We start from the raw sequence: 922,746 nt of genomic DNA, 5'->3' as shown, positions 1-922,746 counted from the left end.
CCGGATGATACGCCGTGACCTCACCCGGACCATCCGGGGAGACCGCGAACACACTCAGCGAGCGGTCGTCCCGGTGGCGCGGGAGTGTCAACTTCTCACCGGGCCGCAACCGAATACCCGACACATCAGATGCCTCCAGCGCTTCCTCATCTACATCGACGAACAAGTCTGTGCCGCCGGTGTTTTCGACCAGAATCCCGGTCGCCAACCAGTGCGCGGTCAGGATGTGCGTGGGTGTCGCTCTCACTTGTACTGTCTCGGCGATCATTTCGCGGCCTCCGGTGACCACGGGTAGGGCTCGCCCAGCTTCCAATCCGACCCGTACAGCCGCAACGCCTTGGAGAGAGTGTCGTTGGAGTAGTGCAGGTCGTGGCGGGCCAGCAGGTCACGGGCACGCGGACGACCACACCCCACCGGCACACCAACCGCGGACAACGCGGACAGGCATTCGACGATCCTGTCGTGGTCGGGTCGCCCATCAGCGTCCACCGCCGCAATCAAACCGTTCTGCAACATCAACCGAAGGTGCGCTTCGTTGGCCGGAAACCATCGCGGCAACGGTGTGCCGACCCCGCGAACTTCATGCAGCTTGCCGTTTTTGTCCGGCACCCTAAGCAACGAAGCCGCGGAAACAAACGAGTAAAGAGTCGCCATGCGTTAATCTCCAATCACCACGGCTGTTTCGGCGTCCATTCGCCGGTTCGCGGATCGACGAAGTAATGGTCACCCGGCGATGGCAAGTAGACGCCCTCGGAGCCCGGCGGCGGCCGCAAACCCGCACGGAAGCGTGGCCCGAGCTGCCACTGAAGCGCGTCGCGAACCTCAGCGTCAGTCCATTTCTCGGGCGGGCGGCCACGGGTGATCCTCACCGGCTGCGACAGCTCACCCACCGGCAAACCAGCAAGATCGCGCTTCACACCATCGACGGGGCCTTGACGCTCCGGCGGCGGTTGGAACCCGCGAGCGCTGGAAACGTACGTCGGCATCCTGGCCTCCCCTTCAAGTCGAGGCTGTCCGGGACGGGCCGGTCGCGGACAGCCAGCCTAAGCATAGCAACATCTGCGAACAGGCGTTTCCACAATCGCCGGCGTGGCGAAAACTGTCCGCAGCGGACAGCCCGGCTCAGCTCACCGGGTCAGACGGCCCACCCTCAACCGGCCGCACACTGGCCCGCCGCTGCCGCTCCAGACGCCTCCGGCGAACCTCGGCCAGCACCGAGGGAGCCGACGCGGCCGACCCGCCCTCGATCTGGCGCAACCGCTCCAAGACCTCCAGCAACGTCTTGACCAGTGCGGCAACAGCGCGCGCGTCCCGGGTTTGGGAGAGTTGCCAGCTGATCCTCCGGCGCAGCGCAATCAGCGCGGCTTTGTGATCACCTTTTTCCGTTGCCGAAAGAACCGAATAACGTTGCGGCACAACAGGTTTCGAACGTCGCGTAGCCAACTTCGCCCTCCAAAAATGTGGAATTAACGGGTCGGGGAGAGAAAACCGTGACCGGCGGTGGGTCGCGGGCACCCACCTCCCCTCGAATTTTTTTTGCGGGGTGGTCGAGTGTTGATATCGCGTCGCTTAGTGTGATCTCGAGATCGAGCTGCCGGTAGGCCTGCATCAGTTCGTAGGCCGGCGCGGCGGTGGCGGTGTCGGTGTCGGGTTCGCGTCGGCGGGTGCGGCGGCGGTGATGGTCGCTCATCGGCGGCGTTTCCTCGACGGGACGCGTGGGTAGGGGTTGACGGTGCCGGCGACGACGCCTACCGGCCGCTCACCGGCCGGCAAGGCGTCGAACCACGACCGGCAAGCTGCGAGGGCCGGGCAACTGCGGCAGGTGTGGATCGCGTACTCGACGGCCACGGGGTCGGTCTGGTCGAACAGTTCGTGCCGGCCGACGCAGCTAGCGCCCGGCAGGAGCGGGACGCCGCGCAGCGGCGCGAGCAGGTCATCGAGTCTCACGGCGCGAGTCCTCCCGTGGCGTCTTGCTGGCGCGCCGCCAGCTCTCGGCCTGGCGATGTTGGCGGATACGCCGGGCGCGCGGTTGGCGGCGGGGCGGGTCGAGCCGGGCGGTCGCCGGGGTGAGCCTCGGACGAGATCGTTGGGCGGTCATGAGTGACGTCCTCCTTCGATGAGTGACCGAGCGTCATTGAGCTGGCGTTGCAGCTCCGCGCTGCCGGTGCGCCCGTTGTCGGGGTGCAGAATTTTGGTCAATGCCCGGTGAACCGCGGGTGTGCGCTGCGGCCCCACGGCGCGAAATAGCCGTTCAGCCCACCCGTCGGTGTCGGTGGTTGATTCCGTGTAGCAGCCGGCGTTGACGTCGACGAGTTCGCAGCCGAGAGTGAGCAGGCTGGCGCGCAGGACGGCCCACCAATCGTGCTCAACCTTCCAGTACCGGGATTCGCGGTTCCATGCGCGGGCGTACCCCGGAACCACAGCCTTGATCGTCGCGACCACGGCCGGGTCGTACCGGAATCGAAGCCGGTAGCCGCCGGCTCGGTGTTCGTATAGGACGACGACCGCCACTTCTAGCTGGCCTTCCGGTCGCGGGAAGCTGCTTGGGCTGCCAGGGCGCAGCGGATGAGTTCGCCGACGGTTAGCGGCGCGGCCGGCTCGGTGTCGTAGTAGCTCTGCACCGCGTCGAGGATGTCGTCGCGGGTGAGCTGGTGGCGTTCGGCCTGCTCGGCCCAGGCCCTGACAAGCTCAGGCGTTGGGGCGGGGGCATGCTCGTCGAACACGCCAGCGAGTTCCAAGGCTTCACTGATCGCAGCGAGTGACCCCGAAAGTTTCCCAGATTTGTTACTACCACCGCTGGGTGTATCACTCTCACCCCTTTCATAGGGGTTGGGGATATGTAGTAACAAATCTGGGAAACTTTCGGGGTCGATGGCGGATGGGTCGATGCCAGCCTTGAGGCTGTAGAACCACCGACTACGGCCGTTCTCGCCGTACTCCATTTCGTCGCAGTCGAGAACGCCGAGCATGTGCAGCGCTTGAAGTTGCCGATCCACCGTGTTTCGGGGTTTGTCGATGCCTTTGCGGACCTCGCTTGTGGAGCTGTGCGGGTGTTTGGCGAGGTAGTCGATGATTGCCAAGCGCAGTGGCGGCATGCTGTCTCGCGCTACGCGGAGCGCCAGGCGCAGCGCGGCGGCGCGTGTCATGCCGATGGCGGCCCCCCCGCGAACAATCTGGGCGAGTTGCTTGGCGAACCGGGTCGGCATTTCGGGCGCGTGTGCGTCGATGACATCGCCGCGGTAGTCGTACTCCACGCCGGTGCGGGCGAGGGTCACGAGGTCGGCGGCGCGCACCAGGGCGTCGATTTCGCCGTCGGTGAGGGTTATCGGTTGTGGGTTCATGCCCGCGATGACACCGGCCACGGCGCCGGCAAGCTCGGCGCGCATCGTCTGCTCGTCGCCGGTGTTGCGGATCGCCCGCTGGCTGGCGTCGGGGCGTTTGGTGCCGGAGTCCAGTCGTACGAGGAGGAAGCGGTCACCCATCGTGGCGACGACCGTGTGCGCGGCGTCCCATGCCGTTGTCACCGCGCCTACGACGGCGATTCGGCCGCGCCATTCGATGCTGCGCCCGCCGTCGGTTCCGACCTCGCGGCTCCATCGCCCGTCGTAAACCTCACGCAGGGCGGCCAACACCCGGCCGCGAACGTTGCGGTCCATAGAGAGAATGGAGGTCACGTCTTTGATGACGAGCACCCCGCGGTCGCCGAGTTTGCGTAGCAGGCCGCCGGTGGCGTCGGCGGCGCGTTCCCGGTTGGGTGTCGCAGACAACAACGCGGCCTCGGATGATATGACGCTGGCGACGGTGGCGCCTACGCCGTCGAGGCTTTGCGCTGTCTCTGTTTTCGCGGCACCCGGGCCGGAGACGATTAGCAGCCAGATCGGGTCGCTGCCGTCGTTGAATCGTTCGACAGCCGCACATGCGAGGGCGGCGTCGATCGCGTCGGTGTCGTAGGTGTGGCCGAGCCACTTACGGAATGCGGCGTGCGCGTCGTTAAGCGAAATGGGCTGCACCGGCTGTTGTTTCGGTTGGCTCGATGGTTGGGACTCGGCGGCAGGCTTGGATGTGGTTGGGGGGGCGGTGGGTTTGACCAGCCGCCACAGGTCGTCAACGGTGTGACCGCCCATCAAGTAGTCATCGAGCCCGGTTTTCGTGTCGGTGTCGGGCGGCAGCCACAGGTACTCGGGGCGGGCGCCTTTGTAGCCGAGGTAGCCCGCGAGGCCGCGCATCGCGGACTGCACGCTGGGTTTACGCGCGACGTCGCCGTCGAAGGCGATGATGACCCGCCGGCCGTTGAGGGCGATGTCGCCCCAGTCCGGGAGCGCCATCTTGCCGCCGGCGGCGTTGGTGTGCAGCCAATTCCAGACCCCGGTCAGGGCGACGATGCATAGTCCGTGAATCGCGCCGCAATCAGCCTTCTTACAGCCTTCCGTGACCCACAGCGGCACGGATGGATCGGCGAGCTGCGGGCCGACACCCGGCGGCACATCAAGCCCATTGCGCTGCTGCCACGGGGTTTCGTATTTGATGGGTTTGCCGTCTCGTAGTCGCGGCTCGTCTGGACGGTATTGGTATCCCCAGGTCGATCCGTCGGCGCGCAGCAGCGGCACCAGCAGACCCGGGAGGCGCCGCCCGGGTCTGGCGATACGGATGTCGGCAAGCCGGCGTCGTCCTGTGCCGTCATCGGCGACGGTTTCGTACCCGCGTCCGGCGGCGAACTCAACGCTGATGCCAGAGGACGCGAGGGCTTGAACATGGTTGGGAGATAGCACCGAGGGCCACCTGTCGTTATGATCGGGATTGCGGTTTGAACATCAGCGGTTGATTGCCCCCAGGACGCACGACATCGCGTCCTGGGGGCAATCTCCGTTAGAAGCCGGGGTCGGCGGCGGCTTCGCCCAGCTCTGCCGCACCGATCGGTGCGGCGCTGCCGACGGCCGTGTACTCGACCCGGTAAACCTTGAAGGTGTTGCCGCCGGCGGACTCTCGGTCTTCGATGTAGGTGATGCGAATGTGGTCGCGGCCGAGGCCGTCGTCGATGTCAACGCGGCCCGCGCGGTGTGCGGCGCGGCCGAACTCGCGCCGCAGCGCGGCGCTGCGAAGGCTGACGTGCACATACTCGTCGCCGTCTTCTGTTGGTTCGCTCAGACGTAAAGTGGCGGTGGGGATTTCCTGGTTGCTGAAGCGGTCGGGCCGCATGTCGAAGGCGACTAGCGTGCCGTGGTAGGAGTCGCCGGGGGTGGGGAACCGCGCGAAGGGCGCGTCGGCGATGGGGTCGTACAGTTCGTCTAGCTTCATTTTTGTTTTCCTTTCGTGTTGCGCGCCAATGGGTTTCGCCGTGGCGCGGGCGGCGGGGCCTAACGGGTTTTCGCCTGGGTGGTTCACACTGCCACGACACGCTTGCGGTCTGAACGGTCAAATGTGTTTGCCGCCAAGTAGTCGCGTACATCGGACCAGCGGTAGCGGACGCGGCGGCCAACCTTTACGAAAGCGGGGCCTGTGCCCCGGTACCGCATTTGCGCCAGGCCGGCGGGGCTGGTTCCGAGCGCTTCGGCAACCTCGGCCGGGGTGGCGAGGTCAAGTTCGGCCATTTGAGCCTCCTTCATCTAGGATCACGCAGAACTGCGTAGCTTCAAGCAGCAAACCACAGCCTTGTAATTACTGTCAAGTCACGCGCTGATGCGTTATAGTGCGTAACATGACGGGCCGGGAATCACTTGCGGCCGTGGTCGGCCAGAATGCCGCACGGCTGCGCGTCGCGGCCGGGCTAACGCAAGAGCAATTTGCGGGCTACGCTCGCGCCGCCGGCTTGCGGTGGACCGCCTCGAAAGTGGCCGATTTTGAAAGAGGGAGGCGGGAACTGGCATTCGGCACGGTGCTGGCGGTCAGCCTGGCGCTGTCGAGGGCAGCAGCGGACGCTAAGCAACGCGGTATCGGCCCCGGCGGCTCAGTGACGCTGGCCGATCTGGTGGAGACCGACGCGACCGTCGTTTTGACTCCGGACGGGCCAGACCCGCTCGGGTCCGCGGTGGCCGGCGTGTGCCGCGGACAGCCGTGGCCGTCCGAACCTGCGGAGCTCTATGGTTTCCAGGCGCTCGAAATGCAACGGGTGCATCGGCGAGTCATCGAGGCAGCGCTGTCGAAAGCCTTGGTGGACGGGCTTATCGACCCAAACCTGACCGCCGCTGACCTTGAGCAGATGCGGCAGCGATCGGGCTTGGCCGAGGATCGCGTCGCGCAACGTCTCAAAGTTAGCCGCGATCGGCTAGCCGCCGTGTCGTTTCGGTTATGGCAGGGACGCACCTTCAGCGAAGAGCGTGACCGCCGAGCGGGCCCGCGTGCCAACGCGCAAAAGAAGGGCCGAATCGCTCGTGAGCTGCGCGCCGAACTCGAGAAAGCCCTTTCAGATGGCGACGATTAGCAGATACCAAACCACAAGCGGGGCAACGCTTTACCGGGTCCGCTACCGCACACCTGATCGCGGACAAACCGACAAGCGAGGATTCCGAACCAAGCGTGACGCCCAAGCGTTCGCAGAACAGATCGAAGTCGACAAGCGTCGCGGCATGTACGTTGCCCCGTCGGATGGTCGGGTCAAGTTCGGCGACCTGGCGCGCGGCTGGCTTGCGTCCAAGCACAACTTGAAGCGGTCGACTCGTGCCCGCTACGAAAGCACTCTGACGGTGGCGCTGGCGCGGTTTCATGACATAGCCATCGGCGATATCTCCCGTTCGATGGTTCGTGCCCTGGTGGCCGAATTGGTGAGCGGCGGCGCGGCGGCGTCGTCGGTGCATAAGGCGGTCGGGTTGCTGAGGCAGGTGCTCGCGACGGCCGTGGCCGACAACCTGATCGCCCTCAACCCGGCCGAGGGTGTCGAGCTGCCGACCATCCGCATGAGCGAGCAGCGTTTCCTGACCGTCGCCGAGCTGCACCGCCTGGCGCTCGCGGCCGGTGAACACAAGGCACTGATCTACGTGCTGGGCACCACCGGGCTGAGATTCGGTGAAGCGGCTGAGCTTCGATGGCGCGATGTGGACATCGCCGGGTTGCGGTTGCGGGTCACCCGGTCAGTGACATTCGTGCGCGGCCAGGCGGTCGTCGGCACACCGAAAAACGGTAAGGACCGCAGCGTCGCGCTGCCTGCCACCATCGCGGGGATGCTCACACCAGGCGACGACGACGATCTCGTTTTCCCCGACTCGGCCGGCGGCTGGATGCGGGCCAGCAATGTCCGCCGCCGCTGGTGGGCCAAAGCATTAGCCGATGCCGGGCTACCCGCTGACTTCAAGCTCCACGAACTGCGGCATACCGCGGCAAGCCTGGCTATCAAGTCGGGAGCGAACATCAAGGCGTTACAGAACATGCTGGGACACGCATCAGCCGGGCTGACGCTTGATCGCTACGGCCACCTTTACGACTCTGATGTGGACGCGGTAGGCCACGCAATCAACGCAGAGATATCTGTAACTTGTGGGCAAAATGTGGGCACGGCTGCGGCCACGGGCCGTCACTTGCACGCTGTCAGCACCGCTGAGCTGCAATAACACTGGTGGGCGCGGACGGGATCGAACCGCCGACCGCTGGTGTGTAAAACCAGTGCTCTACCACTGAGCTACGCGCCCCGCCCCGGGCACGCTACACGCCCGCGCCGCGGCCATTCAAAACGGCAGATATCCGTGGCGGTCAGGCCTTCAGCGCCGCCAGCGCCTCGGTCCACAACCGCTGATCGCGGGCCTCACCAGGCTGCTTCATCTCGGCGAACCGGATCACCCCCGAACGGTCGACCACGAAAGTGCCGCGGTTGGGGAATCCGGCGTCCTCGTTGAACACCCCGTAGGCCTGGCTGACCGCGCCATGCGGCCAGAAGTCGGAGAGCACCGGAAACAGGAAGCCGTTCTCGACCGCCCACACTTTGTGGGTCGGCGGCGGGCCCACCGAAATGGTCAACGTTGCACTGTCGTCGTTCTCGAACTCGGGCAGGTGATCGCGCAGCTGGTCCAGCTCGCCCTGGCATATCCCGGTGAACGCCAGCGGGAAGAACACCAGCAGCACGTTCTTGACGCCACGGTAGTCGCTGAGGCTCACCGGCTGCTGATTCTGGTCGCGCAGCGTGAAATCCGGCGCGGTGGCTCCGACCGGCAGCATCAGCGTCGCCCTGCCCGCGACTTCGGCTGCACCAGCCGGCTGGCGCTCCAGTCCCCCAAGTTGACCGACGAGGTCGGCATCAGGCCCGCCGTGGGCGCCGACTCGGCGATTTCGGCGGGTAGCACATGTCCGGGCCGGCCGGTCTTGGGGGTGAGCACCCAGATCACCCCGTCCTCGGCGAGCGATGCGATCGCATCCATCAGGGTGTCCACCAGATCGCCGTCGCCCTCACGCCACCACAACAGCACCACGTCGACGACCTCGTCGGTGTCTTCGTCGAGCAACTCGCTACCGCACGCGTCCTCTACGTCGGCGCGGATGTTGTCGTCGGTGTCCTCGTCCCACCCCCACTCCTGGACAACCTGCCCTCGCTGAATACCCAGTTTGCGGGCGTAGTTCGGGGCGTCATCCGCCGCGACCACCGTGGAACCTCCTTCAACTGCTCAGCGCGCCGTGCGATGCGCATATCGTCGCACAGCTGGGCGCTGCCCCACACCGGTGACTCAAAACGAAGCCAAACAGAGTTTCAACGCCTTGGTTTTGGTGTCGTTGAGTTGATCGACCCGGCGGTTGAACTCCCCGGTCGGGGCGTGGCTGGCGATGGCGTTGGCCACGCCGCGGGCCGCTTCGACGTAACCGTTGAGCCTCTCGCGCAGCTCCTGCGACAGCGCGGTGCTGACGCTGGCCGCCACCGTGTCGGCGGTGTTGTTGAGCGCATCGATGGCCGGGCCTTCGGTCGGGGCCGTGTCGCGGCCCTGATTGAACGCCCCGACAAACGCGTTCACCTTGTCGATGGCGTCCTTGCTGGTGGTGGCGAGCGATTCGCATGCGGCACGCACCGCCTTGGTGGTCAGCGATTGCTGCCGCTGCGACTCGCGGATGCGTGAGGTCGCCGACGACGCCGACACCGACGCCGACACCGAGGCCCGGTAGGCCGGGGCAATGGCCGTGTCGGCGGTCGGGGTGCCGTCGGTGATGCTGGTACACCCGACGATGCCCATCGCGACCGCGGCAAGGCTCCCCAGCGCCAGCGCGCCAAGGCGCGCTCGGCGCGCCACCCGCCCGCCCGTTGCCGGCCCGGTGGATTCGCGCGACGTGTGGGCATGCCTTCCGATCAGCACACTGCGTGACGTTACCGGTTCGCTGTTCGCGCTGATCTGGCCCGCTGGATTCCGGCCGTGCGTGCCGGGCCGACCCGGGTGCGGCACGATGGAGGATGACCACAGCATTCCCGCGGCGGAACCCGCGAGAAGCTGCCCGACCGCCAAACAAGGAGTAGCGCGTTGACGACCGAGTTTGTGCGCCACGATCTGGCCAAAAACTCAAGCGGCACAAGCGAACCCGACCGTGTTCGAGTGATCCGCGAAGGTGTGGCGTCCTATCTGCCCGACATCGACCCCGAAGAAACCTCGGAGTGGTTGGAGTCGTTCGACGAGCTGCTGGCCCGCTCCGGGCCGTCGCGCGCCCGCTACCTGCTGCTCCGGATGCTGGAACGCGCCGGCGAGCAGCGGGTGGCCATCCCGGCGTTGACATCGACCGATTACGTCAACACCATCCCGACCGAACTGGAACCGTGGTTCCCCGGCGACGAGGACGTGGAACGCCGCTACCGCGCCTGGATTCGGTGGAACGCGGCGATCATGGTGCACCGCGCCCAACGTCCGGGCATCTCGGTGGGGGGCCACATTTCGACGTACGCCTCCTCGGCGGCGCTCTACGAAGTCGGTTTCAACCACTTCTTCCGCGGCAAGTCCCACCCCGGCGGCGGCGACCAGGTCTTCATCCAGGGCCACGCCTCGCCCGGCATCTATGCGCGAGCCTTCCTGGAAGGCCGGCTCACCGCCGACCAGCTCGACGGGTTCCGCCAGGAACACAGCCATCCCGGCGGTGGTCTGCCGTCATACCCGCATCCGCGGTTGATGCCCGACTTTTGGGAATTCCCCACGGTGTCGATGGGGCTGGGCGCGATCAACGCCATCTTTCAGGCCCGGTTCAACCACTACCTGCATGACCGGGGCATCAAAGACACCTCCGATCAACACGTGTGGTGCTTTTTGGGCGACGGCGAGATGGACGAGCCCGAAAGCCGGGGCGCCGCGCACGTCGCTGCGCTGGAGGGACTGGACAACCTCACGTTCGTGATCAACTGCAACCTGCAGCGCCTCGACGGTCCGGTGCGCGGTAACGGCAAGATCATCCAGGAGCTGGAATCGTTTTTCCGGGGCGCTGGCTGGAACGTCATCAAGGTGATCTGGGGACGTGAATGGGACGCCTTGCTGCACGCCGACCGGGACGGCGCGTTGGTCAACCTGATGAACGTCACCCCCGACGGCGACTATCAGACGTACAAGGCCAACGACGGCGGCTACGTGCGCGAGCACTTCTTCGGTCGCGACCCGCGTACCAAGGAGTTGGTGAAAAACCTTTCGGATCAAGATATTTGGAATCTGAAGCGGGGTGGCCACGACTACCGCAAGGTCTACGCCGCCTACAAGGCGGCGGTGGAGCACAAAGGTCAGCCGACCGTGATCCTGGCCAAAACCATCAAAGGCTACGCGCTCGGTAAGCACTTCGAGGGCCGCAACGCCACGCACCAGATGAAGAAGCTGACACTGGAAGACCTTAAGGAATTCCGCGACACCCAGCGGATTCCGATCTCGGATGCGCAGCTGGAAGAGGACCCGTATCTGCCCCCGTATTATCACCCCGGCCCCGAGGCCCCGGAGATCCGCTACATGCTCGACCGGCGCAGGGCCCTCGGCGGCTTCCTGCCCGAACGGCGGACTAAGTCCAAAGCGTTGACGCTGCCTGGGCGCGACACCTACAAGTCGCTGAAGAAGGGATCGGGCAGCCAGCAGGTTGCCACCACCATGGCGACGGTGCGCACATTCCGAGAAGTGTTGCGAGACAAGGAAGTTGGTCCTCGGATTGTGCCGATTATTCCCGATGAGGCGCGCACGTTCGGTATGGACTCGTGGTTTCCGAACCTCAAGATCTACAACCGCCTTGGCCAGCTGTATACCTCGGTCGACGCCGATCTGATGTTGGCGTACAAGGAAAGCCAAGCGGGACAGATCCTCCACGAGGGCATCAACGAAGCCGGGGCCGTCGCCAGCTTCACCGCCGCGGGAACGTCGTATTCGACGCACAACGAGCCGATGATCCCGGTCTACATCTTCTATTCGATGTTCGGCTTCCAACGCACCGGCGACGGATTGTGGGCCGCGGGCGATCAGATGGCGCGCGGATTCCTGTTGGGCGCCACCGCCGGACGCACCACGCTCACCGGTGAAGGTCTGCAGCACGCCGACGGCCACTCGCTGTTGTTGGCCAGCACCAACCCGGCGGTCGTCTCCTACGATCCGGCGTTCGCCTACGAGATCGCCTACATCGTCGAAAGCGGGCTGGCCCGCATGTACGGCGAAAACCCGGAAAACGTGTTCTTCTACATCACGGTCTACAACGAGCCGTACGTGCAGCCGCCCGAGCCGGAGAACTTCGATCCGGAGGGCCTGCTGCGCGGTATCTACCGGTATCGGAAGGCCAGCGAGCAACGCACCAGCACCGCGCAGATTCTGGCCTCAGGGGTGGCCATGCCCTCTGCGCTCAAAGCGGCCGACATGCTGGCCGCCGAGTGGGACGTCGCCGCCGACGTGTGGTCGGTGACCAGTTGGAGCGAATTGAACCGCGAAGGAGTGGCCATCGAAACCGAGAAGCTGCGCCACCCGGAGCGTCCCGCGCGGGTGCCCTACGTGACCCAGGTGCTGTCCGACTCCAGCGGGCCGGTGATCGCCGTCTCAGATTGGATGCGGGCGGTTCCCGAACAGATTCGGCCCTGGGTGCCGCGCACGTACGTCACACTGGGCACCGACGGGTTCGGTTTTTCCGACACCCGGCCCGCCGCGCGGCGTTACTTCAACACCGACGCCGAATCACAGGTGGTCGCGGTGCTGGAGGCACTTGCCCGGGACGGTGAGATCGACCCGTCGGTGGCCGTCGCGGCAGCACGGCAACACCAGATCGCCGACGTCCAGGCCGCCGCCCCGCAGATGTCAGACCCCGGGCCAAACGCCTAGAACGTCGGCTCATCGCTCGAGTGTGACGGCATCGTCACGCTGGCCGATAAACGTGACGACAGCGTTACGCTGGCGCCGCCGTGACGGCGCGGGTGCCGCCCCGTTGGGAGAAACATCCACAAATGTGGCGTACGTTTTAGGGATGCCCGACAAACAGTTCGCCACCTTGCCGCGCTCGACGCTTGAGCTGCTCGACAGTGTGCCTGACTCGTTGTTGCGGCGACTGAAGCAATACTCCGGCCGGCTGGCCACCGAGGCGGTGTCGGCCATGCAGGAGCAGCTCCCGTTCTTCGCCGAGCTCGAAGCGTCGCAGCGGGCGAGCGTCGCGCTGGTGGTACAGACCGCGGTGGCCAATTTCGTCGAATGGATGCAAGACCCGCGCAGCAATGTCAGCTACACCGCGCAGGCTTTCGAATTGGTCCCCCAGGATCTGACCCGCCGGATCGCGTTACGCCACTCGGTCGACATGGTGCGGGTCACCATGGAGTTCTTCGAAGAGGTCGTGCCGATGCTGGCCCATTCCGAAGAGCAGCTGACCGCGCTCATGGTGGGCATCCTGAAGTACAGCCGTGACTTGGCGTTCACCGCCGCCACGGCCTACGCCGACGCGGCCGAAGCCCGGGGAAGCTGGGACAGCAGGATGGAAGCCAGCGTCGTGGACGCGGTGGTGCGCGGCGACACCGGGCCCGAGCTGCTGTCCCGGGCGGCCGCGCTGAACTGGGACACCACCGCCCCTGCGACGGTGGTGGTGGGCACCCCGGCACCCGGACCCGACGGCTCGAAGGACAGCCAGAAGGCCAGTCAGCAAGTCCGGGATGTGGCTGCCCGCCACGGCCGTGCCGCGCTCACCGACGTGCACGGCACCTGGCTGGTGGCGATCGTGTCCGGCCACTTGTCACCCACCGAGAAGTTTCTGGGCGCGCTGCTGGACGCGTTTTCTGACGGGCCGGTGGTGATCGGGCCGACGGCGCCCATGCTCACCGCGGCCTACCACAGCGCCAGCGAGGCGATCTCGGGGATGAACGCCGTGGCCGGATGGCGCGGGGCGCCGAGACCGGTGCTGGCTCGGGAGCTGCTGCCGGAACGGGCCCTGATGGGTGATGCGTCAGCGCTGGCGGCATTGCACACCGATGTGATGCGGCCGCTGGCCGAGGCCGGCCCGACGCTCACCGAGACGCTCGACGCCTACCTGGACTGCGGCGGAGCGATTGAAGCCTGCGCCCGAAAGTTGTTCGTTCATCCAAACACGGTCCGCTACCGACTCAAGCGCATCGCCGAATTCACCGGCCGCGATCCGACCGATCCGCGCGACGCCTACGTCCTTCGGGTGGCTTCCACGGTTGGGCACTTGGCCTATCAGATGCATCAGTCCAGCATCGGAAACCCGGCCGCGACCCCGCCGCGGGCGGTCGCGGCCACCTCGTCGGGTGATCGCCGTGGAGAGTGAGATATCGCAGCGCGGTATCAAACGAGTCGCATCCGAGGCTGTTTTGTGGAGACCGCACAAAAACCTAAGATAAGGTTCATACTCTGTTACACCCCGCAAAACCGTCTTCACAGTGTTCTCTTAGACACGTGCTTGCATTGCTTGCGCCCGGACAGGGCTCGCAGACACCGGGAATGCTGTCGCCGTGGCTGGAACTGCCGGGCGCCGCGGAGCAGATCGGGGCGTGGTCGGCGGCCAGCGGACTGGACCTCGCCCGGCTGGGCACCACCGCGTCGGCGGAGGAGATCACCGACACCGCGGTTACCCAACCTCTGGTCGTGGCGGCCACCTTGCTCGCCTACCAGGAGCTCGTCAAGCGTGGCGCATTCGCAGACGCCGAACTGATCGTTGCCGGCCATTCGGTCGGGGAGATCGCGGCGTACGCGATCGCCGGGGTTATCTCCGCCGACGACGCCGTTTCGCTGGCCGCCACCCGGGGCGCCGAGATGGCCAAAGCATGTGCGCTGGAGCCGACCGGAATGTCCGCGGTGCTCGGCGGCGACGAAGCCGCGGTGCTCGCCCAGCTCGAGCAGCTGGATCTGGTCCCGGCCAACCGCAACGGCGCGGGCCAGATCGTCGCGGCGGGCCGGCTGACCGCGCTGGACAAGCTCGCCGAGGATCCGCCGGCCAAGGCACGGGTGCGTCCGTTGGGTGTGGCCGGCGCGTTCCACACCGAGTTCATGGCGCCCGCCCTGGAGGGCTATGCCGCGGCCGCGGCCAGGGTCGCGATCTCCCAGCCCACCGTCACGCTGCTGTCGAACCGTGACGGGCAGCCGGTGTCCTCAGCTGAGTCGGCGATCGAGAAGCTGGTCGCCCAGCTGACCCGGCCGGTGCGCTGGGATTTGTGCACCGAGACCCTCCGTCAGCGCAATGTCACGGCGGTCGTAGAGTTTCCGCCCGCGGGCACTCTGGCCGGCATTGCCAAACGTGAACTTCGGGGAATTCCGACGTACGCCGTCAAATCCCCCGCAGACCTCGACGGGTTGACGCAGTTGTAAGACGTGCCAAGCGCTGCCGAAAGGCAGTTGCTGTACAACTCACCCGCACCACAACCGAATATCGTTGATTCGTTATGCATTTGAGGTACGCCACGCACCAATACCGTCATGTAACGAGCTCTTGCCGCAACAACCGTTAACCAGCAGTACCACGACACATACGAAGGGAAGCCACTGTGCCTGTCACTCAGGAAGAAATCATCGCCGGTCTCGCCGAGATCATCGAAGAGGTCACCGGTATCGAGCCCTCCGAGGTCACCCCGGAGAAGTCCTTCGTCGACGACCTGGACATCGACTCGCTGTCGATGGTCGAGATCGCCGTGCAGACCGAGGACAAGTACGGGGTGAAAATCCCCGACGAGGACCTCGCCGGGCTGCGCACCGTCGGCGACGTCGTCGAGTACATCCAGAAGCTCGAGGAAGAGAACCCCGAAGCGGCCGAGGCAATCCGCGCCAAGATCGAGGCAGAGAACCCGGAAAAGGTCCAGGCCGTGCGGGCCCGGATTGCGGAAGCGCAAGCGGACAAGTGACCAAGCCTTCCACTGCTAACGGCGGTTTCCCCAGCGTTGTGGTCACCGCCGTCACAGCGACGACGTCGATCGCGGCGGACATCGAAAGCACGTGGAAGGGTTTACTGGCCGGCGAAAGCGGCATCCACGTTCTTGAAGACGAGTTCGTCACGAAGTGGGATCTTCCGGTCAAGATCGGCGGCCACCTCAAGGATCCGATCGACGCCCACATGGGCCGGCTGGACTTGCGGCGCATGTCGTATGTCCAGCGGATGGCCAAGCTGCTGGCCGGTCAGCTTTGGGAGGCCGCCGGAACCCCGGAGGTCGATCCGGACCGCTTCTCGGTGGTCATCGGCACCGGCCTTGGCGGCGCCGAGCGAATCGTCGAGAGCTATGACCTGATGAACGAGGGCGGGCCCCGCAAGGTGTCTCCGCTGGCGGTTCAGATGATCATGCCTAACGGTTCCGCAGCGACTGTCGGCCTGCAGCTAGGGGCCCGCGCCGGGGTGATGGCCCCGGTGTCGGCATGCTCATCGGGTTCGGAAGCCATCGCCCACGCGTGGCGCCAGATCATCCTGGGCGACGCCGACATCGTGGTCTGCGGCGGCGTTGAAGGCGGCATCGAGGCGCTGCCCATCGCGGCGTTCTCCATGATGCGGGCCATGTCGACCCGCAACGACGACCCGGAAGGCGCATCCCGACCGTTCGACAAGGACCGCGACGGATTCGTCTTCGGCGAAGCCGGGGCGCTCATGGTCATCGAAACCGAAGAGCACGCCAAGGCCCGGGGCGCTAAGCCGTTGGCCCGCTTGATGGGTGCCGGTATCACCTCCGATGCCTTCCACATGGTCGCGCCGGCGCCCGACGGGGTGCGTGCGGGCAAGGCGATGGTGCGAGCCATGGAGCTGGCAGGCTTGTCGCCCAAGGACATTGACCACGTCAACGCCCACGCGACGGCAACCCCGATCGGCGACACCGCCGAAGCCAACGCCATCCGTGTCGCCCAATGCGACCACGCTGCGGTCTACGCGCCCAAGGGGGCACTTGGGCATTCCATCGGCGCGGTCGGCGCGCTGGAGTCGGTGCTCACGGTGCTCACCCTGCGAGACGGCGTGATACCGCCCACGCTGAACTACGAGACACCCGACCCCGAGATCGATCTCGACATCGTGGCGGGCGAACCCCGCTACGGCAACTACCAGTACGCGATCAACAATTCGTTCGGCTTCGGCGGGCACAACGTTGCGCTCGCCTTCGGGCGGTACTGAAAGACACGACGTCCGCGCACCGGCGCGGGCCGCCGACGACCCGAGGAGAAGCCGGACAGTAGGAAAGGAAGCTTCGCGACACCCATGACACAGCTGGTTACGGGCAAAGCGTTCCCCCATGTGGTGGTCACCGGCATTGCCATGACGACCGCGCTGGCGTCGGACGCCGAGACCACGTGGAAGTTGTTGCTAGACGGACAAAGCGGGATCCGTAAACTCGACGACCCGTTCGTCGAGGAGTTCGACCTCCCGGTCCGCATCGGAGGGCATCTCCTCGAGGAATTCGACACCCAGCTGACGCGGGTCGAGAACCGGCGGCTGTCATACCTGGGGAAGATGTCCACCGTGCTGGGCCGGCGGGTGTGGGACAACGCCGGCGCGCCCGAGGTCGACACCAACCGGTTGGCGGTGTCGATCGGCACCGGTATGGGCTCCACCGAGGAGTTGGTTTTCGGCTACGACGACATGCGGGTGCGGGGCCTAAAGGCGGTTTCCCCGCTGGCCGTGCAGATGTACATGCCCAACGCCGCCGCCGCGGCGGTGGGGCTGGACCGGCACGCCAAAGCCGGGGTGATGACGCCGGTGTCGGCGTGTTCGTCCGGGTCTGAGGCCATCGCGCGCGCCTGGCAGCAGATCGTGCTCGGGGAAGCCGACATCGCGATCTGCGGTGGCGTGGAGACCAAGATCGAAGCGGTGCCGATCGCCGGGTTCGCGCAGATGCGCATCGTGTTGTCGACGAACAACGACGACCCGGCCGGCGCCTGCCGCCCGTTCGACAAGGACCGTGACGGGTTCGTCTTCGGTGAGGCCGGGGCGCTCATGGTCATCGAAACCGAAGAGCACGCCAAGGCCCGGGGCGCCAACATCCTGGCCCGGTTGATGGGCGCGGCGGTTACCTCCGACGGCTACCACATCGTGGCGCCGGATCCCAACGGCGAGCGCGCCGGGCATGCGATGACCCGCGCGATCCAGCTCGCCGACCTCACTCCCGGCGACATCGACCACGTCAACGCCCACGCCACCGGGACCTCGGTCGGCGACGTGGCCGAGGGCAAAGCCATCAACAACGCGCTCGGCCCCCATGGCGGAAACGCCGCGGTCTACGCCCCCAAGTCGGCGCTGGGCCATTCGGTCGGCGCGGTCGGCGCGGTCGAGTCGATCCTGACCGTGCTCGCGTTGCGGGACCAGATCATCCCGCCCACACTGAACCTGGTCAATCTCGACCCGGAGATCGACCTGGACGTGGTGGCGGGCAAGCCGCGGCCGGGCAGCTACAACTACGCGATCAACAACTCGTTCGGATTCGGCGGGCACAACGTCGCAATCGCGTTTGGTCGCTACTGAGCCGAGCACCAATCGAGGAGGAGACCTGCGATGACGATCATGGCCCCCGACGCGGTTGGCGAATCACTTGATCCACGCGATCCGCTGCTGCGGCTGTCGACATTCTTCGACGACGACAGCGTGGAACTGCTGCACGAGCGGGACCGCTCGGGGGTGCTGGCCGCCGCGGGCACGGTCAACGGCGTACGCACCATCGCGTTCTGCACCGACGGAACCGTGATGGGCGGGGCCATGGGTGTCGAGGGCTGCGCGCACATCGTCGACGCCTACGACACCGCCATCGCCGAGCAGAGCCCGATCGTCGGCATCTGGCACTCCGGTGGGGCCCGGCTCGCCGAAGGTGTTCGCGCCCTGCATGCGGTCGGGTTGGTGTTCGAGGCGATGATCCGCGCGTCCGGCTACATCCCCCAGATCTCGGTGGTCGTCGGCTTCGCCGCCGGCGGCGCCGCGTACGGGCCGGCGCTGACCGACGTGATCGTCATGGCCCCCGAGAGCCGCATCTTCGTCACCGGGCCCGACGTGGTGCGCAGCGTCACCGGCGAGGACGTCGACATGGCGTCGCTCGGCGGGCCGGGCACCCACCACAAGAAGTCCGGGGTGTGTCACATCGTCGCTGACGACGAGCTCGACGCCTACGCACGCGGCCGGGGCCTGGTCGGATTGTTCTGCCAGCAAGGGCATTTCGACCGCAGCAAGGCCGAAGCCGGTGACATCGATCTGCATGCGCTGCTGCCCGAGTCCCCCAGACGCGCCTATGACGTGCATCCGATCGTGCATGGGCTGCTCGATGAGGGCACATTCGAGGAGTTCCAGGCTAAGTGGGCGCCGTCGATGGTGATCGGTCTCGGTCGGCTCTCCGGACGTACCGTGGGTGTGCTGGCCAACAATCCGCTGCGCCTAGGCGGCTGCCTGAACTCCGAAAGTGCCGAGAAGGCAGCGCGTTTCGTGCGGTTGTGCGATGCCTTCGGGATTCCGCTGATCTGTGTGGTCGACGTGCCGGGATATCTGCCCGGTGTCGGGGAAGAGTGGGGCGGCGTGGTGCGCCGCGGCGCCAAACTGTTGCACGCGTTCGGCGAGTGCACGGTCCCTCGGGTAACGCTGGTGACCCGAAAGATCTACGGCGGGGCTTACATTGCGATGAACTCCCGCTCGCTGGGCGCCACCAAGGTGTTCGCGTGGCCCGACGCCGAGGTCGCGGTGATGGGCGCCAAGGCAGCTGTCGGGATCTTGCACCGCAAGAAGCTGGCTGCCGCGCCGGAGCACGAACGCGAGGCCTTGCACGATCAGCTGGCGGCCGAGCACGAGCGCATCGCCGGCGGGGTCGACAGCGCCATCGATATCGGCGTGGTTGACGAAAAGATCGACCCCGCGCACACCCGCAGCAAGCTGACCGAGGCGCTGGCTGAAGCGCCGGCGCGCCGCGGCCGCCACAAGAACATCCCGCTGTAGGGATAGCGCGGACAGACGCAGAAGCCGCCAATTCTTTTGTGAATTGGCGGCTTTTGCGGCGGGGCAGTCGACTCGCTCACGGGATGCGACCGAGGATCTGGTACATCACCGTGCGAAGTTCGTTCGTGGGGTCGGTGGGGAGCCTCTCAGCCCGCCACCCGACGAAATCGTCCGGGCGCACCAACAACGCACCGTCGGGCGCAAGTCCCGTGACGGCTGCCCAGGTGCCGTCGACGTCGACTTCAGTTCCGATGCGCTGCACGCTTATTGGGACGCCTGTCGCTTCCGACGCCCGGTCTGCGGCGTCGGCCCATGGGGCACCGTCATTCCCGATGAACAGAGTGAACCCAGAAGCGAGCAGGTCCAGGGTGGAAACCTGCTGGCCATCGCGATACACCCAGGCATGCGGCACCCGGGTGCCGGGCTGCCCGCGAAGCTCGTCCACCACCAGCACGTCATCCGGGTTCGCCGGTGCCTTCTCGTCGAAAATCACTGCGGCTGAGCGGTATTGGTACCCGACGAGCAGCGCGAACATCGGCGCTTCCTCCTCCGGCGGCAACTGCGGCCTGTTGTCGTCCAACTTCAGGAACTCCAAAGCCGGTCCGGTCAGCGACTGGCGGGCCGAAAACCGCCCGACCGGGCGCCTTTCGGCGTCGTAGGTTGTCAACAACGCCGGCCCGGCGGTGCCGTTCAAGACGGCGGCGAGCTTCCACGCCAAGTTGTGTGCGCTCTGAATCGCCGCGTTGGCTCCCCCCGCCTTGAACGGCGGCATGGTGTGTGCAGCGTCGCCGACGAGAAAGACTCGCCCGCAGTGGAATTGGTTGGCCACCCGCTCGTAGGGCTGCCAGGCGGCGACGTCGACGATCTCTGTGTCGATCTGCTGGCCGATCGCCTTGGTCAGGATCTCGGCACAGCGCTGCGGAGTGAACTGCTCCGCCGTCTCGCCCTTGTCGGGAAAGTAGGTCGTCATGAACACGCCGAGATCGCCCTGGGCGACCACGAATATCCCCTCGACGTGAGGGTTTTGGACTTGCACGGCATCGCCGTCGCCGAGATGCGGGACAAACTGCCGCCACGGTGCCCGAAAGTAGATGAAGACGACGAAGATGGGCAGCGCCCCATACCCCGACGTTGCGACTCCCAGCGACTCGCGGACCGGGCTGTGCACACCGTCGGCCGCGACGAGATAGTCGGCGCGCACAGTCTGCGACTCGCCAGAGGCCACATCACGCAGGATCGCCGTGACGCCCGTGTCGTCTTGCTCGAACGACGACAATTCGGTGCGGTAGCGAACTTCGTTGCCATGCCGGCGACTGTCGGCCAGCAGAATCGGCTCAAGCCGGCTCTGCGGGCAGTACTGGGCGGGCGGCTCCGGGCTCAGGTGCGCAAGGCCGCCGAAGATAGCGTCCAGGTCCATAGCCTTGTGTTCCTCCGGGCTGTTCAGTGTCGGCTTGGCCACCATGTCCGAAACATGCTCGGCCACCGCGTGCACCTCGTCCCCGAGGCCCAGGCCGCGCAGGATCTCCAGGCTGCGGAAACTCAGGTTGCGGGCTTTCGGGTAGATGAAGATCTCACGCCGCTTTTCCACCAGCAGCGAGCGGACGCCGTGCTTGGCCAGCAGCGCCGACGTGGCCAGCCCGGCTGCGCCGGCGCCGACGATGAGTACAGGAACACGCGTGACAGTCGGCATCGCTCACCTCGCCTGGGCATAAAGTGACAGTTACTACCATATAGTAGCAACTGTTGTTTTTGTCCTGGCTAGCCCAACGACGCCACGAACTCCTTCGCCACGTCGACAACTCGCTCCCGGTCGGCCGGAACCAGGCCGATGCGAGTCCGGCGATCGACGATGTCGTCGACGGTCAGGGCACCTTCGTGCGTCACCGCGTATTCGAACTCCGCGCGGATCACGTCGATGCCGTCGGCTACCGGGCCGGTGGGACGCTCGCAGGTCGCGGCGGCGAGGACACTGGGCGCCTCTGCCCCGTAGCGCGCGACCAACGACGCCGGCAGCCCGGTAACCGGCCGGGCCGTCGATCCCGGGTTGGCCGGAGCACCGACCAGCGGCAGGTTGCGCGTGCGACACGCGCCGGCAACCAGACCGCGCAACCGGATCGCACGATCGAGGACGTCCTGCGCCATATACCGGTATTCGGTGAGCTTGCCGCCGATCACGCTGATGACACCGGAAGGCGACTCGACGACCGCGTGGTCGCGCGAGACATCGGCGGTGCGTCCCGCCCCGGTGTCGACCAGCGGCCGCAGGCCGGCATAGGAGCCGATGACGTCGGGGGGGCCCCAGCGCAGTGCTCAGGGCAGTGTTCACCGTGTCGAGCAGGAAGTTGATTTCGTCCGAAGCCGGTTGCGGCACATCGGGAATCGGGCCGGGCGCGTCTTCGTCGGTCAGGCCAAGGTAGACCCGGCCCAGCTGCTCGGGCATCGCGAACACGAAGCGGTTGAGTTCGCCGGGTATCGGAATGGTCAGTGCCGCAGTCGGATTGCCGAAGGCGGCGGAGTCGAAGACGAGATGGGTGCCGCGGCTGGGCCGCAACCGCAACGACGGGTCGATGTCGGCCGCCCACACCCCTGTCGCGTTGATGACGGCACGCGCGCAGACGTCGAAGGATCCGCTGGAGCGCTGGTCGGTCAACCTCACCGAGGTGCCGGTGGCCTGCGATGCGGCCACATAGGTGAGAATCCGGGCCCCGTACTGTGCCGCGGTCCGCGCGACCGCGGTGACCAGTCGGGCGTCGTCGACGAGTTGCCCGTCGTAGGCCAGCAGACCGCCGTCGAGCCCGTCGCGCCGCACGGTCGGCGCCAGGTCGACAACACGCTGGGCCGACATTCGGCGCGAGCGCGGCAACACGGATCCCGGCGTGCCCGCCAGCCTGCGCAACACGTCACCGGCCAGAAACCCGGTGCGCACCAGCGCCCGCTCGGCACGCCCCATCGTCGGCAGCAGCGGCACCAGCTGGGGCATCGCCCGAACCAGGTGGGGTGCGTTGCGCGTCATCAAGATTCCGCGTTCGATTGCGCTGCGGCGGGCGATACCGACATCGCCGCTCGCCAGGTAGCGCAGGCCACCGTGCACCAACTTGGAACTCCACCGACTGGTGCCGAACGCCAGATCATGCTTTTCTACCAGCGCCACCCGCAGCCCCCCGCGCCGCGGCGTCCAGGGCGATGCCGGCGCCGGTGATGCCGCCGCCGATGACGATGACGTCCACCGGCGCGCCATCGGCCAGCGCCTGCAGGTCGGCGGTGCGGCGGGTCGCATTGAGAGCGACGGGCATCAGGACAGGTATCCGTTCAGCGAGTAGGCCAGCTCGGCGCTGAGCGCGTCGGCGTTCAGGATCGGCCGGACGATCCGCGCGGACTGGATCGTGGACTGGGTGATCAGCAAGACCATCGCGGCGAGCCGACGAGGGTCACCGGAGCGCACGCTGCCATGGCGCTGCGCGGCGCGCAGTTCGTCGGCCAAGGCGTCGATGAGCAGCTGCTGGCTGGTGCCCAGCCGCTCGGTGATGTAGACCATCGCCAACTCCGAGCGCAGCACGGCCATGACGAGCTTGTCGCGCCGCAACCGTTCGGCAACTGCCACGATCCGCTCGACGAGTGCCTCACGACCGTGGCCGCGCGCCGGAACGTCGCGTGCCGCGGCGGTGATGTGGCGGGTCAACAGCGCGGCCAGGATGGACCGGGTGTCGGGCCAGCGACGGTAGACCGTCGGTCGGCTCACCCCGGCCCGGCGCGCGATTTCGGCCAGGGTCACCCGCTCCACCCCGAAATCGCGCACGCAGCTGGCCGCGGCCCGAAGGATCTTGTCCCCGGTTTCCGGGGCATTACTGATTGACGGCATATGTAATACTGTAACGCATGGCCGAGGAGCTCCTGCCGCCGATGAAATGGAACGCGTGGGGGGATCCGGCGGCAGCCAAACCGCTGTCGGAAAGTATCCGGTCACTGCTGAAACAGGCGCTGGGCGTGCAGGATTCGGATGCGGCCGAGCTCGACGCAGACCGGGTCCGGCTGTCTTCGAGCGCGCTGGGGCAGGCCGATTACGACGCGCTGGCGGCCATCGTCGGCCCGGATTTCTGCCGGGTCGGTGACCGGGACCGACTGCTCCACGCCGGCGGCAAGTCCACGCTGGATCTGCTGCGGCGCAAGGACGCCGGTGTGCAGGAGGCTCCCGACGCGGTGCTGCTGCCCGGCAAGGAGGACGACGTGGCGGCCATCCTGCGGTATTGCTCGCAGCGTGGCATCGCTGTCGTCCCGTTCGGCGGTGGCACCAGCGTGGTGGGCGGGCTCGACCCGATTCGCGGCCGGTTCGACGCCGTGGTGTCGCTGGATCTGCGCCGCTTCGACCGGTTGCACGCGCTCGACGAGGTATCCGGCGTGGCCGAGCTCGGTGCCGGCGTCACCGGCCCGCAGGCCGAAAGCCTGCTCGGCGAGCACGGCTTTTCGCTGGGGCATTTTCCGCAGAGCTTCGAGTTCGCCACCATCGGCGGCTTCGCGGCCACCCGCTCGTCGGGTCAGGATTCGGCGGGCTACGGGCGCTTCGACGACATGGTTCGCGGGCTGCGGGTCATCACTCCGGCGGGCGCGCTGGAGCTGGGCCGCGCCCCGGCGTCGGCGGCCGGACCGGACCTGCGAGAGTTGTTGATCGGCTCGGAAGGCGTGTTTGGTGTCATCACCCGGGTGCGGCTGCGCGTGCACCGGATACCTGAGGCCAGTATCTACGAGGCGTGGTCGTTTCCGGACTTCGCCACGGGAGCCGACGCCCTGCGCGCCGTCAGCCAAACCGGCACCGGACCGACCGTCATCCGGCTTTCCGACGAGGCCGAGACAGGGGTCAACCTCGCCACCACTGAGGCGATCGGCGAGCAGCAGATCACCGGGGGCTGCCTGGCGATCACGGTGTTCGTGGGCACCGCGGCCCACGCCGAGAGCAGGCACGCCGAGACGCGGGCGCTACTGCAAGCCCACGGCGGCACGTCGCTGGGCGAAGAGCCGGCGCGGGCCTGGCAGCGTGGCCGGTTCAGCGCACCCTACCTGCGCGATTCGCTGCTGGCCGCGGGCGCGTTGTGTGAGACCTTGGAGACCGCCACCGACTGGTCCAACATTGCCGCGCTGAAGGCCGCAGTCACCGATGCGCTGACTGTCGCGCTAGCCGAATCCGGCACACCGGCCCTGGTGTTATGCCACATTTCGCACGTGTATCCCACCGGCGCATCGCTGTATTTCACGGTCGTTGCCGGCCAGCGCGGCAACCCGATCGAGCAGTGGCGTGCCGCCAAGGCCGCCGCCTGCGACGCGATCATGGCCACCGGCGGCACCATCACCCACCACCACGCCGTCGGCGCCGATCACCGGCCGTGGCTGCGTGACGAGATCGGCGACTTGGGCGTGCAGATATTGCGTGCCGTCAAGTCCGCGCTCGATCCGGCCGGAATCCTTAACCCCGGCAAGCTGATTCCGTGACCGGGCCGTTGCGCCGCCGCGAGATCGGCCAGGTAACCATGCTGACCAATCCGGCGTCGGGGCACGGAAACGCGCCGCATGCCGCCCACCAAGCGAGTGCCCGCTTGCAAAAGCGCGGCGTCGACGTTGTCGAGATCATCGGAACCGACGCCACGCATGCACGACGCCTGCTCGATGCGGCCCTCGGCCGCGGCACCGACGCCGTAGTGGTCGCCGGCGGCGACGGGGTGATCGGCCTGGCACTACAGGCGTTGGCGGGCAACGACATTCCGCTGGGCATCGTGCCAGCCGGAACCGGCAACGACCACGCCCGCGAATACGGAATCCCCAAGGACCCGGCGAGTGCAGCGGACGTCGTCGCCGACGGCTGGACGGAAACCGTTGACCTGGGCCAGATCCGCGACCGCGCGGGCACCGCCACCTGGTTCGGCACGGTCGCGGCAGCGGGCTTCGATTCGCTGGTCACGGACCGGGCCAACCGAATGCGCTGGCCGCGCGGACGCATGCGCTACAACCTGGCAATGCTCGCCGAGCTGTCGCAGCTGCGGCTGCTGCCGTTTCGGCTGATGCTCGACGGCCAGCGCGAGATCGTCACCGACCTCACGCTGGCGGCGTTCGGCAATACCCGCAGCTACGGCGGCGGCATGCGCATCTGCCCGCACGCCGACCACGCCGACGGCCTGCTCGACATCACGATGGTGCACTCGGCGTCGCGAACCCGGCTGGTCCGGTTGTTTCCCACCGTGTTCAAAGGCACCCACGTCGAGTTGGACGAGGTGAGCACGGCGCGCGCCCGCTCCGTCGACGTGGAGTCGCCCGGCATCAACGCCTACGCCGACGGCGAATACATCTGCGCGCTGCCGGTGCAGATCTTCGCGGTGCCCGGCGCGCTGCAGGTGCTGCGGCCGGTTGGCGAGCAGACAAAAACCTAGCCCACTCCCCGGCTGAGCCAGGCCACTTCGCCGGCGTCGCCGCCGTCGCGGTACACCTCGAGGGCCTCATCCCACGCCGTGCCCAGCGCCGAATCTAGTTCGGCCGCAAGGGCGTCCGCGCCTGAGGCCATCATCGCGCGCAGCCGCATCTCACCGACCATGATGTCGCCGTTGGCACTCGTCGTCCCGCTCCACAGTCCCAGCTGCGGGGTGTGGCTGAATCGCTGACCGTCAACGCCGGGACTGGGATCCTCGGTGACCTCGAACCGCAACACCGACCACGAGCGCAGCGCGTTGGCCAACCGGGCCCCGGTGCCCACCGGGCCGACCCAGTTGGTCACCGCGCGCAGCTGTCCGGGCATGGCCGGCTGCGGGGTCCACTTCAGGTTGGCGGGGGCCCCCAGAGTTGACGACAACGCCCACTCGACATGTGGGCACACCGCCGCCGGCGAGGCGTGGATGTACACCACGCCGGTGGTCGCGTCGGCGAATTGGTTCGACGCACGCATCTGCTGCTCCTTCGGCTCCACGAGGGACGTCTTCCCCAACGACCTGGTGAACCCGATGAGCAGCCCGGAATAAAGTTGTGCTTTGCGTGTCTATTGTGCCTCGTGATACCCCTGTTGCGCTAGTGGGCGCGGTGTTCAGAAATCACCGCGTCGGATAGCGCCGGCCACACCGGCAGCGCCCAGTCGCCGAAATCGCGGTCGGTGAGAACGACAAGGGCCAGCTCAGCGTCGGGATCGGCCCAGATGAAGCTGCCGGACTGGCCGAAATGGCCGTAGGTCCGTTCCGAGTTCGAGGCACCGGTCCAGTGCGGCGACTTGGCGTCGCGGATCTCAAAACCCAGGCCCCAGTCGTTGGGCCGCTGCACGCCGTAGCCCGGCAGCACCCCGTCGAGGCCGGGGAACTGCACGCTGGTGGCCTCGGCGTGCATCTGCGCCGAGACGATCGCCGGGCGCAGCAGGTCGGCCGCGAACCCCGTCAGGTCGGCGACGGTCGAGGTGGCGCCGAATCCGGCGGCCCACGTGCCGCCGCCCAGCCGGCTGGCGGTCATCCGCAGCGGCTCGAACACCGCCTCGGTGAGGTACTGCCCGAATTCGATGCCCGATGCCTGCTCCACCGTTTCGGCGAGCACGGTGAAACCGTGATTGGAGTACACCCGACGGGTGCCAGGGCGGGCCAAGATGTGGTCGGAGTGCATCGCCAGCCCCGACGCGTGCGCCAACAGATGGCGCACCGTCGACCCGGGCGGGCCGGCGGGGGTGTCGAGCTCGACGACCCCTTCCTCGATGGCCACCTGCACGGCCCGGGCTACCAACGGCTTGGTCACCGACGCCAGCGCGAATTCCCGGTCGACGTCGCCGTGACTGGCCAACACTCCGGAGGGCCCGATGACCGCGGCGGCCGCGGCGGAGACCGGCCAGTCGTCTAGCGCGTCGAGTGCAGCCATCGCGGCAGAGCGTAACGCCCCGGCGTTAGGTTAGAGCCCATGAGTCAGACAGTGCGGGGCGTGGTTTCACGCAAAAAGGGCGATCCCGTCGAGTTGGTGGACGTTGTCATTCCCGACCCCGGCCGGGGTGAAGTGGTGGTCGACGTGATCGCCTGCGGGGTATGCCACACCGACTTGACCTACCGGGAAGGCGGCATCACCGACGACTACCCGTTTCTGCTCGGCCATGAAGCCGCCGGCACCGTCGAATCGACCGGGCCGGATGTGACCGCGGTGCAACCCGGCGACTTCGTGATCCTGAACTGGCGCGCGGTCTGCGGCCAATGCCGGGCGTGCAAACGCGGCAGGCCGCATTTGTGCTTCGACACCTTCAACGCCGAACAGAAGATGACGCTCACCGACGGCACCGCGTTGACACCGGCGCTGGGAATCGGGGCGTTCGCCGACAAAACCCTGGTGCACCAGGGGCAATGCACCAAGGTCGATCCCGCGGCCGACCCGGCGGTGGCCGGCCTGCTGGGCTGCGGGGTCATGGCCGGCCTCGGCGCGGCGATCAACACCGGCGGTGTCACCCGCGACGACAGCGTCGCGGTGATCGGCTGTGGCGGCGTGGGCGACGCCGCGATCGCGGGCGCAGCCCTGGTCGGGGCCAGGCGCATCATCGCCGTGGACACCGACAACACCAAGCTGGACTGGGCGCGCGGCTTCGGCGCCACCCACACCGTCAACGCGCGGGAGTCCGATGTCGTCAAGGCCATCCAGGATCTCACCGACGGGTTCGGCGCCAACGTGGTGATCGACGCAGTCGGCCGGCCGGAGACCTGGGAACAGGCCTTCTACGCCCGTGATCTCGCGGGAACCGTTGTGCTGGTTGGTGTTCCGACACCGCAGATGCGCATCGACATGCCGCTGCTGGACTTCTTCTCCCACGGCGGGGCACTGAAGTCGTCGTGGTACGGCGACTGTCTACCCGAACGCGACTTCCCCACCCTGATCGACCTGTATCTGCAGGGCCGGTTGCCGCTGGAGAAATTCGTCTCCGAGCGCATCGGTCTCGGCGACGTCGAGGAGGCGTTCCACAGGATGCATGCGGGCAAGGTATTGCGCTCGGTGGTGATGCTGTGACGCGCATCCAGCGGGTGGTGACCCACGGCACCTTCGAACTCGACGGCGGCAGTTGGGAAGTCGACAACAACATCTGGATCGTAGGCGACGACTCCGATGTGGTGGTCTTCGACGCCGCGCACGTTGCCGACCCGATCGTCCGGGCTGTCGGCGGCCGCAATGTGCTCGCGGTGGTGTGCACGCACGGTCACAACGACCATGTGACGGTGGCCCCGGAGCTGGGCAAGACGCTCGACGCCCCGGTGCTGCTGCATCCCGCTGACGACGTGTTGTGGCGGATGACTCACCCGGACAAGGACTTTCGTGCCGTGGCCGATGAAGAAACCCTCAGCGTCGCCGGGACGCAGCTGCGCGCGTTGCACACCCCGGGCCACTCGCCCGGATCGGTGTGCTGGTATGCCCCCGAGTTGGGTGCGGTGTTCAGCGGCGACACCCTGTTTCAGGGCGGACCCGGTGCGACAGGCCGCTCGTTCTCCGATTTTCCGACCATCCTGCAGTCGATTTCGAGCCGGCTCGGCACGCTGCCCGCCGACACGGTGGTCTACACCGGCCACGGCGACAGCACCACCGTCGGCGATGAGATCGTCCACTACGACGAATGGGTGGCGCGCGGCCACTAGTTCCCCGCGAGCGCACGCACAATTGCGGCGGCACCGGCACGCCCGTCCGCGGCAAGTCGGACGGTCACCGGCCGTCAAGGATCCGGCGTTTCTCGGCCTCGAACTCTGCTTCAGTTAATGCGCCTGAATCCCGCAGCGCCGCCAACGTTTTCAGCTGTTCGACGCGTACACCCTCCTCGCCGGGGGTATAGGCGGTGTCTGGCCCCGGTGGCTGGGTGGTCACCGGCTGTGGCCGGCGCCTAATCCGCGCCGACCACCACAGCGCGCAGATCAGGTTCAGCAGACCCAGCACGAACAACACCGCGAAGACCCACGCCAGGGAGTCATAGGAACTACGGTGCCCGAATGCCAGGCGCGGGCTGATGAACCCGCCGACCTGCCCGCTGGTTTTGATGGTGTAGGTACCATCCGCGGGAACGCGCACCAACCAGACCCGGCGGTGTGCGTCGTTGTTGACTGTCGTTGTGCTGCCGTAGCTTTCGGTCACCACCGGGTCGGGGGCCCCGGCCGGCGGGATGATGGTCATGCCCAGCCGCGGTACCGGCAGGCCGCTGCTGGCACTACCGATCACCTGGGTGTGGAAGCTGACGGTGACCTCACCGGCCGGCAGCTGCAGGCTGCCCGATCCCGGGACGGGCACCTCGCCGTACGCGTTGTACCTGTCCAGCACGAACACGTTGAGCAGCAGCATGGCGACGAATCCGACGGCACCCACCACCATCGCCACCACGGACATCACCACCGCGAGCCTCGTCGCGGCTTTGGCGCCGGTCACCGCCGCAGTCTGTCACACCGGGCCGCCGCCGCGCTGGCCGATGGGCACGCCAGAGCGTTACGGTGCAGGAACACCGGACATCAGGAGCGTGCCATGGCAACCAACCTCGAAGTCAGCGTGCCGGATCTGTCCGGAAAGCGCGCGGTCGTCACCGGGTCTAACAGCGGCCTCGGCTTGGGCCTGGCCCGCCGGCTGGCAGCAGCTGGCGCCGACGTCGTCATGGCGATCCGCAACCGCGCCAAGGGCGAGGCGGCGGTCGCCGAGATCCGCGCGACGGTCCCCGACGCCAAGCTAACCATCAAGAATCTCGACCTGTCGTCGCTGGCCAGCGTCGCGGCGCTGGGTGAGCAGCTCAACGCCGAGGGGCGCCCGATCGACATCTTGATCAACAACGCCGGTGTCATGACCCCACCGGAACGCGACGCCACCGCCGACGGGTTCGAGTTGCAGTTCGGCAGCAACCATCTCGGCCATTTCGCGCTCACCGGACATCTTTTGCCGGTACTGCGTGCCGCCGGCACCGCCCGGGTCGTCTCGTTGAGCAGCCTCGCGGCCCGCCGCGGCCGCATCCACTTCGACGACCTGCAGTTCGAGAAGTCCTATGCCCCGATGCAGGCCTATGGGCAGTCGAAGCTGGCGGTGCTGATGTTTGCCCGCGAACTGGACCGCCGCAGCCGCGAGGCGGGCTGGGGCATCATGTCCAACGCCGCGCACCCGGGCTTGACCAAAACCAACCTGCAGATCAGCGGGCCGTCACGTGGCCGGTCGAAACCGTCGCTGATGGAACGCTTGTACAAGCTGTCGTGGCAGCTGACCCCGTTTATTTGGCAAGAAGTCGACGAGGGGATCCTGCCCGTGCTCTACGCCGCCCTCGACCCGCAGGCTGAGGGCGGCGCATTCTACGGACCGCGCGGACCCTATGAAGCGTTCGGCGGTGGCGTGACGGCGGCCAAAGTGCCCGCGCAGGCCCGCAGCGACGCCGACGGCCGGCGGCTGTGGGAGATTTCGGAGCAGCTCACCGGCGTCAGCTATCCGATGCCGACCTGAGCACCGCGGCAACGGTACCGCGATCAACGAGTGGCCTGACGGCGACGGCAACCCGAAATCCGGCGATCCCGCCGTGCAGCGCGAGCCGCCGGACTAGCCGGGCGGCCCACCGGGGCCCGGCTGCGGCAACCGCGGAATGCCCGGGATTCTCGGGAACGGCGGACCGACCGGGGCCGGAGCCGACGTCGTCGTGGTCGTGGTGGTGACCGTGGAGGTCTGAGTCGTCGTGGTGGGCTCCGTGGTCGTCGACTGCGTGGACGGCGGCGTGGTCGTCGATTCCGTTGACGGCGCAGGCTGGCTTGTCGACGCTGTCTCGGTCACCGTCGTGGTCTGGGTACTCGGGCTTTCGGTCACGGGAGCGGAGGTCTCGCTTGGCGCGGGAGTCGTGCTCACGCTGGGCGGCGCCGGGGCGGGCGCGCCGCCACCGGCGGCATGTCGTAGCGCGATGACTATCACCGCTCCCAGCGCCAGTACCACCAGGACAACGCCGGTGATCAGCACGGCCTCGCGCCGATACCACGGAATCGCGGGCCGGGCGGCCTCACGCGGGCGTTGCTCGTGCTCGACTCCCGCCCGAGGGTGCTCGGATGCCGCACTGTCTTGCGGCGCCGGGTACTCGCCGGTGCGGATCGGCATGATCCCCGAGTCGTCGTCGGCCTCCGACCACGCCAGGGCCGGGGCGCCGCTCGACTCCGGGACGGCGTCGGAAAGCACAGTCGCACCTGCGAAGGGGTCCAACGCCGCGGCGGCGGTCGGGGCCAGTGTGGTTTGGCTGTCGTCGGCGGGGCCGCGTGCGGCCCGCAGTGCCGCACCGATCGCCGCCGTTAAATGCGGCCGCGGTGCGGCGACGACCGGGGCCCCCAGCTGTCCGGACAGCGTCGTAGTGACCGCCGGGATATTGGCACCACCGCCCACCAACGCGACCGCAGCAACATCTGTAGCACGAATTCCATTGCGCTGCAGAGTCTCTTGGACCACAGCCACGAAACCGTCCAGCGGCTGACGGATCAGCTCTTCGAGTTCGGACCGGGTCAGCCGAATGTCGCCGCGAAATCCCGGCAACTCCGCCGACAGCGTGCTCAGCGTGCTCGACGACAGCTGTTCCTTGGCGTTTCGGCATTGGGCCCGCAGCCGCGCCAGCGACCCGATCGCTGCGGTGCCACCGCTGTCGAACGAACCCGCGGCCGACAGGTCGGCGACGACGTGATTGAGCAGGGCCTGGTCGATCCGGTCGCCGGAGAAGTCGGTGTAGCGGACCGTCGCGGCGACGGGCTGATAACCGGCGGCGTCGGCCAGGGTGAGGCTGGTGCCGCTGCCCCCGAAGTCGCACACCGCGATGATCCCGCGGGATGGCAGGCCAGGGTTAGCCTGCAGCGCAACCAGAGCCGCCAGCGCGTCGGGGGCCAGCGCCACCGGCTGGGGGCCGCGCGACCACTCGGCGACCCGGCTCAGCGCGCCGCGCAGCGCCTCCACCGAGGGCGCCGGCCAGTGCCCCGGATAGCTGACGGCCACCGCCTCCGGCAGCGCGCGCCCGCCGGTCGCGCCGTAGGCAAGTGCGCGCAGCGCCTCGGCGACCAGCGTCTCGCCATGATGTGTCGTGCCGTCGGCAACCACGATCCCGACCGGGTCGCCCACCCGGTCGACGAAGTCGGTGATCACCAGGCCGGGTTCGGTGAGGTTCGGGTTCTCCACGGGCACACCGACTTCGGGTGGACGTCCCTGATACAGGGTCAGCACCGGCTTGCGGGTTATGGCCCGCTCGGCGGTCACCGCTGCCAGGTTGGTGGCACCGATCGACAGGCCTATCGCCGGGCGGTGTCCGTTTGCCATGTCGTCCTATCCAGTCGTGGCCAGCCTCGGGCACGCGGTGCGCGCCGGCCACCAATGTATCGGCAGGCCTCATCGCCGGCGCGCAGGCGCGGGTCAGCGGATGGCGCCGGCGCCGGCGATCAGCGGAAGGTCCAGCGCGGTGACCCACCCGGGCGGCAGGTCGTTGACGGCCGGGACCGCGTTGAGCGCCCGCATCCCGGTTGCCAGGCAGCCGGCGGTGGCGGCATCGCGTCCTGAGCCGTCGGTGAACCGGAACGCGGTTTCGGTGAAGATACTTGGCGTTCCATCGATTTCGACTTGGTAGACGTCGTCCCGGTTGCCCTTCGGCCAGTCGGGCGCAGCATCGTGGCCGATGCGGTTGACATGCTCAAGTTGGATGCGTGTCTTGCCTCGGTAGATGCCATTGATGGTGAACCGGATCGCGGCGACCTGTCCCGGCTGGATGACGCCCTTGGCCGTGGTGCGCTTCGTTGGCGTCACCCACTTGTCCCAGGTGGTGGTGATGTCGTCGAGCATGATGCCCGCGGCGTGGGCGATCATCGGGACGGTGGCGCCCCACGCGAAGATCAGCACGTCGCGGTTTTGCAGCACCGGCCGGAATTCGGGGTCGCGCCCGATGCCCATCTCGGTTTCGTAATCGCCGGTGTAGTTGGTGTAGTCCAGTAGCTCGGCCGCGCGAACCTTGCGTACTTCCGAGCACACCCCCATCAGCGTCATCGGCAACAGGTCGTTGGCGAAACCGGGATCGATACCGGTGGTGAAGCACGACGACTCCCCCAATTCGCATGCCTCGGTGATCGGCTGGATCCAGTTGGGCGGGTTCAACTGCATGGTGGGCCACACCCAGGGCGTCATCGCGGTCGAGCACACGTCGATGCCGGCCCGCAGGAACCGGGTTATCAGCGCGATGTTGTCGTCGGCGTGCGCCGCGGTCGGCCCGTAGTGCACCAACGCGTCGGGCTTGAGTGCGATCAGAGCGTCGACGTCATCGGTGGCGGTGATGCCGACGGGGTGAGGGAGCCCGCAGATGTCGCCGACGTCGCGGCCGACCTTGGCGGGGTTGCTGACGCCGACGCCGACGAGCTCGAACAGCGGGTGCTTGACGATTTCGGCGATCACCAGCTTGCCGACGAATCCGGTGCCCCATACCACGATGCGTTTGGACATCAGCCGCCTTTCGTTTCACCACCTCCGATCACCCTAAGTGGGCGGCCGCCGGCTGCATCGGGAGCATTGATCACGACGCGTTTCAGGCGATATACGGTTCGCTGACATTTCGGACTTGCCGCGGTCCGCCAAATGGGCCACGCCAACTTCCCTGCCGAAAACGCGCAGATACTCCGCTTCCCCGTGACACCATGTAGCACCACGATGACCAGTCACTCGTCACCCCAGCGGCCCCGCGGTCCGCGTCGTCGCACCCGGGCGTCTTGCCTGTTCGGGGCCGCCCTCTTCGCAGCCGTCGCCGTCGTCGGCGGTGCCACGGCCGGCAGTGCGGCAGCCAATCGGCCACTTGTTCCGCCGCCCGGTACCGAGACGATTCGCTACCAGGTCAACGGCAGCCCGGGCGCGGCCGAATACATCAGCTACGCGATTGACTACGGCCAACAGTACGAATCGACTGTGCCGTTGCCCTGGACCAAGCAGTTCACCGCACCGCCTGGCCGGGTCTATGTCCTGAGCGCACAAGGCAGTGGGACCGGTTCGATCAGCTGCACGATCGCGATCGACGGCAAAGTTGTAAGCCACGTGTCGTCGACCGCAACACCCGCAAGGGCTGCCTGTTCGCACTGATACGTCCGGACAGAGATTTCGCGACTTTGGGTCGGGTAAGCAACTGTGGCGAAGGTTGCCAACAGCCAGCCACCACCCGTCCGCCGGCCACAACGCGATGGTCGACGACGCGACCCGCCTGCTCAGCCCCAGCCACGCGGATGTGACAGCACCGACGACCGCGCCCGATGCGGTAGGCGGTATCTTCGGCTGTTCCTACGCAGGGCGCGCTGCTTCTCGCGCGTGGCCCGGACAGCGGTGACATCTGGATTGCCGACCGGTTTTGTGCATACTCTCAGCGAATGAGCGAGCGCGCTGACGCTGATTTCTATAAGCAGCTCGCGGCCTACCGCAAATGTGTCGACCGGATCAGGGACACCTGGCCGGGGTTCGCTGCTCGCCGGCGTGAACGGCTTCAGCAGGGCGGGTTTGGTGCGCCGGTTGAAAAAATCGCAGAGAACATTCTTGAGGACTTGTTCACCACCGTTTTGGATTGGTCACTTGCCGACGTCAATCTTCAAGTGGGGCGGGCAGATGTGGTGTTGTCCGGGCTGGGGATCAAACGTCTCGTCCTCGAGATAAAGCGGCCCGGCTCGTTGATCTGGCGAAGACCGGCGGTCGACTCCGCGTTGAGTCAGGCGCGCCGCTATGCCGCCAACCAACGGGTCGGAGCGGTCGCAGTCAGCGACGCCACAATGCTGTATGCGGCCGATGTCGTCGAAGGCGGACTGCGTGACCGTGTTCTTGTTGCGCTTGACACCGATCGCGCTCCCGAGGCGCTGTGGTGGATCTCGGTCCACGGCATTTACCGCCCATGCTCGTCCGCGGCGGCAGATTTTGAGGCGGTACCGTCTGATGCCACCACCGTGAGTGTCGTGGCCGACGGCGAGTTGCGCCATCCAAAGTACGCCCTGGGTATGCAGTGCTTCGCTTACGTAGGTGCCGCCGACAACACGCGCACCTGGAAGCTGCCCTACCGCTTAGCTGACGGCGCCCCCGACCCCAAGCGGCTGCCCAAGGCAATCCAGTGCATCTTGAGCAACTATCGTGGCGCCAGGGTTGACATTCCGCGGGCGGCTGTCGCCGAGGTGCTGGTGCGCCTGGGGATCGCCGCAGCTGAGCTGAGAAAGATGCCGTGTCAAAACGCGCCTACCGCTGACGCGTATACCAACGCACATCAGGCCCTGGAGCAGTTAAACCGGCTATCCGACGTCGGCTGCTGCGGCGGGCGAAACCAGTGATCAGCTCATCTTGATCGGCACGCCGTTTGGGTCTTCACGTCCGGCTGGCGTCGGCCTAGGCTCGCGACGAATAGCCCGCACGAGGGAGGAACCGCGCATGGGCATCGCGATGCGCGTCAACGGCACTGCGCCGCCCGAGGTGCCGCTGGCCGATATCGACCTGGGTTCGTGGGATTTCTGGGCTTGCGATGACGATTTCCGCGACGGGGCGTTTGCGACGCTGCGACGGGAGTCGCCGATCTCGTTTTGGGGCGAGCCTGCGCAACCGGGGTTCCCCGTCGGTGCCGGGCACTGGGCGCTGACCAAATACGACGACGTCTTCTACGCCAGCCGGCACCCGGAGATCTTCAGCTCTCATCCCAACATCACAATTGCCGACCAGCCGGTCGAGGTCGCCGAATACTTCGGTTCGATGATCGCGCTCGACGATCCGCGACACCAGCGGCTGCGTTCGATCGTGAGCCGCGCCTTCACCCCGAAAGTGGTGGCACGCACCGAGGCGTCGGTGCGGGACAGGGCGCAACGGCTGGTCGCGGAGATGATCGCCAGGCACCCGGACGGAAAGGGCGAGCTCGTCACCGAGCTTTCCGGTCCACTGCCGTTGCAGGTGATCTGCGACATGATGGGGATTCCCGAGGAAGACCACGAGCGAATCTTCCACTGGACCAATGTGATTCTCGGTTTCGGGGATCCTGACTTGGGCACCGATTTCGAGGAATTCACCAAGGTCTCGCTGGAGATCGGGGGCTATGCGACCGCGCTGGCCGAAGACCGCCGGGCTAATCCCCACGACGACCTGACAACTGCGCTGGTGCAGGCCGAAGTCGACGGCGATCGGTTGTCATCGGCTGAGATCGCCTCATTCTTCATCCTGCTGGTGGTGGCCGGTAACGAGACAACACGCAACGCCATCAGCCATGGGGTGCTGGCGCTCACCCACTACCCCGAACAGCGGGAAAAATGGTGGGCCGATTTCGACCGTTTGACCCGTTCAGCAGTCGAAGAGATCGTGCGGTGGGCTTCGCCGGTAGTCTACATGCGCCGCACCCTCACTCAGGACATCGAGCGCAGGGGTGTGCGGATGGCAGCCGGCGACAAGGTCACCATGTGGTACTGCTCGGCCAATCGCGACGAAGACAGGTTCGCCAACCCGTGGACGTTCGACGTGGCACGAAACCCGAACCCGCACGTCGGATTCGGCGGTGGAGGCGCCCATTTCTGCTTGGGCGCCAACCTGGCTCGCCGTGAGATCAGCGTCATATTCGACGAACTGCATCGCGAGATCCCTGACGTGGTTGCCGCGGGAGAGCCTGCCCGGCTGCTCTCGCCGTTCATCCACGGCGTCAAAACACTTCCCATCACGTGGACACCCCCCAGCGACGTACGCGCGCATTAGTGCCAGGTTGCGACTATCTTGTGTTCGCTTTGTCCTTCTCCGACAGAGACATTCGGCCCGCACCGGCTAGGCTGCGGAGGCGGGGGCCGGGTGCAATGCGTAGCCGTCTGCAACGGACGAACCGATGACGTTACGAACACCGCGAGGGCGAGGTTGGCAAATTCGGCGGAAGTAGCTGCGGCGGCGCATGTTTGCGCATTGGTTGCCGACACGATAGGTCAGGTGTGGCGAACGTGATCGCCGCGGTGCGCGTGGATATGTCAGCATTGGTAACGTGCACCTCCGCATCGTTGCTCGATTGCTTGCTGTTGCTGTGGCATCGACATGGGCACTACCGGATGCCTTGACGCCCATTGCATCCGCGCAGTCCTGTCCTGATGTCGAAGTGGTGTTCGCCCGCGGAACCGGCGAACCACCCGGGCTGGGACCGACCGGACAGGCATTCGTCGACGCGCTGCGTCCACGCCTGGGCGGTCGGTCGATGGATGTGTATCCGGTGGACTATCCGGCAAGCGAGCAGTGGGATACCGGCATCGACGGCATTAGAGACGCGGGAGCTCACGTCCAGTCCACAGCGACGAACTGCCCCAAGACCAAAATGGTGCTGGGCGGTTTTTCTCAGGGTGCGGCTGTGATGGGTTTCGTCACCTCGCCTGCGGTGCCCGATGGGGTCGATCCCGCGACAGTGCCTAAACCGCTGCAACCGGAGGTGGCCGACCACGTCGCCGCCGTCGTGCTGTTCGGGGCACCGAATGCCCGGGCCATGAACTTCCTCGGCGAGCCGACGGTCGTCATCGGACCCGCGTATCAGGCCAAGACCCTCAAGGTCTGCGCACCTGAGGACCCGGTTTGCTCGGACGGGTTGAATTTCGCCGCACACAACACATATGCCAACGACAATACGATGATCGACAAAGGAGCAGCCTTCGCCGCGAGCCGCCTCGGCCCGCCACCCGGCGCAACCCCGGCTTCGCCCCCACCACCTCCGCCGGCCCCGCCGGCCCCGCCCGAAGGAGAGTAGCCCCGGTCCCGGATCTCGCAGTAGCCACAGGCGGCTCCGCAATCCGGGTCGGCTGCCGCCACATCCAACGGTCGGCCCAGTCACGGCGCCCGCGCGTCGCTGAAGCACCCACCAGCAACATCGGTGCCCGACCGAACCGAGCCTCACCCGCCGTCATGGGGCGACGAAACGCCTGCGACGGTGAATGGGAACGCGTTAGGGTGCTGGCAAGTTGCTGACAGGTTGCTGTGGGAGGGCTCGTTGCAGGGAACTTCGTTCGGGAAGTACCGACTGATCGAGTTGCTCGGCCGCGGCGGCATGGGCGAGGTGTGGCGTGCCTACGACACCGTGATCGACCGGATCGTCGCGATTAAGATCCTGCCTCCCGAGATCTCGCAGGACGAAGTTTTCCAACAACGGTTCCGCCGCGAAGCTCACGCAGCCACCCGACTCAGCAGCCCGCACGTTATACCGATTCACACCCACGGTGAAATAAACGGGCACTTGTTCGTCGACATGCGGCTGATCGAGGGCCGCGACCTGCAAGCCATCCTGGAGGCCGGGTCACCGCTGGAACCAGCCAGGGCGGTGCATGTCATCGAGCAGGTAGCCAAGGCGCTGCATGCGGCGCACAAAGTGGGCTTAGTGCACCGTGATGTCAAGCCTTCTAACATTTTGGTCGACGAAGACGACTTCGCGTATTTGATCGACTTCGGAATCGCCCGTGCCACGGGCGAATTGGCGCTGACAACAGCGGGTGGTGTGATTGGCACCTTTCATTACATGGCCCCGGAGAGGTTCAGCACGGGCCAAGTCGACGCTCGATCGGATATCTATGCGTTGGCTTGCGTGCTGTATGAGTGCCTGACCGCGCAGCATCCGTTCCCCGGCGACAGCATGGAGCGACAGCTCACCGCGCACCTGATGAGCCCTCCGCCGCAGCCGTCGATGACCAACACTGCGGTGCCGGCGGGCTTGGACATGGTCATCGCCAAGGGCATGGCCAAAAATCCCGCCGAACGCTACGGGACCGCAGTGGATCTGGCGCGCGCGGCCCGCGACGCCCTGGCCGCGCCGGGTGGCCACCGGCAAGGGTCTGCTCGCGCCCAGCCGACAACCGTCCGCCAACCGCGGCCCAGAATGATCACCGTTCCGGGGCGAAAGCCCGCAGGTGGGCGGCTACCCGGAATAGCGCAGTCACCGTCGCAGCGGTGGTGGCGCCGGAAGGGCGTCGTCATCTCGGCCGCTGCCATGCTCGCTGTTGCGCTGACTGTCGGCCTTGTCGTCATGCGTCATCCACGCCAAGAATCCGCCCAATCCGACCAGACGACACTGCCTTTCACCGGCCTGAGCAATCCCGATGGTGTGACGGTGGATAACGGCGGCACGGTGTATGTGGCCGACACTTTGAACAATCGGATATTGTCACTGCCCGCGGGGTCAACCACACCCGCCGTACTGCCGTTTGACGGCCTGAAGAATCCGACCGGGGTGACCGCGGACAACAGCGGCACCGTGTATGTCACCGACTCCGGCCACAAGCGGGTGGTGGTGCTTCCGGCGGGCTCTGCGGCGCAAACCGAATTGCCGTTCAGCGATCTCGGCAACCCGACCGGTGTCACGGTGGACAGCAGCCGCACGGTCTACGTCACCGACACCACCAAGAACCGGGTGGTGGCCCTCCCGGCCGGGTCCAACAGGCAAAGCGAGCTGCCGTTCGCCGGCCTCAACAATCCGACCGGTGTGGTGGTCAATGGCAGCGGAACCGTCTACGTGGCCGATGGCGGCAACGATCGCGTCCTGGCATTGCCGCAGGGGTCTTCGGTGCAGTCCGTGCTGCCCTTCGACGGCCTCAGTGAACCGGGCGGTGTGACCGTCGACAGCCAGGGCGCCGTGTACGTCACCGACAGCGCCAACAATCGTGCGCTCAAACTCCCGGTCGGGTCGACCACGCAGGTCAAGTTGCCTTTCGTCGGACTGGACTATCCGTGGGGTTTGGCGGTCGACAACATGGGCACCGTCTACGTCGCCGGCCACAACAACAAGGTGCTGGCGCTGCGGCAAACGTCGCGCTAAGGACGCGGAGGCAGCACCGCCAGCCACGAATCCGAGAGCAGTTCGATCAGTTGGCCATCCGGGTCGCGGATCATCGCTGATTGCTCGGACACCGTCTCGCGTAGCACCGATCCCCCAAAGCCGTCGACCAACTGCAGTACGGCGCCCAGGTCGGACACCGATAGCGAGAGATGCGTCAGTCCGGCGTGGTCCATGCCACGCGGCGGTGCGGCGCGCACTTCGCGGTGGGAATAGTCGAGGAGTTCCAGCACAAATCCGTCGCGAATCAGATAGGTGGCGTGGAGCCCAAGCGGCTTGTCCAACTGCAGAAGCCGGTCGGTGCCGTCGTCGGGCGGTTCGGCTTCCCACCAGAACTGAAAGCCGAGCAGGTCTTCGTAGAAACGGCGCGACCGCCCGCGATCGGCGACACATAACCCGACATGATTGAAAACCGTTCGGTGACTAATCATTTCAGCCTTTCATACCGGGTGAGTGTTGACGATCCGCGGTCTTCGACCAGGACGGTGGCACGCTCCAGGCATCCACCGACGCCTTCCTCGGCGACCCAGGATTGCACGCAGAGGATCATGCCTTCCTCGAGTGTGGCCCTGCTGCCACGGCCCAGACCGATCAGCGGCGGCTCGGCGCCGAGTCCCAGCCCGTGGGCCAGCGGCAGCGGCGCCTCACGGTTGCCGGCGTCCTGCCACGCTCGATACAGATCCGCGCCGGTGTTGCCCGCACGGCACGCAGCCAGCAGTGCATCCATGCCGCGGGCGCATCGACTCGCCAGCTTTCCCGCGTCAGGCGGCACGGATTCGCCGACCGGCCGCGTGCGGGCCAAACCAGCCTCGTATCCCGCGTACAGCGCACCGGGTGCGAGCACCACCAATTCGCCCTGCCCGACCGGGCGATCGGATACCAGATGGCGATACCGCACCGGGCCGCGGGTGGGCGTGGCAAAACACACGCTTTCCGACGGTGGGTACGGCACTCCAAGGCGGGACACATGCTCGTAGTAGACGCCGAGTAGTTCACGCTCGGTGATGCCCGGCGCCAAGGCCTCGTCCAGGGCCGTCAGCGCTGCCTCCGCGATCGCCGACGCGACTTCCAGACAGGTGATCTCATCCGGCGTCTTGATTCGCCGGGCCGCCGCCATCACCGGCCCGGCGTCAACCAGTTCAGCGGTGGTGACCAGTTGCGAAAGCAGGCCGGCGATCGTCGGGGTCAGTCCGTCGGTGCCCACCCGCCGCGCCTGGCGCAGGCCGGGAATGGCGGCGAGCGCCTCCATCAGCTTAACCGGGTTCCAGCTCATGCCGTACAGTTGGTCGCGGCCGATCTCTGGCGGAACGCCCTCGTCCCACGTCGAAAGCACATGCACCCGCGCGGTTTCGGCGACCACAACGGCCAGCGGGGCGAATGGAAGGACTCCGAAGCGGCCCAGCGTTCGGGCTCCGGACACGTAGCGCACATTGCCGACGGCGCCCAGCATCAACGCATCGACGTGATGGGTTTCCATGCCGGCGAACACCTTTGCGCGTCGCTGTGCACGCAGCCGGGCAAAGTCGACCCGAGCATCGTCTTCCAAACCCATCGCGCCGATGAGCACGCCGCGGTCGCGGGGCACCGGGCTCATGCTTCAAGCCCATACGGATCGTAGGCTGAGCCACTCAGCTTCACCCAGCCGTTATCGGTCACGGCGACAATGTCTTCCGCGCGATATCCAGCTGCCCCCTCGTCCCAGATGACTGGCTCGAGCACCACCACCATTCCGGGTTGCATGATGAGCTGCCGATCGAATTGCTCGCCGAAATCAGTACCAATCAAGGGCATTTCGGCGCTTTCGGTACCGACGCCGTGAGCCAGATAGAAATGCTCGATCCACGGCCGGACGCCGTCATTGGCTTCGGTAGCAGCGTAGCATAGCTGCAGCGCCGAAACGCCGGGCTTGAGAATGCCCAGCACGGCATCGGCCACGATTCGCCAGCGACGAAACTGGTTGTGCTGGCGATTGTTTGGCTTTGCGCCGACGAGCCACGTCCGGCCGTAATCGGAGACGTAACCCTGCCAGGTGATTCCGGCGTCGACCCAGATGACGTCGCCGTCGCGCAAGAACCGGTCGGTGGTGACGGTCGGGTAGGCCAGATCGCCGTGCACGGTCCAGGGACCGCACTCGCGGGTCGGGGCCATCACCTGCCAGATCGGGTCGATCCCGCCGGCGGAAGCGCCAAGCTCGAAGGCCCGGCGCAGAAACGTTGCACTTAAATCGATCTGCCGCACGCCCGGACGCAGGGCTCGCAACGCATCGACCATGGCAAGCTCGTTGAGGTGCTGGGCGTAGCGGATGCAGGCCACCTCGTCCGGTGTCTTGATGACCTTGGCCGCGGCGATCACGTCGGCTGCGTCGACCCACTCGAAGCCCGGCACGCCCCGGCGCATCGCGTGGGTTTGATGGTCGATCCCGATCCGCGCACCGGACGCGAAATGCTCGCCGAGCGCCTCGGCCAGCTGGTCGACACCGTCGTCAAGATCCGGGAACAGCGGGCCGTGCAGGTGGTCGTCGGGCAGGTCGGCCGGTGCCCCGTCGTCGTAACAGGTGTACAGGTGCGGCGCCGCGTCACCGGCGACCGCCACTGCGACCGCGCGAAACAGTGCGGCACGGTCACCGTCGTGACCGGGCATCTCGGCGCCCGTGGCATAGGTGACCGCGCTGGACCCGAGCAGCACCAAGCCGTCGAGGTCGCGTGTCGTGAGCTCGTGCTGCAACCGCTGCCAGCGCTGCGCGCGCATGCGGGCAAGATCCGGCTGATCCGGAATCGCCTGGCCGCCGATCGTCGCTGCGGCCGGCCGATCGGTGCTGCCGTTCCCGGAGGCCACGCCTGCTCCCGTGTACGTCGAAACGCGTAAAATCGCAAAGATAGCGTAATAGACTTCAAAGCTTAGCCACGTCGCAACCCGCGGGGTGGCCTTTCACCAGTTTCCTTGCGCTGGAGGTCTTTCCGATGACCGCCCGTCCTGATATCAGTGCCGAGGTGGTCGTCGACTTCGATCATCACTCCGACGAGTTCAACCTCAACGAACGGCAGATCAACGCCGAGCTTCGGCGCCGCTGTCCGGTCGCCTGGAACGAGAACTACGGCGGATTCTGGTTCGTCACCAGCTACGATGCGGTCGCGCAGATCGCCCGGGACGGTGACACATTCGCCCACAAATACGAGCCGAACGCCGCCGACGGCATCGATTACCAGGGCGAGATGGGTGTGCCGCGTCCCGAGGGCCAGCCGGCGCTGGGCATCGGTGAGGTCGACGGCCCTTATCACCAGGCGTTGCGGCGCGCGCTCGCTCCGTTCTTTTCGCCCGGGGCGGTCGAGCGGATGCGGCCGTTCATGCAGCAGTCAGCACACTGGTTCCTCGACCAGCACGTCGGGGACGGGCAGATGGACTTGGTGCTCGACTACGCCAGCCCGGTGCCGGCCATCCTGACCATGAGGTTGATGGGCCTGCCCTACGACAACTGGCGGCGCTATGCCAACCTGTTTCACTCCGTCATGGCCGTGAGCCAGGACAGCGCCGAATACGCCGCCGCCGTCGCCGACGTCCCGGCAATGATGGACGGGCTGCTGAAGTTCGCGGCGGCCCGGCGAGCCGACCCGCGCGACGATCTGACCAGCTTTCTGGTTCGGTTCGAATTCGACGGCAAGCGCCTCGACGACGCCCAGGTGCTCGACATTCTCTGGAATCTCATCGGCGGCGGCGTCGACACCACGACGTCGCTGACCGCGCTGAGCCTGCTGCACCTGGGCACCCATCCCGCTTTGCGTCGACAACTCATCGAGCGCCCGGACCTCTACCGCACCGGAGTGGACGAGTTTTTGCGCTACTTTTCGGTGAATCAGCAACTGAGCCGGACGGTGACGCGCGATATCGTCCTTGGCGGACAACGGCTTCGGCGCAACGACCGCGTCATCATCAGCTGGCTGGCCGCTAACCACGACGAGCATGAATTCGAACGTCCCGACGAAGTTGTTCTGGACCGTTCGCCCAATCGCCATGTGGCCTTCGGGCTCGGGCCGCATCGCTGCATCGGATCGCATCTGGCGCGCGTGATGTTCGAGGTGATGCTCAGGGTGGTGCTCGACCGCATCCCGGACTATCGGGTCGACGCCGGCGGTGTCTATGAATATCTCGGCAACCCGAGCATGACCGGGCTGGGCAGGCTCCCGGTCACCTTCACTCCCGGATCGTCGCGGGCAACGCCGCGCCCGTGGTGATCGGCGCCGAGGGGCCGCCGCTGGTGCGCAGGCCGCGTACCGGATGATGTGCTGGTGTTCGGGCTTGTCGTCATCGTCGCGCTGGTTGCCACCGTCATCGTGGGGACGGTCCTGGGCAAGCGCTACCGGGTCGGCCCGCCGGTGCTGCTCATCCTGCTGGGCGCCCTGCTGGGGCTGATTCCGCGGTTCGGTCGGACACATCTCGACGGGGAGCTCGTGCTGCTGCTGTTTTTGCCCGCGATCCTGTACTGGGAGAGCATGAACACCAGCTTCCGCGAGATCCGCGCGAACATGCGGGTGATCGTGCTGATCAGCGTCGGCCTGGTGATTGCCACCGCGGTCGCGGTGTCGTGGACCGCGCGCGCGATGGGAATGGAGTCACATGCTGCGGCAGTGCTCGGCGCCGTGCTCTCGCCAACCGACGCTGCCGCCGTGGCGGGCCTGGCCAAACGGTTGCCGCGCCGGCCGCTGACGGTGCTGCGCGCCGAGAGCATCATCAACGACGGGACGGCGCTGGTGCTGTTTGCGGTGACCGTCGCCGTCGCGACCGGCAGCCCTGCGATCGGCCCGGCCGCCCTGGTCGGCCGTTTCGTCGGCTCGTATCTCGGCGGCATCGTCGCGGGGCTGGCGGTCGGCCTGGTGGTGACGCTGCTGCGCCACCGGCTTGACGCGCCGCTGGAGGAGGGCGCGCTGAGCATTTTTACGCCATTCGCGGCGTTTCTGCTCGCCCAGACGATCGGCTGCAGCGGTGTGGTTGCGGTGCTGGTGGCCGCCCTGGTGCTCAGTTACGTCGGGCCGCGGGTGATCAGGGCCCGCTCTCGGCTGCAGGCTTTCGCATTCTGGGACCTGTCGACTTTCCTGATCAACGGCTCGCTGTGGGTGTTCGTCGGTGTCCAGATCCCCGGTGCGGTGCGCGGCATCGCGGGCGCCGACGGCGGGCTCCGTCATGCTGCGTTGGTGGCACTGGCGGTGACCGGCGTCGTCGTCGTGACCCGGTTTGCGTGGATGGAAATCACCACGGTGGTGATTCGCGCGGTGGACCGGCGTGCGGTGCAGCGCGCTCGTCGCGTCGACTGGCGCCAGCGCACGGTGTCCAGCTGGGCGGGATTCCGCGGTGCGGTCTCGCTTGCCGCGGCGCTGGCCGTACCGCTGACCACCCGCAGCGGCGCACCGTTTGCCGACCGCAGCCTGATCATCTTCGTCGTGTCCGCCGTGATCTTGGTAACGGTGTTGGTGCAAGGCAGCACGCTGCCCCTCGTCGTGCGCTGGGCCCGGATGCCTGAGGACGTGGCGCATGCCGGCGAAATGCAGCTGGCCCGTAGCCGCAGCGCTGAGGCAGCCCTGGACGCGTTGCCCAGGGTGGCCGATGAAGTCGGCGTCAGCCCGCAGCTGCTGAGCCGGCTGGAGAAGGAATACGAAGAACACGCCGCACTCGCCACAGCCAATCCCGACGGTCCGGCCGGCAAATCCGCCGCCGAGCAGCACGATCTGGTTCGGCGGGTGCGCCTGGGTGTGCTCGAATACCAGCGCCGGGCCGTCACCGAGCTGCGTGACCAAAACCGCATCGACGATATCGTCCTGCGCGAACTGCAAGCGCAGATGGATCTCGAGGAGGTGGCACTTCTTGATGCTGCCGACTCCGAGTGATCGTCCGTAACAGATTGGTGCACAGTCTAATTCGTGTATATCGCCCGCCCGTTGCGGCGGATGGCTTAGGCGACGGCGATTTGCAAGGCCCGAACACCGATGCCGTCGTGCGAGTTCGGCTATAGTTGCCCGGCAATGAGGACTTCACAGGTGGCAATCGCAGGACTTACCACGGCGGCGGTGGTGGTGGGAGCATCGGTCGCGGGCTGCGGCAGCCATTCACGCTCCAAGCCGCCCACGTCGGGACCAGTCGCATCCAGCAGCGCCACCCGCCCCTCGACGACACAGCAGCCGGGCGACTACACCAGGCTTCTGATCCGCGCCGCAGATATCAACGCGCCGGTGACCTTCAAGGCCGGCCCACCAATCCAGAACCCCAACGGCAAACCCGGTGCGGCGACGACGTTCACCGACGACGACGGCAGCCACGTCATCCACGACACCATCGAGATCCTGCCCGACCCCGCCGCTGCGGCCGGGGCGCTCAACGCAACCAAGGCCACACCGCCGGGTCCCATTACCGGAACGCCGGTCAAAGCCACCGTGGGCACCGGCGGCGTCACGATCTCAGGGGACCTGCCGGATAAGTCCAAGGGAGTGACGGTGTTGCTGTTCACCGAGGGCAAGGCGTTCGTCACGCTCGAATTCGACGGTCCCACCGGCGTACCCGCTCCGCCGGAGTTCGTCTCCGATGTGGGGCAAAAACAGGACGCCGCCATCAAGAACGGGCTTCCCGCCTAGCCCGTCCACCGCGCGCCCGGCGCAGTGGATACTGGGGTCGATGCCTGAACGCAACGTGCTCGGCGGTCCGCTGCAACCCTGCGGCACCGATCCGCTCACCGGCTTCTACCGCGACGGCTGCTGCTCCACCGGGCCGGAAGACCTTGGCCTGCATACGATCTGCGCTGTGGTGACTGCTGAGTTCCTGCAACACCAGCGCTCGATCGGCAACGACCTGGTGACGCCGCGGCCCGAGTACAGGTTTCCGGGCCTCACACCCGGTGACCGCTGGTGCGTCACTGCCAGGAACTGGCTGCTGGCCTATCACGACGGCTGCGCCGCACCAGTGGTGCTGGCTTGCACCCACGAGCGCACCCTCGACGTGGTGCCCTTGGAGGCACTGCGTGAGCATGCCGTCGACGTGCCCGACGACCTGGGCGGACTGTAAGGCTGCCTAGCCCAAAAGCGCACTGCCGCAGTCAAACTCACAGGCCGAATGGGTCGTCGATCTCCGATCAGGCGGTGACGGCCGTTGGGTCGCGGTAATCGCCGGGTGTCGACCCGTTGTTTTCGGTTTGGAGTGCCGGGATCTGCGCACTAAATACGGGGTCAGACCCGGGCTGTTCTAGCCAAGTGGTGACGACCGCCTTCGACGCGAGCCGCGGTGGTTTTGGCGACCACTGAGGCTGTGCCGTGTAGCAGACGATGACGGCCCGTCCCGGTGTGGATCGGCAGCCGAGTTTTGTCAGACCCGGCTGTGATGATGACGGTATGTCGTCGACCGCAGCGCCTGCTGCCACCGGGTTGAGTCCTGCCGAGCGGGTCGAGGTGTTGTTTGAGGAGTTGGCGGTGTTGGCCGGTCAGCGCAACGCGATTGATGGGCGCATTGTGCAGATCGTCGCCGAGCTGGACCGCGACGAGTTGTGGGGTGGCACGGGTGCGCGTTCGGTGGCGGCGTTGGTGGCCTGGAAGCTGGGCGCCTCGTCGGCCACTGCCCACACCGTGACCACCATGGCGCGCCGGCTAGAAGAGTTTCCCCGCTGCGCGGCGGGCCTGGTCGCAGGCCAGCTGTCGCTGGATCAGCTTGGGGTGATCGCCGCGGGGGCTGCCGCGGGCTCCGATGAGCATTACGCGGCGCTGGCGGCGGTGGCCACGGTCAACCAGTTGCGCACCGCGGTGCGGCTCGAACCGCGCCCCGAACCTGAGCCGCAGCGGCTAGCGCCGCGTTCGATCACCAAGACCAGCGGCGAGCAGTCCACCTGCTGGCGGATCACCCTTCCCCACCACGAGGCGGCCACGTTCGATGCGGCCCTGGCGGCGCATCGTGATGCGCTGGTCGCCGAGTGGAAGCGCGACCACGACAATGGTGGGCGCGCCTTAGCGAATCGCCCGCCGGTGCCAAGCACGCTGGAGGCGTTTCTGCGGCTGGTCGAGACCGGATGGGACGCCGAGGCCACCCGCCGGCCCCACGGGCAGCACACCACGGTGGTGGTGCACCTCGACGTGGCCCAGCGCGCCGCGGCGCTGCATCTGGGTCCACTGCTATCTGAGGCCGACCGGAAATATTTGACCTGTGATGCCACCCGTGAAGTGTGGTTTCAACGCCATGGGCAGCCCATCGGCGCCGGGCGCGCCACCCGGGTAGTCGGCCGGCGGCTGCGTCGCGCCCTCGAGCACCGCCACCCAACGTGCGCGGTTCCCGGCTGCGGGGCCACCCGCGGGCTGCACGCCCACCACATCCGGCACTGGGAAGACGGCGGCGCCACCGAATTGGCCAACCTGGTGCTGGTCTGCCCGTACCACCATCGGCTACACCACCGCGGGGTGATCACCATCACCGGATCCGCCGACAATCTCATCGTCACCGACAGCACCGGCCGGCGGCTTCGCGCCGGATCGCTGGCCCGAACACCCAACCGTCCCCCGCCGGCCGCCCCACCCTGCCGAGGGCCCACCGGCGAACGCGCCAACTGGTGGTGGTACGAACCCTTCCAACCACAACCCCCACCCACAAACAACTAGGCCCCCACCCCAGCCGGTCACTTCGGTGACGCTGAAGCCACAGCAAATCGACGTCATAGTCAGGTTATCGACCCAGTTCACCGGGTCGTCTACCGGCAGCAAGGCGTCAGGTTTCGAGTTTCTTCGCGCAAGCCGCAAGGATCGCAAGGAAACTCGAGCGCAGCAGCGGGCGGGTGACCGCCTCCATGAACTTTCCCCCCGTGCGCAGCGGATGGGTGTAGTTGGTCAGCCAGTCGACGTGGGTGCCGGCCCCGGCCGGAGTGAAGGTCAGTGTGCCGCCTTCGTGATCGAACGGCGGGAACGAGCGGACGATGAGATAGGAGTAAGTGCGGGGCCTGTCGTAGGCCGTGATCTCTTCGCGGAACCAGTTGCCGACCCCGATCACTTCGCGCAGCGCCCCCACTGCTGGCCCCGACGCACCGTGCGCCCAGCTAGCCTTGAGGACCAACGGAGCGGCCGTAAGACTGGCCGGGTCCGCCAGCCAGTCGAACACCTTCTCGGGAGGTGCGGCAATTGTCCGCTCCACATGCAGCTCGACCATGAAATCTCCTAGGGCCGACCGGAATCCGAAAACGCCGGGCCGTTAGCTGGCGCGCCTCTCGCGACGACAAGCGGCATCGACGTCGAGGCATCGGTGCGCAGAATCGTATCCACGACCTCGACGAGGTCCTTGACCGGCATCAGCTTTCCGGGCATGCATCCGCGCGACAACCAAAGCGGGTAAGCCTGTTTGGCAAGCTCGGGGTCCCACCCGACGGTCATTCCCGTCGCCGCGTCGCCCTCGCCGCCCGCGCACTCACCGACGACCAGACAGGTAAAACCGATATCCGGGTGTTCGGCCCGCCAGGCCTCGACGAGCCTCTCCAAAGCCGCCTTGCTGACACCGTACGCGCCGAGGCCCGGCCACGGCGGGCCGAAAGTGCCTGCGTCAGAAGAGAGATACACCACCTTGCCCGTCGAGGCCGTCAGGTGCGGTACCGCAGCGGCCGTCGCCAGCGCAGCGCCGATGACGTTGGTATCGAAGACCCGCCGCCACGTTTTGGCGTCGGTATCGATCATGCGGACCAGCGGCCCGACGGCGGGTGCGTAAATGAGGTGGTCGATGCCGCCCAGCGCGTCGGCCGCAGCGCTGATGGCCGATCGACATGAGGACTCATCGGTGACATCGCACTCGACGGCGACGGCGCCGGACCCCGCCTCCTTCGCCGCGGCTTCGATGCGCTCTCGGCGCCGGGCAAGCAGCGCGACACGGGCGCCGCGCTGGGCGAGCCCGACACCGATGCAGCGCCCGAGCCCACTGGAGGCGCCGATCACCACGGTCCTTGACATTTTTGCCCTTCCTTGTAACGCGGTCACTGCAGCCCACAGCGTATCGGCCACCGGGTGGGCTCAGTACGGTGGATCGTATGAAGTATCTGGACGTCGACGGAATCGGGAAGGTCAGCCGCATCGGGCTGGGGACCTGGCAGTTCGGATCGTTCGAGTGGGGTTACGGTGACCGCTACGCCTCCGGCGCGGCTCGTGATATCGTTCGGCGCGCACTCGCCTTAGGGGTCACCCTGTTTGATACCGCCGAGATCTACGGGTTGGGTAAGAGCGAGCGGATTCTCGGCGAGGCACTCGGGGATCGGCGGGCCGAGGTCGTGGTGGCCAGCAAGATCATGCCGATCGTGCCTTTTCCCGCCGTGGTCAAGCAGCGCGAGCGCGCCAGCGCGCGACGGCTGCGGCTGGAGCGCATCCCGCTCTACCAGGTTCACCAGCCCAACCCGGTCTTCCCCGATTCGGTGATCATGCCGGGGATGCGCGACTTGCTCGACCGCGGCGCCATCGGCGCGGCCGGGGTTTCGAACTACTCGTTGTCGCGTTGGCAGAAGGCCGACGCCGCGCTGGGCCGCCCGGTGATCAGCAACCAGGTCCATTTCTCGCTCGCGCATCCCGCGCCGCTCGACGACCTGGTTCCGTTTGCGCAGCGCGAGAAGCGTCTCGTGATCGCATATAGCCCATTGGCGCAGGGACTATTGGGGGGCAAGTATGGCGTCGACAACCGGCCAGGTGGTGTGCGTGCGATCAATCCGCTCTTCGGCACCGAGAACTTGCGCCGGATCGAGCCACTGCTGCAGACGCTGCGCGAGGTCGCCAATGCGGTCGACGCCAAGCCGGCACAGGTGGCGCTGGCCTGGCTGATCAGCCTGCCCGGCGTTGTCGCGATCCCGGGAGCGTCCAGCGTCGAGCAGCTCGAGTTCAACGTCGCCGCCGCGGACATCGAGCTGAGCGCGGATTCGCGCGACGCGCTCACCGAAGCGGCTCGCGCGTTCCGTCCGGTGCCGACGAGGCGTTTTCTCACCGAGATGGTTCGGGACAGACTTGGTCGTCGCTGATCGGTAATCCCGCCGACGCCGGTGGGAAAGCAGTTTGAAAAACGAGGCGTTCAGTGAACCAGCGGAATGTGCCCGACTACCCGTTCGGTGGGCCTAACGAGCGCTCGCCCGTCTGGCAGCCTGACATCACAGCCGTCGACCCGGCCGCGCCCGCCTTTCACGCCGCGCCCGACCGGTTCACGGTGTGGCAGGTGGCACGCCATGCTCATCCTGTGGCGTGGACGCACTCGGCCACCAACGGCGAATTCTGGTCCGTCACGACCCACGGCTTCGCACGTGAAGTGCTGCCCGCCGGCAGCTGATCACCCACCAGCAGCATCACGTCATCGAACCGGCCCTGCCGATTCTCCCGTCCCAAAGCCACACATCAGACTCTCGTCGACCACCACGCGAAATCCGCTCAGGCACGCCGAAAGTCAGCGACTAAAACAGCACCGCCCTAGCACCGCACGTGCCGCGCCACGCGCCGGAACGACGCCGGTAAATCGCACCCTACTTAGCTGAGCTAACTGTCACACATAGGCCCTGACCACCGCTTTTACGGTGGGGCGGGCGGGGCTCGAACCCGCGACCAACGGATTATGAGTCCGCGGCTCTAACCAACTGAGCTACCGCCCCGTGCGGCACTCGCTTTGTGCTTGCCCGCTCCGGCATACCGCGGCGCTAACGCAGAGCCGTTGACATCACCGCTGTCGGGTAGCCGAGCGCATCGGCACGTGCTTGAGACTAGCGTCCACCAAGACGCGAGGATGCCGTGGCCGCCGACGAAAATCCTCGTTGTGGCCTGACTGCGCGCATAAGCTGGAACCGTCCGAGCTCGGGTCCGCCAAGGAGGATTGCGATGAGGTGGTTCGTCCGTCGCCTCGCCGCTGTTGTCGCGCTCATGTTGGCACCGACGGCCGCCGTGATGATCGCGACGCCCGGTGTCAGCTCGGCGCAATGCGACCGCAACTGGTCGCGAAATGTGTGGACCGGCGAGTGCAAACCGCCACCGCCGGTGCCCGCGTGGTACCAGGCCCCGCCCCCGTACGCGCCGCCGTTCGCGCCCCCGGATGTGCCGCCGCCCCTCCGCAGCCGCAGTGGGCACCTTCGGTCGGATGGGATCCCGGTCATCAGGCGTGGGGCATTTGGGAAGGGCCGGTCTGGATACCTCAGTAACGCTGCGGGAGGTCATTGCTCGCGCGAAATATCATGTCGCTCCGGGTAAGTGCGCACGCGCTGAATAACACCGATACGTCCCGGCAACCGCCCCGCGCGCGAGCAGCCGCGGCACCCTCACGGTCCTAGTCGTTCCTGCTCCGGGACATTCGTTGATACTGCCGCATACGCTCGAGCCAGCTCCTCGACGACCGCTTCGGTCAACGTGTGGGCGTGCTCATGTTTGTCCAGCAGAGCGATGATGGCTCCAAACAGGGCTTCGGCGGCCTCATGCTGCGCTTGCTTGGCTGACATGGTTTCGCGCGGTACCAGCCTTCCGTGAATTTCGAAGGGTTACAGCGTGCAACCCGCGGGCGGCACCAATCGTCGCACGGCGCGCACCACCGCGCACGGTGTCAGCTGAACACCGTCTGGCCAGTGGCGTCGATCTCATACCGCTCGGTGCCCTGCTCGACCCGTGGGGCATCGGCGCCCAGTGAGACGGCAATCTTGTTACTGGCATTTCGCATGACGTCGAAGGTCAACTCGACGGATTCGGCTTCGCCATAGTGGTTACGCACCCCGGCGGCGACGTCCGCGCTGATATCACCCGGCGACCAGATGAGCTCATCGGTATACCGCAGTGCCGCCTTCTGGCGATCGGTTAGTTGCCGAGAATTCTCGAAGTGTTCGATGTCGCCGTACAGCGATTCCGACCCGCCAGCATCCAGCGCCGACGTCTCGCGCAGCGATTTGCACAGCCTGCAGTTGTGCTGCGCCGCGCCACGCAGCCGAACCAACTCAGAGGTCAGCGGGTCGAGTGCACGCATCCGGGCCACCGCGGGCAAAAACCCGTTGAACAGCGCGTCGGATGGATCGGTGCGGTGATCCCACGGGACTGGGCCCAAAACCCATGCCAGATACTCATTCCCCACCCCGAGGGCCTCCAAACCCGCGCGCACCCGGGGTACGAAGTCGGCGATGTAGATGTGCACGACAGCGCCAAATGCCTTATCGCCCAGCGCAGAAAACAGTGCGGAACGCTGTTGGTCATCGATCCTCGACACGTCGACGCTGAATTGTTCGGCGAACGACGCGACAGTGTCGTCAATATCCTCCTCGATCACCGCGGCGTCGATGGGCAGCGGCGGCAACGACAATGCTGCCGCGCAGATTCGGCGGACTGATGCCCCGATAGGGCCACCAGCAAGCGCGACCATACGAGCCAACTCGCTGCGGACGTCCATCCCAGCATTATTGCGCCTGGCTCACCGACGACATGTGAAAGTCTGGTATCCGCAGCGACGGCATCGCTGCCCGGGTGGCCCAATCGCCCCATTCCCGCGGCAGAGTCACCTCGCTGACACCGGCCTGGGTGGCCCGGCGCAGCAAGTCGAGCGGGCTCTCGTTGAACCGAAAGTTGTTGACCGCGCCCGTCACTGCGCCGTCCTCGACCAGGTAGACGCCGTCGCGGGTCAACCCGGTCAACAGCAGTGTGGTCGGGTCAACCTCGCGGATGTACCACAGCGTCGTCAACAGCAACCCGCGCTCGGTGCTGGCGACCATTTCGTCCAGCGCGGCACTGCCGCCGGTCATCAGCAGGTTGTCGGCGGCCACCGCGACCGGGGCGCCGAACTCGGCGGCGACAGCCCGCGGGTAGGCCAGCGCGTTGATCACTCCGTCCCGGATCCAATCCACCCGCTCGATATCCATCCCGTTGTCGAACACCGACACGGTCTCGGACGACGCGCTCGTCGCGACGAACGGTGAACACGCCAGGCCGGGCGCCAGCGGATCGGAGTACAGCGTCAGCGGCAGATCGGTCAGTCGCTCCCCCACCCGGGTGCCGCCGCCGGGCGCCGAGAACGCGGTCCGGCCTTCCTGCGCCCCCCGGCCGCTCATCGTCCACGCCATGTAGATCATCATGTCGGCCACCGTGGACGGGGGCATGATCGTCTCGTAGCGACCGGCGGGCAGCTCGACGGTCCGCGCTGCCCAGCCCAGTCGGGTAGAGAGCTGCTCGAGCAGCAAATCCATTGGCACATTGGCGAAATCGGGTGTACCGACACCTGCCCACGCGCTGGCCGCGTCACGTTTGGCATTGATCTCCACCGAGCCGGTCGGCTGGGTGTAGCGCCGGCGCAGCCCGGCCGAGGATGCCAGCAGCGTCGTTTCGACCATGTGATGCGCGAACCCGTACAGCTGGTCGGCGCCCCGAAACCCCCGGCTCAACGAGTCCGCGATACCGGCGAACACCTCGGCTTCGGTGACCGGCACCGGAGAATCCCAATCGTCGGGCGCACCGCTACCGGGGAGCAGGGGTGCGGCATCGCGCGCTTTGGGTGCGGACCGAGCCGCCTCCACCGACGCCGCCACCAGCGCGGGAATCAGCGACGGGTCGACCTCCGTTGATCGTAGAGAGCCGACTTGCGCGCTATCGCCCTCGCGCAGAATGGAAATCACCGTCGTGCTGCGGCTGGTCGACACCCCGTTGGTGGTCATCGAGTTGTTCGCCCAACGCAGTGACGCCTCGGTGCGGTCGGTGACCAAGACGATGGTCTCGTCGGCGCGGGCGGCATCCAGCACCAGGTCGACAACCCGGGAGGCGGGGATCATCGGCCGGCCTCGGTGCGGGTGTTGAGCACGTTGACGCCGCGGAACAGCGCCGATGGGCAGCCGTGGCTGACCGGTGCCACCTGGCCGGGCTGCGCCTTGCCGCAGTTGAAGGCGCCACCTAATCGCCACGTCGACGGCCCGCCAACGGCTTCCATGGAGTTCCAGAAGTCGGTGGTGGTGGCCTGGTAGGCGACGTCACGCAGCTGGCCGTCGAGGCGGCCGCCGCGGATACGGAAGAACCGCTGACCGGTGAACTGGAAGTTGTAGCGCTGCATGTCAATTGACCATGATTTGTCGCCGACGATATAGATGCCGTCGTCGACCCGGCCGATTAGATCGTCGGTGCTGAGGTCCTCGGCACCCGGCTGCAGGGACACGTTGGCCATCCGCTGGATCGGAACATGATGCGGCGAGTCGGCATACGAACAGCCGTTGGACCGTGGCTGCCCGAGCCGCGGCGCGAACACCCGATCGAGCTGATAGCCGACAAAGATCCCGTCGCGCACCAGATCCCAGCTCTGTGCGGCCACGCCTTCGTCGTCGTAACCGACGCTGGCCAAACCAAACTCGACGGTACGGTCGGCAGTCACATTCATCACCGGCGAACCGTACCGCAGGCTGCCCAGCTTATCTGGGGTGGCGAACGACGTACCCGCGTACGCGGATTCGTAACCGATCGCGCGGTCGTATTCGGTGGCGTGCCCGATCGATTCGTGAATGGTCAGCCACAGGTTGGTCGGGTCGATCACCAAATCGGTCGGCCCCGGTGTCACGCTGGGCGCCTTGACCTTTTCGGCCAGCAGCGACGGTATCTGCGCGAGCTCGTCGCTCCAGTTCCACACCTCGTCGCCGGCCACCGCCTCCCAGCCGCGGGCCGTCGGCGGCGCCAGTGTGCGCATGGTGTCGAAGCCACCCGTTGCGGTGTCGACCGTCACCGCTTCCAAGACGGGCATTATCCGCACCCGCTGCTGGGTGATCGACGATCCGAAGGTGTCGGCGTAGAACGTGTGCTCCTTGACCGCGCTCAGGGCGGCCGACACATGGTCGATCCCGTCAGCGGCCAGCAGCCTGCCCGAGTAGTCCTCCAGCACGGCGATCTTGTCAGCCACGGGCACCGTGAACGGATCGATCTGATAGCTCGACACCCAGGTAGCATCGGCGTACACCGGCTCCGCCGCCAGCTCCACCCGCTCGGCGTTCAGCGCGGCCAGGGTGGCGGCGACCTGAGCGGCCCGCCGCGCGGTGTCGGCCGCGACATCCGGCGCCAGCTCCGCGTGCGAGGCGAAGCCCCAGGTGCCCTCGACGATAACCCGGACCGCCAAGCCGATCTCGCGGTTGACGACCGCGGTCTCCAGCTCCCCATCACGCAGCCGGATGAGCTCGGTCATGATGCGGTGTACCCGCAGGTCGGCATGGCTGGCGCCGGCGGCTGTGGCCGCCGACAGCGCAGCGTCGGCCAGCTCGTGGCGCGGCAGTTGCACAAATTCGGCATCGATTACAGGTGTCACGGCTCCACGGTAACGACCGGCTTTAATACCTTCATGACGAACGCACGGCGATCGACCGCGCTGGGCTACGCGCTGCTCGCCCCGAGTCTGTTCGCGGTGGTCGCGTTCCTGCTCCTGCCGATCATGGTCGTGGTCTGGCTTAGCCTGCACCGCTGGGATCTGCTGGGTCCGATCGAGTATGTCGGACTGGACAATTGGCGTTCAGTGCTGACCGATCGGGTATTCGGCAACTCGCTGCTGGTGACGCTGGCGTTCGTGGCGATCGTGGTGCCCACGCAGACCGTGCTCGGACTCCTGGCGGCCTGGATGCTCACCCGCGGATTGCCCGGCAGCGGAGTGTTTCGCACGGTCTACGTGCTGCCGTGGATTTGCGCCCCGCTCGCGATCGCAGTGTTGTGGCGATGGATCCTGGCACCCACCGACGGCGCCCTCAGCGCCCTGTTGGGACAGCGCATCGAGTGGCTCACCGATCCCGGATTGGCCCTGCCGGTGGTGTCGGCGGTGGTGGTGTGGACCAACGTCGGCTATGTCGCGTTGTTTTTTGTGGCGGGCATTCTGGCCATCCCCGCCGAGGTCTACGCCGCCGCAAGCACCGACGGTGCGACCGCATGGCGACGGTTCCGCCACATTACGTTGCCGATGCTGCGACCGACCATGTCCTTTGTGCTGATCACCGGGATCGTGAGTGCCGCGCAGGTTTTCGACACCGTATATGCCCTAACCCGTGGGGGCCCGCGAGGACACACCGATCTGGTAGCCATGCGCATCTACGCCGAGGCGTTTGGATCCGCGACGATAGGACGCGCCGCCGTCATGGCGGTGTTGTTGTTCGTCATCCTGGTTGGGGTAACGGTCGTCCAGCATCTCTATTTCAGGCGACGGATCAGCTATGACCTTGCTTAGAGCTGCTCTCCTATATGTTGCTATGACGCTCGGCGGGGTAATCACATTGGCGCCGTTCGCGCTTGGCTTGCTGACTTCGTTCACGTCCGCGCACCAGTTCGCGACCGGCGGGCCGCTGGCGTGGCCGCGACCCTTCACCCTGGCCAACTACGTCGACCTGGGTGGTGCCGGGTTCGGCCGCGCGTTAGCCGTCACCGCACTGATGACGACGCTCATCGTGCTTGGCCAATTGAGCTTTTCGGTGTTGGGCGCTTACGCGTTCGCGAAGCTGCGGTTTCCGGGCCGGGATGCGTTGTTCTGGGTCTATGTCGCGACCTTGATGGTGCCCACCACGGTGACGGTCGTTCCGCTCTATCTGATGCTGGCCCAGCTAGGGCTGCGAAACACGTTCTGGGCGTTGGTGTTGCCATTCGTATTCGGTTCACCATACGCGATTTTCTTGCTGCGGGAGCACTTTCGCACGATTCCTGACGATTTGGTCAACGCCGCCCGCCTCGACGGCGCCACCACCCTGGACGTGATCGTCCATGTGGTGTTGCCGGCCAGTCGGCCGGTGCTGGTGACCCTGGCACTGATAACCGTCGTATCGCAGTGGAATAACTTCATGTGGCCGTTGGTGATCACCAGTGGGCCGAAGTGGCGCGTGCTGACTGTGGCCACGGCCGCACTGCAGTCCCAGTACAACGCCCAGTGGACGTTGGTGATGGCCGCGACAACCGTCGCGATCGTGCCGCTGATCGTGCTATTTGTGGTGTTTCAGCGGCGCATTGCGCGGTCGATCGTCGTTACGGGGCTGAAGTGAGCTGGCGGCCAAGGTTTTCCACGTTGGTGACGACGGCAGTGGTGCTGGTGGCTGCGTCGCTCGCTGCGACAGCCGTGCTGCTGGATCGGTCGTTTGAACCTCGTGGCGGCAAAACGGTTGTGACGGTGCGGCTATGGGATGATCAGGTGGCAGAGGCGTACCGGCAGTCGTTTGCCGCGTTCACCCGCGCGAATCCCGATATCGAGGTGCGCGTCAATGTGGTGGCTTATTCGAGCTACTTCGAGACGCTGCGCACCGACGTGGCCGGCGGCAGTGCTGACGACATCTTCTGGCTGTCCAACGCCTATCTCGCCGGGTATGCCGATGCCGGACGCCTGATGAAGATCCAAGCGGTACCCGACTGGGAGCCCTCGGTGGTTGAACAGTTCACCCGAGGCGGCGTGCTGTGGGGGGTGCCCCAGCTGACCGACGCCGGCATCGCGGTGTACTACAACGCCGATCTGCTTGCCGCCGCCGGTATCGACCCCGCGACAGTGAACTCGCTGCGGTGGAGCCCTGACGGCGGCGACACCCTGCGCCCCGTGCTGGCTCAGCTCACCGTCGATGCCGACGGACGCACCTCGGCCACAGTGGGTTTCGACGCTCGACGGGTACGGCAGTGGGGATACAACGCGGCCAACGACCCGCAAGGCATCTACCTCAACTACATCGGATCGGCCGGCGGCGTGTTCCAGGACGGTGATCGCTTCGCGTTTGACAACCCCTCAGCGGTGACCGCGTTCGGCTACCTGGTCGAGCTGATCAACACCGACCACGTCGCCCCACCGGCCTCCGCCACCAACGACAACGGCGATTTCTCGCGCAACCAGTTCCTCGCCGGCAAGATGGCGCTGTTTCAGTCCGGGACCTACAATCTCGCTGCGGTGGCTGAGCATGCCCGCTTCCACTGGGGAGTCGCCATGCTGCCGGCCGGCCCCAAAGGACGGGTCAGTGTCACGAATGGTATTGCGGCGGCGGGCAATGCCGCGTCCAAACACCCCGCCGCCGTGCGTCAGGTGCTGGCCTGGATGGGCAGCAGGCAAGGCAACGCCTACCTGGGCCGGCGCGGCAGCGCGGTGCCCGCGGTGCGTTCGGCTCAGCGGGTGTACTTCGACTACTGGGCCAGCCGGGGCGTCGACGTCACACCGTTCTTCGCGGTGCTGAACGGCCCGCGTATTGCGGCACCCGGCGGGGCCGGGTTCCCGGCCGGCTATCAGGCTCTCAAACCTTACTTCGACGAAATGTTTTTGGGCCGAAGCGACGTCGCGGTGACCCTGCGCCAGGCGCAAGCCGCGGCCAACGCCGCGGCACGTCGCTAGCGCGGCTGTTAATCCACAGTTGGGAATTCATCCACAGCGCGGGCCTTGCGGATAGTTGGGTGTCGGTGCTCGCCGATACCATTCGAACATGTCTTCGATTGGGTTGGAAGCGATCGAGCAGCGTCTCGACGCGCTCCACGAAGCGGTGTCGGGGCTGGTCGGGCTGTCATTCGACGGGCTAACAACCCGCCAGCGCTTCCAGCTGTTGGATCGGTTGGAGCGAGAAACGCGGCGCCTGCCGGTGCCGCGTCATGAGTTGGTCAACGGGATCCGCCACGAAGCCATCCCGGCCGAGATCGGCGGCAAAGTCTCGCATGCGCTGGCTGATCGGCTCCGGATCAGTCGCGCCGAGGCGGCGCGGTGGATCCGGGAAGCCGAAGACCTCGGGCAGCGTCGCGCGCTGACCGGCCAGCCCTTGCAGCCGCGGCTGGCTGCCGTCGCCGCCGGGCAACGCGCCGGCACGATCGGCGCCGCCCACGTGGCGGTCATCCGCACGTTCCTGCACCACCTGCCATGCTGGGTCGACGAGCCAACGCGCGAGCAGGCCGAAGCGCATTTGGCGAAGCTCGCCGCCCAGTTTCGCCCGGAGCACGTGGCAAAGCTCGCCGACAAACTGGCCGATTGCCTCAATCCCGACGGCAACTTCAGCGACGAGGATCGCGCCCGACGCCGCGGGCTCACGCTGGGCAAGCAGGACGTCGACGGCATGTCACCGATCCGCGGCTGGGTGACCCCGGCCGTGCGGGCCAGCCTCGAGGCCGTTTTGGCCCGCTGGGCCGCGCCCGGCATGTGCAACCCGCATGGTGTCGGCGCGCCGGTGGTCGACGGCACCCCCTCGCAAGAAGCCATCGACTCCGACACCCGCTGCGCGGGTCAACGAAACCACGACGCGCTCGCTGCGGTGCTGCGCGCCATGCTCGCCTCCGGACAATTGGGCCACCACAACGGATTGCCGACCAGCATCATCGTGACCACCACTTGGCGGGAGCTACAGGCCGCATGCGGACGAGGCCTCACCGGCGGCGGTTCGTTGCTGCCGATGAGCGAGGTCATCCGGCTGGCGCAGCATGCTCACCACTACCTAGCCATCTTCGACAATGGCCGGGCATTGGCCCTGTATCACACCAAGCGGATTGCGTCGCCAGCTCAGCGAATAGTGCTGTACGCCAAGGACCGTGGGTGCACGGCGCCGGGCTGCGACGTGCCCGGCTACCTGACCGAGGTACACCATGTCACGCCCTGGGCGACGACCAAAACCACCCACATCGACGATTTGACCCTCGCCTGCGGACCCAACCACAAGCTCGTCACACCCGGTGGATGGCAAACCCGCAAACGCGCCTACGGGCGCACCGAATGGATTCCGCCGCCAGATCTGGACTACGGACAACCCCGCGTCAACATGTTCCACCATCCCGAGGAGTTGCTGTGCGACGACGACCCGTGACAGGCGTCGGATGCTGTCCGCAGCTAGGCGCCCAACAGCAGCTCGGCTGCCAACGCGGCACCGCACACCACCGCGGCGATCGACAGTGCGACCCAGTCAGTCCGCTTCGGCCGCGACGGAGCTGCCGAAATCTGGCCGGTGCCACCGCGTGCGGTGATCGCATCGCCCATCTCGTCGGCGCGTCGCAGCGTCACGGCGATCGCGGTGGAGGTCAGGTCGATCAGCTCCAGAGCTCGGCGCCTGCGCCGAGCTCTGCGGCTGCGCGGAATTCGCTTGGGGCACAGTCGCCGGGCAGCGTAGAGCACCCGGAATTCGTCGATCAGCATCGGGAAAGCGCGCAGCGCGAGCGCCAGTGCGACCGCCCACTCGTCGACCGGGATCCGCAGCAGTCGCAGCGGAGCGGCTAAAGTTGCTACGGCGGGGGCGATTTCAGCAACATTGGTAGTCCATGACACCATCGCTCCCAGCCCCAGCAATACCACCGACAGGGCGGTAATCCGCAAGAAATTCAGCAGCCCGCCCAGCCCGACCGAGACCGCTCCCAACTGGATCACTGGGCTCCCGCCCGCCAGCGCCGCGGTGATGCCGCCGAACGCGATCAGGATCCACAGCCACAGCGGCACCGAGGGCAGCACTCCGCGCGGAATGTGCGCAACCTTGGCAGCCACCAAGACCATCGCCGCCACCAAACCGATCGACACCCACCCCGGATAGAACGTCAGCAGCACCGAAATGCCGAACACCACAAGCAGTTTGGTGCCAGCCCACAGTTCGTGAACGGGTGAGCTACCGGGCACTGGGCGCAGCAGCACAACCGGCCGGGCGGGTCGGCGAGTAGGACGTCGGGCTGACGTGGCCGCTGTCATGACATGCCTCTGGCCGCGGCCGACACCGGTTCGAGCACACCGTCGCGCAAGTGCAAGGTGCGCGGGCACAACTGCTCGAGCCCGGTGAAGTCATGTGAGATGACCACCACCGTCAAATCCCGGTCGCGGCGCAAATCTTCCAGCAGCCGCAGCAGACCACGCTGGGTGGCGGCGTCCAGCCCGGCCAGCGGCTCGTCGAGGATCAAGGCCCGGGGCGAGCGCGCCAGCAGCCCGGCCAGCACCAGTCGCCGCATCTGGCCACCGCTGAGTTGGTCGATGCGCCGCTTTGCCAGCGAGGCATCCAATCCGACAGCGCCTAGTGCGGCGATTACGCGGTGGTGATCGTGCGGCGAAAACCCCGCTGCTGAAGCCACTTCCAGGTCGACGCGGCTGCGCATCAACTGCAGGCGGGCGGCCTGGAACGACAACGCCACCGTACCCACCTGCTCGTGGGTGGGACGCCCGTCGAGCAGACATGTGCCCATGGTCGGAATCGTCAGTCCGGCCATGATCCAGGCCAGCGTGGACTTACCCGAGCCGTTGCCGCCGTGGATCAGTACGCCGTCACCCTGGTGGACCACAAAACTGACGTCGCGCAACGCGGTCTTGGCCCACGGTGTGCCGCTGCTGTATTCGTGGCCGACGCCGCGCAATTCGAGTACCGGCTCCGCAAACTCGTCACCGACCGGGGCAGTTGGCGGCGGTGCTGCCGTGGTTTCGACCATGTCGGTGTTGTCCGGCGTATCGCTGAGGTTGATCACCCGGTCGGCCGACTCGGCTTCGTTGTTGTAGTGGGTGATGTGTACCAGCGCGGTGCGGTGGCGTTTGGTCAGCCCGGAAAGAATGCCGAGCAGGGCGTCGCGGCCCCGGTGGTCGACCATGCTGGTGACTTCGTCGGCGATAAGCAGCGCGGGTTCGCGTGCCAGCGCGGCCGCCAAGGCCAGCCGCTGCAACTCACCGCCGGACAAGCTTCCGGTATCACGCTCAGCCAATCCGTCGAGGCCGACCTCGCTCAGCAGCTGGCTCACGTCGGTGGTCGTGCCGGCCGGCAGCCCCCACACCACGTCGTCGGCGACACGGCTGCCAAGCACCTGACTTTCCGGGTGTTGCATGACCACAGCGGTGCCGCCGATCCGACCCAGTCCCACCGCGCCGGGTCGCTCCACCGTGCCCGAGGTGGGTTCGCGACCCGCCAGGATCAGCATCAGCGTGGTTTTTCCCGAGCCGTTGGCGCCGGTGACCGCGATGTGTTCGCCGGTCCCTACCTCCAAGCTCACCGGCGGCAATGCGTCGTGGTCGGTGCCCGGGTAGCGGAACCGGACGCGGTCCAGCCGCACCGGCACCGGCGCAATCGGACCACTGTCGGCCGAGGCGTCCAGCTTGTGCACATCGGGGATGCCCCGCATCCGGTCCAGCACCCGCGACAGCGCCCACCAACCGACCAGCGACACGATGACGACGGTCACGACGGCATTGCCGAGCACCAGCCACGGCCAGTGATGCAGCACGACGGCGAGAAACCGCCTCAGATGGTCGGCGGCCACCTCGAGACCCAGCCGCGCCAGCACCGACGCGATGCCGTCGATGTTTGCGGTGACCGTGTCGAAGAGCAGATGGCGCAGCCGAGCCAGCGCACCCAGAGCCACGATCATCGCGGCGCCGAACGCTGCCCCGGCGACAACAGAAGCGGCGATCACGGTCGGGGTGCCGCGGTGCCGGCGTTTGACGATGCCGGTCAGGCCGCCGACATAGGCGCTGTTGACGACCGTCATGAAGCCGCCCACACCGGCGATCAAGAAGGCGATCATGCCGGCGGCCACGGCCGCGGCGATCAGCACCCGCAGACGGTAGCGGTAGGCGAGCAGTCCCATGGGCACCGTGCCCAACAGCGCCAGCGCAGCCCCGAACGGCAGGACCACCGCGATAATCGCGGTCGCCGCACACAACGCCGCCATAACCGAGGCCTGCGACAATTCCGCGGCCCGCAGTGCGCGGGCCCGCGTTTGGGGCGCGCCACCCCGGATGGTCGACTCCATTGCACCGATTCTGCCAGTCAACGAGGGTGTCGCAGGTGCCCCGGCGTCCGCCCAGGGCTCAGCACCACGTTGTTCTACATAGCAAAGCTATGCAATCATGGGGTATGTCTTCATCTGGCACCACTAACGGTGCCGCGCTGGGCGATGACGCGAGCGTCGAAGCCCACTCCGGGCTGGGAGCGGAGCTTCTGGCCGTCGTCGCCCGGCTCAATCGGCTGGCCACCCAACGCATCCAGCTGCCCCTGCCGGTGGCGCAGGCCCGGCTGCTGGCGACCATCGAGGCCCACGGCGAAGCCCGCATCTGTGACCTGGCCGCCATGGACCACTGCTCACAGCCCACGATGACCACACAGGTGCGACGGTTGGAGGACGCCGGTCTGGTTACCCGCACGGTCGATCCACGAGACGCGCGGGCCGTGCGGATCCGCATTACTCCCGCGGGCGTGCGCGCTCTGGACCGTGTCCGCGCCGACCGCGCGTCTGCGATCGCACCGCAGCTGGCTCGTCTCGAGCCCGCGGAGCGGCGGGTATTGACCGAGGCTGTGGCGGTGTTGCGGCGGATCCTCGACGACGCCTCGCCACCTCCGCACACCGCCACCCGTTAGCGGCGGGCTCGCACCCGGCTGAGCGGCGCTGTTCGATAGATAATCGTGGCGGTGGGTAGACAACCATCGATCGGCCCCGACGGGTAATGAAAGGTGGCGGCCCATGCGGACCGAGGCGTTCGCTTCCCCGTTGACCGTTTGGGTTGGATCCACAAGTTACACGTTCCAGCCGGGCCGCGACATCACGGTCGGGCACGACAGCCGGTCCGATCTCCGCCTCGATGACGGCGGCGGCCGGTGGATCGCGCCGGTGCATCTCGTGCTGCGGTTCGCCGGCGACCACTGGGTGGCAATCGACCAGAGCCGAAACGGCATTTACCTCGCCGGCGTGCGGGTGCCGATGGTACGCATCCGCGACGGCCAGACCATCGCTGTCGGTGATCCGCAGTACGGGCCTCGGCTGCTGTTCCGCCTGGGTGCCTCGGCACACGCAGCCGGGCCGGCAAGGCCGGCACCCCCCGCGACGCACGGCCGGCCAGCTCCGCGCACACCGCCTCCACCGCAACCGCCCACCCAGACAAGCTGGCGTCCGCCGCCTGCGCCGTTCGGCCAAGCCGCCGCTGCGATGCGGCCGGGTCCGCCGCCACAACACCCGCCCCGCCGACCGCACGGCCAACCGCCGTCTCAGACGCCGACGCAGCCGGTCCGGTTGTCGCCACCCCAGGCAGAAGCACCGCCGCCCCACGGACCGCGTCCAGATACGACACCACCACGACCGCGGCCGCCCTCGGAGCTGCCCACCCGGCCCGTGCCGGCACCGGCCCCGCCCCAGTGGCCCTCGCCGCCGCCGACGCCCGAACACAACCTGCTGCCCGCCGCGGCGGTCCGACCCCATGAGCAGGTCCCCACCAGTCGGTTGCCGGCGGGCGACCAGGCGGCCGGCGACGCTCCGGTGTCCCGTCCGGCACCCGGCGCCCGGGAGCTTGTGGCCTACCATGTCGGGCTGGCCGGCGACGGGCATCCGCTACTCGACGACGTGTCATTCACGGCCACCGGCGGCACGCTGACCGCCGTTGTCGCGCCGACCAGCGCGGCTCCGTCCGCACTCGTCGGCATCGTCGCCGGAGCGGTAACACCCACCGTCGGCCAGGTCAGGTTGGACGGCCACGACGTGCACGCCGAGTACATGCGCCGGTACGTCGGGATCGTGCCGCAAGGCGATGTCCTCCATTGCCAGCTCACCGTCGAACAGGCCGTCGGCTATGCCGCCGAGCTGCGGCTGCCGCCCGGCACCCCCGCCGACGTGCGCAGACAGCTGGTGGAGCAGGTTCTGCGCGAACTCGGGCTGCTCCCGCAGCGCACGGCCCAGGTGGGCAGCCTCTCCGACGAGCAGCGCCGACGCGCAACGCTGGCAGTGGAATTGCTCACCCGGCCGCCACTGCTGGTTCTCGACGAACCGACCGCGGGACTCGACCCGGCCCAGGAACGTCAGACGATGACGCGGCTGCGGGAACTCGCCGACGCCGGCCAGATCGTGGTGCTGGCGACGACGTCGCCGCGTCATCTCGAGCTGTGCGACCAGGTGGTGCTGCTCACCTCGACCGGTACGACGGCCTTCGCCGGTCCGCCACACGAGATCGACGCGGCGATGGGCACCACCGACTGGTCGCAGATCCTGCGGCGGGTCAGCACCGATCCACACGGCGCCCACAACGCTTTTTTGCAGCGTCGACAGGGCGCTCCGGCGGCCCCGGCTGCGGCGCCGCCGCTGGGCCGTCCCGCCCGTTTAGGCCTGGTTCGTCAGATCGCTGTGGCCGCCCGTCGCCAGGCATGGCTTGTGTTCGGTGATCAGCGCTACGCCATCTTCCTGACCATCCTGCCGCTGTTCTTCGCGGCGCTGGCCCTGGTCACGCCGGGCACAACCGGGCTGGGCGCCGCCGATCCGTACGGCAACGGCCCGGACGAACCCGTCGAGCTTCTGACGGTGCTTACCCTGGCGGCCGTCTGCATCGGCACCGCGCTGACCATCCGCGACCTGATCAGCGAAAACAACATCTTCCGCCGGGAGCAATACCTGGGGTTGGCGACCTCGGCGTATCTGGGCGCCAAAATTCTGGTGTTCGGCCTGCTTGCGACGGTGCAAACCGCGTTCGTCATCACCGTCGTCGTGCTCGGCAAGGGCGCGCCCGCGCGCGGGGCCGATGTGCTGGGCAGCGGCACCGTCGAGGTGTACGTGACCGGTGCGGCCACGGCAATCGTCTCGGTGATCGTGGGCCTGGTGCTCTCGGCGCTGGCGCGGTACAAGCAATTGCTGTTGCCGATCGCCGTGCTGGTCGTGCTGCTCTCGCTGGTGTTCTCCGGCGGCTTGTTCCCGCTGGCCGCCAGGGATGGCTTCGAGCAGGTCTCGTGGCTGTTCCCGTCCCGGTGGGGGTTCGCTGCTCAGGCTTCCACCGTCGACCTGCACTCGATCGATCCGCTGGCCGAGCGCGACGCGCTTTGGGGCCACTCGGCGGGGCAGTGGCTGTTCGACATGGCGATGCTGCTCGTGTTCGCGGTGGTAGGCACGGGCTTGCTGTGGTGGTGGCTTCGGCCACCGAGCCGGCCGCGACAGGTCGAGGCCGCGGGTCGGTAACGACGCGCGGTTCGCCAAATATAGTGTGACCGGAGAATTCGGGCGGGGGATGGCATATGGGGGTGTTAGTGGAGCGCGACGCGCAAACGGCCAGCGACGATCGCGACGGCGAGCTAGCGGTGGATTCCCGGGTACGCGTATACCCGGGAACCGAACACGAGGATCGCGGGACCATCGTCGAAGATTTCGGCGAAGCGGCGGGACACGCCGTCGACATCGGCAGCCAGCACATCGCCGATCCGGCCAGGCGGTGGGCTGTGCTGCTCGACAGCGGCCAGCTGGTCTTCGTCGACAGTGACCAACTGGCCGCCGAATAGACTTGCCGCAAGGCTGCGTAGCCTGGGGTGCTCGCCAATTCCGTTGTTGGACAAGGCTAGCCGCACGGTGTCGACGTGTGCCGGATGGTGGGTTGGGCGATCTTCGCTGATCCAAGGCAAACGCAATTACGGCGGGGGCTGGCCGAGAAGACCATGCTCGGGCACTCGGCGGGTTACCGTCGGGTATGGCGTCGAACCCGATCACCACTGCTGACCATTTGCGCAACGCACTGGACGGGCGTTGGCGCGACGCAAAAAACCAGATGCGGGCCCGGCTCACCGACGAGATATTCCGGCCGCACTACACGCCCAACACCGTCATCGCGCGCACCAAGGTAGCCGAACAGATGAAGATCATGGCGGCTGCAGGGGCCGCCGAAAGCGCCTTCAGAAAAGAGCATGGCGGCACCGGGGATCTCGGGGCGGCGATCACGGCGATCGAGATGCTGGCGATGTCGGATTTGTCGCTGATGGTCAAAGCCGGGGTGCAGTGGGGTCTGTTCGGCGGGGCGGTGGAAAACCTGGGCACCGAACGCCACCACCAGGCGTATGTGAAAAAGATCATCGCTTTGGAGCTCCACGGTTGTTTCGCGATGACCGAGACCGGCCACGGCAGCGATGTGCAGTCGCTGGAGACCACGGCCACCTACGACGCCGCCACCGAAGAGTTCGTCCTCGACTCCCCCACCCCGACCGCGCGCAAGGACTACATCGGCGGGGCAGCCCAAACCGCTACCGTCGCAGCGGTATTCGCACAACTGATCACCCAACAAAACGGTGCTCCGGTCAACCACGGGGTGCACTGCTTCCTGGTTCCGATCCGAGATGCCGACGGCAACGACCTACCCGGTGTGACGACCTCGGACTGCGACTACAAGGGTGGCCTGCCCGGCGTGGACAACGGCCGCATCGTGTTCGACCACGTCCGCATCCCGCGGCAGAACCTGCTGAACCGCTACGGCGACGTCGCACCCGACGGGACCTACAGCTCGCCGATCGAAAACCCCAACCGCAGGTTTTTCACCATGCTCGACACGCTGGTCCGCGGCCGCATCACCGTCGGTGGCAGCGCGGCCGCCGCCGCTCGCGTAGCACTGGACATCGCCACCCGATATGCGTTGCAGCGCAAGCAGTTCAGCGCACCCGATGACGGCGAAGAGGTGCTGATCATGGACTACCTGGTGCATCAGCGGCGACTGCTGCCGCTGATCGCCAAATCGTATGCGCTGCAGTTTGCGCAGAATGAGCTGGTCGCCAAATGCCACGACATCCAGACGGCCGACGAACCCGACGCCGAGGAACAGCGCGAGCTGGCGTCACGTGCGGCCGGGCTGAAAGCCGCCAACACCTGGCACGCCACCCGGGCCATCCAGGAGGCCCGCGAAGCGTGCGGCGGTGCGGGCTACATGGCGGAGAACCGGCTGATCGCATTGCGTGGCGACACCGACGTGTTCACCACGTTCGAAGGCGACAACCACGTACTGACCCAGTTGGTGGCCAAGGAGCTGCTGACCGCCTATGCCGACGACATCCGCAGCATGAGTCCGGTCGAATGGGTACGCTTCGCCGCCAACACTGTCGGCACCCGGGTGCTGAAACGGACTGCGGCCGAGGCGATCATCCAAACCATCGTCGATGCCAGACAAGACAGCGAAGAAGAGGGCAGCCTGTTCAACCGCGGCACGCAGGTCAAAATGTTCGAAGACCGCGAGGAATATCTGCTGTCGTCGGTTGCGCGCCGGCTGCAGGCCAAGTCCGAGGAGATGTCGGCGTTCGACGCGTTCAACGCCGTGCAGGATCACGTGCTACACGCCGCCAGTGCGCACGTCGACCGGGTAGTGCTGGAAGCGTTCGTCGCCGGCATCGACTCATGCCGGGACGAGGAAGCCCGCCATGTGCTCGAGTTGGTGTGCGACTTGTATGCGCTGTCGGTGATCGAAGACGACAAGGCGTGGTATGTCGAGCACCGGTTTTTGTCCACCGACCGGGCCAAAGCCGTCACCCGCGGTATCAACGACCGGTGCCGGGCGCTGCGACCGTATGCCCAGACGCTGGTCGACGGCTTCGGGATTCCGGAGCCGCTGCGCTACGCCGAGATGCTGCACCCGGAAAACCTGTCACGCTAACCCGGCGAGCCGACACGCAGGGTCGGTCCCTTCTAGCTGAAACGGGGGTCTTCGGCTCTGCTCGCTCCGGTGAAGCTCCCCCGGAAGGACTCGAACCTTCAACCCTTCGGTTAACAGCCGAACGCTCTGCCAGTTGAGCTACAGGGGACTGCCCGATCCGCGCGGACCGGGGGATGACTCTAGCTTACTGAGCCGCCGGGGCCCAACCAGACGGATCGGGTCCGGGCCGATAGGGCAGGATGGAATCTGATCACACCGTCGTCGAAAGGACCGCTTTGATCCGGTATGCCGTTGTGCTGGGATTGGGCTACGTGCTGGGCGCAAAGGCCGGACGACGCCGCTACGAGCAGATCGTCGGCACGTATCGCGCCATCACCGGCAGCCCCGCGGTCAAGTCGATGATCGAAGCGGGACGGCGCAAGATCGCCAACCGGGTCTCCCCTGACGCGGGAATGGTCACGTTAACCGAGGTCGATGCCACCACCAGTGTCGTCGAGCCGCAGAAACGCAGTGGCGCGACCTAAGCGCTCAAGTGGTCGCCGCTGGCCTGCTCGAGCAGGCTGCGCCGGTAAGCCTCCATCGCCACCAGGTCGCCGAACAGCGCGTGGTAGTCATCCCCCTGCTCGACCGGCGACATGCGCTGCAGTTTCGACTTGACTTCGGCGATCTGCCGACCGATCCACACCTCCTGCAGGCGGGCCAGCACCCCGCCGATATAGCGCGGCAGCTTGTCGTCGTCGTCGACACGGATCGCCTCCACGCCCAATTCGCTGACCAGCCCGGCCACCACCGCCGATGCGGCATGCCGGCGCACCGCATCGATCCACTCGGCACCGGTGACCCCGCAGCCCGTGCCACCCGCGGCCTGGATGGCGGCGCGGACGGCCGCGTAGCCGGCGTGGGTGAAGCTCTCCACCGGCAGCGCGTCGAACACCGGCCCGGCCAGCGCCGGGTACTGCAGCGCCGACTTGAGCGCCTCACGCTGCGGCCACAACGTCGGGTCCCGCGGGTCGGGACGAAGGGCGGCCTGCTCGGCCGCGCCGGTTTCGGCCGGCGCCGAAGCCGGCCGGCGCCGTCGGCGTCGGTGCTTCGCCTCATCACGCACCCGGCCGACGACCTGGGCGACGTCGTCCCAACCGACCCAGCCGGCCAGCTGGCGGGCGTACTCGTCGCGCAGCGTGGGGTCCTTGATCTGGGCGACCATCGGCACACAGCGGCGCAACGCACCCACGCGGCCCTCGGCACTGTCCAGGTCGAATTCGGCCAGCGCTGAGCGAATCGCGAACTCGAACAACGGGGTTCGCCGCGCCACCAGATCCCTCAGCGCGCCGTCACCGTGCGCCAGCCGAAGGTCGCAGGGGTCCATGCCGTCGCCGGCCACCGCGATAAACGACTGGCCCGCCAGGTGCTGCTCACCCGCAAACGCCTTCAGCGCTGCCGCCCGGCCCGCCTCGTCGCCGTCGAACACATAGATCAGTTCGCCGCGAAAGAAGTTGTCGTCCATCATCAGTCGGCGCAGCATCGCCATGTGCTCGTCACCGAACGCGGTACCGCACGACGCGACCGCAGTGGTGACCCCGGCCAGATGCATCGCCATCACGTCGGTGTAGCCCTCGACCACGACAGCCTGATGGCACTTGGCGATATCGCGCTTGGCCAGATCAATGCCGAACAGCGCCGACGACTTCTTGTACAGCAGCGTCTCGGGGGTGTTGACGTACTTGGCTTCCATCGGGTCGTCGTCGAAGAGCCGCCGCGCCCCAAACCCGATCACCTCGCCGGCCGTACTGCGGATCGGCCACAGCAACCGCCGGTGAAAGCGGTCGATCGGGCCGCGACGCCCCTGCCGCGACAGGCCCGCGGCCTCCAGCTCCTTGAAGTCAAAGCCCTTGCGCAGCAAGTGCTTTGTCAGCGAGTCCCAACCCGAGGGCGCAAACCCGCACCCGAAGTGGCGGGCGGCGTCGGCGTCGAAATTCCGGTCGGCGAGGTACTGGCGGGCCGGGGCGGCCTCCTCGGACTCCAGGGCCTCGGCATAGAACGCCGAAGCCGCGGCGTTGGCAGCGACCAGCCGACTGCGGGTGCCGCGATCGCGCTGGACGCTGGTCGCCGCACCGGTGTAGGTGATCGTGTAGCCGATCCGGTCGGCCAGCAGTTCGACGGCCTCGACAAAGCTGACGTGCTCGATCTTCTGCACGAATGCATAGACGTCGCCGCCCTCCCCGCAGCCGAAGCAGTGGAAATGCCCGTGGTTGGGCCGCACATGAAACGACGGCGACTTCTCGTCGTGGAACGGGCACAGGCCCTTCATCGAGTCGGCGCCGGCCCGCCGCAGCTGGACGTAGTCGCCGACGACCTCGTCGATGCGGACGCGGTCGCGGATGGCGGCGATATCACGATCGGAGATACGGCCGGCCACCGGCTTAGTGTAGAGCGGCCACGCGACATGATCGCGGCCCCGCCGACTACGGTCGATCCATGACCAAGCCCACCACCATGTCCGCCACCCTGCTGTGCGTGCCCGTCGCTTTCCTGATTGCCTGCAGCCCCAACCAGCACCCCAGCAGTGAGCCGGGCACCACCCCGCCGGTGCACACCGGTTCGCCGGCGACTTCACCCACCAGCCCGGCACCTGGCGCCGAAACGCTTACCGCACAAGTGAACACGGCCGACGGTCGGCCCGTTGCCACCGCCAGCTTCCAGTTCGCCAACGGTTATGCCACCATCACCGTCAAGACGGTCGCGACGGGTGTGCTGACACCGGGCTTCCACATGATGCACATCCACTCGGTAGGCAAGTGCGAACCCAACTCCGTGGCTCCCAACGGCGGCCCGGCCGGCGATTTCTTCTCCGCGGGCGAGCACTATCAGGCGCCCGGCCACACCGGGGAACCGGCAAGCGGGGACCTGCCCGCACTGCAGGTTCGCAAGGACGGCGCGGCGCTGCTGGTCACCACCAGCGATGCGTTCACCGAGGCCGATTTGTTGGCGGGCAGCAAGACCGCGCTCGTGCTGCACGGCGCCCAGCACACCCCCGACGCCGAGAAACGGATGGCCTGCGGGGTGATCGGCACCGGATAACCGCCGGCCGGGCGGTGATGCCGCGGTGATGCCGGGGCTATGGGGCCTCGATGCGTTCCAATCGTCCCTCGGTGTAGGAAGCGATCTGGTCGACGATGACCCGCAGCCGGGCGCGGTCGTCGGCGGCGGTGTTGAACGCCGGGACAAAGATCGGGTCCAGGGTTCGCGGCGCGCCGGCCAGCAGCCATTGCGCCACCCGGTGGATGCGTTCGCGCTGCCGGGCCTGCATGTCCAGGTGCCGTGGATCGGACATGATGAACTGCAGCGCCAGCGTCTTCAGCACCGCCACTTCGGCACGAACCAGGTCGGGCACATGCAGGTCGGCCGCATACCGCGCCAGCGGCCCGGATCCGGCGGCCGCGCGGGTGGCGGTGATCGCCGCGGAGACGAACCGGCCCACCAGCTCGCTGGTCAGCCGCTTGAGCGCGACCGACGCCGCCAGTGTGGCGTCATACTTACCGACCGCAGCGACCACCGGCAGCCCGGACAGCCGCTGGGCGGCGGCCACCAAATCGTCGGCGCTTAGCCGCGGATACGCGGTCTCACCCAACTTGGCCAGCGCAGCGGCGGCGTCGTCGTCGGCGAGCACACGCAGGTCGATACGGCCGGAGATGACGCCGTCCTCGACGTCGTGTACCGAATACGCGACATCGTCGGCCCAGTCCATCACCTGCGCTTCCAGGCAGGCCCGCCCGGCCGGTGCGCCGTCACGCACCCAGGCCGCCGGGTCGCGGTCGGCGTCGTAAAAACCGAACTTGTCGCGGCTCTGGGTCTGCGTCCACGGATATTTGGTGACCGCATCCAACGCCGCCCGGGTCAGGTTCAGTCCGGCGCTACGGCCTTGGGAATCAAGGACTTTGGGTTCCAAGCTGGTGAGAATACGGAAGTTTTGCGCATTGCCCTCGAAGCCCCCACAATCGGCCGCGACCTCGTCGAGCGCCTGCTCGCCGTTGTGGCCGTACGGCGGATGGCCGATGTCGTGGGCCAACCCGGCCAGGTCGACGAGGTCGGCGTCGCATCCCAGTCCGATTGCCATGCCGCGGCCGATCTGCGCCACTTCCAGCGAGTGGGTCAGCCGGGTGCGCGGGGTGTCGCTTTCCCGCGGCCCGACGACCTGGGTCTTGTCGGCCAGCCGGCGCAGCGCGGCACTGTGCAATACCCGGGCCCGGTCGCGGGCGAAGTCGGTGCGGTGCTGGCCTTGGGTGCCCGGCAATCCCGCGGTCTTGGGGGCCTCGGCCACCCGCCGCTGGCGGTCGAAGTCGTCGTAGGGGTCCTGCGGATTCATCGAACGACAGTCTGCCAGGGCCGACCGCCGTCCCCCGGCTACATTGGCGAGCATGCGCATCGCTCGCCTGTTCGGCGTGATCGTGGCGACGCTGGCTGCCGCGCTGCTGCTTGCCCCGGCAGCGGCCGCGCAACCGCCATTCCGGTTGTCCGACTACGTCACCGACGACGCCGGCGCATTGACCGGCGCGGGCCGTGACGCCGTCGAGGCCGCGGTGAACAAGCTCTACACCGACCGGCACATCCGGCTGTGGGTGGTCTACGTCGACACCTTCTCCGGGCAGGCCGCGGTGAGCTGGGCGCAGAGCACCCGCAGCGCCAGCGACCTGGGCGACTACGACGCGTTGCTGGCAGTGGCCACCGCCGACCGCGCGTATGCCTTCCTCGTGCCGGCAACGGTGAAGAACCTGGACTCGCGTCGAATCGACGACCTGCGGCGCACCCGGATCGAACCCGCGCTGCATCGCGGCGACTGGAGCGGCGCCGCGGTGGCCGCGGCCACCGGACTCGATCGACCATCCGGTTCGTCGGCGTGGGCGCCGCTGCTGGTCGCGTTGGGCGTCATCGCGGTCGCGATGCTGGCGCTGGTGGTGGTGATGCGCTACCGCCGCCGGCGACGCCACGCCGCCGCGGTTGCCGCGGCGCGCCGTGCCGACCTTACCGATCCCGATGCGCTTGCCGCGCTGCCGCTGGACGTGCTCGACGACCTGTCGCGGTCGAAGGTGGTCGAGGTCGACAACGCGGTGCGCACCAGCGCCAACGAACTGGCCCTGGCCATCGACGAGTTCGGCCCCGAGCGCACCGAACCGTTCACCCGTGCGGTGAACAACGCCAACGCCGCACTGACCCAAGCGTTCAACGTCCGCCAGCAACTCGACGACGCGATACCCGAGACGCCCGCACAGCGCCGCGAGCTGCTGACCAAGGTGATCGTGTCGGCAGCGCGGGCCGACCGCGAATTGGAATCGCAGCGACAGGCGTTCGAGCAGTTGCGCGACTTGGTGATCAACGCCCCGGAGCGACTGGACGGGCTGACCCGGCAGGTCGTCGAGCTCACCGCCCGCATCGGCCCGGCAGAACAGCGGCTCGCCGAGTTGCATCGCGAATTCGACGCTGCCGCACTGACTTCGGTGTCAGGCAACGTCGACGCCGCCAAAAAACGGCTGGCCTTTGGCGAGCAGAACATCAGCCGGGCACGCGAGCTGGCGGCGCAGGCGGTCAGCGGACAGCAGAGCGCCTTGGTCGACGCGGTGCGCGCTGCGGAATCGGCTCTGGCCCAGGCTCGTTCGCTGCTCGACGCCATCGACAACGCGTCACACGATATCCGTCGCGCCGCCGAACGACTGCCATCCGTGATCGCCGACACTCAAACGGGGATCGCGCAGGCCGACGGCTATCTGCAAAAAGCCGACGGTGCGCACACCGCTGAGCTGGCGAGGATGCGTGACGCGGCGGTCGAGGCCGTCGACGCCGCACGCACCCGCGGCGCCACCGATCCCCTTGGCGCTTTCACCCGGTTGACCAAGGCCGATGCCGATTTGGATCGGCTGCTGGCCGTTGTCGCCGAGGAGCGGGCAAGCGCCGAGCGCCTCAACCGCGCCTTGGAGCAGGCGTTGTTCACCGCGCAGGCGCGGGTGCGCGCCGTCTCCGACTACATCGACACCCGCCGCGGGAGCATCGGCCCGCAAGCGCGCACCCGGCTTGCGGAGGCGAACCGGCAATTGCAGGCAGCACACGACAAGCGGAGCAGTGATGTCAACGGAGCGATCGGCCACGCCAACGCCGCCGCCGCGCTGGCGGACCAGGCCCTGTCGTTGGCCAACGCCGACGTCGAGTCCGCGCAGCAGGCCTTCGCCGGCCGCTACCGTGGCGGCGACTTGGGCGCGATGATGGGCGGGATCATCATCGGCGATCTGCTGGGCGGCGCGATGCGTGGCGGCTTCGACGGTTTCGGCGGCGGCTGGGACGGCTGGGATGGTGGCTGGAGCCCAACCTCGTTCGGCGGTGCGTCGGGGCCCTCCGACGACGGGTTCCTGGGCGGCGGCGGACGGTTCTGAGCTGCCGCGACCGCTAACAGGCCCGCAGCCGCGGCGCCAGGTAGTCGCCGACCGCGTCGATGGCGATCCGGTCCTGCGTCATGGTGTCGCGGTCTCGCACGGTGACCGCGTGGTCCTCGAGCGTCTCGAAGTCCACCGTCACGCAAAACGGTGTGCCGATCTCGTCTTGGCGCCGGTAGCGCCGTCCGATCGCGCCGGCGTCGTCGAATTCGATGTTCCAGTATTTGCGCAACTCCGCGGCCAGGTCGCGGGCCTTGGGGCTCAGGTCGGCGTGCCGTGACAGCGGTAAGACCGCGGCCTTGACGGGTGCCAAACGCGGATCGAGCCGCAGCACCGTGCGTCGGTCCATCCCGCCTTTGGCGTTGGGCGCCAGGTCTTCGCTGTAGGCGTCGATCAAAAACGCCATGAACGACCGGCTCAGACCACCTGCGGGTTCGATCACGTACGGGATGTAGCGGGTGTCGGTGACGTTGTCGTAGTACGACAGGTCGACACCGGAATGCTTTGAGTGCGTGGACAAGTCGAAGTCGGTGCGGTTTGCGATACCCTCGAGCTCCCCCCACGGATTGCCGGCGAAGCCGAACTTGTACTCGATGTCGATGGTGCGCGCCGAATAGTGCGAGAGCTTGTCTTTCGGGTGTTCCCACAACCGAAGGTTGTCCGGATTGATGCCGAGATCGATGTACCACTGTCGCCGGTTGTCGACCCAATAGTCGAACCATTCCGGCGCGGTAGACGGCTCGACGAAAAACTCCATCTCCATCTGTTCGAACTCGCGGGTGCGGAAGATGAAGTTGCCGGGCGTGATCTCGTTGCGAAAACTCTTACCGGTCTGGGCGATTCCGAACGGCGGCTTCTTGCGCGCGGTGGTGACCACGTTGGCGAAGTTGACGAAGATGCCCTGCGCGGTTTCCGGGCGCAGGTAGTGCAGCCCCTCTTCGCTCTCGATCGGGCCGAGATAGGTCTTGAGCATCATGTTGAACTCGCGCGGCTCGGTCCACCGGCCGGGCTCGCCGGTGTCGGGGTCGTGGATGTCGGCCAGGCCGTTGGGCGGCGGATGACCGTGCTTGGCCTCGTAGGCCTCGATGAGCTGGTCGGCGCGGTAGCGCTTGTGGGTGATCAGCGACTCCACCAGCGGGTCGTGGAACACGTCGACGTGGCCGGAGGCGACCCACACCTCGCGGGGCAGGATGATCGAGGAATCCAGGCCGACGACGTCGTCGCGGCTGGTGACCATCGAGCGCCACCACTGTCGCTTGATGTTCTCCTTGAGCTCCACGCCCAGGGGGCCGTAGTCCCACGCCGACTTGACCCCGCCGTAGATTTCGCCGCACGGATACACCAGACCGCGCCGTTTGGCGAGGTTGACCACGGTGTCGATGACGGACGCCACGGGCTGGTGTACTCCTGTCTCGGGTGGGGACGAACGCGGACGGTGGTGAGCCGCGAGCACCAGTCATCGTAGCGATCGCCGGCCGCGGGCTTTGACATGCATCAATATGCATGTGACAGTGGAAGCGAACCGACAACGGTTCCCAACAGCGCTGTACCGTTCGAAAGTGATATCCGATGTCGCGCTCGACGTCACCGGTCGCCGACGGCGCCGCCGTGCCGGCGCCCGCGCTGGTGGGTGAGCACGAGCGCGGGTTCTCGGCAGGTCCGGCCCCGCCGCCGCGGGAAATTCTCGAGGCCGCCGGCGAGCTGCTGCGCGCCCTGGCCGCACCCGTGCGCATCGCCATCGTGTTGCAGTTGCGCGAATCGCAGCGCTGCGTGCACGAACTGGTCGACGCGCTCGGCGTACCACAACCGCTGGTGAGCCAGCATCTGAAAATCCTCAAGGCGGCGGGCGTGGTCGCCGGTGAACGGTCGGGTCGCGAGGTCCTCTATCGGCTGGTCGACCATCACCTGGCGCACATCGTCATCGACGCGGTCGCGCACGCCGGTGAGGAACGGCGGTTATGAACCACGGTGTTCGCTCCACCCGGCAGCGGGCTGCGATCGCAACGTTGCTGGAAACCGTCGATGACTTCCGCTCGGCACAGGAACTGCACGACGAGTTACGCCGTCGCGGCGAAACCATCGGCCTGACCACCGTCTATCGCACGCTGCAGTCCATGGCGGCGGCGGGTTTGCTCGACACCCTGCGCAGCGACACCGGCGAATCGGTCTACCGCCGCTGCTCGACCGACCATCATCACCACCTGGTGTGCCGCAGCTGCGGCTCCACCGTCGAGGTCGGCGATCATGAAGTTGAGACGTGGGCTGCCGAAGTCGCCGCCGAACACGGGTTTTCCGATCCCAGCCACACCATCGAGATCTTCGGAACGTGCTCGCAGTGCGCGGGTTAACGGGTTAGCGCGCGCCGTATCTCAGCACCGGTATCGAGCACCATCAGGATCAGGGTGCGTAACGCGTCGTCGGTCAGCCCCGCACCGGGGAAGTTGTAGCGCAACATCACGTCGGCGGTCTTGCCGGAGTTACGTTTGGCGGTCGTGTCGCTGATTTTTTCCACCACGGCCAGCGAGCCCAGCTGGACGCCCTGCGCGTGCTCGGCCACCCGGTCGCGAATTTTTTTGTTCAACGGAAGATCCCACACCAAAACCTGAGTCAGCGAAACCAGGTCGAGATCCTCGACGATGCTCACCACCCGCAACGACGCGAACGTGCCGTCGTGGCGGATCGTCAGCGCGCCGTCGGGCTCCTCCTCGACGGGCAATACATCGCGAAGCACCGAAGCCAGCCGCTCCTGCAATGAGGGCATCAGGCGCTCCCGAATCGTCGATGGCGAGATGCGTATTCTTGGCAGGCCGCCCACAAGTCGCGGCGATCATAGTCCGGCCACAGCTTGTCGGAGAAGACGTATTCGGCGTAGGCCGCCTGCCACAGCATGAAATTGCTGGACCGCTGCTCCCCCGACGTTCGCAGCAACAAGTCGACATCGGGTATATCGGGCCGGTGCAGGTGGCGGGCAATCGTCGCCTCGGTGATCCGATCCGGATTCAGCTTGCCGGCAGCCGCCTCCCGAGCGATACCCCTTGCAGCTTCGGTGATTTCGGCGCGACCCCCGTAGTTCACGCAATAGTTAACGGTGATAACGTCGTTGTCGGCGGTCATCTGCTCGGCGATCTCGAGTTCTTTGATGACGCTGCGCCACAACCGCGGTCGCGACCCCACCCACCGTATCCGCACTCCCATCGTGTTCAAGCTTTCGCGGCGGCGCCGCACCACGTCGCGGTTGAAGCCCATCAGAAAACGGACCTCGTCGGCGGGCCGCTTCCAGTTCTCGGTCGAGAATGCGAAAAGACTTAGCCACTTGATGCCGAGTTCTATTGCACCGCACGCGATATCGATGACGACGGCCTCGCCCATCTTGTGCCCCTCCACACGCGGCAGTCCGCGCCGAGTGGCCCACCGGCCGTTGCCGTCCATCACGATCGCGACATGAGTCGGCAGCTGTGCCGCCGGAATCTGTGGCGGCACCGCCTTCGACGGGTGCTGCGGCGGCCGGCGCGGTCCGCCGTCTGGCGAGGGTGGCAGCTCCGGGAAGACCACCGGCCACGTCGACGTGTCCGGAAACGTCGGGTAGTCGGCCGGCGGTGGCGGTAGCTGCGGAAAGTTCGCGCGCTCAGCCGTCCGCGCTGAGCTGTTGCCCCGGTTCCTCGCCATGGGCCACATCCTGCCTGAGCAGCGCGATGCGACGATCGGTGACCGCACGGTCGACCCGGTCGATCCGCTCCACCAGCGGCAATGTGCGCAGTCGTCGTTCCAGGTGCCATTGCAAGTGGGCGGCCACCAGCCCGCTGACGTGGCTGCGGTGCGACTGCGGCGCAGCCAGCGCCGCCTCCCAGTCCCCGTCGCGCAACGCCGACATCAGTTCCAGCACCCCCAGCGGAGGAGTGGTGGAACCAGCCGGGCGGCAGGCGCTGCAGACACTGCCGCCGGCGCCGACGTGAAACGCCCGATGCGGACCGGGCGTGGCGCAGCGGGCACACTCTTCTAGCGCCGGCGCCCATCCGGCGATACCCATGGCACGCAACAGGTAGGCGTCCAGCACCAGTTCGCGGGGCCGCCGCCCGTCAGCCACCGCCCGCAGCGCCCCCACTGTGAGCCGGTGCAGCGCCGGGGCCGGGGCTCGCTCCTCACCGGCGAGGCGTTCGGCGGTCTCCAGCATCGCGCACGCACAGGTGTAGCGGCCGTAATCGCTGACGATGTCGGTGGCAAACGCGTCGATCGAGACCACCTGGGTGACGATGTCCAGGTTGCGGCCGGGGTACAGCTGCACGTCGATGTGCGAGAACGGCTCCAGGCGCGCGCCGAACTTGCTGCGGGTGCGGCGCACGCCCTTGGCCACCGCGCGCACCAGCCCGTGGTCGCGGGTGAGCAGGGTCACGATGCGGTCGGCTTCGCCGAGCTTGTGCTGGCGCAGCACCACCGCCCGGTCCCGGTAAAGCCGCATCACACCAGTTTGGCATCGCACCGAGACATCGCCGGGACATGGCCGCGACGGCACGCCGATACCCTGGTCAGCGATGACAGGCACTTCGGTTTTTCGCTTCCCTACCCTGACCGACCAGCTCTACCAGCTGGCCACCCACGAGGTGACGTCGGAAGAGCTGGTGCGTCGTTCGCTGCACGCCATCGACCTCAGCCAGCCCAGCTTGAACGCTTTTCGGGTGGTCCTCGCCGAGTCGGCGCTGGCCGAGGCCGCCGAGGCCGACCGGCGGCGCGCAGCCGGTGAGCAGGCGCCGCTGCTGGGCATCCCCGTCGCGGTGAAGGACGACGTCGATATCGCAGGAATACCAACCGCTTTCGGCACCTCCGGATACGTCCCGCCGGCACCCGCCGATTCCGAGGTGGTGCGCCGGCTCAAGGCGGCGGGCGCGGTCATCGTCGGTAAGACCAACACCTGCGAGCTCGGCCAATGGCCCTTCACCAGCGGACCCGCGTTCGGGCACACCCGCAACCCGTGGTCGCGCAAGCACACACCCGGCGGATCCTCTGGCGGCAGCGCGGCGGCGGTGGCCGCGGGCCTGGTCGCCGCGGCGATCGGCTCCGACGGCGCGGGCAGCATCCGCATCCCCGCGGCCTGGACGCACCTGGTGGGCATCAAGCCGCAACGCGGCCGGATCTCCACCTGGCCACTGCCTGAGGCGTTCAACGGGATCACGGTCAACGGTGTGCTGGCCCGCACCGTCGAGGACGCGGCGCTGGTGCTGGATGCGGTATCGGGCAACGTCGACGGCGACCTGCATAAACCGCCCCCGGTGACGGTGTCCGAATACGTCGGGACCGCGCCAGGTCCGCTGAAGATCGCCGTGTCAACCCTGTTCCCGTTCACGGGTTTTCGGGCCACACTGCATCCGGAGATCAGGGCCGCACTCGACTCGGTCGCCGAGCAGCTCAGGCTGCTCGGCCATACCGTGATGGCCGGTAACCCCGATTACGGCCTGCGGTTGTCCGTGAACTTCCTGTCACGGTCCACCGCCGGGCTGCTCGACTGGGCCGAGCGGCTCGGTGACGGCGTCGACTACGACCCTCGCACGCTGTCCAACATGCGGATGGGTCGGCTGCTGTCCGGGGCGGTGCTGCGCCGCGCGCGTGCCCACGAAGCCGCAGATCAGCGCCGAGTCGGCTCGATTTTCCGCATCGTCGACGTGGTGCTGGCCCCGACGACCGCCCAGCCACCGCCCCCGGTGCACGCCTTTGACAACCTGGGTGGCCTGGCCACCGACCGGGCCATGATCAAGGCATGCCCGGTGACGTGGCCGTGGAATCTGCTGGGCTGGCCGTCGATCAACGTCCCGGCCGGTTTCACCTCCGAGGGTCTGCCCATCGGTGTGCAGTTGATGGGACCGGCGAACAGCGAGCCGCTGCTGGTGTCGCTGGCCGCCGAGCTGGAGGCCGTCCTGGGCTGGGCCGCCAAACAGCCGGAGACGTGGTGGAACACCGGCACCGACACCCCGCCGGTCTCCAGCGGGCCCCCGATGCGCTGAGCGGCTCACGCGCCCGGACACAGCTTTTCGTGTGCAGTGCTGACCACCGCACGCACCCGCGCCGGGTCGGCGCCGGGAAACGACGCCAGGTGTCGCACGGCTCGCTCTTCGCCGCCGGTGCCGATGTCGGCGCAGGCCGCCTTGCCGAAGTTGATGAGCCGGCGGGTATTGACGGCCGTCAGGTCGAAGCCTTGACCGGCCAGCGTGTCCAAGTACTCGGCCTCCGGGTCGGCGTGTGCCGGGGCGGCGGCGATAACAGCCGTCGCAGCCAATGCGGCAAGTAGCGCGACCGTCTCGCGCATATTCGTTCAGGCTACGCTCAAAACCCAAGCCGACCAAGCTGTTTGGGGTCACGCTGCCAGTTCTTGGCGACCTTGACGCGCAGGTCGAGGTAGACCTTGGTGCCCAGTAGCTTCTCGATCTGGGTACGCGCCGCGGTGCCAACTTCGCGCAGCCGGCTACCGCCCTTGCCGATGACGATGCCCTTCTGGCTGTCGCGCTCGACATAGAGCACGGCGTGCACGTCGATCAGGTCGTCGCGGCCTTGCCGCGGGGCGACTTCGTCGATCACCACCGCCAGCGAATGCGGCAGCTCGTCGCCCAGACCCTCCAGGGCGGCCTCGCGGATGAGCTCGGCCATCAACACTTCTTCGGGTTCGTCGGTGAGCTCACCGTCTGGGTAGTACGCCGGTCCGGGCGGCAGGGCGGCGGCCAGCACATCGATCAGCACGTCGATCTGCTCACCACGGACCGCGGAGACGGGGACCACCTCGGTGCCAGACCCCACCAACTCGCCGACCGCGGCCAGCTGAGCGGCCAGCTGGTCCTTGGACACCTTGTCGATTTTGGTGACGACGGCCACGAGCGTGGTCGTGGGCGCGACCGAGCGGATCTGGTCGACGATCCACCTGTCCCCCGGGCCGATCGCCTCGTCGGCGGGGATGCACAGCCCGATGACGTCAACCTCCGCGTAGGTGGCGCGGACCAGGTCGTTGAGCCGCTTGCCCAACAGGGTGCGTGGCCGGTGCAGCCCCGGGGTATCGACCAGGACGATCTGGAAGTTCTCCCGGTGCACGATCCCGCGAATGGTGTGACGGGTGGTCTGCGGGCGGGTCGAGGTGATCGCGACCTTCGCGCCGACCAGCCTGTTCATCAGCGTCGACTTGCCGGTGTTCGGCCGGCCCACGAAACACACAAAGCCGGAACGGAATTCGGTCACGGTGTCGTCACACGACAGCCCCGTCGCGGTCGGTGACGATCACCGCAGCCGTTGGCGAGAGCTCGCGCACCGCGGCAATGCCGGCGTCGTCGGCGGAACCGCCCACCAGTACGGCGGCCTCGAGGCCGGTGGCACCGCTGGACACCGCCGCGGCCACCGCCGACTGCAACGCGGTCAGTTGCAGCGCCGACAATGCAACCGGCGCGCCGGCGTAGCTGCGGCCGTCGATATCACGCACCGCGGCGCCGCTGGCGGCTTCGGCCCGGGCCATCGCCGCCCGCGCCAGCACGACCAGCTTCGCGTCCTCGGCGTCGAGCTGTTCACCTATCACGATTGGCCTCCCCATCGTGGTGGCCGTCGGTGCCGGCCGGGACTCACGCGCGCCGCTTCTCCTCATCGCGTCGCTGTGTATAGTCGTCGGCGCGGCTCAGCAAGACAGTACCGATCCGCAACCGCCCGCGATGGTCAGGGCCGCCCTCGGCGTGCAGCCGCAACCCGTGCGACACCACCTCCGAGCCGGGCAGCGGAACCCGGCCCAGCTCCAGCGCAAGCAGGCCGCCGACCGTGTCGACGTCGAGATCCTCCTCGAACTCCACGCCGTAGAGCTCGCCGAGATCCTCGATCGGCAGTCGCGCCGATACTCGAAACCGATTGTCGCCCAGGTCCTCTACCGGTGCTGTCTCAGCCTCGTCGTACTCGTCGGCGATCTCGCCGACGATCTCCTCCAGCACGTCTTCGATCGTCACCAGTCCCGCGATCGCGCCGTACTCGTCGACCAGCAGCGCCATGTGGTTACGATCGCGCTGCATTTCCCGCAGCAGGGCATCCAGTGGCTTGGAATCCGGCACGAACACCGCCGGGCGCATCACCAGCGCGACAGGGGTGTCGCGGTCGCCGTTGGCCGAGTAATCGGTCTGTTTGACAAGGTCTTTCAGAAACACGACGCCGAGGATGTCGTCGACGTTCTCGCCGATCACCGGGATCCGCGAGTGCCCGCTGCGCACCGCCAGCGTTATCGCCTGGCGAACCGACTTGTCGCTTTCGATCCAGATCATCTCGGTGCGGGGCACCATCACTTCGCGGGCCGGCGTGTCGCTGAGTTCGAAGACGGACTGGATCATCCTGCGCTCGTCGGCGGCGACGACGCCACGCTGCTGCGCCAAGTCGACGACCTCACGCAACTCGATCTCAGAGGCGAACGGTCCGTTGCGGAACCCGCGGCCCGGAGTCAGCGCATTACCCAGGACCACCAGCAGCCGGCTGATCGGCATCAGCAGCCACGAAATCACTTGCAGCGGAAAGGCGGCGACCAGCGAGATCGAGTACGCGTGCTGACGACCCAGGGTGCGCGGACCGACCCCGATGACGATAAAGCTGGTTACCACCATGATCGCCGCGGCGGCAAACAGGCCCCAATCCAGGCTCAGATTGTGCCGGAGGAAGACGACCAGCAGCGCGGTCGCGGTGATCTCGCAGACGATGCGTAGCAGCACCACCAGATTGATGTAGCTGGGCCGATTGGCCATCACCTTGGCCAGCCGGACCGCGCCGGGCCGTTCGTCACGCACCAGTTCGTGAACCCGGGCCACCGACACGGTGCTGATCGCGGCGTCGGTGGCGGCGAACAACCCGCCCAGACCGACCAACACCATCGCGCCGAGCAGCGGAGCAAACCCGTTCACGGCTGGTCGAAATACCGCGACTTGTCCAACAGCCGGCGGTCCCGCTCGCTCTGCCGGTCCTGATGGTAGGCCGCGACCTGATCGGCGACCCATTCTTCGAGCAGCCGCTGCTGCAGGGTGAACATTTCTTTTTCCTCGTCCGGCTCGGCGTGATCGTAGCCCAGCAGGTGCAACACGCCGTGGATGGTCAGCAACGCCAGCTCGTGACCCAGCGAATGCCCGGCGGCTGCGGCCTGCTCGGCGGCAAACTCCGGGCACAGCACGATATCGCCCAGCATGCCCGGTCCCGGCTCCGGGGCGTCGGGGCGTCCACCGGGCTCGAGCTCGTCCATCGGGAAGCTCATCACATCGGTCGGACCGGGCAGGTCCATCCAGCGCATGTGCAGGTCGGCCATCGCCGAGGTGTCCAGCAGCACCATCGACAGCTCGGCCGCCGGGTTGACGTTCATCTTGTCGAGCACGAACCGGGCGACGCTGACCAGCTCGGCTTCCGAGACGTCGATGCCAGACTCGTTGGATACCTCGATGCTCATGGCTTCACCGCCTACCGGCGATGACGCACGCCCGACGCCCGCCGCGCGGCCCGGTTCATGGTCAGGCCAGGCTCCTCGTATTTCGCGTAGGCATCCACGATTTCGGAAACCAAGCGGTGCCGGACCACGTCCGCGCTGGTGAGCTCGGCGATGTGGATGTCGTCGATATCCTCGAGGATGTCGACCGCCGCCCGCAGTCCTGACTTTGCTCCGCCCGGCAGGTCGATCTGGGTAATATCGCCAGTAACAACGACTTTCGATCCAAACCCGAGGCGGGTGAGGAACATCTTCATTTGCTCTGCCGTGGTGTTCTGTGCCTCGTCGAGAATGATGAACGCATCATTGAGAGTCCGTCCCCGCATATATGCCAGCGGAGCGACCTCAATTACCCCGGCGCTCATCAGCTTCGGGATCAGCTCAGGTTCCATCATGTCGTGAAGCGCGTCGTATAGCGGCCGCAGGTAGGGGTCGATCTTTTCGCTCAGGGTGCCCGGCAGAAAGCCAAGGCGCTCACCGGCTTCCACGGCCGGCCGGGTCAGGATGATACGGGTGACCTGTTTGCTCTGCAGCGCGTTGACCGCCTTGGCCATCGCCAGATACGTCTTGCCGGTGCCGGCCGGTCCGATCCCGAACACGATGGTGTTGGCGTCGATCGCGTCGACATAGTGTTTCTGGTTGAGCGTCTTGGGCCGGATCGTCTTGCCCCGCCGCGACAAGATGTCGAGGGTGAGCACCTCGGCCGGCGACTCGTTGCCGGAGCCGACCAGCATCGCCACACTGTGGCGCACCGCGTCCGGGGTCAACGGCTGGCCGCTGGCCACAATCGTGACGAGTTCGGCGATCACCCGTTCGGCGAGCGCCACATCGGCGGGCTCGCCGGAGAGCGTGATGGCGTTGCCGCGCGCATGCAGATCGGCGGCCAGGGTGCCTTCGAGTGCGCGCAAATTCTCGTCTGCGGAACCCAGCAGGCCCACGACGAGGTCGGGCGGAACATCGATGCTGCTGCGAACCTGAGCGGTCGACTGGTCAGCAGCGTTGCTGTCGCGGGGCGTCAAGGGGGTTCAGTGCCTGCTTTCTGCGGGTTGTGCAGCCGGGTCGGTTTCTTAGTTTACCGCCGAGGCCCCGGGCTGGTCAGCACGCAGCAGCGTGTTCGCCGGCAGATCCTTGTCCAGCACCTCGCGGGCCTGCACCGCGCCGGTGGCCGGCACCGCCCGCTTTCCCGCCAGGCTTTGGGCTTCGCACGCCGGTCGCAGTCGCGCAGAAGGATTGCATGGTCACGCGGTTGCGAAGCCGGTTCAGTCCCAGCGCGGGGTCAGCACGCCCAGCGCACCGAGCGCGACCGCGGCCGCGCTCGACGTGCGCAGCACGGTCGGGCCCAGCCGCACCGCGACGGCGCCCGCGTCGGTCAGCGCGGCGATCTCGTCGGGAGCGATACCACCCTCCGGGCCGACCACAAGCATCAGTGAGTTCGCTTGCGCCAGAGCAAGATCCGCGAGCCGGTCGGTCGCCGCCTCGTGCAAGGCGAGCACCACCGCGCCTGAGGCGACCTGGTCGCAGATCCGCTGAGCCAGCTGCTCGGTGGACAGCGGGCCCTCGACGGGGGGAATGTGTGCCCGGCGGGATTGCCGGGCGGCCGAGCGCACCACCGCGCGCCACCGACGCAGGCCCTTGTCCGCCCGGGCGCCCTCCCAGCGGGCCACACACCGCGCCGCCTGCCAGGCCACGAACGCGTCGGCCCCGGCTTGGGTGGCCAAGTCGATCGCCAACTCGGAACGCTCGGACTTCGGCAGCGCCTGCACCACCGTCACCGGCGGCTGTCCGGGTGCGACGCTCCAGCGGCTCAGGACCCGGGCCCGCAGCCCCGCGCGGCTGGTCTCCTCCACCACGCAGTCGGCCAGGCTGCCCGCACCGTCGCCCAGTACCAGCCGTTCGCCGGGACGGATCCGCCGCACCGTGGCGGCATGAAAACCTTCGTCGCCGCACACCTCGGCCGGGGCGCCCGGGCCGGGCACCGCGTCGACGTAGAACAGGTCGCCGCCGGGCCGATCGAAGGTCAACGGCCAGTGAACGTTTCACGCAGTCGGCTGAACAGTCCGCTGCCGGTGCTGCCGTGAGCCGACCGCACCTCGGCAACGTCGTGGCCGCGGCGGCTCTTGAACTCCCGAAGCAGCTGCATCTCGCGGTTGTCCAGCCGCGTGGGCACCACCACCTCGACGTGCACGTGCAGATCGCCCCGCACCCCCGAACGCAGGTGCGGCATCCCGTGACCCGCCAGCTTGATCGTCGCACCCGGCTGCGTGCCCGCCGGAATCGTGACTTTGGTGGGGCCGTCGAGAATGTCGTCGATCGTGACCGTGGTGCCCATCGCCGCATCGACCATCGGGACCGAGACCGTGCAGTGCAGGTCGTCGCCATCGCGGACAAAGACGTCGTGCGGTTGTTCGTGCACCTCGACGTACAAGTCGCCGGCCGGCCCACCACCCGGTCCGACCTCGCCCTGCGCGGCCAGCCGCACCCGCATACCGTTGCCGACCCCGGCGGGTATCTTGACGCTGATTTCTCGGCGCGCCCGCACGCGGCCGTCGCCGCCGCACTGGTAGCACGGGTCCAGGATGACCTCACCCACACCGCGGCAAGTCGGACACGGCCGCGACGTCATCACCTGGCCGAGCAGCGAACGCTGGACGGTTTGGACTTCCCCCTGACCGCCGCAGGTGTCGCAGCGCACCGGGCCGGAGTTGCCGTTGGTGCCGCGGCCGTGGCAGCGGTCGCACAGCACTGCGGTGTCGACGGTGACCTGCTTGGTCACACCCGCCGCGCATTCCTCGAGGTCCAGGCGCATGCGCAGCAACGAGTCCGAGCCCGGCCGGACCCGTCCAGCCGGACCGCGGGACGTCGAACCCCCGCCGAAGCCGCTGCCGAAACCGCCACCGAAGAAGGCTTCGAACACGTCGCCGAGGCCACCGAAGCCGGGAAAGCCGTTGGCCGACATGCCGGCGCTTTCCATCGGGTCTCCGCCCATGTCGACGATGCGGCGTTTTTCCGGGTCGGACAGCACCTCGTAGGCAACGCTGATTTCCTTGAATCTCGCCTGGGCTTCCTCATCCGGATTGACGTCGGGGTGCAGCTCGCGCGCCAGCTTGCGATAGGCGCGTTTGATCTCCGCATCGCTCGCGTTTCTGCTCACACCGAGCAGACCGTAGTAATCGCGTGCCACGCCTAACCTTTCCCAAGCCGTTCTTGGGCCGCGTTACGCGGCTGTCCACAAATTCTGCAGCAGGTGCGCGATCATCGGGCACCCAGCACTTCGCCGATGTACATAGCAACTGCAGCAACGGTAGCGATAGTTCCCGGATAGTCCATTCGGGTCGGGCCGAGCACACCCATGCCCCCGTAGATCGTGTCATGGGTGCCATAGGCGGTCGACACCACCGACGTGGCGGCCATCTCCTCGGCCTCGGTCTCGTGACCGATGCGCACGGTCACCTTGCCGGCTTCCTGCTGGGCCGCGAGCAGCCGCAGCACCACGACCTGTTCCTCGAGGGCTTCCAGGATGGACCGCAAAGAACCGCCGAAGTCGGCGGTGTTGCGGGTCAGGTTGGCGGTGCCGCCCATCAGCAGCCGTTCCTCGTTGTGCTCCACCAGCGATTCCACCAACACGGTCGCGGCGCGGCCGACCGCGTCGCCCAGCCCGCCGGCGCCGTCGAGGTGTTCGGCCAATTCGGCGACCGCCGCCGAGGCCGCGGCCAGCTTCTTACCCTCCAACGCCTGGCCCAGCATGTCGCGCAGCTGCGACAGTTGGTGCTCGTCGATGACGTCGCCGAGTTCGACGATGCGCTGGTCGACTCGGCCGGTGTCGGTGATCACGACCATCAGCAGCCGCGCCGGTGTCAGTGCGATCACTTCCAGGTGCCGCACCGTCGACGTCGACAGCGTCGGGTACTGCACGATCGCGACCTGGCGGGTGAGCTGGGCGAGCAGCCGTACCGCGCGGCGCAGCACGTCATCGAGGTCGACGCCGGATTCCAGGAACTTCTGGATCGCCCGTCGCTCGGCCGCGGACAGCGGTTTGACGTCCTCGAGCCGGTCGACGAACTCGCGGTAGCCCTTTTCGGTCGGCACCCGGCCGGAGCTGGTGTGCGGCTGGGTGATGTAGCCCTCGGCCTCGAGCACGGCCATGTCGTTGCGGACGGTGGCGCTGGACACGCCAAGGTTATGCCGTTCCACCAGGGCCTTCGAGCCAATCGGCTCCTTGGTGGCGACGAAGTCGGCGACGATGGCGCGCAGCACCTCAAAGCGACGCTCCTCGGCACTTCCCATCGCAATCACCTTTCCCTGAACGGCTCCATTTTAGGGCCACGACCAGCGCATCACGGTGTTCGCCGTTTCGGCCCGCATTCTCGCCGCGCTAACCTTGTCAACCATGCTCACGTCGGGCCGGGACGTCGCAGCGAGATGATCTTCAAGGGTGTGCGGGACGGCAAGCCATACCCGGATCACGGCCTGTCCTACCGGGACTGGTCGCGGATACCGCCGCGGCAAATCCGGCTCGACGAATTGGTCACCACCACAACCGTGCTCGCGTTGGACCGGTTGTTGTCGGAGGACTCGACCTTCTACGGTGACCTTTTTCCGCACGCGGTGAAGTGGAAGGGCACCGTCTATCTCGAGGACGGCCTGCACCGGGCGGTGCGTGCGGCGCTGCGTAATCGCACCGTGCTGCATGCGCGCCTGCTGGATATGGACGTGCCGCCGAGCCGGCGGGCGTAACGCGGTCACAGTGTGGCGCCGCCGGGTGTCGGATAACTGAGACCACCTTCAGGAGGGATGCCATGCCGCGACTTGCCGGAGTTTCCGACCGTGACGCCGGGCCGGCCACGAAGATCGCGTGGTTCTTCACCAAGCGCCACCTGACCAGGCTGGCGGGCCGCCAAACCGAGACGATGCTCGAACCGCTGCGCATGTATGCCCACGTCCCGAAGCTGTTGAGCGCGTACGGCAAACTCGAGCAGGCGTCGGCCAAGCTCGATCTGCTCGACCGCCGGCACCGGGCACTGGCCGAGCTGAAGGCCGCGACCACGGTCCGTTGCGAGTACTGCATCGACCTCGGTTCGCAGATCGCGCGCCGGTGGGGGCTGAGCGACGAGGAACTGCTCGCGCTGCCGGCATACCGGACCGCGGCGTGTTTTTCTGCAACGGACCGGCTGGTGCTCGACTACGCCGCAGCGATGAGCCGGACACCGGTCGAGGTCAGCGACGAGCTTGTCGACGCGCTGCGCGCCGTGTTCGGTGCCGCCGCGCTTGTCGAACTGACCTACCTCATCGCCCTGGAGAACTTGCGGGCCCGGTTCAACCTGGCGCTCGGCATCGGTTCGTCGGGCTTCTCCGAGGGCATGGTCTGCGCGGTGCCGGACACCGACGGCCGGTGACCGCAGACGCGTCGCTGGCAACGCAATTCGAGGCGGCGCGCCCGCAATTGAGCGCGCTTGCCTACCGGATGCTGGGCTCGGTTCAGGACGCCGAGGACGCGGTGCAGGACGCCTGGCCTGACCCGTGACCCGGTGGGCATCGACGAGATCGCCAACCTCGACGCGTGGCTGACCACGGTCGTGGCCCGGATCTGCCTGAATACGCTGCGCGCTCGACGGGTCCGTCGCGCCGAGGAACTGGTCGCTCAGGTTCCCGACCCGATCGTGGACCGCACACCGCAGGCCACCCGCAAGCTCGCCAGCCGGGCACGGCGTCGCATCAACGATGCCGGCCCGATTCCCGACGCGGACCCGGCGGCTCAGCGTGAGGTGGCCGAGGCGTTCTTCGCGGCGGGGCGCGCCGGCGACTTCGACCGCCTGGTCGCGCTGCTAGATCCCGACGCGGTATTGCGCGGCGACTTCGGTCCTGGTGCGGTCCGCTCGGTGCGGGGCGCATTCGCGGTGGCCGGGCTGGCGCACAGTTACGCACAGCCCGAGCGCCTGGTGCGCCCTGCCACCGTCAACGGCGCCGCCGGCGCGGTGATCTGCGTGGCGGGATGGGCCACCGCGGTCATGGGTTTCGTCGTGCGCGACGGACGGATCACCGCGATCGACGTGCTCGCCGACCCGGCCCGCCTGGCCAGGCTCGACCTGAGCGCGGTGGCCGATTAGTCGACTCCGGCGGTGGCCGTCTGCAGCAGCGCCACTGCAGAGTCGTGCGAGATGACCCAGTTGCCACCCTGGTTGGCGAACGTGTAGTTCTGCGTCACCGGTACCGCCAGTTTTGGACCCGAGGTGGTCACGTCGGCCGTAACGTTCGGACCGGCCTGCTGGATATTCGCCACGCTGAAATTCTCCGGGAAATACCCGTGCCGGTAGGCCTCTCTTAGTTTGTGGTCGGCGTCATGGCCTTCGCTGGGGCTGATGCCGCCCTCGACGAGGTTGTTCTTGGCCCCGTACCCCACGCCCGGGTTGGTCACTTGGTTGCACAGATCGGCCAACTGCTCAGCGCTTGGCAGGCTCGGTGCCGGCGGCGGGTCCAGCGGCAATGGTGCGCTGACGACCACGGGCAGCGGCTGGGACCAGGCAGGATGCGCGATGCAGGTCAGACCCGCTGACGCGGCTGTGATCGCTGCGACGGTCGCCGCACCGGTGGCAAGGAATTTCACGGTCATGGATGTCCCTTCTCGTTGGTTGTCCACGTCGGTGCCATTGTGCCGGTCGGGTGCTCGGCGCTGGCTGATCCTATGCGGAGCGTGTCCCTGATGGGTGCGTTACCGCGCGGCGATCCGCGCTGCACACGTAACACAACGGCCCGCAAGGCGACACATGCACCAGCGTTAACAACGACACCAGCATTCCGGACATCGCGATCCCCGCACAGACGCGCCATAACCTGCTCAATAACCGCGCCCGGTGCCTCGGGCTGCCCGCATGAGACGAAGCTGCCGGTCGATGTTGTCCTCGTCATCGAATCGAGTGGTGCTCAGGGTTTCTGGTGGTGTCGGAAGTAGAGGCCGTGTGACGGCGGCTGGCCAGCATGGCGCCGAGCACGCGGTCGGACAGCAGACCCAGGCAGCTGAGGTTCGGGAAGCCGGGACCCTGGGTAAGACCAGCGAGGTTGGGCAGGAACAGCTTTGGCGTGACTGCCGCGACGGCGAGATCGTATCCGATCGCCTCCTGCAGGCTGTCGCCGGTCAGCGGTCCACCCAGCCCGAGCTCGAGCAGATCAAGAGCGTCCTGGCTGAACAGCGTCAAGAACCACAGCGGATCGGCGCCCGACCCGTCGATCACCAGATCGAACCCATGCACCGTTTCCAGGTTTTCGGTGCCCCGATCGGTGCTCAGGGTCAACCGTATCTGCCCTTCCCGGCCCACCGCGTGAGCCACCCGGCCACGCAGGTGTCTGATTCGGTCGTCAGCCAGCAGCAACTCCTGCACGCTCGCCGAGAACACGCCGCGGTCGGTGCGGGCCACCGCGTCGCGGCGCTCCTCCAGCGTCAACAGCCCCCAGTTGGTCGGGTCGGAAAACAGCGAGTTCTCGAAAAAGCCTTCGCCGCGGGTGAATAGCGTCACCTGCGGCGAGATCACGGTGATCGTCGAAACCCGGTGCCCGAAAAGCTCGTTGAGGATCGATGCTGCGGTCTCCCCGCCACCGATCACCGCCACCCGGTCGGCACAGATGCGGTCCGGTCCTGCGGCGCGGTGCCAGAACTGGGCGATCGAGAGCACTCGAGGATTGCCCGGCAACAATGACTTTTCGGCTTGGCCCGGGCCGGTGATCATCAATGCGTCTGCCCGCACGGTGGTTTCGTGCGTGTGCAGTGCCCAGCTGTCGCCGTCGACGGAGAGCCGTTCAACCTCGCCCTCCACCACCGTCATACCGACCTGCTGGGCCACCCAGCGCAAATACTGGGCCCACCGCCGGTGTGTGGGGGCGGGTCTGCCGCGGTCGATCCAGTCGGCGAACTGGCCGGTGCTGATCAGAAACGACTGCCAGCTGTAACGGGTCATCCGCTCGTCGAGTTCGGCGTTGCGGCGCGGCACCAGCGAGGATCGGTAGGGAAACCCGACGTCCTTCTCGGGGCTGGTGCCCAGCCGCTGCGCCCCGTCGGTCCACCCGCCACCGGCCCGCCAATTGGCGGCCACTTCGGTGCGTTCGACGGCGACCACATCCGGTGTGTCGACACCCATGTCGCGCAGCACGGACGCCTTGGCGGCAACCGCCACCGCCTTGGCGCCCGCTCCCAGCACCGCAAGTGTGGTCACCTTTGTCATGACGCCTCCCCGGTTCGGCTCACAGCGCACCCGCCAGCGTCGCCACCGCGTCGCACCACAACCGGGCCAACTGCGTGGCGTCGTCTTGGGTGCTCAGCTGCTCGCTCCACCGCCAGCTGGTCACCAGCTGGGGGCCCGCGGCGCTGGGATGCACCACCGGCACCACGTCGAAGGTGTAGCGCAGCGGCAGTTGCGGCTCGGGAGCCCGGGCCAGCCACGCGTGACGCGCGGGGTCGGTGACCAGGGTCCACGCGGCGGCGCCCGGCGGCTGGGGGCTGAGGTCGAGCCGGCCGACATAGTTGAGTTGCACTTGCGGGTGCGGCGCGGCCACCAGCTCCGGGTCGCGCCGCTGATAGCGCAGCAGTCCGTAGTCCAGGCCGTGGTTGGGCACCGCCGCGACCTGATCGGCCACCGCGCGCAGCAGATCACGGGCGCCGGCCGGGTCGCGACGTGCGGTGTCAATGTCGAGTGGTCGCCCGCGATGACGGACCCGGACCGGGAAAACAGTGGTAAACCAGCCGACGGTGTTCGACGTGTCCACCGCTGCATCAGGACCGGCGAGCTGATCCTCGCGCCCGTGGCCTTCCAGCGCCACCAGCACTCCGTTGCCCACCGGGTCGCCCCGACGGACTCGCCATGAGGTCAGCGTCATCGTCAGCGCGGCCAGCAGAAACTCCCGCACACCGATGCCCGCGCCGGCCGACGCAACCTTGGCCAGCATCAGCCGGGTGTCGGCGACCTCGCTGCGCGCCGTGGTCAGCCGCAGCGAGGCCCAGGTGTCGCGGCGCGGATCGGGCATCCGGGAACCCAGCGCCGGGTCGGGCCCGGTCAGCTGCGCCAGCCAGTAGTCGCGCTGCGCCGCGACTTCACGGCTGCGGCTGCGCTGCTCCAGCAGTCGCGAGAATTCTCGATAGGTAGTGTATTCGCCTGGTAGAGCTGGCTTTTCGCCGTCACACAGCTGCTCCCAACCTGCCGCCAGCCCAGCCATGAGCACAAACCACGACACGGCATCGGTGACCAGGTGGTGCATGACCAAAAGCAGACATCCGCCAGCCGGGTCGTCGCACCACAACGCCCGAACCATCACCCCGGCGAACGGATCGATGCGGTCGATCACCTTGTGTGCGTGCACGTTCAGGGTGTCAGCCACCGGTCCGGTAACCCGCGTGAGGATGTCGGCGGCCCGCACGACGCCGGGTGGTCGAGTGGTCAAACGATAGCCGTCGTGGCTGATGTCGAGCTGGGCGCGCAGCATGTCGTGACGGTCCAGCACCGCCTGAAGCAGTGATTCTAGTTGTGCCGCAGTGATATTCGGTGGCAACGAGATGAGCGGCGTCTGGACGAAGCGCCGGAAGTTGCCGAACTCGTACATCCATGACGCGATCGGCAGCGCGACAACCTCGCCGAACCGGTCCGGATCGTCGGCCGCCTCGGCGCGCGGCGCGGCTTGGCCCGCGTGCACCGCCGCGGCGAGCAGTTCGATCGTCGGGTTGGCCAACACCATCCGCGGCGTCACCCCAAGGTGACGGGTCTTGTTGGCCAGCGATATCGCCACGATGCTGTCCATGCCGAGCTCGAAGAGATCCTGCTGCGCACCGGGCGTGGCACCGTCGAACAGCTCGGCCAGCGCCGCTGCCAGCATCCGCTCGGTGTCGGTGGCCGGAGCGCGGCCCGCCCCAGCACCCGGATCGGGCGCGTCGCCCGCGGCGGCCAGTAACGCCGCGGTGTCGAGCTTGCCGTGCGCTGTCAACGGCATCGCGTCCACGACGGTGATCCGCGCCGGCACCATATAGACGGGCAACCGCTGCGCGACATCGGCCCGCACCGCGGCGGCATTCAAGGCGCCACTATCGCGCTCGGCCGTCACAAATCCGATCAGCCGGGTGCCGGTGGCGCCGCGCACCGGAATCACCGCGGCGCTGGCCACGCCCGGGCTTGCCGATAGCGCGGCCACCACTTCGGCGACTTCGATGCGATAGCCGCGAACCTTCACCTGGTCGTCGCCGCGGCCGAGGTAGGCCAATCGGCCCGACGCCAGCCGCCGCACCAGATCGCCGGTGCGATACATCCGCTCCCCGGCGCGGTAGGGGTCCGCGACGAACGCTGCCGCTGTCGCGGCCGGGCGCCCCAAATAGCCACGGGTGAGCTGGTTTCCGGCCAGATACAGCTCCCCCACGGCGCCGTCGGGAGCCGGCCGCAACGCCGAGTCGAGCACGTAGGCCCGCATGCCGCGAACCGCCGTCCCGATGTTGACCACCGGCGAATCGGCGACATCGGCCACCACCGATTCGACGGTGGTCTCGGTGGGGCCGTAGCAGTTGTGCACCGCGGTGTCGGGCAGTGCCCGCAGCCGCGCCCAGTCGTCGGCCGTGATCGCCTCCCCACCGAGCGCCAGCACGGTCAGCCGCGGCCGGCCGGGGCGTTCAGGCGCCTGCAGGTCGAGGAGTCCGGCCGCGGCCAGCTGGGAAAACATCGACGGTGAGGTGTCGATCATGTCGATGCGCCAGCGGTCGATCCCGTCGACGAGCCGGGCGGCGTCGCGCATATCTTCGGCTCCGAAAAGGTGCACGGCGTGGCCGTCGAGCAACCCGACCAGCGGCTGCCATGACGCGTCGAAGCTCAGCGACCAGGCGTGGGCGATGCGCAGCGGACGGCCCAAAGTCTCTGTGGCCGGGCGGTATACGCGTTCGCGGTGGTCGGCGAAATAGGACAGCAGGGCCCGATGGGTGCCGACGACGCCTTTGGGCTCACCGGTCGAACCGGAGGTGAAGATGACATAGGCGGCGTTGTCCGGGCGGGCACGCTCGGGCACCGCATCGCCACCTTGGCCGGCGATCTGGTGAGCCACTGCGGGATCGTCGAGGACCAGCAATTCGCCGGTGTCTGGGTACCCGCCGACGCTTGCTGCGCTGTGCGCGACGGTCACGGTGAGCCGCGGGGCCGATTGCCGCAAAATCGAGGCGATACGATGCCCGGGCAGCTCGAGATCCACCGGTACATACGCCGCGCCGGTCTGCAGCACCGCCAGGACCGCGATCACCGAGGCCGGTGAGCGCGGGAGCGCCAGTGCGACAAGGTCTTCCGGCGCGACGCCGCGGTCGGCCAGCACGCGTGCCAACCGGGTGGCGGCGTCGCGCAGCTCCGCATAGGTCAGCGCGCCGTCGGCGAAGGACAGCGCCACCGCATCGGGCGTGGCGTCGGCCTGGCGGCGGAAGGCCGCACCGACGGTTGCCGAATCGGTGCTGGGGATGACCGGCTCGGGCGCGGTCAGCCGGTGCCGTTCAGCGGGCAACAGCACGTCGAGATGATCCGCGGCGCGACCACCCGACTCCGGCAGCTGGCGCAGCACGCTGAGCATCCGTTCGCCGATATCGGCCACCGACATGTGCGGCAGCGCCTCCGGCACTGCCTCAAGCATCAGCATCAACCGGTCGTCGGGCGGGCAGCTGACGATGGTCAGCGGGTAGTGCGCCAGGCTTTCGGCGCCCACGGGCCGGAACCGGACACCGTCCTCGCTGACGACGGTCTCGGCGGTCGGCCCGATCGCGACGTTTTCGAACACCAGCAGGGTGTCGAACAGCGCTCCCCGGCCGGTAGCGCGCTGCAACTGCGACAGGCCGATGAAGCCGAGGTCGCGCATGGCGGCACTTCGCTGCTGCAGCACCCGGCACTGTTCGAGAACCGACTTGCCCGGTGCCAGTTCCACCACCACCGGCACGGTGTTGATGAAGAGCCCGACCATCGTTTCGACACCGGCCAGGTCTTGCGGACGGCCCGAGACGACGGTGCCGAACGCGACATCGCGCCGGTCGGTGAGCCGGCCCAACACCACCGCCCACGCGAACTGCAGCACGGTGTTCAGGGTCAGGCCGTGCTCACGGGCCCAGCCGGTCAATCGCGCCGTGGCCGCCCCATCCAGCGACAGCGCAGTGCGTTGCGGAACCACCGTGCCCAGCCGCGAATGGTGGGCCTCGGCCAGCATGGTCGGACTTCGCAGGGACGCGGCGTAGTCGATCCAGCGTTGGGTGGTCCCCGAAATATCTTGTTTTCCAAGCCATCCGATATAGTCGCGGTATGGTCGCGCACTAGGCAGTCCGCTGGTGTCGCCGCCGCGTTGGTAAACCGCGATCAGCTCGCGGAAAAACACCGACAACGACCAGGCATCCATCAGGATGTGATGCACGGTGAGGATCAACCGGAACCGCTGGCCGGCCTCCCCGGGCACGCGAAGCAACAAAAACCGCATTAGCGGGCCTTCGGCGAGGTCGAAGTTGGTCAGCCGCTCGTGTTCGGCGATACTGTCGAATTCGGTTGGCTCAGCGGCAAGTTCACGCCACGGCAGCGTCACCTCGACCGGGACGATCTGTACCGGGTGCGGCAGATCGCGATCCCAGAATGAGGCCCGCAGGTTCGGATGGCGCCCCAGCATCGCCTCGGCGCTGAGGCGCAGCCGCGCCACGTCGAGCGGGCCTTCGATGTCAGCGACGAACTGCATGGTGTAGAGGTCGACACCGTCGCCGGCGAGCTTGGCCAGTGAGTAAAAGCCTTGCTGCAGTGGGCTTAGCGCCAGAACATCCTCGATTTTGGCCGCGCCGGTGTGCGCGTGAATCGCCGTCACGATGTGCGCTCCCTGGCCCACGACGAGGTCGCCGCCGCGAGATCCTCGGCCGAGAGCCCGGAGGTGCTCATCGGTTCGAACCGGGTATCGCCGCTGCCCGCGTCTGGTTCCGCAGTGTCCAGGGTGTCTTTCTCCGTCTCTACGGCGGCGGCCAGCTGCTGCACCGTGGGGTTCTCGAATACCATCCGGGGGCTCACCGGCAATCCGGCAGCGCGGGCGCGCGCCGCGAGTTGCACCGACACGATGCTGTCGCCGCCCAGCGCGAAGAAGTCGTCGAAGCGCCCGACCTCCGAGACCGATAGCACCTCGGTGAACACCCGGGCGATCTCGGATTCGGTCCGGGTGCGCGGAGGTTCGCTTCGTCCCGTCGTGCTCACCATCGGCTTTGGCAGCCCCGGCCGGTTCAGTTTGCCCGATTCGGTCTTGGGCATCGCGTCGAGCACGGTGATCGACGACGGCACCATGTATCCGGGCAGCATCGAGACCACGTGCGCGCGCACCGCGGCGGCGAACGCCGATTTGTCAATTTCGTCGGCGGGTGGCCGACGCGGCACGACGTACCCGGCCAACGTCGTGTTGCCGTCCACCTCCCAGGTGCGCGCCGCCGCGGCGGCCACCCCGTCCGCCGCTTTGAGCGCCGCCTCGACCTCGCCGAGTTCGACCCGGAACCCGCGCACCTTCACCTGGTGGTCGGTGCGGCCCACGAATTCCAACCGGCCGTCGGGCGTCCAGCGGGCCCGGTCGCCGCTGCGGTAGAACCGTGCGCCCGGTTCAGTGGCGTACGGGTTGGCCACAAATCGAGATGCGGTCAGGCCCGGGCGCTTCCAGTAGCCGCGGACCAGCTGTCCGCCCGCGTAGTACAGCTCGCCGACCACGCCGACCGGCACCGGTTTGAGGCCCTCGTCGAGCACGTAGACCTGTGAATCCGGTAGCGGCCTGCCCAGAATCGGCACCGGCGGGGTCAGCGGCCCGCGGACCAGCGCGCCGGACGTCTCGGTGGCGCCGAAGTTGTTCAGCAGCTCTGGCCCGTCTGGCCCACCGCACTTGGCCAGCAGTCGCTGCTGCAACGACACCGTCATCGGCTCGCCGCCGCACACCAGCCGGGTTAGCGACCGCAGTGCGTCCGGCCAGTCGTCGACCAGCGTGGAAACCAGGCTGGGCACCGCGGTCACCTGTGCGATCGCGTGGTGCTGTATCAGAGCCGCAAGCGCTTCGGGATCACGGTGCTCGGCATCGTCGGCCAGGATCGTGGTGGCGCCCGCGGCCAGGCCGGCCAAAATTTCCATGCACCCTTCGAGGAACGTCATGGACGCCTGAGCCAACCGAATGTCGTTGCCTGGCACCGGGTACTTCCACAGCTGCCAGTTCAGTCGCGCCGTCATCGCCCGGTGGGTGCCCAGCACACCCTTGGGCTTGCCGGTGGATCCCGATGTGAACACCAAATACATCGGATCCTCGGGATCTGGCAGCGGCAGCGGGCGTGACCGGATGTCAGCGGCCATGACACGCTGGACTGCCTGGTCGTCGAGCGAAATCAGTTGCACTCCAGGCGTATCCGGCAAAGTGTCGAGAGTTTCAGCGGTAACAACCACAACCTGCGGATCGACGTCGTCGAGCATGAATTGCTTGCGGGCGCAGGGGTAAGCGGGATCGAGTGGGAAAAAGCCCGCGCCAGCCTTCATGATGCCCACCAGCGCGACGACCATGTCGATGCCCCGGCGCGTCGACAGGCCGACCAACGATCCGGGCCCCACGCCGTGATCGGCGAGCAGATGCGCGAAGTTGTCCGACCGGCGGTGCAGCTCCGGGAAATCGAGGTGCTCGTGGCCGCAGCGCACCGCGGTGCGCTCGACGCCGAATTCCCGGCTGGGCTCGAGCAGTTCGGGAATGGTCAGGGGCCGGTCGGCGGGCGGCTCGGCGCCGCGGCTCCATTCGACCAGGATGCGCCGCTGTTCTGCGGTGTCGATCAACTGGACATCGCGCAGCGTCGAATCCACGTCATCGGCAAATGCAATGAGCACTTGTGTCAGCCAACTGGCAAACCGCTCAATGGTGGCCCTGCGGTACAGCTCCGTTCGGTAGATAAGGTGGCCGGTGTAGCCGGTGCGCCCCGACACGTCGGCGAAGAAATTCACACTCAAATCGGCGTGAGCCATGTCGAAAGGCGGCTCCAGCGCGGTAAATACCGTCTTCCCACCGGCGCCGGAGTCGACTACGCGCCCAGCGGGAAGCGCGTCACGTACGTGAATAACAACCTGGAACAACGGGTTGCGAGACAGCGAGCGCACCGGGCTGACCGCGTCGACCACCCGGTCGAAGGGCAAGTCCTGGTGTGCATAGGCGGCCAGCGCAGTCTCGCGGGCCCGGCACAACACCTCGCGCAGCGTGGGGTTGCCCGCCAAGTCGTTGCGCAGGACCAAAATGTTGACGAAAAAGCCGATCAGCTGATCCAGGTCGGCTTCAATTCGCCCGGCAACCGGGGTGCCGAGTGGAATATCCACGCCGCCGCCTGCTTTGTGCAGCACCACCGCGACGGCCGATTGCAACAGCATGAACTCCGTGATTTCCAGTTCCCGGCTGAGCGTGGTGAGCTTGGCGCGCGTCGCCGAATCGATGGTGAATTCGACGGAGTCGCCGGCGTCGCCGGGCACCGGTGGGCGTGGTAAGTCCGGCCGCAGCCCGGTGTCCTCGGGCAGCCCGTCGAGTTGGCGTGTCCAGTAGTCGCGTTGGGCCTGCGCGATGCCGGCCCGCCCGCCGGCCGGCTCGGATAGCAGCACGCCTTGCCAAACCGCATAGTCGGCGTACTGCACGGGCAGCGGTGCCCACGACGGTGCCTGACCAGCGCAGCGGGCCCGGTAGGCGGTGAGCAGGTCGGCGAACAACACCCCGCCGGACCAGTGGTCGCTGGCGATGTGGTGTACCACCAGCGACACCACGTACGCGTCACCGGTGCGCAGTACCGCAGCGCGCATCGGCCAGTCCTGCTCCAGGTCGAAGCGGTGCTTGCGCTCGGCATCGAGCTGGGCCTGCAGCCACTGCTCGCCGTCGCCGGCCGCCTGGCGCACCGCAAACTCGCCGACCGGGTTGATCACTTGGTAAGGAACACCGTCGATCTCGGTGTAGGTGGTGCGCAGAATCTCGTGGCGAGCGACCACGTCGTTGACCGCTGCGACCAGTGAGTCGACATCGCAGGCACCCGTCAACCGGGCGACGAACGGAATGTTGTTGGCCGCGCTGGGCCCGTCGACGCGATAGGCGAACCAGCTACGCAGCTGAGAAGCCGACAGCGGCAGCGGTCCCTCGTGGGATGTCCGAATCAGCTTGGGCCGCTTGAGCATCACCGCCCCGGATGTCAGTTGGTCAATGCGTTCTGCCAGCCTGCCAACCGTCGCCAGCTCGAAGACATCCCGGATGCCCAGCTCCACATTGCATTCCGAGCGGATCGCGGCGACCAGTTTGGTGGCCACCAGCGAATGCCCGCCCAGGTCGAAGAACGAATCGCCGACGCCCACCCGATCGCAGCCGAGCAACCGGGAAAACATGGCCGCGACCCGAATTTGCGTCGGCGTGCTGGGCTCGCGGTAGTCGACTGAAGCCGCGATCCGCGGTTGCGGCAGCGAATCCCGATCGATCTTGCCGTGCGTCGTGATCGGGATTTCGTCAAGCACAACGTAGGCGGCCGGCGTCATGTAATCGGGCAGCGCGGCCGCCACCCGGGCGCGGATGCGCTCGACATCGACGGTGTCCGTGCCGGCGCCCTCGGCCGGGGTGAGGTAGCCGACCAGGCTCTTGCCCAGCTGCGGCAGATCCGCGGCGACGACCACGGCCTGCCCGACGCTGGGGTCGACCGAGATCGCTGCGGCCACCTCACCGAGCTCGATGCGAAAGCCGCGAATCTTGACCTGCTCATCGGCGCGACCGACGAACTCGATATCCCCGTCGGCGTTGCGCCGGGCCAAGTCCCCTGACCGATACAGCCGGCCGCCGGGATTGAACGGGTCGGCGACGAAACGTTCCGCGGTCAGCGTCGGCCGCCGATGGTAACCGTGCGCCACATGTGTTCCACCGATGTAGATTTCGCCGATCACCCCAACCGGCACCGGTTGCAGTGAATTGTCCAGCAGGTGCACCTGTGTGTTGATCTTGGGCCGGCCGATCGGCACAGTCCGGGTGCCTTGTGCGCCCTCCACCGGGTAGCTGGTCGCGTTGACGACGGTCTCGGTGGGCCCGTAGAAGTTGTACAGCGACGCATCGAAGGTGGCGTGGAATTTGTCGGCGATCTCGCCGGGCAGCGCTTCCCCGCCGATCGGCACCCGCCGCAGCGTGCGCCATTGGTTGACGCCGGGCAGTGACAGGAACAGGCCCAGCAGCGACGGTACGAAGTGCATCGAGGTGATGCCCTCGCGATGCAGCAGATCGGTCAGGTACCCGACGTCGCGCAGCCCGTCCGGGCGCGGGATGACCAGGCGTGCACCGCAAATCAAGGTGCCGAAGATTTCCCCGATGGACACGTCGAAGCTGGGCGAGGCGACTTGCAGCAGTCGGTCAGTCTCGTCAACCTGATATTCGTCGCCGAACCAGACGAAGTATTCGGCGATCGGCGCGTGCGGCACCGGTACGCCCTTGGGCAAGCCGGTCGACCCGGAGGTGTAGATCAAGTAGGCGGTGTTGTCGGGACGAAGCGGCCGGACCAAGTCGGTGGGATTTTCCGGCGAGTACCGCGACAGGCCCGGGACAGGTTCGCGCAGGACGAGTTTCGCATCGGCGTCGCCGAGGATGAACGACAGCCGGTCTTCGGGATAGGTGGGATCGACCGGCAGGTACACGGCTCCGGCTTTGAGGATCCCCAGCGCCGTGGTGACCAGGTCCAAAGACTTGTCCAGCAGCACCGCGACCCGATCCTCGGTGCCGATGCCCTGCTCGATCAGCCAGTGCGCCACCCGGTTCGCGTCCTCGTTGATTTCGCGGTAGCTGTACTGACGGCCCTCGCAGACCACGGCGACGGCATCCGGCGTCGCCACCGCGCGTTCGGTGACCAACGCCGGCAGGGTGGCCGGGGTGGTCCGGAAAGTTTCGCCGGTCGAGACGTTGCGCAGCCAGTCGGCGTCGACCTCGCCCAGCAGCTTGAGCCGCCACAGTGCGGTATCCGGATCGGCCAGCGCGCTGTCGAGCAGGACCGTGTAATGCTCGAGCAACTGGCCCGCCAACGCGGCGTCGAGCACCTCCACCAGATACTCGGCCTCGACCAGGGCGCCGTCGTCATCCAGTTCGATCATGAAATTCAGTGGCAGTTGGGTGAATTGGCCGCGCAATTCAGCCCGCGCGCATTTCACCCCGGGCGGGCAGAAGCCTTCGCCGTCGGCTTCCCGCATGCCGAAGCCCACCCGGGTCATCCGTTCGGCGCCGTGACGGCGATCGGGGTTGGATTCGCGCACCAGGAAGTCGAGGTTGATCCGCTGGTGAGCAAAGGCACCCAACGCGGTCTCGCGGGTCTGGCCCAACAGTTCGCGGAAGGTGTGCCGGGCCCGCGGCTGTGCCCGCAAAACCACCGTGTTCCCGAAATAGCCGATCGCCTCCTCGGTTCCCGGGCCGCGGTTGAGCACCGGAGCCGCGATCAAGAAGTCGGTCGCGTGCGTGTAGCGGTGCACCAGCGCGACGAACCCGGCGAGCAGCACCATGTACGGTGTCGCACCACACGCGCGGGCCAGCTCCATCACCTGCTCCACGGTCGCCGGGGACAACCGCGTCCGAACCAGCTGGGACCGCCAGCTGGTGGGGACCGCAGAACCGTTAGGACCTGGCAGTTCAAGCGGTTCAGGCAAATCCGAGAAAAGCGGACGCCAGTAAGCGAGGTCCTCGTCGAGGTTGCCGACGGTCTCACGCGGCACGGGCACGGTACCGGCCAGCGCTTCCGGGTTGGTGTAGGCGCGTGTCAAGTCGGCGAAGAACGGCGCCCACGATCCGTCGTCCCACGCAATATGATGCGCGGTCAGCAGCAGCATCAGCTCGTCCGACTCGAGGCGCACCACGGTGATCCGCAGCGGCGATTCCTCGGTCAAGTCGAAGGGGCGACGAAACTCGCGCTGCGCCAATACTTCCAGCCGTAGGCGCCGGGCCTGGTCGGCAAGCCCCGACAGGTCGTGCACCGCCCACGCGGGCCGTAGCTGCTCGTGGGTGATCGGGTACGGATCGCCGTCGTCGTCGGTGTGGTAGGTGGTACGCAGCAGCGGATGGCGCCTGGCCACGGCATCAGCCGCCTCATGCAGCCGCGCCACGTCCACAACGCCCGTGATGCGGTAGGACACGCAGACGTTGAGCAACGCGCCGGTGGGGTCGGCTGACTGCACGAACCACATCCGGCGCTGGCCGTCTGACATGGCAGGGCGTCCACCGTCGGCGATGGCGTCCGGTTCAGCCCGCAAACCTTGTTCGGCAAGCTTGCGGCGCAGCAACTCTAAACGCTGCTCCTCCAGCCGGCTATCGATGTCAGTCACGCGTCGTCTCAGCCCTTTCCGGTCTCCATCACTTCTGCTTGCCGCGTTGCCGCTGCCGGCTCATGGTTTGTCGCTGTCTGTAGAGCGTCGATCAACTCGCTGCCGGTGATGCCGCCGAGTAGCCTCGCCAGCGCGATCGAGCGGCCGGTGAGTCGGCGCAGCCGCGTGCGCAGGTCGAGCGCCAGCAGCGAGTCCACACCGAGGTCGACCAGCGCCGCGCCCAGGTCGACGGACGCGGGATCGCGCAGACTCAATGCGGCCGCCAGCTCGGTCCGCACCACTTCAGCAAGCGGTCGATCCGCCGTTTCAGCGCTGACGGCCATCGGCTGTGGTTCGCAGCTTGCCGAAGTGAACGGCATTGACATGCCTTGTGTTTCAAGGAAGATCCGCAATCGATCGAAGTCCGCAGCCAAGATGATCGGATCGTCACCGCGATGGCGAAGACTCGCGGTGATCGCTGCGTCGGGCTCCATCGCGACCAGACCCGACCGCTCGACACGGGCGATCTCGTCGGCGCCGGCGATGTCGGTGCCTTGCCACAGCCCCCACCGCATCGCGGTGCAATCCAGCCCGGCGGCCCGTAAGTGACCGGCGAGCACGTCGAGCATCCGGTTGCAGCCCGCATACGCGACATGCGAATAGCCACCCCAAACTCCGGATAGCGAGGAGCACAACAGGATCCGAGTATCCCGGCGCAGTGGCCATATCGTGACCAGTCGTGCCAGCCCGATGACTTTCGCGGCGAAAACCTGGTGCAGGTCTGCGCTCGTGATCTGATTGTGGGTGGCGAATCTGGCCGCCCCGGCAGCATGGATCAACAGTGACGCCCCGTCACCGGCGTATTCCGCGGCGACGGCGGACAGCGCGGTCGGGTTGGTGATATCGCACCTCGGGGCGTGAACTTCGACGGCGTGCCCGCTGGTCACATGGTCAAGCTCAGCGGGATCCATGCCGTTGCGGCTCAACAGGATCACCCTGCGCGCGCCGTGCGCCACGCAGTACCGCGCATACTGGCGACCGATGACGCCGCTGCCGCCGCTGATCACTACGTTGTCCAGCGCGGCCACGTCGAGGGGACGCTCCCAGCCGGGTCCGCGACACTCGCGCAGCACCCGCGCAAAACAGCGACGATTTCTGATGGCCACCTCGACGGCGTCGGAGAGCAACACGTCGACACACGCTCGCGCGGTGTCGGTATCGATGTCCGGTGACGGCAGGTCCAGATGGGCGAACCTGTGATCGGGAAATTCGAACCCAACGCTGCGATGCATCGCCGTCAATGCCGCCTGGGCGGGCAGGCCGACCGGATCGCCGGGTGTGACCTGCTCGCCACCGACGGTGATCAGCCAGACACTGCGGCACCGCGGCCCGACGGCGGTGCCATAGTCGGGCAGCACCACCTCGGGCCGCCCGGCGATCTCGGCTACGGCGGCTATCGCGTCCGTCCCGGTCAGCGCGGGGGCAATCACGACGGTGATCTCCGCCTCGTCGACGCCTGTCAATTCGCAATCAGGTCGCGCTGCAATAGATTCAGCGAGTCGGTCCGGCACCGGCGTGTCGGTGATCGCGGGTCCGACGATCGCGATGCGGTGCCGAGCACGGTTGCTTCGCTGCGGCATGGCCTGTGGCCGCCAGCATTCAACGGCCATGGTGAGCACCGAGCCCGCCACCGGCGGCAGCGGTTCAGGCTCGGCCCACAGATGGATCGCCTTCATCGGTGCGTTCGGGAAATTCGGCAACGGCCGGTGATCATCCGCGCCGGCCAACCCATTCCACCGATAGCCGCGCTCGGCCACGGCCAGCGCAGCGATGCTGGCGGCAAGCTGATCGGTGGTGGGCGCGTCGCGGCGCCCGCAGCCCACGATCAACGCTGACTCGTCGTCGGCCAAGTCGGTGAGCGAAGACAGCAGCGACGGGTGCGCCGACAGCTCGACGAACGCATTGACACCACGTTCGGTAGCCAGCCTCACTGCCTGATCGAATCGTACTGTGTTACAAAGATTTTGACACCAATAGTCATTGAAATCGTCGTCGGTACCGATCACCTTCCCGCACGCGGAGCTGACGAACTCCACGGGCGCATCAACAAACCGCGACGGTGGCAGCAGCTCGGAGAACTTAGCCCGCAACGGTTCCAGCGCGCTGGTGTGCCCGGGATAGTCGACGTCGATAACGCGGGCGAAGACGCCGCGCTGCTCAGCCAGGCCGACGAGGGCTACCACAGCGTCATGATCACCGGAGACCACCGACGACGCGGGTCCGTTGACCGCCGAAACTTCCAGCCAGCCCGCCGTTTCGCCGATCAGCCGAGCCGCCTCGTCGATCCCGACCCCAAGCGCCGCCATACCATAGCGGCCCGCCAACTGGTCCACGACCGCGGCGCGGGCGGCGACTATCGCAACCGCGTCCGCGAGACAGATGGCACCCGCCAGGTAGGCCGCGGCCACTTCACCCAAGCTGTGTCCGATGCAGACCGTGGGCAGAATCCCATAGCAGCGCCACACCTGGGCCAGGCTGACGCAGTGGGTGAACTGGGCGCCCTGGATGTGGACCTGCGACCGGTGCCGCTCCGTGCCGTCAACCAGGTAGGGCAGCGGCGAGGGGTGTCCGGCCGCGACGAAGGCCGCCGCACAGTTGTCGGCTTCGGCCCGGTAGTCCGGCAACCGTCGATAGGCGTCGGCGCCCATCGCCGGCCACTGGTTGCCCTGCCCGGGGCACACGAACGCGATTCGCGGGCGCACGGTCATCGACGATCTGACGACCAGCGGGTGCTGCTCGCCCCGGGCCAGCTTGCCCAGTGCTGCGGCCAACTCGGTGCGATCGGCCGCCCGCACCACCGCGCGGTGGCGGCGTACCCGCCGGATGCGCAGCACGGTGGCAGCCACCGCGGGCACGCTGGGTTCGAAACGGTGCAGGTAATCCAGGATCGCCGCCGCGTCCTGGCTGATCAGGTCCTCCTCGTGCGCGCTCAGCAGCACGGGTATGCGGCCATCGGGCAACGATCGAACTGCCATCACGCCACCGCCGGGACCGATACGATCACGTGCGCATTGGTGCCGCTGATGCCGAATGCCGACACCGCCCCGATTCGCTGCCCGTCCACGGCGGGCCACGGCGTCAGCGTCCGTGCCAAACGCAACCCTTGGCTGTCCCAATCGATTTCACGGCTGGGTTCGTCCACGTGCAGGGTGGGTGGTACGGCGCCGTGTTCGGCGGAAACTAACACCTTGGCCAGGCCCAGGCCTCCCGCCGCCGCTTGCGCGTGGCCCACGTTGGACTTCACCGATCCCAGCAGGGCGCCGTTCCCGGGCCCGGTGTCGCCATACGTCTGCGACAGCGACTGCAACTCGATGCGATCGCCGATCTGGGTCCCGGTGCCGTGTCCCTCCACCATCGCCACGTCGTCGGGGCGCAGCCCGGCCTGCGCGATCGCATGCCGGTACAGGCGGGTCTGCGCCGCACCGCTGGGGGCAGCCAGGCCGGTGCTGCGTCCGTCCTGGTTCACCGCACTGGCCCGGATTTCGCCAATAATCCGCCGGTCATCGCGCAACGCGGCCGATTTGCGTTGCAGCACAAACATTGCCGCACCTTCGCTCCACACCGTGCCGCTCGGATGGGCACTGTATGGCCGGCAGCGGCCGTCGTCGGACAAGGCATGCTGTTTGGAGAACTCCACGAAGTATCCGGGCGACCCCATTACACACACCCCGCCGGTCAACGCCATATCGCAGTCACCGGTGTGCAGCGACTGCACGGCGACGTGCAACGCGGCCAGCGCGGAGGAGCAGGAGCAGTCGATGGTCAACGCCGGACCGGCCAGCCCCAGCGTGTACGCGATCCGGCCGGAGACCACGCTCAACGCGGTACCGGTGATCAGATGGCCGCTGTGGCTGGAGAATTCGGCCATGTCCGGTCCGTAGCCAGTAGGCGACGCACCGACATAGCAGCCGACGTTGTGCCCTGCGAGGTCGTCGGGGTTGATACCGCTGTTCTCCAGCGCACGCCAGGCAACCCGCAGCGCGACGCGTTGCTGCGGGTCCATCGTGACCGCCTCGCGCGGCGAGATACCAAAGAACTCCGGATCGAAAGTAGCTGCCCCGGTGAGGAATCCGCCGGAGTCGTGGATTTTCTTGAAGCCGTCGCGACCTGACCCGGTGAGCAGGTCGCGGATCGGCCAGCCCCTGTCGGTGGGGAACGGGCCAAGTGCCTCGCGTTGCTGCGACAGCAGTGCCCAATAGGCTTCGGCGGTATCGATATCGCCGGGCGCTTCGAGCGCCATACCGATGATCACAACCGGATCGGTGTTGTTCAGCCGGGCAGCGGACTGCTGATCAGACATCGGTGATGACTCGATTAGCCAGGGCGTCGATGTGCTCGTTGACGTAGAAGTGTCCGCCGTCGAAGAACGACAACGTGAACTCGCCTTCGGTGTGGGTAGCCCATTCCCGAAGCGAGCGAATATCGACACGGTGGTCATGGCGGCCGGCGACGGCGTGGATGCCGGCGCGGATACGCACACCTGCCGGGCAGTGGTAGCGGTTGAGCACCGCGTAGTCACTGCGTGCCGCGGTGGTCACCAGCTCGGCGAACTCCTCGTCGGCGAGCAGCCGGGGGTCGGTTCCGCCCAGGTCGGTCAGATCGGCGAGCAGTTCCGGCCCGGTGGTCGGCAGCTCAGGCAGCCCGGCGACCGCCGATGGCACCGGACCGGACGATACCCATAGCTTTTGCACGCGGACGCCGCGCTGTTCGGCGACCCGAGCGAATTCGAAGGCCACCACCGCGCCCATGCTGTGGCCGAACAGGCGCAGCGGCGAAACCCGGTGCCACGGTGCGGCGTCGAACAGATCGCAGGCCAGCTCGTGCACCGACTCGGCGGGGGGGTCGTTGATGCGTTCGGCCCGCTGAGGGTATTGCACGACGAACGTGTCGCCGCCTTCCGCCAGCGCCGAGGCCAGCCGCCGGTAGCTCACCGCGGCCGCGCCGGCGTGCGGAAAAACCACGGTGGCACCGCGGCACTCCCGCCGGTCCCGGCCCGGGAAGTGCTTGATCCAGGCCGCGAACGCGTCCGGCACCCGTGAGACGTTATCGACGCTCATGGGCCATCCCGGGGTCGGCCGTGTGTGCCAGAACTTCCTGCGCGTCCATGCGGGCGACCTCAAGGTAGATTTCGGCAACGCTTTCCAGGCGCCCGCTATCCCGTTCCCGACGACTGAGCAGCCGAGCCAGGGCGGACGCGCTTCGGGCCGCGAACATGTCGGCGACCATCGCAGCGGGTGCGTCGAGCCAGGTCCGTATCCGGGCGATGGCCGCAGTGGCTGATACCGAATCGCCGCCGAGCGCGAAGAAGTCGTCGTCGACACCGACATGGTCCGCACCGAGCACCTCGCCGAGGATGCTCGCCAACGCCGCCTCCAGCGGTGTCGACGCCTCACGGCGGCCGGGCTCGACCGCGCCGGCCGCACTCGCGGCCAACCGGTCGGCCACAGCGCGGCGGTCGATCTTGCCGCCATCGGTGAATGGGATGCGTTCCACCAGCGACAGGTGACGCGGAACCATGTGCGCGGGAACGAAGTTGCGCATTACGTCGCATATGCCGCTCGCGGTCAGCCGCTCGTCGGCGACCTGGGCCATGGCCGCCAGCACGTCCTGCCCTCCCGTCGTCGGCACGGCGGCAGCGACGGCCGTCAACACGCCGGGGACGCGGCGCAACGCGGCTTCGACCTCGCCGAGTTCGACGCGGTAGCCGCTGACCTTGACCCGGTGATCGGCCCGGCCGACAAACTCCAGGGTCCCGTCCGGCCAATAGCGCGCCAGATCGCCGGTGCGATACCAGGTGCGGCCGCCGTGGGTGACGAAGCGCTCGGCGGTCAGCTCGGGCTGGCCCCGGTAACCTCTGGCGATCCCGCGGCCCGAGACCCACAGCTCGCCGGCCACCCAATCCGGGCAGTCGTGCCCCCAGGCGTCGACCACCCGGCAGGCGATGTTGGGAAACGGCGTGCCGTAGGGCACGGCAGTCCACTGCGGCGGCGGATCGGTCGTCTCGCAGATCGTGGCGTGCACAGCGGTTTCGGTGGCGCCCCCCAACCCGGCGAACCTCAGTCGCGGCGCTTCGGATTTCAGTCGACGGGCAAGTTCGGGTCGTACCCAATCACCACCGGTGGCCACCACCCGCAGCGAGGACAACCGGCCGCGACCGGTCTCCAGCAGCATCTCCAGCCACCCCGGCAAGAAATTCAGCACCGTCACCCGGTGGGCGTCGATGAGCCGCGCCCAACTGTCCGGATCGCGGCGCTGCGCCTCGTCGACCATCACGATCGTTGCGCCGGCGCGCAGCGTCGCGAAGATGTCGAGCACCGACATGTCGCATTCCAGCGCCGACAGCGCCAGGCAGCGGTCAGCAGGCCCCAGGTCGAAGTGGCTGCTCAAAAACTCCACGGTGTTCATCGCCGCGTCGTGGGTCATCTCGACGCCTTTGGGTTCGCCGGTGGAACCCGACGTGAACAGCACGTACGCCAGCTCGGTGGAAACTGTTGACATAGGCTGGGTTTCGGGTGAACCTCGGCGCATCGCCTCGCTGACCGTAATCGTGGCTCCCGGCCACCTCGCCGTGTCGTCGCCGCACACCAGCGCAGCGCTGACCGCGCCGGTGTCCAGAATCCGCGCCGCCCGGTCGGCGGGCTGGTCGGCGCCGATCGGGACGTAGGCCGCACCCGCGGCCAGGATGCCCAGCAGCGCGGGGATCTGCTCGGCACACTTGGGCCCGAGCACAGCGACCGTGTCGCCCGCCCGCACCCCGGCCTGGTGCAGCGCGTCCGCGACCGCCAGTGCCTGGCCGCGCAGCTGTCCGTAGGTGAGGGTGCCGGACCCGGCGCAGAGGGCCGGCGCGTCGGGCCGCGCCGCGGCGCGGCGGAAGAACCCGTCGTGCAGCGCCTCCCCGCTGGGGGCGGTGCTGCGGGCGTTGTGCGCTGCACGCACGCCACGCTGGGCCTCCGGTAACGGCGACGGCCCGGGCCCCTCCCACGCGTCGTCGCTGCCGGCCAACCGGATCAGCTCGTCGCGGTGATAGGCGAACATGGCATCGATGACGCCCGGCGCAAATGCCCCCTCGCGGACGTCCCAGTTCACCAGCACACCGCCGTTGAACTCGGTGACCTGTGCGTCGAGCAACACCTGTGGCCCCTGCGACAGGATCCATCCCGGGGTGCCGAAGGCTTCGGTGACCTCGGCGGCGAACAACTCGCCGAGCCCCAGCGCGCTGGTGAACACCACCGGCGCCAGAAACTGGGTGCCGCGATGCCGGCCAAGGTCACGCAGCACCGACAGCCCCGGATAGGCCGCATGCGCGGCCACGGTTTGCATGGCGTCTTGCACGGCGCGCGCCCGCTGTGCGGCGGTGGCGGTCTGGGCGAGATCGATGTCGAGCAGCAACGACGAGGTGAAGTCACCGACCACCCGATCTACGTCGGGATGCAGCGGCTCGCGGCCGAAGAGCGGGACGTTGAGCAAAAACCGCGGGCTGCCCGACCAGCGGGCCAGGGCGTTGGCGAACGACGCGGCCAACGCCATCGCCGGGGTGATGCCGCGGGCGCGGGCCGCGGCGAACAACGCCGCGCAGGTGGCCGGGTCCAGCCAGTGCCAGCGCCGGGCGCTTCGGGACAGGTCGGGCGCCCACGCCATCGGCAGCCTCGGGGGGTCGGGCAGGTCCGGGATCCGCTGGGCCCACCAGGTGCGGTCGGCGTCGCGGGCGGGTTGTGGGGCGGCCTCCTGGCGGGCGATGGCGTGGCGGTACTCGCGGTAGGTGTAGTGCAGGTCGGGCAGCCGCCGGCCGCGGTAGAGGGCCGCAAGGTCGGCCATCAGGGTGCGGTAGCTCATCGCATCGGCGGCCTGCATGTCGAGGTCGACGTGCAGCCGGGAGCGTTGGCCGGGCAGCAACGACAGGGTCAGCTCGAACACTTGGCCGTCGAGCTGCTGGTGCGACTTGGTCTGCCGGATCTCGGCGAGACGTTGCTCGACGACGTCGGGGTCACGTTCGGTGAAGTCGTGCACGACGACGCCGAGCTGCGCCGAGGGATCGATCCGCTGAGTGCCGTCGGGCAGGAACCGCACCCGCAGCATCGGGTGACGCCTTGTCAAAGCAGCGACAGCGGTGCGTAATCGTTCGGGATCGATAGGGCCGCAATCGAATTCGACGTACAGGTGAGCGGCAACCCCACCGAGTTGCTGGTTGTGCTGGCGGCCCACCCAGATCGCGTGCTGCATCGGTGCCAGCGGAAACACCTCGGATGCGTCCGGGTCCCGGCTTGCTGGCTCGTCGGCGGCCGGCGCACCGGCGTCCTGCAGCGCCGCGGACACCAGCTCCCACCACGCCTCGATGGTCGGTGTGGCGGCCAGCGCTGCGAAGTCGACGTCGACGCCGCGGCGGCGCCAGCGACCCGAGAGCGTCATCATCCGGATGGAGTCCAGGCCCTGCCCGATCAGGTTGCTGGCGGGATCGAGAACGTGGGGGCTGATGCCGAGCAGCTCCGCGACCTCCGCATGGAGAGCCTCGCGACTCGCAGCGGCACCCACCACGAACGCCTCCTTTGTGAACTAGCGCACACCGCCGGCACACCGGCCCTTGCCACGCCCTCCTATTAGTTAGCACAGGCTGCCCTAATTTGGATAGGGTCTCGCTCAGGTGCGGGCATCCCGCACGACCCCGACGCCGCGTCTGACGAGAGAGACTCACGCTGGTGGACCTGGAAGGTTTCGTGCCGTTCCCCGCTGACCGGGCCGAGCGATACCGGTCTGCCGGTTACTGGACCGGGCGGACTGTCGATTCGATCCTGACCGGTGCCGCGCGGCGGTGGCCCGATCGCCCGGCGGTGCTCGACGCCGACGGCGCCGGCCGGTGCCTGAGCTTCGCCGAGCTTGACGCCCGGGCCGATCATGCGGCCGCGGGGCTGCGAGCACTCGGCATTGCGGCCGGTGATCGGGTGCTGCTGCAGTTTCCCAACACCGCAGCGTTCGCGGTGGCGCTGTTCGGGCTGCTGCGGGCCGGCGCACTTCCGGTGCTGTGCCTGCCGGGGCACCGCGCCGCCGAAATAGGGCATTTCGCCGCGGTCAGCACGGCCCGGGCATTGCTTATCGCCGATGCCGCAAACGGATTCGACTACCGCTCGATGGCCGACACGGTTGTGCGCGATCATCCCACCCTGCGGCACGTCGTCGTCGACGGCGAACCCGGGCCCTTCGAGTCGTGGTCACGGGTGTGTAGCGCATCGGCGCCGGCGCCGCCGATGCCCGAAGTGGACACGGGGTCTCCGGCCTTGCTGCTGGTGTCCGGCGGCACAACCGGGCTGCCCAAACTCATTCCGCGCACCCACGACGACTACGTGTACAACGCCGCGGCCAGTGCCGCGGTCTGCCGGCTGACCGCCGACGACGTCTATCTGGTGGTGTTGCCGGCGGCGCACAACTTTGCGCTGGCCTGCCCCGGCTTGCTCGGGGCGATGACGGCCGGGGCCACCACGGTATTCACTACCGACCCCAGTCCCGAGTCGGCCTTCGCCGTTATCGCCCGCCACGGCGTCACTGTGACGGCCCTGGTGCCGGCCTTGGCCACGCTGTGGGCCCATGCGTGTGAATGGGAGCCGGTGACGCCGAAAACGCTGCGGCTCTTGCAAGTTGGCGGCGCCAGGCTGGACGCCGGGGAGGCCCGCCGGATCCGCGAGGCGTTGACACCGGGGCTGCAGCAGGTATACGGGATGGCCGAAGGGTTGCTGAGCTATACCCGCCTCGACGACCCGCCCGAAATCCTCGACCACACGCAAGGACGACCGCTGTGCGACGACGACGAGCTGCGCGTTGTCGACGGCGCCGGCCACCCGGTTGCACCCGGCGCCGAAGGCGAGTTGGTGGTGCGGGGACCCTACACGCTCAACGGCTACTTCCGCGCCGAGCATGACAATCAGCACTGCTTCGACGCCGACGGCTTCTACCGCACCGGGGATGTGGTCCGCCTCCTGCCCAACGGCTACCTGCAGGTGACCGGCCGCGTCAAAGACGTGATCCACCGTGGCGGAGAAACCATTGCCGCGCAGGAGGTAGAAGAGCATCTGCTCAGCCACCCGGCGATCGCCTCGGCTGCGGCGGCGCCAGTACCGGACCGCTATCTCGGTGAAAAGATCTGCGCTGCAGTCGTTTTCGTAGGACAGCCGGTGACGCTGGCGGAGCTGAACCGCTACCTCGACCAGCGTGGGGTGGCTGTGCACGCCCGCCCCGACATCTTGGTTCCGCTGGCGGCGCTGCCCACCACCGCGGTCGGCAAGATCGACAAGTCGGCGATCGCCCGGCTGGCCGCCGAGCGGCACCCGCTTTAGGGCCGTGTCGACGCGAAAAACTGCCATTGACTAATGTCACCATTTGCGGTTGACTCAGTCGCATGGGTGACGGAGTTCCCGCCCGGGGGTCGCTGCGGTCACGCAGTGCAGCCGCGCTCAGCGCGCTGACCTTGCGACAGATCAGCGCGCTGCTCCCGCCCGAACGAGCCTGGGGTCTGTGGATCTCGCGTCAGATCGTCGCGCGGATCATGGACGCCTTCGGGCCCTCCCTGGCGGGCACCCGTGTCGAATCGGTCGACTCGACGCTTGCCGACGGACGCCGGGTCGTCGGCGAATGGGTGCTGGGGCCGGGCGCGCAGCGGGCCGACGCGGCCGTCTACTTCCTGCACGGCAGTGGCTTTGCGATGTGCTCGCCGCGCACGCACCGACGGTTGACGTCGTGGCTGTCGAAACTGACCGGCTTGCCGGTGTTTTGTGTCGACTACCGGCTGGCCCCCCGGTATCGCTTTCCCACCGCCGCCGACGACGTGCGCGCCGGCTGGGACTGGCTGCTGACAGGGGCTGGCCTGGCGCCGGAAAGGCTTGTGGTCGTTGGTGATTCGGCGGGCGGGTATTTGGCGGTCGACCTGCTGTTGCAGCCCGACGTCACCGCGGCGCAACCGGCGGCGCTGGTGTTGTTCTCCCCGCTGGTCGACCTGACGTTTCGCCTCGCCGCCCGCTGCGAGCAGCGCCGCCGCGATCCGGCGATCCGCGTCTCCGATGCCGCCCGGCTGGTCGGACTGTACACTCGCGGAGTCGATCCCGCCCATCCGCGGCTCACGCTCGATGTCGTCGGCGGACCGGCGCTGCCCTCGACCCTGATCCAAGCGGGCGGGGCCGAGATTCTCGCCGAGGACGCGCGCCGCCTGGCCAGCGACATCCGTGCGGCCGGCGGAAGGTGCGAGCTGCAGGTCTGGCCCGACCAGGTGCACGTCTTCCAGGCGTTGCCGCGCGTCTCCCCGGAAGCCGCCAAGGCGATGGCCTATGCGGCACGGTTCATCACAAATGCATTGGGCGCCACCGAGCTACGCGCAGCCGGGAAGGCGGGCTAGGAGTGCTCGGGCTGTTCAACAAAAAGAAGACGAGCTACGGGGCGTCGGCAGTGGTGACCGGTGCCGGCAGCGGCATCGGCGCGGCATTCGCCGTCGAACTGGCGCGCCGCGGCGGTGCAGTGGTCTGCAGCGACATCGACGAAGCCGCGGCCGCCATGACCGTCGAAACCATCGCCGGCCAAGGCGGTAAAGCCGTCGCCGTCCGCTGCGACGTATCCAACGTCGACGACGTGCGGCAACTCGCCGACCAGTCCCGGTCCTGGTTCGCGGCTGCCCCCACACTGGTGGTCAACAATGCCGGTGTCGGGGCCGGCGGCACGCCCATCGGCGAAGCCCCCCTGGAGGATTGGCGCTGGACGCTGGGCGTCAACCTGTGGGGGCCCATTCACGGCTGCCACGTATTCACACCGATCCTGCGTGAGGCGGGGTCTTCCGCTCCCCCACGCGGCATCATCAACGTTGCCTCGGCGGCGGCTTTCGGCGCAGCACCCGGCATGGCCGCCTACAACGTCAGCAAGGCGGGTGTGCTGTCGCTGTCCGAAACCCTGGCCGCCGAATTGTCCGGCACCGGAATCACTGTCACGGTGTTGTGCCCGACATTCGTCAAGACCAACATCGTCGACTCCGGGCGCATCAGCCCCGAAAGCGCCGAGCTTGCGTCGAAATTGATGCGCTGGACCGGAATTTCGCCCGACCGGGTGGCACGGGCATGCCTGGATGCCAACGACCGCGGCGACCTGTACTGCATGCCGCAACTCGACGCAAAGATCGGCTGGAACATCAAACGTTTAGCGCCGACGGCCTATACCCGCACGATCGGCGTGGTATCTCGGGTTACCCCGCACTGGGATTAGGGAACAGGTTGAGGAGTCGCGCAGATGACGATCGACATGGACGCTATGCTCGCCAAGATCAAAGACCGGCAGTGGGCGCTCGCCGACATCGACTGGGACGCCCCGGGCGCCGAGACGATCGACGACGACTTCCGGCCGAGGCTGAAGGCTTTCATGGCCGACCTGTGCTGGATCGAGAACATCGGCGCGCGCGGGTTCGCGGCGTTGGCCAAAAAGGCGCCTACGCCGACCATCGCCGAGATCTACCGCTATTTCCACGCCGAGGAGCAACGCCACGCCAACGCCGAACTGGCACTGATGAAGCGCTGGGGAATGCTCGACGACGGCGAAATGCCGCAACCCAACGTCAACATCCGGCTGGCGATGCAATGGCTGGACACCTATGCCGACGGCATGTCGCTGTCGATCCTGGGTACTGTCATCCCGATGCTGGAGGTCGCCCTGGACGGGGCGCTGCTGAAATTCCTTCTCGACGAGGTCGACGACCCGGTGTGCCATCAGGTGTTCGAAAAAATCAACAACGACGAGTCCCGGCATCTTGCCGTCGATTTCGAAGTGCTCAACATGATCGGCCATGCCAAGGCTCGCAAACTGGCCATCGAGTTCGTCGGCAACGTCGCCTCACCCGGGTTGATTATCGGCGCACTGATGTATCTGCCGCTGCTCAACCGGGTACGCAATGAGCTCGCCGACATGGGGATGGAGCCGGAACGGCTCTACAACGCGGTCAAGCGGTTCAAGCAGCTCGGCGAGCGCGGCGAGTGCACCCGGCGAGTACCGACATACCAGGTGCTCAAGCGGCACGCCGCGATGGTGGTCAACCCGCGCCACCCATATCACCTGGTGGCCAATTCGATGGTGTGGCTATCCGAGTTCTATCCCAGACGGTTGCTCAAACCGGTGCCCAGCTGGTTCAACGAGCTCACCTACGAACCGGCAGCGTAAACTGATGGCGCGCAGTCATGTTCATCCGACATTGATCGTCGGGGCCGGCTTCACCGGCCTGGGCGCTGCGATCAAGCTGCTCCAAGCCGGTGTTGACGATGTAGCCATCCTGGAGCGCAGTGACCGGGTCGGTGGCACCTGGCGCGATACCACGTATCCGGGTGCCAGCTGCGACATCCCGTCGCTGCTGTATTCGTATTCGTTCGTGAGAAATCCCACCTGGTCGCGGACCTACTCCCCCGCCGACGAGATCTGCCGGCATATCGAGGACATGGCCACCCGGTTTGATGTGCGTCGCCATATCCGGTTCGGTCACAACGTCAACGGGCTGACATTCGACGAGACCACCGGTGTCTGGACCGCGACCACGAGCAACGGCAAGCGGTTTCGCGCGCGCACCGTCGTGCTGGCATCCGGTCCTTTGTCCGACGCCAGCTTCCCCGACATCCGCGGCATCAATTCCTACGCCGGCCGCAAGATTCACAGTGCACGCTGGGACCACGGCTATGACTTCACCGGCAAGCGAGTCGGCGTCATCGGCACCGGGGCCAGCGCCATCCAGATCATCCCGGAACTTGTCAAGCAGGCACAGTTCGTCAAGGTGTTCCAGCGCACCCCGGGCTGGGTGCTGCCCCGCCTGGACTTCCCCACACCACGACCGGTGCAAGAGCTCTTCGCAAAAGTTCCTGTGGCACAACAACTTGCTCGGCACGCGTTGTTCTGGGGCCACGAGGCCAGCGCCACCGCACTGGTGTGGAATACGCCGCTGACCTCGCTGGTGGCGCGGTTGGGCAAGGCGCATCTGCGGCTGACGGTCAAAGATCCGTGGCTGCGCCGGCAGCTGACACCCGACTTCGTTCCCGGCTGCAAACGCATGCTGGTATCCAGCGACTACTACCCTGCGCTGCAGCGCCCCAACTGCAAGCTCATCGACTGGCCAATCGCCACTTTGAGCCCTGCAGGCATCCGCACCAGCGACGGCATCGAACACCATTTGGACTGCATCGTTTTCGCCACCGGTTACGACGTGCACCTGACCGGACCCCCGTTTCCGGTTACTGGGCTCGGTGGTCGCTCGCTTAACGCCGAATGGGCCGACGGTGCGCAGGCCTACAAGAGCATCAACGTGCACGGGTATCCGAACCTGTTCATCATGACCGGACCCAATTCCGGGCCCGGGCACAACTCGCTGCTGGTCTACATCGAAGGCCAGCTCGACTACGCGGTGCGCGGCATTACCACGATCCTCGACCGAAATCTCCGCTACCTCGACGTGCGCGCCGACGTGCAGCGCCGGCACAACCAGCTCATCCAGAAGCGGCTGGCCAGGACGACGTGGATGTCGGGCTGCCGGAGCTGGTATCTGACCAAGGACGGGTTCAACGCCTCGATGTATCCGGGTTTTGCCACCCAGTATCTTCGGCAGATGCGCGATTTCCGGCTCGCCGACTACCACGCGGTTACACACCCCGCCGACGTCGGCATGAGCTCATCGGCCTGATTGACGATGGCCGCCGACCGACCGCCACGGGCAGAAACCGGCAGTATCGCCGGGGTGCTGACCAACCTGCGGCGCGCGCCCGGGCGGGTGCGGCGACAGTCGCGGGAGTTCATCGAATCCGCGGTGTCACAGCTCTTCGATGCCGCGGTGCGACATCCGCATGGTCTGCCCGTGTCCGGCGAATACCGCATCGACGATCTGGCCCGCCTGGCCGGCACCACCACACGCAATATCAGGGTGTATCGCGACCGTGGCCTGTTGCATCCACCGCTGCGGGTCGGTCGGATCGCGCTGTATAACGACACGCATCTGACCCGGCTGCGCTTGATCACCTCGATGCTCGACCGCGGATACACCATCGCACACGTGCGGGAGATGCTCAGCGCCTGGGAAAACGGCAAGAATCTCGGCGACGTTTTAGGCCTGGAGTCCGCGATCGTGGGCACCTGGGCCGCCGAGAAGCCCCAGACCGTGCCGCTCGCCGATGCTCGCCGACTGATCGGCGAACCGGGCGCGTTCGACCGACTGGTGAAGTTAGGCGTGATCCGCGTCGAGGGCTTGCAGGCCATCATCATCCGGCCCAAATTGATCGAGGCTTTCAACGAGATCCGCGGCTATGGCGTCACCATGGACAAGCTGATCGACCTGCATGAGCAGATCGTTCCGCTGACCGACCAGATCAGCGAGATGCTGGTGCGCGCCGGCGCCGAGCACGTCGCCAACCGCATCAAACCCGGCGAGCCACTGCCGCCCGACACCGAAATCGCCGAACTGATCACCATGCTGGTGCGGTTTCGCACCCAGGCCGTCGCCTCGGTCGCCGCCACCCTCGCGTCCTCGATCGAATCCACGATCGAGTCGTTGGTCAGCCGCATTCTCGCGGACTACCTGGCGAGTTCGCCTGAAGCCGAAGCGAACTAGCAACCCAAACCACCACGGCCGCCACACCCGCACGGCGCCCTCGCTGACCCCACGAACCACCGCCGTTTTGACCATGTGAGCGCCCGGTAACCGGACATTTTCGGCGCGTTCACATGGCCCGTCTCGTGAGGCGGCCAAGCTTGGTATGGCCGAATTATCGAGGCAGGGGACGAGTTTATGCTGCTGGAATTCTGGGAGAACTTCCGACACAACCTGTTCAAGCCGCTGTTGCTGTTCTTTTATCTCGGGTTCCTGATTCCGTTGCTGAAAGTGAAGTTCGAGTTCCCGTATGTGATCTATCAGGGCCTGACGATGTATCTGCTGCTGGCCATCGGCTGGCATGGCGGTGAACAACTCGCCACCATCAAGCCGTCGAGCATCGGCAGCGTCGTGGGATTCATGGTGGTCGGCTTCGCGCTGAACTTCGTGATCGGCATCCTCGCCTACCAGCTGTTGACCCGCATGACGTCGATGCGCCGGATTGACCGGGCGACGGTCGCCGGTTATTACGGATCGGATTCGGCCGGCACCTTCGCCACCTGCGTGGGCATCCTTGCGGCAGCGGGGATGGCTTACGACGGCTACATGCCCGTCATGCTGGCCGTGATGGAGATCCCTGGCTGCCTGGTTGCGCTGTATCTGGTGACACGGCTGCGCCACCGGGGCATGGATGCCGCCGGCAACATGCCCGACGAGCCTGGCTATCGGCGACCGGCGAAGCTCGGCCCGGGCGCGGCGACCAAGCCGGCCGACGGCCGCGACCTCATGACCCAGGACCAACCGGTCGAGCCGGCATTAGAAATCCGGTTGGAGAAACGCGAATCTGGCAAGGCGCGAACCGGTGCCACGTCACATGTTGCCGCGGCCACGCTGGTGCGCGAAGTCATACTCAACCCGGGGCTTTACCTGCTGTTCGGCGGCATCGCCATCGGCTTCATCGGCGGGCTGCAAGGACAAAAGGTGATCCACGACGACGACCCCGTCTTCGTAACGGCCTTCCAGGGCATCCTATGCTTGTTCCTGCTCGAGATGGGGATGACGGCATCTCGCCACTTACCCGACCTCAAAACCGCCGGCCGCGGCTACATCGTGTTCGGACTGTTGGCGCCCAACCTTTTCGCGACGCTGGGCATCGTGGTCGCGCACAGTTATGCACACCTCACCCACACGCATTTCGCGCCGGGAAGCTACATCCTCTTCGCGGTGCTGTGCGGGGCAGCATCGTATATCGCGGTGCCCGCGGTGCAGCGGCTCGCGATTCCGGAGGCAAGCCCCACGTTGCCGCTCGCAGCATCACTAGGCTTGACGTTCTCGTACAACGTCACCATAGGAATACCGGTCTATATCGAGATCGCGCGCGCCGTCACACAGCACTTCCCGATCCGCTGACGGCAGGTATCGCGAAACTAGCGGCGCGCGACCAAATACGGCGCCAGCGTGGTCAGCTTCTCGCAGGTCTCCTCGAATTCGCGGTCGGGATCCGACGCGCCGATGATGCCGGCCCCAGCGCGCAGCCAGGTATGACCGTCGTGCTCGAAGACCGCCCGCAGTGTCAGCGCGGCATCCAGTCCACCGTCAGCCGAAAACATGACCACTGCACCGGAATACAACCCGCGCGGGCTCTCGTCGAGACGCAAGATCGCGTCGACACCGGCGGCCTTGGGAATTCCGGACGCGGTGACGGCGGGAAACAACGCCTCCAGGGCATCCATCCGGTCTTTCGACGCGTGGAGGCGGGCACTGACGGTCGAGCCCAGGTGCTGCACGCTGCCGCGCTCGCGAACCGTCATGAAGTCGGTGACCGCCGCGCTGCCGGGCTCGGCGATCTCCGCGATCTCCCGCAGCGAGCCGCGCACCGAAATCGCATGCTCCACAATCTCTTTAGAATTCGACTCCAAGTCGTCGCGAGCTTTCCGGTCGTGCAGCTCCCCCCGGCCCAGCGCCCGCGTGCCCGCCAGCGGCTCAGTGATCACCACACCGTCGCGGCGCACGGAGGCAACCAGTTCCGGACTGTAGCCAAGGGCGCGAAAACCGCCCAGCCGCAACAAAAACGAACGTACCGGGGTGTTGTGTCTGCGGCCCAACCGATAGGTGGACGGAAAATCCAGCTCGAACGGTACGTCGACGCAACGCGACAAGATCACCTTGTGATACCGGCCGGAAACGATCTCGTCGATAGCCTGTGCGACCCGAGCGCGATAGCCCGCGGTGTCGACGGTCACCTCGACCGGTGAGGCGCTCGGCAGCCCCGGCACACCGTCGCTAAGCAACCGGTGTACGGCCTGCTGCTGGCGGTCTTCGGCGCCGTGTAAGTCGACCCCGTCGCTGGTGACCACGATTCGGGTCCGCGGCCAAAACACCCGCGCAAGCGGAGTATGCGGCGCCAACCGCTGCTGCAGTCCGAAACGATAGGCCCCGAATTCGAAAGCAATCCAGCCAAAGGCGTGGTCGGTTTCCAGCAGCAGCCGGTCGATCGCGTCGCCGAGCACCCGTCCCGGCGACCCGGACCACGGTTGGCGCCGGGTGACGCCGTCGCGGACGACGCGCAGCTCGTCGCTGTCGAGCTCGACCAGGGACAGCACGCCGCACGCCAGCACCCATTGCCCGTCGTGCTCGTAGAGCAGGTAGTCTTCGCCGTCGCATTCGGGCAGCGCCACCGCCAGCTGGGCTGCCAGGTCGGCCGGGTCAATGTCGGCGGGCAACCGGATCGACAGTGACGCGGCGGCTGCGGAGCTTGTCTCGACACCGACCTCGGTCACGGTTAGTAAATGTAGCCTAACCTATCAAGCAATGGGTGAGTCTCCCGTCCCCGCCGAGGGGACGGTCACCGTGGTGATCACCCGCCATCCGGCGTTTCCGAAACGTTTACGTGCCAGCCGCCTAAGAGCTGTGTTGGCGCACACGGCGCTCCGTAAGATCGCAACCCGGTTTGCGGATCCCACGAAGAGCACGACAGAAAGGGCAGCCAGCATGTTCATCATCCGGCTCCTCGACGGCGAAGAGATCCACGCAAACGAAGGCGACCAGCTCACGATCAACCAAGAGACCGGCGTGCTGACCGTGTCACGTGTCGACGGCTTCGATGAGGTCACCACCCACTACTCACCTTCGGTCTGGGCGTCGGTGACCCACCGCGTCAAGGGTGCCGTCGGCGTCAGGCCGGCGCTGGTGCCGGCATCGCGTTAGCGACTCGTTGAACCTGTGGGTTGTCTGCCAATGCCATGGCAGTGCTGCGCCCCGAGTCGCCAGTCGGCATCGACGCCGATATGTTTGAGCCGCGTCCGCAGCGCTGAATGAGGGAGACGCCGCATGCTCTTGGAGTTCTGGCACAACTTCACGCACAACCTGTTCAAACCGCTGCTGCTGTTCTTCTATCTCGGGTTCCTGATTCCGCTGCTGAAGGTCGAGTTCGAATTCCCCTACGTGATCTACCAGGGGCTGACGATGTACCTGCTGCTGGCGATCGGCTGGCATGGCGGCGAAGAGCTCGCCACCATCCACGCGTCAAGCATCGGCAACATCGTCGGCTTCATCGTCTTGGGCTTCGTCTTGAACTTCGTGATCGGGCTGCTGGCCTATCTGCTGCTGACCCGCATGACCAAAATGCGGCGGATCGACAAAGCCACGGTCGCCGGCTATTACGGATCGGACTCGGCGGGCACCTTCGCCACCTGCATCGGGGTGCTCGCGACCGTGGGGATGGCCTTCAACGGCTTTATGCCGGTCATGCTGGCCGTCATGGAGACACCCGGCTGTCTGGTGGCGCTCTTCCTCGCGGCGCGACTGCGGCACAAGGGGATGGACGCGGCGGGGAACATGCCGGGCGAACCCGGATATACGCCTGTGAGAGTCGGGCCGGGCGCGGCTACTCGGCCGGCTCCGGGGGCGCAGCTGGCGAGCGAACCGCAAGCCGGAATCGAGCAGGAACTCGCGCTGGAACTGCGCGAGCATCCCGACGCCGAGAACGACCGGCGCACTGGGACGGTCCAGCTGCTGCGAGAGGTCTTGCTCAACCCGGGCCTGTACCTGCTCTTCGGCGGGATCGCCATCGGGCTGATCAGCCGGTTGCAGGGCCCGAAGGTCGTGCACGACGACGACAGCGTCTTCGTGACCGCCTTTCAGGGCGTGCTCTGCCTGTTCCTGCTCGAGATGGGTATGACCGCCTCACGGCGCCTGAAGGACCTGAAGACCGCCGGCCCCGGCTTCATCGTGTTTGGTCTGCTGGCTCCGAACCTGTTTGCGACGCTGGGGATTATCACCGCCCACGCTTACGCGCATCTGACCCACTTCCACTTCAAGCCGGGCACCTACATCTTGTTCGCGGTGCTGTGTGGTGCCGCGTCCTACATCGCCGTGCCCGCGGTCCAGCGGCTCGCGATCCCTGAGGCCAGCCCGACCCTTCCGCTGGCCGCATCGTTGGGCTTGACGTTTTCCTACAACGTCACGATCGGAATCCCGCTCTACATCGAGATCGCCCGCGTCGTCACCCAACACTTTCCGGTGACCTAATCCCGCCACCCGCGCCCGTCGACCGGAATCGAGGGCTGAGCCAGCTGCCGTCGGCTACACCGCAGGGTTGTATACCCACACCGGTATCGGTTAGACTCGTATCGTATACCGGTGCGGGTATATGAGGTCCCCGACGGAGGGAAAACCATGTCCATCGCGATAAGCACCTCGACCACTGGCGTTGGCTTCGACAAGGTTGTCGCCAAGACGCGGGAAGTCTTGAAAGACAATGGCTTCGGCGTGCTAACCGAGATCGATGTGCAGGCGACCCTCAAGGAAAAGCTCGGCGAGTCGATGGAGCGCTACCTGATCCTGGGATCCTGTAATCCCCAGCTGGCCCACCGTGCGCTGAATGCGGACAAGCAGGTTGGGCTGCTGCTGCCCTGCAACGTCGTGGTCCGCGAGGACGCACAAAACCCGGCGACAGTGCACATCGAGGCGATGGACCCGCAGGTGATGGTGCAGGTGGTCGCCGAACCGGCGCTGACCCCGGTGGCCGAGCAGGCAACCCGATTGCTGCGCGAAGCGATCGACACCCTGGCCAAGGAATTGCGTTGAGCGCGATCGAACTCTACCTGGACCCGATATGCCCGTTTTCGTGGGTGACCTGGCGCTGGTTACAGCAGGCGGCCACCGCGACGGGCCGCACCTGCACACTGCGCCAGATGAGCCTGGCGATCCTCAACGAAGGAAAAGACGTCGACTCACATCAGCGGAACAAGTTGGCATGGTCACGTCGTCTGGGGCGAGTTTTCGCCGCCGTGACCGCCCGGGGTGGCCCCGAGGCCTTTGCGAACCTCTACGACGCTTTCGGCACTCTGATGTATGACGCGGCCAAGCCATCGGATGAAACCGTCCTCACCGAGGCGCTGGCCGCAACCAAGGTCGGCACGACTCTGGTTGACGCACTCGACAATCCGGCATGGGACGAGGATGTACGAATTACGCACCGCCGTAGTCAGGACGCGCTGGGAGGCAGTGCGGGAAGCCCGATCATCGTGGTCAACGGTCGGGGTTTCTTCGGACCGGTGCTGACCAGTGTTCCCGGTCGAGATGACGGTGTGACGTTGCTTGACGCCGTGCTGACCGCCGCGTCCACTCCGGGATTCGCCGTGCTGCAGCGCCCCTACCAGGGCCCGCCACGGGCTGCCGCATCCGAAAACCGCTGATGTGCTGCGGCGATCGCCGTCAACCGACGACCGTGGCGCTGGTGGCGTCCATCATCGTTGGAAGAAAGGACACCGACAATCATGGCGACCACTGATACCAAAGCAATGGAGTTGGTGCTCAAACGATTGCGCCGCGCCCAGGGCCAACTCGCCGGGGTCATTTCCATGATCGAATCCGGCCGCGACTGCAAGGATGTTGTCACGCAACTGGCTGCGGTCTCCCGCGCGCTGGACCGCGCCGGTTTCAAGATCGTCGCAACCGGCATGCGCCAGTGCATCACTGGGGCTACCGGCGAACTCGGCACCCCGTTAAGCGAAGACGAACTGGAGAAGCTGTTCCTGTCGCTGGCATGAACCAGCCGGGGATTGACGGCCAGAAAATTACACGGCCATGTCCTCTTTCAACAGCAGGGAACGCACCGTCCGGCGCGGGCCGTGGGGCCGAAGCATCATGCTGGCCGGGCGCCGTCGCACCCGAAGCGGCCACCAGAACCAGCGCCCGAGCAGCGCTGCAACAGACGGCGTCATCAGCGAACGGACAACCAGCGTGTCGAACAACAGGCCAAGGCCAATTGTGCTGCCCGCCTGGCCGATCGAACGCAGGTCGCTGGCGACCATGGACATCATCGTGAAGGCGAACACCAGACCTGCCGCGGTGACCACTTGGCCGGTTTCACCGACGGAGCGGATGATGCCGGTCTTTAGCCCAGCGCCTATTTCCTCCTGGAACCGCGAGACCAGCAGCAAGTTGTAGTCGGAGCCGACGGCGAGCAGGATGATCAAGCCGAACACCGGCGCGATCCAGTTCAGGTCCGATCCGATCAGGTGTTGCCAGACCAGCACCGAAAGCCCGAACGCGGCTCCCAGTGACAGCAGCACCGTGCCGACGATCACCGCCGAAGCAACCAGGGCGCGGGTGATGATCAGCATGACCACGAAAATCAGTGTCAGCGCGGCGATTCCCACGATCAGCAGGTCGTAGTGGGCGCCGGATTGGATATCGCGGTAGATGGCCGCTGTGCCGGTGAGGTAAAACTTGGCGTCGGTCAGCGCCGTTCCCTTCACCGCCTGATGCGCAGCAGCCAGCTCCGGCATCACCGCCGCAATGCCGGCCGGAGTTGCCGGGTCGGTGTCGTGGGTGATGATGAAGCGCGCAGCGTGGCCGTCCGGCGACAGGAAAAGTTTGAGACCGCGCTGAAAATCCGGGTTGTCAAATGCCTCCGGGGGCAAGTAGAAATAGTCGCCGCTTTTAGCGGCGTCGAACGCCTCACCCATCGCGCTTGCCGTGTCGGTCATGCGTGATATCTGGTTGACCAGACCCGCGAAACTACTGTGCATGGTCAGCAGGGTTTCGCGCATGACCTTCGAGACCGCGATGATCGGCGGAAACTGTTGCAGCATTTGGGGAACGACGGCATCGATGCCATCCACGTCGTTAAGCAGCGCGTCCATGTTCTCGCTGAACTTGTCGACATCGTCGAGCGCGTCGAAAACTGATCTGGTCGCCCAGCAGGCGGGGATGTTGAAGCAGTGGTTTTCCCAGTAGACGTAGCTGTGCAGCGGCCGGGCAAAATCATCGAAATCGGCCAGGCGATCCCTCATCTCGTCAACAGTGACCTTCAGTTGCTTCATGTCGCTGCTCATGTGATGAGTAGTGTCGGACATGCGGCGCATCAGACTGTACATGCGCTCCATCGCGGCGATCATGGCGCCGAGATCGCCACTCATTTTGAGCATGTCGTCCATCCGGTCCCGCATGAACTGGAGATTCTCTCGGACGGGAATCGACGAGGCACTGATTTGGAAGGGTATCGACGTGTGTTCGATGGGGCCGCCCAACGGCCGGGTGATGCTTTGCACCATCGCGACACCCGGTGCGCGAAAGACATCTTTGGCAATCCTGTCCAAGATGATCATGTCGGCGCTATCGCGCATATCATGATCGCTTTCGATCATGAGGATATCGGGATTCATGGTGGCAGCGCTGAAATGATGCTCGGCGGCCGCATATCCGACATTCGAGGGCAGGTTGCGGGGTATGTAGAAGCGGTCGTTGTAGCTGATTTTCATGCCTGGCATGATCAAAATACCGACAATCGTAATGACTAGCGACGCTGCGAACACGGCTCCCGGCCAGCGCACGGCGGCGGTGCCGACGCGGCGCCATCCCCGGGTTTTGGTCATCCGCTTGGGCTCCAGCAGACCGAATCTGCTGGCCAACACCACGACGGCCGGTGCGGCGGTCAACGCGCCCGCGATCACCACCAGCAGCCCGAGCGCCGAGGGAATCCCCAGCGCCTTGAAATACGACAACCGCGCCAAGTGCAGGCAGAAAGTAGCGCCGGCGATGGTCAGTCCTGAGCCGAGGATGACGTGATAGGTACCGCGAAACATCGTGTAGTAGGCGGTTTCCCGGTCTTCGCCGGCTTGGCGCGCCTCGTGGTAGCGGCCGATCAAAAAGATCGCGTAATCGGTTCCCGCCGCGATTGCCAGCGAAGAAAGCATCGCCACCACGAACGTCGAAAATCCCAGCAGGCCGTAATTGCCGAGTGTTGCGACAAGACCTCTGGCCGTGCCCATTTCGAAGCCCACCATGACAAGAACCAGCAGCACGGTGCTGACGGAACGGTAGGTGACCAGCAGCATGATCATGATGACCACGCCCGTTACACCCATCATTTTGAACATGCTTTTGTCCGCAGCCTCGTTCATGTCAGTGGTCAGTGGCGCCGGGCCGGTGACATACACCTTGAGCCCCTTGGGCGGCGTTGAGTGATCCACGATGTCGCGAACTGCTCGGACAGACGCATTTCCCAACGTGCTGCCCTGGTCGCCGGCCAGATTGAGCAACACATAAGCGGCCTTGCCGTCGCGGCTTTCGACACCGGCGGCAGTGAGCGGATCGCCCCAGACATCGTGGACGTGCTGAACGTGCTGAGCGTCAGCTTGCAGCTTTTTCACCAGGTCGTCGTAATACCGGTGCGCCGCACCGCCCAGTTTGGTGTAGCTGTCCAGCACCACCATCGCGATGCTGTCGGAGTTCGATTCATGAAATGTCGCGCCGATCCGCTTGGCAGCGATCATCGCTGGTGCGTCTTGTGGCGACATGGTGACCGCGTGGTGTCTGGCGACCGATTCGATCGGCGGCACAAGAACATTCAGTGCGAGGGTCAACAGCAGCCACGCCACCAGAATGGGCACAGCGAATCTGCGCACGAACCGCATGAATGCGGGGCCGGCATCGCTCTCGTGGTTCATGCGGCCTTCACCAGGCAGGACACCTGAGCGTGGTGGCCGGCCGAGGACTGGACGTCTTTGACTTCGCCGTCCACGGTGATGCGGCAGCCGATCGCATCGCTGTCGCCTTGAGCCACCACGTTGGCGATGACCGCAGGTGCTGTCGTGACAAGCGTGTAGGTCCAGGGCAGGCTGGTGAAGTTGGTCCGCTCGGGTCGGACATGGTCGTTCAGGTAGCTCACGTGTCCGGTTGTTGCATCAGGGCCGTACACCTCGTAGGTCACCCGTTTGCGATGCGCTGGTGCCAGCGGTTCGGCGCTTCGCCCGGTCGCTGAAAAGATCTGCTCGGAGCCGAAAATGCCCCGCAGTCGGATGACCGCGACACCGCCGAGAACTACGGCCACCACGACAATCAGAGGCACCCAGGCTCGGGTGAGAAATCTCAGCATGGCAAGTCTCCTCCGGTACGGCATGCGGGCGGTTGACACCCATTGGCCAAGCACCGATCCGCTCAAGGAGGTGGTGCCCAGCGGGTATGCTATCGCGCTTGGACATGATACCCTATAGGGTATGTCTGGGCACCATCACGAAGTCCTCTCCGACCTCAACCCGCAACATCGAGCGCTGCGGCAGATGATCCCGGAGGTTTATCGCGGGTTCGCCGAGCTGAGCAACGCCGCACTGGAATCGGGTGCGCTGGAGCGCAAAGTCAAAGAACTCATCGCGATGGCAATCGGGGTCGTGCACGGCTGCGACGGCTGCATCGCCTCGCACGCCCGCGGCGCCGCACGTGCCGGTGCCACCAAACAGGAGGCGGCCGAAGCTATCGGGGTCAGCATCCTGATGCACGGCGGCCCGGCCACCATCTACGGGGCGCGGGCTTATGCGGCTTTTTGTGAATTCTCCGACTCCGGCACAGGATAGGCATGACAGTGTCAGGACTTTCGCTCGGCCGGGGGCGCGGGTGGCCTCTCATCCGATGACCCGCGACGGTGCGCAGGCGACGGGGCGGCTCCCTGCCTGGCGATGCGTTCTTGCTGTCGTCGCCCACCCCGACGACGAGTCGTTCGGTTTGGGTGGCCTGCTTGCGGCTTTCGGCGAGCAGGGCGCGCGGCTGGCGGTGTTGTGCTTTACCCGCGGCGAGGCGTCCACCCTGCATGGCGTTTCCGGTGATCTCGCCGACATCCGGGCACGCGAAATCGCTGCTGCCGGCGAGGAGCTCGGGGTCGGCACAGTGGATTTACACAGCTACCCAGACGGATGCTTACCCGGGATGCCGGTTCAGGAATTGGCGACGCACGTCATCGTCCTGGCGCAGCGCCTCGACGCGCGGGGGCTGCTGGTGTTCGACCCGGCGGGCGTCACCGGGCATCCGGATCACCGCCAAGCCACGGCCGCGGCATGTATGGCCGCGGCAAAGCTGGGCCTACCCGTGCTGGGCTGGACACTGCCCGCGACCGTCGCGGAGACCCTCAACACCGAATACAACAGCTCGTTTATCGGACATCAACCCGGCGACATCGACATTGTCGTGCGGGTAAACCGGCAACGCCAACACCGAGCGGTGCTGCGTCATCGCAGCCAAGCCCTACCCACCAGCGTATTGTGGCGACGCCTTGACCTGTTGGGCCCCTATGAGCACACAAGATGGCTACGCCCATGAAAGGCCGGCTATCGGAAGGCCTGCTCAGACAAACTAGCCGCGCAACGGCCAGCGTCTTGAGTACCCGGACTGCGTTCAAGCCAACCCACTGTCGATGTGGGAGGTGCCATGACCGCTGAAGCACCGACTTTCACACCGCTGCAAGCTCGCCGTCCGTTTCCGGCCCGGCTGGGCCCGAAGGGGACGTTGCTGTATCGGTTGATCACGACGACCGACCACAAGTTGATCGGGTTGATGTATGTGGTGACCTGTTTCGTGCTGTTTTTCATCGGGGGTTTGTTGGCGTTGTTGATGCGCGCCGAGTTAGCCGCCCCCGGGCTGCAGTTTTTGTCCAACGAGCAGTACAACCAGCTGTTTACCATGCACGGCACGATCATGCTGCTGCTGTATGCCACCCCGATCGTGTTCGGTTTCGCCAATTTGGTGTTGCCACTGCAGATCGGCGCCCCAGATGTAGCGTTCCCCCGGCTGAATGCGTTGTCCTACTGGTTGTTTTTGTTTGGTGCGCTGATCACGATCGCCGGCTTCATCACCCCTGGCGGGGCGGCAGATTTCGGATGGACCGCCTACACACCGTTAAGCGATGCCGTGCACAGTCCCGGTGCTGGAGGGGATTTGTGGATCCTGGGGTTAATCGTGGCCGGTTTGGGCACCATCCTCGGCGCGGTCAACATGATCACCACCGTGGTGTGTTTGCGCGCACCCGGCATGACGATGTTTCGCATGCCGATCTTCACGTGGAACATCCTGGTCACCAGCATCCTGGTGTTGCTGGCCTTCCCGACTCTGACCGCCGCGTTGTTCGCGCTGGCCTACGATCGGCATCTGGGCGGCCACATCTATGACCCGGCCAACGGTGGAACCATCCTATGGCAGCACCTGTTCTGGTTTTTCGGTCACCCCGAGGTCTACATCGTGGCGCTGCCGTTTTTTGGCATCATCACCGAGATCTTGCCGGTTTTTTCCCGCAAGCCCGTCTTCGGCTACACCACACTGATCTACGCCACCCTCGGTATTGCAGGACTGTCGATGACGGTGTGGGCGCATCACATGTTTGCCACCGGTGCAGTGCTGCTGCCGTTTTTCTCGTTCACTTCGTATCTGATCGCGGTGCCCACCGGGATCAAGTTCTTCAACTGGGCCGGCACCATGTGGAAGGGGCAACTGACCTTTGAGACGCCGATGCTGTTCTCGATCGGTTTCCTGGTGACTTTTTTACTCGGCGGCCTCACCGGTGTGCTGCTGGCCAGCCCCCCGCTGGACTTCCACGTCACCGACACCTATTTCGTGGTCGCCCACTTTCACTACACGCTATTTGGCACCATCGTGTTCGCCACCTTCGCCGGCAGCTACTTTTGGTTTCCCAAGATGACTGGGCGGATGTTGGATGAGCGGCTCGGCAAACTGCATTTTTGGTTGACGCTGATCGGTTTTAACACCACGTTTTTGGTGCAGCACTGGCTCGGTGATAGGGGCATGCCCCGCCGGTATGCCGACTATCTGCCCACCGACGGGTTCACCACACTCAATGTCATTTCCACCATCGGGGCGTTGGTGCTGGGCGCCTCGATGCTTCCGTTCATCTGGAACGTGTTTCGCAGCTGGCGCTATGGCGAACCGGTCACCGTCGATGACCCATGGGGCTACGGCAACTCCCTGGAGTGGGCCACCACCTGCCCACCGCCCCGACACAATTTCTACGAGCTGCCTCGCATCCGATCCGAACGGCCCGCCTTCGAAATGCACTACCCTCACATGATTGAGCGTATGCGCGCCGAAGCCCACGTTCGCTAGTCGGTCAAGATTGCCGCAAGCCGTGACCGCCACGAGTTGGGCCATCGGCCACCGATGGTCGGCGGTTTGCCGACCATGGGTGGCAATCGGGGCGCCTCTCAGCGGGCGTTAGCAGCCGCGATCAAACTTTGCGGCTTTCAACTTTCGGATTTAGCGCACGCTCGGTCGCGGTCGGAATGGCGAGTCCCCGATACTGAGTCCACCCGGTTCTAGAGTCGGGTTTTGTTGTTCTGGATTCAGTTGATTTCGCAGGCCACAGGGGTGTGGGTGTGGCTGCATCGGGCAGCGTACTCGGCCGGGGTGAGGTAGCCCAGCGCGGAGTGACGATGCCGGTGATTATGTTCGTGCTTGAAGTCACCGATGACTACTCGGGCCTCCAGCAGGTTGGTCCAGTGGTTGCGGTTGAGGCACTCCTTCCTGAGCCTGCTGTTGAACGATTCGATGTAGGCGTTGTCCCACGGCGCTCCGGGTGGAATGTAGGACAATCCGACTGTGCCGTCACAAAACTGTTGCAACGCTTGCGAAATCATCTCCGGGCCGTTGTCCATGCGCAGCACCAGCGGCGGTCCACCGGCGGAGGCGAACACCCGCTCGAGTTCATCGACGAGACGCTCGCCGGTAATCGAGCGCTCCACGATGTTCAGCAGCGATTCGCGAGTGTGCTCGTCGACCATCGACGCGATCTTGACAGCCTTGCCGTCGATGGTGGAGTCGAACTGAAAATCGATCGCCCACACCACCTTGGGTGCGTCCGCGACGACCTGCGGCGCCGACGACACCCCGCGCGCTTACGCGGCGAATACGCCCGCCGCTGCAGTCCTTCCTCACGCCACAGCCGGTGGACCTTCTTTTGTTGACCTCACGGCCCTCATCGTGGCGCAACGCCGCCCAGGCGCGCCGAAACCCATGGCAGGGATGTTTGGTGGCATACGCGCGCAGCCAGACCCGCAGATCGGCATCCGGGTCGGCCGGGGTCGCCGCGACCGGAGTGCGCCGGTAGGTAGAACGAGCCAGCCCAACCGCCTTGCACGCCAACCGCTCCGACATGCTCAACACCTCTTTGAGCATGTCCACGGCGCGACGCTTGGCGGCCGGGCTCAGAATTTTCCCTTCGCAACCTCCCGCAACGCATCCTTCTCCAACTCCGCCTCGGCCAAAAGCCGCTTCAACCGCGCGTTCTGCTCCCGCAACTCCTTGAGCTGCCTGGCGGCATCGATATCCATCCCGCCATAGGTGCGGCGCCAGTTGTACAGCGTCGCCGCCGACACCTCCAGCTCGGCGGCGATCTCCTCACCGGTCTTGCCCGCCGCGGCCAGCTCGTCCGCGCGGCGCAGCTTGCGCACGATGTCCTCCGCGGAATGCCGCTTCCGACCACCCATGTGTTTCATCATCCCTTCCAGCCCCATCCACGGGGCCACAGGACTCTAAAACAAGGCGGACTCATTCACCGGGAACACCCCAGGAACACCGAGCCGATGTAGTAGCAGGCTACCTGGACACCAACCAATCATCGCATTGAACATTAGGTTCGCCCCCACAACCCCAGTGAGAATTCGCCACCGGGCCGAATGCTTACGCCCCAAAGCTAAACTCACGACAACCATAAGCCCCGCAAGGAGATTCACCACTCGCTCCAGCGGCCACCCGTGGGGATGCGGCATTCCCAGCGCTGCTCGCTCGGTGCAGGCCATTTCACGACACTCCCGCTGCCAGCGATGCGCGTACTTGATCCATGTCCAACGCGCGGACCTTCTCGATCAGCTGCTCAAGCATCGGCGAAGACAGTGCGCCAGGCTGCGCGTAGACCACGACACCGTCGCGCACTGCCATGAGTGTCGGGATGGACATGACCCGGTAAGCCTGCGCCAGTGCCGACTGCGCCTCGGTGTCCACCTTGGCGAAGGTGATGTCCGGGTGCCGCTCGGACGCTTGAGCAAACACCGGTGCGAACATTCGGCAGGGACCGCACCACCCCGCCCAAAAGTCGACAAGCACGATGCCGGGGCTGTTGACAACGTCGTCGAAATTACCGGCAGTCAGATCGATGGTTGCCACACTTTACCTCCTCGTCATACAGGAATACCTGTATGGGTATACAAGCGGCAGATTACCCGGAGAAATTCCCTGCCATCATACCCAGCTGGGTATGATGAACTGGGTTGGAGCCCGACTCCAGACAGAGGCCACCACCCGCTGCAGCAGGTGTTGACGCACTTTGGCTAGCCAGCCAGGGCTGGCAGGTGATCGGGGTGGGCCGTCTCGGCGGCGGGATTACAGCGCACAACTGAGTTCGCGCGTCGCGCACGGATCGTCGACCGGGTCACGTTCGAGCTCTCTGACGCGGTAAACAATCCACCCCCGCCGGACCGTTCGACGCGGTGGTCGTCGCCTACCTGCAGCGGGAGCCAGGCGCGTGCCGTGTCACGTTACGAAAGGCGGCTGCCGCCCCAGCCCCAGGCGGCATGCTGTTGGCGGTAGGTCACCACAGCACTAACCCCTCGCCGGGAACCGGAGGACCACCGAATCCCCGCGGTGTTGTTGTCGCCGAAAGATGTGGTTGCCGATCTGGCTGGTTGCGAGCGGCTCACCATGGGAAGGGCGGAGCGAGCACGACGACCGGTCGCTGGCGCCGAGCGTGACGCGATCGGCACTCTGGTGCGGCTGCGACGGCAGGACTAGCCCGGCACCATCTTGGTTTTAACCCAGCAAGGACCGGATCACCGCGTCGGCCAACAACCGCCCGCGGTCGGTAAGGACCAGCCGTTCGCGCTCGTTCGTTACTAGACCGTCTGTGATGGCGACCGCGGACCGCTCCCGTTCGTCGGGGCGCAGCAGCCTTAGCGGCAGACCTTGGCGCAGCCGGATTTTCAGCATCACGTCCTCGGTGTGCAAAGCAGCAGCGTCGAGTTGCTCGAAACCTGCTACCGGTAGCGCCCCGCCAGCTAACAACTGTGCATAGGTGTTGGGGTGCTTGACATTCCACCATCGGGTGGCACCGACATAGCTGTGCGCCCCCGGCCCGGCGCCCCACCATTGGCCACCATCCCAGTAGCCGAGGTTGTGCCGGCACTGCCCGCCGGGACGGCTCCAATTGGAGACCTCATACCAGTCGAAACCGGCTGCCTGCAGCAACCCGTCGACGATTTCGTAGCGACGGGCGATGACGTCATCGTCGGGCGCGGCCAGCTCGCCGCGGCGAACCCGCCGAGCCAATGCGGTGCCCTTTTCGACGACGAGTGCGTAGGCCGAGATGTGATCGACACCTGCCTCGACCGCCGCGTCCACCGACCGCCGCAGATCGTCGTCGGATTCCCCGGGAGTCCCGTAGATCAGGTCGAGGTTGACGTGTTCGAAGCCCGCGTCTAATGCCTCGCGGGCAGCGGCCACAGCCCGCCCGGGCGAGTGCACCCGGTCCAGCGTCGCCAACACCCGCGGCGACACCGACTGCATGCCCAGTGATATTCGGGTGTAGCCGGCTTTGCGCAGCGCGTCGAACAACTCCGGCGACGTGGATTCGGGGTTGGCCTCGGTGCTGACCTCGGCACCCGGAGCCAGCCCGAACTGTTGGCGCACCAGCTCAAGCACCGCGCACAGTCGCTCACTGCCTAACAGCGACGGTGTCCCACCCCCGACGAAGACGGTGTCCGCCACCGGAGCACCCAGTCGCGCGGCCGCCAACTGCAGCTCGCGGGCCAACACGCCCAGCCAGGCGTCCGGGTTCACCCCACCCAGCTCGGCGGGGGTATAGGTGTTGAAGTCGCAGTATCCGCAGCGAGTCAAGCAAAACGGTACGTGCACGTAGACCCCGAACGGCGCATCCGGGCGCAACCGCACCGCGGGCAATCCAACCGGTGCCGACTGCGTCATGGCATCGATCCTGCCAGGAGATTCGCGGGCTGCGTTTACGTGCCATTAAGGGACCGCGGGTAGTTTTACTCATCGTGAGCAAAAGTTCGACCTGGTCGCATGGGTCGCCGCCGGGTATGGCACAATGGCTGGGTGACCGTCGCCCATCGCAGCTTGTTTCGCATTCCGTTGGTGGTGCGTCGGCACGTCGATCTCAAGCGTGTCTGCAGCTGTCGCTGTCCGGCCTTGATGTCGTAGACCCGCCCGCCTGTACTTGCAGCTGGCCGCCGGATCTGCGCCGCCGGGACAGCCTCCGGTGATGTGCGCGGTCCATGCCGGCTCCTCCGCGAAGGAGAACCCGCGAATGACCACTTCCCGTCCCAGCCCCCCTCGTCCTAAGGGCCGTAGTGAAGGCCAGTGGGCGCTGGGCTATCACGAGCCGCTCAATGCCACCGAGCGGCTGAAGAAGGACGACGATCCGCTCAACGTGCGGGTCCGCATCGAAAACATCTACGCCCAGCGTGGATTCGACAGCATCGACAAGACCGAGTTGCGTGGCCGGTTCCGCTGGCTGGGCCTTTACACCCAGCGTGCCGAAGGCTACGACGGCACCTGGACCGGCGACGACAACGCCGATGTGCTGGAAGCCCGCTACTTCATGATGCGGGTGCGCACCGACGGCAAGGCACTCTCGGCCGCCGCCATCCGAACCCTTGGCCAGATCTCGACCGAGTTCGCCCGCGACACCGCCGACATCTCCGACCGAGAGAACCTGCAGTACCACTGGATCGAAATCGAGAACGTTCCCGAGATCTGGCGGCGACTGGCCGCGGTCGGCTTGCAGACCACCGAGGCCTGCGGCGACTGCCCGCGCGGCATGCTCGGTTCGCCGCTGGCCGGTGAATCGCTCGACGAGGTGCTCGATGCCACCCCCGCGCTCCAGGAGATCGTTCGCCGCTACATCGGCAACCCGGACTACGCCAACCTGCCCCGCAAGTACAAGACCGCGGTGTCGGGTCTGCAGGATGTCGCCCACGAGATCAACGACGTCTCTTTTATCGGGGTACGCCATCCCGAGCACGGGCCTGGCCTTGACTTGTGGGTGGGTGGCGGGCTGTCCACCAACCCAATGCTGGCCCAGCGGGTCGGTGTTTGGGTGCCGCTCGACGAGGTGCCCGACGTGTGGGAAGCCGTCACGGCGATCTTCCGCGACTACGGCTACCGGAGGCTGCGCTCCAAGGCCCGGCTGAAGTTTCTGATCAAGGACTGGGGCATACCGAAGTTCCGTGAAGTGCTGGAAACGGAGTACCTCCAACGTCCGCTCGTCGACGGCCCGGCGCCCGAACCGGTCACACACCCGATCGACCACGTGGGTGTGCAGCGGCTGAAAAACGGGCTCAATGCGGTCGGGGTCGCTCCGATCGCCGGGCGGGTCACCGGCACCAAACTGTCGGCGGTGGCCGACCTTATGGAGCGGGCCGGCTCGGATCGGGCCCGGTTCACCGCCTACCAGAAGCTGATCATCCTCGACGTGCCCGACGACAAGCTCGACGACCTCATCACCGTCCTGGACGCGCTGGGGCTGCCGGCACGGCCGTCGCACTGGCGCCGGAACCTGATGGCGTGCAGCGGGATCGAGTTCTGCAAGCTGTCGTTTGCCGAAACCCGAGGTCGTGCACAGCTTTTGGTGCCTGAACTGGAAAAGCGGCTCGAGGATATCAACGCCCAGCTCGACGTGCCGATCACGGTGAACATCAACGGCTGCCCGAATTCGTGCGCGCGCATCCAGGTCGCCGACATCGGGTTCAAGGGCCAGATGATCGACGACGGCCACGGCGGATCGGTCGAAGGATTTCAGGTGCATCTGGGCGGCAGCCTCGGTGCGGACAGCGGGTTCGGCCGAAAGCTTCGCCAGCACAAGGTGACTGCCGACGAGCTTGGCGACTACATCGATCGGGTGGTCCGCAATTTCATCAAGCACCGCAACGACGGTGAGCGGTTCGCCCACTGGGCTATGCGAGCCGACGAGGACGATCTGCGATGAGCGATCCGACGAAATGGACTGAGGCGCGGCTGCGTGAGCTGGCGGCGCGCGGCGCGGCCGAATTGGACGGCGCGAGCGCCACCGAGTTGCTGCAGTGGACCGACGAGACCTTCGGCGGCGTCAACGGTCCCCGAGGCTGGGCGACCTGTAACTACGTGGTCGCCTCCAACATGCAGGACGCCGTGCTGGTGGATCTGGCCGCCAAGGTCCGCCCGGGTGTGCCGGTGCTGTTCTTGGACACCGGCTACCACTTTGTGGAAACAATCGGCACCCGCGATGCGGTCGAGGCCGTTTACGACGTGCATGTGCTCAACATCACCCCCGAGCACACCGTGGCCGAGCAGGACAAGCTGCTGGGCAAAAACCTGTTCGCGCGCGACCCGAACGAGTGCTGCCGGCTGCGCAAGGTCGTCCCACTGTCCAAGGCGCTGCGCGGATACGCGGCATGGGTGACCGGCCTGCGTCGGGTGGAGGCGCCGACCCGGGCCAACGCCCCATTGATCAGCTTCGACGAGCAGTTCAAGCTGGTCAAGGTCAACCCGCTGGCGGCCTGGACCGACCAGGACGTGGCCGACTACATCGCGGAAAACGATGTCTTGGTCAATCCCCTTGTCTACGAAGGCTATCCGTCGATCGGCTGCGCTCCGTGCACCGCCAAGCCTGCCGACGGGGCCGACCCACGAAGCGGGCGCTGGCAGGGGACGGGCAAGGTCGAATGCGGGCTGCACGCATCGTGACCACACTCGTCTTGACTGCGCACGGCAGCGCGGACCCGCGCGCGGCCGCCAATGCGCGCGCACTCGCGCGGCTCATCGCTCGCATGCGGCCCGGACTGGACGTACGGGTGGCGTTCTGCGAGCTCAACACACCACGTCTGGTCGACGTGCTGACGCCGGGCGCGGTTGTCAGCCCGCTGTTATTGGCCGACGCCTACCACGCCCGCGTCGACATACCGCGGCAAATCGCCGGTTTCGCCGATGTGCGCCAGGCAGATGTACTCGGCGAAGACGGTCGCCTGCTGGCGGTGCTGCGCGAAAGACTCAGCGACATAGGGGTTTCCCCGCTGGATACGAAAATCGGTGTCCTGGTGGTGGCCATCGGCTCGTCGCACGGCGACGCAAATGTCCGCACCGCTTCGGTGGCGCCCAGGCTGGCAGCCGGCACCCGCTGGGCGGGTGCGGCGACGGCGTTCGCCACCAGGCCCCGGTCGCTGGCCGATGCCACCACTGAGTTGCGCCGGCGCGGCGCGCGCCGGCTGGTGATCGCGCCGTGGTTTTTGGCGCCGGGACGGTTAACCGACCGGGTGAGCGATTTCGCGCGTGCCGCCGGCATCTCGATGGCGGCTCCACTGGGCGCACACCGACTGGTGGCCGCGACGGTGCTGGACCGCTTCGACCGTGCGGTGTATGGCGGATGCATGGCGGCCTGAGGCCAAAAACCAAAAACGCGGCATGGCTATTCTGCTAGGCACTCTCTGCTTTGCTATCCATGTTTTTGACCGCAATCGGGTCGTTTGCGGTCGGTCCAATTTTCGCCGCGCCACCCGGTGAACCGAGTTCTGCGAAGAAGTCGGCGTTGATCTGGCGGTAGTGGCTCCACTGCTCGGGCAAGTCGTCTTCGTAATAGATGGATTCGACCGGGCACACCGGCTCGCAGGCCCCGCAATCGACACACTCGTCCGGGTGGATGTAGAGCATGCGAGCCCCCTCGTAGATGCAATCGACGGGGCATTCCTCGATGCACGCCTTGTCTTTAATGTCGACGCAGGATTCGGTGATGACGTACGCCACGAACGTGTCCTTCCATGTTGTTATCGATTTACTGAGGGCACCAGGTTTGCCGGGCACGGATAGGCGTGCCCGATACGCAGTAGTTCGTCGATGGTGGGCAGTTTGATGCGGGGCCGTCCGTGTGGTTGGCCCGCTGTGCGTTCATGTTCGTCGATGGCCTGCCAGTGGGTGGCGGTGACAAGTTTGGGTTGGCGCGAGGCCAGCCAATCGGCGATTTGATCGGCGTGGTCGGCAGCGAAAACGGCGAGCCCCGACGGCGCGGCATCGGCGAGGTCGGCGAGCAGTGTGTCGACGGTGTCTTGGGAGTCTTTCTTATTAGTGCCGATCACCCCGCTGGGGCCGCGCTTGATCCAGCCCACGACGTATTCGTTGCGGCTGCCGACCACCCGGCCGTTGGTGTTGGGGATCGTTGCGGTTTTCTCGTCGAACGGCAGCCCCGGGATTGGCACACCGCGATAGCCCACCGAGCGCACCACCAGCCGCACAGCCAACTTCTCGCGGGCGCCGGTGTCTTTGGCCACCACCCGGCCGCGCTCATCGCTGACTAGCTCGTTGCGGCCCAGGACAATCGATTCCACCCGCTCAGTCCCTGTGATCTCGATAGGAGAGGTGTAAAACCTGAACACGATTCGGCGATGCCCGGGACGCGGCGCGCGCCCCGCGTAGTCACGCAACACCTTGATGTTGTGTTTGGTGGTCTTGCCCACCGCGATCGCATCCTCGTCGTTGATGTCGGCCAGCTGCGCGGGATCGACTACCACATCGACTCCCTGCAACTCACCGAGCTCCCGTAACTCCAGCGTGGTAAACGCCGTCTGCAGCGGGCCGCGCCGACCAAGGATCACCACTTCCTGCACCCCGCACGCGCGCAGCGACGCCAACGCATGATCGGCGATATCAGTGCCTGCGAGCACATCGGGGTCGGTCACCAGGATCCGGGCCACATCCAGGGCGACGTTGCCATTGCCCACCACCACCGCCCGCCCAGCTGACAGATCCGGGGAGCAGTGCTGAAAGTGCGGATGCGCGTTATACCAGCCCACCAGATCCACCGCCGACATGCTGCCCGGCAGGTTCTCCCCAGGGATGTTCAACGCCCGGTCCGCCTGCGCGCCCACCGCATAGATCACCGCGTCGTAACGCTCGGCCAACTCGGCGGACCCGACGTGCTCACCGACCACCACATTGCCGAAAAACCGACACCGTGGGTCCTCGGCAATCTTCTCGAACTGCCCGCTGATCGACTTGATCTTCGGATGATCCGGCGCCACCCCCGAGCGCACCAGACCCCACGGCGTCGGCAACATCTCCAGCATGTCGACCACAACATCGACCCCATCGGAGCAGTCCGCGCTCTTCAGCAACGACGCCGCGGCGAAAAATCCCGAGGGTCCTGAACCCACGATCGCGATATGGTAAGGACGCATATTCACAGACTCCTGCCGCCGCGCAGATCGCGGCGATGATAGTCGCGCTGCCGAGCTGCCGGCGCCTCGCTGGTTTCACAGGTCACGCCTGTAATGGTTCACGTTTGAAGGTGCCGTCGGGTAGAGGGCTAAGTATTGTGGACTCACAAGCTATCCTTGTGGGCAGTTCTGCTGAGCGGCCCGTAACCCCGGGGGGACGATGCCCGATGAGCCAACGGGTACCAGGGCGAAATACACACCGTGAATCGATTTGATCGACCATGGTGCTCAGCCCCCGAATGCCCGAACTCGCGTCGTTCGAAATCTTTCTGGCAATCGCCAAGACGGGTAGCCTCGGTGGTGCCGCACGCGAATTCGGGCTGACCCAACAGGCAGTGTCAGCGCGCTTGGCGGCGATGGAGGCCCAGATCGGTGTGGCGTTGGCCGTCCGGACGACACGGGGCTCAGAACTCACCCCTGCCGGGGTTCTCGTCGCTGAGTGGGCCACCCGCTTGGTTGAAGTCGCCCATGAGGTCGACGCGGGTCTGGGGTCGTTGCGAGCGAAAAGCCGCCAGCGGATCAAGGTGGTGGCCAGCCAGACGATCGCCGAGCAGCTTATGCCCCATTGGCTGGTGTCGCTGCAGGCTGCCGCCAAGGAGCGGGGCAGCACCGCACCCGAGGTGATTCTGACCGCCACCAACAGTGACGGTGCCATCGCTTCGGTTCGCGACGGCACAGCCGACCTTGGATTTATCGAAAAGCCCACTCCGCCGCGTGGATTAGGCAACTGTGTCGTAGCACATGACGAACTGGTGGTCGTCGTCCCGGCGAACCACAAGTGGGCTCGGCAGTCACGAGCCGTGAGCGCCGCCGAAGTTGCGCAAACACCGCTCGTGACCCGCGAAGTTCACTCGGGCATACGCGATTCGCTGACGATGGCGCTGCGCCGGGTGCTCGGCGACCAAATGCAGCAAGCGCCCCCGGTAATCGAATTGTCGTCCGCGGCGGCCATGCGCGCAGCAGTGCTGGCCGGCGCGGGACCGGCGGTCATGAGCCGGCTAGCAGTGGCCGACGACCTGGCGGTTGGTCGGCTACGTGCCGTCACTGTCCCCGAGTTGAACCTGCGGCGTCAGCTTCGAGCCATCTGGGTTGGCGGGCGCACCCCGCCGGCCGGGGCAATACGAGAGTTGCTCAGTCACATCAGGACCCGCACACTGAAATCCCACAGGTAGGCGCGTCGACATTTGGCAAGCTCGTCGGCGGACTTCTTCGCGCCGCAAACTTCAGGCCGCGGCCGCCGGGCCGGCTAATGCCTCCTCGAAGCGATCCAGCACAGTCTCGGCCACCAGCCGGTGCGCGCCCAACGGTGCGGCCATCGCGACACCCTCGTGATGGGCGAAGGCCTGCACCCGGTCGGGTAGTCGTCCCGGACCCAAGAACCACGGAGCGACGACGAGCCGGCGGGCACCGCGGCTGCGCAAGCGATCGGCGGCCTGGGCCACCGACGGCTGCGGTCCGGTAACGAAAGCCGTTGCGGCACCTGCCCAGCGGGTTTCCGCCGCAAGTTTGGCCGCCACCGTCGCGGTACGCGCGTTCACTGCCCTGTCCGACGAACCGATCGCGACCACCAGCACACCCACTTCGCAGTCACGAGCACACACCCCCACCTCGGCGAGCCGCTCGCGCACCACCGACACCAGCCGGTCGTCCTCGCCGAGGACACCGGCCTGTCGCGCACCATGGGCACCGGCGCGCACGATCTGTTTCGGGATGTCGACGCGGGCATGGTAGGCACTGGCCAGCAGCAGCGGCGACACCACCGCCTTGCGGACATCCGGCAACCCGCCGAGCACATCGACCAGGTTGGGGGAATTCTGCTCCAGGAAGGCGATCCGCACGTCCAAGTCCGGCCGCAGAAGCGCGATTCGGCTGGCAACCGCGCGAACATTGGCGGCCGATCGCGGATCCTTGCTGCCATGGGCGGTTAGCACCAGGGCGGTCATTGGCCGCTCCTCCTCATCGCTTCGCTCTGCATCGTCGCCGGCGCGGTGCTCATGAGCAGTGCAGCCCGCATTCGATTTTCGACCGTCCCTGCCAACGCCCGCTGCGCGGATCAGCGCCCTCAGCCGGTTTGGCGGTACATGGAGCGCAGCCGATCGACGGATAGCCCTCATCGACGAGCGGATTGACCAGAACATCGTTTTCGGCGATGTAATCGGCCACGTCTTGATCAGTCCACGCGGCTAACGGGTTGACCTTCACCAGCCCGAACTGCTCGTCGAAGCTGATCAACGGGGCGTTGGCGCGAGTCGGCGCCTCGACCCGCCGCAGCCCAGTCACCCACGCCGAGTACCTGCTCAGTGTTTTAGCCAGCGGAACCACCTTGCGTAAGCGGCAGCACTCGTTGGGATCACGCGCAAACAGATCCTTGCCCAGCATTGCGTCCTGCTCGGCCACCGTGTGCTCAGGAGTGACATTGAGGACCCGCACGTCGTAGACGGCCTCGACCGCATCGCGGGTTCCGATCGTTTCCGCGAAGTGATAACCGGTATCGAGAAAGAGCACCGGCACACCCGGACGTACCTTTGACGCCAATGACACCAGCACCGCGTCTTGCATGTTGGAGGCCACCACGTAATCGCACGTCGCCCATCCGCGGGGCCCGTCGACACCGCCGAAATGCTTTTCAGTCCAACGCAACAGGTCGATCGCGCTGGCACCATCCATCTCCGCCGCGCCACGCGCAGCCAGCTCGCGTAGTTCCGTTTCGGTGTACTCGTTCGCCTGTCCGGTCATCGCAGTTCTGCTTCGTCGACTCGCATCGCCCACTGCGCGAAACGTTCACCCTCATTGCGCTGCTTGACGAAGTTACGCACCACCCGGTCGACGTAGTCGCCGAGCTCGTCGCTGGTGACCTTGTGCTGGCGCAGCTTTCGGCCGAATCCGCTGTCCAGCCCCAGGCGGCCACCCAGATGCACCTGGAATCCCTCAACGGACCCGCCATGGCCGTCGTCGACCATCTGGCCCTTGAAGCCGATGTCGGCCACCTGGATACGCGCACACGAGTTGGGACAGCCGTTGATATGGACCGTGATCGGCACATCGAGCTGGGCGTTGATGTCATCCAGCCGCTTCTCCAACTCGGGAACCAGCGTCTGGGCGCGCACCCGTGTTTCGGCGAACGACAACTTGCAGAACTCGATACCGGTGCAGGCCATCAGGTTCTGTCGCCACTGCGACGGGCGTGACGGTAACCCTAACGCGTCCAGGCCCGCCACCATCTCATCGACCAAGGCATCTGGCACGTCCAAGATGACCAGCTTCTGGTACGGGGTGAACCGCGCCCGGTCCGATCCGGCCCGCTCCATCAAGTCGGCTACCGCACACAGGATGGTTCCCGACACCCTCCCGGCGATGGGCGCCACGCCGATCGCGTTGAGACCGTTCTTCAATCGCTGCACACCGACATGGTCGATCGGGTGCTTGACCGGCTCGGGCGCCGGCCCGTCGATGAGCTTGCGGCCGAGGTATTCCTCTTCGAGAACCTGGCGGAACTTTTCTATACCCCAGTCTTTGATCAGGAACTTCAGCCGGGCCTTGGAGCGCAACCGCCGATAACCGTAGTCGCGGAATACCTTCGTCACCGCCTCCCACACGTCGGGCACCTCATCCAGCGGTACCCATGCCCCGACCCGTTGCGCGAGCATCGGATTGGTGGACAGGCCGCCGCCCACCCACAAATCCATCCCCGGTCCGTGCTCGGGATGGTTGACGCCGATGAAGGCGACGTCGTGGGTCTCGTGGGAGACGTCCTGCAGACCCGATATCGCGGTCTTGTACTTGCGCGGCAGGTTTGCGTATTCGGGATTGTCCATGAAGCGCCGCAGGATCTCGTCGATCGCCGGTGAGGGGTCGAGTACCTCGTCGGGCGAATCGCCGGCCAGCGGCGAACCGTGGATGCCACGAGGGCAGTCGCCGCAGGCCTCGGTTGTCCGCAAGCCAACAGCAGCCAGCCGCCGCCAAATCTCTGGCACGTCTTCGATTCGAATCCAATGAAATTGAACGTTTTCCCGATCACCGATATCGGCGGTGTCACGCGCAAATTCTTGGGAAACCTGACCCAGCGTTCGCATCGTCGCCGCCGACATCGCCTTGCCGTCGGAGCGCACCCGCATCATGAAGTACTTGGCTTCGATGACGTCGATGTTCTCGTCGCCGGTCCAGGTGCCGTCGTAGCCCTGCTCACGCTGCGTGTAAAGACCCATCCAGCGGAAGCGGCCACGCAGATCGGTCTTTTCGATGCTCTCAAAACCCTGCTTGGCGTAGATGTTCTCGATGCGGGCGCGCACATTGAGCGGGGCATCGTCATACTTGATCCGCTCGGTGTCGTTGAGCGGCTCACGCTCACCCAGCGCCCACTGGCCTTCGCTACGAATCTTAGCGGGGCGGGGTCTAGTCATGTGGACGTTCTCCTTAACACACTGGTTTGCCGGACTGTGACGGCCAGCTGCCGTGATTTCGCTGCGGCAGGACGACTCGACTGCATCCCGGCACGTCACGATGCTGCGGGTCGTCGAGTGCAACGTCGTCGCGTCGCTTCAGGTGGTTCGACGTGTCATGCTGCCCATGGTTCACCGCACGCGACGTGGTTAGTAGCGGTCATGGCGTTGTGAGGCCACAAACGTTGTTTGTGTGCGGGTTGCGCAGCGTCGTCGGCACGGTGTGGCGCAGTCGAGCTGCAGACTCCGCGATCCAACGCGGCGCGTGGCAGACGGCCACCACAGCTCACCGAAGCCCACCAACCGGCAGGGCATTGAGCGCTAGGCAATCGCTTTACGGTTCGGCCCATCGCGCTTAACCAAGTATTAATCTGATGTGTGTCGAAAATTTATGTTGTCCTTGTGCATCGTTCCAAACGTAGCCGCCTACCCTTCGTGGATCCGGCTGGGTTGCTGCGGTAGCGGACTGCATACGGGCGTGCCCCGAGCGTCACGCCGCCGTCGCACAGCTCGCGTCAGCCGGTCCGGAGTCTTCAACAGACAGTGGTGCGGAGGTGGGTTCATTGAGGATCACTAAGCTATGGCAACCGATCGGATTCACTGGTAATTTTCAGCTTTCACTGCGCCTCTTGATGTGTTCCCAGGATTAGCGTGATCGGCGGCCATTTTTCATCGAGGAGGTTGCATGGGCCGCGCGCATCGGATCGTCTACTGGAATCCCGAGGATGTAGTTGCCTGGGAGGCCGGCAACAAGAAGATCGCGCGACGCAACCTGCTGTGCATGATGGCGGCCGACCACGTCGCCTTCTCGATCTGGGTGCTCTGGTCAGTGATGGTGCTGTTCATGCCCGAATCGGTGTACGGTTTTTCGGCGGCCGACAAACTACTGCTGGGCGCCACCGCCACCCTGGTCGGTGCATGCCTGCGCATCCCCTACACGTTGGGCATCGCAACCTTCGGCGGCCGCAACTGGACCATATTTGCCGCGCTGGTGCTGCTGATCCCCACCGTCGGAACCATCTTCCTGCTGGCCCACCCGGGCCTGCCGTTGTGGACGTATATGGTGTGTGCGGCACTGACCGGGTGCGGCGGCGCAAACTACGCCGCGTCGCTGGCCAACATCAACGCCTTCTACCCGCAACGGCTCAAGGGCTCGGCACTGGGGCTGGGCGCCGGGATCGGGAATCTCGGCGTGGCGACCGTCCAAGTGGTGGGGCTGGTCGTGCTCGCGGTCGCCGGTAACCGCCAGCCGTACTGGGTGTGCGCGGTCTATCTGGTACTGCTGGCCGTCGTTGCGATCGCGGCGACGCTGTTCATGGACAACCTGGAGCACGGCATCGAGGTGGCTACCCTGCGGTCGGTCGTCTTTGAGCGCGATACCTGGATCCTCGCGCTGCTCTACGTCGGCACCTTCGGCACATTCATCGGGTTCTCGTTCGCGTTCGGTCAGGTGCTGCAGATCAACTTCATCGCCAGCGGGCAAAGCCTCACGCAGGCATCGCTGCACGCAGCCGAGTTCGCCTTCATCGGGCCGCTGCTGGGCTCCTTGTCCCGGATCTACGGCGGCCGGCTAGCCGACCGCTTCGGCGGCGGCCGGGTGACGCTGGCCGTCTTCGCCGGCATGGTCGCCGCAACCGGAGTGCTGGCCGGCATCAGCACTCATGACGACCACACCCCCGGCCTCACGACCAGCACCACCATGACGGGCTATATCGTCTGCCTTCTCCTCTTGTTCGTCTTGGCCGGCTTGGGTAAAGGTTCGGTGTTCAAATTGATCCCTGCTGTCATCGAAGTGCGCAGCCACACGCTGGAAGTCAGCGAAGCCGACCGCCGCCACTGGTCGCGCAACATGTCTGGCGCATTGATCGGGTTCGCCGCCGCAGCCGGCGCATTCGGCGGCGTCGGCGTCAATCTGGCGCTGCGCCAGTCCTACCAGAGCACCGGCACCGACACAACGGCGTTCTGGATCTTCTTTGGATCGTACATCGCGGCGGCGGCGGTCACGTGGTCAATGTACGTGCGCCGGCCCGTCGCCGATAGTAGATCGGTCGCATCGGCTGGACGGGCCGGGTCGGTATCGGCACTCGTCGGCACCGGATTTGTTGGATCGTCGGTACCAGGACGCGCCGAGTTCTGACAGGTCGTCGAGTTCCGCTGCGAATGTCGGTCTGCCGTGATAGGGGTTATGGAGCCGGACGCCTTTTGGCAGAATCTTCGGGGGACGGAACCGGCCATCGTAGCGAGAACTCGGGTTTCCTTATCTCCCAGCTGTCCGACCGGAAGCATCATGAGAACCCAGTTGCCAGCGGACAATTCGTCGCCTCGGCCATACAAGGCCCCTGCAGTTAGTAGCGCTTAGCCGTTTCTGCTCCCCAAAAATCGGGGTAATCCCTAGTGGGCGCATGCGCCCAACAGAACTATCAATCGAGTACGCGGTTCTGTACGTTTGCGCTGGCGTGTCGCAGACAAAACGGCACACTGGAAAGCATTTTTATGTCTCCACACCAGGGAAAGCTTCTGACGAGTGGCAATTCCCCTGTGCCTCTTAGCTCTTCGCTCTCAGGCACACAACGTTGCACCGGCTGATATGGGGGAAGGTTGTCAAGGACAGGGTGAAGCGGCGGCCGGGACCGTCGCCTTGGCCGCCGCTTCGATTGACCGGTGAGCGAACGGGGCGTGTCGCGCGTGTCTCATCGACGCGTGTCAAGTCTGATGTGCGCGGGTTGGTTACCGCAGGACGGGACTTTCGAGTCGGAGTCGGCTGCGCTTGTATTGGACTTGAGCGTGCAATCGGTTGCAGGACAACCGATATTTTTCAAAGCCGGGTCGCGGGTCACTCCAAAACGCTTGCCGATAGCTCTGTTGTGTTCAGCTGGTCCGAGGGTGGGTGTCAGTCCGGCAGGACTGCCAGTGACCAGCACCAGCCGGCGAATTCGCGGGCGATCGCGGTGTTGGCGATCGTGGAGCGTTTCTTACGGGCGTCGAAACCGGACCAGCGGTCGTGCAGGCGCCGGTTGGCGCGATGGCCGTGGTCTCGGGCTGGCCCAGGGGCGGTGTCCCAGCGGCGGCACAGCTCGCGGCTGGCACGATACGGTGTGTGGTGGTGCCAGGCGGCCTCGACCAGCAGCCGCCGGGTGTGTCCATTGCCGGTCTTGGTGATCGAACCCTGTGAGCGTCAGGCGGCCGAGGAGTGCTCGCTGGGCACCAGGCCGCGGTAGGCGCCGATGGAGCGGCCCGTGAACCGTGGCCAGTCGCCGATCTCGACGGCCAGCCCAAACGCGGTCAACGTGGCTACTCCGCGCAAACAGCGCAGCCGGGTGACGACCGGGGTGAACTCGCTGTCGGCGGCCATCTTCGTGATTGCCTCATCGAGGCAGTTGCGCCGGTCCAGGCACGCCGTCATCGCCTTCAAAGCGCTGTCGTAGGTCAGTTGCAGCGCTGGTCTGCCGACTGCTGGCCGCGCGGCCACAGCTCATGGCGGCCGGTCCATGCCGACCCGCCGGAATAGACGATCCCTTGGCGCGAAAGCAGTTTCGACAACCTGTGCCGGGCAGTCATCAGATCCCTGCGGCAATCATCGCGTGCTCGCACCAGATCGCGGGCCGCTTCCTGGGTCACCGTCGGAACCGTCACCTCCACGATCTGACCCGAGTGCAGCAACCGGGCAAGGTGGGCGGCATCGCGGGCGTCGGTCTCGACCCGGTCCCCGAAGGGACGCGCCAACTTCGACGGCGCGGCCACCAGTCTCACTGGGAGGGGCGTTCGTTGCCGGTGACCTGGTGGACCAGAGCTACCGGGAGGCCGTCAACGCCGCCGGCACCGACCGCGCTGCGGCCATCGACACCAAGCGCTGGATGGCAGGACACGCAGACCCAGCCAACAACGCCCACCGCCGACGACAACCACCAACATCGAGCTGATCGAAGTGCCGCGATAACCGAAAATGCCAGCACCGCAGAAGAAATCTCGGACACTTACTTTGCCGACGTCAACTCGTTCACGTCGACGCAGGTTTTGGCGGCTCCAACCTCGTCGGCAATCGGCGGAACCCGGGTGGCCGCCACGTAGACGGTGTCCCCCTCCTTCAGGCCGAGCGCTTCGGCGTCGCCGCGGGTGATCTGGGCGGTGAACGGGCTGCCGGTGGCCGCGTTGGTCAACTCGACACGCACCTCGAAGCCCAGCATCACCACCCGGTCGATGGTGGCTCGAATCACACCGGTCGCCTCCGCGGCGGCGTCGCCTGCGGCGATCTTCATATCCGGGCGGCGGCCGACCCGGATGTCGTGCGGACGCACCAGGGTGCCGTTCAACGAGGAGACTTTGCCCAGGAAGGACATCACGAACGCGTTCGCGGGACTGTCATAGACCTCGGTCGGCGACCCCACCTGCTCGATGCGACCCTTGTTGAGCACGGCGATGCGGTCAGCCACGTCAAGCGCCTCGGCCTGGTCGTGGGTCACCAGCACCGTGGTGACATGCACGTCGTCGTGCAGCCGGCGCAGCCAGGCGCGCAGGTCCTCGCGGACTTTGGCGTCGAGTGCACCGAACGGCTCGTCAAGCAGCAGCACTTGTGGGTCGACGGCCAGCGCGCGGGCCAGCGCCATGCGCTGACGTTGACCACCGGAAAGCTGGTTGGGGTAACGGTTTTGGAATCCGCTCAGCCCCACGATCTCGAGCAGGTTGTCCACCTTCTTGGTGATCTCGGCTTTAGGACGCCTGCGGATTTTCAGTCCGAATGCCACGTTGTCGCGCACTGTCAAATGCTTGAACGCCGCATAGTGCTGGAACACGAAGCCGATCCCGCGTCGCTGCGGCGGCACCCGGGTGACGTCGCGGCCGTTGATCGTGATGGTGCCGCGGTCGGGCTGGTCGAGACCGGCGATGGCCCGCAGCAGCGTCGACTTGCCTGAACCGCTCGGACCCAGCAGCGCGGTCAGGGAGCCGGCGGGCACGGTGAAGTCGACGTCGTCGAGCGCGACGAAATCGCCGTAGCGTTTGTAGGCGCCCGCCACGATGATCGCGTCAGTCATGGCACCTCCTTTCGTGCGCGGCGCGCATCGAGGACCACCTGCAGCACGAGAACCGCCACGGAGACCGTCATCAGCAGCACCGACAGCGCGTAGGCGCCGTATTCAGCACCTCGGTTATAGCGATCGGAGACCAACAGGGTCAGTGTCTGCGAGGTGCCTGGAAGGTTAGAGGACACCATCAGCACTGCGCCGTACTCGCCCAGTGTACGAGCGACGGTCAGCACGATGCCGTAGGTCAGTCCCCACCGGATTGATGGCAAAGTGATCCGCCAGAACGTCTGCCACCAGTTCGAACCCAGCGTCGCCGCCGCCTCCTCCTGGTCGGTGCCCAGCTCATGCAGCACCGGTTCGACTTCGCGGATCACGAACGGCAGGGTGACGAAGACGCTGGCCAACACGATGCCGGGCAGACCGAAGATGATCTTGAAGCCGAAATCTCGTTCGATGAAGCCCAGCGCGCCGGCCGAGCCCCACAGCACGATCAGCGCCACCCCCACGATCACCGGCGAGACCGCGAACGGCAGATCGATGATGGCCTGCAGCAGGCCCTTGCCGCGAAACTTGTTGCGCGCCAATACCAGCGCCGTGGGAATACCGAATATCACGTTCAGCGGCACCACGATCGCCACTACCAGCAACGACAGTTGCAGCGCCGATACCGCCGCCGGGGTGCTGACGTAGGCGAAGAACTGGCCCACCCCGGGCGCGAATGCCCGCCACAGGATCACCGCCACCGGGACGATGACCAGCACGAACACGTATCCGAGGGCACTCCAGCGGATGAGTTGGCGAATCCACGGCGAGGGCGTCATCCGGCCAGCTCCTCCCGTTTGGCGGCCCGAGCCCCCAGGGCGCGCAGGATGAACAGCACAACAAATGAGATCGCCAGCAGGACAATCGATATCGCGGCAGCACCGGTGCGGTCGTCGTTCTCGATCAGTGTCCTGATCCACTGCGAGGACACTTCGGTTTTGCCGGGCACCGCACCGCCGATAAGCACCACCGATCCGAATTCGCCGATAGCGCGCGAAAAGGCCAGCCCCGCACCGGATAACAATGCCGGAGTCAGCGACGGCAGCACCACACGAAAGAAGATCGCTGGGTTGTTCGCGCCCAGCGATGCAGCAGCCTCTTCGGTCTCGCGGTCGATCTCGAGCAACACTGGCTGCACGGCCCGCACCACGAACGGCAACGTCACGAACGCTAGCGCGACCCCAACACCCCACGCGGTGTGCTGAAGATGCAGACCCACTGGGCTGTGCGGGCCGTAGAGCGCCAGCATCACCAGGCTGGCCACGATGGTGGGCAGCGCGAACGGCAGGTCGATGACGGCATCGACAAGCCGCTTGCCCAGAAAGTCGTCGCGCACCAGAACCCACGCGACAAGCAGGCCAAACGGCAGGTTAAGCAGGGTGACACCGGCCGAAATCGTCAGCGTCACCCGAAACGACTCCAGCGCGGCATTGGAGCTGACCGCCAGCCAGAAGGCCCGCCAACCGCCGCCCACGGCCTGCCAGCCGATCGCGGCCAGCGGCAACAGCACGATGACCGAGAGCCATAGCACCGCCACGCCGACACGCAGCGACACGCTGGCTCGATGAAGATCGGGCCGGTTCGGCCCGCGATCCACGTGGCGGCCCAGTTCGGGCCGGATCGCCTCGGGGTCGGGCGTGATCGTGGTCGTCATCCGGTGGCCTTCATGTACATCTTGGTGATGCTGCCGGTGTTCTTGTCGAACAACTGCGGGTCGACCACGTCCCAGCCACCGAGGTCGGTGATAGTCCACAGTTTGACCGGTGCCGGGAACTGGTCTCGCACTTCGGCGGCTATCGCGGGATCGACCGGCCGGAAGCCGGCCTGCGCCCAAAGCTTTTGCGCCTGAGCGGTGTACTGGAAGTTTTTGAAGGCCGTCGCGGTATCCAAGTGGCTGCTGGTGGTCACCACCGCCAGCGGGTTTTCGATCTTGAACGTCTGCGGCGGGTTGATGTGCTCGATCGGCTTACCCTGACGCTCAGCGGCGATGGCCTCGTTTTCGTAGCTGATCAATACGTCACCGCTGCCCTGGATGAAGACGTCAGTGGCTTCACGGCCCGAGCCCGGCCGCAGCTTCACATGTTCACTGACCAACTTGTTGACAAAGTCAAGGCCCGCTTGGCTATTCCGGCCGCCACTGCTTTTGACGGCATACGGGGCGAGCAGGTTCCATTTGGCTGACCCCGAACTCAGTGGGCTCGGGGTGATGACTTCCACGCCGGGACCCAGCAGATCGTCCCAGTCCCTGATCTTTTTGGGATTGCCCGCGCGCACCACCAAGGTCACCACTGACCCGAACGGGATGCCCTTGGTGGCATCTTTGTCCCAGTCTTTGGAAACCTTGCCCGCCTTGACCAGTCGGGTGATATCGGGTTCGACCGAGAAGTTCACCAAATCCGCCGGCTTGCCGTCGACGACACCGCGTGACTGGTCCCCGGACGCCCCGTACGAGGTGATAACTTGCACGCCCTTGCCCTGTTCGGACGCATTGAACGCGGGAATTACCTTGCTCCACCCCGGTTCTGGTGCCGAGTAGGCGACCAGGGTGATGCTGGTATGCCCGTTCGCGGCCGTGCCCCCGACAACGTCACTGGCGCCGCCGTGGCACGCGGCAACAACGCTCGCCACGGCGGTGAATCCGACAACAAACCGCCGGCGTCGGGCGCATACGGCATTGCTGAACATTGGCGACCTTCCCATGCGGCTTTTGGATCAGAGTGCCCCACTGCGGAAAGGCCGCTCGGAGTCCGGAATCAGTAGCTAGCGATGTTCACGGGCTCGGCGCCGGACCGCGCGGGGTATGGACGTCAACGACAACAGTGGATATCGGCCACAGCGCAATTCCCCACAGCAATGAGCGCCAAGATGTAGCACGCTCGGTTGCCGGACGCTGTATGCATGGCGCGAAGCCTAACAGAAGCCACCCGCACATCGCTTGTTCACACGCGTGCTAGCGCGTCGCCAACCAGGTGACGATGACCAGCACCACCAACACGACCAGCACCAAGGTCACCTGCGAGCGCGGCATGCCGGTTTTGCCGATCATCGGGAATCCCGGTCATGACGGACCCAACGCATCAACCGGATGCCTCGACCCAAAATCCCATCCAGCACCACCGCGATGAGATAGGCCAGCGCCAGCACGACCGGCATCACCACAATGGTCTGCAGCACGAAGCCGAGCCCGGACAACCACAGCTCGACGCCGTCCCACCAACTCAGGAACCCGTCCACCGAGCTCACCCTATTCGCCGCGGCATCAACAACCAACGTAACCTCAGCGGATGCCTGCTATGCCCGAAGAAACCACCTGCGCGATCGTCGGCGGCGGTCCGGCCGGAGTGGTGCTCGGGCTGCTCTTGGCCCGCGCCGGCGTCGAGGTCACGTTGCTGGAGAAGCACGGTGACTTCCTGCGCGACTTCCGCGGTGACACCGTGCATCCGCCCACGCTGCGGCTGCTCGACGAGCTCGGGCTCTGGGAGCGCTTCGCGGCCTTGCCCTACAGCGAGGTCCGCAATGCGACGGTGGAATCACGCGGCCGCACGGTGACCTACGTCGACTTCGAACGCCTGCGCCAACCCCACCCGTTCATCGCCATGGTGCCGCAGTGGGACCTGCTGAACCTGCTCGCCGAAGCCGCGCAGAGCGAGCCGACTTTCACCTTGCGCATGCACACCGAGGCCACCGGATTGCTGTGGAAGGGCGACCGGGTCGAGGGCGTGCGTTACCAGGGGCCCGACGGAGCTGGCGAACTGCGCGCCGAGTTGACCGTGGGGTGCGACGGCCGATGGTCTGTTGTTCGCCGAGAGGCCGCGCTGCCGGGACGCGACTACCCGGTGCGCTTCGACGTGTGGTGGTTTCGGTTACCCCACGATCGGTCGGCGCAGTTTTCCCTGTTGCCCCGTATCGGCCATGGCAACGCGCTGCTGCTGATTCCCCGGCAGGGCTATTTTCAGATCGCTTACATCGGACCCAAGGGCACCGACGCCCAGTTGCGGGCGCGAGGCATCGAAGCGTTCCGCCGCGACATTGCCGAAATGCTGCCCGAAGCGGCCGGATCGGTGGAGGCGCTGACGTCCATGGACGATGTCAAGCACCTCGACGTGCGGGTCAACCGGCTGCGTCGGTGGCACACCGACGGGCTGCTGTGCATCGGCGATGCTGCGCACGCGATGTCGCCGGCGGGAGGTGTCGGCATCAACCTCGCGGTCCAGGACGCCGTGGCCGCAGCGACACTGCTGGCCGGCCCGCTGCGGCGGCACCGGGTGACAGCCCGCGATCTGGCCGCAGTCCGTCGCCGCCGCGCCCTGCCCACCACCGTCACGCAAACGATGCAACGGGTGGTCCACCGCCGGGTGGTCGACCCGATCCTTCGCGGTGCGGACCCAACCCAGTCGGCGGTGCTCGGCTGGGTCGACCGGCTGCCGTGGCTTGCGGCGCTGCCCGCCTTCCTCGTGGGCGTGGGAATCCGCCCTGAACATGCCCCGGATTTCGCCAAGCGCTGACACGCCCCGCGGCAAGTAGACGGGGACTGCGCGGCAGATGATGATATCGGCATGGTCCTGCACGCCGGCCCCGCCGACGAGGCCGCTGACGACACGGCCGTCGCGCCCCTCTCCGTCACGTCGCCGGTGCCGGTCACGGCGGGTGGGCCGCTGCGCAACCCGTTCCCGCCGATCGCCGACTACGCGTTTTTGTCCGACTGCGAAACCACGTGCCTGATCTCGCCGGCGGGGTCGGTGGAATGGTTGTGTGTGCCGCGGCCGGACTCGCCGAGCGTATTCGGCGCGATCCTGGACCGTAACGCCGGTCATTTCCGGCTCGGCCCCTACGGGATGTCGGTACCCTCGGCGCGCCGCTACCTGCCCGGCAGCCTGATCATGGAAACCACCTGGCAAACCCACACCGGCTGGCTGATCGTGCGCGACGCGCTGGTGATGGGCCCATGGCACGACATCGACCGGCGATCGCACACCCATCGCCGCACCCCGATGGACTGGGACGCCGAGCACATCCTGCTGCGCACCGTGCGCTGTGTGTCCGGCACCGTCGAGCTGATGATGAGCTGCGAGCCGGCGTTCGACTACCACCGCATCGGCGCAACGTGGGAATACTCGGCCGCCGCCTACGGCGAGGCCATCGCCCGCGCCAAACGGGATCCCGATGCTCATCCGACGCTGCGACTGACCACCAACCTGCGCATCGGGTTGGAGGGCCGCGAAGCGCGGGCACGCACCCGGCTCAAAGAAGGCGACGACGTGTTCGTCGCATTGAGCTGGTCCAACCACCCGGCGCCGCAGACATACGCCGACGCCGCCGACAAGATGTGGCAGACCACCGAATGCTGGCGGCAATGGATCAACATCGGCAACTTCCCCGACCATCCGTGGCGGGCGTATCTGCAGCGCAGCGCGCTGACGTTGAAAGGCTTGACGTACTCGCCCACCGGCGCGCTGCTGGCGGCCAGCACCACCTCGCTTCCGGAAACCCCGCAGGGCGAGCGCAACTGGGACTACCGCTACGCGTGGATCCGCGACTCGACGTTCGCGTTGTGGGGGCTCTACACCCTCGGCCTGGATCGTGAGGCCGACGATTTCTTCTCGTTCATCGCCGACGTCTCGGGCGCCAACAACGGGGAACGCCATCCGCTGCAGGTGATGTACGGGGTCGGCGGCGAACGCATCCTCGAGGAAGAAGAGCTACCGCATCTGTCCGGCTACGACCACGCCCGCCCGGTCCGGATCGGAAACGGTGCCTACAAGCAGAATCAACACGACATCTGGGGTGCGATCCTAGACTCGTTCTACCTGCACGCACGCTCGCGTGAGCAGGTCCCCGAGACGCTGTGGCCGGTGCTCAAAAAGCAGGTCGAAGAGGCGGCGGCGCACTGGCGCGAGCCCGACCGAGGCATCTGGGAGGTGCGCGGCGAACCCAGGCATTTCACCTCCTCGAAGGTGATGTGCTGGGTGGCGCTGGACCGCGGCGCCAAGCTGGCCGAGCGGCAGGGCGAGAAGGCGTATGCACAGAAGTGGCGGGTGATCGCCGAAGAGATCAAGGCCGACATTCTCCAGCACGGGGTCAATTCCGCGGGCGTGTTCACCCAGCACTACGACACCAACGCGCTGGATGCTTCGCTGCTCATGGTGGTGCTGACCCGGTTTTTGCCGCCGGATGACCCCCGGGTGCGCAACACGGTGCTGGCCATCGCCGACGAACTCACCGAAGAGGGCTTGGTGCTGCGCTACCGCATCGAGGAGACCGACGACGGGCTCGCCGGGCTTGAGGGCACCTTCACCATCTGCTCGTTCTGGCTGGTGTCAGCTCTGGTCGAGATCGGGGAAGTCAGCCGCGCCAAGCGTTTGTGCGAACGGCTGCTGTCGTTCGCCAGCCCGCTGTATCTCTACGCCGAGGAGCTCGAACCGCGCACCGGCCGTCATCTGGGCAACTTTCCGCAGGCGTTCACCCACCTGGCGTTGATCAATGCGGTGGTCCACGTGATCCGCGCGGAAGATGAAGCCGACGGCACCGGGGTTTTCCAGCCGGCCAACGCGCCCATGTAGCGCCCGAAGGCGTTAGCTCAGGTCGCTGATCTTGTCCATCATCAGCCGCGCAACGTCGATGGCCCGGCTTTCCGGATCGCCCGGCGTCGCACCCGAAGTCGAGCCGGCGCCGGCCGGAAACGGAACCTTGACCTCGACGAGGCAGTTCACCCGCACCCCGATGGCCCGTGCGATCGGGCTGGGCGAGGTTTGCAGGGTGGCCGCGAGCACCGAGTCGGCGACGCGCACGTCGGTGATCCGGTAGGTCTGGTCGCGGTAGGTCGCGGCTTTCCCGTCGCAGCGGTTCCACTGTCCGGCGAACGTCGCGAACAGTGCGTCGGCCTCGGCGGGCGTCGGCAACGCGACCACACCTTCGTCGACTGCGACCACGGGAGCCGGGGCGCTGCGGGCGTCCAGCCAGCTCTCCCAGGCCACGTCGCGGACGTCAGCGGATCGGTAACTGCTGGACTGCATTTCAGCCAGCACCCCCAGGCAATCGTTGGGATCCGGCACCAGGGTACGGAACAGCTTGGTCGCGCCCCCGTAGCGTGGCGGCTGCAGAGCCCTGACCGACTGGTCGAGCAGCTTTTCCAGCTCCGCGTTGCCCAGCAACGCCTGCTCGATCGTCACCCCGGTGACCGGGCGCGGTGCTATCCCGGCTACCGGTCGCGCCGCGCCGCTGACGACGCCGCTGCAGCCCGCGGTCAGCAGCGCAGCCAGCACACACCTCACGCTTGCCCGGATGCCCCCGACCTTTTTCATGCGCGTGATGCCCTCCAGCGTGCACAGCAGTTGGAGTCTTGTAACGGATTTCGTTCGGCCCGTCAAGTCGACGCGCGCTGTTCACAGGGGACGGCTACTTCTTGGTTTTGTCGCCGCCGACGTCGGTCGACAGTGCCGCCACAAACGCCTCCTGCGGCACGTCGACCCGTCCGATGGTCTTCATCCGCTTCTTGCCTTCCTTCTGCTTTTCCAGCAGTTTGCGTTTGCGGGTGATGTCACCGCCGTAGCATTTGGACAGCACGTCTTTGCGTATCGCCCGAATATTCTCTCGCGCAATGATTTTCGAGCCGATCGCCGCCTGCACCGGCACCTCGAACTGCTGACGGGGAATAAGTTCTTTGAGTTTGGCAGTCATTTTGTGGCCGTAGCCGGCAGCGGCGTCCTTGTGCACGATCGCGCTGAACGCGTCGACGGGCTCGCCCTGCAACAGGATGTCGACCTTGACCAGCTCGGCCTCCTGCTCGCCGGCCTCTTCGTAGTCCAGGCTGGCGTAGCCGCGGGTGCGTGATTTCAGCGCGTCGAAGAAGTCGAAGATGATCTCGCCCAGGGGCATTCGGTAGCGCAGTTCGACCCGTTGCGGCGACAGATAGTCCATGCCGCCCAGTTCTCCGCGGCGCGATTGGCACAGTTCCATGATCGTGCCGATGAATTCGCTGGGCGCGATGATGGTGATCTTCACCACGGGCTCGTAGACGGTGCGGATCTTGCCCGACGGCCAATCCGCCGGGTTGGTTACCTGGACTTCCGTCCCGTCGTCTTTCACGACCCGGTAGACGACGTTGGGTGAGGTGGAGATCAGGTCGAGGTCGAATTCGCGTTCCAGCCGCTCCCGGGTGATCTCCATATGCAGCAATCCCAAAAAGCCGCAGCGGAACCCGAAGCCCAGCGCCACCGAGGTCTCCGGTTCGTAGGTGAGCGCGGCGTCGTTGAGCTGCAGCCGGTCCAGCGCATCGCGCAATGCGGGATACTCCGAGCCGTCGACCGGATACAGGCCCGAGTACACCATCGGTTTGGGTTCGCGGTAGCCGGTCAGCGGTTCGGTGGCGCCGTGGCGCGCCGTGGTGACGGTGTCGCCGACCTTGGACTGGCGGACGTCCTTGACCCCGGTGATCAGATACCCCACTTCCCCGACGCCGAGTCCGGCGGTGGCCTTGGGTTCCGGGGAGACGATGCCCACCTCGAGCAGCTCGTGGGTGGCTCCGGTGGACATCATCGCGATCCGCTCGCGCGGGGTGATCCTGCCGTCGACCACCCGGACATAGGTGACCACGCCGCGGTAGGTGTCGTAGACCGAGTCGAAGATCATCGCCCGAGTCGGCGCGTCAGGGTTGCCGGTCGGTGGCGGCACCTGCTTGACCACCTCGTCGAGCAGCTGGGCCACCCCCTCCCCGGTCTTGCCGGAAACCCTGAGGACATCGTCCGGTTCGCAGCCGATGATGTGCGCGATTTCGGCGGCATAGCGGTCCGGGTCGGCGGCCGGCAGGTCGATCTTGTTGAGCACCGGGATGATCACCAGGTCGCGGTCCAGCGCCAGGTACAGGTTGGCCAGTGTCTGCGCCTCGATGCCCTGCGCCGCGTCGACCAGCAGCACCGCGCCCTCGCAGGCCGCCAGCGCCCGAGACACCTCGTAGGTGAAGTCGACGTGGCCGGGGGTGTCGATCAGATGCAAGACGTACTGGTTTCCGGCCTCGGGACCGCCGCTCACCCGCCAGGGCAGGCGCACGTTCTGCGCCTTGATGGTGATGCCGCGTTCGCGCTCGATGTCCATCCGGTCCAGGTACTGCGCACGCATGGAGCGTTCATCGACCACGCCGGTGAGCTGCAACATCCGGTCGGCCAGCGTGGATTTGCCGTGGTCGATGTGGGCGATGATGCAGAAATTCCGAATCTGCGCCGGCGCGGTGAAGGTCTGGTCGGCGAAACTGCTGATGGGAATCCTTACCTTTCTTGCAGGGTGGTCGTTGCCGTTGGCCGTAGGCTTCGAACTGCCCAGGGGCGTCGGGTATGGCTTTCATGGGTTTGCCGTCGGTGATGGCCGAAGGAGATTGGCCGCCCGGCGTCCCGCGACGACTCGACCGCTAATTGAGAGATGCGATTCGATCGCTGTGTAAGGACACGTCGGCGTGGTCGTCTGCTGGGTCGATTGTTACGGCGATTACGGAGGTGGTTGTGGGGCAGCAGTTGTGGGCTGGTGTCGACGCCGGTAAATCTGATCACTACTGTGTGGTCATCGACGCCGAAGGGCAGCGGCTGCTGGCGCAGCGGGTCGCTAACGACGAAACTGCGCTGCTGGAGTTGATCAGCACGGTCAGCACTGTGGTTGATGGCGCTGAGATCACCTGGGCGATCGATCTCAACGGTGGTGGCGCTGCGGTGTTGATTGCTCTGCTGGTCGGGGCCGGGCAGCGGCTGCTGTATATCCCCGGGCGCACCGTCTATCACGCCTCGGGCGGCTACCGCGGCGATGGCAAGACCGACGCCAAAGACGCCGCGATCATTGCCGATCAGGCCCGGATGCGCCGCGACCTGCAGCCGTTGCGACCCGGCGACGAGATCGCGGTGGAACTGCGCATCCTCACCAGCCGGCGCGCTGATTTGGTGGCCGATCGCACCCGGGCGATCAACCGGCTGCGGGCCCAGCTGCTGGAATACTTCCCCGCCCTGGAACGCGCCTTTGACTACAGCACCAGCAAGGCCGCGTTGATTTTGCTTACCGGCTATCAAACGCCTGACGGGCTGCGCCGCGCCGGTGCTGCTGAGCTGGCCGCCTGGTTGCGAAAACGTAAGGCCCGCAATGCCGATGCTGTCGCGTCCAAAGCCCTTGCGGCCGCTAACGCCCAGCACACCATCGTGCCCGGACAACACCTGGCTGCCACCGTGGTGGCTCGCCTGGCTAAGGAGGTGATGGCCCTCGACATCGAAATCGACGACACCGAGACGATGATCGAGGAGCGATTTCGCCGCCACCGCCACGCTGAAATCATCTTGAGCATGCCCGGCTTCGGTGTCGTGCTCGGCGCCGAGTTCCTCGCCGCCACCGGCGGCGACATATGCGGCTTCGACTCCGTCGACCGCCTCGCCGGCGTGTCCGGACTGGCCCCGGTACCCCGCGACTCCGGGCGCATCAGCGGCAACCTCAAACGCCCCCGCCGCTACCACCGCCGCCTGCTGCGCGCCTGCTACCTGTCCGCCCAAATCGCCATCCGCACCGACGCCGCCTCGCGCACCTACTACGACCGCAAAAGATCCGAAGGCAAAACCCACACCCAAGCCGTCCTCGCTTTGGCGCGCCGCCGCCTCAACGTGGTATGGGCCATGCTCCGCGACGGCACGGCATACCAGCCCGCACCTACCGCCGCGGCGGCTTGACAACTTCATTGAGAATCTCCTGGTGCGACGGGTGACGCGCGATGCGCGGGTACATCCAGCGTATCGAGGCAAGGTCACGACGACACAATCACGGCGGGGCGTCTTATCCTGCGAACATGGCGTCACAATGGCGGACGTTGCAGCGAATGGCGGAGAACCTGGTGTACGCGACCTCCACGGAGCTCCCGAAATTCATCCGCCAGCTGCAGAACTCGCCGGGAATCCAGCGGGGTATCAAGTTCGGCATTGACGTCATCAGCGGCAGTATCACCCAACCGCCCGCGGCCATCGCCCAAGGCCGGCCGGTGACCAGTCGCAGCGTGCCCACCGCACAGCGGGCCCGCAAGCTCGTCTACGCACCGGATTTGGACGGGCGTGCCGATCCCGGCGAAATCGTGTGGACCTGGGTGGTTTACGAGGACGACCCGACCCGAGGCAAGGACCGCCCGGTCCTGGTCGTCGGCCGAGACCGGCGAACCTTGCTCGGGTTGATGCTCTCCACCCGGGAAAGCCATGCCGCCGATCCCAACTGGGTCGGGATCGGCGCCGGCAGCTGGGACGAGACCGGCAGACCAAGCTGGGTTCGCCTGGACCGGGTGCTCGACGTGCCCGAGGCGAGCATCCGGCGCGAGGGCGCGATCTTGGACCGCGACGTCTTCGAGGTCGTGGCCGCGCGGCTACGCGCCGAATACTCGTGGAGCTGACCGGCCGGCCGCGTCCTCAGCCCTGGGTGATGTAGGACTGCAGCTGCGCGTGCTCGGCTTCCAGCTCGTCAATGCGGGTCTTGACGACGTCGCCGATGCTGACGATGCCGACCAGCTCCCCGTTTTCGACCACCGGCACGTGCCGCACCCGGTTCTCGGTCATCAGCGCGCTGATGGCATCGACCGTGTCGGACTTGGTGCAGGTGGCCACCACCGACGTCATGATCTTCGACACCGGGCAAGCCAGCACGCGAGAACCGTGCTTGTGCAGCTCGCGCACGACATCACGTTCGGACACGATTCCTTCCAAGCCATCTGGCCCGACTACCACCATGGCACCGATATTGTGCTCGGCTAATCCGGCGAGCAGCTCGGTGACCGTGGCATCGGGATTGATGGTCACGACCGCCGCGCCCTTGTTCCGCAACACGTCCCGAATCCGCATGGCGCCTCCCGCCGGTTATGAGGTGGTTCACACCAGGCTACGCGATCTTGCTCGGCGTGGAAGTCGCTACGCGGATGCGCCACAGCGGCGAAGCAGCGCGGTCGTCTGGCCTGCCCGCCGCCGTCCGATTCGCAGACGACCCGCCCGTCTGTTGAACGAGATGCCGTGCCGCGGCTACGCCAGCCTGGTGATCTCGACGATGACGTCGAGGTCGGTCGCACCTTCGCCGGAGTAGATGCCTTTCAGCGGCGACACGTCGGCGTAGTCGCGGCCCGCTCCCACGCTGATGTACTGCTCGTTGATCTCGGCGTTATTGGTCGGGTCATAGTCCCACCAGGCCCCGGTCCACACCTGAATCCACGCGTGACATTGCCCGTCCACCGTCTGCCCGACCACCGCTTTGCGGTCGGGATGCAGGTATCCGGACACGTATCGTGCTGGAATTCCCATGCTGCGCAACACGATCAGGGATAAGTGTGCGAAATCTTGGCATACTCCCCTACCCTCACGCAGCGCGTCTAGCCCCGAGAAGTGCACACCGGTGGTACCCGGTAGGTACTCCAGTTCGCTGCGTACCCATTGGGCGGCAGCGACGACGGCATCGGCCGGCTCATGGTATTTGGCGATCCGCCTGCCCACGGCGGCAACGCGTTTGCTCGCCGGGGCATAGCCGGTCGGGGCGAGCACCTCGTCGAACCGATCGATCACCGCTTCGGTTTGCAGCTGGGCCCACGTCGTCTTCTCGGCCGGCGGTTGGGGACGGTCCGTCTCCACAACCGAAGACGATGTCACTGTTAGTTCGCTGTGCGGGGCATGCAGATCGAACGCGGTCACCGCGGTGCCCCAGTAGTCGACATAGCGATACGACCGGGTAGCGGGCACCGTTTCGACGCGGTTGAGGATCACGTTCTGGCGGGTGTCCGACCGCGGCGTCAGCCGGGCCTCGTTATACGAGGCGGTAACCGGCGAGGGGTACGCATAGCCCGTGGTGTGCACCACCCGCATCCGCCACATCAGGCCTTCCCCCGCACGGCCGGCGGTGGGTGGCGCTGACCCACATCGGACCACGCCACCCACGGCGCGACATGGAAGTACTGCAGCGCCAACGCTTCTCCAACTTCGCGGCAGGTGTTCTGCAGGTCGGCCAGCCGGGCCTCCAGCGACTCAAATAGCACGCCCGGCTGCAGGAACTCGAGTTCACTGCGGGCCCGACCAAGCAGCCGCTGCGCTTCGGCGGTCGCACCGACCCGGCTTTGCGGATGACGGAGCAGCTCGTCGAGGTTGTGTTCGGCTACTTTCAGCGAAAAGAAGATCGACCGGGGAAAAAGCCGGTCCAACAGCATGAACTCGACCACCCGGTTGGCGTCCAATACCCCGCGGTAAGTGCGCAGATAGGTGTCGTGCGCGCCGGCTGAGCGCAACACCGTCACCCACGCCGGCGATGACGCGCTGTCCCCCACGCGTGAAAGCAACAGCCGAACCGTCATATCGACACGCTCGATTGCGCGGCCGAGCATCATGAAGCGGTAACCGTCGTCACGGGACAAGGTGGAGTCGGCCAGACCCGCGAACATCGCTGCACGACCTTCGACGAATGACAGAAAGTCGTGCGGTCCAAAACGTTTGGCTGCGCGTTCGCGTTCGGCAAGCGCATTGTAGGTGGTATTGAGGCATTCCCAGATCTCAGTGGAAGTCACTTCGCGTGCCGAGCGTGCGTTTTCTCGGGCGGCCGAGATCGCGTCGACGATGGAACAGCCTCCTTGGGTGTTGCGGCGAAACGCCACCAACTCGGTCAGCGACCAGACGTCCAACTCGGTCTCCGGCGGTTCGATGCCGAGCACGTGCAGCAATACCCGGGAAATGTGGTCGGGGTCGACGCTGGAGTCCTCGAGTAGTTGGTGCACGGTCACATCGAGAATGCGTGCGGTGTCGTCGGCGCGCTCGACGTAGCGGCCAATCCAGTACAGCGCCTCGGCGTTTCGTGCCAGCATCACTCCGCCCGCCTTTACTGTTGCTGCGACTGCTGATCCTGCGGCTGACGCGCCAGTAGCGGCTGCTGGCGCTGTGGCGAGGAGGTGCCGTCGACGGCCGTTTCGCCGTCGGGCACCCCAGCCGGCCCAGGCAGCGACCGCACGATCTCAGCCGCGCCGAGCTCGCGATGCGCCGGGGACGCACGCGGTGCCAGCACCCAGGTGTCCTTCGAACCGCCGCCCTGGCTGGAGTTGACCACCAGCGAGTCCTCCAGTAGCGCGACCCGGGTCAGTCCGCCCGGCAGCACCCATACCTCGTCGCCGTCGTTGACGGCGAAGGGCCGCAAATCGACATGGCGGGGGGCGAGCTTGTTGCCGACCCGCGTCGGCACCGTCGACAACTGCAACACCGGCTGCGCGATCCAGCCGCGCGGGTCGTCGCGAATCTTCTTGGCTGCCAACGAAAGTTCTTGCTCAGAGGCGTCCGGTCCGAAGACGATTCCGTATCCGCCGGACCCTTCGACCGGTTTGAGCACCAGTTCGTCAATGCGGTCCAGCACCTCCTCGCGTTCGTTGTCGAGCCAGCAGCGCAGTGTCTCCACATTGGCCAGCAACGGCTTCTCGCCGAGGTAGTACTCGATGATCGTGGGCACGTAGGTGTAGACGAGTTTGTCGTCGCCGACCCCGTTGCCGACGGCGCTGGAGATCACCACGTTGCCGGCGCGCGCGGCGTTGAGCAGGCCGGCCACCCCGAGCACCGAGTCCGGACGAAACTGCAGCGGGTCCAAGAACGCGTCGTCGATGCGCCGGTAGATGACGTCGACCTGGCGCTCGCCTTCGGTGGTGCGCATGTATACCTGGTTGTCGCGGCAGAACAGGTCGCGGCCTTCGACGAGTTCGACACCCATCTGCCGGGCCAGCAGCGAATGCTCGAAGTACGCTGCGTTGGCGACGCCCGGGGTGAGCACCACCACGGTCGGGTCGGCCTCGTTGGTGGCTGCGGAGTTGCGCAGCGCGCGCAGCAGGTGCGCGGCGTAGTCGTCGACTGCGCGTACCCGGTGGGTGGCGAACAGGTTTGGGAAGACCCGCGCCATCGTGCGCCGGTTCTCCATCACGTACGACACCCCCGACGGCGAGCGCAGGTTGTCTTCGAGGACTCGAAAGTTGCCGCGCTGGTCGCGAATCAAGTCGATGCCGGCGACGTGGATCCGAACGCCGTTGGGCGGCACGATGCCGGCGGCCTGACGGTGAAAGTGCTCGCAGGAGGTGACGAGTCGGCGCGGGAGGACGCCGTCACGCAAGATTTCTTGGTCGCCATAGATGTCGTCGAGATACATTTCCAGCGCTTTGACCCGCTGGGTGATGCCGCGTTCCAACCGCGTCCACTCGGCAGCCGAAATCACCCGCGGGATCAGGTCGAGCGGGAACGGCCGTTCCTTACCTGACAGCGAGAACGTGATGCCCTGATCAACAAATGCGCGGCCCAGCGCCTCGGCGCGCGCCTCGAGTTCTGATGCGTCGGACGGAGCGAGCTCGGCGTAGATCCCTTTATAGGGTCCGCGGACATTGCCTTGACCGTCGAACATCTCGTCGAAGGCGGTCGCATAGCTGGCCGGGTTGTTATAGCCGTCGAAAATACCCTGGTAGCGCTTCGACGGGCGCAACCGGCTGCGCGGATTCCGCCTGGTTTCGGCGGGCAGACTACGAACGCCCACCTATGACATGCTGCACCACCGGCGCCGTTTCCGCAGGCCAAGGCCCTCCGCTTTGAGAGAATGCGTAGCCGACTGGTACCCTGTCTCGTCGTTGCCCCCATGCTGGGCAAACCGTGACTCCCGCAAATCCGCTCGAGAACGACGAAGGAACTGGCGCGTGGCCAACATCAAGCAGCAGGCGAAGCGCAACCGCACCAACGAGCGCCGGCGGCTGCGTAACAAGTCGGTGAAGTCGTCGGTTCGCACAGCGATCCGCAAATTCCGTGAGGCCGTCGCGGCAGGTGAGAAAGAGAAGGCCGCCGAGCTGCTGGTCGCGACCAGCCGCAAACTGGACAAGGCGGCCACCAAGGGTGTGATCCACAAAAATCAGGCGGCAAACAAGAAGTCGGCGCTGGCGCGGGCTTACAACAAGCTCTGACCAGGCGACGGCCAGCAGACCCAAAGGCGCCCGTTTCGGCATGAAACGGGTGCCGTTACGTCTGCTCAGCGACCCTTGGCGACTAGCTCGGCGACCTTGCGCACCGCGGCCTCCAGCGCATAGTCCGGATCGGCGGCGGCCCCCTTGACATCGGCGTTGAGCGCGGCGACGAGCTTCATCGCGGCGGCCACGGTGTCGCGCGACCACCGCCGGGCCTGCCGCTGGGCCTTCTGCACCCGCCACGGCGGCATGCCCAGCTCCGCGGCCAGCCGGTACGGGTCACCGGACAGCGGCCCCACCCGGGCGATGGTGTGGACAGCTTCGGCCAGCGCGTCGGCGAGCACCACGTGCGGCTCGCCACGCATCATCGCCCACCGCAGCGCTTCGGCTGCTCCGGCGATGTCGCCGGCCACGGCTTTGTCGGCGATGTCGAAGCCCTTCACCTCGGCATTACCGCTGTGATAGCGCCGCACGGCGGCGGCATCGACGTGGCCGCCGGTATCGGCGACCAGCTGCGAACACGCGGACGCGAGCTCGCGGAGGTCCGAGCCGACCGCCTCGAGCAACGCGGTGACGGTGTCGTCGTCGACCCGGACGTCCAGCGAACGGAATTCGCCGCGAACGAAGTCGGCGCGTTCGCTGGATTTGGTGATCCTGGCGCATGGGTGGACCACCGCGCCGAGCTCGCGCAATTGGCTTGCCAGCGCCTTGGCGCGCCCACCACCGGAGTGCACCACCACCAGCACCGTGCCGGGCGGGATGTCGGCGGCGGTCGCGGCAATGACGTTGGCCGCGTCCTTGCCCGCGTCGCCCGCGGCTTCCAGCACCACCACCCGCTCGTCGACGAAAAGTGACGGGCTCAGCAGCTCGGCCAGTTCGTAGTTGTCGACATCGCCCGCGCGCACCCGATTCACCGGGACGTCGCCCGTACCGGCGCGCTCGCGCGCCGATCGCAGTATCGCCGCCACGGCGCGCTCGACCAGCAACTCTTCGTCTCCGAGCACCAGATGCAGGGGCCCAACCGCTGAGCTCACTTCACGATCGTGTCATGACCGACCGACGCCGACGGATCGGATATGAGCCCGGACAACGCCCACCCCATCAGACACACCACGGCGCTGCCGGCGACGACGCGAAACCACCGCCAACGCCACAGCGTAACGACCAGCACGGCGCAGGCCCCGACCACGATGACACCGGGCAGGCCCACCGGAACGGGCATGCTCGCACCCGGCACCATGGCCGCCCAGTGGGCGACGCTGAGCACCCACCACACCTCGGGACCGGTAAAACGGATCAGCAGTTGCGCCGCCGCCGGCCAGCACACGCCCACCGTGGCGGCGGCGGTCCCCAGCACGGTAATCGGCACGATAACCGGCGCGGCTGCGAGATTGGCTACCGCAGCCACTACGCTGACGCGTCCCGAAATCCCGGCTACCAAGGGAGCAGTGACCACCTGAGCGGCACACGCGACGCAAACGGCATCGGCGAGCGGTTTGGGACAGCCCCGTGACACCATGCGCCGTGACCAGACCGGCGCGATCACGACCAGCGCCGCCGTCGCCACCACCGACAAGGCAAAGCCCACGTCGACAGCCAGCTGGGGAGCAGCCACCATCAGCACCAGCACTGCGGCGCACAGGCTAGGGATCGCCTGGCGCCGCCGCGACGACAACATGCCCAGCAGCGCTATGGCGCCCATCACCGCCGCGCGCAACACGCTGGCCGTCGGCTGCACCACGATCACAAAAACCACCAGGGCGACCGCGGCGAGGCCCACCGCCGCGCGCGGCCCGATCAGCCGGGCCGAAAACAGCACCGCGCCACACACAATGGTGACGTTGGCCCCAGAGACCGCCGTCAGATGCGTCAGCCCCGCCGCGCGAAACTCCCGGCCGGTCAGCGCCGTCACCCCGGAGGTGTCGCCGAGCACCAGTGCGGGCAGCGTCGCGGCCTGCGCTGCCGGCAGTACTTCGCGGGCCGCCACAGCGAACCGGTCACGGACCATGTGTGCGGCCCGGTGCACCCATCCGGCGCGGCCCACCGCCGGCTTTCCGGTCGCGTTGAGCGCAGCGATCGTCAGATCACGACGGACCGGACGCCCAATCCGCGCAGTGAAACGCAACGGCTGGCCCGCCACCACTTCGCCGAAATCCGCCGCGGGCGCGAAAACCACGACGCGACCGGACATTTCGTCGGTACCGAGGCGGTGCAGCGTGGCGCGAAACAGCAGCCGGCCGCGACCAACCCCGATCGCGCTTTCGGTGGGTGTGACCGTCACCGCTACCGCATGCCCGAACGCCGCTGTGACCGGATGGTGATCGACGGCCTCGGTGCGCAGCGCGATCGCCAGCCCGAAGCCGGCACCCACCACAGCGGCGCCCAGCAGGCCAACGCTGACGGTGCGCGTGCACGCTGATCGCCGGCTGCGCCCGTGCCACCACAACGCACCCGACCAAGCGGCCAGCGCAAGGCAAACCAGCGCGGCGGCCCCGCCGACGGGCCACCGAATCCCAGCCGCGGTGACGATCCAGCTGCTCAGGGCGGCAGGGACCAGGCGCACATCCCACCGCGCCGATCCGGTATCGACACCAGCATGCTGCACTGGTCTCAGACGCGGACCAGGGCGCGCAGCTTGTCGAGTCGGGCGGGGCCGATGCCATCCACCTCGGCGAGCTGATCCACGCTGGTGAACTTGCCGTTGGCTTCCCGCCACGCCACGATCGCGGCCGCCGTCACCGGCCCGATTCCGGGCAGGGTGTCCAGCTGCTGCACCGTCGCCGTGTTGAGATTGATCACCTCGCCGGGCTTCGGCGAGGCTGGTCCCGAGGTCGTGCCCGGCGCGGTCGGCGTGCCAGGCGTTGCCGAAGTCACCGAGCTGCCCAGTGCGGAGGGCTGACCTTTGGCCGGCGCGATCCCGACGACTATCTGCTCGCCGTCGCCGAGTTGACGTGCCATGTTGAGGCCGATGGTGTCGGCACCCGCCATCACGCCGCCGGCGGCGTTGAGCGCGTCAGCGATGCGTGCGCCGGGCGCCAGGGTGACCAGCCCGGGTTTGTGCACCAGGCCGACGACGCTCACCACCACCGGTTGATCCGCTTTGGGTGACGGGCTGGCACCTGGGCCGCGGCTCGCCGATGAAACCATTTCAACGGGAGGCAATTTGGCCGACACGACGGGCGCCGGACGGTTACGCACCACGGTGAACACGGTGACCAGCACGGCGAGGCCGGCGATCACCGCCAGTGCGATCGCACCGGCACGACCGGGGTCGGCGCGGATTTTTGCCACCCAGCCAGCTGCGCCGTGGAGCGAGCTGTCCGGAAGCCAGCGCGGCAGCAACGAGTTCGGGTCAGCGTCGGCGTCGATGTTCTCGGCAATATCGGCGTCGGCGCCGGGCCGCGCACCGAGGCGTCGGTGTAGTCGCTCTGCGGGAAGTTCTGTTGCCACGGGCCCGAGCGTAGGCGCCGGGGCCGTCACACCCGCGGCGTCAGAACGCGGCTGACCACTGGTTGTGGATGCAACCGAGACTGTGCACAAGTTTGTGGTTGACGACCGTCGCCGCCTAACGTGCAGGGCAGAACCGCCGGTTCCGTTTACCGCTTGAAGGAGGCCGCGATGCAGCTGGCGCTCACCGACGCTGAAGCCGCGTTCCGTGACGAGCTTCGCGCTTTTTACACCAGCAAGGTCCCGGCCGAGATCCGCGAGCGGGTGCGAGCCGGCCTGCCGCCCAGCCGCGAAGACATCGTCACCAGCCACAAAATCCTCAACGACCACGGGCTTGCGGTGCCCAACTGGCCCATCGAGTGGGGCGGCAAGGACTGGACACCCACCCAGCATCAGATCTGGCTGGACGAGATGCAGCTGGCGGGCGTGCCCGAACCGCTGAACTTCAACACCAAGATGGTCGGTCCGGTGATCGCCGAATTCGGCTCGCAGCACATCAAAGAGCGATTTTTGCCGCCGACGGCCAGCCTGGACATCTGGTGGTGCCAGGGTTTCTCCGAACCGGAGGCCGGATCGGATCTGGCGTCGCTGCGCACCACCGCACAGCGCGACGGCGACAGTTACGTGGTCAACGGACAGAAGACGTGGACAACGCTTGGCCAGTATGCGGACTGGATCTTCTGTCTGGTGCGCACCGACCCGCAGGCAGCCAAGAAGCAGGCCGGGATTTCGTTTCTGCTGATCGACCTCGCCACTGCGGGTATCACGATGCGGCCGATCAAGTTGATCGACGGCAGCTACGAGGTCAACGAGGTGTTCTTCGAGGACGTGCGGGTGCCCGCCGATCAACTTGTCGGCGAGGAAAACCAGGGCTGGACCTACGCGAAGTTCCTGCTCGGCAACGAGCGGACCGGCATCGCCGGGGTCGGCCGCACCAAGGTACGGCTCGCGGAAGTCAAACGGCACGCCGCTGACACCGGAAGGCTCGACGACCTGTTGTTTGCGGCGCGCCTTGCCGAGGTCGAAAACGACTTGCTGGCATTGGAACTCACACAGATGCGGGTTACCGCCGACTCGGCGGGCGGCAAACCCAACCCGGCGTCATCGGTGCTCAAGCTGCGCGGCAGTCAACTGCAGCAGGCGGCCACCGAACTGCTCCTCGAGGTCGCCGGACCCGACGCGCTGCCGTCGCAAGCCGGAGACGACATCGCGTCGCCGGGATGGGCGCAACGCAGCGCGCCGCACTACCTCAATTACCGCAAGACGTCCATTTACGGGGGCAGTAGCGAGGTGCAGCGCACCATCATCGCATCAACGATTCTCGGATTGTGAACTAAGCCATGGATTTTCAGTTAAGCAACGAGCAGGCGCTGTTACGCGATACCATCCGAGATGTCCTGGCTCGCAGCTACGACCCGGAGAGCCGCCATAAGGTCATCGACACCGACCTCGGCTGGAGCCGCGAGGTGTGGAGCCAGCTCGCCGATACCGGGATCCTCGGCCTCGGATTCGACCCCGAGGAAGCGGGCCAGATTGAAGTCATGCTGGTGCTCATCGAGATGGGCCGGCGGCTAGCCCCCGAACCTGTCATCCACGCCGCGCTGGGCCCGGGTGCCATCATCGCCGAACTGGGTACCGCCGAGCAGAAGCGCTTGCTCGACGACGTCGCGGCAGGACAAAAGCTGTTGGCCTTCGCGCACCTCGAGCCTCGCGGCCATACAACGACGACGGCTGTGCGGCAAGGAGATTCGTGGGTGTTAAGCGGCCGCAAAAACCCTGTGCCGGCCGGTGACTGTGCCGATACCCTGGTGGTCAGCGCCACGCTGCCCGAGGGCGGCACCGGCCTGTTCCTAACAGACGCCGCCGCCACCACGCGACGCCGCTACCCGACGTTCGACGGCCAGCGCGGGGCACAGATCGACTTCGATCAGGTAGCTGCCCAGCCGCTCGGCGCCCCGGCCGATGCGTCACACGCCATCGCGAACGCCGCCATTCGTATCTCCTCAGCGCTGTGCGCCGAGGCCGTCGGCGCGATGGAGGAAGCACTTCGCCTGACCACCGAATACCTCAAGACGCGCAAGCAGTTCGGCGTCACGTTGAACAAGTTCCAGACCCTGACCCACCGCGCCGCCGACATGTACGTCGCGCTGGAGTTGGCCCGCAGCATGAATCTCTACGCCGCGATGTCGATCGCCGACGGGAAGCTCGACCCGCTGGTTGCGGCCCGGGCCGCGCTGCAGATCGGCCGCTCCGGCCGGCATATCGCGCAGGAGACGATTCAGTTGCATGGTGGAATCGGCATGACCGCGGAATACCCGGTCGGCCATTACGCCGCCCGGCTTACCGCGATCGAGCACACGCTGGGATCGCCGACCGACCAGCTGCACGTCCTGGTCGACCGCCTTGGTGACTACGACTTGGTCAAGCTTTGACCTCGCAGGGAATGAGTCGCATGACCGAATTCACCGATGAAGTCATCGAATTCCTGTCGGCGGGCACCCGGACCGGCATGCTGGGCTATCTCGCGGCGGACGACCGGCCGCTGGTTGCCCCGGTGTGGTTCATCGTCGACAACGGTGAGCTGGTGTTCAATAACGGGCGCAATACCGCGAAAGGCCGTGCGCTGGCGTGGGATTCGCGTGCAGTGATGTGCGTCGACGACTCGCATCCGCCGTATTCGTTTGTCCAGGTGCAAGGCGTCGCCAGCACCACCGAGGACGCTTCGGATCTGCTGGACGTCGCGACCGGGATCGGTGGGCGGTACACGGGATGGCACCGCGCCCGGGAATTCGGCCGGCGCAACGCCGCCCCCGGTGAATTGGTGGTGCGAGTGCGCCCGACCAAGGTGATCGCCGAGTTCAATATCACCGGGCCAACGCCGTAGAGCGCCTGCACCCCGAAGAACGCCTCCGTACCGTAGCGACTACGATACTTAGGCACGCGAAGGTTCTGTCGGCGTCGGATGGAATGCGACGACGGAGGCAAATGTTTCCGACAGCGTTTGGGTGGACCCCACGGAACTATCGGCCAAGCGTGCGCCCGGGGCGGGCAACGGTCCCGATCGGTTAGCGGAGGGCGGTGAGATGAGGGCTTCGGTTGCCAAAGCGCTGAAACGAGCCTGGATACCCCTGGTGTTGGTCGCGGTGCTCACGGTGTCGGGCTTCGGCGTGGCCCGACTGCACCGGATCTTCGGCTCGCAGGACCTCAACGCCAACGCCGGCGGCGGCATCGAGATCGTGCAGTTCAATCCCAAGGTCGTGACCTATGAGGTGTTCGGCCCCCCGGGGACCACCGCGAACATCAACTATTGGGACGCTGAAGCCAACACCCATCAGGTCAACGCGGTTCCGTTGCCCTGGTCGCACACGATCAGCACGACCCTGCCAGCCGTCAGCGCCAACATCATGGTGCAGGGTGACAGCGACCAGATCCGCTGCCGCGTCACCGTGGACGGTGTGGTGCGCGACGAGCAAACCGCCAACGGGGTCAACGCCCAGACCTTCTGCCTGGTGAAATCGGCATGACCCCGATGAGCAGCGAACGCACTCACCGGCCGTACCTGCCGCACGCAATCCGGCTGTTCGCGGTGCCGATCATCGCCGGGTGGGTCTTCATCACCGTCTTGGTGAACGTCATCGTGCCGCGGCTGGAAGTGGTCAGCGAAGAACACTCGGCACCGATGGCCCCGATGGACGCGCCGTCCATGCAGGCGATGATGCGGCTGGGTCACAACTTCAAAGAGTTCGACTCCAACAGCACGATCATGATGGTCGTCGAGGGCCAGCAGCCGCTCGGCGACGCCGCACACCGCTACTACGACGAGATCATCCGGCAACTGCGGCAGGACCCCAAGCATGTGCAGCACATCCAGGACTTCTGGAGCGATCGGTTAACCGCCGCAGGGGTCCAGAGCACTGATGCCAAAGGCGCCTACGTACAACTCAACCTCGCCGGCAACCAGGGCACCACCCTGGCGAACGAATCCGTCGAGGCGGTCCGCCACGTCGTGGAGCGGACGCCCGCGCCACCGGGAGTCAAGGCGTACGTCACCGGGCCTGCGGCGCTATCCGACGACATGCATGTCATCGGCAATGCGAGCCTCGCGAAGATCACGTTGTTCACGCTCGCGGCGATCGCGATCATGCTGTTTCTCGTCTACCGCTCGCTGGTCACCACGCTGGTCCAACTTTTCATGACCGGCATCGCGGTGGCGTCCTCGCGGGGAATCATCGCGGTTTTGGGCTATCACAACGTCTTCGGTCTCACCACGTTTGCCGCGAACATCCTCACCATGCTGGCCATCGCGGCCGGCACCGACTACGGGATCTTCCTGATCGGCCGCTACCAAGAGGCGCGTACGGCCGGTCAGGATCGGGTAGCGGCGTACTACACGACGTTTCGCAGCGTGGCCCCGGTGGTGTTGGGTTCGGGGCTGACCATCGCCGGAGCGACGTTTTGTCTCTACTTTGCCCGGTTGCCGTGGTTTCACACGATGGGTATTCCCGTCGCGATCGGCATGCTGGTGGTAGTTGCGGCCGGACTGACCCTGGGACCGGCGGTGCTCACCGTCGCCAGCCGCTTCGGTCTGTTGGAGGCCAGGCGGCCGGCCACCCACAGGCTATGGCGCCGGGTCGGCACCGCGGTCGTGCGCTGGCCGGCACCGATTCTTGCGGCCAGTGCCGTGGTCGTGCTGATCGGCATGATCGCGCTGCCGGGCTTCAAGCCCGGCTACAACGATCGCTACTACCTGCCAGAGCGCGCCCCGGTCAACATCGGGTATGCGGCGGCGGACCGGCACTTCTCCCAGGCCCGGATGAATCCGGACCTGTTGATGGTCGAGGCCGACCACGACATGCGCAATCCGGCTGACATGCTGGTGCTGGACCGGGTGGCTAAAAACGTCATCCGCGTCGTGGGTATCGCGATGATCCAGGACATTACTCGCCCGTTGGGAATCCCGATCCAGCACAGTTCGATCCCGTTTCAGAACAGCATACAAAGCCAGACGACCATGCAGAACATGGCGTTTTTGAAGGAACGTATGGCCGACATCCTCAGGATGGCAGATGAACTGGGCAAGACGATTGCCACACTGCAGCGAACGTATGACGTGCAGCAACAGCTTGTTGCCGCTACGCACCGCACAGATCTCGACACCCATGAGCTGACGAAGATCACCGACGAATTGCGGGACCACATCGCGGATTTCGACGATTTCTGGCGGCCGATACGCAGCTACTTCTATTGGGAAAAGCACTGCTTCGACATTCCGATTTGCTGGTCATTGCGGTCGTTGTTCGACTCGTTGGACGGTATCGATCAGCTTGATGAGCGATTTCACCAGCTCGCGAAGGACTTTGACTCCGTCGACGTACTCCAGCCGCAATTGGCCGCCCTGCTGCTGCCGCAGATCGAATCGCTGAAAACTACTCGGGCTTTAACTTTGACCTTGCATAGCACCTTCCAGGCGATGATCAACCAGATGGAGGCGATGAGCGACACCGCGATCGTCATGGGACAAAGCTTCGACAACTCCAAGAACGACGACTTCTTCTACCTTCCTCCGGAAGCCTTCGGTAACCCGGACTTCCAAACCGGCTTGCGAATGTTCTTGTCCCCGGATGGCAAGTCAGCACGATTTTTCGTCACCCATCAGGGCGATCCGGCTACGCCGGAAGGGATTTCACGTGTCGACATAGAGCGAACCGCGGCGCAGGAAGGGTTGAAGCAATCCTCGCTGTCGAATGCGAAAGTGTATCTGGGCGGCACCGCAGCCACCTACAAGGACATGCATGACGGCGAAAAATACGACTTGATGATCGCGGTGCTGTCCGCACTCACCCTGATCTTCATGATCATGCTGCTGTTGACCCGCAGCCTGGTTGCCGCGATGGTGATCGTCGGTACCGCGGCGAGCTCCATCGCTGCGGCGTTCGGGCTTTCTGTACTGGTGTGGCAAGATCTTTTCGGTCACCATATTCACTGGGTGGTGGCGGCGCTGTCGGTCATCATTTTGCTGGCGGTCGGATCCGACTACAACCTGCTGCTGGTCTCCCGGTTCAAGGAGGAGATCCATGCCGGATTGAAGACCGGGTATATCCGGGCGATGGCCGGCAGCGGCGGGGTGGTAACGGCCGCGGGTCTGGTGTTCGCCTTCACCATGGCCGCGATGCTCGGCAGCGACCTGCGGGTGCTCGGCCAGTTCGGTTCGACGGTCTGTATAGGTCTGCTGATGGACACGCTGGTGGTGCGCACGCTGTTCATGCCGTCAATCGCTACCCTGCTAGGGCGCTGGTTCTGGTGGCCGCAGGTGATCCACCCGCGCGGCGACAATGCGCGGCCACCGCGTGACCGAGTGAGTGAAGACACTGCACCGCTGGCCGTTTCGGCGCACCGGTAAACCGGGCTACGGTGAGACCTCGACACACACCGCGAGTGCTCCGGCGCCGACGTGCAACGCGAGCACCGGGCCCAGGTCCGTCACGATTGCGGGTCGGCACGCGGGCAGTCGTTCGGCCAGCGTGGCCGCCAACTGGACGGCTCCTTCCTCGTTGGCGACGTGATGCACCGCGACGGCTGCGGCGTTATCGCCGACGACCTCGCAGACCCGGTCGACCATTGCTGCCAGCGCCTTGCTGGCGGTGCGCACACGTTGCGCCAGTACGAGTTTGCCGTCGTCGATGCGCAGCAGCGGCTTGAGCGCCAGCGCGCTGCCCAGCCGCGCCGCAGCGCCTCCGATACGCCCGCTGCGCCGCAGATTGTCCAGTCGGTGCACCACGATGAATCCGTGATTGCGCCGCACCGCTGTTCGAGCCGCATTCGCGACGGTGTCCAGATCGGCGCCGTCAGCCGCCGCCCGTGCCGCGGCCAGCGCGACGAAACCAGTATTCATAGCCGTCGATTTGGAATCGATGACCCGTATCGAGGGGCCAAGCTCGGCTGCCGTTGTCTCGGCAGCACGCAAAGTGCCCGACAACGCGGCCGAAAGGTGAACGGCCACAACCCCCTCGCCGCCACTGTCCGCCAGTGCTCGCCGGTAGGCGTCGTACAGTTCAACCGGGGTCGCCGCCGCGGTCGTGGCCTCGCCACACTCGTAAATATTGTCTGGAATCGGATCGACACCGTCACGCAGATCGCGGCCACCGAGCAAGATATGCAGCGGGACTTGGCGGATACCCCACCGCTGGCGCATGTCGTCCGGCAACCGCGACGATGAGTCGGTGACCACCACCACAGACATGGGCTCAGCCGTGAGTTTTGTCGTCCACCACGCCGGCTTGATCGCGCGGCTCCTCCTCATCGCGCTGCGCGCGCTGCATCGTCACGACGCCGGCTTCGGCCAATGCCTTGAGCATTAGATCCGCCACCGCCTGGTGCGCCTCGAAGTTCCAGTGGATACCGTCAGGGTTGCCATGACCGCTCATGATGTGTTCGGCCACGGCAACTTTGAGGTCGGTCAATGGAATGCCATGCTGCTGAGCCCATTCGGCTATTGCCGCCGCGGTCGCATCGCGGCCCTGGTGGGCCTTGCCATATGTCTCGGCGATATGCACCGACGGTAGGGATGCCACGATCGGTATCCCGGGTCGGTTGAAATCGATTGCGCCACGCGTTTGTTCGAGGTATTCCACGGTGAGGCTTGGCGGCAGGGCGGGCCTGGCTACCGGTGAGAGGCGCCGCTGCAGCCAGCCGTAGCCGTCGCGCACCCAGCGCCGCAACCAGGGCGGCCGGACATAGCGGATGAGCTCGCGCAGCGCCGTCGGCAACACCGACGGCAGTGAATCCATCCCGCCGGTCGCGAATATCACCGCGCCGGCCCTGCGCAGCGCCGCCCACGCCCGGGGATCCTGGGTGGCGGCCCACCAGACGTCGCGACATGTCCACCCGATCCGCCCGATCAGCTCGACATCCCAACCCAATTGGGAAGCAACGATGTTGGGCCAGATGCGTGGATCGTCGGCGGGCAGGCCGCCGGTGGGCCCATAGTAGGCCAGGGAATCGGCGAAGACCAGCAATACGGGTCGCCGCTCAGAAGACATCGCCCGCTACCTGCGCCGAGGCGTTCCACACGTCCAGACGCCACGTGATGCCGTCCATGTCGGCATCGTCGGCGGAGTATCCACTCAGTTGCGTCCAGCTGGCATTGCCCATCCCACCGAGGGCGGGCCAGTTGGCCACCGGTAGCCGCAGCAGCGTCGCCGTCAACGCGGCGATGAGACCGCCGTGGGCGACCAGCACTACCGGCCGCTCGTCACGACCCCACTCCGCTTCGGCCGCCACAAGTTCGCCGATCAGCGGCAGGCTGCGGGCGGCCACGTCGACCCTGCTCTCCCCCCCGTGAGGGGCCCAGGACGCGTCCTCGCGCCACGCCAATCGTGCGCCCGGAGCGGCGCTGTCGACCTGCGCGTGCGTCATGCCTTGCCAGTCGCCGAGGTGGGTCTCCCGCAACCGGCTGTCGACCCGCAGCTGCAAGCCGGTGCGCTCCGCCAGCACCACGGCGGTGTCATAGGCCCGCCGCAAATCCGAGGATACGATCAGCAGCGGTTGGCGCTTGCCCAGCACCTCGGCCGCGGCGACGGCCTGGGCACGGCCAAGGTCACTTAGCTCGGTGTCGAGCTGGCCCTGCATCCGGGTGTCGAGGTTGAAGGCGGTTTGACCGTGTCGCAACATCACCAGCAGCCGCGTCCTCATGACGTACGTTCCAGATCGACGGCGACCTGCGGACAGTCACGCCACAGCCGGTCGAGGGCGTAGAAGTTGCGCTCGTCTCGATGCTGGATATGCACGACGATGTCAAGGTAATCCAGCAGCGTCCAGCGGCCTTCGCGGCCGCCTTCGCGGCGCGCCGGCTTATACCCCGCCCGGCGCATTTTCTCCTCGACCTCGTCGACGATGGCGTTGACCTGCCGCTCGTTGGACGCCGAGGCGATGACGAAGCAATCGGTGATCACCAGCTGCCCCGAGACGTCGATGATGACCACATCCTCGGCCAGCTTGGACGCGGCGGCGCTGGCGGCCACGGTGGCCATGTCGATGGCCTCCCGGCTGGCCGTCACGCCTGGTCCCCCGGCTTGCTGTACAGCCGTCGCTTGGACACGTATTGGACGACGCCGTCGGGCATCAGGTACCACAGCGGGCGGTGCTCCTCGGCACGGCGGCGGCAGTCCGTCGACGAGATCGCCAGCGCGGGCACCTCGACCAACGTCAGGGCGTCGTCGGGCAGGCCGTCGAGAACCTCCGCGAGGTGCTCGCGGCCCAGGTCGTAGCCCGGCCGGCTCACCCCGATGAACCGCGCCATCGCAAACAGGTCCGCCCAGTCCTGCCACGACAGAATCGATGTCAGTGCGTCGGCGCCGGTGATGAAGTACAGCTCGCAATCCGGGTTGATTGCATGCAGATCGCGCAGGGTGTCTTTGGTGTAGGTGGGGCCGCCGCGGTCGATGTCGACCCGGCTGACCGAAAAGCGGGGATTGGAGGCGGTGGCGATGACGGTCATCAGGTAACGGTCTTCGGCGGCGCTGACGTGCCGGTCTTTTTGCCAGGGCTGGCCGGTCGGCACGAAGACGACTTCGTCGAGCGCGAACAGGTCGGCTACTTCGCTGGCGGCGACCAGGTGGCCGTTGTGGATGGGGTCGAACGTCCCACCCATCACGCCGAGTCTGCGACGCCGCTTTTGCACGACTTGCCAGCTTACTGGAGCGGTGTCCCGATCCTGAGATGGTAACTTTTAGGCATGCGTGCAACCATTGACAAGGCAGGACGCTTGGTTATTCCAAAGCCGCTCCGCGACCATCTGGGCCTGAGGCCCGGTGAGGTGGAGGTGACCACTGATGGCGCGGCACTGCGCGTCGAGCCGATCGCCGGCGACTCGCTCGACGAGCGCGAGGGCCGTCTTGTCATACCCGCCGGCGGCGTAGACATCAACGACGACCTCGTCCGGGCCCTGCGCGATGCCGGCCAGCGGTAAAAAAGCGACGGTTCTCGTTGACACGAGCGTCGCGGTCGCACTGGTGGTCGCCGATCACGACCACCATGAAAATGCCTTCCACGCGCTACGTGACCGGCGCTGGGGACTCGCGGGCCACGCTGCGTTCGAGACGTTCTCCGTGCTGACCCGCCTACCGCCGCCGGCTCGCCGGACGCCGGCGACCGTGGCACAGTTGCTTGCCAAGTCGTTCCCCGAAACCAGATTTCTCGGCCCCCAGGCCGCGGCCTCGCTCTTGGCCGCACTCGGCACTGCAGGCATCGCGGGCGGGTCGGTCTACGACGCGCTCGTCGGCGCCGTCGCCCACGAGCACCGGCTCACGCTCGCGACCCGCGACCATCGTGCGCTCGAGGTCTACCGGGCGCTCGACGTGGACGCTGAGCTGATCACTTGAGAACCGTTTGGCGCCAAGACTAGACCGGCAACAGCTGATCGATCACCGCGGCCAGCTGCTTGGCCGACCGGCACTCGTACATGGTGATCACGTCCTGGTAGCGCGGCGCGGCCGAGTCCCCGCTGCCCCACAGGTGTCTGGGCTCGGGGTTGAGCCAGTGCGCGTGACGGCTGGCGGTCACCATGTGCGCCAACACGTCGATCGCCGGGTCACGGTAGTTGGTGCGGCCGTCGCCGAGCACCAGCAGCGAGCTGCGCGGGGAAAGCACATTGTGGAACTGCTCGGTGAACGAGACGAACGCGTTGCCGTAGTCGGAATGCCCGTCGCGGGTGTAGACACCGGCTTCGCGGGTGATGCGCTGGATCGCCACCGCCAGGTCGGCGTCGGGTCCGAAGAGGTGCGTCACCTCGTCGGTGGTGTCGATGAACGCAAATACCCGCACCCGCGAAAATTGTTGGCGCAGCGCATGAACCAGCAGCAGGGTGAAGTGGCTGAACCCGGCCACCGAGCCCGACACGTCGCAGAGCACCACCAGTTCGGGCCGGGCCGGGCGCGGCTTACGCAACACCACGTCGATGGGCACACCGCCGGTGGACATCGACTTGCGCAGGGTTTTGCGCAGGTCGATGGCCCCGGCGCGGGTGCGACGCCGGCGGGCGGCCAGCCGGGTGGCCAGGGTGCGCGCCAGTGGCGCCACCACCCGGCGCATCTGGCGCAGCTGGTCAGCTGAGGCGCGCAGGAACTCCACGTTCTCGGAAAGCTGTGGAATGCCGTACATTTGAACGTGGTCGCGGCCGAGCTGTTCGGCGGTGCGGCGCTTGGTCTCGGCGTCGACCATCCTGCGCAGCTGGGTGATCTTCTGCGCGGCAAGGGCTTTGGCGATCTGTTCCTGGGTAGGGGTGGGCTGGTCGCCGTAGGGTGCCAGCAGGCCGGCCAGCAGCCGGCCTTCGAGCTGGTCCAGCGCCATCGCTTTGAGCGCCTGATACGACGAGTACGACGGGCCGCGGCTGGAGCTGTATTTGCCATAGGCCTCCACGATCTGAGCGATCATCGCCACCAGCCGCTCGTCCATGTCGGCGAGATCGTGGTGGGCGGTCAGCAGATCGACCAGCATCTGCCGCATCGCTTCGACGTCGTCGGGCGCCAGCTGCACACCCGGGTCGTCGCCGGCCTCGTCGGTCACCACCGCTCGCGCACCCAACGCGGCCGGCCACCACAGGTCGAACATGGCGTCGTAGGTTTCGCGGTGATCCGGTCGGCGCAACACGGCGCAGGCGATGCCCTCGCGCAGCACCTCGCGGTCACCGAGCCCCAAAGTGGCCACCACCCGCCCGGCGTCCACCGTCTCCGACGGCCCGACCGAAATGCCCTGCGCGCGAAGCGCTTCCACAAAGCCAACCAGATGACCGGGAAGCCCATGCGGGGCCAACGGCTGACGGGGGCGGACGCGGCGAACGGCCATCAGTTCAGCCTGAGCTCTCCGGCCGCGCGCTGCTGGTCGGACTGGTGCTTGAGCACCACACCCAACGTGGCGGCCACAGTGGCGTCATCGATGGTGTCCAGGCCCAGCGCCAGCAGCGTGCGGCCCCAGTCGATGGTCTCGGCGATCGATGGCACCTTCTTCAGCTGCATGCCGCGCAGCACACCGATGATGCGCACCAGCTCGTCGGCCAGATGCACAGGCAGCTCCGGGACCCGGGACAACAGGATTCGCCGTTCCATCTCGGGGCTCGGAAAGTCGATGTGTAAGAACAGGCAACGCCGTTTGAGCGCCTCGGACAGCTCGCGGGTCGCGTTGGAGGTCAACACGACGAACGGCGCGCGGTCCGCGGTGATGGTGCCCAGCTCGGGAACGGTCACCGCGAAGTCGCTCAAAACCTCCAGCAGCAGGCCTTCCATCTCGATGTCGGCCTTGTCGGTCTCGTCGACCAACAGCACTGTGGGCTCGGTGCGCCGGATCGCGGTCAGCAGCGGGCGGGTCAGCAGGAACTCCTCGCTGAACACGTCGGCTTTGGTCGCCTCCCAGTCGCCGGAACCGGCTTGGATACGCAGAATCTGCTTGGCATGGTTCCACTCGTAGAGGGCGCGGGCCTCGTCGACGCCTTCGTAGCACTGCAGACGCACCAGCCCGGACCCAGTGGCTTGCGCGACGGCGCGGGCCAGCTCGGTCTTTCCGACCCCGGCGGGTCCTTCGACCAGCAACGGCTTACCGAGCCGGTCGGCGAGGAACACCGCGGTCGCGGTCGCGGTGTCGGGCAGGTAGCCGGTGTCGGCCAGCCGGCGCGCGACGTCGTCGATGTCGGCGAACAGCGGAATAGGACGTGCGGGAACGGTCACTGGCGCTTCTCCTAGGCGGGTCGGGTGTGACCGTCTCCCCAGACGATCCACTTGGTTGAGGTCAATTCGGGCAGCCCCATCGGGCCGCGAGCATGCAGCTTCTGGGTGGAGATGCCGATCTCGGCGCCGAACCCGAACTGCTCGCCGTCGGTGAACGCCGTCGACGCGTTGACCATCACTGCAGCCGAATCGACTCCTTCAGTAAACCGTTGTGCCGCAGCTAAATTCGTAGTCACGATGGCTTCGGTGTGTCCGGTGCCGTATTCGTTGATGTGGGCGATCGCAGCGTCGACACCGTCGACCACCGCCACCGCAATGTCCATCGACAAAAACTCCCGACGCAGGTCAGCCTCGTCCGGGTCGAGGTGCACGGTCACCCCGGCGTCCTGCAACGCGCCCACCAGCCGCGGCATCGCGCGATCGGCGATCGCCACGTCGACCAGCAACGTTTCGGCGGCGTTGCACACGCTGGGCCGGCGGGTCTTGGAGTTCAGCAACACCCGTTCGGCGACGTTGAGGTCGGCGGCTTCGTGCACATACACGTGGCAGTTGCCGACGCCGGTTTCGATGGTCGGCACTTGGGCGTCGCGCACCACCGCGTCGATGAGGCCCGCTCCCCCGCGCGGGATCACCACGTCGACCAGCCCGCGTGCCTGGATGAGGTGGGTGACGGTCGCGCGGTCCGAGCTGTCCAGCAACTGCACCGCGTCGATGGGCAGGTCTTCTTTGACCAGTGCGTCGCGCAGCACCTCCACCAACGCCGCGTTGGACCGGTCCGCCGAGGAGCTGCCGCGCAGCAGCGCCGCGTTGCCTGACTTCAGCGCCAGCCCGAACGCGTCGACGGTCACATTGGGACGGCCCTCGTAGACCATGCCGACCACGCCGAGCGGGACCCGCTGCTGGCGCAAGTGCAGCCCGTTGGGCAACGTGTAGCCGCGCAGCACTTCACCGACCGGATCGGGCAGACCGGCCACCTGACGCAGGCCGGCGGCGATCCCGTCAACGCGTTGCGGGTTGAGGGCCAGCCGGTCGAGCATCGCCGTCGGGGTGTTTGCGTCGCGGGCGGCATTGAGGTCTTCGGCGTTGGCGGCCAGGATCTTATCGACGTGGGCGATGATCGCGTCGGCGGCTGCGTGCAGCGCTTGGTTCTTCACCGCGGTGGGCAGCGAGGCCAGGGCGCGCGCGGCGACACGGGCCCGGCGCGCGGCGTCATGGACTTCTTGACGCAAGTCGTGGCGCGACGGAGCGTGCAGACTCATTACCCCAGCGTATCGGTCCGCCAATGGTGGGCGGCGACACCCCGAGCCGGGCGGGGCTCCAAATGGCGGGCGAGATTGCTTAAGCATCGCCGCGCGGGTGTCGGCAACGATGTTCGGCCAGGTCTTGGTCCTGCAGACGTCGACCCAGATCGCGATGCCGACCCGTGATCACAAACCCGAAAAATAGCCGTGTCAGCCGGCGGCGGTGCCCAGCGCATTGGCCGCGGCGACCACTGCGCGAGCCCGTGGCGCGGCCCGCGGCCGGCGCGATCTGGTGGCGGCGAATGCCCTCGACGTTCAGCGGAGCCGCCACTGCCGGCGGCGGTTCCTGGAAGGCGAAGCTCGGCCCTTCAGGGATGTATCCGGCGAACACGTCGCCTTCTGCGGGGCGACCGCTCAACGCCATGCGAGCATGCGACAAAGCCGCCGCGTTGATTGTGCTGGCCGAATTCAGCGGCCACATGTCGACATGGGCGGCCTACGATCCCGGGATGTTCGACCGCTCACGGCCTCCCAACCGCGATACTTGGCTTCGCCGCTCGTCGAGAATGCGGCCGAACTCCTGCAGGAGTAACGGCTTGTCCATCACCAGACGTTCGAGATGGACGCGATCGATCTCGAGCGCGGTCACCTCGTCCAAGGCGTAGGCATCGGAGAGGTTCGGCTGCCGCGTCAACGCTGTCAGGCCGACGAAGGAGCCCTCGTCCAAGGTCCCTACCTCGGTGGTGGACCCGTCTTGACCGGTCACGGACAGCCGAACACTGCCCTGCATCAAAAACGCCATACCGGCAGGCACTTCGCCAGCGCGCTGAACAATCTCGCCGGCACCGTAGCGGACCACTTTCGCGTAGGGAACCAGAGACTGTTCGTCGGTTGGGGTCAGGCGCAATGCCGGCGCCACCACCGTATGTAAGGCTTTCTCCACGCGTTCGGTCGTCGAGATGTTGTCATCGGCGCCGTCGAGGTGAAGCCCCTCCCGCCGCGACGCATACCAAATCCACCGCAAGAAGGTGGCTTGCACCGCACTGTCGTCGGCGGGAGAGTTCAGACCGATTGTGGTGCGATATTGGCAACAGCGCGCCGTGTTGTCGGAGGCGCTACCGATGGGCACCGATGTAACCGCGCTGCCCTCCCGCACCTGTGGAAGCGCACTGGCAACGCGGGACAGCATCGCGCACACCCGGTCCGGTGGGTCAGCGAGCGAAAACACCGTCGTCACAGCGAGTTTGTGGGCACCGGCCGGGCGGCTGAGGTTCGTGAACGACGTGGTGGCCAGCACCGAGTTCGGTGTGATCTGTAGCCCCTTGCCGGTTTCGATGTGGACAGCGCGCCAATTCGCTTCGACGATTCGTCCCCGTGCCGCGGGCGTGTCCAGCCAATCGCCGATCCGGAACGGCTGTTCGAGCAGCATGAAAAGACCTGACACGATCTGGCCGACTGAGTTCTGCAGCATCAGGCCGATGACCACCGACGTCACACCCAGCGCGGTGAACAAGCCTGCGATGCGGACGCCCCAGAAATAAGACAAGATGAGCGCCAGCCCCACCCCGATCAGCAGGAACCGGGCGACGTCGACGAATATGGCTGGTAACCGGTCGCGCCACGAACCTTGCGGCGCACTTTGAAACAGGGTGGCGTTGAGACCGGAGAGCACCAGCACCAGCACCACGAAACCGAATGCCGTTGCCAGGACGCGCACTGAAACGTCGCGGGCATCGACCTGGGTGGCTTTGACGAGCAGGAGCAATAGCGCGCCCAGTGGCACGACATAGGTGCGCAGCAAGTGGACCGGCTTGGCCAGATGACTTTTCTTGTGGGCCAGCGTCTGATGCCACTCGGTGAGAACGATGAGACAGACGGGCAATCCGATCGACACCGCGAGCGCCCAGTAAAACCACGGCGAGTCGAATACGTTCATTCCCGCTCCGACAACCGCCAGATGGGCTGCTCTGCTCCACCGACCGAGATAGTGCCGGCCGGCGTGAACTGCCGAATGTCGCGCATCACTTCGTATACCTGCGCCGTGACGTAGATTCCGGGTTGCGGTGATCCACTGTGCATCTGGTAAGCCAGGCTTACCGCGGCACCCCACATGTCGTAGACGACGCTGGATCTTCCTACCAGCCCGCTGACGACTCTTCCCGTCGTGATGCCGGCCCGAAGGCTCAGATCATAGCCGGTTTGGTTGCTGAACCGTTCGACGATGCGCCGCATTTCGACCGCGAAATCGACCGTCCGGTGCACATTGTCCAATCGAGGGGTGTTGACGCCGCAGCTGGCAAGGTACCCGTTGTGGAGTGTGCGAATTCGCTCGACGCCAAGGGATTCGGCTGCTGAGTCGAACTGTCGGAGCAGCGCGTCGACACCTCGCACCAACATATCGGACGGCACGTCGTTCGAAATCTCGTCGAATCCCACGATGTCGGCGAAGATCACACTGACGTCCTGGTGCTCTTCGGCGATGGTCTGCTCTCCGCCCCGGTATCGCTGCGCAACTTGCGCGGGCATCAAAGACAGCAACAGGCGGTCGTTTTCCTTTCGTTGCTCGTTGAGCAACTCCTCTTTGATCTGAAGATTCCGGCTCATCTCATTGAACGCCTTGGTCAGGTCCCCGATTTCGTCGCGCGAAGTCGCCGGGACGGTGACCTCATAGTCGCCGCCGCTGATCTTCCTGGTTCCCTCTTCCAGCCGCCGAATCGGGCGCACAAATAGCTGGGCAAGCAGCATCGCCGCCACGCAAATGACGAAAATGATTGCCGTAGTGGCTAATACAATGGTCTTGGTAAATGACGCAATCGGAACCAGGGCCTCGGAGTTGTCCCTGGTCGCAAGGATGGACCAATGCAGGTCTGAGTTCGGCACGCTCAAGGGGCCATAAGCCTCAAGTTCCCGGTTGCCCGTGTAGTCGGTATCGCCGATGACACCGTTTTGTCCGCGCTGTGCCGCGCGAAGACCGGCGGTGTCGACGGGCTGCACCAGCGTTGTGGTGCCCAACTGGACTGCCTTGTTCACGACGTCGCGCGGAGTGCCTGCTGCCACAGCCTCACGCTGGTATGCCTTGGGATCTTCGATGAAGAGCCGGGAATCAGATCGCATCAACATGTCCGGACCGGCCAGATACGTTTCGGTTGTCGCGCCCATCCCGGCCGCTAGCCAGTTCTTGTTCGCGGTCATGATGGCGTTGATCTTCGCAATCGGCAACGGTAAAGCCAGCACTCCTTCGACCTTGTCTTGGGTGCCGACCGGCGACACCAACCATGCAGTGGGTGAGTCCTGTTGCGCTTGATACGGCTCAAAGTCGGTGATCCAAACGAAGTCAATGTCATTGGCGCCCAGTGCTTTTTCGTACGCCACCCGTAGATTGGATTGGCGATATGGCCCAGTCAAGATGTTGGTCCCCAGATCGGCGTCTTTGTTCACGCAGTAGACAACGTTGCCGTTCGTATCCAGCAGCAGTCCGTCCGCGTAGTCGAATCGGGTGACGATTTCCCGGAAGAAACTGCTGAAGCGGGCGTTAGCGGCCGACCAGGCGCTGCCGTCGCCAGCGTCGTCAACCTTTCTCGATTCGGTGTTCGACCGAAATGGCGCGGTGTAGTGCGCCTGCAGATACTTCTGTGCGCTCGAATGTGGCAGCAGCAGGTTGATATCCAGATCGCTGCCGGTCACCCGGTCGGTCGGCTTGATGACTTCGTTGTTGTAGTAGTTCCTGAGCGCCTGCTCCTCGGCTGGAGAGATGGTCGCGTTGGCCAATTGGTCGAAGCCCGCTGTGAATGCCCGCACCGCATCGACCGTGGTCGGGTCGCGGCTGTAGACGATCAACGAATTCGCCAAGTCGGCAAACAAGGCCGCAACGGCCCGCGTCTGCGAGTCGCGCAGCTCCAGCAACCGCTGCGAGACCGCGTTGCGCAGGGCGCCGCGGCCCGATTCGAACCCGATCATGCCGATCACCGCCACCGACACGATGCTCGAAAGCAGCAGCATCACCATGACTTTGGACTGGATGCTCAGCAAGGAGAGCATCGGCGGCCGGATTCTCCGTTTCGGGGAGCGGACGGGTTGATCCTGCGACACCGGTTCTGTGGGCTGCTCTGAGGTCAATCGGCTTCCTTTCGCTGGCGCGCCCCACGAAGCGCCGATCACCCAGCAGACTAGCGTGAAGACACGGCGAAAATGGCGTTTGCCGAGGTTTGCCTTAGCTGTATCGGCCGCTGAGGCCACCCAACGCAGAGCGCCCGACCATCGCGGGGATAGCCATTAGGGGATCCGCAAGGCCAGCCGACTCGCTTACCGTTTGGGCCATGACGACACGGGTATGCGTGGTAGGCAGCGTCAATCTGGACACCGTGTTCGACGTCGACGCGTTACCGCGCCCGGGCGAAACCGTGTTGGCCGCGTCGATGCGATCCCAACCCGGTGGCAAGGGCGCCAACCAGGCGGTGGCCGCGGCGCGGGCCGGCGCCCGGGTGCAGTTCGTCGGCGCAGTAGGCACCGACCCGGTGGGTGAGCGGCTGCGCGAACACCTCGTCTCCAACGGCGTGGACATTACCGGGCTGATCGTGATCGCTGGACCAAGTGGTCACGCGGCGATTTTGGTCGATTCCGCGGGTGAGAACACGATCGTCGTTGCACCCGGCGCCAACGGCCGACTCACGCTGGACTCCTCTGACGCACGCGCTGTCGTCGCCGATTGCGATGTGTTGTTGCTGCAGTTGGAGATTCCGGTGACCGCGGCGGTCGCCGCGGCCAGGGTGGCCCGTTCGGCCGGCGCCGTCGTCATGCTCAACGCGTCACCGCCAGCCACGGACCTGGCCGAACTTGCCGGGCTGACCGACGTCGTCGTGGTCAACGAATCCGAGGCGGCGCAGTGGCATTGGCCGGTCCCGCATTTGGTGATCACCCGCGGAGCACGTGGGGCGTCTTATGTCAGCGGGCACACCAACCTGGCGGTGCCCGCACCGACGGTCGAACCGGTGGACACCGCCGGGGCCGGCGATGTATTCGCCGGGGTGCTGGCCGCAGGCTGGTCCGGTGACGTCGACCACGCCCTGCGTCGCGCCTGCGCGGCCGGCGCCTTGGCGACACTGGTTCCCGGGGCCGGTGACTGCGCACCGCTGAACGAGGCCATCGACGACGCCGTCGTCCCGGGCTGAGTTAACGTCTCCCCATGCCGACACCCGACGACAGCAGCCCACGCCCGCCCGAGGGCGACTGGTTAGGAACGAAGTACCTGCGATTTACCCGGGAAGGTCCGTTCGCGGTCGTGACGCTGGACCGCCCGCATGCGCGCAACGCCATGACAGCCGCGATGTACTTCGGCATCCGCTACGCCGTCACCCGGGTCAACTCCGACCCGGGTCTGGCAGGGCTGCTGATCACCGGAACCGGTGACGTGTTCGCCCCGGGCGGTGATCTCGGCGGCGGCGGTGACGACAACTGGATGCCGTTCGGGTCGGCGCTATCGATGGATGTGACGCGGTTCGACACATTGCGGAAGTCGGCCAAACCGGTGGTTTGTGCGGTCAACGGCCTGTGCCAGGGCGGCGGACTGCAGATCGCGATGTGCAGCGACGTCGCGGTGGTCAGCGACCGGGCAACGTTTCGTGTTCCCGAGTTGTACCGCGGCATCGCCGACACCTATTACAGCCAGATGCTGGCCCGCATCATCGGCCCGGTCCGCACCCGCGATCTGATGTTCACCGGCCGGACGCTGACGGCCGACGAGGCGGTCCAGTGGGGCATGGTGGCGCGGGTGGTGCCGCACGACCAGTTGATGGATGCCGCGCGCGAGGTGCTGGCCCAGTGTTGCCGGACAGCGCCCGGAGCTCGCCGCACCGTGAAGGCCAGCCTGGACAACTACCTGGGCCTCTACGACCGGATCGGGATGGAGGCCAGCATCGAAAGCGCCGAAGCCGTCGAAGGATTCCGGGCCTTCGCCGAACGGCGATCCCCGAACTGGGTGCACCCTGAGCTGCGGGTGGACGGTCGCTTGTAGTGCGCAGATCCGCGCGGCGGTGAAGCACCCCGCGCCGAGGCGCCGCCGGCGCGGTAACCCCGCACACGCCTACCCCGGCGCTGAGTCAGGTATCTCCCGCTCGATTTCGTCGAGCCAGGCCCGTGCCGACATGTCCGATGGCGCGCGCCAGTCGCCGCGCGGAGACAACGCTCCCCCATGAGACACCTTGGGCCCGTTCGGCAGGGCCGAACGCTTGAATTGGCTGAACGAGTAGAACCTCTCCACGAAAACCTTCAGCCAGTGCCGGATATCGTGCAGTGAGTACGACGGCCGCTTGTCTTCGGGAAAGCCGGGCGGCCACGTGCCGCGGTCGGGGTCGCTCCAGGCGTGGTAGGCCAGAAACGCGATCTTCGACGGGCGAAACCCGTAACGCAAGACATGGAACAGCGAAAAGTCTTGTAGCACATATGGGCCGACCTTTGCTTCGCTGCTTTGGATCTCCTCTTCCCCTCCGGGGGGCACCAGTTCAGGGGTTATCTCGGTGTCGAGGACGGACTGCAGTGTGGCACAGACCTCGTCGTCGAACTGGCCGGAGGAGATCACCCAGCGGATCAGGTGCTGGATCAGCGTTTTCGGTACGCCACCATTGATATTGTAGTGCGACATCTGGTCTCCGACACCGTATGTCGACCAGCCCAGCGCCAGCTCGGACAGATCACCGGTGCCGAGCACGATGCCGCCCCGCTGGTTGGCCAGCCGGAACAGGTAGTCGGTGCGCAAGCCGGCCTGGACATTTTCGAAGGTGACGTCGTAGACCTTCTCGCCGCGGGCAAACGGGTGATCGATGGTGGTGAGCATCAGTTGGGCGGTGTCGCGGATGTCGATTTCCTCAAAGGTCACTCCCAGCGCGTGTGCCAGCCTAATCGCGTTGCCCTTCGTGCGCTCCCCGGTGGCAAAGCCGGGCAGTGTGAACGCCAAAATGTCGCTCCGCGGCCGGTTTTCCCGGTCCATGGCGCGGGCCGCGACGATCAGTGCGTGGGTGGAGTCCAGCCCGCCGGAAATACCGATCACGATTTTCGGGTAGTTCAGCGCTCGCAGCCGCTGCTCGAGCCCGGCGACCTGAATGTTGTACGCCTCGTAGCAGTCCTGTTCCAACCGCGACGGATCGGCCGGCACGAACGGAAACCGCTCAACCTCGCGTCGCAGCCCGATATCGCCGGTCGGGGGGTCGAGCCGAAACTCGATGCGCCGGAACGACTCTGCCAGCACCCGGTGATGACGCCGGTTGTCGTCGAAGGTGCCCATCCGCAACCGCTGCGACCGCAGCAATTCGGTGTCGACGTCGGCGACTGAATGGCGTTCCCCTTTGGGAAAGCGTTCGGATTGGGCGAGCAGTACCCCGTTCTCCCAGATCATGGTCTGACCGTCCCAGGCCAGATCGGTGGTCGACTCACCTTCGCCCGCGGCAGCGTAGACGTAGGCGGCCAGACACCGCGCTGACGCTGAACGCGCCAGCAGGCAGCGGTCTTCGGCGCGCCCGATCGTGATGGGGCTGCCGGACAGGTTGGCCAGCACCGTCGCACCGGCCAGTGCCGCCTCCGCGCTCGGCGGAAGCGGCACGAACATGTCCTCGCAGATTTCGACGTGCAGGACGAAACCCGGCAGGTCCGCGGCGGCGAACAGCAGATCCGGGCCGAACGGCACCTGGGCGCCGCCGATACGGATCGTGCCGTGTTCGTCGTCTCCGGCCGCGAGTTGGCGCTGCTCGTAGAACTCCCGGTAGGTGGGCAAATACGACTTGGGCGCGACGCCGAGCACAACCCCGCGGTGAATGACGACCGCGGTGTTGTAGATGCGGTGCCGGTAGCGCAGTGGCGCGCCGACCACCAGCACCGGCAGCAGGTTGGCGGAGGCCGCGACGACGTCGAGCAAAGCGTCTTCGACGGCGTCGAGCAGAGTGTCCTGCAGCAGGATGTCCTCGATGGAGTAGCCGGACAGCGTCAACTCGGGAAACACCGCCAGCGCGACGGCGTCGTCGTGGCATTCGCGGGCCAACCGCAGCACCGACTCGGCGTTGCTCGCAGGGTCGCCGATCGTGGTCCGGTGCGTGCACGCGGCGACACGCACGAATCCGTGGCTGTAAGCGCAGTAGAAGTCCATCGCCAGTACATTCTCGCCTGGCCGCTGTCATTGCCCGGTGACCGGGTATGCACAGTCCATGAGTGATACCGCTGTGCTGGTTGTCGACATGCTGAATACCTATCGGCATCCCGACGCCGAACTACTGATTTCCAATGTCGCGCAGATCAGCGAGCCGCTGGCCGATGTGGTGCGCCGCGCGCGCACTCGCGACGACGTCGACCTGGTATACGTCAACGACAACTACGGCGATTTCACCGCCGAGTTCTCCGACATCGTCCGCTCGGCACTCGAGGGTGCCCGGCCAGATCTGGTGGAGCCGATCGTGCCGGCTGCGGGCAGCCTCAGCGTCACCAAAGTCCGCCACAGCGTGTTCTATTCCACGCCACTGGGATATCTGCTCGGGCGTCTTGGCACCAAACGGTTGATCCTCACCGGGCAAGTCACCGAGCAGTGCATCCTGTACAGCGCGCTTGACGCCTACGTGCGCCACTTTCCGGTCGTGGTGCCCACGGACGCCGTCGCCCACATCGACGCGGATCTGGGTGCGGCGGCGCTGACGATGATGGCACGCAACATGGACGCCGAGCTGACCCGGGCGGCGCACTGCCTGGATTGAGCCCGCGGTGTCTACTCTCGACCGCATGCGGATTCCCGACATTGCCGTGCCTGAGCTGGTCGCCCTGTTGGCCGGGCGTCGTGTGGTGGCGCTGACGGGCGCCGGAATCTCCACCGACTCCGGTATTCCGGACTATCGCGGACCAAATTCACCACCCAGCAGCCCGATGACGATCCGCCAGTTCACCTCCGATCCGGCATTCCGGCGGCGGTACTGGGCGCGCAACCACGTTGGCTGGCGGCACATGGACACCGCGGTGCCCAACGCGGGGCATCGGGCGTTGGCCCGCCTCGAGCGCTGCGGCGCAGTGAGCGGGATCATTACCCAGAACGTCGACCTGTTGCACACCAAGGCCGGCAGCCGCACGGTGGTCAATCTGCACGGCAGCTACGCGCGGGTGGTGTGTCTGAGCTGCGACTACCTGACCAGCCGTGCGGCCCTGGCCGACCAGCTGGAGGCGCTGAACCCGGGATTCATCGAGCGATCCGAAGCCGTGGGCGGGCTGGCTGTCGCTCCGGACGCCGATGCCGCCGTCAGCGACACCGCCGCGTTCCGCTACCCGGAGTGCCCGTCCTGCGCCGGCATGCTCAAACCCGACATTGTCTACTTCGGCGAAAATGTTCCCAAAAACCGTGTTGCCCAAGCATATTCGTTGATCGATAGCGCTGATGCGTTGCTGGTGGCGGGATCATCGCTGACGGTGTTCTCCGGCTACCGGTTTGTGCGCCACGCGGCCGCAGCCGGCATGCCGATCGCCATCGTCAACCGCGGCCGCACCCGCGGCGACGACCTGGCCGCGGTCAAGGTTGACGGCGGTTGCTCGGAGGTTTTGACCTTGCTGGCCGACGAACTCGGCCGTGCCCCGGTCCGGGCAGCCGGCTCGTGGTGATCGGGTATGGCCGAGCGCGTCAAGGCAGGCGGCGCCGCTACACGGCGACGAGATCATCGGCGTGCACGGCCGGCCGCCGCAGTTCCGTGGGCAGCTCCGATGTCGAGCGACCCATCATCGTGGCCAGTTCCGTCGCGTCGTAGGCGACCACGCCACGGGCCACCACCGCGGCGTCGGGACCACGCAGCTCAACGACGTCCCCCCCACAGAATCGGCCCGACAGCGCGGTGATGCCCGCAGGCAGCAGCGAGCGGCGCTGCCGCAGCACAGCGCGCACCGCGCCCTCGTCGAGGGTGAGCGAGCCGGCCGACTCCGCGGCGTAGCGCACCCAGAATCGGCGGGCCGACATTCGCTCGGGCCGGGCCACGAACACGGTGCCCACCGATGCGTCGGTCAGGGCGGCGGCTGCCTCGGTGGCGGCAGCCAGCAGTACCGGCACCCCGGCGTCGGCGGCCAGCAATGCCGAGGACAGCTTGGAGGCCATGCCGCCGGTGCCCAGGTGGCCGCCCCGGCCGGCGACCACACCGTCGAGATCGGACGGAGTAGACACCTCGGCGATAAAGCGTGCCTTGGGTGATTTGCGCGGGTCTCTGTCGTAGAGGCCGTCGATGTCGGACAGCAGCACCAGCGCGTCAGCGCCGACCAGATGCGCCACCAGCGCCGAAAGCCGATCGTTGTCGCCGAACCGGATCTCGTTGGTGGCCACGGTGTCGTTTTCGTTGACGATCGGCACCGCGTGCAAGGCTCGCAGCCGATCCAGGGTGCGTTGGGCGTTGGTGTGTGAGACGCGCATGGAAATGTCGTGTGCGGTCAGCAGCACCTGCGCGACGGTGCGGCCGTAGCGGGCGAACGCCGCACTCCACGAGTTCACCAACGCGACCTGCCCAACGCTTGCCGCGGCTTGCTTGGTTGCTAGATCTGCTGGCCGCCTTGACAATCCGAGCGGTTCGATGCCGGCAGCGATAGCCCCTGAGGATACAACGACGACGTCGGGCCCGCTTTCATCCGCGCCTCGATGGCATCGGCGAGCCCGGCCAACCTGCCGGCGTCGAACATGCCCGACGGTGTGGTCAGGGCGGTGGTGCCGACCTTGACGACGACGCGCCGCGCGGTGCGAATGGCTTTCGGTGCGGGCTGGTCATGGCTCCTCGCGGTGTTCGCGGCGCCGACGGCGGGCCTCCTTGCGTTCAGCGGCGCTGACCCGCTCGGTGGGTGCCACGCGCGCGTCGGTACCCCGCCCGGACATCGGCACGGGCACACCGGCGGGTGTTTGCGGCTCCCAGTCGAATGTCACGTCACCGATGGTGACCGCGCAGCCAGTTCAGCACCCATGCGCACCAGTTCCGCTTCGACACCCAGGCGCGCCAACCGGTCGCCGAGATAGCCCACCGCTTCGTCGTTGTCGAAATCGGTCTGTGCGATCCAGCGTTCGGGCCGGGCGCCGTGCACGACGAATCCCCCATGACCGTCCGGTTCCACTGTGAAGCCGCGGTCGTCAACCGGCACCGGGCGGATCACCGGCCGTCGCGGCGCCGGATCCGGATGCGCGGCATGATATCGCGAGACCAGGTCAGCAAGCGCAAATACTAACGGCTGCAAACCTTCTCGGGAAACGGTGGACACGGCGAACACCGGCCAGCCGCGCTTGGCGATGTCGTCGCGGACGAAGGCGGCCAACTCGCGCCCCTCTGGCACGTCAATCTTGTTGAGCACCACCGCCCGGGGCCGCTCGGCAAGGTCGGCCAGCGCAGCATCTCCGCGCAGCGTGGGGGTATACGCGGCCAGTTCGGTTTCCAGCGCGTCGATATCCGAAACCGGGTCGCGGCCGGGTTGCGCAGTCGCACAATCCACTACGTGGACCAGCACCGCGCACCGCTCGATATGGCGCAAAAAATCCAGGCCCAGGCCACGGCCCTGTGATGCACCCGGGATCAGGCCGGGCACATCGGCGACGGTAAAGGTGGTCTCCCCCGCCGACACCACGCCCAGATTGGGCACCAGCGTGGTGAACGGATAGTCGGCGATCTTCGGTTTAGCCGCCGAAATGGCCGATACCAGAGAGGATTTCCCCGCCGAAGGAAACCCGATCAAACCGACGTCGGCCACTGTCTTGAGCTCCAGGATGAGATCGCGGGCCTCGCCCTTCTCGCCCAGCAGCGCGAACCCCGGCGCCTTGCGGGCGCGCGACGCGAGCGCGGCGTTGCCCAGCCCGCCGCGACCGCCCGCCGCGGCGACGAATCGCGTGCCCGCACCCACCAGGTCGGCCAGCAGCCTGCCGCTTTCGTCGAAGACCACGGTGCCGTCGGGAACCTTGACCTCCAGGTCGGCGCCGGCGGCCCCGTCGCGGTTGGCGCCCATGCCCTGCTTGCCCGACGGCGCGACCAGATGCGGGCGGAAGTGGAAGTCCAGCAGGGTATGTACCTGCGGATCGACCACTAAGATCACGCTGCCGCCACGACCGCCGTTGCCGCCATCGGGCCCGCCGAGCGGCTTGAATTTCTCCCGGCGAACCGAGGCGCAGCCGTTACCGCCGGAACCCGCCCGCACGTGGATGACGACGCGGTCGACAAACCGAGGCATCGGGGATCACTCCTTCGAACGCAACGCCAGGGCCAAGCGGCCCGCCGCGTCACATTCGCGCGGCTCAGTCCGCCGTAGGGCCGGCGGGCACAACGCTGACGGTCTTGCGTCCCCGCTTGACGCCGAACTGCACCGCCCCGGCCGCCCTGGCGAACAGCGTGTCGTCGCCGCCGCGGCCGACGTTGATCCCGGGGTGGAATTTGGTGCCACGCTGGCGCACCAGGATTTCACCGGCCTTGACAACTTGCCCGCCGAACCGCTTGACACCTAGCCGCTGGGCAGCGGAATCACGGCCGTTGCGCGAGCTGGACGCACCCTTTTTGTGTGCCATGTCGGTCGCCTCCGCTACTTGATTCCGGTGACCCGCAGCACCGTCAGCGGCTGCCGGTGGCCCTGCCGCTTGTGGTAGCCGGTCTTGTTCTTGAACTTGTGGATACGGATCTTTGGGCCGCTTGGTGTGCTCGAGCACCTCGCCGGTTACCGCCATCTTGGCCAGCGCGGCGGCATCGGTGGTGACTTTCGCGCCGTCGACCACCAGCGCGACGGGCAGCGTGACCTTGGCGCCCGGCTCGAAGTCGAGTTTTTCAACCTTGAGCACGTCTCCCTCGGCGACCTTGTACTGCTTGCCACCGGTCTTGACGATTGCGTAGGTCGCCATCGTTGGTCTCTACCTTCTTCTTCGGGGCGCGCGTTACCAAGGGCTACGCGAAGCGGATCCAAGGAGCGCCAGGCAGGCCCTGGCGACAACCGCTCTAGTGTACGTGACCAGCGACTACAGGATCAAACTGCCCGGTTAGTCCCCGCGGATGGGTGGGCCGGCCGGCCGGGCCGCGGCGCGACGCCGGCGTGGGCCCGCAGACGTGGTCACGGTGATGGCCGGGCGGGGAACCACCGGCGCTGTGTGCCGCGGTCTTTGCGGCGTCACCAACCGAATCGTCAGCCTCGTCGAGGGCTTCCTCGGTGTCGTCGTCCTCGTCGGAGCCGTCCACAACATCGAGGTCGTCATCGAGGTCGAGGTCGTCGTCGTCGCCGAGATCTTCCTCTTCGTCAAGGTCGACCTCGTCGTCTTCCTCGGTGTCTTCGAAGTCCTCGTCGTCGGTGTCGAGCAGATCCTCCTCGGCAACCTCGCGCGCGACCTGCTCTTCGAGCCGCGCCGGCGATTGCGCTTCGCCGCCGCGGTCGACGCCGCCACGCACAAGCTGCTCGTCGCCTGACTCGCCGGGTTGGCCGTCCTGGCGGCCATTGGCAGCGGCCATCGCCTTGAACATCGGATGCTCACCGGGGGCGTGGTCAGGCAGCTTGGTGACCAGCGAGTCGTCGGCGCGACTCTTGCGGGGCCGCCTGCCGCGGCGGCCGCCCGCCTCGGACTTGCGCCCGCTGGCCTGGGTCGAGTCGACGGGGTCGGTGTGCAGCACGAGGCCGCGGCCGCCGCAGCTGGGGCATGGGGTCGAAAACGCCTCGATCAGACCGGTGCCCAGCCGCTTGCGGGTCAGCTGCACCAGGCCCAGCGAGGTCACTTCGGAGACCTGGTGGCGGGTGCGGTCACGGGCCAGCGCCTCGGTCAGCCGCCGCAACACCAGGTCGCGGTTGGACTCCAGCACCATGTCGATGAAGTCGATCACCACGATGCCGCCGATGTCGCGCAGCCTTAGCTGGCGCACGATCTCCTCGGCCGCCTCGAGGTTGTTCTTGGTGACGGTCTGCTCGAGGTTGCCGCCCGATCCGGTGAACTTGCCGGTGTTGACGTCGATGACCGTCATCGCCTCGGTCCGGTCAATCACCAGCGTGCCGCCTGACGGCAACCACACCTTGCGGTCCATCGCCTTGGCCAGCTGCTCGTCGATGCGGTGCACCGCGAAAACGTCCGGCCCGTCATTACCGGGGGGCTCGTACTTTGTCAGCTTCGGAAGTAGTTCGGGCGCAACCGAATTCACGTATTCAGTGATCGTGTTCCAGGCTTCGTCGCCGGAGACGATCAGTTCGGCAAAGTCCTCGTTGAACAAGTCGCGGATGACCTTGACCAGTACGTCAGGTTCTTCGTAGAGGGCCACTGCCGCGCCGGCGGCTTTTTCTTTGATCTCCGCGGCCTTCGCCTCGATCTGTGCCCACCGCTCCTGCAGCCGGTTGACGTCGGCGCGGATGTCCTCTTCTTTGACGCCCTCCGAGGCGGTGCGGATGATCACCCCCGCGTCGGGCGGCACGACCTGGCGCAGGATTTCCTTGAGCCGCTGACGCTCGGTGTCGGGCAACTTGCGGCTGATCCCGGTCGACGACGCGCCCGGCACATACACCAGGTAGCGGCCAGCCAACGACACCTGGGTGGTCAGCCGGGCGCCTTTGTGGCCCACCGGGTCCTTGCTGACCTGCACGACAACATAGTCGCCCGGTTTGAGGGCCTGCTCGATCTTCCGGTTGGCCCCGCCCAAACCGGCGGCCTCCCAGTTCACTTCACCGGCGTAGAGCACACCATTGCGGCCGCGGCCGATGTCAACGAACGCCGCCTCCATCGAGGGCAGCACATTCTGCACGATGCCCAGGTAGATGTTGCCGACCAGCGACGCCGAAGCCGCCGAGGTGACAAAGTGCTCGACAACGATACCGTCTTCGAGCACCGCGATCTGGGTGTAGCGGCTGCCCGGGTTCGGGGGCTCGGTGCGGATCTTGTCGCGCACCACCATGACCCGCTCGACCGCTTCGCGGCGGGCCAGGAACTCGGCTTCGCTCAACACCGGTGGGCGACGGCGGCCGGCATCGCGACCGTCACGGCGGCGCTGCCGCTTGGCCTCGAGCCGGGTCGAGCCGTCGATGCCCTGGATTTCGGTGGCCGCCGGATCGGCATCGTCGGTTTCGGCTTTGTCGAGTGTGGTGCGTGGCACGCGCTCGTGGACCACGGTGTTGGGTGGGTCGTCGGGTGCGGGGCCGTTATCGCCGTCGTCTCCCGAACCGGACCTGCGGCGGCGACGCCGGCGACGGCGTCGGGTGCCGATCTCCGGTGAGCCCGCGTCGTCGGTGTCGGTGTCGGCGTCCTCGGAGTCGGTTGCCTCGACTTCGGCCGCGTCATCCTCGCCGTCGGTTGGGCCGCGGCTGTCGGCTCCGCCCGGCTCGCCGCGCCCGCGGCCACGCCCGCCGGCCGCGGCGGCGCCGCCGGCCGGCGGGACGCTCGGCCTGTTCTTCGTCGAGCTCACCGTCGTCGAAGTCGTCGGAGTCGTCGGCGCTGTCGGAGAAGTCCGAGTCGGCCTCGATTGGTTGCGGCGCAACGAACAGTGGCATGTACGCCCGGCGTTCGACCGTGGTCTCGAGCATCAGCCGGGATTCAGGCTCGTCGACCTGTGCCGGCTCAGGTTGCTCGGGATCGCCCGGTGCGGAGGCCAGCAAATCGCGCACCCGGTCGGCATCGACTCGGTCCACCGTCGAATGCGCGCTGCGCACCCGCCCGTCCAGTTCGGTCAGCGCATCGAGGACACGCTTGCTGGTGGTTCCCAGCGCACGTGCCAGCGAGTGGACCCTTAGCCGGTCCGGCAGATCCTCGTGCTGTGTCGGATTTCCTGATAGGTCTGAAGGTTGTGCACCGTCTACCACGTAGTCTCCTCGAGCCCCCGGGCGCGTCATGACGACGCGGCCACGCGAGGGCTTCACTATGTGCCCGGGTAGCTTCTCCCGGGCTTGTAATCGTCTCGCGCCGAGCGGCTCGCGTGGAACCCACTCGGCGCCCGGCTGAATGATGGCTCGACAGTCGGCGCCGCACCGCCGCAGCGGCGGTGGTCGCGCTTGTCTAGGTCTTCATTCGGGCTTACGCCGATCTGGCGACGTTCACCCGACACCCAGTATCCCACACGACTGGCCCGGGACGGACCACTGTGCTCGCTAGCGGTGGTCGGGAAACCACAGTGCGATCTCCCGCCGGGCAGATTCCGCCGAATCCGAGCCGTGGACCAGGTTGAACTGCGTTTCCAGCGCGAAGTCTCCTCGGATCGTGCCCGGAGCCGCCTTCGCGACCGGGTCGGTGGCCCCGGCAATCTGCCGCAACGCCGGGATCGCCCGCGGACCCTCAACAATTGCTGCCACCACGGTGCCGGACGTGATGAAATCGAGCAACGGAGTGAAGAAGGCTTTGCCCTCGTGCTCGGCGTAGTGCTGGCGAGCCAGGTCCTGGCTGACCTTTCTGAGCTCAAGCGCGGCGAAGGTGAGGCCTTTGCGTTCGATGCGGCTGATGATCTCACCGATGAGCCCACGGGCGACGGCGTCCGGCTTGATCAAGAGCAGGGTGCGCCGCTCCTCCTCATCGCTTCGCTCTGCATCGTCGTCGGCGCGTGTCACGGCGCACAGCGTACCGTCGGCCGATCCGCCAGCTCAGTCCGGCGGCCGCTGCTGACCCGGCAACAGACCCCGCCGCTGCCGCCACCGCACCTCGGCGCGCAAATAGGCGATCAGCACCCACACCAAGGCGAACAGCACACCGACGAAACCCACGCCCGGATACAGCACAAATCCGGCAATCGGCACGGCTTGCGCGGCCAGATCGACCCATATCGCCCAGGAACGGCCCTGGAGCCCGGCCAGCAGGATCAAGGCTGCCGCCACCCCAAGCAAATACCCAAGCGAAGCCGCGGTCAGTCCCCCCGACCGCGGCGACCACCGGCAGCGCCAGCAACACCACCACGGCTTCCAAGATCAGCGTGCCGGCCATCACCCCGCGAAACGCCCTCCAGGGGTCGGCTGGCGATGGCGGCACCTCGCCACCGGGCCGCGAGGTCATTGCGGATCGCGACCAAACAAGGTGCGCGCGGCGCCGGCGGTGACTACCGAGCCGGTGATGACGATGCCGGTGCCGGACGCGTCCCCACCCGCGGCGTCGTCGACCATCGCCGTCGCGGTGTCGACGGCGTCTTGCAGCTTCTCAGCGGTGACGACCCGGTCCGGGCCGAACCGCTGCTCGGCCACCAAGGCCAGCGACTCGACGTCCAGAGCCCGCGGCGATCCGTTGTGGGTAATGACGACCCGGTCCAAGACGGGCTCCAAGGCGGCGAGGATGCCACCGACGTCCTTGTCGGCCAGCACACTGACCACACCGACGAGGAACCGGAAGTTGAACTCATCGGCCAGCGCCCTCGCAAGCGCGGCCGCCCCCGCCGGGTTATGCGCGGCGTCGATGAATACCGTCGGCGTGCTGCGCATGCGCTCCAGCCGGCCGGGGCTGGTCACGGCTGCGAAGCCGGCGCGAACCGCGTCGCCGTCGAGCTGGCGCTGCGGGCCCGCGCCGAAAAACGCCTCGACCGCCGCCAGCGCCACCGCCGCGTTGTGCGCCTGGTGTTCGCCGTGCAGCGGCAGATAGACATCGGAGTACACTCCGCCGAGGCCCTGCAGATCGAGCAGCTGGCCGCCGACAGCGACCCGGCGGTCGCGCACCGCGAACTCGGAGTCCTCGCGCGCCACCTGCGCGTCGGCCCGCGCGCATTGCGCCAGCAGCACATCCATAACCTCCGGCACCTGGCGGGCGATGACCGCGACAGTGTCCACGGGACCGTCGGCTTTACGGATAATCCCTGCTTTCTCCGCGGCGATGCCCGCGATGTCGTCGCCGAGGTAGTCGACATGGTCGATGCTGATCGGAGTGATGGCGGCTACCGGTGCGTTGATCACGTTGGTGGCGTCCCACCGACCGCCCAGACCGACTTCCACCACCGCGACATCGACTGGCGCATCGGCGAATGCGGCGAACGCCATCGCGGTGAGCACTTCGAACTTGCTCATCGCCGGACCGCCACCGGACTGCGACTGCTGGTCGATCATCTGCACATAAGGCTCGATATCGCGGTAGGTAGCGACATAGTCGGCGGGGCTGATCGGTTTGCCGTCGATTGCAATGCGCTCCACCACGGACTGAAGGTGCGGGCTGGTGGTGCGACCGGTGCGCCGGTGGAGCGCTCGCAGCAGTGCATCGACCATCCGCGCCACCGAGGTTTTGCCGTTGGTGCCAGCGATGTGGATCGACGGGTAGCCCCGTTGGGGTGAGCCAAGCAGATCCATCAGCGCACTGATGCGCGTCAGGCTCGGCTCGATGCGAGTTTCCGGCCAGCGCTGATCGAGCAGGTGCTCGACCTGCAACAGCGCCGCGATCTCGTCGGGTGCGGGACCCGGCGAGTGTCGCCCGAGAGGCTCGGCGGTCATTGCAGTCCGGACAGCCTAGCCGTAATCCGGTCGGCTTCGTCGCGGGCCAGTTGCTGGCGGGCCCGGATCTTTTCGACGACAGCGGGGGGTGCCTTGGCCAGGAAGTCCTGGTTGGTCAGTTTTGCGGTCGTCGACTCGAGTTCTTTGTGTGCTGCGGCCAAATCCTTTTCCAGGCGGCGGCGTTCGGCGGCGACGTCGATGACACCGGACGTGTCGAGTTCGACGACAACGGTGCCGCGGCTCAACCGCACCTCCAGCGACACCGACGCATTGAACCGGGGACTGGGCGCCGTCAACCACGCCAGCGACATCACCGCGGACACTTGACCGGCCAGATCGCCGTCGACACCTGACAGGCGGGCCGGTACCTTCTGCCGGTCCGCCAGTCCCTGATCGCTGCGGAACCGACGAACCTCGGTTACCAGCTTCTGCATATCGGCGATCCGTTGCGCGGCAACATGATCCAGCTTAATCCCAGACGACTTCGGCCAGTCGGCGATCACCAGCGATTCCTGACCGGTGAGGGTCTGCCACAACGCCTCGGTGATGAACGGGATCACCGGGTGCAACAGCCGCAGCAGCGTGTCGAGTACGGCGGCCAGCACGGCGGTGGTATGTGAAACGCCGTCGGCAAGTTGTGTCTTGGCAAGCTCGACGTACCAGTCGCAGAACTCGTCCCAGGTGAAGTGGTACAACGCCTCGCAGGCGCGGCTGAACTCGTAGCTGTCGAAGGCCGAATCCACTTCGGCGCGAACCTCTTCCAAACGCCCCAGAATCCAACGGTCGGCGTCTGTCATGTCGGCAACGTCGGGCAACGGAGCTAGCCGGGCGCCGTTGAGCAGAGCGAACCGGGTGGCGTTGAACAGCTTGGTGCCGAAGTTGCGCGATGCCCGCACGTGGTCCGTGCTGATGGTCAAGTCGCCCCCCGGGCTTGCGCCCCGGGCCAGCGCGAACCGCAATGCGTCGGCGCCGAATTGTTCCAGCCAGTCCAACGGATCGATGATGTTGCCTTTGGACTTGCTCATCTTGCGGCCGAACTCGTCGCGGATCAGCCCGTGCAAGAACACGTTGGTGAATGGCACCTGTGGTCCACGACGACCGCCGAGTGTGATGGCGTCGTCGTCACCGACGAAGGTGCCGAACATCATCATGCGGGCCACCCAGAAGAACAAGATGTCGTAGCCGGTGACCAAGACGCTTGTGGGGTAGAACTTTTCTAATTCGGGCGTGCGATCCGGCCAGCCCATCGTCGAGAACGGCCACAACGCCGACGAGAACCAGGTATCCAACACATCGGGGTCTTGTTCCCAGCCCTCGGGCGGAGTCTCGTCGGGACCCACGCACACCTTCTCCCCGTTGGGTCCATACCAGATCGGGATACGATGGCCCCACCAGAGCTGACGTGAAATGCACCAATCGTGCATGTCATCAACCCAGCCGAACCACCGAGGCTCCATGCTGGCAGGGTGAATCACGGTGTTCCCGTTGCGGACAGCGTCACCAGCAGCCTTAGCCAGCGATTCCACCCGCACCCACCACTGCAGCGAAAGCCGCGGCTCGATCGGCTCGCCGGTGCGCTCAGAATGCCCGACGCTGTGCAGGTATGGGCGTTTCTCTTCGACGATGCGCCCCTGTGCCGCGAGTGCCTCCCGCACTGCCACGCGGGCCTGGAATCGGTCCATGCCGTCGAATTGTGTTCCAGTACCGGAAATTCTGCCCTTGGTATCCATGATGGTGGGCATCGGCAATTGATGCCGCAGACCAATCTCGAAGTCGTTGGGGTCGTGCGCGGGCGTGACTTTGACAGCGCCGGTTCCGAATTCGGGGTCGACGTGCTCGTCGGCGACGACGACGAGCATCCGGTTGACGAAGGGGTGAGGCAGGCTGGTGCCAACCAGATGGTGATAGCGTTCGTCGTCGGGATGCACCGCAATCGCGGTGTCGCCCAGCATTGTCTCGACGCGAGTGGTGGCGACAACGATGTACGGCTCCGAGTCGTCAAGCGAGCCATATCGGAACGACACCAACTCGCCTTCGACGTCTTCGTAGGTGACCTCGAGGTCGGAAATGGCGGTCTCGAGCACCGGTGACCAGTTCACCAGCCGTTCGGCCTGGTAAATCAGGCCGGCGTCATAGAGCCGTTTGAAGATCGTGCGCACTGCCCGCGACAAGCCCTCGTCGAGGGTGAACCGGTCGCGGCTCCAGTCCACTCCGTCGCCCAGGCGGCGCATCTGGGCCCCGATCGCGCCGCCGGAGTCCCGCTTCCACTGCCACACCGTCTCAATGAACCGCTCGCGGCCCAGCTCTTGTTTGGTTTTGCCCTCCAACGCAAGCTGGTTTTCCACCACGCTCTGGGTGGCAATACCGGCGTGGTCCGTGCCCGGTAGCCACAGGACCTCGTAGCCCTGCATGCGCTTGCGCCGTGTCAGGGCATCCATCAAAGTGTGCTCGAGCGCGTGACCCATGTGCAGGCTGCCGGTCACGTTGGGCGGCGGCAGCACGATCGAATACCCCGGTTTGGGGCTGGCCGGGTCGGCGGTGAAATATCCCGCATCCACCCAGCCCTGGTAGATCGCGCGTTCGACCGCGCCCGGATCCCACGTTTTGGGCAAGGCTTTTGCCGCAGGGTTGACGGCGGGCTTCGGGTTGGGGGTCACCGCACAATTCTAGGAAGCTCGCCTACTCGATCGGCCAAGCAGCTCCGCTGTGGCGGCCCGATCTTGTCGATCCGAGCGGCCACATCGCCAAAACGTGCAGTGCTCAGGGGATCGTCAGCACCTGCCCGGGGTGAATCAGGTCAGGGTTCGAGATGCCGCTGGCGTCGGCGATGACCTGGTATTTGCTGCCGTCGCCGTAGAACCGTTCGGCGATCGCCCACAGCGTGTCGCCGGATTCGACGGTGTACGTCCGGGCGGCGGGTTCCGGCGCCGGCGCCGGCTCTGCCGGCGCTGCCTCAGGTTCGGGGGCGGGTTCTTCAACGGCGGGTGCCGCCGCAGCGGCAGGCTCTTCGGGGGCCGGTGGTGGCGGTGCATCGGTTTCCGTTTTAGTCGACCATGCTGCCCCGCCGTCGGCGTAGAGCACCAGGTTGCGGTCGTCCTGCAGGACGAGCCTGGGATTCTTCTTGCCCTTGGTGTTGGTGGCCCACACGGGTTTGTCCGCGGTGTAGAGCACGAAGTTGCCGTCCGGTTGTACCTCGGCGCGCACGACATCTTGGCCGTTGGTGCCGGTCGCCCAAATCGCCTTGCCGCGCACCGCCAGGACCAGGTTGCCGTCATCTTGCAGTGTCAAGGTGTAGGCCCCGTTGCTCGAGGTGAGCGACTCTCCTCTTACCAGTTTCTGGCCCGCAGTCAGCGTGTCTCCCATGTCACTCCCATCTCCTCAGCACCATAGGGCCAACTATCGACCCTGCGTGATGTTCAACGCACGGCCTGAGCTTACTGTCATCGGCCTTCGCCGGAGCCAGTTCAGCTCACTGCAATCAAAACGACGGGAAAATTACTGATTAAAACCGAATGCCGCTGCGGTGTTCACTATTTTTTGTTCTTGCCCCCCAAGAGTCCGCCCAAAATATCGCCCGCTTTGCTTCCCAACGCATTGCCCAAAATGCTGCCCAACGACTTGTTGCCGCCGCCGGATGCTCCTCCGAGGATGCTGCCGAGTACGTCGCCCAGTACGCCTTCAGGCGACTGCTGTCGCGCGGGCTCTGACCCCTTCTTGTCGCCTAGTTGCTTGCCGATGTAGGCCAGTACGATCGGCGCCAAGATCGGCAAAAGCTTTTGGAACAACTCATTATTGCCAGCGCCAGCACGTGAAAGTGCCGCGGCGACCTGACCGGTGTCGTTGCCGCCGAAGATCTTGGCGATCGCCTTCTGCCCGTCGGATTCGTCGACTTGGTCGACGCTGACACCCGTGTCCAGCAGCCCCCGAGCCGCATGCTGGCTGACGGCGGACTCAATCTCTGCGGCACGTTCGGGGTTTTGCGCGTTCTCGTGCAGTCCACCAACGAGCACCGGCACCAGTGTTTGGATGGCGCTCTTGACGTCCGCTTCGTCGGCGCCTAACTTGTTTGCGATTTCACGCGTGGGGATCGCAGCAAAGAGATCATCAAGGCCGGCCATCTTTATGTCACTTTCGTCGCTGTGGTGTTGTCGAAAACACTTACGACACTAGACCAAGCGAGCCCGACTGACAGCAGTTCAGAGGAGCACGGCGCAATTACAGCCGGCTGGTCTGCAGCGACACACCGGCGGCCGGGAAACGTGCTAGCAGCGCGTCGCCCATTGCAGCCGCCGGGGTGAGCACACCACGCAGGTCGGAGAGCTTGTCGCGGTCCAGGGCCAGTGCCAGGCCGCTCTCCCCCAGCAGCACGGAAGTCGCCTTGTAACCCGGATCGCCTTGTTGCGCGATCCTCGCCACATAACGGGCACCGGTGGTCGTGGCGGTGTAGGTCTCGGCCTGGTAATAGCCGCGCTCGCGGGCAGCTTCGCTGGGACCGGTGCCGGGCTTGGGCGCCAGCCGCTCCACCAGCCGACGCGGCAGCAGCCGGAAATAGCGGCTGCCCAACCCGAACATCACGTTGCCTGCTCCGGTGACGATGGCAGACGCCATCGGGGCAACCACCGAGGCTCCCAGGCTCATGTGCTCGCTGTAGCGGAACCGCCTGCCGTACGCCCAACCCAGTAATGCGTTGCTGCGCCGTACGATTCGGGTGTTGTATGGCGCCATCATGAATCCGGCCGTCCAAATCCCGGTGAGTTCCGGGGCGATGTCACGGCCGCGGCGCAACGGCATGTCCGGCTGCCGGCCCAGATCCGGTTCAGCAGCGCGGTCGCTGCTCAGTGTGTACGGGTCGCTGAGCAGACGCCGCGCGTCGGAGTCGGTGGATGCGGTGTGCAGCACTTCGACCATTGACGCGATGGTTCCGCCGGATAGTCCGCCGGAGAAGCGGCGCAACACAAAATTGGTGTCGGTAAGCTCACCGGCACCGTCTTGGCTGGCCAACCGGTAGAGTGCGTAGACACTCAAATCCGAAGGGATGGAATCGAATCCACATGCATGCACCATACGTGCACCGGTGTCGATGGCCTGCTTGTGGTAGGAATCGATGCTGTTACGCACAAATATGGCCTCCCCGGTGAGGTCGGCGTAATCGGTGCCCGCGGCGGCGCACGCGGCAACCAGTGGCAAGCCGTAACGCGTGTAGGGGCCGACGGTGGTGACGACCACCTGGGTGCGTTTCGCCATTGCGTCCAGCGTCGACGGCGAGGAGGCATCGGCTTGGACCAGTGGCCAGGACTGTGCGGATTCGCCGAGCGTTTCGCGCACCGCGCGCAAGCGGTCGATCGACCGACCCGCCAGGGCGATGCGAGCATCCGATCCTGCCCTGGCCAGGTATTCGGCGGTCAGCTTTCCAACAAAGCCGGTGGCGCCGTACACGACGAGGTCGAATTCGCGTTGTGCTCCGGTCACGGCGCTGACCCTACTCCGAGCAGTTCGGGCAATTCGGCGGTCTCCCCGAGCACGTGTTCGGCGAGGAACGCAATCACGACCTGGTACCAGATTTTGGTGTGCTGCGGCGCCAGCACCCAGTGGTGTTCGGACGGGAAGTACAAAAACCGGTGCGGACTGCTTCCGTCGGCGCCCGCGGATAAGCCTGATTCGGCCAACAGGTCATACCACAGTCGGAGGGCTTCGCCGATCGGAACGCGATAGTCCTTGTCGCCGTGGATGACCAGCATCGGGGTGGTGATCTGATCGACAAACCGGTGCGGGGAGTGGATCGCTGCCATCTCCGGCGTCATCTCGCGACGCCAGTAATAGGCGCGGTCGGTCGTCGGACCGAATTGGTCCAGGGCCCACAAGCTGGCATGTGTGACGATCGCGGCGAACCGATCGGTGTGACCGGCCACCCAGTTAGCCATGTATCCGCCGAATGATCCTCCCATTGCGGCGATTCGTGCGGCGTTGACGCGCGGGTGTGCGCAGGCAGCGTCGGTGGCAGCCATCAGGTCGTCGAATGGCGCCGCGCCCCATGCTCCCCAGCCACGCTGGATGAATCCCTGGCCGTAGCCGGTCGACAACGCGGGGTCGGGCAACAGCACCGCGTAGCCTTTGGCAGCCATCAACCAGGGGTTCCACCGCCACGACCAGCCATTCCAGCTGGCCACCGGACCACCGTGAATCCAGACCAGCAGCGGTGCCGGGCCGGGGTTTTCGGGGAGCACCAGCCACGAGCGCACCCTTGTTCGGTCCGGCGCGCTGGCTGTGATCTCTTCCAAAGTGCCTGGCAGCCTGGGTAATTCAATGCAAGGCAATACTGTGATGCTTCCGTCTGGGTCGATCCGAACCGGGTGTGGGGGCGACGTGATAGAGCTGCGCAGTGCGTACAGCACTCCGGCCGGGGCAGGTCTGACGTCGGTGTAGGCGAAGTCGTCGGTCGTGAGCTGGGTGACGGTCGATGTAGATACGTCGATCGTGAACACCGGCGCACGGCCGGCCTGATCGGCGGTGACGATCAACGAGGTGCCATCGCTCGACCACGCCACCGACGTCGGCCAGCGATCCCAGTCTGGCGCGACGACCGCCGGTTCCTCGCCAAACCGCAAGTAATGCAACGTCCTTCGAGGCGCGCAATCGGGGTTGGCGATTGTTTCCCGGGTGAACGCCACGGCCTGGCAGTCCGGGGAGATAGCCGGGCGCTCCAGATCCGCATCCGGGTCGTCTGCGATGACGGTGCGCCGTCCGGATTCGAAGTCGACCCGCAACAACACCGAGCGCTGCACCGGCCCGGGTCCGGCGACACGCCAAGTCGTCACCAGGAATTGGCCGTCTGGGCTGATGTCGAACCCAGCCTCGTGCAACGCTGCACCTGGCTGTGGGGTCAAATCACGCGGGCCGCTCGCATCGAACAAGTGGGGTTCGTCCGGCCCAAGGTCCTTGTCCCAGTAACGGACTGGATATTTCGTGTGCAGGATCGCGGTTACCCCGCTGTCTTGGCGTCGATCACGCAACCGCCGATCGTCCTCGACAGTTTGCGCCGCTGGCAGCAGCGGCGCGCCGACCACTGTTACTTCGACCGTGCGAGCGCTTTGCACCACCGACACACCGCCGGGCATGACCAGCACTTCGGCGGCCTCACCGCCGTTGGCCGGCAGCCGCCACAGCGACGCCGGCGGTTTCTCGTCGTCGGCCTTCTCGGGTCGGGCTCGCGACGAGACAAACAACAGATCGCCGTCGGCGGTGAACGCCGGCGACGACTCACCGTGGGCCGAGCGGGTCAACCTGCGCGCGGGTGCCCGCCCCGCCGGGTCGAGTTCCCAGATGGCGCTGACATATTCGCTGCGTTTGTCGTTGAGCTCAGCCACCGTTGTGACGGCCCGCGAGCCGTCGGCTGAGACCGCCAGGCCGGAGACCCGTGGCAGCGCCAGGTAGTCATCGAGGTTGTCAAATGCGGTTGCGGTCATGCGTCTTGCGTAGCACACGCGTTATTGGCTTCCCCACCTCGCGATAGGTTGAGGTCCATGGCGCAACGCATCGTGGTGGTGGGCGCGGGTATCGCGGGCCTGGCTAGCGCGGTGGCGTTGCAGCGGTGCGGTTATGAGGTCACGGTCATCGAGGAGCGCACCGGCACGTCGACGGGCGCCGGAATCAGCATCTGGCCCAACGCGTTGGCTGCGCTCGACTACATCGGTGCGGGCGACGCGGTCCGTGAAGCGGGCGGGCGGATCACCACGGGTGCGCTGCGCTGGAGAGACGGCTCATGGTTGCGCCGCCCGGCGCCCGAGCGGTTGGTCAAGGCGCTTGGTGGGCCGTTGGTGATGGTGAAACGGTCGGTGCTGCGCGACATCCTCACCGACGTGCTGGGGCCCGGCTCGGTGGAAATACGGGCTGCAGGCCGTCGGCATGGCCGACAGCGCCGACGGAGTGCGGATCGAATTGTCGGACGGCACGGTACGCACGGCGCGCGCGGTGGTCGGCGCCGACGGGACGCGGTCGATGGTGGCGCGCCACCTCAATGGCCCGCTGACCGACCGCTACGTCGGCTGCCGGGCGCGGCGTCGCGCGCTACGCGATGGACCCGGACTTGGCCGGGGAAACGCTCGGGCCAGGCGTCGAAACCGGCCACGTCCCGATGGGGCCGGATGGCACGTATTGGTTCGCGGCCGAGCGTGCGGCCGAGGGCCAGCACGCGCCGGACGGAGAGTTGGGTTACCTGCGGGAGAAGTTCGCCGACTGGCCTGAACCCCTTCCAACCGTGCTGGCGGCGACGGCAGAAAGCGTCGTGTTACGTAATGACCTCTACGACCGCGCCCCGCCCGGCGGTGGGCAGGCGGGCCCATCGTGCTGGTCGGCGACGCGGCCCACCCGATGCGCCCGCACCTCGGCCAGGGCGGCTGCCAGGCCCTCGAAGACGCCGCGATTCTGGCCGCTTTTGTGCAGCGGGCCCCCAACCTGCCCGACGCCTTCGCCCGGTTTGCCGCGTTCCGGCGCCCGCGGATCAAGCCGCTGGTGCGTGAGTCGGCGTTGATCGACAAGGTCATCAACCTGCGGCCGACCCTGCTGAATGTCGCGGCCATCCGAGCCACCGCGCTGATACCAGAGGCCGTGGTGACCCGGCATCTGGCCTCGGTGGCGGCGCGGTCGGCATTCGTCCTGCCGGACGGCGGCGGTCAACCGTGAAGATGAGCCCCGGACAAACGGCGGTGCCGGGCCCGAAGGCCCGGCACCGCGTCCAGTCGTCAGGTCAGCCGCGCCGGCCGCAGACCGGCCAGGCACCGATGCCCTGGGTGCGCAGGACGTTCTCGGCCACCCGGATCTGCTCCTCGCGGCTGGCGTTGGCCGGGGAGCCCGAGCCGCCGTTGGCCCGCCAGGTGCTCTGGGTGAACTGCAGGCCGCCGGCGAAACCGTTACCGGTGTTGATCGACCAGTTGCCACCGGACTCGCAAGCCGCGATCGCGTCCCAGTTGACGCTGTAGGCACGCTTGGGGGCGGGCGCCGGCGCCTCAGGAGCCGGCGCCGCGGGAGGCGTCGCGGCGGCCGCCTCGGCCTCCGGCGCGGCAGCGGGCTCCTCTGCAGCCGGGGCGGGCGCCTCAGGAGCAGGCTCAGCCGCCTCGGGCGCGGGCGCCCCCGCTGGCTCGGGAGCGGCGGCAGGCTCCTCCGGAGCGGCAGCGTCAGGATCGGTGCCAAGGGCCGCGTTCACGTCCCAGGCCTCGCCCTCCGCGTAGGCGCTGGCGACGAAGGGCGCAGTCGGCGACGCGACAAGCGCGCCTGCGATGCCGGCGATGACGAGCGTCTTGTGGACGGTCTTCAATATCGTTCCTTTCGCGGTGCGCGCGCCGAAGCAAGCCCACGGATGTGGGCCGGTGCCTGTTCAGGCGCCGTTGGTGCTTCGGGACGTGCCGTTTCGTTCCGGCACGACGGCGGGGGCGTAAACCTGCCCGACGGGTCTCTTTCCCGGCGGCTGGGAGGCGGCCGTGACCGTCCCCAGCCCCGCTCACACGCGGGTCCGTGGATTCGATTTTCGTTTGCCCATCTCGGGCCGAGAGGGACCGTACGAGACTGGATTGATTTCGTCATCTCGGGCTAAAGCCATATATCTGTTGAATAACGACTTGATCACGGCAACGTGAGCCGATGGTTCATGCAGGTTAATACGGCCTTTGACCAAGACGTCAGCGCTGTGGCATAACAAAGTTATAGTGATTCAAATCACGCAAATATTGTGAGCTGCGCCACGGGTTTTGATGAGATTTCGCGTGGGTAGAGACAGCAGATTCACCAAGCAGCAGAGGACCCATGGGTCGTGGATTTGCTGCTTCCTCGTTTGACGGCTAGTGTGCAAATTCTTTGAGGCGTTGCCCCGAACGCCCGGTGGATAAACCATATAAGTTGTGCGCCAAGCGATTTCAATTAACGTGCCCGAACTGGCCGAGGAACACTCCGGACGTCAGCTCGCCGGGATCTTCCTGTCAGGCGAAGGAAGACTGTTGCTAATCCTGGCTATCACCAACATATTTCGTTGCTCTACTGTGCGGTCCGGCAGCCAGGGGTGCATGTCTGGGCTCGGCTCCGACGTCAGCGTCATCGCACCGTGAATGAGCCGCCGTCAGCCCTCATGACAATTTGCCGGAAATGGTTTGCTTCAGCCATTTCTCGGCAATGCAGACCACGGGGATGGGCTCTTCCTCCCTATCGCTCACCATCACGAATTTGTCGTCGGCACAATGTAATCCGGGTTGGTTCCTTCGTTCGGACTCAGCCGTCGACTTTCTGAGCAAACTTCCGATCAGTGATACGTTTACCTAGAAAATGGACGATTATCAATGTCAAATAACTTCATTCCAATAATCGCACCAGATCAGCTATTAGGAGTGACGAATTGTTTGGTTTGCTAGAAAGGAATACTGCGCACGCGTCTAATTGCAGTCTGGTTCGGCTCGTCCGGCGCCAAAGACCGTCAGCGCGTGAGCTGCAGAAGGGTGTGCAGATCGTCGGCCGAATTGACGTTGGCCAGTGGACGCGAGTCTGATACCACGACCCGTTGGGCGTCGACGCTGTCGACCAGGACTCGCATCGCACGCTCGCCGGCGGCGACCAGCTCGTCGATTCGTTTGGCCAGGTCGGTCCGATAAATTGCGGCCAGGTAGTGGTCACGGCCGTCCCACGGCAAAACCACGTCCGCATCGACCTGGGCGGCCCGGTTGGCCAGCTCGTCAATCAACTCGACCGTCAGAAGCGGCATGTCGACCGCGCAGACGAAGGCCCGGGTAGTGCCCGCCTCCGCGGCGGCCCGCAGTCCACGGCCGGTCGCCAGCAGCGGTCCAAGTCCGCGCACCTCGTCGCGCACGACCTGAGCCTGCAGCGCGGGTAGCCGCTGACCAGGTGCGGCGACGACGAAAACCGGCTTGCACCGCTGGCCGACAATGCCGACGACATGCTCGACCATCGTGGTCGCACCGCGACGCTCGTTCGGTGACGCAGCTTCTCCGGCAACCGGCACGGGCACCGGCAAAGTGGCTTTGTCTCGGCCCATTCGGCGCGAGGCACCTCCAGCCAACACCACCCCCGCCAAGGCGATCGGCTGGGTCGAGGACTGCGGCACGTCAGGCGACGGTCCAGGTGTCACGTCCGCGCAGCAGCGATTGCAGCGCAGCGCGGTCACTTGGGGCCGACTTCTTCGCGGTGCTGACCTGGGTGCGGGCCGCGTCGTCGTAGGCCGGCCGAGTGATCTGGCGGAAGATCCCCATGACGGCGTGTTCGAGGTTCTGGTCGGACAGCCGCGAAAGGGCGAACGCATACCCGGGATCCTCGGCGTGCGCGTCGTGCACGACGATGCTCTCGGCGGAAACGTCGGCGGTCTTGGCTACGTCGAGTCCAAAATCGGAACGCACCACGCAGTATTCACCGTTGGCGCCGAATGTGATCGGCTCGCCGTGCCGGACATTGATCACCCGCTCTTCGGCGCCCTCCTTGCGCAGCGCGTCGAACGAGCCGTCGTTGAAGATCGGGCAGTCCTGCAGGATCTCGACCAGCGCGGCGCCGCGGTGCTGGGCGGCGGCGCGTAGCACTTCCGACAGACCGTTGCGGTCCGAATCCAGCGCGCGCGCAACGAAAGTCGCCTCGGCACCCAACGCCAGCGATACCGGGTTGAACGGCTGGTCCAGCGAGCCCATCGGGGTCGACTTGGTGACCTTGCCGACTTCGGATGTGGGCGAATACTGGCCTTTGGTCAGGCCGTAGATGCGGTTGTTGAACAGCAGGATCGTCAGATTGACGTTGCGGCGCAGCGCGTGGATCAGGTGATTGCCGCCGATCGAGAGCCCGTCGCCGTCACCAGTGACGACCCATACCGACAGATCGGGTCGGGCCAGCGCCAAACCGGTCGCGATGGCCGGCGCACGGCCGTGGATCGAATGCAGACCGTAGGTCTCCAGGTAGTAGGGGAATCGGCTGGAGCACCCGATGCCGCTGACAAAGACAATGTTCTCGCGGCGCAGCCCGAGTTCGGGCAAAAAGTTACGGATGGTGTTGAGGATGACGTAGTCGCCGCAGCCCGGACACCAGCGGACTTCCTGGTCACTGGTGAAGTCTTTGGCCTTCTGCGGCTGGTCGGTGGTGGGTACGCCGGAGTTCTTGGTCAACACCGGCGTCACCGGAAGATCCGCGCCCGTCAGCTCGCCAATCAGGTCAGTCATGCGTTAACTCCCTGCCCCAACCGTAGCCACCGCCAATCTGGCCACTGTGGTTTTGTCCTGCTCGATTTCGGCCAGAGTCCCGCCCAGCGCGGCGCGGATTACGCGCCCGATCTCGTCGGCCAAAAACGAGACGCCCTGAACCTTGGTCACGGACTGGATGTCGACCAGATACCTCGCACGCAGGAGCATCGCGAGCTGGCCGAGGTTCATCTCGGGGGCGACGACCTGCGGATAACGGCGCAAAACGTCACCGAGGTTGGCCGGGAATGGGTTGAGGTGACGCAGGTGGGCGTGGGCGACCTTGATGCCCTTGCGGCGCGCCCGTCGACACGCTTCGCCGATTGGGCCGTAGGTGCTTCCCCACCCGATCAGCAGCAGTTCTGCGTCACCGCTGGGGTCGTCGACCTGCAGGTCGGGCACCCGGATACCGGCGATCTTGGCCTGCCGCAACCGCACCATCAAGTCATGGTTGGCCGGCTCGTAGGAGATATCGCCGGAGCCGTTTGCGCACTCCAGCCCGCCGATGCGGTGTTCTAGTCCGGGAGTGCCCGGAATCGCGAACTGGCGGGCCAAGGTCTGCGGGTCGCGGGCATACGGCTGGAATGGTTCACCGGCCTTGGCATAGGTGTGTTCGATGGGTGCCAGCGTGCTGATGTCCGGGATGAGCCACGGTTCGGAGCCGTTGGCAATGGCACCGTCGGACAACAGGATCACCGGGGTGTGGTAGGACACTGCGATCCGCACCGCCTCTAGGGCGGTGTCAAAGCAGTCCGACGGCGACCGTGGTGCCAGCACTGCGACGGGGGATTCGCCGTTGCGCCCGTACATCGCCTGCAGCAGGTCGGCCTGCTCGGTCTTGGTCGGCATCCCGGTCGACGGGCCGGCGCGCTGCACGTCGATGACGAGCAGCGGCAGCTCGGTCATCACACCGAGGCCGATCGCTTCGGCTTTGAGCGAAAGACCCGGTCCCGACGTGCTGGTGACGCCCAGTGCGCCGCCGTAGGCCGCACCTAACGCGGCGCAGATTCCGGCGATCTCGTCCTCCGCCTGGAAGGTGATGACGTTGAAGTTCTTGTGCTTGGACAGCTCATGCAGGATGTCGGACGCCGGGGTGATCGGGTAGCTGCCGAGCACCACCGGGATGCCCGCCAGCTGACCGGCGGTGACGATGCCGTAGGCAAGCGCGGTGTTGCCCGAGATCTGCCGGTATTCCCCCGGCGGCAGCTTCGCCGGCGAGACGTCGTAGGTCGTGCCGAATGCCTCGGTGGTTTCGCCGTAGTTCCAGCCCGCCTTGAGCGCCAGCACGTTGGCTTCGGCGATGTCGGGCTTGCGGGCGAATTTCTCTCTGATGAATCGTTCGCTGGTCTCGATCGGCCGGCCGTACATCCACGACAGCAGGCCCAGCGCGAACATGTTTTTGGCGCGCTGGCCGTCCTTCTTCGACGCGCCGATCGCCTCGACGGCCCCTAGGGTAAGCGTGGTCATCGGGACGGCGTGCACGACGTAGTCGGACAGCTCGCCGTTGTCCAGTGGGTTGGTTTCGTAGCCCACCTTGGCCAAGTTGCGTTTGGTGAATTCGTCGGAGTTCGCGATCACCATTCCGCCGCGTGGGAGGTCGTCGATGTTGGCTTTCAGCGCTGCGGGGTTCATGGCCACCAGCACGTCGGGCCGGTCGCCGGCGGTCAGGATGTCATAGTCCGCGATTTGGATCTGGAAGGACGAGACACCGGGCAGTGTGCCGGCGGGCGCGCGGATCTCAGCTGGAAAGTTCGGTTGGGTGGCCAAGTCGTTGCCGAAAAGCGCCGCCTCGGAAGTGAATCGGTCCCCGGTGAGCTGCATCCCGTCACCGGAGTCCCCGGCGAAGCGGATGACGACTTTTTCCAGCTGCTGCCGCGTCGCCGTACCAGCGCTATGAGATTCTGAACCGGCTCCGTCGCCGTTCGGACCCACGTCCCCGCCTTCCGTTACTTCTCTGCGTACGGCCACCCTGCGTCACGGCTCCAGTATCTGCCGCCGCAGCGGACCCACCCACGTTTTATGTCACCGGCAGTACCGATTATGGCACTGCTCTTAAGCATTCGTTGACGCCGACGCGTGGGAACACGCCATCGGTATGCAATCAAACACCAAGGTCACGCCCGCGGATACCACGCCGGCAAGGCAAAACTGTGGCGTTCGTCACTTTTGCTGACACGCCAACTCTAAGAAGCGGGGACACCGCCGGGCAACCGCTCCGATTGCCCGGCCCGGCCGGCTCGCTAGGCGCTCTTGTCGCGGCGCTCGGTGCGCGACGGCTTACGCGGCACGATCGTCGGAAGCACGTTGTCTTGCACGGTCTCCTTGGTGACCACAACCTTGGCGACGTCGTCACGGCTGGGGATGTCGTACATCACGGGCAGCAGGACTTCCTCCATAATCGCGCGCAGACCGCGAGCGCCGGTGCCGCGGTGGATCGCCTGTTCGGCGATGGCCTCCAACGCATCCTGGGTGAACTCCAGTTCCACACCGTCCATCTCGAACAGCCGGGTGTACTGCTTGACGAGGGCGTTTTTGGGTTCGGAGAGGATCTTGACCAGCGAATCCATGTCGAGATTGGTCACCGAGGCGATCACCGGCAGTCGGCCGATGAATTCCGGGATCAGCCCGTACTTGATCAAATCCTCGGGCATGACCTCGGCGAAGTGGTCGGTGGTGTCGATCTCGGCTTTGGAGCGCACCTCGGCTCCGAAGCCCAGCCCGCGTTTTCCGACCCGGTCGGCGACGATCTTCTCCAACCCGGCGAAGGCGCCGGCCACGATGAACAGCACATTGGTGGTGTCGATCTGGATGAATTCCTGGTGCGGGTGCTTGCGGCCACCCTGCGGGGGCACCGAGGCCTGCGTGCCCTCGAGGATCTTCAGCAGTGCCTGCTGCACACCTTCCCCGGACACATCGCGGGTGATCGAAGGGTTTTCACTCTTGCGGGCGATCTTGTCGACCTCGTCGATGTAGATGATGCCGGTCTCGGCGCGTTTGACGTCGTAGTCGGCGGCTTGGATGAGTTTGAGCAGAATGTTTTCCACGTCCTCACCGACGTAACCGGCTTCGGTGAGCGCGGTGGCGTCAGCGATGGCGAACGGCACGTTGAGCATCTTGGCCAGGGTCTGGGCGAGATACGTCTTGCCGCAACCGGTGGGTCCCAACATCAAGATGTTGGACTTCGTCAATTCGACCGGCTCACCCGATCGCGAATCGCGCCCCTTCTCGCCGGCCTGGATGCGCTTGTAGTGGTTGTAGACCGCGACAGCCAGGGTCCGCTTGGCGTTGTCCTGGCCGATCACGTAACTCTCGAGAAATTCCCGGATCTCGGCGGGCTTGGGAAGTTCGTCGAGTTTGACGTCGTCGGCGTCGGCGAGTTCCTCTTCGATGATCTCGTTGCACAGGTCGATGCACTCATCGCAGATATAGACCCCGGGGCCCGCAATGAGCTTCTTGACTTGTTTTTGGCTCTTGCCGCAGAAGGAGCACTTCAGCAAGTCACCGCCGTCTCCGATGCGCGCCATGGTGCTGAGGGCCTACTTCCTTTTCGCCGTCCATCGCAGTGTGCCGCGTGTATCACGACGCTACCCGCTTGCGTGGGCCGGACGCGACCGATAGCGGCGAATAGCGTCGGTGGTATTCGTGCCTGTCTGCTGCGAACATAGCCCTTTGGCGGCCCAGTAGCAGCCCGGAACGCGCCGCCGTGTCCCTGGCGTGTCGCGGCTGTTACTCGACCGAGAGCCGGTGAGCTTGCCGATCCTACAGTTAAGCCCGTGGGATTCGCCGTGGCCGACGATACCGTCTTGATCGGTGATGGCGGGCTGGCCACCGAACTCGAGGAGCGCGGCCATGACCTATCGGACCCGTTGTGGTCGGCCAGGCTGCTGATCGACGCTCCCGAAGAAATCACGACGGTGCATGCCGCCTACTTTCGTGCCGGCGCCATGATCGCGACCACGGCGAGCTACCAGGCATCGTTCGACGGCTTCGCCGCCCGCGGCATCGGACGCGACGACGCGGTCCGGCTGCTGCGGCGCAGCGTCGAACTCGCAGCTACTGCGCGCGATCGCATGGGCGCCAACGGCCGCTGGGTCGCCGCCTCGGTCGGCCCGTATGGCGCCGCGCTCGCCGACGGGTCGGAGTACCGCGGACGCTACGGCCTTAGTGTCGCCGCGCTGGCGGCCTGGCACCGGCCTCGGCTGGAGGTGCTGGCTGAGGCCGGCGCGGACGTGCTCGCGTTGGAGACCGTGCCCGACGTCGACGAGGCCGAGGCGCTGGTGAACGTGGTGCGGCGGCTCGCAGTGCCCGCCTGGCTCAGCTACACCATCGAGGGAACCCGTACCAGGGCAGGGCAACCACTCGCCGAGGCGTTCGCGGTGGCCGCCGGGGTACCGGAGATCGTCGCGGTCGGCGTCAACTGCTGCGCGCCGGACGATGTGCTGCCCGCGGTCGCGGTGGCGCGGCAGACCGGCAAACCCGTGATTGTCTACCCCAACAGCGGAGAGCGCTGGGACAGCGCACGGCGAGCCTGGGTCGGCCAGTCGCGGTTCTCGGCTGAGCTGGCGCCGGAGTGGGTGTCGGCGGGAGCACGCATCGTCGGCGGCTGCTGCCGGGTGCGTCCGGCCGACATCGCTGCCGTGGCCCGAGCGGTCGCAAAAGCACCCTGAACGCCGCGTTGTTGGGGGCGTTTGCGTCTGGCCGCGCAGGGGCCAGGGACCCTAAGCCGTGGTGGCAGAAAGCTTCCGGTACTCCAGCACGGTGTCGATGATCCCGTAATCCTTGGCCTCTTCGGCGGTCAGGATCTTGTCGCGGTCGGTGTCTTTGCGGATCTGCGCGGCGTCTTTGCCGGTATGCCGGGCCAGGGTGGTTTCCATCAGCGTGCGCATCCGCTCGATCTCGGCGGCCTGGATTTCCAGGTCGGAAAACTGGCCTTGGATCACGCCCGACAGCGAAGGCTGGTGGATCAATACCCGCGCGTTGGGCAACGCCATTCGCTTGCCCGGTGTTCCCGCGGCCAGTAGCACCGCCGCGGCCGAGGCGGCCTGCCCCAGGCAGACAGTCTGGATGTCGGCGCGCACATACTGCATCGTGTCGTAGATCGCCATCAGCGACGTGAACCCGCCGCCGGGCGAATTGATGTACATGGTGATGTCGCGGTCAGGATCCAGCGACTCCAGCACCAACAGCTGCGCCATGATGTCGTTGGCCGACGCGTCGTCGACTTGGACGCCGAGGAAGATGATGCGCTCCTCGAACAGCTTGTTGTACGGATTGGATTCTTTGACGCCCCAACTCGAATGCTCAATGAAGGACGGCAGGATGTAGCGGGCCTGCGGCTGGATATCGGGATTCATGATGGTGCTCCGTTGACTGGGGCGTTGGTGATGATGTGGTCGACAAAGCCGTACTCCAAGGCTTCCTGCGCGGTGAACCAGCGGTCGCGGTCCGAGTCTGCCATGATTCGTTCAACGGGCTGGCCGGTGAACTCGGCGTTGAGCCGGAACATCTCTTTCTTGATCAACGCGAATTGCTCGGCCTGAATGGCGATGTCGGCGGCACTCCCGGTCACGCCGCCCATCGGCTGATGCATCAGAATCCGAGCATGCGGCAACGCGTAGCGCTTGCCCTTGGTGCCCGCGGCGAGCAGGAACTGACCCATCGAGGCGGCCAGGCCCATCGCGTAGGTCGCGATATCGCAGGGTGCCAGCACCATGGTGTCGTAGATCGCCATGCCGGCGCTGATCGACCCGCCCGGCGAGTTGATGTACAGCGAGATGTCTTTGGCGGGATCTTCCGCGGCCAGCAGCAGAATCTGCGCGCAGAGCCGGTTGGCGATGTCGTCGTTGACCTCGGAGCCCAGGAAAATGATGCGCTCGGCGAGCAAACGCTCGTAGACCGAGTCGGTGAGGTTGAGACCCTGCGTGTTCGTACGCATGCCTGTCACGACGGGATACCTGCTTTCTCGAGTTGCGTCTGCACCGACATTAACCAACCGGCGACGTCATGCACTCCCCGAAGTGCCCGCGTTCGCTCACAGCGTGGCGTCATGTCGCCACGTCGGTCACGCTGACCGGCCGGGACACCGTGCTAGGCCTCGCCGGCGGCCTCATCGGCCGCAGCGGTTTCAACCTCATCGACCCCCTCAGCCTCATCGGCCTCGTCAGCCCTGCGTTTACCGAACAACTCACCAGTGTCGATGACGTGTCCGTCCGTGTCTTTAACCGTTGCCGCCTGCACCACGGCGGCCACCGTCAACCCCGCCGCACGTCGGCAAACATGGCCGGCAACTGGTTGTTCTGCTGCAAAAACGACAGCAGCTGCGCAGGCTCGACACCGTATTGCCGGGACATCGACACCAGCCGTTCGGTGAGGTCGTCCTGACTGACCTGGATGCCCAGCTCATCGGCCAGGGCGTCCAGCACCAGCTGCGTCTTGACCGTCTTCTCGGCGGCGGCGCGGACATTTGCGTCGAACTGCTCGCGCGACGATCCCTGCTTGGCCAACGCCTCGGCGAATCTGGCTTCGTCGTGGTCGAGGCCGTGCAGTGCGTTGTGCATCGTTTCGTCGACGTGGGCCTGCACAATCGCCTCCGGCAGCGGGATGTCCACCTGCTCCAGCAGGCTATCCAGCGTGGCATTGCGGATCTTCTCGGCCTGCTGGATCTGCTTGGCCCGGCGGACTTGCTCGACCAGATTCGCGCGCAACTCGTCTATGGTGTCGAATTCGCTTGCCAGTTGCGCGAATTCGTCATCGAGTTCGGGCAGCTCGCGTTCCTTGACCGAGCCAACGGTGACAGTGACCTGAGCCTCCTGCCCCGCGTGCGGTCCATGTGCCAACGTGGTGGTGAACACCCCCGATTCGCCGGCCGACAAGCCGACGATCGCCTCGTCGAGGCCGTCGACCAGTTGACCGGAACCGACTTCATGCGTGAGGCCTTCGGTAGCCGCGTCCGCGACTTCCTCGCCGTCGATGCTGGCGGACAGGTCAATGGAAACGATGTCCCCCTCAGCCGCGGGCCGCTCGACCGGCCTCAGTGTGCCGAACCGAGTGCGCAACGACTGCAGCTCCTTCTCGACGTCCTCGTCGGTGACTTCGACCGGGTCCACGGTGACGGTCAGCGCACTGAGGTCGGGGAGCGTCATCGCAGGTCGCACGTCGACTTCGGCGGTGAAAACCAGGTCCTCGCCGTATTCTTTTTTGGTCACCTCGATCTCGGGCTGGCCCAGCGGACGCACATCCGCCTGCGTCACGGCCTGCCCGTAGCGGCTGGGCAGCGCGTCGTTGACCACCTGGTCGAGCATCACTTCGCGTCCGATGCGTGCTTCAAGCAGCTTGGCCGGTGCCTTACCTGGACGAAAACCGGGCAGCCGCACCTGTTTTGCCAGCTCCTTGTATGCCCGTTCGAAATCTGGTTCGAGTTCTGTGAAAGGCACCTCCACATTGATGCGAACCCGGGTGGGGCTCAACTGCTCGACGGTGCTTTTCACGGGTGTGCTCCTTGGTGTCGATTCATGGTTGACGCGAGCTGCGCTGGTCGGGGTGGCGGGATTTGAACCCACGGCCTTCCGCTCCCAAAGCGGATGCGCTACCAAGCTGCGCTACACCCCGCGCTGACCTCGCGATCCTACGGCCCGGGTCCACCGTCGCGGCAGTCGCCTCACACCGAAGTCACGGAACGGCCTCATTTGGATTTGATGTCTGCCCCGACGTACAGTCGCGCTCGAGAATTTTCTGCGGGCGTAGCTCAATGGTAGAGCCCTAGTCTTCCAAACTAGCGACGCGGGTTCGATTCCCGTCGCCCGCTCCGACCCGGGTCCGCGATAGCCGACGAAGCCAGGAGGACGTCGATCAAGCAGATGGGCGACGTCGACATTCAGGGAACATGCGCGCCGGCCTTCGAGCGGGTGCGGGATGCGTTCGAGCAGAATTTCGCGCTGCGCAACGAAGTCGGCGCCGCGGTCGCGGTCTGGGTGGACGGCGACCTGGTCGTCAACCTGTGGGGCGGTTCGGCGGACGCTGCCGGCACGCGGCCATGGCGCGAGAACACCCTGGCCACGGTGTTGTCCGGGACCAAGGGCCTGACGAGCACGTGTGTGCACCGGCTCGCCGAGCGCGGTGAGATCGACCTGCACGCGCCCGTCGCCCGCTATTGGCCGGAATTCGGCCGGGCAGGCAAGCAAGACATCACCGTGGCCATGGTGATGAACCACCGCTCCGGGGTGATCGGTCCGCGCAAGCCCGTGCCCTGGCAGCAGATGGCCGACTGGGACCTGGTGTGCGACCGGCTGGCCGCCGCCGAGCCGTGGTGGAAGCCCAATACCGCGCAGGGCTACCACATGTTCACCTTCGGCTTCATCCTCGGCGAGGTGTTTCGCCGGGTCACCGGCACCACCATCGGCCAGTACCTGCGCAGCGAGGTCGCCGAGCCGCTGGGTATCGACGTCCACATCGGCCTGCCCGCCGGCGAACATCACCGCTGCGCGGATTTGGTGGACAAGCCCCACATTCGGGAGATGTTGGCCTCGGCGCAGGCGCCTGCCTGTCCGGTCACGCTGGCCGAGCATCCCAAGGCGGGGCTGGCCGTCGGGATGGGGTTTGTGCCCGACGACGAGCTGGGCTCGAATGACCTGGCGCTGTGGCGAGAGCTGGAGTTTCCGGCCAACAATGCCCAGGTGTCGGCGCTGGGCATGGCGACGTTCTACAACGCGCTGGCCGAGGAAAAGCTGCTCACCCGCCGCCACATGGAACTGGTCCGGGTTTGTCAGGGGGGCTTTGAGACCGACCTGGTGCTAGGTCCCCGGGTCGCCGACCACGGCTGGGGCCTGGGTTACATGCTCAACCAGCGTCGTCTCAATGGGCCCAATCCGGGGATTTTCGGCCACGGCGGGTTGGGCGGGTCGTTCGCGTTCGTCGACCTTGAGCACCGGATCGGCTACGCGTATGTGATGAATCGCTACGACGCCACCAAGGCCAACGCAGACCCGCGCAGTGTGGCGTTAAGTGACGAGGTCTACGCGGCGCTGGGCGTCCGCAGAGACTGACGCGCAGCCGACGCCGCACGTAGCAACCGCACCTGCCAGGCTCGTCGGCAGGTGCGGTTTGGAGGCTACGGACGCTTTAGGTGTGTTCGGCCGCTGTCAGCCCTGGACTAGACTAGGCCCGGCCACCCCGGATCACCGCGGTGGCGGAGGCCCACCCGGACCCCGGGTCCGTGCGGCGGCGGTGGCGGTGGCGGCCCGCCCGGTCCCCATCCCGGCGGCGGTGGCGGCGGTGGCCCACCCCGCCCCCATCCCGGCGGGGGCGGCGGCCCACCAGGTCCACGCCAGTTGTCGTGGCAGTGGTCCCAGTCCCAGTTATCCCCCCAGCCAGGATCCCAAAACTCACCAGGGCACCATCGCGGGAAAGGGCCTGGCTGGGCCTGAGCGCTGGCTGCGGCACCCAACCCGGCCAAACCGAGACCAACGGCAAGTGCGGCTGTCGCTGTGGCAAATCGTGCGAATCTATTCACGGATACGGTTATACCCAAGGTATCTATGAATAAACTGTGTCTTTCTCGGCGTGCGGCCTATATCGATCGGCACCACTGCCCAGGAATCCCCTGAGCGGCAACGTCGTTGACCTCACTTCGCATCTCACCTGCCATTTTCACCGCTGACATACCCGACACCAGAAGATATTTCGACCTTCCATCTCAGCGGCGGTAATCGTCGCCGAACAGATCCGGCATGGCTCTCCGGCACGGCGATACACATAGGTGCGTGGGCGGTCAGGCAGGTATGGCGGCGCTCCGCAGTCGTGTTCTGGCCGTACCACAATGATTTTGCCGCGGCGTAGCCCAACCTTCATCAGCGTCACGAGGTCCCGCCAGGCTGCGTCGAATTCCGCGCCGGTGATCGCCCGACCGGGCCGATAGGGGTTGATGCCGTGGCGGAAAAGCAGTTCGTTGCGGTACACGTTGCCGACGCCGGCGATCACCGTTTGATCCATCAGCAAGACCCCGATTGGCCTGCGGGACTTGGCAATCCGCGTCCATGCCCAGGCCGGGTCGGCATCGCGGCGCAGCGGGTCGGGGCCAAGCCGCGACACCACGTCCGCCACTTGGGCCTCGTCGAGCAGTTCGCACACCGTCGGCCCACGCAAGTCGGTGCCGTATTCGGCACCGACCATCCGCATCCGCACCTGCCCCACCGGTGGCGGGATGGCGAGTCCGGGACGACGGGCCCACTCCGTGAAGTGACCGTACAAGCCGAGGTGGACATGCACCGTTGGACCGTCGACGTAGTGGTGGAAGAGGTGCTTGCCCCAAACGCTGGCGCGCCGCAGTACCAGCCCGTCGACAGCAGACGCCGATCGGGCGAACCTGCCCTGCGGGCTGGACACCGCCACCGGCGAGCCGGCGAAACGTCTTTGATGCAGCCGGGCCAGCCGGTGCAAGGTGTGCCCTTCGGGCATGGTCAGCCGGCCGTCGAGGGTTCCGCGCCGGGTACCGGCGGCGCCTCATGGGTGCGTTCGTATTCGTCGAGGATGTCGATACGACGTTGGTGGCGTTCGGCTTTCGACCACCGTGCGGTCAAGAACGCGTCGACGATCGCGAGCGCTTCGGACACCGTGTGCATTCGGCCGCCGATGCCGATGAGCTGGGCATTGTTGTGTTCGCGGGCCAGCGCCGCGGTTTCCACGTTCCACGCCAGTGCGCAGCGTGCGCCGGGCACCTTGTTGGCGGCGATCTGCTCGCCGTTGCCGGAACCACCCAGCACGATGCCCAGGCTGCCCGGGTCGGCCACGGTGCGGGTGGCGGCGGCGATGCAAAACGGCGGGTAGTCGTCGTCGGCTTGATAGCGGAACGCGCCGCAGTCGATCGGCTCGTGCCCGGATTTCTTCAGATGCTCGATGATGTGCTGCTTGAGGTCGTAGCCGGCGTGGTCGGAGCCCAGGTAGACGCGCATGCCCGCCATTGTGCCGGAAGCCTCGCCACACTCAGTCGAATTGCGGCGGCTCGGTGCGGGTCCGCTTGAGCTCCCAGAAGTGGGGGTATGACGCGAAAGTCACCGAGGCGTCCCACAGCTTGCCGGCCTCCTCGCCGCGCGGAATCTTCGAGAGCACCGGACCGAAGAACGCGACCCCGTTGACGTGGATGGTCGGGGTGCCGACGTCGTCCCCCACCGCGTCCATGCCCGCATGGTGGCTCTTGCGCAGCGCCTCGTCGTACGCGTCGGTGTTAGCGGCCTGCGCTAGCTCGGCGGGCAGACCCACGTCGGCCAGCGACTGCTTGATGACGTCGTCGAGATCCTTGTTGCCCTCGTTGTGGATGCGGGTGCCCATTGCGGTGTAGAGCGGTGCGAGCACTTCGGAGCCGTGAGCCTGTTCCGCGGCAATCGCCACCCGAACCGGGCCCCACGCCTTTTGCATTCCCTCTTTGTACTTCTCCGGCAGGTCGTCGCGGCCTTCGTTGAGGATCGCCAGGCTCATCACGTGGAAGTTTGCCGCGATGTCACGGACCTTCTCCACTTCGAGGATCCAGCGCGAGGTTATCCAGGCCCACGGGCACAGCGGGTCGAACCAGAAATCGGCGACTGACTTCTCGGACATGCAAGATCCTCTCATCGACGCTGTGGACAGCCGTCCAGCACAACCGTAGCCGCCGAAGAACTGTTCCCGGTGGCGAGAACTTGATTGCCCGGCTCCCCCATCGCGCTACCCGCTCTGCATCGTCGCCGGGCTAGTTTAGACCCGTGGCACTTCCCAATTTGACCCGTGACCAAGCCCTCGAACGCGCCGCCCTGATCACCGTCGACAGGTACCGCATCAGCCTCGACCTGACCGACGGCAACGGCAGGCCGGGCGAGCGCACCTTCCGGTCGACGACGACGGTGGAGTTCGAGGCACTGCCGGGTGCTGACACCTTCATCGACATCGCCGCAGACGCTGTTCATCGCGCCACCCTCAACGGCCGCGAGCTCGACGTGTCCGGCTACGACGAGTCGACTGGGATCGCGCTGACCGGGCTGGACCGGCACAACGTCGTCGTCGTCGACGCCGACTGCCGCTACTCCAACACCGGCGAGGGCCTGCACCGTTTCGTCGACCCTGTCGACGACGAGGTGTACCTGTACTCGCAGTTCGAAACCGCCGACGCCAAGCGCATGTTCGCCTGCTTTGACCAACCCGACATCAAGGCCGCCTTCGACGTGTCGGTGCGGGCACCCGACCACTGGCACGTCATCTCCAACGCGGCTCCTCTCAGCGTCGAGGACGGTGTCCGCACGTTTGCCACTACCCCGCGGATGAGCACTTACCTGGTTGCACTGATCGCCGGACCTTACACCCGGTGGACCGACACCTACATCGACGAGCATGGCGAGATCCCGCTGGGCATCTTCTGCCGGGCCACATTGGCCGAATACATGGATGCAGAGCGACTGTTCACCCAAACAAAGCAAGGATTCGCTTTCTACCACAAGCACTTTGGTGTGCCCTATGCATTCGGCAAGTACGATCAATTGTTCGTGCCCGAATTCAACGCCGGCGCAATGGAAAACGCGGGTGCGGTGACCTTTATCGAGGACTACGTCTTCCGCAGCAAGGTCACTCGCGCGTCCTACGAGCGTCGCGCCGAGACGGTGCTGCACGAAATGGCGCACATGTGGTTCGGTGATTTAGTCACCATGCGGTGGTGGGACGACCTGTGGCTCAACGAGTCGTTCGCCACCTTCGCCTCGGTGCTATGCCAGAGCGAGGCCACCGAGTTCACCGAAGCCTGGACCTCATTCGCCAACGCCGAGAAGTCGTGGGCCTACCGGCAGGATCAGCTGCCCTCGACGCATCCGGTGGCCGCCGACATCCCCGACCTGGCCGCGGTCGAGGTCAACTTCGACGGGATCACCTACGCCAAGGGCGCCAGCGTGCTCAAACAGCTGGTGGCCTACGTGGGACGCGATAACTTCATGGCCGGGCTGCGCGATTACTTCAAAACGCACGCCTTTGGCAATGCGACGTTCGACGATCTGCTGGCGGCGCTCGAAAAGGCATCTGGCCGCGACCTTTCCGACTGGGGCCGGCAGTGGCTGAAAACCACCGGGCTGAACACCCTGCGGGCCGACTTCGACGTCGACGCCGAAGGTCGGTTCACCCGGTTCGCGATTCAGCAGAGCGGCGCAGCGCCCGGTGCCGGTGAAACGCGCGTACATCGACTGGCGGTTGGGCTATACGACGACGACGGTACCGGCAAACTCGTGCGGGTACACCGCGAAGAATTCGACGTCACTGGTCCATCGACAGAAGTGCAAGCACTGCAAGGTGTTTCGCGTGGCCAGTTGGTGCTGGTCAACGACGACGATCTGACCTATTGCTCGCTGCGGCTTGACCAGCACTCGTTGCAGACCGCGCTGGAGCGCATCGCCGATATCGCCGAGCCGCTGCCCCGTACGCTGGTGTGGTCGGCGGCCTGGGAGATGACCCGCAACGCCGAATTCAAGGCCCGCGATTTCGTGGCGCTGGTCTCGGGCGGAGTCCAGGCCGAAACCGAGATCGGGGTGGCCCAACGGCTGTTGCAACAGGCGCAGACCGCACTGGGCTCCTACGCCGAGCCGGTTTGGGCTCGCGAGCACGGTTGGCCGGCGTTCGGGGACCGGCTGCTGGAGCTGGCCCGTACCGCCGAGCCCGGATCGGATCGCCAGCTGGCCTACGTCAACGCGCTGTGCGCTTCGGTGCTATCCGAGCGGCACACCCAGGTGTTGTCGCGGTTGCTGGACACCGATCCGGCCGAGCTGGGGCTGAGAGGTCTGGCGGTGGACACCGATCTGCGGTGGCGCATTGTGGCGGCGCTGGCCGCCGCGGGCGTCGTCGACGCCGACGGGCCGGAGACCCCGTTCATCGACGCCGAGGTGCAGCGCGACCCGACGGCGGCCGGGAAGCGCAACGGCGCCAAGGCTTCAGCGGCGCGGCCGCAACTGCGTGTCAAGGAAGACGCCTGGAACAAGGTGATCGAGGACGACACGCTGCCCAACGTTGTCGGACGGTCGATCATCGCCGGGATCACCGCGCCCGGTCAGGCCGAGCTGCTCAAGCCGTTCACCCCGCGCTACTTCGCGGCCATATCCGGGGTGTGGGCACGGCGGTCCAGTGAAGTCGCACAAACGGTGGTGATCGGTCTGTATCCGTCCTGGGACATCAGCGACGACGGGCTGGCCGCCGCCGATGACTTCCTGGCCGACCCCGACGTGCCTCCGCCGTTGCGCCGACTGGTGCTGGAGGGCCGCGCGGAGGTGGAGCGCGCGCTGAACGCCCGCCGACTCGACGGCTCGGGAACGGCCTGACCCACGAGCGGGGCCGCTTGCGGCCATGCGGTCAGCTAGATCGGCGAGATCCCCGCGCTGAGCACTCGGACCGCACTGACCAGCCCGTCGATCAGGTTGCCCTCTTTGAACGCCGACGCGGCGGCCGCCACGGCCGATGGCGCCGCCGATTCGGCACCGCGGCCGCGCACCTGGGCGCCGTAAACCACCTCGATCGCATGCTGGTCAGGCGAAACGGCTACCAGTACCGCGTTGTTGGGGGTCGGAACGTTCGCCAGGATCTCGCGGGCGCGCGCTGCGGTGTCGCTGCCCAGATCGCCGATGTAGACGGCCAGCCGCGCCTTGGCTGCCCGCGACCCGTAGGTCAGCGCGTCGTCAAGCGTGACAAGGTCTTTGATCGGAAACGGGTAGTGCACCGAGACATCGCCCGGCTCGGTGACGCCGGAAATTCTTCCGCTGGCGGTGATGACCCACCCGTTCGGCAGTTGGGCGGGTGCGATTGTCGCGACTTCACCACCGGCCACTGGCGCCACCCCCCACGCTGAACTCCGAGTTGCCGTGTCCGTGGCGGCCGCCGACGTCCTCGTCGGTGGCGGCCCACAGGATCGGGGGATGCGTCCACGGCTCCGACAACTTGTACGTCGCCGGATGCGGTCCCCGTCGTGACCAGATCAGCGCGGCCAGCACGGCCACCAGCAACAGGGGGATTCCCAGGAAGTAGAGGTGGATCTCCATCACGCTCACGACGCACACGGTATCCCATCGTGGGGTTGCCCGGCTCCGCCCCGACGCGTTGCCCCGCTGAGTCGACGACGGGCTAGGCCGCGCCCTCGCCGAGGTATCGCGCCCACGCGGGGTCGAGTTCTTTGACTGTCGACAGCAGTCGCCAGTGCTGTCCCTTCGGCGGGGTCGGCGCCAGGCGCAGCGTCCAGCCGAGCTCGTCGAGCAGCTTGTCGCCCTTGCGGTGGTTGCAGGTCGAGCAGCAGGCCACGCAGTTCTCCCAGGAGTGGTCGCCGCCGCGGCTGCGCGGCACCACGTGGTCGACGGTGTCGGCCTTGGACCCGCAGTAGGCGCAACAGAACCGGTCGCGGTGCATCAGCGCGGCCCTGGTCAGCGGGATGCGAGCCCGGTACGGCACCCGGACGTACGAGCGCAGCCGGATCACCGACGGCGCGACAATCGACCTGGTCGCGGAGTGGATGACCGGCCCGGCCGGGTCATCGTGCACGACGTCGGCTTTGCCGCAGATCAGCATGATGATCGCCCGGCGCAGCGGCAACGCCGTCAGCGGTTCGTAGGTCGAGTTCAGTAACAGCACACGACGGCGCGTCCAGAAAGAGGCGCCGTCGTGGGGACTGGGCGGACGGGCGTCGACGCTGCGCAGGCATGAGCCGGCCGCTGGCCCGGTTAGCCGTGCCGCGGCCGCAGAACTGCGGTGGCTGCGGCGTTTCGTGCGCTGCGCCATAGGTCCTCCGCCGAACAGTCCACCATGATTCGCCCCCGATCGCACGCCAATTCGGGCTGTGTGCCCTGGTCAAAAGGTGAACATCAGGTGCCCGCGGGTGATCCGGCGGACACGGGGTGCCGTCGTGCCGCAGGTGATGCCCCACAATGGAAGCGATGGAACCGGTGCAACAGTCCTTCTACGACGCCGTCGGCGGCGCGGAAACGTTCCACGCGATCGTGTCGCGGTTCTACCAGCTGGTCGCCGAGGACGAGATCCTGCGCCCGGTATATCCGGAAGAGGACCTTTCGGGTGCCGAGGAGCGATTGCGGATGTTCCTCGAGCAGTACTGGGGTGGCCCGCGAACGTACTCCGAACGGCGCGGCCATCCCCGGTTACGGATGCGCCATATGCCATTTCGGATCTCCCCGCTTGAGCGCGACGCCTGGCTGCGATGCATGCACACCGCCGTCGCCTCCATCGACGCGCAGACCCTGGACGACGAGCACCGCAAGGAATTGCTCGACTATCTGGAAATGGCGGCCCACTCCCTGGTCAACTCACCGTTCTGATGGGTCGCGGTGGTGGCCGCGCGTGGTGGTCGCATGCGGTGTTTTACCAGGTGTATCCGCGATCCTTCGCCGACAGCAACGGCGACGGCGTCGGCGACCTGGACGGAGTGGTGGCCCGCCTCGAGTATTTGACCCTGCTCGGCGTCGACGCCATCTGGCTCAACCCGGTCACCGTTTCACCCATGGCCGACCACGGCTATGACGTCGCCGATCCCCGTGATGTCGACCCGCTGTTCGGCGGCATGGCCGCGCTCGAGCGGCTGATCGCCGGCGCGCACCGGCACCAGATCAAGATCACCATGGACCTGGTGCCCAACCACACCAGTTCGCAGCACCCGTGGTTTCAGGCCGCGCTGGCGGCGAAGCCTGGCAGCGCCGCGCGGAATCGCTACATCTTCCGCGACGGCCGTGGACCCGGCGGATCGATGCCGCCGAACAACTGGGAGTCGGTTTTTGGTGGACCGGCCTGGACCCGGGTTACCGAGCGGGACGGCACCCCGGGCCAGTGGTACCTGCACCTGTTCGACGCCGCTCAGCCAGATCTCAATTGGGACAACCCTGAGGTTTTCGACGACCTGGAGAAGACGCTGCGTTTCTGGCTGGAACGCGGTGTGGACGGCTTTCGCATCGACGTCGCACACGGGATGGCCAAACCCCCCGGCCTGCCGGACATGAAGGCCAAAGGCAACCGGCTGCTGCGCCACCGGGACGACGACCCGCGGTTCAACCACGCCGGCGTGCATGCGATTCACCGCCACATCCGCCGGATCGTCGATGACTATCCCGGCGCGGTCACGATCGGCGAAATCTGGGTGGATGACAACGCCCGCTGGGCCGAATACCTGCGGCCCGACGAGCTACATCTTGGTTTCAACTTCCGGTTGGCCAAGGCTGAGTTCGATGCCCACGACATCCGCGACGCGGTCGACAACACGTTGGCCGCTGCGGCGATCGAAGACGCTCCCCCGACGTGGACGCTGGCCAACCACGACGTCGGACGGGAGGTCACCCGCTACGGCGGCGGGGCAGTCGGGCTGCAGCGGGCGCGAGCCATGGCGATGGTGATGCTCGCCTTGCCGGGCACCGCGTTCCTCTACAACGGCCAGGAGCTGGGCCTGTCCGACGTGGAGTTGCCCGACGAGGTGCTGCAGGACCCGACCTGGGAGCGCTCGGGGCATACCGAACGTGGCCGCGACGGCTGCCGGGTGCCGATACCGTGGAGCGGCGATGCCCCTCCGTTCGGGTTTTCCGCTTGCTCTGACACCTGGCTGCCGATGCCGCCTGAATGGGCGGCGGTAACCGTCGAAAAACAGCTTCGCGATCCCGCCTCGACGCTGTCGTTCTTCCGGCGCGCGGTTGAATTACGGCGCACGCGTGCTGAATTCGACGGTGACCGCATCGATTGGCTGCCCGCGCCGCGCGAGGCGCTGATTTTTCGGCGCGGTGGCGGCTTGATTTGTGCGCTGAACGCCGGCGATCGCTTGCTGACCCTGCCCGACGGCGAGCTGCTGCTTGCCAGTACGGACTTGGCCAACGGGAAACTGCCGCCGAACGCCGCAGCCTGGCTGGTGTAGTGCGCCGCGAGGCCGACCGATGCGATATCAAGTTCTTGAATCGGGCCGGCTTGGTCTCCCGCAGCACTCCCGGGGAGTCGAGGCGCTAGCGGGCCGAATGGCGGTGTTCCGATGCGACCCGATGCCGACCAACTACGCTCACGTTCGGCGCTGGGAGACACTGACGTCGTGACCGATCTTTCCGTTTTTGCCGAGCTGTTGTCGAGAGACCGCGGGTTGTGTGTCTTTGCCACCTTGCGCAATGACGCCAGTATTCAGGCGTCGGTGGTCAACGCCGGCGTCTTGCCCCACCCACTGACGAAGGCAGACGTCGTCGGGTTGGTGGCTATCGGTGGCTCACTGAAGCTGCGCAACTTGCGCACCGATTCTCGGGCGACGATCGTCGCCCGCGCCGGCTGGCAATGGGCTACCGTCGAGGGCCACGCCGAGATAATCGGTCCGGACGACCCACACGCCGATGTCGATGACGAAGCCCTGCGGATCTTGTTGCGCAACATCTTTCAAGCCGCGGGTGGCAGCCACGACGATTGGACCACCTACGACCGGGTGATGGCTGAGGAGCGGCGAGCCGCCGTACTGATCACCCCGAGCCGAATCTATACCAATCCGGACAACGGCTAGCCTTGTGTTCGGCCGCTCCTCAGGCATGCAACCACCTGATGTGGCGTGGTGGTCAACGGGTGAATTGACCGGCAAACGCGACGCTGTAGCCTTGACCCACAGTTCGGGAAAGGGTTGCGATGTATGTCAACACCGGATTGCTGCACTCGGGAGCCGACGATTCCCACCGGGCAGGCCGGCACGCGGACGACGGGGCCAATCACCTGGCCGGGACAACACCGGTGCGCGGGATGTTCGGCGACTTCGCCGCGGCATATGCGTTTTGTGTAGCGGTCACCGACGCGCACACCCATCACACGGCCAGACTGCGAGCCCACCAACAGACCCTGACCGACATCGGCGGAAAGGCCCGCGCAGTCGCAGCTGATTTCACCGAAATGGAGAAGAACAACGCCGCAACGCTGCGAGCGGTGCAATGCAGCTCCAAAATATAAGTCTCGGCAAGCTGATCACCGCGGCCGGGGGAGATCCTTGGGCGGTCAACAACAGCATCCAAAGCGGCCGTCCGGAGCAGATTGCAGATTTGGCGCAGGCTTTTCACAATGCGGGCCAGTGCACGACCGAGTCCAGGAATGCGTTCGCCGATGCGCGCAGCCGCTTTGAGGCGTCCTGGAACCGGGAAACCGGTGAGCATCCGATCAACGACTCCGCCGAATACAGCGGGTTACATCCTCGCTGGGTGTGCAGGCGGCCCAATTACCGAGGATCGGGGCGGATCTGGAGAATGTCGCCGCCACACTGGCTGAAACGCAGCGAACGTGCGGCGTGCTTATTGCGGGCCTGGAGCGTCAACTCGAAGATATCGACAGGCAACTCGGTGAGGCCTACGCACTCGAACGCAGCGGTCAGCTGTCTGCGCACGACCTACAGGTTCTCGATCGGCACATCTCGGATCTCGAACACCTAGCGATCGATGACACCAGGGACACCCTCATCCGAATACAGTCGATCCGCAATGGCTACTCGGACTACCTGCAGAGGTCGCAAACCAACCTGCGAACGGATGGGTACGACCCCGCTGGGATCCAAGCGCTCGACGCACCGGAATCCCCAGCGAAACCCGACGACCAGAACCCACCGCATGATGACCGCCGCGACATTCAAGATGCGCTGTCTAAGCCGCTGCCGGAGGACCCCAACCAACTTCACGACTTGTGGATGGAGCTCACTCCGGAGGAGCGGGATTGGCTTTATCGGCATGACCATTTGCTCGGAAACCATGACGGGCTGCCGGCTGTGGACCGCGACCGTTACAATCGGCTGACGCTGGGCGAGGAATTGGCGCAGGCCCAAGCCGCCGCCACGCAGGCCGAAGCGTTGAAAGCCCAGCATCCGGATTGGGCGCAGGGCAAAACATCCCCCCACCCAATGAGCCAGGTGCGATCTTCCAAGAGCGGCTCGATTATGAAGCGTGGCAACGCCGTTACGATGCGGACCGAACCGGCGCCAAGAACCTCGCCGACCTGCAGGCGGTTGATAAAGCTGTAAAAGACAACCCTGATCGCAAGCTGCTGGTGTTGGACACCCACACCGGGCTTCAAACACATGCCGCCATCGCCGTCGGTGACGACTGAGATTACAAGTGCGGCAACGAATATAATCCCGTCGATAACATGGGAAACACCCCACGAGGGCTCAACCGGAAATTGTGAGCACCCCTACGAGCAAACCGACGGAAAGAGGTACTTTTTGCCGGATCAAGTTGCCGTTCGCGTGCCGCTCTCCGAATCGGATTGGGCGAAGGTTCTTGAAGCCGCCAAAGAAGCCGCCGCCAAGATCGGCGCCACCAATGTTCAGGTGATGCAGGATCAACCCGGCAATCACGACGTGTGGTTCTCCGGTCCCACTGGAATCTTCATCAAAATTGGATACCGGGGTAATCTCGTCGTTTCCGGCTACACCGGCTGCCGCTTACCGCGCGCCAAAAAGTAGCAACGTGATCGTCTTGCGGCGCTTTGTATCCGTTCATCCTCCGTGTTCCAAACACTTGACGAGGCGGAATATGCGGTGTGACCACCAGCGCGCGCCCGCTGCTGCCAGTGCGCACGGACGTGGGCCTACCCGGGTCGCCCAAGCCTCGGTTGAGGTTGGGCATCTGTCGCCGAATGTGCTGCGAACGCGTTCAGCGCGGGCTTCAGGGCACGCCTATACACCCGTCGCATTGGGCAAAAACCCCGGGGTGCGGATCGCGCTGCCAGCGGCCGCGGCTGGGACGATCGCCACGTAGAAAACCGCCTCCCGAAACTCCCAGGGTGCGTGGCACCTGTGCGATCGCCTCGCTAAACGACTCGCGCTGACGGTCGTCTTGCAGGCAGCGCCAACGAATCTTGTGTCGGACCACCCCGAGCATTTTCGCCGTAACCGATGTCGCGCCGGCAGGTCCTCACCCGCTCTTGCACCCAGGGTGCAGAGCAGCCCACACGAGCACGCCTGCCGCTATTTCGTCGGCCGTGACCACGTGCACGTCACAACTGGCCGTTTAAAACCGAAGAACCACCAAACCTCACCGCAACACCAGCGCCGGGTCGCCGCGACGCCGATACACCGACCCGAATCGAGCGTCGATTCGTAGCCAGGACGGCAGAATACGCACTCGTACGATCTCGTCCGTGTCAACTGCATCCGGGGACTGCGGCAGGAAACCCATTGCAGTCAAAGTAAACACACAGCGCATCGGGATACCGACGCTGACGTCGGCCGAGCTGACTGCGACAACCTCCTGGTCAAGCAGCGAGACCGGCGGGCCGTGGGAGCTGCCGTGATCCTTGGCGAGGCGTGCGCCGCGCTGCGCCAAATCCAGCATCACCCGGGCCGGTACGTCATCAAGATGGGTGAAGCCCGACTCCGGCGGCAACGCCCCCCGCCATGCCGAGTCCATCGGAAAACCGGGATCGACATAGCCGGAGCTATCCATCGCAGCGAGGCCTCGCGCCAATTGGTCTGCGGCAGCGGACAAATCCTCGGGGCGCACGATGCCGGCTACTACCCGGCTGGCCAGAACATCGAAACCGGTTGCCACCCAAGCCGTCAACAAACCTCCCGGGCGAGCTCGAAGACGGATGACGGCAGCCTCGTCGAGGCGCAACGCGCGGTCGACGAAAGTGGCCAAATCTTTGCGGTGCGCCGGGTCGGTTAGCCAGAGTCCCCGCTCAGTTAGCGCAACCACCGTTGCAGGTACTCCCGTTGACGTGGCGAAAGACGCACCAGCCGTTGTTGATCAATATGAACCGCCGCCAGCTGCGTCTCGGCGATCACAGCAGGTTTCGACTCAGGCGCTGCGTTGACCGAGCGTACCTCGTAGCCGAGCGTGAAGTCGACCGCGCGTAGCCGCTTCACCCATATGGTCACCTGCAGCGGCGAATCGACCAACCGCAACTGACCTTTGTAGCTAACCCGCACATCGGCGATCAGCAGACCGACTGTGGTGATATTGGCGCCGAAAGGCTCTCGCAAAAACGGGACACGCGCCTCCTCAAGGATCGTCACCATGGTCGCGTGGTTGATGTGTTGATACATGTCGATGTCCGACCAACGCACTGGGACGGCCGCGACGAATCCGGTGCTCACCCAGACGATCCTCGTCCACTGGTACGCGTCATGCGGCGGATCTGCCGCGCAGCCACCGATAGTGCGGCCAAATCCTTTGCTCCGCTCTCATAAATCTCGGTCAGTGTCCGGCGGGCGCGCTCCACCCTGGAGGCGCTGGTGTGTTCCCATTCGGCAATCTTCTCTTCGCCGCTCTCGTCGGGCTCGCCCACTTCGAGCACATCGAAGCACAACGCGCGCAGCGAAGCATAAATGTCGTCCCGAATCGCTAAGCGCGCCAGGGATTGCCAGCGATCATCCCGTGGAAGCGCCGACACCGCGGTCAGCAGACCGTCGGTTCCGAGACGGTCCATCAGCGCGAAATAGGTGTCGGCGACCTCGGCGGGATCGCGGTCCACGATGTCGGCGATGTCGATGATGTCGAGCAGGCTGTAGCGATACAGCCCGGTTGCGACCATGTACGCCAACTCCTCGGGTGCGCCCTGTGACGCGAACTCTGCGGCTTCCTTTTCCACGATCGCCTTGTCGTCGCCACGCAACCACTCCGACATCCGCGGTGTCAGCTCTTGCACCTTCTTCCCGAATCGGTTGATCTCAGCGCCGACGGCCAGCGGTTGCGGACGGTAGTTGAGCAACCAGCGTCCGGCGCGGTCGATCAAGCGCCGGGTGTCCAGCGTCATCCGGTCCGAGGTGGCAACCGGCACGTCTGCGGCGCGGATCTGCCGCCACAGCTTCTCTATCCCGAAGATGGCATCGGTGGCCACGTACGTGCGTACCGCATCGACCGGCTTCACCCCGACGTCTTCGGTGATCCGGTAGGCGTAGGTGATACCGGCCGCCTCGACCAGTTCGTTGACCAGCATCGTGGTTACGATTTCACGGCGTAACTGATGCGAGCGGATCTCAGAGCCAAAACGGTCGCGCAGCACGGAGGGGAAGTACTGCGGCAACCGGGCAGCGAACACCTCTTGGTCGGGCAGATCGCTGGCCAGCACCTCGTCTTTGAGCGCCAGCTTGACGTGTGCCATCAAGGTCGCAAGCTCGGGTGAGGTGAGGCCGATGCCGGTCTCGGCGCGCCGGCGAATCTCCTTTTCCGATGGCAGCGCCTCGAGTTCGCGGCTTAGACCACGTTCGGCGACAAGCTGTTTGATCTGGCGCGCGTGCACATTGAGCAGGCTGGCAGCGTTGGCCCGGCTGGTGCCCATCAGGTCGTTTTGGTCGGCGTTGTCGGTGAGCACCAACTCGGCTACTTCGTCGGTCATCGACTCAAGCAGGCGGCTGCGCTCTTCGGGCTTGACCTTGCCCGCGGTGATCAGCGAGTCGACCAGGATCTTGATGTTGACCTCGTGGTCCGAGCAGTCCACGCCGGCCGAATTGTCCAGCGCGTCGGTGTTGATCCGTCCGCCGCACAGGTCGAACTCGACGCGGCCCCGCGCGGTGACACCGAGATTGCCTCCTTCTGCAATGACCTTGGCCCGTACCTGGTTTGCGTTGACCCGCACCGCGTCGTTGGCACGATCGCCGACGTCGACGTCATTTTCTGTTTCCGCCTTGATATAGGTGCCGATACCGCCGTTGAACAACAGATCGACCGGCGCCCGCAGAATCGCGCGGATTAGATTCGGCGGCGTCATCTCGCTGACGTCGTCGTCGATGCCCAGCGCGGTGCGCAGCTGGTCGCTGATCGGGATGGCTTTCTGTTCGCGGCTGTACACCCCGCCGCCAGTGCTGATCCGCGACCTGTCATAGTCGTCCCAGCTGGAACGCGGCAGCTCGAACAGCCGCCGCCGTTCCTCCCAGGAACTGGCGGCGTCGGGATCCGGGTCGACAAAGATGTGTCGGTGATCGAAGGCAGCCACCAGCCGAATGTGCTTGGACAGCAACATGCCATTGCCGAACACATCACCACTCATGTCGCCGATGCCGACGACGGTGAAGTCCTGGCTTTGGGTGTCGACACCCAACTCCCGGAAATGTCGTTTCACCGATTCCCAAGTGCCCCGGGCGGTGATGCCCATCGCCTTGTGGTCGTAGCCGACCGAACCGCCGGAGGCGAACGCGTCGCCAAGCCAGAACCCGTAGGATCTGGCGACGTCGTTGGCGATATCGGAGAAGGTGGCGGTACCCTTGTCGGCCGCCACCACCAGGTAGGCGTCGTCGCCGTCGCGTCGCACCACCCCTGGCGGGGGGCTGACCTTGCCGCTGGTGTGGTCGACGTTGTCGGTGACATCGAGCAACCCGGAGATGAACAGCTTGTAGCACGCAATGCCTTCGTTGCGGATGGCGTCGCGGTCGGCAGCGGCATCGCCGGTGCTCAGCGGGGGTTGCTTGACGACGAAGCCGCCCTTGGCGCCGACGGGCACGATGACGGCGTTCTTGACTGCTTGTGCCTTGACCAGACCGAGGATTTCGGTGCGGAAGTCTTCGCGGCGATCCGACCAGCGCAGTCCACCGCGCGCCACATGGCCGAATCTCAGATGCACGCCTTCGAGGCGGGGGGAATAGACGAAGATTTCAAACTTCGGCCGCGGCTCCGGCAGCTCACCGATCAACTGGGCGTCCAGTTTCAGCACCAGCACATCCTGGCTGCGGGCTGAACCGACGCGCTTCACAAAGTAATTGGTGCGCAGCGTCGCTTGGATCAGCGACGCGAATGCTCGCAACACACGATCGGTGTCCAGGCTCACCAGCGCGTCGATATCAGCGGTCACCGCGGCGGCGGCTGCTTGCGCGTCGCGGGTTTTCCGCGAGCCGGACGGGTCGGGGTCGAACAGCGCTTCGAACAGCGCGACCAACGCACCTGCGGTGTGCGGGTTTTCGTTGAGCACGGATTCGATATGCGATTGGCTATAGGGAAATCCCGCTTGCCGCAGGTATTTGGCGTAGCTGCGCAGTACCGTGACTTGTTGCCAGGTCAGCCCCGCACGCAGCACCAGCTCGTTGAACCGGTCAATCTCGACACGGCCCTGCCAGATCGCGGCGACCGCATCAGAGAACCGCTGCGCAGTAGCCTCTCGCTCGGGGCCCGGCGGCGCCAGCGGTACGGTCGGTTGCGGAGTGATCTTGAACTGGTAGATCCACACCGCTAGTCCGTCGGGCCGGGTGACGGTGAACGGCCGCTCCTCGAGCACCACCACGCCCATGGATTGCAGCATTGGAAGCAGCTGACTCAACGATGCCGTACGGCCACCCAGATACCATGTCAGCCGCGCAGTGTCGTCATAGTCGTGTTCTGACAACACCAGTTTGACCGAATCGTCGGTCAGCTCGTCGATGACGGTGATGTCGTTGATGGCGTCGTTCGGGGTGACGGCCTGCTTGTAGGACTCGGGGAACGCCGCCGCATAGTGCTCGGCTTGAAGCTGCCCGATGGCGCCGGTCGCGGCTGCACCGATCAGCCGGTCGGACCAGGTGCGGGCGGCCTCGGTCAGCAGCGCTTGGACGCGGACCCGTTTGGACTCCGACGTGTCGACCGAATGCCCGTCCTCTGTCAGCCAGACCATGAAATGCAGTAGTGCCCAAGGTGATTCGGTGACACGCGCAGTGAATTCGAGGCTGGCCCCACCGAATTCACGCACCAAAATTTCCTCGATCTGCAAGCGCACCGCCGTGGTGTAGCGATCACGAGGCAGATAAACCAGGCAAGACACGAAACGCCCGAGCGGGTCGGCACGCAGAAACAGCAGCGCCTGCCGCTGTGATCCAAGGTCCACCACGGCTTTGGCGATCGACAGCAGTTGCTCAGCGCTCAGCGCGAAAAGCTCCGAACGCGGGATGGTCTGGATGACGTCGAGCAGCAGCTGCCCCGGATGGCTCGGGTCGCGGTCGGCCAGTGCGAGCGCGTCACGGACCCTGCTCGAGATCATGGGGATACCCAGCACGTCGGCGTTCATCGCGGCGACGGTGAAAAGCCCAACGAAGCGGTGCTCGAAGACGCTGCCTTCGGCGTTTTCACGGACCGCGACGACATACGGATAAGCGCCGAAACGAAGGTAGCTCGCGGCGGTGGTCTGCGCCCAGCCCAGCAGTTTGGTGTCGTCCGTCAGCCGGGGGCGCGACCCTTTGCGCCGGCGCAGCACACCCAGGCTGCTGGTCGACTCGTCGCCGTAGACCCGCCCGTCATGCACGGGGCAACGCTGGTAGCCGAGCAGCATGAAATTTCCGTCGGTCAGCCACCGCAACAGCGCCGCCACATCCTGTCTGTCTGGTCCCTCGTAGTGTCCGTTGCGGTTGGTGTCGACGTCGTCGGCCAGTTCGTTAAGCGTGGCGATCATCGCTGCGGCGTCCGTGGCGACTTGCCGGACATCGGCGAGGACACCGGGGAGCAGACGTTCGGCTTCGGCGAGAGCGTTTCGGTCGACCGACGGGGACAGCTGGACGTGAATCCAGGTCTCTTCGACGCTTTCGGTGGCACCGGTTGGCGGCTCGACGCTCAGCAGGTCTCCGCTCAAGCTGCGACGCACCTCGAATACCGGGTTCATGATCGCCAGGTAAGCCACGCCGAGCCGATGTAATAGCACCGTGACGGAATCCATCAGCATGGTTCCGTGGTCGGTCACCACTTGCAGCGCCGGACCGAACCCGGCCGGGTCGTCTGCGCCGTACACCGCGACCCGGCTTTCGCCCGCGGGGCGGTGCCGCCCAAGCCGGTAGTGCGCGCTCAGCAGGCCGGCTGTGACGGCCTCCACGGGCTGCTCAGCGGCACCGAGTCCGGCTGACGACGGCGTGCCGGCGTCGGGGGGTTTGTCGCTGTGCGGGCCGCGGTAGCTGTCAGCGTAGGCCTTCCTGATCCAGTCCGGGATGTCCTCGTCGCGGGTGAACTTGGTCCAGTCGACGCCGCCGTGGAGGCTGGTAGCCGGTGGATCGATCCTCATGCCGACTGCTCCTGCCTCAGCACCCATGCCAGCGCTGATGCAGCCGACATTAGTCGCGGGTCAGCCGCCGGTGGGTCACTCGGTGCGGTCGGGCGGCCTCGATGCCGAGCCGTTCGATTTTGTTCTCCTCGTAGGCGCCGAAGTTGCCCTCGAACCAGAACCACTTCGCCTCGTTGTCGGCGTCGCCTTCCCAGGCCAGGATGTGCGTGCAGGTGCGGTCGAGGAACCAGCGATCGTGGGAAATGACGACGGCGCAGCCGGGAAAGTTCACCAGGGCGTTTTCCAGCGAGCCGAGGGTCTCGACGTCGAGGTCGTTGGTCGGCTCATCGAGCAGGATCAAGTTGCCACCCTGCTTGAGCGTGAGCGCCAGATTCAGCCTGTTGCGTTCGCCACCGGAGAGCACACCGGCCGGCTTCTGTTGGTCAGGCCCTTTGAACCCGAACGCCGAGACGTAGGCGCGCGACGGCATGACGTTGTGACCGACTTCGAGGTGGTCAAGCCCGTCGGAGACGACCTCCCAGACCGTCTTGTTGGGATCAATGCCCGCCCGGTCCTGGTCGACATAGCTGATTTTGACGCTCTCGCCGACCTTGACCGTGCCGCTGTCGGGTTGCTCGAGCCCCACGATTGTCTTGAACAGCGTGGTTTTACCGACACCGTTCGGGCCGATGACGCCAACGATGCCGTTGCGGGGCAGGCTGAAGGACAGATCCTTGATCAGGGTGCGTCCCTGGTAGCCCTTGTCGAGGTGGTCCACCTCCACGACCAGCGTGCCCAACCGGGGTCCGGCCGGGATCTGGATCTCTTCGAAGTCGAGCTTGCGGGTCTTTTCCGCCTCGGCGGCCATCTCCTCGTAGCGCTGCAAGCGCGCCTTGCTCTTGGCCTGTCGGGCCTTGGCCCCGGACCGGACCCAGGCCAACTCTTCTTGCAGCCGTTTTTGCAGCTTGGCGTCCTTGCGGCCCTGGACCGCGAGCCGCTCGGCCTTTTTCTCCAGATAGGTGGAGTAGTTCCCCTCATAGGGGTAGGCGCGGCCGCGATCGAGCTCCAGGATCCATTCGGCGACGTTGTCGAGGAAGTAGCGGTCATGGGTAACGGCCAAGATTGCACCGTGGTAGGCGGCCAAGTGCTGTTCGAGCCACTGCACGCTTTCGGCGTCGAGATGGTTGGTCGGCTCGTCAAGCAGCAGCAAGTCCGGTTTGCTCAGCAGCAGCTTGCACAACGCCACCCGGCGGCGCTCGCCGCCGGATAGGTGGGTGACCGGTTCGTCAGGCGGCGGGCAGCGCAGCGCGTCCATCGCCTGCTCGAGCTGCGAGTCGATGTCCCAGGCGTCAGCGTGATCGAGCTCCTCTTGCAGCCTGCCCATCTCTTCCATCAGCTCGTCGGAGTAGTCGCTGGCCATCAGCTCGGCGACCTCGTTGAAGCGGTCGAGTTTGGCCTTCAGGTCACCCAAGCCTTCCTCGACGTTGCCGCGGACGGTCTTCTCCTCGTTCAGCGGCGGCTCCTGCTCCAAGATGCCCACTGTGGCACCCGTGGCCAGGAAGGCGTCACCGTTATTCGGCTTGTCCAGGCCGGCCATGATCCGCAAGACGCTCGACTTGCCCGCGCCATTCGGTCCGACGACGCCGATCTTGGCTCCCGGCAGAAAGTTCAGCGTGACGTCGTCCAGGATGACTTTGTCGCCGTGCGCCTTGCGGACCTTCCTCATCGTGTAGATGAATTCAGCCATGCAGCAGTGTTGCCTCTCTGGTCTTGGGAAGGTTGCCCGCAGCCCATCGTAGGCAACGGCCGGCACCACTCGGTTGTCACGTGGTGACCCGCTGCGACCGGGCGCGCCGGTGCGATCGCTAAGCCGTCATTGGCAGCCCCGCCGCGTCGTCGCCGTGGTCCGCCTGATCCGGGTCGACGGCTTCGACGTCGGCTCGCGGTGTTGGGTCCGTGTCGGCGGCAACCGTCTTCTCCACCCGCGCGATGCAACGGGAAAGGTCGGGGCCGACAGCGGTGGCGCGCATCTCCACCGCCGAGCGCCGATTGCCGTCGCGGTCCTCGTACTCGCTGGTGTAGACGTGCCCCACCACGATCACCGCCGAGCCCTTGCGCAATGATGCGCCCACGCCGGAGACCAGCTTGCCCCAGCAGTTGACGGTGACGAATAGCGAGTTGCCGGCCTCCCATGTGCCGTCGGCGCCGCGGCGGCGCGAGTTGCTCGCCACCCGAAATTTCATTACCTCGTGGTTGCCCACCTCCCGACGTATCGGGTCGTTAACGATGTTTCCGACCACGGTCAGCGGCGTTTCAAACATTGCACTCATTCCTTTCCCGGTTTCGGCGGCGCCGTCGGTGGCGATCCAGCCGGTGGCGCTCTCATTGAGCCCGCAACACCCGACAATCCGGTCGATGCCGGCCACCGAGTGGGCCGCGGTTGTGGAACAAGCGGCGACTGGGGATAACCGGTCCCGTTAACCCGCCGGCAGAGCAGTCGATTCTCAGCTGGGTCGCCGGATGTCGGCACGCCGCGGCAGCCGTCTGAAACCACGCGGTTGGCGCCTTGCTGGGGGCGCGCCGTTGACCACGGCTTAAGGTCGCGTGGCGTCGCGGCGGGCCAGCTCCGCCAGCATCGCGTTATAGGCGGCCAGCTCAGCGTCGTCGTCGCGTTCGGCCGCCCGGTCCAGCCGCTGGGCCGTCCGCTGATCGCTGCGCGTCCACTGGACCAGCAACGCGATCATCACTATCACCAGCGGTATTTCCCCTGCCCCCCAGGCGATCGCCCCGCCCAGTCGCTGATCGCCGAGCAGATCGGCATGCCAGCCCAAATGCAGTGAGCGATAGAACGTTTCACCAAGGACGTTCCGCGTGCTCATCAGCACCACGCCGAAGAATGCGTGCAGCGGTAACGATGCGAACATCACCGCAACTTTGGCCAGCGCCGGGATCGGCCGCGGCGTCGGGTCAACGCCGATCACCACCCAGTAGAACAGGTAGCCGCTGAGCAGAAAATGTGCGTTCATTGCAAGGTGGCCGAAATGGCTGCCGGCCGCGGCGTCGAATATGCCGCCGAAGTACAGGCCGTAAAAACCCGACACGAACACCACCGCCGCCACCACGGGGTTGGTCACTAACCGGGCCGGCCGGCTGTGCAGCGCAGCCAGCAGCCACTCGCGCGGACCCGGCGGCTCGTCGTGACCGGCAGGGGGCAGCGCCCGCAGTGCGAGGGTGACCGGGGCGCCCAGGACCAGCAGGATCGGCGCCAGCATGGACAACAGCATGTGGGCGGCCATATGCATGCTGAACATGACCGGCATGTAGCGGCCGACCCCCGACGAGGTGGCGAACAGCATTACCCCGCAACCCAGCAGCCAGGCCGAAGTCCGCCCGCGCGGCCAGTGGTCGCCGCGGCGACGCAACCGCAGCATCGCGGCCACGTACACCGCGGCCAGCACCAGCGCCGACGTCCCGAAGATCAGGTCGAAGCGCCAGTCGAACAGCACCCGCACCACGGTCGGTGGCCCGGCGAAGTCGTAGCCGATCTTCACGTCGGGGATCGACGGATTGACGATCGGCGGTGGTGGTGGCGGGGTGCGGCCCAGCCCGACGGCGACGCCGAATGTCACGCCGAACACCGCGGCCTCGAACAGTGCCAATCGGATTAATGCGCGCCGCGAACCCGGATCTGCCTGCAGCGCAGCGACTCCGTGCGTCGCTGCCGCCAGCCGGCCACACCGAGCACGCACAGCGCGACGATCTTGGCGATCACCAACCGGCCGTAGGCGGTGCCCAGCACATCGGACGGTAAGACCCGCACCAGGGAGTTGACCACGCCGCTGAGCGCCATCGCGGCGAAACACCACAACGCGACGGCGGAGAACCGCCGCCCGGCCACATCGGTGTGCTCGCCCCCGCGGATGGCGTGCACCAGCAACGCCAGCAGGCCACCGGCCCACAGAGCGCCCGCGACAAGATGAATGAGCAGACTGTTGGTGGCCAGGTCATGCGAACCGCCCGCTGATGAGTGGCCGGTCAGTCCGAGCGGAATCAGCGTCACCAGTGAACCGACCAGCAGCAGCGGCGTCCACGACCAGCGCAGCACCGCCAGACTCGCCACCATCACCGCCGCCGCCAGCAAAGCGGTCCACCGCCACGCGGACGCGGTATTGACCAGACTCGCCAACGACCACAGCCTCGCGGGGTTGAGGTGTGCCGCGACCGGTTGACCTGAGACATCGGAAATTGTCAGTGGCACCAGCAACGCCGCACACACCGCCCATACCGCCGACCCGACCGTGCCGAGGCGAAGCGCACGGTATCCGGGCGCATCGAGCACACCGTTGGGTTGCGGAGGCACGAAGAATGCCGCGAACATAAACGCCCCGACCGCCAGCGCCGCCGCGACCTCACCGATGGCGCGCACCACCGGCAACCCCAGCGTGGTCGATGGACCCGGGTCGGGTAACCCGGTCGCGGTCAACGCATCCGCGAGCGACAACGCCGAGATTCCGGCGGCGGTGCCGCCGGCCAGCGCCGCGACCCCGACCAGCAGCGGCCACGGCATTGTGCGCCGCCGGCTCGTGGCCGGCACATCGGTCATGGGTATAGCCTATGGCGCTGGCGAAATGCCTGTTAGCGAGCTTGGCTGCCGGCTTGCCGCGCCTGACGGGCCTCGATTTCGCGAGCGACGAACCGGTGGCGGGCGATCTGCTCGACATGGTTGAAGTCACGCAGGATATCGCGGAGTTCTTGCCGGAACGCATTGCGGCGTGCGGCCAAGTCCGGACCGGGCTCGATCAGGTGCTGGTCGGCGGCGACTTGGCGCGCGGTGGCAAACAACAGCGTGGACACCGGCTCGCTGCTGCGGACTCGTCCCTGGGCCACGTATTGGCGCCCCACGCCAAGAGCCAACTGCGTCAACTCCTTGGCGCCGATATCCGCTGGGGCATCACGCAATACATCGGCGACAATTTCGTACGCCTCGAAGAAGACTCGCAGCATCGCATCAGATATCAGCGGTCGTTTGGCATACAAAATCGAGTCGATCTCGTCGCCGCCCGCCGCGAGGTGGGCCTCCCAATCCTGGTGCCACGCCATCTCTTCGGCAATGTTGTCCCGAAATGTGGCTGAATCGGCGAAGTAGAAGTCGAACTTCAGCAGATCGCGCAACCGCATCGCTTGCGACCAGAACGCCGCTACCCTAATGGGAACCGATCAGCGCGCCGTTGACTAGGTAATGGCCTGGATCGGGGAGGCTGGTCACCGAGCCGCCGGTAGGTGAGCACTGGCTCACCCGGGAGTGTGTTCGTCGATTCCTAGCGATAGATCGTGCCCCTGCCGGTTGGTGAGGGTCGCCTGTAGCGCTGATGGGGTGTCGTGCCGTTCGAGCACTGAATCCATTAGGTCGCCGCCGGGTGTCCCTTGGGCTCAATGGGAAACAGCAAGACTTCGGACAAAGGAGGCGATTTCACTGATCTTCATTGGAGACGACTGGGCCGAAGACCACCACGACATTTACCTGATGAACACCGACGGCGCTCGGCTGGCCTCGCGGCGACTGCCCGAAGGACTCGCCGGTATCCGCGGGTTCCACGAGCTGGTGGCCACCCACGCTGAAGAACCCGGCCACGTCGTGGTCGGCATCGAAACCGACCGCGGCTTATGGGTCGAGGCGCTGACCGCGGCCGGCTACCAGGTGTATGCGGTCAACCCGCTCGCAGTGGCCCGCTACCGCGACCGCCACCACGTCTCCGGGGCGAAATCTGATGCCGGCGACGCCAAGCTACTGGCCGATCTGGTGCGCACCGATCGGCACAATCACCGCATGGTCGCGGGTGACACCCCCATTGCCGAAGCGGTCAAGGTATTGGCACGCGGACACCAAAACCTGATCTGGGCCCGTATTCGACAGACCAACGCGCTGCGCAGCGCTTTGCGTGAGTATTACCCGGCGGCACTGGAGGCATTCGACGACCTGTCAGACCGTGATGCCCTTGCCATTTTGGGCCGCGCTCCAACTCCCGCTGAAGCCGCACATCTGAGCCTGTCAAAAATCCGTTCGGCCCTCAAAGCCGCTGGGCGCCAACGTAACCTCGACACCCGCGCCCAACAGATCGCAGCCCTGCTGCGCACCGAACAGCTCACCGCCCCCGCCGCGGTCACCGCAGCCTTCGGAGCGACCACCCGCGCCGCGGTGGGCATCATCGTCGAACTCAACTGCCAGATCGCCGAGCTCGAAACCGAACTGGCCGCACATTTTGAGAAACACCCGGACGCCGACATCTACCTCTCCCTGCCAGGACTCGGTGTTGTGCTCGGCGCCCGGGTGCTCGGTGAGTTCGGGGATGACCCGAACCGCTACACCGACGCCAAGTCTCGCAAGAACTACGCCGGAACGTCACCCTTGACCGTAGCCTCAGGCAAGAAACGCGCCGTGCTGGCCCGCCACGTTCGCAACCGCCGCCTGTATGACGCGATCGACCAATGGGCGTTCTGCGCCCTATCAACCAGCCCCGGCGCACGCTCCTACTACGACCATCGCCGCGCCGCAGGAGACCTGCACCACCAAGCACTACGCGCCCTGGGCAACCGCCTCGTCGGCATCCTCCACGGCTGCCTACGACACCGCACCATCTACAACGAACACAAGGCCTGGGCACACCGCCAAACCACCCACGACACCCAAGCCGCTTGACAACTTACGACCCTGGGATGTCTATCGCTGTCGGCATGCCGGGCGTGGGCCAGCGCGAGTTCGACGATCGAGGTTTCCAGGAATGCGTGAATCACCGAGTTGCGGTAGAACGCCGCCGCGTGCTCGTGCTCGGGTGCGATGCGCCACACGGGTTCCCGTCCCCCGTCCACGCGGGTGACCGGGTGCCCGTTGGACAGCGCATCCACTGCCGCTCGCACACCTTCCGGGGTCCGCAGCCGCAACGAGCTGGTCGACAGCGGCGTGTGTTTGCGTTCCAGGTAGTCCAGGGATTCTTGCAGGGTGCGATGCAGCTGGCCGAGCGTCAACGCCACCCCGTGGGTGGCAAGCAGCAGCGCAGACACCAGCCCAGTCGCGTTCACCGGCGTCGCCTGCAGAATGCGCCACGCTACTTCGAACGACATCTTTTGCAGCGCAAGTCGTTTGGCAGCTTGATCCTGCGCTATCGGTCCGTTCGGCGGCCCGAGGTACGCGCGCATCGAAACCGCCTCCGGGAACCGGACGTAGATCTTGCCGTAGTTGCGCTCACCCTGGGCCTTGATGTAGTTGTACAGCCAACCCATTCCCTCCGGCCGTTTCTCCGCGCCGCGCGCGTAGGCGGCGTACTCGGCGATCTCATGCAGCTGGTCGAAGCTGATCGAGATCGGCTGCAGCAATATGTCTTCGCTGCGCCCTTCCAGATAGGCGTCGGCCACATAGCTCATCAGGCCCATTTTGGGCGGCAACATCTTGCCGGTTCGCGACCTGGTGCCCTCGATAGACCAGCTCAAGTTGAACCGTTTTTCGACGAGGTAGCCCACGTATTCCTTGAGTACGTACTTGTACAGCCTGTCGTCGCCGATGTTGCGTCGGATGAAGATGACGCCGGAACGGCGCAGCAGCGGGCCCATCAAGCCGAACGCCATGTTGATCCCGCCGAACACATGAGCCCTGGGCAACCCGTTTTCCTGCGGCGCCACCGTCAGCACCGCGCTGTCCAGGTTCGACCGGTGCGACCACAGCAGCACAGCGGGATGCGTCTGAAGTGCTGCGCGCATCGCCGCGACCTGATACTGGTCGTAGTCGATTTGTGGGTCGAACCCGCGAATCAGCAGCCTGCTCAGTCCGACGGCGACATCGACCGACACCCGGCTCCACCCGGTGGCCATCTCGTCGAGAATCTTGCCGGCCTCCTCCACTGTGGCGCCGGGAATCTTCTCCAGTCCTGCCCGAAAACGGGCCGATGCCAACATTTCTGGTTTCACCAGCCGCGGCGACTTGTACTCCGGGCCGAGCAACCGGTAGGCGACGCGTTCCATCGCCAGGATGGCGCGGCGGGTGACGAAATGGGCGAAGTCGCGCGGATTGTCACCGACGGTGGTGTCGCGCCATTGTTGGCGTAGTTCTGACACCTTGGCCGATTCGCCGGCCACTACTCGCGCCCGCCGGGGTCGCTGCGCAGGATACGCCGTTGCTGGCGTTCACTGGGATGGTACGGATCCCAACCGGGAATAAGCCCAGCCGCCCTACTCAGCGGCCCGCCCTCGGCCCGCGGTAGCCAGAACACCCGCACCGGCACGATCGACCGGTCCTCATCGACCTCGAGCTGCTCGACGAGCTGGGCCAGGGCGCCCGGCGGCGCATTGCGGGGCGGCAGGCGCAGCACGTCGATCTTGGTCTCGGGATGACGCTGGCGCTGACGGTCCAGCCAGTCGTTGAGCAGCTCGGCCTCGACCGATGAAGATACCGACGCCAATACCAACGTGTCGTCGGTCGTACTGAATGTGCCTGTGTCGGCAGCCGATGTCGTCACGGTCGTCCTTTCGGCCGAGCTGTCCGCGCGCGCGTCTCCGCATGATCCGGCTTGGCCGCGTGCTTCTTCGATGGTCTCGATTGTGCGGCTTTCTTGGCCGTCTTGGCGGCAGCTTTGCCCGCCTTGGTTTTGGCCGGTGCCGACTTTTTGCTATGGGTGTAGAGGGGTATCTCGGGTAGCTCGTCGACTGGCCAGCTGGCCAGCGTGTCCAGATACAGTTGGCGCACTTCGGCGATGCGCTCCGGCAGCGTGTCGAGCGTCCAGTGATCGACCGGAATCGGTGGAAACACTGCGACATCGACCGTGCCCGGGTTCATCGTGATGGAGTCGCGGGCGGCGATGATCTCCGCGTTGCGGATCACGATCGGCACGATCGGGATACCTGCTGCCATCGCGATGCGAAACGGCCCTTTCTTGAATGGCCCGACCTCGGTGGTGTCGACCCGGGTGCCCTCGGGGGCGATGACGATCGAGAGCCCGTTTCTCGCCCGTTCTTCGACCTGGTGCAACGTCTCCACGGCGGCGGTTGGGTCGTCGCGGTCGATGAAGACTGCGTCGAGCAATTTACCCAAGGTGCCGATGATCGGATCGCTTTCCAGTTCTTTCTTGCCTACCGCGGTCCAATTGTCACGCACCAGGGCGGCGACGATGACGGGGTCAATTTGGTTGCGGTGGTTGAAGATGAACACCGCCGGACGCTGTGCGGTCAGATTCTCGGCGCCGATAACGTTGAGATGCACACCGTTAGCCGCCAGCAGCAGTTGCGAGTAGGTGGAGGTGAAGAAATTCACGCCGCGGCGCCGGTTGCGCGTCAGCAGGCCCAGGCCCAACGCGACCGAAGCGACCGGAACCATCGAACCGACACCGATCAGCGTCCGCAGCTGTCCGACGAGACCTCCGCTGCCGCGGCTGGTGAACCGTAAGATCGGCCAGCCGCGGCGCCGCGCCACCGCGGCCATCTTGCCTTCGGGATTGGTCGGCCGGGGATTGCCCACCAGGTACATCAACGCGACGTCTTCGTCTCCGTCGGCATAGAAGTAACTTCGGCTCAAGTCGATGTTGTGCTCGGCGGCGAACTTCTGGACCGCCGCAGCCTTGCCCGGACCCCACAGGATCGGCCTGACGACATGCCCGGTGAGGATGCCGTTCTCATCGACCTCAAACTTGTTGGTGAGGGTGTTGGGGATTCCCAGGAATCGGGCCACCGGGTCGACCTGGATGGTCAGCGCGGAGGAACTGAGCACCACCGTGTGACCGCGCGCCATATGCGCGCGCACCAGCTCCCGCATTTCCGGGTAAATCCGGGACTCGATCTTTTGGGCGAATAACCGTTCGCCGATCTCCTCCATGTCGCTGAGTGGGCGCCCGCGAAGCACCCAAGCTGCCTTGGTGATGAGCTCTTCGAACTCGATGCGGCCGAGCCGATGGTTGAGCCCGGCCTGAATCATCGTGATCAGCTCCCCCACGCCCATCTCGCGGTGCCGGAACTGCTCCTGGGTGAGGATGACACCCGTGAAGCCCGCGACCAAGGTTCCGTCCAGGTCGAAGAACGCGCCGATGTCGGGACCCGGTGGGCTGGCAAGGATTTCGGCGACCGAACCGGGTAGCCGCAGGTCACGAGGCGACTTGTCGTCGTCAGCAGTCATGAGTCTGACACCGATCGAGATGGCGCGTCAGCGGGCCGGACGGAAAACGACGCAGGCACCGCGTGCGGTATCGGTTCGCCGCCCAGCGCCAGGATTTCATCGAAACCGTCCAGCAGGCACCGCGCGAACAACGCCTCATGCCTGACTGCGGCCCTGTCGTAGCGTACCGTAATCGTGCAGACTCCCGCGCGGGAAACCAACACCACCATCATCGCAACACCTGGCAGTGGGCCAATTCCGTACTGCCGCAGTATTTTTGCGCCAGCGATGTAGGTATCTCCTTGGTAAACAGGCACATTGCTGGCTTGCACGTCGGAGCCGATTACTGCCCCGGTAATCGTCTCCAGCAGTTGTGCCGGCAAGATGCTGAGCACGGGCGCAATGGAGCCGATAATGTCCATCGCCGGCTCCTCTCGGCGCTGCGTTATCTGCGCTCGAATCTTGCGCATGCGCTGCACCGGGTCGGCGGTACCGATTGGCGCGGCCAGGTTGACACCGGTGAATCGGTTGCCACCCGCGGGATCGGCCTCGGCGCGTAGGTTCACCGGCACCGCCATCGGCAGCGTGGCGATCGGGACGCCGAGTGCCTGGTGATAGCGCCCCAACGCTCCGCACAGGCCGGCGAGGTAGGCGTCGTTGATTGATCCGCCACCGGCCTTTGCCGCCCTGTGCAAGTCGGAAAGCTTGATGTCGAGGGCTTCCGTGCGGATGGCCAGGCTGCGCCGCCGCAACAATGGCGACGGCTCAGCGGCCCGGCTCATCACCCGCATACCCGAGCGCGCGTACTGTAGTGCGCCGGCGATCGCCGACGGCGGGTTAAGAACCGCTCGGCCGAGCACCGAGACCGCTCCCGACAGCGCGCCGCGAACCCCGCCGAAAATGGTGCCGGGCAGGTGGTTGAGGCCTTCCCGCATCAAGTCGTTGGCCGACAGATCCTGGGGAATCGGTTGCGGCGGTGGTGGCTCCGCAGGTGGGTCGCGCTCGGCGTCGTAAATCCGCGCGAACATCTCCACGCCTCCCACGCCGTCGGTGACCGCGTGGCTGAAGTGCAAAAGCATGGCGGCGCGGCCCTCGGCGAGCCCCTCGACAAGTGTTGCCGACCACAGTGGCCGCGCGATGTCCAGCGGCGACTGCAGAATTATCTCGGCCAGGTCAAACACTTGCCGCAATGTGCCGGGTTCGGGGATGCGCATCCGTCGCACATGGAAGTCCAAGTTGAAGTCGGGATCGACCACCCAGCGCGGCGCCGCGGTCGGTAGCGTGGGCACTACCACCTTCTGGCGCAGCCGCAGGACCCGGCGGGAGGCGTTTTCGAAACGTGCCCGGAACCGCTCCCAGTCCGGCGTGGCGTCGAGGATTTCGACAGCCATGATTCCGGACCGAGTCCGCGGGTTGGCTTCCCCGGTGCAGCAGATAGTCGACCGCTCCCAGCTCGGCCGGCAGTTCGGCCGAGTCGACGGAATCAGTCACCGTTGCCACCTCCGACGCGACCGCGCTGGCATCGCCACTCAAGCCTCCCGTGATACGCGACCTGTGCCAAGACAACGCTAGTCCGGTTGACGCGGTGGTGGCAGCTGATTGTGCGGATCCGCGCCGAGGAGCTCGTCGGCCAGTGGACAAGTCACGAAATGGCCTGCTAGACCAATAAATTGGACAGCTCGGTGTGCGATTCAGCTGGCCGGAGTTGCACGGTCAATCGAAGAAGCCACCTCCGAGTGAACGTGTCGGCAGTAGATCACGCCAAGAAAATCCGCGACTGCATCTGCAGCCAGGCGCGAGCGCACGGTGGCGACGGTGTCAAAAGCGTGGTGGGCGTTGACGAGCTCGGCATAGCACACCGTCGATGCGCGCGCTTCACGAAGAGTTGCGCAAAAGGCCCGGGCCTGTGTTCGTGGAATCAACGAATCGTTCTCGCCGTGCAGCACGAAAAACGGTGGAGCTGCGCTGTGAGCGTGCGAGATTGGCGACGCCGACGCGAATAATTCCGGGTCGTCGGCGTATCGGGTCTGCATCACGAAATGCTCGAGGAACGGCAGCATCAGTTCATGCATGTGCTCGGCTTTCGTGAAGTCGTAGACGCCGTAATACGGCACCGCGGCCTGCAGGGTCGTGTCGGCGTGTTCAAACCCGGGCTGAAATCGCGGATCGTTTGCGGTGAGCGCGGCCAACGCGGCCAGGTGGGCACCTGCAGAACCACCGGTGATCGCGATGAAACCCGGGTCTCCGCCGTAGTCGGCGATGTTGTCTCGCACCCACGCGATCGCCCTCTTCACATCGACGATATGTGCCGGCCACGCGCTGCAGGGGCTCTTACGGTAGTCGATGGACACACAGATCCAGCCGAGCTCGACCATGCGGCCCATCAGCGGGTACGCCTGCCCGCGTTTGCCGTTGATGGTCCACCCGCCACCGGGCACCTGCACCAGTACCGGGCGACGGTGTCCGTCTACCAGATCGGGATGGCGCCAGATGTCCAGCAGGTTGTCGCGACCATTCGGGCCATAGGCGATGTCCGACGTCTGCGCCGCATAGCGCCGACGATGCCCGACCGAATGCCACAGCCCATCGCGGCGCACAGCCCCGCGCTGATCGCCGACCGGATGGCATACCCGATCGCGGTACCGAGGTCCGAATGACTCCTCAAGTGCGGCAGTCAGGATCTGATCGGCCCGTTGGGCCGCCCACGCCGCGGCCACCCGCCCGACCGGCAGGGGCGTTATCCGGGACAACGCATGCCCGGTCAGCACCTGCGGGGAAAACTCCGCCGAAAGCCAGCCAGCAAACCAGCTAAGAGCAAAGGGCGACCCCCGCAGCAGCAGGGCACCAGTGCGGTAGGTACCGACCGCGTCTGCCGCCAGGTGCCGGCCCTGCTGCAATATCCGGGCGCCCGCCCGCGAGCACCGCGTGGTCACCTCCATAGCCATGCTCATCCAACGCCACTCCTTGACGCCGGGCGCATGCACCGCCGCCGGACCTGGCATGCGGCCAGCGGTAGCGTACATGTGCCGTGCGTCACACACTAGTGAATGGTTCTTGTGTCTCATGGCATTCGGCTCGGCGTTGCGCCGCTGACCCGGGCGCGTGCCCGCCGTTCGATAGACTGACCTGCGCATTGCCTCCGTAGCTCAGTTGGATAGAGCAAGGGCCTTCTAATCCCTAGGTCGCAGGTTCGATTCCTGCCGGGGGCACTATCTGACCAGCGCAGATAGACCGTCGCGCAAGATTCGTGCAACTAGGCTTCTTCGGTGTGGCTCACAAACAGATGGGAGCCACATGTCCATTGGGTCCTACCGCCAGTTGTGCCGGGCCGGTGACGGGTTGGAGGCGGTGGTGTCTATGTTCGATTGCCCGCCGGGTTGTGAGATGCCCGCCGCCGGTGAGGGTCGGCGATGCCGCCGGCCGGCCGGCTGGCGGGTGAACCTGCACGGCTGCGAGGCGGTGCTGATGTGCGGGCAGCACAAGGCCGCGTGGCTGCGGCAGACTCGGGCGCAGTTTTACACGGGCCCGGCGCGCTGCGCGCATTGCGGGTGCGTGTTCGACGACCTGGCCACCGCAGTACGGTTGGTGCGGCTATGAGCGCGGCCCGACACCGCCACCGGCATTTGGCGTTGGTGGTGCCCGCCGCCGGTTCCGGCGATGACGATGGCGAGCTGAGCGCATTGGAGCGCTGGGAGCTGTACATGCGCGGCGCGGGCCGCTCCAACCGCACGATCAACGAAACCCTGGGTGTGTTGCGCCGGTTGGAGAAATTCGCCGGGGTGGGCGTGGAGTCGGTGCGGCCCCTTGACATCGCCCGGTTCCTTGGCCGGCCCAATTTGAAGCCCAACAGCCGCGCCGCCTACTACGGCTACATTCACAGCTTCTACCGCTGGTTGGGGCAAAACGGCGGCACGAATGCCGCAGCGCAGCTACCACGCCCGAAGGCCTCCAAAGGCGTACCCCGGCCGATCACCGATGAGCAGTTGCAAAACCTGCTCGCGGTGCGCATGCATCACCGCACCCGTGTGATGATCCTGTTGGCGGCGTTCGCGGGCTTGCGGGTGCATGAAATCGCCAAAATACGCGGCGAGGACGTTGACCCCCAGGCGCGCACCCTGCGGGTGACCGGCAAGGGCAACGTGACCGCGATACTGCCGCTGCATCCGCTGCTGGTTGAGGCCGCCGAGACGATGCCCCGGCGCGGTTGGTGGTTTCCGGGCAACGCGCGCCGGCGCGGGCAGCCGATCCGGCCACGCGGCGTCGCCGACATCATCGGGCAGGCAATGGATCGCGCCGGCATTCCAGGCGGCACCGCACATAGGCTGCGTCACTGGTACGGAACCAAGCTGGTCAGCGACGGCACCGATCTGCGCACCGCGCAAACCCTGCTGCGGCACGCCAATTTGAACACCACCGCCATTTACACTCAGGTGTCGGATGCTCGGCGCACGGAAGCGATCAACCGGCTGGCCGCGGGCGGTGCGCGCGCCCAACACGACGATGGAGCCGCCGATGGGCCGCGATGACTACCGGCAGGCGACGCCCGCCGAGCTGGCCGAGGAACGCCGCCGCGCCGAGGAAGCCCGCGCCGGCGCGGCCAGCGGGATCACCGAAGCCGCCAAGTGCCTCGACGAGTGCCGCCATCTGCTGCGCGACGCTTTGACCCGCGCCCGCTGGGCCGAGGAACACCTATCCGGTGCCCGCGCGACGCGCGCGTTCGAGCTGGCCGGGAAAATCGCCGACACGATCACCTACGCCGACCGGCTACGGTTCGTCGTCGAAGGCGACCTTCGCGCTGAAGGTGACCTGCGCGCCGAACAAGCAGGTACGCGATGAGGGCAACCGTCACCCGTAAAGACCTGATCCGCTACGTGCTGGTCACACTGCCGTGGGACGGCCGCGACACGTGGAATGTCGGCCGCATCATCGACGACCTGCTGGCCGAATACCCCGGCCTGCTCGGCGAGCACGACCTGTCCGGCTACCCCGGCCCGGACCGGGTGATCCAGTACCTCGACGACCACATCGACCACGACACTTACCGGCGCATCGTGGAGCGGTGGGACTCAGCACCATGACGGGAATCCTCGGTCATCTTTTCGCCGTGCTGCTGCTCGTCGGAATCATCGCGCACTTCATCTGGTGGATCATCGGCCTGGCGGCCATCGTGCTGATGGCCTGGACGCTCAAACGGGCCTACCGCGACATGTGCGCCGCGCGCGATGCGCGGCGCCGGCAGCTCGCCGAGCTGGCCGCTCGCGCCGACCGCCAGCACGCCTGGGTGATGGCCGGAGACGACCGAGGGATCTACGGCGACTACCCGCCGGCATGCCTGAACCGGGAACCGACCACTTGGCGATATGTGGTCCCGTAACGACGGCCAGGTCGCGGCAGACTCGGCGCGCCGCTGGCGTGCTGCACACTAGTGGCGATGGTGGAGTTCTTCGCTTGCGCCCGCTGCGCCGCCTCGGCGGATCCGGTCAGTGACGGCAACTCGACTATCGCCATCGTGCGTCACCGACCCGGCTGCTCGGTGCTGGCCGGGGTGATACGCCGGCGCTGGCCGCTACGGCGGGACACCAGCCTGCCCGACACGCCAGCCCTACAGCCCTTCGCTGCGCGCGCCGACTGGAGCCGCTGGCAGAAAGTCGTCAGCGCCGCGCGCGACCGCGCGGCGCGCGCGCCGTTCGCGCAAGTCGGCCGGCCACCCACCAAGACTGCCTACCCGGCCACCGACGACGGCCGGGTAGCTCACGCGCGGTCATGATGACCGCACATGCCAGTGCCGGCGCGCCGAGGGTCACCAGAGAAGGGCTGTAATCCTGACTCCCTGTTGCGATTCGCTGGGTGTCGATCCGGACAGTCAGGCCAAGAAGCTTCGCAGCAGGTCATGGGCAACCACGGTCTTAAGCACCGTGGTTGCTGGCGACGGCCGGTCCCGTGAAATGCTGATGATTGATCGGCGCACGCTCACAATGTGGCTCGCCACGCTGGACGAGCGGCGTGTCGCGGAGGCCGCACGCGCGCGGTAATATCACTGGACCTGGGTGCGCGTTGTTTCGGTTTCTCCCGGCTGCCCAGATGTGGCCGATCGGCCACATCTGGGGATTCCGGGTCGGTGGGTGGCGACTCCAAGGCGATAGCCGCACTTTCCCCGCCGTCAAATGACCGCCAGGATGTGGCCGATCGGCCACATCCTGACTGAGCTTGTTTTCCGTGTTGCGCAAGGCTGCGCGACGACGTTGCTCCTCCGCTGCCGCTCGCGCTTTTTTGCGGCGGCCTTCCTCCTCGAGCAGTGGCAGCGCCTCGCACGCGATAGCCGCCCGCTGCACCGCCGTCAAATGACCGCCCAGATGTGGCAGATCTGCCACATCTACCGTTACCGTTTCGTTATTTACGCGGCGCTGCTCAGCTTCCCAGCGGTGCCGTTCGGCGACTGCTCGCGCTTTTTTGCGGCCGCGCTGATCTGCTCGGCTTCGCGACCGGCAACTACAACGGCCAACGTTGTGGTTGGTGCCAGCAACCACGGTCTTAAGCACCGTGGTTGCTGGCGACGGCCGCGACCGGCTGTCCGGCGATGGCGTCCTGGTCGGTCGGTTCAAGATCAGGTTCCAGATTGGTACACCTACCAGCAAACGTCTCGACCACTGTCGATTCAAGGCTTGTGCAGGTCACCCAAGTTGTCGATGCCAGCAACCTGGGACAACGCAAACTTGCGTACGCTCAGCTTCCCGCAGCGAGCTATCGGTCGGCGGTAGTGGCCGAATCGACCGCGACTATTCGACCAGCCGGTCATGCTCGTCCAGGACGAACGCGCCGCCGTGATGCTGGCCGCCCAACGCGAACTCGCGGTGAGGCAGGCCGGCGCGCATCAGCGCGGCCAGCAGTTGCGCCGAGGAAACCACGACCGGACGGCCGGCTTTCAGGTCGAGTTCGAAGTCGCAGGCCCGGCCGGGGATACGCCAGCGCTGCCACGAAGGTTCATGCCCCGCGATCAGCAGCTCGCGTAGGCCGGATGTGCTGCCGATTCGCCTCATGCGCCCGCGCCGCGCCAGCGCGTGTGAGCCGCGCGACGCGCCTGAGTGCTGCTGGTGCTGATCACGCGGATGTTGGCGTTCGACGATTCATCTGGCTCGATTCGCAGCCGGGCGAGTGATCGGTCCGCCGCCTGTCGCAACTGGCGCAGCTCGGAGATGAGCGGGTTGATGACCTCCTGGCCCTGTGACCCGCGCACCATCTTCGGTGCGCCGACCAGCTCGGCCTCAAGGGTTGCGGCCTGATCGACCAGCTTGGCCGCCGTCTCCAGCCAGTACCGCTCGACCGCGGTCAGAACCAGGCCCTCGGCGGTGGCTTCGGCAACGACTTCGCGCCACAGTTTGCGGCCCGCGGCAGCTAACCCGCGCGGTGGTCTTGGTGCCTGCATGCTCATCGTCCTCCCTGGTCAGGGTCTATGAGCCGGGGAACCCGGCGCTGCCGCGACAAGCTGGCAAAAACGGCGTTTCGCCGGGCCGCACGCACAAGCTGAGCTGCTAAGGCGCTTCGGTCTGTGCGGCGCGGCCGGGGGGTTACCCCCTGGGTGGGTGCGCCGAGCGGTCCGGACCCGACTGCCAGACCGCTCGGCGCGTGCCGCGCCCAGCAACTCGGGAAGCGCGGCGGCTCCGCTCCGGTCATGTCGTGGTGACGGCGACTGGCGTCGAGGGGCCGATCAGAAGTGTCAGGCCGGCGACCGTCACGACGCTGCCTTGGTTGCCGCCGTCGGCGGTTGCGGCGCGCATCGCGTCGAGGACTGTTGTTGCCTCGGCGGCCGTGAGTGTGATCGGTGCCTGGTTGCCGTAGCTGAGTGTCGGCATGCGGTTCCCTTCGTGCTCAGTTGCCTTGTGCCACAAGCTGATCGAGCTTGGCCTGCTCGGCGTTGAGTTCGGCTCGGCGCAAGCCTGCGACTGCGACGGCCTGCTCGTCGATGGCCGGGGTGCCTGCCTGCTCGGCCAACTCGCGGATGCTTGCCGGAGTGTCGGTCGCGGCCGGCTCGCCGTTCGCCGCTTGCTCGCGGGCCGTCGCGGCTGCCTCGTCGATCACTCGGGTTGCCTGGGCCTGTAGCTCGGCCAAATGCCGGTCGTGGGCGGCCTGTGCGCGTCCGGCGATCACGCCGTCGAGCCATGCGGTGAATGTCAGTCCGGCGTAGAGTCGCTGCACGCGCGGCGGCCGGGTGCGCGGCGCGCCGTTGTGCCGGTCCGGCAGCGGGTCGATGCCGTCGAGCCGGCCTGCGTGGGCGGCGGCGGCAGCGGCTTGGGCGTCACGGCGCTGTAGTTCGTCGAACGCGGCGACCGCTTCGGCCAGGTCGAGCCGGTCGGCGGCGGCCAGCTCATCGAGCTTCGCCATCGCCGCGTCGCGGCGCTCGCGGTAGCCGTCGAGCTGGGTGCCGTAAAAGCCCCGGTAGTAACGCAATTCGGTGGCGTCGCGCGCGGTCTGCTCGGCTTCGGCTATCGCCGCCGCGTGTTCGCGCAGCCTGGCGGCTTCGGCTTCGGCCTTTGCCAGTTGTGCCGCAATGTCTTGTGTCGAGGACGATTTCGTCACCTGGACCTCCCCTGGGCTAGCGGGCCGTCGGCGTCGCGTGGCAGGCTGCGAAGCTGCGCCGCTTTGGCCGTCAAGGATTCCGTGATGCGGCGGTGACGGGCCGTGACATCGCCGGCGAAGTCGCCGGGCGGGCGGACCCGCGCCGCAAGCGCAGCGAAGTCGACGCTGGAAAGACCCGCCAGGTATTCCTCCAGCGCCGCTCGCCACAGCTCGGACTCGGTTTCGGTGCTGCTCAACGCCGTTGCCTTTCTTCTGCGTATTCACCGACCACATCCGCCGAGAACAGCCAGCGGCCGCCGACGAGCTGGCCGTCGAGGTCGGCGGCCAGACGCCGCACATGCCGAGCGGACACACCGAGCGCTTGCGCGGCCTGTGTGGCTGTCAGCCATTGCTGCTGCAATTCTTGCTCGGCGCAACCGGATTCATGTCCCGAAGTGGACGCGGCTGCGGCGCGAACGGCGCGGTCAAGACGGTCGAAGTGCCCGCGCAACCAGCTCGGGATCGGCTGGCCAGATAAACGGCGGCGACGGACTACCTCGGCCACGCAGAAATACGCGGCGCGCAGGTCGGTCTCGTCGAGTGTCATTGCGCCCGCCGAGGTTTCCCGAGACCGCCCGCTGCGGCTTGCCGCCACGCGGCGGCTTGGCGCTGCCGGGTGATACGCCGAGCACGCGGTTGCCGGCGCGGCGGGTCGAGCCGAGCGGTCGCCGGGACGATGCGCGGGCGGGGAGGCTGGCCGGTCATGGCGTGCCCCGGTGCCATTCGCAGGCGTCGCCCGGCCGCGTGACCCGCATCCGGCACACGGTGCCGGACCGCGTGCGTCGCCCGCAGCGGTACCCGCGGCGCCGGTCGAGTGCCGCGATACGCTGCGCGTACTCGAACGGCAGCGGGCCGAGCTGTTCGTGGGCCACGTCGTCGCCGTAACCGCAGCAGCGGTTGTCACCGCCCAGCTCGTCGCGATCCACCAGCCACAGAACTGTGTCGCCGTCCGGTTTGACGCACGTGGCAAGCCAGTAGCCGGGCAAGCCCACGTCGCATAAACACGTCGAGCGCTCGTGGTCGATCAACGCGCCCATCAGCGCGCCTCCCGCTCGGCTGCGGCGGCCTTGCGTTCGCACCAGTAGCAGAGCCCGGTCTCAGGGTTGATGGGCGCGGGCCGCCCGCACGGGCAGAGGCGGCGTGCCGGCTTCCCGGCGTGGCCGTCTGGTTCGGCGGCGCTAGGCGTTGGCACCGTAGTCATCTCCTCTCGGTCGGCTGTCTGGTGGGTTCCGTTAAGACGCTCGGTAGTTTGCTGGACCCGCTCGGTGTCGTCGGTGGTGCGGTCGGTGGCATCACCCGCCCGAGTGGTGTCCGGCTCGGGCGGCTGGGTGTCATCCGAGCGCTCGTCACCAACTTTTCCGTTTGTATGCGTGACATCCGTGACAAGCGTGACATTTTCGGAAAACAGCTGCTCAGATGGTGTTTTCGATGTCACGCTTGTGTCACGGATGTCACGCTCATCCGTGCCGATGTCACGCTTGTCACGGATCGGATTTCTATCCGTGACGCGCTGACCTGCAATGTCACGCTTGTCACGGATGTCACGCTTGATAGCGTCGGGCAGCCAGCGTGACCACGCCTGCCCAAGCCCTGTTTGACCCTCGACCCGGTACCCTTTGGCGCGCGCATCGCCAATACGCACGGTCTCAGAGACGACGCCATAGCGTTTCAATTCCTTTGCTAGCCGGCGCTCGTTGAGCGGTTTACCGAACAGGTCGGACCATTCGGACTCGGCGTCGGATGTCAACGCGGTGAGGATGTCGGCAGTGAACATGCGCTCCCGGTTGCCGAACACGTCCTGGATGTCGCGGAGCAGCCGCGCACCAAGCGACAGTCGATCCTCGGGATTGGACTCGAAGTAAGAGCAGGCGGCGCGCGCACGCTCCGGCCAGTCGGCTCCGGCCACGTCGGCGACCGATAACAATGGCTCCCAAACCTCGGCACGCCGGTCGCGCACGCCAGGCGGCATGCCGGGCCGGGCCTGCGCCAGCGCGTCGAGTGCGGTCTCGACCCATGCTGCAATGCCCGCACGCAGCGGCCGCGCTTCGATTTCGACGTCCCTTTCACGCCAGTCGCTGAGGCGTTCGTCAGGTAACCGGCGGCGCATGTGCATGACGATTGCGCGGCTGGTGACCGTGCGGGGAATCTTGCCCTCCAAGCCGGCCAGCGCCGCTGGCGCAAACACGCGAAAATCACGCACGTCCATGTTTTTGGCGTCCCCGACGCAGCGGTCAACGACGGCACCACGTCGATAGCCGTTGTCGTAGATCGCTCGCAAGTCTTCGGCCTGCGTGCTCGCTCCCCGGCCAAATATCGCGTCGGCTTCGTCTTGCAAAACGGTCGGAGGATGGTCACCGGCAGCGTCGATGCGCCGATACAAAGCTGCTGGAGATGTCGAGACGATCAGCCGTGGCGCGTAGCACAGTTTTTCGAGCACTTCCAGTACCCGAGTTTTGCCACTACCCCATTCCGGGGACTCAAGCACAAGCCGCGGTGTCGTATAGAACGCTTCGATGGCCCACGTGTGCACTGCCCACAAACTAAGCGCGACAAGATGATGTTCGCTTGGGAGCGCCAGGAATCGAGCGGCGAACGATTCGATGTCGTCAAGCAGCTCCGCGCCGCTCTCCGGCTCGCCTTCGCCGTACCAGTCGTGCAGTTCGTCGGAGCGGTCCACGTCGCCGCGTGGCGCGTGCTTGCCGCTTGCGATGATTTGCCGTCCGCGTTCGACCAGCTCAGGGTCTAAGTGTGCGCTCATCAGGAAGCCTTTCGTGGGATTCGTGTACCGGTCGCCTCGGCGGCGCGGCGCTGGGTGATCTCGGCGGCGACGTGTCGCCAATCCGCTGCCGCTGAAACAGCTTTCGATGCTTCGGCCAGCTCGGCTTGCAGCGCGTCGATTCGCAAACACCAGTGGACGCCGGCTTCAGCGACGGCCAGCAGCTTGGCCGGGTCATCATCGGCCAGCGTGAGCCAGGCTGATGTGCCGGCCAGCGGGACCGGACCGCAATTCGCCTGGGCAACAAGGGACTCGACGTATTCGTAAACCGACCACCAACTCACCTGCCGGGAGTCAAAGCGTGTCGCGGTCATCGGCCGTCACCTGCCCTTGCACGGCAGACCGGGCCGCGATGTGCCGCGACACTGGCTGGATCGACCAGCCAGCGCCGACAGTCCAAACACTGAACGGCCAGCCGGAAGCCGAACCGGCGCGCGGCGGCCAGTAGCCGCTGCTCAGCGCGTTCGTCGGCGGCCGGCGCAGCATAGCCGTCCTGGCGGCGGCGTATACTGGTCACCGTTGTTGTGTGACCATGGAGGCCGGGCCTTGCCCGGCCTTCGCGGTTCATTGGGCGGCTCCGACCGGCTCGCGGCCGACGAAGGCGTCGAGGTCGGCGGCGTGGATCTTCAACAGCTTTGGACCGACACGATGGGCCTGGATGTGGCCGGCGGCGATCCAGCGCCGAAGAGTGCGAGGATGAACGCCGCAGTAGGCAGCGGCCTCTGGAATGCCGAGTAGACGCGGCGGCGACTGTCGTTTGTTGGGCATGGTTTGCCGTCCCTCCTCAGGGATCGGCTCGCCGCCCAATCAAAAAATCGCGAGCGTTCCGGGGCAGGCCCGATGACGTTGAATGCCAGCCTAACCGACAGGCCAACCTACTGTGACAATCTGTGGTCCTCGTCGGCGTGTCGCGGCGCGACGACGAGTCGCCGCTGCCGGCGTCGCCGCGCCGCGCGGATCACGGCCGCCGCGGCGATCACATGTTTGCCGCAGCGGCAGGCCAGCTCGATACCGTCCTGCCGTCCGCTAGCTAACGGAAGAACATGGGTGTAGTCGTCACGAATACTTTTGCCTTGCAACCCAATTGGCCGTATCGTTCCCGGCTCGACATTGGGAGTTTTCAGGCCGCGATAGACGGCCAACAGCGGAACGGGGCCGGTCGGCGCGCGGAACACCTCGGCCGCCAGGTCATTGCAGCGCGCGCAGTAGATTTCGAGGGCGCGCCACTTTCGCCGCGACGTCGGCTCTTTTCCGAGAAGGCGCAGGAACCGGACAAGCTCGCCCTGGAACGTCATCGCGGCTTGCCCGCAGCTAAAGCCGATAGTCTCTCGGCGATTTCGGCGTCGCGACCCTCGGCGACATGCTGATATCGCAGCGCCATCGCTGGGGTTGTGTGACCGAGGCGGTGCATGAGTTCGACTGTGGTGGCGCCACTTTGGGCGGCCAAAACAGCGCCGACGTGACGCAGGTCGTGCACGCGCAACCGGGGTTTGCCGATCCCGGCGCGGGCCTTCTCCCAATGGACCCGGTACTTGTCCGACCGCAGATGCCCACCATCGTCATCCGCGAACACGAGCGCATCGGGTTGCGCGCCAACATGTTTGCGTAGATGCGCCTTCAGGACCGGCCGGATGTGCGGCGGCACCACCACATCTCGTACCCCGGCGCGGGTCTTGGGCTCCCCAACATAGAAGCTGCCGCTGCGGTAGGTGACGGCGCGCCGAATGCGCAGCACCGAGCAATCCTCGGCGATGTCGTGCCGGCGTAGCTCGGAGGTCTCGCCCCACCTAAGACCGCACCACGCGGCCAACAACACCGACGCGCGAAGTGGTGCAGGCATTTTCGCCGCGAGCTTGTCCAACTCGGCGGGTGTGAGGATGTCGATGTCGCGGCGGCGTTTGGTTTGCATCGCGGCGCGGATACGGCAGGGGTTGGCGTCGAGCACTTCGTCCTGGACGGCGGTGACGCAGATGGCGTGCAGCAGCGCGTAGCAGTGCGCGTTGCGGGTCGAATGCTCGGTGCCGAGTCCGGCGTGCCAGGCCCGCACCGTCGCCGGGGTCAGCGCGGCCAGCTTGGCGTCGCCCAGCTCGGGCAGGATCAACCGATCAAGCATGCTCTCGTAGAGCTGGCGGGTGCGCGGGCGCAGGTTGCGCTGCTCGATCCACCGCTGGGCGTAGGCGCGCAGGGTGATGCCATCGGAGCGCTCCACCGATCCCCAGGTGCCCAGGTCGATCTTGCGGCGCTCGGCGGCCAGCCAGCCTTCGGCGTCGGTCCTCGAGCCGAACGTTCGAGATGCCTTGTGCACGCGACCGTCCGGGCCGGTGTAGGCGGCCTGCCAGCGGCCACTCGGCAGCCGGCGCAGCCGGCCGAACCCGCGGCGTGTTCTGCGCTGCTTGGCCACGGGCTCCCGATCCTCTCCGTGCAACATACGAGACAACAAGAATGTACCAACGTGTCCGGCAGTGTCCTATACTGTCAACCGGTGAAAGTGCTGTCTACGCAGCTAGCAGCACAGAAACCGCTGGTAGAGAAACTGGCCGCACCGACACGCCGAACAGGTTCGATTCCTGCCGGGGGCACCAGTGGGGCTGGTGAGGATTTTGTGGCGAAGTGCCGGCACTTACGGTGTGGTCGTCGGCGGTCAATCGCCACCGATTACCCTGACCTAGCCGCAGCGATGGTCGGGTCTAGTGGGCTTACCACTTCGACGCCGACACCACGAGCAAACACCTATTTCGCGGAGGAGCCAGATGGCCCGGTCGGATCTCGTTCTCTACAGGGTCGACAACCACGTTGCGCTCATCACCATCAACGACCCCGACCGGCGCAACGCCGTCAGCGATGCGATGTCGGCCCAGCTGCGTGCCGCGGTGCAGCGCGCCGAGGCTGACCAACAAGTGCACGCCGTCGTGGTGACCGGCGCCGGCAAAGCCTTCTGCGCGGGCGCCGACCTGGGTGCCTTGGGCGAGGCCGCCGAATCGGCGCTGCTGCGGCTCTATGACGGCTTCATGGCGGTCGGCAACTGCACGCTACCCACCATCGCCGCGGTCAACGGTGTGGCAGTCGGGGCGGGCCTGAACCTGGCGATGGCCGCCGACGTACGGATCGCCGGGCCCACCGCGGTGTTTGACGCGCGCTTTCAGAAGCTGGGACTCCATCCCGGCGGCGGCGCCACGTGGATGCTGCACCGGGCCGTCGGCCCGCAGGTCGCCCGCGCCGCCCTGCTATTCGGGATGTCGTTCGACGCCCACGCCGCGGTGGCGCACGGGCTGGCCCTTAGCGTCGCCGACGATCCGGTCGCGGCCGCCCTGGAATTGGCGGCGGGACCAGCAGCAGCACCACGCGAGATTGTGCTCGCCACCAAGGCCACCATGCGGGCCACCGCCAGCCCGGGGTCGATCGACACCGAGCAGCATGAGCTGGCCAAACGCGCCGAGCTGGGGCCGCAGGCTGCCTCGATCATGTCGCCGGAGTTCGCATTCCGGTTGGCGGCGGCGCGGCGGAAATAGCACTCGCAAACAGTCGATCTCGGTCGTATTGCCTTAGCCGCCGAGGCATTTTCGGACGTTGTCTCGGACTCGGTATGCGAGTTAGGTGTGGTCGCTACAGGTCGGCCAGCGCCGTTTCCGGCGACTCGATGAGTCGGCGGAGCTCACCTAGGAATCCCGCCACCGCCGCGCCGTCGGCGACGCGGTGGTCGAATGCACACGTCAATGTCATCTGCGGGCGCACGACGACGGCGTCGTCGACGGCCATGGGCCGGGGCCGCAGCGAACCCATGCCCAAGATCGCGGCCTCGGGATAATTGATCACCGGCACACCGTCGTCGAGGCCGAGGGCACCGAAGTTGGAGACGGTGAATGTCGAGCCCTGCAGCTCTGCGGGTTTGAGCGTGCCCGCGCGGGCCCGCTCGGTGAGGCTGGCCACGCATTCGGCAAGCTCACGGGTGGTCTTGTGCTGCGTGTCGGTGACCACCGGCACCAGCAGGCCGCGGGGGGCAGCGACCGCGAACCCTAGGTGTATGGCGTGATGGGTACGCACTTGCGGTCCGTCGGGCCCGTCCACCCAGGTGGAGTTGAGGATCTTGTGGTGGGTCAGCGCGATCACCACGAACCTCAAAGTGAGCACGAACGGTGTTAGCTGAAGCCGATCGCACAGCCGCTGCAGATTCGTACAGTCGACCTGCACGCTGGCATGCGCATCTGGAATTTCCTTGCGCGAGAAAGTCATTCGCCGCGCCATCTCCGCGTGCACGCCGCGTACCGGCATTACGTCGTAGGACACACCTGTACGGTCAGCACCGACGCCGGCGGCAGCCAGCACGGCCTCGCGGGTAATGATGCCGTCCGGCCCGGGCGGCACGTCATTCAGGTCGACGAGCAGTTCGGCGGCCAGTTTCCGCACCGCCGGTTTGGCTTTCGGACGTCCCGCGGTCGCTGTCCGCCGACTGGTGTCGAGGGTGTCATCGGCCCCGTATCCCACCAGTACCGGCCTGCGCGTGGATGATTCACCGTTCGACGGGGTTTCCGCCGCGTCAGACGCCATCTCGATGCGCACCAGCAGCGAGCCGACCGGAAGGACTTCACCTTCTGTGCCGTGAATTTCGACGATCCGGCCCGCGTACGGGCTTGGTATTTCGACTTCGGCCTTGGCCGTCTCCACCGTGCACAGCGGTTGGTTCAATTCGACGTCGTCGCCGACGGCCACGTTCCACGACGACAGCGTCACTTCCTCCAGCCCCTCACCGAGGTCGGGTACGACGAATGCCTTGACGGTCACGGCAACTCCAGGGCGCGTTGGACACAATCCAGCAATCGGTCCGGGCCCGGCAGCCACAACCTTTCCAACCGTGCCGGGGGATACGGAGTGTCGAATCCGCAGGCGCGCAACACCGGCGCCTCGAGCTCGTAGAACATCTCCTCTTGGATGCGAGCGGCCAGCCCGGCGCCGTAGCCGAGGCTGCGCGGACCTTCGTGTAGCACCACACACCGTCCGGTGCGGCGGATTGACGCGGCGACGGTGTCGAAGTCCAAGGGCACCAATGATCGCAGATCGACGATCTCCAAGCTCCAACCATGTTGCCGCTCAGCGGTTTCCGCAGCAGACAAGGCCGTGGCGACCAGTCCGCCATACGTCAGCACTGTGACATCGGCGCCGACCCGGCGCACGGCTGCCTGGCCTATCGGAGGCTCGGGTTGGCTGGTGTCGACCACACCGCGACCCCAGTAGCGCCGCTTCGGCTCTAAGAACATCACCGGGTCGCGGCAGGAAATGGCATGGCGCAACAGCCAGTAGGCATCCGCGGGTGTGGACGGCACCACCACCTTCAGCCCGGGGGTGTGCGCCCAATAGGACTCGGTGGACTCCGAATGGTGTTCGGCCGCACCGATTCCGCCGAACGACGGTATCCGCACGGTGACCGGCATGTCCACTTCGCCGCGGGTGCGGGTGTGATACTTCGCCAGATGGCTGACCACCTGATCGAACGCCGGGTAGGTGAACCCGTCGAACTGGATCTCCGGCACCGGCACGAAGCCGCGCAGCGCCAATCCCACGGAGATCCCGATCAGAGCCGACTCCGCCAAGGGCGTGTCGAAGCACCGGTCCGCGCCGAAGGTCTCTGCGAGTCCCTCGGTCACCCGGAAGACCCCGCCCTGAGCGGCGACGTCTAATCCGTAGACCAGGACCCGTTCGTCGGCGGCCATCGCGTCATGCAGCGCCCGGTTGAGCGCTTGCACCATGGTCAGCGGTTGCGCGGCGACCGGCAACGTTGCGGTGAGCCGTTCGGAGATCTGGGTCATCAGCCCTCCTTGGCCAGTTCCGCCCGCAGCTGTCGGCGTTGGGCTTCCAGCGCGGGTGTGATCTCGGCATACACCGTGGTGAACACCTCGTCGACGTCGAGGTCGGACGCCGAGAAGACGGCGTCGCGCAGTTCGGAACGCAGCCGCGCGCAGCGGGCCGACACCCGCTCGTCGAGGCGCTCAGACCACAGGCCCTGGCCTTGTAGATAGGCCCGGTAGCGCGGAATGGGATCCAATGCCAGCCAGTGCTCCAGCTCCTCCTGGCTGCGGTAGCGGGTCGGGTCGTCGGAGGTGCTGTGCGGCCCGAGCCGATAGGTAATCGCCTCGATCAGCGTCGGCCCCCCCGCCGGCTCTGGCCCGGGCGGCGGCCTCGGCCATCACCGCGTAGCACGCCAACACGTCGTTGCCGTCCACGCGGATTCCGGGCATCCCGTATCCGATCGCCTTGTGGGCGATGGACGGTGCCGCGGTCTGCCTACGCAGCGGCACCGAGATCGCCCACTGGTTGTTCTGCACGTAGAACACACAGGGCGCGGTGAAAACCGCGGCGAAGTTGAGAGCCTCGTGCACGTCGCCCTCGCTAGTGGCACCGTCACCACAGAACGCCACGGTCACCGAGTCCTCGCCGAGGCGCTGGGCGGCCATGGCCGCACCGACGGCGTGCAGCGTCTGGGTACCGACCGGGACCGACATCGGGGCGCAGCACTTGCTGGTGAACTCCAACCCGCCGTGCCAGGTTCCGCGCCAGGCCGCCGCCACGTGCCAGGGTGGAATACCGCGGACTAAAAAAGGCGCCCAATTCGCGGTATTGCGGAAACAGCCAGTCGGTTTTGCGCAGACAGGCCACCGCGCCGACCTGCGCCGCCTCCTGGCCGCGGCACGGTGTGAACAGCGCCAATTCACCTTGGCGCTGCAGGTTGACGAACTCGGTGTCCAGGTCACGGGTGACCACCATCATCTCGTAGAGCCAGCACAGTGTCTCGCTCGGCAGGTGACGGCTGTAGCGGTCGTCTGCGGTGGGTGTGCCGTCCGGATCAACGAGCTGCACCGGCTCGAGGTCGACAGTCATCGGCCTGTGAGAAAGCTCGGCCATACCGCCTCCAACCACGCCTGCGCGGGTGTGCGGCCGGTCAGAGCAAACGTGCTACGAACCGGTGTCAGCCGCCAGCTGCACGATGCGCTCGGCTCGCCGCAACACTGGCGCATCTACCATTATGCCTTCGAATGCGAAGACGCCGCGTTCATCGACGGCCGCGGCCAGCACGTGTCGCGCCCACTGAACCTGCTCGGCCGAGGGAGCATAGCCGGCTCGGATGACGGGCAGTTGGCTGGGATGGATGGCGACCTTGGCGTCGAAGCCGACGGCGACGGCGTCGTCGACCTCGGCTCGGAGCCCGTCGAGGTTCTTGATGTCCAGGTAAACCGCGTCGAGTGCGAGGCGGCCGTACGCCTTGGCCGCCAGCAAGGACTGGGAACGAACGTGGCGGGCCACTTCGCGATAGGTCCCATCCGGATAGCGATTGGTGGTGCCGCCGAGCACGGCGAACAGGTCCTCCGCGCCCCACATGACGGCGACGGCGTTGTCGGCGCGGACACTCTCGGTGACGTTAAGCGCCCCCAGCGGCGACTCGACCAACACCACGACCTCTAGTGGGGCCAGCGCGGTGACATGGTGGGCTTCTTCGCATTTGGGCAGCATCACAGTGTCGTAGCGCGTGCGCGTCAGGGCCTCGAGGTCGCGAGCTTGGTCGTCGGTGCCGAATGGGTTGACGCGTACCACGGTGCGGGCGGGATCGAGCTGAACGTCGACAAGCGCACCCCGAGCGTCTTCTCGATGGCCTGACGCTACTCCGTCTTCAAGGTCGAGGATGACGACATCGGCTGCTGCAGCGGCTTTTTCGAAGCGTTCGGGCCGATCAGCCGGACAGAACAGCCACGCCGGACCGGGGTTGTGCAAAACCATCAGTCTGCAGGCCTCATGCGTACCAGGGTTTGGCGCGTCGCGGTAGCCACGACGTCGCCGTGTTGGTTGCGTCCGGTGTGCGCGAAGGTCACGATACCCTCCCCAGGGCGGCTCTTGGATTCGCGTTTCTCGGTGACCACAGTCTCGGCGTAGAGCGTGTCGCCGTGAAACAACGGCTTGGGAAACGTGATTTCGGAAAACCCGAGGTTGGCCACAATCGTGCCCTGGGTCAGCTGTGCCACCGACAGGCCGACAAGTGTCGACAGCGTGAACATCGAGTTGACCAGCCGCTGGTGAAAAGGCGGCAGCGCGTCGGCAAACGCCGCATCGAGATGCAGCGCTTGGGTATTCATCGTCAGCGTCGTGAACAGCACATTGTCGGCCTCGGTGATCGTCCGGCCTGGACGGTGCAGATAGCGCACGCCGAGTTCGAACTCCTCGAACCACAGCCCGCGCTGAACAACAGCGCGCTCTTGGCTGCTCACCGTCTGATCGTTCGTCTCGTTCCCGTCATGCACTGCGTTCGTCCCGCTCACTCGACTTCACAGCCCCACCTCCCGCGCGATCAGCATCAACTGCACTTCGCTGGTGCCCTCGCCAATCTCCAGAATCTTGCTGTCCCGGTAATGGCGGGCCACCGGAAACTCGTTGACAAACCCGTAGCCGCCATGGATTTGCGTGGCGTCGCGGGCATTGTCCATTGCCGCCTCGCTGGCCACCAGCTTGGCGATCGCCGCCTGCTTCTTGAACGGCTTGCCGGCCAGCATCAGCGCGGCGGCGTCATAGTAGGCGGTGCGGGCGGTGTGGGCACGGGCCTCCATCCGCGCGATGGTGAACTCGATGTGCTGGTGCCGTGCGATGGGTCGGCCGAACGCTTCCCGTTGCCGCGCATACTTGACGCTTTCGTCCACGCAGCCCTGCGCGGCGCCGGTGGACAGTGCGGCGATCGCGATCCGGCCTTCGTCGAGGATCCGCAGGAAGTTGGCGTACCCGCGGCCGCGTTCGCCGAGCAGGTTCCGCTCCGGCACCCGGACATCGGTGAAGGTCAGCGGGTGGGTGTCCGAGGCCCGCCAGCCGACTTTGTCGTAGGCCGGTTCGACGGTGAGCCCGGGCGTGGGCACCGGCACGAGGATCGACGAGATCTCCTTTTTGCCGTCCAGCTCACCGGTAACGGCGGTGATCGTCACGAGTTTGGTGATGTCGGTGCCGGAGTTGGTGATGAACTGCTTGGACCCGTTGATGACCCAGTGCCCGTCGTCCAGACGGGCGGTGGTTCTGGTCGCGCCCGCGTCGCTGCCGCCGCCCGGTTCGGTCAGCCCGAACGCGCCCAGGGCACGACCACTGGTCAACTGCGGCAACCATTCCCGCTTCTGCGCCTCCGTGCCAAACCGGTAGACCGGCATCGCGCCCAGGGACACACCGGCTTCCAGCGTGATGGCCACGCTTTGGTCTACTTTGCCCAATTCCTCCAGCGCCAAGCACAGGGCGAAGTAGTCCCCGCCCATTCCGCCCCACTCCTCCGGGAACGGCAGGCCGAAGAGACCCATCTCGGCCATCCCGGCAACCACCTCGTAGGGAAAGGAATGCTCGGCGTCGTGACGGGCGGCGACCGGTGCAACTACGCTGTGCGCGAAGTCGCGCACGGTCTTAACCAGCTGCTGATATTCGTCGGGCAGCGTCTCGGTTGCGATGAAGTGTGTCATCGGTGCCACTCCCGCTCATCGCTTCGCTCTGCATCTTCGCCAGTACGCATCAAGTGGCCCTTAGCCTTTCGTGTTCGCGGTGATTCGGGCCAACGGTTGGCCCACCTTGACCTGATCGCCGACGCCAACAAGCAGCTGGACCACGCCGTCGACGGAGGCTGCCAGTGTGTGCTCCATTTTCATCGCCTCGACCGTGACGACCACGGTGCCCGCCGATACCTCCGCTCCGTCGTCGACCCCCACCGCGACGACGGTTCCGGGCATGGGGCTGGTCAACTCGGCGTCACCGCTGTGACCGTCGTCTGGACGCACCGCCGCCTCCCGCACCTCCTCGAACAGCACGGTTGTGCCGTTGCCGTGCAACCAGATCCGGTGATCCGCGGCGGCGACGATGTATTCGGTGCGCATGCCGTCCAGCGTCACAGCCAGTCGCCGGCCGTCCAGATGTGCCTGCAACGAGCGGGATTCCCCGTTCTCGACACGAGCCGCGGCGGCCGCCGGCGTTCCGGTGAGATGCACATGGTCGGTGCGGTCGCCGCCGCGCAGCCTCACACTGATCGGCGCGGGCGCCCCGATACGCCATCCAGACGGCACGTCCCACAGATCCCCGTCGGGCTTCTGCCACAACCGCAGCCACCGGTAGGTCGCCGCGGCGATGAACTGCTCGTCGGACGTCGGCGCGGTGGCGAAATCACCGACCCGACGATCCAGCAGCCCGGTGTCGAGGCGACCGGCGGCCACGTCGGCATCGGCCAGCAGGAACCGCGCGAATTCGACGTTGGTGACCACGCCGAGCACCGCGGTGTCCGCCAATGCCCGGTCCAGCGTCCGCAGTGCACCGGGCCGGTCAGCGGCGTGGGCGATGATTTTGGCCAGCATCGGATCGTACTCGCTGCCCACGGTCACGCCCGCCGAAAGCCCCGAATCCACCCGTATTCCGGGGCCTTCCGGCTCGACGAGCGCCAGCACGTCGCCGCCGGTGGGCAAGAACCCGTTCGCCGGGTCCTCGGCGTAGACCCGTGCTTCGATCGCGTGGCCGTGCAACGCGATGTCGGACTGGGTTGCGGTCAGCTTCTCCCCTGCGGCGATCCGGATCTGCCACTCCACCAGATCCCACCCCGTCACCATCTCGGTGACCGGGTGCTCGACCTGCAGGCGGGTGTTCATCTCCATGAAGAAGAACTCCTCCGGTCGGTCGGCGGAGACGATGAACTCCACCGTGCCGGCGCCGGTGTAGTCAACGCTGCGCGCGGTGTCGCAGCCGGCGGCGCCGATCCGTGCCCGGGTCGCGGCGTCCAGCAGCGGTGACGGCGCCTCCTCAATGACTTTCTGGTGTCGCCGCTGCAGGCTGCACTCGCGTTCGCCGAGGTGGATCACGTTGCCGTAGCTGTCGGCCAATACCTGGACCTCAATGTGCCTGGGGCGCAGCACGAACCGTTCCAAGAACAGGGTGTCGTCGCCGAACGCGGCGGCCGATTCCCGCCGGGCACCGGCCAGCGCCGCGGGCAAGTCGGCGGCCCGCTCGACCAGGCGCATGCCCTTGCCGCCGCCGCCCGCTGACGGCTTGACCAACACCGGGTAGCCGATCTGGTCGGCGGCGGCGATGAGTTCGGCATCGGTGAGCCCCGGCCGCGCTATGCCGGGAACCACCGGTACACCGAACGCCGACACCGTGGACTTGGCGGCGATCTTGTCGCCCATGGTCTGCAGCGCGGCGACCGGCGGCCCGATGAACGTCACACCAGCAGCTCCCAGCGCCGTGGCGAAACCGGCGTTCTCGGAAAGAAATCCGTATCCGGGATGGACGGCCTGAGCTTCGGTGCGGATCGCCGCATCCACGACAGCTGTGATGTTGAGGTAGCTGTCCCGGGCTGGCGCGGGGCCGATCCGCACCGCGACGTCGGCCTCGGCGACGTGACGCGCGTCGGCGTCCGCGTCACTGTAGACGGCCACCGATCGGATCCCCATCGCCTTGAGTGTGCGGATCACCCGAACCGCGATCTCACCGCGGTTGGCGACCAGAACCGTATCGAATACCATGAGGCTCACATCCGGAATACGCCGTAGGAGACCGGTTCGACAGGAGCGTTCGCGGCAACCGAAAGCGCAAGACCGACAATGGTTCTGGTGTCGGCTGGGTCGATGACCCCGTCGTCCCAGAGCCGTGCAGTCGAATAATACGGATTGCCTTGATGTTCGTACTGCGCGCGGATGGGCGCCTTGAACTCCTCTTGCTCCTGCTCCGACCAAGGGGTGCCCGCGGCCTCCAGGGCCTCGGCCCGGACGGTGGCCAGCACTGACGCCGCTTGCTCACCGCCCATGACCGAAATCCGCGCGTTGGGCCACATCCATAGGAACCGCGGGGAATACGCGCGCCCGCACATCGAGTAGTTGCCCGCCCCGTAGGAGCCGCCGATCACCACGGTGAGCTTGGGCACCCGCGCGCAGGCCACGGCAGTCACCATCTTGGCGCCGTGCTTGGCGATGCCACCGGCCTCGTAGTCACGGCCCACCATAAAGCCGGAGATGTTCTGCAAAAACAGTAGCGGCACCATACGCTTGTCGCACAGCTCGATGAAATGCGCTCCTTTCAAAGCGGATTCGGAAAACAGTACACCGTTGTTCGCGACGATTCCCACTGGGTGACCGTGAATGCGGGCAAATCCGGTGACCAGCGTGCTGCCGTAGTCGGCCTTGAATTCGCCGAATTCGCCGCCGTCGACCAGGCGGGTGACGACCTCGTGCACATCGTAGGGTATTCGCGGGTCGACCGGGACGACGTCGTAGAGCTCGGTTTGGTCGGCGATGGGGTCCACCGTCGGTGACACATCCCAAGGCCGCGATTCGCGCGGGCCGAGAGCGGAGACGATGCGCCGCACAATGCGCAGGGCGTCGCGGTCGTCGTGCGCGAGATGATCGGTGACGCCGGAGATTTTGGAATGCAAGTCCCCGCCGCCGAGCTCCTCGGCGCTGACGACCTCGCCGGTGGCGGCCTTTACCAGCGGCGGTCCGCCCAGAAAGATGGTGCCCTGGTTGCGGACGATCACTGCCTCGTCGCTCATCGCCGGCACGTAGGCCCCGCCAGCGGTGCATGACCCCAGCACGGCCGCGATCTGCGGGATGCCTTCGGCGCTGAGCGTGGCCTGGTTGTAGAAGATCCGGCCGAAGTGGTCGCGGTCGGGAAACACCTCGTCTTGGCGCGGCAGAAACGCGCCGCCAGAGTCGACGAGATAGATGCAGGGCAGCCGGTTCTGTCCGGCGATCTCCTGGGCCCGCAGGTGCTTTTTGACGGTGATCGGGTAATAGGTGCCGCCCTTGACGGTGGCGTCGTTGGCCACGATCATGCATTCGCGGCCCGACACCCGGCCGATGCCGGTGATGATGCCCGCGCCGGGGCATTCGTCGTCGTACATCCCGTCGGCGGCCAGCGGTGCCACTTCCAGAAATGGGCTTCCGGGGTCGAGCAGGCCGTCGACACGGTCGCGCGGCAGCAGTTTCCCGCGGGCCACATGACGCTCGCGGGCGCGCTGCGGGCCTCCCAGCGCCGCCGCGGCCAGCTTCTCGCGGAGCTGCGCCACCAGAGCGCGGTGCGCCTCGCGGTTCGCCGTTGGTGGAGTCATCTGCTGCCAATTCGAGTTAATGACGACTAACTCGTGCTATGTTAGTGACGATTAACCGAAGTGTCCAGGCTCGACGGAGGCCGTCATGGCGACATCGGCCCCGGCCGGCGACGACGAGGCCCCGAATCGTCGCAGTCAGCTGAAGTCTGATCGGCGGTCACAGCTGTTGGCGGCCGCCGAGCGGCTGTTCGCTGAACGCGGCTTCCTGGCGGTGCGACTCGAGGATATCGGCGCCGCCGCGGGCGTCAGCGGGCCAGCCATTTACCGCCACTTCCCCAACAAGGAGTCGCTGCTGGTCGAGCTGCTGGTCGGAATCAGCACCCGGCTGCTCGACGGTGCCCGCGAGGTGACCTCGCGGCACCCCGATCCGGCTGAAGCGCTGGATGGCCTCATCGAGTTTCATCTCGACTTTGCCTTAGGCGAGCCGGATCTCATTCGCATCCAGGACCGCGATCTGGCGCATCTGCCTGCGCCGGCCGAGCGCCAGGTCCGCCGGGAGCAGCGGCAATATGTGGAAGTCTGGGTGGGCGTGCTGCGTCAGCTCAACCCCGGGCTGGCTGAGGCCGATGCGCGATTGATGGCCCATGCGGTATTCGGCCTGCTGAACTCCACGCCGCACAGCCTCAAGCCGCTCAACAATTTGCACACCAAGTCGGCGCGGGTGGCGCGGGCGCGCGCTGTCATGCGTGCGATGACGCTCGCCGCGCTCTCCACCGGCAACCCGTAGCACCGGGCGGCCCCTACCACCGTGCACGGCACGTCGGCCCGATCTTGGGTCCTGCAGGTACCCTGCAACCCATGAGGTGGGCATGACCGATCCACGTCGACCCAGGTGGTTTCCCAATCACGCTCGGCGCGAGACCGAGCCAACCCATCGGTTGGGTCACCGTTATCCGCCACCAACCAGCCCGGCTCGTGCCAACCAGCCGCCGTACCAGCCCGGGTACGGGCCGACCCGTGGCCCGAACGTGACCGAGTCCAACCCGACGGAGCGTTTGCCCCAGTACTGGCAGCAGGGCCAGCCGCCGAATGCCGGGCAGCCATCTTCCGGAGGGGCACCGCCCGAGCGGCCCAAGTCGCCGCGCTGGCTATGGATCGTCGCCGGCGCGGCCGTGCTGCTGGTCGTCGCCCTCGGCATCGCTTTGGTGATCGCCAACGGCACAGCGAAGAAACAAACCGCGGTCGCCCCTCTGCCCGCAATGCCCGGGTCGAGCGCACGAGCGTCGTCGACCACGTCGGCACCGCCGAACACCACGTCGGCTACGGACACGCCCACCGAAACCACCAGCGCCGCCGGGGCAGAGACCGTGGTCTACAGCGTGACCGGGGAGGGCCGCGCGATCAGCATCACCTACGTCGACGACGGCGGCGTCAGGCAGACCGAGTTCAATGTGGTGCTGCCATGGAGCAAGCAAGTCAGCCTGTCGTCTGCCCAGAACACGGCCAGCGTCACGATCGTCAATATCGGCCATGACGTCACCTGCACGGTCACGGTGGGCGGAAACCAGGTTCGTCAACGCACCGGGGTCGGTTTGACGACCTGCAACGCGGCCGACTGAAGTCGCGGGCCTTAGATCGTGCTGCGCCGTGGGGCGCGCACCACCAGCATCGCCAGCATCCCGGTGGCCAGCACTACGCACAATCCGGCCATGCCGGCACGCACAGCGTGGAACGCGTCGACAAAGAGCGAAAACAGCCAGGGCGCCAGGAACGACACCGCCCGACCAGTCATGGTGTACAGACCGAACGCCACTCCCTCCTTGCCGTCCCGCGACATTCTCAGTAGCAGGGTGCGGGCCGAGGACTGTGCGGGACCGATGAACGCGCACAGCGACAACCCGCACACCCAGAACGCCAGCGCCCCCGACAGGGTCATCAGTGTGAGCCCCATCGTGACAATCGCGAACAGCGAGCCCACAATGACCAGCTTGGAACCGAGCCGGTCATCGACCAGCCCACCCAGCACCGCCCCACAGGCCGCGACCACGCTGGCGGCCACCCCGAATACCAGCACATTGGCCTGCGACACGCCGTAGACGTTGACTCCGAGCACAGCGCCGAACGTGAACACACCCGCCAACCCATCCCGGAATACCGCGCTGGCCAACAGGAAGTAGACCAGGTTGCGGTCACGGCGCCATTCCACGGTGATGTCAGACCACAGCTTGCGGTAACCGCTTAACAACCCGCCCGCGGGATGCGATTCCGGCACCGGCGAAGGCAGCCGGGGTGCGCCGAGCAGCAGTGGCATCGCGAACAGCAACAACCAGCCCGCGGTGAGCAGCATCGCAGCTCGTACGTTCCAGCCGTCGTGGCTGGGCAGGTGCAGCAAGCCGCGCCGGTTGCCGGATCCGGAAATAAACCCCAGGTAGACAATGAGTAGCAGCGCCACGCTGCCGACATAGCCTGCGGCCCAGCCGAATCCGGAAATCCGGCCCGAGGTCCGCGTGGTCGACAGTTGGCGAAGCATCGCGTTGTACGGCACGCTGGCAAGGTCTCCGCATGCTGCGGTTGCGGCGAGAAGCACCAGCCCGGGCCACAGGTAGCCGGGCTGGTCACGGATCAGGCTCATCGCCGCCGTCAATGTCACCGCCGAGCCGGTGAGCATGCTCAGTGCCAGACGACGCCGACGCGGCGCTTCCACCCATACGCCGACGACCGGCGCCAGCAGCGCGATCGTGAAACCGGCCACGGTCAGGGCGCGGCCCAGCCAGCTGGCCGGGGGCGTGCCACCGGGCAGTCCTTCACCGACACTGCCGGTGAGGTAGACGGAGAACACGAATGTCACCACGATCGCGCTGAGACCGGTGGCGCCGCAGTCCCACAGCGCCCAGGCCAACACCCCCGATCGCGCGGCTGCGCGCGACCCTGGCGCCGGGCTGCTCATGCCCGGCACTCTAACCTCGCGCTCGCGATCGACTCCGGCGTGTTGTCTACGCTTGCCGCATGCCTATACCCGCTCCCAGCCATGACGCCCGCGCCGTTGTCACCGGAGCTTCGCAAAACATCGGCAAAGCGCTGGCCACCGAGCTGGCCGCACGAGGCCACAGCCTGGTCGTCACCGCGCGACGCGAAGACGTGCTGACCGAACTGGCCACGCACCTAGGCGACAAATATGGAGTCGTCATCGAGGTGCGCCCCGCTGATCTGGCCGATCCGGCGGAGCGGACGAAACTATGCGAGGAATTGGCGACCCGAAACGTGTCGATTCTGTGCGCCAATGCGGGCACTGCGACCTTCGGCCCGGTGTCGGGACTGGATCCGGCAGGCGAAAAAGCCCAGGTCCAGCTCAACGCCGTCGCCGTACACGACCTGGTGCTGGCGGTGCTGCCCGGCATGGTGGAGCGTCGCGCTGGCGCCATCCTGATTTCTGGTTCGGCGGCGGGCAATTCGCCGATCCCGTACAACGCCACCTACGCCGCGACCAAGGCTTTTGTCAACACCTTCAGCGAGTCGTTGCGCGGGGAACTGCGCGGCACCGGTGTGCACGTCACCCTGCTGGCGCCAGGCCCGGTGCGCAGTGAGCTACCAGATCCGGCTGAGGCGTCGCTGGTCGACAAACTGGTACCGGACTTCCTATGGATCTCGACCGAGCACACCGCTCGCGTTTCGCTGGATGCCTTGGCGCGCAACAAGATGCGCGTCGTTCCAGGGCTGACGTCCAAAGCCATGTCAGTGGCGAGCCAGTACGCACCGCGCGCCCTCGTCGCCCCGATCGTGGGCAGTTTCTACAAGCGGCTCGGCGGGTAGGCGTTACCGGCGACGCTGGCGGGTGCCCATCATGCCGCGGGTGATTTCGCGGCCGAACGCGGTGCCGGCCGAGCGTGCGAAGCTTTTTGCGGCCGGGCTTGCGAAGAGACCCTTGAACCACCGCCAGACCCGCTTCCACCAGCCGGCCCGCTTCGGCTCGGGTCCGGGCGCCGGCGCGCCCTTGCCCTCGCCAGGCGCTGGTGTCGAATCCGCTTGCGCCTGCTGGGCTTTGGCGGTGAGCACCTCGTAGGCCGATTCACGGGTCGATCGTCTCGCCGTATGCGGCTTGCAGCGGGCTGGCCTTGGCCGCCTCCTTGATCGCGTCGACGCCGATCGCGGCCATCAACGAGCGCGGCACCCGCATCCGGGTCCATGCCACCGGCGTCGGTGCACCCTTTTCTGAAAGCACGGTGACAATCGCCTCACCGATACCCAGCGAGGTCAGTGCCGACTCCAGGTCGTAGACCTCGGTTTTCGGGTAGGTGCGAACGGTCTTGGCCAGGGCTTTTTGGTCGTCAGGGGTGAATGCGCGCAGTGCGTGCTGGATGCGCGCACCCAGTTGGGAGAGCACGTGCGTTAGGAACGTCTGTCGGCAGTTGGGTGCAGAAGAACACGCCGACGCCCCTCGAGCGAATCAGCTTGACGGTTTGCTCGACCTGCTCCAGGAACGCCTTGGACGCGTCGCTAAACAGCAGATGCGCCTCGTCGAAAAAGACGGATCTAGCAGACCAACCTCCACCACCCGCCATGTTCAGCAAAGGTACCGTTTCTGAGGTGCAACTTGGTAGCCTCATTAACGCCCCGAGCAGGCGACTTACGTTCCGTGAGTTGCTTCGAGAGATTCGGAGGGAGCTAGGACATGGCCATGAAAGACAAACCAGCCGAATACAAAGGCAACAGCCGCTGATCGGAAAAGGGATGTCCAGCCAGCAATCCCGAAGGTCTTCGTACCGCGTTCTGAAGGCGTGGACGACGACATCCGGGACTTTACAAGCCCAAGTGATACACCGCAATCCACAAGGGTGCGTGCTCTCGCCACGGCAGAGTTGACCACCCGGCCGTAAAGGCGCGTCTGTAGCCGTGGCGGGCTTTGCGAAACACGGGAGGCCGCGTGGGTTTCTATATTCGCAAGTATGTGAAAGTTGGCCCATTCCGTTTGAATCTCAGCAAATCGGGTCTCGGTGTCAGTGTTGGCGTGCCAGGCTTCCGCATCGGATCGGGGCCGCGTGGCAACTACGTCCACATAGGTCGATACGGTCTTTACTATCGGACTGCCTACTATGGGAAACCCTTGTTGGGAGGCACTTCGGCGCAGCGAGCAGTCCTGCACCCCTCACAGCCCCACCCGGCAGACTTTCCCGCCTACAACCCGAGTGACGTTGTCATGCATGACGTGACGGGCGCTACGGCGGTGTCACTGGTTCCAACCGTTGGTGATGACTTGGTCAAACAACTCAACGCCGCGGCGACGATGACGAGATGGGGCTGGCTGGTCACCGTCGCTAGTTCCGTCCTCGGACTTATGGCGCTGTTGTTCAGCTGGATCATCAGCTTGGTCATCTGGGTAGTCGCACTTCCGCTGTGCTGGTGGCTGTTCTTACGCGACCAGACGCGGAGTACGGTAGTCGCCTTTTACGACGTCAACGATGCGCCAGCAGCATGGTTCGATTCGCTGGTACAGAGTTGGGGTTGGCTGATGGAAGCGCAGAAGCTTTGGCGCGTGGTCGAAACAGGCCATATCGAGACAATGAGCCAGTGGAAGCGCAATGCTGGCGCTGACCACCTTGCAACCCTCGTGCAAGCCATGGCCACTACCGCGAGCCCTCCCCACCTGTCGACCAATATCGCGGTCCCATCCATAGCGGCTGGCAATTCGAGCCTTCATTTCCTACCCGACCGGGTACTGGTACGGGAAGGGAAGCGGTACAGCGACGTTGCCTACCGCCACTTACAGGTTCGGCACTGGCAAACGAGGTTCATCGAATCCGGTTTGCTGCCGACCGACGCCCAGCAGGTGGATCAGACATGGCTGCACCCCAACGTGCGTGGGGGCCCCGATCGTCGTTTCACCAACAACCGTCTGATGCCCGTTATGCAGTATGGGCGACTAGAGTTGAGCAGTCCCGAGGGACTTTGTTGGCAATTGCAGATTTCGAGAGCTGCAGCCGCTTCGGCTATCGCATCCGTCTTGTCGTCAGCTCCCGGCCTGTCAGCAGCGCCGGGCGGTAACCAACCACTTGGTAGCCCGGGGCCTTGAGTAGATGCGAGACGAAATGTACTGATTTCCAACAAGATGCGCGTCGTGCCGGGGTTGACGTCGAAGGCCATGTCGGTGGCCAGCTAGTACGCGCCACGCGCCATCGTGGCACCGATCGTGGGGAGCTTCTACAAGAGGCTGGGCGGATAAACGCGTTATCGCCTCCGCATGCCGCGGATGAATTCGCGCCCGAGCGCGGTCGCAAGCGCGCGTAAGAAAGTCTGAAAACCGCGGCTATTGACGAACCGCTTAAACCAGCCCGGCCGCTTCGGCGCGGGTTTTTTCGACGCCTTCGACGGCTGGTCAGGCGGGGCGGCTTGGGCTGTTTTGGCCCTCAGCATCTCGTAGGCCGCTTGCCGGGTCACGGTCTGACCGTATGTGGCGTGCAGCGGGCTGGTCTTGGCCGCCGCGGCGATCGCGTCATCGCCAATGGCGGCCATCAGCGAGCGTGGGGAGCGCAGCCTGGTCCACGCGACCGGGGTCGGGGCACCCCGCTCGGACAGCACGGTGACGATGGCTTCGCCGATGCCCAGCGATGTCAGCGCCGAAGCCAACTCGTAGACACCGGTTTTCGGGTAGGTGCGGACGGTTTTGGTCAACGCCTTCTGGTCGTCGGGAGTGAACGCCCGCAGGGCGTGCTGGATGCGCGCCCCCAGCTGCGACAGCACCTCGTTGGGTACGTCGGTAGGCAACTGGGTGCAGAAAAACACGCCAACACCCCGGGAGCGGATCAGCTTGACGGTTTGCTCGACCTGCTCCAGGAACGCCTTGGACGCGTCGCTAAACAGCAGATGCGCCTCGTCGAAAAAGAAGACCAGCTTGGGTTTGTCCACGTCGCCGACCTCAGGCAAAAACCTGAAAAGTGCGGCCAGCAGCCACATCAGGAAGGTCGAGAACAGCATCGGGCGAGTTGCCTGGTCGCCCAGTTCGAGGAGCGAGATGACGCCGCGGCCCTGGCTATCCACGCGCAACAGGTCCTCCGGCTTGAGTTCGGGCTCGCCGAAAAAGGTGTCGGCGCCCTCGGCTTCCAGGTTGACCAGGGCCCGCAGGATGACGCCGGCTGTAGCCGGGGAAACTCCCCCCAGCGCCTGCAATTCGGGCTTGCCCGCCTCGCTGGTGAGGTAGCTGATCACGGCACGAAGATCCTTCAGGCCCAGCAGCGGCAGCTTCTGCTGTTCGGCCCAGTGAAAGATCAGCCCGAGCGTCGATTCCTGAGTTGCGTTGAGCCCCAATACTTTTGACAGCAGGATGGGCCCGAAGCTGGAGATGGTCGCGCGCACCGGCACGCCGATGCCGGTGGTGCCCAGCGACAAAAACTCCACCGGGAATGAGGTTGGCGCCCAATCGTCACCGGTGTCCTTGGCGCGGGCGGCGATCTTGTCGTTGGGCTCTCCGGGCCGGGCCAGGCCGGACAGGTCGCCCTTGACGTCAGCCATCAACACGGGAACACCGGCCGCGGACAGTTGTTCGGCGATCAGCTGCAGCGTCTTGGTCTTGCCGGTGCCGGTGGCACCGGCCACCAGCCCATGCCGGTTGACGGTGGCCAGCGGGATGCGAACCGGTGCGGCCGGCTCGGCGGTACCGTCGACGACGACCGTGCCCAGCTCCAGGGCCTGGCCGTCGACGCCGTAGCCGGCCGCGATCTGCCGCGCGGAGGTTGCCGCCGATCCAGCGTCTGGTTTCGACTCGGAGCTCATGGTGCCGCGTCCTTTCGCCAAGTTTGCGGGCAGACCCTGACACTACTTGGCGGGCGCCCGTCCCGGCAGCTGCGAAGGCTAACGTTTGCCTACTGTGAACGCTGTGCATGACGAACTGGTGTGGATCGACTGCGAGATGACCGGGCTGAACCTGCGCTCAGACCGGTTGATCGAGATCGCGGCCCTGGTCACCGATGGTGAGCTGAACATCCTTGGCGATGGGGTCGACGTGGTGATCCACGTCGAGGACGCCGCGCTGGCGTCGATGATCGACGTCGTCGCCGACATGCACACCCGCTCGGGCCTGATCGACGAGGTGAAGTCCTCCACCGTCGACCTGGCCACGGCCGAGACGATGGTGCTCGCTTATATCCGCGAGCACGTCAAGCAACCCAAGACCGCCCCGCTGGCCGGCAATTCGATCGCCACCGACCGCGCCTTCATCGCCCGCGATATGCCCGCACTGGACTCGTTTCTGCACTACCGGATGATCGACGTGAGCACGATCAAGGAACTCTGCCGGCGCTGGTATCCGCGTATCTACTACGGGCAGCCGACGAAGGGACTCGCGCATCGGGCGCTCGCCGACATCCACGAGTCCATCCGCGAACTGAAGTTCTACCGGCGCACCGCGTTCGTGCCACCGCCGGGGCCGTCTACCAGCGACATCGCCGCCGTGGCCGCCGAGCTGGGGGCGGTGACGGACGCACCCGAGGAAACCGATTCGGCCACCGGGCGCCCGAGCGGTTAATATCGACGTCGCCGCTGTCGGCTCACCGGGGCCGCTCAGCGGCGATGGTGAGTGTAGTTCAGTTGGTAGAGCACCAGGTTGTGATCCTGGCTGTCGCGGGTTCGAGTCCCGTCACTCACCCCGAACGTGAGCCTGGTCACGCCTTCGCGTTGCCCGCGTGCCACTGCTCCCACGGGATGTTCCAGTCACCGAGCCCTTCCGTGCCCGACAGGGTCGGCCCGACGGTGTTGATGACCTGGACGACGTCGCCGCGCTTGGTGTGCTCGTAGAACCAGATCGCATTGCTAGGGCTGACGTTGATGCAGCCGTGGCTGGTGTTGGTATGGCCCTGCGCGCCCACCGACCACGGTGCGGAGTGCACGAAGACCCCGCTGTAGGAAATCTGGGTCGCCCAGTCGACTTCAGTGCGATACCCGTCGGGTGAATTGACGGGCACCCCATAAGTCGACGAGTCCATGATGATGTGCTTGAACCGCTCTCCGACGAGGTAGGTGCCGTTGGCGGTTGGGGTCTTGTCCTTGCCCATCGAGATCGGCATGGTTTTGACGACCTCGCCGTTGATGCGCACGGTCAGTGTCTTGGTGGCATCGTCAGCGACGGCGATGACCTCGTCACCAATGGTGAAGTGGGTGCGCAGGTTGTCTTCGCCGAACACGCCGTCGCCCAGATCGACGCCGTAGGTGTTGACCGCCACATCGACGGCCGTGCCAGGCTTCCAGAATTCCTTTGGCCGCCAACGTACTTCGCGATTGTTCAGCCAGTAGAACGCGCCCTCGACGGGCGGATTAGCGATGATTTTGATGGCTTTTTCCGCCGCAGCGCGGTTGGTGATGTCCTCGTCGAACCGGATCGCCACCGGTTGGCCGACACCCACCACTTCCCCGTCCAACGGCACGACGTAGGGCATCGTGAGGTTCTCGGGCGACTGGGTCTCGAAGGTCATCTGGCGGGTAGCGACGCCGCCCAGCCCCCGGGCCTTCGCGGTAAGGGTGTAGCTGCGGTTGTAGCCCAGCGGCTCGGTTGTCGACCAGCGCACCCCGTCCGGGCTGAGTCGACCGCTGACCGCCTTGCCGTTCTCGTTGACCAAGGTGACCTGGGCCAGCACCCCGCCCTCGGCACTCACCGTCACCGGCGCGTCCACGCCGACGCCGACCGCGCCGTCAGTGACCGAGGCAGTCAGTTTCGGGACCAGCAAATCGCTGAACGGGGTGCCTTTGTCAAAGATGACCTTCGCCGGTGCGCTGCCGCTGTTGCTGCCGCAGCCCCCAAGGCCCATCACGACAGCCGGGATCAGCAGCGCGACCAGCCACGATCGGCGTAAACGCGCAGCAGTCACAGAGCGACCTGCCACTGCCGTTCTCCCCCATCTGACCCGATGGAAATCTGTAAACTAGGCAGTAGTTTACGGGCACGCGACCGCCGTCGCTGTGACGCGCATGACGATAGGCCCGAGATTCGCACGGCGGCCAAGTGCCTGTTATTGTCGCGTTCCTGGGACAATCCAAGCGCCGTTAGCTCAGTTGGTAGAGCAGCTGACTCTTAATCAGCGGGTCGGGAGTTCGAGACTCTCACGGCGCACCAACCGCACCCCTCTGACCGATGCGCTGCGTATGCATCAGGCTCGGTCAGCGGTTCCTGATCCGGCGCACCACCAACACCACGGTGAGCGCCCCGATGCCGGCCAGGGATACCGTCACCACCGGCTTCTTGACGAAGCTGATCACTTGAGCCTTGACATCCTCGGCAAGTCGACGCGGATTGGCCCGGGCCGCGAGGGAGTCGACGGTCGAGGCCAGCTGTTCGCGGGCCTGGTCGATTTCCTGCTTGATGGTGTCGGGATCCCGGTCCGCCACTGTCCCCTCCATGTCTGTCCCGGCCGCATCCGGGCCACGATTGGTGAAGTTGCCGTCTTGCCGCACTACCCTAGAGCAGCCGGTGCCCAGCCCGGCGCTTCGGTGACCTAGAAGGGGAGTTCGTTGACCGATCCTGTGCGCCTGCAACCAGGCGACAAAGCGCCCGTCTTCAGCCTGCCCGACGCCGACGGCAAGACCGTCAAACTGGCCGACTACCGGGGCCGTCGTGTCGTCGTGTACTTCTACCCGGCGGCATCGACACCCGGCTGCACCAAAGAGGCCTGCGACTTCCGCGACAATCTGCACGACCTCAACGGGGCCGGTCTCGACGTCGTGGGCATCAGCCCCGACCCACCGGCCAAGCTGGCCAAGTTCCGCGACGCCGAAGGGCTGACGTTCCCGCTGCTGTCGGACCCGGAACGCAAAGTGCTAAGCGCGTGGGGCGCGTACGGGCCAAAGCAGATGTACGGCAAGACGGTTCAAGGTGTTATCCGCTCAACGTTCGTTGTCGACGAGAAAGGCAAAATCGCGCTCGCGCAATACAATGTCAAGGCCACCGGCCATGTCGCCAAACTGCGCCGAGACCTCGGGCTTTAGCCGAGGTTGGCCAACAGCAGCGCCTCGGTGGCCGCGGCTTTTTCCAGCACGCCCAGGTGCAGGCTCTCGTTGACACTATGCGCCTGGGTGTCCGGATCTTCGACGCCGGAGACCAGGATCGTCGCCTGCGGGAACGCGGCGGCGAACTCGGCGATGAACGGAATCGAGCCGCCCATCCCCATCTCGACCGGTTCGACGCCCCAGGCTTGCCGAAACGCCGATCGCGCGGCGTCGTAGACCGGGCCGCAAGCATCGATCGTGTAGGGCTGCCCGATGTCGCCCGGGGTCACTGTCACGTGCGCGCCCCACGGCGCATGCTGCTCGAGATGGGCGCGCAACAGGTCCAGGTGCGCCGCGGCGTCACCGCCGGGAGCTACCCGCATGCTGATCTTGGCACGCGCCCGGGGGATCAACGTATTCGACGACGCCGCAATCGATGTGGTATCGATGCCAATCACGGTGATCGCCGGCTTGGCCCAGAGCCGCTGCGCCACCGATCCTGTGCCGATCTCCGTCACCCCGTCCAGCAGGCCGGCCTCCGCCCTGACCCGCTCGGGTGGGTAATCAACTGGGGCAGCAGTACTTTCGTGTAGGCCGGCGATCGCCACGTTGCCGTCGTCGTCGTGCAAGCTGGCCAGCAAACGCACCAGGGCGCTCAGCGCATCGGGAACCACCCCGCCCCAAAGGCCGGAGTGCAGTCCGTGGTCGAGGGTGGCGACCTCGACCACGCAGTCGGCCAGCCCGCGCAGCGACACCGTCAGCGCCGGAACGTCGCTACTCCAGTTGTCCGAGTCGGCGATGAGGATTACCTCGGCTGCCAGCGCGTCACGGTGGGCGGCAAGTAAACGCCCCAGCGACGGAGACCCGGACTCCTCCTCGCCTTCGACGAACACCGTCACACCCACCGGGGGTCGGCTGTCGTGTGCCCGGAACGCAGCCAGATGTGTTGCGATACCTGCTTTGTCGTCGGCGCTGCCGCGCCCGTAGAGGCGGCCTTCGCGTTCGATCGGCTCGAACGGTGGTGAGGCCCACTGCGTGTGATCCCCCTCAGGCTGCACGTCGTGATGGGCATACAGCAGCACCGTCGGCGCGCCGGCGGGTGCGGGATACCGCGCGATGACCGCCGGCGCACCATCGGCGCTGACGACCTGCACATCAGGAAAACCCGCCTGCGACAAGAGGTTTGCGACCGCTTGCGCACTGCGGTGCACTTCGGGCCGCCGGGCCGGATCGGCCCACACCGATTGGATGCGGATCAGGTTTTCCAGATCGCGCCGCACGGACGGCAGCACGTCGCGGACACGCTCGACGAGATCGCTCATGGCTTTGAGGCTAGTCGCGGCACACCCTCTCGCGAGCGGGCACAAACTGCCAGCGGCCCCCGGTGTGTGGCGGGCAGACCCCGCTCAGGGGGTCTCGAGGATGGCCACCGCTGCAGCGGTATCGCCTTCGTGGGTCAACGACACGTGGATCGTCACATCGGCCAGATGCTTCGCGATCGCGCCGCTCAACCGCACTCGCGGCCGGCCCCACATGTCAGTGACCACCTCAATATCGCGATGGATGCCCTCCGGCAGCACCGGCCGCTGGGCGAACCGCGACCCCGACCACGCCTTGATCACCGCCTCCTTGGCGGCCCACCGCGCCGCAAGGTGGCGGGCCGCTGACGAGCTCTTGTCCGAGGCGTCGCGGCGCTCACCGGGTGTGAACGTCTCGGAAAACACCGTTCCGGGACGGTCGACCTGCTCGGCGAAATCAGGGATGGAGACCAGATCGATTCCCACACCGACGATGCCCACGGCTGGCCACGCTAACCGATGACGCGGTTCACGGGAGGTAGACGTCGCCGTCGCCAAGCCGCGCGCCCGCATTCAGCAGCATCGCCGCCTCCTGCGGCTTCTCCGGTGCCCGGTGGTCGAAGCGCCGGTCGGCGGGCCGTTCGTACATCGGCGGACCGCCGGCGATCGCCGAGGCCAGCCGACGCTGACCGGCCAGCAGGCGGGCATCGGCGCGCCGCTGGTAGTCCGCGCGCTGCTCGGGGCTGAGCGCGGCCAGGAACGCTTGCGGGTGCACCAGCGCAATCAACCCGGACACGTGGCCAAACCCCAGGCTGGTGATCAGTCCGGCTTTCAGCGGGAATTTCCCGCCGAGGCGCAGCGTGTCACGCACCCACACGAAGTGCGCGGAGGAGGCCAGCTCGTCGTCGACACAGTCCAGGCTGCGATTGGGCGGGATGACGCCGTCGCGCAGTATCTGGCACATCCCCATCATCTGGAATACCGCGGCGCCGCCCTTGGCATGCCCGGTCAAGCTCTTCTGCGACACGATGAACAGCGGGGCGCCCGGCGAACGACCGAGCGAATCAGCAAGCCGCTCATGCAATTCCGTTTCGTTCGGGTCGTTGGCCAGCGTCGAGGTGTCATGCTTGGAGATCACCGCGATGTCGTCGGCGCCGACACCGAGCTCGGCCAGCGAGCGCGCCAGCGGCGACTGTTTGCCGCCCCGGCCCGCACCCAGCGCGCCGAGCCCCGGGGCCGGGATCGAGGTGTGTACACCATCGCCGAACGACTGCGCGTAGGCCACCACCGCCAGCACCGGCAGGCCCATCTTCAATGCAAGATCCCCGCGCGCGAGCAGGACGGTGCCGCCGCCCTGCGCCTCGACGAAGCCCAGCCGGCGCCGGTCGTTGGGGCGGGAGAACTTCGAGTCGCTGATGCCTTTAGCCCGCATCATCTCGGTGTCGGCGGTCGCCGCCATGTCACCGAACCCGATGATGCCCTCTAAGGTCAGGTCGTCCAGCCCGCCGGCCACCACCAGCTCGGCCTTGCCCAGCCGGATTTTGTCGACACCCTCCTCGACCGACACCGCGGCCGTCGCGCACGCGCCGACCGGGTGGATCATCGCACCGTAACTGCCGATGTAGGACTGAACCACGTGCGCGGCAATGATATTCGGCAGGACTTCCTGGAAGATGTCGTTGGGTTTGTTCCGGCCGAGCAGATTGCCGTGATACATGGTCTGCATCGACGTGCCGCCGCCCATGCCGGTGCCCTGGGTGTTCGCCACCAAGGTTGGATGCACGTAGCGCATCACTTCTGCGGGCGTAAACCCGGCGGTCAGGAATGCGTCGACGGTCGCGACGATATTCCACACCGCCAGCCGGTCGATCGAGCTCGCCAGGTCCGGCGGAATCCCCCACACCGTCGGGTCGAACCCGGTGGGGATCTGGCCGCCCACGGTGCGCGACAGCTTGTTCTTGCGCGGGACCCGGATTTCGGTGCCGGCCTTGCGGGTGACCTGCCAGTCGGTGGAATCGGGGACCGGCCGGATCAGCGTGTGCTCCGGGTCGAACTGCACGAACGCCCGCGCCTCGGCTTCGCTGGACACCACGAACGTGAAGTCCTTGTCCAAGAACACGCTGACCAAAAGCGGCGAGGCGTGATCGGGGTCGATCGAGCCGTCGTCGACCCACTCGCGGATCCCGATCCGTTCCACCACGGCGTCGTGGTAGCGCTCGACGAGCTCGGATTCGTCGATGAGCTCACCGGATTCGGTGTCGTACCAGCCTGGTTGGGGGTCGTCGTGCCAGCGGATCAGTCCGGTCGTCCAGGCCAGCTCGAGCACGCCGGCAGCCGACAGTTCGTTGTCGACCTCCATCTCGAAGCGGGTGCGCGACGACCCGTAAGGGCCGAGTTCGGCACCACCGACGATGACCACCAGATCGGCCGGGTCGACGTCGAGGTCGTCCCAATCCGGCGGCGGCGCCGGGGTGTACCCGCGCGGCGGGCCGGGTAGCGCGGCGATGGTGCCCGCCGGCTTCTCGTCGACAGCCGCTTGAGTCGTGGCCTGTTCGCGCGCCTTTGCGGCCAGCTCCGCCATGTCCAACTCGATATCACCGAGCCCGCCGGTCAGGTCGACCTTGAGCGGCGCGCGAGCGGCGGCGGCCTTGGACTCAACGTCGCACAGGTTCAGCAACATGTCGGCCATTTGATCGGTGGAATAGGTTGTCACACCGGCTTTTTCGACAGCGTCAACGATGGCGTCGTTGTGGCCCATCAGCCCGGTGCCCCGCGTCCAGCCGATCAGCGCGTGCGCCAGGCTGACCCGCTGCGCCCACGAAGATTCGGCGTGCCAGCGCGCCACCACCGCGTCGAGCGCGGACTTGGCTTCGCCGTAGGCGCCGTCGCCGCCGAACCTGCCACGGTTGGGCGAGCCAGGCAGCACGACGTGCAGGCGCGACGCGATGTCGCGTTCCGCGCCGATCTTCGACAGCCCGCCGATGAGCCGTTGAACGGCCCACAGCAGTACTTTCATCTCCATTTCTGCGCGTGAGCCAGCTTCGGACAGGTCACCGGCGACGCGGGGCGCCGCGAACGGGAACAGCAGCGTTGGGGTCTGCGCATCCTTGATATGAATCGACTGCGGCCCAAGGCTTTCGGACTGCTCGCTGCCAATCCATTCGATTAGGGCGTCGATGTCGGCATACGACGCCATGTTGGCCGGCACCACCCACAGTGCGGCGCCGTAGCGGGCGTGGTCGCGATACAGCGAGCGGTAGAAACCCAGCCGCTCGTCGTCGAGCCTGGAGGTAGTCGCAATGACGGTGGCACCGCCGTCGAGCAGCCGCGCCACCACCGAGGCGGCGATCGAGCCCTTCGATGCGCCGGTCACCACCGCGACTTCGTCGCTGTAGCGACCCTTGTCGGGGTTTTCCGCGCCGGCGGCGATGCGGGCATACAGCGACGCGTGGATGGTGCGTCCGGCGGCCAGCGCCTTGCCCTGCCACCAGGTGGCCTGGGTGGCGACAACGTGGCCGGTGCCCTCGAACCGTTCGGAAAGCCGCGCCCAGTCGGCCTCGATCTCGTCGTCGTCGGCCAGCCACAGCTTCACCAGATCCTCACGTGCACTGGCCCAGCGGTCGTCGAAGACGACGGCCTTCCTGGCGTCGAACACCGGGGCCACCAGCCGCGGCCAGTCGGCGCCGAGCTCGGCGGTGACCAAGTCGATCAGTTCGGCGTCGGTTGCCGTGGGGGCCACCGTGACCGGGTCGTCCAGCCCCAGCTGGTTGAGCACCAGACGCGCCGCCGACGCCAGCACGCCGTCGCGTCCGGTGATCTGCTCGGTGAATTCGCTCAGCGCGGCCGCATCGACGGTCGCCCCGGCGCCACCGGACGACGGCAACGTCACCGTGATACCGCGGCGCGCGGCCACCGATGTCACCGCAGCGTCGATGACCTTGTCGACCGCTGCCGCGTCGGCGAGTGCGCCCTCGTGCAGGTGCCCGAGCGCGCCACCGCGCACGCTGGTGCCCTCCCGGGTACCCAACGCGACTTCGACGGTGACGTGCTTGGCCCAGCCATCGCCGAGTTCCCAGGTCTTCTTGACCCGCTCGGCGATGGCGGCGGGCCGTTTACCGGATGGCCCGAGAACCGTCCGCAGGTGGTCGTTGATCGCGTCGGAAAGCACGGGACCGAATGGCTTATACGTGCGAGCGAGTTTGGTGACCTGCGACCGCAGTCCGGCCAGGTCCGCTTCGGCAGCGCCGTCGATGGCGCCAAGGTTGAGCTCTTGGCCCAGGTCGACCAGCAGCTGATTGCGCCGGGAGGACGCGCCGTCGGTGATCGACTCGATGGAGTCGAGTTCCTCGATTTGGTCGATGCGCATCTTGGCCGACAGCGCGATCAGCGCCAGCGTGGCGTCGGCGGCGTCGAACGGAATGTCGTCGGGGCGTGGAGTACCTGACGGAGCTCCGGCCGTAGCCGGAGCGACGGCAGGGACGACATCGGACTCGGGCCCCGGCTCCGATGAGGCCGGAACGGCCGTGCCGGAATCCTGCTCAGCCGCCTCCTCGGGCTCGGGATCGGTGTCGGTGGCGAACAGCACCGCGGCGTCCCGCTCGGCGTTGAGCACTTCAACTGTGCTGTGGGCATATTCGGGCAGCTTGAGAGTGTTGGCGGCGAGCCCGGCCACGGTCGGCGAGGACTTCACCCCGATCTCGACGAACCGCTCCACACCCAGACCGCCGGCCGCTTCCTCGGTGAACAGCAGATCCTGGGTCTCAATCCAGCGTACCGGGCTGGCGAACTGCCAGGCCAGCAACTCGATGAACACGGTGCGCGCCATTTCCCGCGGCCGCTCCCGCAGCCAGGTGTCGTAGTCGGCCAGAATCGGGTCCAGCGGCTCGGCCGGCACCAGGTCGCGGATCTCCTGGATGAAGTCGCGGTCCAGCGAAAACGGCCGCGGCACCAGGTTGGGGATATAGCGCCCGATGATCAGGTCGGGATCCTTGTCGCGCGGCATGACCCGGTCCAGCGAGCGGCGGAATTCCGCCACACCGACGCGCAGCACCCGCGAATGGAACGGCACGTCGATGCCGGGCACTAAGATGAAAGACCGCTTGCCGCCGGTGATTTCGCGGCGCCGCTCCACCTCGGCTTCCAAAGCCTCCAGGCCCCGGACCGTTCCGGCGATCGCGTACTGCGAGCCGCGCAGGTTGTAGTTGACGATCTCCAGGAATTCGCCTGTGCGCTCGGCGATCCCGGCGACAAATGCCGGGACGTCGGCGTCATCGAGGTCGATCTGCGACGGCCGGATCGCGGCCAGCCGGTAGTTGGAGCGGCCCAACTCGTCGCGCGGCACGATGTCGTGCATCTTCGAGCCGCGGTGAAACACCATCTCCAGCAATGCTTCCAGCTCGTAAATGCCGGTCACGCAGGCCAGCGCGGTGTACTCGCCGACGGAGTGCCCGCAGGCGATCGCGCCCTCGACGAACGCGCCGGCTTCTCGCATCTCGGCGACCTGAGCCGCCGCCACGGTGGCCATCGCCACCTGGGTGAACTGGGTCAAATACAGCACACCGTCGGGGTGGTGGTAGTGCACACCGGAGGCGATGATGCTGGTCGGGTTGTCGCGCACCACATGCAGGACTGAGAAGCCCAGGGTTTCGCGGGTGAACTTGTCCGCGTCGTCCCACACCTTGCGGGCCGCCTTGGACCGGGCCCGCACCTCCATGCCCATGCCCTTGTGCTGGATACCCTGACCGGGAAACGCGTAGACGGTCTTCGGAGCGGCCAGCCGGGCGGTCGCCGACATCACCAGATCCGGGCCGATCCGGGCGGCGACCTCTAAAACCTCTGCGCCCTGGTCGATTCCGACCCGGTCAACGCGGACATCGATTTCATCGCCCGGCCGCACCATGCCGAGGAAACGCGTTGTCCAGCCGACCAGGCGGGCCGGTGGTCGGGCCTGGCCGTCGGTGGCGGTCACGACGTGTTGTGCGGCGGCCGACAGCCACATGCCGTGCACGATCGGGGATTCCAGCCCCGCGAGCAGCGCGGCCGCCCGGTCCGTGTGAATCGGGTTGTGATCACCGGAGACAGCCGCGAACGGCCGCATGTCGACCGGTGCGGTGATGGTGACGTCACGGCGACGGCGCCGCGGGGTCTCGGTGGCGTTGTCGGAGATTGCGCCACCGGCTCGCAGCGGGTCGGCCAGTTCCGCTCCGCCGGTGCGGCCGCGGATCGCGAACCGTTCTTCGAGCTTGGCCACCGCGGTGCCGCCATGGGCGATGGTCACCGACACCGGAACAACCCGGCCGACCTCGGTGTCGACGGCCGCAGAAGCCGTTGCGGTGACAATGAATTCGGCCCGATCGGTCGGCAGCCGGTCGAGCAGATGCGCTGCGTGGTCCAGGTGCACCAGGCTCAGCAGGCCCTCGAGCACCGGGGCACCGGTGTCGGTGACCGCCGAGCCGACGGCCGCGAACACCGCGGGCCAGCAAAGGCCGACGAGCGCGTCGGGCACGGTGGAAAGCCCGGGTGCCAACGGCTCACCGAAAGTGGCGGTGACCCCGGTATGGTCGGCGACCCGCTCCGGGTCCCAGGTCACCGCGACGGTGGCGGTGCCCTCATGTACCGGCGGCAGTTCTTCGGGGCCGTCCGCGCCGGCGGCGATGGCCAGCACCCGACGCATGGCGGCAGTGGCGTCGTCGACTGACACGACCGGCATGCCACCATCAACGGTGTTGGGCGGCAACGTGAATCGGATGTCGATCCAGGTGCCCGAGATCGGCACGCTCAAGACGACGTGCTCGCCATCAACCGCAAGCCTCGCCCCGGTGGACGAGTGTGTCGCACGCAGCTTTTCGGCCCCGTCGTGAATCTGCCAATCGGCGGGATGGGCGATGCGATGCACCGGGTTGGTCATGGTGCGACCAGCCCACAACACGTCGGGGGCATCGAGAACGACGGCCAGCGGACCGGTGATGTCGGTGCGGCCGACGCGCCGCGCGGTAACCGGCTTCGGTTCAACGCCGCTCGCCAGCACTTCGTCGATCGCCGCCTGCTCGAAACGGTCGAGCAGCTCGCCGACGGGTTCGTCCATCCGGGTGATGCCGGCGACCGATGTCGGGCCAGGAATGATGCAAACCTGGTCGGCGTCGTAACGCGCGTCATGGGCCTGCCACAGCGAATCGCTGCGCCACCAGCGGCGCACGTCCTTGTCGATGACCGGCACAAAGTTAACCGGTTTGCCCAGCGTCTTGCACAGTGTGACGAAGAACGACACGTCCGCCGGATGCAATTGCACGCTCTCGGCGTCGGGATAGCGCTGCAGCAGAGTCGCGATCGCCTCGTCGGGCCGCTCCAGCAATTGCTTGTCGGAGAACAGGGTCTCGATCGGGCCATGGTCTTGCGGGTGCAGACGCGCCTCGGCCCGCTGCAGCATCTGCTCGAAGCGGTCACGCCAGGTGTCGGCCAGCCACGGGCTGCCCGGCGACGCGGTGTCGGCGGTCGAGTTGCCGTCACCGATGGTCAGCTCGACGTAGCGCCGCAACCACTGCGCGTAGGTCATCTCGCCCACGTCGCCGAAGTACGGCTTGGCGGTGCCGGCCATCGCGGCGATGATCTCGTCGCGGCGCTTGGCGACCGCCTCGGCGTCACCGGCGACCTCGTCGAGCAGCCGACCGCAGCGCGAGGCGGCATTGTCGATCTCGTGAATGTCGGCACCGAGCTGGCTGCGGCTAGAAGCCATGCCGCCCTGGGCTTTTCCGGCGCTGATCCACTGGTCGGTGCCCTGGGTTTCGACCAGCATCCGCTTGACCGACGGCGAGGTGGTGGACTCCTTGGTGGCCATCGCTGCCGTGCCGACCAGGATGCCGTCGATCGGCATCAGCGGGAAGCCGTAGGGCTCGGCCCAACGGCCGGACAGATACTCGGCCGCCCGCTCCGGCGTGCCGATGCCGCCGCCGACGCAGACCGTGATGTTGGGCCGCGACCGCAGCTCGGAGTAGGTGGCCAACAGCAGGTCGTCGAGGTCTTCCCAGGAGTGATGGCCCCCGGCACGGCCACCTTCAATGTGCATGATGACGGGCGTCGTCGGCACCTCGGTGGCGATGCGGATCACCGCGCGGATCTGCTCGACCGTGCCCGGTTTGAACACCACGTGGCTGATGCCGATGCCGCCCAGTTCGTCGATGAGCTCGACAGCTTCCTCCAGTTCCGGGATACCGGCGCTGACAACCACGCCGTCGATCGGCGCGCCGGACTGGCGGGCCTTCTGCACCAACCGTTTTCCGCCGACCTGCAGCTTCCACAGGTAGGGGTCGAGGAACAGCGCGTTGAACTCGAAGGTGCGCCCGGGTTCGAGGAGTCCCCTCATCTCCTCGATGCGGTTCTGGAAAATCTCCTCGGTGACCTGCCCGCCGCCGGCCAGCTCGGCCCAGTGCCCCGCGTTGGCGGCTGCGGCAACGATTTTGGCGTCGACGGTGGTCGGTGTCATGCCGGCCAGCAAGATCGGCGATCGGCCGGTCAACCGGGTGAACTTGGTCGACAGTTTGATCCGCCCGTCCGGCAGGCGCACCACCGAGGGCGCGTAGCTGGACCACGGCCGCGCCACCTCGGGAACGGCGCCGACGGTGAACAGGTTGCGCTGACCGCCGCGGGTGGCCGCGGGCACGATGCCGACACCCAGGCCGCGAATCACCGGCGCGGTCAGCCGGGTCAGGATGTCGCCCGGACCCAGGTCAAGAATCCAGCGCGCCCCGGCCTCGTGGACGCTCACGACTTCGTCCACCCAGTCGACCTGGCGCACCAAGATGGCTTCGGTCATGTCGCGGGCCAATTCGACGTCGATGCCGATTTTCTCGGCCCAGCCGCCGACGATGTCGATCCCGTCAGCCAGTCGCGGGCTGTGGAAACCGACCTCCACCTGCACCGGTTCAAAGACGGGAGCGAAGATGTCGCCGCCACGAACCTTGTTCTTGCGGTCGGCCTCTTCCTTTTCGGAAATCTGCTTGCAGTAGAGCTCGAAACGCGACAGCTGTTCGGGAGTTCCGGTGATCACCACCGAACGCCGACCATTGCGGATGGACAGCACTGGCGGCAGCACCGTCCGCACATCTTGGGCGAATGCTTCGAGCAGGGCATAGATGCGCTCGGGGTCGGCGTTGGTCACCGACACCATCGGCGGGCGGTCACCCAGGATCGAGATGCCGCGCCGACGCGCTACAAGCGTGCCGGCCGCACCGATCAGCTGCGCCAAGGCCAGCAGCTCAATGTCGCGTTCGCCGGCTGTCTTCACCGACTCGACGGCCAGCACGCCCTGTGAATGCCCGATGATGGCGACCGGCGGCGTCGCAGCGAAATCCATGCCCTGGCGCGCCAGGGCACGCACGGCGGCGATCTGGGTCAGCAGCACACCGGGCACCGACACGGCCGCCGACGTCAACTGCTTGGCCGAGGGAACCGGGTCTTCGGCCGCAAGTGCCCGCACCCACTGCAGCGGCTCGAAACCGATCGGACGCACCACCACGAGCTCTTGGGCGACGGGCTCGAGCAGCAGGTCCACCTCGGCCACCAGGGTCGCCAATTCGGATTCGATCCCGGCGGAGGACACCAGCTCTTCTAGCGTCTCCAACCAGGCGCTGCCCTGCCCCCCGAACGCGACCGCATACGGCTCTCCCGCGGAGAGGCGATCAACCAGAGCGTGGGCGCCGCGGACGACCTCCGAAATGTTGCCGTCATGGTCGGCGGACACCCTGTCGTGCTCGTAGATCGTCACCTTGTACCTGTCTCCCTGTGGCGTCCCGTGTGTATCGCGTCTCCGGCGTAGTCCCGCGCTGCCCGGCCAGCGTGTCGTCATTCCCCGTCGAACCCGGCCGAATCCCAGCCGGCCGATGCGTCATCGGCGGACCGCTCGTCGGCATCGAGGGCCGCAACGACTCCATCGGTTGCAATAAGAGTGTCATAAGGGGCTGTGCCGATTTTGTGTGCTGAGCGGTTACTGGTGAGTTCTACGCATGGGTAACGGTGTTGTGGGTAACACCATGCATATCGGGCGTCGAGGACTGGCGAGACAAACGTCCTGGATGCAGGTGGTTACGGTCGAGTAGCCACAACGGCGCAGATCAAGGCAGTATTGTTACGTAATCGTTATGTTAAAAATTTCGGCCGTGCTGCGGGTGACGGATCGGATCTGCGAGCGCGGCCGCCGGGCGCCGCCAAAAATCGCGCCTGCCGACATCGCGTCAGAAGTTTGCTGGGACCCTACTCGTGAGTCAGATGTGGGTGCCCGGTTCCGTGGCCAGGGTGTCGCCCCACCCTAGTCCCACTGGCCGAACTGCGGCTTAAGAATGTGGTTGATGTCGACGCCCACACCGCCGACGGTGCGCTTGTCGATCTCGACCTGGTGTAGATGGGCCGCGGGGTGGGTGAACCCTTTGGGGGAGCCCCAGTTGTGCTGCCAAAAATAGGAGCCCAAGCCATCCTGCAGCGCCCAGTCGATCGTCTTGGAGTTGGCGTAGACGCCGACCCGCTGATGGCCCAGCACTGACTCCCAGCCTCGCAGATAGGGCGCTACCTGCTGTTTGTACTGCTGATACGAGGGATCGTCATCGATCGAGGCATAAATCGGTGCTCCGACGGGGCCACCGGCGGCTTGGTGCAGCTGCCAGCCACGCTTGGCGTGCAGAACGCCGGCGTTCTGCCCACCCAGCCAGTCAGCGGTCTCTTGCTTGCCGTATTGGTAACAGGAAACGATCTTGAGCCCGTTGCGGTACAGGTCGCGAGCCTCGTCGAGCTGGATGGGCTTGCCGAGCATCCACGCTCCGCCGGGCCTGCGATCGGACACATACCGAATCGAGCCCACCGCGCCAGCGGCCTTGATCTCGCTGGCCGGGATAACTCCGGCCGCATAGTCCAGCAAGATTCCCAGCGGGCTGGCCATAGCCGGAGCCGAGCTCACCGCCGCGCCCAGGCCCAGCAGAGCGGGCGTCGCTGCGGCGAGTTTGAGCACGTCACGCCGGGAGATCGACACGTGTCACAGAGTACGACAAACGTATCAACTGTCACATTAACGCCACTGGCCTCAAATCAATCAATTATGTCGGCAGCGCGCCGTCGCGCCGGGCTGCGGTGAGCGGAAGCGGGGCCGGTTTTTCGCGTGCACCGGCACTTTGACCTCACACGCCGCTCGCTACGATCCTCCCCATGCCGCTGGCCCATGGTGCGACAGCTGCCGGGTTCAAAATTGTTCGGCTGCTGGGCAGCGGGCCGGCCAGCGAGGTATATCTGGCGGAACATCCGAGGTTGCCGCGCCGTCACGCGCTGCGGATCCTTTCGGAGGAGGTCTCGGCCGACCCCGAGTATCGCGCGCGGTTCATCCGGGAGTCCGACCTGGCGGCGGCGCTGTGGCACCCGCACATCGTCGGACTGCACGACCGTGGTGAGTGCAACGAACGGCTATGGCTTTCAGTCGACTACATCGACGGCACCACTGCGGCTCAGCTGGTCAGCGAGAGCTATCCGAAGGGCATGCCGCCCCACCTGGTGGTCGAGATTGTCACCGGGATCGCTCATGCCCTCGACTACGCGCACGACCACGGGCTGCTGCACCGGCGTGTGAAGCCGGGCAATATCCTCATCACCCGGCCCTGTGCCGACGAACGACGAATCGTGCTGGCCGATTTGGGTATTGCCCAGATCGACGATATCAACGGTCTGACAGCGACGAACTTGACCGTCGGCAGCGTAAGTTATGGCGCGCCGGAGCAGCTGATGGACAGCTCAGTCGACGGCCGGACCGACCAGTATGCCCTGGCGTGTACCGCTTTTCATCTCCTGACGGGCTCGCCGCCGTTCGCTCACGGCAATCCCGCGGTGGTGATTAGCAAGCATCTCAACGAATCACCGCCGCTGCCAGGTGATGTGCGGCCAGAGCTGGCGCCGTTCGACCAGCCCATTTCGCGTGCCCTTGCCAAGGCTCCCGATGAGCGGTTCCCACGATGCCGAGACTTCGCCGACGCGCTTAGGGCCGGCCAGTGCGAACCATCTGTGCTCGCCACCGCACCCGGACCGCCTGCCACCGGCGCACCCGCCGATCCTGAAACTGACGCCGCTGCCACCCACCCACCAGGTGTGGCTGAGCGATCAGACACTCAGGGCGCGGCGGTCGCACCATCCGTGCCGGCTCCGGCGGATCTTGCGGACAACCATGGTCCCGCCCCGAGCGAGCCGATGCCCAACGCGGAAATCGGTGATGCCGTGACGTCCCCGGAACCCGCGATATCCGGTGCGATGACCGATGACAGACCAGTGGCGTCCAGGGGGCGTCTGATGCCCCGAGCCGTGCCAGTCGTCCTCGCCGTCGGGGTCGTGCTGATCGGCTTCGTCGTCGTCATGGCGCTGCACTCACGCTCTGGGTTCCACCGCGCGCCAACCGATGTCGAGACACCACCCGCAGCGACCAGCGCCCCGCCCGCAGCCCCGATGCCGGTGACCGTCACCTCGGTGTCCAGCGCCCCCGCTCCCCTGCCCGCGATCACCCCGCCGCCGACAATCGGCACGCCTGCGCCGACGACCACCACTCCGTCGCAGGTAGCGACCGTGAGAACACCGTCCGTGACAACGAGACCGCCGACGACCATGCCGTCATCGCCGACGGCCCCTGTGGCCGGCATCGACAGCCGCCCAGCCGTCGGCATGCCCTGCAGTCCCCAGCAGACGGGCGCGACGACCATTTCGAATTCGGGCGCACCCGTCAGTTGTGTGGGAACCCCTGGAGGATTCGCCTGGGAGCCCGCTGGCGGGTGACCGGCGCCACCTCGGACACTGCGTCATCGCGGTTGGCGCGAACGCTGTGCGGCGACTGGCAAAGCCAATGGGTGGCAGAGACGATCAGCGGCGTCGCTGATTTGCAGAACATGGCCCCGGCGGCCTTCCCCGGGAGCCGGCCTTAAAAACGAAAGATCAGCACATCAGCGTCAGGGCTCGGCGGGCGGCAACACGATGACACTGACGGTCTCCAGCCCGCGGCGCGCAGTCTCCCGTGCCATCTCGTCGATGAAATGGGCTGCCGCAGGGGTGATCGACGCGGCCCAGGTGCGGAAACCCTGGACGATGACGGGGTCACGCTCGAGCAACGGTTGGACGCCGCGCAGCACGGTGACCACGTCGTCGGGCAGCGGGTCGGCCAGTTGCTGCTCGATCCAGGCCTGGGCGAGCTGGGTTGCGGCGGCGTCCTTTTCGCCGAGCGCGACGACGTCTCGAGCGAGTTGGCGCAGCCGGGTGAACAACACGTCACGCCCCGGTGTCTCAGCGAGCTCCTCCAGCAGCGTGCTGGCCGCCGGCGGCAACGGCATCTGCCCGAACAGCGCGGGAACCGGCAGCTGCCACTCATTGAAGAGATCGGCGTACATCGCGGCGGTTGCCGGAGACAACGGAGCGCTCAACCGCCCGATGACGCCAATGCTGTGCCGATGCGAGGTTGCGAGCCGCCGCAGGATGCATTCGTTCACGTCGGCGTCGGCAATATCGGTAGCAGCGTCGATGGCAGCGATCAACTGCTCCAACCGGTCACGCTGGGCCACCAGCGATGCACGGTGCTCGGCAAGGATATCGACCAGAGCGGTCTGGTGAGCCAATCGCTGGATGTCCTTGATGCTCACACCCAGGCTGCGCAGCAGATCGACGCGCAACAGGTCAAGCACCTGCTCGACGTCGAAGACCCGGTAGCCGTTGGACAGGTGATCGGCCCGCAGCAGCCCGATTTTCTGGTAATGGCGGATGCGGCCCGGCGCAATCCCGGTCAGGGCCGTGACGTCGCCGATCAGCAACTGCTCAGCCACAGCTTGACCCTACAACCGTGCCAAGGTCTGTACTGGGGGCATGGACCGCGATCAGCTTATCGACTTGACGCGCCGCGCGTTAAAGCTCGCGCGCGACAAGACGACCGACCTGGCGCCCGCCGAGCATACCGTCGACGCGCGCGACTACACCTCGGTCGAGCGGCACGAACGCGACAGGGCAATGCTGATGACCAGCCCCCAGCTGGTCGGCTACGTCTCGGAGCTGCCTGAGCCGGGCAGCTACTGCACGAAGACCGTGATGGGAAGGTCGATCCTGCTGACCAGGACGTCGGGTGGAACGGTCAAGGCGTTCAACAACGTCTGTCTGCACCGCCAGGCGCAGGTGGTAAGTGGATGCGGCACCGCGAAACGGTTCAGTTGCCCATACCACGCGTGGACATACGACAACACCGGACGTCTGGTCGGCGTTCCCGGTCGTGAAGGCTTCCCAGGGGTCGCCGTAAAGTCAGACGGCCTGACCGAGCTGCCGGCCGCCGAGTTCGCCGGGTTCCTCTGGATCGCATTGGATCCCGGCGCGACGCTGGATGTCGCCGGGCACCTGGGGTCGTTGGCGGAGGAGCTCGAGTCGTGGGGTATCGGACGGTGGTCCCCGCTGGGTGAGAAGGTGCTGGACTCCCCCATCAACTGGAAACTGGCGGTCGATACCTTTTCGGAGAATTATCATTTCGCCACGGTGCACCGAGAGACGTTCGCCAAAATCGCCAGGAGCAACTGCACGGTCTTCGACGAATTCGGCGCTCATCACCGGCTGATCTTCCCGCTCAATTCCATCCTGGAATTGGAGAACATTCCCGAATCTCAGTGGGACCCGTTCCACAACATGGTGGTCATCTACGCCCTGTTCCCGAACATCGTGCTGTCGGTGACAATCGCCAACGGCGAGCTGTTCCGGATCTATCCGGGCGACAGGCCGGGCAGATCCGTTACGGTGCATCAGAACTCGACACCGTTGGATTTGTCCGACGAATCGGTGGCCACCGGCGCCCGAGCCGTCTTCGACTATGCCCACGCCACGGTGCGCGACGAGGACTACCGGCTGGCCGCGAAGCTGCAAGCCAACCTGGAGTCAGGCGCCCACGACCGTTTGTTGTTCGGCCGCAACGAGCCGGGGCTGCAGCACCGCCACCGCAGCTGGGACCACGCCCTGGCCGGTTAGTCCGGCTGGCCGTGCGCCCACACGTCGTTGAGCTCCCACTCGCGGTACAGCGCCAACGAGCGTTCGTAGAACCCGAAGCCGCTCACGGCTTCTCCGCGCAGAGTTCCTTGATAGTGATAGGGACCCTCCATGTATTCGATCGGCAGCGCATGTGCCGGGGCGGCCACCAATGGCTCGCCGGTGAGATCCAATTGCAGTGCAGCGCAGCTAAGCCGGTGGCGATCGGGCATGTAGCGGACCGCCGACAGCGGCGGGATCAGCGGGCGAACCGAATCCGGCCATCGCACATAGGTGTCGACGGTAACCTCAACGTCCTCGAAGCAGTCCGGGGGCGAGTCTGGATAGCTGACCGTGACACCGGAGAACGGTTGCAGTGCATTGTTGTTCGTACGGTCGAACTGCCGCCAGATGCTCAGATCGATACCGTTGTCCAGGTTGATGGTGCGCCATTCGTGTGACCGCGCCCGCGGGTCTCCCCCGGTGCCGCCGCCACCGGCGTATTTGGGAAACCACTGCCGATCCACATGCCCGGCGTCGCCGCTGACTTGCTCGTGCAGCTCGCCCCAACGCAATGTCCCCGTCATCGCCATCCTGGCTTGGAAATAGGAATAGGTGTCGGGCTGCCCGAAGCAGGCGATCTTGCCGTGGTATTGCGATGCACCGACGGGCACCGGGCCACGTGTCGGTGTCACGTCGAGCTCGAGCTGCATCGGCTGACTCGCTTGGTCGATGCCAACCAGGTTCACCCGGTAGGTGTAGGGCAGCAGCTGACCGTCGCTGCCGCGGCAGGTCGTCCACACCGCTGTCCCGATCCCACAATCGTAGCTGAGGTCGAGATGCCCTGTGGCCGCGGCCAGCTTGGGCGGACCTGGCCGCTTAAGGTTGGCCGGTGGCATATCGTAGTCGGTATATGTGCCGTATACCCCTGTGTCGCAATCAAATAGCGCCATCGTGTAGAAATCGGCGACCACGGACCCACCTGGGCGATTCTTGTTGAAGATGGTCAAGAACGCGAAAGGCCGACCGGATGTGCCGGTAAGCTCCCCGGCAATGAACCAGGTATCCGACTCCTGATCCGGGTGTTGGCCTTCAGCCGCCGGGAACCGCAGCATGTCGTCGTCGGGCACCAGCTGAAAGGGATAGCGGCACCACTCGGTGTCCACCTGTAGTCGGTCGCTCACATCGGCCTCGCTTTTTTACTATATTAGCATCATTAGCCGAATCCTTACTCGAGGTGGTGCCGATGACCGATCCCGGCCACCGGTGGTATGACGAACTGTTCATCGCAGGACGCTGGCGAAAACCCGCCACAGGCCGTCGACTCACGGTGGTCTCGCCGCATTCCGAACAGCCGGTCGGCGAGTGCCCGGAAGCCGGCCCCGAGGACGTCGATGCTGCGGTTACCGCCGCGCGACGGGCCTTTGACGACGGGCCGTGGCCCCGGCTAACGCCGCAGGAACGTATGGAAAAGGTCGAGAAACTGGCCGCAATCTACGCCGGCCACATTGACGAGATGGCCGACCTGATCACCGCGGAAATGGGGTCACCGCGCAGTTTCTCCCGCATGGGCCAGGCGGCCGGTGCGGCCCACATGATGCAGCTGGCCCTGGCCACCGGCCGGGAGTTCTCATGGGAGGAGCGGCGGCAGGGCGTGCTCGGTGAGGTACACCTGCGCAAGGCGCCGGTCGGCGTGGTGGGTGCGATCGTGCCGTGGAATGTGCCCCAGTTCCTCATCATGCCGAAACTGATCCCGGCGCTGATCGCCGGCTGCACCGTGGTCGTCAAACCGGCACCCGAAACACCCTTGGACGCATTGTGGTTGGCCGAAATGCTGGAAAAGGTCGACCTACCGGAGGGTGTGGTGTCGATCCTGCCGGGGGGCCGCGACGTCGGGGAGTGCCTGGTGGGCCATCCCGGCGTGGACAAGATCGCCTTCACCGGGTCCAGCGCCACCGGGCGCCGTATCGCCGCAATCTGCGGCGAGAAGCTCAAGCGGGTAAGCCTGGAGCTGGGCGGCAAGTCGGCGGCGATCATTCTCGACGACGCCGACATCGACACGACGGTCACCGGGTTAAAGACGGCCAGCCTGATGAACAACGGGCAGGCGTGTGTGGCCCAGACGCGCATCCTGGTCAGCGAGCGCCGTCACGACGAGGTCGTCGACGCGCTCGCCGACATGATGGCGGGCTTGCGTGTCGGCGATCCTGCCGACGAGGCAACCGACGTCGGACCCTTGGTCGCTCAACGCCAACAACGTCGGGTGCAGGACTATATCCGCCGCGGGGTGGCCGAAGGCGCCCGCATGGTGCTCGGCGGCGGCGATCCGCCGATTGACCGCGGCTGGTATGTACGCCCGACCCTGTTCACCGATGCCAGCAACGACATGCGCATCGCGCGCGAAGAGATCTTCGGCCCGGTCTTGACCGTGCTCACCTATAAGGACGAGCAGGACGCTGTCCGCATCGCCAACGACAGCGACTATGGGCTGGCCGGGTCGGTGTGGACCGCCGACGTCGCGCATGGCCTCGAGATCGCGGCCGGCGTGCGCACCGGTACATACGGCATCAACATGTACATGCTCGACATCGGGATCCCGTTCGGCGGTTTCAAGCAGTCCGGGATCGGCCGCGAGTTCGGCCCGGAGGGGCTGAGCGAATACGTCGAGCTGCAGGCGGTGGTCAGCAACGGCGCGCTGCCGCCGCTGCCTGGTTGATGGAGTGCATTCGAGTCACCGCAACTCTCGGCGCGGCCATTGCACCGCGTGGGCTGCGCACCGAATTGAAAGTGGCCACTTGCGTGATTAGCCTGACCACAACCTCACGCAGGGAGCCGGGATGTTTTGCTCCACATCAGACGACCACACTTGCGACCGGCAGAGTGTCACGGCGCGGCCGCACGCGGCATCAACCGCCGGCTCCCCAAGCTCAACGTGACGCCGCCCTAGCGCATGTCAGTCTGGTCAAAGCTTCCGTCAACGGCGTTTCCCGCTCCGAATTCGGACTTGTCCAAAGCGCGCGTATTGAGCAGGTCCTAACCGTCGTCCAGACAGTATCGATACCGCCGGTGTGGCAAACTGCCAGCAACGCGCGCTGGCTAATGGGAGCGTTGACGGCGAGAAGACACGGACGGCGATCACCCGCTACAACAATGCGATACAGACGCAGAAGGGACTCACGATCGACGGCACCAATCCCGATGGCACCAAGAACCCTGTGTTCTTGCAAACGTATGACCCCGAGGCGTTCGAAGGACGTGGCCGAGAGGCCATCGCCATCGGCAACCCCGATAAAGCCGACAACACAACGGTGCTGGTTCCGGGAACCGGCAGCAGCGTCCGCGATGGCTATTTAAGCCATACGGACGGCCGGAACCTCTACAACGAGGCACGCCACGCTGACCCCAGCAGGACAGATTCGGTCCTGGTCTGGATGGGATATCACGCTCCGGACAGCCTGACCGATCTCCAGGTGGGACAAACCTCCTTGGCGCGAGCGGGAGGTAGCCTGCTGGCCACTGACGTCAATGCTTTAGCGGTAACCCACCAGGGCACCTCACACGTGACCGTGATCGGCCATTCCTACGGCTCGACGACGGTGGCTGACGCTGCGGCCAGCTCGGGAATGCGTGCCAATGACGTGGTGCTCGTCGGCCCCCCGGAACTGACTTAGCCCACAGCGCCAACGACTTTCACCTGCCGCAAGGCGGCCATGTGTATGTGGGCGCGGCGTCGTCTGATCCGGTCACCCATCTCGGCGGCGTCCAGGAACATGTGCCGGGGACCGGGGTCACGATCGGGCTCGGTAACGACCCTTCCGTGGAAGGTTACGGCTCGACCCGGTTTAAGGCCGAAGTCCCGGGCGCGACGTGGCCGTGGAAGGACCACAGCTCATACTTCACCCCTGGAAGCGAGTCGTTATTCAGCATGGGGGACATCATGTCCGGTCACGGTGACGCGCTTGAGCACGACCATATGACTGCACCGCACCGCGGCGCGTACTGGCTTCCCGATGACATCGACCCGGAAACTATTCGACCAGGAACAGGCGGTCACGCTCATTGACCAAATTCGTCGAGGCTTTGAAACGGATCGGCACGGCTAGCTGGCGTTCGGCTATCGTCTGTGCCGCCGCGACGGTACTGGCCGTTGCGCTTCCTGCAGCATGGTGAGGAATTTCAGTGCGGGAGTGGCTCATCCGATGACTCCAGAAGAATCGCGAGCGCAGGTCGTGAACGCGGCCCGCGACATCGTCAGGATTCTTGGCCTCAAGGGCGTCTCAGCGCACTTCAGCCGTGAATCCTGCAATGACCAGGCCGTGGCGCCTTTCCGGGGAGTAGTCGGTATAGCCTACGACCACGCCCCGACGCTCGAGGAGTCGCGGGCCGAGATCCAGCGGATGCTGGCAGTGCTTAAACAACAGGGCTGGACCGATCCGGGCGACTTCCACACGCATGCCCCCGCCGTCAGCAAGCAGGGCGTCACCGCGGTGTTTGATGCATACTCGCCGGTCCAGAACTTCGGTGGGTCGGTAACCATCTACGGCGAGTGCCGCGACATGACGACAAAAGAAAACACCGTACCCGAGCCAATACCCGCTGATCAGCTAAAATGATGGTTCCAAAGTTGTTTTCGGGTCGAAATCAACCCTGAATTACCAAGAGCCGCTATGGTTCGGATGCTTGAGCGCGGTCAACGATTTCGCGTTGTAAGCCGTAGCCACCCCTTCCTCGTGGTGTGGGATGCCTGGGTGGATGTGGTACTGCGATCGCCGCTTCGTCGCTAGTGGGGCCCAAAGCAACGTTTCTCACGGCGATGAGCGCGAGCGTCCTGACGACCGACCACCTGGAAACCCAGTTCAGTCCCATATCAGCGACAGTCGTGTGGGGATGAGGGCCTTCCGCTCGACGTCGCGTTGGCCGCTCGTCACCCGCGCGGCGCCGTGGCGACCTGGAAGCGTTGCTAGGCCGAAGTTGCGGCAAGTGAGGTAGACGGAATCTACGGCTGAGCTCAGATTCTGTCGGTTTGCGGATTGATAATGTAGCCAGTGAATATCGTGTGTCGATTCACAATATGCTTGAGTTGATCTATTACCATTGAGTGGTGGCGAAGCCAGCGCGGATGCACGTAGCCCGAACACCGAGCAAGTATGTGGACAAGGCGGGCAACGTTCGCCGCTATGAGTCGGTCCTGGTGCGCCGCACCTATCGAGACGGCAAGAAAGTCCGCCACGAGACGCTGGCGAACCTGTCCAAGCTGCCCGCCGACGTGATCGCCGCGGTTGAGGGCACGCTCAAGGGCCAGGTGCTGGTGCCGGCCGGGTCTGAGTTCACGATCACCCGGTCACTGCCGCATGGGGATGTGGCGGCGGTAGCTGCGATGGCCCGCCAGTTGGGGTTTCCGGCGTTGTTGGGGCCGGCGTGCCGGTCGAGGGATCTGGTGTTCGCGCTGATCATCTCCCGGGTGATCCAACCGGCCTCCAAGCTGTCCACGCTGGCCTCGTGGGCCGATTCCACCGTGGGGGTCGATCTGGATGTGGCCACCGCATCCACCGACGAGATCTACGCTGCGATGGACTGGCTGGCCGACCGGCAAGACACGATCGAAAAGAAGCTGGCTGCCAAACACTTAGGGCCACAGGCTAATCCCTCGCGGATGGCGTTGTTTGATCTGACCAGTGCCTGGATGACCGGACGGTGTTGCGAGCTGGCCTCGCGCGGGTATTCGAGGGACGGTAAAAAAGGGCTACCGCAAATCGAATACGGCATCCTCACCGATCCAGCCGGCCGCCCGGTGGCGGTGCGGGTGTTTGCCGGTAACACCGCCGACCCGGTCGCCTTCACCGACATCGTCGAGGTGGTGCGCACCCAATTCGGGCTTGATCGGTTGGTGCTGGTCGGTGATCGCGGCATGATCACCTCCGCGCGTATCGACGCAATCCGTGAACTCAATGACAACCCAGACACCGCAACTGGTTTCGGATGGCTCACCGCGCTGCGCGCCCCCCAGATCGCCGTGCTGGCCGCCGATGACGGGCCGCTGCAGATGAGCTTGTTCGATACCCAGGACCTCGCCGAAATCACCCACCCCGACTATCCCGGCGAACGGCTCATCGCCTGCCGCAACCCCGCCCTGGCCGCCCAACGCGCCCGCAAACGCGCCGCCCTGCTGGCCGCCACCGAGATCGACCTGGGCGCCATCGCCGAACGGGTGGCTGCCGGCCGGCTGACCGGAGCCGGCCGCATCGGGGAAGCCGTCGGCAAAATCATCGATAAATACAAGATGGGCAAGCACTTTGAGCGCACCATCACCGACACCAGCCTCACCTACCACCGCAACCAGGCCGGCATCGACACCGAAACCGCCCTCGATGGCATCTACGTGCTACGCACCAGCGTGCCCGCCACCGACCTCAACGCCCCAGGCGTGGTCGTCGGCTACAAGAACTTGGCCCACGTCGAACGCGACTTCCGCAGCATCAAAACCGACGACCTCGACCTACGACCCATCCGCCACCGGCTCACCGAACGGGTCAAAGCCCACGTGTTGATCTGCATGCTGGCCTGCTATGTGACCTGGCACCTGCGCCAGGCCTGGGCGCCGCTGACCTTCACCGACGAACACCCACCCCTACGCGCCAACCCCGTCGCACCGGCCCAACGCTCCCAAGCTGCCCAAACCAAAGCCGCCACCCGCCACGCCCCCGACGGCACCGCGCTGCGCAGCTTCCGCGGCCTGCTCACCCACCTGGCGACCCTGACCCGCAACGACATTCGCTACCACGGCACCAACACCACCGTGCCCACCCTGGCCGAATCCACCCCCGAACAGCGCCGCGCCTTCGAACTCATCAAGACCCCCATCCCCTCCAAGTGGCGTAGCCAGAACAACCGACCCGACAAATCAACAAAACACCAGCTCAATCAGTAAATCCGACCGACAAACCGCCGCAACTTCGGGCTAGGTGAAGTCACCGTCACCGCCAGCTGCACCCCGATACACCAAATCCCAGACGAAGACGAACCGGTGCCAACCTAGCCGAGACCGTGGCGCGCCCCCGAAATCGACGAGTTTGGTTGGGAACTTGGTCAGGCCACCCACTGGCGCGACGGGCTGCCCCGAATCGCGCACACGCTGACTAAAGCCGCCTTCCGCCACACCGGGGGCTCGACTCCGAAATCGACGTGCTGAGCCAGGAGCTCAGCAAAACCGCCGACCGTGTCCTAAAGAGCTACGAGGAGGAAGTCGAACTCCACGAAGTTGGCAATTGGCAGCTGCTGGCCGCCATCAACGCCCTGGTTCTCGGCGACAAAACCGCCGCCAATTACCATTGGCGTGGTTTTTAGCGTCTAATACCACGATGGCGACAGGTATCCCGCGATGATCGCCGCGGCCGACAACAACTTTGTCCTGGCCTTTCGTTGAGCGCCCACACCCCCCGGCAGGAACCGAGCACAACGCCACGGAACATGCCGATGCCGCCTCACTGCGCAGCGGGTAGCTCCAGGGTGAGCTCGACCGGGCAGCACAGCTCGCCGCGCTGGTTGGTCAGGTCAATCCGCAGGTCGACGAGATAGCGGGGCGGGTCGACGGACGTGTCGCACCGCTTGGCGACCGTGCGTCCGCGCGCCACCAGGGTGTCGCCGGCGTAAATGGAGCCGGCCAGCGTCATCTTGCGTCGCACCACCCGGCAATGCGGTCCGGCCCAGTCAGTCGCGACACGGTCGGCGAAGCCGGCCAGATGCATGGTGTTGACGAAGATAGTTGGGTGACCTTGACTTTGAGCATAACCGGGGTCGAAGTGGCCGGGAAAGTAGTCCCACGTCGCTCCCGCGTTCATCACCACCCGTTGGTAGTCGATGTCGTCGACCAGTTGCGGCAGATCAACAGGAACGCTGAGCTTTTGCCAGTCCACCGTCATGCGGCCCCTTTACCTGATTGCTTCAGGAGTGAAGCGGAACAAGGTGTTTCGGTTGGTTGCCACTACGGCGCCGTCCTGGCGGCTATATGTCTCGAGCGTCTCGACGAAGTGGCCGACGCCCAGGCGAGTCCGCTTTTCCGGTGACACCGACACCACCTCTTCGACGACGGTGAGCCGGTCCCCTTCAACGATCGGCAACGGGAACTCGGCCTCGTTCGCGGCGTTGACAAATGTCGTGCCGGGCAACGGCACCCGCAGGGCGATCGACACCCGCCGCGGTTCACCGGTCGGCAGCCACGGTGGTGGTATCAGCCACCCCATCAGCAGGGCGGGTGGTGCCAGTAGACCTCCCCAGGTCTTCGCGGCGAATTCGGCGTCCCAGTATGACGGATTGCCGTCGCGAATCAACGCAGCGAACATCTGGATGCGCGCGGCGCTAACCACCGTGCCCGCGGTTCGCGGCTCGGTGGCCTCTCCGACCATCCGCAGCGCATCCTGGTAGCTGCCAAAGGCCAGTTTGTTGCGGACATCCATCACATCATGAGCGGATGCCGACTGGGCGATGAATCCCAATGCAGCTCGCGGGATTTGAAATACCAGCCACCGCGCTCATAGATCAGCTGGTCTCGATAAACTCCGGTGGCCCTCAGCGTGGTGACGCCGACCCTGTCGATGCTGAAAAGCATGGCTACGCAATGCTGGGTCGCGTTGATACCGTCGACGCTGATCTCGTGGTCGACGGTGACCAGTCGCTGTTTACCGTCGCCGTCGAACGCGGCGCGCAGATCGGTGAATACTTCACCGTCACGGGTAAAGGTGGCACCGGAATGGCGAAACGTCGCAATCCACCGGTCGCGGTCGCCCTCGGAGTAAAACCGGTTGTGCCTGGCAGTGAGATCCAGGATCGCCGCACGCCCCGTCGCGGCGTTGAGCAGGTATTCCTGCTGATACGTCATGGTCATAATGGCTCTCTTTAATCTCAGGTCAACGACTGACGATGTACCCGTGGCTTTCCCGGTCCCATGCCCGCGGACCGACACCTCGGGCGCGAAGAATATCCTTGCGCACCCGGCCGATGACGGTTTTTGGCAGATCGTTCACGATCTCGACATATCGCGGTACACAGAAGTACGGCATCCGGTCAGCGCAGAAGTCGAGCAGCTCGGCGCAGTCCAGCGTGGCCTCGGGACGCACCGTGACAAACAGCAGGATGTCGTCCTCGCCCAATTCACTTGGCACACCGACTATTGCCGCCTCGACCACAGCCGGGTGGCGCATGACGATGCTCTCCACTTCGACCGAGGAGATATTCTCGCCCCGCCTGCGCAGCGAATCTTTGATCCGGTCAAGATAAGTCAGATTGCCTTCGCCGTCGAGCATTCCAAGGTCCCCGGTTCGGAACCACCGCGGGTGCCGCTCGATTCGCAGGCCTGATTCGTCTGTGTCGGGCACGACGTAGCCTTCACTCATCACATGCGGGTACTTGGCACGGCAAGCGATTTCGCCCGCCTTTCCCGGCGGCAGCGGGTTCCCGTCGGCGTCGATGATGCGGACGTCGAAACTCGGGCTGGGCCGACCCGACGTTCCGGGAACGCCTTCCTCAGCGATGCCTTTGACGGTGATCGGGAAGGCCTCCGTCAGGCCATACATAGTGACGATTCGGCACTGGAAACGCTTCTCGATGTCGCGGTAGATTCCGGCATCGATGGGCGCGGCCGAGATGAAGCGCAGCGGCAACCTGGCATCGCGGGGATCGACAGGCTGGTTCCACAGCATCGAGACCATTGCGCCAGCACCCACGAATCCCGCTGCGCCGCAAGCGCGTATCTCATCGCAAACCTCGCCGGGATGAAACGCGCCCGCCAGCACCGTCGTCCCGCCGACCAGCATGGGCGCTAGCACCGTTGGTGCCGCGGTGATATGAAAGAGAGGCATCGCGGTCCAGAGCACCTCGCCAGGAGCAAACTCCCACGCGGCGGCCGCGTTGGCGGCCACGGTGAACAGGTAATGCCAGGTGGTGGCGACCGCTTTCGACGGCCCTGTCGTGCCCGATGTGAAAAACAGCGATCCCACATCCCCGATATCTACCGGAGTGTCGGGGACCGGACGAGCGGCTGCCCGGGTCAGCTGGTGATCAAGCGAATCCCCTTTCTCCACGACGTGGCGCAACGTATCCAGCTGGGCGGCCACGTCGTCAATGCGTGGCCGATGCCCGGGATCGGTGATGATCACCTTCGCCTGCGACAGCCGCAGCGCATGCAGCAAGAAGTCACCCTTGCTCGCGGCGTTCACGGCAGCAGTCACCGCGCCGATCCGCGCGGCACCCAACCAAAAGTAGACCCATTCCGGGCAGGTCGCGCAATACAACGCCACACCATCGCCGCGGCTGACACCCAGGTCGCTCAAAACACTCGCTGCCGCGCAAGACCGCTGTCGCATCTGCTCGAAAGTCACCGGCGTACCGGCGATGGACATCATCACCCGGTCCGGATACTGCCGGGCGCGGCGATCAAGTACCGCCGCAACACTGAAGCGGTCTACCCCGAAATCAGCCGGACCGACACCGCGCATCAGGCTTGCGCGCCCGCCGGGTCCGGCTGGCCGTCGGGCGTGTATCCAAAATCGTTGGGCGACGGCTGTTCGCCTGGGTAGAAGCGGTGTGCCCAGCGGCGAAGGGCCGCGTAATCGCGGGCTTCCTCGGGAGCCAGGTTCGGTTTCTCCAGGTACTTCATGTTTTCCCAGGTGAAGAAGTCCTGTTTGACCACCTCTTGTTGCAGCGCCAAGAATCGCGCGGCGCGCCCGGTGGGCACGTCACCGGTGTCACCCGGTTCCCGAACAGACGCCTGGGTGTAGAAGTAGTCGGTGTAGTCCTCGTCGACCGGTGTCTGCCCGGTGACCTGGATGGTGGCCACCAGCTCGCTGGGGAACCGGACAATGCCCAGCCCAAGTGAGTAGTTGTCGTAGATGATCTTGGCGTCCACCGGCCCGTTCGGGGTCAACCAGGTGCGCTCGCGGCCGCCACCGAAGTTCGCGTTGACCGTGGCGTGCAGGTGATAACCGGAAACCTCGAACGACGCGGTGGTGGCAGGGTTGGCGGCCTTGTGTACGTACTGGACGTGGTAGGGATCGGCGGCGTTTTCGATGATCATCTGCGCATGCACCTTGACCCGGTTGAGCATCCGGCTGTGCGGATGTAACGGGTAGTACTCGCCGGTCTCCAGTTCGGGCAGCACCGGCGGCTGCCAATAAGGCGGCCGACCGTGGCGCTCGTGCCACACCAGGATGAAGCCGTACCACTCGGTGCTCGGATAGGTGCGGATCCGGACGTTCTGCTTGCAACCGATTTTGCTGTATGGGATGAGCGCGTTGGTGCCATCGCCGCGCCAGTGCCAGCCGTGCCAGGGGCAGACAATATTTTCGCCGTCGACCGTGCCGCCGACGCCCAAGTTGGCACCAAGGTGCTGACAGTAGGCGTCCAGCACGTGCAGCCGGCCGCTTTCGGTGCGGAACAGCACCAGTTCCTCACCGAAGTAATGCACCCGCTTGACGTCACCGGCACCCAGATCTGAGGCGAAGCCCACGATGAACCATCCGGTCGGAAACCGGTACTTCGACAGTGCGATGCCACTTGGCCCGAACTCTCGGTCGGACGGATCGATGCTCGGATCTGAAACCGTCTTCGTCACTATCTCTCCGTTTCCCCGCGGCCCAGCGGCGGGCGTGCATCTCGTTGATCCACAGCGGACTTACGCTTATTTTTACTATTTTAGGAATTCAACGTCAAGTCACCGGCAGCCACCCCCGCCGGCATAGCGGTTCGGTGCCGGGCACCGGATCAGACAAAGTCCGACCCGCCGTCGACATTCACCGTCGCACCCGTGACGTACCCATTGCGCCGTGAGGCCAGATAGGCGGTGAGGGACGCGACTTCCTCGGGCAGACCGGCACGGCCGAGATCGCACGGCTGATGGAAATTGCTGTCGATCCATCTCATCACGTCGTAGGGATTTTCAGCGTCGAGTCCGTCGGCGGCGAGGACATCTTTGAGGACCTCGGTGAAGCTTGCCGTGACGATGGTTCCCGGGCATACGCAGTTCACCAGGATGCCGTCTTTGGCCAGGCTTTTCGACAAGTTCTTGGTGACGCTGGCAAGAGCCGCTTTCGAGGCGGTGTAGGCGACGATGCGCGGATTCTGCCGTTGGATCGAGTGCGCCGAGAAGGTCACGATCCGACCCCATTCGGCGGCTCGCAGCAGCGGCAGGGCGGCCCGAATCGACCGCACCCCTGACATCGTGCCGAGGGTGAAGGCCGCATCCCAATCCGAGTCGGTCATCTCCTCGAAATAACCGTCCCCCGGACCGATCGTGTGGACCAAGCTGTTGAGTTCGCCCCAGCGCTCTGCGACCACCGCAAACCCGGCGGCGATGGACTTGGCATCGGACATATCCACGCTGATACCCAGCGCGTCGGGCGCCCCTGCCGCCTTCAAGGATTCCACCGCGGCATCCAGTGCAGGTTGGTTCCTGGCCATCACGGCGACGCAGGCACCCTCCGCGGCAAGGGTCTCGGCCACTGCCAGACCCATCCCCTTGCTCCCGCCTGTGACAACGGCTTTCGAGCCGGCAAACCCCAAATCCATCGTTGCTCCTCTAGCTGACGAAGTGGCCGTATCAGCGGTGTCTAATGACCGCCGCGATCATGTGCTCGGGGGCGCCAAGCCCACCCAGGCAGAAACTCAGCACCGCATCCCGGGCCTTGGCCCGATCGCAGTTTCCGGAAGCCCACTGCTGCTCGACACACGCCCAGACCGCTCCGTGCAACAACTCGGCGTCGGTTGGTGGATCGATCTTCGCGAAGATTCCTTGTCTCTTGCCGAGTTCCAGCTGCTGCAGCAGCGGGCTGAGCAGCTCGCGGTATGCCGGGCCCACCACCTCGGGTGCCGCAAACATCTGGGACTGGGCCTCCAGCGACAGGTTCCGTAGATCAGAGCGGACAGACGCGTCGAAGGCAAGGTCGAGCCGCCCGTCGATCCACGCCGCGACCGCTTCGACTGGATTCGACGCACGGGCCAGTTTCCGGCGCAATCGCCGTACCTCGACCCGTGCCATCTCCAGGAAAACCGCTTGAACCAGTTGGTCTTTCGAGTCAAAGTGTCGATAGAAGGCGCGGGTGCCCAATTTTGCGCGGTTTAGCACATCGGCCACCGTCAACGCGCCGACCCCCTGCTCCCGGACGATACTGGACGCCGCGGACACCAAAACGGCACGCGTCACCGGATCGGGCTGATGCTTGGCCCGTCTGCGTCGTGTCACCCCCGGTCTGGTCGCAGAGGGAGGACGTTTCGCGTCAGCCCGTGGCATCGTAGCTGGCGAGATAGTCGCTGAACTGCTCCCGGACACTGTCTGGCGTCAGCCCATAGTCGGATAGCGAATATTCGTGCGCTCCGCGCGACCCCGGCTGATGACCACTTGCCCAGTGCTGAACCGAGCGGCGTGTCTCTTCGGTGAAGGTCAGGCCAAGCCGCTCATAACTTTTCCTGAGGGTGCTGACCGGATCGACCTGCAGCTCGGCGAAAGAAACATCGGCGAACCGTTCGTCACCGAAGCGTTTGCGAAACTCCATCGCCCGTCGGACGCCTTCGGCCCAGCATCGGAGTTGCTCGTCACCGAGTTCCACCGGGTCGTCGCGGTCGCTACTCCAACTGCGGACATACCGAATAAGGCTGCACACCGATCCCATCACTTTCGCCGGATCGCGGTGACTCCACATAAATTTGGCGTCCGGATAGGCCTTGACGAGTGCGTCGAGCGAAAACATGTGCACCGGCGTCTTGAGGTGCCACAAGTTGGGTGGACAATGCCATTGCAAGAGTTTGAGCACTCGTCGGTGATAGCTGTACGTCTCACTCATGTCGCAGTCCATGACCCATTCCAGATAGCCGGGGACTCGCACGACACCGGCGAAATGCACTGTCCGAAAGCTCATTCCCATAAGGTCCTGACATTCGGTCGCCGCGGTTGCCTCCGAGTTGTACATCGTCTTCATGAGTGGGAACATCTCGTGCAACATGTCCAGGCCGGCCTGGGCCTGTGTAATGCGGGGGTCGTCGTGTTGGGTGGCCGCTTCGGGCGGGGGCGTGGGAGCTTGTGACTCCCACATCCGTAGGGACCGAAACTGGGGATCGGCCCCCACCAGCTGGCTCAGCGCGGTCGTTCCGGTGCGTGGCAGCCCGATGATGAAGACCGGTCCCTCGATCACCGCCTCGTCGATCTCGGGGTGCTGCTTATAGGTTTCTTCGACCTTCAATCGTTGGATTAGCGCATTGCTGATGGTCGCGTGCTGGATGACCTTCCCCGTCTCGTTGAGGTCAGCCTCGGTGTTGAGCGCCTCCACGATGCGTTCCAAGCCTTCACGGTAGTAATGCGAGCCGAAGTCATCGAGACCGGTGGCCGCGTGTGCGCCGTCTTCGAGTTCGTCAGCCCGGAACATCACCGCGCGAACCTTTGATGTACCGCTCGGCGCCGGGCGGCGACGATTGCGGTGCGCTCATCAGGCGTGACTGTCTTGGTATCGGCGGGCAGCGCCGCGGCAATTTCGTCGAACTTCACCACGCGTGTGATCGGCGTTGGCGCCGTATCCGTGCGCACGCAGCGCAAAATCATCGCCCCGTTGCTGTATCCGGCTGTGTCGAGCCAATTCGCGACACCGGGATCGCGTGCGCACACGACCACACGAACGAGCCCGTCGGAATCGACCGCGACTTGATGACCATTAAGGCTCGATTGGTGGCGACCGTAATGGATTGTCTCCCACCAGGGGTTGCCCAGCGAATAGCTCCAGTAGACACCATTGGGCGGCTTAATCTCCAGAATCAACGCCTCGTCCGGCCCGAGTTCCCAACGACCGATAACCGGCCGGTTTTCTGCCGCCGCGCCCACGGCAGAAAGATCCCCCGGCTCGAGAAAACCGTTGGCAGGTGGTGCACTTCCCCAGTCGTGAAAGAATCTGAGGTTCGTGTACACGAATTCGCCGAGCGCTCTCACTTGCCGCGAGACAAGCCCATCCGCATCGCTTGGCCGGCTTTTGCGCTCGGCGCGGCGGCCGATCCGTTCGATCCGTAACGACGAGGGCACCTCACTGTTCCAGTCATAAAAGAAATGGCGAACAACCACCGTTGGATAGTCGCCGTCGATCCGCAGCCAGTTTCCTTCGCGCTCGTCCGCGGAGATGATGACCTCGAAATTGCCGGCTTGGTCCATCTCGAGCTCGTCGACGACGGCATTCGCGGTGGCCTGGATCCCGTTCATCGTCTGCAGTCCGACATAGCGGGCCGTGCCGCGGTTACCGAACAGTCGATAGCTCTCGCCACCCCACAACGTGGCGCGGGTGTAAATCGCATCCGGACAGTCCATGCCCCAGGTCAGTACGTCGTCGGTGGGCGCCCGCGACACTGCCAGAATCGGGTCAGGGTCGAACCGCAGAACCTCGTCGATGCCAATCGCGGCCAGCACCAGCAGGTGCCGGAACCCAGACGCCAGATCCAGCCGATTACGAGCGAACGGGCTGCCGGTAACCAGGTGCGCTGCCGCCCCCAATTGACTGAGCAGCACCGTCCAATCCTTCGCCATGTCGACGCCCTCGGGCGAAGTGCGACCCGCTCGTGCGGCCTCGACGATCGAAAAAGGCAACCATGCAGCGGGATTCGCTGGCTGATCGTTCATCTACTCAGCTCGCTCGTCGGCATCTCGTCCCAGTTCTTGAAAACTGCATTTTCGGATAAGGCTCCGGTGACTATTACATTGTGTGAGAAATCTGTCAAGCCTCGCCCCCGGCGCCTGCGGGTTGAAACGTTCACGGGTGTCCCACCCGGATCTATCATGCTTAAATAGCAAAGATAGCGGCTTTGACGCGTGGGGCCTGGATGGTCGCTACGCACGAACCGAAGGCGGGCGCATGACGACTGCGGCAGTGGACCTTTCCGATTTCTCTCTGTGGCGCAATGGTTTTCCGGACGAACTGTTTGCGCAACTGCGACGCACCAGACCACTGTTCCGGCACGACCACACCCCCGGGGTCGCAAAGACCGGCGTGCAGCGCGATTTCTGGATAACCACCAAGCACCGGCACGCAGTTCGCCTGCACCGCGACGCCGACTCGTTCACCGCGGTCGACGGTCCCCTGATCCAGCCCATCGACACGGTTTTGTCCTACCCGACGATTATCGACATGGATCCGCCGGAGCTGAACAGGCGCCGCAAACTGATCTCGAGCGCGTTTACCCCGCGCGCGATCGCCAAGCTGGAAGACGGTATCCGGGCACGGGCCGCCCGAATGATCGACCGGCTGATCAGCCAGGGCGGCGGAGACTGGATCGGCGATGTGGCCGACCAGCTGCCCATGAGCGTCATCGGCGACATCATCGGGATGCCGGAGGAAGACCGGCCGCGAATCTTTAGCGTCTTCGACCGGATCCTGACCGCGCGCTCGCCGCATGCGCGTCTAAGCCACCAGGAGGAAGCCGAGCTCTACGCCACCATCTTCGGCTACGCGTTGGAGCTCACCGCCCAGAAGCGACGTGAGCCCGCCGACGACATCTGGAGCACGCTGGCCACCGCTGAAATCACAGGCGACGACGGTGAGCGGTTCAGGCTGCCGGCCAACGAGCTGGAGATTTTCTTCTTCGTCCTGGCCTTCGCCGGCAGCGATACCACCAAAAATGCGCTCGCAACCGGCCTGCAGGCGTTCGTCACGAATCCCGAGCAAATCGAGCGTTACCGCGACGAGGAGACGCTGCGTCCCACGGCGGTTGAAGAAGTGCTGCGCTGGGCGACTCCGGTGGCCTACTGGACCCGCACCGCCAAGGTCGACGTCGAAATGGACGGTCAGCACATCCCCAAGGGCGACCGGGTGGTGTCGATGCTGCGCTCGGCCAATCGCGACGAAGAGGTCTTCGACGAGCCGTTCACCTTCGACATCGGGCGCCACCCCAACCCGCACGTCGCGTTCGGCGGTGGCGGACCGCACCACTGTCTGGGCGCCATGCTGGCGCGCGCGGAGCTGCGCGCCGTATTCGACGAGCTGCTGCTGCGCTGCGACAACATCACTGTCGGGCCGCCGAAGGTGGCGCACCCGAACCTGGTCACCAATATGCAGATCTACGACGAGATGTCGATCTCGCTGACCGCGCGCTAGGTCTCACTCGACGATCCGTAACGCCGCCTTCGGGCATTGGTCGACGGCTGCGCGGACGTCAATCTCACGGTCTTGCGGCACCGGACCGTCGGCGATCCGCACCACGTCAGAGTCGCCCAATTCGAAGATGTCTGGGGCCAGTGATTCACAGAATCCGTTGGCCTCACACAACATTTCGTCCACAACCACCCGCATCGAAACCTCCTTGTCTCAAGCGCCCTTGGGTCGGGTCCCGATCACCCCACTTGCCGTCAGCCGCTCCAGGTCGGCTTCGGTCAGCTCACACAGATCGCGCAGCACTTCTCTATTGTGCTCGCCGAGCGTGGGCGGCGTGCGCCGTAACCATCGAGACTGGCCGGCAAGCCTCGCGAAGGGCGGACACGGGTACCACCCGCTACCGGTGCGTGGGTGCTCGAGTAATTCGAAGAATCCGCGCTCGTGCAGTTGCGGGTTTTCCGTCACCAGCGACGGCGACACTACCGGTGCGGCGGGAATGCCGGCCGCAGCCAGGCGCTCCACCGCGGACGCCAGCTGCTGGTCGGCAAACCAGACCTCCAGTCGGCTATCGATGTCGTCGGCGCACTTCCGGCGCCCGGCCACCGTGGCCAGCGCCGGGTCGTCGCACCACGACGGCCGGCCCATCAGCTCGACCAGCGCGTGCCATTGCTCGTCGGTGGCCACCGTCACCGCAATCCACGCGTCGTCGCCGACGCACCGGTAGAGGTTTTGCACCGCCCAGCCGTGACCGCGGTTGCCTTCTCTGCTCAAGGTCACGCCGAAGACTTCCGCTTCGATCGGCTGAATAGCGGTGACATTCAACACCGCTTCGATCATCGGCAATTCGACGAGCTGGCCGGCTCCTGTTCGGTTCGCGAAATTCACAGCGGCCAGCAAGGCGAACGCTGCGTGCACTCCGGCCAGCGGATCGCAGGCCCCCCGCGGCGCAACCGGTGGACCATCCGGCAAGCCGGTCACCCAGGCCAGGCCAGCGATTTGCTCCATGGTGGGGGCAAAGCCGACACGGTCACGCCAGGGGCCCTCCAGACCGAACGCGGGCATCCGGACGACCACCAGCTTGGGATTGACCGCCAACAGGACATCTGAGGTCAACCCGAAGTTGTCCATCACGCGCGGCGAGAAGTTCTCGATCACGGCGTCCGCGCCGGTAACCAACCGGGTGAACAACTGCCGGCCGTCGTCGGATCCCAAGTCCAGTGTCACGGAGCGCTTGTTGGTGTTCATGGCGTGGAAGACCCAGCCGTATTCCCACCAGTCGTCGACGTCGGTGCGCATTCCCCCCGAATAGCGGATGCCGTCGGGACGCTGGATCGACTCCACCTTGACCACGTCCGCACCGAACGCGCCGAGCAGATGTGTCGCGGCCGGCCCCGCCCAAAACGCGGTGAGATCGACAATGCGCAGGCCGTCCAGCGGCAGCCGGTGATCCGATGGGTTACCTACAAATTTCCTTGGTTGCCAAGGCGGCTCGTTGTTGGCTTCCCCGAGGATGGGTGCCGGACGCAGCGGGGCGGGCCGACATCTTGACATCAACCACGGCGGTCGCGGCTGGTGGAACCCGGCGGGGTTGCGCACAAAGACGCCGCGTTCGCGCATGTAGGCCATGTCGCGGATCGTCGAGCCGTTGCCCAGTGGCGCGATCGGCAGCCGGAACAATTGCCCGAGTTCGACGATCTCTTCGACGGTGCGTTCGGCCAGCCAGGGGCCGATGAGCTCATGGATGAGGTCGCGGTATTCCCAGCGGCCGATCTGAAAACGCAGCTGCGGGATCTCGGTCAATTGCGGGCAGTCGACCATCGCAGCGAAGTCGAGCCACTGTTGCCCGGTAACCATGGTGATCCCGACGTAGCCGTCCTTGGCCGGCTCGATGGAGGGCACTTCGATGGTGCGGGTGACCGGCGGCACCTGCAGCAGCTGCGAGTGCAGCCATTCGCTGCTTTGCATCAGCGTGACGGCTTCGAGCATGGACAGGTCCAGGTGCTCACCGGCGCCGCCACGCTCGGCGCGGCGGCGAACCGCCAACGCGCCGAATGCGGCGAACGCGCCACCCATGTATTCGCCTAACTCTCCGCCGATCGCGATGGGTGGTCCGGCAGGGTCGCCGCGGAAACCGGTCGAGCCTGCCCAGGCCTGCAGCGTGAACTCGCTTGCCGCGCGCTCGGCATATGGACCGGCCCAGCCGAAGTCGGAAATCGTGACGACGACAGCGTGCGGCGAGTCCGCCAGCAATCGCTGCGGATCGATGCCCAGATCCGCTGCTTGCGACCGGGTTGCAGTGAGCACCACGACGTCGGCTCCGGCGAGCTCGGCGCGGTATCGCTCGGAATCCGGCGAGATCGTCAGACTGTGCTTGCCGGCGTTGAGGTAGCTGAACAGGGGGGCGTCGGTTGTGTTCGGCAACGGCGAGCGGCTGGCGGTGCGAAGACGCAGCGGATCACCTTGTGGCGGTTCGATTTTCCGCACTTCCGCGCCGGCATCGACCAGAAGTTTCCCGCAGTAGCTACCGGCGATCCGGTCGCTGATCTCGAGCACACGCAAGCCGTCAAGCGGTGTCGGTCGGCCGTCCAGCCCCTCGTTCACTGACATCCATCCGATAGTTTCTGCGTGATATTGACAACTTTGCCAGCTTAGGCCCGCGTCGGCGCAGGTCGGCGCGCGCGCCTGCCCCGGCTATTATGCGATCACTGTTAAGATACGCATTTATACGCGGTCGGTGCAGATCGCGCCCGCCTTTTTCGGTGTAATCGCTGCGAGGATCGGATGACGACGCTGGGAGTCGGCCCGGAGGCGCGCCGTCGGCTGTCTGCGCCACGGATCGCTGAGATCGTCGCAGATGAGTTGCGCCGCCAGATTATCGACGGCGAACTGGCCGACGGTGATCTGTTGCCACGACAAGAAGTACTTGTCGAGCAGTTCAACGTCAGCCTGGTCTCTCTTCGGGAAGCGTTGCGGATTTTAGAGACCGAGGGGCTGGTGTCGGTTCGGCGTGGCAACCGGGGGGGCGCCGTCGTGCACGCCCCGGCGAAGACCAGCGCCGCCTACATGCTCGGGCTGCTGCTGCAAAGCGAGTACGTCGGGGTCGCCGATCTGGGCGCCGCATTGCGGGAGCTGGAACCGGCTTGTGCGGCGCTGGCCGCTCAGCGACCTGACCGGGCCGACACGTTGGTGCGCGAGCTCAAAAACATCAACGAGTCGATGGCCGCGCATCTTGACGACGGCCGCCAATTCACCGAAATCGGCCGCCAATTCCACGATGCCTTGGTCCGTGGGTGCGGAAACAAGACCATCATCGCGGTGGTCGGCACCCTGGAGACGCTGTGGACCAGCCATGAGCAGCAGTGGGCCGACGAGAGCGCGGCCCGCGGTACCTACCCGTCGCTGGCCAATCGCCGCGCGGTGCTCAACACGCACATCAAACTGACCGAGATGATCGAGGCCGGTGACGTCGACCGGGCGCGGCGCATTGCGGCCCGCCACCTCGCCGACACCCAAACTCATGTGTTGGCAGGTCGGCCCGATCAGCGAATCTACGCGCTGTCGCCGCAGGCCCTGTCGCGGCCGCGGGATGCCCGCCGTCTGTAGCGGGAAAACTCGCGATTCGGCGCGACGAGGCAACCCGTGAGAACTGCATTGGTCACCGGTGGCAGCGGTGGAATCGGCAAGGCATGCGCACGAAAGCTGTGCGAGCTCGGCTACGATGTGGTGCTCTCCGCACGCCGTGAAGATCCGTTGCGGGCCGCGGCCGAGGAGATCGGCGCCCGCTATATCGTGGCCGACGCCTCCGACCCAATCGGATTCGCCGGCGCGATAGATGCATTGGACACCATCGACCTCGTCGTGCATGCGGCGGGTGTGCTGGGCGGAACCTATGCGCGCAAGCAGACATTCGAGCAGTGGCGGGCGATCATGTCGGCCAACCTCGATTCCTGCTTCGTGGTGACCTCGGCGGTCCTGCCCCGAATGCGGGCGGGCTCACGGCTGGTGTTCATTTCCTCCTCGGCCGCACACGAGCCGATGATGGCCCGCACCGCCTACTCGGCGTCGAAGGCAGGGATGAACGCGTTCGCCCGAGCGCTGGCGCTCGAGGTCGACCGTGACGGGATCGCGGTCCACATTGTGACGCCGGGGCCAGTGGATACCGAGATGCTGCAAGACGTTCCGTTCGAGATGCATGCGATCCAGGCGTCCGACGTCGCCGACGCCGTCGCCTGGCTGGACACCGTCGACCCCTCGGTGGACCTGCCCGAGATCCGGCTGCAGGCCGTCCGGCGCGGTCCCTTCGCCCGGCCACCGATCGTGCCGCCCGAGGCGCGCCGGCGGCGTCTGGCGCAGCAGGAATAAGACTATCCCAGTGCCACGCGAAGCTCCTTAGCTATGACCCGGATCATGTGCTGCACACCAATCTCATTGCGGCCGATGACCATATGGTCATGCGGGCCGCGTCGCACGCCATGTCCGCATTTGGGAAGCATCGCGAAGTCTTCGTCGCGTACAGCCACGTGGCTGCTCAGCGGTTGTCGCGGGTATACGTCCCATCCAACTGTGTCGTACGGTGCAGCGGGTCGGTGAGCCGGCGGGCAGGATGTCGATGATCTCCACGCCGACGGGGCTATTGGCGAGAATGAGGTTGGGGTAGACCCAGTAAATTACGCCCATCTGGTCTTTGGGGTCCCAGGAGCCGGATGGGTCAGTCTGCAATTGTGTGATCCATTTGAACGGTGTTCTTCGGATCCCGGTGAGTAGTGCAACGGAACCATCAGGACGGTGTCGGCCATGTCCGTGGTCTTGTTGAGGACCAAGCAAAGCGCGCGCTAAGTCAGTCTCCTATCAAGACCGGTGCGTGTGACCGTCGGCGATTCGACGGCCATGCATTTCCCTTCGATTCGGTATTGACGTCGTCCGAGCGGTGATCATACGATATGACATAATATGTATGATCGTATGAAAGCTGCCCGCTTAGGTCAACGAGCCGTCATCCTCGGAGGCAGCGTCGCGGGGTTGTGCGCGGCTGCGGCCGTGTCACCGCATTTCAGCCAGGTAGTGATTCTCGAACGCGACGAGCTGCCCGACGTCGCTGACCACCGTCGCGGTGTACCGCAAAGTAGACACCCGCACTTCCTGTTGAACGCAGGCCGTACGGCACTTGAGCATCTCTACCCCGGCATCGAAGCAGAACTGATCGCTGGCGGCGCGCTCGAGCTCAACCCAGGCAGGGACGCCGCGTATTGCGAATCCCGTGGGTGGGCGCCACGGAAAGCCGGCGCGATGACGATGATCTACTGCTCGCGCATCTTGTTGGAGCGCACGCTGCGCGACCGTGCCTGCGCACTGGCGAATGTGGCCATTCGCGAACGCACGACTGTGCACGGTTTAGCGTTTGACGGTCAACACGTGACCGGGGTCCGGTATTCGCCAGCGGACACCACCGGCGGCGAAGAGACAGATACCTACGATCTCGTCGTCGACGCCTTGGGCCGCGGCTCGAAGGTCGCCTACTGGCTCACGACGGCCGGGTTTCCCGCCGTGCAGACCTTGACGCTGGACGCCAAAGTGACCTACTCGTCGCGGTGGTACCGTCGGCCACCGCCGTCTGCCGACGATTGGTGGTGGCAATTGGTGGTACTTCCGGCGGCTACCCGCGGTGCAAAGCCGGTCGAACACGATTATCTGTCCACGATCTTCCCGATCGAAAACGAACGCTGGATCGCGTTCATGGGATCATGGGGCCACGAAATGCCCAGCAGCAACGATGATTTCGAAGAGTGCGCCCAGCGGATACGAACCCCGGCCTTCAGCGCAGCACTCAAACGCGCAGAGCCGATCTCGGATGTGCATGTTACCCGCGCCACCGCTAACAAGTGGCGACGCTATGACCGCCTGGCCCAGCCACCGCTTGGAATTATCTCTGTCGGCGACTCGATATGCGCCTACAACCCGCTATACGGCCAAGGGATGAGCGCCGCGGCTGTCACAGCCGTGATCCTGGCCGAAACACTCGACACAACTACGTGTTTGGACGCTGACTTTTACCGGCGCTTCCTGCTGCGCCAGAGCCACTACCTTCAAATCCCCTGGGATACGGCGATCACCCGTGATCAGGGCTACAAGCACGCGGTGGGCACGGAGGTACTCCAGTCCGCTGTACGCAGGCGGCTGATGAACCGTCTCGCCTGGCCGATGTTCAACTTGCTCTCGGCGGCTTCGCGAGAAGATCCCGTCATTGAAGACCACTTCAGCCGCGTCTTCAACATCGAGCAGTCATTGCGCGACATGATCACCAACCCTGTCGTGCTGAGCCGACTCGCCCGCTACCAGCTCAAGGTGTTTCTCGGTCGCACGCGGCTGCCCAGATACTTCGATGCTCTCGGCGATCCCCCTTCGACCGACTACAGCACGCCATAAAGAGAGGCTCGATCATGTCACCCATCGTTCTACACAATCCGCTCGAGATCTCTTGGTACAAGAACCTTCTCGACTTGACGTTCCTGCTCTGCCTGGGGTTGGCCATCGGCTACAGCGCACGGCAGTACCGCAGGGGACGGGTGGTCTACGCAGTGCTGTTGGTTACCGCGTTTTTCTACGGGATGCTGCTGGAGCTTTCCGGCATGGTGCTGCATCACAGCTATACCCAAGGCACCTTCGCGGTGATGCTCAACTTCCGGATGGTCCCCGGCTTACAGGACGCGACGTTAATGCCCGGGTACGTGCCGATCTTTTATCCGGTGTTCCTCTTTCTCGGTTACAAGCTTGTCGAATCACTTGACATACCTTCACTTTGGCAGCGAGCACTCACCGGCGGATTGGTCATGGCCTGCGTGGACGCCCCGTACATCATTCAAGGTGGTCTGCCCCAGATTGGGTGGTGGACCTGGCACCAATGGAAGATGTACCAGCTATGGCTGGGCTGGCCGCTCGCCGATCTTTGGTGGCAGATGACCTGGGATGCTCTGTTTTTCTATGTGCTGTGGCGCGCTGTACCCCATCTCGACGCGCGCCGATCCAACACGGTGACCCTGCTCGGGTTCCCCCTCGCGGCGGCAGTCGGAATCAACCTGGTCGCGCCGCTGCTGCATATCCCACTCATATTGGTTACCTACCTCGGCACTCCGCAGTGGCCGCTCGTCGTCGCGCTGGTACTGGGTTATGTGATCGTCGCCGTCCGGGCCATGCGGTTGTCGCCCGCGGACTTCGTCGAACCGGTCACGGTCATCGTGGCAGGTATTTACGTGCTGAGCATGGCGGTGATGGTGATCGGAAACGCCCTCTACGAGAAAGGGCTTACCGAGTACATCGCGGTGCAAAGCGCTGCCCTGGTCATCTTGTGCGGCTTCGTCGCGTACCCGGCGCTGCGTGGCCGCTCACGGCGGGTCCCAGCCACTGACGCAGAAAGTCACACAAGTCGCTCCGATCGCGCGGCGGATCCGATGGATACTCGATAAACGACACTAACATCCGCAACATCAACTCGGCCAGGCCCTCCAAGTCCCGGTCATCGAATCCAAGCGCAGCCCAATCAACCGAAAAGCGCTGCAGTACGGCTTTTCCAAAAGATATCGCCGTCGGCGATGTCGCGCGGCGAGTGAAAACATCCGACTGCCCCGTCTGCAGCAACAGCCCGATGTAGCGTTCACTCGGCAGTGCCTCCAGCGTGAAAACCATCCCCTCCGCCAGAGCTTCGCCCGGATCGGAGATGCCCTCAACATGCTTTGCCAGCCGATCGAGGAACTGTGCAGCACCCGCTTCGCCGACGGCACTCAGCAGCTCGGCGATTCCCGGGAAATACCGGTACACGGTTTGACGTGTCACACCGAGTTCCGAAGCAACGTCAGACAGCGTCGTTTTGGTCGCGCCATAACTGTCGACGCACCGCGCAGCCGCTGCAACAATTCTTGAACGCGCCTCGTCCTCATCACGCGGCAACCGACCTTGCCATCCTCGCGTGCGCACCCGACCATCCTGACATGATCGCCGTTGCCGATGTTGGCCGTGGTGGGCAATCCCACGGCTGTTGAGCGGCGGCGTCGCCGACCGGCGGTCGCCTTTACGGTCTGAGGACGGCAAGCGAGACAAGCTTTCGCTCCTCTGAGCTCAAGCCGTCGCATCGACGCAGACGGTGACGCTTATCTGTCAGCGCAGCTCTTGGATGCGAACCGTGCGCTGTCGGCGGGATCCCGCATCGCACCGTCACGAACCCGGTACGGCCGCTCGGTTGGCTCCCGGACGATCTCCGCTCACCGGTCTTGCAAGGCCAGCCATGAAGCCGCGCGAAGGTGCCGTCGAGGTCATTGGTGGCCGCCACGATCATGCCGTGGGTGCCCTTGACGATCATCTCGGCGATGACCGGGCGCTCCTCGTCGGTAAGCCCCGACTGGCGGCGGATACAGGACGATCGATGTGTCAGGCTGATGGGCGGCCCGAGGGTAATCCTGCCCATTTTGCAGCAGTATGCCATCACACAGATTGACGCCCGCATCGCTAGTTTACTATTTTTATGATGTTAGGGGTCTTATGGATGTTGGGTTGAATTCCGAGCAACTCGCGCTGCGCGACAGCGTGCGCGATATTCTGCGCACCGAATGCCCGCCCGACGTCGCCCGCCAAGCTTTGACCGATCCGGAGCGCTGGCGCACCCTGTGGAAAACCGTCGTCGACCTGGGCTGGACCGAGCTTGCAACGCCCGGCGGAGATTTCGGCATGGTCGAGCGCACTGTGGTGCTGGAGGAATGTGGTGCCGCGATTGCACCCGTTCCGCTGCTGAGCAGCGTCGGTCTCGCGGCCGGAGTCTTGCGGGCATGCGGTCCGGCAGGGCACGGAGCGTTGGGCGAAATCGCCGACGGCGTCGTGGCCGCGCTCGCTGTCCACCCGCCGGGACAGCGGCTGCCCGGCGTGCCGATGACCCTGCAGGATGGGCGGCTGCGCGGGCGGGCCGTCGCGGTGGCTGACCTTGCGCGCGCCGAGCTGATGGTCACTTTGGCCACTGCCGACGACGGCGTGGTGGCTGCCGTCACACGCGTCGGCGACGGCATCAGCATTCAGCCGGCCGACTGCACCGATCCCGCCCAGCCGCTGGCCGACGTCGAGGTCGACACTGCGCCGCTGAGCACCGCGCGGGTAGACGTTGAATCGGCTTTGGCGCCAGCGCTTCTCGCAGCAGCCGCTGACCTCGTTGGCGTGGCCAACGCCGCGCTGGCGCGCTCGGTCGAGCATGCGAAGTCTCGCCAGCAGTTCGGCAAGCCGATCGGCGCCTTTCAGGGGGTCAAGCACTCATTGGCCGACAACTACGTCAGCGTGGAGCGTGCCCGCAGCCTGACCTATGCGGCGGCCGCTCGCCTCGATGATCCGGCCACCACCGCAGAAGCCGGCTGGACTGCCGCCGCGCTGGCCAAGGCCGCCGCAGGGGATGCGGCACTGAGCTGTGCACGCACCGCGGTTCAGGTGCACGGCGCGATCGCACAAACCTGGGAGCACGACATCCACCTCTACCTGCGGCACGCATGGCAACGCGCGGCTGCGCTGGGCGATAGTCGGGCGCTTTACCACGCCGTCGGCCGCCGCTTCGCCAGGGGCACAACGTGACAACGACTGCGACACCGGAAGTAGTCAGCGACTTCGCCGCCTGGCTGACCGAGTTCTTGCCGGACGACTACCGGCAGCGGTATCGGGACTACCGTTGGGACCTCACGCTGCGGCGCGACTACCAGCGTGCCGCCTTCGAAGCGGGATGGCTGCAGCCGACGTGGCCGCGCGAGCACGGCGGACGGTCACTGGGTTTGCGGGAGGCGATGGAGATCCGGATCGAGGCGGCGCTGCGCTCGGCGCCCAAGCTGCCTAACATCGCTGGGCCCAACGTCGTTGCTCCGGCGATTCGGCAGTTCGGCACCCCGGAGCAGGTCGACCGGCTGCTGGTACCGCTACTCCGCGGCGACGAGTGGTGGGCGCTGGGCATGTCCGAGCCGGAGGCCGGATCGGACTTCGCCGGCTTGCGCACCCGCGCACAGCGAGACGGTGACGTGTTCCGGGTCAACGGCCGCAAGATCTGGACGACGCAAGCACACCTCTCACGGTGGTGCGCGCTGTATGTCCGCACCGATCCGGGCGCACCTAAACACCACGGTATTTCCTGCCTGATCCTCGACCTGCAGTCGCCCGGGGTGACTGTCAAACCCATTCGGATGGCATCGATCTCCGATGAGACGTTCTGCGAGATGTTTCTCGACGACGTCGAGGTGCCGGTGACCAACCTGCTGGGGCCGCTGCACGGCGGCTGGCAAGTCGCATTGTCGTCGCTGCACCACGAACGCCAGATGATCTGGATCATGAACTGGGTGGAAATCCAGCGCGGCCTCGACTCGATCCGGGGCACCGAAAGCGAGGACATCTTCGCCGACCTGGGCTCGCTGCTTGCCGACGCCGAAGCGCTGCGGGCCACCGGATACCGGGCGCTAAACGACGAACTTGCTGGTCGGCCCAGCCCCGAAGCAGACATCCTTAAGCTAATGGGATCTGTTACACTGCAACGTGTTTGGGAACTTAGCGCGACTGCGGCCGGCCCGCACTCCAACTGCGACCCAGACCTGCTGTTCGAACGTCAGGACGCGCTGGCGGCGACCATCTACGGCGGTACGTCGGAGATCCAGCGCAACATCATCGGCGAGCGGCTACTCGGACTGCCGAAGGGATGACGAAAATGGACTACGACCTCGGCCCCGACGCTGGCGAACTGCGGAAGCGGTTGCGGCAGCTGATCGCTGGCCATATCCCCGAGGGCTTCCTGGGCGCCTGCACCGATGACCCGCAAGATCTTGCCACCACCGAGTCCTTCTGCAAACTCCTGGCTTCCGAAGGCCTGCTCGCACTGGCCTGGCCGAAAGAGCACGGCGGCGGAGGGGGCTCGATCTGGCAGCAGACGGTGTTGCGGGAAGAGATGTGGGCCCACCATGAACCGCGTGGTGCACAGTACATGGGGATCAACTGGGTCGGCCCCGCGGTGATGCGCTATGGCACGACTGAACAAAAGGCGCAACACCTGTCGGCGATTGCATCCGGCGAAGTGATCTGGTGCCAAGGATTTTCCGAACCGGAAGCAGGAACCGATCTGGCATCGCTGCGTACCCGCGCGGTTCCCGACGGCGACGGGTGGCGTATCACCGGCCAGAAGGTGTGGACATCGTATGCGCAGATGGCCTCATGGTGTGTGCTGGCCGCGTGTACCGACCCGGATGCACCGAAAGCACGGCGGCTAACGCTGTTTCTCATTCCGATGGACCGCCCGGGGATCACGGTGCGACCGATCCGGTCGATGCTTGGCCCGCATCACCTCAACGAGATGTTCCTCGATAGTGTGCAGGCGTTTCCCGGCGATGTCCTCGGCGAGGTCGGCGACGGCTGGCGGGTAATGCGCGAAGCGCTGGCATTCGAGCGCGTCGGCATCGCCCGCTACGCGCGGTGTGAGTCGCTGCTGGAGCGGATGCATACCGAGCTCGGCGATGACTGGGAGCGGCTACCGGAATCGATTCGTAGCCGCTGGGTCCGGGCGCTGGTCGATTTGCGGGTTGCCCGGCTGCTGGCCTACCGGGCGGTGTCGCTGCAAGATGACCCATCGGCTGGAGCGGCGGCCAGCGCGGCTCGTATCGCGGCCACCACCTGCGATCAACAGGTTGGCGAGCTGCTGTTTGACGTCTTGGGTCCGGTTGCGCTGGACAGCGGCTACTCAGCGCCTTTGCATGGCGCGGTCGAAGACCATTGGCGCTACGCGCAGGCAGCGACCGTGGCATCGGGAACCATCGAGGTGCAGAAAATGCTCGTGGCACGCGACGTCTTGGGAGAACATCGGTGAATACTGCTCTGCCAGAAGATATTTCCGAGTTCGCCACTGTCGCCGCCAAGCGCTTCGCGCGACTGGGCGGGCCGCAGGCCGCGCTGCGGGCAGAGACCGACGACGCAGTCCGCGACGAGGCGGGCCGTGCGCTGCTCGACCTCGGCGCGTACGACCTCGATGTGCGCTCCTCGGCAGATGAGCTGCTCGCCGCCGCGGTGTTGTGCCAGGCTGCCGGTGCCACCGTGTTGCCTTATCCACTTGTCGAGGAGTTGCTTTCGATCGATGGTGCCCGGCTGGCGCTGGTGAATCCCAGAGGGCCACGCATCGACCACGGAGACCTGCCGGGTGAGTGGGTTGCCGTCGACCTGGACGCCAACCGGTATCACCCTCGGCTGTCGTCACGTGCCAACGCCAAGCTGGGGCCATTTCTTGTGCCGGCCACCCTGAGTGCGCTGGAGGGAACGGTGCCGCCCGCTGACGTCGCACTGCACCTGCTCCTGGGGTCGTGGCGGATTCTCGGTGCGGTGCAGCGGGCACTGCAGATCGTCACCGACCACGTCAACACCCGCATACAGTTCGGCAAACCACTGGCGGACTTTCAGGCCGTCCGGTTCGCCGTCGCGGATGCGGCCGTGGCGGTACGTGGGCTTGAGGAACTCGCCAAGTACACCGTCTGGAGATCGGAATCAGCGCGGCCGCAGGCTTTTTCGGCTGATGCGCTGGTTCTTCGCCTCAAGGCCGTCGACACCGCACGCCATGTGCTGCGCACGTCGCATCAGTTGCTCGGCGCGCTGGGTTTCTGCGACGAATCCGACGTCAGCGTCATCGACCGTCACACCCAACCGCTGATCCGACTGCCGGTCAGCGCCGAGGAACTCGCTTTGCGCCTGATCCCCGGCGTGCGCGACGGGCGGCTAGAAACGCTGTTCAACCAACCGGTGGCCGCGCCGTGAGCGTCGGACCCATCGCCGCCGGGGTCGCCCCCGGTCAGGAGCATGACGGGATCCCGTTCGGGACCCGGCTGCGGCAACTTGCGGAGCAGTCCGGCGACGAGCGGGCTGTGGTCACCGTGGCGCCCGACGGGCGCACACACGCCATGACCTTTGGTGAACTGGACGCTCGCGCCAATCAATGGGCCCGAGCCCTGGCCGCAGCTGGTGCGGAGATGGGTTCGCTTGTGGCGCTGGCGATCCCGAATTCAGAGGAATTGGTCTTGGCTGCGCTGGGGTGTTGGAAGATCGGGGCCGTCCCCGTTCCGATGCGCTGGGATCTGCCCGACTGGGAACGTTCGCGAGTGCTCAAGGTGATCGACCCCGTCGTCCTTGTCGACGAACAGCACAGGTCGGCGCTGACGCTTCGCGCGGCAGGAGAGTCCGACCACCCGCTACCAGATGTGGTCTCCCCCATGGTCAATGGGATATGCAGCAGCGGTTCGACCGGCCTGCCGAAGGTGATCCTCAACCTGGCGCGGGCACTGTGGACGCCCGAGCACAGCGTCCCGTTTATGGCGCACTGGATGCCGGTGCCTCAGCCGCAGACGATCCTGGTGCCCGGGCCGATGTATCACACCAACGGCTTCGCCCCGCTCAATAACCTGCTGGGCGGTGACCGCCTGGTGATACTGGAAAAGTTCGACGCCGCAATAGTTGTCGACTCGATCGAACGATACCGGATCACCAACTTCACCGCCACGCCGACGATGCTGGCACGCATCGCCGCACTACCCGATATCCGCCGACGCGATTTCTCCAGCGTCGCATGGATTCTGCAGGGCGCCGCCGTGATGCCACCCGCGCTGCTGCACACCTGGTTCGAACTACTCAGCCCCGAGCAGATCTTGATGGCCTACGGGATGACGGAGAATCTCGGGCTCACCGCGTTGCGCGGCGACGAGTGGCTGGCGCATCGTGGCAGCGTGGGACGCGGATTCCGGGGCACCGAGATCCGGATCCTCGATGAGCAAGGCAACGAGCTGGGCCCCGGAGAGCAAGGCGAGGTCTACCTGCGCGCTCCGATGAGCGCGGGATACCGCTATCTGGGCGGAGCACCGCCCCTGCCGTCAACCCCGGACGGATTTCGTTCTGCCGGGGATATCGGCCACCTGGACACGGACGGTTACCTCTACATCGCCGACCGTCGCGTTGACATGATCATCACCGGCGGCGCGAACGTCTTCCCGGCAGAGGTGGAGTGCGCCCTTGCCGAGCACCCCGACATTGACGACGTCGTGGTCATCGGACTCTCCGACCCGCAATGGGGACGCCGAGTCCACGCCGTGGTACAGCTAGCCGACTCGTCTGCGCTGACCGAGCAGCAGGTGATCGACTACGCCAAGAGCCGACTCGCCGCCTATAAGGTGCCCAAGACGGTCGAGTTTGTCGATCAGATCCCCCGCACTGCCGCGACAAAGGTCAACCGATCCGCGATGGTCCAATCCAGGGGCGGATGACCACCGCGTCCTTCGCTCCGACATCGGTCGCACACGCATGGCGGCCAACGCGGTAACCTCATTCTCAAAGCAGCCGTCAGACGCGGACACCAATGAGGAGATTCTCAATGAAGTTGTCAAGCCGCCGCGGCGGTAGGTGCGGGCTGGTATGCCGTGCCGTCGCGGAGCATGGCCCATACCACGTTGAGGCGGCGGCGCGCCAAAGCGAGGACGGCTTGGGTGTGGGTTTTGCCTTCGGATCTTTTGCGGTCGTAGTAGGTGCGCGAGGCGGCGTCGGTGCGGATGGCGATTTGGGCGGACAGGTAGCAGGCGCGCAGCAGGCGGCGGTGGTAGCGGCGGGGGCGTTTGAGGTTGCCGCTGATGCGCCCGGAGTCGCGGGGTACCGGGGCCAGTCCGGACACGCCGGCGAGGCGGTCGACGGAGTCGAAGCCGCATATGTCGCCGCCGGTGGCGGCGAGGAACTCGGCGCCGAGCACGACACCGAAGCCGGGCATGCTCAAGATGATTTCAGCGTGGCGGTGGCGGCGAAATCGCTCCTCGATCATCGTCTCGGTGTCGTCGATTTCGATGTCGAGGGCCATCACCTCCTTAGCCAGGCGAGCCACCACGGTGGCAGCCAGGTGTTGTCCGGGCACGATGGTGTGCTGGGCGTTAGCGGCCGCAAGGGCTTTGGACGCGACAGCATCGGCATTGCGGGCCTTACGTTTTCGCAACCAGGCGGCCAGCTCAGCAGCACCGGCGCGGCGCAGCCCGTCAGGCGTTTGATAGCCGGTAAGCAAAATCAACGCGGCCTTGCTGGTGCTGTAGTCAAAGGCGCGTTCCAGGGCGGGGAAGTATTCCAGCAGCTGGGCCCGCAGCCGGTTGATCGCCCGGGTGCGATCGGCCACCAAATCAGCGCGCCGGCTGGTGAGGATGCGCAGTTCCACCGCGATCTCGTCGCCGGGTCGCAACGGCTGCAGGTCGCGGCGCATCCGGGCCTGATCGGCAATGATCGCGGCGTCTTTGGCGTCGGTCTTGCCATCGCCGCGGTAGCCGCCCGAGGCGTGATAGACGGTGCGCCCGGGGATATACAGCAGCCGCTGCCCGGCCCCGACCAGCAGAGCAATCAACACCGCAGCGCCACCACCGTTGAGATCGATCGCCCAGGTGATCTCAGCGCCATCAACCACAGTGCTGACCGTGCTGATCAACTCCAGCAGCGCAGTTTCGTCGTTAGCGACCCGCTGCGCCAGCAGCCGCTGCCCTTCGGCGTCGATGACCACACAGTAGTGATCAGATTTACCGGCGTCGACACCAGCCCACAACTGCTGCCCCACAACCACCTCCGTAATCGCCGTAACAATCGACCCAGCAGACGACCACGCCGACGTGTCCTTACACAGCGATCGAATCGCATCTCTCAATTAGCGGTCGAGTCGTCGCGGGACGCCGGGCGGCCAATCTCCTTCGGCCATCACCGACGGCAAACCCATGAAAGCCATACCCGACGCCCCTGGGCAGTTCGAAGCCTACGGCCAACGGCAACGACCACCCTGCAAGAAAGGTAAGGACACACCCATGGCCGCCCCGGACGAAGCCGACACAACCCGCGGAGAACGCTTCATCAAGACTGCGGTCACGATCCTGGGGGAAACCGGGCGCACCGACTTCACCGTGCAAGAGGTCGTCGCGCGCGCCAAGACGTCGCTGCGTGCCTTCTACCAGCACTTCAGCAGCAAGGACGACCTATTGCTGGCGCTATTCGATGCAACCATGGCCCAGTCGGCGCGGGCCTGGCGCACCGAAACCACCGGGATGGAGGCCAGCGCCGCGCTCAAGCTGGTGATCGACCGCATCAGCGCACAACCGGAATCGAGCACCCAGGACAGTCTCAACCGGGCCTTGACCCTCTACAACCAGCAGCTGGCCGAGACCCGGCCCCGCGACTACGCCCGCGTGCTTTCTCCGCTATACCAACTCATCCGCGACATCGTTGACCGCGGCATCACCGAAGGGGCATTTCGCCCCGGCCTGGACATTGGAGCCGCGTCGGCCATCGTCATGCAGACTTTGCTCGGCGCGCTTCGGCTGCATTGGCTGGGCGCCGAATTGAACGGAACCCCGATCGACGCCGGCCAACTCTACGACTTTTGCATGCGCGCCTTGGGTGCCGGCCACGGTGACACCGCGTCGCCGTCGCTGTCGGAGCTGTTCGCTCAGATCGGCATCCGCGACTCCGCCCACCACGACGACGCCATGGAGATACCGGTCGGTCCACACGTGGTCAACACCTCGGGCGCGCTGCAGGGCGGTCTGATCGCCACGTTGGCCGACGTGGCCGCGGGACAGCTCGGGCTTCGGCATTTGCCGCCGGGAAGCCGCTTCACCACTGCCGACCTTTTCGTTCGCTACCTGCGGCCGGTCCGGGAGGGCTTTGCTCGAGCGGTCCCGCGGATCCTGCGGGCCGGTCGGCGGTCCCTCGTCGCGCAGGTCGACATCTTCCGCAGCGTCGACGACGAGCTCGCCGCGACCGCCACCGTCAATTTCGCCGTGATGGAACGCGATAACGGTGAGTCCCGCTGAAAATTCGGGGTCCTATTACGTCTTGCCAGCCTAGGTGGTAACGTCATTACCAGACCTGCATCATGACCAATCAGGACCACTGCAAGGAGGTCGCCATGCCGTCCCGCGAGCTGCCGTTTCCGGTGTTTGACGCCGACAACCACATGTACGAATCGCAGGAAGCGTTGACCAAGTTCCTGCCGGACAACCGCAAGCATGTGATCGACTACGTGCAGGTGCGCGGTCGCACCAAGATCGTGGTGCGCGGCCACATCAGCGAATACATCCCCAACCCCACCTTCGAGGTGGTGGCCCGCCCGGGAGCGCAGGAAGAGTACTTCCGCCACGGCAGCAAGGGCAAGAGCTACCGCGAGATCATGGGCGAGCCGATGAAGGCGATCCCCGCCTTCCGCGAACCGGGGCCACGGCTGGAGGTGATGGACGAGCTCGGCGTCGACTATGCGCTGATGTTCCCCACACTGGCCAGCCTGGTCGAAGAGCGGATGAAGGATGACCCGGAGCTGACCCACGACGTCATCCACGCCCTCAATCAGTGGATGTACGAAACCTGGTCGTTCAACTACAAGGAGCGCATCTTCGCCACCCCGGTGATCACGTTGCCGATCGTCGACCGTGCTCTCGAAGAACTCGAATGGTGCCTGGAGCGCGGTGCGCGCACCGTGCTGGTCCGCCCGGCGCCGGTGCCCGGCTACCGCGGCAGCCGCTCGTTCGGTTTCGAGGAGTTTGACCCGTTCTGGCAAGCCTGCATCAAAGCCGGTATTCCGGTGTCGATGCACGCATCCGACAGCGGCTACGCCGAATTCCTCAACGTCTGGGAGCCCGGCGACGAGTTCCTGCCGTTCAAGCCCACTGCGTTCCGCAGCCTCGCGATGGGCCATCGGCCGATCGAGGACGCGATGGGTGCATTGATCTGCCACGGCGCGCTGTCACGCAACCCGGAGCTGCGGATCCTTTCGATCGAAAACGGCGCGGAGTGGGTGCCCCATTTGTTCAAGGGCCTCAAGGGTGTCTACAAGAAGATGCCGAATGCGTTTGCCGAAGACCCGATCGAGACGTTCAAGCGCTGCATCTACATCAGCCCGTTCTGGGAGGACAACTTCGTCGACATCGTCAAAATGGTGGGGTCTGACCGGGTCGTGTTCGGCTCGGACTGGCCGCACCCCGAGGGATTGGCGGACCCGCTGACCTTCGTCGACGAGCTCTCCGGCCTGGATCAGGAAGACGTCGAAAAGATCATGGGCGGCAACCTGATGAAGTTGATGAAGGTTTCGCAGCCAGCGAAACAGGTCAGCGCGTAATCATCCGACCGCGAGCAGACGTGGAGTCGCACGTTTTGTGCCAAAACAGTGCGACTCCACGTCTGCTCACCAAATGGGCACCGACATGGAGCAGCGCACCCTCAACGCGATCATCTATCAACGGGATCCACCGATTGCCCGGATCATCCTCAACCGCGTCGACAAGGCCAACACCAAGGACTCAACCCTGGTGCGCGAAGTTGACGATTGTCTGCACCAGGCAGACCGCGACGGAGAAATCAAAGTCGTGATCCTCAAGGCCAATGGCGAGGGCTTCTGCGGTGGACATGTGGCACGGTGGGGTCCCGACGAGAACCCCTACCCGGAGTTCGGCAACACCTTCGAGGAACTGTACAAGGGCACCGCTGATCTGTTTTTGTGGCCGACGCTGTACCTGTGGGAATTTCCCAAACCCACGATCTCGCAGATCCACGGTTACTGCATGGGCGGTGGCATTTATCTGGGCCTGTTGACCGATTTCTGCGTGGCATCCGAGGACGCCTACTTCCAGATGCCGCTTGCCCAAAGCCTCGGCGAGCCAGGCGGGCACACCATGATCGAGCCGTGGCTGATGATGAACTGGCACCGGGTCATGGACTGGCTTTTGTTGGCGCCCACGCTGTCTGCTCGGGAAGCGTTCGAATGGGGCTTGCTTAACAAGGTAGTGCCACGAGACGACCTCGAGAACACGGTCGAGGACATGGCCCGCCGGATCGCCCAAATTCCGTTGACGACCTTGATGGCCGTCAAGAACAGCGTAAAGCGGGCCTGGGAATTGATGGGCATGCGTGTGCACCTCCAGGTCAGCCACATATTGACGAACATGGTCGGCGCGGCATCGGACGTTCAGGCCCGGCGAGCCGAGCTGTTGCGATCAGGCCTGAAGCCCAGGGATTTCGTCGGCCGCGACGACTACGGCGCCGCGCCAACGTGACGCTGCCGTCACATTCGGGCCCGAGCGTGACGATGCCGTCACGTTCGATGAGGGGCTGGTCCAGTCAGCGGCTCATCTCACCGGCCACCCGGCGCCCCGCGGCGTGGCGGGCCGCCACGTAGCCGAACACCATCGAATTGGCGATGCTGGCACCGGCACCCGGATAGGTTCGGCCCATCACCGTCGCCGTGGTATTACCGGTCGCGTACAGACCGGCGATCACCCGGTCCTGCTCGTCGAGAACCTGCGCGTGCTCGTTGGTGACCACACCCCCGCAGGTGCCGACGTCGGCCGGATAGACCTTTACCGCGTAGTACGGCGCTCGGTCCAGCGGGCCGATCGAGGCGTTCGGGCGATACCCGGGATCGCCCAGGCAGTCGTTGTACGCCGACTGGCCTCGGCCGAAGTCGGGATCAAGTCCTTTGGCCGCGAACCGGTTGAAACGCTCGATGGTGTGCGCCAATCCATCTGCGGGTACTTCCATTTGGCGGGCCAGGTCGTCGATGGTGTCGCCGCGTTGGACGGCGCCGCGTTCGATCAGTTCGGCGGGAAGCCGGCGCTTCAGCGGGTTGGCGCCCGCCACATACCGCCGCACGTAACCATGGTCGAAAACCATCCAGCACGGCACCGCCTTGTTGGCGTACATCGCCTTGCCCACCTCGACATAAGAGTTCGACTCGTTACAGAACCGTCGGCCTGTCGAGTCGACGAAGATGGCGCCAGGACGCTGCCGCCCCACGCCCAACGACCCGGCCACCGCGCCACCGTCGACAATGAAAACCGAAGGCAGCCACCACGCCTCGTCCAACAGATCGGTCCTTGCGCCAAGACGCATCGCGGCCTGCAGCACCTCGCCGGTATCGCCAGCGTTGGCGATCGACCATTTCCCGTCGTTGGGCTGGTCACCGCTGTAGCGGCGGCGCATGTCGGCGTTGTGGCTAAACCCGCCGGCAGCCAACAGGACTCCCTTTCGCGCTGCGATGTTCAGCGCGGAGCCGTCGCGCATGACACGCGCGCCAACGACACGACCGCCCTCGACAATCAGGTCTTCCATCGCCGCGTTGGTCCACACTGGAGGCTCGCCGTCGCTCAGGTCGATTAGGACCTTGAGCATCTGTGCAATCAGCGATGCACCGTTGGTCAGGATGTCGCGGCGGCGGATGCGCGCCGCAACCGTGCGTAAGAACACCCGCAACGCGACGGCAAACGCTCCGGGCGCACGATTGAAATATTGGACAGAGCGAAGTTCATTGGTCTTCACCACAAACCCGTAGTTGCGGGCCAGCGGCGGCTGCACCTTGTCGCTCCATTCACCCAGCCGGGCGGCGTTGAACGGGATTCCCTCAACCGCGCGGCCGGCCTCGTTGCCACCTTTGTGGTTTGGGTAGTAGTCACTCCAGCCCGCACACCGTTCGAGTCGAATACCCTTGCGCAGCAGAAAGTTCATCATCTCGTAGCCAGCGGTCAAAAACATCTCGCGTCGCGCTGGCGAGGACGCCACGCCGATTTCGCCGACCACGTCGGCGAGGTACGCAAGCCCGTCCTCGTGCGAGTCTGCGATGCCCCCGGCCCGCATCAGCGGGTTGTTCGGCAGCCAGACGATACCGCCGGAGAGCCCCGTCGAACCACCCACAAGAGCCTGCTTTTCCACAACTAACGGCTGCAGCCCCGAGTCGAGCGCCGCCAGAGCCGCGACCATGCCTCCTCCCCCACTTCCGGCGATGAGCAGGTCGACAGACCGATCCCAGCGGATTGTCATCGCAGTGCCAAGTCCGCGATCGGCACGTCGATCGTGGTGTTGGTCTTCTGGATCGCCGGCACCAGGATGTCGTATGAGAGGCCGGCCAGGAAACCGTCGATGACGCGTTCGAAGTTTGAGATCAGCCCTTCGATTTGGTTGGACAGCCGCATGTATTCGAACCCGCGCGAATGCAGTCCTTTCTGCTGGCGTGGCAGATTGGAGAAGTCCTGCGCGGGAATCGGGGGCCAGCGCGGGTCGTCGGGTGCCATCGGTTGCGGTGGGGTCGGCCTGCCAGTCACTCGGTCCGGCGGGATTCGCGTAAGCGACCAGACCTCGAACAGCGTCTGCTCAGGCCCGAGTGGACGGATCCGGTATGACGAGGCGCTGCTGTAGGTGGGCAGCAGGAAGTAGTGCGGAAAGCAAAACCCGATCGCGTCGGTGATGCCGCGGCGATCGAGTTCGTTGAGATCGGGCATCTCGCAGCCCCGAGCCCGATGCCAAGCGACAACCGCATCGTTGAGCGTGCTGCGCCAGGTAGCCATCGCCGCGCTCGGGTCGGCCGGCAGTTCGATGTTTTGCAGGCCCTCGGCGATACGGATGTCGTTTTCGTGGGTCATGCCGCCCATGCCCTCACCGAGAGCGCGCATGAAGTACAGGCTTTTCTTGATCAGGTCCTGTCCTGACGACGAGCCGTTGCTCGAGGTGGGCAACAGCTGGGGATGGGTCTGCGGGACGTGGTAGCCCTCCATGAACGCCGCGGTCGCCACCTTCCAGTTCACCGGCAGCAAACACGACTGCCACCATTCGGTGCGCAGTGACTCCACCTTCCAGGCATCGTAGACGGACGCGAACGGTTCCAGGCAGTCACGCAACGGGGGGGCGGCGTCGTCCAGGTTGATCCACGCACATCCGCCCCACAGCTCGCAGCGCACGGGGACCAGGTTCAGATCCTCGGGGCGCAGGTTGTGCTCGGCGAAAACCTCCGAGCGCGGCACAAACGTGTTAGCTCCATTGAGCCCCCAACACCAGCCGTGGAATGGACAGACGAAACTGCGGCGAGATCCGTTGCCCTCCACAATCTTTACCCCGCGGTGACGACATGCGTTGTGGTAAGCGCGCACCGTTTGGCCATCGAGGCGCACGACGATGATCGACTCGTCGAGGATCTCGTACTCGATGAAGTCACCGGGTTTAGGGATTTCCTCAAGCCGGCAAGCCATTTGCCACACGCGAGGCCACAACAGTTCGGTTTCCAGCGCGTAGAACGCGGGGTCGTAATATCGCTGCTTGGGGATTCGGTCTGGAGTCTGCACCGCCCACGGAACCGGCAGCGGCGTCCAGTCATTATGTGTCACCATGGCTATCCCTCATTCATCTCAGACGATCCGCGAAGTCCTTCCCTGCCAGTAGCGGTCGCGGATGCGCCTCTTGTAAAGCTTGCCGTTGGGGTCGCGGGGCAATTGTGGGTCGAATTCGACCGTGCGCGGGCACTTGTAAGCAGCGAGGTGGTCTCGGCAGTATGCGATGAGCTCGGCTTCAAGGCCAGGCCCGGCTACGACGCCGTCGGCCGCTTGCACGACAGCCTTGACCTCTTCCCCGTATTCGTCGTTGGGGACGCCGAATACCGCCGCATCGATGACTTTGGGATGCATCACCAAGAGGTTCTCTGCCTCTTGTGGGTAGATGTTCACCCCACCCGAGACGATCATGAAGGTCGAGCGATCGGTGAGATACAGGTAGCCGTCCTCATCGACGTAGCCCATGTCGCCCAATGTGCGCCAACCGTGTTCGTTGCGGATCGACGCTGTCTTGGCCGGGTCTTTAAAGTACTCGAATGCGGGCCCGCCTTCGAAGTAGATCTCACCCGTCTCACCGGCGGGAAGCTCGCGCCCGTCCTCGCCGACAATATGCACCGGGGAAAGCGGCTTGCCGACCGACCCGGGGTGGGCCAGCCACTCCTCGGGCCCGATCGTGCTCCCTGCGAAACCCTCTGTACCGCCGTAATATTCGTAAATGATAGGGCCGAACCATTTCATCATCGCCTGCTTCACCTCGACTGGGCATGGAGCGGCGGCATGCAAGACGCACTGGAGGCTGGAAACGTCGTATCGTCTGCGTACCGGCTCGGGCAGCTTGAGCATCCGGACGAACATTGTCGGCACGAACTGCGCATGCGTGACCCGGTGACTCTCGATGAGCCGAAGCACATTCTCGGCGTCGAACTTCTCGATGATCACCGACGCCGCGCCGACGCGGTTGACCGCCATGGTGTAGTTCACCCCGGCGGCGTGATATAGCGGCGCGGGCGACAGATACACGCTGGAAGCGTCCATGCCGTAGCGGTGACGCAGCGCCAACTCCATGACTGCCTGGGCCCATGAGCCACGCTGCGTGGGCAGCGTGCGGCGTACCGCCTTGGGCCGCCCGGTGGTGCCTGAGGAGTACAGCATCTCGCTGCCGTCTGACAGCGGCGGCGCATCGCCGGCGGCCAGCAGGGCGTCCTCATAGCAACGCCAGCCTGTCAGCCGGTCACCGACGCTGACCACCACGTCCAATCGCGGACAGGTGTGGAGGATTCGCGTCCCAAGCTGGGCAAACGACGAGTCGACGAATATCGCGCGTGCCTCACAGTCGGAGACAATGTAGGCCACTTCGTCAAACGTGAGGTGTGTGTTGATCGGGGTGTAGTAGAGACCGGAGAGTTGACACCCCCACGTGATCTCGAGGAACTCGGGGCGGTTGCGAAGCACGAGCGCGACGCTGTCGCCTCGGCGCAGCCCCGCCTCGTGCAACACCGCGGCGACGCGCTGGCTACGGGTGTACAGCTTGCCGTACGACATCCGGGTGTCGTCCGCGACGATCAGCGCCGTGGACTGCGGCGCGCGGCTGGCGTGGTCGGCAATGTTCACCGAACACCCTTAGGGTTGTGTGGATTCGGCTGCCTCAGAAGCCGCCGCTTGGCGGCGGGCCATTTCCGCGGGTTTGATCTTGCCCTTGAGCACCTGCTGAACCAGCGCCTGCACGTCGGCGCTCAGTGACGCCAGCGCAACCAGGTCGTTGGAGCTCTGCCAATGCACCCGCATGCCCATCAACTCCCACGCCCGCTTCAGGTTGGCCTTGGTCGCCAAGAGCGTCGTCAGCGGAGCCTGCGCGATATGGCGGGCTATGGCCTCAACACGCGCTTCAAGTTCGTCTCGCGGGACCACTTCGTTGACCAAACCGATGGCCAGCGCCTTGTGAGCGTCGATGACCTCAGCCAAGTAGAGGTAGTAGGCGGCGCGACGCCAGTTCATGAAAATCCAAGGCTCGATTGAGCATTCGCCTGACGGCATACCGAAACCCTGCAAGGGCGGGTACTGAAAGTACGCATCGTCTGCCGCAATGACAATGTCGGTGGTCAGGCCGTAGTGGGTGCCGCCGCCGACACAGTAGCCGTGCACCTGCGCGATCGTCGGCTTAGAAAATTCCCACAAGTTCAGCACCGGCTTGACGAACAGATCAGTCTGCGGCTTCCACGGTGTCCCAGTATGTTTGAAACCCTCAACGAACTCCGGGTAGTCGACAGCGTTATTGCCGATGGCGTGTCCAGAACAAAAGCCGTTACCGTTGGCTTTGACGATCAGGACCTTGATATCGTAGTCACGGTCGGCGTCGGCCAGCGCGGCGTCCATCTCTTCGACAAGCTTCTGGTCTTGAGCGTTGGCCTTCTCCGGCCAATTGAGCGTGACGCGCGCGATCGCGCCGTCTTTTTCGTAGATGGTGCGCTCGCGAGTCTCTTTCAGGTCCATACCTTCTCCTCTGTTTTGATAACGCCGATTTCGGTGCCGATGTCGTAGCTGGCGCCGACTTCCGCAGTCCACACAACGGTGCCCGATGCACCGGCCTCGATCTCCTGTTCGGCTTTGTCGGTAGCGATGACGTAGATCGGCGTGCCTTCCTCGACATATTGGCCGTTGTCGACGAGCAGTTCGACAAGTTCGGCCTCGGACACGGCAACCGAGACCCGTGGGATGCGAATCACGAAGTCACCCATGCGTGCTCGCCAATCGCAACGCGCGTTGGGCTGCAGCGACGATCCGCGCAGGCGACGGGTACACCTCGGCCTCCAGCGCCGGCGCGGCCGGGGTTGGGACGAACCTGGCGCCCACCCGTTCGATGGGCGCGGCAAGCTCACCGAACAATTCGCATTGTAGGATCGCGGCGATTTCTGCTCCGGGGCCGGCGAATTGGACCGCGTCGTGAACAACGACGACTCGACGCGTGCGGCGGACGGACTTACAGATGGTTTCGACGTCGAGCGGTACCAGGGTACGCAAATCGACCACTTCGGCGCTAACATCTTGTTCCTGCAGGCGTGCCGCGGCAGCGAGTGCGTCCTGCACACTGCGCCCGTAGCTGATCAGGGTCACGTCAGCGCCGGTTCGTTTGATCTCGGCCCGGCCGAGAGGAATGCAAAACTCCGGATCGATCGGGACTAAGCCGCGCTGGGTTTGCAGCCGGATGGTCTCGACGAACAGGCACGGGTCCTCGTCGAAGATCGCCGATGTCAACAGGCCTTTGGCGTCGCGCGGAGTGGACGGAACGATCACCTTCAGCCCGGGAACGTGCATGAACCACGCCTCCAGGCTTTGGGAGTGTGTCGCGCCGGTGCCCAGTCCGCCATACACCTGGGTGCGCACTGTGATCGGCGCCCCGGTGCGTCCACCGGTCATGAATCGCAGCTTGGCGGCATGGTTGATCAACTGGTCGGCGGCAAGACCAATGAAATCCATGATCATGATCTCGGCGACCGGCAACAGGCCGTCGATCGCGGCGCCGATCGCCGCCCCGACGATCCCGGCTTCCGAGATCGGCGTGTCCAGCACGCGGTCGCGACCGTACTTCGTCGACAAGCCGGCGGTCGGGCCGGTGGCGCCAGGGTCGGCTATGTCCTCGCCCAGCAAGAACACTCGCTCGTCGACCTGCATGGCTTGATCCAGCGCGAGGTTGAGTGCCTCACGCATCGTCATCTCTTTTTCGTCCATGGCCGACTCGCTCATCTCGGGGACGTGATCGGTTGGGCATATACGTCGTGCTCGAGCTCTTCGATCCCCGGCGCTGGAGCGCTCATGACGGCCCGCAATGCCGTTTCCACGGTGTCGGCGGCCTCGCGCTCGATGCGCTCCAGCTCCTCCTCGGCGCACACACCTGTCTCGGCGAGACGGCTGCGGAACCGCGGCACGGGATCGGCCGTCATCGCCGCCGCAAGCTGCTCTTTGGGTATATACGGCATCCGATCGCCGAAATAGTGGCCGCGGAAGCGGAACGTCACACACTCGAGAAAAGTTGGCCCGCCGCCGCTTCGGGCCCGGTGCAACGCTTCATCGAGCGCCGATTTCACCGCCAGCGGGTCGTTGCCATCGACGCGAATTCCCGGCATCCCATAGCCGGCGGCCCGATCGGCGACGCGCTCGAGTTTCATGGTGTGTTCGGTCGGCGTCATCTCGGCGTAGCCGTTGTTCTGGCACACGAACACCAGCGGCAGGTCCCACAGCGCGGCCATGTTGGCTGCTTCGTGGAAGGAGCCGGTGTTGGTGGCGCCATCACCGAAGCTGACCGCGGTGACCCGGTCGAGCCCCTTGCGCCTGGCGGCCATCGCCAGCCCGACACCCACCGGAGGTCCGGCGCCGACGATCCCCGTCGAGAGCATGACACCCTTGCCGGGATTGGCGATGTGCATGGTGCCGCCCTTGCCGCGGCTGGCGCCGACAGTGCGGCCCATCATCTCGCCGTAGATCTCCTCCAGCGGGACGCCCTTGCCGATCAGATCGTGCAGTCCGCGGTAGGTCGTCACCAACTGGTCGTCTTCACGCAGCGAGACACCCATCGCGGCCGCAACGGCCTCCTGTCCGCGCGACGGCCAATACACGCACATGAACTCGCCGGTCCCGATGCCCTTGGATAGCCGGTCGTCGGCCGCCTTCATCAGCACCATCAACGCATACAGGCGGCGTTGAATGTCTGGCGGCACCTCTGGTGACACCGACGGCTCCATCACACCCCCGACCAGGGCTTGACTTTGAGGAAACCGCCAGCGTCGACACGCAGTTGCTGGCCGGTGATGTAGCGGGCGGCGTCACTGGCCAGAAACACCACAGCCTCGCTGATGTCCACGGGTTCGACATACGGGATCGGCATCGCCTGGATCACCGGAAACGACAGCTCGGCGTCGTCTCGGGTCGGGTTCGGCAGGTCGGGGCGGAAAGCCCGATACATCGGCGGACTGTGCAGCATGTCGGTGTTGCAGTTCGTCGGGTGGATCGCGTTCATCCGGATGAATTTGGGAGCCAATTGCAGCGCGAAATCGTTGACGTAGTGCGCGACAACCTGTTTCGCGAAGGCATACCCGGCTCCGCCGGGGCCGCCGTCGATGCCACCGGTGTTCATCGAAGCCATGAACGCCGCCACCGACCCGGTCACGATGATCGACGCGCCGGCCTGCAGGTGTTTGAGGCTGGCGTGCACGAGGTTGATGACGCCGACAAGATCCACGTCGACGGCGTCGGCGAACGCCTGCGGCGGCAGGCCCGCAGTCAACGGACAGATGCCGGCGTTGGCCACCACGACGTCGAGGCGGCCGAGCTCGGCGACGCCGCGATCGATCGCCTCGGACAGGGCTGCGCGGTCGCGGACGTCGGCAATCGCCGCGAACGCTCGCTGCCCTTCTTTCTCGACGAGCCTTGCTGTCTCGTCGAGATCCTCCGGCCGAGCCAGCGGATACTCGTTGGTTTCGATGTCGGCGCACAGGTCCACCGCGATGATGTCGGCGCCCTCCGCGGCAAGCATCCGCGCATGCGAACGGCCCTGACCGCGCGCGGCCCCGCTGATCAGCGCCACTTTACCCGTCACCCTGCCCATACCCGGTCCTTTCTGAGAAACCGCACACCTGCGTTACGGCCCAACATCATTGGCAGCCATTCCCGCTGGCGTGACGGGACCTTGGCTACGCGATCAGCCAAGCAAACGAGACGAACGTCCGACTCCATCGCATCTCTTTCAAAGAAGCTGCTCGCTCGCAAAGTCGCCTCAGGCCAGACCTATGCTAGCTAGATTACCTAAAATAGAAAAGACACCCGCTGCGATGTGCCTGGCAGCGGTTGTGCGAGACCTGAGCGAAGGATGGTCAGATGTCAGGCGTACTCAGTGGCGTCCGGGTCGTGGAGCTCGCGTCGTGGACGTATGTGCCGGCCGCCGGCGTCGCGCTGGCGGACTGGGGCGCCGACGTCATCAAGGTCGAAAGCGTCGCCAGCGGCGACCCCGGAAGAGCGCTCGTCATCGGGGGTTTCACCCGCCAAGCCGCGCGCGCCGACACCGACTTCATCCTTGAGTTGAGCAACCGCGGCAAACGCAGCATCGCGCTGGATCTGAAGACCGACACCGGTCGCGAGATCTTCGGCCGGCTCCTCGCCCAGGCCGACGTGCTGCTCACCAACTGGCTACCGGCGGCATTGGAGCGAGTGCGCCTGACGGTCGCAGATATTCGGGGCTTCAATCCGAACATCATCATCGCGCGCGGAACCGGACTGGGGGTACGCGGGCCGGACCGTGATCGAGGCGGATTCGACGCCGCCACCTACCTGGCTCGCGGTGGCGTGGCCTACACCCTCACACCGTTTGGCACCGAGCATCCCGCCGTTCAGGGTCCGGCCTTCGGTGACCTGCAGGCCGGAATCACATTGGCCGGCGGCATCTGCGGCGCATTGTTCCACCGGCAACGGACCGGGGAGCCGACGATTGTGGACTCGTCGCTGCTGGCCCAGGCGATGTGGAGCATTGCTCCCTCGATTTCGGTCGCCGACCTTTTCGATGTCGACGGAATCCCCGGCGCGCCTCCGGGATTGGCCATCAACCCGCTGGTTAACAGGTACAAGACCAAAGACGGCCGGTGGATCCAGTTGGTCTTCCTGCAGCCTGACAAGTTCTGGGCCGGGTTCTGTCGGCGGATAGGTCTACCGGAACTGGCTACCGACGAGCGCTTCGTGCCGTCGTCGAATCTGGTCGCCAACGCCGCTGAGGCCACCGCTATCATCTCTGCCAAATTCGCCGAGCACGACTTGGAGTACTGGCGGGCAGCGCTGGCTGACGAGCCCGGCGTGTGGGCACCGCTGGCCACACCCCGCGAAGTGCTTCAGGACCCGCAGGCCAAACCGAATGGCTATCTCATCACTAATGCCGACGACCGCGGTGTGGAGTACCAAATGGTCGCAGCACCGGTCCAATTCGGCGAAACGCCGCCACCGCCGACGCGAGCGCCCGAGCATGGCCAGCACACCGAGGAAATCCTGCTGGAGCTCGGCTACGACTGGGACGACATCGCCACGGCCAAAGACAGCGGCGCGATCCTGTAACGCCGAGCGCTACATCTTGCCGTGACGCACCTGCTTGAACGGCACACCGCGGTCGGCGGCGTATTCCCGCGGAAAGCCCAACACCCGCTCCCCGATTACGTTGCGGGCCATCTCTGTGGTGCCGCCGCCGATGGCAACCGTCTGCCGCGACAGGTACCGCAGCCCATGCTCTAGGCCGTCCCCCTCGGCGCCAACCACTCCCGCCGTGCCCGCGATGGCCAGCGCGGTGTCCATGTCCAAGGTCACGGTGTCGGCGTGGAACAGCCGGATCAGGGTTCCGGCAGCCGGCGGTAAGCTACCGTCGCGCACACTGCGGTACACATGCTCGGAGAGCTGGTCGCTGACCGCGCGATGCACCAGCACCCGGCCCGCCATTTCCCGCACACGTTCGTCGTCGCCCTGGCCGGTCTTTCGAGCCAAGGCCACAAAATCCACCGGCGTCGAGCGTCCGCCCTCGCTCCCTGACCCGCTGGCGAATTCCGAACCTTGGCCGACCGCGCGACGTTCGTGGTAGAGCTGCCGTGACGCGACGGTCCATCCATTGTTCACCTCACCAACGACGGCATCGTCACCGACGTCGACGTTGTCGAGGAACTCCTCGCAGAACTCGGTGGAGCCGTTGAGTTGGGTGATGCGCCGCAACGTGATTCCCGGATGAGCGATCGGCACCAGGAACATGGTCAGCCCCTCGTGTTTGGGCACGTCCCAGTCGGTGCGAGCCAGACACAATCCGTAGTCGGCGGCAAAGGCACTGGTGCTCCACGTCTTTGCGCCGTTGATCACCCACCGGTCACCGCGCCGCTCGGCCCGGGTGAGCACACCGGCCAGATCCGATCCGCCACTGGGCTCCGACAACAGCTGCACCAGCACCTCGTCGCCGCGCAAAGCCGCGCCGATGTGTTGCTTTTTCTGTTCCTCGCTGCCGGTGTCGAGCAGGGTCGCACAACAGATGGTGAACGTCGGCGTGTTGAGGATCAGCGGCATCTCGTAGTGGATGCTTTCTTCGTCGAAAGCCTTCTGATACTCGTAATCCAGGCCCAGGCCGCCGTATTCACGCGGGAAGCAGATACCGGCGAATCCGCCTTCGTAGAGCCGCTTTTGCAATTCGCGAGCCCGCTGCCAGGCGCGTTGGTCATCGCGGTTGGCCACCGGCGGCGAAGCAGGGTCGATCCGCGGCATGTTGGCGGCCAGCCACGCCCGGGCGCGGGCGCGGAACTGCTCGACCGATTCGTCGACGGGAGCCGACACGTTGTCTGTCATCGCGACGCTTCCTCCCACGCATACACCCGCAGGTTGTGCTCCTCGGGGCTGCCGAACATGGAGCGGTACAACACAACTCGCCGCAGGTACAGATGTAGGTCGTGTTCCCAGGTGACGCCGATGCCGCCGTGCATCTGCACACAATCCTGCACGATCGCCGGGGCCTTCTCCCCGACGTAGGATTTGGCGATGCTGGCCAACCACCCGGCTCGCGGTGAGCGCGTAGCAACCGCGGCCACCGCGGCGGATGTGGTCGCGCGGCATGCTTCCAGCCAGGTCTTCATGTCGGCAAAACGGTGTTTGAGTGCCTGATAGGACGCGAGCGGACGCCCGAACGTGTGCCGGTCGAACGCCCACCGGACCGTAAAGCCGAACACGGTCTGCAGGATGCCGACCACCTCTGCGCACTGCAGCACCTGAGCGATCTGGCTCTGCCGTTCGACCAGCGCGGTGGTTTCGCCGGGTTTGCCCACCACCGCGGACCGCTGCACGTCTACACCATCGAACTGCACACGCGCGTACTGTTTGACCAGGTCGACCGACGGCTGGGGTTCGATGCGGACGCCAGGCGTGGTCGTTGGCACGAGGAACTGGCGGATCTCGTCGTCGCAGCGCGCCACCACCAACAACATGTCGCTTTGGGCGCCAGCCTCCACGCGGTCTTTGACGCCGTCGATACGGTAGCCCCCATCGTGCGGCGTCGCCGTTACCGACGGCTCCAGCGGCGCCCAGCCCCCGCCCGGCTCATAGACCGCCCACGACGCCACCGCGTCGCCGGACATCAACGAGTCGATGGCGGCGGCATGGATATCGTGCTCGCCGCATTCGACCAGTGCGGCGAGCACGGTGCTGACCGGATATAAGGGTCCAGGCGCCACGGTCTTGCCGATCAGTTCGGCGACCATGGCCAGATCAGCAAAACCGTTGCCGGAGACGGCGCCGCCGCCCAGTTCCTCGGGAACGAGCAGACCAGTCCAACCCAATTGAGCGGCGCGCCGCCACCACTCCCGGTCGAAGGACACACCCGCCGCATGCAGGTCGCGCACGTAAGTCAGTGGTGCTTCCTTCTGAAGAAACGCCTCGGTAGTCGAGGCGAAGAGCGCCTTTTCGGGCGACTCGACCGCAGTCATGATTCGGGCAGGCCTTCCTTGGGACCGACATCCGCCGTCGGGTCTCGCGGGAGATCGGCGGGCGCCTCCGATCGTAGCAACGAGCAATACCGTAAGAGCTACCGGAGTTGCGTCGATACGACAGACCCGGATGGCGGTCGAAGCCGTGAAACGTCGTAGCGCCCAGGCGCGGATCGGTGTTCACGTCGGCATGCAGGAGCAAGCTGGAATTGCCAACGCCGATACCGTTCCGATTACCGTAGAACACTACAAAGGCGTTGGGCTTAGTTGCTATTTATATTATGATAGCGAGGTTCAATCACGACGATCCGCTGACCAGCGCGAGGGCGGTTCCGGCTGGCCCGCGGGAATCGCCCTTACCCGGTGCTCAGGAGGCATGCTGATGACGATCAGCACCGACCCGCATGACCAATCCGTCACGCTCGACACCACGGGTGAGACCAGCCCGTACCCGTTCTTCGAATACAAAAGACGCACCGAGCCCGTGTGGCACGGTGCCCTGATGGACCATTCGAAGGTGCCACCGGAACTGGTGCCCGACGACGAATGGGTCCTGTTCGATTACGACAGTGTCTTCCAAGCATTCCGCGACGACCAGACCTTCAGTTCTCACGCATACGACCAGACCATCGGACTGGTGATGGGCCACACCATCTTGGCGATGGGCGGCAAAGAGCATCACGATCACCGCAACCTGGTTGCGAAAGCGTTCCGGGCAACTGCGCTTGAGCGCTGGGAGCCGTCGGTCATCGCGCCCGTCTGCGATCAGCTGGTCGACGAGATCAAGAACGACGGCACCGCCGACCTGGTGAAAGCGTTGACGTTCGAATTCCCGACCCGCATCATCGCGAGTCTGCTCGGGCTGCCGCGCGAGGACCTCGCATTGTTCCGGAGGCTGTCGTTCGACCTGATCTCCATCCCGGTCGACATCGAAGCGGGACTGCAAGCTTCCATCGAGTTGCACGACTATTTCCTCGAGCAGGTGGAGCAAAGACGCCGCAGAATCACCGAAGACATCATCGGCGATCTGGTCAGCGCCGAAATCGACGGCGAGAAGCTGACCGACGAGGCGATCATTTCGTTCTTGCGGCTGCTGTTGCCGGCCGGCCTGGAAACAACCTACCGGTCGTCGGGCAACCTGCTCTACCTGCTGCTGACCCACCCTGAGCAGTTGGCGATGGTTTACCAAGACCGGTCACTGATTCCCGCTGCGATCGAGGAGGGCCTGCGCTACGAAACACCGCTTACCACCGTCGTGCGGACAACCACTCGGGACGTCGAAATGCGCGGGAAGACAATCCCTTCCGGTGCACAAGTCGACTTGTGCATGGGTTCGGCGAACCGCGACGAAAGTCGCTGGACGGACCCCAACGCCTTCGACATCCGCCGTCCGCGGCAGGCGCACATCGCCTTCGCCGGCGGGATCCATATGTGTCTCGGCATGCACCTTGCCCGGCTGGAAACCCGGGTGATGCTGAACAGTTTGCTCGACCGTGTTGCGAATCTGGCGTTGGTGCCGGACGAGGACGCCAGGATCGTCGGGCTTACCTTCCGGTCGCCCAACAAGCTTCCGGTCACCTTCACGCCTGCAGCATGAAAAGCCGGGCCGCGATCCTGCACGATGTCGGCGGGCCATGGTCGGTCGAGGAATTTCAGCTCGATCCACCGCGCGCCGGAGAAGTGTTAGTCGAGATGGCTGCCGCTGGGCTGTGCCATTCCGACGACCACATCCTCAAGGGCGACTTGTCGGCCCCCAACGAGGTGCTGCGATCACTCGGCCTTCCGACCATGTTCCCGACCATCGGTGGCCACGAAGGGTCGGGAATCGTACGCGAGGTCGGCGACGGTGTCACCGATTTCACGCCGGGTGATCACGTGGTGATGTCATTCGTCGCCGTATGCGGGCAATGCCGCTGGTGCGCGTGCGGCATGGAATACATCTGTGACGCCGGGATCGGCACCCTGACTCCCGGCATGCCCACCGACGGGACGTTTCGCCATCACACCACCGACGGCAAACCGTTGGGACACCTATCTAAGATCGGCGCATTCGCTGAGCACACTGTGGTGTCAGCGAATTCACTGGTAAAAATCGAGCCGGATGTGCCGCTGCTGCCCAGCGCGCTGTTGTCATGTGCGATCCCCACCGGCTACGGGTCTGCAGCTAATCGGGCCGGTGTGCGCGGCGGCGACACGGTGGTCGTGATCGGCGCCGGCGGCATCGGCACCGGCGCGATCCAGGGCGCGCGGATCAACGGTGCCGCGCAGATCGTTGCGGTCGACCCGGTGGAGTTCAAACAGAAGTCGGCGTGTCGATTCGGCGCCACCCACACCGCGGCGACAACCGCCGATGCGCTCGATTTGGTGCGTGGGCTGACCTATGGGGTAATGGCTGACGCCGTGGTGGTCTCGCCGTCGCTGATCACCCCGGACGACGTTCGCGATGCCCTCGAGCTCACCCGCAAGGGCGGCACCTGTGTGCTGACTGGAATGACCTCGCAGCTGACACGCTCGGTCAACCTCAACCTGCAGGACTTCATTCTGATGAACAAGACGCTGGCGGGAACGGTCTTTGGATCGTGCAACCCGAAGGCCGACATCGCCCGTCTGGCGAAGCTCTACCAGACGGGCCAGCTGCAACTCGACGAGATGATCACGAAGCGTTATCGGCTTGACGACATCAACGACGCCTACGCCGACCTGTTGAATGGTGAGATCATCCGCGGCGTCATCGATTTCGGGATCGGTTGACCTGATCCTTCATAGTAGCCAGTCGCTGCATCTGGCCATATGGGTCGATCGGGCTGTGCAACGCCAGGCCGCCGTCAGCATGCACGACTTGCCCGGTCACCCAAGGTAATTCGAGTACACCGACAATCGCCCCGGCCACGTCGGCGGCTTCACCCAGGTGGCCCAGCGCGGTCCGCTGCTGCAGACCTTCCACCCACCCAGGCAGTCGTTCCGGCTCGCCCAGCATTGGAGTCCGGGTGACGCCCGGGCCGACCGCATTGACCCGAATGCCATAGCGACCCCACTCCACCGCCGCGACCTTGACCAGCATGTCTATCCCGGCCTTGGACACGCAGTAGGCACCCATGTCCCGGTCGGCCACCGTGCCGCTGATACTGGAGACCGCGACGATAGACCCGCCGGATCCGGCATCGACCATGGCCTGCGCGGCGGCCCGCATCGTCAGCCACGTGCCGGTGAGGTTCACTGCCAACACCCGATGCCAGTCGTCAGGCGAGAGCTCCAAGAGCAGCCCCGATGCGCCGATTCCAGCACAGGCCACCATGCGTGCGGGAACGCCGTGCTCGCGCACCGTCACCGCCATCGCCGCCGACACCTCCTCGGGATCGCTGATGTCGCACTGGATGTCGCCACCGCTTCGATCCCATACGACAACGTCATGGCCGGCGTGGCGGAGCAGGGCGGCGACTTCACGCCCGATCCCCGAGGCACCGCCGGTCACGATGGCGCTCATACGGACGGTCCGATCAATTCGAGCGGTGCTTCAGCATCCAGGGCACCGATGCCGACGTGGTGCACAAGCGTCCTCCTAAAGCATGACAATCCACGATAATCGTGCCGCCGTCATGGCGGTGGCGCGCGTACGCTCTGGTTGTTCCTTGGTCGGCGTCTGGCGGGAGAGTGCCATGTCGTTGTTCGGCAAGAAGATGCGTCAATCGACACGCGGTTGGGCTCATGAAGCACCACCCATCGAACAGGATCGCAGCAGGTGGCACCCCGAATTGACGGGGCTTGGCCCTCTTACTCCCGACGACGTTCGCAACGTGGCTTTCACCAAGCCTCCCCTGGGAAAACGCGGCTACAACGAAGACCAGGTAGACGCCTTTCTCGACCGGGTTGAGGCAGCGCTCCGCGATCCGGCAGCGGCAAACATGCTGACCCCCGACGACGTTCGCAACGTGGCTTTCACCAAGCCTCCCCTGGGAAAACGCGGCTACAACGAAGACCAGGTAGACGCCTTTCTCGACCGGGTTGAGGACACACTGAAGCGTCGCGAGACCCGGGAAAACACGTAGCGAAGCTGGGAGCTCACTTGAACGAGTAGCGGACCGGCAAATGTTTGAGCCCGCCGACGAAGGTCGTCGCGGTCAACTGCGGATCTCCGGTCAGCTCGACGGATTTCAAGCGCGGCAGCAGCTCGGTGAAGAAGCTGCTGACCTCCATGCGGGCCAACGCGGCGCCCAGGCAGAAGTGCACGCCGTAGCCGAATGCCAAGTGCTTGTTGGGATCACGCCCGACGTCAAACCGGAACGGGTCGTCGAAGACCTCTTCGTCGCGGTTGGCTGACACATAGGACAGCAGCACCGATTCTCCGGCTGCGATCGGCACGCCGCGCACAGTGGTGTCCGCGGCGGCGGTGCGCATGAATTCCTTAACCGGGGTGACCCAGCGGATCATCTCCTCGGTGGCCAGCGGAATAAGTGACAGGTCGTTGCGCAGCCGGTCGAGCTGGTCCGGGTTTTCGATGAGTGCGTGCAAGCCACCGGAGATGGTCGCACTGGTGGTGTCGTGGCCCGCGGTGGCGACAATCAGGTAGTACGACACGGTGTCGATGTCCGACAGCGGCTCACCTTCGATGCGGGCGTTGGCGATTGCCGATGCGAGATCCTCAGTCGGGTGTTCGCGCCGCGACGCGGTTACGCCGTTGAAATACTGGAACATATCAAGCAAAGCGGGCAACTGATCCTCATTGGTGGTACCGCGCTTGAACTCGGTGTCGTCGCTGCCGAACAGCTCCTGTGTCAGTTTGAGCATCCGTGGGAAGTCAGCCTCCGGGATGCCCAGCAGTGACATGATCACATAGAGCGGGTAGTTGACTGCGACCTCTTGGACAAAGTCGCACTCGGGGCCGACCTCCACCATCTTGTCGACATAGATCTTGGCCAGTTCGTCGACCCGAACCTTCAGCGCTCGCATGGCCTTCGGGCGGAACCAGTCCGCGCCGATCGCACGCACCACTCGATGCTGCGGGTCGTCCATGTGGATCAACGTGCGCACGCCCGCGGCGGCCTGCAGCTCATCACCCTGCGCGGTGGTCAAGACCGGCCGCGGCCAGTTGGTGAACAACATGTTGTCACGCTCGATATCCATGATGTCGGCGTGTTTGGTGATCGCCCAGAATGGCCGGTAGTTCGGCACGTCCACCCACGACACCGGGGAATTAGCGCGCAGATGAGCCAGCGCCGCATGCAATTTCGGCTCGTCGGTATAGGCCAGCGGGTCGGCCAGCAACTTGGCGGCCTCATCCATCGTCCGTGTGCTCATGGGCTACTCCTCACTGCCTTGGGTTGGCCCCGCAAGTCGTCCAGAACGGCGCGGACAGCGGTCTCGGACAGGCCGGCCGGCAAACTCGGCATGACCCGGTCGATGACGCCGTCGCATCGATCTCTGATCTTGGCGGCGAGCTCATCAAGCTCGGCTACCACCGCGAAAGTGTTCAGCATCTCGTCGTCGATCAGCGCGCCCATGGCGTCCCACTTGCCGCGCAGCGACAGCTCATGCAGCTCGGTTTGCAGGTCGCCCCACCCGTGCAGCTCGAGAACCTTGCGGTACGCGGGCGTCGATCCGTAGAAGGCGATTTGTTTACGCGTGCCGGCGGCGGCGGCCTCCAACTCAGCGTCGCTCACTCCGGTCACCACGAACAGTGGGCAGGAGAGCTGAAAGTCGGTGCGGTTGCGACCAGAACGCTGCATTCCGCGTTGCAACGCCGGAATCGTCACCTCGTCGAGATACCGCTTCGTGGTGAAGGCATGGGCGAGCATGCCGTCGGCGACTTCGCCGCACATCTCGGTCATCGCTTCGCCGACCGCGGCAACGAACACCCTGGGAAACCCGTGGGGTTGCGGCTCCGGAGTGAACATCGGAGTCATCAGTTTGTGGGTGTAGAACTCGCCTTCGAAGCGCAACGGTGTGCCGTCGCGCCATGCGGCCCAGATTGCCCGCAGCGCGGCGATGAACTCACGCATGCGGCGCACCGGTTGACCCCACGGCATGCTGAACCGCTTCTCGATGTGCGCCTGTATCTGCGAGCCGAGACCAAGAATGAACCGTCCGCGCGAGTACGCCTGGAGGTCCCAGCCGATGTTCGCAACGGTCATCGGGTTGCGAGCGAAGGCCACCGCAATGCTTGTACCGAGCTCGATGTTCGAACTGTGCTCGGCGGCCAACACCAGTGGCAGGAACGGGTCATGGTTGACTTCAGCTGTCCAGCAACCGTCATAGCCTTGCCGCTCAAGCCCGGCCGCTGCCTGCGGCACGCGAGTGAGCTGACTGGAAATGCCACCATCGACCTTGAGGCTCGACCTAACCGTGGCGCTCATCCGTGTGCGTTTCCCGCTCGCGCACAGCACCCACGACTCATGTTAAGTAAGCTACAGTAAGCCGTTCGGTAGGGTCAACGTTTCTGACCTGTAGCGAGGCGCGAGTTGTCCCAGGTCAGGATGCGCGAATCGGGGACGAAACGAAGAAAAATCTGCTTCGCATAGTAGGACTGGGTCGCCGCTGGAAGGGTGTCGAGTCGCGGGCGGAACGCCGCGTACTTAGCGCTAAGCGCGTCATTGATTCGAGCCGTGGCCGCCGCGTCATCGACGATGTCCACGCGGCCGGTGAAATGGACACCGCGCAGCTCAGCCCAGCGCTCACCCGACTCCACCAGAAACGACGCCCGCGGGTCATGCCGGACCCGGGCAATCTTCTTGGTGCCGGCCGGCGTCATCAGCGCGATCGTATGGTCGTCGACTACGAACCACACCGGCAGCGCTATCGGCATGCCGTCGCGGCGCAGCGTCGTCAGAATTCCGGTATGCGAGCCCGCGACGACGTCCCACGCCTCCTCGGTCGTCAATCGGATCATGGTGCTCACTCCATCCGCCGGTGACCATTACTCTCGCCGACGCTACAGTAAGCAGTTCAGTACGTCGGCTCGATTCGGCGATCGCCTGCGACGAGTTAGGACAGGAGCATGACCAGGCCCCGCGATTGGGAGGAGACGCTCGACGACCTCAACAGCCGTCGTCAGCACGCGCGCGGCATGGGGGGGCCCGAACGGCTCACCAAGCACCGCAGCAAAGGCAAGCTCGACGCCCGCGCACGTATCGAACGACTCCTGGACCCTGGCACATTTCGTGAGCTCGGCACACTGGTCGGCGGCGAAGTCGCGGCCGACGCGATCGTAGCGGGTTCGGGCTGCATCAACGGCTCCCCGGTGATGGTCGGCGCAGAAGATTTCACCACGATGGCCGGCACCATCGCGCCGGGCAGCAATTCCAAGCGTTACCGCATCGCCGAACTCGCCCTGCGCGACAAGGTTCCGCTCGTCATGTTGCTGGAGGGTGCCGGCTTCCGGCCAACCGGTGCGCACTACGGGCGCACACCGACCGATCTGCTGGCCCAGGCCCGCTGCTCGGGGCGGGTGCCGACCGTCGCAGCCGTGCTCGGGTCCTCGGCGGGTCACGGGGCGCTGGTCGCTCCGGTATGCGACTTCCGGATCATGAGCCGCCAGGGTGCGATTTTCACCGCCGGGCCGCCGGTCGTCAAAGAGTCGACCGGAGAAGACATTTCCAAAGAGGATCTCGGAGGACCCGATGTTGCGCTGGCCAGCGGGGTAATTCACAATGTCGCCGACGACGACGCAGCGGTTCTCGACGCGATCCGCCGCTACCTGTCCTACTTTCCGTCCAGCGCCTGGTCGTATCCGCCGTCGTTGCCCGCCGACGACGCCGCCCAGCCGCGGCCGACACCTGAATTGCTCGATATCGTCTCGCGCGACAACCGCCGCGTTTACGATATGCGCGCCGTGCTCGACGTTGTGTTCGACCGGCCTGACTGGTTCGAGATCCAGCCGAAGTTCGGCCCGGCGATCATCTGTGCCTTGGCCCATCTGGGAGGTCACCCGGTTGCGGTTGTCGCCAACCAGCCCAAGGTGTTGGCCGGCTCGATCGACGCCGAGGCCGCTGACAAGGCAGCACATTTCATCATGGTGGCTGACTCGTTCCACTTGCCGATCGTCTTTTTGGCCGACAACCCCGGCATGCTACCCGGCAGCCGCTCGGAACGCGACGGCGTGCTGCGCAGCGGCGCGCGAATGTTCGCCGCTCAGACCGTGGCGACCACCCTGAAATTGCATGTCACCCTACGCAAAGCGTACGGGTTCGGCTCCATGGTCATGTCGTTGATCGGGTTCGACGACCAGGTGGCGACGTTCGCCTATCCGGGCGCGACGATGGGCGCGATGAGCGCTGCGGCATTGAGTCGTGCCTCGCACGCCGGTGAAGACCTTTCGGCGAAACTGCGAAAAGCGGAGCTGGAGGCGTCGTATCGGTCGGCCGAGCACATGGGCTTCGACGAGCTCATCGATCCGCGCGAGACCCGTGATGCACTTCTGGTTTCGTTGCAGCGAGGTTTGTACGCCCGCCAGGCTGTCGCCGAGCCGGTCACCCGGACCGCGATCATGCCGTAAAGGTGCCGAGCAGATGCCAAAGCACCCTATTTCGCCGCGGAATGGGTGCGTTTGCGTCTGCTCGCCCGGTATGCGGCGACGACGGGCTCTAGTTCGTCGGGTGTGGCGCCGTGCATGATCACCGCGTCGGCGCCGTAGTCGAACTCCTGGCGGATGCGCCGCACGCATTGTTCGGCCGACCCGGTGGCCGACGGCTCGAGCCACTCCTCGGGGATCAACGTCGCAATGTGCTCGATCTGCTGGACTGTGGCCTTCTGGTCGATCGCGCCGGCTATCGAGGTCACGACCGGGTCCTCCCGAAATCGCCGCAGCACGACAGGATCCCAACCATTGGTGCGGACCAGAAGATCGCCGTAGCCCTGAAGATAGGTGGCCAGGCGAGCCACCGTCTTCTTCAGCCGAAGCTCCTCGGGCAGGTGATCGCCGACCGTGGCGAAGCATGACCACACCCGCACAGTGGCCGGGTCGCGCCCGGCTCGCTCAGCCGCGTCTTTGACGGTCCGCACGCTGCGCTCGACGGTTTCCGGCGTGAAATAAGTATGCAGAATGACCTCATCGAAAACTCTGCCGCCCAATGTAAGCGACTTGGCACCGAATGCGACAAGCGCTAGCCGGATGTCTTCGTCGAAGTCGGGATCGAGTAGCAGAACCGGGTACTTGCCGATCGGGCCGTCGTGGTTGAGGATCACCTCGCCACGCCACAACCGGCGCATGACGGTCGCGAAATCCTCCATCTGTGCAGTTGTCACCGCCGGCATGCCGAAAGCCGCATACATCGGCGCGACCCCGCGACCGATGCCCAGCGTAAAGCGTCCTCCGGACAGCCGGTGCATCGTAGTGGCCCACGACGCGGTGATCAGTGGATGGCGTGTGTTGTGATTGGTTGCGGCAGTGGCGATCTGCATCCGGTTGGTCACCGCGCAGGCGGCGCCGACGAGTGACGACGCTTCCTTGACGTTCCAGCGTTCGGAGATGAACGCGGTACCGAAGCCCAGCTCCTCACCACGGCGGGCCTCGCTCATCAAGGTTGCGGGGCCTTCGCCGCCCGCTCCGGCCAACAGGTAGTAACCCAGCTCGTCAAGAACGCGATCGCTCAAGCGTCCCTCCCCACTTCTTCGATCACCCCTTGCAGGAAACGCTCAGAGACAGCCTGGACCCGCCGTGAGAAAACGTGACCGACATGACTGCCGTCGTACCAATAAAATTGGCCACCCCACCGCCGCTGTAACGCAAGGGCGGGTTCGCGCATCGCCATCCGGTCGTGCCAGGCGCCCACAATGAGCCGTCGCGCTGGCGGCGGCATCGGCTCGACTCTCAGCGGATCGATCACCGACGTCAGCGCCGACACCACCGGCGAACCCAAGAGTTCGCGGAGCGCGTGCCGTGACGAACCCCAGCGTTCCAGGTGCCGCGCGATCATCGCATTGAGGCCCAGGATCGGCGTGTAGAGTGCGACGCCGTCGACCCGCTTCTCCAAATGCGACACCAACGCTGCGACCGGGCTGCCCATCGAAACCCCGGATACGACAACCGCGGTCGCCTGCGGCTGCAGCCAGCGCACGAGGGCGCGAACCTCCGATACCGAACGCATCATGCCTGCCACGTTGATCATCGGATCGATACCGGGATAGGGCGGCCACCGGCGACGACGGCTACCGTGGCCGGGCTGCACCGGTACCGCGACGTTGACGCCCAGTTTGTGCTGTATGCGGCCGGCTCGCGACATCAGCAAGTCGTCCGGTCGGCCTTGGCCCGCGCCATGGACCCACACCAACCACGGCCGTGGTCCGTCATGATGCCGGCACAGGTGTACCACCGCGGTCGCCGGACCGCCCAAACCTGTGGCCTGCAACGCGGCGGGAAGCGCCGGGGTGTGTTCGAACTTCAGCTGCTCGTAGGCCAGCGTGCCGATGCGGCGCCGACGGATGTTACGCACTCGCAATGGTTCGGGGTCGGCATGGGCGTTCTCGATGCTAAGACCCGATAGTTCTTCGGCCACGCAAGTGTAGGCGCTTAGCGGTCCCACAGTCTTTGGTACGTCGCCAGCCAGCACCGAAAAGCCGGTCAATACAAGCTCGTCCAACATCACTTCACCGAACTGGCGGATCCCGCGTGGGGACGCTTTCGACCAGCCGGTTGACTCGGTGACCCCAGACACTGTGCGCGGCAGCACCAGGGCCAACTCGCGGGTGACGTCGAGAACACGCGTTGTTACCGCCATGGTCGTCATCTCCTACGAGACCGAATCTGAGCGGCCGCTACTCAGCTCGAGCACCCAGCGTGAAACGGTTGCGAACGTGGAGGCACACCCTTGCAACAGTTTCACGCTGGGTGAGTGCGCAGCATCCGCAGCACCGTCCGAGTCAGGTGCAGGGTTTTGATCAGCCACACGCCCTCCTGCTTTTCGTATGTCTCGTGATAGTGGCCGGCGCCGTGCATCTCACGACCGTCACCGAAGATCAGCACGTCTTCCATCGCCCAGATGCCCGACGCGGTCGTGGGCGAGGTGAAAGTGATCTCAGGTGTATGGCAGTGGTGCATGGTGGCTACGCCCTCGAGTCCGGCCATCACGGTGGGAACGAAGTTGTCGACGCCTTCTACCGGCGGGGCCGTCATCGGATCCGCTCCGCCGGTAGAGACGGCCATATCCAGCGTCACTACCACATCGGTAGTGAACACGCTGCGCCACGCCTCGACATCCTTCGTGTCGAGGAAGCGGCAGTAGCGCGCTTTCAGTTGGTGGATCGCTTCAAGGTCGTCGGCCACCCGGTAACCTCTCCTCGAGCTGAAATCTATACTGTAACGTCCTTAGTATCAGTGGGAGCGTTCAGGAAGGGCGCCGGCGTGAAGGTCCCGTTCACCTGGAAAGTTACCGGCTGGTTCATGATCGGCTGGTCGCCCGAGTTTCCGGTCGGCGAGGTGAGGCCGCTGCACTACTTCGGCCAGGACCTGGTCGCCTACCGTGATGCAGACGGCCGACTGCATGTCCTGGAAGCGCACTGCAAGCACCTTGGTGCCCATATCGGGCACGGCGGCACGGTGGTGGGCGATTGCGTCCAGTGCCCGTTTCACGGCTGGCGGTGGGGACCCGACGGCACTAACCGCTACATCCCCTACCAGCCGGACCGGCCCAACCGGGCGCTGCGCCTGCGGGTATTCCCCGTGCGTGAGCAGTACGACTGTGTGTTTGTGTGGCACCAACCCCAGGGCAAGGAACCGCAGTGGGAAATGCCGGACATCTTCCACAAGTTCCCGCAGTTCGAGACCGACCCCGCGGCTTACTATCGCGCCTACCCCGAGTTCTCCCGCCGTGTGCAGCGCGAGCCGGTACATCCGCAGATCGTGGCCGAAAACGCTCCTGACAGTGCTCATTTCGAGTACGTGCATCACGCCACGGTGACACCCCGGGTACTGGACTGGCAAATCATTGACCACGAGTGGCGATTCGTGGCGGGTTGGCCCGACGCCAGCAGCGACGACCCGGAGAAGATGGCTTTGCGTTTCCACAGCCACTTGTTCGGCCTCGGCGGCGCGATCAGCGCATTCGAAGGGGTGCAGAACCACCGGTTGATATTCACCTGCACACCGGTCGACGACGAGTGTTCGGACCTTTTCTACTCCATCTGGTGGCCCCGACTCGCCGGCGACGACTCCGAGGTACCACCGGAACCGCTGCGCAAACGCATCGAGCAGCAGTTTCTCTCCACCGTCTGGGACGACCTAAAGATCTGGCGGTATCAAAAATACGTCGAGCGCCCCCCGCTGGCCAAGCAGGATGCGAAACCCTATATGGCGCTGCGTAAGTGGGCGACTCAGTTCTACGACGTGCCGACATGACGACGCTCCCACAACTCGCGGCACCCGGGCACACCGCGATCGTTACCCAGGAGTGCCAGGGCGCGGTCATCGGCCCGGATGCCGGATTGGCCGCACTGGCGAAAGAAGCCCGACGAGTCGCACTGCCCAACATCGTACGGCTACTGCCGGCAGCGCGGGCCGCAGGAGTCCATGTTGTGCATTGTCTGGTGCAGCGACGGCACGACGGCCGCGGCTCCAACCACAACGCCAAGATCTTCAGCATCTCTTCCGACAGCGTCGACATTGCTCCTGGCACCCCGGGCGCGTCGTTGCTGCCCGAATTAGGGCCGGAACCAACCGACTTGGTCCTGCACCGCTGGCATGGCGTCGGGCCGATGGGAGGCACCGATCTCGATGCGATCCTGCGTAACCTAGGCGTGTCTACCATCGTCGCGGTCGGCGTTTCGCTCAACGTCGCAATTCCCAACCTTGTGATGGACGCCGTCAACGCGGCCTATCACGTCATCGTGCCCCGCGACGCCGTCGCCGGTATTCCCGCCGAGTACGCCGCGGCGATTATTGACAACACGCTGTCGCTGCTCGCGACCCTCACCACGACCGACGAGCTGCTCAGCATCTGGAATCAGCCGTGACCCACGCCACATCGGATGTTCGCGGCGGGTTCCGAAAGCTCAAGCCGGTCAGACACCCCTGCCTCGTCGCGGCGCCGCAGCAATTATTGAACGGCTCAACGCCATCTGCCAGTTGCGGGTGGCGCCCGGCCCCATCACCCCGTCTGGACAGTGGCAAAGCGCTCGTCGCCGCAACGACGAAGCCTCTTGACGGTACCCTGCTGAGCGAGGCCGATGGCCTGATGACCCGATTGCTACCGCACCAGCCATGAGAGGCCCAATGCCAGAACCCACAACACAATTCACGGTTCCCGCCGTCGCCGACGCCGTCAGCACCGCGTTCCCTGATCGGGAACTGGTCATCCACGGCCAACGCCGCCACACGTATGCCCAAGTCGTGGATCGGTCCAACCGACTCGCGTCATACCTGCATTCCCGCGGACTGGGCTGTCACACCGAACGCTCGGCGCTCACCGGCCACGAGGTGGGCCAGGACCTGATCGGCATCTACGCCTACAACGGAACCGAATTCGTGGAGGCATTGCTTGGAGCCTTCCGGGCGCGGGTCGCGCCGTTCAACGTCAACTTCCGCTACGTCAAAAGCGAACTGCAGTATCTGCTGGCCGACGCCGGCGCGAGCGCGCTGCTCTACCACGCGGCGTTCGCCCCGCGAGTGGCCGAAGTGCTTCCCGATCTCCCGCAGCTGCGTGTCTTGATCCAAATCGCCGACGACTCAGGCAATGACCTCATCTACGGTGCGGTCGACTACGACGCCATCATCCGATCCGGCTCACCGGGGCCGCCTCCTGTGCAGCCCTCCCCGGATGACCTGTACGTGCTATACACCGGGGGCACCACGGGAATGCCCAAAGGTGTGCTGTGGCGTCAGCACGACATCTTCATGACCTCATTCGGCGGACGAGACCTGATCACCGGACAACCGGTGGGCTCGTACGCCGAACTCGTCGCCCGCGCCAGCGCCGGACCCGGAACCAAATTGATGATCCTGCCGCCGCTGATCCACGGCGCCGCCCAGTGGAGCGTGATGACGGCGATGACAACCGGGCAGTCGATTGTCTTCCCCACAGTCGTGGACCACCTGGACGCCGACGAGGTCGTGCGAACCATCGAGCGTGAGCGGGTGGCGGCTGTGACCGTGGTCGGCGACGCGATGGCCCGGCCGCTGGCAGCGGCCATCGAGAAGGGCAACGCGGATCTATCGTCGCTGGCGGTCGTGGCTAACGGCGGTGCCCTGCTGACTCCGCATGTCAAAGAGCGGCTGATACGGGCCCGTCCGGGCCTCGTCGTCGTCGACGGTGTCGGCTCCTCGGAATCCGGTGCACAGATGAGTCACCTGTCAATGACCGGGACGGTATCGACCGGCACGTTCAACCCCGGTCCGGACACCTGCGTTGTCGCCGACGACCTCAGTCGTGTGCTCGAGCCGGGCCACGACGGTGTCGGCTGGCTCGCGCAGCGCGGTTACGTGCCGCTGGGCTACACGGGCGACGCCGCCAAGACGGCCGCCACCTTCCCCGTGATCGACGGCGTCCGCTACGCGATACCCGGTGACCGGGCGCGCCACTTGACCGACGGCTCCATCCAGTTGCTCGGCCGCGACTCGGCGTGCATCAACTCCGGCGGCGAAAAGATTTTCGCCGAGGAGGTTGAAACGGCGATCGCGTCTCATCCGGCAGTGGCTGACGTGGTGGTAGCGGCGCGGCCCAGTGATCGATGGGGCCAAGAAGTCGTCGCGATCGTCGCACTCGCCGAGGGCGCTCAAGCCAGCGAGCGTGAATTAATCGAGCACGCCGCCGGTTCCATCGCCCGCTACAAATTGCCGAAGGCGATCGTGTTCCGCCCGGTGATCGAGCGCAGCCCATCGGGCAAAGCCGATTACCGCTGGGCCCGCGAGCAGGCGGTCAGCGACGGCTAGCCGCTGCAGCTTCGAGCCGGCGCCGCGTTCGACGGTGCGCCCGCCGCAGCATCGCGTCGGCGTAGAGCAGCGTCGAACGGCGGAAAGGCGGTGCGGCCGTTCCGGTCACACTGAACGGGAGGTCGGACCCCACCACTGTGCGGTAATGACTGAACGTGTCGAAACCTGCCTTGCCGTGGTAGGCGCCCATGCCGCTGCGACCCACACCGCCGAACGGAGCTGCAGACGGAATCATCTGCGCCGCAAAATCATTGCGAGCAACTCCACCGCTTTGCGTCCGCCGGAGGAAATGCCGGAAGTTCTCGTTCTCGGGCCCGTACCAGTACGCCACCAGTGGGGCCGGGTGTGCGTTGATGTAGTCGATGGCATCGGTCAAACTCGCATAGCTCATCACCGCGAGCACCGGGCCAAAGATCTCCTCCTCGGCGATCTTCATCCGCTCGTCGATATCGCGAACGATGGTGGGTGCGATCTTGCGCGCCGCACGATTGGGAAGAGCCTCACCATCGGGCGCGACGGCCTCCACCCGGGCACCCTTGGCGCGCGCGTCTTCGATCAATTCCAGCACCCGGTCGAAATTGGCTTCGTTGACACAGGAGCAATAATCGCCGTTGGTGAGGATCGTCGGAAACATCTCGCGCAACGTTTGACGCACGATGTCGACGAATGTCTCGACCCGATTTTCCGGCACGAACACATAATCTGGACACACACAAACCTGCCCGCCGTTGACCATCCGGGCTGAAGCGATCCGGGCCGCGGAGCGCCGAATATCAGCCTCGGGTGCAACCACGACCGGGTTCTTCCCGCCGAGCTCCAAAGTCACCGGAACCAAATTCTGCGACGCCGCGCGTTGCACCAGCGCGCCGATCGACGGTGAGCCAGTGAAAAAGAGGTGATCAAACGGCAGCGATGCGAAGGCGGCCGCAATATCAGGCCCACCGGTCACGACGTCGAGTTCGGCCGAGTCGAAATACTTTGGGACGGTGCTTTTCATCAACTCGGCGGTGTGCGCGGTGATCTCCGACATTTTGATCATCACCCGGTTTCCGGCGGCGAATGCGGCCGATGCCGGTAGCACCACGAGATTCAGCGGAAAGTTCCATGGACCGATGATCCCGACGACACCCAACGGGCAGGGCTGAACCTCGGCTCGCAAACCGAACAACCTGGCCGCGCGCATCAGCTTGGTGGCACGCATCCACCGAGCCACATGCGACCTGGTGTGTTCGATGACCGGGATCATGCCGACAACCTCGGTGAACAATGACGCGGCCTTCGAGCGGGTGCCGAAGTCCGTGGCCATCGCGTCGGCGAACGCGTCGGTGTTGTCCAGAACCAGCGCAAGCAACCGATCGATGCGGTTACGCCGGACGGCGACAGTGGGTGGTCCGTCGTCGATGAAGGATTTTCGTTGATGCTCCAGCATCGCCTCGAGTTCGCCCCGATGATGCTCGGTAATGCCGTCAACCCGGTCATCGACTGCGCTCATGGCTTAGTAGCTTACGGCAACCGCAGCAAGGCCGATATCATTTACTGTAATATTTACAGTACGATCCTGTAGCCGAGGCCGGGAGCAGCTGGGGTGTTCCCGGTGAATGAGTCCGCCTTGTTTTAGAGTCCTGTGGCCCCGTGGATGGGGCTGGAAGGGATGATGAAACACATGGGTGGTCGGAAGCGGCATTCCGCGGAGGACATCGTGCGCAAGCTGCGCCGCGCGGACGAGCTGGCCGCGGCGGGCAAGACCGGTGAGGAGATCGCCGCCGAGCTGGAGGTGTCGGCGGCGACGCTGTACAACTGGCGCCGCACCTATGGCGGGATGGATATCGATGCCGCCAGGCAGCTCAAGGAGTTGCGGGAGCAGAACGCGCGGTTGAAGCGGCTTTTGGCCGAGGCGGAGTTGGAGAAGGATGCGTTGCGGGAGGTTGCGAAGGGAAAATTCTGAGCCCGGCCGCCAAGCGTCGCGCCGTGGACATGCTCAAAGAGGTGTTGAGCATGTCGGAGCGGTTGGCGTGCAAGGCGGTTGGGCTGGCTCGTTCTACCTACCGGCGCACTCCGGTCGCGGCGACCCCGGCCGACCCGGATGCCGATCTGCGGGTCTGGCTGCGCGCGTATGCCACCAAACATCCCTGCCATGGGTTTCGGCGCGCCTGGGCGGCGTTGCGCCACGATGAGGGCCGTGAGGTCAACAAAAAGAAGGTCCACCGGCTGTGGCGTGAGGAAGGACTGCAGCGGCGGGCGTATTCGCCGCGTAAGCGCGCGGGGGTGTCGTCGGCGCCGCAGGTCGTCGCGGACGCACCCAAGGTGGTGTGGGCGATCGATTTTCAGTTCGACTCCACCATCGACGGCAAGGCTGTCAAGATCGCGTCGATGGTCGACGAGCACACTCGCGAATCGCTGCTGAACATCGTGGAGCGCTCGATTACCGGCGAGCGTCTCGTCGATGAACTCGAGCGGGTGTTCGCCTCCGCCGGTGGACCGCCGCTGGTGCTGCGCATGGACAACGGCCCGGAGATGATTTCGCAAGCGTTGCAACAGTTTTGTGACGGCACAGTCGGATTGTCCTACATTCCACCCGGAGCGCCGTGGGACAACGCCTACATCGAATCGTTCAACAGCAGGCTCAGGAAGGAGTGCCTCAACCGCAACCACTGGACCAACCTGCTGGAGGCCCGAGTAGTCATCGGTGACTTCAAGCACGAACATAATCACCGGCATCGTCACTCCGCGCTGGGCTACCTCACCCCGGCCGAGTACGCTGCCCGATGCAGCCACACCCACACCCCTGTGGCCTGCGAAATCAACTGAATCCAGAACAACAAAACCCGACTCTAGAACCGGGTGGACTCAGTATCGGGGACTCGCCACAGCCGTGGAAAGCCAACTTCGCGATATCGCCGTCGTCGATGACAAGCCCGCCGACTACCTGCGGGATCCCTACCCGTACTTCGCGCAGAAACGCCGCGGCCGCGGCGTCTTCCACGGAACGGTCATGGACTACACCAAAACACCCGAGTCGCTGCGGCCCAAGAACTCATTTGCCGCGATGTCGTTCGGCGCGGTGAACAAGACATTTCGCGATGGGCGGGTGTTCAGTTCAACGATGTACGACGCCACTATCGGCGTATTCATGGGGCCGACCATCCTGGCCATGGAGGGCAAAAAGCACCGCGAGCACCGCAATCTGGTGTCGGCCGCGTTCAAGTCCAAGGCGTTGGCGCGCTGGGAACCCAGCATCGTGCGGCCGATCTGCGACGCGCTGATCGATGAGTTCATCGACGACGGCCAAGCCGATCTCGTCCGGCAGTTCACCTTCGAGTTCCCCACCCGCGTTATTGCCACACTGTTGGGCTTGCCTGAAGAAGACCTGCCGATGTTTCGCCGGCGCGCGGCGGAATTGATCGGCTACACGGTCAACTACGAACGTGCCTTGAAGGCGTCGGTTACGCTCAAAGATTACTTCCTGCAGCAGATCGACCAACGCAGAACCACCCCCACCGACGACATCATCGGTGATCTGGTGACCGCGGAGATCGACGGCGAAAAGCTCAGCGATGAAGCCATCTATTCGTTTCTGCGGCTGCTGCTGCCGGCGGGATTGGAAACCACCTATCGGTCATCGGGCAATCTGCTCTACCTGTTGCTCACTCATTCCCATCAGTTCGCCGCGGTACGTGCCGACCACTCGCTGATCCCACAGGCGATCGAAGAGGGACTGCGCCTCGAGACACCGCTGACCACCGTGCAGCGGTTCACCACCGAGGACACCGAGCTCGAAGGGGTCGAGATACCGGCAGGATCGGTGATCGACGTATGCATCGGCTCAGCGAACCGCGACGAGCGGCGATGGCAACGTTCAGAAGAATTCGACATCTTCCGTCCACACCTGCCCCACATTTCGTTTGCCGCAGGCGAACACACGTGTCTTGGTTTGCATTTGGCGAGGATGGAAACGCGCGTTGCATTGCAATCTTTGCTCGGTCGTCTGACCAACTTCACGTTGGTCAGCGGCGACGACCCGCACATCCACGGTCAGCCCTTCCGCTCCCCGACGGCACTTCCAGTGACCTTCGACGCCATCGGGTAGTCGTCGTGGCACGTCAGCACGCCGGTAAGTTCGCAGGCGCCATGCTAGTGACGCTCGCTGAGCTCGATAGCTCCGATCACAAGCTATCAACTGTAATGACTACAGTAAGATCTCACCAAGGATGGGAGCTGATGTGGTCAAGGTGATGGACGGCTACCGGGTCCTCGAAGTCGCGCAGTTCACCTTCGTCCCAGCCGCGGGTGCCATCCTCGCCGACTGGGGAGCAGACGTTATCAAAGTCGAGCATCCCGTGCGCGGCGACACCCAGCGCGGCTTTCTGAATATGGGCGGCGTGGAGCTCAACCCCGACCGGCACCCGTTGATCGAACACCCGAACCGTGGCAAACGCAGCGTCGGAATCGACGTGTCCACACCAGCTGGCCAGGAAGTGCTCTACGAACTCGCCAGAGCCTCCGACGTCTTCTTGACCAATTACCTGCCGGCAGCGAGGCAAAAGAACAAAATCGATGTCGAGCACATTCGCGCGGCAAACCCCAAGATCGTCTATGCCCGCGGCTCGGCTTACGGTGACAAAGGCCCCGAACGCGACGTCGGCGGCTACGACGGAACGGCATTCTGGACCCGCAGCGGAATCGGCCATGCGTTGACACCAGCTGAGCTGGGAGCTCCTCTGGCCCAGGGGATTCCGGCGTTCGGCGACTCGATCGGCGGGATGTTCATTGCTGGTGGCATCTCGGCTGCGCTGCTGCACCGTGAACGAACGGGCGAAGCCCTTGAGCTCGACGTCTCTTTGCTGAGCACAGCGTGGTGGGCGGCTGGCGCGAGCGTCACGCAGGGCATGGACACCGGGGAAATCATGCGTGCCTCGATGCCGGAATCCGGCGGCTCGCCGGTGAATCCGTTTATGGGGAATTACCAGACCTCCGACGGAGGCACGATCAATTTGTGTATCGTCAGCCCGACGGGCTACATCCGCGACACGTTCCAACATCTGGGTGTCCCCGAGGCCGCTGATGATCCCCGCTTCGCGGATGTACTTCCGCTGATGGAAAATGCCCAGGCGGCCGCCCAGATAATCGCAAAGGCTATAGGCAGCAAGCCTTTCGACTACTGGAGGCAGCATTTGAAAACGATGAAGGGTCAGTGGGCGCCGTTCCAGAGTCTCGTCGAGCTCGCCGAGGATGAACAGGCGATTGCTAACGACATGATCGTGGAGGTCGAGGCCGCCGATGGCGGACAGCCGTTTAAAGTCGTCCGCGGGCCGGTGCAGTTCAATCATGAGCCGTTGGAGACGACGCGGGCGCCGCAGGCGTCGGAGCATACCGAAATCGTTCTCGCCGAGCTAGGTATGGACTGGGAACGCATCGCCGATCTCAAGCAATCGGGAGCGATCGCATGAACCGCGCCGGCGACGACGCAGAGCGAAGCGATGAGGAGGAGCGGCGCTGATGAACCGCGCCGGCGACGACGCAGAGCGAAGCGATGAGGAGGAGCGGCGCTGATGAACGACGTCGCAATCATCGGGGTGGGTCTGCACCCGTTTGGCAGGTTCGAGGGCAAGTCGGCGATGGAGATGGCCGCTGATGCGATTCAGCTCGCATTGTCCGATGCAGGGCTGGCGTGGAAGGACATCCAGTTCGCCGTGGGCGGAAGTTGGACGGTCGCCAACCCTGATGCGATCGTCGGCATGGTGGGGCTTACCGGCATTCCGTTTACCGACGTGTTCAATGCCTGCGCCACGGCGGCCAGCGCGACGAAACTTTGCGCGGACACGATCCGCCTGGGCGAGTACGACATCGGGATTGCGGTCGGCATGGATAAGCATCCACGCGGCGCCTTCACCGAAGATCCAGCGCTGGTGGGAATGCCAAGGTGGTATGCCGAAAACGGACAATACCTGACGACCAAGTTCTTCGGAATGAAAGCAAACCGCTATCTGCACAAACACGGCATCTCGGTGCAAACCCTGGCGAAGGTCGCCGCGAAGAACTACCGCAATGGATCGCGTAATCCCAACGCGTACCGGCGCAAGCCGCTCACCGAAGAGCAGATCCTGCGCTCGCCGGTCCTGAATTACCCGCTGACGCAGTACATGTTCTGCGCGCCCGACGAAGGCGCTGCCGCCGCTGTCATGTGCCGCGCTGACATCGCGCGCCGGTTTACAGCCAAACCGGTGCTGGTGCGAGCGGTGGAGATCCGCACTCGCCGCTACGGCGCCTACGAGGTGAACACTACCTATGCTCCCGTCGAAGAGGACGTGTCGCCCACGGTCTACGCCGCGCGTGCCGCATTCGAGAAGGCCGGTGTAGGGCCTGGCGATGTGGACGTCATCCAGCTACAAGACACCGACGCCGGTGCCGAGGTGATCCACATGGCCGAGTGCGGGTTTTGCGCCGACGGTGAGCAGGAGAAGCTGGTGGCGGACGGCGCGACCGAAATCACCGGTGCGATGCCGGTCAACACCGACGGCGGGCTGATTGCCAACGGTGAGCCGATCGGGGCGTCCGGGCTGCGGCAGGTCCATGAGCTGGTGCGTCAGCTGCGCGGCGACGCCGGCAAGCGGCAAGTGCCCGGAACCCCGCGGGTAGGGTTCGCACAGGTGTACGGCGCACCGGGCACCGCCGCCGCGACGATCCTCAGCGCTTAATCTCGCCGAGCGTGTACCTGCGGCGGCGACACGCCGGGGATGGTCGCCACCAGTACACGTTCGGTGATCAGACGGCTTGTTTAGGCCGAAGTTGCGGCAAGTGAGGTAGACGGAATCTACGGCTGAGCTCAGATTCTGTCGGTTTGCGGATTGATAATGTAGCCAGTGAATATCGTGTGTCGATTCACAATATGCTTGAGTTGATCTATTACCATTGAGTGGTGGCGAAGCCAGCGCGGATGCACGTAGCCCGAACACCGAGCAAGTATGTGGACAAGGCGGGCAACGTTCGCCGCTATGAGTCGGTCCTGGTGCGCCGCACCTATCGAGACGGCAAGAAAGTCCGCCACGAGACGCTGGCGAACCTGTCCAAGCTGCCCGCCGACGTGATCGCCGCGGTTGAGGGCACGCTCAAGGGCCAGGTGCTGGTGCCGGCCGGGTCTGAGTTCACGATCACCCGGTCACTGCCGCATGGGGATGTGGCGGCGGTAGCTGCGATGGCCCGCCAGTTGGGGTTTCCGGCGTTGTTGGGGCCGGCGTGCCGGTCGAGGGATCTGGTGTTCGCGCTGATCATCTCCCGGGTGATCCAACCGGCCTCCAAGCTGTCCACGCTGGCCTCGTGGGCCGATTCCACCGTGGGGGTCGATCTGGATGTGGCCACCGCATCCACCGACGAGATCTACGCTGCGATGGACTGGCTGGCCGACCGGCAAGACACGATCGAAAAGAAGCTGGCTGCCAAACACTTAGGGCCACAGGCTAATCCCTCGCGGATGGCGTTGTTTGATCTGACCAGTGCCTGGATGACCGGACGGTGTTGCGAGCTGGCCTCGCGCGGGTATTCGAGGGACGGTAAAAAAGGGCTACCGCAAATCGAATACGGCATCCTCACCGATCCAGCCGGCCGCCCGGTGGCGGTGCGGGTGTTTGCCGGTAACACCGCCGACCCGGTCGCCTTCACCGACATCGTCGAGGTGGTGCGCACCCAATTCGGGCTTGATCGGTTGGTGCTGGTCGGTGATCGCGGCATGATCACCTCCGCGCGTATCGACGCAATCCGTGAACTCAATGACAACCCAGACACCGCAACTGGTTTCGGATGGCTCACCGCGCTGCGCGCCCCCCAGATCGCCGTGCTGGCCGCCGATGACGGGCCGCTGCAGATGAGCTTGTTCGATACCCAGGACCTCGCCGAAATCACCCACCCCGACTATCCCGGCGAACGGCTCATCGCCTGCCGCAACCCCGCCCTGGCCGCCCAACGCGCCCGCAAACGCGCCGCCCTGCTGGCCGCCACCGAGATCGACCTGGGCGCCATCGCCGAACGGGTGGCTGCCGGCCGGCTGACCGGAGCCGGCCGCATCGGGGAAGCCGTCGGCAAAATCATCGATAAATACAAGATGGGCAAGCACTTTGAGCGCACCATCACCGACACCAGCCTCACCTACCACCGCAACCAGGCCGGCATCGACACCGAAACCGCCCTCGATGGCATCTACGTGCTACGCACCAGCGTGCCCGCCACCGACCTCAACGCCCCAGGCGTGGTCGTCGGCTACAAGAACTTGGCCCACGTCGAACGCGACTTCCGCAGCATCAAAACCGACGACCTCGACCTACGACCCATCCGCCACCGGCTCACCGAACGGGTCAAAGCCCACGTGTTGATCTGCATGCTGGCCTGCTATGTGACCTGGCACCTGCGCCAGGCCTGGGCGCCGCTGACCTTCACCGACGAACACCCACCCCTACGCGACAACCCCGTCGCACCGGCCCAACGCTCCCAAGCTGCCCAAACCAAAGCCGCCACCCGCCACGCCCCCGACGGCACCGCGCTGCGCAGCTTCCGCGGCCTGCTCACCCACCTGGCGACCCTGACCCGCAACGACATTCGCTACCACGGCACCAACACCACCGTGCCCACCCTGGCCGAATCCACCCCCGAACAGCGCCGCGCCTTCGAACTCATCAAGACCCCCATCCCCCTCCAAGTGGCGTAGCCAGAACAACCGACCCGACAAATCAACAAAACACCAGCTCAATCAGTAAATCCGACCGACAAACCGCCGCAACTTCGGCTTAGGCTGTGCGTACGCCGGCTTTCCAAGCCCGAGCACGTGCTGGGCGATCATGTTGCGGAACACCTCGAGGGTCCCGCCGTAAATGCCGACCAACGGCGCAAAACGGTAGCAGTATTCCGCGCTGCCGTCGTCGGCCGCACCGTCGGCGCCGAACGGTAGAGCCGCCGCGGCGCCGAGTATGTCCATCAAGTCCGGCGAGATGTCACGCATGGTTTGGGCGATCGCGACACGTCCGAAGATACTGGGTGTGGACAACGCCGCCTCCAGCCGGGCCACGCTGCGGCCCAACCGGTATGCCACCGAGTTGTCGTCGACAAGCCGGCGGCCATCCGGACCTGGCTGCGCCACCCGTGCCGCGGCTTTGTCGACCGCTTCGGCGAGAAACCCGGCCTGGTGCATCATGATCGACGTGTCTTGTAGCCCGTCCCGCGCGGGCGGGACCGCTCCATGCTCGACGTTGAGCGGCTCACGTAGCACCGTCCAGCCACCATTGACTTCGCCCAGCCGGTACTTGTCGGCGACACGGACGTCGGTGTAGTAGACGATGTTGGTGCGGTCCCCGTCGATGGTTCGGATGCCCTGAATGTCTATGCCGGGCGAATTCAACGGCACCAGAAACATGGTCAGGCTCTTGTGTTTCGGTGCGTCGGGGTCGGTATTGGTAATCAGGAAGACGTATTGGCAGTTGTGCGCACCGGTGGTGAACATCTTGGAGCCATTAATGACCCAGCTGGATCCATCCGCCTCCCGCACCGCGCGGGTTTTACAGGTGGCGACGTCGGAGCCGCCTTCGGGTTCGGTGTAGCCCAGGCACATTCGGATATGGCCGCTGAACACGCCGGGCAGCACCTCGTTTTGTAGTTCCTGCGAGCCGAATCTGGCCACCGAGCGGGCCACCATCGCGGTCGTTCCCCAGGTCACCCATGGCACATGAAAGCGGCGCTTCTCCAGCTCCCAGATCCGGCGGCGCACACGGCTGAACCCGCCTTCGGACTCCGGCTTCCACTCGGCTTCCAGATATCCCGCGGCACCCATGGCCAGGTGCACGCCTTCGTCGAAGTTGTCGCCGGTTTCACGGTCGCGGCGCCGGACCTCCTCGGTGACATGGGTGGCCAGGAACTTTCGCGCCTCGTCGAGGAAAGCCTTGTCTTCTCTAGACAGTTCGACTCTCGAGAAGTCCATCGCTAGCTCCTAGACTTGTGCTTCACGTGCTGCAACGATGTGCGCAATCTGCTTTGCGCTCGCTGCCGGATCGCCGCCGGCTAATGGCCAGCCCCGAGCGCGCACCAGATACGCTGTCGCGGCCGCTTCCGCAGAAACCCCGAGACCACCTTGGACGTGGACAGCCATGGTGGCGGCCTTGGCGGCCTCTTCGGACATGAACACGAACGCCGACGCTGCCAGCTCGGCGCGCTCGTCGGGCTCGTTGTCGAGGAACCAGGCGGCGCGATGGGTGAGATTGCGACCACCCTGCACGGTAATCGCTATGTTGGCCAGCGGATGCGAGATAGCCTGCAGCGTCGAGATCGGCACGCCCAGCGTGTAGCGGGTCTTGGCGAACTCCGCGGCGATGGTCATGGTCTCCTCGACCAGACCGACCAAAGCCGCGGCGGTCAGCAGCCGCCACTCGTCAAGCGCGCGCCGGTAATGCTTCGCACCATCCGGCCCGTCGGCCAGGACTGTGCGGGTGTCGGCGGCGGCCGGATCGACCCAGGCCATGGGCAAGCGGCCGATGTTGTCGACCTTGGCCGGTCGGGTGGCGAACGTCAGCCCGATCACCGAGTCGCGGTCGCGGACGACGATCTGGTCGGCGATCGAACCGCTCGGAATCAGCCGGGCACCCGTGCCACTGTCGACCTGGACATCCAGCGCGGCAAGCTGCTTTCCGCTGACAACGTCGGCCTCCACTGCGCCCAGGCAGGCGAGCAGCCGAGCAGCGCAGACATGGTCGATCCACGGGACCGGGGCGAGCGAACGGCCGATCTCCTCGGCCACCAGCGTCAGGTCCACCAGCGTCGCCCCGTCGCCGCCACAGGACTCCGGCACCGCCATCGTCGTTGCGCCCATCGCGCACAACCGCTCCCAGAGGTTCTTGTCGAATCCGGAAGGCTCAGCGGCGCGGACGGTTTCAATCGGGCAGTGAGCCTTGAAGAACTGCCTGTACGCGTTCTGCAGCGCCGTATGATCCTCGGTCAGGCTGTAGTCGAACCTTCGGAGTTCGAAGCGGTCCATGGTCATTGCTCCAATTCCCGGCCGAAGAAGAATCGCCGCGCGTTGTTGTACAGATAGTTTTCGAGCACCTCGGCCGGCAGATCCAGCGCACGCGCCTCGGGAACTACGCGGCGCATCCTCAGCACCGGCCAATCCGACGCGAAAATGACCTTATCCGGGCCACGAGTCCGCATGTAGTGCAGCAGGCTTTCCGGCAACCGCTTGGGTGACCACGCCGATGTCATCAGACGCAAGTTGTCGTATTTGAGCAGCAGGCGGATCGCGACCTCCCACCACGGATCCGCGCCATGAATCATGCACAGCCGAAGTTCCGGAAACCGAACGCACACCCGGTCGAGATGGATGGGATGTTGCACCTCACCGGGAATCGGCGGACCCGGGATTCCGGTGTTGATGCACAGCGGCAGTTCCAGTTCGGCGCACTTTGTGTAGAGCGGGTAGTAGACGGCGTCGCTGGGCGGATACTGTCCGTCACCCCAGAAGCTCGGCCCTACGACGGCGTAGGCGACCGGCAGGTCTTTAACAACCGCACTCAACGCACGCAGTGACGGCACGGGGCGCAGCAAGTTCACACCCCCCATCGCCAGGGCAAACCGATCCGGCTTGGCCTCAACGAATTTGCGTGCAGTACTCGACGGGTTCGCCAGCGAGTCCATCAGGATCGCTTGCTGCACGTTCTGCTCGTCCATTTCGTCGAGCAGCTCGGTCAGATCGACCGGGGCGAACATCGACTCGGGACCCTTGAAGTAGTCGTCTCTGACCTTGAGCAGCCATTTCGGCTGCTTCTCGGCTTCGCCGAAGTGAACGTTGACCAGGCAATCGATAGCTTTGTACGCCATCATGAGCCCTGCAGAACATGTTGCGCCGCTGCCTGTTTAGCCCATCGATAGTTGGGCTTGCCGTTGCCCAGGCGCTCGATTTGCGATACGTAGATGAACTCTTTGGGTACCTTGAAATCCGCCAGCTGCGAACGGCAAAAGTCATACAGCCCGTCCCGGCTGAGGTCGCCATGGCCGGGCTGCACCGCGACCAGGGCCACGACTTCCTCGCCCCAGCGCTCGCTTGGCCGCCCGACTACGAGCGCGTCGGCCACACCTGGGTGTGCGCGCAGCACCTCCTCGACCTCTTCGACGAACACCTTTTCTCCGCCGGTGTTGACGACCTGGGAATCGCGACCGAGCAGTCGGAGGGTGCCGTCATCCCAGATGGTTGCCCGGTCGCCGGGTATTACGACGCGCTGGCCGTCGATCTCCGGGAAAGTCCGCTCGGTGGCTTCCGGATCGTTGTAGTACCCGAGTGGAATCCGGCCCGTTCGAGCAACCCAGCCGATTTCTTGCTCTCCGGGTCGCAGGAACCGGCTGCGGTCAGCGGACACCACGGCTACCCCTTCCCTGAGTTCGAAAGTGTCGCTGACGATTCCATGTCGGCTGTGTCCGAATGCTGCGTTGCCCGATTCCGATGAGCCATATCCGTCGATGACCGTGACGTGTGGCAGGCACTCCATCAGCGCCTGCTTGTACTTGGGGTTGGTGGCCGCTCCGCCGGTGCCGATGGCGTACAGCGCCGACAGGTCGTAGCAACCCCGCCGTAGTTCAGCGACCAATGGGCCGGCATATGCATCGCCGACCATCGTCAGCATGCCCACTTTTTCGCGCGCCGCGATTTCCCATACCGATCGCGGATCGAGCCTGGTTCGGTTGTCGTAGAGAATGACGCTAAGCCCATTGAGGATTGCCGCGAACGCGGTCCACATTCCCGCGGCATGCATCAGGGGTGAGACGGCAAACCAGGGCTGGCCCCCGGTGCGGACCTTCTGCTGAATCTCATCCACGCTCGCGTGATCGCTACCCGCCATCGCTGCCACGTACATGTCGCTTTGGCGCCAGAGCACTCCCTTGGGACGTCCTGTCGTACCGCCGGTGCACATCATGATCAAGTCGTCCGGTGAACCCGTAACCCGCTCGTCATCCCCCGATGCCAGCGCCTCGTCCAACGCAACTGCGCCCGGCAGTGGGGCAACGGTGCTGCCGTCGTCGACCGACACCAGCAGTTCAGCACCAACGGACGGCAGCACTTCAGCGAGCCGCTCGCCCAGCGACCGGTGATACACGATACCCCGCGGACGCACATATTCCACCAGCTCGCGCACTTCGCGAGGCGAATAGTGATAGTTGACGTTGACCGGGACGGCGCGCGCCTTCAGGCACCCGATCAAGATGTCGGGGTAAAGATCGTTGTACATGATCAGCGCAACCCGATCTTGGCCGCATTCCCACCGGTTAAGCGCCGACCGCGGACGATGCACACCAAACCCGTTGTGCCGCAAAAAGCTTGCAATTTGGTTGGTGCGTACCGCCGTTTGGGCGAAGGTGCTCCGGCGCTCGCCGCACGCCGTCATCAGCCGATCTGGAACGACGTCCGCGATGGCATCCAGCACCGCACCGATGGTCCATTCGGGCATGTCGCTATGCCGCCGACGCCACCTTGACACCGAGGAGATCTAATGCGTTGTCCCGCATGATCTTCCGCACCTCTGTCGCGCCGAAACCGGCCAGCTCTTCGGTAAATGCCACCGGATTCTCCAGTCCCTCGCCGTGCGGCCAGTCCGATCCGAAGAGTATCCGCTCGACGCCGATCACCTCGGCGAGCGCCGGAAGGTCGTCCTCGTAGTAGGGTGCGATCCACACATTGTTGCGCAGCTGTTCCACGGGATCCTCGCGGAAATGGTGCGGATAGTTGTTGGCCGCCTTCTTCAGCCGCTTGATCAGCCGGTACACGAAGTACGACCCGTTCTCGATGCTCGCCACTCGCAGTTTCGGATGACGGGTGAACACGCCATGCACGATCATCGAGGCCATCGTGTCATGGATCGCGCGATCATCAAGCAGCACCACATCCAAAGGGTCCTTGGCGCCGAAACCCTCGAAGGTCGACTTGCCGCCCCACATCGCGGCGATCTGCAGATAGCCGCTGTCGCTGAGATGGAAGCCCACTGGCACCCCCGCCTCGGCCAACCGAGCCCACACCGGATCGTGGACCGGATCGCCCAACGACCGCGGTTTGACCACACCCGGTACGGGAGCCGGGCGCACCAACACCAGCTTGGCGCCGCGCGCCAACACGAATTCCACTTCGTCGACCGCTTTTTCGGGATCGGCCAACGAGATGATCGGCGCCGCGATGATCCGGTGGTCGGGCCGATCGAAACCCCAATCCTCGTCGAGCCACAGGTTGAATGCGTGCACCGATGCCATCGTCGCCTCGATGTCGTGTTTGAGCGCTTCCTCGACGCCGCACGCGAACGTCGGCAACATGAACACCGTTTCGATGCCCTGGCTATCCATCACCGCGATACGGGCGTCGCGGTTTTGGTACTCCGGGTGATCCTCCAGCCGTTCGACTTTCATCAGCGAGGCCGGGTCGACACCCTCAGGAACCTCGCCGCGGAACAGCAGGTCAAGACAGCCCGGCACGATGATCGGGTCAAAGGTGGGATTGGGGATGAAGTGGTTGACCCGCTCACCGATGACGGCATAGGTGTGCTTGCCGTCGGTGAGCATCTGAACGCCGCGGCGTTTGAACTTCTTGTCCAGATGGCGGGTGAAAGCATCCAGCGGCTCGTAGTAATGGTTGTCGACGTCAATCGGTTTGTAGTCCAAGCTCGTCATGGTCATCCTTTCGGTACCGCACGCGCTATTGCCCCGCTAATCACTCGGATGAGCCCAGTCCCGGGAAGTTTGGTGCTCGTTTTTCAAAGAAGCTGGTAATGCCCTCGATGACGTCGGGCCGCAACAGCGACGCGTGGAGCAATGCCTGGGCCCGCGCGGTCGCGTCATCGACGTCTCGTGTGGCGTCGCCATAGGCCTGCCGCTTGATGACGGCCATCGAAGCCGGCGAGCAGTGTCGCGCGATGTCCTCGGCGTATTCCAGAGTGCGTGCCATCAACGCTTCCGGCTGGACCACTTCCTTGACCAGACCAAGCTCGGCCGCCTCCTCGGCGAGAAACGTGCGCCCGCTCAACAACAGGTCGAGTGCGACGCCCCAGCCGGTCAGCCGCGGAAGGATCCACGAGACGCCGTACTCCGCAATGAGGCCCCGACGCGCAAACGATGCGGCGAACTTCGCGCCGGCGGCGGCGAACCGCACATCACACATCAGCGCGAGAGTGAACCCGATACCCACACATGAGCCGTTGACGGCCGCGATCACAGGCTTGCGCAAAGTGGTCAGGAAATGGGGTTGCCGTTCGCCGACCAACTCGCTCAGGGTCCGCTCGTCGGTGTCCTCCAGCGACTTGCCAACCGTTTCCATCGAGCCCAGCTGGGCACCCGCGCAAAAGGCCTTGCCGCTACCGGTCACTACGAGTACCCGGACAGCCGGATCCTGGTCGGCGCGCTGAAGGCTCGAATAGAAGGGGCGGGCAATGTCGCCGCCCCACGTGTTGAGCCGCTCGGGCCGGTTCAGGGTCAGCACCGCGACACCGCTGTCGGTCAGCTCATAGCGCACCGCGTCGTCTTGATCGGCGGGGGCGCCGGCCGCAGCAGCGACGTCGTCGGCGGTGCTCATCGCAGCGTCTCCTCAATCCCGGGCCCGCTGACACCAGCGTCTTTGTACCCATACTGTATACCTATCGGTACAGCATTCCGCAACTAGGTCGACTATGGTGCGATCAGCCCCAGGCGACGATAGGCATTCTTGATCTGTTCCCTGGCCGCCGCAGGCAATTCGGCCTGCGGAGGCCGGGAATGGGGATAGGCCCCCACCGGCAAGCCGAGCACCGAGGCCGCGTACTTGAAGGCACCGCCCCAGTGGGTGAAGTAATCGGGCCGCCCGGGATAGCAGGTGAACCACGAACCGAGGTCGATGTCGAATTGGTCCAAACCCGTGTCACGCCCGTAATCCATCGCCTCGACGAGCTTGTCGTTGACGATCAGCTCCCAGTACTCGGTGAGCAACCGCCGCTGCGGCGTCTCGTACAGATACCCGGCGGTACCCAATTGTGCGGGGCAGACGATTCCCGCCCGCAGCCAGCCTGCGCGATAAACGGTCTTGTCGCACTCCCAGATCACCAGCCCGGGCGCCAGCTCGTGCAATTGTCGACTCGCCGCCGGCCGGAACGCGCCCTCCTTGGTCGCGCAGACGGCGGGCACCTCGTGGTAGATCCGTGCGCTTTCGGCCGGCGTCAACACGTAGCCGGACGACGGTGAATTGAACATGCCCAACGCGATATCGGTGCGCTCAGCGATGTACCGGAAGAACCGCAGCACGCCTTCGCCGCCGTGGACTTCCATCATCGGCGTCTGGATGTAGACGATGTCGGCGCCGACCTGCTGGGCATGCAGTGTCAGCTCCAAACAGTCCTTGGCCGACATGGCTGCGGTGCAGGCCTGCACAACCACATCGGGGTTAAAGCTCCGTGCTTCCTCGATCGCCACCTCCAGCAGGCGCTTGCGCTCGGCGAGCGTCAGGGACCAGAACTCGGCGATGCCGCTGGTGCACCACAACATCGGGTGCCCGAGGTCGCCGACGCAGTACCGCACTAGCGCGCGGTAGGCGTCCCAATCGATATCGTCGCCGTCGGTGCCGCGGAACGGCGTGTACAACGAATCGCCAATTCCCCGCAGCGCGTTACGGGCCCATGCACGCGCCTCGCCGGCTGTTGCCATCACGCCTCCCCTCGTCGTCAGGTGAAGTCAGAACCGCCGTCAACGTTGACATTGGCTCCCGTCATGTAGGAGTTGCGCCGCGACGCCAAAAATGCGACCACCGGGCCGATTTCGTCCGGAAGTCCAGCGCGCGGCAAGTGCGCCGGATGCCCGAAATGCCGCGCAATGGCGTCCATCAACTGGTAAGGGTCGTCGCCGTCGACGCCAACCGAGTTGGCCCAACCGACCAGCGACTCCGAGGCGATGCTGCCCGGCGAGACGACGTTGACCAGGATCTCGTCCTTGGCCAGCAGCAACGACAAGTTTTTCGAAACGCTAGTCAGGGCTGCCTTGGCGGCGGTGTAGGCGGGCAACACGACACTTTGCCGCTGGGTCGAGTGCGCCGAGAAGTTGACGATCCGTGCCCAGGCGGCCTTTCGCAACAGCGGCAGTGCCGAGCGGACGCAATGCACCATCCCCATCACGCCGTCGTCGAAAGCCTGCCGCCACTGGTCGTCGGTCAGATCCTCGAAGCTGCCCACCGTGCTCGGCCCGACCGCGTTGACGAGCGCGTTGAGTTCGCCGCCCCACCGTTGGCCGAGTTCGGCGAACACCTTGTCGACTTGCCCGGCGTCACGGACATCGGCAACCAAGCCGAAAGCATCCGCGCTGCCAAGCCGCCGCAGGTCTTCGGCCGCGCGATCAAGATCGGCGCGGGATCGGGCGATCACGGCCACTCGGGCACCGTCGGCGGCGAGACACCGTGCAGTAGCCAGTCCCATGCCACGAGCGCCGCCAACCACCGCCGCGGTCGCGTCTTTGAGCCCTAAGTCCATCACCAATACCCGGTTGCTGCTCGTTCGCCACAGCACCTATCAAAAAGCCTACGATAGGCATTACAGTAGCAGAGAGAAATGACGACACGCCCGCGTCGCGGCAGTTCAGATGGCACCTGCCGGTAGATTCGATTCCACCGGCCCCCAGCTCGGGACTGCGTCAGCAGCATTGATCGTGATGGAGGTGCTCGCAGTGGCTAAGCAAGCGACCGCCGACAAGCGTCAGCGACGCGAACGCGGATCCATCAATCCCGACGACATCATCACGGGCGCGTTCGAGCTCGCCGAGCAGGTGTCGATAGACAACCTGAGCATGCCACTGCTGGGAAAGCATCTGGGCGTCGGCGTCACAAGCATCTACTGGTATTTCCGGAAGAAGGACGACCTGCTCAACGCGATGACCGACCGCGCGTTGCGCAAATACGTGTTCGCAACCCCGTATGTCGAGGCCAGCGACTGGCGCGAGACATTGCGAAACCATGCCCGCTCGATGCGGAAGACGTTCATCGGCAACCCGATATTGTGCGATCTGATTCTGATCCGGTCTGCGCTCAGTCCCAAAGCGGCACGACTCGGGGTTCAAGAGATCGAGAAGGCAATCGCCGGTCTGGTCGAGGCGGGCCTGTCCCCCGAGGAAGCGTTCGATACCTATTCTGCGGTCTCGGTGCACGTACGGGGATCCGTGGTATTGCACCGGTTGCATCAAAAAAACCAGGAGGCTGAGAATGGCGCGGCACGCACGATCGAGGACGCCATGGTCATCGACCCGGAAACAACACCACTACTCGCCCAGATGACGGCGAAGGGCCACCACATCGGCGCCGCGGACGAGACCAATTTCGAATACGGTCTGGAATGCATCCTCGACCATGCAGCGCGGCTAATCGAGGAGGGCTCGAAACGGCCGACGCGCCAGCGGAAGACGGCAAAGTCATCTCCCGTGCGGGCGCGCAAATCGGCGGTTCCGCGAGGGCAAGCCAGGACGTCTCGGTAACCCGCGCTTATGGCTCTGGCACGTGAAAGTGTTCGTCGCGCAGCCGGAACGCCTCCTTGGTGCCGTATCGGGCTCGCGTCTTGACGAAATTGAATTCGCCCGGCGCAAACTGCAGGTTGGTCCCGAAGGCGTGGAACAAGTAGCTGGCAACTTCCTCGCCTTGGTAGGCCTGTGTTTGTTCGACCAAGCGGAACGCCTCCTTGGCGATGACGACGCCGTCGGCCGGCATTTTCGCGGCCTTCTCCGCCCAGTAGCGGGCACGCGCGGTGACGTTGCCGGGATCGCAGGTGTCGGTGAAGATTCCCAGATGCTCGACGGCGCCGGCCTCGATGATGTCACCGGTCAGCAGCAGACGTCGAGCCAAAACCGGTCCCAGCCGGTGAAAGAACATATGCAAGCTGCCAAGCGCAGGCCCGAGAAAGCGTGTGGCGGGCATACCGATCTTGGTATCGCGTGCGATCACGGAAATGTCAGTCATCAGCGCCATCTCGAAACCGCCCCCGAGGGCATAGCCGCTGATCTCCCCGACCGTGACCTTCGGGAATCCCATAAAATTGTGGTAGAAGCCAAACGACTTGCGGTCCACCGTAAGCCGGCGTCGTTGACTTGGGCGGCTTTTCGCTGATGTGGTGCTGTCGGCCCCATACCAGCCGTAGGCGTTGTTCATGTCGGCGCCGGTGCTGAACACTCCGCCCGCTCCGCGCAACAGCACAACCGTGATGTCGTCGTCTTGGGCGACGTGATCGAGGTACCGCGCGATGCCGTCACGCATGGTGGCGTCGTATGAGTTGCGTTGCTTGGGATTGTTCAATGTGATGGTTGCAATCCGCTTGTCGGCATCGATGTCGAAAAGCACACGATTGTCCGAAGTGCCCGATGCGGTCATGTGCCGGACTCCTTCCTGCTCCCGGGTCGCCCGTTGTACTGGGGGCCGAAGTCCAAGCCGGTGTTACCGATCAGCTTGGCCTCGATGGTTTTGTCCGTGCCGAACACAAGCGTGTTGTGGCGCGCCGCGGCGAGGTGATTCTGCGCTACCCGCATCGCTCGCGCGGCATTGCCGTCACAAATAGCGTCAAGCAACCGCTGGTGGTCACGCAGTGCCGCCCGCCGGGTTTTGCGCCCCATTGGTGCCGGGTCACCCTCGCCATTCCAGACGGCAGACTCATGGGCAGACCAGATCAGCTCCAGCGAGCCGATCAGCAAGATCATTGGCTCGTTGCCACAACGCGACACCAGCGTTTCGTGGAACCGCCGGGCATTGGGTACATATTGGGCCACATCGTCGAATTCCTCGACCTGAGCCGCGATTTCAGCCTGAAGATAGGGCACCACTTCGGTCATCCGATCTGCCCGGGCCGCGCACATTCCAGCGCAAATCGGCTCGAGGTGCATCAGGGCCTCGCTGACGTCGGCGGGCGTCGCCGACCGCGTCTGCAGCACCATGCTGATCATGTGGGCGGTGCGCTCGGCGGATGGCAGGTGGACAACCGCTCCCCCAACGTTGCCCCGGCGCACTGAGATCAGCCCATCGGTCTCCAGAATGTGGATCGCCTCGCGCACGGCCGGGGGACTCACACCGAATTCTGCGAACAGGCTTTCCTGCGACGGCAAGACGTCGCCTTCCCTGAGGCGTCCCGACAAGATATCGTCGCGCAGCCGGGCTGCGACGATTTCTGCCACCCGCGGCTGACGAATTCGCTGTCCCGCCATGTCAAGCCGTCTCGGGTCGTCGCCGGCCGAATCGATGTCCGGTCAGCTTGTCAGGTGGCAACGCCAACGTGTTGCTCTCCCCGATGGCCAGCACCTCACCGTCGCGCAGCAGCCGGGCCGTCGATTGGATGCCCCGGTCGATTTCGCTGCGCACGATGTCGAAGTGCAGCTCGGTGAGGATCGGGGTCGGCCGACGAAACGTCAACTGTAGTGAACGGGTCTTGCCCGACAATTCGGCGGCGCAGTTGTGATGTTGGATCACGCAGTCGAAGAAGACACCCAGAAACCCGCCGTGGACCAACCCTGGCGGACCCTCGTACACCAAGGGGAAGGTGACCCGCCCGCCGGCCGTCTCGGCGTCGAGGTAATCGAAAAGGTACTCCGGAAAGCATGGGTTGAAGGCACCGATGTCGGCTGAGTGATCGAGATACACCCGGCGCACGCCGTCGTCGTCCGGACCGATTCGGGGCGCGCTATCCGGCGGCGCCGCTGCCGTCAGCTCGCGCTCCCAGTCGGCGAACTTTGTGAGCATGGCGTCAACGGTGGGATGGGGATGTTCGAGCGCAAGCAGCAGCGAAGCCAGGCGCCGAATCGCCGCGGCAGCGGCAATAGTCTGCGGTAACGGTTGCTCGCCGAAGGCCATGGATCCTCTTTCATAAGGCTGGCTGTTCCCCCGCCAACCTTTCCTTGCTAATTTATACAGCGTAGCAATCGTAGCTGCTACTGTATGGGTAACGGTATAGGCCGGAGGAGGGCGGAATCAACGGTGAGTCAAAACCTCCACTCCGCCGCAACTGACGGCTCAGTGACAGTACGCCGCGACGGTGACATCTTGCGGGTCACACTCGACCGTCCTGCTCAACGTAATTCGTTGAGCCATATCATGGTTGAGTCATTTATCAGCGTGTTGACCGGTGCGGCGACCGACGACTCGCTTCGCGCGGTTCACATCACAGGAGCCGGAAGCGACTTCTGCGCGGGCGCCGACTGGGTAGCCACCAACAGCGACGCGCAGCAGCGTCCCCGCACTGGAGCGCTGCTGCGCCGCATTCCCCACCTGGCACATCGGCTGATCGAATTGGTCTACACCATCCAGTTGCCGGTGGTGTGCAGCGTGCGGGGCTGGGCGGCCGGTCTCGGGTGCAATCTGGCTTTGGCCGCCGACTTCACCATTGCCGCTAACAATGCCACATTCTGGGAACCGTTCGTTGCGCGCGGTTTCAGCCCGGATTCGGGCGCCAGCTGGCTGCTGCCTCGGCTGGTCGGCCTGACCCGGGCCAAGGAAATGCTGTTGCTGGGCGAGAAAGTCAGCGCAACACATGCCGCGGATTGGGGATTGATTTACCGGGCGGTGGACCATTCAGAGCTCGACTCCGCGAGCGAAGATGTGCTGTCACGACTGGCGTCCGGGCCCACAGTAGCGATCGGCCTGACCAAGCAGGCCATTTACTATGGCCAGCATGCGACGTTGAGCCAATCCATGACACAAGAGTTATTCGATCTGGAATTATCTTGCCGCACAGCAGACTTCAAGGAAGGCTTGGCTGCCTTCAGGGAAAAGCGCCCGCCGAGGTTTCGCGGCCGGTGAGCTGTGCCAGCTGACGAAGGGAACCGCATGTCTTTCGACACCATCAAATATGACGTCGACGGACACACTGCCACCATCACGCTGAATCGCCCCGACGCGCTTAACGCACTTAGCCCACATATGATCAGCGAGCTGCGGGCAGCCTACGACGCGGCAGAAAACGACGACCGGGTATGGCTGCTCATCGTCACGGGCACCGGTCGAGCGTTTTGCGCCGGCGCCGACGTCAAGGAGATCCCCGGCGACGGTAGGGTGATCTACGAGCGCCCCTACCTGTCGACGTATGAGCAGTGGGAAGCACCCCAGGAAGGCACCCCGCCGTTTCGGCGGATGGCCAAACCGGTCTTGGCCGCCATCAACGGCCTGTGTTGCGGCGCCGGGCTGGATTGGGTCACCACCGGTGACATCGTCATCGCCTCCGAGAAGGCGACGTTCTTCGATCCGCACGTCAGCATCGGTCTGGTGGCCGGGCGTGAGGTGGTGCGCCTGGCCCGGGTACTGCCCCGGTCGGTCGCATTGCGGATGGCCCTGATGGGCAAGCATGAACGGATGAGCGCGAAGCGCGCCTATGAGCTGGGACTGGTCAGCGAGATCGTCGAGCACGAACGGCTTTTGGACCGCGCCCATGAAATCGCCGACATGGTCAACTCCAATGCGCCGCTGGCTGTCCGGGGCACCCGGCTGGCAATCCTCAAAGGCCTGGATCTGCCGCTGCATGAGGCCGAAAATCTAGCCGAGACCTTCCGGGAACGCGTGCTGCGCACCGACGACGCGCAGGAGGGCCCCAAAGCCTTTGTCGAAAAACGACCACCAAATTGGCGATGCCGATGAGCTTTCAGACCATCCTGCTCGACGTCGACGCGACCGACCGTGTCGCGACCATCACGTTGAACCGGCCGGACCAGCTCAACGCGTTCAATCGCACGATGTGTGAAGAGGTACGCGAGGCTTGGCGCCTGGTCAAGCACGACGATTCGGTTAACGCCGTCGTGCTGCGCGCCGCCGGCACTCGGGCGTTCAGCGCCGGCCTCGACATCAAAACACCGTATGGACAACCCGACAACGTTTGGAACCATGAAGACCCTGGTGAGGCGCTGAGCCCTAAATGGCAAAAGATGTGGAAACCCGTGGTGTGTGCGGTGCAGGGGATGTGCACTGCGGGTGCGTTCTACTTCCTCAACGAGTCTGATGTGGTCATCTGTTCTGCGGATGCAACGTTTTTCGACTCACATGTCTCGGCGGGCCTCGTGTGTGCTCTGGAGCCGATTGGGCTGATGCGCCGCATTGGGTTGGGGGAGACGCTGCGAATGGCTTTAATGGGCAACGACGAACGCGTCAGCGCCGACACCGCATTGCGGATTGGCCTGGTGTCGGAAGTGGTGCCGGCCGAACGGTTATGGCATCGCGCCCACGAGATCGCAGCCACGATCGCCGCGAAACCGCCGTCGGCGACCCAAGGCACGGTCAAAGCGATTTGGGAGTCGCTGGACAAGCCGTACCGGGCGGCATTGGAGCAAGGCTTGATCTACACACGGTTGGGCAATCCGATTGGCACAGCCGAATTGGCCGCCCGCGGCCAAGGTCCCACGGCACAACCGAGGGTCCGCTGATGGCGCACGCGCTCAGTCGTCGCATCACCGATGTACTTAATTTGCAGCCTGACGCGCACGCCATCGAATACGGGGACCGCTGGCTGTCGTGGGGCCAGATCAGGGACATGGCGACCAAGATCGGTGCGCTGGTTACGACGCACACCGACAGCGCGCATCCTCGAGTCGGAATACTGCTGCGCAACCGGCCGGCGCAAGTCGCGGCGTTCCTGGGGGTGTTGGAGTTGGGCGGGTGCGTCGTGGTGCTCAATCCTTCTCGGGGCGAAGAACGCACCCGGACCGAGATCAGGGCGCTTCAGCTGCCAATGGTCATTGGCGAATCCGACGACGTCACGACGTTGGTGCCAGCCGGAATCGCGACAATCTCGATCTCGAATCGAGACTGCGAGCCCCAGGTGAGCGTGGGAAACTCCCGCGCGGATGCCGGCCGCCCCGGTGTTGCGGTCTGGATGCTGACCAGCGGAACAACCGGACCACCGAAGCGCGTCGATCTCACCTACGACATGCTGGCGCGCAGCGTGATGGGCCACGCACTGGAGCGGTCCCCAGCCCCTACCGAAATCCGCCGCAGTGTGGCGATCGTCAACTCGCCACTGGTGCATATTGGCGGGGTGTTCCGGGTGCTGCAGTGCATTGCCAAGGCGAGACCGTTTGCGCTGCTGGAAAAATTTGAACTCGCCACCTGGGCCGAGGCAGTACGCAAGCACCGGCCACGCACCGTGTCGCTGGTGCCGGCCGCGTTGCGTATGGTGTTGCACTCGGACCTGCGCCGTGAGGACCTGGCGAGCATTCGCGCCGTAACGTCCGGCACTGCTCCGCTGTCGGCCGAGGATGCCGATGCTTTCACCGAGAAGTTCGGGATTCCCGTCTTGACGTCCTATGCCGCAACTGAATTCGGAGGCGGTGTGGCCGGCTGGACGCTGGCCGATTACCACAAGTACTGGCATGCGAAACGCGGCAGTGTGGGCCGTGCCAGCCTAGGCGCTCAGTTGCGCGTGGTCGACGACGACGGCACTGTACTCGGACCTAACGAAGTTGGATTGCTCGAGGTCAAACCCGGACAACTCGGCCCCTCTTCGGCGTGGATGCGCACCACCGACATGGCGCGCATCGACGAAGACGGCTTCTTGTGGATCCTGGGACGCGCCGACCAGGCAATCATCCGCGGCGGCTTCAAAGTGATGCCCGATGACGTGCGCACCGCGCTGGAGGGCCACCCGGCGGTGGCGGGCGCTGCCGTCGTCGGCCGGCGCGACGAGCGCCTTGGCGAGACACCGGTCGCCATGGTCGAACTGCGCGAAACCGGATCGGTGGGCGTCGGGCAGTTGATGGACTTTCTGCGAAACCGTCTGGCGCGCTATGAGGTTCCTACTGAGATCGCGATCGTCGACGCAATCCCCCGAACACCTTCGGGCAAGCCCGATTTAAGCGTGATCCGGCGCTTCTTCAGTGAGGCCGTTCCGCCTGTGCGCAGTGACCATGCCCCGTGAGTCGCTGACGGTTCCGCAACTGTTGCGAGAGCAAGCTCGCTCGCGCGCGGATCACCCGCTATTAATCCGAAGTTCCCCCTGGTGTGGAGCGGTTTAGTGGGTTGAGCTGGGGTTTTGTGTTGGTGTGCTGACTACGCGAGTCCGTGGCGGTGTGAGACGCCGAGTAGTTCGAAGGCTCGCCGCTGTAGTGGGGTGGGGTTGGTGATCTTGGTGAATGCCGGCAGGTCGTCGGTGGGCTGGATGTGGTTGGCGCAGATGGTGGCCAGGTCGGCGAGCAGGCTGGTGAAGCTGTGCACCGGGTAGTCGTTTTCGGTGCGTTTGCGCGCTGCCTTGGCCAGCGCTTGATCGGAGCGTTGGGCGGGAGCGACGGGGTCGGCACGTTTGGCGGCGGCGGCGGGTTTGTCGTTGTCCTGGAAAAGGATTGGTGCGAGGGCTTGTTTCATGTGCCAGCTGATGTAGTAGGACAGCATCCGTAGGAGCATGTGCGCGCGCACCCGATCGGCGAGGCGGTGCCGGATGGGTCGCACGTCCAGTTCGGTGTTGAGGGTGCGGAAGAACCGTTCGACGTCGGCGAGGTCCTTGTAGCGCAGCACGACCTCGTCGCGCTGCAGTGTCTGGTCGGGCAGGCTGGTGCGGAGCACGTAGATGCCGTCGAGGGCGGCCTCGGCGGCGATGGCGTCCTGGTTGCGGGAGAAACTGAACGCTTCGTCGGTGATTTGCAGGTCAAAATGCTTGGCCATCTTGAACTTGTTGCGCACCTTGCCCACCCGCAGCGCGATCTTGTCCCGCCCGCGTAGTGGTCGTTTGGCGCGGCGGGTGGCCTCGGCGATGGTCTGTAGTTCGTGTTCGGTGGCCGCCAGCAGCTCGCCGCGTTTGCGGGCACGCTCATCAGCCAGGGCGGGGTTGTGGCAGCACACCAGCCGCTCGCCGGGGTAGTCGGGGTGGGTGATCTCGAACAGGTTCTGCTCGTCGAACAGCGACAGCTGCAGCGCCCCGTCGTCGACCAATGCCTTGATCTGCGGGGCGCGCAGCGCGCTGATCCAATCCAACTGCGCCGGGTGCAGCTCGTCGCGGATGCGCGCGCTGGTGAGCATGCCCCGATCCCCCACCAGGGCGATGGTGGTCAGCCCGAACCGGGTCTTGAGCTTGGTGATCTGGGCGCCCAGGGTTTTCGGGTCGGCGGTGTTGCCGTCGAACACCTCAATGGCGATCGGCACCCCGGCTGGTGAGCACAGCAGCCCGTAGACGATCTGCAACCGGCCTTTGACCCCGTCGCGGGCATGCCCGATTTTCCCTAACGGGCAGGTGTGGCCCTCGAACGCCGCCGAGGACACGTCATAGAGCACCAGGGTTCCGTTGGCCAGATGCCGTGCGGCCAACGAGTTTTCGATGGCATCCTGGCGCTCGACCACCCAGTCCATCGCGTCATACAGGTCATCCTCATCGGCACCCGCCACGCCCAGCACCGCACCCAGGGTGCTGGTGGCGGTCTCGATGCGCAGCCCGCGCGCCATCGCCAGCTTGGAGCCCGGCTCGATCACCGACGCGGCCAGCATGGCGCACACCAAGTCCCGGTTACGCGACGGGGCGGGGTCGATCAGCTCGGCCATGCCCAGCTTGGCGGCGGTGCCCAACACCGCGGCCACATGCCCGTGCGGCAGGCTGCGGGTGATGTCAAACGCCCCGGCCAGATCGCCCGTCCCCGGCAGGCCCTTGAGCGCGCGCTGCAGTTTGTCCACCTTGTGCTCGGGCCAGCGCGACAGGTTGGCCAGCGTGCGGGTTTTCACCTTGCCGTTCTCGCGGTAACTTTCGCGCAACAGCACCGCCGGCGGTGATCCACGGTTGGGCACCCGCGTCACGTACATGATTACTTTCTAGCACAACAGCAGTACGAAAGTAGCGAATTTAGAAAATGACACGCCGAACAAGTCTTGCGAATACATGATTACGCCTTGCCGGCACATGAACACTGAAACACCTGCTCACAAAGCAGAAAGGAAATCAGCCCCCTCTCAGAAGGGGGGAACTTCGGATTAATCTGCGATAGCGAACGCATCAGTTACCGTGAAGCCGATCGCCGGTCGGCGCAACTGGCCCGGGGGCTGATCGCGTTGGGTGCCGGCAAAGGCACCCATGTGGGGCTGCTCTATCCCAATGGGGCGGCGTTCGTCGTCGGCATGCTCGCGGCAGCGCGAATCGGCGCGATCGTCGTCCCATTCAGCACCTTGGCCAGCGCGCGTGAGATGCACGAGCAATTGGTCGACAGCGACGTCGAGGTCCTATTGGCCGCCGCCACCTACCGTTCGCAGGACTACCTGCGGCGACTCCGCGAAATCTTGACGGACTGCGACCTCGCCTCGGACGACCGGCTGTTCAGCAGCGCGGCACCGCAATTGCGACACCTCGCGGTCGACGACGAGTCTGGGGTTGGTGGCCATGCGTGCGATATCGAGCGGGTTTACCGGCTCGCCGACCAGGTCGACGAAGCGCTGCTGAGCGCGATGGAAGACGATGTCGATGGCTCGGATGTGTTGACGATCATCTATACGTCAGGTACCACCGGCGCCCCCAAGGGAGCTGTGCACACACATGCTGCGCTACTGGGTCACCAGCGAAACCTCAACGAGATCCGCGGTCTGGCCGGCGAGGACAGACTGTTCTGCAATTCGCCGTTTTTCTGGATCGGCGGATTCGCGTTCGCGCTGCTCGCAACCCTTGCCGCCGGCTCGACCCTGCTGTGCTCCAACGCTGCTGACGCCGGTGAGATGCTGGATCTTCTAGAGGCCGAGAAACCGACCATGGCGAACGGCTTTGTTGCCGGGATTGCGCATGTGGTGCGTCATCCCAGTTTCAGCACACGCGACCTGTCGTCAATACGGCGGGGCAATCTGTATCCGATCATGGCCGCCGACGCCCGTCCGGCCGATCCGGAGTTGCGGCACAACATGCTCGGGTTGACCGAGGCCGGCAGCGTCGTGCTGATCAGCGAAGACGAAACCGACCAGCCCGAATGCCGGCGTGGTTCGTTCGGAAAGCCGGCACCCGGATTCGAAACCAAGGTTGTCGATCCCGACACCCGCGAGTGCGTCGACGTCGGCGAAGTCGGCGAATTGTGCATCCGCGGGGCCTACCTGATGCAGCGCTACTACAAGCGCAGCCGTGAAGAGTGTTTCGACGCCAAGGGCTGGTTTTATACCGGGGACTTGGTGCGTACCGACCACGATGGGTTCTTCTATTTCGTCGGCCGCCGTGACTCGATGATCAAGACGGCGGGCGCGAACGTCTCTCCCGCCGAGGTGGAAAAAGCGATCGCCCGGGTCACCGGCGGTGCGGTCGCGCATGTGATCGGACTGCCCGACGCCGAGCGCGGGCAGGTCGTCGCCGCCGTAATCGCCTTGGAGGACGGTGCGGTGTTCAACGAAGAGGTCACTCGCGAACAGCTCAGAAGTGAACTCTCGTCATACAAGATTCCACGGCGGTTTGCGGCGATACGGACTGCCGACATCCCGCTGCGCCCCAGCGGCAAAGTCGACCTGCAGCGGCTCAAGCAGATGTTCGATGCCTGACACCACCGTTGACCAAGTGGTGCGGTCGCGCGCGGCGCAGCACCCTGACAAACCGATGGTGATCGATCCATCGAGCCGGATGACGTACAGCGAACTAGATTCTTCTACAAGGGCTTTAGCCGCCGCTTTTGTCGAAGCCGGCGTCGGCAAGGGCACCCGGGTCGGTTTGGTCATGCCCAACGGTGTCCGCTGGGTGCAGGTCGCGATCGCGCTCACTCGCATTGGCGCCGTGCTGGTTCCGCTGAGCACTCTGTTGCAGCCGCGAGAGCTACTCGCGCAGCTACAGACTGCCTCGGTGCAACTGTTGATAACCGTCGAGGAATTCCGCGGCCACCGCTATCTCGACGATCTCCGGTCGGCCTTGGGTTCGCGCGAGCTGGGCACTGAGGAACTTTTGCATCATCCAAAACTTCCTGCGCTACGCCGGATTTGGACCGTCGACCTGCTGACGAAGGCCACCGCCAGCAGCGCCGCTATCCGCATTATCGATTCATTAACACGGACCGTCACGGCGAGCGACCCTTTCGTCATCGTCTTCACCTCCGGCAGCAGTGGACCGCCCAAAGGGGTCCTGCACTCACACGGCAGTGCACTGGGCGCAGTGCAGTCAGGCCTGGCCAGCCGCTGCATAGATGCCGAGACCCGCTTGTATCTGCCGATGCCGTTTTTCTGGGTGGGCGGGCTCGGCGGTGGAGTGCTTTCGGCCCTGCTGGCCGGCGCCACGCTGGTCACCGAGGCAATTCCCCGGCCGGAGAGCACCTTACGATTGCTGGAACGCGAACGCGTCACACTGTTTCGCGGCTGGCCCGACCAAGCCGAGGCGCTGGCTCGCAAGTTGGACGCCGTCGAGATCGATCTTTCGGCCCTGCAACCGGGCAGCCTGGATGCTCTGCTCGCGCCCGACCGACGCGCCGCGCCGGGGGCACGGGCCAACTTGTTCGGCATGACGGAGTCTTTCGGGCCTTACTGCGGATACCCCGCTGACACCGATATGCCGCGGTCCGCCTGGGGCAGTTGCGGTAAACCGTTCCCCGGCATGGAGGTACGCATCGCCGATTCCGACACCGGCCGTGCACTGCCGGTCGGAACCGTTGGGATGATTCAGATTCGAGGACCGCACATCTTGCGCGGGATATGTCGCCGCAGCCGCGAAGATGTCTTCACCCCGCACGGGTTCTACTCGACCGGCGACCTCGGTCATTTCGATCCAGAGGGCTTCCTCTTCTATCACGGCAGGGCCGATGACATGTTCAAAGTCAGCGGCGCCAGCGTCTACCCCAGCGAGGTAGAACAAGCTTTGCGCAGCATCGACGGTGTCGACAAGGCGGTCGTTACCAATGTGTGCGGCGCACAAGGCAACCGGGTAGGCGCGGCAGTAGTGTGCAACACCGCCACCGTGACGGTCGACGAGCTGCGGGAAGCCGCTCGCCGACTGCTCAGCGCCTTCAAGGTGCCGACGGTGTGGTTGCTGGTGGACTCCGATGACGACATCCCACGCGGGCCGACCGGAAAGGTGGACATTCCCCGAGTACGCGAGATGCTAGCTAACCTGGGTTCAGCCGAGTGGCGGTGAACAGCGAGTTCGTGGCCCAAGTTCAGCTTGGCGAACGCCGCAGCCTCGTCGAATCCGGGTGGATTGCGTCGCCGACCACACCACGCTCGACAAGGTGCTCAATTAATGGAACCGCACCTGCCGCAAGATGTTCGGACATCGCCTTGCGGGCAAGTTTGTCGTCGCGCTTCTCCAGCGCCGCCAGCACCCGGCGATGGTCTTTGATCGACCGGCTAGGCCAGCCTGCGATGGTCGGAAACACCGACTCCGGGGCATAGCGGGTGATTTGCGACATCAACTGGGCAAGTTTGGGTGAGTCGGCGGCGACATTGATGGCACGGTGGAATTCGTGATTGAGACGGACAGCTCGTTCGTTGTCATTGCTGGCATAAGCAGTTTCCAGCTGGGCCTGAATCTCCTCGAGCTGGCGCAGCTCGTCATCTTTGATGTTGGTCGCTGCCCGCGCAGCCAGTTCACCACCGACGTGCGCTTGCACGTTTGCGACATCGGTGAGGTCTCGGCTCGTCACCGGCAAGACCACAAACCCGCGGCGCGGCTGCTGGGCCAGCAGCCCCTCGGCGCGGAGCTGGAAGAGCGCCTCACGCACCGGTGTCACGCTGATTCCCAACTCGGCTGCCAGCTGATCGAGCCGAACGTACTCGCCGGCGCCGTAGGTGCCGTCGAAAATCCTGTTACGAACAAACCGGGCAACGTCTTCGGAGAGTTGTGGCCGCGCAGCGAAATCGGGAGCAGTCATCGGTCAGATTCGATACTCAGCAAGCAATCGCCTGCTGATAATGGACTTCTGGATCTCACTGGTTCCCTCGCCGATCAGCAGAAACGGCGCGTCGCGCATCAGCCGCTCGATCTCGTACTCCTTGGAGTATCCGTAGCCGCCGTGGATTCGGAAACTCTGCTGGGTGACCTCACTGCACAGCTCGCTGGCTAGGTATTTCGCCATTCCGGCGGCAACGTCGTTGCGTTCTCCCGAATCCTTCAATCGGGCAGCATTGACCATCATCAGATGCGCTGCTTCCACTTTCGTGGCCATCTCGGCCAACTGGAAAGCGATGGCCTGATGTTCGGCGATCGGCTTGCCGAACGTACGCCGCTGCTGCGCATACCGCACGGCGAGCTCGAAGGCCCGGACGGCCACACCGCATGCCCGGGCCGCGACGTTGACCCGCCCGACTTCGATGCCGTCCATCATGTGGTAAAAGCCTTGCCCCGGAACGCCACCGAGAATGTCCTCGCCGCTGACCACGTACCCCTCGAAGATCAGCTCGGTGGTGTCGATGCCCTTGTACCCAAGTTTGTCGATCTTGCCCGGGATCAGCAGACCGGGTGCTACTTCGCCAAACCCGGTCGGCTTCTCGATAAGAAATGTTGTCAAGTTGCGGTGCGGCGCATCCGCGCCTTCGTCGGTCCGTACCAAGACGGCGACCAGTGTCGAGCTGGCGCCGTTGGTGAGCCACATCTTCTGCCCATCGATGGTGTAGCTGCCGTCATCATTGCGTGCCGCCCTGGTTCGTATCGCCGCCACGTCGGATCCCAACTCGGGCTCGGACATCGAAAACGCACCGCGCACTTCACCGGTCGCCATGCGGGGCAGCAGGTGCCGTTTCTGCTCCGCGGTTCCGTGCTGGCGCACCATGTAGGCGACGATGAAATGGGTGTTGATCACACCGGAGATGCTCATCCATCCGCGCGCCAATTCCTCGACACACAACGCATAGGTCAACAGCGACTCACCCAGGCCCCCATACTCCTCGGGAATCATCAGACCGAAAAGGCCCATGTCACGCATCTGGTCGATGATGGCTTGTGGGTAGGTGTCGCTGTGTTCGAGCTCCTGCGCGCTGGGAATGACTTCCTTGTCGACGAATTGCCGCACAGTGGCGATGATCTCGGTCTGGAACTCGGTAAGTCCGAGCGTTTGCGCGAGTCTGGTCATGAGATGTTTCCCCTCTGCCCGGCTCAACCGGCGATCGTTTTGGCCCTGGTCAGACGCGCAATGTCGTGCTCGTTCAACCCCAGGCGCTCGGTGAGCACGTCGATGGTGTCTTGGCCCAGATTCGGTGCAGGGGCGCATGCCGGATGAACCCCGTCGAATACGGTCGGCAAGCCCGGAGCGAGATAGTCGCCGACACGGTCTTGGTGCAGTAAAGAGAACATCGGATTCGCTGTCACCCGCGGATCTACCGCGACTTCAGCAAAGGTCCGGTAGCGCTCGAACAGCACGGTCGTTGCCGACAGTGCTTCGGTGATCTGTTCGGCGGTATGCTCAGCGAACCAGACGCTGAACAGGGCCGTCAGCGCATCGCGGTAGCGGTAGCGGTCGCCTTCGGCGCTGAAGTCGGCGCCGAGCGCCTCGGCAAGCGCCGATACGGCAGAACCGGTGCCTGTGACGTCGACCAGGTCGCGAAAGTGCCGGGGGGTCAACGTCACAACCATGAATGCAATACCGTCGCTGCTGGTGAAGTCCTGGCCGTACTGGCCGTAGATGGCATTCCCGAGTCGGGGCCGCTGGGTGCCGTTCACCTGGGGCTCGGTCAGCCAGCCGAGATTGGCCGCCGTGGCCAGCGCGACATCTTCCAGGGCCACGCTGACTTGGGTACCTGCACCCGACTGGTCGCGACGACGCAGGGCGGCCAACACCGCTAGCGCCGCGTACAGGCCGCAGCACACATCCCAGGCGGGCAGCACGTGGTTGATCGGACCGGCATGGTCCCTCGGACCGGTGACCAACGGAAACCCCGTCGCCGCATTGACCGTATAGTCCACAGCGGTGGAGCCGTCACCGCGACCCAGCAACTGGACATGGATGACATCGGATCGCAGGCTGGACAATCGGTCATACGACAGCCAGGACAGGCCCGCTGCGTTGGTCACCACGATGCCGTCGCCTTCGACGACGAGGCGTTGAACCAGTTGTTGTCCGGCTGCTGAGCGCAGGTCGATCGTCGCCGAACGCTTACCCTTGTTCAGCCCGGTCCAGTAGATCGATGCCCCACTTTTCGCCAGCGGCCAACGGTGCACGTCGGATGCACCACCGATCGGATCGACCCGAATCACCTCTGCGCCAAGTTGACTCAGTGTCATACCGCACAACGGTGCGGCGACGAAGCTGGACACCTCGACAACGGTGACGCCGGTCAACGGCACGCTCATCCGGAGGTGACCCGTTCGAAGACCGCGGCGAGGCCTTGGCCCCCGCCGATGCACATGGTTTCCAGACCATAGCGCGCTTGGCGCCGGTTGAGCTCGCGAGCCAACGTGGTGAGCATCCTGGCGCCGGTCGCCCCAACCGGGTGACCCAGCGAAATCCCGGAACCGAGGACGTTGGTTCGGTCCCGGTCGGCGGCGCTGAATTTCCACTCCCGCATCACCGCGATGGCTTGAGCCGCAAATGCTTCGTTGAGTTCGATCAGGTCGATATCGGCCAGCCGCAGATTCGCCCTGGCCAGCGCCAACTCGGTCGCCGGCACCGGACCGATGCCCATCACTGTGGGCGGCACACCGGCGACGGCCCACGACACCAGGCGAACCAGTGGCGTCAACCCCAGCTCGCCGGCCTTTTCCCGGGTAGTGACCACACACATCGATGCGGCGTCGTTTTGTCCGCTGGCATTGCCTGCGGTGACCGTCGCGTCCGGGTCATCTTGCAGCAGAACCGGTTTGAGCTTGGCCAACGACTCGACCGTGGTGTCGGCGCGGGGATGCTCGTCAGTGTCGATCAGCTGCTCGCCCTGACGGGATTGCACCGCGACCGGGATGATCTCTTCCGCGAAGATGCCGTCCTTCTGCGCAGCGACAGCCCGCTGGTGTGAGGTGGCCGCAAGCTCGTCTTGTTCGGTGCGCGAAATATTGTACTGGCGGCGCAAATTCTCCGCAGTCTCCAGCATTCCGCCCGGGACCGGGTAGCTTCGGCCACCCGCGGTGGTACGTCCACGGACCAGCCCGTCGTGCACCTTGATGCCCGTGCGGGCGCCGCCCCAACGCATATCGGTGGAATAGAAGACGACATTACTCATGCTCTCGGTGCCGCCGGCGACGACGAGATCGTGGTCGCCGCTGCTCACCTGCAGACAGGCCTGGATCACCGCCTGTAGTCCAGAGCCGCAGCGACGGTCGATCTGCATACCGGGAACAGTCACGGGCAGACCGGCGTCGAGCGCCACCACGCGGCCGATCGCAGGGGCCTCGCTGCTGGGATAGCAGTGGCCGAGGATGACGTCCCGCACGGATTCCGGCGCGAGTTGCGTGCGGTCGAGCAACCCTTTCAGCGCAGTGACGCCGAGGTCGACGGCGCTCAGCGACTTGAACATTCCCCCGTAACGGCCGATCGGGGTACGCACTGGTTCACAGATCACAGCCTCCGTCGGCCCGCTCACATGAACCTCCCCCCGGTAACCTCGATCACCGTCCCGGTCATGTACGACGACCAATCGGAAGCCAAGAACAATGCGACGTTGGCGACCTCGTAAGGTTCACCTGCCCTACCCATCGGGACCTCGGCAACCTTTTCGTCCCAAATACGTTGCGGCATAGCCTCAGTCATAGCTGAGCGGATCAAACCCGGTGCAATGGCGTTCACCCGTACACCGAGATGAGCGAGCTCCTTCGCGGCGGCCTTGGTCATGCCGACGATGCCGGCCTTGGCCGCCGAGTAGTTGGTCTGCCCGACCAGACCGACCTTGCCCGACAGCGACGACATGTTCACGATCGCGCCGCGCTTGTTCTCGCGCATGATCGCCGCGGCCTTGCGGGTGCCGTTCCAGGTTCCCTTCAAATGCACTGCGATGACCTCGTCGAACTGCTCTTCGGTCATCTTGCGCATCGTCGCATCGCGGGTGATCCCGGCGTTGTTGACCATGATGTCCAGACCACCGAAATGCTCGACAGCAGCTCCGACCAGGGCGTCGACGTCGGCGGCGACGGTGACATCGCAGCGCGCGGCTAGCGCGACATCGTCGCCGCCCAACTGCTTAGCGGCGGCCTCGGTTGTCTCAACATTTATGTCGCCCAGCACAACTCGGGCGCCTTCAGCGATGAACCGTTCCGCGATTGCGAATCCTAATCCTTGTGCACCACCGGTGACGACGGCGGTGCGGCCGGTCAACAACGACACCTAACCACCTGTCCTCTGTTCCATGTGATCGCGCGAGCCCCAGGCCGGCACGGACAACATCATATTTCATATAGGATCTGCCGGGGACAACCAGGGCAGGCACGCTGCCAAGAAGGAGCATCCGTCTATGGCCGAAGTCAGCGACGAGGACTTTCACGAGATCCTGGCGCAGACCCGCCGTTTCGTGCGCACCGCCGTCGTCCCACGCGAGCGAGAGATTCTGGCCGACGACAAAGTGCCCGACGACCTGCGCGATCAAGCCAAGAAGATGGGTCTCTTCGGGTATGCGATCCCGCAGAAGTGGGGCGGTCTGGGCCTGAACCTGATCCAAGACGTCGAGCTGGCGATGGAATTGGGCTATACCTCGCTGGCGTTGCGGTCGATGTTCGGCACCAACAACGGCATCGCCGGCCAGGTGCTCGTCGGATTCGGCACCGAGGAGCAGAAGAGCCGCTGGCTCGAGCCGATGGCCTCCGGCGACGTCGTCGCCTCATTCGCGCTCACCGAACCGGGCGCGGGATCGAATCCGTCCGGGCTGCGCACGAAAGCCGTTCGCGTCGGCGATGATTGGGTTATCTCCGGCCAGAAGCGGTTCATCACCAATGCACCGGTCGCCGATCTGTTCGTGGTTTTCGCGCGAACCCGGCCCGCCGACGACAGTAATCCCGGCATCGCGGTATTCCTCGTTCCCGCGAATACGCCGGGCGTGGTGGTCGGCGCCAAAGACGCCAAGATGGGTCAGGAAGGTGCGTGGACGGCCGATGTCAGCTTCACCGATGTCCGGATTCCGGCAGGTGCGCTGGTCGGCGGCAGTGCGGACATCGGCTATCGAGCGGCGATGACCTCGCTCGCGCGCGGGCGGATACACATCGCCGCACTCGCCGTGGGAACCGCGCAGCGCGCACTCGACGAATCGGTGGCCTACGCGGCCACCGCCACACAGGGTGGCGAACCGATTGGCAACTTCCAATTGGTGCAGGCGATGATCGCCGACCAGCAAACCGGGGTACTGGCCGGGCGGGCGCTCGTGCGCGACACCGCTCGGCAATGGGAGACTAACCAGGATCGCCGCATCGCACCGTCGGCGGCGAAGCTTTTCTGCACCGAAATGGCGGGAAAGGTAGCCGACCTGGCGGTGCAGATCCACGGCGGCAGCGGCTACATGCGTGAAGTGCCCGTCGAACGGATCTATCGCGACGTCCGACTCTTGCGCCTATATGAAGGGACGAGCGAAATCCAACGGCTGATCATCGGGTCCAACCTGGTCAAGGCGGCCCGACGTCAGCAGTGACAAAGTGCGCATTCGCGCGCCGAGAGCACCCTCGGGTCGGCACACGGGCAAAGCGGCCTTCGCCCCGGCACATCCTCAGCCGATCAGTTCCAGCGTCCCAAGCTCGCGGATCGCGCGACAGCCGCGCTGCAGCATCGTCAACACCATATCGTCGCCGCGGTCGGTGGCGGTGGCGAATGCGAAACCTAGCGCAGATATCAGCGGTGCTTGCGGCATGCCGAGTCGGTAGTCACGCCAACACGTTTCACCGTCATAGTCGGTGACGCCGTAGCCGGACAACATCCGGTGATACTCCTCGACAAGATCCTCTTCGATCGCCGAACGCAGATCCGGGCTCAGACTGGTGGCCGTGAAGTAGGCGAGATCGCGTGCCGGCAGCCCCACGCCGAGCGTCTGCCAATCGACGACGGTGACGGTGTTGGCCCGGCGGTCGAACAGCATGTTGTCGAGCCGGTAGTCGCCATGCAGCAACGCGAATCGGTCGCGTTCTGCCAAGAGCCAGGGTCTGACCAAATCCATTATGCTGGTGAAGGTTTCGCGGTCTACTGCGCTCATCCGGTCGCCGAGCTTGCCCAGCGTGATATCGGCACTCATTCGGGCGACCTCGCCGAGACCCTGGGCGGACGCCTCATCCGGCCGCGCGAAGGCGATGCCGGGGAAATCCAGCCACGCCGGATCGCACCAGCTCGGGCCGTGCAGACCAGCCAGCGCCCTCACCGCAAGTCGGGCCTCCCGCTCGTTACAGCCCGCGATTTGATCGCCCTGCACAGCCGGCGCCTGATCGGCGAGCAGCAGCGCATATTGCGTGGCATCTTCGGTGATCTCGCAGTAGAAGCACTGCGGTGTCGGGATCTGCACCCGCTCGGCGATTGTGGAGTAGAAGGCACACTCGCTGCGGTAACCGATGACGACGCGGTCACGCACGGCGTCGTCCTGAGCCGGCAATTTTATGACGAAGGTATCCGGCAAACCCGCAGGGGCCGCGCCGTAGCCGACTGACACCCGAAACGTCGCACCCGTCTGTCCGGTACCGATGGGCACCACGGTCACCTCGGAGACCTCGACCGGCGTCCCACGGTCGCGGAGGATGGCCGCAAGCCAGTCACGGGTAACGTCATGGGGGTATCGGGGTATGGACAACGCCGCGCTCACCGCTGGATCCCCCAGGGGCCACTGGCGGCAGCGACGGGCTGGGTCATGCTTTTCGGCAACGCGCCTCCGAGACAGCCGGTGAAGTTGTCGCACTGATCCGTCAACTGTAAGGCATACGGCAACCGGGCAGCACCGTGGATAACCCCGCAAAGCACGCGCCGAGCTGGTAGAAACTGGTGCAGCCGAACAGCAGCGCGTGGCTGTGGGAACGGAGGTGCCCGGTGAAACACCGGTTGGTCGCGACGGCGGTGGTCGCTTTGGCCGTTCTTGCCGGCGGTCTGGGATGTTCGCGCACTGAAACCGTGCCCCCGAAAACCGCTCGGATCACCGTCGACGGCAATACCCGGACCTCACATGCCGTGTCGTGCACTCAAGTTGAGTGGCTGGTGACCGTCGACATCGGCGCGGCCCCGGGCAATGTGCAGGCCATGCTGCGGCTAGGGTCTGATGACCCGAAAGCCGAGAGCGTCAACATCAACAACGTCGACGGCTTCACCGGCCTTGCCGACGCCGGTGTCGGCAAGGCGGAGGCGACTTTCACCAACGGCACCTACAGAATCACCGGCACCGCGCAAGGGACCAATACGGAAGACCCGTCTACCCCGAAGACGGCAGACTTCAAGATCGAGACGCAATGCTGACGTGGCGCTTGGGGTGCGTCGGCGCGACCCGGGGCGAATCCGCTACGACACCAACGCTCGCCGAGATTCTGCGGGGCGTGTCTCACTGGATACCCGACGAACAGCCCGATGCCGTCGCTGACTTGTTGCTGGGATGGTTCGCTGCCCATCCCGTCTAGCGCGCGGCGTTATCCCGCCCGGCCGTCGGCTCTCCGTGCGGATGACCGGGTGCTCGGAGCCCACCGAATAGATTATGGCGATGACAACCACCGTCTTGCTCAGCATCGCCGTGGTCGCTTCCGTCGCCTTAAGCATCTGGTTTGTCCACCGGGGCGGCCGCGACCGCTGAGAAGTTGCAGTGGGCCGCGCGACAGCGTGGCGGTGGCGCGGCGAATCGCGCTTGAGCGCATGCCCTAGTCGGGCCGGCGAGGCGGCTTGGCACTGGCTTCGGCCTCAAGCCGCAGCCTGATCGCCAGCGCCCGCGCCTCGGCGGCCACCGCTTCGGCCTCGGCGGCTTGTCCCCGCGCCCGCGCCTCGGCGGCCACCGCTTCGGCCTCGGCGGCCTCGGCCCGCGCCCGGGCCTCGGCGGCCAGAGCTTCGGCCTCGGCGGCTTTCGCCCGCTCCCGCGCCCGCTCCCGCGCCTGAGCTGCCAGCGCCTCGGCCTGGCTGGCTTGTCCCCGCGCCCGCGCCTCGGCGGCCACCGCCTCGGCCTCGGCGGCCTCCGCTTGCGCCCGCGCCTCGGCGGCCAGAGCTTCCGCTTCTCCAGCAGCCGCCCGCGCCCGCGCCTCGGCGGCCAGCGCCTCGGCCTCGGCGGCCTCCGCTTGCGCCCGCGCCTGTGCGGCCAGCGCCTCGGCTTCGGCGGCTTCGGTCCGCGCCCGCGCCCGCTCCCTCGCCTGGGCGGCCAGGGCCTCGGCCTGGCCGGCTTGCCCCCGCGCCCGCGCCTCGGCAGCCGCCGCCTCGGCCTCGGCGGCCTCGGCTTGCGCCCGCGCCCGCTCCCGCTCCTTGGTGGCCAGGGCCTCGGCCTCGGCGGCCTCGGCTTGCGCCCGCGCCTGGGCGGCCAGCGCGTCGGCCTGGGCCGCCAAAATTCCGGCTTCGGCGGCCAGGGCCTCGGCCTCGGCGGCGCCGGCCCGCGCCCGCGCCTGGGCGGCCACCGCCTCGGCCTCCGCGGCCTGACCCCACGCCCGCGCGTCGGCTTTCAACTCCCGTCGCGGCAGTTTCCGGTCGGCAACGGCCCAGGCTTGCTCGGTGCGCCAGTGGCGGTAGCGGTGTCGCGGACCAGCCAGGATCTGTGCCGGCTGCTCGGCCTCTCGCGTCGGGCCCGCGAAGAAATCCATCACGACCAACGCCAGGCCGGCCAATCCGATCGTCAGCAGGACGCCGAACGCCGTGGCCGCACCATCTGACCAGTTCATCAGGGCCACGTCCCAAAGCCGTGCCGCGGGAGAAGCGGGCCGCCAGACATCGTCGCAAGGACCGCGGACGCCCTCGCGTCCCACGGATTCCGGGTCGGCACGCTGACAGCCGTTCTCGGAGACCACAACCGCCGCATGATCCCTCTCCTTCGCGGAGACGCCGGCATTAAGCGTATTGCCACAGCCTCAACGCGGCAGGGTAACCGTTCGTGTGCCGCGGCGACATCGCCGTAAGACGGAATGGTACAAACTCATCGCGGCTGCTGAACAGAGCCACGCCGCCACGCCCGCCTGCCGATGAACGTCGCACTGCGACGACGCCGACGACCGGCCTGGTGGCCCTGGTGGTGATCATGGCTGTTTTCGGCTGTCGGAGCCCCCGAAAGCGCTGGTGCGCAAGAACCCTGCGTATCACCTGTGAGCGCGTCAATATGCTTGTGCAGCAATGGATGTCAAAAGCAGCAAGCCAAAAGAGTTGATGTGGCACACCTACCCGCAACTGGTTCGGCCGCGATCTCGGGGCCGCGGCCGTCACACCATGCCGAAAGCTGTGTCCACTATCGGCCCTGGGGGTAACTCGCCAATATGAAAGCCATTGTGTGCCAACACAGTTAAGCACACTTAATCAGTGCGGGCGGAGGGATTCGAACCCTCATGCTCTTTCGAGCACCGGCACCTAAAACCGGCATGTATCCCAGTTCCATCACGCCCGCGGGACCCACCGATCGTAACGCCTAATTCGAATGGCCGATCGGTCGGTGGCGCCGACTAAGTTGTGGCCCACAAACCAAGCAATCATCTCCACCCGGCCGGCCGAACATCCGCGGTCCGGTCGCGGCAGCGACGCTATGCGCGACGCCGGACAAGCGCGGAGTGTCACCGTCTACCGCACGTCCGCGGTGGCACGCCTCAACGTGTGCGTCGCGCCAGGTCACGACACGCGCCTGAGCTGCACCACGGTACCGTCGAAAGGTGTCCACTACGCGTCGTCGAAGGCCCGCACTGATCGCGCTGGTCATCATCGCCGCCGCTGGCTGCCTTGCCCTGGGCTGGTGGCAGTGGACCAGATTCCAGTCGGCGTCGGGAACCTTCCAGAACCTCGGGTACGCACTGCAGTGGCCGCTATTTGCAGGGTTCTGTGTGTACGCATACTGCAAGTTCGTCCGCTATGAGGAAGCGCCCCCGCAGCCGCGCAAGCACCACGTCATGACCGAGATACCACCCGGACTGCTACCCGAGCGGCCGCAGCCCGCGCCGCCACCGGTCGACGATCCGGCGCTGCGGGAATACAACGCTTACCTTGCCGAGCTGGCCAGGTCAGACCACGAAAGACAGAAGAGGACCACCACATGACCACGCCCGAGAGCCACGAGGCGCGGCCGGCCGCGCCGGCCGTGCCCGTCGAAAAGATCCGCACGGCCCTGCTGGGTTACCGCGTGATGGCGTGGACGACCGGTATCTGGCTGATCGCGCTGTGTTACGAGATCGTCTCGCACTTGGTTTTCCACCACGAAATCCGGTGGATCGAGGTGGTGCACGGCTGGGTTTATTTCACCTATGTGCTGGCCGCATTCAATCTCGCGGTCAAGGTCCGCTGGCCGATCGCGAAGACGATTGGTGTGCTGCTATCCGGCACTATCCCGCTGCTGGGCATCATCGTCGAACATTTCCAAACCAGAAGCGTCAGGGCGAATTTCGCGCTCTAACTCGCCGGCTGTGCCATTTTGTCCGGTCCACGCGACGTGTCCCGGGTGAATTCGCACAGTCGCGCCGCTAATCGTTAGGTGAGCGCGCGCAACGCGGGCAGCAGCAACCTCAGCGCGCGACCCCGATGTGAAAGCGCGTCCTTCTCGGCCGGGCTGAGCTGAGCCGCGGTGCGTGTCTCGCCTTCCGGAACGAACACGGGGTCATAGCCGAAACCACCGTCACCGCGCGGCTCGCGCGCGATCACGCCTGGCCACTCCCCACGCACCACGACCTCGCCCGACCCTGATACCAGCGCGCACGCCGACACAAATCTCGCGCCACGCCGCTCGTCGGGCACGTCACGCAGTTGCGCCAACAGCAACGCGGTGTTGGCGGCGTCGTCGCCGTGCACGCCGGCCCAGCGCGCCGACAGCACCCCGGGCATACCGTTTAACGCGACCACCTCCAAGCCGGAGTCGTCGGCAACACAAGCCAATCCCGTGGCAGCGAACCCGCCGCGTGCCTTGGCCAGCGCGTTGTCCTCGAACGTGGCACCGGTTTCGGGGATCTCGTCGAAAGCCGGCACATCGTCGAGCGATATCAGCTTGAGCGCCGCAATACCAGCACTGTCCAGCACCCGCCGCAACTCGGCCAGCTTCTTGCGGTTGCGGCTGGCGACCAGCAGGGCAGTCAGGTTCCGAACGCCTTCTGCGCAGCGGGCCCCTCGGGCAGCACACCCGGGTACGGCAGCGCCAACGCTTCCCGCTGCGCGGCGAACAACTTGTCGCAGGCGCCCAGCGCGGCGTCGAGCAGCTTGTCCAGCGTCGAGCGCGGAAACGTCGCACCCTCGCCGGTGCCCTGCACCTCGACCAGGGTTCCGGTGTCGGTGGCGACCACGTTCATGTCGACCTCGGCGCGTGCGTCTTCCGCGTAGTCCAGGTCGACACGGATCCGGCCGTCAACCACTCCGACGCTGACCGCGGCGATCGCGCACGACAGCGGCCGCGGATCGGAGAGCTTCCCGGCCGCCGACAAGTAGGTCACCGCGTCGGCCAGCGCCACATAGGCTCCGGTGACAGCCGCGGTGCGGGTGCCGCCATCGGCTTGCAACACATCGCAGTCGATCGCGATGGTGTTCTCCCCTAACGCCGCGAGGTCGATGCAAGCCCGCAGGGAGCGGCCGATCAACCGGCTGATTTCCTGGGTGCGCCCGCTGAGCCGGCCCCTCACCGATTCCCGGTCGCCGCGAGTATGGGTAGCCGCCGGCAGCATCGCGTATTCGGCTGTGAGCCAACCTAATCCGGATTCTTTGCGCCAGCGCGGCACGCCTTCGACCACGCTCGCTGCGCACATGACCTTGGTGCGGCCGAATTCAACGAGCACCGATCCGGCCGGGTTGGACGTGAACCCGCGGGTGATGACCACCGGGCGCAGCTCGTCGTCGAGGCGGCCGTCTTCTCGTGTAGACACCGGTCAACCCTAATGTTCGAGCTTTAAAAGTGCTTGATCTCGAAGGTCTCACCGCACACCACCGCATGCACGGGACCGTGGAACTCGGCCTTGGCCTCGCTGATGACGTCCTCGCGAGACGTCCACGGCGGAATGTGGGTGAGCAACAGTTCGCGCACACCGGCTTCGGTCGCCACCCGCCCGGCCTCGGTGCCCGACATATGCAGGTTGCATGGTCGCTTCGGCGAATGCGTCCACGACGCCTCGCACAAAAAGACGTCGGCATCGCGCGCCAGCTCGACAAGGGAATCGCAGCAGCCGGTGTCGCCGCTGTAGACGAATGTCGCACCGCCTGGATCGGTGATCCGCAAGCCGTAAGACTCGGTCGGGTGCGCCACCACTCGGGGCAGCACGGTCAACGCCCCTACGGTCACCGGCTCACCGTCGACCCAGTGCCGGATCTCGAAGACGTCGGAGAAGTCGTCGATCTCGCCACCGTAGGGTGAGGACGCCGCACCGAGTCGCGCCCAGGTGTCGCTTGGCCCGTACATCAACGCCTTCCCCTCCGGGGGCGTCGGGTGGTAGCGACGCCACACGAACAGGCCGGGTAAATCCAGGCAGTGGTCGGCATGCAGGTGCGAAAGCAGCACATGCACCGAAGCGGGATCGGTTTGATGTTGCAGCGCACCGAGCACTCCCCCACCGAAGTCGATAACCAGCGGTGGGGTATCCGGCGCCCGTAACAAATACCCCGATGCCGGCGAATCTGGACCCACCACACTGCCAGAGCAGCCGAGCACCGTCATTCGCACGGTCACTACTGTGCCATGCCCGGTGCCTGATTGGCGAAAACATCGCCTCTTTGCCCTGCGATCAGCATCACCGCACTGCGCTAGTGGGCGGGCGAATGACGGTGCACCGGTTGCACGCTTGTGATCGCCGGACCCAGAAATCGCGCCGCCAGCTTGGTGAAAGCGTCGGGGTCGCCGGTGGCTTCGAATACCCGTGTGGCGGGCGGGGCGTCATGTGGCCGCAGTAGCTCCTGTTCAGTCAGCACCCGGACCAGTTGCTTGGCGGTCTCTTCGGCACTGGAGACCAGTGTGACGCTCTCCCCCATGGCCAGCTGGATGATCCCGGACAGCAACGGATAGTGCGTGCAGCCGAGCACCAAGGTGTCGACCCCGGCCCGCTGTAGCGGTTCCAGGTAGCCCTCGGCCAGCCCGAGCACCTGGCGACCGCTGGTGATTCCGCGCTCGACGAAGTCGACGAACCGGGGGCAGGCCACCGCGGTGATCTCGGTGTCTGGAGCCGCGGCAAACGCGTCCTGATAGCTGTGCGAGGCGATGGTCGCCCGGGTGCCGATCACCCCGATACGCCCGTTGCGGGTGGCGGCGACCGCCCGTCGCACCGCCGGCAAGATCACTTCGACGACCGGTACGTCGTAGCGTTCACGGGCATCGCGCAGGCAAGCCGAGGACGCCGAATTGCAGGCGATCACCAGTGCCTTGACGCCGCGGTCGACCAGGTCATCGCCGATGGCCAGCGCGTGCGCACGAATCTCCGGGATGGTGAGCGGGCCATAAGGGCCGTTGGCGGTGTCGCCGACGTAGATGATGTCCTCGTCGGGCAGCTGGTCGATGATCGCGCGCGCGACGGTGAGCCCTCCCACCCCGGAGTCGAAAATCCCGATGGGCGCCAGCTGCGATGTCATGTGCGACCCGGGCGGGGTGTTCGTCGGGCACGGGTTGCGCGTTCCGGGCCGGACAGCAGATACGCGGCCAGCACACCGGCGATGCCGCCGCATAGATGCGCCTGCCAGGACACGCCGCCGCACATGTTCAGCACCGGAACCGCGCCCCACAGGATGCCGCCATAGAAGAACAGCACCAAGAGCCCGACCGCGATCTGCCACGGGTTGCGGGTGAACAGTCCGAAGACCACCAGAAAGGTGAGCCAACCGAAGACGAGGCCGGAAGCGCCGATGTGGTCGGTCTCCCCGCACACCGAACCAACGTTGCCGATCAACCAGGTACCGAAGCCGCCGATAACCCAAACGATGGCGGTGGCCCAGACGAATCGGGCCAGGCCGGACAAGGTGACCAGGAAACCGAGCACCAATGCCGGTCCGGTGTTGGCCATCAGGTGCGCCCAGTTGGCGTGTAGCAGCGGCGCGAAGATGATGCCCCACAGGCCGTCGGTCTCCAGCGGCCGGATGCCGTTGCGGTCCAGGGCGTGGCCGTCCAGCTCATCGACCAGCTCGGCGACGTACAGCAACGCCACGAAGCTGATGATGGTGACCCCGCCGACCTCCCACCGGGAGCGCTTTTGCGTTTGGCGGGCCGCGGGGTATCGAGTCGGCCCGCTTACGCCCATAGCTGTCCTTCCAGCGCGTCCTCAGCCTCGTCAAGGCTACCGGTGTAGGCGCCGGTGGACAGGTACTTCCACCCCGCGTCAGCGACCACGAACGCGATGTCCGCGCGCTCCTTGGCCGCCAGCGCCTTTGCGGCCACCCCTAGGGCGGCATGCAGCACGGCCCCGGTGGAAATGCCCGCGAAGATGCCTTCGGCGTCGATTAATTCCCGGGTACGGCGCACCGCATCGGCCGAACCGACCGAGTAGCGAGTGGTCAACACGTCAGGGTCGTACAGCTCGGGCACGAAACCCTCGTCGATATTGCGCAGCGCGTAGACCCCCTCGCCGTAGCGGGGCTCCGCTGCCACGATCCGCACGTCGGGCACCCGCTCGCGCAGGTACCGTCCGGTGCCCATCAGGGTGCCGGTGGTGCCCAGCCCAGCGACGAAGTGCGTGATCTCGGGCAAGTCGGCCAGCAGTTCAGGACCGGTGCCGCAATAGTGCGAATCGGTGTTGGCCGGGTTGCCGTACTGATAGAGCATCACCCAGGACGGGTTGGCCGCGGCCAGTTCCTTGGCTTTGGCGACAGCGGTGTTGGAGCCGCCCTGTGCGGGCGAGAAGATGATCTGCGCGCCGTACAGCTCGAGCAGCTGACGGCGTTCGACCGAGGTGTTTTCCGGCATCACGCAGATCAGCCGGTAGCCCTTGAGCCGGGCCGCGACGGCCAGCGAGATCCCGGTGTTGCCGCTGGTCGGTTCGAGGATGGTCGCGCCGGGCGACAGCAACCCGCCGGCCTCGGCCTGCTCGATCATCCGCAGCGCCGGGCGGTCCTTGATCGACCCGGTCGGGTTTCGGTCTTCGAGTTTGGCCCACAGCCGCACGTGTGGGCCGTCGGGCCCGTCGTCCCAGCGCGGCGACAGGCGCGGCAAACCGACCAATGGCGTATTGCCCAGCGCGGCCAGCAGCGAGTCGTATCGGGTCACGTTCAGCCACCGGCGACGGCCGGCAGGATGGTGATGGTGTCGCCGTCGGAGATCGCAGTGTCCAGGCCGCCGGAAAACCGGACGTCCTCGTCGTTGACGTAGATGTTGACGAAGCGGTGCAGTTTGCCGTTTTCGACCAGCCGCTCGGAAATGCCCGAGTAGTTGGCTTCCAGGTCGCTGATGACCGCACGCAGCGTGTCCCCGCTCGCTTCGACACGCTTTTGCCCCTTGGTGTGGGGCCGCAGGATGGTGGGGATCGACACAGTGACGCTCATGGGCCTTCCTTCAGGGCTCTCGGTAGCGCTCGACGACTTTGACCGGCTCTTCGGTGACCACGCCGTCGACGATGCGGTAGCTGCGCAGCTCGTACTGGTCGGGGTCGCGGGTGGACACCAGTACGTAGTGGGCATCGGGCTCGGCGGCCAGATTCACATCGGTTCGGCTCGGGTACGCCTCCGTTGCGGTGTGCGAGTGGTAGATCACGACCGGCGTGTCGCCTGATGCTTCCAGCTCGCGCCACACCTTGAGCTGCTCGGCGGAGTCGAAACGGTAGAAGGTGGGCGAGCGTTCGGCGTTGACCATCGGGATGTGCCGCTCGGGACGATCGGAGCCCTCCGGGCCCGCGAGCACCCCGCACGCCTCGTCGGGATGGTCAGCGCGCGCATGGGCGACCATCGCGTCCACCAGATCGGCCCGGATCACCAGCACGTCACCGTTTTCCTCTCGTCATCTGCGCCGTTCCTCCTCGTCGCTTAAGCATCATCCCCGGCGCTGCCGGTCGAACGCTCCGGGCAACATGCCGCGGTAGGTCGGTATTCCGGCCACCGGCTCGGCGGCGATAACCCCGGCCAGCACGGCACACGCCACGCAGTCGGCCGCTGCCGCGCCTATCGCCGTCACCAGCGCCGTCTCCGGGGAGAACGCGGCCGGTGTGTCCGCAGGTGGCGCTACCTCGACGGCCCCGGTCGCCAGCCCGAACACCATATCGCCGTCCACCGGGGTGTGCGCCGGGCGGATGCTGCGGGCCAGACCGTCGTGGGCGGTGCTCGCGACCTGCCGGCAAGCGGCTGGGCTCAGCGCGGCGTCGGTGGCCACCACCGCAACGGCGGTGTTCAGCGAGCTCACCGGCGATTCCAGTGCTGCCAGGTCGGCCAGCTGCTCGGCTGGCGGCGGCGCCAGCCCGAACTCGTCGGCCAGATACGCCAGCCAGGGCAGCCCGGTGCTCTGGTCGACGACATTGCCCGCAGAGTTCACCACTACCAACGCGCCGACCGTCGCCCCGCACTCCAGTGTCATCGACGCCGTGCCGACACCCCCCTTGAGCACGCCGGCACGTGCCCCCACCCCGGCACCAACCGTGCCGACGCCGACCTCGACAGCGGCCGCTTCACAGGCCGCGTATCCGAAGTCGGCCGTCGGCCGGCAGCGCCAGTCGCCGACGTACAGATCGAAGATCACCGCACCCGGCACGATGGGCACAACCCCACCGGGCATGGCCACGCCGCGGCCGCGTTCCTCTAGCCAGCGCATCACACCGTCGGCGGCCGCCAAGCCGTAGGCGCTGCCGCCGGCGATCAGCACCGCGTCGACATAGCGGACACTGTTGGCGGGGTCGAGCAGGTCGGTTTCCCGGCTGCCGGGCGCCCCGCCGCGGGCGTCGACGGCGCCGATCGTTCCGGGCGGGGTTACCACGACGGTGACGCCGCGGGCCCAGCCCGTCCCCATGGCCGCGTCGGGATCCAACCGGTGGTAGTGGCCGACGAGGATACCTCCGACGTCGGTGATCGAGTTCATCGCGTGACCATCGGCGTCATCGGCGCCCCATCAACGCCAAGACCAGGTATTCCTGCAGGACTGTCAGCCACTGGTAGACGTCGAGGTGCGGGGCCAGCGGATGGTCGTCCGGCAGGCGCTCCGGCCCGTCCGGGCTGATGCCGAGCATGGTGCCCAGCGCCAGCCGGATGTCGTTGACGGCCGCGATCCAGGCGTTGGCGGCCTGCTCGGTCAACTCGAACCGACCGCCGTCGTCTGGAACGGTTTCCAATAATTGTTGGGCTGCAACACGTTTGGCGTCGATGATCTCGGGCTCATGCAAACTGCGCAAAGCCGCATTAAGGCTGTCGGCGGCGCGGGGATCGTCGTCGTCAGGGCGGTGGAAGTCGGGCAGCAGCCGCCGCAGCGTCGCATCTTCGGGCGGCCGGGAATTACCTGTCCTCATCCCGGTGATCTGCTCGAGTTCATCGGGCGGCAGGGAAGATTCGCGTTGATCGAGCATGCCGATCAGCGAACCGACGAGGCTTTTCAGCAGGGCGGCCTCATGCGGAGCCAACGCGGACCGAAAACGGGGACCGTCCGCGGTCTCGACCCGCTTCCACTTGCGCACCGTGTCCTGGCTGTCCTCTGACCCGTCACCGGTCCTGCTGCATGGTGGCCCACAACCCGGCCGCATGCAGTTTGGACACGTCGACTTCCATCTGTTCTCGGCTGCCCGACGAGACCACGGCCTTGCCTTCGTTGTGCACCTGCAGCATCAGCTTGGTGGCGTGCGGCTCGCTGTAGCCGAAGAGTTTCTGGAAGACATACGTGACGTAGGTCATCAGGTTGACCGGATCGTCCCACACGATCGTCACCCACGGGCTGGCCGTGACGTCACCCGGATCGACGTGGCGTTGCCCGGTGGTTTCCGGCTTAGTCGGCGCAGACGCAACCATGCTCCCAGGATACCGAGCCGCGGCGGCGCAACCCGATACCGTTGCGGTGTGAACGACTCGGCGTGCGCTGGGCTGCTGACCGACAAGTACGAGTTGACCATGCTGGCGGCGGCGCTGCGCGACGGTACCGCCGAGCGCCGCACCACCTTCGAGCTGTTCGCCCGCCGGCTCCCGGACGGCCGCCGCTACGGGGTGGTCGCCGGCACCGGCCGGTTCCTCGACGCGTTGCCGAGTTTCAGGTTCGACGACGATGCGCTGACGTTGCTGGCGGAGTTCCTGGACCCGGCGACCTTGGAATACTTGCGCGGCTATGCGTTTCGCGGCGATATCGACGGCTACGCCGAAGGCGAACTGTACTTCCCCGGGTCCCCGGTGCTTTCGGTAACGGGCAGCTTCGCCGAATGCATCGTGCTGGAAACTCTGGCGCTGTCGATTTTCAACCACGACAGTGCCATCGCATCAGCGGCCGCGCGCATGGTCAGCGCGGCCCGTGAGCGGCCGGTGATCGAAATGGGCTCGCGAAGAACCCACGAGCAGGCCGCGGTCGCCGCCGCGCGCGCGGCTTATATCGGCGGCTTCGCCGCAACGTCGAATCTGCAGGCCCAGCGCCAATACGGCGTGCCGGCGGAAGGCACCGCCGCGCACGCATTCACCTTGTTGCACACGCACCCCGACGGACCCGACGAGCTGGCCGCGTTTCGCGCCCAAGTCGACGCGCTGGGCACCGACACCACACTGCTGGTGGACACCTACGACGTCACCACCGGCGTGGCCAATGCGGTGGCTGCCGCCGGCCCCGCGCTCGGCGGGGTCCGGATCGACTCCGGCGAGCTGGGCGTGCTGGCCCGCCAGGTGCGCGAGCAGCTCGACGGCCTGGGAGCGACGCAGACGCGGATCATCGTGTCCGGCGATCTCGACGAGTTCGCCATCGCCGCGTTGGGCGCGGAGCCGGTCGACAGCTACGGTGTCGGCACCGCGCTGGTCACCGGGTCGGGCGCGCCGACAGCGAACATGATCTACAAGCTGGTTGAGGTGGACGGGATACCGGTGCAGAAGCGCAGCAGCCACAAGGAATCTCAGGGCGGCCACAAGGAAGCCCTTCGGCTGTCACGCCCGACGGGCACGATCACCGAGGAAGTCGTGCATCCCGCAGGCCAGCGCCCCGACGTCGCCGGGCCATGCCGGATATTGACGGTCCCACTGGTGCGAGGCGGCAAGGTGGTGGCCGACACGGACATATCCGCCGCGCGAAATCTGGTGGCATCCGGATTGCGCAGCCTGCCGTGGGAGGGTCTGATGTTGTCGCACGGCGAACCGGCGATCCCGACGACGCAGATCCCGGCCCGACACCCCTAACACCTGACGGCAGGAGTAGCCACGCCCGACCTGTCCGTGTCCGACCTGCTGGCCACCGCGGTGGCCGCGATTGGCGGCAGCCGCCGCAGCGGCCAGCTGGAAATGGCAACGGCGGTGGCCCACGCGTTCGAAACCGGGGAGCATCTTGCCGTTCAGGCCGGCACCGGCACCGGCAAGTCGCTGGCGTATCTGGTGCCGGCGATCGTCCGCGCGGTGTGCGACGACACACCGGTGGTGGTGTCGACCGCGACAATCGCCCTGCAGCGCCAACTCGTCGACCGCGACCTGCCGCAGCTGGTTGACGCGCTTTCCGAGGCCCTGCCCCGTCGTCCCCGCTTCGCGCTGCTGAAAGGCAGGCAGAATTACCTGTGCCTGAACAAAATTCACAACGGAACCGACGCCGACGCACCGCAGGACGAGTTGTTCGAGCCACTGGCGGTGACCGCGTTGGGCCGCGACGTGCAACGGCTCACCGCGTGGGTGTCGTCGACCGACACCGGGGACCGCGACGACGTCAGGCCAGGCGTGGCGGACCGGTCGTGGGCGTACGTCAGCGTGTCGGCGCGGGAATGCCTGGGCGTGGCCCGCTGCCCTTTCGGCAGTCAGTGCTTCGCCGAACGGGCGCGTGGCCAGGCGGGTAACGCCGACATTGTCGTCACCAACCACGCGCTGCTGGCCATCGACGCCCTCGCCGAATCGGCGGTGCTGCCCGATCACGAGCTCTTGGTCGTCGACGAAGCACACGAATTGGCCAACCGGGTCACGGCGGTGGCCACCGGAGAACTGTCGGCCACCGCGCTGGCGATTGCCCATCGGCGCGCCAGTCGCTTGGTCGATCCTGAGCTCGCCGAACGGCTCGAGGCCGCTACGACGATCGTGTCGTCTGCGATCCACGACGGCGTGCCCGGACGCATCGACCGCATCGATGACGAGATGGCCACCCATCTGACGGCCTTGCGCGACGCGGCGAACACGGCCCGGGCCGCCATCGATACCGCGCCCGGTGATCCGAAGGCGGCCGCCGCGCGGCTGGAGGCCGTCGCCGGCCTCGCCGAGATCGAAGACACCGCGGCGCGAATCCTGACGTCGTTCACGCCGGCGATCCCGGATCGCACCGACGTGGTCTGGCTGGAGCACGAGAACCGCGGTGCGACGCGCGCGGTGCTCAAGGTGGCGCCGCTGTCGGTGGCCGGACTGCTGCGCGAGCGGCTGTTCGCACGCTCCACGGTGGTGCTGACGTCGGCCACGCTCACGGCAGGCGGCAACTTCGATGCCATGGCCGCGGCGCGGGGCTTAACCGGCGACGGCAACGACCAGCCGCGCTGGCGCGGGCTCGACGTGGGATCGCCGTTCGCCCATGCCAGGGCCGGAATTCTGTATGTCGCGGCCCACCTGCCACCGCCCGGGCGAGACGGTACCGGCTCGGTCGAGCAGCTGAACGAGATCGCCGGCCTTGTCGACGCCGCCGGGGGTCGGACGCTGGGGCTGTTCTCGTCGATGCGTGCGGCGCGGGCCGCCGCGGAGGCGATGCGCGAGCGACTGGCCACGCCGGTGTTGTGTCAGGGCGACGACAGCACCGCCGCGTTGGTCGAGCAGTTCGCCGCCGACCCCGCGACGTCGCTGTTCGGGACGCTGTCGCTGTGGCAGGGTGTCGACGTCCCGGGCCCGACGCTGTCGCTGGTCATCATCGACCGCATCCCGTTTCCGCGGCCCGACGACCCGCTGCTGAGTGCCCGCCAGCGCGCCGTCGCCGCGCACGGCGGCAACGGGTTCATGACCGTGGCCGCCAGCCACGCGGCGCTGCTGCTGGCCCAAGGCGCGGGCCGGCTGCTGCGCAGCGTCGAGGACCGCGGGGTGGTCGCGGTGCTCGACTCGCGGATGGCTACCGCCCGCTACGGCGGCTATCTGCGGGCCTCGCTGCCGCCGTTCTGGGCGACCACCAACCCGTCGCAGGTGCGCAAGGCGCTGGAGCGGCTGCGCAGTGCGACGTGAGGCGGCGCGGGCAGGCGCGGCCTTCCGCTCACCGGGCGCCCGTCGCCGCGGAACCGCATAAAGTGCAGCGATGAGCTTCGCTAGTTGTGCTCGTCGACTGGGCTGGATTACCGGCGTCGTCGCGATCACCGTGCTCGCTGCCGTGCCCGCCGGCTGCGGGGACAACGGCAGCACCACCCCTGCCACGACCGCGCCGACCACCACCACGACGGCGAAAACGACTGGCGCCCCGGCCTCGGGGCGATCGTCACCATCTGCACCGCCGGTGGGGCCCACGACGGTGCTGCCCTTCACCGGACTGGATCGCCCCACCGGCGTGGCCGTGGACCCCAGCGGCGCGGTCTACGTCACCGACAGTGGCAACAATCGCGTCGTAAAACTGGCCGGAAACGCTGACAACCAGACCGTGTTGTCGTTCACCGGCCTCGACGGTCCGGTCGGGGTGGCGGCGGACAACGTCGGCGACGTCTACGTCACCGACGCTCACAGCAACCGCGTGTTGTGGGCACACCCGCCCCGGTCCGCGCCGGCTCCGCCCTGGCAAGCCACCTCTCGCACCGAATGGGTGGGGCCTTTCAGCGGCCTGCAGGCGCCCCGCGGTGTGGTAATGAACGCGGGCCAGGATTTCCAGGATTTCTATGTCGTCGACGGTGGCAACAACCGGGTGCTGCATTGGAAAACCGGGATGGCCGCCCCGGAGGTGCTGGCCTTCACCGGTCTCAGCCAACCGGACGGCATCGCGGTCGACGGCAATTCCAACGTGTGGATCACCGACACCGGCAACAACCGGGTGCTGCAACTGCCGTCGCACTCCAACACCACCCAAACCGCGCTGTCGTTCACCGGCCTCAACGACCCGCACGGTGTGGCGGTCGGCCCCGACGGCGTCTACGTCACCGACAGCGGCAACCACCGGGTACTGAAACTGAGAACAGACCCGACGAGCAAGGTCACCACTTTGTCTGTGATGCCGTTGACTGGCCTGGACAATCCGCGCGGCGTGGCGGCGGACCGCCAGGGCAACCTCTACGTCGTCGACAGCGGCAACAACCGGGTACTGAGACTTAGGCCAGTGTGACCAGGCCGAGCTCGTTGGGTGCCGCGAGCATCGGATGGTTCGGCAACACGCGCACGGTGTAACCGACCGCCCCGGCCAGTGGCAGCGGTGTTGTCGCCGAGAAGATCTCACGACCCGCGCCGGCACTGCCGCTGTGTGACATCTCGATCGTGACGGGGTCGCGCAGGCTGTCGTCGGCGTCGACCCTGCCCAGCAGCGCTTGCACGGCGACCTCATCGGGACGCAGCCCGGCCAGCTCGACGGTCGCCGTCAGCGTCAGCTTGGAACCCAGCACCGGGGTATCGGGTAGCCCGGTGCTGTCGACGTCGGTGATGCGAATGCTCGGCCAGGCCTGCAACGCGCGTCGGCGATAATCGGCCAAATCGCGGGCCGGGCCGAAGCCATCGCCGCCCACGGTGCGCCGCAACGACTGGGCCGCCGGGGTGTAGTAACGCTCGACATAGTCCCGCACCATGCGCGAGGCCAGGACCTTCGGCCCGAGCGTTTGCAGCGTGTGGCGCACCATCTCCATCCACCGAGGTGGAACGCCGTGCTCGTCGCGTTCGTAGAACTTCGGCACTACCGAGTGCTGCAGCAGGTCGTAGAGCGCGCCGGCCTCCAGGTCGTCGCGACGGCCGGCCTCAGCCACTCCATCGGAAGATGGTATCTCCCAACCGTTTTCGCCGTCATACCACTCGTCCCACCAGCCGTCACGGATCGACACGTTCAACCCGCCGTTGAGCGCACTCTTCATTCCGGAGGTGCCGCACGCCTCCAGCGGGCGCAGCGGATTGTTCAGCCAGACATCGCAGCCCCAGTACAACCGCCGAGCCATCGACATGTCGTAGTCGGGCAGGAACGCGATGCGGTGACGCACCTCGGGCCGGTCGGCGAACCGCACCACCTGCTGGATCAGCGCCTTGCCGGCGTCGTCAGCCGGATGCGACTTGCCCGCGACGATCAGCTGGATCGGCCGTTCGTCGTCGAGCAGCAGCTGCTCGAGCCGCTGCGGGTCGCGCAGCATCAACGTCAGCCGCTTATACGTCGGCACCCTCCGGGCGAACCCGACAGTGAGCACCTCGGGATCGAACGCCGTCGCGATCCATCCGAGTTGGGCATCCGATGCGCCGCGCTCCAGCCACGAGCGATGCAGCCGCGCGCGGACGTCCTCGACCAGCAAAGCTCGCAGCTGCGAACGGATCGACCACAACCTGGCTGGATCGACATCCTGCAGTCGCAGCCACACCGCGGGCTCGCTGAACGAGTCCGAGCCGACCAGCTCGCGGCCCAGCTCGAGCCACTGCGGCGCCGCCCAGGTACGGGCGTGGACGCCGTTGGTGATCGACCCGATCGGCACCTCGTCGGGGTCGAACCCGCGCCACAGCCCGTTGAACATGGCCCGACTGACCCGTCCATGCAACTGCGAGACGCCGTTGGCGCGCTGGGCCAGCCGCAGGCCCATGTAGGCCATGTTGAACGTCGTCGGGTCGTCCTCGGCGCCCAGCTCGATGATCCGGTCGGTCGGCACACCGGGCAGCAGCGCATGCCCATCGGGACCGTCGGGATAGTCGCCGAAGTAGCGGCGCACCATATCCACTGCAAACCGGTCGATGCCAGCCGGCACCGGCGTATGGGTGGTGAACACCGTGCTGGCACGCACGACCGTGAGCGCGGTGTCGAAATCCAACCCTGAATCGGTCATGAGTTCACGGATTCGCTCCACACCGAGGAAGCCGGCGTGGCCCTCGTTCATGTGGAAGACCTCCGGTGCGGGCAGCCCTGATATGGCGGTGAAGGCGCGAATCGCCCGCACCCCGCCGATGCCGGCCAGGATCTCCTGTTTGATGCGATGTTCCTGGTCACCGCCGTAGAGGCGGTCGGTGATGCCGCGAAGCTGATGTTCGTTCTCGGGAACGTCGGAGTCGAGCAGCAGCAGCGGAACCCGGCCGACCTGGGCGACCCAGATCCGGGCGTGCAGCCGGGCGGAGTCGGGCAAAGCCAGTACGACCAGCACGGGCTGACCGCCGTCGTCGGTGAGCAGCCGCAACGGCAGCCCCTGCGGATCCAGCGACGGATAAGTCTCGTGCTGCCAGCCGTCGGCAGTCAACGACTGCCGGAAATACCCGGAACGGTAGTAGAGGCCCACCGCGATGAGCGGCAACCCCAAATCGGAGGCCGACTTGAGGTGGTCACCGGCGAGGATGCCCAGCCCGCCTGAGTAATTGGGCAAAACCTCGGCAACCCCGAACTCCATCGAGAAATACGCGATGCAGGACGGCATCTCCACGCCGTTGCTCTGCTGCTGCTGATACCAGAGCGGGCGAGTCAGATAGTCGGTCAGCTCGGCTGCCAGCTCGTCAAGCCGCGCGACGAAACCGTCATCGACCGCCAACTCGTCGAGCCGTGCCGGGCTGACCGCGCCCAGCAACGCCACCGGGTCACGGCCGCACTGCGCCCACAACCCGGGGTCGATCGCCGCGAACAGATCCTGGGTCGGCTTTTCCCACGACCATCGCAAATTCGTGGACAGCTGTTCCAAGGCGGCCAGCCGCTCGGGAAGGTGAGCGCGGACGGTGAACCGGCGAAGAGCCTTCACGCGTTAGTACCTTACTGACGAGTGGTCAGCTGTGCGCGCCGACATAGGCCCTGGCAGTGGCGTTTTCAGCGGCAAATGAAGGTACGATCAGGCTGGTCGCGATGCCGAACCGCCGGCCACTATGACGCCCGCCAGCGCGATCCACTTGCCCCCGTCGACGAGTGGAAACCATAGCCACGGAACGACGGGCTCACAGGCTGGCACTCATTGGTTAGCCTGTTGAACCATTCGCCCCGCCCGCACTCCGGGGGTGGCGGTGGTGGTCCCAGAGGCTGGCACGCGTTGGTTCCAGGATCCCACGCGGTGCCCGGCCCGCAGTCAGGCGGTTGCGCCGAGCTAACCCCAAGCGATACCGCTATGACGCATGCCATGGGCGCCAACGCTAGCGCGACCATGCCCGACACGCTGCCGATAAAGCTGCTCATCGAAGCCCTCCCGTCGGAGCGTCCAGGCCCCAGGTTTTCAATCCGACGCTGCGCAGCCGCGCCGCGTATCGACTGAGTCTAGAAGCAACTGGTGGAACCCCGGCGCCAGCGCATGCCGACCCGTCGCACCACCACCGCCCTCGTAGCCGAGTCGAACTGCACTAGTTTCGATCCTTGGACCACCTGCCCAAAGCGCGGAGGTGGCCATGGTTGTGTGCTGCCTAGAAGGTCCGGCTGATTTTACGGCGCGGGTGGCGCAAGGCTCGCGATAACGGTTGTCCCTAGCGAGCTCGCCGACCTCATGTCGGATCCCAAAGCCGGTCTAGGTCGCTGACCAGCACCGGCGGACTCATAACCTCACTGGTTCCCGGCCCGGGCGTAGTTCGCCACAGCCACCGCTACCGCGCCCCGCGTGTGGCTGGACATTACGGTGGGTATTGGGCGCACAGAGCTTCCCCCAACATCGCGGTTTGACCGCGCGAGGAAATACGCGACTACGGATACAGCAGGATGGAGTGGCGGGTGCCCGGTCGTGTCGAGATCGATGACGTCCAGCCCGTCGTTTCGTGCGGGACGTACCCCGCGAAGGCGGTCGTGGGTGAGGTGGTCCCGGTGCGGGCCGCGGTCTGGCGAGAAGGACACGAAGCGGTCGCGGCAACCCTGGTGGTGCGATACCTCGGGCCGCGTTACCCGCAGGTGAGCGAACTGCGCCGGGTCAAGGCGGTGCAACTCGCCGACCAAGTGCCGACCGCGACCGCCGAGGCACCCACACGGGTCAAGCCGCTGCTGGTTCCGATGACCATGGGCGAAGAGCCGTTTATCTTTCACGGTCAGTTCACCCCGGACAGTGTCGGGCTGTGGACGTTTCGAGTCGACGGCTGGGGTGACCCGATCCGCAGCTGGCGCGACGCGGTGGTGGCCAAGCTCGACGCCGGTCAGGGTGAAACCGAACTGTCCAACGACCTGCTGGTGGGCGCCCGGCTCTTCGACCGCGCCGCTGCCGGCGTCCCGCGCGCCGAACGTGATCCCCTGCTGGCGGCCGCGGCTGCCCTGCGCACCCCTGGCGATCCGGTGACCCGTGCCGCGCTGGCGCTGAGTTCTCAGATCGACGAACTGCTGCGGCGCTATCCGCTGCGTGAACTGGTCACCCGCGGCGAACAGTACGGGATATGGGTGGACCGCCCGCTGGCCCGGTTCGGTGCGTGGTACGAGATGTTTCCCCGCTCCACCGGCGGCTGGGACGACGACGGCAACCCGGTACACGGCACCTTCGCGACCGCGGCGGCGGCACTGCCGCGCATCGCGAACATGGGATTCGACGTGGTGTATCTGCCGCCGATCCACCCCATCGGCAAGGTGCACCGCAAGGGCCGCAACAACGCCGCCACCGCTGCGCCCGGCGACGTCGGATCGCCATGGGCGATCGGCAGCGACGAGGGCGGCCACGAAGCGGTGCACCCGCTGCTGGGCACCCTCGACGACTTCGACGACTTCGTGGCGACGGCCCGCGATCTGGGCCTTGAGGTTGCGCTGGACCTGGCACTGCAATGCGCGCCGGACCACCCCTGGGCGCGAGAACACCCGGAGTGGTTCACCACGCTGCCGGACGGCAGCATCGCCTACGCCGAAAACCCGCCGAAGAAATACCAAGACATCTATCCACTCAACTTCGACAACGATCCGGCCGGTCTCTACGACGAAGTACTGCGGGTGGTGCGCCATTGGATCGACCACGGGGTGAAGGTCTTCCGGGTCGACAATCCGCACACCAAGCCGCCGGACTTCTGGGCGTGGTTGATCGGTCAGGTCAAAGCGGCCGATCCGGACGTGATCTTTTTGTCCGAGGCCTTCACCCCGCCGGCCCGGCAATACGGGCTGGCCAAGCTCGGCTTCACCCAGTCCTACACCTATTTCACCTGGCGCACGTCGAAGTGGGAGCTGACCGAGTTCGGCAACCAAATCGCCGAACTCGCCGACTTTCGGCGGCCCAACCTGTTCGTCAACACTCCCGACATCCTGCACGCTGTGCTGCAGCACAACGGCCCAGGCATGTTCGCGATCCGCGCAGTACTGGCGGCGACCATGGGTCCGTCCTGGGGCATGTACTCCGGCTACGAGCTTTTCGAGCACCGCGCGGTGCGTGAAGGCAGCGAGGAATACCTGGACTCGGAGAAATACCAATTACGACCTCGCGACTTCGCTGGTGCGCTGGCTGAGGGACGATCTCTAGAGCCGTTCATTAAGCGGCTCAACGAAATTCGGCGACTACATCCGGCGCTGCGTGAACTACGCACAATTCACTTTCACCACATCGACAACGACGCGCTGCTGGCTTACAGCAAATTCGACCCCACCACCGGTGACTGCGTGCTGGTGGTTGTCACGCTGAATGCGTTCGCGCCTGAGGAGGCGACGTTGTGGTTAGACATGCCGGCGCTGGGTATGGAGCCCTATGAACGGTTTTGGGTGCGAGACGAGATTACCGGCGAGGAATACCAATGGGGAGCAGCCAACTACGTGCGGATCGACCCGGCCAAAGCGGTGGCCCACATCATCAACATGCCGCTGATTCCGGACGAATCACGAATGACGTTGCTGCGCCGGAGGTGAGGTTGCGATGACGCCCACCGATCAACTCGCCAAGGCGCACCTGGCACCCGACCCCGCCGACCTGGCTCGGCTGGTGGCGGGCGAACACCATAATCCGCACGGGATCCTGGGTGCTCACGAGTACGACGGTCACACCGTGATCCGGGCGCTGCGCCCGCATGCGCTGGAGGTGGTTGCACTCGTGGGCGGCAAACGGTACCCGATGCAGCACATCGAATCCGGGTTGTTCGCGGTGGCGCTGCCGTTCGCCAACCTCATCGACTACCGGCTCGAGGTGAGCTATCGGCGCGCTGACGACGTCGACGTGCACACGGTGGCGGACGCTTACCGCTTCTTGCCGACCCTGGGCGAAGTCGATCTGCATTTGTTCGCGGAGGGCCGCCACGAACGCCTCTGGGAGGTATTGGGCGCGCACCCGCGCTCGTTCACCACCGCTGACGGCGTCGTCGAAGGCGTCTCGTTCGCGGTGTGGGCGCCTAACGCCAAGGGCGTAAGTCTCATCGGCGACTTCAACCACTGGAACGGCAACGATGCCCCTATGCGGGTGCTCGGTTCGTCGGGGGTGTGGGAGCTCTTCTGGCCGGGCTTCCCGCCCGGCGGGCTGTACAAGTTCCGGGTGCACGGCGCCGACGGTGTGGTCACCGAACGGGCCGACCCGTTCGCGTTCGCCACCGAGGTACCACCGCACACCGCGTCGAAGGTGACCTCCAGCAGCTACACCTGGGGGGACGGCGAGTGGATGAGCCAACGTGCCCGCCGCAACCCGGTGTTCGAGCCGATGAGCACCTACGAGGTGCATCTGGGCTCGTGGCGCCCGGGACTGGGCTACCGCGAACTTGCTCGTGAGCTAACGGATTATGTTGTGACACAGGGCTTTACCCATGTCGAGATGTTGCCCGTCGCCGAGCACCCGTTCGCCGGGTCGTGGGGATACCAGGTCACTTCCTACTATGCGCCGACATCGCGGTTCGGCAGCCCCGACGAATTCCGGGCGCTCGTGGACGCGCTGCACCAGGCTGGCATCGGCGTCATCGTGGACTGGGTCCCGGCGCATTTTCCCAAAGATGCATGGGCACTTGGCCGTTTCGACGGCACAGCGCTCTACGAACATTCCGACCCCAAGCGCGGTGAGCAGCTCGATTGGGGCACTTATGTTTTCGACTTCGGTCGGCCTGAGGTCCGCAATTTCCTGGTTGCCAACGCGCTGTACTGGTTGCAAGAGTTCCATGTCGACGGTTTGCGAGTAGACGCCGTCGCTTCCATGCTCTACCTGGACTACTCCCGTCCGGCTGGCGGCTGGACACCGAACATCCACGGCGGCCGCGAGAACCTGGAAGCGGTGCAGTTCCTACAGGAGATGAACGCCACCGCACACAAGGTGGCGCCGGGCATTGTCACCATCGCCGAGGAGTCGACCTCGTGGCCGGGCGTCTCGCGACCGACAAACGTTGGCGGGCTTGGCTTTTCGATGAAGTGGAACATGGGCTGGATGCACGACACGCTGCACTACATGAGCCGTGATCCCATCTACCGGAGCTATCACCACCACGAGATGACGTTCTCGATGCTGTACGCGTTCAGTGAAAACTTCGTGCTGCCGCTCAGCCACGACGAAGTGGTGCATGGAAAGGGCACGTTGTGGGACCGGATGCCCGGCAACGACCACATGAAGGCCGCCGGGGTCCGTAGCCTGCTGGCCTACCAGTGGGCACACCCCGGCAAGCAGCTGTTATTCATGGGCCAAGAATTCGGCCAGCGCGCCGAATGGTCCGAGCAACGCGGTGTGGACTGGTTCCAGCTCGAGGAGGACAGCTTTTCCACCGGCATTTTGCGGTTGGTGCGCGACCTCAACGAGATCTACCGCAGCCACCCCGCACTGTGGAGCCAGGACAGCAGCCCTGAGGGATATTCCTGGATCGACGCCAACGACTCGGCCAACAACGTGTTGAGTTTTCTGCGGTACGGCACCGACGGATCGGTCATGGCTTGCGTGTTCAATTTCGCTGGGGTCGAACACCGCGGCTACCGGCTCGGCCTACCCTCGGCCGGCCGGTGGCGCGAGGTGCTCAACACCGACGCGACCGACTACCGCGGCGGGGGTGTCGGCAACCTCGGCGGCGTCGACGCCACCGAGGAGCCGTGGCACGGCCGCCCGGCGTCGGCGGTGTTGGTGCTGCCGCCCAGCTCGGCGCTGTGGCTGGAACCCGCGTAGCGGGCGGCAAGCCCCGGCTAAGCCACCTCAATAGAGCGCGTTGGCGAGGTTGCGCCGACCTGCAATCACATCGGGGTCGGCGGGATCGAACAAGTCGAACAGCTCGATTAGCCGAGTACGCACCTTGGTGCGCTCGTCGCCAGAGGTCCGCTTGACCAGCGCGATCAGTCGGTCGAACGCGGCGCTCACTTCTCGATTGAGAATCTGCACGTCGGCGGCAGCGAACGCGGCTTCAATGTCGTCTGGCGCGGCGTCGGAGACCGCCACGGCGTCGGGACGCCGTCCGGTCGCGCGCACCAGAAAATCGATCTGACGGATGGCACCTTTGGCTTCCGCGTGGTTCGGGTTGGCGTCCAGGATGGCTTGATACGAGTTTCGCGCAGCAGCGAAGTCGCCCGCCTCGAGCTGCTCACGTGCCTTCGCCAATGCCGGGTCAACCTGTTCGGGCTCACCGGAAGTCGTCGCACCGGTTAGCTTTCCGGCTGTCGCCGAAAGCAGCGAGTCCAGCCAGCGCCGCAGCTGGTCGGCAGGTTGCACACCCTGGAAGCTCGAAATCGGTTGTCCGGCAGCCAACGCCACCACCGTCGGCACCACTTGAACACCGAAGATCTGGGCCACCCTAGGTACGGCGTCGACGTTGACCATGGCCAGCGACCACTTTCCATTGTCGGCGGCGGCCAAATCCGCGAGCGTGTTGGCCAACTGGAGACATACGTCACTGCGCGGCGACCACAGCAGCACCACAACCGGGACCTGATTGGACCGGACCAGTACTTGCTCTTCGAAGTTGGCCTCGGTGATCTCGGTGCCCGCCTGGTGCGCCGACGCCGCATCGCCAGCGGAGGCCTGCTGCTGGGCTCGCTGCTTGAGGGCCGACAGATCGACCGCACCGGCCATGGCGGGCCCGATCGGGGGACGGGAACGCGTCACATCACCAAGTCTGTCACGTCGCTTCAGCCGCCGATCCACCCGGTTGGCGCTGTCCCGGCGGCGCCGCAAACCGTCCAGAACAGGGCCGACGGACGCGCTGATCAACTGATATGACGAAAATCACACTCCGCGGCGCGCGGCCCCGCGCCAGCAACGTTTCAGCGGCCGTCCAATCTGGTGGCGTCGACTAGCCGGCCCGCAAGATGAGCGCGTCGCCCTGACCGCCCGCACCGCAAAGCGCGGCAACCCCGTACCCGGAGCCGCGGCGCGCCAACTCCAGGGCCACATGCAGGGTGATCCGAGCCCCGGACATGCCGATCGGATGCCCGATCGCGATCGCGCCACCGTTGATGTTGACAATGTCAGGATCGACGCCAAGCTCCTTGGTCGAGGCCAAAGCCACGGCCGCGAACGCCTCGTTGATCTCGACCACATCGAGGTCGTCGACGCAGATGCCTTCCCGGGCAAGAGCTTTCTTGACCGCGTTGGCGGGCTGTGACTGCAGTGTGGAATCGGGCCCGGCCACTACTCCATGCGCCCCGATCTCGGCCAGCCAGCCCAGTCCAACCTCGATGGCCTTCTGTTTGTTCATCACGACGACCGCCGCCGCACCGTCGGAAATCTGCGATGACGAGCCGGCGGTGATGGTGCCGTCGGGGCGAAAGGCCGGCTTCAGACCGGCCAGCGACTCGGCGGTGGTGTTGGCGCGGATGCCCTCGTCCTCGCTGAACTGCAGTGGATCGGCGTTGCGCTGCGGGATGTCCACCGGCACCACCTCGTCGGCGAAGACGCCGTCCTTCCAGGCTGCCGCGGCTTTCTGATGCGAACGCGCAGCGAACTCGTCCTGCTGGCGGCGGGTGAACTTGTCCGTCGCGTTGCGCTGCTCGGTCAGCGCCCCCATCGGCTGGTCGGTGAACACGTCGTGCAGCCCGTCGTAGGCCATGTGGTCCAACACCGTCACATCGCCGTACTTGTAGCCCGCCCGGCTGCCCATCAAAAGGTGTGGCGCCTGGGTCATGGATTCCTGGCCACCGGCCACCACCACGTCGAATTCGCCGGCGCGAATCAGCTGGTCGGCAAGTGCAATCGCATCAAGACCGGAAAGGCACATCTTGTTGATCGTGAGCGCCGGGACGTCCCAGCCGATCCCGGCCGCCACCGCCGCTTGGCGTGCCGGCAGCTGACCGGCTCCGGCGGTTAGCACCTGCCCCATGATCACGTACTGGACCAGCGACGCCGGCACCTTGGCCTTCTCAAGGGCACCGGAGATCGCGATCGCTCCCAGATCGCTGGCCGAGAAATCCCGCAGCGAACCCATTAACTTGCCAATGGGTGTCCGTGCTCCAGCAACGATCACCGACGTCGTCATGATTACCTCCAGCGCGGGCGTAGACGGCCGATTTGGCCGATCGGAGAAGCACAATCGTGCCCTACAGGTTACCGTGGCGTTATGACCACCGATCACGTTGACGTTCGTCGCCCCCTGACCACCGCGTTGGTGACGGCGGTGGACCACGTTGGCATCGCAGTACCCGACCTGGACGAAGCGATCGCGTGGTATCACGACCATCTGGGCATGATCGTGCTGCATGAAGAGGTCAACGACGACCAGGGAATCCGTGAGGCGATGCTGTCGGTACGCGGCGCCCCGGTCGGCAGTGCGCAGGTTCAGCTGATGGCCCCGGTCGACGAGTCGTCGGCGATCGCGAAGTTCTTGGACAAACGCGGGCCCGGCATTCAGCAGCTCGCTTACCGGGTCAGCGACCTTGATGCGCTCACCGAGCGGCTGCGCGACCAAGGCATCCGGCTGCTCTATGACGCCCCGCGGCGTGGCACCGCCAACTCGCGGATCAATTTCATCCACCCCAAAGACGCTGGCGGGGTGCTCATCGAACTGGTCGAGCCCGCCGAATCAGCTCGACACTAAGACCATTTTCGGGTCGGGCCGCGTGTTGCGCGATTGGCCCAGCACGAGGTGTGCCAGTGGCGCCGGTCCTCGACACCATGTCGCGGATCAGCTGGCCACACCACGACATGTGCTGTGCCAGAACGGATTTCATGATCGCAGCCAGGACAGCGGTATGTCTTGACGGCTCGGGCTGCGGCGACGGGTCTTACCGCGTATTCGTAGCCGCCAGGTCCGGTTTCGAGACGGTCCGGCATCGGCAACGGCCCGACCCGGGTCTGGCGACGTGGCGAGGTGCGGCGTGCCATAGCTTCAGTGTAGTGAGACAACCTCAGAACAGCCGATACTCGCTGCTGTCAAGTCCGCGCATTTTATCGTAATCCAAAGTGATACAACGGATTCCACGATCAGTAGCTAATGTACGCGCCTGGGGCCTAATCAGTTGGGCGGCAAGCACGCCGCTGACCGGTGCCAGCGCTTTGTCGCGGTTGAGCAGCTCGAGGTAGCGGGTCAACTGTTCGACGCCCTCGATCTCGCCTCGGCGTTTAATCTCCACGGCCACCGCGCGGCCCTGCTCGTCGCGGCACAACAAGTCGACCGGGCCGATCGCTGTCATGTATTCCCGGCGGATCAGCGTGTATCCGGTGCCAAGCAGTTCGACGTGCTCGGCCAGCAGAGCCTGCAGATGGGCTTCCACGCCGTCTTTGACCAGCCCCGGGTCGACACCGAGTTCGTGGCTGGAATCATGCTCGATGCCTTCGACGGTGATGCGCAGCTGCTCACCGACCTTGTTCTGCACTACCCAAACCGGCAAGGGTCCGTCGAGTTCTTCGGTGAGCCAGCACGGCGGGCTCATCCAATTCAGCGGCTTGTAGGCACCGTCGTCAGCGTGCACACTCACCGAGCCGTCGGCTTTGAACAGCAGCAATCTGCGCGCGGACGGCAGATGTGCGCTGAGCCGACCCAGGTAGTCGACCTTGCACTGAGCGATCACGAGGCGCACCCGAGTCACCTTAAAGCCACTGCGGACGACAAATTAGGCTGGCGCCACCATGATGGCCAAGACGACGGCGGCGCAACGGCTGGGCCGTGTACTGGAGAAACTGACACACCAGAGCGGCCGGTTAACCGAGCCCCCGGAATATGGCTCATGGCTGCTCGGTCGGGTCTCGGAAAGCCAGCGCCGCCGACGGGTGCGGATCCAGATCATTCTGACCGTCTTCATTTTGGTGGTCAGCCTGGTCGGAATCGGTGTCGACCTACTCATTGTCACGGTCGCTATTCCCGTACCCAGCCTGTTCACCGAGGCGCCACCGTGGCTCACCTTCGCGGTGGCGCCGGGCTACATCGTGATAGCCGTGATGGTGGGCACCTACTGGATCACCCGGCGAACCGTGACGATGCTGCGGTGGGCGATCGAGGAACGCAAACCCACCCCTGCCGACGAGCGCAACACGTTTATGGCCCCGGCGGGCGTAGCGGTCATCAGCCTCATTTTGTGGGGGTTAGGGACGGCATTGATGACGCTCCTCTACGGGCTCGCCAACACGATGTTCATCCCGAAAATCTTGTTCTCCGGCAGCTTCTGCGGCGTTATGGTCTCCACCGCCTGCTATTTGTTCACCGAATTCGCTCTGCGTCCAGTTGCCGCCCAGGCACTGCAGGCCGGACCCCCGCCACGGCGGTTGGCGCACGGAATCATGGGCCGCACCATGGTGGTCTGGATGCTCGGCTCGGGGTTGCCGGTGATCGGCATCGCACTCACGGCGTTTTTCGCACTGACGCTTCGGAACTTAACCGAGACCCAGTTCGGCGTTGCGGTGCTGATGCTGGCGGCGGCAACACTGATATTTGGATTCCTGCTGATGTGGATCCAGTCCTGGCTGATCGCGACACCAGTTCGAGTTGTGCGGGCCGCGCTGAAGCGTGTCGAGCAGGGGGATCTACGCGGCGACCTGGTGGTGTTTGACGGCACCGAGCTCGGGGAGCTGCAGAGCGGCTTCAATGCGATGGTCAACGGGTTGCGGGAACGAGAACGCCTCCGCGACATCTTCGGACGCCATGTCGGTCGGGAGGTGGCGGCGGCCGCAGAACGAGAGCGACCCAAGCTGGGTGGCGAAGAGCGCCATGTCGCGATCGTCTTCGTCGATATCGTCGGCTCGACGCAGCTAGTGACGAGCCGACCAGCCACCGAAGTCGTCCAGTTGCTCAACCGGTTTTTCGCGGTGATTGTCGACGAGGTCGACCGTCATCGGGGACTGGTCAACAAGTTCGAGGGTGACGCTGTGTTGGCCGTTTTCGGTGCTCCGAACCGGCTGGAGTGTCCAGAGGACAAGGCCCTGGCCGCCGCTCGAACCATCGCCGATCGATTGGAACGCGAGGTCCCCGAGTGCCAGGCCGGGATCGGGGTGGCGGCCGGACAGGTCGTCGCCGGCAACGTCGGCGCGAAGGAACGGTTTGAATACACTGTGATCGGCGAACCGGTCAACGAAGCGGCCCGGCTCTGTGAACTAGCGAAATCTCAGCCCACCCGGTTACTGGCGTCGTCGGAAACGGTCGATGCTGCGAGCGAAAAAGAGCGTGCGCGTTGGTCTTTGGGCGAGACAGTAACGTTGCGTGGCCACGACCAGCCCACCCGCCTGGCCGCTCCGGTCTAGGGCAGGCTCGGGGGTCTGGTCCGACCACGATGTCGTATTGCCGCTAGTGATGTCGGTGGGCAGGTGTAATCGTGTCAAGCGTGCATGAAGATTTCGACCGCTGCCATCTGACCGTCCAGTCCAGGGACGGCACTGGAGACCGCGAGCGCGACGGGGACCTCGCCGGGCGGGTCGGGTATACCGCACGCCAACTGGAGTGGCTGCTGCAGGCCGAAGTTGGTGCTGGCCCGCTCGCGATAGCCCGCGCCCGGCAAACGCAGACCGCGGACCCCGAAGCGGTAACTGAAGTGCTGGACCGGGATCCCGGTTCGGGCCCGCTGGCCGCCAGGGCACCCGGACAGCGGATCCCGCGCAACGTCGACGCGGCTGAGCCGACGGCACGTGTCGGTTTGGGCCAACAGAGGTCCACGCGGACGGCGCGGACCCACGCGGGCGGGCTGGCCGCACTCGTTAGTGGGCTCACCGGCGGCAGCGTCGTCTTCGACGCCGGCTGCGACTGGGAACGCACGCGCCGACAATTATTGGCGTTGCCCGGGCAACGACGGACGCCGGCCGCGCGAAACCAGCGATGGCGACCATGGCGACCCTACGCCACTCAGCATCTGTGGACCGCGCTTGACCACCCAGTGAACCGCTGGCCGGCGCAGGAGACAGCGTGATTCTCTACCGCACCGTCGATAGTCCGATTGGTCCGCTGACATTGGCCGGTCGTGGGCCAATCCTGACCCAGTTACGCATGGTCAATCAAACCGCCGGGCCCAACCGCGCCCAGTGGGTGTCCGATGACCGGGCGTTTCCGGATGTAGTCGAGCAGCTGGAGGCGTACTTCGCTGGCCAGCGCACCACATTTGACATCCAACTCGAACTACGGGGCTCACAGTTCCAACGACAAGTATGGGAGGCACTGCTGACCATCCCGTACGGCGAAACCAGTGGCGAGTCCCCGATACTGAGTCCACCCGGTTCTAGAGTCGGGTTTTGTTGTTCTGGATTCAGTTGATTTCGCAGGCCACAGGGGTGTGGGTGTGGCTGCATCGGGCAGCGTACTCGGCCGGGGTGAGGTAGCCCAGCGCGGAGTGACGATGCCGGTGATTATGTTCGTGCTTGAAGTCACCGATGACTACTCGGGCCTCCAGCAGGTTGGTCCAGTGGTTGCGGTTGAGGCACTCCTTCCTGAGCCTGCTGTTGAACGATTCGATGTAGGCGTTGTCCCACGGCGCTCCGGGTGGAATGTAGGACAATCCGACTGTGCCGTCACAAAACTGTTGCAACGCTTGCGAAATCATCTCCGGGCCGTTGTCCATGCGCAGCACCAGCGGCGGTCCACCGGCGGAGGCGAACACCCGCTCGAGTTCATCGACGAGACGCTCGCCGGTAATCGAGCGCTCCACGATGTTCAGCAGCGATTCGCGAGTGTGCTCGTCGACCATCGACGCGATCTTGACAGCCTTGCCGTCGATGGTGGAGTCGAACTGAAAATCGATCGCCCACACCACCTTGGGTGCGTCCGCGACGACCTGCGGCGCCGACGACACCCCGCGCGCTTACGCGGCGAATACGCCCGCCGCTGCAGTCCTTCCTCACGCCACAGCCGGTGGACCTTCTTTTGTTGACCTCACGGCCCTCATCGTGGCGCAACGCCGCCCAGGCGCGCCGAAACCCATGGCAGGGATGTTTGGTGGCATACGCGCGCAGCCAGACCCGCAGATCGGCATCCGGGTCGGCCGGGGTCGCCGCGACCGGAGTGCGCCGGTAGGTAGAACGAGCCAGCCCAACCGCCTTGCACGCCAACCGCTCCGACATGCTCAACACCTCTTTGAGCATGTCCACGGCGCGACGCTTGGCGGCCGGGCTCAGAATTTTCCCTTCGCAACCTCCCGCAACGCATCCTTCTCCAACTCCGCCTCGGCCAAAAGCCGCTTCAACCGCGCGTTCTGCTCCCGCAACTCCTTGAGCTGCCTGGCGGCATCGATATCCATCCCGCCATAGGTGCGGCGCCAGTTGTACAGCGTCGCCGCCGACACCTCCAGCTCGGCGGCGATCTCCTCACCGGTCTTGCCCGCCGCGGCCAGCTCGTCCGCGCGGCGCAGCTTGCGCACGATGTCCTCCGCGGAATGCCGCTTCCGACCACCCATGTGTTTCATCATCCCTTCCAGCCCCATCCACGGGGCCACAGGACTCTAAAACAAGGCGGACTCATTCACCGGGAACACCCCACCAGGTCATACGGAGAAATCGCCGAGCAAATTGGTGCACCGGGCGCGGCCCGGGCTGTCGGATTTGCCAATGGAAGCAACCCGATTGCAATTATCGTGCCTTGCCACCGGGTAATCGGCGCCGGCGGGGGCCTTACCGGATACGGCGGCGGACTCGACCGGAAAAAGGCCTTGCTTGAATTGGAAAAACGCCGGACAGCGACAAGCCCAACGTTATTCGATTGAACAGGGCAAATGGTAAGCACCCCCTTTTGGTGTGGGGGTGCTTTTGGGTGTTCGGCGGTGTCCTACTTTTCCACCCGGGGTGGGTAGTATCATCGGCGCTGGCAGGCTTAGCTTCCGGGTTCGGGATGGGTCCGGGCGTTTCCCTGCCGCTATGGACCGCCGTAACTTTATTTTGTTTGTGTTGTGTGGGGTGGGGGTGTGGTGTGGTGTGGTGTGGTTGCGTGGTGTGGGTAAGTTTTCGGCCGGTTAGTGCCAGTTCCCTGCGCCTATTGCTAGGTGTGTAGGTCTGGTCTATTGATCCCGTGTTCTGCGGGGGGCCTTATCCCTCTGAAAGGGTGAGAAGCCTGGTCTTGGAAGGGGTTTCCCGCTTAGATGCTTTCAGCGGTTATCCTTTCCGAACGTGGCTATCCAGCGGTGCCCCTGGTGGGACAACTGGTGGACCAGAGGTTCGTCCGTCCCGGTCCTCTCGTACTGGGGACAGGTTTCCTCAGGCTTCTGACGCGCGCGGCGGATAGAGACCGAACTGTCTCACGACGTTCTAAACCCAGCTCGCGTGCCGCTTTAATGGGCGAACAGCCCAACCCTTGGGACCTGCTCCAGCCCCAGGATGCGACGAGCCGACATCGAGGTGCCAAACCATCCCGTCGATATGGACTCTTGGGGAAGATCAGCCTGTTATCCCCGGGGTACCTTTTATCCGTTGAGCGACACCCCTTCCACTCGGGGGTGCCGGATCACTAGTCCCGACTTTCGTCCCTGCTTGACGTGTGGGTCTTGCAGTCAAGCTCCCTTGTGCACTTGCACTCGCCACCTGATTGCCGTCCAGGTTGAGGGAACCTTTGGGCGCCTCCGTTACCGTTTGGGAGGCAACCGCCCCAGTTAAACTACCCGCCAGGCACTGTCCCTGAACCCGGTTCAGGGTTCGAGGTTAGAAGCCCAATACGGCCAGAGTGGTATTTCAACGACGACTCCACGCAAACTGGCGTTTGCGCTTCACAGTCTCCCACCTATCCTACACAAGCCGCATCGGACTCCAATACCAAGTTGTAGTGAAGGTCCCGGGGTCTTTTCGTCCTGCCGCGCGTAACGAGCATCTTTACTCGTAGTGCAATTTCGCCGAGTCTATGGTTGAGACAGTGGAGAAGTCGTTACGCCATTCGTGCAGGTCGGAACTTACCCGACAAGGAATTTCGCTACCTTAGGATGGTTATAGTTACCACCGCCGTTTACTGGGGCTTAAATTCTCCGCTTCACCCCCCGGAGGGGGTTGACGGGTCCTCTTAACCTTCCAGCACCGGGCAGGCGTCAGTCCGTATACCTCGTCTTGCGACTTCGCACGGACCTGTGTTTTTAGTAAACAGTCGCTTCTCCCTGGTTTGTGCCACCCCCTGCCGCTGCCGGCCGCGCGGGCCTTGACGGTGTGGGGGTCCCCTTCTCCCGAAGTTACGGGGGCATTTTGCCGAGTTCCTTAACCATAGTTATCTCGTACGCCTCGGTATTCTCTACCTGACCACCTGTGTCGGTTTGGGGTACGGGCCGTGCGTGCGCTCGCTAGAGGCTTTTCTCGGCAGCAGAGGATCACCGAATTCGCCTCAACCGGCTATGCATCACCTCTGAGGATCAATGACATCCGGATTTGCCTAGATGTCTCCCTACGGGCTTGCCCCAGTATTACCACTGACTGGTACGGCTACCTTTCTGCGTCACCCCGTCGCTTACCTACTAGCGGACCGGGCCCCACGCAGCGGGCGACCCCCAACACCCCGAAGGGCGCCGGTTAGCCACCGTTTGGGTGGTTAGCAGATCCGATTCGGTATGGGCGCGCACCCACGGGTACGGGAATATCAACCCGTTATCCATCGACTACGCCTGTCGGCCTCGCCTTAGGTCCCGACTCACCCTGGGCGGACTGGCCTGGCCCAGGAACCCTTGGTCTTCCGGCGGGCAAGGTTCTCACTTGCCTTAACGCTACTCATGCCTGCATTCGCACTCCCCCCACCTCCACCGTGGATCACTCCACGACTTCCCCGATGAAGGGACGCTCCCCTACCCAACACTGTCGTGTTGCCGCGGCTTCGGCGGTGTGCTTGAGCCCCGCTACATTATCGGCGCACAATCACTTGACCAGTGAGCTATTACGCACTCTTTCAAGGATGGCTGCTTCTAAGCCAACCTCCTGGTTGTCTTCGCGATCACACATCCTTTCCCACTTAGCACACCCTTAGGGGCCTTAGCCGGCGATCTGGGCTGTTTCCCTTTCGACGCGCGAAGCTTATCCCCCGCCGTCTCACTGCCACACTTACCACACCGGCATTCGGAGTTTGGCTGACGTCAGTAACCTAGTCGGGCCCATCGGCCATCCAGTAGCTCTACCTCCGGTGTGAACCATGCAACGCTGCACCTAAATGCATTTCGGGGAGAACCAGCTATCACGGAGTTTGATTGGCCTTTCACCCCTACCCACAGCTCATCCCCTCAGTCTTCAACCTAAGTGGGTTCGGGCCTCCACGCGGTCTTACCCGCGCTTCACCCTGGCCATGGGTAGATCACCCCGCTTCGGGTCCACAACATGCCACTACACCCCACCAACGGGGATACGCCCTATTCAGACTCGCTTTCGCTGCGGCTACCCCACCCGGGTTAACCTCGCGACATGCCAGTGACTCGCAGGCTCATTCTTCAAAAGGCACGCCATCACCCCACCCGGGGGCTTTGACGGATTGTAGGCACACGGTTTCAGGTACTCTTTCACTCCCCTCCCGGGGTACTTTTCACCATTCCCTCACGGTACTGATCCGCTATCGGTCATTGGGACGTATTTAGGCTTACCGGGTGGTCCCGGCCGATTCACAGCAGATTCCACGGGCCCGCTGCTACTCGGGACACGCCACAGGCAGGCGCAGGATTTTCACGTACCGGGCTCTCACCGTCTACGGCAGACCATCCCAGGCCACTTCCGCTAACCCCACACTTGCTCACTGCCCGCCAGGGGTAGCCCCAGCCGCGGCGCTCCCACAACCCCGCACACACAACCCCTACCCGGTCTTTCATGCGCGCGGTTTAGCCTCCTCCGCGTTCGCTCGCCACTACTAACGGAATCACCTGTTGTTTTCTTCTCCTACGGGTACTGAGATGTTTCACTTCCCCGCGTTCCCCCCGCACCCTATCCATTCAGATGCGGGTGACACGACATCACTCGTGCCGGGTTACCCCATTCGGACACCCTCGGATCCACGCTCGGTTGACAGCTCCCCGAGGCTTATCGCAGCCTCCCACGTCCTTCATCGGCGCCCAATGCCAAGGCATCCACCATGCGCCCTTACACACTTACAAACACCAGAAAACACACGACAAAAACCGCTACCACAGTCTTTGCCAGATGCTCGCAACCACTATCCAACACTCAAACACCACACCCCGCCACCACGCGAGGCAACAACACCACCAACCCCAAACGGCCCCGGTGTTGTCTCAAAACCCAACAGTGTGCCGGTGATCACTGTCTGCCGCCAAACACCCGGCCCGACGCCACCACAGCGCCGAACCCTCCACACCCCACCAACACGGGGTGCAATCCACGGTGCTCCCTAGAAAGGAGGTGATCCAGCCGCACCTTCCGGTACGGCTACCTTGTTACGACTTCGTCCCAATCGCCGATCCCACCTTCGACCACTCCCTCCCAAACGGGTTGGGCCATGGGCTTCGGGTGTTACCGACTTTCATGACGTGACGGGCGGTGTGTACAAGGCCCGGGAACGTATTCACCGCAGCATTGCTGATCTGCGATTACTAGCGACTCCGACTTCACGGGGTCGAGTTGCAGACCCCGATCCGAACTGAGACCGGCTTTACAAGGATTCGCTTAACCTCACGGCATCGCAGCCCTTTGTACCGGCCATTGTAGCATGTGTGAAGCCCTGGACATAAGGGGCATGATGACTTGACGTCATCCCCACCTTCCTCCGAGTTGACCCCGGCAGTCTCCCATGAGTCCCCACCATCACGTGCTGGCAACATGGGACAAGGGTTGCGCTCGTTGCGGGACTTAACCCAACATCTCACGACACGAGCTGACGACAGCCATGCACCACCTGCACACAGGCCACAAGGGAACGCCTATCTCTAGACGCGTCCTGTGCATGTCAAACCCAGGTAAGGTTCTTCGCGTTGCATCGAATTAATCCACATGCTCCGCCGCTTGTGCGGGCCCCCGTCAATTCCTTTGAGTTTTAGCCTTGCGGCCGTACTCCCCAGGCGGGGTACTTAATGCGTTAGCTACGGCACGGATCCTTCAGGAAAGAACCCACACCTAGTACCCACCGTTTACGGCGTGGACTACCAGGGTATCTAATCCTGTTCGCTCCCCACGCTTTCGCTCCTCAGCGTCAGTTACTGCCCAGAGACCCGCCTTCGCCACCGGTGTTCCTCCTGATATCTGCGCATTCCACCGCTACACCAGGAATTCCAGTCTCCCCTGCAGCACTCCAGCCTGCCCGTATCGCCCGCACGCCCACAGTTAAGCTGTGGCATTCCACGAACAACGCGACAAGCCGCCTACGAGCTCTTTACGCCCAGTAATTCCGGACAACGCTTGCACCCTACGTATTACCGCGGCTGCTGGCACGTAGTTGGCCGGTGCTTCTTCTCCACCTACCGTCACCACAACAAAAGCTGCGGCTTCGTCGATGGTGAAAGAGGTTTACAACCCGAAGGCCGTCATCCCCCACGCGGCGTCGCTGCATCAGGCTTGCGCCCATTGTGCAATATTCCCCACTGCTGCCTCCCGTAGGAGTCTGGGCCGTATCTCAGTCCCAGTGTGGCCGGACACCCTCTCAGGCCGGCTACCCGTCGTCGCCTTGGTAGGCCATCACCCCACCAACAAGCTGATAGGCCGCGGGCCCATCCCACACCACTACCACACGCTTTCCACCACACCACATGCATGGCGCGGTCCTATCCGGTATTAGACCCAGTTTCCCAGGCTTATCCCGAAGTGCAGGGCAGGTCACCCACGTGTTACTCACCCGTTCGCCACTCGAGCACCCACCGAAGCGGGCCTTTCCGTTCGACTTGCATGTGTTAAGCACGCCGCCAGCGTTCGTCCTGAGCCAGGATCAAACTCTCCAAACAAAACCACTCAGAGAAAACCCCGACAAAAAACACACCACACCCCAACACGGGGAAAATCAGGGCACGGCAAAAACAACAAACAAAACCACCAACACACTATTGAGTTCTCAAACAACACCCGCCAACAGGCAACCCTGCAACTATACTCCGCCGCAGGGCAAGCGTCAACTCTTTTTGCGTCGCCCCGTTTCTCGGAGAGACGCGGGTTCTCGAACTGGTCGTTATTCTACGCGTTCGATCTCGGCGCCGAGACTAACGAGGTTTTCCACGAACAACGGATAGCCCCGGTCGATGTGAAAGACGTCGTGGACCTCGGTGTCGCCGTCAGCCACCAGTCCGGCCAGCACCAGGCCGGCCCCGGCGCGGATGTCCGAACACCACACCGGCGCACTGGAAAGTTGCGGGAGGCCCCGCACCACGGCATGGTGCCCGTCGGTGCGCGCGTCGGCACCGAGTCGGATCATCTCCTCGACGAAGCGGAACCGCGCTTCGAACACGTTCTCGGTGATCATCGATGTCCCGTCGGCGATCGAGGCCAAAGCGATCGCCATCGGCTGCAGATCGGTCGGGAACCCCGGGAACGGCAACGTCGCGACGTTGACGGCCTTCGGACGCTCGTACTGAACAACCCGGAAGCTGTCGTCGGTCTGCGTGATGGTGGCGCCGGCGTCGTGCAACTTGTGCAGCACCACCTGCAGATGAGAGGGGTCGACACCGGTGACCGTGATATCGCCGCGGGTCATGGCCGCGGCGATCCCCCAGGTGGCGGCGACGATGCGGTCACCGATCACCCGGTGCTCGGTGGGGTAGAGCCGCGGTACCCCGGTGATCTTCATCGTCGGCGAGCCTGCGCCCTCCACCTGTGCGCCCATCTGATTCAACATCGTGCACAGGTCGACTACATCGGGTTCGCGTGCCGCGTTGTGAATGGTCGTCACACCGTCGGCCAGCACCGCGGCCATCAGGATATTTTCGGTGGCGCCTACCGACGGAAATTCCAGCTGAATCTCCGCGCCGCGCAACGTTTCCGCTTGAGCGACCACACAGCCGTGCTCGATGTTGCAGTCCGCCCCCAGCTGTCGCAGACCCGCCTGGTGCATGTCCAGAGGCCGCGATCCGATGGCATCACCACCTGGAAGTGCGACCTTCGCGCGCTTGCACCGGCCGACCAGCGGACCCAACACACACACCGAGGCCCGAAACTGCCGTACCGCCGCGAAATCGGCGTCGTACTTGAGCTCGTCAGGGGAGGTGATCCGCACGGTCGAACCTGACAGTTCCACCCTCGCGCCCAGGCCGCGAAGTACCTCGGCCATCAATGGGACGTCGAGGATGTCTGGACAGTTGGTGATCGTGCTGGTGCCTTCGGCCAACAGCGCGGCCGCCATCAGCTTAAGCACGCTATTCTTGGCGCCCCCGACAGCAACTTCGCCCGATAACCGGTTCCCGCCGGTCACCACGAAACGCTCGCCCACTCGGGCCAGTTTAGTGAGGCGGTACCGGCCTGTCAGTCAGCCCAGTACGTTTGAGGTATGGCCGTTCACCTCACCCGCATCTATACCCGCACCGGCGACGACGGAACTACCGGTTTGAGTGATTTCACCCGGGTCTCGAAAAACGATCTCCGACTGGTCGCATATGCCGACTGCGACGAAGCGAACGCAGCAATCGGTGTCGCCATCGCGATAGGCCAGCCGGACGAGCAAATCGCTGATGTACTCCGGCAAATCCAAAACGACCTGTTCGATGCCGGGGCGGACCTCTCGACTCCCGTGGTAGAAAATCCCGAACATCCGCCGCTGCGAATCACCCAGGCCTACGTCGACCGGCTGGAGAAGTGGTGCGACCAGTACAATGCTGATCTGCCGGCCTTGAATTCGTTTGTGTTGCCTGGTGGTTCACCGTTGTCTGCGCTATTGCACGTCGCACGCACCGTGGTGCGTCGCGCCGAGCGCTCAGCCTGGGCAGCGGTGGACGCCTATCCATCAGGAGTCAGCACGCTGCCGGCAAAGTATCTGAACAGGCTCTCAGACCTGCTCTTCATCATGTCGCGACTGGCCAACGCCGATGGCGACGTACTCTGGCAGCCAGGCGGTGGGCAAACGGGGCAGCCTGAGAACTGAAGTCCCATCAGAGATTCGGCGGTCTTACATGGTGCGGCGGCGCGCACGCGGTGACGGGCGGGATTCTAACCATGACAGGAACGCGGTCAAAGCACCGCGGTCCAGCGCGATTTCGTAACCCCACCTCCGATCCTGGGTAGCGTCACGTAATTCCAGCACGACGATCTCGTCGGTCATGATGTCGAACTCATCGCCGCGCGGTGAACGGCGCGCGATAATTTCGATCCCTCGTCTGCTGAGCCGGCGATCGGGCCACCAGCGCACGCTGGACAACCGATAAAACACAGCTTCACCGCCGCGGTAGCGGACCACGCCGTGCCGCCACCCCTGACCTCCTACGGCCGGCGTGTCGCGCAGAATTGCCGCCGTACCGCCCTGGCGGAGCTTCCACAGCCGATAGCTGAGGACAACGACGGCCAGAAATAGCACACAAACCAGCGCGACCATGATCATCATGGGCGCGCTCATCGGCGCCGCTAGTCCAGTACACCCAAGGCGCGCAACCTGGCTCGGCCCTGTGCGGCGATCCGCGGATCGCCGGACTGGGCGTCATGCCTGGCGGTCGCCTCGTCGATCTCGGATGCGAACTCAGCAGATTCGGCGAGAATGGTGACACCTTGCTCGGTCACCGACAAGAACCCCCCGTGCGTTGCGATGCGCAAATCCTCCTCGCCCTCGCGTTCGACGCGGACCATCGCATCCTCGACCAGCTGGGCTACCAACGGGATATGCCTTGGCATAATTCCGATCTCGCCGACAGTGGTGCGAGTGAAGATAAATGTTGCCTTGCCCGACCACATCTTTCGGTCGACGTCAACGATATCGACGTCCATTTCGGCCACGTCAGATCACCCCTCGGCGACGCAAGCCGATACTGTCGAAAGATACGCTCATCGCCCGCTAGTCGCCTTCGTCCGATTTGTGTTTGTTCCCGGCCTGGTTAGCGCCGCTCGATGTACCGGCGCTTTCGTCCTTCTTGGATCCCCCGTTTTTGCGGCTGCTGCCTTCAAGTTTTGCGCCGAATTTCTCTGCCTTCTTGGCCAAGTCGTCGAGGCCACCGATCAAGAAGAACGCCTGCTCCGGCACATGGTCGAACTCGCCTTTGCACAGCCGGTCGAACGCCTCGATGGTTTCCTTGACCGGCACCGTCGAGCCGGGTACCCCGGTGAACTGCTCGGCTGCCATCATGTTCTGCGACAAAAACCGCTCGATGCGCCGGGCGCGCTGCACCAACTGCTTGTCTTCCTCGGACAACTCGTCGATGCCGAGAATCGCGATGATGTCCTGAAGATCCTTGTACCGCTGCAAAATCCGGATAACCTCCTGCGCCACCCGATAGTGCTCATCACCGACGATGCCCGGATCCAGGATTGTCGAGCTGGACGCCAGCGGGTCGACAGCAGGAAAAATGCCTTTGGAGAACACCGTGCGGCTCAGCTCGGTGGTGGCGTCCAGGTGCGCAAAGGTGGTCGCCGGCGCGGGGTCGGTGTAGTCGTCGGCAGGTACGTAGACAGCCTGCATCGACGTGATCGAGCGTCCCCGAGTCGACGTTATTCGCTCCTGCAGCTCACCCATCTCGTCGGCCAGTGTCGGCTGGTAACCCACGGCCGACGGCATTCGACCCAGCAGCGTAGACACCTCGGAGCCGGCCTGGGTGAAACGGAATATGTTGTCGATGAACAACAGTACGTCCTGACCCTGCTCGTCACGGAACCATTCGGCCATGGTCAGCGCCGACAACCCCACCCGCATGCGGGTTCCCGGCGGCTCATCCATCTGACCGAAAACCAGCGCGGTGTCCTTGAGCACGTTTGCTTCGCGGAGCTCAACCCACAGGTCATTGCCCTCACGGGTGCGTTCACCCACCCCCGCGAACACCGATGTGCCGCCGAAGTTGCGGGCGATGCGGTTGATCATCTCCTGGATCAGGACCGTCTTGCCCACACCGGCCCCGCCGAACAGCGCGATCTTGCCGCCGCGTACGTACGGCGTCAGCAAATCAACGACCTTCAGGCCGGTCTCGAGCATCTCGGTGCGCGGCTCGAGCTCATCGAACCGCGGCGGCTTGCGGTGGATCGGCCAGTGGTCGAAATCTTTGCCGTAGCCCTCGTCGTCCAGACAGTCGCCCAGGGCGTTGAACACGTGGCCCTTGACGCCTTCACCTACCGGCACCGAGATCGAGGTACCAGTGTCGATGACTTCGACGCCGCGCACCAATCCGTCGGTGGGCTGCAAAGAAATGCAGCGCACCAGGTTGTCGCCGAGGTGTTGACCAACCTCTAGCGTCAGGGTTTTCGCGAGCGCTTCAAACGTGACGTCGACGTGCAGGGCGTTGAACAGGGCCGGCACCGAACCGCGCGGGAATTCTACGTCGACCACGGGCCCGGTGACTCGCACCACGCGTCCGTTGCTGTCAGTGCTTTTGCCGTTACCCACAACACCGCGGCTTTCTTTGTAGGTGGACTTCTCGGTAGTAGTTGCCATGTCGTTTCGCTTCCTTATTGGGCTTACCTGCCGACAGCTTCGGCCAACGCGTTTGCACCACCGACGATTTCGCTGATTTCCTGGGTGATCTGGGCCTGTCGCTCACGGTTGGCTTCCAGCGTCAGGGCTTTGATGAGATCGTCGGCGTTGTCGGTGGCTGATTTCATCGCCCGCTGCCGTGACGCCAGCTCGGAGGCTGCCGCTTCGAGCAGCGCGGCGTAGACACGAGTGGTCAGGTATCGCGGTAACAACGACTCGAATAGCGTTGTCGCGTCCGGTTCGAACGAATAGAGCGTTCGCACTGTAGGCGGTTCTTCGACGTACTCCACGACCATGGGTGCGATCCGCCGCGCTTCAGCCGATTGCGACAACATCGACTTGAACTCGGTAGCAACGATGTGCAGCTCGTCTACACCTTCAGCGTCTGACTCGCGGGCCTTGCTACCTTCGTCGGTGCCGGCCATGAATGCCTCGACGAGCGTCGAGGCGATTTCCACGGCATTCTCGTACTTAGGCTGCTCCGAAAACCCCGTCCACGATTCGGTGATGTCCCAATTGCGGAAACTGTAGTAGCTCAGTGCTTTACGACCGACAACGTACAGCACCGGGGCCTTGCCTTCTGAGCGGAGCAGCGAGAAGAGTTCCTCGGCGCGGCGAAACACACTGGCGTTGTATGCGCCGCACAGGCCCCGATCAGAGGACACCACCAGAACCCCCGCGCGCTTAGGTTCGGGGCGCTCGACGAGCAGCGGATGATCTAGCGCGGCTTCGGTGGCCAAAGTGGTGAGCATGTGGGTGATTTCGGCGGCATAGGGCCGTGCCGCCTCAAGCCGGGCCTGTGCCCTGGCGATACGCGAGGTCGCGATCAGCTCCTGCGCCCTGGTGATCTTTTTAATTGACCCCGCAGAACGAATCCGTCCGCGTAACTCACGAAGTGTGGCAGCCACTTTTGCTACTTCTTCTTCTTCTTCGGTGCGGGCTTGTGAACCTGCACCGCTTCCTTACCCAGTTTCTCTTCGTCGAGCGCCTCGACGTGCTCGTCGGGCACCACCGAGACGCCGCTGGTTGTCGCGAAGCCCTTCTTGAATTGGTTGACCACCTCGGCCAGCCTGTCACTGAGCTCGTCGGTGAGCTTTTGGGATTCGCGGAGCTCTTTGAGGATGTCCTCCTCGGAGGCCCGGACGTGGTCGAGGAATTCGCTTTCGAAGCGTCGGACGTCTTCCACCGGCACCGAGTCGAGGTGGCCCTGGGTTCCCAGGAAAATCGAGACTACCTGCTCCTCGACGGGCATCGGCTGGTACTGCGGCTGTTTCAGCAGCTCGACCAGACGTTCGCCCCGTTCTAGCTGAGCCTTTGAGGTGGCGTCCAGGTCGGAGGCAAAGGCGGCGAAGGCTTCCAGTTCCCGATACTGCGACAGGTCTAGGCGCAACGACCCGGCGACGTCCTTCATGGCCTTGATCTGCGCGTTGCCGCCTACCCGCGACACCGATACCCCGACGTTGATCGCCGGGCGCACCCCCTGATTGAACAGGTCGGTCTCCAGGAAACACTGCCCGTCGGTGATCGAGATGACGTTGGTCGGAATGTAGGCCGAGATGTCGTTGGCCTTCGTTTCGATGATCGGCAGCCCGGTCAGCGAACCGCCCCCGAGTTCGTCGGACAGCTTGGCACACCGTTCCAGCAGCCGTGAGTGCAGGTAGAAGACGTCGCCCGGGTAAGCCTCGCGGCCCGGGGGGCGGCGCAGCAGCAACGAGATGGCCCGGTAGGCCTCGGCCTGCTTGGACAGGTCGTCGAAGACGATCAACACATGCTTGCCCTGGTACATCCAATGCTGGCCGATTGCCGAACCGGTATATGGCGCCAGCCATTTGAATCCGGCAGACTCCGAAGCCGGCGCGGCGACAATCGTCGTGTAGTCCATTGCGCCACCCTCTTCGAGGGCCCGGTGCACCGCGGCAATGGTGGTACCCTTCTGCCCGATCGCCACGTAGACGCAGCGCACCTGCAGCTTCTCGTCTCCGCTCTCCCAGTTCTGACGCTGGTTGAGGATGGTGTCGACGCAGACGGCGGTCTTGCCGGTCTTGCGGTCGCCGATGATCAGCTGCCGCTGGCCGCGGCCGATCGGGGTCATCGAGTCGATGGCCTTGATGCCGGTCTGCAGCGGCTCTTTCACACCCTGACGTTGCACCACCGAGGGGGCCTGGATTTCCAACGCCCGGCGGGTTTCGGCGGGGATGTCGCCGCGGGCGTCGATGGGCTGCCCGAGCGGATTGACGACCCGGCCCAAAAATCCGTCACCGACCGGGACGGACAGCACCTGTCCGGTGCGCTTGACCTGCTGGCCTTCCCCGATCTTCTCGAATTCGCCGAGGATCACCGCCCCGACGCTGTGCTCGTCGAGGTTGAGCGCCACGCCCAGAATGCCTCCGGGAAACTCGAGCAGCTCTTGGGTCATCACCGAGGGCAAACCCTCGACATGCGCGATGCCGTCCCCGGCGTCGATGACGGTGCCGACTTCCTCGCGGGCCGTTTCGGAGGTGAAAGAGCTCACATACTCCTCGATGGCGCCCTGGATGTCGTCCGGGGAGATTGTCAACTCGGCCATTGCTATTCGTCTTCCTGCTCGATGTGATGGCTGGTTCTATCAGTCGGGGAGCTGGCTCTCGGCGGCGGCGAGACGAGACGAGAGCGTACCGTCGATCACCTCGTCGCCGACAGTGATCGCCAGCCCGCCCAGCAGTTTGGGTTCGATCTGCATCTGGACCGTCACGGGATGACCGTAAATACGGCTCAAGATTTCGGTGAGGCGGGTCCTCTGGGCGTCGTCGAGTTCCGCCGCGGCGCTGACGTGAGCCACGATTTCGCCACGCCGGGCTACCGCCACTTCGGCAAGTTCGAGTACTGCCTCCTCGGCCGGTTTGCCGCGGGTCAGTTGCACCGTCTGCGCCAGCAGTGCGGCCGTGATCGCGTTGACCCCCCCTGCCCTGTCGAGCACATTGCGCAGCAACTCGACCCGCCGGTCGGCGGGCGTGCCGTAATCGCCGAGCAGCAAGGCAAGACGCGGCTGGGCAGCCAAAACCCGACTGAACCGGAACAGCTGGTCTTCCACCTCATCGACTTGGCCGGCCCGTTCGGCGCGCGCCAACCATGCTTGCCGCGCTAGATGTTCGACGGCGTCGACCAAATCCGAACTGGCAGACCAGTGCTCGGTGACCGCCGCCCGAAGCACCTCGAGGGCTGGCTCGCCAACCGTGTCGGCCACCAACCGCTCAATCAGGCGAATTCTGGGTCCGGCGTCTTCGCCCGGCAGGGTCAGATACCTAGTCACCACCGTTTCGCGATGCAGCAGCTGCACCGCCGCCGCCAGGTCGTCGGCCAGATTCGACAACCCCCGGTCGTCGACGTGGTCGGCTACCTCCTCGAACCGCTGCACCAGGTTACCCAGTGCCAGGCGACTAGCCGAGCGCATCTTCGCCAACACGGGATACTTGACGCCTGTCTGCGACGGCGCCATGGCGTCGAGCTCGTCCAGGAACCGATCGACGGTGGCGGATTGCCGCGCGGTATCGGCGACATGCTCGCGCACCAATTCGCCTGCCCGCTGCACGGATTCATACCCGAGGTCTTGTCGAAGCTGTCGGACAAGCTGAGCACGCAACAGCTCGACCTGCTTGGCGCCTTGCACTTTGATGCGTTCGACTTCGGCGTCGGCCTGGTCGCGCAGCTGTTCGGCAATGCGCCCGGCGTCGGCGCGGGCCTCGTCGATGATGCGTTGTGCCTCAGCCTTGGCCTCCTCGACCGCGTTGGCATGCGCCCGGCTGGCTTCCTCCAGCCGCTTTGCCGCTTCCGCTGCCTCGTCCAGTTCCTGCTGGACAGCCTTCTGTCGGTCCGTCATCAGCCCGCGCACGGGCGGCACGACGTAGCGCCATAGCAAGAACACGATCACCGCGAATCCGGCCAGCTGCCCGATAAACGTCGACATTGCCGCTTACCGCTCCGATCCCGCGGGCGCCGCCGAGGCGATATCGACGCCGAGGATTCGCCGCGCCAAGGTCGCCGACATGGTTTCTACGTGGGAACGCAGATCCGCCGCCACAGCGTCGCCCTCTTGTTTCAGCCGCTCGCTGGCGCTTTGCAGAGTCGCGTTCACCTCTTCTTCGGCACGGGCCCGCATCTCCTCCAAGACCTTGCGGCCCTCGGCGCGGGCGCTGTCGCGGATGGCCGAGGCCTCGAGCCGGGCCTGCGCCATCGCGTTTTCATAGTCGGCGCGTGCGGCAGCGAATTGCTCGTCCGACCGCCTGTTGTCGGCCAACGTCTTGTCGACCATGTATTCGCGCTCACGCAGCACTTTCATGATCGGCGGCACGACGAAAGTGCCGATGACGCCAAGCACAATCAGGAAGATGACCAGCACGACGAAGAAAGTGCCGTTGGGGAGGAGGAAGTTGTTGCTGCCGCCCTCCCCGGCTGCCTGGCCCGCGGCCAGGACGATGGCGCTCATATCCCCCATCTCAGCGGATTACTTGACCGGGGTGGCGAAAACGAACAGCGCCATGAAGGCCAGGTTGATGAAGTACATGGCCTCCACCAGGCCGACGGTGATGAAGAACGGAGTGAAAAGCCGCCCCTGCGCTTCCGGCTGGCGGGCAATGCCTGAGATCAGTGCGTTACCGGCGACACCGTCACCGATCGCGGCACCGACCGCACCCCCGCCCAGGATCAATCCGCCGCCGATGAGGGCGCCAGCGGCGATTTGTGGATCTAACGCTGCCATTCCATATCCTCCTTGATGTCTGGTAGCCGTCTACCAAGCTCTCGTGGTGGTGACCCGGTGTGCCATTTCGAGGCTGCCTTATCCGTGCTCCTCTTCCAGCTCCATCGCCTGAGCGAAGTACAAGATCGTCAACAGCGCAAAAATAAACGCCTGGATGAACCCGACGAACAAGTCAAACGCCTTCCAGATTGCGTTGGGTGCCCACAAGATATACGGCGGAAATAGCGCGATCAGCGCCACCATGATCCCGCCGGCAAAGATGTTTCCGAAGAGTCGCAGCGACAGCGAGATCGGCTTCGCGACTTCCTCGACCATGTTGATCGGCGCCAGCGCCGCGACATGCCCCTTGAGCAACTTGACCGGATGGCCCAGGATGCCGCGTCGCGCGATTCCCGCCGTGTGGTAGCACACAAAGACGAAGAGCGCCAACGCTAACACGTAATTGATGTCGGCCGCCGCCGGCTTGAGCAGCTCGGTGGGATGCCCGTTTTGGGTGACCTGCAGCGGCAGCACAGCGAGCCAGTTCGAGATCAGGATGAACACGAAGATGGTGACCGCCAGCGGCAGCACGAAGGGGGCGATCCGCATGCCGATCGTGCTCTCGATCTGGTTGCGCATCTGGATGGTGATCGCCTCGAAGAACAACTGCACCCCGCTGGGCACGCCGGTCGCGGTGACCTTGGCGCGCAAATAAAATGCGAGGGCGATCACGATCACCGCGGCGATTACGGTCGAGAGCACTGTGTCGGTGTTGACCGTGAGCCCGAACCATTTGGCTGTGGTGTGCTCGCCGACTTCGATTTGCGCGTCAGCCAAAATTGTCTCAATCATCGCTGTGTGCCGTCCCTTCCGTGCGCTCATCGCCCGAAGCCGACTGCGTGGCTCCGGTGCGCAACTTGTTCCACACCGGCAGTGCGGTCGAAGCCACGAGCAACACCTGAAACAGTGCCAGTCCGAACACCACCCCTAGCCCGGCAGGGCGGAAAGCAAACGCAATGGCCAGACCGATCACGGTGAGGAACGCCAGCCGTGTCGCCGAATTCAGCGCCATGCTCCTTTTCAGCGGATGCGCCTTAGCCGTGATCACCGACACCGACCGCGCCACCAGGACGGCGTTGAGCAAACCCATGAGCAGACCGATGCCAAAGAACACACCCAGCATCAGGTTTCCGAGCCAGTGAGCGATCGGGATGGCGGCGGCGGTCAGCGCGACAGATATCAGAAGCAGACGGACCGGCCGGAACGCAACAGAGGGAAACACCAACGGCGCGTCTTGCGCTGGCGTCGTCACTGCTGCACCTCAATCCCGGGTATGGGGGAGTCGCCTGGCTGATCGTTGCTCGGCCCGTAGAGCGTATCGGAGGGCCGTCGTCGCGCTGGAATCACCCAAGGGATAGCTCCCTATGTCGGTCGTACAGCGGCCCGCTCGGAGAACTCTCCGACGGCCGGGTGGGCCGGCAACCCGCGAGGTTCATTCGGGGTTCTACCTGCACCGTACCACATCAAAGGCTGTCCTACTACTCCTCGTCGTAGATATCGTCGCGACGGCGGAGCAGAGGCACCAACGTGGCGACAACCGCAATCGCGATCGCCGCCAGCATCACTGCTGCGGTGTCGCGCGGGTTGAAGAAAATCGTGCTCGCGGTGCCGAACGCTACGATGGCTACCCACAGATAGATCAGCAGCACCACTCGCCGGTGCGAATGCCCGATCTGCAGCAGGCGATGATGCAGGTGCATCTTGTCGGGACTGAACGCGCTGCGCCCGGCGCGGGTGCGCCGCACGATCGCCAGCAGCAGGTCGAGCATCGGCACAAACATCACCGCCACCACCAGCAGGAAGGGCGACAGCAAAGCGAACACATCACGCGCGCCGTAAGCGTTCTGCGATATCGGTCCCGCAGCGGTGGTCGACGCAGCGGCCAACATCAGCCCGATCAGCATCGAACCGGAGTCACCCATGAAGATCTTGGCCGGGTAAAAGTTATGCGGCAGAAAGCCCAGACATGCCCCGGCAAGTACCACTGAGATCACCGCCGGGGGGTAGAACAACACGTCGCCCCCGTGGTCGCGCAGTAAGCCGACGGAGAACATGCAGATCGCCAGCGCCGTGATGAGGCCCAACCCTGCGGCCAATCCGTCGAGCCCGTCGACGAAGTTCATCGCGTTGACGATCGACACAGTCAGCGCCAGGGTGAGCAGGATCGAGGAGACTTGGTCCAACACGATGGTGCCGACGGCGCCGAGCGGGATATAGAGCACGCTCCAGGCCACGCCCATGGTGACCAGCACGCTGGCCGCGGTGATCTGGCCGGCGAACTTCGTAAGGGCGTCCAGACCCCACCGGTCATCGATCAGCCCGATGCCCATGATCACCGCACTCGCCACCACCACCGCGGGCATGCCCGAGGAATAGACGAAACCTCGGGTCAGGGCCGGAAGCTGGGATGCCAAAAAGACCGCGGACACGACGCCCAGGAACATCGCAAGCCCACCCATCCTGGGCGTCGGTGTGACATGTACGTCGCGTTCCCGGGGATAGGCCACCGCCCCGAATCGGGTGGCCATCACCCGCACCGGCCCGGTCGTGAAATAGGTGACGATCGCAGCGGTCAGCCCGACGAGCGCAAGTTCGCGCAGCGGGACTCCCGCGCCGCGGTCGGACAAGGCGAGCAGGCCGGCGGCCAGGCTGTCGGCATCGCTAACCACGCCGAGACCGTACTGCACGGGTCAGTCCGTCAAACTCGCAGGATCCAAGCCGAGGACCCGTCCGATGGCCTCGGCGCTGACCGGTCCCGAGCGCAGGATGCGGGGGCTAAGGCCAGTCAAGTCCACAATCGTGGAGGCTGTCTGCTCGGCGGAGGGGCCCGCGTCGAGGTAGACGTCGACGAGGTCGCCGAGTTGGCGCCTGGCGTCGTCGACGACGACCGCGGGCGGTTGACCGGAAATGTTGGCGCTGGACACCGCCATCGGCCCGACTTCGCGCAGCACCTCGATCGCCACCGGGTGCAACGGCATACGCAGCATCACGGTGCCGCGGGCATCGCCGAGATCCCATTGCAGCGACGGAGCGTGTTGGATCACTAGGCTCAGCGCGCCGGGCCAGAAGGCGCGGATCAGTTGCCGCGCCGCCTCCGGTACGCTGAGGGCCAGTCCGTCGATGGTCTGCCAGGAGCCGACCAACACGCCGACCGGCATGTCACGCCCGCGTCCCTTGGCCGCCAGCAGCGCGGCCACGGCAGACCCGTCGAAAGCGTCGGCGCCGATGCCGTAGACGGTGTCGGTCGGCATGACCACCAGCCTGCCGCTCTTGACGGCCTTGACCGCTGATGCGATACCGCGGGAGCGCTGACCGGGGTCCCGACAGTCGAACAGTTCGGTCACCGCTTACCCGTCCTGCGGGCGGTGACAAACCGCGGTCGGCCCGCGAAGTCTCGTCGAGCAACGATGTCGTCGAAACACCTTGTTTTGACAATCATTTCGACAGTTTGCGCCGATGCCGCGTCGTCGTGCTCGACGGCGAACAGACCACCCGGGCGCAAAAAGCGTCCGGCGATGTCGACCACGGCGCCGATCACCATCATCCCGTCCGGCCCCCCGAACACCGCGTGCGGTGGATCATGTTGAGCTACTTCAGTTTCCAGTGAAGCACAGTCCGGGATGTAAGGCGGGTTGGCGACCAGGAGGTCGACCTTACCGTCAAGATCGGGAAGCAGACCCGGGGCTGTGACGTCAGCAAGGATGACTTCGATGGCGGTGCCCGCTGCGTTGCAACGGGCGTAGTCAAGCGCGGCCACAGAGTCGTCGACGGCGATCACCCGCGCCCCCGGCCAGTGCCGGGCTAACGCGACCGCCAGAGCGCCGGATCCGGTGCAGAGGTCAACGATCACCGGCCCGGCCCCAAGCCGTTGCGTGCAAGCCCACTCCAGCATGGCCTCGGTTTCGGGGCGCGGGATAAACACGCCGGGGCCAACCCGCAACGTCACCGGGCCGAAGGCCACCGTCCCGGTGAGATGCTGAAGCGGCACCCGCCGGGACCGCGCATTGATCAGGTCGTGGTACTGGTCGAAGAATTGATCATCGGGCGGGTCGAGCAGCGGCAACCGGCCACGCTCGACCCCGGCCAGGTGTGCGGCCAGCTCCTCGGCGTCATAGCGCGCCGAGTCGATGCCCGCCTTTGCGAGCACCGCTGCCGCGCAGGCGATTGCCTGTCGCAATTGCGTCGTCATGCCTGCTGCAATCGCGCCTGCCGGTCGGCGGCGGCCAGTGCGTCGAACAACGCGTCCAGGTCACCGTCGAGAACCTGATCGAGATTGTGTGCTTTGTACCCGATCCGGTGATCGGTGATGCGGTTTTCCGGAAAGTTGTAGGTCCGGATGCGTTCGCTGCGGTCCACGGTGCGGATCTGGCTCGCCCGGTCCGCGGATGCGTCCGCCAGTGCCTGCTCCTCGACCATCGCCTGCAGCCGCGCCGCCAGCACCTGCAGTGCGCGGGTCTTGTTTTGCAATTGCGAGCGCTCGTTTTGGCAGGTGACGACGATTCCGGTGGGTAGATGGGTGATTCGCACCGCGGAGTCGGTGGTGTTGACGCCCTGTCCGCCCTTGCCCGAGGATCGGTAGACGTCGATGCGCAGATCTGACTCATCGATCTGCACCTCGCCGATTTCCTCGGGTTCGGGGTATACCAGCACCCCGGCCGCCGAGGTGTGCACTCTGCCCTGCGATTCGGTCACCGGCACCCGCTGCACCCGGTGCACGCCGCCTTCGAACTTCATCCGCGACCACACCCCGTCCGGGGAGTCGCCCTTGCTCGCGATGGATAGTGTCGCGTCTTTGTAGCCGCCCAGGTCTGAAGTGGTTTCGTCGAGGACCGTCACCGTCCAGCCGCGGCGCTCCGCGTAGCGGATGTACATCCTGGCCAGGTCGGCAGCGAACAGCGCCGACTCCTCCCCGCCTTCACCGGACTTAACCTCCAGCACGATGTCGTCGGGATCATGCGGATCACGCGGCGCCAACATGTCGGTGAGTTGGGTGTCCAGCTCGGCCACCCGCGTTTCCAGTTCGGCCACCTCAGCGGCAAACGACTCATCGGAGCTTGCCAGTTCCCGGGCGGTCTCCAGGTCGCCGCGCGCCGACTCCAGTTTGCGGTAGGCGGCGACGATCGGCGCCAGCTGTGCGAAGCGGCGTCCGGCTTTGCGGGCTGCGGCAGGATTGCTGTGCAGTTCGGGGTCGGCCAACCGACGCTCGAGATCAGCGTGTTCGGCAAGCAGCGCGTCGATCGCCTGCACGCTTTGCGTCATGTCAACCTCCTGCCCCGAACACCAAACGACGCCCGGCCTCCGCGGAGTTCCGCGACAGTTCGGGCGTCGGTCAGCCGGCTACTTGTCGGCCTTGGCCTTCTCGACGTGGGCTTCTTTGTCGGCGCCGGTCTTGCGCTTGCCGTACCGCTTCTCGAAGCGAGCCACCCGTCCGCCGCTGTCGAGGATCTTCTGCTTGCCCGTGTAGAACGGATGGCACTGCGAGCACACCTCCACCACGATGCGACCGCTCTCTTTGGTGCTGCGGGTCTGGAAGGTGTTGCCGCAGCTGCACACAACCGTGGTCTCGACGTATGGCGGGTGAATGCCGGATTTCATGATGTCCTTTTCGATCGTGGCCGCCGGGTCGCCTACAACCCGATCCGGCGGTGAGGTCTGAACTGCCAACCTGAGCTTGCCCGGGATGTCTGGCGGTCGATTATGCCAGGTCAACCACCATAGGCCCAAAACACCCGAATGAGCCCGGGCATTCCCGGTCGAGTGACGCGGCAGCTAACCGTGGCTTACCTCGTAGGCCTTTTGGTCGCTTGGACGGCGATCCACGACGACGTAGCTGTTGCCGCGTCCCACCCGCGTCCACAGCACGCCGCCATCGGGTCTGGCACCCCGCGCGATCAACTCGCGCTTTAGGACCTTGTTGGTTGCCGTAGTCGGTAAGCGATCGGTGAGCCAGACATGCCTCGGCCACGCCTTCGGTGACAGGTCGGGCTGCGCCGCGAGGAACCCGCCGAACTCTTCGGGTGTCAGATCGGCGTTGTCTTGCAACACAATTGCAGCCATCACCTGGTCGCCGACATGCTCGTCGGGCACTGCGTAGACCGCGACGTGGTTGATCGCCGGCAGCCGCTGCAGGATACGTTCGATGGGCGCGGTGGTCATGTTTTCCCCGTCGACGCGCAACCAGTCCGCGCTCCGCCCCGCGAAGTAGATCCAGCCATCCGTGTCTCGATAAGCGAGGTCGCCCGACCAGAACATGCCGTCCCGAAGCCGGGCGCTTGTGGCTTCGGGATCGTTGTAGTAGCCGGCGAACAAGCCGGCTCCCGACGTATTGACCAGTTCGCCGATCGCTTCCTCAGGATTGGCCAGGGCGCCGTGGTCGTCGAATACGGCCGGCGGGCATTCGGTACCGGTCTGCGGGTTGTAGATCGCGACGCCGGGAAAACCGCGGCCCAACGACCCTGGCGGACAGCCGTCTTCGCGGGTGATGATGATCGCGCCCTCGGTGGACCCGAACCCGTCCCATACCGTGCAGTCGAAGCGCCGGCTGAATTCGGCGATATCACGATCGCTGGCCTCGTTGCCGAACGCCACCCGCAGCGGGTTGTCGCGGTCGTCGGGCTGCTCGGGTGTGGCAAGCACGTAGGCCAACGGCTTGCCGACATAGTTCATGAACGTCGCCCCGTAGCGGCGCAGGTCGGCAAGCAACCGGGATGCCGAGAATTTGGCCGGAACCATGGCCGCACCGGCTCCCACCGCCACGCTCCACCCGGCCAGCAACGCGTTGGAGTGGAACAGCGGCATCGACAGGTAGCAGACATCGTCCGCGGTGATCTCGAACCGCTCGATTAATGCCGAGCCGGCGAAAAGGACCGTCAAATGTGTTACCTGCACTGCTTTCGGCTCACCGCTGGTCCCCGACGTGAAGATCATCATGAAGGTGTCACCCGCAGCGACCTCGCGGTGGGGTGTCAGCGGACCAGCCGACGCCAGCAACTCCGACCAATCACCGCTCGAGGTGTCGAATACCTGCACACCGGGCAACTCCAGACCGTCGAGCAGATCCCGGTGCTCGCGATCGGTAAGCAGGAGCTGGCAGTCGGCGCGCAGAATGTCGTTTGCCAGCGCAGCCCCGCGGCGGGTGTCGTTGATCCCGCAGAGCACATATCCGCCCAGCGCCGCGGCGGACATAGCCGTCAGCATCTCAGGAGTGTTGCCCAGCAGCGCCCCGACGTGCAGCGGCCGCCGGGGATCTGCGATGCCGAGCAACGCCGCCGCCATCGTGGCCGCCTCGGCCAGATGCTCGCGCCACGTCCACACCCGGTCGCCGTACTTCACCGCTCGCGTCGGATCGTCGATCCGCTCGCGCAACAGCTGCTGGATGGTTTCGGCCACGGCTCATCACTTTAAGCGGGGCCGGTGTGAGCGCTGTCACGCCGGTCGGCGTCGCGGCTCTTAGTCGGTGTCTAGACTGCCCGGAGTCGTCTTGGACACCTGCACGAGGAACTCGTAGTTGTTCTTCGTCTTCCGCAGCTGCGAGATCAGCAAGTCGATGGCCTGATGCGGGTCCAGGCCGGAAAGCAGCCGCCGCAGCTTGTGCACGATCGCGAACTCGTCGGGCGACAGCAACAGCTCGTCCTTGCGGGTGCCGGAGGGGTTGACGTCGACCGCGGGGAAGACGCGCCGTTCAGCGATCTTGCGGTCCAGCTTGAGCTCGGCGTTGCCGGTGCCCTTGAACTCCTCGAAGATCACGGTGTCACCCTGCGAGCCGGTCTCCACCATTGCCGTCGCGATCACCGTCAGCGAACCGCCTTCCTCGATGTTGCGGGCGGCCCCGAGGAACCGCTTCGGCGGGTAGAGCGCCGTGGAGTCCACGCCGCCGGAAAGGATGCGCCCTGACGCCGGCGAGGCGTTGTTGTAGGCGCGTCCCAACCGGGTGATCGAGTCGAGCAAGACGACGACATCTTGACGCTGCTCGACGAGCCGCTTGGCTCGCTCGATCGCAAGTTCAGCAACTGTGGTGTGGTCTGACGGCGGCCGGTCAAAGGTGGAGGCGATCACCTCACCCTTGACCGAGCGCTGCATATCGGTGACCTCTTCTGGCCGCTCATCGACGAGGACGACCATCAAGTGGCATTCCGGGTTGTTCTTGGTGATCGCGTTGGCGATGTCCTTGAGGATCGTGGTCTTGCCGGCCTTCGGCGGCGAGACGATCAGCGCGCGCTGACCCTTACCGATCGGCATCACCAGGTCGATGACCCGGGTGGTCAGCTTCTCCGTGGACGTTTCCAGACGGAGCCGCTGGTTGGGGTACAGCGGGGTCAGCTTGCCGAAATCCGGACGTTTCTTGGCGTCCTCGACCGGCCCGCCGTTGACGCTGTCCAGGCGCACCAGCGGATTGAACTTCTGCCGCTGGTTGGGCTGCTCGCCCTCCCTGGGCACCCGAACAGCACCGGTGATGGCGTCACCCCGGCGCAAGCCGTTCTTTCGCACCATGTTCATCGACACGTAGACGTCGTGCGGGCCGGCCAGGTAACCGGAAGTGCGCACAAACGCATAATTGTCGAGAACGTCAAGAATGCCTGCCACCGGCTGAACGACGTCGTCTTCCCGCAGCTCGGCGTCGGCGCCCTCGCCTAGGCGTTCACCACGGCGCCTGCGGTCGCGGAACCGTCGTCCCCGGCGGCCTTGCCGGCCCTCTCCCTCCTCGTCGGCGCGCCCCTGCCCGTCGGGACCTTGCTGATCGACGCCGACTTCGCCGGGTTTCTCGGCTTGCTCTACCTTGGTGTCCGGCTCGGCGGTTTCAGCGTGCACCGCGTCGACCTGGTCGACTTCGCCCTGCTCAGCGACGGCCGTCGCGGCGGGCGATCCGGGCTCTCGCGCGGCGCTGCGTCGTTCCCGGCCTGACGCTTCGGCAACGGCCGATCCGGCCGACGCTTCGACGTGGGCGCCCGCAGCGTCGCCCGCGCTCTGATCGCTGTCGGGTGACGCTGTGCCGTCAGATTGCCCGCCGTTCGCCTGGCCCTGAGTTTCTCGGATCGCGGCAATCAATTCGTTTTTGCGCATGCCCGACGCGCCTTTGACGCCGGCGCGATTGGCCAGGGCGCGCAGCTCGGGCAGCACCATCGCCGACAGCGACCCGCCCGACACGGCGGTCCCGGCTTCGGATGGCGCCGCGCTTTCGGCGTTGGAGTCAGTGGGCAAAGCAGTCTGTGAAGTCACGGAACTCGACAGCTTGTCGTTGTTGGTGCTGTCTCCCGCCGTGATCAGGTCCGTATCAGTCACGGATTTCCTTTCTTCCCCCGGCTGATTTCGTCAAGCGGGGGGTTCGTTGCACTCAGCCAAAGCACCGAGTGCCTCCAACCATCAACTCGGCAACGGTGATCGCCTGGATTGGCGGCATAAGTGGCGAACCATCGTCCACGAGAAGAATTTGGTGGTTGTCCTAGGGGCAAGACAGTATCGATGCAGATGCAGATGCTGCGATTGCTGGACGGGTCCGAGGATAGCCCGGTTCCCGGCCGGAAGCAAGAAACCCCGCCCGAGATGGTGTGGATCAACGGGGAACCGCGACGCCCGAACCCCAGCGAACTCCGTCACCAGCAGTCATCTCGCTAACGCTAAATCCGTTTGCGGCCCCGTACTCCACCGCTTCGGGAGGCAACTCCGGTTCCGTCGTCAACCCGATCACCGCGGGCCCGGCCCCGGACAGCACCGCCGCAATGTCGTAACGCCGCAGCAACCTGAGGTATTCCGCCGACGCCGGCATCGCGGCTGCCCGTTGTGGCTGATGCAGGACGTCCTCGGTGGCCGCCATCAAGAGATCCGGCCGCTCGGTGAGTGCCACGACCAGCAACGCGGCGCGGCTGACGTTGAAACTGGCGTCGTAATGGCTGACCTGCGCGGGCAGCATTACCCGGGTCTCGGCGGTCGACGAGCGCTCTTCGGGGATCGCGGGGAATAGGTGGATGTCGGGATGCAAACGCAACGGCACCGCCGAATAGGCGGGCGGATTGCAGCTACGGTCAGTCCACGACACCACCGCACCGCCGAGTACCGCCGCTGCGGCGTTGTCTGGGTGGCCTTCGAATTCGGAGGCCAGCTGGATGAGTTGAGTTTCGTCAAACGGCGTCAAATCAGCTTGCGCGGCAAGGCCGTTGACCACCGCAAGACCCCCGACGACAGCAGCGGCTGACGAGCCAAGTCCGCGCGAGTGCGGAATGGCGTTGCGGCATCGTACCGTCAGACCTGAAACACCGATGGCCGCGGCGTCCAGGCCGCATTGGATTGCCCGAACCACCAAATGACCAGAGTCCAGTGACAGCTGACCGGCGCCTTCACCTTCGACTTCGACGGTCAAGCCGGAATCCGTTGTCTCGACCATAATTTCGTCATAGAGACTCAGCGCCAGACCAACGCTGTCGAAACCGGGACCCAAATTGGCGCTCGACGCCGCGACGACGGCGCTGGCCATAAGCCCGGCGGGCAGAGTCCTGGTCACCGGGAGCCCACCATTAGCCCAGCCCCAGCTTCGCGACGACAGCGCCGGGGTCAACCGGCACCGGTGACACCTGCGGCACGTCCTTCAACGCGGTATCGGGATCTTTGAGACCGTTTCCGGTCACCGTACACACCACCGTTGACCCGGCGGCCACCCAGCCGTCGCGGATGGCCTTGAGCAAGCCCGCGATGCTGGCCGCGGATGCGGGCTCGACAAAGACGCCTTCGGTGGCGGCCACCAGGTGGTATGCCGCAAGGATCTCCTCGTCGGTGGCGGCCAGGAACCGCCCATTGGACTGCTGCTGGGCCTCGACGGCCGTCGCCCACGACGCTGGTGAGCCGATGCGGATCGCGGTGGCGATTGTTTCGGGTTTGCTCACCGGCGCGCCGACTATCAGCGGCGCCGCTCCCGCCGCCTGGGTGCCCAGCATGCGTGGCAACTTATCGATGACCCCGTCGGCATGATATTCCGTGTAGCCCTTCCAATATGCGGTGATGTTGCCCGCGTTGCCCACTGGCAACGCGTGCACATCTGGCGCGCTGCCCAAAACATCGACGATTTCGAAGGCCGCTGTTTTCTGGCCTTGGATACGCAGCGGGTTGACAGAGTTGACCAGCGAGATCGTCGGGAAATCGGTCGCCATTTTGCGCGCCAGTTCCAGGCAATCGTCGAAGTTACCGTCGATCTGGATGATCTTGGCGCCGTGCATAACAGCCTGCGCCAACTTGCCCATCGCGATCTTGCCCTGCGGCACCAGCACCGCGCAGGTGATGCCGGCGCGGGCCGCGTAGGCCGCCGCCGACGCCGAGGTGTTGCCCGTCGACGCGCACAGCACCGCCTGCTGGCCGCGAGCCACCGCATCGGTGACCGCCATGGTCATGCCGCGGTCTTTGAACGAACCGGTCGGGTTGAGGCCCTCGACTTTCAGGTGCACCGTGCATCCGGTTTGCGCCGAGAGCTTGGCGGCGTGGATGAGCGGGGTGCCGCCCTCGAGCAGCGTCACCGGGGTCCAATCGTCGCCCACCGGGAGTCGGTCGCGGTAGGCGGCGATAACACCGGGCCATGGTTGACGGGTCGTCGCCCGGGTTGCGGTCATTCGGCCGTTCCTTCCAGCCGCAGCACGCTGGCCACCCGCTGCACCACATCGAGGTCGGCCAGGGCGGCCACGGTGTCCGACAGCGCTGCGTCGGTGGCGCGGTGTGTGATCACCACGATGCGGGCTCCTATCGGGTGGCCCCCCTCGTCGGCCACACCTTCCTGGCGCACCTCGGCGATGCTGACCTCGCGTTTGGCGAATTCCGCTGCGACCGTGGACAACACGCCCGGTTTGTCGGCAACATGCATGCTGACGTAGTAGCGGGTCGACACCGACCCGATCGGCAGTACCGGCAACTGCGCGTACCTGGATTCGCGTGGTCCACGGCTGCCCAACACCCGGTTGCGGGCGGCCATCACCAAGTCACCGGCCACCGCCGACGCGGTCGGCGCTCCCCCGGCGCCTTGACCGTAGAACATCAGCCGTCCCGCGGCTTCCGCCTCGACGACCACCGCGTTGAAGGCACCGTTGACCGCGGCGAGCGGGTGGGTCAACGGAACCAGCGCCGGGTAGACCCGGGCCGAGACCCATTGCCGACCATCGCCATCGGTGACGCGTTCACAGATCGACAGCAGCTTGATCGTGCAGCCGAGCGCCCGCGCGAACGCGAAGTCGGCCGGGGTGATCTTGGTGATGCCTTCGCGGTAGACCTCGTCGGCGGTCACCCGGGTATGGAAGGCGATGGATGCCAGAATCGCCGCCTTTGCGGCGGCGTCATACCCTTCGACATCGGCAGTGGGGTCGGCCTCGGCATAGCCGAGCGCGCTCGCGTCGGCCAGCGCGGTCTGATAATCAATGCCGGCACTGTCCATCTCGGAAAGGATGTAGTTAGTCGTGCCGTTGACGATGCCGGCCACCCGCAGCACGGTGTCGCCGGCCAGCGACTGGGTCAGCGGACGGATGACGGGAATAGCGCCGGCGACCGCGGCTTCGAAATACAAGTCCACATGCGCGCTTTCGGCGGCCTGAGCCAGTTCGCCGGTTGAGATCGACAGCAAGGCCTTGTTCGCGGTGACGACAGACTTGCCGTTTTCCAGTGCCGACAAGATGGCCTTGCGGGCCGGTTCCACCGGTCCCATCAATTCGACGACGATGTCAACGTCCTCACGGGATACCAATTCTTCGATGTTGTCGGTGAGCAGTTCGACGGGCACACCGCGATCCGCGGCGACACGCCGTACACCGATACCGCGCAGCGCCAACGGCGCACCGATTCGAGCCGCGAGGTCATCGGCGTTGTCGTGGATAATGCGCACAACTTCGCTGCCGACATTACCCAAGCCGAGTACGGCCACGCCGACCCGTTTTTCTTGACTGAACACCGCTCACCTCACTTCCAGGCTCAGCAAGTCCTCTATTGTCTCGCGCCGCAGGATCAGCCGGGCCTGCCCGTTGCGCACCGCGGCGACAGCCGGGCGGCCGATCATGTTGTAACGGCTCGACAGCGCGTAGCAATAGGCACCGGTCGCCCCCACCCCCACCAGGTCCCCCGGCTGCAGGTCCGCCGGGAGCCAAGCATCGCGAACAACGACATCACCGCTCTCACAATGCTTTCCGACCACACGAGCCAGTACCGGTGTCGCGTCGCTGCGTCGGGAGACCAGGCGGACGTCATAGTGCGCACCATAGAGCGCGGTGCGGATATTGTCGCTCATGCCGCCGTCCACGCTGACGTAGCGGCGCTGCGCGGTGGCGCTGACGTCGACGTCTTTGACGGTGCCGACCTCATACAGGGTAATGGTTCCCGGTCCGGCAATCGCGCGTCCGGGTTCGACCACCACCCTGGGTGGCGGCAAGCCGGCTGCGGCCGACTCGCTGCGCACAACGGTGTTGAGCTTGTCTGCCAACTCGCTCATCGACGGTGGATCGTCGTGCGGCAGATACGAAATTCCCATTCCGCCGCCGAGGTCGACAATGGTTGTCGAGGCACTTTTCTTCGCGCCAAATTCGCCGACAATGTCACGGAGCAGGCCCATGACACGCTGCGCCGCGAGTTCGAAGCCGGCGACATCCAAGATCTGCGAGCCAATATGGCTGTGCAGACCGACCAGTCGGAGGTTTTCGGCAGCGAACACGCGCCGTACTGCGGCCATGGCGGCGCCGCTGGACACCGACAACCCAAATTTCTGGTCTTCGTGGGCGGTCGAGATGAACTCGTGAGTATGTGCTTCGACACCGACCGTCAGCCGGATCAGAATGTCTTGGACGACACCGGCATCGGCGGCGATGGCGTCGAGGCGTTCGATCTCGGTCATGGAGTCCACCACGACATGTCCAACCCCGGCCTTGACGGCCCCGGTCAATTCGGCAATCGACTTGTTGTTGCCGTGAAAAGTGATCCGTTCAGCGGGAAACCGCGCGTGCAACGCGATCGCCAACTCGCCACCCGTGCACACGTCAAGGGATAACCCTTCTTCGTCAATCCACCGCGCGATTTCGCTGCACAAAAACGTTTTCGCGGCATAGTGCACATTGCCGGCGCCGCCAAAGGCCGCCGCCGCGTCGCGGCAGCGCCACCGGAAGTCGTCTTCGTCGATGACGAACAGTGGCGTGCCATACTCACGGGCAAGGCCGACCAGGGATACTCCGGCTATCGTTACCACACCGTCGTCGCTACGAACCGCGTTGCGGGGCCATACATTTCGCGGTAAATGTATCAGCTCCTCTGCAGTTTGCGGCTGCAGCGGAACCCCGCTGGGATGGGGTTCATCGGCAAATCCGTGGCCGGCCGGACGGACGTTCACATCCGCTCCGGCGCGGTGACTCCGAGGATGCCCAACCCGTTGGCGATCACCTGCCGGGTGGCCTGGCACAGCGCCAACCGCGCGGCATGCAGCTGGTTGGGTTGCTCGTCGCCTTGCGGCAATACCCGGCAGGAGTCGTAGAACCGGTGGTAGTCACCGGCCAGGTCTTCCAGGTAGCGGCACACCCGATGTGGTTCACGCAGCAAGGCAGCGGTTTTCAACACCCGGGGGAACTCGCCGAGCGTACGGATCAGCGCGCCCTCCTTGTCGTGAGTGAGCAAGTCGAGGTGGCCGGTGTCGAAGATCAATCCGAGCTCGGCGGCATTACGGGCTAGCGCCGAAAGCCGAGCATGTGCATATTGCACGTAGTAGACGGGGTTTTCATTAGACGCCGACGACCACAGCGACAAATCGATGTCGATCGGGGTGTCTACCGACGAGCGGATCAAGCTGTAGCGTGCGGCATCGACGCCGATCGCCTCGACCAGGTCGTCGAGGGTCAGCACGTTGCCAGCGCGCTTGCTCATCCGGACCGGTTGCCCGTCGCGGACCAGGTTGACCATCTGGCCGATGAGCACCTCGACGGTGGCCGGGTCGTCACCGAAGGCGGCTGCCGCGGCCTTGAGCCTGGCGACATAGCCGTGATGGTCGGCGCCGAGCATGTAGATGCACAAATCGAAGCCGCGTTGGCGCTTGTCCAGGTAGTAGGCGAGGTCACCAGCGAAATAAGTTGGCTGGCCGTCACTTTTGATGACAACACGGTCTTTGTCGTCGCCGAATGCGCTGCTGCGCAACCAGGTCGCGCCATCCTTTTCGTAAACGTTTCCCTGTGCACGTAGCCGTTCGATGACTTCGTTAACGCGGCCGCTGGTGTGCATGGACTCTTCGTGGGTATAGACGTCGAAATCGGTGCCGAAGTCGTGCAGCGATTGCTTGATGTGAGCGAACATCAAGTCGACGCCGATACGCCGGAATGTTTCGCGCATCTCCGCGTCAGGCAGGCTAAGCGCATCGGGCGCCTGCTGCAGAACCTGCGCGGCGATGTCGTTGATGTAGCTGCCGGCATAGCCGTCCGTCGGCGTGGGTTCACCCCGGGCGGAGGCGATCAGCGAACTGGTGAAGCGGTCGATCTGCGCACCATGGTCGTTGAAGTAGTACTCGCGCACCACTTCGGCGCCCTGCGCCGACAGCAGCCGGCCCAGCGTGTCACCGACGGCGGCCCACCGGGTGCCGCCGATGTGGATGGGCCCGGTCGGATTGGCCGAGACGAATTCGAGGTTGATCTTGTGACCGGCCAGGGCGTCGGAGTGGCCGAAGTTCTCACCGGCCTCGATGACGTGGTTGATGATGACGCCCTGCGCCGACGCTTCCAGGCGCATATTGATGAAGCCGGGTCCGGCCACCTCGGCCGAGGCGACCCCGTCGGCGCGGGCCAGCGCCTCGATGAGCCATGCGGCGAGCTCGCGCGGGTTAACACCGACCTTCTTCGCCAGCTGCATCGCCAGGTTGCTGGCGTAGTCCCCGTGCTCGGGGTTGCGCGGCCGCTCCACGGTGACCGTGGCCGGCAGCACTGCCACGTCGAGTCCACGCTCGGCCAGCACCGCGGCAGCGGTGGTCTTGAGCAGCTCAGCCAGGTCGGCGGGGGTCACGAACGTCCATCCTATGGTCTGTCGTGGTCATGGCCGGCATCCGTGCGACGCCCGCCGAGTCGCCCGGATGCGCTAATCTGGCGGAGCCCGACGGCGCAGCATTTCGCGCATGCGCCCCCGTAGCTCAGGGGATAGAGCGTCTGCCTCCGGAGCAGAAGGCCGCAGGTTCGAATCCTGCCGGGGGCACCGTCTGACCAGGTCAGATGTACGCCCGCACAAGATTCGCACACCAGGGCCATCCCAGTGGCTTCCAACATCGGAGTGGAGCCATCGATGTCCACACTCACTCCTGCGGATCTGCCCGCTGGCGCCGCCGTCGCTCTCGAGGATGGCTGGGCTATCGGCTTCCGCTCAGGCGGCACCCGTACCGTTCCGGTTCGCCACCGGCGAATCGCGGCGCATCGAGCGCGAGGCCTATGCCGCGGCCGGGGAACTCGACGCGCCGACCAAGCAGATAGGCGTCGGGGTGACTCTGTGAGAACCAACCCGCACGACCTGACCGAACCAGATCCCGCCGCCGTTCACTTGCTCGACGGCGAGCAGCACCTACGACGCGCACACGACGCGGTCCTGTCCGCGGCAGCGGATCTGCCCGCCGCTCGCGCCACCAAAGGCACGGCAGCTGGTCGACCAGACCGCGGACTGCCTCGCCTGGTGCCAGCGGGTGAGCTTCTACGTCACGGCTGACCGGCTCAGCGAGGGAGCCGGGTAGATGCGTCGTCACCGCCGCTCGGCGAGGCAGGCCCGCTTTGTCGTCCGTCCGCCGACGGCGTCCAGGACGTTTAGTCGCGCCAGCGTTCTCCGAGCGCCTTCTCGACAGTGGCGACCTTCATCACCAGGCGGCGTTCGCGGTTCTTCACCGCGATGAAGCCGTAACGGGTGTAGAACGCCTGCGCCTCGGCATCGATGGCGTCCACCATGATTAGGCGGCCGCCCCCGATCTCAGAATGGGCCACAGCCTTGCTGAGGGCGTCGATTAGCAGCTGCTCTCCATAACCGTTGCCGTGAAGCGAACGGTCGAGGGCCAGTCGCGCCGGTCAGCCGTGCGGCGCCTCTGCGATTTTGCTGTCCTGGGTGCCAGCCGTTCGGCAGTAGGTCAGGGCTGACAAGCGCGTCGCCGATATCTCCATATTGTTGGGTTCGGTGCCGTTCTTGTCCTTGAGCATCTTGCTGATTTCCTCGTTTTGTTTCTTCTCGTCCTGCGTGGTGAAGTCCTTGCATTTCGTGTCGCCGCCGGTATTGATGACCTGTGAGGCGGAGCATCCGCTGAACAGCAGCGCAGCGATCGCAATAGTGGCGGGTGCAATTCCCTTCATCGTTGGCCTTCCTAGTCAAAGTAGTAGCTGACCTGTAGACCGCACCGTCGCACTTCAAACATGACTAATCGGCCAGGGACAACTAGTTTGGTGCCACGTTGCCAGGTTCGGTGACCTCGACGCGGCATCGCGCCCACGAGTTGGTGACATATCCCGTGGGTTCGACAGCGGCGCCGCGGATACGGGCTGGGGGCGCCGATGGTGTCCCAGGCCGGGGGGACGACAGCGGCCCAAGCCGGGCGTCCGCCGTAAGCGACCACTGCGGCCACGCCCACGGGGCTTCGAGCAGGCTCTGGCGTGGCTTGGCGCCGGGTGCTGCCCCCTCGAGCGTTACCTCGACGCGGGCTATGCCCACGCCGTCACCGTCGAGCGCGTAACCGCGGATGTCGAGTGGACCGGCAGCGACCGCAGCGCCGTCGTCGTGAATCAGAATGTCGCAATTCAAAGCGACCGACGCGAGCGAGAACCGTCTCCCGCTGCGACACTGTGCGATCGCAGTCAGCGGGCGGGATTCGGTAGGCGACAGCCTGAAAGTAGTTCTGAGACTGGTCTTCTTGGACGGTGATGGCGTTGATCCACTCGACGCTGCGCGCCCCGACGTATCCCGGTACCACCACTCGCACCGGGCCGCCGTGTACGCGTGGCAGCGCTTAGCCATTCATTGCCCACGCCAGCCGGACTTCCTCCGACATGGCTTTTGCCATCGCAGCGGCGCTGCGAATCGTCTTCGGCCCCATGGTGCCAACGAGCAGCGCAGGGCCACCGGGCTGAACCGGTGTCGGCCCCACCGGACGCGTCGACCCCGTGAAATTTTCTCCCGCCCACACGCGTTTCATCACCGCCACCCGTTCGGCCAGTTCGCGCATTGTGCGCGTCGTCAAGTCGGCGCCGACTGCGCGGTAGTCCTGGTGCCGGCCGCCCACGCCGAGGCCCACGGTAAGCCGCCCGGCGCAGAGCATGTCCCCCGTCGCCAGCGACTTGGCGAGCATGACCGGGTCGTGCCGCTGGGGCACGATCACGGTCGTCACCAGCCGCAGCCGATCGGTCCACGCCGCCAGGGCCCCCAGCAGCGTCACAGCGTCTCGGGATTGTCGAAGGCGATGCGTTCCCCCAGCACAGCGACGAAAACGGGCCCTCGTCGATCGCGCGCGCCCAGGCGCGCAGCACTGTGGCGTCCAAGTCCGGTTCCATCACCGGCATGGTCATTGCGATGTGCACGACGGGATTGCGGCATGCGAGGCAAACGACCCGCGCCGACGTGGCAGCATGTTCCGACAACGCTGACGCGGCCACCCGCCGGCAGCTCAGTTTCCTGTTGGGCGGCGTGATCTACGGCCTCGGTGGCGCACTGATCGGGCTGCGGCCAGTTGCCGACGACACCTTCGACGAAAATCGTGTTGGGCTGGACCACATCACGTTTCAGACGGCGAGCAAGGCCGAATTAGACGGCGCCGCTACGCATCTCGATCAACTCGGCATCCACCACGAGCCGGTCAAAGATATTGGGCCGTCCTACATCCTGGAATTCCGCGGCCCGGACAACATCGCATTAGAGCTCACCGCCCCGAAGTAGCCGGTGCGCATTGTGGTCGACTGCCGAGAGTGGTTGACTGGGAAGGGCAATGAGTATCAGTTTCAACCACACCATCGTCGCGGCTCGCGACAAGAAGGAATCCGCGCAGTTTCTCACCGAGTTGTTCGGGCTGCCGGACCCGGTGCCGGTGGGCCGGTTCATGGCCGTCACGCTCGAACACGGAGCCACCCTGGACTACGCCGACGTGGCCGACGGGGAAGAGATCCGGCCGCAGCACTACGCATTCCTCGTGTCCGAGGACGACTTCGATGCGATCTACGGCAAGATCTGCTCGCGCGGCATGCAGCACTGGGCTGATCCGCGCGGGGAACGGCCCGGGGAGATCAACCACAACCACGGCGGCCGCGGCGTCTATTTCCGCGACCCGAACGGCCACCACCTGGAAATCCTCACTCGCCCCTACGGCTCGAGCGGCTGATCAGCTGGCACTGCGCGGGCCGTGCCGCTTTTTTTCCTGAGCGCGGTAGTCGTCGGCGAGCTTTTTGACATGTTTGGGCAGCGTGCCTGCAGCCACGTCGGCCAGGGTCGTTTCCTCGAGCACCGACCGCATGCTCGCGCGCAGCGCCCGCCAGACATCGGTCAGCGCGGCCGTCGGCCCGGAATAGGGCAGGTCGCCCAGCCCGATGTCGCGCACGCTGGCCAGCGGACCGTCAATGCAGCGCAGCACGTCGGCGATGCTGATCTCGGTGCCCGGCCGGGCCAGCTCGTATCCGCCGTCGCGGCCCCGGTGGCTTCGGACCAGGCGGTCGGTACGCAGGTCGGAGAGGATGTCGACAAGGAATTGCGGCGGTATGCCCTGGGCGTGCGCCAGGTCGTCGGTCTTGACCAGCTTGCCGCTATCGGCCGTGGCTAGCTGGATCATCGCCCGGACCGCGTATTCCGCCTTGGCCGACATGCGCACGCCCTGAATTCTGCCACCGCAAGCCAGCATCAACCGGTGACGGCCAGCACCGCCTCGGCATGTTCGGGCCGGCACACCAGCAAATCGGGAAGCAGCGCATCGGGTTGGTTGTAGACCAGCGCCGACCCGTCGACGCGGGAGGTATGCAAGCCAGCGGCGCGCGCGACTGCGACCGGTGCCGCCGAATCCCATTCGTACTGTCCGCCGGCGTGGACGTACACGTCGGCCAGGCCCTGGATAATCGCGGCGACTTTGGCGCCCGCCGAGCCGAGTTCCACCAGGGTGCCAGCGAGCCGTTCACGCACTTGCAGCGCAATTGCCGGCGGCCGCGTGCGTGAGATGACGATACGTGGCGGGCCGTGGTGGGCCGGCGGGGGCGCGACGTGCGGCGTGGCGAGGGTAAAACCCTGTGCCGGCAGCGCGACGGCACCGGCGACGAGTTCCCCGGATGCCCACAGCGCCACGTGGACCGCCCAGTCCTCGCGGCCCGGTTCGGAGAACTCCCGCGTGCCGTCCAGCGGGTCGACGATCCAGACCCGCTGGGCGCGCAACCGCACCGCGTCGTCGTCGCCTTCTTCGGACAGCACCGCATCCCCTGGCCGCTCGGCTCCCAGTGCCTTCATCAAAAAGTCGTGGGAGCGCTTGTCGCCGGCCGCTTTTCGTTCGGCTACGGGCGCGTCGGCGAGCTCGTTGCGCACCGCCAGGAGCAGCTCTCCGGCCTGGGTGGCCAACCGGGCGGCCAGCTCGTGGTCGCTCACCGCCGCGACTCGATCAGGTCGACGACCTGCTGGGCCAGTTCGTCGAGGCTGCGGTCCGGAGTAAGGCGCAGGTCGGGATTCTTGGGCCGCTGGTAGGGGCTGTCGATGCCGGTGAAATGCGTGATCTCGCCGGCCCGAGCCTTGGCATACAAGCCTTTCGGGTCGCGTCGCTCACAGTCTTCGAGCGGGGTGTCACAGAACACCTCGACGAAGTCGATTCCGGCCTCGGCGTGCACCTGACGGGCAAGCTTGCGGTGCTCTTCGAGCGGGCTGATCGCCGGCACCAGGACGGTCTGCCCGCAATCGGCGAGCAGCACCGCCACATGCGCCAGCCGGCGCAGGTTTTCCGCGCGATCGGCCATGCTGAACCCGAGGTCGGCGTTGAGGCCATGTCGCAGATTGTCGCCGTCGAGAACGTAAGCGGCAACGCCCTTTTCCAGCAGTTTCCGCTCCACCAACATGGCGACCGACGACTTGCCCGATCCGGACAGTCCGGTGAACCATACGGTGCGCCCACGTCCGGTTAACCGATCTTCGGCGGTCACCAACGACTTGTGCCGCACGGTGTTCGGGCTCGGCGTACGGGCAGAGACGTCGCGCAATACCATGCCGGCGGCCACCGTCCCGTTGGTGTAGGGGTCGATGAGGATGAATGACCCCGTGCTGGTGTTGCGGGTGTACTCGTCGAGCAGCAATGGTTCCTGGGTGCGCAGCGTGACGCGGCCAAGTTCGTTGAGTGTCAACGCTGTAGCACTCTTGTCGCGGTGCAGGGTGTTGACGTCGAGCCGGTAGGCCAGCTCTTTTACCTTCGCGCGTGTGGTGCGGGTGGTGTGCTTGATGAGGTACTCGCGGCCGGGCTCCAGCGCCGCGTCGTCGGCCATCCAGCACACGGTCGCGTCGAACTCTCGTGCGGCCCGAGGCTGGTTCGTGGGCCGCGCGATCATGTCACCGCGGGAGATGTCCAGGTCGTCGGCGAGCCTGACCGATATCGCCATCGGCGGAAACGCTTCGGCCACCGGGCCGCTGGGCCCATCGATGGCGGTGATGCGGGTGCTCTTGCCGCTGGGCAGTACGACGACTTCGTCGCCCGGTCGCATCACTCCGCTGGCCATGCTGCCCGCGTAGCTGCGGTGGTCTTGGTGCTCGCGAGTCTGCGGCCGGATGACGTACTGGACGGGGAACCGGACGTCGACCAGGTTGCGGTCGCCGGCGATGTACACCTCTTCCAGATAGGGCAGCAGCGCCGGGCCGTCGTACCACGGTGTGTGCTCCGACTTGGTGACCACGTTGTCGCCGTGCAGCGCCGACATCGGAATGGTGACCACGTCGTGCACGTCAAGCCGGGCGGCGAAGGCGTGGAACTCGTCGCGGATAGTCTCGAATTTCTCTTGGTTCCAGTCGATCAGGTCCATCTTGTTGACGGCCAGCACGATGTGGCGGATGCCGAGCAGCGACGCGAGGAAGGTGTGCCGGCGGGATTGCTCGCGCAGGCCATGGCGGGCGTCGACGAGCACGACTGCCAGGTGGGCTGTGGAGGCTCCGGTGACCATGTTGCGGGTGTACTGGATGTGGCCGGGGGTGTCGGCGATGATGAATTTCCGCTTGGGCGTGGAGAAGTAGCGGTACGCGACATCGATGGTGATGCCCTGCTCGCGTTCGGCCCGCAGACCGTCGGTGACCAGCGCCAGGTCGGTGTAGTCGTGGCCTCGTTCCTTGGAGGTGCGCTGCACCGATGCCCACTGGTCTTCCATCATGGCCTTGGAGTCGTAGAGCAGCCGCCCGATCAGGGTGGACTTGCCGTCGTCGACGGAACCCGCGGTGGCGATACGAAGCAGCGTGGTAGTTCCAGTCATTAGAAGTACCCCTGCCGTTTGCGGTCTTCCATGCCGGCTTCCGAGATCCGATCGTCGGCGCGGGTGGCTCCCCGCTCGGTCAACCGCGCCACCGCCGTCTCGGCAATCACCTCGGCCACCGTGGCCGCAGTCGATTCCACGCAACCGGTGCAGGTGACGTCGCCGACGGTGCGGAACCGCACCGACGCCTCGAACACCTTCTCTCCTGCACGCGGCTGCATGTACCGGTGCACGGCCAGCAGCATGCCGTCACGCTCGAAAACCCTGCGCCGGTGCGCGAAATAGATTGACGGGAGGGTGATCTTCTCGGCGCCGACGTATGACCAGACGTCGAACTCGGTCCAGTTGGACAGCGGAAACACCCGGATGTGCTCGCCCTTGTGGTGGCGTCCGTTGTAGAGGTTCCACACCTCCGGCCGTTGCGCCTTGGGATCCCACTGCCCGAACTCGTCGCGGAAACTGAACACCCGCTCCTTGGCGCGTGCGCGTTCCTCGTCGCGGCGCGCTCCGCCGAACGCGGCGTCGAACCGGTTTTCGCGGATGGCGCGCAGCAGCGTCACCGTCTGAAGGGGGTTGCGTGACGGGATAGTCTCCACGACTCGGCCGGCATCGATGTCGTCTTGCACCTTGGCCACGATCAACCGCACTCCAGTCTGTTTGACCAACTCGTCGCGGGTGGCGATGACCTCGTCGAAGTTGTGGCCGGTGTCGACATGCATCACCGGGAAAGGCGGCCGGCCAGGATGAAAGGCCTTGAGCGCCAGGTGCAACATCACGATCGAGTCCTTGCCGCCGGAAAACAGCAGCACCGGCCGCTCGAACTCCGCGGCCACCTCCCGGATGATGTGGATCGCTTCGGCTTCCAGCGAGCGCAGATGGCTCAACTCGTATTGGCCGGCTGCCGGAACGGCGGTGGGGCCGGTGGCTACTTGATTGGTCATCGATCCTTACCCGGTTAAGTTGGTAGGTCTGGTCATAATAATCGGCATTGACGTATGTATAACCGGTCGGCCGAGCAGCTGTCAACTGCAGACTCCGATACCGGGTCGGTGCTCGACGGCGGGGTGCGAAAACATGGACACATGTCAACACCCGTCAAACCGCCGAATGGTCGCGACGTGATCGCGCAATTCCTGCCGCAGTCCCCCTTCGTCGCCAAACTTGGAATCGTCGCCGACATGCTCGACGACCACGAGGTGCGGCTGCGTCTCCCGTGGGATCCGTCCAATGTCACCGTCGGCGACATGGTGCACGGCGGTGCTATCGCGACGTTGGCCGATCTCACGGTCATGGCCGCAGCGTGGTGCGGGGCCGACACGCCGCCCCAGCCGAGGGGCGTGACGGTGTCGATGGCGCTGGACTTCATGGCGCCGGCCCGCGCAACCGACGTGATCGGGATAGGCCGGGCGTTGCGGCGCGGCCGGTCACTGGTCAACCGCGAGGCCGAGATCGTCGACCCGCAGGACCGGCTGATCGCGAAGGCGCTTGGCACCTACAAGCTCGGCTGATGGCGCCTGCCCCGCGTCGAGCGGCTAGAGAGTGACCTCGTTGAGCTTGCCGGTGGCGACGTCGAAGATAAACCCGCGCAGCGACTCGTGTTTGGTGACAAACGGGCTGGCCTCGATGCGGCGCAACGACTGGCGAACGTCTTCTTCGAGGTCTGGGAAGGCCTCGGCGGCCCACGGGGGCTTAAGACCGGTCTCCTGCTGGATCGCCCCCTTGAACTCGTCGTCGGTGAACGTGAGCATCCCGCAGTCGGTGTGGTGGATCAGGATGATTTCTCTCGTTCCCAGTAGCCGCTGGCTGATGGCAAGTGAGCGGATTGCGTCGTCGGTGACCACCCCGCCGGCATTCCGAATGACGTGTGCCTCGCCCTCCTTGAGCCCGAGGATGCGGTAGACGTCCAGCCGGGCGTCCATACACGCCAGCACCGCGACGTGTTTGCTCGGCGGCAGCGGCAGCGGGCCTTTGAACGTGGCCGCATATCTGGCGTTATTGGCGAGGTATTCGTCAGTAACCGTCACGCCAATCTCCTTGTGGTCTCGCACGACGTCGTTTGCTGCGCAGACGATTCGGCGGCTGATTCTAGCAATGAGAGGCGGCGATTTCACTGGTCCGGATCAACCCGATCGCAATGGCGCACTACCCACCATGGCCGCCACGCCAATCAGCCGGGCCGTGCGTCTTCTCGCTACCCTGTGCGCATGCGAGACTGGCCAAGCAGGCAGACATGATCCGCTTTCTAGCGCGCCGGTTGCTCAACTATGTCGTCCTGTTGACGCTGGCGTCTTTTCTGGCGTTCTGCCTGACCTCGGTGACATTTCATCCCCTGGACAGTTTCATCCAGCGCCACCCACAGCCCCCGCCCGAAGCCATCCATGCCAAAGCCGTTGAGCTTGGCCTGGATAAGCCCATACCGCTGCGGTACGCAAAATGGGCTTCCGGGGCGGTCCGCGGTGACTTCGGCGCGACGGTGACCGGTCATCCTGTCTCGCAGGAGCTGTGGCGCCGGATCGGAGTCAGCCTTCGGCTGTTGGCGATCGGCTCGGTGCTGGGCGCGGTGATCGGCGTCGCGGCGGGAGCCTGGGGAGCGGTGCGCCAGTACCGCCTCAGCGATCGCGTCATCACCGTGCTGTCGTTGACCGTCCTGAGCATTCCGTCCTTCGTGCTGGCCGGCCTGCTCATCCTGGCCGGGCTGCGGGTGAACGACTTCACCGGGCTGAGGATCTTTTTGTACACCGGTGAGACGTCACCGATTTCGGCCGGCGGAGTATGGCATCAGCTGGTCGACCGGATCCAGCATATTGTGTTGCCGACTCTGACGCTCGCGCTGGCCGCGATCGCAGGGTTCAGCCGCTACCAACGTAACGCGATGCTCGACGTGCTCAGTGAAGATTTCATCCGGACCGCGCGCGCCAAGGGTCTGACCCGGCGGCGTGCGCTGTTCAAACACGGCTTGCGCACCGCGCTGATTCCGATGGCCACGTTGTTCGCCTACGGGGTCAGCGGTCTGGTCGTCGGCGCAGTTTTCGTCGAGAAGATCTTCGGCTGGCATGGCATGGGCGAGTGGGTGGTACAAGGCATCTCGACGCAGGACACCAACGTGGTCGCGGCAATCACCGTGTTTTCCGGGGCGGCGGTTCTACTTGCCGGACTGTTGTCCGATGTCATCTATGCGGCGCTGGATCCACGGGTGCGGGTGTCATGACGCAACAGACCAGCCCCGAGACCACCGCCGTCCAGTCCGGCATCGAAGCAGTCGCGTTCACTTCCCGGCGAAACCTGGTGGTACGCCGGTTCATCCGCAACAAGCCCGCGGTGGCGGCGTTGATCCTGCTCGTCCTGCTCTTCGTCGGCTGCTACGCGCTGCCGACGCTCCTGCCCTATAGCTACACGGCTCTGGACTACGACGCGCTGTTGCAGCCGCCGTCAGTGCGGCACTGGTTCGGCACCAATGCACTCGGCCAGGATCTTTTGGCTAGGACCCTGCGCGGCATGCAGAAGTCGATGCTGATCGGCTTTTGCGTGGCAGTGATCTCGACGAGTATCGCCGCCGCGGTCGGATCGGTGGCCGGTTACTTCGGCGGCTGGCGCGACCGGGCGTTGATGTGGCTGGTCGACCTGCTGCTGGTGGTGCCCAGCTTCATCCTGATCGCCATCGTCACTCCACGGGCCAAACAGTCGAGTAGCATTCTGTGGCTCATCGCGCTGCTAGCGGCGTTCGGCTGGATGGTGAGCTCACGAATGGTGCGCGGTTTGACGATGAGCCTGCGAGAACGCGAATTTGTCCGGGCAGCGAAATATGCGGGCGCCACAACCCATCGCGTCATCGTCCATCACATCGTACCGAATGTCGCTTCGATCCTGATTATTGACGCCACACTCAACGTCGGATTCGCTATCCTCGCCGAAACGGGGTTGAGCTTTTTGGGATTTGGCATCCAACCGCCCGATGTTTCACTAGGCACACTGATCGCCGACGGCACGCCTTCGACGACGACATTCCCATGGGTTTTTCTGTTCCCGGCCGGAGCATTGGTGCTGATCGTATTGTGCACCAACCTTACCGGTGACGGCTTGCGTGACGCCTTGGATCCGGGTAGCGGATGGTCACGCCGCAGGAGGCGGCCCAAGTGACGGCTGTGCTCGACGTGACTGATCTGAACGTGAGCTTCGAAACCGAGGACATCCGGGTGCCCGCGGTGCGGGGCACGAGCTACCACATCGATCCGGGCGAAGTGGTCGCGATCGTCGGCGAATCCGGTTGCGGCAAAACAACCGCGGCCTTAGCCGTGATCGGATTGCTGCCGGAATACGCTCGAGTGTCGGGATCGATACGGCTGCACGGCAAGGAGCTACTCGGGCTGTCCGACCGCGCGATGTCACAGATCCGCGGCAGGATGATCGGCACCGTATTTCAAGACCCGATGTCGGCGCTGACACCCGTCTACACCATCGGCGACCAGATAGCGGAAGCTATCGAGGTCCACAATCGCGAGATCAGCCGGGCCGATGCGCGCCGGCGTGCCGTCGAGCTGCTCGAGCTGGTCGGCATCGCGCAGCCGCGGCGCCGGGCCAGGGCCTTCCCGCACGAGCTCTCAGGTGGCGAGCGCCAGCGGGTGGTGATCGCAATCGCGATCGCCAACGACCCGGATCTGCTCATCTGCGACGAACCCACCACTGCGCTGGATGTCACGGTGCAGGCGCAGATTCTCGACGTGCTGAGAACCGCTCGCGACGTCACCGGCGCCGGAGTGCTGATCATCACCCACGACCTGGGTGTGGTGTCGGAATTCGCCGACCGGGCACTGGTCATGTATGCCGGACGTCCCGTCGAGATCGCCACAGTCGACGAGCTCTACCGCGACCGCCGCATGCCTTACACAGTCGGGCTGCTCGGCTCGGTGCCGCGACTCGACGCCGCGCAGGGCACCCGGCTGATTCCGATCCCGGGAGCGCCGCCGACGATGACGTCGCTTTCGCCCGGCGCCTGTACGTTCGCTCCTCGCTGCCCCTTGGCGATTGACGAATGCCGTTCGGCGGAGCCCGATCTCGCCTACGTCGCCGACGGCCACTGGGCGGCGTGCATCCGCACCGACGACGTCGCGGGACGCAGCGCAGCCGACGTGTTCGGCGTGTCAACGCAGCCGCAGCCGACCGATGCCGCTGGGGGGCACCCACGGGTGGTGCTGCGGGTCACCGACCTCGCCAAAACCTACCGGCTCACCAAGGGCGTGGTGTTGCGCAGGCAGGTGGGCGAGGTGCGTGCGGTCGACGGGATCAGCTTCACCTTGGAACAGGGCCGGACGTTGGGCATCGTCGGCGAATCCGGTTCGGGCAAATCGACGACCCTAACGCAAATTCTGGAGTTCACCAAGCCGGAGGCAGGTTCCATCGAGATCCTCGGCGCCGATGTCGCGGTTCTCGACTCAGCCGCCCGACGTCGACTGCGGACCGAGCTGCAGGTGGTGTTTCAGGATCCAATCGCCTCACTCGATCCACGGCTGCCGGTCTTCGACGTGATCGCTGAACCGTTGCGTGCCAACGGATTCAGCAAGCGTGAGTGCGACGAACGAGTCGCTGAACTCCTGGCGGTCGTCGGACTGGACCACTCCGACGCCAGCCGCTATCCCGCCGAGTTCTCCGGCGGACAAAAGCAGCGGATCGGGATCGCCCGTGCGCTTGCGCTGCGGCCGAAGATCCTCGCCCTCGACGAGCCGGTGTCAGCGCTCGACGTATCGATCCAGGCCGGCATCGTCAACTTGCTGCTGGACCTGCAGCGGCAGTTCGGGTTGTCCTACCTCTTTGTGTCACATGATCTTTCGGTTGTTAAGCATTTGGCCCATCGGGTGGCGGTGATGTACCGGGGAATGATTGTGGAGCAGGGAGACAGCGATCAGGTGTTCACCAACCCGCAACACGAGTACACCAGACGACTGCTGGCGGCGGTGCCGCGGGCACATTCCGATGTGGCCAGCGGTTAGCATCGCGCGGGTGAGGCACCCGGCGATGGCTTACAAGGTTGCGTTACTTGCGCTCGTTGTCGGTCTGATCGCCGCCGGGTGCGCGGCCGGATATCGGGACCTGCAGCACGGCCACACCGCGCGCGTCGGCACCACCAGCGACATAAATCCGCGTGACCCGGCCACCCTGCGCGACGGCGGTAACCTGCGCCTTGCGCTGACGGGATTCCCGTCGAATTTCAACGAGTTGAACATCGACGGCAACACGGCCGACGTCGGCTCGATCGTCATGCCGACACTGCCGGGGGCATTTATCACCCAGGCAGATGGATCGCTAAAACTCAACACTGACTATTTCATCGGTGCCGAGTTGACCAGCATCGACCCGCAGGTGGTCACCTACACCATCAATCCCAAAGCCGTCTGGAGCGATGGCACCCCATTCACCTGGGAAGATCTCAGATCCGAGGTCGAAGCGTGCAGCGGCCGGGACAAGCGATACCTGATCGCGAGCAGGGCCGGGTTCGAACGGGTGCGCTCGGTGACCCGCGGAGTTGACGATCGCCAGGCCGTCGTCACCTTCGCCCAACCGTATGCGGAGTGGCGCGGGATGTTTGCCGGCGGCATCCAACCCCGCAGCATGACGGCGAATCCCGACGTCTTCAACAAGGGCCAGCTCAATGCGCCGGGCCCGTCGGCCGGACCGTTCATCGTTTCCACCATCGACAAGACCGCGCAGCGCATCGTGCTGACCCGCAACCCTCGCTGGTGGGGTGCCAAGCCGCGACTTGACTCCATCACCTTTTTGGTGCTCGACGCCACCGCGGTCATTCCCGCCCTGCAAAACAACGCTATCGACGCCGCCGGTGTGACGACGCTCGACGATTTAGTCACTGCGCAGCGAACTGCGGGGATCGTGATCCGGCGTGCGCCGGCGCCAACCTGGTACCACCTGACTTTCAACGGCGCACCCGGGTCCCTCTTGGCCGACGCGCGGTTGCGGCTGGCGATCTGCAGGGGCATCGACCGCCAGGCCATCGTCAATGTCGTCCAGCACGGCCTGACCGATCACCCGGCTCCGCTGAACAACCATGTCTACGTCGCGGGCCAGCTCGGCTACCAAAACAACAGTGCTCCAGCCGCTTTCAATCCTGACCAGGCGCGTAGAGATTTGGATGCGCTGGGCTGGAAGCTCAATGGCACGGTGCGGGAAAAGAACGGAAAACGGCTTGTCATCCGGGATGTGTTTTATGACGCGCCGACGGCCCGGCAGATCGCCCTGGTCGCTCAGCACAACCTGGCGCAGATCGGTGTCAAGCTGGTGCTCGAACCGAAGCCGGGCACCGGGTTTTTCAGCCAGCACGTGAGCGTCGGCGACTTCGACCTCGCTCAGTTCGGTTGGGTGGGTAACGCTTTTCCCCTGTCGGCGCTCCCCAGATCTACACCTCGGACGGTGAAAGCAATTTCGGCAAAATCGGCAGTCCGCAGATCGATGCCAAGATCGAGCAGACACTCTCCGAGTTGGACGACAACAAGGCGCGTGCGCTCGCCAATCAGGTCGATGCGATGATCTGGCGGGAAGGTTTCAGCCTTCCGCTGTTTCAGTCGCCTGGTGATGTGGCGGTGCGCAGCGATCTCGCCAACTATGGCGCGCCGGGGCTGGCCGACCTGGTTTACCCGGCGATCGGATTCACAAGGGACTGAGGCGCTGCGGGGCCGCCCAGATCGATACGTTGCGCGCTGCGCACGCCGTCGTATCGAGCCGGGGTACATGTCAAGATGATGAGTTGTCCATCGGCGCCGACCATGTCGAAAACCTCCCCCATTTTCGCCAATCGGTAGGGATCGGTGAAGCCGAGCGCGTCGTCGATGAGCACCGGGACGGTGTCCTCCTTGGCGACCAGTGCCGCGCACGCCAACCGCACCAGGATGCCCAGCTGCTCTTTGGCCCCGCCCGACAGCGACTCGTAGGGCACCGTGCGACCGTCGACGGTACGACTACGGATGTTCAGTTCACTGTCCAGGTCGACCTCGAAGCCCGGGCCGAACACAGGACGGCCAAGCCGCTGCAGTTCGGTCCGGAACGGCTCGACGTAGCGTGACCGCATGCTGTCACGGTGACGGATCATCACCGTTCGCAGCAATTCCGCAGCACGCGCCCGGCGGCGAATCCGTGAGTACTCGGCCGCAGCATGCTCGCGGCGAGTTTCCGCCGCATCGAGCTTGCCCTTGCGGCCTTCGGTGCCGAAAACCGCGAGTTCGACGGTGATCTCGTGCAGGGCACGGGCCGTTTCGTCGCGCCGTGCGCGCACGTCCTTTGCGGCTGCGGCAGCATCGGCAAGTTCGGAGGCGACCACGTCGGGAGCTGCGGCCTCGAGCTGTTCAGACAGATCCGAGACTCGCCGGTGGGCTGCCTCGGCCGCCCGCCGGTCTGAATCAGCCTTAACGGCTAGCTCCTCGTCGGTGCACGACGGCTGGGCCAGCCGGGCGCGAATAGCATCCAACTCTGTCCGCTGGAGAGCCAGTTTGTCCTGTAAAAGCGTTACGCGCGTGGATATCTCGACGGCACGGCTGGCCGCGGTCACTGCCGCCTGGCGGCATTCGTCGCAGCGTGCAGCCGCCTGCGCATGGGCCGCGTTCGCAGCATCGAGCTCGGAACCGGCGGCGTCGGTGTCCACGACGGCGTCGGCCGGCCCGTCGGGGTGACTGCCACGCACCTGAGCCAGTCGAGCACGCAGCTGGCCAACATCGTCGTCACCGCAGAGGGCCGACAGCGCGGCAGTCAGCTGGTCGCGCTGGTACTGCAGTTCGCGGCGCCGGTTGTCGACGCGTCGCGCCTCGGCCGGGTCAGCCGCCTTGCCTGTCGCCAGCGCATCAGCTAATTCGCTTTGCGCAGCCGCATATTCGGCCTCGATGTCGCGGACAGTGGCTCCGGGAGTGAATCTGGCGGTCAACACGCCGGGCACGGCGATCTCGGTGGGACCGCTCGCCGTCGTCGACCAGCTCTGCCCTGCGGACAGCGCGAACCGCTGTGCCCCGGCCTCGAGCTCGATGTCCACAGCAGCGGTGAATTCCACTGTCGCCGATACCATTTCGAGTTGACTTTTGGCTCGCTCGACAGCCGCGACCGCATGCTCGATCCGCTGCATGACGGCCTCGGTGACGGGGCACTGCGAGAGCTCTGCGCAGATCCGGTCCCGGTCGCGGTGGGCGGCTTCGATCTTGGCCAACTGTGCGGCCAGGCGGTTGGCCTCCGCGCGCTCGGACAGTGTCTCCAGCGCATGCCGCGCGGTGTCGACTCGTCGGCGGGCAGCTGCCAGATCCTCGCCGGCCTGTTCCACCGCGGCGTCCGCGGCGGCGACAGCCTCACGCGCCGTCGACTGGGCATCGGCGGCCTGGCGGAGTTCGGTTTCTAAAGACGCGATCGCGGCGGTGCGAGCGTCAATCTCGGCGCGCAGCCTCAGCCGCTCGCCATGCACGGCGTTGGATGCGGTGCTGGTCGCGGCCGCGGCAGTGGCGATCAGCCGGGCCTCGCGGAGTTGCTCGGTGAGCTCGGTAATCCGGGCGGCGGCCGCCCGCGCGGCGCAGTGGCGGGCCTCGGCGTCGTGCTGACGCCTGGACAACTCGGCCAGTTCGTCGGTCAACGCGGCGTGCCGGCGCACCCGCTCGTCGACTTCGGCGACGGCCGCAGCGCAGCGGGCCACCTCCTGCTCGGCGTCGTGCAATCGGGAGATCGCGACCGCCCACTCCCCGGTGGGACGTCCGGTCGGCGTGAAGTAGCGGGCATACTCGGCGTCGATCCGCTCGATTAGCGACGGCTCGGCGCCCGACAGAGTGGCGGCATCGCCGGCCGCGACGTCGAGCGCACGCGACAGCGCGTCGCAGCCGGCGAGGTCAACCGCGGTGGTTGAGCTCGCCTGCAGCACCCGTTGGGCATGCCAAAGTTCGGTGTCCACCGTTTCGGCCAGTATTGCGCGCACCCGCTCGTGTGCTTCGTCGCCGGTCAGCTGTTCCCGGTGTGGGGCCAACACTGTCAGTCGGGTCTCGCACTTCTTGTGAAAGCGTTTGTGGTAGACGAAACGATAAGGGCCCGTGCTGATTTCGGCGGTGACCTCCGATCCGACGTCGGCGTGCGTGGGTTTGACCTGCTTGACGTCTTTCTTCGTCGAGCGGTCTTTGGACTCCAGCAGCAGATCCAACGCCTCGATCATCGACGATTTGCCGATTTCGTTGGGACCGCACACGACAACCACGCCGCTGTCGGGGAATTCGACCTCGCGGTGAGCGATACCACGGTAGTTGGTCAGGACCAAACGGTGCAGTTTCATGCCGCACCCCGACCGCGATCGGCCAGCCGCAACAGCAGCGCCAGCGCCGCCTGGGCGTCCTCGGCGGCTTCGCCGCTGCCGCTACGCGCGGTGGCGACGAGCTCATCGACGGCCGCGGCCGCGAACCCGCCGACACCGAGATCGCCGAACTCGCCGTCGGCCGGGATCACCGTCAACTCGCTGTGACGCTCCCACAGCCCCAGCCAGGCGAACACCCGCGAGTACTTGTCCAGGCAGGCGTCCAGGGCGGCACGGTCGGTGACCGTCAGCGAACCGGTCAAGGCCAGCCGCACCACGGTGCGGTCCTTGTCGGTCAGCTGATCGAGGTTCACGTCGAGGTCGGCGATGTCGCGGCTGTCGTCGACCTGGCGGCGCAAGGTGAGGAAGCGCCAGCGACCGACGCGGCGCACGTCGACGGTGACCGTCCGCCGCGGGTCGGCTTCGTCGATGTCGACGACAAGCACGTGGCCGGGGTCGGCTTCGACGTCGTCGAAGTTGGTGACCTCCGGCGAGCCCGAGTACCATACCCGTCCGCTGTCCCCGACCTTGGTGACCGAATGCTTGTCGCCCAGCGCGACATAATGCACCACACCGCGGGCCAGCGCGTCTTCCAGGGTGGCGAGCCGGATCAATGACGGCTTGCCCGGGTCGGGGTCGAGCACGTCGACGCCGCCGTGGGCGACGAGTATTCGGGTGTCCCCGTCGCCGGACAGGCCGTCGAGCACCGCGGCGGCCAAGTCGGTGGTGGGCGCCTTGGACCGCCACGGCGCGGCGACCAGCTGCAGACCGCGGCGCACCTCGTGCACACCGGGCCGGTCGAGCACGACGACGTTGTCCGGGCGTTCGGCGGTGAACAGCGCGCTGGTGTACACCGACGACGCGTCCAGCGGGTCATGGTTGCCCGGCAGCAAGTAGACCGGAACACCGATGGCGCGCATCGCTTCCAGCGACTGACTGACCACCTGCGGCGCAAGCTGGTTGTGTTCGAAGACATCGCCAGCGACGACCACGAACTCCGCACCCACCCCGTGGGCCAACGCGCCGAGACCGGATACCGCGTCGCGGCGGGCCGCCGAATACCGGGGCTGAGCCTCGCCGGCCAGGAAGTGGCGGGTCATGCCCAGCTGCCAGTCGGCGGTGTGCACGAACCGCATGCCGATCCCGTCCTTTCTGTCGTGCCGTGACCCGGGCATCGCGAGTGTAGGACCGGCCGCCGACAAGTCGGGGGACCTCGCTCGGCACGTCCGAGCTTGTCGCTTTACGGTGGGTCACGTGGGTGGTCCGGTGCGCACCTTGGTGCTGCTGCGGCACGCTAAGTCGGCCTACCCGGACGGCGTTGCCGACCACGAGCGGCCGCTGGCGCCGCGCGGCGAACGGGAAGCGGGGTTGGCCGGGGACTGGCTGCGCAAAAATGTCCCTGCCGTCGATGCGGTGCTGTGCTCCACGGCCACCCGCGCGCGCCAGACTTTGGCGCACACCGGCATCGACGCGCCGGTGCGCTACCTCGAGCGGTTGTACGGCGCCACGCCTGCAATGGTGATCGATGAGATCAACTCGGTTGCCGACGACATAGGCACCCTGCTGGTCGTCGGGCACGAGCCGACAATATCGGAGTTGGCGATCGGGCTGGCCGGTGCCGAGAAGTCGAACATCGCCGCGCTGGAGCGTCTTTCGGTGAAGTTTCCGACGTCGGCGCTGGCCGTGCTGCAGGCGAGCGCAAGCTGGAAGGATCTGGCGCTCGGCGGCGCCGCGCTGGTCGATTTCCATGTGCCGCGCTGACGCGCGCCGCCAAGCAGGAGCCAGGGTCGTGATGGAGGCGGGATCAGCAGCCGTGGCTTCGTTTGTCTCGGGCGCCAGACCTACGAATTGGTGGACAGCGTCAGTTCCATCAGCTTGATCGCCTGGGCGCAGGCGTCGATGCCGGGCGCCTGCGGGTTGACCCACCAACCGACCACTCCGGCGGCGTCGCTGGCCACACCGCAGGAGCCGTTGGGGTCGTTCGGCCGCATCACGATGGATTGCACGCCGGCAATCGAGCGGCTCTCGATCTGGTACTTCAACCCCTCGGCGACTTTGCGCTCATTGGTCAGGCTGCCCTGTTCGAACCAGAACCGGGTGATGTCGATCAGTCCGGCCGGATTAGCCGCCTGCCATCGGCAGATCGCACCGACGAACGTGCTCTGAATGTCGAGTGGATCGGCGCCCACCGTCTTGGCCAAGATGTCGGTGGTCAGCACCTCGCATTCCTTGAGCAAGTTCGGGTACTGCTGTTGGGAGTTGTTGTTGCGCGGGGTGCCGGCTCCGCCCGCCTTGACCGGATGGCCGGCCACGGACCGCGAACATGCGGTCCCCAAAGCCACCGCGGCTACGACGGCGAGTGCGGCCGCGAGCATCCGATGACGCATTGGACGGCTCATTTCGAGTTCGCAATCGACTGACGAGTCAATTCTTTTGCCACGTCGCATGGATCCGGGAACGGTTTCTGGTTGAAACTCACCGACCATTCGATGAAGTCGTCTTGGAACTGGATACCGACCTCGCACAGCGAGTCGCCCAACGTCGGCTCGCTGCCGATGGCGATGAAGCCACTGTGGCCGTTGATGTTGATGTCTTCAACGCTGGTCCGCGACAGCTCCTCGGTTTTGCGTTCGCGCCCGATCGGGCTACCGCGGTACCAGGAGAAGGAGAAGTGCGGCCCGAGGATGCCGCCGCCCGCCAGCCACTGGCAGCCGACCGAGTTCTGGGCGGTGTTGACCAGTCCGGGAACCTTGGTCAGCTCCGACACCGTCTGGTCGCTGACCCCGCCGCACTGCGGGAAGAACGGTCCGTGCTGTCCCTCGGCGGACGCCGGCGACGACGACTGTGTCGGCTGCGGCCGGCTGGAGCCGGAATCCGAGCACGCGGCCATCACCGGGATCGAGGTCGCCGCCACCACGGCGAGCGCCACTACGCTGCGCCGCACTGCTACACGTACCTTCTGCCTGTCACACGATGCACTGTAGCGGCAGCACCTTGGGTCAACCACGCACAGGCGCTGAGCAGGTCTTTATCACCGCCGATCAACCCGACGCCGGCGCCGATGTCATCCGGCGGTCGTCCGGACCCGACGGGGTGCGCTGTGCGACAGTTACCAGGTGCTCCTGACACTGCTGCGCCACTATGTCCGGCCGTACCGTTGGCTGGTCGCGGCGGTGCTGACCCTACAGCTGATCAGCACGCTGGCATCGCTGTACCTGCCGACCGTCAACGCCACCCTCATCGATGACGGGGTCGCCAAGGGCGACGTGGCCACCATCGTGCGGCTCGGCGGGCTGATGCTGGCGGTCACAGGTCTGCAGGTGCTGTGCTCGGTGGGCGCCGTCTACTTCGGGTCACGCGCCGGGACGGGATTCGGCCGGGATCTGCGCGCGGCGATGTTCGGTCACGTCATCGGCTTCTCCGAGCACGAAACGGTCCGGTTCGGCGCACCGACACTGCTGACCCGCACCACCAACGACGTCCGCCAGGTCCAGCTCCTCGTGCAGTTGACCTGCACCGTGCTGGTCACCGCGCCGATCATGAGCATCGGCGGGATCGTCATGGCCATCCATCAGGACGCGGCGCTGTCGTGGCTGCTGCTGGTCAGCGTTCCGGTGCTGGGGTTGGCCAACTACGGGATCATCTCCCGCATGCTGCCGATCTTCCGCAGCATGCAAAAGCTGATCGACGCCATCAACCGGGTGATGCGCGACCAACTGTCCGGCATCCGCGTGGTCCGGGCGTTCACCCGCGAGCAGTTCGAGCGGGACCGGTTCGCCCACGCCAACCGGGCACTGTCGAATACCGCGCTGGCCGCAGGTAATTGGCAGGCGTTGATGCTGCCGGTGACCACACTGACCATCAACTGCTCCAGCGTGGCGCTGATCTGGTTCGGCGGCCTGCGCATCGACCACGGCCAGATGCACGTCGGCTCGCTGATCGCCTTTCTGTCCTACTTCATGCAGATTTTGATGGCGGTGTTGATGGCCACCATGCTGCTGATGATGCTGCCGCGGGCCTCGGTGTGTGCCGAGCGGATCACCGAGGTGCTATCCACGGGCGTCAGCGTCAGAAATCCCCCAGCGCCGCTGTTTCCGGCCGGCGGTGTGACCGGCGTGGTGCGCCTGGACAGCGCCACATTCAGCTACCCCGGTGCTGATCGAGCTGTGTTGCAGGATGTTTCGCTGACCGCGCTGCCCGGTACCACCACGGCCGTAGTCGGCAGCACCGGTTCGGGAAAGTCGACGCTGATATCGCTGATCTGCCGGCTCTACGACGTGACCGACGGCGCCGTGCTGGTCGACGGCGTCGATGTTCGCGACTACGACATCGAGCGACTGTGGTCGGCGATCGGGCTGGTGCCTCAGCGCGCCTACTTGTTCTCGGGCACCGTCGCAGACAACTTGCGCTCTGGGAAGGCCGACGCGACCGACGACGAGATGTGGGACGCGCTGCGGGTTGCGGACGCCGACAGATTCGTGACCGCGGGCGGCGGGCTGCAGATGCGCGTGGCTCAGGGCGGCGTCAACTTCTCCGGCGGACAGCGACAACGACTGGCGATCGCGCGCGCGGTGATTCGCCGGCCCGCGATCTACTTGTTCGACGACGCGTTCTCCGCACTGGACGTGCACACCGACGCCCGGGTCCGTACGGCGCTACGGCAAGTATCAGCTGACTCGACAATAATCATTGTTGCGCAGCGGATTTCGACCATTGCTCAGGCTGACCGAGTGATCGTCGTCGACGACGGCCGGGTGGTCGGCGCCGGTACACATAGCTCGTTGCTGGCCGAGTGTCCGACCTACGCCGAATTCGTCGACTCGCAGTCGCCCGCCGCGAGGGTCGGGAGGGCACAATGACCGTGGCGATGAGCAGACCGATCCGCGGAGCGGTTCAAGCCCCCGCGGAGCGGTCCCAGAATTTTCTGGGTTCGGTCATCCGTCTGATGAAACGTGTTGCACCCCAACGATGGCTGGCTGCCTCCGTGGTCACGCTCTCGATGGCCGGCATTGCGGTTTCGGTGGTCGGACCCCGCGTACTGGGTCATGCCACTGATCTTCTGTTCGACGGTGTGATCAGCCGACAACTACCGGCCGGGACCACCAAGGAGCAAGCCGTCGCCGCCGCCCGCGCCCATGGCAACGGTACATTCGCAGACTTGCTTTCCAGGATGAACCTGGTTCCCGGCCGCGGCGTGGATTTCGGGGCCGTCGGGCGCACGCTCGCGTTGGCAGTGGCCATCTACCTTGTTGCAGCGGCGCTGTTTTGGGCGCAGGCGCGGCTGCTCAACCTGACCATTCAGCGGACGATGAGCGCGCTGCGCAGCGACGTGGAGGACAAGGTGCACCGGTTGCCGCTGTCGTTCTTCGACACTCGGCAGCGCGGCGAGCTGCTCAGCCGGGTCACCAATGACGTCGACAACGTCCAGACGTCGATCTCGGTGACGATCAGCCAGCTGTTGAGCGCGGTGCTAACTGTGGTGGCCGTGGTGGCGATGATGACGTCAATCTCTGCGCTGCTGGCCGGAATAACGCTGCTGATGGTGCCACTGTCAGTAGCCGTCACCCGGGTAATCACGCGACGGTCGCAACGGCTCTTCGTTGCCCAGTGGACCAACACCGGGCGGCTCAACGCCCACATCGAGGAGACGTACAGCGGTTTCACGGTGGTAAAGACGTATGGCCACCGGGCGCGTGCGCTAGAGCAGTTCCGCGAAGTCAACGACGATGTGTACCGGGCAAGTTTCGGCGCACAGTTCGTATCCGGTCTGCTGTCGCCCGCGGCGATGTTCATCGGCAACCTCAGCTTTGTCGCGGTGGCGGTGGTCGGCGGTCTGCAGGTGGCAACCGGACAGATCACGCTGGGCAGCGTCCAGGCGTTCATCCAATACGTGCGCCAGTTCACCCAACCGCTGACCCAGCTGGCAGCCATGTACAACAGCCTGCAATCCGGAGTGGCAAGCGCCGAGCGGGTTTTCGAATTCCTCGACGAGACCGAAGAGCCCGCTGACCACGCCGTGGCGCTGCCGTCGGTCAACGGTGAAAAGCCGCCGGGCGACAACACCGGCCGGGCAATGGCAGCGTCAAGAAGCGCATATTCCGGCGGTCTGCGGGTCGAGTTCCAACACGTTAGTTTCGCTTACCTCCCGGGCACGCCGGTGATCCGAGATGTGTCCTTCGTCGCCGAGGCGGGCAGCACGATCGCAATCGTCGGACCGACCGGGGCTGGCAAGACCACGCTGGTAAACCTGCTGATGCGGTTCTACGACGTGGATTCGGGGCGGATTCTGGTCGACGGCGTCGACATCTCCTCGGTGAGCCGTCAGTCGCTGCGGTCGCGGATCGGCATGGTGCTGCAAGACACCTGGCTGTTCGAGGGCACGATCGCAGAGAACATCGCCTACGGGCGGCCGGATGCCAGCAGCGACGAGATCCTGGAAGCTGCCAAGGCGGCTTACGTCGACCGGTTCATCCACGCGCTGCCCGACGGATATCAGACGCGAATCAGCAACGACGGCGCCAACATCAGCGTCGGCGAGAAGCAACTAATCACCATCGCGCGAGCGTATTTGGCCCGCCCTCAACTGCTGATCCTCGATGAGGCAACCAGTTCGGTCGACAGCCGTACCGAGCTGTTTGTGCAGCGCGCGAAGAACGAGCTGCGTCGCGGTCGGACCAGCTTTATTATCGCCCATCGTCTTTCGACAATCCGGGATGCCGCCCACATCTTGGTGATGCAGGCTGGCAGGATCGTCGAGCAGGGTAGCCACGACGAGTTGCTGGCGCAGCGTGGGGCCTATTGGGAGATGACACAGCATCAGTAGCCGCTGCGACCGCGCGAAAAATCAAGGTAAACAGTCTTACCGATTTTGCATCGCAGGTCGATTGGCCTACGTAAACTTCCGTCGTCCGGGATGTTTGCCGGAAGGCCCGATGCGGGCCGACCGACGACACCCTCACGTCGAACAGCAGGGCGGTCAAATGGGCGCTGCCGAGCGCGACTGTCTGGGATTGATCGGTGCCGTCGGTGCGTCGACCCGGTTAACCGTTGCCGCAAGTATTGAATCCGTGGACTAAAGGAACCCCCATGAAGGCTACGTTCACCAGAAATTCGGCGCACTCGCTCGCAGCCGTTCTGCTGACGACCGCCGTCGCGCTGGCCGGAGCACCACCGGCACAGTCCGACAACAAAGAGGCACTGGCCAGTTTGGAGAAGTCCATCGTATTTCTGCAGACGCAATGGAGCGGCTCGATCCAGGTCCCGCCCAGTGCCGATGCGGCCGGAGAAGGTTACTGGACGGAGAAACTCAAGTATTCGGTGACGTGCACCGGCTGGTATGCCAGCACCTCGGCGCAGATTGTCACGGCCGGACACTGCGTGGATCCCGGACAGGGCCGCCTCGTCCTTCTCGACGGCTATCTGCAGGACCAGAAGGCGACCAAGTTAAAGGACCAGGCGTACGCCAACTGGCGTGTCGAAGGCGACTTGGGTGGATCGCCTCCCGACCGCAGCGTGCGGGCCATCCAGCCCAACGGCGTCGATGGCGCGACCATCACCAGCCCCACCACGGTGGAAGTTGTCGACGTCAAAGCTCCTGAGGCAGGCGATATCGCCCTGCTGCACGTCCCCAACCTGAGCAAGCAGACCCCCGGGTTGGTCATCGCCGGCAATGCACCACAAGTGGGCGATCCGGTGACCTCGATCGGCTTCCCCGGAGATCTGCAGGACATCGCCGATCAGAGCCAGATTGCTCGTGCCTCGTTCAAGACCGGCACCATCTCCAGTAACCAAGTCACCCCGTCAGGCGTGGTGCAAATCGAGGTGAGCACCGAACTCGCCCCGGGAATGTCCGGCGGGCCCACCGTCAACAAGGACGGCCAAGTTGTCGGCGTGAACAGCCGGGGCCTGACCACCCAAGCCGGCTTCAACTTCATCACCAATACCCCGGACCTGCGGTCATTTTTGCTGTCACACAACGTGACCCTGGTCAAGCCCCCGGCCCAGCCCAGCGCCGGCTCCGGGATGCAGTGGTATCTCATCGGCGCGGCGGTGCTGATCGGCGCGGTGGTCGTCGGGCTGCTGCTCCTGCTAGTGCGGCGCAGGCGTACTCCGCAGTTCGCGGGAGCCGGCGGTGCGCCGATCGGCTACCCGATGCCGGGACCCGCACCCGGCCCCGTGCCGGGCTGGATGCCCGGTCAATCTCCTGGGCAGCGCCCTCCGACGAGCTATGCCCCACCGGCCCCGGCTACCGCGCCGCCGGGGGTCGGCGCAGTTCCGCCCGGCCCGACACCGACTGGAAGCAGCCAATGGGGCGGCGGTGACACGCGAAATGTAGGCAACTTGTGCGGATTGTGCGGGGCCGCACACAGCCCGGGGGCTCGTTTCTGTCCCCAGTGCGGCAAGCCGTTGAACTAAGCGCCCCGGCACGGTAAATAGCCAAAACGGTTGGCAGTCCGCAGTATTCGAGTTGCACTGGTTCCGTGGTCAGCTCGACGTGCGCGACCTATAGCTGCGGGCCCTGCGCGCGCAGGTCGTCGACTTTTGCCATCGCCTCCCGCAGCTTGGCCAGCCACTCCTCGGTGTGCTCGCCGACCAGCCTGACCGCCCAGGCCAACGCATCGGAGCGCGACCGGGCCACGCCGGCGTCGACCAGGGTGTCAAGCACCTGACGCTCGGGCTGCTTCAACCGGGTCATGACCGGTACCGCGATGTGGGTGAACAGGATTCGCTCGCCACCGGCCTCGACGCCCCATGAGACCTTGCGCCCGTATCGGGCCTGTGCCTCGTCGGCGATGTTCATCCGCTCGGGCCTGGTTTCCTCACGGAAACGCGAGACGCGCCCCGACATACGAGCACCGCTTGCCTCGTTGTCTTTGCCTTTGTCCGACTTCTCCGCTTCGGGCAGCTTGCCGATGACGGTGATCTCCTCACGGTCGACGATGACGGTGGGGTCCCCCTCGAACCAGTCGTCGGGTAGGCGCCCGGCGAACCACTCCGCGGCGTCACTGGCGTCGGGCTGATCGGCCTGCTGCCAGCCGCCGGGCCGGCCGTACCGGCGCCCATGCAGGTGATGACGTTTCATAATTACATGATTACATCATTACACAGCCGATCGGGTGCCTTTCTCCACGAGCGAACAATCACACCGACCCGTCAGCGCGGACGAAGAACCGCCAGCCCGCCGGCCACGGAAAGCGCCAGCAACAGCACCACCGCCCAGCCCACACCGGCCAAAACCCACACCGCGGCGACGGCGGCTATCGCCGGCGACGCCGCGAACAACACCATCGCCGGATGTTGTCTGACGACCTCCAGCGCGCTACGAGCTCGGATCGGGTCGATCTGCTTACCCGGCATGCGGCCAGGATGCCAGACATTCGGTCCGTGCGGTGAAAACCATTGATACGTCGGGCGGGATGGCGTACCTTTATGACCGAAGCAGACCCGGAAGTGGCTGATCCGAAGTGCCGGCACAGGGTTAGAGCCGGCCGCGCAGGATGTAGGAGACGCGCCCAAGTGCCCTCCGGGTCTGCCCTTATGTGTGCCCCGCCGACCCGCCCTCGCGGCTGTCCCCGCGCCGGGCACGAAACAGCTTGACCTCGCCCTTGATGCCCTTCAGGCGCCGCGCGCCGGCAAACGACCAGCTGAAGCCGACGGCATCGGTCCGGTCCGCCCCGATCGCCTCCCGCACCGATTCGGCGACCAGCACCGTTCCGGGCCGGGCCACGCCGGTGACCCGGCTGGCCACATTGACCGGGCTGCCGAACCAGTCGCCGGCCCGGCTCACCGCGGGCCCGGCGGCGACACCGGCCCGCAACCGCGGAAACTCGTTGTCGGTGTCGATGATCTCGACAAGCTTGAGCACCGCGTCCAAAAGCGGCACCACGCCGGGGCTGACGAACATCACCGCGTCGCCGATCGTCTTGACGAATCGCACGGGCGGGACGGCCACGTCTCGGGCGAGGTTGGCCAGGCGTTCGGCGAGCTGCACCAGCTCCTCGGGTGGCACCACCTCGCCGAGACGGGTGAAGCCGACGAGATCGGCGAACGCCACGGCTACCTGGCGCGCCCCGGGCAGCGGCGCGCCCGCGGCTCGTTCGCTGGCGTTGACGGCCTCCGTCTCCATCTGATGCCGCAGGTGCATGAACAGCATGTCCTCGATCCACGGACCCAGCAGCGGCGCGATCCGGCTGACCAGCTCATAGGAGCGCTTCGCGATCTCCAGCTCGGTCAGGCCCGGTTCGAGAATGGCGGCCAGCGCGGTGTAGCGCATCACCTCGGCCGCATGTGAGAGGCCCTCGGCGAGAACGCGCACCACCTGGACCAAATGCTCCGGATCGAGGCCGGCCTCAAGGAACCGTTGCGCGTGCGCGGCAGCGATGCCGTCGGCCCGCATGTGCACGACCGCGTCGGGGTCATCGACCCGCGCCAGCCCGATGGCGCGCTGGATTCGTTGCAGCAGCTCGAGGTCGACGCCTGTGCTTTCGCTGATCTCCCGGGCCGACACATAGCCGCCGTCATCGCCGATCAGCCGCCGAGAGGCCAACAACATCGGAATGAACGAGCCGCGTATTTCGTCGACGGTGACTTCGTGGTCGAGCAACCATTCGATCAACTCGGCCCGCTCGGCGCGCGCGTTGCCGTCCAGGCCGTCGAGCAGATCGTCCGGCACGTCCACGTGGTCAACGTATAACGCCCGCGGCGGATGATGTGAGTCGATGACCACGCCGCTGCTCGAGGGGTTGCCGCCGGTTGTCGCTAGCGGTGCTCGGCTGCTGATTCTGGGTTCGTTTCCGAGCGCACAATCGCTGGCGGCCCGTCAGTATTACGCCAATCCGCGCAACACGTTCTGGCGCATCACCGGCGAGCTGTTCGCATTCGACTACGGCGCGGCATACGAACGTCGTTTGGCCGCGCTGCAATCGCACGGGGTGGCACTGTGGGACGTGCTGCACAAGTGTCGGCGCATCGGCAGTTCGGACGCCAGGATCGACCCGCGCAGCGTGGTCGTCAACGACTTTGCCGAGCTTTTCGCGAATCACCCGACGATTACCCGGGTGTACTTCAACGGCGAGAAGGCGGCCACGATGTTTCGCAGGCTGGTCCACGTGGACACCCCGGTCAACTGTCGGCGACTACCGTCCACCAGCCCAGCGAATGCTATCGCGTTCGACGCGAAACTGGCTGCATGGCAAGATATTTCGCTGTCATGACACCGGCGGGCGCCGGTGCGCCCAGGGCCTGGCCGCCTCGATCTGTGCGCTGAGCGCCAGGAGTGTCGCCTCGTCGCTGGGCCGGCCGACCAGCTGAATCGCGAGCGGCAGCCCGTCGCGGTCTAATCCCCACGGCACGGCGGCCGCGGGCTGGCCGGTCAGGTTCCAGATCTCGAAAAACGGAACCTGGCGGCCGGCCAGCAGCAGACTCGACACCGCGCCGCGGCGTTGGTAGGCGCCGACTCGGGACGGGCCGGTGGCGCTGGCCGGCGTCACGACCACGTCCACGTCGTCGAAGATCGACTGGATCCTGGCGGCCAGCGCCGCCTCCCCCGCGCGCACCGCGGCGATGCGCCGCTCGGAGATCAGCCGGCCAATGCGCGCCATGTTGCGGGTGCGGGCCTCCAGCCGCTCGGGATACGGCAAAGTCCGCGCATCGTCGTAGATGCCGCGGAAGTACCGCGGCAGGTAGTTACCCAGGACCGCCGCCGGCGGGTAGTCGGGGTCTCGGGTGACGACGTGATGGCCCAGGTCGCGAAACAGATCACCGGCCTGGTGCACCGCTTCACGTTGCTCCCTGCCACACCTGACGACCAGCGGCGGTGGAACCTTGGTGCTCAAGGCGATTCGCAGGCCGGCGGGGTGTCGCGCGGCCGCGCCGGCGAATCCGCCGTCGGGGCCGGGCAGGGTCGCCGTCGCATCGAGAAGCAACGCCGCATCGCCTACCGAACGCGCGATCGGGCCGTTGACGCTCAGGCCGCACCACGCGTCGTCGTGCGGCCCCAACGAAATCCGGCCGCGCTGGGTCTTCAGGCCGAACACACCGCACCACGTCGACGGGATGCGGATCGACCCGCCGCCGTCAGAGCCGAGCGCCAGCGGCGCCAGCCCGGCGGCAACCGCGGCGGCGCTGCCACCGCTGCTGCCGCCCGGGCTGCGGCAGATGTCCCACGGATTGCGGGTCGCGCCGTAGGTCAGCGACTCGGTGAAGGGCAGCATCAACAATTCGGGTACCGCGGTCTTGCCGATGATCACCGCGCCGGCGGCGCGCAGCGCGCGTATCACGTCGGCGTCGCGGGTCGCGGCCGGCCCGTGGGCGCAGGTGCCATACGCCGTCGGCTCTCCGGCGACATCGACGTCGTCTTTGACCGCGACCGGCACCCCGAGCAGCGGCAACCGCTCGCCGGCGTCCAGGCGGCCCTGCGCGGCGACCGCCTCTTGGCGTGCGGTGTCGGCCAAGACCACGCGGTAGCACCGAAGCTGCGGGTCGAGTCGCGTGATGCGATCCAGATAGTGCTCAAGCAGTTCGGGAGCGGTGATGGTGCCGGCCGCCAACATTCGCGCCTGCTCGGCCGCACCGGCGAAAGCGAGCTCGCGAGGGTCCACCGCGGCAGCGTATCGCGTTGCCACGGCAGACTACTGCACATGACCGACTGGGTATTCGATGCGTTGACCGAGGACCAGCTGCGGCAACGCAAAACCATCAAATGGAACTACTTCGAACCCGATGTATTGCCGCTGTGGATTGCCGAGATGGATTTTCCCACCGCGCCCGTGGTGGTTGACGCGGCCCGCGCCTGCGTCGCCAACGAGGAGTTCGGCTATCCGCCGGTGGACGACGAGCTGGCGCAGGCGACCGCCGACTGGTGCCGGCGGCGCTACGGGTGGAACGTGCAGGCCGACTGGGTCAAAGTGGTTCCCGACGTGCTCAAGGGCATGGAGACGGTCGTCAATTTCCTCACCCGCCCGGAAAGCCCGGTCGTCTTGCCCGTTCCCGCGTACATGCCGTTCTTCGACGTGCTGCGAGTCACCGGTCGACAGCGAGCGGAAATCCCTATGCTGCAGGATGTTTCCGGCCGATACGTGATGGACCTGGACGCACTGGACGCGGCGTTGGGCAGCGGAGCCGGATCGCTGATCCTCTGTAATCCGAACAATCCGCTCGGCACGGCGTTCACCGCGGAGGAGCTGCGGGCCATCGTCGAGATCGCGGCCAGACACGGCGCGCGGGTGATCGCCGACGAGATCCATGCCCCGCTGGTCTACGACCGGCCCCATGTCGCCGCCGCCTCGGTTTCCGACGCGGCCGCCGAGACGGTGATCACGCTGGTGTCGGCGTCCAAGGGCTGGAACCTGCCCGGGCTGATGTGCGCTCAGGTGATCCTGTCCAACCGCCGCGACGCCACCGAGTGGGACCGGATCAACATGCTGCACAAAATGGGCGCATCCACCGTCGGTATCCGCGCCAACATCGCCGCCTACCGGCGCGGCGCCCCGTGGCTGGACGAGCTGCTCGGGTACTTGAAAGCCAACCGCGACCACCTCGCCCAGCGCCTGCCGGAACTGATTCCGGGGGTGAAGGTCAACACCCCGGAAGCCACCTACATGTCGTGGGTGGATTTCCGCGCGCTGAACCTGCCCGCCGAGCCGGCCGACTATCTGCTGTCCAAGGCCAAGGTCGCGCTGAGCCCGGGCATCCCGTTCGGCGCCACGGTGAGTGCCGGTTTCGCGCGGCTGAACTTCGGCACCACCCGCGCCATCCTGGACCGGGCGCTCACCGCGATGGCCGCCGCGATGCCGGCTTGACGACCGAGCCAGTACGGTAGCCCCATGTCCTGCGTGTTTTGTGCGGTCGCGGCCGGCGAGGCGCCGGCGATCAGGATCTACGACGACGACGAATATCTGGCCATCCTCGACATTCGTCCGTTCACCCGCGGCCATACGTTGGTGCTGCCGAGGCGGCACACCACCGATCTGACCGACACACCGCCGGAAACGCTGGCCAGCCTGGTCACCATCGGTCAGCGGGTAGCACGGGCGGCCCGGGCGACCGAACTGGCCGATGCCACCCACATCGCGATCAACGACGGGCCAGCGGCCTTCCAGACCGTGTCGCACATCCATCTGCACGTGGTGCCGCGGCGGAACGGCGACAAGTTGTCGTTCGCCAAAGGAATGGTGCTGCGCCGCGACCCCGACCGGGAAGCCACCGGACACATCCTGCGGGAAGCGCTGGCGCGGCTCGACGGCGGCCAGTAAGACTGGGCGCATGACCCATCTCTCGCCGATCGAGCGGGCAGGCGCGCAACTGCTGCGTATCCATGACCTGATCTACCGCAAGACCAACGGCCGGATCGGGCATCGGATACCGGGCGCCCCACCGAACCTGCTGCTGCACACCACCGGTGCCAAGACCGGGCAGCCGCGCACCACCTCGTTGACGTATGCGCGCGACGGTGACTCGTACCTCATCGTGGCCTCCAACGGCGGAGCCGCACGGTACCCGGGCTGGTACCACAACCTGCGCAAGCACCCGGATTGCGAAATCAACGTCGGCCCAAGGCGTTTTCCGGTGACCGCAAAGCAGGTCAGCCCCGACGACGCCGACTATTTGCGGTTGTGGCAGATCGTCAACAAGAACAACGCCAACCGCTACACGGCCTATCAGCGCAAGACGTCGCGGCCCATCCCGGTGTTCGTGTTGACGCCGCGCTAAAAGAGCTCTTTCGCCAGCAGTTCCAGCGTCTTTTCCCGCCCCGGCGCGGTCGCCGCGGCGGTGCCGCGGCGAGCCGAGGCGACCGGGTTGACCATCACTTCGTCGACGCCGAACCGCTCGGCGAGCGCCCGCAACTGGTCGGCGGCCTCGACCGGTGTGCCCACCACGGCACGCTTGAGCCCGCTGGCGACGATGCGCCGCTGCTCGGGTGTGAGCTCGTCGGTTTCGGCGTCTTCGACCAGCTGCAGCGGCCCAAGCGGCTGTCCGGTGCGCATGCGGGCCAGCATATGCAGGTTGGGCAGCATCAAAGCTGTTGCCTCGTCGCGGGTTTCGGCCACCACGGCGTTAACCGTCAGAAACGTGATCGGTTGCGCCGCAACGCGACTGGACACGAACTTCGACCGGTAAACGGCGAGCGCCTCTTCGGTTCCCTTGCCGGAGAAGTGGTGGGCGAACACGTACGGCAACCCTTTGGCGGCGGCCAGATGCGCGGAATACAGCGACGACCCCAGCAGCCACAGCCGCGGTTCGGTCACCGCCGCCGGGGTGGCCCTAAGGACATAGTCGTGGTTGCGGATCGGGACCCGCACGCCGCGTGGGCTCATCAGCGCGGCCACGTCGTCGAGGTAGTCGGGGAAGTTCTCGATATCGCGATCGTCGCGCCCGGCCGGTCCGCGCAACGCCAGCGACGTCACCGGATCCGATCCGGGCGCGCGACCGATACCCAGATCGATGCGGCCCGGGGCGGCGGCTTCCAGCAGCGCGAACTGCTCAGCCACCGCGAGCGGGGCGTGGTTGGGCAGCATCACCCCACCGGATCCCAGGCGCAGCTGCGCTGTCTGCGCGGCCAGGTAGGCGATCAGCACCGGCGGGCTGGTCGCCGCGATCGAAGGCATGTTGTGGTGTTCGGCGACCCAATAACGGGTGTAGCCGAGCCGGTCGGCGGTCTGCGCCAACCGCACCGTGGCGGCCAGTGCATCCGACGTCGACTGGTCGGTACGCACCGGGACCAGATCAAGGACAGACAGTCGCACGACGCTGTCAACGCCGCCGCTCACCGCGATAGTCCCGCGATGGTCGCGGCGCGACCGAGGACGTCGTCGAGCATCTCCGGTGTCAGCTTGCCGGTGAAGGTGTTCTGCTGGCTGGGGTGATAGCAGCCCAGCAGCACGACCTCGCGCTCGGCGGTGCGCAGTCTGGCCTGCGCCCCGTGGCCGAATTGCGGCGTCGGCCTGGTGATTTGGCCGCCGCTGGCCCGCACCATCTGCAGCGCCGCGCGCCAGCCGAAATTGCCCAGCGCCACAATGGCCCGCACGTCGATCCCGGCCAGTCGCCATTCGGCGTCCAGCCACGGCGCGCAGGTCGCCCGCTCCGTCGGCGTCGGTGCGTTGCCCGGTGGCGCGCAGCGCACCGCCGCCACCACCCGAGTGGCATTGAGCGCCAGGCCGTCCGCGGCGTCGACGCTGATCGGCGAGTTGGCCAGCCCGGCGCGGTGCAGGGCGGCGAACAACACGTCACCAGAGCGGTCGCCGGTGAAGACCCGCCCCGTGCGGTTACCGCCGTGCGCCGCCGGCGCCAGCCCGACGACCAGCACCCGCGGGCGTTCGGCGCCCCAGCCGGGGACCGGCCGACCCCAATACGGCTCGCCGGCATACGCCCGTCGTTTGGTCACCGCGACGTGCTCACGCCATTCCACCAAGCGCGGGCATGCCCGACACACCGACACCACCGCGTCGAGCCCCGCCAGGGTTGGAGCGGCGGCAGCGAGCGCGATCACTTGCGCCGGGGTCGACGCCACCGCGGTCGTGGAGGTCGCGGGATCTCCCGGCCAGCCGGTGCCTGGTGGCACCGGGGAGTCGAACAGCGCGCCGGTGCGGGGATGGGCGAGGCTCACCGGTCTACTGTGCACGCCCGCGCACCTGCGGGGAAAATCGCTCGCCGACAGCTCGAGGCCGCTGCGAGATTTCGCGAGTCCCATGCCCACCCCGTCACGCCGACCGGTTTGCCTGATCTTGTCCGCGGCCCTGGTCGCCGCGGTGGCCAACGGTATCTCCCTGGTGGCGTTTCCCTGGCTGGTGTTGCAGCGCATCCGTGGTGGGGGATGGTCGACGGGCTGCGGTTGGTGTGGGACGTCAAGGTGCTGCGCACGTTGGCGCTGATCGACCTGGCGATGACCGGGCTGTACTTGCCGATGGAAAGCGTGCTGTTTCCGAAGTACTTCACCGAACGCAACGAGCCCACGCACGACTCTCGCATAGCTCAGGGCGGTCCGATCGTCGACGGGAACGAGGGCATGTCCCTCACGCATCGCCACGACGACCGGGTGGTCAGCTGTATCGAAGCCTTCCGCGAACTCACCCAAAGCGATCGTCGGCAAATACAACTGGGCATCGGGCGAGCGTCTCAGGAAAAGGTGTGCGGCGCCGTCGTCGTGACCCGCGGATCGCTCTCGGTGCAGGTCGATGAGAAACGTCGTGTCGACGCTCAGCCGGAGCGCCATTGCTGCTCAGGGGGTGTCTGCGCGCTGCGCTTCATCCAGGCGCGTGATGACGTCGTCACCTACGGTCGGTAGCTCGGCGAGCGCGTCGAGAAGCGCTGCTGCTGTACGAGCCTCGTTGCGCCAATGCGCGCGCTTGATAACCCGAGAGAAGGACTCCTTCGGCGAGCGCCGCGCGGCGCGAAGGCGCTCATATGCCTCGAGGTCAATCGACATCGTCTTGGTAGGCACACTACATGTATCCATGCATGGATCTATGTATGCAGTCGGCGCTGGCCGACACCTCCTAGGATCGCTATGTGGGCGCGGACGTGTTGGCGAGCCTGATCGCCGAGTTGCCGGACGGCATGGTGGTCACGGACCCGGCGATCACCGAAGGTTATCGTCAGGACCGCGCCTTCGACCCCTCGGCGGGAAAGCCGATGGCGGTGGTGCGGCCGCGTCGCACCGAAGAGGTGCAGACGATCATGCGCTGGGCCAGCAGGCACCGGGTACCGGTGGTGCCGCGCGGCGCGGGCACCGGCCTGTCGGGTGGGGCCACCGCCGTCGACGACGGGATCGTGCTGTCGACCGAGAAGATGCGCGACATCACCGTCGACCCCGTCACCCGCACCGCGGTGTGCCAGCCCGGCCTGCTCAACGCCGAGGTGAAAAAGGCCGTCGCCGAATACGGGCTGTGGTATCCACCGGACCCGTCGTCGTACGAGATCTGCAGCATCGGCGGCAATATCGCCACCAACGCCGGCGGACTGTGCTGCATCAAGTACGGCGTCACCACCGACTATGTGCTCGGTGTGCAGGTCGTGCTGGCCGACGGCACCGCGGTCCGGCTGGGCGGCCCCCGGCTCAAGGACGTGGCCGGGCTGTCGCTGACCAAGCTGTTCGTCGGCAGCGAGGGCACGCTCGGCGTCATCACCGAGGTGACGCTGCGGCTGGTGCCGCCGCAGCAGCCGTCGTGCACGGTGGTCGCCAACTTCTCCTCGGTGCAGGCCGCCGCCGAGGCGGTGCTCGCGGTGACCGCGCGAATCCGCCCCGCGATGCTGGAGTTCATGGACTCGGTCGCCATCAACGCGGTGGAGGACAAGCTGCGGATGGGACTGGACCGCGGCGCCGCCGCGATGCTGCTGGCCTGCTCCGACGAACGGGGCCGCGCCGGCAGCGAGGACGCCGAGCTCATGGCCGGGGTGTTCGCTGAATACGGTGCGACCGAAGTGTTTTCGACCGATGACCCGGAGGAGGGCGAGGCGTTCGTCGCCGCGCGCCGCTTCGCGATCCCTGCCGTGGAGGCCAAGGGGCCGCTGCTGCTCGAAGACGTCGGCGTGCCGCTGCCCGCCCTCGCCGACCTGGTGACGGGCGTGACCCGCATCGCCGCCGAACATCAGCTGATGATCTCGGTGATCGCGCACGCCGGCGACGGCAACACCCATCCGCTGATCGTCTACGACCCCGCCGATGCGGCGGTGGCCGACCGGGCCGAGGCGGCATACGGGGAGATCATGGACCTTGCGTTGCGCCTCGGCGGCACGATCACCGGCGAACACGGGGTCGGACGCTTGAAGCTGCCGTGGTTAGCCGACCAGATCGGGCCGGACGCCATGGCGTTGAACCGCCGCATCAAAGACGCGCTCGACCCGCTGGGCATCCTGAACCCGGGCGCGGGAATTTAAAGCTCCTCGAGTTGACACACCAGATTATGTGTCATATGAATAAGACATGGCGGTGACTTTGTCTCACGCCCCGCGGTTTCAGCTCGCCACGGCCGAGACGTGGGCCGACCCGTGGCCGATGTACAAAGCCCTGCGCGATCACGACCCGGTGCATCACGTCGTTCCGGAGGGTCGGCCCGACCACGACTACTACGTGTTGTCCCGGCATGCCGATGTCTGGGCAGCCGCTCGAGACCACGAGACGTTCTCCTCGGCACACGGTTTGACCGTCAACTACGGAGAGCTGGAACTCATTGGGCTGCAAGATAACCCGCCAATGGTCATGCAGGACCCGCCGGTGCACACCGAGTTTCGCAAGCTGGTGTCGCGTGGATTCACACCGCGCCAGGTCGAAGCCGTCGAGCCCAAGGTGCGCGAGTTCGTCGTCGAGCGCATCGAGCGGTTGCGCGCCCGCGGTGGCGGTGACATCGTCGCCGAGCTGTTCAAGCCGTTGCCCTCGATGGTCGTCGCGCATTACCTGGGCGTCCCGGAAGAAGACCGCACACAGTTCGACGGCTGGACGCAGGCCATTGTCGCCGCCAACACCGCCGAAGGCGGCATCGCCACCGCCGGTGACGCCGTCGGTTCGATGATGGCCTACTTCAGCGAACTGATCGAGCGGCGCCGCGCGCAGCCGCAAGACGACACCATCTCCCATCTGGTGGCAGCCGGTGTCGGCGCCGACGGCGACATCGCCGGCACGCTCTCGGTGCTGGCGTTTACTTTCACGATGGTCACCGGCGGCAACGACACCACGACGGGAATGCTCGGAGGCTCAATGCCTTTACTGCACGAGCGGCCCGATCAGCGGAAGCTGCTGGCCGCCAATCCGGGCTTGATTCCTGACGCCGTCGAGGAGCTGCTGCGGCTGACCTCGCCCGTGCAGGGGCTGGCCCGCACCACCACCCGCGACGTCAAAATCGGCGATACCACGGTACCGGCCGGGCGCAAAGTGCTGCTGCTGTATGGATCTGCCAACCGGGATGAGCGCCAATACGGCCCTGACGCCGGCGAGCTCCACGTGACCCGGCGCCCCCGCAACATTCTGACATTCAGCCACGGTGCCCACCATTGTCTGGGGGCGGCGGCGGCCCGCATGCAGTCGCGGGTGGCGTTAACCGAGCTGCTGGCCCGCTGCCCGGATTTCGAAGTCGATTTGTCCGGGATCATATGGGCCGGTGGCAGTTATGTGCGACGCCCGCTGGCTGTTCCGTTCACCGTGACATCCTGATGGCAGGTAACGACTGGCTGGCGTCGCGGCGCACCGAAATCGCCGCCGACCGCATCCTCGACGCCGCCGAACGGCTCTTCACCGAGCACGACCCGGGTGCGGTCGGGATGAACGAGATCGCCGCTGCCGCAGGCTGTTCCCGTGCGACGCTGTACCGCTACTTCGAGAGCAGGGAAGCATTGCGCACCGCATACGTGCACCGCGAGACTCACCGGCTCTCCGGCGCGATCAACACGCGTATCAGCGGGATCGACGACCCGCGGGAAAGGCTGATCGCCGGTGTCATGACCACATTGAGCCTGGTTCGCAGTAACCCAGCGCTGGCATCGTGGTTCGCGACCACGCAGCCACCGATTGGCGTCGAGATGGCCGAGCATTCCGAGGTGATCAGGGCGTTAGCCGCCGCATTCCTCAACTCGCTTTATCCCGGCGATCCGGACGCCGTCGAACGGCGGGCCCGGTGGCTGGTGCGTGTGATCACGTCGCTGCTGCTGTTTCCCGGCCACGACGAAGCCGACGAACGCGCGATGGTCGCAGAGTTCGTCGTCCCGATCGTGGTGGCCACCGGACAGGAGTCCAGTCAGGACGAAGGCCGCCCCACCATCCAATAAGCCCGCGCCGCAATGGATTTCCGCGGTATGCGGTAGTCCTGGCACAGCACCTTGGTGACCGACCGAGTGGTGTGGTTGTCGCAAGCCACCCAGCCGAAGTGGTCACTTGCATCAAATGCCGCCGATTTGACCTTCTGCACCAACGCTTTTCCATCGTCCTCGCGGTCCACCCAGGTAACCCCGTTGCCGCGTGCTACCGGCAGCTCTTTGTCGTCGTCGTACCCGGCCTCCAGAAATACCCGTGCCGGGGCATCGCCGATCGCGTCGAGCAGCGAATTGATCGCGGGCAGCGAGGCAGTGTCGCCGACGATGACGTAGCCCGCCGGGCGCGGTTCCGGGAGCGCGAACTTGCTGCCCAGCACCGTCGCTTCGATGGTGTCCCCGGGCTGCGCCTGCCGCGCCCACTGCGACGCGATGCCCTCGTGCAGTGCGAATTCGATGTCTACGGTGTCGGCGACCGGGTCGGGGTTGACCAGCGTGTAGCCCCGTTGATGCAGCTTGCTGCCGCCGGGAAACCACAGCCGCACCCACATCGTCGGGTGCAGCGAGTTGGCTGCCAGCATCCCGCCGGCGGCGAAGCTCAACCGGATGTAGTGGGGGCTGATGTCACGGCGACCGGTCACGGTGAGCCGGTATTCGCCGGGCCGCCACAACTTCAGTACCGCACCCTGCCAGCCGCGCGAGGGCCTCTGTTCGACCATGACGTCCTGCCACCCCTCCGTGTCGCCCGACAACTTAGGGCAGGGTAACCTATCTTGCGCGCGGGTTCAGCCCTGCACCCGGGTGAAGCGGTGCAGCAGCCAGGCCAGCGGGATGGTCAGGCCCAGCGTCGCCACGAAGAGGTTCAGCATCGAGCCGGTGTAGATCGGGTACCGGACGATCTCGACCATTGCGATCTCCATCGTCACCAGGTGGATCAGGAAAATCTCGTAGGAGATCTCGCCCAGCCAGACTATCGGCCGCAAGGCCAGCAGCCGGGCGTACCAGCCCTGGTTGCCCAGCGCCAGGGGCGCCACCGTCAGCGCGGCGATCACCGCATAAAACACTGCTTTGACCAGTGCCTCCGACAACCCGCTGGGCGTGGTCGTCGGGGCGCCGGCGATCGGCGTCGAGGCGATGAAGTAGCAAACCGTCGCCAGCGGTATGGCGGCAAACGCGTAGCAGCGAACACCCATCGCCTGCAGCACGGCCAGCATCATGCCGGCGATGAACCAGGCCAGATACGTCGGCAGCCACAGCCGGGCACCGTCGGGCAACCACTGGGTGGTGTGCACCAGCACCAGCCAGGCCGGGGTGATCAGCGCCAGCGCCCCCAATGCGACCAGCAGCCGCACCGGCTGCCAGCGTCGTTTGCACACCAGCGCCACCAGCACAACGGCCAGCAGGGGCAGCACCAGGTAGAAGGCGACCTCCACGGCCAGGCTCCACATCTGGGTAAGTCCCTGGTGCAGATAGGACCCCAGGTAGTTGTCGGTGTAGGTCTGTGTCAGGGTGAGGTTGCGGACGAGCCCTATCCAGGTGTGGCCAGGGTTCGGCCCGGCGGTGCGGAACTGGTAGATGAGGTAGGTCAGCAGCACTGTGACGGTGTAGGCGGGCATGATGCGCCGCACCCGGTGCCACGCGTAGCGGCTGACCGAGGGCGGCGGGCCATCGGTGGCGAGCGACTTCACCCAGGGGCCGAACAGCAGGAATCCGGACAGCACGAAAAAGATCGGCACGCCCATTTCCATCCGCGAGCAGATCAGCCCGTAGTAGCCGTGGGTGTATTTCCCGGTGGTGTAGGCCGAATGCGTCCCAACTACGAGCAGGGCGGCAACAGCACGGATTCCGGTCAGCGACGCGATACGGTCGGGCCCGGAGACTTGCTCGAGTCCGCCCTGGGGGGCGCTGATCCTCGGCAGGGTCATCTGGCTGGTTTTCGGCGTGGTTGAGCGCGGCCGCGGCGGGGGCCGTTGCGGGTTGCCCGGTCGGGCCGCAGGTTGATCGGGATACCGGAGATGCGGGTGTGTTCGAGCGCCTTCAACGTTGCGCGGGGCAGCCGGGCGGGCAACTCGACCAGGGAGAAGTCACTGCCGATCGTGATGTGGCCGAAATCGCTGCGGTGCAAACCCCCTTCGTTGGCGATTGCGCCGACGATCGCGCCCGGACCGACCCGATGCCGTTTGCCGACGCCGATGCGGTAGGTCGCCATGCCCGCTCCGGGTTTGCGCACCGGCTTGGCGGTGCGGCCCTCGGTGCGGACCCCGGTGCGGCGGGGACGCGGCGGCTCGGGCGGCTCCGGCGCCATGAAGAATTCTTCGCCGTTGCGCGACTGCAGCGCCAGCGCCGCCGCGATGTCGGCCATGGGAACGTTGTGTTCGCGTTCGTAGTCTTCGACCAGGCTGCGGAACAGCTCCACGCCCGGCGAGCCCAGGGCGTCGGTGATGGAATCGGCGAACTTGGCCACCCGCTGGGCGTTGACGTCGTCGACGGTGGGCAGTTCGGCTTCGACAAGCTTTTGACGCGTTGCCTTTTCGATAGCCTTGAGCAGGTGGCGCTCTCGCGGTGAGACGAACAGCAGCGCGGTTCCCGAACGTCCCGCCCTGCCGGTGCGGCCGATCCGGTGCACGTAGGACTCGGTGTCATGCGGGATGTCGTAGTTCAGCACATGCGACACTCGCTCTACGTCCAGCCCGCGGGCCGCCACGTCGGTGGCGACCAGAATGTCGACGCCGCCGTCTTTGAGCGCCGTGATGGTGCGCTCCCGCTGCGCCTGCGGAATGTCGCCGTTGATCGCGGCGGCGGAAAACCCTCGGGCACGCAGCTTTTCGGCGACCTCCTCGGTGGCCTGTTTGGTGCGGACGAAGACGATCATCGCCTCGAACGGCTCGACTTCAAGCACCCGGGTTAGCGCGTCCATCTTGCGGGGACCGGCCACTTGGACGTAGCGCTGTGAAATGTTCTCCGCTGTCGTGGTTTTGGCTTCGACGGTGACTTCGAGCGGCTCATGCAGATATCTCGCGGTAAGTGCGCGGATAGCCGGCGGCATCGTCGCGGAAAACAGGGCCACCTGCTTGTACTCCGGGGTGTCGGACAGAATGCGTTCAACGTCCTCGGCGAAACCCATTGCGAGCATCTCGTCGGCTTCGTCGAGCACCAGATAATCCATCCGGGACAGGTCGAGGGTCCCCCGTTCGAGGTGGTCGATGACCCGGCCGGGAGTGCCGACGACCACCTGGGCGCCGCGCTTGAGCCCGGCCAGCTGCACGCCGTAGGACGCGCCGCCGTAGATCGGCAGCACCGTCAGCCGCGGCAGGTGCGCGCCGTAGCGGCTAAACGCCTCGGACACCTGCAGCGCCAGTTCGCGGGTCGGCGCCAGCACCAGCGCTTGGGTCGCGGTGCTGGTGGTGTCGATCCGGGACAGGATCGGGATCGCGAAGGCCGCCGTCTTACCCGTGCCGGTCTGGGCCAGCCCGACCACGTCGGAGCCGGCCATCAGCGCCGGAATCGTCGCCGCCTGGATGGCCGACGGGGATTCGTAGCCCACGTCGGCTATCGCCCGCCGAACCGATGGAGGGATCTGCAGGTCGTCGAAGGTGGCAGGGATGGTCTCGGCCGCCGCGTCCGGGGAGGTCATTGCAGATGGAGTCTAGTGGCCAGCCGCGACGACGCGACGGTTGCCGATTACGCGGCCGCGCCTGCCGGGCCCGCGCAGCCGACGACGGTACGGTGCGCGGTGTGTGGTTGCTACCCTGCCGTGTTCAGACGCTGTCGGGCCTGGTCGTCGGCGCACTGGCGGGCGCGACGCTGGCCGGCTGCGGGTCGGGTGACTCCACGGTCGCCAAGACACCGCAGCCGCCGAGCACCCGGCCCGCCGCGACGTCCAAACCGCCGCCGCCGGCCCCGGCACCGTCCAGCGGCCCGGCCCCGGTCGATCCCTGCGCGGTCAATCTCGCCGCCCCGGCGATCGCCCGGGCCGTCTCCGAGCTACCCCGGGATCCGCGCAGCCGACAACCCTGGAACCCCGAACCGCTGGCGGGCAATTACAACGAGTGCGCACAGCTGTCGGCGGTGATCGTCAAGGCGAACACGAACGCGGCCAACCCCAACACCCGGGCAGTGATGTTTCACCTCGGCAAGTACATACCGCAGGGTCTCCCGGACACCTACGGCTTCAACGGCATCGACACCTCACAGTGCACCGGCGACACCGTCGCGCTGACCTATTCCAGCGGCCTGCAGGGCTTGGTCAGCGTGGTGAAATTCCGCTGGAACGGCAACGGGGTAGAACTCATCGGCAACACCCGCGGGTGACGGCCAGATCCTGTCGGTCGGCCGACCTACAGTTGCCGGTGTGTTCGTCGCCGACGACACCGTCATCTACAGCGCATCGGATCTCGTCGCGGCCTGCCGATGCGAATACGCGCTGCTGCGGGTGTTCGACGCCAAGCTGGGTCGCGGTCCGGCCGTCGGCGTCGAAGACGACGACCTGCTGGCGCGCGCCGCTGCTCTCGGTGACGAGCACGAGCAGCGTCGGCTCGACGAACTCCGCGACCAATTCGGTGCCGTCACCGTGATCGGCCGCCCGTCAGCCACGGTCGCAGGGCTGACCGCGGCGGCCGAGGCCACCGGCGCGCCGTCGCCGACGGCGCGCCGGTGGTGTATCAGGCGACAGTGTTCGACGGGCGCTTCGCCGGGTTCGCCGACTTCCTCATCCGCGACGGTGACCGCTACCGGGTCGCCGACACCAAGCTCGCCCGCTCGCCGCACGTGACCGCGTTGCTGCAGCTGGCCGCCTACGCCGACGGCCTGGCGTCTTCGGGTGTGGCGGTGGCGCCGGAGGCCGAACTGATACTCGGTGACGGCGCTGTCGCGCGCTACCGCGTCGACGAGCTGATCCCGGTCTACCTGGCTCAGCGCGCCGCATTGCAGCGGCTGCTCGACGACCATTACGCCGCGGGCGTCCCGGTGCGCTGGGACGACGAGGATGTCAGGGCGTGTTTCGGCTGCCCGGAATGCCAGGCGCAACTGCGCGCGTGCGACGACCTGCTGCTGGTTGCCGGCATGCGGATCAGCCAGCGGGCCAAGCTGGTCGACGCCGGCATCACCACAGTCGCGCAACTGGCCCAGCATGCCGGCCCGGTACCGCACCTGGCGGTGCGCACGCTGCAAAATCTCACCGCGCAGGCCAAACTGCAGATAGCCGAACGCCGAAGCGGCACACCACAATTCGAGATTGCCGATCCGCAGCCACTGGCCGTGCTGCCAGACCCCGACGATGGCGATCTGTTCTTCGATTTCGAGGGCGATCCGCTCTGGACCGTCGACGGCCGCGACTGGGGCCTGGAGTATCTGTTCGGCGTCCTGGACGCCCGGGGCGGCTTCCGGCCGCTGTGGGCTCATAGCCGGGCCGACGAGCGCAAGGCGCTCTCCGACTTTCTGGCGATGGTTGCCAGGCGCCGCAAGCGCTACCCGAACATGCACATCTATCACTACGCACCCTACGAGAAGACCGCGCTGCTACGGTTGGCCGGACGCCACGGCGTCGGCGAGGACGAAGTCGACGACCTACTGCGCAACGGAGTACTGGTCGATTTATATCCGTTGGTCCGCAAGAGCATTCGCGTGGGCGCCGAGTCGTTCAGCCTCAAAGCCTTAGAACCGCTCTACATGGGCACGGGGTTGCGCTGCGGCGAAGTCACCACCGCAGCGGATTCGATCGCCCAGTACGCGCGATTCTGCGAGCTGCGCGACAGCGGCCGCGCCGACGAGGCTGCCGCGATTCTGCGGGAAATCGAGGACTACAACCACTATGACTGCCGCTCGACTCGCGCGCTGCGCGACTGGTTATTGATCCGTGCCTTCGAATCCGGCGTCACACCCCTTGGCGCCCAGCCTGTTTCCGGCGGCGACAGTATCGAACAGCATGATCAACTGGCGGTTGCTCTGGCGAACTTCGCCGGCGATGCCGCCGTCAGCGATCGCACCCCCGAGCAGACTGCCGTGGCCTTGCTCGCCGCCGCCCGCGGCTATCACCGGCGCGAGGACAAACCGTTCTGGTGGGCGCATTTCGATCGGCTCAACTACCCCGTCGACGAGTGGGCCGACAACACCGACGTGTTCATCGTCGACCAGGCCTCCGTCCTCTCGGATTGGCACCAGCCGCCCCGCGCGCGCAAACCGCAGCGGCGAGTGCGGCTGACCGGCGAACTGGCGCGCGGCGAGCTCAAGGCCGACGTGTTTGCGCTGTACGAGCCACCCGCCCCGGCCGCCCTCACCGACGATCCCGACCGTCGAGCAGCGGGCCGCGCCCAGGTCGTCGAGTGCGACGATCCGACGGTGCCCACCGAGCTGGTGATCCTGGAACGGGCCAGCCACGGCAAAACCTTTCGCCAGGTGCCGTTCGCGCTCACCCCGGGACCGCCACTGCCGACGGCGAGGCTTCGCGAATCAATCGAGTCGACGGCCGCCGAGGTGGCTGGCGGGCTGCCGCACCTGCCCCGCACGGCGCTCTTCGACATCCTGCTGCGCCGCCCGCCACGCACCCGCGGCGGCGCGCCTCTGCCACGCGGTGCCGATACCGCGACCGACATCACCGCCGCACTGCTCGACCTCGATTCGTCATATGTCGCCGTGCACGGACCACCCGGGACCGGCAAGACCTACACAGCCGCGAAGGTGATTACCCGGCTGGTCAACGAACATGGCTGGCGTATCGGCGTTGTCGCGCAATCGCATGCCGTGGTGGAGAACTTGTTCGACTGCGCGATCACCGTCGGCATGGATCCCATGCGGGTCGGCAAGAAACCGCACGACCGCACCAATCCGCGCTGGCGGCACATTGACGAAAGCGACTACGCGGCATTCATCTCCGAGACCTCAGGATGCGTGATCGGCGGCACCGCATGGGATTTCGCCAACCGAACCCGTGTTCCGGCGGGCAGCCTCGATTTATTGGTGATCGATGAGGCCGGCCAGTTCTGTTTGGCGAACACTATTGCCGTAGCACCGGCCGCCGCGAACCTGCTGTTGCTCGGAGATCCCCAACAGCTCCCGCAGGTCAGTCAGGGCACCCATCCCGAACCAGTCGACACCTCGGCCCTGAACTGGCTGGCCGGCGGGCAACGCACGTTACCGGCCGAACTCGGCTACTTCCTGGACCGCTCATACCGAATGCATCCGGCGGTGTGCGGGCCGGTGTCGAGGCTGTGCTACGAAGGGCGGCTGTATTCGCACACCGAAAGCACCGCCGCGCGTCACCTCGACGGGTATCCGCCCGGGGTGCACGTACTGTGCGTCGAGCATGACGGCAACTCCACCGACAGCCCGGAAGAAGCCGACGCGATTGTCGCCGAGATACGCCGGCTGCTCGGATCATCATGGACCGACGAGCATGGCACCCGACCGTTGGGCACCCCCGATGTGCTGGTGCTCGCACCGTATAACGCGCAGGTGGTGCTGTTACGCGAGCGGTTGGCGGCCGCACGGCTCGACGCGGTCCGGGTCGGCACCGTGGATAAGTTCCAGGGTGCCCAGGCACCGGTGGTTTTCATCTCGATGACGGCTTCGTCGATCGACGAGGTGTCGCGCGGAATGTCGTTTTTGCTCAACCGGAATCGGTTGAACGTGGCAGTCAGCCGTGCGCAGTACGCGGCGGTGATCGTGCGCTCGCTCATGTTGACCCACTACCTGCCCGGCACGCCCGACAGCCTGATGGAGCTGGGTGCGTTCCTCACGTTGACATCCGGTGATATGCGGGCACCGCGGCCGTGCGGCGGCGAGCACGCTGAGCGTCACGGTGCGCCGCTGCGCGGCTAATCGCGTTACGGCAACGAATGCCGCCCGTAGGTTGGGGTGTCGTCGACATCCGCGCGGTAATGCCTGTTGCGCGGCGGCTCGTCCTCGCGAAGCCGATGGCGGGCGGAGCTGCGATACCCGAAGTGGTCGTTCCACGAGCCTTCGGCGATGGGATCGTCACCAGCGTGCGCGTGCGAATCGGCGTGGCGATTCGCTGACGGCGGCACAAAATCGGCCAGCGGGCGGAACCGTTGCTCGTGATCCACATGAAATCCGTTGTGGGCGAATCCAATTAGCTGGTCAGTCAACGCCGTCCTGGTGCCGACCGGGTGGCCGTCCCACGCCTCGGCTGATGCCGTCCGGCGATGCGCGGCGCGGGTGTCGAGCGGCTCGGTGTCATCTGTGTCGGCGTGGCCGGCGCCCGGCGGGCCGGTGAGGGGCTCACCGGTCGGCTCCGGTCCGCGGGCGATGGTGTACTCCACGTAGTCGTCGTAGTCATCGCCGACCACGTCATCGTCCGGTGTCATTGTGATGCCTTCGGTCCGCTCACCCGCGCGGCCGGGCGCACCGATGGCCGCCGAGGCGCCAAAGCCGACCATAAACAGCGCCGCTGCCACGCCGAACAGCGAGATAAACGCCGGCAGCAGCATCGACTGCGACATCGCCGCCGCAAACGGTTCGCGCAGAAACGCCGGCAGTTGCAACGCCGGACCTTCGGGTCTGTGCGCGGACGCGCCGTCAGGCAGCGCCGGCATTTCGGCGGTGATCCGCGAGGTCATAAAGGCCGCCATGCCGGCACTGCCCAACACGGCGCCGACCTGCCGCGTCGCGTTGTACACGCCTGACCCGGCGCCGGCGAGGCCCGGCGGCAGGTTTCGGGTGGCCGTGGCGGCCAGCGGTGACCAGATAAACGCCATCCCGACCCCCATTGCGGCCAGCGGTACGAGCAGCCGCCAGATCGGGGCCGACGGCGTCAGCTCGATCGAGAGCCACGTCAACGCGATCGCCAACACCGAGAAGCCGAAACCCACCACGGAGCGCGGGTGGTAGTTGTCAACGATCTTGCCCACCACGGGGGCCAGCAGGCCGCTGACGATCGCCATCGGTGCGGTCAGCAGCGCCGAACGGGTCGGCGACAGCCCGCACACCGCCTGTGTATAAAACATCAGCGGCAAGATCATGGCGGTCGCCGCGAACCCGATCACCGCGACCCCGAGTGTGGCCACGGCAAAGTCGCGGACCCGGAAAATCTCCAGCGGGATCAGCGGCTCGCGGGTATTGATCGCCTGCCAGTAGAGAAACATCGCCAGGAAGCCGATGCCCGCGACGATCACCGCCCAGATCCACGGTGCCCAGCCCTTGGACTGGCCCTGCTGGAGGCCGAAGACGATGAGGAACATGCCCGCGCCCGACAATCCCACGCCCGCCAGGTCAAACCGGTGCTCGTGCGTCGACAGCACCGGGACCAGCCAGGCCGCCAGCGCCAATCCGAGGATGCCGATCGGCACGTTCACGAAAAACACCCACTCCCAGCCCAACTCGTCGACCAGCACGCCGCCGGCCAGCGGCCCCACCAGGGTGGCGACACCCGCGGTGGCGCCCCATACGCTCATCGCCGCGCCGCGCCGTTCGGGCGGGAAAATCCGGGTGATCATCGACAGGGTTTGCGGTGTCAGCACGGCGGCCCCGATTCCTTGAACCACCCGGGCGGCGATCAGCATGCCGACACTGCCCGCCAGGCCACACCACAGGGAGGCCACGGTAAACACCGCCAGACCGGCCAGATAGAGATTCTTCGGGCCGAATCGGTCACCGAGGCGGCCGGCCACCAACAACGGCACGGCGTAGGCGAGCAGGTAGGCGCTGGTTACCCAGATCACGGTGTCGTAGCCGGTATCCAGCTTGGCCATGATGCTGGGGTTGGCGACCGCGACGATGGTGGCGTCCACCAGGATCATGAAAAAGCCGACCATCGTCGCCCACAGCGCGTTCCACGGGTTCGTCCCACGCGGGCGGTTGCGGGGCCCCGCCGCGGTCGCCCGCCGGGTGCTCCCCGCAGCCCGGGCCCTGGCCGCCGCGGTCATATCTGGGCCTCGCCGGCGTCGAGTCGGGACGGGTGCGCCGACCGATCCCCGGTGCGCAGCGACTGCGCGAATCCTCGCAACCAGGTGACCTGAGCTTGGGTGGTAGCCAGCAAGTACTCCAAAGCGACCAGGGTCGGCGCCTCAGCGGTGCTGGCGTCGCGCAGCGCCATCATCTCCGCGACGTCAGCCTCCAACGCCGCCACCCGGCTGGTCACGGCGTCCACCGCGGTCTCGACGTCGAGATGATGGAGCTCGGCCAGCGCGGTGACGAACTGCGGGAACTCGTCGATGGGGGTGGCCACCACGTCACGCACCCGATCGATGAGCGCTTCGACACCGGCGTCGGTGATTTCATAGATCGCCCGCTCCGGCCGGTTTCCCTGGCGGCCGGTCGCCGCGCGCCGGATCAGTTTCTCCTCCGCCAACCGGTCCACGACGTGATACAGCGATCCCGGCCGGACCTTGACGATGCGCTGCGCCTGACGGTCGGCAAGCACCTGGAACATCTCGTAGCCGTGCATGGGACGATCCCGCAGCAGCGCCAGCACCGCGACACCCAGTGACGTCAACCTGTAGGTCATGCATGCTCCGTCAGGTCACGGCCCCGCACGGATTATTCCGAGCGGAGTAATCGCTGCGAGGCTACGAGGCCGATGCTGGCCAACACAACTCCCCCGCAGCGCTCCATCCGGGAAAATCGACGGGTGCTGGGGTTTTCCGGCCTTTTGTGGCACCGGCGCTAGCCTGGAAAACACCATTCACCGCCCGGCACTAAGCGGGCAATGGGAATCGGAGGCACCATGAGCGCCCGAAGCACCGGGCCGACGCCGGATCCGTCATCGGCCAGCACGGCGGGGCGGCCGAAGCTTTCCACCCGCGCATTGGCGCAGGTCATCGAGCGCAGTGCGCGACTGCAGGGTCCCGCAGCCCAGGCATACGTGGAGCGGCTGCGGCGCGCCGACCCGGATGCCGCGCCCGCCGAGATCGTCGCCAAACTGGAGAAGCGGTACCTCGCCGCCGTTACCGGCAGCGGCGCGGCGGTGGGTTCGGCGGCGCTGTTTCCCGGGATCGGCACGCTGACGGCGCTTTCCGCGGCCGCCGGCGAAACGGTGGTGTTTCTCGAGGCCACCGCGCTTTTCGTGCTGGCGCTCGCCGATGTGCACGGCGTTCCGGCCGATCACCGGGAACGTCGGCGCGCGCTGGTGCTCGCTGTGCTGGTCGGCGACGACACCAGGCGTGCCGCCGCCGATTTGATCGGCCCGGGTCGGACCGGCGGCGGCTGGCTCTCCGACGGTTTGGCGTCGTTGCCGCTGCCTGCGGTGTCCCAGTTGAACTCGCGCCTGCTGAAATACCTGGTCCGGCGGTACACATTGCGGCGCGGCGCGCTGACGTTCGGCAAACTGCTGCCGGTCGGCGTCGGCGCGCTGATCGGCGGTGTCGGCAACCGTATGGCCGGCAAGAAGATCGTCCGCAATGCCCGCAAAGCGTTTGGTACCCCGCCCGCCCGCTGGCCGGTGACCCTGCACTTGCTGCCAAGCGTGCGTGACATCGGCTAACCGGCCGCGAGCACGGCTCCTTTGCCGCGCGTGGCGGATCGCCCGCAAAGGGTTAGCCTTTATGGGGCGGGAATACTCCGCACCGTCGCAGGTCCAGATGCGCCGCTGTCGCGGGCGCACCGAGGGGCGAGCGTCACGCCGCGCTTGCCCGGGCAGAAGAAGCGAGGCGAGCAGCCGCAGTGAGCACTACGAGTTCACCATTCGGCCAAAACGAATGGTTGGTCGAGGAGATGTACCGCAAGTTCCGCGAAGATCCCTCCTCGGTCGATCCCAGCTGGCATGAGTTCCTGGTCGACTACAACCCGGAACCGACCGTGGAGACGTCGACCGCGACCGACGGGGCGCCGGGCGCACCGGCACCCGCCGCGCCACCCGAGCCGCAACCGGCCCCGGCGCCCGCGGCGGCACCACCGGCGAAAGCAGCCGACAGCAACGGTGCCGGGGTGCCGACGGCCCCGGCCAAGACCGCCGCCTACACACCGGCCGAAGGCGACGACGTCCAGGTGCTGCGCGGCGCCGCCGCGGCGGTTGTGAAAAACATGTCCGCGTCGCTGGAGGTGCCGACAGCGACCAGTGTGCGCGCCATTCCGGCCAAACTGTTGATCGACAACCGCATCGTCATCAACAACCAGCTCAACCGCACCCGCGGCGGCAAGATTTCGTTCACCCACCTGCTGGGGTATGCGCTCGTGCAGGCGGTTAAGAAGTACCCCAACATGAATCGGCACTACGCCGAGGTCGACGGCAAGCCCACCGCCGTCACACCGGCGCACATCAACCTCGGTCTGGCCATCGACTTGCAGGGCAAGGACGGCAAGCGCTCGCTTGTGGTGGCCGGCATCAAACGCTGCGAAACGATGCGCTTCGCGCAGTTCGTCGCCGCCTACGAGGATATCGTTCGCCGTGCGCGCGACGGTAAACTCACCGCCGAAGACTTTGCCGGCGTGACGATTTCGCTGACCAACCCGGGCACCATCGGCACGGTGCACTCGGTGCCGCGGCTGATGGCCGGCCAGGGCGCCATTATCGGCGTCGGTGCGATGGAATACCCTGCCGAATTCCAGGGTGCCAGCCCCGAACGGATCGCCGAACTCGGCATCGGCAAGCTGATCACGCTCACCTCGACCTACGACCACCGCATCATCCAGGGCGCGGAATCCGGTGACTTCTTGCGCACCATCCACGAAATGGTGCTCTCCGATGGGTTCTGGGACGAGATCTTCCGCGGGTTGGGCATCCCGTACGAGCCGGTGCGCTGGCGTGCCGACAATCCCGACTCCATCGCCGACAAGAACCCCCGGGTCATCGAGCTGATCGCCGCCTACCGCAACCGCGGCCACCTGATGGCCGACATCGACCCGCTGCGCTTGGACAACAGCCGTTTTCGCAGCCACCCCGACCTCGACGTGCTGACGCACGGCTTGACGCTGTGGGACCTTGACCGCGAATTCAAGGTCGACGGTTTCGCAGGCGCGCAATACAAGAAGCTGCGCGACGTGCTCTCGGTGCTGCGTGACGCCTACTGCCGCCACGTCGGGGTGGAGTACACCCACATCCTCGAACCCGAACAGCAACAGTGGCTGCAGCAGCGCATCGAGACCAAGCACGAGAAGCCGACCGTCGCGCAGCAGAAATACATCTTGTCCAAACTCAACGCCGCCGAGGCGTTCGAGACATTCTTGCAAACCAAATACGTTGGACAGAAGCGGTTTTCGCTAGAGGGCGCGGAAAGCGTTATCCCGATGATGGACGCCGTCATCGACCAGTGCGCCGAGCACGGCCTCGACGAAGTGGTCATCGGGATGCCACACCGCGGCCGGCTCAACGTGCTGGCCAACATCATCGGCAAGCCATACCGGCAGATTTTCACCGAATTCGAGGGAAACCTGAACCCCTCGCAGGCGCACGGCTCAGGCGACGTCAAATACCACCTGGGCGCAACCGGCGTCTACCTCCAGATGTTCGGCGACAACGACATTCAGGTGTCGTTGACCGCGAATCCGTCGCACCTGGAAGCCGTCGACCCGGTGCTGGAGGGACAGGTGCGGGCCAAGCAAGACCTGCTGGACAAGGGCGATACCGAGGAGGGCTACTCGGTGGTGCCGTTGATGCTGCACGGCGACGCCGCCTTCGCCGGGCAGGGTGTGGTCGCCGAGACGTTGAATCTGGCCCTGCTGCCTGGTTACCGCGTCGGCGGCACCATCCACATCATCGTCAACAACCAGATCGGCTTCACCACGTCGCCGGAGCACTCCAAGTCCAGCGAGTACTGCACCGATGTCGCGAAAATGATTGGAGCGCCGATCTTTCACGTGAACGGTGACGACCCGGAGGCGTGTGTGTGGGTGGCGCGGTTGGCGGTGGACTTCCGGCAAAAGTTCAAAAAAGACGTCGTCATCGACATGCTGTGCTACCGCCGCCGCGGACACAACGAGGGCGACGACCCGTCGATGACCAACCCGGCGATGTATGACGCCATCGAGACCAAGCGCGGGGTCCGCAAGAGCTACACCGAGGCGCTGATCGGCCGCGGGGATATCTCGATGAAGGAGGCCGAGGACGCGCTGCGCGACTACCAGGGTCAGCTGGAGCGAGTGTTCAACGAAGTCCGCGAGCTGGAAAAACACCCGGTGCAGCCCAGCGAATCGGTGGAGGCCGACCAGCAGGTTCCGCGGGGCTTGTTCACCGGGATCGACAAGGCGCTGATGGCCCGCATCGGCGACGCGCATCTGGCACTGCCCGAAGGCTTCACGGTGCACCCGCGGGTCAAGCCGGTGCTGGAGAAGCGCCGGGAGATGGCCTACGAGGGCAAGATCGACTGGGCGTTCGCCGAGCTGCTGGCGCTCGGGTCGCTGGTGGCCGAGGGCAAGCTGGTGCGACTGTCCGGGCAAGACACCCGACGCGGCACTTTCTCCCAGCGCCATGCGGTGATCATCGACCGCAACACCGGCGAGGAGTTCACCCCGCTGCAACTGCTGGCCACCAACACCGACGGCAGCCCGACCGGCGGCAAGTTCCTGGTCTACGACTCGCCGCTGTCCGAATTCGCCGCTGTCGGTTTCGAATACGGCTACACGGTGGGAAACCCGGACGCATTCGTGATGTGGGAGGCCCAGTTCGGCGACTTCGTCAACGGCGCCCAGCCGATCATCGACGAGTTCATCAGCTCCGGGGAGGCCAAGTGGGGGCAGCTGTCCAACCTGGTGCTGCTGCTCCCGCACGGTCACGAAGGCCAGGGCCCGGACCACACGTCGGGGCGTATCGAACGTTTCCTGCAGCTGTGGGCCGAAGGGTCGATGACGATCGCGATGCCGTCGACGCCGTCGAACTACTTCCACTTGCTGCGCCGCCACGCCCTGGACGGGATTCAGCGGCCGCTGATCGTGTTCACCCCGAAATCGATGTTGCGCCACAAGGCCGCGGTGAGCGAAATCAAGGACTTCACCGAAATCAAGTTCCGCTCGGTGCTCGAAGAGCCCACCTACGAGGACGGCATCGGCGACCGGAGCAAGGTTCGCCGCATGCTGTTGACCAGTGGCAAGTTGTATTACGAGTTGGCGGCCCGCAAGGCCAAAGACCACCGCGACGACATTGCGATCGTGCGGATCGAGCAGCTGGCTCCGCTGCCGAGGCGCCGGCTTCGCGAAACGCTGGACCGCTACCCGTCAGTGGAGCAGTACTTCTGGGTTCAAGAGGAACCGGCCAACCAGGGCGCGTGGCCGCGTTTCGGTCTCGAGCTGCCAGAGTTGTTGCCCGACAAGCTGACCGGACTCAAGCGGATCTCGCGACGGGCGATGTCGGCGCCGTCGTCGGGCTCGTCGAAGGTGCACGCGGTCGAGCAGCAGGAGATCATCGACCTGGCGTTCAGCTGAGCCGTGCCGCGAGCGGCCCGCTCGCGGTACGGTTTCCTCGTAGCGCGCGAGGTTCACGGCGGCGTTGTCATCACGCTGGTGGATGACCGAACAGCCGCCGCATTGCCAGTGTTCGTCCCAGCCGATGTCGTTGGACATGCCCGCAGGCGTGACAGGTTTTCGACGAACCGAACCAGCGGTCGGCGACCACCAGTTGCGGCCCGTACCAGCCCGTCTCATAGGACAGGTGCCGGCGCGGGGTTCCCTGGGCGGCATCGGAGAGTCCGCGCCGACGATACGCGGTCACCCGCGCAACACCCCGACAACTACCGACCGCCCGGGCCGCAACAGTTGGCAGCCCCTTGTACCTCGGACCGCTGGTACCGACTAGGCTCGACGGGAGCGACTAGCAGGGAGCGTGTCCATGGAGGGGTTTGCCGGGAAGGTCGCCGTGGTCACCGGCGCCGGGTCGGGCATCGGCCAGGCGCTGGCCATCGAGCTGGCCCGCGCCGGTGCCAAGGTGGCGATCAGCGACATCGACACCCAGGGACTGGCATGCACCGAAGAGCGGCTGGCAGCCATCGGGGCATCGGTCAAGGCGGACCGGCTCGACGTCACCGAGCGCGAAGCGTTTTTGGCCTACGCCGATCAGGTCAACGAGCATTTCGGCACGGTGAACCAGATCTACAACAATGCAGGCATCGCCTTCACTGGCGACATCGAAGTCAGCCAGTTCAAGGACATCGAGCGGGTGATGGACGTCGACTTCTGGGGCGTCGTCAACGGCACCAAGGCGTTTCTGCCACACCTGATCGCCTCCGGTGACGGGCACGTCATCAACGTCTCCAGCGTTTTCGGCTTGTTCTCGGTCCCGGGCCAGGCCGCCTACAACTCGGCCAAGTTCGCGGTACGCGGCTTCACCGAGGCACTACGGCAGGAGATGGCGCTGGCCGGTCATCCGGTGAAGGTGACCGCGGTGCACCCCGGCGGTATCAAAACCGCGATCGCCCGAAACGCCACCGCCGCCGAGGGACTCGACAAGGACGAACTGGCGAAGCTGTTCGACAAGCGGCTGGCCACTACCAGCCCGCAGCGCGCTGCCCGGATCATCCTGGACGCGGTGCGCAAGAACAAGGCGCGCGTACTGGTGGGCACCGACGCCAGGCTGCTCGACCTGCTGGTGCGGCTGACCGGTTCGGGATACCAGCGGCTGTTCACCCCGGTGCTCGGGCGCATGTTACCGCACTGACCCGGCTAAGAACGCCCGAGCGGATGCTCGGCCAACCAGCCGTCGGCCAGCCCTCGGGCGTCGAAGCCCTTGGCGACCTGCCGGCGCATGTCGACCAACGCCGCGGTGTCGAGCACCCCGGCCACCTCGTTGATCGCCAGCACCTGCCGGTCGGTCAGCTCGTTGCGGCGATATAGCGGCACCACGTTCTCGGCCTGCACCAGCGGCGGTTTGCCGTCGGCCAGCATGACCACGTCAGCGGGGACGTCGGCGGCGGCGGTGCTGGTCCATGCCGCGGTCAGCTGTCCGGATCGCAGGGCGCCGAACATGGTTGTGCTATTTGGAAATTGCCGGTTGGGCGGTAACCGGCAGCGGCCGATGGTCTGCGGTGTCGCGACTCCGGCAACCGAACCGACGACAAGGCCGCCGCAGTGCCGGGGTAACTCGCTTAACTCGTGGCCGCCCCAGGCCTTGGCGGTGGATCGGCGCACCACCAGCGTGGGTTTGTCCTCGGCGGCGGTGGTGTAGTCGCCGGCGGCGATGCCTTCGGGTAGGGCGCCGACCATCGCACGGTAAACCTGGGCGTCGGAGCGCACGGTAGCGCCGGGCTGAAACCTTTGCAGCAGGCGGCCGGTGAAACCAGGGGCTACGTCGGCGGTACCGGAGTCCAGCCGGCTCAGCGGGTCGGGCGCCGATTCGACGCGAGCCGGAAAACCGTAGGAGCGCAGCGCCCCGGCGTAGATCTCGGCCAGCAGCACCGACTCGGAATCGGGAGCGGATGCCACGACGAGCTCGCGCGCCGGGTGGCTCGCAGGCGAACCATGACCACAGCCGGCCAGCGCCACCGATGCGGCCAGCGCCACCGCGGTCAGCCTGCGGACGGTCACTCTGCGGTATCTGAAGCGGCCGACACCGCGGCGGCGACCGCTGTCGCGACTCGCGGGTCCAGCGGGCTCGGCACGATCCGGTCGGGTGCCAGCTCGTCGCCGACCACGGAGAAGATCGCCTCGGCCGCGGCGACCATCATCTTCTGGGTGATTCTGCTGGCCCCCGCGTCCAGGGCGCCCCGAAAAACCCCGGGAAATGCCAGCACGTTATTGATCTGGTTCGGAAAGTCGCTGCGGCCGGTGGCCACCACCGCCGCGTACTTGGCCGCCACGTCCGGATGAATCTCCGGGTCGGGATTGGACAGGGCAAACACGATCCCGTCGGGGGCCATGGTGGCGATCAAATCCTCGGGGACCACGCCCGCGGACACGCCAAGGAACACGTCGGCCCCCTCCAGCGCCTCCACCATGCCGCCGGTGCGGCCGGCCGGGTTGGTGCGCTGCGCCAGTTCCGCCTTGACGCTGTTCATGTCGTCACGGCTGGGGTGCAGAATCCCGCTCGAATCGAGCACTGTGATGTCTGAAATCCCGTTGGCAAGAAGGAGATTCGCACAAGCAACCCCAGCAGCTCCGGCCCCGGAGATCACCACGCGGAGGTTGGCCATGTCGCGGTCGAGCAACGCGCTGGCACCCAGCAGCGCCGCCAGCACGACGATCGCGGTGCCGTGCTGGTCGTCATGCATGACCGGGCAGTCCAGTGCCTCGACGACGCGGCGTTCGATCTCGAAGCAGCGTGGCGCGGAGATGTCCTCGAGGCTAACCGCGCCGAAGCTCGGCCGCAGCCGCACCAGGGTTTCGACGATCTCGTCGGGATTTTTGGTATCCAGCACGATCGGAATTGAGTCCAAGCCACCGAATGCCTTGAACAGTGCGCTCTTTCCTTCCATCACCGGAAGCGCCGCCGCGGGCCCGATGTCGCCGAGGCCAAGTACCGCGCTGCCGTCGCTGACGACCGCGACCAGCCGGTTCGCCCAGGTGTAGCGGGCCGCCAGGGTGTGGTCGGCGGCGATCGCACGGCTGACCTGAGCCACCCCGGGGGTGTAGGCGATCGACAATGCACGCTGGGTGTCTAGCCGAGTCTTGAGCCCCACGGAAAGCTTCCCCCGCTACGTGGGCCTCGAAAATCTCCTCGTTGCCGATGAGAACCTGGGAGCGCTCGTCAGCGCGGGCCTTCACCGCGTGGGGCACAATTTCTGGCACGGTCTTCCAGCGTACTGGGCCTCAGATCAGGCCAAGTTCGGTGACCGCAGTGCGCTCGTCGGCGAGCTCGGCGGTCGACGCGTCGATCCGGGCGCGGGAGAACTCGTCGATCTCCAAGCCGGAAACAATGCTCCAGTCGCCGTCCTTGGTCGTCACCGGAAAGGACGAGACCAAGCCCTCCGGCACGTCGTAGGAGCCGTCGGAAACCACGGCCATCGACACCCAGTCGCCCTCCGGGGTGCCGAGCAGCCAGTCGCGGGCGGCGTCGATGGTCGCCGACGCCGCCGAAGCGGCCGAGGACGCACCGCGGGCCTCGATGATCGCTGCGCCGCGTTTGGCTACGGTGGGGATGAACTCGTTCTCGATCCAGGCCTGATCGCTGACGACTTCCGCGGCGTTCTTGCCGGCGATCTCGGCATGGAAGATGTCGGGATACTGGGTCGTCGAATGGTTGCCCCAAATCGTCATCTTCTTGATGTCGGTAACCGCGGCGCCGGTCTTCTTGGCCAGCTGGGCGATCGCCCGGTTGTGGTCGAGCCGGGTCAGCGCCGAAAAACCGCTCCCGCGGAATATCGGGCGCGTTGTTCATCGCGATCAGCGCGTTGGTGTTGGCGGGGTTACCGGTCACGCCGACACGGACGTCGTCGGCGGCGACGTCGTTGAGCGCCTTGCCCTGCGCGGTGAAGATGGCGCCGTTGGCCTCGAGCAGATCCGCCCGCTCCATGCCCTTGGTGCGCGGGCGGGCACCGACGAGCAAGGCCAGGCTCACGCCGTCGAAGATCGTGGCCGGGTCCGCGCCGATTTCGACGCCGGCCAACAGCGGGAACGCGCAGTCCTCAAGCTCCATCACCACACCTTCGAGCGCTTTCAACGCGGGCTCGATCTCCAGCAGACGCAGCTCGAGCGGACGGTCAGGGCCGAGCAGCGCGCCGCTTGCCAGGCGAAACAGCAGGCTGTAACCGATCTGGCCGGCTGCGCCGGTGACGGCCACTTTAAGGGCAGATGTGCTCACGTCAAGTGCTCCTTGGGCTCCGGGTGCGTCGGGTCGAAACTAGCGCACCGGGGCGGCCCCGAATCCGGGGGTCCGACTCGTGGTGTCGCATCGCGCCGGGCGGCTCATGGCTGGCCGGGCCGCGGTGATGGGGCGTTGACGTGTCGCTGCGGCGTAGCATGGACCGGCGCCGAATCAGACCTGCGCCGCGACGGGAGATTGACCCGATGCCCTCGTTTCGCGCCTCACTTCGACCGGTGGCCCGGCCCAAATTCGCTGAGCCGAACAGCCAGCCTTCGCCGGTCCCCGTTGCGAACGCGATGGTCGACTGCGGTGTGTACGTGGACGGCGCACGGCTACCCGGGGTGTCCAGCCACGCGGACGCGCTGGCCAAGGTGCGTGAACTCGAGCAGACCGGCCAGGAAGCGTTTGCCTGGGTTGGCTTGCACGAGCCCGACGAGCACCAGATGCAAGACGTCGCCGATGTTTTCGGACTGCACCCGCTGGCCGCGGAGGACGCCGTCGTCGCACACCAGCGACCCAAGCTGGAACGCTACGACGAAACCCTGTTTCTCGTGCTGAAGACGGTCAAGTACGTCCCGCACGACTCGGTGGTACTGGCCCGCCAGATCGTCGAGACCGGCCAGGTCATGGTCTTCGTCGGCAAGGATTTCGTCGTCACCGTCCGGCACGGCGAGCACGGCGGGCTCTCCGATGTGCGCAAGCGGATGGAGGCCGATCCCGATCATCTGCGGCTGGGCCCCTACGCGGTGATGCACGCCATCGCCGACTACGTCGTAGACCACTACCTCGACGTGACCAACCTCATCGAAGCCGACATCGACAACCTCGAGGAGGTCGCGTTTACCCCCGGCCACAAGCTCGATATCGAACCGATTTACCTGCTCAAGCGTGAAGTCGTCGAACTGCGCCGATGTGTGAGCCCGCTGTCGGTGCCGTTCCAGCGGATGCAGTCCGAGCACAAGGACCTGATCTCCAAGGAAGTGCGGCGCTACCTGCGTGACGTCGCCGACCACCAGGCGCAAGCCGCCGACCAGATCTCCAGCTACGACGAAATGCTCACCTCACTGGTGCAAGCCGCGCTGGCCCAAGTCGGCATGCAGCAGAACATCGACATGCGCAAGATCTCGGCCTGGGCGGCGATCGCCGCCGTGCCCACCATGATCGCCGGCATCTACGGAATGAACTTCAAGTACATGCCCATCCTGCACTGGCATTGGGGTTACCCGGTCGTGGTCGCCGTCATGGTCGTTATCTGCCTGCTGCTCTACCGCAACTTCCGGCGCCGCGACTGGCTCTAGCCCGGCGTGCAGACTGATCTGCTCGTCGGCGTCTACTCGGGCGGTGGCGGAATGGTCAGGTTGACGCCTGAGTCGGCGTCGAAAACGGCGAGTTTCACCGTGTCGAGCGCCAATTCGAGCGACTGCCCCTTAGCCGCCTTCGACTCGGGCGGGACACGGGCGACGAACTGGTTTTCCCGGGCCCCCGATTCGGTGGCCAGTTCGTCGAGCTGAGGCGCATGCACATCCCAGCCGGCAGTGGTGAAGTACACATATTTTTCGGCGCCCAACGATTCCACCAGGTCGACCTTCACCTCAAACGTCAGTGCCCGCAGGCGCTGATAGGCGTCGATGAGCGCCGCATCGGCAAGATGCTCGGGCCGCACCCCGACGATGACATTCTCCGGCGCGGGATGCTGGGCGATCACGTCATGCACCGGCTGCGTCAGCGTCACCTCGCCGAACGGCAGACTCACACCGGTCGGAGTCAGGGTCGCGGGAAAGAAATTCATCGCGGGCGAGCCGATAAACCCGGCGACAAACAGGTTGACCGGCCGCTCGTAGAGCTCGTCGGGAGTGCCGATCTGCTGCGCAACCCCCCCGTGCATCACCACCACCCGGTCGCCGAGCGTCATCGCCTCGGTCTGGTCGTGGGTGACGTAGACGGTCGTGGTGCCCAGCCGCCGCTGCAGCCGCGCGATCTCGCCGCGCATCTGCACCCGCAGTTTGGCATCCAAATTCGACAACGGCTCATCCATCAGAAACGCTTTGGGATGCCGCACAATTGCCCGGCCCATCGCCACGCGCTGGCGCTGCCCCCCAGACAATTGCGAAGGCTTGCGGTCCAGAAGATCGGTCAGATCAAGGATTCTCGCAATTTCCTCGACCTTTTCGGCGATCTCCGCCTTTTTCTTCTTGGCCAAAGTCAGCGGGAAGGCGATATTCTGCCGCACCGTCATGTGCGGGTAAAGCGCATACGACTGGAATACCATCGCGATGTCACGGTCCTTGGGCGCTTTCTCGTTAACGCGTTCACCGTCGATGCGCAACTCTCCGGACGAAATATCCTCCAGGCCGGCAATCATGTTCAGCGTTGTGGTTTTGCCGCAACCCGAGGGGCCGACCAAAATGACGAACTCACCGTCGGCGATGGTAATGCTCAATTCCTTCACGGCCGTCGCGCCGTCGGGGTAACTCTTGGTCACCCTGTCCAACACAATCTCGGCCATCGAGCTATCCCTTCACCGCACCTGAGGTCAACCCGGTAACAATCCTTCTTTGGAAGATTAGAACAAAAACGATAATCGGGACCGTGATCACCATCGCGCCGGCCGCGATGGATCCGGTGGGCTCCTCGAATTGCGAACTGCCGGGAAAATTGACTATCGCCACCGGCGCGGTGATCGACGCTTTGGTAGCCGTCAACGACAAAGCCAGCAGTAAGTCGTTCCACGCGAAGATGAACACCAGGATCGCCGCCGTCACGATTCCCGGAGCGGCCAGCGGAACGATCACCTTTCGGAACGCTTGGCCCGGCGTGGCGCCGTCCATCTTCGCCGCCTTTTCCAGATCCCAGGGGATCTCGCGGAAAAAAGCCGATAACGTGTAGATGGCCAGCGGCAACGCGAAGGTGATGTAGGGGATGATCAACCCCGGCCAGGTGTTGAACAACCCGAATTCGCGCTCGATATTGAAAATCGGCGTGACAAGCGAAATTTGGGGAAACATCGCGATCAACAGCGCGACACCGATAAGCAACCTCTTGCCCGGGAAGGCCAGGCGTGCCACCGCATAGGCTGCCATAGCGCCGACCACCACCGCGATCGCGGTGGTGATCAAACCGATGCCGATGGAGTTGATCAGCGCCGAAGTGAACAAGTCACCGCGGAAGATGCCACGATAATTATCGAAAGTCACCGTCGACGGAATCAGCTTGCCGTCCTTAACTTTTGAGCTCGGTTTCAGCGACAGCGACAGGATCCACAGCACCGGGAACAGCGCATAGACCACCACCAGGGTGTCGATGACCGCCCAGCCGAGGCCACGCCTGACGCCGATCCGCTCAGCCATGGCTCACCGCCCGCCCCCGTCAGTTCCGGGCGCCGACGCGCCGAACACCTTGACGAAGATGAGCGCGATGATGGCCACGCAACCGAAGATCAGCACCGATATCGCCGATCCCAGGCCCAAGTTGAAGCCCTTGAATAGGTTGTCGTAACCCAGAATCGACACCGATTCGGTTTTGTTGGAGCCACCGGTGAGCACGTAGATGTTGTCGAAAATGCGGAACGCATCCAGCGTCCGGAACAGCAGCGCCACCAGGATCGCCGGTTTGATCAGCGGCAAGGTGACCTTGGTGAGCCGTCGCCAGGGCCCGGCGCCGTCGACTTGCGCGGCCTTCAGCAGGTCGTCGGGCACCAACGCCAGCCCTGCCAGCAGCAGCAATGCCATGAACGGGGTGGTCTTCCACACCTCGGCCAGGATGATGATGCCCAGCGACGGGATCTGCTGCGTGAGCGGCGCGCTGCCTTGTGGCAACAGGTTGGCCAAATACCCGGTGCCAGGTGTCCAGGCGTAATACCAGCTATACGACGCCGCCACTGTGACGATTCCGTAGGGAATCAGCACCGCGGTGCGCACCACGCCCTTGCCGACGACGGTGCGGTGCATCACCAGCGCCAACGCCAGACCCACCACGAACTCGATGGCAACCGAGACGGCAGTGATCGCCAGGGTGACCACGAACGCCGTCCACCACAACCGGTCGGTCAGGATGGTCTGGTAGTTGGCCAGGCCGACGAAGCGGGTGTCGCGGGGGGTTGCGAAGTTGTAGCGCTGCAAGCTCAGCCAGACCGCGTAGCCGACCGGATAAGCCGTCACCGCCAGCATCAGGATCACCGCGGGGGCGATGAGAACCAACGCCAGGCGCCGTTCGGACTTGCGCGACTCGCTGGCCGCGGTGGCCGACGGTTCGGTGGCAGCGACGGTCATGGGATCAGCCCCTTTCCGTCGATGGCCTTTTGCACCTCGACAGTGAGCACATCGGCCGTGCGCTCAGGGTCGATGGCGGTGATCGGAGCCAGCGTCGCCGAGATCCGGGTGGAAACCGCCTGATAGAGCGGAGTGGCGGGCCTCACGGCGGCGGTGGTGAGCTGCTGGCGGATGATCTCGTACTGCGGATACCTCACCTGGAATTGCGGGTCGGAATACAGGGAGGCGCGCACCGCCGGCAGGCCGCCTCGAATCGACACATACTTCTGGTTGGGCAGGCTGCGCAGACACCGCACCGCTTCGAACGCCTCTGCCTTGTGGCGAGTTGTCTTGGCCACCGCCAAATTCAGCCCGCCGATCGTTACTCGGGCCGGTTGGCCGGGCTGCACACCCGGGTAGGCCGCGAACCCGAACACCTTCTTGCTGGCTTCGTAAGCGGCCCGGAACTGCTCATCGTCGGGCCGGAACGAGCCGACGCTGTTGATGCTGCCGACCAGGTCGGGCCGCTGGTTGAGCGGCAGGAACGCGACCCCGCCCTTCACGGCGTTCTCCAGCATCGAGGGGAGCACGAACGGCCAGTTGACTTCCAACGCTGCCCTACCCGCTTCGAGCGCCAACCGCGCCGAACTCTCATCGGATTGGGTGATCGACGGGTCGGCGCCGGGCGCGGTCGCCACCGACTTCATGATCTGCAAAGCCTTGACAGTTGCGGCCCGATGCTGCGGCGTGTCGGTCAGGGTGACGGTCTTGCCGTCGTCGGAGAGCACCTGCCCGCCGGCGCTGGTCAGCAACGTGTTGAACCACACCACCAGACCCTCGTACTGCTTGGCCTGCACGCCGATCCAGCTGGGTTCTCCGGCCGCGTGCAGCCGGGTCGCCTCGGCCACCATGCCATCCCACGTCGACGGCGGCTGATCCATCAAATCAGCTCGGTACCAAAGTAATTGGGTGTTTGTGGTGATCGGCGCGGCGTAGAGCTTGTGCTGCCATCTGGCTGTGGCGAGCGGACCTGGCAACGTGTCGGCGGTGGCGTCGGCTTCTGCGCGGCCGGCCGGGTCGTCGGACAGCGGCAGCGCCCAGCCCGCCTCGGCGAACTCCGCGGTCCAGACTACGTCGAGGCCCATCACATCGAGGGTGCGGTCGTTGCCGGTGAGCCGGCGAGCCAGCTGCAGCCGCTGGTCGTCGGCGGAGCGCGGCAAGCTGATCTGCTGGATGGCGAAACGCCCACCGAACTGGGCGGTGCAGCGCTTGGCGATCGCGGTGTAGGTGCCGCTGTCGTCGGCGGGCGTATAGAGGCTGATCACGAGCCCGCCGTTGCCCTGCCCACAGGCCAGCGGCAGCAACGCGGTGGTCAACGCCGCCAACGCGACCGCGCACATCCGCCGTGCGCGCACGCGACGACTCGCCACCACACCCGCCTCTTTCCGTCGGGGTTTTTCCCGCTGTCCCGCGCCAGAACCGTAGAGCCAGCTACGCGTGATTTGCAACACTTGCGCGGGGTACCGCACACTGACCGTCAGATCGCCAGACGGGCCAGCAAATCACGCGCCCTTTCGGCGTTTTGTGGATCGCACAGCACGTCGTAGCGGCCCGCCACCAATTGCATCGTCGAGCTGAAATCCCTTGTGCCGCGGGCCATCGCGTAGGGAACAGCCGACGTGATCAAGCCGAAGAACACACCGGCGACCAGACCAGTGGTCAACGCGGCCCACGGGTTCGGGCTGAAGAAGCCGAGCACCAAACCGATGAACAGGCCCAGCCACGCGCCCGTGAGCATGCCGCCGCCCAGCACTTTCGGCCAGGTCAACCGGCCGGTCACCCGTTCGACTTGCATCAGGTCGACCCCGACGATCGTCACCTGCTCGACCGGGAACTGCTGTTCGGACAGGTAGTCGACGGCACGCTGCGCCTCGGCGTAGGTCGGATAGGACCCGACCGGCCAGCCTTTCGGCGGCGTGGGCAGGGCCGGCACGCCACGCCGACCGGCGGCGGGGTTACCCGGCGTGGCACCGGGAACTTCTCCGGGCTGGAACGGGCTGGTCATCGATCCTTATCCTCCTCTGCGCCGGCCATCGGTTCGTCGACTGCCCGGCACTCGATTGCTATCTTCCCCAACGCGCCGGATCAGCCGTTGGTGCCCGCCGACTATGACCACACACGCCAGCAGGTCATAAGCTAGGTTGAAACGCATGACAACTCCCGGTGGCGATTCCGGCGAGAACGCGCACGACGGCGGCACAAAACCCGGGTCGAGTGGGCAACCTCCGGGTGAGTCCGAGCGAAATGCTGCCGGCGAGCCTGCGTTCTCCGGATTCGAGCCGCCACCCTCGGGATTCGAGGCTCCACCGACGCCAGGCTATCCACCACCGGCTTATCCTCCGCCCGGTTACCAGCAGCCCAGTTATCCGCCACCCGGCCCGCCGCCTACCGGTTACGGGGCGCCCCCGGGCTACCAAAACGAGTCTGGCTACAGCGCGTCGTATCCCCCGGGACCGCCGGAGTACGGCTCCTCGGCGGGCGGTTACGGCCAGCCGTATCCGGGTGGCTACCCTGGGCCGGATTATTCGGGGGGCTACGGGCCCCCGCCGCAGCCCGGCACGAACACGCTGGCCATCGCCTCCCTGGTCGCGTCGTTCATCGGGTTGCTGTGCGGGATCGGCTCCATCGTCGGCATCGTGTTGGGCGCGGTGGCACTCAACCAGATCAAGCAGACCCGCCAGGAGGGCTACGGCCTGGCCGTCGCCGGCATCGTGGTCGGTGTCGCCACCCTGCTGGTGAACCTGATCATCACGATTTACGCGCTGCGCTAGCCTGCTTGTGATCCGTCGGTGGCACGAATGGCCCCGACTGGCGCCGCATTCCAGCCGCCCGGCCCTTAGCGGCCACAACCAGCGCCATTTTGCGGCTGGCCTCGTCGATCATCTCGTCGCCGAGCATTACCGCGCCCCGAGCTCCGCCCGCGGCCGAGGTATGCCATTCATAGGCTTCGAGCACCAGCTCGGCGTGGTCGTATTCGTCCTGGCGAGGGCTGAAGATCTCGTTGCCCGCAGCGATCTGATCCGGATGCAACACCCATTTGCCGTCGTAACCCAGAGCCGCCGACCGGCCCGCAACGCGCCGGAACGCCTCGATGTCGCGGACCTTGAGGTAGGGCCCGTCGATCGCGGCCACACCATGGGCGCGAGCCGCCACCAAAATCGTCATCAGCGCATGGTGGTAGGCGTCTCCGACGTCGTAACCCTCGGGCTGTTCGCCGACCACACGGGCACGCATGTTGAGGCTGGCGGTCAGGTCGGCGGGGCCGAGCACCAGCGCCTGGACCCGCGGCGCGGCCGCGATCGCGTTGATGTTCGTCAGACCCTGGGCGTCTTCGATCTGCACGTCGATGCCGATACCGCCGACGGGCAGCCCGTGGACGGTCTCCAGTTGGGTCAGCAGCAGGTCAAGCGCGTGCACATGCGACGCGTCGGAGACCTTGGGCAGCACCATTACGTCGAGCTGGGCCCCTGGTGTGGCGCCGACGGCCGAGACCACCTCGATGACGTCGGCGTGCGTCCACGGGGTGGTCCAGTCGTTGACCCGAACCCCGCGCAGTTGTCCGGCCCATCCCGGTTCGCCCAGCGCGGCGGCCACCCGGGCACGCGCCGAGGACTTGGCGGCCGGCGCCACGGCATCTTCGAGGTCGAGGAAAACCTCGTCGGCGGGCAGGCCTTTGGCCTTGTCGATCATCTTCTGGCTGCTGCCCGGCACCGACAGACAGGTGCGGCGGGGTCGATAGGCGTCGTTCACGCTTTCACTCCTACCCTGGCATCCATGACGTCGGTCAACAGGGTCTATGTCGCGCGGCTGGCGAGAATGCTGGTCCTGGGCCCGATGGGCGAATCGTTGGGACGGGTTCGCGACGTCGTGATCAGCATCAGCATTGTTCGCCAGCAGCCACGCGTGCTTGGGCTGGTGGTCGAACTGGTGACCCGGCGTCGCATTTTCGTCCCGATGCTGCGGGTTGCGGCGATCGAGCCGAACGCGGTCACTCTCACCACCGCTAACGTGTCGCTGCGCCGGTTCGAGCAGCGGCCCGGTGAAGCGCTGGTCCTGGGTCAGGTGCTCGACACCCGGGTGCGGGTCAACGACCCGGAACTGCCGCAGCTGGCCGATACCGACGTCGTCATCACCGATCTGGGGATCGAGCAGACCCGGACCCGCGACTGGATGGTGACCAGGGTCGCCGTGCGCATCCCGCGCCGGTTGGGCCGGCGCGGCGCGGCCCACATCGTCGACTGGCACAACGTGGTGGGTCTGACGCCGTCGGCGCTGGCGATGCCGGGGCAGGCGGTGGCGCAGTTGTTGCAACAGTTCGAAGGGCTGCGGCCGGTGGAGGTGGCCGATGCCATCCGGGAACTACCGCCCAAGCGGCGCTACGAAGTGGTCAGCGCCATTGACGACGACCGGTTGGCCGACATCCTGCAAGAGCTGCCAGAAGACGACCAAGCCGACCTGCTGGAGCAGCTGGGCGCCGAACGCGCGGCGGATGTGCTGGCGGCGATGGACCCCGACGACGCCGCGGACCTCCTCGGTGCAATGAATCCGGCTGAGGCCGAGATGCTTTTGGGCCGAATGGATCCCGGCGAGTCCGACCCGGTGCGACGACTGCTCACGCACTCCCCCAATACCGCCGGCGGGTTGATGACGTCCGACCCGATTGTGCTGACACCGGACACCACGGTCGCCGAAGCACTGGCCCGGGTGCGAGACCCCGATCTCACTCCGGCGCTGTCTTCGCTGGTGTTTGTAGCACGCCCACCGACGGCGACCCCGACCGGTCGATACCTGGGCTGTGTACACCTGCAGCGGCTGCTGCGTGAGCCACCGGCCACCCTCGTCGGCGGAATCGTCGACGCCGATCTGCCCACCCTGACACCGGAGCTGCCGCTGGCGCCGTTGACCCGCTATTTCGCCGCCTACAACTTGCTGTGCGGGCCGGTGGTCGATGACCGGAGCCACCTCCTCGGGGCGGTGACCGTCGATGATGTGCTCGACCACCTGCTGCCACCCGACTGGCGGGAGGCGGACGAAGAAGCCGCGCTGGACGGCGTCGGGAGCACCTCGTGAGCAATACCCCGCGGCAGCGGCTCTACACTCCACGCACGTCGCGGGTGGCCGCGCCGCGCGTCGACCCCGAAGCGGTCGGGCAGATCACCGAATCCATCGCCCGCTTTTTCGGCACCGGCCGCTATCTGCTACTGCAGACCGTCGTCGTGGTGGCCTGGATCGCGCTGAACGTGTCCGCGGCGGGCTTCCGCTGGGACCCCTACCCGTTCATCCTGCTTAACCTGGCTTTCTCCACGCAGGCCGCGTACGCCGCGCCGCTGATCCTGCTGGCCCAGAACCGCCAGGAGAACCGCGACCGCGTCGCGCTCGAGGAAGATCGTCGCCGCGCCGCGCAGACCAAGGCCGACACCGAATATCTGGCTCGCGAGCTGGCCGCGCTGCGGCTGGCCATCGGCGAGGTGCAAAAGACTCGCGACTACCTGCGCCACGAATTGGAAGGTCTGCGTGAGCTCCTCGAGGATCGGCAGCCTGAGAAGCCGGTCCGTGCGGCCGACGGCGCGGATCGTCGCGCCAAGCGGCACAGCTGAACCGCCCAGCCAACTCCGCCATTGTTGCCACTGCCACCACGAGAGTTATGTATGGTGACCTAGTTCACGACGCCCTTTTCGGGTTCACGAACGCTTGAGTCACAACTGAGGACGGTCGAGTGCGCATAGGGGGACGATCGGGGGCACGCCCGACCCTTGCCGCCATGCGGCGACAACTGGCCCGCGCGGGACGGACGCCGACGCTGGCAGCGGCCGTCTTCACGTCGCTGCGGCACCGGGTGGCCCGGGCACCGGCCTTCAGCGCGGCCGCCGCCAGTGCTCTGCGGGACCACGCAGCCCGCGCCGCACGGACTCCGGTGTTCGGCCTGGCCATGATCACTCCGCTGATGTTCGCCGGGGCTGTCGGCGCCGCGGCTCCGCGCTTTCCGGGGCCGGCGCCGTCGCCGCGCGGCCCCGGCATCACGCCCGTGGCAGCAATCACCCGGTCCTCCGCCGACCTTTCCCGCCCGACGGTCATCGCGGTCGCACGTCGGCCGAGCAGATTCCGCGTTGCGGCGGCAAACCTCTCGGCTCCGCCGCCGGCTTTCGTCGTCAACGCCCCGGGCGTGCTGGGAATCCCGAAGCTGGCGCTGTCGGCCTACCGCAACGCCGAACAGATCATGGCCACGGCCGATCCTGGCTGCGGCGTCAGTTGGAACCTGCTCGCCGGCATCGGCCGCATCGAATCAATGCACGCCAACGGCGGTGCCACCGATGCTCGCGGCACTGCGATACGACCGATCTACGGTCCAGCGCTGGACGGCACGCTGCCCGGTAATGCAGTCATCGTCCAGAACAGCACCGCCGGCCGGGTGACCTACGCCCGGGCGATGGGGCCGATGCAGTTCCTACCCGGAACGTGGGCGCATTATGCCTCCGACGGCGACGGCGACGGGGTGGCCGACCCCCAGAACCTGTACGACTCGACGCTGGCCGCCGCCCGCTACCTCTGCAGCGGAGGGCTCAACCTGCGTGATTCGTCGCAGGTGATAGCTGCGATCCTGCGCTACAACAACTCAATGCCGTACGCCCGCAACGTGCTGGGCTGGGCAGCGGCATACGCCACCGGCGTGGTTCCGGTGGACCTGCCACCGCTGACGGGTCCGCCACCGCCGCTTGGCGACATCCATCTGGAGAATCCGGAGGGCCTGGGGCCCGGGTTGCCGCTCAATATCCATGGCCTGCCGTCGACCGACCCACTGGCGCAGATGCCGCTGATCGACTTGGGCCAGTCGACCATGCCGGCCCAGCAGCCGATGTGGCCATGGCAGTCGTCGGCTCCCCGCGCGCCGTCCTGCACCCTCATCTGCATCGGCCCGGACCCCGCCCAACAGCCCGCGGGCACAGTACCGTCACCGTCAGGCCCGCCGACGGCTGACATGACGGCCCCCGGCGTGCCCGCAGCGCAGCCGGCCGGCCCCCTACCGGACCGCAGCCCGGTCCGCCAGGCGCGGCGCCGGCTGCCGGGCCGGTCGGACCCCAGCCCGGCTCCCCGCCGACGCGACCGGGCCCCGCCGCCCAGCAGCCGGGCCCACCGCCCGGTCCCGCGCCCGCCAACTGACCCGCCGACACCGTCGGCCGCCCGCACCGATGGCTCAGTTCCTTTTCGGCCGACTCGGCCGGCCTCGCCGCCGAACTACACTCGGCGGTGATGTCCAAGCCTCACGATGACACCGCGGAGCTGACCGCCGCCGTTCGGGCCGCGCTGGCCAAAGTGATCGATCCCGAGTTGCGGCGTCCCATCACCGAACTCGGGATGGTCAAAAACGTCGAGGTCGCGCCCGACCACGCGGTGCACGTCGAGATCTACCTGACGACCGCCGCCTGTCCGAAGAAAACCGAAATCAGCGAGCGCGTCACCCGCGCGGTCGCCGATGTTCCCGGTACCGGCGCGGTCAAGGTCGGTCTCGACGTGATGAGCGATGAGCAGCGCACCGAGCTGCGCAAGCAACTGCGCGGGGACGCCCGAGAACCGGTGATCCCTTTCGCGCAACCCGGATCGCTGACCAGGGTCTACGCGGTCGCCTCCGGCAAAGGCGGGGTCGGCAAATCGACGGTGACCGTCAACCTGGCCGCGGCAATGGCCGCTCGGGGGTTGTCGGTCGGCGTGCTCGACGCCGACATCCACGGCCATTCCATCCCGCGGATGATGGGCACCACCGATCGGCCCACCCAGGTCGAGTCGATGATCCTGCCACCCATCGCCCACGACGTGCGGGTCATATCGATTGCGATGTTTACCAAGGGCAACGCCCCGGTGGCGTGGCGCGGCCCGATGCTGCACCGGGCACTGCAACAGTTCCTGGCCGACGTGTATTGGGGCGATCTGGACGTGCTGCTGCTGGACCTGCCCCCGGGCACCGGTGACGTCGCGATCTCGGTGGCGCAACTGATCCCGAACGCCGAAATCCTGGTGGTGACCACACCGCAGCACGCCGCCGCCGAGGTGGCCGAGCGCGCGGGCAGCATCGCGTTGCAGACCCGCCAGCGCATTGTCGGAGTGGTGGAGAACATGTCGTGGCTGGTGTTGCCCGACGGCGCCAAATTGCAGGTGTTCGGTGAGGGCGGCGGCCGGCAGGTCGCCGAGCGGCTGTCCCGCGCGGTCGGTGCCGACGTGCCGCTGCTGGGCCAGATTCCGCTGGATCCGGCGCTGGTCGCCGCCGGCGATTCCGGTGTGCCGATCGTGTTGAGCGCACCCGACTCGGCGGCGGGCAAGGAGCTGCGCAGCATCGCCGACGCGTTGTCGTCGCGGCGTCGCGGGTTGGCCGGCATGTCGCTGGGCCTCGACCCGGCGCGGCGTTAAGCGGCCGGTGCCCGCCCGGGGACGGACGCAGCGCCCCGGGCGATCGGCCGGTGTGCCGCTTCACCAGCCTGTGCAGCGTGGCCGGATCGGCCAGCCCGACCGCGGCGGCGACCTCGTCCAGCGACATCCGAGTCGTCCGCAGCAAACGAAGCGAGCGCTCCAGGCGCACCCGTTGCAGCAGCTGAAGCGGACTCAACCCGACAGCCTTCTTCGTTCGCCGCGCCAATGTTCGCGGGCTGAGCGCACACCATTGAGCCAACGAATCGAGCGTGTGCGTCTGGTCACGGAGACGAACACGGCGCACTCACCCGGCCCCCGGGTGCGCCCGTATGTGCCTCGGCGAACGCGTCGAGCTGCTGACCCCGCACTGCGACCCGACGGTCTACCGCTACGACGCCTACCACGTCGTCAACGGGGACCGGCTTACGGTGATCGTCCCGATCGAGGCCGCCAGAGCCGGCCGCTGATCAGGTCGCGTCGGCGTCGAACGGGGCAGGGCCTGCGACCGGCGGCGCTGGCGTGGGCGGCGGCTCAGGCTGATACGGCGCCGGCTGGACGGCACCGCCGCCGGGCCGGTCGAACACCCGAAACAGCGAGTCGTCGCCGTCGAGCAAGTGTTTGGTCAGCGCTGCGCGCGGCGTCATACCGCGCAGCTTCTGCAGCTCGCTCAGCGGCTCCCGCAAATCGTCGAATTCCGGTCCGATGTCCCGGCGCAGCTGGTTGGTCATGTCGCTGAGGTAGTCGCGCGCCTGCCGTAGCGCGTTGGCCGTCCAGCGGATCGCGCCTGGAAGCCGCTCGGGGCCGAGGATCACCAGCCCGACCACCACCAGGACGAGCATTTCCCCCCAGCCGACGTTGGCGAACATCTAGCTGGTGTCCGGTCCGGGTTTGACCGTGAGGGTGACGTGGCGACCTTCGCGGATAACTTCGATCGGCGCGTCTTGCCCGATCGTCAGCTGACGCACAGCAACCACCATCTCGTCGGCGTCGGCGACGGTGCGGTTGCCGACCTTGATCACCACGTCGTTTTCCAGGATGCCGCCCTTCTCGGCGGGACTGCCCGCCTTGACGTTGGCGACCTGGGCACCCTTGGCGAGCTCGTTGCTCACTGAGCGGGTGTTGACCCCCAGCGTCGGGTGCACGATCTTGCCGTCCCGGATCAGGCTCTGCGCAACCCTTTTCGCCTCATTCACCGGGATGGCGAAGCCCAGCCCGCTGGCGCTGTCCGACAGCGACTTGCCAGCGGTGTTGATGCCGATGACCTGGGAATCCATGTCGATCAGCGGCCCGCCCGAGTTGCCGTGGTTGATCGACGCATCGGTCTGTACGGCGTCGATCACGGTGTCGGTATCCGAGCCCTCCCCCGATAACGGGACGGGCCGGTGCACGGCGCTGATGATCCCGTGGGTGACCGTGCTGCGCAAGCCCAGCGGCGCACCGGCGGCCAGTACCTCGTCACCGACGCGCACCTTGTCCGAGTCGCCGAGCCGGGCCACCGTCAGGTTGTTCACGTTGTCCACTTTGAGCACGGCCAAGTCGGTCTTGGGATCGCGGCCCACCAGATTCGCCGGCACGTCTTTGCCGTCGTTGAACACCACCGTGGTCTTGTACTGGCTCGGGTTGTTGGCCGCATCGGAGATGACGTGGTTGTTGGTGACGATGTAGCCGCGCCCGTCGATGACGACACCGGAGCCTTGGGTGCCTTCTTGGTCGCTGACCGATTCGACGGTCACGACCGAATCGGCCACGGACGCGGCGACCTTGGCAAAGCGCCCGGCTGGCTCTTCGGCGTTGCCCTTGGTGGACAGCGTGACCTTGGACGTGGTGAACGCCTCGGCAACTTCAGCCGTCTTGCGGCCGACCCATCCCCCGACCAGACCGATGAGCAACGCGACTACGCCCAGGATGATCAGCGCCCGAGAGGACACCTTGCCGCCGAAGAGCACATCTCGCACGCCGAGTTTGTCGCCACGGCCAAACCGGGGCTCGGGAGCCGGCGGCGTCAGCGCCGGTCTACCCAAGGCCGCAGCGGCGCCAGGGTCACGCCACGGATCATCAGGCTCTTCGCCGTCTGTGCGTTTTTCAGCCTCGAGCGCTCCGGCGTCGGCCGGATGACGCTGCAACGATTCGGCACCCGGGAAGGGCCGGCCGAAGGCCTCGGCCAGCACGGGGTCGGCAGGCTGCTCATGCGGGACGAACTCGGTCTGGTTCCGGTATTTCGGCGGGCGCACCCCTTCGGCGACAAATGAACCCTGCACCCCGGCGGGGCGGCCGAACGCCTGCCGCGAGGCCGGGTCGACGGGTGGTCGGGAAATGGGACGCGGCGCCAGCCGATGGGCGCCGTGGTGGTCGCGATCGGAGCTCACGTCATCCTCTTCTGGGCGCTCGAGAGAACGCGCGGTCGGGGCGTATGCACCGCATCGCGCGCCGCTTGCCTACGCTAGCGGCGTTTGCGCCGGTCATGCGCACCGCCATCAGCCAATTGGTCGGACAGATCAGATCCCGGGACGTCGCCGTCGAGCCGGGCTACGTGGTCGGGCCGAGAATAGGGGATCTGCGACAGCATGCCGAGCAACGTGCTGGGGATTCTGATCGGATGCGAGTCGCGCAGCGCGGCGCGCGCACGGCTTTGGTCCTCAACCTCGGCGGCGCACTGGGCACACAGCGACAGGTGATGCGCGGCGCGCAGGTGCGCATTCATCCGCAGTTCACCGTCGACAAATGCGGCGATGGCCTCGGTGGACAGGTGCTCCGTGGAGCCGAACTGGCGTGGCGCGCCCACGGGCGCGTCGCTCTGGGAGGCAAATTGCGAGGGCAGCCAGGAGAACGCTCGGCGGAACACTTGTCCCCGATCGGCCATCACCTGCTCCTCTCGACATTTACCCAGGCCTACACGGCACTACTTTGAATGTAGCGCGCTGCCTCATGCCGGACATCCGTGAACAGCCGATGAACCGCCGGCGCGGCGCTATGCAGACTTTTCCGCGGCGTCCTGGGTTGCGCCTCGGTCATGCTCGGGGTGGGCCGCCAAATAGTCGCGCAGCGCCTGTCGGCCCCGGTGAATGCGGCTGCGCACGGTGCCCAGCTTCACCCCCAACGTGGCGCCGATCTCTTCGTAGGACAAACCCTCGATGTCGCACAACACCACCGCGGCGCGAAACTCCGGGGGCAGCGAATCCAGCGCGGCCTGCAGGTCGGGGGCCAACCGGGCGTCGTGGTAGATCTGCTCGGGGTTGGGCTCGGCGGCGGGCACCCGGTCGTAATCCTCGGGCAACGCTTCCATCCTGATGCGGCAGCGGCGGCGCACCATGTCCAGGAACAGGTTCGTGGTGATGCGGTGCAGCCAGCCTTCGAATGTGCCGGGCTGGTAGTTCTGCACCGAACGGAACACCCGGATGAAGGTCTCCTGGGTCAGGTCCTCGGCGTCGTGCTGGTTGCCCGAAAGCCGGTAGGCCAGCCGGTATACCCGGTCCGCGTGCTGGCGCACCAGCTCATCCCACGACGGCATCGTGGCCTTGTCCCCGGTCGCGTCGAAGACTGCGGTGCCGTAGGGCTCGTCAGAAAGTTCCACCCAGTCGGCGTCGCGATACCGCTCGGGGTGCGACATGCTCGCTGGGCCGATCAATGTGGTGATGATTAGTTCCTCCGGGTCGAGACCGCGATAAATCGTCGGCAGTTCGTCACCGCCCCCAACGCCGGGAATCTCAGGTGTATTCCCAGACCATTCCCCGCGTTCCATGCAGATACCGTCGCGTATCGGCGTGTGGCCGGCATATGAGCAGACTGAGCTTTCACTGAGAAACGGGACCGCACCCCTACTGTAGTGCGGCTATTCCCCGGTGTGTGACGTTGAACACTGGACGCGTCCGGGCGTGTCGACGCTATCGGGCCGGGCGCGCCTGTCAGGGTGCGACTTCGATTGCACCTACGCTGCGGGCATGGCCAGCACCAACCACACTTCGGGCCAGGCGGTCCCGGCGAGCCGGGCCGAATCCCTGTTGGCGCACGCCGAGGGCTCGATCTCTGAGGATGCGATCCTCGCTGCGGCCCGCGACCGCGCGGCGGAAATCGGGGCCGACGCCGTCACACCCGCGGTCGGCGCACTGCTGAGCGTGCTGGTCAAGCTCAGCGGCGGAAAGGCCGTCGTGGAAGTGGGCACCGGCGCGGGGGTCAGTGGGTTGTGGCTGTTGTCGGGTATGCGCGACGACGGTGTCTTGACCACGATCGATATCGAGCCGGAATACCAGCGGATCGCCAAACAAGCCTTCGCCGAGGCTGGCATCGCGCCGTCACGCACACGTCTGATAAGCGGGCGCGCGCAAGAGGTACTGACCCGGCTTGCCGACGAGTCCTACGACCTGGTATTCATCGACGCCGATCCCGTCGACCAGCCGGATTACGTCGTCGAGGGCGTGCGCCTGCTCCGCTCGGGCGGTGTCGCGGTCGTGCATCGGGCGGCGCTGGGCGGCCGGGCCAACGACCCTGCCGCACATGATGCGGAGGTGGCAGCGGTGCGCGAGGCGGCGAGGCTCATCGCCGAAGACGAACGCCTTACGCCCGCATTGGTACCGCTCGGGGACGGACTGCTGGCCGCGGTCCGCGACTGAGTTTTTACGAGTTTTTACGAATCGCTTACGGGCCGCCCCCTTGACCGCAGGCTGAACGTGCGTTTAGTCTATTGAACATGCGTTCAGCCGATCTGACCGCGGCCGCCCGGATTCGCGATGCGGCCATCGAGCAGTTCGGTGAGCATGGGTTCGACGTCGGACTGCGAAGGATCGCCGAAGCGGCAGGGGTGAGCGCCGCGCTGGTGATCCACCACTTCGGCTCCAAGGAAGGCCTGCGCAAAGCCTGCGACGACTACGTCGCCGAGCAGATCCGCAGCGAAAAGTCCGAGGCCGTGCGATCCAATGATCCGGCCACCTGGTTTGCGCAGATGGCCGAAATCGAATCGTACGCGCCGATGATGGCTTACCTGGTCCGCAGCATGATGTCCGGTGGCGAGTTAGCAAAAATGTTGTGGCACAGGATGATCGACAACACCGAGCAATATCTCGAAGAGGGTGTGCGGGCCGGCACCATCAAACCCAGCCGCGATCCAGCGGCCAGGGCCAAGTATCTGGCTATCACCAGTGGCGGCGGCTTTCTGTTGTATCTGCAGATGCACGAAACCCCTACGGATCTGCGGGCAGTGCTGCGCGATTACGCGCGTGACATGGTGCTGCCGGCCCTCGAGGTCTCTACCGAAGGCCTGATGGCGGACCGGACCATGTACGACGCATTTCTCGCCCAAGCAGAAGGCCGAGCCGATCAAGGAGAAGCCAATGTCAGTTGACGACCGTCAAGCTGCTATCGAAATTCACGGCCTAAGAAAAAGCTTCGGCGCAGTGCGGGCTCTGGATGGGTTAGAACTCACAGTGCGCGAGGGCGAGGTGCATGGCTTCCTCGGCCCCAACGGTGCGGGCAAGTCGACGACCATCCGCATTCTGCTCGGTGTCGTGAAAGCCGACGGAGGCACAGCCCGCCTGCTGGGCGGCGACCCATGGACCGACGCTGTGGAGCTACATCGCCAGATCGCCTATGTGCCAGGCGATGTGACTTTGTGGCCGAATCTCACCGGCGGGGAGACGATCGACTTGCTGGCCCGCATGCGCGGCGGCATCGATGAGAAGCGGCGTGCGGAATTGATCGAACGCTTCGACCTCGATCCACGCAAGAAGGCCCGCACGTATTCGAAGGGCAATCGCCAGAAGGTTTCGCTGATATCCGCGTTTTCCTCGCAGGCACGACTACTGCTGCTCGATGAGCCCAGCAGTGGCCTAGACCCGTTGATGGAGCATGTCTTTCAAGAGTGCGTGCGCGAAGCACGCGATCGCGGCGTGACCATACTGCTGTCCAGCCACATCCTGGCCGAAACCGAGGCGGTCTGCGATCGAGTGACCATCATCCGGGCCGGCAAGACCGTCGAGAGCGGTTCCCTGGACGACATGCGCCATCTCAGCCGAACCTCAATCAAGGCCGAAATGATCGGCGACCCAGGCGATCTCACACGAATCAAAGGTGTCGAAAACGTCAGCGTCGAAGGCAAAACCGTGCGTGCCCACGTCGACAGCGAAAGCCTCGGCGAGCTGATACGGGTTCTCGGCGACGCCGGTGTGCGCAGCCTGGTCAGTCAGCCGCCGACCCTGGAGGAACTCTTCCTGCGCCACTACGGCGTCGACGGCCAACGGGACCACAGCAGGCAGGAGGTATCGGCATGACGACAGCCACGCTGGACCGACCGCACCGACCTGCTCACCAGGCGTCGCCGGCGCGGAAATGGAACTTTTCCGGAACACTTGGGCTTCTCCGGCTGTATCTGCGCCGTGACCGCATCGTGCTGCCGCTGTGGGTGCTGCTGCTGTCGGTGCCGTTGGCGACTGTGTACGTCGGCAGCATCGAGAAGGTGTATCCGGACCAGGCCGCCCGGGCTGCGTTTGCGGCCTCGATCATGGCCAGCCCGGCCCAGCGGGCGCTCTACGGGCAAATCTATGCGGACAACCTCGGCGCCGTCGGCGTCTGGAAGGCCGGGATGTTCCATCTGCTGATCGCTATCGCGGTGATCCTCACGGTGATTCGCCATACCCGCGCCGACGAAGAGACCGGCCGGGCCGAGTTGCTCGACTCGACGTCGGTCGGCCGATACGCCAGTCTGACGGCTGCCTTGCTGTTGTCGTCCGGGGCCTCAATTGCCACCGGCGCGATCGGTGCCGCCGGCCTGCTGAGCACCAACGTGCCTTCCGGCGGATCGCTTGCCTTTGGCGCGGCGCTGGCCGCATCCGGTCTCGTGTTCACCGCCGTGGCAGCGGTGGCGGCACAACTGTCACCCAGCGCCCGCTTTACCCGCAGCGCGGCCTTCGCGGTGCTGGCGGTTGCGTTTTCGCTGCGCGCCATCGGTGACGCCGGCTCCGGTGCACTTTCGTGGCTGTCGCCGCTGGGCTGGTCGTTGCAGGTGCGCCCGTATGCCGGGGACCGCTGGTGGGTGCTCTCACTACACCTGCTGACGACCGTCGTGCTGATCGTCGTGGCCTACCTGCTGTTGGCGCGGCGCGACGTTGGCGCGGGATTGATCGCCGAACGTCCGGGACCCGGGAAGGCCGGCTGGTCGCTGCGCGGCGCGGCCGGCTTGGCGTGGCGGCTAGACCGTGGTGCGGTGCTGATCTGGACCGTCGGGCTGTGTCTTTACGGCTTGCTGATCGGCAGCATCGTGCACGGTGTCGGCGACGAGATCGGCAGCTCCGCTGCCCGCGACATCGTGGCGCGCATGGGCGGCACCGGTGCACTGGAGCAGGCTTTCATCACGGTGGCATTCACCATGCTGGGGATGGCAGCGGCCGCGTTCAGCATCTCACTCAGCTTGCGACTGCACCAAGAGGAGACCAGCCAGCGAGCCGAAACGATATTGGCTGGCGCTGTGGGTCGAATCCATTGGGCAGCAACTCATTTGACTATGGCAATCGCCGGGCCGGCGGTCGCCATGGTGCTTGCGGGGATAGCGGCTGGGCTCAGCTACGGCACAGCGGCCGGTGACGTAGGCGGCAAGCTGTCCACGGTCGTCGGCACTGCGGCCGTACAGCTGCCCGCCGTGTGGCTGCTCGCAGCGGTCACGGCTGCACTGTTCGGACTGATGCCGCGGCTTGCGTCAGTGGCGTGGGGTGTGCTCGTCGGGTTCGTCGCGCTGTACCTGCTTGGCTCGTTGTCGGGTTCTGCGCAATGGGTTTTGGATCTAGAGCCCTTCACTCACATACCGCGGGCGGGCGACGGCAACTTCACACCGGTTCCGCTGCTGTGGTTGCTGCTGACCGATGCGGCGCTGATCGCGTCGGGACTTGCGGCATTTCGACGTCGGGATCTGCGTTGTTGAGGAGAGCTGCATGAAAACCTTTGGTAAAGGCGCACTCTCGGCTGCCTTAGGCCTGCTCGTGTTCGGCGTGATGTTGTTCTTGCCGGCAGGTACCTTGCACTATTGGCAGGCCTGGGTATTTCTCGCCGTGTTCGCGCTTTCCACTTGGCTTCCCAGCATCTATCTGTTGCGGACGAACCCAGCCGCGCTGGAACGGCGGATGCGTGCCGGACCATTGGCGGAGACCAGAACGCTGCAGCGGATCGTTATCGCCGGGTTGTTCATCTGCTTTGCGGCCATGTTCGTGGTCAGCGCACTGGACCACCGCTTTGGCTGGTCGCCGGTGCCGGCGACAGTGTCGCTGGTCGGCGATGTACTGGTCGCGATCGGCCTCGGCGTCGCAATGCTGGTGATCATCCAAAACAGCTATGCAGCCGCCAACGTCACCGTGGAGGAAGACCAGCAACTCGTCACCACCGGCCTCTACGGGCTAGTGCGACACCCGATGTACACCGGCAACGTCATCTTGATGGTGGGCACCCCGCTTGCGCTCGGCTCGTACTGCGGACTCGTCTTCGTCGTACCCGGACTGGTCGCATTGGTGCTTCGCATCCGCGACGAAGAACAGTTGCTCGCGCAGCGACTCGGTGGATACCGCGAGTACCTGCAGCAGGTGCGCTACCACCTGGTGCCCTACCTATGGTGAGCCCCTAGATCCACACCCCTTTGCCGACCGCAACCACGCCGCCAGCGCTGACCGCGAAGCGTTCCCGGTCCTTTTCCAAGTCGACGCCGACCATCTCGCCGGGCCCGACGACCACATTCTTGTCCAGGATCGCGTGGCGCACCACGGCGCCGCGGCCCACCCGGGTGCCGGGCATGATCACACTGCCTTCGACGATCGCGCCGTCGTCCACAACCACGTTCGACGACAGCACCGAATTGCGCACCGACGCCGCGGAGATGATGCTGCCCGCACCGACCACCGACTCCTGCGCCGACCCGCCGTTGACGAACTTCGCCGGGGCCAGGTTTTCGGTCGCACCGCGGATCGGCCAGCGCTTGTTGTAGAGATTGAACACCGGATGCACCGACACCAGATCCATGTGCGCGTCGTAGAACGCGTCCAAAGTCCCGACGTCACGCCAGTAGCCCCGGTCTCGGTCGGTGGCGCCCGGCACCTCGTTGTCGGAGAAGTCGTAGACCGCGGCTAACCCGTCGGCCACCAGCCGGGGGATGATGTCACCGCCCATGTCGTGGTCGGAATTCTCGTCCTCGGCGTCGGCGCGGATCGCGTCGATGAGCACCTTGGTGGTGAAGATGTAGTTGCCCATCGACACGAACGTGGACTCCGGATCGTCGGGCGTGCCGGGCGGGTCGGCGGGCTTCTCCACAAAGCTGCGGATGCGACCGGAGTCGTCGGCGTCGAGGCACCCGAACGCCGTCGCCTCCGAGCGGGGCACCCGGATGCCAGCCACCGTCGCGCCCGCGCCGCTGTCGATGTGGAACCGCACCATCTGCTCGGGGTCCATCCGGTACACGTGATCGGCCCCGAAAACCACTATGTAGTCGGGGTCCTCGTCGTAGATGAGGTTCATCGACTGATAGATCGCGTCGGCGGAGCCGGTGTACCAGCGTGGGCCGAGTCGCTGCTGCGCAGGGACCGGAGTGATGTATTCACCGGCCAAGCCGGAGAGCCGCCAGTTCTGCGATATGTGGCGGTCGAGGGAGTGCGACTTGTATTGCGTGAGAACGCAGATCCGCAGGTATCGGGCGTTGACGAGATTGGACAATACGAAGTCGATCAACCGGTAGGCGCCGCCAAAGGGAACCGCGGGCTTGGCCCGGTCCGCGGTTAACGGATAAAGCCGCTTGCCCTCCCCCCCGGCCAGGACGATGCCCAGCACATGTGGCGCTTCCCTCATGGCTCAAACCTATCGGCCGCTGTGAGCCCCTGCCAGGGCATTGGCTCGATTCGCCCACGTTGACGGACTGCCCGTCAAGGAATTTGGCGCGGCTCGCCCTAAGTATTGCCGCCACATCGCAGGGGCAAACCAGTAGATCGGATGGCCCGACTCCTCACCGGGCCGCTAGCGTGCCGGTATGCGCGTGGCGATGATGACCCGGGAGTACCCGCCGGAGGTCTACGGCGGTGCCGGCGTGCACGTCACCGAGCTCGTCGCGCAGCTGCGCCGCCTGTGCGAGGTCGACGTGCACTGCATGGGCGCTCCTCGCCCGACGGCGTCCGCGCACCAGCCCGACCCGCGACTGCGTGGCGCCAACCCGGCGCTGGCGACGTTGTCCACCGACTTGGTGATGGCCCACGCCGCCGCGGGCGCAAATGTCGTTCACTCGCACACGTGGTACACCGGCCTGGCCGGTCATCTGGCCGCCTTGCTTTATGACATCCCGCATGTGGCGACCGCGCACTCGCTGGAGCCGTTGCGGCCGTGGAAGGCCGAACAGCTTGGCGGCGGCTACCGGGTGTCGTCGTGGGTGGAGGGCACCGCGCTGAACGCCGCCGACGCCGTCATCGCGGTCAGCTCCGACATGCGCGACGACGTGCTGCGCCTGTACCCGGCGCTGGATCCGAGCCGAGTGCATGTGGTGCGCAACGGAATTGACACCGACGTGTGGCATCCGGCCCATCCCCAAGGCGACGAATCCGTGCTAGCCCGGCTCGGCGTGGACCGCAGTCGGCCGATCGTGGCGTTCGTCGGGCGGATCACCCGGCAAAAAGGGGTCGCGCACCTGCTGGCCGCCGGGCACCGGTTCAGCCCCGACATCCAGCTGGTGCTCTGCGCCGGCGCCCCCGACACCGCGGAGATCGCCGCAGAGGTAGCCACCGCGGTAACCGCACTGGCCCGTGAGCGCACCGGTGTGTTCTGGGTCCGGGAGATGCTGCCCATCGGGCAGATACGTGAAATACTTTCTTCTGCAATGGTTTTCGTGTGTCCATCGGTCTACGAACCGCTGGGTATCGTCAACCTCGAGGCAATGGCCTGCGCGACCGCGGTGGTAGCCTCAGATGTCGGCGGGATACCGGAGGTGGTGGCCGACGGAATCACCGGGTCGCTGGTGAATTACGACCCCGCCGATCCGGCCGGTTATGAAGCGGGGCTGGCCGACGCGGTCAATGCCTTGGTCGCCGACCCAGAGAAAGCCGAGCGCTACGGCCGGGCCGGTCGTCAGCGGTGCATCGACGAATTCTCGTGGGCGCACATCGCTGAACAGACATTGGATATCTACCGGAAGGTGTGCGCATAGCAGCGACCGCTCGCCGGACCCACAATGGGTTGGGTGAGACGGGTTAGCTGGTAACGCCCTTCAGTTCGTCACCCAGTGCGGCGGCTTCGTCGGGCGTGAGCTCGACGACGAGTCGACCACCGCCCTCTAGCGGTACCCGCATCACGATGCCGCGCCCCTCCTTGGTCGCTTCCAGAGGACCGTCTCCGGTCCGGGGCTTCATCGCCGCCATCGAGTACTCCCTCCAGGTTCGAGCCGGCCCGACATCACGGACCTTGTCCAGGCCGGGACCCCCCATACCCGGCAATGAACTGCCAATTCACCCCCCTATTGTTCCCTATCGGGACCGACAGGGTGTACAAGACCCGGTTCTGGGAAATCCTACTGGGCCAACAGAGGCACCCAGCAGGTGCTGAGGTGGTCGTCGACCATCCCGCTCGCCTGCATCAGGGCATAGGCGGTGGTGGGCCCGACGAACCGAAACCCTCGCCGCTTGAGTTCGCGTGCCATGGCGGTGGATTCGGCGGTGGCCGAAGGGATTTCCGATGCGTCGGCGGGCCTTGGCCGCGGGGGCGGCGCGAACGACCACAGCAACTCGGCTAGGTCGTCGGAGGAGCCCAGGGCCGCTGCCGCCCGCGCGTTGGCGATGGTGGCTTCGATCTTGGCCCGGTTGCGCACGATGGTGTCGTCGGCCATCAACCGGGTCACGTCGGCGTCGGTGTAGCCGGCGACGGTTTCGATGTCGAAGCCTGCGAAGGCCCGCCGAAAGTGCTCCCGCTTGCGCAGGATGATCAGCCACGACAGTCCGCTCTGAAAGGCCTCCAGGCACATCCGCTCGAACAACGCAACCCCGTCGCGCACCGGACGGCCCCACTCACGGTCGTGGTAGTCGCGGTACAGCTCGGTGGTCGCCCACGGGCAGCGGATCAGTCCGCCGTCGGGCGCGGTCACCCCGGTTCCTTGTCGTCTGGGAGGTCTTCGCGGTCTTCGGCCCCGGCCGTGGAGGTAGCCGTCGCGAGCTGGCTGCGCAGCAGGTCGAGTTCCTGGCCGAGCCGATCCAGCACCCAGTCCACCTCACTGGTCTTGTACCCCCGCAGCACCTGGGTGAATTTCACCGCTTCGACGTCGGCGCCGGTGACACCGGAGGCGGGCAGCACGGTTGCCGTGGTGGCCCGCGGCAGCGGCGGCAGCTGTTCGCCGCGGCCGAACAGGAGGCTGGCCACGCCGAACAGGACAAGCGCCAGCAAAATCAGCACCACCAGATACAGCAACACCAACGCCACGCCAACGATCCTGCCTCATCCCGCGCCGCGCCGTCGCGGGCGTCTTAGCGTGGAAGCAGTGCACTCATCGGCGGCCGGTCCACCAACGACACGGGCCACGTGCGCGGGGTGTAACCATCGCCGTCGGCGAAGAACTGGGTCAACCCGACCCCAGAGTCGGGGATGCCGCAGCGCGACAACAGCGTGGCGATGACCTGACGGCTCATCGCACCCAGCTCGGCCAGCGGCCGGTTACGGTGCGCCCGCACACCGAGGTTGACCTGCGCGATTGCGTCGAGACCCAGCCGGTCGTAGGTGTCGACCAGCAGCCCGATCTCCACGCCGTAACCCGGCGCGAACGGCAGCGACATCAATAGCTCCCGGCTGGCCGCGTACTCACCGCCCAGCGGCTGCAACACATGCCCCAGCTCAGGTCGCAGCGCCGCCAGCAGCGGTCGCGCCACCAGTTCGGTCACCCGGCCTCCGCCGGTGGCGCCCGCGCTGCCGCTGACGTTCAACGGCCGTCGATAGAAGCTCTTGACCAAGTGGATGCCATCACCGGTAAGCAGCGGGGCGACCAGCCACGGCACGAACATCGGGTCGGGGTCGATCAGGTCGGAGTCGACGAAGACCACGACGTCGCCCGTGGTGGCCGCAAGCGAACGCCACAACACCTCGCCCTTGCCCGGCCGCGGCGGAACGTCCGGCAGGGCCTGCTCCCGGGTGACGACGCGGGCACCGGCGGCGATGGCGCGGATCTCGGTGTCGTCGGTGGAGCCGGAGTCCAGCACGATCAGCTCGTCGACCAGCCCACCGACCAGCGGCGAGATGCTGTCGATGACCGATCCGATGGTTTCTTCCTCGTTGAGAGCCGGCAGCACCACCGAGACCCTGCGACCGGCCTTGGCCGCCTCCAAGTCGGCGATTGTCCAGTCCGGGCGGTTCCAGCTGCGGTCGGGCAGCCAAGTGTCACCGGGGCGGGCAACCAGGACTCCGTCGCCGGCCAGATCGACCAGGTCTGATGCCGTCATGCCAGTCCTCTCACCGTGCGCGTCGGCGGACGGGTCCCGTGGATGGACGCGACCATCTCCAGTACTCGGCGCGTGGGAGCCACCTCGTGCACGCGGAACATCCGGGCACCGGCGGCGGCCGCAAGCGCAGTGGCTGCCAGTGTCCCCTCCAGCCGTTCGGTGAGGTCCACGCCAAGAGTCTCCCCGACGAAGTCCTTGTTGCTGAGCGCCATCAAGACGGGCCATCCGGTGTTTACCAGATCTTCCACGTGGCGCAACAACGCCAAACCGTGGAAGGTGTTCTTGCCGAAGTCATGGGTGGGGTCGATCAGTATGCGGTCGCGGGCAACCCCGGCCGCGACCGCGCGCTCTGCGGCGGCGGTCAGCTCACGGATCACGTCGTCGACCACACCGCGGGTGGTCGTCCCGTAGCTGACCCGGAACGGCCGGGTTCGCGGTGCCGCCCCCCCGGTGTGGGAGCACACCAGACCGGCACCGAATTCGCCAGCAACTGCCGGCATCTCGGGGTCGACGCCGCCCCACGTGTCGTTGATCAGGTCCGCGCCGGCGCGACAGGCCAGCCGGGCCACTTCCGAACGCCAGGTGTCGACGCTGATCAACTGGTCCGGGTACGCGGCACGCAACCATTCGATGAACGGCACCACGCGCGCAGCTTCGGTTCTGGCATCGACGTCGTCGCCGGGCCCGGCCTTGACGCCGCCGACATCGATGACGTCGGCGCCGTCGGCGATCGCGCGGTGGGCGGCAGCCTTGGCCGCATCGTCGCTGAACGTGGCGCCCCGGTCGTAAAACGAGTCCGGAGTGCGGTTGACGATCGCCATGATCAGCGGACGATCAGCGGCCACCGGACGGCCACACAGCGTCGAGTGCACGCGTCCTATCTTGCCCGTGTCCGGCTCAGGGCCGCGGTCGCTTACCGGCCGCGACCTCGTCGGGGTATTGGGGGTAAAACGGCACGTAGCCCTCGTCGCGGCCGGCCAACACATACAGCGGGTCCTCGATGCCGGGGCCATATGCCTGCTCGCGCAGGTCGACTTTGCGGCTTTTGAATGTCGTCGTGTGCTCCATCGACTCCACCACCCGCACGAAAAGCGGTAACGCGTACCCGGGCAGCCGGTCGTACACCGTTTCCGCGAGCGCCTTGCCGTCGAACTCGGCGTCGCCCCGCAGCTTGACTGCGGCCATCCCGGCCCGGCCCCCGGTGCGTGGTATTTCGACCCCATAGACCGCGCATTCCTCGACGGCTTTGTCGGACGCCAGCGCCGCCTCGACCTGTGTGGTGGCGACGTTTTCGCCCTTCCACCGGAAAGTGTCGCCGAGCCGGTCGACGAATGCGGCGTGTCCCATGCCCTGCGGCCTCATTACGTCGCCGGTGTTGAACCAGCAGTCACCTTCACGAAAAGCGTTGCGCACCAACTTTTTTTCACTGGCGGTCGGATCGGTGTAGCCGTCGTAGGGCTGAAGCCAGTTGACCGGGCTCAGCAGCAGGCCCGGCTGCCCCGGCCGTACCCGGCGCACCCGACCATTGTCGTCACGCAGCGGCGCGCCGGTGTCGGGATCGTATTCCACGTAGGCCAACGGCAACGGCGAGATGCCGGTCGTCTTGGGCACGTTGAAGATGTTGATGAATGCGGTGTTGCCCTCGCTGGCGGCGTAGAACTCACACACCCGGTCGATGCCGAACCGGGCGGTGAACTCGTCCCAGATCTCCGGGCGCAACCCGTTGCCGGCGATCAGCCGCACCCTGTGCGCGCGGTCGGTCGGCTTGGGCGGCTGGTTGAGCAAGTAGCGGCAGATCTCGCCGATGTAGATGAACGCGGTCGCGTCGTTGGCGATCACCTCGTCCCAAAACCGTGACGCCGAGAACGACCGGCCCAACGCCAGCGTGGCGCCGGAGGTGAGCACCGAGGCCAGCGCGACCGTCAGCGCGTTGTTGTGGTACAGCGGCAGGCAGCAGTACAGCGTGTCGCTGCTGTGCAGCCGCAGCCCCGCGCCGCCGAACGCGGCCAACGCCCGCAGCCACCGGAAGTGGGTCATCACGCTAGCTTTCGGGAAACCGGTCGTGCCCGACGTGAAGATGTAGAACGCGGTGTCTTTGGCCAACACCGCCGACGCCGAGGGGGGGATTGTTGGCGGGCGCGGTGGCCGCCAGTCGCTGCAATTCCTCGATGGTTACCGGGTCGGCGGGCGCCCCGGACTCGAGGACGGCGCTGACCAGGTCGGATTCCGCGACCAGCACTTTGGCGTCGAGCAGTCCCAGGCCGTGAGCGAGCACGTCGCCGCGCTGGTGGTAGTTGATCATGCCGGCAATCGCCCCGCATTTGACCACAGCCAGCATCATCAGCACCGCGTCGGGCGAGTTGCGCAGCATGATGCCGACCACGTCGCCGCGGCCGACTCCCCGTGCGGCCAGCACCGCGGCGTAGCGGTTGGCGGTCGCGTTGGCTTCGCGGTAGGTCAATCGCTGGTCACCAAACCGCAGGAAGACCCGGTCGCCGTAGCGAGCGGCCCGATCCTGGAACACCCTGCCGATCGACGCCTTGGAGTTGCGCTGGGGCAACAGCCCGGTCAGCGCCCCCCCGCGCCAGCACCGGCACGTCGGCCAACACGGCGGGTACCCGGGCGGCGACGTCGGCTAGCCCGACGCTGGTGCGGGTACCTGAGTCATGATCGGACACGGTGTCTCCCCTTTGCTGAACCGCAGTCGGCGGCCAGCCTAACCCCCACGGGGAGCGCACGCCGCCAGGGCCGCGTCCACGTCGTCGACCACCACCAACCGGTCCAAGGCCATCTGCGAGACGTATCCACTGTCGATCAGCCCGTATAGCCATGCCCGCAACCCGTCGTAGTGCCCGTCCGGGTCGAGCATCACCACCGGTTTGTCGTGCACGCCCAGATAGCCGCCGGTCCACGCCTCGAACAGCTCCTCGAGCGTGCCGATCCCGCCGGGCAGTGCGATAAACGCATCGGCGCGGTCTTCCATGACCTGTTTGCGCTCGCGCATGGTGTCGGTGACGATCAGCTCGTCGGCGTCGGTGTCGGCGACTTCGCGATGCACCAACATTTTCGGGATGACGCCGACCGTCCGGCCGCCGCGGGCACGCGCCGCTGTGGCCAGCGCGCCCATGGCCGAAACGTTGCCGCCGCCCCACACCAAGGTCCAGCCGCGATCGGCGATCGCCTCACCGAGCCGCGCAGCCAACGCCAGCAGGTCCGGATGGGTCGGCCCGGACGCGCAGTACACGCAGATCGCCCACTGCCTCGGCTTCATACACCGAAACGTAGACCAGCCTTGCCGCGGAGCGCATTTCGACCTATCGCCGTGCCGGTTCAGCTCCGCGCCATACAATCCGGCGATGCGCTGGGTAGCCGAGTTGGACGAAACCGCCGTCCAGCAGGTGACCAACGCCCTGGAAAGCCCGCACGTGTCCGGCGCCGTGCTGGTGGGTGCCGACGGTGTGGGCAAGACGTCGCTGGCGCGGGCCGCGGCTGGGAGGTTTGCCGCGCGGCGGCCGTCGACGATCGTGCGGTGGGTGGCGGGCACTTCGTCGGAGCGCATGGCGCCTTTCGGCGCGTTCCGCCATTTGGTGACCCTGGCCGATATCGGGCGGCCGGCGGCGCTGCTGCGCGCTGCCCGCGAATCTCTCACCAGCGCCGACGGCGACCTGCTGCTGGTGGTTGACGATGCCCACGACTTGGACAGCCTCTCGGCCACGCTGGTGTATCAGCTGGCTCTGACCGGTTCGGCGCGCCTTGTGGTCACCGTGCACTCGGAGGCCCCGATGCCCGACGTGGTTGCCGCGTTGTGGACCGATCAGCTGCTCAGCCGAATCGAAGTGCGGCCGCTGGATGCCGCGGGGACGGCGGCGGTGCTGGCGTCCGCGCTGGGGACGCCACCGCCCGGCGCGCTGGCCGACGAGATCTTCGCCCGCAGCCAGGGCAACCCGCTGTATCTGCGGCATCTGATCGAGGGCGACGGGCTGGTGCAGGCCGGCGACGGCTGGCGCTGCCGCGACGTGCAGCGGTTGCCGCTGTTTGCGCTGATCGACGGCTACCTTCGCGGGTTGCCGCAGCCGGTGCGCGGCGTGCTGGACTACCTGGCCGTCGCCGAACCCCTGCCCCGGACGGATTTGACCGCATTAGCCGGCGAACAGGCCGTCGAACAAGCCGCGGGCGTGGTCGTCTTCGACGACCAGGAGCAGGCGCGGGCGGCTCATCCGCTCTACGCCCAGCGGGCCCGGGCCGCGCTGGGGCCGGAGCGTGCCCGGTCGCTGCGGGCGGCGGTGGTTGCGCAGCTGTCAACGCACCCGTCCGACCACGTCGGCGACCAACTGCGCCTGGCCGCGCTAGCCGCCGACAGCGACACGCCCGCGCCGGTTGCGGCCACGGTGAGCGCGGCGCAGCAGGCGCTGCGGCTGGGCGACCTGGTGCTTGCCGAGCGGCTGTCGCGCGCAGCGCTGGACCGCTCAGAGGGGCTGGCGGCGCGGCTGGTGTTGGCATACGCGCTGGCCTGGCAGGGCCACGGCCGAGAGGCCGGAGCCGTGTTGGCCGCCGTGGACCCGGACACGTTGTCGGACACCGAGCTGATGGCCTGGGCGCTGCCGCGCGCGGCCAACCAGTTCTGGATGCTCGACGAGCCGGAGCGGGCAACCGCATTCCTGCAGACCATTCGCAACCGGGTGGCGGGACCGTCCGCGAAAGCCACGCTCGACGCGCTCGCGGCGACTTTCGCGATGAACTCAGGTACCCCGCTGCGCGCGTTGCGGATCGCCGGCGAGGTGCTGGCCTCTCCGCACGCCGACGAAGTGGGCGTGGGATGGGCGGCGTCGACCGCGGCGCTGTGTTCTGCCCGCACGGGCCGGTTCGGCGAGGTCGAGGCGCTGGCGGCCCGGGCGGTGGCCGGTGAACATCCGGGGTTGTTGAGGTTCACCAGTGGCTTTGCCCGGGTCACGGCGCTGGTGATGGCGGGACGGCTGGACGCAGCACGCTCGTTGGCGCAGCGGTACACCGATTTCGCCGAACTGCAGCAGCCGGGTCGGGCGATCGGCGAGGTGCTGGTCGCGTATGTGGCGATCGCCCAGGGTGATTTCGATACCGCGGTGGCGTTGCTGGGCCCGGCCAGCGATGCGCTGGCGCGCACGGGGTATTCGTGGGGCCCGCTGTCGCTGATGCTGCTCGCGCACGCGCTGGGTCAGCAGGGCAAGCAAGTGGAAGCGGCAAAGGTGTTGAGCCGAGCGGAGTCTCGGCACGGCCTGAAATCGGCGTTGTTCGCCCCGGAGCTGGCTTTGGCCAAAGCCTGGGCGAGGTCGGCTCGCGGCGACGAGATCGGCGCGATCGATGCCGCCCGAGAAGCGGTGCAGGCCGCCGAGCGCGGTGGCCAGTCGGCGATCGCGCTGCGTGCGCTGCAGGACGCGGCGCGACTCGGCGACATCCGTGCGGTGTATCGAGCCGAACGCCTCGCGGTCGAAGTGGACTGCGTGCTCGGGCGGCTGACGTTGGCTCATGCGCGCGCGCTAGCCGCCGGTGACGCCGACGCGCTGGCCGAGGTGGCAGCCGACCTCGCCGACGCGGGGTTGCATCCGGCCGCCGCCGACGCCGCAGCTCAGTCGCGGCGGGCTCAACTGGTCAGATAGCGGCGCAACATGTCAGCCGCGGCGGTGATTTGCCCGACCGACACCCGTTCGTCGCGTCGGTGAGCCAGGTTGGGGTCGCCCGGACCGTAGTTCACCGCGGGAATGCCGCGGGCAGCGAACCGCGCTACGTCGGTCCAGCCGTATTTCGCCCGGACCTGCCCGGCCGCCGCCTCGACCAGGGCCTTGGCCGCGGGCTTGGACAACCCGGGCAGCGCGCCCGCCGCGACGTCGGTCTGCTCGATGCGCACGTCGAGCCCGTCGAACACCTCGGCGACATGGCGTAGCGCCTCGGCCGGTGAGCGATCCGGCGCGAACCGGTAGTTGACCGTCACCGACGCGGCGTCGGGAATGACGTTGCCGGCGATGCCGCCGTCGATGCGCACTGCCGACAACCCCTCGCGGTAGGTGCAGCCATCGATCTCGACACTGCGCGCCTGATAGCCTGCAAGCCGCTCGAGCGCGGCGCCGAGTTTGTGAATTGCATTGTCGCCCAGCCATGATCGCGCCGAATGGGCCCGGGCTCCGGTCGCGTGGACGACGGCGCGCAGCGTGCCTTGGCAGCCCGCCTCGATGTAGCCGGCGGTGGGTTCGCCAAGAATGGCCACGTCGGCTTGCAGCCAGTCCGGCAATTCGCGCTCGATGCGGCCCAAACCGTTTGCTGTGGACTCGATTTCCTCGCAGTCGTAGAACACCAGGGTCAGGTCGTGTGAAGGTGCGGTGACCGTGGCGGCCACATGCAGGAACACCGCGTCACCGGATTTCATGTCCGCGCTGCCGCAGCCGTGCAGCAGGTCGCCGTCCCGACGGCTGGGCAGGTTGTCGGCCACCGGGACGGTGTCGAGATGGCCCGCGAGCAGCACCCGCGTCGGGCGACCGAGATGCGTGCGTGCCAGTACGGCGTTGCCGTTGCGGACGATCTCGAACCCTGTGGTCTGCGCCCGCAGCGCGGCCTCGACCTCGTCGGCGATGCGGCGCTCCGCCCGCGACTCGCTGGGAATGTCGACCAGCGCCGCGGTCAGCTCGACGGGGTCGCCATGTAGGTCCAGCACGCTGTCACCATAGCCGCCGGACAGAGGCAAAAGCGCGCCTGCGAGGCCAAATATGGGGGCGTTTACGTCTGCTCGGCGCGCAGAAAGTAGCGTGGAACGCGTGACTGGAGCTTCCGGTATCGGGCTGGCGACACTTGCCGCCGACGGATCGGTCCTCGACACCTGGTTTCCCGCACCGAAACTGATCGAATCGGGCAGGACCGGCACGATTCCGCTGTCGGCCACCGAGGTTCCCGACGAAATAGCGGCGCTGGTCGGCCGCGACGAGGACCGGGGCGTCGACATGGTTGCGGTGCGCACCGTGATCGGTTCGCTGGAGGACAAACCCGTCGACGCCCACGACGCCTACCTGCGGCTGCACCTGTTGTCGCACCGGCTGGTCGCGCCGCACGGGCTGAACACCGACGGCTTCTTCGCGATCTTGACCAATGTGGTGTGGACCAACCACGGACCATGTGCGATCGACGGTTTCGAGGCGGCGCGGGCACGGCTGCGCCGGCGCGGACCGGTCACGGTGTATGGCGTCGACAAGTTCCCGAGGATGGTCGACTACGTGGTGCCGAGCGGCGTGCGCATCGCCGACGCCGACCGGGTGCGGCTGGGTGCTTACCTGGCCGCGGGCACCACGGTCATGCACGAAGGGTTTGTCAACTACAACGCCGGCACACTGGGCACCTCGATGGTGGAGGGCCGCATCTCGGCTGGCGTCGTGGTCGGTGACGGCTCGGACATCGGCGGCGGCGCGTCGATCATGGGCACGCTGTCCGGCGGCGGCACCGAGGTCATCTCGATCGGCAAACGCTGCCTGCTGGGCGCCAACTCCGGTTTGGGCATTTCGCTGGGCGACGATTGTGTGATCGAGGCGGGCCTATATGTCACCGCAGGCACTAAGGTCGCCATGCCCGACGGCAGCACGGTCAAGGCCCGCGAACTCTCCCGCGGAAACAACATGCTGTTTCGCCGCAATTCGGTCACCGGCGCCGTCGAAGTGGTGGCGCGTGACGGTCAGGGCATCGCGCTCAACCAGGACCTGCACGCCAACTAATCTGCCGGTATGCCCTGTCAGCCGCGACACGCCGCGCGCGTGCGTATCCCGTCGCGCAGTCACCCGTTGATCAGGCCTGCTCCAGCAGCTCCTTCTTGAGCACCTTGCCCATCGCGTTACGTGGCAGGCGCTCCACCACCCGCACTTCCCGTGGCCGTTTGTGCACCGAAAGTTGTTGAGCCACATAATCGATCAACATCTGTGGTTGAGCTTCCCCGACGACGAACGCGACGATCCGCTGGCCCAAGTCGTCGTCGGGAACCCCCACCACGGCGGCTTCCGCGACACCGGGATGGCCGAGCAGTGCGGCCTCGACTTCTCCCGCGCCGACACGGTATCCACCCGACTTGATCAAGTCGACGGACTCGCGGCCCACGATGCGGTGCATACCGCCGCTATCGACGGCCGCCACGTCGCCGGTGCGATACCACCCGTCGCTGTCGAACACCTCGGCGGTGGCGTCCGGACGGTTCAGATACCCGTCGAACAGCGTCGCACCGCGAACCTGAAGTTTCGCAATGGTTTCCCCGTCATGGGGGGCGGGGTGACCGTCGTCGTCGACGAGTCGAGTCTGCACACCGGCCAGCGGCAGGCCCACCCATCCGGGACGGCGTTCGCCGTCGGCGCGGGTCGACAGTGTGATCAACGATTCGGTACTTCCGTACCGTTCGATAGGCCGGTGTCCGGTCAGCTGCGCCAGCTTCTCGAACACCGCCACGGGCAGCGGCGCGCTGCCCGACACCAGGAGCCGAGCGGACCGCAGCGCATCGGCCGCTGCGGGATCTGCGGCCACCCGCGACCACACCGTCGGCACACCGAAATACAACGTGCCAGCGGCTGCAGCGTACGCCGCAGGCGTGGGTTTTCCGGTGTGCACGAATCGGTTTCCGATCCTCAATGACCCAAGCAGGCCCAGCACCAGGCCGTGCACATGGAAAAGCGGCAATCCATGCACCAAAACGTCATCGGCGCTCCACTGCCAGGCCTGCGCCAGCGCGTCGAGGTCGGCGGCGATTGCCCGCCGGCTCAGCTGGACTCCTTTCGGCGGGCCGGTGGTGCCGGAGGTGTAGATGACCAGAGCGATCGCATCCGGCGATGGCTCCGGGTAGCGATGCCAGGAGCGGGCGTGGACGCGCACCGGGATGTGCGGCAAACCCTCCGGTTCGTCGGGCGGTGGTCCCAGCCAGGCCTGGGCGCCGGAGTCAGCGAGAATGTGACGACGCTCGGCCCGTCCGACATCGGCAGGCACCGGCACCACCGGAACACCGGCGATCAGGCAACCGGTGACGGCCAGCACGGTAGGCACACTCGGGGTGGCCAGCACCGCGACCCGATCAGCACCGCCGACGCGCTCGGCCACCGACGTGGCGGCACCGACCAGGTCGCTGCGGCTCAACGTGGCGTCTCCGATGCGCACGGCGTCACCGATATCCGCAGCGCTAGCGGCCGCAGGATTCAACGAGGTCAGCAGCACGCCAAGAGGCTACCGGGCACCAACGGCGGTTTCCGCCTACACAACCGGCCATTGTGGGCAATTCATAATGCGTGATTCACCTGGTTCGTCAGTACAGCTAAGCTGTTGCGGCGGTCTTGCGTCGGCTTCAGCGTGCCCAAGGGCAGCTCGCCGGAGTGATCTCGATGGTCGAGCAAGGTTGCGACTCCAAAGATGTGTTGACCCAGCTCGCCGCCGTTTCGCAGGCACTTGACCGGACTGGCGTTACGATCGCCGCAACAGGCCTTCGCGAATGCGCAGCAGGTCGGGACATGAAGAATCACCAACCGTTGAGCGAAGCCGAACTCGAAAAGCTCTTCTTGGCGGCCTAATCCGTTGAAGGCTCGTCGGCAAGCTCACGCAGCTTGGTCTCTATCCTCAACACTGCGCCGTCAGAGCGTACTGTACGACGCCAGCCGGCGTCGGACAACACCTTAAGCATCGCGGTGTTACTGGCGAGCACATCCGCCACGAACGTGTTTATTCCGTTGCCAAGAGCAACCTCGGCGAGGTGCTTCAGCAGCGCGGTTGCGACCCCGCGCAGATGATCTTTGTGCGCAACCGCCACTGCCACTTCGGCGACATCGGGCTGGTCGGTTACAACATAGTTAGCCACACCGATCAGCTGCCCGGAATCGAATGCGCCCAGGGCCCACTGGTCGCGGTTGCATCGAACAATTTTCTCCGCGAACGCTGTCAAATACGCCGGGTAAGTAACAAAGAAACGTAGATAGCGTTCACGGTCGGTAAGTTGCCTGTGCAGTTCGATAACAGCGGCGGTGTCGGACCTGCTGAGTCGGCGAATCCGGATCACCGATCCATCCAGCAGTCTGACGGTGTCCCCTCGGTCGAGGCAGCGCTGACTCATGAGGTGTTATCCTCTCACCACAAGCACTGAACAGTCCGGATGGGCCAGGATCGGTGGACCGTGCGGACCCACCAGTTGCGCCACTTTGCCAGCGTTCTCGCTACCGATGACGACGAGTTGAACCCTGCCGATTTGTCCTTCCAGGTATTTCGCCACATTGCTACGTGTGGCAGCAACCTCAACCAGTACATCGGGGTAGCGCCGCAGCCAGTCATCGAGACGCCGATAGAGGTCCTCGTAGGGGAGCTCGAAAAGCGCCCAGCGCCAAACCCCAAGCGCCAAGACAGGCGCCTTGCGCAACCGAGCCTCCTCCAGGGCCCAATGCACGATCTCGTCGTTGCAGGACCGGTCGTCGAAGACCATTGCAATGTAGCCGTCACGCATCGGGTGCGTATCGCAACCGCTCCGGATGATAGCGACGGGGCAATGTGCATGCTCGGCCAGTGTCACTGCCGTCGAACCAATGATCTTACTGGCCACCCGAGCGATGCCCACCGACCCGACACAGATCATGACGGCGTTAGCGGACTCAGCGATCAAGGCAGAACCGATATCATCCCGCAGCACTGCGGTGTCGATCTTGATCGGCTTATCGGTTTTTTCCACCACCGCACAAGCGTTCCGTAGCGCCTGCTCGGCGTACTCCTCTTCCGGTGGCAGTGGCTGGGCCGAGGTGCGGCGGGTTTGCCGATGCTGGATTACGTAGACGAGCCGAAGTGGAGTGTTGCGGCACACCGCTTCCTCGACTGCCCATTCTGCCGCTTTGATGGCCGCATCCGAGCCGTCGATCCCGACGACGATTGGGCCGGGTGACGCCACGTGTTCCATTGCATGCTCCTGACTGTTTGTCGACGCTATCGACACTATTGATCTGCTGTCGCACAAACAGGGGTCGTAGGGCCTTTCATGAATGGACATACTGCTCTACGGAATACGCGCGCTCAAAAGCGATGCTTCGAAGCGTGGATACTTCGGCCGAGAAAATGGAAACGTTCACATTGCGTCCTGACGCGTGGCCCGGGATTCGCGCATTCAGCCGCAACCCGCTCGTGCGGCCATGTGACCGTGTCGAGGCGGCAGTCGTGACGATCGGTGTGCTGGTTATCTTGATCACCGCCGCTTGTGCAGGCGCACTGGGCACGATAGTGCACGAAGCGCGCGCACACACCTACGCTCAGGAAGCCGAATCGCGATATCCCGTGACGGCAACCGCCATTGAAGATGGTGTCATGACCGGAACGCCGCAATCGGCCTACGTAAGGGTGCGCGTCCGATGGCAGTCGAGCGGTGTCAGCCATGTCGACAGTGCCTTTTGGCATGAGCCGGTGAAGGCCGGTGCTGCGCTGCCGATTTGGATCGATCACGATGGCAACAGGATCGATGCGCCGTCGCCGGTGTCGCGCGCCGGTATCGATGCGGTAGGCGTGGCTGTGGTGACGTGGGTGACTATCGTGCTTGCCGTGGTGGGCGTGATACGGAATGTGCAAAACCGCGTTAGTCGCATTCGTGATGTGGAGTGGGAGCGCGATATTCGCTCCCTCGTCGACAACGGAGGCCACAGCAGCCGACCGCATTGAATACTCTTAACGAGGCACCACCTCAATGTTGGTCGGCTCGGCGACAAGCTTGAAGAGGCGCTCGACATCGTCGCGGGTGCAGGCGGCAGTCCCCGGCGTCATCAGCATCGCAGCCCCAGCGGCCAGACCGTAGCGAACTGACTCGGCGAGCTGCCATCTGCGACTTAAACCCACCGTGATCGCCGCGACCATCGCGTCCCCGGCGCCCACGCCGCTGCCCGATCGCATCTTGATGGCCGAAAAGTGCTGGCTACCACCAGCAGTGATCAGAAATGCTCCCTTGCTCCCACACGACACAACGATGGCCTCAGCTAAACCACGTTGAAGTAGCTCTTGTGCAGCAGCCACTTGCTCTGATTCGCTTGCGAGTTTACGCCCGACGCATTCACGTAGTTCCCGAACACTCACCTTGAGAAGGAACACGCCTGAAGTGATCTGCAGCAAGCCGCAGCCGGATGTGTCCAAGACCAGTTTCACTCCGATATCGCAGCATATATCCGCCACCGTTTGGTAGAGGTCTGCTGGAACGCCCGGCGGCAAACTGCCGCTTGCCACCACAAACTGAGCTGAGCAAGCTGCCCGCCGCAGTTCATCAAGGCACTGGGCTCTTTCGGCGAAGGTCAACTGCGGTCCCGGAAGTACGAACCTGTACTGCTTTCCGCTATCCCGTTCGTTGACGGTGAAACTCTCGCGGGTCGAGCCGCTGATCCTGACGCGATACAACGGAACACCGGCAGTCTTCAGCAATTCGACTATCATATCGCCGGCCATGCCTCCCGCTGGAAATACCGCCTCGACCGATGCGCCGAGCACCCGCGCTATGCGTGCCACGTTGATACCACCGCCGCCCGGGTCGTAACGGACGCCGTGGCAGCGGATCTTGTCGGTGGGGCGCACTTGGTCGGCGCTGGTGGTGATGTCGAGCGCCGGGTTCATCGTCAAGGTCACGATCGCGGCTTGGTGCCCGTTCGGGGTGCTCGATGAGGTCATTGTGATGCTCCGGTCGTGGGCCGGTCTTACAGGCCGGTCGGGTAGGTCTCTGGTGTCTCGCCCGCAACCCATTCGCTTGCCAATTCGAGTGGCTCGAGCGCCCGGGTGTTCTCGATGTGGATCATGGCGTCGAACTGAGCGGCTGGCCGAACGTGGAAGTAGTGGCTTTGCCTTTCGGTCGCGGGCAGGTAGACCACTCCGATCGCGCGGCTCAACCGGACTACGTCAAGCGCAGCTGCTGCAGCGCCGTCGGGGAACACAACGAACGCGTCCTTGCCGGTCTCATGGAACAGCTCCTCCACGCTGCCGGGCAGCGCCGGCCGAACCTTTTTCCGTTCGGCCACGCCTCCCCATTCGCTGGCCGCGGTGACGGTGCCGGAGTAGGTGCTGAATCCGATGAGGCGGCAGTCGTCGCCGTAGTTTTCCCGGGCAAGTTGGCCCAGCGTCAGCTCGCCGTCGGCGAACACCTCGGTTGCCCGCGCATCTCCCACATGGGAGTTGTGCGCCCACACCACAATTCGCGCCGGCGCTGCCTCGTCGTGGCGATCCAGGTGTGCCAGTAGAGCATGCAGTGTTTGAGCCATGTGCTGGTCCCGCAGGTTCCAGGACGTGACGCGGCCGCTGAACATGGATCGGTAATAGCGCTCGGCATTGCGCACCACGAGCGCGTTCTGCTCGGCGTAGAACAGCTCGTCCTCGACGACCAGCCCGTCGCGGCGTGCGTAGTCGAGTGCGTTGCGCTGGATGTCGACGAGTTGCGTGATGGCCTGCCGCTCACATGATGGGCCGGCTCCGAAGGCCGCGGCGTACCCGTATGCCTGGCCGTCGTCGGCCGATGCGTGGTCAAAGCAGGCGTACCGCGCCCGTGCGCGAGCCGCGGCCACCGGGCCGATCGTGTCGAGGTAGGAGATCACCTCGTGCATCGAGCGATGCAAGCTGTAGAGATCGAGCCCGTAGAAGCCGGTTTGACGGCGGTTGTGTGCTTGGCATCGCTGATTGTTGGCCCGTAACCATTCGACGAATTCACGAACCACGACATTGCGCCACATCCAGGACGGGAAGCGCTCGAATCCGCGCAACGCCTGTTCGGCTGTGGCATCGCGGCCCTGCCCGCGCACATACCGGTTGACCCGGTAGGCATCCGGCCAGTCCGCCTCGGCGGTCACCGCGCAGAAGTCTTTGTCCTCGATCAGCCATTTCGTGATTTCTGCCCGCGCCTGGTAGAACTCGTGGGTGCCGTGCGAGCTCTCGCCGATCAGCACAATCCGCGCGTCACCGATCAACTCGGACAGCACTTCTCGCGGCGGCATGCCGCCCGGCGCGTCGATGGCGGCTCGCCGGATGACGTCTGCTGCGGTCTCCGCGACCGGCGCCTCCTCGACCCCGGTCGTCGGGGTGGCAAGCAACGTGCGGACCTCGTCGTCGCTGACTTGGCGGAAGTCCCAGAATGACGCGCCCACTGCAAGGAACGGGGTGGGCATCGACGCACAGACCATGTCGTCGACCAGGCCGGCGAATTCGCGGCAGGTGGATTCCGGGGCTGCGGGCACCGCGATCACGATGTGGGCCGGCTCCGCTTCGCGCAGGGCTTGCACCGCGGCCAACATGCTGGCACCGGTGGCCAGCCCGTCGTCGACGAGGATGACTGTTTGGCCGGTCACGTCGGCCGGTGGGCGACCGTCGCGGTAGGCCGCCTCCCGCCGGGCCAGTTCGCGGCCTTCGCGTTCGGCGATGGTGCGCAGTTGTTGCGGTGTGATCTGCAAGCCGCGTATGACGTCGTCGTTGACGACGACCCGGCCGCCGCTGGCGAGCGCACCCGCCGCGAATTCCTCATGCCCGGGCACCCCGAGTTTGCGCACGACGAACGCGTCAAGCGGGGCGTGCAAGGCGGCGGCAATCTCCCATGCCACTGGTATTCCGCCCCGCGCCAGGCCCAAGACCACAACGTCGCGCCGGTTGCGGTAGGCCTGCAGCAGGCCGGCCAGCACTCGGCCGGCCTCGCGACGGTCACGGAACACCCGACGTGGGGCAGCCGCTCCGGTGCTGACGGTTTTGGTCATCGTCGTGTACCTACCGTGGTGGGACAGGATGTTTGCGGGCCCGCAGCGCGACAGTGTGCTGCTGCGGGCCCGCGTTGAGTGTCGTCACTTAGCCGATGAGATCGGTACATGCTTTTCGGTTGGCTTTGCTTCGGCCACGGCCACCGAAACTGTCAGGATGCCGTTTTCGTAGGTCGCCTTGACGTCATCCTCGTTGGCGCCGGCGGGCAACGAGACCGTGCGGACGAACGAACCGTAGGAGAACTCCGAACGGCCGTCGAATTCCTTCCTCTCTCTGCGCTCGGCCTTGATCGTGAGCTGCCCGTCGCGCACCGTGATGTCGATGTCCTTGGCCGGGTCGACCCCCGGGATCTCGGCGCGCACTTCGTAGCGGCCCTCTTTCATCTCATCTTCGAGCCGCATCACCCGTGCGTCGAAGATCGGACGCAGCCCGGCAAACGACGGGAAGGCCGTGAAAAGTTCGGAGAACTCCGGGAAAAGCGAGCGTGGGTGACGCTGAACGGGAAGGGTGGTCATATTGGTCTCCTTTCTTGTTCGGTGCATACCGCGGCTAGTGCGCAGCGGTTTAGTGCTCGATCACCGCCGGCTCGTGCGTAGCCTCGCGGACGTCGGCGGCCGTGATGGCGAATAGCTGATCAGCCAGGTTCGACATAGCCCGCGCGACGGCGAGTTCGTCGCCGATTTCCGCGATGTTCTCGTCGGACGGATTCCGGCGCGCAAAACCAATGCCGGTCAGTTTATGGTCACGCCAATACATCTCGACCTTGGCGCGAGTACGTCGGGAATGCTCGTCGACGAAGACGTCGACTTTCCATGTCTTCACAGATGCGTCGTGAGTCATCGGAAGACAACCTCCATGCTAGGCATCGGGCGCTATTGGAAGGCGTCCACTTGGATCGGACCAGATACCGTTCCTCGATGGATAGGGTCCGAAGTCCCCGCGCCTGGGGCCTTTGGTCGCCGCCAGCCTCACCGGGCTGGGCTGCCGCTGTGGCACAGCAGGGACTTACGGCCCTACTGGAGCGCCTGTGCCTCATGCAGCCTTGTGCTATGGGGCGCAATGTTGTTCGGCTGGCGCTGTTAGGCGCATTCTTGTACAGCGCACGGCGATTTTACCGGAACTGGGGAGCCACCAAGGAGGAGTGCAAGGCAGTTCTACCCGGTGACGAGTTGGTGAGAAACCCCGCCGTGCAGACAACCGAGGCCGTATCGATCAATGCCTCCGCCAAGTCGGTTTGGCCGTGGCTGGTGCAGATCGGACAGGATCGCGGCGGGCTCTACAGTTTCGAATCGCTGGAAAACCTGCTCGGACTGCGGTTCCACAACGCGGACCGGCTTCATCCGGAATGGCAGCAGCTAAACGTCGGAGACGTGGTGCGATTGGCTCCCAAGGGCTGGCTGGGGCTGCGCAACGGCATCGCATTGGGGGTGGTCGACGTGGTGCCGACGGAGCGGATCGTTTTGAGGGCATCGTCTCCTGAACTTCCGTGGGACGCCGTGTGGTCGTTTCACCTCCTGCCGCACTGGGAGGACCGCGCCCGGCTGTTGGCGCGGCTGCGCACCGGAATACGTCATCCAGGCGAGGTGATGGCCGCAGAGCTTGCCGGGCCGGCAACCGCCCTGCTGACCCGCGGGATACTGCGAGGCATCAAGCGACGGGTCGAAGCCTCACCCCACGACCGACGAGAAAACTCGCCATCTGCAGAGCACCACCACGTAAGGTGACCGCCACGGCCGACACGCAGGTTATGACGCCGCCACCCACCACTCGGTGGCCGATCAAGGTTCGGTGCCGCGACGGGCGGTTGACGGCTTTCGACCCGGCCCGCATCGAAGCCGCGGTCGCGCGTGCGGCGCGCGAAGTCCGCCACGCAGAGGCGCCCCTGGCGACCACCGTGGCTACCGCCGTCGCCGACATCTTGGCGCGCCGGCCGCGAGGCGAGGTGGTGGACGTAGAAGCGATCCAAGATCTCGTGGAAGCGCAGCTTGCCGCTGCGGGTTTCGACGACGTAGCACGTGCCTACATCATTTACCGGCAACGCCGCGCCGACTTACGTTCGGCCAAAGACCTGTTGGGGGTCCGCGACGAGCTGAAGCTGAGCTTGGCCGCGGTGACGGTGCTACGGGAACGCTATCTGCTGCGTGATGAAAAAGGCCGCCCGACCGAATCGACTGGCGAGATGATGGAGCGGGCAGCGACATGCGTCGCTGCCGCCGAAGATGGCTACAAGCGCGGCTCGTCGGCGCAGTGGGCGAAACGCTTCGCCACCTTGCTGCGCAGGCTGGAGTTTCTGCCGAATTCGCCCACGCTGATGAACGCGGGCACCAAGATCGGCTTGCTCGCCGGCTGTTTCGTTCTGCCCGTTGAGGATTCGATCCACTCGATCTTCACCACGCTGGGGCAGGCCGCGGAGATTCATCGTGCCGGCGGCGGCACCGGATATTCGTTCAGCCGTGTGCGACCGGCCGGCGACCTCGTGTCAACTACCGGGGGTATGGCCAGCGGACCGCTGTCCTTTTTACGGCTGTACGACACCGCCGCCGGCATCGTTTCGCTGGGCGGTCGTCGGCGCGGTGCATGCATGGCGGTGCTGGACGCCTCACACCCCGACGTCTACGACTTCGTCACTGCGAAAGCTGAATCACTCAGTGAGCTAACGCATTTCAACATTTCGATTGGTGTGACAGACAATTTCCTTCACGGCGTCGAGCGCAACGGCGTCCACCGTCTTGTTAACCCACGGACCGGCAAGTCCGTCGCAGAAGTTGGCGCTGCCGACCTGTTCACCGCCATCTGCGAGGCCGCCCATGCGTGCGGCGACCCGGGATTGGTGTTCCTCGACACGATCAACCGGGCCAACCCGCTGCCCGCACGCGGCCGAATCGAGGCCACCAACCCGTGCGGCGAGGTTCCGTTGCTTCCTTACGAGTCGTGCAATCTGGGCTCGATCAACCTGGCCCGCATGACCCGCGACGGGCAGGTCGACTGGGACCGGCTGGCGGAGGTTGCCCGGCTGGCGGTGCGTTTTCTCGACGACGTCATCGACGTCAGCCGCTATCCGTTCCCGGAACTCGCTGAGGCTACCCTGGCAACCCGCAAGATTGGTTTGGGCGTAATGGGTTTGGCCGAGATGCTGGCCAGCCTTGGTATTCCCTACGACAGCGAGCGGGGCGTTAACCTGGCCGGCCGGATCGCCCGCTGCGTTCAACAGGCAGGGCATGCCGCGTCAGCACGGCTGGCCGAAGAACGCGGCGCATTCCCCGCGTTGGCCGACAGCCGGTTTGCCGCAAAAACCCCGCGGCGCAACGCCCAGGTCACCTCGGTCGCCCCGACCGGCACGATTTCGCTTATCGCCGGCACCACCGCAGGTATCGAGCCGATGTTTGCGATCGCCTTCGTCCGTGCGATCCTGGGTCGACAGCTGTTGGAGGTCAACCCCTGCTTCGACCGACTCGCCCGGGACGGGGGCTTCTACCGCGACGAGCTGGCCACCGAGATCGCGCAGCGCGGCGGGGTACGAGGGTGTTCGCAACTGCCCGCCGGTGTGCGGGCGGCGTTCCCCACGGCGTCGGAGATCTCCCCCGAGTGGCATCTACGCATGCAGGCCGCGGTGCAACGCAACGTCGACGCGGCGGTCTCCAAGACGATCAACCTGCCCGCCAGTACCACCATTGAAGACATTCGCAACATCTATTTGGCCGCCTGGAAGGCGAAGGTCAAAGGCATCACCGTCTACCGCTACGGCTGCCGTGAGGGCCAGGTGCTCACGTTTGCCGCGCCCCAATCGCCAATCCCCCAGGCCGACAGCGAATTCAGCGGTGGTTGCGCCGGCCGGACTTGCGAATTCTGATCCCGATGCCAATCGGCGAATTTACAGATGCAGGTTGGTAACCGGCTTGTTCGTGGATACTTCGATGTCGGATTCCGTCGTCACCAAGAGCTGCTTCGCCAGATGGTTCAGGGCCCGGGCGATCGCCAGTTCGTCGCCGATTTCGGCCACCGGTTCGTCGTCAGGGCTGAGCCGGGCCAGACCAACACCGACAAGCTCTTCACCGCGCCAACGTAACCGTGCCCGCGCCCGGGTCCGCTCTTCATGCTCGTCCACCAAGATACTGACGTCGAAAGTTTTGGAGGAGCCGCTTGCCGGTGTCATCGCTTTTCTCCCATGAGCGGTGTCGGTCGGATCAGTACATCCCAGCACCATCAACGGCTCGACGGTAGGGGCTTAAGTCACTGGGCTATCAGCGATCCATGTCGGTGTCGTCGTGACCTTCGCAAGCGGACAGAGGCAACCTTTGACCCTAGGATCCGGGGCACTGCGACGCGACAGTAATAGCTGAGATCTGCCCGAAGAGTGCGGATAGAATGCGGGTTTTGGAGACCTCGGGGGATGCCCCCTCTTCGGGCAGATTCTCTTCTCTGTGACAGGAAGAACAGAATGCCCAATCGCCTGACGCATCAAGGGATTGTGGTCGGGGTCGACGGCTCCCCGGCATCCAGAATGGGCGACGCGGTGGGCAGCACGCGAGGCAGTGATGCACAACGAAGCTCTCTTTGCGCTACAACCCTCGCAACTACCGGTGGTGGCGGGCGTCGACGGCTCGCCGACGTCGGAGTTAGCGACCACGATCGCTTTCGCCGGGGCATCCTTTCGCGGCGTGGAGTTGATCGCGCTGCACGCCTGGTGCGATGCGGACGTGGCCGGCATCCCCGGCGTCAAATGGTCTGCTCAGCAGGGCGTTGCAGAGGAGGCCCTGGCTGAGCGGCTGGCGGGCTGGCAGGAACGCTACCCGCACGTCGTCGTGAACCGCCGGATCGTCTGGGATCACCCGGCTCATCACCTGCTGGGCGAGGGTGAGGCGTCGCAGCTAGTCGTTGTCGGCAGTCATGGCCGAGGCGGTTTCGCCGGGATGCTGTTGGGATCGGTGAGCACGGCTGTGGCGCAGGCGGCTTGTGTCCCCGTGATGTGACGCGCCGGTAGGACGCGGAGTCCAACGCCCGTGGCTGCGAGGACCAACGGCCCTACAGCTGCGCTGAACACCGCCATAGCTTCAGGATTGAACGACAACCAGACTAAGGAGACATCATGACCACCGCTCGCGACATCATGACCACGGATGTCACTTGCATCGACGAAAATGAGGCCTTAACTGCTGCGGCACAACACATGCGCGACCTCGACGTGGGTGCGTTGCCGATACGCGGCAATGATGGCCGGCTGCGCGGCATGATCACCGATCGAGACATCACGATCAAATGCGTCGCAGAGGGCTTGGACCCGACAACCACCACGGCCGGGCAGTTGGCGCAAGGCAACGTGTACTCCGTCGAGGCGGATGCCAGCGCCGAAGAAATACTCAACATGATGGAGGAGCACCAAATCCGCCGGCTGCCGGTACTCGAGAACAACCTCCTGATCGGCATCATCGCCGAAGCTGACATCACGCGGCACATGCCTGAATACGCGATTGTGCGCTTCGTCAAAGCGATCTACTCCCCCAAAGCGCTCACCCGGCACTAGGGTCGGGTTTTGGCTACGGTTCTCGCCGGTGCGTTAAGCCGCAACGACGAATATGACGCTGTCGCTTGGTATTCGAAGGTGTGAGCAGGGGCGGAGGTATGCGACGCTGTCGTATTCCTCGCGTCACTGCTGGCGCGCGAGCTCGCGCACGCGATCCTGCCCCGCCGTGCTGGTGCCAAAGTGCTCGACGTGACCCTCTGGCTGTTCGGCGGCGTCACGCGTCTCGGTGGCCCGGCCAAGACACCGCGGAAAGCTTTTCTGATCGCGATCTCCGGCCCGGCGACGGGCTTGACACTGGCCGGACTTTTCGCTTGCGCCGCAGTAGGTTTGGATGCATTACACGTCGCGCACATCGCGGGCAGCGTTGCCTGGTGGCTGGCAGGGGCCAACCTGCTGTTGGGCTTGTTCAGTCTGCTGCCGGGTGCGCCATTGGATGGAGGTCAGGTTCAGCGCGCCCACTTTGGTGCCGCCACGGTGACCCTGTCCGCGCGGCCCTGGGCGCCGCGCGCGGCCGCACGCTCGCGTTCACCCTGATCGCATTTGGGCTGCTGGGGTTTTTGGTGGGCGCGCTCGTCGGCGGCGTGTGGTTGGCATTCATCGGCTGGTTCATCTTCGCCGCAGCGCGGGACGACGTGACACAAATACTCACCCGGCATGCGCTCGCGGGAGTGAAGGTCGCTGGCGCCATGACCGCCAACCCTCAGCACCGAGCTGGATCAGCGTGGCGAACTTCATCGAACACTACCTGCTGGGTGACCGGCATTCGGCGTACCCGGTGGCAGAGCACGACGGACCGATCTCAGGGCTGGTCACGTTGGAGCAGGTGTGCCGGGTTGTCCCCAGCCAGCGCTCGACCACCTCGGTCGGTGAAATCGCTATGCCATTGCAGCAGCTACCGACCGCGGCCCTGAACGAGCCGCTCATGCACTGCTGGAACGCCTGGCATCCGGTTGGGGCAGGCAAGCTCTCGTCGTAGATGCGGGACGTGTGGTGGACATCGTCACCCCACACGACCTCACCCGCTTGATCGAGGTAACCGCTCGCCCGGCCCAGCAGACGTCAGCGAAGGCTGAAGCGGGGTTCATTCGGTCAGCGGCGCAACGTTCAGCCTCACGAATTTGTCGATTCTCAGGCGTGTGAAAGAGCGCTGGCGTCTGGCCACATTTGTAGAAGAGCTGTCGACGCGTCCAGGATTTCCGGTTCGACGACATGCCACCGCCGACCGTTGACATCGATGGTCGCTTCGTCAGCCGCCTACACGTTACGCAGCCAGTCAACGCCGGTGCCGTAGGGAATCGGAACGATGAACCCACCCACCACGTGGTCGGCAACCACCGGGGCGACATAGCTCTTACCGGAGTGACGGCCGTGGTGTCGAATCAGGCTCGTGTAGAAGTGCTTTCGGCCGGCCGCCTGCACGATGACGGGATTCAGCACGTGCTTGTTGAACATTCGGACCGCATCCATCGTCGCCATCGTTTCGACCGTGACGGATCACGGCATCGAAAGCCAGAGTCCTTGGTCCTTTTAAACCACGCCAAATTGCCCGGCTGCGGCGGTCTTGCGACCGCTGTGCGTATCCGCCGCCAAGCAGGAGAATGTGGATATGCCGGAGACCCAGAGACTGAGCAGACTCGATTGCCGCTGACAATGGCTGAGCCCTACGTCGAAGTACGCGAAACGCACACCGGCCTCGTCGTACTGGCCGGCGACCGCGCCTACAAGGGCAAAAAACCCATCACCACCGACTTCCTGGACTTCAGCACCCAGGACCTGCGTGAGCACGCATTTGTGCGCGAATTGGAGCTCAATCGGCGACTGGCGCCGGCCAGCTACCTCGGCATCGCACACTTCAACAGTCCGTGGGCGGGCACCGAGGAACCGGTACTCGTCATGCGCCGTCACCCCGACTCGTCGCGGCTGGCCACGATGGTGCAACGCGGCCAACACGTCGCCGATTCGCTGGCGGCGATCGCCGAAGTGCTGGCCCGGTTCCATGAGAGCGCGGTGCGGAACCAGTCGGTCGACGCGCAGGGTGAGCAGCGCGCCATCCACCACCGATGGCGGGCCAACATCACGGAAATGACCGATGTCGCCGGCACGGTGGTGGATCCGCAGCGCCTGAAAACTATCGATGAGTTGGTGTCGCGATTCATCGCCGGCCGCGCGGCGCTGTTCAATGAGCGCATCGCTGATCGCCGCATCCTCGACGGTCACGGTGATTTGCTGGCCGACGATATTTTCTGCCTGCCCGACGGCCCCGAAATCCTGGACTGCCTGGAGTTCGACGACCAGCTGCGCTACGTCGACGCCATCGACGACGCCGCATTTCTCGCCATGGATTTGGAGTTCCTGGGGCACAAGAATCTCGGTGAGCTTTTCCTGGGTAATTACGTTCGGCTGGCTCGCGATCCAGCGCCGCGGTCGCTGACCGACTTCTATATCGCCTACCGAGCGGTGGTCCGGGCCAAAGTCGATTGCGTGCGCTACGCCCAGGGAAACCCCGACGCCGCTGTGGAGGCCTCGCGCCACCTGGATATCGCGCTGCAGCATCTGCGGGCCGGCGCGGTACGGCTCGCGCTGGTCGGCGGCGGGCCCGGAACGGGGAAAACCACGCTGGCGCGCGGGCTGGCCGAGCGGGTCGGTGCCGTCGTTATCTCCACCGACGAGGTGCGCCGCGAACTGCAGGATGCTGGCACTATCGCCGGAGCCGCGGGCGTGCTGAACTCCGGCTTGTATTCCGAAGAGAATGTCGCTGCGGTCTATGACGAGGTGCTGCGCCAAGCCCACGACCATCTGGTCAACGGCCGTTCGGTAATTCTCGACGCCACCTGGCGTGACCCCGGCCGACGTGACCAGGCGCGACAGCTCGCGGCCCAAACCTACTCGGGCACTGTGGAATTGATGTGCACGACGCCCGTGCGCACCGCCGTGCAAAGAGTCGGCGACAGGCCGGCCGGAAGCGTGTCGGATGCAACACCCGAGGTCGCCAGTGCGCTGGCCGACGAATCCTGGGACTGGGCTGAGGCGCACCGCATCGACACGAGCAGGTCGCCGGCGGAATCGATCGACGTTTCAGAAGACCTCTGGTGGCGGACGGTCTAGCAGCATGACGGTCCGGGTACTGCTGGTGGCCACGCTGGCGACGCTGATCGGTGGCGTCGTCGCGTGGCTGCTGGGCGCGCACTCAGCAGCCGAAATATGTTGGGCTGCAGGCACGGTCATCGCGATCGTTCCAGCGACGTGGTGGGTGGCGGCGGCGCTGCGACATGGTCGGCTGGGTGTGGACGTCATCGCGGTGCTGTCGCTGATCGGTGCGCTCGCCGTCCACGAATACCTGGCCGGCGCGCTGATCGCCGTCATGCTGGCCACCGGCCAAACGCTGGAAGCGGGCGCGGAGCGCCGCGCCGCGAAAGACCTGACGTCTCTGCTGAACCGGTCGCCGCGCCAAGCGCGTCGCCGCACCCCCACCGGAGTTACCACGGTGCCGCTCGCCGATGTGGTGGTCGGCGATCTGCTGGTGGTCGGCCCAGGCGAGATGGTGCCCGTGGACGGGCGGATCGTGTCCGACTGCGCGGTCCTCGACGAGTCCGTCCTCACCGGCGAGTCGGTTCACGTCCAGCGGCGCGCCGGCGAGCGGGTACGCAGCGGTGCGATCAACGCCGGCGGTGCGATCGAGGTCGAGGCAACGGCGAGCGCCGCTGACAGCACATATGAGGGCATCGTGCGACTGGCTCAGCAAGCCGCCGCAGAAAGCGCGCCCGTTGTCCGTCTCGCCGACCGCGTTGCCGCCTGGTTTGTGCCGATGACGCTGGTGGTTGCCGGGTCGGCGTGGCTGTTAAGCGGGGTGCCCACCCGCGCGGTGGCGGTGCTGGTGGTTGCGACGCCGTGCCCGCTGATCTTGGCTGCGCCGGTTGCGATCGTGTCGGGAATGTCGCGCGCGTCGCGTGTCGGGGTGGTGGTCCGCGGCGGTGGGGCGCTGGAGAACCTGGGCCGCGCCGCCACCGTGGTACTGGACAAGACCGGCACCGTTACCACGGGCCGACCGCGGGGCACCGACGTGCTGGTGGCACCTGGTTGGACGGCCACAGAGGTGCTTCGCCTGGCCGCGTCCGCCGACCAGTTCTCGCCGCATGTGCTTGCCCGCGCGATCGTCGACGAGGCGACGCGGCGCGGACTGACACCAAGCGCTCCCGTCGATGTCTTCGAGGAGCCCGGCGTAGGGATCACCGCGACCGTCGACGGCCATCAGGTCAGCGTGGGAACCCGCGAGCTGCCGCCTGAGCCGCCGCCGTGGGCGGCCGCGGCGCTGTCGCGGGCCAGCTTCGACGGTGCTGTCGTGGCGTGGGTCTCGGTCGACGGCCACCTCGTCGGGGCCCTGACGCTTGTTGACCCGCTACGCCCGGATGCGCCGCGCACGATCCGCCGGCTGCGCGCGGCCGGCATCAACCGGGTCGTCATGCTCACCGGCGATCAGCCGGCGCCCGCCGAGCAGATCGGGGTTGTCCTCGGGCTCGACGAAGTGCGGGCCCGACAAGCCCCCGCCGACAAGGTGGCCGGCGTGCGAGCCGAGGGACAGAAGGCCGTCACCGTGATGGTCGGTGACGGCGTGAACGACGCACCGGCCCTGGCCGCCGCGACGGTCGGTGTCGCGCTGGGAGCGCACGGGGCGACAGCCAGCTCGGAGGCCGCCGATATAGTGCTGACCACCGATCGGCTCGACCGGCTGGCCGATGCGATGGTCATCGCCCGCCACGCCCGCAGCATCGCGTTGCAGAGCATGATCGCGGGGATGGGCCTGTCGCTGGTGGCCATGGGATTCGCTGCAGTCGGCCTGCTGACACCGGTGATCGGCGCGCTGCTGCAGGAGGGCATCGATGTGGCGGTGATCCTCAACGCGCTGCGGGCCCTGCGCGGTCCGCGCGGAACGCCGCCCCTGGGCGCGACCGCTGAGGAATTGATCCACAGATTCTCAGCCGAGCACGATCGCATGCGCGACGACCTCGCCATATTCCGCGACGCGGCCCGTTTGCTCAGCAGCGGGGACCACGGTTCGGCACTGCCGGCGATCCGCCAGGCCGACCAGTTTTTGCGCCAGGAGTTGCTGCCACACGAGCACGCCGAGGATCGCGCACTCTATCCTGCGCTGGCCGCGCCACTGGGCAGCACAGAAGCCACCGCAACGATGAGCCGCATGCACGCCGAGATCGACCGGTTGGCCCGCAGACTGCACACCCATGTCAAAGTCGCTGACGCCGAGGGCCGTATTCGCGACGACCAGGCCGAGGATCTGCTGGCCTGCCTCTACGGGCTGCACGCGTTGCTGTCGCTGCATTTTGTGCAAGAAGAAGAGAACTTCTTCGTCCTGCTGCCGACCGCCTGAAAGCCCTTGCAGTCGAGGGACAACTGCCCCGCCGGTTGAGGACTTTCGTCTCTATAGCCCTGCAACCGGCCAGGTGACCATGAAGGCGTCATCGGGAGAGAGGGACGGTCGTGGACCGAGTGGATGCTGAATCGGTGGGGGCCGAACTCGAGGCGATGGCATGGGAGTTTCTCAGATCGAAATACTGTGCGGCCGGGTATGCCGGCTGGCCGATCGACCGGCGTCTGGATTCCTACTTGCGGCACTGCGGGCTGTCCAACGTCGCCGACGACGGAACCATTTGCGCGGCGTTGTTGGAGCGGGTCATGGCCAACATCGGTTCTGCCCTGTGCAACGGAACGCTCACGCCGCACGACTAGGAGCGTCGTGAAAGTCATCCACAAGACCCGCACCGACTGGCGAGTTCTGCCGAATTTCCAGGACTACGAACAGACGCGCGCGTCGTTCGACTGGTCACAGGTGCCGGCGCTGTGCGAAGGGATGGGCGGCGGCTGCAACATCGCCTACGCCGCGGTCGACCGGCACGCTGACGGCCCGTCGGGGAGACGTACAGCATTACGGTTCATCGGCGAAAGCGGCTGGGACGGAGCCATCGCCACACGTGACCTCACTTATGCTGAGCTGGCACGGCTTTCGCGGCGTTTCACCAACGTGCTGCGCGCCCTTGGCGTCAGCAAGGGCGATCGGGTCTTCACGCTCATGGGCCGCACTCCTGAGCTGTACATCACCATCATGGGCGCACTGCGCAACGGCTCGGTGGTCTCGCCGCTGTTCTCCGCCTTCGGCCCCGAACCCCTCGCGACCCGAATGAATATCGGCGCGGCCGAAATCCTCGTCACGACCAAGGCGATCTACCAACGCAAGATTGCCGGCATCCGTGACCGGCTCCCCTCGGTGCGCCATATTCTCGTCGTCGACGGAGACCGCACGCCTGGCACGCTTGACTTTTGGCAGTGGATGGCCGGTGCCGAGGAGACCGCCCCCATCGAGCACACCAACACAGGCGATCCCGCACTGCTTCACTTCACCAGTGGCACAACCGGAACACCGAAAGGCGCGCTGCACGTGCACGGCGCGGTCGCGATGCACTACATCACCGGCTTGTACGCACTCGATCTCCACCCTGACGATGTCTTCTGGTGCACAGCGGACCCAGGTTGGGTCACCGGCATGTCCTACGGCGTCATTAGCCCGCTGCTGCACGGCGTCACCTCGATTGTCGACGAGGCCGAATTCGATGCCGAACGCTGGTACCGGATTCTGCAGTCCCTCCGGGTGACGGTGTGGTACACCGCCCCGACCGCGCTGCGCATGTTGATCAAAGCCGGGCCGGAACTGCCCAAAAACTACCACTTTTCGCAGCTGCGGTTTATCGCCAGCGTCGGCGAGCCGCTGAACCCCGAGGCGGTTGTCTGGGGAAAGAAGGTGCTGGGCTTGCCGATTCACGACAACTGGTGGCAGACGGAGACCGGCGGCATCATGATCGCCAACACACCGGCGTTCGACATTAAACCCGGATCCATGGGCCGGCCGCTTCCCGGAGTCGACGCGTATGTGGTGCGCCACAACGACGACGGCACTGCCACGGTCATCGACGAGCCGGGCGTCGAGGGTGAGCTCGCCCTTAAGGTCGGCTGGCCGTCGATGTTCCGCGGCTACCTGCATGAAGACGAGCGGTACCGCAAGTGCTTCACCGACAGCTTGTATTTGACGGGTGACCTGGTGAAGCGAGACGCCGACGGATACTTCTGGTTCGTCGGCCGAGCCGACGACGTGATCAAGTCGGCCGGGCACTTGATCGGGCCGACCGAGGTGGAGAACGCGCTGACCAGTCATCCCGCCGTGGCCGAAGCAGCGGCGATCGGCAAGCCCGATCCCACCGTCGGGGAGGTTGTCAAGGCATTCGTTGTCTTGAAAACCGGATGCCCCGAGAACGACGAACTGCGCCGTGAACTGCTCGGGCACGCGCGAAAACGGCTCGGGGCGGCCGTGGCTCCCAAGGAGATCGAGTTCGTCGACACGCTGCCACACACCCGCAGTGGCAAGATCATGCGCCGCCTGCTTAAGGCCCGCGAGCTGGGCCTGCCCGAGGGAGACACCTCCGCCATGGAGGTATCGGCGCAGCACACCGGTCAGGAGGTAGCGCTGTGACCGATAGAGAACTGGCTCACGCGATGCTGTCGGACATGGTGCGGGTGCGCCGCATGGAAGAAAAGTGCGCGGAGCTTTACGGGGAAGCCAAGATTCGCGGATTCTTGCACCTCTACGTCGGGGAGGAGGCGGTCGCCGCGGGATCACTGCGGGCCCTGACCCCCGACGACGCGGTCGTGGCCACTTATCGCGAGCATGGCCATGCGCTGCTGCGCGGCATCCCCATGACGTCGATCATGGCCGAGATGTTCGGCAAGCAGGAGGGCTGCTCGCGCGGGCGGGGCGGGTCGATGCACCTGTTCGACGCGGCTAACCGCTTCTACGGCGGCAATGCCATCGTGGCCGGCGGTCTGCCGCTGGCTGTGGGCTTGGCCCTGGCGGACTCGATGCTGCAGCGCAACCGGGTGACGGCCTGCTACTTCGGCGACGGAGCGGTCGCCGAAGGCGCGTTCCACGAGTCGCTGAATATGGCCGCGCTGTGGCAGTTGCCGGTGCTGTTCTTGTGCGAGAACAACTTCTACGCGATGGGCACCGCGCTTGAGCGTGCCCAAGCGCAGACCGACCTCACGGTTAAAGCGGCCTCGTACACGGTGGAAAGCATCGCAGCAGACGGGATGGACGTCATCGACTGCCACAACGCCACCCGGCAGGGTGTGGAGCACATCCGCAACGCCGGCGGCCCGTTCTTCATCGAATTCCGCACCTACCGGTTCCGCCCGCATTCGATGTTCGATCCCGAACTGTACCGGGACAAAGCCGAAGTCGAGCAGTGGCGCAAACGCGACCCGATTCCGGCGTTCACCGAGCAGTGCCTGCGCGACGGCATCCTGGATGCCGCCGACGTCGCGGCGATCGAGCAGGCCGCCGACCGCGAAGTGCAGGAGGCGGTGGCCTACGCGGAAGCCGGAACATGGGAGAGCGTCGAGGACCTCGAACGCGACGTGCTGACACCGGTAGCGGAGCCGGCCTCATGAAGACCACTTACCGCACGGCGGTGCACGACGGTTTGCGCGACGCGTTGCGCGACGATCCCCGGGTGATGCTGATGGGAGAAGACGTCGGCCGCTACGGCGGAACCTATGCCGCCTCCAAGGGCCTGCTTGACGAGTTCGGCCCCGAGCGGGTGCGCGACACACCGTTGTCGGAACTGGGGTTCGTCGGTATCGGAGTCGGTGCCGCGCTCGGCGGGCTTCGCCCCATCGTGGAGGTCATGACCGTCAACTTCAGCCTGCTGGCCCTCGACCAAGTGGTCAATACCGCTGGGACGCTGCGCCATATGTCCGGCGGCCAGTTCTCGGTTCCGCTCGTCATCCGGATGGCTACCGGGGCGGGTCGCCAGCTGGCCGCCCAGCACTCGCACAGCCTGGAACCCTGGTACGCCCATATCCCGGGCATCAAGGTGGTCGCGCCGGCGACGGTGGCCGACGCGTACGGCATGCTCGGCCCGGCGCTGGCCGACCCCGATCCGGTGGTGATCTTCGAACACGTCCAGCTCTACAACACCTCTACTGACGTCGACGCACTGACGCCCACAGACATCTCCAGTGCGGCGGTGCGCCGCGGCGGATCCGATGCCACGGTGATCGCCTACGGGGGATCACTGCCCAAGGCGCTGGACGCGGCATACGAATTGTCGCTTTCCGGAATCGATTGCGAGGTCATAGATTTGCGGGTGCTGCGGCCGCTGGACACCGACACAATTCTGGAGTCGGTGCGCAAGACCCACCGCGCCGTGGTGGTCGACGAAGCCTGGCGCACCGGCAGTCTGGCCGCGGAGGTGAGCGCACGAATCGTCGAGGGCGCGTTTTTCGACCTGGACGCTCCGATCGCCCGCGTGTGCACCGCCGAAGTGCCGATACCGTATGCCAAGCACCTCGAACAGGCGGCGCTGCCGCAGCCGGACAAGATCGTCGCCGCCGTGAACAACCTGCTCGGGGAAAGCTCGTGATCGAGTTCAAAATGCCCGCACTCGGCGCGGATATGGACGAGGGGACACTCGACGAGTGGCTCGTCAAGCCGGGCGACAAGGTCGCCCGGGGCCAGGTGGTCGCGGTCGTGGAAACGACCAAGGCTGCGGTGGAAGTCGAATGCTGGCACGAGGGCATCGTCCACGAGCTGTTGGTCCCTGTCGGCGAAACCGTCGGAGTGGGAACGGTGTTGGCCACTCTGCTGGAGACCGGAGAATCCGTACCGGCACCGCGCAAGCCCGCGGCGCGACGGGCCAAGGCATCTGCGCAACCACCGGCAGCGGCAGCGGCTCAGCCCACACCGGCGGTCGCGGGCCAGGAGGCGGCCCCGCATCGGCGGCGCTGGGTATCGCCCGCTGCACGTCGGCTGGCCGAATCGCTCGGCATCGACGTCGCCGCCGTCGCCGGCACCGGCCCGCAGGGAGCGGTCACCATCCACGACGTCGAGCACGCCGCCGCGTCGGCTAAACAACCGCAGCCTAAGTACACAGCCGCAGATCGCGCCGCCGGGATGCGGCGCTCGATCGCTGCCGCGATGAGTCGGTCCAAACGCGAAATTCCGCACTACTACTTGCTGCAGGAAATTCAGCTCGAAAAAGCACTAGCGTGGCTAACTGAGCGAAATGCGGAGCGATCCATCACCGAACGTGTGCTGCCGGCGGTGCTGCAGTTGAAGGCGGTCGGCTTGGCGGCCCAACAGTTCGGTGAGTTCAACGGGTTCTGGCAAGGCGGCAAGTTCCAGCCGGGCCAAGGCGTACATGTCGGGGTGGCGATCAACTTGCGCGGCGGCGGGCTGGTCGCCCCGGCCATCCACGACGTCCCCGACAAGAAGCTCGACGACTTGATGAGTGACCTGACCGACCTGGTTGCCCGGGCGCGGGCGGGCTCACTGCGCAGCTCGGAGATGTCGGATCCGACCATTACCGTCACCAACCTCGGAGATCGCGGGGTGGACGCAGTTTTCGGTGTCATCTACCCGCCCCAGGTCGCGCTGGTGGGTTTCGGCAAACCGGCGCAGCGAGTCTGCGTGATCGACGGCGGAATCCGTGTCATCACCACCGTGCAGACCGCGCTCTCGGCGGATCACCGTGCCACCGATGGGCATCGCGGGGCGTTGTTCCTCGCAGCCATCGACGAGTTCCTCCAACATCCCGACGCCCTAGAGAAATGACAACGCCATGACGACCACCAACCGTCTTCGCGCAGAAGTGTTGTCGGTATTGACCGCCATAGCGCCTGAGGTGGAGCCGGACGAAATCCGCGACGACGCACTGCTTCGGGACCAGGTGGATCTGGATTCGATGGATTGGCTGAACTTCTTGCTCGGCATCCACAAACGACTGCATGTCGACATTCCCGAAACGGATTATGCGTCGCTACGAACCCTCAACGACGTCGTCAGCTATGTCCAACAGTACCAGGTACCTGAAGCCCAGCGGTGATCACGACAGCGGCCCTGCGGCGCCGCCGGCGAAGTCGCTGACTCGTTCGGGGGCTTGAACAAATGGGTGATAACGGCGTGTCGTTGCGGAACACTCCGCCAGTTGCGGAGCCGTCGGCCAGCACCTGCTTACCGCTCAAACCTGCCACCTGTTGACTCATCCCGGCAGCGATGACGAGCCTATCGCCCTCGTCGGGAGTTAGACCGAAGTTCCCCCCTTCTGAGAGGGGGCTGATTTCCTTTCTGCTTTGTGAGCAGGTGTTTCAGTGTTCATGTGCCGGCAAGGCGTAATCATGTATTCGCAAGACTTGTTCGGCGTGTCATTTTCTAAATTCGCTACTTTCGTACTGCTGTTGTGCTAGAAAGTAATCATGTACGTGACGCGGGTGCCCAACCGTGGATCACCGCCGGCGGTGCTGTTGCGCGAAAGTTACCGCGAGAACGGCAAGGTGAAAACCCGCACGCTGGCCAACCTGTCGCGCTGGCCCGAGCACAAGGTGGACAAACTGCAGCGCGCGCTCAAGGGCCTGCCGGGGACGGGCGATCTGGCCGGGGCGTTTGACATCACCCGCAGCCTGCCGCACGGGCATGTGGCCGCGGTGTTGGGCACCGCCGCCAAGCTGGGCATGGCCGAGCTGATCGACCCCGCCCCGTCGCGTAACCGGGACTTGGTGTGCGCCATGCTGGCCGCGTCGGTGATCGAGCCGGGCTCCAAGCTGGCGATGGCGCGCGGGCTGCGCATCGAGACCGCCACCAGCACCCTGGGTGCGGTGCTGGGCGTGGCGGGTGCCGATGAGGATGACCTGTATGACGCGATGGACTGGGTGGTCGAGCGCCAGGATGCCATCGAAAACTCGTTGGCCGCACGGCATCTGGCCAACGGAACCCTGGTGCTCTATGACGTGTCCTCGGCGGCGTTCGAGGGCCACACCTGCCCGTTAGGGAAAATCGGGCATGCCCGCGACGGGGTCAAAGGCCGGTTGCAGATCGTCTACGGGCTGCTGTGCTCACCAGCCGGGGTGCCGATCGCCATTGAGGTGTTCGACGGCAACACCGCCGACCCGAAAACCCTGGGCGCCCAGATCACCAAGCTCAAGACCCGGTTCGGGCTGACCACCATCGCCCTGGTGGGGGATCGGGGCATGCTCACCAGCGCGCGCATCCGCGACGAGCTGCACCCGGCGCAGTTGGATTGGATCAGCGCGCTGCGCGCCCCGCAGATCAAGGCATTGGTCGACGACGGGGCGCTGCAGCTGTCGCTGTTCGACGAGCAGAACCTGTTCGAGATCACCCACCCCGACTACCCCGGCGAGCGGCTGGTGTGCTGCCACAACCCCGCCCTGGCTGATGAGCGTGCCCGCAAACGCGGCGAGCTGCTGGCGGCCACCGAACACGAACTACAGACCATCGCCGAGGCCACCCGCCGCGCCAAACGACCACTACGCGGGCGGGACAAGATCGCGCTGCGGGTGGGCAAGGTGCGCAACAAGTTCAAGATGGCCAAGCATTTTGACCTGCAAATCACCGACGAAGCGTTCAGTTTCTCCCGCAACCAGGACGCCATCGCCGCCGAGGCCGCCCTCGACGGCATCTACGTGCTCCGCACCAGCCTGCCCGACCAGACACTGCAGCGCGACGAGGTCGTGCTGCGCTACAAGGACCTCGCCGACGTCGAACGGTTCTTCCGCACCCTCAACACCGAACTGGACGTGCGACCCATCCGGCACCGCCTCGCCGATCGGGTGCGCGCGCACATGCTCCTACGGATGCTGTCCTACTACATCAGCTGGCACATGAAACAAGCCCTCGCACCAATCCTTTTCCAGGACAACGACAAACCCGCCGCCGCCGCCAAACGTGCCGACCCCGTCGCTCCCGCCCAACGCTCCGATCAAGCGCTGGCCAAGGCAGCGCGCAAACGCACCGAAAACGACTACCCGGTGCACAGCTTCACCAGCCTGCTCGCCGACCTGGCCACCATCTGCGCCAACCACATCCAGCCCACCGACGACCTGCCGGCATTCACCAAGATCACCAACCCCACCCCACTACAGCGGCGAGCCTTCGAACTACTCGGCGTCTCACACCGCCACGGACTCGCGTAGTCAGCACACCAACACAAAACCCCAGCTCAACCCACTAAACCGCTCCACACCAGGGGGAACTTCGGGTTAGATCTGGGCCGGCGGGAGTCGGTGTATCGCCTGCTCGGCCTTGGCCACCCCGCTACCTGGTTTGCAACCAGTTGCAGCACGCTGGTCTGCTGATCGAGCGACAGCAGCGCAGGTGATCTTGCGGCTGGTCTTCATCCATTTGGCTGCGGCCCGTTCTCGCTTGAACAGCCACGTCGATCGTGAACGCCGCCACAGAGACCAACAAACGCGCGACGCTCTGCTCGCAGTCGGAGAACACCCGGCCGTGCTGCGTGCTGATAGTCACCGCCCTCGGATCGGTGTAAACGCAGAGTCGCGTAGGGGGCTTGTCAGCTGCATCGCCGCGTCGACGATCTCATGCAGCGTGACACCGAGATGGAGATCCGAACCCCCTCGACAATGAGCGACAGCAGCGGTTCCAGCTGGCAGCAACCGGCCAGCAGCTGATCAAGCTGCTCCATTCATCCGGTGCATGAGGCCACGCTGACCTAGCCCGGCAAACGCCGATTCGCCGCCGTCGCGGACTACCCATAGGCCCAAATTTGCCCACTGCTGGTATGTACGACTGCAGACTGGAGCTGAGGTCACGCATACACCCGATGCCGCACCACCGTCCGACAGGATTTTGCCGCAACTCCCGTGCATTCCGCCCAACCGGGCGGCAGGATAGAAGTCATGGCGAGCGCGGTGATCGACGCCACTGGGCTAGAGCAACTGATATCCACGTTGATCGACCGTGGCTATTGCGTGGTGGGCTCCCGACGGTCGGATAACGCGATTGTGCTGGGCGAGCTGACCTCCGCCGACGATCTGCCGCGCGGATGGGGTGTGGATGTCGGTCCCGGCCGGTACCGGCTTCGGCGCCGTGATGACGACGCCCGGTTCGGGCACTCGGCCGGTCCGCAGTCGTGGAAACAGTTCCTGCACCCGCCCCGTCAGCGGCTGTGGTCATCAGACGGAACTCAACCCGACGAGCAACCACGTTATGCGTTCATCGGGGTCCGTGCCTGCGACCTGGCCGCAATCAAGATCCTCAACGGCGTCCTGGGCGTCGGCGCACATCCGGACCAAGGCTTCGTAGGCCGGCTACGACAGATCTTCGTGGTCGCGGTCAACTGCACCGAACCGGGCGGGTTGTGCTTCTGCGCGTCGATGGGAACCGGCCCCGCGGTGGGACCCGGCTACGACCTCGCCCTTACCGAATGCATCGACGCCGACGGCTGTCACTATCTTGTCGATGTCGGTAGCGACGATGGCGCCGACGTGCTGGCTGCGCTACCTTACCGGGACGCGGAGCAAAACGAAGTCGATTCGGCGCGAAGCGCAGTCGGCGACGCGGCACATAGGATGGGTCGCCAAATGCCGGAAGGCGACCTGCGTGAACTGCTGGTGGTTTCCCGCGAGTCACCGCGCTGGAAAGACGTTGCCGGCCGGTGTCTGACATGTGGGAACTGCACTATGGCCTGCCCTACGTGCTTTTGCACCAGCGTCGAGGACGTCACCGACCTGTCCGGCGAGCACGCCGAGCGCTGGATGCATTGGGCGTCGTGCTACGAATTCGACTTCACATACATCTATCCCGACAGCGTCCGGCAGTCGGGTGAGTCACGGTATCGACATTGGATTACCCACAAGCTGGGAACCTGGCACGACCAGTTCGGCAGTACCGGCTGCGTGGGGTGCGGACGCTGTATTGCATGGTGCCCCACTGGGATCGACATCACCGAGGAGATGAACGCCCTGGCCGGTCTGGCCGACGACGATAGCTGGCAGCAAGGGCAAGATCCCGGAATCGCCCATGCCTGACCTGGCCGCATGGCCGTCTCCGGCCTCTGCGATGGCACCGGTCCCACACCGAGTGCGGAGCAGAATCATCGAGAACATCGAGTCGGCCACCATCTGGCTGGAACCGTCAAGTGAACGGTTGGCGCCGCTGCAGCCTGGCCAGTTCACAATGTTGTACGCGTTCGGTGTTGGTGAGATACCGATGTCAATCAGCGGAATTCCGTCCAACGGCGACGGCAGCATCGGTCACACTGTCCGATTGGTCGGTGCGGTCAGCCGTGCCCTGCATGACGCCGAGCCGGGCACGGTTGTCGGGGTTCGCGGACCATTCGGCACCAGCTGGGACCTGGCGTCATGCTTTGGCCGTGACCTGGTGATCGTCGCCGGCGGTTGCGGACTGGCACCACTGCGGCCGGTGATCGTGCAGGCGCTGGCGGAGCGGTCTCGATTCGGCCGAGTGGTGCTGGTCGCCGGGGCACGTACACCGGAACGTTTCCTGTTCCTCCCCGAGGCCGCCGAGTGGGCACAACACCCGCGGCTGGAAGTGTACTTGACCGTCGATACGGCCGGCCCGGGTTGGCGCTGGAGGGTCGGATTAGTCACCGAGCCTTTGCGCCGCCTGACGCTAGATCCTCAGCGCACCACCGCATTGATCTGCGGGCCAGAGCTGATGATGCGGTTCAGCGCCCAGGCCCTACTCGATAAGGGCTTGGCGCCTCATGATATTCGGGTGTCGCTGGAACGCAATATGCAATGCGGGATCGGCTGGTGTGGCCACTGTCAGCTCGGACCGCTGCTGCTGTGCCGCGATGGGCCCGTCGTCAGCTACGATGTCGCCGAACCGTTGCTGTTGGTCCCGGAGCTATAGATGAGTACACCGACATTGGCGGTTTGGAAGTTCGCTTCCTGCGATGGCTGCCAGCTGACCTTCCTGGACTGCGAAGACGAACTGCTCACCATCGCCGCGCAGGTACAAATCACCACTTTTCTCGAAGCCTCGAGCGCCGTTGCAGACGGCCCTTACGATGTGTCGCTGGTCGAAGGCTCGATCACCACCCCGGCTGACGAACAGCGCATCAAAGAGATTCGCGAACAATCCAACGTTCTCGTCACAATCGGCGCCTGTGCCACCGCCGGCGGTGTGCAGGCGCTGCGCAACTTCGCCGATGTCGAGGAATTCACCTCCGTCGTCTATGCCCGACCTGAATATATCCAGACGCTGGCCACGTCGACGCCGGCATCGGCGCACGTCAAAGTCGACTTCCAGTTGCAGGGCTGTCCGATCGACCGCGGCCAACTACTCGACACGCTTGCCGCGCTGCTCGTCGGACGTAAGCCACGGTTGCCGACGAAAACCGTTTGCACCGAATGCAAAATGCGCGGAGTAACCTGTGTGCTGGTTGCGGACGGCACCCCATGCCTAGGCCCAGTGACCCACGCCGGGTGTGGCGCGTTGTGCCCGTCATATCGCCGAGGTTGTTATGGGTGCTTCGGCCCCATGGCGACTCCCAACAGTGCGGCACTAATCCCGGTGTTGCGCCGCGACGGATTGTCGGATACCGAAGTCGAGCAGGTCTTTTCGACGTTCAACGTCGCGAACTTCGCCGCGAAAAGAAATGACCAATGAGTCCCGAAACGCGCAATCTCGACGTCGGCGCGCTGACCCGCGTCGAAGGCGAAGGTGCGCTCCGGGTCACGCTGACCAACGGTGCGGTCGAGAGTGCCCAGCTAAAAATTTATGAGCCGCCACGGTTCTTCGAAGCGTTCCTGCGCGGCAGGTCCTACACCGAACCACCCGACATCACTGCACGGATCTGCGGCATCTGTCCGGTCGCCTATCAGGTCAGCGCATGCAATGCGATCGAAGACGCGTGCGGGGTCATGATCGACCCAGAGCTGATCGCGCTGCGGCGGCTGCTGTACTGCGGAGAGTGGATCCACAGTCACGTCCTGCACATATACCTGCTGCATGCGCCGGATTTCCTCGGGTACCCGGATGCCATCAGTTTGGCTAAGGATCGTCGCGAGTTTGTCGAACGAGGACTGGCGCTGAAGAAGGCGGGAAACCGGCTGATGGAGCAACTCGGCGGGCGGGCCATTCATCCGATCAACGTGCGGTTGGGCGGCTTCTACTCGGTACCCTCGCGCGACGAACTGCAGCCGTTGGCCGAGATGTTGCGCAACGCGATGGACGACGCGCTCTACACGGTGCGCGCGGTAGCCGATTTCGACTTTCCAGACCACGAGTTGGATTATGAGCTGCTGGCACTGACCGATCCCAACCGCTACGCCATCGAAAATGGTGTGGTCAACCGCAGCGCGGGACCTGCGTTCGGGGCAGTAGAATTCAGCGACCACGTTGTTGAATCGCAGGTTCCACACTCAACTGCGCTGCACGCCACCCTCGACGGGAGGCGCTACCTGACCGGACCGCTAGCCCGCTACTCGCTGAATTCCGCTGCGCTGTCCCCAATCGCACGACAAGCCGCCACCGAGGCCCGACTGGGTAGCGAATGCCGAAACCCGTTCCGCAGCATTATTGTTCGTGCTGTCGAGGTGGTATACGCGATCGAAGAGGCATTGCGCCTCATCACCGATTACCACCAGCCGTCAAGGCCCTTCGTCGAAGTGCCCGCCCGGCCTGGAATTGGGCACGGCGTGAGCGAGGCGCCGCGCGGTCTGTTATATCACCGCTATGAGATCGACGCCGATGGGCTGATCCGGGCGGTGACGATTGTGCCGCCCACTTCGCAGAATCAGGCCGCTATCGAACATGACATCGCGCAACTCGTCGCCGCGAATGCAACACTCGATGACGAGACGTTGACATCGTTGTGCGAGAGGGGAATTCGCAACTACGATCCATGCATCTCGTGCTCAGCACATTTCCTCACGTTAACGGTAGAGCGGCATTGACCGACGTTGTAGTCATCGGCCTCGGTAACAGCTTCCGCCGGGATGACGGTGTCGGGCTGGCCGTAACCAAGTGCATTGGCGAGCATGCCGTCCCTAGCATGCGGGTAGTGACTGGGACAGGTGAACCAACTGCGATCCTGGACGCCTGGAAAGGTGCAGCGCGAGCAGTGGTGGTGGACGCGGCTACGGGTGACGATCTGATGCCGGGTCGGGTCCGACGTTGGTCATTGCACGACTTCGACGTCACTCCGACAGTGAGCTCACATTCGCTGGGATTGGCGCGAACCTGCGCGCTCGGTGAGGCACTCGACCAGTTGCCGGGCGAGCTGGTGGTGTTCACTGTTGACGTCGCCGACACCGGCTACGGTTTCGGTCTGACGCCCGCGGTCGCGGCTGCCGTTCCTAAGGTTGTCGACGCAATACTTGGTGAACTCGACCACTGACGCAGCCTGCCAGATCCTGTTTACAGCCGCGTGCGCTTTGTTAAGATCGTCAATTCTAAGTGAGCAGTTGGGATTTCGCTCTAGTAGTACACTCCTTGGGCAAGGCTGTAGGGGTCATACCTGAGTGGCGTCCCCGAAGATCGGATCACAACTTGGCAACGCATGTCATTGCGGCGGGCAATGAAACAACCGCGCCAGCGAGGGCTACTCCTTGTCCTCGATGATGTGAACCGCGGCCTCCTCGGCAGAGGCAGCGCCCCCGTTGATGCCAACGTCCTCCGCGATCAGCTCTGCCTCTGTATCCTCGCCGAACCCCTTGTCTGGCGCGACAAGCCGGCCCGCACGGGCATGACCAACCTCGCCTCGTCGGGGAAACTCGGTTTCTCGCTCAGCTTCGTCGGAACGTTGTTGTTCATCCTTGTCGAGCGGCACATTTATCCGCGACCCTGGGTCATGTTCTTCTTCTGCAAGCAACTGGTCGATGTTTTCCAATGGCCCAAATGCGCCGCGCCCATATGGTCGCTCGGGCGGCGAATATCCCTCGTCGAGCACGTCGCTGACGCCCCGGTCGATGAGGGTGTCCTCCGGCTGGAGCTGGTTGTCGTCCTCTGCGCTGTATTCTCCTGCCGCCGGGCCAGTCTGGCCGTAAGAAGTACTCATGATCCGCTCGCCGAGTTGTCGGGCGTCGGCAGTTGGCGACGGTTCCGTAGGCGAGATCGGCTTAACCGATGATGCCGACCCACAGCGATCACAGCCTTGTACCATCCGACAGCGGTTATCCATGTTCGCTCAACGTAATGAGCCGTACTCATTGTGCACCTCATCTGAAATGCGATACTAGGTAGTAGAAGATTTACCATTACCGCGGTACAAACATAACGACGGCGACACTGACTGCCTGGGGTCATTAGCCGTATCCGAAGCGACCTTAGAGTGAGTTTGACTGGGTAGCCGCAACGGTGAAGTAACCGGTGGCCCGCAACCTTGCCGGGGGCCAGGGCCACCGGCTAGGCAGGTTTAGCCACTCTTCACTGCGATGTGCTTCTCGGCCTGCGTCGCCTCTTTGGGGACAGCCACATCCACAGTCAGGATGCCCTTGTCGTAGGTGGCTTTGATGTTGTCCTCGTCGGCGGCTGCCGGCAAGGTGACCGTTCGGACGAACGAGCCATAGCAAAACTCCGAGCGACCCTTGGCCTCCTTCTTCTCGCTACGTTCGGCCTTGATCGTCAACGTCCCATTACTTACCGTGATGTCGACGTCCTTTTCCGGATCGATACCGGGCAGTTCGGCGCGCAGCAAATAGTGGCCGTCTTGCATCTCATCCTCGAGCCGCATCAGATGGCTTGGACGTATGGCGGCCAATGTCGGAAACCCGTTCCAAAGGTCGGACCAGAAATCGGACCAGTCCGGCAGCCACGAGAGAGTCCGGCGGCGCTCAGGGAGATCGGCCATGATTCCTCCTTCGGTTGTTGGTTTCTTATGGGACATGTCATTTCGATTTTCCAAGTTCTGCATGGCTGTCCAGTAGGGGCTGAGGTCCTCTTTGTGCGGGCCATTTGTCGATTGGCGCCGATTCGGTCGTATTTCCACAGCGATCGTCGGCTGGGTCATGGCGTGATGAGCCGCCAACCGCAAGGCAGCCCCTGAGCGGTCACCGTTTCACCTTCGGCCTCAATTTCACGGTTGCCGCACCGAAGTGCCATCTCGATGAGGATCAGTGTGTTCCAGCTCAACGGCAGCTGCGCAGCCATCCCCGGCTTCCGCCGGAGCACATGCGGGGCCAATCCGAGAAAAGATCGACCAGACCAGCGGTGCGGCACTGGCCATTCCTGCGGCGAGCACGCGGTCGGGCAGGCAGGCACTGGCCTACAGAACCACGATCGAGGAAATCCGCAGAACAACTCGGGCAGGCGCCCGTCGAACGCGTCCGCCGCGTCGAGCAGCTCGGCGGCAAGCTGCTCGGCGAGCGTGATCGCACGGGGCGAAAGGTCCTAGGGCCGCTCCCATTGGGACTAAGGCCACCTGACCGGCGATCACCCACCGTCTAGTGTCAAAACATCGTCGTGACGCCCGGAGCCCCCCAAGGGAGGACAGTGAAATCTAATCGCGGCACACATCCGGGAGTCATGGTCGGTGTCGATGGATCCGCGTCATCGACCATGGCAGTGCGGTGGGCGACGCGTGAGGCAACGATGCGGAACGTTCGATTAACCATCGTGCATGTCTCAAGCAAGCTCGCCATCTGGCCGCCCATAGTTCTTCCCGCCCAACTCCACCGACCGATGCAGAGGACGAAGACACGATTGTTGCCGAGGCGATCAAGATCGCCGAAGATAGTATGCAGGACGGCGACCGACCCGAGATCGACAGCGAGCTGGCCCATCGTGCTGCAACCCTCATGGTTAGCCGTGCTGGTCGGTATCGAGGGCTCGCAGGCATCGGAGCTGGCAACTGCGAGCGCGTTCGACGAGGCCTCCTTCCGCGGTGTGGAGTTGGTAACACTGCACGCCTGGAGTGGCGCGGATTCGTCGATCCCGCCTTTCCTGGAGCTGCGGTTGGCGATGGAAAAGACGCTTGCCGAGGCCTTGACTGACTTTCAGGAACGCTACCCTGACGTATCCCTTTGCCGCCGAGTTGTGTTCGATCGGTCGTGTCCCTCCCGCGGTGTAAAAGAATCCGGACGTAGGTTCCCTCGAAGACCGGCAAGTCTGATGGAAGGAGCCCACGTCCGTGTTGAAGAGGGTATCGCCTGTGCAGCGGTTGCAGGCAGAAATTGATGGTGTGTTCGCTGGCGGCGAGGACCTGGCGGGTGCGATCGAGGAAGTAGCCCGGCTCGGCGCCCGATTGCTGCTGCAGACCGCGATCGAGGCCGAGGTGAGCGAGTTCCTCGGCCGGGACCGCTACCAGCGAGCCGCGAGCTGCGACGACGCCCGCGCTGGGATGCGCAACGGATATTGCCCGACCACGGTGAAGACCACCGCGGGACCGGTAACGCTGGCCCGGCCGAAGGTGCGCGGCACCACCGAGCGGTTCGCCTCCCAGCTGTTCGGCAAGGGAGTGACCAAGACCAACGCCCTGGAGTCGCTGGTGATCGCCGGGTTCGTGCGCGGCCTGTCGGTCCGCGACGTGGAGGCCACTTTGGTCGAGGCGCTCGGCGAGGCCGCCGCGGTGTCGAAGTCGACGGTGTCGCGGATCTGCGAGGACATCAAGACTCAGTTCGAACAATGGAGCGCCCGCCGCCTCGACGACGTCGAGCTGGATTACCTGTTCCTCGACGGCAGCCACTTCAAATATCACGCAAACGCCGCGGCCGAGCCGGTGCTGGCCGCCTGGGGCATCGACACCGACGGCAAGCCCGTGTTCGTCGGGCTGGACGCGGCATCCTCGGAGTCCGGCGACGCGTGGGAAGGGTTCCTGTCCGGGCTCGGCGAGCGTGGGCTGGCGTGTCCGCTGCTGGTGATCAGCGACGGCGCGCCCGGGTTGATCGGTGCGGTCGAGCGCACGATGGGCACGGCGTTGCGGCAGCGCTGCCTAATTCATCGCGCCCGCAACATCATTGCCAAGGTGGCTAAAAATGCGCAGGCCGACGTCAAAGCCGATTACTGGGCGATCTTCGACCTGCCTGAGGACGTCGAACCCGGCATCGAGGCGGTCAAACTCGCCCAGAACAGGATCGACGTGTTCGCCAAGCGCTGGCGCGACTCTTACCCGGCGGCGGTGCGGGCCCTGCTCGCTGACCGTGAATCGCTGACGGTCTATCTGCGGTTTCCGCGCGAGCATTGGACCCGCGTGCGGCATTCGAACTTCATCGAGCGCACCTTCGGCGAGACCCGCCGCCGGGTCAAGGTCATCGGCAGGCTGCCCGGCGAGTACTCCTGCCTCAAACTGGTGTGGGCGGTGCTCGACCGCGCCTCGGCCGGATGGCGCGGATTCACCATGACCCCGGCCGGCCTGCGGCTGCTGGCCGACCTACGCAGATCGCTGCATGACCCACCAACCGAACTGCCGCAAAGGAATTCGGAAACAAACCCCGAAACCGGCATGGTCCCAAGTGAACCTGCCAGCGCCACCGCATAGGATCATGAACGCAAGCGAGCGGGACCTACGCCAGGCCACTTTTACACCGCTCCTGGGACGCCACCGTTCGATCATCCGGCGCGCACTCTGCTCGAGCAGCTGAGTCTGCTCAACTTGTTGTCGTTGGCAGCCACGGACGCGACGGATCCGCTGGAATGTTACTCGGCTCGGTCGACACCGCGGTGGTACACGCAGCCCGCATCCCGGTGATGATCGCCCGTCAAGACTAATACTTTGTTCCCAATATTTTTGGAGGTTATTCGACATGGGCAGTATTCCGATAGGACGGATCGTCGGCTTTCCGGTGAGCGTTAACTGGAGCGTGCTGGTCATTCTTTGGCTGTTCACCTGGAGCCTGGCCTCCACATTGCCCGTTACGACCCCGGGCTACCCGAAAGGGGCCTACTGGCTGGCTGGCGCATGCGGTGCGCTGATACTGCTCGCGTCGCTGCTGGCCCACGAACTGACTCATGCAGTTCTCGCACGCCGCGCCAGCGTCAAGGTGTTCGACGTGACCCTGTGGCTTTTCGGGGGCGTCACCCGTCTGGGAGGCGAGCCGAAGACACCCATAGAAGCGTTTCGGATCTCGGTGTCGGGCCCGCTGATGAGTCTGGCCCTGGCAGCAGTCTTCGGGGCCACGGCTTACGGGCTCGATGAGCTCGGGGTTGCCCATATCGTGGTTGGGGTCGCGTGGTGGCTCGCAGGTATCAACCTGCTGCTGGGTGTGTTCAACCTGTTACCGGGCGCTCCGTTGGACGGCGGACGGGTGCTGAAGGCTTACCTGTGGCGTCGCTACGGCGACAGCGTGCGCGCTGTGATTGGCGCTGCACGTGCCGGGCGCATCCTCGCATTCATCCTGATCGCCTTTGGGCTGCTGGAGTTTCTAACGGGCGCCCTGGTAGGGGGTGTGTGGTTGGCGTTTATCGGCTGGTTCATCTTCGCCGCTTCCCGTGAGGAGGAGACACAGGTGATAACCAGACAAGCCGTCGCCAATGTGCGCGTCGCTGACGTCATGACCGCCCAACCGCACACGGCTCCGGCCGACATCACGGTCGAGGATTTCATTCATCGCTATCTGCTTGGCGATCGCCACTCAGCGTATCCGGTCGCAGACCGCGATGGGTCTATCATCGGACTGATCACCTTGGCGCAATTGCGCGGCATACCAGCAAGCGAACGCGCCGCGACTTTGGTGCGTGAGGCCGCGATACCGTTATCGCAGGTGCCCACGGCGGCTCCAGACGAGCCGCTCACCACGCTGCTCGAGCATCTAAAGCCGGAATCCGGTAACCGTGCTCTGGTTGTCGCCTCGGGCGGTTTAGTCGGCATCGTCAGCGCTAGTGACCTCAGCAGATTGATCGACGTATACCGGGTTGCGTCTTATGGTGCGGATACCGCTTATCGGAAGTGAGCTGGAACCTCATCAACCCTTGTACATGATCTTGCCCAACAGCGCGATTGAACCTGGGCGATCCGCATAAAGTTCGTTTTAGATAGGCCGGCGCCAAGCAACAGCCATGCTGCTTACCTCCTTCACTGCAAGGTGACGGTTGGACCGCTCGGCGTAACACGTCTCGTTAGGACCGGTACGACACCCATATTGGGTAACGTCGATCGGACCTGCATAACCGATGCCGACGAAACGTATACCCATCAAACGGAAACCGGCACTTGTCCTACGAGCGCACCGGCGGATGCCTTTCGGTCCCACCAGGGTGGGACTTACGGCCCTGCATGTACCAGAACAGAACGAGTCAGCTTAAATAGCGAATAGCCGAGGAACGCCTGATGAAGCCAAGAGCAGAAAGCGATCGCCTAGTTGAACCGCCTGCAAGCAGGCTTCAGGTGGCGACGCTCAGCGCAAACGCGGCACTGCACACCCAGATAACAACGTGGCCGACCAGCAAGCAACCAAATCCACTGGATGCCAACGATGACCGACCCAATACCGCATGCTGATGAGGTTGATATCGCCGAGCAATCTCGAACGATCGATGATTGCAACGACGAACACACTGCGGCGCCCAACGAACTGGGCGAAAGCCAGGATGCTGATGTCGGCGATTTGCACGACCAGCAGCTTCCGGGTCCCAGTCAAGATGACGATGACCGACCGGCTGCTGGCCATTCTGCGAAGGCATTAGACAGTAACGTCTTCCGGCTTCCCTGGGAATCCAATTCGCTCACATCACGCCGGTCGTTCATCGACGACATGGCAACGCAGAACCAGCCTTAATCAAGGGCTGTCTTTTGAGCACGTTGCCCGATTTGAGCAGCGTGGCGTGTCCCCCGATGGTTGAGTCCGCCTTGTTTCGGAGTTCCCCCGATTTTCCAGAGACTTTTCTATTTGGGATCGGTGCCCTCTGGTTGGAGGATAGCCGGTTGGGGTCGGCGCTGCTGGCTGATCTCCTGCCGGCAGTCTCGTACTGGTCGGGCGAGAGCCCACCGGGTTCGGCTTGGATGCAGCGTGGGTTGTACTAGCCGCCGATATAGCGGAACAACGCCCCCTACACTTCCGCTTGGATAGCAAAAGTTGTTGCGGGTCAATAGATCATCTCGACCTTGATGATCGACCACGGGTTTTCTGCGAGGGCATTATTGAACGAATCCCCGACACCCCCAGCGGGGGGTCCGATGCCAGCGTCGAGCAGCCGTTCGGGTGAAGCGGATGGAGGTATATTGGCAGCCCTTGTCGCTGTGATGGACGAGCTGCCCGTCGCGGACATCGCGCAACCAGATCACGTAGTCAAGTGCCGAGACGACCAGCTCGATGGTGGCGCGCAGGCCGCTGTCCCAGCCGACCACCTTGGTGGAGAACGCATCGCGCACGCTGGCCAACCACAGCAAACCCTCCAGCGTGACGATGCCTGTCAGGTCGACGACCCACTTGCGATTGGGTGCGGTGGCGCTGAAGTCGCGGTCGAGCAAATCCGGCATGGCGGTATGCTTGGGTTTTTCAGGTCGACCCGTGCTTCCAGCCTCGGCACAGGTAGGCGCCTTTGCGCCCGTTTTGGCGCATGATCCGCCCGACGCCCTTGCGGCCGACCCGGATGCCCCGGTTCTCGTCGATCAACCGCAGCGGCTCGACCGGGTACTTCCAGTGCGCTGCCACTGCAAACTTCCTCTCCCCGGGCTTGCAAGATCAAACCTCGCTCGGAAGTCTCCCGAAAAACGGGAAAGCCCACGTTTCTGGATTGGGCTGCTGACCCGGGACCACTCAGGCATTCTTGATGAGTCGACTCGAAGTATTGGTGCCGGGGGCGTCGTTTACTACCATACGTCGTAGCACTGAACCCGGGAGGTGGCAGATGGATGTCGTCGACGTTTCACGCTGGCAATTCGGCATCACCACCGTGTACCACTTCATCTTTGTGCCGCTCACGATCGGTCTTGCCCCGATCCTGGCGGTGATGCAGAGCACCTGGATGCTCACCGGTAACACCGCGTGGTATCGGCTCACCAGGTTCTTCGGCAAGTTGTTTTTGATCAATTTTGCGATTGGAGTGGCCACCGGGATCGTACAGGAGTTCCAGTTCGGGATGAACTGGAGTGAGTATTCTCGTTTCGTCGGTGATGTTTTCGGTGCCCCGTTGGCGTTGGAAGGGTTGATCGCGTTCTTCTTCGAGTCGACGTTCATCGGGCTGTGGATCTTCGGATGGGGCTGGCTAGCCCGATGGCTACATCTCGCGTGCATCTGGGTCGTCGCAATCGCGGTCAACATCTCGGCGTTCTTCATCATCGCCGCGAACGCATTCATGCAGCACCCGGTCGGTACCCGTTTCAACCCACGCACCGGCCGTGCCGAACTGACCGACTTTGGTGCCCTGCTGACCAACAACACCGCAATCTGGGCCTTTCTGCACACAGTCACGGCCTCGCTGCTCATAGCGGGCACGTTTGTCGCCGGTGTATCGGCCTGGTTGATAGTCCGCACTCATAGGCATGCCCAGGGCGCGGAGCAAGCACAGACAATGTTCCGGCCAGCCACCATCGCAAGTTGCTGGCTCATTCTCGTAGCGGCAGTGGTGTTGCTGATTCCCACCGGCGACATGCAGGGCAAACTGATGTTTCGCCAACAGCCGATGAAAATGGCCTCGGCGGAGTCGTTGTGCCGCACCGAAACCGACCCCAGCTTTTCAATCCTGACGATCGGCACGCACAACAACTGTGAAAGCGTCACGCGCGTTGTCACAGCGCTGTACGTACTGCCGTTCTTAGCCGAGGGCAAGTTCAGCGGCGTCACCTTACAGGGTGTGAACGACCTGCAGCAGCAGTATCAAACCCGCTTCGGCCCAGGCGATTATCGGCCAAACCTGTTCGTGGCCTATTGGTCTTTCCGGATCATGATCGGCTTGCTGGCCGTCCCGGTCTTGTTCGCGCTGGCTGCACTGTGGGTGACGCGTCGGGGCCGGGTGCCCGATCAGCAGTGGTTCGGACGGTTCGGCCTCATCACGGTCCCGACGCCGTTTCTGGCCGCTGAGGCGGGTTGGGTGTTCACCGAGATGGGTCGCCAGCCTTGGGTTGTGGTGCCCAATCCGACCGGCGATCAAGCCGTACGTCTGACCGTTCATGCCGGGGTTTCCGATGTCCCAATACCGACGGTTGTGACGTCTTTGGTGGTCTTCACTCTTATCTACGGGGTACTGGCCGTGGTCTGGTTTTGGTTGTTGCGCCGCTACGTCGTGGAGGGACCGCAGGAATACGATGCTGAACCCGCACCACCGCAGCCACCCGCTGAGGGCGAAGTGGCCCCGCTGTCGTTCGCCTATTGAGAGGGGTTGAGCTCCTGTGGGATTACAGCATTTGTGGTTTGTGATCATCGCGGCGCTGTTTCTGGGGTTTCTGATCCTCGAGGGTTTCGACTTCGGGGTCGGCATGCTGATGCTGCCTTTCGGGGTGAGCAGCTCAGGCGATCCGGAAGCTCGTCGCCGCGCGGTACTCAACACGATCGGTCCGGTGTGGGACGGCAATGAAGTGTGGCTGATCACTGCTGGCGCCGCGATGTTCGCTGCGTTTCCCAACTGGTATGCGACATTGTTCTCAGCACTGTATCTCCCACTGCTGGCAATCCTGTTCGGAATGATCGTGCGCATCGTCGGCATAGAATGGCGCAGCAAGATCGATGACCCACAGTGGCGTTCGTGGGCGGATGTGGGGATCGCAATCGGGTCCTGGTTGCCAGCGATCCTATGGGGTGTTGCGTTTGCGATCTTGGTGCGCGGGCTGCCGATCGACGCGCGCCACCGGGTGCATCCGACGGTCGGAGATATACTGAACTTCTACACGTTGCCCGGCGGGTTGGCGACCGCAACTCTGTTTATGTTCTACGGCGCGGTATTCACTTCGCTGAAAACCTCAGGGTCGGTGCGCGACAGTGCCTTTCGATTTGCACGATGGCTGTCAGCACCCACAATCGTCCTGATAGGCGGTTTCGGGCTGTGGACCCAGGCTGCCCATGGTAAGCCCTGGACGTGGCCAGCTTTGGGTGTCGCGGTCGTCGCGCTGCTGACGGCGGTGACGCTAATGTGGGCCCGCAGTCGGGAAGGCTGGGCATTTTTCGCGATGACAATAGTGATCGCTGCGGTGGCAGTCCTGTTGTTCGGCTCGCTGTATCCAAACCTGCTGCCGTCCACACTCAACCCAGACTGGAACGTGACGATCTACAACAGCTCGTCGACCGACTACACGCTGAATATCATGACGTGGGCGTCGCTCACGTTGCTTCCGCTTGTCATCGCTTACCAGGGCTGGACGTATTGGGTTTTCCGGCAGAGGATCTCCCCCGACCAGATACCGCCGTCGACCGGTCTGGCACGGTATACTTCCTAACCGCTGCCGCCGCACACATCGGGCGTGCAGTTGTATCGGCTACGACCTTGCCAACGAAGACCGCTAGCCACTGCCACCGCGATTAGACAAGTTGCTGGATGGCTCCTGGTGGCTACCCAACGAGAACGAATTAAGCGCCGCAGGCAGGCTCTTTCGCTCAGCACTGCGAAGCAGTCATCGTGCACAGACAACCAATTGGTCCGCGGCGAGGACTTGTAGAGACGACGTGCTGGCGGGCCGCTGAAGCGCGCCAGCTGGTTTCCCATCCTGCGGCACCGCCGTGTACAACCCCGTAGCTAACGAATGCTAGCAGAATTGCGATACCCCGATGGCTTGGTGTGCCAGTCCATTTATGCCACTGTATGTGGCTGATCCGAAGTCGAGGTTGCTGCTTGGGGTTTAGGTCTGCTCGCTGTGAGGGGGACCCGTTTGGTGGTCCAGTCGGTATGCGGCTTGGGGTTGGTGGGTCGTGGTCCACTGTAGGGCGAACTCGGTTGGGGTGAGTTCGCCATGGGCGGAATGGGGCCTGTTGGCGTTGTAGTCGCGGCAACCAGTCTTCGATGATCACGCGGGCCTTCAGCAGGGAGTCGAAGCGCCAGGAGTTGAGCAGTTCGTCGCGGAGCCGGCCGTTGAACGATTCGATCCAGGCGTTCTGCCATGGTGAGCCGGGGTCGATGAACAGCGAGCCGGTGCCGTTGAATCGGCACCAGTCGTTGACCGCATGCGCGATGAATTCGGGTCCGTGGTCGACGCGCACGTAGTACGGTGCCCCTCGGTGCAAGGCTAAGCGGTCCAAGACGTCGACGACGCCGTCGGCGTCGATGGCGCGGTCAACCTCGATGGCGAGGGCCTCGCGGGTGAACTCGTCGATCACGTTGAGCATTTTTATGGTGCGCCCGTCGGCGGTGGTGTCGAATGCGAAGTCCATCGCGCAGATCACGTTCGGGCGGATCGGTGACATCGCGCCAACGGCGACACCGATGCGGGCGAGCCCGTCACGATTTCTGTGTAAGTCTGAGGTGACTTGACAACGAGTTATATTCTAACACAACGGAATCCGTCCAGGGAACAGTTTCGCCAGGGTGTTAAGCGCCACAGTCCAGTTGTAGGTTCCCGTCCCCGAATAGCCTCCTCTGTGGCTGGAGATGTTGCGCAACCCCAAGTACAGCAACTTGATCGCAGAGTCCTTGTCCGGGAAATGTCCGCGGTTCTTGGTGATTTTGCGTAGCTGGAAATTGATGGACTCGATCGCGTTTGTCGTGTACACGATCTTGCGTAGTTCCACCGGGTAATCCAGGAAGGCAATGAACTCTGGCCAGGCGCCCCGCCACACGTCGATCGCGCCGGGGTATTGCGCACCGAAATCGCGGTCAAACTCTTTGAGCGCGAGCTCAGCGGCATCTACGGTGGGCGCCGAATAGATGGCCCGCATCGACGAGGCGACCTTGCGGCGGTCCTTATACGACACGAACCGCATCGCATTGCGAATAACATGCACCACGCAGACTCCCGCTGTCAACCTCGGGTCGTGGGCATGATTGATCGCCGCGGCTGGCTGACTTTGCTCAGCGCGGGGGCGGGGTGGGGTTGTTAGGCGGCGGTGGCGCGGTGGTGGATGGCCGGGTCGTAGGGGTTGTGGTCGTGCCAGCAGCGCCACAAGATGCGACACCAGCGGGCGCCCAGGCCACGCAGGGCACGATGGTGTGGTTGGCCGGCGGCGCGGGCGTGTTGGTAGATGTCGGCCGACCAGAGGTCTTCACGGACGGCGACGAACATCCACCAGTCGATGGCGTGCCGCATCCGCCGGTTGGCGGCGTAGCGGAAGCGAACCTGACGTGTGCGCCCGGACACCTTGGTGACCGGAGCCAAGCCGGTCTCTGCCAACAATGACGGCGCCGAAGGAAAACGACTGCGCTCCTCACCCATTTCGGAGATCAACACGGCGGCGGTGACCGGTCCGATGCCGGGGAAACTGGTGAAGATCGGGGTGTCCGGGTGCGCCTCGAGCAGTTCGCCCAGTCGTTTGTCATGGGCTCGCAAATGGGTGTTGAGTAGAGCCAGTTGTTCGGTGAATGCTTTGGCCGCCAACGCTTTGCCAGCAACGGTGCCGTCGCTCGCCGATAGCAGATGCGGCTGCATCCGGGCGACAAGTGTCTCGGGTTTGTGCCGGCCACTGTAGCCGTGCCGGGACGTGAACGCGCCCATCCGCGCAGCGGTGATCCGGCCCGCCTGCACGGGAGTGGGATAGCTGCGGATGAAGGACAGGGTGATGTCCCGGTCCAGTGCAGAAAACAGGTGCAACGGGCACGGATGATAGGCATCCAAGATTGACCGCAGTCGATTCTCGGTGTCCACCTGCATATCCAGGATGCGTTGACGATCGCGGCTCACTGCGGTCAGCTCCGCTAGAAGCGGCGACGGAACGGCCAACGGCCGCCACTGGGCATACTGGTGACGCAACGTATCGGCCAACACATAGGCATCGAATTCGTCGGACTTGGCGGCCGCCATCCGATAGCGTTCGCGTGCTCGCGCCGAGATTTTCGGTGACACGCAATAAATTTCGGCATCGCAGTGGTGCTGGAGATATTCGACCAGTAGCCCTTCGGCCCGCTCGATCGCGATCCGGACCGCACCGGTGAACGAAGCAATCAACCCGACCAGGACGGCCAGACCATCGACGGTGTGAGCGACCTTGCGACTGAGCAGCTGCTGGCCGGTGCCATCCAGCACACACAGGTGATGGAAGCGCCCGCCCCAGTCGATCCCACACCAGAAGCTGTTCGGCCGTTGCAGAGTACTCTGATTCATTGCACTTGGATCCCTTTCAATGTGAAAGGTTCACCCTGCGATCGCGAGGCCTGCCCGGAACCTCATCTCGGCACTCACCGCCCACAGCGGTGGCGCTGCTCTCGCTGGCCGGTCCACGCCCCGCAGCCACCACGGGCGGACAGGTCTGCATGTGGACCTCGAAGGTGACGCGTTTGCGTGGGCCCTGCCCGTGGTGGTGCAGGTGAACGCCGAGACCATCCCGGCCGATCCATTGTTAATAGATGAGGTTTGGATCACGGTATCGGGGAAGATCGAGCGGATCGCATCAGGCAAGCCGGTCAGCCCGTCGCAGCAGGCGATGAGGATGTCGCGTACTCCGCGGTTGCGCAGGTCGATGATGACCTTCTGCCAAAACCGTGCGCCCTCGCTGTCTTGGATCCAGCAGCCCAGGGCGTGTTTACGCCCGTCGAGGTCCACGCCGATGGCCAGATAGGCCACCTTGGTGCCCACCACCCCGTTGTCGGCGATGCGCAGCCGCAGCCCGTCGATATACAGGATCGGGTAGACCTCATCGAGTGGGCGCGATTGCCAGGCCTTGATCTCATCGACCACCACCTCGGTGATATTGGAGATCAATTCTCGTGACACCTTGGCTGCGTACACCTCGGCCAGATGTGCCTCGATATCGCGGGTGGTCATGCCGCGCGAATACAGCGACAGCACCACCGAATTGATGTTGCCCAGCCGGCGCGCCCTTTTGGGCACGATCACCGGCTCAAAAGTGCCGTTGCGGTCGCGCGGCACCGCGATATCCACCGGGCCGTTGACCGTGGTCACCGTCTTCGGTGAAGACCCATTGCGAGAATTGCCCGACCCGCGGCCAGCCGGGTCACCGGATTCATACCCCAAATGGTGGGTCATTTCGGTCTGCAAGGCCCGCTCGAGCACCGCCTTGGTCAACTCGGTCAGCAAACCGTCCGCCCCGTCGATCGGGGTCCCCGATTTCACCGCGTCCTTGATCAGCGAATCCAGGGTCTCGGCCGAAAACGTCTCCGCCAGCCGGCGAGCCGCCGACTTCTCCTTGCCCGCCGACTCCATGAGCTTCGTCACAAAACACTCCTTCTGTCCGCCCGAACGGCGGTCCGATGATGGACCACCCCGGACTTACACAGATGGAATGACACGCCCCGGTTCGGGGTCGCTCCGATCTGCCGCGTGCTGAGCGAGCGTGGCTGCAAGATCGCCCCGAGAACCTTCTACGCCTGGCAGGCTCGCCCACCATCGAAACGGGTCTTGTGGGACATGACGGTCGCTGAGATCCTGGCCGGCTACTACACCCCCGATGCTGATGGTCGCCGCAAGCCCGAGTCACTCTACGGTGCGGCCAAGATGTGGGCTCACCTGCAACGACGGGGCATTCCGGTGGCCAAATGCACCGTGGAGCGTCTCATGCGGGCCAACGGCTGGCAGGGGGTGCGGCGGGTCAAGAAGGTCCGCACTACCGTGGCCGATCTCGCCGCGCAGCGGGCACCGGACCTGGTGGATCGCACCTTCGCCGTCGATGCCCCCAACCGGCTTCTGGTCGCCGATTTCACCTACGTTCGCCTGGTCACCGGGGTGTTCGTCTACACCGCGTTCGTCGTCGATGCCTACGCCGGGCGGATCCTCGGCTGGGCGTGCTCAACGACCAAGCACTCGTGGTTCGTTGAATCGGCGCTCCGTCAGGCCGCAGCGCTGCGGGCCCGTGAAGGCCACCCGCTGGCGGGGTCGACGATTCACCACTCTGATGCCGGGTCGCAGTACACGTCGGTGCACTGCGGGGAGACGATCATGCTCGCCGGCATGAAGCCGTCGATTGGAACGGTCGGAGACGCCTACGATAATGCGTTGGCGGAGACAATAATTGGTCTCTATAAGACCGAAGCGATCCGGAAAGACTCACCGTTCCGAACCGGGCCGCTGCGCTCGGTGCACGATGTCGAGCACCTCACCGCCGACTGGGTCCACTGGTACAGAGCGCCACGAGGCGCTGTGGGATCGAATGGAGGTGAGAATCCTTCGTCTGTCCGCTGTCGCGGCAGCGGGTTGAAGCTGGGGGCAGCCTGATTCGGGGGACGCCGATGAGGGTGGAAAGCAGCCCTGACAACGACGGGACGCGTCGGCACTGCCAGACGACGCGGGTCCGGCAAGCAAGACGGGACGGTGTACGTGAGAAACCAGCGTCTGAACGCTCCTCAAGTCTGTTCCCACCAGCTCGAATCTGGCGGATCTGGGCTGGGCAGCGGCGCACACTCGTATCACGGTGTGGTGCGGGGAACTCCGCGATCGGTTTGTACCGCCGGTCGGGAGGTCACGGTGAAGGCCCGCGGCGTAGCCGTGGCGATGCCGCAGGAGCATAGTTGGGCACCTCGCCCGTCGATCGATCTGACAGTGAACGTGGGAACCCACGCGGTGGTCCCCTTCCCGGAGCGCATCCAGCGTTTCGGCGGGAAGGTCCGTCGCCGGCCGATGCCGTCGTGTGGGGGCGGAGGATCCGTAGTAGTCCGAGTCCGGGAAAGCCGGTCACATGGCGAAGGGGTCCAGCTTGTTCGCGGTTGCCGAGCATTGCGCGAAGGTCGCTGGTGAATACCGGCGCGCCGTGGCCCGACGTCGATGAGGCGTGGCTGCGGGTACGCATGATGCAGCGGAAACTGCATCGTTGGGCGGTGGCCGATCCGGGCCGCCGGTTTGATGATCTGTTCAACCTCGTTTATGACCCAGCGTTCCTCGTCGTGGCGTGGAACAGGGTGCGGGGCAACAAGGGAGCACGCACGGCCGGGATCGATGGAGTGACACCGTCCTCCATCGATGACCGAGCGGTGCAACTCCTTGCAGAACTGCAAGGCGACCTGAAAGAACGCCGGTTCACACCGGTTGCGGTGCGGGAGAAGTTGATCCCCAAGGCGAACGGCAAGATGCGACGCCTGGGAATCCCGACCACCGCCGACAGGATCGTGCAGGCAGCGCTGAAGCTGGTGCTGGAACCCATCTACGAGGCGGATTTCAAGCCGTGCTCGTATGGGTTTCGGCCGAGACGGCGGGCACAGGATGCGATCGCCGAGATCCACCACTACACCTCGGGTAACAAGGGGTACGAGTGGGTCTTTGAAGCAGACATCACGGCCTGCTTCGATGAGATCTCGCATTGTGCACTGATGGATCGGGTGCGGATGCGGGTCGGTGACAAGCGGGTGCTCACGCTGATCAAGGCGTTCCTGAAAGCCGGGATCCTCTCCGAGGATGCGGTACATCGGGATACGCCGACCGGCACTCCCCAGGGCGGGATCCTCTCACCGCTGCTGGCCAATATCGCCCTGTCGGTTCTCGACGAGCACTTCATGCGTCAGTGGGAAGCGCTCGATACGAACTGGAAGCGCACCAAGCATCGGCGCGCCGGAGGCGCCACCTATCGGATCGTCCGCTATGCAGACGATTTCGTGGTGCTGATCAACGGCACACGCGCTCATGCCGAAGCACTATGGGATGAGGTCGAAGCGGTACTCGCACCGATGAGCCTGCGCTTGTCGGTCGAGAAAACCAGGGTCTGCCACATCGACGAGGGCTTCGAGTTCTTGGGCTTCCGCATCCAGCGGCGAACCAAACCGGGCAGCAGCAAGCGGTTCGTCTACACCTGGCCATCGAAGAAATCGCTGGCCTCGATCACCGGCAAGATCCGGAAACTGACGCGCCGCAACAAACATCACACACTCGCCGACCTGCTCCGGCAGGTCAACCCCGTGCTACGGGGCTGGTGCAACTATTTCAAGCACGGAGTGTCTAAACGCACCTTCTGCTACGTCGACCACTTCGCATTCATGCGGGTTGCGTATTGGCTGCGTAAACGACACCTCGGCCTGACCTGGGGAACGCTACGCCGTCGCTTCTGGCCTGACTGGCAGATCAGCGACCGACGTGTCGAGCTGTTCCGGCCACGATCGGTGACGGTCCTCCGCTACCGATACCGGGGCTCGAAGATCCCTGCACCATGGGCGAATTGGCCACCCGACACCGACACCGCACCAGCGGCATGAACAAGTGGAGAGCCGGATGCGTGGAGACATGCACGTCCGGTTCGGAGGGCGGGCCGCAGAAACCCACCGCGTCGAAAGACCGGCAGGGCGCTGCGGTCCGACCCCTACACACCAGCCGGCTCATGCACCGACTCGGACTGAAACCACCCATCGAATACGAGGCCGACTACCATGCACACCACACCGGTCAGCCGACCGGCGCAAAGTAAACCGGTGTGCACAAAACCCAGGGCGATTCAGATCTCCATCTGACACCCGTATTGATCGAATTCCTCCTACTCTCGGCCGCAACTCAACACTGAGCACGCGGCGGCATCCAACAATGCACGGCCCGAAGCCGCGAGAAGACTTCCTGTCACATTCGGCTGTCGTGGATCCACTACGACCAATTGGATAGGCGTGGCGTTTCTCGCCAGGAACTCCAGGTAGTTGGGCAGACTGCCGTGAGTCTCCGCCGACTGAAGGTCAAGTTGCGGATGGCTGCGCCGCCAACGGGAAAGCACAGAATCGATTTGTGCCTGTGCAGCCCAATTCTCGAAAGCCGCCCCGCCGAGGTCGTACGCATCTGCGCGGTGGGGCGGCCATACCGTCAGTACACGCAACGGCCCATTACGCAGCTGGGCCTCCTGCAAGGCCATCTCGAGAACGGCGCTGCCCAGCGTCGTACTGCCGACCGCTGGACCCTCGACGACCGCGAGGATCAAACCCCGTCGCGGCGGTGTCGAATGTGCTCGCTTATATACCACGGCAACCGGACAACGCGCAGCAGCGATCAACGCCGAACCTATAGAGCCGATAGGGCTTCGCGCATGCTGTTCGAGGCGGGCTGAGCCCACGCAGGTCATGGCTGCCGATCGCGAGGAGTTGAGTAACGCGACGATCGGGCGGGCCTGCGCGATTTCGGTCTCGACCTTCACCGGCTTCCCTGTCGATTCGACGGCGGCGACCGCGCGGCGAAGAGCTAACCGCGCGTCGGCAAATTCACGAGTTGACTCGGGGCGATCGGTATTTTCTAAAGCGACTGCGTACACCAGCCGCAGTGGGATATCTCGACTGGCCGCCTCATCCGCGGCCCACACCGCTGCAAATTGCGCCGACGCGGAGCCGTCGATCCCGACCACGACCGACTGTGCGGGACCGGTTTCACCCATCGTTGACTCCTACCCGAAACCGCACAGTTCGAGGCTCACGGTAGGGACGAGAGCAGCTGCTGTGCAGGGGACATTGGTCCCGAAATGAGCGCCGTTAGTCCTTGACCGTGATTTCCAGTGTGTCGCGACCCTCGCCACGTTAAATTCAGACCAATTCGTCCACTATCCGGTGAAGGTTGATGGGAATGGCAGTGCAAGCGACACCGTCTCGACCCTCCGACGAGGCCACGCCACAGCCCCTGATCGGCAAGGGCTGGGTTCAGGGCGTGGCGCTCGTGATGGTTTTCGGCTTCCTGGTGCTGGGCATTCTCGTCTACCGCACCTACACCGCCTCGATGCCACTACCTGACAAAGTAGTCACACAGTCGGGCCGGCTGCTGTTCAGTAAGGACGACATCACCCGCGGACAAGAGCTTTATCAAGCTCGCGGCTTGATGGAATACGGTTCTGTACTGGGCCACGGTGCCTATCTGGGACCAGACTACACAGCTGAATATCTGCGCATGGCTACCGACGACGTCGCCAATCAGTGGCGCGCGCAAGGTGTGACGGACCCTCGCGACCGCGTGGTTGCCGAGTTCCGCGCCAATCGCTACAACCCCGACAGCAACACGCTGGTATTCACCGACCAGCAGGCACAAGCGTTCGACGACATCCAGCGGCATTACGCGGCGTACTTCGGGGACAACACCACGAAGTATGGGCTGCGGCCCCGCATGATCACCAATCAGGCAGAGATTCACGATCTGACTTCATTCTTCGCGTGGACAGCATGGGCGTCAGCGGCGCAGCGGCCGGGTCACAACTACAGCTACACCAACAACTGGCCTCCCGAGAAACGCGTCGACAACGGGCCGACCGCCCAAGTCGTCGTATGGTCGGCGTTATCGCTGGTCGCACTGCTGGGCGGCATCGGGATCTTGTTCGCCGTGTACGGGCGCTGGAGCCAGCAGGTCGGTTGGCACGGAGAGCAAGCCTCCACGCTGTCATTTCGCGAACCCGGCGAGGTGAGCCTGACGCCGGCGCAACGGGCGACGATCTGGTTCTTCGCGATCGTGTCGGTGTTGTTCTTGGCGCAGACGCTGGTGGGGGCCGCCGCCGAGCACTACCGGGCTGACCTGTCCAATTTCTTCGGTCTAGACTTGGCGCGGGTGCTGCCCTACAACCTGGCCCGGACCTGGCATGTGCAGCTGGCGCTGTTTTGGACCGCAGTGGCATTTCTGGCCGGGGGAATCTTCCTCGTACCGTTCATCGCCCGCCGTGAGCCGCGCCGGCAGAGCTGGCTGGTCTATGGTCTGCTCGGCGCGGTCGCCATAGTGGTGTTCGGCTCGCTCATCAGCGAGGCATTGTCGATCTATGGGGTGATACCGAAGGGCTCGCTGTTTTCCCAGCAGTGGGAGTACCTCGACTTGCCGCGGGTCTGGCAAATGCTGCTGATCATCGGCATGTTCTTGTGGATCGCGATCATCTGGCGCGGAATGCGGGCCCGGCTACGCGGGGAATCGAAGCTGAACATGCCATGGCTTTTCTTCTTCGCCGGGCTCGCTATTCCCGTGTTTTACGCAATCGGGCTTTTGGCCAGCAGCGGCACTCACTACACCGTTGCAGATTTTTGGCGGTTCTGGGTGGTGCATCTGTGGGTGGAGGACTTCCTTGAACTGTTCACCACCGTGATGGTGGCTTACATGTTCGTTCTGCTCGGTGTAGTTCGCGAACGGATCGCGCTGGGTGTGATCTTCCTCGACATTATCTTGTATTCAGCCGGCGGCGTAATCGGCACCATGCACCACCTATACTTCTCCGGCACCCCGGTCGAGCACATGGCATTGGGCGCGTTCTTCTCAGCCGCCGAAGTCATCCCACTGACCTTTTTGACCGTCGAGGCCTGGGCCTTCTTGCAGCTTGGGTCGCGCCAGCAGTCCGGTGACGGCAACCCGTTCCCGCATCGGTGGGCGGTGATGTTCCTGGTTGCCGTCGGATTCTGGAACTTCCTGGGAGCAGGCATCTTCGGGTTCTTGATCAACCTGCCTGTCGTCTCCTATTACCAGATCGGCACGGCGCTGACGGCCAACCACGGTCATGCAGCGCTGATGGGCGTCTATGGCATGCTCGCCGTGGGCCTTGCGATGTTCGCATTCCGCTACGTGATACCAGCCGAAAAATGGCCTGAAAAATGGGCTCGGATTTCCTTCTGGGGCATGAACATTGGCCTGGCCTGGATGGTGTTCGCGACGCTGCTGCCGCTAGGCGTGCTGCAGCTCTACCACTCAGTAAACGACAGCTACTTCGACGCCCGCTCACTCGGTTACATCACTCGCCCAGGAAATTCACTGCTGGAATGGCTGCGACTCCCCGGAGACGTGATCTTCATCGCCGGTGGTGTGCTGCCGTTCATCTATATCGCGTTGACGGCGTTGCGACACTTTCACTCCGGCTCAGCAGCTCAGGAGCTACCCGACCACCCCCTCTACACCGAGACAGCCCGGGTCGATGAGCCCTCGGCGCCGGCGAAGGAGTGACGATGACAGCGCCCGCCGCGTCGGTGTGGATGGTTGGCGCCTACGCGCTGTTCTTGGCAGCTGTCGCGTGGGGCTTCGACACGATGGCTAGAAGGGTGTCCCAACAGGCCACGCGATGGCGCACCGGGAAATTCGTGTACCGGCCCGACCACGATGCATGGGTTTGCCCACAAGACCAGTGGCTGTGGCCGACGTCGTTCGATCCCCATCACCGGGTGATGCGCTATCGCGCGGCGCCGGTGGTGTGTAACAGCTGTCCGGTGAAATCGACGTGCACCACCTCGAATGACGGCCGCGAGATCACGCGCGAAATTGATCCATGGCCGTACTCGGACGCCGGGCGGTTCCACCGCGGAATCGCTTGTCTGGTGGCCGCGCTCGGGGTGATCATGCCGCTGGCCATGCTAATCGGCCATTACACCTTTTCTGAGGTGCTGGTGCTGTGCGGGGTGGCTCTGCTGGTGGGAACGGTGAGCCTCCCACTGGCGCGGCACCTCTGGAACACGCCGTCGAACGCTCCCGAGCATCTGCCACACCGGTCCGCGCTGGAAGATCGGGCGGCCGTTGCGACCGACCGGTACTCTGGCCGATGGGCAGGTAGCTGGGCGCACAAGGAGGAACCCCCGCGGTGAGCGCGATCGTAGTTGCCTTTTCCGCTGCGATCGTGGTGGTGATCGCATTGACATTCGTGTCGCTGGTCGTGCTGCGGGAATACGAGCGTGGCGTGGTGTTTCGGATGGGCCATGTGCGTCCGCTCTACCGGCCTGGGCTTAAGTTCTTGATTCCCTTGGCGGACCGGATGGTGCGTGTGGACCAGCGAGTGGTGACGTTGACCATTCCGCCGCAGGAGGTGATTACCCGCGACAACGTGCCCGCGCGGGTAAATGCTGTGGTGATGTTTCAGGTCACAGATCCACTGAAAGCCATTCTGGCAGTCGAGAACTATGCTGTGGCAACATCTCAGATCGCCCAGACAACGCTGCGTTCGCTACTTGGCCGCGCCGACCTCGACACGTTGCTGGCCCACCGCGACGACCTTAACCGGGATCTTCAAACCATCATCGAAAAGCAGACAGAGCCATGGGGTGTACAGGTGCGGGTGGTCGAAATCAAGGATGTCGAGATCCCCGAGTCGATGCAGCGTGCTATGGCTCGCGAAGCCGAGGCGGAACGCGAACGTCGCGCAAAAGTGATCAACGCGCGCGGAGAGCTGCAGGCCTCTGCGGAGCTGCGCGAAGCAGCCGAGACGTTGTCAAAGAACCCAGCATCACTGCAATTACGGTACCTGCAAACGTTACTGGAGCTCGGGGCGGACCAGAACTCGACTGTAGTATTCCCATTGCCGGTCGACATCATTACGCCGTTCTTGAAGCACCCGGAAGTGCTAAACGCGATCGCGGACTCGCTCAGCGAGCGCCGCTAAGCCATCGGCGGCCAGCAGCGCGCACTCGCCGATCCACGGTCAACGGCGACGCCGCAAGCTTAAGACCGGCAGCGCAAGGCCCAATGACGCCGACACCAAGGACCAACGGCCCTCCCGACATCAGCGGTGTCTGTGGAAGCTGGAATACAGGTAGGGGTTGGAGGTTGATATGCCTGACACGACGGTAGGAACTGCCGTTGTCAAAAACGCGGTGTGGTCTGCATGCCGCGCCCCATCCTTGCATAACAGCCAGCCCTGGCAGTGGGTATTCGACCACAGAGAACTACGCCTCTATCTCGACCCCACCCGGGTGATGGACAGCGACCAGTCGGGGCGGGAAGCACTGATCAGCTGTGGAGCTGCCCTCGACCACTTGAATGTGGCGATGACTGCAGCCGGTTGGCAATCCCACGTCAAGCGGTTTCCCAAACCGGGAAACCTCAACCATCTCGCGTCCATCCAGTTCACCCCATTGGATCACGTCACTGACGACGACCGGCGTCGCGCCAGCGCGCTCTGGGCACGCCGAACCGATCGGTTGCCGTTCATGGCACCAACAGACTGGGATCTTGTCGAGTCCGCGCTGCGCCGCAGCCTTAGCGGTAGCCCCGTCCATCTGGACGTCGTGCCTCAGGATGTCCGTCCACAAGTGGCGTGGGGATCACAGCTCGCCGAGTCGTTGCGACAATATGATTCGCGGTACCACGACGAACTACATTGGTGGACTTCACCATTCGAGATTTCAGAGGGGATACCATATAGTTCGCTGATCTCTGGAGCCGAGAGTCAACGGGTGGATGTTGAGCGGGGATTCCCGCTCACGCATCGCGCTGAAAGACGCAGTGAAGTACCCAAAGATCAGTCCACAATTTTAGTGTTATCCACCGAAACCGACACTCGCGCTGATGCATTAGCTTCAGGCGAAGCGCTTTCCACAGTCTTGTTGGAATGCACACTGGCTGGCTTGGCTACGTGCCCCGTGACTCATGTCACCGAGCTGAAAGTGACCCGCGATCTCATTGCAGGCTTACTCGATGAGGAATTACGACCGCAATTACTGGTGCGCGTAGGCTTGGCGCCCGCTACGGAAGAGCCGCCGCCGCCCACTCCGCGGCGACCGTTGACCGAAGTCTTTCGCCTGCAGAATTGAAGTCGGGAAGCGGCGATGCCAGGTGAGGATTACAACTACGCACCAACTTCGGTCGTCGTCGGCATAGACGGATCACGTGGGCAATCGATGCCGCGTTATGGGCAGTCGATGAAGCTGCTGCCCGAGACATTCCGCTGCGGCTGGTGTACGCAATCGAACCAGGCAGCACCGATGTGGCACAGGCGGCGCAGGACTTGGCCAGGGGTGAGCTCGCGATCGCCATGCCAACACCGTTGTGGAGTCGACGGCCAAGCCGGTCAAGGTCGAGGTCGAAATTGCACAGGGCGGAGCTATCTCCGCATTGCTGGAGATTTCGCGTTCGGCGGCGATGATTTGCGTCGGCTCGACCGGCCATCGCGGTGCCACCCGTGCACGCATCGGGTCTACGGCCTTAGCGCTGGCCGCTTCTGCACGTTGCCCGCTCGCCGTCGTCCACAAACGGCCCGACCCAACACAGTCTTACCCTGGCTCAGTTCTAGTTGTCCTGGACACGTCCCCGGCCAATAGCACCGTCCTAGAGCATGGCCTTGAGGAAGCAATGCTCCGCAACGCCCCGGTCCGGGTTTTGATTGAGCGTCCGTCCCAGGTCGCACGAGAGCATGTCGACGGCGTGGGATGTAGCGGGAACCACTGGGCGCGAGCGCAACTCGACCGCTGGCTAGCTCCATGGCGGCGGCGATACCCCGATCTAAGTATCACCGCCGAGGAACACTGGACCATCCCGGGTTTCGTGCACACCTTCTTTTGAGGGAAGGATGGCACGATGGCAACGAGGTACGACCAGGACATGAAGGCCAAGGCGGTCCGGCTGGTCCGGGAGCATCGCGACGAGTACGACACCGAGTGGGCGGCGATGCGGGCCATCTCGGCCCGGTTGGGGATGAGCGCGGAGACCCTGCGCAAGTGGGTGCGCCAGGCCGAGATCGACGACGGCCAGGCCGCTGGGGTATCGACGGCGGAGAGCCGGGAGTTGCGCGAGCTGCGTAAGAAGAACCGTGAGCTTGAGCAGACTATCGAAATCCTCAAGGCGGCAACAAGTTTCTTCGCGCGGGAGAGCGACCCGCGACACCGTTGATTTGTGAATTCATCGCCGAGCATCGTGCTCGGTTCGGGGTCGCTCCGATCTGCCGCGTGCTGAGCGAGCATGGCTGCAAGATCGCCCCGAGAACCTTCTACGCCTGGCAGGCTCGCCCACCATCGAAACGGGTCTTGTGGGACATGACGGTCGCTGAGATCCTGGCCGGCTACTACACCCCCGATGCTGATGGTCGCCGCAAGCCCGAGTCACTCTACGGTGCGGCCAAGATGTGGGCTCACCTGCAACGACGGGGCATTCCGGTGGCCAAATGCACCGTGGAGCGTCTCATGCGGGCCAACGGCTGGCAGGGGTGCGGCGGGTCAAGAAGGTCCGCACTACCGTGGCCGATCCCGCCGCGCAGCGGGCACCGGACCTGGTGGATCGCACCTTCGCCGTCGATGCCCCCAACCGGCTTCTGGTCGCCGATTTCACCTACGTTCGCCTGGTCACCGGGGTGTTCGTCTACACCGCGTTCGTCGTCGATGCCTACGCCGGGCGGATCCTCGGCTGGGCGTGCTCAACGACCAAGCACTCGTGGTTCGTCGAATCGGCGCTCCGTCAGGCCGCAGCGCTGCGGGCCCGTGAAGGCCACCCGCTGGCGGGGTCGACGATTCACCACTCTGATGCCGGGTCGCAGTACACGTCGGTGCACTGCGGGGAGACGATCATGCTCGCCGGCATGAAGCCGTCGATTGGAACGGTCGGAGACGCCTACGATAATGCGTTGGCGGAGACAATAATTGGTCTCTATAAGACCGAAGCGATCCGGAAAGACTCACCGTTCCCAACCGGGCCGCTGCGCTCGGTGCACGATGTCGAGCACCTCACCGCCGACTGGGTCCACTGGTTTGGATATGCGGGTGATTTTCGGCGTGTCTGCTGCTGTCCCGCGGGGCGGGCGCGGATGCTGTGGGCGGGAGGTTGTCGTGTTCGTGCCTTGCCTGGTTCACCCAGTTGGCGGTGGCGTTCTTCGGCTGGGGCATGAGCTGGTCGACGACTATTTGGGGATGGTCGCAGCCCGGGCGCGCCCGAACACGGTGCTGGCTGCCGCGTTCGATCTGAAGGTGTTCTTCACTGAGGTCGCCAAGGCGCCAGAGGAGGTCACCGATGCCGACGTGTTGTCATTCATCGCTGCCCAGCGCCAGCCGAGGCGTGGCGCGGAAGTGGTGCGGATTGACGACGGTGAGGCTGGACTGTCGGCGCGCACGATCAAGCGGCGGCTGGCCTCGGTCGCCGGGCTGTTCGAGTATCTGATCGTTCGTGGCGTTGTTTCTAGAAACCCAGTGCCGCAGGGATTGTCGACGCGGACTCCGAGTCGGGCGGTGCGTGGCGTGCCGTTGATTCGCACCCCGCGCACTGTGCCGCGGGTGATCGACCCCGATCAGGCCGACGCCTTGATGAGGGCGCTGCGCACCCACCGGGACCGGGCGATGGTACAGGCGATGCTGCTGGGTGGGCTGCGTCGGTGCGAGGTGCTCGGGCTGCGGCTGGGTGACGTGCGTCCCGGTGAGAAGCGGTTGTTCATCGCCGACGGCAAGGGCGGTCACCAGCGCATCGTGCCGGTGTCACCGCGCTTTTTCACCACTTTGGCCAGTTACCTGGAGCTGGAGCGGCCGCATACCGCGTCAACCGATCACGTGTTCGTGGTGCTCAAGGGCCAACGTCGGGGTCGGCCGCTCAGCGCGGCCGGGCTCGATGAGATCATCGCTGGTGCTCGGCGTCGAGCCGGCATTGAGCACCTGACCTGTCATCAACTGCGGCACACCTGTTTTACCCGGCTGCGTGAGGCCGGGATGGCGTTGGAGGCGATCCAGGCCCAGGCCGGGCATCGCTCGCTGGAATCGACCCGCATTTACTTGCACTTGGCCAACGGTTGGCTCGCCGACGAATACCGGCGAGCGGTCGAGGCGATCGATGCGCAAGCGATGCAGGCACCCTGATGCCCGCGTCGGTGGTGGTAGACGACTCCTGGCTCGTCGAGGACTATCTGGCCGCGATGCGGGCCTCAGGGCACAAGACGGGCCGGTCAACGACCCGATCGGCATACACCTGCGAGGGCAAGATCCGGCGGGCTGGCGGATGGGATGGGCTCACCGCCGAGCAGCGGCTCGACGTTGTGGTCAAGGCGCGTTCGTTCACGTCCTGGCTGATGGTCACTGGCCGCATCACTGTGGACGCCGAGCTGCTCAGCCGCACCGACCTGCGGCCGGGCCTGCCGGCACGGTCGTTTTGCCCCGCCGATTACCACTGGTTCAACGAAGCCTGTTCTCGCATCGGCGTTTCGGCCAGGGACACCGCGGCGCAGTGGAACATCCTGGCGAAGGTTACTGCCATCACCGGTGTGTCACCGCGCGCGATCACCGACGAGCATTTCGACGCCGCCCGTGTGGCGATGCTCACCGCGTATGCCCGCCGCGGCAAGCCCACCGCGGGCAAGAACGTGGCCGCGGTTTTTCACCGCTTGCGGCTGACGCTCTTCCACGCCGGCCAGATTTCTACGCTGCGCCCACCGGCGGTGCAACACCAATCCTCGGACACCGGATGGGACACGGCGCCAATAAAGTTCGTCGAGACCGCGCAGCGATACCTCGCACAAGTCGCGCTGAGTCTGCGACCGAGCACCGTCCGACACATAGACCTGGACCTGCGCCGATTCGGAATCTGGCTGGCCGACACCCACCCCGACGTCACCGGCTGCGCTGATCTCCGGCGCGAACACATCGAGGCATTCAAGGCGTGGCTGTGCACGCACGCCAGGCCATCCACCGGCAAGCCGCTCAACCGGGTCAGCATCAAGAACACGCTGATCAACCTGCACTGCTTTCTCACCCGGATCGCCGAGTGGGGCTACCCGGACGCGCCGACCAGGGCACTGATGTTCCCCGGCGACCTGCCCATCATCGACAAGCCGCTGCCGCGGTTCCTCGACGACGCCGCAGCAGCCAAGTTGCTGCGCGCTACCCGCAGCGAGGCCGATCCGCTGTCTCGGCTGATCGTTGAATTGCTTGCCCGCACCGGGATACGCCGCAGCGAGCTGCTGGCCCTCACCGTCGACGCCGTCGTGCAGATCGGATCCGCCTACTGGCTGCGCATCCCGATCGGCAAGTTGCACAACGACCGCTACATCCCGCTGCACCCACAGCTCAAAGAACTCCTTGATGACTGGATCGCCAACCATAGACCCAATGGGTTGCGCACCAATCACCTTCTGATCGAACACAGACGGCCGATTAGCCATCACCGCGTCACTTCGGCGTTGCGCCGCGTCGCGGGCGCGGCCGGCATCGGCAACGTCACCGCGCATCAACTGCGACACACGCTAGCCACCCAGGCGGTGAATCGGGGCATGAGCCTGGATGCGATCGCAGCGCTGCTCGGACATTATGCGGGTGATCTTGTCAAGTGCGTCTTGTCAGGAGGCGGTTTGATCGAGTCGGGCGAGCAGTCCGTCGAACACTTTCTGGCGGCCGAGCTGTCCTTTTTCGGCAGCGTCGTCGCGTTGTGCCTGCAGAGTGGGCCGGAAGGCGATGGTGGTCTGAAAGAAGGTGCAGGATTCGCAGATGGATTCGAAGTGGCAGTCCAGGCCGACGGGTCGGGCGCAGTAGCCGTTACCCAGCATCCGACGGTGCATCTCGGCGCGGAGCTTTCGCATTTCGGCGCCTTCGGCGTCGGCGGGAAGTGCGCGCGGCTGATCGTAGAGGGCCTCGACCTTTTCGCTGACGGTGAAGTATTCGTCGGCGACGGTGCGATCGGCGATTCGAGCGTAAACGAGCGTCATCCGCATAGATCGGTGACCCAACAGCGCGGCCAGCGCTTCCAGCGACATACCGCGGTTGATCGCCTGGGTTGCCAAGGTATGTCTGAGACGATGGGGCGAAACACGGCCGATGCCAGCCACTTTCGCGGTTTCAGCGACGGCCCGATCGACGCGGCCCTCCCCGATGCGTTGGCCGTACTCAACGAACAGGTAGCGGCTGCGCAGGCTGACGGGTCGGGCGGCGAGCCATTCGTCGAGGAGATCCTTGAGTTGGGGATGCAACGGAATGTACCGGTCGTTGCGCAGTTTCCCGAGCGGCACGTGCAACCAGTACGCGGCCCCGATCTGCACCACGGAATCGACTGTGAGATCGAGGAATTCGCCCTTACGCAGGCCGGTGCGGGCCAGGAACTCCACGCACAGCCGGACAAACGGGTCGTCGGCGGCGCGCGCGGCCTGCAGCAGCTTGGTGAACGCGGCGTCGTCGAGGAAGCGGGGCAGCGGCTCGTCGCGGATCGGCAGGTCGCCGGCGAACACGAGCACGCGGGCGGGAATATCGTCGCCGTCCCATTCGGTGAGCCGGTCGAAGCAGGTGCGCAGGGTGCCGAGATGTTCGGCGAGACTGATCTTGGACAACCGGCCGCCGCGCGCCGAAGGACGGGTGGCCAGGTGCAGCTTGTAGGCCTCGATGTGTGCCCGACGCAGGTCAGCAACACAGACCACCTCGGGGGCGTTCGCGGCCAGCCAGCCGGCGAACTCCCGCAGCACGCCCTCGACACGCACCATCGTCGAGGCCCGCAGCGACAGCCGCGTCTGGGCGATGTAACCGGTCAGGGTGGCCGCCAGCCGCGGCGGAACCGCCGCCCACTGGGCGGCCCGCTCAGCCGAGCGGTTTGGGCTGGTCTTGCGGGGCGCGCTGTCGAGGACGCCGAGGTGGAACAGGGTGGTCTGCGCACCGAACAGCGCCGCGCTCAGTGCTTTGGCGCCGTGGCTGCCGGGTCGGTGACGAGTTATCGCGGCACTCAACGCTTTTCGCTGCTCATCGATCACCGGCTGGGTCAGCTGCTCGGGAGTCAGCCCGGCCAGCGCGGCCACCTTGGCCAGCGCCGACCACTGCAGGCGGGTCACGATGGGATCAAACCCGAGCTCGGTGGAGGTCGCGACGAACCGTTGGTGGAATCCGCGGTGATGATGGGCGGCGACTTCGCCGAGGTAGGGCCGGCACGCCACGAGATAGTCCGGGCTGGGCCGCAGCCGTCCCGTCACGATCAGCCAACCAACCACCCGTCGATCCTTCAGCGGCAAAGCGCACTGGGTTGCCAGCGGCAACGCAGACCAGCCCGCCACACCCACGCGGGTGAAGAACGTGCGGGCCACCGAGGTCACCGGATGTCCGGCGAACATCCCGGCCGCAACCAGGTCGGCCCGATACGCCTCGACGAGCTCTTCGATGTCGGGGCGATGTGCTGGTGAGCGGTTCATGCCTCGGCCGCCTCACCGGAGGCGACGACCTGCGCCTCGATCGCTTCGGCGGCCCGCAGGTACTCCCGTTCCAACCAGTCGTTGGCCAGGTGCAGGTAGATGCGGGTGGAGTCGATCGAGGCGTGGCCGGCCTGGGCTTGGATCGCCTCCAGTGCCATCCCCGCCTCCCGCAGCCGGGTGAAACAGGTGTGCCGCAGCTGATGGCACGTCGCCTGGGTCAGCCCGGCGCGAGCGCGCGCACCGTCGAGGATCTCGTCCAGACCGGCGGCCGACAACGGCTCGCCACGCCGGGGCCCCTTCAACACCACGAACACCCGATCGGTCGACGTCCGCGGCCGCTCCTGATCCAGATAGTCCCCCAGCGATGCGAAGAACCGCGCCGATACCGGCACCATCCGCTGCCGACCGCCCTTGCCTTCGGCCACGAACACCCGCCGCTCGCCGGCGTTGACGTCGTCGAGGCGCAGGCCCAGCACCTCGCAGCGTCGCAGTCCACCCAGCAGCATCGCCTCGACCATGGCCCGGTCGCGGTGGGTGCGCAGCGCCGCCCGCAGCGCGTCGACCTCGCTTGGCGCCAGCACCCGGGGCAGCGTGCGCGGGGTGCGGATCAACGCCATCCCGCCCTTCCCGCGCCGAGCACCGGGGCGGCGGGCGGCCAGGCTGGTCGGCACCGGGTTGCGGCTTACGCCGGTGTCACCGCGGGCCGCGAGGTAGGCATACAGGCCACGCACACTGGACAACCGGCGGGCGATCGTGCGCGCCGCCAGGCCCGGCTCGCCGTCCTCCAACCGCACCACCCGCTCACCCAAACGGGCAGTGCGTTGAAACGCCAAGAACGCGAACACATCTGCGGCGCTCACCTGGGTCGGTTCCTTGGCAACCACACCGAAGAAGATCTTCAAATCCGAGGCCACCGCCAGCCAAGTGTTCGTTCGGGCCCGTGCCGCAACGAAGGCCAGGTAGTCATCCAGCAGCGGATGCCCCAGGGTGATCGCGGCCAACTCCGCCCCACGATGGTGACGGACCAGGCACGGCATGAACACGGCAACCTCCTGCCGCCAGCATCCGCGCCCACCCCGCTGGATCACGGCAGACACGCCGAAGATCACCCGTATATCAAACACAAAACCTTAGCCATGACAATGGTTTACGCACGAATTGCTGATAAGACCGTCGCCGAGGAGTACTTCGCCGTCACCGAGAAAGTGGAACTACTCTACGGCCAACCCCATCAACTCGCCGGCGACGACGAAGGCCGCGAAATGCGCAAACTGCGTAACGAGATGCACCGCCGCATGCTGGGCAACGGCTACTGCGCACGACCGGTCGAGATGGACTGCCACTTCGAGTCCATCTGCGAATCCTGCAGCTTCTTCGTTACCACCCTCGAGTTCCGGCCCACGCTGCAACGCCAGCGCGACGATGCCGCCAACAAGGGCCAACTCGGCCGCCAGAAGATCTTCGACGGCATCCTCGACCGCCTCGATACCACCGCCTCGTGACCGCCCTACTTGACTCGATCACCCGCATAAGTACAACACCAGCCGGCTCATGCACCGACTCGGACTGAAACCACCCATCGAATACGAGGCCGACTACCATGCACACCACACCGGTCAGCCGACCGGCGCAAAGTAAACCGGTGTGCACAAAACCCAGGGCGATTCACACCCAGGCAGCATGCTTGATTATCTGCACAGCAATGCAAGCCCTGTCCAGTTGCTCGTGGTGGGCCCCCGAGATTCTCGCACGCTCGGCGCTATCTTCAGCCCCGCGTCTCGCTCAACGCTCGGTCATGCCGGTTGCACGCTGTTGATTTGCAATCTTCAGAGCTGACTCTGAGTTGTGGGCACCGAAAGCTTTTTAGCTCAGCAGTTCTCACACCGTTTGGATTGAGATCGCATGGCAGGATACCAATGAATCGCCACATCTGAGTCGATACAAGCTTTTGATGTTGTCGTGGAATTACAACCGCGATCTCGGGCAACGTCTCGGCGCACCGCAAATACGATCTTCGGCGTGCGACAAATCTCGTATCGGTGACGGCGACACGCAGGCACTGCGCTACACTGCAGCGCTATTGATTGCTAGCTACGTCACTTCGAACTGATGACTATTCGAACTCGAGGACATTATGCATCCCGCTAGACCAGTGGTTGTTGCCCAAAGGCCGGGAAGCGCACTCGGCAACGGCGGGTGAACGGACTGGGTTGTTGGCGCATCTGGTACGCCCGCAGCGTCGCTCGGTACTACGCTGAGGGACTGTCTGGACAACGGTGGATCTGGTCTTGGTCTGACACGCCGAGCTGTGGTTGGCGGGACGGACTGAGGATGTCAGAAACACTCGATCCCGTCGCTATCGAGGCGGATCGATGGCAGCTGGCGGAGCGGCTGCTGGCGCAAGCGAAGGAACAGGGCGTCGAGCTGGTCGACCCCAACGAGCTGCTTAACCAGTTGACCAAGAACGTGCTCGAGACCGCGCTGGATGCGGAGATGACCGAGCATCTGGGTTATGACGAGGATGACCCGGCTGGGCGTGGCAGCGGCAATTCCCGCAATGGCACCCGGGCCAAGACGGTGCTCAGCGAGATCGGGCCGGTGGAGATCGAGGTACCTCGGGATACCAATAGCGGCTTTGATCGGCAGATCGTCAAGGAGCGCTAGCGTCGGCTGAGGGGTATCGATGAAATCGTATTGTCGTTGACCGCAAAGGACCACTGGTGAGGTCGCCGCCACTTCGCCGACATGTACGGGCCACCCGACCTCGGCGCAAGCTGGCCGCATCGGGACACCGCGCATGGAGGCGTTTTGCAATCATCACGGCTATTCCGCGCGGGTTAGCTCCGGGCAGCGGCGGGTGCCGTTAGATGTTGATGTGGCACATGCGTTACGGCATACGTTTGGCACTGCGATGGCCGAGACGGGGTGGATCTGCCGGTGATGCAGCCGTTGCTCGGTCACGAGCATGTCGACACCTCGGTGCATCTTGCTCCGGTTCGGGTGAAGACGGAATTCGATGCGGCGCGCGCTCGCATCCACAGCCGCGGTAAGCGACCGGCTGCAGCTCGCTGTGATCGGCAGGTCCGATGTCGATCAGGTCGTCCAGTTGGTCGGCCCGCACCGGCCACCCGATCCTCGGCCACGCCGAGTACTCAGTGCTTGTCATTCGCTGATAGCAGCGTTTGCGCTTGATGAAGTCGAATGCTCACCCGTCGAACCACTCCACGACGTCCGCTAATGGGCGGCGTGGAGTCACCGGCAAGAGGTCAGCGTTGACCGGTGCCCACCCGACCCGTAGCAGCATCTGCGGAAACCCGCTTGTCCCAAAAACCTCGACCTGCACAGCATCGCGTGTTTCGACAATCTCCAACGGTTCGGTGACGGGACAGCTAGCCAACCCAAGCGCGGTCGCGCTCAGCAAGATTAAGCTAGTGGCTTCGCCGGCCCGCAGGCGTGCCAGCGTGGTGTCGTCTTTGGTGCCGAGTGCGAGCACCGCAGCGTTATCTTCGGCGGGATCGGTATCAGCCGGCTGCGCCAACGCGGGACCCGCGAATAGCCGCGGAGGTAACGGCGCAGTTGGGTCCGATTGTGGCGTGCTGCGCGCTGGTACACCGGCAACCGACGCATACCTGCCGCTCCATTTGGTCAACTCAGCCAAATAATCGTGGTCAGTTGCATGCTGCCAAACAGCTTGTGCCACAATAGTTTGTAACCGTGGTAGGGCTTCGATTCGGCGTAGCATCACGCCGGCGCGAGCCGCGCGCGCACCCATGAGAGCGATATAATTAGCTGGCACTTCCCACGAGCTGTAGTGGCGTCGATCGGTGCGCCGCCGCGGGATCGCCGCCGCGAGTGTGATGTCAACTTCACTGGGAGACTGGCGGTGAAGCTCTATGGCCGCAAGGTGTTCCCGGTCGTCGGGATTCGGTAACCGCTGTACCTTCGATTGCCATCCCAGCGCCGCCAACGCGGTCACACAATGATGCAGGATGATTCCGCAGCTTAGAATCAAATCACGGCCGTCCGGGTCGGTATTAGGAAGATGCCGTGTCCGGTCAGCGTACAAGTGCAAGCTTTCTCTACCCACCCGCCACCGCCAAGGCTGCGTGTTGTGCACCGAAGGTGCACGAGTAGCCAGTGACAAGGCGGTTCGAACGGTCTCCCGGTCGGGAAATCGGATGTTCATGGCGGTCAGCGCTTTCTGCAAACAATGTTTCCAGTTCAGGCTCGCACGGGACACACACAGCGGATAGAGCCCAAAGACTCCACTTGCATGGGACTTCCTGTTTGCGCCAGTACCCCATGCAGCGGAAACTTGGGCCCTATGGCTATTCGACGGGTGACGAACGACCCTGAACCCGACACGGCTGCAGTCCATACTTTCCCGTAGTGGGCGACCGCTTGGTGGAATGGCTCACCATTTCAAAGGAGGAGTCATGGCACTAAGAAATCGGGATTTAGGAATCCTGGTGGGGGTTGACGATTTACCTGCTACCAGGGTCGCGCTCGATTGGGCCGCACGTGATGCGGAACTGCGGAATGTCTCGCTCACGCTCGTACACGCGATTTCGCCGACTATTTCGACAACATGGCTGGATACGCCGTTACCTCCCGGTTTGGCGCGCTGGCAAGCAGATCACGGACGCCGACTCCTCGACGACGCGCTGAAGACGGTGGCACAAGCGTGCGATCGCGGAGGCCCTGCCGAAGTCCGCACCGAACTCCTGTCGTCAGCTGCCATTCCCACGTTGGTCGACTTTTCCAAAGAGGCGGAACTTGTGACCGTGGGATGTCACGGCAGTGGGCGGTGGTTTGGCCGCCACCCCGGTTCGGTTGCTATGGGGCTGATCCGTCACGCACATTGTCCGGTCGCGATCATCCACGATGAGGATCCGTTGATGCCCTACCCAGCGCAGGCGCCGGTACTAGTGGGCATCGACGGCTCCCCAGCGTCCGAACTATCGACCGCAATCGCATTCGATAAGGCTTCGCGCCGAAAGGTGCAGCTGGTTGCTCTGCACGCATGGAGCGATGCCGATGTATCGGAAGCGCCCGGCGTGGATTGGCCTGCGACACAGTCGATGAACCAAGAAATTACTCGCTGAGCGACTGGCGGGCTGGCAAGAACAGTACCCAGATGTTGATGTGCACCGAATTGCCGTGTGCGATAAGCCGGCACGCCAACTCGTCGAGCGCTCTGAGGAGGCCCAGCTGTTCGTCCTCGGTAGCCGAGGCCGTGGTCGATTCGCCGAAATGATGGTCGGGTCAGTCGCTGAAACAGTGGCCCAGTCGGCACGGATGCCGGTGATTGTGGCACGCCAACCCGGCACGCACCGTACTGAGTAGTTACAGCAATGGGGCCGACCATCGCACGGTTGTGCCTTCCCCAGGCAAAGTCTCAACCGAGAAGGTACCGCCTACCTCTTCGGCCCGTTGCTGCAGATTCGCCAGGCCACTGCCAGTGATAGGTCCAGTGATACCCCGGCCGTCGTCAATCACTTCGATCGATAAGTCGTCTTCGACCTTGACGATCACGGTGAGCTTCGAACCCCCAGCATGCCGCACGGCGTTGCTAACCGCTTCGCGCACAACCGCTTCTGCCTGATCGGCGAGGCCAGCCTCCACCGTTGAAAGCGGTCCGATGAACTGCGTTGCGATATGTAACTTCCCATCCGCGAATTGGCCGATAGCTTCGTCAAGCCTCTGGCGCAACCGTGTCGCCCCGGAAGCTGGTCCATGCAGCTCAAATATCGTTGTTCGGATTTCTTGGATGATCTCTTCGAGGTCATCGATGTATGCCGACAGTCGTTCTTTTACTTCGGGCGATCGCGCCCGCGGGATGGTTCCCTGCAAAGCAAGCCCGACCGCGAAGAGCCGCTGGATAACGTGGTCATGCAAATCTCGCGCGATACGGTCGCGGTCGGTCAGGACGTCAAGTTCACGCGCCAGACGCTGGGACCTCGCAAGCTGCCAGGCGAGTGCTGCTTGGTCGGCGAAAGCTGAGATCATCTCTTGCTGGTCTTGGGTGAACGGCGTTGTGCCGGGGGCCCGCAATGCGACAAGCACTCCAGCGACCGTCTCGCCGGCTCGCAGCGGCAAAACTAGTGCGGCGCCAGGCCGTAGCTCCGCAGAGCCGAGATCAAGGTTGTCGAATCGCCGCGGAATGCCGTCTGTGAAAACATCTCCGACCGGTGTCCCACCGAGCGGTATCGTTGCTTCCGCACCGAACTGCGCTGGCCCGCCAGCCACTGCTCCGATCAGCAGTTCGCGCACATTGGAGCACGGAATGTCCTCGTCGACCGGAACTGCAACCAAGGCCACCCACGCATCAGTCAATCTTAGGGCTTCCTCGGCGATGAGTTCGAATACCGTCCCCGGGTCGGCACCGGACAGCAGTCTGGTCGCGATATCGCGGGTTGCTTCGATCCAGGATTGCCGGGCCTTCGATTGCTCATATAGGCGAGCGTTGTCGATCGCGATCCCGGCCGCAGCGGCCAGGGCTTCGACAACCACCTCGTCGTCTTCAGTGAAGTGTTGCCCATTGATTTTCTCGGTCAGGTACAGGTTGCCGAACACCTCGTCGCGAATCCGCACGGGTACCCCTAGGAACGACCGCATGGGCGGGTGATTAGGCGGAAACCCTACCGAAGCCGGATGCTGTGCGATGTTGTCTAACCGGATCGGCTTGGGGTCATCGATAAGCACTCCGAGCACGCCACGGCCTTCCGGCAAATGCCCAATCAGCTGACGAGTTTGTTCATCGATTCCTTCGTAGACGAATTCGACAAGCTGCTGTCCTTCGCCTCGGACGCCCAATGCCCCGTAGCGCGCGTCCACCAGCTCGACGGCCTTGTGCACGATGGTGCGCAGCGTGGTGCCCACATCCAGGTTCGCCGTGACCACCAGCATTGCTTCGACCAAACCGTCAAGGCGGTCACGCCCTCGGACGATCTCCTCGATACGGTCTTGGACCTCGGTCAGCAATTCCCGCAACCGCAACTGCGACAACTTGTCGCGCAGTGGATGATCATCGCGCGAGACGCCTTGTCGCTCAGTCACGGGTACATTGTGGCATCGACCAGGCTTTTCGGCTGCCTAATGGGGCGGGTGGTTACCGCCGCTCAGCTTGGAGGCGAAGACTGCCGCCTGGGTGCGCCGCTCCATTCCCAGCTTGGCCAGCAATCGTGACACATAGTTCTTCACAGTCTTTTCGGCGAGGAACATCCTGGCAGCGATCTGCTTATTCGTCAGCCCTTCACTGAGCAGCCCGAGCAGCGTCCGCTCCTGGTCGGTGAGCCCGAGCAGCGGATCGGTTCGTTCAGCGCCGCCGCGCAGTTTCGCCATCAACGCCGCAGCAGCGCGGTTGTCTAGCAGCGATTTGCCGGCACCAACGTCTTTGATGGCCTGCGCCAACTCCATGCCCTTGATATCTTTAACGACGTACCCGCTGGCCCCAGCCAAAATCGCATCAAGCATCGCCTCATCGGATGTGAACGAAGTCAACATCAGACAGCGCAGGTCGGGTAGATCCGAGAGTAGATCACGGCAGAGCTCGATCCCGTTGCCGTCCGGCAACCGGACGTCGAGCACCGCGACGTCCGGGCGCGCCGCCGGTATCCGCGCCATCGCCTCGGCGACCGAGCCGGCTTCGCCGACGACTTCGAGCTCAGGGTCGGATTCGAGCAGGTCAACGATGCCGCGACGGACCACCTCATGGTCGTCGACCAGAAAGACCTTCACCACGGCGACCCTTTCATAAAGCGATTACCGTTCACGCCGGCGACTGACTGGTAAACCTCCATCATGCCCGTAACCACGGGCGATTCACAGTTGTAATAGTCGGCCGGTCATCCTGGCGAAGGATATGAGACGCAGGTCGTCCTCGTCAGGGTCGTTAGTCCTTAATTTGGTCGCGATCGACCCTAATGTACTCAGGCCACCGGACCACGCATGCAGGCATTTCGGCGGGTGCAGGAATGGGACTTCGGCCTCTAATACCACCCGCCCTGGCGCGTTCAAGATCGAGGGGGATAGCCAACCGATGTTCAATACCGACCGAGTGAAGGAGCACTATGACCCAGGATCGTCCACACCGGTTCTGGGCACCCGGAAATCCGGAGATCGGAACAGCGGTGGTGCCCCCTCCGGGTGCTGAGGAGCCAGGTGCAACAGCTGTGTTACCCCAGGGCATTTTTCGCGCTTGGAAGTTATTGGCCGGCGCATTGGCGGTGGCAGTGGTCTCCGGTGTCATCGGGGCAACCGTTGTGCTGGCCGTTGACCCGTTCGGCAGCCAGCGCGCCGACGGTAGCGCATCAACTAACATGCCTGTAACCGACCTGCCTGACATCACCCTGGAGCGGGTTGCCGCTAAGGCCGCCCCCAGCGTAGTAAAACTCGAGACCCGGGCCGGTGCGCTATCGCAAGCGGCATCGGGTGTCGTCATGTCTGCCGACGGGCTAATCATGACCAACAGCCATGTCCTGTCGGCTTTCGGCGACATCAAAGGTGCCGGTGTTTCGCAAAAACCAGTAGCTGTCTTCACCGATGGCCGCACCGCGCCGATTGTTGTGGTTGGCGCTGATTCAGCCAGTGACGTTGCCGTTGTTCGGGCGGAGGGTGTTTCCGGACTCACGCCGATTACTCTGGGTTCTTCGGCTGACGTGCGGATCGGGCAGAAAGTCGTCTCAGTGGGGTCTCCGCTGGGCCTTGAAAACACCGTCACCACCGGCATAGTCAGCGCGCTGCACCGCCCAGTCCCCATCGTGTCCGATGCGACAAGCAACGAAACCGTGCTTGACGCGATCCAGACCGACGCCGCGATGAATCCGGGGAGCCTTGGCGGGGCGCTGATCAACCGCAACGGCGAACTCATCGGTCTGAATTCGGCGATCGCCACGATCGGGAACTTGATCTTGCCCGGCGGTTCAATTGGCCTCGGGTTCGCTATTCCGGTCGACCAGGCCAGGCGAGTCGCGGCCGAGTTGATCACCACAGGCAAGGCGTCGCATCCCTACCTGGGTGTGCAGTTGGTAAAAGACCGAGACATCCACGGCGCCAAGATTATTGATGTAGAAAGCGGCAGCCCCGCCGCAGTTGCCGGATTGACATCTGGTGCGATGATTACGCGGATCGATGACCGGACGATCACGAGTGCTGACGCTTTGGTTGCGGCAATCCTGTCGAAGGTCCCCGGCGACACCGTGACGCTGACCTGCGTCGACAGGGCAAACGCCACACGCGTCGTGCTGGTCACCCTCGGCACCGCCGCGGACAGGCAGGGGCCGCAAGGCGAACCGCTTGACCGACGCGCGAGCTAAACACGCGTTGGCTTCATGAAGCGCAGCGCCGCAGCCCTGTCCTCCCCCACGGCAGAGAAAGTACCGGGGGCTCCAGTAGCAGTCAGCAAGCGGCCGCAGGCGGGCCGGCAATCGCATCGGCGGCCTGCCTGCCGCCCCCGCTACTCACCCTTGTGGCCATCGCATCCAGTTGAATCCATGTCAACGGCGCGTAAACGAGCGCTCCAGGTAATTGTGAGCCCGCTCAATGAGCCCTTTGGCTTCCGGTTATCCGGCCAATCCGGGTCGCTCGTGGTTTGTGGTCGCGGTGTGGTGGGCTATTTGGCTCGGTTGGAGCGGTGGAGTTTTCGGAGTTGCTCTTCGTGGCGGCGTGTCTTGGAAGCGACGGCTTCTAGGGCGGGGCGGAGCTGGTCGATTTGGACTTGTAGTCCTGTGAGAGTGAGTGCCTCGCGGCCGTGTTGGCGATGTTGTTCGACGATGGCGCGCAGTTCGGGTCGCCGGTAGAGGGTGGCGCGGCCGATGCCGGTGTGGGCGGCCACGGCGTCGAAGGTGATGGGCTCGCCGGTAGTCAGCAGTGCCTGACAGGCGCGTTCAACGCGAACGGCGGGTTCGTCGGTCACGGCGTGTCCGTTTGGTTCATGACCTGGTCGAGGCGTTCGACCAAACGGCGGTGGCGAGTGGCTTCGGCGCCCCAGCCGCGGGCGTCGGCGTCGGCGGCCAGTGCGGCGGCGTCGGCGCGTTGGGTGGCCAGGATCGATAGGAAGGTCGATTCGGTGCGGAAGTTCGGGCAGTGCTCGCAGATGTTGGCGTAGGCGCAGGCTCCTTGGGCGGGGGTGCGCAGGCAATATCCGCCGGCCAGTCGCGCCTTGATCGTGGGGGTGTCCTTCCAGTCATTGCTGCCGTTGCTGATGTCGGTGATGGGCAGCTGGGTGCGCTCGGGCAGCACGGGCCCGAGTTGGGCCTTGGCCTGGATGAGTGCGCGTTCGTAGTCAGCGCGGACGGTTTCGTCAAAGAGCCGCCCGTAGCGCAGGCTCATTTCTGCAGAAACGTGTTTGATATACGGGTGATCTTCGGCGTGTCTGCCGTGATCCAGCGGGGTGGGCGCGGATGCTGGCGGCAGGAGGTTGCCGTGTTCATGCCGTGCCTGGTCCGTCACCATCGTGGGGCGGAGTTGGCCGCGATCACCCTGGGGCATCCGCTGCTGGATGACTACCTGGCCTTCGTTGCGGCACGGGCCCGAACGAACACTTGGCTGGCGGTGGCCTCGGATTTGAAGATCTTCTTCGGTGTGGTTGCCAAGGAACCGACCCAGGTGAGCGCCGCAGATGTGTTCGCGTTCTTGGCGTTTCAACGCACTGCCCGTTTGGGTGAGCGGGTGGTGCGGTTGGAGGACGGCGAGCCGGGCCTGGCGGCGCGCACGATCGCCCGCCGGTTGTCCAGTGTGCGTGGCCTGTATGCCTACCTCGCGGCCCGCGGTGACACCGGCGTAAGCCGCAACCCGGTGCCGACCAGCCTGGCCGCCCGCCGCCCCGGTGCTCGGCGCGGGAAGGGCGGGATGGCGTTGATCCGCACCCCGCGCACGCTGCCCCGGGTGCTGGCGCCAAGCGAGGTCGACGCGCTGCGGGCGGCGCTGCGCACCCACCGCGACCGGGCCATGGTCGAGGCGATGCTGCTGGGTGGACTGCGACGCTGCGAGGTGCTGGGCCTGCGCCTCGACGACGTCAACGCCGGCGAGCGGCGGGTGTTCGTGGCCGAAGGCAAGGGCGGTCGGCAGCGGATGGTGCCGGTATCGGCGCGGTTCTTCGCATCGCTGGGGGACTATCTGGATCAGGAGCGGCCGCGGACGTCGACCGATCGGGTGTTCGTGGTGTTGAAGGGGCCCCGGCGTGGCGAGCCGTTGTCGGCCGCCGGTCTGGACGAGATCCTCGACGGTGCGCGCGCTCGCGCCGGGCTGACCCAGGCGACGTGCCATCAGCTGCGGCACACCTGTTTCACCCGGCTGCGGGAGGCGGGGATGGCACTGGAGGCGATCCAAGCCCAGGCCGGCCACGCCTCGATCGACTCCACCCGCATCTACCTGCACCTGGCCAACGACTGGTTGGAACGGGAGTACCTGCGGGCCGCCGAAGCGATCGAGGCGCAGGTCGTCGCCTCCGGTGAGGCGGCCGAGGCATGAACCGCTCACCAGCACATCGCCCCGACATCGAAGAGCTCGTCGAGGCGTATCGGGCCGACCTGGTTGCGGCCGGGATGTTCGCCGGACATCCGGTGACCTCGGTGGCCCGCACGTTCTTCACCCGCGTGGGTGTGGCGGGCTGGTCTGCGTTGCCGCTGGCAACCCAGTGCGCTTTGCCGCTGAAGGATCGACGGGTGGTTGGTTGGCTGATCGTGACGGGACGGCTGCGGCCCAGCCCGGACTATCTCGTGGCGTGCCGGCCCTACCTCGGCGAAGTCGCCGCCCATCATCACCGCGGATTCCACCAACGGTTCGTCGCGACCTCCACCGAGCTCGGGTTTGATCCCATCGTGACCCGCCTGCAGTGGTCGGCGCTGGCCAAGGTGGCCGCGCTGGCCGGGCTGACTCCCGAGCAGCTGACCCAGCCGGTGATCGATGAGCAGCGAAAAGCGTTGAGTGCCGCGATAACTCGTCACCGACCCGGCAGCCACGGCGCCAAAGCACTGAGCGCGGCGCTGTTCGGTGCGCAGACCACCCTGTTCCACCTCGGCGTCCTCGACAGCGCGCCCCGCAAGACCAGCCCAAACCGCTCGGCTGAGCGGGCCGCCCAGTGGGCGGCGGTTCCGCCGCGGCTGGCGGCCACCCTGACCGGTTACATCGCCCAGACGCGGCTGTCGCTGCGGGCCTCGACGATGGTGCGTGTCGAGGGCGTGCTGCGGGAGTTCGCCGGCTGGCTGGCCGCGAACGCCCCCGAGGTGGTCTGTGTTGCTGACCTGCGTCGGGCACACATCGAGGCCTACAAGCTGCACCTGGCCACCCGTCCTTCGGCGCGCGGCGGCCGGTTGTCCAAGATCAGTCTCGCCGAACATCTCGGCACCCTGCGCACCTGCTTCGACCGGCTCACCGAATGGGACGGCGACGATATTCCCGCCCGCGTGCTCGTGTTCGCCGGCGACCTGCCGATCCGCGACGAGCCGCTGCCCCGCTTCCTCGACGACGCCGCGTTCACCAAGCTGCTGCAGGCCGCGCGCGCCGCCGACGACCCGTTTGTCCGGCTGTGCGTGGAGTTCCTGGCCCGCACCGGCCTGCGTAAGGGCGAATTCCTCGATCTCACAGTCGATTCCGTGGTGCAGATCGGGGCCGCGTACTGGTTGCACGTGCCGCTCGGGAAACTGCGCAACGACCGGTACATTCCGTTGCATCCCCAACTCAAGGATCTCCTCGACGAATGGCTCGCCGCCCGACCCGTCAGCCTGCGCAGCTGCTACCTGTTCGTTGAGTACGGCCAACGCATCGGGGAGGGCCGCGTCGATCGGGCCGTCGCTGAAACCGCGAAAGTGGCTGGCATCGGCCGTGTTTCGCCCCATCGTCTCAGACATACCTTGGCAACCCAGGCGATCAACCGCGGTATGTCGCTGGAAGCGCTGGCCGCGCTGTTGGGTCACCGATCTATGCGGATGACGCTCGTTTACGCTCGAATCGCCGATCGCACCGTCGCCGACGAATACTTCACCGTCAGCGAAAAGGTCGAGGCCCTCTACGATCAGCCGCGCGCACTTCCCGCCGACGCCGAAGGCGCCGAAATGCGAAAGCTCCGCGCCGAGATGCACCGTCGGATGCTCGGTAACGGCTACTGCGCCCGACCCGTCGGCCTGGACTGCCACTTCGAATCCATCTGCGAATCCTGCACCTTCTTTCAGACCACCATCGCCTTCCGGCCCACTCTGCAGGCACAACGCGACGACGCTGCCGAAAAAGGACAGCTCGGCCGCCAGAAAGTGTTCGACGGACTGCTCGCCCGACTCGATCAAACCGCCTCCTGACAAGACGCACTTGACAAGATCACCCGCATAATGTCCGAGCAGCGCCATCAGCGCCTGCAGCGACACCCCGCAGTTGATCAGCGCGGTGGCGTAGGTGTGTCGAAGTTGGTGTGGTGTAACGGATTTCAATCCTGCTTCGGTGGCGGCGCGGGCAAGTTCGTTGCGCAGGACGTCCACCGATATGCGGCGCCCCTGATGAGTGAGCAGGAACTGGACCGGCTTGCCGGTGCGTGGGTGTGGCAGTGGCTTGCCGGGCGAGCGGTGCGCGACGATGCGGTCGACCAACTCGAGGGTCTCGTCGTCGATGGGCACCATCCGCTCGGTGTCGAGCTTGCCCAGCGGAACCTTCAACCAGGCCCCGGCGCCGGGAACCTCATGCACACAGTCCAGTTCCAAGTCGAGCAGTTCGCCGATGCGCATCCCGGTGGCGCGCAGCAGCAGTAGTGCGTCGGCGCGCAGCCGGTTCGGCGAGGCGTGCAGCGCCTGCGACAGCCGCCGATCGGCGTCCGGGGGCAGGTAGCGGGGCAGCGCCCTGGGCAGTCGGGGCACATCGCGGGCAAACACGAGCTTGCGGCCGGGCGCCTCGGCCCAGCCCCATTCGTTGATGTCGTCGATTAGCCGCCCGACGGTCAGCACCCGCGAGCGCCGTTCGGAGGCCGACAACACCGCGCCGGTGCGCGGGTTGGTCGCGGCGGCCACGGCGGCTAAGTAAGGCTCAATGTGACGTTGCCGATCGAGGTCGGCCAGGCTGATCAACGCTGGATCGTGGTCGGCGAGGAACTGGGCGAAATGGCCCAGGCGGCTAGCGATGCCCAACACGGTCGATCGGGTGCGAGTGCCCGAGGCGCATTCCAGGTAGGCGACCAGCGAATCAGCCAATCCGGTTGGAACACTGGCGAAGTGACGCCGCCACGGCCAACGCAGATGCGCGGTGTTTTTCGCAGTTGGGGTGACCTGCCCACCCAGGTGATACAGAACAGCGCGGGCGGCATACAACGCGGTCCGGTAGTGCTGGAGTGGCCGCTGATGTGCTTGTTCGCGGGCGGTGATCGCGGCGCTGAACTCGGCGATATCGGTATCGTCAAGCTCGGTAAGCGGGTGGCCGGTCTGGATCAGCATGCGCACCGCGACCTGGCTGGCCAGCCCCGCCGCTACCCGGGGTGTGTAGCCCAGTTCGGTTGCTGCGGAAAGGAATCGGGTCACATAACCAGCCAAGGGGCTTGTGTGTGCCTCCCGTAGGATGGCAGCCAGCTTACGTTCGAGCAGATAGTCGTAGCCCGGGCGCAGATATCCGGACAGCATCAGATAATTCAACAGCGGCCGAACCGTCCAACCGGCCGACAACCGCACCGACAGCGGCAGCTCGGCCCAGGCCTGTGGATCGGGCCAGCGGGTCAGAAACACGCGGGCCGTTGCCAGTAACGATCGATTCCCCGCACCACGGGCCGCCAACGCGGCCACATACCCCGACAGCAACTCCTCGCCGCGCGGCGCTGGCCGCCGCGCGGCAACAGCCCCCTCAGTGGGAGCGCTGGCGATCACGGGCGGCATCGTAGGCGGCACGCACATGCGTCGGGGACAGGTGAATGTAGGCGGCCGAGGAGTCGACGTGGTCGTGGCCCATCAGCGCCTGTAGTACCGATAGGTCAACTCCCGCCTCGGCCAGCGCGGTGCCAAACGAGTGCCGCAGCGCATGCGGATGCCCGGCAGGCACCCCGGCCTTCGCCCGGTGGTAGCGAAAGATCGTGCGCAATCCAGCCGGGGTCAGCGGCTCGCCCCGGTTGGGGCCCTTGCGACCAGAAACAATGTGTCGCAATCTGATTCGGGCCGCTCGGCGAACAGGTAGGTCTGGATCAGCGCGGCCACGTCTGGATCCAACGGAACTCGGCGCTCCTTGTCGCCCTTGCCGATGACCCGTACCCAGCCGCCGATGTCGATATCGCGGACCCGAAGACCCAGCACCTCGGCCGAGCGCAACCCGCAGAACAGCATCAACCCCGCGATCGCGCGATCCCGGTCGGTGCGCAGGCTGCCCACCAGCGCCGTCGTCTCCTTGCGGTCCAGGCCGCGCGGCAACCGCCGAGGCTCCCGCACCCGTAACCGCGAGCGCTGCTTTGGCTTTCGCAGGTGAGCCAGCAGACCGCTAGCCTCCCCGGCTGCGCGGCGTGCCGGACCCCCGCGCGGTACCGGGTTGTCCGCCGATCCATCCCGCATCTGCCGATAGGAATACAACCCCGAGATCGCGGCGAGCCGCCGGTTGATCGTCGTCGGCGCGTAGCCGACGTTGCGGCCATCGCGGATCGAGTACACGTTGCCGCCCGGCCGGACCGGCGGCAACGCCGACCGGCAGAACGCCAAGAACCGCAGCAACACCTCCGTGGTGACCTCGTTGACCCCAAGGCGCTCGGCGGCCAGCCACCGCGCGAACGCCAGCAGGTCGAACGCGTAGGCGCGCACCGTGCGCGGCGAGTAAGCGCGATCGGCCAGATAGCTCAGGTAGTCGTTGACCAGATCCATGCCAGCCGGCCCGCCCCGACCAGCGACCAGCGCCCCTGCCGCTCGACTGCACACAACGACTCGACCGTCTGCTCTGCTGCCATGGGACTCACATATGCCTAACGTCTCAACGCAAATCAAGCACCCCAGGAAAAACGGCGTGTCGTAGCCAACAACCAGTAACCATTAGCCGGTTAAGAGAGGGTCGGCCGGACGGCAAATGATCACCTTGGCCGCCAGCGTGCCGCGGAAGGCTTGGCATTCCGTGGTCAATTCGGCCCGCCCGGCGCGCCAACGCCCGATCGCGCCCTCGCCGTCCCACACCAGCACCCGCGGCACCGCACCCAACTGCGTAATCAGCCGCCACCAGCCCGCGAACAAATCCTCAGCACACCGCGACGGCAACAGCGCATAGCCAGCAGCCAGCGTGAATAGGCGCACACCATGGTCAGCACCGGCAGCTGCTTGGCGCTGCGGGTCTGCCCGAATCCCACCGCCAGCTCGATCGGGGGAAAACCACACATCGCACTGGGCGATCTCCCCGGCCACATACTGGGTGCGCGAGGCCGGATCCGGCGGCAGATACACCGGCCGCAACTCGGCCACCCGCGCCGAGAGCACCCGAATCGAGCGGTCCCAGCCGATCCGCTCAGCGATCACCGTCGCCGGTATCCGCGGATAGGCCCGCAGCAACTCCCGAATCCGCGGCTCGACCTCATCGACAATCGAACCCTTCCGCGCCCGTCGATACCTCGGCGGTTCATCGCACGCCAACGCATCCTTGACGGTGTTTTCGATATCCCCATCACCCGGGCGATCATCTTGATCGGCAAACCCTCCGCACGGCGCAGTCGCCGAATCTCTGCCCAATCTTCCACAGACAACATTCCCTTCTGGTCCTCCTAGCTCGGGTAGAGCCAGGAGACCGGACCAGGGGTCAAAATTCGGATGCCGCGCAGGGGTCAGTTTCCACGCGTCGTCGACAATCCACCTGTTCGCCACAACGTCGGCATTGATCGCAGCAGTTGGCAATCGGAGCTCGCCGCCTTCACTACTTTGGATCGCCCGAATTGGTAGGCTTTTGCGGCTTGGTCGTCACCGCGTTCGCATTCTGGGGCAGCAGCAGAGAACGAACTAGCCAACGCGGCCCAAGGGGGCGGAGCATTTGACTGGCCGGGCGCGGCCGCACTCGTTGCGGCCACCAGAACCAGCGCCCGAGCAGCGCCGCGATCGAGGGCGTCATCAGCGAGCGCACGAGCAGGGTGTCGAACAGCAAGCCGAGGCCAATCGTGCTGCCGGCCTGGCCGATGGAGCGCAGGTCGCTGGCGACCATAGACATCATGGTGAAGGCGAAGACCAGACCCGCCGCGGTGACCACCTGACCTGTTTCGCCCACGGAGCGGATGATGCCGGTCTTGAGTCCCGCGCTTATTTCCTCCTGGAACCGTGAGACGAGCAGCAGGTTGTAGTCGGATCCGACAGCGAGAAGGATGATCAATCCGAACACCGGGGCGATCCAGTTCAGGTCCAGCCCAAAGATGTATTGCCAAACCAGCACCGAGAGGCCGAAGGCGGCACCCAGCGAGATCAGCACTGTACCGACGATCGCCAGGGAGGCAACCAGCGCCCGGGTGATCGTCACCATGACGACGAAGATCAGGGTCAGTGCTGCTATTCCGACGATGAGCAGGTCGAACTGCGAGCCCGCCTGGATATCGCGGTATATCGCCGCCGTCCCGGTGAGGTAGAACCTGGCGTCGGTGAGGGCTGTTCCCTTCACCGCCTGATGCGCGGCGGTCAGTTCCGGCATGACTGCGGAAATACCCGCCGGCGTTGCCGGGTCGGTGTCGTGGGTGATGATGAAGCGCGCGGCCTTGCCGTCCGGCGACAGAAACAGTTTCAGCCCGCGCTGGAAGTCGGGATTGTCGAACGCTTCCGGGGGCAGGTAGAAGTAGTCGCCGCTCTTGGAGGCGTCGAAGGCCTCACCCATCGCGCTGGCGGTATCTGTCATACGTGACATTTGGGTGATGAGCCCTGAGAAGCTGCTGTGCATGGTCAGCAGGCTTCCGCGCATGGATTTGGCGACGGCGATAATCGGCGGGAACTGTTGGCGCATCTGCGACAGTACCGCGTCGATGTTGCCCACGTCCTTAAGAAGCGCCCTCATGTTGTCGCTGAACTTGTCGACGCCGTCGATTGCCTCGAACACCGACCGCGACGCCCAGCAGGCGGGAATGTCATAGCAGTGCGGCTCCCAGTAAAGATAGCTGCGGAATGGCCGCGCGAAATCGTCGAAATCGGCCAGATGGCCCCGCATCTCGTCAAGCGTGGCCTGCATGTCGTTCATGTTGCCGAGCATGTGGTGAGTCGTATTGCTCATCTGGCCCATAAGGTTGTACAGGTGCTCCATCGACCCGATCGTGGCGGCGAGATCGTCGCTCATCTTGAGCATGTCGGCAGCCCGGTCTGTCATGAATTGCAGGTTTTCTCGTATCGGGATCGATTGAGCACTGATTTGGAACGGTATTGACGTGTGCTCGATCGGCCCGCCCAACGGCCGGGTGATGCTTTGCACCATCGCGATTCCGGGTGCACGAAAGATATCCTTGGAAAGCCTGTCCAAGATGATCATGTCGCCGGTGTTTCGCATGTCGTGATCGCTTTCGATCATGAGAATGTCGGGGTTCATTGTGGCGGCGCTGAAATGGCGCTCGGCAGCCTCATATCCGACAGTCGAGGGCAGACGCTTGGGGATGTAAAACCGATCGTTGTAGCTGATCTTCATGCTCGGCATGATGAGGATCCCGACGATGGCGAGGGCTAACGCGGCTGCAAACACCGGAGCCGGCCAGCGCACGGCTGCGGTGCCGATGCGCCGCCAGCCGCGAGTCTTGGTCAGCCGCTTCGGTTCCAGCAGTCCGAATCGGCTGGCCACGGTGACCACGGCCGGTGCCACGGTGAGTGCTCCCGCGATAACGACGAGCAGCCCCAGCGCGGACGGAATACCCAGCATTTTGAAATATGACAGTCGCGCCAGGTACAGACAGAAGGTCGCTCCGGCGATCGTCAGCCCCGAGCCCAAGATCACGTGATAGGTGCCGCGAAACATGGTGTAGTAGGCCGTTTCCCGGTCTTCGCCAGCTTGGCGTGCCTCGTGGTAACGCCCGACCAGGAATATCGCGTAGTCCGTTCCCGCCGCAATGGCAAGCGACGAGAGCATCGCGACGACGAACGTCGAAAACTTCAATAGGTCGTTGTTTCCGAGAATCGCGACAAGCCCTCTGGCCGTGCCCATCTCGAACCCGACCATGACCAGAATGAGCAGCACCGTGCTGATGGAGCGGTAGGTGATTAACAGCATGATCATGATGACCAGGCCGGTTACACCCATCATTTTGAACATGCTCTTGTCGGCCGCCTCGTTCATGTCCGTTGTCAGCGGTGCAGGGCCGGTGACGTAGACCTTGAGTCCTTTAGGCGGCGCTGAACCATCGACGATGTCGCGGACCGCTTTGACGGACTCGTTACCCAGGGTGCTGCCCTGGTTGCCGGCTAGATTGAGTTGGACATAAGCGGCTTTGCCGTCCCGGCTCTGGACGCCGGCGGCAGTGAGTGGATCTCCCCACACGTTGTGGACGTGCTGCACGTGTTTGGGGTCGGCCTGCAGCTTTTGCACCAGGCCGTCATAGAAGCGGTGCGCCTGCTCGCCGAGTTCTTTGTCGCTTTCCAGGACAATCATCGCGATGCTGTCGGAATCCGACTCGTGAAACGTCGCACCGATGCGCCGCGCGGCTATCTCTGCGGGGGCATCCTTCGGAGACGCGGTCACCGCATGGTTTCTCGCGACCGATTCGATCGGGGGCACAAGCACGTTCACGGCGACCGTTAAGAGCAGCCATGTGCCTATGATTGGCACCGCGAACGCGCGGACCGCTCGCATGAACCGTGGACGCGGGGTCTCGCTGCCGCTCATGCGGCTTTTACCAGGCAGGATGTCTGGGCATGGCGCCCGGCCGAGGACTGCTCATCTTTGACTTCACCATTCACCGTGATGCGGCACCTGATGTTGTCACTGTTGCCCTGTGCGACGACGTTGGCGATCACCGCCGGTATTGTCGTCGACAGCGTGTAAATCCAGGGCAGGCTCGTGAAGTTCGCCTGCTCCGGTTGGGCATCCTTGTTCAAGTAGCTCACGGTTCCCGTTGTGTCGCTCGGCCCGTAAACCTCATACGTCACCCGCTTGACATGGGAAGGCGTGAGCGGTTTCGCGCTGCTTTCGGTCGCCGAAAAGATCTTCTCGGAGCCGAAAACGCGGCGAAGCTGCACGACGGCCACACCACCGAGGACAACCGCCACCACGACAAGCAGCGGTACCCAAACTCGCTTCACAAATTTGAGCATGGCACGTTTCCCTCCGCTTATGCCCCGGCCCAGTTGCTAAGCAGTTTCCGGCCCGAGCCGCTACTCGAGAAGGGCTATTCGTCCTTTTTTGTGGCAGCCGCGATTAACGCTTAGGCATGCACCCTTGGAGTGGGCCGCAGGTTCGGCACCGAACGGTATGGCACATCAGCGACGCTCCGCACCAGCCGTCGACGGTGGTCCCTGGTGGGGTCGTTGCAGTACGGCGAATTCGGGCGTGGACGCCGCCGTCACTACCGCGTCGAGCAGCGCGATCCCGGCGTCTCGAGCGGGCAGCGCCGTGAGCACCGGGCCGAAGAATCCCCTGCCGTCCACGGCGATGATCGGACTGCCGCCACTGCCGCCGAGCGCGTCCTGGCTGCGTTGATGAGCCGCTTTCACGGCGTCATCCCACGCGGGGTCGTCGAGGGCGTCGACCAGCGCTGAGCTGCAACTCGTCGCCGCCAGCGCCTCCTTGACCATCGCGTCGGCCCAGTTCCCGTCGCCATGGTGCATGCGGGCACCCAACGCTTCATAGAGGTTGCCGAATGTGCTGGACCCGCCTTGGTCTGTCGCGGCCGCGCATACCCGGCCGACGCGACGGGACCACTCGAGTTTGGCACGCTGCGGGGGTGCAACCTCGCGACCGTCGTTAAGCACCGCCAAACTCATCTGCCGAAGTGCGACACTGCGGCCGGTGGCGCTAGCCGCATTTAGTAACCAACGCGATGTCACCCAGGCAAATGGGCATATCGGGTCGACATAGAGATCGATCGACATCATCTCAGATCCTGCCTAGTGGGCCGATCCAGACGTGGCGTTGGCGCCCGCGTCGGCGAATTCGCAGAATGCGTCGTAGGCGCGGGCACCGTAGATGGTCGCCGGCCCGCCGTGCATGAGGATGCTGACGCCGATGGCTTCGGCAGCTTCCTGCTTGGAGGCCCCGGCGCGCGCGGCACCCTGACTGTGTGAGGCGATGCAGCCATCGCATCCGGCGACGACGCCGATGGCGAGCGCGATGAGTTCTTTGACTTTCCTGTCCAGCGCACCCGATGTCAGCGCACCACTACTCATTTCGGCAAACCCCCGGTAGACCTCGGGGATCATCTGTCTCAAAGCACGGTGCTGAGGGTTGAGGTCGTTGAGCAAATCGTGGTAGTGGCTGTGTTCACTCATGGCTAGTACACTATCAATACCCGTACGGGTATTCTAGGGGCGTCCAGCCGAGTAGAGGAATCGGTGGCCTAGACGATCGCCAGTTCTTCGAATAGGAAGGAATCGCAATGCCATTAGGGCTAAGCACCACGCTGCACACGTCGTTCGACGCCGCTGTCGAGCGCACCACCCGGGTTCTGGCCGACCAGGGTTTCGGCGTCCTGACCCGGATCGATGTCAAAGCCACGCTCAAAGAAAAGCTCGGCGAGAACATGGAGGACTATCTGATCCTCGGTGCCTGCAATCCGTCGCTGGCCCACCGCGCCCTCGATGTGGACCGGCAGATTGGCCAGCTGTTGCCGTGCAATGTGGTAGTGCGGGCCGATGCTGCAAACGGCGGCGACGCCGTCATCGTCGAGGCGATGGACCCGCAAATCATGGTCCAGGTGGTCGACCAGCCAGCTCTGCGGGAAATCGCGGACCAAGCCGCCGCCAAACTGCGCGCAGCGATCAGCGCACTGGAAAAAACTGCTCAGACACGACAGGCGTGACAGCAGCGAGCCGATAGTCGCCTCACCCTGGCCGGACAACGATCAGCGGAGCTTGTGCGGACTGCGCGAGAGCTGAGCTGACCGAGCCTAACAGCATGCCGGGGAATCCGCCGCGACCGCGGCTACCGACCACCACAAGTTGAGCGTGTGCGGATTCCTCGATCAGCCAGTGGGCCGGCTTGTCGCACACCAGCCGTCGCTCCACCCGCACATCGGGATATTGTTCTTGCCAACCAGCCAGGCGTTCGGCTAAGACTTCGGCACCTTGTGTTTCATAACCCCGCCAATCCATCCCGAGGATCGGGAACACCCCTACATCGCTCCAGGCATGCAATGCCACAAGATGCACCCGACGACGCGACGCTTCGTCGAAAGCCAGCCCGATTGCCCCCTCGGAGGCCGGCGACCCATCTATGCCCACCAAAACCGGCGCGTTGTCGTCGCTGAGGCCTTCATCGGCGTGGATGATTGCGACCGGACAGTGAGCATGGTGCAAGAGACCGGTGCTGACTGACCCGAGCAGGAAGCGGCCGAGCGCACCCATCCCCCGGCTACCCACCACGATCATCTGCGCCCGACGGGAAGCGCCGATGAGCATGGGCACGACAGGCGAATGGACCACCTCGGTGTCTACTTGGGGACAATCGGATGGACTGACGGCGGCCTGGGCGGTCTTGCGTGCATGTTCGATGACGTCGCGAGCGTTCTGCTCCCATGCCTCTGCGATCTCCGCTTGCCTGTCAGGCGTGGGCCAGTCTGGGACTGGCTCGATGACATGCATCAGGGTGATCGGCGCGTCACGCATCACTGCATCACGGGCGGCCCAGCGGATGGCGGCATCCGACTCCGCCGACCCATCAACGCCGACCAGGATTCCGTATTTCTTTGCTATCTCGGGCATTTAGCACTCTCTCGAACGGCGTCGCGGTAGCGCGGCGACCAACGGCGTGTCGATGCTCACTGGGCCAAGGTTGGTCGCGCCACCGGGCGCGCCGAGGGGGCCCTCACGACCCGGCAACGTCTGGTTGAAGAATGCTGCATTGTCGGCAAGATGCTGTTGCTGGTCTTTCGGCAGATCGGTTTCGTAATAGATCGCCTCCATACGGCAAATCAACTTGCAGGCGCCGCAATCCACGCACTCGTCGGGGTTGATGTACATCGAACGCGCACCTTCGTAGATGCAATCCACCGGGCATTCCTGCACACAAGACTTGTCCATCACGTCAACGCATGCACTGCCAATCACATAGGTCATAGCGAAAAGCCTACCGAGCCCACCTTCTTGACTGCTGGGGTCGAAGGCCCATTTGGTCAAGGACCAACGACCCTGGCGATCCGTCGGGGAACCCTTAGCCTCAAGGTCAAGGGAGAGGTGGTGTTTGGTATGGCGCGGACGATGACACCCGAAGTGATCCGCGACGCGGTGATGTTGGCGTGTCACGCGCCCTCACTGCACAACAGTCAGCCCTGGCATTGGGTCGCCGACAGCGGCCGACTTCAGCTGTTGCTGGAGCGCAGGCTGATGGTGCAGGTCACCGACCGCTCGGGCAGGGAACTGATTATCAGCTGTGGCGCTGTACTCGACCACCTGCGGGTGGCGATGGCCGCCGCCGGCTGGGACACCGAAGTGAGCCGGTTCCCGGATCCCGATAGACCCGATCATCTGGCAACGCTCGAGTTCAGTCCGCTGGCCTCGATCAGCGATGCCGACCGGCAGCGGGCCGGAGCAATCCTCCGCCGTCGCACAGACCGGTTGCCGTTCGACGCGCCGCGTCAGTGGGAGGCGCTGGAACAGCAGCTACACAAAGCAGTTGGCGGCGCGGTCATGCTCGGTGTGATACCCGAGGATGCGCGTGAACAACTGGCGGAGGCTTCCCGGCTCACCGAAGCAATTCGTCGCAACGACCCGTCGTACCAATCGGAATTACATTGGTGGACAGCGCCGTTCGACCTAGACCACGGCGTTCCGCCGAGTGCACGGGTGTCTGCGTCGGAGGCCGGCCGCGTTGACGTGGCACGAGCCTTCCCGACAACCGGGTATGAAGACCGGCGCCCGTCGATCGACGTCGACCACTCCACAATCCTGGTTCTGTCCACGCACGACGACACGCTTTCAGAGGTTTTGCGGTGTGGCGAGGCGCTATCCGCGGTGTTGCTCGAGTGCACAATCGCCGGGTTGGCGACGTGCACGCTAACCCACATGACGGAAGTGACCCCGGCTCGAGAGCTGATCCAGCAGCTCAGCGGGCAATCCGGGCTGCCGCAGCTGTTGATCCGGGTGGGCAGCGTGCCGGTCGGCGAGCGACAGGTACCCGCCACACCCCGCCGTCCGCTCAGCGACATCTTGGAGTTCCGGCCGTAGACCGCCGGCTTCTGCCTGGGACGAAAGGAGATGATGTGCCGATGGGCACCCATTGGCTGGTGATGGACACATCGGACGGGGCTGCCACGGCGCCATTCATCACACGTGTGGCCGGTGTGGGCCGGTGCCTGCCGCCCACACACCTGAAGACAGCTGAATTGATGTCCACCACAAAGCATCACACACACATCGATCTGGAGCGGCTGACTGGCATAACCGAGCGTCGCATCTCGGTCGGAGACGAAGACTCCTACAGCCTTGCGACGTCGGCAGCGCTCGACTGTCTCGCCAGGGCGCAGCAAGACCCGGCGTCGATCGATGTGGTGATCAACTGCAGCATCACCAAATTCCGCGGTGGTCTCACCCAGTGGGTGGAGCCGTCGATGAGCATTGCCGTTGTCCATGCGATCGGTGCTGACCAAGCGATGACGTTCGACATCTCCAACGCATGCGCGGGAATGCTGACCGGTGTCACGGTACTCAACAACTGGATTCGGCAGGGAACCGTCCAACGCGGACTGGTAGTCAGTGGTGAGTACATCTCACAGCTGGGCTGCAATGCCGCCAAGCACATCCGCAGCATCATGAGCAAAGAACTCGCGTCGCTGACCCTCGGCGATGCGGGGGCGGCGATTCTGCTTGAGCGGGGGCAGGTCGGCTCAGCCGGTATCCGGCTGGCCGGATTTACCACCGTCGCCGATTACAGCCGGCTCTGTCTGGCCTATCCGAAGGGTCATGATCCGGGTGCGCGGATGTTCACTGATTCTCGGGCCATTCACCGCGCGGCAATGTCGAATACACCGCTGCTACTGCACGAAGTCCTTGACACAGTGGGCATTTCGATACATGACATCGACCATGTGATCACCCATCAAACTTCTGCGCGTGCGATCCGCAAGGGCATGGCGGCGGTATCGGCCGCTTTCGGCGAGGGCCCGCGCCACGACGCGGTTATTACCGTGGATCGATACGGAAACACTGCCTCGACTACCCATACGGTGGCCTTGGTCGAAGAACTCGAGGCCGGGCACATCCTGCCGGGCGAGACGGTTGCCCTTATTGCTTTGGCGTCGGGTCTGGAGATCGGCATCGTTCTCCTCAGCCTGGACGAGGATCTGGTGAAACGCTATGGGCACAGTCATTGAGCGCGTTGACATCATCAACGGCGGCTGGCGCACCCGTCACAGCGGACTGCGTTTGGCGGTCTCGGCGGCCAAGAGATGCCTGCAGCAGGCTGGGCGAGACGCCAACGACGTCGACCTTCTGGTCAACGCCGGAATCTACCGCGACCGCAATCTTGGCGAACCCGCACTGGCGGCGCTCATCCAAGAAGACATCGGCGCCAACATCGAAGATCCCCACGCCGGCGCGCACGGCACGTTCTCTTTCGACGTTGCCAATGGGAGCTGTGGGTTGTTGACCGCCCTGCAGATTGTGGACGGATTCCTTCAGTCGCACAGCATCAATTGCGGTCTGGTCGTGACCAGCGATGCCAATCCGGGTCACGGAATGAGCGAGCACTTCCCATTCTCGCCGGTCGGTGCGGCACTGTTGTGCGGCTGGGACGGCAACGGTGACGGCCTGGGACAAATGCACTGGGTCAACCTCCCCGACGACGGTGCGAGCTTTCGGGCCACGGTCGGGCTCGGCGACGCGCGCAACGTACTTCGATTCAGCGGCTCGGCCACAAAGGAACAGCAATTCGCCCCGACTTGGGCCAAATTAGTGCGCACCGTCGGTGCGGATCTTGGCGAGTGCTTCGGCGAGGTCGTCGGGTAGGGCGTCGGCGGCGGTGAGGATTTGTCGTCCGGCGCGAATCTGCACGGTGCGGTAGCGGCGTGCGGTGCGGACGAATTTCTTGATGCTCCAGCCGGTTTGGCGTTCGATCCAGTGCGATACAGCCATGGCGGCGAACACGACGCTGAGGTGCGCCTCGATCGAGTCGCGAGTGCGGTGGTAGATCGGGCGAGCTTGAAGGTCATGCTTGGACATTCGGAAGGCCTTCTCGATGCGCCACAGCTGGTGGTAGGCGTCGATGACGAACTGCGCGGGTTGTTCGACCAAGTTGGTGGTGTAGCCCTTCCAGCCGGCCAGCGCACGGGTCTTGGCCTCCAAGGCGCGGTTGACCGATTTGGTCGCACCGCTGAGTTGGATGTAGCGGTTGCGCTTGACCGGGGCATGCCCATCCACGGCGCGCTGGGCCTTGGCGATCTGCTCGTCGATGCCGCGCAGGGTGCGCCGGGCCCGGTCATGTCGGTACTGGTAGTAGATGACCCGATCCGGGATACCGCGGGCTTTCTCCGCTGAGGTGGCCGGCCACGGCTGGGTTAACACCAACCCGTCCGGGATGACCTCGTCCGGGTGCTTAGCGCGCCATTCGGCGATCACGTTGGGCAGCAATGAGATCCGGGTTCCCAGAATGAACGACAACCCCGCGGCCTGCAGGGCGACCTGGTTGGCTTCAGAGATCATCCCGGCATCAGCGACCACGGTGACCTCGCTCAAGCGGTGGGCGGTCTTGAACGCGTTGATCACCGGCAACATGGTCGCGGTCTCGGCCTTGTTGCCCTCGAAGGCAGCCACTGTCAGCGGGAACCCAGTCGCATCGGTCAACAAACCCAGGGTGATCTGTGGATCGAGTCGACGTTCCTTGGAAAACCCGGGCTCGCGAAACCCATCAACGGCATCGGTTTCAAAGTGCAGGGTGCTCACGTCGTAAAGCACCAGGCTGGCCGGACCCAACGCAGCGTGCGCTGCACATGCAGCCGAAAGTGCCTGCCGGAATTCGGGTTTGGCGAAAATCGGCAGCCGCCGCTTCACCGTCCGATAGGCCGGCGAATCCACCCCGGTCTCCGAAAGCACCCGCAGCGCATCGACCTTGCTGGTCGGTTCGATGATTCGGGCGCCCACCAGGTCCCGAAACACCTCATCTCCATCGGTGGCGGCATCAAAGCCCAGCACCCGATAGGCATGACACAACGCCTCCCACAGGTGCTCAGAACAGGAGCCCACGATCTCCAGCGGCCGGCCACCGCCGGCAGCGGCCTGCTCGAGTCCCAAGTCCAGGCTCTGCTGACCGGCAGCCACGCGCTGAGCCGCAGCCGCCTTGAGCGCCTCCAGCTGGGCCTCACTGTGCGCCGAGCCGAGGTGCTCAATCTGGCGCGATCCCCGCCGCGAAGACCACACGATCTGCACCGCGGTTGCTCCCGAGGCCGTCTTCACCGTGCGCACATACGCCACCAGCGCACACTAAAGAACTTCAATTAGTGCAGACCTTCCGACCCGCCGCGACCGAAAACCCCAGCTCAGCGACTCGCAACCACCCCGATCCTCCAAAAGTGGCCCAAGTCAGGTACTTCGATTCAGCGGCTCGGCCACAAAGGAACAGCAATTCGCCGCTGCCGGCGCCGAAGCCGCCCGCGGCTGCCTCGCCAAGTCCTCGCTCGAACTTCACGACATCGACGCGATCATCGCGGCGCCTGGCCTTCCCGGCTACCGCGCCGCGCTCGCGACTCAGCTCGAGGTCCCAGCCGAACGGATCACCGTCGCAGCAGACGAAAAAATCCATACCGCCTCACTGGCAGCGGCATTGCACCGGACTGTCGACCGACTTCCGGCCGGCTCCCCGGTTCTGCTGATCGCTGCCGGCGCTGGGATAACCGCCGGTGCCGCGTTGTATCGCCAGCCACACGGACCGGCGCCTGATGAAATGGGGTAGCTAATGAAGGCGAACGCCGGCGATTGGTTGGTGGTCAAAGGCCGAACCAACGGGCAGTCAGAACATCGTGGACTGATCACCGAAGTTCATTCGGCGGACGGTTCGCCGCCCTACATGGTGCGGTGGATCGACACCGGCCGTGAGGCATTGGTGTTCCCGGGGCCCGACGCGATCGTCGTCACGGCGGCTGAACAGCAATCGGCCGACGAACGGGCTCGGTCACGATTCGCTTCGGTGCAAGCAACAATCGTTGGCCGTCGGAGTCGTGAAGGCTAGACGATGCGGCCGCCGCAATCACGCATTCCCGAACGAAAGCAGTTGACACGCCTACAGCTGTACATCATTGCTTCGGCCTTGTGGCCCCGGCATTTTCATCCGACGTTCAGATCGATCGACCGACAGGAGGTATACCAATGAACACTTCGCAAGAATCCCAGACCAGAACACGGCTGTTCGCGCGGGTCATGGGTCCGTTCCTCGTAGCCGTCACCGCCACGGCTGTGGCCCGCACGTCGGACATGCGAACGCTCCTTTCGGAGTTCGGCGCTAACTTCGTGTGGCCCTGGGTAACTGGCGCGTTCGTCCTGCTGACCGGGTTGGTCGCCGTCGCGCTTCACTCGTATTGGCGCGGTGCGCCCGCAGTTATCGTATCTGCAATGGGTTGGCTGACCGCGTTAAAGGGACTGTCCTTGATGGCCTTTCCCCGCACCTACATTTCGTTCGCCAACTCTGCGCTTGATGCGACCGGCTGGTGGTGGACCACTTTCATCATCATAGGAGTCATCGGACTGTACCTGACCTATGTTGGCTGGGCGCCTGCAGCGAGTCGGCCGACATCCCAGGCGACACGGTCGACGCCGGATCTGCCGCGTGCCGCCTGATTGGGGCCGGCGCGCTTTTTCGCAATCGACGTACCACGTAGCGACGGAATTCGTCAGCGCCCCATACAACAAGGGGGAAGGGCAATAGCACCAGCAGATCGGTAGGCGGCAGCGCCTCGGTGCCCAGCAGGGCCTGCAGCGGTGGGGTGTAGACGAATACGGCTGCCAGCACGATTTCGGCGGCGATGCCGGCCAGCAGGTACTTGTTGCTGAAAACCCCCACCGACCACAGCGAGGCGCGCTGAGTTCGCACCGCGAACGCCGTGCCGATCTGACCGGTGATCATGCCGAGAAACGTCATGGTGGTGGCTTGCCGGTAGGCACGATGCAATGGCGTGCCGACATCAGTCGAGGCGCCGGGATGCCAGCCTGCTTTGAGCAGAACGTAGAAGAAGCCACCCAGCGACAGGGTGGTGACGAGCACGCCAAGAAACAACCACGCGCGCACCAACATTGGCACGCGGATAACGCCTTCGTTGCGCGGTCGCGGCGGACGCTCCATGATGCCGGGCTCGGCTGGTTCACGGCTGAGCGAAAGCGCCGGCAGAGTTTCACTGCCGACATCGAACGCAAGAATTTGCAGAATCGTCAGCGGAATCGGGACAAGTCCGCCACTGAGCGCGAACAGCAAGAACGCGGCCACCTCCGGGACCGCGTGCGCGAAAATGTAGGTGATGAATTTGCGGACGTTGTCGTAGATGCGCCGGCCCGCCTGCACTGCGGTGACAATGGATTTGAAGTCGTCGTCGGTGAGAACCATCGTCGCGGCTTCCCGCGCGACATCGGTGCCGGAAAGCCCCATTGCCACACCGATATCGGCGCGCCGCAGCGCAGGCGCGTCGTTGACACCGTCACCGGTCATCGCGACAACATGGCCCTCGCTGCGCAGCGCCTCGGCGATGTGCAGCTTGGCCTCCGGTGAGGCGCGGGCGAAAATCAGCTCCGGCTGTTCGCGGATGAGCCTAGCCAACTGGTTCTCGTCGAGCTGCTCGAACTGTTCGGCGGTGACGACCGTCGGGTGCGGGCCGGTAATGCCGATGCGTTCGGCGATGGCCGCGGCAGTCAGGGGGTGATCGCCGGTGATCACGATGATGCGGATGCCCGCGGTGCGGCATCGGGCCACCGCCTCGACGACGCCCGGACGAGGCGGGTCCACCATGGCAATCAGACCCGTAAGGCACAGATCCTGCTCAGCGGTGGCTCGCCGGTGCGGCGGGCGCGTTTTCGGCGGCAGTCGTCGCTCGGCGAAGCCGAGGACCCGCAACCCCTCCCCAGCGAAGGTGTTGACCGCGTCTTCTACGCGGCGCCGCTGCGGTTCGTCGAGCGGCTGCGGTTGACCGTCACTGTCGAGGATGTGGCTGCACCGCGGCAGCAGCGTCTCAGGCGCTCCTTTGGTGTGCACGATGGACGACCCGTCGCCGGCACGGTCGATCGTCGACATCAGCTTCTCTTCGGGGTCGAAGTGAAATTGCCAGCGCCGGTGGGCTTCTCGTGCGGCTGCATCCGTCTCGGCGCCCAGAAAGCGGGCCGCCGAGAGCACCGCGATCTCGGTGGGGTCGCCGAGTGGGCCCTTAGCGTCGTCGACGCGAGCGTTGTTGCAGCTCGCTGCGATGCGGCCTAGTGACTCGAGCGTCGGCGACTGGGTGTTCACCCGGCTGTCGGGATGGTCGGTGTCGAGATCGACCCGGCCCGACATTGTCCATGCCGCAACAGGGGTCATCCGGTTCTGGGTCAGGGTGCCGGTCTTGTCGGTACAGATCACGTCGGTGGATCCGAGGGTCTCCACCGCGGAGAGTCGTTTCACCAGTGCACCGCGATTCGCCAATGCCCGCACCGCCACCGCCAATGCCAGGGTGATCACCGGCAACAATCCCTCGGGCACCATGCCGGCCAGCAGGCCGGCCGCGAACACCAACGAGTTGATCAAGGTCAGATGCGCCGCAATTGTGGCTACCGGGATGAACGACAGCGCCAGCATGACCGACACCGCGGCGATCAGCCAGGCCGCCCGCCTCACTTGACGTTCCAGCGGGCTCGGATCGGGTTTGACGCGCTCCGACAGCGCCGCGATCCGGCCGATCTCGGTGGCCATGCCGGTGGCAAATGCGACTCCCCTGGCCTCCCCGCCGGTGCAACTGGTTCCGCTGAACACCAACTCATGTGCGCTCAGCAGCGGCACGTTTACGTCGACCATCGCCGCGGACCGCAGTGTAGGCACCGATTCGCCGGTCAGCGCCGACATATCAACCTCGATCGCACCCGTGAGCAACCGAATGTCGGCGGCAACGCGGTCCCCCTCCTCGATGACCACGATGTCGCCCGGAACCAGGTGCGTTGCATCGATTTCGGTGATGGCGCCGTTGCGAACGGCCTTGGCCCGTTGCGGTAGATATTTGGCCAGTGCCTCCACCGCCCGTTCGGCCTGCAGTTCCTGCACGAAGGAGAAGGCGGCGTTCAGCATGATGATCAGCACCACCGCGGCCGCCACCACATGTGACCCGACGATCACCAGCAGCCCGGCGGCCAGCCACAACAGCAGCGCCAGTGGGTGAGTGAGCTGGCGGACCAGCGCGTGGGGCCATTCCCGGCCGCGGCGACGCTGTAATTCGTTCGGCCCGTGCTGCAACAGGCGCCGCTTCGCTTCGGTGTCCGAGAGCCCTTTTGGCGTGCTGCGCAGATCACGCAGCAGCAGATCGGCCGTCTCTTCCGGATCGAGAGCGGACGGGGAAACCCACTCGTGGTGTTGGCGTCGCACCCCGCCATCCTGACAACGGTCCTGCCGGTCGACCAGAGGCCGATGCCAGCAGTCATAAGTGACTTTTGGCCTCGGAAGAGACAGGTTAGCCGGCTTGCTCGATAGGCTTGCGATTCATGTCGACGTCGCTGGTCACCGGGCTCACCGACGCTGAAGTGGCCCAGCGGGTTGCCGACGGCAAGACCAATGACGTTCCCAGCCGGGCGACGCGCAGCATAGCAGACATCGTCCGGGCAAACGTCCTCACCCGGATCAACGCGATTCTGGGTGTGCTGTTCGCGATTGTGCTCGCGACCGGTTCGCTGATCAACGGCCTGTTCGGGCTATTGATCATCGCCAACAGCGTGATCGGCATGGTGCAGGAAATACGGGCCAAGCAGACGCTGGACAAACTCGCGATCGTCGGACAAGCCAAACCACTGGTGCGCCGGGCCAATCGCACACAGGAACTGCCGCCCAACCAGGTGGTGCTCGACGACATCATCGAGCTGGGGCCGGGCGACCAGATCGTCGTCGACGGCGAAGTAGTCGAGGGGTCCGGCCTGGAGGTCGACGAGTCACTACTCACCGGCGAGGCCGATCCTGTACTGAAGGACACCGGCGATGCGGTGATGTCCGGCAGCTTCGTCGTCGCCGGGACCGGCGCCTATCGGGCCACGAAGGTGGGGCGTGATGCCTACGCGGCCCGGCTTACTCAAGCGGCGACCAAGTTCACCCTCGTGCGCTCCGAACTGCGCGCCGGAATCAACAAGATCCTGCAGTTCATTACGTATCTGCTGATTCCAGCCGGGCTGTTGATCATCTACACCCAGCTGTTTACCACCCACACCGGCTGGCGGGAGTCGGTGCTGCGCATGGTGGGCGCACTGGTGCCAATGGTTCCCGAAGGACTGGTGCTGATGACGTCGATCGCGTTCGCGGTGGGCGTGGTGCGCCTCGGGCGGCACCAATGCCTGGTGCAGGAGTTGCCGGCGATCGAGGGCCTGGCCCGGGTCAATGTCGTGTGCGCAGACAAGACCGGCACGCTGACCGAAAACCGGATGCAGGTCGCCGACCTGCAGCGGCTTGACGCGGCACCGAACATAGGCGTGGTCATCGACGCACTGGCGTCGATGGCCGCCGACGATGCCCGCCCCAACGCCAGCATCCGGGCCATCGCCGAGGCCTACCGAAACCCTCCCGGGTGGACCGCCACGGCGCGGGCTCCGTTCAAGTCCGCCACGAAATGGAGCGGAGTGTCCTATCGCGGGCACGGCAACTGGGTTCTCGGGGCACCCGACGTACTGCTAGACCCGTCCTCAGCCGTCGCCAAGCAGGCCGAAGAGGCCGGATCGCGTGGGCTAAGGGTGCTGCTCCTGGGCAGCACCGACCTGCCGGTCGACCATCCTGACGCGCCCGGCCGCGTCGTCCCGGCTGCTCTGATCATGCTGGAGCAGCGGGTTCGGCCCGACGCCCGTCAGACGTTGGATTACTTTGCTGCACAAAGAGTTTCGATCAAAATCATCTCGGGTGACAACGCCATCTCAGTAGGCGCCGTGGCGTCGGCGCTCGGCCTGTCGGGGCAGACACTCGACGCGCGCCAGCTGCCCACCAATCCTGAAGAACTGGCCGACACGCTCGAGAAGTACTCCACCTTCGGGCGAGTCCGACCCGACCAGAAACGCGCGATGGTGCGCGCCTTGCAATCCCGCGGCAACACGGTCGCGATGACCGGTGACGGCGTCAACGACGTGCTGGCCCTCAAAGACGCCGACATCGGCGTCGCAATGGGAGCCGGCAGCTCGGCAGCGCGAGCGGTTGCTCAAATTGTATTGTTGGACAACAAATTTTCCACATTGCCGTATGTGGTGGGTGAAGGCCGGCGTGTGATCGGCAATATCGAACGAGTATCGAATCTGTTTTTGACCAAGACCGTGTACTCGGTACTGCTGGCATTGTTGATCGGCATAACCGGCCTGAGCGCTGACGCATTCGGCATCAAGACGTTGACGTTTCCGTTTCAACCGATCCAGGTGACGACCGCCGCCTGGTTCACTATCGGAATCCCCGCGTTCATCCTGTCGCTGGCGCCCAACATCGAGCGCGCACAACCAGGTTTCGTCCGCCGGGTGATAACAGCCGCGGTGCCCAACGGCGCAGTGGCCGGTGTCGCGACCTTCGTCTGCTATCTGTTGGCTTTCCGGGGGCCTTCGGCCACCCCCGCCCAGCAGATGCAGGCATCGACGTCGGCGTTGATCACCTTGTTGGTGATCGCGGTGTGGGTGCTGGCTGTCGTGGCTCGGCCCTACACCTGGTGGCGGGTGGTGCTGGTGGCGTTCTCCGGCGCCGCATACGTGCTGATTTTCAGCATCCCGTTGGCCCGCGACCAGTTCATGCTGGAACCCTCTAACATCGCGTTGACCGCCACCGCGCTCGGGATCGGTGTTCTTGGTGCTGCCATTGTCGAAGCGCTGTGGTGGGTACAGGGTTCAGCGAGCGGGGCGCCGCCGCAGTTGTGGCGGCAGCCTGACGCCTGACTCGGACGGCTGAGAGATCACCGAACCCAGTACCGGTGCGTGCGGATCTATGGCATTGGATGCGGGAAGCGGACACACTTGGGCGGCGTCGTCATGGCCAGTTTCGTTGCACGGGGACATTGGTAGCGGTTGCGCAGCAACCCATCGACGCAGAGGTAGTACGCATTGGAGTCATCGGGGTCCGGAATGTAGTTGATCCCCGCGATTTCGGGGCAGGTGACGTTGGCGACGTGCGGATGGCGGGGTGGTTGCGCGAGCAGTAACGCCGGGCTGGCAATGGTTGCCCACTCCAAGCCGATAAGGGCAATTCCAAAAGCAACAACCTGCTTAATATGTGCCAACACAGCCACTCCTCGTCATTTACGGTGGAGCTAGTACCCATCCCAGTTTCCTCTACGGCGTTGTGGTAAGGGACTTTTGGCCCGATGTAAACGCCTGAACGTCACATATCGCTCCGGGGTTCTGCCCCCCAGATAACTCGTTGCGGATCGATGTCTTGCTGACCTCAGATTCCGCATCGAACACTCCGGGTGTAGGGCCGTTAGGCTAGCAAATCGGTAACCATTGCGACGTGGCCTTCTGTGTAGGTCGCCCCACGGTAGTGCGTGAAACTGCTCTTGCTATCCAAACAGGAGAAAGCAATGTCCTGCCACGAAACGCATCGTGGCATTTTGCGTTGGTGTCGACCGATCGGCTCGCTCAATCGCAGCGGTCAAGTGGGCAGCCCGCGATGCTGCGCAACGTAATGTTCCACTGACGCTTATGCACGTCGTCGTGCCGGTCATGTCGGTAGTGGCGCCCTGGCCGAGGATTCCAATACCGCAAGACTATTTCCAGCGGCAGAACGACGAAGCAAGACGAATCCTCGAAGATGCCCGCAGACTTGTCGCCGACACCACCGCTGGCCACGGCCCGCCTTTCGTGTAGAGCGTGGTCCTCCATGGTCCGACCGCGGGACTGTCCGATTAACGGCGGAGCTGACCTTGGTATCGGTTAGTTTCCGGTCGGGGTGATCCGGCCGTTGAAGGTGATCGCAAACGCATTGAGCACCGGCTTCGTGCGCCGTGAGGCGCTGTGATTTGAGTGGAGGTGAGAGACCTTTGCCGTCGGATCGTCGCAGCGGCCCGATTGGAGCTGAGGGCAGCTCGAGCCGGGAGGTGCCGGTGGGGGTGGGAGCAGCCCTGACAAAGCCGGGGCGTGTCAGTACTGCCAGATGGTGCGGGTCCGGTGAGCGAGATCGAAAGGAGTACGCGAGGAACCGATGTTTTAAAGCCTCTCAACGCTATACCGGCTCGAATCTGGTGGATGTGGGTCGGGAGCGGCGCATCCCGAGGTGTGTAGGAAGCCGAGGGAACTTTCCGGGCCGGTGAAACCCGTGTCTGGGGAGGCTGCGGAGAAGGTCTGCGGCGTAACCGCAGCGAGGCCGCAGGGCGGGGCGTGTCATTCCATCTGTGTAAGTCCGGGGTGGTCCATCATCGGACCGCCGTTCGGGCGGACAGAAGGAGTGTTTTGTGACGAAGCTCATGGAGTCGGCGGGCAAGGAGAAGTCGGCGGCTCGCCGGCTGGCGGAGACGTTTTCGGCCGAGACCCTGGATTCGCTGATCAAGGACGCGGTGAAATCGGGGACCCCGATCGACGGGGCGGACGGTTTGCTGACCGAGTTGACCAAGGCGGTGCTCGAGCGGGCCTTGCAGACCGAAATGACCCACCATTTGGGGTATGAATCCGGTGACCCGGCCGGCCGCGGGTCGGGCAATTCTCGCAATGGGTCTTCACCGAAGACGGTGACCACGGTCAACGGCCCGGTGGATATCGCGGTGCCGCGCGACCGCAACGGCACTTTTGAGGGCTCTTCGATTTTGACCGGGCAATCAGCATGACGTCTGGGTTGCGGCCCGCTGTTTGCGGGTGCAGTGAAATCGTATCCGGCGTGCCGAATTGTCTTGATTCCGGAATCCGCACGCGGCGCGTTTGACCTGTTTGACGAGCCGGTTGTAGCCCTCGGTGCGGGCGTTGGTGATACCGGTGGCGATGAAGGCGTTGATCTCGGGCCACCAGGTGTCGACGGTGGCGGCCAGGGTGAGCAGCTCAGGGATCTGCGAGTCGATGCACCAGGCCAGGAAGCGGTGCAGCCGATGCCGGGTCAGGTGCGCATCGCCGCCGGCGTGCACGGTGGACAGCAGGGTGCGCGGTTCTTCCTTGGCGATCCACGCCGACAGGATCTGGCCGGTGTCGTCTTCGGCCACGATCGCGTTCCACATCGTGGCGAAATTCTTGTCCGACAAGCGTTCCCACGCGGTCAGCAGGCGCCGGCGGTGGGCCCATTCCGGGTCGAGTTTGCCGCCGCGGCGATCCCGCAGATCCCAGGTCACCCGGCGGCGCACCTTGGTCAACGCATCGTTGCCGAGTTTCACCAGGTGGAAGTGATCGACCAGCAGGGTGGCATTGGGCAGCAACCCCGGTGTGCGGATCGCCGTGGCGTAGACCGCGGCCGGGTCGATCGCCACGAACTGAACGGCCTCGCGGAACTCCTGGCTGCGCTCGGCCAGCCAGTCGATCACCGCAGCACCGGTGCGGCCCTCGCGCTGCCCCAACAAGCCCTGATCTCCGGCTAAATCGACGAATCCGGTGTCCCACGGGTCAACCCGCACCCACCGCCCTGTCGTGGCGCACTGCTCCCAGCGGGGTTTGCCGCGGCGGGTCTCGTCGATACCGAGCACTGCCACCGGCGCGGGTTCGCATAGCCGTTCCTCGGCGTGCGCGACGAACGCGCGGTGCGCGGTCGGCCAGGGTACCCCGTGGGCGGCCGCGACCTCGGCCACCGCCCGCCCGGCATCGCCGATCGCCGCACCGATCGCGGTACGCAACCGTGTGGTGGCCCGGGCCCGCGCCGGCACCTGCGCGATGGCCTCTGTGAACGAGGACTTCTCGCAGTAGTCCTCCCGGCAGCGCCAGCGGGTCTTGTGCCAGCGCACCGTGATCGGGTCCTCACCATAGGGAATATCGCGCGGCGAGGTGCTCACCAGCTCCTTCACCGACCTGGACACCACCCCACACCCCGGGCACGCCGCCGCCGCTTCGTCGGCGGTGACCACATGAACCACACGGGTCCCGTCGACGTCCCGCTCGACACGCTCAACCCGTACTCCTGGCAACCCAAACAACAATGTCGTACCGTCAGACACGGCCCTCGGTCCCTTCTTCCGCCTGAAATCCGCAAACTTCAGACTTCAGAAGGCCGAGGGCCTCCCCATGCAACGACACGCCCTATGAGAGCGAAATCACAACTGCCCCTTTAAAATTGAAGAGCCGCGATATCGAGGCACATCTGGCCGAGGTGTACGGAGCCAAGGTGTCACGAGAATTGATCTCCAATATCACCGAGGTGGTGGTCGATGAGATCAAGGCCTGGCAATCGCGCCCACTCGATGAGGTCTACCCGATCCTGTATATCGACGGGCTGCGGCTGCGCATCGCCGACAACGGGGTGGTGGGCACCAAGGTGGCCTATCTGGCCATCGGCGTGGACCTCGACGGGCGTAAACACGCCCTGGGCTGCTGGATCCAAGACAGCGAGGGCGCACGGTTTTGGCAGAAGGTCATCATCGACCTGCGCAACCGCGGAGTACGCGACATCCTCATCGCCTGCTGCGACGGGCTGACCGGCTTGCCTGATGCGATCCGCTCGATCTTCCCCGATACCGTGATCCAAACCTCATCTATTAACAATGGATCGGCCGGGATGGTCTCGGCGTTCACCTGCACCACCACGGGCAGGGCCCACGCAAACGCGTCACCTTCGAGGTCCACATGCAGACCTGTCCGCCCGTGGTGGCTGCGGGGCGTGGACCGGCCAGCGAGAGCAGCGCCACCGCTGTGGGCGGTGAGTGCCGAGATGAGGTTCCGGGCAGGCCTCGCGATCGCAGGGTGAACCTTTCACATTGAAAGGGATCCAAGTGCAATGAATCAGAGTACTCTGCAACGGCCGAACAGCTTCTGGTGTGGGATCGACTGGGGCGGGCGCTTCCATCACCTGTGTGTGCTGGATGGCACCGGCCAGCAGCTGCTCAGTCGCAAGGTCGCTCACACCGTCGATGGTCTGGCCGTCCTGGTCGGGTTGATTGCTTCGTTCACCGGTGCGGTCCGGATCGCGATCGAGCGGGCCGAAGGGCTACTGGTCGAATATCTCCAGCACCACTGCGATGCCGAAATTTATTGCGTGTCACCGAAAATCTCGGCGCGAGCACGCGAACGCTATCGGATGGCGGCCGCCAAGTCCGACGAATTCGATGCCTATGTGTTGGCCGATACGTTGCGTCACCAGTATGCCCAGTGGCGGCCGTTGGCCGTTCCGTCGCCGCTTCTAGCGGAGCTGACCGCAGTGAGCCGCGATCGTCAACGCATCCTGGATATGCAGGTGGACACCGAGAATCGACTGCGGTCAATCTTGGATGCCTATCATCCGTGCCCGTTGCACCTGTTTTCTGCACTGGACCGGGACATCACCCTGTCCTTCATCCGCAGCTATCCCACTCCCGTGCAGGCGGGCCGGATCACCGCTGCGCGGATGGGCGCGTTCACGTCCCGGCACGGCTACAGTGGCCGGCACAAACCCGAGACACTTGTCGCCCGGATGCAGCCGCATCTGCTATCGGCGAGCGACGGCACCGTTGCTGGCAAAGCGTTGGCGGCCAAAGCATTCACCGAACAACTGGCTCTACTCAACACCCATTTGCGAGCCCATGACAAACGACTGGGCGAACTGCTCGAGGCGCACCCGGACACCCCGATCTTCACCAGTTTCCCCGGCATCGGACCGGTCACCGCCGCCGTGTTGATCTCCGAAATGGGTGAGGAGCGCAGTCGTTTTCCTTCGGCGCCGTCATTGTTGGCAGAGACCGGCTTGGCTCCGGTCACCAAGGTGTCCGGGCGCACACGTCAGGTTCGCTTCCGCTACGCCGCCAACCGGCGGATGCGGCACGCCATCGACTGGTGGATGTTCGTCGCCGTCCGTGAAGACCTCTGGTCGGCCGACATCTACCAACACGCCCGCGCCGCCGGCCAACCACACCATCGTGCCCTGCGTGGCCTGGGCGCCCGCTGGTGTCGCATCTTGTGGCGCTGCTGGCACGACCACAACCCCTACGACCCGGCCATCCACCACCGCGCCACCGCCGCCTAACAACCCCACCCCGCCCCCGCGCTGAGCAAAGTCAGCCAGCCGCGGCGATCAATCATGCCCACGACCCGAGGTTGACAGCGGGAGTCTGCGTGGTGCATGTTATTCGCAATGCGATGCGGTTCGTGTCGTATAAGGACCGCCGCAAGGTCGCCTCGTCGATGCGGGCCATCTATTCGGCGCCCACCGTAGATGCCGCTGAGCTCGCGCTCAAAGAGTTTGACCGCGATTTCGGTGCGCAATACCCCGGCGCGATCGACGTGTGGCGGGGCGCCTGGCCAGAGTTCATTGCCTTCCTGGATTACCCGGTGGAACTACGCAAGATCGTGTACACGACAAACGCGATCGAGTCCATCAATTTCCAGCTACGCAAAATCACCAAGAACCGCGGACATTTCCCGGACAAGGACTCTGCGATCAAGTTGCTGTACTTGGGGTTGCGCAACATCTCCAGCCACAGAGGAGGCTATTCGGGGACGGGAACCTACAACTGGACTGTGGCGCTTAACACCCTGGCGAAACTGTTCCCTGGACGGATCCCGTTGTGTTAAAATATAACTCGTTGTCAAGTCACCTCAGACTTACACAGAAATCGTGACGGGCTCGCAGGGGCAGAGTCGGGCTCCTCCTCGATCGAGCGAATCGCAGTGAACACGGGAACCGTTGCGGGTCCGCCCTTTCCGAGCGCAGCCAGCGTATCGGGCGGGTCGAAGCCCCAGCGGAGCTGCTGAGCCCGTCACCAGCTGCTGCGCCCGCAGCAGCTGCGGCAACGCTTCCCCGGACAGGTCGGCATGCAAGCGCGCCCCTACCTGCTCGCTTATGCCTATCTGCTGGCCGGGTTCACATCCTTCGGCCTGATCGGCCCGTTCGCGCGAATCCCGATGGCGCAGCGAGTATTCGGCGCTGATGCAGTCGAGGACGCGATCGAACCGGTCCGCGCCGTGCTGAACGGGTGGGGATATCGCGCCCGCAATCTGGAGTCGATGGTCTGCACGCTGCTGCTGCTCAACCACAGCCCGCGGCTGGGCGACCTATCCGCGGTGCTGGATGGGCTGCGGTCACACCCGGCAATCCAACGCCACTTCCACGGCCGCCACCTGACGGCGTTCACCGGCGCTGGCCGCACTCGGCTACACCGCCTCGCCGTCGAACCCGAAATACGGGGATGGGCCGGTCCCGATCACCGGCACCGCCCCGGGCTGGGCACGGACGGTTAAGCGCTGGCACGCGACCTCCACACTCGCGCCGACCACGCGAGACACCGACCGGGTCGTGCTGGCCAAGATCGGGCGATGGCTCGCCGCCGAGCACCCGGATATCGGCGGGCCGGCCGCCTGGACCCACCAGACCTGCGCGGCGTGGATCGCCGCGGTCGACCGCATGCGCGTCGGCGACCATATCCAGTCCGACACCTGGCGTGACAGCCGCCACGACCAGCTCGGAAAACTGTTGTCGCCGAAGACGAAACGTAGCTACATCCGGCCGGGGCACATCCGGTCGACATGGTCCGTGCGATCACGCTGACGTGGCTGTTCAGCGGCCAGCGCAGTGACGAGATCGCCCGGCTGCGCGTCGGCTGCATCCGCTGGCAACACGACCGACCGCCGACCGGTGACGCCCCCTCCCCGACTGATTCTGCCGTTTGCCTACTCGACGTTCCCACCCACAAGACCGGCACCGCGTTCACCAAACCCATCGATCCGCTGCTCAGCCAAGCCATCCAGGCATGGGAGGCGATGCGCCCCACCCAGCCGCTGATGCTGAACCGGAAAACCGGGAAGTAAGGTGCACTTCCTGTTCGCCGTGCGGGCCGGACGAATCAGCAAGAACTACATCAACGACACGATCATCCCGGCGCTTTGCCGCAAAGCCGGCATCCCTGCCACCGACGTCCGCGCGCCGATCACCAGCCACCGGGCCCGTTCCACCATCGCCACACAGCTCTACAACGCCAAGGAACCAATGACGCTGTTCGAGCTGCAGGCCTGGCTCGGCCACCGCAGCCCCGAATCGACCCAGCACTACGCCAGGATCACCCCGAACACCCTCACCAAGGCCTACGACAACGCCGGATACTTCGCCCGCAACGTCCGCACCATCGAAGTCCTCCTCGACCGCGACGCCGTCACCAGCGGCGCCACCGCCACCGGCGAGCCCTGGCAGCACTACGACCTCGGCCACGGGTTCCGCAGCTACACCTTCTTCGAACAATGCCCCCACCGCATGGCCTGCGCCCGCTGCCACTTCTACACACCCAAGCAATCCAGCAAAAGCCAACTCCTACAAGCGAAAACGAACCTTCAACGGATGCTCGTCAACATCCCGCTCACCGACGACGAGCAAGCAGCCGTCGAGGACGATCAAGCAGCACTCGACAAACTACTGCAGCGTCTGACAGATCTTCCGACACCGGCCGGGATGGGCCCACGCGGCGGTCGTTGACCCGCAGTGCTTTGACCGCTACCGCGCCGGCTGCGGTCAGCACCTCACGCGGCTGGTGATAGCCGTTGCGGACGACCAGTCGGTGACCGTCGTCATCGACCTGATCGGCGAACTGTGCCACGTAGGCGGCGACCTCGGCCTGCAGCGCAGCGGCCAGCATCTGCCGGGCGCCGTCACGGACGATCTCGTCGAGCAACGACCGACCAGCACCGCCGGTGCTTTCGTTGGCCTCGGTGGCATCGTGAACTACGGTGAGCATGGGCGTACCTTCCCGCACCAGCGCGCCAACGCCGGCTCTTGATCAGACCTTGGGTATTCAGATCATCCTCGGGAAGGTACGCCCACTTTCACGCCCCCACGCCAAGACTCATCCACAGGTTCTGATCATTGCTCTTACCCCCTACCTCGTACCGTTGATAGACCTCGGAATGTGGCGACCCACCTACGTGTTCGCCGCGGTTGACCACGCCGGTGCGGATGTGTCGCTGTATCGGGGTAACACCATCAGGTCTAGCAGCATTGACGGCGGCGGCTTCCCGGTGCACAAGCCGGTCACTGCCGGCTGGAGTGGCTACGGCGACTTCCAGCACACCACCAAAGAAGCCGTCCGGCTGAACGTTCGCGCGGTGCCGAGCACCTTACGCGATTAGTGGACGAAGCTGACCCCGAGGTGGTTTTCGTGTGCGGCGAAGTACGGTCGCGGACAGACCTGGTTTCCGCGTTGCCGGAGCGTGTAACGCAGCGTGTGTCACAGTGGCACGCCGGAGCACGTAATAAGGGGCTTCGATGAGGACAAGATCCGCGATCTGACGGCCCCCGAGTTCGCTCGACGCCGGTGCGTCGGATGACTGACATCGCTGAACGGTTTAACAGCGAAATTGGTCGCGGGTCGGGGCTGGCTACCCCAAGGGTTGATCCCGGTATGCGCAGCGCTGCGCAACGGCTCTGTCGACACGCTGATAATCGGTGAACTCTGCAATGCCACGGTGGTTGCCGGTGAGGACCGCACTACGGTCGCACCAGATCCTGACGCGTCGTCGGAGCTCGGGGAACCGGTTGAACATGTTGCACGAGCGGATGAGGCATTGCCTTTTGCCGCTATCGCGATTGGCGCCTCGCTGGTCCGCGCTAACAACCGGATAGCACCGGCCAACGGGATCGGTGCATTGCTACGCTACGCCATGCCCAGTGGATCTGCTGGCTAACTGGCCGCCTCGCCAACGGGTGGTTACCCGACGCGCAAGCGTTAGGCTAGGGCGCCACGTAAGCGGCATAGCCGGAGTTCAAGCCGCTCCGAGCAGCGAGTCAGGCGAAGGCATCTTCCGGGCCGGGTTCGGGCCCGAAATGAAACCGGCGGCCGGTCACCGAAATCGGAAGAATACGAATGTAATGCCGCTTCAACGTCGCAGTCCAAGGCAGCAGCTGCGCCCGCTCGGCTTCCTCGATCTCCTCATTGGTACGTAGCATGCGCGCGGTGCCTTTCACGATCACGCTCCAGCCTTCGGCAACATTGTGGTCATCGGCCTCAAAGAGGACCCGATTGTTAATCGCGGTGCTGACCAACTTGGTGCCCTCCGCGGTGCGGAAAAGTACGGTGCGGCGCTGGACGACGAAGTTAACCGGGAAAATCTCGGGCTGGCCTTCAACACTCGTGACCAGTCGCCCCAGCGCCACACTGGCCAACAGATCCCAGCATTGGCTATCCGAGAGAATCGTGACGGGTTCACTAGCAGTCACATCGCCAACTTACCCTGTGTCAGTAGACGCGGTAGGCCCTGCTGTTGGCATCTTGGACTGCTCCGACACAGTCTGCACGTTGAAGGGCCGCCCGGTCGCCGGAGTCAGGCGCTGACATTAGCCCTGGACGTCATCCAGGCCCTGATACCCCGTGCGGTTCATCCAGCCTCGTAATCCTTTCAGCAGTACGGCGGCGTATCCTGGCCCATGGTGCAGGAGCAGCGGGGACGCGGGCTGGACACGTCGGGCACCCGCCAGCAGGTACTCGATCACGTCGGCCGGTTGCTCTACCCCCGCTGCCGGCGGCGAGCGAGGGCTGTGCCCCTCCTCGCAGCAGGGCGGTCCAGGTCATCGGCAGCCGGGTCTCGGCGGACGTCGATAGTGTGACCGCGCGAATCGTGGTCGGTGTTTCGAGTTCGATGCCAGGCTGCAGGAACCAGTTGAACTGCACCAGTCCGTCTGCACCGGCTGTGTCCCGGCGGTGCGCCAGGTCGGCAGCAGCACTGAAACTCGGTTCAGCTTGACCGCTACCGGAAAACTCTGACCGCGATTTTGACCGCGGCCAGCAAGTCGAAATGGCGTCGCTCGACCTCGCGGCGGTCATATTGGAAACGGTAGCGGTGCCCCGGGCCCAGTTTGATCACCGCGTCCTCTGGACGGGCGCCAAGGCAACCGTCGCACTCGAAGCAGTTGCCGCTTGACAGACAGCGGCCAGCCTCCAAAACCGCGTCGTTGGCCGCTAATCCGCCGACAATCTCGTCGAAACCGGTAACCTATTGTGCAACAGCCAGTTCAGGCTGTTGGTGGTAACCGGTTTCACCGGATTACCACAGATGCAGGTCATCAAAGCCTGCGGCGGGGTGCTTCGGCGGGAGTTCGGCCACTGCTCCGCGTAACCATGCGTCGATATGGCATGCCGCCTTCTTGCCGTGTGCCACATCGACTGTCACAGTGCGTTGATGGACGTCGACCCGGTTTCTTGTCCCAATGCCATCATCACGGTATCGGCAGCGAGGGACCGCCAGTCGGATGCGGATAACCGGGTTCGTCGAGTTCCATCATGTCTACTTGCAGCTCGGGGCCCTCGAAGGCGGTGATCGTGCGCAGCTAGTTGATCCGTACGCCTTCCCGCTCGGCTTCGTGGACCTCGTGCTCGTGAACAGGCACTTGGTCTTCGGTTCGGCGGTAGATGATGACGGTGTTCTCGCCGCCCAGCTGGCGGGCAACACGGGCGGCGTCGCCACCCCCGTTTACTGCGACGGGCGGCCGAGACTGGGTCGCGACCGGAAGCCACCCTGCGCAGGAGTGACACCGCGTCCAACAGCAACACCGCGTCGGCTTTCGGGATGTTCGAGCCGCTTGGCCAGATAGGCGTCCAGGCGGCTCTAAAGCGTCATTCGGTCTACGGCTTGAGGACTTCCGGCCCTGCTCACGGGGGCCCGCATGGCACACCATATACGTCATGAAGCGGTTGTCGGCACTTGACGCAGGTTTCTTGGAAGTCGAAGACTCCGATCCCCATGTGAGCCTGGCGATCGCCGCCGTGCCGATCGTGGCCGGCCCAGTTCCGTCGTATCAAGACCTGGTGGCAGGTTTGGCTGAACGAGTGCGCACAATCCCGCAGTGCACCCAGAAACTGCGTACCCATCCGCTGGACCTCGGCCGACCCGAATGGGTCAACGACCCGCATTTCGACATCACGCATCATATGCATCGGGTCGCACTCCCTGACCCCGGCGATGATGCCGAACTCTTCGAGATGATCGCCACCATCATGCAACATCGGCTCGACCGTGAACGTCCATTGTGGGAGTGTTGGATCATCGAAAGGCTCTCCGGCAACCGGTGGGCCGTGCTCATGAAAGTTCATCACTGCATCGCCGACGGCATTGCCACCACCCAGATGCTGGGCAAGCTCAGCGATGAGGGGGGCGGCGAGACCTTTGCGGACCATATTCGTGCCGCCAAGAAGCCGGACGGTCCTGTGTTGCGGCGGCCTACATTAGGCTGGAACCCGCTGGCGTGGCCAAGCAAGGTGTGGCGGAACGGCATCGCAGCGGCCACCGCTGCTGAACACGCGGCGCTGGGCGTGGCTGAGCTCACGGCTGAACTGCTAAGTCCGCCGGACTCGTCGCTGACCGGTGCGGTGACCACGATGCGCCGCTACAGCGCGGCGAGGGTTAAGCTGGCCGACCTTAAGCGAGTCGCTCGGGTCTTCGACGTCAGCCTCAACGACGTGGCGCTGGCGGCGATCACCGACAGCTACCGGAACCTTCTGCTACGCCGTGGTGAACAACCGCACCGCGATACGGCGCGCACCCTGGTTCCGGTGTCGATCCGCTCGATGAAGGAGATGCAGCAGACCGGCAATCGCGTCGCGGCGATGCTGCCGCTGCTGCCCGTTGACGAGGCGGACCCAGTTAAACAATTGGAACTCGTGCACTCTCGGCTAATGCATTCCAAGAACAGCGGCCAGCGCGAAGGCACCACAGCGCTTCTGACAGCTGTCGATAGCATGCCATTCACATTGTCTGCGTGGATGATACGGTTGCTGAGCCGATTACCGCAGCGCGCCGTCTCGGTGTTGGCAACGAATGTTCCCGGATCCAGCCGCCGACAACGGCTGATGGGCCGTGAGGTGTTGGAAATCCTGCCAGTGCCGCCGATTGTTCTTGGTCTGCGTACCGGTATCGCGATGCTTAGCTACGCCGACGATTTCGTCTTCGGTATCACCGCCGACCACGACACCGCGCCCGATGTCGATCAACTCGCCACCGGCATCGAGGAGGCTGGAGCACGGCTGGTGGCCATCAGCAGAACGCGTCAGCGACAAAGTAAACGTAAGGTCGCCCCAAAGCCTGCATGACAAAGCCCGGGTAACAATTGGACCGCATCACAGCGTCGGTCATGAGAATTCGATGGTATGTCCTGGCATGAGGCATCGCACCTGTCCGCGGCATTCGATATCAATCACATTGGTCTGCTCTGAGTCTGAGCTGACTCTTGCCTTGCGCCCGCACACTTCCAGGTGGAGGCGATGGCCACGATACCTCAACGGAAATGCCAGAACGCCCAGCTCTTCTGGCCACAGCGGTGCAAGCACGATACGGTTGCCGCGGAATTCCAGGCCGGTGAAACACCGCTGGAGCAAATCAATGCTACCGGCCATCGCAGCCAGGTGGATACCCTCGGCAGTAGTGCCTCCTTGGATGTCTGCGATGTCGGAGAGCAGAACCTGCCGGAAGTAGTTCAGGGCCCGATCTCGATCACCACGGGCCAAGACCCACGAATGCACGACCGCGCTCAAGGTGGATCCATGCGATGTACGGCTCCGATAGTAATCGATGGTCTTCGGGATCTGTTCCGGCACAAAGCGGTACCTGAGACGGGCAAAGAGCTCACGTAGCTCGTCGGAGGAAAGCAGATAGAAAAGCATCAATGCGTCGGCCTGCTTGGAAGCTTTGTAGTTGTTGACGTTGTCGTTCTCTGCCTCCAGAATGCGGTCCAGACGCTGGATATTGCCATACCTTGCGCGGTACGCTTGCCAATCCAGCTCGGCCAGTTCGTCATAGCCTTCGAATTGGCTGATCACCCCATCGTGGAATGGCACAAACATGCGCCGGCTGACATCCTCCCACCGTTCGAGTTCTGACCCATCTATCCCAAGCCTCTCCAAGAGATCGACCCGATCCGACAACGGCAGCAGCTCAAGTGCTTCCATCGCCCTCATAATGACCCAGACCGCCATCACATTGGTGTAGGCGTTGTTGTCGATGCCGTCGTAGACCCGGCCAGGGTATCCGGAGTGGAATTCGTCAGGGCCAATAACGCCGCGGATCACATAGCGTTCTCGTACCGTGTCGTAGCTGGCCAAACTCACCCAGAACCGGGCGATTTCGGCAAGCATCTCCGCCCCGTAGTCGACCAGATAGTCGACGTCACCGCTCACCTGGAAGTACTGCCATACATTGTAGGCGACGGCAATGCCGCTGTGGTGGGCACGTGCGCTCGGATCCGGGTTCCACCGGCCCGAACGAGGGTTCAGGTGCAGCTGCTGACTTTCTTCGCGACCGTCGCTGCCGGACTGCCACGGAAACATTGCGCCAACATAACCGGCTTCCATCGCGGCGCGGCGGGCCTGCGGTAGCCGCCGATAGCGATACTGCAACAAGGATCGGGTCACCATCGGAAGGTGCATGTTCAAGACGGGAAAGATCAGCAGCTCATCCCAGAAGATATGACCTCGGTAGGCCTCGCCGTGCAGGCCCCGTGCCGGCGCCCCAGTGTCCAGATCGGCAGTGTTCGGCGACAGGGTTTGCAGCAAATGCAGCAAATGCAGCCGTGTGATCCGCAGTTCGTCGGCATTTTCACCGATGTGAACGTTAAATCGTTCCCAGAGATGCGCCCAGCTAAGGGTGTGGCCGCGTAGTAGATCGGAGAACCGGCCTAGGCCTTGCAGGTAGCGTTCGGCCTGGTCTGCCGGTTCTGATATGGCGCGATCGCGGCTGGTGACTATTGCCGCGACCTTTTCCAGAGTCACCGATTCACCCGCAGTCAGGTCGACTGCGATCTCGTGCCCGATACGGGTGGGCTCTTGCACTCGCCGGTACTCTGCCCGTGCCGGCATCTCGCCGTACCATGCGGTAACCCGCGCCGCTACCGCAACCGTGATTCGAGATTCCACCGTTTCCGCAGCCAAAACTACCGTGTTGCTGGATAACTCGCGCAGCTGCGTCACTGCGAGATGCTTACTTGATAGCTCAGCGTAGCGCTCGACCAGCCTGTTCTCTACATTACCGTCTATGACTGATTGGAACTCAATTGTGCCAGACCAGTTTTCAGCCGTAATCGTTGTCTGCAGGGCCGCCACGTGGCGCAGATGCATAGCCGCGAACCTGCGCTGGACCACCTGCGTAATGTGGCCATCTGCATCGCGGAAACGGAATTCGCGGGTCAGTACCGCTCTGCGCAGATCCAGCGTTTGCAAATACGACAGCAGTTCAACGTCGTCGATGTCGAACCAAGACCCGGCATTGATTCTAAACGTCAACGGCAGCCAGTTCGGCAGGTTGACTAAGCTTTCGTTGGTAACGGTCACACCGTCGATCTGACTGTCCAACCTGTTGTAGATTCCTGCGGCGTAGGTGCCTGGATAATGAAAATTGCCGGCCGTCGACTCTGACGCACAGCCGCGGGTTCCAAAGTACCCATTGCCGACGGTGCACAGCGCTTCCCGTAGCCGTTCCATGTGAGGGTCATAACCGTCGAATACGAACGACCATGGGTTCTTGGTCTCATCGCTTGCAGCCACAATGTGGTGCGCTAGTCGATCGATGAATTCACATACCGCTCTCGGATCGTTGAGTGCGAACCGTGCAGCCGATCGATGGTCTCTCCCTTCGGTCTGGCGCACAATGATGCCGATTCCACTGTGTCGCACCGCGTCAAAAACATCCTCGCCGGTAATGTCATCTCCAATGTAGATGGGCAACATCGGATCGAGCCCGTCGATCCGGCGTAAGATCCATTCCACAATCTTCCCTTTGTCCCACGGAATGTCCGGCCGCAATTCAATTACTCTGCGTCCTTGGATAATCCGGAGCCCATAGCGCTGGCCTATACTGTGCACCGTCGCAATCACGTTGCGTGATGCCTCTGAAGCCGCATTGCGGTAGTGCACCGCCAATGCGAGTCGCTTGTGCTCAATGGAGACACCGCGAATGTGGGTGAGTCGACTTGACAGTTCCACCGCTGCCTGCTCGAGCGCATCGATGGCCGATTCGGCGTCCTCGTTCTGGTGATGCGTGCCGTCTGGTGCCGTCAGCTCCAAGCCGTGGTTGCCCACATACCAGATACCCGACAGTGCGACCCGAGAACGGAGGTCGGCCACGTCGCGTCCGGATAGCATAGCCACATCGCAGTGCTCGGCTAACAGTTTGAGCGATTCAGCGACATTTTTGGCTAACGTGGCGGTGGCAGGATCGTCGACGATAGCCGATACCGTGCCATCGAAGTCGAGGATCAACACTGGTTGTCGCGCGACCAGAACTGAGGCTATTTGGCCGTAAGACTGCAGCGCATCGGGAAGCCCTGACATGCGGTGGCCCCCCCGGCGCACATTGACGTGGGCGATATCGGACACTACTCCGTCGGCACCACTTCGCTGGAGCCCGTTGCGATCTCCCGTCCGATCGACTCCGATCACTAAGGAAAATCCACCATCACGAGCAGCAATTACTCCAGCTGCGGTGCCTTCGATGACGGCACATCGTTCGGGCTGAACTCCCAGCTGTGTCGCGGCCTCCAGCAAAACGGTCGCGTCGGGCATTCCTGCCGGGTCCAACTGGTCACCGACCACACCGCGGACACAAACTGGAACGAGGTCTGCGATGCCTGCAGAAACCAACAACCGTTTGCAATCAGCGTTGGAGGAATAGATGGCCATGCGCACCCCAGCGTCATGCAATCTCCGTACGAACGCAACGGCGCTAACATCAATGCGGGACAAATCCGTTATGACACTGTCGAAGTCGAAAATCACCGCGTCGTAGTAACGCGAATCGATCGTCACATGAACCGTCATAGCTGCCGCCCAGAGCCCGTGTCCCTAACGGATTTCCAGGACCTGGTCGAGTGGTCGCCGTGGTGTTGCAGGAGGCAACTCTTCTGCAGGTGGCGCGATCCCGACACGGATCAGGACTTGGGGCTGCCCACGTTGGCCGATGAGGTTGCGGACGATATCGCGGCTGTCGTGTAACTCCAGCAGATGAGTCAGCGTGCAGGTCGCCATTCCCGCCATCGTGCACTCCAATAGCACGCTAGACAATGCTTCACCGCAGCCCAACGCATCGGCCCGAGTGTCCTCAGCGGTGGAAAGCACAAGGATCTTCGACCAATCCACCGCGATATCGGTGCGACGGTCGGTTAGACTACGAGCAGGAAAGTCCCGCGCCACGTCGACTCGCCGACGTTCTGATGCGGACGCCAGCGCCTCCGGCGGTATCCCCTGGTAGAGGTCAAAGGGCGATGTCCACCACTGCAGTTCGGCCTGATATGAAGGATCGTCTCGACGCAGTGCCTCAGTAAGCTGCGACGCTCGAGCAAGTTCGGGCCGCACATCATCGGCGAGTACATCGAGCATCGCTATGCTGCCGTCGACATAACTGCGCAGCACCGGTTCGAACGACATCCAGTAGGTCGGTCGGCCGAACGGAAGCCGGTCGGTCCGACGCTGCAGAATCGCCTCTGCGCGCTGGCGCTGAATGTCGGTAATGAAGTCAACCGGACTGAACTGGACCGATGCCAAATGATCTCGGTTGTTCGGGTTGGGGAAACGGTCAACGTTGGCTTGCCATCCTGCCACCGCTATGGCGACACGAAGATGATCAAGTACCGCACCGCAACTGATTATGGCTTCTCGGCCGGAGGGGTCGGCGCTGTCCAGACGCCGGCCGGGGTCGAGGAACAGCTCCAAGCCTCTTTCGTCATACACCCAATACCACGGTTGGCTGTTGTGCACCGAGGGTGCGCGGCAGGCCAGCAGGACTGCGTTTTTGATGATGTCGATGCCCGGTGTCCCATGCGCCATTGTCGCGTCCTCCGTCTGGATCTGAGACTGACTCTAAAAGACGACCGCTTACCACCCCTAGAGTCGTTGGTCCCGATTGTGACGCTGCTTGCGAGTATGTGCGAGGCCTTTGGACCCGTGACAGCTGACATTACCTTCACAACCCTGGGTATTTCAGGTCTTACGGCCATGCAGTTGAGGACTTACGCCTCATGATCCTATGGCTACACCTGGCCTAGCGTTCTCATAGACCGAAGGAGAGCGAAATGTCGCAAGCTGCTAGAGATTATGGCGTTATTGTGGGCGTCGATGGATCACCGGCATCGAATGCCGCCGTCGCGTGGGCAGCGCACGACGCGGTCCTGCGCCACCTGCCGCTCACACTGGTCCACGTGGTGAACCCCGTCCTTGCGACGTGGACGTACACTCCCCAACCGGACGGCTTTGCCGTATGGCAAGAAAACGAAGGCCGCAGGATTCTGCGCGACGCCCTGAAAATTGGTGAGGACAGCGTAAAGCACGGCGAGTCCGTTCCTATTGAAAGCGAACTGATCTTCTCGTCCACCGTTGAGGCACTCCTGGATCTGTCGACACACGCCGAACTCGTGGTAGTGGGCAGCTCTGGGCGCGGAGCACTGGCTCGCGGATTGCTCGGATCGGTCAGCTCCAGCCTGGTGCGTCACGGGCATTGTCCTGTCGCAGTTATTCGCGACGATGACGTGCTGAGCTCACGTCGCTCGAACGCTCCTGTGCTTGTGGGAATCGATGGCTCACCAAGGTCAGAACTAGCGACCACCATCGCATTCGACGAGGCATCGCGTCGGCACGTCGACCTAATCGCCATGCACGCATGGAGTGACCTCGAGATATTCGAATTGCCAGGATTGGACTGGGCCGCGGTGAAGGCGGAGGAAGAGCGTAGTCTGGCCGAACGACTGGCGGGCTGGCAGGAAAACTATCCCGATGTGACTGTGCAACGGGTCCTCGTTTGCGATCGACCGGCACGCGCACTCATCGAAACCTCCGAAGGCGTACAGCTTGTCGTGCTTGGTAGCCATGGACGAGGCACGTTCTCCGGAATGCTTTTGGGTTCGGTGAGCAATGCCGTCGTACAGGCCATCCGGGTGCCAGTGATCGTGGCGCGCTCAAGAGACCGCGAGAACCGTTGAATGGGCTCGCCACAAACCCACAGCCACGCAGGCGGAGAAATGGTGCGATAAGGGTTCTTGGGCCAATACTTCCGAGTCGGGAATGCGCCGACATTTGGGGAGGCAATTTCAAGGCAATAGATCCGTTGCAGACGGGAGAATTCGATGATTGAGGGACTGTCCGACATGCCGGAAGGTGTAGCCGGAATTCGTGTCTCAGGCCAGCTGTGCGGCGACGAACTGCGCCAGTTCAAGCCGGCTTTGGAGAAGTTACTGCAAACCGGCGAGGTCAGGATCGTGGAAGTCATCGCCTCCGATTACGAGGGTTTTGGACCTGGCGGCCTGGCCGAAGATCTCAAGCTGGGCTTGGGCACGGTCTTGCCGCACCATTCGGCCTTTAAGCGCATCGCCGTGGTATCCGACAAGGAATGGGTCAGTCACCTCCTGCATGCACTAGCGTGGATAGTGCCCGGCGAGCTCGCCGTGTTCCCGCTTGATGAACTTGAGCGCGCCAAGGAGTGGGCCGCAAGTTAAGTGCGTGAGGCGCGCCCGAGTCGCTGCTCGAGTTGCAACACCCGCTTGGTTGTCTTGAGCACAGTGTCAGGGTTGAGGCTTATCGAGTCGATGCCGATCTCGACGAGGAATTCGGCCATGTCCGGGTAGTCGGACGGCGCCTGTCCACACAGCCCTGAGTGCATGCCGTTGCGGCGACAGCCGTCCACCGCCAGCCGGATCATCTCCTTGACACCCTCGTCGCGCTCGTCGAAGTCGAACGCGACGATCTCACTGTCGCGATCGACCCCCAGAGTGAGCTGGGTCAGATCGTTGGAACCGATGGAGAAGCCATCGAAGTGTTTGGAGAATTCATTGATCAGCAGGACGTTGTTGGGTATCTCGCACATCGCGTAGATCTTCAGGCCGTTCTCGTCTCGCCGCAGCCCGAGTTCGGCCATCCGGTCGAGCACCTGCTGGGCTTCGGCAACGCGACGCACGAACGGCAGCATGAGGACGACATTGGTCAGCCCCATCTCCTCGCGCACCCGCTTCATGGCCTGGCACTCGAGCGCAAACCCCTCAGCGTAGGCGGGATGGGCGTAGCGGGAGGCTCCGCGGAAGCCGAGCATCGGGTTGTTCTCCTTGGGCTCGAAGGCTGCACCGCCGATGAGGCTGGCGTACTCGTTGGTCTTGAAGTCACTCATCCGCACCACAACGGGCTTGGGCCAAAACGCCGCGGCGATGGTGCCGATTCCTTCGGAGAGCCGTTGAACGAAAAAACTAGCTCCGTCAGGGTATCCGCGGGTCAGTCGTGCCAACTGGACACGCGCCTCGGGGTCGGTGACCCTGTCGGGATGCAGCAGCGCAAGCGGATGGCCCTTGATCGACTCGCTGATAATGAACTCCATGCGAGCCAGTCCCACGCCGTCGTTAGGCAGAAACGAGGTCTTGAACGCCAGGTCCGGATTGCCGAGGTTGATCATGATCTCGGTGGCCGGCCGCGGCAACGCGGCGACCTCGGTCTGCTCGACGGAAAATGGAACCTCTCCAGCATAAACGCGCCCGGTGTCGCCCTCCGCGCAGGACACCGTGACTGTCTGGCCGCCGGCCACCCGCACGGTCGCGTTACCGGTACCCACCACTGCGGGCACCCCGAGCTCGCGGGCGATGATCGCAGCATGGCAAGTGCGCCCACCCCGGTTGGTGATGATCGCGGCCGCAGTCTTCATCACCGGCTCCCAGTCCGGGGTGGTGGTATCGGCAACCAGCACTTCGCCGGGCCTGAATTCGGTAAGGTGAGTCAGGCTTTCGATTGTGCGGGCCGTTCCTGAGGCAATCTTCTCACCCACTGAACGGCCCTCAACAATCACCTCACCGGGGCCTTTGAGCACATAGCTCTCCACCGTGGTCACCGCGCGTTGGGAAGCGACGGTCTCGGGTCGGGCCTGCACGGTGTAGAGCCGCCCGTCGATGCCGTCTTTCGCCCACTCCATGTCCATCGGCTGGCCGTAGTGCCGTTCGATCTTGATCGCGTAGTCGGCCAACTCCAAGACATCCTCGTCGCTGAGGCAGAAGTGCTCGCGGGCCGGTCTGGGCGTCGGGATGTTACGGGTGGTCTGCTTAGCCGAGCCCTCGACGAAGACCATCTTGACCGCCTTGTCGCCGAGAATCCGCCGCAGCACGGCACGGTGGCCCGCGACGAAAGTGGGCTTATGGACATAGAATTCGTCCGGATCAACCGCGCCCTGCACAACGTTCTCCCCTAGGCCGTACGCGCCGGTGATCAACACGACATCGCGAAATCCGGACTCGGTGTCCAGGGAGAACATGACGCCCGACGACGCGAGATCGGAGCGCACCATCTTCATCACACCGATCGACAACGCGACCTTGAAGTGGTCGAAACCCTGGTCGACGCGGTAGTGGATCGCCCGGTCGGTGAACAGGCTCGCGAAGCATCGCCGGCAGGCGTCGAGCAAGGTCTGCTCGCCATGGATGTTCAGAAAGGTGTCCTGCTGGCCGGCGAAGCTCGCAGTCGGCAGGTCCTCGGCCGTCGCCGAGCTGCGCACCGCCAGGCTCACATCGTCGCCGTACTGCTTCTGTAGCCGCCGGTAGCCGGCGAGCACCTCGTCGGCGACATCGTCGGGTAGCCCAGCGCCGTATACGATTTCGCGGGCCTGCTTGCCGCGGCGTGCCAAATCGACGACGTCGCTGGGATCGAGGCCGTCGAGTGCTGCATGCAGCGGCTGCAAGGCCTCGGCCGCCTCGAGCATCCGCCAGTAGGCGTCGGCGGTGATGGCGAAACCGTTCGGTACCAAGACCCCTTCCCCCGAGAGCTTGCGGTACATCTCGCCGAGCGATGCGTTTTTCCCGCCGACCAGCGGAACGTCCTCGATCCCAAACTCCTCGAAGAAACGCACGTATTTGGCCATGTCGATGCTTACTCCTCTCTTAGCCCGCTGAGCAGGAGAATGGCTTGTAGCCCAAGCCAGGTCGACCGCAATCCCGAGAGTGCGCGGTGGCGCGCACCCAGCCCGCCGTCCGGGCGCTGAAGCAGGACGAGCTGATGTCCACAGCACCGGGGTAGCGCAGCCGCCGGCCGATGACGTGGGCCACCGCGAGCCCGCCCCACAGCGCCCCGACCGAGGTGGAACCCGCGCCGGGCGCCAGCCGCAGGCCGAGGTGCTCATCTTCGCAGTCACCCAGGAAAACGGCGAGCAGCGAATCGGGGTTCCAGTGCGGGTTGACTAGCTGAGTCAGATGCATGCCCATCGCCGTCGTCTCCAAGTCCGAACCGGGAGCTGCCCATCCTCCATCGGTACTTCGTGCGTCATCCAGCAGCGCAGCGATACAGTCCCGCTCGGATCCACGAATTGCGCTGTAGCGCAGATGCATTAGCTCGCAAAGATGCACAGCCTCGATGATCGCGGCGCGCCAGTCTCGCGCCCCATCGCAATCGCAGAAATTTTCAAGCCGGGACCGCAGCCATTGATCCGGCGAGTATTTAGGCTCGCCCCCGAGCACCTTAAGCGCGCGAAGCGCGGCCCAGCCGATGGTCAAGCTGGGGTATGTGCCGCTCTCGTCCTGAAGAACGCGCAGCCAGTCAGCGGTCTGCCGGGGCTCTGGGATGTGGGTGTTGAGCAGCTTGAGCGACTGCAGCGCGGCCAGCGTGTCGGGAGCGTTCGGCTCCTCGACGGACCATTGCGGAGTGCGGTAGAAGCAATAACCCCCGGCGGACGTGCGTCGCCCCAGCACGTAGCGGGTGATAGCGGCTCGGTCGAGCCGATCCGGCCATGCGTCTGCATCGCCTCGTGGCATCGCGTCGGCCCTCATCGTCGGCATCTCGCCTTCCGCGGCAAGCGGGTACGCGCGATCAGGCGGTCAGTGCGGCGTCGAAGCATGGGCACGTGCCTCGTCGGGTAGGCCATTGCGCTGGGTGGACTTCGAGGCGGTGGACTCGCGGGCTAGGAACCCGGTGAGTTCGCCGATCGCGCTCATCAATGGTGCGGGAAAGACGACTGTGGTGTTTTTCTCTACCCCGAGTTCGAGTAGGGTCTGCAAGTTTCGCAGTTGTAAGGCCAGCGGATGCTGCATCATGGTGTCGGATGCGTCGCCGAGCGCCGCGGCGGCACGTGCCTCACCTTCGGCGGCAATGATTTTGGCTCGCTTCTCACGTTCGGCTTCGGCTTCGCGGGCCATTGCCCGCTTCATGCTGTCGGGAAGCTTAATGTCTTTCAGCTCGACCAGGGTGACCTCCACACCCCACTCCACGGTGGTGGTGTCGAGGATTTGTCGGATGCTGGCGTTGATCTTCTCGGTCTGGGCCAGCACTTCGTCAAGGGAATGTTGCCCGACGACATTGCGCAGCGTGGTTTGTGCGATCTGATTGATGGCGGCGTTGACGTTTTCGATGACGACAACCGCTTTACGGGCGTCGATGACGCGGAAGTAGGCAACTGCAGCGATGTCCACGCTGACATTGTCGCGGGTGATGATGCCCTGCGACTGAATTGGCATGGTGACGATACGCATCGAGACCTTCCACAGCCGGTCGATGACCGGGATGATCAACCGCAGCCCGGGTTCGCGGACCCCGATCACCCGGCCGAGGCGGAAGTGCACACCGCGCTGGTACTGCCATACCAGCCGAATCGATGCGAGCAACGTGACCACCGCCGCTGCAGCAGTAACTAACACTGCGATGCCTTGGCTCACGGCGCACCTCAATCCGACTATCCACCTTTGCGCCGATAACACTAAGTATTTCGGGCACCGTCAAACAGCGGCCAGAAGTCCCGGCTTACTCGGCCGAAAGACCCTTCCTCGACAACGTCGGGGCAATACCCCGGACGACCTGACTGACCTTCTGCCCGATGCTTGGTGACCTTCGCCTCTGGAGCGCACTTGTGGCTGGGTTTTAGCGTTCCCTCCGTGGGAAAGCAACGGCCATGCATTGCGGGCTTGATGGCAGCGGTCTGGATGACCGTCCAATATCTGGTCCGAGTCAGACCGTGGATGTACACCTGGGGAGCCGACCCGGACGAAGTATCGGCAGCCCTACCGGGAGATGAGCTTGTTGGCGCGGCCGTGCCGAGAACAACACGAGCGGTGACCATCGATGCACCGGCTGAGATGGTGTGGAAGTGGCTGGTGCAGATAGGTGAGGGCCGTGGCGGCTTTTACAGCTATTCATGGCTAGAACGTGCCGTCGGTGCCCGTATCCATAACGCGCAAACGGTGCATCCCGAGTGGCAGCATGCGCAGATCGGCGACCCGATATGGCTTGCGCGTCGGTACGGCGACATCGCGTGCCTGAACGTGGTTGCCCTCAAGCCGAACTCGCATCTGGTGCTGCTGTCGGAAGAAGACTTCGCCCGGGTGCGGCGAGGTGGCAAGGCGCGGGGTGCGTGGGCCTTTTACCTCGAACGCACCAATGGACGAACCCGGCTGGTGGCTCGAAGCAGTGGTGGCGAGGTCGGGCATTTTGTCTTTGACGTGGTGCATTTCGTCATGGAACAGAAGATGCTGCGCAGCATTCGGCATCGTGCTGAACAGACGTTCAGGGAACATATCCAGGCGAACTCGCATCTCACTCGACTATCCGAAAAGCGGTGCCAGCAGGCAAGCCTTCGCCGCAATACGCGATACAGGAATCTTAAACACACAGAGGCGCAATGATTAACGCCCGCAAACTATGAACCGGGCAAAATAATCTAGAACAGGGAAATGTACAGTAAAGTAAGTTATTCGGGTGTAGTAGTCGGCGTTGATGGTTCCTCGCCGTCACGGACGGCCGCACAATGGGCCGCAGGTGAGGCGGCAATGCGCAATATTCCCCTCACCCTTGTCCATGTCATCTTCGCCCAAGCTCGGGGACCCGCGTTGCCCGGCAAACCAGCCCCGCCTGCAGCCGAGCCGAACCCCCACGAGAAAGCGGTGGGCCAAAAGATCATCGCCGATGCCGTAAACGTGTTAGAGGGCAGCCCCCCAGCCGCAGCCCGGCCCCGAGTCGATGGCAAGGTCTTGGTCGGGCCACCCGTCCTGACCCTTGTCAACCTGTCCAAACAGGCGCAATTGGTGGTGGTGGGATGCCGTGGGCAGAGTATGCTGGACCGCGTTCTGCTCGGATCGGTCAGCACCGGATTGGTCCACCACGCCCACTGCCCCATCGCCGTAATCCATGGCGATGCTCTTTTTACGCCGCAGCTATCGAAACTGCCGGTTGTCGTCGGCATTGACGGGTCGCCGACCTCAGAGTTGGCCACTGCCATCGCTTTCGACGAGGCATCCTGGCGAGGCGTGGAGTTGGTCGCGCTGCACGCCTGGAGCGATGCGGACGAGTTCCCCATCGGCACCGTGGAATGGTCGAGACAGCAAGCATGCGCGGTGGAAGTGTTTGCCGAGCGCCTTGCCGGCTGGCAGGAGCGCTACCCCGACGTCAGTGTGCACCGGCGGATTGTGCCGGATAATCCAGCTCGTCACCTGCTCGAGGCAAGCGAGTCGTCCCAGTTAGTGGTCGTCGGTAATCGCGGTAGAGGTGATTTTCAAAGCATGCTGCTGGGATCGGTCAGCACGGCGGTGGTACATGCGGCCCGCTCACCCGTGATCGTGGCACGCCCACGCAGATTGGAGCCCTTACGTGGCACGGGATGAGCACGCATCAATGGGCGGGATAGCGGCCCAATATGTCAGTCCTCTGTTCGCCGATCTTTACGAGATCACGATGGCGCAAGCCTATCTAGCTCAACGCATGTCGGGCACTGCCGTTTTCGAAACCTTCTTCCGCAAGCTGCCGAAGACCCGCTCTTACGTTATGGCCGCTGGCCTTTCGGATGTCTTGGACTTCTTGGAGGGCTTTCGATTCCAGCCCGAAGATTTGGAGTACTTGCGCGAATTGGGCCTGTTTAGTGACGCCTTCCTCCAACGACTTTCAGCGCTGCGCTTCACCGGCGACGTGTGGGCGGTGCCGGAAGGAACGGTAGTATTTCCAAACGAGCCGATTGTGCAAGTGATAGCACCAATTTTGGAGGCTCAGCTAGTTGAAACATTTGTGGTGAACCAAATCCACCTGCAGAGCGTCAGCGCGAGCAAGGCCGTGCGTGTCGTTGACGCTGCCCGCGGGCGGATGGTGGTGGATTTTGGAGCACGACGCGCACATGGCACTGATGCGGCGGTCAAGGTGGCGCGAGCCAGTTATCTTGCGGGCAGCGCCGGCACGTCGAATTTGCTTGCCGCCAGACACTACGGCATCCCAGCGTTCGGCACGATGGCCCACAGCTTCATCCAGGCGTTCGGCAAGGAGCTCGATGCGTTCGACGCGTTCGCGCGCCTCTATCCCGGCACGACATTGCTCATCGATACCTACGATACCCTGGAAGGGCTCGATCACGTCATCGAGCTGGCCGGGCGTTTAGGGGATCGCTTCGACGTGCGCGCGGTCCGGCTGGATTCGGGAGATCTTGGCGCACTGGCAATGGCGGCCCGCGCAAGGCTTGACGCAGCTGGTTTGAACCACATTGAGATTGTCGCGTCGTCAGGTCTCGACGAGTACGGTGTGGCGGCGCTGCTGGACGACGGCTGCCCCATCGATGGCTTCGCGGTGGGGACCAAGGTCGTTGTCTCGCAAGATGCGCCCTCGCTCGACATGGCTTACAAACTAGTGGAATACGACGGCATCGGGCGCACCAAGTTCTCCAGCGGCAAGGTGATCTACCCGGGACGCAAGCAGGTTATCCGCAGGACGGATCACGGAGTTTTTGCCGGCGACACCGTCTGCAAGCCCGACGAGCCACTCGAGGGCGAGCCGCTGCTGGTGCCCGTGATGAAAAATGGCCAGCGCCTCCCCCAATACAATGCCAGCTTGCAGACAGCACGAAGCTGGGCGCGGCAGCAGATCAACGCTCTGCCGCATGAGCTTCGCACGCTTGACAATGTTGAGTATTCCTATCCCGTGGACATCAGCGCACGAGTCAGGCACGGGCTAGAACAGCTCCGCGTCGGCCGACGCTAAGCCTGGGCGTTTGGCCATCTGCGGAACTCGTTGCCCTACTGGCCGGCCAGTGACGATGATCGGATCAACGGCGTAAGGCTTGAGAAGCCAGGACGGATTGAGCGGTACACGTAACCGCGGACCAGCGGGGGACGCACCATCGGTCCCGGCAGCAGGTGTCGGCAACGACGATATATGAGTTGACAGACCAATTGCACACCGAGCACGTCGCCCGGGTGCCTGGCCAGGAGATCGCGGCCACGGTTTCTGCGTGATTAGCGGAAGGAGCCGCACACAGCCCCTTGGCTGAGGATCTTGCTTTTGCGGTGCGGGCCGACGACTTGCCGGCAGAATATGCCACACGTGAGCACGTGTCTGTTGGTGTGTTGACCGTCTCTTTGGATGGCGACCACGGGGTGGCCATTCTTCATTGAGTCTGCCGATGTGACGGTCGGTGTGGCGGCGGGGTTGATCTTGTTCGTGTGCACCGTCAGTGTGACGAGGAACTGATGGGTGCGCGGCACCCCGCTGAAGTCTTGGTCGGCTTGCGGGGTGCCGCGCTGTAGTGCTCGGAGGCACCGATGGTGACGGTAGAGGCTGATGTTGTCCGCGTCGAGTCCCGGTTGGCGGCTGGGGAGATCGCGTGTCCGGCATGCGGGGACGGGGTGCTGGGTGGCTGGGGGTATGCCCGGGCCCGTCAGATCGAGGGACTGCGTGATGTGGTGCGGCCGCGGCGGGCGAGATGCCGAGTGTGCATGGTGACCCACGTGTTGTTGCCGGTGACTGTGTTGTTGCGTAGAGCGTATGCAGCGGAACGGATTTGGGCCGCGTTGATAGCTCGTGCTCAGGGGTTGGGGCATCGCCGGATCGCCGCGGATGTGGGGGTGCCGGCGGCGACGGTGCGGGGTTGGCTGCGCCGGGCGGCGCAGCGGCTGGAGGTGGTCCGGTCGTGGTTTATCGGTGTCGCGGTGGCCGCCGGGGTGGACGTGGTGATCCCGGATGGGACGGGTTGTGCGTGGCGGGATGCGTTGGCCGCGGTGGCGACCGCGACCGTGGCGATCCGGTTCCGCTTCGGTGCGGGTGGGTTGCTGGGCGCGGTGACGCCAGATCGGGTAGCGGTCGCGGCCAGTGGTGGTCGGCTGCTGGCACCGCGCTGGTCGCCACCGCGGCGCTGAGGCTGCGCAACACGAATCGCCCCTGACGCGTAAGCGGCGTGATCGGTGATCCTCACCAAGGCACCTGCGCGGCAACGGTTTCGGGCAGGGCCTTCGATTGGAGAGGAAAACCGAGAAGATGTCGTTGGAGGAGCACAAGCGCCGCGAGCGAGCCCAAGCAATCGGGTTGTTCCGCTATCAGCTGATCTGTCCGGCCCTAGATGCGGGGTTATCGACCAAGCAGCGCGGCAAGCTGGTGCGCCAGATCGCCGCCGGTACCCATAGCGACCCATTCGGCAATCAGGTGCGGATCTCGCGGGAGACGCTGGACCGTTGGATCCGCCGCTACCGGTCCGGCGGGTTCGAGGCGCTGGTGCCCGCGCCGCGCCGGCTGGCCGCGCGTACCGACGCGCAGGTGCTGGAGCTGGCCGCGTCGCTCAAGCGGGAGAATCCGACCCGCACCGCCACGCAGGTGGCTCGGATCCTGCGCACCGCGACCGGGTGGGCGCCCTCGGAGTCCACCTTGCTACGCCATTTTCACCGGCTGGAGTTGATGGGCCCGGCCACCGGCGAGCTACCCGGGGTGTTCGGCCGGTTCGAGGCCGCCGACCCCAATGAGCTGTGGTGCGGCGATGCTCTGCACGGCCCGCGGGTTGGCGACCGCAAGACCTACCTTTTCGCCTTCATCGACGATCACTCTCGGTTGTTGGCCGGCTACCGGTTTGGCTTCGCCGAAGACACCGTGCGCTTGGCCGCAGCGTTGCGCCCCGCACTGGCTGCCCACGGGGTGCCTGGCTCGGTCTATGTCGATAACGGCTCGGCGTTTTGTGACGCCTGGTTGTTGCGGGCATGTGCGAAACTCGGGGTGCGCCTTGTTCATTCCCAACCAGGTCGGCCTCAAGGTCGGGGCAAGATCGAACGATTCTTTCGCACCGTACGCGAACAATTCCTGGTGGAGGTGACTGACACCAGCACCGAAGACCTCGCTGCCGCCGGGGTCGATCACGCCACCGCGTTGTTGGAGCTTAACCGGCTGTTCGTCGCCTGGGTGGAAACCGAATATCACCGCCGCACCCATACCGAGACCGGGCAAAGCCCGCTGGATCGGTGGGAGGCCGGCTGGGACCGGCTCGGGCGGACCCCGGCCATGCCGACCGCCGATGATTTGACCGAGGCGTTTTTGTGGTCCGAATACCGCGTGGTGACCAAGACCGCCACCGTGTCGCTGCACGCTAACACCTACCAGGTCGACGCGGCCCTGGTTGGGCGCAAGGTGGAGCTGGTGTTCTCCCCATTCGACCTGGAAACCGTCGAAGTCCGCTACCGCGACAAGAGTTTCGGCAAAGCCCTGCCGCACAGCATCTCTCGCCACACCCACCCCAAGGCCAAACCGGAAACACCCGAGCTCGAGCCGCCGGCAGCGACGGGGATCGACTATTTGGCGCTGACCGCCGCCGCTCACCACGAGCAGCTACGCCGCGACGAACGCATCGGCTATCACGCCCTCTACGGCCAGGACAGCGAGATTGCCGGCCAGCTATCCCTCGACGACCTTGCACCCAGCGGCGACGCCGATCACGATGGTGAGGTGTCGGCGTGAGTATCCAACGGCTGCAATCACATTGGGGATTCACCCGGATGCCGTTCGGACGTGACCTGGCGCCAGCCATGCTGCACCGCCATAGCGGCCACGGTGAGGCGGTCGCCCGCATCACCTGGTGTGTGGACCAGCGTGCGATCGGAGTGATCACCGGCGAGGTCGGCGCGGGCAAGACCGTGGCCGTGCGGGCGGCCACCGCCAACCTGGATCCGTCTCGGCACGTGTTCATCTACCTGGCCAACCCCACCATCGGGGTGCGCGGCATGCTCACCCACATCGTGGCCGCGCTCGGGCACACCCCCGCCTATCACAAATCAGCCCTGGCCCCCCAAGCCGCCGAGGCGCTGGCCACCGAACACGCCGAACGGGGCCGCAATCCCGTGCTGGTCGTCGATGAGGCCCACCTACTCGATAACCACCAGCTCGAAGCGATCCGGCTCTTGACCAACCACGAGATGGACAGTGGATCCCCGTTCGCCGTCGTGCTCATCGGCCAACCCAGCCTGCGCCACCGGCTCCGGCTCGGGGTGCTCGCCGCGTTAGATCAGCGCATCGCAGTCCGCTACACCATCGCCGGGATGAACGGCGCCGACACCGCCGACTACATCCGCCATCACTGCAAAATCGCCGGACGCTCCGACACCCTCTTCTCCGAGGACGCCATCGGGCTGATCCACAACGCCTCCCGCGGTCACCCCCGCGCGGTCAACAACCTGGCCCTGCACGCGCTGACCGCCGCGTTCGCCGCCGATCACGCCATCGTCGACGAAAAGGCCGCTCGCATCGCGATCAGCGAAACCGCCGCGGACTGAACCTGATTCACGTCAACACGACCAGCACCGCATCAACCCGACCAGCACTCCGTCACCACGCCCACCACGGCCCCGCTCACCACACCGAGCGGGGCCGTTCTCATCATCGGATCGTCGTCAACATCGATGACGCCCTCATCGTCATCTTCAGCGACGCGCAACATTGGTGTAACCATCGTGACCTAAGAAGTTCTAGTCTGCGCTTTCATAGGTGCTGGCTGCGGACGACATACACCGAAAAGTCCGCATCGCGCAGTGCTCGCGACCTGGTCAGTTCGATCAATTGCGCGACTTCATTGTGGTACTCGGCGCCCAGAACTACCGATCGAATTGACTGTTGGTGCATTGTTACATACCGCAGGAACTGGTCTGTGTGCACGATGTTTATCTCGATGCCCGGATAGTATCGGCGCCAGTTGACTAGCGACTCCTCGACCGCTGCAGCCGCGTGGCTACGCTCGATGCCTTGGCGGTCACCGACGAGGTCAGAGGAAGGACACTGCGACGTCCTTACCACGCAAAGGGGAAACGCACGCAGCTGCGCTTCTTCCATCGCCTCCTGGAGCACGTCCTGATCGGCGGTTGAGAAGTTGACCAACGCGGCTATGCGACAACCAGCGCGCTTCGGGTCCGAATACTGGGTGGCGGGAACGATGGCCACCGAGCAGTGCGCCGAGGCGGCCATGTTCGCGGCCAGCGAGTCGCTCGGTCCGTGTGGTGCCGCTTTCGGTGAGCCGACACACAGCAGTACCGCTGACCGTGAGGCCTGGAGCAAAACCGTCCCCGGATCGCCATGGATACTTTCCAGTTCGACCTTGACCGGCGTGTGAGTTGCTTCCACAGCAGCGCGCGCATCTTGCAGGGCAGCTGCGGCCACTAGGGATTGAGCTTTGACGACATCGGGTGTGAAACCACGGTTACGGTCGATCACGTGGACCAACCGTAAGGGGACAGCGTGGCCAACGGCCTCGTCGGCACCCCACTGCGCCGCCGCCACTGCTGCACGGGAGCCATCGATTCCCACCACCACTGACTTTGCAATGTGACCGTCAACCACGTTGTTCTCCATGGCCTTAGCGATTCAAAGTCGAATATTCTATGCACGGCATTATCGAGCTTGCCGCCTGCGTTAAACGGACACATATGCCCATAAGGTTTTAGTTTCCCTTGAGCGAAACGTAGTACAGCAGGGCCAAAAGTCCCGATTTCGGAAGACTCGGAACCAGCGTGCGCTGCATGGGATGCTCTCATGCCGACCCGAAAGCGGCACCAAACTAAGGACTTAGTGCTCTGGCGTGGCCAGTCCGCAGTGCCAACTGTGGAAATAGCGACAATCGTAGAGTGCAAAGTGTAGCAGCATGAGCCCGACATTTCCTGACACTGAAGTCATCCGGACAGCCCTCACCCTTGCGACGCAGGCACCGTCTGTCTACAACACCCAACCGTGGAAGTGGCGCGCAGACGCTACGAGCTTGGATCTGTATGCCGATACCGCGATGCGGCTGCAGAGCACTGACCCGGAGGGTCGCTAGCTGGTATTAAGTTGTGGCGCAACACTGAATCATGGCGCTATCGCATTAGCGGCGATGGGCTGGCGGGCCAGGATAACCCGTTTGCCGGATCCGGCCGATCCCGATTACCTTGCCACGATCACGGTCCATGCGCACACCCCCGACCGCGTCAACATGATGTTGGCAGAAGCCATACCCCGGCGACGAACCGACCGGCGCCACTATAGTTTTCGGCCGGCATCCGCTGCTGATATCGGCTTGATGGAAGCACGTGCGGCGCGACTCGGGGTGACGCTACAGCGAGTTACCTAGTTAAGGAAATTGAAAGATATTTTAGTCAAGGCATTTTCAAGCCATGCCATCAATTTTGCCTACTTAGCCCAGTTAACCAGGTGGAGCGGGCGGTACGGCTCACGCGCTGGTGTCCCGGCACGGAACACGCCGCCACCTGACCCAACCGCACGGATTCCCGGGCGCGTGTTCGCTGGCCCTGCTCTGGCTGAGCCGTCGTCCCCGCCCGGTGACGAGAATGCCGTGATACTTGCGCTTGGCACCAAAGCTGACGATCAACTGGCCTGGTTACGCGCTGGTGAGGCGATGAGCATCGTACTGCTATCCGCGACAACGATGGGGATGGCCAGTTGTGCGATTACCGAACCGTTGGAGATCAGCGAGACACGCGACGCCATCCATTCGGAGGTGTTCGGTACCGGTGGCTATCCGCAGATGCTGCTGCGAGTCGGTTGGGCACCGGCAAATGCCGATCCGCTGCCAGCAACGCCACGACGCAGACTATCCTCCGTCGTCGAATGAGCTAACCAACCGCAGCGGTCTTTGCGGGCGCACAATGCAGCGCTGTGCCAACCAGTGAGCGGCCAATCCCTGTCGCGTAATCGGATTCAAGGCTCGTGGGCCGGGCACCCCTCTGCGGACCTACTCACAGATTTAGCTACCTCGGCGACATCCTACAGCCGCAACTCCTTTTTGAGCACTTTTCCGGTAGGGCCCATCGGCAACTCGTCGATGATGCGGACCTCACGGGGGTACTTGTAGGCGGCCAAACGCTGCTTGCAGTAGGCGATCACCTCGTCGGGCATCAGTGTGACACCGTCCTTGGGCACCACAAACGCCAACACCTCCTGGCCGAGCTTTTCGTCCGGCTTGCCGATCACCGCCGCCGCGCCAACACCGGGGTGGTCGAAAAGCACTTCCTCGATTTCACGCGGATAGACGTTATAACCGCCACGGATGACGAGATCCTTTTTGCGGTCGACGATGAAGAGGTATCCGTCCTCGTCGCGGTACGCGAGATCGCCGGTGTGAAACCAGCCGTGACGGAACGCCTCAGCGGTTGCTTCGGGCTTCTTGTAATAGCCCTTCATCACGTTGTGCTCACGGATCACGATCTCGCCGACGTTGTCGGGTCCGGGCGGCAATTCGTCGTCGTTCTCGTCGACCACGCGCACTTCAACGCCCCAGATCGGCTTGCCGATCGAGAGCACCTTGCGCTGCTCGGCACTGATGTTAAACGTTGTGGTGGAGGCGGTTTCGGAGAGCCCGTAGCCCTCGAGAATGACTACGCCAGGGAACTTCTCTTCGAATGCGCGGATTACTTCCCCGGGAATCGCGGCGCCCCCGGATATTCCGACCCGCAGCGCGGAGAGGTCCCGGCCGTCGGCATCGGCCTGCAGCAACGCGAAATACATTGTAGGGACACCGGAAAAGATCGTACAGCGGTGCCGGGCAAGCTGCTCGATCACGGCCTGGGCGTCGAAGCGCGGCACCAGCACCAGTGTGCCGCCGAACCGCACCGTTACGTTGAGCACGCTCGACAGACCGAACACGTGAAACATCGGCAGCACCGCCATGCCGACGTCGTCGTCGCGAAAATCGAACAGTTCACCGGCGACGGTGCAGTTCATGAAGAGCTGGAAGTGTGTCAGCTCGGCACCCTTGGGTTACCGGTCGTGCCCGACGTGTAGATGATGACGGCCGTGTCGTCGGCGTTGGTCGGCTCGATGTCTTTGGCGTCCTCGGCGAAGTACAGCTCGTCGAAATGCTTTGTACCCTCAGGGTGTTGGTCGTTACCGGGCAAACTCACCACAAAGGTGGTCAGCCCGTCGGCGCCTTTCACCGCTTCTTCGGCCAATGTCTCGAAGGTGATCAGCAGACGAGAGTCGGAATCGCGCAGGTGGTAACTGACTTCCGGAGCACGCAGCAGCGGATTGAGCGGCACCATGACCGCACCGGCCTTGAGAATCGCGAAGTAGGCGAACAGAAAGTGCGGCAGGTTGGGCAATTGGACCGCGACCTTGTCGCCGCGGCCCACACCGAGGTTGCGCAGACTGGTGGCGATCCGACCAGAGATGTCGTCGACCTGGGCGTAGCTGAATGTCTGCTCGGCGATGTGGCAAAGCGGCTTGTCTGGATGTGCGTTGCGGGATTCGCGGAGCATGACCGCGAGGTTAAAGCTCACCAATTGCTCCTCGACGGCTAGGCGAGACGGATTCGTGAATCGGCCGGTGAGGGCGACTCGGCTGGCGTATCCGGCTGCGGAAACAGTGGCCGCAGCACCGCAGGCGACCGGAACGGCGTCCACTTGGCGCGAGGCTGGGCTAGCCGGTCGGCGACGGCCCAGATCACCGCGGGGTTGTGGCCGTAGCCAAAGTGGCTGCCGATCACCGCAATGTTTTCGGCACGCGGCGACGGCATATCCAGACAGGCCTGCCAGGCCACCACACCGTCACATTTGGAGTAGATCGACGTCGACGGCACCGGCAGGGGCTCGGTTTCCAGCTCCAACGGCACTCGGCCCCGCTCGATATGCAGGTGGGAAAAGCGGTTGAACGCTGCGCTGGCGCGGGTCTGGTTGTGGTCAGCCAAGCGAAACGGGGTGCCCAGCGTGATCACCTGGCGTATCGCCTCCGGACGGCGGCGGCCCATAGCCCGTGCATAAATGCCGCCGAGGCTCCACCCGATCACGCTAACCGGAGCGCGGTACCGAGCGTGCAAGTCTTGCAGGCGCTCCCCCATGCCGGCAACCGCTTCGGCCGTCGGGCCGATGTTGCGACCCAACCGCCAACCATGCACCCGATAGCCGAGGCGCCTCAGGATGCGCCGTAGCACCAGGGTGGAGCCATCGCCGGCCAGCAGGCCGGGCAGCACCAGGACCGGGTGCCCGTCCCCGGTCGGTACCGCTCGCCGCAGCGGCAGTGCCCCGACCAGCAGCCCGAACTCCAGCGCAGCGCGCGCGGGGTCGGTCAGCGACAACGGCCAGGGCGGGGCGCCGCGCCGCGGTGGATGCTCGACGGGTTCAAATAACGGCTCGGACATAACCGCCAGCCTGCCATCGACGCCGGGTCCGGCGCGGCAGGTTCGCCCAGATGAAAGTCGGCCAACTCGATTTTTATCGACCCAGACTCCAGGTCTTCGCGTCAGCCATCGCGGCGTGGGCTGCGGCGCGCTGGCAGACATGAGGAGGGGCCGCGAGGAGGCGGACCCACCGGTGGAAGACGCATGCTTGTGCCCGGTCACACAACGAATACGGATCGCGCGCGGCCGCGGCAAGTGTGCGGGACGGGATCCTGCGCAGCCCCACTCCCCCGGCGCAAAACGACCAGCGATGATCAGCTGGCGGAAATATACATCTCCGTATATGACGTACGATAATTCTCGACCAGTTCTCTCGGTAACTGGGTTTAAGGACGATGACGATGCGGTCAGAATCGCCAACGAGTCCATCTATGAGCTCTCCGGTGTCGTGTTCGCGTCAGGTCTTAACCGCGCCAAGGCCGTAGCGTGTCGCATTCGTACTGGGACGCTGGGCATCAACAGCGGACCGTGGTGCGGCGCTGACGCCCCGTTTGGCGGCTACAAACAATCCGGTATCGGCGGGCAGTGCGTTTTGAAGGGCTGGCGATCTTCACCCAGACCAAGACCGTAGCTTGGCCTGCGCACGAGGCGGTAAGGAGGCTTGCTGAAATCCCAGCCAGCGATCCTCCACGGCGTCGTCATCGACGAGGAGGTCGCCGAGGTCTAGCACGGCCCGCGTTCCATCGTCCATTCCAGCCCAGCCGTGGGCCACAGGACTCTAAAACGGCGCGGGCTCATTGGCGGGAAGCACGACAATGTGCGCCGTCGACTGGCGAGAATTGCCATCGAACTCGAAGTCGCCCCACTGCTGCAGCATCGCTGCATCTAGATCGGCGAGCAGGACCATGCGTCGATCGCCGAGGGACCGATGTCGAAGCTGTTCAGTACCTTGGGCGCTGGTCTGTGCCGCACAGGATGCAAATGATCTCGTCGGACTGGGCGCGCTGCGCAGCTGCTTCGACTCCACTGCTGTAGAAACCGCTGCTTTGAGCATTCGGTGAGATTGTCGGTGGGAACAAGAATTTATTCCGGTGAGCAAGACACCGCGCACGATCACCGCTCTGCGCGGTCTCGGGTTACCCCGTTAGCTTCTTGACCCGTCGACCACTTGCAGGGCGCCGGGTCGTCTTAGCAGTGCCGGTCTTGGTTTTGTCGACGGCGGGCGGACTGACCGCTTGCCGGCACCAGGCCCACATGTCGTCTTCGGTCAGGTTCGCGCCGCGGGTCCCGACCTGGAATACGCCGATCTGGGCGAGGGACGTCAAAGTGGCGTTCAGCAGCGCTGTCAGCTGAGCGGGGCTGAGGTCTTTGCGGACCAATCCGGCACGCGAGCAGTCGGTGAGGATTCTGGTGAGCAGCTTCTGCAGCGGCTCCCATACCTTGGCGAAATCAGCGGGTCGCTCGATCTCGAGGCTCAGGTTGTAGATCGTCGCGACGCGACCGCCCATTTTCTGGGACGACTCCGCGCGCGACAAAAACCCTCGACAGAATGCCTCCAGCTGCTCCATCGGGCCATCGGCGGCGGCGACTTCCTGCCTGATGTCCTCCGTGAATTGGCTCGTGACGTTCTCGTACAGTGCGAGTAACAGCTCCTCTTTTCCGGCGAAGTGCTGGTAGAAGGCACGCAAGCTTAAGTTCGACCGGTCGATGAGCGTCTGGATGGTGAAGTCCGCGCGGCCGGACTCCTGGACCAGCTCGAGAGCGGTCGCCAGGAACCGCGAGCTCCTGGCAAGCGCGCGCGCTCGTGCGTTGCTCAACCGGCGCTCGAGCGTCCGTTCCTGCCATTTGCTCGACAACTTGATCGCACCGCTGCCGGGCTCCTCGGCGTCCCCGAGCTCTCGGTCGTCACCGTTTTGGCTTTTCATGATGACCTCAGGATACGCGACTATTACGGCACCGCACTGTGGCCACGAGGTGTGTCAACGGTGTTTGTTGCTTTCGTGAATTCGTATTCTCACACATTGCAGGGGCAGGAATCCAGATCAGCAACCCCCACTGATGTCGCCGCTTCGCCAGGAAGGCCCGGGGACAGCTACCGCGTCCCGGTTCGCGGGTTCCGCAGCCCAACATTCTCGCCACCGATTGCGGCCCGCCAGGAATTCATCAGTCTCAAGGAGCCATCAAGCTCTCGCCGGAAAAGCCATCGACGGCGATCTTCCGGGAGGCGAGGAGCCAACGGCCCTCGGCGGGGATCAGCACGTCACGATACCTGCCCCAGTGATCAAGGCCGATGTCGGTATACACAGCGAAATAGCTCGTCACATCGACCCGGTTCCTCTCGACGGCTGAGAATCGAATACTGGCGAGGTGGTGTCGCACGTACTTCGGTGCCCGACGCGACGCGGAGCGGGAAACCTCCATCTGGGCGCGAAGCCCGGTCTCGATTGCGTCCCGTCCTGCGATGGGTTGTCCGCCAGTGAATTCCAGTACACCGTCAGGAGCGAAGCAGGCCGCAAGCGCTTTGAGGTCGAAGCTATCGGTTGCCGCGGTGTACTCGGCCAGGGTCTGTCTCGCCGACTCCCGGATTTCTAGCTCCCACAGTTGCACAACAGCCCTTTCAGTCGATATCAGAACATCTACTTCCGATTTCGCTAATGAATATTCCTATACCGTTAGGACCCTGAAGCACTTTCTCGGCCACATCATGTCTGCGTTGGTCGCGCAGGAATGCCAGGGTGGCGTCATCGGGCCGCAGGCCGGCCGGTCTGCCTGCGCCCGCAAAGCAACCAAGACGCGAAGCAATTCCGAACATCGCCGGCCTGCGGCTTGCGGCACGCACGGTGGCGTCAAGGTAGTGCATTGCTCCGAAACCTTGGTATTACGCCATCGTCGGTGCCAACGTATCGGCACCAACATGCACTGGCTGTCGTCTGTGGATGTTGCCAGGAAATATGATAATATCATTCTCTAAAAGCGCATATAGATATTATCACCGGGAGGATCGGGGCGGTGTCACCACGTTCGCTTGCTTGCCCCGTTTTCGGCATGGGCGACCAGTTGTACCTGCTGGGCATTCATGTGCCCGCCTGACCGCGATGCGGCGATTCCCGCTGTATACGAGGGGATTTCGGCATTCGAGGCCCAACTGGGGCAACACCTTGGTTATAGCGACTGGCATGAGGTCACCCAACAGCAGATCGACCTGTTCGCCCAAGCCACCGGCGATCATCAGTGGATACATGTCGACCCCGAAAGGGCCGCGGCCGGACCGTATGGGACAACTATTGCCCACGGCTACCTGACCTTGTCGTTAGTGCCCCTTCTCGTCAAGGAGATTTACCAGGTCACCGGGCTGTCGATGCAGGTGAACTACGGGGTCGACAAACTTCGATTTCCGGCCCCGGTGCCGGTTGGCTCGCGTATCCGGGCAGGTGCAGAGCTGGTCAAGCTGGAGCGATCGGCCAACGGTGGCCGGGCAACGGTGCGGGTGACCGTCGAAGTCGAGGGTTCGGACCGGCCGGCATGTGTGGTCGACACGATCGCGATGATGGTAAGCGAGCGGCCCTGAGCTCATCGGTCATGCGTTGGCTAGGCGCTGACCGATCACCCGCTGGTTTTCCAGCTCCACCAACGCCTCATCGGTTAGGCCCAGTCCTTTGAGAATTTCCGCGTTGTGCTGACCGAGGGTTGGCGGCGGCAGACGATGGTGCCGCGGCGGGCCAGGGGTGATGCGAAATGGCCACCCGGGATAACGGTGGGTACCCGTGATCGGGTGATCGATCGACTCGTAGTAGCCGCGAGCCTCCAATTGCGCCGACTCATACATACGGTCAGGGGTCAGTACCCGCTCGGCGGGGACACCGCCAGCCGTAGCCGCCTCCACGACCTCGTCCGCGCTCAGTGTGCGGGTCCAGCGGCTGACGACTTCGTCGAACTCGTCGTGATTGTCCCGACGCCGCCGCGCCGAGGCGAAACGTTCGTCGGCGCCCAATTGCGGTGCACCCATTGCCTCGACCAGTGCAGCCCAGTCGGTGTCGTCGCGCACGGACAATGCAACCCACTCGTCCGCCACCCGCGTCGGATAGACACCCTGGGCGTAGCTACGGTGCCGGTTGCCTTCACGCGGTGAAACGACCCCGGTCAGCGAGTATTCGATAATCGGCTCCGCAGTCACTGCCGCACCGACCTCAATCTGTGCGACTTCGATCAGCTGCCCTTCGCCGCTGCGGTCCCGATGATTCAGCGCTGCCAGCAAGGCGATGCCGGCGTGCACACCGGCAATCGGATCGGCAGGACCCTGCAAACTGCACGGTGGACCATCCGGATAGCCTGTGACAGCAGCCATTCCGGAAAGTTGCTCAATATTCAACGCCCAGCCGACGTAGTCGCGCCACGGCCCGTGCAGACCGAAACCCGGCATGCGCACCATGATGATGTCAGGATTGACGGCCGCCACCGAGTCGTAGTCCAGGCCGAAGTTCTCGATAACCCGCGGCGAAAAGTTCTCCACCACAACATCGGCGTTAGAGGCAAGCCGCATCGCGATCTCACGCCCCCGTGTCGAATTCAGATCCAGAGTGAGGTCGCGTTTGTTGAGGTTTGTTCCCTGCCATAGCGGTCCGCGCTCGTACCAGTCGTCGCCTTCACGCAGCAGGGCACCTGAGAACCGATGCCCGTCGGGCCGCTGGATCGACTCCACCTTGATCACATCCGCCCCCAGCGCGCCCAAGTAGCACGTCAGGTAAGCACCTGCCCAGAATGTACTCAGGTCGAGAATCTTCAATCCGGCGAATGGCAGAGCGGTGTTAATCGACGGATCAACACTTTTCGCGTGTTTGACGACACTGGTATCGTCGGCTGTCATGTCTCCGAGCCGGGGTGCGCAACCGGGTGCGGCCGGCGGAGTTTTAGACAACCGGAACGGCGCACCCGGGCGGCAAAACCGCCAGCTCTCGCTGCCGCCGTAAATGAAGAAGCCGCGCTCACTGTACTGCGGACAGCTCAGAATTGACGCGCCGTCGGTGACCGGCGCGGCTGGTATCCGCATCGCCTGGCTGAGCTCGACGATCTCGGCGACGGTTTGTTCGTCTAGCCATGGCTGTACCTTCGCGAAGAACTCGTCACGCTCGGGCCCACCCGACATGATCGCGAGCTGGTGCTCTCCGAATTCCGGCAGACCGACCATCGCGCACACATCCAGCCAGTGTTGGCCGGTCAGGCAGTTGATCCCGACCCATCCGTCGGCGGCGCGCATAATCCCCAGCATCGGCGCTGCGCGGGTGTTGGTAGGAAGGCCAAGCCGTTTAAGGCGTTCCGCCATCAACATCGGGTAGGGCAGCGCGGACAGCAACGACTCGAACGTCGATACGTCCACCTCGACGAGTTGGCTTGCAACGCCGCGCGCGATGCGCAGCGCGGTCAGGGCGCCCAGAGCTGCATAGCCACCTGCCACATACTCGGGGATACGAGCGCCTGCCTGGACCGGCGGACGACCGAATTCACGCGTGTTGACCCAGCCCGATGCCGCTTGCAGCGTCAACGAGGTGGTTTGACGATCGTGCAGCGGTCCTTCCCGGCCAAAATCGGAGATGCGCACGACCACCAAACGAGGATTCATGCGCAGCAGGCTGTCGTTGTTCATCCCCCAGCGGTCAACCATGCCCGATGGCAGGTTCTCCACCAGGATGTCGGCCTCAGCGATCAGCTCACGTGCCTTCATCGCATGGCTCTGACGGGTGAAATCCAATGTAACGCCGCGCTTTCCGGCATTGAGGTACTCATACAAGCCGCAGCGATCCGGGTCGGGCACACCGTAGGGAAAAGGCTCCCAGCGCCGCAACGGATCGCCGGCGGGTGACTCGACCTTGTACACTTCAGCGCCGAGATCGCGCAGCAGCTTGGTGCAGTAGGGGGCGGTGATTTCGGTGCCAAATTCCACCACCCGTATGCCGGCCAGCGCCCCCGTCATGCCGGGACGCCGATCGCCTTGGGCTCCATGTAGGTCCGCAGACCCAGCATTCCACCTTCACGGCCGATACCGCTCTGCTTGAAACCGCCGAACGGCGCGTCCCCGGCGATCGTTCCGTTGATCGAGATCTGACCGGTGCGGATACGGCGGGCAACCGCGACCGCACGGTCAACGTCGCCGCCCCAAATTGCACCGCCAAGGCCGTATTGGGAGTCATTGGCTATCGAGACGGCTTCGTCGTCGTCGCGATAGCGCAGCACGGTCAGCACCGGACCGAACACCTCCTCCTGAGCGATGCGCGCACTGGGCGCAGCATCGACGATGATGGTCGGCTGGTAGAAAAACCCGCGTTCGAGATGCTCGGGTCGGGCACCACCGGCCACCACGGTGGCACCGTCTCGCACGGCCTGCGCGACGAAGCCCTCTACCCGTTCCAGGTGGGCCCGGCTGATCAACGGACCCATCTCGACAGCCGGATCGGTGGTGTTACCCACCACAACGCTGCGGGCCAGCTCGGCGAGTTCGTCGACGACATGGTCATGCATCGCCGCGGGCAACAAAAGCCTGCTGTTGAGGATGCAGGCCTGGCCGGCATGCATAGTGAGGCTTTCGAACAGCACTCGTTTGAGCAGCTCGGCAGTCACGTCGAGGTCATCGAGGAAAATGCACGCCGATTTCCCTCCGCATTCCAGCAAGATCCGTTTCATTCCGGTGGCGGCTCCTGCCATCACCTCACGGCCGACCGTCGAACTGCCGGTGAAACTGACCATGTCGATCCGCGGGTCAGTGGTGAGCAGCTTGCTCGCCTCGACACCCGACGGCGTAACTACATTGACGACACCCGGCGGTATGTCTGTGTGCTCGTCAATGATTCGCGCCAACGCCAGTCCGGCGAGCGGCGTCAGCGGAGACGGCTTGAGCACCACTGTGTTTCCCGCAGCGAGGGCGCTGCCGAGTTTCATGGTGTTCAGTGTGTGTGGAAAATTCCACGGAGTCAGGACCGAAACCACTCCAAGAGGCTCGTAGCGCAAAAGCGTGGTGCCGTCGGCTCCCCAGGCGTCCATCTTTTGCTCGACGGGCTTGGTCGCTAGCTCGCTGGCGTGGCTGGCCATCACGGCCGGCCCCTCCACGTGGAACATCCGCTCATTCGCTGAACAGCCCCATTCCAGCTGAGCCAGGGCGTAGAAGTCGTCCGCTCGCTCCAGCAGAGCCGCGCCCAACTGACCCAGACAGCGGGATCGTTCCTCGGGTGCGAGACCCGACCACACGCCGGAGTCGAATGCCCGCCGAGCTGCCTCGATCGCGCTGGCGACTTGGTCGGGGCTGGCATCGGGAGCGGCGACGATCACGTCCTCTGTCGCGGGATCGACGTCGTCGTAGCGCCCGCTGTCGGGCGACACCCAGCGGCCATCGATGTAGTGCCCGTAGGTGTCGACGAAGGCGTAGGCCTCGGTCATGGGGACCCCTGCTCGGCATCAAACATATTGATCCAAACTGTATGACAGTAGCTTGTGCGAGGTGGACCTATATACACGATATGCTCTATTGACAGAGTGTGATTCGCTGAGGTAAACAAATCTGACCAGACATTTTTAGCATATATGTCTGACTCGCTGATGTCGAGAGGGGCCACGGTGCGCACGACAACAGTTCCTTTGCACTCACCCGACTTCTACGCGGGTGATCCCTACCCGGCATATCGCGAACTTCGGGCGACCTCTCCGGTGGTGTGGAACGACGTCACGAACTTCTGGGCGCTGCTCAAGTACGAGGATGTGCGGTTTGTCTCCACCCAGCCGCACCTGTTTTCCTCGACCAAGGGGATCACGATTCCCGATCCCGAACAACCCGAGCCGGTGCAGGAAGGCAGCCTGATCTTCACCGACCCTCCACGACACCGGCAGCTGCGTAAGCTCATCAACGCAGGGTTCACTCGCCGACGCGTGACACTGCTGGAGCCGAAGGTTCGGGAGATCGTCAACGGCATCTTCGACGGCCTGGACGTTTCCGGCTCCCTTGAGTTCGCCGAAGAGGTCGCCGCTCCGCTGCCGACCCGGATGATCGCCGAGATGCTCGGTGCACCACCCGACGACTGGGAGCAGTTCCGGGCCTGGTCGGATGCGGCGGTCGGAACGGCCGATCCCGATATAGAACTCGATCCCGTTGTGGCCCTGGGCGAGTTATACAGCTACTTCACCCAGCTGATCGCGGCCCGCCGTTCAGGCGAGGTCAGCGGCCGGGAAGACTTGCTCAGCGTGTTGGCTGCCGCTGAAGTCGACGGCGAACGCCTCAGCGACGAGGACCTGCTGAACTTTTCGTTCCTTCTTCTGGTGGCTGGCAATGAAACGACCCGCAACCTCATTGCTCTGGGCACGCTGGCCTTGATCGAGCACCCCGAGCAGTTCGCAAAACTCCGCCGGGACCCAACGCTGATTCCCTGCGCTGTCGAAGAGATGCTCCGCTATACCAGTCCGGTGACACATATGGCGCGCCAAGCGACCGAGGACATCGAGATCCGCGGTCAACTGATCAAAAGGGGCGAGACCGTGGTGATGCTGTATGGCGCCGCCAATCGCGACGAAGACATCTTTGGGCCGACCGCGGAAGAATTTGACATAACCCGTAACCCGAACCCGCACATTGCTTTCGGTTGTGGCGAGCATTCCTGTCTGGGCGCTCAGCTGGCGCGTCTGGAGGCCAGGGTGATGTTCGAGGTACTGCTGGGCACATATCCGAGCATCGAACTCGCGGGCGACGTTACGCGGTTGCGCGCCACGATGGTGCCCGGCGTCAAACGCATGCCAGTCAAATTAAGGACGAATCGGTAACTGATGGACTTCGATTTCACCCCCGAGCAGGAAAAGCTCCGCAAGGACTTCCGCGCGCGCCTTGAAGCCGTGATGACACCCGAACGGCGAGCGGCGATATCTGGTCAAGTTGAAGGGGGCGCGGCAGTTGCCGAATGCAGGCGCGCGCTCGGCGAGGCGGGATTACTCGGCGTGGCGTGGCCGACCGAATACGGCGGCGGCGGGCTCACGGCAATCGAGCAGTACATCTTTGCCGAAGAGGCCCGGCGCGTGAACGCTCCGCTACCATTGATCACTCTCAACACCGTGGGTCCGACCCTCATACAATTCGGTACCGACGAGCAGAAAAAGCGATTCTTACCTGCGATCCTCAGCGGCACTGTAGATTTCGCAATCGGCTATTCCGAACCCGGTGCAGGCAGTGATCTCGCGTCGTTGCGGACGACGGCAGTACGCGACGGCGACCACTACGCCATCAACGGCTCGAAGATATTCACCAGTGGCGCCGAATATGCCGACTACATTTGGCTGGCGGCGCGCACCGACCCCCAGGCCAAGAAGCACAAGGGAATCACGCTCTTCATTGTCCCGACCAGTGCGCCCGGATTCTCGTGGAAACCGTTGCACACGATGCCCGGCGTGTCCACCTACTACACGTTTTACGACAATGTTCGGGTGCCGGCCAGCGCCATCGTCGGGCGCGAGAATGACGGATGGAAACTCGTCACCAACCAGCTCAACTTGGAGCGCGCCGCTCTAGGCAACCTCGGCGCGCTCGAGCCGTTATTCGAGAAAACCCTCGCCTGGGCTAAGACCACCCCCCTCGATGAGGGATTCGTCATCGACCAGTCATGGGTCCAGCACACGCTCGCCCGGGTAGAGGCGCAGGTAGCCGCCTACCGTCTGCTCAATTTGCGTGTGAACTCCGCGATTACCGCTGGCGGAATTAGCATGGGTGAGGCGTCGGCGGCCAAAGTATTCGGAACGGAGCTAACTCAACAAGTCGCCAGGGAACTGCTTGAGGTCCTGGGAGAACACGGCACCCGGAAGGGCGCGGACGCCCCGCTGCGTGGTGAGCTCGAACAGGCCTATCGCCTCGCAGTGATCAACACGTTCGGCGGCGGGGCTAACGAGTTGCAACGGGACATCATTGCCATGGCTGGCCTTGGCATGCCGCGAGCACCTCGCGACCAACGAGCTGACGCATCCAAGTAGAGAGGTTGATCAGTGACCGACCAGTCGAAAAACGAACTGCGACAACGCCTCGACGCGCTAGTCGGCCAACCCATCAGCGATGGTCAGCCGGTGAAGGCCCCTGATCCGGTGAACGCCGCAATGATCCGGCACTGGGCTTACGCGCTCGGTGACATGAATCCGGCATATCTCGACACCGAATGGGCGAAGCAGTCCCGCTACGGCGACCTCGTTTCGCCACCGGTGATGCTGCAAAGTTGGACGATGGCGCCGCCGAAACTGGCCGGAATCCGGGAACGCGGCGGTGTTCCGGTCGAGATCAAAAACAACCCGCTGCAATTCCTCGCCGACGCTGGCTACACCGGAACCGTGGCGACGAATTCCGAATTCGAAATCGAGCGCTACCCTCGCGTCGGCGACGAGATCACAGCAGAAACAGTCTTCGAGACGATTTCTGATGAGAAGAAGACGGCGATGGGTAGTGGGTTCTTCGTCACCTGGATAACCACCTACCGCGATCAGAGCGGCGAAATCATTGGCCGCCAGCGGTTTCGCACCCTCCGATTCAAGCCGGGTAGCTGATGGCAAATCGTCTAGCACCAACGATCAACCGCGATAACGAGTTTTTTTACGACGGTTTGCGCGTCCACAAATTGCTTATCCAGCGCTGCGCTGACTGCAAGACGTTACGCATGCCACCGCGACCGATGTGCGCCAACTGCCAGTCGCTCAACTGGGACACAATCGAATCAGTCGGGCGCGGAACCGTTTACAGCTATGTGATGCCGCAATACCCGCCATTGCCCTTCTTCGAATACCCCTACATCGTCGTCCTGGTCGAGCTCGCCGAAGGCGTACGAATCGTGTCAAACTTGCGCGAAGTCGACGCGAACGACGTTCGGACCGGGATGCCTGTCGAGGTGTTCTACGAGACGTTCAACGACGGCGAACTGGTACTGCACCAGTTTCGTCCCGCTCGCTGACCGACGGGAGCCGCAAATGGATTTCACCTTCAGCGAGGAACAGGAAGCCGTTGGCAAGGTTGCCCGGCATCTATTCGAGCATCGCGCCACGCCGCAACACCTGACCGAGGTCGAAGCGGGCGACGTTCGTTACGATCCAGCGCTCTGGCGCGAGCTGGCTTCAGCCGACCTGCTCGGCATCGCCTTGCCGGAATCGGTCGGCGGGAGCGGCAGGGGATTCCTTGAGCTGACGATGCTGCTTGTGGAAATAGGCTGGAGTGTCGCACCGATCCCGGCCTACCCGACACTGCTGCTCGGTGCCGACACCATCGCACGCCATGGGGGACCGCAACTGAAGCAAAGATACCTTCCCGGTGTCGTCGACGGCAGCAGGATCCTGACCGCAGCAATATCAGAGCCGAACCGATCCGACCCCACCCGACCCGCGACGACAGCCCGGCACGACGGCGCGACCTGGCGTCTCGACGGCACGAAGGAACTTGTGCCTGCAGCGCAGCTGGCCGACGCAATCGTTGTGAGCGCTACCTGTGACAGCGCACCTGGCCTCTTTGTCCTCGATGTCGGATCCGCTGGTGTGCATGTAGAGCCCGTCAAAACCACAAACGGCGAACCGTTCGCCGAAGTTGTCCTTGACGGCGCGGTTGTGCCCGCCAGCAATCGTCTCGACGCCGGGCCAGAGGCGGTCGGCCTGTTGTACTCACGAGCAATCATCGGGCTCGCGGCGCTTCAGCTTGGTGTAACTGAGCGTGCTCTGCGAATAGCGGCGTCCTACACCAGCGAGCGCGAACAGTTCGGACGGCCCATAGGTTCCTTTCAGGCGGTCCAGCAGCGGATGGCCGACGCGTTCATCGATGTAGAGGCGATCCGCTGGACCACCTGGTATGCCGCATGGCTGGTGTCAGAAAACCGCCCTGTCGATCGGGCAGCGGCAATCGCCAAGTTCTGGGCTGCAGAGGCCGGCGCCCGGGTGGCCGCGACCGCTCAGCAGGTACATGGAGGCATCGGCATCGACATTACCTATCCGCTGTGGCGATACTTCGTGTGGGCCAAGCAAATCGAACTCACTCTAGGCTCAGCATCACATCAGCTGGCACACCTTGGCAGCACCTACCCGGAAGGAAATCAATGACCTCCGCGATAAGCCGCACCCATACGTTGGCGTGGAACTCGATTGAAATCGGTGACGACGTCACCCCGATGGAGGTGCCGGTAACCACGACACTCATTGTCGCGGGCGCCATCGCCTCCCGGGACTACATGCCGGTACATCACGACCGGGACTTCGCCATCGCCCAAGGCTCCAAAGACATTTTCATGAACATCCTCACCACGAACGGTTTATGTGTGAAATTCCTGCACGACTGGGCGGGACCAGAGGCGATGGTTAGAAGGCTGTCAATCCGGCTCGGCGTCCCGGCGTACCCAGATGACACCCTTCGATTTACCGGTACCGTGACCGGCAAGACATCCGGTGCCACAGAAGGCCTTGTCGAGGTGACGTTCAAGGGCACCACTAGTCTTGGCGACCATGTAACAGGCACCGCGCAGCTGAGCTTCCTCGACGGAGCCGGGGCGTGAGCAGCTTCGGCGGTAAAGCCGCGATTGCGGGCATCGGCCAAACCGAATTTTCGAAGCAGTCGGGCCGTAGCGAATTGCAGCTGGCATGCGAAGCCGTTAAGGCCGCGCTAGACGACGCCGGGCTTACACCGGCCGATGTCGATGGCATGGTCACCTTCACTGTCGACGAGAACGAGGAAATCGCGGTTGCCCGCAACGTCGGCATTGCCGATCTCACCTTCTTCACCCGTGTTCCGCACGGCGGTGGTGCTGCCGCCGGGACCGTTATGCAAGCCGCGATGGCCGTTGCCACGGGTGCCGCCAATGTTGTCGTGTGCTACCGCGCGTTCAATGAACGGTCCGGGTTTCGCTTCGGAGGAGCCGGGCGGCAGATGAGCGCTCCCCCGCTGTGGCTCGCCCCGTACGCGCCGTTCGGCCTCGTGACACCGGCCGGATGGGTGGCGCTGCACGCGCAGCGATACATGTCCACCTATGGCGTCACCAACGAGGACTTTGGCAAGATCTCGGTGATCGACCGTAAACACGCCGCGACCAATCCTGATGCTTGGTTCTACCAGCGCCCGATCACGCTCGAGGACCATCAGAAATCTCGGTGGATTATCGAACCGGTGTTGCGGTTGCTGGACTGCTGCCAAGAGAGCGACGGCGGCGTCGCGATCGTCGTCACCAGTCTCGAACGAGCACGGGACCTGGCCCAGCCCCCAGCAGTTATCACTGCTGCAGCGCAAGGCGCGGCCTACGACGGCGAGGTGATGACCAGCTATTACCGCGCGGACATTACCGGGCTGCCGGAAATGGGTGTCGTCGGCAAGCAGCTCTGGCGCGACTCTGGGTTGAAACCGGCGGATATCCAAACTGCTTTCCTCTATGATCATTTCACACCGTTCGTGTTTACCCAGCTCGAAGAGCTTGGCTTCTGCGGCCGGGGGGAGGCCAAAGACTTCGTCTCGATCGAGGACTTGTCGCTTGGTGGCTCGCTGCCGATCAACACCAACGGCGGCCTCCTCGGTGAGGCGTACATCCACGGAATGAATGGCATCACCGAGGCTGTTCGACAAGTGCGCGGCACGTCATGCAACCAGGTCGACGGAGTCGAGCACGTGCTCGTGACATCAGGCACCGGGGTACCGACGAGTGGTCTCATCCTGGCACCCGGGTAGTGGCCTATGGTCGTCAGTATGACTCAGGCGACGGCGATCGAAACTCGTGAGGCAATCATCGCGGGCGCGTTCGCGTGCTTTCGTACCTACGGGCTTCGCAAAACCACGATCGTGGACATCGCTCGCGAGGCTGAGGTCTCACGTAGCACCGTCTACGAGTACTTCAAGGACAAGGCCGCAATCGTAGAGGCTTGTGCCGAGGCAGCATCCCAGCGCTTCTACCGCAACATGGCGAAGGTAGTGAACCGGGGCGAGACGCTGGAAGACCAATTGGTAAGGGCATGTGTCTTCGTCACGCAGGCGCGAAGGGTGGTCGAGCCCGAAAAGTACTTCGACGAAGAGGAAGTCAACGTGCTGCTGACCCGGAACGCGGCGGTCCTGCTCCAAGAATGTAGTGACTTCATTGCACCCTATTTGGTGGCGGCAAAGCTGACCGGAGAGGTTCGCAAGGATCTTGACGTGGCAGCCGCGGGTGAGTGGATCGCACGGATCTTGTTCTCGTTGTTCAATACTCCATCGCCGAGGATCGATATGCACGACGACGATGCGGTCGCGGATTTCGTTCGGCCTTTCCTCATCAGGGGGCTGACCGACGACCGTATGGCTCGTTCTCGGCGGACCCCGGAGTCTTAGACCGCCACACCCAAGCGTATAAGCCCCCACAGTGTCCGCGCGGTAGGCACACTCTTTGAGAATACTAATTCTTGATTTAAGGTAATGAATGTTTTCGCAATGGGAGGAGCGCGAATGCAGCCCAGGCCGCTAACAAACGCCCGCGCCCGGGGCGCCTGGCTGCACCGCGGTGACCCCAACGAGTCCATCAGGCACCGGATCGTCGCACTGGCAGCCGACACCCACGAGCTTGTGGTGTCGGTCGGCGGCTTGCTGTGCGATCGGGCGATGGCCGGCTGGGATGTCCTGGTCTACCTCCAGCGCCCGTCCGACGACGTTGCACTGCGGGTGCTCGGGGTAGCGGCGGCCGAGCTTAAGACCGACCCGCTCGGAGCCGTGGGCCTCGATTGGCCCAATGTGGTGTTGGTTTCAGCCCAGCTTTACGCTGGTCAGCGGTGGATCCGTAAACAGCTGATGGCGGCACACCATAGCTCAGACCTCGACGTCGCGATCTGGGGGCCAAAGACTGAACAGCGTGAATTTGGCAAAGACATGCACCCTGTCGAGTTCCGGATCAGTCACGCGGCTCGCGCCTTCAAGACGGTGGCGTTAAGGACCTGACTTGGGCCACTTTTGGAGGATCGGGGTGGTTGCGAGTCGCTGAGCTGGGGTTTTCGGTCGCGGCGGGTCGGAAGGTCTGCACTAATTGAAGTTCTTTAGTGTGCGCTGGTGGCGTATGTGCGCACGGTGAAGACGGCCTCGGGAGCAACCGCGGTGCAGATCGTGTGGTCTTCGCGGCGGGGATCGCGCCAGATTGAGCACCTCGGCTCGGCGCACAGTGAGGCCCAGCTGGAGGCGCTCAAGGCGGCTGCGGCTCAGCGCGTGGCTGCCGGTCAGCAGAGCCTGGACTTGGGACTCGAGCAGGCCGCTGCCGGCGGTGGCCGGCCGCTGGAGATCGTGGGCTCCTGTTCTGAGCACCTGTGGGAGGCGTTGTGTCATGCCTATCGGGTGCTGGGCTTTGATGCCGCCACCGATGGAGATGAGGTGTTTCGGGACCTGGTGGGCGCCCGAATCATCGAACCGACCAGCAAGGTCGATGCGCTGCGGGTGCTTTCGGAGACCGGGGTGGATTCGCCGGCCTATCGGACGGTGAAGCGGCGGCTGCCGATTTTCGCCAAACCCGAATTCCGGCAGGCACTTTCGGCTGCATGTGCAGCGCACGCTGCGTTGGGTCCGGCCAGCCTGGTGCTTTACGACGTGAGCACCCTGCACTTTGAAACCGATGCCGTTGATGGGTTTCGCGAGCCCGGGTTTTCCAAGGAACGTCGACTCGATCCACAGATCACCCTGGGTTTGTTGACCGATGCGACTGGGTTCCCGCTGACAGTGGCTGCCTTCGAGGGCAACAAGGCCGAGACCGCGACCATGTTGCCGGTGATCAACGCGTTCAAGACCGCCCACCGCTTGAGCGAGGTCACCGTGGTCGCTGATGCCGGGATGATCTCTGAAGCCAACCAGGTCGCCCTGCAGGCCGCGGGGTTGTCGTTCATTCTGGGAACCCGGATCTCATTGCTGCCCAACGTGATCGCCGAATGGCGCGCCAAGCACCCGGACGAGGTCATCCCGGACGGGTTGGTGTTAACCCAGCCGTGGCCGGCCACCTCAGCGGAGAAAGCCCGCGGTATCCCGGATCGGGTCATCTACTACCAGTACCGACATGACCGGGCCCGGCGCACCCTGCGCGGCATCGACGAGCAGATCGCCAAGGCCCAGCGCGCCGTGGATGGGCATGCCCCGGTCAAGCGCAACCGCTACATCCAACTCAGCGGTGCGACCAAATCGGTCAACCGCGCCTTGGAGGCCAAGACCCGTGCGCTGGCCGGCTGGAAGGGCTACACCACCAACTTGGTCGAACAACCCGCGCAGTTCGTCATCGACGCCTACCACCAGCTGTGGCGCATCGAGAAGGCCTTCCGAATGTCCAAGCATGACCTTCAAGCTCGCCCGATCTACCACCGCACTCGCGACTCGATCGAGGCGCACCTCAGCGTCGTGTTCGCCGCCATGGCTGTATCGCACTGGATCGAACGCCAAACCGGCTGGAGCATCAAGAAATTCGTCCGCACCGCACGCCGCTACCGCACCGTGCAGATTCGCGCCGGACGACAAATCCTCACCGCCGCCGACGCCCTACCCGACGACCTCGCCGAAGCACTCGCCAAGATCCGCACCGACGGTGCGCACTAATTTGGCCCAAGTCGGGACGCGGCTCGCGCCTTCAAGACGGTGGCGTTAAGGATGTCGGGGGAGTTGACTAGGCCGGCGGCGTTAACGGAGCGCCTGCTGTGCACTCAGAACACGTGTCTTGTGTGATAGTTCCAGGTCAGCGCCGAGCGCGTACCGGAACGTTGGACCAGCCCGACACGTTCGACATCGACACCCTTCGCAGGCCCTCACGATCGACTTCATATTCCGGAATGAGATCGAGCAATGCTTCCAATGCGATTCGGCTTTCCATACGTGCAAGTGCTGCACCCAAGCAGCTGTGGATGCCGTATCCGAACGCCAGATTGAAACCCCTCACCCGCTCTCGATCGATGTCAAGACGGTCGGGATCGGCAAAGATGCGCTCGTCACGCAGTGCCGATCCGGTGACCAACAGCACAGCATTGCCCGCGGGAATCGTGACACCGTGCAGCGTCACGTCGCGCATGCTGTAGCGAACTTGATACTGAGATGGCGCCTCGTACCGTAGCAATTCTTCGACCGCGGCCGGTATCTTGCTTCGATCTGCTTGTAACTTTTGCCATTCGCTGGGGTGATCAGCGAATGCAACCATGGCGTTACCGATCAACTTCGTCACGGTCTCTGCCCCCGCTCCGCCAAGCATGGTGGCGAATCCGGTGATGTCCACGTCGCTGAGCTTTTCGGATTGCCCGTCGCGCTCAATCTCGGCCTCGATGAGCCTGCTTATCATGTCGTCCTGTGGTGCGGCACGGCGCTTTTGGACGAGATCGTAGTAATACATACCCGTGGCGACCGACGCTTGATATCCCTCGTCGGTGATGTGGATCTGGCCTGGTTTGCGTTCAAGAAGCAAGTCAAGCCACAGCCGAATCTGCTGCCGGTCCTCAGCGGGGACACCGAGCATTGTCGTAATTACCTCGACCGGAAACAATGCCGAGAAGTCCGCGACCACATCGAACGAGGCGGGATCCAACGTTTGCACTACTTCATAGATCTTCTGGCGCACCATGTTTTCCAGGCCCGCGATCGCGCGAGGGGTGAACACTCGGCTCACCAGTTTGCGCATGCTCTCGTGTTCCGGAGGGTCCATCGAGATGATGACTTTGGGGACCGGAATCGCCTTTTCGGGCGTTTTGACCATGTCCAGTGTGGCGCCCTTCGCCGAAGAGAATGTCTGGTAATCTTTCGTAGCTTCAGCGACATCGGTGTAGCGAGTCAGCGCCCAAAAATCCCATTTGGCGTTGTAGTACACCGGCCGTTCATTGCGCAGCCGTCGGTAGGTCTCCCAGGGCCCGTTGAAAAATTCCTCAGAGAACGGGTCGAATTCCACAGGATCGTTGGCTGTGTTCGATTTCGCTCGGCTCACAGGATGGCTCCCGTCGCTTTGTAGTGTTCAATTGCGTCCCAATCGAACCCGGCGTCCATCAAAATATCTTCGGTGTGTTGGCCATGTTCAGGGGCACCATCCGGAACGACGTGATGTTCGTCAAACTGGACGGGGTTGACCGGAAGCTTGTAGGGCACTCCGCTCGTCGTTGTGGTGTGGGCGATGTAGCCGTTCGCGGTCACGGCCGGGTCCTGGCAGACTTCGCCGGGTGTCTGAACCACACCCCACGCCCCGGAAATGCCCGTTAGGATCTCGCGCCACTCGGCCAATGTCCGTTGGGCGAACGCCTCGTCCATCAATGCGATCAATGCTGCGCGATTTTCGAATCGTGCTGCCGTGTCAGCGAATCGCGGGTCATCGATGACGTCGTCCAGACCGATAGCATGCATCGCTTCGGGGAAGAATCTGTCCAGTTGCAACATCATCAGCGTGATGTAGCGGCCGTCCTTGGTCCGATAGTTGCCGACCAGTGGATTCGGCGCGTCGGTATGGCCGTACTTTGGAATAGCGCTGCCACCATGGATCTGACTGACGGCGATGTCTGGCCCGATATTCCATGCCGCCAGCCCTAACAGCGACACATCCACGACTGACCCCTGGCCGGTTGTAGCCCGCTTGTACAGTGCAGCGGCGATCCCGCCTGCGATCGTCAATCCCCCGAGCAGGTCGCCGAACGCCGGTCGGGAACGCACTAACTCGGCGCCGTCCTCGGTGAGGACCGTGGCGATCCCGCCGCGAGACCAGTAAGACACGCCGTCATATCCTGGTTTGTCCGAGTCTGGACCGCACGGCCCATGGCCGGACCCGCGTACGTAGATGATATTGGGATTGACCGCGCGGATGTCATCAACGTCGATACCCATCCGTTTGCGGCGGCTCGGCAGATAGCTGGTCAGAAATACATCGCAAGTCGTGGCCAGTCGCTGGACGACCTCCTGTCCGCCAGGGCTGAGCAGGTTGACACCGATTGATTTCTTTCCGCGGTTGGGAATCTCGATCATGTAGTTGACCGATCCACCGCCCTCGTCGACGATGCCCATGGTCACCAGACCACGCTGCGGGTCTCCACCGTCGAGGGGCTCGACCTTGATGACCTCTGCGCCCCATTCGGCTAGAACTGCTCCTGCTGAGGGCACGAATGTCCATGACGCCACCTCGAGCACCCGAACACCCGTCAATACTGCGTCAACGCTAATTTCTTTCCCTCCATTGCCAAAGGCTCGTATTCAGGCGTCCCCAGCGAGCGAGGTCGACCAGCTTGCTAAAGCAGCATCGCATCGCAGGCCAGTCCCGCGCTCCATGTACCCGTCAGGCCGACAGAGCGTGATCTGCCCGTCGATGAGCTCGAGCACCGATTGGTTGCGCGACCCGCGTCGGACATCTATGGACACATTGCTGCAGTTTAGGCGACGTTTGGTTGGTTGAGAACTAATGCTCTCATTTATCAGAGGACACGTTATCATGACGTTGTGGCTTTCCCGGCGATCACCCCGGAGATCCCGACGCTCATTCGGTCGAGTGCGGCACGCTTCGGCAGTCATCCGTTCCTCATCGCCGACGACCACATGCTGAGCTATGCCGAGCTGGACCGACGATCGGCCCGACTTGCCGTTTCCCTGCTCGCGGAGGGCATCGGGAAAGGCGACCACGTCGGGATCCTCATGCCCAACAGCGTGGACTGGGCCATCGCGTGGTTCGCGGTCACCCGCATCGGCGCCGTGGCCGTCCCGATCAACACCTTCTACCAGGCTAAGGAGCTGGCTTGGGTCATTCGTCATGCCGATCTGCGCGCGGTGTTGACCTGGTCCCGTTTCGCTAACCACGACTTTCTTGCCCGGCTAGAAGCGGCGCTGCCCGGCCTGGATGGTCAGCGTCGGGCCGGGCGGATCGTGGTCAAAGGAGCTCCGTACCTACGGATGGTCGCTGTGTGGGGACAAAGCTCCTATGCGTGGGCCACCCCCCGTCCTGGGGGATGCCACGTCAGCGGCATTGAAAATCGACTCGGATATTCTGCACGAGGTCGAATCGTGCGTAACCCCCCGCTGACGAGATCGCAATCATCTATACATCGGGCAGTAGTGGCGAACCCAAGGCACCGGTGCACACACGGGGCTTTGGTTCGCCACAGCTACAACCTCACCAGCGTCTACGTCGTCACTCGCGAAGACGTCCTCTTTACGTCGATGCCATTTTTCTGGATCGGCGGTTTGATAACCGGCTTGCACGCTGTCATCCACCACGGTGCAACACTTGTCACCCAAAGCGCGTTCGACGCCGGCGAGGCGCTGCGGCTGATCGAGCGCTACCGCGCCACCATCACGCTGGGCTGGCCACCGCAAGGTAAGACACTTGCCGATCACCCCGCCTTCGGTGCGCATGATCTCAGTTCCGTGCGTCGCACCAGCATGCCCGCGATGGTGCCACCGGAACGTCGCCCGGTCGGGGCGGACTCCCTGGGCATGACAGAGCTGTGCGGCAATCATCTCGGCGTGGACCCGTATGTGGCGCAGCCTGATAATCGGCGTAACACAGTCGGACCCTCCATCGACGGACTTACCCATCGCATCGTCGATCCGGAGACCGGTGATGCGGTCCACCCGGGCCAGATCGGTGAGATATGGGTGCGGGGATACTCGCTCATGCAGCGGCTCTACAAGCGTGAGCGGGAGGACACATTCACGCCTGACGGGTTTTACCGGACGGGCGACTGCGGCTCGATGGACGCCGATGGTTGGGTTACCTTCACGGGTCGTCTGGGTGACCTGATCAAAACAAGTAGCGGGACGAATGTCACGCCCAGCGAAGTGGAATCAGCCCTTCGTTCATGTGATGGGGTGCTCGAAGCATACGTCGTGGGCACAGAAAACACCCGCGGAGCCACAATTGTGGCAGCCGCCGTCGTAGCTAAAAGCGGCAGCAACCTCGACGGCGAATCACTGCGCGAAACCCTACGCGACCGCCTGTCCGCGTACAAGATTCCCAAGTACATCTGGGTCGCCGATAAGGGCGAACTACCCTTTACCGGCACCGGTAAGATCATAAAAGACTCCCTTGCAAATCAGTTGAGCTGCCGGATCCGTCAACTGCACGGGTAGACACGTTCGGCGCAGATCTGGTCGAGGCCTAGGCCCGCCGTTCGGCCAACGCCCGCAGGAAGAACATCAAATTGGCCGGCCGCTCGGCCAGCCGGCGCACCAGATAGCCGTACCACTGCGAGCCGTACGGCACGTACACCCGCACCCGGCTGCCCGCACCGACCAGCCGCCGCTGCTCGCCGTCGCGGATGCCGTATAGCATCTGGTATTCGAAATCACCTGCAGCACGCTTTGTCTCACGGGCCAGGACAGGCACCGCAGCGATAATGGCCGGATCATGGGTGGCTACCATCGGGTAGCCTGAGCCGGACATCAGCACCCGAAGACAGCGCAGGTATGCGTCGGTGACGGCGGCCGGTTCGCGGTACGCCACCGAAGCCGGTTCGTCGTAGGCGCCCTTGCACAAACGGATTCGTGCGCCTTCGGCCGCGAATTCGTGGCAGTCGCTTAACGTGCGCCGCAGGTAAGCTTGCAAAACTACACCCAGCCAGGGAAAGTCAGTCCGCAAGTCACGCACTATCGACAGCGTGGAGTCCGTGGTGGTGTGGTCCTCGGCGTCCACCGTCACCCAGATCCCGGCCCGCTGTGCGTGCTCGCAAATGGTGTGGGCGTTCTCCAACGCAATCTTGTCGCCGTCACGATCCAGCGCCCGACCGAGCGCGGAAAGCTTCAGCGACACCTCGAGCGGCCGCACACCGTCGCCAGCGGCGTCCGGCCGCCGGCTCAGCGCGTCGAGCAGGCACAGGTAGGCCCGCACGGTCGCGGCGGCGGCGTCAGCGTCGGCAACGTCCTCCCCCAGATAGTTGACACTGACGTAGCGGCACGACTCACGAAGCGCAACAACGCTTTCCAGAACCTTGGCTATCGTCTCTCCCGGCACGAACCGGCGCACCACCTTGCGAGTCACCGGCATCCGTTCGATGGTGCGGCGTAGCCCATCAGAACGACTGGCCGCGATGATCGCCGGGCGCACCACCCTGGCGATCGCCCCGGTTCAATGGGGGCGACCCGCTGCGCCCGGCTACGCCGCGCTGGCGATCGCCCCGGCATCACTCGGCCGCCATGTGTGGATAGCGGTGATCGGTGGCCGGGACAAATGTCTCCTTGATCGAGCGCGCCGACGTCCACCGCAACAGATTCAGCGGCGACCCTGCTTTGTCGTTAGTGCCCGAGCCCCGCGAACCGCCGAACGGCTGACGGCCCACCACCGCTGCGGTGGGCTTGTCGTTGACGTAGAAGTTTCCGGCCGCGAACCGCAGCCGCTGCTGCGCCGCCAACACCGCTTGACGGTCGTCGGCGATCACCGCGCCGGTCAATGCGTAACGCGAGCCGTGGTCGATGACCTCGAGGATCCGCTGGTAGTCGTCGTCGGGATAGACGTGCACCGCCAAGATCGGCCCGAAGTACTCCATAGCGAAGGCCTCGTCGGTAGGGTCGTCGCCAAGCAGCACCGTGGGTCGTACGAAATAGCCCTCGCTGTCGTCGTATTCACCGCCGACCGCGATCGTGACACCGGATGCGCTTTTGGCCCGTTCAATGGCATTAACGTTCTTGGTGAATGCGCGCCGATCGATCAATGCCCCACCGTAGTTGGACAAATCCGTGACATCGCCGTACCGCAATTCTGCGGTGGCGGCGAGAAAGTCGTCGCCCATCTGTTGCCACACCGAGCGGGCGATGAAGGCCCGCGACGCCGCCGAGCACTTCTGGCCCTGGTAGTCGAACGCGCCGCGGATCAGCGCGGTGCGCAGGACGTCCGGTCGCGCCGATGGGTGCGCAAGGACGAAGTCCTTGCCGCCGGTCTCCCCCACCAGCCTCGGGTAGCTGAGGTAGCGGGCGATGTTGGCCCCCACTTCGCGCCACAAATGCTGGAACGTGGCCGTCGACCCGGTGAAGTGGATACCGGCTAGCCGTGGATCAGCCAGTGCCACATCGGAAACCGCGTAACCATCGCCGGTCACCAGGTTGATCACCCCGGGCGGCAGCCCGGCGGCCTCCAGCAGCTGCATGGTCAGATAGGCCGCCAGGGTTTGGGTGATCGACGGCTTCCACACCACGGTGTTGCCCATCAGCGCTGGTGCGGTCGGCAAATTGCCGGCTATTGAGGAGAAATTGAACGGCGTGATCGCATAGACGAAGCCCTCCAGCGGACGGTAATCCATCCGATTCCACTCGCCCGGTGCGCTGAATGGCTGCTGCGCCAGGATCTGGCGGGCGAACGCGACATTGAACCGCCAGAAGTCGATCAGCTCACAGGGTGCGTCGATCTCGGCTTGATATGCGGTTTTCGACTGTCCGAGCATGGTGGCGGCGGCGATCTTTTCCCGCCACGGCCCGGCCAGCAGCTCGGCGGCGCGCAGAAAGACCGCGGCGCGCTCGTCGAAAGGCGTCGCGGCCCAGCTGTTCTTGGCCGCTATCGCCGCCTCGATCGCGGCTGCAGCATCGGCGTGGGTGGCGTTGGTGAGCGTGCCCAGCTTGTGCGCGTGCCGGTGCGGCTGGACGACGTCGATGCGTTCACCGTCGCCCATCCGGTGGCGGCCGGCTATGACGTGTGGGAGGTCGATCGCGTGGCCGGCCAGTGCGCTCAGTTGTGCACGCAGCCGGGCGCGTTCCGGCGAATCGGGTGCGTAGTCGTGGACCGGCTCGTTGGCCGGTACCGGTACCTCGGTGACGGCGTCCATGCAGCCAGAATCCCCCTCCGCCCGCTCCAAATGCTTGGCGGATCGAATAAAGCTGATAGCAATTCGTAGTAGGATCAGACAACATGGGGGCGGCCGGTGTGGGCTTGGGTCGGCTGCTGCTCGCCCTGGACGCCACGATGGTGAGCCTCGTGGACGCGCCGCGTGGCCTCGACCTGGCGGTGGCCTCGGCAGCGCTGATCGATGCCGACGATGTGCGGCTTGGCCTGTCGATGGGTGCCGATGCGGCCGACCTATTCTTCCTGCTCGGCATTACGGAGCAGCAGGCGCTGCACTGGATCGACCGCCAAACCAGCGGACCGGCGACGCGGGCCCCGGTGGCCGTCTTCGTCAAGAAACCGTCGGCTGCCCTGGTGGCGCATGCGGTCGCCGCCGGGATCGCGGTGGTGGCCGTGGAGCCCCGCGCTCGCTGGGAACGGCTGTACCGGTTGGTCAATCACGTCCTCGACCATCACCGCGACCGAGCCGACCCGTTCTCGGACTCGGACACCGACTTGTTCGGTCTGGCGCAGTCCATCGCTGACCGCGTCCACGGCATGGTCAGCATCGAAGACGAGCAGTCGCACGTGCTGGCTTACTCGGCCTCCAACGACGAGGCCGATGAGCTGCGGCGGCTGTCCATTCTCGGTCGCGCCGGCCCGCCCGAGCACCTGGAGTGGATCAGCCGATGGGGCATCTTCGACGCGCTCCATACCAGCGGTGAGGTGGTGCGTGTCGCCGCGCGCCCGGAACTGGGTTTGCGACCGCGGTTGGCCATCGGGATTCACCACCCGCCAGAAAATGACCGCCGGCCACCAGCTTTCGCGGGCACGATTTGGGTGCAACAAGGATCTCGGGCCTTAGCCGATGACGCCGAAGACGTGCTGCGCGGCGCTGCGGTGCTGGCCGCGCGGATCATGTCGAGGCTCGCAGCCCGGCCCTCGACACACGCGCTGCGGGTGCAGCAACTGCTGGGCCTGGCCGACAGCGATTCGCTCGGCGTCGCCGACTTGGCGCGCGAACTGGGCGTTGTCGCCGACGGCAACGCGGCGGTGATCGGCTTCCACGCAGCTGGTCATCATGCGCGGTTGCCCGATGTTGTGGCATTGAGCGCCAGTGCTTTTCGCGTAGACGCTCAGGTCACATCGAAAGGTGGCCGTATTTACGTGCTGTTTCCGCATGTCGCCAAGCCGCCGTCGGTGACGTCGTGGATTCGCGGCACGATCGACACTCTGCGTGCCGAGCTTGGCGTGCAGATGCAGGCGGTCATCGCGGCACCGGTCGCCGGATTGGGCGGGGCCGCGGCGGCACGGACAGAGGTTGACCGGGTGCTCGACACCGCCGAGCGTCATCCGCATGTGGTCGGTCAGGTGACGTCGGTTGCCGAGGCCCGCACCACGGTGCTGCTGGATGAAATCGTAGGGCTCGTCAGCGCCGACCAGCGACTCGTGGATCCCCGAGTGCGCGCGCTGTGTGCGCGGGATGCGGTGCTGGCCCGAACGTTACGGGTTTATCTGGACAGCTTCGGTGATATCGCCGTTGCGGCGCAGCGGCTGCACGTGCATCCCAACACGGTGCGCTACCGGATCCGCCGGATCGAGAAGCTGTTGTCGACGTCGCTGGCGGATCCCGATGTACGGCTGCTGTTCGCGCTGGGACTGCGAGCGGTCGAACGACAGTAGATCTCTGCGAGAAACTGTTCCACGGCGACCGCGGCATGCGCGGCGCGAGCAGACCCGAAGATGTCGAACGCGTGCTGCGCGAACGGCAACTCGGCGTACACGACCGGCTGGCGGCTGACCTCGCGCAGTCGCTCCGTGAAGCTGCGAGCCTGCTCGACCGGGATCAACGAATCGTTGCGACCGTGCAACACAAAAAACGGTGGTGCGTCAGGCGAAACGTAGGTAATCGGGGAAGCGGCGTAAAACGCTTCGGCGATTTCCCCCCGGCTGATCTTGAACACGTACTTGCCCAACGTTGCCGGCATGAGCGGGTGCAGCGAGCGGTCGGTTCGGCTGAAGTCGTACACACCGTAAAACGGCACTGCAGCCCGCACGCTGGTGTCGGCGTCTTCGAAACCGGGTTGAAACTGTGGCCGATTCGCGGTCAAGGCAGCCAATGCTGACAGGTGCCCACCCGCCGAACCGCCGGTGATGGCGATCCAGTCCGGATCTCCGCCGTATTCAGCGATATGCGCCTTGGTCCACGCCAGCGCGCGTTTGACGTCGACAATGTGGTCCGGCCAGGTCGAGCGTGGGCTGAGCCGATAGTTGATCGCGACGCACACCCAGCCCAGCTCGGCCAGATGACTCATCAACGGGTACGCCTGTTGGCGTTTGCTGCCGACCATCCACGCGCCGCCGGGAACCTGCAACAGCACCGGCGCCCGCGCATCCCGGTCCAGATCCGGACGCCGCCAGATGTCGAGGTAGTTCCGGCGACCATATGGGCCATAGCTGATGTCGGTGTCGTGGGCGTAGTCGCGGTAGATCCGGAACATGCGCACGACGCCGGGGTTCTTGGCGGTACCTGCGCCCGCCGGCTTCGTCCACAGATCGGCGGAGTCGGTGCGACGCTCGCTGCCCAGGCCTTCGTCCAGTGCCGCCGTCAGCGGCACGTTGGCCGTGCGGGCGATGCGATGCAACCCCAGCAGGCCCAGCCACGAGATGCCCGACACTGCCCAGTTCAACCAGCGCAGCCACGGTGGCAGGCGCCGCGACATCACCGCGATCGCCGCCAGATGAGCGCCGAGCATCTGCAGCGGAAGTTCGGAGGCGAACAAGCCATAGGCGAACGCAAAGAGCGAGGGGTAGCCGCGCTTGCTCAGTGGGCGATAACCGTTGGCGGCAAAGGCCAATCCGGCTAGCGAGACCAACACCGCGGCGATCCGCTTCAACGTCGCTCCCTCCTCACGATGGCACGCACGACCCGAAACCACTGGCTCAGGAATCTAATCATCCGCCGGCCGGAACAGCGGGCGCCGGGGTGAGCCAGCCTTAGAGCTGCCGACCGGGCTCGGCTGGCGCTCTTTGGGTGACGGCGTCGACCCACGACAGGATGATGGGCAGTCGTTAGGCTTGTTCCGGTTGTCGAACGACGTGATACACCGGGTCGACCATCGACAACGGGCTGCCTCCGCTTCGGCGTACCTTGCCCGTAACCCGCAGCAGTTGGCCGGGCTGAATATCGCCGCCCTGCCCGGGATGAAACGTGATGGCGATGTCACCACTGTCGTCGCCGACGACGATCCAGCGAAAAGTACGCCGGCGCTTGGTGATGTCCTCGACTTGGCTGACTCGTCCTTCGATGGTGGCCCGCTGGCCCTCGATCAAACCCCCGATGGGGATGACCACCGGCGGCCGCTCCGGGTGTTCGTATTCGTCGACGGTCTCTTCTTCGCCACGTGACACCCACGCCTCGACTTTGTCGAGCGCTCGTGCGATCCGCTGTTCGATGAGGTCGGGGAACGCTTCGGCGATCCGCGACTGCACGTCATAGGGCACGATCGTCGCCGCCGCGTCGGGAATCCGGCTGATCGCCCGGGCGATTTTGTCCGCGGTGCGGTCATGAAGCAGCCGTCCCAGCAGCGGGGCATACGTTCGGCGCGGCAACAGCACCGTCACATTGGTATCCGGGTGCTCGCTTAGCGCCCGCAGCACTAACTCTTGCGCTGCCCGGTTAAGCTGCCGATCCGGGCAGTCCACCACCCGCAGCCGGGTGTCGAGGTCGAAAAGATCCCAGCGCTTCCGTAACTGCGCGGCGTGCGCGGCGTCGACCATGAAGTGCACCGCGATCAGCTCATCGGCACGCAGCCCTTTGCCGTATCGCAGTGCCTCGAGAACCGCGAGATCAACGGAGCTGACAAACACGAACACCCGATGCCGCGCGTATTTCACCAGCTCGGGACGATCGGTGCGGAACATCTCCAAAATGGCGGCCTCTGCGCGGTATTCCCGATTCAGCCGGATCAGCACGAACACCAGCACCGGGAAGACGACGACCACCAGCCAGGCCCCCTCGGTGAATTTCGCCACCGCGAAGATCCCGACGATGATCGTCGACAGGATCCCCGCGGAGAGGTTGATCGCCAGCTTGTGCCGCCAGCCGGGTTCGCGGTGGCTCAGATGGTGTTTGGTCATCCCGTAACCGGCCATGGCAAACCCGGTGAACACGCCGATGGCGTAAAACGGCACCAGCGCGTTGACCGAGCCGCCGGTGACCACCAGCAGCAGCACCGACAGCGCGGTGAGGGTGATGATGCCGTTGGAGAACACCAAGCGATGACCGCGTTTGGTCAGCTGCCGCGGCAGAAAGCGGTCCTCGGCAACGAAACTGGCCAGTGCCGGAAACCCATTGAAACTGGTGTTGGCGCCGGTGAATAGGATTGCGGCGGTCGACGCCTGAACCAGGAAATACAAGACGTTGCCGATCACACCGTGGCCGAAGACTGCGCGGGCGACCTCGGAGAGCATCGATGGGTATTCGTCGACATACGGAGTGGCGTGGGTGACGTGGGTGAGGTAGGCGACACCGGCCAGCAAAAAACCCAGAATGCACGCCATGGCCGTCAGGACGTGACGGGCGTTGCGGCCCTGCGGCTTCCGAAAGACATTGACGGTGTTGGAAATCGCTTCCACACCGGTCAGCGACGAACCGCCGTTGGCGAACGCGCGCAGCAACACCAGAATCGTTGCGCCCATCACCAGCCCGCTGCCCTGGTGGACCGGTATCGCTCCGGGAATATGCTGCGGATCGTATGTCGGTAAGCCCCAGAAGGCTTCGCGGATGATGCCGGTCACGATCGTCAGCGCGATCATGATGACGAAGGAGTATGTTGACACCGCGAACGGCAGGCCGGCTTCGCGCAGCCCGCGCAGATTGGCGTAACAGATGAGTAGCACCACAGCCACAGTGATTTCCAAGCTGTAAGGGCCCAGAGCGGTTATCGCCGACACCACCGCCACCGTGCCCGCCGCCGACTGCACCGCCACGGTGACCACGTAGTCGATCAACAGCGCGGCGGCTGCGATCTGAGCCACCCGGGGCCCGAAGTTCTCCCGTGCCACCACGTAGGAGCCGCCGGCCCGGGTATAGGCCATCACGACTTGGCGGTACGACGCGGCCACCAGCACGAGGATCAACAGGATCACACCGGTGATCGGTAGGAGCAACGCGAACGCGGCCAGCCCGGCATGGGGCAGCAGCTCGATCATGATCTGTTCAGGACCGTACGCGGTAGACGAGATCGCGTCTGGCGAAAGAGCGCCCAGCGCAACAGAATTCGACAGTCTTTCAGTGGTCAGCTGTTCGCTGATCAGCGGCTTTCCGAGAAAGACGCGCTTGGCGACGTCGCCAATCGACAGCGGTGCGCTCACCCGGCGGGCCGATGTGGTCACGACACATCCTTACCTGATTGGGGAGCCGACCGAAAGCTCAGCCGATCGCCAGGGCACCGTCGGCGAGTTCGCCGAAGCGCTCGATGGCCTCGTCACCTTCGGCGTCGATGCCACGAAGCGGGCCCCGATCGGCCAGGTAGCGCTGCGCGTATAGCTGGGCGATCAGCGCCTTGCGGTCCGCCTGAGAGGTGGCCCGCTCCCAGGCGGCCTGTTCGGTCAGCAGCGCCCCGGCGTACACGTCACCCATGAATTGGGTCAACGCGAACAGCCGCGACTCGGCGACCTTGTCGGGCAGCTTGGCCCACGCGGTGATCGCCGCGTCGAGGTCCTCGACGCGGCGGCGCACCAGCCGGGTGGTGTCGTCGTCGTCGGACACCTCCATCGCGTCGTGTAGGCGCGCCAACAGCGGCTCGTGCGCCCGAGCGCGTTCGATGCCGCGCCGCACGTCCAGACAGAGGATGTGGTCCGGACCTTCCCAAATGGTGTTCACCTGGGCGTCGCGCAAAAGCCTGGCTACCGGCCAGTTTTCGATGTAGCCGTTGCCGCCGTGGATCTCGATCGCATCGGAGGCCATGGTGATGCCCAGCCGGCAGACCTTCAGCTTGGTGACCGGCACGGCGATGCGCTGACGCACCGGTCTTGGCTGGCGATGGTTGGCAAAACCGGTGCAGTCGAAGACCAGTGCTTGGGCGGCTTCGACGTCGACGATCATTTCGGCGAGCTTGCGGCGCATCAGCGGCTTGTCGACCAGTGCATCGCCGAACGCGCGCCGCGCCCGCGCGTAACACAGGGATTCCACCAGGGCGCGGCGCGCGTTGCCCAGCGCGAACAATGCGATACCCAGCCGTGCCGCGTTCGTCAGCTCCATCATCCGGCCCAGCCCTTTGCCGTCGGACGGGCCAGCGTCGACATTAGGCTCCCCGGACAGCAAAAATGCTTCGGCGTCAACGAATTCGATCTCACCTGAGGCGACCGAACGCGTGCCCAGCTTGTCTTTGAGGCGGCGAATCCGCACCCCGTTGGCCGAGCCGTCGCGGCGGGTCCGAAGCACCAGGAAAGTTGCCACGCCGCGGGTCGAGTCGGGCGCCCCTTCCGGTTTGGCCAGGACGACGAACACCTTGCCGTCGCAGTTAGAGGCAAACCACTTGAACCCGTTGAGCAGCCACGCGTCGCCGTGCCGCGTCGCGGTAGTTTCCAGCGCGCCGAGATCCGAGCCGCCGGTCCGCTCGGTCAGCAGTTGCGCGGTCTCCCCTTCCCACTCGCCGGATTCGAATTTGGCCAGCACGTGTTCGCGCACGTCGGGCGGTGCGTAGGCGGCGACTAGCGCCTTGACCATATTGGCGCCGGTGCCCAGCGCGCAGCCCATGCCGATGTCGGCCTGGTTGAGCATGTAGTTGGACGCGAACAACGGCAGCGCAGGATTAACTCCGGCTTCCCGGGCGTCGTCTTTGAGTGCCCGGTGGGCATCGAGGACGGCGCGCTTGGACGCGGTGAATGAGTGCGGCTGGATTACCCGGCTGATGTCGTGGCCCCACCGGTCGTAACGCTCGAGCCGCGGCGGGTTGCGGTCGGTTTCCTCGGCCCACCGCGCCACCGGGCCGCCCATCAGCTCGCCGATGCGAATCAAGTGTGGTTCGGCGAAGGCCAGCTCGTCGGGCTGCAAGTAGTAGGACATGGTGAACTGCAGCGTCGGATCGCTGCGATACCAGTTGAGACCGACGGCCCCCTGGTAGTTCTCGGTGCGGTAGCGGTCGGCCTTCTCGGGAGTGCTGAACGGCAGCCGGTCGACGGCCTCGACGTCGTAGTCGCTCATGCAGCGACCGTATTACACGGCGCTATGAAAGCCGGTCGACCGCCGCGGCGATCCGCTCGTCGGTGGCGGTCAGCGCCACCCGCACGTGGCGGGCGCCGCGCGGGCCGTAGAACTCGCCGGGGGCGGTCAAGATGCCGCGCCGGGCCAGCCAGTCGACGGTGTCGCGACACGGTTGGCCGCGGGTGACCCACAGGTAGAGCCCGGCTTCGGAGTGGTTGACACCAAACCCGGCCGCGCGAAGCGCCGGTAGCAGCGCTGCTCGCCGGCGGGCGTAGCGATCGCGCTGTTCGCGTTCGTGGGCGTCGTCGTCGAGGGCGGCGACCATGGCGGCCTGCACCGGTGTGGGCACCATCATCCCGGCATGCTTGCGCACCGCCAGCAACTCGGCCACCACATGCGGATCCCCGGCGACGAAGCCGGCCCGATACCCGGCCAGCGACGAGCTCTTCGACAGCGAGTGCACGGCCAGCAGGCCGCGGTGATCGCCGTCGCACACCGACGGATGCAGCACCGACAGCGGTTCGGTATCCCAGCCCAGCCCCAGGTAACACTCGTCGGACACCACCAGGACGCCGCGCTCGCGGGCCCAGCCGACGACCTTGCGCAGGTGGTCGGTGCCCAGGACGCGGCCGGTGGGGTTGCTCGGCGAGTTCAGATACACCAACGCCGGGGATTGCGGACCCAGCTGGGTCAGCGAGTCGGCGCGCAGCACGCGGGTGCCGGCCAGCCGGGCACCGACTTCGTAGGTGGGGTACGCCAGTTCGGGCACCACGACCAGGTCGGCGGCGGCCAATCCGAGCAGGGTGGGCAGCCAGGCGATGAGTTCCTTGGTGCCGATGACGGGCAGCACGGCCGTCTCCGACAGGCCGGTGACGCCGTAGCGCCGGCCCAAGGCGGCGACGATCGACCGGCGAAGCCTCGGCGTGCCCGCGGTGGCGGGGTATCCGGGTGCGGCGCTAGCGGCTGCCAGCGCCGCACGGATCAGCGGCGCGACCGGGTCGACCGGCGTGCCGACGGACAGGTCGACGATGCCGTCCGGATGTGCCTCGGCGACGGCCCTGGCGTCAGCCAGGGTGTCCCAGGGGAACTCCGGTAAGGTCGCCGACACACCCAGCCGGCGATCCACCAAGCCGCTCAGTCGCCCTCGCCCTGCGGCGGCAGATCCTTGACCACCTGCGGGTCGTTTTCGACCATGCCGACTTTCGCCGCGCCGCCGGGCGACCCGAGCTCGGCGAAGAAATCGGCGTTGATCTGCGTGTAGTGCGCCCACTGTTCCGGCACGTCGTCTTCGTAGAAGATCGCCTCGACAGGGCAGACCGGCTCGCACGCTCCGCAGTCCACGCATTCGTCGGGGTGGATGTACAGCATCCGAGCGCCCTCATAGATGCAGTCGACCGGGCACTCCTCGATGCATGCCTTGTCTTTGATGTCGACGCAGGGTTCGGCGATCGTGTACGTCACGAAGGTCTCCTCCATGTGCTGTTCGTGTGTGGCTGCTGTCTCGCCGCTCGGGAAAGGACGCCTGGGGTTGCTGACCGAACTCTCAGTGTGCCCTATCGCTTCGCTTGCGGGCGATGCGCTTCCGTCGATTACTGATACTAGACGTTGCATATACAATCCAACCACTGCCACCCGGTATGTGCGGCGGTGCAGTGCAACTAGTTGCATAGCATCCGTGGCGAGCCCTATGCTGCCGGCGTGGGGCTGCGCCACGCGATCCTGGTGTCCCTGTGCGAGCAGTCCGGTTCGGGCTACGAGTTGGCCCACCGGTTTGATCGCTCGATCGGGTATTTCTGGGCGGCAACCCACCAGCAGATCTACCGCACGCTGCGGACCATGGAGAACGACGGCTGGGTGCGCGCGACCCCGGTGGCGCAACAAGGCCGACCGGACAAGAAGGTCTACACCGTCTCTGACGCCGGTCGTACGGAGTTGGCCCGCTGGATCGCCGAGCCGCTCACCGGGCGGGGCAGTGCGTTAAGCGACACCCGCACCCGCGACATCGCCGTCAAAATTCGGGGCGCCGCATATGGCGACGCGGCTGCGTTACGCACCCAAATCGCCGCGCTGCGAGCCGAACACGCGGGTGTGCTTGACACCTACCGCGGCATGCAAAAACGCCAATTCCCTGATCCCTCGACACTGCGGGGCGCGGCGCTGCACCAGTATCTGGTGCTGCGCGGCGGCATCCGCGCCGAGGAAAGCGTGATCGACTGGCTCGACGAGGTGGCGGCCGCTTTGCAGGACCAGCCGTGACATATCCAAACCTGTTGTCTCCGTTGGATTTAGGCTTCACCACCCTGCGTAACCGAGTGGTCATGGGGTCAATGCACACCGGCCTGGAAGACCGTGCCCGCCATACCGATCGGCTGGCCTCGTATTTCGTCGAACGCGCCCGCGGCGGTGTTGGGCTGATCATCACCGGCGGCTATGCACCGAACCGTACCGGTTGGCTGTTGCCGTTCGCGTCGGAGCTGGTGTCCCCGGCCGAGGCCCGGCGGCACCGCCGCATCACCCGTGCGGTCCACGAGTCCGGCGCAAAGATTTTGCTCCAGATCTTGCACGCCGGACGCTATGCGTATCATCCGTTCGCAGTAAGCGCGTCGTCGCTCAAATCGCCGATCACCCCTTTTCGCCCACGGGCGTTGTCGCCGCGCGGCGTCGAGCGCACCATCGACGATTTCGTGCGCTGCGCGCAGCTGGCCCGCGAGGCCGGCTACGACGGCGTCGAAATCATGGGTAGCGAAGGGTATCTGCTCAACCAGTTCCTGGCGCCGCGCACCAACAAACGCACGGACGCCTGGGGTGGTACGCCCGCACACCGGCGGCGTTTCCCCGTTGAGATTGTGCGCCGCACCCGGGCTGCGGTCGGTCCGGACTTCATCATCTGCTACCGGATGTCGATGGCTGACTATGTCGAAGAAGGACAGAGTTGGGAGGAAACCATCGCGCTGGCAACAGAAGTGCAGGCCGCTGGTGCCACCATGATCAACTCCGGCTTCGGTTGGCACGAGGCGCGGGTCCCCACAATCGTCAGCTCGGTGCCCAACAGCGCGTTCGTCGACATCAGCGATGCGGTGGCCCGACGGGTCGGCATTCCGGTGGTGGCGTCGAACCGGATCAACATGCCCCAAGCCGCCGAACAGATTCTGGCCGATACCGCGGTGCAGCTGATCTCGATGGCTAGGCCGCTGCTGGCCGACCCGGAGTGGGTGCGCAAAGCACAGGCCGGTCGCGCCGAGGAGATCAACACCTGCATCGCCTGCAATCAAGCGTGTTTGGATCACGCGTTCGCCCACAAAGAGGTGTCGTGTCTGCTCAACCCGCGGGCCGGGCGGGAAACAACGCTGGTGCTCGGCCCCGTCCGACGCAGACGCTCGGTCGCGGTGGTTGGGGCCGGGCCGGCGGGTCTAGCGGCTGCGGTCAACGCCGCCCAGCGCGGCCACCATGTCACCCTGTTCGAGGCAGACGACGTCGTCGGCGGCCAGTTCGACCTGGCTAGACGAATTCCCGGCAAGGAGGAATTCGGAGAAGCCATCCGGTATTTCAGCACGATGCTGGCCAGGTCCGGGGTAGCCGTTCGGTTGGGCACACGGGTGGGGGTCGATGAGCTGATCGGCTACGACGACGTCGTGCTGGCGACCGGTGTGACGCCACGGATTCCCGCCATACCGGGGATCGACCACCCCATGGTGCTGACCTATGCCGAAGCGATCACCGCGGCCAGGCCGATCGGGCGCAGCGTGGCCGTCGTCGGTGCCGGCGGAATCGGCTTCGACGTCAGCGAATTTCTGGTGACCGATTCCTCGCCGACCCTCAACCTGGCGGAATGGAAGGCCGAATGGGGCGCGGCCGACCCGCAGTACGCGCGCGGCGCGCTGACTCATCCAATCCCCGCCCCGCCGGCCCGCCAGGTGTACCTGCTGCAGCGCAGCAAGGGACCGCAGGGGCGGCGGCTGGGCAAGACCAGCGGCTGGGTGCACCGAGCCTCGCTGAAAGCCAAAGGGGTGAGCCAACTTTCGTCGGTGAACTACGAGCGCATCGATGACGGCGGGCTGCACATCAGCTTCGGTCCGCGGCGTGAGCGGCCCCGGCTGCTCGCGGTTGACAACGTGGTGATCTGCGCCGGCCAAGAACCGGTGCGCGATCTAGAAGAAGGCTTGCGGCATAACCATATTGACCCGCACATCATCGGCGGGGCCGCTCTGGCGGTCGAGCTCGATGCCAAGCGCGCCATCCGGCAGGGCACCGAGCTGGCGGCGCGGTTGTAGGGCTGCTTCAGCCGCCGAAAAGGCCCACGATGCGGGCGTCCGCGATGGTCGCCTTGGCGATTGTCTGGGTGGCTTCCGGCGCGGGTGTGCTGGACGCCAATGTCAACGGGTGGTTCAACGCGTAAAGCTGGAAGCGGTAGTGATGCACCCCGGTACCGGCCGGCGGGCACGGGCCGAAGTACTCGGCCCTGCCGGCGGAGTTCAGGCTGACGCTCGCTCCCCGGGGAAGCGGGCCGTCACCGATTCCGGTGGTCGACGGCGGGATACCGGTGACCACCCAGTGGACGTACAGGCCGGCGGGCGCGTCGGGGTCGTCGACAACCAGCGCCAGCGACTGCGTGCCGGACGGCACATTGTCCCAACGCAGTGGCGGAGGCACATTGCGCCCCCGACAGGAGTACTCGGCCGGGATCTGGGTGTTGTCGGCAAACGCGGTACTGGTGACGGTGAACTTGCCCGGTTCGGCCGGGAGTGGTGACGTGCTCATCGCGGCTCCTGATGTGGTCGGGCCGGGACCATGCTGCGGGCTCACCGTTCCGCCGCCACATGCGGGAGCCGCACACAGCAGCAGCGCGGCAGCTGCCAGCACCACTCTCATGGGCGTGTGTATACCCGCTGCGCGGCCGTGGCGTAAAGGCTTCGCCAGCGCGTCTACCCCGCCCGCGGGCGCACAAATCCCGGCCCGCGGGATGTCGGCGTACCGACGCGCCCGCTCGCGGCACAACTTATGCCGCTAGAACCGCATAGGTGGTGGTGCGTTGGCGCGCGGGCCGGCCGATACCCTCGGCGATCGCGACCAGCTCCGGCACCGTCTTGGCCGACCCGTGTTCGGAGCCGGCCATCCGCGAGATGGTTTCCTCCATCAACGTGCCGCCCAGGTCGTTGGCGCCGCCGTTGAGCATCACCTGCGTGCCCTGCACGCCGAGTTTGACCCAGCTGGTCTGGATATGAGGAATCCGGCCGTGCAACATGATCCGCGCCAGCGCATGCACGGCGCGGTTGTCGCGATGGCTAGGGCCGGGCCGCGACGCGCCGGCCAGATACAGCGGCGAGTTCTGGTGCACGAACGGCAACGGCACGAACTCGGTGAAACCCCCGGTTCGGTCCTGGATGTCGCGCAGCACGTTCAGGTGGGCCACCCAGTGCCGTGGGCTGTCGACGTGGCCGTACATCATCGTCGAGCTCGACCGCAGACCGACTTCGTGGGCGGTGGTGACGATCTCGACCCACAGTGATGTGGGCAACTTGCCCTTGGTGAGCACCCAGCGCACCTCGTCGTCGAGGATCTCGGCCGCGGTGCCGGGGATGGTGTCCAGACCGGCCTCGCGCAGGCTGATCAACCATTCGCGAATGCTCAAGCCGCTTTTGGTGACCCCGTTGGCGATTTCCATCGGGGAGAACGCGTGCACATGCATCGACGGCACCCGCGCCTTGACCGCGCGCACCAGATCGGCGTATCCGGTGACCGGCAGCTCGGGATCGATGCCGCCCTGCATGCACACCTCGGTGGCGCCTTCGACATGGGCCTGCCATGCCCGCTCGGCCACCTCGGCCACGGACAGCGAATAGGCATCCGGGTCGCCTTTGCGCTGCGCGAAGGCGCAGAACCGGCAGCCCGTGTAGCAGACGTTGGTGAAGTTGATGTTGCGGTTCACGACGAAGGTCACGTCGTCGCCGACGGTATCGTGGCGCAGTGAATCCGCCAGTGCTGCAACGGCATCCAGGGCGGCACCCTCAGCAGTGGCCAGCGCCAGATACTCCGCGTCGGAGCAGCCCGCGGGGTCGCGCTCGGCTGCGCGCAACGCGGCCAGCACATCGGTGTCGATGCGTTCGGGCGCACGCACGGCCAGCTCGTGCACCTGCGCGCGGATGGAATCCCAATCCCCGAAGGCGCTGTCCAGATCGCTGCGGGTCTCGGTGCTGCGCCCTTCGACATCGATCGCCGCGTGCAGGTCTACCCGGCCCGAGGACGCCACGTCGTCGGGCTCCTGCCATGGCATCCCCACCGGTTTCACGTCGAGCGCCAGGCCGGTCGCCGGATCGGCCAGCGCCGTGACATGCCCGCGCACCCGCGGGTCGATCCATGCTGCGCCGGCTCGCACGTATTTGGGCTGGACGGTCAGCCGGGGCACCAGGTCGTATCCGGCTTCGGCGGTGACGGCGGCCAGTTCATCCAAAGCGGGCCAAGGTCGTTCGGGGTTGACATAGTCGGGGGTCAGCGGTGAGACACCACCCCAGTCGTCGACACCGGCCCCGATCAGCGCCAGGCATTCCTGGCGCGACACCAGGTTCGGCGGAGCCTGGATGCGCATTCCGGGGCCGAGCACCAACCGCGCGACCGCCACCGTCGCCAGGAAGTCATCGAAGCCCGCATCGGGCACCGATGCCATCGCCGTGTGCTCCTTGGCCCGGAAATTCTGCACGATCACTTCCTGGATGTGTCCGAACTCCTTGTGCGACTTTCGAATTGCGTGCAGCGTCTCGGCCCGCTCAACTAGGGTCTCTCCGATGCCGACCAGCAGCCCGGTGGTGAAAGGTATCGACAGGCGACCCGCATCGGTCAGCACCCGCAACCGAACCGCCGGGTCTTTGTCGGGGCTGCCGTAGTGCGGCAGACCCTTGGTTTCGAACAGCCGCCGCGACGTCGTCTCCAGCATCATTCCCATCGAGGGCGCCACCGGTTTGAGCCGCGACATCTCCGACCAGCTCATTACCCCGGGGTTCAGGTGCGGCAACAGGCCGGTTTCCTCGAGGACCCGGATCGCCATCGCGCGTACGTAGGACAGCGTCGAGTCGTAGCCGCGTTCTTCCAGCCACGCCCGCGCCTCCGGCCACCGCTCCTCGGGTCGGTCGCCGAGGGTGAAAAGTGCTTCTTTGCAGCCGAATTCACCACCACGACGGGCGATATCGACGATCTGGTCGGGTTCCAGATACATGCCGGCCCCTTGGGCGCGCAGTTTGCCCGGCACGGTGGCGAACGTGCAGTAGTGACAGGTATCGCGGCACAGACGGGTGATCGGGATGAACACCTTGGGCGAATAGGTGACGGGCAACCGGCCGCCAGGGCCGCGCCGTGCGGATGATTCCAGGCCGGCGTCGCGCACCCGCGCCGCGCTGCGGCACAGATCGGCCAGCTCCGCGCCGCGAGCGGTCATCGCCAGGGCGGCCTCGTCGACGTTGAGCGTCACCCCGTCGCGGGCACGCCGCAGCACGCGTCGCAGCGCGCTCGAGCCGGCGGCGCTAGTTTGCCGCGGAACGGCGGGGGTGGGCAGGTCGCTACTGCGTTGCGGGTTCAGGGCCACTCCCCGGTAACACTTGCCCGCTGCGAAATCATCCGCACCGCCTCACAATCTCCCTGTCTCGGCACCTGGCATGCCCGCCACATTAGACCTGACGGCCCGGTCCGTGCCTCGCCTGGGCGCGGCGTCGCCGCCAGAGCACGAGCCACACCGGCGGCACCACGCCCAACGCGATCAGCAGCACCGCGCCGTAGGCCATCACGCCGCGACCGCCGAGGATGATGTCGTCGCCGGGACCGCCCAAGGTCATCGCGGCAACGGTCAGCAGCCAGGTCCACAGCGGCAACGCGGCAACCCGCGCCGACGCGGTCCAATGCATCGCTGCCCACACCAGGACCGCGTTGACCAGGCCACTGAGCAATGCGCTTATCGGAAACGGAATCGCGCCGATGTAGCTGGGCAGCAGCAGGGCCGCGGCAAGTGCGGACAGCACTCCGTCGATAGCCAGCAGGGTGAGAACGACGATACGGATGGCGGGATCCGTCGCTTCGGTGTCACCACCCGAGGCGACGGTTGGCTCGGTCGCGGTCAGGTCGGGATGCTGTCGAGCTGCGCCACCAGAGAGGCGATCACCCACTGAAAATTGTCGAGTCGATCCTGCCAGTGCTGCATGTTGGGGTCCATGTCGGGGTCCATACCGGTTCCTTCCAAAGCTGGCTGACTCGCAGCCTACCGCGCGGGGATCAGGTCCAGTCCGGAGAGCAGGTCGGTCTCCCAACCGCGCTGATCGCGCTTCCCCGCCGTCCCGGCCGCCAGAATGTAGTGCTCTTCGGCGAGGATCGGTAGCGCCAGGTTGTTCGACAATGCGCAGGCCCGTCCGGTAGGTCCGACGGTCACCTGGGTCGCGTGCGCACTCAGCGCGGCAATTTTGGCGGGCAACGCGTCCGGCGCCTCGATGACGGCGTCGATCCGATCGTCGGGGTAGCCGAACTCGCCCATATCGCTCTCGCTAGTCGGGAGCACCCAGTCCGGACGAAGGTCAGCTTGACGCAGCGCGCGCCAGCCCGCAGAGAACGCGCTCGCCGCAATCACGGTCCAGTACACCTTCGGCACCCGCCATGGCGGGCCCGAATAGTCCGTGGAACCGGCGGCCGCGACCGCCGCCGTGGTGACGAGGTGGGTCTGCACGTGGTCGGGGTGTCCGTAGCCCCCGTTGGGGTCGTAGGTCACGACGACGTGAGGACGCAATTCGCGGATGACCGCCACGAGTGCACCGACGGCTTCGCGTTCCGCGGCGTCGACGAACTTCTGCCGGTGCCGCCGGGGGGTGCCGGGCATGCCCGAGTCGCGCCAGCGGCCCGCCCCGCCGAGAAAGACCGGCCCGTCGACACCGAGTGCGCGCAACGCGGCGGCGAGTTCCCCGATGCGATAGCCGCCGAGTTGGTCGGCGTGGTCGACGGCCAGCTGGGCCCACCGGTCATCGATGACTTCGCCTTCTTCGCCGAGCGTGCAGGTGACCACCCGCACCTGGGCACCGCGGGCGGTGTAGTGCGCGATAGTCGCCCCCGTGGTAAGGCTTTCGTCGTCGGGGTGGGCGTGCACGAACAGCAGCCGCGGCGTCTCCTGGGACGGCATGGATGAACCCTACCGCTAACGCAACCGAGCACCGCCAAAATGTGTTACAGCCCTTTCCTGCCAAAGCCCCTGAGCACTATGCAGATAACGCATGATCGTTCTAATGTTGTTGGGGCCGACAGCATTTCGTGCGGCGACGTCGCGTATACACAGAACCACGGCGAGTGGCCGTCAATGAGAAACGATAACGGCTACTATCGCAGAATGGCCCAGCAGACCAAAGTTGTACGAAGCCGCCGCCGCGGCCAGACGCTCGAGAACGCGCTGTATGAGGCCACACTGAACGAACTGGCGGCCGCGGGCTACGGCGGGCTGACCATGGAAGGGATCGCGGCCCGGGCCCGCACCGGTAAAGCCGCGCTGTATCGACGCTGGCCAAGCAAACGTGCGCTGGTGCAGGCCGCTCTGCTGCACGCCCTGCCGCCGTTGCCGGAGCCGCGTAGCGACCGGTCGGCACGGGAGAACCTGCTCACGGTGTTCACCGCGCACTGTGACGTGCTGGCCGGCAAGACCGCCTTCCCCGGCATGGACATCATCGGTCAGCTGGTTCACGAACCCGAGCTCAGGGCCATCTTCGCCGACGCCGTCGTGGCCCCTCGTCTTCGCATCATCGAATCGATTCTGCGAACCGGCGAACGCAACGGCGAAATCGATCCCGCCAACCTCACCCCCCTGACGGCACGAGTCGGTCCTGCCTTGATCAACCACCACGTGTTGCTCACCGGAGCCCCACCAAACAGGCGCCAACTGATGCGGATCCTCGACACCGTAATCCCCCGCCCGGAGGTCAGTCGAGGCGGGTAGCCGCGACCTCTGTGTGTACCGGTGCTTTTCCCGGCGTGGTTCAAGGCCCTTCCGTCGTTGCCGCAGAGATTCCGGCGGGCGGAGCGTCGGCCGAACTCGAACATGGGCAAGCGCGCGCCGGAATAGGGTGCTACTGCGAGGTCTTCACCCATTGGCCCGCGTCGCCGACGATGCCCACCGGCACCGCACCGGACAGGTTGACGTTTTGCACGCTGGGCCCGGCCGCGACGATCGTGGTGTCTTGCAGGATCGGCAGCACCGTCGCCATGTTCCACAGCCGCGGCTCCACCGCGTTGATCACGTCGTTGATGTCTTTGGTGCCACGCAGGGCAGCGTCGATATTCGACTGGATGCTGCGATCGCAGGTGCCGGTGATGTTCGACGGCGCCTGCACCAGCGCGCCCGGCTCGGGTGCGCGGTTCGGCGGCGTGGAGGTTGGCGTCGCCGACGGGGCCGCCGCACGCGCCGGGGGTGTCGGCGCCCCATCCGATCTGGTGGCCGTCGGCGCAGCCGATGTCGACACCGCGGTGGCCTCCAGCGCCGGGCAGCCGTAACGGGAAGCCAGCAGTGTCGCCAGGTTGCCGCCGGCCTGGTGCCAGCCGACGATGGCGTCGACCCGGTTGTTGACCAGCGCGTCGCGGTAGAGCGCCACCGGGTCCAGAGCCAGTACGGTCGCGGCGATGCCGACGTTGCGTAGCTGGTCGGCGGCCGTGTTGGCCACCGCCACCGACGTCGGGTCGTTGGAGGCTACACCGATGACAAGCGATAACTGCTTGCCATCCTTGCTGATTCGGCCCCGGGTGAATTCCGGTGCGCCAGTGTTCACCGGCGTGGTCCCGGGATCTGCCGCCGGCGGGGGCACCGGCGGAGACGTGTCGTTCTCGATCTGATAGCCGGAGGCCTCCAACAGGCCCAGCGCCTCGGCCTTGCTCATCGCCGGCGGCGCGGTCGGCACGTACCCGGGGTCGCTGGGCGCCCGGATCTGCGCCTGGTCCAAAGTGACCGTGTTGTCGCTCCCGGCGCCGACCGCAGCGAGCAGGTCGACGTCAAGCAGTCCCAGAATCGCCTTGCGGACCTGGGAGTCGGCGAGCTTGGGCACATTGGCGCGCAGCGTGAGCTGCATGACCCGCGGGGTCATGATGCGCGCGGTTCGCACATCCGGGATGGCGGAGAGCTGGGCGAAAGCCGCCGATCCGCCATGCACCTGGGCTACCTGGGTGTCGCCGTTGCGGATCGAGTCGGCCAGCGCGGCCGGTGCGCCCGCCCTCCGGAAAAGGATGAGATCCGGCTTCGCCGGCGGGCCCCAGTAACGGTCGTTGCGGGCGATCAGAATCTCATCGCGCTGCGGGTCGATGGTCTCCACCCGGAACTGTCCGCCCGTGACCGGCAGAGCGCGAGCCAGCCCCGCGGGGAAGCCACCCGGCACGTCTTTGACGATGTGGGCGGGCAGGATGTTGCTGAACAATTCCCGCCATGCCGGATACGGCTGCGAGAACGTGACGACGGCTTGCTTGCCGCCGTCGATTGACTGCACACCGGTGATGAGGTCGTAGCCGGCGGGATCGACCACCCCGGGTTGGCTGACCATCTGCCGCCACAAATACCAGAAGTCGTCGGCTGCGATGGGCGCGTTATCGGTCCACTGCGCCTCCGGCCGGATCTTGTAGGTCACCGTGAACGGGTTGTCGTTGGTCACCTCGGCGGACACCAACAGCGTCGGGTCCATCTCCCAGCGCGATCCCGTCGGCGTGGTCGGGTCGGGCACCGGGCGGAACGCGCTGGGCAGCACGAGCGCGCTGACCGCGGCGTTGACCGCCGAGAGGTCAGACAGCAGGTGCGGGTTGAAACCGGCGCCGATCGAGTCGATGCCCACGATCACCTGCATGATCCGGGGGGGCGGCGGCGGTGTGCTGCGCGTGGTCTCGGTGCTCTGCGGCGCGGGCGGGGGCTTGACGGTGCAACCCGACACCGCCAGGCCGCACGCCGAAACCAGCGCGCCGATCGTCACGCACGCGCGGCGAGCTCGCTTCGGCACGCCCATCAGGGTATCGGCCGGGCCACCGGCTACCCCGCGAACCGCACTGACCATCTATGCCCGTGCCTTGGCCCGGGCCCGGCTGCGGGCCCGCTCGGTGGCGTCGAGCACGACTTTGCGGATCCGCACCGCCTCGGGCGTGACCTCGACACATTCGTCGGGTCCACAAAGTTCCATCGCGCGTTCCAAGTCGAGGTCGATCGGCTTGGCCACCGTCTCCATGACCTCGGCGGTCGACGAACGGATATTGGTCAGCTTCTTTTCCCGGGTGACGTTGATGTCGAGGTCTTCCGGGCGCGGATTAATACCGACCACCATGCCCTGGTAGGTGTCCTGTCCGGGCGCGACGAAGAACTGGCCCCGATCGGCCAGCTGTAGCAGCGCGTAGGCGGTGACGGTCCCGGCACGATCGGACACCAGCGACCCGCTGTGGCGGGTACGGATTTCTCCAGCACACTGTCGGTAGCCGTCGAACACCGCGTGCGCGATGCCGGTGCCGCGCGTCTCGGTGAGGAAATCGGTGCGCCAGCCGATCAGTCCGCGGCTGGGCACCGTGAAATCCATCCGCACCCAGCCCGAGGCGTGGTTGGTCATCTCCGTCATGCGTCCCCGACGCGCGGCCATCAACTGCGTGACTGCGCCGATGTACTCCTCGGGGCAGTCGACGGTCAGCGCCTCGACCGGCTCATGCAGTTTGCCGTCGATAGTCTTGGTCACCGCTTGGGGCTTGCCGATGGTCAGCTCGAAACCCTCCCGGCGCATCTGCTCGACCAGCACGGCCAGCGCCAGCTCGCCACGCCCCTGCACCTCCCAGGCATCCGGCCGGCCAATGTCGACGACGCGGATCGAGACGTTACCCACCAGCTCGGCGTCGAGGCGGGCTTTGACCATCCGCGCGGTCAGCTTGTGCCCGGGCACCTTGCCTGCCAGCGGCGAGGTGTTGGTGCCGATGGTTACCGAGATTGCTGGCTCGTCGACAGTAATGCGCGCCAGCGCAACAGGATTCGCGGGGTCCGCCAGCGTATCGCCGATCATGACCTCGGCGATGCCCGCGACCGCGACAATGTCGCCTGCTTGTGCTTGATCGGTCGGTGACCGCTCGACACCTTCGGTAGCCAGCACTTCGGTGACCTTCGCGGCGGAGGCGACGGTTTCGCCCTCGATTTCGCGCAGCCACGCCACCTGCTGGCCCTTGCGCAGCCGACCGTTGCGGATGCGGATCAGCGCCAGCCGGCCCAGAAACGGCGTGGCGTCGAGGTTGGTGACGATAGCCTGCAGCGGGCCGTCCGGATCGCCACCGGGCGGCGGAATGTGGTGCAGCAGAACATCGAACAGCGGGTCAAGGTTGTCGCCGTCGGGCACATGACCGTCCGGCGGCGCCGTCGTGCTAGCCACCCCGGCGCGTCCCGAGGCGTACAGCGTCGGCAAGCCGAGGGCGTGCTCCGCGGCGGTGGCGGCCGCGTCGTCGAGGTCGGACGCGACGTCGAGTAACAGGTCGTGACTGGCATCGACGACCTCGGCGATGCGGGCGTCGGGCCGGTCGGTCTTGTTGACGACGAGGATCACCGGCAGCTGCGCGGATAGCGCCTTGCGCAGCACGAATCGGGTCTGCGGCAGCGGCCCTTCGGCGGCGTCCACCAATAACAGCACACCGTCGACCATCGAAAGCCCGCGTTCCACCTCGCCGCCGAAGTCGGCGTGGCCGGGCGTGTCGACGACGTTGATGACGGTGACGGTGCCGTCCGGGTGGTGACGGTGCACAGCGGTGTGCTTGGCCAGGATGGTGATCCCCTTCTCCCGCTCAAGATCACCGGTGTCGAGCACCCGCTCATCGGTTTGGCCGCGCTCGTGCAGCGCTCCCGACTGCCGCAACATGGCGTCGACCAGGGTCGTCTTGCCGTGGTCGACATGGGCGACGATGGCAACATTGCGGAACTGCACCGAGTGATTCTGGCAGCGGTCGGCCCGTTCGCGAAAAACGGACAACCGGAGCTGGCATGCAGCACGGCCAATTGCTCGGGCAGGCACGGCGCATGCGACCGAATACTCGTTCGGACTGCTGGGCGATGAACACGCATCGCAACAGACCAGCCGACAGCACAGCTGATGCCTTCGGGGGTGGCCAGCCCATGTCCTGGATTCGACGAGGGCGCTTCGCAATTCGCCCGATAGCTCACTTGGCAAGGAGATGGCCGGAGGCCACGGCGCGCCGGTCCAGTCGGCGCAGACCTGGCTCGTCGGCAAGCTGCACCGCACGCACATATTCGCTTTGATGCAGACGCCGGCTGATGCGTCAGGACGCCCGACCGGGCTGGCCGGGTGGTGTCAGCTGCTCGCCGCGCGCCTGCCGGGCAATGTCGTGGTTCTGGCAGAACACACAGCGCAGGTTGCAGCCGGAGAAGAAGACTCTGGCTACCAACCGGGCTTGCGCGGCGCCGACCCGACCAATTGATCGCCGGACGTTACCTCGCGACTGCGGTAGACGATGTAGGGCCGGAACAGGTATGCGATCGGCGCGCTGAATGCGTGCACCAGGCGGGTGAACGGCCACAGCGCAAACAGCAGCAGTGCGATGGTGGCGTGCACCTGGAAGTAGAACGGCGCCTGCAGCATCAGGTCACCACGCGGGTCCAGGATGAAGATCGAGCGGAACCACACCGAAACGTTCTGCCGGTAGTCGTGCACCTCGCCGTAATGCGTGGCACCCATCAACGTGCAGCCCATGCCGGCGACCAGCGCGCACACCAGTACCGGGTACATCAGCTTGTCGCTGAGGCTGGTGGCCAGGCGCACCGGTCCGCGGGTCCGGCGCCGATAGATCAGCAGCGCGATCCCGATCAGGGTGGCCAAACCGGCGGGTGCGCCGAGCACCAAAGCCTGCAGATGGTAGAAGTGGTCGCTTAGCCCGATGTCTTCGGTCAGCCACTCGGGGATGCACAAGCCCATGACGTGGCCCATGATCACCATCAGACTGCCGAAGTGGAAAAGCGGGCTACCGATCTGCAGTAGCCGCGACTCGTAAAGCTGCGAGGACCGGCTGGTCCAGCCGAACTTGTCGTAGCGGTAACGCCACCAGGTACCGACCGCGGCGATCGACAGCGAGGCGTACGGTGCGACGTCCCAGAAGATCTCGTGAAGACTCGTATGGGCCATATCACATTCCGTCAGTTCGCTTGGGCGGCACGGTCAAGGTAAAAGGTTGCAAACCAACGGCTTCCGCGGGCGGGCCCTGCTGCGCCAGCCGGTGTGCGCGCCGCACATCCTGGTCGGTGACCGGGGGAAGCGTTTCGCACACCGCAGCGATCACGTGTTCGTACGGTGAGTGCGCATCCCGCAACGCCCGCAGCAGCACGTCAATGGGCACCCGGTGTTCGCTGAGCAGTCTGCGCCCCGCTTCGGGGTCAACCGTCGCGGCGAATTCGAGCACGACCGGTAGGTGGTCGGGTGCTTCGTTCTTCGGTGGTTCGACACCGGCGTCGCGGTACGCCGAGGCAAAAGCCAGCATTTCGCGACCCCGGTTGCGGGTGTCGCCCGCCGTCCAGTAGGTCAGGTACATCGTCGAACGACGGCGCATATCGAACGTTTCGACGTATTCGGCGGCAGCAGTCAGTACATCGGTGGCACGCAGCGCGGCTGTCGTACGCCCGAGCAACTCGGCGACGGTCCCGTCCAGGTGGGCCAGCAGGCGTTCGACGGTGTCGAGCCGGGCATCGCGTTGCTCGTCGGGGTAGGCCAGCAGCAGCGAGGCCGCCTGCCACACCAGTCGGTCACGCAGCTGAGGTTCTCGTGCTCTAGTGCGCAGTCTCATTGCTGCTCTTCGGAAACATCCCGGCGGGAACCTCACCGCCGTCCCAGTTCAGCAGGTTCACCCGCGACGACCCCTGCCCGTTGCCGGACCCAGCGGCGGCCGAACGCCGCTTGAGGGTATGAAATGTCTCCACGCTGACCGGCACCGGCGCATCGGCTCCGCTGACGGGACCCGGTTCGTACATGCCTGGTCCGCCCTCGCCGTCCAACGAGCACCCGGCCATCTGTTCCAGATCGCGAGCCTCGGCTTTATACGCGGTCGGGATAACGTAGCGCTCTTCGTATTTCGCTATCGCCAGCAGGCGGTACATCTCGTAGATCTCTTCTTCGGTCATCCCGACGGAATGCGGTATGTGCGGCTGGGTTTCGCGGCCAAGGTTGATGTCACGCATGTAGGAACGCATTGCCGCCAATCGCCGCAGCACCTGCTCGACGACGCTGGTGTCGCCTGCTGTGAACAGCTCGGCGAGGTACTGCATCGGGATACGCAGCGCCTCCAACGCGCCGAACAGGTTGCCCAGGTCCTCCCCGTCGTGGCCTTCACGGCTGACCGCGTCGACCACCGGCGACAACGGCGGGATGTACCAGACCATCGGCATCGTGCGGTATTCCGGATGCAGGGGCAGCGCCACCTTGTACGTGTTGATCAGCGCGTAGACCGGGGAGCGCTGTGCGGCTTCGATCCACTCGTCGGAAATGCCTTCGGCGCGCGCGGCGGCGATCACGTTCGGGTCGTTCGGGTCCAAGAAGACCCCGCACTGCGCCTGATAGAGCTCGGTGTCCTTGTCCACCGACGCCGCCTCCAGCACCCGGTCGACGTCGTAGAGCACTAATCCGAGGTAGCGCAGCCGCCCCACGCAGGTCTCCGAGCAGATCGTCGGCAGCCCGACCTCCATGCGCGGATAACACAACGTGCATTTTTCGGCTTTGCCGGTCTTGTGGTTGAAATACACCTTCTTGTAAGGGCATCCCGACACACACATCCGCCAGCCGCGGCAGCGGTCCTGGTCGACAAGCACGATGCCGTCCTCGCTGCGCTTGTACATCGCACCGGACGGGCAGGATGCGACGCAGGACGGGTTGAGGCAGTGCTCGCAGATCCGCGGCAGGTAGAACATGAAAGTCTCTTCGAGCGCGAGCTTGACCTCGTCGTTGACCTTCTTCAGCACCGGGTCGTCGCGCATCGTCTCGGTCGAGCCGGCCAGGTTGTCGTCCCAGTTCACCCCCCACTCGATTTTCATCGGTCTGCCGCTGATCTGGCTTCGCGGTGCAGCGGTCGGGAATGTGTCGCCCGCGGGTGCCGTGGTGAGGTTCTCGTAGTCGTAGGTCCACGGCTCGTAATAGTCGCCGATGGTGGGCAACTTGGGGTTGGCGAAAATGCGCAATAGCTTGGCGAAGCGCCCACCGTCACGCAGTCGCAGCCGGCCCTTCTTGTCGCGTATCCAACCCCCGCGCCAGCGGTCCTGGTCTTCGTAGGTGCGCGGATAGCCGACGCCCGGGCGGGTTTCGACGTTGTTGAACCACACGTACTCGGTGCCGCTGCGATTGGTCCAGGCTTGCTTGCAGGTGACCGAACACGTGTGACAGCCAATGCACTTGTCGAGGTTCATCACCATCGCCAGTTGCGCCATCACCTTCATTTAGTAGGCGACCTCCTGGCTGCGGCGGCGCACGATGGTCACCTCGTCGCGCTGATTGCCGGTCGGACCCAGGTAGTTGAAGGCGAACGCGTGCTGTCCGTAGCCGCCGGCGAGGTGGCTGGGCTTGATGCGCACCCGGGTCAGCGCGTTGTGGTTGCCGCCACGCTTACCCGTGGTCTCCGTGCGCGGTGTGTCCACAGTGCGTTCCTGCACGTGGTAGACGAACACCACACCGTCGGGCATCCGGTGGCTGACGATGGCCCGGCACACGTAGATGCCGTTGGCGTTGACGGCTTCCACCCAATCGTTGTCGCGCACATTGATTTTCGCAGCGTCCCCTGGGCTCATCCACATGGTCGGGCCACCGCGTGACAGCGAGAGCATGTAGAGGTTGTCCTGATAGGTGGAATGGAACGACCATTTGGAATGCGGTGTCAGGTACCGCACGGTAAGCCCGATTCCGTCGCCGGTGGGGCCGAGCTCGGGAGCATCGAACAGCCGGGCCATGTCCAGCGGCGGCCGGTAGACCGGCAGGTGCTCGCCGAGTTCCTCGATCCAGTCGTGGGCGAGGTAGAAGTGCATCCGCCCGGTGAGCGTGTGGAAAGGCTTGAGGTGTTCGATGTTGATCGTGAAGGGCGCGTAGCGGCGCCCGCCGGTCTCGCTGCCCGACCATTCCGGGCTGGTAACCACCGGAACCGGCCGGGCCTGGGCGTCGGCATAGGTGATCCGCTTTTCCTCGTTGCCCTCGGCCAGGTGGGCCAGCCTCTGGCCGGTGCGCTTTTCCAGCTCGCGAAATCCTTCGACGGCTAACCGGCCATTCGATGTCCCGGACAGTAGCAGTATCACATCGGCCATCCGGTTGGCCGTGGTGATGGCCGGACGTCCTTGGCCCGCACCGGAATTCATCACACCGAACTTGGCGGCAAGTTGCTCGACCTCTTGGAGCGGATGCACGGTGAAGCCCTTGACGGTCAGCCCGAATTTCTCCACCAGCGGACCCAGCGTCACCCATTTGTCGTAGATTGCGCCGTAGTCCCGCTCGACCACGGCCAGCTTGCCCATGGTCTTGCCCGGCACCGGCACCTCACCGCTGTGCAGCCAAACACGTTCGTGGCCATCGGGATAGGCCAGCGCATCCGGGGTGTCGTGCAGCAGCGCGGTGAGCACTACATCGTTGCGGGTACCCAGATGGTTCTTGGCCATCGCACTGAAGGCTCTGGCGATCGCGCCGAAAGCTTCGAAGTCCGAACGGGTTTCCCACGGCGGGTCGGTGGCGGGGCTGAACGCGTGCACATACGGGTGCATATCGGTGCTGGACAGATCAGCTTTCTCGTACCAGGTCGCCGCTGGCAAGACGATGTCAGACACCAGCGTCGTCGAGGTCATCCGGAAGTCGATGGACATCATCAGATCGAGCTTGCCTTCCGGAATCACTTTGTCCCAGGCAACATCTGCAGGCCGAACCCCGTCCTGCGGCGGTTCGGCAAGCACGTTGGAGTCCGTTCCCAGCAGATGCCGCAGGAAGTACTCACCACCCTTGCCTGACGAGCCGATCAGGTTAGCCCGCCACACGGTGAGCACCCGCGGCCAGTTGGCCGGATCATCGGGATCGGTGATCGCGAGCTTCAGCGTGCGCTGCGCGAGTTGCTCGGCCACGTACTCGCCGACATCACGTCCGGCCGCCACGGCTTCGTCGGCCACGTCCAGACTGGACCGGTCGAACTGCGGGTAGAAGGGACTCCATCCCATCGCCGTGGCGGACGCCAGCAGATCCATGGTGTGCTTGCCGACGAACCGGCCGCGTCCGACCGGGCTGGCCAGCTTGTCGGCCCCGTATGCGTCGTAGCGCCATTGGTCGGTGTGGGCATACCAGTACGAGGCGCCGGGCACCTGCCGGGGCGGACGCGACCAATCGGTCGCCATCGCCATCGTCTGCCACCCGGTCAGCGGCCGCACCTTCTCCTGCCCGACGTAGTGGGCCCACCCGCCGCCGTTTCGGCCCATCGATCCGGTCAACATCAGCAGTGCCAGCACCGCGCGGTAGATGGCGTCGCCGTGGAACCAGTGACAGATGCCACCGCCCATGATGATCATCGATCGTCCGCCGGATTCCTCAGCGCTGCGGGCGAATTCCCGGGCCACGCGGATGGCCTGTGCGGCCGACACTCCGGTGATCGGCTCCTGCCAGGCGGGCGTATACCCCTGGGTTGGGTCGTCGTATCCGGTGGGCCACTGCCCGGGCAACCCCGCACGCGCGACTCCGTAGTGGGCGAGCATCAGGTCGAACACCGTGCACACCAGGTGGTTGCCGACGCGGTGCACCGGAACTCCGCGCGCAACGGTTTCGCCGTGTCCGTCGATGGTGTCGAAGCTGGGAAGCTGCACTAGCGCGCTGGCGCGCTCACCGTTGGCCGCGTGTGCACATTCCACGCTTAGCGCCGGTGTCACACCACCGAGGTCCAGATTCCACTTCCCGAGGCCATCCTCGCCGTACCGGAACCCGATTGACCCGTGCGGCACCACAACCGAGTTGGTGGCCTCGTCGAACACCGCGGGTTTGAAGGCCGCATTCTCCACCGCTTGACCGATGTCGGCAGCGGTGAGGTTTTTCCCCGGAACCAGCGCGTCGCCGCGCTTTTCCAACTTGATCAGAAACGGCAGGTCGGTGTAGCGGCGCGCGTAGTCAGCGAAAAACGGAACCTGTTTGCGCACATAGCATTCCGACAGGATTACGTGGCCCATCGCCATGGCCAGCGCAGCGTCCGTGCCGGCCGCGCACGGCATCCACTCGTCGGCGAACTTGGTGTTGTCGGCATAGTCCGGGCTGACACTTACGACCTTGGTGCCGCGGTAGCGAGCCTCAGCCATCCAGTGTGCGTCGGGGGTACGGGTGATCGGAACATTAGAGCCCCACATGATCAAATACGCCGCGTCCCACCAGTCTCCGGACTCCGGAACGTCGGTCTGGTCACCGAAGACCTGCGGCGAGGCGACCGGCAGGTCGGCATACCAGTCATAAAACGACGTCATCACGCCACCGATCAGCTCGATGAACCGCGAGCCAGCGGCATGGCTGACCATCGACATCGCCGGGATCGGCGAGAAGCCGGCGACCCGGTCCGGTCCGTAAGTCTTGATCGTGTGCACGTGCGCGGCGGCGATCATCTCGGTGGCCTCGGCCCAGCTCACCCGGACCAGCCCGCCCTTGCCGCGAGCTTGCTGGTAGCGACGGCGCCGCTGCGGGTCGGCCTGGATGTCGGCCCAAGCCAGCACCGGGTCGCCGAGGCGGGCCTTGGCTTCCCGGAACATCTGCACCAGCACTCCGCGCGCGTACGGGTAGCGGACCCGGGTCGGCGAGTAGCTGTACCAGGAGAACGACGCGCCCCGGGGACAGCCGCGCGGCTCGTACTCCGGCCGGTCGGGGCCCACCGACGGATAATCGGTTTGCTGGGTCTCCCAGGTGATGATCCCGTCCTTGACGTAGATCTTCCACGAGCACGACCCGGTGCAGTTCACCCCGTGGGTGGAGCGGACGACCTTGTCGTGGCTCCACCGGTCCCGGTAGAACACATCGCCCTCGCGACCGCCGCGGCGGGTGACCGTGCGCAGATCTCGGGAAACCTCACCGGGTGTAAAGAAGCGCCCGCTGCGCTCCAACAACTCTTCGAGTGCCCCGCCGATGTGCGGCGCCACAGTCACCTAGGACCTCCTTGCCAGTAGCGGCGCGCCTCGGCCTGTCGGCCTCGGGCGCGCAACACCGTTGTGGTGCATCCGGGGTGGGTCAGCGGTTCGACGGCGATCTCGCCGACCCGACGGACCAGGTGCCGGCATTGCCATGTGTATCGGCGGCCCGCGCCGGTTAGCGACAGTTCACAAGCATAGGCCGTCGGTTGCCGGACAACCATGCGGGCGTTCGGGGCACTGTTAGCGAAGACGTCGGTCACCGGTGCCGGGCTGCCGCGACGAAACACGCCGGTAACAGGCCTAAAAGCCATAACCACGCCGTAAACGAAAACATCTACCCTGCTAACACGGCGGTAACTCGGCGTAAATGTTTTGTATGGCCTTGTAAAAACTGCGTCACAATTCGCACCTTCGACAATGCTGTGTCTTTGCTGGAAGAACGCTGTGGGCATGTCGGCCGACGTTGCTGGCGCCGGCCGCTTGACCGTTTACAGGGCGTCGGCCAGCGCCGCCAGCCATCCCCGGTCGGCGGGTACCCAGTCAACGGCGTGCAGCTCGGCGGCCGTCACCCAGCGCAGCGCGCGGTGCTCGCGAGGGTGGGGCCGGCCGCCGATCAGCTCGACCCGATATGCCCGCAGCGTCGCCGTGGAGTCGAGGTCGATGTCGCCGCCCAGCCGCTCGCCGACCGCCACCTCGACACCCAGTTCCTCGGCTAATTCGCGCGCCAGCGCCTCGGGCTCGGTTTCACCTGCCCTGACCTTGCCGCCGGGCAGTTCCCAGCGCCCGGCCAATTCCGGCGGACGGTCCCGTTGTGCCACCAACAGCGTGCAGTCGGCGATGATGGCTCCGGCGACGATGATCTGGTTCGGCATCGTCGACTGACGGTACCGTCGATGCATGGCTGTGTTAACCGATGAGCAAGTCGACGCCGCATTGCCAGATCTCGACGGCTGGGAGCGAGCCGATGGTGTGCTGCGCCGATCGGTCAAGTTTCCCTCGTTTATGGCCGGCATCGACGCGGTGCGCCGGGTGGCCGAACACGCGGAAGCTAAAAATCACCATCCGGACATTGACATTCGTTGGCGGACAGTCACTTTCATGCTGGTCACCCATGCCGAGGGCGGCATCACCCAAAACGACATAGCAATGGCGCGAGACATCAACGCGATCGTCGGCAAGCCGGGTTGACCGTCCGCCGTCCGCTCAGGGCGATCCACGCCAGCGTGGCCAGCGTGGCCACGACGTAGACCAGCCCGCCCCAGGCCAGATACCACGGCCGGCTGGCCTGCCAGATCGTCGGCTGCGCGAAGCTCAGCAGCCACGGCACACCGACGATGGTCAGCGCGAGCCAGCCCCAGCCCAAAATCCGTGCGCCACGGCGTTCGGATAGCGGGCCGTGAAACAGCCACACCATCAACGGGACCAGCCATACCCAGTGGTGGGTCCACGAGATCGGTGACAGCAGTAGCCCGAACAACTCCACCACGAGCACCATGCCCAGCCGGTCCGGCGCCCCGGCGCCGTTGCTCAGTGCCCGCCAGGCCAGCAGGGCCAGTATCGCGGTGAGCAGGATCGCCGCCAGCACCAGCGGGTCATAGCCGGTGTCGTGGCCGAAGATCCGGCAGATGGCCCCGCGCCAGGACTGATTGAACGTCGTGCAGATCGGCCCGACCCGGTCGGTGTCGCGAAGCAAGTCGGTGAAGTAGTAGCGGACCTGATCTCCGACAACGAGCGCCGACACCGCGACGCTGGCCGCAAAGACGACGGCCGAAAACACCGCCGTGCCCCAACGTCGTACCCCGATGAAATAGAGGCCGGTGATCGCCGGGGTCAGCTTGATCCCGGCGGCCAGCCCAACCAGCAGGCCCGACAACCACCAGCGTGTGGTGTAGACCGCCCAGAGCCCGGCCAGCACCAGCAAGACGTTGATCTGACCGTAGTCGAACGTGCTCCGCAGCGGCTCGATCCAGATCGACACCGCAGTCCAGCACATGGCCACCGGCTGACCGCTGCCGGCCGGCACGCCGAGCAAGCGCTGGCTGATGCGAACCACGCCGTAAAGCGCGGCCATGGTTCCGATCGTCCACAACAAAGCGACCAGGCCGAACGGCAGGAAGTGCAGTGGGTAGAAGACCACTGCCGCGAACGGGGGGTAGGTGAACGGCAGCGGAAAATCAGGCGTCTGGTCGGCGTAGACGTAGCTGTACAGGCTGCCTGGATGGTCGAGTGTGGCCGCGGCACCGAGGTAAACGTGTAGGTCCACGAAGTTGGCGCCGTTGGGCGCCAGGTAGGTCCAGGCCAGTCGTGCCGCGATGCTCAGGCACAGCAGCACCGGCGCGGCAGCTCCCAGGGGGATCGCCTGCCGGCGGATGGTGGTTGCCGCCGGGGCGGCCGCGGTGGTGTCTATCTGCCCGACTTTAGCGATCCACAGCCGACATGACCGCGGCTTGCCGCGACGACGGCACGCGGTCACCGCAACCGATCAGCTGCGTAACGATCACATAACCGCCACATGTGTCACTTGAGTCACTTTCGTATCGGGCGAAGGATCGGCGCGGGACCTTCGTCGAGAACCAGGGAGAACCATGTCGACTATCTGGACTGTGTTACGCGCCACCGCGGTTGTGGTGGGCTCGTCGGCCGCGCTGCTGACGGGCGGCCTGTTAGGTACTGCCAACGCCGACACGGGGCAGCCGGCGCCGGCCCCCAATATCGCTGAGCAGCTGGCTAATTCGGCGGCCAGTGCGCCCCAGGTTTTGCAGAACCTGACGACGGCCCTCACCGGCACCCAGCCGACGCCGCCGACACCGCCGCCGCTGGCCAGCGCAGCGATCCAGGTACCGCAGCCCGGACCTGCAGCCGTTCCCGGCGCGACCGCCCTTGCCCCGGCCGCGACGTCGGCGCTTCCCGGCACCGCGGTCCCGGGGATGGCGCCGCTGGTGCCGGGCACCGCGCCGCTGTCGGGTACGACAGTGGCCACACCGGCTACGGGCCCGTCGCAGTTGCTGCCCAACGCGAAGGTCAGCCTGCCCAACGTACCGTTCCTGCCCGTGCCGCTCCCCCAACAAGTTTCACTGCCGGGCGACTTGGCTTCGCTTGCACCCGGCGGCGTCCCGATTCCGCGGGGCCTCGCACAGCCGCCCACACCGGTCTCCACGGTGGCCCCGGCTGCCAACCCGCTGTTGATCCCGTTGTCCGCGCTGCCCTAAACCGTCGGTCACCGACCACGAACCCGGGAGAACGCCGTGCCACGCACCTGGAAGTTAAGCCGCGACTTGGTGGCCGTTGCCATCGCTGCGACCGCCGGACTCGCGCTATGTCCCAATGCTGCAGCTGAACCGGCGCCACCGCAGCCGATGCCGTCCCAGCAACTCCCGGGGCTGCCGGCGCTGACTCAGCTGAGTCCGATCATCCAGCAGGCTGCGGCCAATCCCGAGCAGGCGACACAGCTGCTGATGGCGGCCGCGTCGGTGTTCTCCCGCAATCCCACCGCCCCAGACCAGTCGAAAAGCGTTGCCTCGGCGGTAAACCAGTTCGTCCAGGAGCCTGCCGCTTCCGGGGCTGCGGCGGCACATGTTCCACCACCGGGTGTGGAACCAGGCGCTCAGGCACACCTGCCCACCGGAATCGATCCGGCCCATGCCGTCGGCCCCGCCGCCGCAGCCCCTGCGGAGCAGGCAACGCCGTCCGTGGCGGCCCCGGCCTCGGCGGCCGCGCCCCGGGCGGCGCGACCCCGCAGCGGCCCCGGGTTTTGGTCCCGACGCCCCGCCCACCCAGGACTTCATGTACCCGTCTATCGGAACCGGTTGCCTGGCCGACGGCAGCAATTCGATCGCAACCGCGCTTTCCGTCGCCGGGCCGGCCAAAATTCCCGCGCCCGGTCCCGGGCCCGGCCAAACCGCTTACGTGTTCACCGCGATCGGCACGCCCGGCCCCGCCGAGGTGCAAAAGCTGCCGCTGAACGTCACCTGGGTGAACCTCACCACCGGTAAGTCGGGTAGCGCGACCCTCAAACCGCGACCCGACATCAATCCGGACGGGCCGACCACCCTGACCGCCATCGCCGACACCGGTTCGGGCAGCATTATGTCGACGATCTTCGGGCAGGTCACCACCAAAGACAAGCAGTGCCAGTTCATGCCCACCATCGGCTCGACGGTGGTGCCCTGACCCGCGGCAGCTCAGCCGTTAGTACGCCATGAAGAGGATCGCGTCGCGGTCGTACTCAAGACCGGGATGCGCGTCGGCGAGATGCGCCTGGGTCAGTTCGACCAGCTCATCTTCGTCCTTGCCGACGATCGCCTCACCGCACGGACAGTTCAGGTGTGTCTTCACGTTGCCACCTTTCGCCTCAGCGTCGGAGTCGCCGTTTTGGCCGCCTTCAGCTGCTTCTTGTGTGATCGCACCTGTTCGAGTGAGCGGGCGTCGACGACATCGGCCACCGACATGTGCGTTCCGGCCTTGCCGTAGTCTCCCGCCGCCGCCCGCCAGCCCGCCGGGGTCACGCCATACTGCTTGCCCAGCAAGGCCAGGAAGATCCGCGCCTTCTGCTCACCGAACCCGGGTAACTCCTTGAGCCGGCGCAGCACCTCGTGACCGTCGGGGTCACCGGCGGTCCACAGCGCGGCCGCGTCACCGGCGTAGCGGTCCGCTATCACCTGTGCCAGCTCCTGGATCCGCTTGGCCATCGACCCCGGAAAGCGGTGGATGGCAGGCCGCTGAGCGCACAGCGCGGCGAACTTGTCCGGGTCGTAGTTGGCGATCTCGGTCGCGTCGAAGCGGCCCATGCGGTCGGCGATTTTCTTCGGTCCCGCGAACGCGGTCTCCATCGGCACCTGCTGGTCGAGCAGCATCCCCACGAGCAAGGCGAAAGGGTTTGACCCCAGCAGCGCGTCGGCGGCCGCGTCCTGAGCGAGCTGCAGTTTGGGCACCCGCTTAGTGTAAAGCTGTGCCGCAACACCGCGTTAAGGGCATCGATACAGAGGCTGCTGACCGTGTCGCGGGTGAGCTTTCCGTCGACACGCAAACGGCCGGCCGCACTGGTTTCAAGGCGTGATTACGGCAGTGGGATTTGCCGTTCGCGCAGTTCGGTCTCGCTGATGCGCGGGGCTAACCGCTCTTGCGCCGAAATTCCCGGCGGCTTTCCATCGGCCCGTGAGCCCGCGGCTGCTTGGCGCCGGCGTCTTTGTGGTCTGATCCGGACGCCGACTTCTGCTTCTTGTGGTCCAGGGCTTCGCGGAACTTGCGCTTGGTCTCGTCGTCCGACGTGGAGTCGGGGCCGGGCTTCAATGCAGCCATGACGGCAGCCTATCGCGGCGATAACGGCTCCGCCGATTTCGGATCAGCGGATGCCGGGCGGCATGCCGTACACGTGCGTGATCGGCAATGTCAGCAGCACGCGCCGGTCGGTGACCATCGCGTCACGGTACTCGTCCCAATCCGGATGTTCGCCAGCGATGTTGCGGTACAACATGATCAGCGCCTCGACGGTATCGTCATCGCGCGCGGCGGCCGGCGGGGTCAACTCCGCGGTGCCCTCCGCGACGGCATAGGCCCATCCGTCGTCGGCGCTGACCAGGATCGAGGCCCGGGGGTCACGGCGCAGGTTGCGGGTCTTGGCTCGCGGCTCGGTGATCGAAACCTGTATGACAAGTTTGCGAGGGTCGAAGTAGTACTGCACGTTCGACAGCTGGGGGCGCCCGTCACGCTTGATGGTGGCCAACACGCCGATGGAGTTCCCGCTAATCACGGCCAGCAGCTTGTCGTCGAACACGTGGCGTCCCATGCCGAAAGCCTACGTCAGTGACCGGTCCCGGTTCGCCCGCAGCGTCGCTACGATCGCGCTATGTGGCCATGGTCGACGGCAATTCGCTTGCCGGAGTATGCATGACGCGCTACGCGGCTTTTCTGCGCGGCGTCAACGTCGGCGGCGTCAACCTCAAGATGGCCGAGGTGGCCGCCGCGCTGACCGCCGCGGGATTCAGCGCCGTGCGCACGCTCTTGGCCAGCGGCAACGTGTTGCTGGAGTCGCCTTCCGAGGCCGGTGTGGTGCGACGGAAAGCCGAAGCCGCGTTGCGCGAGACGTTCGGTTACGACGCATGGGTGCTGGTTTACGACGTCGACGCCGTTCGCGCGATCGTCGACGGCTACCCGTTCGAATCCGACAAAGCCGGATACCAGTCCTACGTCACGTTCGTCAGCGACCGCGCCGTGCTCGACGAACTTGCCGCACTGCAGGCACGACCCGACGAGAAGATCAGCCGCGGCCCCGACGTTGCGGGCGTCATCTACTGGCAGGTCGCCAAGGGTGCCACCCTGGACAGCACCATCGGCAAGACCATGGGCAAGCCCCGCTATAAGCCGTCGACGACCACCCGCAACCTGCGCACGCTGACCAAGGTGCTGCAGATGGCGGCCAGCTGAGCTCTGCTTCAGTCGGTGGGAGCCGCATCCAGATAACGGATCGCGTCATCTTTGCCGAGGCCCAGCCGGCGGGCCGTGTCGAGGTAAGTCCTCGCCGCGGCCGCCATCGCGGCGTCGGCTGGATCAGCCCTGGCAACGAAAGTGCCGAAACGTCCGCGGGTTTCGACGATTCCGGCCCCTTCCAACTCGCGGTACGCGCGGGCCACCGTGTTGACCGCCAAGTGTAGCTGACCCGCCAATTCCCGGACCGTGGGCAACCGGGTTCCCGGCGCCAACCTACCGGCTCGGATTTCGTCGATAAGCTGGGTTCTGAGCTGGTCGAACAGCGGTTTACCTGCCTTCGCGTCGAGTCGGACCGATTTCCCCAGCTCCACTAGTTCAGTATCGCGCGGGCGCTATGTTGGCAGAGTGCGGATTACGGTGCTCAGCGGCGCGGGAATCTCGGCGGAGAGCGGCGTGCCGACTTTTCGCGACGACAAAAACGGGCTGTGGGCTCGATTCGACCCCTACGAATTGGCCAGCATCGACGGCTGGCTGCAAAACCCCGAACGGGTGTGGGGCTGGTACCTGTGGCGGCATTACCTGGCGAGCTGCGTCGAACCCAACGCGGGACACCGCGCCATCGCCGCCTGGCAAGACCACGCCGAGGTCACCGTCGTGACGCAGAACGTCGACAACCTGCACGAGCGCGCCGGTAGTTCACCGGTCCACCACGTGCACGGCAGCATCTTTGAATTTCGTTGTGCAAGCTGCGCTTTCCCGTACACCGGGGAATTGCCGAAAATGTCGGAGCCGGTGCTTGAACTGGAACCGCCGACCTGCGGCTGCGGCGGCCTGATCCGGCCGGACGTGGTGTGGTTCGGCGAGCAACTGCCCGAAGAGCCTTGGCAGCGAGCCGTCGAGGCCACGCAGGCAGCCGACGTGCTGGTCGTGGTAGGCACTTCGGCGGTCGTCTATCCGGCAGCCGGCCTGCCCGAGCTGGCGCTGGCGCGCGGCGTGACCGTCGTCGAAGTCAATCCCGAGCCGACGCCGCTGTCGGGCAGCGCGACGATCTCCCTTCGCGAGACGGCGAGCCAGGCATTGCCGGGATTGCTGCAGCGGCTGCCCGCGCTGTTGAACTGAACCCACGCTTCATCGACAAACCACAGCTTCTGCGCGGGGGCGGAGTCTGGGTGCCCGACCATCGTCGTCGCTGGCGTCATGCGGGCGAGCCCGGCGACCGTTCACCCGCCATCAACCGGTCAAGCAGTTGCCGCGGCGCGGCATCCGGGCCGATGAGTCCAGTCACCAAGTGCCCCCAGAAAGCCGCGCGCAATACCTGCTCGGCGAAGGCCTCCGCATCACCGAAAGGCAGGTGCGGCTTGGCGATCAGCAACGCCGCCACCCCGTGTGCGGCGCTCCACAGCTGCAGGGCCACCGTGGTCGGATCACCGGGCGGATAGATCTTCTCGTCCATCAGGGTTTGCACGGTGTCACGCATGTGCTTAAACGCCGAGCTGTCCAGCGTGGCGTCGACGTCGCTGCCGGATCGCCACTCCCCCATGGTGGCAATGCGATACAACTCCGGAGTCTTCAGTGCGAACCGGACATAGGCAAGCCCCTGCGCACGCAGTACCTCCGCGGCCGACGGTTGACCGGCGGCGACGCGCTGCATTTCGTGATCAAGCTTGGCCAGGTAACGGGCACACACCGCATCCAGCAGTGCGTCTTTGTCGTCGAAATGCAGGTAGATCGACGGCGGGGTGACGCCGACCCGCCGGGCGACCGACCGGATCGACACCGCCTTGGCGTGCCCGGTTTCAAGCAGCAATTCAGTTGTGGCATCAAGGATTTCGTCTCGCAAGCGATCCCCCGAGCCGCGCGGCGCACGCGATCGGCGCAGAGCTTTCATCGGCACATCAACCACTGTCCCTCACGGGCGCGCGGATTCGTTGCCCATTTCCGCTCGTGTCGGCCACCCGGACATCGGCCCGGCGATGCCGACCCGCCCGCACAACAGGCGGGGTTATGCGTTCCGCAGCATCGAAGTCGCTGAGGCCGACCCGGTCGTGGAGCCACAGCAGCGGTCCGGGTGCCCACCAATTCCATCGGCCGACAACGTGCATGAACGCCGGGACCAGCACCATCCGCACCAAGGTGGCATCAACCAGCACGGCAAGTGTCAGTCCGACGCCGAACATCCGCATGAACGACACCTGTGCAGCGATCAGCCCCGCGAACGATATCGACATCACCAGCGCCGCCGCCGTGATCACCCGGCCGGTGCGGGCCACCCCAAGCGCGACGCTCTCGTCGTTGCCCGCCCGGCTGCGATCGGAGCGCAGCCAGTACTCGCGGATCCGCGAAACCAGGAATACTTCGTAGTCCATCGACAGACCGAACGCCACGCAGAACATCAGCAGCGGCATGTTGACCTCCAGCGTGCCGCTGGGTGTCGTCCCGAGCGCGCCCAGATGACCGTCCTGGAAAATCCAGGCCAGCGCGCCGAACGCCGCGGTCAGCGACAACACGTTGAGCACCAGCGCCTTCAGCGGTAGCACCACGCTGCCGGTCAGCAAAAACAGCAGTACGAAGCTGATGACGGCGATCAAACCCAACACCAGCGGCAGTCGGGTCACCAGGGCCTTGACGCTGTCATGGTTGATCTGCGCCAGCCCGGCCATCTGCACGGGCCGGCCGGCCGGCCCGGCCACGGCATGCAACCGGTCCAGCTGGGTGTTCGAGGCTTGTGAGAATAGCGGTGCGGTGCTGGCGACGGTCAAAAACGCACTGCCATCGGCGAACCCGGCAGCCGCGGCCGGCGGTCCGACACGCTTGCCGGCTACGAAGGTTCCGGTCGGGGCGGTGACCGCCGACACGTCCGGCACCCGCGACAGATCGGCGGCGTAGCGCTCAACATCGCCGGGGCGCAGGCCTTTAGCGTCCGGGATCGCGATGGGCACCGCCATCGCCGAGTCGTCCGCGAAGTCGTTGCGCAACTGGTCACCGACCTGGTGCGCCGAGGCCGACCGGGGCAGCACCCGATCGTCGGGAAACCCCCACTTCACACCGAGAAACGGCGCACCGGCCAGCACGAGCAGCGCGACCGCCGCCAAACCGATCGGCACCGTGCGACGCATCACGAATTTGGTTGAGCGATACCAGAACAGCTGCTCCACCGGTTTGCGGGCCGGATCGGCGCGGCGCAGCACTCGGCGAATCAGCACCCGCACGTTCAGCGCGTCCAGCCGCGGCCCTAACAGCACGATCGCCGCCGGGGCCACCACGATCGCCGCGACCGCCACGAACGCCACGGTGGCGATGCCGGCGTAGGCGAACGACTTCAGGAAGTACATCGGGAACAGCACCATCACCGCCATCGACAACGCGACGGTGGTCGCCGAAAACAGCACGGTGCGCCCCGCGGTGGCCATGGTGCGGATCAGGGCCTGATCCGGCGGCGCACCGTCGCCCAGCTCGTCGCGATAGCGGCTGATGATCAGCAAGGTGTAGTCGATCGCCAGCGCCAGTCCCATCGCAGTGCTCAAGTTGAGCGCGTACGTCGAGACGTCGGTGGTAAACGAAATCAGCCGCAGCACCGACATCGAACCGACAATGGCCAACCCGCCCAGCATCACCGGCAGCACCGCCGCCAGCAGCCCACCGAAGACCCACACCAGCACCACAAAGCTCAACGGGATCGCAATCGATTCCATCAGCAGCAGGTCACGCTCGTTCTGCTGGTTGATCTGGGCGTAGACCATCGCTACGCCGCCGGCACGGATGGTCACACCGTCTCGACCGGTAATTCCGTGCACCACCTGGTCAGCCAGCGCCTTGGCGTACTTTTGCGCGTTGTTCTCCCCGCCCGTGAGGTTCGCGACGATCAACCCCGACTTGCCGTCTTTGGTAACCAGCCCAGCCGCAGCCGGTGGTGGCGAGGTCCACGGCGACGACACATTGAACACGTGCGGTGACCCCTGCAGCTCGCCCACGACATCGGTGCCGACACGGCGGGCCAGCGGGCTGTCGGCTCCGGCGGGTGCGGTCACCACGATGAGCAGCTTTTGGTCGCTTTGCCCAAACTTGTCGGTCAGCAGCCGGATGGCCTGTGCCGATTCCGACGTCGGATCCTGGAAGCCGCCGGCCGACAGGGTCTTGGTGACCGGGATCCCGAAGACGGCGGCACCAGCCAAGATCAGGGCGGCAACGGCAAGGATTCGCCGCGGCGCGGCGAGGGCGAATCGGGCGAGTCCCTGCAACATGTCGGGTCCTTCCACCACCGGCATCGGTCGCGGTTTTCGGCCCTCGACGTCCGTCGCGCCGGCCCGCCGTCCAATATCCGCGGTAACTTATCAGCGATAAGTCAAGGGTGTCAACGACGACTCTTCGCACGCTTGTGGTGGACACGAACGGACAACCCGGCCGGTTCACGGTCCACGTCGCATCGACCCTACCCGGCGGTAAGATTGCCAACGTTTTCCGAACCGTGACTCACTGATTCCTTAATGGTGACCCATACGCTCAAGGCATGTGGATCGACGACTCGAGTGGCGACGTCATCAAAGCTGACTTCGAGGCTCTCTACCACGGCGACATGCTGGTAGAAGGTGAAACCTCCGAGCAGCTCGACGACTGGCACCCACTGCCCACCGCGAGCTGAGCCGCGCTCACCGGACGCGCCCGGCAACGGCCGCGTCCACGATCTAGTCGTTTCCGGTTCTCGTCGTTCCCGCGCTATCGCGGTGCCATGCGGATGGCGCCGTCGAGGCGGATGACCTCGCCGTTAAGCATCGGATTCTCGACGATGTGCACGACCAGCGCACCGTACTCCTCCGGCTTGCCCAGCCGGCTGGGGTGCGGCACCTGCTTGCCGAGCGATTCTTTGGCCGGCTCCGGCAGGCCGGCCAGCAGCGGAGTGTCGAAGAGCCCGGGCGCGATGGTGACCACCCGGATAGCCTTGCTGGCCAGATCACGGGCGATAGGCAGCGTCATGCCGACCACGCCGCCCTTCGACGCGGAATAGGCGGCCTGGCCGATCTGGCCGTCGAACGCCGCCACCGACGCCGTGTTGATGATGACGCCGCGCTCCTCGCCGACCGGCTCAGTTTTCGCGATCCGCTCGGCGCCCAGTCGTAGCACGTTAAACGTGCCAATCAGGTTGACGTCCACGACCTTTCGGAACGCGTCAAGCGGGAAGACGCCATCCTTGCCCAGCACCCGAATCGCGTTGCCGGTGCCGGCGCAGTTGACGACGATGCGCAGCGGCCCCAGGCATTCCGCGATCTCGAGCGCCGACGTCACCGCTTTCTCGTCGGTGACGTCCGCCGGGGCGAATCGCGCGCGCTCGCCGAGCTCACGCACGACTTCCTCGCCTTTGAGGTCCAGCACCAACACCTGGGCACCGTGGTCAAGCAGGCATTTGGTGGTGGCCAGACCCAGTCCCGATGCGCCACCGGTGACCAGTGCTACGGCGTCTTTGATCTCCACCCGGTTCCTTTCTTTGTGCCGGTCAAGCGCTTTGGATCTACCGATCGGTCGCGGACTATACCCAGTCGGCCAGTACCGCTTCGGTATCAGACCCCGGCGGGCCCGCCGGCCGGGGCTGGTCCGGCACCGTCCGGGAAAACCGCGGCGCCGGCACCGGCTGCAGCCCGCCGTCCGACTGGTAGAAGGTGCGACGGGCGGTGATGTGCGGCTCGGTCTCGACTTCGCCGAACGACAGCACCGGCGTCACGCACGCGTCGGACTCGGCGAACACCGTGGCCCAATGGTCGCGATCTTTGGAGCCGATCACCTCGGCGATCCGGGCCCCGCAGCTCCGGCCAACGGCTGCGGTCGTTTTGCCCGGGCAAGTCGGCGCCGTCCAGGCCCAGGCCCTTGAGCAGTTCGGCGTAAAACTGCGGCTCGATTGCGCCCACCGCGACATAGCGGCCGTCGGCGCATTCGTAGGTGTCGTAGTAGGGGGGCACCGCCGTCGAGCATGTTGGTGCCGCGTTCGTCGGACCACATGCCCATCGCCCGCATCGCCCACATCATCTGGATCAGCACCGAGGACCCGTCGATCATCGCGGCGTCGATGACTTGCCCCTTGCCGGAAGCCTGCCGCTCCCACAGCGCCGCCAGAATGCCGACCAGCAAGAACATCGACCCGCCACCAAAGTCACCGACCAGATTCAGCGGCGGCACCGGTCGCTCGCCCGCGCGGCCGATCGCGTGCAGGACACCGTTGAGCGAGATGTAGTTGATGTCATGACCGGCCTGTTGGCTGCGCGGGCCGGTCTGACCCCAGCCCGTCATCCGCGCATAGATCAGCCGATCGTTGACCCGCGCGCAGTCCTCAGGGCCCAGGCCAAGCCGCTCGGTGACGCCCGGGCGATAACCCTCGATCAGCACGTCGGCCTTCGCGACCAGCCGCAGCACCAATTCCCGGCCCTCGTCGGACTTGAGGTCGGCGGTGACGAACCGGCGGTTACGCAGCATCGCGTCGCGGACCGGCCCACTGGCCGCGGTGGGCCGTTCAACGCGCACGACATCAGCGCCCAGGTCACCCAGAATCATCGCGGCATGCGGGCCCGGCCCGATGCCGGCCAGCTCAATCACCCGTAGACCCGCTAGCGGTCCAGCCATCACGCGACCTCCTTCTCACCCAGTGGCATCTTCGCAGCCGCCCTCGACGGCCGCGCGCCCCGGTCAGGTCAGGTCGCCTATGGTGATGCCCATGACCGCAATCAACTCCGGGATCGACGCGCTAACACCGGTCGCAGGCCTGTCCGTCACACTTGCCGATGGGGTGCTGTCGGTGATCATCGATCGCCCCGACAGCCTCAATTCGCTGACTACGCCGGTGCTGGCAGGGATTGCCGACGCGATGGAGCGCGCGGCCACCGATTCGCGGGTCAGGGTGGTCCGCCTGGGCGGAGCGGGCCGCGGCTTTAGTTCCGGCGCCGGGATGAGCGCCGAAGACGTGTCCGGCAGCGGCGGTCCGGGCGCCGAGATCATCGAGGAAGCCAACCGTGCGGTACGGGCGATCACCGCGCTGCCGCGACCGGTGGTGGCCGTCGTGCAGGGTCCCGCCGCCGGAGTGGGGGTATCGTTGGCCCTCGCGTGTGATCTTGTATTAGCTTCGGACGCAGCGTTTTTCATGCTCGCATTTACCAAAGTCGGCCTGATGCCGGACGGCGGTGCGTCGGCGCTGGTCGCGGCCTCGGTCGGCCGGACCCGGGCCATGCGGATGGCGCTGCTCGCCGAGCGATTGCCGGCCGCCGACGCGCTGGCGGCCGGTCTGGTCAGCGCCGTCTACCCCGCCGACCGGTTCGACGCCGAGGTCGACAAGGTGATCTCCGCGCTGCTGTCCGGGCCCGCGGTCGCGTTTGCGAAGACCAAAGACGCCATCAATGCGGCCACGCTCACCCAACTCGACACCGCGCTCGACCGAGAATTACGGGGGCAGGCAGTACTGTTGAAATCACCCGACTTCATCGAGGGCGCAACGGCTTTCCAGCAGCGTCGCGCACCGACCTTCACCGACAGCGTCTAAAACCCGAACAGCGGCGGCAGCGCCAGCAGCACGACCAGAGTCCACACGAAGTGGGTCAGTATCGGCGCCAGCACCCCACCCGTCGCGCGGCGCTCCCACGCGCACACCGTGCCGAGCACGATCGCGGCGAAGCCGAGCATCAAATTCTGGCTGGCCAGGGTGGCGGCGACGTACAAGATGGTCGAAACAAGGGCCGGATGGTGGCGGCCCAGTGCGGTGTAGAGCGCGCCGCGGTAAAACACCTCCTCCGCGATCGCGCCCAGCAATGCGATGGCCAGGGTCAACCGCCAGGAACCCTGACCGGCGAATTGCAGCACTCGAATGATCAACTCCGACACTGCCGGAATTTCCCGGGCGATTGCCCCGCCGGCAACGAAGACACCCCCCAGCAACAGCCCGATTGTCGCCCCGCTGATCACTGGGCGCTGATTGCGGCCCCGCCAGCAGATGCCGCCCAGATGCAGCGGCCCGGAGGCGAAGGCCCCGACCACCCACAGCGCCGCCAATGCCGCGGTCAGCCAGTAGAAACTCGCTTCGCCCGGGTGACGGTTCATCGACAGACCGAGCATCACCGCGCCGAGCACCAAAATCACCGCGACGACGACACGCCGACGGCGCACCACCGAGGGCGGTTCATGGTGTGGCACAGCGACATTGGTGATGGCGCGACGGATCTCGTCGAGCGCGCTGGTCGGGGGTCGGGTACTGACGTCGGTCATGCGGAGCGCACCTTGGGCGTGAGAGTGATCAGTAGGTCGAGGCCCATTCGCAACGCACCCGCCAGCGGCCCCGGGACCGTGTCGACCAACTTCAGCGTCGGACGCGCGATGCGCGGTGTCACCGCGCGCGCCACCTGCCGGAGGCGCAGAGCGTCGCCACCAGCCCACACCGGATCGCTGTCGGCGAGGTGGTGCGGGTCGACCAACGCGTTGACGGGCCGCGGCGGCGGGCTGGACAACGCCAGCTCGATCGCGGTGTCGACGGCCAGCAGGCCGCCGGGCGGGTCGGGAACCCGTTCGCGCAGCCGGGCATCGGCGGCAAGCATCGGGTGGGCCAGCGACTCCACCAGATCCGCAGCCAGGCCGTCGGGCACCGGCAGCGCCAGTGCGGTGAACCGCGACGCCACTGCGGTGTCGACACCCCGGACCGGCAGACCCGTGTGCCATTTCCCGGCGATACGCGCGTACGTCTTGAGCAATTCCCGGTAGGAGGTGGTGTCGGGGCCGCAGATGTCGTAGGCTCCGGCCGCCACCTGCTCTGAATCGGCCGCAGCAACCAGGTAATACAGCACATCGCGGACCGAAATAGGGTCAATCGGGTTATCCATCCAGGCCGGCATCGGCATTATCGGGAACCGGTCGCCGACGTAGCGCAGCATCTCGAACGACGTCGACCCGGCGCCGAGGATCATCGCGGCCCCCAGCCATACCAGTTCGGGGCCCCCCTCGACGCTGAGCGCATCGGCCACCTCGGCACGGCTGGCTAGATGCTCGGAGAGATCGTCGCCGTCGGGCAGGAAGCCGCCCAGATAGACGATGCGACGCACGCCCGCTTCCTTGGCCGCTGTCGCGACGTTGGCGGCCGCGGCTTGGTCAACATCTCGAAAACCGGGCTGGCCGAGCGCGTGCACCAGGTAATACACGACGTCGACGGGCCCGGACTCGGCGAACGCGTGACGAGCCGATGCGGGGTTGGACGCGTCAAGCACCACCGGTGTGACGTCGTCAACCCACCCCAGCCGACGAAGACGCGACGGATTGCGGGCAGCGGCGGCCACTTCGTGGCCTTCGGCAAGAAGCGCAGTGGCAAGGCGTGACCCGATGTAGCCGGTGGCACCCGTGACCAGGATCCGCACACCGTCCAACCTAGCGACGACGGCCGGTGGCGGTGGCAAATTTGTTCTGCCCTGGGCGGGGGTGGGCGATACGCCTTGGTTGAACTGACCGCGACGCGCGCCCGTCACTCCGGTATGGACACCTCCAACCTCGATACCATGACGGGATGGGTTCGGTGACGCCCCGTCGGCAATCACCGCGGGCCGCCATGCCGGCAAGTCCTTCCGTCGCAGCGGTTGCCGTCGACTTCCCGCCGCACCGGCACAGCCAAGACGAGATCGTCGCGACACTTGCGGGCTTCGCCGGCCCGGAGTTTCACCGATTCGCCACCAGCAGCGGGGTTCAGGCCCGCCACCTCGCATTGCCACTGTCGCGGTACGCCCAGCTGAGCGGATTTACCGAGGCGAATGACGCGTTCATCGAGATCGCGCTCGAGCTCGGTGAGCGAACGCTGCTGTCCGCCTTCGATGCTGCCAAGGTCAAACCGTCCGACATCGACATCATCTTTTCGACGACGGTAACCGGGCTCGCGGTGCCGACGTTAGAGGCGCGGCTGGCCACCCGAATCGGCTTGCGACCCGACGTCAAACGGGTGCCGCTGTTCGGCCTGGGTTGTGTCGCCGGTGCCACGGGCATCGCGCGAATGAACGACTACCTGCGCGCGTTTCCCGATCAGGTCGCCGCGTTGCTCGCGGTCGAACTGTGCACGCTGACCATTCAGCGCCACGACCGTTCCATAGCCAATCTGGTCGCTTCCAGCCTGTTCGCCGACGGCGCTGCCGCGGTGGTCGCGACCGGGGCCGAACGAGGGCAGTTCGGGCCGCGAGTGCTGGCCACCCGAAGCCGGATCTATCCGGAGACCGAGGACGTCATGGGCTGGCGCATCGGCAGTGACGGGTTCCAGATCATGTTGTCGGTCGAAGTCGCGACCGTGACCGAAAAGTATCTCGCCGACGATGTCCGCAACTTCCTCGCCGACCACGGACTCACGGTCGCGGACGTCTCGACATGGGTGTGCCATCCGGGCGGGCCGCGGGTGATCGAGGCGGTCGAAAACGTGTTGGACCTGCCCGCGGACGCACTGGACCAGACCCGCAAGTCGTTGCGCGACAACGGCAATCTCTCGTCGGTGTCTGTGCTGGATGTGCTTCGCGCAACGATGGCCGAGCCGCCACCGCCGGGATCTCTCGGGCTGATGATCGCGATGGGGCCGGCGTTTTGCTCGGAACTCGTGCTGCTCGGCTGGTAGGCCGTGTACTACCTGCTGATCCTGTCGGTCGGCATCGAACGCCTGGCGGAGCTGATCGTATCCAGGCGCAACGCGCGGTGGGCTTTTGCGCACGGCGGCAAAGAGTTCGGCCGCAACCATTATCCGGCGATGGTCACCCTGCACACTGCGCTGCTGCTCGGCTGCGTGGTTGAGGTTTGGTTGCTGCATCGGCCCTTTGTCGGGTGGCTGGGCTGGCCGATGCTCGGCGTGGCCGCACTGAGCCAGGCCCTTCGCTGGTGGTGCGTGACAGCGCTGGGCCGGCGCTGGAACACCCGGGTGATCGTGGTGCGGCAAGCGCCGCTGGTGCGACGCGGCCCGTACCGCTGGCTTCGCCACCCGAACTACGTGGCGGTGGCGGCTGAAGGCCTGGCGTTGCCGCTGGTGCACACCGCGTGGTTGACCGCGGTCGTATTCACACTGGCCAACGCGGTGTTGCTGCGGGTACGTATCCGGGTCGAGAACGCGGCGCTGGGCTACGCATGACCTATGACGCTGATCTGCTGGTGGTCGGCGGCGGCCCGGCCGGCCTCGCCACGGCGTTGCACGCGCGCGCCCGAGGGCTTTCGGTTATCGTCGCCGAGCCGCGGGACAGCCCGATCGACAAAGCATGCGGCGAGGGTCTGATGCCCGCTGGGCTGACCGCGCTGACGGCGCTGGGCATCGACCCGGCCGGCCTGCCGCTCCGCGGAATCGCCTACGTCACCGAGCAGCGCCGTGCGGAGGCGTTGTTCCGCAGCGGATCGGGCCGCGGCGTGCGTCGCACCACGCTGCATGCCGCGTTGGCGGCCCGCGCCAAAGAACAAGACGCGGAATGGATCCGGACACGTGTCACCGCCGTCGAGCAAGATGCCTGCGGGGTCGCCGCCGGTGGTGTCCGCGCCAAATGGTTGGTGGGGGCCGACGGTCTGCATTCGACGATCCGGCGGGCCGCGGCAATCACCGCAGTGGCCGGAACGCCACGGCGCTTCGGCGTGCGCTGGCACTTTCGCGTGCCGGCGTGGTCGGAGCTCGTCGAGGTGCATTGGTCGCCCTGGGGTGAGGCGTATGTGACACCGGTCGAACCGGACCTGGTCGGTGTGGCAATCCTGTCCCGGCATCGACCTGACCTGGCGTGGTTTCCTTGGCTGGCAAGCCATTTGCGGGGCGCGCAGCCTGGGCCGGCCCGCGGCTGCGGTCCCCTGCGTCAAGTGGTGTCCCGCCGCGTCGCCGGACGGGTGCTGTTGGTGGGAGATGCCGCCGGATACGAGGACGCATTGACCGGGGAGGGCATCAGCCTGGCCGTCAGGCAGGCCGCGGCGGCCGTGACCGCTATCGTCAACGACGACCCGTGGTCGTATGAGGCGGCATGGCGGCGGATTACCCGCACCTACCGGCTGCTGACCCGCGGGCTGGTGCTGGCCGGCGCGCCACGTCCGGCCCGGCGTGCCATCGTGCCTGCGTGCGGGTTGCTACCCGGTGTTTTCAACCGTGTAGTGAATGCCCTCGCACAGTGAAATTAACTGTGTCAGCGCGCCTTCCAGACCGGTTGGCGTTTCTCGGCAAACGCCAGAGGTCCTTCCCTGGCGTCCTCGGACTTCAATAGTGCACGGAACTCGTGCTGTGTGCGCGCCCAGCCCGGCTCCTCGTCGGGGATGACGCCGTCGTCGGCCCCGTAGGCGATCCGCTTGCTGGCCTGCACCGACAGCGGCGCGTTGACGGTGACCCGCTCGGCCAGTGCCAGGGCGGCTTCCAACACCGTGCCGTCGGGAACGACCCGGTTGATCAGGCCCCACTTGAGCGCCTCCGCGGCGCTGATCGGCTCACCGGTCAGCAGCATCTCCAGTGCGACCTTGCGGGGAAGCTGGTGCACGATCCGGAACACGCCGCCGGCGCCGGCGATCAATCCGACCTTGACCTCCGGCAGACCGAATTTCGCGCGCTCCTCGCCCACCACCAGGTCGCTCGCCAGCGCCAGCTCGGTACCACCGCCCAGCGCGGTGCCGTTGACCGCGGCGATCGTCGGCTTGTCGATGAAGTGACGCACATACCCGGCGAAACCCCATTCAGGATGATCGGGGTGATAAAGGTTTTCCCGGCGCGAAATCGCCTTGAGATCGGCTCCGGCACAAAATGATTTGTCGCCGGCGCCGGTGATCACCACCGCCCTGATCTCGGGATCTTGTTGAGCCTGTTCGAGGGCGTCGCCGACGGCGGTGCTGACCGCGCTGTTGACGGCGTTGCGGGCCTCGGGACGGTTGATCGTGATGACCATGACGTCGCCCCGCCGCTCAACGAGCGCCGCGGGTTGGGTGCCGGTGACAGTCACAGCAATTCCACAATCGTCGCGTTGGCCTGTCCGCCGCCTTCGCACATGGTTTGCAGGCCGTAGCGAATTCCCTTGTCCCGCATGTGGTAGAGCAGCGTGGTCATAATGCGCGCCCCCGAGCCGCCGAGCGGATGGCCAAGCGCGATAGCCCCGCCGTTAGGGTTGAGCTTCTTCTCGTCGGCGCCGATGTCGTGCAGCCAGGCCAGCGGCACCGGCGCGAACGCCTCGTTGACCTCGTAGGCCCCGATGTCATCCAGGCTCAGCCCGGAGCGTTTCAACGCTTTCTGGGTGGCCGGGATCGGCGCGGTCAACATGATCACCGGGTCGGCGCCGGCCAGCGTCGCAGTGTGGACCTTGGCGATCGCTTTGAGCCCCAACGACTTCGCCTTCTCCGCCGACATGAACAACACGGCTGCAGCGCCGTCGGAGATCTGGCTGGAGTTGCCGGCGTGGATCACGCCGTCTTCTTTGAAGGCCGGTTTGAGCTCGGCCATCTTCTCGATCGTGGTGCCCCGGCGAATGCCTTCGTCTTTGAGCACGACATTGCCGTCCTGGTCTTTGATCGCCACGATCTGATCATCGAACGCACCGGAATCTTGAGCGGCAGCGGCTTTCTCGTGGGAGCCCAGAGAGAACTCGTCGAGCGTGGTGCGGTCGAAACCCCAACGCTCCGCGATCATCTCCGCGCCGATGCCCTGGTTGGGGATCGCGCCATCATAGCGGCTCAGGAAGCCGTCGGGGAACGGCCTGCCGCCGTTGGCCAACGAGGAACCCATCGGGACCCTCGACATCGATTCGACGCCACCGGCGACGACGACGTCATAGTGGCCGGCGACTACGCCCGCGGCGGCAAAGTGGATTGACTGCTGGCTGGATCCGCACTGGCGGTCGACGGTGACACCCGGAACGGTTTCCGGCCAGCCCGCCGTCAACAACGCAGTGCGGGCGATGTCAAGGGCCTGCTCCCCGGCTTGCATCACGCATCCCCAGATCACATCGTCGACGATCTCGGGGTCGACTCCGGCCCGCTCGATTAGCCCGTTGAGCACCTGCGCGGACAACTCAGCGGGATGCACGCCGGACAGCCCACCGTTGCGCTTGCCGATCGGTGAGCGCACTGCCTCGACGATGACGGCTTCAGCCATGACAATTCTCCTTCGACGAGAGGTTGTGCCTCGATTGTTGACCAACCCGTTGGACGGTGCGCGACTGGGGTCGCACGGGATGGCCAGCTGCAGTGTCACGCGCCGGAAACCGCGCTGCGGGCGGGCCCAGCGAGGTCGCCGGCACAACCGGGTAACCTCTATTGCGCAGCTGGTCTGCCGGCATGCGTGCCGGCACCGAGCGAGGCAGGTTGATCCTGTCTCGCGAGAGGGAACCCGGTGAGAATCCGGGACTGTCCCGCAGCGGTATGCAGGAACGACCGCCGTCATCAGCACTGGTCGCCCGACTGGGAAGCGACGGCCACTAGGAGCACCCGGTGCGTGCCTGCGAGTCCGAAGACCTGCCGGCTGTGCCGGATGCGCCGCGTCCGGCGGCTCATCGCCTCGTGGAATGGGCGGATGGCCGCATCGGTTGTAGTGCCGTGCGTCCGTCTGGCGATGACCACCACGTCGAGTGAAGGACGAGATTGTGACCGCTCAACCGTTTACCGCCACCATCACCGGCTCGCCTCGCATCGGCCCGCGCCGCGAACTCAAGCGCGCGACCGAAGGTTATTGGGCCGGACGGACCAGCCGCTCCGAGCTGGAATCCGTCGCCGCCTCCCTGCGTCGTGACGCGTGGTCGAGCTTGGTCGCCGCCGGCCTGGACTCGGTGCCGGTGAACACTTTTTCCTACTACGACCTGATGCTCGACACGGCGGTCATGCTCGGCGCGCTGCCGCCGCGGGTGCATGACGTGCCCGACGAATTGGACCGCTACTTCGCCGCGGCCCGGGGCACCGAGGACATCGCGCCGCTGGAGATGACCAAGTGGTTCGACACCAACTACCACTACCTGGTTCCAGAGATTTCCCCGGCCACCCGGTTCACGCTGAACCCTGCCAAGGTGGTCGCGGAGCTGAAAGAGGCTCTGCAGCAGGGTATTCCAGCGCGCCCTGTGATTATTGGGCCGATCACCTTCCTGCTGTTGAGCAAGGCGGTGGATGGCGCCGGCGCACCCATCGACCGCATCGACGAACTGATCCCGGTCTACTGCGAGCTGCTGTCGCTGCTGGCCGACGCCGGGGCGGCATGGGTGCAGTTCGACGAGCCGGTGCTGGTGACCGATATCAGCGCTGACGCGCCCGTGTTGGCCCAACGGGTGTACAGCGCGCTGGGATCGGTGCCGGCCCGCCCGGCGATCCACGTCGCCACCTACTTCGGGGACCCGGGCGAGGCTTTACCGGCGCTGGCCCGCACGCCGGTCGAGGCGATCGGCGTCGACCTGGTCGCGGGTGCCACCGCCGCCGTGGCAGCGGTGCCCGAGTTGGCCGGCAAGACGCTGGTGGCCGGGATCGTCGACGGACGCAACGTGTGGCGCACCGACCTGGAAGCAGCGCTGAGCCGGCTGGCCACTTTACTCGGGTCGGTGGGATCGCTGGCGGTATCGACGTCCTGCTCGACCCTGCACGTGCCCTACACGCTGGCCTTCGAGACCGAGTTGGACGACAACCTGCGCAGCTGGCTGGCCTTCGGCGCCGAGAAAGTACGCGAAGTCGTCACGCTGGCGCGGGCCTTGCGCGACGGGCGCGAGGCGGTGGCCGCCGAAATCGCTGCCTCCAACGCCGCGGTCGCGTCGCGCCGCTCCGATCCGCGGCTGCGCAACGAACAAGTCCGGGCCCGCATCGACGCGATCCTCGCGGCGGGAATCCAACGGGGGCCCTCGGCGCAGCGGCGAGCCACCCAGAATGCTCGGCTGCACCTGCCGCCGCTGCCGACCACCACGATTGGCTCCTATCCGCAGACGCCCGAGATCCGCAAGACCCGCGCGGCGTTCCGGGCCGGCGAGATAGACGAGGCCGAGTACGTCCGGCGGATGAAGGCCGAGATCGCGGCGGTCATCGCGCTGCAGGAACGACTCGGCCTGGACGTGTTGGTGCATGGCGAGCCGGAACGCAACGACATGGTGCAGTACTTCGCCGAGCAGCTCGACGGGTTCGTCGCCACCCAGAACGGCTGGGTGCAGTCCTACGGCAGCCGCTGCGTGCGCCCGCCGATCCTTTACGGCGATGTCGCGCGGCCGCATCCGATGACGGTCGAGTGGATTACCTACGCGCAGTCGCTCACCGACAAACCGGTCAAGGGCATGCTGACCGGGCCGGTGACGATCCTGGCGTGGTCGTTCGTGCGTGACGACCAGCCGCTGGCCGACACGGCGTACCAGATCGCATTGGCGATCCGCGACGAGACCATCGATCTGCAATCGGCGGGCATCGGGATCATTCAGGTCGACGAGCCGGCGCTGCGCGAGTTGCTGCCGCTGCGCCGCGCCGCGCAGGACGACTACCTGAGGTGGGCGGTCGGCGCGTTTCGGCTGGCGACGTCGGGCGTATCGGACTCGACGCAGATCCACACACATCTGTGTTATTCGGAGTTCGGTGAGGTGATCGGCGCGATCGCCGATCTGGACGCCGACGTGACGTCAATCGAGGCGGCGCGCTCGCATATGGAGGTACTCGACGATCTCAACGCCGCGGGGTTCGCCAACAGCGTCGGGCCGGGCGTGTACGACATCCACTCACCACGGGTGCCCAGCACCGAGGAGATCGCCGCGTCGCTACGGGCAGCGTTGCAAGCCGTTCCCCCGCAACGACTATGGGTAAACCCCGACTGCGGCCTGAAAACGCGTACCGCCGAAGAGGTGACAGCATCGCTGCGAAACATGGTCGCAGCGGCGGCAAAGGTGCGCAGCGAAGCCGCCTAGCCCGAGGTAGTTCGCGAATGTGAAACTGTTGCGGAAAAAGATGCCCGATTTCGCAACAGTTTCACACTCGGCGCGAGTCCAGCCCTTCGGCGCGGTGCTCGTAGACATGCACCGGGACGGTGTCGTCCCACGGTTGCCGGGTGACCATGTCGGCCACCCGCACATAGCCGCGCTCGAATTCGCCGGTGGCTGCGTCAACTAACCGGTACTCCTGGGTTTGGCGGTGGATGGGTTGGGCGTCGAGCAGGACGACGCGCACCTCACCGGGCTCGAAGTGGCACCGCTGCTGCATGGCGGCGATCAGTTGTTCGTTGTGCATGTGGCCGTCGCCGAAGTTCCAGCCGATCGCGGTGGAACAGATTCGTTCGCCGTCGGTGATGACGTAGTCGTCCTCGTTCTGCCCGGCCATGGCGCGGTGCGCCAGCGTGAACAAGGCTCGCCCGTGAGTGTTCATCGCGCGGAACGCGTATCCCAGATACATCGGGATCAGTGCGCGGTCTTTGCCGTAAAAGCGCTCCAGCTGGGCGGCCGGCATGCTCGCAATCGCCACCAGCCCGCGAGCGATCTTGTCATCCGCCGACGGTTTGACGCACCACAGCGTGGTATCCCAGTTGCCGGCGTAATAGCGCATGCCCGGCAGGAACGAGATCTTGCGCGGGAACATGTTGCCGGCGATCACGATGCCGACCAAGACCGCGAACAGGATCGCTACCGGCACCGGATGGGTCAGGTCGGTCAGCCCGAGATGCGCGTAGGCGACGAAGAGTGCCCCGATCCCGTAGATCATGAAGACGTTCCACTCCAGCGGCACCCCCATCGGAATCGCCGTCAGGATCGCCAGGTGGAAGCACACCATCACGGCGGCGGCCACCGCGGTCACCCAGCCGCCGTGGGAGAAGAACAACACCACCGGCACACACATTTCCACGGTGGTGCCGCCATGGGCGACGATCCGCGACAGGCGACCGGGCCGCAGGTCGTCGGGGAACCTTTCGAAGAAGGCGCGCTTCATCGATCGTGCCCGGATCAGTGGATTGTTGGACATCATCGTCGAGATCACGAAGGGGAAGTGGTGGTTGAGCTTGGACGTCGCCGCGCCCATCCAGATCACGACGAACACCGCCTTGGACGCCACGATCATGTCCACACCCGGAAACAGGAACGTCACCGCCAGCGAGGCGTAGACCTCGCCCCGTGCGGCCAGGAAAATCACCTTGTCGCGCAGCCCGAGCACGGTGAGCAGGCCCAGGACGGTCCAGATCTGCCACACCGGGAGCAGCCCGATCTCGGTGTGCAGCGCCGGAATTGGACCGGTGCCGTCGGAGAACAAGCACCAAAGCAGCATCATCAGCAGCGCCGCATACAATGCGACGTCGACCGGGGTCCTGGCGGTGCCCTTGGTGAACGGGATTCGCTGCGGCCAGGGGGGCAATCGGATCGTGCCCGGGCGCAGCCAGTACAGGATCGAGCCCATCGGCGGGAAGAACCGGTTGTTGAGCGGCCCGAAGCCACAACCCAGCCCGACCACCTCGAACAGCATGGTGTAGAGCACGACCTTCTCGAAAACAATCGGCTCCGACCACCACGAGCCGACGGCCGCAAACCCATCGATTCCCTTGGTGGTCAAGGCGAACAGCGCGCCGCCCAGAATGTAGAGGCCGATTTTGACCACGTAGAACAGGTGCAGCGCGACCGGCGTCCCGAACCCCACCTCGGCCCAGTGCCTGGCCATCGGCCGGATCTTCTCGCTGCGCGTGCCCTTGCTCCATTCGGCCATGTCGATCTGTGGCAGCTCAGGTTTGAAGAATCCCATGCGGGACAGATTAGAACGTGTTCTAGACGTGCGGGTACCGGTTTGCGCCGTCGGCCGATCGGCCCAAATCGACCACGACGTTGCGTCGTCGTTGGCAGGTGACACCGCGAGGTGAAGGATGGGCACGTGTCAGGCATTCTTTTCTTCGACGGCGCCTGCGGAATGTGCACCCGGTCGGCGAACCTCGCGCTGAAACTCAATCGAACCGGCAACGTGCAGGTCGAGCCGCTGCAGAGCCCATCCGCTGCGGAGCGGCTGAACATCCCGCCGTCCCAGCTGCTCGATTCGGTGCGGTGGCTGGACCGTTCGGGAGTGGTCTACTCCGGTGCCGAGGCCGTCAACGCGGCGCTGTCGGCCGCGATCGGCACCACGTTGCCGCTGGTGGTATACCGGATTGCGGGCGTGCGGTTGATTCAGGACGCGGTCTATCGGTGGGTGGCCGCGAATCGCTACCGGTTTCCGGGGACCACGCCGTACTGCGAGTCACATCCGGGCGCCTGCTGACTGAGGCCGCCGGCGATCGGCCGCCTGTCTGGAGTGGCAATGAGATTAGTGCAGGAAACCCCATTTCGGTTCCGGATCGACCCATCCGGGGACATGCGGGTGCCGGGCGTGATCTTCGCGTCGCCGTCGCTGCTGCCCGCGACCAATCGCGAGCCCTTGCTGCGGCAGGTGGCGAACGTGGCGACTCTACCCGGCATTGTCGAAGCGTCATACGCGATGCCTGACATCCATTTGGGCTACGGCTTCCCGATCGGCGGGGTGGCGGCGACCGACGTGCGCGGCGACGGAGTGATCTCTCCCGGCGGCGTGGGATTCGACATCTCCTGCGGGGTGCGAATGCTGTCGGCCGACCTTGACCGGGGCGAGTTCGCCAAAGTCGGCAAGTTAGTGATGGACCGGTTAAGCCAACGAATTCCGCGCGGTGCGGGACCGGGGGCCGTGCGCGCGCCGGTGAGCGACGAGGAATTGGACCGGGTGCTGCAGGGAGGCTCCCGGTATGTGGTCGAGCACGGCGACGGATGCCAGCTCGACTTGGACCGCTGTGAGGATGGCGGTGGGTTCGAGGAGGCCGACCCCGCAGCGGTGAGCGACCGTGCGCGGGCGCGGGGACGCCAGCAACTGGGCAGTCTGGGTTCGGGGAATCACTTCCTGGAAGTCCAGCATGTCGCTGAGGTGCTCGACGAGCCGGTCGCCAAGGCATTCGGGCTGCGCGCCGGGCAGGTCTGCGTGATGATCCACTGCGGTTCGCGGGGACTTGGGCACCAAATCTGCACCGACGAGGTGCACGCCATGGACCACGCCATGCAGCGTCATGGCGTGCATGTGCCCGACCGCCAACTAGCTTGCGTCCCTGTTGATTCCGGCGAGGGTCGCCGCTACCTGGGAGCGATGTATGCGGCGGCGAATTACGCCCGCGCCAATCGGCAAATTCTGGGCCGGGCCGCGTCCGAGGTGTTTTCGTCGGTCACCGGCACCGGGCTTGAACTGGTCTACGACATCTCCCACAACCTCGCGCGGATCGAGCGGCACGAGGTCGCCGGCGAGATGGTCGACCTTTGTGTGCACCGCAAGGGTGCGACCAGGGCACTGCCTCCCGGACACCCGGAGTTGCCAGCGGATTTGGCTGACGTCGGGCAGCCTGTGCTGATTCCCGGCTCGATGGGAACGTCGTCCTATGTGTTGGCCGGGGTGGCTGGAGGTGGTGCGTTTCACTCCACCTGTCACGGCGCCGGTCGACAGCTCAGCCGCCACCAGGCGGCCCGGTCGGTCTCCCAGAAGGTGCTGCGCGACCAATTGGAGCGGCGGCAGGGGATCCTGGTCAGGGGCGCGTCGCGGCGGGGTCTGGTCGAAGAGGCTCCCGCGGCCTACAAGGACGTGTCCGAGGTCGTCGCGGTCGCAGAACAAGCGGGCCTGTGCCGCAGGGTGGCCCGACTCGAACCGCTGGGCGTGGTGAAGGGTTGACGGCAGCCGATCGCGGGCACCGCACGCTGCCCCATCCGGCCGATATCGTCATCGAGGCGTGGGGGCCGAGCCGCGAAATCTGCCTGGCCGAGGCGGTCATGGGACTTACGGGCAGTTTCGTCGACTTCTCCCGAGCGTCGCCGTTGCGGACCGTCACGTGCGAAGTGCCCGCCACCACTGACGGTGATCGCTTGGTGGCGGTGCTCGACGAACTGATTTATCTGCTCGACACCGAAGGCGTGGTGCCGCTCAGCGCCGAGGTCACCATCGACTCGGACACCGTGCGGCTGACCATGCCGGTGGCATCGCTGAGCGACGTCAGGCTGGTCGGTGCGGTACCGAAGGCCGTCGCGTTGTCTGGGCTGGCCTTCACCCAGAGCGGCACCGAATGGCGTTGCCGCGCGACGATCGATGTCTAGACGGTCCGGCGACCTCGTCGGCTTCGCCGGCCACGGACAGCATGCATCAACGCCATCCACACACTATGCACTGGGTAACATCGCGAAAGATCCCTGGTTATGTGTGGTTTTTGCGTCTGGATTGACCCGCGATTGCGAATATTGCGAACACGGGCGGAGTAATGTGTCGTCGGTGGTGAAGATGTTTTCCGGCGCGCGGCTTCGGCGGTTGCGCGAGGAGCGTGGACTCACCCAGGCGGCTTTGGCCCGCGCCCTCGACTTATCGACCAGCTACGTCAACCAGCTCGAGAACAATCAGCGCCCACTCACCGTGCCGGTGCTGCTCGCCCTCACCGAACGCTTCGATTTGGCCGCGCATTACTTCTCCGCCGATTCCGACGCCCGGCTGGTGGCCGACCTCAGCGATGTGTTCACCGCGACCGAGCACGCGGTCAGCCGCAACCAAATCGAGGAACTGGTTGCCCGGATGCCCGAGATCGGCCGCAGTCTGGTAGCGCTGCACCGCCGTCTGCGCGATGTGACCGAGGAAGTGGAGGCCTATCGGTCTCGCGCGATAGCCGAGACATCGCAGCCGCTGGAACGCCCGATGCCGTTCGAGGAGGTTCGCGACTTCTTCTACGACCGCAACAACTACATCGACGAGCTAGACGTCGCCGCCGAGCGGATGTTCGCAGAAAACGAGCTGCGGACCGGCGGGCTTGACCTTCAATTGGCCGCATTGATACGCGAACGGTTCGGCATCACCGTGGTGATCGACACCGCGCTTCCCGAAACCACCAAGCGCCAGTACGACCCGACGACCCGGGTGCTGCGCGTGGCGCACTGGCTGCGGCCGGGTCAGCGGGCCTTCCAGATCGCCACCCAGCTGGCCCTGCTCAGCCAGTCGGAGCTGATCTCGGCCATCGTGGCCACCGACGACCAGCTCAGTCCCGAGGCTCGCGGCGTGGCCCGGATCGGGCTGGCCAACTATTTCGCCGGGGCGTTGCTGTTGCCGTACGGCGAGTTTCACGGGGCCGCAGAGGAACTACGCTACGACATCGATCTGCTGGGCCAGCGGTTCGAGGTGAGCTTCGAAACCGTCTGCCACCGGCTTTCGACGCTGCAGCGCCCCCGGCAGCGCGGTGTACCGTTCATCTTCGTCCGCACCGACAAGGCCGGCAACATCTCAAAGCGGCAGTCCGCCACTGCTTTTCATTTCAGTCGTGTGGGTGGCAGCTGCCCGCTGTGGGTGGTGCACGACGCGTTCGCCCAGCCGGGTCGCATCGTCACCCAGGTGGCGCAGATGCCCGATGGGCGTTCGTATTTCTGGGTCGCCAAGACCACGGAGACCGAAGGACACGGTTATCTGGGCCAGCACAAGAGCTTTGCCATCGGTTTGGGCTGCGATCTAATCCACGCCCACAAGCTCGTCTACTCCACCGGCATCGTCCTGGATGACCCGACGACCGCGGTTCCGATCGGAGCCGGCTGCAAGATCTGTAGCCGGCCGGCCTGCCCGCAACGCGCTTTCCCTTACCTGGGCGAACGCGTTGTCGTCGACGAGAACACCGGCAGCAGCCTGCCGTACCCACCGGCTGTGTGACGGTCCCGGCGACGCAGTCGGGCCGGGTGCTCAATGGCCGCGACCATCTCGGCGAACAGCTCATCTGGTCGCACGCGTCATCGGAGGACCTCGGCTGGGGGATTATCGATCGCTCCTGCAGGTGTAACTTCGACAGTTGACTCCACTGAACGTTAAGGCACGTCATGCATGCTCGAGGCCAGGATCGGTATCGATGCGATCTTGCCCAACTGGTGCCGGGCCAGCAGGCAACCGTGGTGGGCCTGGCGCCGCAGGCCGACCCCGCGGTGGGACGTCGCCTCCACCAATTGGGATTCCGGCCAACCGCTCGCGTCGACGTGATCCGCCGGGCACCGCTAGGCGACCCCACCATCTACCGGGTCCAAGACACCGAACTGTGCATCCGCCGCCGCGAGGCGCGACTGATCGAAGTGGTCCCGGAGGCACCCCGATGACGTCGTGCCACACCGAGAGCAGCACCGCGGTAGGGGTCGAAGATCTTCGGCGGGTGGCGCTGGTGGGCAGTCCGAACGCCGGCAAGACCAGCGTCTTCAACCATCTGACGGGGCTGCGCGGGAAAATCGGCAACTACCCCGGCGTCACGGTGGGGCGCAGCGTGGGCACCACCGAAGTGGATGGCGCCACGATCGCCGTCGAGGACCTGCCCGGCACCTACAGCCTCGACCCGATCAGCCCGGACGAACAGGTTGTCACCGACCTGCTCACCGGTCGCCTCGACGGCATCGGCAGACCCGATGCGGTGCTGCTAGTGGCCGACGTCACCACACTGCGTCGTTCGATCACGCTCGTCGCGGAGGTTTTGCGCCTCGACTTGCCGTGCCTGCTGGTGCTCACCATGAGCGACGAAATGACGTCGCGCGGAGGCCGGATCGATACCGGCGCGCTCTCGACGGCGCTTGGCATCCCGGTCATCCCAGTCGTCGCACACCGGGGCACGGGCATCGAAGCTGTGCGCGCGCAGCTGGGGTCTTTCCACCGGTGGAAACGGCCGCCGCTTGCGCCTCCGTCCGATCACGACGCCGTCGACGCCTGGGGCAAGTCCGTGCTCGATGCTTCGAACTACGTTGCGCCGCAACCGGATCACCGCACCAACCGGATCGACCGGTTGCTGCTGCACCCATTGTGGGGCACGGTCGTGTTCTTCGCGGTGATGTTTGCTTTCTTCCAGGTTGTCTTCACCGTCGGTGCACCCCTGCGGGATGGGATAGCCGACGGACTGAACTGGCTGGGCGCCCAGATCGCCGAGCACATGGGCAATTCGCTGGCGGGAAGCCTGCTGGGCCACGCAGTCATCGGTGGCGTGGGCACCGTCCTGCAGTTCATCCCGCAGATTGCACTGCTGTTCCTGCTGATTGCGCTGCTGGAAAACCTCGGTTACCTGGCCCGGGCGGCATTCGTGATGGACCGCGTGATGGCCACCACCGGTCTGGAAGGCCGCGCTTTTGTCGCGATGCTGTCGTCGTTTGCCTGCGCCATCCCCGGCATTATGGCGACCCGGACGTTGCCGTCGTCGCGCGACCGGATCGCCACCATCCTGAGCGCACCGCTGATGACCTGTTCGGCGCGCCTGCCGGTGTATACCTTGCTGGTCGGTCTGCTGGTCGCACCTCAGACGCGCTGGTGGGGGCTCAGCGCCCAGGGCATCACGATGTTCTTGCTGTATCTCGGCGGAGGAACCTCGGCGCTGATCGCGGCGTGGCTGTTCAAGTCGACAATCCTGCGCAGCGACGTGCTGCCGTTCACTATGGAGCTCCCCCCGTATCGGTTCCCTCCTGTCAAAGCTGTGCTGGTCGCGGTGTGGAGCGCAGCGAAGATGTTCTTGCGCAAGGCCGGAACGATTATCTTGGCCGTGTCCCTGGTGCTGTGGGCGCTGCTCAACTTGCCGACGCGCGAAACCGAAACGGCCGGCATGTCCCCCACCGACGCGACCGCATACGTGATGGGCCACAGCTATGCCGCCGACGTCGGCAAGGCGATCGAGCCCGTGTTCAAACCGCTGGGCTTCGACTGGCATATCGACGTCGCCCTGGTCGGTGCCCTGTCCGCGCGTGAGGTGTTCGTCTCCACGCTCGGCCAAGTGTCCGCGGCGACCGACCCCGCCAACCCGGGGCAAGCGCTGGCGACCCTCACCGACGATCACGGTCACAAGGTGTTCACCGCACCGACAGTCATCGCATTGCTGGTGTATTTCATGTTCGCGCTGCAATGCATGTCGACGGTGGCCGTGATGCGCCGAGAGACCAACTCGTGGCGGTGGCCGGCCCTGGCTTTCGGTTACATGTTCGCGCTCGCGTGGGTAATGGCTTTCGCCGCCCGCTCAATTGCCGTCGGTGTCAGCGCATGATTCCGATCCACGCCATCGCGACCTCAAACCCCCGCCAACTGCGCTGGGTGGTGCCGCCCGGCGGTCTCCCAGCGGACGGCACCGTGCGGCGCGCGCCCGGGCGGCTCGGTGCCTTGCTTGACCGCGGCGTGATTGACGAGCTGCTGGTGTGCGGCAACAATGTGTTGATCACCCTCGGTTCCGCCGCCAGTTGGCGCGAGCTCGGCGACGACATCCGTAATGCACTGAGCGAGGCACTGCGTGAGCCCGCGGGGTGGCAGGTGGACGCCTCATCCGGCGAGCTGGCCGATGTCACCGCCGAGCTGCTCGCCGGACCGATCGGTGCGCTGGCCGAATCTCACGGCGGATCAATTGAATTGGTGTCGGTCACCGGCGATCAGGTGAGGGTCCGAATGTCGGGCGCCTGCGCCGGATGCCCGGCGTCCGGCTCGACGATCCACGGAAAGTTGCAGTCCGAGTTGCGCCGACGGGTCGGCGAGAACGTCACCGTGTCCTGCGAAAGCGACTCTGCTCCACTGTCGTTGGGCAAGAAGCTGCTGTCCCTGCTGATTCGCTGAGGACCGGCGCGTGCCCGTCCGATGAACCATGGGTCGTCGCATCCGCCACACGAGTCGTGTTCGAGACAGGGACGCTTTGCCCACCTTCGAGCGGTCCACTCGGGGCTGGGCGCAGTGCCGCCGAACCTGGCGCGACTACTGCGCCTGTTTGACCGGGGGCCGGTAGAAGAGCAGCAACTGACCGACAGCACCGGCCAGGCCCAACAGCACCGAGAACAGCAGACCGGCCCAGCCGTCGAGCCAGTTGTGGCCGAAGATCAGCCGATCCAGGCTCAGTGGCCCCGGGCCGAGCGTCGCCACTGCGACGGCGCTGACCGCCAGCACCAGGTTGTACTCCCAACCCTCTTTCACGATGAAGAAGCCGTTGGGCCGGTGCACGGTCCAGGCCGCGACCAGCATCAGCGACACGAAGCCCGCCGCGGGGATCGGGGTGAGCAGACCGGCGGCTAAACCCAATCCGGCGGACACCTCGGTGGTGGCGGCGACCGCGGCGTGGAAAGTGCCGGGTTTCATGCCGATGCTTTCGAACCAGCGCGCGGTTCCCGGTATCCGGCCGCCACCGAAGAATTTGTTGAAACCGTGGGCGGCGAGGGTCAGGCCCAGCACCAGCCTCAGGATCAGTAACCCAACGTCGTAGGCAGTCATATTCTCAAGCTAGATCATCCCGCGGGTGCCGTCTGCTTGCACCCCTCGAGCAGCGCCCGAGGTCTCGGGCCACCGCGCGCTGGTTAGCGAGCCCGGCTTCGCAACCGTCGACGTCGCAGAACTGGCCGGCTCAGCTCCTCGAGACGTACGCACTACTGTGGATTCATCTGGCGCTGCGCCGCGGATTCGGGATGCTGCGCGGACAGTCCTGACCGCGCGTTGGCGTGGGCACGCCAGTTAGCCTGGAGAGACATAGCGGGTGGTCGGACGTTTGCTGCGGGAGCGTCAGGGCCCGCCGGAATGCGCCGAGCGACGAGGGGTGTGGACGATGACTCGTGGCGTGCCACGCAGCGGCGTCCGCGATAACTCGCCGGCCGGGCGTTCCCCGACCACGGCGAGCGCTTCACCATCGTCGCCGGTACCGGTGCTCGACGGCACCGCCACGCTGGCCCGGGAAGTGCTGGGCAACAAGGGCTACGGCATCGAAATGATGCGCCGGCACGGTTTGCCGGTGCCGCCGGCGTTCGGTATCACCGCCGACGTGGGCGCCCGCTATCTGGCCGAACCCGAGGCGACGATGCAGGCGATCTGGGGCGAGGTGCTCGACGGCGTCCGCTGGCTGGAGGACGAGACGTCACGAACGTTCGGGCGGGGGCCGCGGCCGTTGTTGGTGAGTGTGCGCTCAAGCGCGGCGCGTTCGATGCCGGGCATGATGGACACGGTGCTGGACCTGGGCGTCGACGATGCGGTCGAACAAGCGCTGGCTGCGGTTGGCACGGCCGAATTCGCACGCGACACCCGGCACCGGTTCGACAGGATGTATCGGCGCATCGCCGCCGCACTGGGCAGGGCTCCGTCGCCGCCCGCCGACCCGTACGCACAACTGCGGGTGGCCATTGAGGCGGTGTTCGCGTCGTGGAACTCGCCGCGGGCGATGGCCTACCGCGCCCATCACGGCCTCGGCGACCACGGCGGCACCGCCGTGGTCGTCCAGTCGATGGTGTTCGGCAATATGGGCTCCAACTCCGGTGCTGGTGTTCTGTTTTCGCGCAATCCGATAACCGGCACCGACGAGCGTTTCGGCGAATGGCTACCCGGCGGCCAAGGCGACGATGTGGTCTCGGGAACTGTCAACGTCAAACCGATCACTGCGCTATACGACCAGCAACCCGCGGTCTACGACGAGTTGATGGCCGCCGCACGTACGCTCGAGCGGCTTGGTTCTGACGTTCAGGAGATCGAGTTCACCGTCGAAGCGGGCAAACTGTGGCTGTTGCAGACCCGGGCCGCTGAGCGATCGGCGCAGGCAGCGGTGCGGCTGGCGCTGCAGCTGCGCCGGGAGGGACTCATCGACGACGCCGAGGCGCTGCGCAGGGTCACTCCCGCCCAGGTCGAGACGCTGCTGCTGCCGTCACTGCAGCCGGAAATCCGGCTGGCGGCACCGCTTTTGGCCCAGGGATTGCCGGCGAGCCCGGGGGTTGCTTCGGGTCGGGCCTATACCGATATAGACGACGCGATCGACGCTGCCGACCGCGGCGAGGACGTCATCTTGGTGCGCAACCACACCAGTCCCGAGGATGTGCACGGCATGCTGGCCGCGCGCGGCATCGTCACCGAGGTCGGCGGCGCCTCCAGTCACGCCGCTGTGGTCAGCCGGGAACTCGGCAAGGTGGCCGTGGTGGGCTGTGGCCGCGGCATCACCGAATCGCTGGCGGGCGAACTGGTCACTGTCGACGGCGGCGAAGGCGAAGTCCGCCAAGGGATTTTGGAGCTGTCTGCGTGGTCGGAGAACGACACACCAGAATTACGCGAGCTCGCCGATGTCGCACGCCGAATCAGCCCCTTGCGTGCGCATGCGAACGGCGACTACCCAAGGTTGGAAGACAATTCGGACGCCGCGGTGCGAGGCGCACTAGCCGACGGTCACACCGACGTGGTGTCGGCTACCCCGGTGATCACCATGCTGACCGCTGTGCAGCTGGCCGACAACCAGGTCTCAACGCGGTGAGCGAGTTGACGGTATTGCAAACCGTGCGGCTGAAAGGCCGGGTGAGCCCGGCTGAGCTGGCGGCGACTTTGGATGCGGATCCGGCCGAGATTGCCCGGGCCGTCCGGCAATTGACCGAGTCGGGTCTGCTGGTGGGCGACGCTGTTTTGCAGCTGAGCCGCGACGGTCGTGCCCGACTCGACGAGCTGCTCACCAAGGAGCGAAGCGACGTCGACACGTCCGCCCTGATCGCCGCCTACGAGCACTTCCGGGTGGTCAACGCAGACTTCAAAAAAGCTGTCACCGACTGGCAGCTCAGAGACGGCGATCCCAACACGCACCAAGACGCCGAATACGACGCGGGCGTGCTCGCGCGGATCGACGCCATCCATCAGCGGGTAGTGCCGATCATCGCGGCGGCCGCCGCCCAATTGCCCCGGCTCAGTGCCTATTCGGCCAAGCTGCAACGGGCGCTCGACAGAGTCAAGGCCGGCGATATCGCCTGGTTGAGCCGGCCGCTGATCGACTCTTACCACACCGTGTGGTTTGAACTGCACGAGGAGCTGATCGCCGCTGCGGGCCTGACCCGGGCAGCGGAAGCCAAAGCCGGTAACGCCCAATAGTTTCGGCTACAAGGCGGCGTCGAGTCGGCGCAAATAGGCGTCGACGTCGCCGATCGCCGACTCTGCCGCGTGCACGCTGATCGCGATGGTATCGCCGATACCGTGCACACCGTGGGTGAGGCCCATCGCCGGCGAGAGCGCCGGATACCCGGCCGTCAACACCACCGGCGCGCCACCAAAGTTCAGGTCGGCGGCGCCGCGGTGGACACTGGACACCACCGTGTTGCCGGCGACCAGCGTTGGTCGCGCCTGCGGATCGAATTGGGCGATGCCCCAACGCAGCAACGGGGCGGGTACCGCGGCGAAGGCCCGGTCCGCCGCGCGGGCTGCCGGATGCTCCATGCGGCGGCGCCCACCGGCTAGGTCCGCAGCGATTCGTTCGGCCCGGGCGTCCTGCGCCAGCTGTGGGTACAGCCCGACCACGACGTTGCCGAAGTGGTTATGTCCTTGTCGTGCACCGGGTTTGGACATCGGCACCTCGGCGCCAAGGGTGTCGGCCACCTTGCCCAGGTGCTCGGATAGCGCAGTGGACACGGCGCTGAGCACCGCGACGGTTACCGTCGGTCCGCGCAGCGCCGAGCGCTTCCGTACCAGGGTGCGCACGATTCGGGCACCGTCTGGGCGGGCATTGGTGGGCAACGGCGGCCGCGATCCGACCGATGGGGGCAGCAGTCCATGGCGGGTGTCGGCGACCAGCTGGCGGTGGGCGCGCGCCGCTTGCAGGGCTCGCCAGGGCAGCCATCGCCGCGATTGCGGTGTCACCGTCGGCACCGGTGCTGTCCGACCGAACAGCCAGGCGGCCATTGCCGAGGCGCGCGCTCCGTCGGCCAGCGCGTGAGCGACTTGCATGACTGCGACGGTGCCGATCTCGCTGCTGTCGGGGATGCCGCGCACTTCGGTGAATAGGTGCAGCCGCCACGGCATCTGTCGGATGTCGAGCTGGTTATCCGCCAACCGCACCACGGCGTCCAGGCAACTGTGCCAGGTGTCGCCGGCAAGGTCATAGCAGAGCACCTGGTCGGCTTGGACGTCCGCCGGCACCCACGTCGGATAGGTGAGCACGCAGCCGTCGTCGACCCGCATCGTCAGGTCAGGGCACGCCCGGGCCCGGGCGCGAACGCCGTCTATTGCCGTGCGCAGATCGGCCGGTGGGCTGCCGAATGCGTAGAGCAGGAACTGATCGTTAGGGATTTTGGCCGACATCCAATAAAACTGGGCGTCGACCGCCGCCATCCGGTGCTGCGTCATTGGTCGTATCCGATGTTCGTCCGTTCGACCATACTGCGGACTACCGACCACTGGGCTCGCAGTTACCCGCTCGCACGACAACGACGTCCGGCCGGGATTCGCTGAGCACAGTCGTGGGTGACTTGCACCCAATTCCCGGTCCTGGTATCGGATACTCGGCAGCTTCGGATCGCGGGGTGGTAACGGGCATGGCAGCTCAGGACGAGTTGCGGGTCGACTTGGAGACCTTGGCCTACTCTGCTGCGCATGCTCACGGGCAGGGCGAGGACCTGGCGATCGCCCATGTGTCGTCGAACACCCGGATGGAGGCGGCGCAGCCGGGCTGGGTCGGCAGTTCGGCGGCAGCGCTGAACGCCCGGCTGACAGCCTGGCTGAGCACATCGCAGACGTTGCTGACGATGGTCGGTGAGCATGCGCTGGATCTGCACAATGACGCCCGCGATTTCGCGGCGATGGAACGTGATAACGCGGAGAAGCTACGCGCCGTCGCCGTCGACGCGAACGGGGCCGCCGGCACCGCTCGGGATTGAACCGTGACGTTATCGGTGGCCGATATCGACCGGTGGAACGCCGAAGCGGTGCGCGAGGTGTTTCACGTGGCCACCGCACGGGGACAGGCCACGTTGGAGGTATCCCGCCAACTGGGATCGCTTGCCGTCTTTGACACCTGGGAAGGTCAAACGGCCGACGCCAGGAAACACCAGAACGCGCAGATCCGCAAAGACCTTGATGCCCACGGCAACGAGGCGCTGGCAGTCGGCCGCGCCGCCAACCAAGCCGCCGACGGCATCGAAAACGTGCAGGCCAAGCTACGCCAACTGCGAGCCGATGCCGCCGCGCTAAACATGACCATCGACCCGATGACCAACGCGGTTGTGCCGAGTTCGACATTCAAGGGTCTGCCGATCGAAGCGCTCATCGCCGAACAGCAGCTGCAGCCCCGGCTGGATGAAATCCTGGCTGAAGCCAACGCGGTCGACTCAGAGCTGGCCGCCGCGATCAACATGGCCGATGGCGACAGGCCGATCCCACCGGGACCGCATGACAATCGGCCTCAGATTCAGGATGCACTGTCTAAACCCCTGCCCGAGGATCCTAAGCAGTTCAACGACCTGTGGAATCAGCTCACCCCAGAGGAAAAGGACTGGCTCTACAGCCGAGACCACAACATCGGCAACCATCCCGGGATGGCGTGGGATCCTCCGGACCATTTGGGAAAAGACCATTACAACCGGATGCACCGCGATGAATTGCAAGAGGCCAATCAGACCGAGCTTGACGGCCTACGCGCCGCGCATTCGGACTGGGCTAACGGCAAAGCGCCGTTTTTGATGTCGAAAGAGTATGCGGACTGGAAAAACCGTTGGGACGCTGCTAATCGCGCGCATGACGGTTATGCAAAGGTGAAAGACGCGCTCGGCCCGCCACCGGATAAAGTCGTGCCAGGCAAACTACCCAGGTACCTCAGAGTCATCGACGACTTGGGCCACGCTGCAGTCGCTATCAACAACCCCGACACCGCCAGACGCAACGCCACATTCGTGCCTGGCACCGGCCAAGATCTCACCCGCTTCGACGCCAGCGCCGGGAAATCCGAAAGGATGTTGCAGGCTACTCTCAACGCAGATAAGAGTCTACGCCCCAGTGATGTTTCGGTCACCACATGGATGGGTTATGACCGGCCAATGAGCGTCTTCGACGCTGCATCAACCAGTTACGCGCACAACGGGGCCCCGCACTGGAGGATTTCCAAGCCGGATTGCGGGCCTCTCACAACGATGAGCTTGCCGGTGGCCCATCGCTCAACACGGTTATCGGGCACAGCTATGGTTCCACCGAAGTCGGCGCAGCTGCACTCAACGGCCATCACCTGGACGCCAATAATGTAATCGCGGTGGGCAGCCCAGGGATGCTCGCAAGCCATGCCAGCGACCTTAACCTCGATCCCGGCGCCCACGTATTCGCCACCCGAGCACAAAATGACATCATCGGCGTGGTCACCGGTATGACCCTCGGCCCCGACCCGATGGGCGCACCGTTCGGAAGCAAACCATTTGAAGCAGCGCCCGGACCGGCCTTGCCCCTGGGTCTACCGTCAGTGGCAGCCCACAGCAGCTACTGGGATCCTCTTAATCCGGCGCTTGACAATATGGGCCGTATTATCGCCGGCAGAACCGACGTCACGCCGCCTACATTCACGCCTTAGCCACCATGACAGAACCAACGACCCGCGATCCGCTCCGCTTATTGGCTGTTTTTCTCACAGTCGGGGTGCTTACTGCGTGCTCATCCGGCGCTTCCCCCCCAAAGCAATCCAGCTCGCACGTGCCATCGGGCGCAACAGCTATTCCAGGAGGTCCAATGGAACCGAATCCAGTCGCTCCCTCGACGAAAATACCTGCAAGCCAGGAAGAAGCGCAAAACACTGTGATTCACTACATTCAGGAGACCGTCAATGCGCTTCCCCCTGGAACTAATGTGGACGGGACGCGCTACAGCGGGGCCGGTTCGGGAACAACATACTGCGAAGATGAGCCGAAAGACGAGAATTCCCTGGTAAGCTTCGCATTCTGGGGCGACTTAAACCTTCCGACGGATACCGAAACAAACGCCGTGATTAGTCAAATCGGTGACATATGGAAACGCTGGGGATGGCAGGTTATCGAGCGTGAAGGCTTCGAGAAGCCCAACAGGTTCGGCTACGCGCCAGACGGCTACGTACTACAAGTCAAAGCCGCGTATCCGCCTACCTACCCACCGACAATCATCGGGTCGTCGCCATGCTTCCCGAGCCACCTCCGGAAAGACGGGGTACCGTTTCCCGCGGTGATTAAGCAGACTTCTCCCACAAGCTGATTGCACCCAGTTCGGTTGGGCTATTTGACGCACGGAGAGTGATACACGCCTCCAACAGCTCAACGCCCAGGGCGTGCATCCCGTCAACGATGCAGTGTTTTACGGATCCCCAGGTCTCGAACTCACCGATCCCAGTCAGCTGGGCCTTGCTAATGGTCATGCCTATGTGATGCGGTCGGGACTGTCTGAACAACGGTGGATCTGATCTTGGTCTGACACGCCGAGCTGTGCTTGGCGGGAAGGACTGAAGATGTCAGAAACACTCGAGCCCATGGTTACTGAACTGGATCAACGGCATTTGGCCGAGCAACTGTTGGCACAAGCAAAAGAGCGCGGGGTCGATCTGATCGGCCCGGATGGGCTGCTTAACCAGCTCACCAAGAACGTGCTGGAAGCGGCGCTAGACGCCGAGATGACCGAGCACCTGGGCTATGACAAGCATGACCCGGCCGGTCCCGGCAGCGGTAACTCCCGCAACGGCACCCGAGTCAAGACGGTGTTCACCGAGATCGGGCCGGTCGAAATCGAGGTGCCCCGCGACACCAACAGCAGCTTTGACCCGCAGATCGTCAAGAAACGACAGCGTCGCCTGACCGGGATCGATGAGATCGTGTTGTCGTTGACCGCCAAGGGGTTAACGACCGGGGAGATCGCCGCGCACTTCGCCGACATTTACGGGGCCACGGTCAGCAAGGACACCATTTCCCGCATCACCGACAAGGTGATCGCTGAGATGACCGAGTAGTGCAACCGGCCGCTGGAGCCGGTGTATCCGGTGGTATTTATCGACGCCATCTTCGTCAAGATCCGCGACGGCCAAGTGGCCAACCGGCCTATCTATGTGGCCGTGGGGGTGAGCTGCGCCGGCGAGCGCGACATCCTGGGGTTGTGGGCAGGTGATGGCGGCGAGGGATATGGAACGAGCACAGGTTCGTTTCCCCGGATTGGCGCTGCTGCCTGAGGTTTTCCGGTCTACGGGCGTGTCGCTGATGTTCCAGGTGTAAGCCCGCGAGTTAAGGTACTGCCTTGAAACCCTAGGTGCGAGGAAGGTACGCGGTGGGAGACGGGCGGCTGCGGGTGATCACCGGCGAGGTCGCGGCGGTCGTGGAGACGCGAGATCCGCAGCGGTTTCAGGCCGAATGCGTGGAGGCGTTCGTGGCGTCGTGGACCGCGCGCGGGTTCGCCGAATCGACGATCACCAACGACGTCGGTGTGTTGGAGCGGATGCTGGTGGCGCTGGGGCGCCCGGCGTGGGAGGTGACCGCTGAGGACGTCGACCGGGTGGTGGGCGAGCTCGCCAGTTCGGGTCGGGCGGTGTCGACGCGACGCAATTATCTGCAGGTGTTCAAGGGCTTTCACCGGTTCCTTGAGGTCCGCAAGGCCGCGGAGATCGAGGCGGCGTTCGGGGTCCGGCTGGCCTGTCCATTGGACGAGTTCAACGCCGCCCGCCATGTCAGCGACGACTCGCCGAGCACGGAGGCGCCGCCGACGGCGGAGCGGGTGGGCGCGTTCTTCGAGTTCCTGAAGGGTCGGATTGCGACTGCCCGCAAGTATGCGCCGGCCGCGCGGGATTATGCGCTGTTCCGCACGCTGTATCACGCCGGGCTGCGGTCGGAAGAAGTGGTGATGCTCGACTGCTCGGATGTGCATTTTGGGCGCGGCACGTTCGGCAAGCTGCATGTGCGGTTCGGTAAGGGCGCCAAGGGCTCCGGGCCGCGGCCGCGTTGGGTGCCGATGTTAGACGGGCTGGATCTGGTGTTGCGCTGGTATCTCGACGATGTGCGCGGCCGGTTCCCGGACAGTCCGGTGTTGCTGTGTGATGAGTCCGGCGGCCCAATGGCCGCGGCCACCATCCGCAACCGGTTGCGGCATTTGATGAGAGTGGAAGGCCGGCCTGAAGGTGAGTGGTTCAGCCCGCATGGGATGCGCCGTGCCTGTGCGACCCACAACTATGAGCGAGGCGTGGATCTCGTTGCCATTCAACAGCTTTTAGGACACTGGACGGTCGCGTCGACCATGCGGTATGTGCGCCCGTCGGAGACCTTCATCGAAGACGCCTATCAGCGTGCGATCTCGGCGACGCTGAGCGAACTGACCGGGCAGGAGTGAGTATGCAGATCAGGTGGAAACTTCGGATGGCCGCCGCCCAGCGGGAGGTGTGGACCGGCGCCCAACTGCAACGGCTGCTGGCGGAGAAGGCTGGATTGGAGCTGTCTTCGGCGTCGGTGTCGGCGTTGTTCACCAAACAGCCCAGTCAGATCAAGCTGTCCACCTTGATCGCGTTGTGCACCGCACTGGAATGCTCGCCCAATGACCTGTTTGACATCGATACCACCCCTGTCACACAACAGATTTCACCGAAGCCGGCCAAGGTCGCGGTCAACGACGCGCCAGCGTCGCGGCGGGGCCGGTCGATGCCGCCGATCTAGCATGACCCGCCGGGTCCGGGACTGCCGGTGCTGTGGTCGCGCGGTCGGCAAACCAGAGCGTGACCTTTGTGCTCGTTGCCACTGGGCGCGGTGTCACGCACCGATCAAACACCGCTGCCCGCGCTGCGGTGTGTTGCGGGTTCTGGGGCCGGACACCGGATGCTGCGCGCGCTGTTCGCGCACCTGCCGGATCTGCAATGCGCCAGTGCTGTTCGTCGACCGCGACCTCTGCGGGCAGTGCGCTCGGCGGCAACGCTTGGACGCCAACCGAGCCGAGTGTCCACGCTGCGGAAAACGCCGGATCCTGCGACCCACCACCGGCTGGTGTGGCTCCTGCTCACATCCGGGCCGGCCACCGAATCCGGATGCGGCCTGTGTCGACTGCGGACGGGTCACTCGACTGACCGGGGCGGGACGGTGCCAAAGATGTTGGGCCCGCTCGCCGCATCGAATCCCAGTCCGAGCGGCTAATCTTGCGGCGACACTCGAGAATCCACCCGACTGGCTCGGCGACTTCGCCGCCTATCTCATCGGACGCCACCATCCCGACCGCGCCTGCGCCATGCTGACCCGGCTCGGCACACGATTGGCCGACAACCACCCGGTGCATCCGCAGGCCCTGCTGGAATCCGTGGCCACTGACGTTCCGCTCGCGCGGGCCTGGAGGACTTCCTCACCGCCCGTCAACTGGCGTTACCGACCGATCGCGAGGAACGCCGCGCCGCCACCCGCCGCCAATCCCGTATCGACGCGGTGCCCCCACCCCTGCGCCAGGCGGTGGCCGGGTTTGCCGAGCACCTGGTCGCCAGCCGCGATCGTGCCCGCCGCACCGGCACCCACCCGCGCGGGCATCCCACGCTCGAGGCCCGGCTTGGGGCCGTGCGTGACTTCGCTCAGTTCTTGTCCATGGCGCGCGGCAAAACTGACTGGGCCACCATTGAGGTCGGCGACATCGAAGCCTTCCTGCACGCTCATCCCAGCCGGCGTGCCTTCTACCTGACCGGGCTGCGCCAGTTCTGCCGCTACGGTCTGCGCCGCCGGCTAATGCTCATCAACCCCACGAAAGGCTTGACTGCGCCGCAGACCATGGCATTCCGCGGCCCGACGCTGCCTGTCGACCGGCAACGCGAACTGTTCCAGCGGTGGAGCACAGACCCCGAGGTGCACCCGCACGAGGCGTTCGTCGGGCTGGCCGCCCTGCTGCACGGCGCCACCACACAAGAACTGCAGCACCTCACCGATGCGGACATCGACAACAACCGCCGCCGGATCCGGCTGGGTCGCCGACCACAACCCACCCCATTGGACCCGTGGACCTGGACCGCACTGCATCGCTGCCTCGACCACCGGAAGGTGCTGGGCGGCAACAATTCCCACCTGTTGGTCACCATGCAGACCAAAGCCACCCGGGCGCCGGCCTCCGACGGCTACATCAAGAACACCCTGCGCGCGGTCGGCATCCAGCCCCGGATCCTGCGCTCGACACGGCTGGTAGACCTCGTCGGCACGGTCGACGCGAAACTCGTCGCCGCTGCCTACGGCATGCACCACGAAGCTGTCGTCGCCTACCTCGCAGACCACGTTGACACCGCCCGTCTGCCGAACTCGTGATACTTCAGGCGCCACCTCGCACACCTTCGCGCGAACCCGTGCGCTTTCGCCAAGTTCTGGCTGGCGGTGCTGACCGAGATCAAAAACCGCGGGGTCGCTGACGTGTGCATGGTGGTCTGCGACGGCCTGAAAGGGCTCTCGGAAGCGGTCGGTGCGGTGTGGGATCGCGCGGTCATCCAGACGTGCGTAATTCACTTGCTGCGCAACACCTTCCGCTATGCCTCGCGCAAGTACTGGGACCAGATCGCCAAGGACATCCGCCCGGTCTACACCGCACCCACCGAGGCCGCGGCCAAGGAACGCTTCGTGGAATTCACCGCCAAGTGGGGCGCCCAGTATCCGGCGATCATCCGACTATGGGAGAACGCCTGGAGCCAGTTCGTGCCGTTCTTGGACTACGACGTGGAGATCCGCCGGGTCATCTGCAGCACGAACACCATCGAGGCAATCAACGCGCGCTATCGGCGCGCGATCCGTGCCCGCGGGCATTTCCCCACCGAACAAGCCGCCCTCAAATGCCTATATCTTGTGACCCGTTCGCCCGATCCGAGCGGGCGCGGTAAGGCACGATGGGCAATCAGCTGCAAGCCAGCGCTGAACGCGTTTGCGATCACCTTCAACGGCCGGATCACCCCGACCGGTAACTAACCGATGCCAAGGTCAGATCCGCCGTTTATCGGACAGTCCCATGCGGTCGATCGGTCATGACCTGATTCCCGAGGTTGGACCGCTTGCCCAATTCCACGGTTGGGGTGCTGACCCCTATGGCGGGATGATGCCGGAGTTGTCCACCGCCGCGGGGACCAGTCCGGATGGTGTGGCGCGGGCGGGTGTGCTGAGTCACGCGGACTATCCTCGGGCGGTCATCGGACCGGGCGGTGACGCGGTGTTGAGAATGTCGGGGTACAACTTGGCGGTGGTCGCCGCAGTTATAGCCGATTTGCCGGAGGGTGGTAAGCAGTTGGTGATGGCGCCAACCCCGTTAAAGCCATATCCCCACCCGGGAGGATGATGATTCGAATCGCGGCAGGAATTGTGGGGATGGTGGTATGCATGTCGATTTCCGGTTGCGGGGCGGCTGATTCTGGGCCGCACGGCAATCCGGGGCCGCAGCGGGTGGCTGAGCTGGAGAACGGGCTGCGGTCCAAACCATCATTTGAGACCGCCAAAGCCGAGTACGCATCAGCCATGAATCAAATGGCAGGCAAGATCGCCGCGCTGGTACCCGGAATGACATGGGTCGTTAAAGAGAACAGCTGGGGTGGCTGCGGTGGCGAATATGTTTGGACGCGGGCAGTGCGCGTCTATTACTACATCGTGTTCGATCGTGCGATCCCCGACGACGTCTGGCCGAAGGCGGTGCAGATCGTCAAGGACGGGGCTGCGCGGTTCGGTGCCACGTCTGTCAACGTTTTCGTAGATCAGCCAAGGAACAAGGACCTCGCCATCTCTGGATCCGGGACCGAGTTCGAGTTTGGGACTGCCGTGCAGACCATCTTTTCGGTGACATCGGACTGCCGGATGCGGGAGACCGACACACCAACACCGACGTCGAAGTCCGGCAGTCAGCCTCATCCGTGACCGACCATTATCGCCGTGGGTGAGACCGCCAGAACCACTGAGCCCGAGCGACCGTCCTCGCAATCCGCATGTCGTAAGGGAAGTTACGGCCGTCGCTGGCTTGCAATACTGAACTGGACCTTGGCGCTGCTGACACTGCCAGCGGCATTGCTGGTGATGGCGATCGGCTTCGCGGGTGCGATGTCGACCGACCGTTGCACCTACGAATACTGTGCGCACCAAGGCCCCCAGTGCCAATCTTCGACATGTTGTTTTACGGCGCTCCGGTTGTTGCAGTGCTAACAATCGTGGTGTCGCGCCGGACCGCAAAGCGCGGCTAGGGCATCCTGATTCCCTTAGCCACCTATGTCGTCTTCGCCAGCGATGTTGTCGTCCTTTACCCGACATTCCGGCCGTAACACCTGACACAGGCACGAATTGCCCTGGTATCGTGCGCTCAACGACGCGCGCCTGGTTACCGCGCCGACCCGATGAACGTCAACACCAGCTCGGCCACGGTTTCGGGCTGATCGAGTTGCAGGAAGTGCCCAGCGTGGTCGACGATCGCCACATCGCTGCCATCGGGCAGGACCTGTGCGGCCCAGTGCGCGAAATCCGCCGTGGCGCAACCGTCGTCTCGGCCATGCAGGTACAAGCTGGGCAATACCGGCGCGGCAGTCCAGTACCGGTGCAGTGCGGCGTAGCGTGCCGGCGGACGGGCATTACGGATGGTGGCCCGGTACGGTCCCAGTGCGGCCCGCCAGCTCTCCGGGGTGCCGATCGCGGCGTCGACGTGGCGCAGATCCTCCTCGGCGTCATAAGTCGGCGACCATTGCCGCCACAGCCGGGGCACCACCCACGACGCCGAACGCTCTGGTAGCCAAGGCAATTGGAAGTAGAGAATGTACCAGCTGCGGGTTATCTGACGCGGGAGCTTGGCGAGCAGCCGACCAACGTCGGGCACTCGACTCAGGGGACGAAACGCCGCCGCCGGCGGCACCGACATGATCACTGCCTTGGCAAACGGGCTGTCTGGCATGGCGGCCAGACCCGTCGCCGCGATCGCACCCCAATCGTGGCCAATCACCACGTCGCGCGTGGTACCGCCAACAGCTGAGCGCACCTGGAGCGCATCGTCCATCAGCGCCCCGACGTGGTAGCTGCCGTCGGTGGGAATCGACGATGGAGCGTAGCCTCGCATGAACGGGGCGACCACCCGCCAACCCGCCTCGGCCAGGCGGGGTGCGAGCTTGCGCCACCCATAAGCGGTGTCCGGAAACCCGTGCAGACACAAGGCGATCGGGCCGTCGACTGGTCCCCAGGTGAGGGCTTTCAGCTCGACTTCGGGAGCCTGCACGTTGATCCAGCCTGGTTCGGTCATCGCCTGATCCCTCTCACACCGGGTCAAATCCGCAGATCAGCCATCGGTCGCCGATCTTATCCAGGGTCACCCGGACACTGGAGGTTGCGTTGTTCGGCCGTGACGTGCCGATCGTGACGGTCTGATCGACGAACACCAGGACTACCGCGTGGTTTTCGGTCGCCGACACCGAAGCGGCTGCGGGAACAGTGGCCGACGCCGCGACATGCTTTTCTTTCGCATTGGGAACCAACACTTCCCGAGTTACTTGCAGGTACGTGTCACGGAATCCGCCAGTCAACCGATCCTCCGCGGCATGCACCTGCTGATCGATCCTGTCAGGTGTAAACGACAGCAAGGCCGTCGCCGAATCCTTCGCCGCCTGAACCGATTCGGCACGCGCGAGGTCTATGTTCCGGTCAGCGGAGTCATGCCACTTCAATAGAGCCGCCGCGATGCCAAGCAGCAAGGCCAGACTGGGAAGGAGACCATAGACCAGCAGGCGCCACAAGTCGATATGGCGCCCGGATACTGGCGCCCCGTCCATTGCGCCAGTGCGGTTTTCGGCCTTGCCGGAATGCGGTGCGGTCATGACAGGAATGCGACGTTGGAGACCTTGCCCCCGTCGCCCATCTTGATCACGGTGATACGCATGCGAAAAGCCTGGCGTTCCTGTTCAGCCCCGCCGGAATTCACGGTCTTCACGGTAACTGCCACCAGCACCTGTCCCTCGTCGCGCGTCTGCGATTCCACTCCAGCCTCGGTCACCGTACCGGCCGACTTTGACTGGGAACGTTTGACAGTGTCAACGAACGAGCGCGATCGATGAGAAAATTTGTCGTAAAAGGATCCGGTCGCAGATCCCAAAATGCGTTGCACGTCGGCGTCGACATGCTGATAGTCGAAGGTGGTGAGGTTGACCGCACTCTGCCGCGCCACTTCGAGGAACACATTGCGCTGCACCTCGGCGGTATGGGACTCGTAGGCGCGGAACCCAAGCCATCCCACCAGGGCGCCCAAGACCACCACGACGGTCACCCCGGCGACCAATGCCCACCGCTCGGCCGGGGTTGCCCAGCCCGAAGGCGGGCCTTGGCCGGCGAAGGCTGCCGCGCCGACACCGTCCGGTTTATCGTCCGTGGTCGACCCGCTCAATTCCGCGTCTTGCGCGTCGTCTGCCATGTTCGCTCCTGTGCGGCCGCTTCCAAACCGATCCGCCGGCACACAGCTGCCGGTACGGTCCAACGTACGTCCAAGCAGCCGGTCCGGACCCCGCGACGCCGACCCGAGGCGGCGACGTCGGGGCCGACGTCGTGCTCTTTGCCGGTTGCGGCAGGGCATGCCGCGTTACCGTCTTCTCATGGCGACTTCGGTCCCCACGCCGACGGAGGGCATCGCGAACGCCGGCGGCGACGTGCCTCCCGCCCGCCGCTGGGCCAAAACGGATGCGACCCAAGGGCGCATCCTCGACGCCGCGACCGATGTCTTCGCGACCAAGGGTTTCACCGCGGCCACGATGGCCGATGTGGTGGCCGCGTCGGGCGCCAGCATCGGCAGCATCTACCACCACTTCGGCGGAAAGAAAGAACTGTTTCTGGCCATCTTCGAGCAGATGGCCCAGACCGTCGACAGCCATATCGAGGCGGCGTTGCACCAAGCCGACGAGCGGGTCGACCGACGGCGCACATTTGAGCTACACGTCCGGGCGTACCTGGAGGCGATGTGGGAGAACCGCCGTGCCGCCAGGGTGCTGGTCTCCGACGACACACCGGCCGGGTTTGAGACCGCGCGGCGCAAACGCATGACCGCCGCCTTCGGCAGCTGGATGTCGGTGCTGGAGTTGGACGACTCGCTGCGGGCTCAGCTGCTGCGACGAATCCTGGTGGCGGCGATGGCGGAGTCGTCGCTGATGGCGGCCGAGTGCGAGGACCGCGGCGAGGTGACCGCGATCATCGAGGCGACGGTCGAGTGGATCGACCGGCTGATCGGGTGATCAAACCTGGCCCACGGCTTCTTCAAGATCGGCTATGACGATCTTACGCATGCCCCGCATCGCCTTGGTCGCCGCTACGGCGCGAGCCGGCTCCGGATCGGTGAGCAGCTCGAAGAGCCGCTCAGGAACGATCTGCCAGCTCAGCCCATAGCGGTCCTTGCACCAGCCGCATTGCGATTCCTGGCCGCCGTCGGTCAGCCGGCTCCAGTAATAGTCGACCTCGTCTTGGTCCGTGCAGCTGACCAGAAACGACACGGCTCCGGTGAACGGGAACCGCGGGCCGCCGTTGACCGCGAAAAACGGGTGCCGTCGAGCACAAACGTGCCGGAGACCACCTCACCAGGCTCGCCGGGGCCCGCTTCGGTGAAGCGATTGAGCGCCTCGATCCGCGAGTTGGGGAAGACCGAGGTGTAGAACTCGGCGGCTTCCTCCAGGTTGTCGTCGAACCATAGGGCCGGAGTGATCGCGGGCATGGGCCCTCCTCAGCCGTCGTCATCTTCCGTTAGGTATCGACTTGAGTAGGTATCGACTTGAGGCCGGGAAATCATCGCGGCATTGGCATTGACGTATATTAGAACTAGATTCTAGTATGCTGCCTCAACCGTCGTTCACCCAGGGACTCCCATGACCGCCGCTGGATGCCACGAGACACCGGTCAAGCTGTGGGCCAACTCGGCCGACTCGCACTTCATCGAGCCCGCCGACCTGTGGCGGTCCCGGCTGCCCAAACGCCTGGCCGAGCTGGTACCGCGAATACAAAAAGACGCCGACGGGCGCTGGGAGACGATCTACGTCGACGGCCAGGTCTTTCGGCGCCGGCTGCCCAGCCCCGCGCAACAAGAGTTCATCGCGGCGATGGTGTCAGCCGCGGGTTCGCACGACGTCAGCAAACGGCTGGCCGACCTCGACAACGAAGGCATCTGGTCCGAGTTGGTGTTCCCGTCGCTGGGGATGTGGTCGAGTTCGTTTCGGACGCCAGAGCTGCTGCGTGAGGCAATGCGAGCCTCCAACGACTGGGCGAAAGAGACGTTGATGGACTACTCGCCGCGGCTCATCCCCACCGCCCAGGTGTCGACATTGGACATCGACGACGCCGTGGGAGAACTCAAGCGCTGCGGCGCAATGGGATTCAAAGCAGTGTTCCTGCCTGTCGCTCCCCACCCGGCGCAGCGGGATTACCACCACGAGGCGTGGGAGCCGTTGTGGGCTACGGCCGAAGACTTGGGCATGGTCATCGCCTTCCACATCGGGACCGAGCCCATCGACTTCGCCCACGGCGGCTCGATCGGGGTGACCTACCATGGCCCCGGCGGGGCGGTGCTCAATTACACCGAGACGTCGTTCGGCGGGCAGCGGGCGGTGATGAAACTGGTGGCGTGCGGCGCACTCGACCGCCACCCGAACCTCCACGTGCTGGTGTCCGAAGGCGGGGCAACGTGGGTGCCGTTCATCGCCGACCGTATGGAGGAGGGCTATCGCCAGCACGCAATGGTAGTGCGGCCCAAGCTATCCCGCAGCCCGCGGGAGATCATTTATGCGCAGGTGTACGCGTCGTTTCAGCACGACGCCTTGGCGATCGCCGCGGTGACGGCGATGGGCTTCAACAACGTGCTGTGGGGCAGCGACTATCCCCATATCGAAGGCACATTCGGCCATACCCAATCGACTCTGCATCAACTTTTCGACGGCGTCGACCACGCCACCCGTGATCGCGTCCTATTCGGTGCTTTCAACGAGTTGTTCCCCGATGCGCCGCTGCCACCGGCGCCCGGTGCTGTGCTCAACGCCGACCACTGCTAAGACCAGGATCTGTTGCCGGTAACGTCAGGCGTAAGTCAGTGGAAGGACGCTTGTGAGCACGGTGAACAGCACACCTCAGACCGTCACGTTTTCCGGCGCCGGCGGGATCACGCTGGTCGCCGACGAGTGGAACCGCGGCTCGGCCGCGTCGGCGGATCTGCCCACGGTTTTGATGCTGCATGGCGGCGGCCAGAACCGGTTCTCCTGGAAGAACACCGGCCAGATCCTTGCCGACAAGGGGTTTCACGTCGTGGCGCTTGACAGCCGCGGCCACGGCGACAGCGACCGCGCGCCCGGCGCCGACTACGCCGTCGAAACCTTGACCGCCGACGTGATGCATGTCATAGACGCCATTGGCCGGCCAGTCATTGTGATCGGAGCCAGCATGGGCGGATTGACCGGCATCCTGGCCGCGCACCGGGCCGGCCCGGAAAAAGTGACCCGACTGGTGCTGGTCGACGTGGTGCCGCGATTCGAAAAGCGCGGCAGCGCGCGCATCCGCGATTTCATGTTCAACCACCTCCACGGCTTCGAGACCCTCGAGCAGGCCGCTGACGCCGTCGCCGCCTATCTGCCCCACCGCAAAAGGCCACGCAGCCCCGAGGGGTTGAAGAAGAATCTGCGTCTGCGCGACGGGCGCTGGTATTGGCATTGGGATCCGGCGTTTATGACCAAACCCGGCGATGACCCGCAGCTGCGCACCGAGAAGTTCGAGCAGGCCGCCGCCGACTTGAAGATCCCAGTCTTGTTGATCCGCGGCAAGCTTTCCGATGTGGTCAGCCCCGAGGGTGTCCAGCATTTCCTGGCCACGGTGCCCCATGCGGAATTCGTCGAACTGTCCGACGCCGGGCACACCGCGGCCGGCGACGATAACGACGCCTTCAGCGACGTCGTGGTCGAGTTCGTCGCGTCCCGACGAAACCGTTACTGAGCCGGCTTTTCGGCGTGCCCGCCGAACTGCTTCCGCATCGCCGAGAGCGCCTTGTTGGCGAAGTCATCGAGGTCGCGTGAGGCGAAGCGGGACTGCAGCGCGGTAGTGAGCACCGGCGAGGGGACACCCTCGTCGATCGCTGCGATAGAGGTCCAGCGACCCTCACCGGAGTCGGAAACGCGCCCGGAGAACTCGCTGAGCTCGGGCGACTCGTGCAGCGCGATCGCGGTCAGGTCTAACAGCCAGGAGCCGATCACGCTTCCGCGACGCCAGAGCTCGGCGACCTCGGGGATGTCGAAGTTGTACGTATAGAATTCGGGATTTGGCAGCGGCGCGGTCTCCGCGTCACCCTTGCCCTTTTGGATGCGGGTGCCGATGTCGGCGTTGCGCAGGATGTTCAGACCCTCGGCAAGCGACGCCATCATCCCGTACTCGATGCCGTTGTGCACCATCTTGACGAAGTGCCCTGCGCCTGTCGGTCCGCAGTGCAGGTAGCCCTTTTCGGACTGTGCGACGTCACCTTCCCGACCCGGAGTGCGCGGGGCTGCGTCCACCCCGGGTGCGACGGTGGCGAAGATCGGCTCGGCGTGCGCGACGGCATCCGCATCCCCGCCGATCATCAAACAGTAACCGCGCTCTCGCCCCCACACGCCACCACTGGTGCCACAGTCGAGCAGCCGGATTCCCCGTTCGGACAGAATTTTTGAGTGTCGGATGTCGTCGCGGTAGTACGAGTTGCCGCCGTCGATCACAATGTCGCCGGCCTCCAACGTCTCGGCCAGCTGCTCGATCACTCCGGTCGTGATGTCGCCGGCGGGCACCATCACCCACACCACTCGGGGCGCGGCGAGTTTGTTTGCCAAATCGGCCAACGACGACACACCGATGGTGTTGTCTTCACCAGCCATCGCCTTGACGGCCTCGGGATTGTGGTCGTAGACCACGCATTCATGCCCGTCTTTGACCAGTCGACGGACGATGTTGGCGCCCATCCGGCCCAGGCCGATCATCCCCAGCTGCATCCCGTCCTCCTTACCGTTGTGCGTGCTTGTCCCCCGGCATCCACGGCTCTGACCAGCTGTGATGCCCGCGCAGCAGCGACTGTGCCGCCTCGGGCCCCCAGGAGCCGGGCTCGTACTGGTGCACCTCGCCGGGGGCATCAAGCAGTGGCTGCACGATCCGCCACGTCTCTTCGATGCTGTCCTCACGGGCAAACAACTGGTGATCGCCGATCAACCCGGCGTGCAGCAGACGCTCATAGGGCCGCAGCGGTTCACCAAGGTCCTCAGCGAACGACGAATCCAGATGCACTGGCCGCCAGGTGTTTTCGTCTTGGGCGGCCAACTGTAGGCGCATGCCCGGTTCCGGGTCGATACGTAGCACAATCTGGTTGGGTTCGGCCTTTCTGCGGTTCGGCAAGAAGGCCAATGCGGGAACCCGGCGCAAAAATAACCGAACCTCGGTCACCTTCTCCGGCAACGCCTTTCCGGCGCGCAGGAAGATCGGCACCCCCGCCCAACGCCAGTTGTCGATCTCCAATCGCAGCGCGACGAAGGTCTCGGTTGTCGAGTCGCCGGCCACACCGGCCACATCGCGGTAGCCGCGGTATTGGCCTCGGACGCAGTGGGCCGGGTCCAGCGCGGGCATCGCGCGGAACACCTCGACCCTTTTGTCGTTGAGGTCGTCGGCGCTCGGACCCACCGGTGGCTCCATCGCCACTAGCGCCAAAACCTGCAACAGGTGGTTTTGCACGACGTCACGCAGGGCGCCCACCGCGTCGTAGAACTTGCCGCGCTCCTCGACCCCGAAGTCTTCGGCCATGGTGAGGTGAATTTCGGAAATGCTGTGACGGTCCCACAGCTCGGCCAGGGCCTGGTTGGCGAACCGCAGGTATTCCAGCTCGACCACGGGCTGCTTGCCCAGGAAATGGTCCACGCGAAGAATCTGCTTCTCGTCGAGCACCGCGTGCATCCGGGCGTTGAGCTCTTGCGCGGAGGCCAGGTCGTGCCCGAAAGGCTTTTCGACTGCGACGCGTGAACGTTCCAGCAGCCCGGCCTGACCCAGGTTCTCGACGATCGGCGCGAACAGCACCGGCGGCATCTCAAGGTAGTACAGCGGATGACGACCTGAGCTGATCCGTTCGGCCAGCTTGGCGTACAGCCGACTGTCGGTGACATCGCCCGACAGGTAGGACAGCCGCTCCGCCAGCCGGTTGAACACCGCCTCGTCGAAGCTCTCGCCGCTTTCCTTGATCGCGTCCCGGGCGCGGTTGACCAACTGCTCGACGGTGATGTCGTCGCTGGCGATGCCGATTACCGGGCACTCCAGCAACTTACGGCGCTCTAGCCGGTAGAGCGCTCGAAACGTCATCTTGCGGGCGAGGTCCCCGGTAATTCCGAAGATCACCAGCAAATCGGCGGGACGTCCGTTACCTTCGGCCAAACCGGTACCTCCGTAGCACGTAACCCGACCAACCCATCACACCGCCGACTCGCTTCCCCGGCGCCGGCCACGCTCAACCCTAGGCACCCGGATGGAACCCCGACAACGGCGTCACCGTGTCGTGGGATACGGGCAGGCCACAGGCACCGTGCAGCGGCGCTGCCAACATGATGGCCGGTTCCCGCCTCGGCCAAACACGCCACCATCGTGTGCTTGGGTTCGCGTCGCAGCGCCTATCGGGAAAGATTCGGGACATGGGTGCTGCCCCTGTGGTCGCTGTCTACGTCGCTGCTGGTATCGCCGTGGTCGAAGCGGTCGCGCTGGCCGCGGTGTCGGTGCTGCTGGTACGCAGCCGCCGGGAGGCGGAGGAGTTGCGGCAGCGAGCCGACACCCGCAGCTGGCTGTTATCCGGAGGTCGGGAGGCGGTCAAAACGGTGTGGCAGACCGCGAACCTGGTTCGCCAGCAGGGGCTGGGCGCCGCGGCCCGCAGCGCCATCGAGGACCTCGCCGATTGGGCCGAGGTGGAGCGGCCTGATCTGGCCAGGGTCACGCCCGACGGTCGGGTGGTGATTTTGTTCTCCGATATCGAGGAGTCCACCGCGCTCAACGAGCGCATCGGCGACCGCGCCTGGGTCAAACTGATCGACGAGCACGACAAGCTCGTCCGCAAGTTGGTCAAAAACCGAGGTGGACATGTGGTCAAAAGCCAAGGCGACGGTTTCATGATCGCCTTCTCCCAGGCCGAGCAAGCGGTGCGGTGCGCCATCGACATTCAGCACGCACTGCAAATCGGTGCAAAACGCAGGCGGCGAAACGGCTTTCGGGTGCGGATCGGTATCCACATGGGACGGTCTGTCCGCCGGGGTGACGACCTGTTCGGCCGCAACGTCGCGATGGCCGCGCGTGTCGCCGGCGAGGCCGCCGGCGGTGAGATCCTGGTGAGTCAACCGGTGCGCGACGCCATCGGCAACTGCGACGACATCAGCGTCGACGAAGGCCGCGACGCCGAATTGAAGGGCTTCAGCGGCGCCCAGCGCCTCTATGCAGTGACACCCGCTGTTTAGTTCCCGGTGCCGGATTCGGCCAGCCGCTGATGCAACCGTGCCCGAACCTCGTCGGGCGTGTACGAGTTGCGCCGCCGCTGGTCTCGCACGACGAGCGCTCCGCCCGCGGCCACACCGACCAGACCGGCCAACCCCAGCAACTTCCACAGGTTGCGCATATCCATAGTTTGCCTACCGTGCAGTTGTGGACACCAGCACCGTGACCCTGGACCGCGCGCTCGAGGAGACGCGAACCGGCGACATTTGGCTGTTTCGTGGTCATTCCGCGCCGGACCGCGCCATCCAGACCCTGTCAAACAGCCCCGTCAACCACGTCGCCATGACCGTGGCAATCGAGGACCTGCCGCCGCTGGTTTGGCACGCCGAGCTTGGCGACAAGCTGACCGACGTGTGGACCGGAACCAACCACCGCGGAGTGCAGCTCAACGATGCGCGCCAAGCTATCGAGCGGTGGATGCACCGATATGGGCAGCGGTGCTGGCTGCGTCAGCTGACCCCATACGCCAACCGCGAACAGGAAGACCGGCTGCTGCGCATAATCGCTCGGATGGACGGCACCCCTTTTCCCAGCACCGCACGGCTCACCGGCCGGTGGTTGCGCGGCCGAATTCCCACCGTCTACGACTGGGTACGAGGAATACCGTTGGTAGACAGAAAGGTTCGCGAATCGACACAGCGGCGGAAAGCTCGCCGCCGTGAAGTCGGCCTCGAAAGCGCCTACTGCGCCGAGACCGTCGCACTTACCTACGAGGAAATGGGATTGCTGTCGACGGAGAAATACTACAACTGGTTCGATCCCGGCTCGTTTTGGAGCGGTGACCGACTCCCGCTGTCATCCGGGTATCGGCTGGGCGCTGAAATCGCTGTCACTGCAACGTAGTTTCCAGCCCCAACGCCCGAATCTGATTGCGACCACGCGGACCAACGGGTCGGGTCCGGCCGTGGCGTCGGGTGTTCCACATTCGGGATCCGCAGCTACACGTTGAACTTGAACTCCACGACGTCGCCGTCGGCCATAACGTAGTCTTTCCCTTCTATTCGCACCTTGCCGGCGGCTCTGGCGGCGGCCATCGACCCGGCGGCGACGAGGTCGTCGTAGGAGACGATCTCGGCTTTGATAAAGCCCCTTTCGAAATCGGAGTGGATCACTCCGGCCGCTTTCGGCGCGGTATCGCCCTGATGAATGGTCCACGCGCGGGCTTCTTTTGGGCCCGCGGTGAGAAACGTCTGCAGCTTGAGGGTGTGAAAACCGGCGTGCGCCAATGCCTCGAGCCCACGCTCGGTCTGCCCGATCGACTCCAGCAACTCGGCGGCGGACTCGTCGTCGAGCTCGGCGAGCTCGGCCTCGATCTTGGCGTCCAGGAAAACCGCGTCGGCGGGTGCGACGAGCTCGCGCAGTTCGGCGATGCGCTCGGCGTTGGTCAGCACCGCTTCGTCGGCGTTGAACACATACAGGAATGGTTTGGTGGTCAGCAGGTTCAGCTCGCGCAACGGGGAGGCGTCGACACCCGCGGCGAACAACGTCGTCCCGCCGTCGAGCACCTGCTGGGCGGCCAGCGCCGCTTCGTAAATCGGTTTGCGTTCCTTATTGCTGCGGGCTTCTTTGTCCAGCCTCGGCACGGCGCGCTCCAGGGTTTGCAGGTCGGCCAGGATCAGCTCGGTGTCGACGACCTCGATATCTGATTTAGGGTCGACCTGCCCAGCCACATGCGCGACGTCGTCGTCGGAGAACACGCGTACCACTTGACAGATCGCATCGCATTCGCGGATGTTGGCCAGGAACTTGTTGCCCAGACCCGCTCCCTGGGATGCGCCTTTGACCAACCCGGCGATGTCGATGAACGTCACTGTCGCCGGCACAATCCGCTCCGAGTGGAAAATCACGGCCAACTTGGCCAACCGTGGGTCGGGCAGCGGCACGACGCCCTCGTTCGGTTCGATCGTGGCGAAGGGGTAGTTGGCGGCCACCACGTTGTTTTTGGTCAATGCGTTGAACAGCGTCGACTTGCCGACGTTGGGCAAACCGACGATTCCCAGACTCAGGCCCACAGAAACCCCAGTCTATGGCCCGGCGACCGCCGCGGGCCGAGCCATGGCACGCCCGCGCCCTTCACTAGCTCTTTACAGCCCTTCGGGCCGATAGCCGGTACGGTCAGACCTGTGTCAGCACAGCGGGCAGGCTCGGGGGTAGCGGCGGATCGCCGCTCGATCCACCCCAACATCCCCGGCGTGCCGTGGTGGGCAGCCGTTGTTATCGCGATGACAGCCACGGCCGTCGGGTTCGCGTACGACGCCGGATCGGGCAACAAAGAGCTGACGATCGTATTCGCCGCGCTGTATGTCGTCGGCTGCGTGGCCGCGGTGCTGGCGGTGCGCCAGTCAGGGGTCTTTACGGCGGTCATCCAGCCCCCGCTGATCTTGTTCTGCGCCGTGCCCGGGGCCTACTGGCTGTTCCACGGCGCCAAGATCACCGGCGCCAAGGACATCCTGATCAACTGCGGCTATCCGCTGATCGAACGCTTCCCGCTGATGCTGTTCACCTCAGCGGCGGTGCTGCTGATTGGCATGGTTCGCTGGTATGCGGGAACGGCGGCGCGTGCCAAACCCCCATCCGACGACGCCACCGGCAAAAGACGTGGCTGGCTGGCGGCGAAATTCGTCTCGCTGTGGCAGCGCGATACGGACGGTACCGCAAAGACCGGGACCTCCCGCCGGGTCCACGCGGTGGCTCGGACCAAATCCGCCACGCCGACCGGTGGCGGTCGGCCCGCCAAACGCCCGGCCCCGACCCGCTCCCGTCATGCCCGGCCACCGCTGGACGAGCAACCCGAGTCGGCCGTCGAGCGCACCCGGCGCCGCCGGCCACATCCGCCCCGCGATCCCGACTTGCGCGGCCAACCGCCGCGAGAGAACCGTCGCGATCCGCACACACGCACCGGCCGGCCCGCTTCCCGGAGCAGCCGCTTCGACCCGTACGAGCCGATGGACCCCTATGCACCGCCGTCGCGGCGCCGCGCGGTGTCGAATGCCGCCAACGGCGCCGCCGCGACGCATCACCCCATTTCCCGGGTCCGCTATCGGGGTGCGGCGCGCAGCGAGCAGGCCGACGCCGATCGGCGAACCCGCTCACGCGGGCCGTACCAGTCGTCGGCTGAATCCTGGGAATACGACATCTGAGGCTGCGCCGATCGTCAAGACCGGGCCGGGCGGATCTCCCGCGGCAGGGCGAACACCAGTGTCTCGTTGGCGGTGGTCACCGGCTGCACCACGTCGTAGCCATACTGGGCCAGCCGCTCCAGCACACCGCGCACCAGCACCTCGGGCACTGAGGCGCCCGAGGTGACCCCGACCGTGGTGGCGTCGTCCAGCCAGGCCGGGTCGATGTCGTCGGCGCAATCCACCAGGTGTGCGGCCGGTGAGCCAGCCCCCAGCGCCACCTCGACCAACCGCATCGAGTTCGACGAGTTGGCCGAGCCCACCACGATCACCAGCTGACACTGCGGCGCCATCGCCTTGACCGCGACCTGACGGTTCTGGGTCGCGTAGCAGATGTCGTCGCTGGGCGGGTCCTGGAGCTTGGGGAACCGCCGCCGCAGTCGCTCGACGATGTCCATGGTCTCGTCGACCGACAAGGTCGTCTGCGAAAGCCAGATCACCTTGTTCTCGTCGCGCACCGTGACCCGGTCCACGGCCGCGGGCCCGTCGACCAGCTGCACGTGGTCGGGGGCTTCGCCGGCGGTTCCGATAACCTCTTCATGACCCTCATGGCCGATGAGCAGGATGTCGTAGTCGTCGCGGGCGAAGCGCTTGGCCTCGTTGTGCACCTTGGTGACCAGCGGACAGGTGGCATCAATGACCTGTAGGTTGCGCGCGGCAGCAGACTCGTGAACCGTCGGCGCGACACCGTGGGCGGAGAACACCACGATGGCCCCCTCGGGCACCTCGTCGGTTTCGTCGACGAACACCGCGCCAGCCTTGGCCAGTGTCTCCACCACATGCCGGTTGTGCACGATCTCGTGCCGGACGTAGACCGGCGGGCCGTGCTTTTCCAGGGCACGCTCGACCGTCTCGACGGCACGGTCCACCCCGGCGCAATACCCCCGCGGCTCGGCCAACAGCACCCGTTTGCCGGTCGAACTGTCGGCTACCGAAGCAGCGGCGCCGGGGATCCCCATATTGACGGTCGGCGGCATGGCAGCCAGCGTACTTTCTGCCGGTCCAGCACCGCCAGGTCGCGTCGCCGGCTTGGAGTTGACCCGCCGCTTAGGGCAGTCTTGGACTCATGGCTACTGCACCATATGGGGTTCGGCTGCTGGTGGGTGCGGCCACCGTCGCCGTCGAGGAAACCAGGAAGTTGCCGCGGACCATCCTGATGTATCCGATGACGCTGGCCAGCCAGGCGGCGCATATCGTGATGCGGTTTCAGCAGAGCCTGGCTGAGCTAGCCATCAAGGGGGACGCCACACTCGAGACGCTGTTTCCGCCGAAAGAGGAGCAGCCGGAGTGGGCGACATTCGACGAAGACCTCGCCAAGGCGACCGACGAGGCGCCAACCCCTGGCGCAGCCGACAATGAGCGCCGCGCCGAGGGACGCTTTGCGTTGTACTCGGTGTCGAACGCAGCCGACGACACCAAGGGCGGTACCGCCCCCGAGTCGCCGACCACGCCGACACCGGCCAAGAAGAAGCCGGCGACCAACCCCGAGGTGCCGGTGCCGCCCGTGGCCGCCGAGCTTGACTACGAGTCACTGACGCTGGCCCAGCTGCGAGCCAGGTTGCCGTCGCTGGATGTGGACGAACTCGAGGCGTTGCTGGCCTACGAGGAAGCCACCAAGGCGCGTGCGCCGTTTCAGACGTTGCTCGCCAACAGGATCACCCGCGCGACCGCCAAGTGACCCGAGCGGTGCCGGCTCAACCGGCGAATTCTCCCGAGAACCCGTTTCCGGTGCGCGCGGTGGCCGTGCGGATCGCGGGTTGGATCGACAAGCTGGGCGTGGTCTGGGTAGAGGGGCAATTGACCCAGATCAACATCCGGCCCGAGTCCAAGACGGTGTTCATGGTGCTGCGCGACCCGGCCGCCGACATGTCGCTGAGCGTGACCTGTCCGCGGGACCTGGTGCTGGGTGCCCCCGTCAAACTCGCGGAAGGTACCCAGGTGGTGGTATGCGGCAAGCCCACGTTTCATACCGCACGCGGCACATTGTCGTTGCGGCTCAGCGAGATTCGCGCTGTCGGCATTGGCGAGCTGCTGGCACGCATCGAGCGGCTACGCAGGTTGTTGGACGCAGAGGGCCTCTTCGACCCGCGCCTGAAACGACCGATTCCGTTCCTGCCCAACATGATCGGGCTCATTACCGGTCGGGCCAGCGCCGCCGAACACGACGTGACCACGGTGGCCGCCGCCCGCTGGCCCGCCGTGCGGTTCGCGGTGCGCAACACCGCTGTCCAGGGACCCAATGCCGTTCCGCAGATCGTCGAGGCGCTGCGCGAATTGGACGCCGACCCGGACGTCGACGTCATCGTCCTCGCCCGTGGCGGCGGCAGTGTGGAGGACTTGCTGCCGTTCTCCGACGAGACGCTGTGCCGCGCGATCGCCGCATGCCGCACCCCGGTGGTGAGCGCGGTCGGGCACGAGCCCGACAACCCGCTGTGCGACCTGGTCGCCGACCTGCGCGCCGCCACCCCTACCGACGCGGCCAAGAAGATAGTTCCGGATACCGCCGCCGAGCAGGCGTTGATTGTCGACCTGCGTCGGCGTAGCGCTCAAGCGCTGCGCAACTGGGTGTCCCGCGAACAACGCGCGCTGGCCCAGCTGCGTAGCCGCCCGGTCCTGGCCGAGCCGCTGACGACGCTGCGAGCCCGCGCAGAGGAAATCCACCGCGCTCGGTCGGCGATTCGCCGCGACGTCACTCGGCTGGCCGACGCGGAAACCGAACGCATCGGCCACCTGGCTGCCCGGCTGGGCGCGCTGGGCCCGGCGGCCACTCTGGCCCGTGGCTACGCGGTGGTGCAGACGATCCCATCGTCCGGACCGGCGACGATACTGCGGTCGGTTGCCGACGCCCCGGCCGGCACCCAGCTTCGGGTGCGGGTGTCCGACGGCGCCGTCGCGGCCACCAGTGAGGGGCCCACCGATGGCCGCTGAGAACGACGATGCTAAGCCCATTAGTGAGCTCGGGTACGAAGAATGCCGGGATGAGCTGATCGACGTCGTGCGGCTGCTCGAACAAGGCGGACTGAGCCTAGAGGAGTCGCTGGCTCTGTGGGAAAGAGGAGAAAAGCTCGCTAAACGCTGTGAGGAGCACTTAGCTGGCGCTCGTAAGCGCATCGAGGACGCGCTCGGCACCGGCGAGGCCGAGGGAACTTGATCGCGACGGTATTTTGGGCGCTGCTACTCGAAACTGAAACACGTTTCAGTTATGCTCGTCGGCATGGGTGATCCTTCGCTGACCACTGAACTCGGCCGTGTGCTGGTCACCGGTGGCTCCGGCTTCGTCGGGGCCAACCTGGTGACGACGCTGCTCGCCCGCGGCTACCGGGTGCGCTCCTTCGACCGGGTACCGTCACCGCTGCCCGAGCATCCCGGGCTTGAGGTGCTCCAAGGCGACATCTGTGACACCGGCATCGTCGCCGCCGCGGTCGACGGCATCGACACGGTATTTCACACCGCGGCGCTCATCGAGCTGCTGGGCGGCGCATCGGTGACCGACGAATACCGGCGGCGCAGCTTCGCGGTCAATGTCGGGGGGACCGAGAACCTGGTGCGCGCCGCCCAGCGAGTGGGCGTGAAACGGCTGGTCTACACCTCGTCCAACAGCGTGGTGATGGGCGGTAAGCGCATCGCCGGGGGCGACGAGACGCTGCCCTACACCGACCGGTTCCATGACCTCTACACCGAGACGAAAGTGATCGCTGAGCGATTTGTGTTGTCGCAGAACGGTGTTGGCGGCATGCTGACCTGTGCGATCCGGCCCAGTGGTATCTGGGGGCGCGGCGACCAGACGATGTTCCGCAAGATCTTCGAGAGCATGGCGGCGGGCCACGTGAAGGTGCTGATCGGGCGTAAGACCGTCAAGCTGGATAACTCTTACATTGACAACCTGATTCACGGGTTCATCCTCGCCGCCGAACATCTGGTGCCGGGCGGCACCGCGCCTGGTCAGGCCTATTTCATCAACGACGGCGAACCCGTCAACATGTTCGAGTTCACCCGGCCGGTCATCGAAGCGTGCGGGCAGCGCTGGCCGCGGCTGCGAGTGTCCGGTGCCGTGGTCCGCACGGTGATGTCGATGTGGCAGCGGCTGCATTTTCGGTTCGGCCTGCCCCGGCCGCCACTGGAACCGCTTGCGGTGGAACGGCTTTATTTGGACAACTATTTTTCGATCGCCAAGGCGCAGCGAGAGCTCGGTTACCGGCCGCTGTTGACCACCAAGCAGGCGATGGCCGACTGCCTGCCCTACTACGTCCAATTGTTCGAAACCTTGAAAGCCACCGCCAAGCACCACGCGGCGTCGGCTGTGACAATGCCGGCCCACGCGTAGCAATCACGGCAGCGCCGGCAGCGCGTGGATTTCGCCCGTCGCGCTATTGACCAGTGCGGCACGGTCAAGCCGGGCATGCAGTGGCAGCACGTCGAGCACCGCACCAACGACCACGGGCAGCTGCGCCAACATCGCGCGCGGGGCAAGTGAACAATGTGGCAGCCAGGTCCCGGGCACGTAGTGCTTGTGCAGTTCGGCTCCGGTAGCGCTGACCGCCGCTACGACGCGTTCCTGCCGCGCCACGAAATCGGCGCCCACACCGGCGACCAACCATATCCGGCCGCGCCGGAACAGCCCCACTCCGTCGAAGCACAGCTCCACCGGCGAGCCGTCGGCAATTGCTTCCAGTGCGGCGGTGACCGCCGTCTGGTCCCAGCTGCGCAGCACCGCGTAGGAGACATGCGGCACGTGCCGTCCGTGGGTGTGTGAGCGCAGGCTCGGCACCCCCTGCTGCTCGATGCGATCCCACAGCGCCCGGATCGCGCGCTCCGAGGGTCGGTCGAACAGCAGGCAGACGGCCAGGGCCACGGATCACCGATACAGGTGGACCGGCTGGTGGGTAGTCTGTTCAATCCGCCGTGACGCGCTCTGCAGCAGCTCGGTGCCCAGCGCGATCAACCCACGGGCAGCGGCGATCTGCTCCCCGATCGTCGGCTGGCTTGCATCCTTCGGATGGCGGTACGCGTCACCGGCGGTGGTGATGGTCTCGCCGTCACCGAGTTGGGCACGCACGGTCGCGTGCGTGTGGGTGTCGTCCTCGTCGAACTCGATGTCGACATGCCAGTTGGTGTCCAGGTCGCGGTCATACATTGCAATCACCTTCTCTTCTGCCAAGCTAACCGTGAACCGGTGACGCGCAAGCCGCACCCGTACCATCGCTACCCAGCGATCCCCACCCGGCAGGAGACAAACATGACCGACCGCAACGCCGTCGACGTGGCAACGGCGACGCTGTCATCCATGAAACTGGCGGAGCAGCAATGAGTTTCACCGGAAAGCAGGCGATCGTCACCGGCGCCGGCTCGGGCATAGGGGCGGCACTGTGCCGGGCGCTGGTCGCCGCCGGTGCCGACGTCGTCTGCACCGACATCGACGCCACCGCCGCCGCCCGCACCGCCGGAAACGCCACCGGCCCCGGAACCGCCCGCTCGGCCGCGGTCGACGTGACCGACGCCGCCGCAGTACAGGGCGTCGTCGACGAGGTGGTGGCCCGCGCCGGGCGCCTGGATCTGATGTTCAACAACGCAGGCATCGCCTGGGGCGGTGACACCGAACTGCTGACGCTTCAGCAGTGGAATGCGATCATCGACGTGAACATCCGCGGCGTGGTGCACGGCGTGGCCGCCGCCTATCCGGTGATGCTGCGCCAGGGCCACGGCCACATCGTCAACACCGCCTCGATGGCCGGGCTGACCGCGGCCGGGCAGATCACCAGCTACGTGATGACCAAGCATGCGGTGGTGGGGCTCTCGCTGGCGCTGCGCTCGGAGGCGATCCCGCGCGGGGTGGGTGTGCTGGCCATCTGCCCGGGCGCCGTGGAGACACCGATCCTGGACAAGGGTGCGCTCGGCGGGTTCGTCGGCCGCGACTACTACCTGCGCGGCCAGGGCGTCAAGACGGCCTACGACCCCGACCGGCTGGCCCGCGACACGCTGCGGGCGATCGAGCGCAACAAAGCACTGCTGGTGGTGCCGAAACGGGCGCATGCCACGTGGCTGGCCGCGCGGCTGGCACCTGGTCTGCTGCAACGGTTTTCGATCCGATTCGTCGAGCGCCAACGCGCTCGCCAGGCGGCTAGAACAAACGCTGGGTGAGAAACTCCACAACCCGCTTGCGGGCCTCGTAAGCCGGGTGACCGTCGGTCTCACGGACCTCATCGGTCAGCACCGAATGCGCCGTCCGGCTAAAGCCGTATTCGTTGCCCGGCCCGGAGTCGATCTCGATCACCTCGAAAGCGTCGCCAAGGCGGTCTTTGAGCGTTTGGAAGCGTTCGCGCGGCACCAGCTTGTCCTCGCTGAACCGTAATCCCATGGCGCACAAGCCCTCATTGGCGGCACGCTCCGCGACGACGTCGAGTTCATGCTCGCTGACCCCGGGATCGCGCCGTTGGGCGCGAGTGATCGGAAACGGCACCGATGGCTGGCTGAGCACCGGCGCCAGCACGCTGTCGTCGACGGCGGCGGCCAGCGCGAAGCCGCCGGTGAAGCACTGGCCGATCACCCCGACGCCCTTGCCCGGGGTCGCCGCGTTGAGGTCGCGGGCCAGCGCCCGCAGGAATACCGCCACCGGGCGCTGTTTGTTGGTGGCAAACGCCGCGAATTCCCTTGCCACACAAACACGAGCCATGACCGGAAGTGCGTAGCCGACCGAGACAGGCCGACCCGGCGTACCGAACAAGGACGGGATCGCGACACTGAAGTTGTTGTCCACCAAGTGATTTCCCAGAGCCAGCACACCCGGATGGATGCCGGGTATCTCAGGAATCAGCACCACGCCGGGGCCCTCGCCCTTGCGGTAGACGTCATGGGTGTAGCCGGCGCCGGTGAACGGCGCGGCCGACCACCCGGTGAGGTCGGCTTCGGGTGCGGTCATCGACGGGTCCTCGCTATCGGCTCGCCGGCAGCGGCGGTTGCGACTGAGTTGCCACCGCCAGCGTACGGAACTGATCGCTGCTTCCGGCACCCGTTATCGCGAGCTGGGTGCCACCGGTTGCGCTTTCGAGTCGGGTGGTCCACACCGGCTCGGCGGCGTCGCCTTGGTAGACGACCCAGCGGGTGCCGTCGACGTCGACCACGCCGCTGGGGTACAGCGCGGCATGGATCGATCCGACCAGCTTGTCCTCGTCGGCGTTGCTTTGAGTCAGGCTCAGGTACATCCCGGTCGGGCTGATATAGCCGACGGTCGAGGTCGCCGCGTGGGCGGGTTGGCCGCTGGCCGGGTCGATGCGCCCGTTTTCGATCCCGCCGCGGCTGCCAGAGTTGGACCGCCAGCCCTCCGGCAACCGTGGCAACCGGATCGGGAAACCCAGTGCCTGAGCATCGGCCCGCAGCGCGCTGGCGGCATCGTAGGTCGGGACCATGCCCCGGTTAGTGCCGCCGGGCGCGAACGTGCACATCCCGACCAGCCCCGCCAGCAAAATGCACGCCACCGCCAGCGGGGCGATTGACCAGAACATGTCGCGCCCGTCCTGCAACAGCCGTGGCTTGGCCGTCTTGGGCACTGGTGCCGGCGGCGTCGTCACGAATCCAGTATCCCAGCTCCCGGCGAGCGACCCGGTTCTGGGAGAATCAGCACCATGACTCCTCCCGCTGACGCCGCTGCCTCCTCCCCGGAACCCGGTTCGTCGTCGCGGACGCGTCGGCAGCCTTCCCGTCGCGAGGCACCCGACCGCAACCTCGCCCTGGAACTGGTGCGGGTGACCGAGGCCGGCGCCATGGCCGCCGGGCGGTGGGTGGGCCGCGGCGACAAGGAGGGCGGCGACGGCGCGGCCGTCGACGCAATGCGAGAACTGGTGAACTCGGTGTCGATGCGCGGCGTGGTGGTCATCGGCGAAGGCGAGAAAGACCACGCGCCGATGCTGTACAACGGCGAGGAGGTCGGCAACGGCGACGGCCCCGAATGCGATGTCGCCGTCGACCCGATCGACGGCACCCGGCTGATGAGCAACGGCATGCCCAACGCCATCTCGGTGCTGGCGGTGGCCGAGCGCGGAGCGATGTTCGACCCGTCGGCGGTGTACTACATGAACAAGATCGCCGTCGGCCCCGAGGCCGGGCACGTGCTGGACATCACCGCGCCGATCGGCGACAACATCCGCGCGGTCGCCAAGGTCAAGGACCTGTCGGTGCGGGACATGACGGTGTGCATTCTCGACCGTCCCCGTCACCAGCAGCTCATTCACGACGTCCGCGCCACCGGGGCCCGGATCCGGCTGATCACCGACGGCGATGTGGCCGGCGCCATCTCGGCCTGCCGGCCCAACTCGGGCACCGACATGCTGGCCGGGATCGGCGGCACCCCGGAGGGCATCATCGCCGCCGCGGCGATCCGGTGCATGGGCGGCGAGATCCAGGCGCAGCTCGCCCCCCGAGACGACGCCGAACGCCAGAAGGCCATCGACGCCGGCCACGACGTCGACCAGGTGCTGACCACCGAGGACCTGGTTTCGGGTGAGAACGTGTTTTTCTGCGCCACCGGCGTCACCGACGGCGACCTGCTCAAGGGCGTGCGCTACTACCCCGGCGGCTGCACCACCCAGTCGATCGTGATGCGCTCGAAATCCGGCACCGTGCGCATGATCGAGGCCTACCACCGGCTTTCGAAGCTCAACGAATATTCAGCCATCGACTTCACCGGCGATTCCAACGCGCAATATCCCCTGCCCTGACCACGACCAAGCGAGGACGCAACCCATGGCCGACACCGGCGGCGACAACGAGTACCGCATTGAACACGACACCATGGGCGAAGTGCGAGTGCCGGCAAAGGCGCTGTGGCGCGCGCAGACTCAGCGCGCGGTGGAGAACTTCCCGATCTCGGGACGGGGGCTCGAGCGCACCCAGATCCGGGCTTTGGGTCTGCTCAAAGGCGCATGCGCGCAAGTCAACAAGGATCTCGGGCTGCTGGCACCCGAGAAAGCCGACGCGATCATCGCCGCCGCGGCGGAGATCGCCGAGGGCCGTCACGACGACCAGTTCCCCATCGACGTCTTCCAGACCGGGTCGGGCACCAGCTCGAATATGAACACCAACGAGGTAATTGCCTCCATCGCGGCCTTGCGCGGTGTCACAGTGCATCCCAACGACGACGTGAACATGTCGCAGTCGTCCAACGACACGTTTCCGACCGCCACCCACATCGCCGCAACCGAAGCGGCTGTGCGCCAACTCATCCCGGCGCTAGAGGTGCTGCAGGACGCGCTGGCGGCCAAGGCGCGCGAGTGGCGCACGGTGGTGAAATCGGGACGCACGCATCTGATGGACGCCGTTCCGGTGACGCTCGGCCAAGAGTTTTCCGGATACGCCCGCCAGGTCGAGGCAGGCATCGAAAGGGTGCGCGCATGCCTTCCTCGGCTGGGCGAGCTGGCGATCGGCGGCACCGCGGTGGGCACCGGCCTCAACGCGCCGGAAGGTTTTGGCGCCAAGGTTGTCGAGGTGCTGGTCAGCCAGACCGGGCTGGCGGAACTGCGCACGGCGACAAACTCTTTCGAGGCACAGGCAGCGCGCGACGGCCTGGTGGAGGCGTCCGGCGCGCTGCGCACGATCGCGGTCTCGTTGACCAAGATAGCCAACGACATTCGCTGGATGGGCTCTGGCCCGCTGACGGGCCTGGCCGAAATCCAGCTGCCGGATCTACAGCCGGGCAGCTCGATCATGCCTGGCAAAGTGAATCCCGTTATCCCGGAGGCGGTTACCCAGGTGGCTGCTCAAGTGATCGGCAACGACGCCGCGATCGCATGGGGCGGGGCGAATGGCGCCTTCGAACTCAACGTGTACATCCCGATGATGGCCCGCAACATACTCGAGTCGCTTAAGCTGCTGACGAATGTGTCGCGGTTGTTCGCCGAGCGATGCATTGTCGGGTTGTCCGCCAACGTCGAGCGGTTGCGGGAACTCGCCGAGTCGTCACCGTCGATCGTCACCCCGCTGAATTCCGCGATCGGCTACGAAGAAGCCGCCGCGGTAGCCAAGGAAGCGCTCAAGGAACGAAAGACCATCCGGCAGGCCGTCATCGACCGCGGGCTGATCGGCGGCAAGCTGTCGCTCGAGGAACTGGACCGCCGACTCGACGTATTGGCAATGACCAACGTCGACAAGACCTAGCCCAGCACCCCCGCCGGGCGTGAAACTGTTGCGAAATCCGCGGCAATATCGCGCAACAGTTTCACGGTCGTCGCAGCGCGGCGGTGGGCAGGTTCTACGAACCGTTGGTGGGCCCGCCGGAGTTCTGGCCCGGGATATCGGTGATCGGGAAGTTGGGCATCGGCGCGGGCGACAGCGTGGTGGGCAGGGCCGGGATCTGGGCGGCCGGGATGTCGTGCAAATCGTTGGCGGGCGGACCGTTTTCACGGCCGCCGTAACTGCTCCCGGGTGCGCGCGGTCCGAGCATCCGGCTCACCGTCACCATATGGTAGCCGTTGGCTTTGAGCACCGGGATGAATTGGTAGACCAAGTCGACCGTGCTCGAGTAGGTGTCGTGGAACAATACCACCGAGCCAGGTTTGATCTGGGTCATGAGCACCTGCCGTGTTGCGGCCGTGTTGGAGTCGTTGATCCAGTCGTATGGGATGACGTCCCAAAGGATCTCAGCCTGCCCGAGCTGACCGGCAGCGCGGCGCACCGCAGCGTTGGACAACCCGCCTGCGGGCCGGTACAGCGCAGGGGCATGCCCGGTAGCGGATGCGATGACGTCCTTGGCCTTTGCCAGTTGCGGCGAAATGTCTTGGGGTGGAAGCGTCGTCATATTGGGGTGTTCCCAGGTGTGGCTGCCGATCTCCATACCGGCGTCGGCGATGCGTTTGGCACCGGCCGGGTTGGCGGCCACCTTGTTGCCGATCAGAAAAAACGTCGCTTTCGCATCGTTGTCCTTGAGGATTTGCAGCAATCGGTCGGTGTAGGGGCTCGGGCCGTCGTCGAACGTCAGCGCCACACACTTGACCCGCGAACAATCGACGTCGTCGGCGCCGGCGCGCTTGACGTGACCGGTCAGTGCCCCCACGACCAGCACCGCGGCGGCCACGGCGACCCCAAGCACGGTGCGCCAGTATCGCCAGGCCAGGCTGTCGGGTCGTCTCGGCACACTGGCAGCCTATCGAAATGTTCGGTCAGTGCGGCGGTGCGATTTCCTCGAGCATCTCGGTGACCAGCGCGGCAATCGGCGACCGCTCGCTGCGCACCAGCGTGATATGCGCGAACAATGGGTGGCCCTTGAGCTTTTCGATCACCGCCGCCACCCCGTCGTGGCGGCCCACTCGCAGGTTGTCCCGCTGCGCCACGTCGTGGGTCAGCACCACTCGTGACCCTGCGCCCAGCCGCGACAGCACCGTCAGCAGCACGTTGCGCTCCAGCGATTGGGCTTCGTCGACGATCACGAACGAGTCGTGCAGCGAACGTCCCCGGATATGGGTGAGCGGCAGCACCTCAAGCATGCCGCGCGACAGCACCTCGTCCAGCACGGCCGGGCTGGCCAGACCCTCGAGGGTGTCGAACACCGCCTGGGCCCACGGGCCCATCTTCTCGCTTTCGGTGCCGGGTAGATAGCCCAAGTCTTGGCCGCCCACGGCGTACAACGGACGGAACACCACCAGCTTGCGCTGCGTTCGCCGCTCCAACACCGCTTCCAGGCCGGCGCACAGCGCCAACGCCGACTTGCCGGTGCCTGCTTTGCCACCCAGCGACACGATGCCCACCGACTCATCGAGCAGCAGGTCAAGCGCGACCCGCTGCTCAGCGGAGCGGCCGCGCAGCCCAAACACCTCTCGGTCGCCACGGACGAGCTGGACACGTTTGTGGGAGTTGACGCGACCCAGTGCATGCGAGCTGCCGCCTAGCAGCCGAACTCCGGTGTGACAGGGCAAGTCTCGCGCATCCGCCAGGTCGACCTCACCGTCGGTGAACAGTGCGTCGATATCTTCGGCCGCCGTTTCGATCTCGGCCATGCCGGTCCACCCCGAGGTGATGACATCTTGCGCGTGATACTCGTCGGCGGCTAGGCCCACCGCACCGGCTTTGACCCGCAGCGGAATATCCTTGCTGACCAAAGTGACCCGCTTGCCCTCGGCAGCCAGGTTGGCAGCGCAGCTCAAGATTCGCGAGTCGTTGCTGTCGGTGCGGAATCCGGCGGGAAGCACCGCCGGGTCGCTGTGATTGAGCTCGACGTGAAGCGTACCACCTTGTGTCCCAACAGGAATTGGTAAGTCTAGCCGTCCGTGCTCCAGCCGCAGGTCGTCGAATAAGCGCAACGCCTGGCGGGCGAACCAACCCAGCTCATGGTGGTAGCGTTTGGCCTCCAGTTCGCTGATCACGACCAGGGGTACCACGACGTGGTGTTCGGCGAAGCGGGTACACGCCCAGGGGTCAGACAGCAGCACGGAGGTGTCAAGCACATACGTGCGGACGGTGTCCTGTGGAACCGACGAGGAATCAGCCACGGGCGCTCCTGATCACTGGGCAGCAGCCCGCGCGGCCCCGCGTGGGCGTTCGGCGGGGGCCGCGGCGCCAGGACCGGGGCCGGTCCTGCCGGAGTTGTGACACAAGGCGCCGTTCGGACAGCAGAGCATGTCGCTAGCCATCGACTGCGACGCTACTCTGATCGCCGCATGCGCGCCGTGCAGGCGCGCCGGTCTAGCGGATGACGAACTCCTGCAGCTTGGGTTCGCCGACCAGGCCCCATTCGGTAATGCGGTCAGAGATCACCTGCCGCAACTGCTGACGGTCGAAAATTCCGGCCTCGGCGACGTTTCGCACCTTGTCTTGATAGGCGTCGATGTCCGCGCCGACGACGTCGAACTCGGCGGCGCGCGCGGCGATCGCGGCCACCGTTTCGTCACGGGCAAAGGTCAGGCAATGCGCGACCAGATTGGCGAAGTACTCCTCATGGCGCTCTTCGTCCTTGGCGATCCTGCCGATGAGACCGGCCAGCACCGGCTCTTCGACCTGGGCGGCCAAGTTGCGGCAGAACACCGCGTGGGCACGCTCGTAAAACGTCATGTAGACCAAGGTTTCGACTTGGCTGTAGTGGTCGGCGCGGTAACCCTTCATCACATGTTCGACGCGGACCTGCTCGTTGGCGGCCGGATCGACTTCGCGTGTGACCACGAGGTATTCGCGCAATGCGATCGCATGCAGATGCTCCTCGGCGGTCCACCGGCCCAGCCAGCGACCCCATTCCTCTTCGAGGATGAAGTGCTCGACGAGTTCACGGTGATGCCCGGCCAGGTTGTCCTTGGTGATCAACAGGATTTCGCAGGCGTCGGTGATCACCCGCGGCAACGTGGCCTGCGACGGGTCCCAGTCACGCCCGCCGAGCAGTGCGAAGTTCTCGCCTTGCTCGAACGGCACGTAATCGTGCGCAAACCACAGGTCTTCGGTGTCGAGGTGGCGTTCCAGGTTCTCGGCCACCACCGGAAGCAGTTCAAGCGTCAGCGCATTAGGTACAGGTTTCTGTGCCATGAAGTAACTGTAACTCGGGTTACGGGTTTCGTGAAATCGGGTGGGCCCAGTCCTACGAGTCGACCAGCTTCCAGTCTTCCAAGCCCTCGTAGAGCGGGAACTCCCGGGCCAGGCGGGTCACGCGCCGGCGCAGCGCCGGCACGTCGGCCGAGGCGCCGGTGGCCAGGGCGGTGGCGATGATGTCGGCAACCTCGGTGAACTCGGTGTCACCGAATCCGCGGGTGGCCAGCGCCGAGGTTCCTACCCGCAGCCCTGAGGTCACCATTGGCGGACGCGGATCGTTGGGCACGGCGTTGCGGTTGACGGTGATGCCGACGTCGTGCAGCAGGTCCTCGGCCATCTTGCCGTCCAGGGGCGAATCGCGCAGGTCGACCAGCACGAGATGCACGTCGGTGCCGCCGCTGACCACCGATACGCCGGCCGCGGCGACGTCGGGGGCCCCCAACCGTTCGGCGACGATCCGTGCGCCCGACAGCGTGCGCTGCTGCCGTTCGGCGAACTCCGGTGTACCGGCGATCTTGAACGTGACGGCCTTGGCGGCCACCGCCTGCAGCAGCGGCCCGCCCTGCTGGCCGGGAAACACCGCGGAGTTGATCGCTTTGGCGAACTCTTGCTTGCCCAGGATCAGCCCGGACCGGGCCCCGCCCAGCGTCTTGTGCACGGTGGTGGAGACCACGTGCGCGTGCGGCACCGGCGAGGGGTGCAGGCCGGCCGCCACCAGCCCGGCGAAGTGGGCCATGTCCACCCACAGCTTGGCGCCGACCTCATCGGCGATGGACCGGAATGCGGCGAAGTCCAGCGTGCGCGGGTAGGCCGACCAGCCGGCGATGAGCACCTCGGGCCGAAACTCACGCGCTCGCGCGCGCACCGCGTCCATGTCGATCAGGTGTGTCACCGGATCGACGCCGTAGAACCCGGTCTGGTAGAGCTTGCCGGAGAAGTTCAGCCGCATCCCGTGGGTCAAATGCCCGCCGTTGGCCAGGTCCAGGCCCAGGAGCCGCTCCCCCGGCGTCATCAGGGCGTGCAGGATCGCGGCGTTGGCCTGCGCACCCGAATGCGGTTGCACATTGGCGAATTCGGCCCCGAACAGCGCCTTGGCGCGGTCGCGGGCAATGTTTTCCACCACGTCGACGTATTCGCAGCCGCCGTAGTAGCGCCGGCCTGGCAGCCCCTCGGCGTATTTGTTGGTCAGCACACTGCCCTGGGCCTGCAGCACCGAGCGCGGCGCGAAATTCTCCGAGGCGATCATTTCCAGGGTGCCGCGCTGGCGGCCCAGTTCCTTGCCCAGCAGATCGGCGATCTCAGGGTCGACCTCGGCCAACGGAGCCGACATTACGGAGGTGGCGGTGTCAGGAGCGGCAGTCACGCAGGCCAGTCTGACATGCGGAGCCGGCGAATTGGGGGTTACGTCGGCCCGTTCGCGGGCCTACAACGCCAGCCCGGGATAGAGCGGATTGGCGGCCAGCAGCTCGGCGGCCGAGGCGCGCACCCGCTCGGCGGTGCCGTCGGCCAGAGTGTACTTCGCCTTCGACGAGCCCTGCGGCGTCGTATTGGTCAGCACGTCGGTCACCAGCTCGGCGACCCGGTCGAAGTCGGCGGTCCCAAAGCCGCGGGTGGTCAGCGCGGGGGTGCCGAACCGGATGCCGCTGGTGTACCACGCGCCGTTGGGATCTGCGGGGATGGAGTTGCGGTTGGTGACGACGCCGGCGTCCAGCAGGGCCGATTCGGCCTGCCGTCCGGTCAGCCCGAATGACGTGACGTCCAGCAGCACGATGTGGTTGTCGGTGCCGCCGGTGACCAGCCGGGCACCGCGCCGCAGGAACCCCTCGGCGAGGGCTTGGGCATTGTCGGCGACCCGCTGGGCGTAGCTGCCAAACGCTGGCCGGCGGGCCTCGGCCAGCGCCACCGCCTTGGCGGCCATGACGTGCGGCAGCGGCCCGCCCAGCACCATCGGGCAGCCCCTGTCGACGGCGTCCGCGTACTCCGGCTGCGCCAGAATCAGGCCGCCGCGTGGTCCGCGCAACGACTTGTGCGTGGTCGTGGTGGTGACGTGCGCGTGCGGCACGGGGTCCTCGTCGCCGGTGAACACCTTGCCGGCCACCAGCCCGGCGAAGTGGGCCATGTCGACCATCAGTGTGGCCCCGACCTCGTCGGCGATCTCCCGCATCGTGGCGAAGTTGATCCGGCGCGGGTAGGCGGAGTACCCGGCGACCAGGATCAATGGCTTGAATTCCCGTGCGGCCGCGGCGACCGCGTCGTAGTCCAGCAGCCCGGTCTCCGGGTCGGTGCCATAGCTGCGTTGAAAAAACATCTTGCCGGAGATGTTCGGCCGGAAACCGTGGGTGAGGTGGCCGCCGGCGTCCAGCGACATCCCCAGCAGCCGCTGGCCGCCGAGCTTGTGCCGCAGCGTTTCCCAGTCCGCTTCGGAGAGGTCGTTGACATGCTTGACGCCGGACTCGGCCAGGGCCGGCGCTTCGACACGGGTAGCCAGGATCGCCCAGTAGGCAACGAGATTGGCGTCGATGCCCGAGTGCGGCTGGACGTAGGCGTATGGCGCGCCGAATAACTCGCGGGCATGCTCGGCGGCCACACTCTCGACGGTGTCGACGTTTTGGCAGCCGGCATAGAAGCGGTGGCCGACGGTGCCCTCGGCGTACTTGTCGGACAACCAACTGCCCATGGCCAGCAGCACCGCGGGCGAGGCGTAGTTCTCGCTGGCGATCAGCTTGAGCGAATCACGTTGATCGGCAAGCTCTTTGCGTGTCGCAGCGGCGATCCGGGGTTCGACGGACTCGAGGACCTGCAACGCGGCGCGGTAGGCGGCGCTGGCGGTATCGGCGTACTCGGCGCCAAGCGGTGGTGCTGGGGTGGCGGTTCCGATCGAGTCAGCTGGCATGCAGCCGAACCTACTCTGTCCGCGACAGCCGTTGCGCTCGGCCGCGCTATCCGGTCGCCCCTGCCGCTGCGGGCACGACGGCGGCTGCAAGACTGACAGTTATGCCGCGGCTGAGCGAGCCGAGCCCGTATGTGGAGTTCGACCGAAGTCAGTGGCGTGCGCTGCGCATGTCGACGCCGCTGAAGCTTACCGAGGAAGAGCTGGTCAAGCTGCGCGGTCTCGGGGAGAAGCTCGATCTGCTCGAAGTTGAGGAGGTCTACCTGCCGCTGGCCCGGCTGATCCACCTTCAGGTCGCCGCCCGACAACGCCTGTTCGCCGCCACCGCAGAATTCCTCGGCGAGCCTCAGCAAAACCCTGATCGGCCGGTGCCGTTCATCATCGGGGTGGCCGGCAGCGTCGCGGTCGGCAAATCGACCACCGCCCGGGTGCTGCAGGCGCTGCTGGCGCGCTGGGAGCATCACCCTCAGGTGGACTTGGTGACCACCGACGGCTTCCTCTACCCCAACGCCGAACTGGAACGGCGAAACCTCATGCACCGCAAGGGTTTCCCGGAGAGCTACGACCGTCGTGCGCTGATGCGCTTCGTCACGTCGGTCAAGTCCGGTGCGGAGTACGCCTGCGCGCCGGTGTATTCGCACCTGCTTTACGACATCGTCCCGGGTGCCAAGCAGGTGGTCCGCCATCCCGACATCTTGATCCTGGAGGGCCTCAACGTCCTGCAGACCGGACCCACCCTGATGGTGTCGGACCTGTTCGACTTTTCGTTGTACGTGGATGCACGCATCGAAGACATCGAGCAGTGGTACATCTCGCGTTTCCTGGCGATGCGGACCACGGCGTTCGCGAACCCGGCGTCTCATTTCCACCACTACGCGCGGCTCAACGACCAGCAGGCCATCGCCGCCGCCCGGGAAATCTGGCGTTCGATCAACCGGCCCAATCTGGTTGAGAACATCCTGCCCACCCGGCCGCGGGCCACGCTGGTGCTCCGCAAGGACGCCGATCACTCCATCAACCGGCTCCGGCTGCGCAAGCTGTAGGCGATGCGGCAGGCCGCCGGCCGGGGCCGGCCCGGCCCCGGCGGGCGGGAACTCAGGCCGGCAGCCGGCGCACTCCCACATACTGCAGGATCGCGAAGAACGCGGTGTAGACGCCGCTGCCCAGGGTGGCGGCGGCACCGAACGCGGTCAACGGCAGCCAGCCGGCGGCCACCACAGCGATCGCCGCCAGCGTGTACGCGATGTTGGCGACGACCACGCCGACGCCGGCGCGCCGCAGGTCGGGCAGCGCAGCGAGGCTGAAGACAATCAGGCCGCAGAGCACGAAGCCCGCACCCATCGCGTATTCGGCGGCGGAGCTGAGCCCGCTCAGCGAGGAGAGCGGATCGGCAGCCGCCGCGACGATCAGCCCGGCGAGCCCGGTCAGGGTGGCGTCGACACGCATCGCGAAGCGCAATAACGAATCGGTCGAGTCGTACAGGGGCCGCGTGTGCAGGGAAGAGACAGCGGTCATGTCAAAGCTCCTTGGGACGTCGGTTGGGGGGACACGGTTGAGCTTGCGGTCTAGTCGCTGCCAGATCGACACATGACACTGCCAAGCACTGCCATGCGCAAGTCAACCTATGTTGAATAGGGCGGTATTCCCGGCCCGGTTCAGTTCCTAGTGCCGACCGGCACCCGACCGCGCAGATCGGCGGCGATCAGCCTGGCCGCTGCGTTCTGCCAGTTGTGCAGCGAGCGCTGGGGCACCTCGGTGACCAGCCACTGCCACGCCCGCCGGGCCGTGGGGTCCAGTCCGGCCGCGGTGGCGTTCTGCGCGTAGGCGCGCACACCGACCACGTACGGGAAATACAGCGAGTTGTAGTGCCGCCACTGCTCAGTGGTGCCGAAATCGCCGCCGTCACGGGGTTTGAGCCGGGCGATGTGCTCGGCCAGCAGGGCCCTGAGCTCGTTGGCCCGCTCCAGCGGCTGGTCGGGCGCGCCGCGGGCGGCCAACCGCTCGTCGATGACGGGCAGCGCGGTCAGCGGGCTGGCCACCAGCTTCGACAAGTCGCCGTAGTGGGCGAGGGCGCGCCGGGTGAGCCGGGCGAACGTGTCGTCGTCGATGTCGTCGAGCGGATCAGCGGAGCGCAGCGGCAGTGCCGCCTCGGTGCGGCGCAACGTGGCCCGGTCGGCGCGCAGCGTCGGCGACTGCCAGAACGCCATCCGGTCGAGCAGCCCCGCCAGCGGGTCAGCAAGCACTTGCACGTCGATTGCGATTGCCAAGCTGGTGAACAGCAGCACCGTCAGCGCAGTCTGCTGGCCGGTCAACGCGATGCCGATCAGCACCTGACCACCGAACAGCGCTGCCGCGACGACGCTGCCGGCGAACGAGCGCAGCATGTCGGCGCGCAGCGCCTGGCCCTCGTCGAAGGCATCCCAAAGGGCAACAGCAAAGCCGAGCGCCAGCACGTCGCATCCGGTCGACGCGAGCGCCAGCCAGCTGGGCACCAACCCCAGCGGAATGATCAGGATCGCGTTGCCCAGTGCGAAAAACAGCGTCGCGACGACGACCAGCCCCGCCACCGGCATCGGCTGGGCGGGCCGTACCAGGGCCTTGGCCATCGCCCCGAGTGTGGAAAGCGATATCACTGCGAACATCACCCAATGGCCAGGCCGGAGCGGCCCGTCGACGCTACCCGCCATCGCCGCGCCGACCAGGGTCAGCGCCGCGACGCCGCCCACCAAGGACAGCTCGCTTGTGCGGGCCCGCCAGCTGTCGCACGGCCTGCCCAGCTCGACGAGCACCGCGAACCATGCGACGCCGGGAACAGCCGCCAGGTAGATCTCGACCTGGCTGAGAAGGCCGCTGTGGGCCACCAGGCGGATCGCGTCCAACGCGACCACCGCTGCGAATCCGCACAGCCCGGTGGCCGCCAACACGAGTACGGGCTTGCGCGGGTCACGCGCTAGCAGATACGCCCCCAGCCACCAGCTCAGCGCGAACACCGCGGCCGACAGCGCAGCCATGGATCAAGTCTGGCACGGCCCACCGTCGTGCCATCGTGTCGATCGAGGCGCGGCGTCGGGCGGATCCGGTTCTGCGTCACGCCATCGACGAGCAGCGCCGCCCGCGGCGCCCTCCCCAGTCGGCGAGCGGCCCGGACATGGTGGCGACGATCGCGCCCGCGACACTTCAGAAGGCCAGGTCGGCAAGAATCGGCCGTCAGTGCGGGTCGTCGGTTCGCTGTGACTTTGGCAAACTAATTCGCCTGTCATGTGCCGATTGCGGCCGCGAGCAGTGCCAACTGCAGGCACGGCACTGCCAAACTGCCACCACCGCCTTACCTGCCGTAACGGCGATGACGCAGGCTGTAGTCGCGCAGCGCGCGCAGGAAGTCGACCCGGCGAAACGCCGGCCAATACGCCTCGGTGAACCACATCTCGGAGTAGGCGCTTTGCCACAACAGAAATCCCGACAGCCGCTGCTCCCCGGATGTGCGGATGACCAGGTCAGGGTCGGGTTGTCCAGAGGTGTAAAGGTTTTCGGAAATGGCCTCGACCGTGACCGCGTCGATCAGTTCCTCCGCGGTGGCTCCGTTGGCCAGCTCCTTGCTCAGCAGCGCGCGCACCGCGTCGACGATCTCTTGGCGCCCGCCGTAGGCGACCGCGACGTTGACGTGAAACCCACTGTTCGGACGGGTGGAGTCGACGGCTTCGCGCAGCCGACGTGCCGTTTCCTCACCGACCAGCCCCAGGTCGCCCACGGTGCGCACACTCCAGCGGTTGACGGGCGCGCAGATCTCCTCGACGACGTCGGTGATGATCTCGATGAGAGCGGCGAGCTCCTCCGGATCGCGTTGCAGGTTCTCGGTGGACAACAGGTAGACGGTGGCCATCTCGATGCCGGCTTCTTGGCACCAGCGCAGCATCTCAGCGACCTTGGCCGCGCCCATCCGGTAGCCGTAGCTCACGTCGTCGTAGCCCGCGCTGCGCGCCCAGCGCCGGTTACCGTCGCACAACACGGCGATGTGGCGGGGCAGCGCGGATTTGGATGCCGCCAGGCCCTGCCGCAAGCGCAACTCGTAGAGCCGGTACAGCGGTTCCTTAAGGCGCGGCGGAATAATCTCCACGAGGCTCAAGACTAGTGCGGTCGCCAAGAATTACCCGCGATCTTGGCGCGCGGCACCCCGGGGTTCATCGATCTGCGCATTACTGTGGCTACAAGCATGGCAGCGACCTTGATGAGACGGGAAGGGAGATGAGGGCTTCGACCGGCGTGCGCGATCCCGCTGCTTCCGGCCCGGGCGCCGGGGCCGCGGATCTCGTCGAAGGCGCAGTCAACGTCCTGGTCAAGCCGCGGTTCCGGGGCTGGATCCACGTCCACGCCGCGGTGGTGGCCATCGTCGCGGGTGCCACCCTGGTCGCGGTGTCGTGGCCGTTGGCGGGCGCTGCGGCCGGGCTGGCGACGCTGACGTACACCGCGGCCATCGTGGCGATGTTCGCGGTCAGCGCCACCTACCACCGCATTCACTGGAAATCGGTGACCGCCCGGATATGGATGCGACGGCTCGACCATTCGATGATCTTCGTGTTCATCGCCGGCAGCTATACACCGTTCGCGGTGTGTGCCATGCCCGCCCGGGAAGGGCAGCTGGTGCTCGGGATGGTGTGGGGCGGCGCGCTGGCCGGGATCGCCCTGAAGGTGTGTTGGCCGACGGCGCCGCGCTGGGTCGGTGTGCCGCTGTATCTGCTGCTGAGCTGGGTGGCGATCTGGTTCATCGGCCCGATCCTGCACGGCGCCGGGGTGGCCGCGATGGTGCTGCTCGTCGTCGGCGGGGTGATCTATAGCCTCGGCGGCCTGTTCTACGGGCTGCGCTGGCCCGATCCGTGGCCGACGACGTTCGGCTACCACGAATTCTTCCACGCCTGCACCGCGTTGGCGGCGATCTGCCACTACATCGCAATGTGGTTCGCGGTCTTCTAGCCCGCGAACCCCTGTGGCGAGCAGACGCAGAATCGCCCAAATCCCGCGGGATTTGGGCGATTCTGCGTCTGCTCGCCAGCTAAAGCTGGGTGACGTTGTCCGCGGACCAGTAGGCCTTCATCGCGGTGACCTTGCCGTCGTCGTTGACCACCATCACGTCGATCGGTTCGATGACCATCCCGCCGTCGCCCGATTTCACCGTGAGCCGGAACTGAAACGCCGCCTCGTTGCCCGCGATTCGCAACGACACCAATTCGCAGTCCCGTTCGGCGCCCTCGACCGCCGAATAGAACCCACGGATGGCCTGCCGACCGATGTGCACCTCGCCGCCGACGGGATCTTCGACGGTGGCGTCGTCGGCGTAGAGGTCGGCGATATCGTCGGCGCTGCCCTTGGCGACCAGGCTGATGTAGCGGTTGACGGTGTCGGCGATGACTTCAGCACTCGGCATGACAGGTCAGGTTACCGTGCCAATGCGGCGGCCAGCTCCTCGGTGGTGGTGACCGGCAGGTCGCAGACCCGGCCCCGGCACACATAGGCCGCATCGGCGCCGTCGACCCGGTCCCGGCCGGTCAAGAGTTCCGACGAGTTCGCTTGCCCGCCAACCACGATCGCCCCGCCCGGTGCCAGCCGGCGCGCGTCGGCCAACAACGAGGACCGCGACGCGTCACACGCCACCGCGATCTGCAGCGGTCCCCGCACGGCGGACTCGGCGACCGCCAGCCAATGCCCAGCCGAGCGCGGCACGCGGGCCAGCAGCGGGGAATGCGCCCGCAGTGCGTCGGCCGCGGCCTGCCCATAACGCTCGGCGCGGTCACCACCGACCAGGTGCGCGGCGGTCAGCAGCGCTTCGGTGATCAACGATGCGCCCGACGGCGTCGCACCATCGGTCGGGTCGGCAGGACGCATCATCAGCTGCTCGGCGTCGTCGGCGCTGTCGAACCACCGGCCCGGCCGGTCGGGGTCGGCGAAGTGCGCCAACGCAATGTCCAGTAGTTCGGTAGCCGCCGCCAGCCACGCCGGCTCCCCGGTCAACTGGTAGAGCGTCAGCAGCCCGGTCGCCAGCGCGGCATGGTCTTCGAGAATGGCCGCACTCTCGCCGACCTGCCCGCCCAGGCTGGCCCGTCGCAGCCGCCCGTCGACGAGGTGCAGCCCGAGCAGCGCCGCCGCGCATCGCCGGGCCGCCTCGGCCAACCCCGGATCACCCAGCGCCACACTGGCTTCGGCTAACGCGGTGATCGCAAGCCCATTCCAGGCTGTGACAACCTTGTCGTCGCGGTCCGGTTGGGGCCGGGTCGAACGCGCGGCCAGCAGTGCGGCGCGGATCCGCTCGAAGCGGTCGGTGTCGTCGGGATCGGCCGGCAGCTGCAGCACCGAGGCCCCGGCCTCGAACGTGCCCGCCTCGGTGATACCGAAAACCGCAGCGGCCCAGTGTCCGTCGTCGTCGCTAAGGACTTCGCGCAGCTGCGCCGGCGTCCACACGTAAGTCGAGCCCTCGCGGCCGGCCGCATCGGCGTCGAGTGATGACGTGAACATATCGGCGTCGGCCAGCGCATCGAGCATGAACCGGGCCGTCTCGCGGGAAATCCGTTGCGCCAGCGGGTTGGCGGTGCGCCGCGCCCAATGCGCGTAAACTCGCAGCAGCAGCGCGTTGTCGTACAACATCTTCTCGAAATGCGGTACCACCCAAGCGTTGTCGACACTGTATCGAGCGAAACCACCGGCTAGCTGGTCGTAGATGCCCCCGCGGGCCATCGCAGTGCAGGTGCGCTCTACCGCCTGCAGCGCTGCCGGCGAACCGGTTCGCTCGTGATGCCGCAGTAACGCCTCCAGCAGCGCCGACGGCGGGAATTTCGGTGCACCGCCGAACCCGCCGTGCACGGTGTCCTCGTCGCGCAGCACGGCGGCGACGGCGTGATCACACAGTTGCGGCGCCACCTGCGGGCCGGCCGCGGGCAGTCCCGAAGACATCGCGCGCAGCTCGCGCGCGATGTGTGCTGCGGCCTGCTCGACTTCGTCACGGCGGTCGCGCCAAGTGGCTGACACTGCGGAAAGCAGTTGTAAGAAAGCGTGTTTCGGGTAGTAGGTGCCGCAGAAGAACGGCCTGCCGTCCGGGGTGAGGAAACACGTCATCGGCCAGCCGCCCTGCCCGGTGAGCGCGACGGTGGCGTTCATGTAGACGGCGTCGATGTCAGGCCGCTCCTCGCGGTCGACCTTGATGCAGACAAATCTGGCGTTCATCGCGGCGGCCACCTCGTCGTCCTCGAACGACTCGTGGGCCATCACATGACACCAGTGACAGGCCGCGTAGCCCACCGAGAGCAGGATCGGCACGTCGCGCTCGGCGGCTTCGGCAAGAGCCTGCGGCGTCCACTGCTGCCAGTGCACCGGGTTGTCGGCGTGCTGGCGCAGATAGGGGCTGGCGGCGCCGGCCAGGGTGTTGGCCGCAGGACTCATCGTCGGGTCCTAACCGTCGGGCCCACGGGGCGCTCGCTCGTGATCCGTCGGCCGGTCGAGATCGAGCGTTCCTTCATCGGCGGCCCGGTCGGGCTCGGCGTCGTTTCGGTCGAACGATTCTGGCACCTTCTTGAGTTGCCGGTTCATCGACCGGATCAAAAACACCGTGGCCAGCAGCAACAGCACGATGACCAGCAGGCCCATCGGGCTGGCCTTGCCGAAATCCGGGCCGGTGTGACGGGGTGCGTCGTCGGCCAGCACCGTGATCGCGGAAAGCCATACTTCGGACATCACTCGGCCTCGATTCCGGCGAACAGATCCGTTTCGGGAAGGCTGACCGGCACCCGGGAGCGGGCCAGCTCGAACTCCTCGGTCGGCCACAGCCGCTGCTGCCATTCGATCGGCGCGGCGAAGAAGTCGGCGTTGGGGTCGATCTGGGTGGCGTGGGCCCGCAGCGCGTCGTCGCGATGGCTGAAGTATGCCGAGCACTCCACTCGGGTCGTGACCCGGTCAGCGAACACGTCGTGCTTGGCATCCCACAGCGCCAGCCATTTCTCGAATGGCCCGTTTTGGCCATGCCTGGTGAATTCGTCCTGCAGCACCTGCATCCGTTGCCGCAGGAACCCGTGGACGTAGTAGAGCTTGGACACCGTCCACGGCTCCCCGGCGTGGCGGAAGCGCGCGTAATCTCCGGCCGCCTCATACGCGGCGACCGATACCTGGTGACAACGGATGTGGTCGGGATGCGGGTAGCCGCCGTTCTCGTCGTAGGTGATCATCACGTGCGGGCGGAAATCCCGCACCACGCGTACCAGCGCCTCGGTAGAGACGTCCAGCGGCACCCGCGCAAAGCAGTCCTCGGGCAGTGGGGGCGGCAGTTCGCCCTTGGGCAGACCGGAGTCGACGAAACCGAGCCAGGTGTGCTCGACGCCGAGGATCTCGGCGGCCTTGGCCATCTCGTCTCGGCGGATTTCGGCGATGCGCCCATGCACTTCGGGCAGATCCATGGCGGGGTTGAGGATCTCGCCGCGTTCGCCCCCGGTCAGCGTCACCACCAGCACACGATGACCCTCGTCTGCGTAGCGAGCAAGGGTCGCGGCGCCTTTGCTGGATTCGTCGTCGGGGTGGGCGTGCACCGCCATCAATCGCAGTTCGCTCACCTGCTCCCTGTCTGTCCGCTGTTCGGCTGAGGTGCCCCTATAGTTCCAGTTCTAATCGTTCCATCCCCGCCACCCGGCCCCGAAACCCGACCAGGAGACTGCCGCACCGACATGAACGACGGCCGCATCCCGCGTCCGCAGACCCGCTATGGGCGTCCCCGGCTGACCGGCTGGTCGCGCCGCGGTGTCGTCATCGCGCTGGCATCGTTGGTGGTCGCGGCCGGCGTCCTCATCGCGGTCATCGGTTATCAGCGGCTGGCCAACCGCGACGTGACCGGCACGCTGGTCGGCTACCGCCTGATCGACGACGAGACGGTGGCGGTGACGATCAACGTGAGGCGCTCGGACCCGTCGCGTCGGGCCGATTGCATCGTGCGGGCACGGTCGAAGGACGGCAGCGAGACGGGCCGGCGCGAAGTGCTGATCCCGCCGTCGGACCGGGACACGGTGCAGGTGACGGCGATCGTGAAATCCTTCCGGCCGCCGGCAATGGGCGACATCTACGGCTGCGGCACCGATGTGCCCAGCTATCTGCGGCCCGCGTAAGCACACGGCTGTTGCCGCACCGGAGCAAAAGCGGTGGCCGTCCAAAGCTGACTAGCGAAAGCCGTGGCGGTGGTATCATGTCCGGGTACACGGTTCCCACTGGGACCGTGTATTGCTGCATTAGCGCGACATACGCGGCACGGCGCGGCGCACGCGCGGTGAAGCCCCATGCGCGGCAGCGAACCGAAAGCCTTGCCCACGCGAATATCGTGGAAACGACGACACAAGGAGCGCGACGAGATGACGGACACTCAGGTGACCTGGTTGACCCAGGAGTCACATGACCGGCTCAAGGCCGAGCTCGACCAACTGATCGCGAACCGTCCGGTCATCGCCGCAGAAATCAACGCCCGCCGCGAGGAGGGCGACCTCAGCGAGAACGGCGGATATCACGCCGCTCGCGAGGAGCAGGGGCAGCAAGAGGCCCGCATCCGTCAGCTGCAGGACCTGCTGAGCAACGCCAAGGTCGAAGCGCCCACCCAATCCGGCGTGGCGCTGCCCGGCTCGGTGGTAAAGGTCTACTACAACGACGACGAGTCCGACACCGAGACCTTTCTGATCGCCACCCGGCAGGAGGGACTTAACGACGGCAAGCTCGAGGTGTACTCGCCGAATTCGCCGCTGGGCGCTGCCCTCCTCAACGCAAAGGTCGGCGAGAGCCGGACCTACAAGGTGCCCAACGGCAACACCGTCAAGGTGACATTGGTCAGCGCGGAGCCGTACCGCGCCTAGAGCTAACCGGGGTCGGGAAACCGGGCGGTATCGGGTCCGCCATGGCGAAGATCGCCGAGGATTTGTTGCTGCTGCTGCTCGACAATGCGTCGGGACAGCCGGCGTTGGATCGGACACGGCGCGGACGGCTGCTGGCCGCCGCGGTGCTGCTGGATCTGGCCTACGCGTGCCGGATTCGCCCGGCGGTCGACGGGGACCCGGTACAAACTCGACGACTGTTGGTACTGACCGGCCCCGACCCGGGTGATCCGGCCGTCGCGCCGGCGCTGCGGTTGTTGCTGCGCCGGCCCCTTAGCCCCGCGGCGGCGATAGCCAAACTGCGCCGCGAAACCCCGGCCCTTGTTCTCTCGCAGCTCGAACGCGGCGGTCACGTGCAACGGGTCCAGTTGTACGCCAAGGGATTCAAGCCGGCTTATGGCTGGCGGCTGACTGACCGGCACCGGGTTTCGCAAACGCGTGCGGCTATGACGGCGGCGCTATTCGACCGACTGTGTCCCGATCCGGCGGCGGCGACGATCATCTCGCTGCTGCACGCCATCGGCGGGCTGGGCGCAGTGTTCAGCCTCGACGACCGCGGCTGGGATTGGGTCCTCAGCCGTGCCGGCGATATCGCCAGCGGCTGCTGGGTAAACGAATCCGAGCCCGGCCTGCCCGAGGTCAACCTGGCCGTGACAACGGCGGCGATCCGCCCCGCGTTGACGTGACGCCGGCGCCCGCCGGCCCGGCGCTGGTCCGGCAGCGCACGTCACGCTTTGATAGGTAGTTCGTTTTGTCAGCCAGGCAGGGGAAGCAGGTGCCGCGGCTGTCGCCGGGCGCCCGCTTCCGGTTGACCGAATCGTCCCGGTTGGCGAGCCTGTCGAGGTTGTCGACGCGGGTGTCAAGTCTGGTATTCGCGGGTTGGTTACCGCAGGACGGACTGTTCTGCTGGAGTGGATCGCGGATCTAGAGGTCGAGCGTCATCACGTTGTCAGGCAACAGGATTGCTCATAAAGCGTTCGCGGGTCACTGCCACGCGCTGCCGCCGCCAGGCTCGATTCGGACAGTTGTGGAGGGCGCAAGTTTCTCGGGCCGCCTCCTGCTCGGCGCTGGGAACCGTGACCTCCACAATCTGACCCAAATGCAGCAACCGGGCCAGATGCGCCGCATCACGGGCATCGGTCTTTGACCCGATCCCCGGTCGGGCGTTGCCGCTTCGACGCAACGGCCACCAGACACACCACCCCAGCCGCCACCAGAAAGCGCGCCAGACCCAACCCCGTCGGGCCAGCCTCATAGGCCACCGCGACCCGGCCCGGCAACGATCGCAACCACTCCAAAATCTCCTGATAATCCGGGGGTATCTCCGTCCAACGCACACCCAACCACCGACCGCGCATGCACATCCAAACCAACACCCGAACGCTCAACCTTCACTGGGGCCTCCCACATCGTGTGGCCCTACCAGCCAGGACCCGTTTCCTGCCGGCAACCCACGTTCACCTGTGAGCGAGGCCCCAGCCCCCCATACCGTCTAGCTCAGGGCCTGCTCGAGGTCGGCCAGCAGATCGGAAACATCCTCAATACCCACCGACAGCCGTACCAAGTCGTCGGGAACCTCGAGCCGCGAACCCGCCGTCGACGCATGTGTCATTGCGAACGGATGCTCGATCAGTGACTCCACCCCACCCAACGACTCGGCCAGGATGAACACCGCGGTGTTGGCGCACAGCTCCTCGGCCGCTCGGCGTCCGCCCCGCATCCGCACGGAGACCATGCCGCCGAAACCGCGCATCTGCCGCGCGGCGACCTGATGGCCCGGATGACTGGACAGCCCTGGATACAACACGGTGCTGACCGCTGGATGCCTGGCGAGGAAATGCGCGACCGCCGCGCCGTTTTCGCTGTGCCGCTGCATCCGCAACACCAGCGTCTTCAGGCCGCGCAGCGTCAGGTAAATGTCGAACGGGCCCGGCACCGCGCCGGCCCCGTTCTGCAGAAAGCCGAACGCCGCGTCGAGCTCTTCATCGTCGGTGACCAGCGCGCCGCCCACGACATCGGAGTGCCCGCCGATGTATTTGGTGGTCGAATGCAGCACGATGTCAGCACCCAGGGTCAACGGCTGCTGCACCGCCGGTGACGCAAACGTGTTGTCCACCAACACTTTTACGGAGCGTTCCCGCGCAATGTCGGCGATTGCCCCGATATCGGCGATCGATAGCAGCGGATTGGTCGGCGTTTCCACCCAGATCAGTCGGGTCCGCGGAGTGATCGCATCGCGCACCGCGTCGAGATCAGCGAAAGTTACCGGCGTGTAGTCGACACCCCATGCGGTGAAAACCTGGTCGATCAGGCGGAAAGTACCCCCGTAGGCGTCGTCCGGGATCACCACGTGGTCGCCCGGGCGCAGCATTGCCCGCAACGCACAGTCGGTGGCGGCCATCCCGGAACTGAACGCGCGGCAAAATCTGCCCTCCTCGACAGCCGCCAGCGCCGCTTCCAGCGCCGCCCGCGTTGGGTTACCGGATCGGGAGTAGTCGAATTCTCCGCGCAGGACACCGACGCCGTCTTGAGCGAACGTGCTGCTGGTATTGATCGGAGGGTTGACCGCACCGGTCAGAGGGTCCGGTGAATAGCCGGCGTGAATGGCCCGGGTAGCGAGCCCCGGCATGCGACGCTTGTCGCCGTCACCGGCCGTAGTGCGCTGTCTGCTCATCGACGATCAAGCCTAATGGGGTCGACGAATCGCGGTCGCATCCGCCGAAGAAGCCGCAGGCACCGCCACCCACCGGACGCTAGCGCAGTTTGCGACCATGAGCGTCGGGAACCGCTGCGGTAAACATCATGATCGCGTCGACAAAGGCCCAAATCGCGACCCCGAACAAAATGGGGAACCCAACGAAGACGATAGTCAGCATCAAACCAATAATGGTGAGCGCCAACTGAATTCCCCCAATTACCGCCGAACCGATGTAGAAGCGGCCGACACCGAGCATGCCGACAAACAACTGCAGGCAGCCCGCGACGGCCGCTGACTTGTCGGACAACGGCTGTCCCGTGGCGGGATCACGCCCATACGGCGCTCGAGGATCAACCGCGTACCCAGAGTACGTGGAATAGCCGTACGGCTGACCGTAATACCCCGGGTGCCAGGACGCCGGCGGCACGGGTGCGTTCGGAAAGCCGTACGGATCGGGGTCCCGCCATTCCGGCTGTCGGCCGAGTGGCCCAGGCGGTGTCGACATGGTACCGACGGTGTCCTTCGCTTTTGTTATGCGATCCCACAAATGGTCATTGCGCGCGTCACGGTGTCGGTGGCCGAATCGTATCGGCCGAGGGTTCGCTCGGCAGGCAAACCGTCGACATGATCTTGTCGGCGATGGTTTGCCGCTTGGCGTCCCACAGCGGCAACAAATAGCCGATATAGCAGATGACCGCGTCGATGAAATGTGCGAGTTGACGTGCGATGGACAACCCGAATCCGATTGGCTGGCCGGTATTTTCGCTCACCACCTTGAACTTCATGACCGTCTTGCCAATGCTCGAGCCGGTGATGCCCTGCCGATAGCCGTAGTTCCAGATGAGATAGGCCAAACCCACCAGCACCGCCAACCAGAATGTCGTCATACCCACCGCGGAATAGCCACTGGCGCAGACCTGGTCGACGTCGTATCGCGAGATGTCGGTGATGCATGCCGTCTGTTCGGTGCCGACCAGCACGAGCCAGCCGATGGAGATGATGATCGCGTAGGGGACGAAGTCGACGACGAAGGCCATGACTCGGGTGCCCCACGGGGTATAGGCGTGCGGCGGCAAACCGCGAATCACCGGGCCGGGCGGCGGCGGCACGAATTCCCCGGAAGGCGGTGGGGGCGGCGGGTATGCGCCGCCGGGCGGCGGAGGCGGATGGCCGCCTTGGGCGGGATGCTGCGGATCAGGACCGCCGGGCGGCGGGGCGGGTTGGTCGGTCATGAAACGCCTTCCACGGACATGGGATGACCTGCACTCGGCGGCATTACGGTACCCGACGAGCGGTCGGCGCGAGCGCGCTCAGCGCAAGGCCGACCCCATGGACCAACCTCTGCGTTGATTTGCTAGCCGAATTAATTTGCCCGCCAGCGGTTCCGCTACCTGCGCCGTGGACCCTCGGACAGAAAGCCCAGCAAATCATGGCGGGTGATCACCCCGACCGGTTTGCCTTCTTCCACGACCATCAGCGCATCGGCGTCGCGCAGCGCCTTGGCTGCCGCGCTGATCAGCTCACCGGCGCCGATCATCGGCAGGGGCGGGCTCATATGCAGGCCAACCGCGTCCGCCAGCTTGGCGCGGCCTTCGAAAACGGCTGATAACAGTTCCCGTTCGGACACGCTGCCGGCTACCTCGCCGGCCATCACCGGCGGCTCGGCGCCGACGACGGGCATCTGGGAAACCCCGTACTCGCGCAAGATGCCGATGGCGTCGCGGACGGTCTCGGACGGATGGGTGTGCACCAGGTCGGGCAGTGCGCCGGATTTTCCGCGCAGCACGTCGCCGACGGTGGGTTGTTCCATCGAGCCGTCGAGGCGGCTGCGCAAAAAGCCATACGACGACATCCACGCGTCGTTGAAGATCTTCGACATATAACCGCGGCCGCCGTCGGGCAGCAGCACGACGATCAGCGCGTCCGGTCCGGCATCTTCAGCGACTTTGAGCGCAGCCACCACCGCCATCCCGCACGACCCGCCGACCAGCATGGCTTCTTCGCGGGCCAGCCGCCGGGTCATCTCGAACGAATCCGCGTCGGACACCGCGATCACCTCGTCGGGCACGGACGGGTCGTAGGCCGCCGGCCAGAAATCCTCGCCGACGCCCTCGACCAGATACGGCCGTCCGGTCCCGCCGGAGTACACCGACCCCTCCGGGTCGGCGCCGATCACTCGCACTGTTCCCCCGGACACCTCTTTGAGGTAGCGCCCCGCACCGGTGATCGTCCCACCCGTTCCGATGCCAGCCACGAAATGCGTGACCCTGCCGTCGGTGTCGGCCCAGATTTCCGGTCCGGTCGTCTCGTAATGGCTGGCCGGCCCGTCGGGATTTGCGTATTGGTCCGGCTTCCAGGCGCCGTCGATCTCGGTGACCAGCCGGTCGGACACGCTGTAGTAGCTGTCCGGGTGGTCGGGCGGCACCGCCGTCGGACACACCACGACTTCGGCGCCGTAGGCCCGCAGCACGTTCTGCTTGTCCTCACTGACCTTGTCGGGGCAGACAAACACGCACTTGTATCCCCGCTGCTGGGCCACCATGGCCAGCGCGACACCGGTGTTGCCCGAGGTCGGTTCGACGATGGTGCCACCCGGTTTGAGTTGACCGCTGGCCTCGGCGGCGTCGATCATCTTGATCGCGATCCGGTCCTTGGCACTCCCCCCGGGGTTGAGGTACTCGACCTTGGCGACTACGGTTGCGGCCCCAGCCGGCACGACGGAATTCAGCCGAACCAGTGGTGTGTTGCCGATGAGCTCACTGATGTGCCGGGCGATCCGCATGCAGTCATCGTCTCAGGCGGCTTGGACAGCCGCGCAACGGCTTGGCCGGGGCGTGGCAATTAGTCGGTGGCTTCGCGGATGTATTCGCCGATCTGGCGCAAGGAGCGCGTCGCCTCGGGTATCACCGGGGCGGCGAGCTGGAAGTCGTGAATCTGGCCGGGCCAGATCCGCACCTCGGTCGGCACACCCACGGCAGCCAACCGTCGAGCCGCTAATCGGGCGTCGTGCAATAACACTTCGGAGCCCGACACGTGGATCAATGTGCGCGGCAGTCCGGGTTTGAGTTCGTCGAGCGGCTCGTAGAGTTCTTCGGGCTTGCCATTGACGGCGTGCTTAGCAGCGGCGCTGGCCACCAGCGCGACCAGCGCGTCAAACGTCCGCGACGCGAACATGGCGTCGGTCTTGATATTGGGATGTGCCTGTTTGGGTTCTTTGGCCAGCTGCAGCAGTGGCGAGATCGCGACCATGGCCGCGGGTTTTTCGCCGACCTCCTGCAGCCGCTGCGCAAGGGCCAGCGCCAGATAGCCGCCCGCGGAATCGCCCGCCAACACGATCCGGTCGGGCTGATACCCGCGCAGCCGCAGCCAACGGTAAGCGTCGTGGCAGTCGTCGAGGGCCATTCCGACGGAGTGCCTGGGCATCAGCCGGTAGTTGACCACCAGGATGGGCGAATCTGCGTATCGCGAGATCGCGTTGACCACCCTGCTGTGCGAGTTGACCCCGCATGTCAAGAAGGCGCCGCCGTGCAGATAGAGCACCACCCGCCGCTTGCCGTCTGCTGGCAGCACCCCGGGTGCACGCACCAGTTGCGCTGTGGCGTGCGGCAAATCGACTGTGGTGCGGACCGTGCCGGGCGTCGGCAGCAAGAGCCGGCACGCGAAGTCGATCAGACCGAACGGCCACCGCACATGCGGCACCCGGCTGCCGACCGCCAACACGGGGCGGATCGTCAGCCGCGACGCCAGCCACAGCAGCCGACCCGGCAAGCTGGGGCCGGTCTCGATGACCTCGACGGGAACGGCGTCGCCGACGGCAATTCGGCGCGGGAGCGGGCGGAGCGCGAGCGTTCCGTACAGAGAGGGGCCGGGTCGGCTACCGCGGGGCGATCCGGACACCATGCTCGGTGCGGTCATGCTCAACACTCCCTACGCCGTTGTAGTGCGGTACAGCATGTCGACGAGGTAGCGAAGCGACCGGTTCATCTTCGTCGTATTTCGCTGTACCCGCCCGGGGCGCTCAGCCAACCTCGCAGACTTAGCTTGACACTCTTACAAACTTCAACATTCAAAGAGTCTGATTCGATACCAGATCTGGTTCGGGCCGTGATCGCCGCGAGCCGCGCTTACCAGGTCGGCGGTCGTGCGCGCCTTAAACTGGTGACGTGGAGATACGCGCGCCACGTCGATCGTTGATCGCGCTGGCCGCAGCGGGTGCACTAGCGTCGACCGGAACGGCCTACCTGGGCGCACGCAACCTGCTGATCGGCCAGGCGCGGCAGGCGCGCAGCGTCATTCCAAAGGCCTGGGATCCCCCGCCCCGCGCTGACGGCGTGTACACGCCCGGCCGCGGGCCGGTTGAGCGGTGGCATCGTGGCGTGCCCTTCGACCTACACCTGATGGTCTTCGGTGATTCGACAGCGACCGGCTACGGCTGCCGAACCGCCGACGAAGTTCCCGGCGTGCTGCTCGCGCGTGCGCTCGCCGAACGCACCGGCAAACGGGTCCGGCTGAGCACGAAGGCGATTGTGGGTGCCACCTCCAAAGGGCTGTCCGGCCAGGTCGACGCGATGTTCGTGGCCGGACCACCACCGGACGCGGCGGTGATCATGATTGGCGCCAACGACGTCACCGCCCTCAACGGCATCGGACCCTCGGCGCGTCGGCTGGGCGCCGCCGTGTGGCGGCTGCGCGCGAGCGGCGCGGTGGTAGTGGTTGCCACCTGCCCCGATTTCGGAGTGATCACCGCGATTCCGCAGCCGCTGCGCTGGCTGGCGCGCACCCGTGGTCTGCGGCTGGCGCGCGCCCAGGCCGCCGCCGTTCGAGCCGCCGGAGGGGTGCCAGTGCCGCTGGCGGATTTGCTCGTGCCGCACTTCCGGCGCTCCCCCGAGGTGCTGTTCTCCGAAGACCGCTACCACCCCTCAGCCGCCGGTTATGCGCTCGTCGCCGACCAACTGCTGCCGGCGTTGTGTTCCGCCTTAGGCGAGTCGACCCGCGGGTTGGCGGCCGAATTACCGTCAACGTCCGGTTCGGCGCGAACCGGTCTGGGTCGGGCCCGTCTTCGGATCGTGTCGCGGCTGTGGCGTCGGCCCACCACCGGTGTACCCGCACCCGTCGTCGTACCTACCGGCGGCTGACCCCACAACCGACTCCTCCTCGGGCCGCTCCGCGGCCCGCATCGTCGTCGCGCTCGGTTCGATCGCCCGACTCCTCCTCAGGCCGCTCCGCGGCCCGCATCGTCGTCGCGCTCGGTTCGATCGCCCGACTCCTCCTCGGGCCGCTCCGCGGCCCGCATCGTCGTCGCGCTAGATTCGCTTTAGCCTGGCCACGCACCGTATGCCGGGCCACATCCGGTCTAACCCGCATCCGCTGGAGGGAGCCGATCGTGCCGGAAGCCGTCATCGTGTCAACTGCCCGCTCGCCGATCGGCCGCGCCGCCAAGGGATCGCTTGTCAGCATGCGGCCCGACGATTTGGCCGCCCAGATGGTGCGCGCGGCGCTCGACAAAGTCCCCGCGCTAAATCCTCATCAGATCGACGACCTATTGATGGGCTGCGGGCAACCCGGCGGTGAGTCTGGGTTCAACATTGCCCGCGTCGTCGCCGTTCAGCTGGGCTATGACTTCCTGCCCGGCACCACCATCAACCGCTATTGCTCGTCGTCGTTGCAAACCACGCGGATGGCCTTTCACGCCATCAAGGCCGGCGAAGGCGACGCGTTCGTTTCCGCCGGTGTTGAAACGGTGTCGCGATTCGGCAAAGGCACTGCGGACTCGTGGCCGGACACCAAGAACCCGGTTTTCGCCGAGGCCCAGCAACGCACCGCCGCAGCGGCCGAGGGCGCCGACGAATGGCACGATCCACGCGCCGACGGAGCACTGCCAGACATCTACATCGCGATGGGCCAGACCGCGGAAAACGTTGCTCTGCTGACCGGGATCAGCCGCGAAGACCAGGACCGTTGGGGCGTGCGCAGCCAGAACCGGGCCGAGGAGGCGATCAAGAGCGGGTTCTTCGAGCGCGAGATCGAGCCGGTCACCCTTCCCGATGGGACCACGGTCAGCGTCGATGACGGCCCCCGGCCAGGCACCACCTACGAAAAGGTGAGCCAGCTCAAGCCGGTGTTTCGGCCCAACGGCACCGTCACCGCAGGCAACGCCTGCCCGCTCAACGACGGCGCCGCCGCAGTGGTGATCACCAGCGACATCAAAGCCAAGGAGCTCGGGCTCACCCCGCTGGCCCGCATCGTGGCCACCGGGGTGAGCGCGCTTTCACCAGAGATCATGGGCTTGGGGCCGATCGAAGCCACCAAGAAAGCCCTGGCCAATGCCCGAATGTCGCTGCGCGACATCGACCTGTTCGAGATCAACGAAGCCTTCGCGGTCCAGGTGATCGGCTCGGCTCGCGAGCTGGGTATCGACGAGGACAAGCTCAACGTGTCTGGCGGGGCGATCGCGCTGGGCCACCCGTTCGGCATGACCGGTGCACGCATCACCGCCACGCTGTTGAACAACCTGCAGACCTACGACAAGACGCTCGGCCTGGAAACCATGTGCGTCGGCGGCGGTCAGGGCATGGCGATGATCGTCGAGCGGCTGTCGTAATTTCGCCCGACGCTTCGAGCGTGCATCCAGGGCGGCCACACGCCAGAAATCCCGCCCCCAGCGCACATTCGGCGCAGAGAAAAGCCGGCACGCGCCTGTCGGGCGTGCCGGCTTCGCGTCCAGCACAGCTAATCGTTCTGCAGGTAACTCAGCAGACGCAGGATCTCGATGTAGAGCCAGACCAGGGTCACGGTCAAGCCGAGGGCAATGCCCCACGCGGCCTTCTCCGGCGCCCCGGCGCGCACCATCTGGTCCGCCGCGTCAAAGTCGATAAGGAAGCTAAACGCCGCCAGACCAATGCAGACCAGCGAGAAGATGATGGCCAACGGCCCGCCGCTGCGCAGGCCCAAGCCCTCACCGTGGCCGACACCGAACATGCCCAGGACTAGGTTGCCGATCATCAGAGCCAGCACGCCGAACAACCCGGCAACGATCATGCGGGTGAATTTCGGGGTGACCCGGATGGCGCCGGTTTTGTAGACCACGAGCATGCCGAAGAACACCCCGAGGGTGCCCAGAATCGCCTGTCCGATCAGCGCTCCGGCGCTGGTGGACGACACCGCGATGTTGGCCAGCACAAATGAGATGGCACCGAGGAACAGGCCCTCCAGTGCCGCGTAAGTCAGCACGATCCCCGGGTTGTCCTGCTTGCGCCCCAGGGTGGCGATCAGCACCAGGGCCAATCCGCCGAACCCGCCGATAAAGGTGAACGGCGCGGCCCACGCAAGGTTGGCCGCCACCATGAAATACGAAGCAATCGCAACCGCCGACAGCACCGCCAGCGTCACACCGGTCTTGGTGACGACGTCGTCAATGGTCAGCGGACGGGAAATACCGGTCCGCTGGTCGTACGGAGCCACATAGGGGTCCGCCTGATACCCGTACTGGGTCGCGGCGCCGGCAGCGCCAGTGCCGAACTGCGCGTATCCGCCCCTCTGCTTCGGCAGCGAACGAAATACCGGGTTGCTAGTCTCCCGCACCGTCGGATCCTCTCTTGAGCTGTGGCTTCGAGCTGTGCGAACACCTGGACAACGATCAGCGGCTCGACCGGGTTCCCTGGCTGGGATGTCCTGACGTCGCTGTCTAGCTAAACCTTACCCGCGGGCGCCCCGCCGCGGGCAACGATCTAGATTGCTGATCAGTCTGGCGTGCACGAAGCGACACGAGGGGAGACCACGCGCGTGACGGGCGAATCCGACGAGATCCTGACCCGCATCCACGACGGTGTCGGCATCGTGACCCTCAACCGCCCCAAGGCGATCAACTCGCTGACCCAGAACATGGTCACCGCGTTCAGCGCAATTCTCAGCGATTGGGAACACGACGACGCGGTGCGCACCGTAGTTCTCGAAGGGGCCGGCGAGCGCGGATTGTGCGCCGGAGGCGATGTCGTGGCGATCTACCACAGTGCACGCGCCGACGGCGTTGCGGCACGGCGATTCTGGCGCGACGAATATCAGCTCGACGCGCAGATCGGCCGTTTCACCAAGCCGTATGTGTCGTTGATGGACGGCATCGTGATGGGCGGCGGTGTCGGTGTGGGCGCGCACGCCAACACCCGAGTGGTGACCGATACGACGAGCATGGCGATGCCGGAGGTGGGCATCGGATTCATTCCCGACGTCGGCGGCACCTACCTGCTGTCGCGGGCGCCCGGATCGCTGGGCCTGCATGCCGCACTGACCGGCGCGCCGTTTTCCGGCGCCGACGCCATCGCGATGGGATTCGCCGACCACTACGTGCCGCACGCCATGCTGGACGCGTTCATTCGCGCGATCATCGCCGACGGCGTCGAACGGGCGGTCGCTGGCCATGCCGTCGAACCACCACCCAGTGACCTTGCAGCCCAACAGGATTGGATCGACCAGTGTTATGCCGGCGACTCCGTGGCCGACATCGTCGCCGCGCTACGCGGCCATGAGGCCTCCGCCGCCAACGACGCCGCCGACCTGATCGCCACCCGCTCGCCCATCGCGCTGTCGGTGACACTGGAGGCGGTGCGCCGCGCCGCAAAGCTGGACACCCTCGAGGATGTTTTGGTTCAGGACTACCGGGTGTCGTGCGCTGCACTGCGTTCCCACGATCTGGTCGAGGGCATCCGCGCCCAACTGATCGACAAGGACCGCAACCCGAAGTGGTCCCCGGCATCGCTCGACGAGGTCAGCGCAGCTGACGTTGACGCCTACTTCGCACCGGTCGACGACGACCTGAAGTTCTAGAAAGGCAGCACATGACCGAAAAAGACTGGGCAACCATCCTGGTCGAACGCGACGGACGCGTCGGTACCATCACGCTGAACCGGCCGCAGGCGCTTAACGCGCTAAACAGCCAGATGATGAATGAAGTTACCTGTGCAGCAACAGAATTCGACGGCGATCCGGATATCGGCGCGATCATCATCACCGGTTCGGCGAAGGCATTTGCCGCCGGCGCGGACATCAAAGAGATGGCCAGCCTGACGTTCGCCGATGTGTTCGACGCTGACTATTTCGCCACCTGGGCCAAGCTGGCCGCGGTGCGCACCCCGACGATCGCCGCGGTGGCGGGACACGCACTCGGCGGCGGCTGCGAGCTGGCCATGATGTGTGACCTGCTGATCGCCGCTGACACAGCGAAATTCGGTCAGCCCGAAATCAAGCTTGGCGTGTTGCCCGGTATGGGCGGCTCGCAGCGGCTGACTCGGGCCATCGGCAAAGCCAAGGCCATGGACCTCATCCTGACCGGCCGAACCATCGATGCGGCCGAGGCCGAACGCAGCGGTCTGGTCTCGCGTGTCGTGCCGGCCGACGACTTGCTCACCGAGGCCAAGGCCGTCGCCACTACCATCGCGCAAATGTCGTTGTCGGCGACCCGGATGGCCAAGGAAGCCGTCAACCGTGCGTTCGAATCCACCCTCGCTGAAGGACTTCTCTACGAACGCCGGCTATTCCATTCAGCTTTCGCGACCAGCGACCAGTCCGAGGGTATGGCGGCGTTCATCGAGAAACGCCCCGCAAACTTTACGCATCGTTGAGCACACCGGCGTCTACCAGCGCCCGAAAGCCGCCGACCACATCGGTGGCCCGGCGTAGACCCAGGTCTTGCAGCGCGGCCGCGGCCAGACTCGACGTGTAGCCCTCCGAGCAGATGATCACCCACTCGACGTCGTCGTCGACGGCGTGTGGCAGCCGAGCGTCGCTGGTCGGATCGCATCGCCATTCCAGGACGTTGCGTTCAACGACCAGCGCGCCCGGTATCTCCCCTTCGACGGCGCGCTGGGCCTGCGGACGGATGTCGACGAGCACGGCGCCGCGGCGGATCGCGCCGGGCAACTGCTCGGCGGTAAGCCGGCACAACCGGGCCCGGGCGTTACCAAGCATCCGATCTATCCGGCTGGTCATGGCATCAGGTCGGTCAATTCGGTGCGCCGGCGGCGCAACGTGTTGCGTTCAGTGACGTCGTAGTACGACATCGCGGTCAGCGGAGGCGAGTACGCATGCACGCTCAGTGTCGGGCCGGCCGGCGCAGCGACCGGCGGCGGAGCCCACACCACGTCGTGCACCCAGCCCAGCGGGAACCCGGCTTGATCGCCCGCGTGCAGCCGCCGACACCGCAGTTGATCGCCCTCCCAACGGAATTCGTCGAGAGAACCGGACAGCAACGTCAACGCCCCCAGCGACCCGCCGTGGTCATGCAGCTCGGTGGCATGCCCGGGCACCCAGCTGATCAGCCAGATGTCGAGTTCTTCGTCACCGTGGATGCGGCTGAACCAGCGCTCGTCAGCCGGCACCCCGGTCGGCGGCAGCAGATGGTCGTAATGGCCGCTGAGCACGCTGTCGGCGGCCCGATCCGTCGCATACAACAGGTCCGGCACCCGTAGCCGGGTGGGGCCGGAAACCGGCGGGAAACTGGCTGTCCGCAGCACGGCGGGGTTGGCGGGAACCATGTAACAACTCCGGGGAAAGGTAAACGGATCTGGGGTCGGCGAGTAGTTAGGGCCGACAACACTCCAAAACCCTGGCGCCCTCCATCACGGCAACCAGCCTTGCATACATTGACACCGTGCGCTGGCGTCGATATCGCTCACGGGTGCGGGTCGCCATTGTTGCCGCGGGCCTGCCGATGATTGCGAGCTGCGCCTCAGCCGACCACGAGGCCACGGCACCTCCGCCCGCCACCTTGGAGCCCTTGCCCGCGACGAGTCCGCCGCCGCCGGGTGCCATCGGCGTCTCGCCGGGCGGGGTCACCACCAAGGTCGACGTGCCCGCTGACTCGTCACAGGACGAATACGCGCTGGCCTGCCGCGCCGCCAAGCAGTGGATGGCCAGTCGTGGCGGCGACCCGCACACACAGATCGAGCCGTATCTGGCGACCCTGCAGTCGCCGACCGCAAAGCCCGGCACGGCCACGTTCAACCGGCCGTGGGCGCAGCTGACGCCCGGCCAGCAAGCGGCAGTGATCGTCGCGGTCCAGGCGGCCGCAGACGACCAGTGTGGCTAACCGTCGGCGTGCGGTGCAGTTCGAATCACACCTGAAAGAAAAGCGGTCGCGCGCAGAATGAAGTGATGCCTGTGGTCGATCCGGTGCGCTCGCGCGCCGCACCTCAGCCGGCCGCGCTTCGGGTGAGCAGCTCGTCGCGGCCGCGCGTGGCACTGGCGCTGGGCAGCGGTGGCGCGCGCGGATACGCCCATATCGGGGTGATCAATGAACTGCAGGAGCGCGGCTACCAGATCGTCGGGATCGCGGGTTCATCGATGGGTGCGCTGGTGGGTGGCCTGCAAGCGGCCGGAAAACTCCATGAATTTGCCGATTGGGCACGGTCGCTGACGCAACGCGCCATCCTGCGGCTGCTGGACCCGTCGATCACCGCGGCCGGCGTGCTGCGGGCCGAAAAGATCCTCGACGCGGTCCGCGACATTCTCGGCGACGTCACCATCGAGCAGCTGCCGATTCCCTACACCGCGGTGGCCACCGACCTGCTGGCCGGCAAGTCCGTGTGGCTGCAGCGGGGCCCCGTCGACGAGGCCATCCGGGCCTCCATTGCCATTCCGGGCGTCATCGCACCGCACGTCGTCGACGGGCGGCTTTTGGCCGACGGCGGGATTCTCGACCCGCTGCCGATGGCCCCGATCGCCGCGGCCAACGCCGACCTGACCATCGCGGTGAGCCTGAGCGGCAGCGAAAGCGACGGCACTCGCGAGCCGGAACCACGCGCCACCACCGAGTGGCTGAACCGGATGGTGCGCAGCACCTCGGCACTGTTCGACGCCAACGCCGCCCGGTCGCTGTTGGACCGGCCGACGGCGCGTGCGGTGCTCGGCCGGTTCGGCGCATCGCTTCCCGAACCCGACGACGAGCCTAAGGCGGCCAGCGGCGACGAGCCAACCGACCTTGCGGAGGCGCCGGTCGAGGTGCCGAAGCTGGGCAGCTTCGAGGTCATGAACCGCACCATTGACATTGCCCAGGCCGCGCTGGCGCGCCACACACTGGCTGCCTATCCGCCCGATTTGTTGATCGAAGTGCCCCGAACCGTCTGCCGCGGTTTGGAATTCCACCGGGCTGCTGAGGTGATCGAAGTGGGCCGAACACTGGCCGTCGATGCGCTGGATAGCTTGAACGTCGACGCCGACGACCCTGCGCCGCCGGCTAGCGAGAGCTGAGCGCCGGCTCGGTGCCGTTCAGGAACGCGGTGAGCGCTGCTGCTTCTCGCCGCCCTTGTGCCCGCCCGGCTTTCGCCGACGCTACCCGACAGCGTGGATCTAGCGGGTTGACCCCGAACGCGGCCAGCGAGTCGTCGTCGGCGAACACACCGAATGCCGCACCGTCGAATGCTGCGACCTCGGCACCCGGACCGGCGCCAAACGGCGACGGCGCCGCCGCACCGGACGGCACCAGGACCACCGCCACATCACAGTCGGCGGCGATGTCGAGGTTGATGCCGCTGGCGACCCCGCCGTCCATGTAACGCCGCTCCCCGATCGCCACCGGTGGCCACGCCCCAGGCACCGCACAGCTGGCAGCGACCGCGTCAACCAGGTCCACTCCCGACTCACGGTCGAATACCACGCGCTCACCGGTGGCGACGTCGATCGCGGTCATGCGGACATCGCGGTGCGGCCAGTCGTGCGACGGCAGGCGGCGGGCGATCACCTCGCGGCGGACCGGCTCGGCCACGGTTTCGGTCGCTGCGGCGATCGCCCCGATTCGCTGCAGCTTCTGCCGCGTGGTTCCTGGTTGCGTGATGGCGGTGACGAAAAGCTCGGTGATGGTCTCGACGCCGACACCCGGGTCCAGTTCGGTTGACGACGGGGCGACCTGCCGCGCGTATAACTCGTCGAGGGCCAAACCGCTGCTGATCTGTGCTGCCACCGCCGACCCGGCCGATGTCCCGACCAGCACGTCGGAGTCCAGCAGCATTCGCGCGGTTTCCGGTGACTGGTCAGCGATGCCTTGCAAAATGCCTGTCTCCCACGCGATTCCGGCTACTCCTCCGCCTGCCAGGACGAGCCCGCGTTTGGCTGTCATGTCCACCGCGCCGACGTGTGCTGCGCTGCCTGCGCCGCCGAACTCAAATCATCGCGGCGCAGCTGGTGGCGGGGCGGGTCGGGTAGCACCACATCGCGGGTGACCTGCAATGCGGCGTCGACATGGACGAGCTCCCCGGGCGCGATCAGGTCCCATCGCGGGTCGACATCCATCGGTTCACTGGCGAACACCACCGACGGAGCGGCGCTCAGATGCTCTGAGCGTGCGCGAATCAGGTTGGTGCGCAGGTGAAATCCTGTCTTCAGTGGAAATTCACGGCGGTCCAGAAGATAGAGCTCGTGCGGTTCGGGGTAACGCAGGGCCCACACATCGGTGGCAGTGCTCAGCAGCACGTTGACCGCATAGATCGGCACGTTGACCGCCAGCCATTGCACTGCGTCGATGAGACCGGTCCACACATCACCGCCACGGGCACGGATTGACGCGGTTATCAACGCGAACATGCGCTCCGAATCGGTTTGGCCCAACACAAGATCCGCGGTGCCGACCTCGCGGAGCCGGTCGTCGAGCGCATCTAGACCCTCAAGCACGCCGTTGTGGGCGAAGATGCGTCCGTCCTGCACGAAAGGATGGGTGTTGAGCACGTCGTGCGCCCCGGTTGTGGCGTAGCGCACGTGAGCGACGAAGGTGGTGCCGGTCATATCGTGGGCTTCGGTGGCGAAATCGGCGTCCCGCCAAGCTGCTATCGGCTGCTTGCGGACGTCGGGGCGACCTTGGCCGTCGAAGACACCGAGCCCGGTGCCGTCCGGGTTCCGCCGGCTCTGGGCGGCGAGGTTGTCGGGAGCGTCGAGCAGCCAGAAGGTGGCGGTCACGACATTCGTCCCGGCATGCAGTCCAAAGAGTCGACACATGCTGCCGACGGTAGTTCAGCCCACCAGCTGCGCGGACAGCTCCTCCAGCGCCCGGCGTGCGTAGCCCTTCCATAGCCGGCCCAGTATCGGCAACGCGAGCGCTGCCAGCGGGGACCTCGGGTGAAGGGTCCACCGCCAGGCGACCACGGTCCCCGTGCCCACCGGCGTGAAGGTCCACTCACCCTCGACCAAATCGACCAGCGGCGCCATCGGCCCCTTGATGTCGGTGAGCGTGTAGCCGAACGACCGTGGCGGGTCAACGCTGGTCAGCTGCTCGCGCATGCTGCCGCCACCGACCAGCACCACCGTTCGGGTCTGGCCGGCGGCATCCCACTTGCCCACCTGGTCGTGCACCCGTTTGACCGGCGGGATCGGCCCATACCAGCGGCGAAAGATGGTCGGTAGCGGTCGTGGCAGCGTGCCGGCGAATGCGTCGTCGATGCTGACGGGGATTGCCCGCGATTGTTCGACCACCAAAGCCATCAGGCCAGGTTAGCGTGAGCAGGCGGCGGCGGCGAAATGGCGGCTGAGCGTCTGCTCGCCCTAGTCGCGCACCTGGGTGACCTGGTAGCCGTTCTCGGCATAGCGGGCGCGGATGGCCTTCTTGTCGTACTTGCCGACGCTGGTGCGCGGGATCTGGTCAACGAACGTCCACCGCTCTGGCAACCACCACCGAGCTACATTGTCCGCCAGAAACTTTCGCAGCTGACCCGCATTCGCCGCAGCGCCTTCTTTGAGGACCACAACGGCCAGCGGCCGCTCCTGCCAACGCTCGTCGGGTACGCCGACGACCGCGGCCTCGACCACATCCGGGTGCCCGATCAGGCGGTTCTCCAACTCGACCGACGAGATCCACTCCCCGCCTGATTTGATGACGTCCTTGGCGCGGTCGGTCAGCGTGATGAAGCCCCGCTCGTCGATGCGACCCACATCGCCGGTGCGCAACCATCCGGAGGCAAACTTCGACTGGTCGTGCCCCCGGTAGTAGGACGCGGCAATCCACGGGCCACGAACCTCCAGCTCGCCGACGGCCTTCCCGTCGTTGGGCAGTATGTTGTCGTCGTCGTCGACGATGCGGGCCTCCACCCCGCACACGGGCTGGCCCTGGGTGGCGCGCAGCAGCCAATGCTGCTCGTCCGGCGTTCCGGGTGGAGGCCACGCCATGGTGGCCATCGGCGATGTTTCGGTCATGCCCCACAGCTGGCGAATCTGAACGCCGTGCTTTTCCTCGAAAGTGCGCATCAGCGACAGCGGGACAGCCGAACCACCGCAGGCGACCACCCGCAGCGATGACAGGTCGTGGTCGGGATCCTTGTCCAGGTAGTGCAAGACGTCGTTCCAGATGGTGGGCACCGCACCGGCGACCGTGGGCCGGAGCTTTTCGATCATATCGATCAGCGACCCGGCGTCCAGGTGGCAATCGGGTAGCACCAGATCGGCGCCGGCCATCAGCGCCGCATACGGCAACCCCCACGCGTTGGCGTGAAACATCGGCACAATGGGCAGCACGCAATCGCTGGACCCGACACCAATTCCGTTGGCAGTGCAGGCCGCCATGGTGTGCAGAAAGCTCGAACGATGGCTATACACAACGCCTTTGGGGTTTCCGGTGGTGCCGCTGGTGTAGCACATAGCGGCGGCCGAGTATTCGTCGATGTCTGGCCAGGCGAATTCTGCGCGCTCGCCGCTGAGGATTTCGGTGTAGCGCAGCACCGCCTTGCCGGCCCCTTCGAGCGGCGCGATGTCCCCGTCTCCGACGGCGATCACGGTGTGCACCGTCGAAAGACGCGGCAAGATCGGCGCGAGCAGTGGGGCCAACGACGTGTCGACCAGTACGACTTGGTCTTCGGCTTCGTTGGCGACGAAGACCACCTGGTCGGCAAACAGCCGGATGTTGAGGGTATGCAGTACCGCACCCATCGCCGGCACCGCCACATAGGTTGTCAGGTGCTCGGTGTTGTTCCACATGAACGTGGCTACGCGCTGGTCCGCGGTGACGCCGAGGCGGCGCAACGCATGCGCCAACTGGGCCGCCCGCTGGCCGAGCTCACGGTAGGTGCACTCCTGATAGCCGTCGCCGGTCGCGGTGGTGACCTTGCGGGCGCCGTGGACGCCGGCCGCGTGCCTCAGGATGGCGGTGATTGTCAGCGGAAATTTTTGCATGGTGCTCTGCATCGACGTACCGCCCTCGCTTGCTGTTCGGTCGCGCGAATGCTAGCGCCGAGACGCCCGATTGGTGTCTAGTTCCCGCCAGAAGGCCTAGTCAACCACGCCGGTTACGTCAACGCCGGTTCAAGCTGCGGCAATGCGTGCCGGCCCGGCCCCGCGGTGTGGTTGTCTTCGGCGGGCAGGATCGCTAACGCTGTCGCCGGGTCGATCGACACCGCGGTCACCGCGCCGGAATAGTCGGCGACATAGAGGTAGTGGCCGCCCGGGCTTTCCGCGACGCATGAGGGCTGCCTGCCCACTGCGATGGTGGCGACGACGTCCTGGGTCAGGGTGCACAGCACGCTGACCCGGTCCTCGCCGACGAGGTAGGCGCGATCGCCGTCGGTGCTGAGCGCCAGCTGCGTGACCAATGCCCCGGTCTGGCTGAGCTTGCGCGTGCTGATGATCGTGTTGCTGCGTGTATCGACGATGTCAACCACCACGCCGAAACCGACGTCGCTGCTGGCGATATAGGCCGTAGCGCCGTCCGGGCTTATCGCGACATCGCGGATGGCACAACCGATTTCGATGGTGTCGACGACACGCTGGCGGTGGGTGTCAATCACCACGACTTCGCCGCCGGCGGGCCGCTGAGTCGTGGCGTAGACAAGCTGCCCATCCGGGGTGAGGCGCAGGCATTGCGTGGTGGTGCCCGCCCGGGCGCCGATGTCGATCGCGTCAATTCGCCCCGTCGCAGTGTCGAGGACGGCGACGTCGGCGCCGCCGGCTGCGGTTCGGCTCATATAGATGCGCCTGCCGTCGCTGTCGACCGCCAGGTCAGTCACTGTCATGGCCACCGGATGTGAGGCGACGACGCTGTTGGTCTCCAAGTCGATGACTGCGATCGCGTCGTATGCCGGTGAAACCGTGCTGAGGTACGCGTGGCTGGGGTCAGCGGGGCTCATGGCGATGATGAACGGTTCGTTGATCCCGGTGATCGTCCTCACCCCGGCCCAGGTGCCCGTCTCGATGATCGACACGCTGTCATCGCCAAGGTTGCTCAATATCAGCCGGTCACCGTCGGGGCTGGCCACGATGTCGCTGATGGGTCCGCGGTGTACGGCCATTCCGGCAACGATCGCGAACTTCGACGTGCTTCCCATGCCGACGGCTGGCCCGTCATCGCCAAGCCAATTGTGTTTCAGATAACCCACATCGACACCAGCCTTTGCTGTACTTGTCGCACTTCGACGCCACGCGACAAGGGTCACCGCAGCATGACGACCGGAATATCCCCTATTGAAAGGATTTCGGCGCCCTCGGCGCCGCTTCCGGCCGAGTCTAGCGGCCAATTTCTTCACGCAACGCCCGCATTTCGACGCCTACCCTGCCGGTGTCGCCCACAAAACCTCACAGTCCGCTTAAATATCGATCCGTCGGGACGAATGGTTCGCCGTACAGCGAACGCACTAGCGCCGTCTGTCAGGCTTTTGCAGGTTGCTCGCTAATCTCCGGGCGATGTGCGCAGCGACACTAAGCGTTAAGAGATCGTTCAGTATCGGTGCCGACAAAGAGGCGAAAGTCACATCCGCGGCATTGTCGCCTGGAACGCAGCTTCGCCGAACCGGGCAGGTCGGCGGTTACGGCATGGGCACTCTGCGGGCGATTTGGTTGGCGATGTCGACCGCCGTGTTCTTCGGGTCGGCGCTGCAGGTGTTGACGTCGATGACGACGTTGTTGCGGGCTGTCAGCGCCCGCCCGCAGGCCCAGCCGGGTGCGTTGGCGTTTTGCTGGGTTGCGGTCGTGCTCAGCATGCCGTTGGTGTTGGAGATCGGCCCCACATCCCACACCGTGTGGCTCTGGGTGTGGGTGTACTGGTGACAGGCCGACCACTGGAGCCCGGATGCGGCGACGAAGGTGCTGGCCTGCTTGGCGGACGGAAACAGCACCACCGCCTGCTCGACGAAGTGGGTGAAGTTATCGCCCTCTTGCAGCGTCTCGTCCCGCTCGGCGGTGTAACCGCTTTTTTCGTAGACCTTCTCCTGGGCTGAACCATCGACGGCCAGGCATTCCTTGGGCTCCATCGTCGCGCTGTCGTCAGACATCTGGGTGCGGTATCTCGTCACCTTCATCTCGGAGGCACCCATGACGGCGTTGACCTGATCGGCGCTGAGCAGCAGCCCCTTCAGTCCGACCTCGCTGATCGGTGGCGCTGTCTTCGACTTGGTGGTGGTGGGCCTCGGCTTGAGGCTGCCTTCGTGGCCGCCACCGCCGCACGCGGCGGCGAGAACGCAGATGCCCGCGACGGCGCCCGCGGCCGTCAGAGAGCGTAGGTGTCCGTTTCGCATCCCCGCCGTGACCCCCAACCGATCAGCGCCACACACCACCCCTGCTGAACTGCTGGTCAGAAATTTACCTGTATTGAGCCTACCGCGGCCGAAGGCGGACAATGCCGCGAATTCGCGCGTTGCCCGCGCCAACATGTCATTTCGCACAGCCCGGGCAGTTTGCCGAATCGCACGCCGAATTCTGGCAAACCCATGGCGTCGCAGGATCGGAATCCCGCGCGTCGAGCAAGCCGCGGGGTTATCTCGGCGCTCGTCGGGCGCCACGGGTCAGTCCAGCCGCTTCCCGAGGCACGGCTGGCCCCGGTGCCCCCAGTCGGACTCGAACCGACACTGGACGGATTTTAAGTCCGCTGCCTCTGCCAATTGGGCTATGGGGGCTTGGCAGTTCTGAAGCGTATATGGGGCGGGCCGCAGCGGACCCGAAGCACTGCCAACCGGGCAGGCCGGCAGTAGCATCTCGCCATGAACCGACGAGCGGCCGGGTTGTTCTCAGTCGCCATGTCGGCGGCCATAGGGGTGCTGGGCGGCGGCGTGGCGCATGCCGATGCGACCGACAGTTCGTTTTTGCACGCCCTCGACCAAGACGGTGTCACCTATCAAGACCCGGCGCGGATCATCAACTACGCCAAGGCCGTCTGCGACGCGCTCCATTCCGGACGGCCAGCAGCCGAGCTGGTCAACCGTATTCAGTCGGAAAACCCGAAGTTGACCCAACAAGGTGCGAGGTATTTCGTTGCCGACGCCGTGGCCCACTACTGCCCCGAACTGAATACCGCCAAGCCATAGCTGGACGCTATGGTGTGCGAAACATGTTGCGCTGCTGTGCAACTCAGTTGCCAGAACTGTCAATCCACCAGGTCGATGACTATTGCTTCGATCCGGCGCCTTCGTTGCGGCCGACATCAGGCAGACCGGCCTGAGCGTCGCGGCATTCAGGAGCTCGACACCGCGACGAGGACTTAAAATTACCGAACCGTTACGGCAATCTCACCTCATGTCGGTGTCACGGCGCATTTGTGATCGGTCGTCCCATCTCGCCACAATCACGTTCGGATCGCGCTTTTCGCTGGCTTGGCAGTCGGTTTCCCAACCTGCGTGGCCGCCATCAAAGCGTTAAAACTCCCCACGAAACCGTTAAGGAGCCGTTAACGGAACATCACAGGTGCTGCTGCGCGGAGGACCGTGGAGTCGTGGCATCACTAACCGGAAACGACGGCCGGCGAACGACTTGACCGATCGGCTTGTCCGCGCAGGAGTAATCCATGTCGTACGTCACCACGCTGCCTGAGGCGCTGTCGGCTGCCGCGGGCCAGCTGCAGGGAATCGGCTCAGCCCTGGCTGCCCAAAACGCCGCCGTGGCGGCTCCGACCACGGGTGTGGTCCCGGCGGCCGCCGATGAGGTGTCGGCGCTGCAGGCAGCACAGTTTTCTGCCTACGGCAGCTTGTACCGGGCGGTCAGCGCCCAAGCCATGGCGGTTCACGAGATGTTTGTCAACACACTGGGCGCCAGCGCTGATTCGTACGCGGCCACTGAAGCTGCCAACGCGGCCGCCGCCGGTCCGTCCGTCTCTGGGCTTTCGCTGCTCGGGCTGTTGACCGGTCAGGGATCTTATGGGTTAGTCCCCAGCGCGTTGAGTAACGGCGCCATCGTCGGCGCCCTGCAGGCCGGGAACTTTGGCTCCGCCGCATCTGACCTCATCCAGGCCAGCCCCGCCGCGGGCACTGCTGCTGTCACCAGTGGGACCGTCGCGGGGGCCGAGGCTGCCGATTCCGCCACGGCGGCCGCAGCGGGAGCGACGAGTGGCGTAGGGCCGGCGGGGGCGGTTGGCGCCGGTGCGGCGCCGGTGTTGGCGAGTGCGGGTCAGGCGTCTGCGGTCGGGCGGTTGTCGGTACCGCCCAGTTGGGCCGGAGAAGCCACGTCGGCGTCAAGCGGCACCCCGGCGCGGCTGGCCGGTGCGGGCTGGACGGCCGCTGCACCCGATAGCGCGCCCGTCGCGACAGTGCCGGCCGGGATGCCGTCGGTGGCCTCGGCTGGCAAAACCACCGGATTCGGGGCGCCGCGCTACGGCGTCAAACCCACCGTGGTGCCACGCGCGGCGGTCGGTTAGGGATCGGGGCCCCTGGTCTTTGCCATAAGCGCAATCGGTCGAACGGGGATGGACGAGATGGACTTTGGCGCGTTACCTCCGGAGATCAACTCCGCACGCATCTACGCCGGGCCAGGATCGGGCCCGCTGATGGCCGCCGCCGCGGCCTGGAACAGCCTGGCCGCCGAATTGGCTTCCGCGGCATCGTCGTACCAGTCGGTGATCTCGTCACTGACGAGCGAGGCGTGGACGGGCCCGTCGGCGGCGGCGATGGCCACCGCGGCGGCGCCCTACGTGGCCTGGCTCCATACCACCGCCGCGGCCGCTGAGCACGCCGCCGGTCAGGCCGCCGCCTCCGCAGCCGCCTACCAGACGGCCTTTGCGATGACGGTGCCGCCGCCGGTGATAGCAGCTAACCGGGCTCAGCTGGCCGCGCTCGTCGCGACGAACTTCCTCGGGCAGAACACGCCGGCGATCATGGCCACCGAGGCCCACTACGCCGAAATGTGGGCCCAAGACGCCGCCGCCATGTACGGCTATGCGAGCTCCTCGGCGAGCGCCGGAATTTTGCAGCCGCTGGCCCCGCCCGCACCGAATACCAACCCCGGTGGGCTGGCCGGCCAAGTGGCCGCAACCGCGACCGCCGGCACGCAGACCGAGCTGTCGCAGCTGGTTGCCGGCCTGCCTAACGCCGTCCAAGGACTGGCCTCCCCGCTGGCCGGATCTGCCTCCGCGTCGGGGGGGTGCAAGCGGCTTTCTGTCCGATTTCATCAACTCCACCCAGAACATCGGGATTTGGAACGCGACCCAGACCTACACGGCGGCAGTGGGCAACATCGGGGCCTGGAACATGTTCGCCGGCATCGCGAGAGGCATCAGTTCTGCCGGAGCCGGGCCGGGCGTTCCCAGTGGCACCGCCGCAGCTGTCGGCCCGGGAGGCCTTACTTCAAGCGCCGGCGGATCGATGCTGGCAGGCCAGACCGGCCCGGCGCGCTCCGGCGGGGCACCGGTGTCAGCGGGCGTGGGCCAAGCCGCCACCGTCGGCAGGTTGTCGGTGCCGACCACCTGGTCGGCGGCCACCTCGGCTGGCGACACCGAGGCCGCATTCCCCGGTTCCGGTTGGACCAGCGCCGCCGAGGAAACCTCGCCGGTGGCGGCCATGCCGGCCGCCATGCCCTCGGTGGCCTCCGCCAGCCGCGGGGCCGCCGGCTTCGGGGCTCCTCGCTACGGCTTCAAACCGACCGTGGTAACTCGCCCAGTGGTCGCCGGCTGACCATAAAAAGAAGGAAAAGGGAAAAAATATGTAACCTGTCTGAAGCCACCGGTTCAACGCCGGGCCGTACTCTGTCCATACGGCTGCTGCGGCGCAGCAATCTTTGACGAATTCGAGCCAAGGAGTTGTCACATGCCAACTCGGTTTATGACCGATCCGGACCAGATGCGGGCGATGGCGGGCCGTTTCGACGTGCACGCTCAGACCGTGGAGGACGAGGCCCGCAAGATGTGGGCGTCGTCGGTCAACATTGCCGGTGCCGGCTGGAGCGGGTCTGCGCAGGCCACCTCCTACGACACCATGAGCCAGATGAATCAGGCGTTTCGCAACATCGTCAACATGCTGCACGGGGTGCGGGACGGGCTGATCCGCGACGCCAACAACTACGAGGCCCAAGAGCAGGCGTCCCAGCAGATCCTGAGCAGCTAGCCACCAGAGCCGTTAGGAGGACTTAGACCATGACGATTAACTATCAGTTCGGCGACGTCGACGCGCACGGTGCCACGATTCGGGCGCAGGCGGCGGCGTTGGAGGCCGAGCATCAGGCGATCATCCGTGACGTGCTGGCCGCCGGTGATTTTTGGGGTGGCGCCGGGTCGACGGCGTGCCAGCAGTTCATCACCGAGCTGGGCCGCAACTTCCAGGTGATCTACGAGCAGGCCAACGCCCACGGCCAAAAGGTGCAAACCGCCAGCAGCAACATGGCCAGCACCGATGCCGCCGTCGGCTCCAGCTGGGCCTAACCACCAGCCGCAGACGTAGCCCGCACGTCGATCCGGTGTGCGGGCTACGTCGTTGTCGTGCGGGCGATCTACCCGACCATCGGCGAACGCGCAACCACTTTGGGACGCAAGCCGATTTGCTGAATCGCGCCCTCGACTTCGCGTCCAGCCAGATTAGCAACGGACATCTTGGGCGCACCCGGCCCGCCTGCCGGTGTCGCCGGGACGGCGCCCAGGCCGCTCCCCGGCAACGGCATGGCGCTCGCCTGGCTCACGCTCCCGGCTGAAAGCGCGTCGCCCCACCCCTGCGGCACCGACAAGACACCCACCGAGCCCGCCTGGCCAACGCTGGCCGACGCCCCCGCAGCACCCAGCCCGCCCAAGCCGGTCCCGGGTGCCAACCCCGTCGCACCGCCTACGCCGCCCAGCGATCCCGGCGGCAGCGCTCCCAGCGGCCCCAGGCCTCCCGACTCGGTGAGCTCGTCGGCGCCCAGGAAGTCAATACCAACGCCGATCAGGTCCAAACCGACGCCGCCGCCGTCCAAACCGCCGGCGGCGGCCGCGTCGATCTCCAGACCCACCGTGTCCTCGATCAGACCCAACTCGTCGGCGCCCATGCTGGACTGGAGACCGGCCAGCGCGTTCGCACCAAATGCCGCGCCGTTCCCGGCACCCTTGACCGCTCCTTTGCCCGATGTGCCGGTCAGGCCCGCAAGGGCACTAGCCGGGGCAGACGCCCCCGACGTGGTCATCGAGGCCGCCTCACCCATCGCCAGCTGCGACACCCCCGGCGACGACGAGCCTGGGGACGCGAGTGCATGCAGGGCCTGGGGCACCGTCGACAACGGTGACATCGCCCTGCGCACATGGGTAGCTGCCGAGTCGCCAGCCGCGTGGGCGACGGCCGCGGCCTGGGCGACCGGCCCGCTCGGGTTGGTGTTCTGCTGCGGCGGCGTGAACGGCACCAAGGTCGCGGCCGCGGCCGAACTGCCGGCATAGCCGTACATGGCAGCGGCATCCTGGGCCCACATCTGGGCGTACTGGGCCTCGGTGGCCATGATCGCCGGAGTGTTTTGCCCGAGGAAATTCGTCGCGACCAGCGCCGCCAGCTGAGCACGGTTGGCGGCGATCAGCGGCGGCGGCACCGTCATTGCGAATGCGGCCTCGAATGCACTCGCGGCCGCCCTGGCCTGGTTAGCCACCTGCTCGCACTGGGCCGCGGTGGCGGTCATCCAGGCCAGGTAAGGCGCCGCCGCTGTGGCCATCGCCGAGGATGCCGGGCCCTGCCAGGAGCCAGCGGTCAGGCCGGTGATCACCGACTGGTAGCAGTCCGCGGTGGCGTACAGGTCGGCGGCCAGCCCGTCCCAGGCGGCGGCGGCTGTCAGCATCGGGCCTGCACCCGGTCCGGCATACATCCGGGCAGAGTTGATCTCCGGTGGCAGCGCACCGAAATCCATCTTGGTTGGCCTCCTGTTTGCTAGCTGGCTGCGATCGCGTTGGCGGCCTCGGTCGCGGCATACGATGCGGCGCTGGTGCCCAGGGTGCTGACGAACAGCTCGTGAACCGCCGCCGCCTGGGCACCCACGGCCTGATAGCTGGCGGCGTGTGCGGCGAATTGGGCGGCAGTCAGCGCCGACACTTTGTCGGCCGCCGCCGGAATCACCTCGCTCGTCGGGGCGGCCGCGGCCGCATTTGCCGCGGCCAGTGCAGCGCCGATGCTGTCCAAATCACTCGTCGCTGCCAGCAGCTCTTCAGGGTGCGTGGTGATGAATCCCGCCCCGAAAGTCATTGAAGACTCCTAATTTCTGCTTACAAACCCGCCGCAGTTGGCGACGGCAGTCCGGTGCCAGTTCTGGGCCTCGGCCACCTGGAGTCCTTCTATTCATCAGTAGGACTCATGGCTACACGCCCGAAACCACTTCACGCACAACTCATTAGGCTCACTTGCCTGAGCCACTTCGCGGTATCCGCGCAACGGCTATGCACCACAGTATTTTTCGGCAATTAAGCGGATCAAGAACGCCGATGAGACACATAGAAAACACATATGTTTCGGCCCGCCGGCGACTAGGTGGGCCGTGAAACATTTGAGATCTCTATGAGCTCCGTGACAACCTCATATGTGCCGGGGAAAATGTGGGAACATGACGGCAATGTCGGGGTATGCGCGCGATCAGCGTCCGCGTCAGGCCATCCTCGGGCAGCTGCCCCGGATCCACCGTGCCGATGGATCGCCAATCCGGGTGTTGCTGGTTGACGACGAGCCCGCGCTGACCAACTTGGTGAAGATGGCGCTGCACTATGAGGGTTGGGTGGTCGACGTCGCGCACAACGGGCGCGAAGCTGTGGCCAAGTTCGACAAGATCGGCCCCGACGTGCTCGTCTTGGACATCATGCTGCCCGATGTGGACGGGCTCGAGGTCCTGCAGCGGGTCCGCGAATCGGACGCCTACACGCCAACCCTGTTTCTCACCGCCCGCGATTCCGTGATGGACCGGGTCACCGGGTTGACCGCGGGCGCCGACGACTACATGACCAAGCCGTTCAGCTTGGAGGAACTGGTCGCCCGGCTGCGCGGGCTGCTGCGTCGCTCCAGCCACCTGACGCCGCCGGCAGACGAGGTCCTTACCGTGGGAGACCTCACGCTGGACGGGGCAAGCCGTGAAGTCACCCGCGGCGGCACGCCAATATCGCTGAGCTCCACCGAATTCGAGCTGTTGCGCTTCATGATGCGTAATCCGCGGCGAGCGCTGAGTCGCACCGAGATCTTGGACCGGGTCTGGAACTACGATTTCGCCGGCCGCACCAGCATCGTCGACTTGTACATCTCGTATCTGCGAAAGAAGATCGACGCCGACAACCAACCGATGATTCACACCGTGCGCGGCGTCGGCTACATGCTTCGCCCCCCCGGGATGACCCCGGCCAGACGGACCCGCTGGTGGCGTCCACGCTCGATGCGCCGCCAACTGCTCTTGGGCGTGCTGGCCGTGGTCAGTGTCGTATTGGCGGCCGTCGGGGTTGTCTCCGTGCTCAGCCTGCGCGGATATGTCACCGCAATGACTGACGCCGAACTCGCCGAATCGCTGGACGCATTCGCCCACTCGTATGCCAGATACCACAGTGGCGGCTCACCGGGACATACGGTGCCGATTGGCGAAGCGATGCTGGGGTTCACCGAGCAGACACCCGGCAATCTCATCGCGGTAGTGCGCGACGGTGTCGTGCTGGGATCCGCGGTTTTTTTCTCAGGACGAGCCGAGGCCGGCTCCGGCCGGGGTCGTCCGCGCCCTGGAGGCACAGTCGTGGACCAACGGCCCGCCGCGCACCGAAGAGCTGGGCAGCCTAGGCCGCTACCGGGTGGATAGCCGGGCATTTGGCGCGGACCGCCTCGTGGTGGGTGTCTCCCTCGACCTCGCCAATCGGATTGTGGCGCGCAGGGTTGTCGTTGCTGTAGTGCTTTTCGTTGTGGCGCTGCTGATTACGGCGGTCTTGACAATTTCGGTGGTGGGTTACGCCTTGCGGCCGCTGCGTCGCGTCGCGGCGACCGCCGCCACAGTTGCCCGGATGTCGCTGACCGACGGCGAAGACAAAATCACCGTCCGGGTGCGCCCCGACGACACCGATCCTGACAGCGAAGTGGGAATCGTCGGCCACGCACTGAATCGATTGCTGGACAACGTAGATCGCGCTCTGGCCCACCGGGCTGACTCGGACCGGCGGATGCGGCAGTTCATCACCGACGCCAGCCACGAACTGCGGACCCCCTTGGCGGCGATCCAAGGGTATGCCGAGCTCACCCGCCAGGACAGTTCCGCGCTGCCGCCGACCACCGAATACGCGCTGGCCCGCATCGAATCGGAAGCCCGGCGGATGACTTCACTAGTGGACCAACTGCTGTTGCTGTCGCGCCTCGGCGAAGGAGAAGACTTGCAAACCGAGGACGTCGACATCAGCGAGCTGGTCCTCAACGCCGTCAATGATGCGGCGGTGGCTGCGCCCACCCACCGTTGGATCAAGAAGTTGCCCGACGAGCCGGTGTGGGTTCGGGGCGATCGCGACCGGCTGCACCAACTCGTCAGCAATCTGTTGAGCAACGCCTGGGTGCACACGCCGGCCGGTGTCACGGTGACGACGGCAATCACGCAGCAGCGCAACGACGATGGCCCGCCATATGTCGAATTGTCCGTCGCCGACGACGGACCCGATATCGATCCCGCGTTGTTGCCGCATCTGTTCGAGCGGTTCGTGCGGGCGGACAAGTCCAGGGAAGAAGGATCGGGCAGCGGATTGGGACTCGCCATAGTTGCCTCGATCGTCAAGGCCCACGGCGGCTCGGTGAGCGCTGAATCCGCCAACGGCCGAACGGTCTTTCGAGTGCGCCTTCCGCTGACCGAACAGCCGGCGCGCGCCTGAATCAGGGTGTCATCAGCGGACACCAGAACGCGATCGTGAGGATTGCAACGGCCGGCATTACGGCAGTCAATGCAACGACAAGCTGGCGAAAACGGTTTCGCTGTGGCCGGCAAAGCAGTTGTTCGAGGCGTTCCGCTGCACCGGTCAACGCCGCACCCAGCGCCCCCGTCGGGGCGGGGGCCAGTGCCAGCAGAGCGCGGGCCAGCGTGTGCGGGTGGTGGTGGTGTCGCGCGGCGGCGCTGTCGGCGCAGAGTTCGGTTGCAGCTGTGACGTGCTCGGCGACGCAGCGAAAGAATCGGGACCACCATAAGGTGGCGGCGACGGCTTCGACGACGGCTCGCAACTCTGCGTGGCGCTGACGTAGGTGCGCTTCCTCATGGGCGAGGACCGCCTGCAACTCGGCGGAGCTCAACCGCCGGCGCACACCGGTAGTGGTGACGACCAGGCCCGGGCGGCCGGGAAGGCTGTACACCAACGGCAGTGCCGAGTCGAGCGTCACCACCCGAGTTTTTGATCCTGCCTCGCCGGCAGAGCACGAGATGACATTCACTGCTTGAGCGTGTTCATGGGCGTTGTGCATGAACTCGGCGTAGCGACGCCGAATACGTTGTGCCACTAGTACCATCGGCAGGATCAGCACAGTGGCCGTGACAGCGCGGCCGCTGGCCATAGCGATAGCCGGCAAACCCATCACCGCGCCCAGAACGGTGACCAGTGTCGCCAGCCAAGCCGCCAGACGCATCATGGGCGCCACCCCGGGAGTGAGGCGGTCCAGCAGGGGCGGAACCACCGACATGGTCAGCAGCGAGAGTGTGGCAACACACAGCAGCATCGGCATGTGTCTAGGTCCCGTGTCGCGTGTGGCGCCGCCAGACGGCCTGCAGACTACGGGCTTCCTCGGCCGACATCTGGGAAACAAAATGGGTGAAAACAGCCTCGTGGTTGTCGCTGGCCGCCAAAACGTCGCGCATGAGCCGCGCGGTGTATTCCTCCCGGCTCCACACCGGTCGGTAGTGAAACGCCTTGCCGAATCGTTCGCGAGTCAGCAGGCCTTTCCGGTGCAGGTTATCCATCACGGTCATCACCGTCGTGTAGGCGGCGTCGCGCTCGAGGGCGGCAAGCACGTCACGCACGGTGGCGGGATGCTCGTTGTCCCACATGACGGTCATGATCTCGGCCTCGAGTTCACCCAGACCATGCGCACCCGACATCCGAACCTCCTGCCGTCCGCGGTGAGTCTAGTGCGGCTGATCTACTAATCTACTTAGTAGAATAGTATATTGTGGTGGTGCTGGATTAACGAGCGCACGAGAGGTCAGCAACCATGACAAACACCGCCCCGGCCACCCCAACCCCTACCGAGCCGCCTTGGACTCGTTGGCTGTACCGGATCTTGGCCATGACCGGCATTGCCGTCGGGATCTTCATCATCGTCGCCGGCCTGTATCTTCTCATCGCGCAGCCGGGAGCGCACAAAAGTTGTTGTGACGCCACTGGTCCGGCCGCAACGACAAGTCAGACAAGAGACGATAAGTCGTGCTGCGCGTCGATGAAGGACGCCATGAAAAACATGCCCTCGATGCCACCTATGTCCCCGATGCCAAGCATGTCGCCCATGCCCAACATGCCCATGCCCACACCCACGACGAGCAGGTGAATGCCCGGGTATCCGCCGGCTGGCCGTCGTCCTTTGATCGTCACTGGCCCCCGGCCCGCCCCGCCAAGACCGTAAAGATAGCGAGCCCGGCCGTAAAGAAACCGTCAATGCGGTTCCCCGCGGAGGGCGCGCCCGCCTAAGGTCGGCTGGGTCCTGGCCCCCCGGACCAGGGTAAAACTGCGCGCAAAGCGTGACGGGCTGTCGTGACAGGAGTCGATGTGTCTGTCGTGTTCTACCTGGTGTTGACGGCGGGAATCTTTGCCCTGATCGGCGCGGTGCTCAAGATGGTCGAAGGACTGTGACGACCACCAACGCTGTCGGGCTGGTGCTGGCGGTCCTGATCGCGTTGTTACTCGGTGCGGCCCTGCTCTTTCCGGAAAAGTTCTAGTGAGCAGCGCAACCGCGGGTGTGTTGTTCCTCGCACTGCTGGTCGCGGCGCTGGCGGTCGTCCACGTGCCACTGGGCGATTACATGTACCGGGTCTACTGCTCGGAAAAGCATTCGCGCACGGAGCGTTTGATCTACCGAACGATCGGGGCCAACCCGTACTCCGAACAGACCTGGGCCAACTATGCGCGCAGCGTGCTGGCATTTTCCGCAATCAGCGTCGTGGTGCTGTTCATCTTTCAGCTGGTTCAGGACAAACTGCCGCTGCATCTGAAAAACCCGGCAACACCCATGACGCCGGCGCTGGCGTGGAACACCGCGGTCAGCTTCGTCACCAACACCAACTGGCAGGCCTACTCCGGCGAATCGACCCAAGGTCATCTGGTGCAGATGGCTGGCCTGGCGGTGCAGAACTTCGTGTCGGCCGCCGTGGGCATGGCGGTCGCTGTCGCGTTCGTGCGCGGCTTCGCCCGCAAGCGCAGCGGCGAACTCGGCAACTTCTGGGTTGACCTGGTTCGCGGCACGCTGCGAATCCTGTTGCCGATCGCGGTAATAGGCGCCATCATGCTGGTCGCCGGCGGGGCGATCCAGAACTTCCAGCTGCACGACCACGTGGTCACCACGCTGGCCGGCCCGCCGCAGACCATCACCGGCGGTCCGGTCGCCAGCCAGGAAGTCATCAAAGAACTCGGCACCAACGGCGGCGGCTTCTACAATGCCAACGCCGCTCACCCGTTCGAAAACCCGACGCCCTGGACCAACTGGATCGAGATCTTCCTGCTGTTGATCATCGCTTCTTCGCTGCCGCGCACGTTCGGCCGCATGGTGGGCAACACCAAACAGGGTTACGCACTTGTCGCGGTCATGGGCGTCATCGCCGCCATCAGTGTCGGCGTGATGATGCTGGTTCAGCTGCACCACCACGGCACCGTGCCCACCGCGGTGGGTGGCGCCACCGAAGGCGTCGAACAGCGTTTCGGGGTGCCCGACTCCGCAGTGTTCGCCGACGCGACCACACTCACCTCCACCGGAGCGGTCGACGCGGCGCACGACTCCTACACCAGCCTGGGCGGCATGATGGCGCTGTTCAACATGCAGCTCGGCGAGGTCGCGCCCGGCGGTGTCGGCTCGGGCCTCTACGGCATGCTGATTCTCGCGATTATTACGGTTTTCGTGGCCGGCTTGATGGTGGGGCGGACCCCCGAATACCTGGGAAAGAAGATCAGCCCACGCGAAATCAAGCTCGCGGCAAGCTATTTCCTAATCACTCCGCTGGTCGTCTTGCTCGGCACCGCGGTGGCGATGGGGCTGCCGGGCCCGCGCTCCGCCATGACCAACACCGGCCCGCACGGCTTGTCCGAGGTGCTCTACGCGTTCACCTCTGCGGCCAACAACAACGGCTCGGCGTTCGCCGGACTGGCGGCCAACACCGTGTGGTATAACACCGCGCTGGGCGTTGCGATGCTGCTCGGACGGTTTGTCCCGATGGTCCTCGTCCTGGCGCTGGCCGGTTCCCTGGCCCGTCAGCGCGGCATCCCGGAGTCCGCCGGCACCCTGCCCACGCACAAGCCGCAGTTCGTCGGCCTAGTGGTGGGTGTGACGGTCATCCTGGTAGCCCTGACCTTCTTGCCCGCGCTGGCCCTGGGACCCCTCGCTGAGGGGATCCACTGAAATGCTTTCGCAGACAAGCGATCCGGCTGCCGTTCCGCGGGTATCGCACCGGCGGGTCCAAGGCGGCCGGCTAGACCCGGCCCTGCTGCTGAGATCAGTGCCCGACGCGCTTGGCAAACTCAACCCCCGCACCCTGTGGCGTAACCCGGTGATGTTCGTCGTCGAAATCGGCGCGGTGTGGTCGACCGTGCTGACACTGTCCCAACCGAGTTGGTTCGGCGGGCTCATCGTGTTCTGGCTGTGGCTGACAGTGCTGTTCGCCAACCTGGCCGAGGCGGTCGCCGAGGGGCGGGGCAAAGCACAGGCCGACACCCTGCGAAAGTCCAAGGCCGACACCGTCGCCCGCCGCCTCCGCGGCTGGGCGCCCGGGATCACCGGCACCGAAGAGCTCGTCCCCGCGCGGCTGCTGCAGCAAGGCGACATCGTCGTCGTCGAAGCCGGCCAGATCATCCCCGGTGACGGCGATGTCGTGGAAGGCATTGCGTCAGTGGACGAATCGGCGATTACCGGCGAATCCGCGCCGGTGATCCGCGAGTCCGGCGGCGACCGCTCGGCGGTCACCGGTGGCACGACGGTACTTTCCGACCGCATCGTGGTGCGCATCACCCAAAAGCCCGGGGAAAGCTTCGTTGACCGGATGATCTCCCTGGTCGAGGGTGCCAACCGGCAGAAGACGCCCAACGAGATCGCGCTGAATATCCTGTTGGCGGCGTTGACCATTATCTTCGTGTTCGCCGTGGCGACGCTGCAGCCGCTGGCGATCTATTCCAAGGCCAACAATCCCGGGGTCTCAGACACCGCGGCGCTGAACGGCAACGGGGTCACCGGCATCGTGTTGGTGGCATTGTTGGTGTGCTTGATTCCCACCACGATCGGTGCGCTGCTGTCGGCAATCGGCATCGCGGGCATGGACCGGCTGGTGCAACGCAACGTGCTGGCCATGTCCGGGCGCGCGGTCGAGGCTGCCGGTGACGTCAACACCTTGCTGCTGGACAAGACCGGAACGATCACGCTCGGCAACCGTCAGGCGGCCGAGTTGATTCCGGTCGGGACGGTGACTGAGCGCGCACTGGCCGACGCTGCGCAGCTGGCCAGCCTCGCCGACGAGACCCCCGAGGGCCGCTCGGTGGTGGTCTATGTCAAAGACGCCTACGGGCTGCGGGCACGCACCCCCGGTGAGTTGGCCGGCGCGCGGTGGGTCCAGTTCAGCGCGATCACCAGGATGTCCGGTGTCGACGTCGACGGCCGCCAGTTGCGTAAAGGTGCGGCCAGCGCGGTCGCCGAATGGGTGCGTGCTGGAGGCGGCGCGGTTGGGGGCGAACTCGGTCGTATCGTCGACGGAATTTCCGCCGCGGGCGGGACCCCGCTGGTGGTGGGCGAGGTGGTCAGCGACGAGACCGGCAAAAAGGCGAGGGTTCTCGGCGTTATCCACCTCAAGGACGTGGTGAAGCAAGGCATGCGGCAGCGGTTCGAGGCGATGCGCCGCATGGGCATCCGCACCGTAATGATCACCGGCGACAATCCATTGACCGCCAAAGCAATTGCCGACGAAGCCGGAGTCGATGACTTCCTCGCCGAAGCCACCCCCGAAGACAAGTTGATGCTGATCAAGAAGGAACAGGACGGTGGCCGGCTGGTCGCCATGACCGGAGACGGCACCAACGACGCCCCGGCGCTGGCCCAGGCCGACGTCGGCGTGGCGATGAACACCGGCACCACCGCGGCCAAAGAAGCCGGCAACATGGTGGATTTGGACTCCGACCCGACCAAGCTGATCGAGATCGTCGAGATCGGCAAGCAGCTGTTGATCACCCGCGGTGCGCTGACGACGTTTTCGATCGCCAACGATATCGCTAAGTATTTCGCAATAATCCCGGCTATGTTCGTCACGCTGTTTCCGGGCATGGATCTGCTCAACGTGATGCGCCTGCACAGTCCGCAGTCCGCGATCCTGTCGGCGGTGATCTTCAACGCGGTCATCATCGCCGCCCTGATACCGTTGTCGCTGCGCGGTGTTCGCTATACGCCAAGCAGCGCGTCGAAACTGCTCAGTCGCAACCTTTGTCTGTACGGGTTAGGCGGGATCGTCACCCCGTTCATCGGAATCAAGCTGATCGACCTGGTTGTTCAACTCATGCCGGGGATAAGCTGAAATGAGATTTGCGAATCTGGTTCGCCTGCATTGGGCGGCGCTGCGTGCACTGCTGGTATTGACCGCACTGCTCGGCCTGGGCTACCCGGTGGCGGTCTGGTTGCTCGCGCAGCTTCCCGGGCTGCACGATAAGGCGCAGGGCTCGATCATCGAGGTTGACGGCAAGGCCGTCGGCAGCCGGCTGATCGGCCAGTCGTTCACCGACGCCGCCGGCCGCGCGCTGCCGCAGTATTTCCAAACCCGCCCGTCGGCGGCCGGCGACGGCTACGACCCCACCGCCAGCGGCGCGAGCAATCTGGGGCCCGAGGACATCGTCGACACCCCGGCGCGCAAGAGCCTTTTGACGCTGGTGTGTGCGCGCAGCAAAGCCGTCGGCGAGCTCGAACACGTCGATGGATCACGCCCGTTTTGCACCGGCAATGGCGTGGGAGCCGTGTTGTCGGTGCTCGGACCGCGTGACGCGCGCGGCAGCGTCGTCCACCCGACCCGGGTGGTCAGCGTCAACGAGCCGTGTGCGACCACGGCTCGGCCGTTCGTGGCTAGCTATCACGGCGTTCGGGTCGAGTGCGCGAATCCCGGTGAAAACTATTCGACCGGCCGGATTGTTCCGGTCCGCGGCGCCGCGCCCGGCAATCCTCCGGTCCCGGCCGACGCGGTGACGGCCAGCGGCAGTGGCCTGGACCCGGACATTTCACCGGCCTACGCCGACATCCAGGCTGCCCGCGTGGCCCGGGCGCGGCGTGTCGGCACCGATCAGATACGCGAGCTGATCCGGCAGAACGAGCGTGGCCGTGATCTGGGGATCTTCGGTGAGCCACGGGTCAACGTCGTGCAGCTCAACCTGGCGTTGGACCAGAAGTATCCGCTCCCACGCTGATGTCACAGGTGGATGATGGTCACGTGAGTGTCGTCGACCATCGCCGCAAACGCGGGGAGCTGCGCATCTACTTGGGTGCGGCCCCCGGCGTCGGCAAGACCTACGCGATGCTGTCCGAGGCGCATCGACGCCTGGAACGCGGCACTGACTTGGTGGCCGGCGTGGTGGAGACCCACGGCCGCCGCAAAGTTGAGGAGCTGCTCAAGGGCATCGAGATCGTTCCGCGCCGTCACATCGAGTATCGGGGTAGCCGTTTCACCGAACTGGACGTGCCGGCGGTACTGGCCCGCAATCCGCAAGTGGTCCTCGTCGACGAGCTGGCCCACACCAACGTCCCCGGCAGCAAGAACCCCAAGCGGTGGCAGGACGTCGAGGAGCTGCTCGACGCCGGTATCACGGTGATCTCCACGGTCAACATCCAGCATCTGGAGAGCCTCAACGACGTGGTCGCCCAGATCACCGGCATCGAGCAGCAGGAAACTATACCGGATTTGGTGGTGCGACAGGCATCCCAGATCGAACTCATCGACATCACGCCGGAAGCCTTGCGGCGCAGGCTATCCCATGGCAACGTGTATGCACCGGATAAGATCGACGCGGCGCTGTCCAACTATTTCCGCAGCGGAAACCTCACCGCGCTACGCGAGTTGGCGCTGCTGTGGCTAGCCGATCAGGTTGATGCTGCGCTGGCTAAGTATCGCGCCGACAAGAAGATCACCGACACCTGGGAGGCCCGCGAGCGTGTCGTCGTCGCCGTCACCGGCGGCCCCGAATCGGAAACCTTGGTGCGCCGCGCATCCCGGATCGCCTCGAAAGCCAGTGCCGAACTCATGGTGGTGCATGTCTTACGCGGCGACGGTCTCTCGGGTGTATCGGCGTCGCGGATGGGCAAGATCCGCGAACTGGCCGCCAGCCTCGACGCGTCGCTGCATACCGTGGTCGGTGACGACGTGCCGACCGCACTGCTGGATTTCGCCCGCGAGATGAACGCCACCCAGCTGGTGATCGGCACGTCGCGGCGCTCGCGCTGGGCACGCATCTTCGATGAAGGCATCGGAGCGACGGTGGTGCAACAGTCCGGCAAGATCGACGTGCACATCGTCACTCACGAGGAATCTAAGCGCGGATTTCGGACAGCGTCGATCTCGCCGCGTGAACGCCGCGCCGCGTCGTGGCTGGCGGCGCTTCTCGTCCCATCTGTCATCTGCGCGGTAACGGTCGCCTGGCTGCACCGGTTTTTGACCACCAGCGGAGCGAGCGCGCTGTTCTTCATCGGCGTGCTCGTGGTCGGCTTACTGGGGGGCGTTGCCCCGGCGGCGCTTTCGGCAGTGTTGTCTGGTCTGCTGCTCAACTACTACCTGACCCCTCCGCTGCACAGTTTCACCATCGCCGAACCCGACGCCGCGGTCACCGAACTCGTGCTGTTGATGGTGGCGGTGGCGGTGGCGGTTCTGGTCGACGGCGCCGCCAAGCGCGCCCGCGAAGCTGGACGCGCATCCCAGGAGGCCGAGCTGCTGACGCTGTTCGCCGGCTCGGTGCTGCGCGGCGCGGATCTGGAGACCCTGCTTGAGCGGGTGCGCGAGACCTATTCGCAGCGTGCGGTTAGCATGCTTCGGGACTGCGGTGACGGCAACCGGTACCTGGTGGCATCGGTAGGCAAAGAGCCTTGCGCCACAGTCGATTCCGCTGATACCGCGATTGAAGTCGGCGACGACGAGTTTTGGATGCTGCTGACTGGCAAGAAACTTGCCGCTCGTGACCGCCGCGTGCTGAGCGCGGTGGCCAAGCAGGCCGCGAGTCTGGTCAAACAGCGCGAGCTCGCCGAGGAAGCCAGCCGGGCCGAAGCCATCGGGCAAGCCGACGCGCTGCGCCGCTCCCTGCTGTCAGCGGTCAGCCACGATCTGCGCACCCCGCTGGCAGCGGCCAAGGTCGCGGTGTCAAGCTTGCGCGCCCAAGACGTCGACTTCTCTGCCGAGGACACCGCCGATTTGCTCACCACCATCGAGGAATCGATCGACCAGCTCACCGCGCTGGTGGGCAATCTGCTCGACTCGTCGCGGTTGGCGGCGGGTGCGATTCGCCCTGAACTGCGTCCGGTGTACCTCGAAGAAGCGGTGCAGCGTGCTCTGGTCAGCATCGGCAAGGGTGCCACCGGTTTCTTCCGGCCCGGCATTGACCGGGTCAAGGTCGACGTCAATGGCGCGGTCGCGATGGCCGATGCCGGGCTGCTGGAACGGGTTTTGGCCAACCTCATCGACAACGCCCTGCGGTACGCGCCCAACTGCCCGGTGCGCGTCAACGCCGGGCGCGTCCGCGAGCGGGTGCTGATCAACGTCATCGACGAGGGGCGTGGAATCCCGCGCGGCGCCGAAGAACAGATCTTCGAGGCCTTTCAGCGGCTGGGAGATCACGACAACACCACCGGCGCGGGCTTGGGATTGTCGGTGGCCCGCGGCTTCGTCGAAGCGATGGGCGGCACGATCCAGGCGACCGACACGCCGGGCGGCGGACTGACCGTCGTGGTGGATCTGGCCGCCCCTCCGGAGGAGCGATGACACGCGTCCTGGTGATCGACGACGAACCGCACATTCTGCGGGCGCTGCGGATCAACCTGTCGGTGCGGGGCTATGAAGTCACCACCGCCGCGACGGGCGCGGGCGCGCTGCGCGCCGCCGCCGAACACCGCCCGGATGTGGTGATCCTCGATTTGGGGCTGCCCGACATCTCCGGAATCGAAGTGCTGGCCGGGCTGCGCGGCTGGCTCAACGCGCCAGTCATCGTGTTGTCGGCGCGCACCGACTCCTCGGACAAAGTCGAGGCCCTCGACGCCGGCGCCGACGACTACGTCACGAAACCGTTCGGTATGGACGAGTTTTTGGCCCGGCTGCGTGCCGCCGTGCGCCGCAACGCCGCAGCGACCGAAATCGACCAGCCTGTCATCGAAACTTCTTCGTTCACAATCGATCTCGCTGCAAAAAAGGTCATCAAGAACGGCGCAGAAGTGCATCTGACGCCGACCGAATGGGGAATGCTGGAGATGCTGGTCCGCAACCGCGGTAAGCTGGTGGGACGCGAGGAACTCCTCAAAGAGGTGTGGGGACCTTCCTATGCCACGGAAACCCATTATCTGCGTGTGTATTTGGCGCAACTGCGGCGCAAGCTCGAAGACGACCCGTCGCACCCCAGGCACCTGCTGACTGAGGCGGGGATGGGATATCGCTTCGAGACCTGAGAGTAATTCCGGTACTTTTCCCCCCGCGGGCTGCGCCAGCCGCCTTATAGTGGCCCGATAAAGCGCAATGTCAGCAAAGTGGGCCACTATGCCGGAAGACGTCAAGCCGTGGCGTAACCGCCGCGACAACGAATTCGGACCCCGGTGACGGACCAGACCACGCACCGCCACGTCATTGTCAGCGGTGAGGACGCGCTGGCGACGACGATCGTCGAGGAGCTGAAAATCGCCGGGGTGAGTGTTGCGAAGCTCTCCACCGGTGAGCGTCTCGACACCGGCGTCAAGACCGAGCTCGCCTCGGCTGGCATCGACCAAGCCCTGGCCGTTGTCTGCGCCGGCGATGACGACGCCAGAAACCTCGAAATCGCCTTGCTTGCAAGGAAAGCCAACCCGGACGTGCGGGTTGTCGCGCGGCTGGCTAATGACGTGCTGCGAGAAGCGGTGGCCGCCGACAACGGCCCCGGCGCGATCCTCAACGTCGCCGACCTTGCTGCGCCGGCGATCGTTGAGGCGTGCCTGGCGCACACCATGCACCCGTTCGAGGCGGCCGGCATCAAATTCGTCGTCTGGGGCACTGCGGCACCGCGTGATGCGACGCTGCGCGACATCTACGGCGACCTAGCCCCGGTGGCGGTGATTCACGGCGAAAACTCCGCCAACCCTGGCGAGATGGTGGTGTGTCCGGGCCGCGACCTGCGCGTGCATGCCGGTGACTGGACCGCGATGATCGGTACCGCCGACGAGCTGGCCGGCCGGGGCATCAAGGTCCCGCGGCCGACCACCATGCGCTCACGCCAGCCCCGGCTGCGCCGAATACTCGACGCCGCACGCACCCTGCGCGACGACGTCAACCCGGCGTTTTATCCGGTGATAGCCGCGGTGCTGGTCCTGCTGATCGGGGCGACGGCCGTGCTGCGTTTCACCTACACCAGCCGTCCCGGAATGACGTGGATCGACGCGTTCTACTTCACCACCGAGACAATCACGACGACGGGCTACGGCGACTTCAGCTTCAGCCATCAGCCCACCTGGCTAAGGCTGTTTGCCGCCATGTTGATGTTCGGCGGCGTGACCACGGTGGCTTTACTCGTCTCGTTTATTGCCGATGTGCTGCTGTCGCGCCGCTTCATCTACACGGCCGGGCGCCCACGGGTGCGCCATTTGCGTGACCACATCATCGTCGTGGGGTTGAGCGTGCTCGGGATCCGCGTCGTGCGCGACCTGATCGGCGCTGGCTACGACGTCGCGGTGATCGAGCGCGACGAGAACAACCGCTTCCTGTTGTCGGCGGCCGAGCTCGACGTGCCGGTGATCTTCGGGGACGCGACGTTGCCGCAGACGCTGGAATCGGCCCGCGTCGACCGCGCCCGCGCGGTGGCGGTGCTGACCCGCGATGACATGGTCAATATCGAGACCGGCATCGTGTTACGCGAATTGTTGGGGCCCCGGGTGTGGCCCGAGGTCAACCGGTGGCTTGACGTTCCGATTGTGCTGCGGGTCTACGACCGCGCGCTCGGCTTTGCCGTGGCGGAGCGATTCGATTTCCGAAACGTTCGGTCGACCGTCGAATTGGCCGCACCTTGGTTCATCGGGGCCGCTATGGGGCTGCAGGTGCTGGGGACGTTTTCGGTCGGACAAAGCTCGTTCGTGGTCGGCGGAATGCACGTGGAGCCGGGCAGCGAACTCGACGGGCTGCGGATGCTCGATCTGTCCACCCGAACCCGGGTCATCGCGATCACCAGGCCCGACGAGCCGGTCAAGCTGCACCCACGCCGCGATGCCCTGCTGAGGGGCGGCGACACCGTCTACCTCATCGGCCCGTACCGCGAACTGCTGGACACGCTGCGCCAGGGACAGCCGGCCTAAGCCGATCGGCAGCCATTTTCCACAGGCGTATGACCTGTGAGTTAGTTACGTGCCGACACGACACCGTCGTTAAGAAGTCGTTAATCAGTTCGCGCGGATTACATCAACAATCCATAATGTGTTTGCCGGGCGGTCAGAACGGTCTTTGGTGGGCAACCTAGCCGTAACGTAATCTGCGAATTCCACGTTGCCCAGAAGTCACCGAGTAGAGGAAGCCCATGTTTTTCCCAGCAGTTGCGCCGGACATGGTTGCCGTGACGCTTATGGAGCCACCCGGCCCGAGCTCTGTGAGCCGCAGCTAAGGAGTCAGGCCGCAATGGATTTCGCGATGCTACCGCCGGAGATCAACTCCGGTCGAATGTATACGGGCCCCGGCTCAGGATCGCTGTTGGCCGCCGCAGCGGCCTGGGATGGGCTCGCCGCCGAACTGGCTTCGGCGGCGAACTCTTATCAGGCGGTCGTTGCGGCATTGACCACTGGGCCGTGGCTGGGTCCCGCATCGGCATCGATGGCGGCCGCGGTCGTGCCCTACATAACGTGGTTGAGCAGCGCCGCCGCGCAGGCCGAGCAAACGGCCGCCCAGGCCAGGGCGGCGGCCGCGGCCTACGAGGTGGCCTTTGCCGCGACGGTCCCGCCTCCGGTGATCGCGGCCAATCGAAGTCTGTTGACGGGGCTGGTGGCGACAAATCTGCTCGGGCAGAACGCCTCGGCGATTGCGGCGACCGAAGCCCAATACGCCCAGATGTGGGCCCAGGACGTCGCAGCGATGTACGGTTACGCGGCGTCTTCGGCATCGGCAACCGCCCTGGCGCCGTTCACGCCGCCGCAGTCGAGCACCGACGCGGGCGCTGCGGCGACTCAAGCCAGTGCCGTCAGCAAAGCCGCCGGAACCTCCGCCGGCAACGCGAAAACCACCCGGCGGGTCTTTTCGGCGGTGCCCAACGCACTGCAAAACCTCGCGACGGCGGCACCCGCCGCGACGGCCGACCCCCCGGGTCCGCTGGCCACGTTGGCCAACCTGGTCACCGTCTTCATCGATGCACCAAGCGGCCTGGCGACCCTTGGCGTCGACACCCCGCTGGCCCCCTTGACGGCAGTTTCTTTTCCCTTCGACGTTATCGGTGCCCTGACGGGTTTCCACACCGATGAGATCGTCAGCGGCTGGGCAGGGGTAGAGCCCTGGCCGGGCACCGGGACCGTGCCTCCGACGGAGTTCCCCGCGATTATTACCGGTCCGATTGTGCCGTCTGCACCGGCCGTCGCGGCGAGTGCGGGCCAGGCGCATACGGTCGGGGGCCTGTCCGTGCCGCCGACGTGGACCATCTCAACACCGGCGGTGCGACCCGTCGCGGTGACGCTACCGGCGCTGCCCGGAACCGGGGTTGCGCCAGCGGCAGAAGCCGCCGCGCAGGAGGTGACGGGTGCCGCCGGGAGCACGTTCAGTGATATGGCTCTGGCGGGTATGGCCGGGCGAGCCATGGCCGGAACGCTCGGCACGGGCCGGGATCGCAGACCGGCGACTGGCGCTGAACGCCGGAAGTCTGCCGGCGAACGCACGGCGACCGCCGGTGACAGTGCGGCCGGTGACCACGACGGTACCGCGTCGGCGAGCAGTCCGCGAACTGTGGTGACGGGTGTGGCAGCCGAGCTACGCGAGTTCGCCAGGTTGCGCGACGAGGGCATTTTGACCGAAGAGGAGTTCGCCGAACAGAAGAACCGCCTACTCGGGCGCTGAAAGCACACTGCCCGTTGACACAAGCACCGATGAGGATGGGTTTCAATGGATTTCGCAATGTTACCGCCCGAGGTCAACTCCGGTCGGATCTACGCCGGTCCTGGGTCGGCACCACTGTTGGCGGCTGCCGAGGCCTGGGGCGGGCTGGCCGTCGAACTACATTCGGCGGCGAACTCCTACCAGTCGGTGATCTCGGGACTGACCGCCGGGCCGTGGTTGGGCCCGTCGTCGGCGTCGATGGCGACCGCGGCCGCCTCCTACGTCGCGTGGCTGAGCGCCACCGCACTGCAGGCCGAGGAGACGGCCATGCAAGTCAAAGCGGCAGCGGCAGCGTACGAGGAGGCGCTGGCGGCGACGGTGCCGCCGCCGCTCATCGCGGCCAATCGCGCTCAGCTGACAACACTGGTCGCGACGAACCTGTTGGGGCAGAACACCCCCGCGATCGCCGCCACCGAGGCCCAGTACGCGGAGATGTGGGCCCAAGACGCCGTCGCGATGTACGGCTATGCGGGTTCGTCGGCAACTGCCACGGCGCTTAGGCCTTTCACCCCGCCACGTACGAGCGTCAGGCCAGACGGTACGGCGATCCGGGCAACGGCGGGCGATCATGCAGACACCGCCGCCGGGAATGTACAACGCACGGTCTCCTCGGCCCAGCAAGCTTTTTCGGCGGTACCCAGCGCGCTGCACAGCTTCGCAGCTGCGCCGGCGGCCGCGGCCGATCCCCCGGCCCCGCTGGCAACTTTGGCCAGCCTGATTTCCATCTTCGTCAACGGGCCAAGCGGTATCGCCGCACTCGGTGCCCTCACACCAGTCGCCCCGCTGGGGTTGGTAGGGCTTCCGTACGTCATCGAAGGTGCTCTCTCGGGGATCCACGAAGATCAGATCATCAGCGGTTGGGCCGGCGTCGAGCCGTGGCCGGGCACCGGATCGGTGCCGCCGACCGAATTCCCGGCGATCATCACGCACCCGGGCCCGCTGGCGGCGACGTCGGCCTCAGCGGTGTCGGCGGGGCTTGGCGAGGCAAACAAAGTCGGGGCATTGTCCGTCCCGCCCGCCTGGACAGTCGCGACACCGGCGGTCCGGCCGGTCGCGCTGGCATGGCCTGCTACCAGCGCGGGCGCACCGGCGGGGCTGCCGGGTGCCCCGGTGAGCCCGTTGAGCGAGATGGCTGTGGCGGGTATGGCCGGAAGCGCCATCGGTGGAACCTTGGGCAGCGGCGGCGGCCGAGATGGCGGCAAAGCGGCGCCCGGCCAGCGCGTGACCACTCGTGCCGGACGCGCGGCGACGCCCGGCGGCAACGCGTCGGCTGACAGTAAAGGCCAAGCAACGCACAGTAATCCGCGCCCGGTGGTGACGGGAGTCGCGGCCCGGATACGCGAGATCGCCAAGCTCCGTGACGAGGGACGCCTGACCGACGAAGAGTTCAGTGAGCAGAAAAAGCGGCTGCTCGGCCGCTAAGTTGTTTGCAGCCAGCGTGCAAATCAGCCGGCGATCGAGAGCGCAATGCCGTCGAGGATGTCGTGCTCGCTAACGACGAGTTCCTCGATGCCGGCGCGTACACGCAGCGCATCGGCCAGCTCCTCGACGATGATCGCGCCCGCGCCGATCACGTCGGCCCGGCCGGCGTGCATCGGGCCCAATGCGGCGCGCTGGGCACGCGTCATACCGATCAACCGGTCACACACCGCTATGAGCGTGTCCCGGCCGACACGTGAAAGATGAATGGCCCCAGCGTCATAAGTCGTCATATCCTGGGCCAGCGCCGCCAGTGTCGTCATGGTCCCGGCCACACCGACCCAGGTCTGGGCATCTTGCACCGGCACGGCCCCCAGCGCCGCAGCAAGCCGCTCGCGGACCACGCCGCGGGCGTCTGCCACCTCGGCGCGAGTCGGCGGATCGGAGTGCAAACACCGCTCGGTCAGCCGGACACATCCGATGTCGGCCGAGAAGCTCGCGGCGACCCTGTCGTGGCCCACCACGATCTCGGTGGAGCCCCCGCCCAAGTCCACGACCACGAAAGGTCCGGCAGTGTAATCGAATTCGTTGACAGCTCCGTGAAAAGACAGTTCTGCCTCTTCGGCGCCGGTGATCACTTCAGCGACCGCGCCCGGCGCCACAGCACCCAACACCTCGGCGGTCATCGCAAAGAAGACGTCACGATTGGCGGCGTCACGGGCGGCCGACGTGGCCACCATGCGCACCCGTTCGACGTCGTGGTTACCCAGCAGAGCGGTGTAGTCGGCGAGCGCGGCACGGGTGCGCTCCAGCGCCTCGGGCAGAAATTCACCCGTCGCGTCGACGCCTTGACCGAGCCGCACGATACGCATCTCTCGGTGCACGTCGCGCAGACGACCGTCGACCACGTCGGCAATCAGCAACCGAATCGAGTTGGTGCCGCAGTCAATTGCCGCAACGCGTCTCATTCCCACTGCCCCGGAGCCAAGATGCCGGCATTCGTCAACTCCAGGCTCGGGTCGGTCGACAGGATCGCCAGGACCTGGTCGCCGACCGGATTCACCCCGCGGCCCTTCGCCAACGAATGCGCCACCAGCACGTGCAGGCACTTCACCCGGTCGGGCATACCGCCGGCCGACACCGTCGTGCCCAGCGGCTCGATCGCATCACGCTCGGCCAGGTACGACTCGTGGGCTCGCCGATAGGCGGCGGCCAGGTCGGGGTCATGCCGGAGCCGCTCGGTCAGTTGCCGCATCAGCCCTTGCGACTCCAGCCGGCCGGTGGCGGCCGTTAGCACCGGGTGCGTCAGGTAGTACAGCGTCGGGAATGGTGTTCCGTCAGGAAGTTTCGGCGCGGTCTTCACCACGCCTGGCTCACCGTTGGGGCAGCGATAGGCGATCTCCAGCACCCCGCGAGGCTCACGGCCAAGCTGGCGCGCAACCGTTTCCAGGTCGGCACGGTCAACCACCGGGCGGTACCGGATTTGTCGGCCCCGGGGCCGGGGCTGGGGCAGGACCCGGCCGCGAGGGTGGCGCCGGCGGACCGTGCGGGGTGTCGGCGATCGTGTGCCACAGCGACGTGTACCAGGGTCCGTTGGCGGCGGTGGTCGCCACCTGCGAGCCCGGCTCGCTCGGTGCCGCCGCCGTCGCCGGAAGCTGGACCTGATAGGGGATGTCGCCGGGCTTGACGAAGCCAAGCCGCTCACGGGCTTGTGCCGCGATGTAGGCCGGGTCCGCCAGCTTGACCTTCTGCTGCTCGAGCTCGGCGATCTGCCGGCGCAGTGCGGCTTCGGTGGCGGCCAGCTGGTTCATCTCGGTGCGCTGCGCGAAATAGGTGCGCACCGGGCCGGCAATCGTCAGCGTCAACACGCAGACCACAGCGGCCAGCACCGCCGCCCGCCGCGCGGTAAAGCCCAGCCGCTGCTCGGAGCGCTGCTCGGCGGACGCGGTGATCGAATGTTTGATGGGTTCTGGCACTGCTTCGGGCTGCGCCCGGGATTCAGCGCGGCCGCGGGGAGAACCCGGCGCCTTGCGCCGACGGTCGGGAACCGCATCGCGGGGTCGGCCCGGCCGCGAGGCCGGTGACCGCCGCTTGGAATCGGGCCGCTTTCCTTCGGACATCGGGGTCCAAGCCCGCTACGTGATGTCTGGGACGTATCGGGGGAACGCCAGATCGCCGGCGTAGCGGGCGGCATCGCCGAGCGTCTCCTCGATCCGTAACAGCTGGTTGTATTTGGCGACACGCTCGCTGCGTGCCGGTGCACCGGTCTTGATCTGCCCGCAACCGACCGCCACCGCCAGGTCGGCGATGGTGGTGTCCTCGGTCTCGCCGCTGCGGTGGCTCATCATCGTGCGGTATCCGCTGTGGTGCGCCAGCGCCACCGCATCCAGCGTTTCGGTCAGCGTCCCGATCTGATTTACCTTGACCAGCAATGCGTTCGCGACATTCTTCTCGATACCTTCTTCAATCCGTTCGGGGTTGGTGACGAAGATGTCGTCGCCCACGATCTGCACCCGGTCACCGATGGACGCCGTGAGAGCTGCCCATCCGTCCCAATCATCTTCGGCGAGTGGGTCTTCGATGGAGACCAGCGGATATGAGTCGAGCAGCTCGGTGTAAAACTCGGTCATCTGCGCCGCGGTGCGTGTCTGCTTTTCGAAGTTGTAGCCCGTTCCCTCGGCAAAGAACTCGGTGGCTGCGGCATCGAGCGCCAACGCCACGTCGGCACCGGGCTTCAGACCCGTCGACTCGATGGCCAGGCCGATCAAATCAAGCGCCGCCTTGGTTCCTGCCACGTCCGGTGCGAAACCGCCCTCATCGCCCAACCCGGTGCCAAGCCCTTGCTTTTTCAGCACCGACTTGAGCGCGTGATACACCTCGGCACCCCAGCGCAGAGCCTCGGCGAAGTTGGGCGCCCCGATCGGAGCCACCATGAACTCCTGCACGTCGACGGCGGTATCGGCGTGCGCACCGCCGTTGAGGATGTTCATCAGCGGTACCGGCAGAATGTGCGCGTTCGGGCCACCGATGTAGCGAAACAGGGGCAGCTCGGCCGCATCCGCAGCGGCCTTGGCGACGGCCAGCGAGACACCGAGCATCGCGTTGGCGCCCAGCCGGGACTTATCCGGTGTGCCGTCGAGATCCACCAGCGCCTGGTCGACCAGCCGCTGCTCGTCGGCGTTGAGCCCGATCACGGCGGGCGCGATCTCGTCGAGCACGGCCTGCACGGCCTTCTTGACACCCTTCCCGCCGTAGCGGTCACCGCCGTCGCGCAGCTCGACGGCTTCGTGCTCGCCGGTCGACGCACCGGAGGGCACCGCGGCCCGCGCGAAGGTCCCGTCGATAAGAGCGACCTCGACCTCGACCGTCGGGTTGCCGCGGGAATCGAGGATCTCGCGGGCCCCGACCTGCTCGATAATCGGCACTGAGTTCTCCTTGCGTCGTCAGGTGAGCACGTCGTTGATGACTACCCGCGCTAGCCTAGAGCCTGCTCGGGCAGGGAAGCTCACAGCGGGTGACCCGCCGCATAAGCGGTAGCCCAATCCCGTACCGCGCGCGCATACACGTCGGAATCGTTGTAGGCGCGCAGCGCAGTGATCCACCCTCTCGGTGTCGCGAGATTCTTTCCGCGCCAACATAAATAGCCAGCAGCCGACAGCGCGGCGTCGTCGATGTTGTCGACGCTGACGACCCCGTCATTATTGGCGTCGACTCCGTACAGCCGCCACGTCTCCGGGATGAACTGCATTGGCCCCATTGCCCGAACCGTACCGTCATCGTCGGCGAGGCCGCCGGCATCGGCGTCGACGATGTGCAATGTGCCGCCGCTTCCGTCCAGGCGAACGCCCCGAATGGGCGGGTGCACATCGCCATTGGGAGCAATAGACGCATGATGGTAGGTGCCGTGGTGACTCTCCACTTCACCAATGCCGGCCAAAGTCGTCCACGATATCCGGCAGTTCGGGTTTTCGACCTCGGCGACCCGGGCCGCATAGGCGTAGGCTTCCAGCGCAATGACCGGAATTTTCAGTGCCGAACTGCGCTCGAGCGCCCAGCCGTGCAACTGGTCGGCGGGCCGGCCCTTGGCGTGGGTGTCCACCGGCGGTACCGGATCCCCTGCCGGCGGGGGCACCCCCTTGGGGATGTAGCTGCCCAGCTGCCACGTGCAACTCGACGCCAACAGCAACGCCGCCGCCCCCACCACGGCGGCCGCCCGCAGCCAACGCACCGGCGACACAGAACTCCCTCAACCACTCTTGGTTCCCACCATCGTCCCACGGGGCTCGGCGTCCAAGGCGCTACCTCACGCCAATTCGCGCACACACGACCGGTCTACAGGTGTCAATCAGTTAACTGTGTCAATTGACAGCAAGCTGACGCAGCCGCTTCGCTGGTCGTGGATCACACCACCCGACGTGCTAGCAATCATTGCGGCAGTCGCTGCCTTTCCATCCTGCCGGGTGCTGCCGCACATGCCTACTGTGGCTCGGTGTCGGACTGATCGTCGTTTGTCTCAGCCGACCCCGGGTCGTCGGCCAAGCCGGCCGGCTCCGCCACGACTGCTTGGGCAATAGCCGGCGGCCAGTAAGCCCGCCACTCTTCCTCGCTCACAGCACCGAGCGGCGTGGCATCGAGCTCCTCGGGAACGTCATCGCCGCGGCGTCCGGCCGCAATCGCCTTCTCGGTTTCGCGGACGGTATCGATGAACTCTAAAACAGCTGAACGTAAGGCATTTTCGGCATCTCCGTCAGCTGTCACAGTGATCGACGTGATGGATTCTGGAATCAGGTCCGACGGGAGTCCGGCTTTGTGCACTCGCTGTATTACCTTCTGCGCCAAGGACAATGCCGGCTGGGCGGTAGGCACGTCGTCGAGCACCGAGTGCCGGGGCTTCTCCGCCGCTTTGCGCTCTTCCCATTGAGCCAGCTGATCGTCGAGTGAAATCTCCTCGCCGGCAAGCACTCCCGGCACCCGGTTGCCCAGTTTGCGCATCAGCGTGTCGGCGACATCGTCGATGGTGAAGGGGTGTTGCGGTGCGTCCTCGGCGATGCGCGCATGGAACAAGACCTGCAGCAGCACGTCACCGAGCTCTTCGCGCAATGCGTCGGCATTACCACTGCGCACCGCGTCGAACAGTTCGTAGGTCTCCTCCAACAAGTAGCGACGCAACGAGTCGTGCGTCTGTTCGCTTTCCCACGGTCCCGCCGTGCGCAGCTTGTCCATCATCGCCACGGCGTCGACCAGTCTTTCGCCACGTTGCTGCTCGGGCGCCGAAATCAACCGGTCCCCGGCGGCCAGTCGCGCGGCCACCGCCGGATGGTCGGGGTCCGACGATAGCAACACCGGGGCGTCTTCTCCGGCATGCGCCGGACGTGCCGACGGCAGCGACCATGGCACCGCCACCGGCATCTCCTCGGTGTATTGCACTTCGCCGGTCAGCAATTCGATCGCTTCGACCGGAACCAGCGACGGGCGGCGGGGGTCGACCAAGACGACCGTCATGGGCGCCGCTCCGCGCTTCCGGCTGCACCGGCATGAGAGTCGTCGGCGCGGGTCATCGCGCTTGTCGCTCCTTATTCACCGCCGCGGCTCCGTTCGTTGGCCCGGGTTTCGTTATACCAATTTCTGCCTGCGGCTTTCCATCGAGCGCGGAAACCAGATCGGCCACCATCTGCACCAATTCGAGGTCACGAATTCGGCGCGCGCCGACACCGCCGGCCCGTGGAATCGGCACCTGCACCGTCGCGGTGGTGGCGCGGTAGCGCGCGCCGGGATGCAGCCGCGCCAGCCGCACCTGCGCGGAGTCGGGCAGGGTCATGGGCGATAGCCGCACCGTCGCCTCCGACGGCGCGGACACCTCGGTGATGCCGGATCGACGGCACAGCAAACGCAGCCGGGCGACCGCCACCAGCCGCTGGGCCGGTTCGGGCAGGGCGCCGTAGCGATCGGTGAGTTCCTCGACAACGGCAGCGACCTCGTCGGAAGAAGACGCGGCGGCCAACCGCCGGTAGGCCTCCAGGCGCAACCGGTCGCTGGCGATGTAGTCCGCTGGCAGGTGCGCGTCCACCGGCAGGTCGATACGCACGTCTTTGGGCTCCGCGGCGGTCGTGACGGTTTTGCCGTCGGCGGCCGCCCGATAGGCCTCGACCGCCTCGCCCACCAGCCGCACGTACAGGTCGAATCCCACCCCGGCGACGTGGCCGGACTGCTCCACACCCAACACGTTGCCGGCGCCGCGGATCTCCAGGTCCTTCATGGCCACCGCCATGCCCGCACCTAACTCGTTGTTCTGCGCGATCGTGGCAAGCCGGTCGTAGGCGGTCTCGGTCAGCGGAGCATGGGGCGGATACAGGAAGTAGGCATAGCCGCGTTCGCGGCTGCGGCCGACCCGGCCGCGCAGCTGATGCAGCTGGGACAACCCGAAGGTGTCGGCGCGCTCGACGATCAAGGTGTTGGCGTTGGAGATGTCCAGGCCGGCCTCGACAACTGTGGTGCACACCAGGATGTCGTATTCCCGGTTCCAGAATCCTTGGACGGTGCGTTCCAGCACGTCCTCGTTCATCTGACCGTGCGCGACCACGACTCGCGCCTCGGGCACCAGCTCGCGCACCCGCGCCGCCGCCTGCTCGATCGAGCTGACCCGGTTGTGCACGTAGAAGGCCTGCCCGTCGCGCAGCAACTCGCGCCGCAACGCGGCCGCGATCTGCTTGTCGTCGTGCGGCCCGACGTAGGTCAGCACCGGAAGACGGTCCTCGGGCGGGGTGAGGATCGTCGACATCTCCCTGATCCCGGCCAGGCTCATCTCCAGCGTCCGCGGGATGGGGGTGGCGCTCATGGTCAGCACGTCGACGTGCGTGCGCAGGCTCTTGATGTGCTCCTTGTGCTCGACACCGAAACGGTGCTCCTCGTCGACGACGACCAGCCCGAGGTCCTTCCACCGCACTCCGGTCTGCAGCAGCCGATGCGTGCCGATCACGATGTCGACACTGCCGTCGGCCAAGCCGTCGAGTACGGCGCGCGACTCGGCCGGCCCGGTGAACCGCGACAGTGCCTTGATGGTGACCGGGAACTCCGACATGCGTTCGGTGAAGGTCTGCAGATGCTGGTCGGCCAGCAGCGTGGTGGGCACCAGGACCGCGACCTGTTTGCCGTCCTGCACCGCCTTGAACGCGGCCCGCACCGCGATCTCGGTCTTGCCATAGCCGACGTCGCCGCAGATCACCCGGTCCATCGGGACGGGCTTTTCCATGTCGGCTTTCACTTCGGTGATGGCAGTGAGCTGGTCGACGGTCTCGGTGAACCCGAACGCGTCCTCCATTTCGGCCTGCCACGGCGTGTCCGGCCCGAACGCGTGCCCGCGGGTGGCCTGCCGCTTGGCGTACAGCGACACCAGCTCACCGGCGATCTCGCGCACCGCGCGGCGCGCCTTGGTCTTGGTGTTGGCCCAGTCGCTGCCGCCAAGCCTGCTCAACGCCGGGGCTTGCCCACCGACATAGCGGGACAGCTGATCCAGGGAGTCCATCGGCACGTAGAGCTTGTCGGTGTCGTTTTGGCCTCGCCTGCTCGACGCGTACTCCAGCACCAGATATTCGCGCCGCGCCCCGCCCACGGTGCGTTCGGTCATCTCCACGAACCGGCCGATGCCGTGCTGATCGTGCACCACCAGGTCGCCGGGCGTGAGCGCCAACGGGTCGACCACGTTGCGGCGCTTGGCCGCCAACCGCTTGCCGTCGGTGGCCATCACCCGGTTGCCGGTCAGGTCGGTCTCGGCAATCACCACGAGGTTGGCGCCCGGAACCACGATGCCGTCGTGCAGCGGACCTTTGAGCACCCCGACAACGCCGGGTTTGGGTGCCGCTCCGGAATCCAATACCGTTGCGGGGGTGGCGGATTCGGCTAACCGCTCGACCACGCGCTGCGCGGTCCCGGCGCCGGGCGCGACGACCGCGGCGTACCCGCCGGTGGACACGTGCGCGCACAGCATCGCGAAGATCTCGTCGATGTCGCGCTGATGGCCACGCGCCGACGCCACGGCCCGCAGCTCGAGTTCGATCGCCGACTCATCGGAGAGCTGGCTTAGCGTCCACCACGGATGACCTGTCTTGCGCGCGGCGGCGCGCGCTTCGTCGAATTCGACGAAGCCGGACCCGCCGAGCTGCTCGACGTCGACCGGGGCTCGGTTTTCCCGGCTACCACCGAAGGCTGCTACCGACCAGGACGCCTCGAGGAACTCCCGGCCACTCTTGATCAGATCGGCGGCGCGGGCACGGACCTTTTCCGGATCGCAGACCAACACCGGAGTGCCCTCGGCCAGCTGGTCGGTCAGCAGCGTCAGCTCGTCGGGACGCAAGACGGGCAGCAGTGCCTCCATGCCGTCGACGGGGATGCCCTCGGCCAGTTTGGCCAGCATGTCGGTGACGCTGCCGACGATGGCGTGCTCGGCGCCCGGATGTTTACCGGCCAAGTTGGCGGCCCGGTCCCGCACGTCGTCGGTCAGCAACAGCTCCCGGCAGGCCACTGCAACCAGGGTCGTTACGGTCAGCTCGGGGATGGAGCGCTGATCGGCCACCGAGAACATCCGCATCTCGGTGACCTCGTCGCCCCAGAACTCGATGCGCACCGGATGCTCGGCGGTGGGCGGAAACACGTCGAGTATGCCGCCGCGCACCGCAAACTCCCCACGCCGGCCGACCATGTCGGCCCGGGTATAGGCCAATTCGACCAGCCGGGTGATGACCTCTTCGAACGCGACCTCGTCGCCGACGGCCAGGGTGAGCGGCTCGATGTCGCCCAGTCGTGGTGTCATCGGCTGCAAAAGCGAGCGGGCCGGGGTCACCACCACCCGCAGCGGCGGTCCCAGCCGCGCGTCCTCGGGGTGAGCCAGCCGGCGCAGCACCATGAGGCGGGCGCCCATGGTGTCGACGCCCGGCGAGAGCCGTTCGTGCGGCAGGGTTTCCCAGGACGGGAACAACGCGACCGCGTCGCCGTGCACGCCGCGCAGCTCGGTGGTCAGATCGTCAGCTTCCCGGTTGGTGGCGGTGACCACCAGCAACGGGCCGTGCCGGGCCAGCGCGCTGGTGACGAAGACCCGTGCGCTGGCCGGACCGACCAGGCTCAATTCGTCGGGTCGATCCGCTGCCTGATCGATGAGTTGCTGGAAGGTCGGCGCGCTCAACGCCAAGTCGACGAGCCCCGCGATCGGGGTATCTGGTCGGGCAAACCCCGGTGCGGTCATGATGCGGCCATTCTATGCCTCGACCGATTCACGTTGCGGCTCCGCCCAACTCAGGTGATCGCCGCCACACCACCGTTGCATTCACGAGCCCGCTGACCCCCGTGCGCGAAAGTGCGGCCAGCAACACGTTTCTCGAGAAGTACCGTCGCCACCGACACTTTCGCGACACAGCCGACGCTCACCGGTCGCCCGCCCGCAGCGGGTCGCGGCAATTAACCCCGGTCGCGTGCCAGCAGGTCGGCGGTGGTTTCCCGGCGGAGCGCTATTCGTCGAGCAGGGTGGGATCAGCCTCCAGGTGGGTCAGGCCGTTCCAGCACAGGTTGACCAGGTGCGCGGCGACCACTTCCTTTTTGGGCTCGCGGGCGTCGAGCCACCATTGGGCGGTCATCGACACCGAACCGACCAGCGCCTGGGCATACAGCGGCGCCGTTTCGGGATCGAGGCCGCGGCGGGCAAAGTCCCCGGCCAGGATGGACGACACCTGGCTGACCGCGTCGTTGAGCAGGGTGGAATAGGTGCCCGAGCTGATCGATGCCGGCGAATCCCGGATCAGGATCCGGAAACCGTCGGTGCGTTCCTCGACATAGGTGAGCAACGCCAGCGCCACCCGTTCGATACGCAGCCGCGACCGGTTGTTGGTCGACCTGGTCAGCGACGACGTGATGCCATCGAGCAGCGCCGACATCTCGCGGTCGACGACCACCGCATACAGCCCTTCCTTGCCGCCGAAATGCTCGTATACCACCGGCTTGGACACGTTGGCCCGCTGCGCGATCTCCTCGATCGACGTGCCCTCGTAGCCGCGTTCGGCAAAGAGCGAACGTGCGATATCGATCAGTTGATGCCGTCTCTCGCTGCCGGTCATCCTGGCGCGCGGCTCCCGCACGTCCTTGTCTGGCTCCCTATCCAGCGCAGCCACGTCTCCCAGCGTATCGGCTCGCCCGGGCTTTCATTGGCCGACTCCGCCCCGGTCGGCGGTGCGCACCGCGGCGTCACCGGGCTAAAGTCGTCGCTGGTACACCGTCCGTCGTGGTGTAATCGGCAGCACATCAGATTTTGGTTCTGAGAGTTCAGGTTCGAGTCCTGGCGACGGAGCCGCCCATGATGCCGCGGTTTTTTGCCGCGAGCGTGCGCGAAATGACAGGCTGGACGGGGTGTCGGCGGACACAGGCGCACTCGCGGCGAAAGAGGTGTTCATGACAACACACGGCGAATCGGCGGTCCTGGTTTTGGCGGCGGGGGCCGGAACCCGGATGCGCTCGGACACTCCCAAGGTGCTGCACACCATCGCCGGGCGCAGCATGCTAGCCCATTGCCTGTATTCGATCGCCAAGGTCGCACCGCAACATCTGGTCGTCGTGTTGGGCCACGACCACGACCGGATCGCACCCGTGGTCGCCGAACTGGCCGACAGCTTGGGTCGCCCCATCGACGTGGCGCTGCAGGACCAACAGCTTGGGACCGGACACGCCGTGCTGTGTGGACTCTCGGCGCTGCCGGCTGACTACAGCGGGGGCGTCGTCGTCACCTCGGCCGACATTCCGCTGCTGGACGCCGATACGCTGGCCGACCTGATCGCCACCCATCGCGCCCACCCGGCAGCGGTCACCGTGCTGACCACGACGCTTGCCGATCCCACCGGTTACGGCCGGGTCCTGCGCACCCAAGACAACGAAGTGATCGCGATCGTCGAGCAAGCCGACGCGACACCGTCCCAGCGGGAGATCCGGGAAGTCAACGCCGGGGTCTACGCCTTCGACATCGCGGCGCTGCGTTCCGCACTGGGCCGGCTGTCCGCCGACAACGCCCAGCGCGAGCTCTACCTGACCGACGTGATCTCCATCGTCCGCCGCGACGGCCAGGCCGTGCATGCCCGCCACGTCGACGACAGCGCGCTGGTCGCCGGGGTCAACGACCGGGTTCAGTTGGCCGAGCTTTCCGCGGAGCTCAACCGCCGTATCGTCGCCGCACACCAGCTGGGCGGCGTCACGGTCATCGACCCCGCCACCACCTGGATTGACGTCGACGTGAGCATCGGCCGCGACACCGTGATCCTGCCCGGAACGCAGCTACTGGGCCGCACCCGCATCGGCGGGCACTGCACCATCGGCCCCGACACCACCTTGACCGACGTCACCGTCGGTGACGGTGCGTCGGTGATCCGCACGCACGGCACTTCGGCGTCGATCGGTGACGGCGCGGTGGTCGGCCCATTCGCCTACCTGCGGCCCGGCACCGTCTTAGCCGCGGACGGCAAACTGGGCGCGTTCGTCGAGGCCAAGAACTGCACCATTGGCACCGGCAGCAAGGTGCCGCATCTGACCTACGTCGGTGACGCCGACATCGGCGAGCACAGCAATATCGGCGCATCCAGCGTTTTCGTCAACTACGACGGCGAGACCAAGCAGCGCACCAGGATCGGCTCCCACGTGCGCACCGGCTCCGACACCATGTTCGTCGCGCCGGTCACCGTGGGTGACGGCGCCTACACCGGTGCCGGCACGGTGGTGCGCCACGACGTCCCGCCCGGGGCGTTGGCCGTGTCGGCCGGTCCGCAGCGCAACATCGAGGGCTGGGTGCTACGCAAACGACCGGGCAGCGCCGCCGCGCGGGCGGCAGAAAAGGCACAGCGGCGGCCCGATCAGACACCTTGACGTTTTCCTCCTTAGTATTAGGCCACCACTCGATCCCAACGGCGGGGGCAGCACGTGAGCCACGACTGGACCGACAACCGCAAAAATCTGATGTTGTTCGCGGGTCGTGCGCACCCCGAACTGGCCGAGCAGGTGGCCAAGGAGCTCGACGTCCACGTGACCGCGCAGACTGCCCGGGACTTCGCCAACGGCGAGATCTTCGTGCGCTACCACGAGTCGGTGCGCGGCTGCGACGCGTTCGTGCTGCAGTCGCATCCGGCGCCGCTGAACAAGTGGCTGATGGAACAGCTGATCATGCTCGACGCGCTCAAGCGGGGCAGCGCCAAGCGGATCACCGCCGTCGTGCCGTTCTACCCGTACGCCCGCCAGGACAAAAAACACCGCGGCCGCGAGCCGATCTCGGCGCGGCTGGTCGCCGACCTGCTCAAGACCGCCGGGGCCGACCGAATCGTGACGGTGGACCTGCACACCGACCAGATCCAGGGCTTCTTTGACGGCCCGGTCGATCACATGCGCGCGCAGAATCTGCTGACCGGCTACATCAAGGACAACTACAGCGGCCACGACATGGTGGTCGTCTCCCCCGACTCCGGCCGGGTGCGCATCGCCGAGAAGTGGGCCGACTCGCTGGGTGGCGTTCCGCTGGCCTTCATCCACAAGACCCGCGACCCACGGGTGCCTAACCAGGTGAAGTCCAACCGCGTCGTCGGCGAGGTCGCCGGCAAGACCTGCATCCTGATCGACGACATGATCGACACCGGTGGCACCATCGCCGCCGCTGTGCCGCTGCTGAAGGACGACGGCGCCGGAGACGTGATCGTCGCCGCCACCCACGGCGTGTTGTCCGATCCTGCTCCGAAACTGCTGGCCCAGTGCGGAGCCCGTGAGGTGATCGTCACCAACACGCTGCCGATCGACGAGACCAAGCGGTTCCCGCAACTGACGGTGTTGTCGATCGCTCCCCTGCTGGCCAGCACCATCCGCGCGGTCTTCGAAAACGGTTCAGTGACAGGATTGTTCGACGGAGACGCGTAAATGCCCGGCACTTCGACCGACACCGTCATCTACCACAACCCCAAATGCAGTACGTCGCGTAAAACACTGGAGTTGTTGCGCGACAAGGGCATCGAGCCAACTATTGTCGAGTATTTGAAGACGCCTCCGTCGCGAGAGCAGCTGGCGAAGATGATTCGCGACGCCGGCATCGATGTGCGTGCCGCGGTGCGTACCCGTGAGCCGCTGTACACCGAACTTAGCCTTGCCGACGCCAGCGACGACGAGCTGCTCGACGCAATGGCCGAACATCCCATCCTGATCCAGCGGCCGTTCGTGATGACACCCAAGGGCACTCGACTGGCTCGTCCGATCGACGCGGTGCACGAGATTCTGTGACGGTGCCTGCCCGGAGGGGGGTCGCCGTCCTGATTTTCGTGCTGGCGGCGGTCAGCTGCAGTGCGAAAGAGCCCGACTACCAGTCGATTTGGACGACGACCACGACGACCTCCACCACCCTGACAACGACTGCGACGCCCGAGCCGCTCGGGAAATACCTGGAGAGCGTCGGCGTCACCGGTGAGCAGGTGGCCCCTGACACGCTCACCGATTTGGCGGTGTCGATCCCCACCCCGCCGGGCTGGGAGAAATTCAGCAATCCCAGCATCACGCCAGCCACGCAGGCCATTGCAAAAAATGGCAGCTACCCGATCGCGATGCTGATGGTGTTCAAGTTGCGCGGGGATTTCGACACCGCCGATGTGATCAAGCACGCCAACGCCGATGCCGAGCGCACAGAGAATTTCAGGAAGCTCAACGCCTCCACGGCGGACTTTCACGGCTTTCCGTCGTCGATGATCGAGGGCAGCTACGACCTGGGCGGCAAACGGTTGCACGGGTGGAACCGGGTCGTCATCGCTACCGGCTCTCCCCCGGCGAAACAGCCTTATCTGGTTCAGCTCACGATCACCAGCCTGGCCGACCAGGCCTTCCCGCAGGCGTCGGACATCGAGATGATCATCGCGGGATTCACGGTCGCGGCCAAATAGCTCGCGGCAGCGCGGCGCCTTGGCCGCGTTACCGTATCTGCCATGGGGTGGACCGCCGCAGAGCTGCCGTCATTCGCCGGGCGCACGGTCATCGTCACCGGTGCCAACAGCGGCCTGGGGGCGATCACGGCCCGCGAATTGGCCCGGGTCGGCGCCCGGGTCATCCTTGCCGTGCGCAACACCGACAAAGGCGATGCGGCCGCGCGGCAGATGACCGGGCGGGTCGAGGTGCGCCCACTCGACCTGCAGGATTTGGCCTCGGTGCGGGCTTTCGCCGACACCATCGACACCGTCGACGTGCTGATCAACAACGCCGGCATCATGGCCACCCCGGAGGCCAGGACCGTGGACGGCTTCGAAAGTCAGGTCGGCACGAATCACCTCGGCCATTTCGCGCTGACGAATCTGCTGCTGCCTGTGCTCACCGACCGCGTGGTGACCATCTCGTCGGTGTTCCACCGGATCGGCCGCATCAGCCTGACCGACTTCAACTGGCAGTCCCGGCAGTACTCGCGGTGGCTGGCCTACGGCCAGTCGAAACTCGCCAACCTATTGTTCACCCGCGAACTGCAGCGGCGCCTGGATTCGGTGGGCTCATCCCTGCGCGCGCTGGCTGCCCATCCGGGTTATTCGCGCACCAATCTTCAGGGACGATCCGGCCACCGGGTGGAAGACGCACTGATGGCGCTCGGCAACCGATTCTTCGCCACCGACCCGGAATTCGGTGCCCGCCAGACCCTGTATGCCGCGTCTCAGGATTTGCCGGGCGACACTTTCGTGGGGCCACGGTTCGGCATGGTCGGCCGCACCCAGCCCGTCGGCCGCAGCCGCCGAGCGCGGCAAGACAGCACCGCCGCCGCGCTGTGGGAGCTGTCCGAGCAGCTCACCGGCGTCAAGTTTCCGCTCTGACCCGCCGATGCGCTACCCTGTCGGGCGTCACGGCGAGGGTGGCCGCCAATTGTGCCGGCCGCCGTTATCGACGGGGACCTTCTGGTTGTCGCGATGCTGGCCGTGCCCGACCACCACAGGAGCGACACCATGGCTAAATCCGCCGGTTCGACAACCAATCAGCTGACCGCCTCGGTGCGAAGCCAGACCGGCAAAGGCGCATCTCGCCGGGCGCGACGCGCCGGCAAGATCCCGGCGGTCCTCTACGGTCACGGCAGCGATCCGCAGCATCTGGAGCTGCCCGGTAACGAATTCGCCGCGGTGCTGCGCCATTCCGGCACCAACGCTGTGCTGACCCTCAACGTCGACGGTAAGGAGCAGCTAGCGCTGACCAAGGCGATCGACGTCCACCCGATCCGGCACACCATCCAGCACGCCGACCTGCTGCTGGTGCGCCGCGGCGAGAAAGTCGTCGTCGAAGTGACCGTCGAGGTCGAGGGTGAGCCCGCGTCCGGCACCCTGGTCACCCAGGAGACCAGCACCGTCGAGATCGAGGCCGAGGCGCTGTCCATCCCCGAGCAGCTGACCGTCTCCGTCCAGGACGCCCAGCCCGGCACCCAGTTCACCGCCGGACAGATAGCGCTGCCGCGGGGCGTCACCCTGGTGTCAGATCCGGAGCTGCTGGTCGTCAATGTCGTGAACGCACCGACCGCCGAGGAGCTGGAGGCCGAAGGTGCCGGCGAGATTCCGGAACGCGAGGAAGCCCCGGAAGAGGTCGCCGAAGAAGCCGAAGCCGCCGCACCCGAGTCCGAGTAACACATGGCCGAACCCCTGTTGGTGGTCGGCCTTGGCAACCCGGGACCGAACTATGCCCGGACCCGGCACAACCTCGGATACCTGGTCGCCGATCGGCTTGCCGCGCGACTGGGCTCAACGTTCAAGACGCACAAGCGTTCCGGCGCCGACATCGTCACCGGCCGGCTCGCCGGCTGCTCGGTGGTGCTGGCCAAACCGCGCAGCTACATGAACGACTCGGGTCGCCAAGTCGCACCGCTGGCCAAGTTCTACTCGGTGCCGCCCGCCGACATCGTGGTCATCCACGACGACCTCGACTTGGACTTCGGCCGCATCCGGCTCAAGCTCGGTGGCGGCGAAGGCGGCCACAACGGGCTACGCTCGGTGGCTGCGGCGTTGGGCACCAAAGACTTTCAGCGGGTGCGCATCGGGATCGGGCGTCCACCGGGACGCAAAGATCCGGCCGCCTTCGTGTTGGAGAACTTCACCCCAGCTGAGCGCGCCGAGGTGCCGACAATATGCGAGCAGGCCGCCGACGCCACGGAGCTGCTTATCGAGTTGGGGCTAGAACCGGCGCAGAACGTCGTTCACGCCTGGTAAATGCGCGCGAGGGCGGCGCGAGCAGACGCAGAATCGCACTGCGCGCGCCCCGCGTGTGCGATTCTGCGTCTGCTCGCCGCCCTACTGCTCGGCGCGATGCGGCGCGAACCCTACGTGACCAGTGTGACGGAATTGGCCCGGCGCAGCTTGCCCGACGGCGTCTTGGGAATGGTGCCGGGTCCCAGCACGACGACGTTGCGGGGCCGCACGTCGACCTCGGCGACAACCTCGTGGGCGACCTGATGCTCGATACGACGCACTTCGGCCGGGTCGTCGTAGGCGTTGGACTCGACCGCGACGGCGAACGTCTCCCGCGAGTGCCCGGCGTCGAGGCGCACGGCCACCGCGCAACCGGGCCGGACGCCTTCCACCCGGCAAGCTGCGCGCTCGATGTCGGTGGGATAGATGTTGCGGCCGGCCATGATGATGACGTCCTTGACCCGGCCGCACACCACGATGTGACCGTTTTCGGTGATGTAGCCGAGGTCACCGGTGTCGTACCAGCCGTGCTCGTCCTGCGCCGGGATGAATCCGCCCATCGTGATGTAGCCGGGCGTGATCGGCTCCCCGCGCAACTCGATCACCCCGACGCCGCGGGGCGGCAGCACGTTGCCGTCCTCGTCGACGACGCGGGCCTCGATCCCGTCGAGCACCGGCCCCAGCGAAGCCAGCCGGCGAACATTGCCCTTGGTGGCCGGCACCGCGCGACGCAGCGCAGCCAGCAGGTCGGCGTCCACCTCGTCGACGATCAGTCCCTGTCCAACCGGCGAGAACGACACCGCCAGCGTGGTTTCCGCCATGCCGTACGCGGGCAGGATGGCCTCCGGGCGCAGGCCGAACGGCCGGCCCGCGTCGATCAGGTCTTCGACGTCGGCAGGATCCACCGGTTCGGCCCCCGACATCGCAATCCGCAGGGTCGACAGGTCGAACTGGCCGGGCTTGGCCTGCTTACGCAACCGCTTGGCGAACAGTGAATAGGCAAAATTCGGCCCGCAGATAAACGTGCCCTTGTACTTGTCGATCAGCTTGGCCCACAGCAGCGTGTCACGCAAAAAGTCCATCGGGGTGACCTTGACCAGCTCGGCGCCGAAGTACATCGGCACGGTCAAAAAGCCGATCATGCCCATGTCGTGAAAGCACGGCAGCCAGCTGATCATCACGTCGGTCTCAAGGTCGTACTTGACGCCGACGAACATGGCCTCGACGTTGGAGTACACGTTGCGGTGGGTGATCTGCACGGCCTTGGGCGAGCCGGTCGAGCCCGACGTCAGCTGCATCAGCGCCAGATCGTCCTCGTCGGTGTCGATCGGGTCGATCGGGTCAGCGGCCAGCAACTGCTCGACGGTCAGCACGCGAACTCCGCGTTCCTGCAGCACCGGCGCGGCTCCCATGAAGGGGTCGGAAACGATGACCGCTTTGGCCTCGATCATGTCGACCACGGTCGTCGTGTCCTGCGCCCATACCGCGAGATCGGTGCGCGGGGTGGGCTGATGCAGCATGGTCAGGCTGGCGCCGCGCATCCACAGCCCCTGCGCCGTCGGCGCGATCTCCACCGGCGCGCCGACAAGCACGCCGACCGCGTCGCCGTGGCCGACGCCGTTAGCCGCCAGCCCGCCGGCTACCCGGCGGGCCCGCTCATGCACCTCGCGCCAGGTATGCCGAACCGGGTTGTGCGGCTCCCCGGTGACCATGCCGCGCGGGCTCTCGTGAGCGTTGCGGAACATTTTCTCGGTAAACCTGCTCACGACACCCTCCTGGCTTCCGGCACCGGCGCTGCCCAGGCCCGAATTTTCATGGTCCCCGCGCTCGCGCGTGATGCCCAGTAGCGGCGCGCACACGATTGGGGAGCGGTTGTGTCTCGAATCGGTGATGCGTCGGCGACCTCGCGCGAGGGTCGCCGGTCAGCGAGAACGCGGTCGCTGTGGTGACTGGTCGACCGCCCACCGGACGTGCCGGTGGGCGGTGCGGTTGGGCGCATTGTTCGACCGCTAGTCATCACCGCCGAACATCTTAAGCTCCTCTTAAGTAACCACCAAACAATTGGACGGTTTGCGCCTCAGGTCACACCTCGGTCACAGGAGCAGGCACCACTCGGGCGCCGTGCACGGGCCCGCTCGCGACGCGGACCGTGCGGCAGACCCCGGCGCCGGATAGCTGGGTGCCGACGTCGATCGCCGACGTCGCCGACGAACACAAAAACGCGCACGTCGGCCCGGATCCGGAGACGATTCCGGCCAAGGCGCCCGCCTCCTCACCGGCACGCAACGCGCGGCGCAGCGAAGGATCCAAGCTCACCGCTGCAGCTTGCAGCTCGTTGCCGAGCAACGGCGCCAACTGCTGCGGATCACCGGCGGCGAGCGCCGCCAGCACAGGCCCGGGATCTCCGAGTCGCGGCGGCGCCCCGGCTTTCCGCAGCCGGTCGAGCTCGGCGAAGACCGCGGTGGTCGACAGGCCGCTGTCGGCGAACGCCAGCACCCAGTGGAAGGTGTTCCGCGACAACACGGTGGCCAGCTCCTCGCCGCGCCCGGTTCCCAGCGCGGTGCCGCCGTGCAGCGCGAACGGCACGTCGCTGCCCAGCCGTGCGGCGAGGGTATTCAGGTCGCGGCGTGGCACGCCGAGCTCCCACAGCACATTCATGCCGACCAAAACCGCCGCCGCGTCGGCGCTGCCGCCCGCCATACCACCGGCAACGGGAATGGACTTGTCGATCGTGATCGACACATCCGGTGCCCGACCGACATGCTCGGCCATCAGCTCGGCAGCCTGCCAAGCCAGGTTGCGCTCGTCCGCAGGCACCTCGTCGGCGCCTTCGCCAATGACCTTGAGTGACAGCACGTCAGCGTTGCGGACAGTGACCTCATCGACCAGCGAGACGGCGTGAAACACCGTAGTCAGCTCGTGATAGCCGTCGGCGCGGCGATCGCCAACGGCCAGGTAGAGGTTGACCTTTCCGGGCACCCGGACCGTGACCGATCCGGTGGGCACCCACTGAGCAGCGGTGTTTCCGTCCATTGGCACCGCACGAGACTATCGCCGGTACCGGGCAAACCACAGGAGTTCCTGCGACGATGCACGCCGTCACCGGCGTTGGCCCGGCGAGAATGCGGGCCCTGCTACAGCCCGATGCGGAGCCGGGCCATCAAACCCGGTCGCGCCCTACTCTGAGGGCATGCTCGACGCCGGCGAGACCTTCGACGGCTACGTCCTGGACAGAGAAGTTGGCCGGGGCGGCTCGGCCATCGTCTACCAGGCGCATGACCGCGAGCATCCCGACCAGGTGGTGGCCCTGAAAATCCTCAGCGAGGACCACCGGACTGCTCCGGAACGCGCGCGGCTAAACCGCGAATTCGAGTTCGCGCGTCGACTCGGCCATCCCCACATCGTCGAGGTCTACGCGCACAGACCGCATTGGCTGGCGATGCAATTCGTCGACGGCGGCAAATCGACGCGGCTGCAACGACTGGAACAACGCCTGGCCGCGCTTGCCCAGATTTCCGACGCCCTGGATTACATCCACCGTTGTGGTATCGTGCACGCCGACGTCAAGCCAGCCAATATCCTTGTGGCAAACGATTTTTCGCGGACTGGAGCGGTGCTGGTCGACTTCGGGGTGGCGCACGCAGTCGTCGAGGATGTGTTTCGGCGGCCCAAGAACCTGCAGGCCTCGCTGTCGTATGCCGCTCCAGAGGTGCTGCGTGGATACGCACCCACAGCGGCGACAGACCAATACGCGCTGGCTTGTTCAGCGGTGGAACTGATCACCGGCGCACCGCCATTCACCCCAGATACCGCCGCGGAGCTGGTGGACGCTCATCTACGTGGTATCCCCCCACGCATGTCACGTAAAGCCACGTGGCTGCCGCGCGCCTTCGACGCCGCGGTCGCCAAGGCGATGTCGCGAGATCCCGAACTGCGGTATCAATCCTGCACGGAATTCGTCGAACACATCACCCGAGTGCTGCGCTGAGCCGCCCGCTACGACGCCTCCTGGCCGGCAGCAGCGTCGTCCTTCCAGACACCTGAGCGCTGCAGCAGTCGCACGAAGTCTTGGATGGACAGCGTCTCGCCGCGACGGGCCGGGTCGATGCTGGCGGCGAGCAGCCGGCTCGCGGATTCGTTGCCCGAGCCGGCCCATTCGGCAAAGGCATTGCGAGATGTCTTGCGCCGCTGTGCAAATGCGATGTCAATCAGTTCGAACACACGCTGGCGGAAAAGCTCGTCGGTGGGCCACGGCGAAACCTCGTAGCGGTCGATGCGCACCAGCCCGGAGTAAACCCGTGGAATCGGCCAGAACACCGTCGGCGACACCATGCCGAAGCGCCGGACCCGCCCGAAGAAGCGCACTTTGACGCTGGGCACCCCGTAGTCTTTGGCTCCCGGTTCAGCCGCGAGCCGTTCGGCGACTTCGGCCTGCACCATCACCATCACCGTGCGCACTGAAGGAAACTCGGCGAGCAGATGCAAAAGCGCCGGAACGGCGACGTTATATGGCAGGTTAGCGACCACCGCTGTCGGCTCGACGGCCAGGTCGACCCGACGGATTGACAAGATGTCGCGGTTGAGCACTGTCAGCCGGTGAATTTCGCTGTGGGAGTGCTCGGCGACGGTTTGGTGCAGCCGGCCGGCCAGCACAGGGTCGACCTCGACGGCGGTGACCGCGGCCCCGCGGTCGAGCAATGCCAGGGTCAGTGAGCCCAGACCTGGCCCTACCTCCAGCACATGGTCGGACCGGGCCACCCCCGACGCGGAGACCACTCGGCGCACCGTGTTGGCATCGTGAACGAAGTTCTGTCCCAATGCTTTTCGTGGACGGAATTCGAGTTCCCTAGCCAGCCGCCGTATTTCGGTCCGGCCTAGTAGCCGTATGGTCAGCGTGCACCTGCTCTTCCGCTGCACACCGGCCAGGCGCCCCACCCCTGCCGCTGCAGCACCGTCTCAGCAATGGCAATCTGCTCTTCACGGGTGGCTAGATCAGCGCGCGGCGCATACCGCAAGCCGCCGCTGCGTTCCCACGTGTTTTGGTCGAATTGCACACCACCGTAATACCCGTTTCCGGTGTTGATCGCCCAGTTGCCGCCGGCTTCGCAGCGGGCGATGGCATCCCAGATTGTCGCATCGGGCACCGGCGGCACCTCAGTGCCCGGCTTGGTGCCGACCCGCAGCACCGCGTCACGGGCCGGGGTGATCACTGTGTTGGCGACGGGTAACCGGCCAGTCTCCACCCCGTTGACCTTGGCCACAGCGAAGGTCACGTCTTGGGTGCCCGGGCTGCCCGGGTCTTCGACGACCTGGCGGCTGACGTTCATTTCCGGGTCTTCGATGCGGTGCGGCGTCGGCGGCAGCGGCACCCGTTCGGTGATTCTCTCCATGCGGATGCGGGTGACCTCGATCTGCATTCCGTCGGTGACCGGCGTGGAAGCACCCGGCATCACCTTGTCGCTTTGCTGCAGTGGCGCACCAGCGGCGTCGAGCAGCTCGCCGACGTTCGGGGCAGCCAGGTGCACGGTGCGCACCGCGCCGCCGTCGTTGATCCGCACGGTCTTGGCGGTGACCACCGGAAGCGCCATCCCGGCCAACGGAACCCGGCTGCCGCGCGAGGCGGTGGCGGGCGCGGTGTCGGTCATGGCCAGTTGGGCCAGCGCCTCGCCGACCGTGGACGCCGTGGTCCACGCCTGCTTGGTGTCGTGGCCGTCCAGGGAGATCTGCAGTGGCCGGCTGCGCCGCAGGACAATCTCGTCGTCGTTGCGAACCCGCTCGTTGCCGGCAGGGTACAAGTCGTCGCGCTCGCCGACGTCGAACCCGTTCTCTTTGAGCACGTCGATAACCCGCGACTTCATGGTCGTGACCGTCAACCGGGTGCCGTCGACGCTCAGCGTGACCGTCTTACGCGCGGCGACGGCATACCCGCCCGCGAACGTCAGCACCAGCAATAGGGCGGCGACCAGGATCCGCAGGGGCGGCGAGGGGGTCTGGTGGAGCTTGGTGAGTACGTTCACACGCCTTTCCCCGACCTCGGCAGCACTTCAACGACACCGTCAGCAGCCACAAACGAACGGGGCCCAACAGGCCCCGCCGTTCGATCACAAGACGGTAACGAACCGGCCTAGATAGGGCAACTCCGACGCGATGCTCTTAATGGACTCTTAAGAGCCGGTGACGAGCCGGTAGACCCGGCGAGCATTGGCCGTGGTGACCTGCGCCAGTTCGTCCGCGGGTCGCTGCACGAGTTCGGCCAGCGCTCGCACAGTGTAGGGCAGGCAGTACGGCTCGTTGGCAGCGCCGCGGTAGGGGTGCGGGGTCAGATACGGTGCGTCGGTCTCCACCAGCAACTGCTCGGCCGGCACCAGCACGACGGCGTCCCGCAGCTCACGGGCATTGCGGAAGCTGACCGTCCCGGCGAGGCTCAGCAACCAGCCGGCATCGACGCAGCTGCGGGCCATCGCCGGGCCTGACGAGAAGCAGTGAAAGATCACGGTGTCGGGTGCGCCCTCGCCGCACAGCACATCGAGCACCTCGGCGTCGGCCTGGCGGTTGTGGATCATCAACGGTTTGCCGGTCCGCTTGGCCAGGTCAATGTGCCAGGCGAACGCCTCGCGCTGCGCGGCTGGCCGCGCACAGCCGTCCAGGCGGCCCGGCCAGTACAGGTCCATCCCGGTTTCGCCGATCGCCACCACCCGCGGGTGCGCGGCGAGCCGCTCGATGTCGGCGCGAGCGGCCTCGGTCAGCGCGTCGGCGCGGGTCGGGTGCAGCGCTATCGCGGCATAGACCCGCGGATCCCACTCGGCTGCGCGGACCACCCAGCGCGCCGAGTTCATGTCGTCGGCGACGGTCACCACCGCCTCGACGCCGACGGCGGCGGCGCGGTCGACGATCGCGCGCACGCCCGCGACGTCGGCGGCGCCACACGCGTCGAGATGGGTGTGCGCGTCGATCAACGGGGCCAACGGCTCCGGGGCTGGCGGTGCCGTGCGTTTACCGGGCCGGTTGGTGCTCACCCGCACACAATAGGGTGGATTGTCGATGAGGCCCTACTACGTCACCACCGCGATCACTTATCCCAATGCCGCGCCGCACTTGGGGCACGTGTACGAGTACATCGCCACCGATGCGATTGCCCGGTTCAAGCGGCTCGAGGGCTTCGACGTGCGGTTCTTGACCGGAACCGACGAACACGGGCTCAAAATGGCCGAGGCGGCGGCGGCCGAGGGCGTGTCGACCGCTGAGCTGGCCCGGCGCAACTCGGATGTATTCCAGCGGCTGCAGGAGCGGCTCAACATCTCGTTCGACCGGTTCATCCGCACCACCGACCCCGACCACCACGAGGCGTCCAAGGCGATTTGGCAGCGGATGGCCGATGCCGGCGATATCTACCTCGACACCTACTCGGGCTGGTATTCGGTGCGCGACGAGCGCTTCTTCGTCGAATCGGAGACCCGGGTGCTCGATGACGGCACGCGGGTCGCCACCGAGACCGGCGCCCCGCTGATTTGGACCGAGGAACAGACGTATTTCTTTCGGCTGTCCGCCTACACCGACAAACTGCTGGCCCACTATGAGGCCAACCCCGATTTCATCGGGCCCGAGGTGCGGCGCAACGAGGTGGTCAGCTTCGTCTCGGGCGGCCTGCGCGACCTGTCCATCTCCCGGACGTCGTTCGACTGGGGGATCCCGGTGCCCGATCATCCCGACCACGTCATGTACGTGTGGGTCGATGCGCTGACCAACTACTTGACCGGCGTCGGCTATCCCGACACCGACTCGGAGTTGTTTCGCCGCTACTGGCCGGCCGATCTGCACATGATCGGCAAGGACATCATCCGGTTCCACGCCGTGTACTGGCCTGCGTTTCTCATGTCAGCTGGAATCGAGCTTCCGCGAAGGATTTTCGCGCACGGGTTTCTGCTCAACCGCGGCGAGAAGATGAGCAAGTCGGTGGGCAATGTCATCGACCCGGTGTCGCTGGTCGAGCGGTTCGGCGTGGATCAGGTCCGCTATTTCCTGTTGCGGGAGGTGCCATTCGGCCAGGACGGGAGCTACAGCGACGAGGCGATCATCACCCGGATCAACACCGACCTGGCCAACGAGCTGGGCAACCTGGCGCAGCGGTCGCTATCGATGGTCGCGAAGAATTTCGACGGAATCGTCCCCGCCCCAGGCGAATTCAGCGCTGACGACGCGGAGTTGCTGGCCATTGCCGACGGCCTGCTGGAGCAGGTGCGGGCCCATTTCGACGGCCAGGCCATGCACTTGGCGCTGGAGGCGATCTGGCTGATGCTGGGCGCGGCCAACAAGTATTTCTCGGCGCAGCAGCCCTGGGTGTTACGCAAAAGCGAATCGGAGTCGGATCAGATCCGGTTCCGCACCGTGCTGTATGTGACCTGCGAAGTGCTGCGTATCGCGGCGCTGCTGATCCAGCCCGTGTTACCCGAGTCAGCGGCCAAGCTGCTGGACCTGCTCGGTCAGCCCGCGGACCAGCGGACGTTCGCCGCGGTGGGAACTCGGCTCGCCCCGGGCACGGTGTTGCCGCCCCCGGCGGCGGTGTTCCCCCGCTATCAAACGCCGTGACTAGTGTGGCGAGCATCGTGTGAGCCGACGGGAGGCGTCGGTGGAGCCGATGGCCACCAAGGCGCACCAGGCACGCGGCGCTGGGCGAGCGCCGTCGCGGCGGTGAGGAGTCGAGCTGTTCGCGGCGTTCGGCGGCCAGCGCATGACCCGGGCTCCTACCGAGTTCGACACCGACCGCGCGTTCATCGACCTCGTCGGTCGAAGCGCTCCAAATCGCACCTAAACCCTTGCTCACCCGGCGCCGCCAGCACCGTCTTCGATCTGATTCGCCCTCGACTGAGACCGTCGCGCGGGATGTGAACGAAGTCAGGTCACAGTCGGGGAAACATCAATTACGACAAGGGAACTCCCAGGGCTTTCATGCCGGGAATGATCGGCGCGAAGTACACCGCAGCGGTGATGCCGGAAAGCCGTCGCAGACAATCGCAGACACTGTGAGGTCCGTCACAGGCTGTCACATCCCGAAACGCCGCGGTGTCTCCATGGCACCAGGCCCGCGAGAAACCAGGAGATTCTCAATGAAGTTGTCAAGCCGCCGCGGCGGTAGGTGCGGGCTGGTATGCCGTGCCGTCGCGGAGCATGGCCCATACCACGTTGAGGCGGCGGCGCGCCAAAGCGAGGACGGCTTGGGTGTGGGTTTTGCCTTCGGATCTTTTGCGGTCGTAGTAGGTGCGCGAGGCGGCGTCGGTGCGGATGGCGATTTGGGCGGACAGGTAGCAGGCGCGCAGCAGGCGGCGGTGGTAGCGGCGGGGGCGTTTGAGGTTGCCGCTGATGCGCCCGGAGTCGCGGGGTACCGGGGCCAGTCCGGACACGCCGGCGAGGCGGTCGACGGAGTCGAAGCCGCATATGTCGCCGCCGGTGGCGGCGAGGAACTCGGCGCCGAGCACGACACCGAAGCCGGGCATGCTCAAGATGATTTCAGCGTGGCGGTGGCGGCGAAATCGCTCCTCGATCATCGTCTCGGTGTCGTCGATTTCGATGTCGAGGGCCATCACCTCCTTAGCCAGGCGAGCCACCACGGTGGCAGCCAGGTGTTGTCCGGGCACGATGGTGTGCTGGGCGTTAGCGGCCGCAAGGGCTTTGGACGCGACAGCATCGGCATTGCGGGCCTTACGTTTTCGCAACCAGGCGGCCAGCTCAGCAGCACCGGCGCGGCGCAGCCCGTCAGGCGTTTGATAGCCGGTAAGCAAAATCAACGCGGCCTTGCTGGTGCTGTAGTCAAAGGCGCGTTCCAGGGCGGGGAAGTATTCCAGCAGCTGGGCCCGCAGCCGGTTGATCGCCCGGGTGCGATCGGCCACCAAATCAGCGCGCCGGCTGGTGAGGATGCGCAGTTCCACCGCGATCTCGTCGCCGGGTCGCAACGGCTGCAGGTCGCGGCGCATCCGGGCCTGATCGGCAATGATCGCGGCGTCTTTGGCGTCGGTCTTGCCATCGCCGCGGTAGCCGCCCGAGGCGTGATAGACGGTGCGCCCGGGGATATACAGCAGCCGCTGCCCGGCCCCGACCAGCAGAGCAATCAACACCGCAGCGCCACCACCGTTGAGATCGATCGCCCAGGTGATCTCAGCGCCATCAACCACAGTGCTGACCGTGCTGATCAACTCCAGCAGCGCAGTTTCGTCGTTAGCGACCCGCTGCGCCAGCAGCCGCTGCCCTTCGGCGTCGATGACCACACAGTAGTGATCAGATTTACCGGCGTCGACACCAGCCCACAACTGCTGCCCCACAACCACCTCCGTAATCGCCGTAACAATCGACCCAGCAGACGACCACGCCGACGTGTCCTTACACAGCGATCGAATCGCATCTCTCAATTAGCGGTCGAGTCGTCGCGGGACGCCGGGCGGCCAATCTCCTTCGGCCATCACCGACGGCAAACCCATGAAAGCCATACCCGACGCCCCTGGGCAGTTCGAAGCCTACGGCCAACGGCAACGACCACCCTGCAAGAAAGGTAAGGAAATCATGACCGACCAACGCCTGCGCGTCGTGGTCGTCGGCGGCGGATACGCCGGCACCGTGGCCGCCAACCATCTGCGGCTGAGCGCGGATCTCGACATCACGTTGGTGAACCCACGTCCGATGTTCGTCGAGCGGATTCGCTTACACCAGTTCGTCGCTGGGACCGGTTCCGCCACCGTCGACTACGGCACGCTTCTTGGCGACGGCATCCAGCTGGTCGTTGACACCGCCGAACGGATCGACATGTCCGACCGCAAGGTGGTATTGGCCTCTGGTGCGGTGTTGGGCTACGACTACCTGATCTATGCCGTGGGCAGCACCGGCACGCCGCCTGCAGCGGTGCCCGGCGCAGTGGAATTCGCTTACCCCATAGCTGAATTCGAGCACGCCGAGCGGCTGCAGCACGCACTCGGCGAACTGCATCCAGACGCACCGGTCGTCGTGGTCGGCGCTGGGTTAACCGGCATCGAAACCGCCTCCGAGCTTGCCGAGCAGGGTCGCCGCGTGACGTTGGTCTGCGGCGGGGTGCTCGGGCCGTCGTTGAGCGCAGCCGGTCGACGTTCGGTGGCCAAGTGGCTGCGCAGACTCGGCGTCGAGGTGCGTGAAACCGCGGTGGTCGAAGCAGTGGCGCCCGGGGCGGTGCGGCTCATCGACGGTTCGGAGCTGCGCAGCGCGGTGACCGTGTGGACTGCAGGCTTTGGTGTGCCGGACTTGGCTGCCCGCAGTGGTTTAAGCACCGACGCCCTCGGTCGGCTGCTCACCGACGAAACCCTGACCGGCATCGACGACCCGCACATTGTGGCAGCCGGAGACGCCGCCGCCCCGTCGGGCCGGCCGCTGCGGATGAGCTGCCAGGCGGCCGGCCCGCTGGGCGTGCAGGCCGCCAACACCGTGCTGGCTCGCATCGCCGGCACGGAACCGGCGGTGATCGACCAGGCGTTCGTTGGACAGTGCGTCAGCCTGGGCCGCAAGCACGCCACCTTCCAGCTCGCCCGCTTCGACGACACGCCGATCAACCTGGCCCTCGGCGGCCGGGTCGCGGCCTGGGTCAAGGAGGCGGTCTGCAAAGCGACGGTGTGGGGCATCCGCCGCGAGGCGGCCAAGCCCGGCTCGAACCCCTGGCTCAAGGGCGGCAAGCGCACCGAGCGGCTTGCGCACGAGGCGGTCACGGTCTCGTGACCGCCTCGCCGGATGCCTCCGAGCACGCCGAACGGTTCACGCTGTTGCGGCCGTTGCTATTCACCATCGCCTACGAAATCCTCGGCTCTACAACCGAATCCGACGACGTGCTGCAGGATGCTTATCTGCGGTGGGCTCAGGTCGACTTGTCGACAGTGCGCGACACCAAGTCCTATCTGGCCCAGCTGGTCACCCGACAAGCGCTCAACGCGCTGCGCGCCGACGCCCGCCGCCGCGAAGACTACGTCGGGCCGTGGCTGCCCGAGCCGCTGCTGCTGGAAGACCAGGACCCGTCGGCGGATGTCGTTCTCGCCGAATCGGTGTCGATGGCGATGCTGATTTTGCTGGAGGCGCTCAGCCCCGACGAGCGCGCGGTGTTCGTGCTGCGGGAGGTGTTCGGATTCGACTACGGCGAAATCGCTTCTGCAGTAGAAAAATCCGTGCCTGCAGTGCGCCAGATCGCGCACCGGGCGCGGGAGCACGTGCAGGCGCGGCGTCGGCGTTTCGGCCCAGTCGACCCGCAACAGAACGCGCGCATCACGGCCGAGTTTTTGGCGGCCGCATCCGATGGCGACGTGGCGACCGTGATGTCGATGCTGGCACCCGATGTGGTCTGGACCGCCGACGGTGGCGGCAAGGCCACCGCGGCCCGCCGGCCGATCGTTGGTGCGCAGAAGGTCGCCAACGCGGTCATGGGGATTATGCGGGTCGGCAAACGGATGCCCGACGTTCGCTTGGAGATGGCCCTGTGCAACTCCGCACCGGCCGTGCTGTTCTACCGCGGCGACCACCTCGAGGGAGTCTTCACCGCCGAAATCGTCGACGGCAAGATCACCAACTTCTACGCGATCCGCAATCCCGACAAACTGGCCGCGCTGGCGACCACGCACCAAGTCAGCCGCAGCTGAATCGCCGGACTGACACGAAAGCCCCCACCGGTGCACAGCGTCGGGAGCTTTTGCGTCTGTCGGCGCCACACACCAAGCTGGTGTGGTGCGAATCGAGCGGCTTGGCGACCTTGGCGGGGCACCGCAGGTGCTGCGCGCCGTGGGTGACGCTACCAGCCGACTCGGCCTGGCGCCGCCGGCCGCGCTGACCGGTGACTGGTTCGGCGCGCAAGCAGTCATCGCGCCGAGCGTGTCGGCGCAACCCGCGGATGCGGGCGACGTGTTCGCCGTTCGGCCAGGCTGCGACACCACAGCGGTGGGTGGCGGCTGGATCGGCTACCTCTCCTACCCCGACCCGGGCCGAGACGGCGCACCCGGGCGGCTTACCCAGGCCGCCGGGGGCTGGACCGATTGCGTGCTGCGCCGCGACCGGGACGGCCAGTGGTGGTATGAGAGCCTGTCGGGTGCCCGCATGCCGGATTGGCTGGCAAGGGCACTCGCGACGCCGGCACCGGCCCATGCTTGGCGTATCGACTGGGCCGCGGCCGACCGGGCGGCACACCGCGCCGGGGTCCTGGCCTGCCTGCAGGCGATCGCTGCAGGGGAGGTGTATCAGGCGTGCGTGTGCACCCAGTTCACCGGGACCCTTGCCGGGACGCCCCTGGACTTCTTCGTCGACGCGATCGCGGCCACCGCGCCGGCTCGGGCCGCCTATGTGGCCGGACCGTGGGGGGCGGTGGCGTCGCTATCGCCGGAGCTTTTCCTACGACGCTGCGGGGATGTCGTGACGTCCAGCCCGATCAAGGGCACCTTGCCACTGCAGGCGTCTCCCTCGGCGTTACGAGCCTCGGTCAAGGATGTCGCCGAGAACATCATGATCGTGGACCTGGTCCGCAATGACCTGAGCCGGGTTGCGGTTACCGGCACCGTGACCGTGCCCGAGCTGTTGGCGGTGCGGCGTGCCCCGGGCGTGTGGCATCTGGTGTCGACGGTGTCGGCCCGGGTGTCGGTCGACTTGCCGACATCGGCCCTGCTCGACGCCACTTTTCCTCCGGCGTCGGTTACCGGTACACCGAAACTACGCGCACGCCAACTGATTTCGCACTGGGAACAGTTCCGCCGCGGGATATATTGTGGCACAGTAGGGTTAGCATCACCGGCAGCGGGCTGTGAGCTGAACGTGGCCATCCGGACCGTCGAGTTCGACGCTGCCGGAAACGCTGTGCTGGGCTCCGGCGGAGGGATCACGGCCGACTCGGATCCCGACGCCGAGTGGGACGAATGCCTTCACAAGGCGGCGCCGATCCTTGGTCTCACATCTGAGATCACCGCCGCGGCCCGCGCCGGCTAGGTGCGCGGACGCACGACCGCGTCATAGAGCTCACGCCGCGATCGCAGTCCCGGATGGGCGGCGGCCACCTGGCTGCAGGCGTCCTTGACGCTAATCCCTTGACGCATCAGGGCATTTACCTGCGTTACCAGGGCCGACAAATCAGTTTGCGGCGTTGCACCGGCCAACACCACCGTGATCTCGCCGAGCACGCCGCCCGCCGCCCACTTCGCCAGCTCGGTTAGCGGTCCGCGCACCACTTCCTCGTGCACCTTGGTCAGTTCCCGGCACACCGCCGCCCGACGCGCGCCGCCGAGCTGCTCGACGGCGTCATGCAGGCACGCGGCCAGCCGACGCGGCGATTCGAAGAACACACAGGTGCGCCGCTCGTCGGCCAGCGACGCCAGCCACGCCCTGCGGGCCGACTGCTTGCGCGGGGCGAAACCTTCGAAACAGAACTTCTCCGAAGGCAACCCGGACACCGCCAGCGCGGTGATCACTGCGGATGGCCCGGGCAAGCATGTCACCGGCACGCCGGCGTCGATACAGGCCACGACCAGTCGATACCCCGGGTCGCTGATGACCGGCATCCCGGCGTCGCTGACCACCAGCACCGTCGCGCCGGCGGCGATCTCGGCCATCAGCGCAGGCACCCGCGCCGCCTCGACATGATCGAACAAACTGACCACGCGGCCGGCGATCTGGACGTCGAGCGCGTTGGCCAACCTGCGCAGCCGTCTAGTGTCCTCGGCGGCGACCACGTCAGCAGCGGCCAGCGCGGCGATCAGCCGCGGCGACGCGTCGCAGGGCTGCCCCAACGGGGTTGCGCCCAGCAGCAGTCGGCCACCGCTCATGGGGCAAAGCCTACGATCGTCATGATGACAGCGCCGACCAGCGAAAGCCCCGTCGCCGTTGCCGGGCGGGCAGGACCCGTCATCAGCCCCGGGCCGCTGGTGCCCGTGCCGGATTTCGGGCCGGTCGACCGCTTGCGGGGCTGGGCGATGACCGCGGTGATCACCGCGCTGGCGGCGGTGACCCGGTTCGCGAACCTCGGCGCACCGACCGACGCCGGCACACCGGTTTTCGACGAGAAGCATTACGCGCCGCAGGCCTGGCAAATGCTGCACAACCATGGTGTGGAGGACAACCCCGGCTTCGGCCTGGTCGTTCACCCTCCGGTGGGCAAACAGCTGATCGCGATCGGCGAGGCGATCTTCGGCTACAGCGGCCTGGGCTGGCGGTTCACCGGCGCGCTGCTCGGCGTCATCATGGTGGGGCTGGTTGCCCGGATCGTGCGGCGGATCAGCCGTTCGACGCTGGTCGGCGGCATCGCGGGACTGCTGCTCATCGGCGACGGCGTGAGCTTCGTGACCTCACGCACGGCGTTGCTCGACGGTTTCCTCAGCTTCTTCGTGGTTGCAGCGTTCGGCGCGCTCATTGTCGACCGTGATCAGGTACGCGAACGCATGCACGTTGTGCTGTTGGAGGGCCGCAGCGCCGAAACCGCGTGGGGCCCCCGGCTGGGGGTGCGCTGGTGGCGGTTCGGCGCCGGCGTCCTACTCGGATTGGCTTGCGCCACAAAGTGGTCCGGGCTCTACTTCGTGTTGTTCTTCACTGTGATGTCATTGGGGTTTGACCTGGCCGCACGCCACGCCTACCGGGTGCCCCGGCCCTGGCTGGGCGTGATCCGCCGTGACTTCGGGCCCACCGCCTATGCGCTGCTGCTGATCCCGTCGGCGGTGTACCTGGCCGCCTACGCGCCGTGGTTCGCCTCCGAGACCGCGATCAACCGCCACGAGGTCGGCCAGTCAATCGGCGCGCATGCGTCGTTTCCACTGCCCGACGCCATCCGCTCGCTGTGGCATTACACCTACAACGCCTACAAATTTCATGCGGGCCTGACGAATTCGGCCGGTAACCACCATCCGTGGGAATCCAAACCGTGGACCTGGCCGATGTCGCTTCGCCCGGTACTGTACGCGATCGACCAGCAGAACATCCCCGGGTGCGGCGCACAATCGTGCATTAAAGCGGTGATGCTGGTCGGCACCCCGGCCATGTGGTGGCTCTCGGTGCCCGTGCTGTTGTATGCCGGCTGGCGGATGCTGGTGCGTCGCGACTGGCGCTACGCCGCCGCCCTGGTCGGCTACTGCGCAGGATGGCTGCCGTGGTTCGCCGACATCGACCGGCAGATGTACTTCTTCTACGCCGCCACCATGGCGCCGTTTCTGGTGATCGCGATCGCGCTGATTCTCGGCGACATCTTGCATCAGCCAGGCCAAAACCCGGAACGACGAACGCTCGGACTGATCGTGGTGTCTTGTTACGTCGCGCTGGTGTTGACCAATTTCGCGTGGCTGTTCCCGGTGCTCACCGGTCAGCCGATCTCGCAGTCCACCTGGAACATGGAGATCTGGCTACCCAGCTGGCGTTGAGATTGCGCTCAGGGCTGTTGAATCCTGGTTATCCACAACCCTGGATGCAATCTCACTGGCCGAATACCGGTTTGCCGCCAGTATCACGGCATGCCTGACGTGGTTATCGGGACGGAGATGCTTGCCCGTGGTGAGCTCACCAGGGGCCAGCTGCGCTGGAATTACACCGCGCTATTCCCTGGTGTGTATGCGCCCAAGCGCATGGCCCCGTCACTTCGGCGTAATACCGTAGGCGCCTGGCTGTGGTCTGGCCGCGATGGCGTAATCGCCGGGCGCGCCGCGGCTGCGCTACACGGCGCGCTGTGGGTCGATCCGGACACACCGATCGAAATGATCTGGCGCAGTGGCCGCCCGCCGTCGGGGATCGTGGTGCGCAACGAGCGGATAGACGCCGACGAGATCGTCGATGTCGCCGGGATGGCGGTGACCAGCCCGGCGAGGACTGCGCTGGATCTTGCCCGCCATCTGCCGCGTGACGCCGCCGTCAGGCACCTCGACGCATTGGCTCGTGCCACAGGCGTACGGGCGGGTGATGCTCTCGCCCTAACCGAGCGCTACCGGCGGGCGCGAGGGCTGCATCGGTCGAAGGTCGCGCTGCGCCTGATGGATCCGGCGCGGCGTCACCGAGGGAGACATGGCTACGGCTGGTGCTCATCGACGCGGGACTGCCTGCGCCGAGGACACAGATACGAGTCAGCGACGGTGTCAACGAGGCGTTCATCGATATGGGCTACGACGAACCGATGGTGGGCCTGGACTACGACGGCGCGCACCACAGCACCGATCGCGAGCGGTACGTGCACGACATCGGGCGTGCGGAGCTGATCGAACGCGCGGGCTGGATCGACATCCGCGTGGTTGCCGAGCACAGCAGGCGATTCGTCCTTTATCGGGTGTCCGACGCCTTCGCGCGCCGCGGCTATCACGTGAAATTGCGCTTAGGGTCGTGATCTTCGCTCACTCGCAGCCCTGAGCGCAATCTCGATACGAGAGCTACAACAGATCGCGAGCCACCGGGCACGACATGCACCGCGGACCCCCGCGGCCCGTGCCCAGCTCTGAGGCCGCGATGGTCAGCACCTCGATGCCGGCGTCCTGCAAACGGGAATTGGTTCGCGCGTTGCGCTCATAGGCGACGACGACTCCCGGCGCCAACGCCAGCGTGTTGTTGCCGTCGTCCCATTGTTCGCGTTCGGCGATCACAGGGTCTAGACCGGTGTCGATAACCCGCAACTTGTCGATGCCCATCGCGTTCGCGGCCGCCTCGACGAACGGCGCCTCGTCGCTGATCTTGACGCCGTCAGGGGTGCGCCGAAGGGTGAACGCGGACAGGGTGTCCACCACGTTCGCGTACATCACCACCGCGTCGGTGTCGACCATTGTGCACACCGTGTCCAGATGCATCTGAGCGCGTTTCTGCTCGATCGGCACCGCGAGCACCGTGTGGGCCAGATCATCGTCGAATAGGCTGCGCGCCAAGGCTTCCGCGCCCGCCGGTGTGGTGCGTTCACCGACCCCGACCGCGACCACTCCCGGAGCGAGCAACAGCACGTCTCCTCCCTCGACCGGCGCGGTGTGCGATTCGTAAGCGCGCCGCACGCCGGTGAACCGCGGGTGATGGGCATAGATCAGGTCGGTCAACGATGCCTCGCGGGCCCTGGCCGGTAGCGCCAGCGACGGGATGATCACTCGCGGTCCGATCCATATCGACGAGTCGCGGGTGAACACCAGGTTGGGCAGCGGTTCGATGACGAAGTCGGCCGCGTGGTGCATGCGGCGGACCAGCGACACGTCGGCCTGCGCGCCCGTAGGCAGCTCGGTGAACGTCATGCCGGCCGTCAGGACATGCGCCAGGCTGGCCGGATCCAGACCGCGCAGGTAAGCCGAAAGTTCTTGTGCCAAAGGAAATCCCAGCCGCCGATCGTCCACGGCGGCGGCGATACCCTGCATCCGGGCTGCGCCACTGTTGAGCGCTTCGGTCAGCAAATCGGACAGCAGCAGCACTTCGACGCCGCGGGAACGAAGCAGCTCCGCGAAGGCGTCGTGCTCCTCCTGGGCGCGGGCAACCCATGGCAATCCATCGAAGAGCAGCTGGTCGTTGTTGCGGGGCGTCAGCCGTTGCAACTCCGCTCCGGGTCGATGCAGGATGGCCACGCGGAGCCGTCCCACCTCGGAATTGGTCCCCAGTTCGGTGACGGTCACATCTAGCACGGTAATGCCCGCGACACCTCGGCGCCGTTCGAACGGGCGTGCGATAGACTGCCGCCATGGCGCTCGCCGTGCAGGGTTCGCTGTTCGACGTCCAACAACGTCGCTACCTCGGTGATGGCGCCTGGATCGACATACGCTCCGGCTGGCTGGCGGGCGCCGACAAGCTGTTCGACGCGCTGCTGACCACCGTGGCCTGGCGCACCGAGCGCCGCCACATGTACGACCACGTCGTCGACGTGCCGCGGCTGGTGAGCTTTCACGACCTGGCGGTCGACGAGCCGCCGCACCCGGAGCTCACGCGGCTGCGTGGGCGGCTCAACGACATCTACGCCGGCGAACTGGGCGAGCCGTTCACCACGGTGGGACTGTGCCTGTACCGCGACGGCACCGACAGCGTTGCCTGGCACGGCGATACCATCGGGCGCGGCAGCCGCGAGGACACCATGGTCGCGATCGTCAGCCTCGGCGCTACCCGCACGTTCGCGTTGCGGCCGCGCGGGGGCGGTGCATCGTTGCGGCTGCCGCAGGGTCACGGCGATCTACTGGTGATGGGCGGGTCGTGTCAACGCACTTGGGAGCATTCGGTTCCCAAGACGTCCGCGCCGACGGGTCCGCGGATCAGCATCCAGTTCCGGCCGCGTGATGTGCGCTAAGGCGAGTTTTTGACCGCGGCCACTGCGGTGGTGAGCAGCTCGCGAGCACGTTGGGTATTGACTGCCGCCACTGGCTTGTCGGGAAGCACCAGCGGGTTGGCCGTGACGATCACCTGGTAGTTGCCGAAATGAGCGGAGTAGTTGTAGACCTCGCCGGTGCGGGTTTGCCCGTCGATGACGGTCTGCAGGATCCGGTGCACGCCAAGCGTCCGGGTGCCCGCAATGCGCGGGGCGTCGACAACCTCGATGACGCCGCGAACTGAGCCGCCAGCGAATCCCACCTTCTGACAGCCGGTTCCGGGATCGTTAACCGGCACCGGCCGGGAGGTTTCGACCGCGATCGCGATGAAGCGGTTGCCTTCACCCTCGGCAGAGACGGCGGCCATATTGCCTTGCAGGCCAGGCGGCACCGCCGGGGCTGCCGCGACCTTGGCGCAGTTCGGCGGCTCGAACTTCAGGCCGCCCGGCAGCTTCTGCCCCGCCAACAACTTCGGGTCGATACCGGTCGGTGCGATGTTGGTGACATGGAACTCGGGTCCAAAACTCGATCTCACCCCGGCAACTTTGGCGATATCGGCCGACGCGGAATCGGCCGGTCCGGCGGATGCGCATGCGGCGAGCCAACACACACATCCAAGCGTGAGCACCGCTCTGATCACCGTGGTGAATTTACCCAACCAGCGACCGTCAGCCACGTAACGCGCCCACCGTTTTGACCAACAGATCGGCTGCGAATTGCGGCGGCAACGGCGAATACGCCGAACCAGGGTCGGTGACGAGCACTGTGAACGCGTAATAGTCGCCCAGATACGCGGCGAATGTTCGAGCGTAAAAAGCGATTTCACTTCCGCCTTCGACCGAGGTGGTGGTCTCGCTTGCCATCCCCACGGTTTGGATGCCGTCGATGTGTGGCGGGTCGACGAGGCGCACCCTTGTCGCCGCATGGTGTGTCGCCATAATCCACTGCCGGCATTGGGACATGATTGGATGCTCTGTTGGCGCCGACTGTGCTGGGAGCGTCGTGACCACCGCATAGACAATCCCACCGGAACCGGACCCCGATACGCCTTGCCCGGATTCGCCACGGCCCTGCAGAGGGTCGGCCAGCGTCGCGCATTGAGCCGGATGTGCCGCCCAGTGCGCCCCCAGACCCCAGATCGCTGCGGGCACCGTCGCAGCGGCCAGGCCGGTCACCTCGTAACCGCGGGGCAGGTCACGGGTAACCCTCTTGATGTTGGCCGGGGTGATCCGCATCTGGCTGACGGCGGCCGAGGTGGGCCAGGTACTGCGGGCTGACCCGGCTGGGTGAGCGCATGCCGCTGCCAGCATGACCGCCGTGACAGCCGACGCGAACCGCATGCCCGTTGATACCACGCGAGGGCCAGGGTGCTTCGCCGACACGCCGTCAGCTGACAGCCTGAATCACTTGGCGTGCAACACGTTTGATTTGCCCGGCCATATCGCGCCCGAACGGCAGGTGGCGCAGATCGGGGACCGGGATGACTGTGGTGACGACGCCCACGTCGTCACGCTCCCAGACCGCACCGTAGTGGTCCATGATCGTGCGCATCGGCAGGTTGTCGGAAAGCATTCGCCCACAGAACTTTTCGACTCCCGCCACCCGGGCCGCCACGGCCAGGGCGCCGATGAGGAAACTGCCGATCCCACGGTGCTGATACGGGTCGGCGACGATGAACGCGATCTCGGCGAGCGTCGGGTCGTGTTCGTCACGAACGAAGCGGGCGTCCGCGACTGGATATCCATCGCCGTCGGTGACCACCCACACGAAATGGTCGACGTAGTCAACCTCGAACAAGTACTCCATCAGCGCTGGGCTGGGGACTCGCGGTGACATGAACCGGCGGTACAGCGTCTCACTCGAGAACTCGACGTGGCCCTGTGTGGTTTTTTCGATGTCGCCCGGGAGTACCGGGCGAAGCAGCAATTCGGTTCCGTCGCGAACGCGGACCGGGATGGGCTGGACAAACGCGGCCAGACGCTGGCGGGCGGTGCGAACGAGCCGCTGCATGATGCCGGGGATGTGCAGCATCTGCGCGAACGCGTCGCGGTCGCCGATCCAGCCGGTCAACGGTTCGGTCGTGGTGACGGTTGCGCTGCGCGGGGTGTCGCGCAGCAAAGCGATTTCCCCGACGATCATGCCGGCTGACACGTGCTCGACGATCACGGTGTCGTCGTCGCCGACGTGTTTGACCTCGGCAGTACCGGACCTGATGAGAAGGAAAGAAACGGCCTGCTCGCCTTGCCGCATGAGTACCCGGCCGGCACCGGCCCGCAGCGGCTGGAGGTTCGCGGCCAGCGACATCAAGTCCCCGCCGGGACACCCTTCGAAGACGGTCATGGTGGCGAGCTCGTCGGGGCGCAGCCCAGTTGGTTTGCTCACCGTGACATCCACCACTCATTGCGGACCCGCCACGACCGCACTCCCATCGGCGCCCGGCCGCGGTCCAATGTGGCCTAGGCTATGGCGTCGTCTGCGCATGCGGCAAGGACTCGCCCATCCGGGCGCGCGAGTAGTAGGAGCGCGGCAGGTCCGGCTTCAGCGAGCGGTGACCAGCCCGTTCATGGTGACGGTGTATGAACGGCGGGGGCCTCCGATCGCGTTCTACATTGCCAGCGACGTCACCACGCGGCCGAACGGCGCCGGGCCGCCGCTGCGCTGCGTTTGTCGGGAGCTGACCGATTGCTCGACGTGGCTTGCGGCCCTGGCGATTTCGCGGCGCCTCGCGCCGGGAGGCCTTGCGGGTGGTTTCAACAGTTCCCAGCCGGTCTTTGAGAGACCAATCATTATCATCGCCAACGCATTATCGTCGGCATCTGCGATCGTTCCAATCGAGGGCTTGATCCCGGCGAACACGATCGCTTCACAGCAGTGCACCGACGTGTACTGCGACCCGGCATCGGAGTGAGGAAGCGTCAACCCCGCCAACGGGTGGCCTTCACGGGTCCGCAGCAGCCGCGGCCTGGCGGATCGCCGATTCGACGAACCAGGCCTGTTTGACTATCAAGCACGCCCAGCCCAAGATCTGCCCGGCATAGGCGTCGACCCACGAACGCGGTGTAGACGAACATTCCGGTGACCAGGCGAACGTAGGTGAAATCGGCTACCAGCAGCCGATTCGGGGCATCGACAGCCAACTTGCGATCCACCAGATCAGGGACCCGCCGCACACCGGCCCAGCCGTTGGCCCGCATGAGGCGCTCCGCGGTGCATTTAGCCACCGGGATGCCCCGTCGTTGCAGGTGCGCCCACATCTTGGCCGCGCCGTAGAGCGACTCGGCCTTACCGCGACCGGTCAGCATCGGGGGTGTAGTAGCCGGCCGGATCTCGGTGACCGTCATGTCCGACAAGGCCCGTTTCGATGGTGGGCGAGCCTGCTGGGCGTAGAAGGTCTCGGGGCGATCGTGCAGCTATGCTCAGACAGCGCGCGGCAGATTGCAGCGACCCCAAACCGGGCACGATGCTCGACGCTGAAGTCACAAATCAACGGTGTCGCGGGTCGTTCTCCCGCGCGACAAACCCGTTGCCGCCTTCAGGATCTCGATGGTTTGCTCAAGCTCACGGTTCTTTTTGGCGCAACTCCCGGCACTCCACCGTCGACACCCCAGCGGCCTTGCCGTCGTCGATCTCTGCCTGGCGCACCCACTTGTGCAGGCTCCCCGCGCTCATCCCCAGCCGCGCCGAGATGGCCCGCATCACCGCCCAGTCAGTGCCGTACTCGTCGCGATGCGCCCGGACCAGCCGGACCGCCTCGGCCTTCGCGTCCTGGTCGGACCTCGTTGCCTTCGTGCCATCCTTACCCTCAACAGAAGGTGTGCACGAAACCCGGGATGGTCCGACATGCCATCCGACACTAATGCTGCGACCACCGTGATCATCCTGCAAGACTCCATTTTTCCCATGGGGTGATGGTCAGCCCGGCTCGACAGGTGGGGTCGATTGCCTGACCCTGTTCCGAAGATATTGTGACTTGCGCCGGGATACCGGCGGTTTATGCTCTCGCCGAGCAGCAGTCCCTTGGAAGGTGGCCCCCATGGCCGATGGGTTGATCGTCGAGCCTGCTGTGCTCCAGGTCGGGACCGACCAGATGTCCGCGGCCCTCCAGCAGGCCGCTATCGGTTTCATCCGCCATGATGACGAGCTGGCCGAAGCTGCCCCGGGTTGGATCGGTGCCTCACAGCAAGCACTAGGTGAGCTGGCGGCACGCTGGGAGCTTCAGCATTCCCACCACAAGATCACGGTGGCCGAAATCAGCAACAACGTGATCGAGGTGGCCCAGCGCTACGTGCAAAACGAGGCCGCATCGGCACAGGCGCTCACGCTGGCCGGCGAGTCCGGCTTCTAAACAGTTGGAGCCGCTGACCTTCGACGATGTTCTGCTGCGATGGGACCCCGCAGCGGTGCATCAAGTTTTTCAGATCGCCAACAACCGTGCCCAAACGTTGCACACCTTGGGCGACAACCTGCAAACGATTCAGAAGATGGTGCTCGAACACTGGCAGGGCGAAGCGGGGGCAGCGTTCCAGGCCGATATGGACAAGGCCCGCGCCGACATCGAAACCAATGGGCAAGAATCCAAGCAGGTCGCCGCGGCGGTGGGCCGCGCCGAAGCCGATGTGCGCTGGTGCCGGTCCGAGGCACAGCGGATAAAAGAAGTCGCCGACTCGAACCTGTGGACCATCACACCGGACTGGCGCGTCCAGATTCCCGACACGGCACGTATTGGGCTCGACCCCATCGCGGTTGCCGCCGAACAGCAAGCGTTGCAAACCGAACTGGATCAGTTGAAGGTGCGCGCCCACGCCGCCGACCACGAACTAGCCACAGCCATCCGCGCCTCGGTCGGTGAAATCCCACTCGACGAGCACGGCGGTCAGGACAGCGGTCAGCCGAGAGACGTTGGCAGCCAAGAACGCCCGGGTGTCACAGATGTCAACGATCCCGGCGTGAAATGGCAGCCCGGCTTCAATCCCGATCAGTGGAAGAAGTCTTGGCAGAACCCTTTACTTGCCGACAACCCTCCTGGTTATACCGGCGGACCTGGGCCTGCGCGCGACCAAGCATGGCAGAACTATCTGGCGCATTTTCCGACCGACCAGCGAGGATACTTACCCAATCCCGATGCGGTCAGCGATCCCGGCCTGAAAATGGTCGGTTTCGGCGCAGCCCAGCTGGGCACGTCGTACGCCTGGGGTGGAAAAGGGCTGAATGGTCCAGGTAAAGGAACGCTCAGTGGCGATCCCGTCAATCCTCCCGGGGGCGCGCACATTTACCGCGACGACCAACGCATCGGGTTCGACTGCAGTGGCCTGACGGAGTATGCAGCAGCGCACGCGCGGCCAGGTGTGGACATCGGCCAGGGCACAAGCGGCCAGCTCGGTTCACCCAACCTGACCAGCGTGGCGGGGGGAGCGCCGCTCAAGCCGGGTGGTTTGATTTACTACGGTCCTGGCAGCGCCGAACATGTCGGGATCTACGTCGCTCCTGGCGTCATTCTGAACGCGCCTGAATCGGGCCTACCGGTCGAACTCGACCATCGCACGACGATGCCGAATGGCAACCTGGTGCGTGTGCGACGCCTGCGTTAAAGAGGTTTGTTGATCTTCGCTGCGATCTGATCCGCGGTGGAAGCTGCGATCTGTTGTGAATTATCGAAATGCCCTGCCGTGACGGTGAAAACCACGTTTTTGACTGTGCGCGCGTCGGTGGCAAACGACGTTTCGTCGGTTCCCTTAACAGGAGAGAATGCGTGCGCATGCCACATCGCCCTGTTCGGTGCGATTGAATCGACAGAAACCTCGCCGCCGTCGGACTTGCATGCCTGCAACCCGTTAATCAACTGCTCGAATACGGTATTGGCGTTCGAAACGTCAGCATAGATCCCGATTGCTTGCGCTACGTAGACGTTGCTGAACCCGACGTAATTCATGTTGCGGAACGCGATCGTGTCATTGCCAAAAACCGCAACATGACCGGCAGGGAGTTTCGCTAACAAACAACTGCCTGCAGGTGATGGTGAACTCAATGGATGGCTGTCGACAGTGCTGTGGCGAAGGCTGTCGCCGGTACCCGGCACCTGGTCCATCGGGACCACAAGCGAGTCGATTTCTTTTGCGTCCACCGGTTGGCCTACCGGTGCAGGCGTGGTGGTGTCGCCACGAGACTCGATGATAGAGCCTTTGCTGCACCCAACTAGAACGGCGGCTACCCCAACTGCTACCGCAGTGCGCGTCCATCGCAGCATCTGCGAAGTTTAACCATGTCATCGACAGTTCTCAGGAAGGGCCGGACTGTCGACGTGCGGGCGAGACTGGTGGACTGGAGTACACTGCCCGACGCAGAGAGTGATGACAGCAGCTGCTCTCCGAGCGGACTGTCGCACAGCGATGGGGCCGATCAGCACCCGGCAGTTATCCGCAAGATCGCCTCTGCTGATTACCTAGACTTCCCCGCATCAGGCGGGCGACCTGACTCCCAGGTCGTTGATCACGCCCATAATGGCGGGGCCGTTTACCTAACAGGATGTAGAGCACCAGGCCGATGGGGATCAGCGCGGCGATGTAGAGCAGGACGGTCGTGCGCCTCCTTTAGGCCGCACCCTTTGGCACTGACATATTGCCGTCTCCGGTAATCGCCGAGCGGAGGAAATCTTCAAGACCGACCGGCCCGCGCGCACTGCGGTTGGTGGCCGCCGGCAAGCCAGGGTGAGGCCGTTATCGACGCACGGGCTTGCCAGCTCACAAGCCTCGTCGCGTGTTGCGGACGGCTCGGACGGCGTCGTCGGCGCCGTCGAAGTTGACCCGGGCGTCGCGGCCGACTGCGAAGAGCAGCAGTTCCTCCGGCGCGCCGGTGACCGTGACTGCCGGTCCACGGCCAAGGGTCACTACCGTCTTGCCGTCCGGTGTCCGAAGTGCCACCCGAGCGGGCATTTTCGCCATCGCCATTCGTGCCATGAGTGGCAGCGGACGTGTCAAAGCCTTGACGGTAGCGGCGTCGAGAGTCCGCGGTTCCCAACCCGGTTGGGCACGCCGGACGTCTTCGTGGTGGATGAACATCTCGTTGAGGTTGACCAGCGGATCGATCAACCTGAGCGGCGAGAAGACCGGCGGTCCAGAGGCAATCTTGTCCAGCAGTTCAGTCCAGTCGCTCGATTCGGTGACCTCCTTTTGGACCTTGGCCGTATAGGACGCCAGCGCCGGGATCACGATGCCGGGAGCGGCGTCCGGCCGTCGTTCCCGGATCACCAGATGTGCGGCGAGGTCGCGAGTGGTCCACCCCTCGCAAAGGGTGGGCGCGTCCGGCCCGACGCTGCGCATGGTCTCGACGAGCGCGGCGCGTTCCCGTTGGGCAGCCGTCATGTTCCCATCTCCTCGGAGTCCCGACCCTCGATCAACGCATATACGTAGTTGATACCGGAATGGGCGACCCGAGGCAGACCCGAGGCAGAATTGAGCGATGAAACCAGCCGGTGTGCACCATGTCGCCATTTGCGTCGCCGACGCGCAGCAGGGTCTCGCCTTCTACCGCGATGTGCTCGGTATGACGCCGTTGCCGCGTCCCGACCTCGGCCCCGGGTACTGGCTGGACGCCGGCGGTCAGCAGGTGCACCTAATGGAGTCGGAGAGCCAGCCACACGGCGCCAACCACTTCGCGATCCGGGTCGACGACATCGAGGCCGCGGTCAGCGACCTGCGGGAGCACGGCGTCGAAGTGCACCGCACCCCGTTCGTCCCCGGTGCGGGGCATCAGGCTTTTTTGCACGATCCATTCGGCAACTTGGTCGAGTTGAACCAGCCGGAATAGCCTGGCCCGATCGGTCGGCTTCGCTGGTGGAGCTAAGGGGATTCGAACCCCTGACCTACTCGATGCGAACGAGTCGCGCTACCAACTGCGCCATAGCCCCTAGCCGCTAGCAGGTTACCAGTCACGGCGCCGGCAGCCGCAACCCGCGGCGCTACTGGCCAGCCGCTCGCGGCAGGTCGTAGTGGCGCGAGAACGGGGCATAGTCGAGGTGTTCGAAGATCGGATCTTCATCGTCGATCTCCAGCACGACCGCACCCGGACGCCGCAGCCGCGCCGGCACCAGGTCCCGCTCGCGGTCGTGCGCGTTTCCCACGCCCAGCCGCGAGCGCGCCATCCGCTGCATCCGCCGACGCCGCAACCGCTGCTCGATCCGGGTTTGGCGGCGCAGATATGCCAGATACAGCAGCATCAGGCCACCGACACCGCCGCAGACCCACCACGCACTCGGTGTCGCCAGGTAGGCCACCGCGGCCGAAGCGAGCATGCCCAGCGCCATCGTCATCAGCATCCGCTTGCGGAACCGGTATTTGCGGGCACTGACAGCGGCGGCCGTCTTGGACTCATATCGGTAGCGCGCCACCGGGGTGGCCGCCGTGGCCGGGTCAGCCGCGACCTCGATACCGGACGTATCTTCGACATACTCGTATCGAGCACCGATTTCCTCCGAGTCGCCGGTGTCGACATCGTCGAATTCAGCTGGCGCGTCGTCGAATTCGGTTTCGTCGCTTGCCAATTCAGCGGATGCGGTGTGCTCCTCGGCAACCGGCTCGGCCTCGTCATGCTCCACCACGTTGACGTCATCGGAATCCGGCGGGGCTGGGCCATCGTCGTCGTCGTCAGCGTCGTCGTCATCGGCGTCCGCGCTGTCCTGCGGCCGCCAGTGGGGATCGCTGCGATGGCCTGCCGCCGGTCCCCGGCGTCGCATCAGCCGCGCGCCGGCGGCACTGTTGAGCACCCTGGTCGCCAGGGCCACATCGCTGGTTCGCCGCACCGCATCCCGCTTGCTTGCCAGCATCGGAACCAGCACGAACAGCCACAGCACCACCAACGAGATCCACAGCAATGATTGCGGGATGCTTGGCATGGCGACCTGCTCCTTTCCCGGCGATCCAGCTCAGCCGGTGAGGATAATTACACACCTGTGATTTGCCGATGACAAGCACCGCAAACCACAAATGTCACTTCTGTAACAGAGCCGTGGCCTGCTGCCGTCACGTCCATACGGCTGGTCCTAGACCCAGCTGGCGTGCCCCTCGCGCACCAGCGTCGACGTCACCGACCCGTACACCTCTTCGACGGTGAGCCCCATCAACAGGTGATCGCGCCACGCACCGTCGACCTCGAGGTAGCGTCGCAGCAGGCCTTCCTCCCGGAATCCGACCTTTGCCAGTACCGCACGGCTGGCCACATTCTCCGGGCGCACGGTGGCCTCCACGCGATGCAAGGCCACCGGTCCGAAGCAGTGGTCGAGCCCCAACGCCAGTGCGCCGGTCGCGACTCCGCCGCCGGTCGCCGCGCTCGACACCCAGTAGCCGATCCACGCCGACCGCAACGCGCCATGGATGACGTTGCCGATCGTCAGCTGGCCGCAGAATTCCCCGTCGAGCTCGATCGCGTACGGCAGCATCCGGCCTTTGCGGGCCTCCGCCCGCAGGCTCGAGCACACCGCTGGCCAGGACGAAACCATGTGCCGCACAGTCCAATCCGCACCTGTGCTGGGCTCCCACGGCTCGAGGTGGGCGCGATCGGCCAACCGGATCCGGCTCCACATCACACCGTCGCGCATGCGCACCGGGCGCAGCCGGATGACGCCCGCCGGGACCCGCAGCGGCCCGACGACCATCGGCCACCCCGGATGCCGGAAGCTGGAGCGCCACAGGTTCACTGCAGTGCGCGATCGTGCCGCTCAGCCACGCTGAGCCAGGAAGGCGACGTCGACGATCTCGCCGGTGCGGATCTGTTCAGCCTCGCTGGGAACCATCACCAGACAGTTTGCCTCAGCGAGCGTCGCCAGCAAATGCGATGAGGCGCCCGGGGCGCCGCCGAGAGCCTGTACCAGGTATTCACCGCTGTCCTGGTCGCGCATCAGCTGCCCACGCAGATAGCCCTTACGACCCGACACCGAGCTGATCGGGGACAGCGTGCGGGCCTGCACCACCCGGCGCATCGGCTGCCGTCTGCCCAGCGAGAGACGGATCAGCGGGCGCACCATCACCTCGAAGACCACCAGGGCGCTGACCGGGTTGGCCGGCAACAGAAACGTCGGCACACCTTCGCCGCCCAGTTGTCCAAAGCCCTGAACGGACCCTGGGTGCATGGCGACGCGAGTGACCTCCATCTCGCCGAGTTCGGAGAGCACCGCGCACACCGCGTCGGCCGCTGCGCCGCCGACGGCGCCCGCGATGACGACGATCTCGGCCCGGTTGATCTGGCCCTCCACGACGTCGCGCAGCTGCTTGGGGTCGCTGCTGACGATGCCGATGCGGTTGACCTCCGCGCCTGCGTCCCGGCCCGCAGCCGCCAGGGCATAGGAGTTGACGTCGTATACCTGCCCAGGACCCGGCGTGCGCGAGATGTCGACCAGCTCGCCGCCGACCGCCATCACCGATAGCCGCGGGCGCGGGTGGACCAGGACCCGTTCGCGGCCCACCGCCGCCAGCAGCCCTACCTGGGCGGGCCCGATGATCGTCCCGGCCCGCACCGCGACGTCGCCGGGCTGCACGTCGTCACCGGTGCGTCGCACGTAAGCACCCGAGCGCACCCCGCGCAGCACCCGCACCCGCGACCGCCCACCGTCGGTCCAGTGCACGGGCAACACTGCGTCGGCCAATGTGGGCAGCGGCGCACCGGTCTGCACCCGAACCGCCTGCCGGGGCTGCAACCTACCGGGGGTGCGGGCACCGGCTTCGATCGAGCCCATCACCGGCAGGCTCACCTCGGCCGCAGCCTCGTCCTCGGCGTGATCGGAGTTACCCACACCGAGCACGTCGACGCTGCGTACCGCGTAGCCGTCGATTGCTGCCTGGTCGAAGCCGGGCAGCGGGCGTTCGGTCACCACCTCTTCGGCACACATCAGGCCTTGCGCCTCGGCGATCGCGACCCGCACCGGCCTCGGCGCTACCGCGGCGGCCGACACCCGGGCCTGCTGTTCTTCCACCGAACGCACAGCGCGCCTTCCTGCCGTCAAGCCGTGAAAAGCTCAGGCCTGACCCGTCGCTAGCGCCCGGCCAGGCCCAACCGCGCCACCAACCATTCCCGCAAATCCGGGCCGTAGTCGTCACGGTCCAGTGCAAAGTCAACCGCAGCCTTGAGGTAGCCGCCGGGATTTCCCAAGTCGTGTCGAGACCCGCGATGCACCACCACGTGGACCGGATGACCTTCCTTGATCAGCAGTGCGATCGCATCGGTGAGCTGCACCTCCCCGCCCGCGCCGCGTTCGGTCTGGCGCAACGCGTCGAAGATGGCGCGGTCGAGTACGTAGCGGCCCGCGGCCGCATAACTCGACGGCGCGTCCTGCGGCTTCGGCTTTTCGACCATCCCGTTGACCTTGAGCACGTCCTTGCCGGCGCCGGCAACCGGCTCGACGTCGAAGACGCCGTAGGCGCTGATCTCCTCGGGGCTGACCTCGATGGCGCACAGCACCGTGCCGCCCCGCTGGGCCCGCACGTTCGACATGGTCTCCAGCACACCGGTCGGCAACACCAGGTCGTCGGGCAGAAGCACGGCGATCGCGTCGTCGTCGGCCGACAGCACCGGCTCCACGCAACCAATGGCGTGTCCCAACCCCAGCGGCTCGTCCTGCACCACGGACTCGACTTTGATCAGCCGGGGGGCGCGGCGCACCTTGTCGAGCATGTCTTTCTTGCCGCGAGCTTCGAGCGTTCCTTCCAGCACCAGGTCTTCGACGAAGTGCGCGACCACGCTGTCTTTGCCCTGCGAGGTGACGATCACCAGGCGGTCAGCGCCGGCCTCGGCCGCCTCGGCGGCCACCAGCTCGATGCCGGGTGTGTCGACGACCGGCAGCAGCTCTTTGGGCACCGTTTTGGTCGTGGGCAGGAACCGGGTGCCCAGGCCGGCCGCGGGCACGACCGCCGTACGGGGAACGTGTGGTGGTGCCATGAATCACACCCTAACTGCAGCAGGTGGCGCCGGTGTGGCGATGCCAAAGCTGTTGCTGTCATCGTTGGGGCATGGGCACCGCCGGCAAGGCCGCATTGCGACAGCAGCTGCTAGCCGCTCGGGGGTCGGTCGCCGAGGACGTGCGGGCCGCCGAGGCGCGTTCGCTCGCCGAGCACCTGGCACTGGTGGCGACCGACGGCAACACCGTGTGCGCCTATGTGCCGGTGGGCGCGGAGCCGGGATCGATCGAGATGCTCGAGGTGTTACGACGCCGGGTACGACGGGTGTTGCTGCCGGTCGCGCGCACGACGGCCGACGACACCCCCGCTGCCGCTGCGGTGGGGCGAATACCGGCCCGGCGGATTGGTGGCCGGGCGGTTTGGTCTGCTCGAACCCGCAGCGCCGTGGCTGCCGGCGTCGGCGCTGACCGAAGCCGACCTGGTGCTGGTGCCTGCCCTGGCGGTCGATCGCCGTGGGGTGCGCCTGGGCCGTGGCCGCGGGTTCTACGATCGCTCCCTGGTCTCTTGTGGCCCGCGCGCGCGGCTGGTTGCGGTGGTGCGTGACCAGGAGCTGGTCGACGAGTTGCCGTGCGAACCGCACGACGTGGCGATGACACATGCCCTGACACCCGGGGGGCGGGGTGGTTGCCCTGCACACCGCCGGAATGACGCGGCAAATGTAGCGGTTCTAGCACTTAAGACGCTAGAGTGCTAACCAAGCTCACATACTCGGAGGTTTCCGTGCCGACCTACAGCTACGCGTGCACCGAATGCGACAACCGCTTCGACATCGTGCAGGCCTTCACCGACGACGCGCTGACTACCTGCCAACGTTGCTCCGGCCGGCTGCGCAAGATCTTCAACTCGGTCGGTGTGGTGTTCAAGGGCAGCGGCTTTTACCGCACCGACAGTCGCGAGTCGGCGAAGAGCTCGACGAACGGTTCGGGCGAGAAGAGTTCGAGTGAATCGAGCACAGGCGAAAAGAGCAGCCCGAGCGAGAAGTCGACCACCTCCTCGAGCACGGCGGCAGCGTAGGAAGTTATCCACAAGCCGGTGCTGCGACCGGCACCCCTGCGTTGGCGCCGCGCCTAGCGTTGCGGCATGCGCGAGTCGCTGAACCCGCCGCTGCTGAGGCAGATCACGCAGGCCCTGCGGCCGGACTGGACAAGGACCGTGCTGGCTCGACGTGTTGCGGCCGCCGTCCTGGTTGTATTGGCGGGTGTTGCGGCGATGCGGCCCAACCCCGACGGCGACCGTGCAGACGTCGTGGTCGCAGCGCGTGACCTCAGCCCGGGCGCTGCCCTGGCGGCCGAGGATGTGCGGCTTGAAAAGCGTTTGGCGACAACAATTCCCGACGGGTCGCAGACTGACGTAGCACGTGTGGTTGGCTCGACGCTGGCCGGCCCGGCGCGTCGTGGCGAGGTGCTCACCGATGTCCGCTTACTGGGTAGCCGGCTGGCCGAATCGGCGGCTGGCCCCGGCGCGCGGATCGTGCCACTGCACCTGGCGGATCCCGCGCTGATCGACCTGGTTCGCCCCGGTGATGTCGTCGACATCTTGGCGGCGTCAGACACGGAGTCCAAGGACGCTGCCCGCGTCGTGGCAACGGACGCCGTCGTGGTTCTGGTCTCGGCCAAACCGAAGGCGGGGGCGACCGACGATGATCGCGTCGTTTTGGTCGCCCTGCCCGGCCGCACCGCGCACGCGGTGGCCGGTGCCGCACTGGTTCAGACGGTGACCTTTACCCTGCACTGACCGCTTCGCCGGTCTTGGGCTGCTCGGCGGCACAGTACTTGCATTTCTGTGCGGCCTCGGGAATGTCGGATAGGCATGCCGGGCAGGCCTTGGTCGCCGGGTCCTCGCCGAACACGGTCACCCCACGGCGTTTTTGAATATGCCGGTAGGGCATCACGATCACGAAGTACACCACCGCGACGAAGACGATGAAGTAGATGACCGCCGAGATGAACGCCCCGATGTCGAGGAAAGTAGCCTTGTTGCCCGCGTCGCCGAGTTGCCAACCCAACCCGAACGCATGATGCGGCTGTGTGGCCGCGACAAGCGGATTGATCACACTGTCGGTGAAAGCTTTGACCAGGTTCGAGAAGGCCAGGGCCACCACCAGCCCGACGGCCACAGTGATTACGTCACCGCGCATCAGAAAGTTTTTGAATCCCTTGAACACGCGAGCCACCTCCCGTCAGCGAATTGGCGAGGCGACATGAAGCCGCCGCGAAGAACGGTATGTCCCTGGGCGCGCGCTTGCGCGTGTTCACCGCAATTGGTCATGGACCCGTGCTGAAAAGCCCCGGTCGCCGGAGTTAAATCTCCAAACTCGACAGCTGGCCGATGATCTGCGCCGCCAGTGGATTCAGGGTGGCCATTCCGTCCCGCACGGCATAGCGGGAGCCGGCGAGGTTGACGACCAGCGTGCTGCCCGAAATCCCGGCCAGTCCGCGAGACAGCCCGGCGTCGACGATGCCGGCGGACAGCGCCGATGCGCGGATGGCTTCGGAGATCCCGAGGATTTCCCGGTCCAGAATGTCGCGGGTAGCTTCCGGGGTGACATCGCGGGGCGTCACACCGGTGCCGCCGACCGACACCACCAGGTCCACCCCGCCGATCACCGCGGTGTTCAACGCGTTGCGGATCTCTACCTCGTCGGCGGCGACGGCCACCACACCGTCGACGACGTACCCGGCTTCGGTGAGCAGTTCAGTGACCAGCGGACCGCTGTGATCCTCGTCGCCGTGCGCGGTGCGGTCATCGACCACCACGACCAGTGCCCTACCGACGATCCCCGCCCGCTGTTCCATAGCTGCCACCGTATATCTGGCATCTGACCACGGCGCACCGACTCTCATCACTGGCCCGCCTTACCGAGGGTGACCTGCACGGTCCGGCTGTCGCCACCCGGATCCTGGTATGTCAACGTCACCTTGTCACCGGGAGCCTTCGACCGGATGGCGGCGACGAGGGCGTCGGCGCCGTTGACCCGACGGTCGTCGACCTTGGTGATGGTCACGCCCTTGGGCAGGCCCGCGCTCGCCGCCGCGCCGTCGGGCACCACATCGACCACCTTGGCGCCCGGCGTGTCCTTATCGCTGGTCACCTGCACACCCAGCGAGGCATGTGACGCCGTGCCGGTGCTGATCAGCTCGTCGGCGATGCGCTTAGCCTGGTCGATCGGAATGGCGAAACCCAGACCGATCGAACCGCTTTGCGCATCGGCCGAATCGGCACCAAGGGTCGCGATCGCCGAGTTCACGCCGATCAAATCGCCGTTCATGTTGACCAGCGCGCCGCCGGAGTTGCCGGGGTTGATCGCGGCGTCGGTCTGGATGGCGTCAAGCACGGTGTTCTGGTTACCCGACTCTCCCGTTGTGGACACCGGCCGGTTGAGCGCGCTGACGATGCCCGTGGTGACCGTGCCCTCCAAACCCAGCGGGGACCCGACCGCCACCACCGGTTGACCCACCCGCAGGTTCGCCGACGAACCGAGCGTGATCGGTTTGAGCCCGGAGATGCCCTGAACCCGCACCACCGCGATATCGCTAGTCGGATCCGCGCCCACCACGGTGAACGGTGCGGTGCGGCCGTCGGAGAAGGTCACCGTGGTTTTCAGCGGGCCGGCGCCGATGTCAGGACTGCTTTTGGCGGCCGCGGCGACCACGTGGTTGTTGGTCAGGATTGTCCCGTCGGGCGACAAGATAATGCCCGAGCCCTCCTCGGATTGCCGGCCCAGGTCGGTCTCCAGCATGACCACGCTGGGCACCACCTTGGCGGCAACCTGCTCCACCGACCCCGCCGGCGCATTAGCCGCGGGGACGCTGGGAGCCGCGCCGCCCACCGTCGCACCGGCTCCGCTGCTCGCCAGCTGCTGGCCATGCTCGACCACCGATGCCACTGCCCCGCCGATGCCGGCCGACACCACCGCGATCGCCAACGCGCCAACCGCCAACAACCCTGCGCGCGAGCGCTTTTGGCCTACACCACCGAAAAGCGGCGAAGGCGCCCCGACCGGGGCGCCTTGCCCAGCTCCGCCAAACGGAGCAAACGGCGGGCGGTACGGGGGCTGCTGGCCGAAGCGCCAGTCGTACTGCTGGCCCTGGCCGCCATAACCGGGGCCCGTCGGCTGATTCGGCGCTAGACGGTATCCCGGCTGCTGCGGCGGTGGCGAATACCTCGGGTGATTCGTCATGTCGCTGGGTCGCTCTTCCGTGAATGGGGCTTCGGATTCAACAGTAACCGCAACTACCCTGCCTGGGTGGACTGAGAATCCGCTGAGACAACGTTCGCGGGACCCAGAGAGTTTCCCGAGTCTGCGGTGCGACCGGCGTCGGCTGCGGGCGCGGGGTGGGCCGCAACCGGTAGCGGACGCCCGGGAAGCAACACATAGATCGACGTGCCCGGGGGCTGACCGCCCGGCACGGTATCTTCCACCCGCAGCGCGCCCCCGTGTTTAAGTACCACCTGCTTGACGATCGCGAGGCCCAGCCCTGATCCGGGCATCGCCCGCGCGGACGCCGAGCGGAAGAACCGCTCGAATACCAGGCTGCGCTCGTGCGGCGGGATCCCCGGACCGTTGTCGGACACCACCAGCTCGGCATACGCGGGATCGAGCTGCCTTAATGTCACGCCGACCCGCCCACCGGGCGGGCTCCACTTTGCGGCGTTGTCCAACAGGTTCAGCACCGCGCGCGCCAAACCACCGGCGTCGCCGTGGACCTGCCACGGGATGACTTGGACATCGAATTGAATATCGTTGCGGCGCCTACGAACTCGCTCGAGACTCCGGTCGACGATATCGGACATGTCGACCGACTCGTGCACCACCTCGCCCGCGTCGTATCGGGTGAGGTCCACCAAATCACCCACCAGAGTTGATAATTCCTCGATCTGGGCGAGTACGTCGGCACGCAGACCGACCATCTCCTGCTCCGGCAGCGGTGGTGCACCCGGCTCCATCGAAGCCATCAGCAGTTCGACATTGGTACGCAGCGACGTCAGCGGGGTTCGCAGCTCGTGACCGGCGTCGGTGACCAGACGCGCCTGCCGTTCCCGGGACTCGGCCAGGGCACGCAGCATCAAATTGAATGCCTCTGTGAGCCTAGCCAATTCGTCGCTGCCGAACACCGGTATCGGCCGCAGGTCGTCGGTGCGGGCCACCCGTTCGGCGGCTTCGGTCAGCCGCGCCACCGGGCGCAGCCCGGCCCGGGTGACCATCGCCCCGGCCACCGCGGCAACCGCGACACCGATACCACCGACAATCAACAACACCCAGCGCAGTTTCGTCATGACCGCGTCGGTCGGCGCCAGACTCTTGGAGATCAGCAGCGAACTGCCGTTGGGCAGACGAATCGCCAGCACCCGCTGATCGCCGGCCGTGCGCCGGGACATGAACAGGTCGCCGCGGATGACCGCCTTCTCGGGCCCACCCACCGGAAGTGTCTGGCCTTCCTGATGTGCGGTGTACACCGACCGGCCGGGGTTCACCAGCATCGCATTGACGTCCGAATAGGCGGTGCCCTCAATGGCCTTCGCGGGATCTGCCGCCAGCGACCCGCTCGCGATCAGCATCTGCGCTCGGCTCTGCAGCTGGTTGTCGATGTCCTTGTAGGCCGCCGCCGAAATCACCGCGTAGACCGCGGCTGCCATCAGGACGACCACCATCGCCACCATCGACATGGCCAACAGCATCACCCGCCACCGCAACGACAACGAGGTGGTGGGTCGCAGCGGAACTCGGCGCCGTCGGCGAAACAGGGACATCAGGGGGGGTGTTTCGCGGAGCACATAACCCACGCCGCGCACGGTGTGGATCAACCGCGGCTCTCCTTCGGCTTCGGTCTTGCGACGCAGATATCCGACATAGACCTCCAGCGCGTTGCCCGAGGTGGGGAAGTCGAATCCCCACACCTCCTCGAGAATGCGGCTGCGGGTCAAGACCCGTCGGGGATTAGCGATCAGCATCTCCAGCAATGCGAATTCGGTTCGCGTCAAACTGATCTGACGTTGCCCGCGGGTGACTTCGCGAGTGATCGGGTCCAGCGTGAGGTCGGAGAACGTCATCGCTACCGACTCGGCGGAGTCGTCGGGTTTGGTGCGGCGCAACAGGGGCCCGCATGCGGGCCAACAGTTCTTCAAGCGCGAATGGCTTCGGCAGATAGTCGTCGGCCCCGGCGTCGAGCCCGGCTACCCGCTCCGAGATCGAATCGCGGGCAGTCAGCACCAGGATCGGCAGGTCGTCACCGGTGCTGCGCAGCTGACGACAGACTTCCAGCCCGTCCAGCCGCGGCATCATGACGTCCAGTACCACCGCGTCGGGGCGATCGCTGGCGATCATGTCGAGCGCCTCGGCACCGTCGCCGGCCAACGTCACCGAGTAGCCGTTGAACGACAGCGACCGGCGCAGCGACTCGCGCACGGCGCGATCGTCGTCAACGACAAGAATTCGCACGGCCACCAGTGTCATCCAATCGCCTGAGAGCGACCTGAGAAGCGCTTGGCAACTCTTGCGCCGACCGTGAAGCGACTGCGAAAAATCGGCGGCAGTATCGCCGGGGTTTCACGTTCGACGCGAGTGCTGCACCTAGCGCCGGTCGAGATCGATCAGGCCCAGGCGCGCGGCCTTGAGCAGTCGACGCGGCACCTTGTGCTGCCGGCCGGCCACGGTGACGTTGACCAGCTCGGGGCGGGCAGCTTTCCACTGCGCGCGCCGGCTGCGGGTGTTCGCGCGCGACGTCCTGCGCTTGGGCACAGCCATGATCGGGCCTTACTCCTCAACTACGGGCTATCGCCATGGAAACGGTTGGTCGGCAGCTGGCGATATGTGCCGTCCACGATAGTCGCTGCCCCCGGTGCCAGCCAAAACCGACCCGCCGCGGCACGGCGTGCCCGAAACGGGCATCCTTGACGTGACACCCACGGTACCCGCTAACCTACCGGTTGGTTGGTGCGGCTTGAGGAAGGGATACGCGTGGGGCGCGCGGGTGGCGATGCGTAAGCGATGCGATGAGCGGGAGCGGCGCCGATGAGCTCGGCGGTCCGCATCGGAAACTGCTCGGGTTTCTACGGCGACCGGGTGTCCGCCATGCGCGAGATGATCGCCGGCGGCGAGCTGGACTACGTCACCGGGGACTATCTGGCCGAGCTGACCATGTTGATTCTGGGTCGCGACAAGATGAAGCACCCGGAACGCGGCTACGCCAAGACGTTTTTGACCCAGCTGGAAGAATGCCTCGGGCTGGCCCACGAGCGCGGGGTGCGGATCGTGGCCAACGCCGGCGGGCTCAACCCGGCCGGCTTGGCCGACGCGGTGCGCGGATTGGCCCAGCGTCTGGGTGTACCGGTGCGGGTGGCGCATGTCGAAGGCGACGATCTGTTGCCGCGTGCCGAAGAGCTCGGGCTGGGCAGTCCGTTGACCGCTAACGCGTACCTGGGTGCGTGGGGCATCGTCGACTGCCTCAAGTCCGGCGCCGACGTCGTCGTCACCGGGCGGGTGACCGACGCCTCGGTGCTCGTCGGGCCGGCGGCCGCGCACTTCGGGTGGCACCGCACCGACTATGACCAGCTGGCCGGCGCGGTGGTGGCCGGCCACGTCATCGAATGCGGAGTTCAGGCCACCGGCGGCAACTATGCGTTTTTCACGGAGATCCCCGATTTGACCTACGCCGGATTCCCGCTGGCCGAGATCTATGCCGACGGTTCCTCGGTGATCACCAAGCACCCGGGCACCGGCGGGCAGGTCAGCGTCGACACGGTGACCGCGCAACTGCTCTACGAGATCACCGGTGCCCGTTACGCCAACCCGGATGTCACCGCGCGGATGGACAGCATCGCCCTCGCGAGCGACGGCGCCGACCGGGTGCGGATCAGCGGGGTGGTTGGCGAACCGCCGCCGCCGACGCTGAAGGTGTCGCTGAACAGCATCGGCGGGTTCCGCAACTCGATGACCTTCGTGCTGACCGGGCTGGACATCGAAGCCAAGGCCCAGCTGGTGCGCCGACAACTCGAATCCAGCTTGACGGTCGAACCGGCTGAGCTGCAGTGGACGTTAGCGCGCACCGATCACGTCGATGCCGATACCGAAGAAGCGGCCAGTGCGCTGTTGCACTGCGTGGTCCGTGACCCTGACCCTGCCAATGTGGGGCGTCAATTCTCCTCTGCGGCAGTCGAACTCGCACTGGCCAGCTATCCGGGCTTCACTGTCACCGCACCGCCCGGCGACGGCCAGGTCTACGGTGTG

At 65.4% G+C, this 922,746-nt stretch carries 790 protein-coding genes, 13 tRNA genes, 3 rRNA genes, 77 pseudogenes and 1 riboswitch (2 of these 884 only partly in view); of the genes and pseudogenes, 397 read left to right on the top strand and 486 right to left on the bottom strand.

Annotated elements, in window-relative coordinates; all coding sequences use genetic code 11:
* From MHEC_RS09585 to MHEC_RS09550, 8 genes are all read right to left on the bottom strand, one after another.
* On the bottom strand, positions 1–247 hold the 5' portion of the coding sequence (locus MHEC_RS09585; protein ID WP_142358690.1) for a hypothetical protein. Its footprint begins 14 nt before the window's first position; only the first 247 of its 261 coding nucleotides appear in the window; the start codon lies at positions 245–247; its stop codon lies off the left edge, out of view.
* A 17-nt stretch (positions 248–264) separates the two neighbouring features.
* The gene (locus MHEC_RS09580; protein WP_048890576.1) at positions 265–654 is read right to left on the bottom strand and encodes a hypothetical protein; all 390 of its coding nucleotides are present in this window, start codon (positions 652–654) and stop codon (positions 265–267) included.
* A gap of 468 nt (positions 655–1,122) precedes the next feature.
* Positions 1,123–1,416 carry a hypothetical protein gene (locus MHEC_RS09575; RefSeq protein ID WP_142358692.1) on the bottom strand — a complete coding sequence of 98 codons (294 nt, stop codon included), beginning with the start codon at positions 1,414–1,416 and terminating at the stop codon, positions 1,123–1,125.
* 270 nt (positions 1,417–1,686) lie between these two features.
* Positions 1,687–1,947 (bottom strand): hypothetical protein, encoded by a 261-nt coding sequence (locus MHEC_RS09570; RefSeq protein ID WP_048890579.1) that lies wholly within the window; start codon positions 1,945–1,947, stop codon positions 1,687–1,689.
* A 147-nt stretch (positions 1,948–2,094) separates the two neighbouring features.
* Positions 2,095–2,511, bottom strand: coding sequence for a hypothetical protein (locus MHEC_RS09565; RefSeq protein ID WP_048890580.1), 417 nt, complete (start codon positions 2,509–2,511; stop codon positions 2,095–2,097).
* Positions 2,512–2,513: 2 nt separating this feature from the next.
* Positions 2,514–4,769 (bottom strand): DUF3854 domain-containing protein, encoded by a 2,256-nt coding sequence (locus MHEC_RS09560; protein ID WP_053093980.1) that lies wholly within the window; start codon positions 4,767–4,769, stop codon positions 2,514–2,516.
* Between the two features lie 97 nt (positions 4,770–4,866).
* Positions 4,867–5,295: a hypothetical protein gene (locus MHEC_RS09555; RefSeq protein ID WP_048890581.1), complete on the bottom strand. Its 429-nt coding sequence runs from the start codon at positions 5,293–5,295 to the stop codon at positions 4,867–4,869.
* Positions 5,296–5,378: 83 nt separating this feature from the next.
* Positions 5,379–5,588, bottom strand: a complete 210-nt coding sequence (locus MHEC_RS09550) for a helix-turn-helix transcriptional regulator (protein ID WP_048890728.1) — start codon at positions 5,586–5,588, stop codon at positions 5,379–5,381.
* Positions 5,589–5,695: 107 nt separating this feature from the next.
* On the opposite strand from MHEC_RS09550, the gene MHEC_RS09545 reads away from it, so the two are divergent.
* On the top strand, positions 5,696–6,418 hold the full coding sequence (locus tag MHEC_RS09545) for a helix-turn-helix domain-containing protein (protein ID WP_048890582.1): 723 nt from the start codon (positions 5,696–5,698) through the stop codon (positions 6,416–6,418).
* Positions 6,405–7,541 (top strand): site-specific integrase, encoded by a 1,137-nt coding sequence (locus tag MHEC_RS09540; RefSeq protein WP_048890583.1) that lies wholly within the window; start codon positions 6,405–6,407, stop codon positions 7,539–7,541. The genes MHEC_RS09545 and MHEC_RS09540 overlap by 14 nt, the downstream gene beginning before the upstream one ends.
* 3 nt (positions 7,542–7,544) lie before the next feature.
* Here the strand turns inward: MHEC_RS09540 and MHEC_RS09535 are convergent.
* From MHEC_RS09535 to MHEC_RS09520, 4 genes are all read right to left on the bottom strand, one after another.
* Positions 7,545–7,619, bottom strand: a tRNA-Val gene (locus tag MHEC_RS09535).
* Positions 7,620–7,680: 61 nt separating this feature from the next.
* Entirely contained in the window at positions 7,681–8,142 is a 462-nt protein-coding gene (locus MHEC_RS09530; protein WP_048890584.1) for a peroxiredoxin, read from the bottom strand.
* Complete coding sequence (locus tag MHEC_RS09525; protein ID WP_003918824.1) at positions 8,142–8,564, bottom strand: DUF3052 domain-containing protein; 423 nt, start codon at positions 8,562–8,564, stop codon at positions 8,142–8,144. Before MHEC_RS09525 ends, MHEC_RS09530 begins: the two co-directional genes overlap by 1 nt.
* 81 nt (positions 8,565–8,645) lie before the next feature.
* The gene (locus MHEC_RS09520) at positions 8,646–9,263 is read right to left on the bottom strand and encodes a hypothetical protein (RefSeq protein ID WP_372507314.1); all 618 of its coding nucleotides are present in this window, start codon (positions 9,261–9,263) and stop codon (positions 8,646–8,648) included.
* A 162-nt stretch (positions 9,264–9,425) separates the two neighbouring features.
* Here MHEC_RS09520 and aceE point away from each other — a divergent pair, with 162 nt between their 5' ends.
* From aceE to MHEC_RS09485, 7 genes are all read left to right on the top strand, one after another.
* The gene (gene aceE, locus MHEC_RS09515; RefSeq protein ID WP_048890585.1) at positions 9,426–12,218 is read left to right on the top strand and encodes a pyruvate dehydrogenase (acetyl-transferring), homodimeric type; all 2,793 of its coding nucleotides are present in this window, start codon (positions 9,426–9,428) and stop codon (positions 12,216–12,218) included.
* Between the two features lie 142 nt (positions 12,219–12,360).
* Positions 12,361–13,665, top strand: coding sequence for a PucR family transcriptional regulator (locus tag MHEC_RS09510; RefSeq protein ID WP_048890586.1), 1,305 nt, complete (start codon positions 12,361–12,363; stop codon positions 13,663–13,665).
* A 128-nt stretch (positions 13,666–13,793) separates the two neighbouring features.
* Positions 13,794–14,702, top strand: a complete 909-nt coding sequence (locus MHEC_RS09505; RefSeq protein ID WP_048890587.1) for an ACP S-malonyltransferase — start codon at positions 13,794–13,796, stop codon at positions 14,700–14,702.
* Between the two features lie 176 nt (positions 14,703–14,878).
* Positions 14,879–15,232, top strand: a complete 354-nt coding sequence (gene acpM / locus MHEC_RS09500) for a meromycolate extension acyl carrier protein AcpM (protein WP_003918829.1) — start codon at positions 14,879–14,881, stop codon at positions 15,230–15,232.
* Positions 15,229–16,479, top strand: a complete 1,251-nt coding sequence (kasA, locus tag MHEC_RS09495) for a 3-oxoacyl-ACP synthase KasA (RefSeq protein WP_048890588.1) — start codon at positions 15,229–15,231, stop codon at positions 16,477–16,479. The genes acpM and kasA overlap by 4 nt, the downstream gene beginning before the upstream one ends.
* 84 nt (positions 16,480–16,563) lie before the next feature.
* A complete protein-coding gene (gene kasB, locus MHEC_RS09490; protein ID WP_048890589.1) occupies positions 16,564–17,823 on the top strand; it encodes a 3-oxoacyl-ACP synthase KasB in 1,260 nt (419 codons plus the stop codon).
* A 30-nt stretch (positions 17,824–17,853) separates the two neighbouring features.
* The gene (locus MHEC_RS09485) at positions 17,854–19,272 is read left to right on the top strand and encodes an acyl-CoA carboxylase subunit beta (protein WP_048890590.1); all 1,419 of its coding nucleotides are present in this window, start codon (positions 17,854–17,856) and stop codon (positions 19,270–19,272) included.
* Between the two features lie 76 nt (positions 19,273–19,348).
* On the opposite strand, the gene MHEC_RS09480 is transcribed toward MHEC_RS09485, so the two are convergent.
* The 3 genes and pseudogenes from MHEC_RS09480 to MHEC_RS09470 form a co-directional block, all read right to left on the bottom strand.
* Positions 19,349–20,962, bottom strand: a complete 1,614-nt coding sequence (locus MHEC_RS09480; protein WP_048890591.1) for an FAD-dependent monooxygenase — start codon at positions 20,960–20,962, stop codon at positions 19,349–19,351.
* A gap of 68 nt (positions 20,963–21,030) precedes the next feature.
* Positions 21,031–22,565 (bottom strand): annotated as a pseudogene (locus tag MHEC_RS09475) (glycerol-3-phosphate dehydrogenase/oxidase).
* The gene (locus MHEC_RS09470; protein WP_048890593.1) at positions 22,565–23,131 is read right to left on the bottom strand and encodes a TetR/AcrR family transcriptional regulator; all 567 of its coding nucleotides are present in this window, start codon (positions 23,129–23,131) and stop codon (positions 22,565–22,567) included. Before MHEC_RS09470 ends, MHEC_RS09475 begins: the two are co-directional and overlap by 1 nt.
* A gap of 41 nt (positions 23,132–23,172) precedes the next feature.
* Between MHEC_RS09470 and MHEC_RS09465 the strand changes: the two genes are divergently transcribed.
* Together MHEC_RS09465 and MHEC_RS09460 are read left to right on the top strand one after the other, a co-directional pair.
* The gene (locus MHEC_RS09465) at positions 23,173–24,753 is read left to right on the top strand and encodes an FAD-binding oxidoreductase (protein ID WP_172442220.1); all 1,581 of its coding nucleotides are present in this window, start codon (positions 23,173–23,175) and stop codon (positions 24,751–24,753) included.
* Positions 24,750–25,685 carry a diacylglycerol kinase gene (locus MHEC_RS09460; RefSeq protein ID WP_099869479.1) on the top strand — a complete coding sequence of 312 codons (936 nt, stop codon included), beginning with the start codon at positions 24,750–24,752 and terminating at the stop codon, positions 25,683–25,685. Before MHEC_RS09465 ends, MHEC_RS09460 begins: the two co-directional genes overlap by 4 nt.
* Here MHEC_RS09460 and MHEC_RS09455 read toward each other — a convergent pair.
* Both MHEC_RS09455 and MHEC_RS09450 read right to left on the bottom strand, forming a co-directional pair.
* Positions 25,682–26,194 (bottom strand): DUF3145 domain-containing protein, encoded by a 513-nt coding sequence (locus tag MHEC_RS09455; RefSeq protein WP_048890731.1) that lies wholly within the window; start codon positions 26,192–26,194, stop codon positions 25,682–25,684. The two genes, MHEC_RS09460 and MHEC_RS09455, sit on opposite strands and share 4 nt — an antisense overlap.
* Positions 26,195–26,313: 119 nt before the next feature.
* Positions 26,314–27,138 (bottom strand): serine hydrolase domain-containing protein, encoded by an 825-nt coding sequence (locus MHEC_RS09450; protein WP_048890595.1) that lies wholly within the window; start codon positions 27,136–27,138, stop codon positions 26,314–26,316.
* Positions 27,139–27,177: 39 nt separating this feature from the next.
* Here MHEC_RS09450 and MHEC_RS09445 point away from each other — a divergent pair, with 39 nt between their 5' ends.
* Positions 27,178–28,263 carry an S-(hydroxymethyl)mycothiol dehydrogenase gene (locus tag MHEC_RS09445; protein WP_048890596.1) on the top strand — a complete coding sequence of 362 codons (1,086 nt, stop codon included), beginning with the start codon at positions 27,178–27,180 and terminating at the stop codon, positions 28,261–28,263.
* On the top strand, positions 28,260–28,883 hold the full coding sequence (locus tag MHEC_RS09440; RefSeq protein WP_048890597.1) for an MBL fold metallo-hydrolase: 624 nt from the start codon (positions 28,260–28,262) through the stop codon (positions 28,881–28,883). The genes MHEC_RS09445 and MHEC_RS09440 overlap by 4 nt, the downstream gene beginning before the upstream one ends.
* A 64-nt stretch (positions 28,884–28,947) precedes the next feature.
* Here the strand turns inward: MHEC_RS09440 and MHEC_RS09435 are convergent, their stop codons facing one another.
* Positions 28,948–29,658: an SHOCT domain-containing protein gene (locus MHEC_RS09435; protein WP_048890598.1), complete on the bottom strand. Its 711-nt coding sequence runs from the start codon at positions 29,656–29,658 to the stop codon at positions 28,948–28,950.
* A gap of 93 nt (positions 29,659–29,751) precedes the next feature.
* Here MHEC_RS09435 and MHEC_RS09430 point away from each other — a divergent pair, with 93 nt between their 5' ends.
* Positions 29,752–30,705: an SDR family oxidoreductase gene (locus MHEC_RS09430; RefSeq protein ID WP_048890599.1), complete on the top strand. Its 954-nt coding sequence runs from the start codon at positions 29,752–29,754 to the stop codon at positions 30,703–30,705.
* 93 nt (positions 30,706–30,798) lie between these two features.
* Here the strand turns inward: MHEC_RS09430 and MHEC_RS09425 are convergent, their stop codons facing one another.
* Positions 30,799–32,535: an Hsp70 family protein gene (locus tag MHEC_RS09425; RefSeq protein ID WP_048890600.1), complete on the bottom strand. Its 1,737-nt coding sequence runs from the start codon at positions 32,533–32,535 to the stop codon at positions 30,799–30,801.
* 93 nt (positions 32,536–32,628) lie between these two features.
* Positions 32,629–33,702 carry an NAD(P)H-dependent amine dehydrogenase family protein gene (locus MHEC_RS09420; RefSeq protein ID WP_048890601.1) on the bottom strand — a complete coding sequence of 358 codons (1,074 nt, stop codon included), beginning with the start codon at positions 33,700–33,702 and terminating at the stop codon, positions 32,629–32,631.
* A gap of 204 nt (positions 33,703–33,906) precedes the next feature.
* Here MHEC_RS09420 and MHEC_RS09415 point away from each other — a divergent pair, with 204 nt between their 5' ends.
* The 5 genes from MHEC_RS09415 to MHEC_RS09395 all read left to right on the top strand — a co-directional run bounded on the left by MHEC_RS09415 (position 33,907) and on the right by MHEC_RS09395 (position 40,021).
* Positions 33,907–34,329: an MmpS family transport accessory protein gene (locus tag MHEC_RS09415; RefSeq protein WP_160315035.1), complete on the top strand. Its 423-nt coding sequence runs from the start codon at positions 33,907–33,909 to the stop codon at positions 34,327–34,329.
* Positions 34,330–34,610: 281 nt separating this feature from the next.
* Positions 34,611–35,549, top strand: a complete 939-nt coding sequence (locus tag MHEC_RS09410; RefSeq protein WP_048890603.1) for a hypothetical protein — start codon at positions 34,611–34,613, stop codon at positions 35,547–35,549.
* 97 nt (positions 35,550–35,646) lie between these two features.
* Positions 35,647–36,945 (top strand): cytochrome P450, encoded by a 1,299-nt coding sequence (locus tag MHEC_RS09405; protein WP_048890604.1) that lies wholly within the window; start codon positions 35,647–35,649, stop codon positions 36,943–36,945.
* A 298-nt stretch (positions 36,946–37,243) separates the two neighbouring features.
* On the top strand, positions 37,244–37,966 hold the full coding sequence (locus tag MHEC_RS09400; RefSeq protein WP_048890732.1) for a cutinase family protein: 723 nt from the start codon (positions 37,244–37,246) through the stop codon (positions 37,964–37,966).
* Positions 37,967–38,206: 240 nt separating this feature from the next.
* On the top strand, positions 38,207–40,021 hold the full coding sequence (locus MHEC_RS09395; RefSeq protein WP_048890733.1) for a serine/threonine-protein kinase PknD: 1,815 nt from the start codon (positions 38,207–38,209) through the stop codon (positions 40,019–40,021).
* On the opposite strand, the gene MHEC_RS09390 is transcribed toward MHEC_RS09395, so the two are convergent.
* From MHEC_RS09390 to MHEC_RS09380, 3 genes are read right to left on the bottom strand one after another with little or no spacing between them, the layout of a single operon-like run.
* Entirely contained in the window at positions 40,018–40,470 is a 453-nt protein-coding gene (locus tag MHEC_RS09390) for a VOC family protein (RefSeq protein WP_048890605.1), read from the bottom strand. The two genes, MHEC_RS09395 and MHEC_RS09390, sit on opposite strands and share 4 nt — an antisense overlap.
* The gene (locus MHEC_RS09385; RefSeq protein WP_048890606.1) at positions 40,467–41,633 is read right to left on the bottom strand and encodes a M24 family metallopeptidase; all 1,167 of its coding nucleotides are present in this window, start codon (positions 41,631–41,633) and stop codon (positions 40,467–40,469) included. The genes MHEC_RS09390 and MHEC_RS09385 overlap by 4 nt, the downstream gene beginning before the upstream one ends.
* On the bottom strand, positions 41,630–42,874 hold the full coding sequence (locus MHEC_RS09380) for a M24 family metallopeptidase (RefSeq protein WP_082169681.1): 1,245 nt from the start codon (positions 42,872–42,874) through the stop codon (positions 41,630–41,632). The genes MHEC_RS09385 and MHEC_RS09380 overlap by 4 nt, the downstream gene beginning before the upstream one ends.
* Positions 42,875–42,999: 125 nt before the next feature.
* On the opposite strand from MHEC_RS09380, the gene MHEC_RS09375 reads away from it, so the two are divergent.
* The 5 genes from MHEC_RS09375 (at position 43,000) to MHEC_RS09355 (ending at position 48,657) form a co-directional block, all read left to right on the top strand.
* On the top strand, positions 43,000–44,268 hold the full coding sequence (locus MHEC_RS09375) for a cytochrome P450 (protein ID WP_048890607.1): 1,269 nt from the start codon (positions 43,000–43,002) through the stop codon (positions 44,266–44,268).
* 54 nt (positions 44,269–44,322) lie between these two features.
* Positions 44,323–45,915: a Na+/H+ antiporter gene (locus MHEC_RS09370; protein ID WP_048890735.1), complete on the top strand. Its 1,593-nt coding sequence runs from the start codon at positions 44,323–44,325 to the stop codon at positions 45,913–45,915.
* A gap of 135 nt (positions 45,916–46,050) precedes the next feature.
* Positions 46,051–46,656 (top strand): hypothetical protein, encoded by a 606-nt coding sequence (locus MHEC_RS09365; RefSeq protein WP_048890608.1) that lies wholly within the window; start codon positions 46,051–46,053, stop codon positions 46,654–46,656.
* Between the two features lie 40 nt (positions 46,657–46,696).
* Positions 46,697–47,083, top strand: coding sequence for a DUF2237 family protein (locus MHEC_RS09360; RefSeq protein WP_048890609.1), 387 nt, complete (start codon positions 46,697–46,699; stop codon positions 47,081–47,083).
* Between the two features lie 323 nt (positions 47,084–47,406).
* Positions 47,407–48,657, top strand: a complete 1,251-nt coding sequence (locus MHEC_RS09355) for an HNH endonuclease signature motif containing protein (protein WP_048890610.1) — start codon at positions 47,407–47,409, stop codon at positions 48,655–48,657.
* A gap of 106 nt (positions 48,658–48,763) precedes the next feature.
* Here the strand turns inward: MHEC_RS09355 and MHEC_RS09350 are convergent, their stop codons facing one another.
* Together MHEC_RS09350 and MHEC_RS09345 are read right to left on the bottom strand one after the other, a co-directional pair.
* Positions 48,764–49,198: an SRPBCC family protein gene (locus MHEC_RS09350; protein WP_048890611.1), complete on the bottom strand. Its 435-nt coding sequence runs from the start codon at positions 49,196–49,198 to the stop codon at positions 48,764–48,766.
* A gap of 8 nt (positions 49,199–49,206) precedes the next feature.
* A complete protein-coding gene (locus tag MHEC_RS09345) occupies positions 49,207–49,974 on the bottom strand; it encodes an SDR family oxidoreductase (protein WP_172442224.1) in 768 nt (255 codons plus the stop codon).
* Between the two features lie 89 nt (positions 49,975–50,063).
* Between MHEC_RS09345 and MHEC_RS09340 the strand changes: the two genes are divergently transcribed.
* The gene (locus tag MHEC_RS09340) at positions 50,064–51,035 is read left to right on the top strand and encodes an aldo/keto reductase (protein WP_048890613.1); all 972 of its coding nucleotides are present in this window, start codon (positions 50,064–50,066) and stop codon (positions 51,033–51,035) included.
* A 53-nt stretch (positions 51,036–51,088) separates the two neighbouring features.
* Positions 51,089–51,337, top strand: a complete 249-nt coding sequence (locus MHEC_RS09335; RefSeq protein WP_048890614.1) for a hypothetical protein — start codon at positions 51,089–51,091, stop codon at positions 51,335–51,337.
* Between the two features lie 242 nt (positions 51,338–51,579).
* On the opposite strand, the gene MHEC_RS09330 is transcribed toward MHEC_RS09335, so the two are convergent.
* The 5 genes from MHEC_RS09330 to MHEC_RS09310 all read right to left on the bottom strand — a co-directional run bounded on the left by MHEC_RS09330 (position 51,580) and on the right by MHEC_RS09310 (position 56,296).
* Positions 51,580–51,653, bottom strand: a tRNA-Ile gene (locus MHEC_RS09330).
* A 657-nt stretch (positions 51,654–52,310) separates the two neighbouring features.
* Complete coding sequence (locus MHEC_RS09325) at positions 52,311–52,487, bottom strand: hypothetical protein (protein ID WP_099868816.1); 177 nt, start codon at positions 52,485–52,487, stop codon at positions 52,311–52,313.
* Between the two features lie 101 nt (positions 52,488–52,588).
* Positions 52,589–53,419 (bottom strand): carboxymuconolactone decarboxylase family protein, encoded by an 831-nt coding sequence (locus MHEC_RS09320; protein WP_048890616.1) that lies wholly within the window; start codon positions 53,417–53,419, stop codon positions 52,589–52,591.
* A gap of 7 nt (positions 53,420–53,426) precedes the next feature.
* The gene (locus MHEC_RS09315) at positions 53,427–54,788 is read right to left on the bottom strand and encodes a TldD/PmbA family protein (protein WP_048890617.1); all 1,362 of its coding nucleotides are present in this window, start codon (positions 54,786–54,788) and stop codon (positions 53,427–53,429) included.
* Positions 54,785–56,296 carry a TldD/PmbA family protein gene (locus MHEC_RS09310; RefSeq protein ID WP_048890618.1) on the bottom strand — a complete coding sequence of 504 codons (1,512 nt, stop codon included), beginning with the start codon at positions 56,294–56,296 and terminating at the stop codon, positions 54,785–54,787. Before MHEC_RS09310 ends, MHEC_RS09315 begins: the two co-directional genes overlap by 4 nt.
* A gap of 33 nt (positions 56,297–56,329) precedes the next feature.
* On the opposite strand from MHEC_RS09310, the gene MHEC_RS09305 reads away from it, so the two are divergent.
* From MHEC_RS09305 to MHEC_RS09290, 4 genes are all read left to right on the top strand, one after another.
* Positions 56,330–57,199, top strand: coding sequence for a carbohydrate ABC transporter permease (locus MHEC_RS09305; RefSeq protein ID WP_048890619.1), 870 nt, complete (start codon positions 56,330–56,332; stop codon positions 57,197–57,199).
* Positions 57,186–58,001, top strand: coding sequence for a carbohydrate ABC transporter permease (locus MHEC_RS09300; RefSeq protein ID WP_048890620.1), 816 nt, complete (start codon positions 57,186–57,188; stop codon positions 57,999–58,001). The genes MHEC_RS09305 and MHEC_RS09300 overlap by 14 nt, the downstream gene beginning before the upstream one ends.
* A complete protein-coding gene (locus MHEC_RS09295; RefSeq protein ID WP_048890621.1) occupies positions 57,998–59,320 on the top strand; it encodes an ABC transporter substrate-binding protein in 1,323 nt (440 codons plus the stop codon). The genes MHEC_RS09300 and MHEC_RS09295 overlap by 4 nt, the downstream gene beginning before the upstream one ends.
* A gap of 88 nt (positions 59,321–59,408) precedes the next feature.
* A complete protein-coding gene (locus tag MHEC_RS09290; protein ID WP_048890622.1) occupies positions 59,409–60,767 on the top strand; it encodes an HNH endonuclease signature motif containing protein in 1,359 nt (452 codons plus the stop codon).
* Positions 60,768–60,790: 23 nt separating this feature from the next.
* Here MHEC_RS09290 and MHEC_RS09285 read toward each other — a convergent pair whose 3' ends face one another.
* Both MHEC_RS09285 and MHEC_RS09280 read right to left on the bottom strand, forming a co-directional pair.
* Positions 60,791–61,633 carry a CbiQ family ECF transporter T component gene (locus MHEC_RS09285; protein ID WP_048890623.1) on the bottom strand — a complete coding sequence of 281 codons (843 nt, stop codon included), beginning with the start codon at positions 61,631–61,633 and terminating at the stop codon, positions 60,791–60,793.
* The gene (locus tag MHEC_RS09280; protein WP_048890624.1) at positions 61,630–63,669 is read right to left on the bottom strand and encodes an ATP-binding cassette domain-containing protein; all 2,040 of its coding nucleotides are present in this window, start codon (positions 63,667–63,669) and stop codon (positions 61,630–61,632) included. Before MHEC_RS09280 ends, MHEC_RS09285 begins: the two co-directional genes overlap by 4 nt.
* 104 nt (positions 63,670–63,773) lie before the next feature.
* Between MHEC_RS09280 and MHEC_RS09275 the strand changes: the two genes are divergently transcribed.
* The 4 genes from MHEC_RS09275 (at position 63,774) to MHEC_RS09260 (ending at position 69,289) form a co-directional block, all read left to right on the top strand.
* Positions 63,774–64,274 (top strand): MarR family winged helix-turn-helix transcriptional regulator, encoded by a 501-nt coding sequence (locus MHEC_RS09275; RefSeq protein WP_048890625.1) that lies wholly within the window; start codon positions 63,774–63,776, stop codon positions 64,272–64,274.
* Positions 64,275–64,377: 103 nt separating this feature from the next.
* On the top strand, positions 64,378–66,846 hold the full coding sequence (locus tag MHEC_RS09270; RefSeq protein ID WP_048890626.1) for an ATP-binding cassette domain-containing protein: 2,469 nt from the start codon (positions 64,378–64,380) through the stop codon (positions 66,844–66,846).
* A 56-nt stretch (positions 66,847–66,902) separates the two neighbouring features.
* A complete protein-coding gene (locus tag MHEC_RS09265; protein ID WP_099868818.1) occupies positions 66,903–67,163 on the top strand; it encodes a hypothetical protein in 261 nt (86 codons plus the stop codon).
* 185 nt (positions 67,164–67,348) lie between these two features.
* Positions 67,349–69,289 (top strand): acyl-CoA dehydrogenase family protein, encoded by a 1,941-nt coding sequence (locus MHEC_RS09260; protein WP_048890627.1) that lies wholly within the window; start codon positions 67,349–67,351, stop codon positions 69,287–69,289.
* Positions 69,290–69,364: 75 nt separating this feature from the next.
* Here MHEC_RS09260 and MHEC_RS09255 read toward each other — a convergent pair.
* A tRNA-Asn gene (locus MHEC_RS09255) sits at positions 69,365–69,437 on the bottom strand.
* Positions 69,438–69,564: 127 nt separating this feature from the next.
* Between MHEC_RS09255 and MHEC_RS09250 the strand changes: the two genes are divergently transcribed.
* A complete protein-coding gene (locus MHEC_RS09250) occupies positions 69,565–69,813 on the top strand; it encodes a hypothetical protein (protein ID WP_048890746.1) in 249 nt (82 codons plus the stop codon).
* Here MHEC_RS09250 and dnaG read toward each other — a convergent pair.
* Positions 69,810–71,705 carry a DNA primase gene (gene dnaG / locus MHEC_RS09245; protein WP_048890687.1) on the bottom strand — a complete coding sequence of 632 codons (1,896 nt, stop codon included), beginning with the start codon at positions 71,703–71,705 and terminating at the stop codon, positions 69,810–69,812. The genes MHEC_RS09250 and dnaG overlap by 4 nt on opposite strands.
* A 59-nt stretch (positions 71,706–71,764) precedes the next feature.
* On the opposite strand from dnaG, the gene sodC reads away from it, so the two are divergent.
* A complete protein-coding gene (gene sodC / locus MHEC_RS09240; protein ID WP_071700213.1) occupies positions 71,765–72,367 on the top strand; it encodes a superoxide dismutase[Cu-Zn] in 603 nt (200 codons plus the stop codon).
* A 37-nt stretch (positions 72,368–72,404) separates the two neighbouring features.
* Here the strand turns inward: sodC and MHEC_RS09235 are convergent, their stop codons facing one another.
* On the bottom strand, positions 72,405–73,652 hold the full coding sequence (locus tag MHEC_RS09235; RefSeq protein ID WP_048890748.1) for a deoxyguanosinetriphosphate triphosphohydrolase: 1,248 nt from the start codon (positions 73,650–73,652) through the stop codon (positions 72,405–72,407).
* A gap of 52 nt (positions 73,653–73,704) precedes the next feature.
* On the opposite strand from MHEC_RS09235, the gene MHEC_RS09230 reads away from it, so the two are divergent.
* On the top strand, positions 73,705–75,708 hold the full coding sequence (locus tag MHEC_RS09230) for a TPM domain-containing protein (protein ID WP_048890688.1): 2,004 nt from the start codon (positions 73,705–73,707) through the stop codon (positions 75,706–75,708).
* A gap of 13 nt (positions 75,709–75,721) precedes the next feature.
* Here the strand turns inward: MHEC_RS09230 and MHEC_RS09225 are convergent, their stop codons facing one another.
* The gene (locus MHEC_RS09225) at positions 75,722–77,161 is read right to left on the bottom strand and encodes a glycine--tRNA ligase (protein WP_071700214.1); all 1,440 of its coding nucleotides are present in this window, start codon (positions 77,159–77,161) and stop codon (positions 75,722–75,724) included.
* A gap of 116 nt (positions 77,162–77,277) precedes the next feature.
* Between MHEC_RS09225 and MHEC_RS09220 the strand changes: the two genes are divergently transcribed.
* On the top strand, positions 77,278–77,670 hold the full coding sequence (locus tag MHEC_RS09220) for an ArsR/SmtB family transcription factor (protein ID WP_099868832.1): 393 nt from the start codon (positions 77,278–77,280) through the stop codon (positions 77,668–77,670).
* A complete protein-coding gene (locus MHEC_RS09215; RefSeq protein ID WP_048890690.1) occupies positions 77,667–78,056 on the top strand; it encodes a Fur family transcriptional regulator in 390 nt (129 codons plus the stop codon). The genes MHEC_RS09220 and MHEC_RS09215 overlap by 4 nt, the downstream gene beginning before the upstream one ends.
* On the opposite strand, the gene MHEC_RS09210 is transcribed toward MHEC_RS09215, so the two are convergent.
* The 3 genes from MHEC_RS09210 to recO are packed head-to-tail and all read right to left on the bottom strand — an operon-like array spanning position 78,053 to position 80,164.
* The gene (locus MHEC_RS09210; RefSeq protein ID WP_048890691.1) at positions 78,053–78,469 is read right to left on the bottom strand and encodes a hypothetical protein; all 417 of its coding nucleotides are present in this window, start codon (positions 78,467–78,469) and stop codon (positions 78,053–78,055) included. The two genes, MHEC_RS09215 and MHEC_RS09210, sit on opposite strands and share 4 nt — an antisense overlap.
* On the bottom strand, positions 78,469–79,374 hold the full coding sequence (locus tag MHEC_RS09205) for a decaprenyl diphosphate synthase (protein ID WP_048890692.1): 906 nt from the start codon (positions 79,372–79,374) through the stop codon (positions 78,469–78,471). The genes MHEC_RS09210 and MHEC_RS09205 overlap by 1 nt, the downstream gene beginning before the upstream one ends.
* Positions 79,334–80,164 carry a DNA repair protein RecO gene (gene recO, locus MHEC_RS09200; protein WP_048890693.1) on the bottom strand — a complete coding sequence of 277 codons (831 nt, stop codon included), beginning with the start codon at positions 80,162–80,164 and terminating at the stop codon, positions 79,334–79,336. The genes MHEC_RS09205 and recO overlap by 41 nt, the downstream gene beginning before the upstream one ends.
* Positions 80,165–80,237: 73 nt before the next feature.
* Here recO and MHEC_RS09195 point away from each other — a divergent pair, with 73 nt between their 5' ends.
* Positions 80,238–81,701: an amidase gene (locus MHEC_RS09195; RefSeq protein WP_048890694.1), complete on the top strand. Its 1,464-nt coding sequence runs from the start codon at positions 80,238–80,240 to the stop codon at positions 81,699–81,701.
* Positions 81,702–81,706: 5 nt separating this feature from the next.
* On the opposite strand, the gene MHEC_RS09190 is transcribed toward MHEC_RS09195, so the two are convergent.
* The 9 genes from MHEC_RS09190 to hrcA all read right to left on the bottom strand — a co-directional run bounded on the left by MHEC_RS09190 (position 81,707) and on the right by hrcA (position 89,455).
* On the bottom strand, positions 81,707–82,003 hold the full coding sequence (locus MHEC_RS09190) for a DUF732 domain-containing protein (protein ID WP_048890695.1): 297 nt from the start codon (positions 82,001–82,003) through the stop codon (positions 81,707–81,709).
* Positions 82,004–82,020: 17 nt separating this feature from the next.
* Positions 82,021–82,920: a GTPase Era gene (gene era, locus MHEC_RS09185; RefSeq protein WP_048890696.1), complete on the bottom strand. Its 900-nt coding sequence runs from the start codon at positions 82,918–82,920 to the stop codon at positions 82,021–82,023.
* Positions 82,921–82,927: 7 nt separating this feature from the next.
* Positions 82,928–83,266 (bottom strand): hypothetical protein, encoded by a 339-nt coding sequence (locus MHEC_RS09180; RefSeq protein ID WP_048890697.1) that lies wholly within the window; start codon positions 83,264–83,266, stop codon positions 82,928–82,930.
* Positions 83,267–83,294: 28 nt separating this feature from the next.
* Positions 83,295–84,572 (bottom strand): hemolysin family protein, encoded by a 1,278-nt coding sequence (locus MHEC_RS09175; RefSeq protein ID WP_275998979.1) that lies wholly within the window; start codon positions 84,570–84,572, stop codon positions 83,295–83,297.
* A 26-nt stretch (positions 84,573–84,598) separates the two neighbouring features.
* On the bottom strand, positions 84,599–85,135 hold the full coding sequence (gene ybeY, locus MHEC_RS09170; RefSeq protein WP_048890699.1) for an rRNA maturation RNase YbeY: 537 nt from the start codon (positions 85,133–85,135) through the stop codon (positions 84,599–84,601).
* Positions 85,136–85,146: 11 nt separating this feature from the next.
* Entirely contained in the window at positions 85,147–86,190 is a 1,044-nt protein-coding gene (locus tag MHEC_RS09165; RefSeq protein ID WP_048890700.1) for a PhoH family protein, read from the bottom strand.
* Positions 86,191–86,430: 240 nt separating this feature from the next.
* Positions 86,431–87,165 carry a 16S rRNA (uracil(1498)-N(3))-methyltransferase gene (locus tag MHEC_RS09160; RefSeq protein WP_048890750.1) on the bottom strand — a complete coding sequence of 245 codons (735 nt, stop codon included), beginning with the start codon at positions 87,163–87,165 and terminating at the stop codon, positions 86,431–86,433.
* A 23-nt stretch (positions 87,166–87,188) separates the two neighbouring features.
* The gene (dnaJ, locus tag MHEC_RS09155; protein ID WP_048890701.1) at positions 87,189–88,352 is read right to left on the bottom strand and encodes a molecular chaperone DnaJ; all 1,164 of its coding nucleotides are present in this window, start codon (positions 88,350–88,352) and stop codon (positions 87,189–87,191) included.
* Between the two features lie 71 nt (positions 88,353–88,423).
* Entirely contained in the window at positions 88,424–89,455 is a 1,032-nt protein-coding gene (gene hrcA / locus MHEC_RS09150; protein WP_048890751.1) for a heat-inducible transcriptional repressor HrcA, read from the bottom strand.
* 135 nt (positions 89,456–89,590) lie between these two features.
* Between hrcA and MHEC_RS09145 the strand changes: the two genes are divergently transcribed.
* The 3 genes and pseudogenes from MHEC_RS09145 to MHEC_RS09135 all read left to right on the top strand — a co-directional run bounded on the left by MHEC_RS09145 (position 89,591) and on the right by MHEC_RS09135 (position 91,275).
* Positions 89,591–89,905, top strand: coding sequence for a type II toxin-antitoxin system VapB family antitoxin (locus tag MHEC_RS09145; RefSeq protein ID WP_048890702.1), 315 nt, complete (start codon positions 89,591–89,593; stop codon positions 89,903–89,905).
* 62 nt (positions 89,906–89,967) lie between these two features.
* The gene (locus MHEC_RS09140; protein WP_048890703.1) at positions 89,968–90,564 is read left to right on the top strand and encodes a carboxymuconolactone decarboxylase family protein; all 597 of its coding nucleotides are present in this window, start codon (positions 89,968–89,970) and stop codon (positions 90,562–90,564) included.
* A pseudogene (locus MHEC_RS09135) lies at positions 90,561–91,275 on the top strand (sigma factor). Before MHEC_RS09140 ends, MHEC_RS09135 begins: the two are co-directional and overlap by 4 nt.
* On the opposite strand, the gene MHEC_RS09130 reads toward MHEC_RS09135, so the two are convergent.
* From MHEC_RS09130 to MHEC_RS09095, 8 genes are all read right to left on the bottom strand, one after another.
* On the bottom strand, positions 91,272–91,778 hold the full coding sequence (locus tag MHEC_RS09130) for an MTB12 family secreted protein (protein ID WP_048890704.1): 507 nt from the start codon (positions 91,776–91,778) through the stop codon (positions 91,272–91,274). The pseudogene MHEC_RS09135 and the gene MHEC_RS09130 sit on opposite strands and share 4 nt — an antisense overlap.
* A 292-nt stretch (positions 91,779–92,070) precedes the next feature.
* Positions 92,071–93,381 carry an NADPH-dependent L-lysine N(6)-monooxygenase MbtG gene (gene mbtG / locus MHEC_RS09125; protein ID WP_099868835.1) on the bottom strand — a complete coding sequence of 437 codons (1,311 nt, stop codon included), beginning with the start codon at positions 93,379–93,381 and terminating at the stop codon, positions 92,071–92,073.
* A gap of 19 nt (positions 93,382–93,400) precedes the next feature.
* Complete coding sequence (locus tag MHEC_RS09120) at positions 93,401–97,990, bottom strand: non-ribosomal peptide synthetase (RefSeq protein WP_048890753.1); 4,590 nt, start codon at positions 97,988–97,990, stop codon at positions 93,401–93,403.
* 5 nt (positions 97,991–97,995) lie between these two features.
* A complete protein-coding gene (locus MHEC_RS09115; RefSeq protein ID WP_048890705.1) occupies positions 97,996–104,493 on the bottom strand; it encodes a non-ribosomal peptide synthetase in 6,498 nt (2,165 codons plus the stop codon).
* An 8-nt stretch (positions 104,494–104,501) separates the two neighbouring features.
* A complete protein-coding gene (mbtD, locus tag MHEC_RS09110; protein ID WP_048890706.1) occupies positions 104,502–107,507 on the bottom strand; it encodes a mycobactin polyketide synthase MbtD in 3,006 nt (1,001 codons plus the stop codon).
* Positions 107,507–108,832 carry a beta-ketoacyl [acyl carrier protein] synthase domain-containing protein gene (locus MHEC_RS09105; RefSeq protein ID WP_048890707.1) on the bottom strand — a complete coding sequence of 442 codons (1,326 nt, stop codon included), beginning with the start codon at positions 108,830–108,832 and terminating at the stop codon, positions 107,507–107,509. Before MHEC_RS09105 ends, mbtD begins: the two co-directional genes overlap by 1 nt.
* Complete coding sequence (locus tag MHEC_RS09100) at positions 108,825–109,589, bottom strand: thioesterase II family protein (protein WP_048890708.1); 765 nt, start codon at positions 109,587–109,589, stop codon at positions 108,825–108,827. Before MHEC_RS09100 ends, MHEC_RS09105 begins: the two co-directional genes overlap by 8 nt.
* Entirely contained in the window at positions 109,576–113,064 is a 3,489-nt protein-coding gene (locus MHEC_RS09095; RefSeq protein WP_048890709.1) for a non-ribosomal peptide synthetase, read from the bottom strand. The genes MHEC_RS09100 and MHEC_RS09095 overlap by 14 nt, the downstream gene beginning before the upstream one ends.
* A gap of 161 nt (positions 113,065–113,225) precedes the next feature.
* Between MHEC_RS09095 and MHEC_RS09090 the strand changes: the two genes are divergently transcribed.
* From MHEC_RS09090 to MHEC_RS09060, 7 genes are all read left to right on the top strand, one after another.
* Positions 113,226–114,854, top strand: coding sequence for a (2,3-dihydroxybenzoyl)adenylate synthase (locus tag MHEC_RS09090; protein ID WP_048890710.1), 1,629 nt, complete (start codon positions 113,226–113,228; stop codon positions 114,852–114,854).
* Positions 114,855–114,916: 62 nt separating this feature from the next.
* A complete protein-coding gene (locus MHEC_RS09085; protein ID WP_048890711.1) occupies positions 114,917–115,906 on the top strand; it encodes an alpha/beta hydrolase in 990 nt (329 codons plus the stop codon).
* A gap of 2 nt (positions 115,907–115,908) precedes the next feature.
* Complete coding sequence (locus tag MHEC_RS09080) at positions 115,909–116,760, top strand: SDR family NAD(P)-dependent oxidoreductase (RefSeq protein WP_048890712.1); 852 nt, start codon at positions 115,909–115,911, stop codon at positions 116,758–116,760.
* A 24-nt stretch (positions 116,761–116,784) separates the two neighbouring features.
* Positions 116,785–117,705: a reductase gene (locus MHEC_RS09075; RefSeq protein ID WP_048890713.1), complete on the top strand. Its 921-nt coding sequence runs from the start codon at positions 116,785–116,787 to the stop codon at positions 117,703–117,705.
* Positions 117,706–117,709: 4 nt separating this feature from the next.
* The gene (locus tag MHEC_RS09070) at positions 117,710–119,206 is read left to right on the top strand and encodes a flavin-containing monooxygenase (protein WP_048890714.1); all 1,497 of its coding nucleotides are present in this window, start codon (positions 117,710–117,712) and stop codon (positions 119,204–119,206) included.
* Between the two features lie 6 nt (positions 119,207–119,212).
* A complete protein-coding gene (locus tag MHEC_RS09065) occupies positions 119,213–120,127 on the top strand; it encodes a MerR family transcriptional regulator (RefSeq protein WP_048890715.1) in 915 nt (304 codons plus the stop codon).
* A 177-nt stretch (positions 120,128–120,304) separates the two neighbouring features.
* On the top strand, positions 120,305–121,516 hold the full coding sequence (locus MHEC_RS09060) for a sodium-dependent bicarbonate transport family permease (RefSeq protein ID WP_048890716.1): 1,212 nt from the start codon (positions 120,305–120,307) through the stop codon (positions 121,514–121,516).
* A gap of 17 nt (positions 121,517–121,533) precedes the next feature.
* Here MHEC_RS09060 and MHEC_RS09055 read toward each other — a convergent pair whose 3' ends face one another.
* Positions 121,534–122,886 carry a salicylate synthase gene (locus tag MHEC_RS09055; protein WP_048890717.1) on the bottom strand — a complete coding sequence of 451 codons (1,353 nt, stop codon included), beginning with the start codon at positions 122,884–122,886 and terminating at the stop codon, positions 121,534–121,536.
* 211 nt (positions 122,887–123,097) lie between these two features.
* Here MHEC_RS09055 and MHEC_RS09050 point away from each other — a divergent pair, with 211 nt between their 5' ends.
* The 5 genes from MHEC_RS09050 (at position 123,098) to MHEC_RS09030 (ending at position 126,159) form a co-directional block, all read left to right on the top strand.
* Complete coding sequence (locus tag MHEC_RS09050; protein WP_048890754.1) at positions 123,098–123,313, top strand: hypothetical protein; 216 nt, start codon at positions 123,098–123,100, stop codon at positions 123,311–123,313.
* 123 nt (positions 123,314–123,436) lie between these two features.
* Positions 123,437–124,636, top strand: a complete 1,200-nt coding sequence (locus MHEC_RS09045; RefSeq protein WP_048890718.1) for a sodium-dependent bicarbonate transport family permease — start codon at positions 123,437–123,439, stop codon at positions 124,634–124,636.
* Between the two features lie 147 nt (positions 124,637–124,783).
* Complete coding sequence (locus MHEC_RS09040) at positions 124,784–125,194, top strand: DUF302 domain-containing protein (protein WP_048890755.1); 411 nt, start codon at positions 124,784–124,786, stop codon at positions 125,192–125,194.
* Positions 125,191–125,805 carry a mycothiol-dependent nitroreductase Rv2466c family protein gene (locus tag MHEC_RS09035; RefSeq protein WP_048890719.1) on the top strand — a complete coding sequence of 205 codons (615 nt, stop codon included), beginning with the start codon at positions 125,191–125,193 and terminating at the stop codon, positions 125,803–125,805. Before MHEC_RS09040 ends, MHEC_RS09035 begins: the two co-directional genes overlap by 4 nt.
* Positions 125,806–125,886: 81 nt before the next feature.
* On the top strand, positions 125,887–126,159 hold the full coding sequence (locus tag MHEC_RS09030; RefSeq protein WP_048890720.1) for a metal-sensitive transcriptional regulator: 273 nt from the start codon (positions 125,887–125,889) through the stop codon (positions 126,157–126,159).
* 27 nt (positions 126,160–126,186) lie between these two features.
* Here the strand turns inward: MHEC_RS09030 and MHEC_RS09025 are convergent, their stop codons facing one another.
* Both MHEC_RS09025 and MHEC_RS09020 read right to left on the bottom strand, forming a co-directional pair.
* Positions 126,187–129,063: an MMPL/RND family transporter gene (locus tag MHEC_RS09025; protein WP_048890721.1), complete on the bottom strand. Its 2,877-nt coding sequence runs from the start codon at positions 129,061–129,063 to the stop codon at positions 126,187–126,189.
* Positions 129,060–129,491 carry an MmpS family transport accessory protein gene (locus tag MHEC_RS09020; RefSeq protein WP_048890722.1) on the bottom strand — a complete coding sequence of 144 codons (432 nt, stop codon included), beginning with the start codon at positions 129,489–129,491 and terminating at the stop codon, positions 129,060–129,062. The genes MHEC_RS09025 and MHEC_RS09020 overlap by 4 nt, the downstream gene beginning before the upstream one ends.
* Positions 129,492–129,612: 121 nt before the next feature.
* On the opposite strand from MHEC_RS09020, the gene MHEC_RS09015 reads away from it, so the two are divergent.
* The 3 genes from MHEC_RS09015 to ctaD all read left to right on the top strand — a co-directional run bounded on the left by MHEC_RS09015 (position 129,613) and on the right by ctaD (position 132,499).
* Positions 129,613–129,966: a carboxymuconolactone decarboxylase family protein gene (locus tag MHEC_RS09015; protein WP_048890723.1), complete on the top strand. Its 354-nt coding sequence runs from the start codon at positions 129,613–129,615 to the stop codon at positions 129,964–129,966.
* 55 nt (positions 129,967–130,021) lie between these two features.
* Positions 130,022–130,705, top strand: a complete 684-nt coding sequence (locus MHEC_RS09010) for a PIG-L deacetylase family protein (protein ID WP_048890724.1) — start codon at positions 130,022–130,024, stop codon at positions 130,703–130,705.
* A gap of 108 nt (positions 130,706–130,813) precedes the next feature.
* The gene (ctaD, locus tag MHEC_RS09005) at positions 130,814–132,499 is read left to right on the top strand and encodes an aa3-type cytochrome oxidase subunit I (protein ID WP_048890725.1); all 1,686 of its coding nucleotides are present in this window, start codon (positions 130,814–130,816) and stop codon (positions 132,497–132,499) included.
* A 236-nt stretch (positions 132,500–132,735) separates the two neighbouring features.
* Here ctaD and MHEC_RS09000 read toward each other — a convergent pair.
* The 4 genes and pseudogenes from MHEC_RS09000 to hemW all read right to left on the bottom strand — a co-directional run bounded on the left by MHEC_RS09000 (position 132,736) and on the right by hemW (position 136,366).
* A pseudogene (locus MHEC_RS09000) lies at positions 132,736–133,878 on the bottom strand (IS3 family transposase).
* A gap of 45 nt (positions 133,879–133,923) precedes the next feature.
* A complete protein-coding gene (locus tag MHEC_RS08995; protein ID WP_099868874.1) occupies positions 133,924–134,160 on the bottom strand; it encodes a YgaP family membrane protein in 237 nt (78 codons plus the stop codon).
* Positions 134,161–134,191: 31 nt separating this feature from the next.
* Complete coding sequence (gene trxA / locus MHEC_RS08990; protein ID WP_048893851.1) at positions 134,192–134,554, bottom strand: thioredoxin; 363 nt, start codon at positions 134,552–134,554, stop codon at positions 134,192–134,194.
* 642 nt (positions 134,555–135,196) lie between these two features.
* Positions 135,197–136,366 (bottom strand): radical SAM family heme chaperone HemW, encoded by a 1,170-nt coding sequence (gene hemW, locus MHEC_RS08985; RefSeq protein WP_048893852.1) that lies wholly within the window; start codon positions 136,364–136,366, stop codon positions 135,197–135,199.
* A gap of 343 nt (positions 136,367–136,709) precedes the next feature.
* Between hemW and MHEC_RS08980 the strand changes: the two genes are divergently transcribed.
* From MHEC_RS08980 to MHEC_RS08970, 3 genes are read left to right on the top strand one after another with little or no spacing between them, the layout of a single operon-like run.
* Positions 136,710–138,389: a nitrite/sulfite reductase gene (locus MHEC_RS08980; protein ID WP_048893313.1), complete on the top strand. Its 1,680-nt coding sequence runs from the start codon at positions 136,710–136,712 to the stop codon at positions 138,387–138,389.
* Positions 138,386–139,126, top strand: a complete 741-nt coding sequence (locus MHEC_RS08975) for a phosphoadenylyl-sulfate reductase (RefSeq protein ID WP_048893314.1) — start codon at positions 138,386–138,388, stop codon at positions 139,124–139,126. Before MHEC_RS08980 ends, MHEC_RS08975 begins: the two co-directional genes overlap by 4 nt.
* Positions 139,123–139,818, top strand: coding sequence for a sirohydrochlorin chelatase (locus MHEC_RS08970; protein ID WP_048893331.1), 696 nt, complete (start codon positions 139,123–139,125; stop codon positions 139,816–139,818). The genes MHEC_RS08975 and MHEC_RS08970 overlap by 4 nt, the downstream gene beginning before the upstream one ends.
* Positions 139,819–139,852: 34 nt before the next feature.
* On the opposite strand, the gene fdxA (MHEC_RS08965) is transcribed toward MHEC_RS08970, so the two are convergent.
* Both fdxA (MHEC_RS08965) and MHEC_RS08960 read right to left on the bottom strand, forming a co-directional pair.
* Positions 139,853–140,179 (bottom strand): ferredoxin, encoded by a 327-nt coding sequence (fdxA, locus tag MHEC_RS08965; RefSeq protein ID WP_048893315.1) that lies wholly within the window; start codon positions 140,177–140,179, stop codon positions 139,853–139,855.
* Between the two features lie 20 nt (positions 140,180–140,199).
* Entirely contained in the window at positions 140,200–141,606 is a 1,407-nt protein-coding gene (locus tag MHEC_RS08960; RefSeq protein WP_048893316.1) for an FAD-dependent oxidoreductase, read from the bottom strand.
* 260 nt (positions 141,607–141,866) lie between these two features.
* On the opposite strand from MHEC_RS08960, the gene MHEC_RS08955 reads away from it, so the two are divergent.
* Entirely contained in the window at positions 141,867–142,817 is a 951-nt protein-coding gene (locus tag MHEC_RS08955) for a LysR family transcriptional regulator (RefSeq protein WP_048893317.1), read from the top strand.
* 51 nt (positions 142,818–142,868) lie between these two features.
* Here the strand turns inward: MHEC_RS08955 and MHEC_RS08950 are convergent, their stop codons facing one another.
* The 3 genes from MHEC_RS08950 to MHEC_RS08940 are packed head-to-tail and all read right to left on the bottom strand — an operon-like array spanning position 142,869 to position 146,045.
* Positions 142,869–143,588: a sirohydrochlorin chelatase gene (locus tag MHEC_RS08950; protein ID WP_048893318.1), complete on the bottom strand. Its 720-nt coding sequence runs from the start codon at positions 143,586–143,588 to the stop codon at positions 142,869–142,871.
* A gap of 49 nt (positions 143,589–143,637) precedes the next feature.
* Positions 143,638–144,381 carry a phosphoadenylyl-sulfate reductase gene (locus MHEC_RS08945; protein WP_048893319.1) on the bottom strand — a complete coding sequence of 248 codons (744 nt, stop codon included), beginning with the start codon at positions 144,379–144,381 and terminating at the stop codon, positions 143,638–143,640.
* On the bottom strand, positions 144,378–146,045 hold the full coding sequence (locus MHEC_RS08940; protein ID WP_048893320.1) for a nitrite/sulfite reductase: 1,668 nt from the start codon (positions 146,043–146,045) through the stop codon (positions 144,378–144,380). The genes MHEC_RS08945 and MHEC_RS08940 overlap by 4 nt, the downstream gene beginning before the upstream one ends.
* Positions 146,046–146,769: 724 nt before the next feature.
* Between MHEC_RS08940 and MHEC_RS08935 the strand changes: the two genes are divergently transcribed.
* Positions 146,770–148,221 (top strand): MFS transporter, encoded by a 1,452-nt coding sequence (locus MHEC_RS08935; RefSeq protein WP_082170007.1) that lies wholly within the window; start codon positions 146,770–146,772, stop codon positions 148,219–148,221.
* Positions 148,222–148,974: 753 nt separating this feature from the next.
* Here the strand turns inward: MHEC_RS08935 and MHEC_RS08930 are convergent.
* Positions 148,975–149,828 (bottom strand): annotated as a pseudogene (locus MHEC_RS08930) (IS110 family RNA-guided transposase); the annotation flags it as partial.
* 2 nt (positions 149,829–149,830) lie between these two features.
* Between MHEC_RS08930 and MHEC_RS24120 the strand changes: the two are divergent.
* Positions 149,831–150,004: pseudogene (locus tag MHEC_RS24120) on the top strand (hypothetical protein); the annotation flags it as partial.
* Between the two features lie 54 nt (positions 150,005–150,058).
* Here the strand turns inward: MHEC_RS24120 and MHEC_RS08925 are convergent.
* The 6 genes from MHEC_RS08925 to MHEC_RS08905 form a co-directional block, all read right to left on the bottom strand.
* Positions 150,059–151,114 carry a sulfate/molybdate ABC transporter ATP-binding protein gene (locus MHEC_RS08925; protein WP_048893322.1) on the bottom strand — a complete coding sequence of 352 codons (1,056 nt, stop codon included), beginning with the start codon at positions 151,112–151,114 and terminating at the stop codon, positions 150,059–150,061.
* A complete protein-coding gene (cysW, locus tag MHEC_RS08920; protein ID WP_048893323.1) occupies positions 151,111–151,926 on the bottom strand; it encodes a sulfate ABC transporter permease subunit CysW in 816 nt (271 codons plus the stop codon). Before cysW ends, MHEC_RS08925 begins: the two co-directional genes overlap by 4 nt.
* Positions 151,923–152,801 carry a sulfate ABC transporter permease subunit CysT gene (gene cysT, locus MHEC_RS08915; RefSeq protein WP_048893324.1) on the bottom strand — a complete coding sequence of 293 codons (879 nt, stop codon included), beginning with the start codon at positions 152,799–152,801 and terminating at the stop codon, positions 151,923–151,925. The genes cysW and cysT overlap by 4 nt, the downstream gene beginning before the upstream one ends.
* Positions 152,798–153,832, bottom strand: coding sequence for a sulfate ABC transporter substrate-binding protein (locus tag MHEC_RS08910; protein ID WP_048893325.1), 1,035 nt, complete (start codon positions 153,830–153,832; stop codon positions 152,798–152,800). The genes cysT and MHEC_RS08910 overlap by 4 nt, the downstream gene beginning before the upstream one ends.
* A 122-nt stretch (positions 153,833–153,954) precedes the next feature.
* The gene (locus MHEC_RS24995) at positions 153,955–154,047 is read right to left on the bottom strand and encodes an Ms4533A family Cys-rich leader peptide (RefSeq protein WP_363119575.1); all 93 of its coding nucleotides are present in this window, start codon (positions 154,045–154,047) and stop codon (positions 153,955–153,957) included.
* A 142-nt stretch (positions 154,048–154,189) separates the two neighbouring features.
* Entirely contained in the window at positions 154,190–154,390 is a 201-nt protein-coding gene (locus tag MHEC_RS08905; RefSeq protein ID WP_048893326.1) for a hypothetical protein, read from the bottom strand.
* Between the two features lie 50 nt (positions 154,391–154,440).
* Here MHEC_RS08905 and MHEC_RS08900 point away from each other — a divergent pair, with 50 nt between their 5' ends.
* On the top strand, positions 154,441–155,652 hold the full coding sequence (locus MHEC_RS08900; protein WP_048893327.1) for an FAD-dependent oxidoreductase: 1,212 nt from the start codon (positions 154,441–154,443) through the stop codon (positions 155,650–155,652).
* A 51-nt stretch (positions 155,653–155,703) separates the two neighbouring features.
* Positions 155,704–157,707 (top strand): glycoside hydrolase family 15 protein, encoded by a 2,004-nt coding sequence (locus MHEC_RS08895; RefSeq protein WP_048893328.1) that lies wholly within the window; start codon positions 155,704–155,706, stop codon positions 157,705–157,707.
* A 12-nt stretch (positions 157,708–157,719) separates the two neighbouring features.
* On the opposite strand, the gene MHEC_RS08890 is transcribed toward MHEC_RS08895, so the two are convergent.
* Complete coding sequence (locus MHEC_RS08890; protein ID WP_048893329.1) at positions 157,720–158,448, bottom strand: sensor domain-containing protein; 729 nt, start codon at positions 158,446–158,448, stop codon at positions 157,720–157,722.
* 94 nt (positions 158,449–158,542) lie between these two features.
* A complete protein-coding gene (lepA, locus tag MHEC_RS08885) occupies positions 158,543–160,462 on the bottom strand; it encodes a translation elongation factor 4 (RefSeq protein WP_236591527.1) in 1,920 nt (639 codons plus the stop codon).
* Between the two features lie 176 nt (positions 160,463–160,638).
* Here lepA and MHEC_RS08880 point away from each other — a divergent pair, with 176 nt between their 5' ends.
* The gene (locus MHEC_RS08880) at positions 160,639–161,838 is read left to right on the top strand and encodes an IS110 family RNA-guided transposase (protein WP_142358634.1); all 1,200 of its coding nucleotides are present in this window, start codon (positions 160,639–160,641) and stop codon (positions 161,836–161,838) included.
* 116 nt (positions 161,839–161,954) lie between these two features.
* Positions 161,955–162,542, top strand: coding sequence for a type II toxin-antitoxin system PemK/MazF family toxin (locus MHEC_RS08875; RefSeq protein WP_048892748.1), 588 nt, complete (start codon positions 161,955–161,957; stop codon positions 162,540–162,542).
* 16 nt (positions 162,543–162,558) lie between these two features.
* On the opposite strand, the gene MHEC_RS08870 is transcribed toward MHEC_RS08875, so the two are convergent.
* The 4 genes from MHEC_RS08870 to MHEC_RS08855 all read right to left on the bottom strand — a co-directional run bounded on the left by MHEC_RS08870 (position 162,559) and on the right by MHEC_RS08855 (position 166,657).
* A complete protein-coding gene (locus MHEC_RS08870; RefSeq protein WP_048892747.1) occupies positions 162,559–162,987 on the bottom strand; it encodes a CBS domain-containing protein in 429 nt (142 codons plus the stop codon).
* A 174-nt stretch (positions 162,988–163,161) separates the two neighbouring features.
* Positions 163,162–164,001 carry a transglutaminase family protein gene (locus tag MHEC_RS08865; RefSeq protein ID WP_048892746.1) on the bottom strand — a complete coding sequence of 280 codons (840 nt, stop codon included), beginning with the start codon at positions 163,999–164,001 and terminating at the stop codon, positions 163,162–163,164.
* Positions 164,001–164,978 carry an alpha-E domain-containing protein gene (locus tag MHEC_RS08860; RefSeq protein ID WP_048892745.1) on the bottom strand — a complete coding sequence of 326 codons (978 nt, stop codon included), beginning with the start codon at positions 164,976–164,978 and terminating at the stop codon, positions 164,001–164,003. The genes MHEC_RS08865 and MHEC_RS08860 overlap by 1 nt, the downstream gene beginning before the upstream one ends.
* A 14-nt stretch (positions 164,979–164,992) precedes the next feature.
* Complete coding sequence (locus MHEC_RS08855; RefSeq protein WP_048892753.1) at positions 164,993–166,657, bottom strand: circularly permuted type 2 ATP-grasp protein; 1,665 nt, start codon at positions 166,655–166,657, stop codon at positions 164,993–164,995.
* A gap of 172 nt (positions 166,658–166,829) precedes the next feature.
* Here MHEC_RS08855 and rpsT point away from each other — a divergent pair, with 172 nt between their 5' ends.
* On the top strand, positions 166,830–167,090 hold the full coding sequence (gene rpsT, locus MHEC_RS08850; protein WP_048892744.1) for a 30S ribosomal protein S20: 261 nt from the start codon (positions 166,830–166,832) through the stop codon (positions 167,088–167,090).
* 65 nt (positions 167,091–167,155) lie between these two features.
* Here the strand turns inward: rpsT and holA are convergent, their stop codons facing one another.
* Genes holA through MHEC_RS08835 form a run of 3 tightly spaced genes read right to left on the bottom strand, consistent with a single transcriptional unit; the run spans position 167,156 to position 170,540 of the window.
* Positions 167,156–168,124, bottom strand: coding sequence for a DNA polymerase III subunit delta (holA, locus tag MHEC_RS08845; protein WP_048892743.1), 969 nt, complete (start codon positions 168,122–168,124; stop codon positions 167,156–167,158).
* Positions 168,121–169,695, bottom strand: coding sequence for a ComEC/Rec2 family competence protein (locus MHEC_RS08840; RefSeq protein ID WP_099868839.1), 1,575 nt, complete (start codon positions 169,693–169,695; stop codon positions 168,121–168,123). Before MHEC_RS08840 ends, holA begins: the two co-directional genes overlap by 4 nt.
* 5 nt (positions 169,696–169,700) lie before the next feature.
* The gene (locus MHEC_RS08835; protein ID WP_048892742.1) at positions 169,701–170,540 is read right to left on the bottom strand and encodes a ComEA family DNA-binding protein; all 840 of its coding nucleotides are present in this window, start codon (positions 170,538–170,540) and stop codon (positions 169,701–169,703) included.
* Between the two features lie 168 nt (positions 170,541–170,708).
* Between MHEC_RS08835 and MHEC_RS08830 the strand changes: the two genes are divergently transcribed.
* From MHEC_RS08830 to MHEC_RS08810, 5 genes are all read left to right on the top strand, one after another.
* On the top strand, positions 170,709–171,869 hold the full coding sequence (locus MHEC_RS08830) for an acyl-CoA dehydrogenase family protein (RefSeq protein ID WP_048892751.1): 1,161 nt from the start codon (positions 170,709–170,711) through the stop codon (positions 171,867–171,869).
* An 8-nt stretch (positions 171,870–171,877) separates the two neighbouring features.
* Positions 171,878–172,969 carry an acyl-CoA dehydrogenase family protein gene (locus MHEC_RS08825; protein ID WP_048892741.1) on the top strand — a complete coding sequence of 364 codons (1,092 nt, stop codon included), beginning with the start codon at positions 171,878–171,880 and terminating at the stop codon, positions 172,967–172,969.
* Positions 172,970–172,989: 20 nt separating this feature from the next.
* Entirely contained in the window at positions 172,990–173,421 is a 432-nt protein-coding gene (locus tag MHEC_RS08820) for a PPOX class F420-dependent oxidoreductase (protein ID WP_048892740.1), read from the top strand.
* Positions 173,422–173,620: 199 nt separating this feature from the next.
* On the top strand, positions 173,621–174,061 hold the full coding sequence (locus MHEC_RS08815; RefSeq protein ID WP_003921069.1) for an MmpS family transport accessory protein: 441 nt from the start codon (positions 173,621–173,623) through the stop codon (positions 174,059–174,061).
* A 5-nt stretch (positions 174,062–174,066) separates the two neighbouring features.
* A complete protein-coding gene (locus tag MHEC_RS08810; RefSeq protein ID WP_099868882.1) occupies positions 174,067–176,937 on the top strand; it encodes an MMPL/RND family transporter in 2,871 nt (956 codons plus the stop codon).
* Between the two features lie 6 nt (positions 176,938–176,943).
* Here MHEC_RS08810 and MHEC_RS08805 read toward each other — a convergent pair whose 3' ends face one another.
* The 5 genes from MHEC_RS08805 to nadD are packed head-to-tail and all read right to left on the bottom strand — an operon-like array spanning position 176,944 to position 180,216.
* Positions 176,944–177,777 (bottom strand): DegV family protein, encoded by an 834-nt coding sequence (locus MHEC_RS08805; protein ID WP_048892738.1) that lies wholly within the window; start codon positions 177,775–177,777, stop codon positions 176,944–176,946.
* Positions 177,778–177,781: 4 nt separating this feature from the next.
* Complete coding sequence (octT, locus tag MHEC_RS08800) at positions 177,782–178,576, bottom strand: diglucosylglycerate octanoyltransferase (RefSeq protein WP_048892737.1); 795 nt, start codon at positions 178,574–178,576, stop codon at positions 177,782–177,784.
* On the bottom strand, positions 178,566–179,228 hold the full coding sequence (gene gpgP, locus MHEC_RS08795; protein ID WP_048892736.1) for a glucosyl-3-phosphoglycerate phosphatase: 663 nt from the start codon (positions 179,226–179,228) through the stop codon (positions 178,566–178,568). Before gpgP ends, octT begins: the two co-directional genes overlap by 11 nt.
* Positions 179,225–179,593: a ribosome silencing factor gene (rsfS, locus tag MHEC_RS08790; protein WP_048892735.1), complete on the bottom strand. Its 369-nt coding sequence runs from the start codon at positions 179,591–179,593 to the stop codon at positions 179,225–179,227. The genes gpgP and rsfS overlap by 4 nt, the downstream gene beginning before the upstream one ends.
* Positions 179,590–180,216 (bottom strand): nicotinate-nucleotide adenylyltransferase, encoded by a 627-nt coding sequence (gene nadD, locus MHEC_RS08785; RefSeq protein WP_071700272.1) that lies wholly within the window; start codon positions 180,214–180,216, stop codon positions 179,590–179,592. Before nadD ends, rsfS begins: the two co-directional genes overlap by 4 nt.
* 54 nt (positions 180,217–180,270) lie before the next feature.
* On the opposite strand from nadD, the gene MHEC_RS08780 reads away from it, so the two are divergent.
* Together MHEC_RS08780 and MHEC_RS08775 are read left to right on the top strand one after the other, a co-directional pair.
* The gene (locus MHEC_RS08780; RefSeq protein WP_071700273.1) at positions 180,271–180,504 is read left to right on the top strand and encodes an AbrB/MazE/SpoVT family DNA-binding domain-containing protein; all 234 of its coding nucleotides are present in this window, start codon (positions 180,271–180,273) and stop codon (positions 180,502–180,504) included.
* Positions 180,488–180,916 carry a type II toxin-antitoxin system VapC family toxin gene (locus MHEC_RS08775; protein ID WP_048892733.1) on the top strand — a complete coding sequence of 143 codons (429 nt, stop codon included), beginning with the start codon at positions 180,488–180,490 and terminating at the stop codon, positions 180,914–180,916. Before MHEC_RS08780 ends, MHEC_RS08775 begins: the two co-directional genes overlap by 17 nt.
* A gap of 19 nt (positions 180,917–180,935) precedes the next feature.
* On the opposite strand, the gene MHEC_RS08770 is transcribed toward MHEC_RS08775, so the two are convergent.
* The 6 genes from MHEC_RS08770 to MHEC_RS08745 all read right to left on the bottom strand — a co-directional run bounded on the left by MHEC_RS08770 (position 180,936) and on the right by MHEC_RS08745 (position 188,532).
* A complete protein-coding gene (locus MHEC_RS08770) occupies positions 180,936–182,378 on the bottom strand; it encodes a vWA domain-containing protein (protein WP_048892732.1) in 1,443 nt (480 codons plus the stop codon).
* Positions 182,378–183,253 (bottom strand): AAA family ATPase, encoded by an 876-nt coding sequence (locus MHEC_RS08765; protein WP_048892731.1) that lies wholly within the window; start codon positions 183,251–183,253, stop codon positions 182,378–182,380. Before MHEC_RS08765 ends, MHEC_RS08770 begins: the two co-directional genes overlap by 1 nt.
* A gap of 11 nt (positions 183,254–183,264) precedes the next feature.
* The gene (locus MHEC_RS08760) at positions 183,265–184,512 is read right to left on the bottom strand and encodes a glutamate-5-semialdehyde dehydrogenase (RefSeq protein ID WP_048892730.1); all 1,248 of its coding nucleotides are present in this window, start codon (positions 184,510–184,512) and stop codon (positions 183,265–183,267) included.
* A 79-nt stretch (positions 184,513–184,591) separates the two neighbouring features.
* Positions 184,592–184,918 (bottom strand): hypothetical protein, encoded by a 327-nt coding sequence (locus tag MHEC_RS08755; protein WP_142358628.1) that lies wholly within the window; start codon positions 184,916–184,918, stop codon positions 184,592–184,594.
* Positions 184,919–184,990: 72 nt separating this feature from the next.
* Positions 184,991–186,430: a mechanosensitive ion channel family protein gene (locus MHEC_RS08750; protein WP_048892728.1), complete on the bottom strand. Its 1,440-nt coding sequence runs from the start codon at positions 186,428–186,430 to the stop codon at positions 184,991–184,993.
* Positions 186,427–188,532 (bottom strand): adenylate/guanylate cyclase domain-containing protein, encoded by a 2,106-nt coding sequence (locus tag MHEC_RS08745; protein WP_082169972.1) that lies wholly within the window; start codon positions 188,530–188,532, stop codon positions 186,427–186,429. The genes MHEC_RS08750 and MHEC_RS08745 overlap by 4 nt, the downstream gene beginning before the upstream one ends.
* Positions 188,533–188,810: 278 nt before the next feature.
* On the opposite strand from MHEC_RS08745, the gene MHEC_RS08740 reads away from it, so the two are divergent.
* Positions 188,811–189,662, top strand: a complete 852-nt coding sequence (locus MHEC_RS08740) for a ribokinase (protein ID WP_048892727.1) — start codon at positions 188,811–188,813, stop codon at positions 189,660–189,662.
* A 14-nt stretch (positions 189,663–189,676) separates the two neighbouring features.
* Positions 189,677–190,504, top strand: a complete 828-nt coding sequence (locus MHEC_RS08735) for an enoyl-CoA hydratase/isomerase family protein (RefSeq protein WP_048892726.1) — start codon at positions 189,677–189,679, stop codon at positions 190,502–190,504.
* Between the two features lie 69 nt (positions 190,505–190,573).
* Here the strand turns inward: MHEC_RS08735 and MHEC_RS08730 are convergent, their stop codons facing one another.
* Positions 190,574–192,625, bottom strand: a complete 2,052-nt coding sequence (locus MHEC_RS08730; protein WP_048892725.1) for an NAD(+) synthase — start codon at positions 192,623–192,625, stop codon at positions 190,574–190,576.
* Between the two features lie 58 nt (positions 192,626–192,683).
* Between MHEC_RS08730 and MHEC_RS08725 the strand changes: the two genes are divergently transcribed.
* Both MHEC_RS08725 and MHEC_RS08720 read left to right on the top strand, forming a co-directional pair.
* Complete coding sequence (locus MHEC_RS08725; RefSeq protein ID WP_048892724.1) at positions 192,684–193,223, top strand: cysteine hydrolase family protein; 540 nt, start codon at positions 192,684–192,686, stop codon at positions 193,221–193,223.
* A 25-nt stretch (positions 193,224–193,248) separates the two neighbouring features.
* Positions 193,249–194,112, top strand: coding sequence for an NAD-dependent protein deacetylase (locus MHEC_RS08720; RefSeq protein WP_048892723.1), 864 nt, complete (start codon positions 193,249–193,251; stop codon positions 194,110–194,112).
* 37 nt (positions 194,113–194,149) lie between these two features.
* Here MHEC_RS08720 and proB read toward each other — a convergent pair.
* The 13 genes and pseudogenes from proB to MHEC_RS08655 all read right to left on the bottom strand — a co-directional run bounded on the left by proB (position 194,150) and on the right by MHEC_RS08655 (position 210,323).
* Positions 194,150–195,254, bottom strand: a pseudogene (proB, locus tag MHEC_RS08715) (glutamate 5-kinase).
* Positions 195,251–196,692, bottom strand: a pseudogene (obgE, locus tag MHEC_RS08710) (GTPase ObgE). Before obgE ends, proB begins: the two co-directional pseudogenes overlap by 4 nt.
* 64 nt (positions 196,693–196,756) lie before the next feature.
* Positions 196,757–197,023 carry a 50S ribosomal protein L27 gene (gene rpmA / locus MHEC_RS08705; protein WP_048892720.1) on the bottom strand — a complete coding sequence of 89 codons (267 nt, stop codon included), beginning with the start codon at positions 197,021–197,023 and terminating at the stop codon, positions 196,757–196,759.
* Positions 197,024–197,037: 14 nt separating this feature from the next.
* Positions 197,038–197,350, bottom strand: a pseudogene (rplU, locus tag MHEC_RS08700) (50S ribosomal protein L21).
* Between the two features lie 135 nt (positions 197,351–197,485).
* Positions 197,486–200,271 (bottom strand): annotated as a pseudogene (gene rne / locus MHEC_RS08695) (ribonuclease E).
* Between the two features lie 285 nt (positions 200,272–200,556).
* Positions 200,557–201,009 carry a nucleoside-diphosphate kinase gene (ndk, locus tag MHEC_RS08690; RefSeq protein ID WP_048892717.1) on the bottom strand — a complete coding sequence of 151 codons (453 nt, stop codon included), beginning with the start codon at positions 201,007–201,009 and terminating at the stop codon, positions 200,557–200,559.
* A gap of 33 nt (positions 201,010–201,042) precedes the next feature.
* Positions 201,043–201,448, bottom strand: a pseudogene (locus tag MHEC_RS08685) (DUF4233 domain-containing protein).
* Positions 201,445–202,860, bottom strand: coding sequence for a bifunctional tetrahydrofolate synthase/dihydrofolate synthase (gene folC, locus MHEC_RS08680; RefSeq protein ID WP_048892715.1), 1,416 nt, complete (start codon positions 202,858–202,860; stop codon positions 201,445–201,447). Before folC ends, MHEC_RS08685 begins: the two are co-directional and overlap by 4 nt.
* Positions 202,857–205,517: a valine--tRNA ligase gene (locus MHEC_RS08675; RefSeq protein ID WP_048892714.1), complete on the bottom strand. Its 2,661-nt coding sequence runs from the start codon at positions 205,515–205,517 to the stop codon at positions 202,857–202,859. Before MHEC_RS08675 ends, folC begins: the two co-directional genes overlap by 4 nt.
* A 103-nt stretch (positions 205,518–205,620) precedes the next feature.
* Positions 205,621–206,223, bottom strand: coding sequence for a LysM peptidoglycan-binding domain-containing protein (locus MHEC_RS08670; RefSeq protein WP_048892713.1), 603 nt, complete (start codon positions 206,221–206,223; stop codon positions 205,621–205,623).
* 167 nt (positions 206,224–206,390) lie between these two features.
* Complete coding sequence (locus MHEC_RS08665; protein WP_048892712.1) at positions 206,391–206,978, bottom strand: DUF937 domain-containing protein; 588 nt, start codon at positions 206,976–206,978, stop codon at positions 206,391–206,393.
* Positions 206,979–207,075: 97 nt separating this feature from the next.
* Positions 207,076–208,329, bottom strand: coding sequence for a saccharopine dehydrogenase family protein (locus MHEC_RS08660; protein WP_048892711.1), 1,254 nt, complete (start codon positions 208,327–208,329; stop codon positions 207,076–207,078).
* On the bottom strand, positions 208,326–210,323 hold the full coding sequence (locus MHEC_RS08655) for a S9 family peptidase (RefSeq protein WP_048892710.1): 1,998 nt from the start codon (positions 210,321–210,323) through the stop codon (positions 208,326–208,328). The genes MHEC_RS08660 and MHEC_RS08655 overlap by 4 nt, the downstream gene beginning before the upstream one ends.
* 57 nt (positions 210,324–210,380) lie before the next feature.
* Between MHEC_RS08655 and MHEC_RS24840 the strand changes: the two are divergent.
* Positions 210,381–211,539 (top strand): annotated as a pseudogene (locus tag MHEC_RS24840) (FAD-dependent oxidoreductase).
* Between the two features lie 64 nt (positions 211,540–211,603).
* Here the strand turns inward: MHEC_RS24840 and MHEC_RS08645 are convergent.
* The 5 genes from MHEC_RS08645 to clpX form a co-directional block, all read right to left on the bottom strand.
* Entirely contained in the window at positions 211,604–212,170 is a 567-nt protein-coding gene (locus tag MHEC_RS08645) for a transglycosylase family protein (RefSeq protein ID WP_048892708.1), read from the bottom strand.
* A 1,146-nt stretch (positions 212,171–213,316) separates the two neighbouring features.
* Positions 213,317–213,961 carry a molybdenum cofactor guanylyltransferase gene (gene mobA / locus MHEC_RS08640; protein WP_048893020.1) on the bottom strand — a complete coding sequence of 215 codons (645 nt, stop codon included), beginning with the start codon at positions 213,959–213,961 and terminating at the stop codon, positions 213,317–213,319.
* 1 nt (position 213,962) lies between these two features.
* Positions 213,963–215,054, bottom strand: a complete 1,092-nt coding sequence (locus MHEC_RS08635) for a 2-oxoacid:ferredoxin oxidoreductase subunit beta (protein ID WP_048893021.1) — start codon at positions 215,052–215,054, stop codon at positions 213,963–213,965.
* Positions 215,055–215,057: 3 nt separating this feature from the next.
* A complete protein-coding gene (locus MHEC_RS08630) occupies positions 215,058–217,004 on the bottom strand; it encodes a 2-oxoacid:acceptor oxidoreductase subunit alpha (protein ID WP_048893022.1) in 1,947 nt (648 codons plus the stop codon).
* 308 nt (positions 217,005–217,312) lie between these two features.
* Positions 217,313–218,596: an ATP-dependent Clp protease ATP-binding subunit ClpX gene (gene clpX, locus MHEC_RS08625; protein ID WP_003921035.1), complete on the bottom strand. Its 1,284-nt coding sequence runs from the start codon at positions 218,594–218,596 to the stop codon at positions 217,313–217,315.
* A 261-nt stretch (positions 218,597–218,857) separates the two neighbouring features.
* On the opposite strand from clpX, the gene mmuM reads away from it, so the two are divergent.
* The gene (gene mmuM / locus MHEC_RS08620; protein ID WP_172442099.1) at positions 218,858–219,739 is read left to right on the top strand and encodes a homocysteine S-methyltransferase; all 882 of its coding nucleotides are present in this window, start codon (positions 218,858–218,860) and stop codon (positions 219,737–219,739) included.
* 51 nt (positions 219,740–219,790) lie between these two features.
* On the opposite strand, the gene clpP2 is transcribed toward mmuM, so the two are convergent.
* The 4 genes and pseudogenes from clpP2 to MHEC_RS08600 all read right to left on the bottom strand — a co-directional run bounded on the left by clpP2 (position 219,791) and on the right by MHEC_RS08600 (position 222,680).
* The gene (gene clpP2 / locus MHEC_RS08615; RefSeq protein WP_048893024.1) at positions 219,791–220,426 is read right to left on the bottom strand and encodes an ATP-dependent CLP protease proteolytic subunit ClpP2; all 636 of its coding nucleotides are present in this window, start codon (positions 220,424–220,426) and stop codon (positions 219,791–219,793) included.
* Positions 220,423–221,016, bottom strand: coding sequence for an ATP-dependent Clp protease proteolytic subunit (locus MHEC_RS08610; RefSeq protein ID WP_082169988.1), 594 nt, complete (start codon positions 221,014–221,016; stop codon positions 220,423–220,425). The genes clpP2 and MHEC_RS08610 overlap by 4 nt, the downstream gene beginning before the upstream one ends.
* 143 nt (positions 221,017–221,159) lie before the next feature.
* A pseudogene (gene tig / locus MHEC_RS08605) lies at positions 221,160–222,559 on the bottom strand (trigger factor).
* 44 nt (positions 222,560–222,603) lie between these two features.
* Positions 222,604–222,680: transfer RNA gene (locus tag MHEC_RS08600), tRNA-Pro, on the bottom strand.
* A gap of 125 nt (positions 222,681–222,805) precedes the next feature.
* On the opposite strand from MHEC_RS08600, the gene MHEC_RS08595 reads away from it, so the two are divergent.
* Positions 222,806–222,876, top strand: a tRNA-Gly gene (locus MHEC_RS08595).
* 52 nt (positions 222,877–222,928) lie between these two features.
* Positions 222,929–224,113 (top strand): serine hydrolase domain-containing protein, encoded by a 1,185-nt coding sequence (locus MHEC_RS08590; RefSeq protein WP_048893027.1) that lies wholly within the window; start codon positions 222,929–222,931, stop codon positions 224,111–224,113.
* Positions 224,114–224,717: 604 nt separating this feature from the next.
* Here the strand turns inward: MHEC_RS08590 and MHEC_RS08585 are convergent.
* From MHEC_RS08585 to MHEC_RS08575, 3 genes are read right to left on the bottom strand one after another with little or no spacing between them, the layout of a single operon-like run.
* Positions 224,718–225,524 carry an Fpg/Nei family DNA glycosylase gene (locus tag MHEC_RS08585; protein WP_048893028.1) on the bottom strand — a complete coding sequence of 269 codons (807 nt, stop codon included), beginning with the start codon at positions 225,522–225,524 and terminating at the stop codon, positions 224,718–224,720.
* Positions 225,525–225,526: 2 nt separating this feature from the next.
* Positions 225,527–226,018 (bottom strand): ribose-5-phosphate isomerase, encoded by a 492-nt coding sequence (locus MHEC_RS08580; RefSeq protein ID WP_048893045.1) that lies wholly within the window; start codon positions 226,016–226,018, stop codon positions 225,527–225,529.
* Between the two features lie 31 nt (positions 226,019–226,049).
* A complete protein-coding gene (locus MHEC_RS08575; protein ID WP_071700498.1) occupies positions 226,050–226,661 on the bottom strand; it encodes an Rv2466c family mycothiol-dependent reductase in 612 nt (203 codons plus the stop codon).
* A 143-nt stretch (positions 226,662–226,804) separates the two neighbouring features.
* On the opposite strand from MHEC_RS08575, the gene pepN reads away from it, so the two are divergent.
* Positions 226,805–229,387 carry an aminopeptidase N gene (gene pepN / locus MHEC_RS08570; protein ID WP_048893030.1) on the top strand — a complete coding sequence of 861 codons (2,583 nt, stop codon included), beginning with the start codon at positions 226,805–226,807 and terminating at the stop codon, positions 229,385–229,387.
* 35 nt (positions 229,388–229,422) lie between these two features.
* Here the strand turns inward: pepN and MHEC_RS08565 are convergent, their stop codons facing one another.
* From MHEC_RS08565 to MHEC_RS08555, 3 genes are all read right to left on the bottom strand, one after another.
* Positions 229,423–229,890, bottom strand: coding sequence for a DUF5130 domain-containing protein (locus MHEC_RS08565; protein ID WP_048893031.1), 468 nt, complete (start codon positions 229,888–229,890; stop codon positions 229,423–229,425).
* The gene (ctaJ, locus tag MHEC_RS08560) at positions 229,877–230,101 is read right to left on the bottom strand and encodes an aa3-type cytochrome oxidase subunit CtaJ (RefSeq protein ID WP_048893032.1); all 225 of its coding nucleotides are present in this window, start codon (positions 230,099–230,101) and stop codon (positions 229,877–229,879) included. The genes MHEC_RS08565 and ctaJ overlap by 14 nt, the downstream gene beginning before the upstream one ends.
* Before the next feature lie 82 nt (positions 230,102–230,183).
* Positions 230,184–230,831: an HNH endonuclease gene (locus MHEC_RS08555; protein ID WP_048893033.1), complete on the bottom strand. Its 648-nt coding sequence runs from the start codon at positions 230,829–230,831 to the stop codon at positions 230,184–230,186.
* 164 nt (positions 230,832–230,995) lie between these two features.
* Between MHEC_RS08555 and MHEC_RS08550 the strand changes: the two genes are divergently transcribed.
* From MHEC_RS08550 to MHEC_RS08525, 6 genes and pseudogenes are all read left to right on the top strand, one after another.
* Positions 230,996–231,382, top strand: a complete 387-nt coding sequence (locus MHEC_RS08550; RefSeq protein ID WP_160315066.1) for a globin — start codon at positions 230,996–230,998, stop codon at positions 231,380–231,382.
* On the top strand, positions 231,265–232,956 hold the full coding sequence (locus MHEC_RS08545; protein ID WP_372507342.1) for a glycoside hydrolase family 13 protein: 1,692 nt from the start codon (positions 231,265–231,267) through the stop codon (positions 232,954–232,956). Before MHEC_RS08550 ends, MHEC_RS08545 begins: the two co-directional genes overlap by 118 nt.
* Positions 232,957–233,124: 168 nt before the next feature.
* Positions 233,125–233,577, top strand: a complete 453-nt coding sequence (locus MHEC_RS08540) for a TIGR03618 family F420-dependent PPOX class oxidoreductase (protein ID WP_048893047.1) — start codon at positions 233,125–233,127, stop codon at positions 233,575–233,577.
* Positions 233,578–233,696: 119 nt separating this feature from the next.
* A complete protein-coding gene (locus MHEC_RS08535; protein WP_048893035.1) occupies positions 233,697–234,011 on the top strand; it encodes a DUF2563 family protein in 315 nt (104 codons plus the stop codon).
* Positions 233,993–235,065, top strand: a pseudogene (locus MHEC_RS08530) (putative alpha/beta hydrolase). Before MHEC_RS08535 ends, MHEC_RS08530 begins: the two are co-directional and overlap by 19 nt.
* A 57-nt stretch (positions 235,066–235,122) precedes the next feature.
* Positions 235,123–235,509, top strand: a complete 387-nt coding sequence (locus tag MHEC_RS08525) for an LppA family lipoprotein (RefSeq protein WP_071700496.1) — start codon at positions 235,123–235,125, stop codon at positions 235,507–235,509.
* 571 nt (positions 235,510–236,080) lie between these two features.
* Here the strand turns inward: MHEC_RS08525 and MHEC_RS08520 are convergent.
* From MHEC_RS08520 to MHEC_RS08490, 7 genes and pseudogenes are all read right to left on the bottom strand, one after another.
* Positions 236,081–236,743: a hypothetical protein gene (locus tag MHEC_RS08520; RefSeq protein ID WP_048893037.1), complete on the bottom strand. Its 663-nt coding sequence runs from the start codon at positions 236,741–236,743 to the stop codon at positions 236,081–236,083.
* Complete coding sequence (locus MHEC_RS08515) at positions 236,731–237,144, bottom strand: acyl-CoA thioesterase (RefSeq protein ID WP_048893038.1); 414 nt, start codon at positions 237,142–237,144, stop codon at positions 236,731–236,733. Before MHEC_RS08515 ends, MHEC_RS08520 begins: the two co-directional genes overlap by 13 nt.
* Positions 237,141–241,997, bottom strand: coding sequence for an NAD-glutamate dehydrogenase (locus MHEC_RS08510; RefSeq protein ID WP_048893039.1), 4,857 nt, complete (start codon positions 241,995–241,997; stop codon positions 237,141–237,143). The genes MHEC_RS08515 and MHEC_RS08510 overlap by 4 nt, the downstream gene beginning before the upstream one ends.
* A gap of 49 nt (positions 241,998–242,046) precedes the next feature.
* Complete coding sequence (ettA, locus tag MHEC_RS08505; RefSeq protein WP_048893040.1) at positions 242,047–243,723, bottom strand: energy-dependent translational throttle protein EttA; 1,677 nt, start codon at positions 243,721–243,723, stop codon at positions 242,047–242,049.
* Between the two features lie 118 nt (positions 243,724–243,841).
* On the bottom strand, positions 243,842–244,297 hold the full coding sequence (gene ssb / locus MHEC_RS08500) for a single-stranded DNA-binding protein (protein ID WP_048893048.1): 456 nt from the start codon (positions 244,295–244,297) through the stop codon (positions 243,842–243,844).
* 273 nt (positions 244,298–244,570) lie between these two features.
* Positions 244,571–246,579 (bottom strand): annotated as a pseudogene (locus MHEC_RS08495) (cytochrome c oxidase assembly protein).
* A gap of 32 nt (positions 246,580–246,611) precedes the next feature.
* Positions 246,612–247,181 (bottom strand): annotated as a pseudogene (locus MHEC_RS08490) (glycerol-3-phosphate 1-O-acyltransferase); the annotation flags it as partial.
* 268 nt (positions 247,182–247,449) lie between these two features.
* On the opposite strand from MHEC_RS08490, the gene MHEC_RS08485 reads away from it, so the two are divergent.
* On the top strand, positions 247,450–248,673 hold the full coding sequence (locus MHEC_RS08485) for an IS110 family RNA-guided transposase (RefSeq protein ID WP_048893892.1): 1,224 nt from the start codon (positions 247,450–247,452) through the stop codon (positions 248,671–248,673).
* A 20-nt stretch (positions 248,674–248,693) separates the two neighbouring features.
* Here the strand turns inward: MHEC_RS08485 and MHEC_RS08480 are convergent.
* The 4 genes and pseudogenes from MHEC_RS08480 to lipQ all read right to left on the bottom strand — a co-directional run.
* Positions 248,694–250,483, bottom strand: a pseudogene (locus MHEC_RS08480) (glycerol-3-phosphate 1-O-acyltransferase); the annotation flags it as partial.
* Positions 250,480–252,129 (bottom strand): HAD-IB family hydrolase/lysophospholipid acyltransferase family protein, encoded by a 1,650-nt coding sequence (locus MHEC_RS08475; RefSeq protein ID WP_048893043.1) that lies wholly within the window; start codon positions 252,127–252,129, stop codon positions 250,480–250,482. The gene MHEC_RS08475 and the pseudogene MHEC_RS08480, both read right to left, overlap by 4 nt.
* A pseudogene (locus MHEC_RS08470) lies at positions 252,126–253,599 on the bottom strand (wax ester/triacylglycerol synthase family O-acyltransferase). The gene MHEC_RS08475 and the pseudogene MHEC_RS08470 overlap by 4 nt, the downstream one beginning before the upstream one ends.
* Before the next feature lie 200 nt (positions 253,600–253,799).
* Positions 253,800–255,059, bottom strand: coding sequence for an esterase LipQ (gene lipQ, locus MHEC_RS08465; protein WP_048893044.1), 1,260 nt, complete (start codon positions 255,057–255,059; stop codon positions 253,800–253,802).
* Positions 255,060–255,243: 184 nt separating this feature from the next.
* Here lipQ and MHEC_RS08460 point away from each other — a divergent pair.
* From MHEC_RS08460 to MHEC_RS08425, 8 genes and pseudogenes are all read left to right on the top strand, one after another.
* A tRNA-Arg gene (locus MHEC_RS08460) sits at positions 255,244–255,317 on the top strand.
* 85 nt (positions 255,318–255,402) lie between these two features.
* Complete coding sequence (locus MHEC_RS08455) at positions 255,403–255,705, top strand: hypothetical protein (RefSeq protein WP_099868843.1); 303 nt, start codon at positions 255,403–255,405, stop codon at positions 255,703–255,705.
* A complete protein-coding gene (locus MHEC_RS08450) occupies positions 255,702–256,634 on the top strand; it encodes a tyrosine-type recombinase/integrase (protein ID WP_236591481.1) in 933 nt (310 codons plus the stop codon). The genes MHEC_RS08455 and MHEC_RS08450 overlap by 4 nt, the downstream gene beginning before the upstream one ends.
* Entirely contained in the window at positions 256,621–256,944 is a 324-nt protein-coding gene (locus tag MHEC_RS08445) for a hypothetical protein (protein ID WP_201399498.1), read from the top strand. The genes MHEC_RS08450 and MHEC_RS08445 overlap by 14 nt, the downstream gene beginning before the upstream one ends.
* Positions 256,941–257,186, top strand: coding sequence for a hypothetical protein (locus MHEC_RS08440; protein ID WP_048893858.1), 246 nt, complete (start codon positions 256,941–256,943; stop codon positions 257,184–257,186). Before MHEC_RS08445 ends, MHEC_RS08440 begins: the two co-directional genes overlap by 4 nt.
* The gene (locus MHEC_RS08435) at positions 257,168–257,482 is read left to right on the top strand and encodes a hypothetical protein (protein WP_048893859.1); all 315 of its coding nucleotides are present in this window, start codon (positions 257,168–257,170) and stop codon (positions 257,480–257,482) included. The genes MHEC_RS08440 and MHEC_RS08435 overlap by 19 nt, the downstream gene beginning before the upstream one ends.
* Before the next feature lie 57 nt (positions 257,483–257,539).
* Positions 257,540–257,875 (top strand): hypothetical protein, encoded by a 336-nt coding sequence (locus MHEC_RS08430; protein WP_142358630.1) that lies wholly within the window; start codon positions 257,540–257,542, stop codon positions 257,873–257,875.
* 49 nt (positions 257,876–257,924) lie between these two features.
* Positions 257,925–258,140: pseudogene (locus tag MHEC_RS08425) on the top strand (phage antirepressor N-terminal domain-containing protein); the annotation flags it as partial.
* Positions 258,141–258,884: 744 nt separating this feature from the next.
* Here the strand turns inward: MHEC_RS08425 and MHEC_RS08420 are convergent.
* The 13 genes from MHEC_RS08420 to MHEC_RS08360 form a co-directional block, all read right to left on the bottom strand.
* The gene (locus tag MHEC_RS08420; RefSeq protein WP_099868850.1) at positions 258,885–259,145 is read right to left on the bottom strand and encodes a hypothetical protein; all 261 of its coding nucleotides are present in this window, start codon (positions 259,143–259,145) and stop codon (positions 258,885–258,887) included.
* A complete protein-coding gene (locus tag MHEC_RS08415) occupies positions 259,142–259,537 on the bottom strand; it encodes a P27 family phage terminase small subunit (protein WP_142358631.1) in 396 nt (131 codons plus the stop codon). The genes MHEC_RS08420 and MHEC_RS08415 overlap by 4 nt, the downstream gene beginning before the upstream one ends.
* A gap of 238 nt (positions 259,538–259,775) precedes the next feature.
* On the bottom strand, positions 259,776–259,958 hold the full coding sequence (locus MHEC_RS08410) for a hypothetical protein (RefSeq protein ID WP_048893906.1): 183 nt from the start codon (positions 259,956–259,958) through the stop codon (positions 259,776–259,778).
* A gap of 16 nt (positions 259,959–259,974) precedes the next feature.
* On the bottom strand, positions 259,975–260,682 hold the full coding sequence (locus MHEC_RS08405) for a hypothetical protein (RefSeq protein ID WP_201399497.1): 708 nt from the start codon (positions 260,680–260,682) through the stop codon (positions 259,975–259,977).
* Positions 260,679–260,918, bottom strand: coding sequence for a hypothetical protein (locus MHEC_RS08400; protein ID WP_201399496.1), 240 nt, complete (start codon positions 260,916–260,918; stop codon positions 260,679–260,681). The genes MHEC_RS08405 and MHEC_RS08400 overlap by 4 nt, the downstream gene beginning before the upstream one ends.
* Entirely contained in the window at positions 260,915–261,268 is a 354-nt protein-coding gene (locus tag MHEC_RS08395) for a helix-turn-helix domain-containing protein (RefSeq protein ID WP_071700080.1), read from the bottom strand. Before MHEC_RS08395 ends, MHEC_RS08400 begins: the two co-directional genes overlap by 4 nt.
* 154 nt (positions 261,269–261,422) lie before the next feature.
* Positions 261,423–261,758, bottom strand: a complete 336-nt coding sequence (locus MHEC_RS08390; protein WP_048892781.1) for a hypothetical protein — start codon at positions 261,756–261,758, stop codon at positions 261,423–261,425.
* Positions 261,758–263,479: a DUF3631 domain-containing protein gene (locus tag MHEC_RS08385; RefSeq protein ID WP_053094035.1), complete on the bottom strand. Its 1,722-nt coding sequence runs from the start codon at positions 263,477–263,479 to the stop codon at positions 261,758–261,760. The genes MHEC_RS08390 and MHEC_RS08385 overlap by 1 nt, the downstream gene beginning before the upstream one ends.
* Positions 263,479–263,811: a DUF2742 domain-containing protein gene (locus MHEC_RS08380; RefSeq protein ID WP_235434934.1), complete on the bottom strand. Its 333-nt coding sequence runs from the start codon at positions 263,809–263,811 to the stop codon at positions 263,479–263,481. Before MHEC_RS08380 ends, MHEC_RS08385 begins: the two co-directional genes overlap by 1 nt.
* Complete coding sequence (locus MHEC_RS08375) at positions 263,808–264,014, bottom strand: DUF6011 domain-containing protein (RefSeq protein ID WP_142358632.1); 207 nt, start codon at positions 264,012–264,014, stop codon at positions 263,808–263,810. The genes MHEC_RS08380 and MHEC_RS08375 overlap by 4 nt, the downstream gene beginning before the upstream one ends.
* A gap of 47 nt (positions 264,015–264,061) precedes the next feature.
* Positions 264,062–264,265 (bottom strand): helix-turn-helix domain-containing protein, encoded by a 204-nt coding sequence (locus MHEC_RS08370; RefSeq protein WP_048892778.1) that lies wholly within the window; start codon positions 264,263–264,265, stop codon positions 264,062–264,064.
* Between the two features lie 107 nt (positions 264,266–264,372).
* Positions 264,373–264,792 (bottom strand): hypothetical protein, encoded by a 420-nt coding sequence (locus tag MHEC_RS08365; protein WP_048892777.1) that lies wholly within the window; start codon positions 264,790–264,792, stop codon positions 264,373–264,375.
* A complete protein-coding gene (locus MHEC_RS08360; protein WP_048892776.1) occupies positions 264,789–265,925 on the bottom strand; it encodes a tyrosine-type recombinase/integrase in 1,137 nt (378 codons plus the stop codon). The genes MHEC_RS08365 and MHEC_RS08360 overlap by 4 nt, the downstream gene beginning before the upstream one ends.
* A gap of 322 nt (positions 265,926–266,247) precedes the next feature.
* On the opposite strand from MHEC_RS08360, the gene MHEC_RS08355 reads away from it, so the two are divergent.
* The gene (locus MHEC_RS08355) at positions 266,248–267,006 is read left to right on the top strand and encodes an enoyl-CoA hydratase (RefSeq protein ID WP_048892775.1); all 759 of its coding nucleotides are present in this window, start codon (positions 266,248–266,250) and stop codon (positions 267,004–267,006) included.
* 94 nt (positions 267,007–267,100) lie between these two features.
* Here the strand turns inward: MHEC_RS08355 and MHEC_RS08350 are convergent, their stop codons facing one another.
* From MHEC_RS08350 to MHEC_RS08315, 8 genes and pseudogenes are all read right to left on the bottom strand, one after another.
* On the bottom strand, positions 267,101–268,276 hold the full coding sequence (locus MHEC_RS08350; RefSeq protein WP_048892774.1) for a dihydrolipoamide acetyltransferase family protein: 1,176 nt from the start codon (positions 268,274–268,276) through the stop codon (positions 267,101–267,103).
* Complete coding sequence (gene bkdB / locus MHEC_RS08345; protein ID WP_048892773.1) at positions 268,273–269,298, bottom strand: 3-methyl-2-oxobutanoate dehydrogenase subunit beta; 1,026 nt, start codon at positions 269,296–269,298, stop codon at positions 268,273–268,275. Before bkdB ends, MHEC_RS08350 begins: the two co-directional genes overlap by 4 nt.
* Positions 269,298–270,391: pseudogene (gene pdhA / locus MHEC_RS08340) on the bottom strand (pyruvate dehydrogenase (acetyl-transferring) E1 component subunit alpha). The gene bkdB and the pseudogene pdhA (MHEC_RS08340) overlap by 1 nt, the downstream one beginning before the upstream one ends.
* A 51-nt stretch (positions 270,392–270,442) precedes the next feature.
* A complete protein-coding gene (locus MHEC_RS08335; RefSeq protein WP_201399495.1) occupies positions 270,443–271,261 on the bottom strand; it encodes an HpcH/HpaI aldolase/citrate lyase family protein in 819 nt (272 codons plus the stop codon).
* Positions 271,261–271,746 (bottom strand): MaoC family dehydratase, encoded by a 486-nt coding sequence (locus tag MHEC_RS08330; protein WP_048892788.1) that lies wholly within the window; start codon positions 271,744–271,746, stop codon positions 271,261–271,263. Before MHEC_RS08330 ends, MHEC_RS08335 begins: the two co-directional genes overlap by 1 nt.
* Before the next feature lie 57 nt (positions 271,747–271,803).
* On the bottom strand, positions 271,804–272,964 hold the full coding sequence (locus MHEC_RS08325) for an acyl-CoA dehydrogenase family protein (RefSeq protein ID WP_048892770.1): 1,161 nt from the start codon (positions 272,962–272,964) through the stop codon (positions 271,804–271,806).
* Between the two features lie 60 nt (positions 272,965–273,024).
* On the bottom strand, positions 273,025–275,004 hold the full coding sequence (locus MHEC_RS08320) for an acetyl/propionyl/methylcrotonyl-CoA carboxylase subunit alpha (protein ID WP_048892787.1): 1,980 nt from the start codon (positions 275,002–275,004) through the stop codon (positions 273,025–273,027).
* A 5-nt stretch (positions 275,005–275,009) separates the two neighbouring features.
* A complete protein-coding gene (locus tag MHEC_RS08315; RefSeq protein WP_048892769.1) occupies positions 275,010–276,584 on the bottom strand; it encodes a carboxyl transferase domain-containing protein in 1,575 nt (524 codons plus the stop codon).
* 85 nt (positions 276,585–276,669) lie between these two features.
* Between MHEC_RS08315 and MHEC_RS08310 the strand changes: the two genes are divergently transcribed.
* Together MHEC_RS08310 and MHEC_RS08305 are read left to right on the top strand one after the other, a co-directional pair.
* Complete coding sequence (locus MHEC_RS08310) at positions 276,670–277,311, top strand: SACE_7040 family transcriptional regulator (protein WP_048892768.1); 642 nt, start codon at positions 276,670–276,672, stop codon at positions 277,309–277,311.
* A gap of 82 nt (positions 277,312–277,393) precedes the next feature.
* Positions 277,394–278,143 (top strand): MmpS family transport accessory protein, encoded by a 750-nt coding sequence (locus tag MHEC_RS08305; RefSeq protein ID WP_053094034.1) that lies wholly within the window; start codon positions 277,394–277,396, stop codon positions 278,141–278,143.
* An 11-nt stretch (positions 278,144–278,154) separates the two neighbouring features.
* On the opposite strand, the gene MHEC_RS08300 is transcribed toward MHEC_RS08305, so the two are convergent.
* Positions 278,155–279,471, bottom strand: coding sequence for an MFS transporter (locus MHEC_RS08300; RefSeq protein ID WP_048892766.1), 1,317 nt, complete (start codon positions 279,469–279,471; stop codon positions 278,155–278,157).
* A gap of 59 nt (positions 279,472–279,530) precedes the next feature.
* Between MHEC_RS08300 and cmrA the strand changes: the two genes are divergently transcribed.
* Positions 279,531–280,334: a mycolate reductase gene (gene cmrA, locus MHEC_RS08295; protein WP_048892765.1), complete on the top strand. Its 804-nt coding sequence runs from the start codon at positions 279,531–279,533 to the stop codon at positions 280,332–280,334.
* A gap of 3 nt (positions 280,335–280,337) precedes the next feature.
* Here the strand turns inward: cmrA and MHEC_RS08290 are convergent.
* Positions 280,338–281,047 (bottom strand): annotated as a pseudogene (locus MHEC_RS08290) (helicase HerA-like domain-containing protein); the annotation flags it as partial.
* Between the two features lie 398 nt (positions 281,048–281,445).
* Here MHEC_RS08290 and MHEC_RS08285 point away from each other — a divergent pair.
* Positions 281,446–282,591, top strand: a complete 1,146-nt coding sequence (locus MHEC_RS08285) for a DUF4236 domain-containing protein (protein WP_071700348.1) — start codon at positions 281,446–281,448, stop codon at positions 282,589–282,591.
* 15 nt (positions 282,592–282,606) lie between these two features.
* A pseudogene (locus MHEC_RS08280) lies at positions 282,607–282,741 on the top strand (short-chain dehydrogenase); the annotation flags it as partial.
* 5 nt (positions 282,742–282,746) lie between these two features.
* Here MHEC_RS08280 and MHEC_RS08275 read toward each other — a convergent pair.
* On the bottom strand, positions 282,747–284,288 hold the full coding sequence (locus tag MHEC_RS08275) for a helicase HerA-like domain-containing protein (RefSeq protein WP_048892763.1): 1,542 nt from the start codon (positions 284,286–284,288) through the stop codon (positions 282,747–282,749).
* Positions 284,289–284,391: 103 nt separating this feature from the next.
* Here MHEC_RS08275 and orn point away from each other — a divergent pair, with 103 nt between their 5' ends.
* Positions 284,392–285,039, top strand: coding sequence for an oligoribonuclease (gene orn / locus MHEC_RS08270; protein ID WP_048892786.1), 648 nt, complete (start codon positions 284,392–284,394; stop codon positions 285,037–285,039).
* 47 nt (positions 285,040–285,086) lie between these two features.
* Positions 285,087–285,159, top strand: a tRNA-His gene (locus MHEC_RS08265).
* 16 nt (positions 285,160–285,175) lie between these two features.
* Here the strand turns inward: MHEC_RS08265 and MHEC_RS08260 are convergent.
* A complete protein-coding gene (locus MHEC_RS08260; RefSeq protein ID WP_275999368.1) occupies positions 285,176–286,315 on the bottom strand; it encodes a L,D-transpeptidase in 1,140 nt (379 codons plus the stop codon).
* A gap of 229 nt (positions 286,316–286,544) precedes the next feature.
* Here MHEC_RS08260 and MHEC_RS08255 point away from each other — a divergent pair.
* Positions 286,545–286,620: transfer RNA gene (locus MHEC_RS08255), tRNA-Lys, on the top strand.
* A gap of 44 nt (positions 286,621–286,664) precedes the next feature.
* Here the strand turns inward: MHEC_RS08255 and MHEC_RS08250 are convergent.
* Entirely contained in the window at positions 286,665–286,892 is a 228-nt protein-coding gene (locus MHEC_RS08250; protein ID WP_048892785.1) for a DUF3618 domain-containing protein, read from the bottom strand.
* A gap of 123 nt (positions 286,893–287,015) precedes the next feature.
* Here MHEC_RS08250 and bcp point away from each other — a divergent pair, with 123 nt between their 5' ends.
* Positions 287,016–287,489 (top strand): thioredoxin-dependent thiol peroxidase, encoded by a 474-nt coding sequence (gene bcp, locus MHEC_RS08245; RefSeq protein ID WP_048892761.1) that lies wholly within the window; start codon positions 287,016–287,018, stop codon positions 287,487–287,489.
* On the opposite strand, the gene MHEC_RS08240 is transcribed toward bcp, so the two are convergent.
* The 4 genes from MHEC_RS08240 to MHEC_RS08225 all read right to left on the bottom strand — a co-directional run bounded on the left by MHEC_RS08240 (position 287,486) and on the right by MHEC_RS08225 (position 299,801).
* Positions 287,486–288,811, bottom strand: a complete 1,326-nt coding sequence (locus tag MHEC_RS08240) for a dipeptidase (protein WP_048892760.1) — start codon at positions 288,809–288,811, stop codon at positions 287,486–287,488. The genes bcp and MHEC_RS08240 overlap by 4 nt on opposite strands.
* Before the next feature lie 84 nt (positions 288,812–288,895).
* A complete protein-coding gene (gene acpS / locus MHEC_RS08235; protein ID WP_048892759.1) occupies positions 288,896–289,288 on the bottom strand; it encodes a holo-ACP synthase AcpS in 393 nt (130 codons plus the stop codon).
* A gap of 28 nt (positions 289,289–289,316) precedes the next feature.
* Positions 289,317–298,547: a type I polyketide synthase gene (locus tag MHEC_RS08230; RefSeq protein ID WP_048892758.1), complete on the bottom strand. Its 9,231-nt coding sequence runs from the start codon at positions 298,545–298,547 to the stop codon at positions 289,317–289,319.
* 540 nt (positions 298,548–299,087) lie between these two features.
* The gene (locus tag MHEC_RS08225) at positions 299,088–299,801 is read right to left on the bottom strand and encodes a glycoside hydrolase domain-containing protein (RefSeq protein ID WP_048892757.1); all 714 of its coding nucleotides are present in this window, start codon (positions 299,799–299,801) and stop codon (positions 299,088–299,090) included.
* 173 nt (positions 299,802–299,974) lie between these two features.
* On the opposite strand from MHEC_RS08225, the gene MHEC_RS24835 reads away from it, so the two are divergent.
* Complete coding sequence (locus tag MHEC_RS24835; protein ID WP_053094033.1) at positions 299,975–301,576, top strand: serine/threonine-protein kinase; 1,602 nt, start codon at positions 299,975–299,977, stop codon at positions 301,574–301,576.
* A 170-nt stretch (positions 301,577–301,746) separates the two neighbouring features.
* Here the strand turns inward: MHEC_RS24835 and MHEC_RS08215 are convergent, their stop codons facing one another.
* Positions 301,747–302,610 (bottom strand): MerR family transcriptional regulator, encoded by an 864-nt coding sequence (locus MHEC_RS08215; protein ID WP_048892756.1) that lies wholly within the window; start codon positions 302,608–302,610, stop codon positions 301,747–301,749.
* A gap of 40 nt (positions 302,611–302,650) precedes the next feature.
* Here MHEC_RS08215 and MHEC_RS08210 point away from each other — a divergent pair, with 40 nt between their 5' ends.
* The gene (locus MHEC_RS08210) at positions 302,651–303,787 is read left to right on the top strand and encodes an aromatic ring-hydroxylating oxygenase subunit alpha (protein ID WP_048892755.1); all 1,137 of its coding nucleotides are present in this window, start codon (positions 302,651–302,653) and stop codon (positions 303,785–303,787) included.
* Here the strand turns inward: MHEC_RS08210 and MHEC_RS08205 are convergent.
* Positions 303,784–304,899, bottom strand: a complete 1,116-nt coding sequence (locus MHEC_RS08205; protein ID WP_275999372.1) for a lipocalin-like domain-containing protein — start codon at positions 304,897–304,899, stop codon at positions 303,784–303,786. The genes MHEC_RS08210 and MHEC_RS08205 overlap by 4 nt on opposite strands.
* A gap of 131 nt (positions 304,900–305,030) precedes the next feature.
* Between MHEC_RS08205 and MHEC_RS08200 the strand changes: the two genes are divergently transcribed.
* The 6 genes from MHEC_RS08200 (at position 305,031) to MHEC_RS08175 (ending at position 311,128) form a co-directional block, all read left to right on the top strand.
* Positions 305,031–306,500 (top strand): aldehyde dehydrogenase, encoded by a 1,470-nt coding sequence (locus MHEC_RS08200; protein WP_048892782.1) that lies wholly within the window; start codon positions 305,031–305,033, stop codon positions 306,498–306,500.
* Between the two features lie 352 nt (positions 306,501–306,852).
* Positions 306,853–307,455, top strand: a complete 603-nt coding sequence (locus tag MHEC_RS24095; RefSeq protein WP_053094032.1) for an alpha/beta hydrolase — start codon at positions 306,853–306,855, stop codon at positions 307,453–307,455.
* Between the two features lie 528 nt (positions 307,456–307,983).
* A complete protein-coding gene (locus tag MHEC_RS08190; RefSeq protein ID WP_142358633.1) occupies positions 307,984–308,397 on the top strand; it encodes a hypothetical protein in 414 nt (137 codons plus the stop codon).
* A 506-nt stretch (positions 308,398–308,903) separates the two neighbouring features.
* Positions 308,904–310,712, top strand: a complete 1,809-nt coding sequence (locus MHEC_RS24700; RefSeq protein WP_414018105.1) for an IS1634 family transposase — start codon at positions 308,904–308,906, stop codon at positions 310,710–310,712.
* Positions 310,713–310,844: 132 nt separating this feature from the next.
* Complete coding sequence (locus MHEC_RS24990) at positions 310,845–310,973, top strand: DUF5631 domain-containing protein (RefSeq protein ID WP_172442100.1); 129 nt, start codon at positions 310,845–310,847, stop codon at positions 310,971–310,973.
* Positions 310,961–311,128 carry a DUF5631 domain-containing protein gene (locus MHEC_RS08175; protein ID WP_264016375.1) on the top strand — a complete coding sequence of 56 codons (168 nt, stop codon included), beginning with the start codon at positions 310,961–310,963 and terminating at the stop codon, positions 311,126–311,128. The genes MHEC_RS24990 and MHEC_RS08175 overlap by 13 nt, the downstream gene beginning before the upstream one ends.
* Before the next feature lie 137 nt (positions 311,129–311,265).
* On the opposite strand, the gene MHEC_RS08170 is transcribed toward MHEC_RS08175, so the two are convergent.
* From MHEC_RS08170 to MHEC_RS08130, 9 genes are all read right to left on the bottom strand, one after another.
* The gene (locus tag MHEC_RS08170; RefSeq protein WP_048893309.1) at positions 311,266–311,703 is read right to left on the bottom strand and encodes a MaoC/PaaZ C-terminal domain-containing protein; all 438 of its coding nucleotides are present in this window, start codon (positions 311,701–311,703) and stop codon (positions 311,266–311,268) included.
* 9 nt (positions 311,704–311,712) lie between these two features.
* The gene (locus MHEC_RS08165; protein ID WP_048893308.1) at positions 311,713–312,237 is read right to left on the bottom strand and encodes an FAS1-like dehydratase domain-containing protein; all 525 of its coding nucleotides are present in this window, start codon (positions 312,235–312,237) and stop codon (positions 311,713–311,715) included.
* Positions 312,237–312,665 carry a nuclear transport factor 2 family protein gene (locus MHEC_RS08160; protein ID WP_048893307.1) on the bottom strand — a complete coding sequence of 143 codons (429 nt, stop codon included), beginning with the start codon at positions 312,663–312,665 and terminating at the stop codon, positions 312,237–312,239. Before MHEC_RS08160 ends, MHEC_RS08165 begins: the two co-directional genes overlap by 1 nt.
* 22 nt (positions 312,666–312,687) lie before the next feature.
* Complete coding sequence (locus tag MHEC_RS08155; RefSeq protein WP_048893306.1) at positions 312,688–314,274, bottom strand: AMP-binding protein; 1,587 nt, start codon at positions 314,272–314,274, stop codon at positions 312,688–312,690.
* Positions 314,274–315,389, bottom strand: coding sequence for an aromatic ring-hydroxylating oxygenase subunit alpha (locus MHEC_RS08150; RefSeq protein ID WP_048893305.1), 1,116 nt, complete (start codon positions 315,387–315,389; stop codon positions 314,274–314,276). The genes MHEC_RS08155 and MHEC_RS08150 overlap by 1 nt, the downstream gene beginning before the upstream one ends.
* A gap of 149 nt (positions 315,390–315,538) precedes the next feature.
* Positions 315,539–316,342, bottom strand: coding sequence for an SDR family NAD(P)-dependent oxidoreductase (locus MHEC_RS08145; protein ID WP_048893304.1), 804 nt, complete (start codon positions 316,340–316,342; stop codon positions 315,539–315,541).
* Positions 316,343–316,373: 31 nt separating this feature from the next.
* Entirely contained in the window at positions 316,374–316,976 is a 603-nt protein-coding gene (locus MHEC_RS08140) for a TetR/AcrR family transcriptional regulator (RefSeq protein WP_308203862.1), read from the bottom strand.
* 73 nt (positions 316,977–317,049) lie between these two features.
* Positions 317,050–318,195, bottom strand: a complete 1,146-nt coding sequence (locus MHEC_RS08135) for a sulfotransferase family protein (protein WP_048893302.1) — start codon at positions 318,193–318,195, stop codon at positions 317,050–317,052.
* The gene (locus MHEC_RS08130; protein ID WP_048893301.1) at positions 318,192–319,424 is read right to left on the bottom strand and encodes a DUF1214 domain-containing protein; all 1,233 of its coding nucleotides are present in this window, start codon (positions 319,422–319,424) and stop codon (positions 318,192–318,194) included. The genes MHEC_RS08135 and MHEC_RS08130 overlap by 4 nt, the downstream gene beginning before the upstream one ends.
* Before the next feature lie 232 nt (positions 319,425–319,656).
* Here MHEC_RS08130 and MHEC_RS08125 point away from each other — a divergent pair, with 232 nt between their 5' ends.
* Entirely contained in the window at positions 319,657–320,895 is a 1,239-nt protein-coding gene (locus MHEC_RS08125) for a cytochrome P450 (protein ID WP_048893300.1), read from the top strand.
* Between the two features lie 3 nt (positions 320,896–320,898).
* On the opposite strand, the gene MHEC_RS08120 is transcribed toward MHEC_RS08125, so the two are convergent.
* Together MHEC_RS08120 and MHEC_RS08115 are read right to left on the bottom strand one after the other, a co-directional pair.
* Positions 320,899–321,090 (bottom strand): ferredoxin, encoded by a 192-nt coding sequence (locus tag MHEC_RS08120; RefSeq protein WP_048893299.1) that lies wholly within the window; start codon positions 321,088–321,090, stop codon positions 320,899–320,901.
* A 15-nt stretch (positions 321,091–321,105) separates the two neighbouring features.
* Entirely contained in the window at positions 321,106–323,499 is a 2,394-nt protein-coding gene (locus MHEC_RS08115) for a CaiB/BaiF CoA-transferase family protein (protein ID WP_048893298.1), read from the bottom strand.
* 174 nt (positions 323,500–323,673) lie between these two features.
* On the opposite strand from MHEC_RS08115, the gene MHEC_RS08110 reads away from it, so the two are divergent.
* Positions 323,674–324,495 carry a FadR/GntR family transcriptional regulator gene (locus MHEC_RS08110; protein WP_048893297.1) on the top strand — a complete coding sequence of 274 codons (822 nt, stop codon included), beginning with the start codon at positions 323,674–323,676 and terminating at the stop codon, positions 324,493–324,495.
* Positions 324,496–324,531: 36 nt separating this feature from the next.
* Positions 324,532–325,254 (top strand): SDR family oxidoreductase, encoded by a 723-nt coding sequence (locus MHEC_RS08105; RefSeq protein WP_048893296.1) that lies wholly within the window; start codon positions 324,532–324,534, stop codon positions 325,252–325,254.
* 2 nt (positions 325,255–325,256) lie between these two features.
* On the opposite strand, the pseudogene MHEC_RS08100 reads toward MHEC_RS08105, so the two are convergent.
* Positions 325,257–325,632 (bottom strand): annotated as a pseudogene (locus MHEC_RS08100) (SRPBCC family protein); the annotation flags it as partial.
* A gap of 210 nt (positions 325,633–325,842) precedes the next feature.
* Between MHEC_RS08100 and MHEC_RS08095 the strand changes: the two are divergent.
* Together MHEC_RS08095 and MHEC_RS24830 are read left to right on the top strand one after the other, a co-directional pair.
* Positions 325,843–327,315, top strand: a complete 1,473-nt coding sequence (locus MHEC_RS08095; RefSeq protein WP_235434978.1) for an NAD(P)/FAD-dependent oxidoreductase — start codon at positions 325,843–325,845, stop codon at positions 327,313–327,315.
* A gap of 14 nt (positions 327,316–327,329) precedes the next feature.
* Positions 327,330–328,352 carry a hypothetical protein gene (locus MHEC_RS24830; RefSeq protein ID WP_048893295.1) on the top strand — a complete coding sequence of 341 codons (1,023 nt, stop codon included), beginning with the start codon at positions 327,330–327,332 and terminating at the stop codon, positions 328,350–328,352.
* Positions 328,353–328,671: 319 nt separating this feature from the next.
* Here MHEC_RS24830 and MHEC_RS24825 read toward each other — a convergent pair.
* Positions 328,672–328,860: pseudogene (locus MHEC_RS24825) on the bottom strand (TetR/AcrR family transcriptional regulator); the annotation flags it as partial.
* Between the two features lie 561 nt (positions 328,861–329,421).
* On the opposite strand from MHEC_RS24825, the gene MHEC_RS08085 reads away from it, so the two are divergent.
* From MHEC_RS08085 to MHEC_RS08065, 5 genes are read left to right on the top strand one after another with little or no spacing between them, the layout of a single operon-like run.
* Complete coding sequence (locus MHEC_RS08085; protein ID WP_048893293.1) at positions 329,422–330,489, top strand: acyl-CoA dehydrogenase family protein; 1,068 nt, start codon at positions 329,422–329,424, stop codon at positions 330,487–330,489.
* Positions 330,486–331,595 (top strand): acyl-CoA dehydrogenase family protein, encoded by a 1,110-nt coding sequence (locus MHEC_RS08080; RefSeq protein WP_048893292.1) that lies wholly within the window; start codon positions 330,486–330,488, stop codon positions 331,593–331,595. The genes MHEC_RS08085 and MHEC_RS08080 overlap by 4 nt, the downstream gene beginning before the upstream one ends.
* Positions 331,592–332,749 (top strand): acyl-CoA dehydrogenase family protein, encoded by a 1,158-nt coding sequence (locus MHEC_RS08075; RefSeq protein WP_172442095.1) that lies wholly within the window; start codon positions 331,592–331,594, stop codon positions 332,747–332,749. Before MHEC_RS08080 ends, MHEC_RS08075 begins: the two co-directional genes overlap by 4 nt.
* Complete coding sequence (locus tag MHEC_RS08070; RefSeq protein WP_048893291.1) at positions 332,746–333,684, top strand: acyl-CoA dehydrogenase family protein; 939 nt, start codon at positions 332,746–332,748, stop codon at positions 333,682–333,684. Before MHEC_RS08075 ends, MHEC_RS08070 begins: the two co-directional genes overlap by 4 nt.
* Entirely contained in the window at positions 333,681–335,180 is a 1,500-nt protein-coding gene (locus MHEC_RS08065; RefSeq protein WP_048893290.1) for a class I adenylate-forming enzyme family protein, read from the top strand. The genes MHEC_RS08070 and MHEC_RS08065 overlap by 4 nt, the downstream gene beginning before the upstream one ends.
* 116 nt (positions 335,181–335,296) lie before the next feature.
* Here the strand turns inward: MHEC_RS08065 and MHEC_RS08060 are convergent, their stop codons facing one another.
* On the bottom strand, positions 335,297–336,496 hold the full coding sequence (locus MHEC_RS08060) for an IS110 family RNA-guided transposase (protein WP_142358634.1): 1,200 nt from the start codon (positions 336,494–336,496) through the stop codon (positions 335,297–335,299).
* A gap of 241 nt (positions 336,497–336,737) precedes the next feature.
* Between MHEC_RS08060 and MHEC_RS08055 the strand changes: the two genes are divergently transcribed.
* The 3 genes from MHEC_RS08055 (at position 336,738) to MHEC_RS08045 (ending at position 339,974) form a co-directional block, all read left to right on the top strand.
* On the top strand, positions 336,738–337,742 hold the full coding sequence (locus MHEC_RS08055) for a hotdog fold thioesterase (RefSeq protein ID WP_048893181.1): 1,005 nt from the start codon (positions 336,738–336,740) through the stop codon (positions 337,740–337,742).
* A gap of 95 nt (positions 337,743–337,837) precedes the next feature.
* Positions 337,838–339,040 carry an amidohydrolase family protein gene (locus MHEC_RS08050; protein ID WP_048893202.1) on the top strand — a complete coding sequence of 401 codons (1,203 nt, stop codon included), beginning with the start codon at positions 337,838–337,840 and terminating at the stop codon, positions 339,038–339,040.
* Positions 339,041–339,125: 85 nt separating this feature from the next.
* Complete coding sequence (locus tag MHEC_RS08045) at positions 339,126–339,974, top strand: enoyl-CoA hydratase-related protein (RefSeq protein WP_048893203.1); 849 nt, start codon at positions 339,126–339,128, stop codon at positions 339,972–339,974.
* A 64-nt stretch (positions 339,975–340,038) separates the two neighbouring features.
* On the opposite strand, the gene MHEC_RS08040 is transcribed toward MHEC_RS08045, so the two are convergent.
* Genes MHEC_RS08040 through MHEC_RS08005 form a run of 8 tightly spaced genes read right to left on the bottom strand, consistent with a single transcriptional unit; the run spans position 340,039 to position 348,612 of the window.
* A complete protein-coding gene (locus tag MHEC_RS08040) occupies positions 340,039–341,733 on the bottom strand; it encodes an FAD-binding protein (protein ID WP_048893182.1) in 1,695 nt (564 codons plus the stop codon).
* A complete protein-coding gene (locus MHEC_RS08035) occupies positions 341,730–343,073 on the bottom strand; it encodes an aromatic ring-hydroxylating oxygenase subunit alpha (protein ID WP_172442096.1) in 1,344 nt (447 codons plus the stop codon). The genes MHEC_RS08040 and MHEC_RS08035 overlap by 4 nt, the downstream gene beginning before the upstream one ends.
* An 18-nt stretch (positions 343,074–343,091) precedes the next feature.
* Positions 343,092–344,624 carry an acyl-CoA synthetase gene (locus MHEC_RS08030; RefSeq protein WP_048893183.1) on the bottom strand — a complete coding sequence of 511 codons (1,533 nt, stop codon included), beginning with the start codon at positions 344,622–344,624 and terminating at the stop codon, positions 343,092–343,094.
* A 9-nt stretch (positions 344,625–344,633) separates the two neighbouring features.
* Positions 344,634–345,503, bottom strand: coding sequence for an enoyl-CoA hydratase/isomerase family protein (locus MHEC_RS08025; RefSeq protein ID WP_048893184.1), 870 nt, complete (start codon positions 345,501–345,503; stop codon positions 344,634–344,636).
* Positions 345,494–345,748 (bottom strand): biotin/lipoyl-containing protein, encoded by a 255-nt coding sequence (locus tag MHEC_RS08020; protein ID WP_048893185.1) that lies wholly within the window; start codon positions 345,746–345,748, stop codon positions 345,494–345,496. The genes MHEC_RS08025 and MHEC_RS08020 overlap by 10 nt, the downstream gene beginning before the upstream one ends.
* Positions 345,741–346,739, bottom strand: a complete 999-nt coding sequence (locus MHEC_RS08015; RefSeq protein ID WP_048893205.1) for an alpha-ketoacid dehydrogenase subunit beta — start codon at positions 346,737–346,739, stop codon at positions 345,741–345,743. Before MHEC_RS08015 ends, MHEC_RS08020 begins: the two co-directional genes overlap by 8 nt.
* 11 nt (positions 346,740–346,750) lie before the next feature.
* Complete coding sequence (locus tag MHEC_RS08010) at positions 346,751–347,749, bottom strand: thiamine pyrophosphate-dependent dehydrogenase E1 component subunit alpha (protein ID WP_048893186.1); 999 nt, start codon at positions 347,747–347,749, stop codon at positions 346,751–346,753.
* Positions 347,749–348,612 (bottom strand): mycofactocin-coupled SDR family oxidoreductase, encoded by an 864-nt coding sequence (locus tag MHEC_RS08005; RefSeq protein WP_048893187.1) that lies wholly within the window; start codon positions 348,610–348,612, stop codon positions 347,749–347,751. The genes MHEC_RS08010 and MHEC_RS08005 overlap by 1 nt, the downstream gene beginning before the upstream one ends.
* A gap of 269 nt (positions 348,613–348,881) precedes the next feature.
* Between MHEC_RS08005 and MHEC_RS08000 the strand changes: the two genes are divergently transcribed.
* Positions 348,882–350,102, top strand: a complete 1,221-nt coding sequence (locus MHEC_RS08000) for a CaiB/BaiF CoA transferase family protein (RefSeq protein ID WP_048893188.1) — start codon at positions 348,882–348,884, stop codon at positions 350,100–350,102.
* 9 nt (positions 350,103–350,111) lie between these two features.
* On the opposite strand, the gene MHEC_RS07995 is transcribed toward MHEC_RS08000, so the two are convergent.
* Both MHEC_RS07995 and MHEC_RS07990 read right to left on the bottom strand, forming a co-directional pair.
* Positions 350,112–351,362, bottom strand: a complete 1,251-nt coding sequence (locus MHEC_RS07995; protein WP_048893189.1) for an acyl-CoA dehydrogenase family protein — start codon at positions 351,360–351,362, stop codon at positions 350,112–350,114.
* Positions 351,359–352,492, bottom strand: a complete 1,134-nt coding sequence (locus MHEC_RS07990; protein WP_048893190.1) for an acyl-CoA dehydrogenase family protein — start codon at positions 352,490–352,492, stop codon at positions 351,359–351,361. Before MHEC_RS07990 ends, MHEC_RS07995 begins: the two co-directional genes overlap by 4 nt.
* A gap of 382 nt (positions 352,493–352,874) precedes the next feature.
* Here MHEC_RS07990 and MHEC_RS07985 point away from each other — a divergent pair, with 382 nt between their 5' ends.
* The gene (locus MHEC_RS07985; protein ID WP_048893206.1) at positions 352,875–354,089 is read left to right on the top strand and encodes a cytochrome P450; all 1,215 of its coding nucleotides are present in this window, start codon (positions 352,875–352,877) and stop codon (positions 354,087–354,089) included.
* Positions 354,086–355,243: a Zn-dependent alcohol dehydrogenase gene (locus MHEC_RS07980; protein WP_048893191.1), complete on the top strand. Its 1,158-nt coding sequence runs from the start codon at positions 354,086–354,088 to the stop codon at positions 355,241–355,243. The genes MHEC_RS07985 and MHEC_RS07980 overlap by 4 nt, the downstream gene beginning before the upstream one ends.
* On the opposite strand, the gene MHEC_RS07975 is transcribed toward MHEC_RS07980, so the two are convergent.
* Complete coding sequence (locus tag MHEC_RS07975; protein ID WP_048893192.1) at positions 355,221–355,976, bottom strand: SDR family NAD(P)-dependent oxidoreductase; 756 nt, start codon at positions 355,974–355,976, stop codon at positions 355,221–355,223. The two genes, MHEC_RS07980 and MHEC_RS07975, sit on opposite strands and share 23 nt — an antisense overlap.
* Before the next feature lie 268 nt (positions 355,977–356,244).
* On the opposite strand from MHEC_RS07975, the pseudogene MHEC_RS24080 reads away from it, so the two are divergent.
* Together MHEC_RS24080 and MHEC_RS24075 are read left to right on the top strand one after the other, a co-directional pair.
* Positions 356,245–356,373, top strand: a pseudogene (locus MHEC_RS24080) (DivIVA domain-containing protein); the annotation flags it as partial.
* Between the two features lie 21 nt (positions 356,374–356,394).
* Complete coding sequence (locus tag MHEC_RS24075) at positions 356,395–356,538, top strand: DivIVA domain-containing protein (RefSeq protein WP_372507313.1); 144 nt, start codon at positions 356,395–356,397, stop codon at positions 356,536–356,538.
* A 13-nt stretch (positions 356,539–356,551) separates the two neighbouring features.
* Here the strand turns inward: MHEC_RS24075 and MHEC_RS07965 are convergent, their stop codons facing one another.
* The 3 genes from MHEC_RS07965 to MHEC_RS07955 form a co-directional block, all read right to left on the bottom strand.
* Positions 356,552–357,772 (bottom strand): cytochrome P450, encoded by a 1,221-nt coding sequence (locus tag MHEC_RS07965; RefSeq protein ID WP_048893193.1) that lies wholly within the window; start codon positions 357,770–357,772, stop codon positions 356,552–356,554.
* An 11-nt stretch (positions 357,773–357,783) separates the two neighbouring features.
* Positions 357,784–358,842, bottom strand: coding sequence for an LLM class F420-dependent oxidoreductase (locus MHEC_RS07960; protein ID WP_048893194.1), 1,059 nt, complete (start codon positions 358,840–358,842; stop codon positions 357,784–357,786).
* 74 nt (positions 358,843–358,916) lie between these two features.
* Entirely contained in the window at positions 358,917–359,375 is a 459-nt protein-coding gene (locus MHEC_RS07955; RefSeq protein WP_048893208.1) for a pyridoxamine 5'-phosphate oxidase family protein, read from the bottom strand.
* A gap of 108 nt (positions 359,376–359,483) precedes the next feature.
* On the opposite strand from MHEC_RS07955, the gene MHEC_RS07950 reads away from it, so the two are divergent.
* The gene (locus MHEC_RS07950; RefSeq protein WP_048893195.1) at positions 359,484–360,980 is read left to right on the top strand and encodes an acyl-CoA carboxylase subunit beta; all 1,497 of its coding nucleotides are present in this window, start codon (positions 359,484–359,486) and stop codon (positions 360,978–360,980) included.
* A 26-nt stretch (positions 360,981–361,006) separates the two neighbouring features.
* Here the strand turns inward: MHEC_RS07950 and MHEC_RS07945 are convergent, their stop codons facing one another.
* The 3 genes from MHEC_RS07945 to MHEC_RS07935 all read right to left on the bottom strand — a co-directional run bounded on the left by MHEC_RS07945 (position 361,007) and on the right by MHEC_RS07935 (position 363,746).
* Positions 361,007–362,077, bottom strand: coding sequence for a TIGR03857 family LLM class F420-dependent oxidoreductase (locus MHEC_RS07945; protein WP_048893196.1), 1,071 nt, complete (start codon positions 362,075–362,077; stop codon positions 361,007–361,009).
* Positions 362,074–363,201: an acetylxylan esterase family protein gene (locus MHEC_RS07940; protein ID WP_071700461.1), complete on the bottom strand. Its 1,128-nt coding sequence runs from the start codon at positions 363,199–363,201 to the stop codon at positions 362,074–362,076. The genes MHEC_RS07945 and MHEC_RS07940 overlap by 4 nt, the downstream gene beginning before the upstream one ends.
* Before the next feature lie 101 nt (positions 363,202–363,302).
* A complete protein-coding gene (locus MHEC_RS07935) occupies positions 363,303–363,746 on the bottom strand; it encodes a nuclear transport factor 2 family protein (RefSeq protein WP_048893198.1) in 444 nt (147 codons plus the stop codon).
* A gap of 78 nt (positions 363,747–363,824) precedes the next feature.
* Here MHEC_RS07935 and MHEC_RS07930 point away from each other — a divergent pair, with 78 nt between their 5' ends.
* The 3 genes from MHEC_RS07930 (at position 363,825) to MHEC_RS07920 (ending at position 367,346) form a co-directional block, all read left to right on the top strand.
* Positions 363,825–364,817 carry a Rieske 2Fe-2S domain-containing protein gene (locus MHEC_RS07930; protein WP_048893199.1) on the top strand — a complete coding sequence of 331 codons (993 nt, stop codon included), beginning with the start codon at positions 363,825–363,827 and terminating at the stop codon, positions 364,815–364,817.
* Positions 364,814–365,431 (top strand): cysteine hydrolase family protein, encoded by a 618-nt coding sequence (locus MHEC_RS07925; protein WP_048893200.1) that lies wholly within the window; start codon positions 364,814–364,816, stop codon positions 365,429–365,431. The genes MHEC_RS07930 and MHEC_RS07925 overlap by 4 nt, the downstream gene beginning before the upstream one ends.
* 259 nt (positions 365,432–365,690) lie before the next feature.
* Positions 365,691–367,346, top strand: a complete 1,656-nt coding sequence (locus tag MHEC_RS07920) for an acyl-CoA synthetase (protein ID WP_048893201.1) — start codon at positions 365,691–365,693, stop codon at positions 367,344–367,346.
* Here MHEC_RS07920 and MHEC_RS07915 read toward each other — a convergent pair.
* Positions 367,333–368,775 (bottom strand): coniferyl aldehyde dehydrogenase, encoded by a 1,443-nt coding sequence (locus MHEC_RS07915; protein WP_048893209.1) that lies wholly within the window; start codon positions 368,773–368,775, stop codon positions 367,333–367,335. The two genes, MHEC_RS07920 and MHEC_RS07915, sit on opposite strands and share 14 nt — an antisense overlap.
* A 234-nt stretch (positions 368,776–369,009) precedes the next feature.
* On the opposite strand from MHEC_RS07915, the gene MHEC_RS07910 reads away from it, so the two are divergent.
* From MHEC_RS07910 to MHEC_RS07890, 5 genes are all read left to right on the top strand, one after another.
* A protein-coding gene (locus MHEC_RS07910) for an IS3 family transposase (RefSeq protein WP_099868872.1) occupies positions 369,010–370,154 on the top strand; the annotation gives its coding sequence in 2 pieces (ribosomal slippage) (positions 369,010–369,277 and positions 369,277–370,154; 1,146 coding nt in all).
* Positions 370,155–370,218: 64 nt separating this feature from the next.
* On the top strand, positions 370,219–371,433 hold the full coding sequence (locus tag MHEC_RS07905; protein ID WP_048893827.1) for a cytochrome P450: 1,215 nt from the start codon (positions 370,219–370,221) through the stop codon (positions 371,431–371,433).
* A 145-nt stretch (positions 371,434–371,578) separates the two neighbouring features.
* Positions 371,579–372,793, top strand: a complete 1,215-nt coding sequence (locus MHEC_RS07900; RefSeq protein ID WP_048893829.1) for a CaiB/BaiF CoA transferase family protein — start codon at positions 371,579–371,581, stop codon at positions 372,791–372,793.
* Positions 372,794–372,895: 102 nt separating this feature from the next.
* Positions 372,896–374,041: a thiolase family protein gene (locus MHEC_RS07895; RefSeq protein WP_048893828.1), complete on the top strand. Its 1,146-nt coding sequence runs from the start codon at positions 372,896–372,898 to the stop codon at positions 374,039–374,041.
* Positions 374,042–374,280: 239 nt separating this feature from the next.
* Entirely contained in the window at positions 374,281–376,041 is a 1,761-nt protein-coding gene (locus MHEC_RS07890) for an IS1634 family transposase (RefSeq protein WP_071700658.1), read from the top strand.
* A gap of 42 nt (positions 376,042–376,083) precedes the next feature.
* Here MHEC_RS07890 and MHEC_RS07885 read toward each other — a convergent pair whose 3' ends face one another.
* From MHEC_RS07885 to MHEC_RS07850, 8 genes are all read right to left on the bottom strand, one after another.
* Complete coding sequence (locus tag MHEC_RS07885) at positions 376,084–377,304, bottom strand: acyl-CoA dehydrogenase family protein (protein ID WP_048893558.1); 1,221 nt, start codon at positions 377,302–377,304, stop codon at positions 376,084–376,086.
* A gap of 9 nt (positions 377,305–377,313) precedes the next feature.
* A complete protein-coding gene (locus MHEC_RS07880; protein ID WP_048893557.1) occupies positions 377,314–378,354 on the bottom strand; it encodes an acyl-CoA dehydrogenase family protein in 1,041 nt (346 codons plus the stop codon).
* A gap of 2 nt (positions 378,355–378,356) precedes the next feature.
* On the bottom strand, positions 378,357–379,193 hold the full coding sequence (locus MHEC_RS07875) for an amidohydrolase family protein (protein ID WP_172442097.1): 837 nt from the start codon (positions 379,191–379,193) through the stop codon (positions 378,357–378,359).
* Positions 379,193–380,815: an acyl-CoA synthetase gene (locus MHEC_RS07870; protein WP_048893555.1), complete on the bottom strand. Its 1,623-nt coding sequence runs from the start codon at positions 380,813–380,815 to the stop codon at positions 379,193–379,195. Before MHEC_RS07870 ends, MHEC_RS07875 begins: the two co-directional genes overlap by 1 nt.
* A gap of 4 nt (positions 380,816–380,819) precedes the next feature.
* A complete protein-coding gene (locus MHEC_RS07865; RefSeq protein WP_048893562.1) occupies positions 380,820–382,022 on the bottom strand; it encodes an amidohydrolase family protein in 1,203 nt (400 codons plus the stop codon).
* A 40-nt stretch (positions 382,023–382,062) separates the two neighbouring features.
* Positions 382,063–382,920 carry an enoyl-CoA hydratase gene (locus tag MHEC_RS07860; RefSeq protein ID WP_048893554.1) on the bottom strand — a complete coding sequence of 286 codons (858 nt, stop codon included), beginning with the start codon at positions 382,918–382,920 and terminating at the stop codon, positions 382,063–382,065.
* Between the two features lie 92 nt (positions 382,921–383,012).
* Positions 383,013–384,020: a dihydrodipicolinate synthase family protein gene (locus MHEC_RS07855; RefSeq protein WP_048893553.1), complete on the bottom strand. Its 1,008-nt coding sequence runs from the start codon at positions 384,018–384,020 to the stop codon at positions 383,013–383,015.
* 17 nt (positions 384,021–384,037) lie between these two features.
* Positions 384,038–384,835 (bottom strand): SDR family NAD(P)-dependent oxidoreductase, encoded by a 798-nt coding sequence (locus tag MHEC_RS07850; RefSeq protein WP_048893561.1) that lies wholly within the window; start codon positions 384,833–384,835, stop codon positions 384,038–384,040.
* Positions 384,836–385,013: 178 nt separating this feature from the next.
* Here MHEC_RS07850 and MHEC_RS07845 point away from each other — a divergent pair, with 178 nt between their 5' ends.
* Positions 385,014–385,829, top strand: coding sequence for a TetR/AcrR family transcriptional regulator C-terminal domain-containing protein (locus MHEC_RS07845; RefSeq protein ID WP_048893560.1), 816 nt, complete (start codon positions 385,014–385,016; stop codon positions 385,827–385,829).
* Positions 385,830–385,836: 7 nt separating this feature from the next.
* Here MHEC_RS07845 and MHEC_RS07840 read toward each other — a convergent pair whose 3' ends face one another.
* Genes MHEC_RS07840 through MHEC_RS07830 form a run of 3 tightly spaced genes read right to left on the bottom strand, consistent with a single transcriptional unit; the run spans position 385,837 to position 388,182 of the window.
* Positions 385,837–386,715 (bottom strand): enoyl-CoA hydratase/isomerase family protein, encoded by an 879-nt coding sequence (locus MHEC_RS07840; protein WP_048893552.1) that lies wholly within the window; start codon positions 386,713–386,715, stop codon positions 385,837–385,839.
* Positions 386,712–387,539 carry a FadR/GntR family transcriptional regulator gene (locus MHEC_RS07835; protein WP_235434990.1) on the bottom strand — a complete coding sequence of 276 codons (828 nt, stop codon included), beginning with the start codon at positions 387,537–387,539 and terminating at the stop codon, positions 386,712–386,714. The genes MHEC_RS07840 and MHEC_RS07835 overlap by 4 nt, the downstream gene beginning before the upstream one ends.
* Position 387,540: 1 nt before the next feature.
* Positions 387,541–388,182, bottom strand: coding sequence for a hypothetical protein (locus tag MHEC_RS07830; RefSeq protein ID WP_048893551.1), 642 nt, complete (start codon positions 388,180–388,182; stop codon positions 387,541–387,543).
* Positions 388,183–388,305: 123 nt separating this feature from the next.
* On the opposite strand from MHEC_RS07830, the gene MHEC_RS07825 reads away from it, so the two are divergent.
* The 4 genes from MHEC_RS07825 to MHEC_RS07810 are packed head-to-tail and all read left to right on the top strand — an operon-like array spanning position 388,306 to position 392,227.
* Positions 388,306–389,127, top strand: coding sequence for an enoyl-CoA hydratase/isomerase family protein (locus tag MHEC_RS07825; protein ID WP_048893550.1), 822 nt, complete (start codon positions 388,306–388,308; stop codon positions 389,125–389,127).
* A gap of 27 nt (positions 389,128–389,154) precedes the next feature.
* Positions 389,155–389,958, top strand: coding sequence for an enoyl-CoA hydratase/isomerase family protein (locus MHEC_RS07820; protein WP_048893549.1), 804 nt, complete (start codon positions 389,155–389,157; stop codon positions 389,956–389,958).
* Positions 389,949–390,737 carry an enoyl-CoA hydratase/isomerase family protein gene (locus MHEC_RS07815; protein ID WP_048893548.1) on the top strand — a complete coding sequence of 263 codons (789 nt, stop codon included), beginning with the start codon at positions 389,949–389,951 and terminating at the stop codon, positions 390,735–390,737. Before MHEC_RS07820 ends, MHEC_RS07815 begins: the two co-directional genes overlap by 10 nt.
* On the top strand, positions 390,737–392,227 hold the full coding sequence (locus MHEC_RS07810; RefSeq protein WP_048893547.1) for a class I adenylate-forming enzyme family protein: 1,491 nt from the start codon (positions 390,737–390,739) through the stop codon (positions 392,225–392,227). Before MHEC_RS07815 ends, MHEC_RS07810 begins: the two co-directional genes overlap by 1 nt.
* A 131-nt stretch (positions 392,228–392,358) precedes the next feature.
* On the opposite strand, the gene MHEC_RS07805 is transcribed toward MHEC_RS07810, so the two are convergent.
* Positions 392,359–394,092, bottom strand: a complete 1,734-nt coding sequence (locus MHEC_RS07805; RefSeq protein WP_071700660.1) for an IS1634 family transposase — start codon at positions 394,090–394,092, stop codon at positions 392,359–392,361.
* A 135-nt stretch (positions 394,093–394,227) separates the two neighbouring features.
* Here MHEC_RS07805 and MHEC_RS07800 point away from each other — a divergent pair, with 135 nt between their 5' ends.
* Both MHEC_RS07800 and MHEC_RS07795 read left to right on the top strand, forming a co-directional pair.
* On the top strand, positions 394,228–395,793 hold the full coding sequence (locus MHEC_RS07800; protein WP_071700539.1) for a class I adenylate-forming enzyme family protein: 1,566 nt from the start codon (positions 394,228–394,230) through the stop codon (positions 395,791–395,793).
* Positions 395,786–397,366 carry a class I adenylate-forming enzyme family protein gene (locus MHEC_RS07795; protein ID WP_048893015.1) on the top strand — a complete coding sequence of 527 codons (1,581 nt, stop codon included), beginning with the start codon at positions 395,786–395,788 and terminating at the stop codon, positions 397,364–397,366. The genes MHEC_RS07800 and MHEC_RS07795 overlap by 8 nt, the downstream gene beginning before the upstream one ends.
* A gap of 22 nt (positions 397,367–397,388) precedes the next feature.
* Here the strand turns inward: MHEC_RS07795 and MHEC_RS07790 are convergent, their stop codons facing one another.
* The 5 genes from MHEC_RS07790 to fabG are packed head-to-tail and all read right to left on the bottom strand — an operon-like array spanning position 397,389 to position 402,476.
* Entirely contained in the window at positions 397,389–398,102 is a 714-nt protein-coding gene (locus MHEC_RS07790) for a GntR family transcriptional regulator (RefSeq protein WP_048893014.1), read from the bottom strand.
* Positions 398,103–398,105: 3 nt separating this feature from the next.
* Positions 398,106–399,299: an acyl-CoA dehydrogenase family protein gene (locus tag MHEC_RS07785; RefSeq protein ID WP_048893013.1), complete on the bottom strand. Its 1,194-nt coding sequence runs from the start codon at positions 399,297–399,299 to the stop codon at positions 398,106–398,108.
* Between the two features lie 23 nt (positions 399,300–399,322).
* The gene (locus MHEC_RS07780; protein ID WP_048893012.1) at positions 399,323–400,516 is read right to left on the bottom strand and encodes a CoA transferase; all 1,194 of its coding nucleotides are present in this window, start codon (positions 400,514–400,516) and stop codon (positions 399,323–399,325) included.
* Positions 400,513–401,739 (bottom strand): acetyl-CoA C-acetyltransferase, encoded by a 1,227-nt coding sequence (locus tag MHEC_RS07775; RefSeq protein WP_048893011.1) that lies wholly within the window; start codon positions 401,737–401,739, stop codon positions 400,513–400,515. The genes MHEC_RS07780 and MHEC_RS07775 overlap by 4 nt, the downstream gene beginning before the upstream one ends.
* Entirely contained in the window at positions 401,736–402,476 is a 741-nt protein-coding gene (gene fabG / locus MHEC_RS07770; protein ID WP_048893010.1) for a 3-oxoacyl-ACP reductase FabG, read from the bottom strand. Before fabG ends, MHEC_RS07775 begins: the two co-directional genes overlap by 4 nt.
* 127 nt (positions 402,477–402,603) lie before the next feature.
* On the opposite strand from fabG, the gene MHEC_RS07765 reads away from it, so the two are divergent.
* Positions 402,604–403,767 (top strand): acyl-CoA dehydrogenase family protein, encoded by a 1,164-nt coding sequence (locus MHEC_RS07765; protein WP_048893009.1) that lies wholly within the window; start codon positions 402,604–402,606, stop codon positions 403,765–403,767.
* 75 nt (positions 403,768–403,842) lie between these two features.
* On the opposite strand, the gene MHEC_RS07760 is transcribed toward MHEC_RS07765, so the two are convergent.
* Positions 403,843–404,919 (bottom strand): phosphotransferase family protein, encoded by a 1,077-nt coding sequence (locus tag MHEC_RS07760; RefSeq protein WP_048893008.1) that lies wholly within the window; start codon positions 404,917–404,919, stop codon positions 403,843–403,845.
* Positions 404,920–405,095: 176 nt separating this feature from the next.
* Here MHEC_RS07760 and MHEC_RS07755 point away from each other — a divergent pair, with 176 nt between their 5' ends.
* Positions 405,096–405,560 carry a lipoprotein LpqH gene (locus tag MHEC_RS07755; protein ID WP_048893007.1) on the top strand — a complete coding sequence of 155 codons (465 nt, stop codon included), beginning with the start codon at positions 405,096–405,098 and terminating at the stop codon, positions 405,558–405,560.
* Between the two features lie 392 nt (positions 405,561–405,952).
* On the opposite strand, the gene MHEC_RS07750 is transcribed toward MHEC_RS07755, so the two are convergent.
* Complete coding sequence (locus MHEC_RS07750; protein WP_142358636.1) at positions 405,953–406,951, bottom strand: hypothetical protein; 999 nt, start codon at positions 406,949–406,951, stop codon at positions 405,953–405,955.
* Positions 406,952–407,580: 629 nt separating this feature from the next.
* Positions 407,581–407,664 (bottom strand) — tRNA-Leu (locus MHEC_RS07745).
* 259 nt (positions 407,665–407,923) lie between these two features.
* Here MHEC_RS07745 and MHEC_RS07740 point away from each other — a divergent pair.
* Together MHEC_RS07740 and MHEC_RS07735 are read left to right on the top strand one after the other, a co-directional pair.
* On the top strand, positions 407,924–408,304 hold the full coding sequence (locus tag MHEC_RS07740; RefSeq protein ID WP_048893006.1) for a lipoprotein LprD: 381 nt from the start codon (positions 407,924–407,926) through the stop codon (positions 408,302–408,304).
* On the top strand, positions 408,301–408,657 hold the full coding sequence (locus MHEC_RS07735; protein ID WP_048893005.1) for a DUF3817 domain-containing protein: 357 nt from the start codon (positions 408,301–408,303) through the stop codon (positions 408,655–408,657). The genes MHEC_RS07740 and MHEC_RS07735 overlap by 4 nt, the downstream gene beginning before the upstream one ends.
* Before the next feature lie 74 nt (positions 408,658–408,731).
* Here the strand turns inward: MHEC_RS07735 and rdgB are convergent, their stop codons facing one another.
* From rdgB to clpS, 11 genes are all read right to left on the bottom strand, one after another.
* On the bottom strand, positions 408,732–409,331 hold the full coding sequence (gene rdgB, locus MHEC_RS07730; protein WP_048893004.1) for an RdgB/HAM1 family non-canonical purine NTP pyrophosphatase: 600 nt from the start codon (positions 409,329–409,331) through the stop codon (positions 408,732–408,734).
* Positions 409,328–410,107: a ribonuclease PH gene (gene rph, locus MHEC_RS07725; protein ID WP_048893003.1), complete on the bottom strand. Its 780-nt coding sequence runs from the start codon at positions 410,105–410,107 to the stop codon at positions 409,328–409,330. The genes rdgB and rph overlap by 4 nt, the downstream gene beginning before the upstream one ends.
* Before the next feature lie 23 nt (positions 410,108–410,130).
* On the bottom strand, positions 410,131–410,904 hold the full coding sequence (locus tag MHEC_RS07720) for a cyclic nucleotide-degrading phosphodiesterase (RefSeq protein ID WP_082169986.1): 774 nt from the start codon (positions 410,902–410,904) through the stop codon (positions 410,131–410,133).
* A gap of 74 nt (positions 410,905–410,978) precedes the next feature.
* Positions 410,979–411,797 carry a glutamate racemase gene (murI, locus tag MHEC_RS07715; protein WP_048893002.1) on the bottom strand — a complete coding sequence of 273 codons (819 nt, stop codon included), beginning with the start codon at positions 411,795–411,797 and terminating at the stop codon, positions 410,979–410,981.
* Complete coding sequence (locus MHEC_RS07710) at positions 411,794–412,459, bottom strand: rhomboid family intramembrane serine protease (protein WP_048893001.1); 666 nt, start codon at positions 412,457–412,459, stop codon at positions 411,794–411,796. Before MHEC_RS07710 ends, murI begins: the two co-directional genes overlap by 4 nt.
* Positions 412,450–413,421 (bottom strand): cysteine synthase, encoded by a 972-nt coding sequence (locus tag MHEC_RS07705; protein ID WP_048893000.1) that lies wholly within the window; start codon positions 413,419–413,421, stop codon positions 412,450–412,452. The genes MHEC_RS07710 and MHEC_RS07705 overlap by 10 nt, the downstream gene beginning before the upstream one ends.
* A 2-nt stretch (positions 413,422–413,423) precedes the next feature.
* A complete protein-coding gene (locus MHEC_RS07700; protein WP_048892999.1) occupies positions 413,424–413,696 on the bottom strand; it encodes a MoaD/ThiS family protein in 273 nt (90 codons plus the stop codon).
* Positions 413,697–413,706: 10 nt separating this feature from the next.
* Complete coding sequence (locus tag MHEC_RS07695) at positions 413,707–414,129, bottom strand: M67 family metallopeptidase (RefSeq protein WP_048892998.1); 423 nt, start codon at positions 414,127–414,129, stop codon at positions 413,707–413,709.
* A gap of 51 nt (positions 414,130–414,180) precedes the next feature.
* Entirely contained in the window at positions 414,181–415,215 is a 1,035-nt protein-coding gene (locus tag MHEC_RS07690) for a P1 family peptidase (protein WP_048892997.1), read from the bottom strand.
* 16 nt (positions 415,216–415,231) lie between these two features.
* On the bottom strand, positions 415,232–415,804 hold the full coding sequence (aosR, locus tag MHEC_RS07685; RefSeq protein ID WP_048892996.1) for an oxidative stress transcriptional regulator AosR: 573 nt from the start codon (positions 415,802–415,804) through the stop codon (positions 415,232–415,234).
* Between the two features lie 25 nt (positions 415,805–415,829).
* On the bottom strand, positions 415,830–416,132 hold the full coding sequence (gene clpS / locus MHEC_RS07680) for an ATP-dependent Clp protease adapter ClpS (protein ID WP_048892995.1): 303 nt from the start codon (positions 416,130–416,132) through the stop codon (positions 415,830–415,832).
* A gap of 9 nt (positions 416,133–416,141) precedes the next feature.
* Here clpS and MHEC_RS07675 point away from each other — a divergent pair, with 9 nt between their 5' ends.
* The 3 genes from MHEC_RS07675 to MHEC_RS07665 all read left to right on the top strand — a co-directional run bounded on the left by MHEC_RS07675 (position 416,142) and on the right by MHEC_RS07665 (position 420,558).
* Positions 416,142–417,488 (top strand): nicotinate phosphoribosyltransferase, encoded by a 1,347-nt coding sequence (locus tag MHEC_RS07675; protein WP_172442102.1) that lies wholly within the window; start codon positions 416,142–416,144, stop codon positions 417,486–417,488.
* A gap of 30 nt (positions 417,489–417,518) precedes the next feature.
* On the top strand, positions 417,519–419,480 hold the full coding sequence (locus MHEC_RS07670; protein WP_099868864.1) for an ATP-dependent DNA helicase: 1,962 nt from the start codon (positions 417,519–417,521) through the stop codon (positions 419,478–419,480).
* Between the two features lie 70 nt (positions 419,481–419,550).
* Entirely contained in the window at positions 419,551–420,558 is a 1,008-nt protein-coding gene (locus tag MHEC_RS07665) for an NHL repeat-containing protein (RefSeq protein WP_048892992.1), read from the top strand.
* Here MHEC_RS07665 and glgP read toward each other — a convergent pair.
* Positions 420,545–423,133 (bottom strand): alpha-glucan family phosphorylase, encoded by a 2,589-nt coding sequence (gene glgP, locus MHEC_RS07660; RefSeq protein WP_048892991.1) that lies wholly within the window; start codon positions 423,131–423,133, stop codon positions 420,545–420,547. The two genes, MHEC_RS07665 and glgP, sit on opposite strands and share 14 nt — an antisense overlap.
* Before the next feature lie 947 nt (positions 423,134–424,080).
* Between glgP and MHEC_RS07655 the strand changes: the two genes are divergently transcribed.
* A complete protein-coding gene (locus MHEC_RS07655) occupies positions 424,081–426,168 on the top strand; it encodes an alpha-1,4-glucan--maltose-1-phosphate maltosyltransferase (RefSeq protein ID WP_200902206.1) in 2,088 nt (695 codons plus the stop codon).
* A gap of 7 nt (positions 426,169–426,175) precedes the next feature.
* Entirely contained in the window at positions 426,176–428,380 is a 2,205-nt protein-coding gene (gene glgB / locus MHEC_RS07650) for a 1,4-alpha-glucan branching protein GlgB (protein ID WP_048892989.1), read from the top strand.
* Positions 428,381–428,407: 27 nt separating this feature from the next.
* On the opposite strand, the gene MHEC_RS07645 is transcribed toward glgB, so the two are convergent.
* A complete protein-coding gene (locus MHEC_RS07645) occupies positions 428,408–429,310 on the bottom strand; it encodes a thioredoxin family protein (RefSeq protein WP_048893016.1) in 903 nt (300 codons plus the stop codon).
* A gap of 187 nt (positions 429,311–429,497) precedes the next feature.
* On the bottom strand, positions 429,498–430,679 hold the full coding sequence (locus tag MHEC_RS07640; protein ID WP_048892988.1) for an acetyl-CoA C-acetyltransferase: 1,182 nt from the start codon (positions 430,677–430,679) through the stop codon (positions 429,498–429,500).
* An 81-nt stretch (positions 430,680–430,760) separates the two neighbouring features.
* Between MHEC_RS07640 and mce the strand changes: the two genes are divergently transcribed.
* Positions 430,761–431,237: a methylmalonyl-CoA epimerase gene (gene mce / locus MHEC_RS07635; protein ID WP_048892987.1), complete on the top strand. Its 477-nt coding sequence runs from the start codon at positions 430,761–430,763 to the stop codon at positions 431,235–431,237.
* Here the strand turns inward: mce and MHEC_RS07630 are convergent.
* Both MHEC_RS07630 and nucS read right to left on the bottom strand, forming a co-directional pair.
* A complete protein-coding gene (locus MHEC_RS07630; protein WP_071700543.1) occupies positions 431,234–431,524 on the bottom strand; it encodes a hypothetical protein in 291 nt (96 codons plus the stop codon). The two genes, mce and MHEC_RS07630, sit on opposite strands and share 4 nt — an antisense overlap.
* A gap of 23 nt (positions 431,525–431,547) precedes the next feature.
* A complete protein-coding gene (nucS, locus tag MHEC_RS07625) occupies positions 431,548–432,219 on the bottom strand; it encodes an endonuclease NucS (protein WP_048892986.1) in 672 nt (223 codons plus the stop codon).
* Between the two features lie 49 nt (positions 432,220–432,268).
* Here nucS and MHEC_RS07620 point away from each other — a divergent pair, with 49 nt between their 5' ends.
* The 3 genes and pseudogenes from MHEC_RS07620 to MHEC_RS07610 all read left to right on the top strand — a co-directional run.
* Entirely contained in the window at positions 432,269–433,873 is a 1,605-nt protein-coding gene (locus MHEC_RS07620) for an adenylate/guanylate cyclase domain-containing protein (RefSeq protein ID WP_048892985.1), read from the top strand.
* A 71-nt stretch (positions 433,874–433,944) separates the two neighbouring features.
* The gene (locus tag MHEC_RS07615; RefSeq protein ID WP_162490244.1) at positions 433,945–434,532 is read left to right on the top strand and encodes a DNA glycosylase family protein; all 588 of its coding nucleotides are present in this window, start codon (positions 433,945–433,947) and stop codon (positions 434,530–434,532) included.
* Positions 434,529–434,840, top strand: a pseudogene (locus MHEC_RS07610) (methylated-DNA--[protein]-cysteine S-methyltransferase); the annotation flags it as partial. The gene MHEC_RS07615 and the pseudogene MHEC_RS07610, both read left to right, overlap by 4 nt.
* A 25-nt stretch (positions 434,841–434,865) precedes the next feature.
* On the opposite strand, the pseudogene MHEC_RS07605 reads toward MHEC_RS07610, so the two are convergent.
* A pseudogene (locus MHEC_RS07605) lies at positions 434,866–436,008 on the bottom strand (IS3 family transposase).
* A gap of 81 nt (positions 436,009–436,089) precedes the next feature.
* On the opposite strand from MHEC_RS07605, the pseudogene MHEC_RS07600 reads away from it, so the two are divergent.
* Positions 436,090–436,314 (top strand): annotated as a pseudogene (locus MHEC_RS07600) (methylated-DNA--[protein]-cysteine S-methyltransferase); the annotation flags it as partial.
* A 49-nt stretch (positions 436,315–436,363) separates the two neighbouring features.
* Here MHEC_RS07600 and rrf read toward each other — a convergent pair.
* From rrf to murA, 4 genes are all read right to left on the bottom strand, one after another.
* Positions 436,364–436,478 (bottom strand): 5S ribosomal RNA (rrf, locus tag MHEC_RS07595).
* A 62-nt stretch (positions 436,479–436,540) separates the two neighbouring features.
* Positions 436,541–439,647, bottom strand: a 23S ribosomal RNA gene (locus MHEC_RS07590).
* 258 nt (positions 439,648–439,905) lie between these two features.
* A 16S ribosomal RNA gene (locus tag MHEC_RS07585) occupies positions 439,906–441,444 on the bottom strand.
* Together the 16S, 23S and 5S rRNA genes form the textbook arrangement of a ribosomal RNA operon.
* Before the next feature lie 221 nt (positions 441,445–441,665).
* Positions 441,666–442,919: a UDP-N-acetylglucosamine 1-carboxyvinyltransferase gene (gene murA / locus MHEC_RS07580; RefSeq protein WP_048891716.1), complete on the bottom strand. Its 1,254-nt coding sequence runs from the start codon at positions 442,917–442,919 to the stop codon at positions 441,666–441,668.
* A 57-nt stretch (positions 442,920–442,976) separates the two neighbouring features.
* Between murA and MHEC_RS07575 the strand changes: the two genes are divergently transcribed.
* The gene (locus MHEC_RS07575; protein ID WP_048891715.1) at positions 442,977–443,567 is read left to right on the top strand and encodes a cob(I)yrinic acid a,c-diamide adenosyltransferase; all 591 of its coding nucleotides are present in this window, start codon (positions 442,977–442,979) and stop codon (positions 443,565–443,567) included.
* Positions 443,568–443,591: 24 nt separating this feature from the next.
* Here MHEC_RS07575 and MHEC_RS07570 read toward each other — a convergent pair whose 3' ends face one another.
* The 22 genes from MHEC_RS07570 to argS form a co-directional block, all read right to left on the bottom strand.
* Positions 443,592–444,035, bottom strand: coding sequence for a DUF2550 domain-containing protein (locus MHEC_RS07570; RefSeq protein WP_048891714.1), 444 nt, complete (start codon positions 444,033–444,035; stop codon positions 443,592–443,594).
* Between the two features lie 8 nt (positions 444,036–444,043).
* Positions 444,044–444,409, bottom strand: coding sequence for a F0F1 ATP synthase subunit epsilon (locus tag MHEC_RS07565; RefSeq protein WP_048891713.1), 366 nt, complete (start codon positions 444,407–444,409; stop codon positions 444,044–444,046).
* A gap of 58 nt (positions 444,410–444,467) precedes the next feature.
* Positions 444,468–446,051 (bottom strand): F0F1 ATP synthase subunit beta, encoded by a 1,584-nt coding sequence (gene atpD, locus MHEC_RS07560; RefSeq protein WP_235434800.1) that lies wholly within the window; start codon positions 446,049–446,051, stop codon positions 444,468–444,470.
* A 23-nt stretch (positions 446,052–446,074) separates the two neighbouring features.
* Positions 446,075–446,998, bottom strand: a complete 924-nt coding sequence (locus tag MHEC_RS07555) for a F0F1 ATP synthase subunit gamma (RefSeq protein ID WP_048891712.1) — start codon at positions 446,996–446,998, stop codon at positions 446,075–446,077.
* Between the two features lie 5 nt (positions 446,999–447,003).
* A complete protein-coding gene (gene atpA / locus MHEC_RS07550; RefSeq protein WP_048891711.1) occupies positions 447,004–448,656 on the bottom strand; it encodes a F0F1 ATP synthase subunit alpha in 1,653 nt (550 codons plus the stop codon).
* Positions 448,657–448,695: 39 nt separating this feature from the next.
* Complete coding sequence (locus MHEC_RS07545; protein WP_048891710.1) at positions 448,696–450,033, bottom strand: F0F1 ATP synthase subunit B/delta; 1,338 nt, start codon at positions 450,031–450,033, stop codon at positions 448,696–448,698.
* A 6-nt stretch (positions 450,034–450,039) separates the two neighbouring features.
* A complete protein-coding gene (locus tag MHEC_RS07540) occupies positions 450,040–450,561 on the bottom strand; it encodes a F0F1 ATP synthase subunit B (RefSeq protein WP_048891709.1) in 522 nt (173 codons plus the stop codon).
* A 9-nt stretch (positions 450,562–450,570) separates the two neighbouring features.
* Positions 450,571–450,825, bottom strand: coding sequence for a F0F1 ATP synthase subunit C (locus tag MHEC_RS07535; RefSeq protein WP_003922242.1), 255 nt, complete (start codon positions 450,823–450,825; stop codon positions 450,571–450,573).
* Between the two features lie 78 nt (positions 450,826–450,903).
* A complete protein-coding gene (atpB, locus tag MHEC_RS07530) occupies positions 450,904–451,656 on the bottom strand; it encodes a F0F1 ATP synthase subunit A (RefSeq protein WP_048891708.1) in 753 nt (250 codons plus the stop codon).
* On the bottom strand, positions 451,649–452,116 hold the full coding sequence (locus MHEC_RS07525; protein WP_048891707.1) for an ATP synthase subunit I: 468 nt from the start codon (positions 452,114–452,116) through the stop codon (positions 451,649–451,651). The genes atpB and MHEC_RS07525 overlap by 8 nt, the downstream gene beginning before the upstream one ends.
* Positions 452,117–452,342: 226 nt before the next feature.
* Entirely contained in the window at positions 452,343–453,551 is a 1,209-nt protein-coding gene (locus MHEC_RS07520; protein ID WP_048891706.1) for a glycosyltransferase family 4 protein, read from the bottom strand.
* 3 nt (positions 453,552–453,554) lie between these two features.
* Positions 453,555–454,208, bottom strand: coding sequence for an L-threonylcarbamoyladenylate synthase (locus MHEC_RS07515; RefSeq protein ID WP_048891705.1), 654 nt, complete (start codon positions 454,206–454,208; stop codon positions 453,555–453,557).
* Positions 454,205–455,053 carry a peptide chain release factor N(5)-glutamine methyltransferase gene (gene prmC / locus MHEC_RS07510; protein ID WP_048891704.1) on the bottom strand — a complete coding sequence of 283 codons (849 nt, stop codon included), beginning with the start codon at positions 455,051–455,053 and terminating at the stop codon, positions 454,205–454,207. Before prmC ends, MHEC_RS07515 begins: the two co-directional genes overlap by 4 nt.
* Positions 455,050–456,123 (bottom strand): peptide chain release factor 1, encoded by a 1,074-nt coding sequence (gene prfA / locus MHEC_RS07505; protein WP_048891703.1) that lies wholly within the window; start codon positions 456,121–456,123, stop codon positions 455,050–455,052. The genes prmC and prfA overlap by 4 nt, the downstream gene beginning before the upstream one ends.
* A gap of 78 nt (positions 456,124–456,201) precedes the next feature.
* The gene (gene rpmE / locus MHEC_RS07500) at positions 456,202–456,459 is read right to left on the bottom strand and encodes a 50S ribosomal protein L31 (protein WP_048891733.1); all 258 of its coding nucleotides are present in this window, start codon (positions 456,457–456,459) and stop codon (positions 456,202–456,204) included.
* A gap of 174 nt (positions 456,460–456,633) precedes the next feature.
* Positions 456,634–458,253 (bottom strand): fatty-acid--CoA ligase FadD1, encoded by a 1,620-nt coding sequence (fadD1, locus tag MHEC_RS07495; RefSeq protein ID WP_048891702.1) that lies wholly within the window; start codon positions 458,251–458,253, stop codon positions 456,634–456,636.
* A 60-nt stretch (positions 458,254–458,313) separates the two neighbouring features.
* Positions 458,314–460,143: a transcription termination factor Rho gene (gene rho / locus MHEC_RS07490; RefSeq protein WP_048891701.1), complete on the bottom strand. Its 1,830-nt coding sequence runs from the start codon at positions 460,141–460,143 to the stop codon at positions 458,314–458,316.
* A 271-nt stretch (positions 460,144–460,414) separates the two neighbouring features.
* A complete protein-coding gene (thrB, locus tag MHEC_RS07485; protein WP_216360905.1) occupies positions 460,415–461,332 on the bottom strand; it encodes a homoserine kinase in 918 nt (305 codons plus the stop codon).
* Between the two features lie 40 nt (positions 461,333–461,372).
* Entirely contained in the window at positions 461,373–462,455 is a 1,083-nt protein-coding gene (gene thrC, locus MHEC_RS07480) for a threonine synthase (protein ID WP_048891699.1), read from the bottom strand.
* Positions 462,452–463,777 carry a homoserine dehydrogenase gene (locus MHEC_RS07475; RefSeq protein ID WP_048891698.1) on the bottom strand — a complete coding sequence of 442 codons (1,326 nt, stop codon included), beginning with the start codon at positions 463,775–463,777 and terminating at the stop codon, positions 462,452–462,454. The genes thrC and MHEC_RS07475 overlap by 4 nt, the downstream gene beginning before the upstream one ends.
* A 3-nt stretch (positions 463,778–463,780) precedes the next feature.
* Positions 463,781–465,139: a diaminopimelate decarboxylase gene (gene lysA / locus MHEC_RS07470; protein ID WP_172442166.1), complete on the bottom strand. Its 1,359-nt coding sequence runs from the start codon at positions 465,137–465,139 to the stop codon at positions 463,781–463,783.
* Between the two features lie 56 nt (positions 465,140–465,195).
* The gene (gene argS / locus MHEC_RS07465; protein WP_048891696.1) at positions 465,196–466,848 is read right to left on the bottom strand and encodes an arginine--tRNA ligase; all 1,653 of its coding nucleotides are present in this window, start codon (positions 466,846–466,848) and stop codon (positions 465,196–465,198) included.
* Between the two features lie 113 nt (positions 466,849–466,961).
* On the opposite strand from argS, the gene MHEC_RS07460 reads away from it, so the two are divergent.
* From MHEC_RS07460 to MHEC_RS07450, 3 genes are all read left to right on the top strand, one after another.
* Positions 466,962–467,034 (top strand) — tRNA-Arg (locus tag MHEC_RS07460).
* A 142-nt stretch (positions 467,035–467,176) separates the two neighbouring features.
* Complete coding sequence (locus tag MHEC_RS07455) at positions 467,177–467,326, top strand: hypothetical protein (protein ID WP_160315044.1); 150 nt, start codon at positions 467,177–467,179, stop codon at positions 467,324–467,326.
* Positions 467,323–467,535 (top strand): hypothetical protein, encoded by a 213-nt coding sequence (locus MHEC_RS07450; RefSeq protein ID WP_048891695.1) that lies wholly within the window; start codon positions 467,323–467,325, stop codon positions 467,533–467,535. The genes MHEC_RS07455 and MHEC_RS07450 overlap by 4 nt, the downstream gene beginning before the upstream one ends.
* 95 nt (positions 467,536–467,630) lie before the next feature.
* On the opposite strand, the gene MHEC_RS07445 is transcribed toward MHEC_RS07450, so the two are convergent.
* The 5 genes and pseudogenes from MHEC_RS07445 to MHEC_RS07430 all read right to left on the bottom strand — a co-directional run.
* Positions 467,631–467,876: a GNAT family N-acetyltransferase gene (locus MHEC_RS07445; RefSeq protein ID WP_082169881.1), complete on the bottom strand. Its 246-nt coding sequence runs from the start codon at positions 467,874–467,876 to the stop codon at positions 467,631–467,633.
* Between the two features lie 9 nt (positions 467,877–467,885).
* Entirely contained in the window at positions 467,886–468,164 is a 279-nt protein-coding gene (locus tag MHEC_RS07440; protein ID WP_048891694.1) for a hypothetical protein, read from the bottom strand.
* A gap of 82 nt (positions 468,165–468,246) precedes the next feature.
* Complete coding sequence (locus MHEC_RS07435; RefSeq protein WP_053094001.1) at positions 468,247–468,609, bottom strand: molybdopterin-binding protein; 363 nt, start codon at positions 468,607–468,609, stop codon at positions 468,247–468,249.
* Entirely contained in the window at positions 468,524–468,778 is a 255-nt protein-coding gene (locus MHEC_RS24070; RefSeq protein WP_235434801.1) for a hypothetical protein, read from the bottom strand. The genes MHEC_RS07435 and MHEC_RS24070 overlap by 86 nt, the downstream gene beginning before the upstream one ends.
* A gap of 72 nt (positions 468,779–468,850) precedes the next feature.
* A pseudogene (locus MHEC_RS07430) lies at positions 468,851–469,370 on the bottom strand (LLM class flavin-dependent oxidoreductase); the annotation flags it as partial.
* Here MHEC_RS07430 and MHEC_RS07425 point away from each other — a divergent pair.
* Positions 469,333–469,737 carry a VOC family protein gene (locus tag MHEC_RS07425; RefSeq protein WP_414018090.1) on the top strand — a complete coding sequence of 135 codons (405 nt, stop codon included), beginning with the start codon at positions 469,333–469,335 and terminating at the stop codon, positions 469,735–469,737. The pseudogene MHEC_RS07430 and the gene MHEC_RS07425 sit on opposite strands and share 38 nt — an antisense overlap.
* Before the next feature lie 49 nt (positions 469,738–469,786).
* Positions 469,787–470,176, top strand: coding sequence for a VOC family protein (locus tag MHEC_RS07420; RefSeq protein WP_048891693.1), 390 nt, complete (start codon positions 469,787–469,789; stop codon positions 470,174–470,176).
* Here the strand turns inward: MHEC_RS07420 and MHEC_RS07415 are convergent, their stop codons facing one another.
* The 4 genes from MHEC_RS07415 to cysD are packed head-to-tail and all read right to left on the bottom strand — an operon-like array spanning position 470,177 to position 474,211.
* Entirely contained in the window at positions 470,177–470,659 is a 483-nt protein-coding gene (locus MHEC_RS07415; protein ID WP_048891730.1) for an Rrf2 family transcriptional regulator, read from the bottom strand.
* A 29-nt stretch (positions 470,660–470,688) separates the two neighbouring features.
* Entirely contained in the window at positions 470,689–471,417 is a 729-nt protein-coding gene (locus MHEC_RS07410) for a 3'(2'),5'-bisphosphate nucleotidase CysQ (RefSeq protein ID WP_048891692.1), read from the bottom strand.
* Positions 471,414–473,270: an adenylyl-sulfate kinase gene (gene cysC, locus MHEC_RS07405; RefSeq protein WP_048891691.1), complete on the bottom strand. Its 1,857-nt coding sequence runs from the start codon at positions 473,268–473,270 to the stop codon at positions 471,414–471,416. The genes MHEC_RS07410 and cysC overlap by 4 nt, the downstream gene beginning before the upstream one ends.
* A complete protein-coding gene (cysD, locus tag MHEC_RS07400; RefSeq protein WP_048891690.1) occupies positions 473,270–474,211 on the bottom strand; it encodes a sulfate adenylyltransferase subunit CysD in 942 nt (313 codons plus the stop codon). Before cysD ends, cysC begins: the two co-directional genes overlap by 1 nt.
* Positions 474,212–474,388: 177 nt before the next feature.
* On the opposite strand from cysD, the gene MHEC_RS07395 reads away from it, so the two are divergent.
* On the top strand, positions 474,389–474,778 hold the full coding sequence (locus MHEC_RS07395) for a PaaI family thioesterase (RefSeq protein ID WP_082169882.1): 390 nt from the start codon (positions 474,389–474,391) through the stop codon (positions 474,776–474,778).
* A gap of 24 nt (positions 474,779–474,802) precedes the next feature.
* Here the strand turns inward: MHEC_RS07395 and MHEC_RS07390 are convergent, their stop codons facing one another.
* Positions 474,803–475,294 carry a beta-class carbonic anhydrase gene (locus MHEC_RS07390; RefSeq protein ID WP_048891728.1) on the bottom strand — a complete coding sequence of 164 codons (492 nt, stop codon included), beginning with the start codon at positions 475,292–475,294 and terminating at the stop codon, positions 474,803–474,805.
* 206 nt (positions 475,295–475,500) lie between these two features.
* Here MHEC_RS07390 and MHEC_RS07385 point away from each other — a divergent pair, with 206 nt between their 5' ends.
* From MHEC_RS07385 to MHEC_RS07370, 4 genes and pseudogenes are all read left to right on the top strand, one after another.
* Entirely contained in the window at positions 475,501–476,478 is a 978-nt protein-coding gene (locus tag MHEC_RS07385) for an ABC transporter permease (RefSeq protein ID WP_048891689.1), read from the top strand.
* Positions 476,475–477,407, top strand: coding sequence for an ABC transporter permease (locus MHEC_RS07380; protein ID WP_048891688.1), 933 nt, complete (start codon positions 476,475–476,477; stop codon positions 477,405–477,407). The genes MHEC_RS07385 and MHEC_RS07380 overlap by 4 nt, the downstream gene beginning before the upstream one ends.
* On the top strand, positions 477,377–479,254 hold the full coding sequence (locus MHEC_RS07375) for a dipeptide ABC transporter ATP-binding protein (protein ID WP_048891687.1): 1,878 nt from the start codon (positions 477,377–477,379) through the stop codon (positions 479,252–479,254). Before MHEC_RS07380 ends, MHEC_RS07375 begins: the two co-directional genes overlap by 31 nt.
* A 25-nt stretch (positions 479,255–479,279) precedes the next feature.
* Positions 479,280–480,937 (top strand): annotated as a pseudogene (locus MHEC_RS07370) (ABC transporter family substrate-binding protein).
* Here MHEC_RS07370 and MHEC_RS07365 read toward each other — a convergent pair.
* Together MHEC_RS07365 and MHEC_RS07360 are read right to left on the bottom strand one after the other, a co-directional pair.
* The gene (locus MHEC_RS07365; RefSeq protein WP_048891685.1) at positions 480,907–483,561 is read right to left on the bottom strand and encodes an AAA family ATPase; all 2,655 of its coding nucleotides are present in this window, start codon (positions 483,559–483,561) and stop codon (positions 480,907–480,909) included. The pseudogene MHEC_RS07370 and the gene MHEC_RS07365 overlap by 31 nt on opposite strands.
* Positions 483,558–484,715, bottom strand: coding sequence for a metallophosphoesterase family protein (locus MHEC_RS07360; RefSeq protein ID WP_048891727.1), 1,158 nt, complete (start codon positions 484,713–484,715; stop codon positions 483,558–483,560). Before MHEC_RS07360 ends, MHEC_RS07365 begins: the two co-directional genes overlap by 4 nt.
* A gap of 118 nt (positions 484,716–484,833) precedes the next feature.
* Here MHEC_RS07360 and MHEC_RS07355 point away from each other — a divergent pair, with 118 nt between their 5' ends.
* On the top strand, positions 484,834–485,340 hold the full coding sequence (locus MHEC_RS07355; protein ID WP_048891684.1) for a SixA phosphatase family protein: 507 nt from the start codon (positions 484,834–484,836) through the stop codon (positions 485,338–485,340).
* 80 nt (positions 485,341–485,420) lie between these two features.
* Here the strand turns inward: MHEC_RS07355 and MHEC_RS07350 are convergent, their stop codons facing one another.
* Positions 485,421–485,966, bottom strand: coding sequence for a DUF3558 domain-containing protein (locus tag MHEC_RS07350; protein ID WP_172442162.1), 546 nt, complete (start codon positions 485,964–485,966; stop codon positions 485,421–485,423).
* An 8-nt stretch (positions 485,967–485,974) separates the two neighbouring features.
* The gene (locus MHEC_RS07345; protein ID WP_275999738.1) at positions 485,975–486,469 is read right to left on the bottom strand and encodes a DUF3558 domain-containing protein; all 495 of its coding nucleotides are present in this window, start codon (positions 486,467–486,469) and stop codon (positions 485,975–485,977) included.
* Positions 486,470–486,695: 226 nt separating this feature from the next.
* Here MHEC_RS07345 and MHEC_RS07340 point away from each other — a divergent pair, with 226 nt between their 5' ends.
* From MHEC_RS07340 to MHEC_RS07330, 3 genes are all read left to right on the top strand, one after another.
* Positions 486,696–488,438: an ABC transporter ATP-binding protein gene (locus MHEC_RS07340; protein WP_048891682.1), complete on the top strand. Its 1,743-nt coding sequence runs from the start codon at positions 486,696–486,698 to the stop codon at positions 488,436–488,438.
* A gap of 8 nt (positions 488,439–488,446) precedes the next feature.
* On the top strand, positions 488,447–490,402 hold the full coding sequence (locus MHEC_RS07335; RefSeq protein ID WP_048891725.1) for an ABC transporter ATP-binding protein: 1,956 nt from the start codon (positions 488,447–488,449) through the stop codon (positions 490,400–490,402).
* Positions 490,403–490,665: 263 nt separating this feature from the next.
* Positions 490,666–491,994 carry a trypsin-like peptidase domain-containing protein gene (locus MHEC_RS07330; protein WP_048891681.1) on the top strand — a complete coding sequence of 443 codons (1,329 nt, stop codon included), beginning with the start codon at positions 490,666–490,668 and terminating at the stop codon, positions 491,992–491,994.
* A gap of 88 nt (positions 491,995–492,082) precedes the next feature.
* Here MHEC_RS07330 and MHEC_RS07325 read toward each other — a convergent pair whose 3' ends face one another.
* From MHEC_RS07325 to MHEC_RS07315, 3 genes are all read right to left on the bottom strand, one after another.
* Positions 492,083–492,661, bottom strand: a complete 579-nt coding sequence (locus MHEC_RS07325; RefSeq protein WP_048891680.1) for a hypothetical protein — start codon at positions 492,659–492,661, stop codon at positions 492,083–492,085.
* A gap of 71 nt (positions 492,662–492,732) precedes the next feature.
* Entirely contained in the window at positions 492,733–492,936 is a 204-nt protein-coding gene (locus tag MHEC_RS07320; protein ID WP_048891679.1) for a hypothetical protein, read from the bottom strand.
* Between the two features lie 178 nt (positions 492,937–493,114).
* Entirely contained in the window at positions 493,115–494,257 is a 1,143-nt protein-coding gene (locus MHEC_RS07315) for an adenylate/guanylate cyclase domain-containing protein (RefSeq protein ID WP_099869255.1), read from the bottom strand.
* Between the two features lie 40 nt (positions 494,258–494,297).
* Between MHEC_RS07315 and MHEC_RS07310 the strand changes: the two genes are divergently transcribed.
* Positions 494,298–494,792, top strand: coding sequence for a DNA-deoxyinosine glycosylase (locus MHEC_RS07310; RefSeq protein ID WP_048891677.1), 495 nt, complete (start codon positions 494,298–494,300; stop codon positions 494,790–494,792).
* On the opposite strand, the gene MHEC_RS07305 is transcribed toward MHEC_RS07310, so the two are convergent.
* Complete coding sequence (locus MHEC_RS07305; protein ID WP_071700122.1) at positions 494,787–496,178, bottom strand: amidase; 1,392 nt, start codon at positions 496,176–496,178, stop codon at positions 494,787–494,789. The genes MHEC_RS07310 and MHEC_RS07305 overlap by 6 nt on opposite strands.
* A gap of 39 nt (positions 496,179–496,217) precedes the next feature.
* On the opposite strand from MHEC_RS07305, the gene MHEC_RS07300 reads away from it, so the two are divergent.
* The 3 genes from MHEC_RS07300 to MHEC_RS07290 are packed head-to-tail and all read left to right on the top strand — an operon-like array spanning position 496,218 to position 498,288.
* The gene (locus tag MHEC_RS07300; RefSeq protein WP_048891676.1) at positions 496,218–497,378 is read left to right on the top strand and encodes a MalY/PatB family protein; all 1,161 of its coding nucleotides are present in this window, start codon (positions 496,218–496,220) and stop codon (positions 497,376–497,378) included.
* Between the two features lie 24 nt (positions 497,379–497,402).
* Positions 497,403–497,831 (top strand): HIT family protein, encoded by a 429-nt coding sequence (locus tag MHEC_RS07295; RefSeq protein ID WP_048891675.1) that lies wholly within the window; start codon positions 497,403–497,405, stop codon positions 497,829–497,831.
* A gap of 10 nt (positions 497,832–497,841) precedes the next feature.
* On the top strand, positions 497,842–498,288 hold the full coding sequence (locus MHEC_RS07290) for a nitroreductase family deazaflavin-dependent oxidoreductase (protein WP_048891674.1): 447 nt from the start codon (positions 497,842–497,844) through the stop codon (positions 498,286–498,288).
* On the opposite strand, the gene MHEC_RS07285 is transcribed toward MHEC_RS07290, so the two are convergent.
* Together MHEC_RS07285 and MHEC_RS07280 are read right to left on the bottom strand one after the other, a co-directional pair.
* On the bottom strand, positions 498,285–499,322 hold the full coding sequence (locus MHEC_RS07285) for an LLM class flavin-dependent oxidoreductase (RefSeq protein ID WP_048891723.1): 1,038 nt from the start codon (positions 499,320–499,322) through the stop codon (positions 498,285–498,287). The genes MHEC_RS07290 and MHEC_RS07285 overlap by 4 nt on opposite strands.
* A 20-nt stretch (positions 499,323–499,342) precedes the next feature.
* Positions 499,343–500,182, bottom strand: a complete 840-nt coding sequence (locus tag MHEC_RS07280) for a uracil-DNA glycosylase (protein WP_172442165.1) — start codon at positions 500,180–500,182, stop codon at positions 499,343–499,345.
* A gap of 198 nt (positions 500,183–500,380) precedes the next feature.
* Here MHEC_RS07280 and MHEC_RS24985 point away from each other — a divergent pair.
* From MHEC_RS24985 to MHEC_RS07255, 4 genes and pseudogenes are all read left to right on the top strand, one after another.
* Positions 500,381–500,527 (top strand): annotated as a pseudogene (locus MHEC_RS24985) (MFS transporter); the annotation flags it as partial.
* A gap of 557 nt (positions 500,528–501,084) precedes the next feature.
* Positions 501,085–502,452, top strand: coding sequence for an FAD-binding oxidoreductase (locus MHEC_RS07265; RefSeq protein ID WP_048891672.1), 1,368 nt, complete (start codon positions 501,085–501,087; stop codon positions 502,450–502,452).
* Between the two features lie 46 nt (positions 502,453–502,498).
* Entirely contained in the window at positions 502,499–503,722 is a 1,224-nt protein-coding gene (locus tag MHEC_RS07260; RefSeq protein WP_048891671.1) for a cytochrome P450, read from the top strand.
* Positions 503,722–504,333: a TetR/AcrR family transcriptional regulator gene (locus MHEC_RS07255; protein WP_048891670.1), complete on the top strand. Its 612-nt coding sequence runs from the start codon at positions 503,722–503,724 to the stop codon at positions 504,331–504,333. Before MHEC_RS07260 ends, MHEC_RS07255 begins: the two co-directional genes overlap by 1 nt.
* On the opposite strand, the gene MHEC_RS07250 is transcribed toward MHEC_RS07255, so the two are convergent.
* The 3 genes from MHEC_RS07250 to MHEC_RS07240 form a co-directional block, all read right to left on the bottom strand.
* Entirely contained in the window at positions 504,303–505,034 is a 732-nt protein-coding gene (locus tag MHEC_RS07250) for a siderophore-interacting protein (protein WP_048891669.1), read from the bottom strand. The two genes, MHEC_RS07255 and MHEC_RS07250, sit on opposite strands and share 31 nt — an antisense overlap.
* Before the next feature lie 66 nt (positions 505,035–505,100).
* The gene (locus tag MHEC_RS07245; protein WP_048891668.1) at positions 505,101–506,240 is read right to left on the bottom strand and encodes an acyltransferase family protein; all 1,140 of its coding nucleotides are present in this window, start codon (positions 506,238–506,240) and stop codon (positions 505,101–505,103) included.
* Positions 506,237–507,949: a DEAD/DEAH box helicase gene (locus tag MHEC_RS07240; protein ID WP_048891667.1), complete on the bottom strand. Its 1,713-nt coding sequence runs from the start codon at positions 507,947–507,949 to the stop codon at positions 506,237–506,239. The genes MHEC_RS07245 and MHEC_RS07240 overlap by 4 nt, the downstream gene beginning before the upstream one ends.
* Positions 507,950–508,041: 92 nt before the next feature.
* Between MHEC_RS07240 and MHEC_RS07235 the strand changes: the two genes are divergently transcribed.
* Together MHEC_RS07235 and MHEC_RS07230 are read left to right on the top strand one after the other, a co-directional pair.
* Positions 508,042–508,626: an LppP/LprE family lipoprotein gene (locus tag MHEC_RS07235; RefSeq protein ID WP_048891666.1), complete on the top strand. Its 585-nt coding sequence runs from the start codon at positions 508,042–508,044 to the stop codon at positions 508,624–508,626.
* A 40-nt stretch (positions 508,627–508,666) separates the two neighbouring features.
* Positions 508,667–512,130 (top strand): annotated as a pseudogene (locus MHEC_RS07230) (TM0106 family RecB-like putative nuclease).
* A 5-nt stretch (positions 512,131–512,135) separates the two neighbouring features.
* Here the strand turns inward: MHEC_RS07230 and MHEC_RS07225 are convergent.
* Together MHEC_RS07225 and MHEC_RS07220 are read right to left on the bottom strand one after the other, a co-directional pair.
* Positions 512,136–514,193 (bottom strand): MFS transporter, encoded by a 2,058-nt coding sequence (locus MHEC_RS07225; RefSeq protein ID WP_071700118.1) that lies wholly within the window; start codon positions 514,191–514,193, stop codon positions 512,136–512,138.
* Positions 514,190–514,774: a PadR family transcriptional regulator gene (locus MHEC_RS07220; protein WP_048891663.1), complete on the bottom strand. Its 585-nt coding sequence runs from the start codon at positions 514,772–514,774 to the stop codon at positions 514,190–514,192. Before MHEC_RS07220 ends, MHEC_RS07225 begins: the two co-directional genes overlap by 4 nt.
* Positions 514,775–514,993: 219 nt before the next feature.
* Between MHEC_RS07220 and MHEC_RS07215 the strand changes: the two genes are divergently transcribed.
* Positions 514,994–515,749 carry a membrane protein gene (locus MHEC_RS07215; RefSeq protein WP_048891721.1) on the top strand — a complete coding sequence of 252 codons (756 nt, stop codon included), beginning with the start codon at positions 514,994–514,996 and terminating at the stop codon, positions 515,747–515,749.
* Between the two features lie 179 nt (positions 515,750–515,928).
* Complete coding sequence (locus tag MHEC_RS07210) at positions 515,929–519,621, top strand: multifunctional oxoglutarate decarboxylase/oxoglutarate dehydrogenase thiamine pyrophosphate-binding subunit/dihydrolipoyllysine-residue succinyltransferase subunit (protein ID WP_048891662.1); 3,693 nt, start codon at positions 515,929–515,931, stop codon at positions 519,619–519,621.
* 30 nt (positions 519,622–519,651) lie between these two features.
* Here the strand turns inward: MHEC_RS07210 and MHEC_RS07205 are convergent.
* Positions 519,652–519,970 (bottom strand): annotated as a pseudogene (locus tag MHEC_RS07205) (zinc ribbon domain-containing protein); the annotation flags it as partial.
* A gap of 54 nt (positions 519,971–520,024) precedes the next feature.
* Here MHEC_RS07205 and MHEC_RS07200 point away from each other — a divergent pair.
* On the top strand, positions 520,025–520,849 hold the full coding sequence (locus MHEC_RS07200) for an SDR family NAD(P)-dependent oxidoreductase (protein ID WP_048891661.1): 825 nt from the start codon (positions 520,025–520,027) through the stop codon (positions 520,847–520,849).
* A 5-nt stretch (positions 520,850–520,854) separates the two neighbouring features.
* On the opposite strand, the gene MHEC_RS07195 is transcribed toward MHEC_RS07200, so the two are convergent.
* The 3 genes and pseudogenes from MHEC_RS07195 to MHEC_RS07185 form a co-directional block, all read right to left on the bottom strand.
* A complete protein-coding gene (locus tag MHEC_RS07195) occupies positions 520,855–521,715 on the bottom strand; it encodes a glycine betaine ABC transporter substrate-binding protein (RefSeq protein ID WP_048891660.1) in 861 nt (286 codons plus the stop codon).
* Positions 521,712–522,891 (bottom strand): annotated as a pseudogene (locus MHEC_RS07190) (NAD(P)-dependent malic enzyme). Before MHEC_RS07190 ends, MHEC_RS07195 begins: the two are co-directional and overlap by 4 nt.
* A 45-nt stretch (positions 522,892–522,936) precedes the next feature.
* A pseudogene (locus MHEC_RS07185) lies at positions 522,937–523,927 on the bottom strand (malate dehydrogenase).
* Between the two features lie 206 nt (positions 523,928–524,133).
* On the opposite strand from MHEC_RS07185, the gene corA reads away from it, so the two are divergent.
* On the top strand, positions 524,134–525,228 hold the full coding sequence (gene corA / locus MHEC_RS07180; RefSeq protein WP_201399493.1) for a magnesium/cobalt transporter CorA: 1,095 nt from the start codon (positions 524,134–524,136) through the stop codon (positions 525,226–525,228).
* A gap of 32 nt (positions 525,229–525,260) precedes the next feature.
* Here the strand turns inward: corA and MHEC_RS07175 are convergent, their stop codons facing one another.
* The 5 genes from MHEC_RS07175 to MHEC_RS07155 all read right to left on the bottom strand — a co-directional run bounded on the left by MHEC_RS07175 (position 525,261) and on the right by MHEC_RS07155 (position 530,242).
* Positions 525,261–526,436, bottom strand: a complete 1,176-nt coding sequence (locus MHEC_RS07175) for an ABC transporter ATP-binding protein (protein ID WP_201399491.1) — start codon at positions 526,434–526,436, stop codon at positions 525,261–525,263.
* 4 nt (positions 526,437–526,440) lie between these two features.
* On the bottom strand, positions 526,441–527,265 hold the full coding sequence (locus tag MHEC_RS07170) for a carbohydrate ABC transporter permease (protein WP_201399652.1): 825 nt from the start codon (positions 527,263–527,265) through the stop codon (positions 526,441–526,443).
* 15 nt (positions 527,266–527,280) lie between these two features.
* Entirely contained in the window at positions 527,281–528,198 is a 918-nt protein-coding gene (locus MHEC_RS07165) for a carbohydrate ABC transporter permease (protein ID WP_003922371.1), read from the bottom strand.
* A complete protein-coding gene (locus MHEC_RS07160) occupies positions 528,195–529,577 on the bottom strand; it encodes an ABC transporter substrate-binding protein (protein ID WP_003922372.1) in 1,383 nt (460 codons plus the stop codon). Before MHEC_RS07160 ends, MHEC_RS07165 begins: the two co-directional genes overlap by 4 nt.
* Before the next feature lie 137 nt (positions 529,578–529,714).
* Complete coding sequence (locus MHEC_RS07155; RefSeq protein WP_003922373.1) at positions 529,715–530,242, bottom strand: YflT domain-containing protein; 528 nt, start codon at positions 530,240–530,242, stop codon at positions 529,715–529,717.
* A 145-nt stretch (positions 530,243–530,387) separates the two neighbouring features.
* Between MHEC_RS07155 and MHEC_RS07150 the strand changes: the two genes are divergently transcribed.
* Positions 530,388–531,008, top strand: a complete 621-nt coding sequence (locus tag MHEC_RS07150; protein WP_003922374.1) for a DUF4190 domain-containing protein — start codon at positions 530,388–530,390, stop codon at positions 531,006–531,008.
* Here the strand turns inward: MHEC_RS07150 and MHEC_RS07145 are convergent.
* On the bottom strand, positions 530,986–531,987 hold the full coding sequence (locus MHEC_RS07145) for an HpcH/HpaI aldolase/citrate lyase family protein (protein ID WP_003922375.1): 1,002 nt from the start codon (positions 531,985–531,987) through the stop codon (positions 530,986–530,988). The genes MHEC_RS07150 and MHEC_RS07145 overlap by 23 nt on opposite strands.
* A 24-nt stretch (positions 531,988–532,011) precedes the next feature.
* On the opposite strand from MHEC_RS07145, the gene MHEC_RS07140 reads away from it, so the two are divergent.
* The 4 genes and pseudogenes from MHEC_RS07140 (at position 532,012) to MHEC_RS07125 (ending at position 536,637) form a co-directional block, all read left to right on the top strand.
* On the top strand, positions 532,012–533,307 hold the full coding sequence (locus MHEC_RS07140; protein WP_201399489.1) for a magnesium transporter MgtE N-terminal domain-containing protein: 1,296 nt from the start codon (positions 532,012–532,014) through the stop codon (positions 533,305–533,307).
* Positions 533,304–533,834 (top strand): DUF1003 domain-containing protein, encoded by a 531-nt coding sequence (locus MHEC_RS07135; RefSeq protein WP_048891648.1) that lies wholly within the window; start codon positions 533,304–533,306, stop codon positions 533,832–533,834. The genes MHEC_RS07140 and MHEC_RS07135 overlap by 4 nt, the downstream gene beginning before the upstream one ends.
* 332 nt (positions 533,835–534,166) lie before the next feature.
* A pseudogene (locus MHEC_RS07130) lies at positions 534,167–535,395 on the top strand (lytic transglycosylase domain-containing protein).
* Between the two features lie 90 nt (positions 535,396–535,485).
* Positions 535,486–536,637 (top strand): Mrp/NBP35 family ATP-binding protein, encoded by a 1,152-nt coding sequence (locus MHEC_RS07125; protein WP_048891647.1) that lies wholly within the window; start codon positions 535,486–535,488, stop codon positions 536,635–536,637.
* A 37-nt stretch (positions 536,638–536,674) separates the two neighbouring features.
* Here MHEC_RS07125 and MHEC_RS07120 read toward each other — a convergent pair.
* Positions 536,675–536,941: pseudogene (locus MHEC_RS07120) on the bottom strand (helix-turn-helix domain-containing protein); the annotation flags it as partial.
* Between the two features lie 25 nt (positions 536,942–536,966).
* Here MHEC_RS07120 and MHEC_RS07115 point away from each other — a divergent pair.
* A complete protein-coding gene (locus MHEC_RS07115) occupies positions 536,967–537,104 on the top strand; it encodes a hypothetical protein (RefSeq protein ID WP_142358673.1) in 138 nt (45 codons plus the stop codon).
* On the opposite strand, the gene tatB is transcribed toward MHEC_RS07115, so the two are convergent.
* From tatB to sigE, 4 genes are all read right to left on the bottom strand, one after another.
* Entirely contained in the window at positions 537,105–537,503 is a 399-nt protein-coding gene (gene tatB, locus MHEC_RS07110) for a Sec-independent protein translocase protein TatB (RefSeq protein WP_048891646.1), read from the bottom strand.
* Complete coding sequence (htrA, locus tag MHEC_RS07105; RefSeq protein ID WP_048891645.1) at positions 537,504–539,003, bottom strand: serine protease HtrA; 1,500 nt, start codon at positions 539,001–539,003, stop codon at positions 537,504–537,506.
* Between the two features lie 74 nt (positions 539,004–539,077).
* The gene (rseA, locus tag MHEC_RS07100; RefSeq protein WP_048891644.1) at positions 539,078–539,497 is read right to left on the bottom strand and encodes an anti-sigma E factor RseA; all 420 of its coding nucleotides are present in this window, start codon (positions 539,495–539,497) and stop codon (positions 539,078–539,080) included.
* Positions 539,498–539,605: 108 nt separating this feature from the next.
* Positions 539,606–540,376 carry an RNA polymerase sigma factor SigE gene (gene sigE / locus MHEC_RS07095; RefSeq protein ID WP_201399487.1) on the bottom strand — a complete coding sequence of 257 codons (771 nt, stop codon included), beginning with the start codon at positions 540,374–540,376 and terminating at the stop codon, positions 539,606–539,608.
* A 199-nt stretch (positions 540,377–540,575) separates the two neighbouring features.
* Here sigE and MHEC_RS07090 point away from each other — a divergent pair, with 199 nt between their 5' ends.
* The 5 genes from MHEC_RS07090 (at position 540,576) to MHEC_RS07070 (ending at position 545,225) form a co-directional block, all read left to right on the top strand.
* Positions 540,576–541,244, top strand: coding sequence for an O-methyltransferase (locus MHEC_RS07090; protein WP_003922384.1), 669 nt, complete (start codon positions 540,576–540,578; stop codon positions 541,242–541,244).
* A 77-nt stretch (positions 541,245–541,321) separates the two neighbouring features.
* Positions 541,322–541,972, top strand: a complete 651-nt coding sequence (locus MHEC_RS07085) for a TetR/AcrR family transcriptional regulator (RefSeq protein WP_201399480.1) — start codon at positions 541,322–541,324, stop codon at positions 541,970–541,972.
* Entirely contained in the window at positions 541,962–542,897 is a 936-nt protein-coding gene (locus MHEC_RS07080) for an ABC transporter ATP-binding protein (protein ID WP_201399478.1), read from the top strand. Before MHEC_RS07085 ends, MHEC_RS07080 begins: the two co-directional genes overlap by 11 nt.
* Positions 542,894–544,540, top strand: a complete 1,647-nt coding sequence (locus MHEC_RS07075; RefSeq protein ID WP_201399476.1) for an ABC transporter permease — start codon at positions 542,894–542,896, stop codon at positions 544,538–544,540. Before MHEC_RS07080 ends, MHEC_RS07075 begins: the two co-directional genes overlap by 4 nt.
* Positions 544,541–544,550: 10 nt before the next feature.
* On the top strand, positions 544,551–545,225 hold the full coding sequence (locus MHEC_RS07070) for a methyltransferase family protein (RefSeq protein WP_003922388.1): 675 nt from the start codon (positions 544,551–544,553) through the stop codon (positions 545,223–545,225).
* A gap of 4 nt (positions 545,226–545,229) precedes the next feature.
* Here MHEC_RS07070 and glgC read toward each other — a convergent pair whose 3' ends face one another.
* Complete coding sequence (glgC, locus tag MHEC_RS07065) at positions 545,230–546,444, bottom strand: glucose-1-phosphate adenylyltransferase (protein ID WP_003922389.1); 1,215 nt, start codon at positions 546,442–546,444, stop codon at positions 545,230–545,232.
* 178 nt (positions 546,445–546,622) lie between these two features.
* Here glgC and glgA point away from each other — a divergent pair, with 178 nt between their 5' ends.
* Positions 546,623–547,786 (top strand): glycogen synthase, encoded by a 1,164-nt coding sequence (glgA, locus tag MHEC_RS07060; RefSeq protein ID WP_003922390.1) that lies wholly within the window; start codon positions 546,623–546,625, stop codon positions 547,784–547,786.
* A 43-nt stretch (positions 547,787–547,829) separates the two neighbouring features.
* Here glgA and MHEC_RS07055 read toward each other — a convergent pair whose 3' ends face one another.
* The 7 genes and pseudogenes from MHEC_RS07055 to MHEC_RS07025 form a co-directional block, all read right to left on the bottom strand.
* Positions 547,830–547,997: a DUF3117 domain-containing protein gene (locus MHEC_RS07055; protein ID WP_003406247.1), complete on the bottom strand. Its 168-nt coding sequence runs from the start codon at positions 547,995–547,997 to the stop codon at positions 547,830–547,832.
* A 149-nt stretch (positions 547,998–548,146) separates the two neighbouring features.
* Entirely contained in the window at positions 548,147–548,716 is a 570-nt protein-coding gene (locus tag MHEC_RS07050; RefSeq protein ID WP_201399474.1) for a DNA-3-methyladenine glycosylase I, read from the bottom strand.
* Positions 548,713–549,048, bottom strand: coding sequence for a DivIVA domain-containing protein (locus tag MHEC_RS07045; RefSeq protein ID WP_085197642.1), 336 nt, complete (start codon positions 549,046–549,048; stop codon positions 548,713–548,715). The genes MHEC_RS07050 and MHEC_RS07045 overlap by 4 nt, the downstream gene beginning before the upstream one ends.
* A 44-nt stretch (positions 549,049–549,092) precedes the next feature.
* Positions 549,093–550,058 (bottom strand): glucosyl-3-phosphoglycerate synthase, encoded by a 966-nt coding sequence (locus tag MHEC_RS07040; protein WP_085197640.1) that lies wholly within the window; start codon positions 550,056–550,058, stop codon positions 549,093–549,095.
* Positions 550,055–550,879, bottom strand: coding sequence for a dihydropteroate synthase (gene folP / locus MHEC_RS07035; protein ID WP_236591525.1), 825 nt, complete (start codon positions 550,877–550,879; stop codon positions 550,055–550,057). Before folP ends, MHEC_RS07040 begins: the two co-directional genes overlap by 4 nt.
* 76 nt (positions 550,880–550,955) lie before the next feature.
* Positions 550,956–552,736 (bottom strand): annotated as a pseudogene (gene fadD6 / locus MHEC_RS07030) (long-chain-acyl-CoA synthetase FadD6).
* 38 nt (positions 552,737–552,774) lie between these two features.
* Positions 552,775–553,329: an LOG family protein gene (locus MHEC_RS07025; protein WP_085197634.1), complete on the bottom strand. Its 555-nt coding sequence runs from the start codon at positions 553,327–553,329 to the stop codon at positions 552,775–552,777.
* Between the two features lie 85 nt (positions 553,330–553,414).
* On the opposite strand from MHEC_RS07025, the gene MHEC_RS07020 reads away from it, so the two are divergent.
* A complete protein-coding gene (locus MHEC_RS07020; RefSeq protein ID WP_201399470.1) occupies positions 553,415–555,691 on the top strand; it encodes an ATP-binding protein in 2,277 nt (758 codons plus the stop codon).
* Here the strand turns inward: MHEC_RS07020 and dapE are convergent.
* Positions 555,676–556,740 carry a succinyl-diaminopimelate desuccinylase gene (gene dapE / locus MHEC_RS07015; protein WP_085197719.1) on the bottom strand — a complete coding sequence of 355 codons (1,065 nt, stop codon included), beginning with the start codon at positions 556,738–556,740 and terminating at the stop codon, positions 555,676–555,678. The two genes, MHEC_RS07020 and dapE, sit on opposite strands and share 16 nt — an antisense overlap.
* A 91-nt stretch (positions 556,741–556,831) precedes the next feature.
* Between dapE and dapD the strand changes: the two genes are divergently transcribed.
* A complete protein-coding gene (gene dapD, locus MHEC_RS07010; protein WP_099869253.1) occupies positions 556,832–557,785 on the top strand; it encodes a 2,3,4,5-tetrahydropyridine-2,6-dicarboxylate N-succinyltransferase in 954 nt (317 codons plus the stop codon).
* Between the two features lie 70 nt (positions 557,786–557,855).
* On the opposite strand, the gene MHEC_RS07005 is transcribed toward dapD, so the two are convergent.
* Complete coding sequence (locus MHEC_RS07005) at positions 557,856–559,259, bottom strand: acyl-CoA synthetase (protein ID WP_048893100.1); 1,404 nt, start codon at positions 559,257–559,259, stop codon at positions 557,856–557,858.
* A gap of 116 nt (positions 559,260–559,375) precedes the next feature.
* Here MHEC_RS07005 and MHEC_RS07000 point away from each other — a divergent pair, with 116 nt between their 5' ends.
* The gene (locus MHEC_RS07000) at positions 559,376–559,609 is read left to right on the top strand and encodes a metal-sensitive transcriptional regulator (RefSeq protein WP_048893099.1); all 234 of its coding nucleotides are present in this window, start codon (positions 559,376–559,378) and stop codon (positions 559,607–559,609) included.
* On the opposite strand, the gene MHEC_RS06995 is transcribed toward MHEC_RS07000, so the two are convergent.
* Positions 559,606–560,145, bottom strand: a complete 540-nt coding sequence (locus MHEC_RS06995; protein ID WP_048893098.1) for a GNAT family N-acetyltransferase — start codon at positions 560,143–560,145, stop codon at positions 559,606–559,608. The two genes, MHEC_RS07000 and MHEC_RS06995, sit on opposite strands and share 4 nt — an antisense overlap.
* Before the next feature lie 6 nt (positions 560,146–560,151).
* Positions 560,152–560,973, bottom strand: a complete 822-nt coding sequence (locus MHEC_RS06990; RefSeq protein WP_048893097.1) for a universal stress protein — start codon at positions 560,971–560,973, stop codon at positions 560,152–560,154.
* Between the two features lie 134 nt (positions 560,974–561,107).
* On the opposite strand from MHEC_RS06990, the gene MHEC_RS06985 reads away from it, so the two are divergent.
* Positions 561,108–561,722, top strand: a complete 615-nt coding sequence (locus MHEC_RS06985; protein WP_142358672.1) for an Rv1733c family protein — start codon at positions 561,108–561,110, stop codon at positions 561,720–561,722.
* A gap of 6 nt (positions 561,723–561,728) precedes the next feature.
* Here the strand turns inward: MHEC_RS06985 and MHEC_RS06980 are convergent, their stop codons facing one another.
* The 4 genes from MHEC_RS06980 to MHEC_RS06965 all read right to left on the bottom strand — a co-directional run bounded on the left by MHEC_RS06980 (position 561,729) and on the right by MHEC_RS06965 (position 565,613).
* On the bottom strand, positions 561,729–562,712 hold the full coding sequence (locus tag MHEC_RS06980; protein ID WP_048893095.1) for a 1-phosphofructokinase family hexose kinase: 984 nt from the start codon (positions 562,710–562,712) through the stop codon (positions 561,729–561,731).
* A 26-nt stretch (positions 562,713–562,738) separates the two neighbouring features.
* Positions 562,739–564,772 carry an erythromycin esterase family protein gene (locus MHEC_RS06975; RefSeq protein ID WP_048893094.1) on the bottom strand — a complete coding sequence of 678 codons (2,034 nt, stop codon included), beginning with the start codon at positions 564,770–564,772 and terminating at the stop codon, positions 562,739–562,741.
* Between the two features lie 84 nt (positions 564,773–564,856).
* Positions 564,857–565,288, bottom strand: coding sequence for an Hsp20/alpha crystallin family protein (locus MHEC_RS06970; RefSeq protein ID WP_048893093.1), 432 nt, complete (start codon positions 565,286–565,288; stop codon positions 564,857–564,859).
* Positions 565,289–565,337: 49 nt separating this feature from the next.
* Positions 565,338–565,613, bottom strand: coding sequence for a DUF1876 domain-containing protein (locus tag MHEC_RS06965; protein ID WP_048893092.1), 276 nt, complete (start codon positions 565,611–565,613; stop codon positions 565,338–565,340).
* A 209-nt stretch (positions 565,614–565,822) separates the two neighbouring features.
* Between MHEC_RS06965 and MHEC_RS06960 the strand changes: the two genes are divergently transcribed.
* Positions 565,823–566,497 (top strand): hypothetical protein, encoded by a 675-nt coding sequence (locus tag MHEC_RS06960; protein WP_048893091.1) that lies wholly within the window; start codon positions 565,823–565,825, stop codon positions 566,495–566,497.
* Between the two features lie 23 nt (positions 566,498–566,520).
* Positions 566,521–568,623: an adenosylcobalamin-dependent ribonucleoside-diphosphate reductase gene (locus tag MHEC_RS06955; RefSeq protein ID WP_048893110.1), complete on the top strand. Its 2,103-nt coding sequence runs from the start codon at positions 566,521–566,523 to the stop codon at positions 568,621–568,623.
* Between the two features lie 21 nt (positions 568,624–568,644).
* Here MHEC_RS06955 and MHEC_RS06950 read toward each other — a convergent pair whose 3' ends face one another.
* Positions 568,645–568,926 carry a DUF1876 domain-containing protein gene (locus tag MHEC_RS06950; RefSeq protein WP_048893090.1) on the bottom strand — a complete coding sequence of 94 codons (282 nt, stop codon included), beginning with the start codon at positions 568,924–568,926 and terminating at the stop codon, positions 568,645–568,647.
* A gap of 382 nt (positions 568,927–569,308) precedes the next feature.
* Here MHEC_RS06950 and MHEC_RS06945 point away from each other — a divergent pair, with 382 nt between their 5' ends.
* From MHEC_RS06945 to MHEC_RS24975, 4 genes and pseudogenes are all read left to right on the top strand, one after another.
* Positions 569,309–569,743 (top strand): universal stress protein, encoded by a 435-nt coding sequence (locus tag MHEC_RS06945; RefSeq protein WP_200902207.1) that lies wholly within the window; start codon positions 569,309–569,311, stop codon positions 569,741–569,743.
* 116 nt (positions 569,744–569,859) lie between these two features.
* Complete coding sequence (locus MHEC_RS06940) at positions 569,860–570,294, top strand: CBS domain-containing protein (RefSeq protein WP_048893089.1); 435 nt, start codon at positions 569,860–569,862, stop codon at positions 570,292–570,294.
* A 117-nt stretch (positions 570,295–570,411) separates the two neighbouring features.
* Positions 570,412–570,828 (top strand): annotated as a pseudogene (locus MHEC_RS24980) (site-2 protease family protein); the annotation flags it as partial.
* A gap of 187 nt (positions 570,829–571,015) precedes the next feature.
* Positions 571,016–571,270, top strand: a complete 255-nt coding sequence (locus MHEC_RS24975) for a CBS domain-containing protein (protein ID WP_053094043.1) — start codon at positions 571,016–571,018, stop codon at positions 571,268–571,270.
* 278 nt (positions 571,271–571,548) lie between these two features.
* On the opposite strand, the gene MHEC_RS24815 is transcribed toward MHEC_RS24975, so the two are convergent.
* On the bottom strand, positions 571,549–571,770 hold the full coding sequence (locus MHEC_RS24815; RefSeq protein WP_308203869.1) for a hypothetical protein: 222 nt from the start codon (positions 571,768–571,770) through the stop codon (positions 571,549–571,551).
* Between the two features lie 174 nt (positions 571,771–571,944).
* On the opposite strand from MHEC_RS24815, the gene MHEC_RS06920 reads away from it, so the two are divergent.
* The 14 genes from MHEC_RS06920 to MHEC_RS06855 all read left to right on the top strand — a co-directional run bounded on the left by MHEC_RS06920 (position 571,945) and on the right by MHEC_RS06855 (position 588,533).
* Complete coding sequence (locus tag MHEC_RS06920; protein ID WP_048893088.1) at positions 571,945–573,399, top strand: bifunctional aminoglycoside phosphotransferase/ATP-binding protein; 1,455 nt, start codon at positions 571,945–571,947, stop codon at positions 573,397–573,399.
* A gap of 4 nt (positions 573,400–573,403) precedes the next feature.
* Positions 573,404–575,677, top strand: coding sequence for a heavy metal translocating P-type ATPase (locus MHEC_RS06915; RefSeq protein WP_048893087.1), 2,274 nt, complete (start codon positions 573,404–573,406; stop codon positions 575,675–575,677).
* A 134-nt stretch (positions 575,678–575,811) separates the two neighbouring features.
* The gene (locus tag MHEC_RS06910; protein ID WP_236591479.1) at positions 575,812–576,036 is read left to right on the top strand and encodes a hypothetical protein; all 225 of its coding nucleotides are present in this window, start codon (positions 575,812–575,814) and stop codon (positions 576,034–576,036) included.
* A gap of 7 nt (positions 576,037–576,043) precedes the next feature.
* Positions 576,044–577,828: an acetate--CoA ligase gene (gene acsA, locus MHEC_RS06905; protein ID WP_048893085.1), complete on the top strand. Its 1,785-nt coding sequence runs from the start codon at positions 576,044–576,046 to the stop codon at positions 577,826–577,828.
* The gene (pdhA, locus tag MHEC_RS06900; RefSeq protein ID WP_048893084.1) at positions 577,825–578,802 is read left to right on the top strand and encodes a pyruvate dehydrogenase (acetyl-transferring) E1 component subunit alpha; all 978 of its coding nucleotides are present in this window, start codon (positions 577,825–577,827) and stop codon (positions 578,800–578,802) included. The genes acsA and pdhA (MHEC_RS06900) overlap by 4 nt, the downstream gene beginning before the upstream one ends.
* The gene (locus MHEC_RS06895; RefSeq protein WP_048893083.1) at positions 578,799–579,776 is read left to right on the top strand and encodes an alpha-ketoacid dehydrogenase subunit beta; all 978 of its coding nucleotides are present in this window, start codon (positions 578,799–578,801) and stop codon (positions 579,774–579,776) included. The genes pdhA (MHEC_RS06900) and MHEC_RS06895 overlap by 4 nt, the downstream gene beginning before the upstream one ends.
* On the top strand, positions 579,773–580,966 hold the full coding sequence (locus MHEC_RS06890; RefSeq protein WP_048893082.1) for a dihydrolipoamide acetyltransferase family protein: 1,194 nt from the start codon (positions 579,773–579,775) through the stop codon (positions 580,964–580,966). The genes MHEC_RS06895 and MHEC_RS06890 overlap by 4 nt, the downstream gene beginning before the upstream one ends.
* A gap of 7 nt (positions 580,967–580,973) precedes the next feature.
* Complete coding sequence (locus MHEC_RS06885; RefSeq protein ID WP_048893081.1) at positions 580,974–581,237, top strand: acyl carrier protein; 264 nt, start codon at positions 580,974–580,976, stop codon at positions 581,235–581,237.
* A gap of 370 nt (positions 581,238–581,607) precedes the next feature.
* Positions 581,608–583,341, top strand: a complete 1,734-nt coding sequence (locus MHEC_RS06880) for an IS1634 family transposase (protein ID WP_071700660.1) — start codon at positions 581,608–581,610, stop codon at positions 583,339–583,341.
* 723 nt (positions 583,342–584,064) lie between these two features.
* Complete coding sequence (locus MHEC_RS06875) at positions 584,065–585,195, top strand: 4Fe-4S dicluster domain-containing protein (protein WP_048893743.1); 1,131 nt, start codon at positions 584,065–584,067, stop codon at positions 585,193–585,195.
* Positions 585,188–586,042, top strand: a complete 855-nt coding sequence (locus MHEC_RS06870) for an FAD/NAD(P)-binding protein (protein WP_048893742.1) — start codon at positions 585,188–585,190, stop codon at positions 586,040–586,042. Before MHEC_RS06875 ends, MHEC_RS06870 begins: the two co-directional genes overlap by 8 nt.
* Positions 586,043–586,801: an NADH-quinone oxidoreductase subunit B family protein gene (locus MHEC_RS06865; protein ID WP_048893741.1), complete on the top strand. Its 759-nt coding sequence runs from the start codon at positions 586,043–586,045 to the stop codon at positions 586,799–586,801. It begins immediately after the preceding gene.
* Positions 586,798–588,090: a Ni/Fe hydrogenase subunit alpha gene (locus MHEC_RS06860; RefSeq protein ID WP_048893740.1), complete on the top strand. Its 1,293-nt coding sequence runs from the start codon at positions 586,798–586,800 to the stop codon at positions 588,088–588,090. Before MHEC_RS06865 ends, MHEC_RS06860 begins: the two co-directional genes overlap by 4 nt.
* A complete protein-coding gene (locus MHEC_RS06855; protein ID WP_048893739.1) occupies positions 588,039–588,533 on the top strand; it encodes a hydrogenase maturation protease in 495 nt (164 codons plus the stop codon). The genes MHEC_RS06860 and MHEC_RS06855 overlap by 52 nt, the downstream gene beginning before the upstream one ends.
* 204 nt (positions 588,534–588,737) lie before the next feature.
* On the opposite strand, the gene MHEC_RS06850 is transcribed toward MHEC_RS06855, so the two are convergent.
* The 3 genes from MHEC_RS06850 to MHEC_RS06840 all read right to left on the bottom strand — a co-directional run bounded on the left by MHEC_RS06850 (position 588,738) and on the right by MHEC_RS06840 (position 590,284).
* Positions 588,738–589,193 (bottom strand): DUF5709 domain-containing protein, encoded by a 456-nt coding sequence (locus MHEC_RS06850; RefSeq protein WP_048893738.1) that lies wholly within the window; start codon positions 589,191–589,193, stop codon positions 588,738–588,740.
* 357 nt (positions 589,194–589,550) lie between these two features.
* Positions 589,551–589,988, bottom strand: coding sequence for an Hsp20/alpha crystallin family protein (locus MHEC_RS06845; protein WP_372507350.1), 438 nt, complete (start codon positions 589,986–589,988; stop codon positions 589,551–589,553).
* Positions 589,989–590,140: 152 nt separating this feature from the next.
* Complete coding sequence (locus MHEC_RS06840) at positions 590,141–590,284, bottom strand: hypothetical protein (protein WP_172442160.1); 144 nt, start codon at positions 590,282–590,284, stop codon at positions 590,141–590,143.
* A gap of 375 nt (positions 590,285–590,659) precedes the next feature.
* Here MHEC_RS06840 and MHEC_RS24970 point away from each other — a divergent pair, with 375 nt between their 5' ends.
* The 5 genes and pseudogenes from MHEC_RS24970 to MHEC_RS06815 all read left to right on the top strand — a co-directional run bounded on the left by MHEC_RS24970 (position 590,660) and on the right by MHEC_RS06815 (position 594,846).
* Positions 590,660–591,310: a universal stress protein gene (locus MHEC_RS24970; protein ID WP_099869243.1), complete on the top strand. Its 651-nt coding sequence runs from the start codon at positions 590,660–590,662 to the stop codon at positions 591,308–591,310.
* On the top strand, positions 591,264–592,610 hold the full coding sequence (locus MHEC_RS06830; RefSeq protein ID WP_081235376.1) for an IS256 family transposase: 1,347 nt from the start codon (positions 591,264–591,266) through the stop codon (positions 592,608–592,610). Before MHEC_RS24970 ends, MHEC_RS06830 begins: the two co-directional genes overlap by 47 nt.
* A gap of 69 nt (positions 592,611–592,679) precedes the next feature.
* A pseudogene (locus MHEC_RS06825) lies at positions 592,680–592,840 on the top strand (universal stress protein); the annotation flags it as partial.
* A gap of 35 nt (positions 592,841–592,875) precedes the next feature.
* Entirely contained in the window at positions 592,876–594,021 is a 1,146-nt protein-coding gene (locus MHEC_RS06820; protein WP_048893777.1) for a site-2 protease family protein, read from the top strand.
* Between the two features lie 522 nt (positions 594,022–594,543).
* Entirely contained in the window at positions 594,544–594,846 is a 303-nt protein-coding gene (locus tag MHEC_RS06815; protein ID WP_142358670.1) for a hypothetical protein, read from the top strand.
* Between the two features lie 359 nt (positions 594,847–595,205).
* Here MHEC_RS06815 and MHEC_RS06810 read toward each other — a convergent pair whose 3' ends face one another.
* The gene (locus MHEC_RS06810; RefSeq protein WP_053094073.1) at positions 595,206–595,547 is read right to left on the bottom strand and encodes an IS3 family transposase; all 342 of its coding nucleotides are present in this window, start codon (positions 595,545–595,547) and stop codon (positions 595,206–595,208) included.
* A gap of 19 nt (positions 595,548–595,566) precedes the next feature.
* The gene (locus MHEC_RS06805) at positions 595,567–595,722 is read right to left on the bottom strand and encodes a hypothetical protein (protein WP_160315087.1); all 156 of its coding nucleotides are present in this window, start codon (positions 595,720–595,722) and stop codon (positions 595,567–595,569) included.
* 196 nt (positions 595,723–595,918) lie between these two features.
* Between MHEC_RS06805 and MHEC_RS06800 the strand changes: the two genes are divergently transcribed.
* Both MHEC_RS06800 and cydB read left to right on the top strand, forming a co-directional pair.
* Positions 595,919–597,382: a cytochrome ubiquinol oxidase subunit I gene (locus tag MHEC_RS06800; protein ID WP_048893774.1), complete on the top strand. Its 1,464-nt coding sequence runs from the start codon at positions 595,919–595,921 to the stop codon at positions 597,380–597,382.
* 16 nt (positions 597,383–597,398) lie between these two features.
* The gene (gene cydB / locus MHEC_RS06795) at positions 597,399–598,439 is read left to right on the top strand and encodes a cytochrome d ubiquinol oxidase subunit II (protein WP_048893773.1); all 1,041 of its coding nucleotides are present in this window, start codon (positions 597,399–597,401) and stop codon (positions 598,437–598,439) included.
* A 399-nt stretch (positions 598,440–598,838) separates the two neighbouring features.
* Here the strand turns inward: cydB and MHEC_RS06790 are convergent.
* From MHEC_RS06790 to MHEC_RS06775, 4 genes and pseudogenes are all read right to left on the bottom strand, one after another.
* Positions 598,839–599,424 (bottom strand): annotated as a pseudogene (locus MHEC_RS06790) (integrase core domain-containing protein); the annotation flags it as partial.
* Positions 599,425–599,481: 57 nt separating this feature from the next.
* Positions 599,482–599,946, bottom strand: a pseudogene (locus MHEC_RS06785) (transposase); the annotation flags it as partial.
* An 83-nt stretch (positions 599,947–600,029) separates the two neighbouring features.
* Complete coding sequence (locus MHEC_RS06780; RefSeq protein WP_071700283.1) at positions 600,030–601,250, bottom strand: IS110 family RNA-guided transposase; 1,221 nt, start codon at positions 601,248–601,250, stop codon at positions 600,030–600,032.
* 234 nt (positions 601,251–601,484) lie between these two features.
* Positions 601,485–602,270 (bottom strand): annotated as a pseudogene (locus tag MHEC_RS06775) (IS256 family transposase); the annotation flags it as partial.
* Between the two features lie 129 nt (positions 602,271–602,399).
* On the opposite strand from MHEC_RS06775, the pseudogene MHEC_RS06770 reads away from it, so the two are divergent.
* Both MHEC_RS06770 and ltrA read left to right on the top strand, forming a co-directional pair.
* Positions 602,400–603,236 (top strand): annotated as a pseudogene (locus MHEC_RS06770) (IS3 family transposase); the annotation flags it as partial.
* A 596-nt stretch (positions 603,237–603,832) separates the two neighbouring features.
* Positions 603,833–605,281, top strand: a complete 1,449-nt coding sequence (ltrA, locus tag MHEC_RS06765; RefSeq protein ID WP_048893872.1) for a group II intron reverse transcriptase/maturase — start codon at positions 603,833–603,835, stop codon at positions 605,279–605,281.
* A gap of 275 nt (positions 605,282–605,556) precedes the next feature.
* Here ltrA and MHEC_RS06760 read toward each other — a convergent pair whose 3' ends face one another.
* Entirely contained in the window at positions 605,557–606,432 is an 876-nt protein-coding gene (locus MHEC_RS06760) for a universal stress protein (RefSeq protein ID WP_048893778.1), read from the bottom strand.
* A gap of 185 nt (positions 606,433–606,617) precedes the next feature.
* Between MHEC_RS06760 and MHEC_RS06755 the strand changes: the two genes are divergently transcribed.
* The 8 genes and pseudogenes from MHEC_RS06755 to MHEC_RS24810 all read left to right on the top strand — a co-directional run.
* Entirely contained in the window at positions 606,618–608,951 is a 2,334-nt protein-coding gene (locus tag MHEC_RS06755) for a nitric-oxide reductase large subunit (protein ID WP_048893779.1), read from the top strand.
* A 2-nt stretch (positions 608,952–608,953) separates the two neighbouring features.
* Complete coding sequence (locus tag MHEC_RS06750; RefSeq protein WP_048893780.1) at positions 608,954–609,583, top strand: hypothetical protein; 630 nt, start codon at positions 608,954–608,956, stop codon at positions 609,581–609,583.
* Positions 609,584–609,588: 5 nt separating this feature from the next.
* Positions 609,589–610,374, top strand: coding sequence for a slipin family protein (locus tag MHEC_RS06745; protein ID WP_372507344.1), 786 nt, complete (start codon positions 609,589–609,591; stop codon positions 610,372–610,374).
* Positions 610,375–610,543: 169 nt separating this feature from the next.
* A complete protein-coding gene (locus MHEC_RS06740) occupies positions 610,544–611,524 on the top strand; it encodes an Acg family FMN-binding oxidoreductase (RefSeq protein WP_071700623.1) in 981 nt (326 codons plus the stop codon).
* 235 nt (positions 611,525–611,759) lie between these two features.
* Positions 611,760–612,272: a universal stress protein gene (locus MHEC_RS24965; protein ID WP_071700624.1), complete on the top strand. Its 513-nt coding sequence runs from the start codon at positions 611,760–611,762 to the stop codon at positions 612,270–612,272.
* Between the two features lie 15 nt (positions 612,273–612,287).
* A pseudogene (locus MHEC_RS06730) lies at positions 612,288–613,587 on the top strand (IS3 family transposase).
* Between the two features lie 22 nt (positions 613,588–613,609).
* Positions 613,610–614,542, top strand: a complete 933-nt coding sequence (locus MHEC_RS06725) for a tyrosine-type recombinase/integrase (RefSeq protein ID WP_236591477.1) — start codon at positions 613,610–613,612, stop codon at positions 614,540–614,542.
* A pseudogene (locus MHEC_RS24810) lies at positions 614,542–615,927 on the top strand (tyrosine-type recombinase/integrase); the annotation flags it as partial. The gene MHEC_RS06725 and the pseudogene MHEC_RS24810, both read left to right, overlap by 1 nt.
* 87 nt (positions 615,928–616,014) lie before the next feature.
* Here MHEC_RS24810 and MHEC_RS06715 read toward each other — a convergent pair.
* Positions 616,015–617,841, bottom strand: a complete 1,827-nt coding sequence (locus MHEC_RS06715; protein ID WP_048893842.1) for a tyrosine-type recombinase/integrase — start codon at positions 617,839–617,841, stop codon at positions 616,015–616,017.
* Positions 617,838–618,878, bottom strand: coding sequence for a tyrosine-type recombinase/integrase (locus MHEC_RS06710; RefSeq protein WP_048893843.1), 1,041 nt, complete (start codon positions 618,876–618,878; stop codon positions 617,838–617,840). The genes MHEC_RS06715 and MHEC_RS06710 overlap by 4 nt, the downstream gene beginning before the upstream one ends.
* A 99-nt stretch (positions 618,879–618,977) precedes the next feature.
* Between MHEC_RS06710 and MHEC_RS06705 the strand changes: the two genes are divergently transcribed.
* On the top strand, positions 618,978–619,343 hold the full coding sequence (locus tag MHEC_RS06705; protein ID WP_236591476.1) for a hypothetical protein: 366 nt from the start codon (positions 618,978–618,980) through the stop codon (positions 619,341–619,343).
* A gap of 829 nt (positions 619,344–620,172) precedes the next feature.
* Positions 620,173–620,595, top strand: a pseudogene (locus tag MHEC_RS06700) (transposase); the annotation flags it as partial.
* 451 nt (positions 620,596–621,046) lie between these two features.
* On the opposite strand, the gene MHEC_RS06695 reads toward MHEC_RS06700, so the two are convergent.
* Positions 621,047–622,027: an Acg family FMN-binding oxidoreductase gene (locus tag MHEC_RS06695; protein WP_048893711.1), complete on the bottom strand. Its 981-nt coding sequence runs from the start codon at positions 622,025–622,027 to the stop codon at positions 621,047–621,049.
* A 250-nt stretch (positions 622,028–622,277) separates the two neighbouring features.
* Between MHEC_RS06695 and MHEC_RS06690 the strand changes: the two are divergent.
* A pseudogene (locus MHEC_RS06690) lies at positions 622,278–623,187 on the top strand (universal stress protein).
* On the opposite strand, the gene MHEC_RS06685 reads toward MHEC_RS06690, so the two are convergent.
* The gene (locus MHEC_RS06685; protein WP_048893710.1) at positions 623,188–624,900 is read right to left on the bottom strand and encodes a GAF domain-containing sensor histidine kinase; all 1,713 of its coding nucleotides are present in this window, start codon (positions 624,898–624,900) and stop codon (positions 623,188–623,190) included.
* A gap of 36 nt (positions 624,901–624,936) precedes the next feature.
* Positions 624,937–625,584, bottom strand: coding sequence for a hypoxia response regulator transcription factor DosR/DevR (gene dosR, locus MHEC_RS06680; RefSeq protein WP_048893709.1), 648 nt, complete (start codon positions 625,582–625,584; stop codon positions 624,937–624,939).
* Positions 625,585–626,069: 485 nt separating this feature from the next.
* Between dosR and MHEC_RS06675 the strand changes: the two genes are divergently transcribed.
* Positions 626,070–627,158: a S1C family serine protease gene (locus MHEC_RS06675; protein WP_071700605.1), complete on the top strand. Its 1,089-nt coding sequence runs from the start codon at positions 626,070–626,072 to the stop codon at positions 627,156–627,158.
* A gap of 296 nt (positions 627,159–627,454) precedes the next feature.
* On the opposite strand, the gene MHEC_RS06670 is transcribed toward MHEC_RS06675, so the two are convergent.
* Together MHEC_RS06670 and MHEC_RS06665 are read right to left on the bottom strand one after the other, a co-directional pair.
* Positions 627,455–627,757 (bottom strand): DUF6262 family protein, encoded by a 303-nt coding sequence (locus MHEC_RS06670; protein WP_048893708.1) that lies wholly within the window; start codon positions 627,755–627,757, stop codon positions 627,455–627,457.
* Positions 627,754–628,173 carry a hypothetical protein gene (locus tag MHEC_RS06665; protein WP_200902221.1) on the bottom strand — a complete coding sequence of 140 codons (420 nt, stop codon included), beginning with the start codon at positions 628,171–628,173 and terminating at the stop codon, positions 627,754–627,756. Before MHEC_RS06665 ends, MHEC_RS06670 begins: the two co-directional genes overlap by 4 nt.
* A 99-nt stretch (positions 628,174–628,272) precedes the next feature.
* On the opposite strand from MHEC_RS06665, the gene MHEC_RS06660 reads away from it, so the two are divergent.
* Positions 628,273–629,313 (top strand): tyrosine-type recombinase/integrase, encoded by a 1,041-nt coding sequence (locus tag MHEC_RS06660; RefSeq protein ID WP_048893843.1) that lies wholly within the window; start codon positions 628,273–628,275, stop codon positions 629,311–629,313.
* Positions 629,310–631,136, top strand: a complete 1,827-nt coding sequence (locus tag MHEC_RS06655; protein ID WP_201399466.1) for a tyrosine-type recombinase/integrase — start codon at positions 629,310–629,312, stop codon at positions 631,134–631,136. Before MHEC_RS06660 ends, MHEC_RS06655 begins: the two co-directional genes overlap by 4 nt.
* Positions 631,137–631,223: 87 nt before the next feature.
* On the opposite strand, the pseudogene MHEC_RS24960 reads toward MHEC_RS06655, so the two are convergent.
* A pseudogene (locus MHEC_RS24960) lies at positions 631,224–631,685 on the bottom strand (tyrosine-type recombinase/integrase); the annotation flags it as partial.
* Between the two features lie 171 nt (positions 631,686–631,856).
* Between MHEC_RS24960 and MHEC_RS24050 the strand changes: the two are divergent.
* Positions 631,857–632,375, top strand: coding sequence for a hypothetical protein (locus MHEC_RS24050; RefSeq protein ID WP_071700545.1), 519 nt, complete (start codon positions 631,857–631,859; stop codon positions 632,373–632,375).
* A 280-nt stretch (positions 632,376–632,655) separates the two neighbouring features.
* On the opposite strand, the gene MHEC_RS24695 is transcribed toward MHEC_RS24050, so the two are convergent.
* The 7 genes and pseudogenes from MHEC_RS24695 to MHEC_RS06620 all read right to left on the bottom strand — a co-directional run bounded on the left by MHEC_RS24695 (position 632,656) and on the right by MHEC_RS06620 (position 639,206).
* Positions 632,656–632,889 carry a tyrosine-type recombinase/integrase gene (locus MHEC_RS24695; protein WP_269097084.1) on the bottom strand — a complete coding sequence of 78 codons (234 nt, stop codon included), beginning with the start codon at positions 632,887–632,889 and terminating at the stop codon, positions 632,656–632,658.
* An 11-nt stretch (positions 632,890–632,900) separates the two neighbouring features.
* Complete coding sequence (locus MHEC_RS06645; RefSeq protein ID WP_269097083.1) at positions 632,901–633,653, bottom strand: tyrosine-type recombinase/integrase; 753 nt, start codon at positions 633,651–633,653, stop codon at positions 632,901–632,903.
* A gap of 168 nt (positions 633,654–633,821) precedes the next feature.
* Positions 633,822–634,519 (bottom strand): annotated as a pseudogene (locus MHEC_RS06640) (DDE-type integrase/transposase/recombinase); the annotation flags it as partial.
* Between the two features lie 164 nt (positions 634,520–634,683).
* The gene (locus MHEC_RS06635) at positions 634,684–637,605 is read right to left on the bottom strand and encodes an MMPL/RND family transporter (RefSeq protein WP_048893655.1); all 2,922 of its coding nucleotides are present in this window, start codon (positions 637,603–637,605) and stop codon (positions 634,684–634,686) included.
* Positions 637,602–638,033 (bottom strand): MmpS family transport accessory protein, encoded by a 432-nt coding sequence (locus MHEC_RS06630; RefSeq protein ID WP_048893656.1) that lies wholly within the window; start codon positions 638,031–638,033, stop codon positions 637,602–637,604. Before MHEC_RS06630 ends, MHEC_RS06635 begins: the two co-directional genes overlap by 4 nt.
* 165 nt (positions 638,034–638,198) lie before the next feature.
* Complete coding sequence (locus MHEC_RS06625) at positions 638,199–638,810, bottom strand: mycothiol-dependent nitroreductase Rv2466c family protein (RefSeq protein WP_308203870.1); 612 nt, start codon at positions 638,808–638,810, stop codon at positions 638,199–638,201.
* Positions 638,811–638,825: 15 nt separating this feature from the next.
* Complete coding sequence (locus tag MHEC_RS06620; protein ID WP_048893658.1) at positions 638,826–639,206, bottom strand: carboxymuconolactone decarboxylase family protein; 381 nt, start codon at positions 639,204–639,206, stop codon at positions 638,826–638,828.
* A 107-nt stretch (positions 639,207–639,313) separates the two neighbouring features.
* On the opposite strand from MHEC_RS06620, the gene MHEC_RS06615 reads away from it, so the two are divergent.
* Positions 639,314–639,736 carry a DUF302 domain-containing protein gene (locus tag MHEC_RS06615; RefSeq protein WP_048893659.1) on the top strand — a complete coding sequence of 141 codons (423 nt, stop codon included), beginning with the start codon at positions 639,314–639,316 and terminating at the stop codon, positions 639,734–639,736.
* Between the two features lie 22 nt (positions 639,737–639,758).
* On the opposite strand, the gene MHEC_RS06610 is transcribed toward MHEC_RS06615, so the two are convergent.
* Together MHEC_RS06610 and fdxA (MHEC_RS06605) are read right to left on the bottom strand one after the other, a co-directional pair.
* Positions 639,759–640,637, bottom strand: a complete 879-nt coding sequence (locus MHEC_RS06610; protein ID WP_048893660.1) for a universal stress protein — start codon at positions 640,635–640,637, stop codon at positions 639,759–639,761.
* Positions 640,638–640,991 (bottom strand): ferredoxin, encoded by a 354-nt coding sequence (gene fdxA / locus MHEC_RS06605; RefSeq protein WP_048893661.1) that lies wholly within the window; start codon positions 640,989–640,991, stop codon positions 640,638–640,640. It lies immediately after the preceding gene.
* 141 nt (positions 640,992–641,132) lie between these two features.
* Here fdxA (MHEC_RS06605) and MHEC_RS06600 point away from each other — a divergent pair, with 141 nt between their 5' ends.
* The 3 genes and pseudogenes from MHEC_RS06600 to MHEC_RS06590 all read left to right on the top strand — a co-directional run.
* A complete protein-coding gene (locus MHEC_RS06600; protein ID WP_275952253.1) occupies positions 641,133–642,098 on the top strand; it encodes an Acg family FMN-binding oxidoreductase in 966 nt (321 codons plus the stop codon).
* 41 nt (positions 642,099–642,139) lie between these two features.
* Entirely contained in the window at positions 642,140–643,243 is a 1,104-nt protein-coding gene (locus tag MHEC_RS06595; protein WP_048893662.1) for a 3-oxoacyl-ACP synthase III family protein, read from the top strand.
* Positions 643,227–643,829: pseudogene (locus MHEC_RS06590) on the top strand (3-oxoacyl-ACP synthase); the annotation flags it as partial. The gene MHEC_RS06595 and the pseudogene MHEC_RS06590, both read left to right, overlap by 17 nt.
* Here MHEC_RS06590 and MHEC_RS06585 read toward each other — a convergent pair.
* Together MHEC_RS06585 and MHEC_RS24045 are read right to left on the bottom strand one after the other, a co-directional pair.
* On the bottom strand, positions 643,821–645,338 hold the full coding sequence (locus MHEC_RS06585; RefSeq protein ID WP_048893889.1) for an IS1634 family transposase: 1,518 nt from the start codon (positions 645,336–645,338) through the stop codon (positions 643,821–643,823). The pseudogene MHEC_RS06590 and the gene MHEC_RS06585 overlap by 9 nt on opposite strands.
* Positions 645,339–645,357: 19 nt before the next feature.
* The gene (locus MHEC_RS24045; protein ID WP_236591473.1) at positions 645,358–645,666 is read right to left on the bottom strand and encodes a hypothetical protein; all 309 of its coding nucleotides are present in this window, start codon (positions 645,664–645,666) and stop codon (positions 645,358–645,360) included.
* On the opposite strand from MHEC_RS24045, the gene MHEC_RS06580 reads away from it, so the two are divergent.
* From MHEC_RS06580 to MHEC_RS24040, 3 genes are all read left to right on the top strand, one after another.
* Entirely contained in the window at positions 645,556–645,816 is a 261-nt protein-coding gene (locus tag MHEC_RS06580; protein ID WP_327037206.1) for a 3-oxoacyl-[acyl-carrier-protein] synthase III C-terminal domain-containing protein, read from the top strand. The two genes, MHEC_RS24045 and MHEC_RS06580, sit on opposite strands and share 111 nt — an antisense overlap.
* Before the next feature lie 3 nt (positions 645,817–645,819).
* Complete coding sequence (locus MHEC_RS06575; protein ID WP_048893698.1) at positions 645,820–646,092, top strand: DUF1918 domain-containing protein; 273 nt, start codon at positions 645,820–645,822, stop codon at positions 646,090–646,092.
* A gap of 173 nt (positions 646,093–646,265) precedes the next feature.
* Positions 646,266–646,697 (top strand): hypothetical protein, encoded by a 432-nt coding sequence (locus tag MHEC_RS24040; RefSeq protein ID WP_235435001.1) that lies wholly within the window; start codon positions 646,266–646,268, stop codon positions 646,695–646,697.
* Here the strand turns inward: MHEC_RS24040 and MHEC_RS06570 are convergent.
* Positions 646,597–649,452: a cation-translocating P-type ATPase gene (locus tag MHEC_RS06570; protein ID WP_048893697.1), complete on the bottom strand. Its 2,856-nt coding sequence runs from the start codon at positions 649,450–649,452 to the stop codon at positions 646,597–646,599. The two genes, MHEC_RS24040 and MHEC_RS06570, sit on opposite strands and share 101 nt — an antisense overlap.
* A 116-nt stretch (positions 649,453–649,568) precedes the next feature.
* On the opposite strand from MHEC_RS06570, the gene MHEC_RS06565 reads away from it, so the two are divergent.
* Positions 649,569–651,968, top strand: coding sequence for a cation-translocating P-type ATPase (locus tag MHEC_RS06565; RefSeq protein WP_048893696.1), 2,400 nt, complete (start codon positions 649,569–649,571; stop codon positions 651,966–651,968).
* Between the two features lie 47 nt (positions 651,969–652,015).
* On the opposite strand, the gene MHEC_RS06560 is transcribed toward MHEC_RS06565, so the two are convergent.
* The gene (locus MHEC_RS06560; protein WP_142358688.1) at positions 652,016–652,312 is read right to left on the bottom strand and encodes a hypothetical protein; all 297 of its coding nucleotides are present in this window, start codon (positions 652,310–652,312) and stop codon (positions 652,016–652,018) included.
* Between the two features lie 319 nt (positions 652,313–652,631).
* Here MHEC_RS06560 and MHEC_RS24955 point away from each other — a divergent pair, with 319 nt between their 5' ends.
* Together MHEC_RS24955 and MHEC_RS24035 are read left to right on the top strand one after the other, a co-directional pair.
* Positions 652,632–652,895: a universal stress protein gene (locus MHEC_RS24955; RefSeq protein ID WP_071700614.1), complete on the top strand. Its 264-nt coding sequence runs from the start codon at positions 652,632–652,634 to the stop codon at positions 652,893–652,895.
* Positions 652,896–653,530: 635 nt separating this feature from the next.
* A pseudogene (locus MHEC_RS24035) lies at positions 653,531–653,815 on the top strand (transposase); the annotation flags it as partial.
* Between the two features lie 24 nt (positions 653,816–653,839).
* Here the strand turns inward: MHEC_RS24035 and MHEC_RS06545 are convergent.
* Positions 653,840–655,153, bottom strand: a complete 1,314-nt coding sequence (locus MHEC_RS06545) for an ISL3 family transposase (protein WP_201399456.1) — start codon at positions 655,151–655,153, stop codon at positions 653,840–653,842.
* Between the two features lie 116 nt (positions 655,154–655,269).
* Between MHEC_RS06545 and MHEC_RS06540 the strand changes: the two are divergent.
* From MHEC_RS06540 to MHEC_RS06510, 7 genes and pseudogenes are all read left to right on the top strand, one after another.
* Positions 655,270–655,695: pseudogene (locus tag MHEC_RS06540) on the top strand (IS256 family transposase); the annotation flags it as partial.
* Positions 655,696–655,929: 234 nt separating this feature from the next.
* Entirely contained in the window at positions 655,930–657,150 is a 1,221-nt protein-coding gene (locus MHEC_RS06535) for an IS110 family RNA-guided transposase (protein ID WP_071700283.1), read from the top strand.
* Positions 657,151–657,233: 83 nt separating this feature from the next.
* Positions 657,234–657,698: pseudogene (locus MHEC_RS06530) on the top strand (transposase); the annotation flags it as partial.
* A gap of 240 nt (positions 657,699–657,938) precedes the next feature.
* The gene (locus tag MHEC_RS06525; RefSeq protein ID WP_053094052.1) at positions 657,939–658,364 is read left to right on the top strand and encodes a hypothetical protein; all 426 of its coding nucleotides are present in this window, start codon (positions 657,939–657,941) and stop codon (positions 658,362–658,364) included.
* Between the two features lie 55 nt (positions 658,365–658,419).
* Entirely contained in the window at positions 658,420–658,671 is a 252-nt protein-coding gene (locus MHEC_RS06520) for a hypothetical protein (protein ID WP_053094053.1), read from the top strand.
* Positions 658,650–658,931 (top strand): hypothetical protein, encoded by a 282-nt coding sequence (locus MHEC_RS06515; protein WP_053094054.1) that lies wholly within the window; start codon positions 658,650–658,652, stop codon positions 658,929–658,931. The genes MHEC_RS06520 and MHEC_RS06515 overlap by 22 nt, the downstream gene beginning before the upstream one ends.
* Position 658,932: 1 nt before the next feature.
* Positions 658,933–659,589 carry a tyrosine-type recombinase/integrase gene (locus MHEC_RS06510; RefSeq protein WP_053094055.1) on the top strand — a complete coding sequence of 219 codons (657 nt, stop codon included), beginning with the start codon at positions 658,933–658,935 and terminating at the stop codon, positions 659,587–659,589.
* Here MHEC_RS06510 and MHEC_RS06505 read toward each other — a convergent pair.
* A pseudogene (locus MHEC_RS06505) lies at positions 659,573–659,848 on the bottom strand (IS256 family transposase); the annotation flags it as partial. The gene MHEC_RS06510 and the pseudogene MHEC_RS06505 sit on opposite strands and share 17 nt — an antisense overlap.
* A 133-nt stretch (positions 659,849–659,981) precedes the next feature.
* Between MHEC_RS06505 and MHEC_RS06500 the strand changes: the two are divergent.
* Positions 659,982–660,794 (top strand): annotated as a pseudogene (locus tag MHEC_RS06500) (Rv2629 family ribosome hibernation factor); the annotation flags it as partial.
* 100 nt (positions 660,795–660,894) lie between these two features.
* Here MHEC_RS06500 and MHEC_RS06495 read toward each other — a convergent pair.
* Both MHEC_RS06495 and MHEC_RS24805 read right to left on the bottom strand, forming a co-directional pair.
* Entirely contained in the window at positions 660,895–661,326 is a 432-nt protein-coding gene (locus MHEC_RS06495) for a pyridoxamine 5'-phosphate oxidase family protein (RefSeq protein ID WP_048893379.1), read from the bottom strand.
* 596 nt (positions 661,327–661,922) lie between these two features.
* A pseudogene (locus MHEC_RS24805) lies at positions 661,923–662,699 on the bottom strand (NAD(P)-binding protein); the annotation flags it as partial.
* 89 nt (positions 662,700–662,788) lie between these two features.
* Between MHEC_RS24805 and MHEC_RS06490 the strand changes: the two are divergent.
* Entirely contained in the window at positions 662,789–664,192 is a 1,404-nt protein-coding gene (locus MHEC_RS06490; protein WP_048893380.1) for a WS/DGAT/MGAT family O-acyltransferase, read from the top strand.
* Between the two features lie 39 nt (positions 664,193–664,231).
* Here the strand turns inward: MHEC_RS06490 and otsB are convergent, their stop codons facing one another.
* A complete protein-coding gene (gene otsB / locus MHEC_RS06485; RefSeq protein WP_048893381.1) occupies positions 664,232–667,909 on the bottom strand; it encodes a trehalose-phosphatase in 3,678 nt (1,225 codons plus the stop codon).
* Positions 667,910–667,933: 24 nt separating this feature from the next.
* On the bottom strand, positions 667,934–668,887 hold the full coding sequence (locus MHEC_RS06480; protein ID WP_372507395.1) for an Acg family FMN-binding oxidoreductase: 954 nt from the start codon (positions 668,885–668,887) through the stop codon (positions 667,934–667,936).
* Positions 668,888–669,159: 272 nt separating this feature from the next.
* Between MHEC_RS06480 and MHEC_RS06475 the strand changes: the two genes are divergently transcribed.
* Complete coding sequence (locus MHEC_RS06475; protein WP_048893383.1) at positions 669,160–670,062, top strand: universal stress protein; 903 nt, start codon at positions 669,160–669,162, stop codon at positions 670,060–670,062.
* A gap of 144 nt (positions 670,063–670,206) precedes the next feature.
* Entirely contained in the window at positions 670,207–670,575 is a 369-nt protein-coding gene (locus MHEC_RS06470) for a SpoIIAA family protein (protein ID WP_048893384.1), read from the top strand.
* Here MHEC_RS06470 and ppsA read toward each other — a convergent pair.
* From ppsA to MHEC_RS06455, 3 genes are read right to left on the bottom strand one after another with little or no spacing between them, the layout of a single operon-like run.
* A complete protein-coding gene (gene ppsA, locus MHEC_RS06465) occupies positions 670,572–672,968 on the bottom strand; it encodes a phosphoenolpyruvate synthase (protein WP_048893385.1) in 2,397 nt (798 codons plus the stop codon). The two genes, MHEC_RS06470 and ppsA, sit on opposite strands and share 4 nt — an antisense overlap.
* 19 nt (positions 672,969–672,987) lie before the next feature.
* Positions 672,988–673,878 (bottom strand): hypothetical protein, encoded by an 891-nt coding sequence (locus tag MHEC_RS06460; protein ID WP_142358668.1) that lies wholly within the window; start codon positions 673,876–673,878, stop codon positions 672,988–672,990.
* 39 nt (positions 673,879–673,917) lie between these two features.
* Positions 673,918–674,751: a slipin family protein gene (locus MHEC_RS06455; RefSeq protein ID WP_172442155.1), complete on the bottom strand. Its 834-nt coding sequence runs from the start codon at positions 674,749–674,751 to the stop codon at positions 673,918–673,920.
* A gap of 216 nt (positions 674,752–674,967) precedes the next feature.
* On the opposite strand from MHEC_RS06455, the gene MHEC_RS06450 reads away from it, so the two are divergent.
* The 6 genes from MHEC_RS06450 to MHEC_RS06425 all read left to right on the top strand — a co-directional run bounded on the left by MHEC_RS06450 (position 674,968) and on the right by MHEC_RS06425 (position 681,591).
* The gene (locus MHEC_RS06450; RefSeq protein ID WP_048893387.1) at positions 674,968–675,714 is read left to right on the top strand and encodes a hypothetical protein; all 747 of its coding nucleotides are present in this window, start codon (positions 674,968–674,970) and stop codon (positions 675,712–675,714) included.
* Positions 675,715–675,762: 48 nt separating this feature from the next.
* Positions 675,763–676,689, top strand: a complete 927-nt coding sequence (locus MHEC_RS06445; RefSeq protein WP_048893388.1) for a universal stress protein — start codon at positions 675,763–675,765, stop codon at positions 676,687–676,689.
* A gap of 10 nt (positions 676,690–676,699) precedes the next feature.
* Positions 676,700–678,046, top strand: coding sequence for a nicotinate phosphoribosyltransferase (locus MHEC_RS06440; protein WP_048893389.1), 1,347 nt, complete (start codon positions 676,700–676,702; stop codon positions 678,044–678,046).
* Positions 678,047–678,606: 560 nt separating this feature from the next.
* The gene (locus MHEC_RS06435) at positions 678,607–679,200 is read left to right on the top strand and encodes a helix-turn-helix domain-containing protein (RefSeq protein WP_201399454.1); all 594 of its coding nucleotides are present in this window, start codon (positions 678,607–678,609) and stop codon (positions 679,198–679,200) included.
* 118 nt (positions 679,201–679,318) lie between these two features.
* Positions 679,319–680,779 (top strand): DDE-type integrase/transposase/recombinase, encoded by a 1,461-nt coding sequence (locus tag MHEC_RS06430; RefSeq protein ID WP_099869216.1) that lies wholly within the window; start codon positions 679,319–679,321, stop codon positions 680,777–680,779.
* 38 nt (positions 680,780–680,817) lie between these two features.
* On the top strand, positions 680,818–681,591 hold the full coding sequence (locus MHEC_RS06425) for an ExeA family protein (RefSeq protein ID WP_235434982.1): 774 nt from the start codon (positions 680,818–680,820) through the stop codon (positions 681,589–681,591).
* Positions 681,592–681,623: 32 nt separating this feature from the next.
* Here the strand turns inward: MHEC_RS06425 and MHEC_RS24690 are convergent, their stop codons facing one another.
* Entirely contained in the window at positions 681,624–681,755 is a 132-nt protein-coding gene (locus tag MHEC_RS24690; protein WP_264016449.1) for a hypothetical protein, read from the bottom strand.
* 41 nt (positions 681,756–681,796) lie between these two features.
* Positions 681,797–682,648, bottom strand: a complete 852-nt coding sequence (locus MHEC_RS06420) for a universal stress protein (RefSeq protein ID WP_160315075.1) — start codon at positions 682,646–682,648, stop codon at positions 681,797–681,799.
* A gap of 301 nt (positions 682,649–682,949) precedes the next feature.
* Between MHEC_RS06420 and MHEC_RS06415 the strand changes: the two are divergent.
* Positions 682,950–683,915: pseudogene (locus MHEC_RS06415) on the top strand (Acg family FMN-binding oxidoreductase).
* Positions 683,916–684,067: 152 nt separating this feature from the next.
* On the opposite strand, the gene MHEC_RS24800 reads toward MHEC_RS06415, so the two are convergent.
* The 3 genes and pseudogenes from MHEC_RS24800 to MHEC_RS06405 all read right to left on the bottom strand — a co-directional run bounded on the left by MHEC_RS24800 (position 684,068) and on the right by MHEC_RS06405 (position 686,435).
* Positions 684,068–684,484: a class I adenylate-forming enzyme family protein gene (locus tag MHEC_RS24800; RefSeq protein ID WP_330849089.1), complete on the bottom strand. Its 417-nt coding sequence runs from the start codon at positions 684,482–684,484 to the stop codon at positions 684,068–684,070.
* Positions 684,485–684,529: 45 nt separating this feature from the next.
* Positions 684,530–685,557: pseudogene (locus MHEC_RS06410) on the bottom strand (AMP-binding protein); the annotation flags it as partial.
* Positions 685,558–685,595: 38 nt separating this feature from the next.
* Positions 685,596–686,435 carry an esterase/lipase family protein gene (locus MHEC_RS06405; RefSeq protein ID WP_048893362.1) on the bottom strand — a complete coding sequence of 280 codons (840 nt, stop codon included), beginning with the start codon at positions 686,433–686,435 and terminating at the stop codon, positions 685,596–685,598.
* Between the two features lie 139 nt (positions 686,436–686,574).
* On the opposite strand from MHEC_RS06405, the gene MHEC_RS24795 reads away from it, so the two are divergent.
* The gene (locus MHEC_RS24795) at positions 686,575–687,045 is read left to right on the top strand and encodes an aldehyde dehydrogenase family protein (RefSeq protein WP_308203875.1); all 471 of its coding nucleotides are present in this window, start codon (positions 686,575–686,577) and stop codon (positions 687,043–687,045) included.
* Between the two features lie 147 nt (positions 687,046–687,192).
* Here the strand turns inward: MHEC_RS24795 and MHEC_RS06395 are convergent, their stop codons facing one another.
* The 3 genes from MHEC_RS06395 to MHEC_RS06385 form a co-directional block, all read right to left on the bottom strand.
* Positions 687,193–687,468 carry a hypothetical protein gene (locus tag MHEC_RS06395; protein WP_162490248.1) on the bottom strand — a complete coding sequence of 92 codons (276 nt, stop codon included), beginning with the start codon at positions 687,466–687,468 and terminating at the stop codon, positions 687,193–687,195.
* Positions 687,469–687,550: 82 nt separating this feature from the next.
* Positions 687,551–688,339: a TetR/AcrR family transcriptional regulator gene (locus MHEC_RS06390; protein WP_048893363.1), complete on the bottom strand. Its 789-nt coding sequence runs from the start codon at positions 688,337–688,339 to the stop codon at positions 687,551–687,553.
* A 244-nt stretch (positions 688,340–688,583) separates the two neighbouring features.
* Entirely contained in the window at positions 688,584–689,021 is a 438-nt protein-coding gene (locus MHEC_RS06385; RefSeq protein ID WP_048893364.1) for a nuclear transport factor 2 family protein, read from the bottom strand.
* A 469-nt stretch (positions 689,022–689,490) separates the two neighbouring features.
* On the opposite strand from MHEC_RS06385, the gene MHEC_RS06380 reads away from it, so the two are divergent.
* Positions 689,491–689,982: a MaoC family dehydratase gene (locus MHEC_RS06380; protein ID WP_048893365.1), complete on the top strand. Its 492-nt coding sequence runs from the start codon at positions 689,491–689,493 to the stop codon at positions 689,980–689,982.
* A gap of 9 nt (positions 689,983–689,991) precedes the next feature.
* On the opposite strand, the gene MHEC_RS06375 is transcribed toward MHEC_RS06380, so the two are convergent.
* Both MHEC_RS06375 and MHEC_RS06370 read right to left on the bottom strand, forming a co-directional pair.
* Positions 689,992–692,382, bottom strand: a complete 2,391-nt coding sequence (locus tag MHEC_RS06375; RefSeq protein WP_048893366.1) for a CaiB/BaiF CoA transferase family protein — start codon at positions 692,380–692,382, stop codon at positions 689,992–689,994.
* Entirely contained in the window at positions 692,379–693,839 is a 1,461-nt protein-coding gene (locus tag MHEC_RS06370) for an aldehyde dehydrogenase family protein (RefSeq protein ID WP_048893367.1), read from the bottom strand. Before MHEC_RS06370 ends, MHEC_RS06375 begins: the two co-directional genes overlap by 4 nt.
* Before the next feature lie 159 nt (positions 693,840–693,998).
* Here MHEC_RS06370 and MHEC_RS06365 point away from each other — a divergent pair, with 159 nt between their 5' ends.
* The 10 genes from MHEC_RS06365 to MHEC_RS06320 all read left to right on the top strand — a co-directional run bounded on the left by MHEC_RS06365 (position 693,999) and on the right by MHEC_RS06320 (position 702,963).
* A complete protein-coding gene (locus MHEC_RS06365) occupies positions 693,999–695,210 on the top strand; it encodes a cytochrome P450 (RefSeq protein WP_048893375.1) in 1,212 nt (403 codons plus the stop codon).
* Between the two features lie 3 nt (positions 695,211–695,213).
* Positions 695,214–696,404: an acyl-CoA dehydrogenase family protein gene (locus MHEC_RS06360; RefSeq protein ID WP_048893368.1), complete on the top strand. Its 1,191-nt coding sequence runs from the start codon at positions 695,214–695,216 to the stop codon at positions 696,402–696,404.
* Positions 696,405–696,416: 12 nt separating this feature from the next.
* Entirely contained in the window at positions 696,417–696,965 is a 549-nt protein-coding gene (locus MHEC_RS06355; protein WP_048893369.1) for an FAS1-like dehydratase domain-containing protein, read from the top strand.
* Positions 696,965–697,366, top strand: a complete 402-nt coding sequence (locus MHEC_RS06350; RefSeq protein WP_048893370.1) for a Zn-ribbon domain-containing OB-fold protein — start codon at positions 696,965–696,967, stop codon at positions 697,364–697,366. The genes MHEC_RS06355 and MHEC_RS06350 overlap by 1 nt, the downstream gene beginning before the upstream one ends.
* Before the next feature lie 16 nt (positions 697,367–697,382).
* Positions 697,383–698,495, top strand: a complete 1,113-nt coding sequence (locus tag MHEC_RS06345; RefSeq protein WP_048893371.1) for an acyl-CoA dehydrogenase family protein — start codon at positions 697,383–697,385, stop codon at positions 698,493–698,495.
* Positions 698,492–698,944, top strand: a complete 453-nt coding sequence (locus MHEC_RS06340; RefSeq protein ID WP_048893372.1) for a MaoC family dehydratase — start codon at positions 698,492–698,494, stop codon at positions 698,942–698,944. The genes MHEC_RS06345 and MHEC_RS06340 overlap by 4 nt, the downstream gene beginning before the upstream one ends.
* Positions 698,941–700,104, top strand: a complete 1,164-nt coding sequence (locus MHEC_RS06335; RefSeq protein WP_048893373.1) for a lipid-transfer protein — start codon at positions 698,941–698,943, stop codon at positions 700,102–700,104. The genes MHEC_RS06340 and MHEC_RS06335 overlap by 4 nt, the downstream gene beginning before the upstream one ends.
* An 18-nt stretch (positions 700,105–700,122) precedes the next feature.
* Positions 700,123–700,737 carry a TetR/AcrR family transcriptional regulator gene (locus MHEC_RS06330; protein ID WP_048893376.1) on the top strand — a complete coding sequence of 205 codons (615 nt, stop codon included), beginning with the start codon at positions 700,123–700,125 and terminating at the stop codon, positions 700,735–700,737.
* Between the two features lie 114 nt (positions 700,738–700,851).
* Entirely contained in the window at positions 700,852–701,337 is a 486-nt protein-coding gene (locus MHEC_RS06325; protein WP_048893374.1) for a hypothetical protein, read from the top strand.
* Between the two features lie 108 nt (positions 701,338–701,445).
* A complete protein-coding gene (locus tag MHEC_RS06320) occupies positions 701,446–702,963 on the top strand; it encodes an IS1634 family transposase (RefSeq protein ID WP_048893889.1) in 1,518 nt (505 codons plus the stop codon).
* 136 nt (positions 702,964–703,099) lie between these two features.
* On the opposite strand, the gene MHEC_RS06315 is transcribed toward MHEC_RS06320, so the two are convergent.
* Both MHEC_RS06315 and MHEC_RS06310 read right to left on the bottom strand, forming a co-directional pair.
* Positions 703,100–704,329 carry a cytochrome P450 gene (locus MHEC_RS06315; RefSeq protein ID WP_048892395.1) on the bottom strand — a complete coding sequence of 410 codons (1,230 nt, stop codon included), beginning with the start codon at positions 704,327–704,329 and terminating at the stop codon, positions 703,100–703,102.
* Positions 704,326–705,546 carry a CaiB/BaiF CoA transferase family protein gene (locus MHEC_RS06310; protein ID WP_048892394.1) on the bottom strand — a complete coding sequence of 407 codons (1,221 nt, stop codon included), beginning with the start codon at positions 705,544–705,546 and terminating at the stop codon, positions 704,326–704,328. Before MHEC_RS06310 ends, MHEC_RS06315 begins: the two co-directional genes overlap by 4 nt.
* Positions 705,547–705,819: 273 nt before the next feature.
* Here MHEC_RS06310 and MHEC_RS06305 point away from each other — a divergent pair.
* Positions 705,820–707,445: pseudogene (locus MHEC_RS06305) on the top strand (class I adenylate-forming enzyme family protein).
* A 28-nt stretch (positions 707,446–707,473) separates the two neighbouring features.
* On the opposite strand, the gene MHEC_RS06300 reads toward MHEC_RS06305, so the two are convergent.
* Together MHEC_RS06300 and pruA are read right to left on the bottom strand one after the other, a co-directional pair.
* Positions 707,474–708,430, bottom strand: a complete 957-nt coding sequence (locus tag MHEC_RS06300) for a proline dehydrogenase family protein (RefSeq protein ID WP_048892393.1) — start codon at positions 708,428–708,430, stop codon at positions 707,474–707,476.
* 64 nt (positions 708,431–708,494) lie between these two features.
* Positions 708,495–710,126 carry an L-glutamate gamma-semialdehyde dehydrogenase gene (pruA, locus tag MHEC_RS06295; RefSeq protein ID WP_048892392.1) on the bottom strand — a complete coding sequence of 544 codons (1,632 nt, stop codon included), beginning with the start codon at positions 710,124–710,126 and terminating at the stop codon, positions 708,495–708,497.
* An 83-nt stretch (positions 710,127–710,209) separates the two neighbouring features.
* Here pruA and MHEC_RS06290 point away from each other — a divergent pair, with 83 nt between their 5' ends.
* The gene (locus MHEC_RS06290; protein WP_048892391.1) at positions 710,210–711,805 is read left to right on the top strand and encodes a PucR family transcriptional regulator; all 1,596 of its coding nucleotides are present in this window, start codon (positions 710,210–710,212) and stop codon (positions 711,803–711,805) included.
* On the opposite strand, the gene MHEC_RS06285 is transcribed toward MHEC_RS06290, so the two are convergent.
* From MHEC_RS06285 to fdxA (MHEC_RS06265), 5 genes are all read right to left on the bottom strand, one after another.
* Complete coding sequence (locus MHEC_RS06285) at positions 711,703–713,019, bottom strand: alpha/beta hydrolase (protein WP_048892390.1); 1,317 nt, start codon at positions 713,017–713,019, stop codon at positions 711,703–711,705. The genes MHEC_RS06290 and MHEC_RS06285 overlap by 103 nt on opposite strands.
* A gap of 175 nt (positions 713,020–713,194) precedes the next feature.
* On the bottom strand, positions 713,195–715,519 hold the full coding sequence (locus MHEC_RS06280; protein ID WP_048892389.1) for an APC family permease: 2,325 nt from the start codon (positions 715,517–715,519) through the stop codon (positions 713,195–713,197).
* A 37-nt stretch (positions 715,520–715,556) separates the two neighbouring features.
* Positions 715,557–717,332: an acyl-CoA dehydrogenase family protein gene (locus MHEC_RS06275; RefSeq protein ID WP_048892388.1), complete on the bottom strand. Its 1,776-nt coding sequence runs from the start codon at positions 717,330–717,332 to the stop codon at positions 715,557–715,559.
* A gap of 22 nt (positions 717,333–717,354) precedes the next feature.
* Positions 717,355–718,440 carry a succinyldiaminopimelate transaminase gene (gene dapC / locus MHEC_RS06270; RefSeq protein ID WP_048892409.1) on the bottom strand — a complete coding sequence of 362 codons (1,086 nt, stop codon included), beginning with the start codon at positions 718,438–718,440 and terminating at the stop codon, positions 717,355–717,357.
* 26 nt (positions 718,441–718,466) lie between these two features.
* On the bottom strand, positions 718,467–718,793 hold the full coding sequence (gene fdxA, locus MHEC_RS06265) for a ferredoxin (protein WP_048892408.1): 327 nt from the start codon (positions 718,791–718,793) through the stop codon (positions 718,467–718,469).
* A gap of 237 nt (positions 718,794–719,030) precedes the next feature.
* On the opposite strand from fdxA (MHEC_RS06265), the gene MHEC_RS06260 reads away from it, so the two are divergent.
* Together MHEC_RS06260 and MHEC_RS06255 are read left to right on the top strand one after the other, a co-directional pair.
* Positions 719,031–719,588, top strand: coding sequence for a PadR family transcriptional regulator (locus MHEC_RS06260; RefSeq protein WP_048892387.1), 558 nt, complete (start codon positions 719,031–719,033; stop codon positions 719,586–719,588).
* Positions 719,585–721,603: an NADPH-dependent 2,4-dienoyl-CoA reductase gene (locus MHEC_RS06255; RefSeq protein ID WP_048892386.1), complete on the top strand. Its 2,019-nt coding sequence runs from the start codon at positions 719,585–719,587 to the stop codon at positions 721,601–721,603. The genes MHEC_RS06260 and MHEC_RS06255 overlap by 4 nt, the downstream gene beginning before the upstream one ends.
* A gap of 7 nt (positions 721,604–721,610) precedes the next feature.
* Here the strand turns inward: MHEC_RS06255 and MHEC_RS06250 are convergent, their stop codons facing one another.
* The 4 genes from MHEC_RS06250 to mshB all read right to left on the bottom strand — a co-directional run bounded on the left by MHEC_RS06250 (position 721,611) and on the right by mshB (position 726,477).
* A complete protein-coding gene (locus MHEC_RS06250; RefSeq protein ID WP_048892385.1) occupies positions 721,611–722,201 on the bottom strand; it encodes a YbhB/YbcL family Raf kinase inhibitor-like protein in 591 nt (196 codons plus the stop codon).
* A 127-nt stretch (positions 722,202–722,328) separates the two neighbouring features.
* On the bottom strand, positions 722,329–724,905 hold the full coding sequence (locus tag MHEC_RS06245; RefSeq protein ID WP_071700396.1) for a bifunctional FO biosynthesis protein CofGH: 2,577 nt from the start codon (positions 724,903–724,905) through the stop codon (positions 722,329–722,331).
* An 82-nt stretch (positions 724,906–724,987) separates the two neighbouring features.
* A complete protein-coding gene (locus MHEC_RS06240) occupies positions 724,988–725,479 on the bottom strand; it encodes a hypothetical protein (RefSeq protein WP_048892383.1) in 492 nt (163 codons plus the stop codon).
* A gap of 92 nt (positions 725,480–725,571) precedes the next feature.
* Positions 725,572–726,477 (bottom strand): N-acetyl-1-D-myo-inositol-2-amino-2-deoxy-alpha-D-glucopyranoside deacetylase, encoded by a 906-nt coding sequence (gene mshB, locus MHEC_RS06235; RefSeq protein WP_071700397.1) that lies wholly within the window; start codon positions 726,475–726,477, stop codon positions 725,572–725,574.
* 204 nt (positions 726,478–726,681) lie between these two features.
* Here mshB and MHEC_RS06230 point away from each other — a divergent pair, with 204 nt between their 5' ends.
* The gene (locus tag MHEC_RS06230) at positions 726,682–727,281 is read left to right on the top strand and encodes a TetR/AcrR family transcriptional regulator (RefSeq protein ID WP_099869380.1); all 600 of its coding nucleotides are present in this window, start codon (positions 726,682–726,684) and stop codon (positions 727,279–727,281) included.
* 130 nt (positions 727,282–727,411) lie between these two features.
* Here MHEC_RS06230 and MHEC_RS06225 read toward each other — a convergent pair whose 3' ends face one another.
* The 7 genes from MHEC_RS06225 to MHEC_RS06195 all read right to left on the bottom strand — a co-directional run bounded on the left by MHEC_RS06225 (position 727,412) and on the right by MHEC_RS06195 (position 739,319).
* Positions 727,412–729,322 (bottom strand): ABC transporter family substrate-binding protein, encoded by a 1,911-nt coding sequence (locus MHEC_RS06225; protein ID WP_048892407.1) that lies wholly within the window; start codon positions 729,320–729,322, stop codon positions 727,412–727,414.
* A 48-nt stretch (positions 729,323–729,370) separates the two neighbouring features.
* Positions 729,371–731,257 (bottom strand): translational GTPase TypA, encoded by a 1,887-nt coding sequence (gene typA / locus MHEC_RS06220; protein ID WP_048892380.1) that lies wholly within the window; start codon positions 731,255–731,257, stop codon positions 729,371–729,373.
* A 471-nt stretch (positions 731,258–731,728) separates the two neighbouring features.
* Positions 731,729–732,469, bottom strand: a complete 741-nt coding sequence (narI, locus tag MHEC_RS06215) for a respiratory nitrate reductase subunit gamma (RefSeq protein ID WP_048892378.1) — start codon at positions 732,467–732,469, stop codon at positions 731,729–731,731.
* A 1-nt stretch (position 732,470) separates the two neighbouring features.
* Complete coding sequence (gene narJ, locus MHEC_RS06210; RefSeq protein WP_048892377.1) at positions 732,471–733,124, bottom strand: nitrate reductase molybdenum cofactor assembly chaperone; 654 nt, start codon at positions 733,122–733,124, stop codon at positions 732,471–732,473.
* The gene (narH, locus tag MHEC_RS06205; RefSeq protein WP_048892376.1) at positions 733,108–734,763 is read right to left on the bottom strand and encodes a nitrate reductase subunit beta; all 1,656 of its coding nucleotides are present in this window, start codon (positions 734,761–734,763) and stop codon (positions 733,108–733,110) included. Before narH ends, narJ begins: the two co-directional genes overlap by 17 nt.
* Entirely contained in the window at positions 734,764–738,462 is a 3,699-nt protein-coding gene (locus tag MHEC_RS06200; RefSeq protein ID WP_048892375.1) for a nitrate reductase subunit alpha, read from the bottom strand.
* 473 nt (positions 738,463–738,935) lie between these two features.
* Positions 738,936–739,319, bottom strand: coding sequence for a (deoxy)nucleoside triphosphate pyrophosphohydrolase (locus MHEC_RS06195; protein ID WP_048892406.1), 384 nt, complete (start codon positions 739,317–739,319; stop codon positions 738,936–738,938).
* Positions 739,320–739,344: 25 nt separating this feature from the next.
* On the opposite strand from MHEC_RS06195, the gene MHEC_RS06190 reads away from it, so the two are divergent.
* A complete protein-coding gene (locus MHEC_RS06190; RefSeq protein ID WP_048892373.1) occupies positions 739,345–739,635 on the top strand; it encodes a 4a-hydroxytetrahydrobiopterin dehydratase in 291 nt (96 codons plus the stop codon).
* Here MHEC_RS06190 and MHEC_RS06185 read toward each other — a convergent pair.
* The gene (locus tag MHEC_RS06185; RefSeq protein WP_082169959.1) at positions 739,607–740,878 is read right to left on the bottom strand and encodes a mannosyltransferase; all 1,272 of its coding nucleotides are present in this window, start codon (positions 740,876–740,878) and stop codon (positions 739,607–739,609) included. The two genes, MHEC_RS06190 and MHEC_RS06185, sit on opposite strands and share 29 nt — an antisense overlap.
* A gap of 154 nt (positions 740,879–741,032) precedes the next feature.
* On the opposite strand from MHEC_RS06185, the gene MHEC_RS06180 reads away from it, so the two are divergent.
* Together MHEC_RS06180 and MHEC_RS06175 are read left to right on the top strand one after the other, a co-directional pair.
* Entirely contained in the window at positions 741,033–741,656 is a 624-nt protein-coding gene (locus MHEC_RS06180; RefSeq protein ID WP_053094026.1) for a hypothetical protein, read from the top strand.
* A 36-nt stretch (positions 741,657–741,692) separates the two neighbouring features.
* A pseudogene (locus MHEC_RS06175) lies at positions 741,693–742,617 on the top strand (Rv1157c family protein).
* Between the two features lie 18 nt (positions 742,618–742,635).
* Here the strand turns inward: MHEC_RS06175 and MHEC_RS06170 are convergent.
* The 4 genes from MHEC_RS06170 to MHEC_RS06155 form a co-directional block, all read right to left on the bottom strand.
* Entirely contained in the window at positions 742,636–742,782 is a 147-nt protein-coding gene (locus MHEC_RS06170) for a hypothetical protein (RefSeq protein WP_003920453.1), read from the bottom strand.
* Positions 742,779–743,378 (bottom strand): HhH-GPD-type base excision DNA repair protein, encoded by a 600-nt coding sequence (locus MHEC_RS06165; protein WP_048892370.1) that lies wholly within the window; start codon positions 743,376–743,378, stop codon positions 742,779–742,781. The genes MHEC_RS06170 and MHEC_RS06165 overlap by 4 nt, the downstream gene beginning before the upstream one ends.
* 178 nt (positions 743,379–743,556) lie before the next feature.
* The gene (locus tag MHEC_RS06160; protein ID WP_048892369.1) at positions 743,557–743,745 is read right to left on the bottom strand and encodes a DUF5302 domain-containing protein; all 189 of its coding nucleotides are present in this window, start codon (positions 743,743–743,745) and stop codon (positions 743,557–743,559) included.
* Positions 743,746–743,788: 43 nt separating this feature from the next.
* Complete coding sequence (locus tag MHEC_RS06155) at positions 743,789–744,232, bottom strand: PPOX class F420-dependent oxidoreductase (protein WP_048892368.1); 444 nt, start codon at positions 744,230–744,232, stop codon at positions 743,789–743,791.
* A 101-nt stretch (positions 744,233–744,333) separates the two neighbouring features.
* Here MHEC_RS06155 and MHEC_RS06150 point away from each other — a divergent pair, with 101 nt between their 5' ends.
* Positions 744,334–744,870, top strand: a complete 537-nt coding sequence (locus MHEC_RS06150; RefSeq protein ID WP_048892404.1) for a DUF1697 domain-containing protein — start codon at positions 744,334–744,336, stop codon at positions 744,868–744,870.
* Positions 744,871–744,878: 8 nt separating this feature from the next.
* Here the strand turns inward: MHEC_RS06150 and MHEC_RS06145 are convergent, their stop codons facing one another.
* Entirely contained in the window at positions 744,879–745,244 is a 366-nt protein-coding gene (locus MHEC_RS06145) for a GntR family transcriptional regulator (RefSeq protein ID WP_048892367.1), read from the bottom strand.
* Between the two features lie 34 nt (positions 745,245–745,278).
* Between MHEC_RS06145 and MHEC_RS06140 the strand changes: the two genes are divergently transcribed.
* Positions 745,279–745,992: an NAD-dependent deacylase gene (locus MHEC_RS06140; protein WP_048892366.1), complete on the top strand. Its 714-nt coding sequence runs from the start codon at positions 745,279–745,281 to the stop codon at positions 745,990–745,992.
* A gap of 76 nt (positions 745,993–746,068) precedes the next feature.
* Here the strand turns inward: MHEC_RS06140 and MHEC_RS06135 are convergent, their stop codons facing one another.
* Entirely contained in the window at positions 746,069–746,761 is a 693-nt protein-coding gene (locus tag MHEC_RS06135; RefSeq protein ID WP_048892403.1) for a TetR/AcrR family transcriptional regulator, read from the bottom strand.
* Positions 746,762–746,768: 7 nt separating this feature from the next.
* Positions 746,769–749,114, bottom strand: a complete 2,346-nt coding sequence (locus MHEC_RS06130) for an MMPL family transporter (protein WP_082169958.1) — start codon at positions 749,112–749,114, stop codon at positions 746,769–746,771.
* Positions 749,115–749,380: 266 nt separating this feature from the next.
* Between MHEC_RS06130 and MHEC_RS24685 the strand changes: the two genes are divergently transcribed.
* Positions 749,381–749,512: a hypothetical protein gene (locus tag MHEC_RS24685; protein ID WP_142358679.1), complete on the top strand. Its 132-nt coding sequence runs from the start codon at positions 749,381–749,383 to the stop codon at positions 749,510–749,512.
* 74 nt (positions 749,513–749,586) lie between these two features.
* Here MHEC_RS24685 and MHEC_RS06125 read toward each other — a convergent pair whose 3' ends face one another.
* Positions 749,587–750,339: a 3-hydroxyacyl-CoA dehydrogenase gene (locus MHEC_RS06125; RefSeq protein WP_048892364.1), complete on the bottom strand. Its 753-nt coding sequence runs from the start codon at positions 750,337–750,339 to the stop codon at positions 749,587–749,589.
* 55 nt (positions 750,340–750,394) lie between these two features.
* A pseudogene (locus tag MHEC_RS06120) lies at positions 750,395–751,479 on the bottom strand (CaiB/BaiF CoA transferase family protein).
* 91 nt (positions 751,480–751,570) lie between these two features.
* Here MHEC_RS06120 and MHEC_RS06115 point away from each other — a divergent pair.
* Positions 751,571–752,389 (top strand): enoyl-CoA hydratase, encoded by an 819-nt coding sequence (locus tag MHEC_RS06115; protein ID WP_372507334.1) that lies wholly within the window; start codon positions 751,571–751,573, stop codon positions 752,387–752,389.
* Here MHEC_RS06115 and MHEC_RS06110 read toward each other — a convergent pair.
* A complete protein-coding gene (locus MHEC_RS06110) occupies positions 752,386–753,108 on the bottom strand; it encodes a CPBP family intramembrane glutamic endopeptidase (RefSeq protein WP_048892362.1) in 723 nt (240 codons plus the stop codon). The genes MHEC_RS06115 and MHEC_RS06110 overlap by 4 nt on opposite strands.
* Positions 753,105–754,244 carry an NAD(P)H-binding protein gene (locus MHEC_RS06105; protein WP_048892361.1) on the bottom strand — a complete coding sequence of 380 codons (1,140 nt, stop codon included), beginning with the start codon at positions 754,242–754,244 and terminating at the stop codon, positions 753,105–753,107. Before MHEC_RS06105 ends, MHEC_RS06110 begins: the two co-directional genes overlap by 4 nt.
* A 188-nt stretch (positions 754,245–754,432) precedes the next feature.
* On the opposite strand from MHEC_RS06105, the gene MHEC_RS06100 reads away from it, so the two are divergent.
* From MHEC_RS06100 to MHEC_RS06090, 3 genes are read left to right on the top strand one after another with little or no spacing between them, the layout of a single operon-like run.
* Positions 754,433–755,473, top strand: coding sequence for a type III polyketide synthase (locus MHEC_RS06100; RefSeq protein WP_048892360.1), 1,041 nt, complete (start codon positions 754,433–754,435; stop codon positions 755,471–755,473).
* A 3-nt stretch (positions 755,474–755,476) separates the two neighbouring features.
* Positions 755,477–755,977 (top strand): isoprenylcysteine carboxyl methyltransferase family protein, encoded by a 501-nt coding sequence (locus MHEC_RS06095; RefSeq protein WP_048892359.1) that lies wholly within the window; start codon positions 755,477–755,479, stop codon positions 755,975–755,977.
* Complete coding sequence (locus tag MHEC_RS06090) at positions 755,974–756,987, top strand: NAD(P)/FAD-dependent oxidoreductase (protein WP_048892358.1); 1,014 nt, start codon at positions 755,974–755,976, stop codon at positions 756,985–756,987. Before MHEC_RS06095 ends, MHEC_RS06090 begins: the two co-directional genes overlap by 4 nt.
* 11 nt (positions 756,988–756,998) lie before the next feature.
* Here the strand turns inward: MHEC_RS06090 and MHEC_RS06085 are convergent, their stop codons facing one another.
* Together MHEC_RS06085 and MHEC_RS06080 are read right to left on the bottom strand one after the other, a co-directional pair.
* Positions 756,999–757,745 (bottom strand): enoyl-CoA hydratase-related protein, encoded by a 747-nt coding sequence (locus tag MHEC_RS06085; protein ID WP_048892401.1) that lies wholly within the window; start codon positions 757,743–757,745, stop codon positions 756,999–757,001.
* A gap of 50 nt (positions 757,746–757,795) precedes the next feature.
* Positions 757,796–758,944, bottom strand: a complete 1,149-nt coding sequence (locus MHEC_RS06080; RefSeq protein ID WP_048892357.1) for a thiolase family protein — start codon at positions 758,942–758,944, stop codon at positions 757,796–757,798.
* Positions 758,945–759,097: 153 nt separating this feature from the next.
* Positions 759,098–759,325: riboswitch (cobalamin riboswitch) on the top strand.
* A 106-nt stretch (positions 759,326–759,431) separates the two neighbouring features.
* Between MHEC_RS06080 and metE the strand changes: the two genes are divergently transcribed.
* Positions 759,432–761,705, top strand: a complete 2,274-nt coding sequence (gene metE, locus MHEC_RS06075) for a 5-methyltetrahydropteroyltriglutamate--homocysteine S-methyltransferase (RefSeq protein ID WP_048892400.1) — start codon at positions 759,432–759,434, stop codon at positions 761,703–761,705.
* A gap of 61 nt (positions 761,706–761,766) precedes the next feature.
* Here the strand turns inward: metE and MHEC_RS06070 are convergent, their stop codons facing one another.
* Positions 761,767–763,518 carry a DUF3556 domain-containing protein gene (locus MHEC_RS06070; protein WP_048892399.1) on the bottom strand — a complete coding sequence of 584 codons (1,752 nt, stop codon included), beginning with the start codon at positions 763,516–763,518 and terminating at the stop codon, positions 761,767–761,769.
* 126 nt (positions 763,519–763,644) lie between these two features.
* Here MHEC_RS06070 and MHEC_RS06065 point away from each other — a divergent pair, with 126 nt between their 5' ends.
* From MHEC_RS06065 to MHEC_RS06035, 7 genes are all read left to right on the top strand, one after another.
* Positions 763,645–764,022, top strand: a complete 378-nt coding sequence (locus MHEC_RS06065; protein ID WP_071700232.1) for a thiol-disulfide oxidoreductase DCC family protein — start codon at positions 763,645–763,647, stop codon at positions 764,020–764,022.
* Between the two features lie 39 nt (positions 764,023–764,061).
* On the top strand, positions 764,062–765,483 hold the full coding sequence (locus MHEC_RS06060) for an RtcB family protein (protein ID WP_048892355.1): 1,422 nt from the start codon (positions 764,062–764,064) through the stop codon (positions 765,481–765,483).
* Positions 765,480–765,902, top strand: coding sequence for an archease (locus tag MHEC_RS06055; RefSeq protein WP_048892354.1), 423 nt, complete (start codon positions 765,480–765,482; stop codon positions 765,900–765,902). Before MHEC_RS06060 ends, MHEC_RS06055 begins: the two co-directional genes overlap by 4 nt.
* A gap of 181 nt (positions 765,903–766,083) precedes the next feature.
* Positions 766,084–767,484: a short-chain fatty acyl-CoA regulator family protein gene (locus tag MHEC_RS06050; RefSeq protein WP_048892397.1), complete on the top strand. Its 1,401-nt coding sequence runs from the start codon at positions 766,084–766,086 to the stop codon at positions 767,482–767,484.
* 164 nt (positions 767,485–767,648) lie between these two features.
* Entirely contained in the window at positions 767,649–767,918 is a 270-nt protein-coding gene (locus MHEC_RS06045; RefSeq protein WP_071700219.1) for a FeoA family protein, read from the top strand.
* Positions 767,915–769,828 carry a ferrous iron transporter B gene (gene feoB / locus MHEC_RS06040; RefSeq protein WP_048892352.1) on the top strand — a complete coding sequence of 638 codons (1,914 nt, stop codon included), beginning with the start codon at positions 767,915–767,917 and terminating at the stop codon, positions 769,826–769,828. Before MHEC_RS06045 ends, feoB begins: the two co-directional genes overlap by 4 nt.
* Entirely contained in the window at positions 769,825–770,385 is a 561-nt protein-coding gene (locus tag MHEC_RS06035) for a NifU family protein (protein WP_048892351.1), read from the top strand. The genes feoB and MHEC_RS06035 overlap by 4 nt, the downstream gene beginning before the upstream one ends.
* 135 nt (positions 770,386–770,520) lie before the next feature.
* Here the strand turns inward: MHEC_RS06035 and MHEC_RS06030 are convergent, their stop codons facing one another.
* A complete protein-coding gene (locus MHEC_RS06030; RefSeq protein ID WP_048892350.1) occupies positions 770,521–771,030 on the bottom strand; it encodes a DoxX family protein in 510 nt (169 codons plus the stop codon).
* 328 nt (positions 771,031–771,358) lie between these two features.
* Between MHEC_RS06030 and MHEC_RS06025 the strand changes: the two genes are divergently transcribed.
* Positions 771,359–773,038: a pyruvate, phosphate dikinase gene (locus tag MHEC_RS06025; RefSeq protein ID WP_082169954.1), complete on the top strand. Its 1,680-nt coding sequence runs from the start codon at positions 771,359–771,361 to the stop codon at positions 773,036–773,038.
* Positions 773,035–773,640 carry a hypothetical protein gene (locus MHEC_RS06020; RefSeq protein ID WP_048892348.1) on the top strand — a complete coding sequence of 202 codons (606 nt, stop codon included), beginning with the start codon at positions 773,035–773,037 and terminating at the stop codon, positions 773,638–773,640. The genes MHEC_RS06025 and MHEC_RS06020 overlap by 4 nt, the downstream gene beginning before the upstream one ends.
* 6 nt (positions 773,641–773,646) lie before the next feature.
* On the opposite strand, the gene MHEC_RS06015 is transcribed toward MHEC_RS06020, so the two are convergent.
* The gene (locus tag MHEC_RS06015; protein ID WP_048892347.1) at positions 773,647–774,888 is read right to left on the bottom strand and encodes a WS/DGAT domain-containing protein; all 1,242 of its coding nucleotides are present in this window, start codon (positions 774,886–774,888) and stop codon (positions 773,647–773,649) included.
* 188 nt (positions 774,889–775,076) lie between these two features.
* Here MHEC_RS06015 and MHEC_RS06010 point away from each other — a divergent pair, with 188 nt between their 5' ends.
* The 12 genes and pseudogenes from MHEC_RS06010 (at position 775,077) to MHEC_RS05960 (ending at position 783,365) form a co-directional block, all read left to right on the top strand.
* A complete protein-coding gene (locus MHEC_RS06010; RefSeq protein WP_048892346.1) occupies positions 775,077–775,418 on the top strand; it encodes a hypothetical protein in 342 nt (113 codons plus the stop codon).
* Between the two features lie 3 nt (positions 775,419–775,421).
* Complete coding sequence (locus MHEC_RS24950; RefSeq protein WP_048892345.1) at positions 775,422–776,777, top strand: alpha/beta hydrolase; 1,356 nt, start codon at positions 775,422–775,424, stop codon at positions 776,775–776,777.
* Positions 776,690–777,094, top strand: a pseudogene (locus MHEC_RS24020) (alpha/beta hydrolase); the annotation flags it as partial. The gene MHEC_RS24950 and the pseudogene MHEC_RS24020, both read left to right, overlap by 88 nt.
* Positions 777,095–777,249: 155 nt before the next feature.
* On the top strand, positions 777,250–777,744 hold the full coding sequence (locus tag MHEC_RS06000) for a hypothetical protein (protein WP_071700220.1): 495 nt from the start codon (positions 777,250–777,252) through the stop codon (positions 777,742–777,744).
* Between the two features lie 49 nt (positions 777,745–777,793).
* Positions 777,794–777,922 (top strand): annotated as a pseudogene (locus tag MHEC_RS05995) (alpha/beta hydrolase); the annotation flags it as partial.
* Between the two features lie 93 nt (positions 777,923–778,015).
* Positions 778,016–778,657, top strand: a pseudogene (locus MHEC_RS05990) (IS256 family transposase); the annotation flags it as partial.
* A 143-nt stretch (positions 778,658–778,800) separates the two neighbouring features.
* The gene (locus tag MHEC_RS05985) at positions 778,801–779,853 is read left to right on the top strand and encodes a tyrosine-type recombinase/integrase (protein ID WP_048893879.1); all 1,053 of its coding nucleotides are present in this window, start codon (positions 778,801–778,803) and stop codon (positions 779,851–779,853) included.
* 2 nt (positions 779,854–779,855) lie between these two features.
* Positions 779,856–780,173: a helix-turn-helix domain-containing protein gene (locus tag MHEC_RS05980; protein ID WP_048893880.1), complete on the top strand. Its 318-nt coding sequence runs from the start codon at positions 779,856–779,858 to the stop codon at positions 780,171–780,173.
* 753 nt (positions 780,174–780,926) lie between these two features.
* Positions 780,927–781,784, top strand: a complete 858-nt coding sequence (locus MHEC_RS24015) for a site-specific integrase (protein ID WP_236591472.1) — start codon at positions 780,927–780,929, stop codon at positions 781,782–781,784.
* A 9-nt stretch (positions 781,785–781,793) separates the two neighbouring features.
* A pseudogene (locus MHEC_RS05970) lies at positions 781,794–782,432 on the top strand (IS256 family transposase); the annotation flags it as partial.
* A gap of 40 nt (positions 782,433–782,472) precedes the next feature.
* Positions 782,473–782,796, top strand: coding sequence for a hypothetical protein (locus MHEC_RS05965; protein ID WP_048892586.1), 324 nt, complete (start codon positions 782,473–782,475; stop codon positions 782,794–782,796).
* Complete coding sequence (locus tag MHEC_RS05960; protein WP_082169963.1) at positions 782,793–783,365, top strand: LppA family lipoprotein; 573 nt, start codon at positions 782,793–782,795, stop codon at positions 783,363–783,365. The genes MHEC_RS05965 and MHEC_RS05960 overlap by 4 nt, the downstream gene beginning before the upstream one ends.
* Positions 783,366–783,819: 454 nt before the next feature.
* On the opposite strand, the gene MHEC_RS05955 is transcribed toward MHEC_RS05960, so the two are convergent.
* The 3 genes from MHEC_RS05955 to MHEC_RS05945 are packed head-to-tail and all read right to left on the bottom strand — an operon-like array spanning position 783,820 to position 785,886.
* Positions 783,820–784,725, bottom strand: a complete 906-nt coding sequence (locus tag MHEC_RS05955; RefSeq protein ID WP_048892585.1) for an alpha/beta fold hydrolase — start codon at positions 784,723–784,725, stop codon at positions 783,820–783,822.
* A 13-nt stretch (positions 784,726–784,738) separates the two neighbouring features.
* Positions 784,739–785,296: a hypothetical protein gene (locus tag MHEC_RS05950; RefSeq protein WP_048892584.1), complete on the bottom strand. Its 558-nt coding sequence runs from the start codon at positions 785,294–785,296 to the stop codon at positions 784,739–784,741.
* The gene (locus tag MHEC_RS05945; RefSeq protein ID WP_048892583.1) at positions 785,293–785,886 is read right to left on the bottom strand and encodes a hypothetical protein; all 594 of its coding nucleotides are present in this window, start codon (positions 785,884–785,886) and stop codon (positions 785,293–785,295) included. The genes MHEC_RS05950 and MHEC_RS05945 overlap by 4 nt, the downstream gene beginning before the upstream one ends.
* 178 nt (positions 785,887–786,064) lie before the next feature.
* Between MHEC_RS05945 and MHEC_RS05940 the strand changes: the two genes are divergently transcribed.
* Entirely contained in the window at positions 786,065–786,697 is a 633-nt protein-coding gene (locus tag MHEC_RS05940) for a TetR/AcrR family transcriptional regulator (RefSeq protein WP_235434906.1), read from the top strand.
* Here the strand turns inward: MHEC_RS05940 and MHEC_RS05935 are convergent.
* Positions 786,698–787,170, bottom strand: a pseudogene (locus tag MHEC_RS05935) (VOC family protein). It lies immediately after the preceding gene.
* 151 nt (positions 787,171–787,321) lie between these two features.
* Here MHEC_RS05935 and MHEC_RS05930 point away from each other — a divergent pair.
* Positions 787,322–788,497 (top strand): amidohydrolase family protein, encoded by a 1,176-nt coding sequence (locus tag MHEC_RS05930; RefSeq protein ID WP_071700222.1) that lies wholly within the window; start codon positions 787,322–787,324, stop codon positions 788,495–788,497.
* A gap of 52 nt (positions 788,498–788,549) precedes the next feature.
* Complete coding sequence (locus tag MHEC_RS05925; RefSeq protein ID WP_048892581.1) at positions 788,550–789,428, top strand: alpha/beta fold hydrolase; 879 nt, start codon at positions 788,550–788,552, stop codon at positions 789,426–789,428.
* Here the strand turns inward: MHEC_RS05925 and gnd are convergent.
* Together gnd and MHEC_RS05915 are read right to left on the bottom strand one after the other, a co-directional pair.
* Positions 789,422–790,450 carry a phosphogluconate dehydrogenase (NAD(+)-dependent, decarboxylating) gene (gene gnd, locus MHEC_RS05920; RefSeq protein WP_048892580.1) on the bottom strand — a complete coding sequence of 343 codons (1,029 nt, stop codon included), beginning with the start codon at positions 790,448–790,450 and terminating at the stop codon, positions 789,422–789,424. The genes MHEC_RS05925 and gnd overlap by 7 nt on opposite strands.
* A 10-nt stretch (positions 790,451–790,460) precedes the next feature.
* The gene (locus MHEC_RS05915) at positions 790,461–791,870 is read right to left on the bottom strand and encodes a glucose-6-phosphate dehydrogenase (protein ID WP_048892579.1); all 1,410 of its coding nucleotides are present in this window, start codon (positions 791,868–791,870) and stop codon (positions 790,461–790,463) included.
* 254 nt (positions 791,871–792,124) lie between these two features.
* Here MHEC_RS05915 and MHEC_RS05910 point away from each other — a divergent pair, with 254 nt between their 5' ends.
* Positions 792,125–792,934, top strand: a complete 810-nt coding sequence (locus MHEC_RS05910; protein WP_048892596.1) for an adenylate/guanylate cyclase domain-containing protein — start codon at positions 792,125–792,127, stop codon at positions 792,932–792,934.
* On the opposite strand, the gene MHEC_RS05905 is transcribed toward MHEC_RS05910, so the two are convergent.
* Positions 792,931–793,098: a hypothetical protein gene (locus MHEC_RS05905; protein ID WP_203805119.1), complete on the bottom strand. Its 168-nt coding sequence runs from the start codon at positions 793,096–793,098 to the stop codon at positions 792,931–792,933. The two genes, MHEC_RS05910 and MHEC_RS05905, sit on opposite strands and share 4 nt — an antisense overlap.
* 35 nt (positions 793,099–793,133) lie before the next feature.
* On the opposite strand from MHEC_RS05905, the gene MHEC_RS05900 reads away from it, so the two are divergent.
* Positions 793,134–793,814, top strand: a complete 681-nt coding sequence (locus tag MHEC_RS05900; RefSeq protein ID WP_372507336.1) for a guanylate cyclase — start codon at positions 793,134–793,136, stop codon at positions 793,812–793,814.
* Between the two features lie 95 nt (positions 793,815–793,909).
* Here MHEC_RS05900 and ychF read toward each other — a convergent pair whose 3' ends face one another.
* Positions 793,910–794,983, bottom strand: coding sequence for a redox-regulated ATPase YchF (ychF, locus tag MHEC_RS05895; RefSeq protein ID WP_048892577.1), 1,074 nt, complete (start codon positions 794,981–794,983; stop codon positions 793,910–793,912).
* A gap of 111 nt (positions 794,984–795,094) precedes the next feature.
* Here ychF and MHEC_RS05890 point away from each other — a divergent pair, with 111 nt between their 5' ends.
* The gene (locus MHEC_RS05890; RefSeq protein WP_071700223.1) at positions 795,095–796,111 is read left to right on the top strand and encodes a DUF6542 domain-containing protein; all 1,017 of its coding nucleotides are present in this window, start codon (positions 795,095–795,097) and stop codon (positions 796,109–796,111) included.
* Positions 796,112–796,125: 14 nt separating this feature from the next.
* Here MHEC_RS05890 and MHEC_RS05885 read toward each other — a convergent pair whose 3' ends face one another.
* Complete coding sequence (locus MHEC_RS05885) at positions 796,126–797,127, bottom strand: 4-hydroxy-3-methylbut-2-enyl diphosphate reductase (RefSeq protein ID WP_048892575.1); 1,002 nt, start codon at positions 797,125–797,127, stop codon at positions 796,126–796,128.
* 89 nt (positions 797,128–797,216) lie between these two features.
* Between MHEC_RS05885 and MHEC_RS05880 the strand changes: the two genes are divergently transcribed.
* The 4 genes from MHEC_RS05880 to MHEC_RS05865 are packed head-to-tail and all read left to right on the top strand — an operon-like array spanning position 797,217 to position 800,474.
* Positions 797,217–797,828, top strand: coding sequence for a lipid droplet-associated protein (locus tag MHEC_RS05880; protein ID WP_048892574.1), 612 nt, complete (start codon positions 797,217–797,219; stop codon positions 797,826–797,828).
* Positions 797,829–797,836: 8 nt separating this feature from the next.
* Complete coding sequence (xseA, locus tag MHEC_RS05875) at positions 797,837–799,078, top strand: exodeoxyribonuclease VII large subunit (protein ID WP_372507335.1); 1,242 nt, start codon at positions 797,837–797,839, stop codon at positions 799,076–799,078.
* A complete protein-coding gene (locus MHEC_RS05870; RefSeq protein ID WP_048892572.1) occupies positions 799,068–799,301 on the top strand; it encodes an exodeoxyribonuclease VII small subunit in 234 nt (77 codons plus the stop codon). Before xseA ends, MHEC_RS05870 begins: the two co-directional genes overlap by 11 nt.
* A gap of 51 nt (positions 799,302–799,352) precedes the next feature.
* Positions 799,353–800,474 carry a 3-beta-hydroxysteroid dehydrogenase gene (locus tag MHEC_RS05865; protein ID WP_071700224.1) on the top strand — a complete coding sequence of 374 codons (1,122 nt, stop codon included), beginning with the start codon at positions 799,353–799,355 and terminating at the stop codon, positions 800,472–800,474.
* 3 nt (positions 800,475–800,477) lie between these two features.
* On the opposite strand, the gene MHEC_RS05860 is transcribed toward MHEC_RS05865, so the two are convergent.
* Both MHEC_RS05860 and MHEC_RS05855 read right to left on the bottom strand, forming a co-directional pair.
* A complete protein-coding gene (locus tag MHEC_RS05860; RefSeq protein WP_048892570.1) occupies positions 800,478–801,002 on the bottom strand; it encodes a 2'-5' RNA ligase family protein in 525 nt (174 codons plus the stop codon).
* A gap of 3 nt (positions 801,003–801,005) precedes the next feature.
* Positions 801,006–801,284, bottom strand: a complete 279-nt coding sequence (locus MHEC_RS05855; RefSeq protein ID WP_048892569.1) for a DUF1876 domain-containing protein — start codon at positions 801,282–801,284, stop codon at positions 801,006–801,008.
* Positions 801,285–801,323: 39 nt separating this feature from the next.
* Between MHEC_RS05855 and MHEC_RS24680 the strand changes: the two genes are divergently transcribed.
* The gene (locus MHEC_RS24680; protein WP_264016441.1) at positions 801,324–801,458 is read left to right on the top strand and encodes a hypothetical protein; all 135 of its coding nucleotides are present in this window, start codon (positions 801,324–801,326) and stop codon (positions 801,456–801,458) included.
* Complete coding sequence (locus tag MHEC_RS05850; RefSeq protein ID WP_048892568.1) at positions 801,455–802,288, top strand: SDR family NAD(P)-dependent oxidoreductase; 834 nt, start codon at positions 801,455–801,457, stop codon at positions 802,286–802,288. Before MHEC_RS24680 ends, MHEC_RS05850 begins: the two co-directional genes overlap by 4 nt.
* Here MHEC_RS05850 and MHEC_RS05845 read toward each other — a convergent pair.
* Together MHEC_RS05845 and MHEC_RS05840 are read right to left on the bottom strand one after the other, a co-directional pair.
* Positions 802,269–803,066, bottom strand: a complete 798-nt coding sequence (locus MHEC_RS05845) for a dienelactone hydrolase family protein (RefSeq protein ID WP_071700225.1) — start codon at positions 803,064–803,066, stop codon at positions 802,269–802,271. The genes MHEC_RS05850 and MHEC_RS05845 overlap by 20 nt on opposite strands.
* 13 nt (positions 803,067–803,079) lie before the next feature.
* Positions 803,080–803,715: a DUF4245 domain-containing protein gene (locus MHEC_RS05840; RefSeq protein ID WP_048892566.1), complete on the bottom strand. Its 636-nt coding sequence runs from the start codon at positions 803,713–803,715 to the stop codon at positions 803,080–803,082.
* A 54-nt stretch (positions 803,716–803,769) separates the two neighbouring features.
* Between MHEC_RS05840 and glpX the strand changes: the two genes are divergently transcribed.
* Positions 803,770–804,861, top strand: coding sequence for a class II fructose-bisphosphatase (gene glpX, locus MHEC_RS05835; RefSeq protein WP_071700226.1), 1,092 nt, complete (start codon positions 803,770–803,772; stop codon positions 804,859–804,861).
* A 25-nt stretch (positions 804,862–804,886) separates the two neighbouring features.
* Positions 804,887–806,296 (top strand): class II fumarate hydratase, encoded by a 1,410-nt coding sequence (locus MHEC_RS05830; protein ID WP_048892565.1) that lies wholly within the window; start codon positions 804,887–804,889, stop codon positions 806,294–806,296.
* A gap of 94 nt (positions 806,297–806,390) precedes the next feature.
* Here the strand turns inward: MHEC_RS05830 and MHEC_RS05825 are convergent, their stop codons facing one another.
* The 5 genes from MHEC_RS05825 to MHEC_RS05805 form a co-directional block, all read right to left on the bottom strand.
* Positions 806,391–807,272 carry a polysaccharide deacetylase family protein gene (locus MHEC_RS05825; RefSeq protein WP_071700227.1) on the bottom strand — a complete coding sequence of 294 codons (882 nt, stop codon included), beginning with the start codon at positions 807,270–807,272 and terminating at the stop codon, positions 806,391–806,393.
* A 25-nt stretch (positions 807,273–807,297) separates the two neighbouring features.
* Positions 807,298–808,623 carry a PhoH family protein gene (locus tag MHEC_RS05820; RefSeq protein WP_048892563.1) on the bottom strand — a complete coding sequence of 442 codons (1,326 nt, stop codon included), beginning with the start codon at positions 808,621–808,623 and terminating at the stop codon, positions 807,298–807,300.
* Between the two features lie 193 nt (positions 808,624–808,816).
* Positions 808,817–809,644, bottom strand: coding sequence for an acyl-ACP desaturase (locus MHEC_RS05815; protein ID WP_048892562.1), 828 nt, complete (start codon positions 809,642–809,644; stop codon positions 808,817–808,819).
* 52 nt (positions 809,645–809,696) lie between these two features.
* On the bottom strand, positions 809,697–810,977 hold the full coding sequence (gene glyA / locus MHEC_RS05810) for a serine hydroxymethyltransferase (RefSeq protein WP_048892561.1): 1,281 nt from the start codon (positions 810,975–810,977) through the stop codon (positions 809,697–809,699).
* A 93-nt stretch (positions 810,978–811,070) separates the two neighbouring features.
* A complete protein-coding gene (locus tag MHEC_RS05805) occupies positions 811,071–812,540 on the bottom strand; it encodes a glycine hydroxymethyltransferase (RefSeq protein WP_071700228.1) in 1,470 nt (489 codons plus the stop codon).
* Between the two features lie 101 nt (positions 812,541–812,641).
* Here MHEC_RS05805 and coaA point away from each other — a divergent pair, with 101 nt between their 5' ends.
* Complete coding sequence (coaA, locus tag MHEC_RS05800; protein ID WP_071700229.1) at positions 812,642–813,580, top strand: type I pantothenate kinase; 939 nt, start codon at positions 812,642–812,644, stop codon at positions 813,578–813,580.
* A gap of 52 nt (positions 813,581–813,632) precedes the next feature.
* Here the strand turns inward: coaA and MHEC_RS05795 are convergent, their stop codons facing one another.
* The 3 genes from MHEC_RS05795 to MHEC_RS05785 all read right to left on the bottom strand — a co-directional run bounded on the left by MHEC_RS05795 (position 813,633) and on the right by MHEC_RS05785 (position 816,651).
* Positions 813,633–814,052: a hypothetical protein gene (locus MHEC_RS05795; protein WP_071700230.1), complete on the bottom strand. Its 420-nt coding sequence runs from the start codon at positions 814,050–814,052 to the stop codon at positions 813,633–813,635.
* 140 nt (positions 814,053–814,192) lie between these two features.
* Positions 814,193–815,548: a hypothetical protein gene (locus MHEC_RS05790; protein ID WP_071700231.1), complete on the bottom strand. Its 1,356-nt coding sequence runs from the start codon at positions 815,546–815,548 to the stop codon at positions 814,193–814,195.
* Positions 815,549–815,862: 314 nt separating this feature from the next.
* A complete protein-coding gene (locus tag MHEC_RS05785) occupies positions 815,863–816,651 on the bottom strand; it encodes a (2Z,6E)-farnesyl diphosphate synthase (protein WP_048892556.1) in 789 nt (262 codons plus the stop codon).
* A 128-nt stretch (positions 816,652–816,779) separates the two neighbouring features.
* Here MHEC_RS05785 and trhA point away from each other — a divergent pair, with 128 nt between their 5' ends.
* Positions 816,780–817,505 (top strand): PAQR family membrane homeostasis protein TrhA, encoded by a 726-nt coding sequence (trhA, locus tag MHEC_RS05780; protein ID WP_235434904.1) that lies wholly within the window; start codon positions 816,780–816,782, stop codon positions 817,503–817,505.
* 79 nt (positions 817,506–817,584) lie between these two features.
* Here trhA and MHEC_RS05775 read toward each other — a convergent pair whose 3' ends face one another.
* The 4 genes from MHEC_RS05775 to mca are packed head-to-tail and all read right to left on the bottom strand — an operon-like array spanning position 817,585 to position 821,122.
* Positions 817,585–817,956 carry a nuclear transport factor 2 family protein gene (locus MHEC_RS05775; protein ID WP_048892555.1) on the bottom strand — a complete coding sequence of 124 codons (372 nt, stop codon included), beginning with the start codon at positions 817,954–817,956 and terminating at the stop codon, positions 817,585–817,587.
* Between the two features lie 11 nt (positions 817,957–817,967).
* Positions 817,968–819,962 (bottom strand): thioredoxin domain-containing protein, encoded by a 1,995-nt coding sequence (locus tag MHEC_RS05770; RefSeq protein ID WP_048892554.1) that lies wholly within the window; start codon positions 819,960–819,962, stop codon positions 817,968–817,970.
* Positions 819,963–819,971: 9 nt separating this feature from the next.
* Entirely contained in the window at positions 819,972–820,253 is a 282-nt protein-coding gene (locus MHEC_RS05765; RefSeq protein ID WP_048892553.1) for a hypothetical protein, read from the bottom strand.
* A complete protein-coding gene (mca, locus tag MHEC_RS05760; protein WP_048892552.1) occupies positions 820,253–821,122 on the bottom strand; it encodes a mycothiol conjugate amidase Mca in 870 nt (289 codons plus the stop codon). Before mca ends, MHEC_RS05765 begins: the two co-directional genes overlap by 1 nt.
* A gap of 111 nt (positions 821,123–821,233) precedes the next feature.
* Here mca and MHEC_RS05755 point away from each other — a divergent pair, with 111 nt between their 5' ends.
* The 3 genes from MHEC_RS05755 (at position 821,234) to MHEC_RS05745 (ending at position 823,104) form a co-directional block, all read left to right on the top strand.
* A complete protein-coding gene (locus MHEC_RS05755) occupies positions 821,234–821,668 on the top strand; it encodes a DUF4307 domain-containing protein (protein ID WP_048892551.1) in 435 nt (144 codons plus the stop codon).
* Between the two features lie 240 nt (positions 821,669–821,908).
* Entirely contained in the window at positions 821,909–822,400 is a 492-nt protein-coding gene (gene greA / locus MHEC_RS05750; RefSeq protein WP_003920572.1) for a transcription elongation factor GreA, read from the top strand.
* A 41-nt stretch (positions 822,401–822,441) separates the two neighbouring features.
* The gene (locus MHEC_RS05745; protein WP_048892550.1) at positions 822,442–823,104 is read left to right on the top strand and encodes a GPP34 family phosphoprotein; all 663 of its coding nucleotides are present in this window, start codon (positions 822,442–822,444) and stop codon (positions 823,102–823,104) included.
* Between the two features lie 356 nt (positions 823,105–823,460).
* Here the strand turns inward: MHEC_RS05745 and MHEC_RS05740 are convergent.
* The 6 genes and pseudogenes from MHEC_RS05740 to MHEC_RS05715 form a co-directional block, all read right to left on the bottom strand.
* Positions 823,461–823,828: pseudogene (locus MHEC_RS05740) on the bottom strand (IS110 family RNA-guided transposase); the annotation flags it as partial.
* 82 nt (positions 823,829–823,910) lie between these two features.
* A complete protein-coding gene (locus tag MHEC_RS05735; RefSeq protein WP_372507337.1) occupies positions 823,911–825,047 on the bottom strand; it encodes a cystathionine gamma-synthase in 1,137 nt (378 codons plus the stop codon).
* 124 nt (positions 825,048–825,171) lie between these two features.
* The gene (locus MHEC_RS05730) at positions 825,172–825,621 is read right to left on the bottom strand and encodes a TM2 domain-containing protein (RefSeq protein ID WP_048892547.1); all 450 of its coding nucleotides are present in this window, start codon (positions 825,619–825,621) and stop codon (positions 825,172–825,174) included.
* Positions 825,622–825,679: 58 nt separating this feature from the next.
* Positions 825,680–826,333, bottom strand: a pseudogene (locus MHEC_RS05725) (RDD family protein); the annotation flags it as partial.
* A 170-nt stretch (positions 826,334–826,503) separates the two neighbouring features.
* Positions 826,504–827,898, bottom strand: a complete 1,395-nt coding sequence (locus MHEC_RS05720) for a cystathionine beta-synthase (RefSeq protein ID WP_048892546.1) — start codon at positions 827,896–827,898, stop codon at positions 826,504–826,506.
* Between the two features lie 59 nt (positions 827,899–827,957).
* A complete protein-coding gene (locus MHEC_RS05715; protein ID WP_048892592.1) occupies positions 827,958–829,031 on the bottom strand; it encodes an alpha/beta hydrolase fold domain-containing protein in 1,074 nt (357 codons plus the stop codon).
* Positions 829,032–829,279: 248 nt separating this feature from the next.
* On the opposite strand from MHEC_RS05715, the gene MHEC_RS05710 reads away from it, so the two are divergent.
* Positions 829,280–830,251, top strand: coding sequence for an SGNH/GDSL hydrolase family protein (locus tag MHEC_RS05710; protein WP_048892545.1), 972 nt, complete (start codon positions 829,280–829,282; stop codon positions 830,249–830,251).
* A 248-nt stretch (positions 830,252–830,499) separates the two neighbouring features.
* The gene (locus MHEC_RS05705; protein WP_048892544.1) at positions 830,500–831,717 is read left to right on the top strand and encodes an acetyl-CoA C-acetyltransferase; all 1,218 of its coding nucleotides are present in this window, start codon (positions 830,500–830,502) and stop codon (positions 831,715–831,717) included.
* Positions 831,718–831,845: 128 nt separating this feature from the next.
* On the opposite strand, the gene MHEC_RS05700 is transcribed toward MHEC_RS05705, so the two are convergent.
* Positions 831,846–832,697 (bottom strand): Bax inhibitor-1/YccA family protein, encoded by an 852-nt coding sequence (locus MHEC_RS05700; protein ID WP_048892543.1) that lies wholly within the window; start codon positions 832,695–832,697, stop codon positions 831,846–831,848.
* A gap of 201 nt (positions 832,698–832,898) precedes the next feature.
* Here MHEC_RS05700 and MHEC_RS05695 point away from each other — a divergent pair, with 201 nt between their 5' ends.
* Positions 832,899–833,936 carry an enoyl-CoA hydratase/isomerase family protein gene (locus MHEC_RS05695; RefSeq protein WP_048892591.1) on the top strand — a complete coding sequence of 346 codons (1,038 nt, stop codon included), beginning with the start codon at positions 832,899–832,901 and terminating at the stop codon, positions 833,934–833,936.
* Between the two features lie 11 nt (positions 833,937–833,947).
* Positions 833,948–834,730: an enoyl-CoA hydratase gene (locus MHEC_RS05690; protein WP_048892542.1), complete on the top strand. Its 783-nt coding sequence runs from the start codon at positions 833,948–833,950 to the stop codon at positions 834,728–834,730.
* Here MHEC_RS05690 and MHEC_RS05685 read toward each other — a convergent pair.
* The gene (locus MHEC_RS05685) at positions 834,717–835,097 is read right to left on the bottom strand and encodes a rhodanese-like domain-containing protein (protein WP_048892541.1); all 381 of its coding nucleotides are present in this window, start codon (positions 835,095–835,097) and stop codon (positions 834,717–834,719) included. The two genes, MHEC_RS05690 and MHEC_RS05685, sit on opposite strands and share 14 nt — an antisense overlap.
* Positions 835,094–835,642 (bottom strand): cupin domain-containing protein, encoded by a 549-nt coding sequence (locus MHEC_RS05680; RefSeq protein ID WP_048892540.1) that lies wholly within the window; start codon positions 835,640–835,642, stop codon positions 835,094–835,096. Before MHEC_RS05680 ends, MHEC_RS05685 begins: the two co-directional genes overlap by 4 nt.
* 176 nt (positions 835,643–835,818) lie before the next feature.
* Between MHEC_RS05680 and lpqV the strand changes: the two genes are divergently transcribed.
* Both lpqV and MHEC_RS05670 read left to right on the top strand, forming a co-directional pair.
* Positions 835,819–836,196, top strand: coding sequence for a lipoprotein LpqV (gene lpqV, locus MHEC_RS05675; RefSeq protein ID WP_162490238.1), 378 nt, complete (start codon positions 835,819–835,821; stop codon positions 836,194–836,196).
* Positions 836,197–836,261: 65 nt separating this feature from the next.
* Positions 836,262–837,356, top strand: a complete 1,095-nt coding sequence (locus MHEC_RS05670) for a patatin-like phospholipase family protein (protein WP_099869126.1) — start codon at positions 836,262–836,264, stop codon at positions 837,354–837,356.
* Here MHEC_RS05670 and MHEC_RS05665 read toward each other — a convergent pair.
* From MHEC_RS05665 to MHEC_RS05635, 7 genes are all read right to left on the bottom strand, one after another.
* Complete coding sequence (locus MHEC_RS05665; RefSeq protein ID WP_048892589.1) at positions 837,343–838,221, bottom strand: patatin-like phospholipase family protein; 879 nt, start codon at positions 838,219–838,221, stop codon at positions 837,343–837,345. The two genes, MHEC_RS05670 and MHEC_RS05665, sit on opposite strands and share 14 nt — an antisense overlap.
* Entirely contained in the window at positions 838,218–839,093 is an 876-nt protein-coding gene (locus tag MHEC_RS05660) for a class II glutamine amidotransferase (protein ID WP_048892538.1), read from the bottom strand. Before MHEC_RS05660 ends, MHEC_RS05665 begins: the two co-directional genes overlap by 4 nt.
* A 15-nt stretch (positions 839,094–839,108) precedes the next feature.
* Positions 839,109–839,576 carry an SRPBCC family protein gene (locus tag MHEC_RS05655; RefSeq protein ID WP_048892537.1) on the bottom strand — a complete coding sequence of 156 codons (468 nt, stop codon included), beginning with the start codon at positions 839,574–839,576 and terminating at the stop codon, positions 839,109–839,111.
* Positions 839,577–839,636: 60 nt separating this feature from the next.
* Positions 839,637–841,268: a long-chain fatty acid--CoA ligase gene (locus MHEC_RS05650; protein WP_048892536.1), complete on the bottom strand. Its 1,632-nt coding sequence runs from the start codon at positions 841,266–841,268 to the stop codon at positions 839,637–839,639.
* A gap of 101 nt (positions 841,269–841,369) precedes the next feature.
* Entirely contained in the window at positions 841,370–842,404 is a 1,035-nt protein-coding gene (locus tag MHEC_RS05645; RefSeq protein WP_071700500.1) for a beta-propeller fold lactonase family protein, read from the bottom strand.
* Between the two features lie 477 nt (positions 842,405–842,881).
* A complete protein-coding gene (locus tag MHEC_RS05640) occupies positions 842,882–843,625 on the bottom strand; it encodes a sensor domain-containing protein (protein WP_235434895.1) in 744 nt (247 codons plus the stop codon).
* A 268-nt stretch (positions 843,626–843,893) separates the two neighbouring features.
* Positions 843,894–843,967: transfer RNA gene (locus MHEC_RS05635), tRNA-Leu, on the bottom strand.
* Between the two features lie 84 nt (positions 843,968–844,051).
* Between MHEC_RS05635 and MHEC_RS05630 the strand changes: the two genes are divergently transcribed.
* The 6 genes and pseudogenes from MHEC_RS05630 to MHEC_RS05610 all read left to right on the top strand — a co-directional run bounded on the left by MHEC_RS05630 (position 844,052) and on the right by MHEC_RS05610 (position 847,692).
* Positions 844,052–844,375, top strand: coding sequence for a DUF732 domain-containing protein (locus MHEC_RS05630; protein WP_048892534.1), 324 nt, complete (start codon positions 844,052–844,054; stop codon positions 844,373–844,375).
* Between the two features lie 476 nt (positions 844,376–844,851).
* Positions 844,852–845,148 (top strand): annotated as a pseudogene (locus tag MHEC_RS24010) (PE family protein); the annotation flags it as partial.
* Between the two features lie 285 nt (positions 845,149–845,433).
* On the top strand, positions 845,434–845,697 hold the full coding sequence (locus tag MHEC_RS24005; protein WP_235434909.1) for a PE/PPE C-terminal domain-containing protein: 264 nt from the start codon (positions 845,434–845,436) through the stop codon (positions 845,695–845,697).
* Between the two features lie 57 nt (positions 845,698–845,754).
* Positions 845,755–846,949 (top strand): annotated as a pseudogene (locus MHEC_RS24785) (PPE family protein).
* Between the two features lie 132 nt (positions 846,950–847,081).
* On the top strand, positions 847,082–847,378 hold the full coding sequence (locus MHEC_RS05615; protein ID WP_003920670.1) for a WXG100 family type VII secretion target: 297 nt from the start codon (positions 847,082–847,084) through the stop codon (positions 847,376–847,378).
* Between the two features lie 29 nt (positions 847,379–847,407).
* A complete protein-coding gene (locus tag MHEC_RS05610; protein WP_048892512.1) occupies positions 847,408–847,692 on the top strand; it encodes a WXG100 family type VII secretion target in 285 nt (94 codons plus the stop codon).
* A 68-nt stretch (positions 847,693–847,760) separates the two neighbouring features.
* On the opposite strand, the gene MHEC_RS05605 is transcribed toward MHEC_RS05610, so the two are convergent.
* Positions 847,761–849,128 (bottom strand): PPE family protein, encoded by a 1,368-nt coding sequence (locus MHEC_RS05605; RefSeq protein ID WP_048892824.1) that lies wholly within the window; start codon positions 849,126–849,128, stop codon positions 847,761–847,763.
* A 20-nt stretch (positions 849,129–849,148) separates the two neighbouring features.
* Entirely contained in the window at positions 849,149–849,460 is a 312-nt protein-coding gene (locus MHEC_RS05600) for a PE family protein (RefSeq protein WP_048892825.1), read from the bottom strand.
* A gap of 355 nt (positions 849,461–849,815) precedes the next feature.
* On the opposite strand from MHEC_RS05600, the pseudogene MHEC_RS05595 reads away from it, so the two are divergent.
* Both MHEC_RS05595 and MHEC_RS05590 read left to right on the top strand, forming a co-directional pair.
* Positions 849,816–850,583, top strand: a pseudogene (locus MHEC_RS05595) (response regulator transcription factor); the annotation flags it as partial.
* Between the two features lie 3 nt (positions 850,584–850,586).
* A pseudogene (locus MHEC_RS05590) lies at positions 850,587–852,087 on the top strand (sensor histidine kinase).
* Between the two features lies 1 nt (position 852,088).
* Here the strand turns inward: MHEC_RS05590 and MHEC_RS05585 are convergent.
* The 3 genes from MHEC_RS05585 to MHEC_RS05575 all read right to left on the bottom strand — a co-directional run bounded on the left by MHEC_RS05585 (position 852,089) and on the right by MHEC_RS05575 (position 853,788).
* Positions 852,089–852,919: a M56 family metallopeptidase gene (locus MHEC_RS05585; RefSeq protein ID WP_160315063.1), complete on the bottom strand. Its 831-nt coding sequence runs from the start codon at positions 852,917–852,919 to the stop codon at positions 852,089–852,091.
* Positions 852,920–852,929: 10 nt separating this feature from the next.
* Positions 852,930–853,298, bottom strand: a complete 369-nt coding sequence (locus MHEC_RS05580) for a BlaI/MecI/CopY family transcriptional regulator (RefSeq protein ID WP_048892829.1) — start codon at positions 853,296–853,298, stop codon at positions 852,930–852,932.
* 304 nt (positions 853,299–853,602) lie between these two features.
* Complete coding sequence (locus MHEC_RS05575) at positions 853,603–853,788, bottom strand: hypothetical protein (RefSeq protein WP_200902203.1); 186 nt, start codon at positions 853,786–853,788, stop codon at positions 853,603–853,605.
* 254 nt (positions 853,789–854,042) lie between these two features.
* On the opposite strand from MHEC_RS05575, the gene MHEC_RS23990 reads away from it, so the two are divergent.
* The 9 genes from MHEC_RS23990 to MHEC_RS05530 all read left to right on the top strand — a co-directional run bounded on the left by MHEC_RS23990 (position 854,043) and on the right by MHEC_RS05530 (position 867,125).
* Positions 854,043–854,132: a K+-transporting ATPase subunit F gene (locus MHEC_RS23990; RefSeq protein WP_099869130.1), complete on the top strand. Its 90-nt coding sequence runs from the start codon at positions 854,043–854,045 to the stop codon at positions 854,130–854,132.
* Positions 854,132–855,802: a potassium-transporting ATPase subunit KdpA gene (kdpA, locus tag MHEC_RS05565; protein ID WP_048892831.1), complete on the top strand. Its 1,671-nt coding sequence runs from the start codon at positions 854,132–854,134 to the stop codon at positions 855,800–855,802. The genes MHEC_RS23990 and kdpA overlap by 1 nt, the downstream gene beginning before the upstream one ends.
* Before the next feature lies 1 nt (position 855,803).
* Positions 855,804–857,954, top strand: coding sequence for a potassium-transporting ATPase subunit KdpB (gene kdpB, locus MHEC_RS05560; RefSeq protein WP_048892832.1), 2,151 nt, complete (start codon positions 855,804–855,806; stop codon positions 857,952–857,954).
* Position 857,955: 1 nt separating this feature from the next.
* Entirely contained in the window at positions 857,956–858,831 is an 876-nt protein-coding gene (locus tag MHEC_RS05555; protein ID WP_048892833.1) for a potassium-transporting ATPase subunit C, read from the top strand.
* Complete coding sequence (locus MHEC_RS05550) at positions 858,831–861,386, top strand: sensor histidine kinase (protein WP_048892834.1); 2,556 nt, start codon at positions 858,831–858,833, stop codon at positions 861,384–861,386. The genes MHEC_RS05555 and MHEC_RS05550 overlap by 1 nt, the downstream gene beginning before the upstream one ends.
* On the top strand, positions 861,383–862,063 hold the full coding sequence (locus MHEC_RS05545; RefSeq protein WP_048892835.1) for a response regulator: 681 nt from the start codon (positions 861,383–861,385) through the stop codon (positions 862,061–862,063). Before MHEC_RS05550 ends, MHEC_RS05545 begins: the two co-directional genes overlap by 4 nt.
* Before the next feature lie 132 nt (positions 862,064–862,195).
* Positions 862,196–863,929, top strand: a complete 1,734-nt coding sequence (locus tag MHEC_RS05540) for an NAD-binding protein (protein ID WP_372507404.1) — start codon at positions 862,196–862,198, stop codon at positions 863,927–863,929.
* A gap of 316 nt (positions 863,930–864,245) precedes the next feature.
* Entirely contained in the window at positions 864,246–865,664 is a 1,419-nt protein-coding gene (locus MHEC_RS05535; RefSeq protein ID WP_048892837.1) for a PPE family protein, SVP subgroup, read from the top strand.
* A gap of 45 nt (positions 865,665–865,709) precedes the next feature.
* On the top strand, positions 865,710–867,125 hold the full coding sequence (locus MHEC_RS05530; RefSeq protein ID WP_048892838.1) for a PPE family protein, SVP subgroup: 1,416 nt from the start codon (positions 865,710–865,712) through the stop codon (positions 867,123–867,125).
* 23 nt (positions 867,126–867,148) lie between these two features.
* Here MHEC_RS05530 and MHEC_RS05525 read toward each other — a convergent pair whose 3' ends face one another.
* The 8 genes and pseudogenes from MHEC_RS05525 to MHEC_RS05490 all read right to left on the bottom strand — a co-directional run bounded on the left by MHEC_RS05525 (position 867,149) and on the right by MHEC_RS05490 (position 877,222).
* A complete protein-coding gene (locus tag MHEC_RS05525; RefSeq protein WP_048892839.1) occupies positions 867,149–868,090 on the bottom strand; it encodes a Ppx/GppA phosphatase family protein in 942 nt (313 codons plus the stop codon).
* The gene (locus MHEC_RS05520) at positions 868,087–868,590 is read right to left on the bottom strand and encodes a DUF501 domain-containing protein (protein WP_048892840.1); all 504 of its coding nucleotides are present in this window, start codon (positions 868,588–868,590) and stop codon (positions 868,087–868,089) included. Before MHEC_RS05520 ends, MHEC_RS05525 begins: the two co-directional genes overlap by 4 nt.
* On the bottom strand, positions 868,583–869,242 hold the full coding sequence (locus tag MHEC_RS05515) for an FtsB family cell division protein (protein WP_048892841.1): 660 nt from the start codon (positions 869,240–869,242) through the stop codon (positions 868,583–868,585). The genes MHEC_RS05520 and MHEC_RS05515 overlap by 8 nt, the downstream gene beginning before the upstream one ends.
* A gap of 15 nt (positions 869,243–869,257) precedes the next feature.
* Positions 869,258–870,547: a phosphopyruvate hydratase gene (gene eno, locus MHEC_RS05510; protein ID WP_048892842.1), complete on the bottom strand. Its 1,290-nt coding sequence runs from the start codon at positions 870,545–870,547 to the stop codon at positions 869,258–869,260.
* Between the two features lie 80 nt (positions 870,548–870,627).
* On the bottom strand, positions 870,628–871,359 hold the full coding sequence (locus MHEC_RS05505) for a lytic transglycosylase domain-containing protein (protein ID WP_048892843.1): 732 nt from the start codon (positions 871,357–871,359) through the stop codon (positions 870,628–870,630).
* A 276-nt stretch (positions 871,360–871,635) separates the two neighbouring features.
* Positions 871,636–872,624, bottom strand: a pseudogene (locus tag MHEC_RS05500) (nucleoside triphosphate pyrophosphohydrolase).
* Between the two features lie 52 nt (positions 872,625–872,676).
* A complete protein-coding gene (gene mfd / locus MHEC_RS05495; RefSeq protein WP_048892845.1) occupies positions 872,677–876,357 on the bottom strand; it encodes a transcription-repair coupling factor in 3,681 nt (1,226 codons plus the stop codon).
* A 262-nt stretch (positions 876,358–876,619) separates the two neighbouring features.
* A complete protein-coding gene (locus MHEC_RS05490; protein WP_003922884.1) occupies positions 876,620–877,222 on the bottom strand; it encodes a TetR/AcrR family transcriptional regulator in 603 nt (200 codons plus the stop codon).
* Positions 877,223–877,380: 158 nt separating this feature from the next.
* Between MHEC_RS05490 and MHEC_RS05485 the strand changes: the two genes are divergently transcribed.
* The 8 genes from MHEC_RS05485 (at position 877,381) to pth (ending at position 883,336) form a co-directional block, all read left to right on the top strand.
* Positions 877,381–877,452 (top strand) — tRNA-Gln (locus MHEC_RS05485).
* Between the two features lie 101 nt (positions 877,453–877,553).
* Positions 877,554–879,011 carry a bifunctional UDP-N-acetylglucosamine diphosphorylase/glucosamine-1-phosphate N-acetyltransferase GlmU gene (gene glmU / locus MHEC_RS05480; protein WP_048892856.1) on the top strand — a complete coding sequence of 486 codons (1,458 nt, stop codon included), beginning with the start codon at positions 877,554–877,556 and terminating at the stop codon, positions 879,009–879,011.
* Positions 879,012–879,065: 54 nt separating this feature from the next.
* Positions 879,066–880,046, top strand: coding sequence for a ribose-phosphate diphosphokinase (locus tag MHEC_RS05475; protein WP_048892846.1), 981 nt, complete (start codon positions 879,066–879,068; stop codon positions 880,044–880,046).
* Positions 880,047–880,403, top strand: a complete 357-nt coding sequence (gene arsC / locus MHEC_RS05470) for an arsenate reductase (glutaredoxin) (protein ID WP_048892847.1) — start codon at positions 880,047–880,049, stop codon at positions 880,401–880,403. It abuts the gene before it with no gap.
* Between the two features lie 2 nt (positions 880,404–880,405).
* Positions 880,406–881,053: an LpqN/LpqT family lipoprotein gene (locus MHEC_RS05465; protein WP_372507403.1), complete on the top strand. Its 648-nt coding sequence runs from the start codon at positions 880,406–880,408 to the stop codon at positions 881,051–881,053.
* Between the two features lie 42 nt (positions 881,054–881,095).
* Positions 881,096–881,962, top strand: coding sequence for an oxidoreductase (locus MHEC_RS05460; protein ID WP_048892849.1), 867 nt, complete (start codon positions 881,096–881,098; stop codon positions 881,960–881,962).
* 129 nt (positions 881,963–882,091) lie between these two features.
* On the top strand, positions 882,092–882,757 hold the full coding sequence (locus MHEC_RS05455) for a 50S ribosomal protein L25/general stress protein Ctc (protein WP_048892857.1): 666 nt from the start codon (positions 882,092–882,094) through the stop codon (positions 882,755–882,757).
* Between the two features lie 3 nt (positions 882,758–882,760).
* Positions 882,761–883,336, top strand: coding sequence for an aminoacyl-tRNA hydrolase (gene pth, locus MHEC_RS05450; protein WP_048892850.1), 576 nt, complete (start codon positions 882,761–882,763; stop codon positions 883,334–883,336).
* A gap of 110 nt (positions 883,337–883,446) precedes the next feature.
* Here pth and MHEC_RS05445 read toward each other — a convergent pair whose 3' ends face one another.
* On the bottom strand, positions 883,447–885,081 hold the full coding sequence (locus MHEC_RS05445; protein ID WP_048892858.1) for a fatty acyl-AMP ligase: 1,635 nt from the start codon (positions 885,079–885,081) through the stop codon (positions 883,447–883,449).
* 316 nt (positions 885,082–885,397) lie between these two features.
* Positions 885,398–886,348, bottom strand: a complete 951-nt coding sequence (locus MHEC_RS05440; RefSeq protein ID WP_048892851.1) for a 4-(cytidine 5'-diphospho)-2-C-methyl-D-erythritol kinase — start codon at positions 886,346–886,348, stop codon at positions 885,398–885,400.
* Between the two features lie 157 nt (positions 886,349–886,505).
* Here MHEC_RS05440 and MHEC_RS05435 point away from each other — a divergent pair, with 157 nt between their 5' ends.
* Positions 886,506–887,303, top strand: a complete 798-nt coding sequence (locus MHEC_RS05435; RefSeq protein WP_048892852.1) for a serine/threonine-protein kinase — start codon at positions 886,506–886,508, stop codon at positions 887,301–887,303.
* An 8-nt stretch (positions 887,304–887,311) separates the two neighbouring features.
* Here the strand turns inward: MHEC_RS05435 and rsmA are convergent, their stop codons facing one another.
* From rsmA to MHEC_RS05420, 3 genes are all read right to left on the bottom strand, one after another.
* Entirely contained in the window at positions 887,312–888,241 is a 930-nt protein-coding gene (rsmA, locus tag MHEC_RS05430) for a 16S rRNA (adenine(1518)-N(6)/adenine(1519)-N(6))-dimethyltransferase RsmA (protein WP_071700365.1), read from the bottom strand.
* On the bottom strand, positions 888,205–889,332 hold the full coding sequence (locus MHEC_RS05425; protein WP_048892853.1) for a resuscitation-promoting factor: 1,128 nt from the start codon (positions 889,330–889,332) through the stop codon (positions 888,205–888,207). Before MHEC_RS05425 ends, rsmA begins: the two co-directional genes overlap by 37 nt.
* Positions 889,333–889,479: 147 nt before the next feature.
* Positions 889,480–890,337: a TatD family hydrolase gene (locus MHEC_RS05420; RefSeq protein WP_048892854.1), complete on the bottom strand. Its 858-nt coding sequence runs from the start codon at positions 890,335–890,337 to the stop codon at positions 889,480–889,482.
* Between the two features lie 19 nt (positions 890,338–890,356).
* On the opposite strand from MHEC_RS05420, the gene metG reads away from it, so the two are divergent.
* Positions 890,357–891,901, top strand: a complete 1,545-nt coding sequence (metG, locus tag MHEC_RS05415; RefSeq protein WP_048892855.1) for a methionine--tRNA ligase — start codon at positions 890,357–890,359, stop codon at positions 891,899–891,901.
* Between the two features lie 527 nt (positions 891,902–892,428).
* Here metG and MHEC_RS05410 read toward each other — a convergent pair.
* Positions 892,429–893,628, bottom strand: a complete 1,200-nt coding sequence (locus MHEC_RS05410; protein WP_142358634.1) for an IS110 family RNA-guided transposase — start codon at positions 893,626–893,628, stop codon at positions 892,429–892,431.
* A 238-nt stretch (positions 893,629–893,866) separates the two neighbouring features.
* Here MHEC_RS05410 and MHEC_RS05405 point away from each other — a divergent pair, with 238 nt between their 5' ends.
* The 3 genes from MHEC_RS05405 to MHEC_RS05395 all read left to right on the top strand — a co-directional run bounded on the left by MHEC_RS05405 (position 893,867) and on the right by MHEC_RS05395 (position 897,280).
* Positions 893,867–895,042 (top strand): NAD(P)/FAD-dependent oxidoreductase, encoded by a 1,176-nt coding sequence (locus MHEC_RS05405; RefSeq protein WP_048890146.1) that lies wholly within the window; start codon positions 893,867–893,869, stop codon positions 895,040–895,042.
* The gene (locus tag MHEC_RS05400) at positions 895,039–895,950 is read left to right on the top strand and encodes an RNA polymerase sigma-70 factor (protein ID WP_048889940.1); all 912 of its coding nucleotides are present in this window, start codon (positions 895,039–895,041) and stop codon (positions 895,948–895,950) included. The genes MHEC_RS05405 and MHEC_RS05400 overlap by 4 nt, the downstream gene beginning before the upstream one ends.
* 85 nt (positions 895,951–896,035) lie before the next feature.
* Positions 896,036–897,280 carry an aminodeoxychorismate synthase component I gene (locus MHEC_RS05395; protein ID WP_048890147.1) on the top strand — a complete coding sequence of 415 codons (1,245 nt, stop codon included), beginning with the start codon at positions 896,036–896,038 and terminating at the stop codon, positions 897,278–897,280.
* Here MHEC_RS05395 and rsmI read toward each other — a convergent pair.
* Positions 897,277–898,113: a 16S rRNA (cytidine(1402)-2'-O)-methyltransferase gene (rsmI, locus tag MHEC_RS05390; RefSeq protein WP_048889941.1), complete on the bottom strand. Its 837-nt coding sequence runs from the start codon at positions 898,111–898,113 to the stop codon at positions 897,277–897,279. The two genes, MHEC_RS05395 and rsmI, sit on opposite strands and share 4 nt — an antisense overlap.
* 24 nt (positions 898,114–898,137) lie before the next feature.
* On the opposite strand from rsmI, the gene MHEC_RS05385 reads away from it, so the two are divergent.
* Positions 898,138–899,694 (top strand): dolichyl-phosphate-mannose--protein mannosyltransferase, encoded by a 1,557-nt coding sequence (locus MHEC_RS05385; RefSeq protein WP_048890148.1) that lies wholly within the window; start codon positions 898,138–898,140, stop codon positions 899,692–899,694.
* Positions 899,695–899,784: 90 nt separating this feature from the next.
* A pseudogene (locus MHEC_RS05380) lies at positions 899,785–900,644 on the top strand (hypothetical protein).
* Between the two features lie 43 nt (positions 900,645–900,687).
* Here MHEC_RS05380 and arcA read toward each other — a convergent pair.
* Positions 900,688–901,896, bottom strand: coding sequence for an arginine deiminase (gene arcA, locus MHEC_RS05375; protein ID WP_048889942.1), 1,209 nt, complete (start codon positions 901,894–901,896; stop codon positions 900,688–900,690).
* 65 nt (positions 901,897–901,961) lie between these two features.
* Between arcA and MHEC_RS05370 the strand changes: the two genes are divergently transcribed.
* Complete coding sequence (locus MHEC_RS05370) at positions 901,962–902,558, top strand: alpha-ketoglutarate-dependent dioxygenase AlkB (RefSeq protein ID WP_048889943.1); 597 nt, start codon at positions 901,962–901,964, stop codon at positions 902,556–902,558.
* Here the strand turns inward: MHEC_RS05370 and MHEC_RS05365 are convergent.
* The 4 genes and pseudogenes from MHEC_RS05365 to MHEC_RS23985 all read right to left on the bottom strand — a co-directional run.
* A complete protein-coding gene (locus MHEC_RS05365) occupies positions 902,555–903,217 on the bottom strand; it encodes a DUF5642 family protein (protein WP_048890149.1) in 663 nt (220 codons plus the stop codon). The genes MHEC_RS05370 and MHEC_RS05365 overlap by 4 nt on opposite strands.
* Positions 903,218–903,245: 28 nt before the next feature.
* On the bottom strand, positions 903,246–903,917 hold the full coding sequence (locus MHEC_RS05360; protein ID WP_048889944.1) for a DUF5642 family protein: 672 nt from the start codon (positions 903,915–903,917) through the stop codon (positions 903,246–903,248).
* A gap of 46 nt (positions 903,918–903,963) precedes the next feature.
* A complete protein-coding gene (locus MHEC_RS05355) occupies positions 903,964–904,917 on the bottom strand; it encodes a GNAT family N-acetyltransferase (RefSeq protein WP_162490208.1) in 954 nt (317 codons plus the stop codon).
* Between the two features lie 405 nt (positions 904,918–905,322).
* Positions 905,323–906,318: pseudogene (locus tag MHEC_RS23985) on the bottom strand (DDE-type integrase/transposase/recombinase); the annotation flags it as partial.
* A gap of 292 nt (positions 906,319–906,610) precedes the next feature.
* Between MHEC_RS23985 and MHEC_RS05335 the strand changes: the two are divergent.
* Both MHEC_RS05335 and MHEC_RS05330 read left to right on the top strand, forming a co-directional pair.
* Entirely contained in the window at positions 906,611–906,922 is a 312-nt protein-coding gene (locus MHEC_RS05335; RefSeq protein ID WP_048889945.1) for a hypothetical protein, read from the top strand.
* Between the two features lie 4 nt (positions 906,923–906,926).
* Positions 906,927–908,165, top strand: coding sequence for a bifunctional WXG100 family type VII secretion target/C40 family peptidase (locus MHEC_RS05330; RefSeq protein WP_048889946.1), 1,239 nt, complete (start codon positions 906,927–906,929; stop codon positions 908,163–908,165).
* Here the strand turns inward: MHEC_RS05330 and MHEC_RS05325 are convergent.
* The gene (locus MHEC_RS05325) at positions 908,162–908,821 is read right to left on the bottom strand and encodes a sensor domain-containing protein (protein WP_082169557.1); all 660 of its coding nucleotides are present in this window, start codon (positions 908,819–908,821) and stop codon (positions 908,162–908,164) included. The two genes, MHEC_RS05330 and MHEC_RS05325, sit on opposite strands and share 4 nt — an antisense overlap.
* A 493-nt stretch (positions 908,822–909,314) precedes the next feature.
* Positions 909,315–909,935 (bottom strand): TIGR03085 family metal-binding protein, encoded by a 621-nt coding sequence (locus tag MHEC_RS05320; RefSeq protein ID WP_048889948.1) that lies wholly within the window; start codon positions 909,933–909,935, stop codon positions 909,315–909,317.
* 97 nt (positions 909,936–910,032) lie between these two features.
* Here MHEC_RS05320 and MHEC_RS05315 point away from each other — a divergent pair, with 97 nt between their 5' ends.
* Positions 910,033–910,380, top strand: coding sequence for a VOC family protein (locus tag MHEC_RS05315; RefSeq protein WP_048889949.1), 348 nt, complete (start codon positions 910,033–910,035; stop codon positions 910,378–910,380).
* 24 nt (positions 910,381–910,404) lie between these two features.
* On the opposite strand, the gene MHEC_RS05310 is transcribed toward MHEC_RS05315, so the two are convergent.
* The 5 genes from MHEC_RS05310 to MHEC_RS05290 all read right to left on the bottom strand — a co-directional run bounded on the left by MHEC_RS05310 (position 910,405) and on the right by MHEC_RS05290 (position 914,499).
* A tRNA-Ala gene (locus MHEC_RS05310) sits at positions 910,405–910,480 on the bottom strand.
* 51 nt (positions 910,481–910,531) lie between these two features.
* The gene (gene sepX, locus MHEC_RS05305) at positions 910,532–911,464 is read right to left on the bottom strand and encodes a divisome protein SepX/GlpR (RefSeq protein ID WP_048889950.1); all 933 of its coding nucleotides are present in this window, start codon (positions 911,462–911,464) and stop codon (positions 910,532–910,534) included.
* A gap of 147 nt (positions 911,465–911,611) precedes the next feature.
* The gene (locus MHEC_RS05300; RefSeq protein ID WP_048889951.1) at positions 911,612–912,265 is read right to left on the bottom strand and encodes a GNAT family N-acetyltransferase; all 654 of its coding nucleotides are present in this window, start codon (positions 912,263–912,265) and stop codon (positions 911,612–911,614) included.
* Positions 912,266–912,286: 21 nt separating this feature from the next.
* Positions 912,287–913,546, bottom strand: a complete 1,260-nt coding sequence (gene glp / locus MHEC_RS05295; RefSeq protein ID WP_048889952.1) for a molybdotransferase-like divisome protein Glp — start codon at positions 913,544–913,546, stop codon at positions 912,287–912,289.
* 50 nt (positions 913,547–913,596) lie between these two features.
* Positions 913,597–914,499, bottom strand: coding sequence for a UTP--glucose-1-phosphate uridylyltransferase (locus MHEC_RS05290; protein WP_048890151.1), 903 nt, complete (start codon positions 914,497–914,499; stop codon positions 913,597–913,599).
* A gap of 71 nt (positions 914,500–914,570) precedes the next feature.
* Here MHEC_RS05290 and MHEC_RS05285 point away from each other — a divergent pair.
* From MHEC_RS05285 to MHEC_RS05275, 3 genes and pseudogenes are all read left to right on the top strand, one after another.
* Positions 914,571–915,213: pseudogene (locus MHEC_RS05285) on the top strand (5-formyltetrahydrofolate cyclo-ligase).
* A 26-nt stretch (positions 915,214–915,239) separates the two neighbouring features.
* A complete protein-coding gene (locus tag MHEC_RS05280; RefSeq protein WP_201399452.1) occupies positions 915,240–915,533 on the top strand; it encodes an FmdB family zinc ribbon protein in 294 nt (97 codons plus the stop codon).
* 66 nt (positions 915,534–915,599) lie between these two features.
* Positions 915,600–916,253, top strand: coding sequence for an SAF domain-containing protein (locus MHEC_RS05275; protein ID WP_201399450.1), 654 nt, complete (start codon positions 915,600–915,602; stop codon positions 916,251–916,253).
* Here MHEC_RS05275 and MHEC_RS05270 read toward each other — a convergent pair.
* The 6 genes and pseudogenes from MHEC_RS05270 to rpmF form a co-directional block, all read right to left on the bottom strand.
* A complete protein-coding gene (locus MHEC_RS05270; protein ID WP_048889955.1) occupies positions 916,240–916,683 on the bottom strand; it encodes a large conductance mechanosensitive channel protein MscL in 444 nt (147 codons plus the stop codon). The two genes, MHEC_RS05275 and MHEC_RS05270, sit on opposite strands and share 14 nt — an antisense overlap.
* A gap of 136 nt (positions 916,684–916,819) precedes the next feature.
* Positions 916,820–917,362: a MogA/MoaB family molybdenum cofactor biosynthesis protein gene (locus MHEC_RS05265; RefSeq protein ID WP_082169559.1), complete on the bottom strand. Its 543-nt coding sequence runs from the start codon at positions 917,360–917,362 to the stop codon at positions 916,820–916,822.
* Positions 917,362–918,699 (bottom strand): S1C family serine protease, encoded by a 1,338-nt coding sequence (locus MHEC_RS05260; protein WP_048889956.1) that lies wholly within the window; start codon positions 918,697–918,699, stop codon positions 917,362–917,364. The genes MHEC_RS05265 and MHEC_RS05260 overlap by 1 nt, the downstream gene beginning before the upstream one ends.
* Before the next feature lie 53 nt (positions 918,700–918,752).
* On the bottom strand, positions 918,753–920,000 hold the full coding sequence (locus MHEC_RS23980; protein WP_414018104.1) for a HAMP domain-containing sensor histidine kinase: 1,248 nt from the start codon (positions 919,998–920,000) through the stop codon (positions 918,753–918,755).
* Positions 920,001–920,273: 273 nt separating this feature from the next.
* Positions 920,274–920,958: pseudogene (locus MHEC_RS05250) on the bottom strand (response regulator transcription factor); the annotation flags it as partial.
* A gap of 132 nt (positions 920,959–921,090) precedes the next feature.
* Positions 921,091–921,264: a 50S ribosomal protein L32 gene (gene rpmF / locus MHEC_RS05245; RefSeq protein WP_048889958.1), complete on the bottom strand. Its 174-nt coding sequence runs from the start codon at positions 921,262–921,264 to the stop codon at positions 921,091–921,093.
* 267 nt (positions 921,265–921,531) lie between these two features.
* Here rpmF and MHEC_RS05240 point away from each other — a divergent pair, with 267 nt between their 5' ends.
* Positions 921,532–922,746, top strand: the 5' portion of a protein-coding gene (locus MHEC_RS05240) for an acyclic terpene utilization AtuA family protein (RefSeq protein ID WP_048889959.1). Its footprint extends 483 nt past the window's final position; only the first 1,215 of its 1,698 coding nucleotides appear in the window; the start codon lies at positions 921,532–921,534; its stop codon lies off the right edge, out of view.

It is taken from the genome of Mycobacterium heckeshornense (genome assembly GCF_016592155.1).
Taxonomy (GTDB): domain Bacteria; phylum Actinomycetota; class Actinomycetes; order Mycobacteriales; family Mycobacteriaceae; genus Mycobacterium; species Mycobacterium heckeshornense.
The sequence above is the reverse complement of the archived record's forward strand: the minus strand, read 5'-3'. Positions and strand labels throughout refer to the sequence as shown.

Bases quoted from the DNA above. Each gene is read 5' to 3' on its own strand.
- murI (WP_048893002.1), bottom strand. From the start codon at position 411,797: ATGACATCGCAGCTGGCGCCCATCGGGATTTTCGACTCCGGGGTGGGA.
- MHEC_RS06230 (WP_099869380.1), top strand. From the start codon at position 726,682: ATGGCCCAGCAGACCAAAGTTGTACGAAGCCGCCGCCGCGGCCAGACG.
- MHEC_RS05775 (WP_048892555.1), bottom strand. From the start codon at position 817,956: ATGCCGAGTGCTGAAGTCATCGCCGACACCGTCAACCGCTACATCAGC.
- MHEC_RS08860 (WP_048892745.1), bottom strand. From the start codon at position 164,978: ATGCTGGCACGAAACGCCGAGGCGCTGTACTGGATTGGCCGCTACGTC.
- MHEC_RS07040 (WP_085197640.1), bottom strand. From the start codon at position 550,058: ATGACGGCATCAGACCTGGTCGATCTGGCCGGCGACGGAGTCCTGGTT.
- clpS (WP_048892995.1), bottom strand. From the start codon at position 416,132: ATGGTTGCGTCTGCGCCGACTAAGCCGGAAACCACCGGGCAACGCCAC.
- MHEC_RS08085 (WP_048893293.1), top strand. From the start codon at position 329,422: ATGGATGTTGGGTTGAATTCCGAGCAACTCGCGCTGCGCGACAGCGTG.
- MHEC_RS08805 (WP_048892738.1), bottom strand. From the start codon at position 177,777: ATGTCTGTGGTGGTGGTCACCGACTCATCGTCGCGGTTGCCGGACGAC.
- MHEC_RS05355 (WP_162490208.1), bottom strand. From the start codon at position 904,917: ATGACCGTCTTCGAAGGGTGTCCCGGCGGGGACTTGATGTCGCTGGCC.
- ctaD (WP_048890725.1), top strand. From the start codon at position 130,814: ATGACCGCTGAAGCACCGACTTTCACACCGCTGCAAGCTCGCCGTCCG.
- ctaJ (WP_048893032.1), bottom strand. From the start codon at position 230,101: ATGGAGATCCACCTCTACTTCCTGGGAATCCCCCTGTTGCTGGTGGCC.
- MHEC_RS06010 (WP_048892346.1), top strand. From the start codon at position 775,077: ATGGCAGCTCAGGACGAGTTGCGGGTCGACTTGGAGACCTTGGCCTAC.
- MHEC_RS08740 (WP_048892727.1), top strand. From the start codon at position 188,811: ATGACGACACGGGTATGCGTGGTAGGCAGCGTCAATCTGGACACCGTG.
- MHEC_RS08120 (WP_048893299.1), bottom strand. From the start codon at position 321,090: ATGCGGGTGGTTGTGGACGAAATGTTGTGTGAGGCCAACGGATTCTGT.
- MHEC_RS09360 (WP_048890609.1), top strand. From the start codon at position 46,697: ATGCCTGAACGCAACGTGCTCGGCGGTCCGCTGCAACCCTGCGGCACC.
- cysW (WP_048893323.1), bottom strand. From the start codon at position 151,926: ATGACGCCCTCGCCGTGGATTCGCCAACTCATCCGCTGGAGTGCCCTC.
- MHEC_RS08240 (WP_048892760.1), bottom strand. From the start codon at position 288,811: ATGAGCGATCTCGTCGAGCGTGTCCGCGACGTGCTGCCGTCCGTGCGG.
- MHEC_RS07965 (WP_048893193.1), bottom strand. From the start codon at position 357,772: ATGGATGAGGCCGCCAAGTTGCTGGCCGACCCGCTGGCCTATACCGAC.
- MHEC_RS09410 (WP_048890603.1), top strand. From the start codon at position 34,611: ATGAGCGAGCGCGCTGACGCTGATTTCTATAAGCAGCTCGCGGCCTAC.
- MHEC_RS06090 (WP_048892358.1), top strand. From the start codon at position 755,974: ATGACCTATGACGCTGATCTGCTGGTGGTCGGCGGCGGCCCGGCCGGC.
- MHEC_RS06155 (WP_048892368.1), bottom strand. From the start codon at position 744,232: ATGGGACGCCACGTGTTCGACGACAAGCTGCTGGCCGTGATTAGCGGG.
- MHEC_RS06110 (WP_048892362.1), bottom strand. From the start codon at position 753,108: ATGACCGACGTCAGTACCCGACCCCCGACCAGCGCGCTCGACGAGATC.
- MHEC_RS08980 (WP_048893313.1), top strand. From the start codon at position 136,710: ATGACCACTTCCCGTCCCAGCCCCCCTCGTCCTAAGGGCCGTAGTGAA.
- MHEC_RS09545 (WP_048890582.1), top strand. From the start codon at position 5,696: ATGACGGGCCGGGAATCACTTGCGGCCGTGGTCGGCCAGAATGCCGCA.
- MHEC_RS05670 (WP_099869126.1), top strand. From the start codon at position 836,262: ATGCCTGTGGTCGATCCGGTGCGCTCGCGCGCCGCACCTCAGCCGGCC.
- MHEC_RS24970 (WP_099869243.1), top strand. From the start codon at position 590,660: ATGGTCGGTGTCGATGGATCCGCGTCATCGACCATGGCAGTGCGGTGG.
- MHEC_RS06655 (WP_201399466.1), top strand. From the start codon at position 629,310: ATGAACCGCTCACCAGCACATCGCCCCGACATCGAAGAGCTCGTCGAG.
- MHEC_RS08360 (WP_048892776.1), bottom strand. From the start codon at position 265,925: ATGTTGCACGGAGAGGATCGGGAGCCCGTGGCCAAGCAGCGCAGAACA.
- MHEC_RS05335 (WP_048889945.1), top strand. From the start codon at position 906,611: ATGGCCGATGGGTTGATCGTCGAGCCTGCTGTGCTCCAGGTCGGGACC.
- MHEC_RS09445 (WP_048890596.1), top strand. From the start codon at position 27,178: ATGAGTCAGACAGTGCGGGGCGTGGTTTCACGCAAAAAGGGCGATCCC.
- MHEC_RS09375 (WP_048890607.1), top strand. From the start codon at position 43,000: ATGACCGCCCGTCCTGATATCAGTGCCGAGGTGGTCGTCGACTTCGAT.
- MHEC_RS09050 (WP_048890754.1), top strand. From the start codon at position 123,098: ATGTTCATCATCCGGCTCCTCGACGGCGAAGAGATCCACGCAAACGAA.
- MHEC_RS06610 (WP_048893660.1), bottom strand. From the start codon at position 640,637: ATGCCCGAGATAGCAAAGAAATACGGAATCCTGGTCGGCGTTGATGGG.
- MHEC_RS06290 (WP_048892391.1), top strand. From the start codon at position 710,210: ATGGGGGCGGCCGGTGTGGGCTTGGGTCGGCTGCTGCTCGCCCTGGAC.
- MHEC_RS09215 (WP_048890690.1), top strand. From the start codon at position 77,667: ATGAACCACGGTGTTCGCTCCACCCGGCAGCGGGCTGCGATCGCAACG.
- MHEC_RS07855 (WP_048893553.1), bottom strand. From the start codon at position 384,020: ATGGCAACAGCCGGCGAGGCGCGTGCATGGGCCCGTAACGCGCTGCGG.
- MHEC_RS06575 (WP_048893698.1), top strand. From the start codon at position 645,820: ATGAAGGCGAACGCCGGCGATTGGTTGGTGGTCAAAGGCCGAACCAAC.
- MHEC_RS09145 (WP_048890702.1), top strand. From the start codon at position 89,591: ATGATCTTCAAGGGTGTGCGGGACGGCAAGCCATACCCGGATCACGGC.
- MHEC_RS05790 (WP_071700231.1), bottom strand. From the start codon at position 815,548: ATGGCTGCGCTGTCGGCCGCGGTGTTCGCGCTGAGCTGGTGGCTGGGG.
- MHEC_RS07820 (WP_048893549.1), top strand. From the start codon at position 389,155: ATGTCTTTCGACACCATCAAATATGACGTCGACGGACACACTGCCACC.
- MHEC_RS06430 (WP_099869216.1), top strand. From the start codon at position 679,319: ATGTCGTTGGAGGAGCACAAGCGCCGCGAGCGAGCCCAAGCAATCGGG.
- greA (WP_003920572.1), top strand. From the start codon at position 821,909: ATGACGGACACTCAGGTGACCTGGTTGACCCAGGAGTCACATGACCGG.
- glyA (WP_048892561.1), bottom strand. From the start codon at position 810,977: ATGTCGGCTCCGTTGGCCGAGGTCGACCCTGAGATCGCCGATCTGCTG.
- MHEC_RS06800 (WP_048893774.1), top strand. From the start codon at position 595,919: ATGGATGTCGTCGACGTTTCACGCTGGCAATTCGGCATCACCACCGTG.
- MHEC_RS08325 (WP_048892770.1), bottom strand. From the start codon at position 272,964: ATGACACACTTCATCGCAACCGAGACGCTGCCCGACGAATATCAGCAG.
- MHEC_RS08310 (WP_048892768.1), top strand. From the start codon at position 276,670: ATGGCGACATCGGCCCCGGCCGGCGACGACGAGGCCCCGAATCGTCGC.
- MHEC_RS07690 (WP_048892997.1), bottom strand. From the start codon at position 415,215: ATGAACTCGATCACCGACGTCGGAGGTATCCTCGTCGGCCACTACCAC.
- MHEC_RS08815 (WP_003921069.1), top strand. From the start codon at position 173,621: ATGAGGGCTTCGGTTGCCAAAGCGCTGAAACGAGCCTGGATACCCCTG.
- MHEC_RS08380 (WP_235434934.1), bottom strand. From the start codon at position 263,811: ATGACCGCGACACGCTTTGACTCCCGGCAGGTGAGTTGGTGGTCGGTT.
- MHEC_RS24685 (WP_142358679.1), top strand. From the start codon at position 749,381: ATGTGGATCGACGACTCGAGTGGCGACGTCATCAAAGCTGACTTCGAG.
- MHEC_RS09130 (WP_048890704.1), bottom strand. From the start codon at position 91,778: ATGACCGTGAAATTCCTTGCCACCGGTGCGGCGACCGTCGCAGCGATC.
- MHEC_RS06980 (WP_048893095.1), bottom strand. From the start codon at position 562,712: ATGACCTCATCGAGCACCCCGAACGGGCACCAAGCCGCGATCGTGACC.
- MHEC_RS05980 (WP_048893880.1), top strand. From the start codon at position 779,856: ATGCAGATCAGGTGGAAACTTCGGATGGCCGCCGCCCAGCGGGAGGTG.
- MHEC_RS09065 (WP_048890715.1), top strand. From the start codon at position 119,213: ATGGCCGCCGACCGACCGCCACGGGCAGAAACCGGCAGTATCGCCGGG.
- MHEC_RS08300 (WP_048892766.1), bottom strand. From the start codon at position 279,471: ATGAGCAGCCCGGCGCCAGGGTCGCGCGCAGCCGCGCGATCGGGGGTG.
- MHEC_RS08775 (WP_048892733.1), top strand. From the start codon at position 180,488: ATGCCGGCCAGCGGTAAAAAAGCGACGGTTCTCGTTGACACGAGCGTC.
- MHEC_RS06815 (WP_142358670.1), top strand. From the start codon at position 594,544: ATGACCGACCCAATACCGCATGCTGATGAGGTTGATATCGCCGAGCAA.
- MHEC_RS05845 (WP_071700225.1), bottom strand. From the start codon at position 803,066: ATGACCGCACCCGAAGCCGACCTCACCGGGTGGTCGGCCGCGCCGTTC.
- MHEC_RS09580 (WP_048890576.1), bottom strand. From the start codon at position 654: ATGGCGACTCTTTACTCGTTTGTTTCCGCGGCTTCGTTGCTTAGGGTG.
- MHEC_RS09075 (WP_048890713.1), top strand. From the start codon at position 116,785: ATGACGATCGACATGGACGCTATGCTCGCCAAGATCAAAGACCGGCAG.
- cysT (WP_048893324.1), bottom strand. From the start codon at position 152,801: ATGACGACCACGATCACGCCCGACCCCGAGGCGATCCGGCCCGAACTG.
- MHEC_RS08130 (WP_048893301.1), bottom strand. From the start codon at position 319,424: ATGAACGATCAGCCAGCGAATCCCGCTGCATGGTTGCCTTTTTCGATC.
- MHEC_RS05660 (WP_048892538.1), bottom strand. From the start codon at position 839,093: ATGTGTCGACTCTTTGGACTGCATGCCGGGACGAATGTCGTGACCGCC.
- mbtG (WP_099868835.1), bottom strand. From the start codon at position 93,381: ATGACAAAGGTGACCACACTTGCGGTGCTGGGAGCGGGCGCCAAGGCG.
- MHEC_RS05530 (WP_048892838.1), top strand. From the start codon at position 865,710: ATGGATTTCGCAATGTTACCGCCCGAGGTCAACTCCGGTCGGATCTAC.
- MHEC_RS06150 (WP_048892404.1), top strand. From the start codon at position 744,334: ATGACGCGCTACGCGGCTTTTCTGCGCGGCGTCAACGTCGGCGGCGTC.
- MHEC_RS08655 (WP_048892710.1), bottom strand. From the start codon at position 210,323: ATGACCGCAACCGCATTTGACAACCTCGATGACTACCTGGCGCTGCCA.
- MHEC_RS07175 (WP_201399491.1), bottom strand. From the start codon at position 526,436: ATGGCCGAGATTGTGTTGGACAGGGTGACCAAGAGTTACCCCGACGGC.
- MHEC_RS06895 (WP_048893083.1), top strand. From the start codon at position 578,799: ATGAAGACCACTTACCGCACGGCGGTGCACGACGGTTTGCGCGACGCG.
- MHEC_RS08475 (WP_048893043.1), bottom strand. From the start codon at position 252,129: ATGACTGCTGACGACGACAAGTCGCCTCGTGACCTGCGGCTACCCGGT.
- clpP2 (WP_048893024.1), bottom strand. From the start codon at position 220,426: ATGAATCCCGATATCCAGCCGCAGGCCCGCTACATCCTGCCGTCCTTC.
- pruA (WP_048892392.1), bottom strand. From the start codon at position 710,126: ATGGACGCCGTCACCGAGGTACCGGTACCGGCCAACGAGCCGGTCCAC.
- MHEC_RS06750 (WP_048893780.1), top strand. From the start codon at position 608,954: ATGACAGCGCCCGCCGCGTCGGTGTGGATGGTTGGCGCCTACGCGCTG.
- MHEC_RS08825 (WP_048892741.1), top strand. From the start codon at position 171,878: ATGGATTTTCAGTTAAGCAACGAGCAGGCGCTGTTACGCGATACCATC.
- MHEC_RS09555 (WP_048890581.1), bottom strand. From the start codon at position 5,295: ATGAAGCTAGACGAACTGTACGACCCCATCGCCGACGCGCCCTTCGCG.
- MHEC_RS09480 (WP_048890591.1), bottom strand. From the start codon at position 20,962: ATGCCGACTGTCACGCGTGTTCCTGTACTCATCGTCGGCGCCGGCGCA.
- ppsA (WP_048893385.1), bottom strand. From the start codon at position 672,968: ATGGCCAAATACGTGCGTTTCTTCGAGGAGTTTGGGATCGAGGACGTT.
- MHEC_RS06250 (WP_048892385.1), bottom strand. From the start codon at position 722,201: ATGAGAGTGGTGCTGGCAGCTGCCGCGCTGCTGCTGTGTGCGGCTCCC.
- MHEC_RS06760 (WP_048893778.1), bottom strand. From the start codon at position 606,432: ATGGGTGAAACCGGTCCCGCACAGTCGGTCGTGGTCGGGATCGACGGC.
- MHEC_RS05950 (WP_048892584.1), bottom strand. From the start codon at position 785,296: ATGACCGCACCGCATTCCGGCAAGGCCGAAAACCGCACTGGCGCAATG.
- pth (WP_048892850.1), top strand. From the start codon at position 882,761: ATGGCCGAACCCCTGTTGGTGGTCGGCCTTGGCAACCCGGGACCGAAC.
- MHEC_RS06995 (WP_048893098.1), bottom strand. From the start codon at position 560,145: ATGAGTCAGCGCTGCCTCGACCGAGGGGACACCGTCAGACTGCTGGAT.
- MHEC_RS06060 (WP_048892355.1), top strand. From the start codon at position 764,062: ATGAGATTAGTGCAGGAAACCCCATTTCGGTTCCGGATCGACCCATCC.
- MHEC_RS05795 (WP_071700230.1), bottom strand. From the start codon at position 814,052: ATGACCGCTGTCTCTTCCCTGCACACGCGGCCCCTGTACGACTCGACC.
- MHEC_RS08455 (WP_099868843.1), top strand. From the start codon at position 255,403: ATGTCCATTGGGTCCTACCGCCAGTTGTGCCGGGCCGGTGACGGGTTG.
- MHEC_RS06025 (WP_082169954.1), top strand. From the start codon at position 771,359: ATGACTCGTGGCGTGCCACGCAGCGGCGTCCGCGATAACTCGCCGGCC.
- MHEC_RS07980 (WP_048893191.1), top strand. From the start codon at position 354,086: ATGAAAAGCCGGGCCGCGATCCTGCACGATGTCGGCGGGCCATGGTCG.
- MHEC_RS07420 (WP_048891693.1), top strand. From the start codon at position 469,787: ATGAGTATCAGTTTCAACCACACCATCGTCGCGGCTCGCGACAAGAAG.
- MHEC_RS09190 (WP_048890695.1), bottom strand. From the start codon at position 82,003: ATGCGCGAGACGGTCGCGCTACTTGCCGCATTGGCTGCGACGGCTGTT.
- MHEC_RS05720 (WP_048892546.1), bottom strand. From the start codon at position 827,898: ATGCGGATCGCCCGGCACATCAGTGAGCTCATCGGCAACACACCACTG.
- MHEC_RS06180 (WP_053094026.1), top strand. From the start codon at position 741,033: ATGTCGACTATCTGGACTGTGTTACGCGCCACCGCGGTTGTGGTGGGC.
- MHEC_RS07160 (WP_003922372.1), bottom strand. From the start codon at position 529,577: ATGTGCGCGGTCGCGTTGGCGGCGTTGACCACCGCGTTGCTGCCGCTG.
- MHEC_RS08420 (WP_099868850.1), bottom strand. From the start codon at position 259,145: ATGAGGCGAATCGGCAGCACATCCGGCCTACGCGAGCTGCTGATCGCG.
- MHEC_RS09030 (WP_048890720.1), top strand. From the start codon at position 125,887: ATGGCGACCACTGATACCAAAGCAATGGAGTTGGTGCTCAAACGATTG.
- MHEC_RS05960 (WP_082169963.1), top strand. From the start codon at position 782,793: ATGATGATTCGAATCGCGGCAGGAATTGTGGGGATGGTGGTATGCATG.
- MHEC_RS07570 (WP_048891714.1), bottom strand. From the start codon at position 444,035: ATGAGCGCGCCCATGATGATCATGGTCGCGCTGGTTTGTGTGCTATTT.
- MHEC_RS08315 (WP_048892769.1), bottom strand. From the start codon at position 276,584: ATGACTCCACCAACGGCGAACCGCGAGGCGCACCGCGCTCTGGTGGCG.
- tatB (WP_048891646.1), bottom strand. From the start codon at position 537,503: ATGTTCGCCAACGTCGGCTGGGGGGAAATGCTCGTCCTGGTGGTGGTC.
- MHEC_RS07250 (WP_048891669.1), bottom strand. From the start codon at position 505,034: ATGGTCGAACAGAGGCCCTCGCGCGGCTGGCAGGGTGCGGTACTGAAG.
- MHEC_RS05680 (WP_048892540.1), bottom strand. From the start codon at position 835,642: ATGGTTCCCGCCAACCCCGCCGTGCTGCGGACAGCCAGTTTCCCGCCG.
- MHEC_RS07790 (WP_048893014.1), bottom strand. From the start codon at position 398,102: ATGACTGCTCCCGATTTCGCTGCGCGGCCACAACTCTCCGAAGACGTT.
- MHEC_RS09180 (WP_048890697.1), bottom strand. From the start codon at position 83,266: ATGGGGAGGCCAATCGTGATAGGTGAACAGCTCGACGCCGAGGACGCG.
- MHEC_RS05545 (WP_048892835.1), top strand. From the start codon at position 861,383: ATGACACGCGTCCTGGTGATCGACGACGAACCGCACATTCTGCGGGCG.
- MHEC_RS05855 (WP_048892569.1), bottom strand. From the start codon at position 801,284: ATGTATGACCGCGACCTGGACACCAACTGGCATGTCGACATCGAGTTC.
- MHEC_RS06870 (WP_048893742.1), top strand. From the start codon at position 585,188: ATGCCTGACCTGGCCGCATGGCCGTCTCCGGCCTCTGCGATGGCACCG.
- MHEC_RS08145 (WP_048893304.1), bottom strand. From the start codon at position 316,342: ATGGATTTGGGGTTTGCCGGCTCGAAAGCCGTTGTCACAGGCGGGAGC.
- MHEC_RS06955 (WP_048893110.1), top strand. From the start codon at position 566,521: ATGACGCCGCCACCCACCACTCGGTGGCCGATCAAGGTTCGGTGCCGC.
- sigE (WP_201399487.1), bottom strand. From the start codon at position 540,376: ATGGAACGCGGGGAATGGTCTGGGAATACACCTGAGATTCCCGGCGTT.
- MHEC_RS08940 (WP_048893320.1), bottom strand. From the start codon at position 146,045: ATGACTAGACCCCGCCCCGCTAAGATTCGTAGCGAAGGCCAGTGGGCG.
- MHEC_RS07940 (WP_071700461.1), bottom strand. From the start codon at position 363,201: ATGGCGGTAACAACGCGTGTTCTCGACGTCACCCGCGAGTTGGCCCTG.
- MHEC_RS08950 (WP_048893318.1), bottom strand. From the start codon at position 143,588: ATGACCGCCCTGGTGCTAACCGCCCATGGCAGCAAGGATCCGCGATCG.
- MHEC_RS06630 (WP_048893656.1), bottom strand. From the start codon at position 638,033: ATGCTCAAATTTGTGAAGCGAGTTTGGGTACCGCTGCTTGTCGTGGTG.
- MHEC_RS08355 (WP_048892775.1), top strand. From the start codon at position 266,248: ATGGCCCGGTCGGATCTCGTTCTCTACAGGGTCGACAACCACGTTGCG.
- MHEC_RS06660 (WP_048893843.1), top strand. From the start codon at position 628,273: ATGCCGTGCCTGGTCCGTCACCATCGTGGGGCGGAGTTGGCCGCGATC.
- MHEC_RS07240 (WP_048891667.1), bottom strand. From the start codon at position 507,949: ATGACCTCCCCGGACGCGGCGGCCGAGACCATCCCTGCCACCTTCGAC.
- MHEC_RS08305 (WP_053094034.1), top strand. From the start codon at position 277,394: ATGACCGATCCACGTCGACCCAGGTGGTTTCCCAATCACGCTCGGCGC.
- MHEC_RS08935 (WP_082170007.1), top strand. From the start codon at position 146,770: ATGGGCCGCGCGCATCGGATCGTCTACTGGAATCCCGAGGATGTAGTT.
- MHEC_RS06350 (WP_048893370.1), top strand. From the start codon at position 696,965: ATGGCAAATCGTCTAGCACCAACGATCAACCGCGATAACGAGTTTTTT.
- lpqV (WP_162490238.1), top strand. From the start codon at position 835,819: ATGATTGCGAGCTGCGCCTCAGCCGACCACGAGGCCACGGCACCTCCG.
- MHEC_RS05730 (WP_048892547.1), bottom strand. From the start codon at position 825,621: ATGTCGACACCGCCTGGGCCACTCGGCCGACAGCCGGAATGGCGGGAC.
- MHEC_RS05325 (WP_082169557.1), bottom strand. From the start codon at position 908,821: ATGCTGCGATGGACGCGCACTGCGGTAGCAGTTGGGGTAGCCGCCGTT.
- MHEC_RS08670 (WP_048892713.1), bottom strand. From the start codon at position 206,223: ATGGGAGACACGCTGACTGCGGGCCAGAAACTGGTAAGAGGAGAGTCG.
- MHEC_RS09455 (WP_048890731.1), bottom strand. From the start codon at position 26,194: ATGCGTGCGTCGAACCAATTCGCCGACGCGACCACCGGCGTGGTGTAC.
- MHEC_RS06325 (WP_048893374.1), top strand. From the start codon at position 700,852: ATGCAGCCCAGGCCGCTAACAAACGCCCGCGCCCGGGGCGCCTGGCTG.
- prmC (WP_048891704.1), bottom strand. From the start codon at position 455,053: ATGACGACGCAATTGCGACAGGCAATCGCCTGCGCGGCAGCGGTGCTC.
- MHEC_RS24690 (WP_264016449.1), bottom strand. From the start codon at position 681,755: ATGTTGCGCGTCGCTGAAGATGACGATGAGGGCGTCATCGATGTTGAC.
- metG (WP_048892855.1), top strand. From the start codon at position 890,357: ATGAGGCCCTACTACGTCACCACCGCGATCACTTATCCCAATGCCGCG.
- MHEC_RS06490 (WP_048893380.1), top strand. From the start codon at position 662,789: ATGAAGCGGTTGTCGGCACTTGACGCAGGTTTCTTGGAAGTCGAAGAC.
- MHEC_RS07325 (WP_048891680.1), bottom strand. From the start codon at position 492,661: ATGAAACGTCATCACCTGCATGGGCGCCGGTACGGCCGGCCCGGCGGC.
- MHEC_RS05665 (WP_048892589.1), bottom strand. From the start codon at position 838,221: ATGACAGCCAAACGCGGGCTCGTCCTGGCAGGCGGAGGAGTAGCCGGA.
- coaA (WP_071700229.1), top strand. From the start codon at position 812,642: ATGCCGCGGCTGAGCGAGCCGAGCCCGTATGTGGAGTTCGACCGAAGT.
- MHEC_RS08385 (WP_053094035.1), bottom strand. From the start codon at position 263,479: ATGAGCGCACACTTAGACCCTGAGCTGGTCGAACGCGGACGGCAAATC.
- MHEC_RS06625 (WP_308203870.1), bottom strand. From the start codon at position 638,810: ATGTCGATCGATCTCTATGTCGACCCGATATGCCCATTTGCCTGGGTG.
- MHEC_RS08275 (WP_048892763.1), bottom strand. From the start codon at position 284,288: ATGAGCTCCGAGTCGAAACCAGACGCTGGATCGGCGGCAACCTCCGCG.
- otsB (WP_048893381.1), bottom strand. From the start codon at position 667,909: ATGACGGTTCATGTGACGATCGATTCGCGTTACTACGACGCGGTGATT.
- MHEC_RS07990 (WP_048893190.1), bottom strand. From the start codon at position 352,492: ATGACTGCGGTCGAGTCGCCCGAAAAGGCGCTCTTCGCCTCGACTACC.
- MHEC_RS05945 (WP_048892583.1), bottom strand. From the start codon at position 785,886: ATGGCAGACGACGCGCAAGACGCGGAATTGAGCGGGTCGACCACGGAC.
- ybeY (WP_048890699.1), bottom strand. From the start codon at position 85,135: ATGAGCATCGAGGTATCCAACGAGTCTGGCATCGACGTCTCGGAAGCC.
- MHEC_RS08960 (WP_048893316.1), bottom strand. From the start codon at position 141,606: ATGCGTCCTTACCATATCGCGATCGTGGGTTCAGGACCCTCGGGATTT.
- MHEC_RS09235 (WP_048890748.1), bottom strand. From the start codon at position 73,652: ATGAATCCGCAGGACCCCTACGACGACTTCGACCGCCAGCGGCGGGTG.
- MHEC_RS08810 (WP_099868882.1), top strand. From the start codon at position 174,067: ATGAGCAGCGAACGCACTCACCGGCCGTACCTGCCGCACGCAATCCGG.
- MHEC_RS08035 (WP_172442096.1), bottom strand. From the start codon at position 343,073: ATGGTGACACATAATGACTGGACGCCGCTGCCGGTTCCGTGGGCGGTG.
- MHEC_RS08925 (WP_048893322.1), bottom strand. From the start codon at position 151,114: ATGACTGACGCGATCATCGTGGCGGGCGCCTACAAACGCTACGGCGAT.
- MHEC_RS05460 (WP_048892849.1), top strand. From the start codon at position 881,096: ATGGGGTGGACCGCCGCAGAGCTGCCGTCATTCGCCGGGCGCACGGTC.
- MHEC_RS09550 (WP_048890728.1), bottom strand. From the start codon at position 5,588: ATGGCCGAACTTGACCTCGCCACCCCGGCCGAGGTTGCCGAAGCGCTC.
- MHEC_RS08115 (WP_048893298.1), bottom strand. From the start codon at position 323,499: ATGTCAGTGAACGAGGGGCTGGACGGCCGACCGACACCGCTTGACGGC.
- octT (WP_048892737.1), bottom strand. From the start codon at position 178,576: ATGTCTTCTGAGCGGCGACCCGTATTGCTGGTCTTCGCCGATTCCCTG.
- MHEC_RS08975 (WP_048893314.1), top strand. From the start codon at position 138,386: ATGAGCGATCCGACGAAATGGACTGAGGCGCGGCTGCGTGAGCTGGCG.
- MHEC_RS08210 (WP_048892755.1), top strand. From the start codon at position 302,651: ATGGACCGCGATCAGCTTATCGACTTGACGCGCCGCGCGTTAAAGCTC.
- MHEC_RS08190 (WP_142358633.1), top strand. From the start codon at position 307,984: ATGACTCCAGAAGAATCGCGAGCGCAGGTCGTGAACGCGGCCCGCGAC.
- MHEC_RS05815 (WP_048892562.1), bottom strand. From the start codon at position 809,644: ATGGCACAGAAACCTGTACCTAATGCGCTGACGCTTGAACTGCTTCCG.
- cysC (WP_048891691.1), bottom strand. From the start codon at position 473,270: ATGACTGGAACTACCACGCTGCTTCGTATCGCCACCGCGGGTTCCGTC.
- MHEC_RS07710 (WP_048893001.1), bottom strand. From the start codon at position 412,459: ATGGGCGTAAGCGGGCCGACTCGATACCCCGCGGCCCGCCAAACGCAA.
- rsmI (WP_048889941.1), bottom strand. From the start codon at position 898,113: ATGAGCGGTGGCCGACTGCTGCTGGGCGCAACCCCGTTGGGGCAGCCC.
- MHEC_RS06330 (WP_048893376.1), top strand. From the start codon at position 700,123: ATGACTCAGGCGACGGCGATCGAAACTCGTGAGGCAATCATCGCGGGC.
- MHEC_RS07815 (WP_048893548.1), top strand. From the start codon at position 389,949: ATGCCGATGAGCTTTCAGACCATCCTGCTCGACGTCGACGCGACCGAC.
- MHEC_RS06885 (WP_048893081.1), top strand. From the start codon at position 580,974: ATGACGACCACCAACCGTCTTCGCGCAGAAGTGTTGTCGGTATTGACC.
- MHEC_RS09305 (WP_048890619.1), top strand. From the start codon at position 56,330: ATGACGAACGCACGGCGATCGACCGCGCTGGGCTACGCGCTGCTCGCC.
- MHEC_RS07320 (WP_048891679.1), bottom strand. From the start codon at position 492,936: ATGCCGGGTAAGCAGATCGACCCGATCCGAGCTCGTAGCGCGCTGGAG.
- MHEC_RS08730 (WP_048892725.1), bottom strand. From the start codon at position 192,625: ATGGACTTCTACTGCGCTTACAGCCACGGATTCGTGCGTGTCGCCGCG.
- MHEC_RS07085 (WP_201399480.1), top strand. From the start codon at position 541,322: ATGCGTTCAGCCGATCTGACCGCGGCCGCCCGGATTCGCGATGCGGCC.
- MHEC_RS24835 (WP_053094033.1), top strand. From the start codon at position 299,975: ATGCCGCTGGCCCATGGTGCGACAGCTGCCGGGTTCAAAATTGTTCGG.
- MHEC_RS08945 (WP_048893319.1), bottom strand. From the start codon at position 144,381: ATGACCGGACAGGCGAACGAGTACACCGAAACGGAACTACGCGAGCTG.
- MHEC_RS05850 (WP_048892568.1), top strand. From the start codon at position 801,455: ATGAGTTTCACCGGAAAGCAGGCGATCGTCACCGGCGCCGGCTCGGGC.
- MHEC_RS05455 (WP_048892857.1), top strand. From the start codon at position 882,092: ATGGCTAAATCCGCCGGTTCGACAACCAATCAGCTGACCGCCTCGGTG.
- MHEC_RS07915 (WP_048893209.1), bottom strand. From the start codon at position 368,775: ATGCTGGAGCATCAACGAAAATCCTTCATCGACGACGGACCACCCACT.
- MHEC_RS08155 (WP_048893306.1), bottom strand. From the start codon at position 314,274: ATGCGCGGTGTCGGTCCGGCTGATTTCGGGGTAGACCGCTTCAGTGTT.
- MHEC_RS06070 (WP_048892399.1), bottom strand. From the start codon at position 763,518: ATGGGATTCTTCAAACCTGAGCTGCCACAGATCGACATGGCCGAATGG.
- MHEC_RS05525 (WP_048892839.1), bottom strand. From the start codon at position 868,090: ATGAGACGCGTTGCGGCAATTGACTGCGGCACCAACTCGATTCGGTTG.
- clpX (WP_003921035.1), bottom strand. From the start codon at position 218,596: ATGGCGCGCATCGGAGACGGCGGTGACTTGCTGAAGTGCTCCTTCTGC.
- MHEC_RS06395 (WP_162490248.1), bottom strand. From the start codon at position 687,468: ATGCTCAAAGCAGCGGTTTCTACAGCAGTGGAGTCGAAGCAGCTGCGC.
- MHEC_RS07735 (WP_048893005.1), top strand. From the start codon at position 408,301: ATGACCACGCCCGAGAGCCACGAGGCGCGGCCGGCCGCGCCGGCCGTG.
- MHEC_RS06380 (WP_048893365.1), top strand. From the start codon at position 689,491: ATGTGCCCGCCTGACCGCGATGCGGCGATTCCCGCTGTATACGAGGGG.
- MHEC_RS06195 (WP_048892406.1), bottom strand. From the start codon at position 739,319: ATGCCGAACCAGATCATCGTCGCCGGAGCCATCATCGCCGACTGCACG.
- MHEC_RS08430 (WP_142358630.1), top strand. From the start codon at position 257,540: ATGGTGGAGTTCTTCGCTTGCGCCCGCTGCGCCGCCTCGGCGGATCCG.
- MHEC_RS07875 (WP_172442097.1), bottom strand. From the start codon at position 379,193: ATGGCGTACAAAGCTATCGATTGCCTGGTCAACGTTCACTTCGGCGAA.
- MHEC_RS06440 (WP_048893389.1), top strand. From the start codon at position 676,700: ATGGGCGGGATAGCGGCCCAATATGTCAGTCCTCTGTTCGCCGATCTT.
- MHEC_RS05735 (WP_372507337.1), bottom strand. From the start codon at position 825,047: ATGCCGGGGCTCGCTACCCGGGCCATTCACGCCGGCTATTCACCGGAC.
- MHEC_RS07780 (WP_048893012.1), bottom strand. From the start codon at position 400,516: ATGAGCGTGCCGTTGACCGGCGTCACCGTTGTCGAGGTGTCCAGCTTC.
- atpA (WP_048891711.1), bottom strand. From the start codon at position 448,656: ATGGCCGAGTTGACAATCTCCCCGGACGACATCCAGGGCGCCATCGAG.
- MHEC_RS08755 (WP_142358628.1), bottom strand. From the start codon at position 184,918: ATGGCGTTGAGCGGTCGCCCCGCAGAAGGCGACGTGTTCGCCGGATAC.
- MHEC_RS24045 (WP_236591473.1), bottom strand. From the start codon at position 645,666: ATGGATTTTTTCGTCTGCTGCGACGGTGATCCGTTCGGCTGGGACCTC.
- MHEC_RS06865 (WP_048893741.1), top strand. From the start codon at position 586,043: ATGAGTACACCGACATTGGCGGTTTGGAAGTTCGCTTCCTGCGATGGC.
- MHEC_RS07020 (WP_201399470.1), top strand. From the start codon at position 553,415: ATGCGCTGGGTAGCCGAGTTGGACGAAACCGCCGTCCAGCAGGTGACC.
- MHEC_RS08390 (WP_048892781.1), bottom strand. From the start codon at position 261,758: ATGGGCGCGTTGATCGACCACGAGCGCTCGACGTGTTTATGCGACGTG.
- MHEC_RS09140 (WP_048890703.1), top strand. From the start codon at position 89,968: ATGCCGCGACTTGCCGGAGTTTCCGACCGTGACGCCGGGCCGGCCACG.
- MHEC_RS06965 (WP_048893092.1), bottom strand. From the start codon at position 565,613: ATGACTCACGACGCATCTGTGAAGACATGGAAAGTCGACGTCTTCGTC.
- MHEC_RS08055 (WP_048893181.1), top strand. From the start codon at position 336,738: ATGGCCGCCCCGGACGAAGCCGACACAACCCGCGGAGAACGCTTCATC.
- MHEC_RS09100 (WP_048890708.1), bottom strand. From the start codon at position 109,589: ATGAGCGTCGATAACGTCTCACGGGTGCCGGACGCGTTCGCGGCCTGG.
- MHEC_RS09485 (WP_048890590.1), top strand. From the start codon at position 17,854: ATGACGATCATGGCCCCCGACGCGGTTGGCGAATCACTTGATCCACGC.
- MHEC_RS07870 (WP_048893555.1), bottom strand. From the start codon at position 380,815: ATGCCCGAATGGACCATCGGTGCGGTGCTGGATGCCATCGCGGACGTC.
- MHEC_RS07225 (WP_071700118.1), bottom strand. From the start codon at position 514,193: ATGACCGCGGCGGCCAGGGCCCGGGCTGCGGGGAGCACCCGGCGGGCG.
- MHEC_RS06115 (WP_372507334.1), top strand. From the start codon at position 751,571: ATGACCGCAATCAACTCCGGGATCGACGCGCTAACACCGGTCGCAGGC.
- MHEC_RS06595 (WP_048893662.1), top strand. From the start codon at position 642,140: ATGGGCACCCATTGGCTGGTGATGGACACATCGGACGGGGCTGCCACG.
- MHEC_RS05370 (WP_048889943.1), top strand. From the start codon at position 901,962: ATGGCGCTCGCCGTGCAGGGTTCGCTGTTCGACGTCCAACAACGTCGC.
- mce (WP_048892987.1), top strand. From the start codon at position 430,761: ATGACCACCGATCACGTTGACGTTCGTCGCCCCCTGACCACCGCGTTG.
- MHEC_RS07300 (WP_048891676.1), top strand. From the start codon at position 496,218: ATGACCGACTGGGTATTCGATGCGTTGACCGAGGACCAGCTGCGGCAA.
- MHEC_RS24830 (WP_048893295.1), top strand. From the start codon at position 327,330: ATGTCACCCATCGTTCTACACAATCCGCTCGAGATCTCTTGGTACAAG.
- MHEC_RS09285 (WP_048890623.1), bottom strand. From the start codon at position 61,633: ATGACAGCGGCCACGTCAGCCCGACGTCCTACTCGCCGACCCGCCCGG.
- MHEC_RS07810 (WP_048893547.1), top strand. From the start codon at position 390,737: ATGGCGCACGCGCTCAGTCGTCGCATCACCGATGTACTTAATTTGCAG.
- MHEC_RS09045 (WP_048890718.1), top strand. From the start codon at position 123,437: ATGCTCTTGGAGTTCTGGCACAACTTCACGCACAACCTGTTCAAACCG.
- MHEC_RS05755 (WP_048892551.1), top strand. From the start codon at position 821,234: ATGAACGACGGCCGCATCCCGCGTCCGCAGACCCGCTATGGGCGTCCC.
- MHEC_RS05435 (WP_048892852.1), top strand. From the start codon at position 886,506: ATGCTCGACGCCGGCGAGACCTTCGACGGCTACGTCCTGGACAGAGAA.
- MHEC_RS08760 (WP_048892730.1), bottom strand. From the start codon at position 184,512: ATGAGTCTGCACGCTCCGTCGCGCCACGACTTGCGTCAAGAAGTCCAT.
- MHEC_RS09085 (WP_048890711.1), top strand. From the start codon at position 114,917: ATGGGTGACGGAGTTCCCGCCCGGGGGTCGCTGCGGTCACGCAGTGCA.
- MHEC_RS07900 (WP_048893829.1), top strand. From the start codon at position 371,579: ATGGACGGCTACCGGGTCCTCGAAGTCGCGCAGTTCACCTTCGTCCCA.
- MHEC_RS05490 (WP_003922884.1), bottom strand. From the start codon at position 877,222: ATGACCGGCAGCGAGAGACGGCATCAACTGATCGATATCGCACGTTCG.
- MHEC_RS09415 (WP_160315035.1), top strand. From the start codon at position 33,907: ATGACCAGTCACTCGTCACCCCAGCGGCCCCGCGGTCCGCGTCGTCGC.
- MHEC_RS05610 (WP_048892512.1), top strand. From the start codon at position 847,408: ATGACGATTAACTATCAGTTCGGCGACGTCGACGCGCACGGTGCCACG.
- MHEC_RS07125 (WP_048891647.1), top strand. From the start codon at position 535,486: ATGTCCAAGCCTCACGATGACACCGCGGAGCTGACCGCCGCCGTTCGG.
- MHEC_RS07540 (WP_048891709.1), bottom strand. From the start codon at position 450,561: ATGGGGGATATGAGCGCCATCGTCCTGGCCGCGGGCCAGGCAGCCGGG.
- MHEC_RS09300 (WP_048890620.1), top strand. From the start codon at position 57,186: ATGACCTTGCTTAGAGCTGCTCTCCTATATGTTGCTATGACGCTCGGC.
- MHEC_RS06435 (WP_201399454.1), top strand. From the start codon at position 678,607: ATGGTGACGGTAGAGGCTGATGTTGTCCGCGTCGAGTCCCGGTTGGCG.
- fdxA (WP_048893661.1), bottom strand. From the start codon at position 640,991: ATGACCTATGTGATTGGCAGTGCATGCGTTGACGTGATGGACAAGTCT.
- MHEC_RS06755 (WP_048893779.1), top strand. From the start codon at position 606,618: ATGGCAGTGCAAGCGACACCGTCTCGACCCTCCGACGAGGCCACGCCA.
- MHEC_RS05600 (WP_048892825.1), bottom strand. From the start codon at position 849,460: ATGACTTTCGGGGCGGGATTCATCACCACGCACCCTGAAGAGCTGCTG.
- MHEC_RS08665 (WP_048892712.1), bottom strand. From the start codon at position 206,978: ATGGCCGGCCTTGATGATCTCTTTGCTGCGATCCCCACGCGTGAAATC.
- MHEC_RS09220 (WP_099868832.1), top strand. From the start codon at position 77,278: ATGTCGCGCTCGACGTCACCGGTCGCCGACGGCGCCGCCGTGCCGGCG.
- MHEC_RS05885 (WP_048892575.1), bottom strand. From the start codon at position 797,127: ATGCCGCCGACCGTCAATATGGGGATCCCCGGCGCCGCTGCTTCGGTA.
- MHEC_RS08900 (WP_048893327.1), top strand. From the start codon at position 154,441: ATGCCCGAAGAAACCACCTGCGCGATCGTCGGCGGCGGTCCGGCCGGA.
- MHEC_RS06960 (WP_048893091.1), top strand. From the start codon at position 565,823: ATGGGGCGCAATGTTGTTCGGCTGGCGCTGTTAGGCGCATTCTTGTAC.
- MHEC_RS09070 (WP_048890714.1), top strand. From the start codon at position 117,710: ATGGCGCGCAGTCATGTTCATCCGACATTGATCGTCGGGGCCGGCTTC.
- MHEC_RS05865 (WP_071700224.1), top strand. From the start codon at position 799,353: ATGCTCGTCGGCATGGGTGATCCTTCGCTGACCACTGAACTCGGCCGT.
- MHEC_RS09105 (WP_048890707.1), bottom strand. From the start codon at position 108,832: ATGTCTGATCAGCAGTCCGCTGCCCGGCTGAACAACACCGATCCGGTT.
- folC (WP_048892715.1), bottom strand. From the start codon at position 202,860: ATGACCGCCGAGCCTCTCGGGCGACACTCGCCGGGTCCCGCACCCGAC.
- MHEC_RS06710 (WP_048893843.1), bottom strand. From the start codon at position 618,878: ATGCCGTGCCTGGTCCGTCACCATCGTGGGGCGGAGTTGGCCGCGATC.
- MHEC_RS05315 (WP_048889949.1), top strand. From the start codon at position 910,033: ATGAAACCAGCCGGTGTGCACCATGTCGCCATTTGCGTCGCCGACGCG.
- MHEC_RS09325 (WP_099868816.1), bottom strand. From the start codon at position 52,487: ATGTCAGCCAAGCAAGCGCAGCATGAGGCCGCCGAAGCCCTGTTTGGA.
- MHEC_RS09195 (WP_048890694.1), top strand. From the start codon at position 80,238: ATGACAGGCACTTCGGTTTTTCGCTTCCCTACCCTGACCGACCAGCTC.
- MHEC_RS06340 (WP_048893372.1), top strand. From the start codon at position 698,492: ATGACCTCCGCGATAAGCCGCACCCATACGTTGGCGTGGAACTCGATT.
- MHEC_RS06375 (WP_048893366.1), bottom strand. From the start codon at position 692,382: ATGACGGGGGCGCTGGCCGGCATACGGGTGGTGGAATTTGGCACCGAA.
- MHEC_RS07375 (WP_048891687.1), top strand. From the start codon at position 477,377: ATGGTCACGCCGCAGGAGGCGGCCCAAGTGACGGCTGTGCTCGACGTG.
- MHEC_RS07785 (WP_048893013.1), bottom strand. From the start codon at position 399,299: ATGACCAGACTCGCGCAAACGCTCGGACTTACCGAGTTCCAGACCGAG.
- MHEC_RS05265 (WP_082169559.1), bottom strand. From the start codon at position 917,362: ATGAGAGTCGGTGCGCCGTGGTCAGATGCCAGATATACGGTGGCAGCT.
- MHEC_RS06515 (WP_053094054.1), top strand. From the start codon at position 658,650: ATGGTCCGTGCGATCACGCTGACGTGGCTGTTCAGCGGCCAGCGCAGT.
- MHEC_RS09265 (WP_099868818.1), top strand. From the start codon at position 66,903: ATGGGGGTGTTAGTGGAGCGCGACGCGCAAACGGCCAGCGACGATCGC.
- cmrA (WP_048892765.1), top strand. From the start codon at position 279,531: ATGCCTATACCCGCTCCCAGCCATGACGCCCGCGCCGTTGTCACCGGA.
- MHEC_RS06475 (WP_048893383.1), top strand. From the start codon at position 669,160: ATGTCGCAAGCTGCTAGAGATTATGGCGTTATTGTGGGCGTCGATGGA.
- MHEC_RS08440 (WP_048893858.1), top strand. From the start codon at position 256,941: ATGAGGGCAACCGTCACCCGTAAAGACCTGATCCGCTACGTGCTGGTC.
- MHEC_RS07080 (WP_201399478.1), top strand. From the start codon at position 541,962: ATGTCAGTTGACGACCGTCAAGCTGCTATCGAAATTCACGGCCTAAGA.
- glmU (WP_048892856.1), top strand. From the start codon at position 877,554: ATGACAACACACGGCGAATCGGCGGTCCTGGTTTTGGCGGCGGGGGCC.
- narI (WP_048892378.1), bottom strand. From the start codon at position 732,469: ATGGCCCATACGAGTCTTCACGAGATCTTCTGGGACGTCGCACCGTAC.
- MHEC_RS09340 (WP_048890613.1), top strand. From the start codon at position 50,064: ATGAAGTATCTGGACGTCGACGGAATCGGGAAGGTCAGCCGCATCGGG.
- MHEC_RS06940 (WP_048893089.1), top strand. From the start codon at position 569,860: ATGACCACCGCTCGCGACATCATGACCACGGATGTCACTTGCATCGAC.
- MHEC_RS07360 (WP_048891727.1), bottom strand. From the start codon at position 484,715: ATGCGGTTCGTGCACACCGCCGACTGGCAGCTGGGCATGACCCGCCAC.
- MHEC_RS05765 (WP_048892553.1), bottom strand. From the start codon at position 820,253: ATGTCCGAAGTATGGCTTTCCGCGATCACGGTGCTGGCCGACGACGCA.
- MHEC_RS07345 (WP_275999738.1), bottom strand. From the start codon at position 486,469: ATGGCCGCGTGCTCGGATTCCGGCTCCAGCCGGCCGCAGCCGACACAG.
- MHEC_RS07575 (WP_048891715.1), top strand. From the start codon at position 442,977: ATGGCCGTTCACCTCACCCGCATCTATACCCGCACCGGCGACGACGGA.
- MHEC_RS06130 (WP_082169958.1), bottom strand. From the start codon at position 749,114: ATGTTGCAGGGACTCGCCCGATTCGCCCTCGCCGCGCCGCGGCGAATC.
- folP (WP_236591525.1), bottom strand. From the start codon at position 550,879: ATGGCGATCGTCAACCGCACTCCGGACTCGTTTTACGACCGGGGCGCC.
- MHEC_RS06635 (WP_048893655.1), bottom strand. From the start codon at position 637,605: ATGAGCGGCAGCGAGACCCCGCGTCCACGGTTCATGCGAGCGGTCCGC.
- MHEC_RS09290 (WP_048890622.1), top strand. From the start codon at position 59,409: ATGTCTTCGATTGGGTTGGAAGCGATCGAGCAGCGTCTCGACGCGCTC.
- MHEC_RS07090 (WP_003922384.1), top strand. From the start codon at position 540,576: ATGGCCAGCACCAACCACACTTCGGGCCAGGCGGTCCCGGCGAGCCGG.
- MHEC_RS05405 (WP_048890146.1), top strand. From the start codon at position 893,867: ATGACCGACCAACGCCTGCGCGTCGTGGTCGTCGGCGGCGGATACGCC.
- MHEC_RS09365 (WP_048890608.1), top strand. From the start codon at position 46,051: ATGAGGACTTCACAGGTGGCAATCGCAGGACTTACCACGGCGGCGGTG.
- MHEC_RS08110 (WP_048893297.1), top strand. From the start codon at position 323,674: ATGACGACGCTGGGAGTCGGCCCGGAGGCGCGCCGTCGGCTGTCTGCG.
- MHEC_RS08410 (WP_048893906.1), bottom strand. From the start codon at position 259,958: ATGCCGACACTCAGCTACGGCAACCAGGCACCGATCACACTCACGGCC.
- MHEC_RS08575 (WP_071700498.1), bottom strand. From the start codon at position 226,661: ATGTCCGAGAAGTCAGTCGCCGATTTCTGGTTCGACCCGCTGTGCCCG.
- MHEC_RS08720 (WP_048892723.1), top strand. From the start codon at position 193,249: ATGCGGATTCCCGACATTGCCGTGCCTGAGCTGGTCGCCCTGTTGGCC.
- MHEC_RS08450 (WP_236591481.1), top strand. From the start codon at position 255,702: ATGAGCGCGGCCCGACACCGCCACCGGCATTTGGCGTTGGTGGTGCCC.
- MHEC_RS06045 (WP_071700219.1), top strand. From the start codon at position 767,649: ATGCATGCTCGAGGCCAGGATCGGTATCGATGCGATCTTGCCCAACTG.
- glgC (WP_003922389.1), bottom strand. From the start codon at position 546,444: ATGAGGGAAGCGCCACATGTGCTGGGCATCGTCCTGGCCGGGGGGGAG.
- MHEC_RS05585 (WP_160315063.1), bottom strand. From the start codon at position 852,919: ATGCTGCTGTGTGTTGCCACACTCTCGCTGCTGACCATGTCGGTGGTT.
- MHEC_RS08955 (WP_048893317.1), top strand. From the start codon at position 141,867: ATGGTGCTCAGCCCCCGAATGCCCGAACTCGCGTCGTTCGAAATCTTT.
- MHEC_RS06950 (WP_048893090.1), bottom strand. From the start codon at position 568,926: ATGACACCGGCAAGCGGCTCCTCCAAAACTTTCGACGTCAGTATCTTG.
- gnd (WP_048892580.1), bottom strand. From the start codon at position 790,450: ATGCAGCTGGGGATGATCGGCCTGGGCCGGATGGGCGCCAACATCGTC.
- MHEC_RS07920 (WP_048893201.1), top strand. From the start codon at position 365,691: ATGCCAGAACCCACAACACAATTCACGGTTCCCGCCGTCGCCGACGCC.
- MHEC_RS06085 (WP_048892401.1), bottom strand. From the start codon at position 757,745: ATGGTCATCACGATCAACCGTCCCGAGGCCCGCAACGCCGTCAACAGC.
- MHEC_RS06135 (WP_048892403.1), bottom strand. From the start codon at position 746,761: ATGAAAGCTCTGCGCCGATCGCGTGCGCCGCGCGGCTCGGGGGATCGC.
- bkdB (WP_048892773.1), bottom strand. From the start codon at position 269,298: ATGACCCAGATCTCCGAACGGCTCACCGCAACGTTGCCGGTCGCCGCG.
- MHEC_RS06030 (WP_048892350.1), bottom strand. From the start codon at position 771,030: ATGACTGCCTACGACGTTGGGTTACTGATCCTGAGGCTGGTGCTGGGC.
- cysD (WP_048891690.1), bottom strand. From the start codon at position 474,211: ATGACCAATCAAGTAGCCACCGGCCCCACCGCCGTTCCGGCAGCCGGC.
- MHEC_RS07115 (WP_142358673.1), top strand. From the start codon at position 536,967: ATGTGCCTCGGCGAACGCGTCGAGCTGCTGACCCCGCACTGCGACCCG.
- MHEC_RS24995 (WP_363119575.1), bottom strand. From the start codon at position 154,047: ATGCATACAGCGTCCGGCAACCGAGCGTGCTACATCTTGGCGCTCATT.
- MHEC_RS07255 (WP_048891670.1), top strand. From the start codon at position 503,722: ATGGCAGGTAACGACTGGCTGGCGTCGCGGCGCACCGAAATCGCCGCC.
- MHEC_RS09260 (WP_048890627.1), top strand. From the start codon at position 67,349: ATGGCGTCGAACCCGATCACCACTGCTGACCATTTGCGCAACGCACTG.
- trhA (WP_235434904.1), top strand. From the start codon at position 816,780: ATGAGGGCTTCGACCGGCGTGCGCGATCCCGCTGCTTCCGGCCCGGGC.
- MHEC_RS06525 (WP_053094052.1), top strand. From the start codon at position 657,939: ATGCAAGCGCGCCCCTACCTGCTCGCTTATGCCTATCTGCTGGCCGGG.
- MHEC_RS09540 (WP_048890583.1), top strand. From the start codon at position 6,405: ATGGCGACGATTAGCAGATACCAAACCACAAGCGGGGCAACGCTTTAC.
- MHEC_RS06470 (WP_048893384.1), top strand. From the start codon at position 670,207: ATGATTGAGGGACTGTCCGACATGCCGGAAGGTGTAGCCGGAATTCGT.
- MHEC_RS09275 (WP_048890625.1), top strand. From the start codon at position 63,774: ATGTCTTCATCTGGCACCACTAACGGTGCCGCGCTGGGCGATGACGCG.
- MHEC_RS07700 (WP_048892999.1), bottom strand. From the start codon at position 413,696: ATGAGCGTCACTGTGTCGATCCCCACCATCCTGCGGCCCCACACCAAG.
- MHEC_RS08365 (WP_048892777.1), bottom strand. From the start codon at position 264,792: ATGACGTTCCAGGGCGAGCTTGTCCGGTTCCTGCGCCTTCTCGGAAAA.
- MHEC_RS05805 (WP_071700228.1), bottom strand. From the start codon at position 812,540: ATGCCAGCTGACTCGATCGGAACCGCCACCCCAGCACCACCGCTTGGC.
- MHEC_RS05320 (WP_048889948.1), bottom strand. From the start codon at position 909,935: ATGACGGCTGCCCAACGGGAACGCGCCGCGCTCGTCGAGACCATGCGC.
- mbtD (WP_048890706.1), bottom strand. From the start codon at position 107,507: ATGGCAGTTCGATCGTTGCCCGATGGCCGCATACCCGTGCTGCTGAGC.
- MHEC_RS09450 (WP_048890595.1), bottom strand. From the start codon at position 27,138: ATGGCTGCACTCGACGCGCTAGACGACTGGCCGGTCTCCGCCGCGGCC.
- MHEC_RS07975 (WP_048893192.1), bottom strand. From the start codon at position 355,976: ATGAGCGCCATCGTGACCGGCGGTGCCTCGGGGATCGGGCGTGAAGTC.
- MHEC_RS08725 (WP_048892724.1), top strand. From the start codon at position 192,684: ATGAGTGATACCGCTGTGCTGGTTGTCGACATGCTGAATACCTATCGG.
- MHEC_RS07925 (WP_048893200.1), top strand. From the start codon at position 364,814: ATGACGACGCTCCCACAACTCGCGGCACCCGGGCACACCGCGATCGTT.
- MHEC_RS07350 (WP_172442162.1), bottom strand. From the start codon at position 485,966: ATGCGTCATCGGATGCTCGCGGCCGCACTCGCCGTCGTAGCCGCGGTG.
- MHEC_RS09175 (WP_275998979.1), bottom strand. From the start codon at position 84,572: ATGGTGTTGGTCGGTCTGGGCGGGTTGTTCGCCGCCACCGACGCCGCG.
- MHEC_RS08020 (WP_048893185.1), bottom strand. From the start codon at position 345,748: ATGGGTGACTTCGTGATTCGCATCCCACGGGTCTCGGTTGCCGTGTCC.
- MHEC_RS08525 (WP_071700496.1), top strand. From the start codon at position 235,123: ATGCCGCCATCGCCGTCGGTGACGACTGAGATTACAAGTGCGGCAACG.
- MHEC_RS08875 (WP_048892748.1), top strand. From the start codon at position 161,955: ATGGCGTCACAATGGCGGACGTTGCAGCGAATGGCGGAGAACCTGGTG.
- MHEC_RS07025 (WP_085197634.1), bottom strand. From the start codon at position 553,329: ATGAAGCCGAGGCAGTGGGCGATCTGCGTGTACTGCGCGTCCGGGCCG.
- MHEC_RS07380 (WP_048891688.1), top strand. From the start codon at position 476,475: ATGACGCAACAGACCAGCCCCGAGACCACCGCCGTCCAGTCCGGCATC.
- hemW (WP_048893852.1), bottom strand. From the start codon at position 136,366: ATGACGCAGTCGGCACCGGTTGGATTGCCCGCGGTGCGGTTGCGCCCG.
- MHEC_RS05905 (WP_203805119.1), bottom strand. From the start codon at position 793,098: ATGGATATGCGCAACCTGTGGAAGTTGCTGGGGTTGGCCGGTCTGGTC.
- MHEC_RS07985 (WP_048893206.1), top strand. From the start codon at position 352,875: ATGACGATCAGCACCGACCCGCATGACCAATCCGTCACGCTCGACACC.
- MHEC_RS07995 (WP_048893189.1), bottom strand. From the start codon at position 351,362: ATGACAGACAACGTGTCGGCTCCCGTCGACGAATCGGTCGAGCAGTTC.
- MHEC_RS08585 (WP_048893028.1), bottom strand. From the start codon at position 225,524: ATGCCCGAAGGGCACACCTTGCACCGGCTGGCCCGGCTGCATCAAAGA.
- MHEC_RS07330 (WP_048891681.1), top strand. From the start codon at position 490,666: ATGAAGGCTACGTTCACCAGAAATTCGGCGCACTCGCTCGCAGCCGTT.
- MHEC_RS05650 (WP_048892536.1), bottom strand. From the start codon at position 841,268: ATGCAGAGCACCATGCAAAAATTTCCGCTGACAATCACCGCCATCCTG.
- MHEC_RS05745 (WP_048892550.1), top strand. From the start codon at position 822,442: ATGGCGAAGATCGCCGAGGATTTGTTGCTGCTGCTGCTCGACAATGCG.
- MHEC_RS09060 (WP_048890716.1), top strand. From the start codon at position 120,305: ATGCTGCTGGAATTCTGGGAGAACTTCCGACACAACCTGTTCAAGCCG.
- glpX (WP_071700226.1), top strand. From the start codon at position 803,770: ATGACTCCTCCCGCTGACGCCGCTGCCTCCTCCCCGGAACCCGGTTCG.
- MHEC_RS08590 (WP_048893027.1), top strand. From the start codon at position 222,929: ATGGGCGACGTCGACATTCAGGGAACATGCGCGCCGGCCTTCGAGCGG.
- thrC (WP_048891699.1), bottom strand. From the start codon at position 462,455: ATGACCGCAACCCGGGCGACGACCCGTCAACCATGGCCCGGTGTTATC.
- MHEC_RS06275 (WP_048892388.1), bottom strand. From the start codon at position 717,332: ATGAGCGACTACGACGTCGAGGCCGTCGACCGGCTGCCGTTCAGCACT.
- MHEC_RS05770 (WP_048892554.1), bottom strand. From the start codon at position 819,962: ATGAGTCCTGCGGCCAACACCCTGGCCGGCGCCGCCAGCCCCTATCTG.
- lipQ (WP_048893044.1), bottom strand. From the start codon at position 255,059: ATGAGCATGGCTATGGAGGTGACCACGCGGTGCTCGCGGGCGGGCGCC.
- MHEC_RS06600 (WP_275952253.1), top strand. From the start codon at position 641,133: ATGACACCCGAAGTGATCCGCGACGCGGTGATGTTGGCGTGTCACGCG.
- MHEC_RS06460 (WP_142358668.1), bottom strand. From the start codon at position 673,878: ATGCCGACGATGAGGGCCGACGCGATGCCACGAGGCGATGCAGACGCA.
- MHEC_RS07955 (WP_048893208.1), bottom strand. From the start codon at position 359,375: ATGATCCGATTGACGACCGAGGAGGCGTGGGACGTCGTCGCGGGCTCG.
- MHEC_RS05260 (WP_048889956.1), bottom strand. From the start codon at position 918,699: ATGACGAATCACCCGAGGTATTCGCCACCGCCGCAGCAGCCGGGATAC.
- MHEC_RS08000 (WP_048893188.1), top strand. From the start codon at position 348,882: ATGTCAGGCGTACTCAGTGGCGTCCGGGTCGTGGAGCTCGCGTCGTGG.
- MHEC_RS06445 (WP_048893388.1), top strand. From the start codon at position 675,763: ATGTACAGTAAAGTAAGTTATTCGGGTGTAGTAGTCGGCGTTGATGGT.
- MHEC_RS08170 (WP_048893309.1), bottom strand. From the start codon at position 311,703: ATGACGGTGGACTGGCAAAAGCTCAGCGTTCCTGTTGATCTGCCGCAA.
- MHEC_RS05910 (WP_048892596.1), top strand. From the start codon at position 792,125: ATGGGTGCTGCCCCTGTGGTCGCTGTCTACGTCGCTGCTGGTATCGCC.
- MHEC_RS05645 (WP_071700500.1), bottom strand. From the start codon at position 842,404: ATGGGAAGCACGTCGAAGTTCGCGATCGTTGCCGGAATGGCCGTACAC.
- MHEC_RS05550 (WP_048892834.1), top strand. From the start codon at position 858,831: ATGTCACAGGTGGATGATGGTCACGTGAGTGTCGTCGACCATCGCCGC.
- thrB (WP_216360905.1), bottom strand. From the start codon at position 461,332: ATGGCCAGCGCCGTCGTCGCGGCGTCGAGCGCCAATTTGGGTCCCGGT.
- MHEC_RS05515 (WP_048892841.1), bottom strand. From the start codon at position 869,242: ATGTCCGAAGGAAAGCGGCCCGATTCCAAGCGGCGGTCACCGGCCTCG.
- MHEC_RS07365 (WP_048891685.1), bottom strand. From the start codon at position 483,561: ATGAAACTGCACCGTTTGGTCCTGACCAACTACCGTGGTATCGCTCAC.
- MHEC_RS05830 (WP_048892565.1), top strand. From the start codon at position 804,887: ATGGCCGACACCGGCGGCGACAACGAGTACCGCATTGAACACGACACC.
- MHEC_RS09385 (WP_048890606.1), bottom strand. From the start codon at position 41,633: ATGAGCCCGGTGCCCCGCGACCGCGGCGTGCTCATCGGCGCGATGGGT.
- narH (WP_048892376.1), bottom strand. From the start codon at position 734,763: ATGAAGGTGATGGCGCAACTGGCGATGGTGATGAACCTCGACAAGTGC.
- MHEC_RS06810 (WP_053094073.1), bottom strand. From the start codon at position 595,547: ATGCCGGATTTGCTCGACCGCGACTTCAGCGCCACCGCACCCAATCGC.
- MHEC_RS07260 (WP_048891671.1), top strand. From the start codon at position 502,499: ATGGCGGTGACTTTGTCTCACGCCCCGCGGTTTCAGCTCGCCACGGCC.
- MHEC_RS08395 (WP_071700080.1), bottom strand. From the start codon at position 261,268: ATGACACTCGACGAGACCGACCTGCGCGCCGCGTATTTCTGCGTGGCC.
- MHEC_RS08045 (WP_048893203.1), top strand. From the start codon at position 339,126: ATGGAGCAGCGCACCCTCAACGCGATCATCTATCAACGGGATCCACCG.
- MHEC_RS06860 (WP_048893740.1), top strand. From the start codon at position 586,798: ATGAGTCCCGAAACGCGCAATCTCGACGTCGGCGCGCTGACCCGCGTC.
- MHEC_RS08535 (WP_048893035.1), top strand. From the start codon at position 233,697: ATGTATGTCAACACCGGATTGCTGCACTCGGGAGCCGACGATTCCCAC.
- MHEC_RS08335 (WP_201399495.1), bottom strand. From the start codon at position 271,261: ATGGTTTTGCACAACCCCGGTCCGGCGTGGCTGTTCTGTCCGGCTGAT.
- MHEC_RS07200 (WP_048891661.1), top strand. From the start codon at position 520,025: ATGGAGGGGTTTGCCGGGAAGGTCGCCGTGGTCACCGGCGCCGGGTCG.
- MHEC_RS07765 (WP_048893009.1), top strand. From the start codon at position 402,604: ATGGCCGAAGTCAGCGACGAGGACTTTCACGAGATCCTGGCGCAGACC.
- MHEC_RS09425 (WP_048890600.1), bottom strand. From the start codon at position 32,535: ATGGCAAACGGACACCGCCCGGCGATAGGCCTGTCGATCGGTGCCACC.
- MHEC_RS09230 (WP_048890688.1), top strand. From the start codon at position 73,705: ATGCGCATCGCTCGCCTGTTCGGCGTGATCGTGGCGACGCTGGCTGCC.
- MHEC_RS08075 (WP_172442095.1), top strand. From the start codon at position 331,592: ATGACGAAAATGGACTACGACCTCGGCCCCGACGCTGGCGAACTGCGG.
- MHEC_RS05290 (WP_048890151.1), bottom strand. From the start codon at position 914,499: ATGGCACCACCACACGTTCCCCGTACGGCGGTCGTGCCCGCGGCCGGC.
- MHEC_RS09355 (WP_048890610.1), top strand. From the start codon at position 47,407: ATGTCGTCGACCGCAGCGCCTGCTGCCACCGGGTTGAGTCCTGCCGAG.
- MHEC_RS06970 (WP_048893093.1), bottom strand. From the start codon at position 565,288: ATGACCACCCTTCCCGTTCAGCGTCACCCACGCTCGCTTTTCCCGGAG.
- MHEC_RS06390 (WP_048893363.1), bottom strand. From the start codon at position 688,339: ATGAAAAGCCAAAACGGTGACGACCGAGAGCTCGGGGACGCCGAGGAG.
- MHEC_RS06365 (WP_048893375.1), top strand. From the start codon at position 693,999: ATGTCGAGAGGGGCCACGGTGCGCACGACAACAGTTCCTTTGCACTCA.
- MHEC_RS08870 (WP_048892747.1), bottom strand. From the start codon at position 162,987: ATGCGGATTCGGGACGTGTTGCGGAACAAGGGCGCGGCGGTCGTGACC.
- MHEC_RS06780 (WP_071700283.1), bottom strand. From the start codon at position 601,250: ATGAATCAGAGTACTCTGCAACGGCCGAACAGCTTCTGGTGTGGGATC.
- sodC (WP_071700213.1), top strand. From the start codon at position 71,765: ATGACCAAGCCCACCACCATGTCCGCCACCCTGCTGTGCGTGCCCGTC.
- MHEC_RS07865 (WP_048893562.1), bottom strand. From the start codon at position 382,022: ATGACGAGCTTGGACTACAAACCGATTGACGTCGACAACCATTACTAC.
- MHEC_RS06080 (WP_048892357.1), bottom strand. From the start codon at position 758,944: ATGGCTGAAGCCGTCATCGTCGAGGCAGTGCGCTCACCGATCGGCAAG.
- MHEC_RS08005 (WP_048893187.1), bottom strand. From the start codon at position 348,612: ATGGGCAGGGTGACGGGTAAAGTGGCGCTGATCAGCGGGGCCGCGCGC.
- MHEC_RS06370 (WP_048893367.1), bottom strand. From the start codon at position 693,839: ATGACCGAGGCCTACGCCTTCGTCGACACCTACGGGCACTACATCGAT.
- MHEC_RS05555 (WP_048892833.1), top strand. From the start codon at position 857,956: ATGAGATTTGCGAATCTGGTTCGCCTGCATTGGGCGGCGCTGCGTGCA.
- corA (WP_201399493.1), top strand. From the start codon at position 524,134: ATGCCCTCGTTTCGCGCCTCACTTCGACCGGTGGCCCGGCCCAAATTC.
- MHEC_RS06715 (WP_048893842.1), bottom strand. From the start codon at position 617,841: ATGAACCGCTCACCAGCACATCGCCCCGACATCGAAGAGCTCGTCGAG.
- MHEC_RS08015 (WP_048893205.1), bottom strand. From the start codon at position 346,739: ATGGACGAAAAAGAGATGACGATGCGTGAGGCACTCAACCTCGCGCTG.
- MHEC_RS06875 (WP_048893743.1), top strand. From the start codon at position 584,065: ATGGCGAGCGCGGTGATCGACGCCACTGGGCTAGAGCAACTGATATCC.
- MHEC_RS07055 (WP_003406247.1), bottom strand. From the start codon at position 547,997: ATGGCGGCGATGAAGCCCCGGACCGGAGACGGTCCTCTGGAAGCGACC.
- MHEC_RS06405 (WP_048893362.1), bottom strand. From the start codon at position 686,435: ATGTCCGAGCCGTTATTTGAACCCGTCGAGCATCCACCGCGGCGCGGC.
- MHEC_RS08165 (WP_048893308.1), bottom strand. From the start codon at position 312,237: ATGGATGTCCGCAACAAACTGGCCTTTGGCAGCTACCAGGATGCGCTG.
- MHEC_RS08745 (WP_082169972.1), bottom strand. From the start codon at position 188,532: ATGCTCTCCTTGCTGAGCATCCAGTCCAAAGTCATGGTGATGCTGCTG.
- atpD (WP_235434800.1), bottom strand. From the start codon at position 446,051: ATGGCAACTACTACCGAGAAGTCCACCTACAAAGAAAGCCGCGGTGTT.
- MHEC_RS08205 (WP_275999372.1), bottom strand. From the start codon at position 304,899: ATGCTGCGGTTCCCGGCGGCTGAAGGCCAACACCCGGATCAGGAGTCG.
- MHEC_RS07795 (WP_048893015.1), top strand. From the start codon at position 395,786: ATGCCTGACACCACCGTTGACCAAGTGGTGCGGTCGCGCGCGGCGCAG.
- MHEC_RS08830 (WP_048892751.1), top strand. From the start codon at position 170,709: ATGCAGCTGGCGCTCACCGACGCTGAAGCCGCGTTCCGTGACGAGCTT.
- MHEC_RS09465 (WP_172442220.1), top strand. From the start codon at position 23,173: ATGAAATGGAACGCGTGGGGGGATCCGGCGGCAGCCAAACCGCTGTCG.
- MHEC_RS06880 (WP_071700660.1), top strand. From the start codon at position 581,608: ATGTACGTGACGCGGGTGCCCAACCGTGGATCACCGCCGGCGGTGCTG.
- MHEC_RS05955 (WP_048892585.1), bottom strand. From the start codon at position 784,725: ATGACCGAACCAGGCTGGATCAACGTGCAGGCTCCCGAAGTCGAGCTG.
- MHEC_RS05965 (WP_048892586.1), top strand. From the start codon at position 782,473: ATGCGGTCGATCGGTCATGACCTGATTCCCGAGGTTGGACCGCTTGCC.
- rseA (WP_048891644.1), bottom strand. From the start codon at position 539,497: ATGGCCGATCGGGGACAAGTGTTCCGCCGAGCGTTCTCCTGGCTGCCC.
- narJ (WP_048892377.1), bottom strand. From the start codon at position 733,124: ATGAGACTGCGCACTAGAGCACGAGAACCTCAGCTGCGTGACCGACTG.
- MHEC_RS07860 (WP_048893554.1), bottom strand. From the start codon at position 382,920: ATGAGCACCGCCGACGACGTCGCTGCTGCGGCCGGCGCCCCCGCCGAT.
- MHEC_RS09015 (WP_048890723.1), top strand. From the start codon at position 129,613: ATGTCTGGGCACCATCACGAAGTCCTCTCCGACCTCAACCCGCAACAT.
- MHEC_RS08545 (WP_372507342.1), top strand. From the start codon at position 231,265: ATGCATGCACACCGCCGTCGCCTCCATCGACGCGCAGACCCTGGACGA.
- MHEC_RS08580 (WP_048893045.1), bottom strand. From the start codon at position 226,018: ATGCGCGTCTACCTGGGCTCCGACCACGCCGGCTACGACCTCAAGCAG.
- MHEC_RS07245 (WP_048891668.1), bottom strand. From the start codon at position 506,240: ATGACCCTGCCGAGGATCAGCGCCCCCCAGGGCGGACTCGAGCAAGTC.
- MHEC_RS08040 (WP_048893182.1), bottom strand. From the start codon at position 341,733: ATGACAATCCGCTGGGATCGGTCTGTCGACCTGCTCATCGCCGGAAGT.
- MHEC_RS06945 (WP_200902207.1), top strand. From the start codon at position 569,309: ATGCACAACGAAGCTCTCTTTGCGCTACAACCCTCGCAACTACCGGTG.
- MHEC_RS09390 (WP_048890605.1), bottom strand. From the start codon at position 40,470: ATGATTAGTCACCGAACGGTTTTCAATCATGTCGGGTTATGTGTCGCC.
- MHEC_RS09040 (WP_048890755.1), top strand. From the start codon at position 124,784: ATGTCCATCGCGATAAGCACCTCGACCACTGGCGTTGGCTTCGACAAG.
- MHEC_RS08770 (WP_048892732.1), bottom strand. From the start codon at position 182,378: ATGGCCGTTCGCCGCGTCCGCCCCCGTCAGCCGTTGGCCCCGCATGGG.
- MHEC_RS06915 (WP_048893087.1), top strand. From the start codon at position 573,404: ATGACGGTCCGGGTACTGCTGGTGGCCACGCTGGCGACGCTGATCGGT.
- MHEC_RS07950 (WP_048893195.1), top strand. From the start codon at position 359,484: ATGACCAGGCCCCGCGATTGGGAGGAGACGCTCGACGACCTCAACAGC.
- MHEC_RS08320 (WP_048892787.1), bottom strand. From the start codon at position 275,004: ATGGTATTCGATACGGTTCTGGTCGCCAACCGCGGTGAGATCGCGGTT.
- MHEC_RS05385 (WP_048890148.1), top strand. From the start codon at position 898,138: ATGACAGCGCCGACCAGCGAAAGCCCCGTCGCCGTTGCCGGGCGGGCA.
- MHEC_RS08510 (WP_048893039.1), bottom strand. From the start codon at position 241,997: ATGAGGATCGATCCACCGGCTACCAGCCTCCACGGCGGCGTCGACTGG.
- MHEC_RS06565 (WP_048893696.1), top strand. From the start codon at position 649,569: ATGTCGACGTCGCTGGTCACCGGGCTCACCGACGCTGAAGTGGCCCAG.
- MHEC_RS06190 (WP_048892373.1), top strand. From the start codon at position 739,345: ATGGCTGTGTTAACCGATGAGCAAGTCGACGCCGCATTGCCAGATCTC.
- MHEC_RS06535 (WP_071700283.1), top strand. From the start codon at position 655,930: ATGAATCAGAGTACTCTGCAACGGCCGAACAGCTTCTGGTGTGGGATC.
- MHEC_RS05630 (WP_048892534.1), top strand. From the start codon at position 844,052: ATGAACCGACGAGCGGCCGGGTTGTTCTCAGTCGCCATGTCGGCGGCC.
- MHEC_RS07220 (WP_048891663.1), bottom strand. From the start codon at position 514,774: ATGACCTACAGGTTGACGTCACTGGGTGTCGCGGTGCTGGCGCTGCTG.
- MHEC_RS08635 (WP_048893021.1), bottom strand. From the start codon at position 215,054: ATGACTGACCTGATTGGCGAGCTGACGGGCGCGGATCTTCCGGTGACG.
- MHEC_RS05360 (WP_048889944.1), bottom strand. From the start codon at position 903,917: ATGCGGTTCGCGTCGGCTGTCACGGCGGTCATGCTGGCAGCGGCATGC.
- MHEC_RS23980 (WP_414018104.1), bottom strand. From the start codon at position 920,000: ATGCTGGTGAACCCCGGCCGGTCGGTGTACACCGCACATCAGGAAGGC.
- MHEC_RS05685 (WP_048892541.1), bottom strand. From the start codon at position 835,097: ATGACCAGCCGGATAGATCGGATGCTTGGTAACGCCCGGGCCCGGTTG.
- MHEC_RS08555 (WP_048893033.1), bottom strand. From the start codon at position 230,831: ATGGCGCAGCGCACGAAACGCCGCAGCCACCGCAGTTCTGCGGCCGCG.
- MHEC_RS06050 (WP_048892397.1), top strand. From the start codon at position 766,084: ATGTTTTCCGGCGCGCGGCTTCGGCGGTTGCGCGAGGAGCGTGGACTC.
- MHEC_RS07385 (WP_048891689.1), top strand. From the start codon at position 475,501: ATGATCCGCTTTCTAGCGCGCCGGTTGCTCAACTATGTCGTCCTGTTG.
- MHEC_RS05615 (WP_003920670.1), top strand. From the start codon at position 847,082: ATGCCAACTCGGTTTATGACCGATCCGGACCAGATGCGGGCGATGGCG.
- MHEC_RS07895 (WP_048893828.1), top strand. From the start codon at position 372,896: ATGAACGACGTCGCAATCATCGGGGTGGGTCTGCACCCGTTTGGCAGG.
- MHEC_RS08260 (WP_275999368.1), bottom strand. From the start codon at position 286,315: ATGGGCCTTGGGGGCTGCGGCAGCAACAGCGGCAGCGCACCGGCGAAG.
- MHEC_RS05655 (WP_048892537.1), bottom strand. From the start codon at position 839,576: ATGGCTTTGGTGGTCGAACAATCGCGGGCAATCCCCGTCAGCATCGAC.
- MHEC_RS07290 (WP_048891674.1), top strand. From the start codon at position 497,842: ATGACCCATCTCTCGCCGATCGAGCGGGCAGGCGCGCAACTGCTGCGT.
- MHEC_RS07885 (WP_048893558.1), bottom strand. From the start codon at position 377,304: ATGGACTTCTCGAGAGTCGAACTGTCTAGAGAAGACAAGGCTTTCCTC.
- MHEC_RS06035 (WP_048892351.1), top strand. From the start codon at position 769,825: ATGATTCCGATCCACGCCATCGCGACCTCAAACCCCCGCCAACTGCGC.
- MHEC_RS08445 (WP_201399498.1), top strand. From the start codon at position 256,621: ATGGGCCGCGATGACTACCGGCAGGCGACGCCCGCCGAGCTGGCCGAG.
- feoB (WP_048892352.1), top strand. From the start codon at position 767,915: ATGACGTCGTGCCACACCGAGAGCAGCACCGCGGTAGGGGTCGAAGAT.
- MHEC_RS24800 (WP_330849089.1), bottom strand. From the start codon at position 684,484: ATGAAGGGCTATTACAAGAAGCCCGAAGCAACCGCTGAGGCGTTCCGT.
- MHEC_RS08010 (WP_048893186.1), bottom strand. From the start codon at position 347,749: ATGGAGCCGTCGGTGTCACCAGAGGTGCCGCCAGACATTCAACGCCGC.
- MHEC_RS08160 (WP_048893307.1), bottom strand. From the start codon at position 312,665: ATGACCATGACGTATCAGCAGGAATACCTGCTCAACGCCGCGACGGGG.
- MHEC_RS07805 (WP_071700660.1), bottom strand. From the start codon at position 394,092: ATGTACGTGACGCGGGTGCCCAACCGTGGATCACCGCCGGCGGTGCTG.
- MHEC_RS07750 (WP_142358636.1), bottom strand. From the start codon at position 406,951: ATGAACTGGTCAGATGGTGCGGCCACGGCGTTCGGCGTCCTGCTGACG.
- MHEC_RS07840 (WP_048893552.1), bottom strand. From the start codon at position 386,715: ATGACCGCATCGGGCACTTCGGACAATCGTGTGCTTTTCGACATCGAT.
- MHEC_RS05880 (WP_048892574.1), top strand. From the start codon at position 797,217: ATGGCTACTGCACCATATGGGGTTCGGCTGCTGGTGGGTGCGGCCACC.
- MHEC_RS07640 (WP_048892988.1), bottom strand. From the start codon at position 430,679: ATGACGACGTCGGTGATCGTTGCTGGAGCACGGACACCCATTGGCAAG.
- MHEC_RS06225 (WP_048892407.1), bottom strand. From the start codon at position 729,322: ATGGGCGTGCCGAAGCGAGCTCGCCGCGCGTGCGTGACGATCGGCGCG.
- MHEC_RS07140 (WP_201399489.1), top strand. From the start codon at position 532,012: ATGACGTCGGTCAACAGGGTCTATGTCGCGCGGCTGGCGAGAATGCTG.
- MHEC_RS09010 (WP_048890724.1), top strand. From the start codon at position 130,022: ATGACCCGCGACGGTGCGCAGGCGACGGGGCGGCTCCCTGCCTGGCGA.
- MHEC_RS07545 (WP_048891710.1), bottom strand. From the start codon at position 450,033: ATGTCGACGTTTATCGGGCAGCTGGCCGGATTCGCGGTGATCGTGTTC.
- MHEC_RS07295 (WP_048891675.1), top strand. From the start codon at position 497,403: ATGTCCTGCGTGTTTTGTGCGGTCGCGGCCGGCGAGGCGCCGGCGATC.
- MHEC_RS08095 (WP_235434978.1), top strand. From the start codon at position 325,843: ATGTATGATCGTATGAAAGCTGCCCGCTTAGGTCAACGAGCCGTCATC.
- MHEC_RS07310 (WP_048891677.1), top strand. From the start codon at position 494,298: ATGACCACGCCGCTGCTCGAGGGGTTGCCGCCGGTTGTCGCTAGCGGT.
- MHEC_RS08780 (WP_071700273.1), top strand. From the start codon at position 180,271: ATGCGTGCAACCATTGACAAGGCAGGACGCTTGGTTATTCCAAAGCCG.
- MHEC_RS24075 (WP_372507313.1), top strand. From the start codon at position 356,395: ATGCTGACCCCCGACGACGTTCGCAACGTGGCTTTCACCAAGCCTCCC.
- MHEC_RS06920 (WP_048893088.1), top strand. From the start codon at position 571,945: ATGGCTGAGCCCTACGTCGAAGTACGCGAAACGCACACCGGCCTCGTC.
- ettA (WP_048893040.1), bottom strand. From the start codon at position 243,723: ATGGCTGAATTCATCTACACGATGAGGAAGGTCCGCAAGGCGCACGGC.
- MHEC_RS09280 (WP_048890624.1), bottom strand. From the start codon at position 63,669: ATGGAGTCGACCATCCGGGGTGGCGCGCCCCAAACGCGGGCCCGCGCA.
- MHEC_RS06975 (WP_048893094.1), bottom strand. From the start codon at position 564,772: ATGACCAAAACCGTCAGCACCGGAGCGGCTGCCCCACGTCGGGTGTTC.
- MHEC_RS07215 (WP_048891721.1), top strand. From the start codon at position 514,994: ATGAGCGCCCGAAGCACCGGGCCGACGCCGGATCCGTCATCGGCCAGC.
- MHEC_RS07620 (WP_048892985.1), top strand. From the start codon at position 432,269: ATGATGGCCAAGACGACGGCGGCGCAACGGCTGGGCCGTGTACTGGAG.
- MHEC_RS06015 (WP_048892347.1), bottom strand. From the start codon at position 774,888: ATGACGCAGCACCGGATGGCGGCGGTCGACGCCCAGTTTTATTGGATG.
- recO (WP_048890693.1), bottom strand. From the start codon at position 80,164: ATGCGGCTTTACCGGGACCGGGCGGTGGTGCTGCGCCAGCACAAGCTC.
- MHEC_RS06160 (WP_048892369.1), bottom strand. From the start codon at position 743,745: ATGGCTGCATTGAAGCCCGGCCCCGACTCCACGTCGGACGACGAGACC.
- MHEC_RS08865 (WP_048892746.1), bottom strand. From the start codon at position 164,001: ATGTGGCGGATGCGGGTGGTGCACACCACGGGCTATGCGTACCCCTCG.
- MHEC_RS06850 (WP_048893738.1), bottom strand. From the start codon at position 589,193: ATGAGTACTTCTTACGGCCAGACTGGCCCGGCGGCAGGAGAATACAGC.
- MHEC_RS08820 (WP_048892740.1), top strand. From the start codon at position 172,990: ATGACCGAATTCACCGATGAAGTCATCGAATTCCTGTCGGCGGGCACC.
- MHEC_RS07335 (WP_048891725.1), top strand. From the start codon at position 488,447: ATGAGCAGACCGATCCGCGGAGCGGTTCAAGCCCCCGCGGAGCGGTCC.
- MHEC_RS07155 (WP_003922373.1), bottom strand. From the start codon at position 530,242: ATGACCAGCCCGTTCCAGCCCGGAGAAGTTCCCGGTGCCACGCCGGGT.
- MHEC_RS06665 (WP_200902221.1), bottom strand. From the start codon at position 628,173: ATGAGCCTGCGCTACGGGCGGCTCTTTGACGAAACCGTCCGCGCTGAC.
- MHEC_RS05690 (WP_048892542.1), top strand. From the start codon at position 833,948: ATGACCGAAAAAGACTGGGCAACCATCCTGGTCGAACGCGACGGACGC.
- MHEC_RS06705 (WP_236591476.1), top strand. From the start codon at position 618,978: ATGACAATGGTTTACGCACGAATTGCTGATAAGACCGTCGCCGAGGAG.
- atpB (WP_048891708.1), bottom strand. From the start codon at position 451,656: ATGATTGAGACAATTTTGGCTGACGCGCAAATCGAAGTCGGCGAGCAC.
- MHEC_RS06725 (WP_236591477.1), top strand. From the start codon at position 613,610: ATGGTCGCAGCCCGGGCGCGCCCGAACACGGTGCTGGCTGCCGCGTTC.
- MHEC_RS24815 (WP_308203869.1), bottom strand. From the start codon at position 571,770: ATGGCGACGATGGATGCGGTCCGAATGTTCAACAAGCACGTGCTGAAT.
- MHEC_RS09430 (WP_048890599.1), top strand. From the start codon at position 29,752: ATGGCAACCAACCTCGAAGTCAGCGTGCCGGATCTGTCCGGAAAGCGC.
- MHEC_RS05275 (WP_201399450.1), top strand. From the start codon at position 915,600: ATGCGCGAGTCGCTGAACCCGCCGCTGCTGAGGCAGATCACGCAGGCC.
- MHEC_RS09350 (WP_048890611.1), bottom strand. From the start codon at position 49,198: ATGGTCGAGCTGCATGTGGAGCGGACAATTGCCGCACCTCCCGAGAAG.
- MHEC_RS05940 (WP_235434906.1), top strand. From the start codon at position 786,065: ATGGCGACTTCGGTCCCCACGCCGACGGAGGGCATCGCGAACGCCGGC.
- MHEC_RS09320 (WP_048890616.1), bottom strand. From the start codon at position 53,419: ATGGACGTCCGCAGCGAGTTGGCTCGTATGGTCGCGCTTGCTGGTGGC.
- MHEC_RS07630 (WP_071700543.1), bottom strand. From the start codon at position 431,524: ATGGCACGCCGCACCTCGCCACGTCGCCAGACCCGGGTCGGGCCGTTG.
- arsC (WP_048892847.1), top strand. From the start codon at position 880,047: ATGCCCGGCACTTCGACCGACACCGTCATCTACCACAACCCCAAATGC.
- MHEC_RS06620 (WP_048893658.1), bottom strand. From the start codon at position 639,206: ATGAGTGAACACAGCCACTACCACGATTTGCTCAACGACCTCAACCCT.
- MHEC_RS09405 (WP_048890604.1), top strand. From the start codon at position 35,647: ATGGGCATCGCGATGCGCGTCAACGGCACTGCGCCGCCCGAGGTGCCG.
- MHEC_RS08125 (WP_048893300.1), top strand. From the start codon at position 319,657: ATGACGACTGCGGCAGTGGACCTTTCCGATTTCTCTCTGTGGCGCAAT.
- MHEC_RS08050 (WP_048893202.1), top strand. From the start codon at position 337,838: ATGCCGTCCCGCGAGCTGCCGTTTCCGGTGTTTGACGCCGACAACCAC.
- MHEC_RS09270 (WP_048890626.1), top strand. From the start codon at position 64,378: ATGCGGACCGAGGCGTTCGCTTCCCCGTTGACCGTTTGGGTTGGATCC.
- rpmA (WP_048892720.1), bottom strand. From the start codon at position 197,023: ATGGCACACAAAAAGGGTGCGTCCAGCTCGCGCAACGGCCGTGATTCC.
- hrcA (WP_048890751.1), bottom strand. From the start codon at position 89,455: ATGGGAAGTGCCGAGGAGCGTCGCTTTGAGGTGCTGCGCGCCATCGTC.
- MHEC_RS08370 (WP_048892778.1), bottom strand. From the start codon at position 264,265: ATGCCCAACAAACGACAGTCGCCGCCGCGTCTACTCGGCATTCCAGAG.
- MHEC_RS08750 (WP_048892728.1), bottom strand. From the start codon at position 186,430: ATGAACGTATTCGACTCGCCGTGGTTTTACTGGGCGCTCGCGGTGTCG.
- MHEC_RS06615 (WP_048893659.1), top strand. From the start codon at position 639,314: ATGCCATTAGGGCTAAGCACCACGCTGCACACGTCGTTCGACGCCGCT.
- MHEC_RS09315 (WP_048890617.1), bottom strand. From the start codon at position 54,788: ATGATCCCCGCCTCCCGGGTTGTCGACCTGGTGCTGGATGCCGCCCGC.
- MHEC_RS09210 (WP_048890691.1), bottom strand. From the start codon at position 78,469: ATGCCCTCATTGCAGGAGCGGCTGGCTTCGGTGCTTCGCGATGTATTG.
- prfA (WP_048891703.1), bottom strand. From the start codon at position 456,123: ATGACGCAAAGCGTGCAGGCGATCGACGCGCTGCTTGCCGAACACGCT.
- rpmE (WP_048891733.1), bottom strand. From the start codon at position 456,459: ATGAAATCCGGCATTCACCCGCCATACGTCGAGACCACGGTTGTGTGC.
- MHEC_RS06820 (WP_048893777.1), top strand. From the start codon at position 592,876: ATGGGCAGTATTCCGATAGGACGGATCGTCGGCTTTCCGGTGAGCGTT.
- glgA (WP_003922390.1), top strand. From the start codon at position 546,623: ATGCGCGTGGCGATGATGACCCGGGAGTACCCGCCGGAGGTCTACGGC.
- MHEC_RS09025 (WP_048890721.1), bottom strand. From the start codon at position 129,063: ATGAACCACGAGAGCGATGCCGGCCCCGCATTCATGCGGTTCGTGCGC.
- gpgP (WP_048892736.1), bottom strand. From the start codon at position 179,228: ATGAGGACGCGGCTGCTGGTGATGTTGCGACACGGTCAAACCGCCTTC.
- rpmF (WP_048889958.1), bottom strand. From the start codon at position 921,264: ATGGCTGTGCCCAAGCGCAGGACGTCGCGCGCGAACACCCGCAGCCGG.
- MHEC_RS07165 (WP_003922371.1), bottom strand. From the start codon at position 528,198: ATGACCGTCGCTGCCACCGAACCGTCGGCCACCGCGGCCAGCGAGTCG.
- glgB (WP_048892989.1), top strand. From the start codon at position 426,176: ATGACGCCCACCGATCAACTCGCCAAGGCGCACCTGGCACCCGACCCC.
- MHEC_RS06100 (WP_048892360.1), top strand. From the start codon at position 754,433: ATGCCGGCAAGTCCTTCCGTCGCAGCGGTTGCCGTCGACTTCCCGCCG.
- MHEC_RS08890 (WP_048893329.1), bottom strand. From the start codon at position 158,448: ATGAAAAAGGTCGGGGGCATCCGGGCAAGCGTGAGGTGTGTGCTGGCT.
- MHEC_RS07150 (WP_003922374.1), top strand. From the start codon at position 530,388: ATGACAACTCCCGGTGGCGATTCCGGCGAGAACGCGCACGACGGCGGC.
- MHEC_RS07880 (WP_048893557.1), bottom strand. From the start codon at position 378,354: ATGGACCGCTTCGAACTCCGAAGGTTCGACTACAGCCTGACCGAGGAT.
- MHEC_RS09205 (WP_048890692.1), bottom strand. From the start codon at position 79,374: ATGGCGAGGAACCGGGGCAACAGCTCAGCGCGGACGGCTGAGCGCGCG.
- MHEC_RS07665 (WP_048892992.1), top strand. From the start codon at position 419,551: ATGAGCTTCGCTAGTTGTGCTCGTCGACTGGGCTGGATTACCGGCGTC.
- kasB (WP_048890589.1), top strand. From the start codon at position 16,564: ATGACACAGCTGGTTACGGGCAAAGCGTTCCCCCATGTGGTGGTCACC.
- kdpB (WP_048892832.1), top strand. From the start codon at position 855,804: ATGCTTTCGCAGACAAGCGATCCGGCTGCCGTTCCGCGGGTATCGCAC.
- MHEC_RS08995 (WP_099868874.1), bottom strand. From the start codon at position 134,160: ATGCCGCATCCCCACGGGTGGCCGCTGGAGCGAGTGGTGAATCTCCTT.
- MHEC_RS06990 (WP_048893097.1), bottom strand. From the start codon at position 560,973: ATGGAACACGTGGCGTCACCCGGCCCAATCGTCGTCGGGATCGACGGC.
- MHEC_RS06840 (WP_172442160.1), bottom strand. From the start codon at position 590,284: ATGGCTGCGCAGCTGCCGTTGAGCTGGAACACACTGATCCTCATCGAG.
- MHEC_RS08895 (WP_048893328.1), top strand. From the start codon at position 155,704: ATGGTCCTGCACGCCGGCCCCGCCGACGAGGCCGCTGACGACACGGCC.
- MHEC_RS07960 (WP_048893194.1), bottom strand. From the start codon at position 358,842: ATGAGCGCCACGGTTAGGTCGAGCCTCAAGGTCGATGGTGGCATTTCC.
- MHEC_RS09510 (WP_048890586.1), top strand. From the start codon at position 12,361: ATGCCCGACAAACAGTTCGCCACCTTGCCGCGCTCGACGCTTGAGCTG.
- MHEC_RS09470 (WP_048890593.1), bottom strand. From the start codon at position 23,131: ATGCCGTCAATCAGTAATGCCCCGGAAACCGGGGACAAGATCCTTCGG.
- MHEC_RS05715 (WP_048892592.1), bottom strand. From the start codon at position 829,031: ATGACCGCACCGAGCATGGTGTCCGGATCGCCCCGCGGTAGCCGACCC.
- MHEC_RS06855 (WP_048893739.1), top strand. From the start codon at position 588,039: ATGCATCTCGTGCTCAGCACATTTCCTCACGTTAACGGTAGAGCGGCA.
- MHEC_RS06360 (WP_048893368.1), top strand. From the start codon at position 695,214: ATGGACTTCGATTTCACCCCCGAGCAGGAAAAGCTCCGCAAGGACTTC.
- MHEC_RS05930 (WP_071700222.1), top strand. From the start codon at position 787,322: ATGACCGCCGCTGGATGCCACGAGACACCGGTCAAGCTGTGGGCCAAC.
- MHEC_RS08415 (WP_142358631.1), bottom strand. From the start codon at position 259,537: ATGAGCATGCAGGCACCAAGACCACCGCGCGGGTTAGCTGCCGCGGGC.
- MHEC_RS05535 (WP_048892837.1), top strand. From the start codon at position 864,246: ATGGATTTCGCGATGCTACCGCCGGAGATCAACTCCGGTCGAATGTAT.
- MHEC_RS24700 (WP_414018105.1), top strand. From the start codon at position 308,904: ATGCACGTAGCCCGAACACCGAGCAAGTATGTGGACAAGGCGGGCAAC.
- MHEC_RS06645 (WP_269097083.1), bottom strand. From the start codon at position 633,653: ATGGATCTGGTCAACGACTACCTGAGCTATCTGGCCGATCGCGCTTAC.
- MHEC_RS05580 (WP_048892829.1), bottom strand. From the start codon at position 853,298: ATGTCGGGTGCGCATGGTCTGGGTGAACTCGAGGCCGAGATCATGACC.
- MHEC_RS09530 (WP_048890584.1), bottom strand. From the start codon at position 8,142: ATGCTGCCGGTCGGAGCCACCGCGCCGGATTTCACGCTGCGCGACCAG.
- MHEC_RS06000 (WP_071700220.1), top strand. From the start codon at position 777,250: ATGGAACCGAATCCAGTCGCTCCCTCGACGAAAATACCTGCAAGCCAG.
- MHEC_RS07850 (WP_048893561.1), bottom strand. From the start codon at position 384,835: ATGGACTTAGGGCTCAAAGACGCGACCGCGGCGGTGGTTGGCGGCGCT.
- MHEC_RS06740 (WP_071700623.1), top strand. From the start codon at position 610,544: ATGCCTGACACGACGGTAGGAACTGCCGTTGTCAAAAACGCGGTGTGG.
- MHEC_RS07830 (WP_048893551.1), bottom strand. From the start codon at position 388,182: ATGGCCTTCGGCGAGCAACCGTTACCGCAGACTATTGCCGCTGCCGCG.
- MHEC_RS08910 (WP_048893325.1), bottom strand. From the start codon at position 153,832: ATGTTCAGCAATGCCGTATGCGCCCGACGCCGGCGGTTTGTTGTCGGA.
- MHEC_RS05605 (WP_048892824.1), bottom strand. From the start codon at position 849,128: ATGGATTTCGGTGCGCTGCCACCGGAGATCAACTCTGCCCGGATGTAT.
- sepX (WP_048889950.1), bottom strand. From the start codon at position 911,464: ATGCCAAGCATCCCGCAATCATTGCTGTGGATCTCGTTGGTGGTGCTG.
- MHEC_RS07075 (WP_201399476.1), top strand. From the start codon at position 542,894: ATGACGACAGCCACGCTGGACCGACCGCACCGACCTGCTCACCAGGCG.
- MHEC_RS08735 (WP_048892726.1), top strand. From the start codon at position 189,677: ATGCCGACACCCGACGACAGCAGCCCACGCCCGCCCGAGGGCGACTGG.
- MHEC_RS08025 (WP_048893184.1), bottom strand. From the start codon at position 345,503: ATGGACCTGAAAGAGACTCGCGAGCGCACCATCTACGAAAAAGACGGC.
- mshB (WP_071700397.1), bottom strand. From the start codon at position 726,477: ATGCCGTCCCAGGAGACGCCGCGGCTGCTGTTCGTGCACGCCCACCCC.
- MHEC_RS06695 (WP_048893711.1), bottom strand. From the start codon at position 622,027: ATGAACATCCGATTTCCCGACCGGGAGACCGTTCGAACCGCCTTGTCA.
- ssb (WP_048893048.1), bottom strand. From the start codon at position 244,297: ATGTTTGAAACGCCGCTGACCGTGGTCGGAAACATCGTTAACGACCCG.
- MHEC_RS08200 (WP_048892782.1), top strand. From the start codon at position 305,031: ATGACCGATCCCGGCCACCGGTGGTATGACGAACTGTTCATCGCAGGA.
- MHEC_RS07070 (WP_003922388.1), top strand. From the start codon at position 544,551: ATGAAAACCTTTGGTAAAGGCGCACTCTCGGCTGCCTTAGGCCTGCTC.
- MHEC_RS07890 (WP_071700658.1), top strand. From the start codon at position 374,281: ATGCACGTAGCCCGAACACCGAGCAAGTATGTGGACAAGGCGGGCAAC.
- MHEC_RS07440 (WP_048891694.1), bottom strand. From the start codon at position 468,164: ATGAAGGGAATTGCACCCGCCACTATTGCGATCGCTGCGCTGCTGTTC.
- MHEC_RS07455 (WP_160315044.1), top strand. From the start codon at position 467,177: ATGGCTGGGCTATCGGCTTCCGCTCAGGCGGCACCCGTACCGTTCCGG.
- MHEC_RS07535 (WP_003922242.1), bottom strand. From the start codon at position 450,825: ATGGCAGCGTTAGATCCACAAATCGCCGCTGGCGCCCTCATCGGCGGC.
- mfd (WP_048892845.1), bottom strand. From the start codon at position 876,357: ATGACCGCACCGGGGTTTGCCCGACCAGATACCCCGATCGCGGGGCTC.
- MHEC_RS06345 (WP_048893371.1), top strand. From the start codon at position 697,383: ATGGATTTCACCTTCAGCGAGGAACAGGAAGCCGTTGGCAAGGTTGCC.
- MHEC_RS09420 (WP_048890601.1), bottom strand. From the start codon at position 33,702: ATGTCCAAACGCATCGTGGTATGGGGCACCGGATTCGTCGGCAAGCTG.
- MHEC_RS24795 (WP_308203875.1), top strand. From the start codon at position 686,575: ATGAGGAGGGGCCGCGAGGAGGCGGACCCACCGGTGGAAGACGCATGC.
- MHEC_RS06425 (WP_235434982.1), top strand. From the start codon at position 680,818: ATGCCGTTCGGACGTGACCTGGCGCCAGCCATGCTGCACCGCCATAGC.
- MHEC_RS07845 (WP_048893560.1), top strand. From the start codon at position 385,014: ATGGAGGTGCTCGCAGTGGCTAAGCAAGCGACCGCCGACAAGCGTCAG.
- MHEC_RS05440 (WP_048892851.1), bottom strand. From the start codon at position 886,348: ATGGACGGAAACACCGCTGCTCAGTGGGTGCCCACCGGATCGGTCACG.
- MHEC_RS09020 (WP_048890722.1), bottom strand. From the start codon at position 129,491: ATGCTGAGATTTCTCACCCGAGCCTGGGTGCCTCTGATTGTCGTGGTG.
- MHEC_RS07835 (WP_235434990.1), bottom strand. From the start codon at position 387,539: ATGGCGGGACAGCGAATTCGTCAGCCGCGGGTGGCAGAAATCGTCGCA.
- MHEC_RS05870 (WP_048892572.1), top strand. From the start codon at position 799,068: ATGGCCGCTGAGAACGACGATGCTAAGCCCATTAGTGAGCTCGGGTAC.